Below are 922,746 nucleotides of genomic sequence, written 5' to 3'. Positions count from 1 at the left end.
AATAGTTAGCCGTATGAATTGAGAATTCACGAACGGTTCTGTTAGAGCCTTTGGTTAAACCCTCATTGGCTTACTCGACTGAGAGGTCGGAGGGGGAGTCACCTGCTTTCTACTCGATTCAAATTGGCTAGCTAAGATAGGCTTTAATATTTAAACTGGTTGATTAGCGATTTTAACTCATCCGCCATATGAGAGAGTGATTGAGCAGAGGCATTAATTTCTTCCATAGAAGCTAATTGCTCCTCTGTGGACGCGGCAACTTCTTCTGATGTAGCAGCATTTCCTTTAGCTGAAAAAGCCAAATCCTCCGTAATAGCTGCAACCTCTTGAACACTAGCTGACATCTGTTCTGATGCGGAAGATACTTCTTGCATTTGCGGCGTAATTTCTCGCATGCTGGTCATGATGACTTGGAACTTTGCAATCGCTTCATCCGATACGCGTAAACCACTTTGTACGTCGTTAGTAACTTGGGCCATAATGTGTACCGATTGCTCCGTATCTGCTTGAATACCATGTACTAATTCGAAAATCTGTTTTGCTGATTGTTGGGATTGCTCTGCCAGTTTACGCACTTCATCTGCAACAACAGCGAATCCTTTCCCGTGTTCTCCTGCTCTTGCAGCTTCAATAGCAGCGTTGAGAGCGAGCAGATTCGTTTGGTCAGCAATGCCTGTAATCACATCTAAAATAGACGTAATTTGTAGCGAGCGATTATGTAACGTTTGAATTTTTGTGTTTGATTCTGAAACGGATTGATGTATGGAATTCATTTGTTCTTTCGTATCTTGGACTGCTTTGCCACCCTCATCTGCCTGTATCGTAGCGTGCTGTGAAAGATCCGTAACAGTAGAAGAAATTTCTGCAACATGAAGAATTGCTTTTGACAGTTCATTTAATGATTCAGCATTTTTGTTTGCATTCGTAGTTTGCGTATCTGCACTAGATGCAACTTCTTGTATAGCAATTGCCACTTGCTCGGTTGCTAAACTCGTTTGATCAGCATTAGCTGTTAATTCTTCCGCTGAAGATGCGACTTCTTCTGCATTGACTTCTACTTTCTTTATAAGTGTTCGAAGACTTTCACGCATATCATTGAACGCCTGGCCTAATTGTCCAATTTCATCATTCGATGTGATGCTCACTTTTTCAGTTAAATCACCTTTACTGATTGTCACTGCACTTTCTTTTAACTTGCCAATTGGTCTAATAATTCCTTTTACTACAAAATAAACGGCTATGGAACTTACCACAATGGCAATGACTAGTACAAGTATAGTGGTATACAATATGGAAGCTGCAGATTCATCTATTTCTTTCGAAAAGATGGTTCCTGTAATTTTCCAGCCCGTCAATTTATTCGTTGTAAAAAATACTATACGTTTATCACCTTCATATACATAATCATACGTCCCAGATTCTTTCTCGTATATCTGATTAAAGAAGCTCTCTTTCACTTCCCCTCCACCCTCTAAAGTAGGATGTGAAATAACTTTTTTGTTTTCATCAAAAATAGAAGAATATCCATTTTTTCCTATACTAATAGATTCTGATGTTATTTGTAAGTCTGCCAGTTTAAGATCTAATGCCACAACTCCTGAGCGGTCTTTTAACTGCTTAGCAATTGTCACAATCATTTCTTCAGTCCTCACATCTTTGTAGGGTTCTGTTATAAAAGGTTTCCCTTGAAGCTTTACTGCTTCTTTATACCAAACTCTATCCAGAGGATTATAGTTTTCTGCAGTAGACACGTCCTCTCCTTGAATAAACGCTCCACTATTCGTTGCAACATATATGCTGAAGACATCTGGATTTAGTTTAAAGTATTGATGAAGTGATGATCTTAATGCAACCTCACCCTGTCCATACATCGAAGAATTAATTTCCTCACTAAAGACTTCAATTTCGTTAATTTTTTCACTGATGGTTTTGTCTATAAGTTTGTTTAATACCCCAACACTTTGGTTGGCACTTTGCAGAATTTCCTTTTCTATAGAATCTTTAGCTGATAAGTATGACAATACCCCAACTAAAACAACGGGGATTATTAATACAAGTCCAAATGAAATATACAACTTACTTTTAAGGCTTTTAAATACAGTTTTCATGTAACGGTTCTCCTTTTTCTACATAAGGTTTACAAGCTTTTTTTAAGATGCTTGCTTACAACTATTGTCCGTATTCTTTTTTCGCAAACCTACTATCAATTTACTGATTAGGCTTTAAAAAAGAAGAAAGCTTCCATTCGAGGGTACTAAAGAAATTCGGTTTTCGTTAGTATATATCTTGCTCACTTCAGATTTACCAACTTGAAAAGTCCATTTGTATAACAATTGCTATGGCAAATCGACTTTTTCAGCGCCCTCCTTCCATACATGTTTTTTTACAGTTCCTTTGGTTCATAAATTATACTCTTTGTTTTTATCGGTCTAAATGCTTGAATTCGAAGACTTTTTTGTTTCCCACATGAACTACATAGACAATGATTTGTAATGTAAGACCAATTTCAAAAGTCCTCTAGTGGACTGAATAGCACTGAAAAACTTAGTTTTTTTAATGGGAATCGCAACACTAGTTTTTCTAACGAAATTGATCATAGCATTGTTCTAGTTAAAGATGAAAATGAATACCCTGCTGCGAATAAATAAAAGGCTTGAGCTAAGTGCAATAATAGATTCAATCCTTTTAAGTTTTGTCTTAAGAATTAATCGTTCTAGCTTTCTGCTTTCTTAGTGGGGTTATGAGTAATCTTGTTTTCTTCGATACAATATTGATAAAATGATTTTAATGCAGTTAGTTTCAGTTGAATACTACGTATTTTTAACCCTTTTACACTTAGAGTTGCCAGCCAATTACGTATATCCTTTGCCCTTACTTTTGTATGTTTGTCCATATTAATATCGATAATATTTAATGCTGACATTTCTGAGACACGGCAACCCGATGTAAGAAAAAATAAAATAATAGCCTTATCACGAGTTGATAATTGTTCAGAGATAAGTTTAATACGAGAAAACTCATACTCATCTAAATAATTAGGAAGTGATTTAGATAATTGAGGTCTCCAACGTTTTTTTTTCACCCTTTCTATATATTCTTCATCAAAACAAAATTGAAAAAAGGTTGATAGTGTTGCATGTACAAGCGCTATTGTATTTGTTTTTTTATGTATCGAAAAATCATTAATCCATTTTCTAACATTCTCTGAGGTCATATCCTTCAGTGGAACCTTATATTCACGTAGGAAGCATTCCAGTATCCATTTATACTTAGTTATAGTCGCAACTGCTTTATTTTCTAATTTTAAACATAATAAATACTCATTCAATACTTTTATAGTTATTGAAGAGATATAAATATCCGTACTCTTCCAGTATTCATCAATAGTTTTTATTTTCTCGTGTCCAAACTAATAGAATATGATTAAACTTATTAGGACTAGTATTTCCATTTTTAGAATGTCTATATATTACTATTAGACTTAATACATTTAACTAGACAAAATAATAAAATATTTTTATCAAGAGGCTTATTATATCCATAATAAAAAAGCTCTGCTGACACTTTCTTTACAGAGCTTCTACTATAAACTTCTCGATTGAATATTGATAAACAACCTATTAGTCATTTGATAAGATGTTTATTATAGTCAATCCACTTTTCCATTTCCCTCTCAACAGCTCTATTTTGCCATTCAAACCAAATACCAGAACACTCACTACAATGACTGTCTACCCCGTTCTTTCTATACGTATCTCTATAAGTAAATATAGTTTTTTTTCGACAACTGTAGCAAAAGATTTCTTTTTCTTTATAAAATTCCATACTTAACCTACCTAATGATTTTAACTTATTCATCTCCTTTTTTTATTAAAGTTATTCAAACATTTTTAGGAGTTAAACTTTTAAGAGTTTTCTATGGCATAGTTATTAGTCTATTGACAGAAGGATTGTACTAAAAAAGCAAATAACATTGGGTAAGATAAGAAAATAAATAAACATTACAAGGAATCGCTCTATATTAACTAGAATGAGCATTCTTCTATCCAAAGTTTACTTTCTTTAATTGAGTAAATATAAAATAAAAAAAGAGACAATCATATAAGATGATTGCCTCTGAATTTAACTTTTAAAAGAAAGAAATTTTAGGGAAATAAGTTTCTTATAGATCTACCACTGACGGGTTTCTTCGCTCCTGCTAGTTTTACCCTTCTCTTATGTTACCATACAAGTCCAAACGGCTAGCAATCTACACTACTACAAACCCGCTGACATCTTATTAGCCTCACTGGTGCTGACACACCTCTTCTAACAAGACTTCAAACGTTCCACTACTTCCATCCCTTATTTTCCAGGAATAAGAACGACCGGTTTAACAGTCAATTCATCGATTGCCACTATAGTATTGCAACTATAGGGATATACAGTGAGTTCCTAGCTTCATTTCGCACCATACATTAGTTTACCCTGCCTCCATGGATTCGTTTTCCTAACCATAGAAATCTTTTAATGAACCCCGCCTCGGTACCACCGGATACGACTTCACCTGACTTCATCCCTTTTGTGTCATTCAGCACAGCACTGGATGCAGGAGGATTAGGTACTTGTAGACTGACTGTTTTACAAGAACAGGACTTTCACCTATTAACTGGGAGTAATAGTTAGAAAGAAAACCCCATAGTTATTGCTTAATGCAAAACATGGGGTTTTCACTTCCACTCATTTCACTGAATGAATCAGCTTATAGAGTAACGTTTCGTTTAGTTTTATTAAGAAGCTGTAACTGTGAAAGTACCAGTTTTAACTACTTTACCTTCAGCATTTAATACATTAACTGTGATTACTGAAGTACCAGCAGCTACGTGTGTTACTTTAACTTTATTTCCTGAATCAACTACAGCTGCCACTTTAGTTAAATCAGCAGAAATAACTTCAAGAGTTTCATCTGTAGTAAGTGCAACTGTAGTACTTGAATCTGTGTCATTAACTGCTGCTAATGTTACATTGCCTAGTGCAGGTGTAATAGCTACAACTACAGCATTGTTATACTTTGTAACAGCTGCATCTAAAGCTGCTTTTGCATCAGTTAATTGTTTTAATGTAGCTGTCGTTGTATCAACTGCTTTTGCAGTAGTAATAGCAGTTGTTAAAGCCGCTTTAGAACCTTCAACTTTGTTACCTACTGCTTTACCTTCAGTAACAGGAACAGCTACAGTTGTATCTGCAGTAGCAATTGAAGCATTTAAAGCTGTTTTTGCAGCTTCAAGTGTTGTTGCAGCACCTTTTGAATCTAGTTCCACAGAAGTTGCTTCAATTTTAGCAATGATATTACCTGCTAAATCTTCAACAAAACGTGGGTTAGTAACTTCAACTGTAGCAGCAACTAAACTTTTCTCTAGAGTTAAGATAAGTGTTTTATTAGTAGCATCTGCTGCATCTAATTCTACTTTAGTTACTTTAACATTATTATCTGATGATTTTAGACCATCTTTTACAATGAAATCTGACTCTGGTTTACCACCAGCTGTAAGTTGAACAGCTTCATTGAAAGTAATTTTAATTTGATCGTCTCTGTTTGCAACAGCTGTTATTTTTTCAGTATCAACAGTAGGTGCGATTTTGTCAGCGACAACTGGTGAAACTCCACCTGTGATATTTTTACCTAAAACGTCAACAGTTGATGGAGATGGTTTAACAGTTAAATTAACACCTTTAACATCTTCTGTTAAATCTGTTTTTAAAGTGAAAGTTACTGTTTTGCCATCAGTAGAAATTTCATTATGAGCAATTTCAGAACCATTGATTGTGAAATCACCTTGTACTAGTGATTGAATTGGGTTAGAGAACTTTACTACAACTTTATTTTTAGCAGTAGCTTCAACAGAATTAATAATAGTTGCAGTTTGATCTGTAACTGCTACTTCTTTAGTTAAATCTTTTAAATGGTTACCAGCTAAATCTTTAACTAGTTGAACTTTTACTTTAAAGTTAGGACCTGAAAGTGGAAGCTCATTATTGAAGTTAAGAATAACTCCTTTTGCATCTTGAGTTACATTGAATGATGCAATTGTTAATTTCTTGCCGTCTGGACCAGTAACAGTATATTTATCTGTATCGACGATTGAACCGTCTCCACTTGTTGCCATTGCTTCATTAAATGCAACATAAAGTTGTTTACTACCTAGACGAGTAACAGATGTTAATTCAGGAGGTGTTACATCTTTTACTGATAAAGTTGTAGTGTATGGAAGCATAACATTTTTCAATGTAGTGTTATCAGCTACACCAGTTACACTTAATGTGTAATCAGTATTATCTTTTAAAGAACCTAGTAATGTAATTGTAACTTCTTTATCTTTTGATACATTTACAGTACTAGAAATTGGTTGTACTTTACCATCTTTATCTTTAATCACATAGTTAGCAGCTTTCTTAGCTGTATCTGTATCTAATGATTTTGTAAATTTGATAGTGATTTGTTTGTTGTTAGAATCTTTAACAAATGTAGAGCTAATTACTTCTGGACGAGTTTGATCGATTACAGGAGTTACTTGAACTTTAGTATCTTTATCAATTACGTTACCAGAGTAGTCTTTTACATTAGTAACAAATAAATCTGTTGTATAAACAAGTTTATTGTCATTATTAAATGTTAATTCATATTTATCATCTGCAAGTTGTTTTACAGAAGAAGCTTGCTTTTTAGATCCACCTTGCATCCAGTAGATGTTAGAAGCAAATACTTGTTCAACTGGCTCAGAGAATTTAAGAACTACTTTCTCAAATGAAGCACTTACAACTGATACAGTTGGAGCAGTTTTATCTTCAACAACGTTGAATTTAGTGTCAGCTTTCACTGTTTTGAAGCTGTTGTAATCTTCAGTACCTTCAGCAGTAAGAGTGTGTTCTCCATCTGTTAAAGCAGAAGATAATTTAATGATTACAGTGTTTAAGTTTGTTTGGATTGAACCAACAACTACTTTACCATCAATTTGGAATTGTGATGTTTGAGCAGCTTTTACTGGCTCGCTGAATTGAACGCGAACAGTCTTGTTACCTAAAGCATCTACTTTAGTTACTGTTGGTACTGTATTATCAAGAGGCTTGAATTTCAAATCTTTAGCATTGATAACTTTATCGCCAGCTTTAATATTGTTTACAGCTAATTTGTACTCAGATTGGTTCTCAAGTTTGTCAACAACAGTTAGAGTAACAGTGCTTCCATCTTCAGAAACTACTGCAGTATCAACTACAGGATCGTTAGCACCAGTAAGAGCATAGTTACCTGCTTCAGCAGCTGTAGATGGATCAACTTTACCGTCGAACTCTACTACTACTTGTTTAAGGTTAGTTGCAGTTTGAGTGCCAATAATAAAATAAAAAAACAAACCCAATTTCAATCATATCAAGGGTTTGAGCTTATTTTATCAGTGTTAACAATTCAGGTTAATTATGCAATTATGAAATCACTCGGACATGAAAAAATAGAAACGACTATTATTTATATGGAGAAAGTTTTAGAGACAGATCAGCATGCGATTCATGAATGGGAAGCGGAGAATTTTAGTGGTTATATCTAAAAATTTTAGATTTGGTTGTTGTTTGTTTGATTAACTAATTTTTCAATAATTAGGGGAAAAATAATAGTTGGTCCTAATTCTACATCCTATGGAGGGTTTCCTGCAGTTCCATCGTAGTATATTGTTATTGTTGCCTGTCTTAAGTTTTGTGATGATTGATAAAAATAAGGGCTTTTAATTATTGCATTCAAAGGAAATCCACTTTCTTAATTAATCGTTTGTGATTTCCATACACCTGCAAATAACTTTTTATAGCATGCACGCAATAAAGAAATATATACAACAAATACGTCATTTTTGAATTTTTAAAATCATAAACAAATTATTTATTTCAAATTAATTTCCTAGTATAGCCTAATACTTCAAAATTTTAATGAAAAGCAAAAATAGAGTCTAATAATAGATAAAGAAAAATATTCAATTGGCTTAATATTTAGTTAAATCAAAAAAGGACTAAACAATCCTGTTAGAATGTCATTTCCCAAAGTCCCAGCGTACTAGAACCAATGGTTAGATATGGTTGCTCTTTTTATCTTCTTTTATATCTATATCGTCCGTTATAAAATGCCCTTTGATACAAATCACAATTTACAAATTTTAACATCAGATTTTACATACAATATATCTCTAACTCTCGAAGTGAATCAAAACAAACAGGGTTCTTAACCCTGTTTGTTTGTTTCCCCCTTAATCTATATTACTCTTGTTCAGCTAACCTGCCCCGTTAGTTTAAGTACATTTCTTCACAATCTCAAAGTGATACTATCATAAATTTCCAATAAAAACATCTCATCTCTAAAAATCTATAGTGGTGAGATGTTTTTAATCAAACTTTATTACAAATTATCAATCTACAACAATAGGAATAATTCAAGCTGTTTGGTACCAATAATAGGAGTTGGATCATTAGTTGAAGATAGATAAAGACTTACATCCGCAGACATAATAGATTTGTTATTTATAGTTTTCAAGATAGTTTCCTTTTTCAAAAATTTCTCTTGCACTTAGGGCAGTCCATTCCTCTGGGGTTACATTTGGGTGCAAATCAAGATAGGATTTTACCATTTTATAGCCCTCACTGTAACCATAACGATTAGGAAGGCCATTACCTCCCAGTATAATTTCGTATGACCGATTTAGATCATGCTTTTCGAGATCTACTACAATTTTTGACCAATAATATTTGTTGTATGTTAAATAAATTGGAACATAATAAATATCAGGATAAACTAACTTTTCAAACATAAACGCCTTTCCTTCAAATATTAGGCTATCCAAAACGGTAAAAGATGGAGCATTACGTAAGTACTTCTCTGTCCAAACACTATGATGATATTCGTGAGCCATGCTAGATCTTAAAATATCTTCGTTATAATATTTGTTGTAAAGTACTATTATTTTTCCTGCCCCCACAGTAGTCATTAGTGTATTTGTATTTGTGGCAGGAAAAACACATACAGTTGTTTCATTTCCAGATGGAAGAAGAACAGAAGATTTTAAAAGGGCTTCCTTAATAATTTTTTCAGTTTCTTCCCTATCAATTTTTTCACTTAATTGTTGATTTTCTGTTAAAAGGTCGGGAGCTACATTTAGAATTTCATCTGCCATATTAGGATATTCACCATTCTCAAAACAAGCACTATATACTGGTTTAATTACCTCTTCATTATAAATTTCCAATTGTGATTGTTTTGGATTAATTTCATCTTTATCTGCATAGTTTTGATAAAGTTTATAGGCATTGACTATTTTAAATTTTTGACCTGTTTGTGGGTGTTCGAATGATAAAACGATACTTTCAATATCTTGCTTTGCTTTCGATTCTTCAGCTTGTGTGCAGGAAGTAAGTGTTAGCAACGTAATTATTAGAAGAAATATGACAACTGTTTTTTGATAATTTTTCAAATAAAATCCTCCTATGTAAAAAACAGACTATTCACCTAATTATTTTACCATATTTCAATATAATTCTCGTATTACTTTGAATTTCTTATTGAACTAATCTGCCTCGTTACCTTAAGTACACTGTTTCACAAACTCACATCAAGATTAATATAAAATCCTATTTTTAATTTAGAAGTGTTATTCAATTAAATGGCCCTATAATAAAAAAACACCCATTTCTACATGAGTGTCTTAATTGAATGAAAGTTCTTTAAAAGTATTTACTGTATAAATCCTGTCTTAGCTTTCCGCTTAGCTGAGCGTATATCTTTGTTGTCTCACTCTTTTCATGACCCAGTAAACTTTGAATGACATCAATTGGCGCACCGTTATTAATCATATGCGTTGCATAGCTGTGTCGTAACTGATGCGGATGTATACTCTTTTTTATACTAGCACGATTTGATATGCGCTTGATAATATACCTTAAATTATCAATGCTCATTCGTCTTTTCGGCCTTCTGTCCGTAATAAACAAACAAGGTTCCCTATCCTCTCGTTCATCTAAATACCTTTTTAACCAAATAGAACAACGAGTATTAAAGTACACTTCCCTTTCTTTATCACCTTTCCCTTGTACAATTACTGAATTCGATTGAAAGTCGATATCTTCTCGATTTAATTTTACAACTTCACCAATACGGCAGCCGGTTGAATACATAAACTCAAATAGGGCTTTCTCCATCGTTGTTTGACATGCTTCCCTTAGATGTTCTATCTCTACTTCTGAGAGAAATTTAGGAATCCTTTTACCTAATTTCGGCTCTTTTAATTTAGCTGCAGGATTTTTTAGAGTATAACCTTCTTCATGTGACCACCTAAATAATGATTTAACACAACGAATCCTATGTCCTAAACTGGAAGGCTTTAAGTGGTCTCCTGATCGTATTAAATATTCTTTTAATCTATCTGTATTAAATTCGTTCATATCAATATCACCAAAAAATCGTAATAATAGTTTGTATTGAAAACAATATGTTTTTAATGTAAGCGATGAATATCCCTCGATTTTTTATCCTGTTGATACCTTTTCCATGCTTCGGATAATAACATGTGTCTTTCACTCTCCCACCTATAAATCTATTAATTCTAAATTCTATTATGTTCAATGAAAGGTTTTTTCATACAAGGATATTCAACAACCTAAAAAATAGTGATAGTTTTGAACTCTAATTAATCTAAAAGGCACTTTCCATGTTTCCAGGAAAGCGCCCGATTGTTGAACAACAGGATCAGTATCATTGATTTCTAAAATCAAATTTATCATTTGGCACACCTAACGTATGACCGTTATTATCACAGTATTGACCATCCAAATACTTTTTTGCAGTTCCTTTACGATTGTTCCAGTATATATTTTTTGTTTTATTTCCTTTTTTATTAAATACCAACTCACAATGTAGCCCCCCATCCCGCACTAGTTGAAGTTGAGGAGCAGGTTGAAAAATGCGATTACAGCGTTACTAAATTGTCTTATTATACATGTTTTTATTAGCACACCTGCAGCGTTTTCTGTTAAAATCCTAAAAAATCATTTTGTAACTCTTGTTTGCATAAAATTTGTATATATTATGTTCATACATAAAGCCACAAAACACTGGTTTAACAGGGCTCGTGGCTTTTCCATGTGTTTCCAAAATTGCGTTTGGGAACATTTTTAGGTATATATGTGTATATTTTATTCCGCAATTTTTGTTTGGTTGTTTAATTTAATTGAGTGAATATAATTTACTGCGTACTTTACTAAAAATATTCCTAAGACTCCACCCAAAACATTAAATAAAAAATAGATAATATCCGTATTACCAAAGTTTCTTATAGTAAAACCAGACCACCCAAGTAAAAAACGGGCGCCATCTATCACTAAACAACTTAAAATAACAATAGAAATTGCTTTTTTGTTACTGTTTAAATTGAAAAGGAGTATTAAGAAAATCCCAAAAGGTACAAATAAAATAACATTATAAAATAAAGCTGAATAACTCCAAATAGAAATATTAAAGTGCATCGTATCAAATATTCCAAACCAGTCACTTGTTGAAATAAATCTTCTAATATTGTCTGCTGGATTTTGAGGGAGCGTAAATCCACCCAATTTAATTTGAACTAAGCTTATTACGTAAAAAATAGAGCTATATAACATAACTCGTTTCTTAGCACTTTTTTCTACTTTTCCAAAATAACCAAGTAATACATCAATAAAAATATATACTAGCAAAATTAAGAATGCTAAGGGAACAATATTGTAAAGAACATATGTTGAATACATAATTAACATCTCCCGTCATTTTTACCATTTTATAGTAACCATTTCGCTAATCATTTTACTAATTTTCACATTATAAAGCAAATCAAAATAATAATAATCGAATTTTTTTACCTATTGATTATTACAAAAAAACATTTACAATAATAAATGTAATAAAAATACATAAACGGAGGCTTATGGAATTTATGGGAATTAAAAAAATTTATTAACATCTTTTATGTTTGGTGCAATCATCTTAGGGACTACGCAAAATGCTAGCGCTAATAACGGTACTGACACAATTAATGATGACACTATCAAATCTCTTCCAGAAGGGGTAGAGTTATATTACCCAAAAAACCCTGAACTATTAGTGGATGAAAATTATGGGTATTCTGAAAATCTGACAGTTAATCCATTTGCACTTGAACAACTTCCAAGAAATGTTTATCTTCAAACATCTGACAAGTCGCAGTCTACAACTAGACTACAACTTTATAGTGGCGACCAATTAGGCATGAACGTAGAACCCTATAAATTTGGAAAGCTAGGTACAATTACTGGTATAATATATCGGAATGGTGTTTATTACCAAGGCTATACATTTTATAATACAAACAGATTCGTTACTACCGTAAATACTGGTGATTTATCGCAATATTCATTGAGATTATACTGTGGAAACCCAGATGAATTACAAACTGGGTGTGCAGCAGATGGAGTTATTTATCCAGTAAAATGAACTGCTCCCCAGTAGTTAGACTGAACTGCTCCCCAATTGTTAGACACATCTAACAATTGGAGGAGCAGTTTTTTTATTACGAAAAAACTTGAGCTAAAAATATAGTATAAACTGCTTACCCTTACCTTTTTCAATAAACCATAAACCATTCTTTTAAAATTCTTTTAATCCTTTATTAGCTTCAGTGCATATCCCTATAGAAAAAAAGCGCCGTTTTGGACATTTCGTTAAAGAATGTTTTTCAATAATATGGCCCGTTGTTGACGATAGTATTCAAGGTAAAACCCAAAATTTGCTATTAAAACAACATATTTTGGGTTTCTGTGACTACCATAAGCTTTCATTTGAGAACGTTTTTTATATGATTTTGTATACTATATTAGTTCTTGTTACAATAAAGGACCTGTTTAATGTAATAAGGATAAATAGTTAATTTAATTCAATCGTAATAGGTTCGAAATCAATTCGTTCATTATCACTTTGACTATTACTTACATGAGCGAATGGATAAAATGTAATAGATGTTGCTTCGGGATCTAGTCCATGAATTGTTGCATTCCATGTAATATCTTCACTCGAATCGCCATCCACTGTGCCGGATCCACCATTATATGGAACTTCATACTTATTGCCTAAATTATCAATCGCACTCAACTCAGCCTCAACATAATTCCATCTTTCATGAACAGCAGGATCGATATCTTGTAAGTAGTTAATCGTTAAATTAACATCTGTTTTGATTGCATCGATTAGCTCGACCGTTACACCCTCTTTGTTTACTTGCTCATTAATTACGATCTGTTTTCCTTTTAGCTTGCTTAAAGAAAATTTAAAATACCAGTCGCCTTTCATTACTTTTTCCCCCGAATAAATTGCCAGAGGACTCCATTCTATATTCACTTTATCTTGTGTTTTATCACGCATAGACAACGTCATCATGCCTACATAGCCAACACCATTCACATACCCTCCTTCATAGCCTCCATTCACTATATTCTTTGGCAAATTCTCAAAAGTCGGGGATGAGCCTAAATCTCCTTCATCTCGTATAACATATGAAAGGGTTACTGTATTGCCGTCGTAAAATGCTTTTTCAATAATTATTTCAATTCCGTTGCTTTCTTGGACTAAACCAATATCTGTACTAATCTCTTCATATGCTTGATAGTAGTCTTCCAGTTCGATAAAATAGTCGAATGCTTGACCAATAATCGGGATTTTCGTTACAAAGTTAGCAAATGCAGGTGATACGTAAGCAGATGAAATGAGACCCATCGATAAAATTCCCACAACAGCCGTATATTTAACTATTCGTATAAAGGGGAATTTCCATTGCTTCTTCTCCTGCTTAAAAGAGTCAGCCAAAATAGTATCTAATTCTTTAGAAGGAACAGAAATTTCATTCATTGCCTCCTTAAATCGGTCTTGTTCGTTCATCTATGTAAGCTCCCTTCAGTGTCTTTTTGATTTTCGCTAACGCTCTCTTGCCGTTAGATTTGACTGTACCAATCGGTTCGCCAAGTACCTCTGCTATTTGTTCGAAGGTTAAATCCTCATAATATTTTAAGAGTAGGACTGTTTTATATTTTTCATCTAATCCATAAATGGCATCCAATAAATCCAGCTTTTCATCAGATGTTGCGATTTCAGTGGAGAGAGTGTTAAATTTAAATTCATCAATTAAAATTACGTTCTTTTGTTTTTGGAGTACACTTAGTGATGCATTGATACAAATTTTCATCAGCCATGTCGTGAAATACTTTGGTTCTCGTAGCTGATGAACCGACTCAATTGCCAGCAACACCGTTTGCTGGAAAACATCCAAAGCATCCGCCTCATTTCGAACATAGCAATAAGCAGTCCTGTAAAGCTTGTCTTTTTCTTGATTCAGCAAAAACACCAGTGCTTCTCGGTCCCCTCTGATTGATTGTTTTATTTTCTTTTCGTTAACTGCCATCCTTTTCACCACCCTATCTATTAGAGAGCCTACCATCAAAAAAAGATGCACTTTTCTAAAATAAAAAAGACGTATTCAAATTATAAATCCTTATTAAATACATAATTTATTGAGTTAGTAGAAAAAAACGTCCCAAAACCGTCGTTTGGTAACATATCTTAAAAAATTGTTATTCAATTATATGGCCCGATTGTGGAATAAGAAAAGATCCCGCATATCTACACAGGATCTTTAATTTTAAGTAGAATGTTTAGTCAATAATAGTACTTCAAATACAAAACACAGTGAGTGACAGTACTTTAATTTACACTCAAAATGGAGACCAATTCGGCGGCCAGCGTAAATCAGGAAAAAGATCACCAACCCTTTCAATCACTTCTCCTGCTGCATTCCAGACTGTTCTTCCTGATTTACCTGCCCCATCCCAAATTACTTTTTCAATTGTTCCATCAGATCCTTCAATTATGCGCTCGATCATATTTTCAGCAGCTCCGTCAACTTTAGACCATACCCCTTTCCAGTATTTCTCTCCATCTCTTTTCCAATATTCATGAATCAACGTCCCGTCAATAGGATGAATAACGCGTTCAATCATATTTTCAGCAGCTCCGTCAACTTTAGACCATACCCCCTTCCAATAATTCTCTCCATCTCGTTTCCAGTATTCATGAATCAACGTCCCGTCAATAGGATGAATAATGCGTTCAATCATGTTTTCCATAGCTCCGTCAACGTTAGACCAAATCCCTTTCCAATAATTCTCTCCAGTTCGTTTCCAGTATTCATGAATAAGTGTCCCGTCAATAGGGTGAATAACACGTTCAATCATATCGTCAGCAGTTCCATCAACTTTAGACCATACCCCTTTCCAGTAATTCTCTCCAGTTCGTTTCCAGAATTCTTCAATAACAATCCCGTCAGCAGGATGAGTTATGCGCTCAAGCATGTCCCCAGTTTCAGACCATACCCCTTTCCAGTAACTCTCACCTGTGCGATGCCAAAACTCTTCTATAACTTTTCCATCAACTTTATCCCATTTGTGAATTAGAACACCTGCTGGATTCCAAGTACTCTTTCGAATTAAATTACCCTGAAAAAATGTTTCATGTGTGTATTCTAAGGTATTGGACCAAGTTTCTTTAATTAGTTCACCAGCTTCATTTAATTTTTCTTGAATATAGTAACCGGTCTGTGTAAACTGCTTCTGAATCTCTGCAGTCAGATTATTTATAAACTGATTTGCTACATCCCCTATCAACTTCATAAAATCCTCCCACCAATCAGAAAGGATATCTGTTAAACCCACAGGTGGCCCTTTCTCTGCTAAACCACTTAAAACTAAGTAGTCAAGGCGGGGACTATTATTACATTCATTTTGATTAATTATTTCATTAGATTGATCTTCTGGTTTCTTAAGCCAATCATTAAATTTATCTTCTTGATAAGCGAATCTCCACCAATAATTCCAGTCTTTTGATTCGAATAATTGCAAATGTTCACTAACTCTACCTGAATCTTCAGCAATCCATGCCCATAGACTATTTGGATTATCATTACCTCTTAAATAGCTATAGAATTCTTCTAACGCAGCTTTTAATAAGTCCTTCATTTCAGGTCTCGTTTCACACTCAACAGCGTATATCCATAAAGTATAACTAATAGAAGAAATACTCTGTGGCTTTAGTAGTTGTAAACTACCAATAAAAGTGAGTGCTTCTATCCATCCTGATTTAGTAATCCATGGTAGTACCTGTTGTATAGACTTTGTTAAAATAGAACGCCAGCTATCTGGTCCTAAAACATCTGGAAAAAGATCAAGAACACGATTAATTAAAATACCTAATAATTCATCACCCTGATAATCTTGATAATTATCCAATCTCACTTTTTCACGTAATAAATCTTTAATCGCTTCTTTAAAAGAAGTAACTATTTGTTCACGAATACTTGAAGGAATTTCTAATGTAAATACACCATTTATTTTTCCTAAAGACCAATCTGGTGGCCCTAATGGAATACTGTAAGGGACTGCACCTTTGAAACTTTGCAATAAATTATCTATAGCTTGTCCAGCGTATTGAGCTATATATGGAACAGCTAAATCTATAAAGGTTTGTTTAAGTTCTGGTGTCATGTTATCCCTAGCATCCCATTGACTTGTTGCAATACCTAAATGTGCTGCTACATTCTGTAAAGCATAGATTTCGTGTGGCAATAACATAAAAGAACCTGGTCCTTTAAAGGTTTTTAGGTGTTCCAAATTTTTGTCACTAAAAATATTTTTATATCTTTTTTTATCATTTTCATCTTTTTCGAATTCATTATCAATATATATTGAATGAGTACGCCATTGGAAAAGGATTAAGTACTCAGACCATTTGGTCATTAAATCACGAGCTAATTTACGAACTTCCTGGCTTGAATTAGGACAGGAATAAGAATAGTATGAAGCAGCTACAATTGCTCCAAAACTATCTTTTGTTATTGGACTTATTCGACTTTTTACATCATTTCCATACTTATAATATTCAATGTCTTCTGGATGACGAATTGGGTGATAACGTCCGAGATTATCTTTATTGCCCCAACCTTTTTCAAGTAAAGTTGTTAATAATTCCATTAGACTTTTATTTGCAGAATTTTTATCCCAGTCATCTTGCTTATAATTACCGGTGGCAATAGCTATTGCTGCGATTGCAGTATATAATGTTGCCTCTCCTAATTCATCTGGTTTCATTACATCATCTTTTTTTTCTTTTGTTTGATGTACAATGTAACCATATTGATCTTTAAATCCACTGTCTTTAGAAAAATCGGCTAAAAGTCTTTTCAGTTCTTCTTCGTGATTCAATACTATTACCTCCTGTAATTACCTGGATTATTAACTAATTATCATGTTATAGCTTTTCAAAAAAAAACTATAATATTCACCTTATAAGGAGGAATTTCTTAATTACAGGAATTTACTCCTTTTATAACAACAAATTTTTGCATCTCTAAACAAATAAAAGCGAAGACTCTATATAAAGCCTCTTGGTCTCTATATCATGAAAAAGGACACTCTCCTATTTAAGGAAAACGCCCAATTGTTTAATAAATCTTTGCTTTTATATTTAATATTTAATTGCATAGATTGAATAAAAATGTTATGGATGTTTAATATTGAATGATATGATATTTGTAGATAGGTGGAGAGTAGGATATGAAAACTAACGACATCGTAATAAGCAAAGTAATTAAATGGTTGAAAGCTGAGGATAAATCATATCAATGGCTAGCTGAACAATTAGGAGTAAGTAAATCACTTGTAGGACTTATGTTAAAAGGAGAACGTACTTTAAAATCAGATCGCATTGAACACTTTGCCAAGATAATGGGGATCACGACAAAAGAATTGGTTCATTCAGATACAATAAAGGAAGGCCAATTAACTGTTAACTTGCTAGGTGAATTATCTAATCGTCACTCTAAGAGAGAATTGGATTATTTATTGTTTGCCATCAATGATTATCTTGGATTAAAAGAGCAGGTCCAGTAGCTATCAAGATTAGGGGGACATTCAAGTGGCTATCGTTTTTTGGTAAGATGCTAGTTATAACTGACATAATTCAGAGTTCTTCAACCAAAATAAAATAAGGATTCTAATTTGAATAGAGACCCTTTTTCCGGTTGTCACACTATGAGTATGATGCTGTAACCCGTCACACTCAACACCCCCTATCCTCATAGGTTTTTGGTTGTACTAGACAAAGGCAGGTCTCCTGGCTTATGGTCATCACACATTTCCCCTTCCTATTTCGTCACATAACAATGATTTTTAAAATGTGCTCCTAATTACAGTTGCGGGACAGCACAGGATTTTAACCGTATTTCCCTATTAAATTAACTTAACTAATAATAAGTTTGTACCTTTATCTCTTTAAAGTAGTATACGTTATAAATTAGGGATAATAATTCTTTAAACTTGGATTGTTATATCCAATTATCATACATTTGTTTTCTAGCATGATTATATAATCTAGCATATAGCTGTGTTGAATGAGTAGTTTCATGTCCTAGCAATTGTTGAATACATTCAAGTGGCATTCCCCTTTCGGCAAGGTGAGCTGCAAAGGTATGACGTAACATATGAGGTGTTACTCTAAACCCCAATTGTTTTGAATAAAATTGGAAGAGAGTATTAATTTCTCTACTACGAATCATCCTTGTTTCCTTTTTATCGACAAAGACATAAGGTAATTTATCTGTTCGACTATTTAGATAGGTCTCCAAGTGTTGAGCACAATCCAGGTTAAATAATACAATCCTACTTCTATTTCCTTTGCCCTCCAAAATTTGAATGCTTCGTTCAGACCAGTTGATATCCTCTTTCTTTATCTTTACAAGTTCACTAATTCTTACCCCAGTTGCATAAAGTACTTCGATTATTGTTCTCTCATAAAGTCTTTCACACACATGCTCTAAGAGACAAGTAAGTTGTTTTTTACTTAAATAACGAGGCAAAGTTTCCGCCACTTTAGGGAATGGGATATCCTTAGCAGGATTTATAATCATCAATCCTTCATCAAAACAATATTGATAAAAAGTTTTTAACCCAATTAATTTGTTTTTTATAGAATTCTGTTTATATCCTTTTTCATTTAACACCATCATCCAGTGCCTAATATCCTTTTTGGTGATCTTATTAAATGGTTTTTCCGTATAATCTTGTAATTGTTTAACAGATAGTTGATACCCTCTGATTGTTCGAGGAGCTAAACGATACATGTATTCTTCTTTGAATTTTTCGATAAATTCATTTATATCCATAGCCATCACCCCTTAAATTTTCGATATAGACTAATCAGTTTCCAATTAGGTAGACAAGCATATATTTTCGTTGTCTGGAGTTGTTTGTGTCCTAATTCATCTGCGATAAAAGAAAGATCAGCACCTTTCGTCAAGAGCTCGGTTGCAAAGGTATGTCTAAACCGATGAGGATGTAGGGAACTCTTAATTTTCGCATCTATTCCTACTTGCTCCACTATTTTTTGCATTTGCCTAATACCTAGTCTAGTTCCCCTTTCGGAAATAAAAAGTGCAGGATGCTCATCTATATAAGATTCCAGCAACCGTTCTAATAAAATAGCACATGTTTCAGAAAAATGAACCTCCCTAATTTTCTTTCCTTTCCCCAATACTTGAGCCGTTCTGTTTTCTAAATCTATATCACTTTTATTCAACATGTTTACTTCACTGATTCGACAACCTGACGTAAGGAGCAGCTCTACCATAACCCTATTTCTAAGCTGATTTCTTTTCTCACATAACTGACGAACTTTAGCAATTTCTTCTTTTTCTAAAAACTTAGGAATAGATTTTGATTTTCGTGGAAACCATCTTTTCTTGATAGGCGACATATGGATATATCCCTCATCCACACAAAAATTATAAAAAGAAGAAAGAATTGTTAATTGCTTTTTAATTGTTGCTGCTTTTAATCCTTTTTGAAGTGGTATAAAATATTTTCGAATCTCCTCTGGTGTTAAAGATAAACAATTTTCGCGCTTATCTTTAAAGAATTTGTTGAGGAAAAAACGATATTGATAAATTGTTCCTGCACTTAAGTTTTCTAATTTCATGCTTAGTAAATATTCATTGATTATCTTTCTACTATCATTGTTAACAAACAAGTTACTTATTTCCCAGTATCTATTATTTTCCAACTTATCATATTTATAAGGGATAGGTGACCTCTCTAAATATTTTTTTCTTACGCAAAATATATAGAACGAACGAAAGATACTCATATAATTATCTAACGTTTTTTCATTCTTCACACCTTTATAACTCTGAATCCAATTTTGAAAATCATAATTTTTAAGTAGTGTAAAATGGGTATCTGTATCCTTAAAGTAAGCTTGTAAAATAAATCTATATTCCTCAATGGTACGATGGCTCTTATTTTTGTGTTTTAGGTTAAGCAAGTACTCATTAATTGTTTTTCGATTTTCTATGTTGGGTAATCTAATTTGGATTAAAAAACCCCCATCATCTTGAAAGTTTCTATCTTTCCTTTTATTTCTCAGTGGAGGATTTTCTATAATTCTTGTTTCCCAACAAAAGTCATAGAAAGTTCTAAGTGCGCTAAGAATTCCACTTCCCGTTTTATCACTCCATAAATGTCCATTCTTTAAAAACCAATCTTCAATTTCTGTTATAGTAATATAAATAAATTCCTTTTTGAAATCCTTGAAAAATTGTTGTAAAAATACCCTTTTGCATATAATAGTACTTTTTCTTTTCCCAGAGTTTTTTAAATTAACCAAAAATTCATTTATAATATTTTGATTTTCTATATTGGGTAAAATCATCTTTAACTCCCAATATCTACTTGGATGAGATACTGATGTTTCTTCATCTTGAAGTGGGGATTCTTCGATAAACCTTTCATTTTCACAAAAGAAATAAAATATTCGTAAGGTTGCTAAATAACAGCTAATGGTTCTCTTATTACAGCCCATTTGTTGATCTAAAAGCCAATTTGTTATATCCTCCAATGTTATACAATTATACACTTTATTACTTTTTCCAAAAAATCGCTGCAAAATACTACGTTGTCTTATGATAGTTTGCTGACTTCTTTTTTTTCTTACTAAACTTAGTAAAAACAAGTTTATTATTTCAGTATTTTCAGAATTTAATAATCCTTTCTTTAATTTCCAGTACTCCATAAACTCACTCTCCCATTCTATGTTTGATATTGATCATATTGTTTTTTTCTCGCATGATTCATTAATCTAGTATATATTCTCGTACTATTGATATTGGCATGACCTAGCAAATCTTGTATATAGATAAATTCCATTCCCTTTTCTGCTAAATGAGCTGCAAAGGTATGTCTTAGAGTGTGGGGGGTGACTTTGAATCCTAGTTCTTTAGAATACTTTCTAAAGAACAGTTGTACTAAGTCACAACTAATATGTTTACCTCTAGGGCTGGAAAACAAAAAATCACTATTCTCGTACCGTACATGTAAATAATTTTTCAAACGTAAAGCACATTCATGACTGAAGAGTACAAAACGATCCTTATTTCCTTTACCTTTACGAATCCATATTTGGCGTGTATCCCATTTTATATCTTCTAGTTTAATATTCAATAATTCATTAATTCTTACCCCAGTTGCATATAAGACCTCCACAATTGCACGTTCTCTTAAATTGTCCTTGGTTAACTCCTGAAGTAATGCTAATTGACGTTTGTTTAGATAGTACGGAAGTAAGTCTTCACTTTTTGGGGTTTTTACTTTCTTAGTGGGGTTATGATTAATCTTGTTTTCTTCGATACAATATTGATAAAATGATTTTAATGCTGTTAATTTCAGTTGAATACTACGTATTTTTAACCCTTTTTCACTTAGGGTTGCCAGCCAATTACGTATATCCTTTGCCCTTACTTCATCATAGTTTTTTTCACTCTCCGAAAAAAATTGAGAGAGTGAAATTTTATAAGAACGAATTGTTTCTGAGCTGAACTGATTACAATTATCATCATAGAAGGCTTGTAAAACTTCCTGATTCATAGAAATCACCCCATTATATTCTGATATTTTAATCTCTTATCTTCCGATGGTATTTGCGCATAGATACGTGTTGTATTCAAATCGGCATGCCCCATCTCATCCGCTATAAACTGAAGATCTGCGCCTCTTGCTAATAAATTGGTGGCAAATGTATGTCTACAGCAATGTGGATGAAAAATTTTTTCAAGTCCTGCTTGTTTCCCCACTTTTTTTAGAACACCTCTTATTCCACCATTTAAAAGACGGTCACCAAATTTATTCATGAATAGCGGCTCTTTTGGATCACAAGTCCGAGCCTGTAAATAATTTTGTAATGCTATTGCACATTCTAAAGAAAAATGGATAGTTCTAATTTTATTACCTTTCCCTACTACTTCTGCTGTGTGTTTGTCCATATTAATATCTTTGATATTTAATGCTGACATTTCTGAAACACGGCAACCCGATGTAAGAAGAAACAAAATAATAGCCCTATCTCGAATTGATAATTGTTCAGAGATAAGTTTAATACGAGAAAACTCATACTCATCTAGATAATTAGGAAGTGATTTAGGTAATTGAGGTCTCCACCGTTTTTTTATTATCACCCTTTCTATATATTCTTCATCAAAACAAAATTGAAAAAACGTTGATAGTGTTGCATGTACAAGCGCTATTGTATTTGGTTTTTTATCTATCGAAAAATCATTAATCCATTCTCTAACATTCTCTGAGGTCATATCCTTCAGCGGAACCTTACATTCACGTAGGAAGCGTTCCAGTATCCATTTATATTTGGTTATAGTTGCCACTGCTTTATTTTCTAATTTTAAACATAATAAATACTCATTCAATACTTTTATAGTTATTGAGGAGATATTAATATCAGTACTCTTCCAGTATTCATCAATAGTTCTTATTTTCTCATCTCCAAACTAATAGAATATGATTTAACTTATTAGGAATAGTATTTCCATATTTAAAATGTCTATACATTACTATTAGACTTAATACATTTAACTAGACTAAATATTAAAATATTTTTATCAAAAAGCTTATTATATTCATAATAAAAAAGCCCTGCTAACACTTTCTTCACAGAGCTTTAAGGTATATATTCTCTATTTAAATTAAACCTATTAGTCATTTAATAAGATGTTTGTTATAATCAATCCACTTTTCCATCTCCCTCTCAACAGCTCTATTTTGCCATTCAAACCAAATACCAGAACACTCACTACAATGACTGTCTACCCCGTTCTTTCTATACGTATCTCTATAAGTAAATATAGTTTTTTTACGACAACTGTAGCAAAAGATTTTTTTTTCTTTATAAAATTCCATATTTAACCTACCTATTGATTTTCTACTTATTCATCTCCTTTTTACATTAAACTTATTCAAGCATTAAATACTTAAGAATTAAATTTTCAAGAGTTTTCTATTTATATTTAATTGTTTATTAAGAGAGGGATTGAATTAAAAAATCATATAACATAGAGTAAAATATTTAATAAACATTACAAGGAATCTCTCTATACTAACTAGAATGAGGATTTCCCTTGCCTCACTTACTTTCTTTCATAGGTAGACTCTGTGATACGTGACCCTATGCAGTGGATTCTTGCAACTCTTTGCTTGTAATACCATAGAACTTATTGAACCGGGCTACTGGCTGAACATGTGAGACATGAAACATAACAACTAAATCAGCAAAACTTTTCTTACCTAGATGCTCTATATGCCCTCTGAAAAACGTAAGTCCAAATCGAGTAGGAATTAAGAATATCTCTATTAAAGTTTTTAATTTGTTTTCGGAGTTGTTTAATTCATTCCGTACACTCCTTCTTAACTAAACTTTAACTTCTTTAAAAAGTTCTTATATTTTTTTCAGTACTTCCATGAGTATCTTTACCTTTTTCAGAAATTGTTTTATTTAGAGGGCTGTTACTTTCCATCGTACGAAGTATAAGATACAAAGACTAGGACTTTAATGTAATCCGTTTTCACTTAATTCTTCTAACAACCATGCCAAAAATAGGGTGTGCTTTAGCATGTTGTAGAATGTGAACTTGGGTAATCAAAAGTCAATATCGCCCAAGATCTATCGTTGATATTTAGTTTTCAACACATTTAAAAGTTTACATAAACTTACCATCATTACCTAATTTAAAATTAGCTAACATACAAATGAACGACGTTTGTTTGAGTCAGTATTAATAAAATAAAACAAGGGTACTTAGACTAAATGACATCAAACATGGGAAATGTATTGTTAAGGAGGAGGTTAAAGATAAAATGAACAAAGTTTTACAGCCAATCCATGTATATTGTTTGTTATTCTTATCAGTTAGTTTTTTAGCACACTTTGTTTTAATTCCCTCAATTTTTACAATGGTGGAACGTGAAGCTTGGATAAGTGCCTTGCTCAGTTTAGTCCCCATATTCCTTTTAGCATTATTTATTTCTAGAATGACTTCTTCATTAAATAATAGTTCACTCCTTGAATTAAAAACGGTCCAAAATAATAAAACACTGTACGTATTCATCATTTTGATATATTTAGTTTATTTAATGTCATCAACGTTCATCTCACTCAAATTTACAATTATTTGGGCAGAAGAAAGTTTTAACTCGGATTATCCCTATTTTATTACAGTTATTTTATTTATATTATTATGCTTTTATGGTTCCCTAAAAGGGCTTAAGACCATAGCTATCCAGTCCCTAATTATTTGTTCACTATACATTTTTTTGTTTGTTCTTCTCAATTTAGGAAACTCAATGAACAATGAATACGAACTATTATTACCAGTAAATACAAGTAATACTCCGTCCATTTATTGGGGAATATTATACATATGTATTGGTATTTTAGAAATGGGCTTTATTTTAATCGTTTTAAATGGTTATGTAAAAGAGCAACTGAAAAGGAAAGGTATCCTCGTATTCTCTATTCTGTTTGTCTTATTCGTTTTAATCGCTATTGTGACGGCTGTATCTGAATTCGGCATTTATCTAACTCAAAAAATGCTCTTTCCCATAAACGAGCAATGGAGAGTTTTATCATTTGGTAAGTACTTTACAAGATTAGATTCTTTATCTGTTGTCCAATTATTATCAATGTCTTTTATTCGTATATGTTTATTTATGTATATTGTGTCTTCCTTCTTTCAAAATCGAAAATTTATATTAATTGTTGGTTATCTAAGCTTAACAATAGGATTATTAATTCCTTGGTCTGTTTCTGATTTTTTGACATTTATAAAAAGCACTTATCTCCTTTCTATTTTTTTATTTTTATTCTTTTTTATGATTGTTTTCTATGTAGTAGAAAAAAAAGCAAAAGGGAGTTCATCATCTTGACTGAAAATAAGGATTTTCTCTATAAAGAATTAGGCCACCAATCAGATATAACGATAAGTAGTAAATTCTATATGTTTAATAATGAAAAGCATGAAGTTATATTTGTCTATTGCCATAGTTTAGTTGATAGTGTACTTTTTTTGAATTCATTATTACCAAATATCAGATTCCTTGCTGAACACGGACATTTACATGATGTTGAAATTATAAACCGTTATTTAGAAGTAGATGAGATCAAAGAGTACCGAACGAAGACAGATGAAATGAATAGCAAAATTTTCTCAGGTTTTTTATATTTTTTCCATGTTCCATCAAATAGCTTATATTCAACCAATTTAGCTAAACTTCCTGAACGATCCATTGAAGAATCAAATATGGAAGTCTCATTAAGAGGACCGAGAGATGGGTTTGTTGAAAATATAGATACCAATTTTTCTTTAATAAGAATGAGATTAAAAAGTAAAAATTTATCAAGTAACGATTTTACAATTGGCGACACCAGTAAAACCAAAGTTTTATTGCTCTACATTGAAAACTATATTGATCAAAATACGTTAAAGAATGTACAAAGCAAACTAAATAAAATAAAAGTAGATAATATTGCAAGTAGTTATCATATAGAAGAATTACTTTATGATAAGTTGACACTCTTTCCCCTCCTTAATTATTCAGGAAGGCCCGATTTTGTAGTAAGTTCCCTCAATAAAGGCCGTTTTGTCATATTAGTAGATGGAAGTCCAAGCTGTTTAATTGGACCCGTAAATTTATTACTTATATTGAAAGCACCTGAAGATGATCAAACGAATTTTTTATTTGTGAGTTTTTCACGCATTTTAAGGATTACCTCTTTATTAACAAGTATATTTTTACCTGGACTTTGGATTGCATTAACTGTCCATCAACTTAACCAGCTACCCTTTCCCTTACTAGTATCAATATCTGCATCTAAAATTGGACTACCTGTTTCCTCTTCGTTCGAAATTCTTATTATGCTCATTTTTTTTGACCTCTTTCGAGAAGCGGGTATACGCTTGCCTAAAGCTGTTGGTCAAACTATTGCAGTTTTAGGAGGATTAATAGTTGGGGATGCTGCTATAAGAGCAGGATTTACATCACCATCAACATTAGTAATTGGGGCACTTACCGTTATATCTAGCTATACATTAATTAATCAAAATATATTAGGCAATGTATTTTTAATAAGAGTTGCTGTATTAATAATTGCCTCCTTTTTTGGAATGTATGGCTTTGTTTTAAGTGTCTTATTTTTCTTAACTTATATCTCGTCATTAGAAAGTTTCGGGCATCCTTACCTTTCTACATTTTATAAAGTAAGTATTCCCGAACTTATAAAAAGTTTTCTTAAAATGCCATTTAGAATTAAAACAAAAGACTGACTGTTTTTTCAAAAGAAGGGAGAATATAAATGACCTATTACTATACTTCCATATTCAAAATAACATTCATTTTGCCTTTATTATTTTTTCTAGGCGGCTGTTTAGGTACGAAGGAAATACAAAGTGAAGTTTATATTACCGCTCTTGGTATAGATTATTCTAATGATATGTATCATTTATATTTTCAAGCTTTCGGATTTACCAATGTTGCGGGCTCAGATCCTGGTATTGCATCTGAGCCTGCCCCTATTGTTGTTGGACACGGAAAAGGTGAAACCATTCAGGGAGCAATCGATGATATAGAAAAAAATTCTGTTAACCCTTTGTATTATGGACATATACAAACTTTCTTTATTTCCAAAAATATAATGGATGGTCATTTGGATGAATTTTTTGATTTTTTTAGTAGGGATTATTATCTACGTTATAATACTTTAGCTTATGGCTATGAAGAAGATGATATTAAAGAGATAATGAATGTACATGGTCTCTTTTACAAACCGCCAATATTAACATTTCCTTATGATCCAAATGAACAATTATTCTTTAATTCATTTATTTCAACCAGTACTGTACAAGACATGATTAAAAGATATTATGAACCAGTTGGATCCATTATGGTTCCTACAATAAAAATTAGTGAAGATTATTGGATGGAGGATAATAAATCTAAAAATATTTTAAAAATAAGTGGTGCTTATTTTCTTTCACGTCAAAAATTCAATGGTTGGATAAAGGAAGAAGAGCTTTCAGGGCTAGATTGGTTTAATAAGGATTTTAATAACATGAAATTATTTATAAAGGATAAGGCTGTTTCGATGTTTATAGATAATATAGATTATCATATAGAAATTGTGGATGATACAATTCCTAAATATATTATAAATTTGCAAATAAAAGCCTCAATCAGAGAAAATCCAAAAAATATTGGCAATGAAACAATTGAAAAAGAGATAAAAAATATAATATTAACACAGTTTCAAAGTACCTTTACCAAAGGATTGGAAATAAAATCTGATATCTTCAATTTTTCGGAAAAAGCATATCGTTTTAAGCCCCAATCATGGAATGTAGATAACTTAAATGTCATTACAGAAAATTCAATTCAAAATTTTAATATTAAGGTACTGATAAGGGATGAGGGAGCTAAAAAATAGCCCACCGATTGGTGCCCCCATTTGTATCATGCATACCTGATTATTTATATCCAATCCTCTTACTTTAATTTTCGCGCATGGTTATACAAGATAGTCCGGTTCCCTTGCATAATAATTCTGTAGCAAAGGTACGGCGTAATCGAGGATGTAATCTCATAGACAGTCCAGCATCTTTTCCCATTTGATTGACTTTAATTTGTATCCACCGAATCCCTATTCGCTTACCTTTTGCATCTATAAAAAGTGCCTTACCGTCATTCATTGGGAAGCAACTTTCAAGGAGAACAGCACACTTGCCTAAAAAATGCACTTCACGAATGATTGTAAATCGGAAGATTGGATTTGCAATATTCCTTAAACTACCTCTAGCGTTTTCTTCTAATAGTTTGATCCCTAAAAAGGAGGTATTTAAATGTTATAAATCAATAAATTAGATAAAAGTTTAGTAATTAGCTTGTCATTACTCGGTTTTATTAGTTGTCTTTTTGTCCATTCCAGTAGTACGGTATTTGAGCAGTATACAAGCTCATTTATTGTTAAGCAGTTATTCTATTACCTAATAGGTTTTTTAGTGATGTATGGTGTAGCGACGCTTGATATCGAGCAGCTAAAAAAAGTCTCCTGGCCATTTTATTGGGTAATGGAAAGGCTTGCAACAGCTGCACCATTGTTGCCTTTAATAACACCTTCTCTCAATAAACGTGTGCAACAACAATCATTATTGTCATATGCAAATATCTTAATACAGGAACAAAAGTATCCCCATCTACTTTTTAAGAATTATGCTGTACAGCTTTACGTGGACAAGAACTTACGGACACTTTGGACATGAATGTCCAGACAGCTAAGATTCTCATTATTTCTTTTAAGTTCATAAAAAAAATTTAACATGGTAGTCTGGACTTTCTTGTCTTTTATTCACAAAATCTGTACATTCTTGTCTTCTGAAATTGGGCAAGAATGTCAGACTTATTAAAAAGGATTGCATTTTTAACGGCTTCGAATGTCTAGAGAGAGCTATTACTGAAAGAAATCCATATCGTTTAAAAAGTGAAACTACCCAGATTTATGTACATCTAAGAAGAAGAAAGGCATTTTAACAGAAGTACTTTTAGTATTAAAAAAAGAATAACAACATAATAAATGTTACTGTGTTCAATTAAGCACCCTTAAGTTGAATAAGGAGTGTTTTTTTCATCAAGTTCCTCTTCGAGTTCATTCTCTAGGCGTTTCAGCCACTCTTGTTAAGCACTCTCTAAATTGAACCTTTGACTCCATTTTATTGAATAAAACTAAAGAACTGACCTCTTTAAAAATGGTAATCCTTTGTATTTTACGCTATTTTCTTTAATTCAATAACGATATCTTCTAATGGAAATTCTGCTTTTCCCTTACATGACTTCTCTGGAAGTGTACTTTCCCTTTCAACTCCCTTCTGAATAAAGCTAAAGGATGGTTAATAAAATCATATCTTTTCATTAAAATATTATTTATTTCTTATTTAATAGACATATTACCAATCACCTTCCAACATTGATTCATAGAATATTTGTGAATGAACCGTTTTCTAAATTAATAAGTAACAAATGCATATAACATAAGGGATTACTAACATTTCGGAATGGAGGTGACTAAAATATGGACTCACAAAAATTGATTTGTGACAGTTGTTGTGAAAATAATCGAGCTCTTTGGCACCGTATTAAAGCTATTGATATAGGTTCTATTCAACTTCCTCCAGTTGTTATACCAGAAGGAACTATTATTCCTACAATAAATAGATATTTCTATATTGTTACAGAAGATATTGACTTAACAAATGGGGCAAACATTCCAGCAAATTTATTTACTGACGATAACGGCAGTCCAGTAACAGAATTCAAACTTTTTAGCCCTAATGGATATGTCAATCTTTATATCAATGCTGTAATGCAAGAGGGCGTTGCGTATAAAGTAATCCCAAATTCATTAATCATTAACCCCTTTAATGGAACAATTTTTGCTGGAACTCCCATCATTATAGAATCATTAGGATTCCAACAAATGTAATATAAAATCTTCTAAACTTTTATATAATCTTGAAAGGAGGTGAAAATATGGCACTTTCCATTATTAATATCCATGTAAACGTTGATGGTACTTCTACAAGATTTTTTGATGTGTTAGCAGCAAATTTAACAGTTGCTGACGGTACTACTGTCCCTGCAACTGCCTTTCTAGATGATAGCGGAAATGCAGCTACTGCTTTCCCAGTGGTATCAAATGGTTACTATAATTTTTATATAAATGGTGTACTACAGCAAGGCAATTCGTATACTGTTTCTGCAACAGAGTTAACTTTTAACGGTGTTACTGGCACAATTACGGCAGGAACACCATTGGTTGTAGAAGCTGTAGAATTGGTTACACAAACTTAATGATTAATATTTAATTATGAAATCATAAGTTTTAAAATTTTATGCTTCTTTATTATTGGAAATATTGGTTAAAAACAAAAAAGCTCTCAACCTAGAGAGTTTTTTTGTCTATCATCCTATTTATTCTATACAATACTTTAATTTTGAATTATATTTTTTACTGATTGAAATGCTAATGAATGCAGGTCATTTAACACCTGCAAATTAGTAGTCTATCTCATGAAATTAATTCAGGTTAAATAAAAGCCTGCTACCAATATTATTATCAAGTGATTCAATTTAAATGGATATATACTTGTTTTTATTATAGCCATTATACCTATCAGGAATAAACAATAAATATGAATAAACTACCCCATAAAAAAACACGAGCAGGGAAGCTTGTATAAATTAACGATATCAACATCAACCTTGATTTAATAACAAAACTAAAGAGCATGTTTTGAAAAAAGATTGATCAAAACATACTCTTACTTAACGTGATAGATTATAAAAATTTTAAGTGAAATGCTTCACATTGTTTTTCATGGATATATACATTAAACTTTTATAGCCTCTGCGTAATTGTAATTCATTTCCTCAAAAAGATAGAAACGAGGATAATATGCTCTTTCAGTTTTTTTACTGTTTAAAATTGTGTCCAACCTATAGCCCAACTATCACGACCTGAATCAACTTTAAAATATTGTTTAGTATGATTAGCTTTTATAATCATATCAAGATTTGAAGATAGCCCCCCAAGTGTTCCAGTTGAGCTTAATTTCCATTGGTATCCGCCATGACCGTATCCACTGGAAACATAGAAATTTGTATATCCTACATCTGTTGTCCATACACCAGGATTATGATTTACATATTTTTTTTCAATATCATAAACTTGTAAAGCATGAACACCATCAGTTTGTAAAATCATTCTAGTTTGAAAAGTTGATGTTGTTATTCCTAAAATCACCATATCAACTTTTGCCCATGGCGTTGTAACCTTCCAGGTTGTAGCATATGGGATAAATGGAGTAAACGTATCTTGTTCAGTAATTAAATTTAATTGCATATTAATTTTTTGTCCGTTATCAAGTTCCACTGCAATATTTTTATCAGGATTATTCTGTCCAGCGTTTATTAGTCTCAAATAATTTTGTGGTTCTAAAGCTTGAACGAAAAGTTTTTGATCTTCTTTGCTTAATTCTAAAAATTGGTCGAGAACTTCTTTAGCACTTTCATCATTTTCACTTTTTTTACTTAGATACTCAATATAATTATGTACTGATGAAATTTCTTCCATACCACCATGTTCTTGTGCATGGGCATTTCTATCAGGTGTTAAGAACATTAAAGTAGATAAAACAAAAATAAAACTTATAATTTTTTTCATTTAAATAATACTCCTCTTAAGTTGCATATTTATATAACTATTTACTAAAAAATTCAAATGTATAGTTTGTTTAAATTCCCCATAAAATCAATCTAGTTTTTCTTCCGTCACAACATTATCTTTACTACTTTCAGGATTTTGGGGTTTTGATTCTAGACCTAACCACAAAAACAAGTTTATTGCTATTACTATAATCATAATTATTATGATTACTTTGATCCATTTAATTGGTAACACCTTCTTTTCATTTTTATCTTGTCTTAGATTAAATTAAGGAATCTCCAAATATCAACCGGACAGACTTGCTTCTTCTCAAAGATGATTTTCTACTTAGCCTTTAATTTAAAATCCTAGCATCCAATCGAGTATTTTTAAAATAATTTCCATCAGTGTATCCCCCATTCATATACAATTTATAACACGTATAAAATTATAAACAAAAACTTTTTAGTTTAATTATAATAAGCATATAAGCTTATATTTTATTACACATGACAATACAGCTGTAAAATTCATAACATTTAGAAAATACACAAGGTTATTTATTAGTAAATAAGACTTGATTCTTAGACTTTGAAAGATATTTCTGGATATTATGAGAAAAAAGAACCCTAAATAGTATTACTTTTTAAGTGTCTACTACTCAGGGTTTGGTGAAACATATATCAAAACAGAGATATTTTTGTCCTATTCTTAAATTGATTTAAAATCAGAAACTAAATCTTGAAGTTGTTGTGACATCTCTGCTAAAGAACGGGAAGCAACTGTCATCTCTACCATTGAAGCATACTGTTCTTCAGCAGCAGCTACAACATGCTGCGTATAGCTTGTAGACTGGTTGGTAACCTCTTTAGTTTTGTGTATTTCGTTTACTAGAACTTCTGTATTTGCACTAATCTCTTGAATTTCAAAAGAAACAGATGACAATTTATCATTAATCAAGTTCACATCAGCCGCAATTGTTTCAAATGTTTTCCCTGCATTTTCAACATAGTTCATACCGGTTTCTACTACTATTTTTCCCTCAACCACAGTTTGTACAGTATTTTGTGTATTAATTTGAATTTCACTAATTAAAGTTGCAATATTATTGGCAGCATTTCCAGATTCCTCTGCTAATTTTCTTACTTCGTCAGCTACTACAGCAAAGCCCTTTCCCTGCTCACCAGCACGTGCTGCTTCAATCGCAGCATTTAAAGCTAGCAAATTTGTTTGCGCTGCTATGCTAGTAATGACGTTTATTATTTCACCGATTTCTTGAGATTTACTTTCAAGTAATCTCATTGCCTCTGTCGTCATCATGCTCTGTTCTTTGATTTGGTTCATTTGTTCAACTGTCTGTGTAATAACTTCATTCCCATTAAGTGAAACTTTAGACGTTTCAATGGATAGGTCATTTAATCCTTTAATATTTCTAGTTATTTCAGTGATGCTAGATGATATTTGTGCTACTGAGTTATTTGCTTCTTTCATTCCAAACATTTGTTTATCTTGTCCAGTAGAAATTTGCTGTATAGACTCTGTGATTTCTTCTGAGGCTGTACTCATTTGTTCGCTACTTGCAGTAAGTTGTTGGGATGTAGCAGCAACTTGTTCCGCAGAGCTTGAAACCGACTGAATAATATCTCTTAAACTTGCAGTCATTGTATTTATACCTGTAGCCAAATCCCCTAACTCATCTTTATTGTTAACTTTAATAAATTTAAATGACAAATCTTGTTTAGCAATCTTCTGTACAATTTCAGTGATTAGTTGAACAGGAATTGCTAAATGTCTAGAAAATAAAAATATAACTATAAATCCGATCACTATACTCATGCAAAGCGTTATCATGATTGTTTGTTTGATTAAGTTAATTCCATGATTATATGATTTCATATAACTACTAGCACTTACCACCCATCCCCAGTTCGGATCTAAAGCACTGTAGGCTATTTTTTCCTCTTCTGTGTCAGGTTGATTTGGTAATACTCTAGAATAGTAAGTAAAATCCCCCCCTTTTTCTGCTGATTTAATCATATCTTGAATCATATAAATACCATTACTATCAACGCTTTCCCAGGCATTTTCTCCTTCTGAAAAAGGGTGTGCTATTCTTAGTCCATCTAATCCGTAGACTGCAAAGTAGCCGTCCTCTCCTAAATCAACGTTAGTAGTTATTACACGGGAACCATCACTTTGTAAATCACCAATTAAATCTTGTTTTACTTTTTCTTGGGCTTCTTCTAATGATATTTCACCGGTTTGAACGGCATAATTCATTGAATCAATTAATTGGAGTGCCATTTCCACATTATTTTTCAGCATTTTTTCTCCCAAATCATTCAAGTGCTCTTTAGCAGAATAATAACTGCTAACACCTATAATCAAGCTCGGTATTAATAATAAGCTCAATGAAATAATAATTAACTTCGTACGTATCTTCATTCACACTCACCTTCCATTTTATGTAAAAATCAATATTACTCATTTAATATCGACTAATTCTTAACAAAATTTAATGTTAAATAGTTCCAAAGTAATAAGTTTTATATTTTTTAACTAAAACAAATATAATACTATAATTTTCTGATTCATCTCAAACAGCTAAGTTGAGCACCTACCTAACTTCTATAACATTACAAACTGCTACAATTCCTAAGTAATAGGCTTGCTTTTTTCAATATGGATTTAGCAAATAGCTATACTGTTAATGATATGGGAAATTTATTTCGTAGTTGAGAAAATACAATCAGGTAAACAGAATATTTTTTCGGAGAATTTATTATATTAAAAAATTAAAATAATTTTTATTTTTTTGAGAAAATGTTTTTTTATTGTCTTACGTTTCAAATTGAAGTGACTATCTAGTAAAGTAATAGCTTCTGGGGATTGCTCAATCAAGAAAGTCTATCCAAAATGAATGTATATGGACTCTTTTATAAACTACCTATACTAACCTTTCCTTATGATCCAAATGAACAATTAATCTTTAATTCATTCATCTCAACCAGTACTGTACAAGTTATGATTAAAAATTATGAACTGAACCAGTTGGATCAATTATGGTTAAATTATTTCACATGCAATTGGTTAGACAAACGTATTCACTTGTTTCAGAGATGTTGGAAAAAGCTTTAGATAAGTTACCCAGTAACATCGAATCATAGCTGGTATTATAAAATGAGGCAATCTAAACTGTTATGACAACTCAGTGATGATGAATTTTTTCGAGATTTTTTAAAATGGAAATTCCTATAATTAAATGAGTTCAAAAGTGTTGAACATTTTAAATTGTAACTTGAAAACTATATAATGTATTACAACACGAAACAAATTAAGGTAAAATTAAAACTGAGTCCGGCACAGTACCGAACTCAGTTATGTCTATTATATTCTTGTTCAAGTGTCTGAAGTTTCTATTCCTATACGTATCCCCTTTCAATAAATAATGTAAAAAAACATCAGTATGTTACATTTACTTAAGAGGGGATTTTTGTATACCAAAAAAAATTATCCTGTTAAATAATGCTGCAAAGACAATTTTATTTGTTCAATTAAAAGCTAAAACTCTAAATGCAAAATCAAAGTACCCCTTTTTACCGTCCTTTGTAATTATAGCTACTTTATAAGTTCCTATAGGCATATTAGGACAATAATTAGTCACTTCTTCCGTAATGCTTTTTCCAGGTACTAAAGTACCACCCGCAAATTTTGTACCGTTTGGGCGGGTAATCTGCCAGTCAAAAGAATTAGTTCCATTATTTTTAACATTAAACCGATACCCTGCTTCATCTCCACTTTTTCCAATGTAGAAATCAGTTTTAAATTCTCCGCCATTAGTACTTCCATTTAAATATTGTGCCACTAAGTTAAATGGAGCTATAATTGAATTTTCTGTATTTTCATCGATATTGTCTAGTTCTGTTGCATTAACGGTCACTAAACTAGTTCCGACTATTACTAAAGTTAATGCTGATGTAGCCATCATTTTTGAAAATCTTATAAGTATCCCACCTCAAATGAATTAGTTTTTTTCATTACATTTATTATTAAAAGCACTAAATGTTAAATTAATTCTGAAAACATAAATATTTCCTCTATGTCCTAAGTGATTTTGATTACTACTAACACCCAAGCATCCAATCAAGTATAATTTTAATTAATTCCATAGTAAAACCTCCTTTGTTACGTATTTACTAGTATGGAAAAAGAATATCATTAAAAAACATTAGAAATTTTAAAATAAGCGTATAAGATTAGGTATTAATTATTCATTAATATAATTGCAGATTTAAGATTAGAGGTGTGAAAATTGGAGCAAATACATTTTGGTAAAACATTTAAGAAAATAAGGTTAGCAAAACTCTATGACCAAACAAAGGTTTCAGGTAAAATCCTTCATCAAACTAGCTTTTCAAAGTTTGAATTAGGAAAAATAGATATAACAGTAAGTAAATTTGTTGAATTATTAAATAGTATTGAAATGAAATTTGAAGAGTTCCTTTATGTACATAATAACTATAATTATTCTTTAAGAGATGAGATAATAAACAAATTTAATAATTTAAAATTTTTGGACGGTGATTTATTAGTAGAATTAATTTCAGATGCCCAGAGTTATTTACATGATAAAGAAGATAATTTGGTAAGAGACATTTTATATTCATGCCAAGGATTATATATTCTTAAAACAGAAAGAGATTTTAAAAAAGCTGGTTTTTATGCAAATAAAGTTTGGAAAAGGCTACAAAAATCCAATATATGGTACTTATCTGACTTACGTTTAATTAATAGTATTCTCTTCTTATTTCCTCTAGACACTGCAAGACATATAGTACAATTTGCTGATAGTCAGCTAGACAAATACAAAAAATACACTGATTATAAAAAATACATTTTGCCCTTTAAATATAACCTAGTGCATTTATTTTTAAGGGAAGGTTATTATGAAGATGCTTTTAAGTATAATGAGGAATTAATTGAAGAATTTTTAGAACAAAAAACTTATGTTCAAATTGCACTTTGCTACCTAAGAAAAGGAATAATTCAAGAAAAACTATTGATGAAGAATAATATTGATTATATACAAAAAGCCGAAAGCATAGTTACACTCTTTAACGATAATAGCTTGAAAAATCAACTAGAAATTGAAAAAGGTTATTTGACTCAATTGTTGCATCTCTAAGGTGAATAGAATTTCTACTTACACAAGTAAACGCTAAAACTTAATCTATATATATTTACATTATCACATTTTTTGGTACAACTTAAACTTCAAATGCGGGAACCTTAAATTTCAATATAACCCATGCATGTAATTAATACGATGTATGCTTATTAATCTAACATTCCTCTGTTGAAGTTTTAATAGCAAATGCCATTATTTTGGACAGATAAAAAAACTTGCTATTTGAGCAACACCGATAACTTCCGTATTCCTTGAAATTTCACTTTTTTTTTGATGGCGCTTAGCTCCATTAGAAGCTAAGAAGCACACACGTCCTTGATGGAGTAAGTTTTCTATTGTTTAATTCTTTAGCGCAATTTATTTGAACTTATTGCTATTTCAGAGGTATTTCAAACACCATGTGTATTGATGACATCCATGCAATAATTAACAGACCATTATAACACACCAATTGTTCTATATTTTGAGGAGTTTATTTATACTTCAAGTCTTGTGATGTTCCTGTCCGTTTTCTTCTGTATTGCTGCTATGACATTAATTACAATTTAGATAATCTTGGGTGTTCTATTATGGGATTGCAAAGAAACTGAACCAACCCTAGCATTTTTTCCCTCTGAGAATGGCTGGACTATTCTTGGGACATCTATTCCGTTAATTCAGAATATTCCTCACCTAAATCGCGTAGTAGTTATTGCAACGAATCCATCACTTTGTAAATCTCTGATTAAATGTTATTTACTTATTTAGGTTTATCATAGTGATACTCCGGTTTGAACGGCATTAAAATCATTAATTAGAGTGCCATTTCCACTTTGTTTTTAGCACTTTCTCTTCCATATTATCCATAGTTCTCTTTGGCAGAATAATACTGCTTAGACACATTATTAAGTGGCCATCATAATATGCTTAATGAAATAATAATTACTCTAAGCATAACCCTAATAGCTATATTGTGTTTGATAATAACGTGAAAAAATTTCGTAGTTATAGAATACACATAGGTAAAATTGCAGATTTTTTGTTGACTATAAAATTATTGAGGAGTTATTATATTAAAACAATGTTCGGTATTTTTATGCTATTTTGTTTTTTCACAAAATAATTTTGCACAGTCACGTCTTTTGGATTTAGCAATTGAATCTGTTTGGGAGATTGATAACTGCAGTAAAAGTCTAAGCCGGGAGCTAATTTTTGCTTTATAAGTACTAGTACAGAGATAATTATAGGAGTGACTTAACGTGACAACTTCAAATAGACTAATTAAGATATATCAGCACTTAGTAGAACACGAAGATTGGATTACAGCTCAAGAATTAGCTGTGTTGTTGAATTGCTCAGTCAAAACAGTCCGAAAAGATATTGTAGAGCTTACTTCTTTCCTTCCAGAGAATTGGCTAATTGAGACTCAACGAGGAAAAGGCGTTTTTTTACATCGCCCTCCTAATCAAACAAGTTTAGCTTTCGAACATCTAATTAATGAAACGGACAAACTGCATAATTTGATAACATTTCTTATTCGAAATGAATCAGGCTGCTCGCTCTCTGAAGTTAGTCAAGCGCTATACTATAGTGCAAGTACAATTAGTAAAGTGTTGGAATTATTGAGGAAAGATTTGAAGAAGTATTATTTAAAAATAGACATGAGGCCGATAAGAATCAATGGCGAGGAGTTTCATTTACGCCAGTTCTATTTTGACTTCTATTTAAGAAAACATTGCTTTCATCTGGTATCAGAACAATTTTCAGAATCAATATATTCATTTATAAGTGAAATTGAAAAGGAAGGCGGTTTTACTTTTTCAGATCATGGTTACGCACAACTGCCGATTCTTTTATCCATTTGGCAGAGCCGCATGATTAAAAAAGAATATATAACAGAGTTCATATACCCTACAGTTCTTGTTGAATCAGGCAATTCAATTGATTGGCTTCTAACTCTTATTAAAAACTATCTTGAATCCATTCATGTAATGTTTATCCCTAGTGAGCTTCATTATGGGGCAGCACTGATACTTGGTGCAGCAAGAGTTGAAAAGGAAAAAGATGATGATTGCTTGAGTATGAATCAGATAATTGGAAAACCTCATTTGGATTCTATAATGAAAGTGATAAATTATGTAGAAGAGCAAACTCAATTACCTTTTTCTAAAGACCCTATATTAGTGCAACAATGTCACGAATATTTCGAACATGCGAAAATAAGATTGATAACTAAAGTGTATAGCTATGCAAATCCTCATAAATCAATTATTAAAAATAAACAAGCTTTTCTTTACAATTGTATTCAAGAAGCAATTGTACGTAACTGTAATTATGCAGAATCGTTTAGGGATGATGACTTTGCAGATATTACAATGTACTTTATGGCCAGCAAAAAAGGCCAAGAAATGCAACAAAAAGAAAAAACAATTTTATTGTACATGAATGACCTTGGTGTTATGAGATATATGAAGTTGAAACTCTTAGACAATATCAACGGACACATTAGATTAATGACGACTAATCAAGTACATGAAATGGTTAGTCTTGCTCTTCATGGAGATTTGGATGCAATTATAACAACAAATCATCATATTTATGGATTAGTAACGAACGATATACCTGTCCTTCAAGTGAGTCCTTTGTTAAGCGACAGTGAGGTTAAAATGATTAAAAATAATCTAAAACTATAGGCATCTATAAAAACATTATAAAACACACTAACAATAGTAGCACAGTGCTACTATTGTTAGTGTGTTTTTTCGCTCTCTCGTTAAGCAAGCTTATTCTTTTATCCAAACTAAATGCACCTTAGCCATTTAGTTTTAGTCTGAGAACAGAATAAAGGACGTACTATATTACACTGTTTAAAATACATCTACCTAATTACTCTTCCCAATGAACAAGGTGTAAAGACAGTAGTGAATCCTATGAATACGATAATATATTGACTTAGAATTGGCTGTTTAATGAAATATCTTGGTCTAGTATCAAACAGCTCGCTCTTGAACTTAACGATACTTTTCGTTGGTTCAAAAACATTCGAATTCGAGTAACTTAGGCTATTTAACATTATTGGAATTCAAGCAATAGACCTAATAATCTTTATCCAGCTTAATGTTTTCATTCCTATTTTTACCCTTACTACTTATTACAAGGGTAAAATTGAAAATTTAAATATAATAATATTAATTTATAATGGATACAAGGGTTATTAAAACAGTTCCGTGGCAATAAAAATAGAGAGTCTGGAGAAAATCTCATTCAGGAGATATAGTATATTCAGATAATTTCAGTCGATTTTGGCCGTGGTGTGAAGAAAGCTTATCATGACCTTAGGATCAAGGTAGATGCTCAAATGAGAGGATGGTGTTAGTGAATCCATTTAGTGTAAGAAATAAATTAATCATATCCGTATCCTTTATTCTCTGTATCCCTTGCGCATTGATTGGCTGGGTATCGTATAAAACAACATATGAGCAGATTACTAACAAAACGATGGAAGGGCTTGAGAGGAATCTATTTATATTAGATACGTATATTGATAAAATGTTGAGTTTGCCAAAAGAAGAAGTTTCTTTACTGGCTCAGAGTATTAATGCAGATAACATAGAAATAAATCAAGGGGTTGAAGATTCGGAGATACGAGAGATCCTTGACAGATTTCAATCCCAGAGTACAAATATTATTAAGACCATAGTCACTTCACACAATGGCACCTTCATGTTTTCACCCCGTCTAACCCTTTCTTCTGACTACAAACCACTAGAGCAAGGATGGTATAAACTTGCAGTTGAGAATCCAGGAATAGTTTCCATAACTGCTCCGCGTTTATCAAAATCAGAACCAGTTGTCACACTGTCTAGGCAGACTAGTGATAAGAAAGGGGTTGTAGCTGTTAGTATCTCTCTGGAGGATTTAACACGGAGCGTGAGCCAACTCACATTTGCTGAGGGAGATATTTTATATATATTGGATCCTACAGGTAAAGTAGTCGCCCACCCTTCGGAAAAACTTGCCGAAAAGCCTAAAGGAAATCACTATGACGAGATACTGAAAAATTCATCAGGTGAGATAAGCTTCAAAGATAACGGGAACTTAAAAAAGGCAATTTTTCTTACAAATGCAAAAACGGGTTGGCGTATTATAGCTGAAATTGATCAACTTAAGATTGCTCAAAGTGTCAAACCGATTTTTAATGTTACCCTCTTTGTGTTGCTCTTTGCAATTTGTTTAACATCTATTCTGATTTCCGTTATTGTTCGCTCGATAACTAAGCCTTTGCAGGTTTTAGTTGACGCTTCTGTGAAAGTGAGCGAAGGTGATCTGTCGGGACATGTCATTATCAAAAGTCAAGATGAGTTTCAGAAGCTTGGCGATGCTTATAATCACATGATTGACTCTTTAAGTAAATTCGCATTCTACGATCCACTAACTAATTTGCCTAATCGGAGGCAGTTTGTATTTACCCTGGAACAAGCCATCACACAGGCTAGTTCAGAGCAATCTAAGTTTTCCATTATTTTTATTGATGTCGATAACTTCAAGCAAGTTAATGATACACTTGGGCATTCGGCTGGCGATGAGTTACTTCAGAAAGTGGCAGAACAATTGCAATCTTCTATAGGTTCGGAAGGAGTGGTTGCACGCTTGGGAGGCGATGAATTCGTCATTTTACTAGAACATAGGGCAGATCATGCTTACTTGGAAAAAATGCTGAGTTCGTTGCGTGATAGTTTTGTTCAACCTTTCACTATTCATGGCCAAATCACTTTTGTTCAAATGAGTTTGGGAATCGCAAGTTATCCAATTGATGGAGTGACTCAAGAAGAGCTTCTCAAACATGCTGATATTGCCATGTATAAAGCGAAAGAATCAGGTGGAAATAACCACCGTTTTTTTGACAACAAGATGAATGAACTCGTGATCAAAAAGAACCAAATAGAGCAAATGATACGTCTAGCGCTAGCAAGAAATGAAATTAACGTCCATTATCAACCACAGATAGAACCAGCTACTGGAAAGCTCAGAGGGTTTGAGGCGTTAGTGCGCTGGAAAAGCCCCGAGCTTGGTTTTGTTTCTCCAGAAGATTTTATTCCGATCGCAGAAAAAACAGGCTTTATTACACAAATTGACGAATGGGTCATGTATCAAGCCTGCTTGAAAAATGTCGAATTACAACATCAATTCGGTTATCCCTTCCTAATGTCGGTTAATATTTCGGCTTTACAATTAGAAAGAACAGATTTTGTGGATAAAGTCCAGCTCATTTTGAATGAAACTAAGTTGAAGCCGGAATATTTAGAGATTGAGATTACTGAGAGTATCTTAGTTGAGTCATTTGAAAGCTCTATATGCATACTGCGAAAATTAGAGAACCTAGGGGTGAAAATTGCCCAGGATGATTTTGGCACAGGTTATTCTTCTCTTAACTATTTATCATTATTGCCGATTCATACCCTTAAAATTGATAGGTCACTTATTCAAAATATGACATCGGCAACAGCAGAAAAAACGATTATTGAATCTATTATCCAGCTTGCCCATAAATTAGGCCATGATGTAGTTGCAGAAGGAGTGGAGACAAAAGAACAGTATATCTTGCTCAAAGAATGGAACTGCGACTTTGTCCAAGGATACTATTTCAGTAGGCCTGTTTCGGAAGACATGCTTGTCGAATATCTGACAGGGGAAAAGAACTCCACAAATCAGTGAAAAATAAAGTTCTTTAATGAAAAAAACAAACAACCATGCCAATTTGGATTATAAATTATTGTTAGAAATTCACACTATCATCCCTTTCCAAAATAAATATATAACTATTATTTTTATTTAATGTTATTAATCACATAATTTAATAATAAAAAATAAATAAATACCAAAAAGAGGTGCAATTGATATGGCTATAAAAAAAGTATTAAAAATAATTTTAGCAATAATTATTATAATTAGTTGCCAACTACCACTGAATCAAAAAACTGTTTATGCTTCACCTAATTCTCCAAAAGATAACACTTGGATCCAAGCTGCTTCACTTACATGGTTAATGGATATGTCGAGTTTATTGTATCAACTGATTTCAACAAGAATTCCCTCTTTTGCTTCTCCAAATGGATTACATATGAGAGAACAAACTATTGATAGCAATACTGGACAAATACAAATAGATAATGAGCATAGGCTATTAAGATGGGATAGGCGACCTCCTAATGATATTTTTTTAAATGGATTTATACCTAGAGTAACAAACCAAAATCTATCTCCAGTAGAAGACACACATCTTCTAAATTATTTAAGAACAAATTCTCCATCCATTTTTGTTTCCACAACTAGAGCTAGATACAATAATTTAGGTTTAGAAATAACACCTTGGACACCTCATAGTGCTAATAACAATATAATTTACAGATATGAAATTTTTGCTCCAGGTGGTATTGATATTAATGCAAGTTTTTCAAGAAACCATAATCCCTTTCCTAACGAGGATGAAATAACTTTTCCAGGGGGAATTCGTCCTGAGTTTATACGTTCAACATATGAATATCACAATGGTGAAATTGTTAGAATATGGATTAACCCTAATTTTATTGATCCATCAACTCTAAATGATGTATCAGGACCCTCTAATATAAGCAAAGTATTTTGGCATGAAAATCATTCTGAAGGAAATAATATGGATTCTAAAGGTTTTATACTAGATTTAGATTATAATCAAGATTTTGACATGTTTGCCCCCAATGGAGAAATACCTAATAATAATTTATTAAATAATAATAGTTTAAATGTTATACAAAACTCAGAATATCAAATCAAAAATAAGAAAGATAGGAATATTGTTGTAACGTTAGATTCTGATTATGGAGGAAGTCCAGTAGAGTCGTATAAGAATTTTGGTTTTGAAAATCAAAAATGGAACATCAAATACGATAGCATAAAAAATGCTTATAAAATTTACAATAGAGAAACCCCTACTTTACTATTAAGTTGGAATAGTAACTCGTCTAATGGTGAACAAGTGATTAGAGGTTATACTGAAAGTGGTTCAAATAATCAATATTGGACAATAGAAAAAAATGTAAATGGTTTTTATAAATTTAGAAATCTTTCTGACCCTAGCAAAGTATTGGACTTAAAAGATGGTAACACTCTAAATAAAACTCCTTTAGTCGTTTCAAGTGAGAACAATAACTCATCACAAGAGTGGTTAATTGAAAAAACTAATTATCAAACTGTTAAAGATGGTACTTATCAATTATCTTCAAAATTAAATGAAAATAAAGTTATTGAACAATTTTCTACTAACAAAATTCATATTTTCTCAAACTCGGATAAAGAAAATCAAGTTTGGAATCTTATTTACAACCCTATCCTAAAAGCTTATAAAATTAAAAGCTTAAAGTATCCTAACTATTCATTGGCTTGGGATAGTAATAATACTAGAACAATTGTAGCAGCTACAGGGGATTATAATGATCAATATTGGTTAATAGAAAGAAATGAGGATAATACTTATATAATTAGAAATTATGAAAATAGAAAAATTGTTTTAGATTTATCAAATGGTAGTACTACTGATGGCAATGGATTATTAGGATTTGAATTTCATGGGGGAATAAATCAAAGATGGATCATTAAGCCTTTTTCATTTAATTCTATTCAAGATGGGATTTATCAATTTATGACCGTAATTAATCAGGATTTAATTGCTGACTTGACGACTAATAATTATACAATTGCTACGAAAAAAAATAACTATTCTAGTAATCAAAAATGGACAGTAACTTATAATGATAAAAAACGTGCCTATAAAATTAGGAATTTACAACATGCTCATCTCAGTTTAGCATGGGATAGTAATCACTCGGATAAAATTTTTGGCGCTACCGGAGATTATGATGATCAATATTGGATTCCTATTTTGCAAACAGATGGATCATTTATTTTTAGGAATTATAAAAATCCAAATAAGATATTTGGAACAAATGGTCAACCCATTAATGATATTCCGTTAAAGGCTCAAGATGTAACTGGACAAAATAATCAAAAGTGGTATTTAAGACATTTAAATTCTTCCAATAATTTTACTGGATACTTTAACATATCCAGTAAAAAGAATTTTAATAAAATTATCACTATGAACTCAAATAAAACTCAAGCTGTTATTTTTGACAATATTGGAATTAACAATCAGTCGTGGAAACTGAAATATAATGACAATAAAAATGCATATCAGATTCACATTTTAGATAACTTTTTATACTTTCAAGGCGGCCATAATATTGTTGCTACCATGCAAAATGTTACTAATGATGATTTAAGAAGTTATTGGTATGTAGAATATAACTTTACTAAAGATGGGTTTATAATAAGAAACGCATTTGATACAAGCTACGTACTTGATGTATTCCAAGGGAATTTTGCTAACAATACACCCATCATCACTTATCAAAACTATTTAAACGACAACCAGTTATGGTATTTTATACCTTCACCAGGTGTAGAACCCAGATAGTAATGACTGTTTTATGCATAGAAGACAAGCAAAAAAAGAGGTTAACAGAGATATAATATGAAATTATAATAACATCTAAATTGTGAATAAAGGGTGATACATATTCGTAATATGTATCACCCTTTTTACTTTTGTACAACAATCACTACCGATTGTAGGTTAAAATAAAGTTATATCTTTTTCTGTGATCTAATCTCCAATAAAAACCTTTCCCTTTTTCTCTCTTAAAATGCAGGTATCGATTTACTAGCCTTCTAAAATCTTTAAAAAAGATGAATTATGAAATTGATTCACCGTTAAAATTTATTAATACTGCAGTTCATTTTTTCAATTAGTCTTTTTGTAAAATAGCCTATTATCAATGTTAATATCAAGGGAATAGCTTGATGATATACCCTATCGTACTCACCATAAAACATTAAAGTCCATTTCCTGTTATTAAACAATTTGCTACCTCATGAAAATTACTTTTTCCAAGTTATTTTACCTAGATTGGTGTTAAAATTTTTTGCTATTTTTATAATGTGTAAAAAAATGATGAACATCGAGAAGAATTTGATGTTCATCATTTCTTTAACTATACTATTTAACCTTTATTATCTTCATACTTTGTATCTTCTGGAAAAGTATTGGACATTTCTTTAGCATTTTTGAAGTTAGAGTCATTTGACAAGATAAGCAAATTTTCGCAATCGTGTCCTATGCAAAAAATATTTTGACCATCTAGCATCCGAATTTGTTTACTATTTGAGTTATTCTTCTCAAAGAATATAGTTTTTTGTGTGACCCACAATACTAGATCCCCTGCACATGATATTGGTATGACTAAAGAAAACAACTGTTTCAATTTGTCTTCATTTACAACTTCAATAATTTTATACTTTCCTTCTAAATCATAGTTTTTAGGATCAAATCCATATTGACCACAAAATGAGTTGAATTCTTTTTTCATGTAATCTTCAACTTCAATGAAAAAGTACAGAGGAAAACCATTTATCTTTTTTATCCAAGAAGGAAACCAGTTCTGATTACATTCAGGTAAAGAAAGCCCAGAAATATCAATAAGAAATTGAGGTAATTCTTTGATAGCAAAAGGCATCCTTTCTAAATAATCTTGGACATTCTCACAATCAATATTTACATACTTAAAGTAAAAACCCATAATTAACTCCTTTATTTTTACCATACCCACATATATTTTTTTATTAGTAAAATGTAAATCCTTTTATATACTATGAAGAATAAAATACAATTAATTACTTTAGTTTTTATATAGTCTTAAAACGTTCTTCTTGTTTGTTTAAATAATTTCCACACTTATGTAGTATACAAATTATCATTTAGGGTTCCTAGAATCAGGTCTTTTTAAAACTATTATACGGAATTTGTGGAATAGCTAATGCATTTTTAGTCTCATATGTAATGAAATAGTTACATATGCTACATTTTACTAGCGGAGATGAATTGCTTCCAGTCTTAGGGGCTTTATCTAACCCTCACGGTTAAAAATTATTAGTGTGCTTTCAAAAGAAAAAAAGTACGTTAGTCAATTAGCAAGGGAACTTGGCATTAGTAGACCTTTACTTTATTAACATCTTCAAAAATTAGAGAAGGTGAACCTTGTTACAAGCTATATGGAAATTATAGAGAATAGTAAAGCAGCTAAGTACTATATGCTAAATTCTTTTAATTTTGAAATCGTATTGACCAAATTAAAACGGAAATAGGAAAATATATAGTTTATTACAATACAAAAGAATTAAGGCAAAATGAAAGGCATGAGCCTGATACTTACCATATCAAACTCATGACCAAACCACTGTCTAATAAAATAACAGTGTCTAACTTTTAAGGGTCACTTCAAACTGGCGATAAATAAAGTTTCTCACCAAATAATTTAAATTCCGTAATGTCTGTTACCCATTTTTCATTTGGGGCATCTGCTTTAAAATTGCGGTCTAAAATATTTGGCGCAATTTTGCCAACGTTTCCTTTATAGGATTTATATTTTTTCATACGTACAACACACTTTAAACCCAGTTCTTTCATGATACGTTGCACTTTTTTATGATTCACTTTTTGCCCACGATTCGCTAGCTCATCACGAATACGGCGATAACCATAACGCCCTTCATGTTCTTCATAAATCCCCTTTAATTCTGCCTTTAAATCGGCACCTGGATCTGGTCGATTCATACGTTTTACTAAATCATAGTACGTACTTCGTGGAATGCCAGCGAGTTTTACAAGTGCCTTCACCGAATATTTATGCCTTAACTCAAAGACTACTTGTGCTTTGTCCTGTTTGGTGATTTTTCCTTGTTTTGAACTAAGGCATTCAACTTTTTTAAATACTCGTTTTCCATTTCTAGTTGTTTATTACGTGCTTCAAGTGCTTCGGTAGAGCCTTTAACTGGTGCTTGTTTGGATTGTTTATTGAATTCTTTTTTCATGGATGGACGCCCCTTTTTCTTTGATTGAAGGGCATCTAATCCTTGCGTTTCATATTGCTTTCTCCAAGCACTAATTGTTGAAGGGGCAGGGATCTTAAAAATCGCTGCCGTTTCGTTTAAGGACGTACCATTTTCAATCATAAAAGTTTTTAAACTCTAGTGTGTAATTTGTATACGGCTTAATAAAAGCTTCAACACCATTGTATTCATATTGCTTAACCCAGAAATGGCTTTATTATCAGCCCCCTTAGATTTAGTTAAATAATAGGCACTTTCCTTACAACTTAAGTAAACGCTCAACAGGTTGTAATCTATATTCTGCAGTATATTTAATCATAAAAAAACTGACCTCCAATTCTAGATGTGCCTAACAATTGGAGAGCAGTTCATTCCATGTAAGTCTCTTGAGCGCGGTTTTCTTTAAAGACGGAAAAAAGTTATATATAAACAAGTTGTAATTCCCTTGTTTAATGGGTAGCACAATGAGCTTTATACTTTCTTTCTCCATTTTTAGTGGAGAAGGTTAGTAAAAACGTTTCCCCTTTTTCAAACAAATCATACATTTCAAGGAGGCTGTTTTCGTTTTAATGCATATAGTATTCTAACTTTCTTTTTATTTCCCCACTTTTATATAAGTATTAATATTACCCAGTTTACTAAATTTTTTATCAAAGGGTATTCTTCTATTAAAGTTTTCTAACCAGTAGGTAGCTTTTTCCAATTCCTCGTTCTTTATAAAAATTTTAATAATTTTACTAAAATTAGGGCTAAAATAAAATTCTTGATGTTCCACAATTTTCAAGCCTTTATGAAGATACTCAGAAGCCTTATTATATTCTTTTAAATCTACATATAATAGTCCGATATAAATAAACGCACTTGATTTTTCTAAATCTGTTAAGGATTCCTTTAAGCCAGAAATCATTGTGTCAATAGCTTTGTTTTTCATAAAAAAAATATCAAATAGGTTCGCTCTTTTTACAATACTATTATATATTTTAGATGATTTATTTTGAGAAATACTAATTCTAACAACCTCCAACTTATTTAATTTTTCTTTATAGATATTGTTCATAGAGCTCTATCAATAGTTTTTAAAGCCACGTTCTATCAAACCATGCTTCATATTTAAAAAGTTTATCACCTAAATTCGCTACTGAACTTTCAGCTCCTTTAAGAAATCCACCAGAAATATATGCACCAAATCCACCTGTGATAAAACCTTTAATTGCTGCTTTATTAGGTGCTCTAATATAATGTTAATACCCGTTCCAATATCCATTATTAGGATATTTTCCCCTTGCGTCTAAATTTGTTAAGAGCGGTTTTCTATATTAGCTTAGATATTTTTTATCTGTGTAAATTTTCTTAGGCTTTCAGGATTTTAGTTTACTAATCACTTTATTTAATCTTATAAGCTTAGAAATTTTTGAAGTGATTTTTACACTGTATAATTCTTGTATACTAGTATATTTAAATAAGATTTGGGAATTCAGTTTAATTATTCTAAAGGAGACTAATTGAATTTTCGGTTTCCCAGTTATCGTTTAATTAGGCGCGCCATTTATCATTATCAAAGCATTTAAAAATAAGATATTGGAGAGTGAAAAATAATGAAAAGTACCAAATTACTTTTTTATGTTATGATTGCAAGTTTTTTGTTTGTAAACGGAAGTATATATACGGCAAAGGCCACTACAATTCATGAAAATAATCATGATATCATCAAAAAACAAGGTGTATCAATTGAAGATATTGATAAAAAAATTGATAATATGATAGCTAGTATCCCACCACTTTTTGGCTTTTTACCATATAGCCGATTTCCTTATATATTTGGAGAAAGTGTAGATGTTTCAGGGATAAATATAGAGAACACTAATGTTACTAGTGTCGTTCCACTGTTTATTGGTTCAAATACATTTGAAAACACAACTGATCGAACAATGACGTTTAATACTGTCTCTTTTAGTAAATCAATTACAGATTCAACAACTACTCAAACCCTTAATGGTTTTAAGACAGCCTTTGAAGCATCAGGAAAAGTGGGAATTCCCTTAGTAGCTGAAGGGCAAATAAAAACGACACTTGAGTATAATTTTTCTCATACTAATTCTAACACTAAAAGTGTCACTACAACTTACACGGTTCCTCCACAACCTATTCCAGTACCACCACATACAAAAACTAGAACAGATGTATACTTAAATCAGGTGTCTATCTCTGGAAATGTTGAAATTTATGCAGATGCTATTACAGGTATTAAAGCTGAATCTTCTGGGACAGTAATTTCAATTGGTGATGGTCTTAATTTAGCTAGTAACACTTATGGGCTAATTAGATCCCCTCAAGACCCGGATAGAGTACGAGCAATAGGGAGTGGGAAATTTAACTTAATTCATGGGGCAGATTTTACTGCCATAACATATGACATAACATCTGGGGAAGCATCTGCCAGAATAATAGATGTTAAAGAAATTTCTTTTAAATAATATGATATAATTAAACTTTGTTCAACAACTAAATGTATTTTTGCACTGTGTATATAATATGGACATGAACTTATAGATGTTCAATAACAACGAACATAGCCCAGCATCGCTTAAAACTATTAACCTTAAGGATAATTGAATTCACGATATTTTCTTTAATTATCATTAAACCTTTTTTTACTTAATTTTATTTTATGTATTATTGAACACTCAAACAGTTTATTTTAGGACTTGTCTATGCACGGTCAAGTGCAGCTCTCTTTGCTTGTGCCCATTCACTTGAGGGTCGCAGCAGCATCTGAACATTCTCGTCCATAAGGACACACACAGTTTTAATTTTTTCGTATTTGGAAAAACAGGACACAAAGTTTAAAATACTTATCAAGACCTAAATTAAAAAAAGACAAATAAATAAAAGGGCGCTATATATTTTATATTGAACTGAACCCTATTTGGTAGACAGTTTAATAAAAAGGGATGTAGTTTTAAGTTAAGCCGCAATGAGATGGCTTCGGTAAGTTGCCGGAGCCATCTTTTTTAATGTCCATTGCTTTCGTGTGTAATTATAATGGTTCATATAGTCCATCACTATTGTGTGTAATTCTGCCAAACTTTCTGCTTGTTTATAGTCTACTTCATCTTTGAAATGACCGAAAAACGATTCTATTGGCGCATTATCAAGACCATTTCCTCTGCGGGACATTGACTGAAGAAGTCCCATTTCTTTTACACGCTGCTGATATTCTGGGTGTGTATAATGAATACCTTGATCCGAGTGAATCAGCGCTTCTGGATGAAGATTGCCCTCTAGATGTATTTTTAACTTTTCAAGCGTCTTATAGACAAGGGACATCTTTAACGTAGTAGATAATTCGTATGCTACAATTTCTCGTGTTGCGACATCTTTCACGCATGATAAATGCGCCCTTTGACCACCTTATATTGCAGATACGTAATATCTGTTAAGAATACTTTTCCTGGCTCTTCTTGCTTAAATGCTCTGTTTAAATGGTTCGGTGTACGGCGATGCGCCTCTGTTGCTTTTTCTAACAGACGATACGGATTCGCACGACGTACTTTCGCATATAAATTGAACTTACGCATCAGTCGAAGAATCTTTTTATGGTTCATCGGTGTGTCCAGCACATCTACCAGTGCCATATAAAATCCACGATAACCAATTTTCCCTTTCGCTTGATCATAAATTGATTTTAATAAGATGTAATCTTGATAATCAGCTTCTTCACGTAAAGCGTGTTTCTCCTTATTTTGAAGCCACTTATACTAGCCGCTTGGACTAACATTCGCTACCTGACAAAGATGACGAGTCATCTTTTTTAATTGATATAAACGAATTGTTTGATTGATGGCTTGGTATTTCTCTTTCGGTGTTAAAAACGATTCTTTTTCGCCTGCCTTTCCTTTTCGTCGAGCTTTTTTAGCAGATGAAGCTCTGCCTCTAACAATTGAATACGCGCTTCCGCTTTCTCAAGTTTCTTTTCTGCGGATAAGTTTTCAAGGCGTGGACGACCAGTACTCTCTTTTCCACGACGTTCCTCTAAAAAGCCTTCCTTACCATGTGTTTGATATGTTTTCTTCCAACGGCTAATTGCACTTTTAGCTTTCTTAATTCCTATCAGCTCTAAGTCAAATCCCGCTTCTCTGAAGATTTGGACTGGACCTTTTCCTTGTAAATTTGCCTGAACAGCTTTTAATTTAAAGTCGGCTGTATATTGAATTGAGCGGTCGGATACTGAGGCGACATTTGGATTCGCTTCAATTTGTCTGCATTGGTGTTCGTTAAAAATTATTTTACTCATGATGTTCTCCCGTTCATAAATGGTATGGTTAGTATAACGGGGTTTTCAAACGTTGAAAATAGAAAAACCCCGAATAGGTCCACTTTTTTAAAGTGTCCACTATTCGGGGTTCAGTTCATATGCTAATATGTAGCACTCTTTTCTTTTTATTCAACTAAAGCTACCCGTTAGTTGAATAAGAAACTTTTAGCCCTCAACATTAACGATCATTAAACCAATTCAGTATTTTTTCATTAAAATTTTCTTACATCTATAATCGAATGTAGTTTCATATATTTAGATTGTTCTTCTTTGGAAATTAACTTTAAGTAGTGTTATATTCCAATTTGAAAGGTTAAGCGTGTATTCATTTCAACAAAAAACAAGCAGGGATAACGGATATCCCGTCTCCTACTTTTTTTATTAAAATTAACCACTAAATATACATTAAGAGTGTCAAATTTGGTAATACCTAACTATTAATTAAATTTAATATCTATCAAACGATGAGAAATTTCACCATACTGAATTGTACATTCATAAGTTCCGTCTTTTAAAAAAGAAAATTCCTCGGCATCTGCCTCTACTGTTATATCATCTATTATAATTTGAAAAAATGAATCACCTCCAAATCTACCAAAATCTTCAATTTTCACTATTTTACACATACCACTTGAGGATTGAGAGTTCCCATTTTTAGCATCCACAATATCAATTAAGCCTGTTACGCTAAGATATAAACAAATCAAAAAAAGAAAGGTAAAAGTAATAATTACTGATATGAAATCTTTGTTATTACTTTTCTTTTTAAAAAAAACAATTAAAATACCTAACGATATAATCGAACCTAAAACGGAGAATATTACCGTAATTAAAAGGTCATTCATTATTCACCTCTCTTATTTTATTTATAATTTCTATATCATTACTAGCTATTTATAACGCGTTTGTAAACTTCCTCCTTTTTCAGTGTAGCGTGAAATGATTCAATACACGCATTATAATACGGGCATCCTTTGCGGCTGAACGATGGAATCATCTCATATTTTTTCAGTTGTTTTAAGGCTTCTGCGCTTGTATATTGTGATCCTAAATCCGTGTGTAAATGTGTCCTGGCGCTGGATTTTGCGCTGCTATTACTTAATCTAATACTTCTAAAACCAGATCCACTGTCATTTTTCTGCCAAATTTATAGCCAACTATTTTCTTTGTATGTAAATCTAATACCGACGCCAAATAGCAACAACTATCGTGTTGTGTGTGAATGTACGTAATATCTGCCATCCATTTCATTAATTGTTTCGGTTGTAAAGTCTTGTAATACCAGGTTTTCAAGCTCTTCCATCGTTTTTTGTGATGACGTCGGTTCGTACTTTTTTGTGATGTTCGAACGGATGCCTACCTTTTTCATAATACGTTGTACACGTTCAATGATGCCTGTGTATCTTTCTTATTTGAGAATGGCAAAGATTTTCAGCGCGCTATAACGCCCACCACTCTCATTATGAATGACACGAATGTGTGAGCGTAGCTTTTCATTGGCAACGTTATAGCTGTTTGGCTTTTTATGAAAGGATTTATTTAGGCAGCTTTAAAATAAGACACATCATTTGAACAGGTTGATGTTCGCTTTCTTTCGTAATATGATCGATCAGTTCTTGGTCTACTATTTTTGAAATGGATTCAATTAATAGCCAAATCAAAAAAGATAATACCAAATGCCATACCAATTATCCATAATACAAAGTAAAGTAATTTCACTTTCATACTTTGTACATCAAAGATCCTGCCAGAATAACGATAAACCCAGTAAATAATAGGGGATAAAATTAAGAAACAAAAAACACTTTCTTTGGAAAAATTAAACTGAAAATCTATATTTTTTATTTCCGTAAGGAAAAATCCTAGTCCACCTAAAACAAAACCAATTGTATAACTACTAAATAATAAATGAATTAGTGTTTTATCTCTTTTATTTCCCCCATGCATTATTCTACCCATAATTATAGTACCATTTTTTTATATCTATAAAACCAATATCTACGTAAGATAAAAAGGCTTTTATAAAAAACTGGCCCTTTTCTAGTCTTTTCTTGGTCTTCCGTCGAGTAAAGAATTCCAACTATCAACATAAATATTGCTATAAAGCCTGAAAGAATCTCTCCCCATCCCCACATTAAGATATACTTCCCTTCGTTCTAAAAATTTTTCCCTTAGAATATTTAACCTATCAAATCTTAACAATGTATTGCCTTATTTCATACATGTAATTTTTTCCTTATTCAACTAAACTCCCTCATGTATCAACAGTTTCCACCACTCCTTGGTGAAGAAAAAATAATTTCTCATCTCAAAAGTTTTTTGAATTTATAGCGATTATTCACAATCTAAGTGTACGCTTCGCTAAAATTAATGAAAATGTCGTTAATTTAAAATCCAAAATTGTTTTTCCGTAGTATCATAATATTCTATTAATAAATTAATTTTGGTTGCTGTTCTTCATTAACCCAATTTTCTTTAAGGTCTAATTCCGTTTTAAATTCTCTACACCTTCAAACCCTTTAAAGTATAAAAATCAGATTTCATAATGCCTAAAGAAATCTAAAGAAATTCTCCATGACGGAATTGTCGTAACAGTTCCCTTTACGAGACATACTTTATTTACTTCCTCTCGATTGAAGGGTATGGCGGTATTTTTTCATTTGATAGTGCCCACCTTGATCTGAATGGGTCAGTAGCTGGTGCTCTTCTGGCAGGCATTCTAAAGCCTTTTCTAATATCTCAAAAAACGAGTGAATACGTTGCTCCAGAACCAAAGGATATACCATTTTCAATCATAAATTTTAGTACATCCAGTTTAAACTCTATTGTGTAATTTGTATATGGCTTAATAAAAGCTTCAATACCATTGTATTCATATTGCTTAACCCAGAAATGGCTTTATTATCAGCCCCCTTAGATTTAGTTAAATAATAGGCCCTTTCCTTACAACTTAAGTAAACGCTCAACAGGTTGTAATCTATTTTCTGCAGTATATTTAATCATAAAAAAACTGACCTCCAATTCTAGATGTGCCTAACAATTGGAGAGCAGTTTATTCCAGGTAAGTCTCTTGAGCGCGGTTTTCTTTAAAGACAGAAAAAAGTTATATATAAACAAGTTGTAATTTCCCTTGTTTAATGGGTAGCACCATTGAGCTTTATACTTTCTTTCTCCATTTTTAGTGGAGAAGGTTAGTAAAAACGTTTCCCATTTTTCAAACAAATCATACATTTCAAGGAGGCTGTTTTCGTTTTAATGCATATAGTATTCTAACTTACTTTTTATTTCCCCTTAATATTGATTACAATTCCCCTTATATTTAGGTTCAGGCTCATCACTACTAAAAAGAAAAAGGAGACTTCCAAACACTTCGCATGAATGTAAGTTTGTTATAATGTACTAATACTTAAGCAATTATTATCTATTGAGTGTATTCTAATCATAGTTCAATACTAATTAAACCAACTGACAAATCCAGTATAGTTAGGTTCAAACATTACAATACTTGAATAGGTGCCAAGCAATATTCCAATAATAAATAATATTATCGCTTCCTTTTTGAATTTAGCGTTGTCTATTGTCATTTTTATATCTCTAGAAATTAAAATGACAACAGGTACAATAATTAACAAGCTAATTATTTCTTCCAAATAAAAAGATGAATTACTTTTTGATTGATACATTAGTAAGGATAAAATCCATGAAATTAGCACTCCGTATAAATAAATTCGAATATTATTTACCATTGACTCAACTACCTTCAATAATATTTATTTAACTCTTGTTACCTACTAATTATAAATAGACAACTCTTTTTATTATACTACTAGCTATTATAGCTAGTATTGTATTATTAGAAACAGTTCTTAAAAGTATGTAAAACATCTACATTTACTTTGCCAATTATTTAGAAATTTAAATGTATAAATGTTCTTGTCTCTGTTATATAAAGTCTAAAAGTTCTTGCCCATATACATCTTAAACGTGACGCACAACTTAGTCGTGATCTAAAAACATTTGGAAAATAGAAAAAGAGGTTTATTAACTGTTACTCAACAGTAAATAAACCCCTTTTTAAAATACAAAACTCACTATATAGAAATTTATTGTTCCATTCTTAAAGGTCAGTGAATGACCATTGATAGATGGTCTTGCTAAGAGATAATAAAGTTGTTTAATTTACATGTGATTAGGTGATTTAGCTTATCACTTAACTGAACAGTTTTATTAACAGCGTTACCAGCCCAAAATAAACCTTTATTGTATGAATCCCCTCTTACACCAATCTTTGTATAAAGAATTTCCCCGTCATAAGGCCAATTCCAAAATCAATTTCGGGGTATTTGGCCAGTAATTTATAGAATCAGCTACCTTCAAATGAGAAGATGAGTTTAGATTTGTACTAAAGCTGATTATATTAACCTTTATATGAGAACAAATCTAAAGAGCATGTTTTGATCAATCTTTTTTCATCGATAGTCGGTCTAATTATCTTTCCGTTCATCATCTTATAGACTGAACCTACTTTATTCTTAAGCTTAAATAAACCATGGATACCTGAAAGAGCGGGGACAGCGTTTTTTATTTTCTGCGCAAACAAGCTAACAGTAGCAATACCATCTTTACTCAAATATTTAGCAAGGCTTGTAGGAATATATAAGCTAAACCATTTACCAAAACCGTAAAGTATCCCATTTTGCGTCAATAGAAGCTTTAGTTGTATATTCACAGACCAAGTTACAGCACCATTTGCTACGTTCGCTGGTAATACAGCAGCAGCCATTTGTAAAGTGCCACCAGGAGTTGTAATTGTAGTTGCACCAGCAGCACCTGTTACAGTACCAGTTACAAGTACAGGAGCAGCAGCAACAGTACACCTAAGTATATAAAACATAACTTTTTTTGAAAATATTTACTTTTTCCTTAAAATGGTACTTATTGGTTTCTCTTCACCAGCTCGATTTTCTACAATTAATTGGGATTTATGCTTACTGAGATAAGACTTTCAATCACATAAATCATCACATCCGTAAACTACAGCTAAAATAACCACAACAATGGCACCGATTGTAATAAAAATCGAAAATGCTTTCATTAGGGTAACCATCATAACGATAAGATGCAACTGTTACACCTGATAGAGACTTGACTTCTGTTAATTGATCAAATGCATTCCAAACATATTGGAAAACACCATCATTTGTCACATTTCCATTTGCACTAACAGTGTAAGTTTTCCCACCAGCAGATTTCATATGATTCGCATCATTATAACTATAATCTGTAGTTATGATACTACCGTTTTGAACAGTCGTTTTAGATGTGCGATTTCCTACTTCATCATATGTGTAAGAAATGGTTAAACCATTGTATTGTTCTTTGACTAGCTGGTCTAAAGTATCGTACGTGTAAGTGACTGTACCATCATCAGTCGTTACTTTGATAATTTGCTGATTTTTATCAAACTCATATTCATTTGTACGTCATGTTGTTGCACTATTTGTTTTCAATGTTTCTGTTTGTAATTGATTAGCATTATACGTATTTGGATACTTGCACCATTTTTAAAAGTCGTGCTCTCCAAAAAGCTATTTTCATTCCATGTGAAGTTCGCTGCTGGTTGTCCATTAAGTGAGAGTTCAGTTGTTTGACCGTTCTCATCTGTTTCATACTCAATAGTATCTGTACCGTATTGAATACTTGCTAAGTCTTTTATGTATGTACCCCCCTTTTTAATTGTGTATGGTCAAGTAATTGCAGACACTTTGGATATGAATGTACAGACGTATTCTAAAAGATTGTTTATTTAATGACTTTTCGAGTGTCCGTAGCTTCTTGTCCATGTACATAAATAAAAGTTGTTGTATATGGACACGAACTTTTGAACACATTTTACATTTGAAGTTTAAAAGATAAATGGAAAGTTAAAAAAGAGTAACACGAAAGATATCCTCTGTGTTACTCGTTTCATCAATAAAGTATTATACACTTCTTTATTAGATTGAATGTTATTATTTATAATTGAAGTATAAAGTATTGATAAAGTTTTTCATTTCATTCTCATTTTCGAAATTATAACTTACCCAATCTGTAATAGTATCAATATCTACAGTAGAAACCCATTCTTCAAAAAGATTTTTAGAATACTTGTCTATTTCATTGAAGTTAAAACCAAGTACCATAATACCATAGCTTCTATCAGCCCATATAGCCCATTTTTTTGAAATAGGGAAAATAACAATGACATTAGAAATATATATTATAGCATCTGCTTCACTATCTGGTAAATGGAATTCAAGTACATTGTGATAATCCTCAGCAGAAAATTCTTTCGGTATTTTAACAGTATTAAAAAAATTAAAATGTTTGAAATGATATTTAATTGGATCTGGGTCAATTACAGAAATGATAATAGAATCGTCACCCGTTATATTATTTAATGTTTTTATAAAGTCCCAAAATTCATCGTACATTAGCCAGTCAAATTCATTAAATTTAAAATTCGTAAACTGTGAAGAGAAAATATTTTCAGGTAAACTTTTGTTTAGTTTGAATATTTTTTTCATAAAATTTAAAATTTCATTAAAGTCATTTTTGTTATGAATAAATAAGTCACTTATTAACATATTTTAACCTACTTTTTTAATCTTATTTTCAAGGTCATTTTTCCACCTTTAGGTGTGAAGTCAGCCGTTGGTCCTCCTGTACTCTTTGCATTATCTCTTACAGCGTACTTATTCCCATATTTAGTAAATATAGTAGTTCGCCCATCTTTTGATATAGTTTTTTCCAACCATCATTTACTAAGTTTCTTTTTTAAATTGTTTCCTTGTTAAATTGGTAGTTATACTTACAAATCTACTTCCGCTTTTGGTTACGTTCACATATTTAGATAAATATCTCATATTTTTCAGGTATTTATATAAATCAAATAAAATTTTAACTACTCTATAAACCCCTATGGCTACAGGAATGAATCGTGCAAACTCCCCATCCGAATCCACATTTATCACCGGATTATCATTGGCATAATTATACCCATTCATCGTAATAGGATTCATGGTATCACCACGTACAGGATCTATTGACATAAACACACCCCACACCCATACACCCATATCAGGGTTATAATAACGAGCCATTAAATAATATAGCTTCGTTTCATCGTCATAGCGATAACCTGCGTAACGGTAGGGATTTTCCTCTGATAGATTTACTTCAGCTATATTATCTAAACCTTTTTGCGGTAAAATATTGCCCCATGCATCATATGTGTACTCAGCGACAATTGTCCCACTTTCATCTATCCGTTGTCATTACAACTGGCTCATTCGTTTTAGGGTCTGTAGGATGTTTAAGGCCTAATTCATCTGCAATTACAATTGTTTCTTCTAATGGCAATAAGGAAATTGTTCACGAATATCGACTATTGAATCAGAATATTCAGTTAAATTAAAGTAGTTTCGTTCCAAACCTGATAGAAATTCATGCTGCCTTTTCGTTTTAATACCTTTTAAACAAGTGGATCTTCCCAGTGAGGAAACATCTTGAATATTTAACCACGGTTTATAATCGTCACCAATTCCCGAGCCACGACCTTCTTTAATCCACTTTTCAACTTTAGATGTTCTAGTTCTTTTAGACATAAAAAACACTCCTTTGGCTAAATAATAACCAAAGGGGTAAAGCTTCGCAACATTTTTACAAACATCGCAACTTTATTTCAAAGCTACAACGACAATATCGTAAATGACCATATATGGACTTAAGTTGAAAGTCTCTTGGTTCGAAATCATTGGGAACACCACCTGCATTTAGTCTCTCAATTATAAATTAAAAAGGCGAGGTATTCGACGAATGAATCGTAGAATACCTCGCTAAGTGGAACCAGATCAAGTTTTTCAGTGCCTTCATACAATATCGAACTCAAGCCCAAACCGCTGCCTAATAAAATAACCGTGTCTAACTTTTAGGGGTCACTTCACAAGTGGATTATTTTGATCAAATTTTAATACTTTATAGTACTATGTTTATTCTTTGTTTTTGTAAGAATATACTTCATTGAACAAATAAATAATAAGCAACGAAATAGTAGGAATTAGATAATGTTTGGGAGGTCCGAATGCTATTCCAATTACCCCTAAGCCTATTATAAATAGAATCGCTCTAAAAATAAATAAACAGAATCTTTTTACTAGATAGTTTAAAATTTTCATATATAATGTTTATTTCTTATTTTAATGTCCATTATTAGGATATTCCCCTCTTTTCTATCAGTCTTATTCATGTTAATTGAAATATTAACATGTAACAAAATAGGAACCACTTTTAGATTTAACGATCAAACTCTTCGGTAAGTATTAAAGAAAACTTAGGTTTAAAACTGATCTCGTAGATTTGCAATATTTCTTCATGATCAAGCACTAATTGTATACAGTTTTTTTCTTTAGTATCTTCTTTAATTTCAAATTTACTTACACTTATTAGCAATAGCTTAAATAATAGATTACATGTTTCCTTTTGAAAAACTTTTATGCTAAGTTCTCCAACTGAAGGAGCTAAATTAATTTCAAATTCTTCTTCTTTATTACTAAATCTATATACCATTTCGTTGTAATAAAAGGGTATTTCCATAGTATCTAAAAAATCTGGATTAGTCTCAAATAATGATAATAATTCTATTTCATCAGGGAAAATCCTCATGTACTACCACCTCTATTTAGGAATTTTTTTCAATGGTCCCATTGCTTTACGTGCATATTCAAAATGAAATATTGTCTGTGTTTTTTTATCATATAACACTTCTAAATTATACTTTTTCCCATTTATATATATAGTAGTATAGTACATATTAGCGGAAGAGCCTCGTGGATCCGGATATGGTTTTCCTTTGAGGGCTTGTTTTAACAATGATGCAGGTACTTGTCTAGCTGGATTCGCCATATGTTTAGCTGGCGTTTCTGCAAATTTCAAACCACTTTTTACAAGTACTTTTATTTTCTTATATGTTTTATATGTTCTATAGCCAATATATATATATTCAGCAATATACACAAATTGTATAAATTTACCACTAGGGTCAACATTCATAACAGGATTATTATTAGTATAGCTATAGCCATTAAATGATATTGGGGTCATTGTATCCCCGCGAACTGGATCACGAGATAAGAACACACCTGTATCTGGGTTATAGTAACGTGCCATTAAATAGTATAATTTTGTTTTTTCATCATAACGATAACCAGCATATCTATAAGGGTTTATAGCTGCCATTGTACCACTTTGACTCAAAATATTGCCCCATGCGTCATAAGTGTATTGCGCTACAATGTCACCATTTGTATTCGTTAGGGCTAGTACATCCCCACGATAGTTAGTTAAATAGTAATACGTTGAACCTTGATTTGTCATTGTTAATGGATGACCACTTGCGTCATATGTGTAAGCTTTAGTAATCGCACCACTCGCATCTTCCTCAAACAACACTTGGTTCGACAGACCATTATATCGATAATATGTTTCACCATTATTGTCTTTACTATATACACGACGTCCATTTTCATCATAACGATAAGATGCAACTGTTGCATCTGTTAGGGACTTGACTTCTGTTAATTGATCAAATGCATTCCAAACATATTGGAAAACACCATCATTTGTCACATTTCCATTTGGACTTACAGTGTAAGCTTTCCCACCAACAGCCTTCATTTGATTCGCATCATTATAACCATAGTTGGTTGTAGTTGTACTACCATTTTGCAAAGTCGTTTTAGAATTACGATTTCCTACTGTATCGTATGTGTATGAAATGGTTAAACCATTACTGTATTGTTCTTCGACTAGCTGGTTTAAAACATCGTAAGTGTAAGTGACTGAACCATCATCATTCGTTACTTTGGAAATTTGCTGATTATTATCATACTCATACTCATTTGTACGCCAAGTTGTTGAACTATTTGTTTTCAAAGTTTCGGTTTGTAACTGTCCGGCATAATACTTATTCAAAATTGATGCATCATTTTGAAAAGTCTTACTCTCTAATGATCCATTTTTATTCCATGTAAGGCCTGCTATGGATTCTCCATTTAATTTTAAAGCCGTTGTTTGACCATTAGCATCATATGTGAAAGAAATAGTATCCGTACCATATTGAATACTTGCTAAGTCTTCTTCATTTTTATAAGTATAGATAATTGAACGATTCACAGGTGAACTAATGTCAACTGTTTGTAATAGTTCGTTTTCAGATTTTGTATACGTAACTTTCTGATTGTTTAGTGTATGATTTGTCGCAGTTGTAGATAAACCATCTGCCTGTGTTAAATACTGATTAACACCGTTAATTTTCACTATCTGTGTATTTGTATCAGTTGACGTTGAATAGGCGATTTTATCACCAGTTGCATTGACAACCTCATTTAATTTACCATCAGCATTATACTTATAGGTTGTTACTTTTTCTTCGGCATTTGTTTCTTTTTCTATGGCATTTTGCGCATTATATTTGAAAGATGTTTTTTTACCAGCATCATTTGTCACAGATGTTAAATTACTGTTGGCATCATACGTATAAGTTGTTGTTTTATTTGCTGCATCCTGTACTTCTACTAATTCATTTTTTAAATTATAACGATACTTCGTGATTTCCCCTTTACCATCTTGATATGAGAGGATATTACCGTGAAAATCTGTTGTAGTAATAGTCGTTACTTTTAGTTGATCATCCCGGTAAGTCGTTGTTTTTTGATTATTTTCATAATTTGTGTTAAATGTTTCGATTTTCCCATCTGGATACTCTACCTGTGTCATATCCCCATAGTCGTTATACGTATAGGTTGTTGTTTCCCCTTTAGGTGTTGTCGATGTCTTCAGATTACCTTTATCATAATACGTGTTTGTGTTCGTTTGCCCATTGGCATCTGTTAGTGTTAAGAAATTGCTATATGCATTATACGTGTAGGATTCTGTCACACCTTTTGAATCGGTAGTGCTTAACATATTCCCTTTTGTATCATAGATATAGTCTTTGGTGTACGTAGCTCCATCTGTATAGACTACCTTTTGAGAAAGAACATTATAGTTCCCATCTAGTGTATAGGTTATTGTATCACCAGAAGGATCAAATAATTTAGTCACACTAAAATTGTCATTTAAACCATAGCGTGTAACTGTACCTTCTGGGCTAGTGACCGATACAATATTGTTTGTTCGGTCTAAAGAGTAATTGGTTATAGAAGCTACTTGTCCATCTAAAGATGGTTCTGTTACAGAAACTAAATCCATATCACTATTATATCCATAAAGCATCGTTTTCCCATTACTATCTATGATTTTTATTAGCTGTCCATTAGTCGTGTAGTAGAACGAAGTAGGTGTTGATGTTTCGTCATCTTTCTTAACCAATACCCTTGTTAAGTAACCATCAGTATACTTATACGTTATATCCCGATCATTGTATTTCGCATTCGTAATAACTCCACCCTCATACTTAAATAGCAATTTCGTACCTAAATTAGTAGTGATGGAAGTAAGCTGATTTAATGTATTGTATGCATATGTTATTGTATTGCTATTTAAATCTTTTTGCTCTGTAATATATGCTACTTCAATATCTGTATCACTAGTGCTTTCTCTAACTTTAAATGTTGTTGTGATACCAGTTTTGCTAGTCAGTTTAAAAGTGTACTTATCCGCCATAACTAAACTATCATAATTACCTGCTGGTGCAATATACTTATCTCCATCCCATGAGTAAACATAACCGTACCATCTGCATCTTTATATTCGACATTAAAATATTTATCATTATAAAATAATTTCTCTGAACCTGTAAAACTCCAACCATAGCCAAATGGAGATTTTTCAAAATCCTTACTATTATACGTTCTAGTGAAATCTAGACCAAAGCCTGCATAGTTGAACAAGCTGAAATCAGTATATTGGAGAACATTATTATTTGTCCCTAAATTTACATAGTTAACTCCGTTTGAAATATCATATGATGCATAATCCCAATAGTCTTCCAATCCTAAACGGTTTGGAGTTTTATAAGTCACAACGAGTTTCGGTTTATAAGCAAGTGGGTTTGTCGTATTTTCACTACTAATGAATTTTTTATAAATCAATGTTCCTTCTGTTGTACTTTTTAATAATAAACCTAGATTTGTATTTGGATTAGTAAGCCAACCACTCACCATAGTCGTTGGAATAGACCATCGTTGAATTCCATCTTCTACATTACTTGGTACAGAAGAAACACCTGTGACAGTCGAAAGAGCCGTCGTATTAAAATCCCCTCCAGCTGTTGTCCAGCCACCTGCTGTTCCGTAGTTATTCCATGTTGCCGTATTTTCATCCCATGATCGTTTCATGGCGTGCATACTTAGATTAATAGGGCTTGAATCATTTGTTGAAGATAGATAAAGACTTACATCTGCAGACATAATAACGCTTTTTTCGGGAATAGGTGTCACATCAAACTTCAATAAACTGCGTACAATATTCCCGTCTGTCGCTGTACCTGCACCTAACTCTGTGTCATTTCCTCCAGTTTGCGTTGGGAACTTTTTGCGAATTGTTGTATCTTCCATTTTAGAATTTCCTTGGATACGGACAATTGTAGGATCAATAACAATTGGATATTGGCGTTCTTTATCCTGTAACCACGCTGCATCAGGTATTAAATCAATCCATAATGTATTGTTTTCCTTACGTGTTTTGAGGGTTATATCATAGGACTTCGCTTCCTCTGGAATGGAATTAACACTATCAATAGATTGATAGCCTGCAGGTTTATAGGCATCGTACATAAATGGGGCTTCTATAACATATTTCATTTCACCAGTAGAAGCGTCCTTCAAATAAATTTGATTATTAATCTGTTCATAGGATAAATTTTCAAGAGATAGCTGATATGAAAAGGTTTGCGGTAACCCCTTTTCAGGTTTTTGGTTAATCGTAATATCTTCTTTTACGAAGTTTTCTCCAACAGAATATATAGTTGAGATATTATCAAATACATTCTCATACTGAATTTGATTATCTGTTGCAACCCCAACCACCTCTTTTGCAGGGGTTACTTCACCTGTTTGATCAATTTCCTTTAGACCAATATCCAGATTATAATGATCTTCTGTCACTTGTACATTATTCGTTTCATCATCAATTTTTTTCATCAAAAGTTACAGCAAAGTTATTGGCTATATTTTTATATTGACCTTTGCCATTGTTCTTATGCTTTTGAAGATTGTTATCAATATCTTTCCAGCTACCTTTATCATCTTTAAAATGAATAGGTGCCTCATAAATTTCTGTTGTAAAGGTTCCATCTAAATTGTTATACGTTTTAGAGGTTTCCGTACGCTCCCCAACCACTTCAATTTTTTCTTTACCTTTTCTTTTTCCTTTTTGTTCATTTTTGTCTGACTGTATTTCAGCAGCACTTGCATTACTTGCAAAATTCCCAAAAGGAATAAATGCAATAAAAATTGCCAAAACAATCATTTGAATAAAAATTTTCCTTACCAATTTGTTCCCTCCTAATTCTTGTGAATTTTCAAACAATATCTATTATAGCCAGACAATCACTGATAGGATGGTGCTAAACTGTTCATTTTCACTAGCACATTTTGGTTATAAAAAATCGAAAAGACCTAAGATTTGTTCTGCAAATAATATGGTCTCTTTCACTTGAACCGCATCAAGTAATCCAAGTAATAACGACCTACTAAAAAAGAACAACATAGCAATATAAGACCATCTAGGAAATTACTTCCTTAATGGTCTTATATTCTAACTATTCCTTTGAAAGCGTTTATCTTTTATGGATTTGGCACCTTGATAAGAAAAAGGATTACCAACTTTGTTGAATCTTCAAAAATAATCTATTCAGAAATTTTCCCGCTTGATTATATGACTTACATCCATTTCACTATTAACTCTTCAGAGTTCTCTTCATCAGAAGTTATTTTAAAGCAAGTGAGTGAGTAATCGATTACAGACAAAATTAATGAGCCATGTAAGGGTAGATGCATTAAATGGGCAAATAAAAAAGCTTTACAGTTTAAAGCCACTGCAGCTCGTAATCCTTTTGAAAAAACTGTTTACCAGAGTCATATTTTAGGTCTTGATATGTATATAAATATCCTTCTTCAATACAAAGAGCATCTATTATATGAAATTGGTGAATAGATCGATTTAGCAACCCTAAATAGCTAGTGGCTTTCGCTGGAGTTGACCCAAGTTGTTTACGAATCAGGTAAATTTTCAGCGACCAAAAATACCATTTAGTCATTTGATAAGATGTTTATTATAGTCAATCCACTTTTCCATTTCCCTCTCAACAGCTCTATTTTGCCATTCAAACCAAATACCAGAACACTCACTACAATGGCTATCTACCCCGTTCTTTTTATGCATATTTTTATAAGTAAATATAGTTTTTTTACGGCAACTGTAGCAAAAGATTTCTTTTTCTTTATAAAATTCCATATTTAACCTACCTAATAATTTTTACTTATTCATCTCCTTTTTTCATTAAAGTTATTCAAGCATTAAATACTTAAGAATTAAATTTTCAAGAGTTTTCTATTGCTTATTTATTGCTTTATTCAGAGAAGGTTTGTATTAAAAATCAGATTACATTGGTTAAGAAATATAATAAACATACATGGAATCTCTCTATATTAACTAGAATGAGCATTCTTCTATCCAAAATTTACATTCTTTCATTGAGTAAATACAAAATAAAAAAAGAGACAATCCTATAATATGATTGTCTCTGAATTTAACTTTTAAAAGAAACAAATTTTAGGGAAATAAGTTTCTTATAGATCTACCACTGACTGGGTTTCTTCGCCCCTGCTATTTTTCTTCTTCTCATATGTTACCATACAAGTCTAAACGGCTAGTAATCCACACTACTACTAATCCGCTGCCATCTTATTAGCCTCACGGATACTGACACACATCTTCTAACAAGACTTCAAACGATCCGCTACTTCCATCCCTTATTTCGGTTTCCTTAGGTCTCCACCAGGAATAAGAATGACTGACCGAGTACATCGATTACAAAACAACAAATCGCTCTCTGTCACTATTCAAGCCCAAATGATAGTTGCTTTGTCTTCTGGCGAACACATCTTCCTTTGTTGAGGACCTTTTCATTCAAATACAATAGCAACTCACTGAATACGTGTTGCAGGTACTTTCCTTTGATTTTCTCCCATATAATTCACTCCTGGTATGGTTTAGTAAATACTCAAATTACCAACATCTAATTTAGATGTTAAAGCCCATTCAAGGAAAGTATGTAATATGCTTTGTTGCGGTGAAAAAGAAAAGCCCTACACAGCCGAAGCTATGTAGGGCACTCTCACATTCTGAAATTTCAATTAATTGTCAGATGAATTGTGTTAGAATCTGATATCACAGACTAATTATTTTGGAATTACTACATCCACAGTTGATGTAGTTACATTTTGAGAATCAACTGCTGTTAATTTAACAGTAAATTTATATTCACCATCAGTTGTTCCAGGTTTGCTGCAGAGAAGCTAACCTCTGTTACAGCAACTGCAAATGATTTAGAGCTAACTGCTGATAAAGCTTCTACTGCTGCTTTTACTTTTGCTGCTGCTGTAACACTTGTATCAGTAGCTTCTAGTGTATAAGTAGCACCTTCAACCGCTGTTTTAGCAGTATTTAAATCAGCAAGTACTGCTGCTGCTGCTGCATTCACAGCTGCAAAATTAGTTGAATCAAGTTTTGTAATTCCTACTGCAGTATATTGTGCTAAAGTTGCTTTTTTATCATCAATAGCTTTGTTTAATACTTTAAGTGCTTCAGCTGCAGTGTTCTCACCGATAGTTGAATCAGTTTGAACTTTATCAGCTGTTGTTTTGCTGAAATCAGCAATTGCATTCTTTTTATCACTTGTATCAATGATATATTTAGCATTTTTCACTGTAACTTTATAAGCAGTTGCAGCTTCACGTTTGTCACTAAGTGTAATAACAACTTGTTTTTTATCATTTACAGCAACAGTGTAATCTGAAATTGCTAAATCTTTATTATCAGATACACGAGTTACAGTAAGATCTGTAGCTAAAACATCATCACTACCACCAGCTTTTAAACTTTCTGAGAAAGTGAAAGTAATTGTTGCATCTTTAACAACAGGCTCTCCATCAAGAACTGGTGCAACAGAATCTAATAAGTTTGTAGTAGGAGAAATTGTTTCTTCTCTAACTGGTCCTTCGTTATCAGCAACATCAACAAATTTAGATAAATTCGCTACTAAATTTAAATCAGAACCATCTGTTTTAATTTCATCTTTGAATTTAACTGTAACAGTTGAAGTTCCATCCACTTGAATTGAATCAATTTTATGTGTATTAGAAGTAAATGCATTAGAAGATGCTGATTTAATAACTGTTGAGAATTTAACTTTTACAGTTTTTCTATCAACTAATTCTGCTGTGTATTTTGCATCATAATCTTTGTCGATTTGAGCAAGTGCTAGTTTCGTAGTTCCTACTGTTAAATCAATGATATTATCTTTACCATTAAATTTATCATGCACGTTACCAGAAGTATCTTTTACTCCAAGAACTTGTAATTCATGTACATTAGCTTTACCAGATGTTTTACCTGTAGCAAATACAACATCATTTCCTTTAATTGTCTCTGCAAAAGTAATAGTTACTACTGTAGCATCGTTTGAAACTGAAAGTGTAGCAACATCATCTGTTAATGTTTGTAAAGTACCATCGATACGAACTAGGTAGTTCGAAGAGTCAGCTAAAGATGCTGCATCCATTTTTTTGTTGAATTTTAATACAACTTTTTTAGCTTTTGCATCAGCATTGATTACAGTTTCGAATTTTGGACCTTCTTTATCTGATCTTGTAAATTTACCAGTGTAATCTAGCATTGTATTGTTAAGTTTTGTTGCATCTTTAACATTCTTAATTGTAATTGTATTTTCACCAACACTTACTTTTGAGTATAGGTCAATAATTACAGATTTAGAATCTTTTGAATCAACAGTTACTTTATCAACAGAAACTACTTTACCGTCTTTGTCTGTAATTGTGTAGTTGCCTGCTTTTTCTGCAGTTTCTTTATCAACAGTTTTAGAGAATGTAACTTTGATAGTTTTTTCATCAACAGAAGTTACTTTTCTTACTTCTGGACGAGTTTGATCGATTTCAGGAGTTACAGTAACTTTTGTATCTTTAGCAATTTTGTTATCAGAGTAATCTTTAACGTCTTCTACATACACATCTACTTTTCCAGTTGGAAGAGTTTTTTCAGCGCCTTTGAATACGAATTTGTATTTATTATCGGCAATACGCTCGAATTCAGATGCTTCTTTCTTAGAATCTCCAGATTTCCAATAAACATTAGAAGCTTTTACAGTGTCCATATCAACATCTTCTGAGAATGTTAATGTAACAGTTTCAAGTGTTGCAGTAGCTTCTTTTATTGTTGGTGCTTCTTTATCTTCAACAACTGTGAATTCATGTGTTGAATTTAATGAAACAAACTCAGCGTAGTCTTTTACACCAGAAACAGTAAGTTTGTGATCTCCAACAGAAAGAGTTGAAGTAGTGTAAGGTGTTAAGATAACTGATTTATTACCAGCACCCATAACAACATTTCCGAAGTACGCTTTTCCATCTAATGTGAAGTTTGTTGCGCTTATCCTATTGAGGGATTCCTGCAGTTCCATCGTAGTATATTGTTATTGTTGCCTGTCTTTAAGTTTTGTGATAATTGATAAAAATAATAGGGCTTTTAATAATTGCATTCAAAGGAAATCCACTTTCTTAATTAATCGTTTGTGATTTCCATACATCTGCAAATAACTTTTTATAGCATGCACGCAATAAAGAAATATATACAACAAATACGTCATTTTTGAATTTTTAAAATCATAAACAAATTATTTATTTCAAATTAATTTCCTAGTATAGCCTAATACTTCAAAATTTTAATGAAAAGCAAAAATAGAGTCTAATAATAGATAAAGAAAATATTCAATTGGCTTAATATTTAGTTAAATCAAAAAAAGACTAAACAATCCTGTTAGAATGTCATTTTCCAAAGTCCCAGCTTACTAGAACCAATGGTTAATATGGTTGCCTTTTTATCCTCTTTTATATCTATATCGTCCGTTATAGAATGCCCTTTGATACAAATTATGATTTACAAATTTTAACATAAGCATTTTACATACAATATATCTCTAACTCTCGAAGTGAATCAAAACAAACAGGGTTCTTTACCCTGTTTGTTTGTTTCCCCCTTAATCTATATTACTCTTGCTCAGCTAACCTGCCCCGTTAGTTTAAGTACATTTCTTTACAATCTCAAAGCGATACTATCATAAATTTTCTAATAAAAACATCTCATCTCTAAAAATCTATAGTGGTGAGATGTTTTTAATCAAACTTTATTACAATTATCAATCTACAACAATAGGAATAATTCAAGCTGTTTGGTACCAATAAAATTAAAAGAGCTTTTTATATAAAAGAGCTTTTTGGACCAACCCCCTGTTCTTCATAATTAAAAAAAGCAGAGCATAAAAACCCAATTGGATATTTTATGCTCTACTTTTTATAAGGCCCCCTCTTGATAAAACAATTTTAGAGAGAATTGAGGCCAACTGGATAGATAATGTTACATGGATTATTAATACTGCCAGTCCATTTTTTCGATTAATCTGTTTGCAATATAAAGTGCTATTGCTGTAATTATAAAAGGAATAACTAGATGAAATACCCAATTATCTCCTAAAAAACCGAGCATAAATTGGAATAAATCAAATAGTAATGCAACACTTCCATAGATAAGTACTACAATGAACGGATATAGACTTTTTTTATTATTGCAAGTATGGTCCCTACTATTAATAATCCTGTACTAAAAAATATCACAAAGCTCGCCTCATTTCTTTGGTTTGTAGTTTACTGCGTATACTACAGTCCAGTAAGTGAATACAACCATCTCTTGAATGAAAACTCCTCCTAAGCCCCCAATCATCATAGAAGCCGCTCTTTTGCCTAGTGCAGTTACTAAGCTTTTCTTTGCGTACCTTATTAATGACTTACTAAATGTATTCGCAAAGCTTCGCACTTGAGCCTTATAAGCCGTAAAAGAGCTAATTTTTTTATTCGCAATTTTTTTAAATGCTAATGAACCTGCGATAAAGGATAATGCTGAACTTGCTATTTTTTCACCGAGGTTTACAGGGACTCTCCAATTAACATGTGTCTTTCACTCTCCCACCTATAAATCTATTATTGATTCTATTATGTTCAATGTGAATTTTTTCCATATAAGGATATTCAACAACCTAAAAAATATTGATAGTTCCACTCTAATTAATTAAAAAGGCACTTCCCTTGTTTCCAGGAAAGCGCCCAATTGCTGAATAAATAAAGTTAAAAGAAACTTCAAGGATTCTTTACAGAAAATCACACCAACCATCATTTACTGAGTCTAACCATTTTGTTTCTTCAGGCTCTAGAAGTATTAGTAGAACTTATCACATATAAAATAGAGATAAACTAATAAAGAAAACCCCTACCCCTATCAATAAAGATTTAACTATATACCAAGGTGAAATAGACAGTAAGAATCCTATTAAGAAATAGAGAGCGCCCAAAATTATACTATCATTAATACTCGAAGTTGAAGAACTTGATGCATATGATTTTGTAAAGTTCTTTTCATGATAACTTTTCGAATAAATTATTCCTATAACTGTAATGGCAATTCCTAATAAAAGGATGATAATTTTCATTATACTTTCACCTCACTATTTCATCTTAAATAATTTTGTAAAGCCCGTTTTCCACCATATCGATAAATTGCTTTTAAACGTTTAAATATTTGTAAACCTGAACTTATGCCAGAAATAACGTATGATGAATATACTCCTCTCAAAGTTGGTTTCTGCCCTCTAGCAATTGTATTTAAAATATACGCTTTCGGACCATATGAAGCCATTGCAATTATTCTAGTTATTAAACCTGCACCAGTGCTAGCAATCGCTCTATATAATCCCATTCCTCCAATGGAGGTAATGGCACCTACAGCAAAAGCTGTACCGAATCTCCCCCAATTAAAACCTTTTAGGTTTTTATGTTTAACTAGATAATTTAAAAGCATAGGCATAGCGTTTAAAAGACCTCCTGTAATTGCTGCACCTATCCACCAAGCTATCTCACCATCAGGGTCCACATTCATCACTGGATTATTATTCGCATAATTATAACCATTCAACGATAAGGGATTCATTGTATCACCACGTACTGGATCTAACGATAAGAACACACCTGTATCTGGATTATAGTAACGAGACATTAAATAGTATTGTTTAGTATTTTCATCATATCGATAACCTGCATAACGATAAGGATTAATAGTTGCCATATTACCTTTTTGGCTCATAATATTTCCCCACGCATCATATGCGTATTCCGCCACAATGTCACCGTTATTATCTGTTAATGCTAATACATCTCCTCGATAATTTGTTAAGTAGTAGTATGTTGAGCCCAAATATGTCATTGTTAATGGAGAACCTTTATCATCATAGGTAAAGTTTTTTGTAATAACTCCACTTGCATCCTCTTCAAACAAGACTTGGTTTGTCAGACCATTATAACGATAATACGTTTCACCATTACTATCTTTACTATATACACGACGTCCATTTTCATCATAACGATAAGATGCAACTGTTGCACCTGTTAGGGACTTAATTTCTGTTAATTGATCAAAGGCATTCCAAACATACTGGAAAACACCATCATTTGTCACATTTCCATTAGGACTTACAGTATAAGTCTGTTCACCAGCAGCCTTCATTTGATTCGCATTATTATAACTATAGTTAATTGTATTTGAACTACCGTTTTGCAAAGTCGCTTTAGAAGTACGGTTTCCAACTGAATCATAGGTGTAAGAAATGGATAAACCATTACTGTATTGTTCTTTAATTAGCTGATTTAAAGCATCGTACATGTAAGTGACTGTACCACCATCGTTCGTTACTTTGGTAATTTGCTGATTTTTATTATACTCATACGTATTTTGAAGCCAAGTTGTTGTACTATTGGTTTTCAAAATTTCTGCTTGTAATTGATCAGCATTATACTTATTTAAAATAACTGCACCATTTTGGTAAGTCGTGCTCTCCAATAAGTTGTTTTTGTTCCATATGAAGTTCGCTGAAGATTGTCCATCGAGTGTAACTTCGGTTGTTTGGCCGTTTTCATTCGATGCATACTCAATTGTATTTGTACCATATTGAATGCTTGCTAAATCTTTCTCATTTTTATAAGTAAACATAATCGAACGATTTACAGGTGCGTTAATGTCTACTCTTTGTAATAGTTCATTTTCTGATTGTGTATACGTAACTTTTTGATTGTTTAGAGTATGATTTGTTACAGTAGTGGATAAACCATCTACTTGGGTGGAAAACTGATTAACCCCATCTACTTTCACAATCTGTGTATTGGTATCAGTTGAGGTAGTATAGTCGATTTTTGCACCTGTTGCTTTGATAACCTCTTTTAATGCTCCATCAGCATTATAATTATAGGTCGTTATTAATCCCTCGGCATTTGTTTCTTTTTCGATGAAATTTTGTGCATTATAGCTGAGAGACATTTGTTGTTTACCATCAGCATTTATCACTGATGTTAAATTACTGTTGGCATCATAGCTATACGACGTTGTTTTATTTGATGTATCTAGTACTTCTACTAATTCATTTTTCAAATTATAACTATATCTCGTGATTTCCCCATTACCATCTTGATATGAAAGGATATTACCGTGAAAATCTGTTGTAGTTATAGTAGTTATATCTAATTGATTATCTCGATAAGTAGTTGTTTTTTGATTATTAACATAGTTAGTATTATACGTTTCTATTTTCCCATCAGGATACTTTACTTGTGTCATATCCCCATGGTCATTATACGTATAGGTTGTTGTGTCCCCTTTAGGTGTTGTGGAGGTCTTCAGATTACCGTTCTCATAAGTGTTTGTAGTTGTTTGCTGATTAGCATCTGATTGCGTTAAAAGATTACTATATTGATCATACGTATAAGATTCTGTCACACCTTTTGAATCAGTAGTGCTTATTATATTCCCTTTCGTATCATACTTGAAATTTTTCGTGTAAGTAGAACCATCTAAATAGACAATTTTTTGTAAAAAAACATTATAGCTATTCTCATCTAGTGTATAGGTTGTTGTATCACCTGAAGGATCAAATATTTTCGTTACGCTAAAGTTGTTATTTAAACCATAGCGTGTAACTGTACCTTCTGGGCTAGTAACCGATACAATATTGTTTGTTCGGTCTAAAGAGTATTCGGTGGTAGAAGCTACTTGTCCATCTAAAGATGGCTCTGTTACAGAAACTAAATCCAGCTCGCTATCATACCCATAAAGCATGATTTTTTGTCTACTATCTATGACTTTCGTTAACTGTCCATTAGTCGTGTAGTAGAACGAAGTAGGTGTTGATGTTGTGTCATCTTTCTTAACCAAAGCTCGTGTTAAATTACCATCTGTATACGTATAGATTATTTCTTGATCATTGTATTTTGCATTCGTAATAAGCCCATTTGTATACGTAAACAGCAATTTTGTACCTAAATTAGTAGTGATAGAAGTAAGCTCATTTGATGTATTATACGTATAAGTTATCGTATTGTTATTTAAATCTTTTTGCTCTGTAATATAGGCTACTTCAATATCTGTATCACTAGTGCTTTCTCTAACTTTAAATGTTGTTGTGATACCAGTTTTGCTAGTCAGTTTAAAAGTGTACTTATCCACCATAACTAAACTATCATAATTACCTACTGGTGCAATATACTTATCTCCATCCCATGAGTAAGCATGGACCGTACCATCTGCATCTTTATATTCGACATTAAAATATTTATCATTATAAAATAATTTCTCTGAACCTGTAAAACTCCAACCATAGCCAAATGGAGATTTTTCAAAATCCTTACTATTATATGTTCGAGTAAAATCTAAACCAAATCCTCCATAGTTGAATAAACTAAAATCTGTGTATTGAACAACATTATTATTTGTGCCTAAATTTACATAGTTCGTTCCATTTGAAATATCATGTGTGGAATAATCCCAATAATTTTCTAAACCTAAACGGTTAGGTGTTTTATAAGTAACGACAAGTTTTGGTTTATATGCGAGTGGGTTGGTTGTGCTTTCACTACTGATGAACTTTTTGTAAATCATGGTACTTTCTGAAGTGCTTTTTAATAATAAACCAAGATTCGATTCGGGATTATATAGCCATCCACTCACCATATTCGTTGGAATAGACCATCGTTTAATACCTTCTTCTACATTACTCGGTACTGAAGAGACTCCTGTAACAGTTGAAAGAGGCGTGGTATTATAATCTCCCCCAACGGTTGTCCAGCCTCCTGCTGTTGAATAGTTATTCCATGTTGCAGTATTTTCATCCCATGAACGTTTCATAGCATGCATACTTAAATTAATAGGAGTTGGATCATTAGTTGAAGATAGATAAAGACTTACATCCGCAGACATAATAATGCTTTTTTCTGGAATAGGTGTTACATCAAACTTCAATAAACTTCTAACAATATTCCCGTCTGTGGCTGTACCTGTACCTAACTCTGTATCATTTCCTCCAGTTTGCGTTGGGAACTTTTTGCGAATTGTTGTATCTTCCATTTTAGAATTTCCTTGGATACGGACAATTGTAGGATCAATAACAATTGGATATTGGCGTTCTTTATCCTGTAACCACGCTGCATCAGGTATTAAATCAATCCATAATGTATTGTTTTCCTTACGGGTTTTGAGGGTTATATCATAGGACTTCGCTTCCTCTGGAATGGAATTAACACTATCAATAGATTGATAGCCTGCAGGTTTATAGGCATCGTACATAAATGGGGCTTCTATAACATACTTCATTTCACCAGTAGAAGCGTCCTTCAAAAAAATTTGATTATTAATCTGTTCATAGGATAAATTTTCAAGAGATAGCTGATATGAAAAGGTTTGCGGTAACCCCTTTTCAGGTTTTTGGCTAATCATAATATCTTCTTTTACGAAGTTTTCTCCAACAGAATATATAGTTGAAATATTCTCAAATACATTTTCATACTGAATTTGATTATCTGTAGCAACCCCAACTACCTCTTTTGCAGGGATTACTTCACCTTTTTGTTCAATTTCCTTTAGACCAATATCTAGATTATAATGATCTTCCGACACTTGTACGTTATTCGCTTCATCTTTAATTTTTTCATCAAAAGTTACAGTAAAGCTATTGGCTTTATTTTTATATTGACCTTTGCCATTGTTCTTTTGTTTTTGAAGCTCGTTATCAATATCTGTCCAGTTGCCTTTATCATCTTTAAAATGAATAGGTGCCTCATAAATTTCTGTTGTTGAAGTGCCGTCTAAATTGTTATACGTTTTAGAGGTTTCCGTACGCTCCCCTACCACTTCAATTTTTTCTTTACCTTTTCCTTTTCCTTTTTGTTCATTTTTGTCTGACTGTATTTCAGCAGCACTTGCATTACTTGCAAAATTCCCAAAAGGAATAAATGCAATGAACATTGCCAAAACAATCATTTGAATAAATATTTTCCTTACCAATTTGTTTCCTCCTAATTCTCGTGAATTTTCAAACAATATCTATTATAGCCAGACAAGCACTAGTAGGATGGTGCTAAACTGTTCATTTTCACTAGCACATTTTGGTTATAAAAAATCGAAAAGACCTAAGATATGTTCTGCAAATAATATGGTCTCTTTCACTTGAACCGCATTAAGTAATACAAGTAATAAATACCTACTAAAAAAGAACAACACAGTAATATAAGACCATCAAGGAAATTATTTCCTTAGTGGTCTTATATTCTCACTACTCCTTTGAAAGCGTTTCTCTCTTATGGATTTGGCACCTTGATAAGAAAAAGGATTACCAACTTTGTTGAATCTTCAAAAATAATCTATTCAGAAATTTTCCCGCTTGATTATATGACTTACATCCATTTATCATACATTAATATTCTATAATGATCGTACAATCGTGCATATAGCTGTGTTTTATGGGGACTTTCATATTCTAAATATGGTTCAGCGTATACAACATCTTACGAGAGGATAAGGAAAGAGTCTTATCAGAACTTTTAAATGTAAAAGGAGCAGTGTCTTAAAAAACATTGCTCACACTTGACTGAAGCACCCAGTTTAGTTTTACAATACATTTTTCAAATAGTTTAAATTGATTTTGTTTGATACATTTTATTTTTGCATATTTCCTATATATCCCTATATAGGAAAATTTATACTTCGTTTTTTACAATAGTTGATTGTCTTTTATTTCAAAGTTGATAATATTCCAAAATTCCAAAGTAAATATCGCAAATAAATGATTCAGGTATAATCAATTGTATATTTTCTGTCACCTATACTATTATTGGCCTTGTTAGGTGGCAATAACTCTGTCTTTACGTTATTTAAATTTAAATTAAATTTTTTATCGTAAAGACTTCGCTTTATAAAATCTGAACGCCAATAATCATATAGATCTTTCCGACCTGCTTTTAGAAAAGCTTTTAATATTTTTTAAAATTAGATTCATAAGGAAATGCAATGTTTTTAGCTAAACTGAAGCTTTTATTAAAGTAAAATGCTGCAGATTCATACTCTTTAATTTCTTCATATAAAGAGCCTATGATTATATATCCCCTAGCTAATTCTTAAACTCTAGCGTTCTTAATTTTTTCTTCCTCGAAAACAAACCATATAATGACATAGCTTGTGCTACCACTTCAATATATTTATCGGAAGCGTCTTTTAAATTGTAGTATTCCATTTAATCACCTATATCCTTAAATCCTTTATTTCAATTCAACACTTTTGTTTGCTTAATAAATAAAAAATATAGCACAGATAATTGTTTAAGTATAAAAGATATTCTTTTTCTATTTAGCTTTAGGACACTATGGTGCTACTGTCATACATCATTTAGAAGAACGAGGATATTTATTGATTATCATTTATCGGTTAATTTCATAAAAGGCAAGAGGATCGAGTTTGAGAAAAGTAAAAACGGTTGCCATTATGAACTGCACCCCAATTGTTAGACTCATCTAACAATTGGAGGTGTAGTTTTTTTATGACGAAATTTACAAATGAACAAAAACTCGATGCCGTTATGCGCTATCAAAATTCATCAGAGAGTATAAAAGAAATCGCAGAATCTATCAGTACTTACGAATCTGTTGTGCATAACTGGATTAAGCAATTTGAATACCATGGTTTATCTGCTTTTGAAAAATCCTATACATCTTATACAGCTCAGTTTAAAATGGACGTACTAAACTATATGAACGAAAATGGCGTTTCCTCTAACGAAGCCGCGGTTATCTTTAAAATTTCTTCACCTGGAATGATTCGAAGGTGGCGTATTCAACTGAGAACAAGCGGATTGGATGCGCTCTTTTCTAAGAAAAAGGGGCGTCCATCCATGAAAAAAGAATCGACTAAACAACCTAAAAATGTACTAGAAGGCTCGACGGAAGCACTTCAAGCACGTATTAAGCAGCTTGAAATGGAAAACGAGTATTTAAAAAAGTTGAATGCCTTAGTTCAAGCCAAGGAAAAATCACCACGAAAGACAAAGTAAAGGTCATTTTTGAATTAAGGCATAAATACTCGGTGAAGGCGCTTGTGGCATTCGCAGAAATTCCACTTAGCACATACTACGATTTAGTAAAGAAGATGAGTCGACCAGATCCAGATGCCGAGTTAAAGGCTGAAGTTCAAGCCATTTATAATGAACACGAAGGCCGCTATGGATACCGTCGTATTCGAGATGAGCTAGCGAATCGTGGGAAAAAAGTTAATCATAAGAAAGTGCAACGCATCATGAAAGCCCTAGGCTTAAAGTGCTTAGTTCGAATGAAAAAATATAAATCTTATAAAGGTACAGTTGGTAAAATCGCGCCGAATATTTTAGATCGCAATTTTACTGCAGAAGCTCCATATGAGAAGTGGGTAACGGATATCACAGAGTTTAAGTTATTCGGAGAGAAGCTTTATTTATCGCCTGTTTTAGACTTGTTTAACGGAGAAATTATTACGTACACAATCGGCCCTAGACCAACGTATTCATTAGTTTCTGAGATGTTAGAAAAAGCTTTAGAGAGGTTGCCAGAAAAACATAAGCTACTGATGCATTCTGATCAAGGCTGGCATTATCAATTGCAGCAGTTTCGGCATGCCCTTGAATCAAGAGGTGTTGTGCAAAGTATGTCCCGTAAAGGAAACTGTTACGACAACTCAGTAATGGAGAATTTTTTCGGTATCATGAAATCAGAATTCCTCTACCTAAAAGAATTTGAAAGTGTCGAACAGTTTAAATTTGAACTTAAAAACTATATAAATTATTACAACACGAAACGTATGAAGGCAAAATTAAAAATGAGTCCGGTGCAATACCGAACTCATTTTATCCAAGCTTCCTAAATCAAAATAACCGTGTCTAACTTTTAGGGGTCACTTCATTATGCCTATCTTCTTTGTGAATTGTTCTATAAAGAGGAATTAGAGCCATATAAAAAACGTGGTGTGCAGTTATTAAATCTTCGTAAGATTACAAGACAACATGAAAATATAACTGGCGTAATGATTCAAACTAAGTTGCAATTTCAGGCAGTCCTTGAACAGGAATTTCCTGAATAATCGAGGTCTTTGGAGATTTATATTCTAATTTTCACTATTAACTCTTCAGAGTTCCCTTCATCAGAAGATATTTTAAAGCAAGTGAGTGAGTAATCTATTACAGACCAAATAAAAAAACTTTACAGTTAAAAGCCACTGCAGCTCGTAATCCTTTTGAAAAAACTGTTTACCAGAGTCATATTTTAGGTCTTGATATGTATATAAATATCCTTCTTCAATACAAAGAGCATCTATCAAAGTTAGAGTAAGAAATAGGTCCTCGCTAAAGAAATTGATGAATATAGTATTATCAAATTTATCCCAGGTATCGATGAAAAAATCCCTGCAATATTACTTATGAAATTGATGAATAGATCGATTTAACAACCCTAAATAGCTTGTGGCTTTCGCTGGAGTTGACCCAAGTTGTTTACGAATCAGGTAAATTTTCAGCGACCAAAAATACCATTTAGTCATTTGATAAGATGTTTATTATAGTCAATCCACTTTTCCATCTCTCTCTCAACAGCTCTATTTTGCCATTCAAACCAAATACCAGAACATTCACTATAATAACTATCTACCACGTTCTTTCTATGCATTATCTCTATAAGTAAATATAGTTTTTTTACGGCAACTGTAGCAAAAGATTTCTTTTTCTTTATAAAATTCCATATTAAACCTACCTAATGATACTTATTTCTTTCATTTAGTAGATACAAAATGAAATAGAGACAATCATATAATATGATTGTCTCTGAATTAACTTTTAAAGAAACAAATTTTAGGGAAATAAGTTTCTTATTGATCTACCACTGACTGGGTTTCTTCGCTCCTGCTAGTTTTACTCTCCTCATATGTTACCATACAAGTCCAAACGGCTAGCGATCCACACTACTACAAACCCGCTGCCATCTTATTAGCCTCACTGGTGCTGACACACCTCTTCTAATAAGACTTCAAACGTTCCACTACTTCCATCCCTTATTTTGATTTCCTTAGGTTTCCACTATCCAGGAATAAGAACGACCGGTTTAACAGTCAATTTATCGATCGCCACTATAGCATTGCATCTGGATATACAGTGAGCTCCTATGCTTTATTTCACACCGTACACTCGCTTACCCTGCCTACATGGATTCGTCTGCCTAACCATAGAAACCTTTTAAAGAACCGCGCCCCGGTACCACTGGGTACGACTTCACCTGACTTCATCCCTTTTGTGTGATTCAGCAAAGCATTAAACACAGAAGGATTAGGCTGTTGTAGATTAATATCTTCTAATAATAAGAATTAATCCACAAATTGGAGGTTTTAGTTATAAAGAAAACCCCATGTTTCCTGCTAAATGCAAGACATGGGGTTTTCATTTCCACTCCATTCACTGAATAATTCAGTTTATAGAGTAACGTTTCATTTAGTTTTATTCAGAAACAGTAACTTTTACAGTACCAGTTTTAATTACTTTATCGCCTTTTAACACTTGCACTAAGATGTTAGCTTCACCTTTAGCTTTAGCAGTTACAGCTAAACCTGTTGGATCAGTAACTTCAACATTTGCTGCAGAGTCTGAAGTAACTTTTAATGTTTCACCAGTACCAGCTACAAAACCTGTAATAGTACCATTATCTGTAGTACCTAATACTAAATCTGGAGCAACTAATAACGATGAAATATCTTCAACTTTAGCAGCATTGTAGGCTGTAATAGCAGCAGTTAAATCAGTTTTTGCATCAGTTAATTGTTGTAATGTAGCAGCTGTGTCATTTTTAACTAATTCTGCTACATCAATAGCAACTTGTAGAGCATCTTTCGATCCAACAATTTGGTTAGTTGCTGCTGTGCCTTCTGTTCCAGTAGCTTTTGCATCTTTTGCTTTAGTGATTTCATTGTTTAAATTTGTTTTTGCTGCATCAAGTGATAAAGTTCCAGATGCTTCAACTTTAGTAGCTGTTGTTTTAGTGAAATCAGCAATTGCATTTTTCTTATCACCATTATCATCAGTGATTAATTTAGCATTTTTTGCTGTAACTTTATAAGCAGTTGCAACTTCACGGTTGTCACTAAGTGTAATAACAACTTGGTTATTATTAGCTATAGCAACACTGTAATCTTTAATTGCTAAATCTTTATTATCAGATACACGAGTTACAGTAAAGTCTGTGCTTAAAACTTCTCCAATAGAAACACTAGTTAAGTTTTCTGAGAAAGTGAAAGTAATTGTTTCTTTATCAACAACAGGCTCTCCTACAACAACTGGTGCAACAGAATCTAATAAGTTAATACCAGCTTTAATTGCGATTGGAGTATTATTTGTACTTTCGTTTCCTGCAATATCAACTAATTTAGATAAATTAACTTTTAAATCTAAATCAGAAGCGTTTGTGTTAATTTCATCTTTGAATTTAACTGTAACAGTTGAAGTACCATTCACTTGAATAGAATCAATTTTATGTGATTCAGAAGTAAATGCATTTGCAGCTGCTGAGTTAATAACTGTAGAGAATTTAACTTTTACAGTTTTTCTATCAACTAATTCTGCTGTGTATTTTGCATCATAATCTTTGTCGATTTTAGCAAGTTTTAATGGCGTTGATGTTGATGATAAAGTAATTTTATTTTCTGAACCATTAAATTTCTTATGCACGTTACCAGAAGTATCTTTTACTCCCATAACTTGTAATTCATTTACATTTACTTTACCAGATCCAGAAATTGCTTTACCAGAAGCAAATACAACATCGTCACCTTTAATTGTCTCTGCAAAAGTAATAGTTACTACTGTAGCATCATTTGAAACTGAAAGTGTAGCAACATCTTCTGATAATGTTTGTAAAGTATCATTGATTTTTACTAGGTAGTTTGAATAGTCAGCTAAAGATGCTGCATCCATTTTTTTGTCGAATTTTAAAACAACTTTTTTAGCTTTTGCATCAGCATTGATTACATGTTCATAATCTGGACCTTCTTTATCTGATCTTGTAAATTTACCAGTGTAATCTAGCATTGTATTGTTAAGTTTTGTTGCATCTTTAACATTCTTAATTGTAATTGTATTTTCACCAACACTTACTTTTGAGTATAGGTCAATAATTACAGATTTAGAATCTTTTGAATCAACAGTTACTTTATCAACAGAAACTACTTTGTCGTCTTTGTCTTTAACTGTGTAGTTGCCTGTTTTTATAGCAGACTCTCCATCAACAGTTTTAGAGAATGTAACTTTGATAGTTTTTTCATCAAGAGCAGTTACTTTTCTTACTTCTGGACGAGTTTGGTCGATTTCAGGAGTTACAGTAACTTTTGTATCTTTAGCAATTTTGTTATCAGAGTAATCTTTAATGTCTTCTACGTACACATCTACTTTTCCAGTTGGAAGAGTTTTTTCAGAGCCTTTGAATACGAATTTGTATTTATTATCAGCAATACGCTCGAATTCAGATGCTTCTTTCTTAGAATCTCCAGATTTCCAATAAACGTTTGAAGCTTTTACAGTATCCATGTCAATATCTTCTGAGAATGTTAATGTAACAGTTTCAAGTGTTGCAGTAGCTTCAGTTACTGTTGGTGCTTCTTTATCTTCAACAACTTTAAATTCATGCGTTGAATTTAATGAAACAAAACCAGCGAAGTCTTTTGCACCAGAAACAGTAAGCTTATGATCGCCAACAGAAAGTGCAGAAGAGCTGTAAGGTGTTAAGATAACTGTTTTATTACCAGCACCCATAACAACATTCCCGAAGTACGCTTTTCCGTCTAAAGTGAAGTTTGTAGAACTTAAGTTCTCAACAGGTTCAGATAATGTAACTTTTACAGCTTTTGTTCCTAAAGATTTAACTTCAGTAACTTCTGGAATTTTATTATCTACTGCTGTAAATTCAACATTTTTCACATTGATTTCTTTATCGCCAGCTTTTACATTAGAAATGCTAATAGCATCAGCTTTGTTGTTGTTAAGTTTATCAGTTAGTGTAACAGTAGCTGTTTTATTATCAGCAGCTAAAGATACAGATTTAATTGTTTTACCTGATTTTAAAGCGTAGTTAGCTGCATCTTCAGCTGTTTCTTTATCAACAGTACCGTCGAATTCAACTACTACTTCTTTAAGGTTAGTTGCAGATACAGATTTAACTGCAGTAGCTGTAGTTACAACATAAGTAACTTTAGCTTTGTATTCAACATCCTTAATTTTGAAAGTAACTTCTGTTTCTTTGTTAGGCTCTAAAGCTTTTTCTAAAGTAACAGTTTCTTTAGTACCGTCAGATAAAGTAACGTTTAAAGTTTTAGCGTCAACTACTTCGATTTTGTCAACTTTTGGAGTAGCATCTACGTTTTCAATAGTACGTGAGAATACAACTGCGAAGTCTTGGCGAGTAATTGGAGCATTTGGGTTTAAGTTTGTTTTACCATTTGCTTCAGAACCTTTGATAACGCCGTTTGCAACTGCGATTTCTAGGTAAGATTTAGCCCATGGTTTAACAGTAGAAGCGTCAGCGAATTCGCTTAGATCGCCTTCACCCTCTAATTCGAAAGCATCTACTAAAATTTTAGCAGCTTCAGAACGAGTTAATTGTTTGTTTGGTGCGAATTCAGTAGCACTTACACCTTCAAAAATTCCGTTTTCTACAGTTGCTGCGATAGCATCGTAGTACCAAGCATCAGCTTTAACGTCTTTGAAGTTTACATCACCTTCTGCTTCTAATTCTAGAGCGTTAGTGAAGATTGTAGCAGCTTCCGCACGTGAGATAGTTTTAAGTGGGTTGAAGTTGCCGTTAGCATCCCCTTGGATTACACCAGCGTCTACTAAAGATTGAACTGCTTCTTTAGCGTAGCCAGAGATTTTGTTGAAGTCGTTTAATTGTGCAGCAGATGCTACAGGTACGATTGCAGATGCAACTAATGCAGCTGTTGCTGATGCCGCGAAGAACTTACGGCCTTTGTTTTGCTTTGCCATTAATTTATTCCTCCCTAATATTCCTAAAAATTGATATTATTCCAACGAAAACTATAGTACCACCATAATTAGTTGCCTAAATTTATGTATTATAGCTTTCTCGAATAATTCAAAACTAAAGCAAATTTTCTTAGTAAAGTTACTAGAAAATGAGTAGTAGAATACCATTCTAGTAAGCTTATTCACTTTCTACAATAATATAACATTATCTTTTCCGAAATTCAAGCATTGGGACATAAATTTAGATATAGAAGATTTTTTTACCATGGACCTTACTAGATGGCTACTTTCTTCCAACTAATTTTACCCTCATTTGTATTGGTAACATATAGTTCCATTTCCTATTATACCTGACTCTCCATAATAACCAAGCATTTTCTGGAATGGTTACTAAATTGTCAAAAATTAAAGACTCCCGTAACATTTTAGTTATATTTGTAAAGAAACAGAAACATAGCTAGAGTTTTTTAGCGAATTCCGCCTCTTTCCTATCACTTTTAAGAGTTTCTTCATTATTAAATAATAGCTAATTCTATCTGTCCTTATGTTGTAATAATAGATTACCTTTTTTTGTGATACACTTTTGATAGTTTGATAGAACAATTATCAGCTATTGAAGGGAGCTTGAAAAATGAAACGAAAATTTCCTCTTTACGGGGCAGTGCTTGCAGGTATGCTATATCTTGCACCTACTAGCGCTTCAGCAGAAGATATTTCGAAGCACTGGGCCTATCATGAAATGAACTATCTTATTACAAACGATTTAATGAAGGGTGATGAATTTGGCAATTATCGTCCAAACGATGCTGTTACTCGCGCTGAATTCGCAGCATTTCTAGTCAGAACACTTAACTTGCCAGCTACTTCTAGTCAAGCAACCTTCTCAGATGTAAAGAAAGGCGACTGGTATTATGGAGTGATCGAGCAAGCTAGCTATCATGGATTGATTAAAGGTGACGACCAGGGCAAATTCAACCCGAACGCACATATTAATCGTCAGGAAATGGCGGCTATGTTAAAAAGAGCTCTCCACTATCAAAATATCAATACATCTTCCTCCCCTATTAACTTTAGTGACAATGCTCGTATCGCCAAATGGGCCTATGCTGATGTACAGGCTGTCGTAACATCAGGTCTACTTGTAGGGAAGCCGAATAATCAATTTGCACCACTTGCCCAAACAACTCGTGCTGAAGCAGCGACCGTTCTCTATCGTTTACTTCATTTAGAAGCACCAGAAACTGGTGGAAAGGAATATATAACAACCAATTACTCATTTGACTATTCTTCGGTGGTGAATAAACAAACTGCCAATAATCCAAAGGTAGACGGTGCTGGTATTTTTACGGCTAGCGACGCACTAGTGTCATACTATGTACACCCAAAGAGCGTTATGCAGGATAGCCCATCTTTTTATCAATTTTTAAAATTATCAACTGTGGTTAATAATTTGAATGCCAAGGAACTCAATGATAAGGTACTTGCTAATAAAGGAAGCTTAGCAGGTATGGCTGATGCCTTTATTCAGGCGGGTGTCGATAACAATGTAAATGCTATCTATCTGTTATCACATGCTTTACATGAAACCGCTAATGGGGCCTCTGCGCTTATGAACGGAATTGAGGTTGGCTTAGATACGGGTGGAAAACCAGTGATGGTTACTCCTGAAAATCGAGACAGTTTAACCGCTATTAAGAAAACTTATAATGCTTATGGTATTGGAGCTATTGATGCTGATGCCAATAAATTTGGTGCTGAGCGTGCTTATACAAATGGTTGGTTTACCGTACAGGATGCGATTATCGGCGGCGCTCAATTTGTCAAGGATCAGTATATTAGTAAAGGACAAGACACATTATATAAAATGCGCTGGAATCCAGATAATCCAACCGTCCATCAATATGCTACACATGTAATGTGGGCAGTTATTCAGGCGAAAAAGATTTATGATATTTATGAATTAGTTGGGGCACATACGTCAACTAATTTAGTGTTTGATGTTCCTGCTTATCAGGGTCAGCCTTCCGCTCCATCTTTACCAAGTCCTACGAAGCAATATGCTTTAGATTCATATATAGCTGGGGCAATCGGAAAGGCTACTACTAATCTCAATATGAGAACATATCCTAATACTACAGATGCTGCATCCATTATGACGAATTTACCTAAAGATACATCCTTCAAAGTACTTGGAGAAAATGGTGGCTGGTTTAAAGTAAGCGTCAATGGTCAAGAGGGCTGGGTGTTTGATGATTATGTTCAACTTGAAAATGGTTTACAGATTGTCAACATGAACATCATGCTCAATGTCCGAAGTGAACCATCTACGACAGCCCCTATATTAGGTACAGTTAAACCAAACGGCTTTATTATTGGTGCAGTAGATGATAAAGGCGAATTCAAAAAAAATGGTGCCTGGTATCAGGTTATCTATAACGGCAAAACCGGCTGGGTACATGGCGATTATATTGTAAAAAAATGATTTCCTACGATTTTCTAAAAAAAGAGTGCGACATTGTCTCGCACTCTCAGACTGTAGACAAAAGCCGTCGAGAAGTTCATTCTCGATGGCTTTTGTCATTTCCATATTTAACTCTAATTGAAGCTTCTCTTCATAAGCCCGTGTTTCTTTTCGCACAACCTTTTTATCATACTTTCCTTTATTCGCACTCGCTTTCACATGCGTGGAATCTATAAATAAATGGTCTGCATGGAGAATTTACTTTTCAACACCCTATGTAGATGGAGTACTTTATGTAGAAATTGATTGGAACGAAGAGCGGCGACTCCTGCGGGAAAAGCGGGAAAGTCGAGATCCTGGACTGAGCGAAGCGAGGGAAGCAGCTCGACCCCGCCCGCGGAAAGCGTCCGCCCGTAGTGGAAATCAACGGCTTTACTTTATTTCATTGTAAAATAAAAAGGACTGTAGGCAAACTCTCAAATTTTTTGAGTTTGTCTACAGTCTGAGAGTGCGACATTGTTTCGCACTCTTTTTTTGTCTTCATTGCATGAATATAAAACACTATATAATAGAAGAAACTCACCCCCCCTCTGTTATGAGCACCACTATTTCCTCCTAAAAAAATCAGTGCATTTTTTAGTTTGTTTCTTGTATGTGCAATAGAATCCTCCTTTTTATAACGCTGAATCCCCTTTTATGCAGCCTATAGCCATAGCTGAACTATTATCGAAAATTTCCTGTCAATATTGCTTTTATGGTATGATAGATTGCAGTGAAAAAGGAATTACAGAAAGGTTTGAACACTATATGAGGCATGTAACGATTATGGGCGTACCCTTTTTACATATTAGTCAGCAAGGGTTTGTAGATCTACTTGTTAATCGTATTGAACAGCAAGAAAAGACTTTCGTTGTGACAGCCAATCCTGAAGTTGTCATGCAGGCAAATGAAAATCCTACTGTGAAGGGCTATTTAAATCAGGCAACCTACATTTGTGCGGATGGTATCGGTGTGGTAAAGGCTGCTCAAATCCTTGGAGATTCACTTCCCGAGCGTGTAACAGGCTATGATACCATGGTGAAATTGTTAGAGGTAGGTCAGCAAAAGCGCTTTAAAGTTTATTTATTGGGTGCACAAAAAGAAACAATTGAAAAGACCATTGCCAATATTCATAAGAATTATCCAAATGTTGAAGTGGTAGGCTATCAGGATGGATTCTTTGATTGGAATAATAATCATATTGCGGACGATATCGCAGCATTACAACCTGATCTGGTGTTTGTCGCTTTAGGAGTACCGAGACAGGAAAAATGGATTACTGAAAACCTAGACAAGTTTTCAAAGGGCGTATTTATTGGTGTGGGTGGCTCCTTCGATGTCATCGCGGGCACTGTGAAGCGTGCACCAGTCATTTGGCAAAAGTTAAATCTTGAGTGGCTTTATCGACTACTACGCCAGCCAAGTCGTTTTATAAGAATGCTTGTTCTTCCACGTTTTGCTTTAAAGGTTTTCTCATTAAAGCTTAGAGGGCAGGGCACAACAAAATGAGTCAATCAACATTTGTCAAAAGTACACTCGTTTTAACCATTGCGACATTACTTTCTAAGGTGATTGGCAGTATTTTTCGTATTCCACTTCAAAATATTGCTGGTGACGAAGTACTTGGTATTTTCAGTCTTGTCTATCCTGTCTATATGGTGGCTTTGTATTTATCTGTTGCAGGTATCCCTATTGCTATTTCTAAACTGATTGCGGAGGCTAACTCAAGTAAGGATACTGCCAAAATAAAGAAAATTTATGTAACCGCAAGAATCCTTGCCCTATCGTTTGGCGTCATTAGTTTTACAATCATTTACGGTTTTTCAGGGCAGATAGCGAATGCACTTGGTGGACCATCAACAGAAATTGCCTTAATTATTGTGGCACTGACATTACTTGTGGCTCCTTATATGGCCGTCTATCGTGGCTTTTTTCAAGGCTTTGGAGATATGCGACCGACTGCCATCTCTCAAGTAATTGAACAATTAGTTCGAGTTGCATTAATTCTAATTGTTGCGTACTTCCTAGTTGCGATGGATTATTCAAATGATATCGTAGCTGGTGGAATTATGGCTGGTTCTGTCCTTGGAGCACTCGGTTCACTTGTTTATTTACTCTATAAATATTTCCGTTCGTCGGTAAAAGTAACGAGCAAGGAGAAATATTCTAGTAAGGATTTCTCCACATATAGTAAAACTATATTAAAAATATCCATTCCGATTGCAATTGGTTCTGTTACAATGGCACTTTTTAACTTTGTGGATTCCTTTACCGTTACATATGGGTTAAGAAGTGCAGGGGCAGACGCAAGTGAAATTAGCTTCCTTTATGGGATATATGGTCGAGGGCTAACATTAGTTCAAATTACGACGGTATTTGCGTCATCAATTATTTTACCGCTAGTGCCACTAATTACTACTAAGCTTGCTGAACGTAAAATGGATGAAACACGCAGTATTATTGAACAAACACATCGTATGACTCATCTTATATCGTGGCCAGCTGCGATTGGACTGCTAGCCTTAACCTTGCCTTTAAATCTAGCTCTTTTTACAGACTTAGAGGGAAGCTTAATGTTAGCCATGATTAACCTTAGCTCGGTCTTTACATCACTAACACTCCTTGGGACAGGCGTTTTACAGGGAATGAATGCTGCTAAAACAGGCGCTCTTATTATTTTAAGTGGTGTTGTTTTGAAGGTGTTTGCGAACATCTTCTTCATTCAAGCATTCGGTCTAGATGGTGCTGCCTATGCAACATTATTGGTGTACTTTGTGTTATTTATTGTGAATACTGTCTTTATATATCGTATGATTCGCTTTACTGTTCTTGGAAAAGATACGGTGAAAATGATTGTGTCTTCCATCGTAATGGGAGCAGCCGTTGGTTTACCAACGCTTTGGCTTGATTTTACACATTGGTCTCGTATGTGGGCAATGGGCTATCTGACTATTGCCATCATCATTGGAGGAGCTATTTACTTCCTTTTACTATGGCTAATGAAAGCTATTGATAAACAAGATTTAAAGAAAATTCCTGTTATCGGAAAAAGATTTTCATAAATAAGAGAGGTAGGACACTTATGTCGAAACAGAAATGGCTTTGGGGGATTATTGTTCTTTTACTCGTCGTTTCCTCCACAGGTATCATGATGAGGTGGAATGCGGAGCAATCGAATGATTCTTATGAAATCGTGATTCCCTATGATGAAATACAAACTGCAAATAAAAACAGTGATTTAACAATTGATGAAATCCTTTCCTCCTTAAAAGAAGCTGGACTGACAACTGTTAGTCTTGAGCCTTTAACATTAAAGGAAATGGAAAAACAAAATTTGATTACTGTCTATAAAGAAAACGACTTAGCAGCACAATTATTATTTACACCTTATAAAGATGCTGTTGATGTTACAAAGAGTGGCTCTTATATTCGAGTACCTGAAAATGAAAGCTACCGAAAGCTTATCATGGATAGTGTTGAGCCGGAGGAAGTTCAAATAGGAGAAGAGGCTTTTTATTTTCTCCCTACTTCTAACCATAACTTTGATTTAAAAACACCAATTGGCTACGATCAGCCTGCTATCGATATGATTAGTAAGCATGGCCTAGGCTATGTCTTTAAAGTTGAAAATGCAGATAATGAAGTGGCTAACGCTAAATTGGTGAATCAGTTACTCGCATTAAAAGATGGTTCTTCTGGTCGCTTGCTTGGTCAAGGTGACGAAGCAATTGGCTTTGGACAAGAAAAAGGCAATCAATTAGTTGAAAAACTAAGTGATGCGGGCTATTACTTCTATACAATCGAAAGTAATCCATTGAAGGGCGAAAATAAAATCGCCCAAATGACCGATTACAATATGATTCGTTTGCATAGTATTAACATCAACAGACAAACGAAATTAAAGTTAAATGAAAGTATTGACCGTACAACAAGAGCTGTAAAAGAGCGTAATATCCGTTCTATCTTCTACCATATTAAAACAACTGGTAATGCCAAGGAAAATGTGGAGCAAACTATTGACTACTTAAATGGAGTACATGACGCAATGCCAGATCATTTCCAACCTGGCGAGCCAAAGCTGTTTGATCAGGTAGCTGTACCAGCTTGGGTCACAGCAGCTGTATTAGTAGCAGGTATTTTATTTACCTTTATCGTTTCAGACTTAATCAAATGGATGCCTCTACGAATTGCGGCAGCTGGATTTATGACAGTACTAGCCATTGCGTACTTTATCCTGAAAAGTACTCTATTTTTACAGGCATTTGCACTAATTATTGCAGTCCTTGCACCTACCTATGCCGTAATTAAATCAGCACAAGGGTCTACGAAAATGTCTAAAATACTTGTGCAATACTTGAAGGCAGTAGCGATTAGCCTTATCGGGATTGTTATTGTCATTGGCTTATTAAATGGCAACGCCTTTATGACAGGTTTTGCTACGTTCAAAGGCGTGAAGTTAGTTTATCTGATTCCAATTATGGGCGTTCTACTATTTACATTAATTGAGATTAACCGACTAGCTGATCAAAATATTAATAAATCTTTATCTAATACCGTAACATTGTTAAACAAAGAATTAAAATATTGGCATGTACTCCTACTAATTGTCGTGGCGGGTATCGGTTTATTTTACATTAGCAGAACTGGTAACTCTGGCTCAGTTAGTGATTTAGAATTAACGTTTAGACAATGGCTAGAAAATACCTTATATGTACGACCAAGAACGAAGGAATTCTTAATTGGTTTCCCATTCTTTGTTTTAGCTTTATATGTAATGGGCATCAACCGCAAATGGGGTAGTATCTTACTTGTACCAGGTGTTATCGGATTCTTATCGATCGTTAATACATTTACACATTTACACATCCCAGTAGCTGTTTCAGTATTACGTACTCTATACAGCGTATCTCTTGGTTTTGTTATAGGACTAGTATTTATCCTTATTTTTAAATTCGGTTATCGTTGGGTTTCTAAGGCAATCGCGAGGTGGTCATAATGCACATTGTTTTATCGGGCTATTATGGATTCGATAATGTCGGAGATGATGCTATTCTGCTTTCCATCATTCAAGCTTTGAAAAAATGGGAAAATGATATAGAGATCACTGTATTATCTAATAACCCAACCGCTACTGAGCAAACCTATGGTGTAAAAGCCGTCAATCGTTGGAAAATGAAAGAAATCCATCAATTGCTTAAAACAGCTGATGGACTCATTAGTGGCGGTGGTAGTTTAATGCAGGATCAAACAGGCATGAAAACTATTCCATACTATGCGGGCGTGATTCAAATTGCAAAATGGCTGAAGAAGCCAGTATTTGTTTACGCCCAAGGTATGGGCCCAATCAACCACTCGCTTAGTAAATTAATCGTGCGTAAAACCTTTAACAAGGTTGAGCAAATTACGGTTAGAGATAAAGCCTCCCAAACTCTTTTAACAGAGATTGGTGTACGTAAAGAGACTAAAATTGTGCCCGATCCTGTTATGGGACTCAATGGTGGCGACTTTCATTGTGAATGGTTAGATCAAGAATCCCTAACGGCAGAAAGCTATATTTCTGTTAGTGTTCGTGACTGGCCATCTACAATAGCATATAAAGAAAAAATTGCTCATAGCTTAGACCAATTAGTACGTCAGGGTGAGCAAATCGTTTTCTTACCAATGCATGGTGAACACGATTTAAAAACTTCTCAGGAAGTGGCAGCACTCATGCAGGAAAAAAGCTTAATTGCTCCTTCTGATTTATCCATTGAGGAAAAAATTGCGGTAATTGGACAATCTCAATTATTGATTGGGATGCGACTCCATTCCCTCATCTTCTCAGCCATCTATGCTACACCTTTTATCGCCATTTCGTATGATCCAAAAATTGATGCATTTGCTGATATTGTTGATCAGCCGGTTATTGGGCATGTCGAGAAGGATGATTGGAACGGTGTCACATTGTTCGAACGTGCGATTGCCATGTTAGAATCGTATACGACGGTTCGAGAAAATATGCGTCATGCTGTGCTACCCTTACAGCATGAAGCTACGGCAACGGCTAAATTAGCGATTGAGACTTTCTCTAAATAAACATTAAAAATGATGAATTTCAATAGTAATTGAAATTCATCATTTTTTTCCGATTTCTAATAATTTTAAAATGGATTGTGCCTGCTGCATATGCATCGCCAGCACATATTGACTGGCCTGCATTAAAATCTGAGCCTTCACCATATTCATCATCTCTTTGGCAATATCAGCATCTCGAATTCGTGACTCTGCTGCCTGTAAATTTTCTGCGGTGTTCACATTGGCATTATAGGCATGTTCCAAACGGTTTTGATAGGCGCCAAGGCGGGAACGTTCACTGGATACGCGTTTTAAAGCGTCCTCCATAGAAGAAATAGCCTTATCTGCCTCATCTCTAGTAGCAATCGAGACATCTTTCAAACCAAGTGCTTCTGAACCGACACCATTAATCAACAGTTCAATGCTCTGTCCTGCGTTGGCACCTGCCTGAATTTTAATCCCATTTGTTTCATAATCGCCATTCAGTAATGTCTTTGTATTAAATTCGGTATCGGTTGAAATACGTTGAATTTCCTTCTTTAACTCTTGGAACTCTAAATCAAGTTGTTTCCGATCCTCATCTGTTAATGTATCATTGGCTGCCTGCACTGCTAGTTCTCGCATACGCTGAATCATCGCATGTGTCTCATTCAATGCGCCCTCTGCTGTTTGCACTAATGAGATACCATCCTGTATATTCTTTGCCGCCATATTCAATCCACGAATTTGAGCACGCATTTTTTCAGAAATGGCCAGACCAGCTGGATCATCTGCTGCACTATTGATTCGGTAACCTGTAGAAATTCGTAACATTGCTTTACTCATAGCACCATAATGTCGATTCATATTATTCAGGATCGACATCCCTGTAGCTGACCAATTACCTAGCATTTACTCACCACCCTTTTGCCACTTATATCGGTCTATCCTCCGCTTTTTTAACGTTCCATCGGTAATAGTTTCCAATATAGTAGGATTTATTAATTATTTGTAGGAAAGTTATTCATCCCTTTAAACTTTTGACCTACCTGTGATAATAAAAGCACCCCTTCTCCTAGTAAGAAAAGTAGGTGCTTAATGGGTATACCATCTATTCAATTTTGAAACCTCCAAGTTGATGGTTCTTTTGCTGCAATAGATTAAAAAAGAGTGATTTATTGTTCTCTAATAATGCTTGATCGATTAAGTAATCCAGATTTCTGTTCTCAATTTCTGCAATAAGCTGATCAATTTCACCTACAGTCACTGTAGAAACAAGAGGAAGTTGCTTCGGTGTAGCGCTTTCAAGTATAGGTGCCAGATGATCATGGACGTTGGTAATAAGAAGTAGCTGATAAAGTGGTAATCGAATAAATCGATTGCCCTTTTGGAAAACAAACACCTCAGATAAATTTTCAATTTGTTGTGTCTTCATGTTGATAATCATCTCTTTACCTTCTATGGGAATGAAATGGAAAATCTCATTCTCTTTTAATATAGAGAAATATTGATAAGCAAACACGAGACGTAATTTGTCCCCAGTGATTTTTGTATAAAACGGCTTCATGTATTGAACTTGCATCATCCTTCATCCCTCCCGATTATCTGATTATTCAGATTTTAACACAAATCAAAAGTCTTGTTAACTATCTTTAATTCAATTTCCTTCTTTCTGATCATTCAGCTTATCATTGCCGCATTTTAATCGTATAATGGAAGGACAGTCTTTTTTCCTTTACTACCATTAATCCATATTTAACATAGCCATCTATAAAGAAAGGAGTGAGGTTATGGCATTGTCAATATCGCAATTGGCTAAAGAGCATCAAGCATTTGTGTTAACTAAATTAAAAGAAGCTGAACATGATTTACATCCTTCCTCTACGGAAGATGAAGAACTAGTCCGTCGTGCGGTCTTTTCGGTTAGAAATAAGTCCATTATTTTTGACCGTTTTAATGGAGCCAGTTCTATATTATATGCAACTGTCCAGGATGTCAGACCCGCTTCTGTTGAAATTGATTTCGTCAAAGAAGAGCTACGCTGTAGCTGTCCACAACCAAAATGGTGTCGACATCAGGTAGGTACATTACTTGCTCTTTACCAGTACTTTGATTCCGTTCAAAATTGGTCGAGTGCTTGGCGTGCTCAAAAATCTGTTCAGTTAAAATCATTAGCTGATGAACGTAGCCCTCAAAGTTGGTCATTGATGGTTGAGGAAGTAATGAAACGATTATTGCCACCAGGTCGTATTTTAGAGGGCTATGGCCTTTCTGCTATAAGGACTGATGCATTGGAGCGTCTTCGTCGACATATGCCCTTTGAACGTGAATGGCAGCCTCTTTATAAACTGTATATGGAGTTAGCCATTTTCAATACTATTTGGCGACATTTGAATGAAACACCAGGCCATTCACTGGATTCACCTTATATGAAATACTTTATTGATCAAAGCAGTCAATCTTTTGAGAGCATACTTACAGAGCTGACTAATCGATCTCGCCTTTTTGCGACTGATTCGTTTTATGACGCTCTCCAAGTGGAAGTACGGAAGTTTTTATTAGAACGACATGGACTATTTCCAAATCGACTTCACCTGTACATGCTACTTTGGGCGGTACTTTTTTATGAAAAGCCTCGTCGTGAGCAGGAATTAGATTATTTAAATAATCTTGAAAACCCTTCGGCAGAAATATCCTTAGAATCATTAAGATTATTATTTTATGTACTCTTACAAAAGGAGGACTTACTGCTTGAAAGTTTGAAACATATTGATTTGCAGCAAATGCAGGATCTTTTTGAACTCGCTACTTTTGCTCAGCGTGCTGGCGAATCACATGCTCTGGCTATTATTTTACGAGCAATTCTGCCAATGACAGCAGCCTTTTTGCAGGAAGTCGTACCAGTTGTACAACGTGCTCAGTATGTTCGTCAATTCCAGGTTTTATTTGATGAAATACAGCTTACCGAAGAAGAGGAAGCCATTCTATACAGCGCCTTCGGAGTCTACGGCCTTCAACCATTCTCTTCTTTCTTAATTAAAAAAGGACGTTATCGAGACTGGGCAGCGCTTCATCAATTAAATCCTTCGTCTCTATCTTATTTAGAGATGTGTGGATTAAAGGATGTATTACAAATTGAACCAGCTACGGTTTTACCGCTATATCATGTTTATGCAATGGCGGAAATTGCTCAAAAATCTCGCTTGAATTATAAGCAGGCAGTACGCATTTGGAAAAGTATGCGTACTGCTGCAAAACGGGCAGGTAAAACAGCTTATTTTGAAGCATATATACAAACAATCCGCTCAGAATACAAACGACTCCGTGCGTTACAGGAAGAAATCGAGAAAGGAAACTTAGTATGATGACAATAAACGCCAACTCTCCTTCCCCTTTTTCTAAAACACAGCAGCTTCGTATCGATGTAGCTCGAGAAGGATATTTTACGTTGCAGGGATTTACTGCAAATGGTACAACAATCGACGTAGATACATTCGTATCTTCATTGTTCTTTACCTATGAGGCAAATATCTATGGCTTACTAACAAATCAGGCGGATTTATCCATTGAGGTTTCCGCTGCTGAGCTTCTTGATATTTTTTCATCAAGCTATCAACATCCCTTTATCAGCTGGGTTGGTGCAAATGAAGATAGTAAAAAATGGCTAGGTAAAGTATTGGCGTTACAGGATTATTGGCAGGAGCCCTCTCTTTGGTCACATGCTGTCATTGCAGAGGATTTTTCTTCACTAACCTTCCCTCTCGACGATATAGATTCTGCATTATTAGAAACTGCGGTGCAGCAAAAACTTTCTCAAGTAGGGCTAATACTTTCTGATTTACCAAAGCTATTGCCCTTTTTCTTACGAGGTGGCTGGCCATTGGATCAAACACGCCAAGTTGGTGCCATTACCGTTTCCTTACGATTAAGTGAACCAGAAGAAGATTCCGATGTCTGGCTCTTAGAAACGGTCCTTAGCACCGCTACTACAAAAAATTACTGGACACCTGCTATTCGTAAGCAGTCATTACTTATAGAAGATGCACTCCCTACAAAATGGCGTATGTTTGCAACTGAAATTGAGCAGCAACAACAACAAATAGTTCAACTACTATCTAAAGATGCTATTAGTAGTGAAACCTTCATTCGTGTAACACTTGAAGATATGGAGGTACGATCTTTTTTACGTGAGGATCTTGCCAGATTACAGGCACTTGGCTTCGATGTTGTGCTCCCAGCATGGCTAAAGGATTTAAAGCAATCCAAATTCCGTGTCCGTGTGACAACTAGCAATGCATCTACAAAAAAAGTCGCTGGATTAGATGATATTCTAACATTCAAGTGGCAATTTTCGATGAATGGACAGACAATCTCACCTGAGCAATTTAAAAAGTTAGTGGAAGAAAAGCGTGAATTTATTCGTATAGGGACAGAATGGTTCCGTGTTGACGCTAACTGGATGCAAGAGATGCGTGCGTTAATGCAGCAGGCAGAAGACGAAAGCTGGACTGTCAGAGAATTGTTATTCAGGGAATTACCCGAAGATTTATCTGCACCTATTGAAGAAGAGGATGCTGACGATGCGCTTCGGGATGATCCTATCTTTGCATTAGAGATACAGCAATCGTTAAAGGCTTATATGGAACAGCTCTTAGACAAAAAGGGTTTACCTGCTGTACCCATTCCAGCGACATTACAAACAGAGTTACGTCCTTATCAAATTGAAGGCTTTGAATGGCTAGTCTTTATGCGTCAGCAAGGTTTCGGTGCTTGCCTAGCCGATGATATGGGTCTTGGCAAAACCGTTCAGATGATAGCCTATTTACTTCATATATATGAAGCAGTAGCTGATTACACAAAACCATCTATTATTATTTGCCCAACATCAGTGCTGGGTAACTGGCAGAAGGAGCTTGCTCGATTCGCTCCTTCACTAATTGTCCATACGCATTATCAAACTAACCGTGCAAAAGATGATGATTTCAAAAAAATGGTATTGATTGATAGGCCACATGTTATTTTATCAACCTATGGAACGGTGTCACAGGATACAGAATTTTTACAGGATATTGACTGGGCAACGGTTGTTTTAGATGAAGCTCAAAATATTAAAAACATGCAAACTTTACAATCAAAAGCCATTCGTAAATTACTGGGTGACCATCACATTGCCCTGACTGGAACGCCTGTAGAAAACCGTCTGTCTGAGCTATGGGCAATCTTTGATTTTATTCATAAAGGCTATTTAGGTAGCTTTGGTCGCTTTAATGAAGATTTTATATTACCAATTGAACGAGATGAATCTGAATCCCATAAACAAAAGCTACGAACAAAAATTCAACCATTCTTATTACGTAGGACAAAACGTGATCCTCATTTGCAGCTGAACTTACCAGATAAGCTAGAGTCAAATGAGTATTGCCCATTAACAGCCGAGCAAGCTTCTCTCTATGAGGGCTATATTTTGGAGACGCTTGATCAGCTGGAAGAGTTAACAGGGTTTCAAAAAAAAGGACGCGTCTTAAAAATGCTCAGTAAATTAAAGCAACTATGTAATCATCCTGCCCTATATTTAAAAGAGCCTTTCGAGGATGCCCAAACAATGCTTGCACGTTCGGCAAAGTTAGAGCGCATTGTGCAAATGGCGGCTGAAATTGTGGACAATGGCGAGCAATGCCTCATTTTTACACAGTATATTGGAATGGGACAATTGCTCCAGCATTGTTTAAGTGAATTATATAATGTAGATGCACCGTTTTTAACAGGTGCTATGCCTAAGCAGCAAAGAGACCGCTTAGTAGAGGCGTTTCAGGCAGGAGATTTTCCTATATTTATTCTTTCCTTAAAAGCAGGTGGAACAGGACTTAATTTAACAGCTGCTAATCATGTCTTACATGCAGATCGCTGGTGGAATCCCGCTGTCGAAAATCAGGCAACCGATCGTGCTTACCGCATCGGTCAAACACAATTTGTGCAAGTCCATAAATTTGTAACACTTGGCACAATTGAAGAAAAGATAGATAAAATGCTAGCGCAAAAATCAGCGCTATCAGAAGAACTAATTCAGTCAAGCCAGTGGTTAACTGAATTAGAGGATCAAGAACTTCGTGATCTCATTACATTAGATATATATTAATAACAAGCGCCAAGGGTTCTTGGCGCTTTTTCAGTGGAACCATGTTTACTTCTCTTCTCTTCCCTACTTACTTCATATCCATATTCAGTTGTGTTAAAAATTTCATTGCTGTGCGGTCTTCAGCAACTTTTCCGAAAAAAATTGGTCCACATCATTCCTTTCTGTTACTACGGTGCAAGGAGTTTAAGGAGAATGGCGGATTAGACAATACTTTTCCTGCGCCGTATGTAGCATGCTATGGTAATACAAAGTCTTTTAAGTCTTCCTGTTCATTGGGTGGAGGTGGCGTCACCATAGAAGCTTCGTCACTATCCCTTTGTTTAAGTTGATAAAATCGAACATCCTCGACCACTACCTCTGTCATAAAAATCTTAGTGTTTTCTTCATTTACAAATGACCTTGTTTGAATTCGGCCGTTTGCACCTATTAATGAGCCTTTGCCGCAATACTTGACGATATGTTCTGCAAGTCTTCCCCAAACTGTACAGAATATAAAATCTGTATCTATTTCCCCATGGTTATTTTTGAAATTGCGATTAATGGCGAGTGAAAAATGAGTCTGCACACGATTTCCAGATAAGTATCGTAATACTGGATCTTTCGTAAACCTTCCGACCAGTCCGACTTGATTCATCCCTTCACCTCCTTTGCTGTGGATTGCCTTCATCTTACAAAATGATTCCAATATTAACAAAATCGAAAAATGATAATTTGCCATGATACTTCTGCATAAAATAGGTAAATTACCTGTTGTATTTTTCTTTTTTTTCTTATTTTTTCACCAGAATGCTTTAGGCAGTAATGGCAAATGCTATTTCATGAAATCAACAATTTCGCAGTAATAGAAATTAACTAGTAAGTGCGTATGACCAACAACTGGAACCGTATGTGTTATACTAAAAGAATGACAGACTTAGGAGGAATATACATAATGAAAACATTTAAAATGCTTTCCTTTGACCTTGTCACAAAAGATGGCGTGCAACCATTCCCTTTAGTCGATGGTATCATTATTAATCAGGAAAATAGCCATCAGTCTTGGGTACTCGAATTGTTTATGGAAAAACAATATCGTTCAACCTTTGATGAGCTCTTAGCGAATGCTACTATTTTTAATGTACGTGCCGTTATTTCATTTCCCGATAATGAACCCGCTCCTTTTCAGGTAATCGTACATACGGTTCAAGAAATCGGTGACCATGTATCAGTACTTTTAAAAGGTACCCTCAAAATAAAACGCTCTAAATATGCCGAACAATTACTTTCTGAACTACTAGCTGAAGGTGTCTCTTTAGAACATTTGCTGGAACGCTTTACAAAAGATATGAAGCAGCGACCAAAACTGAAGAGTGACTGACGATGCAAATTTTTTGCATCGTTTTTTTTAAAAAAACGTTTGAAGGTTTTTCTGTGAAATGAGGTCTTGTCAGTACAAGTTATTTGGGATAACGGGGTCATAAATGACTTGAAATATTATATTCCAATAGCCATTCCGCTTCCTCAAATCAAAAAAAGAGTGTTTTCCTTGTAGGAAACACTCTTTTGATATTATCGGTTGTTCATACCGTCACGATACTTTTCAGTGTCGTTGGCTTTTTCATCAACCATGTTGTCATTACGCTTAACACCGTTTACGCCATTCGCGTTTGGTACGTTGTCATAGCCATTTGTGCTGTTAATATCAGCATTTGACCCAGGCGTTGTCGCTTCAGGTAAAGTTGTATTTTCATTTACAGTACCTCGTTCAACACCATTTACATTCCGATCGTATGCATCATTTCGATGATTTGGATCTAACGCATCCTCGACACGATCCACACCATTACGAACGTCAGTCTCTGCGTTTCTCACAGGATGATCTTCAACTGCACGATTTCCCCAGTTACATCCTCCAAGGAATACAGTAGCCAGAATAATGGTTAAAAATGACATTTTCCACATAGTAAAAAACCTCCTTTCTTGGTACTATGTCAGCAAATACATCATGTGTATTTGTGATCTAACATAGATTGCCCGAGAAAGGAGGGAACTATCCGATTTTTCTACAAACTATTTTTGTTTTTCTTTTAATAACTGTTCAATATATGCTGCTTCTGCTTTACAGTCATATCTATAGTCTGTGCCTAGCTCTTTTTGCAATGCCTCGATTGTTTCAACTTGTTGTGCTGTTGGTTCTTCATTTAAAATTTTGGCAATGACCTCATCAATTTTTTGTGCCATCTCTTCATGAAACTCTGCGCTCATCAATATTTCGGCTGGAATTTTTTCGATCCATGCTGCATTCTCTTGGAAATAAGTCTGCCAGCTTGCAATGAAGTCTTCCATGGAAAAGCGCTCTTCATCCCAACCAATACTTGCTAAGTATGTTTCAAAAGATGTTGAAATCGAACGAGTAATGCTAATTTTAATACCTGAAGACAATTCCTTATACATCTTAATAATCCTCCTACGTTTGTAAAACCTAAAAATTACATCTATTTCAATTCACAATCGCTTAATTCGCCATCGCAGTTTAAGAACCTACTAGTCTCAATTTTTTGACTTGACTTTATCTATTTTATATCTTTTGGTCTATAAATGCAAATTATGCTTGCTTTGGCTGCTCCGGTCCAATTGCAAATAGAATATCGGCTTCACATACAAGTTCTCCATCTACAGTTGCTACGCCATGTCCTTTACCCATAGAACCACGAAGTTTTACAAACTCCACTTCCAATTTAAGTTGGTCTCCAGGTACTACTTGACGTTTGAAACGACAGTTATCAACACCCGTTAAAAATGCCAAGCGTCCCTTAAATTCTTCGGCATTTAAAAGAGCTACTCCACCTACTTGTGCTAATGCCTCTACAATTAGCACACCTGGCATTACTGGATATCCTGGGAAGTGTCCATTAAAGAAGTCCTCATTCATAGAAACATTCTTTAAGCCTACTGCACGTTTTCCCTCTTCTAATTCAATAATACGATCTACAAATAAAAATGGATAACGGTGTGGTAAAATTGCTTGAATTTGCTCTGCTGTTAACATGTCATTTCCCCCTCAAAATAAAGTATGTATACACAAAGTAAGGTAAAGAATAAAATTATTCTTTACCATGCATAATATCGAATATATGTTGCCATGTTTCTTTTTTGAAAATATCCATAGCATTTCCTTCTCCAATAACACTAAAGCCAACCATTGCGCCTAATGTTGCGGCAGCAACAACTAAGATGAGAACAATTACAATGCGTAACCAAATCGGAATCAGTCGGATTTGCACCCATCGAACCTCGCGTTGCTCTCCATTTGAGCGGCGTTCTTTCTTTTCTGGTTGCGTATCGGTTTCTTGTGTCGGCACAGAACGTCGACGTGAATCGTTTGTCATAAATTGTACTCCTCTTCATTCCTTGCTTTTTAGGATGACTCCCTATCGAATACCATTAATGAGACCAAGCATTTGGTCTGCTAATGTAACCGTTCTTGCATTGAATTGATAGGAACGTTGTGTTTGAATTAGTTCTGTCATTTCCTTCGAGAGGTTAACATTGGACATTTCTAAAGTACCACCCTGCATGCCGATTTGCTGACGGTTAGCACCTACTAGCTCTGTTAGAACTTCAGCTTGTGTAAAGCCAAGTTCAGCAAGGTTGTCTGGTAATCCAACATAAGAACCTGAAACATGTTCCATTAGTTGCGGTTTTTGAAATTCTGTAACCGCTAAATCCGTACGAATTATATCGCCATTTGGATAAGATGCTTCTAGTATACCACCATTTCGTACTGAAAATCCTTGCACATTATCTGGTAATGTAATAGCTTGTCCAGCAGCATTTGCCACTGGGTATCCTTCAGCCGTTACTAGCATAACTGTTCCATTATTTAGCGGCGATAAATAAAAGTCACCTTGTCGAGTATACACTGTTTCAGTTCCATTTTCACCATTTGGCATTAAAATATTGAAATATTGTTTTGCTTTTGTAAAAGCTAAGTCCAAATCTCGATTAGTTGTTTGCAATGAACCTTGCTTTTGATTGGATTTAATTTGGCCAAGCATTGCGCCTGATCCAAAGCGAATACCAACAGGTGTTTGACGCTCGGCACGATCCAGTTTGTCATTATTAAACTGTTGATAGAGTAACTCATTGAAGGTTGCTTCCTTCGCTTTAAAGCCTGTTGTACTACTATTGGCAATGTTATTACTAATTGTATCTAGTTTATTTTGTAATTGGCCCATTGTATTGGTTGCTGTCATCATTGTACGTAGCATTTATAAAAAGCCTCCTGTTCTGTTCGTCCGTTAAATTTTACCGATTTCATTAACAGCCTTTTCCATGCTGCGATCATAAGCTTGTAATACTTTTTGATTGGCTTCAAATGCTCGGTAGGCTGTCATTAAATCTGTCATTGCACGACCAGAATCTACGTTTGAGCCCTCTAAGAAGTTCTGACGTAATGTAAAGGAAACTCCATTCGTTCCATAGGCTGATGGCAGATTTGCGCCATTTTCTGTCCGAATAAGACCGTTATCTTGTTTCTGTAGCATGTTCGGATTGGCAGCATATGATACGCCTACCCGCGCTACTTGTTGATTATTAACGTAAATGGCGCCACTTTCGTCGAGGCGGAAATCATCATTAGGTAACTGGATTCTTTGTCCAGCATCATTTAACACATAAAGGCCTTGCCCATTCACTAAATAACCTTGGCCATCCAAAGTAAAATTACCATTACGTGTATAGGCTTCCCCACCATCTGGATGTGCTAGTCTAAAGAATATTGAGCCAGTCACACCATCTTCATTTTGGGGTAAGTTTCCATCAATCAATGCCATATCTGTTGTAAAATCAGTGCTATAGATTTGGCCCTGTATGTAATTTGGTAATGTTTCTTGTAAGTATGTCCCAGTATTTAAAGCGCCTACTTGACTCATATATTCGGCACCAGCTTGTTGATTGGCAGGTGCATTTGTTTTTCCGATGCTAGACATCAACATATCTGGAAACGAACGAATCGTGGATTGGTCAGCCTTAAATCCTGGTGTATTTGCATTCGCTAAATTGTTAGATAGTAATTCTGTTCTTCTTTGTTGCGTGATCATACCCGTTGCAACTGTATAAAAACCTTTAAACAAAGAAATCACCTCATTTTATTTTTATAAGGACGCTGGCACGCGATCTATATTTTCGAGCATTATGCCTGTACCAATAGCTACACAATCCATAGGTCTTTCAGCAATAAAGACAGGTACTTTTAATTCTTCAATTAATAGTTGATCCATACCATGTAAAAGTGCTCCACCACCTGTAATAATAACGCCGCGGTCAATGATATCAGCCGATAGCTCAGGTGGTGTTTTTTCTAAAACATTTTTGGCAGATTGAACGATCATTGCTACAGACTCGTGTAATGCACGTTCGATTTCTTCAGAGTGAATGGAAATTGTTCGTGGTAAACCAGTCACCATGTCACGACCACGGATATCCATTGTGTCATTACGACTACCTTTGAATACTGTTCCGATTGTCATTTTAATAGCCTCTGCTGTACGTTCACCAATTAGCAATTTATATTCTTTTTTAATATATTGCAAAATATCGTTATCAAACACATCTCCTGCCACTTTAATGGATTCACTTGTAACAATATCACCCATTGAAAGAACGGCAATATCTGTTGTTCCACCGCCGATATCAACTACCATATTTCCGCTTGGTTGGAAGATATCCATGCCTGCACCAATTGCTGCTACTTTTGGTTCTTCCTCTAAATATACTTTTTTACCGCCTGATTTCTCTGCCGCTTCACGGATAGCCTTTTGTTCAACACTTGTAATATTCGTTGGACAACAAATTAAAATACGTGGCTTTGCTAAAAATCCTTTGACATTTAATTTGTTAATAAAGTGTCTTAACATCGCTTCGGTCACATCAAAATCTGCAATGACCCCATCTCTAAGTGGGCGAATTGCTGTAATATTACCTGGCGTTCTCCCTACCATTTGGCGAGCTTCTTCCCCTACCGCTAATACTTTATTTGTCTTTTTGTCAATAGCCACTACAGATGGTTCATTTAAGACGATTCCTTTACCTTTAACGTGAATTAATACGTTCGCAGTACCTAAGTCAATGCCGATATCTTTCGAAAACATTTTATAATTTCTCCTTCCCGCCAGTTCCAACTACATAACGTTCATTTTATCTCTTTATCTAGAATATTTTATCATATTCTATTGGTAATTTCACCCTGAATTTAATGATTAAGACTGTTTTCTTTTCACGATCCGCATGGCAATAGTATAGTATTACTTTACCTTTAACAATCTTATTTTATGCCTGTCCACACAACAAAAAAGAACGAATCAATCTTGACTCGCTCTTTCTTTCCACTTGTTTTTCGTTGCTTCTCCTCCGCGAATATGACGTACGGCCTTATGGTAGGCGAGTATTTCCTTCACTTGGTCAGCTAATCCTTCATGAATTGTTGGTAATCGCTCTGTTAAATCTTTGTGCACCGTACTTTTTGAATAACCAGTCATTTTCGCGAGGACACGCACAGTCTCACGCGTCTCAATCAGTAATTCACCGAGGCGTATGCAGCGCTTCCGAATGTGCTCATGCACGTTCTTCGTCCTTTCCACACAATTTCACAAAATGCTTTGGCAATCAGATGCACATTTGCGCATTTCTTCACCTTATGTAAGGACAAAGCTATTCAGAACACGTTTTGCATTTTCCTAATAAAATGCTGATTTTTATGCGTTACTAGCTTTCAGAATTAAAAAGCTAGTAATTTTTTCGGATTAACATATTTTCCGTCTTCAACTACTTCGAAATGCATGTGGACGCCAGCCGCTTGATTCCACTCGTTATCAGTCGCTTTTCCTAAAGCTTGACCTTGTGTAACCTCATCGCCTTCTTTTACAGCGATATCTTTTACAGAGCTATAGTGAGTTTGCATGCCATTTGGATGCTCGATGACAATTTTATTCCCTGTAAATGCGTCTAGTTTTACTTCTAGTACTTTACCACTCATAGCAGCTAGTACTTCAAACTCTTCACCATTCATAGCAATAGAGATACCAGAAGACGTAGTAAATGTTTGATTAAATACCATTAGTGCATTTTCACGAGATTCTTCATTTGCTTCTAGCTCATAAAACTCTTGTAAAATTTGTACTTTACCAAGACTCTCTTCTTTGAATGGATACATCATGTTTTCAGTACGTGCATTTGTTTCTACTACTGGACCCGAGTCAACTTCCGCTAAATCTGGTAAAGGAGCATCTTCTACTTTTGATACAAGACTATTGTAACCAAATAACAACCCTGCTAGAACGAGTGCACCACCTGTGTAAACTACTGGCCAAAACCATGGTTTCTTTTGTAACTGACCATTTTCCTTTTGATTTGGATTCTGGTTTTGAGAAGCTTTATTATTTTTATCCTCTCTCATTTTCATCACCTCTAGTTGCAGTGTGAACAACTAGAAGTTATTTTAAACATGCATCTATTTTTTTTATTTCAATATCTTGATAATAATAGTGTAAAATTTCAGCAGCGGTTTTCCCTTCATTTGCCATGGCCTCTGCTCCATATTGACTCATTCCTACTCCATGACCATATCCTTGAGTTTTCACGTGCACTCTTTTTGTATTAGCATTATAGACAATTGAAAAATCTGTTGATGGTATCCCAAGAAATGTTCGTACCTCTCTCCCTGTCCAGACATTATTCCCTAATTGTAGCCGCTCTACACGCCCTGAGTCATTGTAAAATAGCTGTATACGATTAAAATCACTAGCTTGCCATTGTACTGGCCATAGTTTATTCCATTGTGCTAGTGACCACTCTTGCTCTGCCTCAAATTTAGGAGAGGCTTGATCTGATATACTTGAAACACTTTGCAAATATGGTATGTTATTTCCACTATAACCGTATGCACTTTCTGTTTGTCCATTGCTTGTTGAATGGAACATAGCTGTAATTAAATTATTATTATAAAGAAGAACTTGTCCTTTCGTTTCATTAATTGCTTCGACAATTTTCTTTTCATTTCCCAGGAAATTGCTAGCCCAATTCGCTTTTCTTTGACTCTCATCATAGAAAACCTGCTTTGCTACAGTCGGTGCAATTGCTTTTTTACCGTAATTTGTCGTTTTTAACGCATAAGTTCGTGCTGCAATCGCTTGAGCCTTCAATGCCTCCTTTTTAAAAGAAACAGGCATTTCTGCCGCAACGACCCCTGTTATATATGTCTCTAAAGGGATTTTTTCCTTTTGTCCCTCCACTTCTATAAATATTTCGCAAGCTTTTTCTTCCGCTGTTGGAGGTTGCACTTCCTCCCGTCTTTCGCTAAATCCTAAAACAGGAAGCACATATAATGCTCCCATTAAACAAAGGACACCTATACTAATCATCCATTTTTTCATAAGGAATAATATGCTGTATATCATTTAGTTATGAAAAATAAAAAACCCTCTGCTTATGTAAGCAAAGGGTTTTGACACATTTTAGTTTGCAGGTAATTCAACAGAAATGTCTTCAGTTGTCACAACTTCTTCATCAGTAATACGTTCAATATTGGCACCAAGAGAAGCTAATTTACCATGGAAATCAACATATCCACGATCTAAATGGTGTAGTTTTGTAACACGTGTAATTCCTTCTGATACTAGACCTGCTAAAATCAGTGCAGCCGCAGCTCGTAAATCCGTTGCCATTACTTCAGCCCCCTGAAGCTCTACTGGCCCCTCAATAAACACAGAGCGTCCTTCTATTTTAGCACCCGCATTCATACGACGGAACTCCTCAACATGCATAAAACGATTTTCAAATACTGTTTCCGTAATGATACTCGTACCTTCCGCAGTCAACATTAACGCCATCATTTGAGATTGCATATCTGTCGGGAACCCTGGATGTGGCATTGTTTTAATATCCACAGCCTTTAATGTCTGAGGAGCACATACACGAATGCCTTCATCCAATTCTATAATCTCTACGCCCATTTCGCGCATCTTTGCAATCAAAGCCGTCATATGCTCAGGAACTGCATTTTCAATGACCACATCACCCTTAGTAATAGCTGCTGCCACCATAAATGTACCAGCCTCAATGCGGTCCGGAATAATATGATGCTCTACTCCATATAATGTATCGACTCCTTCTATACGAATCGTATTTGTACCAGCACCAATTACACGTCCGCCCATACTATTAATAAAGTTAGCAAGATCTACGATTTCAGGCTCTTTGGCAGCATTTTCAATTACAGTTGTCCCCTCTGCTAAAGATGCTGCTGTCATAATATTTTCAGTTGCCCCAACACTTGGGAAGTCTAAATATACATTTGCTCCTTTTAAACGACCCTCTGTCTTTGCCTCTACATATCCATGGCCAAATGAAATCTTCGCTCCCATTGCTTCGAAACCTTTTAAATGTAATTCAATTGGGCGAGAACCGATTGCACATCCTCCTGGTAGCGCAACACGAGCATACCCATTACGCGCAAGTAACGAGCCCATTACTAAAATTGATGCACGCATTTTACTAACATACTCAAATTGTGCTTCACTAGAAAGTTCTTTTGTTGCATCTATATATACGGCATTATCTTCAGGTATATATGTAACTGCTGCGTTTAAACTTTTAAGTACTTCGTTTATTGTAAAGACGTCTGCTAAGTTAGGGACTTCTTTAATTACATTTTCTCCCTTTGAAGCAAGTAAAGCTGCTGCAAGGATTGGTAACACTGCATTTTTTGCGCCCTCTACACGTACTTTTCCCTGTAGTTTTTGGCCGCCAGTCACTATTATTTTATCCACCCTATGTCCCTCCGAATTCAATCTATTAACCTACCGAATTTTTATTTTAATAAAGAAGTATAATGTCATAATCAGTAAACAAACAACTCTATAGTACAACTTTTTTAACGCCCATTCAAGCGTCCAAATCACTATTTTAAGGCATTATTAGATATTTTGCTATTTATTTATTGTACGCTACCACTTTTTTTTTGTGAATGACCAATAACCAGTTCACTTCTAATACATACCCAAAGATGTATGAACAAAAAACAACTTTTAGAAGTTTTTTTATACATAGTTCAAAGGGCCACATAAATGTTATTATAAAGTCCTTTGAAGTATGTAGTGATGGAGTGTAAGATTCGAATTGATAAAGTCGAATCTTTAAAACAAGTATGGAAGTTTGCCAGACCAGTTAGATATTTGTAAAAAGAAATTGGATACAGCAGAACCAATTGCAATACTTAATAAAATATAAATAAGTTGAATTTGAAAAACTCTATTCTTCTTGAATAGTTTTTCTGCCATAAAAGCCTGTAATGCGTAAAATGTAATAGCTATAAAAAACAAATGCGATAAAATGCCTAATAAGGCTTCTTGTCCTATTGCTTCATAAAGCTCCATATTTCCCCCTCCAACTGTCCTATAATTTAAGCATTTTAAAAAACGGGCAGATGCTATATCTGCCCGTTAAAAATGAATTAGATATTACCCTCATGAACGTTGATACGATTCAACGCACGTTTTAATGCTAGGTCAGCACGTTTGAAATCAATGTTGTCTTGTTTACCTTGAAGACGTCCTTCAGCACGTTTAACGGCTTCTTTTGCACGTTGAACATCAATACTTTCAGCAACTTCAGCAGAAGGCGCTAAAATTGAAATCTTTTCTGGACGAACTTCAATGAAACCACCGCTAACAGCAACAATGTCAGTAGAACCGTCTGCTTTTTTCAGCTTCACTGCACCAATTGCAAGTGGAGCAACCATCGGAATATGGCCTGCAAGAACACCGATTTCTCCTGAAGTTGTTTTAGCGATTACCATTGATACTTCAGAATCGTATACCGGGCCGTCGGGAGTGACAATATTGACTAGAACTGTCTTCATATTTTTTCCTCCTCGTCCCTAGTATTAAACCTCTACGCCCATGCTTTTCGCTTTTTCAACTACTTCATCAATTGAACCAACTAGACGGAAAGCATCTTCTGGTAGGTGATCCCATTTGCCATCAAGAATTTCCTTGAATGAACGAACAGTTTCTTTTACAGGTACATAAGAACCTTTTTGACCAGTGAATTGTTCCGCTACGTGGAAGTTTTGTGATAAGAAGAATTGAATACGACGAGCACGTTCTACTGTTTGTTTATCTTCATCAGATAATTCATCCATACCTAGAATGGCAATGATATCTTGTAATTCACGGTAACGTTGGATTGTACGTTGTACACCAGTAGCAACTGCATAGTGCTCAGCGCCTACGATTTCAGGTGATAATGCACGTGAAGTCGAAGCTAATGGGTCAACCGCAGGGTAGATACCCATTTCTGATAATTTACGCTCAAGGTTAGTAGTAGCATCTAAATGGGCGAAAGTTGTAGCTGGAGCCGGGTCAGTATAGTCATCGGCTGGTACATAGATCGCTTGGATAGAAGTTACAGATCCTTTGTTCGTAGATGTGATACGCTCTTGTAGTTTACCCATTTCTGTAGCAAGTGTTGGTTGGTAACCTACCGCAGAAGGCATACGACCTAATAGGGCAGAAACCTCAGAACCTGCTTGCGTGAAACGGAAGATATTATCGATGAATAAAAGTACGTCAGCACCTTGCTCATCACGGAAGTATTCTGCCATTGTAAGACCAGTTAAAGCTACACGCATACGTGCACCTGGTGGTTCATTCATTTGACCGAATACCATCGCTGTTTGCTTGATAACGCCTGAATCGCTCATCTCGAAGAATAAGTCGTTCCCTTCACGAGTACGCTCACCTACACCAGCGAATACAGAGATACCAGAGTGCTCTTGTGCGATGTTATTGATTAATTCTTGGATTAATACTGTTTTACCTACGCCGGCACCACCGAAGAGACCGATTTTACCACCTTTAATATATGGTGCTAATAAGTCTACTACTTTGATACCTGTTTCAAGAATTTCAACTGTAGTTGAAAGTTCTTCGAATGTTGGTGCTTCGCGGTGAATTGAATCACGACGAGCGTCAGCTGGAATCTCTTCACCTAAGTCGATTACTTCACCTAGTACGTTGAATACACGACCTAAAGTAACTTCACCAACTGGTACTGAGATAGCTTTTCCTGAGTCTGTTACTTCTGCTCCACGTTGTAAGCCATCAGTAGATGACATTGCAATTGTACGAACAGAATCATCACCTAAATGAAGCGCAACTTCTAATGCAAGAATTGTTGGTTCTTCATTAGGACGTTCAATCTTAACTGTTAGTGAGTTATAGATTGCTGGTAATTGGCCATTGTCGAATTTTACGTCAACAACTGGACCCATTACTTGAATAACATGTCCTTTATTCATTACTGTGTACCCTCCTATCGTATTCTTATACGACATTGGGAAGCTGGCCTATTCTAAGGCTGCAGCTCCACCAACGATTTCTGTAATTTCTTGTGTAATCGCCGCTTGACGCGCACGGTTATATTGCAATGAAAGGTCTGAAATAAGATCAGATGCGTTATCAGTTGCATTTTTCATAGCCGTCATACGAGAAGCATGTTCACTTGCTTTTCCATCTAATAATGCGCCATAAACTAAGCTTTCCGCGTATTGTGGAAGTAACACTTCAAGAATTGCTTCACCAGATGGCTCGAATTCGTAAGAAGCATTGCTGCTAGGAGGTGCAAGATCTGTTAATGGAAGAAGTTTTTTCTCTGTCACTTCGTTAGCAATTGCGCTGACAAAGTGATTATAGTACATATAAAGTTGATCATACGTACCGTCAATGAACATACCAACAGCATTACGAGCGATTTCTTTAATATCAGCAAATGTAGGTTGGTCTGGAAGACCTACAACATCACTGATGACATTATGATCACGTTTCACAAAGTAGTCACGCACAACACGACCTATTGCTAAAATCACGTATTCGTCTTTAGATTTATGACGCTCGTCAATTGTACGTTGTACTTGACGTAGGATACTTGAGTTATAAGCACCTGCAAGACCACGGTCAGAACCAATGACTAAGTAAGCTGTTTTCTTAACAGGACGAGCAGTTAACATTGGATGTCCACTGTCTTTTGTTCCTGAAGCGATCGCGCCTACTACGTCCTGAATTTTTTCCATGTAAGGAACGTACGCTTTAGCATTTTGCTCTGCACGACGTAACTTAGAAGAAGAAACCATCTGCATCGCTTTCGTAATTTGTTTCGTACTCTTTGTAGAATTAATACGACCTTTTATTTCGCGTAAGTTTACCACTGGTATTTCACCACCTTTTGTTTTTTAATCAAGTGACTAGCTCGAACTTATTCTGATTTAGCGAAAGTTTTTTTGAACTCCGTTAAAGCTGCTACGTAATCTGCATCAGGAGCAAGCTCTTTTGTAGTACGAACATGATCTAAAACGTTTGTGTGGTTTGAATCTAACCAGCTTAAGAATTCACTTTCAAAGCGAACGATATCTTGTACTGGAATATCATCTAAGTGACCTTTAGTTAATGCATAAAGGATTGCTACTTGCTTTTCAACTTTAAGTGGTTTGTTTAGGTCTTGTTTAAGAACTTCAACCGTACGTTTACCACGCTCAAGTTTAGCTAGTGTAATTTTATCTAAATCTGAACCAAATTGAGCAAATGATTCAAGCTCACGGAATGCAGCTAAGTCAAGACGTAGTGTACCCGCAACTTTTTTCATCGCTTTAATTTGAGCTGATCCACCTACACGTGATACAGAAAGACCGGCGTTAATCGCTGGACGTACACCTGAGTTGAATAAGTCAGATTGTAAGAATATTTGACCATCCGTAATTGAGATAACGTTAGTTGGGATGTATGCAGAGATATCCCCAGCTTGTGTCTCAACGAATGGAAGAGCTGTAATAGAACCGTTTTGATATGTTTCATTTAACTTCGCAGCACGTTCAAGTAAGCGGCTGTGTAAGTAGAAAACGTCACCAGGGTATGCTTCACGACCTGGAGGACGGCGTAGAAGAAGTGAAAGTTCACGGTAAGCTGATGCTTGTTTAGAAAGATCATCATACACGATTAATACGTGCTTACCTTGTAACATGAATTCTTCTGCCATAGAAACACCAGCAAATGGTGCTAAGAATAGTAATGGAGCTGGTTGAGAAGCCGCAGCAGTTACTACGATTGTGTAATCTAATGCACCGTGCTTACGTAAAGTTTCAACTACACCACGTACAGTTGATTCTTTTTGACCGATTGCAACATAGATACAAATCATATTTTCGCCATCTTGGTTTAAGATTGTATCGATTGCTACTGATGTTTTACCTACTTGACGGTCACCGATGATTAACTCACGTTGACCACGACCAATTGGTACTAGAGCGTCAATTGCTTTGATACCTGTTTGTAATGGTTCGTGTACTGATTTACGAGCCATTACACCGAAAGCAGGACTTTCGATTGGACGAGATTTAGTTGTGTTGATTGGACCTTGTCCATCCACTGGTTGACCAAGTGGGTTTACAACACGGCCAATTAGTTCTTCACCAACTGGTACTTCCATGATACGACCTGTACGACGAACTTCATCGCCTTCTTTGATGTCTGTGTATGGACCTAAGATTACGATACCAACGTTACCTTCTTCTAGGTTTTGAGCCATACCCATAACACCGTTAGAGAACTCAAGAAGTTCTCCAGCCATGGCGTTGTCGAGGCCATGAGCAAGAGCGATACCGTCACCAATACGGATAACTGTACCAACTTCGCTTACTTTAAGTTCAGATTCATAATTCTCAATCTGTTGTTTAATCAGACTGCTGATTTCTTCAGCCTTGATGCCCATGTATGTCACCTCTCACATTTCTTAATTATTAACCGATTAATTCACGTTTTAGGCGCTCAAGTTTGTTCGCTACTGAGCTATCGTAAATATGATTACCGATTTGAACACGAATACCACCAAGAAGTGATGGATCAATTTCGTTTGTAATGTTTAATGATTGTTTCCCTACAAGCTTCGCAAATGTTGTAGAAATATTAGCGCTTTCTTCAGCAGAAAGTGCACGAGTAGAGAATACTGTTGCATCTGCAGTACCTTGTGCCTTTGCAGCAAGCTCAGCATATGCGTTCGCAATAAGCTTCACTTCGTTTACACGTTTTTTCTCAACTAGTAGTTGAACTGTGTGTAAAACCTCTGGAGTTGCACCTGCAAAGATTTCAGCTACCATTTGTTTCTTACGTTCGATAGAGAACTTGGGAGCATTTAAAAGCGTTAAAAAATCAGGAGATTCTTGAACAATCTTTGTTAGCTCGTTTAAGTCTGCTCCAACCTCAGCAAGAATATTTTTTTGTTGCGCTAATTCAAAAAGCGCTTGAGCGTAACGTTTTGCTACAGCTGAATTACTCATCGAGCTTCCCCTGCCTTCGCAATCGTCTCTTCAATTAGAGCACGGTTGTCTGCCTCAGAAATCTCTTTGCTAAGGACTTTCGATGCTGCAAGTACAGATAATGAAACGACTTCATCACGTACAGCTGCAATAGCTTTTTCTTTTTCAGACTCAATTTCACGTAAAGCCGATTCTTTCAAGCGGTTTGCTTCATTACGAGCTGCAGTAAGAATTTCATCTTTTTGTAGTTCGCCTTGCTTCTTAGCGCCTTCAACAATCGATTGTGCTTCCGTACGAGCTTCTTTAAGAAGGCTCTTTTGTTCTTCTAAAAATTGGTGCGACTCTTTGCGCGCTTTTTCAGCTGCTTCGATTTCACTCGCTACTAACTCTTCACGTTGTTGCATGATGCCCATCAGTGGACCCCAAGCGACTTTCTTAAGTAAGAACATTAATACTAAAAAGATAGCTAATGTTGCGATGATGTCTCCGTTATTGAACTTACTAGCGCCAGCACCTAGTACAAGATAATCTAAATACACGATTGTTTCACTCCCTTCAAGAGCTTTAACTTCAACTTAATTTAATGAATTAAAAAACTACCTATTTTAAAAAGCTATATTTACACATAGCTTTTATCCGTTCCAAAATGAAGGGCGAAGTTTCATCTGGAGAATCCTGCTTCGCCACTAGTAAAATCCAGTGTTCAACTGAATTATTTATTCATTACGATGAATGCTACTACTACTGCGATGATCGGTAGGGCTTCAACTAATGCAACCCCGATGAACATTGTAGTTTGAAGAACGCCACGAGCTTCTGGCTGACGAGCGATACCTTCTACTGTTTTTGATACGATAAGACCGTTACCGATACCTGCACCAAGTGCACCTAAACCGATTGCGATTGCTGCTGCTAATAAACCTAATGAACCTGTCATTTGAAAATTTCCTCCTTGGAATTGTTTGTTTTTGTGGTTCAAGCATATGATATATGCTTTATATTAATGGTCATCGCTCACTTTATGAGCCATGTAAACCATTGTTAACATTGTGAAGATAAAGGCTTGGATAAAGCCGATGAAAATTGAGAAACCTTGCCATGCCATCATTGGAACGATTGCCCCGATGAATCCCACAGCACCTGATGATGCTAAACCTGCTAATAAGCCAAGTAAAATCTCACCCGCGTAAATGTTACCGTAAAGACGTAAACCTAACGTTAATGTATTTGCAAATTCCTCTACTAATTTAAGTGGGAACATGAAAGACATTGGTTTAAAGAATGTACCAGCATAATGCCCTGTACCCTTCATTTTAACACCATAGAAATGCGATAAAACTAAAATCATCGTTGCTAACGTCATCGTTACAGTTGGGTCAGCCGTTGGTGATTTCCACCAAAGTTCATGACCATAAACGATCGAGAATGGAAGACCTAATAAGTTAGATACTGCGATAAACATAATTAACGTAATACCGAGAATGTGGAATCGACCACCAGTTTTCCAGTCCATGTTGCTTTTGATGATATTCTTAACGAAGTCCATAATCCATTCCATGAAGTTTTGCATACCAGTTGGTTTTAGTTTTAGGCTTCTAGTTGAAATAAAGGCAATTAAAAATACGATAATTGCAGCAACTAGTAACATCATAACTGTCGATTTATTAAATGTTAAAAAACCGACTTCTAGTAACGGAGCTTCATGATTCATTGTTATTTTTCACCTCTCTTTCTAATTTAAAGCACATTAGCGGTTCCTTACATGTGACACAATTCTCTCGACAAAGAGAAAAACGTACGGAATCATTAGCCCTATGACCGTGCTAATTAAGTGAAAATAGTTTGGCAACGAAATGGCTATTGCGACTGCCGCAACACCTGATCCAAAGCGAAGTGCTGTACCAAGTGAGCCTATTTTCTTCCCTTCACTAATGGACCTGTCAAACTTCTCCATACGGCGAACTAGAATCCAAAAATTATACGTACCAAAGAATGCACCGACTGCGATGCCCGCAAATACAGTTTGAAAGGAAGTGAATCCCCAGCCTAATGCGCAGAGTGCAAGCAAAAAAAATAACGCCCTCTTCTGCACAGCAAAAATGTGATGCAAATCTAGCATTGGTTGTAATCTCCTGAATCAAATTTTCGAGTATTGAAAGCGTTTGCTGACCACCATGTGAAATCAGAAAAGAGCAGTGAAAGGCACTACTCACAGCGGAATAGTAATGGGAGAGTCATTTCAATTACAGGTGTAAATACCCAAAAAATAACTTACACCCCTTACCAACTCGGTAAAAACCGAAACGCACAAAACGTTGCAAATCGACAGTTTTATTTTGAACTGTCAATTTAGTAGAAAGTTGATATAACAAGTGTTTCAACGTCCTAATTATGAACTGAAACCCTTATCATTCTTACCCTTTGTAAGCATACAATAGGAGATATTTGAAGTCAATTGGTAATAGAGAAAAACTTCACAACCTATATACTCTTGTCAAATTGTTGACAAATTTGTGTATGAAATTTCATAGTTTCAAATGTTCTCTTTTTCTTGACTCATAGAAAAAGCTAATTTACGACATAATTATGCTCATAAATTAGCTTACCCAACTCAATAGGTACATTAGACTTATTTTTTCGAATTAAATATAGTACATTATTTAGTTTTTTGTAAAAAAACTAGCAATGCCTCTACAATTCGTTTAGATGCATGTCCATCACCATATGGATTTGATGCATGTGCCATCGCCTCATAAGCCTTTTTATCCGTTAACAATTCTTTAGCTAAAGTGTAAATAGTATCTTCTTCAGTTCCTGCTAGCTTTAGCGTTCCAGCTGCAATTCCTTCTGGGCGCTCTGTTGTGTCTCTAAGGACAAGTACTGGCTTCCCTAATGATGGTGCCTCTTCTTGGACGCCACCTGAGTCTGTTAAAATCATGTAAGAATTCGCTGCAAAGTTATGGAAATCAAATACTTCAAGTGGCTCTATTAAATGTACTCGTTCATTGTCACCTAAAATTTCATTCGCGATTTCTCTTACTGCAGGATTCATATGCACCGGATATACTACTTGAACATCATCATGCTCAGCTAAAATTCTTGTAATTGCTTTGAACATATGACGCATTGGCTCACCCAGATTTTCGCGTCGATGTGCTGTTAATAAAATCATGCGATCTTTGCCAATTTTATCTAATACGGGATGCGTGTAATGTTCACTAACAGTTGTTGCCAATGCATCAATCGCTGTATTACCTGTAACAAAAATGGTATCAGCATTCTTATTTTCATCGATAAGATTCTTTTTAGATACTTCGGTTGGCGCAAAATGTAAATCAGCCATTACACCTGTTAACTGACGATTCATTTCTTCTGGGTATGGTGAATACTTGTTCCAAGTTCGCAGTCCTGCTTCCACATGTCCAATTGCGATTTGGTTATAAAACGCCGCCAAGCTTGCAATAAAAGTCGTCGCTGTATCACCGTGTACCAATACGATATCTGGCTGAGCTTCTTTCATTACTTGATCCAAACCTTGTAATGCGTTTGTCGTCACATCAATTAATGTTTGACGATCTTTCATTATATTTAAATCATAGTTTGGTGTTATTTCAAATGTCTCTAGTACTTGATCTAGCATTTGGCGATGTTGTGCCGTTACTGTGACAATAGATTCTATTTGCTCAGGATACTTTTGTAACTCTAAAACAAGAGGAGCCATTTTAATTGCTTCTGGTCTTGTACCAAAAATCGTCATTACTTTCCATTTTTTCATCAAAACGATCTGCACCGTCCTTTTTGTTATTGTATGAAAAGGACACCACACCAGTTGAAGTCCAACATGAGGAGTACTTACCTAAACATACTATGAAACGCCCTTCAAATTTGAAGGACGCTTTCACAAATTATTAGTTTCCTAAATGAGGAAATTTCATAACACCATTTTTACTTCGTGCCGAATAGGCGGTCTCCGGCATCACCTAGACCTGGTACAATATAACCATGATCGTTTAGTTTTTCATCCAAAGCAGCAATATAAATATCTACGTCTGAATGCTCTTCTTGAATAGCTTTGACACCCTCTGGTGCAGCGATTAAGCACATGAATTTAATGTTTTTAGCTCCACGTTTTTTCAATGAGTGAATAGCTTCCACTGCTGAACCACCAGTTGCTAACATTGGATCTACGATAATAAAATCACGTTCTTCCACATCTGCTGGAAGCTTTGCGTAATATTCAACTGGTTTTAATGTTTCAGGGTCACGATAAAGACCAATATGTCCAACTTTTGCGGCTGGGATAAGCTTTAGTACACCATCTACCATACCAATTCCTGCACGTAGAATCGGTACAATTGCAAGCTTTTTACCAGAAAGTACTTTTGTTTTAGCAATCGTTACAGGTGTTTCAATTTCAATTTCTTCCACCGGCATATCACGTGTAATTTCAAATGCCATAAGTGTTGCTACTTCGTCTACTAGCTCACGAAATTCTTTTGTACCTGTATTCTTGTCGCGAATATAAGTTAATTTGTGTTGGATTAGTGGATGATCAAATACATAGACTTTGCTCAAAGGGATTCTCTCCTAACCGTTCGGATTTCATTTTTATCTCAACTAGTATAACAGAAAAAAGGAATCGCCTCAAAAATAAATTTAAGGTGACTCCTTTTATTAAATTTTCTTTGACCAAAGTAAGTTATTGATCCAGAATTGTATCTAATTGTTCTATTGCCATTGGCTTAAAATAGAAATACCCCTGTCCGACTGTACAACCTAAAGCACGGAGTATTTCAACCTGTTCTTCTGTTTCTATTCCCTCTGCAACAGAGATCATTCCTAAGTTTAATGCCAATTGAATAATTGAGCGTACAATAGCAAGCGTTGCAGGGTCCTCTAAGGCATTAATAAAGCTTCTGTCAATTTTTAATTCTGTGAATGGTAATTGTTGCAGATAGCTCAATGAAGAAAATCCTGTTCCGAAATCATCCACGGATGTTTTGAAACCATAGCTTTTTAATTCCTGAATAATTGTAAAGGCAGATTGGAAGTCTACTAACCCTATATTTTCTGTTACCTCTAATATAATATTACTTGGATCTATTTCATATTTCCTAACGAGCTTTAGCGTATCTTGAACGAAATGCGTATAGTAGAAATGATCTGGTGAAATATTGACCGCTATTTTCACTAATTTCTTCCCTACCTTTTGACGTTCTGCCAGCCACGATAGCACAATTTCTAAAACTTGAACGTCAATTTCTCTAACCTTTCCCGCACTTTCCGCTACTGGAATAAAGATGGCTGGAGACACAAAGCCCAGCTTCGGGGATACCCATCGTGCAAGTGCCTCTATACTTTGAATCTCTCCATTACGTAAATCTACTTTTGGCTGTAAATGGACTGTAATTTCTTTATTTTTGATTGCTTGGGACAAATGATTTAATACTGTCATTTGCTGTACTAGAACGTCATTTTTTTCTGTCGTAAAAATTTCTGTATGTGTACCCGGTTTATCAGTAGCAGACGAAAGCGCATTATCTGCAAACCGAATTGCATCATTAATTTTTATAGCATCATTAAAGGAAGCAATCCCTGTTTTTAACGTGATGTAAATTTGCTTTCCTCCTATTATAAAGGGCTGCCGAATCGTCTCCTTGATGCGCCTTTCATAATTATTTAAATTTTCATTAAAGGTCATCGTGGATAGAATAAGACTAGAGCTTGTAAATCTCGCAATATATTCGCGATCCCCTGGCTTGTCTTGCTCTAGACGTTTGGCGAGCTGCCTTAATAATTCATCACCAAATTCACGTCCATACAGTTCAACCACTTGATGAAATTCGCTTGGTTTCACAATTTTAATATAACCATTTTGTCCACGTTCAGCCTCTTTTTCGAGGCAATTCACAAAGCTATGACGATTAGGTAAACCTGTTGTAATGTCGGTATAGGCTAAATCCCATATTTTTCTCTGTGTTCTTGCATACGTATATGCTAAGGCAACCAGTGCACTAACTTTTCGAAACATATTTGTGAAATATGCAAGGTCACTATGTGCTTGCTGATAATATATTGAAAAAAGCCCTATTACTTGTCGCTGTTGATTGCGTATAGGTATAAATAATCCATACGCTTTGTGTGAAAAAGCAGCAAATTGTCTATGCTCATCTGGAATATGCACCTCATCCAAATTTTCAATAAAAATAGAGGTTTCTGATTGCATAACCTTCGTAAAAAAGTCGGTATTTTCACAGCATCTCGGTACATCTTTTGATCTACCATTATCCATAAAAGTCTGTAATAAATTGCTCTCCGTTTTGATGAGTACCATACTGGAAGTATTCGGCATAAAAAACTCATCCAGTCCGCGACAAATAATATGCATCTTTTGCTCAAAAGAGCTATCTCTCTCTATCGCCTTATACATATCATTTTCTAAACGCATTAAGAAATCTTCCGTATGATAATACGTAACGTCCTTCATAAGGACTAGCACATATTGCGTTACATTTGCATCGTTTCGAAATGGTAGAGCTTGAATTTCAGCCCAAAATGGGGGTTTATCGATACCTTTATGATGTAGCTTCGCTTGTACCATGATACCATTATGTATTTTTTCTTTAATCTTTTTTATGGTTGTCTTTTTTTCATCTAATAGCCATGTAAAATAATTTGTTTTTAGGATTTGTGACCTTGAAGCATTTGTAAGACTACAAAAAGATTCATTACACTCTACTATACTATGATGATTTGTTGCATCAAAAATTACGAAGCTTTCCTTAGAATTATCCCCTAAATTGAGAATACTATTTAATAAGGCATCATTATCTATATCTAACGATTTAGTGACCATCCAACCCCTCCTTCTCTATCACTTCATCCCATTTCCATTGTACATAAAATTTAATTAAATTTTCACTTTTATTAAAAAAAACTTCTTTTTTAGTACACAATCTGACCTCAGCCAACTATAATAATCCCTTTCTATCGATTATATGTAAATTTATTCAAAAATAAGAGTGTTATTATTCTTAATTAGAAAAAATATGTATTTCATTGTTCGACCTACTTTTCAAAATAAAAAACTGTGTTTAAAGTGAATTTCCCACTTTAAACACAGTTTTAGAATGATATTAAGCGTATAATGGATGTTTATCTGTTAATGCTTTTACGCGATCTTTTGCGTCCGCTTTAACTGCTTCATCTTCAGGGTTTTTAAGAACTGCTGCAATAATTGCACCCACTTCTTTCATATCTTCCTCTTTAAAGCCACGAGATGTAACAGCTGGTGTACCGATACGAATACCTGAAGTAACAAATGGAGACTCCGTATCGTAAGGGATTGTGTTTTTGTTAGTTGTAATACCCACTTCATCTAATGCATGTTCTGCTACTTTACCTGTCAGACCAAGAGATTTAACGTTTAATAGTAATAAGTGGTTATCTGTACCGCCAGATACAATTTCAACACCCTCAGCAATAAGGACTTCGGCTAAAGCTTTTGCATTCAATTTTATTTGTTTTGCATAGTCTTTAAATTCTGGTTGCAGTACTTCGCCAAATGCTACAGCTTTAGCAGCAATGACATGCATTAATGGCCCACCTTGAATTCCTGGGAATACAGACTTGTTTAATTTTTGCTCCCATTCTTTCGATGCAAGAATTAATCCGCCACGTGGTCCACGTAATGTTTTATGTGTAGTCGATGTAACAAAGTCTGCATATGGAACTGGCGATTGATGCTCACCGACAGCTACAAGACCAGCTATGTGTGCCATATCCACCATGAAGTATGCACCTACTTCATCTGCGATTTCACGGAATTTAGAGAAGTCAATTTCACGTGGGTACGCAGAAGCTCCCGCAACTATAAGTTTCGGCTTATGTTCTAATGCTTTTTGACGTACATCCTCATAATCGATAACTTGTGTGTCCTTTGTTACACCATATTCCACAAAATTATAAAGAATACCAGAGAAGTTTACAGGAGATCCATGTGTTAAGTGACCACCATGAGAAAGGTTCATACCAAGAACCGTATCGCCTGGTTCTAAAATTGTGTGGTATACAGCCATATTTGCTTGCGCACCAGAGTGTGGTTGCACGTTTGCGTATTCTGCACCAAAGATTTCTTTCACACGATCACGTGCAATATCTTCAACTACGTCTACATGTTCACAGCCACCATAGTAGCGTTTACCTGGATAACCTTCTGCGTATTTATTTGTCAGTACAGAACCTTGCGCTTCCATAACTGCTTCGGATACAAAATTTTCAGATGCAATCAATTCGATATTTGCTTGTTGACGTTTTTTTTCTGCAAGAATTCCTTCTAATACTGCTTTGTCTTGTACTGCTAATTTTTCATATGCCATGTTAGAAAAAGCCTCCTAGTATCCTTTATTATTTATATACAGCACGTTCCCCGCCAATTAGCTTTGGGCGTGTTGTTGCAATCGTCACCACTGCTTCTCCCACCATTTTCACTGATGTGCGAACTGGGACAGCTACTGCTTTCAAGTGCATACCAATTAATGTTTGTCCAATATCTATACCTGCATGTGCCTGAATGGTTTCAACAACCACAGGATTAGTAAATCGCGTATAGGCATAAGCGGACATAGAGCCACCAGCTGTACGTACTGGGACTACCGCCACTGGATCGTAGCCAAATTGTTCAGCAGTTGATGCCTCCATCGTAATAGCACGATTAATATGCTCACAGCCTTGAAACGCTAAATGTAGCTGGTGTTTCATTGCGAATTCTTGTAACGGCTCGAAAATGGCTTCTCCTATCTCCAATGCACCTGCTGTGCCAATTTTCTGACCAATCACTTCAGATGTAGAGCATCCTACGACAAAAATTGTATGAGGTCGTAATGTTACCTGCTCTTCAAATTCACTGAGTAACTGAGTCAAATGCGTTCGTATTTGTTTTACAACCATTAAGCTCAGCTCCTTCATTTATAGCCATTAAAATCATGCCATACATGACATCCTTGATGAATGTCATATATGGAATAACAATCCTTTATTGCTCAAGTTCCGTAATTTTTTCTATGCGTCGTGTATGACGACCACCTTCAAACTCAGTTTCTAGCCAAGTTTGGACAATTTCACGTGCAAGACCTGGGCCAATAACACGTTCACCCATAGCTAAAATATTAGAGTCATTATGGCATCGCGTTGCCTTTGCACTAAATACATCATGCACTAATGCACAACGAATACCTTTCACCTTATTTGCAGCAATAGACATACCAATTCCCGTGCCACAAATTAAAATACCTTTATCAAATTCTCCGTTGGCTACACCATCAGAAACTGGCTTTGCGTAATCCGGATAGTCTACTGAATCCGCAGATTGTGGACCAAAATCTTCGTAGCTAATATGAAGCTCATCTAGTAGCTGCATGATCTCACGACGTAGGTTGTTACCTCCGTGATCAGAAGAAATTGCTATTCTCACTGGGTTCCCTCTTTTCGAATTATAGTCAACCTTAGTGTACCACTTCTTTCTGAAGAATAACACGATTTTTCTTGTATTTTTATGCTGATTTCTCCTAAAAGACGAACATTTATTGTTACTTAGCTAAAAATCATTCACTTTTATATCTCTTTTTCTGTGGATATTGTGAATATCATGTTAATAAATTCGGATAATGGTCTTTTGTTGTAATATTCTATCTACTAAAGTTTTTCTCATTTTTTATTTACAGTGGACAAACTGTATCACTATTTTTTCCAAAAATAAAAAAACTGTCTATAAATCCGATTTTTCACCGCATTTATAAACAGCTTTTTGTGACTAAGCCTGTCGATCAAATTGTTGAATCACTTTATGCAAAGCTTCTGATTGCTTTTTTAAACTTTGCGCTAGGTGCTCTACTTGTTCAATGGCGTAGGCTTGTTCTTCAGCCGCACTACGAACTTCTTGTGCACCTGCTGATGTTTCCTCTGCAATTGCAGCCACTTCTTGTGATTGACGAGCAGTAGTTTCAATATTATGCATCTGCTGTTCAATTAGTGAAGATATCTCTACAATCGCTGTTGCCATTTCATGTACGTTAGACGACATACCTTCTACAGCTGTTGTTGTTTCAGATACGCGATCTGCTTCTTTCGTTGCAAATGCTACCTGTTCATTCATTTGTTTGACTACGACTTCAACATTTTGCTGCATAGATTGGATTAGAGCTGTAATCCCTTGCACAGCTTTTGCACTTTCATCTGCTAAACCACGCACTTCCTCCGCAACCACAGCGAAGCCTTTTCCATGTTCTCCAGCACGAGCCGCTTCAATAGATGCATTTAAAGCTAGTAAATTTGTTTGTGCCGCAATATCACCAACTAAGCCAATAATGCGCTCTACTTGGCCAGCATTTTCTTCTAAAGCATGAATGCTTTTTAATGCCTCATTGTTACCAGTAGCTATTTGTTGAATACTATTAACTAATGTTTCGATTGCATTTGTTGTTGTCGATAAATTATGTAAAATCTCTTTAGATTGTGATGCCGATGCTTCTGCTCTACTATTTACTTCTGTCGCAAGAGCTCGTACATCCTCAATTGCCTCAGCGGTATCTTGTACAGCTGTCGCAGATGCTTCAGCTCCTGCCGAAATATGCTTAACGGTTGAAGCAATACCTTCTGCTTTTCGAGTAGCGACTCCCGCTTCATCTGAGAGCTGAATAATCGATTGATTGGTCTGTTGAAAATTTTGGTCAATACTTTCCACCATTTGACGTAAATTTAATACCATTTGTTGAAATGCCTCTGCAACCGAACGAATCTCATCGTTTGTTTTAGGCATCTGAACATCCTGCCCAATTTTCCCCTCTGCTACTAGAGTTGCGGAATGCTCAAGTTGTTGTAAAGGTTTAATTAAGATCACGCTAAAGATGGCAGCCAATATACCTGACCATGTGATTCCTAATGCATACGTCACCACTTGAAATACTTTTCCATTAATACTTGGGAAGAAGGTCGGTTGTAAGAATTCAATAAATATAAAACTGATACTGTAAGTAATTAATGCTAGCACGCTCACAAATAACACCAATTTAAGTCGTAAACCAAATTGTTTTTTCATAGGGCTCCTCAATTCTATTGTAGTTTTTTTATTAATTGATCAACCAATTCATGTAGTTCCGCAAATGTTGCTTCGTATATTGCTCTGTTACCGCCGTAAGGATCTACTACATTCTCCAGGCTACCTTCATTTGTATACTCTTTTAATGTGAATACTTTATGATCAGTGCCTGGGAAGCTTGAGATGACAGTGTCTTTGTGAGCGGTAGTCATTGTTAGGACTAAATCTGCCCATTCCATTTCTACCATGGATAATTGTGTTGCAGAATGCTGATGAGACATTTGAGCTTCATTTAACACTTGTTGCGCATGTGCTGACATTTGGGCATTAGGCATAGCATAAATACCTGCAGAACGTACTTCTAAATTGTCTATTTGTTTATGTTTTAATATGACTTCTGCCATTGGACTGCGACAAGTATTGCCTGTACAAACAAATAATATTTTCACACTTATCACTCTCCGATTTATATTGAATTATTGCTGAATAGCTAGGATACTCATAATTATAAATATAATGCCAGCAATGATTTGAATTTTATTTCCAAAAAAGACTTGGCTCCTACGTGCAATGACTAATGACCCATAGGCACAAATCAAGGCACTCAAGCCTGCACTCATTATAAAAATGGTTTTTTCTAAGTTTAGCATACCAAAAGAAACACTAACTGAAAAGGTATCTAGGCTTGCAGTCACAGCTAAAAGTACGGGGGAAATTGTTACTTTTTCATCCCGATGAGAGAATAATAGTAAATGCATGCCCATGCAAAATAACAAAATACTCGATATCCATTGTCCCCATTCTAATAGAAAACGAACTAAATAGTTTCCTAATTCAAATCCCAACAAAGGAAAAAGCATATGCAGTGCAGCCGTCCATAGTGATAAAAATAAGCGATATCTAACATTTGGCAGCAATACATATAGACCAATAACATCAACAGACGTTAATATACCTGCAAGAATTCCCTGCAAGAATACACTCCTTCTCTCCCTAATATATTATCATTTTATGCTCGAAAATACATTATTATCATATTTGTCCACATAAGATTTTCCTTTTTATAAAGAGGATCCCTGCCTATAAAAAAAGGACAAAAGACATGTAAATTTATTAATGTCTTTTGTCACTCATTTTTATTTACAATGAATACCATTTGCCTCCTGAAGCCTTTTCAAGCCTATTCATAATAGCTGCCCCTACGCCTTCCGTCGAAGTTGTCGTAGCTAAAATAACGGTAGCTGTTGTTTTATCACATGCTCTAAGTGCATGGTATAACGAAGCACCCATGTCTTCTTTACTTCCCTCTTCACCTACTGAGAAGTAAAAATCAGCTTTAATATGTTGGAAATTTTGAGGTGCAAGAAGTGCTACTTCATGTCCTTGCTGCTGTAATTGTTGAACAGCTTCGCTTACTTCCCCATCATGGCAATTGATTAAGTATACCGGCGCATTTGGTGCATAATGTGTATATTTCATGCCTGGAGCCTTTGGTGTCTCTTCTAGTTTCTGCTCTATTTTGGTTGGTTGAATAACCGGACCAATTGTTGCTTCAAGTATCTCCTTCGTAATGCCACCCGGACGTAAAATTACTGGAGGCTCGTGTGTCACATCTAATACAGTGGATTCTAACCCAATGCCTGTGGAACCTCCATCCAAAATATAAGGTATGTACCCTCCCAAATCATCTAAAACATGGATAGCTTCTGTTGGACTCGGCTTACCACTACGATTAGCACTTGGCGCAGCAAGTGGTTTTTGAAGCTGCTGTAATAAGGCAAGTGCTACTGGGTGGTCTGGCATACGGATGCCGACAGTCGATAATCCAGCCGTTACACTTTGAGCCAGCACATTTGGTTTAGCAGGCATTACAAGCGTTAACGGTCCTGGCCAAAATAAATCGATGCATTGTTTGGCTATTTCAGAAATATGTTCTATATAGTTCGTTACTTCCTCTTTTGTACCAACATGAACAATTAAAGGGTTATCTGAAGGGCGGCCCTTCGCTTCAAATATCTTCTTCACTGCCGTATCATTTGTTGCAACAGCACCCAGCCCATAAACCGTTTCTGTCGGAAATGCTACTACCTCTCCCGCATTTAAGATATCCACAGCTTGTGTATAATTTATTTGACTATTCACATTACTGTCCACAACCTTGCAAACGGTTTCCATGTTTAAAACCTACCTTCATTTATTGATTCTTACTGAATTATCCACAAATTGTTTATAACTGCTTAAAAAATGTGCATAAGTTATCTGAATTTGTGAACAATTCATGCAAAAAGTCCTTTAATCCATTCCCAAATAAAGAATGTTACTTGCTCTTCCTCTTCTGGTTCTTCTGCTTTTACTTCTTCTTTTTCGGGCTCGCAAATGGATGGGAATATACTGCACCACCAGTTATCACCACGCGCATCACCAATTTTAACTACAATGGAGTGATACACATTTTGTGGATATAATACCGCTCCCTGTCTTTTAGGCGGAAATAAGTTATCCCCAACCACTACCTGTGTATCTATCTGTGGATAATTTTTGCTTAATTCTGTTTCAATTTGTTGCTTTAACGTTTGAATTTGCTCATTCCCTGCAACACCTGCAGATACTACTTGCATAAAATAGGGTTTTAATTCTTCAACAAGCTGCTCTTTCACATGCTGATCTTGTGCTGTATTGCTATTAGCAATTACACGAATTCTAAAATCTTTTTCTTGTTCTTGATTAGTAGCCTCTTTTGCAAAACCTACTAATGATGGAATATATAAAACACATAGCTGTAAAGCAATGGCCACTACTACTAATCTAGCAAACGCTAGAAAGATATTTTGTTTAGGTAATCTAATAATCTTGTATTCATTTAACATGTAAATCCCTCCTTGCTCAACATTGTTGGCAAGATGAAGACACTTTATACATGAATCTCACAAAAAATCATTCGCGGTTTACCATTAATATCTTTTTCTATCGAAATCGTAGCCTGTGGAAAACTATCTTGAAAGAACTTTGCTACTTTTTCACCTTGTGTATAACCGATTTCTAACCCAATTAATGCTGGTCTATTCATATACGCTGGCAATTGCTCTGCTAATTGTCGATATAAAATAAGACCATCTTCCTCAGCAAATAACGCGCTATGAGGCTCATGCTTTAATACAACATCCGACATAGCCTGCGCCTCTTCAAAAGCGATATAGGGAGGGTTCGATAAAACAATATCAAACTTCTCACCTGCGAGCGGAGCAGTTAAATCTCCCAGCCTAAAATCAATATTAGCCTCTAATCTCTGTGCATTTTTTTGTGCTGTCGCTAATGCAGCTTCAGATAAATCAGTAGCTACGACCGTTAACGTAGGACACTCCAGCTTCATTGAAATGGCAATAGCACCACTGCCTGTACCTATATCAGCTACCTTCAATGCTTGGTGTTGAAATAGTTTAGTCATACGATTGATAGTGCCAAGAATCAGTTCTTCCGTTTCCGGTCGAGGAATTAATACTGATTCATCGACGATAAATGAACGACCATAAAACTCCTCACTTCCCACACAATACTGAACTGGGCGACCATTGACATGTTCCTCTATAAGGGCTTTAAATTTTACTTGCTGTGCTTCTGTTAATTTATCCTGTAAATGTAGCATAACCTCTGAATAGCTTGTACCAAGTATATGCTGCATAACAATACGTGCCGCAGTTTGCTCCCGACCATTATCCACTAAAAAAGAAGAAGCCCACTCAAGGGCCTCCATCACATTTTTATAAGTCATCATTTAAACGCTCTAGCTTCGATGCTTGTTCTTCTAAAATAAGCGTATCGATAATTTCGTCCAATCTACCCTCGACGATTTGATCTAGCTTTTGAATTGTTAACCCAATACGGTGGTCTGTTACACGGTTTTGTGGATAATTGTATGTGCGAATTCGCTCAGAGCGATCACCAGAACCCACAGCAGACTTACGTGTGGCATCGATCTCTTTTTGTGCCTCTTGCATATACATATCTGCTACACGAGCGCGTAAAATTTTCATTGCCTTTTCACGGTTTTTAATTTGCGAACGCTCATCCTGCATGGAAACTACAACACCTGTTGGTAAATGGGTCATACGGACCGCAGACATCGTTGTATTTACGGATTGACCACCTGCACCTGAAGATGCGAATGTGTCTACACGAATGTCTTTTTCATGAATTTCAACGTCTACTTCCTCTACCTCAGGTAAACAGGCTACTGTTGCTGTAGATGTATGGATACGTCCTTGTGATTCGGTAGCTGGTACACGTTGTACACGGTGGGCACCATTTTCAAATTTGAACTTTGAATAAGCACCTTGTCCGTTAATCATAAAGATTACTTCTTTATAGCCGCCCATCGGGTTTGGAGTGGCTTCCATAATATCAATTTTCCAGCCTTGTGTTTCTGCATAACGAGAATACATGCGGAATAAATCACCCGCAAAAATATTTGCCTCATCTCCGCCAGCTGCTCCACGAATTTCCATAATAACGTTCTTATTATCATTAGGATCTTTGGGAATTAATAAAATACGTAAACGTTCTTCAAGTTCTTCCTGCTGAGCTTTTAATAGGTTAAATTCTTCCTTTACCATTTCATGCATATCAGGATCTTTTTCGCTATCTAACATTTCACGTGTATCTACTAATTGCTCTTTGACATTTTTATATTCACGATACGTATCCACAGTTTCTTGGATATCTGATTGTTCCTTCGAATATTCACGTAATTTCTTACTGTCATTAACAATATCTGGGTCGCTTAAAAGCTCTGTCAGCCTTTCATAGCGATCCTCCACTGCTTGTAATCGATCAAACATGGATTTCACCTCAATTTAGTTTCTTAAATTGCTCCTATTTTTCAAGAGCTCTCCATTAAAATTACGCTAATGCATAATGGTTATTTACAATGTTTATGTCCACTACTTAGTATAAAAAACTTTTCGCATCTACGCCACTTTTTCTTAGTCCTCCATTATAGCGAAGGATGAGCATGACATTTTCGACATACAGGATAATAGGAATCGTTTCCACCAATTTGAATTTGATCTCCCGTATATACAGGCTGTCCATTTCCATCTACTCGTAAATTCATCGTTGCTTTTTTATGACAGAACCAACAAATGGTTTTCATTTCTTCAATTTTATCTGCATATGTAAGCATGTATTGGCTGCCTTCGAACAGCTCATTTTGAAAATCATTTTTTAAGCCAAAGCCCATAACTGGAATATCTAATTCATCCACAATGTTAGCTAGTTGTAAAACATGAGCTTTTTTTAAAAATTGAACTTCATCCACAAGTACACAGTATGGTTTAACCGCATTGTTTTGCACAAGCTCAAAAATATTTGTATCTTCATAAACAGGAATGGCTTGCTGTCTTAAACCTACTCGACTAGAAACAAAGCCAACCTCATCACGTGTATCTAAACCTGATGTAAACATCATTACAGGTTTCTGCTGTTCTTCGTAATTATGGGCAACTTTTAAAATCTCTATTGATTTTCCACTATTCATTGCACCATGTTTAAAATATAGCTGCGCCATACTGTCTTCTCCCTTTCTTTTGGTCGATCTGTATTTTGAAAAGACTTGCATCAACGTGTCATATTTACTGAAAAAAATACCTGCCAAGCACATGCTTGGCAGGTATTAAACTAACATTAGTTTTTAAGACCGTATTTTTTGTTGAAACGATCCACGCGACCATCAGTAGACGCGAATTTTTGACGGCCAGTATAGAATGGGTGACATTCGTTGCAGAACTCGACAACGATGTTTTCTTTTACTGAACCAGTTTTGAAAGTGTTCCCACAAGAGCAAGTTACTGTTGCTTCTTTGTAGTCTGGATGAATTCCTTGTTTCATATTCGTTTTCTCCTCTCGCCCTGAACCATCTGGAACAGAGTATTATCGAACTGTACCTTACATAGCCCGAATATGAGTGAAACCATCAGCTATATATGTACACGTTGCATACCTAAGAAGTATAGCATAGTCGTTTTATTATTTTCAAGAAAAAAATATCAAAAGAAAGATATCCATCGTTTTTATCCTCGAACTTCTCGATAATCATTGTCTTGTAACCCTATTTTTTCATTTCGCTCTTTGAATCGGATATTATGAGAAGACACATAAGCAACCTTTGGTGCATCAGGTTCTATTAATAGCTTTGCACTATTTAACGCTAATATTCCATCTGTAAAGGCACCTGCTATTAACCTAACTTTACTTGGATGATCAATAAAATCACCTGCACCATAGATTCCTTCTATATTAGTTTCCCTCTTTTCATTGACGAGTGCCACACCATCTTTAATATGTAATCCCCATTCTTCTAGTGCACCATAATCACATTTTAAGCCATGGTTCACAATAACGGCATCTACTTCAACTCGCTCTATCTCATTCGTCTCTTTATTCATAATCGATACAGACTGTATTAAATCCCCATCACTATGTAATTGCACTACTTCAAATGGTGTTTTTACACATACGGAGGATTCCTTCATCCGTAAAACGTTCTTTTCATGACCACCAAAGTCCTCACGACGATGAACGATCGTCACACTTGCTGCAATCGGCTCTAACTCATTCGCCCAATCGACAGCTGAATTACCACCACCTGAAATTAAGACATGTTTATTCCGAAAAATCTCTAATTCCTGTACAGTGTAGTGTAAATTAGTTACTTCATAGCGATCTGCTCCTTCTATTTCAAGCTTTTGCATCGTCAGAACGCCATAACCAACCGCCAAAATCACTGTTTTGGAAAAATGCTTTTCACCCGTTGAGGACGTTAAAATAAATGTTCCATCTGGTTGCTTTTCTAATCCTTCCACCTTTTGATTTAATATAATTGTTGGATCGAAGGTTTGGGCTTGTTCAACAAGCTGTTTGATGAGCTGTCCACCTAAAATAGGGGTAACTCCACCAACGTCCCAAATCATTTTTTCGGGATAAATTAACATACGACCACCAAGCTGAGAGCTATACTCGATAATTTTCGTTTTTAAATCTCGCATCCCACTATAAAAGGCTGTATAGAGACCTGCTGGGCCACCGCCAACAATCGTTACATCATAGAGTTCGTTCTCCATTTTTACATTCCATCCCCTTCATCTTAATTCCGTCAATAATTACTTGCACTCGGCTCATACACTTTTATTGTTCACCAAGGTACCTTCACTATTTATTCCTTTAATCGTGCTAATAAATACAAGAAATAAGGAGCGCCTATAACGGCTACTACAATCCCTGCAGGAATTTCTGAAGGCTCGAGAATAGAACGACCTATCGTATCAGCCATTAATACGAGGAAACCACCCAATAATGCCGCCGCAGGAAGTAGAAATTGATGCTTTGCTCCAACCAGCTGGCGAGCCAAATGTGGGGCAATAAGCCCTACAAAGCCAATACCACCACTTACAGAAACACTAGCTCCTGCTAAACCAACAGCTGCCGCTAATAGCCAACGGCGCTCTCTTTCAATCGAGGCACCTAATCCAACAGCTGTTAATTCGCCTAAATTTAAAATGTTTAATACCCGCGATTTCGCATAAACAAATGGTAATAAGATCACTAGCCATGGGAGCAGCGAGAGAACAAATCTCCAATTTGAACCCCAAATGCTCCCCGCCAGCCATGTAGCCACAAATTGATAATTTTCAGGTGATAGCCGTAGTGTTAGCACAATCATTGCCGAGCTAATTCCGGCTGCTATAGCCACCCCTGTTAAAATTAAGCGCATCGGTGTAATACCTTCGTGTCGTTTATAAGAAAGTGAATAAATTAGGACTGCTGTTAAGCCTGCTCCGACAAAGGCAAGTACAGGGAGTAAATAAACAGGTGCTGCCTTCGTTGTTGGAAAAAATGAAATATACAGCATAACTGCAAGACCAGCACCAGCATTAATCCCTAAAATACCTGGGTCTGCTAAAGCATTTTTGGAAACGCCTTGTAAAATTGCCCCTGAAATAGCTAAGCCCATTCCCACTAATACAGCAATCACAATTCGTGGAAGCCTAAATTCAAATAAGATTAATTGTTGTTGTGCATCTCCTTGTCCAAAAAGAGTCTTAAAAACCTCCAACGGCGTTAGCTTAATCACCCCAGTATTCATACTAATCACAAAGGTAACGAAGATTAAAACAAGCAATGTAGCAATGATGATAAAATTTTTCTTTCTTGTTTTCTGCTGACTTGGTGTTAAGTAGCTGTTACTCATAACTCTTTCCCTCCTTTACGCGCTAAATAAAGGAAGAAGGGTACACCAATAAAGGCAATTAAAGCACCAATCGGCGTTTCATAAGGTGGATTGATAATGCGTGCTACTAAATCAGCTAACACAACAAGCAATGCTCCATATACTAAAGAACATGTGATAATCCAGCGATAATCATGACCCACTATGTATCTCGTTAAATGAGGAACTATTAAGCCTACAAAACCAACTGCTCCAACAACAGAAACTGCTGCACCTGCTAAAATTAACACAATAATCATGCCCCATATTTTCACAACAGCCGTTCTTTGACCAAGTCCAACAGCAATTTCTTCCCCTAAGCTCAGTACAGTGATTGACCGTGATAAGATAAGAGCTCCTATCATCGCAATAAGAATCCAAGGTGATAGTATTTGTAGATGGCTCCATTTTGTTCCCGAGACACCACCTGCATACCAAAAGGCCAGGTCTTGACCAATACGGTAATAAAGGGCAATTCCTTCTCCTAGCGCTCCAAGCAATGCACTAACAGCCGCACCTGCTAAAACAAGTCGCATTGGTGTTAAGCCACCTTTAGACAGTGACCCAATACCATAAACAATGGCCACCCCAAGACCTGCTCCTATAAAGGACCATAAAATTAAAAATATATATGGCATACCAGGGAAAAAGGCAAAGCACACGGCCAACATAAATGCGGCTCCTGAGTTCAAGCCTAACAATCCTGAATCTGCTAATGGGTTACGTGTCATACCTTGCATAATCGCCCCGGCTACTGCAAAGCTTGCTCCTACTAGAGCAGCCCCAAGTACTCGTGGTAAGCGAATATCATGAATAATTTGATGTGTCGTTAATTCCGGTGAAAAATGGGTAACTGCTGTCCAAACAGTACTTAGTGAAATATCTGCTGCACCAAAAGAAATCGATAAGCCAATAGCTAAAATTAATCCAATTACTCCTACAATTAAAGCCACTACTCCACGGATCGGATGAGATCGTTTCTGTAGCTCCTCTAAATCGTTGAGCTCTCCTACTCCTGTCGACGTAGTCATTCTATTTCCTCCTTATAAACTTCCCAATACACATACGGACTAGATTTTATTTCTTCATATCGTATAGCTGATAGGATAGGCAGATTGGATTATTACTATATGGACAAACAGCCATTTCAGCATCAATATTAAAAACGCTTTGTAAATTTTCCTTTGTCATTACTTTTTCTGGACTTCCATCTACCATTAAATTCCCGTCTCTCATGGCCATGATAAAGTGGGAGAATCGTGACGCATGATTCAAATCATGTAATACCATGATTATTGTTCGACCTTCTTCTTTATTTAACTTCTGTAGCAGCAATAAAATATCTAGCTGATGGGCTAAATCTAAATATGTGGTTGGTTCATCCAGTACTAGAATATCGGTGCCTTGTGCTAAAGCCATGGCAATCCACACCCTTTGGCGTTGGCCACCCGACAATGCTTCAATTGGTCGATCACTAAAATCCCTTAATCCTGTCACATCAATAGCCCAATGGATATACTCATAGTCTTCCTTGCGTAATGTGCCAAATCCGACTTGATGAGGGAAGCGACCATATGATACCAACTCAAATACAGTTAAGCCTCCTGGAGCTGTTGCCGTTTGAGGCAAAATAGCCATTCTTTTGGCAACTTCCTTGGTCTTTAATTGATGGATGGCTTTACCATCTAAATAGACAGCTCCATTTTGGGTATGAAGTACACGAGCCACGGCCTTTAATAAAGTAGATTTCCCACAACCATTCGGTCCAATAATTGTGGAGATTTGCCCTTTTGGAATTTCCACACTTAAATCATTGACAATGAGCGTCGAGGAATAACCAATCGCCACACGATCTATTTCTAGTACTGACATAATTAACTTCCTTTCATTGTTGAGAGTAGCTTATAACTAACCTTATATTTGTAGACCAAATTGAGCTGTATACAAGCCATAATAAGCATGTTTTCGTTCCATTAATTGCTCATGTGTTCCTTCTTCAATAATGCCCTTTTTCGATACAACAACAATTCTATCTGCATCTTTGATCGTTGCTAATCGATGGGCAATTACCAACGTCGTACGACCAATGGAAAGCTCGTTTAATGCTTGTTGAATAGCTTGTTCGGTTTCAGTGTCCAATGCCGATGTTGCTTCATCAAGTATGAGTATCTTTGGGTTTTTCAGGAAAATTCGCGCAATGGATAATCTTTGCTTTTGACCACCAGATAACTTCACACCCCGCTCACCAATTAATGTATCCATACCCTCTGGGAGCGCCTTAATGACATCAGTCAGCTGTGCGCGCTGTGCGGCATACCAAATATCTTCTTCACTGGCATTCAAATTACCGTATGCGATATTATCACGAATAGTGCCATCAAATAAAAAGACATCTTGTTGAACAATCCCAATATGGCCACGCAATGATTGCAATTTGAAATCGCGTATATCCACACCATCAATTTTAATGGAGCCTTCATTGACATCATAAAAACGGGGAAGCAAACTGCAAATAGTAGATTTCCCTGCCCCAGATGGACCTACAAGGGCAACAGTCTCACCGGAACGAACCGTTAAATTAATTTGATGTAAAGCACGATTTGTATCCGAGTAGCCAAACGATACATCTGTGAACGTAATTTCTCCGTCAATTTCATCGATGTCCTTCGCTCCTGGTCGATCCGCTATCTCAGGCTCTGTTTCAAGGAATTCAATATAACGTCTAAATCCTGCCATCCCTTTTGGATAGCTTTCTATAAACATATTGATTTTATTAATAGGGCCTAGCAGAATCCCGGAAAGTAAAATAAATGCGATAAAGTCCCCATTTGATAGATCACCATTTAACACAAAATAAGCACCAACAAATAATGTAAATAATGATAATATCTTTGTCAGAATACCTGAAATTGCTTCATTCCAAGCCATAACCTTATAAGAGAACAACTTGGTCATTCGGAATCTTTCATTATTCACTTTAAAGCGTTTAATTTCATGATCCTCATTTGTAAAAGCCTGTACAACGCGAATACCGCTGACATTGTTTTCAACACGTGCATTAAAGTCAGCAATATCACCAAACATTTGACGGAATGCTTTGGACATTAACTTTCCGAAAATAATTGTCAAAACTAGGATGATCGGCACAAGTAGGAAAATAAGTATTGTAAAGGTTGGATCTATGTAAAACATGACACCAAATGTCCCTATAATGGTCATAGCAGCAATAAAAATATCTTCTGGACCATGGTGAGCAAGCTCACCGATATCCATTAAATCGTTTGTTAATCGGGAAACAAGATGCCCCGTTTTATTATTATCAAAGTATCTGAAGGAAAGTTTTTGTACATGGCTAAAGGATTCCTTTCTCATATCCGTTTCAATATTAATCCCTAGCATATGCCCCCAGTAGGAAACGATGAAATGGAGAATGGAGTTAAAGATATATAAAGCAAAAAGCAATGAACTCGCCATAATAATCCACTTTAGCTCGCCATCTGGCAAAATATCATCAATTACTTTATTTAAAACAATTGGAAACGCTAATTCAATTAATGCTACTAAAATGGCGCAGCTAAAATCTAAAATAAATAAGCGTTTATACGGTTTGTAATATGAGAAAAATCGCTGTAATAACATGGTTGGTAGCCTCCTATTGCAATATCAATCTTCATATCTACTATCTATTTATTTTTGTTGAGCCTTCGTGAATTCTACTATTTTGTCAGCTAGCTCTTCAGCTTGATGGAGACCCGAAAGTGGATCTGAGGCAAAATAATATTCCGATGGAAGCTCTATGATTTGATTATTTTTTACGACATCTAAGTTTGTCCAAGTGCCTGGCAACTTCCCATCTTTGTTAAAGAAGTTAATCATGAAGTTATAGTCACCTACATAATCACCTACTACCTCATAGGAGATCTCATAACGTCCACCACTCGCCTCTTTTGCATCAAATAACTCCTGCACTTTTTCTTGTGGTTTCATGCCCAAAATTTGATAGAGTGCTCTACCACCCGATACACTTGAATTTCCAACAATAGTTGCATTTTTTTCAAACATTTCGTAAATAGTAAATGTTGCTCCGTCTGGAATTACATCATTAATTTTTACCTTAGCTTGGGCTAAACGTTCTTCAAACTCATCCATAAAGATTTCTGCTTCTTTTTGTCTTCCTAAATAATTCCCCATTGCCTCAATTTCCTCTCTAGCTGATGAATGAGCATCCTCAGCAAAAACAATTGTAGGTGCAATTTTCTCATACTTGCCTACATCTTCTGGATTCCATGTAATAATTAAATCCGGCTTTAGCTCTAGAATTTTTTCCAATGATACCTTACCATCAGTACCAATATTGGTAATTTCCCCATCCTTGTAGTGTTGTTTTAGAAATGCTGCATAATCGAGGTTAGCTGTTACGCCTCCTACTGGTACAATATCTAACGCTAAAATTTGTCCTAGATACCAGTCTGTGATGACTCTTTTTGCTCTTACTGGAATTTCTACTTCACGACCACTGTCATCTGTCACCATTCTCGTCTCTATAGTATCTGAAATAGTGTGGTCTACTTTTGTTGAGACCGAATTTTCATTACATGCAGCTAATAAAACAAACAGGCTCAGAAAAAAAGGCAGTTTTATATGTTGAATCATCTTTTGCATCATCATCTCATTTTCTCCAATCTCAAATCGGTGTGCTTGCGCGAGCTGATTTTCATTGTATTGAAAATGATTCTCATTTGTAATGGCCATTTCAGACATAAATGATGCATATTTCAGCCTAAAATTACTTGGTGCCATATTTGTAGCCTTTTTAAAGGCACGACTAAAATAGTATTCATCTTCATAGCCAAGTGAAATAGCAATTTCCTTTATACCAAATTGATTTTCTAACAAATATTGTTTTGCCTGCTCAATTCTCAATTGCTGTAAATAAATTTGTGGTCCTACCCCATAGCGTGCTTTAAAAATTCGTAATAAATGTCGTGTACTAATATGGAGCGTATCTGCCAGTGATTGTATAGATAATGGTTGGTGAAGATGCTGATGAATATACAGCCGTGCTACTTCTGCCTTATCCATTTCATGTGGGTTGCCCTGCCCATCTGCTAATTCCTGAAACATACGATAAACAAATTCATACAAAGAAGCTTTGACTGAAAAATGATCTTGAATAGAGCCAGATATCCATTTGCTATACATATCTTGAAGAATGTTATGAATGGCTATTGGATTAGCAGGCACACAAGAGAAATTTATTTGAAAAGGTTGATATTGCATCTGTAAATGCTGCATAAAGGCATCTTTATAGATGACATCTCCTTCATAACGTATGAGGAAGTAGCTAACACTATGCTGTGCATTAATCTGCAAACACTGAGATTTACCAATGTGAAAAATACTGAAACGCTGTACATAATAAGGCTGCTCATCAATGACAATTTGCGCCTCGCCTGCTGTAATGATAAGAAACGAACTATTAGTTAATACCTTTGAAACTTGAACTTTTGATTTATTTATGTAGTTAATATGCTTCATTTGAACATAGGCATTTTGCCAAAGCAGCATATAGGCATCATAATTCATCCGAATCTCCTTCAAAAAGATATTTATTAATTTCATTATATTGATAATGATTATCAATTTCAATAAACATTTTTTCATTCAAACATATACAAAAAAAAATCACCATTGACAATTATTTGTCAATGGTGATGGCAGTTCTATAATAAACCTTTACCTTTTGTTGCTTTTTTCATATCTTCGTTCAGTTTTTCAAAAAATTCTTCATTAGATTTTGTTGTACGAAGTTTTTTCAAGAAGCGTTCCGCAAAATCAGGCGCGTCTGAAAATGTTTTACGAATTGCCCATAGTTTTTCAAGTTGTTCAGGCTCAAGCAATAACTCTTCCTTACGTGTACCTGAACGGCGAATATCAAGCGCAGGGAAAATTCGGCGCTCTGCCAACTGGCGATCTAGATGAAGCTCTAAATTACCTGTCCCCTTAAATTCCTCGTAAATAACCTCATCCATACGTGAACCAGTATCTACTAAAGCAGTCGCTAATATCGTTAAGCTACCGCCTTCTTCAATATTTCGAGCCGATCCGAAGAAACGCTTAGGTCTATGGAAGGCAGCAGGGTCAATCCCCCCTGAAAGCGTGCGTCCACTTGGAGGAATAACTAGGTTAAATGCACGTGCCAAACGTGTGATAGAATCCATTAAAATAATGACATCACGTTTATGTTCCACTAAACGGCGTGCACGTTCTAAAACGATTTCTGCTACTTTGACATGATTCTCTGGAACTTCATCAAACGTTGAGCTAACAACATCTGCATTTACAGATCGCTCAATATCCGTTACTTCTTCAGGACGTTCATCTATCAGTAAGACAATTAACTCTGCTTCTGGATGATTTGTCGTAATAGCGTTTGCAATTTCTTTTAATAAAGATGTTTTCCCCGCTTTCGGCGGAGCTACGATTAATCCACGCTGACCAAAACCTACAGGCGCCACTAAATCCATAATACGTGTTGATAAATTACGCTGAGTTGTTTCCAGTTTAATTTGTCTGTTTGGATATAACGGTGTTAGAGCAGGGAAATGCACACGTTCCTTTGCAACTTCAGGATCCTCGCCATTGACGGCATCTACTTGTAATAAGCCGTAATAACGTTCATTTTCTTTAGGTGGTCGCACCTTCCCAGATACCTTGTCCCCATTACGAAGATCAAAGCGACGTATTTGAGATGCAGAAATATAAATATCTTCTTTACTTGGAGAGTAGTTTATTGGTCGAAGGAAGCCAAAGCCCTCTTGCGAAACAATTTCAAGTACGCCTTCCATAAAGAAATAGCCTTCTTGCTCTGAACGCGTTTTCAAAATAGCAAATATTAATTCTTTTTTCGTTAGCTTGCTATAATATGAAATTTTATATTGGCGTGCAAGAGCGTAAAGCTCTTTTAACGTCATGTTTTCTAATTGAGCGATTGTCAATGCAGACATATGCACAACTCCAGTCTTTTTCAAAATATAATACAATTATTGGGGTTATCATCGAAGATTTTTTACGAACGAATAGCTCTGTTCATAGTATACGGTTACCTCTATAGGTCAATAACAAATCCACCATATAATATAACATTGCCTTACAAACTACGGGATGGTTTATTTTAAGAAGAAGGTACCTAGCACAATAAATGTACTAGGTATATTTTAGAAGATAATATCATTAATATCTAGGTTTTTTCTCAAGTGCGTGACGGCCTTCTACAAAGCGAACCGTACCAGACTTAGCACGCATAACTACCGAGTGCGTTAATGCGTAAGCACCTTTATATTGAACACCCTTTAAAAGCTCACAATCTGTCACAGCTGTTGCAGCAAAAATAGCGTCGTCACCTTTTACTAGATCGTCTAAATAAAGAACTTTATCCACATCTACACCCATTTTATTGCAGCGTTCTAATTGCTCCTCATCTTCGGGTACTAATTTTGCTTGGAAGTCTCCACCCAGGCATTTTAAGGCTACAGCCGAAATAACACCCTCTGGTGCGCCGCCTGTTCCAAACATAATATCAATACCTGTTTCATCAAAGGCAGTATTAATTGCTGCACCAACATCGCCATCTTGAATAAACTTAATACGTGCACCAGCCTCGCGAATTTCATCAACAATTGCTTGGTGACGTGGTCGATCTAATAGAGTAGCAACGACATCTGAAATATCTTTATTTTTTGCTTTTGCTACTTGTAATAAGTTATAAGTGACAGAAGCATTGATATCTACTTTACCAGCCGCTTCTGGCCCTACAGCAATTTTCTCCATGTACATATCTGGTGCATTTAACAGATTACCTTTATCTGCAATTGCAAGGACTGTCATGGCACCATTCGTACCTTTTGCTACAATATTTGTACCTTCTAATGGATCCACAGCAATATCTACTTTTGGACCACCACTTCGTAAGCCAAGTTCTTCACCAATATAAAGCATTGGTGCTTCATCCATTTCACCTTCACCAATTACTACTGTAGCATGCATTGGAATTGTATCGAACATTTTGCGCATCGCTGTTGTTGCTGCATCATCTGCCTCAATTTTTAAACCGCGTCCCATCCATTTCCCGGATGCAATTGCTGCTGCTTCTGTTACTCGTACTACTTCCATCGATAAACTACGTTCCATTGTTGCTTTGCCTCCCGTTATCGGCCGTTTTTCATACCGAAACATTCAAATTACCTCTATTGTAACATAATTGAGTGAAAACTTTTAGCTCTCATTATTCCTTTGTCTCAGCTACGCGTGCCAGGATTGTTTCACGTCGAATATCAGCGCCTAAATCACGTAATTTCTCAATAAGTGAGCTATAGCCACGTTCGATATGATAGATATCTTGCACTTCCGTTTCGCCTTCAGCTAATAGACCAGCTAAAACTAAAGCTGCACCTGCGCGTAGATCTGTAGCTGTTACTGTTGAGCCGTGTAGTCTACTTGGCCCTTTAATAATGGCCGTATTGCCTTCTACACGAGCATCAGCATTCATACGACGAAGCTCATCAATATGTTTAAATCGAGCTGTATAAATAGTATCTGTTACTTTTGAGGAACCGAATGCCTGTGACATTAACACAGCAAGTGGTTGCTGAATATCGGTTGGGAAACCAGGATACACCAATGTTTTTACATCAACAGCTTGCAAAGTGGAAAGGTCTGTTTTTGGTACATAAATACTTTCTTCACCAATTTCAATCTTCACACCCATTTCACGAAGCTTCGCGATAATTGCTTCTAAATGCAGTGGAATTACATTATCAATTGTAATACCATCACCTACGGCTGTGGCCATTATCATAAATGTCGCCGCTTCAATGCGATCTGGTATAATCGTATGCTCTGTACCATGTAGTTCTTCTACCCCTTCAATACGGATGACACTTGTACCTGCCCCTTTAATATTGGCCCCCATATTTGTTAGTAGTGTTGCTACATCAATAATTTCAGGTTCCTTCGCTGCATTTTCTATAACGGTACGACCCTTCGCAAGGACAGCAGCTAACATGATGTTAATCGTTGCACCGACACTTGCGACATCTAAATAAATTTTAGCCCCAATCAACTCATCTGCACGTAAATAAATTGCGCCATGTTCATTCGTAATTTTAGCGCCTAATGCTTCAAAGCCCTTTATATGTTGATCAATTGGTCGAGGACCCAAGAAACAGCCACCAGGTAAACCAATGACAGCTTTCTTGAAACGCCCTAGCATGGCCCCCATTAAATAATAAGAGGCACGTAACTTTTTAACATTGCCGTTTGGTAATGGTAATGCAATCATGTCTGTAGGATCGATTGTCATCTTCCCATCCTCAAACGATACTTCCCCACCAATTTCCTCTAATAAAGCCTTTAACGTCCATGCATCTGAAATTTCTGGTATCCCTCCAATAGTCACTGGAGAGTTCGCCAAAATTGATGCAGGAATTAAGGCGACTGCACTATTTTTTGCACCACTAACTTTAATTGTACCTTGTAGACGATTTTCGCCAGTAATTTTATAAACATCCATTTTGCGTTCTCCCTCATGATTGGAAAGTAGTATTTTTTGCAATTGGCTCACTGTATATTCTTATTATTCGCCTTTTCTCTTATTCCAATCCGCTAAAAATCCTTCAATTCCTTTTTCCGTTAATGGATGGTGGAAAAGTTGTTTTAAAACTTTAAATGGAGTTGTTGAAATATGCGCGCCAGCTAAAGCTGCAGCCGTAACGTGCTGAGGGTGACGAACAGAGGCAGCAATAATTTGTGTATCAATATTATGAATTGTAAACATGTCAGCAATTGTTTCAATTAGCTCTACACCATTTTGACCAATGTCATCTAAACGGCCGATAAATGGTGATACATATGTAGCACCTGCACGCGCAGCCATTAATGCTTGGTTTGCACTAAAAATTAATGTTACGTTTGTTTTAATTCCTTTGTTTGCAAAGAAACGACAAGCTTCTAATCCCGCTGGAGTCATTGGTAGTTTCACTGTAATGTTAGGAGCAATAGCAGCTAATTCCAAGCCCTCTTTAATCATTCCTTCTGCATCCAATGCAATAACTTCTCCGCTTACCGAGCCATCGACAAGCTCAGCAATTTCACGAAGACGATCATGGAAAGAAACATTTTCTTCTTTAGCCACTAATGATGGGTTTGTTGTAACTCCTGATAAAATCCCCCATGCATGTGCCTCTTTAATCTCTTCAAAATTTGCTGTATCAATAAAAAATTTCATATTATTTCCTCCTGATCATTTTTCTTATATTATTAAATATTTTTCCAAAATTTCTTTATTTCAAAAACAAGAGAAGGTCGATTGAAAGCATCAACACTTCTCTTATTATGTGTATTTATCTATGCTTTTGTAACATATTAAATGCAAAAATTATGCTTTTTGTGCACTACCAAATTCGCGAATTTTACCAATAACCGTTGCTTTAATTGCTTCTCTTGCAGGACCAAGGAATTTACGAGGATCGTAAACAACTTTGTCATTGTCAAGAATCTCACGGATTGCTTTTGTTGCTTCAATTTGATTTTCAGTATTAACGTTAATTTTTGCTGTACCTAATGAAATAGAACGTTGGATATCTTTTGTTGGAATACCTGTACCACCATGTAATACTAACGGAAGATCTGCCAATTTAGAGATTTCTTCCATTTCCTTGAAGCCTAGATTTGGTTCTCCTTTGTAAGGACCATGTACTGAGCCGAGTGCTGGCGCTAAGCAGTCGATGTCTGTAAGCTCAACCATTTTACGGCATTCTTCAGGGTTAGCATAAATAATACCGCCGATTACGCCATCTTCATCTCCACCAACTGTTCCTAATTCCGCTTCTACAGAAACGCCTTTAGCATGTGCATATTCTACTACTTCTGAAGTAATTTTCACATTTTCCTCAAATGGATGGTGTGAAGCATCAATCATCACAGAAGTAAAGCCTGCATCAATTGCCTCTTTACATTTTGCAAAGCTAGAACCATGGTCAAGATGAATGGCTACTGGAACTGTAGTACCGTAGGATTCCATTAAACCCTTTACCATGTGAACAACAGAAATAAATCCGCCCATGTATTTCCCTGCACCTTCAGATACACCAAGAATCACTGGAGATTTTTCTTCTTCAGCTGCTTGTAAAATTGCTTGTGTCCACTCAAGGTTGTTAATGTTGAATTGACCAACAGCATAACCCTCTGCTTTTGCTTTAATTAACATCTCTTTCATAGATACTAATGCCATACTAAAAATCCTCCTCTTAGGACTATTCTTTCTACATAAATATGCTCCTCAATCATAGCAAAAATAATAGCCCCTGAAAAGCAGGGGCTATTATTTTCTACACGAAAGCGTAGTGCAACGTAGCGGCAGTGTCGACAAAGTGCAGTGCAACGTAACGACGGCGCTTGAACCTGAAAAGCAGGGGCTATTATTTTCTACACGAAAGCGCAGTGCAACGTAGCGGCAGTGTCGACAAAGTGCAGTGCAACGTAACGACGGCGCTTGAACCTGAAAAGCAGGGGCTATTATTTTCTACATGAAAGCGCAGTCCAACAAAGCGGAAGTGTACACCAATGTGTAGGTAACTAAACCACAGCGCTTGAACCTGAAAAGCAGGGCTATTATTTTCTACATGAAAGCGCAGTCCAACAAAGCGGCAGTGTACACCAATGTGTAGGCAACTAAACCACAGCGCTTGAACCTGAAAAAATCTCCCTCTTTTTTTAAGCATAAAGAAAACAGGCCGTGTACTCACTGCCTGTTCTTTATGCTTGTAACGCTTTGTTGACTTCATCACGTACTTCAAAAATATCAAAAGGCTTCGTAAAGTAACGAATCGCTCCTAGATTTAAAGCTTCTTGTACAACATCTAGCTCGCCATACGCTGTCATCATAAATACAGGAAGCTTTGGGAACTTTTCTTTTAAACGTCTTAAAATTTCGATACCATCCATTCCGGGTATCTTCATATCTAGTAATACGCAATCCATGTCTTGTTCATCTGCATACTTTAATGCCTCTAAGCCATTGGCTGCTAAATATGTAACATATCCTTCCTTTTTCAGCACTTCATTTAAAAGCAAACGAATTCCCTGCTGATCATCGACAATTAGTAATCGTTTCACATTTCATTCCGCCCTTTTTATATTTTATTCTTACACAAAAATATTCTTTATTATGTATAATTCTACTTTTTCAGCTTAATACCTTCTAGTATTATAAATTATCTGCTTTTGCTTTCTACCTTTTTCACCCCTATAATATGGGTAGAGGTGGGATCATGTCAAAAATTCTAACAACACAAGTAAGTGGATTATTACAAAGAATTACACAAAATGAAGAGGATGCTATCGAGGAGACTGCAAGGCTATTGGCACAAGCTGCAATTGGCGAAGGTAATGTCTATTTCGCTTGCTTTGGAGAAATGCAGACAGTGGAATTAAATGCTCTGCAAGCAGTGGAACCATTTAGTAAGTTAGCGCCTTGGACTTCTGATACAAACTTAACAGAAGCTGATCGAGTTTGCATTTTTACTCGTAGTGCACACGATGAAGAAGCACTAGCTTTAGCTCAGAAATTAAATACACAATTTATTCCCTTCGCTGCTGTTGCAAGTGAACCAGCCAGTGCAGAAAACCCTCTTATGGACTTAGCCTATACGTATGTTTCTACTCGTATAAAGGGTGGTTTATTGCCAAATGATTTAGGTCAACGGATAGTTGTACCACATGCACTTGCAGGGCTTTTTGTTTATGAGGCTGTCAAAATGGCCTATGATGATATGCTTGGTTTTGATGAGGAAGAATTGTAATAATTCAATTAAAAAGAGTTGTCTCATATTCCGAGACAACTCTTTTTTGTTTATTTAAATGTTGCGCCGATAAAGTCACGGAACAGAGGTTGTGGACGATTTGGTCGTGACACTAACTCTGGGTGGAATTGACATGCTACAAAGAAATTATTCTCTGGTAGCTCAATAATTTCAACTAGCTTACCATCAGGGCTTGTACCTGAGAAGACAAGACCAGCTGCTTCCATTGCTTCACGATATTCATTGTTAAATTCATAACGATGACGATGACGCTCATAAACAAGCTCTTTGCCATATGCTTCACTTGCCTTAGATCCGTCTTTTAATTTACATGGGTATAATCCTAAACGTAATGTTCCGCCAATGTCTACACTATCATTTTGATCTGGTAAGAAGTCGATAATTGGGTACTCTGTGTTTGCATCAAGCTCTGTAGAATGAGCACCTTTTAGGCCTAGTACATTACGTGCATATTCAATTGTTGCAAGCTGCATACCTAAGCAGATACCTAAGAATGGTACATTATTTTCACGCGCAAATTGCGTTGCTAAAATTTTCCCTTCTACACCACGATCACCGAAGCCACCTGGTACTAAAATCGCATCAGCATCTTTTAATAGTGCAGCTACATTATCAGCATTGACATGTTCTGCATTAATCCAGTCAATTTCAATATCAGAATTATAAACATAGCCTGCATGCTTCAATGCTTCTACCACTGAAATATAAGCATCCTGTAGTTCTACATATTTCCCGACTAACGCTACTTTTCTTTTGTTTGGTAAGTTTTTCACTTTGTCTACCAGCTCACGCCATTCTTCCATATCAGCTTCTGGAGCTGTAATACCAAAATGGTCAAGAACGATATCATCAATATCTTGGGCATGTAGGTTTAATGGTACTTCATATAAATGCTCCGCATCACGTGATTCAATAATTTCATGTGGTTGAACATCACAGAATAAAGCTAATTTCTCTTTCATATCTTGTGGAACCTCTTGTTCAGTACGCACAACGATAATATTTGGTTGAATACCTAAAGAACGTAACTCTTTTACGGAATGCTGAGTTGGCTTTGTTTTTAGTTCACCAGCTGCTTTAATATAAGGAATCAATGTACAGTGGATATACATTACATTGTTATGACCTAAATTAGTTTTCATTTGACGGATAGCTTCAAGGAAAGGTAAGGATTCAATATCGCCTACTGTTCCACCTACTTCTGTAATAACAACGTCTGCATTTGTCTCGCGACCAGCACGTTGGATACGATCTTTAATTTCATTTGTAATGTGAGGAATAACTTGTACAGTACCACCGTTGTAATCACCACGACGTTCCTTCTGTAATACAGATTGATACACACGACCTGAAGTTACTGTAGAATGCTTTCCTAGGTTAATATCAATAAAACGTTCATAATGTCCTAAATCTAAGTCAGCCTCAGCACCATCATCTGTTACAAAAACCTCACCATGTTGATAAGGACTCATTGTACCTGGATCGATATTAATATATGGGTCAAATTTTTGAATCGTAACTTCTAAACCGCGGTTTTTTAATAAACGGCCTAGAGATGCTGCAACAATCCCTTTTCCAAGTGATGATACAACCCCACCTGTTACAAAAATATACTTCGTCATGAAAAAATTCCTCCTTTAGAATTGCTAGATAAGTTGTTTTGTTAGGGATTAGAACATCTGACAGTCAAACACCCTAAAAAAAGAAAAGCCGAGAATGTCTACAAATTTGTAGTCGATTCGAAGCTGTCATCGTTTCTATCTCTTTTCCACTTTCCTTTAAACCTTAAAACTTTAACATTTATTCAGTCACCGTTTACTATACATCATGAATACTTTAAAACATTTATATTCATATCCGCGCAAAAAGTATGGGAGAGCTAGTCTGAATAAAGTTAAAAACAAAAAAACGCTCCTCCTGCAAGGTCTGCAGGGGGAGCGTATTATATACACGGTCTTTCTCCTTTTTTTTAAGGAGCCCAAGTAAAAGATTAAACGTAACCGTGATAGAAGTCAAGAATTTTTACATCAAGCATAAAAGTAAGAAAATTCTAAGAGTGAGGTTTTAGATTTCTTCCTCTTCTTCTTCGAACTCCTCTTCTTCTTCATCAATAAACTCTTCATCGATTTCTTCAATATCTTCTAAATCTTCGTCTTCATCAAAATCAATATCTTCTTTATCTTCATCTTCTTCGTCTATCTCTTCTTCATCCACGAATTCTTCATAGTCCTCGTCGAAGTCGATATCTTCTTCATCCAAATCGATATCTTCTTCTAGATCATCATCTTCATCCGCAGAAGCTTTAGATTTTTTCTTTTGAGTTTTAACAGACGGTGCTGTTTCTTCCTCAATCTGCTCTACTTTAAACCATTCACGTAAGCCCCAGCCTGTTTCTTGGTTATATAAGAAGCGGCCATCTACATTAAGATCTGTGTAAAATTGTAGTAGGCGGGATTTAATTTCTTCATCACTGTAGCCTACAAGCTCTTGAATTATTTTTAACAAATCATTAAAAGTTACTGAGGCACGTTTTTCATTTAAAATTACATACGCTAAGTTAATTAACGACTCTTCTGTTAATTGTTCCTTTGTCATTTCACGAAAATTCAATTCGTGCACTTCCTTTCCCTCATCACAATGGACGTTTTAAAATTACATGGTGCTTTATTTTCCAAGCGCAGCAAAATGGCCACGCAAAAGGTACTTTCCATACAATAAGCATAATACCCATTATATACAAAGTTTTAGCCCCTTTGCTAGCTTCAATTACTGTTTTTTATATTACGCATTTTTTTAATGCCAAGATAAAACAAATAGACAGATAATAGTAGTAAAGGAATAGCGCCAATTTGCTTATTATACAGGAAAATGGCTCCCAATACTAAAGCTAATACAATTATGTAGTGAATAGCTGATTTCATCCTCTACCGCGCCTCCCCTTTTTTTTACATTTCTATTATAGCGAAAAAAAAAAGAAGTGCCTAATCCTAAGACTAGACACTAAAAAACTAGAGAAGCTTATACATTAAAAAAGTATTTGTAAACGTGTAAAATTGTTTATCTCTGTCTACATATTACGACGATATTGTCCACCAACTTCATATAAAGCTTTCGTAATTTGTCCCAAGCTAGCTACTTTGACAGTTTCCATTAATTCCGCAAAGATATTTCCATTATGAACAGCTACGTCTTGTAATCGTTTAATGGCCGCCTCGCTTTTAGCTTCATTGGCCTTCCAGAAAGCTTGTAAATTGTGAATTTGTGTTTCCTTCTCTTCCGTCGATGCACGAGCAATTTCCATATTATCAATATCAGCATCAGAAGCTGGGTTTGGGTTCAAGTAAGTATTAACCCCGATAATCGGTAACTCCCCTGAATGTTTTAACATTTCATAATGCATGGACTCCTCTTGGATTTTCCCTCGCTGATATTGCGTCTCCATGGCTCCTAACACGCCACCACGATCATTGATGCGATCAAATTCTTCGAGGACAGCCTCCTCTACAAGATCTGTCAGCTCTTCCACAATAAATGCACCTTGAAGTGGATTTTCGTTTTTCGCTAAACCATGCTCTTTCGTAATAATCATTTGAATAGCCATTGCACGACGTACAGATTCCTCAGTAGGTGTTGTAATCGCCTCATCATAGGCATTTGTATGCAGGGAGTTACAGTTATCCTGTAAGGCCATCAAAGCCTGTAATGTTGTACGAATATCATTAAAATCAATCTCCTGCGCATGTAGACTACGACCTGAAGTTTGAATGTGATATTTTAGCTTTTGGGCACGCTCATTTGCACCATATTTATCACGCATCACAATCGCCCAAATTCGACGAGCTACACGTCCGATAACTGTATATTCCGGATCAAGTCCATTGGAGAAGAAGAACGATAAGTTAGGCGCGAAGTCATTAATATTCATGCCTCGGCTTAAATAATATTCTACATACGTGAAACCATTCGCTAAAGTAAAGGCTAATTGAGAAATAGGATTTGCTCCCGCCTCCGCAATATGATAACCAGAAATCGAAACGGAGTAGTAGTTGCGAACCTTATGGTCAATAAAGTATTGCTGAATATCCCCCATCATACGTAAGGCAAATTCTGTAGAAAAAATACATGTATTTTGACCTTGATCTTCTTTCAGGATGTCTGCTTGCACTGTTCCACGAACGACCTGTAGTGTTTTTTCACGTGTCTCTGTAAATTCTTCAACTGTCAAAGTACGCCCTAACTCTTGCTCACGTAATTTTATTTGCTGATCAATCGCTGTATTCATGAACATAGCCAAAATGATAGGTGCTGGACCATTGATTGTCATAGATACAGATGTAGATGGTGCACATAAATCAAAGCCTGCATACAGTTTTTTCATATCCTCTAACGTACAGATTGATACACCCGATTCTCCAACTTTACCATAAATATCTGGTCGATAATCCGGGTCCTCCCCGTACAATGTTACGGAATCAAATGCTGTAGATAAACGTTTCGCGTCATCGTCCTTCGATAAATAGTGGAAGCGTTTATTTGTACGCTCTGGTGTCCCTTCACCAGCAAATTGGCGCTTCGGATCTTCTCCCTCGCGTTTGAATTGGAAAACACCGGCCGTATAGGGAAATTCACCAGGCACATTTTCTTTATAAACCCAGCGCAAAATTTCACCGTAGTCTTCAAATTTTGGTAATACAACCTTTGGAATTTTCGTACCTGAAAGACTTGTTGTCTTCAATATTGTGCGAATCTCTTTATCACGAACTTTCGTCACAAATTCATCCCCAGCATACGCATCCTTTAAAGCTTGCCAATTGTCTAATATACGCTTGGATTCAGCCGTTAATTCGTCTCGGACACCTTCTGCTAAAGAATTAAGCGATGTGATAAGTGCATCATCCGGTGCTTTTTCCTTAACAGCAGCGATAGCCCCCTCTAATTGGAATAGACGACGAGCAAATGCTACCTGCTGCTCTGTTTTTTTATGATAGCCACGCACTGTATCAGTAAGCTCTCGTAAATAATAACGACGATCATTTGGAATAATTACATCTTGCTTTTGTGTTTTAGCAAATTGCTCATAGCTCGTTTCCCAATCGCTACCCACTTTTTGGTTAATGATTTGCACTAGCGCGGCAAATAATGCATTTGTTCCTTTATCATTAAATTGGCTAGCAATTGTACCGTAAACTGGCATATTATCAAGTGATTCATCCCAAAGTTCTCGCGAACGCTGATATTGTTTTTGTACTTGGCGTAGTGCGTCCTCTGAACCTTTACGCTCGAATTTATTAATAGCAATAACATCTGCAAAATCAATCATATCAATCTTCTCAAGCTGTGTTGGTGCACCGAACTCACTAGTCATCACATACATCGATAAATCGGTATATTTTGTAATCTCGGCATCACCCTGACCAATACCACTTGTTTCAACGATAATTAAATCATAACCTGCTACACGTACTACATCTATTACGTCCCCAATGGATGCGGTTAATTCCGTACGAGAGCCTCGTGTGGCTAAGCTACGCATATAGACACGGTTATTAAAGATGGCATTCATACGAATACGATCTCCAAGTAATGCCCCACCCGTTTTTTGCTTTGTTGGATCGACGGACAAAATTGCCACACGTTTTTCCGGGAATTCTTTTAAGAAGCGGCGGATTAGTTCATCCGTTAATGAAGATTTACCTGCTCCCCCTGTTCCGGTGATTCCCATAACAGGTGTTCCTTTTGAACGCTTCCGTGCTTCCTCCAGCATTTTTTTCGTGTCTTCATCGTCATTTGACTCGGCAGCTGTAATTAAATTAGCTAAAATTTCTGGAGTCTCTGTTGTTAAAGACTCTAATTTTTCTAAATAGCTACCAGTTGCAGTAGGAAAATCTGTTCCTTTAATTTGCTCATTAATCATTCCTTGAAGCCCTAAAACACGGCCATCCTCTGGCGAGAAAATTCCTGCAATGCCGTAAGAATGAAGCTCTTTTATTTCACGCGGTAGAATTACTCCACCCCCACCGCCATATATTTTTATATGTGGTGCCCCTTTTTCACGCAGTAAATCATACATATATTTAAAGTATTCCATATGCCCGCCTTGATAAGAAGAAATAGCAATACCTTGCGCATCCTCTTGTATCGCAGCATTTACGACTTCTTCAACTGATCGGTTATGACCTAAATGGATTACTTCTACACCGCTCGATTGCAAAATGCGTCGCATAATATTGACCGAAGCATCATGTCCATCAAAAAGACTCGATGCTGTCACAAAACGTACGTGATTTTTTGGACGATATACTTCTACCTTTGTCATATGAAATCCCCACTCTCTCCCCTTAATGAATAAAAAAAGCCGGCAATTGCAATGTCGCTTTATGCAATTACCGACAACCCCCTAACGAAATATTAAAACCCCTTTATGCCTGAAATGAACAATGTGATTTGCATGTCGATAAACTCATCAATTGAATGTTGGCGATGTAATGCCCATTTGCGGAATGCCCAACTTTGTCCAGACACCACTAAATTATTGGCTGCTAAATGAATCTGCTTGTCTGTCATTGATATGTCACCAGACTGTACACAGCGCTTTAGCAATCTTTCAAAAGTAGCAACCATTTCAAACTCTTTACTAAAGACATAACGTTGCGCTTCTTTTGATAATGATTTTGTTTCTTGATACATGATTGTGAGCTCATCAACCATGCTATCGATTTGAAGGAAGTATTCTCGGATCATTTCCTTCAGCTCTTCGATTGTTCCTGCTTTAATCTCGTAACTTGAAAGTCGTTCCATTGCATGATGATAGATACTATCACATACAAGGTAAAGAACATCCTCTTTTGTTCGAATGTACTCATATAAGGTACCGATACTAAAGCCTGCAGCTTTTGCGATTTCTCTCGTTGTGGCCCGATGGAAGCCTTTTTCTTTGAATAACTTAATAGCTCCCTGAATCATTTGCTCACGACGAATGGCGATTAAATTTTCATCTTTTACAGTTGACTGTACTTGGGGCCTTTTATCTTTTTCGGTCATCAATTATTTAGTTAACATACGCGAGATAACTAGTCGTTGAATCTCTTGCGTACCTTCATAAATTTGTGTGATTTTTGCATCACGCATAAAGCGTTCTACTGGATAATCTTTTGTATAACCATAACCACCAAATACTTGAACCGCCTCCGTTGTTACACTCATCGCCGTATCGCCAGCCATTAATTTCGCCATTGCAGATGCCTTACCATATGGTAGGTTATTAGATTCTAACCAAGCCGCTTGGTATGTAAGAAGTCGAGATGCCTCAATTTGAGTTGCCATATCCGCTAGCTTAAAGGACACACCTTGATTTGCCGTGATTGGTTTACCAAATTGGACACGTTCTTTTGCATAGTCAACTGCTGCATCAAGTGCTCCTTGTGCAATTCCTACAGCTTGAGCCGCAATTCCATTACGTCCACCATCCAGTGTCGTCATCGCAATCTTAAAGCCTTCCCCTTCAGCTCCTAGTAAATTTTCTTTCGGCACACGACAGTTGTCGAAAATAATTTCTGTCGTAGGAGATGAACGAATCCCTAATTTCTTCTCCTTCTTACCTACCGAAAAGCCTTCAAAACCAGCTTCAACAATAAATGCTGATGTACCGTTTTTGGCTTCAGGATCTGTTACTGCAAATACAATATATGTATCTGCTACTCCACCATTGGTAATGAAGATTTTTGAGCCGTTTAAAATATAATCATCGCCATCACGCTTTGCGTAAGTTTTCATACCACCCGCATCAGAACCTGATCCTGGTTCTGTTAAACCGTAGGCACCAATATGCTTTCCTTCAGCCATTGGACGAAGATACTTTTGTTTCTGTTCTTCTGTACCGAACTTATAAAGCGGCCAGCCTGCCAGTGATGTATGGGCAGATAATGTTACGCCTGTTGATGCACACACGCGCGATAATTCTTCAACAGCAATGACATACGCAAGGTAATCAAATCCAGCTCCGCCATATTCCTCTGGCCATGGAATACCTGTTAATCCAAGCTCCGCCATTTTATCGAAAATGGCGCGGTCAAATTGTTCATTTTCATCACGTTCTGCTGCTGTTGGAGCCACTTCATTAATAGCGAAATCTCGAATCATTTCACGTAATTGCTCATGCTCTTCTGTTAACTGAAAGTTCATTGTCCATTTCCCCTTTTTATTAGACTCTGCTCTGAATAATGTTAAATTAGATTTAGCATTTTATTAAGCGGTTCTCTTTCTATATCGAACGATTCCCATCCTCTTTGGCACATTTGATTCATTTGTATTAGCTACAATTACCTTATACCAGGCTCTATTTCAGTAAATGTTTACTAATGACTAGTCTTTGAATTTCACTTGTTCCTTCATATATTTCAGTTACCTTGGCATCGCGGAAATATCGCTCTACTGGGTAATCTTCTGTATAACCATAGCCACCGAATACTTGAACAGCCTCTATCGCCGTTTGGACAGCTGTTCGTGATGCAAATAGTTTCGCCATTGAAGCTTCTGCACCACACGGTAAACCTTTTGCACGTAAATCTGCAGCACGGTAGACTAGTAGTTTGGATGATTCAACAGCTGTTGCCATGTCGGCAAGTTTAAAGCTAACGCCTTGTTGAGCAACAATTGGTTTACCAAATTGAACACGTTCTTTAGCATAAGCAGAAGCTGCCTCAAGTGCCGCTTCAGCTATCCCTAAAGCCTGTGCCGCAATACCAATGCGGCCCACATCTAAATTAGCCATCGCTATTTTGAAGCCTTCTCCCTCTTCCCCTAAGAGGTTGTCGGCAGGGATTCGGCAATTATCAAAGGTTAGTTGAACTGTACGAGAGCCATGCAAGCCCATTTTATGTTCGTCTTTTCCAATAATTAAGCCTGGTGTTCCCTTTTCCACAATAAAAGCAGAAATGCCTCTTGTTTTTTCTGTAGGATTCGTTGATGCGAATACAATATACACATCAGCCTCCCCACCATTAGTAATAAATACTTTGGAGCCATTAATGACATATTCATCACCATCACGTACTGCTTTTGATTGAAGAGAGCCTGCATCCGAACCAGCACCTGGTTCTGTTAAACAAAAAGCACCTAAATATTCCCCTGCTGCAAGTTTAGGTACATAGCGTTTCTTTTGCTCCTCATTCCCAAAGTAAATGATTGGATTTGTTCCAACTGAGGTATGCACCGATAAAATAACGCCCATTACAGCGCTTACCTTTGATAATTCATGAATCGCAATAATATACGACGTAAAATCCATGCCAGAGCCTCCAAGCTCTTCTGGCGTTGTGATACCCATTAAACCAAGCTCACCCATTTGCTGAAGTAACTCACGTGGAAACTCCCCAGCTTCCATTCGCTCTACCCATGGTTGAATTTTTTCTTGAGCAAAATTACGAACCATATCGCGCATCATAATTTGCTCATCTGTAAATTGCAAATGCATCTATTATGTCACCCCTCTAAGTTGTCCTGTAGCAATTCGATAACCCCATCCCCATAGGATTATTCGTAAATATAAAAGCCTCTTCCAGATTTCTTTCCTAGCCAACCAGCTGCTACATATTTACGAAGCAGTGGACAAGGTCGATATTTACTATCTCCTAGGCCCTCATGTAAAATCTCCATAATGGAGAGACAAGTATCTAAACCAATGAAATCCGCCAATGTTAGCGGTCCCATTGGATGGTTCATTCCAAGCTTCATGACATCGTCAATAGCTTCTTTCGATGCTACCCCTTCGTATAAAGCATAAATAGCTTCATTAATCATCGGAAGTAAAATTCGGTTTGAAATGAATCCTGGAAAGTCATTCACTTCAACTGGCGTCTTCGATAACTTGACTGTCATCTCTTCCACCGCTTTGTATACTTCATCGGTTGTGGCTAAACCACGGATAATTTCTACAAGCTTCATGACAGGTACAGGATTCATAAAGTGCATGCCAATAACTTGCTCTGGTCGATTTGTTACAGCGGCAATTTCTGTAATAGGTAGTGAAGAAGTATTGGTAGCTAATATAGCATGTGCCTGCGCAATACGATCGAGTTGTTTAAAAATAGATTGCTTCACTTCCATATTTTCTACAGCTGCCTCAATGACAATATCTACATCACTAGCATCCTGTAAATCTAGTGACATCGTAATGCGACCCAGAATTGCCGTCTTTTCATCCTCTGTTTTACGACCCTTTTCAACATCACGTGATAGGTTTTTAACAATAACGCCTAGTCCACGCTCGTAAAACTCTTGTTTAATATCGTTCAATTTCACGTCAAAGCCTGCTTGTGCACAAACCTGTGCAATGCCAGAGCCCATTTGCCCTGCACCAATGACCATTACTTTTTGAATTCCCATCAGTTCAGTCCCCCTGTTTTCGGTACTTCAATCATGATTGCATCGCCTTGTCCACCACCTGAACAAATAGCCGCAATGCCGATACCACCGCCCCGACGCTTCAATTCCTGTGCAAGCGTTAAAATGATACGTGCTCCAGAAGCCCCGATTGGATGTCCTAAAGCAACGGCGCCACCATTAACATTCACCTTTTCTGCATCTAGATCCGCTAACTGCTTACTCACTAAAGCTACTGCTGCAAAGGCTTCATTGATTTCAAACAAATCAATATCCGCTAATGACTTATTCGTCTTTTTCAATAGCTTATTAATGACCAGACCTGGTGTTTGAGGGAAATTTTCTGGCTCAATCGCTAGCTCTTCATGACCTATAATTATTGCCAATGGTTCTCTACCTTCGCGTATGGCACGTTCCTCGTTCATCATGACGAGTGCACATGCTCCGTCATTTACACCAGGTGCATTACCTGCAGTAATGGTACCATCCTTATCAAAGGCTGGTTTAAGCTTTGCCAGTATTTCTAAAGAAGTACCTGGTCTTGGTGCCTCATCTTTAATCACAACAAGTGGCTCACCTTTTCGTTGAGGAATTTCAACAGGAACGATCTCTTCTGCAAAATATCCTTTGTCCATCGCTGCTAGTGCACGTTCATGGCTTCGAACTGACCAAGCGTCCTGTTCCTCACGACTTAGAGAGAATTCTTTTGCTGTCGAGTTACCATAGCTGCCCATATGTGGTCTTGCTGGGTCGAAAGCACATGTTAGCCCATCATAAAGCATCCCATCGACCATCGTTGAATCACCCATTCGTAAGCCCGTTCGACCATTTAACAGATAATACGGTGCATTAGACATGGACTCCATTCCACCAGCTACAATCACTTCTTCGTCCCCTAAGCGAATCAGTTGATCTGCTAATGTCACTGCACGCATCCCAGACGCACAGACTTTATTAATAGTTTCTGTTTTTACCCCTATTGGTAAATTTGCTTTTATTGCCGCTTGTCGAGAAGGAATTTGCCCCTGTCCCCCTTGTAAAACCGAGCCTAAAATTACCTCATCGACTTCATCAAGTCTCACATTGGATTTCTCTAATGCACCCTTAATTGCAGTGGCTCCTAAATCACTTGCATGTACTGCTGATAAAGAACCACCAAATTTACCAAATGCCGTTCTTGCTCCTGCTAATATTACTGCTCTATTCAAGTAAAACACCCCTTTTGTTTTACGTTCTCGATGAAGTAGTGAAGCATTTTATTGACTGAACGCTCGCTCGACTTCTATCGATGAAAAATGGGAGTTTTTATTTCAACTCCCATTTCCATTTAATCTTATTCTACAAAACAATTTTTTATTGTGCAATTTATATTTTTCAGATAACTAAAATATTTCTACAATAGCAATCATTTTTCTGCGCTTATTTCAGTATTTTCATTTTGATTTGTATTTTCAACTGTCATCACAACTTCTTCCATTGTGTCTTCTACTTCCTCAGTAGTGTTGTCGGCAGTCTTTACTTTTTCCCCAAACACTGAACGCTCCAATAACTCTGCTACGTCGAATGTGCCAATCGAGTCTTCCACTTCTTTAGCCTTTGTACCATCCTCCAGCATTGTTAAGCAGTAAGGACAGCCAGATGAAATAACTGATGCATTGGTTGCTAAAGCCTGTTCTGTACGGGCTACGTTAATACGATTGCCGACATGCTCCTCCATCCACATAAGACCTCCACCTGCACCACAGCACATCGCTGTTTCTCGATTACGTTCCATTTCGACTAACTTCACTCCAGGAATGCCACGCAAAATTTCTCGTGGTGCATCATAGACATCATTGTAACGACCTAAATAACATGAATCATGGAAAACAATTGTTTCATGCACCTCGTGATTTAATGCTAGACGATTCTCTTCAATCAGCTGATTTAATAATTCAGTATGATGATATACTTCGCCTTTCCAACCAAAATCTTGGTATTCATTTTTAAAGATATTGTATGCATGAGGGTCGATTGTAACAATTTTTTTCACGTCATTTTTAACAAACTCATCGATATTGGCGGTAGCTAACTCTTGGAATAGGAATTCATTTCCTAAACGACGAGGCGTATCACCAGAGTTCTTCTCTTTATTTCCTAAAATTGCGAACTTCACACCAGCTTCGTTTAATAGACGACAGAATGCTAATGCAATTTTTTGAGAGCGGTTATCAAATGCTCCCATTGACCCAACCCATAATAGGTATTCCATTTCCTCGCCAGACTTTTTCAATTCTTTTACTGTAGGGATATGGATAGTTGGATCTAGATCACGCCAATTTTCTTTTTCTTTACGGTTTAGTCCCCAAGGATTTCCCTGTCTCTCGATATTCGTCATCGCACGTTGCGCATCAGGATTTACTTTTCCCTCTGTCATTGTTAAATAACGACGTAAATCAATAATTTTATCGACATGCTCGTTCATTACTGGACACTGATCTTCACAGTTACGACAAGTCGTACAAGCCCAAATCTCTTCCTCTGTAATCACATCACCAATTAAAGCTGGGCTGTAGATATCTTCAATCACTGCACCTTCAGCACCAGCTGCCATCGCAAGCTGATTTCCCTTTGTATTGGCAAAGAATTGATAAGGCACCCAAGGCTTTTGCTTAGTTACAACAGCACCTGTAAATGTTAAATGATCTCGTAATTTCACGATTAAATCCATAGGAGACAGCATTTTTCCTGTCCCTGTTGCTGGACACATGTTTGTACAACGTCCACATTCTACACAAGAATACAAATCTAGCATTTGTTTTTGTGTGAAGTCCTGTATGCGTCCCACCCCAATAGAAGGCATATCCTCTTCACTTTCAGCATTTTCTAATGCTTCGAAATCAATGGGTGCTAAAGTTCCTGTTCGATCTAAACGATTCATATAAACATTTAGCGGACTTACAATTAAATGGAAATGCTTAGACTGTGGTACATACACAAGGAATGTTAAAAGAATTAATAAATGTGCCCACCACATGACATAAAATACACCAGCGGCTACTGACGCAGGTAGGAAACCAAAAATAGCAGCAATACTAGAAGCGACTGGCTCCGTATAAGTTAATCCCTCTCCATGCCAAATTAGTCCCATACCATTCGCAATTAACGTCGATACCATTAAGCCACCAATGAAAATTAATACAAGACCGTTTTTCCAGCCACGTTTTAAACGTACTAGCTTTTCAACATAGCGGCGGTAAAATGCCCAGACAACCGCTACCAAAATCATTAAAACCACAAGTTCTTGGAAGAATGTAAAGACTCCATAGAAAATACCTAGTGGTAAATGTGAGCCTGGTGCTAATCCTTTCCAAATTAAATCAATTGCCCCTAGCTGTACCATTAAAAATCCATAGAAGAACATAACATGGATTAAACCACTCTTTGGATCTTTTAATAGCTTATTTTGGCCAAATACGTTGACCATAATATAGCGAAGACGCTCTTTTACACTTTCATCAAACTCAACCTTTTTCCCCAACTGCACATACTTATAGCGTGTTTTCAAAAGATAGAAGAACAATCCTACTGCATAAAGTACAACCACGACTGTTAAGACAATGTTAGCAATTAATAATGGACTCATGGTTGATCCCCCCTTGTTTGTCGTAATTTTTCTCTCTTTGTGATAAATTTGCTAGCTCATACGAAAATGTTCATCATTTCGATATTATATTCCTATTCTAATAAATGAGTGAGCATTCAGTCAACATAAAACGGAAATATTTCTGATAATTTTATATTCTTACATTTTACAAGAAAAAAAGCCACCCTGAATTTTTTCAAAGTAGCATTTTTTTACTTTCTGTAGAAAACTATATTTTAGTTTTTAAAGACGTTACCACTGCGAATATATTCAACATCCGCAACCTGTAATCGAGCATTTACAACACGTGCAGCCGCAAATAAATAATCTGATAATCGATTTAAATATTTTTGTACAACTTTGGGCACATCTTCAACTTCTTTCATAAGTGTTACCATTTCACGCTCTGCTCGACGAGCAACCGTACGTGCAATGTGTAAAGTCGCAGCTGCTGGGGCCCCTCCTGGTAAAATAAAACGTTGTAATGGTGGCGCTTCATCTGATAGTGCATCAATACGAGCCTCTAGCACTTCAATTGGTTGCTCTGTAAGCTTATAATGTCGTTCTTTCATCACGTTTGCCAGATCACCACCAGCATCGAACAGCTCATGTTGAATGGTTTCTAGGTCTGTTAAAATATCTTTGAAAAGTGCTTGGTCTAATTCACTTACTGCTTTACCAATAAAAGAATTTAATTCATCAATCGCCCCATACGTTTCAACACGCAAACTGTCTTTATCAACGCGTCCTCCGATAAGACTTGTTTTACCCGTATCCCCTGTTTTTGTGTAAAGCTTCATTTCGCTCATCTCCTAAAATTCATTTTTATAATTTCTGATAGCCTGAACTGTAGTTTCAAAAACACCCTTTGCAATCATTTTACCAACCTCCGTAATGGGGCCACCATATAACATTTCTTTCCCTTTTTGAGTTGCAGCAATTAAAAGACTATCTGTAGCAGTACCAGTAGCAATAGTTCCACTACGCTCATCACGAATATTTTCTGATTGCAGAGCCTTCGTTTTCGCCTCCGTGGCTGTCATCATAGCTTGAAAAAATGCTTCCTCTGATAAACAGCCATTTATAATTACCCATGTGTTAATAGTACCAATATATGGCTGATCTTGCCTTTCATGCACACGGGATACATCTACTGCATTGCCTACTCCCGCAGTAACAGCTACTATTACACTGCCAAATGGTGCAGCCCATTCATTGATCGCCACAAGGGCTGTTGGCACTGCCGTCAGCATGACAACTGTATTCGTGGGTGAAAAATGACCTTTTTGCAAAAATTCATTAACTTCTCTTTTTACATCACTGATCACATAGTCACCAGGTACAGAGCGGTTTAACAAGCAATTATGCCATCCTATACCGGGGTTATGGACAGCAGATGATACCGTTTTTAAAGGAATCTCTGATTGAAGTTGTATAAATTGTTCTGTTATTTTAAAATGTTCTTTTTTTATTACAGCTCGCTGTTGATGGTCGCTTGCAGCAGGCATCATTGTAATTTGTGGTTTAGGAATTTCTGGATGAGCATAAGTAGCTACTCGTGCTTGGTAAATTTCTTCTATCTGTGAAGCAATTAATACTTCATGTGGTGCCCCAAAAGCTCTCATTTGTCCACTCTCCATGAGCAATAATTCATCACAATAGAGAGAAGCTAAATTCATATCGTGTAATACCATCACTACTGTTAATCCACACTCGACTGCTTCCTTCCGAACCATATCTAAAATTTGACGTTGATGGGCAATGTCTAAATGATTTGTCGGCTCATCTAGCAGTAAAATTTCCGCAGTTTGAGCAAGGGCCTGTGCAACAAAAACTCTTTGCTGTTCGCCTCCCGATAAAAATTCCATAGGTGTATGCTCATAACGTTTTATACCTGTTTGCAGCATTGCATGTTGAACCGCTTGTTCATCTTGCTCAGACCAACTTGAAAAAAAGCCCGTTTGATGTGGATAACGTCCAAGCGAAATAGTCTCTCTTACACTGTTTGAGAAAGCATTCGCATGAAGCTGTGGTAAAACAGCCATTTTTTTTGCTAAAGCACGGGCATTGTAGGACAGAATGTTTTGTCCATCAATAGAAATTGTGCCCTCAACAGCTGGTAGAATACCACTCATTACCTTTAATAATGTGGATTTCCCACTACCATTTGGCCCTAATATGCCAAGAATTTTTCCCTTCTCAACCGTAAAGCTTATATCCTTGACGATTGGTACGTCTTCATAACCACCTGATAGATGTTCAACAAAAATCACGCCCGCACCCCCTTGCTTCTCCGTTGTTTATAAAAAATATAGGAAAAAACAGGCGCTCCAATAAATGCAGTAATGACACCAATGGGCAGTTCCCTTGGCAGGATGATTGTTCTTGCGACTAAATCACAAATTATAAGTAATGTTGCACCATTTAAAAATGATAATGGCAGTAAATGACGGTGATCAGAACCCCAAATCATTCTTGTCATATGTGGTACAACCAACCCTACAAAGCCAATTGTGCCTGAAACAGCTACCGCTGCTCCAGTCAGCATAGAACCACCTACTAAAATCAAATACTTACTACGTTTTACATTGACACCTAAATGCTTCGCTCTTTCTTCCCCATATAATAAAACATTAAGCTCACGTCTCTGCGTCCACAGCATAAGGGAACCCACAATAACGAATGGGATAATCATTTGAACATACGGCCAACCACGCATAGATACAGAACCCAGTAGCCAGCCGATTACTTGGCGTAGCTCCTCTCCCGATAAGGCAATCATTAACGAGATTAACGACCCTAAAAATGAACTAAAGATAACGCCCGTTAAAATAAGGGTTTCCATCTTTAGCGAACGGTCTACTATTCTAGCAAAGCTCATAACTACAACCATTGTAATGATTGCGCCTATCATGCTAAAGGTAGGTAAGGCATACAAGCCTACAACAGGTATCGAAATATTAAAAAAAATTGTCATGACTGCACCGACAGAAGCACCGGATGAAATACCTAATGTATATGGATCTGCTAGCGGATTTTTTAGCAAGCCCTGGAAAGCTGCTCCCGCAATAGCGAGAGCAGCCCCTACTAGCCCTGCTAAAAGCACACGAGGCAAGCGAATTTTCCAAAAGATATTGGCAGCCGTTTCATCAACTGACTGATTCCACAGCACTTCTATCGGAATATGAACAGAGCCTATAGCTACGCCACACCAAATGCTAATGATAAAAAGCGTACATGTTAATACATAGGCTGTTACTACTTTTTTCACTTAAATACCTCAGGGTAGATGGCTTTTGCTAACTCCTCAAGACCATCCGCTAAACGCGGTCCTTGACGGCTTGTTGTGCTTTCATCTACTTGCACAATGGCATTATTTTTCACTGCATTTATTGTATCGAAACCAGCACGCTTTGGTATTTTTGTTAAAATATCAGGTACATAGCTATATGTCACCACGATGACATCTGGATTTTTTGTGATAATTTGTTCTGCACTAATTTCATACCAATTATCACCATCTGCTGCTACATTTTTTGCATGAATCATCTCCAGCATTGCGTTCATAAATGTGCCTTGACCAGCTGTATAAATATTAGGTTCGTCAGAGGCCTCTACAAAAACATTCTTAGGTTCAACGTCTTTCACTTTCTCCTGTACTGCTTCTACTTTCGCCTTCATGTCAGCAATGATGTTTTCAGCCTCTGGTAATTTCCCTGTGGCACGACCAAGCTGTTCAATCGTTGTATACGTTTCATTAAAATTCTGGGCATTTTTTACAACAAATACTTTCACGCCCGCCGATTCAAGTTGTGCAATGGCTGATTCTGAAAGAGACATGCTAGATTCATGTGCAAAAACGATGTCTGGCTTTAAGGCAATAATTTGTTCAATATTGTACTCCATGCCACCAACCTTATCCTTTTCAGCTACCTCTGGTGGATAATCGTCATTGTCTGTAACCCCGACTATTTCATCCTTTAAACCTAGGCCAAATAATATCTCTGTATTACTTGGAATAAGTGACACTATTTTCTCAGGAGGGGCCTCTAGAGTCATCTCCTTTCCAATAGCATCCGTTATAGTTATTGGAAATGTTGCTTCTTCCACCTTAGATGTTTCTTGTTGTGTTTGCTCCTCTGTAGCTGCGGACTTATCATTTTTCGCCTCTTGTCCACAAGCTGCTAGCAACCCTATCGTTAAAAATGCCGATACTCCTATTTTCCAAAATTTCTTCATGTGAATCCTCCTTCGTAGATTTGTGCGTTCATGTGTTAGAAGTGTTCTTCCATCAAAATAAGACCCCTCATCTTCGAATGATGAGGGGTCAAAATCGCACCAAAAAACTGATACAAAATCCACCATCCTATCCTCGTAGGCTGTCATGTCTATGCTATAAAGGCAGGTCTCCTGGCTTGTGCTCATTACGTTTTTTCAAGCCTTCCCGAAATTTTCAGTGGCATTATTTGAAAAAACTCACACTTACAGTGGCGGGACCGCATCGGAATTACACCGATTTCCCTTTTCACTTTACATAAGTAAAGAACCTTTATAATATTCAGTTGAATTATATTATACATGAAATTAAAAGAAGTCGCCTCTATATCAAGGCGACTCCAAAGGCTGTTAGACAATTTCATCAAAATACTGTACGGTTTTCATCGAAGCACCAATCGGTCGTAATGACCAAGTTTGCTCTAAATAAACATCCGCAAGTTTTTCATATTTCCCACCAAATTTTTGTGCCCATTCAACTGCGATGACACTTTCATATAAATGAGCCATTTTTTGGGCAACATCCTTTGCTTCAAACGTTTTTGTAGCTTCATCGAGAGCACTAAAAATTTGTAATGTTGCCGATAGTTTAGTTAATTGCTCTTGAACGATTTTCACTAATGAATGGTCTGTTAATACTTCTAATCGCTCGCTCATCTCTTGAACAAACAATTCATGTGCTCTGTATTTATCCACTAAGCGAATAAGCTCCAACGCTAGTATATTAGCCGTACCCTCCCATACAGTCAACACTTGCGCATCCCTTAGTAAGCGTGGTGTTACAAAGTCTTCAATATAGCCATTCCCGCCATGTAGCTCAATTGCTTCACTTGCATAATGAACTGCCTGCTCTGCCGTTTCCTTTTTCATAATGGCAATATATAAACGATTCATTATGATGTCTTGTTCTGTCCCCTGACCACTTGTCACTTTGTCGTATAATTGAATAAGATCAAAAATCGTGGCTACTTCAACATGCAGCTTAGCAGCATATTTACCCAATGTATCCTGAATCATAGGGTACTGTGTTAAAGGTTTACCAAAGGCATATCGATTTGACACATAATGCTTCGCCTCCAAGAAGCCACGGCGCATAATACCAATGGATGCCACTGCATTACAAATTCTTGATAAATTAAGCGCCTCCAACATATAATAAATCCCTTTATTTGGATCACCAACTACATAGGCGAGTGCTCCATCAAACTCTACCTCACCAGATGGAACGGCTTTCACACCTAATTTATCTTTTAGTCGTCGAATACGAAGATGGTTAACCGATCCATCTTCATTTCGCCATGGAACTGCAAATAGAGTTAATCCTTTAGAGCCTGCTTGTGCACCATCTATTCGTGCCAACACCATTGCAACCCCACACATTCCAGCATTAGACGCGAAATACTTTTCACCATAGAGGCGGTACTCATTCCCTACAAGTTTTGCTTCTACTACATTTGCACCAACATCTGAGCCTCCTTGACGTTCTGTTAAAAATGTCGCCCCCTCATATAGCTCTAAATCGCCTGTTGCACAAACATGTGGTAAGAAACGCTGCTTAACTTCTTCCTCTGCATAATGGTCTAATAAATAGGCAGTGGCCATCGTTAATGTCACAGGGCAATAAAAACCGGGCTCTGCATGTGACAGTAAATAACCTTGCGCAAAGCTATAGACATAATTCCCCTTGTGACCTAGTTGGGGAATATCCTTATGCACATAACCAACAATACCCGTATTATATGTCTCTTCAATTGTTTTTTTGTAGCCGTCATTGACCCACACCTCTGAGACCTCTTCACCATAGGCATTATACCTTTGAAGGCGAGGCTCCCCTTGTCGATCGGTATGTTTCGCCCTCACGTCTATAGCATCAGCACATAGCTCACCAAAGTCCGTCAATTCTCGATGCGCATAAGATGAAAATTCTTTATCCAACATCATTTCCAACACTTTCTGAAGCGTTTCATCACCTGTAAAGAAATTGCTTGTACGTGCTATTTCCTGTTGTAAAACTTTCATGCTATCTCACCTCTTGTCCTTTCAAAGATTGCTTTAAAATTTTGCCTGAGGCATTCCGTGGTAGCGCTTCCACTTTTTCAAAAATACGTGGTAATTTATACTTAGCAAGCCGCCCCTCTAAAAAATCTTTTAGAGCATCTTCATCAATATCCTGTTTAGCCGAATAAACAGCCTTCACTGTCTCACCCCATTGTGGATGTGGAACACCAATTACTGCCGCTTCAAATATCCCCTCAAAGCTTAAAAGGCAATCTTCTATTTCTTTCGGGTAAATATTGACTCCACCAGAAATAATCACATCTTTCTTTCGATCAACAATCCAAATAAAACCGTCTTCATCCATACGAGCGAGATCCCCTGTTTTTAACCAGCCGCCTATAAATGCCGCATTGGTTGCCACTTCATCTCTGTAGTAACCGAGCATATTACCCTCACCAAATAAAACGATTTCCCCTACTTCTCCTGCTGGTACATCTTCGCCATGGTCGTTAACAATACGTATCTCTGTACCTAAAGGTGCACGTTGACCAATACTCCCAGCCTTTTCTTCATGCTCCTTACCAAAAAGCAATGATCCACTTGGCCCCGCCTCTGTTAATCCATAAACACATGTTAAATTAGTTGTGCGGAATGACTGTTGAATAAAACGAACTTCGTTTTCGGATAACGGTGCTCCTCCATATACCCACCATTTCATAGAGGACAAATCAGCTGATTGCAATCTTGGCATCTGTGCTGTTAATAAATAAGCAACAGGTGCTCCAAAAAAATGGGTCGTTTTTTCCTGTTCAATGGAATCCATCAATAAGTCTGGCGTGAAAGTTGGTGTTAATACATTTGTAGAACCTACAAGTACACCTGCCATTAAGAATAAATGTAATGGTGCGGAATGGGTTAATGGCATCATCAGCAATATACGGCTTTCAGGCTTGACCTCCATTTCAACTGCAATCATTTGCGCAACCGTTAAAATATTTCGATAGCTAAACAATACGCCCTTCGGTTTCCCAGTTGTACCTGATGTGTACAAAATAGTCGAAGCATCATCCTCGTTTAACTGACATTCAATCGTACGAGCACTGGCACTTTGAATCATTGTTTCATACTGAAGCCAGCCCGCTACTTGCTGCCCTGTTTTAATTTTCAACGGGATTACGGCAATATGCTGGACTGCCGCAAAAATGGCTTCATGAGCAATAATTGCTTTTGCCTCAGCATGCTGTGCCACATACTCTACTTCTTGTAATGTAAACTTAGCATTGACCGGAACGACAATAGCACCCATTCGCTGAATAGCAAAATAGCTCACGACAAACTCTACAACGTTAGGCATAAAAATCAGAACTTTATCTCCCTGCCTTACACCCTGTTCTAATAAAGCATGACTAAAACGGGTCACTTGCTCATCTAAATCATGATAGGTCACTCTTCTACCATGACAAATAACAGCTTCCCTTTTTGGATACTTACGGGCATTACGTGCTAATAAATCGGAACTATTCATCGTGCATCTCTCCCCTTAAAGTCGTTAATTTTTCATTAAACATGCCATGCATTTGTTGTAATTCATTTCTCATTTGCGTAAGCTCAGCTATTTTACTATCAATCTCTTGAATTTTTTGCTCTCCGTATTCAACGGTTCGCTCCAATTGCTGAATCCCAGAGCGATCAAAGTCAAAAAGTAACACCATCTCCTTGATTTCCTCCAATGAAAAGCCGTAACGCTTTCCTCTTAAAATAAGCTTGAGCTTCGCTAATTCTTTTTTCGAAAAGGTTCGTTGATTCGTAGATGAACGTTGAGGACAAAGAAGACCAAGCTCCTCATAATAACGAATTGTGCGTGTGGACACATCGAACTCCTGAGCCACCTCCTGAATCGTCTTCATAATCGTCTCCCCCCTCCTATATGGCATCAGTATACCATTGACGTTAACGTTAACTTCAACAAAATTTTCGCAATTAACAGAAAAATATAGTTCGAAGCAGAAATTTCAGGGTTAGCCGAAACTTTTGTATATCTATCTGCCATTTTTTAATGGTGTTAACCACTTTTATCCATTAAAAAAGCCCCTAACATTTTACCTGTTAGGGGCCAAAATTGATTATTACATTTTTTCTGGTGCTGATACGCCGATTAAACGAAGTGCATTGGCAATTGTTGTACGAACAGCCGTAATTAATGCTAAGCGAGCTTCTGTTAGCTCTTTGTTTGAAGCATCTAATACTTTTTCTGCATTATAGAAGCTATGGAAAGCAGCAGCCGTTTCTTGAATATAGTTTGCGATACGATGTGGTGTACGGTGTTTCGCCGCGTCAGCAACCACTTGTGGGAAATCGCCTATCTTTTTCAGTAAATCAATTTCTTTCTCAGCTGTTAACAGGGTAAGGTTTTCACTTGTAGCAGCAAAACCTTGTTCATTGGCTGAACGTAAGATTGATGAAATACGTGCATGTGCATATTGTGCATAATACACTGGATTTTCATTGGATTGCGATACAGCAAGGTCAAGGTCAAAGTCCATATGAGAATCGCCTGCTGTTTTTACGAAGAAGTAACGAACAGCATCTAAACCAACCTCTTCCACAAGCTCACGCATTGTTACTGCATTTCCTGTACGTTTAGACATTTTGAATTTCTCACCATTTTTATAAAGCTGAACCATCTGAATTACTTCTACTTCCAATGTATCGCGATCATAGCCCAGTGCTTGAATGGCAGCTTTCATACGTGGAATATAGCCGTGATGATCAGCTCCCCAAATATTGATTAATTTATCAAAGCCACGGACAATTTTATCTTCATGATAAGCAATATCTGGCGTTAAATATGTGAATGAACCATCGTTTTTAATTAATACACGGTCTTTATCATCACCAAAAGTTGTTGAGCGGAACCAAGTGGCACCATCCTCTTCAAACACATGACCATTTGCTTTTAATTTATCTAATGCCACTTCAATTTTCCCGTTTTCATAAAGAGACGTTTCAGAATACCAGACATCAAAGTTCACACGGAAGTTTGCTAGGTCTGTTTTTAATTTGTCTAATTCTAACGCTAAACCATGCTGACGGAAGAATGCAAAACGTTCTTCATCTGATTTTGCTAGGATTGCATCACCATGCTCCTTTGCTAGCTTGCCAGCAATTTCTATAATGTCTGGGCCATGATAACCGTCTTCTGGCATTTCAGCATCCAATCCTAGTGCCTGCTTATAACGAGCTTCTAATGAGTAAGCCAGATTATTAATTTGGTTCCCTGCATCATTAATATAGTACTCGCGAGAGACACTGTAGCCAGCCATATCTAATACATTACATAATGAATCTCCAACAGAGGCACCCCGTGCATGTCCTAAATGAAGATCTCCTGTAGGGTTAGCCGAAACAAACTCTATTTGAATCTTCTCCCCTGCGCCGGCATTTGAACGACCATAGTCATTACCTTGCTCAAGCACCTGTGTAACTACCCCTGTCAGGAAATCTTTACGGACTGTAATATTCATAAAACCAGGACCGGCAATATCAATTTTTTCAATATCTGTTCCTGCAGTATCTAGGTTTTCTAAAATAGCTTCTGCAATAGCACGAGGTGGCTTCTTCGCTAGCTTTGTTAACTGCATAGCAATGTTTGTTGCATAATCACCATTTGCTTTATCCTTTGGTGTTTCCAGGTGAATCATTAATTCTGTGTCGGCCTCCACTAAGCCAGCCTTTTTAACGGCTTGAGCCAACGCTGCTTTTATAGCCTGTTGTACTTGTTCTACTGCGTTCATCATTGTACCTCCGTAAATGTAATATCTAATGTATAATTGCCAACGGATTGCCCACCCATTAGTAAATCGTACTGTACATGGAAATCTCCGCTTTCTGCCCTGTTCGTAAACGACATTTTCTTCGTATCGATAACGAGTGGCATGGAGCCAAACTCACCTTCATAATGCCCTTTTTGTTGTTCAATTATGTTCAATGGTAACCGCATACTGACCGCTCCAGCACGCATAATAAGTGCCTTCTCATGGCCTAACTTCATAGTCGTGCGGATGGTTTTATCCTCCTGCACTTCATCATATTTCAAATACAAGCTTCCTGCTTTTTCAAGTAGCTGCCCTTTGAGCCACATTTCATAACTTTCTGATTCTCCATCACTTGGACGAATCGTAGAAATGAGCTTAATGTTTACTTGCGATCTTACTTCGTTCGCCATAACGGACGCTCCCTTTTTAATCTTTTACTATAACCTTTTTATTATAGGATGAATACCAATGTTTTTTCAAGATAGAAGTCAATCAGGGCGAAACTACTAAGGATATTCATGCAATAAAAAATCCTCCCTTCTAAAGAGAGAGGATTTTCGCAATTTATCTATACCATTTTTTTATAATCAATTGCTGAATCATTAATAATAAAGCACTCACAGTCCAATATATAGGAATAATCGCTGGATTAAACAAACTAAAAATTAGAATCATGATAGGATTGATGAACACCAGCACCTTCACATTCATTGGTTGGTTTTTATCTAACGAGAGCCAACTTTGCATGAAATAGATGACACAAGCAATTATTGAAATCCCGATATCCACTGTGCCCAAATTCATCCAAAGAAAATTTTCACTGGCAATCACTGTATCTAGCTTAATCGCATAGTACAGTGAAAATAACACAGGCAATTGAATGATGATTGGTAAACAACCTAATAATGAGCTTTTCAATGAATCTGAAGTTAATTCTTGTATTTTTTGTTGAACCGTTATTTTTTCTGACTCATCATTACTATTCTTCAATTTAGCAGTAAGTACATCTAATTCAGGTTTAATAACTGTCATTAATTCCTTTGAATGCTTTTGGTGCTTGGCCGATTTAATAAAAAGCGGCATAAGTATGACTCTCACCGCAATCGTGATGCTAATGACACCAATTGCATAGCTTCCTGTAAAAGAATGAATGAAATGAATGAAATAAATGATTGGTTGCGTTAAAAAAGTAAACAATGATTCTCCTCCTAGTTTTAAAGTTTAAATAAAACTAGGAGACATACTTTCTTCTTCATTGTTTTCTGACGTTCTTATACATAGAACGAACCACGTTAGCAAAGGTGGAGTCCAAGTATTAGTGATGTCATAATCTACTTCAATCTCTTCATCTTGTATTTCTTGAACCATTAATTTATTGGCGAAATATAGCTGTAAATTAACACAGAAAACGGTTAAAACGAACGAAGCTAATAGCCAAAAATATTCCATTGTGCTCATAAAGATAAATAAATCATTCATGAGAAGAGACCAAATCACAATACTCCTCCTTCCCTTTTTATATATAAAAATTATATTCGTATTGTGAATATTGAGTCAAATAATACCTTTTTCTTATTAAATCGACTAATTAAAAAGTGGGGCTAGCCATAGCTACCCCCATCTAATTGTGTTTATTTAAATTATTTTACCCAGCCTAAAATCATTTCACGCAATAACTTAGAAGCTGTGTTAGCTGTCATTTCAGATGTATCATAAATTGGTGCTACTTCCACTAGATCAAAGCCTACAACATTTACACCGCTTGCTGCAATGGCATGAATGGAAGCTAGTAATTCTTTCGCCGTAATACCACCGCAATCAACTGTACCAGTGCCCGGTGCATGGGCTGGATCTAACACGTCGATATCGATCGTTACGTAAACATTACGACCTGCCAACGTTGGTAGAACTTCCTTTAACGGCTCCAATACTTCAAACTTAGAAATATGCATACCGTTTTCCTTCGCCCAATCAAATTCCTCTTTCATCCCTGAACGAATACCAAATGAATAAACATTTTTTGGCCCGATATGTTCGGCAATTTTGCGAATCGGTGTAGAGTGAGAAAGTGGTTCTCCCTCATACTCCACCCGTAAATCTGTGTGAGCATCAAAGTGAATGATAGCTAGGTCATCGTATTTTGCAGATACTGCTTTCATGACAGGCCAAGACACTAAGTGTTCGCCCCCCATACCAACAGGGATTTTCCCATCAGCTAATAACTTTTCAATAAATTTTTCAATTTCATCTAATGAACGTTGTGCATTTCCAAATGGCAATGGAATATCGCCTGCATCGAAATACTTTACTTCTTCAAGCTCACGATCTAAATATGGGCTGTACTCTTCAAGTCCGATTGATACCTCACGGATACGTTGTGGGCCGAATCGTGAACCTGGACGATAACTTACTGTCCAATCCATTGGCATACCATAAATGACTGCCTGAGCATCCTTATATGTAGGATGACTTTTTATAAATACATTTCCTGAATACGCTTCATCAAATCTCATTGCTAGACCTCCGTTATAAATAAAATATTATTTTGAAAAACAACTTATCTTAAAGTCCATTATTATGGCTTACAGGATTGTAATGAAACCTGTATCCTTTTATCCTCGTATACATTATTGGAACGTCTAGCAAAATTCGATTAAAATCTACAAAGCGTGATTTTCTTGTCGAATGCCAGCGTTTCAAGTAGTACAAAAAAAGTATAGATGTTTTTGAATAAAGTGCAATAGTTTTTAGGTAGAATTTCGATTAAAGATGAATGTTCGAACACATACTAACATTAAGTTCGAAGTTGTGAGAAAACGAGGTGAGAGTCGGATGAAACGAAAAAGCTATCATCGAAAGCAAAAGCGTGTAAAGCGCACACGGAAATCACTTACTTATTTTGTCGCCTTTGCAACTGCAATTGTCGTAGCATTTGTAGCACTACGCATCTATGTTCAAGTGGCTGGTGCACCGCCTTTAACCGTACCTAAAGCCTCCATTTTCTTAGATGAAAATGAGAACCAAATTGGAGACCACTTTACAAATCAACGACGTTATTGGGTTGGCCTCGAAGAGATGTCACCTTATTTAAAAGAAGCAGTAGTAGCTGTTGAAGATAAAGATTTTTATAAACATGGTGGCTTTGACTATTCACGTATTGCTGGTGCGATTTTAGTGGATATTAAAGCTGGAGGAAAGGTACAAGGAGCGAGTACAATTACCCAGCAATATGCACGTAACCTCTATCTTTCTCATGAGAAATCTTGGACACGTAAATTAAATGAAGCTCTGTATGCTTATAGATTAGAAGTTTTTTATGATAAAGACGAAATTTTAGAGGGTTATTTAAATACAGTCTATTACGGTCATGGGATGTATGGTGTTGAAGCAGCCAGTCGATTTTACTTTGGAAAGTCTGCTCGTGATTTAACGCTTGCAGAGGCAGCCATGTTAACAGGTGTACCAAAGGGTCCAAGTATCTATTCGCCAATCGCTAATTTGGACAAGGCTACAAATCGCCAACATGTTATTTTAAAGCTTATGGCAGATCAAGGAGCCATTTCACAAGAAGAAAAAACTCGTGCAGAAAATGAACAACTTGTTTTGAAAAATGATAGTTGGGTAGCAACCAAATCTGTTGCCCCCTATTTCCTAGATGTTGCTTGGCAAGAAGCGAGTGAAATTTTAAAATCAAAAAACCTGGATATTAGTGAGGGTGGCTGGACGATTCAAACGACCTTGAATCTTGAACATCAAAAAGCAGCCGAAGAAGCAGTGGCAAAAAACATGCCTGCTAATGACCTTCAAACAGCCTTTGTTAGCATGGAATCTAAAACAGGTGCTGTCACGGCATTAGTAGGTGGACGTGACTATGCAGTAAGTTCTTTTAACCGTGTGACACAGGCTAAACGTCAACCAGGTTCTACTATTAAGCCTATTTTATATGCGGCTGCTTTAGAAAACGGATACACTCCACTTACTTTTTTAGATGTGGGTGAAACAACATTTACTTATGATAACGGACGAGGAACATATGCCCCTAAAAATGTGAATGGGCAGTTTGCTGATCATGAAATGACTATGGCACAAGCTATTGCAATTTCAGATAATATTTATGCTGTGAAGACATTAGAGGACATTGGCTTCAAGGAATTTCACGATATGGCGAACCGTTTTAATGTAGGAATTGGTGCAAAGGATAATTTATCAATAGCACTTGGCACAATCGAAACAACGTTATATGAAATGACAAATGCCTACAATGTTTTAGCATCACAAGGGCAGCAAACAACTCCGACGGCAATTGTATCCATAAAAAACGCTAATGGAGATGTGATTTATGAAAACAAGGGTGTTACGAAAAAGTCGGAGACCGCTATTTCCAAAGAGAATGCATTTATCTTAACGGAAATGATGACAGGTATTTTTGACCCTGTATTCAGCGATTACTCACCTGCAACAGGTATAAGCATTCGCTCACGTATGACCCATACTTATGCAGCAAAATCAGGGTCTACCAATAGCGACCAGTGGCTCATTGGTTTTACACCAAGTCTAACTGCTGGAGTCTGGAATGGCTATGACCAAGGGAAAAATCTAACGACAAAAGAAGATACTGCAGCGACAAAGCAAATATGGATAGACTTTATGGAGGCTGTAAATAAAGGAACAAAAAATGAAGACTTCAAAAAGCCAAAAGGTGTTGAAGGTGTTGTCATTGATATCGAAACAGGTAAATTAGCGACCGATGCTTGTCCTAAACAACGCCTTGTATATATGGAATCTAAGGATGTACCAACTGAAAAATGTACAAACTTCGACATTCTTGACAGTAATACATGGGGAGAATTTTGGAATATGCTTCCATTCTCGATCTTTAAGGACTAAGAAAAACCAGCATTAATCAGGAAACCTTTTTAAACCTAATACGTTTTAAGCTATGAAGGCTCTCGACAAAGTAACAGATATACGAAAAATAAGAAAAGCTTTCTCTTCCCCGGAGACGTGTCCGTGGGAACAGAAAGCTTTTCTTTTTATGGTTTGCGAAGTATGAGCATCATGGGGCATTTGGCTTGGGTTTGGGTTGTTCAAATGCCGCATAGCGCTCATCACTTTCGCGAAACCAAGTGTCCTAGCTTACTAAAATGTAAGCTCTGCCTCAAGTTTACTTTGTTTCAAACTCACTTTCAACCTAATATCGAAAACGATTGCAAAATGTCACAGTTTGTTCAATCATTAAAGGTCTATTCGACAAATAAGTCTTGACGCAATTGCTCGCTACTTCGCTCCCACAGGTCTGGATTAAGTTGTTCTAGGAAAGTAGCTAACACTTTTTTAGACGGTATATCCATATGCTCTACGATAATATGACGCTTCATGGATTTATCCATTTTATTCACATGATCAGCCAAAATTTTATAGCCACGGCGTTTTTCACGGTTCACTACCATTTCACAAGCTGTTATACCAGCATAGTAAGGTCCATCCTCTTTATGATCGATTGTCACCCATACTAGCCAATATGGCTTTCCACCCTCTGAATCAGCACGATCCGTTGTAAATTTAATTCCGCGTTCCACATCGCTACGCGCATGCATAGCACCAATCTCAACAGATGCTGTACCCTCTTCGATATCTATAATGACTGGCGATACATTTTCTAATGAAAGCGAGCCAATCCCAAACCCCTTATGTCCATCGGTTGGATCATTTTTTATAATAGTAAAGCCCATTTTTTGTTTTGGTTTTTCTTCGTTTGCCATACTTAAATACCCTCCATTCTGCTATTATATAAGGAAGCATATAGCCACAATTAACCTGGCACGTATGCCTCAATGCAAGTAAGAAGTTTATACTACTTTCTTATAAACTAACTATACAACATTATTCTATAAAGGAGGCAATATTATGCCATACGTAACAGTTAAAATGCTTGAAGGTCGTACAGAGGAACAAAAACGTGCCCTTGTAAAAGAAGTTACAGAAGCCGTTTCTCGCACAGTGAATGCACCTGCAGAAAATGTAACAGTTTTTATTGAAGAAATGTCTAAAAACCATTACGGCGTTGCAGGCGTTCGTTTAAGTGATAAATAAATTGAACTTGGGTAGAGCCACCTAATGCTCTACCCATTTTTAAACTTTTCGGTATTACATAATTATGGCTAGGATGTGATGTGATTAATGAAAATGAATAAACTTAAACTGACCTTACTCCTATGCGTGCTTATCATCGGCCTGTTACTAATATTTATCACACCTATTCAAAATAAGATGATCGCACGGATGAGTGACAAATTAAATGCAGTTGAATACAGCACAGACGATATCAAAAAGAACAACCAGCTTGATGCAGATTTTGAGTTCGAAGCTGTGCAATCACTGTCCATCGCCGAGGTTCTCCAAGCCCAAATAAAGGCTAGTAAAATGCCCGTTATTGGCAGTATCGCCGTACCTAGTGTCCATATGCAACTTCCCATTTTGAAGGGGGTAGGCAATGCTGTTCTTGCTATTGGAGCAGGTACAATGAAGCCTAATCAACAACTCGGTCAAGGGAACTATGCTTTGGCAGGTCATTATTTTGAAGAGAAAGATATTTTATTCAGTCCCCTCTATCAAGCGCAAATTGGCGATATCATTTATGTTACAGACATGAGTAATGTCTACGAGTATAAATTAACGACTAAAAAAATTATTGCAGCAACCGATGTTTTCATCTTGGACGATATCCCCAACCAGACGACGTTAACCTTGATTACTTGTGCAGAAAAAGGCTCCAAACGACTGGCCTTACAGGCAGATTTTGTGCAAAGCTATTCTTTAGAAAATGCCAAAGGAACCTTTTAAATCATACAAAAAGCGCCATCACTATAAGATGGCGCTTTTTTGATTATATCTCTGTTGTACGGCGACGCAAGAACCATATTGACCCAGCTACAAGCAGTAAACCAACAAATACAAGAGCTGTTTGATTGGCTCCATCTGTTTGCGGTAATTTACCTTGTGCTCTCAACTGTGCTTCTAAGCGCTCTGCATCCGCTTTAATTTTATTGATATCAATAGCTTGAGCTACCTCAGTTTGCTCATCTTTTGATAGCTTACTATATTTATTCAGGAAATCTTTATAAGCATCTAACGTATTTTTAGTTACGTTTGATGGATTATACGGTGGTAATTGTTTCCCTTGATCAATAACATTTTGTGCTGAAGTGCCACCATTACCAGGAGTTGTAGGTTTGTTTGTATCTGGTTTGGGATTGCTTGGCTCAACCGGCTTCTCTAAATCTGGATTTGGTTTATTTGGACCGATTGGTTTCCCCGGATCCGGGTTTGGTTTGTTTGGATTAACCGGCTTCTCTGGATCTGGATTTGGCTTATTTGGCTCAACCGGCTTCTCTGGATTTGGCTTGTTTGGGTCAACTGGTTGCCCTGGCTCTGATGTTGGATGATCCGGATCAGTTGTAGGATTTGTTACAGGTGGTGTAGGCTGAATTTTAGCCTCACAAGTATTACCTACCTCGACTGTCCCAATGATTGTACTTCCATTCTCTTTCACAATATATTTACCAGGCTTTATGAATGAATTACTTATTGTAATTTGACCTATATTATTTGTTATAAATTCTTTAGTACCACTTTCTTCTACCACTTCACCATTTTCATCTGTAAATGTTACTTTAACACCTTCACGAGGCTGACCATACATATTGTTAATGGTTAATGTGAAAATTGGACAAGCTGGAGCAATAGGCAGTTCTACTTTACAAATTTGTTTATAAGAAACTACAATTTCACCTAAATACACTTTGTTGTCATAAACATTATACTTACCTGCCGGTACATCTTTAGAAACAAATGTCATGCTACCATCAGCTTCAATCACTGTTGAAATAACGTTACCTTGTTTATCTTTAATAACAACGTCTTTTCCAGCCTTAATTAGGACATTATTTTTATCCTTTAACTCTACTGTAAAGCGCTCGCAGGCTGGTTTTTGCTGAACTTCAGCATGGCAATCAATATTGCTGGAGAATTCCCCAATTTTATTTCCATCCTTATCAAATACACTATAAACACCTGGCTCTAAATCTTTTATCTCAACTTTCCCATCTTTTGTTTCTTCAGTAGCTACCGTTTTGCCATCTATATCTTTAATAGTTACTTTCGTTTTATCTTCTATTAATTCTCCATCAACATCTTTGACCGTTAAATCGAATGTTTCACATTTTGGTGCTTGTATAATTGTAAATTCATAACCACAGCTTTTCTTGTATGTCAGTGTAACTGTACCTAAAAATTGGTTACCCTCATATATTGTGTATTCACCTGGTTTTACACTATTAGTAGGATCATTTGAATGAACAATAAACCTACCTCCTGCGTCAGGAGATACCTTTGTCACTACTGTAGTACCTTGCTTTAATGTTAATTCTAAAATATTTGTACGAATATTACCTTGACCATCTCTCACAACAATTGTGTAGTTTTCACATTTCGGCACTGGTTGAACTACAGCTTTACATCCACCATCATATTTCACTGTTACCTTTCCTAATTCACCTTCAACTGAATGAGATATAGTATACTCACCAGCAGTAAAATGATTAGGTAATGTCACTTTGCCATTTGTTACGTTGTATGGTGCTGTTTCTGTACCATTGGGATCCTTTAATGTAACTGTCCCTGTAGTAATTGAATGACCATCCATATCCTTAATTGCTATTTCGAATTGTGTACAACTACCACCCAATATTGGTGTCGTATTGACAAGTTGTGTTATTAAGTCTGGCTGCTTATTTAGTGTCGTGTTTTCATCTAACTTAAATTTAAAATCAGACATTTTAGTATAACCAGTTGGTGCTGCTACTTCACGGATGAGATAGTCATTGTACGGCACATTTTCAAATGTGAATTCCCCATTTGCATCTGTAGTAGCTGTTTGTATGATATATTCATTTGGTTTTGCGGTTTTTTTAATTAGTTGGAATTCAACATCCGCTAAATTTTCTTTAAATTGACCTGTAGCTGAGTCGATACCAATCTTTTTGAATTTCGCACTGCCTCGTGTTGACGAAAAATCTGATTCAGAGCTACTAAAGCTAAATTTACCCTTAAAGTCACTCTCAGTTTTTTGATTAGCCTTTGTTTGCCCCGTATAATGCAATGTTGCTGTATTTTCTAATGCATCACCCATTTGACCAAAGCCTATTGTTTTATACTGTACTTGATACCCTTTTCGATTTAAATCAGGGAATTCGAGGCTAAAGCCTCCTTGAGTATCAAACTTGACAGTTACCCCTAATTGTAAAGGTGTTTGCCAGGTAGATGCATTTTGAATACCAGTTTTAGATACTGTATATGGTGCTAATAGAATACTACTTTCCAATAACATTAAATTATTACCTGGTAAATCTGTTAAGATGACATTTTGACCTAAATCAGAATGAGATTTATTCACATCTAATGTCCAAGTGATTGTTTCTTTACTTGCGTTTTGTTGTGGTTTATTTTTTGTCACTAAATTGTTCGCTACATTCTCATCAATTTTTACTGGCGTTGATTCCAGCGTAAATTCTTGCGTACCCTTTGTTTTGAATGTGGCATCATTCGTATATACATTCCCTCTTTCAGTAGCCGTATCAGAACCAATACCTAAAATGTGATCGTCATCCATTGTGTTATAACGAACCACATATGCTTGGTAGTTTATGTCTCCTGATAAGGAATCACTGAATGTTAATGTAAAGCCTTTATCTGTTTCAGCTGAAATTGTGTAATTGTTCGGGTCAATCGGTGTAGTACCAATAGTTCCGCCTGTATCACTACCACCTAAATTAGTTAAAGGTAATACTTCAATTGTTCCCGGTAAATACTTATGTCCCTCACCAACTGTATCAATTAAAATAGCTCCATTAATATCCTTTTTATTGATATTCACTTTTACATCCCATGTAAATTGCTGTGTGGAGTAGTCAAACGATCCCGATTTACTGCCATTATTAACAGTAGTTGATTGTGGAATATAGCTCGCAGAAGCTGATTTTTCATATACTTTACCGCCACTTGTCCACTCTGTAGCGGCTGTATTTCCGTACCCTTGCTTTTGTACAGTACCCTCATCACCAATTGCGAAGCTCGTTTGATAAGTGATAGTTGATGTACTACCTGCTGGTACGTTAATACCTGAAATTGTAAAGCCTTTTTTCTTATCTCCACCAATTAGAGTATAAGTAGTTGCTATACCATTAAGCTTTACAGTGTTGTCTATTAACTCATGCACCCCATCTGCAGCACCAGCTGTAAATGTATCTGTTAGTGTTAGGTTGTTAATTGATTTAGTTGGATTATCAGATACAATGTTGACCGTCCATGTAATTACTTTTTTATCAAAATCAACGGTATATGATTTTTTTAATAGGTTTTCAGTAAGTACATAGTTTATATTCTTCTCTTTACCTGAACCGCTTGTCACACTATTATTAAACAGCCCTGCTTCATTTTCATAAAAATCCTGTTTAGTATAGTTCGCATCATACACAATTGTATAGGCATCTGAAATATCGTTATCAAAGGTTAATGTGAAGCTTTTAACATTTCCAGCTGCAGGAGTAATAGTAAATCCATTTGTTACTCTATTAGCTTCCGAAACTGTTGTCGCCACATGGCCAGCTGCATCGTTCATTTTATAAACCTTAATGCTTGATGCATCGATTTCGTGAGGACCTTTAATTGTATCTATAACATATGCATCAGATTGATCGATACTTAACAAATTATGATTGTAATCAATATGCCACTTTGTTTCATAGTTTGTATTTTTATCTAACTTTTTATCTAGCGCTTTACCATACGTAATGGTGTGTGTTGCCATATTAGAAGATTCTATTTGTCCATTGTTAGTAAATTGTACCCTGTTATTAAAATTAACTGCACCATCACGTTTATCCGCCTCTAATGTTACAGACGTTTTATACGTAATTTTATATGCATACTTACCAGTCAGCGTACTTTCAATATCGCTCCAACTACCATTTGTCAGAACATTTTTTTCTGTACTTGTTCTCACTCCATTAAGACCAACCTCATATTGATAAACATTCACGGAATTAGCCATAATTTCATGTGATGTTGGCTCGTCTGTTAAAGTTGGATTACTTAATAATTTACCAGCTTCATTAATCCATACCTGCCATTCCATCTCATGATTACCACTTATTGTTGGTGTAGGAGTCCCTATTTTCTCCTTACTTACCTTTTTGTTGCTCGTTGAAGGTAAGAAAGTAAATTTAACTTTAATGATCTCACTACCACCTGTGGCTGCCGGAATTTCCAGATCTTGCTCAATGTCGTCTGAAAGGTTATTAAAACCAGCATTAAATATGATGGTTAATTCCTCTGGTTGAGAGCTTCCTGAGCCGGGCTCCATTCCACTTAACTCTACACGAACTTTATTATCCGTAGTTACATAATTATATGTGATACCGTTTACTGTCTTGCTACCGGTGAATGCCCCATCAAAATCAATTAACGACTGCGGCAATTGGAATTCAAACCAACTCCCGTCTCCCCAAGCTTCTGCTTGACTATCTTGCATTGGCACGGAAAATTTAACCGTGAAGTTAGCAGTTGTATTAGGATCTAATTCTGCACCAAATTCACCTGCTCCAACTGTTTTTTCACCAATTTTCATTACAAATGATACTAGTGAAGCTGGAATTTCTTGAGCAGCCAATGGTGTATGATTCACTGGCAATGTTTTAGCGGGTTCATCATCCACTTTTTCTTCTTCAGGAGCTTGGCCCTCAGGAGCTTGCTCCGTATTTTCATTTTCTTGCGGTGTTGTAGAAAGCTCTTCCTCACCTATGTTATCTTCTGACAACTCTGTGTCATTGCTCACAGGTGTAGATGGATTTTTTTCCATTTCATCAACCGAACCATTGTCATTCACGACTGGTGGTGTCGAAATGTCTTCAGAAGCAAATACTGACAGTGGGCTGAGTAGTGTTTGGAACACTAACAACATGGTCAGCATAGCAATGTTCATTTTTTTTCTCATGACACTCCTCTTTTCTTAATAGATAGAGAGCTTGATTGTTTGCTGCGACGATAGCTTCCTTTCATTTTCAGATAAAGCCTGCCACAAACAACGGTTTCTCTCCTCCCTGAAATTAACTTGTCATTCTTGTGAATAAAAGCCAAATTGTATCCTAACATAGGACATAAGAATTAACAAATTATAAACTTTCCTTTATTTTATTTTAGAAGCATTACTTTTGTGACGCATATAAAAATAAACATCACCACCTTTTATCATTTTTGATACATTATAACTAAAAGCGCTGAACAAATTCTAAACAATCATCTAAACATACAAAAAAAGCAGTAAACATCGCTCCTTTGAACGTGTTTACTGCTTTCTATTTCATATTTTATTTTCCGTCTTTTCCTAACAAGGTTAATATTCTCCGTTTAACGGTCGCGTGCGTAGAATCATCTTCTAAAAAATCTAAAGGAAAATATATTTTATGGTCCCTCTTCATCCGTCCTGAAATAGAATCAACAATAATTGATTCACGTGAAAGCTCACGTAGCTCACCATTTTTCATTTCTAAGAAAATCGGCACGCGTACTTCCTCTTCACCAGGTCTGTAAAAATCATAGGGCAAATCAGCCGTTGTATCATGAACAAGATAGTAGTCTGGGTTCAAGTTTGCCTCTTTGAAAAGTTCCTGTAGTTTTTGATATTTATCAAGCTCGACACCAGGATCTAAATCAATGTATTGGAATAGCTTGCGATTAACAAAGCGGCGACTTAAATCACTTAGAATCGTATCTTCCTCTTGCATCCATAGTTGAAAATATGTAAAAAGAATACTCTCATCTAAGGCAAGGTAATCTTCGAGCGTAATTGCATTACGGAAAAATGCTAGGAAGTGAGTAGGTTCATGCTTAAATGTATAACCTTCCAAACTTAATTGTTTTACTCGTTTTAAAATTTTATTTAAAATAACCTCTGCACTACGTGACACAGGATGGAAGTAAATTTGCAAGTACATTTGATAGCGGCTCATAATATAATCCTCTACTGCATGCATACCTGTTGCTTTTATGACCACTTGGTTTTTGCGAGGACGCATCACTCTTAAAATCCGTTCCATATCAAAGTGACCATAACTAACTCCAGTAAAATAAGCATCACGTTGTAGGTAATCCATACGATCCGCATCAATTTGGCTTGAAATTAAGCTAATTACTTGTTTGTTTGGATATGTCTTTCCTATTACTTGAGATACCTTTTCAGGAAAATCAGCTGCCACTTTTTTCAGCACAGCATTTACTTCTGTATCACCCAATAAAATTTGTCTTGTATAATATTCATGATCCAGTTCAAAGACATTTTCAAAGGCATGTGAGAATGGCCCATGTCCTAAATCGTGTAAGAGCGCCGCACATAGCACTAAAAGTCGTTCACCTTCATCCCAATCAGCACGGCCAACAAAGATATCATCCACTATACGACGTACAATTTCATATACACCAAGTGAATGACTAAAGCGGCTGTGTTCTGCCCCATGAAAGACTAAAAATGTGGTACCAAGCTGACGAATTCTACGTAAACGCTGAAATTCTCTTGTACCTACTAAATCCCATATCACCTGATCCCTTACATGCACATAACGGTGAACAGGGTCTTTAAATACCTTTTCTTCTTGTAATTTAGCGTTTGCATATGTCATTTGTATAGCACCCCCATTTTGTTATAGTTCTATTATATGCGATAAATCTAGGACTAGCATACTTATTCACATTTTTCTATAGATACTTACAACCTTTTTATTTCTATTGCTATAAATGAACAAAAAGCTTTCTCCAACAAGTAGAGACAGCTTTTTGTTTACTTATTCTTTAATTTTGTTAAAACCTTTTCCATTAGTTCTTCTTCGGTTAATGCAGCAACAGGGCGGCTATTTACAAAGGTAAATGTTTTTTTGCGTCCTGGACCACAATAAGAATGACAGCCAATTTCGATGGTTGCATCAGGATCGATTTCCTTTAATTTTGGAATTAACGTTTTTAAGTTAACGGCCTGACATTCATCGCAAACTTTAAATTCGTTTGCCATTTTGTCAACAACCCTTTCTATATAGTATTTTTCAAACAAAAAACCGCTCGCTCTATGGAACGCATGACCTTCACATATTTAAGTATGCAGCATACGTACAAACCTACAACGGGTATTGTATCGTACTTTTCCCCTTCTATTCAAGCATAATTCCTTTTACATAGATGAATAAAAGGTTAAAAGATTGGTCATGCTAGTCTTAAATAACAAGTACCAAAAAAGTGGAGGTTTTTAATATGAGTAAAATCAGACAAGATGCTTGGCTAGAAGAAAATGATGAATTGTTAGCAGAGGCGGTAATTCGTCACGTAACGGAGGGGAGTACACAGCTAAATGCCTTTGAAGAAGCTGGTGATGCGTTAAATCGTACTGCTGCAGCCTGTGGTTTCCGTTGGAATGCTGTTGTTCGTAAAGAATATGAAGAACAATTAGCTGAAGCTAAAAAAGAAAGAAAAGAAAGAATGCGAGTGTTAGGAGCTCCTGCAAGACGTCGCACTTCTAGTATGTTTACAGTGAATAGTAGTGCTGCAGAAGGAAAATCAATTCCGCTATCTGCTCTTTCTCTTGATATTGTTATAGCTTATTTACTGCGTTTACAGCATTCTGGTGAAGTAGGCAATGAATCTTCAAAATGGAGACAGCTTGTCCATGTAACATCTGAGAAAAATAAAAAACTAGAGAAAACTATTACAAAGCTAGAAGAAGAAAATCGAGCAATTCGCAAAGATTATGAACAATTCGTTCAAATTATGAATCGTGCTAGACGACTTGTTACGTTAGATGAAGAGGAAGAACGTGTTGCACCTGTTTTTAAAATGGAGAAAAACGGAAATCTAGTAGTAAGTAGTTCTAATTTCCAGCCTGAAAATGGCGATGCGCTTAATTAGCAGCATCGCCTTTTTTTATGTTTGTTAATATCAGTCTATTCATGTCGTTCTAGCATTTTAGCATTTCGCTCAAAAACACGCTTTAAATAGAAACCATATAACGTTAATTCTTCGTCATGAAAAGATTCTGGATGTACTTCACCAGCTAAGCGATGAAGTAATTGCTGTAGACGAATAACGACTCCCTCTACAGTTAAGTGTAGATCGACAAGCTCCGATAATGATGCCATGACTTCGGGAACTATTTGTGGATAATTAAATTTCGTCTCTTCCTGTTGTAAGCTTTCCTCATAAAAATCACGAATGAGTGCAGCACGCTGTGAGCCGCTACCTTCTATACATAAATAGATTTGCACAGCTACACCTTGGCGTAAACGTCTTTGTGAAATTCCCGCAAACTTTTTCCCTTCAATACTTAGATCATACGAACCTGGGCAATATGAGCCTACAATTTCATAGGCTTCAATCTTCTCTGCCACCTCTGGAAACAAACCTTTAACGAGGTCAACCATCACATCATAGCCATCATTTATACTTAATGAATCCATTTGTTCAGATAATACAATAGAAATGTTTAAAATTCCTTCATCAAGGACAACGGCTAATCCACCAGAGTTCCGAACGATAGGTTGATAACCTCTTGATTCTAGTAAATCCATTCCCTGCTGTACATATGGTAAACGATGATCTTGGATACCAAGCACAACGGATGCCTCATGGACCCACGTCCGAATAGTTGGGGGTGATACTAATTGTCCAACTAGTTGACACAGCGTATCATCAGTGGCAAAGGATTCTAACGGAGATCGCTGCTTTGCACTAATTGATTGATCATAATAACGCCAAATTGGCTGCTGTAAAATACTTTTCATATTGGTGCTCCTCTAATTCCATCTCTACTCTTTAGCATACATCATCTATAGTTGGTGTCAAATTCGTGAAAAACATTCATGAACTTAGGGAATTTGCACAAACTATGATAAACTAATTTTGAATGGTATTCACTTATAAAGGAGTGTTTTCAATAATGAATGAAGCAGCAATTACGTTAGATGGATGGTACGCTTTACATGATTTTCGCTCAATTGATTGGGCTTCATGGAAGCTCGTTTCTGCTGAAGAACGTCAAGCAGCAGTAGAAGAATTTCTTGCTTATTTAGAGAAATTAAATGAAGCAGATATTGCTAAAACAGGTGCTCATGCCTTCTATGCAATCGTTGGTCAAAAGGCTGACTTTATGATTATGACATTGCGTGAAACGATGGATGAGCTACAAGAGCTTGAAGCAGAATTTAATAAATTAGCCATTGCTGATTTTACAATTCCTACATATTCTTATGTATCTGTTGTTGAGCTTTCAAACTATTTAGCTGGCGAATCAAATGAAGACCCATACCAAAATCCACATGTACGTGCACGTCTATACCCTGAGCTTCCTCGCTCTAAATATGTATGCTTCTATCCTATGGATAAACGCCGTCAAGGAAATGATAACTGGTACATGCTATCAATGGATGAGCGCAAATCATTAATGCGTTCTCACGGCATGATTGGTCGCGGTTATGCAGGTAAAGTAAAGCAAATTATTACAGGCTCTGTTGGCTTTGATGATCACGAATGGGGCGTAACATTATTTGCTGATGACGTTTTACAATTTAAAAAATTAGTGTATGAAATGCGCTTTGATGAAGTTTCTGCTCGCTACGGTGAGTTTGGCGCATTCTTCGTCGGAAACCTACTTGATAACGATAAATTAGTTACATTCTTAACGGTTTAATAATTACAATTAAAAATGTTAAAATGCGAGTCCCCAGTGAGGACTCGCATTTTAAATTTCATTTTCCTCCGCATTTTCGGATTCAAATATTAATATGATAGTATGAATAAAAAATCCGGTAAGTATCATCAGAAAAACCAAATACCAATTATAGGGTTGATGGTAGTATTCTGCTATCCCGACTGCCATAAAGGCACTAATAATTATTGCTACAAACATACTAAAAATACGCATTGTAACGCTCCTTCATGAATGCAAAAATAAATTCAACATTAGTATGTCTCGGAACAACGTTACTATACGGGCCAAGCTAAATTAGCTATAAAAATAAGAAAATGTCACCCCTCTGCGATGACACTTCCTTAATCCATGAATTTATTTTTTCTTAAGAGCTTTCATCCTTTACTTTTAAAATTAAGATGACCATTTGTATAAAAAAACCTGTCACAATAATTAAAATAAATAGATACCAATGGAGCGGCTGTCCATAAAACGCTCCTAGTAAAAAGGCTAGGACCGCGCTTAGTAATATACCAAACCATACCCCAATTTCCATAAATAGAATCACCTCACATGTATGGACTACACATGCAATTTACTGATTTCCTATTCCCCTATTTATATCTTTTTCTATTTACCCAATTTTTCATAAAAAGTATCTAACATGAATGGCTTTCAGATTATTTTTTACGGACTTGTCGTTATTACTACTGTATGCATAGTACCTTTGTTGTGTGAATTTCTTTCTTCAGAAAATTGAACATGTCTACAATACCATCATGCATATACTGACAGCGAGGAGGTATGAAAATCGCTGTTATTAAGACGAATGATGCCCAGACAGCCCTGCTAGCAAGGCTTATGCGTGCCGAGGCAGAAGGCGAAGGTGAGTTAGGCATGCTGATGGTTGGGAATGTTGGCGTTAATCGTGTAAGGGGGGATTGTTTAGATTTTGGTAATATTCGAACAATTGAACAGATGGTTTATCAACGTCCAGGTGGCTTTGAAGCAACTCAAAAAAGTTATTTTTATCAACGAGCACGTGATCAAGATATCCGGTTAGCCAAAAGAGTAATTCAAGGTGAGAGATTCCATCCAGCTAACCGTTCCTTGTGGTTTTTCATGCCTGCGGGTGATTGTCCTGCACAATGGTATGGCCAATGGAATACAGGCAGATACAAATCTCATTGCTTCTTCTCGCCAACTGAAGAAGATTGTCCTCAAATTTAAAAAGAAAGTAGGTTGATTATTGATGATGCCTTATTATTGGACACCAACAACGCAACAACAAATGACTCCTCCTCCAGTCACAATCCCGACCGGACGACCGCCTGGCCGTGAAGAGTCCTATATAGAAAATATTTTACGGTTGAATCGCGGAAAACCAGCTACCTTCCATTTTTCTTTTGAGCATGCAGTGGAACAAGGAAAAAACACAAAAACTGTACGTGGTGTGGTAGAAGCTGCTGGACGAGATCATGTTATCATTCGTGAACTTAAATCCAATCACCGCTTCTTATTCCCAATGATTTACTTTGATTTCGCTGAATATGATGAAGAAATGGCCTATTTTAACCAAAATCCATAAGAGCAATCATGTGTCTTAAAAATCCGCAATACTCTCACTGACAACCGTCGATGAGAGTATGCGGATTTTTATTTTTTAATCTTTTAAATATTCCAATGTAGCTTTACCTAAAGTTTTAGCAGCTATAAGCATTGCGCGTTCGTCAAAATCAAAGCGTGCGTGATGATGTGGATAAGCCGTTTCCCATTCTGGACTTTTCGCACCTGTGAAGAAGAATGTACCAGGTACTTTTTCTAAATAATAAGCAAAATCCTCTCCAACCATAAATGGTGGACAAGTTTTCACTTGCTCTACGCCTGGGACAGTTGACGCTAGCTGTGCCACAAACTCAGTTTCCTTCTGATGATTATAAACAGGTGGATAACCCCTAGTATAACGATATTCATAACTTGCACCAAAGGCTAGACAAGTAGCGTTTAGAACTGCTTCTAGTTCCTGCTCCATCTGTGTACGCACATCTTCCTCAAAGGTGCGAATTGTTCCTGCCAATTTAACACGATCAGCAATAACATTAAACGGATTAATCGCCTCGAAATGACCAATTGTTAAAACAGCTGACTTTAATGGATCAATACGTCGCGAGATAAGTTGTTGTGCGCTGATTACAAACTGTGAAGCAAGAGTAACCGCATCAATGGAGTGATGTGGTTCGGCACCATGTCCACCCTTCCCTTGAATGGCAATTTCTACTTTGTCTGCAGCTGCCATAATAGCGCCATCTTTCACTAAAATTTCCCCTATTGGAGTGGGAGCCCATAGATGAGTACCAAAAATAACATCTACACCATCTAAGCACCCATCCTCTATCATCGGCTTCGCCCCACCTGGCGCCACCTCTTCAGCGTGCTGATGAATAAATATAATATTGCCTGTAATTCCAGATTTCATATGATTGAGTGCTTTAGCTAATCCTAGTAATGTTGCTGTATGACCATCATGTCCACAAGCATGCATTTTACCAGCAACCTTTGATTTAAAGGGTATATCATTTTCTTCTTGGATCGCTAATGCATCAAAATCAGCGCGTAACGCCACAGTTTTTCCTGGCCTTGCACCGCGTAGCAGCGCTACTACACCTCTTCCACCTACCCCTTCTCGTACCTCATGACCCAATTTTTTATGATAGGCAGCTATATAGGCTGGTGTCTCCACTTCTTCAAAGGATAGTTCAGGATACTCGTGCAAATGACGACGAATCCCTACCATTTCTTCATAATTTTCATCTAATAATGTAAATAGCTTTTCCATCCTACACAACCTCTCTTTTTGTATTTTCGAAATATTTCAAGTAATAGTAGTAGTGTACTATAAATTCTTACAAAAAGAATAGGATTTAAATCGTATTCTTACAAAATAAAGAAAAAACTCTCCTACAAATCATGTAAGAGAGTCATAATTTAAAATTAACGAGCATGTTTTAAAGCCGATAAAATAATAAGTATCCACCCAATTAAAAATAGAACACCACCGATTGGTGTAATTGCGCCCAATACTTTTATACCACTAATCGCTAGTACATATAAGCTACCTGAAAAGAAGACAATCCCAAGGTTAAAGAAAATTCCTGCCAAATTTAATTGCTTCACTTCACCAAATAATTTGGAACTCATTAATAATCCGATTACCAACAAACCAGTAGCATGGAACATTTGATATTGAACAGCCGTCTCCCAAATACCTCGACTATAATCATCTAAAATTTCTTTTAAAGCATGTGCACCAAAGGCACCAAAGGCTACTGCTAATAGGCCGTGAAGAGCCCCTGTCACGATAAATTTTTTCATTGCTCGTTACCCTACCTTTAATATTGTTTAAAAATCAAAAATTGAATCACCATTTGCTCCATCTTCTTCAACTTTGGATGTAGATAAACTTGGTAGCTTCATCTCTGATCCAAGCATTTGTGGTAAATGCTTAGAAGGTGGCGTGATAGATGGCGTATTACCAGGAGAATCTAACACCACATCACATAATGCACGAATGGCTGTAAGAGCTTCGCGGATCTGCTGATCATTCCCTGCATTTTTTGCACCAGATAATTGTTTTTCAAGTTGTTGTATAACGGCTTGATAAGGAATCATTACATTCTCCCACTTTCTACTTTTGGTACAAATTTTAAACATTCCATACCTGAGGATTGTTTCACGACAACGGATGGAATTTGCTTTGTTTTAAAGCCATATGCGACACAGGCACGTGGAGTTTGAGGGTCCCAGGTTACTTTAAAAAATTGACATTGAAAACAATTCGCCTTCATCGTTGTCCCTCTCTTTCTTCTATTCTAACTGTATCACGATTTATGTAGTGTATAAAGTAAACGATTTGTGCCAATCTATGCTAAACACCAATCTATTGGTCGTTTATCCCATTCCACTAATTGTTGGTTAATCTTTGAATAAGGTTTACTACCAAAAAATCCTCGATAAGCACTTAACGGGCTAGGATGTGGTGCTTCTAATATGACATGGGGCGTTGCATGTTTACAAATTAATTGTTTTTTTCGCTGCGCTGGTTTACCCCATAGTACAAAAATAAGTGGCTCCTCTCTTGCGGCTAGTTTATCGATAACCGCATCAGTGAACTGCTCCCAGCCTTGATCTTTATGGGAATTCGCCTGTCCTGCTCGTACAGTAAGCACTGTATTCAAAAGCATGACACCTTGTTCTGCCCACTTCGTCAAGGTCCCATCTTGAGGAATAGGACAGCCTAGATCATCTTGTAGTTCTTGTAACATATTTCGTAAGCTAGGTGGATGCGGGATACCTGGCTTGACTGAAAAGCTTAAGCCATGTGCTTGATTAGGACCATGGTATGGGTCTTGTCCTAAAATAATGACCTTCACATCTTGATAAGCTGTTGTATAAAATGCATTCATCACATCCTGCATGGGCGGATAAATAGTTTGCGTTGAATATTCATTAGCAATAAATTGACGTAGCGTATGATAGTATGTTTTTTCTAACTCGTCTGCAAGTATTTCTTGCCAATCATTCGGGAATACTTGTTTCATTGTCCTTTAAGCCCCTTTCTTTTCTTACAACGGTACAAAAAACCAACCTTGAATTCAAGCCTCAGTTCAAACTGACCATTTAAAATTATCTAATTCTGACTATTTTTATAGAATCAGAATAAGACTATACTAAATGGTAATTTTAACACTCTCAACAATAAAGGAGATCTTTTCATGACTCTAAAAAAAACATTAACAATTGCTGGTTCAGATACATCCGGTGGCGCAGGTATGCAAGCCGATCTTAAAACATTTCAAGAGCACGGTACGTACGGTATGGTGGCATTAACAGTTGTTGTAACAATGGACCCGAATGGTTGGACACACAATGTTACACCATTACCAACTGAACTTTTACAAAAACAAATCGATACTGCTCTTTCAACAGGAATTGATGCTATCAAAACTGGCATGCTATCTACGGAAGAAATTATTCGTCTAGCTGGAGAAGCTATTGCAACATCAGGTACTACAAATGTTGTCATTGATCCCGTTATGATTTGTAAAGGTGACGATGAAGTTCTAAATCCTGGCAATACAGATGCAATGATACAACATCTTTTACCATTAGCAGCAGTCACAACTCCAAATCTTTTTGAAGCTGGTCAATTGGCTGGTACAGGTACTCCAAAAACGATTGATGAAATGAAAACAGCCGCACGAAAAATCCATGAACTAGGAGCTAAAGCTGTAGTCATTAAAGGTGGGAAAGCATTAGCCACTGAAAAAGCAACAGATCTATTCTTCGATGGACAAACATTCTATTTATTAGAATCTGAAAAAGTCGCTTCTACAAATAACCATGGGGCAGGCTGTACTTTTGCTGCTTCTGTTACTGCAAATCTGGCAAATGGACGGTCTGTTATGGATTCTGTTATTGAAGCAAAAGAGTTTGTATCCGCAGCCATTGCACATGGTTGGGCTCTTAACGATTACGTTGGTCCTGTCATGCATGGTGCAAAATCCCGCTTTGGTGCTCCACAAGTAACAGTGACTGAAATATAACCATGTGAACGGGATGTCTCAAAGATAGAGACATCCCTTTTTACACAAGGGAGGTTTCTAAGTCACCTCAGCCAAACTCACATCCAGTATCTCGCTGAAAATATTACCTAACACTATGAGAAAAAAACGTAATTATTTAAATACTACTACTACAAAACAAATAATGCGTTATTTTCTAGAGTTTTTGATGACTAAAGATAAAAAATCGGACAAGATACGTTAGGACTTCATCCCCCATATATTAGCTTTAGATGGGAGGGAAAAAAATGAAAAAACATAAGGCAGAGAACTTAACTGAAGAATCAGGTTTATTAGCTGGAGAAATAACCTCTTCAAAAGTAGAAGTACTAGCTTCCATTGTCTTAACACTCGGCTACTCATTGTCCACCCTCGCCACAATAATGGCACTTCAGGAGGAAGAAGAACTAGCACAAGAAAAAAAGACCGAAAATCAAGATCAAAATCTATATATGAGACAAATGTTTAAACAGTTGCAAAATGTCAATAATCGTTTAGAAACGATCGAAAGAAAGCTTAATCGGTTCTAACCAATACATAGCCTATCCGTAATTTTAATAAAAAACCGCGAATCTCCGTCATAAAGAGAAACGCGGTTTTTTATTATACTATGATAATGAGCTTCATTCTTCTCCCTATTCTACAGCACAATCTGAGATGCTGAAGGAACGTCATCTATTGTACCAAGATAGAATTCGTTTTTACCTAGTTTTGCCATCCTTTAGCATTTTGTGCTGTCTACACACGATTTAGGAAGAAGCTATGGTTGCAATATCTTTCAGGTGTGAAACCGTATACAAAACGACACATTTTGTACATATTTTTTCACACCCCTTATATTGATACATTACAATAATTTTTTCAAGAATATTGCTTGGAAACTTGTCATAGATTAATAGTTAATGATTCATCTTGCCCTGATTTAGAATTAGATTAATCTAGATGAAATTATGTGGGAGGGATGTAAGTTACACAAATCATTAATTTGTACGTATGAAGCAATCAATTTCCCTTTGCTAATTTTTTTTACTATACTTAAAGGAGAAATGATCGAGAGGAGTGTTAAGATGCAAGAAGTACAAGTAGAGACGTTGCAAGAATTACTAAATTCTTTTGCCAACAAAGACGTTTATATTCATCTTGAGACGACAAACGGATCTTATGCAGCACATTATGATGAAAAGTTCTTTAATGCAGGTGCCTTTATACGGAACGCAAAAATTAATTATGAACTTGCTAAAGTTGTAGACAAGACACCTCATCGTGTTGGATTAAAATTACCTCATGGCTGGGTTTATGCACAAGGTATTACTCATTATGAATTAGATGATTTAGGCCGTTTATTAATGGCTGGATTAGATTACTCTGGAAAATTGGCGATTGCGCTTGAAATAAGTGAAACGCCATTTACTTACTAAGGGGGACGACTCTTTGAATTTACAACCACAACGTCATATTTTAATTGTGTACCCTCACCCAGATGATGAGGCTTTTTCAGTTGCTGGCACGATTGCCTACTATACAAAAAAAATGAATACACCTGTTACATATGCCTGCTTAACATTAGGTGAAATGGGCCGTAATTTAGGTAATCCTCCCTTTGCAACGCGCGAATCATTACCAGAAATACGTCGTAAAGAATTAATTGCAGCCGTTGAAGCAATGGGTATTCAAGATTTACGTATGATGGGTCTTCGTGATAAAACAATCGAATTTGAAGACGATGAGAAGATGGTGAAGCTGGTAGAAGGTTTAATTGAAGAGCTAATGCCTTCATTAATTATTACGTTCCTACCTGGTTTTGCAGTACATCCAGATCATGAAGCAACCGCACGTGCTGTCGTTGAAGCTGTACGTCGCATGCCTAAGGCTGCACGTCCGCAAGTATTTGGCTGTGCCTTCGCAAACGATACTATTGAAAAAAATGGCGAACCTCATGTGGTCTATGATATTCGCGAAATGCGAATGGATAAATTACAAGCTTTACAGGCACACGCATCACAAACTGGTTGGATGATGCAAGAAACAGAAAAACGCATTGATGATGGTGAACCGATGAGCGAGAGCTGGCTAAATGTTGAAAGATTCTACATTATTGATCCTGATAAATATGTAAAATAAATAAAAGGTTCTGTCCTCTTATGATTGGAGAACAGAGCCTCATTTTATTAGGTAGATTTTACTTTATTTACTTTATGCACGATAAACGTGATGGAAAAGGCAATCAATAAAAACAGGAAGAAAAAATAATGAGGTATATGAAGATTAACAACACTTACTAACATTTTTAACCCTATTACCCCAATAATGATGAAAGCAGTTGCTTCTAGCTCAGGTACTTTTTCGATCATAATTAAAAATACACCCGCTATTGTTCTCATCATTAAGATTCCTAACATACCTCCAATTAAAAGCACCCATACTTGATCTGAAACAGCAAAGGCAGCAAATATTGAATCAATAGAAAAAGCAATATCCATCAGCTCTACGGAAATAACTGTTGCCCAAAAGGTCCCAAAGAAACGAACCATCAAGCCTGATTTTTTTACCACCTTCACACTATCCTCATTTCCAATTTGAAGAAAATGAGCGATACAAAGCCATCCTAAATACAACGCTCCTAACACTTTAATAAACCAAAACTCTACAAGATAAACCCCTATTCCAATAAATAAAAATCTAAAAAAGTAGGCTCCTAGCATCCCATACATTAAAGCTCGTTTTCGTTGCTTATCCGGCAAATGTTTGACAAGTACTGCTAATACAAGTGCATTATCTGCTGATAGCAATCCTTCAATAATAATTAAGGAAAATATTAGTCCCCAGGATACAGGGTCCACTAATACTTCCTTCCACATTGCCCAATCAAAAAACTGACTATATGTAGATAGAATTCCTTGAATGATTTCCACTGCTTACCCTCCCACTTGTCCCAAGCTAATCTAGTATATGCTTGACCAATTTTGATATGAAAATTGTATTTTTTTGATCAAAGATATTGTGGACACCCCTCTAAAAAGAGCTCTTTTTTAAACGTGATTTGCTAGTAGGAGCACTATCATAGAAGTGATATATGACCGTGTTTGATACCTTTTTTGATATAAAAAGTATGTTGAATTAAGATAAAACGCTTACATAACAAAATGGACACGGAAAATTTAGAATTTACTAAAAATTAAGTCCAAAAAGCAAATAAAGTGTGCTATCATAGATAAATGTTTTAAACGTAAAATGGAGGATGAATACTATGGAAGTTGCTGATACTAGAACCGTGCAAGTGGAGAATGTTCTCATTGCACACCATTTTTTAAAAGACGTAGTTGTGCATACACCTCTACAAAGAAACGACTATTTATCAGAGAAATATGGTGCAAATATTTATTTTAAACGCGAGGATTTACAACATGTACGCTCATTCAAGCTTCGTGGCGCCTATTATAAAATTAAAAAAATCGAGGAAGAAGCGCGCAATGTTGGCGTTGTTTGTGCCAGCGCAGGCAACCACGCACAGGGTGTAGCTTATGCCTGTGCCCAATTAAAAATTCAAGCTAGCATTTTTATGCCTCAAACTACACCTAAGCAAAAAATAGACCAAGTGCGTATGTTTGGACGTGAGTATGTGGAAATTATTTTAGCGGGTGATACGTTCGATGACTCTGCTGAAAGCGCACTAAGCTTCTGTGAAGAACAAGGTAAAATCTTCATTCATCCATTTGACGATTTCGATGTTATTGCTGGGCAAGGAACTGTGGCGGTAGAAATCATGAATGATATGGAAGAGCCAATCGACTACGTTTTTGGCAGTATCGGTGGTGGTGGCTTAATGTCTGGTGTTTCTGCCTATATTAAAAACCTTTCTCCATCTAGCAAAATTATTGGTGTAGAGCCTGCCGGTGCTGGCAGTATGAAGGCTGCCTTTGCTGAAGGTGGCACAGTTGCTCTTGATTGGATTGACAAATTTGTCGATGGAGCTGCTGTAAAGTGTGTCGGTCATCATACTTATGATGTTTGTCGCCGTTATTTAGATGACATTATTCTTGTACCTGAAGGAAAAGTATGTACAACCATTTTAGATTTGTATAATAAGCATGCGATTATTGCTGAGCCTGCCGGTGCATTGTCAGTCGCAGCTCTTGATTTTTATAAAGAAGAAATCAAAGGAAAGTCTGTCGTAGTTATCATCAGTGGTGGGAATAACGATATTGGCCGTATGCAGGAAATTAAAGAAAAGTCTCTTATTCATGAAGGTTTACTTTACTACTTCATCGTTAGCTTCCCTCAACGGGCAGGCGCACTTCGTCAATTCCTAACTAGCGTACTCGGTCCTAATGATGATATTACTACCTTTGAATATACTAAGAAAAACAATAAAGAAAGCGGCCCTGCTCTAGTGGGTATTGAGCTCGGCGATCGATCGGATTACGAGGGATTACTAGCGAGAATGAATGAGTTTGGCTTCAAATATAAAGAAGTTAACAATGATATTCAGCTATTTGGCCTACTCGTCTAAAAGAAGGAGTCTCACTTTTAGCAAGTGAGGCTTTTTCTATGTTTAAATATTTGAGAGTCACCTCAACAGCATCTTTCTCAACCATTTATATAGATGAATGGAGCGAGGGAAGAAGCACGACCCTCACATCATTGTAAATGAAAAAACTATAGGCAAACCCAAATGTCATTGAGTTTGCCTATAGTCTTATACTCATACGAATGTATGAACGATATACCTTTATCCTAATAAAGCACGGTCCGAATTCATTTTCTCTCCACGAATGCGTTCAAATTCAGCCATTAAATCAGGTATCGTTAATTCATGTTTACGATTTTCTCCAACTTCTAAAATAATCTGACCTTTATCCATCATAATTAGACGATTCCCTAAATCTAAAGCTTGTTGCATATTATGCGTAACCATCAATGTCGTCAAATGATCTTTTTCTACTAAATACTTTGTAATGCGGGTGATTAGTTCTGCACGTGAAGGATCCAGTGCAGCTGTATGCTCATCTAACAATAATATGGATGGCTTTGTAAAAGTGGCCATTAAGAGAGACAAAGCTTGTCGTTCCCCACCTGAAAGTAACCCAACCTTTGCAGAAAGACGGTTTTCTAAATTTAATCCAAGCATCTCTAACGATTCAATAAAAAACTCACGACGTTTCTTGTCTACACCTCTTCTCAATCCTCTACTCTTATTGCGGGAGTAAGCTAGTGCCAAATTCTCCTCAATCGTCATAGCAGGTGCTGTCCCTGCCATTGGATCCTGGAAAACACGACCGATTAATTGCGAGCGCTTATACTCTGGCAAATGAGTAACATTGTTACCATCAATCGAGACCGTGCCAAAATCTGGTGTTAAGGCGCCAGAAATCATATTCATCATCGTTGATTTACCTGCCCCATTACTCCCAATAATAGTAACAAAATCACCAGGCTTTAAATGTAAGTTAATTTCTGCTAGAGCGATCTTTTCATCCGGTGTCCCTTCATTGAACACCTTATTTATACCGTGTAATTTAAGCAAGGCCTTTTCCTCCTTGCTCTACTGGTTTGACTTGTGTAAGTTCGGCAGCTCGTTTTGCCTTACGCTTTCGTTCCTTACGCTTGTTAATAAATTGAGGCAAAATCAACGCCAAAATGACAATGATAGCTGTAATTAATTTCATATCGCCAGAATCCAGGAAGTCTACACGTAATGCTAGCGCTAAAATAATACGATAAATAATAGCTCCAGCGATGACTGCAAAAGTGGTACGAATAATGGTCTTTGTACCAAAAATTGCTTCCCCGATAATAACAGATGCAAGCCCGATCACAATCATACCGATTCCCATACTTACATCAGCGAACTTTGAATATTGTGCGATTAAAGCTCCAGAAAATGCGACAAGTGCATTGGAAAGTCCTAGCCCTAGAATAATAAGTGTATCTGTATTAGCTGAGAAGCTGCGAATCATTCGTTTATTATCACCAGTAGCCCGAATAGCCAGCCCAACCTCTGTTTTTAAGAACCAATCTGCTCCTATTTTAATTAAAATCGTAATAATTACGATAACAATTAGTACACTCCAAGTACCTGGTACTTGCTGAATCCCCATGACTTTTAATAGGCTGTTGAGAGCATCATCAATCCCTAAATTACTCCAAAACGCTTGAAACTTTGAAAATATTGTTTCAGAGTTTAGTAATGGAATATTTGGGCGACCTATCGTATTTTCTGCAGTTAACCCCATGATCCGTAGGTTAATGGAATATAAAGCAATCATCATTAAAATCCCTGATAAAAGTGGGTTAATCTTCCCTTTTGTGTGAAGAATTCCTGTCATACATCCAGCAATAAATCCAGCAACAATTGCCACTAAAGTCGCTAAGATTGGGTGGTAGCCAAGCAAAACCATTGTTGCTGCTGTTGCCGCCCCTGTTACAAAGCTTCCATCAACCGTTAAATCCGGAAAATCTAACACCCGAAATGTTACATATACACCAAGTGCCATAATTGCATAGATGATTCCTTGCTCCACTGCGCCAAATAATGCTAAAAACATCGTTGAATCATCTCCTAAATCTCTTTATTATTCTACTGCTTGTAAATGAAGATAAAGCGGGGATGGTTCCCCCGCTTCAATCTATTTTTCTAGAAGTTCTGCACCCCAAGAATCTTTAATTTCAATTCCTAAATCATCTGCTACTTTTTTATTAATTAATAGCTTTAGATTTTGTGGAAATTGCGCTGGCGTTTCAGCAGGTGTTGCCTCACCTTTTAAAATTTTCACTGCCATTTGCCCAGCCTCATATCCGATATCGAAATATTCAAAACCATAAGCCGCCAAACCACCACGCGCTACAGAGTCAAGCTCTCCAACAATTAAAGGTAATTTATTGGCATTTGCTACATCAATAACAGACTCTAATGCAGAAACTACTGTATTATCCGTAATAATATAGAATGCATCGACCTTACCAATTAAGGATTCAGTGGCTTGCTTTACTTCCGCAGAAGTTGCTGCAGATGCCTCTTTAACCTCAAGACCTTCCTCAGCCATCACTTTTTTTACTTCTTTCACCTGTGCTACGGAGTTTTGCTCACCAGCGTTGTAGACCATACCAACGTTTTTAGCACCTAGCTCTTTTAAAAAGGCCACTGTTTTAGAAATCGTTTCAGGATGTAAATCGATAGTACCTGTAACATTTTTCCCTGGCTTCTCCATTGACTCTATGAGCTGAGCACCTACAGCATCTGTTACAGATGTGAAGATAATGGGAATATCACTTGTTGCTGTTGCCGCGGCCTGTGCAGAAGGTGTAGAGTTAGCAAATATTAAATCTACGTTTGCACTTACTAGATTGTTAGCAATCGTTGTGTTAAGACTATTATCGCCTTGTGCGATTTGTGAATCATACTCAACTTTTAAACCTGCATCTTCAATCGCCTTTTTAAAGCCTTCCGTCGCTGCATTTAGCGATGGATGCTCTACAATTTGCGTAATTCCGATTTTATATGTTTTATCATCTGCGTTCCCGCTGTCACTTGCATTATTCGTTTCGTTCCCCTTTGATTCTGTTGAACTAGACCCACCACTACCACAAGCAGCCAGTAGTAATACTAATCCAAAGAGTAGGAATGAAAGCTTTTTGACATTGCTCTTCACCATTAATCCCCCCGATTAAGTTCTGGAATATCTATCACACTTTATCCAAACAAAGTGTGAATGTATCGCTATATTATCGTTATTATTGAGCTCCGTCAACAACATTATGAATGTTCTGACTTTTGTATTTCACAAAAAATTTTAGTATTCCATTTAATTTGACGCTTTAAACCGCTAAACTACGCTATTTTTGTTATTCGATTCCTTTTTAAAAAATAGTAAAAAATATTTATGACAATTTTGCGAATTTAGTCATATAGATAAAAAGTCTGACATTTGACTTCTGCTAGATATGTATAATAAAATATTGACTTGTGTGAAAGCACCGTGGTTCGTAACCATCCCACGAAAAAAAACTAAGGAGAAATGAATATGAAAATAAAGTTTTTAGCAGCAAGTGGTATTATTGCAGCTCTATACATTGCTGTGACGATGCTTGTTGCACCATTTGGTTTTACAGAGGTACAGTTCCGTGTATCTGAAATTTTTAACCATTTAGTGGCCTTTAATCCACGCTTTGCCGTTGGTATCATAATTGGAGTATTTATTGCTAATATCTTTTCACCACTTGGTATCTACGACTTAGTATTTGGTGTTGGACATTCTATGATTACATTGGGTTTGTTCATTTTGATTTGTAAATTTGTTAAAAATATTTGGGCACGCTTAATCATCAATACATTCTTATTTACTTGTACAATGTTTATAATTGCCTTTGAATTGAATTTAGCCTTAGAGCTACCATTCTTTTGGACTTGGCTAACGGTGGCAGCAGGTGAATTCGTTGTTTTAGCGGTGGGTGCACCTATTATGTATATACTCAATAAACGCCTTCACTTTAAAGAGATGATTGAATAGACGAGTCTTACAAGATTCGTCTTTTTTTCTTGACAATATTCTGAAAACATTCTACAATTCTTTCTAATAAATGCGAAGAAGAAGAGTAGTAGCAAGCATCGTTACTTAAAGAGAGCTGGTGGTCGGTGTAAACCAGTAGTACGTACTTGTGAATGGACTTCAGAGCAGCCTTACTCCAATGTAAGGCCGATTGGCTCCCCGTTATCGGAGTTAGAAAGCGCGCATCAATTGCGAATAAAGGTGGCACCACGGTTACTCGTCCTTTTTACAGAGGATTGGAGTGGCTTTTTTTTATGAAAAAATGAGTGCAGAGGAGTCGAGAAAAGATGAGTACAGTAGCAGAGAATAAAGGATATTTCGGAGAATTTGGTGGAAGCTTCGTTCCAGAGGAGCTTCAGCATGTATTAACTATTTTGGATGAAAATTTCCAAAAATTCAAAGATGATGCAGACTTTAATACAGAATTGAATTATTATTTCAATGAATATGTCGGTCGCAAATCCCCTCTTTATTTTGCAGAAAATTTAACAAAGCAATTGGCTGGCGCAAAAATATATTTAAAGCGTGAGGATCTTAACCATACGGGCTCACATAAAATCAATAATGTATTGGGTCAAATTTTATTAGCAAAACGTATGGGAGCAAATCGCGTTATTGCTGAAACCGGTGCAGGACAACACGGTGTGGCAACCGCTACTGCCTGTGCCATGTTCGGGATGGATTGTACTATTTATATGGGGTTAGAGGATACTAAACGTCAGGCATTAAATGTATTTCGAATGGAGCTTCTTGGAGCAAAGGTAGTAGCTGTTGATAAGGGGCAAGGACGTTTAAAGGATGCCGTTGATGAAGCATTCGCTGATTTGGTGGCAAACTACGAAACGACATTTTATTTATTGGGCTCTGCTGTTGGGCCGCACCCATTCCCCTCAATGGTTAAACATTTCCAATCAGTTATTAGCCGCGAAAGCCGCGAGCAAATTTTGGAGAAAGAAGGAAAACTACCAACCGCTGTCCTAGCCTGTGTTGGCGGTGGAAGTAATGCTATAGGGGCATTCGCAGAGTTTATTGCTGATAAAAATGTTCGTCTTATCGGAATAGAGCCAGATCAAGCTGCTACACTTAACGAAGGAACGCCTGGAGAACTACACGGCTTCAAATGCTTAGTGCTACAGGACGCAGAGGGAAACCCTCTACCAACATACTCGATTGCCGCAGGGTTAGATTACCCAGGTGCGGGACCTGAGCACAGTCATTTAAAAACAATTGGTCGTGCAGAGTATGTTACCGTGACTAATGAAGAAGTCCTAGAGGCATTTCAGGTGCTATCGAAGGTAGAAGGTATTATTCCTGCACTCGAAAGCTCTCATGCAGTTGCCCACGCACTAAAACTAGCGCCTACTCTTACAACTGATGACATTATTATTATTAATATCTCAGGTCGTGGCGATAAGGACGTTGAGCAAGTTTTTCATATGTTAAATAAATAATTTAAACCTGAAAGAGCGATTTCCTAAACCGGAAATCGCTCTTCAACTTTCACTAATGATGTAATGTCTGCTGATCTTGAAACACAAGTATAAACGAATCTATTCCAATAAGAATATATATCCCCCATTTATTTCATAAAAAAAACGGATGAAGTCTATCACATCATCCGTTCAATCGCTATTATGAAATCGCTCTTTTATGCAGTTTAATTTTTAGCTTTTCTAACATATCTACCGTCATTTTTGACAAATCGTACTCTGCTTTAAAGCCCCACTCTTTTTGTGCCGCTTCAATATTTATTGAGTTTGGCCAGCTATCTGCTATTGCCTGACGAACTGGGTCAACCTGATAGTTCATTGTAAAGTTCGGTAAATGTTTTTTTATTTCAGCTGCGATTTGCGATGGTTCAAAACTCATTGCTGTTATATTAAAAGCATTACGGTGAACAAGCTTACTACCATCGGCTTCCATTAAATCGACAATTGCTTGTAAAGCATCTGGCATGTACATCATATCCATATACGTACCTTCTTGAATATAAGATGTATACTTACCTTGTTCAATCGCTTCGTAGAAAATCTCTACCGCATAATCAGTTGTACCACCGCCAGGGGGTGTTACATAAGAAATTAAACCTGGGAAACGGACACCACGTGTATCTACTCCAAAACGGCTGAAGTAATAATCACATAATAATTCGCCAGCCACTTTATTAACACCATACATAGTTGTCGGGCGTTGCAATGTATCCTGAGGTGTGTCTTCCTTCGGTGTAGATGGTCCGAATGCCCCTATTGAGCTTGGTGTGAAGAATTGCATATTTAACTCTCGTGAAACTTCCAAAGCATTCATTAATCCACCCATATTTAAATTCCAAGCCAACAAAGGATTTCTTTCAGCTGTAGCTGATAATAGTGCTGCTAAATGCATCATTGTATCAGCACCAAAGTCCTTTGCTAAATCATGCATTCTTTGTCCATCTGTAACGTCCAATATCTCAAACGGGCCCTCAGTATGGTCAAGCTTTCTAATGTCAGTAGCAAGTATATTGTCCTCTCCATAAATACTACGAAGTTTTTCTACAAGCTCAGAACCAATTTGACCAAGTGCTCCGGTAACCATAATTTTTTTCATTTCTCAAAACCTCCACATGTGAACAATTGTACTTATGGAAAGTACAAAAATATATTAACAAACATTGATTTAATAACACTTTCAATGAAATTCATTATAATGTGTTCGTTTTGAAAATACAACAATTATATTAAAAATATTCATAAAAGAAACATACTACCCCTTACTTCTCAGTATATGAACATTTTAAATTATTGTGCTACAAAAATATATCAAATACATTTGTATATTCACAGAGGACATATTTTGAAACTACCATCCAACAAGTTATTAGAGCAAATAAAAAGAATCCCCTTTGCTAACTTTACAAAGGAGATTCAATCGCCCATTAAGATATGAATGACTAAATTATATTGAAAAACGTTTAACGGCTATTTGTAGCACTTTTGATACCTTTCGTAATTCTTTAATATAATTATGGAAATGTTGCTGTGCTGTTAATTGATTGGCTGTTAAAGCAGCAACATGCTTTGTCGATACTGTATTCGTATCAGATAACGATGTCAACATAACCGCATCATCACTAACTTTTTTTGTATGATTGGCAATCTCTTGAACTGTAGAAGATACTTCCATAATATAAGGCTTGATTGTATGTACTTTTTCTAAAATTTGATCAAAACTGGAAGCCGTTTGTCCTGTTACAGTAACGCCTTTCTCGGTTGCCACTAGAACGCCCTCCATCATTTGCACTGCATAGCTTGAATCCAAATGAATGTTTTGTACAATGGATGTAATAGTTTGTGTAGAATGGACGGTTTGCTCCGCAAGCTTACGTACCTCATTCGCTACTACTGCAAATCCCTTGCCATGCTCGCCCGCTCTTGCCGCTTCAATAGATGCATTTAACGCCAATAGATTTGTTTGAGCTGTTATTCTTTCGATGACCTCTATCATTTGATCGATAGATGATGCTCGTTGAACTAAATTAAAAATGGCTGTATTGGATTTCTCGACAGCTTGCTTAATCGTCTGCATTTGCGCCAAGTTGGCCTGCACAATTTCAGTACCGCTCTCCGCATCTCTAGCAGTTTTGTGGGCGAAATTTTCCACAATTTGAATTTTCTCTAATATGACCTGTACATCATTTAAAACTTCTTCTAGTGATGATGTATTGGAGGCCAATTTATTAGTAGACGCGGCTGTTGAATCTGAAATAGACTGTACATCTTTAGCTATTTTTAATGTTGTTGTAGAGGATTCCTCTGAGGACTCCTGCAATTTCCCGGTCATTTTCTCCACTTCGTAGGCACTGTCCGTAACTGTATGGAGTAAACGTTTCACTTCTGTGACCATTTGATTGTAAGAAAGCACTACCTCACCTAGCTCATCATGAGCCACATAACTTGCATTGGCAGTGAAATTACCCTGTTCAGCTTGCTTTAATAATGATTTCAATTGTCGTGTAGGTACATTGACTGCCTTTGTTGCTATAAATCCTATAATAATAACTAGCATCACAACTGTTAAACACACCCCACCAAGCAGCCAATAACCAAATTGTACATCTTCTTGATAGGACTGTTGTTGGTCTTTTGCTCGTTGAACAAGATAGTTTTGAGTTTCTTCTAATAATGTATGAATTTCCTGACTTATTGGTAGAAACGTCTGTGAATAAAATTTCTCTTGTTCACTTTGTTTCAATTGCTGGTAGCCCTCAATCTTTTCTCTCTGCTTTCCTAGCAAGGATTTATACTTATTAATTTGATGACTCATTTTTTTATCAATTTCTTGCCCTTTTAAATGGTCTAACGGCTTATCCACGTCTTTTAAAATGGCTGACATTCTTTTATAATCACCATCAGAATCAACGATAAAATCTAATTGACGTTGCGATTCCTCCAGCTCATTTAGCCATCCAATTGGAACAAGCCCCTGTTTGTAACTCTCACTTGCATGCCACGACATTTTTCTCAAATAATCCACACTAAATACACCTAGCAATACATTCGATAATACACAAACAATCATAAGTACAAGTAACTTGTCCTTCACCTTAATGAAACGAAAAAAATGCATGATCTCTGGCTCCTCCTCCAACTCTTACCAATAATGATAGTATGAAGATATAAAGCCAGTGTTATATTTTTGTAAAGATTAGACGAAGAATTAAGAAATTATGCCCACTCACTCATCCCATATAGGTAATTTACCGTACAAATCAACATGTACAAATATCCTTTATTTGCATCATGTAAATAGTTGCAACCTTCCACACATTACCAGCGTTTATAATATTAACTATAGAAAGAAGGTGTTACATTTGTCGCAGCTTAAGAAATTGGATGGAAGTTTAGTTGTGAGCCTCTTTTTCATTGGAGGTTTTAGCTGTCTTTTTGTCCATTCTAGCAGTGTCAATTTCGGACAATATACCAGTTCCTTCATTATGAAGCAATTTATCTTTTATCTCATTGGGTTTATGATCATGTTTGGGATTTCCTTACTTGATATTGAACAATTAAAAAAGATTGGATGGCCGTTTTATGGATTAGCCGTAGCATTAACTGCTGGACTCATAGTAGCACCAGAAAGTATTGCACGGACGATAAACGAGGCTAAATCTTGGTATCAAATACCATTTCTAGGCTCCCTTCAGCCATCTGAGTTCTTAAAATTCGCCTTTTTAATTGTTGTGAGTAAAGTCATTATCTCTCATCAAGAGAAAAATGGACGCCCCTCTTATCTAGCTGATTTATGGCTATTAGTAAAAATCGGACTCATCGTCCTTCCTCCTTCGCTCCTTGTTTATAAACAACCCGACACAGGCATGGTTATGTTATACATGGCAATGATTCTACCCATGATACTTTTTTCGGGTATTCATAGAAAGTTACTGATTGTGTTTACGGCCATTCCTCTAGTTCTTATCAGTATAGTTGTAGTACTTTATGTCAGATTTAATGATTTTTTCACGGAAAAAATTTTAGGTGCCCTATCAGGACATCAAGTATCTCGTATTTATGGTTGGCTGCAGCCTTATGATTACATAGATTCTTCGTTTCAAGTACGCCAGGGCTTTTTAGCCATTGGATCGGGTGAATTTATCGGGAAAGGCTATCTGAATAACAATGTTTATGTACCAGAAAAACATACTGATTTTATTTTTTCTACTATTGCTGAGGAATTAGGGTTTGCTGGCGGTGCATTCGTCATTGCTTTACTGTTTTTTGTCATCTACAGGATTGTGCTTATTACAGTTGAAGCAAAAGATCCTTTTATGACATTAATGGGCGCAGGAATATCAAGCTTATTAGCCTTCCAAATTACTCAAAATATTGGCATGACCCTTGGACTTTTACCAGTCACGGGAGTTACTTTGCCTTTTTTAAGCTACGGGGGCAGCTCACTTTTGTCAAATTTCATGCTAATGGGAATTGTCATGATTATTCATAAATCCTATAAGGGGTATATGTTTAAAAGAGAAGACTAAGAGATGCAAGTAGAGAAGGATTTTCTCTACTTGCTAGATAAAAAGGGATTATTCTGATTGATTGTTCGTTTAAAAAGAAGTAATTAAAAGAATATCCCTCGCCAGGACACTTTTGATAGATAATTATCAAAAAAATTTTTATAAACTACAGTTCACCTTTTTCCAGTATTATTTTACATAAATTGATTGTTATTTTATTGATTGAACCTTTTTCTGATTTCATAAAAAGGTTCTAAAAGCTCTTATTTAGAGTCCTTTAGAACCAATAGTATTTATTAAAGCTTCTTTAAACTCTCAACGACCACATCAAGTATGCGCTGAAGATCTGCTTGCACAATATTTAGTGGTGGTGATAGTGTCAGAACATTATTAAAGCCGGCTACTGTTGCCCCATTTTTCCCAATAATCACCCCTTGTTCTTTGCATGCAGCAATAACAGCATTTACCTTCTCCACTGGTAAAGGTTCTTTCGAGACTTTATCTACTACTAACTCAATCCCAATTAATAAACCTCTGCCCCGCACATCTCCTACATTCGGATGATCCTGTAAATTTTCTTGCAATGTTTGTAATGTGGCCTTCCCCATCTCCTTGGAGCGGTCGAACAATGCTTCTTGCTCTAGAATTTCAATATTTTTTAATGCAACTGCACATGCCACTGGAGAGCCCCCAAATGTATTGACATGGCGGAAATAGCCATAGGCATCTGTGCCAGTGAAAGCCTCATAAATCTCACGCTTTACGGCAGTTGCTGATAATGGTAAGTATGCACTCGTAATCCCTTTAGCCATTGTAATAATATCTGGTTTCACACCATAATTCATAAATCCAAATGGCTTACCTGTTCGACCAAAGCCACAAATAACTTCATCCACTATCATTAAAGCACCATGCTTTTTACATACTTCCTCTATGCCTTTTAAATAGTTTTCAGGAGGCATAATGACGCCGCCACCTGTAATAATTGGCTCTAAAATCATGGCTGCAATCGTATCACTCAGTTCCCATGTCATCGTTTTATCGACAGCCCTTACGCTGGCTAAATCTAATGGCGCAATAGCATCATCTTCATGTTCACGGTATTGATCAGGCGGTGCAACATGGATAAAGCCAGGAGACAGAGGCTCGTATTTATATTTCCGTTCCGCTTGCCCTGTTGCTGCTAATGCCCCAAAGGAATTTCCATGGTAGGCGCGGTAGCGAGAGACAATCTTATAGCGGGAGCTTTGCCCTTTTTGCTGGTGATATTGTCGTGCTATTTTAAAAGCTGTTTCATTCGCTTCTGATCCACTATTAGAGAAGAAAATAACGTACTCCCCACCAAGCAAGTCATTTAGTTTTTCAGCTAGCTGTACGGCTGGTAAATGTCCCTGCGATAATGGTGCATAGGCATTCTTCATCATTTGCTCATGTGCGGCATCTGCCAGTTCCTTACGTCCATAGCCCACATTTACACACCATAGCCCAGCCATGGCATCAATATATTCGATGCCATCTGTATCTATTATTCTTGCACCATCTGATTTTTCCACTACATAGGTTGCTTGTGGATTGTAGGGTTTCATTGAATGCCATACATATTGCTCATCCTTTGTTAAAACATCACTTTTAAGATTGATCTGTGTCATTGCCGAACACCCTCTCATTTATTTTTTCAGTAGATTAGCTTTTTGCATCGTTATTACTTGGGAAGGCAAAGGAGCTTGTTGCATCTTCCATTTCATCTGGCCAACGCTCCGAGATTGTTTTAGCCTTTGTAAAAAATCTCGCTTGATCCGGACCAAACATATGCCCTTCACCAAACTTAGAGCGCTTCCATCCCCCGAAATTATGGTAGCCGACAGGAATTGGAATCGGTACATTAACCCCTACCATGCCCACTTCAATCTCTTCTTGGAATTTACGAGCTGCTGCACCACTGCTGGTAAACATCGTTACACCATTACCAAGTTCATGGTCATTAATTAATTCAATAGCTTCTTGTAATGTCTCTACACCCACTACTATGCGGGCTGGACCAAATACCTCCTCTTTGAAGATAGTCATATCAGGCGTAATATTATTGAGTAGTGTTGGTCCAACATAAAAACCATTAGATGTTTCGCATACTTTAGGATTTCGTCCGTCAATGACAAGGTTTGCCCCCTCAGTAACAGCCCCATCAATATAGCTGATAATCGTTTCCTTCGATTGTTGGCTAATAACTGGACCAAAATCGACATCATCTTCTGTATAAGGACCTATCTTTAGCTGTGAAATCTTCTGCTTCAATATGTCTGTAAAACGCTGCTCGGTATCTTGACCAACAACAAGCGCTCCAGAAATCGCCATACAGCGCTGTGATGCTGCCCCGTATGCAGCACCTAAAAAGGCGTTCGCAGTTTGCTCCAAGTTGGCATCTGGCATAACAATCATAAAATTCTTACCACCACCAAAAGCAGCCACACGTTTATTATGCTTTGTTCCCGTTTGATAAATATATTCGGCTACTGGCGTAGAGCCTACAAAGGAAATGGCTTGAATCTCTTTGTTTTCTAGAAGCTCATTGACCGCTTCTTTATCGCCATTCACTACTGTCCAAATACCATCAGGGAGTCCCGCCTCTTTCCATAATTGACTTAAAAATAATGCAGAATGAGGAACACGTTCAGATGGCTTTAAAATAACAGCATTCCCTACTGCCACAGCCATACTTGTAATAGCTAAAGGGACCATAACAGGGAAATTAAAAGGCGCAATCGTTGCCACTACACCGAGTGGTGATTTGGCAGAAAAAGCATTAATATTGCCACCTACATTGACGGAATACTCCCCTTTTAGTAATTGTGGGGCACTAATCGCCATATCTACCGATTCAATCCCTCGAATAATTTCGCCCTTCGCATCCTCTTTAGTTTTCCCGCTTTCCTGACAAATCACTTCAATAAGCTCTTCCTGTTTTGTTACTAACAATTGTCGGAATCGATGTACAACCTCAACCCTCTTCCCAATGGACATCTTTTTCCATGCAGGAAAGGCTTCCTTAGCCTGTTGAATGGCCTGCTGTACTTCGTCTTTTGAAGCAAGCGGTACTCTCGCTATCGTTTCACCTGTTGTTGGATTATACACATCTGAAAATCTCCCACTAGTACCAGCTACCTCTTCCCCTTTGATAAAATGTGTTAGCGTTTTCATTTTTTGTTGTACTGTCATCATTTAACCTCTCCTTACATGGGATTATTGTTCAAAATCAAATTCGTCTTTGTTAAAAATAGAGCTTGATTCATCGACCTGTTTTATCACCTTATTTCTTTGCGTAAGTAAATAAAAAATCATGACCACGGCAACGACAACACATGTAAATAGAATTTGTGAGCGCATAGACTCAATAAAGAACATGGCCATTAATAAGGCAGTTGTAGCTACTATGGTGAAATACGTTAGATAAGGAAATAGCCACATCTTCACCTTCAGTAGCTCAGGATTTTCGCGTTCAATCTTTCTACGCATTTTCAATTGTGAAAAGGCGATGATTAAATAAAGAATCAAAGTAATAGCACTACAAGAGCTTAGCAAAAACATAAATACTTTATCAGGTGAAACATAATTCATAATAACGGCAATATAAGAGAAAAATGTTGCAGCTAAAATTGCATTCACTGGTGCACCATTTTTATTTAATTTTAAAAAAGCTTTCGGTGCCTCCCCCTTCTCTGCTAAAGAAAATACCATTCGTGATGTTGCATAAAGTGCAGAATTTAAACACGATAGCACAGCTGTTAAAACAACAAAATTCATAATTTGTGCAGCGGCAGGAATACCAATATAATCTAGCACTGCTACATAAGGGCTTGTTAAAATATCAGAGGAGTGCCAAGGCAATAACGTCACAACAACTGTTATTGAGCCTACATAGAAAATTAAAATGCGCCAAGTAATCGAATTCGTAGCTTTTGTGACAGCTGCTAACGGTTCATCTGACTCACCAGCAGCGATAGCCACAATCTCTGTCCCCATAAAAGAAAAAATAACAATGACAACACCCATTAATACAGCGCCAAAGCCGTTTGGTAAAAATCCACCCTGCTCAACTAGATTCGTCAGACCAACAGCGTTAAAGTTTGGTGCTATACCAAAAATAATAAATGCGCCTAGACCTAAAAAAACTACTATACTTGCAACCTTAATAAGAGAGAACCAATATTCAAATTCGCCAAAGGCTTTTACAGAAAGAACATTTGTTAAAGTAAGTGCTACTGTTAAAAGTAAACTTAAGAGCCATAAAGGAATTCCGTCATACCAATATTGAATAATCGCCGCTGCTGCCGTTGCCTCTAATGCGATAGCAATGACCCAGAAAAACCAATACAGCCAACCAATCATAAAGCCTGCCCATGGACCAATTGCTTCATGTGCATAGTGTGCAAACGACCCACTTGTTGGATTGACAGCCGCCATCTCACCTAGCATACGCATCACTAAGATGACAATAATTCCTGCAAATATATACGACAAAATTGCTCCTGGACCCGCCAAGTTAATGACTGAGCCACTGCCCATAAATAAGCCAGCCCCAATTACACCCGCTATCGCGATCATCGTCATATGCCGTTTCTTTAATCCTCTTTGTAAATGCGTTTGTTGCTCCATATCTGACACCTCTTTTATTAGATTGGATTATCGCTTACAAAAATCTTACATGTTTCATATCGTTGAAGTAATAGACAAACTGTAAATTTCTATACAATTGTTTTAAACATAATGTAAAATAGACTAAATATTCTTAAAATGTTACTTTATTTAGTTTTCTAGCTATTTAATAACAGTAAACAGCAATAATAGATAAAAAAGTCATAAAAGATGTTTCCAAAGGAGGAGCTATATTGAGCCAATTCCAACTTAAAGTACTTCATGTTTTAGACAATAAATACTTTCAGAATGCAGAGGTAGTTGCAGGTCATGAGGGGTTATTAAGAATCGTAAAGTGGGCACATGTTCTTGAAATAGTCCATGTAGATAATTTTTTAGTTGGAGAAGAGTTGGTGTTAACGACGGGGATCAGTCTTCAACATGGCATTGAAGATTTTATGACGTTTATTGAATCCTTAATTGAAAAAAATTGTGCTGCCCTTTGTATTGAGTATGGCTCTTCTATTCAAGCAGTTCCAGAAGCAATACTTGCTATTGCAAATCGTCATCAGTTCCCGATTATTGTTTTTCATGAAGCGGTTCCTTTTGTTCGCATTACACAGGATTTACATAGTCAAATTATAAATCAGCAGTATTTAATGGTTTCGACACTAGAATCCTACTCACAAACTTTAAATAAAAATACGGTGTTAGGACAAAATACGGAAGACATCTTACAAAATATGTATATCGAATTAAAAACACAAATTATGTTTTCTATTAAGGGACGGGAACCCGTCTTATATCCTAATATGACTAAAAGTAAACGTCAGCAATTATTAGCATTGAATAAATATGCTCAGCAATTTAAACATGAGCCCATCTATATTTTTGATCAGCATTATGCAGATTTAACCTTATTCCGTGAAGATGGTCTATTTTCAGAGTTTGAATTATTAATTTTAGACCGTACAGCAACAGCATTAGCACAATTATTAATGCGAGAGTTCTATATTGAGGAGAAAAAGAATATTGAGGACGCCTCAATTTTAGCTGATTGGATCGACCAAAAGCTATCCAAGGAAGAAATCTATAAATTTATCGTTTCCCACTATACCAACTTTTCACAATCTAGTGGCGTTGTCTTTATTTTGGCCACTCCTAGTACAGTCATGAAAGCGCAGGAGGATATTGTCTATAGTAAACTTTATTACCGTAATCTCTTTGAACAGCATGGCTTTATCCCGTTTTTATTCGAAAGAAAAAGCTATGTCATTTTTATTTTACTTCATGCCAAAGATTGTCGAGCGATTCGTGAAATACTAAATAGCATCTTCACCTCGCTTCCTAAAACTGAATTTTATAAAAAACAGCAAACTCAAGAGTTTCAAATAGCAGTTGGTAAAGTTGTTGCAGATGTACAAGATATCTTCAAAAGCTATCAAACTGCTTTAGAAACATTATATATTTGCCGCAAGGTGCAAGCTTCATCATTCTTTTACGACGATTTGCATTTGTATCATTTAATCTATAAATTACAAATGCAGGTGAATTTAAAGGAAGTTATAAATGACTATTTACAGCCAGTTATTGAGTATGATGAAAAATATAACAGCAAGCTCCTTGAAACATTACAAGTCTATTTACAATCAAACGGCTCCAAGCAGCAAACGGCTAACCAATTGTTTATTGTTCGTCAAACACTGTATCACCGCTTAAAAAAGCTTGAAAGTTTACTCGGAGAAAATTTCATGAAGGGTCATAATCGCATCACTCTAGAATTTATGCTCCTTGCAAACTCCTTAATTGATGACAAGAGTTAAAAAATAGGCACGTTCAAGAGGCCTCTCCCCTTCAACGTGCCATCTCATTATCCTTTCACCACAACATCTTGATAAAGTCCTGGTCGACGATCATCGTATACAGGAATTCTTCCACGTACTTCATCAACTATGGAGAAATCCACATCAATTACTGCAACTTCCTCGTCTTCAGCACCAACCCAAAGCACTTCACCCCATGGCTGAATAATCATCGATTGCCCATTAAAGTTTTCTACTTTTCTCGAAATACGGTTAACTGCTATAACAAAGCATTGGTTTTCAATCGCTCGCGCTTGCAGCAATGTTTTCCAATGATCGATTCTAGGTGTCGGCCATTGAGCTGGTACAAACAGCACCTTCGCTCCTTGGAGGGCATGTGCACGTAACCACTCAGGGAAACGAATATCATAGCAAATGACACCAGCCGCTTCAATTGGTCCTAGCGCAAATCGATTCATATCATCTCCAGCCTCTAAATAAAGATGCTCGTCCATTAAACGAAAAAGATGTGCCTTGCTATATTCCCCAACAAGTACTCCATTGTTATCAAATGTATACATCGTATTGTAAAACTTGTCGTCCTTTTTTATGGAAACGGAGCCACCGACAATATGTACACTAAGCTCCTTCGCTAAGTTAGCTAAAAATACTTTTGAACGCTCACCATTGACATCCGCCAATTCTGGTAGTTTCTCCAATGCGTAGCCTGTATTCCACATTTCCGGTAGCACAATAATTTCTGCCCCTAGTTTTGCTGCTTCACGAATCTTGTCCTCCGCCCGTGTAAAATTTTCTTCTACTTTGCCGAAGCCAATGTTTAACTGAATACAACCGATTTTCATAATAATTCCTCCTATAGACAATTAACAAAAAAAGTAATACTATTTGCTTCATATTCTTTAATAATAATTATTATATTCTGAAAAAGGTGATCATGCATGGAATTCTCGAAAAAACTACAGCAATTACCCACTCAATTTTTTGCGGCGCTTGTCCAAAAAGTAAACAATGCCTTGGAAGAAGGACGCGATGTGATTAATCTTGGTCAAGGAAATCCCGACCAGCCTACGCCTACTCATATTATTCAAGCATTACAGGGAGCAGCTGAAAATCCTCAAAACCACAAATATTCGCCATTTCGTGGTATCGCCGAACTACGTCAAGCGGCTGCCGACTTTTATAAACGGGAATATGATGTGGAGATTAATCCCGATACTGAAGTAGCGATTCTTGGTGGCACAAAAATTGGTCTTGTTGAGCTACCTTTGGCTGTGTTAAATCCAGGGGATACAATGCTATTACCAGACCCTGGCTATCCAGACTACTTATCAGGTGTTGTATTAGGTGATGTAAATTTTGAAGTGTTGCCACTTTTTGCTGAGAATCATTTCTTACCTGATTATGATGCCCTACCTAAAGAAGTTAAGGAAAAGGCCAAGTTACTGTACTTAAATTACCCAAATAATCCTACGGGTGGTACAGCAACACTTGAATTTTTTGAAGAAACTGTTCGCTTTGCTAAGGAGCATAATATCATCGTATCACATGATTTTGCATATGGTGCAATTGGATTTGATGGCAATAAGCCTATTAGCTTTTTACAGGCCAATGGCGCAAAAGAAGTTGGAATCGAAATGTACACATTATCAAAAACTTATAATATGGCAGGTTGGCGTATAGGCTTTGCTGTTGGTAATGCTGATTTAATTGCTGCGATTAATCTTATTCAGGATCATTTGTTTTGTAGTCAATTTCCAGCTATTCAACAAGCAGCAGCTATTGCCCTTACAGCTTCACAGGAATGTGCAGATGAGCTAAGAGCTACCTATGAGCGTCGTCGAAATGTTCTAATCGAAGAAGCGCATAGAATTGGCTGGCAAGTAACAGCACCAAAAGGCTCCTTCTTTGCCTGGCTCCCTGTCCCATTAGGTTTTACAAGCGAACAATTCGCCGATATATTGCTCGACAAAGCTGATATTGCAGTAGCCGCAGGTAATGGCTTTGGTCAATATGGGGAAGGCTATGTGCGTATTGGCTTGCTTGTAAGCGAGGAACGTTTACGAGAGGCCATCCAAAGAATTGAGCAATTGAAATTATTTTAACATGTAACCATATAGAGTCCTGTAGCTTTCACTAGCTACAGGACTTACTATTTTTCAATTTCCCTTGGAAAATCTAACACATGTTCTAATGGATAAAATTGTACGTGACCTGTTTCATCATCCATCTGACGGATATGCTGAATGCCTTGCACTTCTGCCAGTACTACATCTGCTGTTATGACGATATTTCCGCCCTTTATAAAATGACCGCCTGAAACCACTCCCCATTGATCACTCATGGAACCATGGAAATGCGTTTCATATCCTGCATCACGCTTACAAACCACTCCTGAACCTTGGATAAACTCGAGTGGCCCCTCTTTCTCTACCACATCACTAAATCGAACTTTAATGTGGGAGGTTTCATCGGGTACTAAATAAACAAAGCTACTTTTTTGAAAACTACCAATACAACTAATAATGGTTGCTGAATCAATATTATTCTCTTCACAAAGTGCCTCTATTCCTTCAATGATGTCTGTCCCCATGAGAAGACGTGCACTAATCACCTTACCAAATGAACCTATGCCATAATTAACTCTTACTGGCATTCTTCCCCCTCCTTCGCGACAAAATATTATAACAATATAAAAAATTTCAAAAATATTTATTGACTTACTATACCCTATAAATTATATTAGTTCTATCGGAAATACAAAAATATAATATGAATCTCTTATCAAGAGTAGCTGAGGGACTGGCCCTATGAAGCTCGGCAACCTCCTTTTATGAAGGAAGGTGCTAAATCCTGCAAACGAAATTCGTTTGATAGATAAGAGAGGACTTTTTTTCATGAGCCTCTCTTAATTTATAAGAGAGTTTTTTTATTTTCAAAAAACCGATAAAACAATTTTTGGAGGTAGTTTTCATGAAGAAGAAAAATAAATTTTTAGTAGGTTTAGCAAGTCTTACATTAGTAGCAGCACTAGCGGGCTGTGGCTCTAAAGAAGATAGTACAGGAAAAAGCGACGCTATCGATGAAAATAAAATTGTCGTGGGTGTCACTTCAGGACCTCATGAGCAAATTGCAGAGGTAGCTGCTAAAGTCGCAAAGGAAAAGGGGCTAGAAGTAGAACTAAAATCTTTTTCTGATTATGTTTTACCCAATACATCCTTAGCTGAAGGAGATCTTGATGCAAACAGCTATCAGCATAAACCTTTCCTCGATACTTTTAATAAAGATCACGATACAGATTTAGTACCAGTTGGCAAAACAATTTTAAATCCTATGGGGATTTACTCTGAAAAATATAAATCATTGGATGACGTTCCTGAAGGCGCAACATTTGGCTTACCGAATGACCCAACAAATGGAGCGCGAGCTCTCTTTGTTTTACAAGAGGCAGGCTATATTAAATTAAAAGATGGAGCGGACTTAACAGCATCTGTTCGTGACGTGGAAGAAAACAAAAAGAATTTAAAATTCATAGAATTAGAAGCCGCACAAATTCCTAAGCAGCTTAGTGAAGTAGATGTAGCTGCTATTAATACGAACTTTGCGCTGGAAGCTGGCATTAATCCACAAGAGGACTCTATTCTTTTAGAATCTACTGACTCTCCATATGTGAACTACATTGTCGTTCGTGCTGAAAATGAAAATGACCCAACAATTAAAAAATTCGTTGAGGCTTACCAGTCTGATGAAGTGCGCCAATTCATTGAAGAGGAATTCAAAGGTTCTGTAATCCCTAGCTGGTAATACATGCCAAAAGCTGATATAAGGCTGAGAATCTGCCAATTGTCCACTATGGAAATCGCGCAGATTCTTGCTTTTTAGAAGCTAAGAAAGGAGCAAGTAATCTGATGATTCAATTACAAAATATATCAAAAGAATATAAGACGAAAAAAGGCAGTATTAAGGCAGTGGACGGAATTAATCTTCATGTAAAAAAAGGACAAATTCATGGTGTAATTGGGTATAGTGGTGCCGGTAAAAGTACGCTTATTCGTTGTGTTAATTTACTAGAGCGTCCCTCAGCAGGCAAGGTTTTGATTGATAATGTGGATATTACTACCCTTTCACTTCATGACTTACGTCAAACACGGCAAAAGATTGGCATGATTTTTCAACATTTTAATCTCTTAAAGACAGCAACAGTTTATAACAATATTGCGGTTCCCTTAAAGCTACTTGGTTATAACGAAACAGAAGTCCAAAATCGTGTGGCTAAATATGCCGAAATTGTAGGTTTAACAGAAAAGCTAGATAGCTACCCCAATCAGCTTTCAGGTGGACAAAAGCAACGTGTCGCAATTGCACGCGCTCTAGCGCAAGAGCCAGAGATTTTACTTAGTGATGAAGCAACAAGTGCCCTTGATCCTGAAACGACAGAGGCCATTCTTGAACTATTGTTAAAAATTAATCGTGAATTAGGAATTACAATCCTACTGATTACACATGAAATGAATGTTATTCAGAAAATATGTGATGAGGTATCTGTTCTAGAGGCCGGGAAAGTAGTTGAATTTGGTACGGCTATTGAGCTCTTTGCAAAGCCCCAACACCCTACTACAAGAAAGTTTTTAAGTACCATTTCACAGCGTAACTTAACTCCTTCTCTTATTGAGCAGCTAAATGTTTCAGGTAGTGTCATTCGTTTAACATTTCTTGGGGAAAGTACTGGGAAGCCATTATTAGCTGAAGTCAGCAAAGTATATGATGTACAACCAAACATCCTAACAGCCAATATTATTGAATTAAAAAACGGCATTGTCGGTAATATTGTGGTGCATTTAAACGGAGAGCCAAGCATTGTTCAAAAAGCGCTAACCTATTTTGCAGAGAATGGCGTTACTGTTGAAGAGTTAGGAGGAGAATTCCATGAATAATTTCTTTCATGATTGGTCTGAGGTTGTTGGCAAAGCAATTATCGAAACATTTCAAATGGTCGGAATTTCATTATTCTTTTCCATTCTAATCGGTATACCTTTAGGTCTTTTAATTGTTTTAACACGACCTGGTCAATCCTTTGAAAATAAATTTTTCTATCAATTATTTAATTTAATCATCAATATTATCCGTTCAGTGCCATTCATCATCTTACTATTCTTCATTTTACCTTTTACAAAGGTTATCGTCGGTACAACGATTGGTGTTAAAGGCGTTATTGTTCCGCTTGTAGTTTATACAGCTCCTTATATTGCAAGACTGATGGAGTCAGCGCTTTTAGAGGTTGATTCTGGCGTTATCGAAGCCTACACAGCCATGGGTATTAAACGTCGCCATATCATTTGGCATGTATTATTACGTGAAGCACGCCCATCCATTATTTTAGGCTTAACGATTGCTACAATTGGATTGATTGGCGCAACAGCAATGGCGGGAATGGTTGGTGCTGGTGGTTTAGGCGACCTCGCTTACCGTTATGGTCATTTACGCTACGAGGTAGATGTCATGTATGCAACGGTGTTTATTTTAATCATCCTTGTACAAAGCATACAATCCATAGGCAACCGCATTTCAGCCAAATTGAAGAAAGACTAGGAGGAAGATATCCATGGCAACTGAGATTTATGTAGAGAAAAACGGCTATATCGCAACGCTAGTGTTAAACCGTCCCGACAAACGGAATTCTTTATCGAGAGCAATGTTCCAAGCGATCATAGACGAGCTAGAAGAGTTACGTACAGATATGTCTATCAAGCTATTAATTGTACGGGGTGTCAATGAAGTCGCCTTTTCCTCAGGCGCAGATATTAGTGAATTTTTAGATATCCGCTATGCGTCAGATAATGCTAAAGCCTATAATAATCTAGCTTTAAAGACCATTGATGTCCTCTATAAATTTCCACATCCTACGATTGCCATGATTCAGGGCTTAGCGATTGGCGGCGGCTTAGAGTTAGCCAATGCATGTGACTTTAGATTGGCAACACCAAAGAGTAAGCTTGGCATTACCGCTGCGAACATTGGGATTGTCTATAATCCTGAAAGCACTAAACGACTTATAAATATTGTGGGTGTCGCGAAGGCTAAAGAGATTTTATACACAGCAAACATTTTTACAGCGGAGGAAGGAAAAAGCATTGGTTTGATTACTGCCCTTCATGAGCCGCAGGAAATTGAAAATGCCACTTTGCATTTTGCAGAGCATCTTTTAAAGAAATCACCTATTGCCAATGCAGGTAGTAAAAAAATAATTCAAGCTATTGTGGATGGTGAAAATGAAGAGAGTGATGAACTGGCTCAATTGATTCTCGATTCATTTAGTTCTGATGATTATAACGAAGGTATTCAAGCTTTTTTAAATAAAAGAAAGCCTATTTTCAATAAATAAGTGAGGTAGTAACGATGACAAATACAACTGATGGTGACCTACTCTTAAAAAATATCACTGCCCAAGCGCCCTTCCCCATTTGCTTTGCAGATTTAGAAAAAGCAGTAGCGGAAAAAATTCCCGCCGGACCATTCGGCTACATTCGCTCAGGAGCTGGCGGTGAACAAACATTACGCAATAATCGTTCAGCTTTTGAAAAGTACTCCATTGTTCCCCGCTTTTTAAATGATGTTTCAAACGTTCATACATCCATTAATTTATTCGGAAAAACATATCCAACACCATTGCTCTTTGCACCTGTAGGCATGAACGGAATGGTTCACGAGGAAGGTGAACTTGCCGCTGTACGCGCTGCCCAGCAATTAAATATGCCCTATATTCAAAGCACAGTCTCCACCTATGCACTCGAAGATGTTGCCGAAGCTGCCCCTTCAGCAACAAAATGGTTTCAATTGTATTGGTCTACAAATGAGGAAATTGCATTTAGTATGGCCGCACGAGCAGAGTCAGCAGGCTTTGAAGCCATTGTTTTAACAGTCGATACAGTAATGCTTGGGTGGCGAGAAGAAGATGTACGCAATCAATTTTCACCATTAAAGCTAGGCTACGCAAAAGGAAATTACATAAATGATCCTGTCTTTATGGCTTCTTTGCCTAATGATTCATTTGAATCGTATGTACAAGGCGTCTTGCAAAATGTCTTCCACCCTACACTCAATTGGGAGCATGTTCGTGAATTAAAACGGCGTACAAATCTCCCTATATTATTAAAGGGAATTCTACATCCTGAAGACGCAAAGCTAGCAATTGTAAATGGGGTTGACGGTATTATCGTATCGAACCATGGCGGCCGACAATTAGACGGTGTTATTGGGTCACTTGATGCCCTTCCCTCCATCGTGAGTGCTGTCAAAGGACAAATCCCTATTATTTTAGATAGCGGTGTATATCGCGGGATGGATGCCTTAAAGGCGCTTGCTTTAGGAGCTGATGCTGTGGCAATTGGGCGGCCCTTCATCTATGGTCTAGCCCTTGAAGGACAACAGGGTGTCGAAAGAGTCATGACAAATATCTATGATGAATTAAAGGTTTCCATTGCATTAGCAGGCACAACCTCCATCGAAGGGTTACGTACGATTACATTAGTCAAAAATGATGGGATGGAGGTCAAATGAAACAAGCATTAGACGGTTTAAAAGTTGTAGATTTATCTCAAGTTTTAGCTGGCCCTTATTGTACGATGGTCTTAGCAGATATGGGCGCAGAAGTCATAAAAATCGAGAAATATCCAAACGGAGACGACACCCGAGCAATGGGTCCGTTTATTAATGAAGAAAGTCATATGTATATGATGGTTAATCGCAATAAAAAAGGTGTTTGTATAAATTTAAAAACGCCAGATGGTTTGGCTTTATTCAAAGAGCTTATCCAGTCTGTAGATGTGCTGGTGGAAAACTACCGGCCAGGTGTTACGGAAAAACTAGGTATTGATTATGATACTTTAAAGGCTCTTAATCCCGGACTCATTTACTGCTCTATTTCTGGATACGGACAAACGGGTCCTTATAGCCAAAAAGGTGGCTATGATATTATGGCACAGGGTTTAAGTGGCTTAATGCATATGACTGGCGAAGCGCAGGGTCGGCCTGTAAAAGTTGGCTTTGCTGTCAATGATATTGCTGCTGCCCAAACGGCCTTACAATCTATTTTAATGGCCTATATTTATAAGCTACGCAGTGGCGAGGGACAATATATAGATGTCTCTTTAGTAGAGTCAGGGCTTGCTTGGACTGTTTGGGAGGCTGCTGCCTACTTTGGTCAAGGCGAATTACCAGAACGAACAGGAACTGCCCATCGAGTATCCGCACCCTATCAAGGCTTTAAAACACAGGATGACTATATTTTATTAGGTGCTGGCAATCAAAAGCTGTGGGAAATCTTTGCGACAAAGGTTGTCAAACGTCCTGATTGGTTAGACAATCCCCTCTTTATTACTAACTATTCACGTGCCCAACATGTGAAAGCTTTAGAGGTAGAAATAGAGAGCGAATTAGCGAAACATCCAGCGACCTACTGGCTGGAGCTTTTAGATGAGCACGGCGTACCATCCAGCCCAATCTATTCCTATGACCAAACATTGAATGATCCCCATATTTTAGAGCGTGGCATGGTCTTGTCTTATGACCATCCGACTGCTGGGCCAATGAGGACATTAGGTTTCCCAGCAAAATTCTCACGCACACCGGGACAATTAACTAGTGCAGCGCCCACTTTAGGACAGCATAATGAAGAAATTTTGCAGGCATTAAACATCACTGATCATGAAGTTCAACAGCTAAAAAAAGCGCATGTAATTAGCTCAAAATAAGTACCCCTTTATTTTAAAGATCACTTTATAGAATTTAATTGGAACGAAGCGCTCGTTTTAAAAAAGGCTACCTCAGCTGTGGAGGTAGCCTTTTCGTATTATTGAATTACACCTAGTTCACGACCAACTTTTTCGTAAATTGCTAACGCATTATCAAGCATTTCTTTTGTATGAGCTGCAGTTGGCATATTACGAACACGACCTGTACCTTTAGGAACGGTTGGGAATACGATTGATTTCGCATAAACGCCTTCTTCAAATAAGCGTTTTGAAAACTCTTGTGTCAGCTTTTCATCTCCAATAATACAAGGAGTAATTGGTGTTTCAGATTCACCAATATTAAAGCCAAGCTTCTCTAGTCCCGCTTTTAAATAGTTACCATTATCCCACAGCTTATCGTGAAGCTCTGTAGAATCAATTAGCATTTGTACAGCAGCTGTAATGGCTGCCACATCACCTGGTGGTAAAGCAGTTGAGAACAAGAATGGACGAGAGCGAACTTTTAACCAATCAATTAAATTCTTCTTACCAGCTACATAGCCCCCTACAACACCAATTGCTTTTGATAGTGTACCAATTTGGAAGTCAATCTCTTTTTCAAGTCCAAAGTGCTTCACAGTTCCTTTGCCTTTACCAGTTACACCTGAACCATGTGCATCATCAACATAAGTAATTAAATCAAATTCTTTGGCAATTTCCACAATCTCCGGCAATTTAGCAATGTCGCCATCCATTGAGAATACACCATCCGTAATAACCATCACTTTATTGTATAAACCAGATTCTTTTGCCGCTTTTGCCTTGGCACGTAAATCATCCATATCTGAGTGATTAAACGCAATGATTTTCGCCTTAGATAAACGACAACCATCAATAATAGAGGCATGGTTTAATTGATCAGAAAGTATTGCATCATTTTTATCCATAACAGCTGAAATAGCTGCCATGTTACAATTAAAGCCAGATTGATAAGAAATAGCTGCTTCAGTTCCTTTAAATTCAGCAAGCTTTTCTTCTAATTTAACGTGTAAGTCCAGTGTCCCGTTAATGGTACGAACAGCACCTGCCCCAACACCATATTTTTCAATCGTTTCTTTGGCAATACGCTTTAATTCTTCATTCGTTGCTAAGCCTAGATAATTGTTAGAAGATAAGTTAACAAGATTTTTGCCACGTACCTGTATTATCGGGCCATTTGCACCCTCTACTGGATCAATTTCATTGTATAAGCCTTGTTCATGTAGGGCTTGTAGGTTTTCGTCTAAAAATGCATTCAATACTTTTGACAAGCGTATCATCCTTTCCTAGGAAAACAGTTCTAGTTCCTAGTTTAGCATAAGCAAGCCTATAGCTAAATTATTTTGTTAATCTTTCGAATAATGACGCTGTTTTTTCTCGCCACAAAGAGGCAGATAGGCAATTATCCAATAAACGCCGCACTGTATATTCTGCCTCTGCATAACGCTTTGAGTAGCCCATCGCATCTTGCATGGCTTCTTTATAGCACGCTCGTACTTCCTCAATTGCTAATTCTGCCTCTTCCGTAAGCGCACAATGTTGTCCTATATCAAATATCTTATCGCCTAATCGACCATCCTGTGGGTTAAAAATATGAGGTTCTGTACTATCAAAGATACAGAAATTTAGTTCAGGGATAATGACCATATCAACAGATCCTGCATCTAAGCCACACCATATAATTTGTGCATCGAGTCCCCTTGCATTCGCCTCGTCTGCTAGACCTTTCATCAAGGAGGATTTGCCTGTACCCGGTTTACCTTTAATCATTAATCTTGTCGATATATTTTTCGTTATGCTTTCCACTGTATTTTCTGCCCCTCTAGGAGTCAATGTTCCAAGTAAACGGTGTGTTCGCTCACCCGTTTTATTTAAAACAATAGATTGGAAGACTTCCGATTTTAAATTTTCCACCTGTTCATTTAATGCCTGCCAATTCATGCAGCTTTGCGTCACAACCTCCCAATCATCGTGGAGCTTGATAGCTTGATTTAGCTTGGCAATACATTTATCACGCCAAGCCGTACGTTCCTGTACTGCTTCAGCAAGTTGCTCTCCTATTTTCTCAAGCTGGATATCTTCCAAGCAATCATAAAAAGACATAACACGATGCTTCGTACCAAGTAATGTTGGCCCAATACCCCATTCCGATGCCCAGACATACAGTCTATTACAACCCTTTACATAAACAGCCTCGACTACTTCCTCTAATAACGCATGCTTAAACCATTCGACAGCAAAGCCTTGTTTAACATAAAAATAACCTAGCTCTTTCAATAGTTCTGATCCTTTAGATGTGGAGGCACCTTGTAAAAAATAAACTAGCTCCGCTTCCTCCATCATTTCTTTATATAAATGTTTCACACCTTGCCCAGTCAATGCATGTCCAAAATAATACGTCACATTTCCGTTCAAATGTCGTTCCTCCTTTTGTTTCTGCCTTGCATTATATGAAGGAACACTAAAAAAGATGAAAAGCTACTCCTATCCTTAACAGATAAAAGTAGCTTTACAGTTTAATAAAAAGGCTTCATGTCTTCAATATGACCAATACATTTCATTAATACTTTGCGGCAATAAGGTAATGAATATTGCACAATATATCCCGAAGTTAAAGCAATTAATACTGTTCCCACTCCAACCGGGCCACCTAGTAGCCATCCTACAATAGTTACTAGAACTTCGATCCCCATTCTCGCAGTTTTAATAGTTCCGCCAAATTTTTCGACAAGTATCATCATTAAAGTATCGCGAGGGCCTGCACCCATATTTGGAGCAATATACATACCACAGCCAAAGCTTAAGACAAATAAACCAATGGTAAAATATGTCATTTGCAGACCATACACATCTGTTGAAGGCAATAGCCAGTTAAATACATCGATGAATGAACCGATTAGTAGCATATTCAGCCATGTACCAATTTTAGGCCACTCACGCAATACAATTGATGTAGATGCGACAATAAAAAGACCTGTTAATATAGACCATGTACCAATCGTTAATCCAAAGTTTTGAAATAACCCTACATGCAAGACATCCCAAGGGCTCGTTCCAATTATCTTCCCTTTAATAGACATCGTAATCCCCAATGACATCACAATCAAGCCGCCAATAAAAAATGTCCAGCGCCACCCCATTATTTTGCGCATTCCCTATCCCTCTCTTTATATTTGATAACGCTCTAACTGTATCATGTTTTCTGCAAATATCGTGAAATCGTGCTTGTAAATGGAAGGATGGATAACCCTATTCTATTAAAATAAAAAACTACCCATTTTTCACTAATGGATAGTTGTAATTGGCGCAAGCTGGGCCTTTGTAATATTCTTCAAATCATTAAGTTGAACATGGATTTGCATACCTATTTTCCCTGCACTTACAATAATACTGCCTTGTTGTTGAGCAGTTTTATCGATTACCGTAGGATACAATTTTTTCATGCCTACAGGCGAGCATCCACCACGGACATATCCTGTATAGTTAAGTAAATCTTTTACAGGTAGCATATCAATTTTCTTTTCTCCAACTACCTTTGCGGCAGCCTTTAAATCCAGTTCCTCAGCCACTGGAATAACAAATACAAATAGCCTTTGTGCACTTGCCTTTGCTACTAATGTTTTAAAAACACGGGTAACCGGCTGACCAATTTTTTCGGCAACAGATACACCGTCTACTTGACCGTCTCCAATTTCATATTCCATCACATCAAATTGGATTTTTTGCTGCTCTAATAATCTTATCGCATTTGTTTTGGCATGCTTTGCCTTCGCCATAACCGTAATCTCCTATCTACAACATTAGGCTATCAAAGAGAACATCGAATCATTTCCTGGACGATAGCCATTCTTCGTCATTTGAACATGTGCTGCATACTTTTCAGATGCCTGTTTGAAGGCTCTCAATTTTAAAGTAGCATCATGGCTCTTACCGAAAATTGTATCTGCAAATGGGTCCAATTTCAATTCCTTCGAGAAACGTTCAGGAACCTTAACTGTAGTCACTTCATTGACAAAAGGTTGGTCCTGTTCATCTGTTGAGTTAACTTCATGTAGAATATGCTGAATTTGAGCATTCACGTTTTCTGCTAACCTTACATCTTGAGCAGATGGCTTTGACGATGATAATGCTGCATTTCGCATTTGCTCTAAAACCTGTAACGTATCATTCAAATCCGGATTATTTACAACAGGTGCTCCGTCATGATTACCACTTGCCCATTTATAAGCCTGCTCATGTGCATGGACATTCTTTGAAGTCTGCTGCAAATCATCCATAATGGCCTGCTGTTGGGGTGTTACTACTTCTGTATCTTCTTGTTGCTGCTCGTATAAATCTTGATCTGTGCGCCCCAATAGTAGGTTTTCAAGTTCCAGCAATAATGGATTTTTCTTTGGCTGAAAATACATGGCATTCTTTCGATATGCATCTCCCGCTTCTTTACGTTGCAGAAACTTTTTACGATTAAATGGGGACGATAATCTCTCTTGCTCCATTGAATTATATATTTTCATAGTTTTCACCTCATCCTTCTATCTTCATATGCTAACTTGTTACTAGATATGAACATCTTTTATGACAAAATCTATTCCTCCGAAACAGCTTCTATACACTTATTATCGGAATTTTCATTATTAAATTCAAGCATAAATGACTACTAACCACCTAAAGAAGCAAAAATTAATATCATTTTTAGGTTAAAATACCCACTATCTTAGAATATACTCCTCAGTCGTTTATTACTTTCATTTCGATTTCAATAAAAATTACTACCATTTACACAAAATAAATAGTGTTAATAAATAAAAAAAACCCCCATAAAAGTTAGATTGATGTCTAAACCTTTTACGGGGTAACTGGCTGTTTTCTCATTTTTTCGGTGTAAGCAATAGCCCCTTATAAGCTAAATACCCGAGCCATGCACCAATTGAATTTAAAATTAAATCATCAATATCGGCAGAGCCTACTGTAAAAATAAATTGAATAGTTTCCACGCTAAGGCTGGCAAAAAAGCCTAAGCAAAGTATAACGCCTGCTTTGCGGAATTTCTTCGATAGTAATGGCAGTAAAAAGCCCATAGGGGTGAAAATTAATAAGTTACCAAGTAAGTTAATAATTATTGTATCCCAATTAAAATACTGAGAGTAGTTAATATAGCGGAATATCGTTTCAAAGGGAATAAAATTAGTAGTTAATCGCCAACTGCTGTAATCAAACAGCCCTAAATCACCGACTGAATAATCACCTTTCCATAATATAACGACTACATTAACTAAGCGATCAATCACCAATTTATAAAAAGCCAAACAAGAATAGATGCTAAATAACATCCAACCCACTATTTTTATTGGCAAATAATATGTATCAATAACATCTCGATATGGTAATGGGAGCTTGGCATTACCTTGAACATCCGTTATGTTGTTTTTAGACATGCTAAACACCCTCTTCCCTTTATTTCCTTCCCATATTTTAATATGCTCCTTTACACCATGCAAGTAGCTGTTAAATTTTTATCAACTAAAAAAGACTGCCTCCTGATAGAGAGACAGCCTTCCCAGTAAGTATTTATACTGGGTTTACCCCATGCTTACGCTGTGAGAAAAGTAAGTATTTTGACATGTAAAGCTCTAAACGATTTTCAAGCACCTTACGTAAATCATTTGGCTCAATTACATCATCAATAATTAGTTCTGATGCTAATCGATACACATCTATCTCCTCTTGGTACTCTTTTCGTTTTTCAGCAATAAAGCTTGCTTGCTCTTCTTTTGGAAGCTCAGCAATTTTATTGGCATAAACTGCATTGACTGCAGCTTCTGGACCCATTACTGCAATTTGAGCATTTGATAATGCGATACAGCAGTCTGGCTCAAAGGCAGGACCAGCCATGGCATATAAACCAGCTCCATATGCTTTACGAACAATGACTGTTAGCTTTGGAACAGTTGCTTCACTCATCGCAAAAATCATTTTTGCGCCATGACGGATAATCCCAGCTTTTTCGACCTGTGTGCCGATCATAAAGCCTGGGACGTCCGCTAAAAATAGAAGCGGTATATTGAAAGCATCACAAAGAGAAATGAACTTAGCCGCTTTATCCGCAGAATCGTGGAATAGTACGCCTCCCTTAACGCGAGGCTGATTCGCTATAATTCCTACTGATTGCCCATTAATACGTGCTAGACCAGTAATTAATTCCGGTGCAAATAATTTCTTCACCTCACAAAACGAATCTTCATCAATAATACGTTCAATTAGCTTATACATATCAAAAGGAACGTTTTGGTTTTGTGGTATCAATTCCTCAATCGATTTATCAAATGTAGCAGGTGGCTTAGGTACCTCCACCTTGCTACGTTCAGCGTAGTTATTAGGGAAATAGCCTAAATATTTACGAGCATAGGCAATGGCCTCTTGTTCTGTTTTGGCTAGCACATCTCCACAGCCGGAAACTGAACAGTGCATTTTTGCGCCACCCATCGTTTCTAAATCTACTTTCTCTCCAATAACCATTTCAGCCATTCGAGGAGATCCTAAATACATGGATGCGTTCCCTTCAACCATGACAACGATATCACAAAATGCAGGAATGTAGGCGCCACCTGCCGCGGACGGACCAAATAGTAAACAAATTTGTGGTACTTTACCTGATAACTTGACTTGGTTGTAGAAAATGCGACCAGCACCCCTTCTACCTGGGAACATTTCTAACTGATCTGTAATACGTGCCCCTGCTGAATCGACTAAATATAGTAACGGACAGTTAAGTTTTTCTGCAGTTTCTTGAATACGAATCATCTTTTCAACGGTACGTTTTCCCCATGATCCTGCTTTAATCGTTGAGTCATTAGCTAATATACAAACGGTACGACCATGAATTTTACCAATCCCTGTGACGACACCATCAGCAGGTAAGTCGCCTGCCAAACAGTTTGCATAGAGGCCATCCTCTGATTGAAGACCATCATCTAATAATAATTCAAGTCGTTCACGTACAAATAGCTTCCCTTGCTGTGCATTTTTATCATGATATTTTGGTAAACCGCCAGAAAGAATCTTATCTTTCATTGTAGGTGGCGTGTTTTCTGTTGAAATATTGCTCATTTTATTTCCTCCCTTTGCCCATTCAATTACGCCAAATTATTTTTTTAGCGCCCCTATTCCCTTTGTCAATGCGCAAAAAAATCAACTTAGATTTCAGTCAGAGTGATTAATCTGATCGGATTCTCTTACTTATTTTCCTGAATATTGTGGTGCTCGCTTTTCTTGGAAGGCAAGTAAGCCCTCTAATCGGTCTTCAGTTGGGATCAGTGCACTATATGCAAGTGATTCGATTTTCAAACCGGTAGCTAAATCTACCTCAACCCCCTGATTCATAGCTACTTTAGCCTGTACTAACGATAATGGTGCATTTTTTGCCATTTCTAGTGCAAGCTGCTGTGCCCTTTCCATTACCTCATGTGCCTCATGAACATACTCAACGATGCCATAATTTTTGGCTTCCTCAGCATTTAAGCGACGTGCTGTATATATTAATTCCTTTGCCTTCCCAAGGCCAATGAGACGTGGAAGTCGTTGCGTTCCTCCTGCCCCTGGAATAATACCGAGAGAGGTTTCAGTGAGACCTAGCTTGACATGTGCTGCTGCCACACGTAAGTCGCAAGCTAAGGCTAATTCTAGACCACCACCAAAAGCTACTCCATTTAGTACTGCAATGACAGGCTGAGCGAGTGTCTCCACTTTTGCGACTGTGGCACCAATCAACTGGACGATTTGCTTCACTTGTCGATCAGACATACCTTTACGTTCTTTTAAATCAGCCCCTGCACAGAATGCTTTTTCTCCAGCACCTGTTAGTAAGACTACTCGCACTGCTGGATCACCGTTGATTTGATCCAACGTCCCAGATAGCTCTTGCAGTAACTGTACTGACATCGCGTTCGCAGCCTCTGGTCTTAAGAGAGTAATCAGTCCAATACTTCCCTCCAGTAATTCAAAACGAACGAGTTGAGTCATAATGGATTCGCACTCCTTTCATTACGGACAATCGCCATTTGCTTTGAAGCTACAGCTTTGCCTAATTTCTGTTCAATAAAGAGTGCAGCCTCTAGTATTTTTTGTTGATCCACACCAGTTTGAACACCCATTTCATCAAATAAGTAAAGTAAGTCTTCCGTGGCTACATTACCCGAAGCTCCCTTTGCATATGGACAGCCCCCTAGACCACCAAGCGCACTATCAAATTTGGTTACACCCATCTCTAAAGATTTCATAATGTTGGCAAGCGCCGTGCCACGTGTATCATGAAAATGCATAGCAAAATTTTCAGCGGAATACCTTTTTAATAGTTCCTCTAAAAGAAACTCAACTTGAGTTGGTACACCAACGCCAATCGTGTCGCCTAGGGATATCTCCGTTACACCCATCTCCAATAATTTATCTGTAACACGTAGCACCTTATCAGGATATATATATCCCTCATAGGGACAGCCAAGAACTGTAGAAATATAGCCTCGAACTTTCTTTTTTGACGCTTTAGCTCCTAATACTACTTCCTCTAAAATAGGAAATGTTTCGTCAATGGTTTTGTTAATATTACTTTGATTATGACTTTCACTAGCAGACATAAATATACTTACTTCATCTACTTCCGCCTGCAACGCCCTTTCTAGCCCTCGCATATTAGGTACAAGTGCCGCGTAAGTAATATCATTGTTCCTTTTAATGGCTTGAAGAACCTCGACAGCATCCGCCAACTGTGGAATCCATTTCGGATGAACAAATGAAGTCACTTCGATGTAATTTAATCCCGTTTGGCTTAACAAATTCACTAATTGTATTTTATCTGCTGTTGTAATATGTTTTTTTTCGTTTTGTAAGCCATCACGGGGACCAACTTCTTTAATCACGACCTGCTTAGGTAGTTGCATTAAGAGGCCTCCTCTTATTCAATTTCTAAAATATCATCATCAACGTTAATAAAATCTCCCTCATTGGCGATGATTTTTGTTACCACGCCATCTTCTTCGGCTGCAATCGGAATTTCCATTTTCATTGATTCTAAAATAGCTACATCTTGACCTGCTGTTACTTTTTCACCTTCTACTACGACGATTTTCCATACTGTACCGGCCATGCTTGCTTTTACTGTTGCCATTAACACTCACTCCTACTATTCATTAATTTTGCATTCGCACTCTCTGTGAAGCGCGAATGCTATTACATACTTACTTTGACTCTGCTAATTGAGGTAAATAAAATTGTTCTACAAATTTTGTTGTCGTATAGCCTTTTAAAAACTGTTCATGCGTAACAGTTTTCAGCAGCATCGGAATATTCGTTTGAATACCCTCCACTTTATATGTTTTCAGTGCTTGGATTAATTTCTCACAGGCAATGTCCCTTGTTTCTCCCCACACTACCAATTTACTAATCATGGGGTCATAGAATGGTGTAACTGCAGAACCTGTCTCTACACCACATTCATGTCGAACCCCTTCCCCTGTTGGTAATTCTAGAGCTGTGATCGTACCTGGAGACGGGAAAAATGTAGAAGGATTCTCAGCGTATATACGCACTTCAATCGCATGACCCTGTTTCGTAATACTTTCTTTTGTAAATGAGAGAGGTTGCTGTGCAGCAATTTTTAATTGCTCTTCTACTAAATCAAGCTTTGTAATTTCCTCTGTCACAGGATGCTCTACTTGTAATCTTGTATTCATTTCTAAGAAATAAAAGTTTTGATTCTCATCCACCAAATACTCAATCGTTCCAGCGTTGACATAGCCAATATGCTTCGCTGCCTTCACTGAGGCTTCAAGCATCCTATCTCTTGTTTCCTGTGAAATGAATGGTGATGGTGCTTCTTCTACTACTTTTTGATTTCTTCGTTGGATCGAACATTCACGTTCAAATAACGGAACTACATTGCCTTGATGATCAGCAATAATTTGTACTTCAACATGGTGAGGGTTAGCAATAAATCGCTCCATGTACATCGTGCCATCACCGAAAAATGACTGGGCACGTTTTTGATTTCCCTCAAATGCTTTTGCTAGTTCCTCTGCATTTTCAACAAGTTGCATACCGATACCGCCACCGCCTGCCGATGCCTTTAACATAATTGGATAGCCTAAACGTTTAGCGATTTCAGTAGCTTCTTCTGCATCCTTTATAGGTGCCTCTACACCCTCTACAATGGGAACCCCAGCGGCTTTCATTGTTTTTCGTGCTTCTAATTTACTTCCCATTGAAGCAATTACATCAGCACTTGGTCCTATAAAAATTAAACCTTCCTCTTCACAGCGCTTTGCAAACTCTGCATTTTCTGATAGTAGACCATAGCCAGGATGAACAGCCTCGACGCCATTTTCTAGTGCAATCTCTAGAATACGTTCTATATTTAAATAGCTTTGTGCAACAGGCGGTTTCCCTACACAATATGCCTCATCCGCATCCTTCACATGTAAGCTTTCAGCATCAGCCTCAGAATAAATAGCAACCGTATTAATATTTAGGCGCTTGCATGTTCTGATAACACGTCTAGCAATCTCCCCACGATTTGCAATTAATACTTTATTAAACATATTCACTGCCCCTCCTTATCTGACGGTCATGACAAAATTTTCTCGTAATTTATATTTTTGAACCTTTCCTGAAGCAGTCATTGGATAATGATCGATAAAGAAAATGTGTTTTGGGATTTTATGTCTAGAGATTTTATCCCGACAATATTCTCGAATCTCCTCTTCTGTTGCCTGCTCACCTTCTCTTAAAATAATCCAAGCTGCCGCTTCCTCCCCATACACAGGATCAGGAACCCCTGCAACCTGAACATCTGATATTTTTGGGTGTGTATAAAGAAACTCTTCAATTTCACGGGGATATAAATTTTCACCACCGCGAATAATCATATCCTTTAAACGACCGGTTACACGGACATAGCCCGCTTCATCCATCGTTGCCAAATCACCAGTATGCAGCCAGCCATCTTGATCAATGGCAAGATCGGTTTCTTCTTGGTTTTTATAATAGCCTTTCATTACATGGTACCCTCTTGTACATAGCTCCCCTTGTTCATTTGTGGGTGCTTCCTCGTTCGTCCCAGGAACAACAATTTTCGCCTCTAAGTTTGGTAAGGCACGGCCAACCGTCTCCACTTTTAACGTTAACGGATCATCCGTTCTCGTTTGTGTAATCACTGGAGATGATTCTGTTTGACCATAGCAAATCGTAATATCTGTCATGCCCATTTTCTCAATGACCGCTTTCATTACCTCTATCGGACAATTAGAGCCTGCCATGACTCCTGTCCGTAAAGTTGAAAGGTTGAAAGACTCAAAATTCGGTAAATTAAGCTCACTAATAAACATCGTTGGAACGCCATGTAAGGCTGTGCACTTTTCTTGTTGAACCGTCCTTAGCACCTCTTGAGGTGAAAATTCTTGTACTGGCACCATCGTTCCACCACTAGTTGTAATAGCTAATGTTCCGATAACACAGCCAAAGCAGTGGAAAAATGGAACAGGAATGCATAAGCGGTCCTCTGCTGTTAAACGCATACACTCTGCAATGTTGACCGCATTGTTAACTAAGTTAAAATGTGTTAACATCACACCTTTAGGAAAACCTGTCGTACCAGATGTATATTGAATATTAATCACATCATTATAATGAAGAGATTGCTCTCTTTGTTCTAATTGTTCCTCTGTTACTTGATTGGCCGCTGCTACTACATCTGACCAATTCAATACACCGGGATACTTAGTCTCGCCGATTAAAATAACATTTTTTAATAAAGGTAGTCGCTTTGATTGCAAATTACCTGGTTCACAATGTTCAAGCTCCGGACATAACTCTTGAAGTGTATGGATAAAAGAATGGTCTCGATAATTTTCAATTAAAAATATCGTTTTGGCATCAGACTGCTTTAATAGATACTCCAATTCACTAGCACGATAATTAGTATTTACTGTAACGATTGGAGCCCCCATCTTGCCTGTACCAAATTGAAGCTGTACCCACTCAGGAACATTGGTCGTCCATACAGCAATATGGTCTCCTTTTTCAATCCCTAAAGCCATTAAGCCCCTTGCTACCAATCGTGCTTGACGATTTAGCTGCTCATAAGTCATTCGTAAATTCCTATCTGCATAGACCAAAGCCTCATTTTGCGGGTACTTTTTAGATTGTTCATCTAGCAATTGACCAATTGTTTGATACACAAGTTCTGCCATGAAGATCCCCCTTGTTAATGCTATTAAACGTCTTTCAGCAATGAGATAAATGCGGATTTAAGCTATTTTTTAGTAGGTGTCTCGGTATCGGAAAGAAGTGCTCTATGCAGCACAAAGCTGCTCCCGGACACAATGTGTTGAAAATCATTAACAGCCAATTAAGCGAGAAATAACAAGACGCTGAATTTCAGATGTTCCTTCACCAATTTCCATTAATTTAATATCACGTAAATGACGTTCTACATCGTATTCTTTCATATATCCAGAACCTCCATGAATTTGAATGGCTTGATTACATGTACGGAAGCCCATTTCAGAAGCAAATAATTTAGCCATTGCCGCTTCTTTACCAAATGGTTTCTTTTGATCTTTTAGCCATGCCGCTTTATGTACAAGCGTACGAGCAAGCTCTATTTCCATCGCCATATCTGCTAATTTAAATTGGATCGCCTGTAGCTTCGAAATAGGTGCACCAAATTGCTCGCGTTCTTTTGCGAACTTCAGTGCCTTCTCATAAGCGGCCTGTGCAATTCCTACAGAAAGAGCTGCAATTGAAATACGACCACCATCTAAAGTGTTTAAAAACTGGCTAAAGCCTCGCTTTTCATCGCCTAATAGATTGGATCGAGGAACGCGAACATTTTGTAAAACAATTTCACATGTATTAGAACCACGGACACCCATTTTGTCATAATTACAATTAATCGTTACACCTGGAGTATTCGTTGGCACAATAATAGAAGAAATAATCTTTTTGCCATCCTCCCGTTTTCCCGTTACTGCAGTTACAATTATTTGTCGAGCGTATCCTGCATTGGTAATCCAGCATTTTTCTCCATTAATAACATAATCATCTCCATCAATGACAGCCGTAGTGCGTGTACCGCCTGCATCTGAACCTGCATTAGGCTCTGTTAAACCGAATGATCCTAATGTCTCACCCTTTGCCAATGGAACAAGCCATTCTTGCTTTTGCTCCTCCGTACCAAAGTTGTAAATTGGCGAAGCGCCTAAGCTAACAGCAGCTGCATAACTTAAGCCAGTGCCCCCACATGCACGACCAATTTCCTCTACAGCTAAAGCGTAGGACACCGTATCACCACCTGAACCACCATATTCTTCAGGGAACGGGATACCCAATAAGCCTAGTTCCGCCATCTTTTTAAAGCTTTCTATTCTCATTGTCGATGTCTCATCAACCTCACGAGCATACGGTTTAATCTCTTTTTCAGCAAAATCACGTACCATGTCTCGAATCATCACTTGCTCTTTTGTTAATTCAAAATTCATCCCTAATCCCCCTAATGTCAAATTTGCCATAGTAGATTTAGCTCAAAGATAATTTCCTTCAAGTAAATACCGACTAGTCGGTTTGTAAAAGCAAATAATAAAACCAGTGTTTTCTACTGGCTACCCCTTTATCATAAATTGCTTTGCTTCCTCCATTGCTTGTTCTGTTACAATCGCACGTAGTACCATGTCCGTAAAAACATCTGTAATTTGCACCATTGTTAATGGCCCGGATTGCTTAAACCATTTATATGTCCAGTTAATCATCCCCACAATCGCCATCGTAACAATGGTACAAGGCAATTCTGTACGAAAAACCTTCTTTTCTTGGCCTTCTGCTATCACTTTTTGCAAGATGTCCAGATAATGATCTCGTTTTTTATGAATAATCTCACTATACTCCTCTGAGAGTGAACGACTTTCCTCATAAAAAATTGTAATATGTGCTTGATACATATCAAATACTTGCGTCAGCGTTTGTAGCATCGCACATAACCTGGTAATGGGCGTATCGTATTTGTCATATGCATCTTGTGATTGTTGAATAACATATGAAATAAAAACATCATGAATTTCATACAACAATTCATCTTTTGATTTAAAATTATGATAAAATCCACCTTTTGATGCCCCTATATATTCAACGATACGATCAACAGTTACATTGTGATAACCATCCTGCTGAAACAGCTCAACTGAAGCGTCTACAATTCTTTGCTTTAATGTTTTCTTTACCATAGGCCCTATCATCCTTCGTCTAGCTCTATACTCCATCACTCCTTATAATCAGGAAAACAACTCTCTTTCATAAAAGAATTCTTTTTTTTCCTAATTATAAAAATACTATGACCATATAAATATAGCATTCTCAAAATTTGGTGTCTAGCAACAAATAGATTTTTCCTATTAATACGAGCATAAAAATAACATTAAACAGAATTTAAAGAACCAGGAACACATACATACCTTATGTTATAACACTCGTCTTCATGACATTTTTAAACTTTTCTTTTCTCTTTACACCATCAAACCATTTTTCACTGCTGTTCAAGAAACCATTTATAATCTCAAATTAAATGGCAATAACCTTAACTTACTGTTTATCCTTAAATTATAAGAAAGGTGAAATTTAAATTTGCAAAGATACACTGTAATTAACGCACACATTTCTAATTACTCTAACCCTATCTTTTAAAAAAAGACAAGACGTATTGTAAGGAAAAGAATACACTCAATTACTCAAATTGATTTTTTATAAATTCATGGTTACAAATAAAGAAGGATGGATTCAGAGGAAAATTTTAACTACCCGAAATAACCCTGATATTGCATCAAGATTGTTCAGCCCATGAACTAACAATTAATCAAGTTGAACTATTAATAGGGATAAAGCACTTAAACAATTGGACTTACTGTAAAATAGATAATGGGGAATTTGGGATGGACTCCTACTTAATGTTTGTCAACACTATATGTCTAGCATTATAAATCTGGTGAAATACCTGATTTTTTTCTTTGCACAATACCTTTCAATTATTCACTAGGCAAACTACTGATTCGGTACATACCTGTAAAGAATCCTGGCTAGATAGGCGAACATTTTGGATTACCGAACTTTTATGGTTATGGTACTTTCTATTGTGCATCTGACATGTATAGTTAGGTGGTGAAAGTCTATTCACAAGTCGTGAATACTGTCTTTATGTACGATTCACCTTAATTATTATTAAATTCGTTATAAAGATTGATTATTGGACTAGCCTGCAACTTTAGTTTAAAAAGAATTTGAATGATTGGACCTATACATAGAAAGAGTTTTCATGCTTGGATGGTTTCTTACTAATAGTTGCAAATAAAAAAACAGCCAGCACACAGCTGACTGCTTTGTTGCCTAGCGACGTCCTACTCTCACAGGGGGAAGCCCCCAACTACCATCGGCGCTAAAGAGCTTAACTTCCGTGTTCGGTATGGGAACGGGTGTGACCTCTTTGCCATCATCACTAGACTATGTTCGGCTTTCAATATACATCGCATTTCTTCGTCAGCTTCTGTCGTTCAGTCAGTCACGTACTTGAGTACGCTCCTTCCCTCTCTCCATTGCTTCCTCGAACTACTCGTATCTTGAAACCCTTTATAAAAGAAATTATTCTTTCAAAACTGGATAAACGGTTCATTGAATGCTTCAAACTTTTTTGGTTAAGTCCTCGATCGATTAGTATTCGTCAGCTCCATGTGTCACCACACTTCCACCTCGAACCTATCTACCTCATCGTCTTTGAGGGATCTTACTTACTTGCGTAATGGGAAATCTCATCTTGAGGGGGGCTTCATGCTTAGATGCTTTCAGCACTTATCCCGTCCACACATAGCTACCCAGCGATGCCTTTGGCAAGACAACTGGTACACCAGCGGTGTGTCCATCCCGGTCCTCTCGTACTAAGGACAGCTCCTCTCAAATTTCCTACGCCCACGACGGATAGGGACCGAACTGTCTCACGACGTTCTGAACCCAGCTCGCGTACCGCTTTAATGGGCGAACAGCCCAACCCTTGGGACCGACTACAGCCCCAGGATGCGATGAGCCGACATCGAGGTGCCAAACCTCCCCGTCGATGTGGACTCTTGGGGGAGATAAGCCTGTTATCCCCGGGGTAGCTTTTATCCGTTGAGCGATGGCCCTTCCATGCGGAACCACCGGATCACTAAGCCCGTCTTTCGACCCTGCTCGACTTGTAGGTCTCGCAGTCAAGCTCCCTTGTGCCTTTACACTCTACGAATGATTTCCAACCATTCTGAGGGAACCTTTGGGCGCCTCCGTTACCTTTTAGGAGGCGACCGCCCCAGTCAAACTGTCCGCCTGACACTGTCTCCTGCCCCGCTAAGGGGCATGGGTTAGAATTTCAATACAACCAGGGTAGTATCCCACCGACGCCTCCTTCGAAGCTGGCGCTCCGAGATCTCTGGCTCCTACCTATCCTGTACAAGTTGTACCAAAATTCAATATCAGGCTACAGTAAAGCTCCACGGGGTCTTTCCGTCCTGTCGCGGGTAACCTGCATCTTCACAGGTACTATAATTTCACCGAGTCTCTCGTTGAGACAGTGCCCAGATCGTTACGCCTTTCGTGCGGGTCGGAACTTACCCGACAAGGAATTTCGCTACCTTAGGACCGTTATAGTTACGGCCGCCGTTTACTGGGGCTTCAATTCGCAGCTTCGCTTGCGCTAACCACTCCTCTTAACCTTCCAGCACCGGGCAGGCGTCAGCCCCTATACGTCACCTTACGGTTTTGCAGAGACCTGTGTTTTTGCTAAACAGTCGCCTGGGCCTATTCACTGCGGCTCTCATGCGCTTGCACGCTCAAGAGCACCCCTTCTCCCGAAGTTACGGGGTCATTTTGCCGAGTTCCTTAACGAGAGTTCTCTCGCACACCTTAGGATTCTCTCCTCGACTACCTGTGTCGGTTTGCGGTACGGGCACCTCTCACCTCGATAGAGGCTTTTCTTGGCAGTGTGAAATCAGGAACTTCGTCCATACGGACTCGCCATCACAGCTCAACGTTACAGTGTGCGGATTTGCCTACACACACGCCTTACTGCTTGGACGCGCATAACCAACAGCGCGCTTACCCTATCCTACTGCGTCCCCCCATTTCTCAAACGGTGAGGAGGTGGTACAGGAATATCAACCTGTTGTCCATCGCCTACGCCTATCGGCCTCGGCTTAGGTCCCGACTAACCCTGAGCGGACGAGCCTTCCTCAGGAAACCTTAGTCATACGGTGGACGGGATTCTCACCCGTCTTTCGCTACTCATACCGGCATTCTCACTTCTAAGCGCTCCACCAGTCCTTCCGGTCTGACTTCAACGCACTTAGAACGCTCTCCTACCACTGACATCGTAGATGTCAATCCACAGCTTCGGTGAATCGTTTAGCCCCGATACATTTTCGGCGCAGCGTCACTCGACCAGTGAGCTATTACGCACTCTTTAAATGATGGCTGCTTCTAAGCCAACATCCTGGTTGTCTGTGCAACGCCACATCCTTTTCCACTTAACGATTACTTTGGGACCTTAGCTGGTGGTCTGGGCTGTTTCCCTTTTGACTACGGATCTTATCACTCGCAGTCTGACTCCCGTGTATAAATATCTGGCATTCGGAGTTTGTCTGAATTCGGTAAACCGGGATGGCCCCCTAGTCCAAACAGTGCTCTACCTCCAGTATTCTCATCACGAGGCTAGCCCTAAAGCTATTTCGGAGAGAACCAGCTATCTCCAAGTTCGATTGGAATTTCTCCGCTACCCACACCTCATCCCCGCACTTTTCAACGTGCGTGGGTTCGGGCCTCCAGTAAGTGTTACCTTACCTTCACCCTGGACATGGGTAGATCACCTGGTTTCGGGTCTACGACCACGTACTATTTCGCCCTATTCAGACTCGCTTTCGCTGCGGCTCCGCCTTCTAAAGCTTAACCTCGCACGTAATCGTAACTCGCCGGTTCATTCTACAAAAGGCACGCTATCACCCATTAACGGGCTCTAACTACTTGTAGGCACACGGTTTCAGGATCTCTTTCACTCCCCTTCCGGGGTGCTTTTCACCTTTCCCTCACGGTACTGGTTCACTATCGGTCACTAGGTAGTATTTAGCCTTGGGAGATGGTCCTCCCGGATTCCGACGGAATTTCACGTGTTCCGCCGTACTCAGGATCCACTCAGGAGAGAACGAACTTTCGACTACAGGGCTTTTACCTGCTCTGGCGGACCTTTCCAAGTCGCTTCATCTAACTCGCTCTTTTGTAACTCCGTATTGAGTGTCCTACAACCCCAAGAGGCAAGCCTCTTGGTTTGGGCTCTTCCCGTTTCGCTCGCCGCTACTCAGGGAATCGATTTTTCTTTCTCTTCCTCCAGGTACTTAGATGTTTCAGTTCCCTGGGTCTGCCTTCAAGACGCTATGTATTCACGTCAAGATACTACGCGATTAAACGTAGTGGGTTCCCCCATTCGGAAATCTCCGGATCAAAGCTCACTTACAGCTCCCCGAAGCATATCGGTGTTAGTGCCGTCCTTCTTCGGCTCCTAGTGCCAAGGCATTCGCCGTGCGCCCTTAATAACTTAACCTATCAGCTTTCCATACACTTCACATTTCGTTGTCAGCCTCACTCGTTCAATCAGTCACGTACTGAAGTACGCTCCTTCATTTACTCGATTGCTTCCTAGAACTGCTCGTGTCTGAAAACCTTATCATGTTATTAAGCCTATAAAAAACTTAAAAAAATAAATGTGTTTGTTACAATTTCAATGTCGTTTTATCCAGTTTTCAAAGAACAAGTTTTGAAGTATTTCATTCAGAAAGAATGAACCTTCAAAACTGAACGCAAAACGTAATCTTACAAACCCAAGGTTTGTATTCCGAAAATATCCTTAGAAAGGAGGTGATCCAGCCGCACCTTCCGATACGGCTACCTTGTTACGACTTCACCCCAATCATCTATCCCACCTTCGGCGGCTGGCTCCAAAAGGTTACCTCACCGACTTCGGGTGTTACAAACTCTCGTGGTGTGACGGGCGGTGTGTACAAGGCCCGGGAACGTATTCACCGCGGCATGCTGATCCGCGATTACTAGCGATTCCGGCTTCATGTAGGCGAGTTGCAGCCTACAATCCGAACTGAGAACGACTTTATCGGATTAGCTCCCTCTCGCGAGTTGGCAACCGTTTGTATCGTCCATTGTAGCACGTGTGTAGCCCAGGTCATAAGGGGCATGATGATTTGACGTCATCCCCACCTTCCTCCGGTTTGTCACCGGCAGTCACCTTAGAGTGCCCAACTAAATGATGGCAACTAAGATCAAGGGTTGCGCTCGTTGCGGGACTTAACCCAACATCTCACGACACGAGCTGACGACAACCATGCACCACCTGTCACCGTTGCCCCCGAAGGGGAAACCATATCTCTACAGTGGTCAACGGGATGTCAAGACCTGGTAAGGTTCTTCGCGTTGCTTCGAATTAAACCACATGCTCCACCGCTTGTGCGGGCCCCCGTCAATTCCTTTGAGTTTCAGTCTTGCGACCGTACTCCCCAGGCGGAGTGCTTAATGCGTTAGCTGCAGCACTAAGGGGCGGAAACCCCCTAACACTTAGCACTCATCGTTTACGGCGTGGACTACCAGGGTATCTAATCCTGTTTGCTCCCCACGCTTTCGCGCCTCAGTGTCAGTTACAGACCAGATAGTCGCCTTCGCCACTGGTGTTCCTCCAAATCTCTACGCATTTCACCGCTACACTTGGAATTCCACTATCCTCTTCTGCACTCAAGTCTCCCAGTTTCCAATGACCCTCCACGGTTGAGCCGTGGGCTTTCACATCAGACTTAAGAAACCACCTGCGCGCGCTTTACGCCCAATAATTCCGGACAACGCTTGCCACCTACGTATTACCGCGGCTGCTGGCACGTAGTTAGCCGTGGCTTTCTAATAAGGTACCGTCAAGGTACAGCCAGTTACTACTGTACTTGTTCTTCCCTTACAACAGAGTTTTACGAACCGAAATCCTTCTTCACTCACGCGGCGTTGCTCCATCAGGCTTTCGCCCATTGTGGAAGATTCCCTACTGCTGCCTCCCGTAGGAGTCTGGGCCGTGTCTCAGTCCCAGTGTGGCCGATCACCCTCTCAGGTCGGCTACGCATCGTCGCCTTGGTGAGCCGTTACCTCACCAACTAGCTAATGCGCCGCGGGCCCATCCTATAGCGACAGCCGAAACCGTCTTTCAATATTTCACCATGAGGTGAAACAGATTATTCGGTATTAGCCCCGGTTTCCCGGAGTTATCCCAAACTATAAGGTAGGTTGCCCACGTGTTACTCACCCGTCCGCCGCTAACGTCAAAGGAGCAAGCTCCTTCTCTGTTCGCTCGACTTGCATGTATTAGGCACGCCGCCAGCGTTCGTCCTGAGCCAGGATCAAACTCTCCATAAAAGAAATTTGATTAGCTCAAATTGTTTTGCTGGCATCATTTTGATGTCCAAAATTTTGTTTCGTTCACTAGCAAGGCTAGCAACTCAACTTTATTGATTACGTTTTGCTTGTTCAGTTTTCAAGGTTCATTTTTATTGATTGTCCTGCGACAAGAATTAATACTATCAGAATAAAATACAATAGTCAATAACTATTTTAATATTTTTTCGTAGTCGAAGTGACAGGTTCTATAATATCACATAATAACATTTTATCTGCTAACACTTTCCTTCAATTGTTTAACACTACGAATCGCTGCTCCGATTTCGTTAGGCGGTAAAGATGAAAAGGAAGAGCGGTGTACTTTAATGTCCGCTGTGATATTTGGTTATAAAGATACATTGAAAGTCGTCAAGATAGAGAACCGGCAACTTTTGTTACTGAAAGACATCCTTTTTTGCAGCCCCATCAATAAAAACACAGTTACGCTACACATCTATGAAACATTGGCGCAACCATGGAAGTAATTCAAATTTTGATGGGAGCATGATAAATGTGTAACTACTAGGAAAATATCAGAAGTACGTTTAGCTTATTTAAAATCGTTAAAATCATTGAATCGAAATTTCAAACTCAGACTTAAATAATATATAACGAAACCAGACACGTTTTTTGAACGTTCTGGTTTCTTTTAAATTAATATTTATTTATCTACATTAAAACCTTTTAATAAATCTGCAAAAGCATTATTCAAAGGCTCTGCTTCTTTCTCTTGCTGCTTCATGTACTTTTGTACACTACGTTTATCCACTTTACCTCCACCTTCTTTTTTACGGCGAGCTTCAAAAGCAGATAACTTCTCACGATAGCCACACTTACATACGAAGATTTGACCATCACCTTCGCCACGTAATTCAAGCTTTTTCTTACACTGAGGACAACGTGCATTCGTCACACGCGACACATTCTTACGGTGACCACATTCACGATCTTGGCAAACAAGGATTTTACCTTTTTTCCCGTTCACTTCAAGCATTGGCTTACCGCAATCAGGGCAAGTTTTTGTTGAAATATTATCATGCTTAAATCTCTTATCGCTATTTTTAATATCAGCTACAATTTCTTTTGTATGTTGCTTCATTTCATTAATGAAGGTTTCTTTTTTCAGTTTGCCTTTAGCGATTAATTCTAGCTTTTGCTCCCATTCGGCTGTTGTTTCAGGAGATTTTAACTCATTAGGAACTAAATCAAGTAACTGACGACCTTTAGAAGTGATATGAATATCTTTACCACGCTTTTCAATTAGGAATGAATTGAATAACTTATCAATAATATCGGCTCGTGTTGCCACCGTTCCTAATCCACCTGTCGATTTTAACGTATCAGCAAGCTGCTTATTTTGCGTGTTCATATACTTTGTAGGATTTTCCATTGCCGATAAAAGTGTAGCCTCAGTAAAACGTGCTGGAGGCTTCGTTTGCCCTGATGTTTGAGTAATTAAATTTACTTTTAATACTTGGCCTTTTTCGAGACGAGGCAATAATTGCTCCTTCACATCTTCGCTTGATTCCTCATCATCAAAGCGATTTGAGTAAACTTCTTTCCATCCGGCAGAAATTACTGTTTTCCCACGAGCAATGAATTTTTCGTTGCCAATTTGACCTTGCACGGTTAACTGTTCATATTCATAAGCTGGGAAAAGCACCGCTAAGAAACGTTTTACAACTAAATCATAAATTTTACGTTCTTTATCGGTAAAGTTTGCAAAGTTCACGTATTCTTCTGTAGGAATAATTGCATGGTGATCAGATACCTTGCTGTCATCCACAAACGATTTATTCGCTTTAATTGGTTTTGAAAGCACTTTGTTTGCTAACGTTCGATATTCTCCTATACCGCATGCTTTTAATCGTTCTGGAAGGGTGCTAACGATGTCTGAAGATAAATATCGCGAATCAGTACGAGGATAAGTAAGCACTTTATGAGACTCATATAGTTTTTGCATGATATTTAATGTTTCTTTGGCTGAGTATCCAAATATTTTATTTGCATCACGCTGTAGCTCCGTTAAATCATATAACCCTGGAGAGAAAGACTTTTTCGGCTTACGTTCAATCTCGATTACTTTTGCATCTTGTTTATCTAATGAATTAACAATAGCATCCACTTTTTCTTTACTAAAGCTACGTGAATTACCACTCGCATCTTGCCATGTTAATTTTAATTCTTTTGTTTGTGCCTCAATTCCATAAAACGTTTGTGCCTTGAAGTTCTTGATTTCATCTTCACGAGCAGCAACCATTGCTACTACAGGAGTCTGCACTCGCCCTGTATTTAGCTGAGCATTAAATTTAGTAGATAGCGCTCTACTTGAATTCAATCCCAAATACCAGTCTGCTTCACTACGAGCTACAGCAGCTTGATATAGATTGTCGTAATTCTTTCCAGGTTTTAAGTTTGCAAAACCATCTTTAATTGCCTTATCAGTAACAGATGAAATCCATAGACGCTTGATTGGTTTATTCACTTTCGCACGATCAATAATCCAACGAGCCACTAATTCCCCTTCACGTCCGGCATCTGTTGCGATGATAATTTCATTCACATCATTACGTGTAAGTTGAGATTTAACTGCATTATATTGCTTACTTGTTTGTTTAATTGTTGTTAATTTCAGACGCTCTGGTAGCATTGGTAAATCTTCTAAGTTCCACTTTTTATATTTTTCATCATAGCTCTCTGGGTCGGCTAAAGTGACTAAGTGGCCTAAAGCCCATGTAACAATATATTTATCTCCTTCAATATAACCATTCCCTTTTTTGTGACACTTCAGCACGTTTGCTATATCACGTGCAACTGAAGGTTTTTCTGCTAACACTAAACTTTTAGCCATATATAACATCCTTTCGTACTTCCTAATGTTTAATATAGCACATGCTTTATACTTAAACTTCTTTTAAGCAAATCAGAAAATTAACTGTAAATTAACAGGAATTCTCTCTTAGATGCTATACAACGCTTATTAGGGCTTCGCGGCGAAGGAGATGGTCAAATCCTTGTATGTAAATGTGGCTATCGTGAGAAGTTATCTGCTTTTGAAGCTCGCCGTAAAAAAGAAGGTGGGGGCAAGGTCGATAAACGTTCCGTACAAAAGTACTTAAAGCAACAAAATAATGAGGAATCTGTAAACAACGCACTCGCTGAAATCCTAAAAGGTTAAAGTTTGATAACTATAAAGAGCAAATTCACACTGAATGTGAATTTGCTCTTTTATTATGCATACTCAAATCCTCTCAACATATCTTGAATTAACTGAATATTCCATATATATAAAAGGAGGTTTTTAATGGAAGCAAAAAATTTTAGGCCTCGTAATGTGATTTTTATGACCATTGTTGTTGGTGTATCTGTGTTAATTGGTCAATTAATTTATGTGTTGTTTATTGATGTGCCATTCCCTTAGTAGCCTTATATCTTTAGCCGTCTGAGTAAATACTTTTCATTTTCTTTGATTTCCAAATGATTCGGTTTCCATTTTCGTGCCTCTAAGTTATGTTGATAGGCATTTTCGAATAGCCGTAACTCCCTATATAACAGACTTAGTTGTAAATGAGGTAACCATGTTGAGTAAGCTCGTTTTTGAATAGTCATTGAATCGACCGAAGCTTGTTGCAAAGCTTGTGAGTACCAGTAGATAGCCTCTTTATGTTTTGATTGCTCCATAAAAAATTGGCCCATTCGGCAACATGCTTCTGGCTTTGGTCGGTCATACAAGAAAGATTGTAAAATAGCTTGTTGAGCGTGATTATCATCCTGTAACAATCGAAAGCATTCCCCTATATGCAAACATGCTTCAATGCGATCATCTGTAGTGCCTAATTCGCTATCCAGAAATGTATTGTATTGATTAATGGCCTCTAGATAACGTTTATGCAGCTTTAATTCATTTGCATAATGAAATGAATCCCTTGCAGAAAAAGTATGTCCCTTTTGAATTAATCCTTCATAGATACATAAATTGCGATGAAGATCCTTTGTTAACGGTAAATGTGTAACAGCGATATCACTGTGAAAGAGCTGGCCAGATACCTTTAAAAATTCATGGACAGCACCCTGCCATTGAAAATGATTGGCTCTTTTTACTAGACGATACTTTCGCTCACTGCATTCCACTATTCCATCATCATCTAATACTAGGTAATGATCCATAGTGACAGCATCAACAGTTGGGTACAATGATTGCTTTAGTAGCAATAGTTTATGTTGGTTTTCCTTTGTCATAATATCGTCTGCGTCAAGCCATAGAATATAGTCTTTTGTTGCCTGTTGAAAGGAAAAATTGCGTGCTTTTGCAAAATGATCGCACCATGGAAAATCAAAAATGCGAGAGGTGTAATTTTGGACAATATCTTTTGTACGATCAGTTGAGCCTGTATCAATAATATTCATCTCATCCACTATATGCCGAACCGAATCTAAGCATCTTTCAATCGTACATTGTGCATTTTTAACAATCATACATAAACTAATCGATACCATCTTTCCCCTCCTTATCATGTAGTAATATACTATGCTAGTTCATCCCATTTTCGAAACAATTTTTCGTTATCCCCCTACTTTCTGGCTGACATTGTAAAATAAAAAAACGAACGCTGAACACGCTCGTTTTTCATTCTATAAATATTGCTCACGCCACATCAATTGTTCTTTATCGGTAAGTTGTTGTTCTAGATGGCGGTCCCATTGATTTAATAACATATTCCACACACGAACAAATAGGATATCCTGCTCCTTATCGTAAAGTATAAATTCTAAGCATGGACTATCATTAATTTGTTGGGCTTCTACTTCAACAACTCTTGCAATAATTCTTTGTGAGTTGCCCGTTTCTTCTTCATCCGCTTCTTGTAAGGCAGCTATAATCAGTGTTTCATCAAATTGCTCCTGTTGTTCAGCTTCCTTATCCACATAACGATAAAGCTCTGGTAACTCATCGTATTCATCGTTATTTACATCACTAGTCAGAAATGATTGATGGCAAGGACTAAAGTAAAGAGTAGAAGCTTCTACTTCTAGCTCCTCTTCAAAGATACCTTGTTCAAGCTGTTGCTGCCCTTTTTCTGTTAGCTTAAAAAAGCCTTCCTCATTTTTCATAAGACCAACGCGAATCATTAAAGAAATCAGGTCTTCGATAAATAACGGATCTACAAGCAATAATTCGCTCAATTCCTCCACACTTCCAAAATCAGCCTCTTGAATGCTTAGTAGCAGCATTGTCATTAAGACATCCATCGTGGAACGGCGAACCGGCTCGTAAGTTACATCCACTGTACGAATTGGAATACACCACTCAGCAGTATTGATAATTTTTATATTGCGATTTTGTTGCAGCTCACGCATTAATCGTTGCTGTAATTTTGACACTTTAAATCACCAATCCTTCATGATTACGCAAGCCCTCGTAGGATTTTACTGTATTTAATAACTTGGTATACATATCTCTTGTATCTTGATGTTTTGCACGTTTCGCAAACATTTCTGAACTTCCTACAAGCAGTAGTAACTCCCGAGCGCGGGATAGAGCAACATTTAAGCGACGGTAATCTTTTGCAAAGCCAATATCTCCACCCTTTGGCGTATTACGTACCATACTGACAAGTATCACGTCCATCTCCATTCCTTGGAACTTATCCACTGTCCCTGTTCTGAATTGTAAATGTGGTAACTGTAGTTCCTGCTGGAGGAGACGAATTATTTTCTTCACCTGCTCACCGTAGAAGCTAATGACCCCGACGCTTTTCAAGGCATCCTGTGGCATACGCCCAGCTTCTTTTGCTGCCTGCACGGCATCATTTAAGTCTAGCAATATACGACGAATTGTTTGTAATTCACCTTCATTAAAACGACTTGTACCACCCTTTACCTGCTCCTCTAAATAAGGTTTCTCGGTTGGAATATCAATCCACAATAAATGGTCATCACGTTTTACAAATTGCCCCTCTAAACCATGGTCTCTCGCAGAATCCGAGTCTGGCAAGCCACATTGCAAGCCATTTTCTTCTTTCGCATAAAATGGCGTAATACTTTGCATAATTTTTTCATGCATGCGGTATTGAAGAGCTAGCATTTGCTTATGAGTTTGAGGCAGATTATTGAATAAGCGCTCAAATAATGATTCACGAAGTAAATTTTTTAACTCCTGTGCGCCTTCAAAATTTGGATTTTCTTCTAACATCGCCTTCAATGTTTCCTCCAATGTATCGTCACCAAGTAGGGGCGGTAGCTGGTGATGATCCCCTACCAAAATAACCTTTTTCCCCTTCAGCATTGGTAATAATAATTCTGGTGGTGTTGCCTTTGAAACTTCATCAATAATGACAACATCAAAGGTTGGGTAATTTTCCATAAACTCTTTACTCGCCGAAGCTACACATGTGGTACCAATAACATTTGCATGTCGTACATATAATTTTCTAATCTCATCTAAATCATATTCGGTAGCATTTTGTAGCTTTTCTCGCCATTGCTCTTGCAATTTTTTTCGAAGTGGTAGTTGTTTTTCCTGACGCTGTAATTCTTCAATAGCTTGCTTTGAAGTTTGAATAGCCTCCCTAACCTCTTCTGCTGTGCGTTCTGGTGTCGACTGCAATAGCTTCGTGTAGATGGCTAGTTGCTTTTCTTTTTTCAATCCAGCCACATTGATCTCCTTTAACCGCTCTTCCATTTGTGATAGCAGTAGATCTACTTCCTGCAAGCTAGTTTGTACAGTTTGAAGGGAAGCTTGTTTGGGTACTAATTGAACTCTAGCCTTTTCAACTTGTTCTAGTTGCTGATTGGCTTCCTGAAGAGATTCTCGTAATTGTCCCGTAAGAATTTTTAAATATTCAACGGACTCCTCTGGTACTGCTTCTATTAGGAAGTTACCCTCTAGCTGTTGTAATCGCTCTGTATGCTGTATAAATGGCTGCAATTGCCGTTGTATGCTTTGTACATCAAAACTTGTAATTGCACACTCTTGATGTATTAAACTAACAAGATTTTTTCGAAAGGATTCGTATTCTTCGTCTTTATGCGCTTGTTGCTGCTTAAGTGCCATCCCTTTTTGCCATACAAAATCACGACGCATATAGAGTCCCAGCAAATAGCTTTCAATTTCATGAATGTCAGGTGTTTGATCGTCTTGAAATGCCTTGTTTAACTGAGCAAATACACCCGTAAGATTTTGTAAAGAAAATGATTGGACAGGCTGTAATCTACTTTTTGCCTGCGCCTGCTCCTTCACATCATCAGACACTAACGCCTCTAGCTTGGCTATGGCCTTTTGAAGACGGCTATTGATGGTAGACCATGCCTCTAAATCTTTTGCATCCTCTAGATGCTGTATTCGATTTATTTGCTGCGAAAGAACATGAGAAGGACGAATTTGATAATGCTGTAAATATCGTTGGATACGTTCATAGGAAGTCAATGTATGCACATACTTTTGCGCTTCCTTCATGATGATGAGACGATTATTTTCTATTTCATATTTTTCTTGAATATCCTGGAATTGTACAGCTAATTGCTGTTTTTGCTCCAGCAATTCTTTATATTGAGTAGCTGCTTCTAATTGCTCCACTTTTTGTGAAGTCTCTTGAATGGTAAGCTGTAGATCTTCAATTGAAGGATGGTCAGCAAGTGTCTGTTCAAGTTGCTGTATAATCGGCTCTATTTGGGCGAGCTGCTTCTCATAATGCTCTTTTTGAGCTTCATATGTCTGTTGCTCTGTTTTCGCAGTTTTTAAGTCTTTTTTTAACGCTTGAATTTCCTGCTGAAGAATTGGTTCTTCAATAGCAGCTTGCTCTTTAGCGGTCATCTCTTGCGCCAGTTCCTCAAGCCATAACTCTAATTTTTCAAGCTCAGCTTTTGCTTTAGTCAGATTGTCCTTGAACATCTGCTCACGTTCAGGAAAGACCAAAATTGCCTCTTCAATTGCTGCCAATGTTTGCTCACGCCACTGTAGAGCCACATTTTCTTCAATAAATTTTTTTCCCTCTTCCTCAATACTTTCCGTTCTACCATAGCGTAAAATCCTAATTTCTTGATTGGAAAGAAGCCGTCCTAAAGCATTATCTACTGCTAGATTTGACTGAGATGCAACAAGCGTTTTTAAACCAGCTTTCACATTTTGCTGACAAATCTCTGAAATGACAGTTGTTTTCCCTGTACCAGGTGGACCTTGAATCACATATAAATCTTCAACAGATAGAGCACCTAAAACCGCTCGTCTTTGATATTCATTTAAATGATTGTGAAATTCAATATCTTCACGAAGCTTCGATGCTCGTACAGATGGTCTTTTTTCAAATAGGATCGTCTCTAAATTAGGATTAACAGCCTCACCCTTTTCTAGCTTGGTAAAGCCATTCCGTAATCTTCTAATTTGACTTAATGTTGCAAAATTGCTGAAGCTCGCTTGTTTCGAACGAAGATTAAGCTGATCCTTACGAGCCAAATCTTGTGTAAAGGGCTTTAAATCAATTTCAACTATTTGTTTTCCAGCATGAGCCTTTAATACTTGTCCTATTTCACCGCGGACTCCTTGTATACTTACACTCAAGCCCTCCAATTGCTTCCATTCCTTATTCTTTATGTAAGGACATACGAGCGTTAAGCGTGTGAAATCTTCATTGAAATAGCTCTGCTTAAATTCACTATGAATATCGTCAATAGTTGCATCGCGCTCTTGTATTTTTAAATAACCTTCCCAGCTAGCAATACGTTTTTTTACATATTCAGTCCGTTCTTCTGCTATCGGTAGCTGTCTGATCTTCGTATGAAGCTCAAGTGGAACACCTGCTCCGTTGTTAGGCTTTGTAACAAATTGCAGTGCTGCTGCTATGCGTCGATTTGTGTTAATCGGACCTCGCATATGCACAAAACGAATATTTGTCGCCAGTAATCCTTCTAGCTTTAGCACACAGTCCATAATCACTGTTTTCTCAGGAACAATATCACTTAACTTTTCATTGTCTTCAGCATTAAAATAGATAGATAAAAATATTTCACCCACTGTTTTTGCTTTGCGTTTTTCTATGTAGACAGTAAAAGATTTTTGTAACGCAAAAAAGGCATGCTCGTTTGCTGAGCATTCCTCTACCGCTTCCTTTGCCTTATTAGTCAAAATAAGACAACAGCGTTGTTTTTCTAGTAAAGCGATGTCCTGCATGAGCAGCCCTCCTTCCAGTGTCACTAAAGTTTTATTTTATCACATACTAAAAGAATACTTACAAAGAAAAATCCCCTGCACAGTGATTTCTTACCACCATGCAAGGGTGCTATTAATGTTGATCGATTGTTTCCTTCGGCAAGTTCTTGCTCATCTCACAGTATTGAACAAATACACGCGCTAATTCACGTAAACGGCTACGAACATCTTCATCTACAATATGATTATCTGCATCAAAATGGGATGTATGTGTATACACATAGTTTGGTGTCACAAGAGCACGGAAGTAGTCTAAAATAGGCTTTAATTGATTTTCTACTACAAGGTGATGTTGATATGTGCCCCCATTTGCAACTATAGATACAGGTTTATAGCGCATTGTTTTAGGATGTAAGAAGTCAAATGCATTCTTCAAAACGCCAGGGATAGATGCTTGGAAAATTGGTGTCGCAATAATATAAGCATCCGCTTCCTCAAATTGTTGAATCATTTTTTTCATATCTTCATTTAACGGTGAGCCATCTACAATTTGATGTTTATATTCACTAAAATGCATCATTTCTAAAACGAAACTAGCATCTAATTCTTTAATATATTGTTCCACTTGCTCTAAAATAGCACCAGTTTTTCGACCAAACATTGTGCCATCAACGAGTAAAATTTTCATCTTCACTTTGCCTCCACATTCATCTTCTACAATAATATTGTATCAAATGAAAAGTGGCTCGGAAAGAACAGGAGTGAGGAAAGCTAGAAATTCAGTCTTTAGGCGGAAAGCAAGAAAAATTACTCTTTATCATATGGTCTGAAATGAACTTCCTTATCAACCACCTCATCTGGGATATTATATTTCTCGCGATCAATCACTACATCGCGATTGACCTTGTCCTCTTCATGAAGCGAATCTGCTTTTTTAATTTTATCCCAATTAAATAGCGTCTCCCTAGAAACATCTTTTTCTGACGTTTCTGGAAATTCCAATGCTGCTAATACATGGGAAGGATAAATGGTCACTGGTTGTTGTTTGCCGTGTAGCGCAATAATCATCATTGCCTTTGCTACTTGAGAGGCTTCAATGGCTCTAAATCTCTTTAGTGGTCCTATTAAAAAAGGCTTGGCTATTTTTAATACCTTTTCTCCAGCCTTTTCCCCTAAACGAAATTCATTCCGTTCTCCTACTAAGAGTGAAGGACGGATTATAGAAAGCTGCTGTAAGCCCAACTCCATTAAATCATGCTCTAGCTTTCCTTTAACTCGGCTATAGTAAAAAGGAGAACTCTCCTTAGCACCCATTGCAGTGATAACAAGAAAATGGGGAATTCCACGCTTTTTTGCCAATGAAGCAATCGCTAAAGGATATTCAAAGTCTACCCTTTCGAACACCTTTCGAGACCCTGCCTTTTTTATAGTTGTACCTAAACAGCAATATAGTTCATGCGCAAATGCTATATCTTGTTCCTCTAACCTATCAAAATCACGAATTTTCACTTCTAGCTTAGGATGCGTAAAAGTTGGTTTTCTTCTTGTAATTACTGTCACGGATACATATTCATCATTTTCACATAATTGCTCTACAAGAGAGGAGCCAGTTAATCCCGTTGCTCCAATTACAATTGCAGCACGCATACCCATGCCTCTTCCCTCCTTCCATAACCACCATCTTTGTTATGTATCGAAATAAACTCACTATATATATCGACCACATTTTTTGATGATTAAAAGCTATTTATCGTATCTAAAAGATAGCTATTTGAAAGATTCACTTAAAAAGATCATTTATCAAATCCTAAATTTTACACATACTTGCTCTTTCTTCACCATAATTTAAAGAGACAGAGGAAAGGGTGGGATACATTTGCAAAACGAAACGCAAGCAATAGTACCGAAAAAAACGATTGTTTTCATTATTGAAAGCTGTATTGATAAAGGGCTGTATCCTTTTGAGCGGGTTTCAACATTAGCTAAACTACTGACGAATGAGAAAGTTTTTATATTTGTAAAAACGCCTTCAAATGAAGGGGTTCAAATTTTAATTAATGAAGGTCTAACCCCTGTTTTATTTGATCATTTTAATGAGCTTCCTAAGCAAATGAAAGGCATTCAGCCAGATTTAATCGTCAGAGATGGCCGCAATTCTGAGGCTTGGCAAGTACAGGATTTACGACCTTTCTGCAAAACGATTCTTCACTTTGATGATTTTGGTGAAGGTGGTCAAGCCTGTGACTGTGTACTTCTAGCACTCTATCACGAGGTAAAAGATTATTTACCGTCTCATTATATTGGGGGGAGCTTTGTTTTTGCATTACCCGAAGACTATCAAAACTTTAGCGATAGACCTGAAAGCAAAACACCTGAAAATCCTCCCCATATCGTTGTAGCTTTTGAAGATGGGGACGAGCATAATTTAACCTATCGTACCCTGCGACACTTAACACAGCTCCAAATTCCACTACAAATTACAGTTATGATTGACGACAGCTACCGCCATGCGACAGACGACTTACAAATGATGGTACTAAGTCGTCGCAACACAGCCATCCTTCGTGATAAAAACGCGCTTCTCAAACTTTTACCAAAAGCAGATGTTATTATTTGCAATGCCAATTATACGCCTTATAAAATTGCCTCTTATGGTGTGCCATGCATTACGCTTGCACAATCGGAGGCAGAGCTATTACATGCTTTCCCAAGAGAACAGAATGGTTTTATTCATCTAGGGCTAGGTCGTAAAATGAAACAATCACAAATACAAAATGCTGTTATGGAGTTTCTTTTACATGAAGCACGCAGTGAACGTGCCGTAAAAAAACAACGCCAGCTCAATCTCGTTAGTAATAATGAAACACTCTTAGAGCTACTTTTAGACTTTGCTTATGATCGTCATAATATCGCTTCTACTTAGTGCTACTTCAAAGATGATTATGATACAATATATAAGAAATTTTCACTTTAGCATCTCATCTTATAAAAGTTGGGACTTAGGTAAGTTCATTTTTTTTCAGTTCCCGATTGATTTTAATGATATGCGGTGGGGGATCAATAAACCCCCATCGCTTTTTACACGCATTCGCTATACAAATACGCTTAAAAAAGGAGCAACCATCATGCCAACCAAAAATGATTTAGAATATCAAATTAAAGAATTAAAAATGGACTATATCAATTTACAAGGCGATATCGAAAAACTTGAGTCAACAGGACACAACGATCAAGTAGCACAGGCAGAGCAACGTCTTGCAAATATGGAGTCGAAGCTTGCAGAGCTGAATAAGCAACTAGCAGAACTATAAAATGGAAACTTGAAAGATAGTTGGAGGAACATATATGGCAATTTTAACAGTAGAAAATTTAGGTCATTCATTCGGAGATCGTACACTTTTTAAAGATGTATCGTTTCGTTTAGTAGAGGGTGACCATATTGGACTCGTTGGGGCAAATGGTGTAGGTAAATCAACTTTAATGGGCATTATCACTGGTCAAACAATTCATGATGAGGGAAAAGTGGAATGGCTCCCTGGTACACATTATGGTTATTTAGATCAACATACAGTACTCACAGCTGGTAGAACGATGCGCGATGTATTGCGTGACGCTTTTCTACCCTTGTATAAAAAAGAAGAGGAACTCAATGAAATTACAGGTAAGATGGCTGAAGCTACACCTGAAGAATTAGAAGTTCTATTAGAGCAAATGGCTGAAGTTCAAGATGCGTTAGATGCAGGTGACTTCTATTCACTCGATATGAAAATTGAAGAAGTTGCGCGCGGGCTTGGGCTCGATGCTATTGGCTTGGAGCGAGATGTGGCTGCCCTTTCTGGTGGTCAACGTACAAAGGTTTTACTAGCTAAGCTGTTATTAGAAAAACCAAAAGTTCTATTATTAGACGAGCCTACAAACTATCTTGATGAAGAACATATTACATGGCTAAAAAACTATTTAAAGAACTATCCATATGCCTTCCTATTAATTTCGCATGATACAGAATTTATGAACGAGACGGTGGATGTCATCTTCCAACTTGAATTTTCAAAGCTAACTCGTTATACAGCAACCTACGAAAAATTCTTAGAGCTTGCTGAAATCAATAAGCGTCAGCATATTGACGCGTATGAAAAACAACAAGAATTCATCAAGAAGCAAGAGGATTTTATTGCCAAAAATAAAGCGCGATACTCTACTACTGGCCGTGCTAAGTCTCGTGCCAAGCAGCTTGACCGATTAGAGCGAATTGATCGCCCAGAAACTGCTGTAAAGCCTGAGTTTGGTTTTAAAGAAGCACGTTCGTCAAGTCGCTATGTGGTAGAGGCTGAAAATTTGGTGATTGGTTATGATAAGGACAAACCATTACTTCCCCCACTCACTTTTGCTATTGAACGAGGAGAGAAGATTGCTTTAGTCGGCATGAATGGTGTAGGTAAATCAACATTATTAAAAACAATGCTTGGTAAAATTAATCCTTTAAATGGCAAAGTGATTCGAGGAGATTATCTTTATCCATCTTATTTCGAACAAGAGGTAAAAGCGGAAAAAATTACACCCATTGATGATGTGTGGAACGCCTTCCCTTCAATGGAGCAAGCGCAAGTTCGTGCTGCCTTAGCGAAAGCGGGCTTAAAGACTGATCACATTACACGTCCACTGAATTCATTATCGGGTGGAGAGCAAGCGAAAGTTCGTTTATGCAAATTAATGATGGAAGAGGCGAACTGGCTTCTATTTGACGAACCGACGAACCATTTAGATGTCGATGCAAAAAATGAATTAAAACGTGCGATGAAAGAATTTAAAGGCACTATTGTACTCGTAAGTCACGAACCTGATTTCTATGATGGTCTCGCTACGAAGGTCTGGAATGTCCAAGATTGGTTCACTTCAGGACAACAAGGCTAAATCTAAAAGGGTAGTCTCAAAGATGATTTGAGACTACCCTTTTCCTATTTGCCAAATTCCACAAATAATTTTAAGTTTCCATGTATAATTCTCCTCATTTAAACATACTATAATCAGTGGACTGATATTTTTTAGCTCGTCATTTCTCTCCTCTTGGACAAGCCTATGCTTCATGTAGTCCCTATTCACTTCCCTAAACTTACATCATTGTAAGCTGTGAAAATGAAACTTTTTTAGGATGATCTTCGTATATGTTAATATACCTGAAAAAAATCATGGTGTTATAGATATTTTTTTAAATAGCTATTGATTTATATATAGCTTACTAGTAAGATATATATATAAACAATTTACCTTACTGATAAGATATTTATAAAATATAATCTAAAAAAGAAAGCGAGGAATGAAGAATGACAGTTACAATTTACTCACAAGCGAGCTGTTCTTCATCCAGAAAAGCACTTAAATGGTTAAAAGATCACAATATTGAATATAAAGAAAAACGTATCACTTCTCATCCACTTACACTTGCAGAATTTAAAGAAATTTTAAGCATGACTGAAGATGGAACAGATGAAATTATCGCAACAAATTCGAATGATTTTAAAAATTTAAATATCGATATCGACCAACTTTCTATTCAGGAGCTTTTTGCTATTATTCAAGCACACCCAAGAATGTTACGTAGCCCTATTTTAATAGATGAAAAACGTATTCAAGTTGGTTACAATGAGATGGACATCCGCCGTTTTATCCCGCGTAAAGTACGTGCTTACGAATTAAATGCGATGACAAGATTGGCACAAGAAAGTTAAAACAGTTTTGGAGATGACCTTCTATGGATCAAGAAAAACAAAAAGCCATTACCTCGTTGTTTGAAGTTGTTTCATCCATTGAGCGTAAGTGGGCGAACGAGTGGAATAATCATAATGCGCTCGGCTTTTCAAAATCCCATATTTTAATTTTAGACTACTTATCGCAGGAGGGCCCTAAACGCCCTTCTGCTATTGCTGAGCGGTTAAAGGTAACGACAGGTGGCGTCACCGTTTTAACAACGAAGCTTATAAATGCTGGCTTTATTGAAAAAACACAGCACGCTACAGATCGACGAGCGTCACAGCTCGTCATAACTTCTGAAGGCGAGAGCATCTTAAAAGAATCTCGTCAACAGGTTAGTGAAATCATCAACAATATGTTTGGAATGCTCACGGCTGAAGAACTGCAAACATTACGCACTATTTTTTCAAAATGTCTATTGGATGTTGATGCCAATCGGCCAGAATAAAGAAATAAAAAGATGCATCGCAATTATTTGCGAATGCATCTTTTTTTAGATTAGTCGACTGAATACTTCCGTCTAAGTACGTATGTTGTGCGACCAATCAGCTTTCATTACGCTGGTAGCACAGATTCCACAATGGCTGTATCTGACATCAGCATTTCTTTTAATCGAGCCTTTGCACGGAATAAACGTGATTTCACAGTACCAATGGAAACTTTCATAATTGTAGAAATTTCTGCAAGTGAATATTGATCTATGTAGAAATACCATAAAGTCTTTCTATAGATGCCATCTAATTGCTCCATTTTATCTTGTACTAGTTTTGTGACAATATCCTTTTCAACCTTTTCTTCTGTTGAAATTTCATTATTGGGAACCAAATCTAATATCGGTACGTCTAATGTTTCAGGTTGGTTCATCATATATTTACTACGACGAACCTTTTTACGATAGCGATCTCTGAATGTATTCATTGTAATGGTTGTAAGCCAAGCCTTAATATGCTCTACTTCAGCTACGCTGTCTTCATAGCGTACAACCTTTACCCAAACTTCTTGCATTAAATCTTCAGCCTCTACATTATTGCGAGTTAGTTTTAAACATAAGTGATATATATAACGATTGTATTCCTCGTATACGCCTTCTAATTTTTCATTCATTGTGTATGCCTCCGCTTCTTGTTCTTGCTTCTATACACATTCTCGCAAAATAATGTATTACACTCTATCGTATTGGCTTTCAATTTCATTACAATCGTGTAAGCTTAAACACTTTTGCTTGTAATATTCGTAAAAATTGTTTTACTACTATATTACTCAGCCTGTATAACACTGCTCTATAACATTAAACTTCTATTTTCATTACTATATTCATAATAATAATTATTGGAAAATTAAAAATCTGCCACTTTAACAATGACTTGTAAAGTAAGCAGATGTATTTCATCTAGTGGGGAACCCCCTATTTTTCGCTTTGGCTAACTTAATAGTCCTAATCGAAAAGCCGAAGCAACGACCTGTGTCCGATTCTTCGCTTTGAGCTTTGTCATTAAACTACTTACATAATCTCTGACTGTATGCTCACTTAGAAATAGTAATCCCCCAATTTTTTTATTGTCATATCCCTCTGCAAGCAGACCCAAAATCATGGACTCCCTTTCTGTTAAGTGAAGTTCTGTACACTTTTCAACCTTTTCACCCTTACGTGATAAAAATAACCCCAACCGCTTCCCTACTTCTTCAAGTAACAATAATTCACTCTTCGTACAATCAAATTCTTCACCTAGCTGGTCAAATGTTAGCCATCCAAATAATTGATCCTGTTGAATAATCGGGATAAATATAATCGACGATAAATTAAATAATTGTATATGTTCTTCCTTCACATAATTTTTAGGGGTTTTCAAATATATAGGTTTTCTTGAGCCGAGTACGGTATTTTCACTGGTTAGCTCCCCTTTCATGCTTTGAACCTTTGGAAGCTCTGCACCAATAACCCCGTAAAATTGATTGGACCAAGGCACATAGGCATAAAATACACATCTTTTATAAGTAAAATACTCTTCACATTTCTTTAAAATATAGGCTAAATCCTGATAACCAGAGGAACTGATGAGCAATTTATCGAGTTTATCCAATAATTGTAGTCGCCTCAACTCCTCATTTTCAGGAGTAGTTCTACGACTATTTTTGTGATCTTCTTCGTCATTAAAGTAAAGCTGTACTAAAAATGTAAATATCGTTAGTACATACATTAGAATGGCATGCATTCGACTAATTTTTTGCTGAATCATGAAAGTAATCAATGATTTCTCTAAAATCAATTGGAATAGATGAAAGCTTCTCGTATCAATAATAGATAGCTGTGATTGAAGCCATGTCTTAAAAAAACTTCTAAAATCATCATTTAGTTCTTCGATAGTTGAATGCGTCATTAAATGTAGAAAGGAATCCAGTAGCATTGCCACTCTTTCTCTATCTGCTTCAGCAATAGAAGGGTCTAGATTGAGGTAAATATTCGTATTCTCTTCAATTTGTTTACTATGAATTTTGATAAATAACACAAATTCTTGAAGTGTCATTTGTTCAAAGGATTGAAATGAGTGCGTCATAGGAAATTCCTCTCCTCCTTACTAAAAATACCCCTATAAATGAAGGGTACTCCATCACTATATTATACAGCATCTTATAGGATAGTATTTCAAATTGAAAGGAGTAAGATGAAGCTATCGCTAAAATAAAGCGAATACATTTGAATCCTAAGGTAACCATATAACCAGAAATAATGGAAGGTGCGTGCTTGAAATGAGACTTGAAAATAAAGTAGCCGTTATTACAGGCGGAGGTACAGGCATCGGGAAAGAAACTGCACTATTATTTGCGAAAGAAGGAGCAAAAATAGTCATTACTGATATAAATGAACAATCTGGGAACGAAACAGTTAGCTGCATCCAAGCAATTGGAGGCGAAGCCTTATTTGTACGTCATGATGTTAGCAATGAAGACGATTGGAAAAAAGTTGCAGATATAACGATTCATACATTTAAAAAAATTGATATTCTTTTCAACAATGCAGGCATTTATATAATTAAACCACTTGCAGAAATTGAACTTTCAGACTGGAATCGCTTAATGGCCATCAATGTAACTGGTGTTTTCCTTGGCATGAAGCATATCATGCCGCTTATGGCCAAACAAAATAATGGCTCTGTCATTAATGCTTCTTCCATTGCAGGCTTAACAGGTGCTGCTGGACATGTTTTATATGGCGCTAGTAAAGGTGCCGTACGCATTATGACAAAAGATGCCGCAATGGAATATGCCCCATTTGGTGTCCGCGTAAACTCTATTCACCCTGGCTATATCGATACAGGAATGGCCGATTATGCATCTGCAACAACTGGAAGCTCTAAGGATGAATTAGGAAAAAACTTATTCCCATTAGGTCGTTTAGGTTCTGTAAAAGAAGTGGCTCAAACAGTACTGTTCTTAGCTTCTGATGAATCCTCTTTCTCAACCGGTGCCGAATTTGTTATTGATGGTGGAGCAACTGCAAAATAATTATAAAGGTGGTCATTAAAATGAAACTAAAAGATAAAGTAGCAATCGTCACAGGTGGCGCTAGTGGTATCGGTGAAGCAACAGTTCGCCTCTTTGCCCAAGAAGGTGCTCAAGTAGTCATTGCCGATTTTTCAGAACGCGGACAAAACATCTCCGAACAATTGAATAACGATGGTTATGATACGCTCTTCGTAAAAACGGATGTAACAAGCGAAGATGATATTAAAAACATGATTAATGAAACCGTTCTTAAATATGGAAAACTTGATATTATGTATGCCAATGCAGGTGTAGCTGACGATGCATTCGCTCACGAGTTATCATTTGAAAAATGGAAAAGAACAATTGATATAAATTTATCAGGTGTATTTCTTTCTGATAAATATGCCATTGAGCAGTTCCTTGCGCAAGGAACTGGTGGGGTCATAGTTAATGCTGGCTCTATCCATAGTTTTGTTTCCTTACCAAATCCAACAGCCTATTCATCTGCAAAAGGTGGTGTAAAACTATTAACACAAAACCTATGCACAGCTTATGCAAAACAAGGTATTCGCGTAAATGCTGTATGTCCTGGCTATATCGATACACCTCTATTGGCTGAAGTAGACGCTCAAAAGAAAGAATATTTAGCTTCCCTTCATCCACAAGGTCGTCTTGGTAAACCAGAAGAGATTGCCAAAGCTGTTTTATTCTTAGCAAGCGATGATGCAAGCTTTGTTAATGGTACAACACTCCTTGTTGATGGCGGCTATACTGCTCACTAATAAAAAACTAAGGGTCTGAATTCGGCATCGTTCCGAAATCAGACCCTTTTTATTTGATTAAAATTCTCCCAGAGCCAATCCGTCTAGATCATAACCTGAAGCAGTAAGCTTTAAAAGCAGTCGTATTTTATGGTAAAACAATATAAGATTATTTAATGGCACTCCACATGCAGGTATTTTTTCGATAATATAAATATTAATATATTTTAAAGCTAAAAGAGTTGCTATTGGATGAAATGCTTTGTACTTTTATTACATCAGTTATTATGAGGTTGAGGGGTGTTTTATAATGAGTTTAAATGATTGGTTAAATGAAAAAGTTCCAGAAATCACAAGTTCATTATGTGATATTAATCGACAGTATGTGGATATTGAAAATTCAATTGGCTTTGTTGGGCGCAATAAAATTTATAAAATCTTAGATAATTTTCATGAAGTGCTGTTTCCGGGTATCCATACTGCTCCACCGATCGATACTAGACGCGTTAATATAGTAAGTAGTAATAAACTACGTGAAACGGCATTGGATTTACGGGATATTATCGAAAAAGTATTAATTTACAATTTGGAATACAACAGCAATCTTGAAAACTGTACTTGTCAAGAGGATGCAGATCGCATTGTGATGGATTTAATTTCGCAATTTCCAAAAATCCGTAAAACCTTGCAAACGGATATTCAGGCAGCGTACAACGGAGATCCTGCTGCCCTTTCCACAGAAGAAATTTTATTAAGTTATCCTTCGATTGTTGCGGTATATATTCACCGTATTGCACATGAGTTATATGAAGTGGGCGTACCAATTGTCCCACGTATTATGTCTGAGTATGCACATAGTTTAACAGGAATCGATATTCACCCAGGCGCGACAATTGGTGAATCCTTCTTTATCGATCACGGCACAGGTGTCGTAATCGGTGAGACATGTATCATCGGCAATAATGTCAAAATATATCAAAGTGTCACGTTAGGGGCATTAAGCTTCCCTCTTGATGAAAATGGCAATCCAATTAAAGGGATTAAACGTCATCCGAATATTGAAGATAATGTCGTTATTTATGCGGGTGCAACCATTTTAGGTGGCGAAACGACCATTGGTCACGATTCAGTGCTAGGCAGTAACATTTGGCTTATGAATTCAATACCACCCTATTCCCGTGTGTACAACTCACCACCAACACCTAATATCAGTAGTAGTAAATCGAAAAATGTTTAATACTGACACGCTTTAATTAGACGGCAAAATTGACCTTCCATTATAGACACACCTACTGAAAGACACTGCAAAGGATTTTCTACAGTGTCTTTCATTTTTTCCTACACGTACCCTTCCATTTCATAGCTTAATACAATGAAATACAACCAATAGCCTTGCTATAAAAATGTTGCAGTTTTCCCCATTAGAGCTTATTTATTTATGAACCCATGCTAATACTTTCTAGTTTTGATATGCTATACTATTTCTATTATCGAAATATATTAGAAAGAGGGATGCTAGATGACAAATTTACAGCAAATTGATGCTTATTTTGCTGAACATCGTGAGGCTCATTTAAACGAATTGAAAGAGTTTTTACAAATTCCAAGTATTAGTTCTTTATCTGAGCATAAGGAAGATATCCAACATGCAGCACAATGGCTCGCTAATGCATTTGAAAAATTAAATCTTGAGAATATCTCTATTACTCAAACTGCAGGTCATCCAGTTGTCTATGCTGATTGGTTACATGCGGAAGGCAAACCCACTATATTGTTTTATGGTCATTATGATGTACAACCTGTTGATCCTTTAAATTTATGGGAGAGCGAACCTTTCAATCCTACCATTCGCGACAATAAATTATTCGCTCGTGGTGCCAGTGATGATAAAGGGCAAGTATTTATGCACTTAAAAATGATTGAAGCTTTATTTGCAACAACAGGAACTTTACCCGTGAACGTTAAATTTATTTATGAAGGTGAAGAAGAAATTGGTAGTCCACATTTACCTTCCTTTGTTGAAGAATATAAGGAAAAATTAGCGTCGGATCTAATTTTAATTTCTGATACTGGCCTTTATGGTCCTGGTAAACCTGCAGTATGCTATGGCTTACGTGGTTTAGCAGGTATTCAAATTGATGTGCGTGGAGCTAAAGGAGATTTACACTCAGGTCTCTATGGTGGAGGCGTGCAAAATGCCATCCATGCATTAGCTGAAATATTAGCATCCTTCCGTGATGAGCATGGCACAATCCAGGTGGAGGGTTTCTACGACAATGTATTACCTTTAACAGAAGAAGAACGTGAAGCTTATCGCGCGCTTGGTTTTGATGAAGAGTCAGTTAAACAAGAGGTCGGTGTTAAAGAACTATTTGGTGAACAAGGGTTTACCTACCTAGAACGTACTTGGGCTCGTCCAACATTAGAGGTTAATGGGGTCTTTGGTGGTTTCTCTGGAGAAGGCATCAAAACGGTATTACCTGCTGAAGCAGGCGCTAAAATCACATGTCGTCTCGTCCCAAATCAAGAGCCTGATGAAATCGTGGCCCTATTAAAAGCCCACGTTGAAAAGCATAAGCCCGCTGGAGTAGAAATTAACATTTCGGAATTTGATAAAGGCCCTGCATTCTTAACACCATTTGATCATCCTTTCATTCAAGCAGCTGGACGTTCTTATGAAAAAGTTTATAATGTGCCTACTGCTTACACTCGTGGTGGTGGATCTATCCCTATCGTTGCTGCATTTGATGAAATTTTAGAAATCCCTGTAGTATTAATGGGCTTCGGTTTATCTAGTGAAAACTTCCATGCTCCTAATGAGCATTTCCATTTAGAAAACTTTGATAAAGGTTTACGCGTTTTAAGTGATTATTTATATGAAGTTTCGGAATTAAAAAAATAATTTTTTTTGATTCCATAACAAATCCCCTCAACTACTTCAGTGAGGGGATTTTCTTTGGTGCTTTATGCAATTACTGGCCAAAAACTGTAACAATTTCAGCTGATTTTTTCCGTTCTTTTCCTTTTGGCACTTCATCAAAATAACCCACTTGTAGCATCGCAATAACACGTTCACCCGGCTGTACCTTTAAGGCTTCGCGGAACTTTGGATTATCTAAAAAGCCTGGTGTTTTCCAGCAAGAGCCTATCCCTCTATCCCATGCTAACAGTTGCATATTTTGAATAAAGATACTCGCTGCACCATAATCCTCTAAACGCTCTTTTTGACGAGCATCCTCAGGTACGATAACAAAGGCATAGCCACCAGGTAACGTAAATTTCAACATCTGCTTTGCCAAGTCTTCACTTAGAAGCTCTTGCCATTTCGGAATCGTCAGGTCGCGTAATAAATGTTGTAGGTCTTCTAATTCCTTCCCACAGGCTACCACTAAGCGCCAAGGCTCACGGTTACCGTGGTTGGGTGCCCAAACTGCATCGTCGATAATGGCCAATAAATCGTCCCGATCTACAGGTTGACCATTAAATTTTTTAATGGAACGACGTTGAATAATTGCATCTCTAACCGATAAAAATTGTTCGCTCATATATCCATTCTCCTTCTACCACAAGACAACCTTTTAAGTTTATCTCTTCTACCCTCACATTATCATAAAATGATATGCTTTAAAACTACCTCATCCTAAGCAAAGCTATCCTCTATATGATAGAAAAAGTAAGTCATGCTTGGTGTATAGGCTGTGGAGTCCTCATAAAAATACGGTCGATTAATACTATCTGAAGTATGGGCATTTACATAAGGAATCCCGTTTTGAATACTAGTAACAATAACAGAGTGATCGATTCTCCCATTTCCTTGAAAATCATAAAAAATAACATCACCCAACTCCAGCTCTTCAGCGGTTTGAACACGTGTACCCTTCAACCCTATCGTTGAGCCTTCTAAATACCACCTTAAAGAGTGTGCAACAGACCAGCTAAAGCTCCAATTTCCTTGTTGAATCCACCAGCCCTTCTCTCTACTTGGTGCCCCTCGCATTGGTGCCCCACCTGCTAATAAACATTGTGATATATAGTTGGTACAGTCTACATCAAAGTTAGGAAAAGCTGGATTACGTCTATTCCACCACAAATTGGCATACTGTACAGCAGCTTGCCTATTATACATCTTTGCCATACACCCCCTCCTTATGCCATCATATGTCTCTTCAAGTATTTCTATTAGTTAGGTCCTTACTCATATTATTGTCGAAAATAGGTATAATCAGTATGTTCCTTTCCATTTTTAAGATCATTTTTGCTACAATAAGATTAAAAGAAATGTATGATTTTATTTTAGGACCAGAAGGGATGTTAAATGTGAAGCAGCATGCTGAGAAAGAAATTTTACAGCCTACTCTTTTATGCGATAAAAAGGGTAATTTAAATCCAGCAGCCATCGGATTTGCACGTAAACCATTTATCAATAGCAATTTAAGCGGCCATCTCATGCGCAAAAAGAAATGGAACTATTGGTGTGTCTACGGTGATGAAATCTTATTTTCCGCTACGATTAGTCATCTAGATTATGCAGCAGTCTGCTTCGTCTATTTCCTTGAATATGAAACGCAGCGCTATTTCGAAAAAACGATTACCATTCCCTTCGGTGGTAAATTAAAAATGCCTACACAGGTTTTAGAATCTGTATCGTTTAAAAATAGCGAAATGATGATTGATATACTATATGTACAAAATGAAACGCACCTATCCGTTTCTATTCCAAATTTTGATGGAGATATTTTACGTGCAAAGCTTATCATTCAACATCCCGCTACAGACGAAACCTTAAATGTTGTCATCCCTTGGAATCGTAAAACATTTCAATTTACAGGAAAGCATCATACACTCCCTACTTCAGGTGTTGTCACAATTGGTACTCGTCGTTATAATTTTTCGGCAGAAGAAAATTTTGCTGTCTTAGATTACGGTCGAGGTGTATGGCCGCGTGAAGCGGTATGGAATTGGGGAATGGCCTCTCAACGGGTCCGTGGAAGAAGGATTGGACTTAATTTAGGAGGCAAATGGACAGATGGAACAGGTATGACTGAAAATGCTGTTTTTGTTGATGGTAAAATGACAAAAATACATGAGGATTTATTGTTTGATTATGATTCAGAAGATTACATGCAGCGCTGGAAAGTTAAAACCAAATTCTCTCATCAAGTGTCACTAACCTTCTCTCCGTTTTTTGAACGTGTAGCCTATACAAATGCAAAGCTAGTAAAATCAGAAGTACATCAATTATTTGGTTATTATGACGGTTCCATTTTGCTCGACAATGGTGAAACATTAGTTATTCGACAAATGCTTGGATGCATTGAGGAACACCAAGCAAAATGGTAATACGAACCTTATAGAAGACGCCGCGTTCCGTGGGCTATACTTACATAAACATTCCACGGAATTCGAGCGCCTCTCCTCACATTGTTTTAAGTAAGGGCTTTTAATATTTTCTCTGGATCATCAGTAAATATCGCTTGTATTCCTAGTTGCTGTAAGTATCGAGCATCCTGCTCCTCGTTGACTGTATAAACACGTACAGATGCCCCTTCAGCGAGCGCTAGTTTTACTGATTTACGATACGCTGTAGGCAAACTAACATGGATGCCTTTAGCAGGAATGAGCGCAACGTAAGTCGAAAAATCCACTAAAACTTCTGCAAACAATGCAGCAATTTCAATATATGGTGCAATTTGAGCGACTGTTTGCAACGATTCATGATTAAAAGAAGAGATAATAACCCTCTCAGTCATTTGTTGGGCTGCTACTTCCTTTAGTACTAATGTCTCGATTCCTTCATAGGCAAACACATCTGTTTTTAGCTCAATGTTAATACGATGATTGGTACCTACAAATTGTTCTAGTACCTCCCCTAAGGTCGGAATCACTTCTCCACTATAATCCAATGAGTACCATGAGCCAAAATCAAATGTACGTAATTGCTGTAACGTAAAATCTTTTACATAGCCTGAACCATTGGAGGTACGGTTAATGGTTTCATCATGAATAACAACGACCTCTTTATCTGCTGTTAAATGAACATCTAGCTCAATCCCTGCTATAGGAAGCTTAGATGCTGCTTGAAATGCAGCAATTGTATTTTCCGGGTAGCTTGCAGAAACACCTCTGTGTGCAAAAATATCCAAAATATTAAACCTCCTCTTTTAGTAATATTCCTTTAAAACCCCAACGTAATAGTAACATATTCAGCTTTTAAGCTTTCACTTGATGGTAAATATTATATATAGTAGTATGATAATCTACTTTGAAATTGTAAGTACCTAGGAGGTGCTAAAAAATGACTGTAAAACATCCAGATTTTCAGACAGAAGTAGAGCGATTAGCGTATACCCAAAGTTATATGCAACAAATTTTAAATGAGTCACAAAGAGATTTAAAATCCGCTCAAGAAAATATTCGGAAGTCGATGGCAGATCTTGATTACTTAGATTCTAGTTTGAGTTATTTAAACATCTTAACCAATGCCCGATTCTTTGAAATGGCCCGTAATCAAAAGGAAGGGCTAGAAGCCGTTCAAAAGAAGCCTTATTTTGCCAGAATCCATTTTCAAAAGACAGGTGACCCTGAAGAACTTCTTTACATTGGAAAAACCTCGTTATTTCATCGTGAAACACATGAGCCGATTATTGTCGATTGGCGCTCACCAGTAGCGAATGTCTATTATGATGGCCGCCTTGGTGATATGGAGTACGATGTCCGTGGAGAAATTCATAAAGGGCATCTATTTGCTAAGCGACAATATAAAATTGAAAATGGCGATTTGCTCGATATACGTGATATTGATTTAACTACGAACGATGAACTGTTACAAGAAGCATTGGCTGGTAAAGCTGATGTTCGTCTAACCGAAATTGTCTCGACAATCCAAAAAGAGCAGAATGAAATTATTCGCGCACATCTTCGTCAACCAATAATTGTGCAGGGAGCAGCAGGCAGTGGAAAAACTACCATTGCCCTACACCGAATATCCTATTTCCTCTACACAATGGGTGAGCATTTTAATCCTGAGCAGCTCATGATTTTAGCACCGAATAAGTTATTTATTGATTATATTGGAGATGTCTTACCAGAACTAGGCGTCGATAAAATATGCCAAACTACTTTTACCGATTACGTTCTATCCGCCACTAAACTAAAATTAAAACTTCAAAATCCAAATGAACAATTAGAATCGCTTGTGGCAGGAGGAAATTCTCAGCCAACTGCTTGGATAGCTGAAATGAAAGGCTCTCTTTATTATCGCGATGTTATCGAACGCTATATCCAAAAACTAGAGCAAGATATTGCAGAGCAATTTGAAGATGTTTACATTGAAAGATACTGTATCATGCGGGCTTCTCACCTTAAGAAGCTATTTTTATATGAATTTTCTTATATGCCAATCGAAAAACGACTAGCACATATTAAAAAGGTGTTAGCTAGCCATGTTCGTCAGAAAAAGCAGTCTGTCTTAGCTACACTCCATAAAAAATATGATGAAGCACTAGGCAAGGCCTTAAATGGAATTCGAGATGATGAAAAACGGCGACGTGTTGTAACAAAGTTTATCGATGAACGAGATGAGCGAATTCCTGCCATTGAAAAAGAAGCCAAATCAACGGCAGCTGCATATATGCGTCGCTTTTCGAAACACAACATTAAAACTCTCTATCGTTCACTGCTCACCAACGCTGAACTTTTAGCGGAGTTGGCACCTGAATGGCATTATCTCGAACAACAGCAATTTTTACAATCACATCGCAAGGAACAATGGGCACTTGAAGATTTAGCTGCACTTTATTATTTACAGGCACGCTTAAAAGGCATCCCAGATGAATGGAAGATGCGCGTTGTCTTTATCGATGAAGTACAAGACTATAGTCTTTTTCAGCTCGCTGCTTTAAAAACAGGTTTGGATACTGATATGTTTACAATGGTTGGTGATTTAGCTCAAGGAATTCATAGCTATCGCTCATTAACTGCTTGGGAGCCTGTCCAAGGTTTATTCCCACGAGCAAGCTTTCGAACTTTGCAAAAAAGCTATCGTACAACCATTGAAATTATGGAAGTCGCTAATGAAATTTTAGCGCAAATGGATGAACAACTTCCGTTGGTGGAGCCAGTTGTTCGTCATGGCAATGTGCCTAGTTTTATTCAAGCGGAACAGTTCGACGCCTTAAAAATTAAAGAAATTTTTGACACGATTCGTCAACATGGACATCGGTCCATTGCTTTAATATGCAAAACGACTGTTGAAGCAATAATGATGCAAAACGATTTAACAGCTCACCAATTACCTGCACAGCTCCTAACTGAAAATGATTCCATTAATCAGGAAATGTTACTCGTTGTTCCAAGCCATTTAGCGAAAGGACTTGAATTTGATGCCGTTATTGTAGCTGCGTTTCATACGCCCTTTTACGACACGCCCATTGACCGAAAGCTACTCTATGTAGCACTCACACGGGCCATGCATGAGCTTTACCTAATAGGTCCCTCCAAAAATACATTCTTATTAGAAAATTAAAAAGTCGCTATAAGGCGACTTTTTTCATACCTCATTAATTTCTCGGTGGTAATCGATAGAACTTTCCTTTCGATAGATAGGCCTTAACCACTTTCCACCACGAACTTGGTGCTTCCTTCGGAGGAGACTTCTTTTTAGGCAATGCCGGCATGCGCATAATCACGACTCCTTTCATAAGGCTTATTAATACTATATGAAGATAGTACGCAATTATGCTAAAAAGGGCGATGAGTTCCTATCACTCCTCGCCCTTTTTATTATTGCTTTACATAATAATCAATTTGCTGGGCTTTCATAAAACCAGCCTTTTCATAAACAGATATTGCTTTTTTATTGTCTACTTCAACATCTAACATCACAAAAGTTGCGCCCGTTTTACTCGCATAATCCTTCGTAAAGGATAGTAAAGCCGTCCCAATACCTTGTCCTTCACAATTTGGGTGGACGGCAAGGGCTGTCACCCATTGTATTTCATTTTCCTGAGCTGTCGTCACCGTTCCAACAACTTCACCATCTCGGTAAGCTACCCATAGCTTTCTTCCATTAGTGGACGTATTGAAGGCAATGAGCTCTGTTGATTCTTCTGGTAAATCTCCAAATGCTTTACTATAAATAGCAATTAGCTCAGCCTGTTCGCCATTATAGGGAAGAATACTAATATCGTTTTGTAATGCTACAGGTTCCGCTTTTGTTTCTAAGGTCGCTTCTGAGAAGCTGTAAACATAATTTTTATTTTCAATAAATGTGTGTCCATGTGGGGAACCGTCAATAACAACAGCTAACTGCCCCTCTGCCCCTCGTTCTTTTAGCCCAACTTGTATCCCTTCAACTAATGCAGTCCCAATCCCCTTTTGGCGATATGCAGGTGTCACCACTAGTGACCACTCATACGTATGGACCCCAATTAAATCTATGGCACTTGCAGCTCCAACTAACAAATCATGATCATCCTCATACGCCAATACCATAAAGCCCTTCGATTCAAAAGAGCTAGCCATTGGCACATTCATAATAGTTTCGTATACTCGATAATCATGAATTGTCGCTTCTTCACATAATAATTTTACTTCCTTTAATGTTTCTCCATCCAATGGGAAAGACACTGTCATCACTGAAATATTCATTGTTTACTCCGTTCCTGTATCAGACTATTGCCCTATTGTAGCAAGAATGAAAATAAGCTGGCAACTAAATATATGATCACCCTCTATTAATGAGAATTTTACTTTAATCAATCTAATAATAAAAGGATTTTTACTATAAAAGTTCACAAAAACAACTAAAATTTACTATGAATACTAGATTTATAATAACCTAACAAACTCTTACTATCATTATTACTCTTTTCATCTAGTTACTTTCAAACTATATACTATTCCCTACTTCTCTATATTAATTATACTATTTATTCAAATTAATTACATTTATTAATCCTACTAAAAAAGAGTAATTTCAAATGAAATTACTCTTTTAATAGTTGCTATTAGCTATTCTTCTAAATGATAAGAGGATGAATGCAGCATTTGCGCATATAAACCACCCGATTCAATCAGCTTTTGCTGTGGCCCAGCTTCCACTAGCTCACCTTTATGCATGACTAAAACCATGTCGGCATTATGCACTGTATTTAATCGGTGTGCAATAACAAAGCTTGTGCGTCCTTGCATTAATGTATCAAGTGCCTCTTGAATCGCCATTTCTGTTACTGTGTCGATACTGCTTGTCGCTTCATCTAACAATAAAATTTTAGGGTCCGCAATAAGTGCACGTGCAATTGATAGCAATTGTTTTTGGCCTTGGGAAATTTCTCGTCCATCTGCAGCAAGAATCGTATCGTATCCATCTTTGAGCTTCATAATAAAGTCATGTGCATTAGCACGCTTAGCGGCTTCCTCAATATCAGCATCACTTGCATTTAATTGGCCATATCGGATATTTTCACGAACAGTTGCTTCAAATAAAAATGGGTCCTGCAATACAAAAGCCATTTGGGAACGCAAGGATGGACGATCAATTTCCTGAACGTTAATGCCATCAAATAACACTTCGCCCTTTGACACTTCGTAGAACCTGGCAATAAGTTGAAGGATTGTCGTTTTCCCTGCTCCTGTAGCTCCTACAAGAGCTACCGTCTGTCCAGGCTCCACTTGAAAATCAACATTTTTTAATGTGTAAGATTCCTGGTCATGTGCATATTTAAAATACACTTGCTTAAATGCTACATGACCCAATAACTGGTGATCTTTCGCTGAGGTAGATTCTACTTCTGGTTGTTCGTCCAGTAACGCAAATACTCTTTCAGCACCAGCAATAGCTGATAACACTGTGTTAAATTGATTTGCTAAATCATTTAATGGACGTGTAAATTGGCGAGCATATTCAGTAAATATAACGATAACCCCTATTGACACATGCCCATATAAAGCAAGTACACCCCCTATTCCCGCAACAATAGTAAAGCTCATATTATTTAAGAAATTCATGACCTTTGGAATATAACCAGAATATGTCTGTGCCCAAAATCCCGTTCTTCTTAATCTCAAGCTTTTTTCCTGAAACTCTATCTTCATTCTTTCCTCTTGGGAAAAAGCTTTCACAATGCGCTGTCCAGATATGGTTTCTTCTATCATGCCGTTCAAGGCCCCAATAGCTGCTTGCTGCTCCTTAAATAAGGGAGCCGTTCTACGTGTAATCCACCGCATTGCCCAAAACATAAAGGGAATAATGGTCATGGTTAAAATGGTTAGCAACGGACTTAAGCTCAGCATAATAATAATGGTTCCTCCAAGCGTTAATACACTTGAAAACACCTGAATAAAAGAACTATTTAGCGTTGAACTGACCGCTTCGATATCATTCGTCATTCGGCTCATTAATTCGCCATGTTGACGTCGATCAAAGAACGCAATCGGCAGTCGTTGAAAATGACCAAATACACTTGTTCTTAGCCTGTAAATCGTTTGCTGAGCAATACCAATCATCCAATAATTTTGCAGGAACAGGGAGACGGCTAGCAGCATATAAATGCCCATTAATAAAACAATACCCTTGCCTAAGCCAGCTAGCTCTCCATGCATAACATAGTGATCAATCATTCGGCCAATCACATATGGGCCAACTAAAGCCAAAATTGAACTCGTCATGACTAGTAAAAGAACTACGACTAGAAGTGCTCGTTGCTCATCAACAATTTTCCATAACCGTAGCAATGTACTTTTCCAATCACTTGCTCGTGGCCCTTTCTTTTTCTTCACAGCCTGCTGAAGATCATCTTTAGTCAAGATCGGCTCATAGCCAAAAGGTTTTTGGAAAAATCCCATTATTCCTCCACCTCCTGTTGAGAGACTGCAATTTTTTTATAAAGCGTTGAGGATTGTAAAAGCTCTTCATGGGTTCCATATGCAACTACTTTTCCAGCATCAATAAGTAAAATACGGTCTGCACCTTTAGCTGTACGAATTTTTTGCGTGACCACCAGCATCGTAGCCTGTTCTTCGCTCAGTGCCTCCCAAAGCGCCTGTTCTGTTTTGACATCCAATGCACTTGTACTATCATCGAGCATTAATATATGCCCTTTTCTCAAGAGTGCTCTCGCAATGGATAGCCTTTGTTTTTGCCCTCCAGATAAGTTGACCCCCTTTTGCCCAACCTTAGTGTCATAACCATTTGGAAAATCCTCAACAGATGCATGTATTTGAGCTTGCATTGTAGCCTGTAGTACAGCATCCATTTCAGCATGCGTATCTCCCCAACGCACATTATCCGCAATACTGCCTGTAAATAACAAAGACTGCTGAGGGACATAACCTATAACTTCACGTAACTCTTGTAAATCCCACTGTTGAACATCCTGTCCCTCTACTAATATTCTTCCCTCAGTTACTTCATACAAACGAGGAATAAGTTGTAACAAAGTGGATTTACCAGCACCAGTCGCCCCCATTATCGCTAATTTTTCACCCGAATTAACTTGGAAATTAACATCTGATAGGACTGGCACCTCTCCTCCTGGATAAGTAAAACTAACATGTTCAAATGTTAACTCACCGTAGCGTATACCTTGACTGATTTCTTCTGAAAATGAAACTTCCTCCACCTCATTTTCTGTGGAAAGAACTTCTGCCATACGCTCAGCTGACGCCTTTGCACGCGCATAAAAGATTATAATAAAAGCGAACATTGAAAACGAGCCTGTCATACGCATCGCATAGTTGACAATCGCAACAATATCTCCAAGTGGTGTTGTCCCAGCTGCAACCTGTTTTGTACCAAACCATAAGACGGCGAGTAGACTCATATTCATAATGAATAAAAGAACTGGCATAATGTATTCCATTATGCGTAAAGCCTTTACAGTATCCAATTTCAAACGAGATGCAACCTCATCAAAGCGTGAAGCCTCATATGTCCCTCGTAAGTATGCCTTTACTAAACGTATAGCTTGTAAATTCTCCTGTAAAACCCTATTTAAACGGTCAACTCTTTTCTGCACTCTGCCAAAATAAGACACGCCCTTTGCGACCATAAAAATAAGGAAAATTAAAATGATAGGTGCACCTATGACTAAAAACAAGGCTAATTTTGCATTCACAATAAAAGCCATTACTATACTTCCTAGCACAGCAAGGGGTGCCCGAAGCATAATACGTAAGCTCATAAACAGCACCGTTTGTACCTGTGTAACATCATTGGTTAATCTCGTAATCAAGGATGCCGTAGAAAATTTTTGATAGGTTGCTAGTGTAAAGGATTGGATTTTATCAAACATGGCATTTCGTAGATCATAAGAAAAGCTTTGAGCAGTATGAGATGAAAAGTATGAATTAATGATACCCGCCATAAAGGCAACAAATGAAAGTCCAAGTAAAACAGCACCCCATTGCACAATCATTTCGTGATTTTGAGCCCTTATTCCATCATCAATGATTTTAGCCATAATAAGCGGCTGTACAAGCTCCACAAATAACTCTAACAACATTAAACATAAAGCAAAGATAGCAGTCCATTTATAAGGTCTTACATAGGAAAAAACTTCTTTCACATTCTTTCCCCCTTGTCCTAAGATAAAATTTCATAGCTAGTTAAAAATTCCTACACAATAGTATATTTATGCTTTCTCACCTGCGATTGAAAGCCATGTTACACATACAAGCATAACGAATACCCCTATTAATTGCCAAAATCCTAGAGAAGTACCGAAGACAATAACTGATATAATCATAGCCGTCAATGGTTCAATGCTAGAGAGGATACTCGTTTCCACAGCTGTTATATATTTCATACTACTTAAAAACAATATGAAAGCGACTGTTCCAAAAAATATTAAAGCAAACATCAACAGAAGCGTCTTAAAATTAGTAAAAACGGTCCATTGGTCGGACAGCCATACTCGGCTCACAATGCCTAATGTAAGACCACCTATTAGCATCCCCCAACCAACAACTAACAGGACATTCCACTCTCTCATTAAACGTGCAGGATATAATGTGTAAAAGGCAAAGGTTAAGCCTACTGCTACACCCCATAGCAATGCTTTTGGACTAATAAGCAAACTATTAAATGAAGCGTTCGTTAGTAGTAGAAATAACCCCATAAGGGTACCAATAATTCCTATTACTTGATATTTTGGTGGCCATTTCTTTAAACTAAGAGAGACATATGCCACAACAAATATTGGCGCTAGAAACTGTAGCAAGGTCGCTAGCACAGCATTACTTTCATGAATTGCTGCTACAAATGCAAATTGAACACCTAGCATACCTACAATACCAAAAACAATGAGCTGTCTACCCCATAGTTTGTGCTGCCAAATACCAAAAATGTTTTTTCCAGTTAACAATAAATATGTAAGTAGTATCATACCTGCAACCGATAAACGGATTGTTAACATAAAGGAAACTGTCAATGATGTATGGTTTAGTAACCACTCCATCAAGGGACCAGTCGCACCCCATAACATAGCACCTGAGACGATAAATAGTATTCCTTTTAAACGTTGCATACAAATCCTGCTTCCTATATACGTACTAAAAAATGTTATTTTTCTTCAAATCTTTTCTTGAATATCACTAGAAAAGTCCTAATTCTTTTCATTATCAAATATTTACAAATATATTCATAATGACTAATTCCATATAATTATCTATAATATTAGTATATATTGATTACCCAAGGAGATCGAAAACTCATGAGTCATATGCATAAATCATTTACGATTGATGAACATTATTTAAATTCACTTCCTTTTCCTGCAATAATTCTAAATCAAGATGGACAAGCCACTATCTGGGGAAAGAGCGCTGAACATCTGATTGGTTTATCAACTAACGATATTACAGGAAATACTACTCCATCTATACACGAAAATCTACTACGTCAGCTTCCAGTAGAAACTTTTCAAGCTATCCTACAAAACGAGGACAGCACGTTTATAGAGAAAATTCAAATTCACACCGCTTCAAAAACAGAAATGTCGACAGCACTACTTGCTAAACCTTATACAGAACAAGGAGAACGTTTGATTCTCATGGTTTTTATGCCGCCAGAATTAATGACTAATGCTGTCTCTCATTGCAGTACATTTGTAGACCTTAAACAAGGATTGGATGCTACATTTATGACTGTAACACTCGATCATGATGGTTTTATCTTAGAATGTAATAATGAGTTTCTAAAAACAAGTCAATGGACACCCAAGCGTGTTATCGGCAAAACTTTTTGGCAGCTGTTCCCAGATAATGATACTAGTGAAAAAGTGACAAATACTATCTGGCGTAATTTAAACAATGGTCACACATGGCAAGGTGAAGTTGAAAAAATCACAAAAGCGGGGCAATCCTATTGGGTATTACTAACGGCTATCCCAACTTTTAATCTAGAAACAGGTGAACAGCAATTTTTCTTAATTGAAAAGGATATTACTAAATCAAAAACTATCCAACACCAGCTTGAGAAAATAGCTTATATCGATACAGAAACTGGGCTCATGAATGCCCACCGACTTGAAAAGGTCATTAGCAATATGATTGAGGATGACAGACACTTTTCATTTGTCTATTTAAGTATTGATAAATTTTATACTTTAAAAGAACTGCACGACCAACAAATCGATCAAAGCTTAATTATTGAATTTACAAATCGTATAAAGATGTATTTCCAGGATAGCACGATGGCTCGTATCAATGAAAATGATTTTGTGGTTATCACTCCTTTAAGTGAATGGTTTATTCAAGGCTTTTTATCATACTTACAACAGCACCCTATTTATAGTGGTAATATCGCAGTACCCATCTCTATTAGTGGTGGTATCACAAGATATCCAGAGGATCAAACAACATTTTCGCAGCTTATGAAAGCGTCTATTGCTACTATTTCTACTGTGCGTGAAGCTGGTGGAGATAAAATTGTGTCACTATCAACAGCGACACATAAAGCTTTAAATCGTAAAGCATTAATTGAAAAACGATTATTACAAGCACTCGATCAAAAAAATCTAAAGGTTCTTTACCAGCCACAAATCGATGTTTATTCTGGGAAAATTACAGCTGTTGAGGCACTTGTACGTTGGGAAGATGAAGTGATTGGCGTGGTTTCACCAGATGAATTAATTCCTATCGCAGAAGAGACAGGACTAATTAATAATATCGGTTCCTTTATGCTAGAGAGAGCTTGTGAGCAGGCGTTAATTTGGAAAAAAGCTGGCCATGAATTAAAAGTATCCATCAACTCTTCTGTACGTGAGTTCCGTGATAAAAATATGGCTAAGTCCATTCTTGAAATGATAGCTAAAACAGGATGTCCAGCCAACCTTCTGCAAATTGAAATCACTGAAAAATTTGCTTTAGAGGCAGAAGCTGCAACATCTATTGCTCAGCAAATGCGCAAACTAGAAAACGAAGGCATATCTTTCATTTTAGATGATTTCGGTACGGGCTATGGATCATTTAGGTATATGCAAATTTTACCAATAGATACAGTGAAAATCGATCAAACATTTACGAATTCTCTGCTAAAATCCGAAAAGAGCCAAAAGCTTATGAACGGTATGGTACAGCTTGGTAAATCTATGGAACTTAAAGTTGTAGCTGAAGGTGTAGAAACAGCTGAACAGGCTGATTTATTAATTACTTATGGTTGTGATGCTATTCAAGGCTACTATATTAGTAAGCCTGTAACACCGGATGAAATCGAAGCATTGCTTATAAAAAAATGATATTATAAAAAGGAGGTTGCGTATCATAGCATATACGCAGCCTCCTATTATTTTTACCTTTTATAGACCTTTTGGAATTTCACTTTACTTGAACGGACCGAACGGAAAATGAGTTGAATAATTACTTCTGCAAAGACCAGCCCAATCACAATAGCCCCTGTTATTAAAAATGCCTTTAAACCATACTGTAAGCCTTGTAAATAATCATCCTCTACAACATTTCTCATGGCATTATAAGCCATGCCTCCTGGCACTAACGGAATAATTCCACCAACAATAAAAATAATCATCGGTATTTTAAAGCGCCGCGCATATAGATGAGCCACGATGGCAATGACGAATGAACCAAAGAAAGAGGCTTTAACAACATCCATTCCTTGCTCCGTTAAAATATAATAAATAATCCAGCCAATTACCCCAACGAGACCGCAATGAAGTAGCGTCTTCCTAGGTACATTAAAAATGATGGCAATTCCAGCCGTAGCAAAAAAACTAACAACTAATTGTATGATAATGTCCATTATGTGCATGCTAGTGGCCTCCTAAAATCCTAGGGTGACGGCAATAGCTGCCCCTATGGCAAAGGCAGTTAAAAAGGCTTCTGCTCCTTTTGCCATCCCTGACATAAAATGACCTGCCATTAAATCACGAACTGCATTCGTAATCAAAATTCCTGGTACGAGCGGCATAACAGAACTAATTATAATTTTATCTAGCTCGGTCCCGTAACCATACTTTACCGCAAAGAAGGCAACAAAGCCGAGAACGAGTGATGCTGTAAATTCAGAGAAAAATTTAACTTTAGTTAAATGATTCATTATTACAAGCACTAGGAAGCCTAACCCTCCTGCTACAACAGCGATAGGAAAATCGGACCACCCTCCCTTAAACATAATAAGGAAACAACCACTTGCAAAAGCGGCGGCAATAACTTGTAAATAGGTTGGTAAAAAATAATTTGTTTTTTGTATCGACTTTAGCTCGTCATAAGCTTCTTCTAATGTTATCATGTGAGATGTGAGTCTCCGAGATACTGAATTTACCAAGGCTATTTTTTGTAAATCTGTAACCCTACTGGAAATTGATGAAATTCTCGTTGGCTGTGTCTTGCCTAACGAAAAAATGATTCCAGTCGGTGTGGCATAACATTGAGCATTTGGCATATTTTGAGAATGTGCCATCCTCAGCATCGTATCCTCCACACGGTATGTTTCTGCACCACTTTCAATCATAATACGCCCTGCAAGCAACAAACAGTCAATCGTAAGTTCATTATCCGCTTCTTGTAAGACCATTACAGCTATCTGCCTCCTTCAAAAGGTTCCTTGCCAATAGTATCGAACTGCCATTAAAAACACAACTGAAAATTTCAGCAAAAAATTTGGCTTTTTTTAAAATTTAATTTTACTTATTGATCTTCGGTTGTTCTATTTTGGTAAGGGTTCTATATCCACTAATACAGTAGTATAACCACGTTCATCATACTACTTCAAGAAGGAAAAATGGCTAGCGTTAATTTCTATAAATTCACAATAAAAGTTTATAGATTTGTATAACTTTTTTCATGATTGGCACGTCTGATTGTATAGAAAATAAAAATGAGGGGAGCGTATCCAACACCATGCAGGAACGCAGAAAAAAACGCGGCCCAATAATAGATTTTTTATTACTTGGCCTCATTGTAGCTTTAACAACTATTATACTTGTTATTATCCTATCAAAGGATGAATTTAAGTTTCAAAAAATTAGTGCTTCAAAAGAAAGCAACACAGAATCGGTTAATAGTAATATATCAACGGAAAGTTCTGCGTTTCCAGGGATACGAATTGTAACAGACGTTTCTAATGATAAACGTACACCTTTTGCCATTCATTACCCACAAACAGATAACGAAGTTTTTAATGATGCCGTATTACAATACATAACGGATTCAAAAGAAAACTATCTAGCCTCTATGAAAAAAGATAAAGAAGTTATGGGTGAATTAAATATTAGTCTTGAAACATTTCCATATCGAGAGCATTACTATTCATTTGTGCTAACAAAAATGCTTTACGTAGGTGGAGCTAACCATGAGGTCACAACGAAAACATTCTTCATTAATAATGAAACTGGCGAGCAAATTACTATTCAAACATTATTACAAAATGACGAGAATAATTTATCTACGTTAGCCGCAAGTGTGCGAAAAGATTTACAGAAGAACCTTCAAATAAAGGATGAGCTTTTAAAAGATGAACTATTAAAAGCAACTGAGCCAAAATGGTCTAATTTCACTCGCTTTGCAATTGCAGACGATGCGTTACAATTCTATTTCGATGAATACGAGATTGCTAGCGGATCGGCAGGTGCCCCAATAGTGAAACTACCCCTCTCGCTCATTAACCCATTGTTAGCCTCTGAGTTTCAAATTGCTATGGAAAATGTAAAACCAACTAATCCACCACCGACTGGTGATCCAAATAAAAAAAGAATTGCGCTGACTTTTGATGATGGTCCACACCCAAAGGTGACGGAGCAAATATTAAACATTCTCGATAAATATCACGCAAAAGCAACCTTCTTTATGCTTGGTAGTCGTGTACAATATTATCCTGATATTGCAAGAGATGTACTTGCACGTGGCCATGAAATAGGAAATCATTCATGGAACCACCCAGTACTAACGAAGCTTACGCAAGAACAAGTGATGAAAGAATATAATACGACTACCGCTGAAATAGAGAAGGCCATTAATCACGGTGCCACGGTTTTCAGACCGCCGTATGGAGCGACTAATGACACAATTGACGCTGAGATTCCTGTTCCCGTCGTGCTTTGGACAATTGATACATTAGACTGGAAGCATCGTAATGCACAACAATTATTGCCAAATGTAAAAAATAATTTACACAACAATGCAATAGTACTAATGCATGATATCCATCAATCTACTGCAGATGGGCTTGATGCTGTCCTTGCCTATTTACAAGGTCAAGGCTATGAATTTGTAACGGTTTCTGAGATTTTGCCCTATCGTCAAAAGTAAAAAACTATATGCATTTTAAAGAAAGTCCAATGAATTCAAGTTGAATTCATTGGACTTTTTCTGTTATTTAAGGATTAATGTATCCAGAGGTTTAAAGTCTTTTAACTGATAGCTTTTCACTTCATTGCGCGCTACTGTATAAAGAGCGTCCTCTATATAAACAACTCTTTGTACAACCTGCTCCCAATTTTCATATGGCTCACCGTTTGTAGCACTCATAATATTTCCTTTTAGAACAATTCCTTTATTTGCTGTAATTTCATAAATTTGAGCACCCTGACCCTTATAAAGAATATTATCCCCTTTACCCGCTTCGTATTGGACAACTGGGAAGCCAAAGTAGTTGTATTCCTTATTTCGGAATAGCGCTTTTGGATTATATTGAACTTCAGAATAGGAACCCTTTCCGCCAATTTTCACGGTAGATTGTTCTTTCGGGTTTTTGAAGTCTGATACGTCAAACAATGACATTTTCATATTAGTTGTCACCGTAAAATTACGCTTCGTAAACGAATCATAGCGTTGCTCTGTATCATAGCCAATACCAATTAAATGTGTGTCATCTAATGGATGCAAGTAATTACTAAAGCCTGGAATCTTTAACTCTCCAAGGATTGCTGGTTTTTTCGGATTTGCTACATCAATGACAAACAATGGATCGACTTCCTTAAATGTCACCACATATGCCTTATTACCCATAAATCGAGCAGAATAAATTTTCTCCCCAGGTGCCATATCTTTCACTGTACCTAGTGTTTTTAACTGTTCATCCAAAATAAAGAGGTGGTTATAGGAGGTGCTTTTCTCATCCCATATATTTCCTTCTGTCGTAAAGATTCGTAAATTGCCCTTATACTCATCCATTGAATATTGATTTAATACAGTCCCCTTTACTTCAGTACTACCAGTGAAATTCAATGTTGTTCCATCTACATTCCATTTAAAAATTTGCGTGTCAGCTGCTCTTGGCATCCATATCATATCCATCGCGCGTTTTTCTAATGGAATAGCGTTATTCCCGTCATAAATGGGCGTCGTTAAATATAGCGCATTCTCTGACATATAAAGTCCACTACTGCCGCCCAAGTATCCTTTTGTATTAGCCGTTGTTGTAGCACCATTTTTTAAATCAACAGCTGTTATTAAACTATAGGTACCATCCATTGTATTAGGCAAAATTGATATTTTTTCTAAAGGTAAGCTTTTGAACACTTCTCCCGTCAAACTATCATATGTTTTTGGTTTTAGATCTGCTTTTTGCTCTTGTTGTAATACCCAATAGTTTGGATACATATTACCAATTAAATAGAGTGTGTCCTTGGTAATGCGGATATCCCGTAAATATCCTTCTTGCCCCACATCGCGTATATGTCTTGGGTTGTTTGGATTGGAAATATCATAAAATGAAGCTGTGACCATTCCTGTGCCTGCTTTTTCAATATATTGGTCCCCTATCGCTATTAATAAATTATCATATAGCGCAAGCTTTGAAATATATTGCGACTCCTTCAGCTTAATATTTGCAGCCTGTTTCAAATGCTGGGGGTCTTTAGCGTTAACAACTGTAATGCTTTGGTCTTTTGCAGTAAAAATAAAGCCATCTTTTACAACAACAATATCGCCCTCTTCTACACCTTCCACTTGATTATTAGTAGTAGACTCGTTACTGGTTGTTGCTTTGTCTTCGCTTTTAGCACTTGACATCTCCTCTTCTGCAATTCCACCTCTTGGGGCCTTTAGCAAGTTATTGAAATATTGTTCTAATTCTTTTTCTGATTGAACGGCAGTTAACGTCTCAATAATTGTAAATGGAATAACCTGTGCAGTTACATTCAGTCCTCCCTGTGCAAAGGCTTCTTTTTTTACATGTAATTGATAACTGCCTGGTACAAGTCCCTTTACAACTAATGTTTTTTGATCCTCTAACAATGCAATCGTTGCAGGGACTTTTTTCCCTTTTTCTGTCGTTACATACACATTGTCAGTAAGTTTATTCTTCTTTAAGCTTACAGAAAATGATGCTTGCCAACTTTGGGTAGCCATCCCCACACTAGCAGCCTTAGCAGTTACCTCTGTATTTACTGCCCATGTGAAAATACCAGGCACAATCGCTATAACAGCTATCAAAATGAATGCCAGCCATTTATTTTTCATTATTTTACCTCTCCTTCATATACTTGTTTATCCATTAGACTAGGAAAAAGACGGAAAGTTACATTGTTCTGAAATTTTTTTAAAGATGGATTACACCCTACACTAAAAAAACGAAAGGGAATAATTTCCCCCTCGTTTATTCTTCAAACGGCCATTTTGGTAGCATTTTGGCTAATTGCTTATCTTGGCGTCTGCCTAATACATAATCTGCTTGCATAATGGTATGAATTTCTCGCGTACCTTCATAAATAACAGGTGCTTTCGAATTCCGCAAATAGCGCGCAACTGGATATTCATCTGAATAGCCATATGCACCATGAATTTGTACCGCATCATCAGCAGCCTTATTGGCAAAATCACACGCCTGCCATTTCGCTAAGGATGTTTCTCTAGTATTACGAACACCTTTATTCTTCAATTCACCCACACGATAGACCAATAAACGGCTCATCTGGTAACCGGCATCCATATTAGCTAGCATTTGTCCAACAAGCTGATGCTCTCCTATAGGCTTACCGAAGGTCTCTCGTTCATGACAATATTTAACACTTGCCTCTAAACACGCTTGGATTAAGCCTACAGCTCCTGCAGCTACGGTGAAACGTCCATTGTCTAGGGCAGACATGGCTATTTTAAAGCCTTCTCCCTCTTCACCGAGTCGATTTTCTGCTGGTACACGTAAATCTTCAAAGAAAAGCTCACCTGTATTGCCAGCACGAATCCCATACTTCCCTTTAATGGCCTTTGATGTAAAGCCTGCCATTGAACGTTCTACAATGAATGCGCTAATACCATGATGTTTCTTCGACTTATCTGTATAAGCAAAAACGATAAAGTGATCCGCTATATCACATAAAGAAATCCATGTTTTTTGTCCATTAATGACATAATGGTCTCCATCACGGACAGCTGTAGTCGACATAGCTGCTACATCAGATCCAGCACCCGGTTCAGTAAGACCAAATGCACCGATTCTTACTCCTTTTGCCTGTGGAACAAGATAGCGCTGCTTTTGGTCTTCAGTACCCCATTGCATTAATGTCATGCTATTTAGGCCAATGTGAACGGATACCGCCGTTCGGAATGCTGTATCTCCCCGCTCCAGCTCCTCGCACACAATAGCAAGGGAGTTATAATCCATTCCACTTCCGCCATACTGCTCTGGCACACAAACCCCCATTAGCCCAAGCTCCGCAAGCCTCGACCAAATTTTAGCATCAAAGCCACCTTCGGCATCCCACTTTGCTATACAGGGTATAATTTCTTCATCAACAAACTGCCTTACCGTTTTTCGTAGCATTTCATGCTCAGTGGACATGTCAAAATTCATGTTCAGCACCTACCATTTCACAATCATAGCAGACTTATGAGACGTCTCTTTTATTACTACACCACGTTTGGCCATTTCTTCAATATACGTATCACCAGGCACTACAGATTCAGGTGGGAATACACCGTGCTCTTTAATAACACCCGCACCTATCATCTGAGCTACAACCGAAATAGTATTAGCTGTAGCACGAGCCATCGCTGTTTCATTGATGGTCATATCCTTACGTACAACCATTTCATATTCATATGTCACTTGCTGTTGCGCTTTTTCACCTGCCACAATGACACGTAATAGAACCGCATCTGGTTTGGTTCCCAGCTCCAGTTTCTTTTTAAGAGCCTCACGCACTACAGAACGAACAGGCACCTCTTGGTTATCAACCTCTACCTTATTCGCTGAATCAAGGAAGCCTAAATCTGCTAATAGCTTAAACTTCTCAGCATGCCCCTTATAACGAATTGTTTTATACTCCAATGTGCGGACATTTGGGAATGTTTTATATAATGTGGAGATGCCTCCAGATGTATAAAATGCCTCAAGCACACCAAAATCATCAAAATAAATAGGTTCAACACCTGAAAGGGAAGGGACTTCTTGTAATTTGCCCTTTTGAATCGTTTTTGAAGGCTCAGTATAATGATCAAAAACACCATCTAAAGAAAATACACGTGTATAATAGAGCGGAGGCTTTGGTTCAGTTGGAATGCCCCCCACAAATAGTTTGATAGACTCAACATCATCTAATTTAGAGGCACCATAGCCCGCTAGAATATTGATCATACCTGGAGCAACACCTAAGTCAGGGATAATTGTGACCCCTTTTGCTTTTGCTTGCTCATGAAGATCTAATATATTTTCGGTAACACCACCTATATGGCCACCTAAATCTACAGAGTGTACACCCGCTTCAATGGCTGCTCTTGCAACACGCTCATTGAAGGAATAAAATAATGCATTAATCACAACATCACCTTTAGAGATGACCTTCATTAACGAATCATCTTGCTCTGCATGAAGCTCTACAACTTCGACTCTATCAGTATTTAAAGTATCCACAAAATCCTGTGCCACTTTTACATCGATATCACCTAAAAATACATGTTCGACTTTATCATTCTTTATTAAATCACGAGCTACCTCTTTACCCATTAAACCTGCACCTAATACAACAACTTTCATCAAGAACATCCCCTTTCGTTGATCTGTTACTCTGTATCGATTTGTGCTCTTTGTAATTTACCGCTGTAGTCTACGTAAATGCTCTTCCACTCCGTATATACATCTAAGGCCGCAACACCTGAATCTCGGTGTCCATTTCCAGTCCCCTTTGTACCGCCAAATGGTAAATGGATTTCAGCACCTGTCGTGCCTGCATTTATATAGACAATACCCGTGTCTAAATCACGCTGTGCGCGGAAAATAGTATTAACATTTTGTGAGAAAATTGAGCTTGATAAGCCAAATTTCACGCCATTATTTACCTCAATTGCTTCCTCTAAGCTTGCTACCTCAATTAGAGAAACGACAGGACCAAAAATCTCTTCTTGAGCAATAATCATGTCAGGCTTTACGTTCGTAAACAGTGTAGGCTCGTAATAAAACCCATTGTCATATGGTGGCTCATTTAAAATTCTGCCTCCAGCTAGTAACGTGGCACCTTCCTGCTTGCCTATTTGTACATAGTGATTAATCTTTTCCAATGCTGCTTTATTAATCACCGGCCCAATTTTAACTCCCTCGTCTAGCCCATCCCCAATTGTGAGCTTTTGCATTTCATCTAAGAGACGCTTTTCTAACTGCTCTTTTACATCTTTATGCACAATCACCCGACTACATGCTGTACATCTTTGTCCAGCAGTACCAAAGGCACTCCAGAGTATGCCCTCTGTAGCCAGTTGAAGATCTGCGTCATCCATAACAATGACAGCATTTTTTCCACCCATCTCTAAAGAAATCTTTTTCAAATGCTTACCGCCAAGCTCCGCTACTTTACTACCTGTTGTCGTTGACCCAGTAAAGGAAATGACCTTTACGTCAGGGTGTTCAATAAGTGCAGTCCCTACTGTCGGCCCTGTACCAAAAACAATATTTGCTACACCATCAGGTAAACCTACTTCTTCAAAAATTTTACCCATTTCATAAGCCATCATAGGCGTCTCATTTGATGGTTTCCAAATAAATGTATTTCCAGCCACAATAGCAGGGAATGATTTCCATGTCGCGATTGCAACAGGGAAGTTCCATGGTGTGATAAGCGCTACAACCCCAATTGGCGCCCTTACACTCATCGCAAATTTATTAGTCAGTTCAGAAGGTGTCGTTTCACCAAACAACCTACGACCTTCACCTGCCATATAGTAGGCCATGTCAATTCCTTCTTGCACTTCTCCTCTTGCTTCTTCAATTACCTTCCCCATCTCTTTTGTTAAAACGGTCGCCAAATATTCCTTTTTTTCTTTCATTTTTTGACCGATGGCATATAAAAATTCTGCACGTTTTGGCGCAGGCACAAGTGCCCAGCTCTTTTGTGCTTGCTTTGCAGCTACTACAGCCTCATCTACCTCATTAGAAGTAGATAGTGGTATGGTAGCAAGTTGCTCACCATTTGCAGGGTTCGTCACTGCTATACTTTGTAAATGTGAATGTGTGCTCCATTTACCACCAATATAGTTTTTAATCTCCACTACATACACCCCCTGAAATACTCTATGATGCCTCGGCTATTGTAACCAGTTGCATTCCTCAGGTACAGAATCTATGAATATTAGTAGAATAAAATACTTCAATATTCCGAATTTTCAAGATGTGATATACCCTGTCATACTATGATTATCAGCGACAACTGCCAGAGGCTTTATTTTCACTTAACTGCCTTCCCCTCTAATAAAAAGAGGATACGGTTAAAGCTAAGTATATTCATAACACCCTTAGTTAAATGAAAATAAATAATACACATTCTAGTTTCTTATATTCGACATTTTCTATTTAATTCCCTTTTTTTCTAAATTATTTAATTTTTCATTGAAACCAAAGTGTTTTATAATCGTATAGAATATCATTAAATTTACTTTTGGAGGAATCCCTTTATGAATAATCATGAAATTGACTACAAGTTATTTGGTGACGACATGCAATATGTGCAAGTTGAGCTTGATCCACAAGAAACAGTTGTGGCGGAAGCAGGCGCTTTAATGATGATGGATGATTCCATTCATATGGAAACTATTTTTGGCGATGGTTCAAAAGGCGGCTCACAAAGTGGTCTTATGGGGAAATTATTAGGGGCTGGTAAACGTTTAGTAACAGGAGAAAGCTTATTCATGACGACATTCACAAATGTCGGCTCAGGTAAGAAGCATGTTTATTTCGCTTCCCCGTACCCAGGTAAGATTATTCCTATGGATTTAAGTCAATTAAACGGGAAAATTATTTGTCAAAAAGATGCTTTCTTAGCAGCAGCTAAAGGTGTTTCTGTGGGCGTAGAATTCCAGAAAAAAATCGGTGTAGGCTTCTTCGGTGGAGAAGGTTTCATAATGCAAAAACTTGAAGGCGATGGTATGGCTTTTGTACATGCAGGAGGAGCCATTCATGAAAAAACATTGCAACCTGGGGAAGTTTTACGTGTAGATACAGGATGTTTAGTTGCAATGACTTCAAATGTAGATTATGATATTGAACTTGTAGGCGGCGTAAAAACGGCACTATTTGGTGGTGAAGGAATTTTCTTCGCTACATTACGTGGGCCAGGAACTGTCTGGGTACAATCATTACCATTCAGCCGTTTAGCAAGTCGCGTCTTTGCAGCGGCACCCATTTCCCAAGGCGGTGGTGGCCAGTCAAAAGGTGAAGGCGGTATTGGTGGTTTATTCGATTTATTCAATAGATAAAAAGAAGGAGCATATCTATCAGTGATATGCTCCATTTTTTAATCAATTCGATTCGAAATAGCCTTGCCCTGTCCATAAGCAGCTAATGCTTTGACATTTAACATGAGCATAGCAGTCCTTGTTTCCAAGGACGCACTTCCGATATGTGGAAGTGCCACAACATTTGGGAGCGTTAATAAAGGATGATCCATAGCAACCGGCTCTTGTTCAAAGACATCTAGCCCTGCTGCCCATAACTTGCCACTTTTCAAGACATCGTATAGAGCCGCCTCATCAATAATTCCACCGCGTGAAGCATTTATTAAGACAGCATCCTCTTTCATTAAAGCTAATTCTTTTGCTCCAATGAGACCCTCTGTATCACTATTATAGGGTGTCATAATTACAACAAAATCAGATTGTTTTAAGAGGTCTTCCAATGATACATACCGAAAGCCGTACATTTCTTCCGCCTCATGTCGACGTCTTCGATTATTATATAAAATTTTCATATCAAAACCTTTTGCTCGTCTAGCAACAGCCTGACCAATTCGACCCATCCCAATTATTCCAACTGTCGCTCCTGATACATCTTTACCAACGAGTTGCATCGGGTACCAACTTTTCCATTTTCCCTCGCGTAAATATCTTTCACTTTCTGGAATTCTACGAGCAGTTGCAAGCAGTAAGCCAAATACTAAATCTGCCGTTGTATTCGTTAAGACACCAGGCGTATTTGTCGCCATAATACCTCTTTGTCGTAAAGCCTTCACATTAATATTGTTAAAACCAACTGCTAAATTTGTTACTAGCTTTAGGTTTGGTGCATGTGAAAGTAACTCCTCATCCACTTGATCTGCAATTGTTACCCACAGTACTTCACAATCTGCGACAGAAGCAAGTAGTTTATCACGCGGGATGACAATCTCCTCCTCTTCCCACTGAGAAACTTCATAAAACTCTTTTAATGGCTCAACAATATGTGTAGGAAACTTACGTGTAATAAATAATTTCTTTTTCATGTTCCAAACACCTCACTACTCATTTCCCTAATTCGCCTATAGCGTAACACTTATGGGAAGCATTTTCTAGAGGTTTCTAGTTTGCAGCCTTCCATTAGAATCGATAAATTTCCTTTTCATCAACCTGAAGACTTTATTTATCCGTGAAATCGATTATTTTATCCACTTTGAATGCATAAAGAAACTATGCATAACCTGTATGCATAGCTTAGCTACATCTCATTTAAAATTCTCTGATGGTCGTATTCAAACGATTGGCAACTCTCTCTAATTCCTCAGAGGATGCACCAATTGTCTCTATAATATTTGCTAAATCTGATATTTGCTTTCCTACGTTTTGGAAATTGGTTATGGAATCTTCCACGGAGGTTGATATTGCGTCGAATGCTTTTAGGGACTCGGCATTCCGTTCAATACTATTATTCACGAGCTCCTGTATGTCCTGTATAGCTTGAACTACCTGTGCTGTAATTCCATTAGACATCTGAATTAATTCAGCAATTTGCTCAACTGAACTTTTCGTTTGATCCGCAAGCTTACGTACTTCATTGGCAACAACGGCAAAACCATTGCCATGCTCTCCAGCACGTGCCGCTTCAATTGCCGAGTTTAATGCCAATAAGTTTGTTTGACCAGATATACTTTTAACCATTTCAACTACTGCATTAATCTTTGAAGAAGATTCGTCTAGCTGTTCAACCATACTTGCCATTTCATACGTCTTATGATGAATTTTCCCTGTTTGTTCATTGATTGAAACAATCTTTGCATAGCCTTCACTTGAAACCTTTTGCATCGATTCTGCCTCATGAATGCTATCTTTCAATGAATCGTTCACCTTTTGGGCACTATTAACGAGCTCTGTTACTGTATCAGATGTATTTTGTGATTGAACCTCTAAGTGAGTAGAGATTCCCCCTATTACATCCTTTACATGTTCGCGAACATTATTGCGTTGTTCCTCAATCAATGTATTTGCATAGTTATCGTATTCCTCTAAAACAATTTGCTGTTCAAAATTACATATTTTACTGATTGCATCACATAGTTTTTCTTCCTCACCTTTAGATAAGTGAAGTTCAAAAATGATCTTACGTAGAGATTTTTCTAGAATTTGAAAGGCTGCTAAATACCACTTCGGATATAAGTTGATCTTCACATGCATTTTTGCCACACGTCTACGTTTTTCAAGGAAGGCTTCATCGATTCTCCCCTCAAACATTTCAATAATATGATGGCGTAATGTTTGACGTAGACGTTCACTGGAGCTATGACTTTGAATGACTTCACGTAATGCTGGCACACTTTCAATAGCATGATAAAATGCTGCTACAACTTCCACAACGTTTCTTTCAACATATGGCTTCAAACTATTAATTAATTGAAGATCATATACACTTAATTCCACAAGATTCAATTGCAATAAACGATCAGCATCTTTAATAAAAATACCTATATTAGCTTCATTACTTATTTCAATTGTATTTTTCTTAGATCTACTTACAATTTGAAACATTTTCTCCACCTCATATTATAATCATATACCGAACTAAGTCTATTATCCTACATGCTATTAAAAAATAACAAATCGATAGATAGTTTATGTATCAATTATAATCTCAAAACTACTAAATGAACAATATACAGGTAAATGTTGTCTGTATTTATTAAATTCAATACTCAATTTACATCAAAAAAGATACTTTTTACCCACTTTCATTCAATTTAAGTGAAAGATGGATTGAAAAACCAATAAAATTAAGGCAAAAAAGCCACTGCTTCTTGTGAAAGAAGAGTGACTTTTTGTTTACATAAAAATAATTACGCAAAGAACTGCCGCTAAAACTAAACGATATATTGCGAAAGGCATTAATTTCACTTTTGAAATAAGCGCTAAGAAAAACTTGATTGATAATAACGCAAAGATAAATGAACTAATAAAACCGACAGCATAGAATCCAAAATAATCCATCGATAATGTATCCCAGTTTTTCAAAACAGATACTAAACTAGCTCCCGCCATGATAGGTACCGCCATAATGAATGTAAAATCGGCTGCAACACGGTGACTCATACCGAATAATACGCCACCAGAAATGGTCGCACCTGAACGAGAAAATCCTGGCCACAAAGATAGACATTGAACTAGCCCAACTTTAAAGGCTAAACCATATGAAATCTTATCTAAAGAATCTACTTTTGGTTTTCTTGGTGCCAATTTATCCGCTGCAATCATCAGAATTGCCCCTGCTACTAGTGCATAAACAACGTGCTCTACTTTAAAAAGATGATCGTCAATAAAATCCTTAAAGGCAAACCCTAAAACAACTGCTGGTAGCATACCGACAATAACATGCAATAGGTTAAAACGTCTATTTATGGACTGAGACTGACCATCAATTTTGTATAATCCAACTAAGCTTAACATACGCTTCCACATCACCACGATAACAGCTAGAATGGAGCCTAATTGTACGACAATTTTAAATGTGTTGGCAGGATATTTCCCTAAAAACTCCTCTGTTTTTAACCACATATCGTCAACAATAATCATATGGCCAGTTGAGGATACCGGGGCAAACTCCGTCATACCTTCAACAAAGCCTAAAATCAACGCTTTTAATAACTCTATAATTTCCACCTTGTCACCTTACCTTTATTAATCAAATACTCACTTATTATAAATTACTCTATTTTCATATACTACTGCTATTTCACCTATAAGTCATCCACAGCCCTAGCCATTAACGAAATTTCATATCCACTATCCAAAGCTCTGACCTACTACCAATTCGCATAGGCGGACCCCAGAAGCCATAGCCTGATGAAACAAGTGTATGCATTTGGTCTTTCAACTTATAACCATAATCCAGTTCAAATACTCGAGCGGTAATATACTGATTTGGCCATAATTGACCTTTATGCGTATGACCTGATATATGTAAATCCACCCCCAGTTTAGAAGGTGTTAACAAATCGTCAGGCGTATGATTCATTACGAGCCACGGTAAGCTATCGGAAGACTTTAATTCTTCTAGTGACTTTCTATTTTTATTCGTCTTGTCCTCTTGCCCTGTTAATATAAACGCATCCTCTATACGAATTGTTTCATCAAGTAGTATTTTTACATTTGCATTTTCCATTTCTTTTATAAACTCAGGAATTTTTTTACCATAGTATTCATGATTACCCAATATACCATAGGTTCCATATGTAGATGTTAATTGTTTCATGACATCTGCCATTTCCCCTTGAACAAACCATTTTGGATCATCATCCACAATATCTCCAGCTAGCAACACAATATCTGGTTGCGCCTCATTCGATAAGTTGACAAAGCTTTGTAAATGCTTTTTATGTGATAAAACACCTAAATGGAAATCAGATGCCACAACAGCTCTCAATGACTTCAGTTCACTACCCTTCTTTTCAACTGTTATTTCTAAATGACGAACGACTGGAGAATAGGCTAAATAAGAGCCGATAATACTTAGCATAAATAATACAGCAACTGCTATACTACCAATTATTTGTACATTTTTAAAGGGTGTTAGCCAAAAAATCAATTGTGCTACTAAGCATAGCAATAAGCCATATTCAAAAACAAACATCCAGTAATTACCAACAACTGAAAAGAACCGTAAGGACTCATGCAATCTTCCGATAATTATACTGAGAGCGATAAGGTACAATACTAACCAAAATATGATTGGGTAACGGAACCACCCCATAGCCACTAGCCACTGCTTTACTCCCCACCCCAAATAGAAAGTCAACGCACTATAAATACTAATTAAAAGTATACCACCGATTACTTTTGGCATATCTTCGTCCTCTACCTTCCTATATATTTAGTTGATTATATCATTTATAAGTAACAGTCATATTGCATGAAGTACTTGAATAATCTTCTAAAAAAAGAGGGACTAACTGCTTTAACCGCCACATGGTAAGCATAGCTTATTATTTCCTATCATTCTCTTGTTTAACGTGACATTTCACTGGACATAAATGACAATTTCGTCATTTTAGTATAAAGTGCTACTATTATTTTCACAAATCTTCCAGTAACATAATAGTTGATAGAAGAAATTTACGTATTTACGAGCAAAAAGGGGTGCTAATTCAAATGACACGTTATAAATTTGAAACAACAGAGCATGAGTTATTTCGTAAAACCTTTCGTAAGTTTTTAGCAGAAGAAGCTGAACCACATTATGCACAATGGGAAAAAGATCATCTCATTCCGCTTACATTTTGGCGGAGGCTTGGTGATATGGGCTATCTGTGCCCCCAAGTCGAAGAGCAATATGGTGGACTAGGACTTGATTTTAGTTTCGGTGTTATTATTCAAGAAGAGCTTGAGCGTATAGGTTCAAGTCTTATTGGGATTGGTCTGCATAATGATATTGTTGTACCTTATATTGAGTCCTACGGTACACACGAGCAAAAATCTCGGTGGCTGCCAAAATGTATTTCAGGCCACTATATTACAGCAATCGCCATGACTGAGCCAGGTACAGGTTCAGACCTAGCAAATATTCAAACAACTGCTATTCGCGATGGTGACCATTATATTGTTAATGGCCAAAAGACTTTTATTACAAACGGAATTCATACCAACTTAGTGGTTGTCGCCGTTAAAACAAATCCGTCCGCTGAAAAAAAACACCAAGGTATAAGTCTGCTTGTCATTGAAGATGGTACACCAGGCTTTACAAAAGGGCGGAAGCTGGAAAAGGTCGGCATGCATGCTCAAGATACAGCTGAGCTATTCTTTGAAGATTGCCGAGTGCCAGCACACAACTTACTTGGTGAAGAAGGCAAGGGCTTTGTTTATATGATGGAAAAACTTCAACAAGAGCGCTTAGCTGTAGCGATTGCTGCACAAACAGCAATTGAGGATATGCTTGCCTTAACACTCGACTATGTAAAATCACGCCAAGCATTTGGTAAGTCAATTGGAGATTTTCAAAATACACAATTTAAAATAGCTGAAATGGCAACTAAAATGGAGCTCGGTAAATCATTTTTGGAAACGTTGATTGAAGAGCATCTCGCAGGAAAAGATGTAGTAACAAAAGTTTCCATGGCGAAATACTGGATAACTGAAAATGCCCGTGAGATAGCCACACAATGTATGCAGCTTCATGGGGGCTATGGTTATATGGAGGAATATAAGATTGCACGAAGGTATAGAGACATCCCTGTTATGTCCATCTATGCAGGCACCAATGAAGTCATGAAAGTAATTATCGCCAAGAATTTAGGCCTGTAATGGTGTAATGGAAAAAAGATGGTGGCCATCCTCTGCCACCATCTCCTCCCTATACCGCTGAAATTCGAACTGTCACTTTAAATAAATCGCCATCCACATCAATTGTCATTCGAGCTCCATGCAAATCAACAATAGATTGTGCAATGGCTAATCCAAGTCCAGACCCCTCTGTATGACGTGAAGCATCTGCACGTTTAAAACGCTCAAATAATTCCTCAGCATCTTCATTAATTTCATACTTCGCTACATTTTTCACTGTTAATTCAGCATCGCCATCTGCTGTTCGTTTTAACGTCACATAGACGCGTGTGCCCTCTAATGCATATTTCAATACATTAACAATTAAATTATCAATGAGTCTCCACCATTTTTGACCATCTACATAGGCATAAATAGGCTCATGCGGCATCGCCATTCGTAAATCTAAACGCGACTGAATTAAATCTTCCTTATGCTCCCCTACTGCCTGCTGAATGAGTTGTGTCAAATCTACACGACTTCGTTGCAGCTCAATATTACCACTTGCCATTTTCGATACTTCAAAAAGATCTTCAATCAATACTTTTAAACGTTCAGATTTTTTATCAAGAATATGAATGTATTGTTGACGTTCTTCCTCTGAAAGATTAGATTTTTTCAAAAGATCTGTATAAGTAATAATGGAAGTTAACGGTGTTCGTAAATCATGACTCACATTTGTAATAAGCTCTGTTTTTAAACGTTCACTTTTAGCCTGCTCATGCATGGATGTCCGAACGCCTTCTCGTAAATGATTAAGATTTTCCGCATGACTAGCGAGCGGGGACTTACCTTTCACCTTCACGTCACGATTCAGTCGCCCATTGGCCATATCTTTCGTATCCTTCATAATACGGTTTAAATAACCCATTCTTGATAAGAATACAATCAAGGTTGGAAACCCTACGAACATACATATGCCTAGAACAAGGACTGGGAAAGCTCCTCCCCTTAACATAGAAGCGACAAGGCTTCCTCCTCCAAAGAAGGCCGCCGCTAACATGAACAGTGCGTGCAACGCTATAGAGCGATTAATAAATAAATCCGTAAGTGAATCCCCGAGTGACCATAAATAACTGGATTTCACATTTTGCTCTAACTTTTTTATCGTATCTATTCTTGTATAAAGCCAAATTAATTGAATAAAGAAAGCAATTCCTATAACAATTAACACACCTAATTTAAAGGCGAAATCTAGGATAGAGCGTACATAATTATATTGAAAATTGTAATCGTAAGTGTATTCAATCGATTCGAAAACAATTTGAGAAGAAATAAGATACATAAACCCAGTGATTAACAATAAGGCAACTTGAAAATCAAATTTCATCTTATTTAAAATATCTTTTTCCTTCATACCTCTGACAGTTTGCAGTACACCCTTACGACCTCTCCAAGCGAAAATTGCCGTTATTATACTAGTGAGCCATATAAAGAAATAGGTATATTGATTACGATGAAAACGATTATAATCCTGCATAACCCCTAATGATTGAACTGCTTTTTTAGAGATGGTTAAGACTCCTGTATACTCTGCTGTTTCATAAAGATTATCGACGTTCACATAAGTTTCTGTACGGTAAAAAATATCTCTTACATTATTACTAATGTTCCCTACATATAAAGGATTTCGCTCAGAATACTTTATTTTGTAGGCGCTACTTTCTGAAACATCCCCTGCACGGTATGTTTTTCCTGTTTCAGAATTCGTCAACTCATAAGACCAGTAATCATAAGACTTTTTAAAGGTTTTCGCTTCATCCTGTGCTGCCTTTATATATTTATCGATAAGTGCTTCTTCTCCAGCAAGAATCTTTTTTCGCACATGTTCATCGTTTTCGAAATTGGCTGTAATGTCCTTAATTTTATTATCGCGTTCAGTTTCTAACTTTATTTGTAATTCTCCCGCATTGGCATCTATTGCTTCCTGAATTCGCTGTTCGTATTGTTGTTTAATATTATCGATTTGCTGTCCTAATGTACCATAATAATTACGATGCTCTTCAATTTCCGCCTGCGTAATCTCTATTTTCCCTTTCAAGTCTTCTGCCCTCGGTAAATTTATTACTAACGGCCCAAGTTCTGAAGTAAAATTATCGATTTCATGTTGGAAATTTTCTGATTCAAAATAGGACTTACCAATATACTGATAACCTACATGCCAAAAAGTAAAGATGCCGAAAATAGTCCAAATGAGACTCATTAACACTAGTAGAGATTTCCATTTTTTCATCATGACTCTAACACTCCTCTAAAAAATTCTTTCTAATAATTGTAAAACCTCTGAGGAGCGAGAATCGACGATTTGATAAGCATAAACGCCAAAATAAATAAGTCCAACAACACCTGCAATGAACCCTGCAATAGTCATATACTTCTCTATTTTATTTTTCCATTTTATAGCCAACGCCCCATACCACCTTTAGATAGCGTGGGTTTTTTGGGTCCGCTTCAATTTTTTCACGAATTTTTCGAATATGTACGGCTACAATGTTTTCAGCATTGTAGGCTTCCTCATTCCAAACTCGTTCATAAATTTCACGAATCGAAAAAACACGCCCTGCATTTTTCATTAATAATTCCGTAATTTTATATTCTATTGGTGTTAGTCGAACTGGTTCTCCTTCTAAAATGATCTCTTTAGCATCTTCATCAAGAATAAGTCCGTCAATTTCTACTTTTGTTGCACCTTCACTATACGTTCCTAGTTGTACATAGCGTCTAAGCTGTGATTTCACCCGCGCTAATAATTCTAATGGATGGAATGGCTTTGTTACATAATCATCCGCGCCTACCGATAGTCCATGAATTTTATCGCCATCCTCTGCCTTTGCACTAAGCATAATAATAGGAATATTGCGCTCTGCTCTAATTTTAAATGTCGCAGTAATCCCATCCATATTGGGCATCATTATATCTAAAATGATTAAATGTACTTCATTGTTTTCTAGCTTGTCTAATGCTTCTAAGCCGTCTGCAGCTTTAATAACATTGTAGCCTTCATTTTTCAAATAAATTTCTATACCATCACGAATATCTTGATCGTCGTCTGTAACAAGAACTGTTAGTTTCGTCATGATAGACACCTCGCTCTCAAATATAAGTGTACCTTTCAAATCTTAAAAACCAGCTAGTAAAAAAATGAAGAATTTCTTAAGGTTTCAGCTTATTATGAAGCCTGCTTTGCCTCCCACCTATTGTCAATACAACAATGCCGCCTAATAGCATTGCTACACCTAACCAGGACAATCCACTGAATTGTTCCCCAACTAGAAAAACGCCAAGAATTGCGGCTGTCAATGGCTCAGCTAACGATAGAGTGACAGCTGTTGATGAATTTATTTTTTGCAAACCGTTCAAGAACAATAAATAAGCTACACTTGTACACATAATTCCCATAAATAATATCGTCCATAGATTTTGCATATTTTCTAACCAGGTAAACCCATTAGAGAGTGAAAAAGGGAATAAAAATAAAGTACAAAGGGAAAATGTCATAGCAACTGCTGGTAACGCATCTTCCTGCGCCATTAATTTCTTGCTAATATTTGTATAAAACGCAAAAGATAACCCTGCACAAAGCGCTAAACCAAAGCCACTCGCTTGTACAGTTTCTTCTCCATTATTAATAAATAATAAAAAACAGCCGATGATTGCCATCAATGTAGCTAGGCCCCAAATACCAGACGGTCGATTTTTCCATATCAACCATTCAATAATGCCTGAAAATACTGGTGCACTTCCAATGGTCGCAACAGTTCCAACCGCTACACCTGTTAGACGAATAGATGAAAAGAAAAGACCTTGGAAAAGAGCAATACTTGCCGCAGCTAAAATCGTCCATTTCCATGACCAATTTAGGAAATTAATTTTACGGAAAATAATTGTAATAGCTAAGAGGAGCCCACCACCAATGGCAGAACGAATAGTGGCGACTGCAATCGGAGATACATTATTATCTAAAAATGTTTGGGCAGTTCCTGTCATTCCCCATAAAATAGCTGCTAACAATACAAACAATGGATTTAACATGTAGACCCCTCCGCCTTATTCCTTCTTCCATACTTATCATACATATTTATCCAAAATCAAACAATTAACATTTTTACTATTTTCATTCACCAAGTATGCATTCGGTTAAATGAACGTTATAATAAATACAGTTAAAGGAGCGATTGTATGTACAAAACAATTGAAGAAACAGCTATTGAACTAGGTATGTCTAAAGAACAGATATTACGCCTAGTCTATGAGGGACGCATCCGTTCCGTTTTCGATGGAAATATGATTCTCATAAATAGTGGGCAATTTAGTACGTATTTTAATCAATTGGAGCGTATTAAAGAGGAAATCGAAATATGGAGATCTACTCCCATACCAGAGGATATTGACGTAAAAGACGAGGATTAAAAAGCCCACCATTCAAACAATAGAATATTGTTGAATGGCGGGTTAACTTTATAAAACAGTAATTATTAAATCGTTACAACAAACCCTGCCCTTTTCCCGATGATTTCAGCATAATCTTCTACCATCACACTTGCTGTTGGGTACATTCCAGCACCAGGACCTACTAGGGTTAAAGTGCCAATATAATTAGTTTCTAGTGCAACTGCATTGAACACATCATCGACTGGATAAAGTGGATGTTCTTTATCAACCAGTTGTGGACCAACCTTTGCTACAATTTTCCCACTAGCTAGTTTTTCTACCTCAGCTACATGACGGTAACGTAGACCCTTTTCACATGCTTCATGAACTTGCGAAGCTGATATACTATCTATGCCAATCACTTCTACATCCGCCCAATCAGGTTGTTCTCCAAATGCCAAGGCACTTAAAATCATTAACTTTTTAAAGGCATCTTGACCAGAAATATCATTATACGGATCTGCCTCTGCATAACCTAAACTTTGTGCTTCTTTTAAAGCTGTTTCAAATGACCAGCCCTCCGCTCGCATTTTGGTTAAAATATAATTACACGTACCATTTAAAACACCTTGTATACGACTTACGTCATTAACAAGTAATATATTTTTCATCGTTTTAATAACAGGTACTCCTCCAGCAGTTGTAGCCTCAAAACCTACAAAAACACCATTTGCTTTTGCAAGCTCTTGTAACTCTAATCCACGCTTTGCAAACATGACTTTGTTGGCAGTAATAACATGGCATTTATGCTCTACTGCTCGCTTTAAATAGCTATACGCAGGCTCTTCGTTCACAATTGCTTCGAATATTACTTGCATACCTGGTTCAGCCAAAACATCATCCATGCTTGTAGTCATTAAATGTGCTGTGCCTGGGACACGTTCGCGACTAGCATCTGTTACTAAAATCTTCGCTACTTCCAACTCAATACCTAATTTATTTTTAAGGTCTTCTCGCTTTTCCTTTAATATATGATAGATCCCTTGACCTACCGTTCCAAATCCTAAAATCGCTGCCTTTATAGTTGCCATTCTTATTATTCCCTCCAACTTACATTCCGCAGTTTCATCAAGCCAATCTCTCCATGGGGTTGTGTCAAATTGATTGACACCAACCGCAGGCCTTAGCCACCCCTTATTTTCGGGGTAAATTTTGTTATTCAGTACATGTTAGAACAAATACAAATTCAAATAATTCGAAATTTAACTTAAAGAAAATTGTAACGTATATATATACTTTACACAAGAAAAATCTTTCTAGGAAGGACATTTGTTTTCCCTAGACGTGCAAAGGAAATCGTTTTCATTCCCTTTACTATACGTTTTTTAAGTTTTTCGATAAGATTTGAACAAATATTGACTCTTTGCATTCAAATTATGATGTCTTTCTTCTATTATATATGTATGTTCAGACACCCATAAACCAGCTAAATAATCAAACCCTATAAAAAAAGCTCATTCCCTGTAGCAGCAGAGAATGAGCTTAAATATATGAGGGATTTTTTAGCTCGCTTTTGAAAGCAATTGATAACGATATTGTTTTAAAGCTTGTTGAACAATACAAATTTCTTCTTCTGTAAAATTTGGTATTGCATACGTACGTTCCACTAATTGAAATGTACCATATTTCAAATAAAATTCTGTTGCTGGAAGCTGGATGTGGCTCACACCATACTTCTCATATATCTCATAAACTTCCTTAACCATAAAGCCATTATCATCTGTGCATACCTGTTCCTGATACGCTGAATGACCAAAAATTTGTTGCCATTTACGTTCTACTAATGTAAGGATGTGTTGAATGGATTGGTTGTTGACAAATACATGGCCTTCATTTAGTTCATAAATTAAATAAGATGCAATGTTTTGCGCACTATAGACATTACCCATTTTAAACACTCCTTTATCATTAGTTTTTTGAAGAGTAGCCACTGGCTATGTAACTACTCTCCTATCTATTCAAAAGTGGGGGAGCACTTATGAAAACAGTTACCTTTTCCAAGAGGTTTTTCCGTACACTTAACTTATTTCCAAGTATATAACAAGGTTTTAACAAAGTCAATAATGCATATAAAAATACTTGGTATTATTTTTTGAAAGGTTCTGACAATGAACGGGTGCAATAATTGGTGGATGTAGCAACGTTTAACATATACCAAATGAGGCTATTCGAATGAGAAAATACGTAAACGCTACAACATTCACCGCTCTATTCTAAATTAAGCTTCTATTGTTTGTTCAGCTACTGCTGTTGCCTGAGTAATAGCCTGCTCTAAATCTGCAATGATGTCCTCCACTGCCTCTAAACCGATTGATAGGCGAATGAGCGATTCGGTTACACCAGCTTGAATTAGTTCATCTGCTGATAATTGTTGGTGCGTAGTAGATGCTGGATGGATAATTAGCGACTTAGCATCACCTACATTTGCCACATGTGAAAACAGCTTTACATGATCAATAAGCTTTCGTCCTGCTTCACGTCCACCTTTAATGCCAAAGGTAAGCACTGAACCGAAGCCATTTTTTAAATATTTTTTCGCCAACTCATGTGTTGGAAAATCTTCAAGGCCATTATAATTTACATACTCCACAGATGGGTGGTTGCGTAAATATTCAGCTACAGCTAAAGCATTTTCATTATGTTTAGGGATACGCAAATGAAGCGTCTCTAAACCTTGTAATAGATTGAAAGCTGCATCTGCACTTAATGTTGGGCCAAAATCACGTAACAACTGTACACGTAGCTTTGTAGCAAAAGCTGCAGAGGCTGTATCGATTCCATAGCGTAAACCATGGTAAGAAGCGTCCGGCTCTGTAAAGCCTGGGAATCGACCACTAGTCCAATCAAACTTACCAGCGTCTACAACAACACCACCTAAAGTTGTACCATGACCACCTATCCATTTAGTTGCTGAGTGAACTACCACATCTGCACCATAATCAATAGGTGTGGAACCATAAGGAGAAGCAAATGTACTATCAATAATTAATGGCAAGCTGTGGTCATGTGCTATCTTAGCTACTGCTTCAATATCTAAAACCTTTAAGCTTGGGTTACCGTAAATTTCAGCGAAGACAGCTTTTGTTTTATCGGTAATGGCAGCCTTAAAATTTTCTGGGTTTGTTTCATCTACAAAAATCGTTTTAATACCATAGTTTGGTAATGTATTAGCGAATAAATTATACGTACCACCATATAAAGAACTAGCAGCTACAATTTCATCACCTGCTCTAGCTAAATTTAAAATAGAAAATGCAATAGCTGCTGCACCAGATGAAAGTGCTACTGCTGCTGTTCCACCTTCTAGTAAAGCCACACGCTTTTCAAAAACATCCACTGTCGGATTCGTAATTCGTGTGTAAATGTTTCCAGCTTCCTCTAAGGCAAAAAGACGTTGCGCATGAGCAGTGTCTTTAAAAACGAAAGCAGTTGAACGGTAGACAGGAACTGTTCTAGAACCTGTCACAGGGTCTGGCTCTTGACCACCATGTAACAGCAGTGTTTCTGGTTTAAAATTTGTCATTGTGTACCTCCATTTGGTTATTTTTTTTACGATGGTACCGGAGATGAGGAGGATTTTTCTGTAGAAAACAAAAACCCTCTTCAGCTAAGAAGAGGGTTGCGGTTGCAAGTTTTCCTCCCCTTATCTGCCAGATCCAAGTAAGAATCTGTAGGAATTAGCACCTTAGTAAGTTCATCACCTACTGGTTGCCGGGCATCATAGGGCCTATCCCTCCGCCGCTCTTGATAAGAGTATGAGATTCAATTTCCATCGTTGTTACAAAGTATAAGCATAGAGTTTTTTTCTGTCAACATCTAAATTTTATTTTTTCCGAAACTTCTGTCTGCTCTTTTACGTAATATGAACGCATACACTATTTTAGAAAAAAATTTGAAAGGAGTATTTTTATGGTAAAAGCCGTGATCTTTTTTCTAGTTGTTGGCTATTTGATTGGCTGTATTCACGGCTCTAAAGTGGCACAATTTTTATCCGGGGTTGATTTAAAAAAAGCTGGCCATGGCAATGCTGGTGCCTCTAATGCTACGCTTTCACTCGGCTGGAAATATGGCGTTTTAGTAGCTCTTATCGATATTGGAAAAGGCGTCGTAGCCATCGTCGGTGCACATTTTTATTTAGCAGATGCAACACATTTAACAGCAGAACAAATATGGCTCCTCACCTACTTGATAGCTGCAGGGGTTATTTTGGGGCATAATTTCCCTTTTTATATGGGCTTCAACGGTGGAAAAGGAACTGCCTCCATCATTGGAATTTTACTTGCGGTTGATTGGAAGATTGGTTTATTTGCACTTATTCTATTTGTTATTTTATCTTTCGCAACGAACTATTTAATTGTTGGTGTATTAGAGTTTTACCTCGTTTTTTGTACCGCTACTTATTTATGGATTCCTGGATTAGGCCCAACCATTATTGCCATTCTACTTTTTGGTATTGCTATTATTTTGCACTTTGAAAATATTAAACGTTTAACCAATGGAACAGAGCCTAAAGTTACTTCTGCCTTCAAGAAAAAGAAATAGTATTTCCCGAGAGAGATTTGTATTTTTTATGACCACAAATTTTCTCTTTAATTACTATTAAAGCTGTAAACTGACATATTTTTCTTCCTTTCATTCTATATAATAAATGGATGAATTCTTATCTTAAAAAAACATTTTGTTGACCGATGTTAAGGATAATAACCGTCATTTTTACGTAGACGTAGAAGGGATGAGAAAATATGTCTTCACCTAAACAAGCAGCAACGAAGCGTAATCTAAAGCCTTTATGGATTGGGTTGGCTTTTGCTTTATTAATTATTATTATTTTTTTACCTAATAACGGTGAGTTACCTGTAGCTGGGCAGCGCGCTTTAGCCATCTTAGCTTTCGCGGTCATCCTTTGGGTAACTGAGGCCGTTTCATATCCTGTTAGCTCTGCAATGATTATTGCACTCGTCACCGTTTTACTAGGTCTTGCACCCTCCATGGATGATCCCACAGCACAACTAGGTACCGCTAGCGCCTTAAAACTATCATTAAGTGGTTTTAGTAATTCTGCTGTCGCCCTAGTAGCAGCTGCTCTTTTTCTAGCAGCAGCTATGCAAATTACCAATTTGCATAAACGACTTGCTCTCTGGATTCTTTCACTTGTAGGAACAAAAACAAAAGCTATTGTTTTCGGTGCTATATTAGTTTCCATTGCCCTTGCATTTTTTGTTCCTTCAGCTACTGCACGTGCTGGCGCAGTAGTCCCTATACTTCTTGGAATGGTCGCAGCATTTGGTTTACCGCGTGATAGTCGACTTGCTGCTTTGCTTGTTATTACTTCTGTACAAGCCGTTTCCATTTGGAATATCGGGATTAAAACTGCGGCAGCGCAAAATATGGTTGCTTTAAATTTCATCCAAGAGCAATTTAATGTAAATATTTCATGGGGTGCTTGGTTACTTTACGCTGCCCCATTCTCGATTATTATGTCAGTAGCCTTATTTTTCATTATGATTACGCTTATTAAGCCTGAGACGAGCAATATTGATGGTGGTAAAGAAGTCATCAAGAAACAGCTTGCTGAGCTTGGACCATTAAAAGCACCTGAAATTCGATTGATCATTACATCATTAATTTTACTATTTTTCTGGGCTACGGAAGGCAAGCTCCATCCATTTGATACAACAACGGTTACAATTATCGCCATTGCTGTTCTACTAATGCCTAAAATCGGCGTTTATTCGTGGAAGGAAGTTGAACCTCATATTCCTTGGGGAACAATCATTGTCTTTGCAGTTGGTATTATGCTCGGAACTATTTTACTGAATACAAAAGGTGCATCATGGTTATCAGATAAAGTTTTTGGTTCACTCGGTCTAGATACAATGCCAATTCTTGCTACCATTGCTATCGTAACATTATTTAATATTCTTATTCATTTAGGTTTTGCCAGTGCAACAAGCCTAGCCTCTGCACTTATACCTGTGTTTATCGTGTTAGCTTCCACATTAACTGCTAATGTAGATCAGGTTGGTTTTGTTATCGTCCAACAATTTGTTATTAGCTTTGGTTTCCTATTGCCAATTAGCGCACCACAAAATATGCTTGCCTACGGTACAGGAGCATTTACAACAAAGGATTTCCTGAAATCAGGTATTCCATTAACGATTCTCGGCTTCCTCCTAATTCTGCTGTTCTCTGCAACTTATTGGAAATGGATTGGCCTATTGTAAAGCTTTAATCGTCTTAGATAGATTTATTAACTAAAAGGCCTTGAGGGAGCATCTGTCCTTCAAGGCCTTTTGTATTAGAACTCTATTTTGATAAAGCTGGGTCTTTCATTGTTCCACTTTTTGCGTAATTGACATGCCATGACAGCGCTTTTTCAAGATCATGCGGTGTATGATGTCCACCAGTTGTCTCATTAGCGTCATTAAAGTATTGCCATAGCTGCTCACGATAATCAGGGTGTGCACAATGATCAATAATTAGTCCCACACGTTCCTTTGGAGCAAGCCCTCGTAAATCAGCTACTCCCTGCTCTGTTACGATAACATCAACATCATGCTCTGTATGATCCACATGCGATACCATTGGGACAATGCTCGAAATATTGCCACCCTTTGCATAGGATTTAGTGACAAAAATTCCCAAACGCGCATTGCGAGCAAAGTCACCAGACCCCCCTATACCATTCATCATTTTAGTACCAGAAACATGCGTAGAATTAACATTTCCGTAGATATCAACTTCTAATGCTGTATTCACTGAAATCAAACCGAGTCGACGAATGATTTCTGGCTGGTTTGAAATTTCTTGCGGACGCAATACTAATTTATCCGCATACTTTTCAAAGTTCCCATAAACACGGTTTCCTACTTGTTCAGAGAGGGTAATGGAAGTAGCAGAAGCAAAATTCACTTTTCCTGCATCGATTAATTCAAATACTGCATCCTGAAGTACTTCTGAGAATACTTCTAAGTTCTCAAACTCAGAATCTTTAAATCCAAGTAATACCGCATTCGCCACTGATCCAACCCCAGATTGAATTGGACGCAAGCTTGTTGTTAAACGGCCCACTTTAATCTCTTCACGCAGGAAGTTTAACAGGTGATTAGCCATAATATCTGTTTCCTCGTCAGCAGGAACAATTGTTGATGGGGCATCTAAAATGTCAGAAACTACAATACCTTTTACTTTATTCAAGTCTAATGGAATACCAATTGTACCAAGACGATCAGACACATTTTGTAAAGGAATTGGGTCACGTTTCCCTTGTTGTGCAGGAACGAAAATATCATGTACGCCCTCTAATGCATCTAGCTGTGCTACGTTTAATTCTATGATGATTTGATCTGCCTCTTGCACAAAAATCGGAGAGTTACCAACTGAAGTTGTAGGAATTAATAAGCCATCTTCTGTAATAGCAGCCGCTTCAATAATTGCAAAATCAATAGGTCCTATAATGCCTTGACGAACTAACTCCGCATTATGAGATAAATGCGCATCCACAAATGTGATATCACCACTATTAATTTTATTACGAATACCAGCATCTGCCTGGAAAGGTCCTCGTTTGCGAATAACGCCAGCTTCCGCTAGGTATTGGTCTACCTCAGGGCCAAGAGATGCGCCTGTATATATATCTACCTGGAAGCTCTCTTTTTTTGCTTTCTCTACAAGCGCAAGAGGTACGACTTTTACATCCCCAGCACGAGTGAAACCGCTCATCCCTAATACCATACCATCCTTAATCCAAGATGCTGCTTCTTCTGCTGTTACAACCTTGCCCTGTAATTGCTCATGGCGAAGCTTTTTCGCTAACTTTTCTTCCATTCCTTATTCCTCCATCCCACTTTATTTTTGTTCAACTAGTATTTGGTTTCATTATCTCTGTCATCAAAATTACCTCTGCTTCAAACAAATCTGCAGGAGGCTTTATCCTTAATCAAAAGAGCTACCCCCACTCCTCTTCAGCATAAGGATATTCTAATTTTTGGTAGCACAACCAAATAAACAGCCGATTATATAATTTTATACTATTTAGAATATTTAATCTATATTAAAAGAAATATTTAACTTTCCGAGATAAATTCTACATTTCAAACTATTTAAATATAGTTATATGCCCCTCTTCATCGATTTTGATTAGAAAGCGTGCTATGCTCTTAATATATAAGTGACAAAGGAGAGTAGACAAATGGTTAAAGAATTATTACGAAACCATTCTTCAGTAAGAATCTATGATGGAAATCCAATCTCAAAAGAAATTATTGAAGAATTAATCGCAACAGCCCAAATGGCTGCAACGTCACATTTTGTACAAGCATATAGTGTTATATGGGTAACAGATGCAGATAAAAAAGAAAAATTGGGATTACTCTCTGGAAATCCCCGTCAGTATGATACTTCTGGTGGAGCATTTGTTTTTTGCGTTGATTTCAAGCGCCTACAAATGGCTGGTAAATTAGAGGGAGTAGACATCGTGGCTGATTCAGCAGAAAATGTCCTTGTTGGAGTTGCTGATGTATCATTGTTTGCGCAAAATTTTGTTATTGCTGCAGAATCAATGGGATATGGTATTTGCTATATTGGAGGAGTCCGTAATAACCCTTCAGAAATAAGTGAATTATTTAATCTACCAGACCACGTTTTCCCGTTGTTCGGTCTAACAATCGGCATACCTGTTCGCCGTAATGAGGTAAAGCCACGGTTGCCTGTGTCTGCTGTACTACATGAAAATGAATACAATTCAGAAAAGTATGATGAACTTTTACCAGCGTATAATGAGACAATGGAAGCGTATTATAATAGTCGATCATCTAACAGAAAAATCGATAATTGGACAAAGCAAATGGCTGATTTTTTAATCGAACAACGTCGTCCACATATAAAAGAGTTTTTAGCTACTAAAGGATTTAACTGGAAATAAATCACTTCCACTGAAATGGGGTTACTATCGGATGATAATAACCCCATTTTTTTCATAATTTCGTTACCTCTTTGTATTAACTCTAGTCATTATGTCTCGATATATCTATTAAGTACAATATTAAATTAAACGAAAAGACTCTTCCATTTTCCAACAATTCCATTCATATTAATAAATGATTATGTATTTACGAAAGGAGTTATACAAGCAATGTCCTATATCAATAAACATCTTGCTCGTACCTTAGAACAACAACATAAGAGAAGTGTAAGAGGTTTATTTTTAAAAATTGAAGAGCTTAATGCTGCTTGCACCCAACTACGAAAACGACTTGAACGTGAAACAGATATAACCGTTTATAAATATGCGATAGATTATGTCAATCAATTTGTTGCCCATACCTCTATCCTCAATTTAAAATTTATTACTAATACGCAAAATTTAGAGGTGTTAGTATTACACGCTCTTCTACTATCCTATATTTTAGAAACTGAGGGCAACCAGTCTTTTGCATACGAGGAAAAATTGCTAAAAGGATACATACAAGATACTTTCACATTAAACGATCATGCAAAAACACTCTTTATAAACCATCGAGAAAAAATGCTTAGCTATATTCAAAACGAAGAAACATAAAAAAGACGACCTTGAAATACGAACAAGATCGTCTTTTACTTTTTTATTGTAAGCCTTTAATAATTAAAGAACGGACTGGCAGGAATTGCTCCCCTGTTTCACCATATTTGATAATAACCTCGTCACCTTCTTGTAAATAAATAGCTAAAGGTTCTGTTTCGGCACTTACTAAGTAATTTTCACCATTGCTTAATAAGAAAGAAATCGTCGTAAAATCACCAAGTCGTTCCTTGTAAACTCGGACAACTTTTCCGCTAGCCTGTTTCTCTTCTGCATTTGAACTACCATCTACCGTATTTCCTCCACGACTTAAAGCAGTTTTATATAGCTTCAGCGCTTCTCTTGGAGTAGTAGCGTAAACAGAAATTTCCGGATTGGCTGCTGACACGATGAAATAATTTTGTAAAAATCCATTTGAATCAAGCACCGCCGTCAGCCAGCTAGCTTCTCCATAAAAATTGTAGAGTACTGGCATTTCACCAGCCCATTTTTTCTCAATAAATTTCTTTTCGATAATTTGCAAATTCCCCTGTGAGTCCATATAGCTTGAATCTAGATTACCTGTGTAATAGGTTGCTTCCCCTGTTCTTGCATTCGTTAAGGAATAACCTAACATAGAATCTACGCCCTCTTTAGGACTTGTAAAATCTGTGAAGTAATACATATCGCCTTTTTCATCAAAAATAGGACTGACATTCGATTCTGTCCCTTCGTCCGAAGGAATTTTTACATCTTTTTTACCAAACATACTGTTCCAAAAACCATGAACATAATTACCGAAATAACTGTTCTGTAAGCTTACAGTCTCTGGTGAAACTGCACCATCAATAAACTCAGGTATAGCATCAAGCTTAACCACTTCCGACTTCCCTGTAAGTGCATCGACCAAGACAATACCTTTTACATCAAAGCCATTACGCCCCGAAATAAATTCACCATATGAGCGAATGTAATAAGGCTTCCCTTCATCATCTACTTCAAGTTGTACATCTCCGTAGAATATAAGGAATGGATGTTGTAAACGAATATGACGTTCTAAATTGGCATTTAAATAGGCTGAAGGAACATATTTCATTTCCTCTTTTACAAATTTAGGATTATCTGCTGAATCTGTAGCACTCATAATAAAGTAACCAGGTGTTGTACCACCATTCATCCATTTAAAGAATCCAGAAAATTCAACTGGAGCGATATAAACATATTCACCTTTTACTTTTTGAATTTGTAAACGACCTAATTCATAATAGCTTGTATTCGGTACTTGCCCGAATGCCTTTTTCATTTTATTACGAGCAAATTTTGGTGGAACACTTGCAGGTGTCTGTGTCTCATCAAACGGCTTTAGCTCCACTTCTTCCTTCATCTCTGAAGACTTAAATTTCTCATTCGCGTTCCATAATGGTGCTGATAGAACATAGACTGCAACACCTAAGCTTGCTAAAAATAAAACACCTTTTATTTTTCGTTCAATGCCACTTGCTAGCATTGCACCAATTAACGTTAATAAAATAATAACTGGCCAGAAAACAAGCCAATTGACGTCAATTTTTGTTACATACAAAGTGAGTCCTGTTGCTAAAAACCCTAGCACAAAGACACCAATAAAAAAGTATCCAATCACCTTTCTAGATTTTCCATCTTCTCGCTTCTTAGTAATAAGCGGTGTTACTAACACACTCGCGATTATTGCAATGACTGCAGAAGCTAGTAGTAGCTTAGTCATTTGGTTCATCCTCTCCTAAAGCTTTCTGTCTTCTTATTTACGGTTACATACTAAAAAAGTTTCATACATAGGGTATATTAAAATACATGTCGGCGTCATTATGTTCAGATTATTTCAACCTCGCAGAAGGAGTCCCTTCGCCTCACAAAACATTTGCTGCATAGTTAAATAAAGGAATTCTATCAGAAAGAAAGAATTTCAATAGAAAAGGAGCTGAATATATTGGTTAAGAAATTATTCATGGCATTCATTATTTTATTTGGGTTGTATTATATTTTTCTTTTTTCCCATATTCCAGAAAGTTTACAACTAATCTTTAAAGTCATCCCTATGTTGTTGATGATTATTTTAGCGGCTATTCAAAAACGAGCACATATAAAAAAATATCAACTGCTGATTATCATAGGTCTAGTATTTTGTATGGTTGGTGACTATACACTGCAATGGTTTTTAGTTGGCCTAACTAGTTTTCTAATCGGTCATATCTTTTATATTTTTGCCTTCTCATCTGCAAACGAGCAACCGATACCCAGATGGGCCAAAATAATCTTATTACTTTACGGAGCAGGGATGGCCATTTGGATTGCAGGATCAGTTTTCAAAACTGGTGAAACGATTCTAGCTATCGCAGTAATCGCCTATATCGCAGTCATTTTAACGATGGGATGGACAGCAATTAAAACTGGCTCTAAATTCGCAACAATAGGTGCTTTGTTATTTATTGCCTCAGATTCCTATTTATCTATTAATAAATTTGTAATGCCACTACCTCTTTCTCATGAAGTAATTATGCTGACTTACTATAGTGCCCAATTACTAATAGCTTTAAGTATTCTTCAATATTCCGAAATCCGAAGTAAAGTGTTACAATAATTACACATACACATTAGGGGGCCATACTTATGAAAGAACAAGTAATTGAGCGGTTAATACGTTATGCAAAAATTGATACACAATCAGACTTCACAAGTGAAACTACACCTTCTACACCAAAACAATTTGATCTGTTACATGTTTTGAAAGATGAACTTGCTACTATAGGCTTAACAGACATTACATTAGATGAAAATGGCTATTTATTTGCGACGCTAGAAGCAAATACAGATAAAGACGTTCCAACTATCGGTTTTTTAGCACACGTGGACACAACTACGGATTTTACAGGAACAAATGTAAATCCGCAGCGCTTAGATAATTATGATGGTGGAGATATTCAGCTAAACGAAAACTTAGTAATGTCACCAGCTGATTTCCCTGAGCTTCAAAATTACATTGGTCAAACACTTATTACGACAGATGGTACAACATTGTTAGGAGCAGATGATAAGGCTGGTATTGCAGAAATTATAACAGCTATGGAGTACCTTATCCAAAACCCAAGTATTAAGCATGGTAAATTACGTGTGGCGTTTACACCTGATGAGGAAATCGGCCGTGGCCCACATAAATTTGATGTGGCTGCATTTGGAGCAGACTATGCCTATACAATGGATGGCGGACCATTAGGTGAACTACAATACGAAAGCTTCAATGCTGCTGGGGTAAAAGTGATAACAAAAGGAACAAGCGTCCATCCTGGATCTGCAAAAAATAAAATGGTCAACGCGATTACAATGGCTATTGCCTTCCAAAATGAAATGCCTACAGAGGCGGTTCCTGAAAAGACTGAAGGTTATGAAGGTTTCATTCATTTAATGGGCTTTAAAGGGGCTATCGAGCATGCAGAGCTATCATATATCGTTCGTGACCATGATCGTCAAAAGTTCGAAGAGAAGAAACAGTTAATGCAAGCTGCTGCAGCCAAAATTCAAGCTCAATTTGGTGAGGATGCTTTAAGCATTACTATTGAAGATCAATACTATAATATGGGTGAAAAAATAGAACCTGTAAAAGAAATCGTGGACATCGCTCGTGAGGCAATGGAAAAATTAGATATTACACCAATTACCTTACCTATACGTGGTGGTACTGACGGATCACAATTATCTTATATGGGCTTACCAACACCAAATATTTTTGCCGGTGGCGAAAATATGCATGGTAAATTTGAATATGTATCCGCTGAAACAATGGAAAAGGCAACACAAGTCATCATTGAAATCGTTCAGCTATTTGAACAACGGGCAAAATAGTTTACCTTGTGCCCAAGAAGTTTTTAAACAGAATTGAAAGATAACGGAGGAAGGTACTATCCTTTCTTCGTCATTTTCTCACTATTAATTACTGAATATTCTAATTACATAAATAATTTGAATTATGAGTCAAATCGAGGTGATCATTATGAAAGAAATTGCTATAGGCATAGTAGCTTCCCTTTTCTTTGCTGTAACATTTATTTTAAATCATGCCATGGAAATGCAAGGAGGTAGCTGGCTATGGAGTGCATCATTACGGTATTTTTTTATGCTACCCTTTTTACTTATCATTGTGTTTTATCGCAAAGGCTTTTCACAATTATCTAGCGAAATAAAAGCACAACCTACAGCTTGGCTTCTTTGGAGCTTTGTAGGATTTGTTTTATTCTATGCACCGTTAACTTATGCAGCAGCATTTGGTCCAGGCTGGCTGGTTTCTGGCACTTGGCAATTTACCATTGTTGCTGGTGTATTATTAGCTCCACTCTTTATGACCGTTATTGCAGAGAGAAAAGTACGTCAAAAAATACCCTTCATTTCACTTCTAATCTCTTGCGTCATATTAGTAGGTATTTTACTAATCCAAATACCTCAAGCACAATCAGTTTCGTTTAAAAGTTTAATGCTTGGAATTTTACCTGTCATCGTCGCTGCATTTGCTTATCCACTCGGCAATCGTAAAATGATGCACGTCTGTGGAGGGCGTATTGATACCTTCCAACGCGTTCTTGGTATGACAATCGCATCGATGCCAGCATGGATTATCATGGCTATTTATGCCCTGTTCACAGTCGGCCTTCCCTCCACAAGCCAGTTATTCCAATCATTACTTGTTGGTATTAGTTCAGGCGTCATTGCAACTATTTTATTTTTCATTGCAACAGATCATGTGAGAGATCATCAGGGCAAACTAGCTGCTGTTGAAGCGACACAGTCAACAGAAATTCTTTTTGTCATTATTGGTGAAGTAATACTATTAGGTATACCATTCCCTAACTCAATTGCTCTCGCAGGTCTAGGCGTCATTATTGTCGGAATGCTACTGCACAGTTATTACACAATGATTCTAGGAAAAAAAAGGTCGGTCCAACAAACGCCTTCTGCCTAACAGCTCCGTAGCTGTATTAAAATAAAAGATAAAAAAAGACGACTCCATTCTATAATAGAAAGAGTCGTCTGAGATTTTCACGTTCCCAAAAAATGAGGGGGGTTTTAGGAGCGTAATCATGAACTAGCAAACTTCTGGAGAAAAGTAGCTAAAGTTCATCCTCTCTACACTGTATTGTAGTGGAGGAATAATCTTTATACGATAATGATAATCATTATCAATTAAATTGTCAACAATAATCTAATAATTTTTTTAAAAAGATTTTTTTAACGAGCGGCGATACTGCCATTGCTTCAGTTGAAAATATAAAAAACAGCCTATACAGAAACCAGCTATAGCAACGGAAGAAGCTACCGCTACCATTGCCGTAAAGATATGACCTACTACCTGCCAATTTAATAGATAGCCTAACAAGCCACCAGATAAACAAAAGCTAGCTATACTGGCATTAAATTTTTGTTGCTGCGCATCCTCTGGTATATAGGTAGATGGAGCTTTTTTAAGAAACAACCTCCCAAAACGAATAATAGGATTATAGTTACAGAATACTCCCATTAAATTTGCAACCAATGGAATGACTAAAACCCATATGGCTCCTGTTATCCATGTGACAAACACACTTAATAGAATCGTCCATTGATTAAGTCGTACCAGTGGTCTTGGAATCGCATTAGGCAATGACATTCTAAAACCCACCTTTCTTATATGTTTAATGTATTTTACTATATGGCATTCCATTTGTGAAGCAAAAATGATTACTTTATAATTGTATTAAGAAAGCTCTTAAGAAAAGGGGATCATCATGCCAGCTTTAACGATGGATCAAGTTCAACAATTTAATTCCTATAGTATTTATACAACAGAACCAAAACGAACGTTATTTACTTTAGCTGATATACATAAAGACTTTTACCATCCCGATTTTTTAAATCTCATGATGGGTATCACAGACGCCGCTACGGAGACTGCCGCAATTTCTCACTTCGCACGTCGCTATGGGATGTTTTTTGCTATGCAGCTTTATATGCTCGCCGCTTATGACGAGGTGTGGGATGGCAAGCCAATTGAATTACGCTTCGATGCTGCCAAGGAATTCAACAGCTTTACAGTCGCTATGTTTGTTAATCCAAATGATTGGCGCTATGTTGAAGAGGATGAACGTCAGACGGTCATTGAGAAAATCCTATACGACGGTCATGTGATTGTACAACAACTTCGAAAAGTGACTTCAATCTCCCCTCTTACTATATGGGAAAATTTCTTTGGCTATTTACTATGGCATTATCATATTTTACTTTCAAATCCCGGCTTAGCTGATCAAGCTATGGAGGATATAGAGATATTGGAGGACCCTAAAACATGGGCGCACTTCTCCAATAAATCTTGGTGGGCACAATATACAGGTGGTCTAAGTCCAACAAATTTAGTAAATGTTCCTGTCCGTAAATCTTGTTGTTTTTCGAAAGATATACCGGGATTAATGGCATGCGGATTTTGTCCAATGAAGAAATAATAGCACGACGAAAAAGCCTTACCTTCCACCAATACATGTGAAAGATAAGGCTTTTTATGTTATTTTTCGTATACTACAAACCAATCATTATTTTCCTCATACATAGACGTACCAATAAAGCCCTGCTTTAAAAGCTGCTGTTGAGCCGTTGTATCTCCCATGTTAATTACTTGTTGTTCTGTCAATAAAGGGAGCTCTTGACGTAAATCCTTATAGAATATATAGCGTAGTTTATCTACATATTTAATTTTTAATCCTTTAATAACGAGGTCTTGAGAGAACTTATCCTTTAAGCTCGGAATATTAAATGGCTTAACCGTTGAACAAACGTAATCGTATTTTTCCACATCGATGTTACTCATCACTACTGTTGCTAATGTTTTTTGTAGACCATAGCCACGGTATTTTGGTGACACATTGGAAATCTCCTGATATAAAACTCGATTAAATTCGTTTTCAGGAATTCCACAATCATACCCAAGATGCTCCTCATCAATAGGAGGATTTAATAGGGCACGGAAGGCAATCAATTTCTCTCCTGTGTAAGCACCTATCATCATACCTTGACCATTTAAAATATATTCGAATTCCTCGGTGCTCAAAGGCTGCAAGATGCTCTTGTCAGCTAAAGCTTCATAAACCTCCACCTGCAAGTCCTCGATTTGTTGTAAATGTTGAGTTGTTAACTCTGTGACAAAGAATGGAGTCTCCCCTAGCATACCTTCATATATTTTTTCCATATTTCGCCTCCTTAGGCTGTGACAACAGTTGAAAACTTGCATAATTCCTTCATAACAGCTTCATCTACGTCAATACCCAGCCCCGGTTGTTCATTTAAACAGATAAAAGGAACATCATAACGAAGATTACCCACGTCTTTCGAGAACTTCAATGGTCCTGTCAATTCAACACTTGTCATAATTTTCTTAGAAAATGCTACATGGAAACCTGCTGCAGAGCCAACTGAGGATTCAACCATGGAACCAACTTGACATTCTATACCTGCCATTTCTGCCATAACTGCTAGTTTCATGGCTGGATAGATGCCGCCACATTTCATTAATTTTATATTTACTTTATCTGCAGCACGCTTGGCGATGATTTCACGCATCTCACGTACTCCACGAATTCCCTCATCGATCATTAGAGGCACATCAGATTTCGACTTAATCTCTACCATTCCATCGATATCTTCACTATCAACAGGTTGCTCTAACCAATCAATATTTAATTCCTTCATCGCACGTAAGCCCTGTAAAGTAGTTGCAGCATTTCCCCACCCTTGGTTGACATCTACTCGGATGGCGATATCTTCACCCACTTGCTTTCTTACTGCTTTAATACGAGCAACATCACGGGTTACCTCTGTACCTACCTTCATTTTAAATGAACGGTACCCCATTTCTACACGCTTAGCAGCCTCTTCAGCCATTGCCTCGGGCGTTCCAATACTTAACACATGTGTGATAGGGAATTTTTCATGATAACGCCCACCTAAAAGCTGATACACAGGAACCCCCAATGCTTTTCCAGCTATATCAAAGCAAGCAATATCAATAGCTGCTTTTGCTGCCGGAACATCTTTCACAACCTTATTCATTTTATCGTGCAATTTTTCAAAGGCCAACGGATCTTCACCAATAACAGCAGGTGCAAGATGATGTTGAAGCACAGCATATGTGCTTTCCCAAGTTTCACCTGTAACATGTTCATCAGGAACCGCTTCTCCATACCCCACAATACCAGTATCAGTTGTTACTTTTAAAATAATAGAAGGCATTGTATCATATGTAGCATAACTAATGATAAACGGATCAATTAGCGGTAAATGTATAGCATAAATTTCTACTTGTTGGATTTTCATAATAATCAGTCTCCTTCGTTGTTATATATGTCGCTAATACGTCGCTAAATATTTAAAAAAATAGAAAAGGAACGATGCCCATGTCTACGAAAATAGCGATTATTTGTTCTCAAGCATTTATGAAGCGTATTATTAGTATCGCACAAAATATAGACAATATTCAATTAGAATTTTATCTTTACAGTCACCCCTCTGAGGCGCCAGCTTTAATGAAGCAAATTAAACCCTGTGATGCTCTTTTATTCGGAGGAACATTACCCTTTTTACATGCTCAATCTCTCCTCTCGGAACTACCAATACCTTGGAATTACATTAAACAAGATGAAACAACTATCTCTACAACTCTATTATCACTAGTAGCTAAACATGCTGTACCAATCAATAGAATTTCGATTGATGTAATGAATCCAGCATTTGTAGATAATGTTCTAGCAGGAATTGAATATATGGGTCCGAAGCCACATATTCAACATATTTCTATTACAGAACCAACAGAACATATATTAAAGCGTCACATTGCGTTGTGGAATACCAAAACTATAGATTTCGTAATTACAAGTATCCACAGTGTTTTTGATACATTACAAGCACAGAAAATACCTGCCATGCGCATGATAGATGCCACGAATTCGATTATTCAATGTCTCAAAGAAACCAAAACCAAATCGCTGTTAACAAAATCCGAATCATTTAAGGCCGTAGTTGGATTTTTTGAGACTCCTACTGATTCTTTCATCGATTCAGCTATTTTAAATCAAATTGCGAAGGCTACCTTTTCAACGTATAAACAAATTTCATCGCATACCTTTGAGCTCTATACAACTGCTGGACATTTACAAAATGCACTCGAAAAGGAAGCTTTAGAAGAGCTAATTAAACAAATAGAAATACCATTTAAACTAGCCTTCGGGTATGGACACTCTATTTTAGAAGCCACCCAAAATGCCCAGCATGCCTTAACATTTTCAAAACCGTTTGAAATTTATATACTAGATGAACATAAAAATCTATTGGGTCCCTTTCCAAAATCAGAAGGTAAATTATCTTTAAAAACAGATGATCCTTATGTATTACAAATGGCCAAACTGACAAACTTAAGTCCATTAAATATCTCTAAAATCATCAATTTTAGTCATGAAAGGCAATCTGCACAATTTACATCGCAGAATCTTTCAGAATATCTACAGGTTACTAGACGTACAACTGAGCGTATTATTAAAAAATTAGTAGATCAAGGTTATGCAAAGGTCGTTGGCGAAGAAATGACACATCAACAAGGTAGACCTCGCACCATTTATGAATTAAATTTCGCCACCTATTAACCAACTATATAAAAGGAATTCTCGTAAATGCTGAGCATCTACGAGAATTCTTATGATTAATCAACCATTACCATATTATCAGTGTTTTCCATCTCTTGTTCCTTTTTACGTTTCTCTGCTTCTGCTATTTCTTCTGGTGTTAATTTAACAATAGCAAATCCAATGTATCCATAAATAATGGAAATAATAGGTACCATGAAATTAAGAATAGCATATGGTGCATACTCCATAGCGCCTACACCCAATGTCGCTAAAATAAACACACCACAAGTATTCCATGGGAAGAAAACAGATGTTAATGTTCCCCCATCTTCTAAAGCACGAGATAGATTTTTAGAATGTAGGCCTCGTTGCTGATAGACACCTGCAAACATACGTGAAGGGACTACAATTGAAATGTATTGCTCTGAGCACGTTGCATTCGTTGTGACACACGCTGCAATTGTCGAAGCAATAAGACTACCTGTAGATTTAGCAAACTTCACAATTACATTCATCAGAGCTTTCAACATGCCTGAATACTCTAGAATCCCACCGAATGTCATCGCTACAATGGTCATTGAAACCGTATTCATCATAGAATCTAAACCACCACGGTTAAATAATTCATCTACCATGTGATTACCTGTCGAGATTTCAAATCCAGCTTGTAATGCTTGTACAGCACTTGCAGCTGAACCACCCTGTACAAAAATCTGTAGTAAGAAGCCGGAAACAATCCCAATAATTAAAGCTGGAATTGCTGGAACTTTTTTAGCTACTAAAACAATAACACCCACTGGTACAAGTAAGAGTAAAGGAGAGATAACAAAGCTTTCATCCATTACTTTTAACGTTGTTAAGATTTCTTCCGATTTCATCGAAACATCTGCAAATTTTCTACCCAAAAATCCGAAAACAACCAGTGAAATAATTAACGCTGGAATCGTTGTATAAAGCATATGCTTAATATGTTCAAATAAATTAGTACCTGTTAAACCAGCTGCCAGATTCGTTGTATCTGATAATGGTGACATTTTATCACCAAAGTAAGAACCTGAAATAACTGCCCCGGCGATCATAGCCGCTGGAATACCCATACTTAAACCAATACCCATGCCTGCGACACCGATTGTCGCCATTGTCGACCACGAACTACCAATAGCTAGTGACACGATTGAACATAACAGCATAATCGTTACTAAAAACCACGCTGGAGATATTAATTTTAAGCCATAGAAAATCATCGTTGCTACGACTCCGCCGCCAATCCATGCTCCAATTGTCAAACCTACTAAAATAATAATGACAATGGCAGGTAATGCCAAACGTATCCCCTTATACATCATTTCTTCAATTTCAGACCATTTGTATCCATGCATTTTGGCAACAATTGCTGCTACAGTTGTGCCAACAAGAAGAGGTACGTGAGGACTTTGCTCTAAAACAACTACTGTAATCAACATAGTAATGATCATAACTGCAAAAGTTAGTAGTGCCCAGCCCGCATTAATATCCTTTTTCATTCTTCCATCCCCTTTTTTTGCACCAAATCCCTTTTCGGTTTTTCAAAGACGCAAATAATTTTTTACGTTTTTTAGCTTAATATTCAAAAAATTAAAAGTCAACGCAAAAAAATTATGCCTCTCTAGCAAATCTCTTTGTTTTAGGGCAATAAAACGCTTTCAAGTAGCAATAAGAAGCCTCGAAAAACCCTTGAATATCCATGCATTTCAGGGAATTCCCATGCAAAAAAAGCTATATGAAAAAATCATTGCATTTTTCACATAGCTAAAAAAATATTTTTTTATTCAGGTTTTTTTTCTAATACGCAAGCAAGTACTTTAGCAGCATCAATTAAGGCACTACGATCAAATGTCATTTTAGGGTGATGTAATCCTGGTGTTAAGTTTGCCCCAATGCCAATCATTGCCGCTTTTAATTCTGGCTTCTTTACCGTATAAAAATGGAAATCGTCACTACCTGGGGTCGTTATTTCATCTGCTAAATATTGTTCGCCCAATGTTTCAACAATTGCCTCTTTCGCCATTTTTGCAGCAATTGCTGAAACTTCCGCACCTGGTGTGAAATCAACCCACTTCCAATCCATATCTATTTCAAACTGCTGCTGAATTGCTTTTAAACCAGACTCAATTTTGCTACGAAGTAATTCAAGTTGGTGATTATGCTGTGCTCGAATGTCCATCGAGAAACTAGCATTTCCTGGAATGATATTTGTACTACCTCCATCAGCAATAATTTTTGTTAACTTTGCAGAATGTGGCTCAAAAGGCGATAGATGAATACTGTTTAACATTTGTTGGACAGCCATAATGACATCAATGGCATTTTTACCTTGATGTGGTCTCGCCCCATGTGCATCAATCCCCTGAATAGCCCCTTCTAGAAAATAGGCAGCACCATGATGAATAGCTGGTGAAACTTTACCGAGAGGTAGTTCTTCAATAGGTCTTAAATGTACACCAAATAAATGTGATACCCCATCAACCGCTCCTCGATCAAAAGCAGCACATGCACCATTCCCTAATTCCTCGGCAGGCTGGAAAATAAAACGGACACGATGTTGCAATGATTGATCTTTAAGTAGTAATAATGCCCCAAGCACCATGGTCATATTAGCATCATGACCACAAGAATGATTCGCCTGCCATTCCCCATCCACTTCTTGCCACAAAGCATCAATATCAGCACGCACCGCAACAACTTCTTCACCTGCTCCAATTTCTGCAATTAATCCCGGGACATCCCCCAGCAGACGATAAGAAACATTTAATTCTTCTAATATTGACGCTAATTTTTTTGTTGTCTCGAACTCCTTCCAGCTCACTTCTGGATAATTGTGAAAATGCTCGAACCATTGATACATTGTTTCTTCTAATGTTATAGCTTTTGACATAACGACACCTCTATACGCATTTTTGCTTTACATTATACATGAATCCTTTTTATAAAAGTATATACGCAGTAAGACCCATTAATATGAAAAAGCTTAATAAATTTATATGCTATTTAAAACTGCCTAAGACATAAATAAATAGGCTATGTTAAAAGTTGTTATCTCTTTCAACATAGCCCATCATGTATTCATTATAAACTTGTAAAAAACCCTTCAGGATATTCCTCATATTGCACCATCGCTAATGGCTCCTCATTTTTTTCTTCCTCTTCCTTTAGATCATATTCTTGATCCATTAGGTATGTCTCAAATTTTGAATTTAACAATTTACCCATTGTAGCACCCCTCTTTTATTTAATTGAATTTTCTGATAAAAGAATTATACAATAGGATTTCGATAAAATGCAATAAATTATACTCATTATGCATTAAAAATATAAAACCAATCTCTATTTTAGAACAATCAACACATTATAATTTCCAACAAATTACAATAAAATCAAAAATTTGCTCATTAATAGCTGACAGAAATTTGTTAGCCAGCTATTAATAGAGCAGATGTATATTGTATAAAATCAAAAATTTACGATATTGTCACACCTGTTTTTCCATTCGTATGATCATTATCACTGCCTTTTTTATTTGATAATACTTGAATTACAAACATGATAACAAAGATGCCTAAACCTACCCAGTCCGAGAATTTCTCTGGATAAATAAGTAATAGACCAGTGGCTATCCCTACTATTCTTTCAAACCAATACAGTTTACGGTACCAATACCCAATAACACCCGAACCGATGGCAACCATTCCTGTAATAGCAGTAAATACAACCCATATTATCTGTGGTACTGTCGTATCAATCATTAGTAAAGACGGTGAAAAGACAATCATATACGGTATAATAAATGCCGCAATAGCAAGCTTGGCTGAATTAACTCCTGTTTTAATAGGATCCCCACCTGAAATCCCTGAGGCTGCAAAGGCGGCTAAAGCTACAGGTGGTGTAATATCTGCAATAATTCCAAAGTAGAACACAAAGAAGTGAGCCGATAGTAATACAACTACTGGCACTAACTCTTGCGGTGTGTTAGGTGATAATAATGCTACAATGGCTGGAGCTGCAATTGTGGATGTAATCACATAATTTGCGGTAGTTGGTGCACCCATACCAAGTATAAGGGAGGCAATCATCACGAAAATTAATGTCAAAATAATACTACCACCAGCCAAAGCTACTAAACTATTGGCTAGACTTAAACCAAGCCCTGTTTTGACAACAACCCCTACAATAATTCCTGCACAAGCTGTTGCTGCCACTACACCTAACGCAGTACGAGCGCCTTCCACCAATGCATCTATCACATCCATCGGTTTAAGCCGTGTCTCCTTATTAAACATTGCAACCCCAATCGAAATAATGATTCCGTACAACGCTGCATGCATAACAGGTGTCCCCGTCAACATTAGCACGATAATCGCAATAATCGGTAATAAAAGATAAATTTTCTTAAAAACTTCTTTTCGGTTTGGCATTTGATCATCTCTAAGACCTTTTAAACCAACTCGTTTTGCTTCAAAGTGCGTCATAATCCAAATACCTGTAAAATATAGAAGTGCTGGAATAGCTGCCGCTTTCGCTATATCCCAATAGGTAATGCCACGACCAATAAACTCTACCATTAGGAAAGCCGCTGCCCCCATAATTGGTGGCATTAGCTGACCACCCGTTGACGCTGCCGCTTCAACTGCACCTGCAAATTCTTTACGATAGCCTAGTTTTTTCATCATTGGAATCGTATAGGAGCCTGATGTTACGACATTGGCTACAGAGCTTCCCGAAATAGTACCTTGTAGTGCACTTGAAAAGACTGCTACTTTTGCTGGGCCTCCTATTAATTTACCTGCCAATGAAACGGCTAGATCATTAAAGTACTGACCGACCCCCGTTTTTACTAGAAAAGCTCCAAAGAGTAAAAATACAAATATAAAAGTGGCTGACACACTAATCGGTGTGCCAAAAATTCCATCTGTTGTAAAATACATAAGGTTTACAATACTCTCTAAATCCTGTCCTCTATGTGCCATAAATGCCGGAAAATATGGACCATAGTAAGCATAAATTAAGAAACAAGCTGCAATAATCGTAATTGGTATCCCAACGGCACGACGAGCGGCTTCAAGCACTAATACAACAGCGATAAGACCTACAATAAAATCCATTTGTGTGATGGAGCCATTGCGATTCACAAGCTCAGTATAGTTTAAAGACCAGTACGACCCTACTCCCACTGAAAGCAAAGCCAATAAATAATCAAACCATGCAATTTTGTACTTTGGTGCTTTTTTACGAGCAGGAAATAGTAGAAAAATAAGTGTCAAACCAAAGCCTAAATGGATGGTACGTTGAATTTGTGCTGGGAATTGCCCGAAAATGGCTGTATAAAGTTGAAACAAAGAGAATGCTAAAAGACCATAGAAAATGACATGCCTCATAATACCTGTTACAGCTCTTACGTTGGATTCAATATCATATTTTTCTAATATAGCTTGTTGCTCTTCAGCAGAAATTTGCTCGAATTCTTCTACTCTTTCTTTCTTTGCTTTTTCCTGTGTTGTCATTTCATTCTTACTCCTTTCCACTGTTCGTATAGTGATAGGTGCCTGATTTCAAATAAATAGGATTTTCCCCTTTGTAAATCTTTTTTTAAATCATATTCCACGTCTTCGTAGTTGAATACCAGGTCTAAACCCAAATCGCCAATTAAAATGGTAAAATTGTCAATTTCACGATGGTCATCAAATTGAAGAACGTATTTGCCGTCCCTTTCTATAAACGTTTGGCCCTCCTCGGCATAGCCTGGCATACCTATTGCTAAATCTTCATATTCCATCTCTAACATCTGAATACGATTTCCCTTAACATATTGATAGGATTCGTATACATCTGAATTATGTATGGAGTGGGTATATCTAATTTGAAATTTTTCACTTTCAGTAATTGGTATGTAGTGCACTCTCGGATTTGCCATGCGCGTTTCTGTAAAGCTGAATACCTTTTGAAATGGAAGAATAACTACAATAATTAAGCAGAAGATTACTAAAACTACTGTAATACTAACTTTCCCCTGTTGCATTTCATCCTTCTCCCCACTTTAAAAGCTACTCGCCTATACTTCACCGTATAGTAGGAAAAAGACTCGAAGCTTTACGCAATCCGAGCCCCCTTCATATTTTAGTAATCGTTTTGTCTATTTTTTCTCATCAAAGTACTTTTGAGCGCCTGGATGAATGTCAATACTAATTCCATCTAAACCTGTTTCAGCTTTGATAAATCTACCTTTATCATGAGAGATTTTATCAGTATTATCATAGATAGCTTTTGTCATAGCATAGACAACATCCTCTGGTAGTTCCTTTTTCACGGCTAACATAGCAAGAACTGAAACTGTTTCTGTATCTTCTGCAATTCCATAAGTCCCTGCTTTTACTGTATCCTTTGCATAATAAGGATATTTAGCAATTAATTCATCTGCTTTACCTGCATCTACACCAACAATATTTACTTTCGTTGTAGCATTTAACGCTTCAACTGCACCTGTTGGCGTACCTGCAGTAATAAATGCCGCATCAATTTGGCCTGATTGAAGACCATCTGTTGACTCCCCAAAATCTAAATTTTGAGCTTTGATATCATCCATCGTTAAGCCGTGAATCTCCAGTAATTGCTCGGCATTCGCATAAGTACCTGAACCAGGTGCCCCTACAGACACTTTTTTCCCTTTTAAATCCGCATAAGTCTTAATGCCTGTTGCTTCTGTAGTAACTAATTGTACTGTTTCAGGATAAAGAGCACCTAAAGCTGAAATTGTATCAATTTTCTTTCCATCGAACATTAACTTTCCTTCCGTAGCATAGTAAGCAATATCCGTTTGAACAAATGCAATTTCGCCTTTACCTTCTTGCAAAGCAGTCATATTAGCAGCAGATGCCTGAGACACCTCAGCAGTTGTTTTGATATCCGTTTCTGTCGTAATTAAATCAGCAAATGTACCGCCAAGTGCATAGTAAGTACCTTGTGTTCCACCAGTTAATAAGCTTAAAAATTTGGGCTTTTCAGATGACTCCGAAGCGTTCTCGTTCGTATCCTTAGAGCCACTTCCCCCATCTGACCCACATGCAGCTAAAATCATTAGTGCAAACGCACTTAATAATAGCAACCATTTAAATTGTGTCTTTTTCATAGTATTTTCCCCCTCTGTATAATAGTAAAGGCAATCTACTTAAAATTATCAAATTTAGTATTATTATGTCAATTAGTTTATAGTAAATTCTGAATTTTATGTTTATGCACCCCTTTATAAACTTCATTGATATTCATCAGCAGTTTATTATTTAATTAACCTATTTTTATCTATAAAAAACCTTTAATTTCTAAGTTCAAGACTCTCCCCTTATGTATTAAAACTGTATATGAATGATGAAATCAAAAAACTGCATCCAATAGTGGATACAGTTTTTTACATATTTCTTCTATTGAATGACACCACAAGCAATTCTTGCCCCTGAATTACCTGCTGGATCTGTTTTATAATCATCTGCTGACTCATGAATAACGATGGAACTACCATCACTGTCTAACAAAGAATTTGGCTGATCTTTTTGTAGTGTTAGCCCTTCTGCTAAGAAGTTTAAATCGACATTGCCATCGTCACCAACCTCTAGATTTGGTAAATCCCCTAAATGATAACCATTGGGATTTAACTTACCATGCTCTTTCTTGGTCGGATTAAAGTGCGAACCAGCCGATTCAAATTTAGGGGGCTCACACTTCCCTACTTCATGAATATGAATTCCATGTGTACCTGGGGGTAGTCCTGTTAATGCCAGTGTCATCATAACACCATTATCTTCTTCCTGAAAATACGCATTCCCATAGCTTTCGTTATTTGCACCAATTACTTTTGCAGTAGCTGTTAAGGGGGATGACGCATTTACTTGTACTTTTTCTTCTTTCTTATCAAAGAAACCACAACCACCCACTAAAACTAATAAAGAAAGGCTAATTAAGCTTGTTTTTTTCATAAAAATACCTCCTCTTATTTCTGATGGTTTCCAAGTTAATCAATAGTTATGCACTTCTTATAAATTTTACCGAGGTTGTTACATGCACAAAAGGGACTTCTCTAATGAGAAATCCCTTCATTATTTAGTCTAAAATTTTTACGGTTACAGTTTTGACACCCCACTGAAGAGCCTGTCCCTCGGTAGGAATAAATACATCAATTTTATTTCCCTTAATAGCTCCACCCGTGTCAGCCGCAATCGCTTCACCATAGCCTTCAACCCATACCTTTGAACCAAGTGGAATGACACGAGGATCAACTGCAATTACCTTTAAGTTTGGATTGGATCGAATATCCGTTCCATTCGCTGTAATTCCTGAGCAACCTTCACAATATGCTGTATAGGCAGTAGCACGCATTGTTAACGTTCTTCCAGAACCATTTGATGGAGCACTCACAGGTTTTGTTTTTGCTGTTGTAGCAGCCTTAGGTGTAACTGCTTCGGATGTTTTAGGTTTCGGTTTAGCAGCCGAAGCTTTTATAGCTATTGATTCACCAGCAAAGATTAAATCTGTAGCAAGGTTATTCCATGCTTTTAGTTCATCTACTGTTATATCGTTTTTACGTGCGATTGAAAATAATGTGTCACCACCTTTTATGACATATTCATCTTCCAATGTTTTTTCTGTATTTGATGTATCCTTCACTAAATCTTGCTCTGGATAAAACCATAACGAGTCCATTTCTGTAAATTGTTGAAATTCTCCAACAGTTAAATTATAAATTTGAGGGAGTGCCCACAATATATTGCCGGAATTGTCTTTCGCAGAGGAAGGACTGGCATATAGGCTCAAACCAACGGTCAAAGTTACTGCTAAAGCTAAAGCTTTCTTCTTCATGTTTAGTAATACCTCCAATATTTTATTATTTTTTGCAAGTCTGCCGTTAGCACGCTAGAGTTAAATAATCTAGTATGCAATCAACAGTAAGCTCGCAAATTAATAACTCAGGGCTATCTGCCTGATATTAGGAATTATTACTATAAAAACGGAAAATTATACAATTTCGATTATTTTTTTAGCAAATTGTCCAATTAGATGGAAAATAATCATTGTTTAGACTAGTATTTTTTATATTAGATATTTACTATTTAAGGGCAATAGAAGAGATAAATATTGGAAATTAATCCAGAAGATAATCGTAAGTAACATACAAGGAATCTAAATAGTCTGCTGCCCTTCAATCTGGACAATTTATCTCAGCAGCCAGTCTCTACACATCTGTACAAGGTTAGTTATCTCAATCTAATAACCTCTAGACTGGAATGGAAAGGTCTTGTTTTATTGTGATTCGGGCGATATTGGTGGACGATGAGCCTTTAGCACTTGTCAGTATGAATAAACACTTGCAAGAATTTGATAGGATTGAGGTTATTGAAACTTTTACATCTGTAAAAGAACTCCTTATCGAGGGACCGAACTTAGACTTTCAAGTAGCATTTCTAGATATTGAAATGCCAAGTATGAATGGATTAGAGATTGCGGAATTATTAACATCGTGGAATCATAGCATCTATATTGTTTTTGTTACTGCTTATCGAGACTATGCTGTGCAAGCCTTCGAGCTACCATCAATTGATTACCTGTTAAAGCCTGCTTCAACATCTCGCTTAGCAACGACTATTTATAGAATTGAGGAACTACTTCACCCAAAAATAACGTCCTTACCAACATTATGTCATTCAGCACCGTTGTTAAAAATAAAATGCTTCGGAGAATTTGTTGTTTCCTATGAGGGAAAACCTCTTCATCGTATTTAAAACGAAAGAATTGTTTGCATTGCTGTTTTCACATCTTAATCCCCCTGTTTCTCGTGATACTATTATTGATAATTTTGGGGTTATACTGAATTTAATAAAGCAAGGGTTCAATAGCATATCACTCTTTCATATCTTCGCTCCTCTCTTTCAGCATATGGCTTTTTAGAGGTAATCGTATACGAACGGGAGTTATATTTTAACACTAGACAATATTGAATGTGATGCTATTGATTTAGAGATTATTTTGAATAAAAAAGAACAAATTGAAAAATTAGATATTAAAAGGGCTGAAGCACTTCTTCAAAATTATCGTGGGGAATTTATGGCAACGATGGCCTATCCATGGATAGCTAGCAAAGTTAATTTGATGAATAAATTATTTACTCAATTCCTGAAAGAACTCGCCCATTATTGTGAACAAATATAGGTTGTCAAAAATCTAGAACGAACGTTACTTATAGCTCTAGAGTTAAATCCGTATTCTGATCAAGCTGTCCAGGGATTAATCAAGCACTATTCTAATATTGGGAACCGTGCAGAGGCTATAAAGATTTATAACTCTTTTCAACATACTCAATTGTCTTGAATGCTTTGCCTATGCAGGAAACAACCAATCTTTTTCAAATCATTTCAGAACAAGAGTGACGAAAAAGAGCATGCTAGTGTAGAAAGCTAGCATGCTTTTACTCATGATTTAATAATCATTTGTCTCATATTCCTTACTACGCATAAACAGTTTCTTCCTGATTGTTTAGCTTTATACAGAGCATGATCTGCAATTTCTATCAATTGATTTGGGCTCTGTACATTCGGTGTAAAGGCAGTAATTCCGGCAGACATCGTAACGGGTCTACCACACGCAGTTTCCTGTAAGGCTTGTTTAACCCGCAAGCTTTCTGCTAGTTCTACCGCTTCATCTATACTCCTTGAAGGCAAAATAATCATAAACTCTTCTCCACCATATCTGAAGCACATACCTTGCTCCCCCATATTAAGCTGCATATGATGAGCAAAGGCTTTTAATACTTCATCCCCTACGGTATGACCATACGTATCGTTTATACTTTTAAAATCATCTAAATCAATTAGTATTACCGCATGCGGAACTTTATTAATAATTAATTCATGGAGAGTTTGATCCATTATTCTGCGATTCGGAATACCTGTTAATGAGTCAACATTTAATTGCTCCGTTAAATCAGTAATTTTACTTTCTGCGCAAATCATCATATTTTGTACGCTTCTTTTCAGTATCTTTGCTTCATAATACCAATCAGCAATTTGTTCCTTCTCCTGCCCGTTTTCCCCAGCTTCTATCATCGTTGAAAGTTCATTTAGGGGACGTACTATTTTTAAAACTAGCCATATAGCGAGCACTAATACTACAGCAATGACTAAAATAATCGGGACAATAACCTTTTTTAAAAACAGGCTAAAAGGAATAACCTTTTCATTTGTAGCCTCTTCCTTCAGCAAGCCCTCTAGATAGCCGTCCTTCATTGCCGAAGATTCCTTTACGTATGTATCTTGCATTACACGTTGATTTTCCATCAAAATTTCATTAAAACTTTGATAGCTACTCCAAATACTAACACTAGACGTCGCGAGTACAACCATTATTGTCATACTAACAATAAGAAATGATAACTTTAACTTGAATTTACCCACAATAGATCATTTCTCCCATTGAGATGATTTTTTCGTTAAATCTTATCTATGTTTTAACTTAAACTTTATTTAATATATCTATTTAATCATCATACGCCATACTTCTTAAAGAAAACTTAACAGCTGGGCATTTTTTACTTTAATGAGAAAAGCGCTTGAATTCAAAGAAAACATACATCTTAATTAGTTCTTTCTGTTCATTCTTAAAGTATTCTTTATAATTCTAAAGGTCTAACAAGGAGTTTAACCTTAAATAGCTTCAAGTAAGTTTGTGGTAGCTCTTTTTTTATGTTCCAGGGTACAATTCTTCTATAAGATTTATGGAATCAGGGTACATTATAAAGTAAAGAATGAGGGAAGGGTCGATAAAAATGTACAAGATATACATAGTAGAGGACGATAGCAATATAGCTTCACTGATTGTCGAACATTTATCGAAATATCAGTTTGAATGCCATGCAGTGCAACAATTTCAGCACATCATAGAAGAATTTAATGACATCCAACCACATTTAGTCATTATGGATATAAATCTCCCCATCTTTGATGGATATTATTGGTCACGTAAAATTCGTCAGCTTTCCATTTGTCCTATCATCATTGTCTCTGCTAGAGTCAACGATATCGATCAAGTATACGGTATCGAAAATGGTGCTGATGACTTTATTACTAAGCCATTTTCGCTAGATGTCTTTATGGCAAAGGTTAATGGTTTACTTCGGCGTACATATGGTGAGTATGCTTCCTTCGATACGTCTACCATTATAATAGCCAATACTACATTAAACCCAGACACTGTCCGTCTCCAAACAAATAGCCATGAAAGCCTGTTAACATTAAAAGAAATGCAGCTTAGTAAGCTATTATTCGAAGCCTACCCAAATGTTGTAGCTCGTCAAAAACTATTAAGTGCTATTTGGGATGATGAAACCTTTGTGGAAGAAAACACCTTATCTGTAAACATTGGTCGACTACGAAGAAAATTGGAAGCTATCCACTCACAGCTTGAAATTAAAACCATTCGTGGTCTAGGCTATCAACTTGTGGAGGAGAGAAAATGAAGCTGTTTTTTAAAGATCATGTGAGTATTATTATTCTTTATTGTATTAGCTTCCTTCTCTTACCTTGGATGATTCAAGCATTAGATGATTTAACATCGCATTATTTTTATTTTATTTTTCTCGTTAGCTTTCTGTTTATCCTTTGGTTTGTAGGCCGTTATTACCGAAGAAGACGACTATATACACACTTAGAAAAAGTTGATCTGTCAAAGGAAGACCTTCATCTATATGAGCCCCAAGCATCGATGGAACAAGCCTATAGTGAAAAACTAAGACAAATGCAATATCTATATTTAACGCAACAGCAACAATTAATAGAGCAAGCAGAGGAAAAGCACCTTGTATTATCACATTTTGCTCATCAAATGAAAACACCGTTATCTGTCATTCAATTAATTACACAATCAGCGTCCTTCAAAACTTCGAACGAATTACAGCAATGGCAAACAATCAGCAAGGAGTGTGATAAGCTGGCATTTACACTCAATCAGCTATTAACGTATGAGCGAAGTTCAAATTTAGTAGCTGATTTAAAAATTGAGCCTATTGTTTTAAAAGAGCTTGTAAAAGAAGTTATTAATGATTTGAAGGATTATTTTATTACAAAAGAAGTTTTCCCAAAATTAACGCTTACAGAAAATCAAATGATTTACTCCGATCGTAAATGGTTAAAGGTTGTCCTTTATCAAGTATTAAATAATGCTGTCAAATACAGTGAAGTAGAAAGCACTATTCATATTGATTATGACAACGACACTTTGCACATAGATAACCGTGGTGAGACAATCCCTACTAGCGAAATTGCACGTGTCTTTGATTTGTTTTATACAGGTAAAAAGGGACGAACAAATGGAGAAGCAACAGGCATAGGATTATTTTTAGTGAAAAAGGTTTTAACTATACTAAACCATCCGTTCACCTTACAATCCTCACATGATCACACTACGTTTTCCATCAATTTCTCAAGCAGTCTTATAAAATGAATATGACAACTTTGTCATATTCCCGTCATCAAGCGAAATGGGTTATTGATCGCTCCTTTTTTATACTAAAGCTATCAAATCAATTTAAAGGAGTTGTTCCAAGTTGGGAAACATCATTCTTCAAGTGACCAATTTGCAAAAAGAATATATCGGAGAGATTACCTACAAGGCATTAAACGGTATTGATTTCCAGTTACAACAGCAGGAGTTCGTAGCCGTCATGGGGCCCTCCGGAAGTGGCAAAACGACATTTTTAAATAGTGTATCTACCATTGATCGCCCCACTGCTGGAGATATTGTTATTAATAATAGAAATCCTTATGTTTTAAATGATGAGGAACTTGCAAAATTTAGACGTTCTGAATTAGGCTTTGTTTTTCAGGATTTTAATCTTGTTCATACTTTAACGGTAAAGGAAAATATTTTATTACCGCTGACATTAGATAGCTTACCTAGCGCCAAAATGCGTCACCGTTTAAAGCATGTAGCGCAATTTCTTGGAATTGAGGAGCTATTATCGAAACGCATTTATGAAATTTCAGGTGGGCAAAAGCAACGAGTAGCTATTGCTCGTGCTGTTATCCATAAACCGAGCTTATTGTTAGCAGATGAGCCTACAGGTAATTTGGATTCAAAGGCTGTCAACGATGTGATGGATTTATTCACCTCCATCAATCAAGAACTACAAACTGCCATTCTTATGGTCACACATGATCCTTACGTAGCAAGCTTTGCTAATCGTATTATATTTATCAAGGATGGCAAATTATATAATGAAATACATCGAGGCAACAATCGTAAGCAGTTTTATCAAGAAATTATGGACACTCTTGCTTTCTTAGGTGGGGGTCAACATGACCTTTAACCATATTGTTATCCAAAACATTATACGAGATAAATGGACATATGTATCTTATTTTCTGAGCAGTATGTTTTCCATCATTATATTCTTTTTATTTTCTGTAATTGTCTTTCATCCCAGCTTAAAAGACCTAGATCCCGACTCAACACTTGGCATTTCATTAATGCTTGCCAGTATGCTTGTTTATTTATTTTCATTTATTTATATTACTTATTCAATCATGGCATTTTTACGCAAAAAGACAAAGACTCTTGGCATTTTCATGATTACAGGGGCTTCCATGAAACAAGTACGAAAGCTAATATTCCGTGAAAACCTATTCATTGGAATAATGGCGATTATAGCAGCAATCGTTCTTGGTCTTGTCATGACCCCCCTGTTCTTAATGGCGGCTAAAGTAGTGTTAAAAGCAGAAACATTTAGTATGTATATTCCTCTACAAGCAATTGGTTTAACGATAGGTTTGTTTTTAATCTTATTTATGATAATTTCTAAAGTCGTCACTAAATTTATTAATAAAGAAGCCTCCATACAGCTATTAAAAAGTGATACTGTGATTGAAAAATCGATTCGACCACATTATATTTTATTAGCTGCTAGCATTATGATGACCTCACTTTTAGCTTATTTACTAAAGATTGAGCATGCTATTGTAGCGTCTTTAGGTGCTCTCTATTATTTATTATTTTTTGCTAGCATACTTTGTACGATTTATTTAATCATTGCTCAAGGCTTACGTCTATTTTTGAAAATATTTGAGAAATCCCCTGTTTATCTTCGCAAAACAAATATGCTTTTAGCGTCAAATTTAAATGCAAAAATGAAATCTCATGCAAATATGCTATTTCTAATTACCATTTTGTTAAGTGGCGTATTTTTATGTACAAGCATTTTGTTTAGCTCATATTATAATGTTCAAAAAGATAGTGAAGGAAATTATCCGTATAGCTTTCAATATATTACGGATCCAAAAGCTAATGACAACATAATAAAGGAAGATTTAGACTATCTTGAAAAGAAGCTAGCAACAGTAAAAGCTAACAAGTATTTTATTGAATTTAAATCAGATGAGAATCGACGCCTTGGCTATATGTCATTATCTGATTACAACCTGCTACAGCAAAAGGAAATTAGCCTGAATAAAAATGAATTTATTGCTGTCGCTGGGAATCATGGTATAGCTCCGATAACCAACAATGCTAGTGACCGTTATATAAAAACATTCAAACTAGCTGAAATGAACGAAAAGAACCTACTATCTACAGGGTTTCAGGAAACATACTTCATTGTGCCAGATTCTATTTATCAGTCGATTGACTACCCTGTTTATAAAACCTATATCTATGAATTAGATAATTGGACAGCACATACAGAATTGGCAAATACCATTACCGAGGACATACCATCCTTACCTGGTGAACGTTACGTTACATCCAAAATCGAATTATATGATACAGAAATGTTTGTAAAAAGCGTTATGTTCTTCATTGGCTCTATGTTAAGTTTAATTTTCTTAAGTGCAGCCATGAGTATACTTTACTTCTATTTACAGACAACATTATTACAGGAAAAAGAAAAATATATGGGCATTCGTAAGCTGGGGCTGTCTAAGAAAGAATTAGCCTCCGTTATTGCAAAGGAACTGGGCATTCTTATATTTGTTCCGTTCACTATAGCAATTTCTCTATTACTCACTACTTTATTAGCTATGCGTACAATGGTCTCTACAGCATTTTTACAGGTTTCCATTGCCAGTTCTTGTTGTTTCTTTGTGCTATTCCTCATCAGTTATTTATGGATACGACAAAGCTATTTCAAACGTCTAGTGAACTAAAAAAATCGCACTCCTTGGGGGTGCGATTTTTCAATAATAAAAGACTTTTTACCAAATAATTGGCTTTGCCACCATTAACCATAACATAATAAGCAGTAGCAAAATGTACATCCACGCCTTGCGCTGTAATAGTGCAACAAATTGTTGCTGATTATAAGCTTGTGTATTAAAAGTACGTAATGTTGGCTTAAACGCTCTGGCTAAAAAGATAATAGATGCAAACATCACAAGGAAAGTGAGAACAATCCACGAAGTACTCCAATGATAACCCGCATGCCACATTAATAAAATACCTGATCCTACAAGTACATGTCCTGAATGTTTGACAATGGCAATAGCCCCTTTAAAAGATTCTATATATGGTGGCATTTCACCACTTGAAGCTGTACGCATTTTTTTTACAATCGTTAGTACAACGAACAATGGCCCAATCGAAAGAACGGCACTTAAAATATGTATATAAAGAAGAAGCGTATAAATGGAAAACATGATGTATACTCCCCCTTTCATCAGTCCCCTACATTATAGCATTCAACCTCTGTCTGCTTATTCAGTAATTGTGAATCCTTTGTAAACACAAATTGAATCATTGTTAAATTGTTTGAAAACCTCACAAAGAGGGTATCGTTTATAGTAACATGCACTTAAAGAACAAAAGGAGTGATTTTTATAGGAATTCATCAATTTTTTACAAGCCTCAATGATTTAGAACGAATTATTCGGTGCCCTGGGCGATTCAAATTTGAAGAACATAACGTGGCAGCACATTCTTGGAAAGTATCACAATATGCAATGTTTTTTGCGACATTAGAAGAAATGAATGGAGCAAAGATTGATTGGAAATCTTTATATGAAAAAACAATTAATCATGACTTTGCTGAAGTTTTTATTGGCGACATTAAAACTCCAGTAAAACACGCTAGTCCCGAGCTAAAACAAATGCTAGCACATGTGGAAGAGAAAATGATGGAAAAGTTTATTAGCAATGAGATTCCAGAAGAATTTCAAGGCATTTTCTTTGAGCGCATGAGAGAAGGCAAGGATAGTACGATAGAAGGGCGTCTACTTGAATTTGCAGATAAACTGGACCAATTTTACGAAGCTTTTGCAGAATTAAAGCGTGGCAATACTGACAAAGAATTCGTCTATATGTATCAAAATGCTTTATCGAAGCTTTTAGCCATTCCACTTGAGGCAACTGTCCAATATTTCCGCACTGAAATATTAAAAGACGCCGTACAGGAAAAAACTCATATTGATATACAAGCATTAACAAATGAAGTACTAACAGCCAAATAGTCAGGTGCATGTACAAGTTTTCCGAATGAAAAGTTCAGGAAGGCTTTTTTTATTTCCTCTAAAAAAATCGTATAATGAAAGGTGATTGAATGGAGGGAGAGTTTTGTCAGAAGAATGCCCAATTATAGAAGATTTATTACCGTTATATAAGAAACAAATGCTCCAAGCATCCACATTAATATATGTAGAGCAGCATTTGGCAAAATGTCCGCACTGTCAGCAGCTCTTTAGCTCAGTACAAATTCAAAAAGAGTACATACCCATGAAAAAAACATTATCTTTTTTCCATATTATATTTATTGTACTTTCATTCATGTTTGCTATTAACTCATCGTTACTTGGAAACCAAATGGGCTTTGTCATTTCATATGCCATTTTCGGTTGTCTGTCTTACCTTTTTTATAAAAACATTTGGATTGTTTTTATCATTAGCTCTGTACCTGTATTGGTATGGGCGATTATCGACAACCTTACGAATGAGCTCTATATTACCGCCTACTCTTTGACAGAATTTGGGGCACTTGTGATGGGAGCAAGTTATATCGCTCTCCTCCATACGATTTTTGCCTTAGTGGGTGCGGCCTTTGCCATTTTATTACGCAAAATTTTTAGAATAAAAAAGCGCCTAAACTCAAACTAACGTTTAGACGCTTTACACTTCCCTATGCCTTTTTTACAAATTCAGACTTCAGCTTCATAGCGCCAAAGCCATCAATTTTACAGTCAATATTATGATCCCCTTCTACAAGGCGAATACTTTTTACCTTTGTCCCTATTTTTAAAGTAGATGAACTTCCCTTTACCTTTAGGTCCTTAATAACCGTAACTGAATCACCATCAGCTAACAAATTACCATTTGCATCTTTGACAATAAGTGTATCTGATTCGGGTTCCGTTGCGTCCATGCTCCACTCATTCGCACATTCTGGACATACATAATTTGTTCCATCCTCATATGTGTATTCAGAATTACATTTCGGACAATTTGGATAAGCTGCCATTCCTGCTTCCTCCCTTTACTTTTTTGCTAGATAAATCCTCTATATGCTCCTATCTTTACACAGTCGTCCATAATAAGCAAAGGTTGTTCGTATTTTTTGTTCGTATTTGTGAAAATAATATGAAGCCCAGTACCTTTCTAAATACATTTGCCGTTACGTATTGCATGATTTGGGACACCCGCCCATTGACTTATTTCAAGCAATCATCTTACTTGCATGTTTGTCGATCATGCTTTATTATATCCATAAAGGCTGCATTGTTCGTATAATATTAAGTTTTAACCTTTAAGCTGTAAAAGGGAGTTTTATTATTGGAGTTGGAATGACGGGCCTCACACTACGGTGCATGAGGATAAGCAGGAAAACTTCTGCGAACACCCACTTTGAGGAGTGGTGGTTTAAAACTTTCTATAATAACTACGGCATACGCGGCTTTTTATATTACATTTACCTTTACAGTACCTTAGCCAATATGGTTAAGGTACTTTTTTCATTCCAAAATAGCCAAGGGGTTAAACTTATTTGCAATTAATAATAAATAAACATAATCAACTATTTACCTCCGCAAAATATACCCAATCTTTCATGGACCTTTCAACTTCCCCTTTTTATCAACAGGCTTACTAACATTTGTGGAAGATTTATTTTATACAAAAAAGCTAACCTTCTCTATTAGGAAAATCAGCTAATTCCATTTATATCGCATATTTATTGATTAATAAGAGATCCATGATTTTGTTCAAATTCTTCTCTTGTCATTCCATAACAAATACCATCGAAATAATCGCCTTTCGTGAAAATGATTTTTCTAAGTTGCCCCTCTTTCATGAAACCTAATTTTTCATGTAGACACATTGATGGTTCATTGAAAGAGTAAACCGTTGTATTTACTTTTTGATAAGCGCGCTCCGAAAAGAAGAATCGAAGAACCATGAGAATCATCTCTTTTGCATACCCTTTACCTCTGTAAGGCTCGAATACAGCTAAATAATAATCAAAGATACCATTTTTCAAATCACAATCAAAAGTTTCAATCATACCAACAATATTATTGTTTCTATCTACTGCAACAAAACGGAATTCATCATCATCTTCAGATAATTGTTCTTCTACCCATTCTGTCATTTTATCAGTTGAGCGAGGAAAATGAATCGAATCCATATTTCTAAGAATTTCATCATCTAAAAAATCAAATATAATGATATCTTCTGGTTGTATCGCTCGTAATGTAAGATTTTTCCCTGTCCAATAACTAACTGTCATTTTTCTTATCCTCCAAAAAAAGTGGTAATACCAATAATTGGTTATATTAACCATATATTTATTACGTTTTAAATTTTATATAGTTTCAAGTAAAACTTATCTCTTTTGTTATTTCTCATTTACATAAGTACGATTCATTGAAGGGTTATAACTAGCGATTGATGATTATATTCATTCTTATAATTACTATCGGTGTCAAGGACGATTAAACGGCTTGAGTCCTTTAGAATTCAGGACACAAGCCGTTTAATACATTTTTTATTATTACCACTGTCTACTTGACGGGGTGCAGTTCACATTGAGCGCCTGGCTTTATTTTTATTTCCGAATACAGCTTGCTTAATTCTACTTTAATAAAACATGTGATTTCTTATAAACTTAAAAGCTTAAAAGCTACTTAATTCTGATTTTAAACTTTGAACGAACTCGTTAATTTGTTCCCTTTTTACTATTATACAAAATGCAGGACCACATTCTCTTGGACCAAGATTATTCTTATCATTGGCGTCTAATACAAAAATTAATTTGTAACGAGTCTCAGATTCTATCCTCTCATTGTCAGGTATTTGTAAAAAACCATATTGAGGATAATAATATTTACCGTAGTGAGGAATATGATAGATACATAATCCAGGATCGTGTGGCTCCAACATACTTAGGTGTGAACTATCAAGATGTTTTATATCATCTAATAATTTTATGAAGTCATCCTTTAAACATGTAATTTCTTTATGCAACCTAGGAAAATTATCACCTGATCTGAAATTTATGGAGAATTTCACACTTGAATCATTTACTAATTTTAAGATTATTTCAACTTCACAATTGGGATCATTTGAGTAATCTTTTAATATAACCATAATTAATTCTCCTTTTTTATTAACCTTTTAAATTAATATTAATTCCATCGGTCCATATTCTACTATACTACGGAATGTTAGCATAACTTTTGAACTGAAAATTGTCAGGAGTTAAATTTTACAAAAGTATTATCACTCATAATCTCCTACATATTTCCAATTACTCTTGAACCACTTTAACTTTTTATGATCTTCAAAATAAACAGTATCAATAACATCAGTATCTTTCTTAAGTAATACAGCAACTTGGTTGCCTCCTGTGTCAATCCAAGCAACACGTTCTCCGCTTAATACATCGACATATTTAGTACCATTAGTCAAAGCATCATCTATCATTTTTCCAGTAATACCGCGATCTACCGCTTGATCAGAAGCATGGCTTCTTAATTTAAGTACTCGTTTCGAAGAAGTCTTTACAATATATGAAACTCCTTGCCTAATTACAAGGCCGGCTAATAATGGAATGACAGGTAATGCATGTGGTTGTACTTCGGATTCGAAATCAGCCCTAGGACCATTTAAGTCATCTATAGAAGTATTTACATCTGTATTTATTTCTTGATTATCAATTTGTGACTCATTTTCTACTTCGATAATATTGGGTTCTTGATTTAAAGAATCTTCTAATTCTACTGCTTGTGATTCACTTGCAAAAGCCAAACTTGGAGAAATTATACTGAATGCTAGTGCAAAACAAATTAATGCTACAAAACCTTTAAAAAAATTTAATTTCGACATTTTTTTGTCCTCCATTTATTACATTTTGAAAAAAACGTTATAACATTTTCACTTTCCCTCGAGTTATTATCATCCTATCATTGGAAACTTTTTCATTTCAATTGTTGATTCACGCCATTTTCCGGCGTGGAATTTACATTAAATTTACATTAAGCGCCACATAACGCCATCAAGAACGCCATATTTTGGCGGTTCTTATAAAATAAAGTGATACTAAAGTTACATTATCAACATTTATAAAACCTATTGTTTGACCTTAATTACATTGTAGTATTTATTCACTTTGTAATCATAAATTAACAATTTGTACTTAAGTATCTGTTGACAGTAAATTGACTTTCAGATATACAAAAAAAAACAATACCAATTATGGTAACGGGCATGTGCTGTTAAGCACTACGTTGTAAATGATAATTTCTAATCCTTTTAAATCTCCATTTGTCAGCGTGCCAGCGTCAAACTTATCTAGCCAAATCTTATCAATCCTTTATCAACTGATTGTTGAATATCAACCTTTACAGTACCTTAGCCAATATGGTTAAGGTACTTTTTTATTTATAAAAAATACCTTACAGCACCTTCTATATCTCCAATTTGATATATCCTATTTCTAATAAATTCCTCAAACGCACGTGCTCATGTAATGTTTTGAAATCCTAGTTATAAAAAGTACATACAACCTTCTCATATTTTGTATAATTCCCTTTCATTTTGCGCATATATGGAGTAACAAGGGAGGTAATGATATTGAAAAAGTTAATGTATGTAATGGTATTTGCTTCAATTCTAATAACAGCTTGCGGAAAGAGTGACAATCCAAAGGAGGTAGCAGTAGATCAAAACACTTCTGTTGAAGATATTGTCGGAGCAATTGTTAAAAATAAGTTTACGGTTGAAGAGTCCAAAGGTGTTGTCACCATATCCATACAGGATACAGATGTGACAGAGGGATCGAAAAGTCAAATGCTGAAGGACTCCACTAAAATTTTTGCTGATTTGTCGAAGCTGAAAGATGTAAAAACACCTGCTGTTACTTGGTATGCTCCACTTACCCAACCAGATGGAGATAAAACCATGACAGAAGTATTGAATATTTATTTTAGTGAAGAGGATTATCATAAAGTAGATTGGGCCAATTATTTACAAGTTGATATCGAGTCAACTGCTACAAATTATCATGAAAGTGAAGCTTTAGAGGATTAATTTTATTAAAAGGACAGATACCCCTCCATGTATGGAGGGGTATCTTTTTGCTCATTTTACATACATTCTCAGCCCCTCTGTTAAAAGAGGTCGTTTTATTTTATAGTGGGTTGCTTGCCAAATTCCTTTGCCATCCTGCAAAATTAATAACTGAGGTGATTCGTGTTTTACCTGTAAATCACGTTCTATAGCGTTGGAAACATCACGTTCCTTTTGGATAATGACCAGATATTTAGGGAGTTCTGTCGCTAAGGCTTTGAACTCTTTTAAAGCTGAAATACTGCTTATACATGTCAGACTAAATTTTAAGACAAGACAGGGCTTTTTGTGAGACTGTTCTAACACTTCTCCCCAACTAACCAAAGTTTTAATTCGTTGCATATATGAATACCTCCCTTGCAATTATATACTACACAGGGTATTTGTTGTAACAAAAAAACACACGAGGCTACCTTTATAGCTCGTGCATTTCTTCCTCTACTTAAATGCCTTCTGTATTCATTAATACAAGGCGCCAGCCATCAGGATCCTCAATGGTAATACCCTTCTGCATCCAATATGGATTTTCAGGCTCTACTTCAGGGTACCCCATTTGTGATAAGCGTTTAGCAATACTACGGATTGTTTCTTGATTTGGAATATAGAGTACTAAAAGATTGTCCTTACTTGGAGCAGGACAAGGGCTCCCTTCAACATGTTCTGTAAATTCCAAGTGATAGTGTACATTTGGAAGACCAATCATTATTCCATCATAGCCACGATGACCTGAAAAAGAACCAATTTTTTTTAGTCCAATGCCCTCACAATAAAACCGTTCAATTTCTTTTAATTGATCAGTTGGCCTTGCTACTCTGACCTGTGCAACTGCTAGTTCATTCGTCCATTGTTGTTCCATCAGAAACTCTCCCTTTTTAAACGAGTATAGAATGGTACAATCACGTTGAAAACAGTCCTAAGTCTGAATTATTGTGCTAACGCTATATGAAACGAAGCCGCAGTCTTTGCTTTTACTTCCTCTAAAGTAACGCCCTCTGCTAATTCGATAAGCTGCATCCCTTCTTTAGTAAAATCAAATACAGCTAAGTCTGTAATTAACCGGTGGACAACACCTTTACCTGTTAATGGGAGATCACATTGTTTTTTAATTTTGGATTCACCATTTTTATTAACATGCTCCATAACGACGATGACTCTCTTTGCTCCTACCACCAGGTCCATGGCGCCCCCCATTCCTTTGACCATTTTCCCTGGAATCATCCAATTTGCCAGATCTCCAGTCTCTGATACTTCCATACCACCTAAAATAGCAAGGTCAATATGGCCACCACGAATCATAGCAAATGATTCTGCACTATCAAAAAAGGAAGCCCCCGGCATAGCTGTTACTGTTTCTTTCCCAGCATTAATTAAATCGGGATCAACGTCATCTTTAACTGGATAGGGACCGATACCAAGTAATCCGTTCTCTGATTGTAAAAGCACTTCATAATCGGCTGGAATAGCATTGGCAACTAAAGTTGGAATACCAATACCTAAATTTACATTCATGCCATTTTGGATTTCTTTCACTGCTCTATTTACGATTCTTTGTCTTGTATCAGCCATCACTCTTCCCCCTTTTTCACTGTCAGACGCTCAATACGCTTCTCATAATTTTCACCCAATAAAACACGCTGAACGAAAACTCCTGGTGTATGAATATGATCAGGGTCTAACTCGCCAACTTCTACAATTTCTTCCACCTCAGCAATGGTAATTTTACCTGCCATCGCAGCTAGCGGATTGAAGTTACGTGATGTTTTTCTGTACACTAAATTTCCTAGCTTATCTGCCTTCCATGCTTTAACTAGAGCAAAATCAGCAGCAATTCCTTCTTCTAAAATATAGTCTTTCCCATCAAAAACCTTTACTTCTTTGCCTTCAGCAATTGGCGTACCAACTCCAGTAGCTGTATAAAATCCTGGAATCCCCGCTCCTCCTGCACGTAGGCGCTCAGCAAGCGTTCCTTGAGGTGTTAACTCTACCTCTAGCTCCCCACTTAAAAATTGTTGTTCAAAAATTTTATTTTCGCCTACATAAGAGGCAACCATTTTTTTTATTTGCTTATTCGCTAATAGTAAGCCTAAACCCCAATCATCTACACCACAGTTATTACTAACTACCGTTAAATCCTTTGTACCCTTTTGTACTAAAGCCGCAATAGACTTTTCTGGTATACCACATAGACCAAAGCCTCCTACTGCTAACATATCCCCATCCTTAATATCAGCAACCGCTTCTTCAAATGAACGCCATACTTTCCCATCCTTCATCTCGAAACCTCCTAAAATTGCTCGTTTATTAAGGAAAATTCTACCTCATTAACATTTTACAAGTAAAGGAATTAATTAGAATACCACTTATTCCAAAATAGAATAAATCTCCCCACCTCTTACTTACGCATCGTGTTCAGTAACTGTTTTAAGGCATACGATTGATATGTATTTTTTTTGGTGATAATACCCAAACGCCAGGGCATATCAAAATTAGCTAAAGGAATCATTTTGACATTTTTATTTGTTTGCTTAGCAGCGATAGAATATGGCAGTAATGTTATCCCTAAATTTGATGATACCAATTCAACTATCAAATCCCACTGTGAACTTTTATAGCCTACATGTGGTGAAAATCCAACACTTTCACATGACTTAATAACATAATCATGTAAAGCGAACTCCTCAGCAAAGATAATAAAGGTTTCATTTTTTAAGTCTTGCAATTGTATTTCTTTAAATTGAGCTAATGGGTGTAATTCATTTATAAATACATAAAATTGATCTTCTACAAATGGCTGCACCGAAAACTTTCTTTCATCCGTCGGTAATACGACAATACCCATATCCACATTACCGTTTTCTACTAACGTACCCACTGTTTTTGCGCCTCGTTCAACAAGCTCCAAATGCACATCAGGATATTGCTGATGAAATTCTCTAGCTATTTTCGGAAAAAATAATGTCCCAATTAAAGGTGGAATCCCTAGCTTAATTGAACCTGTCTTTATATTTAATAAATCATCTAGTAAAATGTGCAAGTCTTGAACGGAAAGCATGATCTTTTGCCCCTGTTTAAAGACAATACTCCCTGCATCTGTTAGCTCGACATTGCGAGTAGATCTATTTAATAATTCTACATGTAATGTATCTTCTAATTTTTTTATGCTTTTACTTAATGATGGCTGAGATACAAAGGATTCATTCGCAGCCTTCGTAAAGCTACCATGCTCGACAACTGACATAAATGCTTTTAAATCTCGTAATTCCATAAACATCTTCCCCATTTATTCTTTTTGATGAAAGACTTAGCAAAATTCTCTTATAGTAATTAATTCTTCTTCATCTATGGTAATCCTTCTACAAAAATTAAGTGCACTGAACCTACAACTGTAGTCGAGAGGATATTCCTTTATTCCCCAAAGACCTCTTCAACAAAAAATACACCACGTATCATTAGATTTCACATCTAAATATAGTGGTGTATTTACTATTAGTGGGCCTTTTCCAATGCTAATTTAATGCCGAAACCAATTAATACAGCACCCGTCAATCCTTCGATTACTGCCTTAGTAGTTGGCCTTTTCATAAATGCACTAATGCGATCTAACAGATAGACATAAAATACAAACCAAAGCATCGTTAAAGCTGTATAGATTAATCCCATGATTAAAAATGGTAGAAATGTTCCACCCGTTCCATCCACAAATTGAGGAAGAAATGTTAGGAAAAATACAGCAACCTTCGGATTCGTGACATTCGTGAGGAACCCCTGCTTAAAGCATGATTGATGCGAGTATTTATGATCCATATTAGCTTCATTCTGCACTTCGGTTGATTGTGCGCGAATTGTCCGTAAGGTCCATAATGTTTTAATACCTAAATAACATAAGTAAACTGCACCAATATACTTTAATGCGGCAAATACATAAGCTGATTTCACAATGATAGCGGATAGCCCAATGACAGCTGCGCATGTATGAATCAATAAACCACCACAGGACCCTAAAATAGTCTGCAAGCCTCCTTTCCTACTTACAGTCAAGGTATTCTTTGTCGCTATGGCTGTATCTGGACCAGGTAAAATTATAAGTAAAATGCACATAACTAAGAAAACAGAGATGTTCACCATTTCTCTCCCTCACTTTTTGTCAGAAAATTATAAAAATAATTGTAGCATATGTACTTCCTTACAGAAAGATACTAATTTTTATTTTGACTTGACATATAACCAATAGGTGTTATATATTCGTAACACCTATTGGTTTCATTTTATCTATAAAGGAGATTTACACATGAGCGGAAAATTACCCGATATTGTTAAAACAATTACACTTAATGCACCTATAGAAAAGGTGTGGGACACTGTAGCAACTGCAGAAAAAATTGCTTCTTGGTTTATGCCCAATAATTTTCAACCTATTGAGGGACATGAATTTACGATTCAATCACCGTTTGGTCCTTCACCTTGTAAAGTTGAACGTGTAGATGCGCCACATTTTCTAAGATTTGCTTGGGATGAGGATGGTTGGTTCGTTACTTTTGAGCTAAAAGAAGTCGGAGAACAAACAGAATTTACTTTAACACATGGTGGCTGGAAGGAAGCTTCACATATTATTCCAAAAGCTAACGCTGCTACTGAGGCCATTCGCACAAAAATGGATGGCGGTTGGACAATGATTATCCATCATAAATTAAAAGAAGTTGCAGAAGCCTAATGATTCAAGAAGCAGTGAAATATGATGTTTTTCAAGCAATTGCAGATCCTACAAGAAGAAATGTTTTAAAGCTACTTGCATCTAATGATAGACCTATCTCTAATATTTCAGAGCATTTTGCAATTAGTCGAACAGCTGTCGTAAAGCACTTAAAAATATTAGAACAGGCAGAGCTTGTTTCTGCTCAAAAAAAGGGCCGCGAAAAGATATACACGTTGCATAGTGAGCGTTTAAAAGAAATTGAGGATTGGCTCCAATACTTTCATTTGTTTTGGGACAATAAATTGGCTCAGCTACAAAGTCTGGTGGAAGACAATTAAAAAATGGAGCTGTCTAATTGGGACAGCTCCACCTTTAAAAGAGGTAGAATAATCCTCCATTAATAATGTCAATTTTAATTTTAGATTCGTATTGCTCCTCTAATGCTTTTCTTTCAATTTCATAACATTCGGGTTTATCCTCTACATCCTCATAAAAATAATCCAATACTCGTTGATCACGTTGCCATCTTTTTTGCGCTTCAATGGCCCACGAGTGATCATCCTTTTCAATAATGGAATCCACCGCTGCATTTAATCTTTCAAGTGCACGTGCTGGTTTAATAATATATTGCACATGAAAAACGTTCTCTGCTGGTTCGGTGTCAAAATCTGAGGCATAAATCGTTTCATGAAAATCCTCCTTGATAACACCCGTTAACAAGTTAATACCAAATGAGTACATCATTTCTTTTGTCCGATCACAGCAATAGGAGACTTTAAAGTTAACACCTAGCCATGGTGTTAGGATAACCTGCCCCATTCCATGATCAACTTTTTCAAATAATTGAACATAGGCACCTAGTTCTCCTGTCGCATGAAAAAGCTGATTTAACCGTGGTGAGCCATAATGAATAACCTCACCAAATAAGTTACCAGCCATAGCTGTCTGATCTGTAATAAAGGTCACCTGAGCAGGGTTTGGCTCACTATTAGTGGCCTCTATATATTGCCAATAAAATGGTCTATTCATAATTCTTTTATCAATATCTACCGTCAACTGCACGGTCAAAGAATGTTCCTCTTCCCCTAAAATAGGGCAGTCATTTTCGGAGAAAAATCCCTTTAAATACTCATGAACTTGCTGCGGATACATAGTTTCCCTCCTTACCTCACACTGATTTTTTTAAGTTTGTTAAAATGGCATCTAAATCACCAACCACTTTTTCAAACACATCGATTTTGGTATGAAGTAATTCCAAGATTTTTTCTTCAATGGTATCTTCAATAGCAAGATTATATATGTGAACATCATGCTCCTGTCCCAAACGATGGACACGACCAATTCGTTGCTCTAGCTTCATAGGATTCCATGGTAAATCATAATTGATGACATGATGACAAAATTGGAGATTTATCCCCTCCCCACCAGCCTCTGTGGCAATGAGTACTTGTGCTCTTTCTTTAAATAAATGCTTCATATAATCTCGTTTACTTTTATTAAATTTACCGTTAAACAGCACACTCGAAATTCCTTTAGAATGTAAATACCATTGTAAGTAGATTTGAGTTGCACGATACTCTGTAAAAATAATAACCTTATCCTTCGCCTGTTCAATAATCTCAATTGTTTTTTCTGCTTTAGAATTCACTTCTAAGGCCATTAATTTGGCTAAAATGTCTTCCATTTCTTGTGATTGTCCATGCTCCTTCAGCATATTTGTTATTGTTAATGCTGTAGCTTCCTTGCTACTGCACATTTCCTTCTGCAACGTAATTAACGCAAAAGATCCTTTGTTTTCAAGTGAGCCAAGGAGATCATAAACGGCTCTTTCTTCTTCCGTAAATGTAATCGGTACAATTTGAACGCAACGATTGGTCCATTCAATACCTGTATCTTCTCTTCGATTTCTCACCATCACCTGGTTGACCAATTCTTTCAAATAATCATCATGCTCTAGATGATGCTTACTGGCTGAAAAGGCTGATTGGAAGGTATCGTAGCTTCCTAAATGTCCTGGTTTTAATAAGGAAATTAAATAATATAATTCGAAAACATCATTTTGTATAGGAGTAGCAGTTAATAATAAGCAAAACTTTTTCTTTAATCCTTGGACGAACTCATAAATTTGTGTTTTATTATTTTTTAATTTATGGGCCTCATCAATAATAATCATATCGTAATCCTGCTCATAAATACGTTCCCTATGAGGGCTTTTTTTCGCTGTATCCATACTCATGATTATGACGTCATAGCGCTCTATTGGACAATTTTTTTTATAAGCGATAGCAGGTATATGAAATTTTAAGTTTAACTCTTCAATCCATTGATTAATCAGAGAAGCCGGCGCTAATATTAACGCTTTTTTTACAAGACCCCTTAAAAGATACTCCTTTAAAATCAAACCAGCTTCAATGGTTTTACCTAAACCTACTTCATCTGCTAAAATGGCTTTTCCATTCATGCGCTGAATGACTGTTTCAGCTGCTTCTAGCTGATGTGCAAGAGGTTTTAAATTAGGTAAATACTTTGTAGCTTGTAATCCTGTGAAATCAGGGATTAATCTCATTTTTACAATATCATAGTTCATCTTATATAATGACCAGCTCTGCCATTGTTCAAGATCATTGACGCGATTGATAAAACCTTCTACCCATTCTGACGACCTCTCTATTTTCATGATCATCACCCCACCATGTCAGTATTTCTTCTTATGTTGTCCAAAAAGGAGAAAGCTATGTTCGTTTTATACAAAAAACACCCAATGAATGTAATTATTTCATCGAGTGTTTGTTAATTCATATGTTTACGGAAAATGCTCGGTGATAAACCTGTCACTTTTTTAAATACACGACTAAAATAAAAATAATCTGTGTAACCTACTCGCTTAGCTATTTCCTTTATAGATAAATCAGGCGACCTTAATAGCATTTTCGATTTTTGAATACGTAAATCGGTTAAATAAACATGTGGACTGACACCCATTCTTTTTTCAAACACATAGCTCAATTTTCTACGGTCCCAATTACATTCATTCGCTATATCGCTCACAGTAATATTCTTTGTAAAGTTTTCTTGTATATACGTCAAGATGGATGCTATGTGATAGTCTTTCAACTTCATCAATACAATCATTTCCTCTCATATATTTAAAAAGAGAGCTTTGGATTGAATAAGTGATAAATGACTGCCCTTATGACTCATTTCAACTAATTGCTGCACCATGTTCATCCATTTCATGTGCTCTCCTACCTGTATAACAAAATGACTATTATAAAGCGGAAATTTTACATGTCCATCAAATAGTTGGAAGTAAATCACTACATATTCTAATTTGGTATCCCTTACGGCCATGTTTTGAATGGGAAAATCGGGACCAACATGGAGGATCCTTCCTTTTTTTAAGCGATAATTAGTACCTTCTATTTTTATGTCACCTATACCTTTGACTGGGAAGATTAGTCTAGCGACATTTTCCACTGTCCTGTTAGTAACCGTCTCAGAAGAAATATGGTCAGTAGTGACAGACAGACATGTTAAAGGTGCCATTGAATAAAATTCTAACATTTCTTCTATGCCTACTATCTCCATTCCCTTATCATGCTCTTAAAACAATACGAAAGGAACACCTAAAATACATCGAGTGCTCCTAAGATTAATTATTTTAAGCTTTCCTGTAATAGCTTGCGATTACGTTGTTTAAAAATATCATTATGGGAAGAGACAATACCGCCATCAGAAGCATCGGGCTGAATATATTTTTTCGCACTATTCACTGCGTGCAATGCATCATGAAAAGCTGCTGCAATTAAATGGATTTTGCCATCATGGTGCAAAATATCTCCTGCCGCATAAAGTCCCGGAATAGAGGATTCACTATTTATAGTACCAGCAATGAAATAATCGTTTTTACGTTCAATTGCTAATGGACTATTATCTAATAGTTCCTTATCGCGTACATAGCCATGACTGATAACAACTTCATCGATAGGAATTTCCGTTATAGTACCTGTTTCATGATTCGTTAAAGCAATCGCTTTAATCATTCCTTCTTGATCATCCGCAATTAATTTCGTAATTTCTGAATTATAATGACATTCAATGGCACTATTCGTTAGCTCCGTAATTTGAGCCTCATGTGCAGACAATTGATCTTTTCGATAGGTTAAATATACCTTTGACGCTACTTCCATTAACTCTAATGCCCAATCTACAGCGGTATTACCGCCACCTGAAATGATAACCGCTTTGTTTTTAAATTTTTCATAGGATTTGATGGTGTAGTTTAAATTAGATACCTCAAACCGTTCTGCTCCCTCAATCTCTATTTTTTGAGGATTAAGGATACCCCCACCAATAGCAACTATGACCGTTTTTGAATAATGAATATTCCCAGACTCAGCTGTAATAACGAAAATCCCCTCGTCGTTTTTGGCAATTGATAATACCTTTTCATCTGTGTAAATAGAGGGATTAAATGTTAAGGCCTGCTCCACTAACTGCTTAATTAGTTGGCCACCTGAAATTGGCGTAACGCCCCCAATGTCCCAAATCATTTTCTCCGGGTAAACATGGATTTTACCCCCGAGCTGTGGCTGTGATTCAATTAGCTTCGTCTTCATTTCACGTAAGCCACAATAAAAGCTAGAATATAATCCTGCCGGTCCTCCACCAATGATCGTTACATCATACATTTCTTGTTCAAACAAATCGTAGCACACCTTTCATTTATGTTATTTCCTATCTCAACAATTGGGCCGTGGTAACAACATAACTACAAAACCCTACTGTATTTTCATCTTATAGAAATACTTACTACTTCTTACTCCCTTATTATACGATAATGATAATCATTATCAAGTAAAACTTCCCATTTTGGAAGCTATGTTGTCAATTCTTACTATTCTTTAAATAATCTTTATACGGTATTTACATTGAGCATGTACTCTTAAACTAACATTTAATGGAGGTTTAATATGTATGAAGTATAAAAAATTAGCTGCCCTAGCAGCAGGCTGTTCCTTAGCTATGGCTACTCTTTTAATAGGAGAAAATCAATCCTATGCGGTAGAAGAGTTACCACCTGAACTTAACTTAAATGTCTCCTCTCGCTATGATTCTGGCGTGAAAAATGAAGATGGAGGGGCCACAGAAATTGTTGCCTACAATGCGGACAATTACAAATACTATGTAATCAATGGGACAACAAAGCAAATTGAAATCGTCCCTTTACCAAAAAGCTCTTCCTACTCTGCCGTAAAGGTCGAGAAAACGGTCAATCTTGAAAAAGGTTTAAAAGAAATCAAACCAAACTTCTCTTATGGAGATGTGACAAGTATTAGTATTAACACCGATTCCGATTTGATAGCTGCCGCTGTTCAAGCTGGAGACTATAATGACAATGGATTAGCAGTATTTTTAGATTACAACGGTAATATTCTTCATATTGTAGAAGCTGGTAAACAGCCCGATATGATCACCTTTACACCTGACGGGAAAAAGGTACTTGTAGCAAATGAAGGAGAGCCTCGTGAGGGTTATGAGAAAGCCGTTGATCCAGAAGGCAGTGTTAGTATTATCGAGCTACCAACTGACATTACTAAAGCAACGGTAAAGGATATTAATTTCGAGGCTTTAGATTCTCAACGTGAGGAGCTTGTTGCTAAAGGTATCGTTTTAAAGAAAAAGACGAATCCTTCTGTAGATTTCGAACCTGAGTATATTGCTGTCAATAAAAAAGGTAATACAGCCTATGTTACCTTACAGGAGGCAAATGCAATCGCTACGCTAGATCTTACATCAGGTGAATGGAAAAATGTGCAATCACTAGGTTTTAAGGATCATCGTAAGAAAGAAAATGCGCTTGATTTCATGAAAGATAAAAAAATTGAAATCATTCCTGATAATCTTTACGGCATCTATATGCCTGATGGGATTTCTTCGTATGAAGTGAACGGTAAAACCTATTTAGTGACAGCAAACGAGGGTGACTCACGTGATTGGAAAGGCTATGTAAACGAACTTGAAATGGAACTAAGAGGCAATGAAGTTGTGCTTTTTGATACCTCAGACTATGATGGCTTACAACCTGAAAAAATGTATAGCTTTGGAGGTCGATCTTTCTCTATCTATGAAGCAGAATCAATGACTCAAGTATTTGATAGTGGTAGTGATTTTGAAAAGATTATTGCCCATTCATTACCTGACTACTTCAATGCTTCCAATAATAATACAAAGCTTGATAATCGCAGCGGTAAAAAGGGCCCTGAGCCTGAGGATGTGAAAATTGGACAAATCGGTGATCGCATGTATGCCTTTATTGGTATAGAACGGGTTGGTGGCATCATGATGTATGATATTACAAACCCTAATTCACCATCATTTGTTCAATATATAAATAAAAGAGATTTTGGTGAAGATATTAAGGGAGATGTATCACCAGAAGGTTTAGCTTTCATTCCTGCTTCAGCTAGTACTACAGGGCTTCCAACTTTACTTGCCGCACATGAGGTCAGCGGTACCGTTACTGCTTTTACATTTGGTAGTCCATATAAAAGTTTATTTTTAGATATACAAGGTCATTGGGCACAAACAGCCATTGAGGAACTAGCAAATAAGCATTTATTGAATGGTGTAGCTAAGGATCAATTTAATCCAAATGCTCCCATGACTAGAGCACAATTTATAACTGTCCTCAGTCGTGCACAAAAAATAAATTCAACATCCAAAGCTCCCTTTTCCGATGTAAAAACAGGCGATTATTTTGAGGATGCTATTGGTTGGGCATATGAAAAGAAGCTAATCAATTCATCCAATGAAATGTTTAATCCTCATAAGCCTATTACAAGAGAGGATGCTGCTGTAATTCTATATCATTTTATAAAATTAACTGAAATGGACTTGCCTAACCATCATACTCAACAATTATTTAAGGATGATGCTGCTATTTCTCCTCCTGCAAAGGAAGCGATTTATATTTTGCAGCAAGCTGGAATTTTTACAGGTAACAAACAACAATTGTTTCAACCACAAAGCACTTTATCACGCGCTGATGCTACATCGGTACTCTACAAATTATTTACCCTTAAATAATCCTTCATGCTGTTCGAGTGTTCGAACAGCTTTTTTTATTCTAGCTAAAATAAACCTCAATCCATAAATTACTAAAATATACGTAAACGCTAGTTTTTGATACACTATTGGAAAAAACCAAAAGAGGTCGTCATGAAAAGAAAAATATTTATTTTACATGAAATATATGGCATCAATCAATTTATAAAAGAACAAGCCGAAGCCTACCGTGATGAACATACCTCCGTTTGCTGTGTTTTGCTTTATCCAGAAGGAAAATCCTTCTCATATAAACAGGAACAACAAGCTTATGATTTTTTCTTCCATACAGTCGGCTTTGACGCACCTCTTGAGATGCTATCAAAAAACCTACTAGAGGCATGTGAAAAATATGAAGAGGTAGTGCTAATTGGATATAGTGTAGGTGCTACATTAGCCTGGCGATTATCAACGCTCCCCCTACATCGAGTTATTTGTGTTTATGGCTCACGTATACGCCAATTCCTAGACGTCCAACCATCTTGTCCAACCTTGGTCATTCTACCAAGCTGTGAAAGTAGCTTTGATGTGAATGCAATAAAAAATGTACTCGAACATAAATCAAATGTTCAAACAAAGCAATATCACGGACAGCATGGTTTTATGGATACTTATAATTCCCATTTTTGTCCATCTAGCTACTTTCAAGCACACACAAATATCTTAAACTTTTTAGGAGTAGAACAACATTAGGAGGAACAAACAATGGAAGAAAATATAGATATTTTGGTTGAACCATATATTGAAAGAGGTAATGTGATTTATCCAAGCTTTCCTATAGCCTTACAACCCGGCATGATTATAGGCATCTACACAGATGTTTCTAAAATACATACTTTAATGCAATGGTTTATGAAACGAGATCATACATTTACATATTTTCGCGAAAGTGCTCTCTATGAACGCCTTACTGTTCGTGAGCATATACGGTTTAATTTGAAACTATTCAAACGTACACCTAATGAGGCTGAGGAGTTATTAAAGCTATTTAGCTTAACTGAACAAAAAAACATGAGAATTAGTAAGCTTTCTACTAGTGAAAAACAACGATTAAAGTTATTGGGTACCTATCTTCAGGAAGTATCGCTTCTTGTATTAGAAGAACCCTTTCAAAATATCGATGATTTTTCTAAGCAAAATGTCCAACAAATACTAAAAAAACTCACAGAAAGACAAAAAAGCATCATTTTACTTTCTAATAATCTAGAAGACTTAATGATTGCAAGTACTGCTATACATAGATTAGATGGGGCTGGCTTACATACACTAGACGTTAAAGAGGAAGAATTAGAGAAAACACCTCCCCCATTTGAAAATTCGCCGATTCGCATTGATAAAATTCCAACAAAGAAAAATGACAAGATTATTTTATTTAACCCGCCCGAAATTGATTATATTGAAAGTGTTGAAGGCGTCGTTTCTGTTAATGTTGCAGGTGAATCCTACCCATGTACACTATCACTGAATGAGCTAGAGCAAAAATTGACACCATTCGGCTTTTTCAGAAGCCACCGTTCATACATTGTTAACCTACAAAAGGTTCGCGAAATCATTACATGGACGCGCAATAGCTATAGCCTTGCACTCAACAGCACTGATAAAACTGTTGTGCCTTTGTCGAAAAATAAACTAGCAGATTTAAAGAAAATACTCGGAATATAGTAGATTTCCCAGGAAATAAACGACTCCTGTCACCTTCCATATCGTGTTGTTGGTAGTCATTTTTCCTCCTCTCATCTAATTATTGCTGTGTACCTTTCACTTGTTGTTTATAGTTTAGACATCAACAACAAACAGGAGGCTTACACATGAAAGCAGTAATTGATGTACAGCATTTGAAAAAAACTTTTAATAAAGAAATCGCACTACAAGATGTTTCCTTTACTATACAAAAAGGAGAAATATTTGGTTTCCTTGGTCCGAGTGGCTCTGGAAAAACAACTACTATTAAAATATTAACTGCGCAAACTGAAAACACTGCTGGAAATGTTCTATTATTTGGACAGCCAGCAGCTGACATGAAGCAAAGTCAAAATCGTAAACGTTTTGGCATATTAACAGATAACAGCGGTTTGTATACGAGGTTATCTATAGAAGAGAATTTATTACTCTATAGTAAGCTATATGAGCTGTCAGTCACTGCCGTCAAAGAAGCTCTTGATTTTGTAAATTTATATGCTGATCGCAAAAAGAAGATAAGTCAGCTTTCAAAGGGCATGATACAGCGTGTTACACTGGCTAGAGCTATAATGCATAAGCCTGAATTATTATTTTTAGATGAGCCTACTTCTGCACTTGATCCTGTAAATACAGAACATATCTATAATGGTTTACGAAAGCTGAATAACATGGGGACAACGATATTTTTAACAACCCATGATATGAGCGAGGCCGAAATACTCTGTGACCGAGTTGCTTTCCTGCATAAAGGGAAAATTCGAGCAATTGGCACTCCAAGCGACTTGAAGCAGGAATTTGGCACTGATTCCATGACTGTTGAGCTTAAAAATGGTACACAAGAAGTGATCCAAAACGGGGCTCAAGATGCCGAGAAACTGTATCAATGGATGCAAGCCAATGACGTTACTCGAATCCATACAAATGAACCAACATTAGGCGATATTTTTATGCAAATAACAGGGAGTGATTTAGTATGAATATTTCAATGACAAGAATTCAAGCTATATTAATGAAAGATTATAAGGAATTTTCACGTAACTATGCCGTATCTTCGATGGTACTCTTACCAATAATTTTGGCATTTTTGTATAATCAATCTGGTGCATCCTCTATCAACGCTTATCTCTTACCTATTAATATAACGTTTTCTATGGTAACAGTTTATATACAATGCTGTTTAATTGCAGAGGAGAAGGAGAAAAACACATTACGAAGCCTGATGCTCTCCCCTGCTTCACTAGCAGATATTTTAATTGGTAAAAGCCTATTTGTTTTTATCGTAACGATGATCGTGGTAGCTATGTCTATTTTTATTGTGGGATATAACCCATCTAACCTACTCATTTTAGCTATTTCATTAATACTTTCAACTGTATTTTATATTGCACTTGGAACGATTTGTGGATTATTTTCTAAGTCTATAATGGAAGGTTCCATCATTGTATTACCGGTTATCATTATTTTCTCTTTTGGCCCAATTGCCCTAAATTTTGCTTCTACTTATCCAATCTTAAAGATTGCAGAATGGTTACCAAGCTCACAATTATTACTGTTAGCCGAAGCATTAGAAGGTAAATATTCAGTGACAGATGTAATCATTCCTATGATGACGATAATTGTTTGGTCCCTACTTTCTTGGTTTCTCGCTGCAATTATTTATAAAAAAAGAATGGTCGATTAATGACCATTCTTTTTACTATGATAGTTCTTGCTCAAGTTTTTCAATCTCGCTAAGTTCATCGGCATACCATATTCCAACAAATCTAGAGGGAACAGGTTCATCGAAATAATTCCCGTCATAAAATGATAACGGAAATAATATTTTATGTTCAACAAACCTCTTAATGGTTTGAAAGAAAACGTCATTTTCCTTTGGACTTTTTGCTGCATAGGAGGCAAATTTATTGATAGGCTTACCTAAAGTATCATGAAACATTAGCATAGAGGTGGAGCCATTTTGGCGGAAATTCAAATCAATAGCCTGAACATCACCAGCCTCTGTGACAATTAAATCAAATCCTGCTACACCAACAAAACCTTCTGCAACACCTTGTTCCATAATATGTCTTCCTACCTCAATTACCTTTTCAGGAACTTCATCTACTATTATATTACCGTGATAAATACCGTTTTCATCGGTAATTTGTTGTGAGGCTCCTAAATATTGAATACCTAGTTCCTCGGAGTGGACAAATTGACAGCTATAATTGTCCTTTGTCTGTAATAACTCCTCAATAATTATGCTCTCCGTTCCCGTCATTCGGAATTGCCGCAGACCTTCCGTCAGTTCCTCTTTATTATGGCAAATGATGACTCCATATCCTCCAGAGGTTGGGGAATCATCGCCCGGCTTAAGGACCACAGGCGGTTGCCAATTTTTGATGGCATCTGAGAGCCTATAGGTTTCAACATTTAAACGACTCGGAACAAATTTGCTATCGATTAAATGATCAATATATGCTTTTGAATTCAATTCATTAAATTTCTCGGCATCCATCCAATAGCATTGACGGTCCATATGTTCCAAGTCATGTATATATTGACAAACAATCGTTTTGTCGTCTTCACACCAAGAACGAATATGGGCTAAATACTCCTCCTGTGTGTCATAACTAAAAGGCTGTTCGACCCATGGTAAACCTGTTAATCGATGTAGTTCCCGAGCTTTTTCAGTTTGGGTAGCTCGGTGCACTAATACAGGAATATCAGCAATAGCTACTTCTCTAGAGGTTAGGGCATCCAGTTTATGAGGATCGTCCATCATCCATGGATTATCACTAAACGGCGTTCTTGGTGTATAAACTGCATTCTCACCATAGATTTGTCTTAGCGTGTATTTTGGTTTCAAGTAGATTACCCTCTTTCAATTTTTAAGTACTCTACCCTTCCCCTTATTTTTTGACACTTTTTAATAGAAAAAACAGTCTTAGCGGCCAATAAAAATCCATTAAAACCCAAATATTAAATAGATTCGCCTAATAATTGATTTAAGTGAATTTTCACCTGCGGCCACTCGTCTAACGTAATACTATACATCACTGTATGGCGAGCGGTCCCATCTTTCCGAATCATATGATTCCGTAATATTCCTTCCTTTGTCGCCCCAATACGCTCTATAGCTTTCTGAGATTGAATATTTTCATGATCAGTTTTGATTTGAACTCGCTGTAAATGAAGGGTTTCAAAACAGTATTGTAATAATAGGTATTTACAATTGGTATTAATAGCAGTACGCCAGTAGACTGGTGTCAGCCATGTTGTTCCTATTTCAACCCGCTGATGTGTATCATCTATATCCATAAAACGTGTAGACCCTATGATCTCTCCAGTCTTTTTATCCACAATAACAAAAGGAAATTCTGTTTTATTACGCCTCATTAATAAAGCATTTTCCACAAAGTTATGCACATCCACCATTTTTTCGATCGTTGTGGACATATGTGACCAAATTTCTGGATAACTCGCCGCCTCTAATATCCCCGATAAATCATTTAACTCTAAAGGCTTCAGTTTAACTATTTCATTTTCTAATGCCATAAACTCCATGATGTATCACTCCTTTTTTAATTATTTAACGGTAAATTTGATATGATAGAAAGTACCAATTATTAAAAACCAGACCATACCAAAGGAGGTTATCTTGTGGAGCTATCCATTTCATTGACAGGAGATTCAGCCAAATACATTCAGATATACGAAGAAATTAGACAGTCTATTTTATCTAAAAGGCTATTAGGTCATGAGCAATTGCCCTCTAAGCGAGCCCTTGCCCGAACTCTCGATGTAAGTGTACATACTGTGAAGGAGGCTTATGAACAATTACTGGCAGAAGGTTATGTTTATAGTAAAGAACGGTCGGGTTATTTTATTGCTCCCTTTGAATTTGATTGGGTACAAGATGAACAGCAGCATGAGGTTCCTCTAAGGACAATCATATCCAATGACATTCAGTATGATTTTCATAACGGGCATGTGGATAACGAGGCTTTTCCCTATTCACTTTGGCATAAGCTCCTAAAAAAACATGTAAACAAGAATAATTTATCCATAAGTCCCTGGGCAGGTGAAGACCTATTACGCTCCGAGATTGCGCGCTATGTACAACGTTCACGTGGCGTTGTTTGTGATGCCTCACAAGTGTTTGTTTATGGTGGAACACAAAGTCAACTTCAAGCCCTTAGTCTCTTTTTAGGTCCCCAGAGTAAGGTCGGAGTAGAAGAACCGGGTTTTAAACGGGCACATACTACTTTACGACAATGCGGTTTGTCTACAGAGGCCATCCCTGTGGATAAAGCCGGTATAACTCTTCCTTCAAAAACAATTCACATGTTATACACAACACCAGCTCATCAATTTCCTTTGGGCATGATTATGACCGTAGAGAGAAGAGCCGCCTTGTTGCAATGGGCAAATTTGAATGAGGCATACATTATTGAAGATGACTATGACTCTGAATTTCGTTATAAAGGGCTGCCAATCCCCTCTTTAGCAAAAATGGATCAGCTTCAACAAGTTATTTATTTTGGAACATTTTCTAAAACGTTGCTGCCTTCTTTGCGAATCAGTTATATGATTTTACCAAAGTCATTAATTGCATCGTTTAATGCCTTTAACCATGATCAAAAATCAGTTGTCTCCAGAGTAGAGCAACTTGTTTTAGCTGATTTCATTGCACAAGGTCAATTTGATAAACATTTAGCGAAAATGCGGACAGTTTATCGTAAAAAACAACAAGCTCTACTAACTGCTATCTCCACTCATTTTTCGGAGGAATTTCAAATCATCGGTGAAAAATCTGGGCTACATATCGTGATGAAGTTACCTAATAGACTCTCTGAGAAAAATGCGATTCAACTTGCTCAAAAGATTGGAATTCTTGTCTATCCATGTTCTACTTCCTATCAGCATGGTACAGAGGATACTTTAATCATTTTAGGCTACGGTGGACTGACACTTCAGCAAATTGATGAAGGTATTGCACTCCTTGCTTCCGTCTGGCAATAACCTGTCATTTTATTAGATGGTCGGAGTCAGTCTATACACGAAACTTTGTTTTAGACATAAAAAATATACAGATGATTCGAGACAAGGCGAAACCTTATAATGTTTTTTTCGTATGTAAAGGTAAATGAACACATAAGGGGATAGACAATAATGGAGAACCGTCAGCTATTAGAGCAGCACTTGCAGGAAATTCAGGATTGGGAAAAGGATCAAAGGGATTTATGGTTTTGGGAGAAACTAGGTAGAATACCGTTTAAGTTGTTAGATAAAATGACGCCTACTTTTATTCAAAATAAAATTGCATTATTAGTCGATGAATTAGGGAACTACATACAATCCGGTGGAAAATATTTAATCAATGAACAAGCCATGATTCAAAAAGTCCGTAACCATTCTTCCACAGAGCATATTTTGAGCATTTCAGATATTGGTCAAATTCCATTAGAGGATATGATTACTCTCAGTGATAAATTGCAAAATGAGCGTGTAAAGTTTGCGACTGTTCAAGGTGCTTCTACGGGGTTTGGCGGAATATTTACCTTGGCTATTGATATACCCGTTATTTTAGGAACCGCGCTGAAGACATTGCAAGAAATTGCTATTATTCATGGCTATGACCCTAATGATAAAATGGAGCGTATTTTTATTGTGAAATGCCTGCAATTCACAAGTGCAGATATTGTTGGGAAAGAAGCCATCTTACAGGAGCTTTCCACTATGAATAGTACTCATAAAGCTACTGACAATATGATTTCTCAGCTACAAGGCTGGCAGGAGGTATTTTATACGTATCGGGACCAGCTGGGCTGGAAAAAACTGTTTCAAATGATACCTATTGCTGGTATGATCTTCGGTGCATACGCAAATAAAGGAATGATTCAAGATGTTGCTGAAACGGGTATTATGTTATATCGAAAAAGACGAATTTATGAAAAATTGAATGAATTAGAAAGTTGATGATGAGAGATGGCGCTCTTCCTTATAAGAGCGTCACCCTCCCTTGTTTCTACATTTTAATTACTATTTTTCCCTGATGCTGACGACTTTCCATCAGTTCATGAGCTTTTTGCATATCCTCTAATGGAAATATTTTAGCAATGGGCACTTGGAAACTATCCCCTTTTAATAAAGTAAAAATATGTTGAGCGACCTGTTGTAACATTTCTGGTCTTAAGTCCCTAGTCGTACCCAGACTAAATCCTTTTACATTACGACAGCTACTATGTAAATCTGATGTCATAATAGTTCCTGCCTTGCCTCCACTATTGCCAAATTGTACAAGAGTGCCATATGGTGCTAAGCAAGTTAAGCTTTCCTCCGTAATAGCTCCCGCAATCGAATCAAAGATAATATCGACGCCAATACCTCCAGTAAAGTCTCGTACATGCTCACTAAATTGGTCATATGTAAGAACATGATCTGCCCCAAGCTGATAGGCTATCGGTGCCTTCTCTAATGTACTTACAGTTCCAATAATTTGTTTAGCGCCTAGCTTTTTGGCCATTTGAATAAGCATTGTTCCTACCCCACCAGATGCAGCATGAATTAACACCGAATCATTCTGACTAATTGGTGCTATCTGATGTGTTAAGATATACGATAAAAACGATACAGTTGGCACAGCTGCTACCTTCTCTAGCGGTACATCATACGGAACTTTAAAGACCAACTGTTCCTTTGCTACGACATACTCTGCATAAGCACCATTTATCGGAAATGCAATGACCTGGTCCCCCTTCTGAAAATTGCTGTTCTCATTAAAAACCTCTTCTACAATACCAGCAACATCTAACCCAAGAATCATTGGAAAGTTTCCTTTAGCCTTATTACCTGTCCGATTTTTAATATCTGCATAGTTCACACTCGTATAGATTGTACGTATTAGGATTTCTCCTGTTGAGATTGTAGGCTTTGGATATTCGGCATATGTTAATACATCAGACGTACCAAATTCATTTATTACGATAGCCTTCATTTTTTTCTCCCTCCTTGTTATAGTCGAATTATAAACTAAATTCCCAAAGAATGGAGATACCTTTGTGAAAATTAAACCTAAGCAAGAGAACTGTAATGGAATACCGTATGATTTCTTTAATTAAGGCAGCAATCGTATATGCTTTATGTTATCTGGTACAGGGCTATAGTTACGAAAAACCTGGATACCTACTGTTATCACCTCTATTGTCACTGGACCATACAACGGCTAATCTATTAGATAAACACCATTTTTGGCAATTGGCACAGCAGACCCGCATTTTTCACAGGAAAAATAGCTCTCAATCTTGCTGTTTTGATGAACTTATATCATTCCCTTGAGGATACTTCCAATTAACTCATACTATCCCGTTTTGCGAGTCGCTTTTCATCCAATTAAAAGCTTACATTCAAAAAAATGGACCATCTATTTCACCGTAGCACTTACCAAAATTATCTATATATGCTACACTAACCAAAATACAGTGAAGAGAAGAGTAAATAAGGCTGTTCTTCCCAGAGAGCTCCGGTTGCTGAAAACGAGCAAGAACGAATTATTGAAACAAGCCTCAGAGTAGCGCATTGGATTTCTATTAGAATGATGGTGCGACGGGAACTCCCGTTATAGAGTTACAGTATAAACATTCATTCATGTCGTACTGAAAAGGCTATTATGGCAACATAATAGTGAACTAGGGTGGCACCACGTGAGCATAAATTCTTCCGTCTCGTCCCTAAGACTACTGTCTTGGGGGTGGGATTTTTTTATTTTGCAAGGTCACTTTTGCAAGAGGAGGAATTTATATGAAAAAATCTTTAAAATCGTGGCGTTATCCAATTATCCTTTTAAGTAGTATTGGTATTTCTAGTATCGGTGAATGGATTTATTTTATTGCTTTGAACCTTACTGTACTCAATCTGACAGAATCAGCACTTGCTGTTTCTGGCTTGTATATTATCAGAGCTCTCTCCACATTGTTTACTAATTTTTGGTCTGGTAGTTTAATAGACCGCTTTAATAAAAAACACCTGATGATCCTATTGAATCTTTGCCGGTCCATACTGATTGTCGCACTTCCTAGCTTTTTGAGCTTAGGATGGATTTATATTTTAGTCTTTATCATTACAGCTACTAGTTCTATGTATCATCCTACCTCTATGACTTATATCACTAAATTGATACCGATAGAGCAAAGAAAACGCTTTAACTCATTACGTAGTCTGCTTGATTCTGGTGCCTTCCTAACAGGTCCAGCTATTGCAGGCTTTCTATTTACACTAGGTACACCGAATATGGCTATATACTTAAATGCTATTGCTTTATTTTTATCTGCCTGCATAACTATAAAAATGCCGGACGTTGAAGGACATGAACAATTAGGCTTTGCTCTTCGTACAGAAAAAGCAACAACATTTTATAAAATATTGCTCTATGATTGGAAAATGGTCGTCCATTTTAGCTTTAAAAATGCCTATGTGATGGCAGTCTATTTTTTATTTAGTGCTACCATTGTATTGATGACAGCGACTGATTCTTTAGAGGCTGCGTTTGCCACTCAAGTACTTGCTTTATCGGAGGGAGAATATGGGGTTTTGGTCAGTATTGCAGGTGTCGGTGTACTAATTGGTTCTCTAACCAATTCAGCCATTGTTGAAAAAACCTCTACTGCTTGGTTAATCGGCATGGGGTCTATAATGACAGCCTTCGGTTATTTACTGTTTACTTCTTCCTATACCTTTTTTATGGCAGCTTTAGGTTGCTTCCTCTTATCATTCGCAACAGCTTTTGCGAATACAGGTTTCTATACTTTTTATCAAAATAATATCCCTGCTGAAAGCATGGGACGTATAGGGAGTATTTATGGTTTTTTTGAAGCCCTTTTCATCATAATTTTGACAGCTTCATTTGGAGTTACTGCTGAAATTATTTCTATACGATTTGTTATAGTAAGTGCCTCATTTGTCATGGTAACGGTAGCTATCATTTTATTTATTTTAACGATATGCCCTTCTAAAGCCACTTTTTATCAAAGTACTTCTGAGTCTCATAACTAGGTAAATAAAAATAGGTCTTTTCCTTACGTGGAGAAGACCTATTTACACATGACCTAGCTCTTGTGAAAGAAGGTGAGCAGCTCGTGTGACTTCCTTTGCAATACTTTCTAATTTTTCAGTATCTGTATCATACTCAAAGCACTCTGCGCTAATTGCTGCAATTGGTTCTTTATTCAAATCAAAAACAGGTGCTGCCACTGATACTGTTCCCTTTGTTTTTTCTCCATAGCTAATAGAGTATCCCTTATCTTTGATGACATTTAATTGTTCCATTAACTCTATTTTTTCAAGATCACTTATATTTTTTAGAAAGCCAGCTTGCATTTCCTTCTCTGAGAATGCAAGTAATACTTTATTCGCTGCTCCAATTGGATAGGGGATTTTTTCACCTATCATATCAATAATACGGACATTTTTGGGGCTATCCACACGATCAATAATAATAGAATTATTTAGTTTTGGAATATTTAAATACGCTGTTTCCCGCACATTAACGGCAAGCTCTTCTAATAACGGATGGGCTTTTTCTCGGATGTTTGTATGGTGGTACATTTTCATGCCGAGCTGTAACCATGTATACCCTAAACGAAATTCCTTTTTTTCCTCATTTCTTTCTACTAAATCAAAGTTTTCTAATGTATACAATAATCGATAAATTGTACTGCTAGGTAAGTCTGTTTCATTATATATATCTTGAACAGAAAAGAATCGTTTAGGATTCTTCGCTAGTACATGAATAATCATCATTGCTCTTTCAATAGATTGAATCATTGCTCATCCTCCTTTTATTCATTTTAACGAATTTTTACTCATTTATATAGAGTTGCAACCGAATAAATTAATAAAAAGAAACAGAATTTTATAAAAATGAAAATTGACGTTTACGGTTTTTTCTTATATGATGAATCATATTCCACAATACGGATTAATTTTCACATAACGAAACAATGAAGTAAGTATAGTTGCTATTTTGAATGATATCTAATCGAACAAAAAAGGAGCCATATACATGTATTCACAACTAAGACAGTTACCCATCGCAAAGCAAATTGAAAAGCTTACAAATGAATTAGTAAATATTAATAGTATTAATGGTACTCAAGGAGAAGGGAAAATTATTGAGTATATCTATGCGAAAATGAAGGAATTCCCTTACTATCAAGAAAACCCTGCATTTCTTTGGACTTTAAACGTAAAACAGGACCCTATTGGCCGAAAAAATCTTTTTGCTTTCGTAAAAAGTCCTAATGAAACAAAAAGGACCATTATCTATCACGCTCATTTGGATACAGTGGACATAGAGGATTATGGTCATTTAAAAGAGTTTGCTTTTTCTCCTACCAAGCTTGAGGATTTCTTTAAAACCTATGAAGGAAATACGGATGTACAGAAGGATGCTCAAAGTGGCGACTGGATGTTTGGGCGTGGAGCTGTAGATATGAAAAGCGGAGCTGCTGTCCATATTGCCAATGTACAATATTTCACCAATCATCTTCATGAACTAGAAGGAAATATATTACTTATTTTAAATGGTGGCGAAGAGGCCGAGCATAATGGCATCATTGACGCATTAGATGAGCTTAATCGTTTAAAAATGGAGCAGGAACTAGATTTTCTAATGGCCATTAATACTGACTTTACAACTCCTTTATATGGTGATGACCCTCATCGTTATATTTATACGGGTGTTGCTGGAAAGTTACTGCCATCCTTCTACATTTATGGGCGAGAAGTACATGTGGGAGATACATTAAGTGGCATCGACCCCAATTATGTGGCAGCAAAAATTACGGAGCGTATTCATAATAATTTAGCATTAATGGAGGCAATTATAGGTGAAACCATCCTTCCACCTACATGCTTATATCAACGAGACACCAAAGAATCCTATACAGTTCAAACCGCGTCTACTAGCCGAATTTATTTTAACTATTTTTTATATGAAGAGTCTCCAGATCATGTTGTTAAGAAACTTAAGTCTGTCGCACAACAGGCATGTATCGAAGCAAAGCAATATTTACAGCTTCAGTATGAGAAATATATAGAGCGTTCCAACATACCTAAGCGTTCATTATCCTGGCATATAGACGTTGTTACTTATGATGAGTTTATTGTTTATTTAAACGGAAAGGGTATTGAAACCGAGCTTATTATTGCTGATGTCTTGAAAAAAAATGCAGGTAAGGAATTACGCCAACAGTCGTTTGCAATCGTTGATGCGCTGCAAAAGGCAGATCCTGAGCATAAGCCTCGAGTTGTCTTATACTTTGCACCACCATTCCTTCCCCATAATTATTTAAAGGAAAGTGTGGCAAGAGACCAGCTATTAAAGCAAGCCATTTCACAGGTCGTTCATGAGGTAGCGAAAGAAACAGGCGAAGTATTTCAGGTTAAACGCTTTTTCCCTTATTTAGCGGATGGAAGCTTCTTATCTATTCATGCTACACAAGAGGAACTCCAAGAGTTGCTCAATAACTTCCCAAAATGGGATACACTCTATCCCCTACCATTTGAAAAAATAAAGGCGCTGAATATCCCTTCTGTTACAATGGGTGTATACGGAAAAGATGGCCACAAATGGACTGAGAGAGTTTATAAGCCTTATTCCTTCGGCGTGCTACCAAAGCTCATTCAGAAGGCTACAAAAGAAATATTCAAATCCAATCTTTAATATCGAAAAAGCACCGCTCTAATTATTTTTAGAACGGTGCTTTTTTATGTATCCAGTAAAACTATAGTTAAATTGAATGAGGAAAACCCTTCACCTTTTCAACAGCTTCTAGTAATTTTTTTGTGACGATATCTGATTCATCAATATGGTCAGTTAAAACTTTATTTGTTTCATCAAAAAGAGCTGTTGTTGTTTTAAATTTACTCATGACATCTTCAGTCGAAATTTTTTGGCTATCTATATAATCAAGTAATTCCTTCACTTCACCTTGGACATTCATTATGATTTGGAGTAATGCGTTAATTTGCTCAGACGTATCTGTACTTTTTTGAAGTCCTTCTGTCACCAGCTGCATATTATTTTTATTATCCTCATATGCCTCAGATATTTGATCCTCAATTTTTTTCGTAAGATTCACAATATCCTCTGTGCTTGACTTTGTATTTTCAGCAAGCTTTCGTACTTCTTCTGCAACGACTGAAAACCCCTTACCATGCTCCCCAGCTCTCGCTGCTTCAATAGATGCATTTAAGGCAAGTAAATTGGTTTGATTAGAAATCTCACTGATTACTTTGACGATATCAGTTATTTGCTTTGAACGTTCACTTAAATGGTTCATACTATTCGTCGTTTTTTTTGATTGCTCACCAAGCTCATCAATGACATGCTGAACTTCCTTTACAGCTTGTTTACTTTCAATCGATAAAGAAACCATTTCATCTGATGAATGAATTAAAGAGTTTCCTTTTTCTAGAGCATGTCCAGATATGGTATTGGATTCAATGGTGCTGTTTTCTACACGATTAAATTCGCTTAAAATATTTGTAACCATTTCACCCAAAATGACATGTTGATGATTAACTATATCGTGCTGTCCAATCGTTGAAATTAATTCCTTATGTAATTCATTGAGAAAAATTTGAAATTCATGATCCTTCTTATCTAGCTTTGCATTCAACTCGTCAATTTTCCCCTTAAATTGCTCTATATCTTCTCTTTTTGATTGAAATATCGTTAACACATGTCATCACTCCATAACTAGATTTGTATTAATTTTACTCTCTTTGAAGTAATTAATAAACAAATATCGTAAAGGTAGACTTTCCATAAAAAAATCCCACCTCCTAATAGAAGTGGGACCAAAATTTTTAGTAAGCTAAACCGAATAGAGCTTTAATATGTGTTAAATAACGAATATTCGAAGCTTCTTTCATTAATGTTGCAGGAAGACCTTTAAGTTCTGTGTTGCTTGCACCAATTGTAGCAACCGCATCTTTACGGCCTAGGCTTGCAAGTGTACCAGAGTTCACTGCTGAGAATGATTTCATCTCTTGGTTTTTATATTGTGCAAAAACATTATAACCAGCAAGCTCACCCATTTGCCAAGCAACTTGCGCAGTTGGCGCGTAAAGTGGACGACCACCATCAGCTGGTAATGCTACAGATGCGTCACCAATAACAAATACATCTTCGTGTGATGTAGATTGTAGGAATTCATTAATTGTTGCTTTACCACGGTCAGCTGCAAGTCCTGATTCACCTACTATTGGAAGTGGTGCTACCCCACCTGTCCATACAAGTGTGTTTGCAACAATTGGTTCACGGTCTTTTAGAGAAATAACATTACCGTCAACACCAGTTACAGGTGTACCAGTAATAAATTCCACACCGCGTTTTGTTAAGCTTTCAGTCGCGCGTTGAATAAGTGTATCCGGAAGTACTGGTAAGATTTTTGGACCAGCTTCAACAAGTTTAATTTTAAGATCAGCAAAGTTAACACCGTGTTTTGCAGCGATTTTCGGGAAGTTGTCCACGATTTCACCAACAAGCTCAACACCTGTTAAACCGCCACCACCGATAACGATTGTTGCATCTGCTTCATCTTTAGATTGTGCATATGCTTTAATGCGATCTTCGATATGTTTGTTAATTTTATTGGCATCATTTACTGATTTAAGAACCATTGAGTTTTCTTCTAATCCAGGGATACCGAAGAAACCAGTTTGGCTTCCTAAAGATACTACAAGCGTATCGTACGTTAATGTATAGCCATTATCTAAATCCACTTTTTTATTATCTACATTGAATTTCGTTACTTTTGCAATGTGTAGATCGATATCTAAACCTTTAAAGATTTTTTTAAGTGGTAATGCAACAGCACCTTCTGCAATGGTACCACCGGCTAAACGGTGAAGTTCAGTGATAATTTGGTGTGTTGGGAATTGGTTTACTACAGTAATTTTAGCTTCATCAGCTGATAGATACTTACGTGCTGTTAATGCAGTTAAAACGCCAGCGTAACCTGCACCTAAGATGACGATTTCTTTTGACATGATTAATTAATCCTCCGTCCTTACGAATTGAATTTACCTTAAGTCTTATTTAGCTTTGCGTTCTGAGCTTACTTGTAAGAAAGCATTAACAAAACGGAATACATTTTGAACTTGAGGGTCTTTTAGCATTTTCACAAGACCGAATAAACCTATTACTTCGTGGCTTTCAGATGCTCGGTCTTTCGCTTCAATTGCAGTTGCTGCTAGGTTTTTCGCAGAGCCTACTACAGGTCCAGCGATTTCTGTTACTGCACCCACAGTATCATTTTTAAGCACTTCATCTGTTGCTACAGCTTGAGCAAACTCGTATGATTTCGTTAATAAAGTCATCATTTCAGTTAACTTTGGTAATTGCTCAACTAAAGTTGTAAGCGATTCTTGAACTTCAGGTTTTAGTAATTGATCTAGTACATCTAATTGCTCTTTACTCACAGTTACTTGTTCAGCCTGTGCTTGGTTATTCGTTTCTGACATTTTGAACTCTCCTTTGCCATCACTAGTACTATTTTTTATTGCTTACATGTAAAAAAGACCATTAAGGTAAAACTTAACAGTCGTTACAGCGTATATCCTACACAATCACCAGTCACAAGGCCTGGATAGCGATTCGTATGACTTGTTATTACAATGTTAACTTTAAGTCGCAAAAAGCGCATCATAATACCATCCTTATCTTGTCTTGGTGACATTACAACCTTCATTATAAGACTGTTTGTACATTATTTCAATGCGCTAAATCACAATTTCGACAATCTTTTCAAAATTCATTGATTTTATCAACTATTAACTGCCTTACTATCATAAATTTTCTAATGCATCAAATTTTGTAGCTGTCATTCACTTTTTTGTCATTTTTAGAGACTCTTTTTAAAATTCAAATGACCTTTATAACAATGAAAGGAGCTATCTCTATTCTAATGAGATAACTCCTTTCATAAAAATTAGGAAGCTTTATTTATTTTGAACAGATAGCCAAAAGAAATTTGTTACTTCTTTTGCCGTTACATCTATTGAACCTAGCAAAGTTTTCCCGTCGCCATCTTTAAAATACCCTACCGTCATCAGTGCCATAAAGTTATGAGCAAAAAACTTGGCATTTCCTTTTCGAATCGTGCCCTTGTCCATTTCTATTTGTATAGCCCGCTCAATGGTGTGGTACATTTCATTTTCGGATGCTTGTACTTGTCTCAACTGAGATTCCGATAAATTGATGGAGGCCTCCCACATAAAATTATTCATATCAATATCAATAGTTGCCGATAAATGAACCTTAACGAGCTGTTCAAGACGTTCTTTAAATGGTTTTTGTTGCTCTAAAATTTGTAGAATAGATAGCTTGATACGATCCATCATAGCAATTAGTGCCGATGTATACAATTCGCCTTTAGTTGGGTAGTAGTAATAGATAGTCGCCTTTGTTACGTTACAAGCTTTCGCTACATCATCCATCGAAATGTTTTTGTAGCCTTCTTTAATAAAAAGTTTTGTAGCCGTCTCAAGGACTAGATCTTTTGTCGGTTTCGCATTTTCATCATGGCGAGGTCTTCCAAGCATACGCGGTGACTGTTTCAACAAGTTCACCTCCTTTATAAAAAACAATCTTTTTACTCATATTATAACATATCGGTATTTCTAGATTGATTAATTAACCTTCTAGTATATATAATTAAATCACTTACAGGAATGGAGGTTTTCTTATGAAAAAACATCCACTTGAGCAATGGGGCTCAATGGTTGCAAGTAAAAAGGGGCGCTTATTAGCACTAGCCTTTTGGGTGTTATTAGTAATTGTATTGTCGTTTGCTTGGCCACAAATCAATAGTATTGAAAGTGAGTCAGGCAAAAACCTACCTGACACGGAAATGTCTGAACAGGCTGCGGCAATAATTGCCGATCAATTCCCTAATGATGCCGGTACACCATTATTATTGGTTTGGTATCGTGACAGTGGACTAACCAATCAAGACTATTCAGCCATACAAGGTGTATACAGTGAGCTTCAAGCTAAACCCTTAGCTCATCAAACGATGGTTCCACCATTTGATAAAATGCCAACCCAGGCTCTATCAGCCGCTACTTCAGAAAATGGCACAACCATCGTTACACCTGTATTTTTTGAAAAGGGGGTTGCTACAGATGTCCTACAGGATAGTTTAGATAAACTAACCAAAATAATGGAGAGCAACCAAGTCCAATTAGATAAAAAACTTTCGAATGATATGCTACATGTTCGTTATTCAGGACCAGTTGGAATCGCTACTGATGCTGTTAGTTTATTCTCCCAAGCAGATGTAAAGCTATTGATTGCAACAGTATTACTCGTTTTAGTACTACTTATAATTATATATCGTTCGCCATTACTGGCTATTATTCCTTTACTTGTTGTAGGTCTTGCCTATGGAGTAATCAGCCCAACATTAGGCTTCTTTGCGGATCAAGGATGGATTGATAAAGATTCACAGGCAGTCTCTATTATGACGGTATTACTTTTTGGTGCAGGTACTGATTATTGTTTATTCCTAATATCTAAATACCGAGAAATTCTCTTCCATGTTGAAGATAAAACTGTCGCAATGAAACTTGCTGTGAAAGAATCAGGTGGCGCTATTTTAATGAGTGCCCTAACAGTTGTCATTGGTCTAGCTACCCTTAGTTTGGCTCATTACGGCGCATTTCAACGCTTTGCCGTGCCATTCAGCTTTGGTGTACTTGTAATGGGAATTGCAGCTCTCGTCGTCCTTCCTGCAATTCTTGTCATCATTGGTCGTGTAGCTTTCTTCCCATTTGTTCCACGTACAGAAGAAATGGCACTGAACAAAGGAAAAAAACAACATAAGCCATCACATAAGATTAGTCATAAAATCGGACATTTTGTTACGCAGAAGCCATGGATTGTTATTACGGTAACCGTTATATTACTTGGCGGATTAGCAGCATTCGTTCCACGTATTCAATATACGTTTGATTTACTCTCATCCTTCCCAAAAGACATGCCGTCACGAGAAGGCTTCACTTTAATAGAAGAGAATTTTTCTCCTGGAGAATTAGCACCTGTACAATTAGTGATTGATACAGGGGGAAATGAAATTAATTTACAGCAACAGCTTTCAACAATTCCTTATATTGATAGTGTGGCAGATGTTCAAATAGGGAAAAAAAATAATGAGATTCAGTTATATGAACTATCTTTAAATGCTAACCCCTATGCAAAGGAATCGTTGGCTCATATTCCTGAGTTAAAGGCAGAGGTTATCGAAATACTCGAGCAAAGTGGGCTTAAAAATGCTGATAAGCATGTTTGGATTGGTGGAGAAACTGCTAGTCAGTATGATACCCAACAAATAACTAAGCGTGACGAAACGGTTATTATGCCAACCATGATTGCTTTAATCGCATTATTATTATTTGTTTATTTGCGTTCCATTACGGCCACTGTTTATTTATTGGCAACCGTGATTATCTCTTACTTTGGAGCATTAGGCGCAGGTTGGTTGATTTTACATCATATTATGGGGGCAGAAGCCATTTCGGGAGCTATCCCATTGTATGCATTCGTGTTCTTAGTAGCGCTCGGCGAAGATTATAATATCTTTATGATTTCAGAGATTTGGAAAAAACGTAAAACAACTGATCATTTAACAGCTGTAGAAGAAGGAGTTGTCCGAACGGGAAGTGTCATAACATCTGCTGGACTTATTTTAGCAGGTACTTTCGCCGTACTAGCAACATTACCAATTCAAGTACTTGTTCAATTTGGTGTTGTCACAGCAATCGGTGTACTTCTGGATACATTCATTGTTCGACCATTGCTTGTTCCAGCAATCACAACGGTTCTAGGCAAATACGCCTTCTGGCCAGGAAAACTATTCAAAAAAGAAGTCTAACCTTTATAAATAACACGGTCATTAGCAAATCCACTTGCTAATATCCGTGTTATTTTTTTATTAATACTAGAAACATTAGTCATATATTTATTCTAAACTGAGCCTTATAGGATCTCTATTAAAGGATTGACTTTATTAAACTATTCTAAATTACAGTAACGTTTCCATTGCTTAACTCCTTTTCAGGCAATACCCTCGAAAAATATGCCTTTGATTTTGCTAGTTCACTTTATTTCTACGACCCTGAAACACAAGAACGTCTATAAAAGGTAGATTGTATCTGTACCAACACTCTATTTGTGACAAAGTGACAAAGCGACAAAAACGAAGACGATGATAAGGAGTCGTCTTCGTTTTACTTTATTTTTCTTTTAGTTACCTTTTTATGCAAACCTTGAATAACTGTTCGTGTCTCATCTAAATAATCAATTGTCTGATTATACGCACTGGTCACTACTCCCATAAATAAAATATCAATGACGAGAAGCTGGGCAAGACGAGAGGAAGTGGCACCGCTTCTAAAGGTCGCTTCTACATTCGGTGATACATATAAACAAATGTCAGCTAAACTAGATACTAATGAATTACCGTAACGTGTTAGGCTTATTGTAGTAGCAGGAGTTTCGCCTGCTATTTCAAGAATTTTGGCCACTTCATGTGTTTCTCCAGAGAAGGATATCCCGACTACCACATCCCCCTCCTGTGCATTAACAACCGATGTAGCTCCTAGATGTAAATCCATGAATGCTTTACTATGCCTATTAATTCTTAAAAATTTTTGATCTGCATCCATTGCCGTAATTCCAGAAGCACCTACGCCAAAAAAAATAATTCTTCTTGCTTTTGCTAAAGCTGATACAGCTCGCTCTAATTCAGCTTCATCTATTAAATTAGCCGTTTGTGTCAGAATATCACTACTCTGCAAGGTCACCTTCTCTACAATTGATTGTAACGGCTCATTTGCTTCAATATCTCTGTCGACGGTGTTCTTACGCTGTAAATCACCAGCAATACGTAATTTTAATTCTTGAACATCGCTGACATGCAAAGATTTACATAATCTTACAACGGCAGCACTGCTTGTCTGGCTTGCCTCTCCCAACTCTACAGCGGTCATTTTAATCGCCTGTGTGGGATGTTCTAAAATAAAGCTTGCCACCTTTTTTTCAGAAGGAGGTAGCTTCTCTCGCATTTCTGAAAGCATAATTAAACCGGCATTAATTTTTTCCATACATCCATCCCCACCTCTAGTATGTAGCCTTCATGAAAAAGTGAATGGAGCAGTTCCATTCACCTCTTACTTCAAAACTTCCGTAATTCTACTGCTCTACGCACATGCCCTTCGGATTGGGCGAGTAATGCGGTTGCTTCTTCTAACCCTGTATTTGTTAGTAACATGACAATAGCCAGTTTTACTTGATAGTTGGTTTGCTCTAAAACTTGCTCAGCTTGAATATAGGATACTCCTGTCACTTCACAAACAATTTGTTTGGCACGTTCACGCAATTTAAAATTACTAGCATGAACATCCACCATTAAATTTTTATAGACTTTACCAAGCTTGACCATAGTTGAGGTCGTAATCATATTGAGAATTTGTTTATGGGCTGTTGCAGCCTTTAGTCTAGTGGAACCGGTTAGAATTTCTGGACCAGTAATAACCTCAATAGCTATATCTACATTTTCGCTAATGGTAGAACGAGCGTTGCTGACCAAGCTAATCGTTTTTGCCCCTATTTGCTGAGCATAATTTAAAGCTCCTTTGACAAAAGGCGTTCTACCACTTGCCGCAATACCAATGACTATATCTAGATTTGTTAAGCGTTGTTTTTCCAATTCTTGCCGACCTAAAGATAAATCATCTTCTGCCCCTTCTATAGCGATCATTACTGCCTCTGACCCACCCGCTAATATGGCTTGCACTAGCTTAGGCGAAGTACTAAATGTTGGTGGACATTCAACAGCATCTAGCAGCCCGATTCTCCCACTTGTCCCTGCCCCTACATAAAACAATCTACCGCCATTTTTTAGCGCATGTACAACAGCCATAATAGCCTGTTCTATTTCAGGTAATACTTTGGCAATAGCCTGTGGAATTTTTTGATCCTCTTCATGCATTAGCCTTACAATTTCAGCAATGGACATTAAATCTAAATCGGTTGTGTCTGGATGATAATCCTCAGTCGTCAGTTTTGTCATTCGCTCCATCGAAATCAAATCCCTCCATTCGATTTTTTTACATTCATCCAAGTTTCCTTTACTGTTTGTTGTAAAGCCTTTGTCATTGGAATTCCTTCACTAAAGAGCCCATTTATAAAAGCACCAATAGCGGGTGGTACTTCAGGCTGAATGATTTGATTATCAATAGTAGATTGTTGCAATTTTGCTTGAAAGCATTGAACAAAGTATTGATTTTCGAATAATCCTCCACAAGTAACAATAGGGAATTTTTTCACCTGTGGTTCTTTTCTAAACATCTTTTGGAGAAGTTGAACTAAATGGGTAACTGCACGGTCAACAATCCTCTTCGCTATCTCATTATTTTGGGTAGCTAAAAGTAATACCGTCCTAGTAATAGAGGAAATACATATGCGTGGCTGCGTATGCTCATAAATTAGTGTAATAATTTCCGTAGGATCTGTTAGTGCTAGACGCTCTAAAATGGCTTTAGAAAAGGCATCTTCATTTAAACCATAAGCATCATATTGACGAGTAATGGCACGCAATGCCTCTTGGCCAATATAGTAGCCACTTCCCTCATCTCCCAATAGATACCCCCATCCTCCAATGCGACTAATGAAATTTTCTTGAACCACATAAACAATTGAGCCTGTTCCGGCTATAACTACTAATCCCTCCTGCGTAAACGTCCCACTAGTAAGTGCCGCTACTGCATCATTTGTAACAGTAACCTTACAGAACGGGAAGGGGAAAATATGAGCTATCCACTCCTTCCAGCGTATTAAATCCTCTTGACGATCCCCTCCTGCTACGCATAAGAAAACCGTTGAAATATCACTTTTTGTAGCACCTACCCTTTGCACTAAACATTCTAGTAACTGTTGAATATGTTGTCTTACCTCATAGGATGGAGTAGACTTTATATTCGTGCCGTCTCCATCCATAACGGCGAGAACACTTCCATCTTTTGTCCCAATTACAGCACGAGTTTTCGTTCCACCGCCATCGACACCAATAATATATGACTTATTTAATGGCACCTGCCGTCAGCCCCTCCATAAATTGCTTTGAAGCAATAAAGAATAATAGAATCATTGGTAATGATGCTAATGTCAGTCCAGCAAAAAGTGAGCCCCAGTCAGCTGAATGCTCTCCAAATAACGACATCATTCCGACAGGGATTGTCCGTTTCATCTTTTCTGTAATAAAAATAAGCGGAAAGAAAAAGTCATTCCATGCTGCAATAAAATTGATAATAACGACTGTTCCTAGTGCAGGTCGCATTAATGGCAATACAACATACCAAAGGACCCTTAGGTTCCCAGCACCATCCATACGGGCAGCCTCCTCCAATTCAGAAGGTATCGTTTTAAAAAAGCCTGTTAGTATGAGCATGGATAAAGGTATACCTGTCGCTGTATTCATTAAAATCAAAGACCATAAAGAATTAATTAGTCCTAAATCACGCATTAAAATAAAAAGAGGGACGATTCCCAATTTTATTGGGATCATCATGCCTAATAAGAATATAAAGAATAAGGCATGGTTCCACGAAAATTTAAAGCGAGCTATATAAAAGGATGCCAATGAACACACAACAACAATCAGTACAACAGATACAATACTGACAAATAGGCTATTCATAAAATATGTGGTAAAGGGAATTTTAGACAATAATGTGCGGTAAGTATTAAGGCTAAAGCTAGATGGAAATCCCAATGGATCCTTGTAAATGTCCACACTTTTCTTAAAGGAGGACAAAATCATTAACAAAATAGGATATAAGCTAATTGTCGCTACTGTAAACAAAACAAGATAATAGAATGGTCGAACCCAAATGGCTCCTTGCTTCATATACCTCCCCCTTACATTTGGACGTCTTTTTTATTGGCCAAGCGTAAAAATAGCGTTGTACAAATTAATATAAATAGAAAAAGCACTGTCGCTAGGGCAGACCCTATACCAATTGCTGTAGCACCGGAAGCAGATGAACTACCAAAGGCTAAGCGATAGAAAAACACGGCCAATGTATCCGTAGAATAATAGGGCTCCCCCATAGAGCCTTGCATGGCATAAACAAGTTCAAATGCCTCAAAGGATTGAATAAATGTTAAAATGCCCATGATCATTATCGATGGCACCATTAAGGGCAAATAAATCATACGTAATAAAGTAAAGCCCTTTGCACCGTCTAGTCTCGCAGCCTCAATCAACTCATTGGGAATGCCTTGGAATCCAGCTAAAAAAATTAAAACGCCAAAGCCTAGCCCAAACCAACAATTGACTAAAATAATGGCAATTAAAGCTGTTCCAGGATCACCGAGCCAAGCCTTTTGCAACGTCTCTAAACCTAATTTATCTAAAAGGACATTTAAAGTTCCAAAATTAGGGTTTAAAATAAGCTTCCATAAAAAACCTACAACAATTACCGATAACACTCGCGGGAGAAAAAAGGCTGCCTTGAAAAACTCAGCTCCTTTAATTTTTTGGTAGATAATAAACGCTAAAAAGAAAGCTAACCCATTCATAACAACCATTTGCACAACAAAATAGATACCATTATGTTTGAATGCATTCCAAAACATGGAGCCATAAGGTTCTGTCGTGAAAAGCTTCACGAAGTTTCGTAATCCAACAAAATCCCCACGTGACATTCCTTTCCATTCAAAAAAACTATAGGATAAAGCTGCTAGAATTGGATAAAGCACAAACATTCCATAAATTATAATTGCAGGAATAGGGAAAAGGTGGATAGACCACCTTGCCCATGATTTTCTTTTTGATAACGGTGAAGCTGTAGACTCCCTCATGATGAGCAGCCCCCTTTAAAATTCTGAGAAAGGAAGATTCCTTGTAGGAACATTATTTATTTTTGAAATGGCGTGTACCAAGTTTTAGCGTTTTCTTGTACTTTGGCAGCGACCTCTTTAGGTGTTACTTGACCTAAATACATACCTTGTAGTTCACTTTCAAGTAAACTTTTTGTTGTTGGGTCCCCTCCTGTAAAATTAGTCACCCACATGTATGGTGTCGATTCATTTGCAGTGGATTTACTAATCTCATTTAATAGGGCATTGTCAGAGGTAATACCAGGTATGGCACTGATCATGGAAAATTCCTTCACAAACAATTCACCGAATTCCTTTGTAGTTAAAAACTCTAAAAATACCTTTGCAGCCTCTTTATTTTTCGAATTTGCATTAATAGCAAATGAGCCATCTACCCAAGTCGTCACTGTTTTCTGACCCCCTTTAGAGGGAATAGGAAAATATCCTAAATCTAAATCAGGATTCATTTCTAATACAACAGGAATTTCCCAGCTACCTAACGGGAACATAGCCGCCTCCTCTAATGCAAACAAAGTACGAATATCATCCATTCCTAACCCCTCTGAATTAGCAGGAAAATACTTCTTTAAGTCATTCATTACTTGTATGGATTCTATAAACTGAGCATCAGTAAAATCTTTTTCTCCCGCAAGCACTGCTTGGTAGAAATCATTGCCTTCGTAAATCGCCGGCCCTACAATCCCATGCAGTAATGACAATAACCAGCCTTCCTTCGTGCCCATTGCTATTGGTGTAATACCCTTTTCAAGTAATTGATCATTTAATGCTATGAACCCCTCCCAAGTAGTAGGTATTTCGAGGTTATGATCCTTGAAGATTTTTTTATTATAGAAAAATTGCGTTGAGCTCAAATTAATTGGTACCCCATATTGATTTCCATCTTCATCACGGGATGCTAGTAGTGCCTCTTCAGGAAAAGAAGGTAAACCATTTAAGCCATTTATTTTCTCGACATATCCTGCTTCAGCAAGCTTTAATCCAGCTGCATAAGGTCGTAAGTGGAAAATGTCTGGGCCTTCTCCAGCCTGTAGTGCTGTATTGAGAACAGTGTTATACTCTGTATTTTTAGTCGGATTAAAGGAAATCTGTATTTCGGGATGTTGTTCATTAAATAATTCGATAACTTTTTCATATTTCGCCACATCTTCAGTACGCCAACTTCCTATCGTGAGAGAAATCTCTTCTATTTCCTCCCCTTCTTCCTTATCAGGTGTTGTTGAAACCGTTGTTTTCTCTTTTGAGGTACACCCCACTAAAGCTACAACGAATAATAATAGAAACAGCCATAACCATTTACTCTTTTGTTTCATATCAACTAATCCACCCTTCATATAAGTAATTTTTCATAAATCAACGTATGAAGCTTTTCCCGAATATTTCTCATATTTGTATTCCTTCCATAATGAACTGCATTCGTCAGGAAAATAACAAAGGCCTTTTCAACAGGGTCCATCCAAATACTTGTGCCTGTAAAGCCTGTATGACCAAACGAACCCTTATTCCACCTCCTAGCAAAACAAGATGATAAGCAATCTCCATCCCATACTTCAAAACCAAGTCCCCTATTTCTGAATGTCTTCGTATAGGCAAGTTCTAGCCACTCATAAGGAAGAACTTGTTGTTGTGTAAGTCCTAACCAAATCTCTGCATACTTCGCTAAATCTTCCGCACATGAAAATAAACCGGCACTACCAGCTACACCTTCCAACAGCAGAGATTTTTCATCATGAACAATTCCTTGAACAAATTTTCCATCCACCATCTCTGTGGATGCCGTTAGTCCCCGTTGATGCTTCTGTAATTGAAAGTGAGTACGATTCATCCCCCAAGGCTTCAATATCTCCTGTTCAACGAATTGACTAAGTGACCCCCCCGATATTTTTTCAATCACTTTCCCTAATAAAATCATACCTAGATCACTGTAGAGTACTTGCTCACCTGGCTGAAACACCACTTTACTGGAAAATATCTCTGTCATGATGTCGCGTTGATGATGCCTTTGCACCACTGGCATTAAGTCTGCTGGTAGCCCTGAATTATGCTGTAATAAATGTTGAATTGTCATATTGGCATACTTAAAATTGGGTAAATATGTTTGAACCTTATCGTCCACAGTCATTTGTTGTCGACTCAAGAGCAATAAAGTAGCTGGTAGCGTTGCCACTACTTTTGTTAATGACGCTAAGTCGAAAATTGTATGGCTCGAAATGGATTGTTTACTGCCATCTTCAGCTGTAAAAGCCCCATAACTACGTGACAAAATTCTTTTATGATGCTGTTGAACAATCAATACTGCACCTGGAATTTCCTTTTTTCGCACTAAATCATTTATATAGGCATCTACCAAATAGAACACCCCGCAGCTTTAACTATCTAAATTTTCTGTAAATTAGTATTATCATATAAAATAAAATGATAAAAAATTACACCAATCTTAAAATTTTTTTTCATATAAAAAAACTCCCCGCCAAGTCATTGCATACTTGATAGAGAGTTTCTTCATTATTTAGTTGTTTTTTTCAAATCCATCGAAGCTGCTGCACTTTCAACCTTTACGCGTTTTAAGAAGAATGCAAGCACGACTGCAATCACTGTTATACCAGCCGCAATTAAGAATGAGTGTGTAATACCATCTAATAAAGCAGTTTGCATAATTTGATCTTGCATTTGTTGCATTTGCTCTGGTGTAGGTGCTGCACCTGCTTGTGCTGCATTTGCTTTCGCCTCGACAATTAATTCTTCGGCTTTAGCTTTTGTACGATTATTCATGAATGTAACTAAAATCGCACTACCAATGGCTCCTGATACTTGCTGTAATGTGTTGTTAATAGCTGTACCATGTGGATTCATAATTTGTGGTAATTGGTTTAAGCCGTTTGTCATAATAGGCATCATTACCATCGACATACCGAACATACGAATTGTATACATCGATACAATAAATGTATAGCTTGAATCAATTTCTAATTTTGTTAAACCGAATGTTGCGATTGTAGTAATCGTTAATCCGATAATGGCCAATATACGTGGACCAAACTTATCGAAAAGCTTACCAGTAATTGGTGACATAATCCCCATTACAAGCGCTCCTGGAAGCATCATTAAGCCAGCTTCAAAAGGTTCAATACCGCGAATAGATTGTACGTAAGCCGGTGTTAAAATCATCCCTGAGAACATTGCCATGGAAACAATAACAGAGATAACAGACCCTAATGCAAACATTGGATATTTATAAATACGTAATTCCAATAATGGTTGATCCATTTTTAATTGTTTAATGATGAAAATAATTAAGGCGATAAAGCCAATTGAAATTGTGCCATATACCCAAGGGCTTGACCAGCCTTTATCCCCTGCTGTACTGAAGCCGTATAAAATACCCCCGAATGCAACTGTTGATAAAAGTACTGATAGGAAATCTAAGTGAACTTCACGTGTCTCCATCACGTTTCTTAATTTCCAAACACCAAATAATAAACTAATAATCGCAAATGGAATAATCATTTGGAAAAGCATACGCCAATCATGATGCTCCACAATATAACCTGATAATGTCGGTCCAATTGCTGGTGCCATAATCATGACTAAACCGAAGATCCCCATTGCTGCCCCACGCTTCTCTTTCGGGAAGCTAGTTAGCATAACATTCATTAACAGTGGTGACATACTGGATGCTCCAGCTGCTTGCACCATACGACCTGCTAACAGCATGCCAAAGCTGGGAGCGAAGCCTGCCATAATTGTACCAATAGTAAAGATAGACATCGCTGTAATAAATAAATGTCTATTTTTAAAGCGTGTCACAAAAAATGCTGAAGCAGGAACTAAAATACCACTTACTAGCATATAGCCTGTTGCGAGCCATTGTACTTTTGAATATGTGATCCCAAAATCTTTCATAATTGTTGGTAATGCCACATTCAACAATGTGTTATTAAGAAAAGCAACAAAAGCACCCACAAATAATATAGCAATCATGCCATAAGGGGGCTTCTTCATTGTCTGCTCACTATTCATTTATATCCCTCAATTCTTTCGTGTGTTTTTCGATAAAACTTATTTTATACTCGTAGTCTACTTTTTTCAACAAATAAGTTTATATTTTTTATAAACGTTGATATATCAGTATTTTTGGTGTAGAATAAGAGTATAATATTTTTAAAAAGGTGAGGTCATGAACAAAAGAAAAAGACAAATTATCACAGCTGCGCGTGCACTTTTTATTGAAAAAGGATTTCTAGATACATCGATTAACGACATCATCCATGATGCTAAAATTTCAAAAGGGACATTTTACAATCATTTCTCTTCGAAGAACGAATGCTTAATCGCCATTTTAGATGAAGGACGTGAGGAAGCAAGTAATCGTAGACATGAACTTATTTACGGAAAGGATCCTACAGATTTAGAAGTGTTAACACAGCAAGTTGCTGTTCTCATGTACGTCAATCGCGAACATAACTTAATTCAAATTTTTGAATCAATCTTTCATTCGAGAGATAAAGAACTAAAAAAAATTATTATTAACTACCATCTACAGGAATTAGAATGGTTAGCTAATCGACTTGTTCAAGTCTTCGGTGAAGAAATTAGCCCAATAAGCTATGAATGTGCTGTGCAAACGCTTGGAATGATTAACCTCACATTGCGCGCAGTTTTTATAGCTGATTATGATAAATATATCAATCGAGAAGCCATTGTACGTGTAGCATTGCGCAATATTAGCGTTATTATACCTACTATGCTTGAATCGAAGGAAATTATCGTTAGCGTTGAAATGATCAATACTATTCAAAATGTAGTCAATTATAAAACCGTTACAAAAGATATGGTCATCGAACAATTACGTGGCTTTGCCAAAGGATTAACGAATAATGAAACAGTGGAAGGCTTGGAGTATGCAGAATTTTTATTAGAGGAGCTTCAACGCGAAAATCCAAAGCTTTTTATCATCGAGTCACTTCTTACACCTTTCCGTAAAGCATTCGTTGGAACAGAACATGTCGCAGAAGCCCGCGATATCGCCAATAGTCTATGGCGCTATGTAAAAATTGAGCGTCCGGCTGAGCGCTGCAACAAAAATAGACAATAATAAAAGAGGTATCAAAATTTGATACCTCTTTTTTAATGACATTGAAATCTTAAAATAAATACTGTACCGTCACGATCTGAACGTACACTTATGGTGCCATTGTGGAGGTCAATAAGCTGTTTTGTAATGGCTAGTCCTAAACCTGTTCCTGTTGTATCATCTGTCGTGTTAGTTCCACGGTAATAACGTTCGAATAGGTTATCGAGCTCTTCCTGAGGAATGCCAGGACCATGATCAGCAATTGTTAGCATCACTTCTTTACCAGTATGTTGCGCCTCCACCATTACCTTCGTGCCTACAGGTGTATATTTTTTCGCATTGGTTATTAAATTATCCATAATCCGCTTGAGCAAAAGTTCATCTGCCTGCAGCATCACATCACCATAAACCCTTACGCTTACCTGTTCATCAGCAAATTGTGTTAACCATGTTGTCAATGGCAGTAATACCTTATCAAGCTGTATGGCCTTATTTTTTAACTGATACGTATACGTTAAATCTTGTATGAGGGCATCCATATATGTTGCCTTTTCCTGCATAGTTTGTGCAAAAATACGCATCTCATCCTTTGTCCACTCATAATCCTCCGAGGCAAGCATTGTGGAATAGCCATAAATAGAGCTTAAAGGCGTCTTTAAATCATGCGATAAACCTGTAATCCACTCCTCACGTAACTGCTCTGATTGCTTAATTTGCCTTTCATTTGAATCAAGTCGCTCAGATAAATGGTTTAAGGACTCCTCTACAGGCTGAAATAATTTAAATTTCCGTTTCAATTTCCCACTTTTCTTATGATGGATGTTCTTATCACTAATATCACTGTAATCGAATTGGGTAAGTCGCTCAATTCGCGATATGACATAAACAAGTGGACGTACAAATTGTCGTGAAATACTAATAGATAAAAAAATAACGCCCAGCAATAAAATAATATGCCCACCAAAGAAAACGGAAACAAACAATATCATCGCCTTATTGAAGGGCTCTTCAAATGGTTTATAGGATGGGTTAGGCATACGGACAACAAATGTGGACTTATCCGCTAAGGTTGTACTTTGCTTAAGTTCCTCATGCTCGAATATGTCATATTTCTCCTCAACCAGTTGGGGCTTCTTTAGCTCTTCATAACGTTTTCCTACAATGTCCGTCCGGTTCCATTCCGTATCATAAATTTCAACACTAGCTTTATGTTCTTTTAAACGCTGAATTGTGACATCTGAAATCGTCCCTGTAGCTAACCAATTATCAAGAGCCTCATCAAATAATGGCTGAACAGGAGAAATAGGTAGAAATAACAAATAATATTTTGGAAGTTCCCATGTGTGCATACCTGGCTGCTTTAATGCAAAAATTTCACTATCAGGCCTTCCACATAGTTCACAGCTTTCCCCTGTATAATCTACAATGGTCATCGACTGATCAAATAAGTAAAGTTGACCTGCATTTTCCTCAGCACGCTCTACTAAATAATCGGCAATTTTAACAGAATCTCCCTTTTCTATAACGGCATCGTCCTCAATTTCAAAGGAGCTCATGACATGAATATTGTCTCCTACACGATCATTAATAAAGATCGCAAAAAACACCAAGCTCATAATAAAGCCCGAAATAATTAATAAATAAAATATAATGAAATACGATACAAAACGAAGCGTTAGTTTCCCTGCTGGCTTCATGAGGAAACATCCCCAACTAGCTTATAGCCAATACCTCTGACTGTTATAATGCAGGTAGGTTTACCAGGATTCTTTTCAATTTTTTCTCGCAGTTTTCGTATGTGTACCATTACTGTATTATCATCAAACAAACAATCTCCCCATACACGCTCGTAAATTTGTTCCTTAGATAATACTTGCCCCGCATTATCACATAAGTATTTCAATAAATGAAACAAACGGCCACTAATGATTTCCCTTACCCCATCTACAGTGATTTCTGCTGCATCAATATCGAATGTAAAACGGCTACATGTAAAAAGATGATTTTCTGTGACTTGCTTTTTCTTCATATAACGTGCTAACTGTACCTTTACCCTTGCAACAAGCTCGAGTGGATTAAATGGTTTTGTAATATAATCATCTGCACCATTCATAAAACCACGAAGTTTATCGGCGTCACTGCTTTTAGCTGTTAAATAAAAAATAGGAGCATCGCTTTTTTCCCGAATAAGATTCGCCACTTCTAACCCACTACCATCCGGCAACATAATATCTAAAAGGTAAAAATCAAATGTTTTAGCATAAATCTCGGATTTTGCTGCTTCTATCGTGTTACATAATGTAATACTTGTCATGCCTTCTTTTCTTAAAATGATATCAATCATTTCAGCAATCGCTCGTTCATCCTCTAATACTAATATGGATGCTTTCTGCATATCCTCACCTACTTTTAAGATTACTTTAAGGTAGTCATTATTTCACCATAAGCTTCCTCAACTATTCTATGTATAAGATAACCAATTAAGGAGATAAAACGCAATGACAACTAATCGTGTTACTTTCATTGATACAATGCGTGGGTTTAGTTTATTTGGCATCTTAATGGCGAATTTGCTGATATTCCAGTTTGGAATGTATGGCAAAGATGAATTAAAAAATCTTTCTACCTTAGATAACGGAGCTTTATATTTTGTAAAGATTGTAATTGAAGGCTCCTTTATGCCCATCTTCACTATTTTATTCGGCTTCTCGCTCATTAAATTAATTGAATCCATTCGAAGAAAAAAAAATAAAAGCCGCTGGTCAGTTTTACGTCGGGCTACTGGTTTAATTGCCCTCGGTTTACTACATTCCATTTTATTATGGGAAGGCGATATTCTTTTTTCCTATGGCTGTATGACTTTATTTTTAATTCCCTTTATTAATCGTAAACCTAAAACTTTATTTATATGGGCAGGTATTCTGTTTGTCCTGACGACGGCTTTAACATACGGTTCTATGGAGGCAACTAAGAAGGAACAAAAGGAATTAGATACTTACATTGAACAAGCAAATGATGTCTATGCTAATGGAAGCTACTTAGAAATTTTTGATTTCCGAGCAAATGCAGAAGTACCTGGAATGGAGGACCCTTCCTTCATCTTTATTATATTAATTTTTGCACCCATGTTTTATGCTCCCCTATTCCTCTTCGGTATGGCACTCGCTAAAAAGCAAGCCTTTGTGAAAATGGACGAGGAAGTAAAGTGGTATAAGCTAGGTGCACTCCTAGTTCCTATAGGTCTCGCATGTAAAAGTATAAGTTTTATAGAAAGTAATTTTTCTTCTATCTTACTAATGGGTGGATCTCAGCTATTAGCACTCGGCTATGTCAGCCTTGCAGCTTTACTCTATAAAACACGCCCTGTGCAGCTTCTCGCCCCTGCATTTGAGAGCGTAGGCAAATTATCTTTAACCAATTATTTACTACAAACTATTATTTGTACAACTGTTTTTTACGGTTATGGTCTCGGATTATACGGCAAGCTAGGTATCTTTGGTGGTATCTTATTCGGTATCGTTGTTTACAGTCTACAATGTGTCTTCAGCCTTGCCTATTTAAAGAAATTTAAACGCGGCCCATTTGAAACAGTCTTACGTGTATGGACGAATTGGTCGTGGACTGGTCAGGTGAAGTAAGACACCTACAAACTACTATAGAAGAAAGGAATTATTTCATATGAATAGTGACTCTAAAGAAGACTTTACAGACTCGTGGTGGTTTTTAGGTATTTGTGCGGCTGTAGCAGTAATTTTAACACTATTGCATTTTAATCGATAATATCACATTCGTTTTCCTTGCCCCCTACTGTATACTATTACTACAACTATACAGCTAGGGGGCATTTTCTTGTTAACGCGTATCATGATTACAGGCTATAAACCACATGAACTTGGTATTTTTAATGATAAACATCCTCGGATTGGCATCATTAAAAAGGCATTGGAAAACCGTCTACGTCTTCTACTTGATGAAGGGCTCGAATGGGTTATTATAAGCGGCCAACAAGGTGTAGAATCTTGGAGTGCTGAAGTTGTATGGACGCTAAAAAAAGAATTTCCTCATTTAAAATATGCAGTTATCACACCCTTTTTAGAACAAGAGAAAAATTGGCAGGACCCTAAAAAGGAAAAATACCAAACCATAATTGCCCGAGCAGATTTCGTTACAAGCATTACAAAAAAACCGTACGAAGCTCCTTGGCAATTTATTGAGAAGGATAAATTTATAATTCAAAATACAGATGGACTATTATTAATTTATGATGAAGAGAATGAAGGCTCTCCAAAATATATCAAACGTCTGGCAGAAAAATTTATGGAGTCACATGACTATTCACTTTTAACAATCAATGCCTATGATTTACAGATGATAGCGGAGGAAATACAGCAACAAGATTGGTAGAAAATAATTGATATAATTTTCCGACAATTATATACTAGTATTATGAAATAGGTTGTCTGTAGCCAGCTTTTTTACCACCATTCGAAAGGAGCTGTCATCATTTGAAGAAACAAATCGAAGTAATTTTTGAAGCTTCTCCTATAAATATTGCTCATGATACGTATCGCAGAGAGTGTAGCTATACACGTGGCATTCATATTGAAGAACAAGAATTTCTAGCCATTTTAAGTACCATGAGTAGGGATTCCCGCTTATATTTTGATTTTCATAACCCACGTAAAGAGATTAAAAAAGGAACATATTTAAATGGACACTCCGGTTTAGCCTACAATATTTTTGAGTATTATAAAAAACACTTTAATATTGAGATTATTGATATAATTAATGGTAAAGATTTTTATGTAAAAATCATATAAAATAACCCCCTTTAAAGTTTCACCTTTAAAGGGGGTTATTCGATGTTATAGGTCGGATACTTGCGCGCCTAACTCTTTATTATTATACATTTCTGTATCCAATTCTTTCGTAATACGTGCTGTTGTAACACCAGCTGTCATTGAACCACTTACATTTAAAGCTGTACGTCCCATATCAATTAAAGGCTCAACTGAGATTAATACACCTGCAAGGGCAACCGGTAAATCAAGGGCTGATAATACAAGGATTGCTGCAAAGGTTGCACCACCACCAACACCTGCTACACCAAATGAGCTAACTGCTACTATTGCAATAACTGTAATAATGAACACAGGATCAAGAGGATTAATGCCTACTGTAGGTGCGATCATAATCGCTAGCATGGCAGGATATACACCAGCACAGCCATTTTGACCAATTGATAAACCAAATGAACCTGAGAAGTTGGCGATACCCTCAGATACCCCTAGACGACCTGTTTGCGTTTTAATATTCATCGGTAAAGTACCAGCACTTGAACGTGAGGTAAAGGCGAATAATAATGTTTCCGCAGACTTTTTCATATACGTAATTGGATTTAATCCGCTTAATGTCAAGATTAATAAGTGTACTAAGAATACAATTATTAAAGCTGCATAAGAGGCAATTACAAACTTACCTAAATTATAGATGGCACCGAAATCAGATGTTGCTACAGTACGAGCCATAATAGCTAAAATTCCGTACGGTGTTAAACGTAAAATAATTGTTACAACACCCATAACAAGGGCATAAATAGCATCTAGCCCTTTTTTAATTGTTGCTGCTGTCCCTTCATCTTTACGTGCTACACGTAAATAAGCAAAGCCAAGGAATGCTGAGAAAATTACGACAGCAATTGTTGAAGTTGAACGAGCTCCTGTTAAATCAAGGAATGGATTGGCTGGGAATAACTCAACAATTTGTGTTGGTAAATCTGGTGCTGCTAAACCAGTCGTTTTTTCCTCTAGGTATTGGCCACGTGCTGTCTCCGCTTCACCTTGTAAAATGTGTGTTGCATCTAAATCAAATACTGTTGCAGAAAGAATACCTACTGCTGCCGAGACAGCTGTCGTACCAATTAAAATAGCTAAAATAAGAGCAGCCATTTTCCCAAAATTTTTGCCAATTTTCATTTTTGTAAAGGCAATGAGAATTGATATAAATACTAATGGCATGGCTACCATTTGTAACAATTTAACATACCCAGTACCTATAATATTGTACCAAGATGTTGTTTTGGCTAAAACTTCAGAATCAATACCGTAAATAAAATGAAGTCCAAGACCAAGTAAAATCCCTAAACCTAGACCTGCAAAAACACGATTCGAAAACTTCACGTGTTTTTTATTCATGACATATAAAATTCCAACGAACACAAGCAAAACTGCGACGTTAAGAATGATTTGTAAATTCGACAATGGAATGCCTCCTAAGGTGTTTTATAATAATGTAATCGAATTATATACCTATAATCCCTATAATTCAAGTATGTTTTATTAAGATTAATAATTTCATACAATAAAAACGATTTGTCATGATTTATTATGCCCTCGAAACGTAAAACGATTATTTTAGTGAAACTTCTTTAAAATATTTTAGTCTCCCATGCTTCAATTGGTGACAACATTATCACTTTAATGGGTTCAATCCCTGTGATTACAAAATTAATACTAAATACCCCTCTAAACATTAACAAAAACCTACATCGTTTAATGAACGAAGTAGGTTTCTTGTTTATTAATCAAATAACAGCTTCCAGTAATTTTTTTACACTGTTTTTTCACGCGCGTCACTGTATTAGATAATTGTTCTACGGAGTCAAAATATTGAAATTCATTCGTAATAACTGCAACGGATAAGGTAGTACATGTTAATGGCTCCAGTTTCCCAATTCTATTGGCTACCTGCACATATTCGAGATCCTCTAATTCATAAAAACTCGAAATATTTGCATCAAACTCATCAATAATTTTCTGGCAAATCGAGGCTGCCTCATAATGGGGCAAAATCGCTACAAAGTCATCGCCACCAATATGCCCTAAAAAATCGTCTACCTCACATATATGTCTCTTAAGAATATCTGTTAAATATAGTAGGATTTTATCGCCTCTATTAAAGCCATATGTGTCATTATAGGATTTAAAATGATCTAAATCGAAATATATTAAACTATATTGTGAAAGTTTTAAGGCTTCCTCAAGCTTTTCATTGATTAATTTATTACCCGGTAAACTACTTAGTGGATTCAAAAAGCTAGCAATGGCCACCTGAGTGTCAACGAGCTTTAACAGAAGCTCCCTTATACTAACCATTCCATCATATAGGTCATTTTTAGTGACAATTACATCATCATATAAATCCTCTGGGGGTCTAGACATCGCTTGAGTACTAACCTCAGTAATCGGTATATTCCGATCTACAATTAAAGGATTCTTTTTAATAATTAATTGATTTTGCCGTCCCATAAATAAATGATAGCCATATTGAGTGCCTATTTTTTGATAGAAATGCGTACGTGTAATCTGCCCAATAGGTTTTTTATCACGAACTACAACCACACTCCGTAATGATGGGTTACTCGTAAAAAGCACATCTACTTCTTTATTTTTCACAAATTCATCAATACATGGAACCTTTTCAATGACTTCCCCAATCTTCATGGTCACCCACCCTTATTTTCCCCAAATGCATTTCCTTTGCGGGCTTTCCTATCGCATACCCTTGCGCATAGTGAATACCGATACGATGTAGATACTCAAGCTCTTCCTGTCTTTCTATTCCCTCAGCAATAATTTTAGTTTTAGCCTGCTCGGCATACTTCATTAGCAATGTAACAAGCTGCTGCTGCTCACTAATCTGATCAATACATTGAATTAATGAACGATCTAGTTTAATAAATTCTGGCTTTAAATAAATAAGTGTTTTTAAGCTATTGTAACCCGAGCCAACATCATCTACCGCAATACGATAGCCCTGCGATCTATAATGTGATAATACACGTTCAAACTCAACAAAATCTATAACAGCACTACGCTCCGTTAACTCAAAAACTACTTGTTGTGGCTTAATGCCGAGTTCCTTTAATAATTGTAGCGTTTCCCCACTATGATATTTTTTATCTAATAATACATTCGGGTGTATATTCAGAAATACTAAAAGGTTTTTATCTACCAAATCATTGTGCATACGTTCCTTGAAACGTTGTAAAGAAAGATTTCTACAAAAACACTCAAATAAAAATACACAATCTGTTTGTCCTACAAATTCATAAAACTGGTCTACACTCGTAAACAATTCAGAGGGTATTGGACGATTTAAAGCTTCAAATCCAATTGTTTGCGCTGTCTGTAAATCTACAATAGGCTGAAAGTATGTATGTAAAGAACCTTGTTGAATAATTTGCTTCAATGCTTTTAAACGTTTGATATATAACGTATTTTGTTGATGTTGCCCATATAAATATTTTAATAAAGAAAAAACATTATTCGTTTTTCTAGTTTGTTCCACAGCTGACTCCATGCTTGCACCTCTTCAATTGGTTATTATGGTTCATTGTACGCTTCCATTGTAAATAGACTGTTAATCGCATGTAAAAAGAGCAGGCTCTAGCACTAGAATTCAGGATACCTTTTTCCGAGTAGTAAGATTTTGTTCACATCTATTAAATGGTTCTTATTTCACAATATTCACTCTATTACAAATTGTTTATTTGATATAAACTATCGTTAGTGTATGATTGTAATAATAGGATTATATTACCTATTATAATTATTTGTGATTGACGATATTGGTCTTTATGGGGAAACCTATTTAGATAATAAAACTATTCAAGGGAGGATCTTGTTAATGAGCTTGTCTATTCAACAATTATTGGAGAACAAAGGAATTACACCGAAACCTGAACACCTTGAACTATTAAAAACACGCTGGGAAGGTATGCAGTCCCTTCGTAGCCACCTAGAAGGTATTGCGATTGATGACGCGGATATCGCTGTACGCAATATTCCTGGAGGTGATCACATTGACAACTGATTTACATTTAAAATCTGTTGAAGAACTGGCACCTTTACTACAATCGAAGGCCTTATCTCCTGTGGAACTTACGAAAGCTATTCTAGATTTTGCTGAGGAAAGTCAGCCTAAGATTAATGCCTATATGGCCTTTTATCGAGAGGAAGCATTGTCTCAAGCAAATAAAATAGAACAAGAGATTCTCCAAGGGCAATATAAAGGAATGTATCACGGAATTCCGATGGCCTTAAAGGATAACTTATATTTTAAAGATAAAATTACAACGATGTCCTCCAAAATTCATAAGGACTTCGTTTCTAATTATGATGCAACAGTAGTAGAGAAACTTCGTGATGCTGGTGTTATTTTCACTGGAAAATTAAGTATGCATGAATATGCATGGGGAATTACTAATAATAACCCTCATTACGGGCCCGTTCGCAACCCCTGGGATTTGGATAAAATTCCTGGTGGCTCTAGTGGTGGCTCCGGTGCCGCTGTTGCAGCAGGTGCAAGTGTCGCCTCACTAGGAACAGATACAGCAGGCTCGATTCGAATCCCTTCTTCTGCCTGTGGTATCGTTGGCTTAAAGCCTACGCATGGTCGTGTAAGTAAATATGGCTGTTACCCACTCGCTTGGAGCTTAGACCATATCGGCCCCATGACAAAGACGGTAAAGGATGCAGCCGGCTTGCTGGAAGTCATCTCTGGTTTTGATCATCGAGACCCTACTTGCATAGATGTACCTACTGACAATTACGTGCAGCAACTTTCAGGTAATAGTAAGGATTTAGTCATCGGCATTAATGAAGAATACTTCTTTAAAGACGTAGATGCTGACATAGAAAAGGCTGTTCGAGCGAGCATTCAAAGTTTAGTAGATCAAGGTGCTAAAGTGGAAGGAGTGCGAATTCCATCCTTACAATATGCAGAATGGGCAGAACTTGTAACATCCCTTTCTGAGGCAGCAGCTATACACCATTCTGATTTACAAAAGAGACCTCAAGATTTCGGAGACGATATCCGGTTATTATTTGAGCTAGGGGAACTACCTTCTGCCGTTGATTACTTACAGGCACAGCAGGTACGTCGTCAAATTAAGCAGGAGTTTAACGAAATTTTTAATCAAGTAGATGTGCTTATTACCCCTACTCTACCTGTAGTGGCAAATACCATTGGTGATGATTTCGCTGAGCTAAATGGCAAAAAAGTAGATTTGATTGATAATATCATTCGTTTTACAGGACCAAGTAACTTAACAGGCTTACCTGCCCTTTCAGTTCCTTGCGGCTTTAAAGGAAATTTACCAATAGGTCTACAAATTATTGGTCCTGCCTTTAAAGAAGGACGAATTTTAAATGTTGGGTATGCTATTGAACAGACGAACCCATTAAAAAATAGAAAGCCTAATATTTTCGCTACTATTTAATCTATCAATAATGTTTAAAATCTGCTCACGATGAGCAGATTTTTTTATTGTATGTATAATCTTATCAAACTAATGGTTTTTTATTGTGGCGTACTTTTATAATAGAAAATAGTAGCTTACTACAAGAAAGGCAATGATCTATTCATGAATGTAGAGAATTTTTTACAATTACCCATTACTAAAGATTTTATCGTTGTAGCTGGTCACAGCGGTTTGCATAAAGCAGTTCACAACGTAGAAATACTAGACTTTGAATTCTCCCCAGATATACATCATGTGCGAGATACCATATTCACCCCTAACAGTGTTGTGTTAAGCAGTCTATTATTTGCCAAGCAAAAGCCGGAGTATTTATTAAATGCCGTCAAAAGCTTAATTGAGCTAGGAGCAAGTGCCTTAGCCTATAAGCCTGTTATTTATAAAGATTTGCCTGAAGAGGTTATAACTTATGCGGAAGAACAAAATTTCCCAATCCTTAGATTTGGTGGAGATGAGTTTTTTGAAAAAATCATTTTAGAAACGATGGCTTATGCTAAAACACAGGATTACTCGTTTTTTTTAGAAACAATTGTACGAAGATTAATGGAGGAGGATCTTGCACCGGAGGAGTTGAAGTCGATTTTTCAGCAAATCGAGAGACCCTTTGACAAGTATGTATTTGTAGCTAATCTTCGAGGAGAGGGTTTATCTCGAAGTGATTGGAGGCAAAACTTTTTATCAATGGAGCCTTTACTAAAAACGGGTTTAATTTGCTCCTATAAGCAAAGTCTTTTTATGATTATTACCCACCCATCTCAGCAGTTTCACGTTGAGAGGTTTATACATGAATGGCTAACATTAAATACTATCCCTGCTGAAGCATTCACCTTTGGTTATAGCAATTGGTACGACACACAAACAGGAATCTCAATTGCTTTACAAGAAGCCTATTTTGCTAGTGTTTTTGCCGAAATTGAAAAGATATCAAGCTGCCACTATAAGTCCCTTGCATCAGATCGTTTATTAATAGAGCTGTATCGTAAAGATCCTACATTTGCGATGGACTATGTATCTTCCTTTTTAGCGCCTTTACTCGATGATAAGGCAGATCCTGATTTATTAGAAACAGCCAAAACCTACATTACAAAAAAAGGAAACATTAAAGAGGTAGCTGTTGCCCATTATTGTCATCCCAATACTATCCGCTATCGTATGGCTAAAATCCGTCAGCTAGTAGTACCTGTAGAGAATGACTATGTATTTTATGAGCGTTTAGCTGCAGCCGTTAAATTGTACTTATTACATAGCAAATTGAGTGATGAATAATCGCTTTGGAATAAGTACAAAAAAACGCCTGAATATTTAGAAATAAAATCAAATTAATATCTTCTCTCTTATGCTATCCTAATGGAAGTTAGGAGGAAGAATTTCATGAAAACTTACATAGCTGATGGTATGCTACTCGTTACAGCCATTGTTTGGGGCAGTGGGTTTGTTATAACAGCCATTGCCTTAGAATATTTAACCGCTTATCAAGTTATGGCTGGTAGATTTTTATTAGCTTCAATTATATTAACTGTTTTATTCGGTTCCCGATTAAAAAAAGCGTCTAGATCTGTCATATGGAAAGGTGCTTTATTAGGTACGATATTGTATATAGCATTTGCTCTTCAAACGGTTGGACTTCAATATACCACACCATCAAAAAATGCCTTTTTAACCGCTGTTAATGTCGTTATTGTCCCATTAATCGCCTATGCGGTTTATAAGCGTCGAATTGATGGGTATGAAATCATTGGGTCCTTAATGGCCATTGTTGGAATTGGCTTTTTATCGTTACAAGGTTCATTGACGATGAATATGGGGGATGCCCTTTCGTTAGCTTGTGCCGTTGCTTTTGCCTTTGATATATTTTGTACAAATCTTTTTGTTCAAAAGGAAGATGCCATTGCACTCACTATCATTCAATTTCTTACCGCTTCCTTTATAGGTATTCTTGTGGTCATTAGCCAAGGAGAAATCCCTACATCACTAGAAAAAGAAGCCATCTATTCGATTATTTACTTAGGTATTTTTTCAACAACGATAGCTTACCTCTTTCAAAATGTGGCCAATCAATATACTACTGCTACAAAGGCTGCTATTATACTATCAACGGAATCTTTTTTCGGCATGATCTTATCGGTTATCTTCCTGCACGAAATTTTAACGAGCCGTATGGTTGTAGGAGCTGTTCTTATTTTACTCGCCATACTCATTGCAGAAATCAAACCAGCACACCCTAAAAAGAAGCTGATGAAAACACTCGATAATCAGACACCCAAATAGTTTCAGTCTCTTACTGGAGCTATTTTTTTATGCAACACGCTCAGGAGTAAACGAATGTTATGAAGCACGACTCGTAATGATGCTCGTCGTTATGCCTACTACTAGAACCGTAATAATAGACAATAAAAAAGTAGTGGAGGATAACAGGAAGCCGCCCACAACAATAACGATAGAATCAATAAAAAATATTAATATCCCTACATTAATACTTGTTTTATCACTAATAAATTGTGCAATGAGGTCTGTCCCTCCAGTGCTTGTCTGAAAACGAAGCATTAAGCCGATTCCGAAGCCTACCAGAATCCCCCCAAGTATAGCACTGTAAAGAGCATCTATATGAATGAGATTTCTGACTGGCTTTAACAAGTCTATAGTCAATGAAGAGGTAATTAAGCCATGAATACTATTGTAAAAATAAGCTCTATATTTAAACCATGCAATAATAAAAATAGGGATACTAATAATAATAATCATTAAACCAATCTTTAGCTTATATAAATAATGTAAAATCAGCGCTAAACCTACTACTCCCCCATCTAATATTTCATAGGGTGTTAAGAATAAGTTAATTCCTAACGACAAAGAAATACTCCCTACTATAATGACAAGGCTTTTTATCAAAAAATACATATGACCCCCCTCCGTAACTGAGCATGTCTTATAGTATGAAAATAGGTGATTGAACATGTTACGAAATAACCCTAGATCCTTAGCCATTTTTATCGAGTACTTTTGATAAATTTCTTCGAAACCTATTCATTTATTTTTCGTATATACATGTAACCTAAAGGGGGTTTTTAGATGGAGCATGCATTATTGGAACAGGTGAAACATACAAGAGTTTTTTTAAGAAAGGAGCTATTAAATACTATCTTTGAGGAGTTTGATGCTCAACGAATGAAGTTAACTGAAGCACAGCGTTTGGAGAAGTATCAGAAAATGCTTGAAAGTCCATTTCGCTTTTTCCGAGGAAGTGCTTATCTCTTTTATTTTGACATGACAAAAATTTCTTCCATTTTCCATACACCTACTCTCAAACCAACTTGGATTCAAGGAGACATGCACATGGATAACTTCGGTGCCTTTCAAAATGAAGATGGTACGATTGTCTTTGATGTCAATGATTTTGATGAAGGTTATGTTGGCTCTTATTTGTATGACATTATTCGGATGAGTGTTAGTATCGCACTCTATTTAGAGGAACAAGGCGTACATAGGACTGCTCAGGAAACGGCTATTCAACACCTGCTCAACAGCTATATGGATCAGTTAAAACGTTTTCAGCGTAAACAGGATGATCCTCTAACGCTCGTATTTACGAAAGAAAACACAAAGGGACCCGCCAAGAAATTGTTGAAAAAGCTAGAGAAACGTCAAAGCTCCCAATTTTTACAGGATATATCCTATGTCAATGAAGACGGGCAACGACTATTTATTAGCAATGATGAAATTCAGCCCGTTACTGCCGATGAATATAATGCCATTACGAGCGCACTACCTGCTTACAAGATTAAAGATATTGCTTGCAAGTATGGCTCAGGTACTGCTTCCATCGGCTTAAAACGATACTATATTTTAGTAGAAAATAAAAAAGGTGCATCGGGAGTAGGCGAATTAGTATTAGAAATGAAAGAGGTACGTACAGCGATCCCTGCCTATTTCCTTCCTTACAACCAAGAATTTTGGAAGCATTATGAGCATCAAGGAGCTCGAGTAGTGGGGACACAAAAAGCCATGCACCATTTAGAGGACCCTCATTTAGACTATATCACTATGAATGAGCAGGAATTTTACATTCGAGAACGTTCTCCCTATAAAAAGAAAGTAAAGCCTAAAAACTATAAAAATGTTGCGGATTACTATGCAACAACTTCAATCATGGGACAAATAGCCGCTAAAATACATGCACGAGCGGATATCGATTATTCCCATGTTTTTACCTATCATAGTGAGGATGAGATTTTAAAAACGATTGGGAAAGATCGTCATGTATTTGTTGATCAAGTAATTTTACAGGCTATGAACTACAAAGACACAGTCTCCTCCGATTTTGACCTATTTAAAAACTGGGTTGATACTCAATTTAAACAGCAATATCAAAAGGACCTTAGCCAATAGCTAAGGTCTTTACTTTTAAAAATTATTTTTGCTTAGCCTTCATACGAGCTAGTAAAAAACCACCTTTAAATGACTTCGGCTCATACGAAATTATAAATGCATTAGGTTCAAATTGCTCTACTATTTGAAAGAGTTCCGTCTCTCGATTTCTCTTTGTTAAAATTTCATATTTATAGCGATTACTATCTCGCCCCTCTCCAACATAAATCGTCACAGCAAATCCCTCATTACGGAGAAACCTTACAAGCTCTTCATTCTTATTTTGAGTATTGATTGTTGTATAAACATAACCAATAGCCAGCTTTCGTTCAATTTTGGCTCCTAAAAAAATACCTAAACCAAAACCAACTGCATAAACGACCATAGCTAACATACTTTGTTTCCCACTAAAAACAAGCGAAAGGCCAAATACATACACGAGCATCTCTAGCATACCGAATATGGCAGCAAGGAAAGTAATGTTTTTCACCAAAAATATTGTACGTAACGTTAAAAAGGGTACATATACTAATTGAAGTATTAAAATCAAAACGATACTTTGCATTTATACTAGACCTTTCTAAGAGTAGTTATATATAAGTGTATGTTGAAATAGAGTGTTACATTCTATTAAAAATACCTTATTTATAAATTCCCTCGCCATTCAATTCTAAACATCAACGGCTAAAATAAATATATAGTAAAAAAGCTGTTGTATTACTCAAACGACATTAGCTTTGGTCACTTTCAAGTTCAAAATATAGTTTAGTAAAAGCCCTGTTACCTCTTCTATTTAAAATAGAAAAAGATGACAAATTTCTTTGAAAAGGAAGAACCCTATTTAGTATCCAGGGTGCTCTAACCATTGAATAAAAAATCGGTAATGTTCATTATATTATTCTACTCTCTTCACTTTTTTAGTAGCATAATATCTTCAACATCTTTTCTAACATGCACACTTTTACGCATAGAAAAAAGCCCCCTACCTTCAACTAAATTAATAGTTAAAAAACAGGCGACTTTACAACATTTTTTTCATCAAAATATGTGGGATATTCTGATAAATATCATTGCATTATCTCTTTATGCTTCCCCATGCATCGGGTCTTTTTTATGCTTTGGTCCAATCATATTGAATAAAATATTCAAGATAATCGCTGTGACTGAACCACAGACGATACCGTTAGAAGTTAAAATAGACACTTTATCTGGTAGAGCATCAAAAATACCAGGAACGACTGATACACCGACACCTAAACTTACTGCAATCGCAGCAATCATCGCATTTTCAGCAGATTCGTTCATCACAGGTACTAGCATACCCATACCTTGTGTAATGACCATACCGAACATCGCAAGCATGGCCGCACCTAATACAGACGTTGGAATAATCGTTGTTAATGCTGCGATTTTGGGTAGGAAGCCAAGTGCTACCAGTAGACCACCCGTGATGTAAATGACTTTGCGGTCTTTTACGCCTGACATACGTGTAAGTCCTACATTTTGTGAGAATGTTGTGTACGGAAAGGCATTAAATAAACCACCGATTACAGATGCAAGACCTTCTGAGCGATAGCCACGAGCCAAATCTTTTGAATCTAGTTTTTTATTACAAATATCACTTAGTGCAAAATAAACACCAGATGATTCAACTAGAGATACCATAGCTACAAGAGTCATTGTAATAATAGCTGTTACATCAAATGTTGGCATTCCAAAGTAGAATGGTTGTACCATATGGAATACATCCGCTTCTGCTACTGGGTGAAAATTAACCTTGCCCATGAATGCCCCTAAGATGGTACCCGCTACTAGCCCAACTAGAATGGAAATAGCACGGATAAAGCCTGTAGAAAAACGATAGACGATTAATATGATTACTAGCGTAATAAATGCTAATGCAATATTTGAGCCGGATGCAAAATCCTCTGCTCCTTGTCCACCTGCCATATTATTTAAAGCTACTGGCAATAAAGAAATACCGATAATAGAAACGACAGATCCTGTTACTACTGGTGGGAAAAATTTCACTAGCTTCCCGAAGAAGCCGGCAATAATCACGACAATCAAACCAGATGCAATAATGGAACCATAAATATCTGTGATACCTTGCTCTGGGTTTGTACCTATAGCAATAATTGGACTTACCGCTGTAAATGTACAACCAAGTACTACAGGCAAACCAATACCAATAAATTTACCCGAGTAAACTTGTAAAAGTGTTGCAACCCCGCACATCATAATATCAATCGCCACTAAATACGTCATTTGTGTTGAATTAAAGCCAATTGCCCCTCCAATTATAAGTGGCACTAGGATGGCTCCAGCATACATCGCAAGTAAATGTTGAATTGCTAGCGTCGTTGATTTAAAGGTATTCATTACGCGCGAGCCTCCGTAGCAAATGTCACTTTGCCATCTTCAAGAGAATCTACAATCGCTAATGATTCTACGCGGACACCTTGCTCACGTAATAATTTGCCCCCATCTTGGAAGCCTTTTTCAATAACAATGCCCACTCCTACAACATGGGCACCCGCTTGAGCCGCAATATCAAGTAAGCCCTTTACTGCTTCACCATTTGCTAAGAAATCGTCAACAATTAAAATATTGTCGTCCTCACTTAAAAAATTACGTGATACTGAGATATCATTTGTTTCATTTTTTGTGAATGAATGTACTTTTGACGTATAAAGGTTATCTGAAAGTGTTAATGATTTACGTTTACGAGCGAACACTACTGGTGCACCGATTTCTAGTCCTAACATGACAGAAGGAGCAATACCTGAAGATTCTATTGTTAAAATCTTTGTAATTACTTGGTCAGCAAAGCGGTTTGCGAATTCGTGGCCAATTTCTTTCATTAACAATGGATCAATTTGATGGTTTAAAAATGAATCTACTTTTAATACTGAAGAAGATAGAACTTTACCCTCTTGCATAATTTTGTCGTGTAATAACTTCATTTCTGTCATATCCTTCTTTCTTAAATATTAATAAAAAAAGCTGAACACCTTGGTCCCATTCAGCTACGAGTGGAGCAAAGCATTCAGCGTTAAAACGTCGAAAGGAATAGAAAACATCATGTAAGAAGTTCTCTAAAAGCATTGCTACCCATAGTCGATTTATTTACGGTAAATCGGTAGAAACTTGCAAGCCATATCCTCGCTATTATATGAGTAAAATTGTATGAATCTATCAGAATATCCAATTCATCACTATATTCGGTAGAAGCCTATAACTTCTACTAAAAAAAGTTTGATTTTTCGGAATTTAATGGTATTCTGCGACTTTTTAATTGTAAACGTTCGTGTTTTCAATCAACGTACTGATTATAACAGACAATTTTCTAGCATGCTAGCATTATTTTGATAAATGAAAAGGTACTGTCATAATCACGACATTTCTGTGAAATAACAATGTCGTACGTATTAATAAGCTTGATTGGTTGTGAAGCATATGATGCCAGCCTTTTTTCGGTAAAAATTGAGGGATAACAACCGTTACTTTATGACCTGTTTTCGCACATTGATGGTCCACTTTATCAATAAATTTTATCAATGGCTGTGTGATGCTACGATATGCTGAATAATAGGTTACTAATCGAATATCTGGTTGCCAAGCCTGCCATTTTTCTTCGAAGGCTTTTGCATCTGCTGGATCGAAAGCCACATAAAAGGCAATAACTTTATCAACCCTTAGTGATTTCACATAATGAAGAGAATTTTCAACCACCTTCGTTATACCAGCTACTGGTACAATGAAAACATTGCCCTCAATGGTTGCCAGTTCCTCTTTACTCAATCTCAGCTGCTCTCCAACGGCTTGATAATGAAGCTTGATTCGATGAAATACGAAAATGATAATTGGTAAAAAGACAAACACTGGCCATACTTGAGGCATTTTTGTCACAAAAAACATCATCGCTACGATGAATGAAATGGCTGCACCCATTGTATTGATCGTAAATTTTGCCATCCAGCCAGTAGGTTTTTCACGCCACCATTTTCTCATCATACCGGTTTGCGCTAATGTAAACGGAATAAATACCCCAACAGCATAGAGTGGAATCAAATGTTCCGTTGTCCCATCAAATAAGATGATTAAGATAATGGCTGCTAGCCCTAGCATCATAATGCCGTTCGAATAACCAAGGCGATCCCCACGCATTTGAAATATTCTCGGGATAAAACCGTCTTTTGATAAATTGACAGCAAGTAGAGGAAATGCAGAATAGCCCGTATTTGCTGCAAGTACCAAAATCATCGCTGTTGCACCCTGTACTATATAATAAAAGATATTTCGACCAACACTTGCTTCTGCCAGTTGGGAAACGACTGTCGCTTCCGAAGTTGGCGCAATTCCGTAAAAATACGCTAAACTAACAATACCGATAAATAAAACCGATAAGATTCCCCCCATCGCTAACAATGTTTTAGCAGCGTTATTAGGGGCAGGATTTCTAAAATTAGGAATGGCATTCGAGATAGCCTCTACACCTGTTAAGGCTGAGCTTCCTGACGCAAATGCCTTTAATAAAATAAATAAACTAATCCCTGCTACTGGAGTACCAATCTTTGGATGCAGCTCTGCTGGCACCTGACCTGTTGCAACATTATAGAGCCCCAACCCAATTAACACTAACATAACGACTACAAACAGATAGACTGGATATGCCAAAACAGAGGCGGACTCTGTTACACCACGTAAATTCAAGATCGTTAAAAAAATCACAAATATAATAGCGATTAGCACATTGTATGGATGCAGACTTGGAAATGCCGATGTAATTGCGTCTGTACCTGCAGATACACTTACCGCTACCGTTAAAATATAATCAACGAGCAATGAGCCTCCTGCTACAAGACCCGCATTCACACCTAAATTTTCCCTAGATACTATATAAGCGCCACCTCCATGTGGATAGGCGAAAATAACCTGACGATATGATAAAGTCAGTGCCACCAAAAGGACAACAACCCCTGCAGCAATCGGTAAAGAATACCAAAATGCTAATGTTCCCACAGTCATCAGGACAATTAAAATTTGTTCTGGTCCATAGGCTACGGAAGACAAAGCATCGGACGATAATATGGCCAATGCCTTTGTTTTACTAAGCTTTTGTTCCCCTAACGCATCGGATCTTAATGGTTTGCCGATTACATAACGTTTAAATGAGGATTTCATCAATAAACACCTTCTAGTTTCTTAGATTGTGTTTCGCCTTCCTAAATGAGATCAAAAAACGCCTACAAGTCATCACCAAATAAGACTTGTAGACGCTCATCTGTCTGCCAAGCTCCAACTTTTCTGCTCTTAACGCTTACGAGGTTAGCTGTCGGATTCGGGCCTGAGTAGCCCTACCCTTCAAAAGAAGAGATTCACCCCTAGAATTGCTTATGCACTCCGTCAAAAATGGGTCCCCCGCGTCTAGTTTGCTTCAGCGATTTAGAAATTTGAAACTTTAATAATGATGCCATATTACGCCTGTCAATTAAAAAAGTAAAGAAGAAAATTTTTCTTTTTCACAAGTGAAATACATAGACATTTTGAACTCATGGTAAATATCCGTGGTAGAAATTAATTTCCTCGCAAACACCTAATTTAAAGGGATTTTACAACAAAAAAAACCTTAAAAGTATGCTCTACTTTTAAGGCAACAACCAATATTAGTCTTCCATATCTTTTTCAAAATTAACAATTTCTCCTGTAATCGGATCAACATCAACCTCATATTCATATTGGCCATCTTTTAACTCGATTTCATAAATCCCATCATCTAATTTAATTTTTGTTACTGTACCCTTTGCTTTTGTTAGAGCCGCTTCAATAGCCTTTTCTTTACTTATAAGGTTGGTAGCAGTATTAGTGTTAACCCATTCATTATCGTCGTCATCTTGACGCTCTTTCTTCTGCTTAAGTAATTTTCCGGTATAGGCATCGAATTTTAAATCATACTCATCTGTATCAGTATGCACCTCTACCTCATAAACAGAGCGGTAGTTATTTTGATCAAGTTCAATATCTACTACTGTGCCCTCTACTACTGCCAATGCCTTCTTTTCGATTTTTTGCATGGATAGGACCTTTTTTTCTTGTGCACTTCCTGATAATAAAGTTGTAGAGCCAATCGCCGCTCCAACACCAAGAGTCACCACTAATGCAGGAATCATAATTATTTTTTTCATGTTCATCTCTCCTTTGTTTTATCTGCTTTTAGCTTACCAAGCAAAGATGATAGAACTATAAGAGGAACATTAGAATTTCATGAGAAAACTCTTTAATCGTCCCATGAAACAGAAAGGACCTTTCCAGATACAGCATGAATTTGGAACGTGGCTTCTTCATGCTCTGTTTCAATTTCAACTAAATAATAACCGCCCTCCGCCGTATCTTCAAAATCTACAGAATCCACCTTCCCGGTTAATTGTTGCAGCGCTATATCAATGGCTTGCTGTTCGGTAATAATGTGGGGGTTTTCAGGCTGATTTAATGGTTCTACATCTTTTTCAGATAACACTTCACCCGAATAGCCATCTACTGTGATATCTTTTTGCTTATGTTCCTTTTCAACACGTGCGGTATAAATGGTTTCCGTGAGCATGACGCTTTCTACCTCACCATATTTTTCTTTCACCATTTTTCTTATTTGATTTTCTGTTAACAATAATTTACTTTGCCCTTTTTGCAACGTTAGATCAGAAACCTGCTGTGTTGTAGCATCAAGCATGGCTGTATATTTCAAATTCTCACGTGTAAATTGTATTTCAAATGTATTTCCATGTTTCTTTACTTCTGAAACTTGACCTTTATAAATAGCTTCGATATGGCGAGTCGCCTCTTCTTCACTGAGAGACTCCTTTTGAAAATAGCGATTTTGAATAAACCAAAGCACTCCGCTACAAAGAAGGACAATTACAATAATTAGTACAACCCACTTTTTCATTGCTGCCCCTCCTTCGGTATACATAAGGTAAAACTTGATCCTTCCCCAACTGTACTTTCCACATCTATGGTGATGCCCAATTGTCCTGCAAGATTATGTGCAATCGCAAGCCCTAAACCAGAACCACCTGTTTTACGATTGCGATCCTCTGTGACACGGTAAAAACGCTCAAACAAATGCGGAATATGCTCCTTAGGAATACCGACGCCAAAGTCCTGAATAGTCATTCGTACGTGTGTAGTAGTTTCTGCTGTGGAAATATAAACATCCCCCTCACTATACTTCCTAGCATTATCAAGCAAAATAAAGAGTAATTGCTTCAAAATTTTTTCATCACTATAGATAAATTGTGGTGCTTTTGCATCGACTATAAAAGCTCTATGATACGCCTGCTGCATTTGTGCAGCTACTTTATTTAAAAAGGGAGCTAGCTCTAGCTGTTCAATATGAATTTCTATATGCTCATTATTTTTTGCTAGCTCTAACAATTGCAATACCATTTCATGCATACGAGAAGACTCATTTGCAATAGCCTGAAGCGATTCTTGCGCTACTTCACGATTGTCAAAGCCTCTTCGTAAGAGTAACTTTGCATAGCTTTCGATGACAGTAATAGGCGTCTTTAATTCGTGAGAAGCATTTGAAACGAATTCCTGTTGCTTTTGATAGTGCTGTTCAAGCTTCTCCATCATCATATTGAAAGTTCGATTAATTTTTGCTAATTCATCCCCACCTTTAGCCGGGATGTCCATTTTTTCATATTTCCCCGTCGATGCACTTTTGCGCATTGTCGCATTTAAGCGTTCTAGTGGTAACAAAATTAGGCGACCAAGTGCCAGGCTCGCTAAAAAGATTGGAATGGTGGCAATAATGGACACGACTATCAAAATAGCCTTTAATAAATCCAATGTACTTTCTACTTCCTCCATGGATTGTTGTAAGGTGATGTCCACAATTGTCCCATCTATCCAAATAGTAGGCATTGTATAGGTAATGGAAGTAACATCGGGCATATCTAGAGTAGCCTGAACCTTCGTCTTCAAATTTTCTCCATCATAAACATAGATTGCACCACCAGCTGGCATGTACGCTCTTAATACTTGCTGTAGGTTGGTTTGTGCATTTAACTGACTTAATGTTGAGCTTAAATCATTCGCTCGTGTATGAAGTTGACTATATTCCGTATTATAGGCAAATTTCTCGTACAAAAAATAAATTCCACTATTAGTTGCCACTAAAATTACTAGCATTAACAAAGTGGTCAGTAGATGAATTTTTGTTTTAAGCTTCATGATTTATTTTCCTTTAGCACATAACCTACACCACGAACTGTTTGAATAATGGGCGTTGCATTTGCAATTTCAAGCTTTTGGCGTACATAACGAATATAAACATCCACAACATTTGTATCTCCGTAGTAATCAAAGCCCCATACAGTCTCTAATATTTGTTCCCTTGTGAGCACTTGCTTAGGATGCTTCATAAGATACAGCAATAAATCGTATTCTCTAGGAGTCAGCTGGATTTCCTTACCATAATAAATCACTTCTCTTGTCTGCTCATTGATCGATAACTGTCCAAACGATACACCGACCTTTGTTGGACTAGCATTTTGAGAAAACCGTAGTGCATTACGGATACGGGCCAGTAATTCTTCAATTTCAAAGGGCTTTGTCACATAATCATTAGCTCCTAAATCCAAGCCCTTTACCTTATCCTCTACCTCACTTTTAGCAGTTAGCATGATAACTGGGGTCTTTGATTCTGTTGCGCGAATCCGCTTTAGCACATCTATACCACTCATTTCGGGTAACATAATATCCAGTAAGATTAAATCCCATTGCTCCTCACGATATTGCAATAAACCATCTGCTCCTGTATGGGCTATCACCGCTTCATAGCCTTCAAATTGAAGCTCTAACTGCAGCACTCTCGCAATATTTTCTTCATCTTCTATAATTAAAATTCGATTGCTCACGTCGAATCAGTCCTTCACCTTTTCTTTCATCGTAAACGATAGAGGTAAGGAAAGTCTAATTAGAAATTGATGAGAAGTGTGCATACTTATTTTTTTAAAGTTTTAAGCAAAGCGCTTCCCTTTTTCTAATCCTAGCGTTAGAATACTATTATCTCATTTTCCTCTAGGAAACTTTATTTCTCGAACGATACTTTTTGAAATGAGGGAACAATATGGTATATAAACAAGTCACAAAATCGTCTGCCGAGGCAGTTTTAGATGGAGATATAAAAGGTTGGCGACGTTTTTTGCCTTTTCTTGGGCCTGCATTCATTGCAGCGGTCGCCTATATTGATCCTGGCAATTTTGCCACAAATATTACAGCTGGCTCTCAGTATGGTTACTTACTCCTTTGGGTAATAGCCTTTTCTAATTTAATGGCGGTGCTCATCCAATCCTTATCTGCAAAGCTTGGGATTGCGACAGGGAAAAATTTACCTGAGGTGGCACGTGAACATTTTTCTAAAAAAACATCTATATTTCTTTGGATTCAGGCTGAATTAGTCATTATTGCTACCGACCTTGCTGAGTTTATCGGAGCAGCATTAGGGCTTTACTTGTTATTTAATATCCCTATGCTTCCAGCAGCTATCATTACAGCGATTGGATCATTTGCTATTCTAGAGCTTCAAAGAAGAGGATTCAGAGCATTTGAGGCAGGCATTTCTGGTATGGTTTTAATTGTGGTTTTAGCATTTGCCTTCCAAACGTTTTTAGCTCAGCCAGAATGGGGCGAAGTAGCAATTGGTATGTTCACACCTCAGTTTGAGGGGGTGGACTCATTACTATTAGCAACTGGTATTTTAGGTGCGACCGTCATGCCCCATGCTATTTACTTACATTCTTCTTTAACACAAAGTCGTATTATCGGTCGTAATGAAGAAGAAAAAAGAAGAATCTTCCGTTTTGAATTTATTGATATTATCATCGCTATGATTATTGCTGGAGCCATCAATATGAGTATGCTCATTATCGCGGCAGCAGTATTTCACACACAAGGAATCGTAGTAGAGGATTTAGACGTTGCCTATAACGGATTAAAGGATGCTCTCGGTCCAATGGCTGCCGTTTCCTTTGGTCTTGGTTTACTTATTGCTGGGCTAGCTAGCTCCTCTGTAGGGACATTAGCAGGTGACGTAGTGATGCAAGGCTTTATTCAACGAAAAATACCACTTTATTTACGGAGAGCCATTACAATGGTCCCGCCGCTAGCGATTATTGCATCTGGTGTAAACGCAACCTATGCGCTTGTTCTTAGTCAGGTTGTGTTATCTTTTGGTATTGCATTTGCCCTCGTCCCTCTCGTTATGTTTACAAGCAAACGGGACATTATGGGCGGTTTAGTGAACCACCGTATTACTACTATTTTAGGCTGGTTTGTAGTTGTGATCGTAGTGGCATTAAATATTTACTTACTAAGCGAAACAATATTTGGATAAAATAGTGAATTAATAGACTAACAAAAGGCATCGAGAAGAAAAATCTCGATGCCTTTTTGTTGATAATCTATAACCATCTATAGGAGACAATTATAGCTGATTTTAATACTCTCGGATATTATCTATCCCTACAAGGACCAGTGCATGCAAAAGGGAAACCTTAAGTAGACACATCTTGTGGGGCAGCTGAAGCAGTTGCAGAAACTACAGTTGATAATACAGCAACAAGTGTAGAATTCTTAATTTCATTGTAATCACCTACAAATAAATATAAGATTTTTATGACACACATTTACATTTTAGTAATTTTTTAATTATAAATAGGAGGTTTTTTTCATGAAATTTTATATTCCTATACTTATTATTGTATTAATAGTTATACAATGCCACTATGCCAAAAAAGGAAATCTGTTATTAACTATTTTATTGGCCACTTCCTTTTCTATTTTAATTAAATTTCTATTATGGGATTCTAATTACTTATTTTTATTGCTATACGTTAATTTCTTTTTATATTTAATAAGTTTAGTTACCTATTTTACAAGACCAACTATGTGAGTGTTACAAACGATCAAATTGCTATCATCATCGTTCTATATCAACAAAACTTATACTGGCTCTTTCATTAAACATCGACCTTCTCAATATTACGGATAGCTAGGTAGGCAATACTAACACCTAAGATTGCTAGTGAGATTGGAATAATAATGATGTCATTTAATGTGAAGTTACCTGTATTGGATGAAGTCACTGATACAATTAGAATAGCTGAAATAATTGTTGCTGGAATAGAGTATTTTCTCATACCGAAATACAACGGAATTAATGCTATCCCTGAGGCAGCAATTGCATTCATGAATACAGATGGTATATGTTGCATGATTAAAGTATTAGATAATACATCAGGAATTAAATCAAATTTATCGCTTACGATGCAAAAGATGGTTGTAATCAAGACATTGGAAATGATGATTACACTAAAGGTAAAAATCATGACAATTGCAAGCTTAGCAGCGATTAATTTCTTTCGGCTTACAGGATACATGAAGGCCAATGTGATTGTTTTAAACTTATATTCTCCAATGATCAGCTTAGCTATTAAAGTAGCTGCAAAAATAATAAATACCGCTCTGACAAATGAATCAATGACACTTAAAGCCATTTCATAATTTTCAATACCAACTTCCTCTTCTATTTTAGAAATAAATAAAATCATAAACATAAAACCTAAAATAATAATGTTAGCAAACATAGCACTTTTAAAATAGGAGCTTAAATGATATTTTTTCATTTCTAAACGCATTAAATTAAGCATGAACAATCCCTCCATTTATTAGCTTAAGGAAGTAATCCTCTAATGTGCTTGTTTTCTTGCTAATCTCCTCTATCTCAATGTCATGCTCAATCAATGTTTTTGTTAGAACTTTTTGGGATACTGTCAAATCATAAATTCGTATAGAATTGTCATCCATCAGCTTGAAATTAGCCATTTTTAATTTACTTTCTAAAATAAAGGCAGCCTTCTTGCCATCGTTTACAATCACTTCAATATAGTCGGCTTGATTACGATTTATCGTATCCATCGTTACTTCAGTAATGAGTCTACCTTCCTTGATGACACCAATTGTATCGGCCAACTGTTCAATTTCCCCTAATATATGACTAGAGATAATAATTGTAATGCCATACTCCATACAGAGCATTTTGAAAAGCTCTCTCAACTCTTTAATCCCAATAGGGTCTAGTCCATTAATTGGCTCATCTAAAATTAGGAGCTCTGGCTTTGTAATAATAGCACGGGCAATACCTAGTCTTTGTTTCATCCCTAGTGAAAAATCTTTTACCCTTTTTTCCTCTGTATTTGTTAATTTTACAAGGTTAAGTACATGAGCTATTTCCTGCTTATTGTAATACCCCATATATTCGCAATGCAGTTCTAAAGTTTCTCTAGCCGTTAATTTTTCATAGAAAATAGGATATTCAATAATCGTTCCCATTCTTTTTAATATCTCATACGATTGATCGGTCAACCTCTCACCAAATATTTCAACATCTCCGCTTGTTGGCTTCGTCAAATTTGTTAGCATCTTCATCACTGTCGTTTTACCCGCTCCATTAGGGCCTAAAAAACCATAAATCTCCCCCTTCTTCACGTTCATATTGACAGCAGAAACCACTTCTTTTCCTTCGTACACTTTCGTAAGCTGGTTTGTTTTCACAATGTATGTCATGTCAATCTCTCCCTCAAATGTGGCTATTGTCATTATAAAAAATGAAGCTCTCTAATTTATTACTTGATTCTTACAAATTTCTTAAGCGCATAATAAAAGCCTGTAAAGCACCATAAAAGCTCTACAAGCATGTGATTTCAATACGTCATTCGTTTTAAAGCAATGGTAAAAATGGTCTTTTTATAGGGAATACTTGATAACTGGATGGAACCATCCATCATTTCCACTAATCGCTTTGTAATCGTTAAACCGAGGCCACTCCCCTGAAAGGATTTATTGCGAGAGTCCTCTAGCGTGTACATTCTCTCAAATACATTATCAATATGGTATTCATCAATTCCTTTACCACAATCCCATACATCTATATAAATACTCGTGTCATCATTTCTTATAGTTAAGCCCATTACATTGCCATCCGCTCCATAGGCAAGAGCATTGGATAAAAGATTGTTGAGAACCCTATTTAATGCTTCTTCATTGCCAAGGGCATACATAGGCGTTTCAGGAATTGTAATATTGATATCTAATCCCATCGACGTCACCATATCGTAAAATGATAATATATTTTTTCGGCTAATTTCACAAACATTGATTTTAGTGATTGGATAATCTGTATCTCCAGCCTCTAATTTGGCAAGATCAAAAAATGTATGAATGATTTTTAATACTTCTAATGTTTTAGCATGCACGCCTGCTAATAGTCTTTGGCGTTCTTCCTCACTAGCTGAGCCTTGGAGCTGAAGCATTTCAATATAGCCTAGCACAACCGTTAAGGGCGTTTTTAAATCATGTGAAATGTTGGCCAACATTTTTTTCATGGAATCTTCCATTTTCCGATGGGTCGCCTGAACTTTTTGGTGATAATCCAGCCAAGCATTTATTGAAATAAGTAGCTGTTGAACTTGTGTATTGCTCGTAGTTACCAAAATTTTTTCGTTACTTTGTTCTTGAACGATGATTTGAAGTTTTTCATACATATATTGGACCGTCTGATTTTGTTCTTTTTTTGTTTTCCATTGAAAAATAACAATTCCTATAAGCACCAAAATGATAATGAATAGAATGATGATCATATCTGCTATCCTTCAAATTTGTAGCCAATTCCCCACAGTGTTTTAATGTACTGGGGGTTGGATGGATCATCTTCAATTTTTTCGCGTAGCCTTCGAATATGTACATTAATAATATTTTCATCACCATAATATGCATCTTTCCATATTAGCTGATAAATTTGCTCCTTCGTAAAAACTCGGTTTCGGTTTGTTACAAATAGCTTTAAGATGGCAAATTCCTTTGATGTTAGCTTTACTTCCAGTCCATTTTTATTTATAGAAAAATTAACAATATCTATCTTTAAAGGGCCTATGACTACTACATCTTGTTTGTGATCTGTTTGGCCAGCGTATTTTGTTGCTCGTCTAATAACGGCCTTTACGCGAGCAGAGAATTCCAGCATAGAAAATGGCTTAGCAATATAATCATCTGCCCCTAATCCCAACCCAAGCGCTTTATCTACATCACTATCCTTTGCAGACATAATGATGATTGGAAGTGCTGCCTGTTCTCGAATTACTTTTAAAACCTCTAATCCATTAAGCTTAGGAATCATAATATCTAGTATAACTAAATCAAAAGTTTGATTTAAACAATATTGTAATGCCTCTTCTCCATTATTTGCAGTGGTGACATCGAAGCCTTCCAATAATAAAAAATTCGCTACCATATCGCGAATAGCCTCATCATCTTCCACTAGTAAAATATGTTTTTGCATTTCCATGCACCTCTCCCTACCAGAAAGTCAAAAATCACACTTCCATATCTATAGGTATATTACCATATATATGATATTGGTTTAGTAATAATTTTAAAGGTCTATATATAAAAAAGCTGTCCCATCAACCATCATACAACGGTTTATAGAACAGCTTTTCGTTTAATTTTCTACTTTTAATTCACAATCTTTAAGAGGAAGCATTTTTGTTTTATGTTTAATTTTGTACCCCAGCCATAGCAATAGGAACAGGGGAATACCGATATAAGAAACAAGGATACCATACCAATCGATTGTATCACCGATAAACGCTGTGTAATTCTGTCCAATTACAACAATCATACAAATCGTAAAGGCGAATAGTGGACCGAATGGGTATAGCTTTGCTTTATACGGTAATAGCTTTGGATCTAAGCCCTGAGCTTCGAAGGCACGACGGAAACGATAATGACTAAATGCAATACCTAGCCAAGCAATAAAACCTGACATCCCAGAGGCATTTAAAAGCCAAATATAAACGACCCCATCACCAAAGAATGACGCTAAAAACGCTACACAGCCTACAGCTAATGTTGCGATTAGTGCATAAATTGGAATGCCTCGACGACTTAACTTTGCAAAGAATTTAGGAGCATGACCATCCACTGCTAATTGCCATAGCATACGTGAAGATGCATACAATCCAGAATTACCTGCTGATAGCATAGCCGTTAAAATAATGGCATTCATTAAGGAAGCAGCAAAAGCAATACCTAAGCGATCAAAAACGAGTGTAAATGGGGATACAGCGATATCTTCCGATAATAAGCGCTCATCTGTAAATGGAATCAACATCCCGATAGCAGCAATGGCTAAAATATAAAATAAAATAATTCGCCAAAACACAGATTTTACTGCCTTCGGTATATTTTTTCCTGGATCATCTGTTTCACCTGCAGTAATCCCAAGTAGCTCTGTTCCTTGGAATGAAAATCCTGCCGCAAGGAAAATACCAAATGTTGCAAGGAAGCCTCCATGGAATGGCCCATCACTAATAAAGAAATTTGTAAAACCTACTGGTGCTTGTCCACCCAAAATACCAAAAATCATTAATAAGCTAATAATAATAAATACAATGACCGTAGCCACTTTAATCATCGCAAACCAATATTCACTTTCCCCATAGCTCTTTACAGACAATAAATTAAATGTCAGTACAATCACAATAAATAATACTGTCCAAAGTGCTGATGAGCTATTTGGGAACCAATATTTCATAATTAATGATACTGCCGCAATCTCTGCCGCAATCGTAATTGCCCAGTTATACCAGTAGTTCCAGCCCAGTGCAAAACCTAAAGCGGGATCTACAAATTTTGTCGCATACGTACTAAAAGATCCTGAGGACGGCATATAGGCAGCCATTTCACCTAAACTTGTCATTAAAAAATATACCATAATACCGATTAAGGCATAGGCAAGCAATGCGCCTCCCGGACCGGCTTGTGCAATAGCACCACCACTGGCCAAAAATAGCCCCGTACCAATTGTACCGCCTAAAGAAATCATTGTGATATGACGGCTTTTTAATTCTTTTTTCAGCTTCGGTGCTTTATGGCCGAGCTGATTGATTTTTATTTCACTCACGATATAGCTTCCTTCCTATTTATGAGGCAAAAAAATGCCATCACATGAACAATGTGATGGCTAAGTTAATCCTCAGTTTTTCCTAAATGATAGCTCAACACGTTGTACAAACGTGACAGTTCTGTTCCTTTCGGAGACAGCCCCAGCATGAGGTTTTCAAGTCCCCTCACACTTCGGCAATATTTCCTTTCAGCTAATCTCTTCAATGCTTGTCATTTCAATTAGCTTACTTATAAATATCGCGACCTCTACCTCAATACAAACATGAGGCATATAATTATTAAATTTATGATGTTTACTATATTAACATAAGACCTAAGACATTTCAATATAACTATAAAAGTTCTGTATTTTGTGAATTTTCCACTATTTTTAATAGTGTGATAAAGTGTTATAGTAGTTCAATTAGAATGGTTATAACAGGGGGAATTATTTTGAATTTAAATGATCATTCCTCCAGCTTCCCAAGTAGAAAAATTAGCTGGAAGGGAACAACTTTATTATTAGTTTTTGGCGTAATATTTATAGCATCTACATTACGCATGCCACTAACTGTTGTGGGTCCAATTGTATCCTTTATACGCGACGACCTTGGTATTTCCAATGTTCTAGCCGGGTTTCTTACAACTATACCATTGCTTGCTTTTGCCATCATATCACCGTTCGCACCAGTTGTAGCACGAAAACTTGGTCTTGAGCTAACCTTATTTTTATCCACTATTTTATTGGCCTTAGGTATTGTACTACGCTCCCTCGGTACAACAGGGTTACTTGTATTTGGTACAGTGCTCATTGGCGTAGCAATATCATTTGGAAATGTGTTGATTCCAGGATTATTAAAATTAAAATTTCCTTATCATGTAGGATTATTGATGGCATTTTTCACTATGTCGATGAACTTAACAGCGGGGCTTGGAGCTGGTATTAGTTATCCAATAGCTAATTCTTCACTAGGTTGGCAAGGGGCATTGGCTGTGGCGCTTATATTAGTCGTATTAACCATTTTAATCTGGATACCTCAATTGAAATTAAATAAGCCAAAACCAGCTACTACCTCCAAAAAAACAGGTAAACCTCTTTGGAAATCACCTGTTACATGGGCAGTAACAGGTGCAATGGGGTTACAATCTTTATTATTTTATACAACAGCAGCTTGGATTCCTGAAATTTATATTGCGCAGGGATTGGCTCCTGATAAAGCTGGTTGGATGTTTTCTATTATGCAATTTTCACAAGTTCCCATGGCATTGGTTGTCCCTATTATTGCCGGTAAAATGACTTCACAGAGACCACTTGTCCTCATGTTTACATCGTTCTATTTAGTAGGATTTGTCGGCGTTGTGATGGAGTGGACAACTATGGGGATATTATGGATGATTCTTCTAGGTTTAGCAGGTGGGGCTTCATTCGCATTAGCAATGATGTTCTTCACACTCCGTACGCGTACAGCATTTGAAGCCGCTGATCTATCAGGATTTGCACAATCATTAGGCTATTTATTCGCTGCCATTGGTCCAATTCTTTTCGGATACCTCCATGATCTGTTTGGTGGTTGGAATATTGCAGGTTGGCTCTTTGTTGTTGTAGCTATGACACTCTTCTTATGCTCCATGCGAGCATCTAAAGATGAATATGTCCATTAGATTTAAGCAGATGGGGAAGCTGAACCATCTGCTTTTTGTCTATATCAATTCCTTTTTTCTAATGTTTTAGTAAGGCTAGTAGTTCCGAAAGTTCCTCTGTTGCGCTCTTGATATATGCCTTAATAGTAGTAAAAACAGGGATCGCCTCTTGAAGGAGTAAAAAACTAAAATAATAATAGCCTAAAAAAGCTTCTGGCTCATAACCTCTAGGCGGATCTCCCTCCCACTCCAGCTCATCATCATCTTCATTTTCTATCCATAAATATTTCGTATCCAATAGCTCCTGCATCGTTGAAACGTTATGTGTTGAATCTTGATAATCCTCAGTTATTGCATGAGCCACAGCTAAATAAAGCTTTATTTCTGCTAAGGAGACTTCCTCTACATTTTTACTTGAGAGCTTTTTTAAAAGAATAAGTAAAATCCATGGCGTCACCTGCCAAAGTGTTCCTTGATGTTCGATTAATTCTGTCAGCTCTTGATATTGTTCTTGTTCAATTAAACGAGGAATGTCTGTTCCTCTGCCATAAGGTGTCGTCAATTGTTGCCAAGGGATATTCGAAATATTTTGGTTCAACATCTTGAATTGCCCCTCCCCCAAAACGGTACTTAGAAGCTGTTGGTTTTAAAACAACTCCTTTCAAGTTAATAACATGGTTTTTGATAAAAATAATTGGGCGTATGATAAGTATTTATATAAGGTTTATGGAATATATGAGTGGTCGCAGGGGAAAGTGGTGGGATTAACCATGTCCAGTTACCCGTAATTTCTCGCCCTGCCGATTTCTCAGCTTCCTCAAATAATTTAAACTGCTGAGCAGCAGTATGATGATCTACAATGCTCACACCGTCCTCTTTAAAAGAATGAAGAACAGCAATATTGAGCTCCACTAATGCACGATCACGCCATAGAGAGGCTTGTTTAGTAGTATCCAAATTAAATATGTCCGCAATAGCTGGCAGCATATTATAGCGGTCATGATCGGCTAAATTGCGTGCACCAATTTCAGTTCCCATATACCAGCCATTAAATGGAGCCGCTTGAAAATCAATGCCAGCCATTTGAAAACGCATACTCGAAATAATAGGAACAGCATACCATTTTAACTCTAATTCCTCCACAGCTTCCGATTCTGGATGACGTATTGGAACCTCTAAAATATACTCTGTAGGAATTGTAAATAGCTGTGGAGCATGTCCATCTACCTGTATGACTAGTGGTAACACATCAAAGGGTGTACGCTCGCCTTTCCAGCCCATCGATTCACATACTTTTGTAAAAGTGATAGAATGTGCATCCCCAATGATGCCTTCTTCTGTTTCATAGCCTGCGTAACGAATTAGCTGATGATTCCAAATCCGTACTCTATCATTTGCAAACACTGTTATAGTTGGACGGATTTTCCCCTGATTTGTGGCATACTCTATATGCTCTAGTAACTTTTGAAAAATGCTCTGTTCATCTAAAACTTCTCTTGCATCTACTACATGCAACGATTGCCAAAACAACCGTCCAATACATTTATTGCTATTACGCCAGGCAGCCCGTGCACCAAAAACTAGCTCTTCTGTTGTAGGCTTATATTCCCCTGCTCTTTTAATCTGTTGTAATCTATGTTCTAACCAAAGTTCGGATTCATTTTGTTCTTGCTGGTATTGATTTAAAAAACATTGTATCTCCTGTATATTCATATTGATTCCTCCACTTATCCCCATATTAGAGGAACAAGGCAATAAGCACCATGAAAATAGCTAGTGAAAAAACATACATATTTCATATATGAAATAGTTTGTTCAAATTTAACATGAAACAATGTTCCCGTAGTGATTGAAATGGAATTGTAACGCTTCCTATAGCAAGCCTATAGAAAGAGAGGGATTATTAGAAGGAAAGGATTTAGACCTAACATTAAAAAGCAACTAAACGTAGCTTTGATGTCTGTTATGAAGAATATAAAAAAAGCATGTAACACACAACTGTGCTACATGCTTGATGACCCGTACGGGATTCGAACCCGTGTTACCGCCGTGAAAGGGCGGTGTCTTAACCACTTGACCAACGGGCCGTGGCTCCGAAGGCAGGACTCGAACCTGCGACAACCTGATTAACAGTCAGGTGCTACTACCAACTGAGCTACTTCGGAATAATGATGGGCCTAAATGGACTCGAACCATCGACCTCACGCTTATCAGGCGTGCGCTCTAACCAGCTGAGCTATAGGCCCATTTTGGAGCGGGTGATGAGAATCGAACTCACGACATCAGCTTGGAAGGCTGAGGTTTTACCATTAAACTACACCCGCAAATAATGGTGGGTCAGGACGGAATCGAACCGCCGACACTTAGAGCTTCAATCTAATGCTCTACCAACTGAGCTACTGACCCGAAATGGAGGAGGTAGAGGGATTCGAACCCCCGCGCGGTGTTACCCGCCTGTCGGTTTTCAAGACCGATCCCTTCAGCCAGACTTGGGTATACCTCCAAAAATATTAAAATGGTGGAGCCTAGCGGGATCGAACCGCTGACCTCCTGCGTGCAAGGCAGGCGCTCTCCCAGCTGAGCTAAGGCCCCATTTATAAATGGTCGGAATGACAGGATTCGAACCTACGACCCCTTGGTCCCAAACCAAGTGCTCTACCAAGCTGAGCTACATTCCGATAACATGAATAAATTGGCGCGCCCGACAGGAGTCGAACCCATAACCTTCTGATCCGTAGTCAGACGCTCTATCCAATTGAGCTACGGGCGCAAAAATAATAAATACTGATGAGCCATGAAGGACTCGAACCTTCGACCCTCTGATTAAAAGTCAGATGCTCTACCAACTGAGCTAATGGCTCGTAAAAGAAAAAATGGCTGGGGTACTAGGATTCGAACCTAGGCATGACGGAATCAAAATCCGTTGCCTTACCGCTTGGCTATACCCCAATTTTAAAATGGGGCGACTGATGGGAATCGAACCCACGAATGTCGGAACCACAATCCGATGCGTTAACCACTTCGCCACAACCGCCACTATATAATAACAGCCATATATGAACGAGTACCTCAATACCTGGCAGGGGCAGTAGGAATCGAACCCACACCAAAGGTTTTGGAGACCTCTATTCTACCGTTGAACTATGCCCCTAAAATGGTGGAGGGGGACGGATTCGAACCGCCGAACCCTAAGGAGCGGATTTACAGTCCGCCGCGTTTAGCCACTTCGCTACCCCTCCAAGGGAATGGTGCCGGCGATAGGAGTCGAACCCACGACCTACTGATTACAAGTCAGTTGCTCTACCAACTGAGCTACACCGGCAATAAAAAAATGGCGGTCCCGACCGGGATCGAACCGGCGATCTCCTGCGTGACAGGCAGGCATGTTAACCGCTACACCACGGGACCAAAATGGTGGAGGATGACGGGCTCGAACCGCCGACCCCCTGCTTGTAAGGCAGGTGCTCTCCCAACTGAGCTAATCCTCCATAAAAAATAAGCGAAGCGACGTCCTACTCTCACAGGGGGAAGCCCCCAACTACCATCGGCGCTAAAGAGCTTAACTTCCGTGTTCGGTATGGGAACGGGTGTGACCTCTTTGCCATCATCACTTCACTTATTCAATTGAAAGCTTGTTCTTTCAAAACTGGATAAACGGTTCATTGAATGCTTCAAACTTTTTGGTTAAGTCCTCGATCGATTAGTATTCGTCAGCTCCATGTGTCACCACACTTCCACCTCGAACCTATCTACCTCATCGTCTTTGAGGGATCTTACTTACTTGCGTAATGGGAAATCTCATCTTGAGGGGGGCTTCATGCTTAGATGCTTTCAGCACTTATCCCGTCCACACATAGCTACCCAGCGATGCCTTTGGCAAGACAACTGGTACACCAGCGGTGTGTCCATCCCGGTCCTCTCGTACTAAGGACAGCTCCTCTCAAATTTCCTACGCCCACGACGGATAGGGACCGAACTGTCTCACGACGTTCTGAACCCAGCTCGCGTACCGCTTTAATGGGCGAACAGCCCAACCCTTGGGACCGACTACAGCCCCAGGATGCGATGAGCCGACATCGAGGTGCCAAACCTCCCCGTCGATGTGGACTCTTGGGGGAGATAAGCCTGTTATCCCCGGGGTAGCTTTTATCCGTTGAGCGATGGCCCTTCCATGCGGAACCACCGGATCACTAAGCCCGTCTTTCGACCCTGCTCGACTTGTAGGTCTCGCAGTCAAGCTCCCTTGTGCCTTTACACTCTACGAATGATTTCCAACCATTCTGAGGGAACCTTTGGGCGCCTCCGTTACCTTTTAGGAGGCGACCGCCCCAGTCAAACTGTCCGCCTGACACTGTCTCCTGCCCCGCTAAGGGGCATGGGTTAGAATTTCAATACAACCAGGGTAGTATCCCACCGACGCCTCCTTCGAAGCTGGCGCTCCGAGATCTCTGGCTCCTACCTATCCTGTACAAGTTGTACCAAAATTCAATATCAGGCTACAGTAAAGCTCCACGGGGTCTTTCCGTCCTGTCGCGGGTAACCTGCATCTTCACAGGTACTATAATTTCACCGAGTCTCTCGTTGAGACAGTGCCCAGATCGTTACGCCTTTCGTGCGGGTCGGAACTTACCCGACAAGGAATTTCGCTACCTTAGGACCGTTATAGTTACGGCCGCCGTTTACTGGGGCTTCAATTCGCAGCTTCGCTTGCGCTAACCACTCCTCTTAACCTTCCAGCACCGGGCAGGCGTCAGCCCCTATACGTCACCTTACGGTTTTGCAGAGACCTGTGTTTTTGCTAAACAGTCGCCTGGGCCTATTCACTGCGGCTCTCATGCGCTTGCACGCTCAAGAGCACCCCTTCTCCCGAAGTTACGGGGTCATTTTGCCGAGTTCCTTAACGAGAGTTCTCTCGCACACCTTAGGATTCTCTCCTCGACTACCTGTGTCGGTTTGCGGTACGGGCACCTCTCACCTCGATAGAGGCTTTTCTTGGCAGTGTGAAATCAGGAACTTCGTCCATACGGACTCGCCATCACAGCTCAACGTTACAGTGTGCGGATTTGCCTACACACACGCCTTACTGCTTGGACGCGCATAACCAACAGCGCGCTTACCCTATCCTACTGCGTCCCCCCATTTCTCAAACGGTGAGGAGGTGGTACAGGAATATCAACCTGTTGTCCATCGCCTACGCCTATCGGCCTCGGCTTAGGTCCCGACTAACCCTGAGCGGACGAGCCTTCCTCAGGAAACCTTAGTCATACGGTGGACGGGATTCTCACCCGTCTTTCGCTACTCATACCGGCATTCTCACTTCTAAGCGCTCCACCAGTCCTTCCGGTCTGACTTCAACGCACTTAGAACGCTCTCCTACCACTGACATCGTAGATGTCAATCCACAGCTTCGGTGAATCGTTTAGCCCCGATACATTTTCGGCGCAGCGTCACTCGACCAGTGAGCTATTACGCACTCTTTAAATGATGGCTGCTTCTAAGCCAACATCCTGGTTGTCTGTGCAACGCCACATCCTTTTCCACTTAACGATTACTTTGGGACCTTAGCTGGTGGTCTGGGCTGTTTCCCTTTTGACTACGGATCTTATCACTCGCAGTCTGACTCCCGTGTATAAATATCTGGCATTCGGAGTTTGTCTGAATTCGGTAAACCGGGATGGCCCCCTAGTCCAAACAGTGCTCTACCTCCAGTATTCTCATCACGAGGCTAGCCCTAAAGCTATTTCGGAGAGAACCAGCTATCTCCAAGTTCGATTGGAATTTCTCCGCTACCCACACCTCATCCCCGCACTTTTCAACGTGCGTGGGTTCGGGCCTCCAGTAAGTGTTACCTTACCTTCACCCTGGACATGGGTAGATCACCTGGTTTCGGGTCTACGACCACGTACTATTTCGCCCTATTCAGACTCGCTTTCGCTGCGGCTCCGCCTTCTAAAGCTTAACCTCGCACGTAATCGTAACTCGCCGGTTCATTCTACAAAAGGCACGCTATCACCCATTAACGGGCTCTAACTACTTGTAGGCACACGGTTTCAGGATCTCTTTCACTCCCCTTCCGGGGTGCTTTTCACCTTTCCCTCACGGTACTGGTTCACTATCGGTCACTAGGTAGTATTTAGCCTTGGGAGATGGTCCTCCCGGATTCCGACGGAATTTCACGTGTTCCGCCGTACTCAGGATCCACTCAGGAGAGAACGAACTTTCGACTACAGGGCTTTTACCTGCTCTGGCGGACCTTTCCAAGTCGCTTCATCTAACTCGCTCTTTTGTAACTCCGTATTGAGTGTCCTACAACCCCAAGAGGCAAGCCTCTTGGTTTGGGCTCTTCCCGTTTCGCTCGCCGCTACTCAGGGAATCGATTTTTCTTTCTCTTCCTCCAGGTACTTAGATGTTTCAGTTCCCTGGGTCTGCCTTCAAGACGCTATGTATTCACGTCAAGATACTACGCGATTAAACGTAGTGGGTTCCCCCATTCGGAAATCTCCGGATCAAAGCTCACTTACAGCTCCCCGAAGCATATCGGTGTTAGTGCCGTCCTTCTTCGGCTCCTAGTGCCAAGGCATTCGCCGTGCGCCCTTAATAACTTAACCTATCAGCTTTCCATACACTTCACATTTCGTTGTCAGCCTCACTCGTTCAATCAGTCACGTACTGAAGTACGCTCCTTCATTTACTCGATTGCTTCCTAGAACTGCTCGTGTCTGAAAACCTTATCATGTTATTAAGCCTATAAAAAACTTAAAAAATAAATGTGTTTGTTACAATTTCAATGTCGTTTTATCCAGTTTTCAAAGAACAAGTTTTGAAGTATTTCATTCAGAAAGAATGAACCTTCAAAACTGAACGCAAAACGTAATCTTACAAACCCAAGGTTTGTATTCCGAAAATATCCTTAGAAAGGAGGTGATCCAGCCGCACCTTCCGATACGGCTACCTTGTTACGACTTCACCCCAATCATCTATCCCACCTTCGGCGGCTGGCTCCAAAAGGTTACCTCACCGACTTCGGGTGTTACAAACTCTCGTGGTGTGACGGGCGGTGTGTACAAGGCCCGGGAACGTATTCACCGCGGCATGCTGATCCGCGATTACTAGCGATTCCGGCTTCATGTAGGCGAGTTGCAGCCTACAATCCGAACTGAGAACGACTTTATCGGATTAGCTCCCTCTCGCGAGTTGGCAACCGTTTGTATCGTCCATTGTAGCACGTGTGTAGCCCAGGTCATAAGGGGCATGATGATTTGACGTCATCCCCACCTTCCTCCGGTTTGTCACCGGCAGTCACCTTAGAGTGCCCAACTAAATGATGGCAACTAAGATCAAGGGTTGCGCTCGTTGCGGGACTTAACCCAACATCTCACGACACGAGCTGACGACAACCATGCACCACCTGTCACCGTTGCCCCCGAAGGGGAAACCATATCTCTACAGTGGTCAACGGGATGTCAAGACCTGGTAAGGTTCTTCGCGTTGCTTCGAATTAAACCACATGCTCCACCGCTTGTGCGGGCCCCCGTCAATTCCTTTGAGTTTCAGTCTTGCGACCGTACTCCCCAGGCGGAGTGCTTAATGCGTTAGCTGCAGCACTAAGGGGCGGAAACCCCCTAACACTTAGCACTCATCGTTTACGGCGTGGACTACCAGGGTATCTAATCCTGTTTGCTCCCCACGCTTTCGCGCCTCAGTGTCAGTTACAGACCAGATAGTCGCCTTCGCCACTGGTGTTCCTCCAAATCTCTACGCATTTCACCGCTACACTTGGAATTCCACTATCCTCTTCTGCACTCAAGTCTCCCAGTTTCCAATGACCCTCCACGGTTGAGCCGTGGGCTTTCACATCAGACTTAAGAAACCACCTGCGCGCGCTTTACGCCCAATAATTCCGGACAACGCTTGCCACCTACGTATTACCGCGGCTGCTGGCACGTAGTTAGCCGTGGCTTTCTAATAAGGTACCGTCAAGGTACAGCCAGTTACTACTGTACTTGTTCTTCCCTTACAACAGAGTTTTACGAACCGAAATCCTTCTTCACTCACGCGGCGTTGCTCCATCAGGCTTTCGCCCATTGTGGAAGATTCCCTACTGCTGCCTCCCGTAGGAGTCTGGGCCGTGTCTCAGTCCCAGTGTGGCCGATCACCCTCTCAGGTCGGCTACGCATCGTCGCCTTGGTGAGCCGTTACCTCACCAACTAGCTAATGCGCCGCGGGCCCATCCTATAGCGACAGCCGAAACCGTCTTTCAATATTTCACCATGAGGTGAAACAGATTATTCGGTATTAGCCCCGGTTTCCCGGAGTTATCCCAAACTATAAGGTAGGTTGCCCACGTGTTACTCACCCGTCCGCCGCTAACGTCAAAGGAGCAAGCTCCTTCTCTGTTCGCTCGACTTGCATGTATTAGGCACGCCGCCAGCGTTCGTCCTGAGCCAGGATCAAACTCTCCATAAAAGAAATTTGATTAGCTCAAATTGTTTTGCTGGCATCATTTTGATGTCCAAAATTTTGTTTCGTTCACTAGTAAATCTAGCTACTTAAAACTTTATTGATTACGTTTTGCTTGTTCAGTTTTCAAGGTTCATGTTTTGCTTTGTTTTAGCGTGTCACCGTGGCGACTTGTATAATACTACACCCATATTTTTAAAAGGTCAACACTTTTTCAAAAAAAACTTTAAGTTTTTTCTCGACATTGCATTACTTCCTATATTAATAATCAAAATAAAACTTTGACTACAAATAATATTTTCACCCTTAACGTCTATGTTATACCACTAATTAAAATATAATTTTATCATATCTTTCTAGAAAAATTTAATAGATTTTTTGTAAGAAGGAAAAATATATAACCAATCCTTCATTGTATAATGAGCGGATGCTTTCAGTGCGAAAGCAAGACAGTAGCAACAAACCAAAGGAAGCAGCGACCACATTCAAAGCTTAACGCTTAATAGAAACAACGGCTGTACTTGATTTCATTGTAAAAAATGACGATGGACAAACTCAAAATTTTGAATTGGTCCATCGTTGTAAAATAAGTTTTACAATGGGAAAAAGAATGGAATAGCTATCATCATGACAATAAACATAACAATTTGTAATGGTATCCCTATTCTTACAAAGTCCATAAATTTATAGCCACCGGCAGTCATTACTAGGGCATTAGTTGGGGATGCAATTGGTGTTGCAAACGCCATACTTGCAGCTACTGCTACTGCAATCATAAATGTTGTAGGATTAACCTCCATTGCTATTGCAGCACTCATAGCAATCGGTGCAAACAATACAGCCGTCGCCGTATTACTAATAAATTGTCCAAAGACAGCTGTTAAAATATAAACACCTATAAGCACACCATAGGGACCATAGTCACCAAGAACTTTAATAATCCCGTCCGATAATATAGCCATGCCTCCTGTCTTTTCTAAAGCTGTCGCCATAGGTAGCATGGCTGCCACTAGCACTATACTTTCAAAATTCATATTGCTATACGCATCTTCCATGTTACGTAAGCAACCCGTTAATATCATTAAAACGGCACCAATCATAACAGAAATAACAGCAGGGAAAATTTCGAATGCCATTAATATAATCATAAACAGCATAATAATACCCGCAATACCAGCTTTTCCTGTAGCTGCTGCTACACTTGCGTGTTCTTTTGGCTGACCGACAACCACAACATCTTGGGTCTCTCTTGCTAATAAAAGAATTTCATCCCAAGCTCCCTGCACTAAAATAGCATCTCCAAATTTCAACTTATGCGAAACCATGTCTTGGAGTTTATAACCACCTTTACGATTAATACCAATTATATTTAGGTTGTATTTTTCTCTAAACCCTAACGAGCTAACCGTTTCATTGATAAAGCTGGAATTTGGCGTGAGCAGTACCTCTGCAATACCGAGATGCTTGGAAATCAATTCATCAGCTTCCCCTTCCACTAATCCTTGCATTTCGAGGTGATAATCCTCAACAAAGTGACGAATATCCTCTTCTTCTCCTTGAACATACAGCTCGTCCTTTGCGTGAATTACACTTGTTGGACCAGCCATTTCTTGATACGTCATAGGTAGTAAGTTGATGCCTTCTTGTGACTTTCGGTGAATTTTCATCATACAGAGCGTGTACTTAGCTGGTAGCTTTAACTCTGCTAACGACGTTTCTATAATAGGAGAATCTTCAGGAACAGAGATTTTAAATAGTCGATTATTTAAATCATATTGCTTAATGATTTTCTTCGGTGAAAGCTTATAGCCCTCATTTGTTTGTGTACGATGTTGATCTTTTGGTAATAAAATATTGCGCACAAGCACTAGATAGGTAATTCCTGCAATCATACCCACTATACCAATTGGTGTTATCTCAAAAAATCCAAGCTTGTTATAGCCTCTATCCACCAATAGCTGACTGACAATTAAATTAGTTGGGGAGGCAATCAATGTCATAAGACCGGATAGACTAGCTACGTATGAGAGTGGCAATAAAAATTTAGAAGGGCTAATTTTCATACTAATTGCCATACTCACTACTATTGGCATCATTAATGCTACTGTACCAGTATTACTCATAAAGGCACCAACAGACCCTACAATGATGAGCAGTAATATAAATAATTTCAACTCACTATTGCCCGACCATTTAAGTAATAACTGCCCCGCCATTCCCGCAAGACCCGTACGTAAAATTCCTGCACCCACGACAAAAAGCCCTGCAATCATTAAAACTACAGAGTTCGAAAATCCAGCTAATGCCTCTGTGGGCGTTAGAATATCTGCAATAATAAATGCTAAAAGTGACACAATCGCTACAAGATCTGCTCGTATTTTATTGGTCACAAATGCAAAAATTGTTGCACCTAAAATAAGAAATGTTAACGTAAGCTGCACATTCATGAATTCCTTTCTAACATTAATTATTAAATTTATTGACAAAAAAGTCGTCACCTTTGCTATTTCTATTATAGCTTACGAAGGCTAAAAATAGTAAAAGTCACCATCTTTTCAAAATTAAAATAAGTGTGGCATGTAACCACACTTTTATTTTTGATATAAATGATGTTCTTTAATATAGTCATAACAAGCATTAGGCAAAAGATATCTCGGCTCTCCACCCATTGCAAATTCTTCACGAATATAGGTAGAGCTAATTTCCATGGCTAAGCCCTTATCAATAAGATGAAATCTCCCATCATCATTATTTCTTAAAATCGGGGATCGGCTAATGGTAGACAACATATCAATCCCATGCCTTGCCATAACAATGAATTTATTTTCAGCAACTAATGCGTCACCCTTTTTCCATAATCCTGCACCAATGTCTACTAACAAATCTGCACCCATAATAAAGTGGATTTCATCTTCTGGATTTTTTTCTCTAAAGTATTTCATTGTGTCATACGTGTAAATATTCCAGCCCTCTTGATCCATCTCATAGGAATCCGCCACAAAACGATCATCCTTAGCAATTGCTAAATGTAGCATATTCCACCGATGTATATCTTCTGTTTTTATGGTTTTATCTTTACGCTTATTTGAACAGGGTAAAAATATGACCTTATCTAATTTACAACGGTGTGCAACCGTGCTAGCAGTCCAAAGATGAACATTGGTAATAGGATCAAAGGATGAACCATAAACACCTATTCTCGCCATCATATCTTCCTCCCGTCATTTTCTATCTAGTATCCATCTTTTTTCGAAATTTTTTCTTTTATATCGTGAATGATGGCCCTCTTGTGATCCCAGCAAGCCTTACTTAAATCAACTGGATACTCTTCTGGGTTCATCGTTCGTTTGTACTCACACCATAACAATTTTAAATTTTCCTTTGCATATGCTTGTGTCTCTTGAATAGTGGGTTCCTCATATACTACTTTCCCATTTTCTACAATGCTTTTGTGCAACTCAATCGCTGTAAAATTCGTCACAAATTTGCTTATATACGTATGAACAGGGTGGAACATCTTTAACCGGTCTGTTTGCAGGACATTCTCCTCATCAAGGGCAATATAGTCACCTTCAGCATGACCATTCTCATTATTAACAATACGATAGACTCGTTTACGCCCTGGAGTCGTCACCTTTTCTGGATTCGCAGAGATTTTTATCGTATCGACCATTTCCCCATTTTCATTTTCAATAGAGACTAACTTGTAAACCCCACCTAGTGCCGCTTGATCATAGGCCGTAATTAGCTTTGTGCCGATTCCCCAAGCATCAATTTTCGCCCCTTGAGATTTTAAATGCATAATAGTATATTCGTCTAAATCATTGGATGCCATAATTTTTGTTTTCTTAAAGCCTGCATCATCTAGCATTTTCCTTGCCACTTTTGATAAATAGGCTAAATCACCACTGTCTAAACGGATACCAATAAAATTAATTTGATCGCCCAATTCCTTCGCTACTTTAATGGCATTTGGAACACCTGAACGTAACGTATCATAAGTATCCACTAAGAATACACAGTCTTTATGTGCAGCTGCATATTTTTTAAACGCCATATACTCATCTCTGTAGGTTTGAATCATTGCATGCGCGTGCGTTCCCGAAACTGGAATACCAAATAACTTGCCTGCGCGTACATTACTTGTTGCAGAAAAGCCACCGATATAAGCAGCACGAGTTCCCCAAATAGCCGCATCAAATTCGTGAGCACGACGGGTACCAAACTCCATCACAACATCTTCACCCGTCACTTCTTTAATACGCGAAGCTTTTGTCGCGATTAGCGTTTGGTAATTAATAATATTCAGCAAAGGCGTTTCAATTAATTGTGCTTCAGCCAACGGTGCCTCGATTCGCAGAATAGGTTCATTGGCAAAAACCAGCTCCCCTTCTCTCATACCCCTTATAGTTCCTGTAAACTTTAGCTTCTGGAGATAGTGGAGAAATTCCTCTGGATATTTCCCTTCTTCTCGCAAATAATCTATATCACTTTGAGAAAACCCAAACTTGTTAATAAACTCCATTACTTTTTTTAAGCCAGCGAATATCGCATAACCATTACCAAATGGAAGTTTTCTAAAATATAGCTCAAAAACAGCCTTTCGTTGATGAACAGCGTCCTTCCAGTAAGTCTGAACCATATTAATTTGATATAAATCGGTGTGTAACATGAAACTATCATCTGCGTATTTCACTTCATTTCCCTCCATTTCTTAATATCAAATAACAGAGGCACCTAGTGTCTGCTCGAAATGACTTAAAGCCCACTCATGTCCTGCTTGATTAAAGGATGCGACAGCGTTTTTATGAATGACAAGATCAAATCCTTTATTATAAGCATCCATAGCTGTATGAAGAACACAGATATCTGTGCAAACTCCAATTAAATGAAGCTCTGTAATTCCCCTTTCACGTAATTTCAACTCCAAATCTGTCCCTGCGAATGCCGAGTAGCGAGTTTTATCTAGAAAATAAACATATTCTAGCTCTTTATTAGCTTCATACAATGGTTTTAAAGCACCATATAAATCCCGCCCTTTTGTATAACGAAGATTATGTGGAGGAAATAACTTTGTTTCAGGATGATAAAGATCTTCTTTTTCATGAACATCTATAGCGAAAACCGTAAACTCTTTATTTGATATAAATTCATTTGTTAAATTTACAATCGCTTGTTCAAGCTGTTGTCCTGGCTCTCCACAGGTTAGAGCTCCATCAGTCGCAACAAAATCAACTGTGTAATCAATATTAATTAATGCTCTCTTTTTCATCGTTTTATCACTCCATTTTTTAATTAGTAATACCTAAATTACAAATTACTATTTTTAAAATAATCAGGAAAGACGTATCTTTCCTAATGGTAAATCGATTCTACCACTTCAAAATCATTAAAGGTATACAGCTGCGAAGGCCTAAACGAATTACGCTTTGTTTTCTTCGGCTTTCCTTCCGCATCCACAACTTTTTCGATAAAAGGTAATTTAGGTGCTTTTGTAAAAAATACAGAATCATTAGCGATTCGTGGATCTTCTTCAACTGTCAGTAGTACCCGTTGTAACTCTGATAAGGTAAACTCTTGCGGTAAAAAATTTTTAGCAACTGTTGTTTGCACCATATCTCTTTTAATAAATTCGAGGGCATCTGCAATGATGTTACGATGATCAAAGGCTAGCTGAAGTGTAAATACATTTTCAATATCAAATAACTCTACATCATCAGCATCATCATTTGCTTGTCGCTGCTCCATATACACCTCAGGAACAATCGCATAAAAAGCATTTGAAATCATCCAACCACGAGGATCTCGATCAATATCATCGTAAACACCAAAGTGCTGAACATGTAACCCTTCTACATTCGTCTCTTCTTTTAATTCTCTTTTTGCTGCAATATACGCTGATTCTTTTTGATGAGCATCAACAAACCCACCTGGAAGCGCCCATTTTCCACCTTCAATATTGGCATTGCCATCAGCATCTTTAGTAGCACGCTTAATTAGCATAATTTTAAGTGTCATGTTTGGCGGCGCCTTTTCTTCCGTTTTCTCCGAAGTAATCGTAAAAATTGCGATATCTGCTGTGTATCCATCAGGCGTTTTATATTTTGAAGAATCGTAATGCGCTAGCATTTCTTCTTCCGTACGAAATTTTGACATCTGATAACCCCTTTATTCACTACAAGGTTTGAGTAATTTGTAATTAACGAATTACTATTTAACTGAATTATACTCCTTCACTTTAAAAAATGCAAGCTTTTATTCAGTCCGCCATAAAGCCTATTATGGTCAGATTTTTTCAATTTAGATAAAAAAGCATAAATAAAGCTTTGATGCCTTATTTATGCCCATTTACTTTATTGTTCTTTCAGCAAAATGCCATTTTGTACAACAACTTGCCCATTTTTAATCACTGTATTTGTATGGTTCATGCCATAGAAGTATTGTAACTGCTTATAATTAGCAACATCTAAAATAATAACATCAGCTTTTTTATCAACTTCAAGGGAACCTATTTGTTCGCCTCGATTCAATGCATATGCCGCATTAATTGTTGTTGCCGTTAGTACCTCCTCTAGTGTCATTCCCATATGCATGCAAGCTAAATTCATAATAAATGGTAGACTCATAGTCGGAGACGATCCTGGGTTAAAGTCCGTTGAAATGGCTACAGGTACCCCTTCATCAATCATTAGACGCCCTCTTGCAAACGGTGCACGTAAAAAGAAAGCAGTTCCTGGCAGCAAGACAGCAATTGTACCTGCTTCAGCCATTTTTTGAATACCTTCATCAGAAGCAACTAACAAATGCTCTGCCGAAATGGCTCCGACTTCCGCAGCAAGTTCAGCACCTTTATAAGGCTCAATTTCATCGGCATGTATTTTCGGTGTTAGTCCAAGGGCTTTGCCAGCCTCTAAAATACGCTTAGATTGTTCTGGTGTAAAGACACCTTTTTCACAAAATACATCATTAAATTCAGCCAGTTCTTGCTCTGCAACTTTGGGTAGCATATCAAGAATAACCAATTCCACAAACTCATCCTCACGCCCTTTATAGTCGCGAGGCACTGCATGTGCACCCATAAAAGTACTAATAACATCCACATCATGTGTTGCTTGTAACTTTTTCGCTACTTCAAGTTGCTTCTTCTCAGTCTCCCAATCCAATCCATAGCCTGATTTGGCTTCAACGGTTGTGACTCCATGCTTTAAAAATGTATCTAAGTGCTGCCTTGTTTTTTCATACAGATCATCAAAGCTAGTATCTCGTGTAAGCTTTGTTGTGGCGTGGATGCCGCCACCCGCATTCATAATTTCCATATAGGTAGAACCATTGAGTCGCATATTAAACTCTTCTTCACGGGTTCCTCCATGTACGAGATGCGTATGACAGTCCACTAATCCTGGCATAACGACCTTACCTGAAGCATCAATTATTTTTGCTTTCTTTACTAGTTCAGGAAAATCTACCTCTAGCTGCTCAAAAGCACCTACAGCAACAATTCGATCTTCTTCAATAAGAATACTACCATTTTCCACTATAGCTATTTCTCGCATTTTCTCCTTTGTGCGAGGTCCTCGTACATTACTCATTAATGTAATCACTTCATTGGCATTTTTGATTAAGATGGTCACTTTACATCATCCTTTAGCATTGGTATATGCACACCTTTGTTTTTAGCTGTCTGAATAGCAATGTCATAGCCGGCATCTGCATGACGAGCTACACCCATACCAGGGTCCGAAATTAACACGCGAGCAATTTTATCCGCTGCTAGCTCCGATCCGTCCGCTACTAGCACTTGCCCGGCATGCTGTGAATAGCCCATACCTACGCCACCTCCATGGTGAACACTTACCCAGCTGGCGCCGCTTGCTGTATTAACTAGCGCATTTAAAATCGGCCAATCCGATACTGCATCTGAACCATCCAACATGCCTTCTGTTTCACGATTTGGGGATGCCACTGAACCTGAATCCAGATGATCACGACCAAAAACAATTGGAGCTGATAACTCACCATTCGCTACCATTTCATTTACTTTTAATGCAAAGCGATGACGGTCACCATAGCCTAACCAACAAATACGAGCTGGTAAACCTTGCCATTTAACCATTTTTTGAGCCATATTGATCCAATTAACAAGACCTTCATCTTCTGCGAACATCTCTTTTGCAAGTGCATCCGTTTTATAAATATCCTCAGGGTCCCCCGAAAGCGCAGCCCAGCGGAATGGCCCTTTTCCTTCACAGAACAGCGGGCGAATATAGGCTGGTACGAAGCCTGGGAAATCAAAGGCATTGGTTACACCCATTTCTTTAGCATAGGCGCGAATATTATTGCCATAATCAAATACTTCTGCACCCGCCTCTTGGAATTCTAGCATTGTACGAACATGCTCTGCCATAGTTTCCTTAGCTCTTCGTTCATATGTTTTTACATCTGATTTACGAAGTGCTAAAGCTTCCTCAAATGTCATGTTATTTGGTATATAGCCATTAATCGGGTCATGTGCAGAAGTTTGGTCTGTGACAAAGTCTGGAATGATCCCTCTATTCAACAGTTCACGATTAACGTCTGCACAATTTCCAACAAGGCCAATCGATGCTGGCTCTTTTTGGTCACGTAATTTGTTTACTAATGCAACCGCTTCATCCACAGTTTCTACAAGATAATCACAATAGCCTTCTTTTATTTTACGTTCAATGCGGGCACGCTCTACTTCTACAACTAGGATGACTGCGCCAGCCATTTTCCCCGCTAGAGGTTGTGCACCGCTCATTCCCCCCATACCACCTGTAAGGATAAATTTACCGCGTAAATCTGCAGAGCCAAATACTTTTTTCCCTGCTTCTACGAAGGATAAATAAGTGCCTTGTAAAATACCTTGTGCACCGATATAAATCCAACTACCGGCAGTCATTTGACCATACATCATTAAATCTCGATCTTCTAATTCATAGAAATGGTCCCAATTAGCCCACGCTGGTACAAGATTGGAATTGGCAATTAAAACACGGGGAGAATGTTCATGTGTACGAAATACAGCTACCGGCTTCCCTGATTGGATCAATAAAGTCTCATCATTCTCTAATTTCTTTAATGAAGCAATTATTTGCTCATAACTTTCCCAATTACGAGCTGCCTTTCCAATACCTCCGTAAACAATCAGCTCATCTGGATTCTCCGCTACCTCAGGATCAAGATTGTTCATTAGCATACGCATTGCTGCTTCCTGTGTCCACCCTTTACAAGTTAGTTGGTTTCCACGTGGTGCACGAATACTTGTTTTAAATACCATAAAAAAACCCTCCTTTAAAATGATAAAAACGTTAGTAGCATTCTATTAAACTGAATATTCAGATATATAAATGAATAATCACTTATAAAGCAGAGGCGACTTAAAAAACTAAGTCTTGCCTCAGCTCTTCCCACTTAAAATCGTTTAATCAACTTTACACATATTCCTTTACTAGAGCATCACTCGTTAATAAATATTCCGCCAACGCCTCTATTTCATCACCAATTGGCTGATCTGCTAATAGTGGTGGACAAAACTCACGAACTTTCTCTAAGTACTTTCGTGTGGTTGGTGATAATTGTTCTTCTGCTTTATCTAAATATATAGCCTGTGATGCACAAATCATTTCTATTGCTATAACTAGGGCAGCATTTCGGACCATTTGACGTACTTGACGAGCCGAAGTTGTCCCCATACTTACATGGTCTTCCTGATTCCCTGATGTAGGAATTGAATCTACACTGGAAGGATGCGCCAACACTTTGTTTTCTGAGACAATAGATGCTGCTGTATATTGAGCAATCATCAGACCGCACTCAATCCCAGGGTTTGTCGCTAAAAATGGTGGTAAGCCTTCATTTAATTGTGGATTCACCATTCGCTCTGTACGGCGCTCTGAAATATTAGCCCATTCACTTACCCCAATTTTTAAAAAGTCCATTGCTAAAGCAATGGGCTGACCATGAAAATGGCCACCTGATAGTACTTCACCGTTTTCTAAAACAATCGGATTATCGGTCGTGGCGTTCATTTCCGTTTGTACTCGGTTCTCCGCGTAAAAGAAAGACTGCCAGGAAGCACCATGCACTTGTGGAATACAGCGCAATGAATATGCATCCTGCATACGAATTTCTCCTTGCTTTGTCACTCGCTTACTTCCCTCAAGCCACTTACGAATACGACCACCAACAAGCTCTAACTCTGGATGTGGTCTTACCGCTAAAAGGGCTGGGTCAAACGCAGATGTGATACCCTTCAATGCTTCTAGTGTTAAACTAGCAGCCATATCTGCCGCAAGCCCAATTCGTTCAGCCTCATTAACCGTTAAGACACCGATACCTGTCATAGCCTGTGTACCGTTTACAAGTGCCAGCCCCTCTTTAGCTTGGAGTCGAACAGGTGATAATCCCGCTTGCTGTAACGCCTCACTACCACTCATCACTTCTCCATTAAACTCAGCCTTACCTTCTCCCACTAGGACTAAAGCTAAATGTGATAATGGCGCCAAATCTCCGCTTGCTCCAACTGAACCCTGTGACGGAACAATTGGGTGTACGCCTTTATTAATAAAATCTAATAATAGCTGTACAGTTTCCTCACGAATACCTGAAAATCCACGAGCTAAGGCATTTGCACGTAAAACCATCATGGCACGTACAACATCAGTTGGAAACGGCTGACCCACACCTGTTGCATCTGATCGTAATAAATTCAGTTGTAAAAGCTCTATATCTTCTTCCTCAATTTTTATATTACTTAGTTTGCCAAAACCTGTATTCACACCATAAATAGTTTGCCCCTCCGCTAAACGCTTTTCAATACGTTCCCTACTTAAACGAATACGTTCTATACTATCTTTAGCAAGTTCAACCGTTGCATGCCCTTTAACGATTTTCTCAATTTGTTGTCTTGTTAATGTATTGCCATCAAGCTCGATGATCGACTTCACATGACATCCCCCTATTCCCTTTATGGCTTATGTAAAATTCATTTTAACGTAATCACTAAAGCATCCGCATTCAACTGCATTTAAGCGTTTTCATAGTAAATAAATTTTCCGCTGAATGAAGATCAATTACTCTATTTCCATTGTACTAACTACTTTTTTCAGAATATAGAGAATTTTAAAAGAGAAAACATGATTTTTTTCAGATTCCTATGTTATTTTTATTAATATAATCGTATTTTTTTATGAAACTAGAATATTTTAAGCGAGGTTAAATGTTATGAAGCTGTTATTAATCGACCGAGACCCCACTGAACTAGCAGGCATTAAGTGGTTTTTACATACCTATTTTCCAGGCGACGTTCTTATTGACATGTGCACTACTATTTCCGATGCATCTCAATACATCCGACAATTTAAACCGGATGCCATACTATTAAATATCGACCTGATCCCTAATAATGGCCTAACTTCTCTTTATGGAGATCTACAAAAATTTTCAGGTGCTATTTTAGCCGTAACAACAGAGCCCTTATTTAAAAACGCATTGAAAGCCATTGATTTACAGGTAGCTCATCTATTCATAAAGCCCATTGATTTAGAAGTATTAAAGCAAAAACTGACGGTCATTTCCGTGCGCTCACCACAAATCATAGATGATGCGCAGGAGACAGCAAATGAATCATTTTATAATCATTTATTTTTAGATACTAAATCAAACTCTATTGAAACTGGCATTCATTTTACAATAATTGAGCCTGAGCACGCCGAGACCTATAACAAGCTTTACAATTGGCTTCAACAAACACCTATATACTTTCATATGAAAACCTATCCTTTATCGAATAGAATTGTCTGCCTTTTTCAAACGCAAGACATAAAAGTGGTGGAGAAGGATGTACGTACTCTTATGAAGGAATGGCGTTTGTTTAGCAATAGTTCATTAAATATCGGGATATATGATGGACCTGCTACAAGCATTAAAAATATGTATACTTTAACAAAGCGTGTACTTCACCAAAGTTTTTACGAAGGATTCGGTCACCTTTTTTACGCAAGTAAACAATTTGAAATACACCCCTTCGATCCATTACTAACACCAGAGGAACAGCAATTATTAATAAGTAGCCTGGAGGAAGGTAATCTCGAAGCCGTAAAAACATTTTTATATCGACTTTCTAATGAAGGCATCTATTATGAGCAAGATGATCTACGTATCCATCTAACAAGTGTCTTAGCACAAATTCGGCGCTTTATGTTGAAATATAAACTACACGAAAAAGCAGTCATTGAACAAAACTACCGTCAGCTATTTCATTTAATTATTGAGCATCCTATTTTTTATACGATTCTCAATGGCATTATTTCATTCACTCAGAGATTAATTGAACTTGCACGTGAAGCTCGCATGGAGAAAAGAGCCGATTATGTTGAGTTAGCTTTAGAAATTATTGATCAGCAATTTAAAGAGAGTTCCTTGTCTCTCCCCTTTGTCGCGCGTAAGCTTGGCATCAGCCCCAATTATTTAAGTACGATTTTTTCAAAAAAACAAGGCTTGCCATTTAAGCGCTATATACAGCAAGTTAGAATTCAAAACGCCCTTAAGATGCTACTAGAAACTGATTTTGCAATTAGTGAGATTGCTCATTTAAACGGTTTTGATGACCCGAATTATTTCATTAAAATATTTAAACAACAAATCGGTATGACCCCTCATCGATATCGAAAAAACTAATCAAGAATATTTTCAATTAGTTGTTTTCATTTTCAATCAAGGATTTTATTATGGGTGTTTAACTTTATACTTCTTTTCATTTACCGTACAAATACTGTTTAAATCTAGTTTATTAAACAACAAATTTTACACAAAAATTAAGCATATACAGCCTCTCCGATGCATATATTTATACTTTGTATCTCACTATAAAAATTCTTTAACAAGAATTATTATAATGTACTAGCAATTCTATTTTATATTTGTTATAGTTATAGACGAAGAGTTCGACTTACATTATTTTCAGGAGGTAACTAATATGACAAACGCAAATGATCGTAGCCGTCGTTTTACAACAGCAGGTGGTGCTCCAGTAGTAAGTAACCATGACTCTATGTCAGCAGGTCCACGTGGCCCTCTTTTACTTCAAGATGTATGGCTAGTTGAAAAATTAGCAAACTTCAATCGTGAAGTAATCCCTGAACGTCGTATGCACGCCAAAGGTTCAGGTGCATTTGGTACTTTTACTGTAACGCACGATATAACTCAATATACAAAAGCTAAAATCTTCTCAGAGGTGGGCAAAAAGACTGAAATGTTCGCACGATTCTCCACAGTTGCTGGTGAGCGTGGTGCAGCAGATGCTGAGCGCGATATCCGCGGCTTTGCCCTTAAGTTCTATACAGAAGAAGGCAACTGGGATCTAGTAGGAAACAATACACCAGTATTTTTCTTCCGTGATCCACTACACTTTACAGATTTAAACCACGTGGTAAAACGTGATCCACGTACAAATATGAAAAACGCTAATTCTAACTGGGATTTCTGGACTCTATTACCAGAGGCACTTCACCAAGTAACGATTGTAATGTCTGACCGTGGTATTCCAACTGGTTACCGTAATATGCACGGATTTGGTTCCCACACTTATAGCTTTATCAATGCTGATAATGAGCGAGTTTGGGTTAAATTCCACTTCCGTACAGAACAAGGCATTAAAAATTTAACAGGTGCTGAAGCAACTGAGGTAATCGGTCAAGATCGTGAATCTTCACAACGTGATTTATATGAAGCCATTGAAAAAGGCGATTTCCCTAAATGGAAAATGTATATTCAGGTTATGACAGAGGAGCAAGCACGTGAGCTACCATACAACCCATTCGACTTAACAAAAGTATGGTATAAAAAAGACTTCCCATTAATTCCTGTAGGTGAGTTTGAGTTAAATAAAAACCCGGACAACTACTTTGCAGAAGTGGAACAAGCTGCATTTGCACCATCTAACATCGTTCCTGGTATTAGCTTCTCACCAGATAAAATGTTACAAGGTCGTATCTTTGCCTATGCGGATGCAGCACGCTACCGTTTAGGAGTAAACCACTATATGCTTCCTGTTAACGCACCAAAATGTCCATTCCGCACTTTCCACCGTGATGGTGCTATGCGTTTTGATGGCAACCTTGGTTCAACACTAGGCTATGAACCAAATAGCTATGGTGAATGGGAGCATAATTTAGACCATAAAGAGCCAGAGTTACGCATTGATGGTCATGCAGGAATTCATGATTTCCGTGAAGACGATAATAATTACTTCGAGCAGCCAGGTAAACTTTTCCGCCTAATGACTGCGGAAGAACAACAACGTCTATTTGAAAATACGGCTAATGATATGGCTTCTGTCGAGGAGTTCATCAAACGACGTCACATCCTACACTGCTATTTAGCTGATCCAGCATATGGTGACGGTGTTGCAAAAGCAATGGGTCTTTCATTAGAAGGTATGGATCTTACAAACCCATACGTAAAACAACCAACAAACGTTTAATATTCCATTTAATTATTGATATCCAAATCCAATTTTTACTCCATGTGAATTTAATCATCACATGGAGCTTTTTTGTCTTCGTCTAGCCTCCAACTGCTTACCTCAATTTGCAACATGGAAGCAACATAAAAAAGGCTTGTGTCTAGTAAATTAACACAAGCCTTTTATTATTATAGATAGATTTGACTACCTGCCTTTTTAAACTCCACTGACTTCTCCCTCATACCTTCATGGATGGCCTCAGTTGTATTTAAATCCTTTTCTTTAGCATAATTACGAATATCCTGTGAAATTCTCATGCTACAAAATTTAGGACCGCACATTGAGCAAAAATGTGCAGTTTTGGCCCCCTCTGCTGGCAATGTTTCATCGTGATATTCTACTGCACGTTCTGGATCAAGAGAAAGGTTAAATTGGTCGCGCCAGCGGAACTCAAAGCGCGCTTTTGACAGTGCATCATCGCGTTGTTGTGCACCTGGGTGCCCTTTTGCCAAATCTGCAGCATGTGCAGCAATCTTATAAGTAATAACCCCTACTCGAACATCCTCCCGATTAGGTAATCCTAGATGTTCCTTCGGTGTCACATAACAGAGCATAGCTGTACCAAACCAACCAATCATTGCCGCTCCAATAGCAGATGTAATATGGTCATAACCTGGAGCAATATCTGTTGTCAATGGGCCTAATGTGTAGAAGGGAGCTTCCTTACAAACCTCTAATTGCTTGTCCATATTTTCTTTAATCAAATGCATTGGAACGTGACCTGGCCCCTCCACCATTACTTGAACATCATGCTTCCATGCTATTTGGGTTAACTCACCTAATGTTTCAAGCTCCGCAAATTGCGCTTCATCGTTTGCATCCGCGATTGACCCTGGACGTAAGCCATCTCCTAATGAGAAGGCTACATCATAAGTTTTCATAATTTCACATATTTCCTCAAAATGAGTATAGAGGAAGTTTTCTTGATGATGGTATAAACACCATTGCGCCATAATGGAGCCTCCCCGAGACACAATGCCCGTTACCCGGTTTGCTGTAAGAGGAACATAACGTAAAAGAACACCCGCATGAATAGTGAAATAATCTACCCCTTGCTCTGCTTGTTCAATAAGCGTATCACGGTATACCTCCCACGTTAAATCTTCAGCTACACCATTTACCTTTTCTAATGCCTGATAGATTGGTACTGTTCCAACAGGTACTGCGGCATTTCGAATAATCCATTCTCTCGTTGTATGAATATGCTTGCCAGTTGATAGATCCATAATATTATCTGCACCCCAGCGTGTAGCCCATGTCATCTTTTCGACTTCCTCTGCAATCGAAGATGATACGGCTGAATTTCCAATGTTCGCATTAATTTTCACATGGAAGTTACGACCGATAATCATCGGCTCTGCCTCCGGATGATTAATATTGGAGGGCATAATAGCTCGACCTGCTGCAATCTCTGAACGCACGAAATCAGGGTCCATATTTTCTCGTATCGCTACAAACTCCATCTCAGGTGTAATAATTCCCTTTCTAGCATAATGCAACTGTGTTACATTTTTCCCCCTTTTTGCACGTAAAGGCATTCTCATCAATTCAGGAAAGACATTTTCTTGGATACGTGGATCATCTGCGCGACGGAAGCCATTATCCTCAGGTTTAATGGTACGCCCTTCATATTCCTCTACATCTCCTCGCTCTTGTATCCAAGTACTTCGTAAAGCCGGTAAGCCCTTTGTAATATCCACATGAAATGCAGGATCAGTATACGGGCCACTCGTATCATACACCCGAATAGGGGCATTTTCTTCATCTCCAAAGCTACCCGTCGTCGGACTTAATGTAATTTCACGCATTGGTACTAAAATATCTGGACGTGATCCTTCCACATAAACCTTTTTACTTCCTTCAAAGTTAGACATAATCATAATGTTCTTTTCACTAATCGCTGACATGAGCTACTTCTCTCCCTTAAATGTATTTTAAGTAAGGACCGAATCTAGCTCACCCCAAAAGGAAAATAAATAAAGGCCGAATCCAACATAATGATTGGATCCGGCCATGAATGTAAAGGGTCTATTGATTGCACGTAATAGGCAATAGCTTCTTAACTTTCCCACGCTGGTATGAGCCAGATCAGGTCCAAAGGGTCAAGAAACCTCTATGCGTTTCCCTCTCAGCCTGACTCATCAGACTCCCCTAGTTAATACTATTCAGTTTGATGCTAGTGTAGCAGATATTGCTAAGAGATGGAAGCTATCATTTAAATATTTTTGCCATTCTATTAAGTAAACAATACATCAGCGATATAAATCACAATTGTGACCGTTATACAACTCACAATGGTAGAAAATAAAACGGTTTGTGCAGCTGTTGCCGACTCTATATCATATTCTAATGCTAGACTTGAACTGTTGCGGGATGTGGGAAAAGCACTCGCTATAAATAATGATTGTGCTACGACCCCATTTAATCCCAGTGCAAAGATAATGACTAAAGCAACAGCTGGTCCGATAATTAATCGAGTCAAGCAGCTGACGAAGACTGTTTTATTAAACATAGTTTTAATTTCCATCTGAGACAATTGCGCGCCCAGCGTGATTAATGCAACGGCAATAAAACCATCCGCAACATGGTCTATTGGTATTTTAATAAACGGAGGAATGCCAATATCAAAATAATTCATTGCCACACCAATTATTAAAGCGTGAATAATAGGCATTTTTATAAAATCCTTTAGAATCGTCAAGCCTGATTTAGTAGACGAAATTAAATTATATAAACCATACGTATACGTAGTCATGTTTTGAAAGATAACGAGTATAACCTGGATGGCTACACCAATAGGTTGAGAGGCAAAAATCATTTGAGCTACCGGAATACCATAGTTTCCAGAGTTAATGAGTACTACACTATTTTTAAAAACAGCCGCCTCCGTTTTAGCTAGTCCAAGCCCTTTCGCTAAAAAGTGACTGAGTAGCATTTGACTACCAATAAAAAGTACAATAAACAACCCGACTTCCCCTAGCACAGACAGCTTTATACTCGTTTCATATAAATTTATAAACACAGCCGCTGGCATAAAGCAATATGTAATTAGCTGTGATAATGCTTTTAAGTTAAAGCGAAATTTCTTTTGTAGAATGGCCCCTAGTACAAGTAATACTAAAATAGGTGCAACAATTTGAAAAAAAATCATTCCAAGATACACCATATTGATGTCCCCCCTCCCTTTTAATAGTAGTGTCGATATTGCACTAGGTCAATGCCACTTACTTTCATAATTAAAACCGTTGATTTACACTATGTGCGGGGTCGCGCTTCGTTCTAATGGTTGCAAAAATTCAAAAGTTCAAATCAATGAACTCAAGCAATGTCCAGAATATAAGAATCATCAAAACTTATTTAACGTCATTTAGGATTGGTATGCCAAAATGCAGAACAATTGAACTTGTCTTAAAGGAGACTTGAAGATACTGTCAGCTTGGACGTGGTAAGCTTTTTATGCTTGAGCTGTACATGATCGAGCAACAAAGGTCCATTTGAAATAAGTAAAAAATGAAAAAAGGAATCGAGCATCAACTTCTCGATTCCTTTTATCAACAGTCTGAGACTACTTAAAGGTTCTAAGCAGTCTTTTTCTTTACGCAAGCTTAAATCGATTAACAACCTCTTGCAGTTCATTAGAGATATCATTCATGTTTTGCATAGACTCTGCCACTTTTTGCAATTCTGCTTGTTGATCCATTGCAGAGGCACTTACTTGCTCAGCAGAGGCAGCTGTTTCCTCTGATATAGCCGAAATACTTTGGATAGACATAATTGCTTGATTTTTATGCTCTAACATAGTAGATAACTGAGTCATTAGCTCACTAATAGAAGTTGCAATTGCACGTGACAAATCACTATTATCTTTAAAAGCCAATTGCGTGCTTTGTACGGACTCATTTTGCGATTGCATTAATTCTGCATTCGAGGCAATGACAGCAACTGTTTGCTGAGAATTTTCTAAAATGCTTTCTACCGTGCTTTTAATAACTTCTGTTTCATTTTTTGATTGCTCCGCCAACTTTCTTACTTCTTCCGCCACGATCGCAAAACCTTTTCCATGCTCACCAGCACGCGCAGCCTCAATACTTGCATTTAAAGCTAATAGATTAGTTTGCTCCGTAATGCTTTGAATAGAGCCAATAATTTGATTAATATTAGCAATATTAGAAGCTAGTAATTCCATTTGCTGTTGAATACGGCCATTCATCTCATTTGTCCCTATATTATGTTCATGTAAACTTTGAACCTCTTGCATGCCTTTTTCTGTTGTTACATTTGTTTTGAGCGATAACTCGTCCATTTCATTCGAAAGCGCAGTAATGGCATCTATTTGATCCGATAAATCCATCATGCGGTAATTCGTTTCTTCAGTATCCTCTGATTGCTTCGATGCTCCCTGTGCAATTTCATTTATGGCTACTGATACCTCTTGACTTGAAGACACGATTTCATTAAATGCCTCATGTACCTGGTTAGAAGACTGATTCAATAGAGTTGTAGAGTTTAACACGGCTTTAATAGCACTATTGGTTTTATCCAACATATTATTATAGGCCAATGCAACCGCACCAATTTCATCCTGTTTAATATATTTCTCCTCTACTTTTTGTGTTAAATCGCCTCCCGCTGCTGTTTCAATGGATGAGCGTAAAAACTTGAGCGGCTTTAGTTGTTTGTAAATGAATAGTACACTTGCAGCAGTCATCAAAGCTACCATTATAATGGAAGCAATAATTGTATAGACGAATACATGGTTATACGTCTCTAAAATTTTTGATTCAGCTAATACAATTTGAACGGTCCAAGTTTCGTCAATGTCCTCTAAAATCATGGGAGCAAATACATTATAGGCTTTATCCTTCAGTTCATTAGAATCTATGTACATACTTGTTAGTTCGCCGTTTTCCATTGTCTTACGTATGCTTGTCCAAGCGGGGTCATCCTGCATATTTTGCCCATCTAGCTCTTTACCAAAACTGTTAGCTGTCAATACACCGTTATTTGTAATAATGGCTGCATAGCCGCCTTCTGGTGCAACTGACTTTGTCAACTCATTTAAATAATCTATGGACACATCTGCTGTTAATACACCGAAAAACTTCCCGGAAGCATTAACTAATGGTACAGAAATTGTTGTCATTAGTACCGTTTGTCCGTTTACACTATAATCATAGGGCTCCGTTAAAACTGTCCGTCCCTCTTCTTTTGGCACCCAGTACCATTGAGAAACATTTTTATCATCTAAACCCTCAATAAGAGTGGTCGTTATTTCATTATCATTTTTGCTCAAGTATGGTCCAAAACGTTTTTGGGAATCTACCAATATAGCCTCATTTGGGTTTACAATAAGGGAATTCTCCTCAAAGATAGCCCCTACCCCTAATAAATCATCATTACTAGCTAAATTATTTTCCATTATGTCTAAAATGCCTTTGGTAGATAGCGTCTTATTTTTCTCCATACTTTCAACGATTCGTTTCGTTGTTTGTAAAGTTGTATTGGCTTTTTTAAAGCGCTCGCTCATAATAGCCGCTGATGATTCAGCCGTTTGCAATGTTCCATACTCTGCATCTTCGACACTTTGCTTTTTTATAATAATCCCTGTTGTCACTGTATAGGATAAAAATAAAACTAGAAACAATCCTATGATTAGGGAAGATAGTTTCAATGCAATTCCTCTTGATTTCTTCATCACAAACACCCCCACTTTTATAAATAATCATAATAGATGAAAGGTCGTATCTCAATAAAATATTTAGCGAATAAAGTAGAAATTTACATAATTATAGATAAAAATACAGGCATATTAAGAGATTTGTTTATTATAATTAAAAGTACTTATGGCTCATTTGAGTTGAAATGATTAGTAAAACATACACTTAAAATATTAAATTATAGTAAATTATGGTATATTATCTAGTAGATAAAATGATTGGAGTGACTTGCATGACAAATAAAGCGCTATCAACATTAATAGCCACGGCGATTACAGCGACACTAGTATTACCTGTGTCAACTGCACAAGCCTCTTTTTCCCTAAATCAATCGAATTTATATGAAACACAGGTTCAGGTTGCAGCAACAAAAAAAATGGTAGGCAATGCCGTAACGATTAAAAACATCACAAACGATACGGTTATTACATCAAATGGTACATTTAGAATCCACAAAGATTTAAAGCCCCTTTTTGATCATTCAAATAAAACAGCATTAACGAATGCATTAGCCACCATTGTCGTAAAAAACAAGCAAATTATAGACGTGACATCCTTAACATTAAACAAAGCTGGTACGAGCAAAAAATCAGTATACTTTGATGGTGGTCACACTCATATTTCTGGTGACTTCACTGTGAACGCAGATTATGTAAATATACAAGACGTTACGGTTGATGGTCAGTTAATTATTACAAACAGAGTAAAAAAAGCTATAACACTTGATGACGTTTCCGTTAGCGATACGATTACATTAAAACCACTTATCATAAAGAAGAATGACTGGCTGTATGTTACGCTAAGGGATATGAAATCATCTACTATCAATTTGGCACGCACGAAGGTAAATATATCTTCTGACCAAGCACTTTCTAAAATCGATATAATTGGTAAAGTTCCCACTTTTGAGTTGAAGGCAAATGTGGAAAAACTGACGATCAATGTGGAGGAAAATTTCAACCTTTTCGGCGAAGGGAAAATTGAACAAATCATTGTTAAAGACGGCACAAAAGTAGCATTAAATTCAGGACATCAGGTGGGTAAAGTACAAGTAGACAATAAAAAGGTCTCTGTTACCCTACCAGCTATTGATAAAAAAGAACTAACTACGCTACTAGCATCCCCCCCTTACGTGCAGGTTTCTATAAATGGATACGATATTTTAACAACTGACAAATGGACAACACAGGTTGATCGGAATATTTTTGACTCTGCCGTGACAAGTGCCAGAGCGATAGCAAACAATAATAGCGCCTCACAAGAACAAGTAAAGAATGCTATTTCACAATACAGAAATGCGTTAGCAGTCTACCAAAATGCCCAAAAGAGTGGCACAAAATATGGCTATGGGTACAACTATGGCGATAAAGCTACTCTTCAATCTTTAATTAATTCAATTCAATATGTAACGGTTTCTTGGGGCTCTGATGTTTACCATAATAATCCCTGGACAACGCAAGCTGAGAGGAACGCTATAGATTCCGCTGTTTCAGCTGCTCAAGCAGTTGTTAATAATTATTACGCCACTCAAACAGATATTGCCAGTGCTATCAATAACTTAAACAATGCCATTTGGACCTATAAGAATGCTTATAAGTATAATAATAATTATTATTATGGTAATAAATACAACTTACAAACGCTCGTTAATCAAGCAAAAAGTATATATGTGACTGTTTCAGAGGATGGGGCTGATTTATCTTCAAATACCAATTGGACAACATATATGGAATGGTACATTTTCGATTCGGCAGTATCATACGCTGAAACGTTTTTATCTAATAATTATTTCTCTGACTACGAAGTCACATATGTCATTAATTATTTAAACAATGCTATTTCAACCTATAAAGGCCAGTATAAAAAAGGGAAAGATTAATTCATCATGAACGGGGATTTTCACTATAGGCGGGGGCTTGTCCTCCGTTCTAATCAATTTCTACATAGAGGGATAAACGTTGATGGCGATGCATTAAATCAATGCATAACATTTGACTAATAGCTATAAATTTTATCGTTTATTATCTATTAGTTGAAAATCCCTATTCAAGTAAAGCCCATCTAAACAGGAAATGTTCCAGAATGATAAAAGCCATTGAGTGTTGACTTCAATGGCTTTGGTCTTCTATCTACTCCGCAAACTGCAAGAGTCCTTTTTCATAATGCTAATGCTATATCTTTAAACATTCATGTGCGTTAGTGTTTTGGTCTTCTTCCATCTTTTATACCAATTCTCAATTTCCTCACTTGGTTCCACAGCAAAATGCTCCTGAAGTGCTTTTTTTAACAGCAAGTATTGTTCCTCGACAGCCGCTACGTTATTCAGTAAATCGTAAAGCTTCATCAAGGTGAAATAGTTTTCCTCTTCACCCGCAAACAGAGCTTGAACTGTTTCCTGTACCTTAATAGCAGCCGAGTAGTTTTCAATTTTTATATAAAATTCACTTAGCTGATGGGCATGGTGTAACCATAGTCGCCTTAAACGCTCTCTTTCACTTTCTGCCCATAGATAATCACAATCTTCTAAGTAGTCGCCTGTATACATTTGGAATACTTGTTCATGCTCTTCTACGTTTTCCTGTTCTAGTGTAGGTAAAGACTTCAAGCTAGACAACCATTGTTCTACATCAACAATGGTTTGCTCCAACAGGAGTTTATAACCTGAATTGAGCAATGGACTTGAAATCTGCACCCCATCCAGCCCGTAGTTTTTTAATGTTTGGCGTATTGTATAAACGGCAGTATAAAGTTGTTTCGATGCTTTATCTCTATCAGACTCTGGCCAAAATAATTCTAAAATAGTATCACGATAAATGATTTCATCACGGTGATTGAGTAAGTAGGCAAATAACTCTTTCGCTTTAGATGTTCGCCATTTTAGAATTTGTGTATGGCCGTCTGGTGAAATAACCTGGAGACCACCAAATAGACTAATAATTGTAGAGTTCACCACCCTTTTTTTATGTTTATTATTGATCTGTTCAAGACGGTCTAATGTCTTTTCTAGACGTGTAATTTGTATGGGCTTTAATAAATAATCGACAGCATGTAAATTAAAGGCATCTAGCGCATATTGATCGAACCCAGTTGTAAAAACAATTTCTACATCTGGCAATAATTCCTGAATTTTTTCTCCCAATGCTAAGCCGTCCATATCCGGCATGACTATATCTAAAAATACAACACTTGGTTGTAGGTTCTGTATCTCTTCAATCACTTTTAGAGAATCGGTGTATTCTCCAACTATCTCTATTCCAGGAACATGACTTTCTTCAAGCAAGGTTTTCAATCTTTTTAATGATAAATATTCATCATCTACTAGCACAATTCTCATTATTACTCCTCCTTAAAAACTACCCCTTTACTTATTATCGTTTATTTTTTTTAAAAATTGAGAGATTGCATTACTTTTGAAGGATAAATAAACCAATTTATAGACATCTACTGTTATAGAATGAAAAAGAACGTATCTCCTAAAAAATTACTGTACTTTAACTATAGTGCTTCTATTTTTTGTTCCAAAAAATTGAAACAGACTGCTCTAATCGTTCATTTTGGAACTATCTCCATCAGATTATCCAGCAGGAATTTGCTCACCAAAAAGTCAATTCTTTGTTAATACCGCTTTAAATAGGTACTGAAGTTCTAAACCCTCACTAAAAAAACATAACCAATCTACCTATTCGACCAAAAAATGCATAAAAAGATCCTAGGCTATGATAAAATTGATATAACACCATTTATTGGATAGATTTCCGTTTACAAAAATATAATTAGGAGGCATCTCATGTATGAAAAATAAAAAAAAGTTAGCCCTGCTATCGTTAGTGGCGGTCCCTTCGCTCCTTTATAGTTCACCAGCACCAGCATCTGCTGCTAATGTGAGCGGACAACCGAGCATGGCATACATATACAGTACTTCTTACTATAATTCTAACGTGTCAAATGTTGTGCAATTGATTAACAATATTAACTACACAACCTCTACCTTCCAAGCAAATTTGGAGGCAGCACTTAAAGCCTACAATGCTCTAACAGAACTGGAAAAACAGTATGTAACAAACTACTCAACATTATCAGCACATCAACAGACAAGAATTTCTTACCGTAAGCTGGCGGCACAAATTGAGGAAAAGTTATATTCAGTAGAATCTACAGCTGTTAATTACTATCAAAATGTCATGGAAACAAGAGATTGGTATAATACCTTAAATGCAGCCCAAAAAACTTTTGTAAGTGCAGCCGCGCAAAAGATATTAACATCGTATATTGCGCCTAATACATCCGTTGATAAAGTAGTAAATAAAATTCAACTAATTAATTCATCTCGTCCAACTTTCCATAAAGATGTCGCCGATGCTCGAGCAGAGCTATATGCCTTACGTAGGTTTTCATATGTTTCTTTACCTACTGGCGTTGAGCAGCTTCTGCTTGACGCTGAACAGCTTGTATTGAAGGATAAGGCTGCTGCTAAGGCTGTAGAAAGTGCAATTACAGCTCTATCACCAAAAACATCTACTCCTCAAGATGTACAAGAAGTAAAAACAGCTTTTGAAGCTCTAACACCTGTACAGCAGCAACTCGTGCCAAATGTTTGGACCTTAGTTGATTTTGTCCAAGGGAAATATACACTCCCTTCAAAAGGTAACGTCCCTAAAATACCTGTACTATCCGATACGGTAGCTATACCAGGTAAGACAACAGCTATGACGAAAAGCAAGAATATTTATAAAACCAAAATAAATGTTTCTGACTCAGAGATTGATACGGAGCGCTTTATTTTAACAACAAAGGATAAAATAACAATTATCATTCCTCCACTTTATACATTAGTTAATGAAGATGAAGGTGTCATCGACATTCAAGTAACAAAAAGGGGAGATCGCATTACGCTTCAGGCTACACTAAATAAAAAGCAAGTTACATTCGATGCGAACATGGAGATTATTATTGAAGGTTTATCAGCAAACTCGTCAATCAACCACTTAAATGACTTTGGCAAGCAAGTACCAGCTAACTATATCGTTAGTGGAAACCGTCATATTATCCAAACAATGGCACCTGGGACATTCCAAATTATTAGAAATTAAACATTTAAAAGCACTAAAGATACCCATTCCAAAGGTTTCTTTAGTGCTTTCTTAAAGCACCCCATTAACCTGTTGTCCATTTACGAGGCACCATTTATTTAATTTGCTGTATACTCCGTTAATACTTCTAAGGATACATCTATCGCCTCCTAAGTATTATTCTTATCATCTATTTTCTGTTGAATAATTTCTGGCGCACGCATTCCTAAATATTCATACATTGCTTCTTAGAAGCGACCCACAGGTGTTACACCAAATGCTAGGACGTCGCCAGTATAATACATCACAACTACTCATTTAGGATTAATGGGTATTTCAACGTCCCCTTTAATAGTGGATACAACCTTTGTTTGTGATTTAGATGCTGTAGAATGGTCCCCTTGTAAATACTATAAATAATATATTCTCAATAAAATCTTAAAATGTAACATAAAGAAGCACCTTCACTAGGAAAGATGCTTCTATAGTACGTTATTGAGACTATTAAATTAAATTATCGCTCACCTTTTTCTACTATCTTTTATTCGTTAGCCAGTTTGTCAATTCCTCAACCTGAGCCAAGACTGCTGTTGGGTCATAGTACCATGAACGTTCCTCAGGCCAAACATAAAGATGATTATTTTTTACAGCTGGCAGGCTGCCCCATATTGGATCTTTCTTAAAATCTTCAACAGTTCTATCATTTGAAGTCAAAATAATGTAGTCTCCTGCATAATCTGCCAGTACCTCTTCGGAAATCTCAGCCCACTGCTTTTGAATAATTTCTTCAGCTACATTGGCAGGTGGCTTTCGACCAAATGACTGATAAACTGGTTGTCCTCCACGACCAAAGTTATCACCATAAACATAAATAGATTTACCTGCATCTTCCATAATAGAAAAGCTTGCATCTTCTGGGATAATAGCATCTACCTGTGATTTAGCATCAGCAATCTTCTGATCATATTGGGAGAGCCAATCCTTTGCTTCTCGCTCTTTTCCAAGTAACTCACCGAAAAATGTAAGCTCCTCATGTGCATTTTTTAATTCCCCGTATGGGATAACTACAGTTGGAGCAATTTTACTTAAAGCATCATAATTTTCTCCATTACCAGTGATAATCAAATCAGGCTTAAGTCCTAAAATCCTCTCACTCGATGGTTTCCCATATACACCGATATCCTCTACACTTTTCAATGCTTCCTTTAAATAATAGTTTTCAAGAGCTAGGCCAGGAGCTCCCACTGGTTTGACGTCCAATACAAGTAAACTTGCAATATATTCTTCTGCTACAATACGCTGAGGATTAGTCGGAATAACAATCTCACCATTTGTCGTCTGAACCGTTTTTGTCTCCGCTTCATCTTGCTCCGTAGCTGGACTATCGGTCTTTTCCTTTTCTCCACAAGCCGTTAACAGAAGAAGTAATAGAAGAAACAGTGGCGTTATGAATTTTCTATTTTGTTTAAGCATTTTTTCCCTCCATATACATCAATTGATAATCATTCTCAATAATTGTAGAAGAATGCAAATTATCTGTCTATGCATGAAAGTGATGTATTGCCTTGTAATTTTATGATGTCAGTACTTCCATAAGTTTTTGCAATTGAGCTGTGGTAGATAAAGGATCATATCCATAAAATAATTCATACTGATTAATAAAATAGACCTGCTTCTTTTGCACAGCCACAAGTGACTGCCATTTTTCTGAGTGTAATGCTGTTAAAAGCCACTCTTTTCCGAAATCTTTTGTAGGAAGAGCCGTTACAAATATATAATCAGCTGGAAAATGAACGATTTCTTCAATATTAACTGTTAAATATCCTGTTTTTTCTATATTGTGTGTGACAATCTCATCTGGTCGACTAAACCCTAAATCTTCGTATAAGATATGACTCCCCCTTCCATGACTACTATTTATACAATAAGCTGCTTGACTACCTATTTCCCAAACAATAGCAGTCCCCCTTGCCCCAAGCTGTTGATCAAGAAGTTGATTGCACTGAGCTACCTGGGCATCATACTGCTGAAGCCAATTATTATACACCTCTCGTCTATCTACTAAATTGGCAATAAGCTCAAATTGCTCTCGCCAACTTAACTGTCTACATGGCAGCTCGAATACGGGGGCTAAAGACAGTAAAGTTTGTTTTTCTTTGCCGCTGCTGTAGTTAATAATGACATCTGGACGTGCTACTGCTATCTCTTGATAATTTGAAGTAATATCATACTCATAGCCCTTCAATTTCTGTGAGGAAGGAACAGACTTGATATCCTCTAAAAATGGGGAATACACTCCCAACACTGGCGTAATACCTAAGGCCAGTAAGCAGGCAGTATGATTGGCATTCAGTACAATAAGACGTTTTGATTTTTGATAATAAACTGTAGGCGATACACCGACAATTTCTTTAAATTTCCGGCTTAAATAGGTCCCCTCTCTGTAGCCTACTACTTGGGCTAGATCATCTAATTTTGGCATCCCTAGTAATAGTTTTTTCTGAGATTCCCTTATTCTTAATAATGTTAAATATTCGCTATACGTATATCCAGTGTACCTATGAAACGTACGAGAAAAATGTTCGGGACTTACCTGCGCTTTTTCAGCCATTTGCTCTCTTGTTAAGTCTTCATTGAAATTTAAATTCATATAATCAAGTACCCTATCAATCCACAAACCTTCTTGTTGTTTGTGAATACATAAATGGTTGTATAGTTCTTCTAACATTTCACTAAATAGTTTTTGTAAACGAAACGGATTACTTTCGACTGTAATCTTCGCTTCTCTTTCTATCTCTTTGACTAAATTCATGAGACGATATGAGCAATGTTCCATTAAGGTGGTGTCTTGTAATAAATTAATTATATTCGGGCCATATGCACGGTATATAATGACAACCCCTGTACATTCATTTGCTTTAAGTAGTTGAAAATCGTCTACATCATCCACAAACATAATAGAATTTGAGCTAAGCTGAAGCTGTCGACCTTGTAGCGTATAGATGGCATGACCCTCGTAAACTACGATGATTAATGGGTATGCCAAACGCCCTCTTTTATCGCATAATAGTTCTTCTAATTTCACAATTTGAATAGGTTGATAAAAAAATTGGCACAGTACCTCATTATCTTTGTACATTCTAGTTCTATCTCCTAAACTCCAAATTGATATTGATTATCATTTTCATTATAATGGAATAGAATATTAGAAATCAATTACATTGGAGGATTATAGCTTTGATAGATTTTTCAAAAAAGAATTCCATATTTACAGGTATTCTCATTTTTTCGATTCTCTTAACTGCATGTGGATATCAATCAGTTCCATCAGCAGATAAGGCTAACGTTGATTACTCAAATCGTGTATTAACAGATTCATTAGGTAATGAAGTAACAGTCTCCGAAAGTCCCCAGCGTATCATTGCACCCTACCTAGAAGATCACCTCGTTGCTTTAGGCATTAAGCCAGTAGCACAATGGTCAGTAAAAGGTGGGGCTTCTATTCAAGACTACCTTCAGGAATCATTAAAGGACGTTCCAACAATTGGGTTTGACCTTCCCTTCGAAGCAGTTACAAGCTTTAATCCAGATTTAATTGTCATCGGTTCATCAAAAATCGCAGAAGGGAGAAAATACGAGCAATATAGAAAAATTGCGCCTACATATGTAATGGGAGCAGAAGATAATAATTGGCGTAACAAGCTTCTGAAAGTGGGAGAAATTTTTAATCAAGTAGATAAAGCAAAGGAAGTCCTTACAGATTATGATCAATTTGCTAAAGAGGCAAAGGAGGATATTCACAATAAAGTGGGGAACCCTTCCGCCACTGTCATCTGGAATACTAACAATACAATTTATATGGTAAGCGATACAGCCTCGAGTGGTATTGTTCTATATGAGGATCTTGGGCTAAAAACTCCTAGCCTAGTGAAAGAAATATCCGCCTCTGCTGCTGGTGATTGGTCACAAGTATCTTTAGAAAAATTCGTACAAATAGATGCAGACTATCTCTTTGTTATTAACAATAATCGTGCAGGCAGTTCTACATTACTAAACGATCCTCTCCTAGCAAATATACCTGCCATAAAAAATGGCCACGTTTATGAATTTGACCAAAGCTCAAGCTGGTTATATTCCGGGGCCATTGCCAATCGCCAAATCATTGAAAATGTCTTAGATAGTATCGCTAAGTAAAAACCTTCAGTGGCATTGAACTGCACTTCAATCGTTAGGCACACTTTAACAATTGAGGGTGTAGTATTTCTATAGGGAAAAATGTTTTTTAAGAGCAGATACGCCAATCAAAAATGGGTGACAGATATTAAAGAGTTTAATTATTTGGTGAGAAATTTTGTTTATCAAAAGTTTATTTAATAGAAATTACATATTCAATATGCTTCTCCTCCAACCTATTCTCTTGTATTAGAAATGTTGGAGATAGCTTTAAACACTCGCCTTCTGAAGACCATTGACTTTTATGCATTTAAAAATCCCGTAAAATTTTAAGTCACACTAATATTTCGTCGTGGTAGGTGAATCGGAACGCTAATAAAAAATGTTAAATAATAACTAAAATTACAATTTTAATTAACAAAGAAAAATGTTAAAATAATATGAATAACAGTTAGGGGATGAGTAAAATGATGGACAATAAATATAAATTATTAGGACTTTTATGTATTATAATTCCTATATTATCTGCCATATACATTCTGTTAAATAGCAATATTTTAATACCAAAAGGTTATAATCTTGCAATTGATGGATATGTAATATCCAGAAATTTAATGGTTATTTTTTTACTATATTTACTTTCAAAATTAGGGTACTTTCTCTCCACAAAATTAAAACAAGACTAACTATATTAGCTAGTCTTGTTTTTTAATTAATTGTTACTTAGCAGTTATTAATTTAAACTCTCCATGTTGTGGAACCTTAACAGTATAGCTATTACTTTTTAGCACTTTACCAGTTACTAAATCATAATACTCTCTAGTACCAGTTTCCACTTTATAATATACTCTATATCCCATATAAACGGTTTTATTAGGGTCAGCATTCAATGTATACCCTATTGAGCTAGTAATAGATTTTGATGTTGATATCCCTAGTCCATCTATTGCTCCAGATACATCTGTTCCGAAAGTGACACTTTTGGTTGCTGTAATAGAACCGCCTCCTTTGCCTGTCGTTATATTATCAGAAGCTCTTTTGTAGTCCGACCATTCATTGTATGTTTTAACATTTACCTTTCGATATCGAAAATCATTAACAAAATAAGGTGTAACCTCTTCTGAATCAACTTCTACATTCTCTTCTGAATTAATTACCTCTTCTGAATCAACTACTACTTCTTCTGAGTTAACTACCTCTTCTAAATCAACTACTTCTTCTGCTGTTGCTGTTTTCGAATCCATTGTAAAAACAGCAGTAACTACAGATAATAAAATTAAAAATGGTAATATTATCCTTTTAAACATAAAATCATCCCCTTTGTAAATTATTGGTACTTTTTTATGTTACCATATTTTTCCCAAATAAAGAAGTGCAATTTTGTTTCTTATCCAAGAAGCCTATGCCGTATACAAATTTACGTTATAACACATGAAAAAAGCAGTAACGATTAAGGTTCACCTCTTGTCATGACTGCCTTTTCACTAAAGCAAGTTATTGTATTTACAAATTTTTTTACATTGTCGGTTAGCTATTGAACTTTGAAAAATTATGTTTAAATGAAGTGTTCCATGTTCTATGCGTTTTTTATAAATCTTTTCAATATCTACATCAGTACTTCAAACAAATTGTCTATGTAACTATGCGCATAGATTTTTGAAGAAATATTCATCATGTTACTATTTTGCCCCCATTAAAATTTTGGTCTACGAAGTGTAAAACTTCCTTCCAGACAATGGTCCAATATTGTAAAATGTCTCGATGCATCAGCCTACGTCAATGCAATTTTTGGATAAACCTCAATGTACTATTTTTAGTTTGTCCATTGTTCTAAGATAAGGTTTAATTTATGCTAACGTATGATAATGATTATCAATTACGGAGGAAAAGATATGAGAAAATTAAATCGGCATATGCTCATTTGTAGCCTTTTACTACTGGTTGGAATCCTATTAACTGCTTGTGGTTCTAACATTCAAGAGACTAGTCAAAAAGAGACAGCAACAGCAGAACCAACAACACGTATTTATAAGGATTATTTAGGTCATTAGGTAGAAATCCCTGTAAATCCTGAGAGAGTGGTTTATCATGGCGAAGGATATGGGGATGTGCTCGCATTAAATATCAAAACAGTTGGTGCGGGTTTCTCCTGGATTACTGATTATGCTTGGGAAGATCGTGTAAAAGATGTGGAGGACGTTGGTTTTCCGATTAATGTAGAGCAAACATTGTCATTAAAGCCAGACCTTATTATTATTGGTACTTCTGATGATAAAACATATTCACAGCTATCTAAAATCGCTCCAACTATAGTGTTTGATACGTTTGCACCGTTGAATGAACGTTTAGCGGAACTGGGCGATATACTTAATAAAAAAGAAGAAGCAACTCAATGGATAGCTGATTATACAGAAAAAGCTGATAACATGTGGGAGTCACTTGTTGCTGATGGGACTGTTAAAGCCGATGAAACTGCATCTGTACTAACATACTATCCAGGGGATCGATTATTTGTAATGGCACGCGCTGGGCTTTCTCAAGTTTTATACGATTCAAATGTACTTAAGCCTGGTAATAAAATTCAAAAAATCCTTGATGATGGCACAGGCTTTGCTGAAATTTCCACAGAGCTTCTTCCTGAATATGCTGGCGATCGTATTTTCATCCTAACGCCAGTAGATGATGAAGCGAAACAGTCGACAAAAGAGATGATGGATAGCCCAATTTGGAAGAGCCTACCTGCTGTTAAAAATGGGCATGTATATATGATTGATATTCAGAAAAGTGATAGCGATGCCTCAACTAGAGAATGGCTATTAACAGAATTACCTACTATGTTAAAAAAATAGATTTAAAGAGACATTTCATCTTTGTTGAAATGTCTCTTTACTTTTTATACAATAAAGTTAATTGATAATCATTTTCATTTAGAAAGGGTGTGAATAAATGGAAGACAATCATTCTTTTAGACATAATTTATTATTTCATTTAGAAGATATTGACTGTATTTCACAGAGCTATCCTTTTATTTGCCCATCACACCATACAATGATACTTTTTACGGATGGCTGTGGGACATTAACGATAGATGACATTCCCTATTTGGTGACAAAAGGAAAAATTTTCCTTATACAACCTCATTCTATGATCGATTTATCGAATCTAACTAATGAATTCTGTTTCTATAAAATAACCTTTTCAGCTTTCCAGCTACAACAGGAGCTCCCTTCTCCTTATCTTGGACCAATTTTTTCTGATGAAGTGGAGCATACCGTTTATCCGAATACACGATTTATCCGTCTTACAGAAGACATGTATCAATTAAAGACCAAATCAGATTATTTTAAACAGCAAGGAGCTTTATATGAACTATTAAATTTATTATTTGAACATCAGCTTCATAACAACGCCCCATTAACTATGACGAAGGCAGTCGAAGAAACAATCAACTATATACATAAATATTTTCAACGGCCTTTAACAGTTAAAATGTTAGCTGAACTTGCTCATATCGCCCAATGGCAATATAGTTCAATCTTTCAAACTTTAACAGGGAAAAAGCCATTAGATTATATTACAGACTTACGTCTTACAAACGCAAAAGAATTATTACTACAAACTAATGTGCCATTAAAGGAAATTGCTCAACGAGTCGGATTTGATAATGAGTATTATTTTAATCGCCGCTTCCGACAGGTGATCGGTATTCCGCCAAAACAGTTTGCACGACAATATAGGCAACGAACAGTGGTAAAAGATTGGACTGGACATGAAGTCACCATCCCATCCGCCCCCCACCGGATTATTTATCACGGAGAAACCTTTGGGGATATGCTAATCTTTGATGTTCAACCAATAGGCGGTGACAAGAGGTCTATTAGTAAATCCTTTTATAAAAACCATGTTCCTTATATTCAAGATGTGGCCTTTCCCATCAATCTTGAAAAATCTTCGAAGCTAAACCCAGATTTAATTATCTTTACAAATAATGATGAGCAGCAATATCAAGCACTATCATCAATTGCTCCCACTATTACCTTAAATTCTTGGGATTCTTTAGAGGAACGCATCCTTTTATTAGGACAATGGCTTAGCCAGCAACAACGTGCAGAAGATTGGCTAACGCGCTATAAAGTCCAAGAAAAAACAATGTGGCAACAGCTACAAACAGTTGTAGCCCCGGGTGAAACTGCAACTGTTTTGACCTTTGATCATGGACAACGCCTTTATGTCATGGGCTGTACAGGTCTATCCCCTGCTCTTTTTCATCCCGATGGATTTACGCCACACCAGCAAGTTAAAAAATTGCTTCAAGCAGGCAAGGGCTATAAAGAAATACTAATAGATCACTTACCAAAGTATGTTGGTGATCGAATCTTCCTGCTCTTATCTGATAAGCCCGAATCGCAAATGGCCACGATGGAATTGATGAATAGTGATATTTGGAAGAATCTCAAGGCTGTACAGAACAACCACTTTTATTTAGTGGACGCAACAAAATGGAATTATAACGATGCCTTTACGAGAGAAAAATTACTTGGCGCTTTACCTAGATTATTAATTACTGCAAAGTAACATAAATTCAAGGGGTGACACTTTATATGAAGACAGAAAATATGACAGATAAAAAGACCACTCAAATATCATTAAAGGATATACGAGATTATATTGCTAAAAATCATCATCAACCTCTCACAATTAAGCATCTCGCAATTATTTCTGGTCTAAGCTCTAGCTACTTTGGAGAGGCCTTTAAAAAGGCATTTGGACAAAGTGCCACAGATTATTTAACAGAGCTACGTATTGGACATGCCAAACAATTATTACGTGATACCGACCTATTACTACGTGAGATTGCTAGAGAAGTTGGCTACAGTGACGAATTTTATTTTAGTCGTAAATTTAAAAAGGAGGTTGGGGTTTCGCCTTCTGCTTTTAGTAAAATAGCCCGCCAGCGTATTTCTACCTTTTCTGTGTCCACTATTGGAAACTTATTAGCTCTTGACATTATTCCCGTTGCGGCCCCATTAAATGCTAAATGGAGTCCTTATTATTACAATCATTATCAAGACCAAATCCAAGTGCATGTGAATATATTTGATGCAGAATCAGAGGATAACTTTAGAAAATTAGCCTCAGCAAAGCCTGATATTCATATTTTTCAAGAGGAGCCCTCTCTTTCCATGCTTGATTGGCTTCAAACAGTTGGTATTAAAAGTGTATATATTGAGGCAAAGGATTGGCGAACACAACTAAGAGAAATAGCTGTTGCTGTCAAAAGGCAAAGCGTGTGCGAGCATTTCATTCAATCGTACGAACAAAAGGCATTAGAGGCAAAGCAAGAAATTAAACGAGTAACCAAGGAAGATAGCTTTGCCGTTCTACGTTTATGTGGCGACCAATTATTTTTATATTGCAATAAAGGAATTCAGGATGTCCTATTTACCGATTTGCAGCTCTTCCCTATTGATGCACAACAGCAAACATGTAACGAGCCAATTACGCTTGATCAGCTAGGAGACATAAACCCAGATCGTTTACTATTTATCGTTTGTCCAGATTCTCCGACTCGAAATTATTGGCTCACTTTACAATACCTTGATCGTTGGAAAGAGCTCCAAGCTATAAAAAATGGATATGTCTATGTTTTGCCATCAAATCCTTGGTTTGAATACTCTGCTATTGCGGTAAACCGGATGCTGGATGAAATGTTGCTTATGTTAACCGGAAAAAATCCAAGCTCTTTTCCTGTTCCCGTCCATGGTATCGTATCCGATAGTGAATTATAATTCCATTTGAGAATGATTATCAATGAAAGGAGACATTGAACTACAATGACACACAATGGTCGTAATCAAACGATTATAAAATCTGTCTATATTCTGGCCACTTTCATGCTAGCTATTGGATTACTTTCTGCCTGCAATGCCCAATCAAGCAGTAACGAAAAAAAGGTAGATACTCAGGCAAACCCAGACAATATTAAGGAGCAAAGTGCTTATCCATTAACCATAAAAGATGAGGTTGGCAATGATGTAACATTACCTGCAAAACCCTCTAAAATATTCGCACCTGTTTTGGAGGATTCCTTACTAGCTCTTGGTATTAAGCCTACTATGCAATGGTCGAATGGAGTTAAACCACAGCTCTATTTACAGAAACAGCTACAAGGCGTACCGGAAATTAGCTTTGCCAGTGGTCCCCCATCTCCTGAAGCAATTATGGCAGACAAACCAGACTTAATTGTTTTACATAATTCCTTTTATGTTGAAAATGGCACCTATGAAAAATACGCAAAAGTTGCACCAACCTATGTGTTTAAAAATGCAGCAACTGATATAGAAGGTTCTATTAAAATGTTAGGGCAATTACTAGACGAGCCCCATAAAGCACAACACGCCATACAGAATTATCAGGAAAAGGTGGATGCAGCAAAATCAAAGCTGGCTTCCACAACAAAAGGGAAAAAAGTAGCGTTAATTCGCTTTAACGCAAAAGGGATGTTTTTCATGACGGATGAATATTTCAGTGGGTATGTATTAACACATGAATTAGGGTTTGAGCAAAGCAGCTACGTGAAGAATGGTGCGTTCGAAGTATCTTTGGAAATTCTACCCGAATTAGATGCTGATTATATTTTCCTGATCAATGATGGTAATCTTGGAGATTCATTTATAAATGAACTGAAGAACAGTCCTATCTGGCAAAGTACAAATGCCTTTAAAAACAATCAGGTATTTGAAACATCTGAGGATTATTGGCTAAATGGTGGTATTCATGCACAAGAAAAAGTGATAGATGATGTATTGGAGTTTTTAGCGCCATGACAGCAAAGATAAAGAAACCCTATATAACAGAAACCAATTTTGAGTATGCCATGACGTCCTACAAGCAAGACTATCGAATATTAATTGCTAACCCAACAGACGCACCACCGGTAGATGGCTATGCCGTTATTTATGCATTAGATGGAGATGCTCTTTTTCCAACGCTTGCAGAGGCGGTAAAATTACAAACACGCAAACCAAAAGGCTATGAGCCCATTCTTGTTATTGGTATTGGCTATCCCTCTAAGGAGCCTTTTGATATGGAACGTCGCTGTAATGATTTTACCCTTCCTGTTAGTGAAGGAAAGCTGCCACCACGTCCAGATGGTACACCTTGGCCTCCAAACGGCAAAGCCAATGATTTTCTAGACTTTATTGAATATGAACTAATGCCTGCTGTCGAAAAGGAATGGTCCATTAACAAAAAGAAACAAGCCGTTGTTGGACATTCCTTAGGCGGTCTTTTCACTCTATATGCTTTATGTGAGAGACCCCATTTATTTAGTCATATTGTAGCTAGCAGTCCCTCTATTTGGTGGGCAGACAATGCGATATTAAAAGAAATGGACAGATTTTTTGGAGATTGGAACGGTCAGCATGCTATAAATCTTTTACTCACAATCGGCGCTAATGAGCTGCCCGATATGCTCGAAGGTGCTGACCTAGCGGCTGAACGAATGAAACCATTAAGAGTTAAAAACATTTATACTAATTATGTGAAGTTCGATGATGAGGACCATGTGAGCGTACTACCTTGCATGCTTAGTCGTCTGCCCCGCTTTTTAGATGGTTAGTTGAAAAGCCAAAGTGGATTTATTTCACTTTGGCTTTTTGTAACACACCTCTTCTTTCTTATTTTATCTATATATTTGGAAATCCCTTTAACAGCATGGTCTTTTTCATATTATCACAATTCCATTTATCCCCAACGAAGTGTATTTTATTGTTTTTTATAGCAGATAAAGAGTTCCACAATGGCTCTTGTTTTTAATTCCTCGATTTTATGTTATTTTTCTATCTTTTCCTACAACATCAAGCTACTTTTATATTCTCCATTCTTTGTATTCAAGTGCTTCCTATTGACTCAAGGCTGGCCGGAATATCGATGAATTTAGTATTTAGGCAAATAAAAAAACACTAGCTATTATAATTTATAGCTAGTGTTCTTATATTCTACTGTGTTCTAGGTTGAATTAATACATAGTTTGGAGCTGTTGGAGATGTAGATTCTTTCGCATAAACTATATTTCCGTATTTATCCTTCGTAAATAAATATATTTTTTGATCCTTCTGGAATATGTTTGTAGAATTTGGATCAGTGCTTGTTTGGATAGCAGTAAATGTTTTTTCAGAACTTGCATCTGATGGTTTTGTTATTTGCCCCTTACCATAAGATATTATTCCCCCACCAGGGATGTCTGTGTAATTATTGCTATCAGCTCTTTCTATAATATCTTTAATATTAGCGATTGTTAGATCACCTTGGTTCTTAGAAAGAACTGCATAATAGTAATGCTGATTCCATGTTATATCTGCATCTAAGTTTGCAATCACTCGAACCTGTTTAGAAATATTTAAGTCACCTGGGTACTGTATATCAGGTACTAATGTTGCTGAAGTAATTGTATTCACTTTTGCAGGATACTTGTATTCTGCTTTTAATTTACTGAATGTCCATTCGCCTTTATCCTTAGCTGTGGCATTGATTGTCATATCAAAGCTTTGTGTAACTTCGTTTGCAAATGTTAGTATCATTTTGCGTGGCTTCCATTCATCAATCTCGTCTACCTTGTCCTGCCACTTCCATGAAGCATAAGTAGGGGTAATTGCAGTGCCTGTTTCAGGATTCACTAATTGGAAGTCTGAAGCTTTTAATTCAACAGCCTCAGAAAAAGTTACTTCTAATGTTTTTCCATCGAGCTGTTTAACGATTGGATCTTCGACCTTCGGTGGTGTACCATCAGAAAAGAATTTATATGCCATAATCCCCGTATTATTTAGGCTTGGTGTCAAACTAATTGGTTTATTTTGCTTTTCATCATGAGTATAGATTGTTGACTCTGTACCAACTTGTACCATTGTTGAATTGTTATATCTATCTTTAACAGCAACATACAGCTCGTAATTCTCATGTGGTTCAAGAGGGGAAAGGTTAATTTCATTTGTATCCTTTCGCATAGCACTTGCTCTTCCTCTTTCGATAACCTCTTCAGCGCTTGCTGGTACTGGAACTGTGGTATCACCAGCTTTGCGAAGAATATAGTAATACGTACCAGCTTCATCTGACATAAATTTAAAGGTAGCTTTTTTATCACCTTCAGCTATTTTAATCGAAGTATTTTCAATCTTTGGTGCAGTTCTATCATCAATCACATGTTTAGTTTGTATATCTGAAACATTTCCTGAACGATCACGTAAGACCATATAAATGGAATAGCTCTTAAATGGATCTAATGGTGGGAATGTATTTGGTAAAGGAATTGTAACCTTCTGCTTTCCTAATTGTGCAGGTTTATTTCCTCCACTACCAACAATCGCAACATCCTGTGTTCCTACTTTAAATGTCGTCTCATTTAATTGGACAGCTTCAATTAAGCGTAAGCGATCATCACGCGTAAGTGTTAAATCTGACTCCATAATTAAATAATGATATGTCCCAGCTTTTGAAGCATTAAACTCTAAAAGTGTTTGATCCTTTGCATTATTAATAGCAGGCTCCCCTATAATTGTAAGCACTGGTAATTCAATATCATTATGAATATATTCAGCTGTGTTCCGCGGAACAGTATTTATAGGGATATTATTAATATTTTCAAATTCAATATCAGCTAAATCTTTAACATTCGGTGAAATAGTAACAACTAGGTTATCCCCATTTACAAAGCCTGTTAGCGATGGGATGGTGAAAATAAGTCTTTTCTGAGCTTTATTATAGACAACCTTTGTAGGATGTATCGGTAGCTGAGCACCCTGATTGACTATCCCTGTACCAGAAAGGTCATAGTTCTCTACTTTTTCAGCAGAAATAGGATCTAATTCCTCACTCACAGTTATATAAAATTCATTTTTAATCTCATCTAGTAAAACAAGTTGGCCACCAACAACATATGGAGGAACATTATCAAGCTCACTAGTTTTAAAATCCTTTACAACAGCAGGATCTACAGAGTAGTTTCCTGAATCATCCTTCATTACGACATACAACTGGTAATCTGTTTCAGCATCTAAGCCCGTTAAGATTTCTGTTATACCTAGCTCACCAGCTTTTGCCTTTCCTTTACCTGTTGGATTAGCGACGATGTCTGCCGTTGTCGGATCAGCAGCTGTTGTTTTCTTACGTACATAGTAGTAATAATCTCCAGGTTCACTTGCTGCAAACTTGAATTCAGCCCTTGTGCCTCCGTGTAATGGTGTAACTTGTAAAGATTTTACTACTGGTGGTGTTGCATCTTTCATTTGGAATGATTGTGACACGATATCGGATGCATTTTTCGAGCCATCTACAACCATGATGTAGATGACATATTCTTTTTTCTCACCTAGATTAGATACCTTAACAGAGTTTGTGCCTTTTACTGCGGCACCACTTCCGTAAGCTATATTCTCATTTGACAGATGATTGACCATTTCACGTTTATTTGGAGCTTCTGCTCCTTTTTCACGGACAATATAATAGTACGTACCAACTTCATCTGATGTGAAGTCTGCTTGAATCTCACTGCCATTTAGCACTTTGACATTTGTAATGCTAACGATAGGTTTTGTTTTATCATCAGGATTTTGATTCTCGTTTTCATCTTTATCGATTGGTTTGCCATCTGGATCAGTAATATTGCCTATATTATCTTTATCATCAAGGAAATCGTCGAAGATATTATTTGGCGACCCATCCTTAGGTAAGATGACTTTATCGATATACGTATAATCTCCAATATCAATCTTGCCGTATACATTATCAACAAATAATGTGCCAATTCGACCATAAATATATAATTCTAGGTCTGTGCGGCTATTGTAGTTAATCCAATCAATATTTCCTGAACCGTAAATTGTTAGCGGTGTTTCAGTATTGAGATTTAACGTGCCAATATAACCTTGAATTTCAAATTCGCGAACACTTCCGATAATATCTACACGTGGTAGTTTCATATTGGATTCGATTTTTGTACCTGTTTGTGAGACGACTAGTCTTGAAACGGTACTGTTATAAAACTCAAGATGTTTTTCAACATTTTTCATTTCCTGTTTTTCGTTAGACCAGTTGACAAAAGGCTTGTCTTTATCAGGATTTTGATTCGTCCAATTCTGAAGATCGTTTGTCGAATTATTAATGGATGAATCGTCGCCCTTAGAATTATCGGGATCTGACCAGTTGATAAATGAGATATTGTTACTTGCCACACGTCCAATTGATAAAGGCTGATTGTTTATAGCACCTAAATGTAATGGTGGACGAACTGTTTCATTGACAAACATAGTCCCAGTCATCTTTAGATTATTAAATTCAATATAATTACCATTCACCTCAATGGTAGCTCCTAATGAGCCATGGTCCCCATCAAAATCAAGGAAATCCTTGCTTGTACCACTAGCATTTATAGTTAATTTAGAAATGGATAGAATCTTCTTACTAGAAAGATTCCCTTCAATATAAGCACCCTTTAAGACTGGTGCATTATAGTCGTTAAAAATATGTGACAAATTTTCTGAAACTGTATAAGCTTTCCCATTTATATAAACGGCATCATCATCAACACTTGTGATTTTATAAGATGTTTCATTATTTTTTTTCTCTTGTGAACGGACAACAAAAGAAGCAAACTGTCCGCGATTTACAGGATCAAACGGTGAAAATGTTACAGGCGTTGTGCCTTCCGTAATATTCAAATCAATTAGTGTTTGAATATAGATTGCATTGCTTGATTTGCTATCTACATCTTTAAAAATATTGTTGTAACTAGGAGAAACCTCCAGATGGAATGCTAACACTAATATTTTTGCTAATTCGCCGCGAGTCATTACCTCATTAGGCATAAATGTGCCGTTTGAATAACCAGACATAATGCCTGCATTTTGTAGTGCAGCCACTGACTTATAAAATTCGCTCCCTTTCGGCACGTCTTTATAATAAGGATCTTGGACATTTCTAGTATCCAATTTTAAGGCTGTAGCCAGCATTTTTGCTGCTTGTCCACGAGTTACATTGACATCTGGTCGGAAGGTATTATCGGCAAACCCATTAATTACGCCCTGAGAATAGAGCTTTAATATATCGTTATAATGAACCGAGTATTGGTCGATGTCTGTAAAGGGAGAAGTAGCCGCTGCCGCTTTTTGTGGTGAAGGCACTACAACCGCAATCCCACTTGAAGCAAATACTGTTGCAATCAATGCTTTATTTACTTTTTGGATTTTAGATTTATCCATTCCACTCTTCCTTTCACTTATGTATTTTGATACGTACAAATATCATTTTCATCATACCCTTTATATCGACCAAGAACAGTTGAATCTTCATAGATAAATCTAAAATAGTCAAGTAAATTTATTGATACACATAGTAGTTCCATACAAGTCTTACTGAAAAAATTTCCTATGGCATTTTCCAACAACAAAAAAGCCAAGGAGCATCGGTGCTCACTTGACTTTCACGATATATAGGCATACATCTAGTCGTACTTGTGGTGTCATAAGGGAAAGGGGGATAACCTTACGTCTGGTCAAGTCGATCGAGAGATGTGACCCGAATTACATATCATCTGAACAGGATTTATAGTCATTTGACGAATGACTTACAAATAGCTTGCCCAAATGTTGTTTGCATTAAACAATTACCCCAAAATCAAAAATATAAGCTTATTTTAATTAATTTTTACTTTATTTTTTTACAGCAACCTTAACTTGATTACGTCCAGCTTGTTTCGCTTCATACAAGGCTCCATCCGCCGCTTCAATCAATGTCTCGGGCGTAGCTGCCATTTCAGGATATAAAGCTATACCTGCGGATAATGTTACTGGTCTACCACAAGGGCTATCCGTCTCAGCTAAATTTCCCCGTAATTGTTCCGCTACTTGCTCAGCCTCTATTACTGTTGTGTTTGGCAGAAGCATCACAAATTCCTCACCACCATAACGACAGCATACATCCCCTTCTCGCGCTACAGATTGCATATGTTTTGCTAAAAACTGCAGGACCTTATCGCCAACAGCATGACCGTATGTGTCGTTCACGCTTTTAAAGTGATCTAAATCTAGCAAAATGATGGCATGTGGTACCCTATTCTCAAACCACTCCGCCAGCATAGCATCCATCGTTCGTCGATTGGTAACACCCGTTAATGGATCTACCGTTGATTGATCCTTGAAAAATGTAACCTGTCCATGTAAAAACGATAGACTACGAATTAAGACATACTTTAACGAATGGGCTTCAAAGTACCAACCACTGACAGATTTTAAACCTTCTACATTTTTCTTATCGAGACTTTCTTCTGTTAACATCGCTAATTGTTGTAAAGGATTAGCAATACGAGCCGCTGCCCAAAGTACAATGACAACTGAAACGATCATAAGCGGTACAGATTTAATAATAACTTCCTGCACTCTATCGAAGGAAGGAGCCAGTGCTACTTCTAAAGGCTTCTGCGCGACAACTCCCCAACCTGTGGAGGACACTGAACTAAAACCAGCAAGCATTTTCACTCCTTTTGTGTTGTCAACGATTTGAACCCCACTCTTACCAGACATCACAGCCTGAACGACTTTATTTTTTGTGACAACATCATTGATACGGCTTGGGTCCTGATGATAGATAACGCGTCCATCTGAATCTACAACATATACATAGGAGCCATCCTTACTATAATGTTCTCCTAATAACGTTTTAAAGGCATTTGGTTCTTTTAGATAAATCGTTCCTGCTACCATCCCTAAATACTCGTTAGATGCTGAAAATATAGGATGGGAAATAAAAATAATAAGACGCCCTGTCATCGCTTCGTACGGCTTAGAAACAAGTGGTATTTTTTTAGCTAATGCCTCTTGAGCGCCAAGAGATGTTAAAACCTCACCTTTAATTTCAATGGAGGGAGGTGATACGGATAAGACAAGTCCTTCAGCATTTGTTATGACGACTGAATTAAACATTTCATTTTGTAATCTGAGACGGTCTGTTTCCCTATTTAAAATTTGCTCATCACCTAAATTTTCGCTCACTTGATTGGCACTATAGCTTAAAATTTGAAAGGCTTCATGAAGATAGGCATCTGCGGTTGAAGCCAATTTTTGCGCATACACATGATTTGTTTCAAGTGTATTTTCCTTTATGGAGTCAACATTCATTCTGTACCCGCCCCAAACACTACCTATGATTGTAAAGAAGAATGCAGCCATAGCTACTCCCATAATTAAATTCTTTAATTTTAATTGATGTGATTTCATTACTTCCCACCTAAATGTGTTAGTATGTTTATAATTTTTAACAATTAGTGCCTATAATAAGCAACAGCTCATCTTGAGAAAAGGAAATTCCTGAAGAAACACCTTCCCTTAAACACTAGAACATATCTCTAGGATTGTATCAATAATGAGAGGTGAATAATATGGATATACAGTAAACTTTCTCTCTCTAACAAGTCCATCCCCCTTTGCTAAATTTTCTGATATTTGACAACGATTATCTGACAGTTGATTAGTCATCTAAATTCGGAATTTTTTTACTTTTATTGTTATTCTGACATATAAAAGTAGAACTGTTTATTCTATAATAAAAATAACATAGGCAAGGGAAGTTCCATTCTGTTATAATACTGATTAAAATTAAATATTCTGTATTATTACAGTTTGTGCATAACTGGGATTATGAGAAAAGCGCTACTCAACCATCTTGCATGGTCGTGTAGCCTACACAAAAAGGGGTTGGAAGATTTGGGTATTTTAAAGGGGTTAAAAATTCTCGATTTTTCTGCATTACTACCAGGACCAATGGCGACAATGATTTTTGCTGATTTAGGAGCCGATGTCATACATGTTGAATCTTCAAAAAGGGTTGATTTAACAAGAATCATGCCTCCTTACGATGATGATCATGAAGCATACATCCATCAGCATTTAAATCGCTCTAAAAAATCGCTCACACTCAATTTGAAATCATCGGAAGCTATTGAAATTGTGAAATCTCTTGTACAAGAATATGACGTAATTATTGAAGGTTTCCGACCAGGGGTGATGCAACGACTTGGGATCGGCTACGAAGCGCTTAAAGAAATAAATCCACGGGTAATTTATTGTGCGATTACAGGCTATGGACAAACAGGACCATATAGCAATCGACCTGGACATGATAATAATTACCTTTCATTAGCAGGTGTCCTTGATTATTCACGCCATAAAGATAAAAAGCCTGTCTCTATGGGAATACAGCTAGCTGATATTGCAGGTGGAACGATGCATGCTGCAATTGGGGTATTGGCCGCTGCCCTTCATCGTGAGAAAACAGGTGTGGGTCAATTCATTGATATTAGCATGACAGATGCTGTATTTTCACTAAATGCTATGTATGGTTCTGCCTTTATTGGAGGTGGACGTGTACCACAGCCAGAACAGGAAATTTTAAACGGTGGCAGTTACTATGATTTTTATAAAACCAAGGATGGTCGCTTCTTCTCAGTCGGTAGTCTAGAGCCTCAATTTCGGAAATTGCTTTGTGAAGCACTCGATATTCCTGAATTGATTGATAATACTTTCAATGATTCCTACTACACACAAATTCGCTTTAAAGAGGCTGTTCATGATGCATTTTTATCGAAAACGTATGAGGAGTGGCTAGAAGTATTTAATGAAGATTTTGAAGGTTGTGTGGAGCCTGTTCTCACATTCCCGGAAGCCTGCGAGCATCCGCAACTAAAGGCAAGAGAAATGATTGTTTCCATTCCTAAAGGGGATGGCACATTACAACAACAAATTGCTTCTCCTCTTAAATTTGATGGCTCTGAACCAGAATATAAGCATGTTGGTGCTAAGCTAGGTGAGCATAATGAGGAAATTCTAAGTTCATTAGGCTATGGTACTGAACAAATCAAGGCTTTGAAAGATAAAGGCGTTTTGGAATAAAAAAAGTGTCTAATACCGTCGATAAAGGACGTATTAGACACTTTTTTTATACATAGGCACTAATAAATACGCGTAGATTTTCAAAATGATCATCAATTAATAAATATTTTTTATAGATTTCCATTAATTTCTCAAAAAGCTCAAACTGCTCCGTTACAAATAAAACCCTTAAAATATTTAACATATGCCAGGATGCACTCTGTGCCACGATATAGTAAGGTACTTCCGGTTGACGATAATTCTGTCGCCACTCTTCTACCGACAAACCAATATGCTGTAATGAGTTGTTAACCTGTAGCGCAATATCCTGTTGAACGTATGCCTCAATTGCAATTAGTTGTTCACTGCTATAATTCTTTTGTACTAAAGAGGTATTTATCTTTTTGTTAGACGCTAGTACATGCTCCTTTAAAAGTAGTAAGCCATCCTCATAGCGTGTCGCTTTTACATAATGATCAAGTAAAATCGCATATAAGTTTTCTAAATAATTTAATTGATAATTTTTTATAATTGCTGGTGGTGTAGGTTTACGATTTGGCAAAAGGTCTTTATATTCCAATAGAATTTCAATAGCGTAATTATTTAAGCGCTCATCCTCTAATAAATATTCACCATAATATATAACTTTTTCACTTTGCTGTTCTCTATTTGCTATATGAAATAAAATATAGGCAATTAACACTTTTTCCTTCTCGGTTAAAGCATACATGGAGTAGCGCCATTCCGCTTCAAATGAAGTAATAAAGTCTTTGACGCGTTTATAATCACCCTCCGATAAGCAATAATGTGTAACAATTTGGTAAAGTCGTAGCTGTTTCTTAGCCAAACAGCTAGATTTATTTTTATCCACATGAGTTATACACTTATCCAGTATCAATTTATAGTTATTCACAAAGTTATCCACATGTTCACAGCTCATTTTCATAGAATGCTCGAAATGTCCCATTATTTCATAAAGAAATGTGAATTGTTCTAAAGGTCTGTGGATAAAAAGTGAATAAACTTTTTTTGTGAACAGCCAATGCCAAAATGGTGTATGTTCCTTATACATCATATGCACTAAATACTCATCTTGAAATTTATATAACATAATTGTCTGTAGCTCATTCACTGGCATTTCCATCTGCATTCTTTTCCCAAAAACCAACCAAATTAACCGTTCCAAATCTATTGTATGTTGAGCAAAAAGCTGTTCAAAAAAAGTTTCTTTTCCTTTTTGTGTGTAAAAAAAGGCATTGAGCCGATCATTCACAAATTTTGCATCTAACCCGTACTTGTCAAAATACATTTGCATATCTGTTGATGCACGGCCCCAGTATTTACGTGCTGTGGAAAAGGCAATATTCATAGCCATTTCTTCGTTTACTAAAAATAGTTTAGGTGAGAGCGAAGTACCAAGTATTTTTGGATCTTCTTGCAGATCTACCTCTGCCTCTAGCCATGTTGCAAGTAAATTTTCAGCACCCTCTACATTACTTTGTTTATATGTCATGAATAATTGCTCATCACAGTCCAACAGCATACAATTGGAGCCTCCCATCAAGTTCGACCAACAAAGATCTTCCCCTATCTTTAAAATACATGTTTTTAACACTCTTTCTTCAATATAACAAATCTTAACTAACATATGCTAAAAAAATAGTGGTATGCCACATGCAAATAAATAAATCCATCTATGAAGTGAGTACTTCATAGATGGAATCTTAATCACCAGAATTGTGGATATTTTCGTGTTTCTCTTAAATTATTAATTAACAAACCAAAGAAAACAATAATGACTGCTCCAATTAATACAGGCAGGATTAAGTAACTCCAGCTATAGCCTCCTAGAATAATAATGATAGGATTGGCACCTGCAGGAGGATGGATAATGCCTAAGAGGGCCATGAAAAATATGGTTAAACCAACGCCAAGGCTGATGGACAATATATTCGAACCTAATGTTGAATACAGCGTTAGCCCAATACATGCAGAAACCAAATGTCCACCGATAATATTTCGAGGCTGAGACAATGGCGCATTCCAAACGACAAATACTAGAACGCAGCTCCCCCCAAGAGATGCCATTAACCAAGGGGCATCTGTATAATTTGTTAACAAAAGCAATACAAAAATACAGATTAGGCCTCCTACCGCTCCTGTAAAGGCATCAGCAAAATTTGTTCGAGAAGGTGCATGTCCGCCTCCCTTCATCTTTAAAAGAAAGGGCTTTACGATATTCTTTTTTTCAATTTTATTTCCTATTCGCACTAATTCTGACATTCAGCACCGACTTTACTATTTCTCTATTTTAATACTTACACCTTGGTGGACATTAAACTTTTATCATTATATCAACCCATCATAAGATTTCAATTCTAACTTCAAATTTCCGACAAATACTCACTTTTTCTACTCACAACTCATACAAAAAAAGCAAACCCTTGAAAGTTTGCCTTCATACAAATTGATTCTTTAATCGTATTGTTTTTTCACCGTTTTAAAAATTCGAACCTTTTTCAGTATCGTTTTAGGTACTTGGAAAGTTGCTGTGACTACTCCTGGATGACGACCAATTTCTATAGAGCCTGTGATGGTTGCTCTATTCAATACTTCTGATTCAGGTAATTCAAATAGCTTGGATGCACGGCGAATAGCATTATCAGTTGCCTCATTTAACGTTTTGCCAGTACCAACTATTGATACGGGTAAAGCCTCTTCTATCTGTTTTACACCGAATTCCTCTGCTAGCTCGCGTGCACGACGTTTTTCTTCCTTTGTAAATGGCTTTGCTGTATATGGTAAATCTTCCTCATTTGGTAGTAACACAGGGCCTTCCAATGCTACTTTCTTCAAGACATGAACTTGAAGCTGTACAATCCCTGCTACATCAGTTGTATGTCCTGCAATTTCACCATCTCCCTGCATAGCATGCATATCTCCAATGTATATGCCGCCACCAGGAACTTTTACAGGGCAAATAATCGTTGCACCTTCACGAACTCTGCTAATATCCATATGTCCATCGGTACGATGTAAATCCAATTCATCCTGTGTGAAGGCATACTCATGTGGTGCCCCAATTAAGAATGAACCGAAATCACCTGCATTATGAGAATCGGGCATTGCCTTTGAAGGGGTTGTACCAAGCTGACCTAAAAATGGACGCATTCTAGCCATGACACCTACTATGTCACTTGGTGCCAATGCTACAACAGGATTTTGAATAGAGTTTTCGGGCGTTCTCATGTAATTTTTGGCATCAAGAGCAATACGACGGGCACCCTCTCGTCCAACCGTTACACCTATATGTCCTTTATGATCAAATGCCATTGTGTAGCCATTAGTCATGTTGAATGGTGCCGTATCTGTATCACATGTCGAACAGCGAATTGCTTGAGGTCCTATACCTTTAACAACAGTGCTTGGATGGAGCTTGCCACAACCTGGACATTTTACGGAAACAAACGGATCACCAATAAAGCGATCTGTGATGGGCTCATCGTGACCAGAGGAAGTGGCCATTGAAGTAACCTGAATAGACTTAATTTTTATGACAATCGCGTCACCCACCTCAGCCCCCTCCACAAAAACGGGCTTCGTTACTTCATGTCCACCACGTATAGTTGGTGTTAGCATGGGTCCCCAGCATCCAGGTGTAGTATTGGCAATGATTGTTCCACCATCTTTAACTGGTCCAAGCATTTCTTGTGAAGGATCTAAAATACCATCTATGAACTCATTTACGAACAATGTCTCAGCGGCTTGCGGTTGCTGTATAAAGTCACTTTCTAGTCCCTCTTTGTCAAGCACATGCAATTCGTTTGTCATTTTTCGTCACGCTCCTAGTTTGTCTTTTTATGTATGAAGTTATATGTAAAAAAACGCTCTCCACATTTGCAGAGAGCTATTTTTTTCTTCTTTCAGTAGCAGGAAAAACTACTTTGAACCGTTAATTATTCATATATAAATCAAAAATATGTGAGAAATCTTCTTTTTTGTACTGATCTTTATGATCAATCATCCAAGTATTTGCAAAGCGGGTAATTGCCTCAAATGATGCGGACGGAGAAATATTATCATTGCCAATTCGTCCAAGTGATGAAGAAGCAATATGTAAGCTTTTTTCTGCTACTTCTAACTTATAGGCATTGTTCTTTTGTTCGTAGCTAATCGCATGTAGCGCTTTATATAAATCTTTAATGTCATCAATAAAGCGTTTATGAATGTCGATGGAAAGTGGAGAATTACCGATTGTAAACTTAATTTCGACATCAAGGTCAATTGTTCCTGCTGTTTCGAGAAAAACATCTGTAATGGCGAACATAGAATAATCATAGCGACGTAGTAATCGTTTCTTACTCATAGCGCTTTCGCCATCTACATGGAGAATAGCACGATTTGTAAAGCAGTATTCATCTGCCTTTGTTTTAATTAAAAAGTAAATTTTTTCATCTATTTCATGTAGTATAAAATCATCAGCATCAGTTTTATCATAGTCTTCTCTTTGAACGACTACTCCAATATCAGATAATCCTAATGCATCGGCAGCTATTTTTTTAAACATTGCCATTCCTCCTCATTTGTCTATACTCTTTTTACGTTTAGTAGCTGTAAAGGTTTCACTTCTCCATCTTCAATTTTTAAATGTAAGTATACAAGGGCTTTTATTAGTAATACTTCATTTCCTCTTTCCAGTACATTTCATTTATAATGATTTTCATAACATATAAGGATTCTTTCGATAAGAAAGTATTCATCATAAGAAAGGGTGTGTGAATAATGCAAGAGCCAACCATATTAGTAGTGGATGATGAGGCAGATTTAGCTAATCTTCTAAAGGTAAGCCTACAAAAAGAAGGCTATAAACAAATTTATACAGCCGGCTCCATTCACGATGCTTGGACAAGCTTTCAGCAAACAAGTCCAGATATTGTGCTTCTAGATGTCATGCTTCCTGATGGAGAAGGCTATGATTTATGTAGACGCATTCGCGAAATATCGCATGTACCTGTGCTTTTTATGTCTGCTAAAAATGAAGAAATTGATAAAATTTTAGGGCTTGCCATCGGAGGCGACGATTATATTACAAAACCATTTAGTCCTAAGGAAGTTGCCTATCGTGTGAAGGCACAGTTACGTAGAGTTGGTTATCAAACACACGAAACAACTTCAGGCATGGCAGAAAAAACAATACAAGTTGGACCCTTCCAGCTAAACGCTGACGAAACAGAAGTCCACAAGGATGGGATTTTATTGGAGTTAACAGCTAAGGAAATTGGTTTAATGGCATGTTTTATGCACAATCCTCATCGCATTTTAAGTAAAGAAACCCTTTTTGAGCGTGTTTGGGGAGAAGATTTTTTCGGTTCTGATAATACTGTCATGGTGCATATTCGACGTTTGCGAGAAAAAATTGAGCAGGATGCCTCTAAACCTATTTTTATCACCACTGTAAAAGGTCTTGGGTATAAGTTTGTCATACCAAAAGAGGCGCAAGAATGAAGTGGAAATTGACTGCTCGCTTTCTCTTTTCTGTTCTATCCATTGTGATCATCGTTATTTTCGTCAATACGGCCATTCTCATTGGTCTCCTGTCGTATAAACTTAATAATGATTCTGATAGAGCGACTGAATCGAAAGAAGAGGACTTCGTACGGAATTTTCAGCAGTACATTGAAATAGAAAATGGCGAAACCTCCATAAGTGCAGAAGGACTAGAACAGTTGCATATGCGAAATGCTTGGATTCAATTACTTGATGTGAATGGTCAAGTCATTGATTCTCATTTTGCCCCAGAGGAAGCACCTTCCCATTACGCACCCGTTGATTTGATACAAGTGTACAAATATAAAGAATTTGATGCTGATACGACGGTTTATGTAGGAGTCAAGGATGAGATTAGTTATCTAGTTGGTGTAAAAGGGAGTGAAGTTGAGAGATTAGTCATGCATATTTCTGGCACCTCTTTTTTACAGTTTGTTGGTAAATTCGGGTTATTCATTGTTATTGCTGATTTAATAGTCGCTGCATTGGTCGGCTGGCTATTTGGTCGTACGCTAACGACGCCTCTCTATGCCTTGATCGAACGCATTCGTCATTTAAAAAATCATGAGCATCAGCCAGTTAAAACGCCTGGTGGTGTATATAAAACTGTTTTTGAAAATTTAAATGAAGTATCCAGGGAACTCGCTGCACATGAGCAGGAACGCAAGCGTCTTGAACTGATGCGCGAGGAATGGATTAGCAATGTCTCTCATGATATGAAAACACCGCTTGCCTCTATTCGGGGATATGCAGAGCTTTTAGATGACGAGACACTCACCTCTCAAGAAAAGGCCGAGTATGCACAAATTATCGAGAAACAGTCATTGCATATGCAAAATCTGCTTGATGACTTAAATTTAACGATGCGCTTAAGACATCAGCAGCTCCCACTCACTTTAAAAGAAGTGAACATGGTGCCATTTATTCGGGAAATTGTAATTGATACATTAAATACACCACAGTTTGAACTTGCCAATATAGACTTTGAAGCAATCTCAGAGAACCATCACCAGCTCATTGACGAACATTTTATGCGCAGAGCGATCATAAACTTTTTACACAACGCCCTGCTTCATAATACTCCTGATGTATCTGTCCATGTGTCTGTCGATAAAGATTCCATTACGATAGCAGATAATGGAAAGGGTATCTCCTCAGAGGATTTAGAGCATATTTTTGAGCGCTATTACCGCGGCACCAATACCGACAATACGGCTGGTACTGGCTTAGGGACCGCCATTGCTAGAGATATTATTGAGGCCCATGGAGGTTTTGTTACTATAACCTCTGAAAAAGGAAAGGGTACAATCGTTTCCATTAATTTAAAAAAGGAGCAGCACTAGTTTGACTAGTGGATGCTCCTTTTAGCTATTTCATTTGATCTTGCGCTTTATTAGGTACCTCGTGGAATTTCACCTCATCATAGGAAGTGACTTCCGTCTCTTTTTTAACATAAAGCTTTAAATAAGCATCATGGCGTAAATTTTTATGAGCTGAGAACTTTAATGTCTTTTCTTTGCCATTTTTATTGTAGGCAGGAAGCTCATACCAATACATTTTAAAAATTTCACCGTTACTTGCCTTATACTCCTCTACCTCACCATCAGCCGTGATATGGACATAGTAAGTGTCTTTATTTAAACGGTTAAAGTCTACAGTCATCAATACAACTAACCCTGCTACGAATAAGATAAGCAATGCACCTATTCCAAAAAATACTTTTTTCATATTAATTCCCCTGTCTTACAATTTTGTAGAACGAACGTACAGTAAAAATATAATAGATGAAATAAATAGCTGAATATGCAATCATCCATAATATTACTGGCTTCGTAATATTCATACCAAATAACTGTGAAAATGCTAGTAACGCAAATGCACTATGCACAATACCTACGATAAGTGGTGCACTAAAGATAACAGCTACTTGTCCTGCTACAGTCTTTAAAATTTGCTTACTGTTGACACCAATTTTATTTAAAATCGCATATTTCGCCTGATCTTCCTCAGCTTCCGTTAAAATTTTGAAATAAATTATACTACCGGTTGCCGCTAGAAAAACTAGTCCAAGGAAGCTACCCACAAACAGTAATGCTCCTACAGTTGCTATACTATCCTCATAGCTTTGAGGAACACTAGAGAAGGATTCTTGTTGTTCTGTCGACAATTGCTTGATAATGTCTTGTGAAACGACCTGTTGTTTCAAATCATTGTCTAATCCAATAGCCTGCATCTTTATCTCTTCTGCATTAGTCGCAGCAAACTCTTGATCATTCACGACAAGCACCGTTCCCGCAGGAATAAAGTTTAGAACGCTCTCTGTGTACATTTTTTCTACATGGAAAGAATCACCATTCTTTAACTTAAAGTTTTCCCCAGTAAAATCATGCGAAAATCTTTCATCATATGCGGCATCCAGCAACACCGTCGATCCATCAGCAATATGCAAGTTTTGATCCTTACCTTGTAATTTTGCTAAACGATTATAATCAGATTCCTTAAGTAATGTATATTCGAAAAATGAAAATTCATTATCGACACGTAAGTTTTTCACAGACAGTGATTCATTATAGATAACGTCTTTCTGTGAAAAATCAACGGGATCGCCTTTCCACATAAATGTATTTGGCAGCATCTGACGTACAGTTGCTTCTGCATTATAATACATACCGAAAACGCCACCGCCTGCTGTAATTGTCGTGGCACTTAAAATGGCAATAATGGACAATGATTTAGCATTTGCGCGAATACGATACAATAACTGAGAAACCCCAATTAAATTTAAACCTTTCCAAGACCAAGATGTGGCTCTTTTTAAAGCTGTTAACACAAAAACACTTACACTATGGAATAAAAGATATGTCCCCACGATCGTTACGCCAATGACCATTAGTGGCGTACCTAAAACCGTGAAGAATCGCCAAATTTCACTCGTAAACATATCAGACGCAGCTGTATAATATCCAAATGCGATGAGTGCAGTTCCTAAAACCGCAGCTACTAAAGAGGCACGGGGAATTTGTTCACCCTGTTTTTCTGCATGAAATAAGTCAATCAATTTGAATTGATAAATAACACGATAGCCTTGTAACGACGTGAATAAAAACAATACTGTAAAAATGACTGTTGTATTCACCAGTGCCTCTATCGAAAATGTCAGGTTTCCAACAATTTCATACCCCATGAGTCGGACTAATATCATTAACAAACCTTGTGACATAAAGAATCCTAAAACGATCCCCAATACTAGAGAGACTAACCCAATGACTAGATTCTCAAAGAAGAGCAAGAGGCCGATCTTTTGCTTTCGCACGCCTAATAGTGAATAGAGTGCTACTTCCTTTTTTCGTTTCTTCATAAAAAATGAATTCGAATATGCCATAAAGATGACAATGAAGAACAATAAGACTACAGACGATGCACTCATCAACCCTTTAATTTGCTGAGAGGATTGTTTTAAGGCTGAAAGATCATCATTATATTTCAATGTCACAAATGTAAAATAAATGACGATACTAAATACCATCGAGGCAATATATAAAAAATAGTTGGACAAATTACGCTGAATATTTTTACGCGCTAAACTAAATAACGTCATTTACTCCACCCCCGATGCTTGACAGCACCTGTAAGATCTCTTGGAAAAATTGTTTCCTTGTTAGAGTCCCACGATGAATTTCCTTGGATAACTGCCCATCCTGAATAAATAGTATTCGCTGACAGAAACTCGCTGCAAAAGCATCATGGGTAACCATCATAATGGTAGCTGCCTGAGATTGATTTAAGTCACTTAAGCTTTCCAGCAAATCAGTTGCTGATTTTGAATCAAGTGCACCCGTAGGCTCATCAGCAAAGATTAATTTTGGCTCTGTTACTAACGCGCGTGACGAAGCTGTACGTTGTTTTTGTCCACCCGATATTTGATAAGGATATTTATCTAGTAAATCACTAATGCCGAACAATGAAGCAATACGGTCGACTCTAGCGCTAATAGCCTTTGTTGGCATCTTTGCAATAGCCAGTGGCAAAACTATATTTTCTCGTACTGTCAAAGAATCAAGTAAGTTATAGTCTTGGAATATAAATCCTAAGTTATCACGACGAAAATCCGCTAATTCAGCATCTTTCATACGTGCTAAGTTCGTATCACCGATAATTATTTCACCAGTCGTTGGTGTATCGATTGTAGCTAACACATTGAGAAGCGTAGATTTCCCAGCCCCTGAAGGACCCATTACGCCCACAAATTCACCTTTTTTTACTTCAAATGATATATTAGATAACGCTGTAAAAGTATTAGCGCCCTTGCCGTATGTTTTCTCAACGTTTTGTACCTTTAATAATGGCGTCATATACGCTCCTCCTCTTCTTTCTGACTTTAGTATACGCCCTCAAACTTACAGCAAAATTGTCGTAAGCTTACAGCAACCTTAAATCATCTATTCTCAATCAATGAACGTGTTTTTACTGCTTTAATTAATAAAAAAAGATTCATACACAGTCTGTGCATGAATCCTTCTAACTATTATGCTAAAACTTTTTTAATATCATCTTCAAAACTACTTGGTTTATCTGCCGATGCGTAGCGTCCAACAACCTCGCCATCTCGATTCACTAAGAATTTGGTGAAATTCCATTTAATGCTGTTGCCTAAAAACCCTTTAGAATGAGAAGTGAGATAATCAAAAATCGGATGCGCTTCCTTACCATTCACCTTAACGATTTTATGCATCGGGAAGGTTACCCCATATTCCAGCCGACATTGTGAAGCAGCTTCTTCAGCAGTGGCCAGCTCTTGCTTGAATTGATTGGACGGGAAACCTAGTACAACAAGACCTTCATCCTGATATTTTTCAAAGAGACCTTCTAATTCTTCGAATTGTGGTGTAAAGCCACATTTTGAAGCAGTATTGACAATTAACATTGGCTTCCCTTTATATCGCTCTAGGCTATAGTCAGTACCATCTTCTAAAGTCACGTTAATATCATAAATACTCATTGCTCTATACCTCCTATTTATAAACGTCCATTCATTCTCGCTACCTGCTGTAAAGGATCCCACACACCGTTAAATGGTGGTGCATAAGCTAAATCTAAGTCTAGCAAATCAGGTAATGTCATTTTACTATACAATGCCGTTGCAAACACATCAATACGCTTATCAACACCAGCTGGCCCAACAATTTGTGCGCCCAATAGCAACTGATCTCGTTTACGTACAACTACCTTAATATACATACGTTGTGCACCTGGATAATAGCCCGCAATATGGCGAGCTGATAATTTAAAGGCCTCGTAATCAAAGCCAAGCTCTTTTGCATGGCGTTCATTTATGCCAGTTGTAGCAATTGTTAAGTTGAAAAATTTTAAAATAGATGTCCCGACAATCCCTCTAAACGGTGCAAACTTTCCAGACATATTAAGTCCTGCTAGCCTGCCCTGTTTATTGGCAGTTGTTCCCAAAGGAATATAATCTATACGCTCCTTCACAATGTTAAAATGAGTGGCACAATCTCCTGCCGCATAAACATTCTCTACGGAAGTTTCTAAATGACGATTGACGATAATTGCCCCATTTTTTGCAAAAGCTATACCAGTGCCTTCTAAAAACTTTGTATTTGGTCTAATACCTGAAGCAACAATGACTAAATCTGTTTCTAAGATGCCATTATTTGTGATGACCCGTTCAACTCGTTTATTTCCTTCAAATGCTTCTACATCTGTATTTAATAAAAGCTCTACATTGTTCTTTTTTGCTTCTTCATGAACATGTTGAGCAAGTTCTTCATCTAAAATCTTTGCCACATGGCTTCCTCGTTGAACAAGTCTTACCTTTTTCCCACAGGTTTGTAATGTTTCAGCCATTTCTAATCCGATATAGCCCCCGCCGATAATAGTTACCTGTTCAATATCAGGTGTTAAATCAGCCATTAAATCTTCTAACTGAGGGATTGTTTTGACGGTGTGGATTCCTTCTAGATTGACTCCACTTCTGACAGGTACAACTGGGTCGGCCCCTGTTGCTATAAGCAGCTTATCATAGGAAATCTCGAATACTTCGCCACTTGCCTGTATACCTGAAACAACCTTATTCTCTATATCTACCTTTTCCACCTCATAGCCTACTCGTGCATCGATGCCATATTTACCCCGAAAAGTTTCAACATCTCTTGCAATCAAGCGTTTGGTTGATGAAATACGACCATCTACAACATACGGCAATCCACATTGTCCATATGAATAAATAAAACCACGTTCTAAAGTCGTTATTTCCGCTCCTGGTACATTACGATAGATCTCCATAGCTGCAGACATACCTGCAGCATCTCCCCCAATGATGACGTATTTCATTCCACTTGCCCCCTTATTTTTTCTTTGTTGCCATCAAATCAGCATATTGATCGATATACAAACGACGCTTTCCTCCGCTTACAATGACGCGTATAACATGAATAGCTATTATCATTGTAAGTGCAAAACCTCCTAATGAGGCTAGTAAAGAAATGAGAATTTGCAGAACATAGAATGGTGAATCCATATCTAATTGAATGTTACCGACCGTTGTAATGGCCTCAGATAGCAATACTGTAGCAACAATAGCTATACAGCGTTTCCAGGATTGTCTTACAATACTTTTGCCTTTCTTATTGACCATTGTAAAGCGCATAATTTTCATACCCAACGTTGCGCCATTCATTAAACTTGGTATGAAGCCAAAGATGGCCATATATAGTGCAATAATGACTAAGAATTCGAAAGTGCCACTATACCCAGTTAGAGTGCCAATAATGAACCAAATCACCTGAACTATAAATAAATCAATGACTAATGCCAGTAAAACAGATATTGGTTTTACAATATCACTTTTTTCCATTTCAGCAGCTTTAGCCTCGACTTCTTCATGAGAAGGAAATAGTGCCCACACGATAGGAGCTAAAAAGAAACCTAGTAATGCACCTACGCTGTTTAGCAATAAATCATCCACATCAAATATGCGATAGGCACAATTAAAAATGCCATAAATACCTGTTCTTTGTGTGATCTCATAAAACAATGTTAGCAAAAAGCTTAATAAAAATGCACGTTTCCAGTACCTTCTTTCTTGAAGAAAATATCGTAAGTACACACCAAATGGCATCAATAATAAGAAATTAAAAAACGCTTGATAAAATGCTTGCTGTTTCGTGATAACAAGCCATGTCGATGGACTGGTTAAGACAACACCACTACCCTTTAAAATATCCTCAATAAATTGAAATAGTCGTAAATTTGTATGGACTGTATCTGGCGATTGAAGTGAGCAAGTATCCCTTGTAGATGGGAACGGAAGTAATACTAAACAAAGTGCAGATAAAAAGTAAAAAATAAAGGAGAACATAATAATGGTTTTAGACATAGACAAATAACTATATTTTCGATACGTATAAATAAGCCATGGAATAAAAAGAATAAATGATAAAATAATCGTTATAAAAAATGCAATAAGAATGGATTGCGTGTAAGTTGACATAGATAAGCACCTCTCTATTTAAATTGCCCGAATTGATGAAACCTAAAACTCAGTTTAATTCCCTCACTCTACGAGAATATATCAATAAGCTTACATTATCCTTAAGTCCGTCCCTTCACCCCAGATTTTTGATTAGTGCGATGTTAATCACACCAACATAAATCCATTGTCTTTAAAGCAATTCTGGAAGATAAAGGCCTCTACTTCATCAAAATAAAAAAACAGGTAAAGAATATACTCTCTACCTGTTTCGTTCTATGCCTTTGCTATTTCCTCTTTACAAAATACTAAAATTTCTTCTAGCTCATCATCCTCTAGAGCAAAATCTAAGTATTCACCCTCTGCCTTTTCCATTATGAAGTAGTTTAAAATATAGGGCTCCTCTGCCTTTTCACCAATGAGAACACGAATTTCAATACCTGCTTCGTGATATAGCTCATCTTCTTCATCAATTTCAATATCTAAAATAAATTCGTACCGCTTCCCTTCCATAATATTGGTTGGGTCTAAAATTTCTTCCATTGAGAATTGTGTAATTTCCATCATACTAGCTCCTTTATCTTTAGCTGTTCCTTTCTATATTAAATCAATTTCAGCATGGGTCAACTAGAAAAGCCATATACACCTGTAAGTAATTATGCCAAAATAAACTGGAATCAACCCTGCATAAACCGTATCTACATAAAAGGAGGCTTTTTCTTGAAAAATTTATTATATTATCAGGACGTTATGTTACGTGAGTTTGATGCTCATATTGTTAGTAAAGAAATCGACGAATTAGGTCGTCATTATGTTGTATTATCTAATACTGCATTTTATCCAACTGGCGGAGGACAACCCCATGATACTGGAACATTGAATGGAATTGACGTCATAGATGTAGAGAAAAACGGAGAAGAGATTCGTCATTACATGCAGGGTGATATATCGGAGTTGAAAGGCATTGTGCACGGCACATTAAATTGGTCTAGACGATTCGACCATATGCAGCAACATGCTGGTCAGCATATTTTAACAGCCGCATTTGTAGAACTTTTTGATGCTCAGACGGTTAGTTTTCATCTAGGAAGCCAGCACGTCACAATTGATATTGCTGTCGATACTTTGACGGAACAACAGCTTGCTGCAGCCGAAGCACGAGCTAATGAAGTCATTTTGGAAAATCTTCCAATTGAAACTACATGGATTACAGAAAATGAACTGGTCCATTATCATCTGCGTAAAGAGGTTGCAGTGGCCGGAGATATTCGACTTGTTATCATTCCTAACTATGATTACAACGGCTGTGGTGGCACTCATCCAACATCTACTGGGCAGGTCAATGCCATAAAAATTCTAGGTACTGAAAAAATGAAGGGCAATGTTCGCGTATCATTTGTTTGTGGACAACGTGTTTTGCATGAACTTGCTATGCGTAAAAAAGTATTAGGTGATGTAGCTCGCCAGCTAAGCGTTCCTGAAGTAGAAGCTGCTACAGCCCTCACTAAAATACTAAGCGCTCAGAAACATACAGAAAGAGCACTTGTTGCAGCCAAAGAGGAGCTATTAACCTATGAAGCAAAAGCACTCGTTTCAAATAGCGGAAATCTTATGACGGCTGCTTTTCAACAACGAACTATGCAAGAACTACAAAAATTAGCTCGTACCATTGTTTCTGAACATGACGACATGATCACTTTGCTTGTTTCTGAAAGTGAAGGCAAGCTACAGTTCGTTGCAGCTAGAGGGAAAAATGTATCTAAAAGCATGAAGGCTATTGCTGAAAAGGCATTACCGCTCATTAATGGTAAGGGTGGTGGAAGCGATCAAATGGTACAAGGAGGCGGTGAATGTATTATTTCTAAAGAAGAACTTTTAGAAGCTATACAAAACATTTAAGCCCGCTAACCAAAGAGGAGCTGCCAAAATTGGACAGCTCCTCTTCTTTAATATTTAAATTTTTGAATGGCCTCATATAAACGTTTCGCCATTTCTGACAGTTTTTCAGTTTGATTATTCATCGTTGTAACTGTTTTTAACTGTTCTGTTGTGGCATCTGTTACCTCATGTACATAATCACTTGCAGCATGTGCAGTGGCAGCCATTTCTTCCATAGAAGCTGAAACTTCCTCAGTATTGGCAGACATTTGTTCAGCTGAAGCATTCATTTCTTCAACTTGGCCAGCTATTTCCCCAACAGCTCGAACTATTTCCTCAAAGCGTTCGCCCACTGCCTCAATGGATGCTAATCCGCGTTCCACGTTATCTTCACCTGATTCTGCTGCCTTCACGACCTCTAAGGTGTACGATTGAACTCGTTCAATTAACACATTAATTTTAGTAGCAGACTCGGCTGTTTGCTCTGATAGCTTGCGAACCTCTTCTGCCACAACTGCAAAGCCCTTACCTGCATCTCCAGCTCGTGCAGCTTCAATAGATGCATTAAGTGCTAATAAATTTGTTTGTTCAGAAATAGCTGTAATCATATTAGAAATTAAGTTTATTTCCTCAGACTCCTTTTCTAATTTATGAATAATCATCAGCTCAGCAGTAGTCCCTTCCTGAATTTCATTCATCCGACAAATTGATTGTTGGACAGCATGATTACTTTCACTAATTTTCTGGGAAATAAAATCTGTATTTGAAGCAATGGTTGAGGCTACTTCAGCTACATTTTGTATCCCTAAAGCCATTTGCTCCATAGCAGATGCACTTTCCTCTGCCATCACGGTTTGGCTTTGTGCTCCTCTATCTACTTCATTTATGGCACCTGCTATTTGTTCAGAATGTTTTGTTACAGCCATGACATCTCCCATTAAGTCACAAGAAGCTTCATTCACAGTAGTAGCTTCATGGCTCACCTTTGCTATCATTTCCCGCATATTATCAGTCATGCGATCCAATGCACGCGACATTGTCCCCATCTCATCAATGCGTTTTAAATATTTTTCAGGAATCTCTTGTGTAAAGTCACCCTCTGATAAGCCTTCACTAATGCGAAGAACATGACGAAGCGGTCTACTAACAGATCGTGAAATAGCAAACGAAATGATTAGCCCTAATAATGAGACAATAATAGTTGTGACAATAAAGTTCGTCTTGAGCTTAGAAAGCCCTGAAAACATCTCATTTTCTAAAGCTACAACTCCCATTTTCCAACCATTATCAAGCGTATGGTAGCCCATCAAGTTAGTACCTGCATCCTCTGTTTCAAAAGAAAAATAACCACTTTTATTTGCAATCATCTCTTTAGCAGCCAATGCTCTACCAGTCATTACACCTGTTTCTTCCGCTTCCTTAATGGGGTTATTTTGCTCTTTCACATAGGAGTGATTATTATGTCCAATGATGGTTCCGTTAGCGTCTAACATAAATGCGTACCCACTGTTTCCAACTTTAATATCCTCGACAATATTGGATAAATAATAACCATCTATACGGGCTAGTAATAATGCTTTCTCACCTGACACAGTGTCGATTGGAGACACAATTAAAATAACAGGTTCACCAGTTACGCGGCTAATCGTAATTTCAGACATAACTGAATTACCCGTAAAGCCTTCCTTTACATAATCACGATCACCTAAATCAGCAGTTGTATCATCCAAATAATGGGCTACTCCATCAGCTTTAATAATACCAAAGCCAAGGTAGTTTTTATTATCCGCAAGACGTTTCGATAAATATTGTTTTTGCTTTTCAAAATCCATACTACGTACAGCCTCTTGCTCTGCTATTGCCTCAACCTCTACTAATGTTAATTGAAAATGTTCTTCTATGTATTGTGAAACATCCCCAGCTCTAGAAACCAAGTTTGTTTCCACTTGTTCATTCATTGCCTTAGTACTATTTATCCAAGTAGACAGTCCCAGCGTTCCACACGTCACAAATACAAGAGCAATAATTGCAACGACTAATTTACCGCCAATTCCTTTTATCCACATTTCCTTATTCTCACTTCTTCCATTTTTAGCTATAAAATTCAGTTATTTATGCATTACTTTCAGAGTAAAGTCAGCAAAAGAAGAAGTCAACAAAACTTTTCCAATAAGATTAATTAATGTATAATAATACCATTTTACCTATTGTTATAGTGTTAACAATTTTCTACATTTTTCTAAGTTATCGGTATCTTTCGCTATTGATTGACAAAATTCATTGGCTTTAATGGATGAAATTAAAACTTTTTCCAACAGAAATTGATTATAATTTATATTTTTTGCTGATTATTAGAATTAGGATAGATTCAAAAATTTGAGGGGAGGATTACTATGAGTTCAGACAAGAACAATGTTTCACGTCGAGACTTTTTAAAGACAACTGGTATTGCTGCTGGTACATTAGTCGGTGGTGGATTAATTGGAGGACTAGTAGGCTACAACATCAATGGTAAAGGTACTTCTACTCTGGAGCATGGTGGACACGGTACTACGAATGAGGCTCTTGGTTCGCCGAAAGCAAAAATGTTTTTTAGAAATGAAAGAGATTTTAGTATTTTATCAAAGGCAACAGAACGTATTTTTCCAGAAGATGACTTAGGTCCAGGTGCTATAGGATTAGATGTCCCTTATTTTATCGATCACCAATTAGCAGGAAATTATGGTAGTAATTCTAAAGAATATATGCAAGGCCCCTTTGATGTAGGTACCCCTACTCAAGGCTATCAAAGCCGCCTAACACGAGCTGAAATTTTCAGACAAGGTATTCAAAAAATGGAAGATGAAGCTCAAAAGCGTTATAAAAAAAGCTTCAACGATTTGGATGGTGAACAGATTGACGAAATTTTAACAGCCTTTCAAAAGGGGGAAGTTGAAATGGTCGGTGTGCAATCAGCATTCTTCTTTACACTGTTACGAGCTGCTACATTAGAGGGCGCCTATTCGGACCCAATGTACGGAGGGAATCGTAATATGGAGGGCTGGCGCATGAAGAACTTCCCTGGCCACCAAATGGCTTATATATCACAAATTGAAGATTCGAAATTCCAAAAAATTGAGCCTAAATCTTTGGGCAACCACTAAGGGGGGTAAAACATGGCCAAAACATTACCAAGTGTAGACGTTGTAACAGTTGGTGTAGGCTGGACAGGTGGTATCGTTGCTGCTGAATGTGCGAAAGCCGGTTTAAAGGTAGTAGGTTTAGAGCGAGGACAAAAGCGTGGTACTGAAGATTATTTAAACGTTCATGATGAATACCGTTATGCCATTCGTTATGATTTAATGCAAAATCTGTCCAAAGAAACAGTTACTTTTCGAAATGATCGTAATATGAAGGCATTACCAATGCGCCAGTTAGGTTCCTTTCTACTTGGAGAGGGGCTGGGAGGGTCAGGAACACATTGGAATGGAATGACGTTCCGTTTTTTACCCTATGATTTCCAAATAAAAACGCTAACAGATAAACATTATGGTCCAAACAAGCTTGGGCCAGAATATCTCATTCAGGATTGGGGATTAACTTATGATCAACTTGAGCCTTATATGGACAAGTTTGAAAAAACAGCTGGCATTTCGGGAGATGATAAAAATACATTTAGTGGAAAACGTTCAAACCCTTATCCAACCGGACCTATGAAGAAAACTCCTATGCTTATGCAATTTGAAAAGGCGGCACAGGACTTAAAGCTAACACCTTACATGGTACCATCAGCAAACGTCTCTGAGGTTTATAAAAACCCTGATGGTGAAACGATTAACGCTTGCCAATATTGTGGTTTCTGCGAACGTTTCGGTTGTGAATATGGCGCAAAATCCTCAGCAGAAATTACAGTTGTTCCTACTGCATTAAAAACAGGTAATTTTGATTTACGTTACAATTCAAACGTTGTTGAAATTTTAAAACAGGGCAATAAAGTTACTGGTGTAAGATATATCGATACTGTATCAGGAGAAGAATTTATTCAGCCTACCAACGCTGTCGTTTTAACTAGTTACGTCTTTAATAATGCCAAGCTTCTAATGGTCTCTGACATAGGTGAAAGATATGATCCAACTACTGGCAAAGGGACACTTGGGCGAAATTATTGTTATCAAATCTTACCTGGGGCTGTTGGTTTCTTTGACGAACAATACAATACATTTATGGGAGCAGGCTCTTTAGGTATGTGTGTAGACGATTATAATGGCGACAATTTCGACCATAGTGATTTAGATTTTATTCATGGTGGGAACATTGCTCTTACACAAACAGGGACACGACCAATTGGGTCAAATCCAACTCCTCCCGATACACCTACATGGGGACCAGAATTTAAAAAGCAATCTATTCATTACTATACACGTTCATTCGGGATTGGTGCGCAAGGCGCATCCATGCCACATAAGCAAAATTATTTAACATTAGATCCAACCTACAAGGATGCATACGGTCTTCCATTAATGCAACTAACGTACAACTTTACGGATCAGGATCGTGCACTTCATAAATTTATTTCTGCGCGTGCAGCAGACATTATGAAGCAAATGGGCGCAAAAACAATCGTGCCAAATGCTGAAATTACCGATTATAATATCGTTCCTTACCAAACAACGCATAACACTGGCGGGACTGTTATGAGTTTAACGCCAGAGCAAGGTGTCGTGAATAATTACTTACAGCACTGGGATGTTGATAATCTCTTCGCTGTAAGCGCTGGAAACTTTGCACATAATAGCGGCTACAATCCGACTGGAACATTGGGAGCACTAGCCTATCGTTGTGCAGAAGGTGTCATAAAATATAGTCAATCAGGTGGTTCCTTAGTTTAATTTTTTACAATCTAATAATTTTATTTTAAGGAGGCAAGGCATATGGGTGGTCTTGGAGCAATTGGAGTACCTGGATTAGTCATTATTTTAGTTATTGTATTAATTGTTTTTGGGCCGAGAAAATTACCGGAAATCGGCGGTGCGGTAGGTAAAACCTTTGCAGAATTCAAAAAATCTACCAAAGGGCTGATGGAAGATGATGATGATTCTGTGAAAAAGGTCGAAAAAAAATCTGATGTTTCGTAGGAGGGTTTCCTATGGATCCTTATGAGGATGGAAAAAGAAAGTTTTTAAGCCCTCTTGATAAACCACAAGCTGAGCCTCCGTTACCTATGGAGGCTTTAGTTGAAATACAAGCAGTAAAAATGGAAGATCAACAAGTAGCAGAAGAGCCTATTATACCTGTTACCTCATTATTGGAACATCTTTCGGATTTACGTAAACAAATAATAAAAGGGCTAACTGTTTTTATTCTTTTTTTTATTGTTGTTTTTTCTACTATTAATATTTGGTTTCCCTTTGTAACTCGTGGTCATTCTCTTATTATTTTAGGACCACTTGAGGTCGTTAAATTTTATATGACCATTTCAACTACCTTATCATTTGGTCTTGCCATGCCTTTTCTTGTTCATTTTCTGTGGAGTTTTGTAAAACCAGGGCTAAAGGAAACGGAAAGTCGATTTTTAGGACTCTATGCACCCGTTATGCTGGCACTGTTCTTATTAGGAATCGCTTTTGGCTATTTTGTAGTAAACCCGCTAAGCTATTCGTTTTTAGTCGGCATAGGTGCTACCAATTTTGATGTCATGGTATCCGCTAGTGAATATATGCATTTTTTAATTATGACTACAGTACCGCTTGGGCTATTATTTGAATTACCGATCGTTGCCCTATTTTTATCAGCTATTGGGGTACTGAGTGCTGAATCCATGAGAAAAATACGGGGATGGTCCTATATCGTAATGGGTATATGCTCCGCTGTCATTACACCGCCCGACTTTATTAGCCAACTCCTCGTATTAATCCCAATGATTATTCTGTATGAAATAAGCATTTACCTTGTCAAACGTCTAGAACGAAAACAAATTGAAAGCACTGCGTAAATTTTAATTTTTACACAGTGCTTATTTTTTCTTTAAATCCATCACAACAATCTCTGGAAGATTAAAAATGCGGTATGGTACCGAGCTATTGCCTAAGCCACGACTAACCACCATTTTAGTGATTCCTTCATCGTAGACACCAGCCGTATATTTCGGAAACAGCCCTTGTCCTGGGGCAACAAGTCCTCCAAGTCCTGGAATACGAACTTGCCCTCCATGTGCATGCCCAGAAAATACTAAGTCTATGCCATCATTTACATACGTATTAAACACTTCAGGTCGATGCGCCAGTAACATCTTAAACATATCATCTGGTAAATAGGCTGTAGCCAACTCCAACATGTCTTCGGTTGATCTACCCATTAACGGATCTTCTATCCCAACAATCGCCAAGCGCTCCCCGTCGCGCTCTAAGACGGTCGATTCGTTGGCCAGTATATGTACCCCTAACGATGATAGCGCCTCATAAATTTCACTTACCTTATTCGTCGCTACTTCATGGTTTCCTAGTACATAATAAACGTCCGTAATGTCTACTAGTCCCTTAACTGCCTGTAGACTTTGGTTTAAATCATAGCGATTGCTATCAATCACATCACCTGTGATAAAAATATAGTCAGGATTTGTCTCCTTAACTTTAGCAATCAGTTTTTCCTGATTATTACCAAAGAGGGCATCATGTAAATCCGATACTTGTACAATGCGTAGCCCATCAAAGCTGGCAGGCACCTTTTCTGATTCGAACACATGCTTACTAACGACTAGCCAGTGATTGTTTACGTACAAAAAAATGACTATAAAAACAACGAAAAAAACACCATATAATAATTTTTTCAATCGCAATCGCTCACTTTGCGGCTACTTTTTTTCAGAAAAAAATTCTGACTTCCCTATTATAAGCAAAAAACAAATTGATTGTAAGTATATGCACTTTAATTACATAGAATGCACAAAATCCAACCATACCCCGCCACCCTTTAAAGGAAATCATGCGCGTTTTTTCTATTCGTAGCTAACTTACACATGATATAGTATGGGGATAATTTCATAATTATGTAATTACATCATAATAGGGGGATAACCTTATACTTTTGCGTTCTGAATAAAAAACGCAGTAAGTTCCCTTCTCGAAGAGAGCTTAATGCGTTTGTTTGTTTATTTATAAAACCTTTTCTAAGAAATCCTTTGCTCGCTGTGTTGAAGGAGCTGTGAAAAACTGCTCTGGTGGGGCATCCTCAATGAGCTTGCCACCATCTAAGAAAAGTATGCGATCAGCAACTTCACGTGCAAAGCCCATCTCATGTGTAACAATTAACATTGTCATGCCACTATCTGCTAGGTTTTTCATAACGGCCAATACTTCTTTAACCATTTCTGGATCAAGTGCTGAGGTTGGTTCATCAAATAATATGACCTTTGGATCCATGGCAAGCGCTCGGGCAATGGCAACACGTTGTTTTTGTCCACCAGATAAACGGTTGGGATACTCTTGGCGCTTTTCGAAGAGACCTACTTTCTTAAGTAACTCTTCTGCATTTTGTATCGCAACTACTTTATCCATTCCCTTTACATTAATTGGAGCGTACGTTAAATTTTCTAGTACTGTTTTATGTGGGAAAAGATGAAAATGCTGAAATACCATCCCTACTTCTTCCCGTATCTTCATAATATTTGTCCCTTTATCTGTGAGAACATCCCCAGCTATTGTTACCTTTCCACTCGTAGGGATTTCTAATAAGTTTAGACAACGAAGGAACGTTGATTTACCAGATCCCGAAGGTCCGATAATAGCAATAACTTCTTTTTCTTTAACTTCGGTTGAAATACCTTTTAGTACTTCATTCTGTCCATATGATTTGTGTAAATCTTCAATTTTAATCACTTTTTCTCATTCCTTTCTCGATTCGTTTACCAAGGAACGTTAAAACAAGTGTCATGAGGTAATAGATAATACCAGCAAATAGTAAAGGCTCAAGATATCGATATGTCGAACCACCTACTATATAAGCACGACGCATTATATCAAGGGCACTAATTACTGTGACAACTGCTGTTTCTTTATTTAGTGTAATAAATTCATTAACTAGAGAGGGCAAAATATTTTTTACTGCCTGCGGAATAATAATATCCTTCATCATCTTTGCATAAGGAATGCCAAGGGCTTGTGCTGCCTCCATTTGCCCTTTATCCACTGCATTAATACCTGCACGAATAATTTCCGAAATATAAGCACCTGAATTTAATCCAAATGCAATAATGGCCGTTGGAATAGGCTCGATTTGAATATCTAATAATTGTGGTACTGCATAATAAATAATTAATAATTGTAATACTAGTGGTGTACCACGGAAAATCGACGTATAAAAATCAGCAAACCAACGTAAAACTTTTACCTTTCCAATTTTACATAAGGCTAGTAATATACCGACGATAAACCCAATAATGGATGCACCAATTGCAATTTGGAGTGTAACACCTATCCCTTTTAAAATATAAGGAATAGAGGGAACGATTGCTGTAAAATCCAAGTTCACAGCGCTCCCTCCTTTCTTTTTCATCTTGATTCAGCATTTGTTTGAAATCATGCCGAAGCGTATTATATTGAACTGAAAAGCATAAGCGATAGCTCAAATAGGAGCTATCGCATACATGTATTATTCAACTTTTTCTAACCATTTTTCTTCTAACTCTTGGATTTTGCCTTCTTCAGCTAGTTCTTTTAATGCTTTGTTAATTTTTTCCTTTAGATTACTACCCTTTGGCACAGCAATCGCTTTGAAATCCTCAGGCTGTTCTTCTACAGGGAAGGCTGCTAATTGATCATTTGTTTTTAAATAACCCTTCGCAACACCACCCTCTAAAATACCTGCGTCTAAGCGCTTAGACATCATATCTTGAATAATTTCAGGAATTCGTGTACGTCCTTCAACTGAAACATCCACTTTTTTTGCAATTTCATTACCTAAATTTTCTTGAATAGAGGCTGTTTGCACACCGACTTTTTTACCAGCTAAATCAGCTTCCTTTTTAATACCGCTATCTTTTTTAACAATAATTACCTGCTCTGTTTCATTATATTGATCAGAAAAATCTACTACCTTTTCACGTTCAGGATTGGGTGTCATACCAGAAATTACTACATCAATTTTCCCTGCTTGTAACGCTGGCACAAGACTGTTGAAGTCCATATCTTGCACTTGCATGTCTACACCTATTTTTTCCCCAACCAATTTAATTAAATCAATATCAAATCCTATAATCTCCTCACCTTTTGCTGCGTCAACATATTCAAATGGCGCATAGTCTGCTGAAGTACCAACTTTTAATACTTGTTTGTCTGTACTACTATCAGCATTAGAATTATTTGCGTCATCCTCTTTAGCGCCACAAGCTGCTAGTACGCCAATAGCTAGTACAAGAATCATCATGAATAATTTATTCTTCATTATTAAGCATCTCCTTTTATTTATAAGTTATTGTGTATGAGAATACATTTCTCAAAAATAGTAAATTGGATATTTATTCATATAAGAGAATAAAAAAACTATCTGCTAATTAAGATATACTCTTTTGAAATAATAATCAAGATAAACAAGAAAATTTTAAATGAAATATTATATACAAAATTTTCAGATTAGTCAATTTACTATTTTCAATTCCACTTTCCTTTACTATTTTCCGAAAACTTAATAATTATCCCTTCAAAATTTCTAAGGAAACAAAAAAGACCCCCATTTGGAGGTCTAGTGCTTATTTTTTTCCGTAAATAATTTATCTTTTAATTCGTCCTCGCCAGAGCCTTCTGCTAATGGAACATGAGAACGATAAGCCGCACGACAGATTAAATGTCCGGCAACTGGAGCTGTAACGAAGACGAATAGAATACCTAAAATTAAGCGGACGCTAACATAACCATCGTGCACCCAAAAGTAAATAAATGTACCTAATAAGCAAGTTAACACGGATAACGTGGAGCTTTTGGTAGCAGCATGTGATCGCGTATAAACATCTGGTAAACGAATCATGCCAAATGCGCTAATAACACTCACAACAGAACCGATCAGAATTAGGATGACTGCCGCCCATTCAATCATTTGATTTACGTTCAACAATCACACCTCTTTCAATATATTTTGTAAAGGCAATAGTCCCAATAAACGCTAAAATACCTAATATAAGAATAGCTTCTAGATAAGCCTTTGTTTTTAATATAATCGAAACAATCGCAATAGCGGATAGAAGATTTACACCAATTGTATCAAGAGCAATGGCTCGGTCAGGCATAGATGGGCCACGGATAACCCGATATAACGACAGCGCGATGGAAATACTAAAGAAGGCGAGAGCCAGAAGTAAAATATTCTCTATCATTAACGTGTCACCTCCATTATTGCTTGTTCAAATTTCCCAATAGAGCGAATGACAGCATCCTTAGACTGCTCGATGTCCATGGCATGAATATAAAAGACATCGCCCTCTTCAGAAACTTCCATGACGACAGAACCGGGTGTTAATGTTAGCAGTAATGCTAGTGCCGTAATCTCCCAATCTCCCTTGAGTGCGGTTTTATAAGTGAAAATACCAGGCGTAATGTTTAGCTTTGGTGTAGTAATTTGTTTTAATACACTATAGCTTGATAAAAACAGCTCCCAATTAAATAGCCATAATAACTTGATAATCGAAAAGACTCGCCGCAAGTAAAATTGAGTGCCATAAAAGCGGTGCATCGCATATAATATGCCCATTCCTACGATAAACCCCATTAAAAACGTTGAAAATTGTGGTGTCACTTCATCTTGCAAGAGTAACCAAAGTGCTGCGATAAATAAATTTAAAATAAACTGCATCGCCATTATTTATTCACCTCACCTTGCCATTGTTCACCATCAAGAACAGCATCTATATAGATAGATGGTGTATATAACGTTTCTGCTGCATCGGTGACAAAGGGAGCCAATTTCTCAGCCCCGATTCCTAAACTTATAGTACATGCAGCTAGTAAAGTTAACGGCAGTATCACACGTTTGGGTAAAGGCTTTTCATCCTCCAAGCTAATAATGGTCTCGCCAAAAAAGGAGGAAAGAAAGATCCGCAGTAATGAATACAAAACAATTAAACTAGAGAAAAATCCTAGACCTAATAGAACAAAATTGCCGCCCTCTATAGCACCCTGTCCAATTAAAACCTTTCCTAAAAAGCCACTCAATGGCGGGATACCCGCTAGTGAACACATAGCTAAAAAGAATAGCCAGCCAAAGAACGGATAGTTCCGAATAAGCCCACTCATTTTATCTATGACCGTTTCCCCAGTTACATAAATCATCATACCGACAGCTATAAATAGCATAGCCTTTGCCACCATATCATGCATTAAATAATAGACAATACCCTGTAAGGCGGACTCTGTACCCATTGCTAGGCCAGCTACTATAAACCCAACACCAATTAATACATTATATGAAGCGATTGTTCTAACATCACGCCCTGAAAGAGCACCAATACAACCAGCTACAATTGTAATACCGGCCATTATGCCAAGTGCCATATGTGTGACTTCCGTATTATTTGGGAAAAGCAATGTAAATGTCCTTACAAGTGCATAAATCCCAACCTTTGTTAATAAGGCTGCAAATAAAGCAGCGATGGCTGTGGGAGGTACACTATAAGAGCCTGGTAACCAGAAGAATAATAACAGTCCGGCCTTTAAGCTAAAGACGATTAAGAAAATGAGTGCCACTGTTGTAATAAGGGGATTAGCACCTGCCTCCATCACACGCACAGAAATATGGGCCATATTTAATGTACCGACTGTTCCATAAAGAAAAGCCAATGCCACTAAGAAAATCCAAGATGCAACAATATTAATAAGCACATATTTTAATGCTTCTCGAAGCTGAATTTTTTCCCCACCTAAGCTAATTAGGGCATATGACGCCAGCAGCATCACTTCAAAGCATACAAATAAGTTAAAGATATCTCCTGTCAAAAATGAACCGTTAACACCAGCTACCATAAGTAAGGTAAACGGATAAAAATACATTTTTTCATATCTTAATTCCATTGTAAAAATTGCATAAAGCATACAAATAACCGCTACAAGATTTGCCACTAACACGAGTAGTGTAGCGAAGGAATCTGCCACAAATGAGATACCAAAAGGCGGTGCCCAGCCACTAAAGTCAATGCGCATGATCCCCTGTTCTTGAATTTCTACTAATAAAATAACACTAATAATAACGATAAAGCTTAATGTCAATAAACTAATAATACGTTGTAAAAAGACATGCTCTTTTAAAAACACCAGTAAAATAGCCGTAATTACTGGGACTATTAATGGTAAAACAATCATATTACTCATCCGGCGTACCCCTCAATTCATCAAGATTCCCTGAACCATTTGTTTTGTACGCTCGATAGCCTAAAACGAGAACAAACGCAGTCACAGCAAAACTAATAACAATAGCTGTTAGAATTAGGGCTTGCGGTAATGCATCTGTATAAGGCCCCTCTGATTCACCTAATAATGGGACATCCCCTTTTTTAAGACCTCCCATTGTTAGAATCAGCAAGTGGGCAGCATGTGATAAAACAGCAGTACCTAAAATAACACGTAATAACTGTTTAGAGAGGATTAAGTACGTTGCAACAGCTACTAATATACCTACTAAAACAAGTATCAAAGATTCCATCAGCTACTCATCCTCACTTATGCTTAAAATTATTGTCACGACAACACCAACTACCGTTAAAGCTACACCTGCTTCAAAAATGGTTACGGTTGAAAAACCCATTTTCCCGAAAATCGGGACATTTATATACGTATAGGCCTGTGTTAGAAATGGTACATCAAAAAACAAAGAACCTATTGCCGTACTTGTCGCAAGCAAAACACCAAGAGCTGCAACCTTTTTAAAGTCAAACGGCATTCCCTTATGCACAGTCTCTATATCGTAAGCAAGATACAATAAAACAATGCCAGAAGCTAACACGAGGCCGCCAATAAAGCCACCACCTGGAGCATGATGTCCTGCAAAGAACAAATACACGCCAAGTGTTAAAATAATGAAGACGACTGCCTTAGTGACTGTCCGTAGTATCACATCATTAATTTTCATAATCTGCTTCCTCCTTTCGAGGCTTAAGCTTTGTTAGTGTATAAACCCCTAAGCCAGCAATAAGAAGCACAACAACCTCAAGCATTGTATCAAAGGCACGAAAATCCCCTAAAATTGTATTAACAATATTTGAACCACCTGCCAACTCGTAGGCATCATTAAAATAACTGGAAACAGGCTCAAATTGCTCGTAGTGCACAACAGCTAGACCAACCATTGTGACTGTTGCGCCGACAAATATAGAAATCATGGCTTTAGACCATTGCACCCTTTTGCGAGGTGCCTCAGGCATTAAATCAGGTAAATACTTAAAGCATAAAAGGAATAATGCAGTTGTTACGGATTCTACAACTAATTGTGTTAGCGCTAAATCTGGTGCGCGGAAAATGACGAAGAAGAAGGCAATTGAATAGCCTAATACGCCATTTAATAGCATAGCTGTAACACGACCCTTTGCAAAAATCATCCAAACCGCAGCGAATACCATAACAAATACAAGAATTAATTCGTATGATTCAATGGTAGAGTCCATATCAAAATTAAAAGTCATTGCGTCTGACCAAATAAAATAACCAGCAATAAGTGCAACAAAAAATACATATATATAGACAAAATAATGTGTTAAATTACCTGTCATATATTTGCGAGTAAGCTTCTCTGAACCACTCTCACTTATTTCTATCATTCGATTGTAGTACGTATTAAACGTATACTTTTGTGAAAAAATTCGATACACCGGCTTCCAGCTTTTCAATGTCTTGAATAAAATGAATCCAAGCACAATGACTCCTAATGTCATTAACAATTCCGCATTAATTCCATGCCAAGCAGAAATATGTGGTGTTAATTCATAGGTTGTTGGGAATGTAGGATAAATACTTGCCATAGCAGGCTCTAAAATATAATGGCCTAACACGTTTGGGAAGAAAAAGATACCGACTACTAACAGGCACAAAACAATTGGTGATAGGAGCATACCCAATGGAGCTTCATGTGGTTTTCTATCCATCTTCTCAGGCTGTAGTTTACCCAAAAATGTTCGACTAATTAAAATCAAACTGTAGACAAAGGTAAAGATACTGGCTACCCACGCTACTAATGGGAAAAATAACCCTAAATCAGCAATGGAAAAGGCCTCTACATCCCGAATAGCCAAGACCGCTGCAAAGAACATTTCTTTACTCAAGAAACCATTAAATGGTGGTAATCCTGCCATTGAAAAGCTGCCAATGACTGCGATTGTAAATGTGATAGGCATTAAGGACATTAAGCCACCTAAACGGCGAATATCCCGCGTCCCCACTTCATGGTCGACAATCCCGACCATCATGAATAAGGCTCCTTTAAAAGTGGAGTGGTTGATGAGATGAAACAATGCCGCAAAACTTGCTTGTGTATATACAATAGAGTCTTTCGTGTAGCCATAGTAATGACCAACAGACCCTAGACCGAAAAGACTCATAATTAAGCCTAGCTGACTTACCGTTGAAAAGGCTAATAGCGCCTTTAAATCCGTTTGGCGAACCGCATTAAATGACCCCCAGAAAAGTGTAACAAGACCAATGACACTTACTAGCCAAAACCAAATCGCTTCTCCTCCAAAAACTGGAGAAAAACGGGCAACTAAATAAATACCTGCCTTTACCATTGTGGCTGAGTGTAAGTAAGCACTAACTGGTGTTGGCGCTTCCATGGCATCAGGTAGCCAAATATGAAATGGAAATTGTGCAGATTTTGTAAAAGCACCTAGTAAAATTAAGATTAATGCTGGAGTAAATAGGGCATGATCACGGATAACCCCTACATGAGCTACAATGTCCCGAATACTAAATGTATCAGCAGCTACATAGAGCATCAGGAAACCCGCAAGCATAGAGAGACCGCCAAATACTGTGATCATCATTGCTTTTTTAGCACCTGCACGTGATGCCTTTCTATGATGCCAAAATGCAATTAATAGGAATGATGACACACTTGTCAATTCCCAAAATGTGTATAATACCATTAGGTTATCTGAAAAAACAACGCCAAGCATAGCGCCCATGAATAGTAATAAATAGCAGTAAAAATGGTGAAGAGATTCTTTCGTTGACAAATAAAAAATAGAATATAAAATGACTAAACTACCTACACCTGTAATCAGTAAGCCAAAAATCATACTGAGCCCATCTAGGTATGTTGTAATATTTATATTAAAAGAGGGAATCCACTCATATGTATGGATAAATGTTTTACCTCCGGCAATTTGAGGAATATAGCGCGTAAGTAAAAGAAACAAGATGAATGGAACAGAAAAAACAAACCAGCCAAGATGTGTTATATGCCTTAGTCGCCTATACAGCAATGGGATAAGTGCAGCACAGACAAATGGCAAAAGTATCGCGATAAGTACTGTAACCAAATGAAAACCTCCTACTATCAAAATCATCAAGCAAATTTTTGTGGTATTGGAATGGTAAATGCTAAGATTATAGCAATTTGTTTAAGCTAACATATCAGATTTATTCTTGAAATTTTGCAAATGGAAAGTGTTGGGGTGTTAAAGTGTCTTGTCATTGGTATGTTTAGTTATTTAGTCACCTCTAACCCGATGCAAGCCTAAATAACTTGTGGAAATTCAGATAATTTATACAGTTACAACTCAATTATATCAGCATTATAAAGACACTTGACTATCTATTTAACACACTGCATAATAGTGTGGCATATGAAATCAATTTAGCATAGATGCACGTAATGCATAAATTAAATAACTTTAAATTATTGATATAAGCTTATTACTTCAAGGGTTTTCCAATATATTTTCGTTAACTTTTATACATTTTTAAGTATACAATATAAATGAGCATAATGCACTGTAACAGCATCAATTTTAGCTGTTTTAGGATATTTTTTTATAATTAACAGTGAAATTAACAAAATACCAACAGATAAGAGGTGTACATTTTTTATGAGGCATGTAAAAGGGCGTTTAGACGAAAGTATATTAGTTTGTGTTTACTATGGCTTAAATGGTGAGCGTTTGATACGTAGAGGACACAAAATGGCGACAATGCTAGATTGCCCACTCTATATTCTTTCAGTTGATTCGCAACCCCTTGATGCATTTGACGCTGAGAAATCTAGTTACATTGAGCAATGGGAAAAGTTATCAGACGAACTTGAGGTCGAAAAATTTATATTGCAAGATAATGAAAAACGCCCCATTCAGAAAGTCATTGCAGAAGTCGCGAAAAACTATGGCATTTCACAAATTATTGTAGGTCAAAGCGCACAAAGCCGTTGGGAAGAGATCACTAAAGGATCGTTCCTTAATGTACTGTTAAAAGAAGTTCCATTTGTAGATTTTCATATTGTTGCTGTTCAACGTCCTACTGATGATGATGCAAACGAGACATACGAAAAAGGTGTTCGTGCTTATTTAATCAAAGAACAGGAAAACTTTAAAGTAGCATTTACATGTCCGAAATACGTATCCATCGAAGGTATCTTCTTCAAGGAAATCGGCACAGATTTTGATAATGGTGTCTTTAAATTCACTTACAACGATAAAATGCATGAGGTTCATATTTCAGAGGGCTATGTGATTGATCAAGAGAAGCTTCCTGCGGAATTTTTATCCCCATTAAGACAATAAAAAAAACGCGCTCCTCTTTTTAAAGGATGCGTTCACACTGTTGACAAATGCCATCGGGAAGTTTACTCTCGATGGCATTTTGTCATTTCAATTTAACTCTTTGGACTGAGATTAATCACAATTTGACTGTAGTGGAAAACTTTATTTCATTGTAAAAAAACTGTAGGCAAACTCAATTTTTTGCGTTCGCTACCGTCAGGATATGTTTTTACTAAGCTGCTGAAGATGCTGGCTTATCCTTCGGTAGGAAAAAGGCAATTAACAATAATAACGGCAATAATGAGACGACCATCATTGTAAAATCAATACCTTTGTGGTCCATTAAAACACCAATAACCATGGCTCCAATGGCCCCCATACCAAAGGCAAAGCCAGTTGTTAAACCAGCCATTGTGCCAATTTTAGATGGAACTAGCTCTTGTGCGTATACCACCGTTACAGAGAAGCTAATCATGATCAATGTACCAATGATCACTAAAAATATCATAGCAGCCCATAACGGTACATAAGGCAATGCTAGGCAAAATGGCATTGGTACTACAACGGAAAGAATAATGACATTTTTTCTTCCAATACGATCCGACAAAGAGCCTCCGAAAAATGTCCCTACTACCCCAAATGCCATGAAGAGGAAAATAAGGATTTGTCCTAGACGAAGATTCACATCATAATGATCCATTAAATAAAACACATAGAAACTAGTTATATTTGTTGTATAAAATGATCGTGCAAAAATAATCGTAAATAGTAAGGTTAAAGCTACCCCTACCTGCTTCTTTGTTAGTGGTGGCAATGTCGAAACCAACACCCGTTTTTTCTTCGCTGCACGCTCTTGCTCTAATTGCTTTTTATACCATCTTGCAATCTTAGTTAATAGAATAATACCGAATGTTGCCGCTACTAATACAATCGCTGCACCTCGCTGACCGAAAATATCAAATATATAGGCGCTAATTAGTGGGGCAAGCGCTTGTCCTGAGTTTCCCCCAACTTGATAAATCGATTGAGCAAGTCCTCTTTTAGAACCTGCTGCCATAAAGGATACTCTAGAACCCTCAGGGTGAAATATTGCTGAACCGAAGCCTAAAAATAATACCGCAATAAGAATAATCCAATATTGAGTAGTAAAAGCAATTATTGTAATAGCAATAAAAGAACTTACCATACCTATTGGTAAAGCATAGGGCATTGGCTTTTTATCACTGACAAACCCTACAATAGGCTGTAATGCAGACGCAAATATATTTAAGACAAATGATATGAGACCAATTTGTGTGAAGGTAAGTCCTAGCTCACTTTTAAAAATTGGAAACATAGCTGGAATAACAGCTTGCATCGTATCATTGATAAGATGAGCAACACCTATCAAAATCATAATTGGGTAGATTGGATTTGCGACATTTATTTGATTATTCATGCTGCCACCTCGCTCTATTTAGTTTTTGTTATTGACGATTGTCGCATACTATTAACTATTTTGCACAAGCTATGTTTCGACAGCTGTAAAAGGAGTTGATGTATGCATGGAAAGCTTTATTCATGCTAACTTTTGGGAAATGATTCTTCGAACAACACTTTCATTCTTTATATTACTTATTTTGGCGCGTATTCTTGGAAAGAAGCAATTGGGCCAATTAACATTTTTCCATTATATTACTGGTATTACATTTGGATCAATTGCTGCAGAAATTGCCTCACAGGAGGAAACACCCTTTTTAGATGGAATAATATCGCTTGTCTGGTGGAGCGCCTTAACCTACTTAATGACGATTATTACGATTAAATCCAAAAAAGCTCGTGTACTTATTGATGACAAACCTACCATTGTCGTACAAAATGGACTTATTTTAGAATCTGCCTTAAGGAAAAACCGTTTGCATATGGACGAGCTGACAATGATGCTACGTGAGCAAGCCATCTTTTCTGTACAAGATATACACTATGCGTTACTTGAAACAAATGGAAAACTAAGTGTCCTGCAAAAAACTTCCGAACAAGTTGCCACAAAGCAGGATGTTAAGGCAGATGTTACCCCACCTACTTATCTGCCTACAGAGGTTATATCAGATGGTCAACTTATCAAGGAAAACATTGTTGAGCTTGAATTAACAGAGGACTGGGTAATGAAGAAGTTGAAAAAACAAAATGTACATTCCGTTGAAGATGTCTTTTTTGCACAAGTTCAAACAAATGGGTCATTATACATTAGCTTAAAAGATAAAGCGAGACATTCAAGCCCGTAAATGCTTGTCTCGTTTTTTTAATCAATTTTTACAATATCTAACGGTGTAATGATTCCTATTAATTTTTGATGTGGTTTGCCATGCTCAGTGATTAGTAATGCCTCAAAACGCCTACCCCTTTCCACACCTTGTTTAAAAATCTCTTCTGCTTGATATATCGTTATGTACCTGCTAACAAATTTGTAATTCACCCTATTTTTCTCATGCATTAAAATATCATGCAACGTAGGAATCCCTTTAGGTAAATAGTCGCCACCCATCTTAGAGGCAAGCCAATTCGTGATTCCTACAGTTGTAATAAGGCCTCTAAATTGTTTATTAAAATAAACGGGAAACTGCGTATATTTTCGTTGGTGAATAACCTTTAACACATGTTTAAGGGAATCATTCTCTTGAAAAACTAATACTCTCTTTCTGAACATTTGCCCGACAAGAGTAGGCTTAGCGAGCGTAGCATCTATGTATTCAATTCTTTCAACTACATCCGTATGTGGTTCTGCAATTACATAGTTAATAGAAGTACGATGATGGACAATTGCATTTCGCAAATCAGCGTATGACCGTAAATCATCTTCGTATTTCTTCACTAATACCTCTTTTTTCTTCGCTTGATCAATGAGTCGATAAAAGGGCGTAAAATCCTTTATACCTACAATATCTCGTAATCTATGGTCTATTCGATTAAATGCTGTCAGGAAACGATCGGAATTTTCAGTCTCCACTTTTAAGTACCTTCTTTCTTAGTAACTTTATGTATTTTCCGAGTTATTTGACAAATTTTTAGTTACACAACCATTATATTCCTAATTTATGAATATTCCAAGAACGCAGTTTTTGCTGTCATTTATTTTTACATTCTCCCTTGAAAGTTACGTTATTACGAAGAAAATGGACTATTTTTCCCAGCAAGTAAGACAAATGATGGACATAGGGTTTACAGTGAGCATGAATTAAATTTAAACATTAGGATTCAAATTAAAGGAGATAAGGAAATTCAAGCGCTTCTTAATACTACATGGGAGTGGGAGGCAAGCATAGATCAACAACTTGCTTTTCTTATAGTGGAGCAAAGGATTCTAGAGGGCTATTCGGTATTAAAGAACACTTCAGCCATTGAAAGAGAGCTTGAGGGCATATTTTAATTGTATATAATATAATAAATTTGTAATTAACTGTACTTTTAAGGAGGCGTTGTCGATGAGAAATTATTTATACTTGATTGGGCATAAAAACAAGGGGATAGCGTTTCAATAGCCCATAAACTACGTGTTTCCCCTTCAAAGGGAGAGTACCAAATTGAAGGAAATTTGTTTAAAGCCTATTGACAAAAGTAATTGGGAAGAAGCAATTAGATTATCTGTTAAAGAGGAACAACAAGCATTTATTGCATCCAACCTTTATTCTATCGCAGAAGTTCAGTTTCTAGATAATTTCTTTGCAAAAGGTATTTATCTTAATAATAAAATGATAGGATTTACTATGTTTGGAATAGACCCTGATGACAATAATTATTGGATTTATAGACTAATGATTGACGAAGAATTTCAAGGTAAAGGTATAGGCAAACAAGCTATATATCTGGTTATAGAAGAGATAAGGAAAAATAATCATGCAAACATTCCTTTTATTATGATTGGATATGATCCTAAAAATCTTACAGCAAAATTTGCCTATAAAAGAGCAGGATTTATTGAGACTGAATTATCATCTTGGGGAGAACAATTAGCTAAGTATTCCTTGTAAGCACATGAATTTACCATAATGACTAATAGTCTTTTTAAAGTAAATTTGATCAATCATTTTTCAAAATACGCTCTTTTCTATGATCTTTATCAACGTTATTAGGATCATGCTCTTTGTTGGGCTTATCCTGCTTATTAATGGTGGAATACTCTAACACAAAAGGACGGAAAAATCAGTACGTACCAGATTTTCCGTCCTATATTTTCTAAATTTTAGTCATAGCTGCATTTTTTTTCATCATGATGATTCCCAAGCAAATACAAAGAATTATCAGTGCTAATGTCATGATTAAACTCCACCAGTAATCAGACATCTCCATTGTTCCACGAACTAGTAAAGGTCCATAGTTTGCTAGCTTCCAAGGGGATATAGTCCAGAATAGGCCTACTACCATATCGACTATTTGTCCGCCAAAGATAACCGTAAAGGCACATGTAGTAGCTATAATCGTTTTAAAACTAGCGCTCATCATTAATGTGACAGCAATTACAAATATTAACCAAACATAATACGTACAAAAGCTCGCAAGCAAAGGTCCAATTTCTAATGTTCCATATAGAATACTAGTGTAATACACACTTGCTGCAAAGCCTGCTAAAATACTCACAAAACAAACTGCACTCATCACAATAAATTTACTCATAAAATAGGCTCCAAAGGAAATCGGCCTTACATATAATAAGGTAGCCATACCACTTGCACGTTCTTTACTTATGATCCCCACAAAAGAAGCCATTATCACCAATAACCCTATCGTTTGAAACTGTCCTATAGATGCCTGTAATAGGTCAACGGGCATTAATTCGGGCATCAACATTTCAAAGCCTTCTGGCACATTTCCAACAGCATTTAAAATATCCATTATATAATAATTTATTAGGGGGTCATTCATTCCCAGCAGTGCAAACACAAGAGGTATCCACAAAAATTTCCAGCTTCGCCATGCCTCTCTAAATTCCTTTTGTAGAAGTACATTGAATCCTCTCATGCTTTTTTCGCCACCTTCATGAAAATTTCTTCCAACGATGCTGTTTGTCGTTCTACCTTTCTTATTGTATAAGGACAATTACTTAAACGATGGAGCAGCTCCCTCATCGTTGGCTCCTCATTCAATATCTCAATATATACATAACAGCCTACTACATGATCAGTCGAGCTTGCAAAAAGCTTTGCCTCTTCCTCACTAGAGAACTCAACTATATAATTTTGCTCATCAAAACGTTGTCGTACCTCTCGTAATGTTCCTTGCTCTACTAGTTTTCCATTTTGTAAGAATAACAACTGATCCGTCATTTCTTCCGCATCGTTTAAAATATGCGTTGAATATAAAATGGTTGTCTCTTGTTGTAAGCCTTTTAATAAATCAAGAACCTCCCTACGACCAACAGGGTCTAATGCTGAAACAGGTTCGTCTAATAACAGTAATTTTGGCTTATGCACAATTGCCTGGGAAATACCAAGGCGTTGCCTCATCCCACCAGAAAAAGTATCTATTTTTTTATGTTGGGCATTTCCTAGCCCGACAAACTCTAATGTTTTTTGCGCTTCTAATTTAGCATTTTTTGCTGATACACCATTTAACCGAGCAGCCATCTCAGTAAATTCTAATGCGCTTAGCCAAGGATGAAACTGTGGATATTGGGGTAAAAAACCTATATTTTCACGTAAGTCCCCATTTAGCATTTTCACACTTCCAGCAGTTGGTGTTAAGAGCCCTGTTAACATGGATAATGTGGTTGTCTTACCTGCACCATTTGGCCCTATTAACGCCGTTGAAGTCTTTTCCTCTAACATAAATTGAACATCATCTACAACATTGTGCTCTGCAAATCGTTTGGTCAAACCAGTTACTTGAAGTAATGTTGTCATGCCTGCTTTCTCCCAACTATAAAGTACGCAATTGACCCTATTATATTTGTAAATAAAATAATAAATACCCATAAAATTTTAGGTCCATTTGTTGCATGTGTTTTTCGCAAATCAATAAGTGCTACGATCATTAATATTAATTGAACGACGATGAGCGGTGCTATCACTGCCCATGGAACTTTTGCTAATTCCTCCATCATACAGATCACCCCATTAGTTGTTATACATTAACTATAACAATTTTGTTCTAACATGTATAGAACAAAATTGTTGTTTTTTTCAAACTCTAAAACAGCTCTCCTAAATATTCTCGCTATTTTTCAAAGGATAATGTAGTCTCTTATTTATCTTCTATACGCGCTGTTTCTCTTAAAAACAAAAAAGATGTACCTTAATCAGTACATCTTTACCTTTATTTATAAAGTTTTTGTAGAGCCTCTTCCATTTTAGGACGAATTGTTACTTGTGGACGAGCCTTTTTGACCGCTGCCTCCGCTTCCTCTAGGGAATTAGCCAGCCCTAGCTCTATTAGCGCAGCAGTAGCTGCTACACCAGCACGACCACCGCCACTTCCACAGTGAACATACACCTTCTGTCCTGCCTCATAGGACGAAGCAATTTCCTTAGCTACATGCTGAATAGATGATGCTACCGCAATTTCTTCATCTGCAATTGGCATATGCTTGTATGAATAAGAAATGGCCCCTTGCTCTTCTGAAGTAAGTCCCTGCACACGAACATCTATTACAACATCTACAGCTTCTTGCTCAAAAGCCGTCTCTGCATCTTTTGCACCACCAAAGAAGATTTGATCCTTTACTAAAACATCATAGTTTTTTTCCATATTGGTCACACTCCATAGGATTATTTCAGTAAATGCTTAATATCCTCGTAATATGGTAAAGCCGTTAAAGCTCCTGCCTTTGTTGCTGCAAATGCTCCTAATTTATTGCCGAAGCTTGTACAGCGAACAAGCTCTTCTTTTGTTGTAGGTAAGCCATTGTAATGAACATCACGTAATACCCCTGCCATAAATGCATCCCCTGCACCAGTAGTATCCACAGGTATCACTTTTTCAGTTGGTACATGGATGACCTCTCCATTCAGCACGGCATAAGTGCCATTTTCTCCTACTGTTACTAAAATAATAGGCACTAAATAGCTACTTAATTGTTCAATTCCTTCTTCTAAACTAGTCGTTTCCGTCAGGAAGAATAACTCATCATCTGTTACTTTTAAAATATCTACATCCTCAAAAAACGACGTAATTGTTTCTCGACAAATTTCTTCACTACTCCAGCGTAATGGACGAATATTCGCATCCATCGCAATGATTGCACCTTTGTCCTTCGCCATTTCTACAGCAGCTCGAGTTGTTGCTAGAGCCGTCGGGTGGAACATGGTCCCTGAACATACCGTTAAAGCAGAAGCATGTTTAAATGCGGCTTCATTTAACTGTAGTGGCTCCACTTGTAAATCAGGTGTTTCATCCACATAATCTTTAAAAATTCGTTCACAGGCTTCTGTCAAATGCACATAAACACCGCTTACTCGCTTAGCTGGGTCAAATATGGCATAGTCCAGCTTAACACCTTCCTCTACAAGCCCATCACGCACAAACTGAGAACCCTCATCATCCCCTGTAATTGTAATTAAGGCAGAAGGCGCCCCAATTCGGCTAATACCTGCTGCAACATTCACTGTTGCACCACCCATATATTTTGTAAATGATGTATTTGTTACATCATCAGCAATATAGTCAATAAATGCATCTCCATAGACTAAAATAAAATCCTTATCTTGCTTCGTCATGATTGTCCTCCTGAAAGTCTAGTCATTATAGATTAACACGAAAATTGTCATTCTATAAAGGTTTAACTTTTGAGAGTATGTCCGAAAATTTGTGTCATCCATTAACTTTGTTATACTTGCCTATAGAAAGGTAGGGATTTTCAAGATGAGTATTACAATTCGACAAGCGCAACCACAAGATGCCCATGCCGTTGTGCCTTTAATTATTGATGCGATTGGTGATATTGCTAATCGTTTAACTGGCGAGCAATCGACAGAAGCTGTTCATCAAGAACTGACAACTCTTTTTCAGCGAGATGACAATCGACATTCTTATTTAAATACCTATGTCGCTACGGAAGATGGGCAAATATTAGGAATTCTCGTTTATTATTACGGCTCACATGCCATTGTTATGGACGCTAACCTAGTGAAATGGTTAGAGGCTAAAAATGCTCCATCCATCATCGTCGATCAAGAAGCCCACGAAGATGAAGCTTATATCGATACGGTTTGTGTAACACCAGAAGCACGAGGTAAAGGCATTGGCACATTACTTTTACAATATGCTGAAGAGCTGACAAAGCAGCGTGGCTATACAAAGTTATCCTTAAATGTAGAAATTCAAAAAGAAGATGCTCGTCGTCTTTATGAACGTTTAGGCTTTGTTATAACTGAACCATGGTCCATTATCGATGAACCATTTCATCATATGGTGAAACAGTTTTAGGAAGTGAAGATTGTATTGAAGAAAACAAATTTAATTTATCCTCTTTTGATTGTCATTGCCTCTAGTAGCTACGGAATTTTGTCGACTATTGTCAAAGTAGCGATGCAGCATGGCTTTACATCTGCTGAGGCTGTATCGAGCCAATATATTATTGGCTTTATACTCGTTTTAGTTATGTTTATGTTGACAGATAGAAAACTACCTAAGCCATCTAAAAAAGGCATATTTATATTATTATTCGCTGGTATTTTTACCGGGACCACAGGTATAGTGTACGGAGAATCTCTCAAATATTTACCCGCTTCTCTTGCGGTAGTAATGCTGTTCCAATTTACATGGATTGGTTTGTTAATTGATTGTGCTCTACATAAAAGATTACCAAGTCGACCTGAAGTAATTTCTATCATCATCTTATTTGTAGGAACGATTTTAGCTGCCGGGGTTTTAAATGTTGATTTAAGTGGAATCCCTCTCCAAGGGTGGTTATTCGGCTTTGCTGCTGCCGTTACCTTTGCCTGCTTCATTCAATTCAACTCTCGACCAGTAGAAGGTGTTACAACCACATCAAGGGTATTAATTGTTTCCTTTGTAGCCCTTATGATGATTAGTATTTTCTTAAGTCCAGAAGTGATTTGGAACGGCAAATTGTTTATGGAAGGCTTATGGAAGTTCGGATTAGCCCTCGGTTTATTCGGTATCATTTTACCTATATACTTATTCTCCATTGCCATTCCGAAAATTGGTGGTGCACTCGCGTCCATCTTAAGCGCGATCGAATTACCTGTTGCGGTTACCGTTTCCGTTATTGTCCTACATGAACCTTTAACTGCATTGCAAATTATGGGGATTGTTCTAGTAATAGTTGGTATGTTATTGCCGACAATTATTGCACAAAGGCGACAAAATGATAGCTTATTGGATGTACAAACTTAAACAGCTAGACAACTCCTTAAAAATGGAAGTATTCCTTTTTAAGGAGTTTTTTTGAATGTTACTGAAATCCCGTTGCTAATGGATTGGCACTTCGTTATGATAAAGGAAAAAGTAATTTTTTAAAAATTCTAACATTAAAGTTACCCCTTCGTATTATACTGCACTATGTAAGTACCTTACTTTAAGAAAGGGGAAGTGGATGAAAAAAACACATATTCTTAGTTTTTTCCTTGTGTTTATATTGTTTGCTTTAGCCGCATGTAGCGGGAATGATGACCAAAAAACTACAAATGATGCTGCCAATAACGATAAAACGACAGATGGCGACAAAACAGAAGTAGCGGCAACAACGCCATCCGGTAAGCTTGTTATTTACACAGGGCGTGACGAAGAAATGGTGCAAAATGTAATCGACCAGTTTAATAAAAAATATCCAGACATTGAAGTAGAGTTTCTAACAATGGGAGCCCAGCAAATTTTAGAGCGTTTACGTGGCGAAAAGGCTAATCCTCAAGCTGACTTTTGGTGGGGTGGCACACAATCAGCCCTTATCGTTGGGGCAAATGAAGACTTATTACATGCCTGGCAGCCTAGCTTTATCGACTCTCTTGATGCTACACATAAAGATGTAGAAGGCCGCTGGTTTGGAGAGATGCTGCTACCAGAGGTCATTATGATCAATAGTGATTTATTGACAAAGGAAGATGGACCACAGGATTGGGATGACCTCCTGGATTCTAAATGGAAGGATCAAATTTTAATTCGGGGCGTGCTAGCTTCAGGTACAATGCGCACCATATATTCTTCAATGATTGTACGACAAGATGCCCACTCACCTGATAAAGGCTATGAATGGCTATTAAAATTAGATGCTAATACGAAGGAATATACGCAAGATCCTAATGCTCTGTACTTAAAGCTAACACGACAAGAAGGCAGTGTCTCCTTGTGGAATCTACAAGATATTTTATTAAAAAAATACACAACTGATTATCCCTTTGATTATATTTATCCAAAAAGCGGAGCACCTATTTTGGTAGATGGTGTTGCAGTTGTCAACCATGCGAAAAATCTAGAGAATGCCAAACTATTTGTCGAATTTTTATTTGAAAAAGAGATGGTGACACAATTAGCAAATGATTATTATCAAATTCCTACACGATCTGATATCGATAAGGCCTCCATGCCTGAGTGGTATCAAGAATTAGATTTAAAAACATTCGATATAGACTGGCAGCAAATGTCTGACAAAGAGACTGAATGGATGGAATACTGGGATAACAATATTAAAGGCCGTGGTAAATAAGTATTCGGGTGAAAATCCAGCTTTTTTAGTGGATTTTCATCTACAATCTCATCCCCTATATAGCTATGAATCCTTTGTTAGAGAGGAGCTTTTTATTGAAAAGAGTCACAATCGAAAATGTCTCGAAGCAATTTGGTCAGTTGTATGGTGTGAAAGATGTAGATCTCGAAATAAAAGCTGGTGAATTCTTCACTTTTCTCGGCCCTAGCGGCTGTGGCAAGACCACTACATTAAGAATGATTGCTGGTTTTTATTATCCTACTAAAGGTAAGATTCTATTTGATGAACAAGATGTCACTCGGCTTCAGCCCAATAAACGCAATATCGGTATGGTATTTCAAAACTATGCCCTTTTCCCCCATATGACTGTTGATGAAAACATCGCATTTGGTTTACAGGTTCGTAAATTTTCTAAAGCAGAGATCCAGCACAAGGTTGATCGAATTAGAGGACAAGTAAAACTGTCAAATTACGGAAACAGAAAAATAAATGAGCTTTCTGGTGGGCAACAGCAGCGGGTAGCTTTGGCTCGAGCACTAGTCATTGAGCCAGATATTTTATTACTTGATGAACCATTATCCAATCTAGATGCAAAATTACGTGAGGAAACACGTATTGAAATCAAACGCATTCAATCTGAGCTTGGTGTCACGACGATTTATGTTACCCATGATCAAATGGAGGCCATGGCGATGTCTGACCGAATCATGGTCATGGAAAACGGCTATATCAAGCAAATTGGGACTCCTCAGGAAATATATCACCGACCTGTAGATCGCTTTGTAGCTAACTTTATTGGCGAAACCAATTTAATTGAAGGCACAATAGAAGCAATGGAAGACGAAGAACTACAGGTGAAAACAGCAAATGGACATATTTTTACTGGGCGAAAGCAACAGAGCTCTCCAGCATTAACGCATATGATTGGAGACAAAGTATTTATTTCAATTCGTCCAGAATCTATTCATTTAGGGACTGGGGATAATACATTAACAGGAAAAATAACCTTTGTTGAATTCACAGGCATTAGCGTCAATTATATTGTAGATTGTAACGCCTTTTCCCTTAAAGTAATGCTTATTAATTCTTATGACCAAATAAAAAAGATTGGCGAGGATATTACCATTACTATTTCACATGACTCGCTGTATTTTTTAGGGGAATAGGAGGAAGCCAATATGAAAAAGCAAACTGCCAATGCTTCTCAAGAAAGTATACGGACACGAATTTTTCATTCCAATTGGTTTATCTATGTATTAATATCGCCATTATTTTTAGTGTTGTTCGCCTATGTCGTCTATCCCTTCTATCAAACATTTACTCAAAGCTTTGCTGGGGATGAACGGTTCCTTCACTATAAAAAATTTTTCAATTTAGCAAGCCCAGCAAATTTAGAGGCTTTGTGGACCAGTATTTATATTTCTATTATTAGCGTCCTATGCTGCGCTATCGTTGGGGTAACTATGGCTTTTTTACTTGAACGCTATAACTTCCCTGGGAGACGAATACTTGCCATTTTAGTATTGGTCCCTATGGCACTCCCCCCCCTAGTCGGTGTGCTATCCTTTTCCTTTTTATACGGAGATAGTGGTATTTTCCCTCGAATCTTTCAGCATTTATTCGGCTTAGATCATGTACCTTTTTCATTGAAAGGCATTTGGGGAGTCATCGTTGTTCATACTTTCACCATGTATACTTATTTTTATTTAACCGCATCAGCTGCCATCAAGGGGCTAGACCCTGCTCTTGAGGAAGCTGCAACTAGTTTAGGTGCAGGGCGTATTCGCGTGTGGACAAAGGTTATTTTACCCATGCTGACCCCTTCCATTGTTGCCTCCTCCTTATTAGTGTTTATGATATCCATGGCCTCTTACACAGCACCCTTAATGTTTGGTGTGGAACGAACTATGACCATGCAAATCTACTTATCGCGCACTAATGGCAATCTTGAGATGGCCGCAACTCAGTCGATGATACTGTCATTTGTCTCTATTACATTTTTAATTATAATGCGTTGGTATCAAAATCGCAGAAATTATCAAAATCTCAGTAAAGGGATCAGTGTCCACCGCTCGGAGGTATCCTCCAAGAAAATAAAAATAGCGGCAACTATTGCCTCCTTTATCGGCACTTTGATTTTGATTTTACCAATATTAGTGCTGATATTAATATCCTTTTCTGTTGATGGGGCATGGAAGACTCAAATACTCCCTACAGACTATACAATGGATCATTACATGGCCCTTTTTACCGATGAGCGTACATGGCGACCTATTTGGAATTCTATACAGATGGGTATCGTCGCAACATTTGGCAATATTATCTTTGGTGTTGCCGCCGCTTATGCGATGGTCCGTTTAAATTTTAAAGGAAAGACATTGCTCGATATGTTAATAATGGTACCTTGGGCTTTACCAGGGACAGTTGTGGCAGTCAATTTAATCGCCGCCTTTAGCACGGAAAACATCTTTGCCTTTAATCAAGTATTAATCGGTACATTTTGGATTTTGCCATTAGCCTATTTCATCCGACATTTGCCACTTGTTTTTCGGTCAACATCTGCCTCTCTTGTACAACTGGATCCGTCAATTGAAGAGGCATCACGGGGATTAGGAGCCAATTGGTGGTATACATTTAGACGTATCGTCGTACCATTAACATTCACCGGAATATTAGCGGGGACACTATTAGCCCTAGTACAAAGCTTTGGTGAATTTGTTGCATCCATCCTTATATACAGTACATCTACTATTCCATTGTCTGTTGCTATATTTCAAAAATTGTATGCATTTAAATTTGGGACCGCCTGTGCCTATGGTGTTTTACAAATTTGCTTAATTTTAGTTGTCCTTATTATTTCTGAAAAACTATCAAAAGGCAGTGCTGGTACAGCTATTTAACTGCTAATCTATTAGGAGGCCATGATAATGTTTGAAGATTTTCGCAACAAAACGCAGCAGGAAGATGGGATGATTTTCCCTTCTAACATCTATCGGAAAATTGTGTTACAGCCAGCTTATGAAGAGGCAAAGAAAAATTTTCTAACTATTATGCTGCAAATCAATATAGCTCATTTAAAAATGTTAGAGGAACAAGGACTTGTTAAAAAAGAGGAAGCGAAACAGATTGGGGCAGCACTAAAGAAAATAGATTTAAATTATTATCGTTTAGAAGATTATAGCCCCCAATACGAAGATTTATTTTTCCGCATTGAAAATAAATTAATAGAGCTTGCTGGTGATGTTGCTGGAAATCTTCATATTGGACGAAGTCGTAATGATATGGGCATCGCCATTTATCGTATGACACTCAGACAAAAATTGCTGCTATTAATGCGAGAGTTACTAACATTGCGAGATGATTTAATCGCTGCAGCTGAAGAGCATGTAGATACTATTATGATTGGCTACACACATACGCAGCAGGCTCAGCCTACAACCTTTGCCCATTATTTAAAGGCTGTCATCGACCAGCTTGAACGAGATTTTGAGCGCATGCAGCACGTCTATAAAACTGTTAACCGTAGCAGTATGGGGGCTGCAGCCTTAACTACAACAGGGTTTAATATAAACCGAGAACGAATGCGCGATTTGTTGGCATTCGACGATATTATCGAAAATGCGTGGGATGCAGTGGCAGGGGCTGACTATATTGCTGAAGCAGCAAGTATTGTACAGCTTGCGGCACTCAACCTTGGTCGTACCTCACAAGATTTTTTATTATGGGCTACCCAGGAGTTCAATGCCTTCACACTCGCAAGTCCATATGTTCAAATAAGCTCTATTATGCCCCAAAAGCGTAACCCTGTTTCAATTGAGCATACCCGTTCATTACTATCGGCTGTTGTTGGAGATGCAAGCACTGTGTTACAGATGGTACATAATACACCGTTTGGAGATATTGTAGATACTGAGGATGATATGCAACCCTATTTATGGCGTGCCATCGACCGCTTAGTTGGGATTTATAAATTATTTGGCTCACTTGTTGTCACAATGGATGTGAACAAAAAAAAATTAAGAAATCGTGCAGAGAATAGCTTTGCTAATGTTACCGAGCTGGCTGATACATTAGTACGTTCAGAGGATATTTCCTTCCGCCAAGCACATAGCATTGTTAGTAAGTGTATTAAAGTATTACTTGCACATAGTGAGGAATCACTAGCAAGCCTTACATGGGGACTCGTTAATACGCAATCTAAATTAATTACAGGAAAAGAATTAAATATTTCAGAAGAGGACTTTTATAAAACCTTACAACCAGAATCTTTTGTTGGTGTTCGTACACTACCAGGTGGTCCAGCTCCAGCCACAATGAAAGCGGCACTTGAACAGGCAAAAATGAATACGAAAAATCTTTATGAATGGATTCAATTAAAGGAAAACTCCATTATTGAAGCGGAGAAAGAATTAACAGTCTTTCTTGAGGAATGGAGCCAATGATGAAATGGCTTCTAGTTATTGATGGCGGTGCGACAAAAACGGCATGTGCAGTCGTTCACGCAGAAACTGGTATTATGGAATATTCAGCTTCAACAAAGGGCTCCAATTATCAAGCCATTGGTATGGAAGCAGCTACAGCAATATTACAAGAGCTTTTAGCAAAGGTAGATACTTTTTTACAAAAACATGCCGGCTCTCAAATTGCTGTAGCTACCTTTGCCTTAGCTGGTATTGATTCACCAAAAGACAAGGAAATGGTTACAGCCATTATTCAAAATGCCCTATCAGCCACACAGCTTTCTATTGCTAATCTTATTATTGAAAATGACGCTGAAGCCACACTACTTGGGGTGACCGCTGGACAGGCAGGTGCATTACTTATTGCTGGAACAGGAGCTATTGCTTACGCCTATGATGGACAGCAAATGGTTCGTGCTGGTGGATGGGGACACCGAGCTGGGGATGAAGGTAGCGGTTTTTGGCTAGGGCAAGAGGTGGTAAGAGCCATCTTTAAAATGGAGGATGGTCGAGGTGAGACAACCATTTTAAAGGAGGCTGTCTTTCATTCTTTAGGTATACAAAATGTAACCGAGCTGGCTGAATGGTTATTTCATCCATCCTATACAAATGCACAGTTAGCCAAAATGGGATCATTTGTTGCTCAAGCCGTTGAACAACAGGATGCTTGTGCCATTCATATATCCCGACAGGCAGCTCAAGAATTAGCTTTTTTAGCAAAAGCCGTCTTAAAAAAAGTAGGCTATCAGAATGGACTGTTTCCTCTATATTGTAATGGAGGTGCCATCAAGCATAATCCACTTATTTTAAAAACATTTACAGATATTTTAGCATTAACCTATCCGCAGGTTTCCATTTCTCTTTGTGAGCAGCCACCAATTGCTTATTTAATTGAACGAACAAAAAGGGCCTCTGACTGTTTATAAGTCCTGCCCTTTTTTATGTCCCCATTTATAGGGCCATTTTCTTTAACTCATTCGTTGTGAAATAAAGATAGCCATCTTTCACAAATAAATCCTTTGTCTCTTCGCGGTTTAGGGGCTGTTCCCCGCTACCATCTGGACGAATCTTTGTTAAATAAGCGCCTCGGGAATAATTACTATAATAGAGCCATCCATCTGCATAAACGACGTATTGTACACGTGAATTTGTTACTCGTTTCGTCTTACCTGTCTTCATATCAAGCACATATAGCTTATTGTCATCAGAGATGTTGCTAAAATATAATTGATCGTCAACCTGTGCTGGGAAGTCTATATCATGATAGTAGCTATAAAGTGTGCTCGTTGCTTTTGGATAATCTTCAGCAATCCATGAGTGATCTTTTGCCATTGTGCGGTCATCCACTAAAAAGTATTGGTAACGAATCGCACCCTTACGATCTGGGACTGGATCATTCCAGGTCGTATCGAGGTGATACCATTGACCACCTAACTTCACTAAATTCCACGCATGTCCTTCTTGACCTACATATCCTACAATATATTTAGTCTCAATCCCAAGCTTTTGTAACATGGAGTGAGCAAGTAATGCATAGCCCTGACAAACCCCTCCCTGCTCTGCAAGAACAGTATAGGCACTATGGGGACTAGAATTCGTTTGATCGGTATAGGCCGTATTCGCCACAATGTAGTCATTAACAGCTCGTACCTTTTCTACGTCTGACATAGATTTATTACTGATTTTGGCGATGATCTCTTGGACATTCATCTCGACGTAGGCAGCTTGTTCTGGCGTCATTAAATAGCTTTGCTCCCCAAATATTGTTGCCTGGTTTCTTCCATATTCAAAACGAATTGAATGTTTACTAATATGGCCATACACATAATCATCTCGTTCGATTGCATTGTTATAGGCCTCTTCTACAATTTGTTCAATTCGTTGTGTATTCCCTTTATATTGAATTTCAAATTTCGGTGAGAAACTACTATAATACGCATACATTGCATCAGTCATTTCCTTAACGTTTGTCACAACTAACTTCGTCTCTGGCTTCTGAATTGCTTGAGCAGTAGGTGCTACCTCCATATCATGCATGTCTTCTATAGGTATGGCCGTTTCTATTGAGGCATTGTCTGAAAGTCTAGCAGTAACATCAACGATTTTGTCCTTTGTTGAAAGAAGCATTGTTTCTATTTCATCATTATTTGTCCAGTCCGCCACCTGCCGGACAACTGCTTTACCAGCCGTATAAATGGGGTCAATGAAAATAATGATTATCACAATAATAGCTAATTTCTTCCACAAACTCCTCACCTCCAACCTTCTTCTTTCATTATATACAAAAACAAGCACAAAGAACCCGTTCAAAGTCCTTTTATGCCTGTTAATAATTGTTATTGATTTAATTTAAGTTTATGCTCTTTAGCATTCATGTTATAGATTAAATAATTGTCACTAATCTTTAGATTCGTTACTGGCTGTTTAACCAATACTTCAGCCTTTAATGTTTTCAGATTTAGCTTTGTTAAATAACCGCTGTTACTATAATCACTGTAATATAGATTTTGGCCCATTCCAGTAATATACAACGCTCGTTTATCCAACACTTTTGTTTTTTTACCAGTTGCCATTTCTAGCTTATATAATTTATCGTGATCAGCCGTATTACTAAAATAGACGACATTATTTAATGGATACGCAAAATGAACATTTTGCATAAAGTTATATTTAGTGCTTGAGGCAGCAGGATAATCTGTCTGAATCCAAGAATGATCCTTCTTAAGCACTTCATCAGTCACTAAAAAGTAATCATATGATGCAGCACCAATGCGATTTGGTAGTGGATCATTCCATGTTGTATCCAAATGATACCATTTACCATCTACTTTTACCAAGTTCCAAGCATGGGCTTCATTTCCATTTACAAATCCCACCACATATTTTGTTTCAATTCCACTCTGTGATAACATTGCCTGTGCAGCTAAGGCATAACCTTGGCAAACAGCTTGTCCTTCAAATAGCAATGCATAGGCACTATGGGGGCTTGCTTTTGTTTTAGTCCCATAACTAGTATTCGATACAATATAATCATTAATGGCTTTTACTTTATCAAATTCAGTCATAGACGGTTTTATAATATTTTTCAGTACTTGACCAATCTTTTTTTGTACAGCTGCTTCTTGTGTTTGATTTGTCAGATACTTTATTTTATAGGATACGTTCCCTACAGAATCTGCCGAAATTTTAATGCTTTCCATATGTCCACTTGCATATACAGTCTGCTTTTTAGCTTGATCTAAGGCTTCCATAATCTCTTTTTTGAAATCGCTCATCGGCCCAGTATATGTAATATTTATATCTGTCTCAAAACTATTAATTTTCTTTATTAGTTCTTTTGTAAACTGCTCCCAGGTTGTTACTGTTGAATTTGCTATAACAGGATTTATTACGGAAGTAGTTTCCCTTTGCTGTGCATAAGCAGCATTAGGGCTTAACATGAGTAAAGTAGCGCCACATAATAACCATTTCTTCATAACACTATCACCTTCCCTTTACGCTATCGCTATCGTTATTATTAGCATAACAAAGAAAGTGACTACTAGGCTATGAGACAAGTTCCCCAACTAAGACCTTCAACTATAAAAATAAGATTAACCTTATAATAATAATTACCTAAAAATAGAATATAGGCGTCGATTATAACTATTAAATTGTAAAAAAATAAAACTCACTACATTCCAGTGAGTTTTACGATGATTAACGACTTTTCACTACTAAGTTAACCGCTTCCTGAATGGCCTCGTTCATCTTTTCGCCATCTCCTTCAGCATTTTGCACACATTCCAATAAATTTGTACTAACAATCACACCAACTGTTCGGTCTACAGCTGAGCGAACGGCTGATAGTTGCGTAATTACTGCCTTACAGTCTTTTTCCTCCTCCATCATCTTTAAAATACCACGTAGCTGACCTTCCATCCGTTTTACACGATTTTTAACTTGATCTGAATATTCCATAAATATGCTCCTTCTTTCTATACTCGCTACGTTCTATTGAGTAATTGTTATACTTTATCCTAGCTCTTTATTTTAATTTTAAACGCTAATTATTATTGTTTCTTGGTCGTAAATAATTCATAAGCATCCTCGTTATAATGGACCTTGCATTAATTACTTCATCATACTGAATAATGGAATTCTTTTTTATTCGTAACTGCCCAATCTCTACCTCGAAAATAGGGCATTTTCTTTTAAGTGCAGCAATTAGCATATTTGTATCATAATCATAGCGTTCACCTTCCACCTTCATTAGCCACGGCAATTCATTCATCGAAATATAACGTAAACCGGTTTGAGTATCCATTAATTTCCTGTGATATAGCAGTTCAAAAAAGAGGCTTGTTGCACGATTTCCCCAATATGAAAGAAAGGTACTATCTACTGAATGGAAGTTTCGTACGCCTAGCACAATACCCTCTGAAAAGACCTTCGTCATCGTTAAAACAAGCTTCACATCTTGTAATGTATGCTGACCATGTGCCCCTACTGTGAGTACCCCATGAAATATTCTCTTTTGCTCTCGAATATATGTAAAGGCTGTTTTTAGTGCACCACCTTTTCCAATATTGTCTCGATGCTGAAGGACTTGGCATCCTTCTATATTGTTTAGATCTTCAAAAATCTCTTTATATTTCTGATCACTTCCATCATTGACAATAATAATTTGTGTAATGGTCGTTGCTAGTAATTGATGTACATAGGTAATGAGTGATTGTTGCGGATTATATGCTGGAATAATAGCTGCAATATTTTTCATTTCTATCCTCCACCTATAGGCTGTCAGGCTCTTCATATTTATGAATTTCCCTTATATCAAATAGTATCATGTAACAGCAACAATTCAACTGATGAATCCCATGAAAACATATCAATAATATCGATATTTCTCCGATATATGAAAAAAGAGAGTACCAAGAAAGAGGGTGAGCACTATCGTCATACACTACGGAATTCTTGAAGAACAATGTCACAAGTTAAGACAGTTGTCGTACGCGGCATTAGCTAAAAATTTACAGGAAGCTAGTTTTTTCGCCATTTCAAACCCTCAAGTTTCTTTACAGAAATCTCTTCTAGTAGTAGAGGAAATTTTATATGAGGTTTATCAATTGGAAATGCATACTACGCCCAAACTAAAAAATGTTCGCATGCTGTTAAATAATCGGAGTTTTACAGCTCATATTCATCCTCGACGGATTTCCCTATTAATGAATCTCGTATATAAAATGACGAGCCATACTAGTAATGAACTTGTGGAGGCAAAGGCGGCTAAAATTGTTCTCGATTATACAAGTGATATTGTTGAATGGTTTATAAAGCGCTATGATCGTAGCTTTAATTCGAATGTCGCAGAAGAGAAAGATTTGATGTTGGATAACACCCTATATCAGCGAGACCACTCACCAGATGCTTATAAGCATGCGGCTGAATGGTTTGAAATTGCGGCACAAAATGGAGATGCAAGTGCCCAATATAATTTAGGGGCTCTTTACAACCAAGGTCGAGGGGTTAAAAAAGATTATGCGCTTGCGAAAATGTGGTATGAACGAGCCGCAGATCAAAACGATCCCAATGCACACTATAGTCTCGGCGTACTCTTTCATCTAGGACAAGGTATAGAACAAAATTATACAGAAGCCGCCCATCACTACCAAATAGCTGCAGATTTAGGGAATGCAGATGCTCAGTACAATCTTGGTGTTCTTTATAATCAAGGGCTAGGCATGTCGCAAAATTTCCTCGAGGCAGCCAAATGGTACACCTTAGCCGCAGATCAAGGAAATACCAGTGCACAAAACAATTTAGGATTTCTTTATCATAATGGTACAGGTGTAGAACAAAGTTATGTGGAGGCCAGCACTTATTTTGAAATGGCTGCCTTAGCTGGAGATGCAAGTGCTCAATATAATCTGGGCTATATGCATCTGAAAGGTCGTGGCATTCCTCAAAACTTTACAGAGGCAGCCAAATGGTTTCATATGGCCGCTTTACAAGACCATATGAATGCAGAATTTCAAATTGCCATGCTCTACAACACTGGCCAAGGAATACCTATGGATCACCTTGAGGCTTTAAAATGGTTTAAGCTAGCAGCACATAAAGGACACTTACATGCACAATTTTACCTTGGTCTTCTCTATGAAAAAGAACAGGATATGGTGTTAGCTGAGAAATGGCTACTCTTAGCTGCTGAAAAAGGACATATTAGCGCTGGCTTCGAGCTTGGGCGTCTATATGTTTATCAACTTCATCAACCAGATAAAGCTCTACCCTATCTGAAGGCTGCGGCTGAAAAGGGCTATGTGGATGCTCAATATGAGCTAGGACTTTTATTAACTGCAGGAGATGGTGTTCCGGTTAACTATCCAGAGGCAGTACAATGGTGGAGAGCGGCAACTGACCAGTCGCATATTCAGGCTGAATATCAATTAGGCCTAGTATACGAGCAAGGATTAGGGGTTTCTATAGATCTTGAAGAGGCACGCAGATGCTATCGCTTAGCTGCTATTCAGGGGCATGCTGGTGCCCAATATCAGCTTGGTAATTTATTTGATAAAGGCAAGGGTGTTACACAGGATTACACAGAAGCTGCCAAATGGATTGAGCAAGCTGCGGCACAAGAGCATATAAAGGCACAGTACCAATTAGCACAAATGCACATTCATGGGCAAGGCGTCCCAAAGGACTTTGCTAAAGCTGCCCAACTCTATAGATTAGCTGCTAATCAGGGGCACCAAAAGGCACAATTCCAACTCGGTCTGCTCTATAAAAAAGGACAAGGTGTTGCCCAAGATTATCAAGAAGCTACAAAATGGCTGAAAAAATCGCTGCAAGATATCCAATAAACATAAAAAACCTACCGCGTCACGACTAGCTTATGTAACACGGTAGGTTTTTTTAATTTTTTAAATCTTCTTGTTGTTTAATCATAAATGTTACTACAATGAACAAAGCAAAGCTAATCAATAATGTAGTTCCACCTACAATAAAGAACACTAAAGTAAATGTGCTGCCAAAATGAAATGGATTGATATTGTAAAACCACATCCCTAATGTTAAGCCAAAAACGCCAAGAATAGCTGTCCAACCATGTATATTCACTAATTTTTGTGATTTGACTTTAAAAGCTCGATAAAAAATACCCCACGCAAACATACTCAGCCAACCAACAAGTAAAATATGGGCATGTATCGGTCTATATTCGTAGCTACCTGAACCAGACATATGTGAGCCTAAATAGGTCCCGATTAAAGCAAAAATGGCTGCCAATCGAATAAGGCGTATGCTCCACTTCTGTTCCATAAGAAAACTCCCCCTTAGTTTGTTTCAACTAAGTAGCAGTTTATCGGGAGAACATGAACTTTACATGAACTCCTTATGACAAAATGGGGAGATTTATATAAACCTTTGTCCCCGCATTGACTGTACTTTCTATATGCACAGTACCTCCATGTAGCTCTACGATTTGTTTAACTATCGCTAACCCCAATCCAGTCCCTTGCTTCGTTCTAGAAGTGTCTGCTCGATAAAAACGGTCATAGACTTTTGCTAATTGAGCTGCAGTCATACCTATTCCCTTATCCTCAACAAGGATTTCAAGCGAAGCAGGTTTTTGCTGTAAATATAGATGTATTTGTCCTCCCTGGATATTGTACTTAATCGCATTTGTCAGCAAGTTGTCCCAGACATTTTGTAGAAGTCCTGCATCCCCATTAAAAATAACCTGCTCCAGTTTGTATGTGATTTGGAGCTGAGCCTCTTCCATTTGCCAGCGATATTTTCGTACGCTTTCCTTTAACTGTTCATCTAATCGGTAACGCTCACGTTTGACAATTCGTGTCGATTGGTCAAGCGATGTTAATAACAATAATTGCTTCGTTAAAGTTGATAAGCGTTTAGTTTCTAATTCGATAATGGCTGCATACTCCTGTCGTTCCCTCTCCTTCAGTAAAGGATTTTTTAGTAAGTCAACATATCCTTGAATATTTAATAAAGGGGATTGAAAATCATGCGATACATTACTTATAAACTCCTTACGCACGCGATCATTTTCCTGTAATTTTTCTGTCATTATATTAAAACTAGTAGCCAATTGGCCTAATTCATCATTACGATCAATGTCTAAAACGGTATCAAACTTTTCATGTGCAAGCTGTCGAGTCGCCGCTGTTAGCTTTGTAATGGGACGAATTAATGCCTTCGCAAATAGCAGCATAGCCAGTAAACTCAGTACTATCATCGCAAGCATTAATCCACCAAGCAATGTATGCACCTCCGAAAACAATAAGCGAATATCTGGTCTTATGAACAATGCATAGGACTTATTTTCATACGTAAATGGCACACCGATTGTATTAACCAACTCATTAGCAAAAAAGCCTGTCATAAAAGTTTCTTTTGGGAAATCTCGCATACCATGGTAGACTTCACCGTTTAGAACATGCTCTACAACCGATTCTGATAATGTCTTATCACGATATTCTCCACCAAAGAAGTTTCCTTGTTCTCCAGTTGTTACATATATTTGATAACCAATTTCGCCAAGTGTCATGAAATAACTATTTAAGTCCTCTGGCTTCGCAGTCTCAATATATTGCGCAATCCCCTGTGCAATAATAACGTTTTTTGTATCATTTTTTTCTTTTACAACTTGATGATAATAGGTATTCGTCGCTAAAAAACCAATACACAAGCTCCCAATCATCACTAGCAATGTTGTCATTACAAATTTACTGTATAAAGTTTTCATGACGTTGCCTCTAGCTTATAGCCAACGCCTCGTACCGTGATGATTTCCACAGCCGTATCAAAACGATTTAATCTCTCTCGAACCCGCTTCACATGCGTATTCAATGTTTGTTCGTCTCCATCATAATCATAGCCCCATACTTGCTCCATGATATAGCTCCTTGTAAATACTTGATTAGGTCGTGATGCCAATAAGGCCAGTAATTCAAATTCCTTTAAAGGTAGGATAAGAGTCTCTTCTCCAATAATAACCTCGAAGCTACGACGATCAATGACTAATTGGCCAACTTGGATGGTGATTTGATTTTTCTTATCCATTCTACGTAATATAGCTGCTATACGAAACAATAATTCCTTTGGCTCAAAGGGCTTCACAACATAATCATCTGAGCCAGCTAAAAAACCTCGCTCTTTATCTTCAAGCTCACCCTTTGCTGTTAATAATAAAACAGGGATATCGTAATCTTGTGTTAACGTTTCGGTTAGTGTGAATCCATCCATTCCTGGCATCATCACATCTACAACTGCTAAATCGGGTAAATTCCCGTTAAGTAATGCTAGTGCTTGCTGGGCATTTTCTGCACGTAATACTTGATAGCCTTCTCTTGTTAAATAAATATTTACTAGCTGTAAAATATGTACATCGTCATCGACAACAAGAATTCTCATCTACTTACCTCCAGTCAATATGAAAAAAACCCGCTCACTTGGAACGAATTTTTTATCATAGATCCCTATTATTTTATAACGAAAATATACAAATCAACAGTAATAAGAGAAAGGGTAATCCAATGACAATATATCCTCTTGGATTGGCAAGGTTCATCGTCCAACCTACCCCAAATCGTTTCTCTACAAAAACTGAAGGATCTTGTCGATTCATATAAATTAAACCGCCCTTCCAATAACGATCTTCATCCACATCCATGACCTGTGAATCACTATTTTTTTCGTACCGAACTCTATATTTGCGCTTTTTCACCACATAAATTAAGAGTGAACCAAGCACAACAGCTAAAAATAAAATAAATAGCGGTAGTAGCTTATAGCCTACAGTCATAGCAGGATAGATATTACTAAGTTGCAACACCGTTAATAACACTGTTATAGCATAGCTTACCAATAAAATTTGCCAACTTATATATTTTCGAGTCTTTAGCTGATCCTCCAGCGATTCCTCCTTGCGATTTACCGCAATTTTGATGGCAGAACGTTTTATTGAATCAATAATGCCCCACATCATGAATTGTATCATTAGCATAATAAGGGGCAAAGAAATGGCTGTTAAATACGTCTTGTTTCTCCACGCATCTGCTTCTCCACTTGGTCCCCAATGTACGGCTATATTAGCTGGCATTTTATCGTAATGAAGGATTGTATAAATAATTAAAAATCCTGATATCACTAAAGGCACAGCAAAGAATGACCAAGGAAGCATCTCATCACGGCTTCTTGCTGTGAGATCGACTGCACGCACTTGTTTAATATTAACGCCCCACTGCTCCTGCCTTTTTAGGACTGATATCTTTTGATGATATACCCAGTATAGCCCCATACTCACTGTAAGCATGCTCCATAAACACCCGAGTAAAAATATACCTCGAACGGATTCAGAGGTAAATAAGTTGTAGCTAATAATCATAACGATTAAAAACACAATACCTGTGCCTCCGACTATTTGAGCATAACGTTTTTTCAAATTAGCTAGAGCAGGGTGCTTAATGTTTTGATCGGGCACAGTGACACCGAAAACAATGGTATCACGTACGATAAAAGGAACGATCATTTGTAAAACTAATGTCATGATGTATATAGATATAAAAACACCAAGTAGCATTTGCTACACTCCCTCTGCTGGAATATGCAAGTCTGCGAACACCTTTTTCATCATGTGCTCAATTTGTTCTACTGTTGCGCCGAGCACCATACCTTCTGCCACAACAGGCTTTAAATTCTTTTCAATTTGTCGTAGCTGCTCAGGCGTCAAAGCCCTCTCCTCCGTTGAACGTATAATGGCCCCCGATTTCGCTCGTATAACTATTATTCCTTTAGCCTCTAATTCATGATAGCTTTTATTAACAGTATGCATATTAACACCTAAGTCAGCAGCTAAACTCCGAACAGATGGTAAGGTCTCCCCTTGCTTCATATCACCTCTTGCTATCCCTTCAATGATTTGACGTGTCACTTGTTCATAGATGGGAACTTCCGATTGCGTCTCTATTTGAATAAACATGTTTATCAGCTCCATATTTGTTATATGCTTAGTATAACAAATATTTATTAAATGTACATGAAGTACAAATTATTTATAGTGAGCGCTTAATCGTCTCGATAAAATTTTGCACCAGTAAATTTTGCTTTTCATTCTTCCTCGTACAAATGGAAATTTTATGTTTAACCGGATGTATATCTTTAATAATAACTCTTGCCAATTGACCACTCTCCACATATTCCCTAACTGCAAGAGAGGAAATAAAGTTCGCACCATATCCTGCTATAACGGAACGTATTGTTTCATTAATCCCATTAAATTGTAATGCAATTTTAGGGGGCTCTACTTGGTACGTTTGACATAAGGAAAAAAGATGCTCCCTCATCGAACTCCCTTTCTCTCTCATAATAAATGGCTCCTGAAACATTTCAATTAATGTAATGGTTTGATGAGCATACCTATGATGGGGCGACACTACAAACCATAATTCATCTTCGTATATCTCCTCCCACCATATTTCTTTAGGCCTCTCAGAAATTCCTCCACCATATATGGCAATGTCAGCTTTATAGTGTATAAGCTGCTCGAAGGCATCCTTGGTATTCGTTGTTGTAATCATTAAATTTACATGTTCATTCATAGCCTTAAATGCAGCCGCCCATTTGGGAATTAAAAAATTAGCTGGTAGGTAAGTAGCTACTATATGTAAATCCCCCGCTTTTGCTAGGCGGTAATCTTCTACAAATGATTTTATATGCTGTTCGAGGGCCATAAAATGTTGAGCTTTCTCTGCTAGAGCTTTGCCAAACTCCGTAAGTACGACCCCTCGCCCCTGCTGCTTAAAAAGTTGTACACCTATTTCATGCTCAAATCGTTTAATTTGGCTCGAAACAGCAGGCTGGCTAATACATAATAATTCAGCCGCTTTTGTGAAACTACCAGTAGTAGCAACATGATAAAACAATTTTAAGCCATGAATATTCATCATTTAACCCCTTTCCATAACATTTAGTTATATATAAATAATTATAATATATTTTTTTTATGATTCACTTTATCATACACTCTATATGCAAGCTTGCACTTTTAAACGATATAGAAATGAGGGCTCAATGATGACAGAGTTGAATAGTTGGCATAATGTAGATAATTATTTTACCAATAAGCTACTACCAGAAAACAGCTGTCTTAATGCTGCACTACTAGCTAATAAAGCTGCCGGTATACCTGAAATTGATGTATCCCCCACTCAAGGGAGATTTTTGTATTTACTCACAAAATTGAAAGGAGCCGTTAATGTATTAGAGATTGGCACACTTGGTGGCTATAGCAGTATCTGCTTAGCACAAGCTCTCTCAAAAGAAGGGAAAGTGGTGACTTTAGAAATAAATGAAGACTATGCCTCTGTTGCTCGGCAAAATATTCGACATGCAGGCTTAGAGGAAAAGGTTGAAATTATCGTTGGTCATGCATTGGATACGTTGCCAGATTTGAAAAAAAGAGGGCAATTTTTTGATGTTATTTTTATTGATGCAGATAAGCCCAATAATCCTGAGTATTTGAAGTGGGCATTAAAGCTAGCGAATTCAGGTGCTATTATTATTGCAGACAATGTAGTGCGGAATGGAGCTGTCACAGATATAAATAGTGAGGATGAACGTGTTAGAGGCGTACAGCAATTTATAGATCTGCTAAAATTGGAGCCCCGTATTGAAGCAACAGCTATACAAACGGTTGGCGTCAAGGGCTATGATGGCTTTGTCCTAGCCATAGTCGACTGATATAAGCAAAATCCGCGTAGCTTGAAAAACAGTTACGCGGATTAATTAAAAAAGATGTCTTTTAAGCTCCCCATCTAAGCTTGTAAGACATCTTTTTCCTATAAATTACTTTTATAAGTAGACCCCTTTAATACAATAGTGCTCATCTCTTTAGTAACGGGGGAACAGACCCCGTCACATTTTATTAATAGGAAAGCTGAATGTGCTTTAGTAGATTTACATTTACGCTAATTTTTCATAGCCTGGAAGTGTCAAGAATTCCGCGAATTCATCTTGCGCAATTAAAGATTTAAACAGTTCAGCAGCTTCGTCAAAGCGACCGCAGTTATAGGCTTGTTCCCCAACAGCCTCTTTAATTTTCGTAAGCTCTTCTTCCAGAATTTCAAGGACAAACGCTAAAGTAATACCGCGTCCATCATCTAAAATACCTTTGGGATGTCGAATCCATTGCCACACTTGTGTACGAGAAATTTCTGCTGTTGCAGCATCCTCCATTAAATTGTTAATGGGTGCAGCACCATTACCACGAAGCCATGAAGCAATATATTGTACACCAACACTACAGTTAACACGAAGCCCTTCAAGGGTAATCGTGCCCTCTGGTACAGCTACTAAATCTTCCGCAGTAACGTGTACATCCTCTCGCTTTTTATGAATTTGGTTAGGTGTCGGCATAATGGCATCAAATTGCTCCATTGCTGTTGCCACCATACCTGGATGTGCTACCCAAGTACCATCATGACCTTCTGTTGCTTCACGTCGCTTATCTTCAGCAACCTTTGCAAATGCCACTGCATTCGCCTCATCATCATTTTTAACCGGAATTTGTGCAGCCATTCCACCCATTGCTGGTGCATTACGCTTATGACAAGTTTGAATACATAAAGATGTATAAGCCTTCATGAATGGAACGGTCATTGTAACTTGACCTCGGTCTGGTAAAATGACATCAGCTTGATTACGAAGGCGTTTAATGTAACTGAAAATATAGTCCCAACGTCCACAATTCAGGCCAGCCGAATGTTCACGTAGCTCATATAAAATCTCATCCATTTCAAATGCCGCTAATATAGTTTCGATTAATACAGTTGCTTTTATAGTACCTTGTGGAATGCCAATATAATCTTGCGCAAATACAAAGACATCGTTCCATAGTCGAGCTTCTAAATGGCTTTCAAGCTTCGGTAGATAGAAATAAGGTCCTGTACCTTTTGCCAGTGCATTTTTAGCATTATGGAATAGATACAAACCAAAGTCGAAGAAACTTCCGGAAATCGGTTCACCTTGAACAAGTACGTGCTTTTCAAGCAGATGTAAGCCTCGAGGACGAACTAGTAACACGGCTGTTTCAGCATTTAGCTTATACGTTTTACCATTGGATGCTTGTGTAAATTCAATCGTCTTATTAATAGCATCACGCATATTAATTTGACCACCAATCATATTTTCCCATGTTGGAGAAGAAGCATCCTCAAAGCAAGCCATAAACATCTTTGCTCCAGAGTTTAAAGCATTAATAACCATTTTACGGTCAACCGGCCCTGTAATTTCAACACGCCGATCCTGCAAATCTTGTGGAAGAGGTGCAATTGACCAATCTCCTTCACGAATATGCTTTGTTTCAGGTAAGAAATCTAGTTTCTCTCCCGCATCTAGACGCTTTTGGCGTTTCTGCCGAGCATTCAATAACTCTTTACGGCGAGCATCAAATTTCTCGTGCAGGGCAAGAACAAACTCAAGAGCTTCAGGTGTTAAAATTTCATTTGTTTGCTCATTTTGTTCTCCAACAATTTTAAGCTTACCTGTCGTTGCTTGTTTCATTAGTTGTTTACCCACCTTTGCGATTTTAGTTTTGTCTTCCTCCGCTTTAGGAGGAGCGGAGGAGACGACTCTATGATTATGAATTTAGGAAGACACGCATTTTTTATACGAACTGTTCAGTTTCTGTCGATCCAGCCATTGCCGTTGTTGAAGATGTACCACCTGAAATAACTTGAGAAATTTCATCAAAGTATCCAGTACCTACCTCGCGTTGATGGCGTGTCGCTGTATAGCCTTTAGATTCGGAAGCAAACTCAGCTTGCTGTAGCTTAGAATATGCAGCCATACCATTATCTTTATAATCATGTGCCAACTCAAACATAGAGTGGTTTAATGCATGGAATCCTGCTAAAGTAACAAACTGGAATTTATAACCTAGCTTACCAAGCTCACGCTGATACTCTGCAATTTCCTCTTCTGAAAGATTTGCTTTCCAGTTAAATGAAGGTGAGCAGTTGTATGCAAGCATTTTACCTGGGAATTCCGCATGAATAGCTTCTGCAAATTCACGAGCTTCCTCAAGTGATGGTTTAGAAGTTTCACACCAAATTAAATCAGCGTATGGTGCGTAAGCTAAGCCACGAGCAATTGCTTGTTTGATGCCTGCCTTTGTACGGAAAAAACCTTCAGGAGTACGTTCACCAGTAATAAACTCTGCATCACGTGGGTCGATATCTGAAGTAACCATATCTGCAGCATCAGCATCTGTACGAGCGATTAGAATTGTATCAACACCCATAACGTCAGCTGCTAATCTCGCAGCTACTAAATTACGTACAGCGTTTTGTGTTGGAAGTAAAACTTTACCGCCTAGATGACCACATTTCTTCTCTGAAGCTAACTGATCTTCAAGGTGAACACCAGCTGCCCCTGCTTCCACCATGCCTTTAACAAGCTCAAATACATTAAGAGGTCCTCCGAAACCTGCCTCTGCATCTGCTACAATTGGAGCAAACCAGTCAAATTGATCGACACGTCCTTCAGCATGATCAATTTGATCTGCTCGTTGAAGTGCTTGATTTATTCGTTTAACTACTGCTGGTACAGAATTGGCTGGGTATAGTGATTGATCTGGATACATTTGACCCGAAAGGTTTGCATCCGCAGCTACTTGCCAGCCCGATAGATAGATAGCTTTGAGTCCAGCTTTAACTTGCTGTACTGCCTGATTACCTGTTAATGCACCCAGTGCATTAATAAACGGTTCCTCATGTAATGAATTCCATAGTCGAGTGGCACCTTTTCTTGCCAAAGTTTGTTCAATTACTACAGTACCTTGTAGTTTAACAACCTCTTCAGCCGAATATGTGCGTTCAATACCAGCCCAGCGAGGGTTTTCAGCCCATTGTTTTTCTAAAGTTTGGATTCTTTCTTGACGAGTTGACATATTGAAATTCCACCTTCCCCTTTGTGTACAATATACTCTGTTAAAAAACTTTTAAATAACTGTTCCATAACAGGTTTATTTGTTGTAAATTAATATATAACAGAGTGTTTGAATTTTCATTATTTTTTGATAAAAGGCCAAATTTCCATGATAAAGCTATTCTTTTCCGCGACGAAATTTGGATGATTATTTACAAACAAGGGGGAAATTAACAATGAGCAATGAGTTAAATTCTTGCACAAAAGATATTTTAGAACAATATATTACAATGTTAAGAGACTGGATTCCTACTGATTCATCCGTTGCAATTGCTGTCGATAATTCTTATATCTTTATTCATCCTAGGCATCATAGTGTCCATTTAGAGGTGGGTCAACAAGTGTTACCTGGAAGTATTGCTGATCAAGTCTTGCGCACACAGAAAAAAACAGAAACAATTTTAGATAATTTGTCATGCGATACACCCTTTTACGGTATCGGCTATCCGATACTCATTCAGGATGAACCAGCTGCTCTAGTAGTTATACTGCCATCTACTTTCACTACTAAAAAGACAGAAGCATTTGAGTTTATAACAGGAAAACAAGATGAAGAATGGAATCCTGTAGCCATTAATAAAGTATCTCATATTGAAAGTCTTCAAAAAAAGACATGGTTTTATGTAGAGCGTGAACAATTTAAAACAAACATCACCCTTAAAGAACTTCAAATAAGATTGCCCTCATACTTTATTCGTATTCATAGATCCTATATCGTAAATATTTATTTTATAAAAAAAATGGCGCGTGATTTGACATCGAACTTTATTATTACATTAATGGATGGTAGTGAGTTACCAGTGAGTCAATCGTATATTAATAACCTGAGAAGTGCGCTTGAGTTTTAAATATATTAGCTGTCTTACTCAAGAGACAGCTTTAATTTTTTTGTTGAAAACGAAAAAAGACCAGAGAAAAGATTCTCTGGTCTTTCTAGTGCCTAGCGACGTCCTACTCTCACAGGGGGAAGCCCCCAACTACCATCGGCGCTAAAGAGCTTAACTTCCGTGTTCGGTATGGGAACGGGTGTGACCTCTTTGCCATCATCACTAGACTATGTTCGGCTTTCAATATACATCGCATTTCTTCGTCAGCTTCTGTCGTTCAGTCAGTCACGTACTTGAGTACGCTCCTTCCCTCTCTCCATTGCTTCCTCGAACTACTCGTATCTTGAAACCCTTTATAAAAGAAATTATTCTTTCAAAACTGGATAAACGGTTCATTGAATGCTTCAAACTTTTTGGTTAAGTCCTCGATCGATTAGTATTCGTCAGCTCCATGTGTCACCACACTTCCACCTCGAACCTATCTACCTCATCGTCTTTGAGGGATCTTACTTACTTGCGTAATGGGAAATCTCATCTTGAGGGGGGCTTCATGCTTAGATGCTTTCAGCACTTATCCCGTCCACACATAGCTACCCAGCGATGCCTTTGGCAAGACAACTGGTACACCAGCGGTGTGTCCATCCCGGTCCTCTCGTACTAAGGACAGCTCCTCTCAAATTTCCTACGCCCACGACGGATAGGGACCGAACTGTCTCACGACGTTCTGAACCCAGCTCGCGTACCGCTTTAATGGGCGAACAGCCCAACCCTTGGGACCGACTACAGCCCCAGGATGCGATGAGCCGACATCGAGGTGCCAAACCTCCCCGTCGATGTGGACTCTTGGGGGAGATAAGCCTGTTATCCCCGGGGTAGCTTTTATCCGTTGAGCGATGGCCCTTCCATGCGGAACCACCGGATCACTAAGCCCGTCTTTCGACCCTGCTCGACTTGTAGGTCTCGCAGTCAAGCTCCCTTGTGCCTTTACACTCTACGAATGATTTCCAACCATTCTGAGGGAACCTTTGGGCGCCTCCGTTACCTTTTAGGAGGCGACCGCCCCAGTCAAACTGTCCGCCTGACACTGTCTCCTGCCCCGCTAAGGGGCATGGGTTAGAATTTCAATACAACCAGGGTAGTATCCCACCGACGCCTCCTTCGAAGCTGGCGCTCCGAGATCTCTGGCTCCTACCTATCCTGTACAAGTTGTACCAAAATTCAATATCAGGCTACAGTAAAGCTCCACGGGGTCTTTCCGTCCTGTCGCGGGTAACCTGCATCTTCACAGGTACTATAATTTCACCGAGTCTCTCGTTGAGACAGTGCCCAGATCGTTACGCCTTTCGTGCGGGTCGGAACTTACCCGACAAGGAATTTCGCTACCTTAGGACCGTTATAGTTACGGCCGCCGTTTACTGGGGCTTCAATTCGCAGCTTCGCTTGCGCTAACCACTCCTCTTAACCTTCCAGCACCGGGCAGGCGTCAGCCCCTATACGTCACCTTACGGTTTTGCAGAGACCTGTGTTTTTGCTAAACAGTCGCCTGGGCCTATTCACTGCGGCTCTCATGCGCTTGCACGCTCAAGAGCACCCCTTCTCCCGAAGTTACGGGGTCATTTTGCCGAGTTCCTTAACGAGAGTTCTCTCGCACACCTTAGGATTCTCTCCTCGACTACCTGTGTCGGTTTGCGGTACGGGCACCTCTCACCTCGATAGAGGCTTTTCTTGGCAGTGTGAAATCAGGAACTTCGTCCATACGGACTCGCCATCACAGCTCAACGTTACAGTGTGCGGATTTGCCTACACACACGCCTTACTGCTTGGACGCGCATAACCAACAGCGCGCTTACCCTATCCTACTGCGTCCCCCCATTTCTCAAACGGTGAGGAGGTGGTACAGGAATATCAACCTGTTGTCCATCGCCTACGCCTATCGGCCTCGGCTTAGGTCCCGACTAACCCTGAGCGGACGAGCCTTCCTCAGGAAACCTTAGTCATACGGTGGACGGGATTCTCACCCGTCTTTCGCTACTCATACCGGCATTCTCACTTCTAAGCGCTCCACCAGTCCTTCCGGTCTGACTTCAACGCACTTAGAACGCTCTCCTACCACTGACATCGTAGATGTCAATCCACAGCTTCGGTGAATCGTTTAGCCCCGATACATTTTCGGCGCAGCGTCACTCGACCAGTGAGCTATTACGCACTCTTTAAATGATGGCTGCTTCTAAGCCAACATCCTGGTTGTCTGTGCAACGCCACATCCTTTTCCACTTAACGATTACTTTGGGACCTTAGCTGGTGGTCTGGGCTGTTTCCCTTTTGACTACGGATCTTATCACTCGCAGTCTGACTCCCGTGTATAAATATCTGGCATTCGGAGTTTGTCTGAATTCGGTAAACCGGGATGGCCCCCTAGTCCAAACAGTGCTCTACCTCCAGTATTCTCATCACGAGGCTAGCCCTAAAGCTATTTCGGAGAGAACCAGCTATCTCCAAGTTCGATTGGAATTTCTCCGCTACCCACACCTCATCCCCGCACTTTTCAACGTGCGTGGGTTCGGGCCTCCAGTAAGTGTTACCTTACCTTCACCCTGGACATGGGTAGATCACCTGGTTTCGGGTCTACGACCACGTACTATTTCGCCCTATTCAGACTCGCTTTCGCTGCGGCTCCGCCTTCTAAAGCTTAACCTCGCACGTAATCGTAACTCGCCGGTTCATTCTACAAAAGGCACGCTATCACCCATTAACGGGCTCTAACTACTTGTAGGCACACGGTTTCAGGATCTCTTTCACTCCCCTTCCGGGGTGCTTTTCACCTTTCCCTCACGGTACTGGTTCACTATCGGTCACTAGGTAGTATTTAGCCTTGGGAGATGGTCCTCCCGGATTCCGACGGAATTTCACGTGTTCCGCCGTACTCAGGATCCACTCAGGAGAGAACGAACTTTCGACTACAGGGCTTTTACCTGCTCTGGCGGACCTTTCCAAGTCGCTTCATCTAACTCGCTCTTTTGTAACTCCGTATTGAGTGTCCTACAACCCCAAGAGGCAAGCCTCTTGGTTTGGGCTCTTCCCGTTTCGCTCGCCGCTACTCAGGGAATCGATTTTTCTTTCTCTTCCTCCAGGTACTTAGATGTTTCAGTTCCCTGGGTCTGCCTTCAAGACGCTATGTATTCACGTCAAGATACTACGCGATTAAACGTAGTGGGTTCCCCCATTCGGAAATCTCCGGATCAAAGCTCACTTACAGCTCCCCGAAGCATATCGGTGTTAGTGCCGTCCTTCTTCGGCTCCTAGTGCCAAGGCATTCGCCGTGCGCCCTTAATAACTTAACCTATCAGCTTTCCATACACTTCACATTTCGTTGTCAGCCTCACTCGTTCAATCAGTCACGTACTGAAGTACGCTCCTTTATTTACTCGATTGCTGCCTAGAACTGCTCGTGTCTGAAAACCTTATCATGTTATTAAGCCTATAAAAAAAACTTAAAAAATAAATGTGTTTGTTACAATTTCAATGTCGTTTTATCCAGTTTTCAAAGAACAAGTTTGGTGGAGCCTAGCGGGATCGAACCGCTGACCTCCTGCGTGCAAGGCAGGCGCTCTCCCAGCTGAGCTAAGGCCCCAAGAGGTATATATGGTGGGCCTAAATGGACTCGAACCATCGACCTCACGCTTATCAGGCGTGCGCTCTAACCAGCTGAGCTATAGGCCCTCTTGGAAGTTTTATATGATTAATAAACCTTCAAAACTGAACGCAAAACGTAATCTTACAAACCCAAGGTTTGTATTCCGAAAATATCCTTAGAAAGGAGGTGATCCAGCCGCACCTTCCGATACGGCTACCTTGTTACGACTTCACCCCAATCATCTATCCCACCTTCGGCGGCTGGCTCCAAAAGGTTACCTCACCGACTTCGGGTGTTACAAACTCTCGTGGTGTGACGGGCGGTGTGTACAAGGCCCGGGAACGTATTCACCGCGGCATGCTGATCCGCGATTACTAGCGATTCCGGCTTCATGTAGGCGAGTTGCAGCCTACAATCCGAACTGAGAACGACTTTATCGGATTAGCTCCCTCTCGCGAGTTGGCAACCGTTTGTATCGTCCATTGTAGCACGTGTGTAGCCCAGGTCATAAGGGGCATGATGATTTGACGTCATCCCCACCTTCCTCCGGTTTGTCACCGGCAGTCACCTTAGAGTGCCCAACTAAATGATGGCAACTAAGATCAAGGGTTGCGCTCGTTGCGGGACTTAACCCAACATCTCACGACACGAGCTGACGACAACCATGCACCACCTGTCACCGTTGCCCCCGAAGGGGAAACCATATCTCTACAGTGGTCAACGGGATGTCAAGACCTGGTAAGGTTCTTCGCGTTGCTTCGAATTAAACCACATGCTCCACCGCTTGTGCGGGCCCCCGTCAATTCCTTTGAGTTTCAGTCTTGCGACCGTACTCCCCAGGCGGAGTGCTTAATGCGTTAGCTGCAGCACTAAGGGGCGGAAACCCCCTAACACTTAGCACTCATCGTTTACGGCGTGGACTACCAGGGTATCTAATCCTGTTTGCTCCCCACGCTTTCGCGCCTCAGTGTCAGTTACAGACCAGATAGTCGCCTTCGCCACTGGTGTTCCTCCAAATCTCTACGCATTTCACCGCTACACTTGGAATTCCACTATCCTCTTCTGCACTCAAGTCTCCCAGTTTCCAATGACCCTCCACGGTTGAGCCGTGGGCTTTCACATCAGACTTAAGAAACCACCTGCGCGCGCTTTACGCCCAATAATTCCGGACAACGCTTGCCACCTACGTATTACCGCGGCTGCTGGCACGTAGTTAGCCGTGGCTTTCTAATAAGGTACCGTCAAGGTACAGCCAGTTACTACTGTACTTGTTCTTCCCTTACAACAGAGTTTTACGAACCGAAATCCTTCTTCACTCACGCGGCGTTGCTCCATCAGGCTTTCGCCCATTGTGGAAGATTCCCTACTGCTGCCTCCCGTAGGAGTCTGGGCCGTGTCTCAGTCCCAGTGTGGCCGATCACCCTCTCAGGTCGGCTACGCATCGTCGCCTTGGTGAGCCGTTACCTCACCAACTAGCTAATGCGCCGCGGGCCCATCCTATAGCGACAGCCGAAACCGTCTTTCAATATTTCACCATGAGGTGAAACAGATTATTCGGTATTAGCCCCGGTTTCCCGGAGTTATCCCAAACTATAAGGTAGGTTGCCCACGTGTTACTCACCCGTCCGCCGCTAACGTCAAAGGAGCAAGCTCCTTCTCTGTTCGCTCGACTTGCATGTATTAGGCACGCCGCCAGCGTTCGTCCTGAGCCAGGATCAAACTCTCCATAAAAGAAATTTGATTAGCTCAAATTGTTTTGCTGGCATCAATTTTGATGTCCAAAATTTTGTTTCGTTCACTAGCTAGGCTAGCTACTTAAAACTTTATTGATTACGTTTTGCTTGTTCAGTTTTCAAGGTTCATTTAGTTAAATAAGTTGAATGGTGGAGCCTAGCGGGATCGAACCGCTGACCTCCTGCGTGCAAGGCAGGCGCTCTCCCAGCTGAGCTAAGGCCCCATATTTTTGGAAATGGTCGGGAAGACAGGATTCGAACCTGCGACCCCTTGGTCCCAAACCAAGTGCTCTACCAAGCTGAGCTACTTCCCGTTCGTTTTATGGCGCGCCCGACAGGAGTCGAACCCATAACCTTCTGATCCGTAGTCAGACGCTCTATCCAATTGAGCTACGGGCGCATAAAATGGTGCCGAGGACCGGAATCGAACCGGTACGGTAGTCACCTACCGCAGGATTTTAAGTCCTGTGCGTCTGCCAGTTCCGCCACCCCGGCACATTTGGAGCGGAAGACGAGGTTCGAACTCGCGACCCCCACCTTGGCAAGGTGGTGTTCTACCACTGAACTACTTCCGCATGTGCATAAGTTTTTTTATCTGGCATATTTTAAAAATGGTGCGGGTGAAGGGAGTCGAACCCCCACGCCTTGCGGCGCTAGATCCTAAGTCTAGTGCGTCTGCCAATTCCGCCACACCCGCTTAATATGGTTGGTACTTATAAATGGTGAGCCATGAAGGACTCGAACCTTCGACCCTCTGATTAAAAGTCAGATGCTCTACCAACTGAGCTAATGGCTCGTCTAAAATGGTGCCGGCTATAGGAATCGAACCCACGACCTACTGATTACAAGTCAGTTGCTCTACCTGCTGAGCTAAACCGGCAAATGGTGGAGGATGACGGGCTCGAACCGCCGACCCTCTGCTTGTAAGGCAGATGCTCTCCCAGCTGAGCTAATCCTCCTGGGTATTATGCCTAGCGACGTCCTACTCTCACAGGGGGAAGCCCCCAACTACCATCGGCGCTAAAGAGCTTAACTTCCGTGTTCGGTATGGGAACGGGTGTGACCTCTTTGCCATCATCACTAGACTTATTCAAAAGACAAGATTTATTATAACATATGTAGTTATAAAATGCAAGTTTTTTTAAAAACTTTCTTATTCTTTCAAAACTGGATAAACGGTTCATTGAATGCTTCAAACTTTTTTGGTTAAGTCCTCGATCGATTAGTATTCGTCAGCTCCATGTGTCACCACACTTCCACCTCGAACCTATCTACCTCATCGTCTTTGAGGGATCTTACTTACTTGCGTAATGGGAAATCTCATCTTGAGGGGGGCTTCATGCTTAGATGCTTTCAGCACTTATCCCGTCCACACATAGCTACCCAGCGATGCCTTTGGCAAGACAACTGGTACACCAGCGGTGTGTCCATCCCGGTCCTCTCGTACTAAGGACAGCTCCTCTCAAATTTCCTACGCCCACGACGGATAGGGACCGAACTGTCTCACGACGTTCTGAACCCAGCTCGCGTACCGCTTTAATGGGCGAACAGCCCAACCCTTGGGACCGACTACAGCCCCAGGATGCGATGAGCCGACATCGAGGTGCCAAACCTCCCCGTCGATGTGGACTCTTGGGGGAGATAAGCCTGTTATCCCCGGGGTAGCTTTTATCCGTTGAGCGATGGCCCTTCCATGCGGAACCACCGGATCACTAAGCCCGTCTTTCGACCCTGCTCGACTTGTAGGTCTCGCAGTCAAGCTCCCTTGTGCCTTTACACTCTACGAATGATTTCCAACCATTCTGAGGGAACCTTTGGGCGCCTCCGTTACCTTTTAGGAGGCGACCGCCCCAGTCAAACTGTCCGCCTGACACTGTCTCCTGCCCCGCTAAGGGGCATGGGTTAGAATTTCAATACAACCAGGGTAGTATCCCACCGACGCCTCCTTCGAAGCTGGCGCTCCGAGATCTCTGGCTCCTACCTATCCTGTACAAGTTGTACCAAAATTCAATATCAGGCTACAGTAAAGCTCCACGGGGTCTTTCCGTCCTGTCGCGGGTAACCTGCATCTTCACAGGTACTATAATTTCACCGAGTCTCTCGTTGAGACAGTGCCCAGATCGTTACGCCTTTCGTGCGGGTCGGAACTTACCCGACAAGGAATTTCGCTACCTTAGGACCGTTATAGTTACGGCCGCCGTTTACTGGGGCTTCAATTCGCAGCTTCGCTTGCGCTAACCACTCCTCTTAACCTTCCAGCACCGGGCAGGCGTCAGCCCCTATACGTCACCTTACGGTTTTGCAGAGACCTGTGTTTTTGCTAAACAGTCGCCTGGGCCTATTCACTGCGGCTCTCATGCGCTTGCACGCTCAAGAGCACCCCTTCTCCCGAAGTTACGGGGTCATTTTGCCGAGTTCCTTAACGAGAGTTCTCTCGCACACCTTAGGATTCTCTCCTCGACTACCTGTGTCGGTTTGCGGTACGGGCACCTCTCACCTCGATAGAGGCTTTTCTTGGCAGTGTGAAATCAGGAACTTCGTCCATACGGACTCGCCATCACAGCTCAACGTTACAGTGTGCGGATTTGCCTACACACACGCCTTACTGCTTGGACGCGCATAACCAACAGCGCGCTTACCCTATCCTACTGCGTCCCCCCATTTCTCAAACGGTGAGGAGGTGGTACAGGAATATCAACCTGTTGTCCATCGCCTACGCCTATCGGCCTCGGCTTAGGTCCCGACTAACCCTGAGCGGACGAGCCTTCCTCAGGAAACCTTAGTCATACGGTGGACGGGATTCTCACCCGTCTTTCGCTACTCATACCGGCATTCTCACTTCTAAGCGCTCCACCAGTCCTTCCGGTCTGACTTCAACGCACTTAGAACGCTCTCCTACCACTGACATCGTAGATGTCAATCCACAGCTTCGGTGAATCGTTTAGCCCCGATACATTTTCGGCGCAGCGTCACTCGACCAGTGAGCTATTACGCACTCTTTAAATGATGGCTGCTTCTAAGCCAACATCCTGGTTGTCTGTGCAACGCCACATCCTTTTCCACTTAACGATTACTTTGGGACCTTAGCTGGTGGTCTGGGCTGTTTCCCTTTTGACTACGGATCTTATCACTCGCAGTCTGACTCCCGTGTATAAATATCTGGCATTCGGAGTTTGTCTGAATTCGGTAAACCGGGATGGCCCCCTAGTCCAAACAGTGCTCTACCTCCAGTATTCTCATCACGAGGCTAGCCCTAAAGCTATTTCGGAGAGAACCAGCTATCTCCAAGTTCGATTGGAATTTCTCCGCTACCCACACCTCATCCCCGCACTTTTCAACGTGCGTGGGTTCGGGCCTCCAGTAAGTGTTACCTTACCTTCACCCTGGACATGGGTAGATCACCTGGTTTCGGGTCTACGACCACGTACTATTTCGCCCTATTCAGACTCGCTTTCGCTGCGGCTCCGCCTTCTAAAGCTTAACCTCGCACGTAATCGTAACTCGCCGGTTCATTCTACAAAAGGCACGCTATCACCCATTAACGGGCTCTAACTACTTGTAGGCACACGGTTTCAGGATCTCTTTCACTCCCCTTCCGGGGTGCTTTTCACCTTTCCCTCACGGTACTGGTTCACTATCGGTCACTAGGTAGTATTTAGCCTTGGGAGATGGTCCTCCCGGATTCCGACGGAATTTCACGTGTTCCGCCGTACTCAGGATCCACTCAGGAGAGAACGAACTTTCGACTACAGGGCTTTTACCTGCTCTGGCGGACCTTTCCAAGTCGCTTCATCTAACTCGCTCTTTTGTAACTCCGTATTGAGTGTCCTACAACCCCAAGAGGCAAGCCTCTTGGTTTGGGCTCTTCCCGTTTCGCTCGCCGCTACTCAGGGAATCGATTTTTCTTTCTCTTCCTCCAGGTACTTAGATGTTTCAGTTCCCTGGGTCTGCCTTCAAGACGCTATGTATTCACGTCAAGATACTACGCGATTAAACGTAGTGGGTTCCCCCATTCGGAAATCTCCGGATCAAAGCTCACTTACAGCTCCCCGAAGCATATCGGTGTTAGTGCCGTCCTTCTTCGGCTCCTAGTGCCAAGGCATTCGCCGTGCGCCCTTAATAACTTAACCTATCAGCTTTCCATACACTTCACATTTCGTTGTCAGCCTCACTCGTTCAATCAGTCACGTACTGAAGTACGCTCCTTTATTTACTCGATTGCTGCCTAGAACTGCTCGTGTCTGAAAACCTTATCATGTTATTAAGCCTATAAAAAAAACTTAAAAAAATAAATGTGTTTGTTACAATTTCAATGTCGTTTTATCCAGTTTTCAAAGAACAAGTTTTGAAGTATTTCATTCAGAAAGAATGAACCTTCAAAACTGAACGCAAAACGTAATCTTACAAACCCAAGGTTTGTATTCCGAAAATATCCTTAGAAAGGAGGTGATCCAGCCGCACCTTCCGATACGGCTACCTTGTTACGACTTCACCCCAATCATCTATCCCACCTTCGGCGGCTGGCTCCAAAAGGTTACCTCACCGACTTCGGGTGTTACAAACTCTCGTGGTGTGACGGGCGGTGTGTACAAGGCCCGGGAACGTATTCACCGCGGCATGCTGATCCGCGATTACTAGCGATTCCGGCTTCATGTAGGCGAGTTGCAGCCTACAATCCGAACTGAGAACGACTTTATCGGATTAGCTCCCTCTCGCGAGTTGGCAACCGTTTGTATCGTCCATTGTAGCACGTGTGTAGCCCAGGTCATAAGGGGCATGATGATTTGACGTCATCCCCACCTTCCTCCGGTTTGTCACCGGCAGTCACCTTAGAGTGCCCAACTAAATGATGGCAACTAAGATCAAGGGTTGCGCTCGTTGCGGGACTTAACCCAACATCTCACGACACGAGCTGACGACAACCATGCACCACCTGTCACCGTTGCCCCCGAAGGGGAAACCATATCTCTACAGTGGTCAACGGGATGTCAAGACCTGGTAAGGTTCTTCGCGTTGCTTCGAATTAAACCACATGCTCCACCGCTTGTGCGGGCCCCCGTCAATTCCTTTGAGTTTCAGTCTTGCGACCGTACTCCCCAGGCGGAGTGCTTAATGCGTTAGCTGCAGCACTAAGGGGCGGAAACCCCCTAACACTTAGCACTCATCGTTTACGGCGTGGACTACCAGGGTATCTAATCCTGTTTGCTCCCCACGCTTTCGCGCCTCAGTGTCAGTTACAGACCAGATAGTCGCCTTCGCCACTGGTGTTCCTCCAAATCTCTACGCATTTCACCGCTACACTTGGAATTCCACTATCCTCTTCTGCACTCAAGTCTCCCAGTTTCCAATGACCCTCCACGGTTGAGCCGTGGGCTTTCACATCAGACTTAAGAAACCACCTGCGCGCGCTTTACGCCCAATAATTCCGGACAACGCTTGCCACCTACGTATTACCGCGGCTGCTGGCACGTAGTTAGCCGTGGCTTTCTAATAAGGTACCGTCAAGGTACAGCCAGTTACTACTGTACTTGTTCTTCCCTTACAACAGAGTTTTACGAACCGAAATCCTTCTTCACTCACGCGGCGTTGCTCCATCAGGCTTTCGCCCATTGTGGAAGATTCCCTACTGCTGCCTCCCGTAGGAGTCTGGGCCGTGTCTCAGTCCCAGTGTGGCCGATCACCCTCTCAGGTCGGCTACGCATCGTCGCCTTGGTGAGCCGTTACCTCACCAACTAGCTAATGCGCCGCGGGCCCATCCTATAGCGACAGCCGAAACCGTCTTTCAATATTTCACCATGAGGTGAAACAGATTATTCGGTATTAGCCCCGGTTTCCCGGAGTTATCCCAAACTATAAGGTAGGTTGCCCACGTGTTACTCACCCGTCCGCCGCTAACGTCAAAGGAGCAAGCTCCTTCTCTGTTCGCTCGACTTGCATGTATTAGGCACGCCGCCAGCGTTCGTCCTGAGCCAGGATCAAACTCTCCATAAAAGAAATTTGATTAGCTCAAATTGTTTTGCTGGCATCATTTTGATGTCCAAAATTTTGTTTCGTTCACTAGCTAGGCTAGCTACTTAAAACTTTATTGATTACGTTTTGCTTGTTCAGTTTTCAAGGTTCATTTGGTTGCTAGTTTTTTAATAGCAACTCTTAAATTATAATGTACTCAGTCATCATTGTCAACAACTTTTTTCAAAAAGTTTTTTCGTTCACAAGAGACAACTTTTAAATCTTATCAAAATCACATTTCGATGTCAACAACTTTTTTCGTTTGTCGAATCTTTATGATGGTGTTGTTCTTACGTCGTTTTAACGACAAGTAATAATTTATCATGTTCGCAATTACTTCGCAAGTGTTTTTTTCATAGAAACCAATATTATTGAAAAAACATGCATTAGTAAGCTATTTTATACACTTATGAGAATGTAGATTTTATATCATTCTCTGTTCTAACTTAAATGATTTGTTTTACTATACATTGCTTTCTTTTAAAACTCAACTAATTAAAAACTAAAACATATAAATATAAGCAGGAGTTAAAAGCATCCGCTTCATTTTCTCCTGCTTACTCAACTAAAAAACCTCATCGTTTGTTATTCAAGCTTCGCGCTACTACTTTAAGCCATCATCTTGTGGATCAACTATATTTAAGCACCACAGGAAATTATCCCATGCGGAATACCAGCCACTAAAAATTTCAGAAGAATCATCCCAACGAACATCAAACTTCTTATGTCCGTCGACCTCTACTAAATATAAAGTAAGATTCTCATCTTTTTTGGCAACTACTAATTTCATTCCATGCTCAAGTTCTTCTTCTGTAAATGGAACATCCGATACAGAACGTAATTGAGCCTGTTCAAATACTTGTTTGTTAATAATTTTGTAATTCATTATATGCCCCCAATAAAAGTACTTCTTTTTTATCTACTGTCATTTATAAAACATAGAACTATAAAAGTATAACCTAAATATAATCCACGTTTAAACAACTTAATTTTTTTAATACAAAAAAGAGGAGAATTGCCTTATCCAGCAAATTCCCCTCTTCATTCATTTTATTCTTACTAGAAAAGATGCTTCGACTATTTTGTAATATGACGCATTGTCGGGAATAATAATACATCACGAATGGATGGTGAGTTTGTTAATAGCATGATTAATCGGTCAATACCGATACCTAGTCCACCAGTTGGAGGCATACCATATTCCAAAGCTTCAATGAAATCATTGTCCATTTCATGCGCCTCATCATTACCAGCGGCTTTCTCCGCTAATTGTGCTTCAAAGCGCTGACGTTGATCGATTGGGTCATTTAATTCTGTGAAGGCATTTGCATGCTCACGACGAACAATAAATAGCTCAAAGCGATCTGTGAAACGCTCGTCCTCTGGATTTTTCTTTGCAAGAGGCGAGATTTCCACAGGGTGTCCATATACAAATGTAGGTTGTACTAACGTTTCTTCTATTTTTTGCTCAAAGAATTCATTGATAATATGACCTACTTCATGAACATCTTTCACTTCTACTCCATGTTCTTTAGCAAGAGCCTGAGCTTGCTCTTTTGTCATCGGCTGCCAGAAGTCTACACCAGTTGCTTCTTTTACGGCATCAACCATGTGAACTCGTTTCCAGCCCACTGCTAGGTTAATTTCATCTTCACCATATTGAACTGTAGTCGTTCCAAGAACTTCCTGAGCAACGTGAGCTATCAGGTTTTCAGTGAGAGACATGATATCTTGATAGTCAGCATATGCTTCATAGAGCTCAATCATTGTAAATTCAGGGTTATGGCGTGTAGAAATCCCTTCGTTCCGGAATACACGACCGATCTCATAAACTTTTTCTAAACCACCTACAATTAGGCGTTTTAAGTGCAATTCGATTGCAATTCGCATATATAATTCCATATCAAGTGCATTATGATGAGTAATAAATGGACGAGCAGCCGCACCACCAGCAATTGTATGAAGCATTGGTGTTTCTACTTCTAAATATCCAGCGTTATCTAGATAGTTGCGGATAGCACGGATAATTTTAGAACGTGCTATAAATGTTAGTTTGCTGTCTTCATTCGTCATAAGATCTAAATAGCGTTGGCGATAACGTTGTTCAACATCCTGTAAACCATGGAATTTCTCTGGCATAGGACGTAGCGCCTTTGTTAGGAATGTGAATTCCTCTGCCTTTACTGAAAGCTCCCCAACCTGTGTACGGAATACATTTCCACGGATACCTACGATATCTCCCAAATCAGCTTGTTTAAATAATTCATACGCTTCTTCACCAACATGGTCTTGACGTACGTAGATTTGAATTTGGCCACCTAAATCCTGAATATGTGCAAAGCCAGCTTTTCCTTTACCGCGTTTTGTCATTATACGACCCGCAATAATAACCTCTTGCAGATTCTCTTCTAGCTGTTCTTTTGTTTGGTCTGCAAATTGCTCCTTTACTTCTGTTGACAAATGCGTACGCTCAAAACGGCTCCCAAATGGATCTTGTCCGTTCTCTAATATAGTCGTCATTTTTTGGCGTCTCACCAAAAGCTGGTCATTTAATTCTTCTATGTTTGACACTTGTTTCACTCCTTAAATAAATAGCGTTTACGTCCATAATATTTCTATTGTACACAATTTTAAAGCTGTAATCATCTGTTTCAGTTTATTTTCAACACAAGATTAGATAATTAATAATTCTAAAAATTAAAGGCCGTAAAATAAAAGCGTCTCTGTCAAAACTAGAGACGCCAACAATACCTTTATCTTAAATAATGAATTCTTTAGCTTCAGGAATGAAGAAATTGGACTCCGATTCTTCATACTCTCGTACAAGACCATTTAATAACGCGCGAAGCTCTGCTGCCGTTTCTGTTTGGTTAATAGCGTTCCGTGCTTTACCATTACCGCGAATCCCCTTCAAATACCATGAAGCATGCTTACGCATTTCACGAACTGCAATACCTTCTCCTTTTAATTGTAGAAGACGTTCAAAGTGAAGTAGACATACATCCATTTTTTCACGTACGCTCGGTTCTTCCTTTAATTCACCCGTTTCTAGGTATTGAACTGTACGATAAATCATCCATGGGTTACCCAAAGCAGCACGACCAATCATCACTGCATCTACACCTGTCGTTTCAAGCATACGTTTAGCATCCTGTGGTGTTTCTACATCACCGTTACCAAGAACAGGAATTTTCACGTTTTCCTTTACCTGACGAATGATATCCCAATTCGCCTTCCCTTCGTACATTTGTACACGGGTACGACCATGAACTGCTACCGCTGATGCTCCAGCACGCTCAACAGCCTGGGCATTTTCAATAGCGAAGATATGCTCGTCATCCCAACCAATTCGCATTTTTACGCTAATAGGTTTTTTCACTGCATCCACCACAGCCGCTACCATTTCATACACTTTATTGGGATCTAATAGTAACCGTGCTCCCGCTTCACATTTAATAATTTTATTAACAGGGCATCCCATATTGATATCAATAATATCAGCGGTTGTATTTTGATCTACATACTTAGCTGCCTCTACTAACGTTTCTTTATCTCCACCAAAAATTTGCAGTGACAGGGGATTTTCACGTTCATCGATATAAAGCATACCTAATGTTTTTTCGTTTTTTTGAACAATGCCCTTATCACTAATCATTTCAGCATATACGAGCCCTGCTCCAAATTCCTTTACGGTTAAGCGGAAAGCAGAATTACAAATTCCAGCCATTGGAGCTAATACAACACGGTTGTCCATGACAATATCGCCAATTCGAAAGGGCTTCTCTGTTGTTTGACTCAACGTTGTCTTCCTCCTATATAGGCATGTACCTATTTATCCTTAATTAAAAATTTTATATAAAGCGCCTACCTAATTCACTGTAAGAGGTTCGTTAGTTGGCTTCCACAAGCTGATACCTTCACTCTCACAGTCCATCTGTTGCAATAAATGATGTGCTTGTTGTAGCTGACCTCCGAATGGCGTTGGAGTAATCTCTACTAATGGCACTAAGACGAAAGCTCGCTCATACATTCTTGGGTGAGGAACAATTAGGTTCTCTGTTTCAATATTTTCGTGATTGTAAAGTAAAATGTCAAGGTCGATAATTCGTGGACCCCAACGAAATTCTCGCACACGTCCTAGTTCCTGTTCAATTGATTGGCAAATCTTCAGCATTTCAGTAGATGATGCATCGGTTTTGAGATGAACAGCAATATTCAAAAAATCTGCCTGATCTGTATAGCCTACTGCTGCCGTTTCATAAACCGACGAAACACGAACAACCTCAATGTTCACCTTCTCTCTTAAGAGAGCAATAGCCTTTTGAAGGTTTTCATATCTCTCACCCATATTTGTACCTATTGATAGATAGACATCTTTCATTAAAAATCACCTCTCGTTACTTCAACAGACACTTCTTTGTAATAGCCATGAATTGGTGGGTCTGGCTTGATCAGTTCTACACGGACACCTTTTACTTTTTCGGGGTAGGTTGTTAAGATCACGTTTGCTATTTTTACAACAAGTGCCTCAATAAGCTTAAAAGGTTCTCCTTCAACAATATCACGGCACACTGCATAGACCTCTGCATAATTTACTGTATAGGCTAGGTCATCCGTTTCTCCAGCCATGGTCATATCTACAGCCAGCGAAACATTTGCTCGAAAACGTTGACCAAGAGTTGTTTCTGCCGCTAATACGCCATGGTAACCATAAAACTGCATATCCTTTAAATGAATGTAATCCATTATGCCTCCTCCTTATACAGTCGCTTTCCTACTAACACATCCGCCATATGTGCTGCACGTGCCATTTCCTTTACATCATGAACACGTATCATATGACAGCCCTTTTCAATTCCATAAACTACCGTTGCTCCCGTGCCTTCAAGACGTTCATCCACAGGTAGCTTCAGCACATTACCAATCATAGATTTACGTGATGTTGCTAAAAGTACAGGGTAGCCCATCTCCACTAAATCCTCTAAGTGTTGCATCATGGCTATATTATGCTCAGTATTTTTGGCAAAGCCAATGCCAGGATCTAGGATAATATGATGATCAGGAACCCCTGCTTGATGTGCGATAACAATACTTTTTTCTATGTCTGCCTTTGCCGATGCCCAAAAATCAACACCATAATCCAAATTTTCACGATTGTGCATTAAAATTATTGGCACATGTAAATCAGCAGCAACCTGTGCAATTTCCGGTTCAGCTTTTGCTCCCCAAATATCATTTATCATATGTGCTCCTGCCTCAATGGCCGCTCGCGCTACATTTGCTTTATACGTATCCACCGAAATAATGGCATCTACTTCTTTCAGCAATGCTTGTATAACAGGTACAATACGTGCAATTTCTTTTTCATCTGAAATACGCTCGTAACCTGGACGTGTAGACTCTCCGCCTACATCAATTATTTTAGCCCCATCAGCCACCATTTTTTTTGCTTGAGCTACCGCAGCTTCGACACTGTTGAACTTTCCTCCATCAGAGAAGGAATCTGGTGTAACATTTAGAATACCCATTACAAAGGTTTCTTTCGTAAAATCTAATGGAATACCATTAATCGTTAATGGTTTCATATATTTTTCTAGCATAAAAACGCTCCTTCTATCGTTGCTCCACTTCTTGAGCAAATGCATCATGCAAACGCATATAAACAGGTCCTCTATTACCTAATAATTGCTGGTTCTCTACGTTAATGATTGGTACAAGCTCCTGCACAGAATTGGTAATAAAGCATTCCGTACTTTGTTGTAAATCTTCCTTCCTATAAAAGCCTTCGCTTACCTCAATACCCAGGGCATTGGCTTTCTTAATAACCCAAGCTCGAACAATGCCAGGTAGTATACCTGTTTCCAAGGAAGGCGTATATAGTATATCATTTTTTACCCAAAAAACATTTGAGGTCACACCTTCAGCAACGTAGCCTGCTTCCGTTAAAAAGAAGCCTTCTTGTTCCGCCAATGATGGTAGCTCAAAACGCCCCAGCACATTGTTGCCAAAGTGATGTGATTTAACTCGCAGCCCTTGTTCAGGTGAATTACGTGGTGTAGTAAGCCATTGAGCAGTCTTTTCAGTTCCACGAGGTGTATCCTGTAATTCCTTACGAAAGAGAATGACGTTGGGTGTTGTGTATTCTGTTGGCTGTAAACCAATATTATGTTCACCTGCTGAAACATTAAGGCGGAAATAGCCATCCTGACCGCGGGCTTGTTGATTTAATTGTTGCACAACCTCCAGTAATACACTTTCAGGATAGGTAAGATGAATGCGATATTGCGATAGAGCCTGCTGTAACCTTTCCATATGTGCGTCCCATCCAAATACTTGTCCTTTATATGTTCGGAATGTTTCAAAGAAGCCCAAACCATATAAAAAACCGTGGTCAAAGGGGGAAATCCGCAGATCCTTTTCTGCCATATAGCTTCCGTTTATCCAGCACCGCATCTATTTCACTCCTTCTACGTACATTTCTATAAATTGACGCAGGAGTTTTTTTCCTTGCTCAGTCATAATAGATTCTGGGTGATATTGTACGCCCTCTATTGGATAATCCTTGTGACGAAGTCCCATAATTTCTCCCTCTTCTGTCCAAGCGGTTACTTCTAGGCACGTCGGTAGCGTCTCTTTTTCGACAATAAGAGAATGATAGCGAGTAGCTTGAAATGGGTTTGGCATAGCTTTATGTAAACCAACTTCAGCATGTAATACAGGGGATGTCTTCCCATGCATAAGGCGCTCAGCTCGGATTACCTGGCCGCCAAACACTTGTGCAATAGCCTGATGTCCAAGACATACTCCTAAAATCGGAATATTTCCCGCGAAATATCGGATAATGTTCAGACTTTCACCAGCCTCATTTGGGCTACACGGCCCCGGTGAAATAACTATCATATCAGGTGCAAGTTGTTCGATGTCCTCTATTGTTAATACATCATTTCGTTTTACTATTATTTCATGTCCAAATTCCCCCAAATATTGTACGATATTATAAATAAATGAATCATAGTTATCAATCATTAAAATCATTTTGCTCGCTCCTCCGCCATTGCCTTAGCCTGCCACATTGCCTTCGCCTTATTTAAAGATTCCTGATATTCTCTTGCTGGAACAGAATCAATGACAATACCAGCCCCTGCCTGAATATGGGCAACCCCATCTTTTATAAATGCTGTACGGATTACAATATTAAACTCCATATCTCCGGTATAGCCGAGCCAACCAATAGAACCAGTGTATAGACCACGTCGCACAGGCTCTAACTCTTCGATAATCTCCATTGTACGTATCTTTGGTGCACCAGTAATAGTACCTCCTGGGAACATTGCACGGATAACATCAGCATTTGTTTTACCTTCTGCTATTTCTCCCCTAACATTCGATACAATGTGCATGACATGCGAATAGCGTTCAATGACCATAAATTCATCCACTTCTACTGTTCCATAGGTTGATACTCGTCCTAAATCATTACGCTCTAAATCTACTAACATCACGTGTTCTGCGCGTTCTTTATCATTGTCAATTAATTCTTGAGCTAATGCTAAATCTTCCGCTTCAGATTTCCCTCTTGGTCGAGTTCCTGCAATTGGTCTCGTCGATAACTCTTTACCCTGGCGTTTGACTAAAAGCTCGGGTGATCCAGAAACAACTGCAAAATCTGGAGCTTCCATATAAGCCATATAAGGTGACGGATTAAAGGCTCGTAATGCCTCATATACATCCATCGCTGTCGCACTTAGATTTTTGGATTGACGAACTGATAAATTAACCTGAAAAACATCACCTTCCGCGATATAGGTTTGTATTTTCTTCACCGCCGCCTCAAATTCAGTCCCTGCGAATGACACAAGCAATTCACTCTCGTCATTGTCTACTTCTATAGCATTTGTTTTTTCAAATTTGCGCGTAGCTAATCCATCTTGGGCTGCAACTTGCCAATTAGTAGCCCACTCATCTAGGTCAACAACACAATCTTCTAGCTTCATTAACGTGACCGTATTGCTTTTCACATCGTGTACTGCCCAGCAATCAAACAAATAAAAGAAAATATCGGGTATATGCAAATCATCTATAGCTGTATTGGGAAGCACTTCTATATTGCGCGCATAATCATATGTCACAAATCCAATTGCCCCCCCCTGAAAGATTGGAAGCTCCACATTATAAGAAACTTGATAATCCGCCACGAGCTCTTCTAGTAACGCAAGAGATTCACCTGGTAAAACTTCACTTCTACCGTTTCTCCAATTTACTAAAAGTCCGTTCTCTACTGCTTGTGCAGTTGCTAATGGATTCCAAGCTGCTATTGTAAAATGACCACCCCGTCCACTTTCTAAAAAGACATGCGAATGTTGTGTCTCTGTTTGCTTTTTATAACTATAAAAAAATGAATCTGCATCCATCTCTACTGTTTTCGTCAGAATTGTCTTCAAGTTAGTTTTCCCCTTTTAAATCATATGATGTGATTCCATCTTAACTTGAATATTACTTAGAAGCGAATATTTTTATAAGGCTCTATGAAATTCTAAGCGCACTAAAAAAGACCCCCTCATCATGTAGGAGTCTTTTTGTATTAACTTATATTAGTCTTCAAATTGATAGAGAGGTGTTGATAGGTAACGTTCACCATTAGAAGGCACAATAGCAAGCACATTCGAACCCTTACCTAAACGTTTTGCAGCTTCAATGGCAGCATAGATTGCAGCGCCAGATGAAATACCACATAAGATACCTTCTTCACGCGCTACTTTACGAGCTACCTCAAAAGCTACCTCGTTTTCAACAGGGAATACAGAAGAATAGATATCTGTATCTAAAACTGTCGGCACAAATCCTGCTCCAATCCCTTGAATTTTATGTGGACCTGGTTGACCACCCGAAAGAACAGGTGAATCTTTTGGTTCTACAGCGATAATTTCAATAGTTGGATACTTTTCTTTTAATACGGAACCAGCACCTGTAATAGTACCACCTGTACCAACCCCAGCTACAAATGCATCTAGCGTTAAGCCATCAAATGCTTCAACAATTTCAGGACCTGTAGTTAGACGGTGAATAACAGCATTCGCTGGATTTGTGAATTGTTGTGGCAGGAAATAGCCATGCTCTGCAGATAATTCTTCCGCTTTAGCAATCGCGCCTTTCATCCCTGCTGGTCCAGGAGTTAAGACAAGCTCCGCACCATAAGCACGAAGTAGGTTTCGACGCTCTAGACTCATTGTTTCTGGCATTACTAAAATTGCTTTATAGCCTTTAGCAGCAGCTATCATCGCAAGACCAATACCTGTGTTGCCAGACGTCGGCTCGATAATCGTACCACCAGGCTGTAACGTTCCATCTTTTTCTGCCGCTTCAATCATTGCTAAAGCTAAACGGTCTTTCACTGAGCTTCCCGGATTAAAATACTCTAATTTTACATAAACAGTACCTTCATTTTCACTTGTTGCATGATTTAATTTAACGATTGGTGTTTTACCAACTAATTCAGCTATTGAGTTTGCTAATCTACTCATTTAATAATCCACTCCCAATCCCTACTATTTTTATAGGTTTTACTTATTTTGTATTTTATCAATTTTTCCATTCGATTGTCAATAAATAAAACTTGTATTTTCAGAATATTTATCTACCGTCAGTGGATAGAATATTTTACAGTCAATCAAACATCGCACAAAGATAAAAAGAATCTACAACATTTGTCGGGTAAGTCCATTCTGATGACTTCAAATGTCTGCAAGTTGTTTCAGACTCATGCTACCCGCAAACAACTTGCAGATTCCTCTATTTATTATTTTTCTTTTTTAGATTCTCCATAATACCACGTAGCATTAAATTCAGACCAAAACGCTTCTGGTGTAACAGATTGTGGCAACTGCTCTAAAGCCAATTCACGCTCGATATGTTCTTTCACATCGTCATATGTAAAGGATTGTCCCTCTAAAATCTCTTGCACCTGAACAATGCCATAATGACCATTATCTAACTTAAAGGCTTTACTTACCTCATTAACCTTTGTAGACTTCACAGCATTAATAATGGCAGGGTCCACGTTTTCCTGATTTTCCGTCAGGAAACCAACATCTCCCCCTAGGCTTGCGGAAGCACTGTCTAAGGAAATCTCGCGGGCTAGCACTGAAAAATCAGAGCCATTTTTTAACTCACCCAACGCCTCATCAGCAGCTTTCTTGGCGTCAACCTCGATAAAATTGGTACGATAGCTTGTTTTTGTATTGTAAAGTCCCTGATTTTCCTCATAGTACTTTTCAATACTCTCTTCATTTATCACTACATCTTTCGTGAGTACCTTATCTAAAATAAGTTGTGAACGAATTTTTTGGCGAAGTTGCTCCGCAGTAAGGTTTTGCATCGCTGTATCAAATTTATCTTGAGCAGAGCGCATTAAGGCTAACTCGAGATCAATTTCTTGATCAGTAACTTTTATTTTATATGTCTTTGCAGCCTTTTCCATTACAGTTTCATTGACTAAACTTTGTAGGGTTTCTTTGCCATATCGTTCTTCCATAGCAATCATCCACTCTTGTCGCGTGATAACATCCCCGTCAATGGCAGCGACTTGTTCGTCGCTACCAATCTCCTGACCTTTATTTGGGATGACCCATCCAATGAACCATAAAATATTACCTAATAACAATACGGCAATGACAGCCAAAGCTGGTTTGGTTTTTAAACGGCGCTGTAATAAAGGGGTTTGGTTTGTTGTTGCAGTGGCAGAAGGTCGTCTATTACGATTTGAGCTCATCAATAAACCCTTCTAACTCTTCTTTTGAAAAATGATAGGTCTCTAAGCAGAAATGACATTGTGCATCAGCACTGCCATCCTCTTCAATCATTTCTTTAATTTCTGCTATTCCTAGACCTAAAATTGCTGCACCAAACCGTTCTTTTGAACATTGACATTTAAATTCAACTGGCATGGAATCTAAAATTTGTAGATGTCCATTGCCTAATACAGCTTCTAAAATTTGCTCCGGTGTAAAGCCTTTTTCAATCATTTTCGAAACCGGCTCTATTGTAGCAAGATGCTGTTCGATTTCATTAATTGTTTCTTCTTCACAACCTGGCATTAATTGTAGAATAAATCCCCCTGCTGCAAGAATAGTGTTGTCCGGATTAACCAATACACCCAAACCAACTGATGAAGGTACTTGCTCAGAAGTAGCGAAATAATAAGTAAAATCTTCAGCTATTTCACCTGAAACAATGGGCGTTTGACCCGAAAACATATCTCGTAAACCAAGGTCCTTAACGATTGTTAGAGCTCCTTCAGTTCCAACACCTGCTCGAACATCCAGCTTACCCTGCTCGTTTAAATCGAAATGAACATGAGGATTCGTGACAAATCCACGTACTTCTCCATGTGCATTACTATCGATTACCATTGGACCAATCGGACCATTACCCTCAATCTTAATAGTGATCTTCTCTTCACCTTTTAACATAGCACCCATCATGACAGCCGCCGTCATTGAGCGTCCTAGAGCCGCTGATACTACTGGCCATGTATCGTGACGACGTTGCGCTTCTGCAACCGTTGCTGTTGTACGAGCAGCAAACACACGAACCTGTCCATTAAATCCTAAACCTCTAACTAAATAGTCCTTCATAAATGAAATGTCCCTCATTTCTTATTGGTTACGTTTATATAGTTTATATAAACCCTTTAGCGTTAAAAACGGATCCACAACATCAATAATTTGCGTTTCCCCTGCAATTAGATTTGCTAATCCACCTGTAGCAATTACTAATGGTTCCTCTTTACTTTGTCCCTTCATCCGATTAACAATGCCCTCAACTTGTCCTACGAAGCCATAAAAAATTCCGGCCTGCATGGCGGAAACGGTTGTTTTTCCTACAATATGTGCAGGTCTTACTATTTCAATACGAGGCAATCTAGCAGCCTGCGTATAAAGTGCCTCTGTAGAAATGGTAATACCTGGGGCAATAGCACCACCCATGTAATCGCCTTTTTCGTTTAAATAGCAGTAGGTTGTTGCTGTACCAAAATCAACTATAATACAAGGTGCTTTATATAAGTCTAAAGCTGCTATCGCGTTGACAATACGGTCAGAACCAACCTCGCGAGGATTTTCGTATTTAATATTCAAACCTGTTTTGACACCAGGACCCACTACTAGAGGTTTTTTTCGAAAATACTTTTGACACATTGCCTCTAATGAATACATAATCGGTGGCACAACTGAAGATATAATAATGCCCGTTACTTGTTCAAATGAAATACCTGCATGATTAAAAAACGAAAGAACTTGCATAGCATATTCATCTTCTGTTTTATAAAGGTCTGTCACCATACGCCAATGGAAGGCTAATTGTTCTTTGTCATCATACACACCTAACACAATATTAGAATTCCCTGCATCTAGAACTAAAATCAAGGTTGACACCCCCATATCATCATTGTAACTTTCGTCAACCTACTGTTACAACTTACATTATCCATCTAACTTGAAGTTAAAACACTTTAGAAAATGATACCATACTTTTTATCCGAGGAAATAGTATTCCAGCCTTCTTTAAAAAAGAGCATCCTTAGTTAGGACGCTCCTTAAAAAATTATTTGAAATTAAATTTTTCCGGATCTGGACCACAGCGTAATCCGTCATTTAAAGCATCCAATTGAGTCATTTCATCATCTGTTAATGCAAAGTCAAAAATATCAAGGTTTTCAATCATACGAGTTTCTGTCATCGTTTTCGGGATGGTTACAACGTTATGCTGTACATCGTAGCGTAATACGATTTGAGCAGGCGTTTTACCATACTTAGATGCTAACTCTTGAATCAATGCTTCCTCCAATAATGCGCCGTTCATTAAAGGAGACCAAGCCTCTACTTGGATACCCTTGTCTGTACAATAAGCACGCACTTCCTCTTGTGTTAAATGAGGATGGAATTCAATTTGATTAATAACAGGGACAACTGTAGCTTCTTTCAAAAGATATTCTAAATGATGTACATGGAAATTACTAACACCAATTGAACGCACACGGCCATCTTGATATATTTTTTCGAGTGCCTTATAGACATCCAAATAATTTGTGTCAATGCCTGGCCAATGCACTAAGTAAAGATCCAAATAGTCTAACCCTATCTTCTCTAAACTGCTATCATAAGCAGCAAGTGTTTCATCATAGGAAAGTCCATCGTTCCAAACTTTAGATGTTATAAATAATTCTTCACGAGTTACCAAACCTTCTTCAATGGCTGCTCTTATACCCCGTCCAACACTTTCTTCATTACGATATACTTGTGCCGTATCAATGCTTCGATAACCTTTCGCAATAGCCGTTTTTACTGCTTCAGCTAAATCCTCACCTTCCGGAACACGAAATACACCGTAACCAACCAAAGGCATTTTAAGTCCATTATTCAATGTTACAGTTCCCATGCGAAAACACTCCTATCGATTTTTATTTACAAATACATCTTGTCTACATCATAAGTGCAGAGTCACATGTAGCTATCTTTCACTAATATCCTAATGCTTCTTCATAATAAAAGGCAAAGAAAAAGGCTGTTTACTCATTTTACAGTAAACAGCCTTTTCAATTTATTCACGTTTTTCGTCGATACCCTTAGGTGTATCATTAGATTCCTTGCCTTCTTTTGCAAGGTCTAAAGTTGTTGGATTTGGGTCTTTACTTAAAAGCTCTTTTTCAACAACTGGTTCACCAATCGTATCTAACGTTGGCTTCGCTTCCACTTTCGGAGTGTTATTCCCCTCAACGATAGCCTCTGGTTCTGGTAAAACACCATGATCACGCAAATGCTCGATTTCCTGCGCATTTAATGTTTCTTTCTCCATTAATGTGTTAGCGATTAAATCAAGTAACTCACGTTTCTCTGTCAGAATACGTTTTGTACGCTCATATTGCGTATCGATAATTTTTTGCATTTCTTTATCAATTTCATAAGCTATTGAATCAGAGTAATTTTGGTCAGAATTAAAGTCGCGGCCAAGGAATACATTTCCACCCTGACTTGAACCGAATTGCATTGCACCAAGATTTTCACTCATTCCATATTCAGTAACCATTGCACGAGCGATACTTGTAACCTTTTGGAAATCGTTATGTGCCCCCGTAGAGACTTCACCAAGAACGATTTCTTCAGCTACGCGACCACCAAGCAGTCCTGCAATACGGTCTAAAAGCTCTTGTCTTGTTGTAAAGAAACGTTCTTCCTTCGGTAACATAATGGCATATCCACCCGCTTGACCGCGTGGAACAATTGTTACTTTGTGAACTGTATCTGCTTCATCAAGCTCTAGACCCACAACTACGTGACCAGCTTCATGGAAGGATACAAGTTTTTTCTCTTTGGCTGAATATACTCGGCTCGCTTTAGCTGGACCAGCGATTACACGGTCAGAAGCTTCATCGATATCTGCCATATTAATGGTACGTTTACTTTTACGAGCTGCTACAAGTGCGGCCTCGTTAAGTAAGTTTTCTAAATCTGCACCTGAGAAACCTGGCGTACGTTGTGCAACTGCTGCTAAATCAACTGTATCTGCTAAAGGCTTATTTCGTGCATGTACCTTGAGAATCGCCTCACGTCCTTTTACATCAGGATGTCCTACTGTAATTTGACGGTCAAAACGACCTGGACGTAATAACGCTTTATCTAAAATATCTGGTCTGTTTGTCGCAGCGATGATAATAATACCCTCGTTTGCTCCGAAACCATCCATTTCAACTAACAACTGGTTCAGTGTTTGTTCACGCTCGTCATGACCCCCGCCTAGACCAGCGCCACGTTGACGACCTACTGCATCAATTTCATCTATAAAGATGATACATGGTGCATTTTTCTTTGCATTTTCGAATAGGTCTCGGACACGTGATGCACCGACACCGACAAACATTTCTACGAAGTCAGAACCTGAAATAGAGAAGAAAGGAACGCCTGCTTCGCCCGCCACCGCACGTGCAAGTAATGTTTTACCTGTACCTGGAGGACCTACAAGTAAGATACCTTTTGGAATACGCGCACCAATTTCTGTGAATTTTCGATGGTCTTTTAAGAAGTCTACAACTTCTACAAGCTCCGCTTTCTCTTCATCAGCACCTGCTACATCTGTAAAACGAACCTTTTTCTTTTGGTCATCATAAAGTTTAGCTTTACTTTTACCAAAGCTCATCACTTTATTACCGCCACCTTGAGATTGGCTCATTAGGAAGAAGAACAAGAAAATGATGATAATGAAAGGAATAATCCCTGTAAAGAATTGAATCCATCCGCTCGTTTCTGGCGCCGCTAAATATTTAATATTACTATTTTTTTCCTTAGCAGCCTCATCAATGCGATCCATTAATGATTGGTTATCGCGAGGGATATTCACTGTAAAGCTTTGACCCTTTTCATAACCTTTCAATGTACCTTCAACGACGTAAACTGATTTATCAGGTTGAATTGTAGCACTTGTTATTTCTTTCTTATCTAGAGCTTGTTGGAACTCATGATAAGTTAACTCTTTCGTTGGTGACTTACCACCATTGAAAGTACCAAAAATACCGATAATCACTAGGAAAATCAGTAGATAGAATATGGTATATCGAAATATTCGATTCATCTCCAGCCTCCTCATTACAAACAGAAAAATTATAAGTAAAATCTTAACATATCATGATTTCATCATACAACGAAAAGCCCTACTTAAAAAATGTTTCGTTCATTTTTTGCTATTATCAAAACAGTTTTTAGGCCATCTTAATACATCCCAGCGTAATTGTACCTGTTCCATAGGCTCGAAATAGCTGAACATTGTGTCAAGATTTCGAATTATGTTAACCATAACGAAAAACATATGACTGCGCTGGAGGCCATAACTTTTAAAGCTGGTGGTTTTCTATCTTAAAATGAATACACTTCAGGTTTCAAGATACCAATATAAGGTAAATTACGATATTTTTCAGCGTAATCTAAACCATATCCAACCACAAAGCCGTCCGGAACTTCAAAACCAACATAATCTGCCGATAGGTTCACTTTTCGACCTGATGGTTTATCAAGTAAAGTAACAATTTTAATTGATTTTGCTTTACGATATTTAAATAAATCTACTAGATAGCTTAACGTTAAACCGCTATCGATGATGTCTTCGATAATTAATACGTCACGCCCTTCAACACTCGTATTTAAATCCTTTAAAATTTTTACTTCTCCAGATGACACGGTAGCATTACCGTAGCTAGAAACATCCATAAAATCTAGCTCAATGAAAGAATCGAAACGTTTCATGAGGTCTGTCATAAATGGCATTGCTCCTTTAAGTACACCAACAGCTAATGGGAAAGCATCTTTGTATTCCTCTGTTAATTGTGCACCTAGATCTGCAATTCTTTCTTGCAATTGTTCTTCTGTAATCATAACTTTTTCGATGTCATTTTGTAACATATCGATTCCTCCTCGTGATGTATCAACAAATCTTCAACCAATTACGGTGAAATATTTTACAAAGACCTTAGTCTACGATGAGCACTGTATCATCGTTTGGTTGCGGAGTGGTTGAAAAAAACATTCCCATACGCACACCAATTACCGCTACCACCTCATCAGACTGAGAAATCAGTAACGGCCAGCTATTCCGCTCATTTAAAGGAATCTTTTCATCTATAAAAAGGCGAGATAAGCGTTTTGGCTGATCCATTCCTTTTAACAGCATTCTGTCTCCATCCTTGCGTGCTCGAATATAGAGCGGAAGGTGGAGTTTGCTAGCGTTAAAATAAAAAAGTTGTGCAGTATCCGTTATCAATTCGGACGATAAATCGTGCAACTTGACTACGCATAAGCGTTCACCATTCATCAGTGTTGTCCACCCATTAGCAGCCGAAATAATTATTTTTTCAGAAGAAGCATGGTCCTCTGTTGAACTATTCTTCCGAATTATTAATTTTCCGTAACGGCGAACTGCAAGGAAATCTTCAGGCAAGTGAATTTCAGCATACCCTGCTGTCGTATCACAAAGCTTTAAAATTGAAGTCAATAAAGCATAACTTTGTATCGTATTTGAATCTTTGTAAAGATAGTTTAATAGTATTAAAATGAGCCTCCTTTGTAAAGCAAGTGGTACCAATTGAAAAGCCTCAATTTCCATGCTATATGTATTTTCGTTACTTCTTGTAATGGTTTTGGAAAATACATCTTGGGCTAATGTCATTAAAAAGGCATTGTCTTCTTGCAATTGCGATGTAAAATGAGTCACCTGCTCGGTCACTCTCGGGTTTTCTGCTTCAAGTAAAGGCACCACATGATGTCTAAAACGATTTCGTACATAAGTATCTTTTGAATTACTGGCATCCTCTCGATAATTTAAACCTTTTCTAAGTAAATATTCCCCTATTTCAGTCTTTGTAACCGTTAAAAACGGACGAATTAATGTTTTTCCTTCAAAATTTCGTTGAGGGCGTATGCCTTGCATGCTATTCATTGTTGCATTTTTTGTCAGGGCCATTAATACTGACTCCAGTTGGTCATCCGCATGATGTGCAGTTACAAGCTTATTAGCATTCGTTTCGTACAAGACTTCTTTAAAATATCGATACCTTTCTCTACGGCATATTAGCTGTATATTGCCATTCTCCTTTGCAAGTATTGTTGGTATGGAGATCGCTGTGGCATGTAAATAAACGCCATTATCATCACAATACTTTTGTACAAATGCTCTATCTTCCGCAGAAGCTTCTCCTCTCAGCATATGGTCAACATGTACTGCTTCCACCCGAATGTTCCAGTGCTCTTTTGTTTGAACAAAATAATGGAGTAAAGCCATAGAATCTACTCCCCCCGAAACGGCGATGAGAAGATGGTCGCCTTGCTGTAATAATTGCTCTTTTTCAATAAATGTCTTAATCTTTAATTCAAATGACAAACGCTTCTCCTCCCCTTTTCGATAACATAAAAGATGATTAACTCACAGAATATTGAGCTGGTCTAAATACAGCCCATGTAGGTACAACATGTGTCACCTCTAACATGAGTACTGTACAATCATCTTCTATTTCAAAATAATCTTGGAATGACTGCATAATCGTTGTTAGTTTTTCTTGAATAGTATTATTTGTACTGGCTACCTGCTGTGCATAGGCTAAAAATGTCTCTTCTTGTTCATCCCAGTCAGCAACACTAGAAAACAGGCCATCTGAATGCATTAAAATGACATCACCAGCTTTTAGCTTTCTTTTTTCAGCCTCAACTGCAGAAATAGATAAAAAACCTACAGGTGCTGCATTGCTTTCAACCTTTATGATTTCCTTCCCTCGTAAAATATAGGTCGACATTCCCCCAGCCTTCCACGACCATAAATCACCATGCTGTAAATCAACTAGTGCAAAATCAAGGGTTGCATACATATCATCCTGTTGCTTTAACGACATGACATAATGCAACGTATGCATTGCGGTTTCAGGATTCATATTGTAATTAAGGCACTCTCGCATTAAATGTATTAATTTTCTACTTTCATGTTGCGCTTCTTTACTTTGCCCCATACCATCAGATAACAAAATGGCAAAAAGTCCTGGATGCAACTGAAAAAGCGCGTGTGAATCCCCAGAATACAAGGTCGCATCTTTAGACATGCTATATATATCATACTCTACTTCAAAGCTAATAGCTGATCTAAAGCATATTTGAATATGTCGAAAAGGTATTTCACAAGCCACCACTTTTTCAATTTCAAATGGTTCATTAAAAATTTCGTAAAGAATCGGCAAAATCATCCGTTCAGCTAATGTCGTATCTTTTTCCCAATCGACCCGCGCTGGCGCCAAAGCACAAACTATCTTTCTAGCTCCTGGCTTATTGTTAAGTACATCAAGCTGAAAGCATTCAATATGGGCATCCTTTAAGCGTTCAATAATATCCTTTTCAACACTTACAAAAGAGACCGTATCCTCCTTCATTTCAGCAATTAACTGGTTTAAATGATTACTCATATCACGAAGCTGTAGTGCAATCATTTTTTTCCCATGAAAGTACTGCCCGTTAATGCGTTCTCTGTATAATTCAGTATCTAACTCCTCAAAAATCTTTGTCGATTTCACGCATTTATAGCGCATTTGTTCTTCTACACGATGAATGGCTGATTCCTTGCCTACTCCCTTCATATGAAACCAGTCTGTCATCAGCTTGTCCATCCCATTATTTTGTGCTCCCCAGCAATGATCATAGCGGAAACAGCTTAAACATGTATTCATCGGGGATACTTCCTTCGCTTCCTCAACGGGTGCGGTCATAAAACGCTCAAATACCAGCTCCTTCATAAATTGCACGAAATGCTGAAAATGTTCTAATTTATATGTGACATGTTCAGTTAACCAATTTTGTCTTGCGATTAAAACCTCCTCCCGTTGTGGGAAGAGCTTGTCCCGCACCTTATCTGAATATTTTCTTGGAATGGTTAGGAAAAGAACGCTTCCAATGGCAATGGAAGTGAAATACACACTATCTAATGGCAATGTCGCATCATAAAATAAAAAAAACACACTAGGTAAGATACTCCCAATGGCAACACCGAATCTACCACCTTTAGCCCCCATACCTGCACATAGTCCTGTTAAGGTGGCAACAGATAGCATGCCGGTAAAGGAAAGCTTAGCAACACCAATGAGGGTTCCTAATACCGCTCCGATTACCGTTGCCAGCGGCACACTTCCAACTAATGCCCCAAAACAAATAAAAAGCTGCAATAAAAATATAGGAAGCGAAAAATAGCTAAACACAACTGCTTGCATCCCTGTAAGCATGGCAGCAAACACTACTAACCCTGACCCTAGCTTTTCGTAGGTCCAATGGCTTGTAAACCATTCATACGAGTTGACGAAAAGCACTTGCATAAATAGAGTCATAATTAAAGCTAGTGCCGCTTCACAGCCTACATAAAATTGTACAAGCACTGGTGGTAAGCCTTGATACATCGCCCCTTGCCACATAAATTGCACTAATAGAACCGCTAAAGAGACGGCAATACTTTGAGGTAGTCGCCAGTAACGGAAACGCATAATACATTCATACATGATAATTTGTAATGCTAAAATAACGACCTGTCCAAAGCCTAGGAAAAAACAGCCCGCCAAACTTCCAAATAAAACAAATTTGGCATACTCCCTGTACTTTGTTCGAATAATTGCCCAAAAAGGAACTGAGAATGGTACTGCCGCTTCAAATACAACGGATTGAGCCAAAAAAAAGGATGTTAAAAAAAATAGGGAGCCTATGAAGATTTGCTTCTTTTTGATCCCTAACTTTCGGTCGTCTACATCTGCTGTATTATACCAATCAATACTTGTCATTTAATTATCCCCTTTCCCGCACTTTTGGCTATTATAAAGAATTATGCACGGAAAGATTGTCTGACGTTGGCATAAAAAAATATAAACATTTCGACGAATACGTATACATAAATACGTAAATTGGCAACAATTACCTTTATAATTGTCGGTCAATTTGAACCTACGTGAAGTTATCTGTCCCTGACAATACAACAGATTTCATCGACCTTTTAAATAAAACCTTCTTAAATAGGCGTGCTATCTACTTTCTCCCAATGACGGCGATACAATTCTACTTAAGAACAAAAAATCCGCTAAAACAGCTATATATAGCTGACTCTGTCTTATATTGTTTAACCAATTTTATTGCAAATTATATTTTTTGATATTTTTTTATTAATTTTCTTGACACTAGCGCCAATGGCTTGTATTATTTAACTTGTTGCTTAAACGACATGCGGAAGTAGTTCAGTGGTAGAACACCACCTTGCCAAGGTGGGGGTCGCGAGTTCGAACCTCGTCTTCCGCTCCATCAAAAATTGGCGGCCTAGCTCAGCTGGCTAGAGCGTACGGTTCATACCCGTAAGGTCGGGGGTTCGATCCCCTCGGCCGCCACCATAATAGGCCCCTTGGTCAAGTGGTTAAGACACCGCCCTTTCACGGCGGTAACACGGGTTCGAATCCCGTAGGGGTCATCTCAAATAGGCGTCTCAGAATGATATTCTGAGACGCCTATTTTTTACTCTATAATGTCGATGTGTCCAAGGTTTAACTATGTGACTAAGTATAAAATATGGCATACTACATATAAGATTGTATTTTTAGGAGGTTTATTTTCCTTGAGCGCATTAACTAAAGCTGCTTTAATTTGTGGAAGTGGCTCAATGATTATTCTTATTTCAATACTTATTAATTTACCATTTGTTATTCAAATAATGTTACTACTTTGCGGGCTCGCTGTGAGTGTATACGGAGTCTTTTTGCTTGTTAAAATGGTTGTTCATCCAGCAGAAAAAGTTTCCATTGCTCCTGCCGATGAAAAAGTAGTTACACCTATCAAAAAGAAAAAAGGACCTTCCTCAACTTTATAGGTCAATCCACTAAAAAGGGATTAGCTTCTTATCAAAGCTAATCCCAACTCTATATCATACACTTTTTCTACGATTAAAACAGTCAGCAAACTACCCTCTTCTAGCTCCGCGACCTCCGCGTTTTGACTCTGTAGCACGTTTAAGTGTTGCTAGACGTTCATCACTATCTTTTAAGAAGCGTGCCATTTTTTGCTCAAAATTTTCTTTTGGCTGGTGGCGGTCGTTACGATCGTTAGAGCGATTATCGCGACGTGGACGTGCTGGACGCTCTGGACGCTCTGGTCTCTCAGCTTGAGGCTTTGCTTTACGGATTGAAAGACCAATCTTTCCGTCCGCTTCAACATTCATCACTTTTACTTCAACTTCATCTCCAACTTTTAGATGCTCATTGATATCTTTTACATAATTGTCAGCAACTTCACTAATGTGAACTAAGCCTGTTTTGCCATCTGGCAGCTCAACGAATGCTCCAAAATTTGTGATTCCTGTTACTTTACCTTGTACCTTGCTGCCTACTTCAATTGACATAAAAAAAATGCTCCTCCTTAAAAATTAAGCGACTCTTTTGAGCCATGTAATCAATTTAATTAAACTTTTTACTGCAATAAGCTTCTCTTTTCATTATATATAACTAAAAAAGTGTGTCAACAATACATAGCTTTTCAGTCGTCTTTTTTATCTTCCTTATCTGGAATTATAAAAATAATCTCACCTTTTTCAGACAAGTAATACTCTTTTCTTAATAGTTTTGCGATATATTCATCATCCTGTAATTGTTTGATTTTTAGATTTAAAGAATCCTGTTCCTCTTTCAATTCAGAGAGATGCTGTTTCGCTTCTTCCTTTGATTTCTCTTTTATTGCTAATGTTTCGTGTTGGTTGGATAGCACATTTAAGAGAAGGGCGATAATAATGACTGGTACAATCGCAAAAAAGACGATACGACGCAATTTACGTTTTCGTGCCTGCTGCTTGCGATTTATAGCTTTATCCGTGTTACGGACATAGTCATTATCAAGCTTTGTAAAGTTCTGTTGTTCATCATTTGATGAATGACGTCTTGTCATGCCCGCACCTCCGAAAATTATTGTTGCTTTTTATTATACTTCAAATATCGTAACTTTTTTAAAAAAGTGTAGGACAAATACGAATAAATTTTGACAAAAGGTCTTATAACAATCATCACTATATTTAATAAAAATTGCAAAATATGTCGAATAACAGAGACGATGAAGCGCACAATGAACCAAAAGGGTCTCCATGTAATATTCACCAAAACTCTAGCTATGAAACGTAAAATAGTTTGAAAAAATGATTGATACAAAAAAATTCCGGCTATTTGCGCTAGCGGGTCGTATGCCCGCCATGCGCCGTCTTTTAGCCAAAATAATAAATAATATGTCAGCCCTCCAAGTAGAATCCATGTCAGTAATTCAAAAACCATCATCCACTTTCGAAGGCTTGACCTTTTTGGAGTTGAGAAAACAATAAGCCTTACGCTATCAATAATGAAACCAACTGCTATACCGCTCACAACCATGACAATTAATTGAAAGAATTGTTCACTAACAATCATCCAAATAATTTATGAAGGAAACCCTTCGAGAAGCCACTTTCCTCCTCGTCGTACTGTAAAGTTTTTACAGTTCCTTCAAGTGTCAATAATCCTTTGTCAACATCTAAATGAACGATATGCAGTTCCTCTCCACGGATTAACAAATGCCCTTGGGACGTCTTAATGAAAAACTCTTCCTGATCAAAGCGTTCAATTGATTTTACAGAAGTCATGTCCATTCTTTTACGATTACGAATCGTTAAAATATGCTCTCCAGATGGAATTGTGTAACGATTACTTTCTTGATGTAGCGTCATTTTTTTCCTCCTTTAGTCGTCCTAGCTTCTGTTCACTTTATGCGGACAACCATCAAAGCATGACAACTTTATTTAAGTTGTCTATTACTTTCATCCATAAATGGAAGCAGCAACAACATTAGGAGGTTAAAAAAAAAATTTATTCTTCATCATCTATAAATTCAGGTTCAATTTTTTCTAGTCTCTCTTCTTTCAAAATGGTAAACATTTTGGCTGCATCTTCTTTTTTCACTGTCTCACGTATTTCTTCTACACGTGCTGTTACTATTTTTTGACCAAATCGGATGGCCAGTTCATCTCCAGCTTTTACTGAACTGCTTGCTTTCGCTACCTTCTCATTGATAGTGATACGCCCCTGATCTGCCACCTCTTTAGCTAAAGTACGACGTTTGATTAAACGTGAAACTTTTAAAAATTTATCTAATCTCATAGTTCTTTCTCCCTTTCTAGTTGCTTCGCTTCATTCCAGAACCTATCTAATTGATCTAAAGTAAAGTCAGCAAATGATTTTCCACTTGCCTTTACTTGAGCTTCCACATAGCCAAATCGTCTAGCAAACTTTTCATTGGCATGCAGAATTGCCTCTTCTGGAGATAATTTATAGAAACGTGCTAAGTTCACTAATGTAAATAATACGTCTCCTAATTCATCAAGTCTGGATATACTAGAGCCATTCGTCACTTCATGGCGAAATTCCTGCCACTCCTCCGCAAACTTATCCCATGCACCTTCTACATCCGGCCAGTCAAAGCCTACTTTGGCAGCTCTATTTTGATAATTAAAGGCTGTCTGTAGCGCCGAGGACGCCCTATACTCCCCGTCTAATAGTGGTTTATCAGTCATACCCTTTTCTTCAGCCTTTATAGCCTCCCAATTGGCTACAACACCATCAGCATCTTCCACTGCAACATCTCCAAAGACATGTGGATGGCGACGAATCATCTTCTCACTAATAGAAGCTAAAACATCTTCAAGCTTAAAGTAACCTTGATCTTCACCTATTTGTGCATGTAAAAACACCTGTAAGAGCACATCACCAAGTTCCTCAATCATTGCAAAATCGTCTTCAGCGTCTACTGCAGCTAAATATTCATGTGCTTCTTCGAGTAAATATTTTTTTAAGGACTCATGAGTTTGCTTTTGGTCCCATGGACAGCCATTCGGACCTCTTAATGTTGCAATAATCGTACGGAATGTTGTCCAATCTCTTAAAGCCTCTTCCTGTGAATTTACAGGTGGCACATAGACTGTTGTTAAATTATTAACCTCCACACTTTGATCGAGCTCATAGAGTGGTACAGTAACAATTTTTTCTTCCGAAGATCCCGCAGCCGTCACTACTGTCACTGGGTACTCGTCATCATATTTCTCCATCAAAGTTAGCTTTACTTCTGAAGCACTAAATGTATCGTACACTTGGGCAATTAAGATATGCTGACGCATATTAATGTCATGCATGGAAAAGCTAGTGCCATCTAGCAATTGAAAACCTTCAATCGGATCAATTTTCAATGCACCAAATATAGGATCCAAGAAACTCTGTCCACCTTCTATAACAAGATTGAAAGTTCCCTCATTCGCTGCTTCTATAAGCAATTGGACTGTTTGTTCGGCAACCAATGGATGACCTGGTACGGCGTACATAATATCCTCTATTGCGGTAGCTGCTATAAGTGATTCTGCAATTTCGGCATACACTGGCTGGAATGCGTCATGTTTTTCATATACTTTGTCAAAGCTTTCAAACGTTATACCTTCTGCCGCTAATTCCTCTAGTACCGGATGATCAACTGTACGAACAAATAATTTTTTTGCAGCTTTTAATTTTTTATATACGCCCATCTGCAACTGATTAAAATCACCTGCACCTAGACCAATAATAGTTAAAGTATTCAATATTTCCACCTACTTCTTTGAATTTAACCATAGTTGGTAAACAGCCATCCTACGTCCAAACGGCAGTAAATACCACTCTTTTTCTACTAAAACTCGTTTCTTCGCAATCATTGTAAGCATAACAAACGCCCCCAAGCCTACAGCTGTAAATCCTGCGATCACAGCCACTGAACGTGGTGACAGTAAATGGCCTAAAAAAGCCGATACCAGCTGTAGCCATACTAATACGACCACTGCCATACTTATTGATGCGAGCCCCACTTTTTTATAAAATTCTTTGGATGCTAATTGAATACCAGTTATTGTTTTTAAATAAACAATAAGCAAGAATGCTGTTACTAATAATCCAATATCATTTGCAATAGCTGCTCCTAATACACCAAGCCAGCCTATCAAACGAACATTTAATATAATTTTTAACACAAATCCTATCATTAAGAATAATGCTGGCTTCTTTAATTTTCCATAGCCTTGTAAAATGGCTGTAAATGTAAGAATAATTGATAAAGGCACTATTTGGAATACATACACAATTAATACTTCGGACAATGCATTGGTTTTAAAAAGCATTTCATTTAAATACGGCATAACAAGCATTAATCCTAACGAAGCAGCCCATCCAAACAAGATAGAAGCTTTGTACGTTAATTGGATAAATGGAATGGCACTTCGACCTTCTTGTTTTTTCGATAGATGAGCAACAAGTGGAACAATTGCAAGAGATAAAGAGGATGCGATAACAACTCCTAATTGTACTAGCGGCTGTCCACGATCATAAATCCCCTTCGTTTCTTTAGCAACTGTAGAGTCCATACCATGATCGATTAATAACGAATAGATTGTAAAGGAATCAACTAACTGATAGCCAAGTAATAATAGGCCACTCATACTTACACTTAAGCTAAGCCATGTAACTTCTTTCATAATAGGCAAGCTTTTAGCCTTGTGTAGACGAAGATGCACACGGAATAGACCAAAGCGTTTAGAAAAAATATAGGCAAGTAATACAAATGCGATAATTTCCCCAACCACTGTACCAATAACGGCCATTTTCCCTGCAGCATATAGAGATTTTGTAGTAGTCATAATGACAAATGTTCCTGTTAAAATAACGGTTACCCTAATCGCCTGTTCAACCACTTGAGCATAAGCAATAGGCTCCATAATCCCTCTAGATTGGAAGCCACCTTTCAAAATAGCAAGTGCCGGCATTACCAATACTACAAGAGAGCCTGTACGTATCAACGGTGCTAGTTGAGTATCACCCATCAACTGGGCTATTTTATCAGCCCCCCCAAATAGGACAGCAAAAAACAACAATGAGAGCACCGTCAAATAACGGAAAACGACACGCATTATCATGCTTCTTTTTTCATTACGTTCTATTGTATCAACTATGCAATCATTATCTGCAAGCATTTTTGAAATGGCTATAGCAAAGCCACTGGATGTCCAAACAACGAAAATTGAAATAACTGGATATACCTGTTGATAAATATAAAAGCCTTCATCACCAACTAGATTTTGAAAAGGTACACGGTAAATTGCACTAAGGACTTTTACGATAAGGGCAGCGATTGTCAATAAGGCCGCTCCCTTCATGTAGCTTTTCATACCAAAACGTTGCGACATAAATTGCCCTCTTTCCTTCTTAACAATGCCAATAGTATAGCATATCTTAAAAGTTTGACGCGCCAGGCACTACTACTGTTCCTAAATTGGCCTATATTTATGTACGCAAAAAAAGTTATTACTCGGCCTTAAAGGTCATCGCAATAACTTTTACATGCATCAGCTATTCATTTGTTTCGCTAAGAAGTTTGCAGCCGTTTCCACTACTTTTACTTCTACCTCACCAACAAAATGCACTTTAGACAATACTATAATGCAGCCAATTGGGTCACCATTCACCATAATAGGTGTTGCACAATATGATTTTACTTGCTCATATTGTCCAGGAACAATTTCAATAGATGTCTCCATTTTTTCAATCTTTGTAGAGCGCTCCTCCATGAAGCCTTCTGCAAAGGACGTAATACGACGATTGATATATTCTTTTTTACCTATCCCTGCTACGGCAATCACTTCATCACGGTCTGTGACAAATGCTGGTGTTCCTAATGTTTCATATAATGTTTCAACATATTCTCTTGCAAATTCTCCTAAATCGTTAATCGGAGAATATTTTTTTAATATGACTTCACCTTCACGGTCCGTATAAATTTCAAGCGGGTCGCCTTCACGAATACGTAGCGTCCTACGAATTTCTTTTGGAATAACTACACGCCCTAAATCATCAATACGACGAACAATTCCTGTTGCCTTCATTCTAATGCCTCGCTTTCGCTACAATAAAATTTTTTATTCAACTATAGTATGGTTTTTATTTGAGCAATCTATGCAAAAACTGAAGAAAAAGGATTTCACAACCATTAATTTTTTCAAAAAAATTTGCATTACATCAATCAACTCCTTATTAGAGTACCCAAGGAATAAGTTTCTATAATACATTTATTAAAATTGTAACGAATAAAGGCAGTCTTATCTTTATTTGAAAAGATAGGACTGCCATCTACTATAGCTTCTTTGCTTTATCAATAATTTGCATCAGTTCTTCCAAAATGTCGAAGGGTTGATATTTTCCGCATTTCCGCTCATCAATCGTTAGTTTTAATTGCATGCCATCCATACCAAAACCAACAGCACGTTCAAATTTCATGGATTCTTCAATAATTTTACTACCATCAACATTTGCCGTCCCCTGTTCAGACAACAATATAGTTATAAGCTTCTGCTTCTCTTTTACAGAGATGACTCCCGCGCCTAATCCCCATACTTTCATTCGTGCTACACGTAGTAAACGCTCTGTTTCAATTGGAAGATCACCAAATCGATCTTCTAATTCCTCCATGATTTCACCATACTCTTCCACCTGATCCATTGCTTTAATACGTTTATACATTTGAATTTTTTGGTATCCATCAGGAATATAGACATCAGGAATATACGCATCGACACTTAATAAAATTTCAATCTCAGGTTTTTCTTCTTTTTTCACACCTGTTTGACGCTCTGCAATTGCCTCTTGAAGCATCTGTGAATATAAATCAAAACCAACTGAATCAATAAAGCCATGCTGTTGGGCTCCAAGTAAGTTCCCAGCTCCTCGAATAGATAAGTCTCGCATAGCAATTTTAAAGCCTGATCCCAACTCCGTAAATTCTTTAATGGCCTGCAATCTTTGCTCGGCAACATCTGTCAATACTTTATCACGCTGGTACATAAAATAGGCATAGGCTACCCGGTTAGAACGCCCAACGCGCCCACGCAATTGATAGAGCTGAGCTAAGCCCATTCGATCAGCATCGTGAACAATTAGAGTATTGACATTAGGAATATCTACACCAGTCTCAATAATAGTCGTTGTTACAAGTACATCATAATCGCCTTCTAAAAAGGATAATATGACTGACTCTAATTCAGTCTCTGACATTTTCCCATGTGCATGACCTATTCGTGCCTCTGGAACAAGCACTTGAATTTCCTCAACTTTTCTAGCCATATCTTCTACGCGATTATATAAGTAAAACACTTGTCCGCCACGTGCCATCTCTCTTTCGATTGCCTCTCGTACTAGTGCCCCGCTATGTTCCATCACGTATGTTTGAACTGGGAATCGATTGGCTGGTGGTGTTTCAATAACAGACAAATCTCGGACGCCTACCATTGACATATGGAGTGTTCTCGGAATTGGTGTTGCTGTTAAAGTTAACACATCGACATTTGTTTTTAACTGCTTAATTTTTTCTTTATGCGTTACACCAAAACGTTGTTCTTCATCAACAATTAACAAACCAAGGTCTTGGAATATTAAATCCTTCGATAAGATTCTGTGTGTTCCAATAACTATATCGACTTGCCCTTCTTTTAGCCCTTTTAATGTAGCTGTTTGCTCTTTCTTAGACCTGAAGCGTGATAGCAATCCCACATTAATAGCAAAATCCTGGAAGCGTTCACGAATTGTTTCATAATGCTGCTGGGCTAAAATGGTCGTAGGGACAAGGAAGGCAACCTGTTTGCCATCTTGAATAGCTTTAAATGCTGCACGGATAGCCACTTCTGTTTTACCATAGCCTACGTCACCACAAACTAGGCGATCCATAGGACGCTCACGCTCCATATCCCTTTTTACTTCAACAATAGAACGTAGCTGGTCCTCAGTTTCTTCATAGGCGAACATTGCCTCGAAGTTACGTTGATCATCATTATCAGGTGTAAAAGCATGCCCTTTTTCAGCTTCCCGCTTCGCATAAAGCTTAATTAAATCATCTGCAATATCCTGTACAGCAGATGATACCTTGGCCTTCGCTTTTTTCCACTCTGCGCCACCTAATTTATGTAGCTTCGGTTCACGATCCTCTGATGCCACATATTTTTGTATTAAGTCTATTTGCTCGACAGGTACATATAATTTATCGTCTGCACGATATCGAATATGCAAGTAATCCTTATGTGTTCCATTTACCTCTAACGTTTCTACACCAATGTATTTCCCTATTCCGTGGTGAACGTGAACAACATAATCACCAGGTTTAATTTCCGTATAGCTTTTAATACGTTCAGCATTCGTCATTTTTTGCGTACGTGCTTTTTTCTTTGCCTGCTGCTTAAATAGCTCATCCTCTGTTACAATGGCCATACGTTGGAGTGGTAATTCGAAACCACTTGACAATGCTCCATCGACAATATAAATTCCAGGCTCTGTAGGCTCACCTATCGCCGCATGGATATCATACTCTTCTAGCATTTGCTGAACACGCTTCACACGCTCTTTATCTCTAGCTACGATGAGTACTGTAAACTTCCCAAGTAACCAACGTTCAATCTCACTTTGTAACAAGGCCATTTGACCGTGAAATTGTTGCATTGGCTTGCAAGAAAAGTTAGTGGTCTTATTAAACGTTATTCCCGAAAATGTACGTGAGAATAATGAAAAGGAAAGCTTTTGTTGCGACAGCATGGCCACTATTTCCTTTAATGTGAAGGCTGGTTTAACATCATGAACCATTTTCCCTTCTTCAATTAAAGATAAGAACCATTCCTCTTCTTCACGTTCCCAAGCGTCCATAACTTCTTGGATGCGTCCAAGCTCATCAAACAGAACAATTCCATCTTGGGCAAAATAGTCGCCTAAATAAGCCGATTTATCATATAATAATGATCCATATTTATTGACATAGTCTGGAAGATTCCCTTGTTGTAGCAATTCAATATCATACTGAATATGCTGATAAAGGAGTTCTTTGGTCTCCTGCCTTTTAACTTTCTTTAGGCTTGCCCCTAACGCTTTTTCTAAACGTTCTGCCAATGTCTGTCTTTCTGATTTTGTAAGAATAACCTCAGAGGCAGGAAGTATACGAATTTTTTGTAGTTTATTAATAGAACGTTGATCATCTGCCGAAAATGTTCTTATAGAATCTACTTCTGTGTCAAATAATTCAATACGAATAGGTGATGCTAAATACGGTGGATAAATATCAAGTATGCCTCCACGTAAGGCAAATTCGCCAGGTGTAGTCACCATGGAATTACGTACATAGCCCATTTCAACTAATGTTTGTAGCCATGCATCCACTTCAATTTCATCGCCCACAGTTGTTTGTAAAAAATAGTGTAGCCAATGTTCCTTCGGCTGCATGATCTTTCTTAAACCGGCAACAGGGATTACATAAACAGCCTTCTCACCTCTAGCTAAGCAATCAAGCGTTGCGATTCGTTCCGCTCGTAATTCTGGAGAGGCCACGGAAAGATCTGCAGCAATAAATTCGTCAGCCGGGTAATAGTGAACATTTTCTTCACCTAATAGTCCAGCAAGCTCATCCACCATTCTTTGCGCCTGCAGTAGATTAGGAGAAACAATGTAAATCGGCTTCTTTACATATTCAAATAACGCATCGACCATCACGGGACGTGCGCTTCCAGTTAAACCTGTAATCAGCTGCGATGCAGTTTGACCGCTCTGAATATCCTGTAAAAATGATGTAATATGTTTATCCCGCGACACAAGCTGTCGTAAAACTTCCACAGTCAAAAGCTCCTTTCAGCATAAAATTCCATTTGTCATTACTAGTATTCTAGTGCTAGTTTATATATTTTTATTTATTTGCCATTTTACGAAATGGAAAAAGCCTTGAACACACATGAAGTGTGTCAAAGCATCCTTCCAATTATTGAATCCATTTATTGAGTGCATGATAATCTGGATATTGTCTCAGCGAATCCTCACATTGCTCACAAATACAGTGCACAGTCGTATGTCCATGCTGATCTTTCTCAACATAATCATCGGCTTCTCCCAATTCGAAAATATGTAGTTTTCGAATTGTATCATCTGCATCAAATGGTAGTGTCCCTATTTCTACTTCACAATGTCGACATCGATAGCGAACTGACATCTCCAAATCATCCTCCTTTAAGCAACTTTCTACTTAAAGTATAGACATTTATAAATCGGATTATGCACTTTCTTGATGTCTTCAGCATTGTATGAACTTAAAAATTAGAGAATTAATTTTTGCTTATAGGAAAGACTTATCCATATAAGCATGAGCTTAACTTAGACTTTTATATCCAAATATTTTAACTAAATTCCGCGACTTTACTTGTTAAAATGATTCATCACATCAAGAAACGGCTTTGAAAGAGATACTTCTACAGCATTTACAGACTTTTCAATAGCTTCATTCATAGAAACCTGATCTTCTTTTGAAAACTTTCCTAATACATAATCTGCAACCTTCATGCCAGCAGGTGGGCGACTAATACCTACCCGGATTCGATTAAATTCCTGTGTCCCTAAATGTTGAATTAAGGACTTAATGCCATTGTGGCCACCCGCACTTCCTTTTTGGCGCAAGCGCAATTTCCCAGTTTCCAAATCTAAGTCATCGTATATAACAATTAGATCTTCCACATCAATATCAAAATAATCCATTAAGGGACCTACACATTCCCCTGATAAATTCATATATGTTAAAGGCTTAACAAGTAGAACCTTTCCCTCAGGTCGATGAACAGTTGTATACATACCATTAAATTTTGAATTTGTTAAAGGCGTCCCCCATTTTTCTGCTAACGCATCGATCACATCAAAACCAATATTATGTCTAGTATGCTCATACGGTTTACCCGGATTTCCTAAACCAACGATAATTTTCATAAGTACCTCTCTTCTTTCAAATCTAATAGTCATTATTTTACCATACCACATGCCTAGAAAGCATTTTGAACAATTACTAAATCCCATTAAACTTACAAAAAAAGCTAGCAAGAAAGTTTTAGCTTTCTTACTAGCCTGAAAAATAATTTATTTTACACTTGCTCTTCTTCTACACTCGCTGAAACTTCTTCTTGCTCTGCCGAAACAGGAGCTACAATCGTTACTAATAGATAATCATCTTCACTAATAATTTCTACAGGCGTTTGATGTCGAATCTCTGCCACTGTCAGAGATTCCCCTACTTTTAATGATGAGATATCAACTTCAATGGAATCAGGTAATTCAGCTGGTTTTACCTTCACTTTTAATTCTAAGTTAGGCTGCATTAAAATACCGCCTTCACTCACTCCAACTGACTGACCAATTAATTTAATTGGCACATCTACCTCTAATTCCTCCGCCATATTAATTGCTAAAAAGTCTACATGATTAACTTCATCTTTTAATGAACATTGCTGTACTTCTGATACAACCACATTCACTTTTTTCCCCTCTAAATCTAGTGAAAACACACTGTTTTGCCCATTTTTTTGAATGGATTTCTTAAATTCTTTTGCAGAAATAGAAATTGGGGTTGAATCTAGCTTATAGCCGTAAATAACTGCAGGAATGGCTCCCCCTTTTCTAAGTTGGGTTAATGTCGAACGATGCCCAGTTTCGCGCTTTGTAACACTTAATACTGTACTCATACCTCTTTATTCCCCTTCCAAGAAAATTATTTACGCCTTATCAACAATTAGCCACTCCTCATTTTGTGACTGTTTTGTTAAAGGCTATAATAATATTTACCTCTATTAGTTAAAGTAGTGTAAATATTATGAAGACACATTTACTATTATACCCCTTTATTAGGAGATTCACACATAATAAACCCTTTCCTTTGCTTAAATAAAGAAAAAAGGACAAATCCATCTAAAAAGATAGGTTTGCCCTTTATATAATATCTTTATGATTAATCGAATAGAGTACTTACAGATTTGTTTTCGTAAACGCGAGAAATTGCATCAGCCATTAATTTAGCTACAGAAAGCTCTGTAATTTTTGGAGATTTTTTATCTTCCGCAAGCTGAATTGTATTTGTCACGACTAATTCTTTAATAGAAGAGTTTTCGATACGTTCGATAGCTGGGCCAGATAGTACAGGGTGAGAACAGCAAGCATACACTTCTTTTGCACCCGCAGCACGTAATGCATCAGCACCGATCGTAATTGTACCTGCAGTGTCAATAATATCATCAATCAAGATTGCCACTTTACCATCAACATTACCCACAATGTTCATAACTTCTGCAACATTTGGTTTTGGACGTCGCTTGTCAATAATTGCAATTGGTGCTTTTAATCGTTCAGCCATTTTACGAGCACGTGTTACCCCACCATGGTCTGGTGAAACAATAACGATTTCATCTTCTGGAATACCTTTAGATTTGAAGTAATCAGATAATAATGGTACTGCCATTAAGTGGTCAATTAAGATATCGAAGAAACCTTGAATTTGAGGTGCATGTAAATCTAATACAATCACTCGTGTTGCACCAGCTGTCTCGAGTAGGTTTGCCACTAATTTAGCTGTAATTGGTTCACGCGCTTTTGCTTTACGATCTTGGCGTGCATAACCATAATAAGGCATTACGACGTTTACTGTACGAGCAGATGCACGTTTAACTGCATCTACCATAATTAAAAGCTCCATTAAATGTTCGTTTACTGGTGCAGAAGTTGACTGCACGATAAACACATCACAACCACGAATACTTTCTTCAATGCTAATTTGAACTTCTCCATCGCTGAAGTGCTTAACAGAAGATTTCCCTAATTCTACACCCATTTCTTGCGCAATTTCTTGAGCTAGTGGGTTATTTGAATTTAGAGAAAATATTTTTAATTGTGAGTTTGCATAATGATACGGCATGATGGCCTCCTGTTTAGTTGATAATTATTTTGAATTTAATTTGCTTACATAATTAGGTTTGTTTTCTTGTCTTGCACGAGCAATTGCAAGTGCATCTTCAGGTACTTCTTTTGTAATTGTAGAACCTGCTGCAATAAATGAACCTTTTCCAACTTTCACTGGCGCTACTAAGTTAGTATTACATCCTACAAATACATCATCTTCAATAATTGTTTTGAACTTATTTTTCCCATCATAGTTAACTGTAATGGAACCGCAGCCAACATTGACGTTACTGCCAATTTCAGCATCACCAATATAGCTTAAATGCGATACTTTTGTGTCATTACCTAGCTTGCTTTTCTTCACTTCTACAAAGTTACCAATTTTCACATGGCTACCGATGTCTGATAGTGGTCGAATATGAGCAAATGGTCCAATGGCTGTATCTTCCGCAATAGCGCTTTCACGTACAACAGAAGAATGCACCGTCGTACGATCTCCAATACGGCTATCTGCAATTTGAGTATTTGGGCCAATGTTGCAATCTTCTCCGATTACAGTGGCTCCTTCTATCATACAACCTGGTTGAATGACAGTATCACTTCCAATAACAGCTTCCGCGCTAATATATGTCGTTTCAGGGTGGATAATTGTCACACCATTACGCATATGCTTTTCATTAATTCTAGCTCGCATTAATGTCTCGGCCTGTGATAAGGCAACACGGTCATTGACACCAAGTGTTTCTTCAAAATCATCTGTCACGTATGCCTCTACAATATCACCTTGCTTTTGTAGAATTTCAATAACATCTGGTAAATAGTATTCACCCTGAGCGTTGTCATTCTTCACTAATTTCAAAGTTTCAAATAGCAACTTGTTATCAAAGCAGTAGGTGCCCGTGTTTATTTCTTTTACTAATTGCTGTGCTGCTGAAGCATCCTTTTGTTCAACAATTTGCTCTACTTGCCCGTTCTCGCTACGTAAAATACGTCCATAGCCAGTTGGATTTTCCGCAATTGCAGTTAAAATTGTTGCTTTAGCCTTCTTTGCCTGATGATGCTCAAATAGAGCCTGCATAGTTTCGGGGCGAATTAGCGGTGTATCACCACACACAACTAAAGTTGTTCCTTCTTCATTCCCCAGTATTCCCTCAGCTTGTTGAACAGCGTGTGCTGTCCCTAACTGTTCGGCTTGAAGAACATACTCACTTTTATCTCCAAGCTGTTGTTGCACTTTTTCTGCACCATGTCCAACAACCGTTACAATGCGATTGACATCTAACGTTTGAATATGATCCACCACATGTTGTACCATCGGTTTCCCACAAACTGGATGGAGCACTTTATATAATTTGGACTTCATACGTGTACCTTGACCTGCAGCCAAAATGACAGCAAAAATATTGCTCATCTGTAAGTCCTCCAATACGCTCATTTTCTCTTATGACTATATAGCATAATTCATCTATTTTCAAGGCATGTAGAGTTGACAAAAAGATGAATTCCAAAATCCACTGCACCTTCTGCTCGAATGTCATGGAGTATATCGTAAAACTGCTGGTTTTCTCTTTTTATCAAAATAAAAAGAACTCTTCAAATTTGAAGAGTTCTTAAAATTCTTACCCATAAAACCAACTTTAGATTATAATAACTTCTTAAATAGTAAGTTATTACCTTTTAACTATACACCCATACTCTCTAATTCTTCTTCTTTATCCGTTTCTTCTAATTCACTAGAGTTATGATAGGCGTTTAAAATAATCTCCTGAATTTTATTACGAGTGTCAGAATTAATTGGATGAGCGATATCCCTAAATTCACCATCTGGCGTTCGTTTACTTGGCATGGCTACAAACAACCCAGTATTTCCATCAATTACACGAATATCGTGAACAACAAACTCATTGTCAAGTGTAATGGAAGCAATCGCACGCATGCGACCATCCGTCTGCACCCGACGTAATCTCACATCAGTAACTTCCATTTTCTCACCACCTCTCTCTTGGATGCCTAAATAAAATTACCATATTCTTAATTACCGAATATTTTCCTTTTTATAGTCTATCAAATTTTCTAAAAAATTTGAATACTTATGAGAATAATATTTTTTCTTATTTACGGAATTTTTGACAATTGTTTGTCACCAATAAAAAAAAGCCCTCTAAACAGAACGAATGCTCTTAATAGTGGGCTTCATGAATTTATTCTTTATTTAACAATAGCAATAACTTCGATTTCTACTTTTACATCCTTTGGAAGTCGAGCTACTTCTACAGCCGAACGAGCAGGCTTATGCTCACCAAAGTGACTTGCATATACTTCATTCATTGCGACAAAGTCGTTCATATCCTTCATAAACACTGTAGTCTTTACAACATTTTCTAAAGATGTTCCCGCTGCCTCTAATACTGCTTTTACATTAGCGAATACCTGATTTGTTTGTACAGTAATATCCCCTTCGACTAATTCACCTGTAGCTGTTAATGGAATTTGTCCAGAACTATAAAATATACCGTTCACACTAATACCTTGTGAATATGGCCCAATTGCTGCTGGTGCATTTGATGTTGCTACTACTTTCATTTGTCATGTCCCCTTTTAGAAAAATAGTTACCTTCACTTAATGCAATTGTTCGATCTTTTTCGTTCACTTCATGAAGCTTTACAAGTGAATAGTAATCGTCTACTAACGTTTCGTCCGCATGCTCCGCCTCAACCAGCACTGCAATGCCAGCTAATTGACAATCAAACTCTTCTAATAAATTTTTCATGCCATTCATAGTACCGCCGACTTTCATAAAATCATCGGTAATCAAGACACGTTGCCCACTCTTCATGCTTCTTTTTGATAATACCATTGTCTGAATTCTTCTGGAAGAACCAGACACATAATTAATACTTACTGTCGAACCTTCTGTTACTTTACTATCTCTTCGCACAACAACTACTGGCACATTTAAATGTCTTGCAATGGCATGTGCTATAGATATTCCCTTAGTTGCTACCGTCATTATGACGTCAATCTGTTGATCTGCAAAAGCAGAGGCAAAAACCTTCCCTACTCGGTTAATTAAATCTGGGTTCCCTAATAAGTCTGTCATAAACAAGTAACCACCAGGCAATAAGCGATCTGAATGCTCAAGCTCTGCCTTTAAATCCTGAATAACTGAACGTACCTCTGCCTCGGACATTTTAGGAATATATTTCACTCCTCCTGCAGCGCCCGGCACTGTCATCAATAACCCGATTCCTTTTTCTTCGAAAGTTTCTTTTACAATCGTTAAATCCTCACTAATGGATGACTTCGCAGATTGATATAGTTCTGAAAAATAAGTTAGCGGGATCAGCTGATGTGGATGTTCTAGTAAATAGTACGTCATATCAACTAGTCGTTCACTACGTTTCCATTTCATGCGACCCTCTCCTAAACACGAATATTTATAGGTAAAATTAACACAAATTTGCGTTTCTAGGCAAGCGTATTTCGCTCTCCCAATATTCTTACTGCATAAACTTCTTCACAAAAACCACGTAAACCATTATAAATACGACTGACACGAGCCTCACTATCCACTAGCCCAAATACAGTAGGACCGCTTCCGCTCATTAATGTAGCATCTGCTCCAAAGCGTTTCATTTGTTCCTTTAACATGATGACTTCTGGATGTAGCTTAAATGTTACAGTTTCCAAAACATTCCCTAACGATGAACATAACAGCTCATAATCCTTCGTTTCAATAGCCTGTATCATTTGCTTCGTATTAGGATGTTCCAGTCCTTCAACCTTAAGACCTCCATATACTTCAGCAGTGGATACACCGATTTTAGGTTTTGCTAATACTACCCAGCAGTTAGGAGGCGCAGGAATTTCCTTTATTTTTTCTCCACGTCCTGTGGCAAGTGCCGTGCCACCATAGACACAAAATGATACATCTGAACCGATTTTAGCACCTAGTTCAGCCAATTCATCTATCGATAACCCTAAATTCCAAAGTTCATTAAGACCCTTTAGTGTAGCAGCTGCATCACTACTACCACCGGCAAGCCCAGCAGCGATTGGGATTTCTTTTTCAATAGTAATGGATACACCTTGTTTAATGCCATATGTATCTTTAATGAGACGCGCTGCCTGGTAAGCAAAATTACGATGATCATTCGGTACAAAATTATCCGTTGAAATTATTTGGATTACACCATCTTCTCGAGATTCAAGACTGATACGATCAGCTAAATCGACAGTTGTCATAACCATCTCAACTTCGTGAAAATTATCTGGTCTTTTATAAAGTACATCTAATGTTAAATTAATTTTTGCAGGCGCCTTTACATAAAGCATCTTTCTTCCTCCCTTATAGCTACACATATAAACAATTCCTTTTCGCACAAGTTTATTCATTTTATTTTACCATACTGAGATTACGAAAATGGAAAAAAAGAACCGTTTACCCTGTTCAGAGTAACGGTTCTCTCTCGTCAGCTGTATTTGTTGTGTCAGTAAGGATTTTCATCCTTGCTGAATGAAACTTAATAAGTCGTCTATTTTATTAGAAATAGTCTACTTACGCTCTTGCTCATTACTTGCTCGCTCAGCCATTTCAATGGCACGCTTGACCATATTACCAGCATCTCGAGCTTTTATGCCGCCCCAGCCTTCCTTTTGCACAACATCATAAAATCCAAGTTCTTTTGCGATCTCTTCTTTTAATCGAGGTGACATGATACCCTTTCTAGGCATATAAACTCCTCCTTTAACAACTGACCACATTAGTATGCCCCATGAAAACGCAAAACACTCATGTAGTTTTTAACATACATGAGTGTTTCAAAAATATAGAAATAAGTACTAGAAACTATTTTGCGACAGCAGCCTTTGCTTCGTCTAAAAATGTAATCTCTACTGCTTCAGTTAAAATATCTGTGTAACTATACGATACGCGCTTGCACGTATTGTCTTCTTGATCGAGTTCAACTACAAAGATGGCGCGATATGTCTCACGTAATATCCCTGCACACTCAACCGTTTTCTTGCGACCACCGTTTGCTTTTAATTGCAAACGTTTACCCAAATGACAATCCAACGACTTTTTAATGTCCGCTAAAGTTTTTGGCATTTTCGCTTACACCTCACTAATAACTAGTATAAGCGAATCGCCCAAAAATGTCAACAAAATATAATATTTTATCAGCACCTAATAAATCTTGTCAACTTATTTTTTATAAAAAATATATATTTTTTTACATCTTAGAAAAAATGTTAACAAAATTTTTCACTTTGCAAATACGGGATAAAGCGCATCTGCTAATTTTCCAAACTCTTGAATTGTTAAAGTTTCACCACGACGTGTTGGTTCTATATTAGCAGCAGCTAAGGCTTCTAGAATGAAGTCCTTTTGGGTTTTACCATTCGGTAAACCAGCTTGTAGGTTATTATAAATCGTTTTTCTACGCTGTACGAAAGAGGCACGCGTCACGACAAATAGAAAATCCTCATTAATTACCTTTACTGGCGGTTCATCGTGCTTGATAAGGCGGATTACAGCAGAGTCGACGTTAGGCTGTGGCATGAAAACCGTTTTAGGGACTGTCATAGCAATGTCTGCCTTCACGTAATATTGAATCGCAATTGATAATGATCCATATTCCTTCGTTCCTGGTTTAGCCGTTATACGATCTGCCACTTCTTTTTGCATCATGACAACGAAACCACGGATTGGTAATCGATCATTCAATAATTTCATTAGGATTGGTGTAGTTACGTAATACGGTAAATTGGCCACAACCATAATATCTTCAATTCCTGGCATTTCCTCTGCAATCACTTTAGCAACATCAGCCTTTAATATGTCAGAGTGGACAATAGACACATTATTGTATGGACTTAGTGTATCCTCTAATACTGGTAATAGTCGTTGATCAATTTCAAAGGAAACGACCTTTTTAGCACTTCTCGCTAAATGCTCAGTTAATGCCCCAATACCTGGACCAACTTCAATTGCCCCACTATTCTCTGTTAGTTTGGCATGACTAACTATATTTCTTAATATGTTTGGATCAATTAAAAAGTTCTGTCCTAAGCTTTTTTTAAACGAGAATCCGTATTTTTTTAAAATTTCCTGCGTTCGAATTGGTGTTGCAATATCCTTATGCATCATTTTCCTCCTGATCTAGCTGTGCGACTGCGGCACCAAATTGCTTTTCTGTAATTTGAAACATTTTTAATCTTTTATGGAGCTGCTTACCATTTGTAGCACCTATATTCAATAATTCACCGAGACGATCACGCCTATGCTTTGACTGGGGATGTCCAATTAAACGGGCTGTCATTAAATCCTCTAGTGTTATATCATCTTCGTTTGGTTCCTCAAGATGAGGGGTATAGACAAGACGTAGCGCTTCACGAATATCGTCATCTGCAGCGTGCTCAATTCCTAATCCTTTGCCATTCTTAGCAATCGTTTTTGCTTTCGGTAAAAATGCGTGCTTGACCCCTTTAACACGCTCCTCAATAATGGCACGTATTCGACGTCCTGGATAATCAGGATCAGTAAATACAATAACTCCACGCTTTTCCTGCGCATGCTGGATCCGTTTCAGCGTCTCTTCAGATATAGCAGAACCGTTTGTTTCGATAGTATCTGCTTGTACAGCTCGCTTAATAGCTGTCGTATCATCTTTTCCTTCAACCACAATAATTTCTTTTATTTGCAAAAAGGCTCCTCTTTTCTACCTTATCTTCTGACCATTTTACAACTGCATGATACAGTTTGTACAGGAATACAAGACTTACACGTACCTATACTTATACCACTGCTTGGGCACTAAAAATAAAAAAAGAAGCTTCCCCGCCAGTCAAAACAGGAAAGCCCTTAGTGAAAAACATTTTGATTTATTTTACAATTTTTTTAATTTAATACTTTAATACGCACTTTTTTACGTCCCCAGTTACGTGCTTGGGCATCTGTTTGTACAAGTATATCGATCTTATTACCCTTAATTGCACCACCAGTATCTCCAGCAATAGCTGTCCCATACCCTTCAACCCAAACTTTTGAGCCTAGCTTAATAACAGAAGGGTCAACTGCTACCACCTTCAAGTTAGAATTTGAACGTAAGTTTATACCAGTTGCTGATGTACCAGAGCAACCGTTGCAATATGGTGTATAGGCTGTTGCCGTTACATAGAACTCCTTACCGCTTGCAGGCTCTGCAGAACCACGTGATACAGTTGCCGCGCTTGCAACTACAGTTTTAGTTCCAACTGCAACTACTTGTTTTTTTGGCTCTTTTAAAACTGCCTCAGATTGTAGATTTTTCGCTACAACCTTCCCATTTTCTTTGACAACCTCATACGTACGAGAAACCGAACCTTTCTCGCCTGTTGCCACTACCTTTTCTTTCCCCTTTTGCAATGAAGCATCTCGCTTCTTTTCAACTGCGAAATCTAAAGAGTCTTCCACTACATCGATAACCTTTTCTACGCGAACTACTGTGATTTTACTCGCCGGAGTAATAACGTCCTCCAGGTTATTTTCGACACGATCGAATTCATTTAACTGAATTCCTTGTTGTTTTAAAAAGTTAGCGACCGTAGTCGAAGTGGACCATACTTGTCTTTTGTTTACGCCATCGACAAGCGTTAATTGAAACGCTCTTTGAATATCGATTTTGTTTTCTGCGCCTAGTTCAGTATCTAGACCTTGTGCTAAAGTGTCATGTTTAGATACTTCAATATTCGCTTCCTTCAAAATGTCTTTCACTAGTGTTTCAGTTGTCCATACTTTTGACTGATTTCCATCAACTGAAATTGTTACTTCTTTTGCCTGTTCCCATTGAATTGCTAAGCCATTAACAATTTTGGTGTTCAGAGAGGGTGATATTTTGTCATGCTCTGCTACATCTATATTTTGATCTTGTAATAATTGTTCTACAGTTTTGGCATGTGTGGATACTTCGATTGTTTCTCCATTTGCTTCAAGCTTTACGGCTTTTTTCGTACCTTGGTAAAGCACGAAAGAGATTACAGATACAAACAGGACAAGTGAAATAATTCTTATCACTGTTTGCTTACTCCTCAATGATCCTAAGAACAAGTTTTTCATGGAATTATTTGACATGAAAAAACGCCTCCTTAATACAAGGTTGGATTATACGGACTAGTTTTGGCACTGTCAACCCGAAAGTATTTCTCTGAAAATTGACTTCTTCGTCTTTGCCAACCAGAAACCCTGTATTGGAGGCATCTTAGCTAGTTAACTGTCAATCCCAAAAAAAATTTTCGCATTGTCGGTAGTTGCTTGTGCAATTTCCTCGATAGTCAACCCTTTCAAACGTGCAATTTCTTCTGCCACTAAAGGCACAAAAGCGGGTTCATTGCGCTTTCCACGATAAGGATGTGGCGCTAAATAAGGGGCATCTGTTTCAATCATCAAGTGCTCAAGAGGAATCTCCGTAGCCACTTCTTTTGGCAATCGTGCATTTTTGAATGTCACGGGACCCCCAAGACTAATCATAAAATTCATAGCAATACATTCCCGTGCTGTTTCTACACTCCCACTAAAGCAGTGCATCACACCTCCTACAGATGCTGCATTTTCTTCACGTAAAATTTTTACAACATCCCCTGTTGCATCCCTATTATGAATAATAATTGGTAAATTTATCTTTTGCGCTAACTGTATTTGTTTGCGGAAAATTACCTGTTGAACATCCTTTGGTGATTTATCCCAATAGTAGTCCAAACCAGTTTCACCAATACCGACTATTTTTGGATGTGCTGCTAATTCCTCAATCCACTCTAAATCTTCCTGAGTGCAATCAATGGCGTCTACTGGATGCCAACCAATAACACCGTAAATAAAATCAAATTGCTCTATCAGCTCCATAGTTCTTTCAATGGTTTTACGATCAAAACCTATAACCACCATTTTTTCTACTTTAGCTTCTAGGGCTCTATTGATTACCTCTTGAAGGTCTTCCTCGTATTGATCTGCGTTTAAATGTACATGTGTATCAATAAACATCTTCATTCTCCTAACAATGATTTTATTAAAATTTATTATTTCATATTTTTCGTAAGCATTACAAATTTGTTACAAACCATTCGGGATTGTGACATTCCACTTAATCGACAAAGCTCGCATTGGTTCTATATGCCTAAAAAACCATTATTTTTACAGCTAATAAATTATTTTGAAATAACAATAAGGCGAATTCAACTGACCGATTTGAAAAGCCTGCTGAATAATATCTATTCAGCAGGCCATTCTTCGTTTGTTACTTTACTTTTGCACCATTTTCAAGTTTTGAATCTACAGATGCTAATTTCAAAATCCCATCTTTTTCACCAGCTAGGATCATACCTTGTGATAATTCACCACGTAATTTAACTGGCTTTAAATTTGCTACCACAATCACTTTTTGACCAATTAATTCATCTGGGGAATAAAATTTCGCAATGCCTGAAACTACTTGACGTTGCTCATATCCTAGATCCACCTGAAGCTTTAATAATTTATCAGCTTTTGGGACCGTTTCACATGCAGTTACAGTCGCAACACGCAAATCAATTTTCATGAAATCGTCAATAGTAATTTCAGGAATTTCTGGATTCTCATCACTCTTTGTCCCACTATTAACTTCTTCTTCTTGTGAGGTTTTTACTGAACCACGCATTTCTTCACGAATATAAGCAATTTCAACTTCGCTTTCCAAGCGAGGGAAAATAGGTATCCCTTTTTCTACCACTTTAATGTTTGCTGGAATAGTATTGCCGAATGTTTCAATTGTATCCCATGCTAAGAATTTGTCATCTAAACCAAGCTGTTCCATCATACGTTTAGGCGTTGTTGTCATAAATGGTTGTAACATGACAGCAATTTGGTGTAAACTCTCTGCCAAATTTCGCATTACTGTACCTAATTTTGGTTTATCCGCCTCTTCTTTTGCTAATACCCATGGTTGTGTTTCATCTATATATTTATTCGTACGTGATACTAATGTCCATAGGTCTGCTAATACCACACTAAATTGCATTTTTTCCATACTTTCTTCATATTTAATACGTACTGACTCAGCCTGCTCTTTTAATGCAGCATCAAATTCTGTCGATTGAAGATTCTCTGAAGGAATAATTCCATCAAAATATTTGTTAATCATTGAAATAGTACGGTTTAATAAATTTCCTAAATCATTTGCAAGATCAAAATTTGTTCGTTCAATAAATGATTCTGGTGAGAATACACCATCAGAACCGAAAGGTAATTCACGTAAAAGGAAATATCGTGTCGCATCAAGACCATAACGCTCAATTAACATTTCTGGATAAATGACATTACCTTTAGATTTAGACATTTTCCCGTCTTTCATCATAATAAAACCATGTGCAAAAACCTTTTTCGGTAATGGTAAATCTAAAGCCATTAAGAAAATTGGCCAATAAATCGTATGGAAGCGAACGATATCTTTTCCTACTACATGCACATCTGCTGGCCAATATTTATTGAACAATGTTTCATCATCTGAAAGATACCCTAGAGATGTAATATAATTCGTTAATGCGTCTACCCATACATAGATAACATGTTTAGCATCCCCAGGTACTTTGATGCCCCAGTCAAAGGATGTTCTCGATACTGATAAATCTTCTAATCCTGGTTTAATAAAGTTATTGATCATTTCATTTTTTCGAGACTCTGGTTCAATAAATTCAAGGTTTTCTTCATAATAAGCTAATAAACGATCAGCGTATTTCTTCATATTAAAGAAGTACGATTCCTCTTTTACTTTGTGAACAGGTCGACCACAGTCTGGACAATTCCCATCTACTAATTGAGTCTCTGTAAAGAATGACTCACATGGTGTACAATACCAGCCTTCATATTCACCTTTATAAATATCACCATTATCTAAAAACTTTTGGAATATCTTTTCGACAGCTTTTGTATGTCGTTCTTGCGTTGTTTGTATAAAATCATCGTAAGTAATATCCATTAACGCCCAAAGCTTTTTCGCAGACTCTGCAATTTCATTGACATAATCTTGAGGATGCTTGCCAGCTTCTGCTGCCTTTTCTTGAATTTTTTGTCCATGCTCGTCCATCCCTGTCAAAAAACGAACATCATAGCCACGTAAACGTTTATAGCGTGCTATCGCATCTGATGCAACCGTTGTATATGCCGTACCAATATGAAACTTCCCACTTGGATAGTAAATGGGTGTTGTTATATAGAATGTTTTCTTTTGTTCACTCACAAGAACTGCCTCCATTGTTTTACAATATACTTTCTATTCTAACGAAGTACGAAATTCGTTTCAATGAAAGTTTATCATTCGCGAAAATTGTCGAATAATATATTTAATCCATTTACTGACTTAAATAAGAACCTTTTTTACTATAATCAAAAATATTTATTAAAAACCTTTTAAAAAAACAGAAATAACAGCATTCTTCTCAAAAAATTTTTTTTAAAACCATAATATTAGTGCATTAATTAATTGACGTTTATGGCATTACTTGGTATGATAACTATCAGACAAAGAAATAATGTCGAAATTTGACGAAATGCCAATATAACTTATATAAATTAGGAGGAAAACTATTATGAAATCAACAGGAATTGTACGTAAAGTCGATGAGTTAGGACGTGTAGTTATACCTATCGAATTACGTCGTACACTAGGTATTGCTGAAAAGGATGCTTTAGAAATCTATGTGGATGATGATAAAATCATCTTAAAAAAATATATGCCTAATATGACATGTGCTGTTACTGGTGAAGTTTCTGATGATAACTTCCGTCTAGTTGGAGGCAAATTAATTTTAAGTCCAGAAGGCGCAGAAATGTTAGTAAAAGAAATTCAATCAAACTTAAAAAAATAATGTTTACACACCTAAATCAATACAGTGATTTAGGTGTTTTTAATGTAAACGTATATATTATTTACTATACCCAAATTCTGACCCCCTTATAATGTCCATATCTGACCTTTATCTTTAAGATTACTATTATTTACATTTGTTATCAAATTAAAAAATCAAGAGCTACCCAAAGGTAACTCTTGATCGTCATTGTTTATGATATTCGTTATAGACATCTCGCTTCGCAAGTTGCCGTTGTTTGGCTACTTCTTTAATGGCTTCTTTAGAACTTACATCCGTTTGTTCAATGATATAATCCACGTGTTCGATAATAGACAGTGTATGCCAATAAGCCTCTTCAGAATCTTCCTCTTCTACTTGCTGATTCCCCTCAATGACAATACAAAATTCCCCACGTATTTCTTCTGCTTGCGACCATTCTACAGCTTCTGCTAGAGTACCACGCAAAAATTCCTCGAATTTCTTAGTCAGCTCTCGCGCTAAAACAATACGACGATTTCCGAGAATAGCTTCCATATCTTTTAATGTTTCCTTTATTCGATGAGGTGCTTCATATAACAAAATCGTTTCTTGTCGTTTTTTTAACAGTTCTAATTGCTGGCGACGTTCTTTTTTTCCACGATTCAAAAATCCATAAAAGAAAAATGGCTGTGGCGTTAATCCAGAAGCAATTAATGCTGTTATTGCTGCATTTGGACCTGGTATAGGCACAACCGGAAAGTTTTGAGCAATTGCTTTTTCAACTATATCTGCACCAGGATCAGAAATACAAGGCAAACCTGCATCACTCACTAATGCAATGGTCTTCCCTTCCTGTAGGAAAGTTAATAATTTTTCCCCACCTACTGCTAGATTATGTTCATGATAGCTCATTAAAGGTGTTTCGATTTCAAAGTAGTTGCATAATTTTCTGGTATTTCTAGTATCTTCGGCTGCAATAATATCCACTTCTTTTAGAATACGGAGCGCTCGCACACTAATATCCTCTAAATTTCCAATAGGTGTCCCTACAAGATATAAACATCCTGTCTGATCGTGTATTGTACTTTTTTGTGATTTCACGATTCACCCCTCCTTATATACATTATTTTTTGTGTTCTTGTAAGTTGCTTAAAAGCATATTCGGCGCGCATTGCCTCTTCTTTCGTTTCATACTCTTCCTTATAAATACACTTTACTGGCCCTCTAGCTCTTGTATATTTTGCCCCTTTACCAGCATTATGTACAGCTACACGCTTTTCTACATTATTTGTATAGCCTGCGTACAACGATTGATCCGCACATTCTAGCACATAAAAATAGTGATTATTGCTCTTTTCCATAAAGAATCTCTCTCACTTCTGCTGTGTATTCATTATTGTTTTTATAGACATACAATGGTGGTAATATTTTCAAATCAGGCTTTCCATCCTTTATTCCTTCTATTAATAATGTATTCGCCTCTTTTCCTTCTTTCGGATAAATAAGCTGCATTCTTTTTGGCTCTAAACGATTTGCACGCATGGCAGTGACTATATCTAATAATCGACCTGGTCGATGCACAAATGCTGCCTTACCACCTTGCTTTAATAATTTACTTGCTGATTGAATCGCCTCTTCTAATGTTAAATAGAGTTCATGTCGCGCAATGGCATGATGTTCACTAAGATTTTTATCACTTGCTTCATGTGCTAAAAAATAAGGGGGATTGCACGTAACGACATCGTATTTTTCAATGCCCAGTTGTTTCGGAATTTCTTTCACATCTCCAAGAATCATTTGAATTTGATTCTCTAATTGATTATAGCGAATACTTCTCTCTGCCATATCCAACAGACGTGGCTGAAGCTCAACTCCTGTTATTTGACCTTTCGTTCGTACACTTAAAAAGAGAGGGATTACGCCATTTCCCGAACATAAATCCACAATATTTCCTTTATGATAAGGAATATTGACAAACTTTGAAAGTAATACTGCATCCAATGAGAATGAAAAGACAGATGGACTTTGAATAATACGTAAATTCTCAGCCAACAAATAGTCTAGACGTTCATCATCTTTTAGCCATTTTTCCATGCTAATTCCTCCTATGCTACAAAAGAAAAGACTGATACCACCTCGGTGGGAATCAGCCTTCTATTATACATTTTGTTTATTTAAAAATGATAGACAAAACAGACAATCTTCACCTTTACGGGAGCTTCCAAAATGAACATGACAAACATGGAAACCTTCCTGGTATAGACGAGCTAGGTTATCATAACCTTCACCTATATCTAGCGGACTCTCTTTCTTTACTTCAGCAGCTTGTACGGAGTGTGTATTAGAAAGTAGTTCTTCTAGACGTGTGCGAAGATGATGATTTTCTGTTTCAAGTGCCTTATGCTCTTCCATCATTAACGCTACAAATTGTTTCAATGCACCAAATTGCTCCTGCATTGCTTCGAGCTGTTGTTCGAACTCCATAACGGTATCTAAGAAATTACGGTCCTTCACCCAAGCCACCTCGTTAAATTCTCTATCTTATATAAGATTTTTTTCGCATGCTAGCAGTTCTTCTAGTGTATACTCAACTGTGCGCTCCTGCTCTTGTAAATATACTTGAACAAGTCTTTCCAGCACATTTAAACCTACAACTTTACCGCGGCCATCTGGTGTCATAGCTACTTCACCTAAATCTGGCATACCCTCTTTTGCCTCTTCATACTCATCATTCTCATACTTTAAACAACACATTAAACGTCCGCAAAGTCCTGATATTTTTGAAGGATTTAAAGATAAGTTTTGATCTTTAGCCATTTTTATAGAAACTGGCTCAAAATCTCCTAAAAATGTGGAGCAACATAGCATACGACCACAAGGCCCAATGCCCCCTAATAACTTTGCTTCATCACGAACACCGATCTGGCGAAGTTCTATACGTGTTCTAAATACCGAAGCTAAATCTTTTACAAGATCCCTGAAGTCAACTCGTCCTTCAGCTGTAAAATAAAAAATGATTTTATTACGATCAAATGTATACTCAACATCTACAAGCTTCATTTCTAGATTATGTTCTATAATTTTAGTACTTGCAAGTTCAAATGCTCGTTTTGACTCAGCCGCATTTTCTTCTACTTGGATACGATCACGATCATCAGCTGGTCGAAGTACTTGTTTAAGTGGTAATACAACATCATTATCACCTACTACTTTTTGAGGGACAACCACTTTACCATATTCAACGCCTCGTGCTGTCTCAACAATAACATATTGACTATCTTCTAATAGAAATGATGCTGGATCAAAATAATATATTTTACCCGCTTTTTTAAAGCGGACTCCTACTACATTATACAAATGTATATCCCTCCTGCAGATTTAGCATTAACTGCTCCATCAATAACGTCCTATTCATGTTACGCTGTAAAGAGGCACGCGCCTGTAAAATAGATTCCATTTGCTTAGACAATTGCTCATAAGTGGAATATAACGCGATTTCTTTGAATAGTGGTAACATGTCTGGATAAGTACAAGCTGCCTCGGGATTAGCTTTTATTGACACTATATCACGGTAAGCAAATAGTAGTAAATCCAATGCTTGCTCCATTTCGCTTTTTTCTTTAAAGTGTGGTAACCACTCCTCGTGTACAATAAGCATAGCCTCATGTACATTTTGCCGAATAGCTTCTACTAATTTTAACACTGTTTTTCGAGCGAGTGCAAACTGCTCATCACTTGCTAAAGAGATTGCCATTTCGAGCTCGTTCGTCATCATACTTACAGTTGAAGCCATTGAGTGCGAAATATTATTTCCCTGTAAATGCTGTAATAAAACATGACGGGGCATTTTTTGGAATTTTATGTGTTGGCAACGAGAGCGAATTGTTGGTAGTATGGATTGCATTTGCTCTGTAATTAAAATAGCAGTAACCTCTCCATCCGGCTCCTCTAAAAATTTAAGTATCATATTGGCAGAGGCAGTATTGAGACGATCTGCATGATGAAGAACGTAAATTTTGCGCCCCTCTTCTACACCCATCATTTTCATTTCACCAATTAATTCTCGCATCTGGTCAATCTTAATAAATTGACCCTCTGGATAAATTTGATGAATATTAGGATGATTTCCCGAATCAACACGTCTGCAATTTCGACATGTTTCACATGGAACATTTTCATTTGGGTGCTCACACAGCATTAGTTTGACAAAAAAGTGCATAATATCTGCTTTGCCTGTCCCTTTTTCTCCATCGAAAATGTACGCATGTGCTAATCTATTTTTGTCAAAAATCGTTTGAAGTTGCTTCATTACGACTGGTTGTAGCACGAATAGCTCTTCAACATTCTTGGCCATATATTTAAAATTCCTTCCTGTTTCTATTATAAGGGTGGGACTGTTCCCACTTCTAACTTTCTATAGAAACATTGCAGTAGTTCATTATTGGCGATTGCTTTTTGCGTAAAATTGCCAAAGTCTCCTCATATTTGGGCAGATAAACACCGCATTCTTAATTAGCAGATATTCTTGACTCAAAAATGAATGATTGGTATTTAAACTCCTGTTTGGTATTTAATTGATCATGGGTTTACTACTCAATGAAGGTAAAATTCGAAAAAAGCCCGCGCCTATAGGAGAATGAGACACGGGTTTTACATATATAAGTTAATTAGTAAGCCTTTAATCTCACCGATTTTATCAAGGAGGTCAATCGCTTCTTTTTCTTCGTCTAAAATATCCTGTGCAAGTTCGACAAGACGCGTATCAATAGTATCAATGATTTTTAAACGTCTTCCTTCACCGAAACGATTCCAAGTATGCGATTGCTTTAACTCCATACCATGTTCTACTGTCTCTTGTAGAAATCGTTTTACTAGCATTTTAAACCTAGCTAGTTCTCGTAAATTACGGGATCTCGCAACTCGGTCACCTGCAGTAGATATATCTCCTAACAATCTTGTTAATTGTTCAGTTTGCAGCTTAGTACCTTGCTTGACGACCATATCTCCAAATCGGTTATTTTGATTATTATTTTGTAGTGGCTCTTTGCGATTTGTATTTAACCCGACGCGTATATCTTGATTAATTTTCAAACTTGTTTCGCCCCCACGATCTTTATCTATTCTCCTCTGCATGATTGTCTTAGGATAACAATTGGTTAAATCCTAATCATGATTCTGTCTTTTAAACAGTGAACCCTAATATTTATAAGGAGGCCCTTTTTTTAAAAATGATGGAATTGCTCGATTGGTAAAACAAAGACAGTGGCTCCTCCTACCTCAACCTCCACAGGGTAAGGAATATAGGAATCAGCATTTCCTCCTAATGGAGAAACTGGCGCAACCATCTGCTCCCGAGCACGACAATTATCCCGAATAATATCTAAAAGTTTGGGTATGAGAGAGTCTTCAGTTCCTATAAGAAACGTCGTATTTCCTGAACGTAAAAATCCTCCTGTGCTCGCTAATTTAGTTGCGCGAAACTGATTTTTCGTTAAAGCATTCGATAAGCGGCTGCTATCCTGATCTTGCACTACAGCTACGACTAACTTCATTCGCACTCACCCCTTTTATAAAATTAACCTAAATAGGTTTCAATATTATTCCTAAACTTTAGCATGTATAAACTTTTAATACTTCCACTATTAATAATCCAACTGAAAATAAAATAATGGATAGTATCATTATATCACATTGTTATAGACAACTTCATGCATTTACTGTATTGCTTTCAATAATAATGACCATACTTCTTCCACAACACTATCAATATCTTGGTCAGCATTCACCATACGTATACGTTCTGGGTAACGCTCAACGAGTAGTAAATATCCTTCATGCACCTTTTGATGAAATGGTAAACTTTCAACATCTAAACGATTTACTTCGCGATTACCCGTTGCATAAATACGAGCTAAACCTACTTCTGGTGCAATATCGAATAATATCGTCATATCAGGTAATTTCTTACCGATAGCAAATTCATTAATAGAAAGCACCTCATCAATACCTATCCCTCTTGCATAACCTTGATAAGCTAAAGAGGAATCGATAAAACGATCACATATCACCAATTTCCCAGCATCTAAAGCAGGTCGAACCTTTTCAAAATAATGCTGGCTTCTTGCTGCAGCATATAACAACGCTTCTGTTCTTTCATCCATTGCTGTATGCGCAGGATTTAAAATAATGGTTCTTATTTTTTCTGCAATTTCAATTCCACCAGGCTCTCTTGTAGCTAGAACATCAATATTTTTTTCGGCTAACCGCTCTGCTATCTTTTGAATGACTGTTGTTTTCCCTGCTCCCTCTGGACCTTCAAATGTTATAAATAAATTGCTATTCATGCTGTTAATTGCCTCCAACTATTTAATGACCTGAATCATTTTTTCTGTTAAACGGTGATTACCTTGAAATGTTGCACCTGCTGCTAGCAGTTCTTCTAATTGACTTAATTTTGCTACTGTTATTCTTTCACCTGGTACTAGCAATGGAATGCCAGGTGGATAAGGAATAATCATACTTGCTGATATTCGTCCTATAGTTCGCATATATGGTAACCATTCTTTATTTAAAGATGCCATCTCATCGAAAGTATAAACAGGCTCTGTCAGTTGTACAAACTTATAAGCTGTTTGAGAAGCCTTGATGTTATCTGTCTTTGCTGCTTCTAATAGCAATGTTACGGCTTCCTTTATTCGCACTCTTATTTCAGCAAATGGATAGGTATGTCCTTGCTTGAGTAATGGTAATATGAATAAAACTTGATTCCTATCAGCAAGCTCCCCATAGACTTGCTTTGCCTCTAGTGCCTCTTGTAATTGAAAGCCACTATAACCTTTGACACGTAAAAGTAATTTGAGAGGATCATCTACCTCAATTACATCCAAAGAGCTTATCGATCGTAGAGCTTCAATCCATTGATTCCTTTTTTCTATTATATATGCACCATCACTCTCCATATATGTCTGTACATAATAGCGAGCATCATCTAGAGACGCTAATAGCACATAAGATGGGCTACTAGATTGTAGCATACGTAAATAGTGATGGATTTTGTCAGCGCCAATTAACTCCGATCTCACGTGCATAAAGGAAGCCATCGTCATTGCAGGTAGTGTTTTGTGCGCTGATTGTACGACAACATCAGCCCCAAGGGACAAAGCAGACGGTTGAAATAAGGAACATGCCTGAAAGTGAGCGCCGTGTGCTTCATCCACCAATACAGGGATCCCCTTTTCATGGCAATAAGTAATTTGTTGCTGTATCTCATTAGAGGTTACCCCATAATAAGTAGGATATGTTAATACAACTGCTTTCGCCTCTGAATAATTTTCTACAGCTTCCTTTAAATCTAGAAAAGTAACATGTGTTGCCGTTAATGTTCGTTCATCCCATATTGGTGACACGAAAATAGGCTTGGCTCCAACAAGTTCGATGGCATGAAAAATAGATTTATGCGCATTCCTTTGAACAATAATAGTATCACCTTTTTGACAAGTAGCATAAATCATTGCTAAATTTCCAACAGTAGAACCACCAACCAAAAAGAAACTTTTCATCGCTCCGTATGTATCAGCTAATAAATGTTCTGCTTCTAAGATCATTTCCTCAGGATAATGCAAATCATCCAGCCCCGATAATTCTGTTACATCATAACGCATAACATCCTTAAATGCTTGTGGAAGGTGAGACAGTTCGCCATGCTTATGGCCTGGGACATGAAAAGAAATATTTTGTTGTTGTCGAAAACGTTCTAATCCCTCTATAATCGGCTTTTTCTTTTGCAAAACAAACACCCATTTTCGTTATATTCTCACCTAATTATACGAGATTATAACGCGATAAAAAAGTCATCTCTCAGCAAGATGCTCTATATTTACAGGTAAAATTATAATTTTTCAATATAATGCCTTACTATTAAAAAAACCGACCATCGCCCCTTCTGCAATAATCGGCTCTCCACCCTTTATAAATGAAACTTTTATTCTTTTGCTACCGTCACGGCCATTTGTCGAACGAGTTGCTCCACCAATTGTGGAACAAATTTTTCTAATACCGGATTCATCATTCCCGATAAAAAACCACTGGCCTTCATTGTTAAGCTACCTGTAAGTTGGAGAGATTCATCTTGATGCTGTTTAATTTCAAATAAGCCATCACCATTTATCGGATCTGATAAGCCAACTAAATCAAATAAGACTTGATGCGGCTCTAAAGATTTCATTTGAAGTTCAACTTTCACAGCTTTTTGAATGATGCCGAAGTCACCTTGAAAGACCCAAATCATATTATTTTCATTTAGCAATTCATGATGCAAATAACCTGGTATTAAAACAGCCCACTTTTCTCTATTTTGAATAAAGCTCTCTAACTTTTCCCTCTGTATATTAATTGCTTCACTAGTATATAGTCCTGTTGCCACTTTATTTCATCCCCCCTTGTCCAATCTTTACCATTTAATCTTACCATTTTTTATGCTTACAAAGACAGACAAAAATAAAAACCGCCGAGATATATCTCAGCGGTTACAATTGCCTAGCGACGTCCTACTCTCACAGGGGGAAGCCCCCAACTACCATCGGCGCTAAAGAGCTTAACTTCCGTGTTCGGTATGGGAACGGGTGTGACCTCTTTGCCATCATCACTAGACTATGTTCGGCTTTCAATATACATCGCATTTCTTCGTCAGCTTCTGTCGTTCAGTCAGTCACGTACTTGAGTACGCTCCTTCCCTCTCTCCATTGCTTCCTCGAACTACTCGTATCTTGAAACCCTTTATAAAAGAAATTATTCTTTCAAAACTGGATAAACGGTTCATTGAATGCTTCAAACTTTTTGGTTAAGTCCTCGATCGATTAGTATTCGTCAGCTCCATGTGTCACCACACTTCCACCTCGAACCTATCTACCTCATCGTCTTTGAGGGATCTTACTTACTTGCGTAATGGGAAATCTCATCTTGAGGGGGGCTTCATGCTTAGATGCTTTCAGCACTTATCCCGTCCACACATAGCTACCCAGCGATGCCTTTGGCAAGACAACTGGTACACCAGCGGTGTGTCCATCCCGGTCCTCTCGTACTAAGGACAGCTCCTCTCAAATTTCCTACGCCCACGACGGATAGGGACCGAACTGTCTCACGACGTTCTGAACCCAGCTCGCGTACCGCTTTAATGGGCGAACAGCCCAACCCTTGGGACCGACTACAGCCCCAGGATGCGATGAGCCGACATCGAGGTGCCAAACCTCCCCGTCGATGTGGACTCTTGGGGGAGATAAGCCTGTTATCCCCGGGGTAGCTTTTATCCGTTGAGCGATGGCCCTTCCATGCGGAACCACCGGATCACTAAGCCCGTCTTTCGACCCTGCTCGACTTGTAGGTCTCGCAGTCAAGCTCCCTTGTGCCTTTACACTCTACGAATGATTTCCAACCATTCTGAGGGAACCTTTGGGCGCCTCCGTTACCTTTTAGGAGGCGACCGCCCCAGTCAAACTGTCCGCCTGACACTGTCTCCTGCCCCGCTAAGGGGCATGGGTTAGAATTTCAATACAACCAGGGTAGTATCCCACCGACGCCTCCTTCGAAGCTGGCGCTCCGAGATCTCTGGCTCCTACCTATCCTGTACAAGTTGTACCAAAATTCAATATCAGGCTACAGTAAAGCTCCACGGGGTCTTTCCGTCCTGTCGCGGGTAACCTGCATCTTCACAGGTACTATAATTTCACCGAGTCTCTCGTTGAGACAGTGCCCAGATCGTTACGCCTTTCGTGCGGGTCGGAACTTACCCGACAAGGAATTTCGCTACCTTAGGACCGTTATAGTTACGGCCGCCGTTTACTGGGGCTTCAATTCGCAGCTTCGCTTGCGCTAACCACTCCTCTTAACCTTCCAGCACCGGGCAGGCGTCAGCCCCTATACGTCACCTTACGGTTTTGCAGAGACCTGTGTTTTTGCTAAACAGTCGCCTGGGCCTATTCACTGCGGCTCTCATGCGCTTGCACGCTCAAGAGCACCCCTTCTCCCGAAGTTACGGGGTCATTTTGCCGAGTTCCTTAACGAGAGTTCTCTCGCACACCTTAGGATTCTCTCCTCGACTACCTGTGTCGGTTTGCGGTACGGGCACCTCTCACCTCGATAGAGGCTTTTCTTGGCAGTGTGAAATCAGGAACTTCGTCCATACGGACTCGCCATCACAGCTCAACGTTACAGTGTGCGGATTTGCCTACACACACGCCTTACTGCTTGGACGCGCATAACCAACAGCGCGCTTACCCTATCCTACTGCGTCCCCCCATTTCTCAAACGGTGAGGAGGTGGTACAGGAATATCAACCTGTTGTCCATCGCCTACGCCTATCGGCCTCGGCTTAGGTCCCGACTAACCCTGAGCGGACGAGCCTTCCTCAGGAAACCTTAGTCATACGGTGGACGGGATTCTCACCCGTCTTTCGCTACTCATACCGGCATTCTCACTTCTAAGCGCTCCACCAGTCCTTCCGATCTGACTTCAACGCACTTAGAACGCTCTCCTACCACTGACATCGTAGATGTCAATCCACAGCTTCGGTGAATCGTTTAGCCCCGATACATTTTCGGCGCAGCGTCACTCGACCAGTGAGCTATTACGCACTCTTTAAATGATGGCTGCTTCTAAGCCAACATCCTGGTTGTCTGTGCAACGCCACATCCTTTTCCACTTAACGATTACTTTGGGACCTTAGCTGGTGGTCTGGGCTGTTTCCCTTTTGACTACGGATCTTATCACTCGCAGTCTGACTCCCGTGTATAAATATCTGGCATTCGGAGTTTGTCTGAATTCGGTAAACCGGGATGGCCCCCTAGTCCAAACAGTGCTCTACCTCCAGTATTCTCATCACGAGGCTAGCCCTAAAGCTATTTCGGAGAGAACCAGCTATCTCCAAGTTCGATTGGAATTTCTCCGCTACCCACACCTCATCCCCGCACTTTTCAACGTGCGTGGGTTCGGGCCTCCAGTAAGTGTTACCTTACCTTCACCCTGGACATGGGTAGATCACCTGGTTTCGGGTCTACGACCACGTACTATTTCGCCCTATTCAGACTCGCTTTCGCTGCGGCTCCGCCTTCTAAAGCTTAACCTCGCACGTAATCGTAACTCGCCGGTTCATTCTACAAAAGGCACGCTATCACCCATTAACGGGCTCTAACTACTTGTAGGCACACGGTTTCAGGATCTCTTTCACTCCCCTTCCGGGGTGCTTTTCACCTTTCCCTCACGGTACTGGTTCACTATCGGTCACTAGGTAGTATTTAGCCTTGGGAGATGGTCCTCCCGGATTCCGACGGAATTTCACGTGTTCCGCCGTACTCAGGATCCACTCAGGAGAGAACGAACTTTCGACTACAGGGCTTTTACCTGCTCTGGCGGACCTTTCCAAGTCGCTTCATCTAACTCGCTCTTTTGTAACTCCGTATTGAGTGTCCTACAACCCCAAGAGGCAAGCCTCTTGGTTTGGGCTCTTCCCGTTTCGCTCGCCGCTACTCAGGGAATCGATTTTTCTTTCTCTTCCTCCAGGTACTTAGATGTTTCAGTTCCCTGGGTCTGCCTTCAAGACGCTATGTATTCACGTCAAGATACTACGCGATTAAACGTAGTGGGTTCCCCCATTCGGAAATCTCCGGATCAAAGCTCACTTACAGCTCCCCGAAGCATATCGGTGTTAGTGCCGTCCTTCTTCGGCTCCTAGTGCCAAGGCATTCGCCGTGCGCCCTTAATAACTTAACCTATCAGCTTTCCATACACATCACATTTCGTTGTCAGCCTCACTCGTTCAATCAGTCACGTACTGAAGTACGCTCCTTCATTTACTCGATTGCTTCCTAGAACTGCTCGTGTCTGAAAACCTTATCATGTTATTAAGCCTATAAAAAAACTTAAAAAAATAAATGTGTTTGTTACAATTTCAATGTCGTTTTATCCAGTTTTCAAAGAACAAGTTTTGAAGTATTTCATTCAGAAAGAATGAACCTTCAAAACTGAACGCAAAACGTAATCTTACAAACCCTAGGTTTGTATTCCGAAAATATCCTTAGAAAGGAGGTGATCCAGCCGCACCTTCCGATACGGCTACCTTGTTACGACTTCACCCCAATCATCTATCCCACCTTCGGCGGCTGGCTCCAAAAGGTTACCTCACCGACTTCGGGTGTTACAAACTCTCGTGGTGTGACGGGCGGTGTGTACAAGGCCCGGGAACGTATTCACCGCGGCATGCTGATCCGCGATTACTAGCGATTCCGGCTTCATGTAGGCGAGTTGCAGCCTACAATCCGAACTGAGAACGACTTTATCGGATTAGCTCCCTCTCGCGAGTTGGCAACCGTTTGTATCGTCCATTGTAGCACGTGTGTAGCCCAGGTCATAAGGGGCATGATGATTTGACGTCATCCCCACCTTCCTCCGGTTTGTCACCGGCAGTCACCTTAGAGTGCCCAACTAAATGATGGCAACTAAGATCAAGGGTTGCGCTCGTTGCGGGACTTAACCCAACATCTCACGACACGAGCTGACGACAACCATGCACCACCTGTCACCGTTGCCCCCGAAGGGGAAACCATATCTCTACAGTGGTCAACGGGATGTCAAGACCTGGTAAGGTTCTTCGCGTTGCTTCGAATTAAACCACATGCTCCACCGCTTGTGCGGGCCCCCGTCAATTCCTTTGAGTTTCAGTCTTGCGACCGTACTCCCCAGGCGGAGTGCTTAATGCGTTAGCTGCAGCACTAAGGGGCGGAAACCCCCTAACACTTAGCACTCATCGTTTACGGCGTGGACTACCAGGGTATCTAATCCTGTTTGCTCCCCACGCTTTCGCGCCTCAGTGTCAGTTACAGACCAGATAGTCGCCTTCGCCACTGGTGTTCCTCCAAATCTCTACGCATTTCACCGCTACACTTGGAATTCCACTATCCTCTTCTGCACTCAAGTCTCCCAGTTTCCAATGACCCTCCACGGTTGAGCCGTGGGCTTTCACATCAGACTTAAGAAACCACCTGCGCGCGCTTTACGCCCAATAATTCCGGACAACGCTTGCCACCTACGTATTACCGCGGCTGCTGGCACGTAGTTAGCCGTGGCTTTCTAATAAGGTACCGTCAAGGTACAGCCAGTTACTACTGTACTTGTTCTTCCCTTACAACAGAGTTTTACGAACCGAAATCCTTCTTCACTCACGCGGCGTTGCTCCATCAGGCTTTCGCCCATTGTGGAAGATTCCCTACTGCTGCCTCCCGTAGGAGTCTGGGCCGTGTCTCAGTCCCAGTGTGGCCGATCACCCTCTCAGGTCGGCTACGCATCGTCGCCTTGGTGAGCCGTTACCTCACCAACTAGCTAATGCGCCGCGGGCCCATCCTATAGCGACAGCCGAAACCGTCTTTCAATATTTCACCATGAGGTGAAACAGATTATTCGGTATTAGCCCCGGTTTCCCGGAGTTATCCCAAACTATAAGGTAGGTTGCCCACGTGTTACTCACCCGTCCGCCGCTAACGTCAAAGGAGCAAGCTCCTTCTCTGTTCGCTCGACTTGCATGTATTAGGCACGCCGCCAGCGTTCGTCCTGAGCCAGGATCAAACTCTCCATAAAAGAAATTTGATTAGCTCAAATTGTTTTGCTGGCATCAATTTTGATGTCCAAAATTTTGTTTCGTTCACTAGCTAGGCTAGCTACTTAAAACTTTATTGATTACGTTTTGCTTGTTCAGTTTTCAAGGTTCATGTTGTTAGTCAGTGTCTCTCAACAGCAACTCTTATATAATATCACGTCGCATATAATGTGTCAACATAAATTTTTAATTTATATTTCGTTTCAACCAGTTATATTGGCGACTTCTATAACTATACCATAATATTATTATATTGCAAGCATTTTATAAAATAAATATTAAAGCTGTTATGCCTAGAACCCCTGGAATACCTAAAACGGCAATCGTTAAGACTGAGAAAAGATTGATGGGCACGTTATATCCTATATAACCAATACCTAAATGAATCATAAATAATAGTAGGAAAGCAAATGCAAATCGAAACCAAAAGACAGATAAACCTTCTAAAATTTTGCCAAGCTTAGCATGTCTTATTATGACATAAAGAAAAAGAAGCCCTACAGGAACACAAATACTCATAATTACTAACCAAGACATATGGTTACCTCCTCAAAAAAATAATTATGAAAGTTTATGTTTCCTGTATTGCTTCTATGAATAGCCAATAGAACTATTTTATTAACACCCTGCGAATTCTAGCTTCTTTAAATAAATAAAAATGAATGCTTTCCGCCGCTTTTCGTTGAGCAATCGCCCCTAGATCATAGTCGTCCATTAGTTCTTCTATTATCTTTGCTTGTTGTAAATCCTCTTTTGTTTCTTTTATAAGATTTACTAGCCTATCATCGAACTCTTTTTTCAGCTTTCCTTTACTACGGAAGAACATATTAATCCCCCACTCACAACTCACGTCGACCTTCCATTGCCTTCGATAACGTTACCTCATCTGCATATTCTAAGTCCCCGCCTACTGGTAACCCATGCGCTATGCGGGTCGTACGAATACCTGACGGTTTGACAAGGCGAGATATATACATAGCTGTTGCCTCGCCTTCAATAGTTGAATTCGTAGCTAGAATAAGCTCTTGGACACTTTCATCGTGCAACCGGACTAACAGGGAAGCTACATTGATATCCTCTGGGCCAATGCCATCCATTGGTGATATCGCACCCTGTAGTACATGGTACATACCATTATAGTCACGCATTTTTTCCATCGCAATTACATCTTTTGTGTCTTGAACAACACAAATAATAGAATGATCTCGTTGTTTATCTGTACATATGTGACACGGGTCTACATCTGTAATATTGCCACACACGGAACAATAGCTTAAATTCCGTTTAGCATCAATTAATGCTTTAGAAAAAGATAAGACATCTTCTTCCTTCATTGATAACACAAAAAACGCCAGACGAGCCGCAGTTTTCGGCCCGATACCTGGCAATTTCATAAAACTATCGATCAATTTTGATATTGGTTCTGGGTAGTACATATGGATACCTCCTAGAATGGAAGGTTTAAGCCTTGAGTGAATTTACCCATCGTTGAGTTCGTTTTTTCTTCTACTTTTTTTAATGCCTCATTAGTAGCAATAACGATTAAGTCTTGTAGCATTTCAATATCCTCTGGATCTACTACAGATTCATCAAGATTTACTGACACCACTTCACGTTGACCAGACACAGTTACCTTTACCATGCCGCCACCCGCAACACCTTCAAACTGCTCTGCATTTAGTGCCTCTTGAGCCTCCATCATTTCTTTTTGCATTTTTTGCATTTTTTTCATCATACCTTGCATATTTCCCATTCCACGCATAAATGTTTTCCTCCTAAAAATTTAATCTTCCATAATTTCAACAAAGTCTTTACCAAAGAGCTTTTCTGCCTCTGTCACAAGTGGATCCTGTGAAGCAAGTGGCTGAGCATCATCGATAAATGGCTCATCCGATATTTCTGCCGGTGGTGGTTCTAATAATTCCTCACCATTCTCTGATGCAGCTGATATTTTTTTATGCTGCATACTATGATCACGGATAAACTCTTCACGCATTTTTAACCAAGATTCTTCTGGTATGCAAAGCATTTCGTACATTATACCAGTTTGTCCTGCAATTAATTGGGTGAAGTGAGCCTTTAAAGACTGATTATCTGCAACCATCTGACAATGAATATCATACTTGAATTTTAACACAAAAGCACTTGAAGATGCCGCAACTGGTTCGGCTTCAGCTAAAAGTGCAGACTGCGATTTTTGCAGTTGATTTAGTGCTTGTGCCCAAATTGATTTTATACGTTGGACATCTTGCTTTGTAGCGTCTTTTAGTACCTCTTGGATACGACCTGTTGGAGCCTTATAGCCGTTTGGATTTTTAGCACGTGGTCTTTGCTCTTTTGGCGCTTGCGATGCTTGCGCAGGAGCTCCTGATTGTAATTGTAGAGATAATTGTTGAACCATTTGCTCAAGTGCTACAATTTTTTGAGCGAGATCAGGGCTAATCACCGTATCACTCGTTGGACTTATTGCTTGATTAGTGCTCCCTCCCGAAAACTGTACCATTTTAAGTAATGCCGTTTCTAAATAAATTTTTGTATGGTGAGAGAAGCGCATTTCTTGCTGAGTTTTCGCAAGTATATCAATATAGCCATAAAGCATATCCGGTGCAAATTCATGGGCCAAGGATAATACACGTTCCTCAGGAGACACGAGCTCTAATAATTCTGCTAAATCTTCACTTGTTTGAAGTAATAATAAATCACGGAAAAATGTAATTAAGTCTTCTGAAAGACGAAGTGGGTCTTTACCATCAGTAATTAGTTGTTCTAAAAGGGCAAGCATTTGTGCAACATCTTTCGCTTTGAGTGCATTGGCTAGATCATAAAAAACTTCCTGGCTTATTGAACCTGTAACTAACAATGTATCCTCAAGCTTTAGCTTCTCTCCACTGAAAGATACTACTTGGTCCAATAAACTCAAAGCATCACGCATTCCTCCTGCAGCAGATTGCGCAATTACCTTTAAGCCTTGCTCTTCATATGGCAGCTCAATATCTTCTAATACAACTTTCATACGTTCAATAATATCATTGGTAGAAAGTCGTTTAAAATCAAAGCGCTGACAACGGGAAATAATTGTAGCAGGCAATTTATGAGGCTCAGTTGTTGCTAAAATAAAAACTGCATGGGGAGGCGGCTCTTCTAAAGTTTTCAAAAGAGCGTTAAAAGCGCTTGTAGAAAGCATATGCACTTCATCAATAATGTACACCTTGTATCTACTGCTTGCAGGAGCAAAACGAACTTTTTCTATAATATCTCTAATCTCTTCCACACGTGAATTTGAAGCTGCGTCAAATTCAATGACATCAGGATGCGAGCCGTCCGTAATACTTAAACATGTAGCACATTCGTTACAAGGCTCTTCCGAAGGCGCATGTTCACAATTTAAAGCTTTTGCAAAAATTTTAGCTGTACTTGTTTTCCCTGTACCACGTGGTCCAGAAAAAAGGTATGCATGCGTTGTTTTATTCGCTAGGAGAGCATTTTGTAGCGTTCTTTTGACATGCGCTTGACCAGACATCTCTCGAAAAGACTGCGGCCGATACACACGGTAAAATGCTTGATACGTCACTGTTTTCCTTCTCTCCTTCTCCATTAAATAGAATAGTCTTATTATAGCATTTGCTGCCTTATATATAAAATGAAGTTACTAAATAAAAATAAAAATAAAAAAAGCATCCGCCTTATAGTAGACGGATGCTTTGAGTTGGCAATTTAATGCCGTGCACCTTTCCTTGACAGCCGCACATAAGCGTTACTCCTGTCGTTAGCTCAGATTAGGCAACCCCGCGGCACATGGATATGACCACTTAATGCTGCTTCCTTCCGGACCTGACATGGTTCATGGGTATCCATTGCGCAGGACCCAATCGTCAACACTACGTGCAGAAGGCAGACCAAACAATACGGACAGCCTCGAAAAAGGAATTCAGTCTCGCTAGAGCGGATTGCGAGTTACAGGACACCGCTACCTTCCCACCTAGCACGGCAATAACTAGTATACTGACTGTTTGTATAAATTGCAACTTAATGCACAAATTATTTATTACCCATGTATTTTAGCATTACTAAATTTTTTAAAAAATTGTTGACTTGAGTTTTAAGTTATGATAAATTTATTTTTGTCGAAAGACAGCAAAGCAATATAACATGGAGGTATACCCAAGTCTGGCTGAAGGGATCGGTCTTGAAAACCGACAGGCGGGTAACACCGCGCGGGGGTTCGAATCCCTCTACCTCCTCCAGTTTTTAATTTCCGACTACGAATGTAGCCGTTTTTTTTTGCCAAAATTGTATGTATTACTTGTTAAATACCACTTCCGCCTCGGTTGTGGTATTTTTTTATTATATCGCTTATGGGAGGTTGTCAAATTGCCACCGAAAAAGAATATAGCTCGCACTTCCCTCACTTGGGTGATTTTAATTGCTATCATGACCGCAATAGGCAGTGAGATTAAAATTATGCCGTTTGCCAATACGACTTTTCGCTTTGGTTTAGGTACCATAATCTTTTTCTTATGCACATTAATTAAACCTACACCTATTATTTTAGCTGGGTTCGCGACAAGTATAGTGACCATCTTTTTTCGTGTTTTCAATTCATATTTACATGATATATCCGTATTAGAGAGCATTTTTAACCATTTACCAGCGGGATTATTTTATGTATTGTTTGCTATATGCCTACGAATTTTAGATGTCCAAACATATAGGGAAAAACCACTAAAGCTTGGTTTACTCGTTGCTTTTAGTGAGGTCATTAGTAACTTAGCAGAACAAATTTTCCGTTTTTTTGTACAAACCTATACATTTCTATTTCTTCATGACCTTTTGATTTTGTTAGCGGTGGCCTTATTACGAAGCTTTTTTGTAGTTGGTATTTATAGCTCTATATTGATTGCCGAACAAAAAAAACGTGTTCAAGAGATGCTTAATATTGGATCTGATCTCTATGTTGAGACCCTGTATTTAAAAAAATCCATGAATCATATTGAAACCATAACAGCTAGCGGATTTGAATTATATCGACAATTAAAAGCTCAAGGATATCGAGCGGAAAGCTTACAAGCTCTTCATATTGCCCAGGAAATCCATGAAGTGAAAAAGGATTCACAACGAATATATGCAGGCATTTCAAAGATTGTTGGTGAAAGGAGCTTTGGTCCTTTTGTATTATCTGAATTATTGCATTATATAGAAGATGGCAATAGTAAATACGCTGAATTGCTTGGGAAAAATATCGAATTCCAAACAAGTATAGACTTCGATTTTCAAACAAGGGAACATATTGCATTGCTCGCTCTTTTAAATAATTTAACTGCTAATGCGGTGGAGGCTATCGAAGAGCAAGGTATCATTTCTATTGCTATTCAACGACAAGAGGATAATACTGTAATAACAATATGTGATACTGGAAAGGGAATTTCACAGAAGGATTTTTCTATTATTTTTGAACCTGGATTTACCACCAAATATAATATAGATGGTGTCGCAGCAACTGGCATTGGCCTTTCGCATGTTGCTGAACTAATAGAAAAATTAAAGGGCTCCATAACCGTTGAATCAAACAATCAATACACAACGTTTAAAATCATAATTCCTACGCAAACTATTCAAACGGGAGAGACTTAAATGAGGTATTTTATTGTAGACGACGATCGTGCAAGTCGTGTCATGTTAAAACAAATTATTGAAGATAGTGGGTTAGGTACAGTGATTGGCGAAGCTCGCAATGGTGAGGATGCCATACCCCAAATTTTAATGACCCAGCCGGAGTTTGTGCTAATCGATTTGCTGATGCCAAAGCTTGATGGTATAGCAACAGTCGAGCATCTTATTCAAAATCGTTTTGAGGGCCAATTTATCATGATTTCTCAGGTCGTGAATAAAGAAATGGTTGGTGAGGCTTATGAACAAGGAATAGAATTCTTCATTCATAAACCAATTAACCGCATTGAGGTAGAAAACGTTTTAAAAAAAACTACCGAACAATTTCGGCTAAAAAATTCACTGTTAGTTATTCGTCAATCGCTTACAAATATTGAATTAAGTGAACAAAAAGCAAATAAAGCAACTTCACGTGATCATATTCAGTCCATATTAAATGATATGGGGATTGTAGGTGAAATTGGGAGCGAGGATATTATAGCTATTATCGAAACTTTACTTGCTCATCAGCATAAGATTGCACCCCTTCCTCCATTAAAGGAGCTCTACGAGGAAATCGCAGCTGTAACAAAGGCTACACCTGATGAAATTTTGAAGGAAAGTAAAGCCATAGAGCAGCGTGTGCGCAGAACAATATTAGCTGCCATGATTAATCTGGCAAATTTAGGCGTTGTCGATTACACCAACTCTGAGTTTGAATATTATGCCCCTCGCTATTTTGATTTTAAAGAAATTCGTCAACTCATGACTCAAATTGAAGACCATGATAATCGTAAAGCAAAGGTAAATATTAAGAAGTTTATTCAAGTGCTATATTCAGACATTTTAACAAAAGTAAATTAATTTTCTCGGATTTTGTCGGATTCCATAAGTCCTCCGTATTATTAAAGTAAGGCGTGTCCTAAAAATTTAATATCAGGGGGTACAAAGGGTTTGAAGAAGAAATTTAAAATCAGTCTAGCCGCTCAAATTTTAATCGGCTTGATTTTAGGGATCATTGTTGGTGGTATTTTTTATGGAAACCCCAAGATTGAGACATATTTACAACCATTAGGGGATATCTTTTTACATCTTATTAAGATGATTGTTGTTCCCATTATTATTTCGACATTAATCGTTGGTGTTGCTGGTACTGGAGACATGAAGCAGCTTGGACGATTAGGCGGGAAATCCATTATTTACTTTGAAATTATAACGACAGTAGCAATCTTAGTTGGATTACTTTCGGCGAATATTTTCCAACCAGGTGCTGGAATAAACATGAGTGAATTATCTCAAGGGGATATTTCGAAATATGTAACAACAACTGAAGAAGTACAGCATGAGGGACCATTCGATATTATTGTAGGTATTGTCCCAACAAATATTATTCAGTCTATGGCTGAGGGTAATATGCTTGCGATTATCTTCTTCTCAGTTATTTTTGGTTTAGGGGTTGCAGCAGTTGGTGAACGAGGAAAGCCAGTCTTAGACTTCTTCCAAGGGGTTGCAGATGCTATGTTCTGGGTAACTAACCTCGTAATGAAGTTTGCGCCAATCGGGGTATTTGGTTTAATTGGTGTAACCGTTTCCAAATATGGGTTTGCTTCACTGGTTCCACTTGCCAAATTGGCCATCCTTGTTTATGCAACCATGTTATTCTTCATCTTTGTTGTTCTTGGCCTTGTGGCAAAATTTGCAGGAATCAGCATCTTCTATTTAATTAAAGTGTTAAAGGATGAGTTGATCTTAGCATTCTCAACCGCAAGTTCTGAAGCTGTATTACCGCGTATTATGTTAAAAATGGAGAAATTAGGGGCTCCTAAGGATATTGTATCCTTTGTTATACCTACCGGTTACTCCTTTAACTTAGACGGATCAACGCTATATCAAGCGATTGCAGCATTATTTATTGCGCAAATGTACGGTATTCACCTTAGCATTGGTGAACAAATTACGTTAATGCTTGTATTGATGGTTACTTCGAAAGGGATTGCAGGTGTTCCAGGGGTATCCTTCGTCGTACTGCTAGCCACTTTAGGTACTGTTGGCATTCCATTAGAAGGACTAGCATTTATTGCTGGTATTGACCGTATCCTTGACATGGGACGTACAGTTGTTAACGTAATTGGTAACTCATTAGCGTCATTAGTGATGGCGAAATGGGAAGGCCGTTTCGATCGCGAAAAAATGAAGAATTACTTTAATGAAAATGAAAATTTAGCATAAAATAAAAAACTCTCACGATGTTGGATGGCATCGTGAGAGTTTTATTTAATTTCCAAGCACTTTATCTAAGTACGCAAGAATGGATTCTTTGCCGTTTGCATGTGCTTCTTGTGCACGCTTTTCATCTTTTAACATCTTTTCTTCCGCAGCTTCGATTACTTTTTCAGCATCTTGCTGTGGTACAACAATGACACCATCGACATCTCCAATAATATAGTCGCCTGGGTGAACCGTCACTCCTCCAATGGCAATGGGCACATTTACTTTGCCACCCCCATTTTTATTACCAGCAGCTACTGTTGTACCTAAAGAGAATACAGGGAAATCTAACTCACGTATAGCAGCAATATCACGAATTACGCCGTCAACTACAAAACCTTGTACTCCAACACCCTTTGCTAAGGACACCACAAAATCTCCTGCTACCGCTCGATTGGTGTTTCCCTTTGCATCTATAACTAAAATATCTCCTTCATTGGCCGCTCTAATAGCCTCCAACACTGCACCATTTTCTCCATCTGGTAAACGTACGGTTACCGCACGTCCAGCAATTTTAAAATGATCGGCTAGCGGTTTAATAGTACTACACAAATTCGTATGCCCACCTGTCGCATCTGAAATAGCTGTTGTTGGCACATGCTGAAAACTTACTTCCACTTTTGTCATCCATAACACCCCTATTATGATTAATGAAAGTCTTACACAAATATTGTAATGAAACCATTTATACTATTTCAATATATCTACTAAAATATTGAACTTAAATAATTTCAATAAATTGCTTGGACTGCTCGTCTAATGCTTCTGCTGCAGTTGCGATTTCACTAAAATCTTTAGTCGTAATAGTAATTTGTTCGTGTGTCTTTTCTACTTTTTCAGCTATTTTTGTAATACTGTCTGTCACTTGACTAATTTCCCGCTCTATCCCCTCTATATTATCCTTCACTTCTGAAATGGATTGCTCTACTCTAACGGAAAGCTTTCTCACCTCTTTTGCCACTACGTCAAAACCTCGACCATATTCTCCAGCTCTTGCGGCTTCGATCGCTGCATTCAAAGCTAGTAAATTGGTTTGGGCAGCAATCTCTTGAATGGTTTTCACAATACCTTTAATGGAATCAGCTTGATTCTGTAGCTGTGTAAGATTGCTGACATTTTCTTTTGATTCCTGTGAAACCTCTTGAATGGTGCTCAGTAATTCTTGACTATTTTGAATACCGGTTTCTGAGCGTTGATGAAGTCCATTAGACATTTCCTTCAATTGATCGGCTACATTAGTTATTTCATTTTGACGTTCAGTAATATTCGTAGCAATTTTTGAAACACCAATTACTTTATTTGAGTGATTGGCGAAAACGGGCATATACGTAGCCTCCAGCCAAACCCTATGTCCATTCGCATCAATTCTTTCAATTTTATCCTGATAACTATTCCCTGCTACTAAATTGCGCCAAAACTGTTCGTATGCTGGACTATGAACGAAATTCGGTAAACAAAAATCTTTATGATTCTTTCCAAGCAATTCTTGTACGGTATAGCCTAATGTTTTAGCAAACAGCTCATTTACATAGGCAACTCTTCGATCCATATCAAAACGAATAATTGCTATATTGCGCTCAATAGCTTGCACTACTAAATCATCAGTCACTTGAGTATCTGCACCTTGCATAATTCACCTCATCCATTTCTATTTTTTACCGTTTATTTAATATTATAAAAAACACGGGGAATATTCACCCATGTTTTTTTAGTAACCGTAATATATCATCTGCTGTATTTGCTATACGGAAGAAGGATTTCTGTTCAGATCGTATAAATCCTTCCTCTAGCATTATTTTAAAATGCTGTAAGAGTGCGTCATAGAAACCATTTACGTTATATAAAATAACAGGTTTTTCATGAAGGCCAATTTGTGCCCAAGTAAAAACTTCGAAATATTCGTCCAAAGTCCCTGCGCCTCCTGGAAGAGCAATAAATGCATCAGCCAGCTCCGCCATTTTAGCTTTTCGAATATGCATGGACTCTACAAAATGAATTTCTGTTAATGAAGCATGAGCCAGTTCTCGCTTCTGTAAATGAGTTGGCATAACACCAATCACCTCTCCACCCGCTGCTAAAACAGCATCCGCAACCTTTCCCATTAATCCTGTTTTGGAACCACCGTAAACAACACCATGTCCGTGCTTAGCTAATACAGCACCTAGCTCTGCCGCTTTCTCCCCATATACTGGACTTCTCCCTATGCCAGATCCGCAATACACTGCAATTCTTATAGTAATCCCTCCTATTCAAAAAACGTGAAACAATCAGTCATGTATTGTTTCACGTTCTTTGGTCGTTTCTTTCTCTTCTATTTTCTTAAATGGCTTGTTTGTTTTAGCATATGACCGATACGGCTCACAATTGATTCAATTGCATCAGGATTTTTTAATAAATCATAATCATTAATATCTAAACGTAGAACTGGACAGGAATTAAAATTATTAATCCAGTTTTCATAACGTTCATGCATTTCTATCCAATAATCATTTGGCGTTTGTTGCTCCATTGCGCGCCCACGTTCTTGTATTCGCCCAATAACAGCATCAATCGGTCCTTCAAGATAAACAAGTAAATCGGGATGTGGGAAATACGGTGTCATTACCATAGCATCAAACAAATTCGTGTACGTTTCATAATCTGTTGGGCTCATTGTTCCCTTATCATAATGCATTTTTGCGAAAATCCCAGTATCTTCATAAATAGAGCGGTCTTGTATAAACCCTCCACCATACTCAAAAATACGTTTCTGTTCCTTAAAACGCTCTGCTAAAAAATAAACTTGTAAATGGAAGCTCCACTTTTCAAAATCCTCATAAAATTTATCAAGATATGGATTGGTATCTACTTTTTCGAAGGATGTACGGAAATTCAGTGCTTCTGCTAAAGCTTTTGTCATCGTGGACTTTCCTACGCCTACAGTACCGGCAATCGTGATGACGGTTTGTGGAGGAATATCGTATTTCTCTCTTAAATTCATTATTGCAAACTCCTTTTTTGTAACGTATCCTTAATTATTTTCAAAACATAATTTAAATCGTCTGGATTTTTCACAAAATCGAGCTGATCTCCATTAAATCGAATAACTGGTATTTCAGGATGCATTTTCTCAAAATGTTCGATAAAAGAATGATAATCGATAACGAGCTGCTCCATGTAATCGCGTGATATCATTTTTTCAAAGTCTCGTCCACGCATGGCAATTCGTTTCATCAATGTTTCAACGCTTGCATGTAAATAAACAACTACATTAGGTACAGGCATATCTTTTGTTAATATTTTATAAATTTCCTCATACTTTTCGTATTCGGTAGATGCCAGTGTACGCTTCGCAAATATTAAATTCTTAAAAATATGATAGTCTGCTACAACTGGCTTGGCATGAGCTAATCGGAATTTTTTAATGTCCGTTAATTGCTTATAGCGATTACATAGGAAGAACATTTCCGTTTGGAAACTCCACTCCTCAATATTTTCATAAAACTTATTTAAAAAAGGGTTTTCGTCTACAATTTCTTTTAATAGATGGTAATTAAATGTCGCTGCTATCTCTTTCGATAAAGAGGTTTTACCAACACCAATCGGACCTTCTACCGTAACAAATGGAACCGTCACCAGAAGCTCCTCCTTTTGTTCTATGGATTCGATCATTGTGTCCTACATAAATGAATCAGTACCTTTCATTTTATCATAGTGATAAAATGAAAAACAGAATCAACCTATGAAAATTAAGTATGAGATTTTTCCCCGTATAGTTTGAAAAAAGACATTGAGGATATGTATCCCAATGTCTTTTCATCTTCACAATTTCACTCGCTGTAAACGTAGAGCATTTAATACAACTGATACAGAACTGAAAGCCATTGCTGCCCCTGCCACCCACGGAGCAAGTAGACCAATTGCAGCAATCGGAATACCTAAAGTATTGTAAGCAAATGCCCAAAACAGATTTTGTTTAATATTACGCATTGTTTTTCTACTCATAAGAATAGCGTCCGCAATACTATTTAAATCACCACGGATTAACGTAATATCTGCCGCTTCCATCGCCACATCTGTCCCTGTACCAATGGCCATACCAATATTCGCTGTCGCTAGCGCAGGTGCATCATTAATTCCATCTCCCACCATCGCTACATTTTTACCTTGAGCTTGAAGCTTTTTCACCTCATCTGCTTTTCCTTCTGGTAAGACTTCAGCAATAACTTGGTTAACACCTACCTCTGTTCCTATTGCCTGGGCTGTACGTTCATTATCTCCCGTCATCATAATGACTGTAATACCCATATCCTGTAAACGATGAATAGCCTCTTTAGATGTATCTTTTACTGTATCAGCAACAGCAACTACCCCCGCATATTGGCCATTTATTGCAGCCAACATTGCTGTTTTGCCATTGCGCTCTAATTCCTCCATTTTAGGTAAAATATTATCTAGCTGGATGCCATACTGTTGCATTAATTTTCGTGTACCAATGATAACACCTTGACCTGAGACCGTTGCCTGCACACCGTAACCGGGAATTGCCTCAAAAAATTGAACATCCCCTAAAGCAATACCACGTTCTTCTATACCATGAACAATCGCCTCTGCAAGTGGATGCTCCGACTGTTTCTCAGCTGCACCGATTAATGATAAAAAGTGTGTCTCCTCTTGGTCTGGGGCTAAAAGAACATCCGTTAGCACTGGCTTACCATGTGTCACTGTCCCTGTCTTATCTACAACTACGGTATCAATACTTTGTGTTTGTTCTAAATGTTCGCCACCTTTGAATAAAATGCCAAATTCAGCGGCGCGACCCGAACCGGCCATTATAGAGGTCGGTGTGGCTAAACCAAGTGCACATGGACAAGCAATCACCAGTACTGCAATTAAGACCTCTAAAGCAGGGGTAAATTCTCCAGGACGTACCCAAATAATCCAAACTATGAATGTCACAATCGCAATGCCAACAACAATTGGTACAAAAACACCTGAGATTTGGTCTGCTAAACGTTGAATCGGTGCTTTTGATCCTTGAGCATCTTCTACTACCTTAATAATTTGTGCGAGGGCAGTATCACGGCCAACCTTTGTGGCTGTCATTTTTATAAAACCATTTTTATTAATGGTTGATCCAAATAATTGATCGCCCTGCTTTTTATCAACTGGTAAACTTTCTCCTGTCAACATGGATTCATCAACAGCCGTTGTTCCTTCTAAAACTTCTCCGTCAACGGGAATCTTCTCACCTGGTTTAACTAGGATGACATCACCAATCATCACTTCTTCTAAAGGTACTTCCCTCTCCATACCGTCTCGTACAACAATGGCTGTTTTGGCTTGTAGACCCATTAGTTTTTTTATAGCTTCAGATGAACGTCCTTTCGCTTTTGCCTCAAATAATTTCCCTAATAAAATTAATGTAATTAAAACAGCACTTGTTTCAAAATAGAGGTGTGGGCCATGATGTGTTCCTATCGTCACAATTGCTTGATAAACACTATAGAAATAAGCTGCTGATGTCCCCATCACAACCAGTACATCCATATTTGCACTGCCATTTCGCAATGCTTTATATGCCCCTACATAAAACTGCTTACCAATAATAAACTGTACGGGTGTAGCCAATACCATTTGAACCCATGGATTCATAAGGAATTCTGGCACATATAAAAACGATGTAAAGGAAAAATGGCCGACCATCGTCCAAAGCAGTGGTAAGGATAGAATGGCCGATAAAATAAATTTTTGTTGCTGCTGTTTAATAACCTTTTCTCGATGATCCTCTGTTTCCTGCTCATCTGCTTTTTGATGAGCGCCGTAACCTAACTTCTCAACCTTTGCAATAATATCTGCAATGTTCACCTCTGATGGGTTAAACTCAATCATTGCTTTTTCAAGAGCTAAGTTGACATTGGCAGATGATACGCCGCTCATTTTATTTAATCTTTTTTCTATTCGAGTGGCACAGGCCGCACATGTCATCCCTGTAATATCAAGTTCAGTTTTTTGTTTAACTACTCCATAGCCAAGCGCCTCTATCTTTTTTTCAAAATCTGCTTCACTTAGCTTTGCTGGATCGTACTTAATAGATGATTTTTCAAGCGCTAAATTAACCGTTGCTTGTTCTACTCCATCCATTTTATTTAATCCTTTTTCTATTCGAGTGGCACAGGCCGCACATGTCATCCCTGTAATTTGCAAATTAGCTTCCTTATGATCAGAACTCATTTACCTTTCACCTCTCCTTATACCGACAGGGGGTATACATTTTTGAAAATAAGAGAGTGCCATCACAGCACTCTACAATTTTTATTTTACTTCATAGCCTTGATCATCAATTGTCTCTTTAATTTGATCAAGTGATACTTGTGCATCATCAAATGCAACATCAACTAAACCTTCTGCTAAATTTACTTTTACTTGTTCAACACCAGTTAAAGCACCAACATTTTTTTCAACTGCGTTTACACAATGACCACATGACATTCCTTGCACATTTAATGTTACATTTTGCATAATAAATCTCTCCCTTTTTATTTTTTATAAACATCTATTTTTTCATTAACTTTTGAATCGTTACTACTAATTCATCTAAAACTGCATCATCGCCCTCCGATAGACGATCCACAACACAACCCTTTAAATGTCCTTCTAGTAAAATTTTCGCTACACTATTCAAAGCAGACTGTGTAGCAGAAAGTTGCGTAATAACATCATCACAATAAACGTCTTTTTCGATCATTCCCTTAATGCCCCGGATTTGACCTTCTATACGGTTTAAACGAGTTGTTAAATCCTTTTTCACACGCTCAGGGTGATGGCTTTTTCGACAAGACGTAGCTCCCTCTGTATGACAAGCATCCTCTTTTACTATGTCCTCCATTCACTACACCTCCTATTTCATTTTCATCATACTATACCCACGAAGGGTATGCAAGTCGTAAAATTTTCTTTATTCATGATGATGCTCATGAACATTTTTCAATTGACATAAAATCGAGCTTTCATGTGGATGGGAAGCCGTTTCTAATTGAATGGTTACATGTTTAATACCCTTATGCTCAAGATTATGTTCAATTTTTCGTAGAATATGCTCACCATCTACAATTTTTAAGTACTTATTTACAACTGCATGACAGGACAAAGCATTGGTTCCACTAGTAATTGTCCAGATGTGTAGATCGTGGATGCTTTCTACTCCATCAGTTTGTTCAATTAATTGAATTATCTCCTGAACATCCACATTAGAGGGTGTTCCTTCCATTAATACATGAATAGCGGATTTTGTAACATAGTAGCCACTTCTTATTACTAATAAGGCAACAATAACACTCGCTAGAGGATCAGCCCATCCCCAACCAAAAAACATAATTAGTAAGGCTGCCACAATAGCTCCTACAGATCCTAGCATATCACTCAGTACATGTAAAAAAGCTCCACGCATATTTAAATTGTCCTTTGTATCACTTCCACGCATCATAATCCATGCTACTAAAATGTTAACCAAAAGACCGATTGTACTTATAATAAGCATTCCTGTAGTAGCCACTTCAGGGGGATTTGCAAATCGTTCGATCGCTTCATAGAAAATAAATAATGCTATCCCAATCAATGTAACGCCATTTAATACTGCCGCTAAAATTTCAAATCGTTTATAACCATATGTTTTACTATAGCTTGCTGCCTTTTCTCCAAAAACAAACGCGAGCAAAGCTATAGCTAATGAAATGGAGTCACTTAACATATGACCTGCATCCGATAAAAGAGCCAAACTATTTGTTAAAAAACCACCAATTGCTTCCACAACCATATAACTAGTAATAATAATAAATGATACGATTAACACTTTTTTATTAGCGCCATGTGTATGATCATGGCCATGATCATGGTTATGTCCCATTATTAATCCCTCCGTTCTTTAATTATGTGCAGCATGCTCAATTGCTTGCTTCAATAAGTTCATAATGTGATCGTCATCTTTTGAGTAAAATAAAGTTGTACCTTCTCTTCTAAATTTCACTAATCGTAAATTTTTTAGAAACCGTAATTGATGAGAAACTGTCGATTGTCCTAAATCTAAAATTTCAGCAATGTCATTGACAGAATGCTCATCTGCACAAAGTAAATTTAAAATTCGAATTCTCGTCGGGTCACTTAATGCCTTAAAAGTTTGAGACACAACAAATAATGTCTCATCGTCTAAATGCTGACTATTTTCCATTTTCGTTATTTTTATTTCTTCATCCATATTAGTTTACCCCCATTTATTTATATTTATATATGAGCATGTGTTCATATATAAATATAAATGGTTATTTTAGGAATGTCAATCAATAATTATGCCTTGTCGTATTGCTTCTGAAATCTGCAAGAATTTAAAAGTAGCAATTACCAATTAAGCAGGATAAACTACTTTTAAGGAGAGATATTTAGTGGATATTTTTGAAACAGATCGTTTATTTATGAAACAAGCATTAGAGGAAGCAAAAAAAGCAGCTATACTTGGGGAAGTACCTATAGGGGCTGTCCTTGTTTATGATGGGGAAATTATTGCAAGAGCTCATAACCTACGAGAAACAACACAAAATGCAACAACACATGCTGAATTAATGGTTATTCAAGAGGCTTGTCAAAAAATCGGCAGTTGGCGTCTCGAAAAAACAACACTTTACGTTACGCTTGAGCCTTGCCCCATGTGTGCAGGTGCAATCCTCCAATCCCGTGTACCACGTGTCGTTTATGGAGCAAGGGATATAAAAGCAGGCTGTGTAGATTCACTCTATCGTATATTAAATGATGCACGCTTTAACCATGAGTGCGAAGTTTCTGAAGGAATTTTAGCAGATGAATGTGGACAAATCCTAACCGATTTTTTCCGAGCTTTACGTGAACGAAAGAAGGCAGAGAAAAAGACACGACAAGCAGCAATGACTGAAAAGAATTAGCTAAAAAAAGAAGGTGCTCCTATTGAGGCACCTTCTTTTTTATATTTAAGGCGATGGCGATATATAGGAAATGTGTCGTAGCAACCACAGCACATATATTGAACTTAATATGAAGCTTGAATTGTGGATTGTTCAAAAACGTATTCAACTTCAATATATCAAGTGAATGGCTATACATGTATAAGCTGGTCATCTGGTGTTAAGCCGATTTACAATAGTTATTTAAATCTGCTTAATCATAAATTGCACATCCTTTAGCATCTGAAATTAAGACATTGTCAAATTCATTTAAAGCCTCAGCAAATTGCTGTAAATCCATGAATTTCTCCCCCTGTCCCTATAAATATTACCCCTAATAACGAATTTTCGAAAATTACGAGAAATATCATTTTTGAAATGAAAAAAGGCTATTTTAGCTTAACCTTTATACGGTAATCTAAAATAGCCTTGATGTTTATTTTGGGGCAATTACTTCTTTTCCACCCATATATGGTCTTAAAACTTCAGGAATTACTACGCTTCCATCTGCTTGTTGATAGTTTTCAAGAATAGCGGCAACTGTACGACCAATCGCAAGACCTGAACCGTTTAATGTGTGAACATATTCTGGTTTTGCATTTGGCTCACGACGGAAGCGAATATTTGCGCGTCGTGCTTGGAAGTCCTCAAAGTTTGAACAAGAAGAAATTTCTCGGTACATGTTTTGTGCTGGAATCCAAACTTCTAAATCATATTTCTTCGCAGCAGTGAAGCCTAAATCGGCTGTACACATTTTTAATTTACGATATGGTAAGCCAAGTAATTGCAGCACTTTTTCAGCATGACCCGTTAATAGCTCTAACTGCTCATATGACTCCTCAGGTTTAACAAAGCGAACTAATTCCACTTTGTTAAATTGGTGCTGGCGGATTAAACCACGTGTATCACGACCTGCAGAGCCCGCTTCTGAACGGAAACATGCACTGTATGCAGCAAAACCTTGTGGTAAAGCTTCAGCAGTTAAAATTTCATCACGGTAGAAATTGGTCACGGGTACTTCAGCTGTTGGAATCATGAAATAATCTGTTTCCGCTAATTTAAATACGTCTTCCTCAAATTTAGGTAGCTGTCCAGTACCCGTTAAGCTTTCACGATTTACAATCACAGGTGGTAGCATTTCCTCATAGCCATGCTCTTCAGCATGTAAATCCATCATAAAGGTCATTAACGCACGTTCTAAGCGAGCCCCTAGGCCGCGGTAGAATAAGAATCGGCTACCAGTTACTTTTGCGCCACGTTCAAAGTCCACAATTTTTAGATCCGTAGCTAGGTCCCAGTGTGCTTTAATCTCAAAATCAAATGCTGGAATTTCACCCCATGTATATTCCTCAACATTGTCATCTTCTGTCGTACCCACTGGTACAGATTCATGAGGAACATTCGGCAGGCGCATCATCATATCTTTAAAGCGATCTTCCACATCATTTAATTGAATATCAAGCTCTTTAATTTCATCGCCCACTTGACGCATACGCGCAATCACTTCATCTGCGTTTTCTTTGTTGCGCTTCATAACAGAAATTTGCTCAGATACTTTATTTCGTTCTGCCTTCAGTTCTTCCGTTTTAGCAATTAGTTCACGACGCTTTGCATCTAAATTTTCAAAGTCATCTAAATTCCCTAAATCTTCATTACGTGTTAATAGCATTTCTTTAATTTCGGCGAAATTATCACGCACGCGTTTAATATCTAACATCGAACATACCTCCAGTAGTTTCTTAATGATGGGAAATTGTTGCATCTTGTTTCTATATCTTGATTCAGCGGTCATTTAAACACCAGAATAGAAAGGCGATATTTGGCTAAATCAAGATAAACACAAAAAAGCCCCCATCCCATAAAGGGACGAGAGCTACCCGCGTTGCCACCCTAATTGATTAGACACTATATCTAATCCACTTATTTTATAACGGCATTCCAGCCGGCAGCAGCCTACTTCAATGACTTCGACTGTGCAACTCCAGGACGGATTCACAAGTGCTTTTATCAGCTTTCACCAACCGCTGACTCTCTAAAAAAAAACGTGCTTGCTACTACTTCCCATCATCGTGTTCAGTTAATTAAATTTTAACCATACTGTACTATATGAAAACAAATTTTGCAAGTCATACCATAGATGCTACAAAATATTCAAGAATACGTGTGTCTGAAGTTAATTCGGGATGAAAGGAACAACCTAGTAAATGTCTATCCTGGGCTAAAATAATCTTACCTTCATGCTCTGCGAGAATTTCAACATCTTTTCCGACTTTCACTATATGAGGTGCCCGAATAAAAACTGCTGGAATCGCCTCTCCTATTTTAGGAATATCCAGCATTACTTCAAAGCTGTCAACCTGGCGTCCATATGAATTTCTTGCAACTGTCACATCCATAACTGCTAAATGTGGTTCATCATTTACTAAAGTAGTAGCCATTAAAATTAATCCTGCACATGTCCCAAACATGGGTAAACCACGTTGTGCTATTTCTCGTATAGGCTCTAGTAGTTCAAAACGATCCAACAGCTTTCTCATTGTAGTACTCTCTCCACCAGGTAATACAAGTCCATCTAGTTTTACTAAATCCTGCTTATGTTTTACTTCAACAGCTTCACAGCCAAGGCTTTCTAGCATTTGAACATGCTCTCGTACCGCCCCTTGTAACGCTAAAACACCAATTCGTTTCATCTTACCAGCCTCGCTCTTGCATGCGCTCATTTAGCCCGAGCTGTGCAATATCAATACCTTTCATTGGTACACCTAGTTCCTTTGATATTTCAGCAATAAGCTTATAATCTTTGTAATGTGTCGTCGCTTCTACAATCGCATGTGCAAATTTTTCAGGATTATCAGATTTAAAGATACCTGAACCGACAAACACACCATCAGCCCCAAGCTCCATCATTAATGCCGCATCAGCCGGCGTAGCTACACCTCCTGCGGCAAAATTAACCACTGGTAAACGACCAAGGCGTTTGATCTCTCTTAATAATTCAAAAGGTGCTCCTAGTAATTTTGCCTCTGTCATTAATTCATCCTCTGTCATACCTACTACTTTTCGGACTTGGGCATTCACTTTACGAATATGTCGAACTGCCTCCACAATATTCCCTGTTCCTGGTTCACCTTTTGTTCGTAACATAGCTGCTCCTTCCCCAATGCGACGGGCTGCTTCCCCAAGATCACGACAGCCACACACAAATGGTACGGTATAATTACTTTTTAATAAGTGATATTCTTCATCTGCTGGTGTAAGTACTTCACTTTCATCAATATAATCAACCCCCATCGCTTCTAAAACACGGGCTTCTACAATATGACCAATACGAGCTTTTGCCATAACAGGAATGGAAACTGCTCCTAGTACTTCCTCTACAATACGAGGATCTGCCATACGAGCAACACCTCCTGCTTTGCGAATATCTGAAGGTACTCTTTCTAATGCCATTACCGCTACTGCTCCTGCCGCCTCTGCAATTTTTGCTTGCTCAGCATTGATCACGTCCATAATGACGCCGCCCTTTTGCATCTCAGCCATACCACGCTTCACCAAATTTGTACCTGTCTGTTTCATTGTCTAACCTCCATCTTTATGATGAAATTTAGTATAATAGAAATTGACCATATAAAAATATCCAGTTTTCAAAATAACTATAAGGTCAGGAGGTTTTTATCATATGGATATGCTTTTATTTCAGCTTGAAAGAAATGGCGATAAACCGCTATATGATCAGCTTTATAATGGTATTAAAGAAGCTATTATTTCCAAGAAAATAGCAGTGGGAGAAAAATTACCATCAAAAAGAAAATTAGCCGATTTTTTGAATATCTCTCAAACAACGATTGAAATTGCCTATGCACAGCTTCTTGCAGAAGGCTATATTATGTCCAAATCTCGTGTTGGTTATTTTGTAGAAGAAATCGATGAACTACCCTACATCCAGCAGGACATCGTAATTCCTTTCAATGAGCACGTTAAGAAAAAGTCATACAAAATAGATTTTAATCCTGGTTCTATTGATATCGATGCTTTCCCATTTCAGATCTGGAGAAAATATGCAAAGGAGCTGTTTGATGAAGCCTCAAAAAATTTATTATTAACAGGGGAACCTCAAGGGGAGCTTTCTTTACGAACTGAAATTGCAAATTATTTATATCAATCACGTGGAGTTATCTGTAATCCAGAGCAAATTGTCGTTGGCTCTGGTACTGAGCAGCTTCTGCCTATGATTTTACGTCTTTTTAGGGATGATACATGCTTTGCTCTGGAAAACCCAGGCTATCCAGCTGTGCATCGTATGTTCTCTCAGCATAAACGGAAAGTATATCCTATTGCCGTCGATGAAGAAGGTATCGTCATTCACGAGCTAGAGCGAACACAAGCTAATGTTGTCTATATTACACCATCACATCAATTTCCTACTGGCGCCGTATTATCCGCTACTAGGCGTGCACAGGCTTTAAACTGGGCAGCACAAAGCTCATCTCGTTATATCATTGAAGATGATTATGATTCAGAGTTTCGTTATACTGGAAAACCAATTCCTGCTCTACATGCTCTAGATAGAAACGATAAAGTCATTTATATGAGCACTTTTACAAAATCGTTAATGCCATCTTTGCGTGTAGCCTATTTTGTACTTCCACCTCAATTACTTGCTACGTATAATGATGTTTTTAATTACTATTCATCAACCGTACCTCGCTTCGATCAGCATATCGTAGCAAATTTTATGCATGATGGTCATTTTGCAAAACATCTTAATCGAATGCGTAAAGTTTATCGTAAAAAACATGATCAGCTTACTTCTATTTTAGAAAAATATTCATCATCCATTAAAATTACAGGTGAGCAAGCAGGGATGCATATATTATTAGATGTTAAACACGAATTACCAGAAAAACAATTACAACAACTTGCCTTCTACGCAGGAATAGGGATTTATCCGTTGTCTGATTATCGACTAGATCATGGTGAATCTTCGCAAGCACAATTTTTACTTGGCTTTGGCGGTATACCTGTCCATGTAATTGAACAGTCGATAGAACAATTAATGGATTGTTGGGGGATACAAAAAAATAACCCATCTACTACAACCAAGTAGTAGATGGGTGACTCCCATTAAGATTCAATTAGTTGAATATGATAATGCTCAAACCAACTATGAATTTGCCCTAGATATGCTAAAAGTTGAGGTCCTGCCATTAATTGTCCATACCATGGAATTTTGAAAGAGCTCCCCCCCGATTCAATTAATTCTGTAAGTTTTTTGTACTCAAATAATTCATGTAAGATTGAGTTTTTATCTTTAAGAATTTCCCTTAGCCATGTTTGCACACCTGCTGTATAAACTGGATGATACGTTTTAGGATAGGGATTTTTTTTACGGTATAATACTTCATCAGGCAATAAATGTGCCATCGACTTTCGAAGTAAGCCCTTTTCTATGCCATCTAAATTCTTCATTTCCCAAGGAATATTCCATGCATATTCCACAAGGCGATGATCTGCAAAAGGAACTCGTACCTCTAAACTCGCTCCCATACTCATACGATCTTTCCGCTCTAGCAATGTCTGCATAAACCATTGCATATTTAAATAAAACATTTCACGGTGTTTTACTTCTGCAGGACTTTCACCATCTAGTAACGGGACTTCTGTAATTGTTTGTGTATATAGCTGCTGTGCGTAGGATTCAATTTTTAATTTTTTATCCCACTTCTCCTGAAGTATTGCATTTCTTTCAGCCAATGACCGAATCCAAGGAAAGCCCGTAGTTTTTTCCTTAAACCATGGATATCCACCAAAAATTTCATCTGCACATTCGCCAGATAGTGCTACAGTAAAGTCTCTTTTAATTTCTCGACAAAACCAGAGTAACGAAGAATCTACATCCGCCATACCTGGTGAATCTCTAACTATAACCGATTCTACTAGTAAATCAATCAGCTGTTGCTGAGTTATTTCTTCTGCATGATGTGTCGTCTTAAAAGCCTCGGTCATCTTTTGAATCCAATACGTATCTGTTGACGTTTGAAATGCATGTGGATTAAAAAAACGTTCATTATCCTCATAATCAATTGAATACGTATGCAACTGATTGTTTTGTTGGCGGAATCTATCAGCAGCAATTCCTGTAATAATACTAGAATCAAGTCCTCCTGATAGAAATGTACAGATTGGTACATCCGAAATAAGCTGTCGTTCAATAGCATCTGTTAACAGCCAACGAACCTGTTCAATCGTCTCTTCCAATGTTTCTTCATGCTTGCGGCTTTGTAGCTGCCAATACTGCCATTTTCTTAATCCCTCTCTAGAGAAGCGCATTGCAAATCCTGGTCGTAACTCCTCAATATTTTGAAAAAGAGTCTTACCTGGTGCTCTAGAGGGGCCTACAGCCATCATACTTGCCAATCCCTCCGTATTGATGGCAGCTTGAACCATTGGATGTGCCAGCAAAGCCTTTACTTCAGATGCAAAAAGAATCCCCCCCTGTTGCTCTGTAAAATAAAGGGGCTTCACACCCAATCTATCTCTGCATAAAAAAAGAGATTGCTCCTGTTCATCCCAAATGCCAAATGCAAAAATACCATTTAGAAAGTCTACGCATTGCTCTTTCCATTCAATATAGGCGGTCAATAACACTTCTGTATCTGAATGTGTTGTGAAAGTATGACCTCTCTTCTCCAGCTCTTTACGCAGCTCCTCAGTATTATAAAGTTCGCCATTATATGTAATGACATAGTTTATCCCATCATGTAGTTTTTTCATAGGCTGCTTGCCACCTATTAAATCGATAACCGCTAACCGTCGATGGCCAAATGCAATATGCTCACTACACCAAATATTTTCATCATCTGGCCCTCTCCTGTTTAATGTCCGTGTCATTGCTTGTAAAACTTTTTCACTTGCTTTTAAATTCTTTTGAAAGCTAGCCCACCCTGTAATGCCACACATTTAGCCACATCCTTTCGCCTATTAGCGTATGCTGTATGGGTCAAAAATGTGAAAAAGCACATGAATGTTTCTTAACATTCATGTGCCCTTTAATTAATGATTAGAATAGTCCACCAACGAAGTCAGAAATTCCACTCCATAAATTGCCGAAGAAGTTCCCAATACCTTGGAAGAACAATGAGATACCGCTAGCACGCTCTACAGAGCCCGTAGTAACAATATCGGATGAAATATCCTTTCCATCGATAAAGCCGTAGTCTGTGCCCTCTGTGCGCTCAATAACGACCTTTCCTACAACAGTATCTTTCTTAACTCCTGCCTCAAGACTCTTTTTATCTAAAACCAATTTAGGTTTATAAAGATCTTTATCAGAAGACTTAATCATAAATGAAATAGGTTCTTTTACAGCAATCTCTACTTTGTCTTCTTTACCCTTTGTCACTTTTACTGTTTTTTGATCTTTAAACGTATAGTTCGCTGGTAAAATTTCTTGTTTTGAGAATTGTGAAAAACCATAGTTAAATAATTTTGCTGTTGCATCAAAACGAGCTTTATATGATCCTTGTCCACTTGCATCAACAGCTTTCATGACAACTGCGATTAATCGAGTACCATTGCGCTCTGCAGTACCTGTAAAGCAATGGCCTGCAAAGTTTGTAGTACCGGTTTTTAATCCATCGACACCTTGATATTCAAAAACTAAACCCGGTAACATAAAGTTCCAGTTAGACATCTCAATGGCGTCCTCTGTACCTTCACGGAATGTCTTCTTAGTAATTTGGGAAGTTTCTAATACCTTTGGGTGATCCTTTAATAGATGATAGGCTAGTTTTGCCACATATTTAGCAGGCATCACGTTCTCATCTTCTGGTCCTGTCCCTGCTGGATGCATCCCAAAAAGATCCGCGTTGTTTAGACCTGTTGCATTAACAAACTTATAACCTTCTAGGCCAAGTTCTTCTGCTTTTTTGTTCATTAATTTCAAAAATTCAGTCTCTGTTCCAGCAATTGTTTCAGCTATAGCAACAGTTGCAGCATTCGCTGAATAAATAGCCATTGCCTCGTACAATTCTCGAATTGTGTAAGAACCATCTCGACGTAAAGGTACATTACTTAATGCACGATTTTGAGACATACGATACGTATAATCGGTTACATGGTATTCTTGATCCCATTTAACTGTCCCTGCATCAATAGCGTCCAATAACAGGTATTCAGTCATCATTTTTGTCATACTTGCAATACCTAGTGAAGTATCCGCATTTTGTTCATATAAAATTTTGCCTGAATCTGCGTCAATTAAAATCGCAGCATCTACTGTTAATCCTAAATCCGTCTCTGCACTTGCCTTTGCAGGAATACCTGCAAAAATACCAATTAATAAAACGGGAATTAGGAGTAAGCGTAGTACGGTGTTCATTTTCTTTTTCACCTTTAAAGCCCTCCAAAAAATAATCTTGTCCTCGACATTTTATCATAGATAACAACATACGTGTTGACTCTCTACCATAAAAAAATGCTCTCGCGCCATCTTTGTAGACGATGCGAAAGCATAAAAGTTGCAAGTAATTTATTACATGGAATAGTTTGGTGACTCTTTTGTAATCTGTACATCATGTGGATGTGATTCACGGAGACCTGCACCTGTCATTTTAACAAATTGAGCATTTTCTCGTAAATACTCAAGGTGTGGTGCTCCACAATAACCCATACCAGCTCGGATACCACCAATCAGTTGATAAATTGTATCGGCTAATGGCCCTTTATAAGGAAGGCGACCTTCAATACCCTCAGGCACTAACTTTTTCGCATCTTCTTGGAAGTATCGATCTTTTGAGCCTTTTTCCATTGCTCCGATAGATCCCATACCACGGTATACTTTGAAACGACGACCTTGGAAGATTTCTGTCTCTCCTGGTGATTCAGAAGTACCTGCAAGAAGTGATCCTAGCATAACAACATTTCCGCCAGCTGCTAAAGCTTTCACAATATCGCCAGAGTACTTAATACCACCATCCGCAATAATTGTTTTACCAAGCTCACGTGCTACTGTAGCACAATCATAAACTGCTGTAATTTGTGGCACACCTACGCCAGCCACAACACGTGTAGTACAAATTGAGCCTGGGCCAATTCCTACTTTAACAACATCTGCTCCAGCTTCGAATAATGCACGTGCACCTTCTGCAGTAGCTACGTTTCCAGCAATGATTTCTAGTTCTGGGTAAGTTTCTCGAATTGAGCGGATTGTTTGCAATACGCCTTCAGAATGTCCGTGTGCTGTATCGATTACTACAATGTCAACTTGTGCTTCTACAAGCTTCTCAATACGTACCATTGTATCCTTCGATACACCAACTGCTGCACCTACAAGTAAGCGACCATGTGTATCTTTAGCAGCATTAGGGAATTCAATAACTTTCTCAATATCTTTGATTGTGATAAGTCCAGTTAAGCGACCCTCTTCATCAACAATCGGAAGTTTTTCGATTTTATATTGTTGAAGAATTTTTTCTGCATCCTCTAGAGTCGTTCCAACAGGAGCCGTAATTAAATCTTCTTTTGTCATAACATCTTCAATTTTTAAAGAGTAATCTGAGATAAAACGTAAATCACGGTTTGTAATGATCCCTACAAGTTTTTGGTTTTCCATACTATCAACAATAGGTACACCAGAGATTCGGTATTTACCCATTAAATGCTCAGCATCGAAAACTTGATGAGTCGGAGTTAAGAAGAATGGGTTTGTAATAACACCATTTTCAGAACGTTTTACTTTTTCTACCTGTTCAGCTTGTTCGTCGATACCCATGTTTTTGTGGATAATGCCGATACCGCCTTGTCGTGCCATAGCAATCGCCATTTTAGACTCTGTAACTGTATCCATACCTGCGCTGATCATAGGAATGTTTAATTTAATCTTTGGTGTTAATTGAACAGATAAATCAACATCTTTCGGTAATACTTCAGAATGAGCTGGTACTAATAATACATCATCAAAAGTTAAACCTTCTTTGGCAAATTTAGTCTCCCACATTTTCGTAACTTCCTCCTATAGTTAAAAGAATATTAATTGTAAGATTAACAACGTGGACTGCTACTGTCAAGAAACTTATAAAAGAAAGACAATTCAGACTTTTAATCATAGCAAATTTTAATTAAAAACCCAAATAAATAGCTATATAAAAACTCCTAACAATCTTAATATAGTTATATGAAACGTGACAATGATATTTAAAATGAAGGATTTTCGTATAAAATTCTGTAATTTATGAAGGATTTTCTTAAAATAATAAAAAAACAGCCAGCACACAGCTGACTGCTTTATTGCCTAGCGACGTCCTACTCTCACAGGGGGAAGCCCCCAACTACCATCGGCGCTAAAGAGCTTAACTTCCGTGTTCGGTATGGGAACGGGTGTGACCTCTTTGCCATCATCACTAGACTATGTTCGGCTTTCAATATACTTCGCATTTCTTCGTCAGCTTCTGTCGTTCAGTCAGTCACGTACTTGAGTACGCTCCTTCCCTCTCTCCATTGCTTCCTCGAACTACTCGTATCTTGAAACCCTTTATAAAAGAAATTATTCTTTCAAAACTGGATAAACGGTTCATTGAATGCTTCAAACTTTTTGGTTAAGTCCTCGATCGATTAGTATTCGTCAGCTCCATGTGTCACCACACTTCCACCTCGAACCTATCTACCTCATCGTCTTTGAGGGATCTTACTTACTTGCGTAATGGGAAATCTCATCTTGAGGGGGGCTTCATGCTTAGATGCTTTCAGCACTTATCCCGTCCACACATAGCTACCCAGCGATGCCTTTGGCAAGACAACTGGTACACCAGCGGTGTGTCCATCCCGGTCCTCTCGTACTAAGGACAGCTCCTCTCAAATTTCCTACGCCCACGACGGATAGGGACCGAACTGTCTCACGACGTTCTGAACCCAGCTCGCGTACCGCTTTAATGGGCGAACAGCCCAACCCTTGGGACCGACTACAGCCCCAGGATGCGATGAGCCGACATCGAGGTGCCAAACCTCCCCGTCGATGTGGACTCTTGGGGGAGATAAGCCTGTTATCCCCGGGGTAGCTTTTATCCGTTGAGCGATGGCCCTTCCATGCGGAACCACCGGATCACTAAGCCCGTCTTTCGACCCTGCTCGACTTGTAGGTCTCGCAGTCAAGCTCCCTTGTGCCTTTACACTCTACGAATGATTTCCAACCATTCTGAGGGAACCTTTGGGCGCCTCCGTTACCTTTTAGGAGGCGACCGCCCCAGTCAAACTGTCCGCCTGACACTGTCTCCTGCCCCGCTAAGGGGCATGGGTTAGAATTTCAATACAACCAGGGTAGTATCCCACCGACGCCTCCTTCGAAGCTGGCGCTCCGAGATCTCTGGCTCCTACCTATCCTGTACAAGTTGTACCAAAATTCAATATCAGGCTACAGTAAAGCTCCACGGGGTCTTTCCGTCCTGTCGCGGGTAACCTGCATCTTCACAGGTACTATAATTTCACCGAGTCTCTCGTTGAGACAGTGCCCAGATCGTTACGCCTTTCGTGCGGGTCGGAACTTACCCGACAAGGAATTTCGCTACCTTAGGACCGTTATAGTTACGGCCGCCGTTTACTGGGGCTTCAATTCGCAGCTTCGCTTGCGCTAACCACTCCTCTTAACCTTCCAGCACCGGGCAGGCGTCAGCCCCTATACGTCACCTTACGGTTTTGCAGAGACCTGTGTTTTTGCTAAACAGTCGCCTGGGCCTATTCACTGCGGCTCTCATGCGCTTGCACGCTCAAGAGCACCCCTTCTCCCGAAGTTACGGGGTCATTTTGCCGAGTTCCTTAACGAGAGTTCTCTCGCACACCTTAGGATTCTCTCCTCGACTACCTGTGTCGGTTTGCGGTACGGGCACCTCTCACCTCGATAGAGGCTTTTCTTGGCAGTGTGAAATCAGGAACTTCGTCCATACGGACTCGCCATCACAGCTCAACGTTACAGTGTGCGGATTTGCCTACACACACGCCTTACTGCTTGGACGCGCATAACCAACAGCGCGCTTACCCTATCCTACTGCGTCCCCCCATTTCTCAAACGGTGAGGAGGTGGTACAGGAATATCAACCTGTTGTCCATCGCCTACGCCTATCGGCCTCGGCTTAGGTCCCGACTAACCCTGAGCGGACGAGCCTTCCTCAGGAAACCTTAGTCATACGGTGGACGGGATTCTCACCCGTCTTTCGCTACTCATACCGGCATTCTCACTTCTAAGCGCTCCACCAGTCCTTCCGGTCTGACTTCAACGCACTTAGAACGCTCTCCTACCACTGACATCGTAGATGTCAATCCACAGCTTCGGTGAATCGTTTAGCCCCGATACATTTTCGGCGCAGCGTCACTCGACCAGTGAGCTATTACGCACTCTTTAAATGATGGCTGCTTCTAAGCCAACATCCTGGTTGTCTGTGCAACGCCACATCCTTTTCCACTTAACGATTACTTTGGGACCTTAGCTGGTGGTCTGGGCTGTTTCCCTTTTGACTACGGATCTTATCACTCGCAGTCTGACTCCCGTGTATAAATATCTGGCATTCGGAGTTTGTCTGAATTCGGTAAACCGGGATGGCCCCCTAGTCCAAACAGTGCTCTACCTCCAGTATTCTCATCACGAGGCTAGCCCTAAAGCTATTTCGGAGAGAACCAGCTATCTCCAAGTTCGATTGGAATTTCTCCGCTACCCACACCTCATCCCCGCACTTTTCAACGTGCGTGGGTTCGGGCCTCCAGTAAGTGTTACCTTACCTTCACCCTGGACATGGGTAGATCACCTGGTTTCGGGTCTACGACCACGTACTATTTCGCCCTATTCAGACTCGCTTTCGCTGCGGCTCCGCCTTCTAAAGCTTAACCTCGCACGTAATCGTAACTCGCCGGTTCATTCTACAAAAGGCACGCTATCACCCATTAACGGGCTCTAACTACTTGTAGGCACACGGTTTCAGGATCTCTTTCACTCCCCTTCCGGGGTGCTTTTCACCTTTCCCTCACGGTACTGGTTCACTATCGGTCACTAGGTAGTATTTAGCCTTGGGAGATGGTCCTCCCGGATTCCGACGGAATTTCACGTGTTCCGCCGTACTCAGGATCCACTCAGGAGAGAACGAACTTTCGACTACAGGGCTTTTACCTGCTCTGGCGGACCTTTCCAAGTCGCTTCATCTAACTCGCTCTTTTGTAACTCCGTATTGAGTGTCCTACAACCCCAAGAGGCAAGCCTCTTGGTTTGGGCTCTTCCCGTTTCGCTCGCCGCTACTCAGGGAATCGATTTTTCTTTCTCTTCCTCCAGGTACTTAGATGTTTCAGTTCCCTGGGTCTGCCTTCAAGACGCTATGTATTCACGTCAAGATACTACGCGATTAAACGTAGTGGGTTCCCCCATTCGGAAATCTCCGGATCAAAGCTCACTTACAGCTCCCCGAAGCATATCGGTGTTAGTGCCGTCCTTCTTCGGCTCCTAGTGCCAAGGCATTCGCCGTGCGCCCTTAATAACTTAACCTATCAGCTTTCCATACACTTCACATTTCGTTGTCAGCCTCACTCGTTCAATCAGTCACGTATTGAAGTACGCTCCTTCATTTACTCGATTGCTGCCTAGAACTGCTCGTGTCTGAAAACCTTATCATGTTATTAAGCCTATAAAAAAACTTAAAAAAAATAAATGTGTTTGTTACAATTTCAATGTCGTTTTATCCAGTTTTCAAAGAACAAGTTTTGAAGTATTTCATTCAGAAAGAATGAACCTTCAAAACTGAACGCAAAACGTAATCTTACAAACCCTAGGTTTGTATTCCGAAAATATCCTTAGAAAGGAGGTGATCCAGCCGCACCTTCCGATACGGCTACCTTGTTACGACTTCACCCCAATCATCTATCCCACCTTCGGCGGCTGGCTCCAAAAGGTTACCTCACCGACTTCGGGTGTTACAAACTCTCGTGGTGTGACGGGCGGTGTGTACAAGGCCCGGGAACGTATTCACCGCGGCATGCTGATCCGCGATTACTAGCGATTCCGGCTTCATGTAGGCGAGTTGCAGCCTACAATCCGAACTGAGAACGACTTTATCGGATTAGCTCCCTCTCGCGAGTTGGCAACCGTTTGTATCGTCCATTGTAGCACGTGTGTAGCCCAGGTCATAAGGGGCATGATGATTTGACGTCATCCCCACCTTCCTCCGGTTTGTCACCGGCAGTCACCTTAGAGTGCCCAACTAAATGATGGCAACTAAGATCAAGGGTTGCGCTCGTTGCGGGACTTAACCCAACATCTCACGACACGAGCTGACGACAACCATGCACCACCTGTCACCGTTGCCCCCGAAGGGGAAACCATATCTCTACAGTGGTCAACGGGATGTCAAGACCTGGTAAGGTTCTTCGCGTTGCTTCGAATTAAACCACATGCTCCACCGCTTGTGCGGGCCCCCGTCAATTCCTTTGAGTTTCAGTCTTGCGACCGTACTCCCCAGGCGGAGTGCTTAATGCGTTAGCTGCAGCACTAAGGGGCGGAAACCCCCTAACACTTAGCACTCATCGTTTACGGCGTGGACTACCAGGGTATCTAATCCTGTTTGCTCCCCACGCTTTCGCGCCTCAGTGTCAGTTACAGACCAGATAGTCGCCTTCGCCACTGGTGTTCCTCCAAATCTCTACGCATTTCACCGCTACACTTGGAATTCCACTATCCTCTTCTGCACTCAAGTCTCCCAGTTTCCAATGACCCTCCACGGTTGAGCCGTGGGCTTTCACATCAGACTTAAGAAACCACCTGCGCGCGCTTTACGCCCAATAATTCCGGACAACGCTTGCCACCTACGTATTACCGCGGCTGCTGGCACGTAGTTAGCCGTGGCTTTCTAATAAGGTACCGTCAAGGTACAGCCAGTTACTACTGTACTTGTTCTTCCCTTACAACAGAGTTTTACGAACCGAAATCCTTCTTCACTCACGCGGCGTTGCTCCATCAGGCTTTCGCCCATTGTGGAAGATTCCCTACTGCTGCCTCCCGTAGGAGTCTGGGCCGTGTCTCAGTCCCAGTGTGGCCGATCACCCTCTCAGGTCGGCTACGCATCGTCGCCTTGGTGAGCCGTTACCTCACCAACTAGCTAATGCGCCGCGGGCCCATCCTATAGCGACAGCCGAAACCGTCTTTCAACATTTCACCATGAGGTGAAACAGATTATTCGGTATTAGCCCCGGTTTCCCGGAGTTATCCCAAACTATAAGGTAGGTTGCCCACGTGTTACTCACCCGTCCGCCGCTAACGTCAAAGGAGCAAGCTCCTTCTCTGTTCGCTCGACTTGCATGTATTAGGCACGCCGCCAGCGTTCGTCCTGAGCCAGGATCAAACTCTCCATAAAAGAAATTTGATTAGCTCAAATTGTTTTGCTGGCATCATTTTAATGTCCAAAATTTTGTTTCGTTCACTAGCTAGGCTAGCTACTTAAAACTTTATTGATTACGTTTTGCTTGTTCAGTTTTCAAGGTTCATTTTTAAGTTCACTGCTTTGTTAAGAGTTAACTTTTATATAATAACATGTTTTATATTGTTTGTCAAACAGTTATTTTATTTTTATATTTTAGTAGCTGCATATCTCAACAGCAACTTTTATATAATAACATGCTTATTATTAATGGTCAATAGTTATTATAATTGTTTTTTATAATCTTAATCGTGGCCAGTTTCGTAAAAATTGTATGGTACGATTTCTTCCTATTTCTAAGAGCGTTTCTTTTGTTTCCTCATTTAAATCGAACTGCGTAGCACTATAATCTTCTACAGGAATAAAAATTATATCTCTTTCATGTCTTCTTGATATATATCTTTCATCATGTGCATCTTTCATAGTTGAAAATAATGCTTCAAACAAATTCAAACCATTTTTTATTTCATGAGGACATTGTTCCTCTCTCCGTCTGCTTAATTTAAGTCCTAAAATTGGTCGTACTTTTCTTCCCTCCCTATCGTCAAAAATCCATAATGGAAAATTACTTAATACACCACCATCCACAATTATTGATTCACCTTTTCCAGTCTTTAATGTAACTGGTTCGAAGAAAAATGGTATACCACAGCTCATACGTAAGGCGCAGGCAACCGAAAAATTCTTAGCATCAATTTCATACTTGTGTAAATCATCTGGTAATACAATCATTCTACCATTGGTTAGATCTGACGCGACTAACTTTAAAGAATCTTTAGGTAGATCTCCAAAAGTATACACCCCTTTTTCGGCCAGCTTTTTGAAGAACCACTTTTCTAATGCCTTTCCTTTATACAGACCTAAATGATTATAAACATTTATCCATTTCATAAAAGGGAAAGGTAATATTGTTCTTCTAGAATCCAGTAATGAAGGTACGTCTAACTCTTCAAGCATCATTTCGATTTCTCTACCGCTATATCCTGCAGCAATGAACGCAGCTAAAATTGCTCCTGCACTTGTACCAGCAACACGTTTAAAACGGAAATTTTCATCTTCTAGTACTTGATATGCTCCGACAAGGGCAAAACCCTTCAAACCTCCTCCAGAAAAAACACCATCAATCCACATAATTCCCTCTCCCTTTTCCCGTAATCTTTACATTATAAGAATCCAAATAGATGATTAGAACTAAAATTTGTATTTTAATGTCGAAGACAGTCTTTTGCCGAAAAGGGAATTATTTATAATATTGAGGAAAATAATACGATTTCATAGATAGGTATCCTCTTTTAGAAATCTGGAAGTTATATAGCATCAATTTAATTTTGTCATTTACTAAATTTAAACGTATTTCATATGAAATAAAAAAACAGCCAGCACACAGCTGACTGTTTTTGTTGCCTAGCGACGTCCTACTCTCACAGGGGGAAGCCCCCAACTACCATCGGCGCTAAAGAGCTTAACTTCCGTGTTCGGTATGGGAACGGGTGTGACCTCTTTGCCATCATCACTAGACTATGTTCGGCTTTCAATATACATCGCATTTCTTCGTCAGCTTCTGTCGTTCAGTCAGTCACGTACTTGAGTACGCTCCTTCCCTCTCTCCATTGCTTCGAACTACTCGTATCTTGAAACCCTTTATAAAAGAAATTATTCTTTCAAAACTGGATAAACGGTTCATTGAATGCTTCAAACTTTTTGGTTAAGTCCTCGATCGATTAGTATTCGTCAGCTCCATGTGTCACCACACTTCCACCTCGAACCTATCTACCTCATCGTCTTTGAGGGATCTTACTTACTTGCGTAATGGGAAATCTCATCTTGAGGGGGGCTTCATGCTTAGATGCTTTCAGCACTTATCCCGTCCACACATAGCTACCCAGCGATGCCTTTGGCAAGACAACTGGTACACCAGCGGTGTGTCCATCCCGGTCCTCTCGTACTAAGGACAGCTCCTCTCAAATTTCCTACGCCCACGACGGATAGGGACCGAACTGTCTCACGACGTTCTGAACCCAGCTCGCGTACCGCTTTAATGGGCGAACAGCCCAACCCTTGGGACCGACTACAGCCCCAGGATGCGATGAGCCGACATCGAGGTGCCAAACCTCCCCGTCGATGTGGACTCTTGGGGGAGATAAGCCTGTTATCCCCGGGGTAGCTTTTATCCGTTGAGCGATGGCCCTTCCATGCGGAACCACCGGATCACTAAGCCCGTCTTTCGACCCTGCTCGACTTGTAGGTCTCGCAGTCAAGCTCCCTTGTGCCTTTACACTCTACGAATGATTTCCAACCATTCTGAGGGAACCTTTGGGCGCCTCCGTTACCTTTTAGGAGGCGACCGCCCCAGTCAAACTGTCCGCCTGACACTGTCTCCTGCCCCGCTAAGGGGCATGGGTTAGAATTTCAATACAACCAGGGTAGTATCCCACCGACGCCTCCTTCGAAGCTGGCGCTCCGAGATCTCTGGCTCCTACCTATCCTGTACAAGTTGTACCAAAATTCAATATCAGGCTACAGTAAAGCTCCACGGGGTCTTTCCGTCCTGTCGCGGGTAACCTGCATCTTCACAGGTACTATAATTTCACCGAGTCTCTCGTTGAGACAGTGCCCAGATCGTTACGCCTTTCGTGCGGGTCGGAACTTACCCGACAAGGAATTTCGCTACCTTAGGACCGTTATAGTTACGGCCGCCGTTTACTGGGGCTTCAATTCGCAGCTTCGCTTGCGCTAACCACTCCTCTTAACCTTCCAGCACCGGGCAGGCGTCAGCCCCTATACGTCACCTTACGGTTTTGCAGAGACCTGTGTTTTTGCTAAACAGTCGCCTGGGCCTATTCACTGCGGCTCTCATGCGCTTGCACGCTCAAGAGCACCCCTTCTCCCGAAGTTACGGGGTCATTTTGCCGAGTTCCTTAACGAGAGTTCTCTCGCACACCTTAGGATTCTCTCCTCGACTACCTGTGTCGGTTTGCGGTACGGGCACCTCTCACCTCGATAGAGGCTTTTCTTGGCAGTGTGAAATCAGGAACTTCGTCCATACGGACTCGCCATCACAGCTCAACGTTACAGTGTGCGGATTTGCCTACACACACGCCTTACTGCTTGGACGCGCATAACCAACAGCGCGCTTACCCTATCCTACTGCGTCCCCCCATTTCTCAAACGGTGAGGAGGTGGTACAGGAATATCAACCTGTTGTCCATCGCCTACGCCTATCGGCCTCGGCTTAGGTCCCGACTAACCCTGAGCGGACGAGCCTTCCTCAGGAAACCTTAGTCATACGGTGGACGGGATTCTCACCCGTCTTTCGCTACTCATACCGGCATTCTCACTTCTAAGCGCTCCACCAGTCCTTCCGGTCTGACTTCAACGCACTTAGAACGCTCTCCTACCACTGACATCGTAGATGTCAATCCACAGCTTCGGTGAATCGTTTAGCCCCGATACATTTTCGGCGCAGCGTCACTCGACCAGTGAGCTATTACGCACTCTTTAAATGATGGCTGCTTCTAAGCCAACATCCTGGTTGTCTGTGCAACGCCACATCCTTTTCCACTTAACGATTACTTTGGGACCTTAGCTGGTGGTCTGGGCTGTTTCCCTTTTGACTACGGATCTTATCACTCGCAGTCTGACTCCCGTGTATAAATATCTGGCATTCGGAGTTTGTCTGAATTCGGTAAACCGGGATGGCCCCCTAGTCCAAACAGTGCTCTACCTCCAGTATTCTCATCACGAGGCTAGCCCTAAAGCTATTTCGGAGAGAACCAGCTATCTCCAAGTTCGATTGGAATTTCTCCGCTACCCACACCTCATCCCCGCACTTTTCAACGTGCGTGGGTTCGGGCCTCCAGTAAGTGTTACCTTACCTTCACCCTGGACATGGGTAGATCACCTGGTTTCGGGTCTACGACCACGTACTATTTCGCCCTATTCAGACTCGCTTTCGCTGCGGCTCCGCCTTCTAAAGCTTAACCTCGCACGTAATCGTAACTCGCCGGTTCATTCTACAAAAGGCACGCTATCACCCATTAACGGGCTCTAACTACTTGTAGGCACACGGTTTCAGGATCTCTTTCACTCCCCTTCCGGGGTGCTTTTCACCTTTCCCTCACGGTACTGGTTCACTATCGGTCACTAGGTAGTATTTAGCCTTGGGAGATGGTCCTCCCGGATTCCGACGGAATTTCACGTGTTCCGCCGTACTCAGGATCCACTCAGGAGAGAACGAACTTTCGACTACAGGGCTTTTACCTGCTCTGGCGGACCTTTCCAAGTCGCTTCATCTAACTCGCTCTTTTGTAACTCCGTATTGAGTGTCCTACAACCCCAAGAGGCAAGCCTCTTGGTTTGGGCTCTTCCCGTTTCGCTCGCCGCTACTCAGGGAATCGATTTTTCTTTCTCTTCCTCCAGGTACTTAGATGTTTCAGTTCCCTGGGTCTGCCTTCAAGACGCTATGTATTCACGTCAAGATACTACGCGATTAAACGTAGTGGGTTCCCCCATTCGGAAATCTCCGGATCAAAGCTCACTTACAGCTCCCCGAAGCATATCGGTGTTAGTGCCGTCCTTCTTCGGCTCCTAGTGCCAAGGCATTCGCCGTGCGCCCTTAATAACTTAACCTATCAGCTTTCCATACACTTCACATTTCGTTGTCAGCCTCACTCGTTCAATCAGTCACGTACTGAAGTACGCTCCTTCATTTACTCGATTGCTTCCTAGAACTGCTCGTGTCTGAAAACCTTATCATGTTATTAAGCCTATAAAAAAACTTAAAAAATAAATGTGTTTGTTACAATTTCAATGTCGTTTTATCCAGTTTTCAAAGAACAAGTTTGGTGGAGCCTAGCGGGATCGAACCGCTGACCTCCTGCGTGCAAGGCAGGCGCTCTCCCAGCTGAGCTAAGGCCCCAAGAGGTATATATGGTGGGCCTAAATGGACTCGAACCATCGACCTCACGCTTATCAGGCGTGCGCTCTAACCAGCTGAGCTATAGGCCCTCTTGGAAGTTTTATATGATTAATAAACCTTCAAAACTGAACGCAAAACGTAATCTTACAAACCCAAGGTTTGTATTCCGAAAATATCCTTAGAAAGGAGGTGATCCAGCCGCACCTTCCGATACGGCTACCTTGTTACGACTTCACCCCAATCATCTATCCCACCTTCGGCGGCTGGCTCCAAAAGGTTACCTCACCGACTTCGGGTGTTACAAACTCTCGTGGTGTGACGGGCGGTGTGTACAAGGCCCGGGAACGTATTCACCGCGGCATGCTGATCCGCGATTACTAGCGATTCCGGCTTCATGTAGGCGAGTTGCAGCCTACAATCCGAACTGAGAACGACTTTATCGGATTAGCTCCCTCTCGCGAGTTGGCAACCGTTTGTATCGTCCATTGTAGCACGTGTGTAGCCCAGGTCATAAGGGGCATGATGATTTGACGTCATCCCCACCTTCCTCCGGTTTGTCACCGGCAGTCACCTTAGAGTGCCCAACTAAATGATGGCAACTAAGATCAAGGGTTGCGCTCGTTGCGGGACTTAACCCAACATCTCACGACACGAGCTGACGACAACCATGCACCACCTGTCACCGTTGCCCCCGAAGGGGAAACCATATCTCTACAGTGGTCAACGGGATGTCAAGACCTGGTAAGGTTCTTCGCGTTGCTTCGAATTAAACCACATGCTCCACCGCTTGTGCGGGCCCCCGTCAATTCCTTTGAGTTTCAGTCTTGCGACCGTACTCCCCAGGCGGAGTGCTTAATGCGTTAGCTGCAGCACTAAGGGGCGGAAACCCCCTAACACTTAGCACTCATCGTTTACGGCGTGGACTACCAGGGTATCTAATCCTGTTTGCTCCCCACGCTTTCGCGCCTCAGTGTCAGTTACAGACCAGATAGTCGCCTTCGCCACTGGTGTTCCTCCAAATCTCTACGCATTTCACCGCTACACTTGGAATTCCACTATCCTCTTCTGCACTCAAGTCTCCCAGTTTCCAATGACCCTCCACGGTTGAGCCGTGGGCTTTCACATCAGACTTAAGAAACCACCTGCGCGCGCTTTACGCCCAATAATTCCGGACAACGCTTGCCACCTACGTATTACCGCGGCTGCTGGCACGTAGTTAGCCGTGGCTTTCTAATAAGGTACCGTCAAGGTACAGCCAGTTACTACTGTACTTGTTCTTCCCTTACAACAGAGTTTTACGAACCGAAATCCTTCTTCACTCACGCGGCGTTGCTCCATCAGGCTTTCGCCCATTGTGGAAGATTCCCTACTGCTGCCTCCCGTAGGAGTCTGGGCCGTGTCTCAGTCCCAGTGTGGCCGATCACCCTCTCAGGTCGGCTACGCATCGTCGCCTTGGTGAGCCGTTACCTCACCAACTAGCTAATGCGCCGCGGGCCCATCCTATAGCGACAGCCGAAACCGTCTTTCAATAATTCACCATGAGGTGAAATAGATTATTCGGTATTAGCCCCGGTTTCCCGGAGTTATCCCAAACTATAAGGTAGGTTGCCCACGTGTTACTCACCCGTCCGCCGCTAACGTCAAAGGAGCAAGCTCCTTCTCTGTTCGCTCGACTTGCATGTATTAGGCACGCCGCCAGCGTTCGTCCTGAGCCAGGATCAAACTCTCCATAAAAGAAATTTGATTAGCTCAAATTGTTTTGCTGGCATCATTTTGATGTCCAAAATTTTGTTTCGTTCACTAGCTAGGCTAGCTACTTAAAACTTTATTGATTACGTTTTGCTTGTTCAGTTTTCAAGGTTCATGTTGTTTATTTCAGCGTCACCTCTTGGCGACTTATTTATAATATCAAGATTCGACAACTATGTCAACATATTATCTAAAAATATTTCAATAGATTATATTTTAGTCACTCAAATACTTAATTTGTACGTGAAAATATTATATTGCCTGTAGAAAAGAGTAATGTAAATGAAGGTGTTTTACTTTACGTAATAGCCTACCTCTTCTCTTTATTATCCTTAATATGAATGAGAAAAGGCAGCCATAGTTATGGCGTGCCTTTCTATAAATTAGTAATAATTCGAGAAATATAAAAACTGCGATTTTTTCCTAAATCAAAAATTTCACCTGTATGAACTAATTTAATGAGTGGACGTGTTGGCGCAAACTTATTTACAAACATGACTTCTCCACGCTCCAAGTTAGAAAGTTCAACAATTGTACCAATAGGAAGATCCGCTACAATATCGATTAATGCACGTACCACTTTAATATCAAACTTACCAAACTCAGATTCATTAATCATTTCTATTACTTTAAATGAAGATTGCTTGGACCTGTATACTCGTTCACATGTCATAGCATGGAATACATCTGCCACAGCAATGATTTGTGCAAAGATAGAAATATTAGCAATCTTTTCACCTTTCGGGTATCCACTACCATTTAAACGTTCATGGTGTTGGAATATTGCCTCTTTCATAGTTTCTTTTAAAATGGTTAAATCCTTCACCATGTTATAGCTATAAATTGGATGTTTATAAATTTCATCAAACTCTTGCTCAGTAAGAGGTGTCTTTTTATCTCGAATTCGGGGGTGTACTTTAGCCATTCCACAATCAGCCAATAGACCACCTATCGCAATTTGAATTGTAGTCCCCCTATCATAACCCAACTTTTGAGCAACTACAGAGGAAATCAGGGCAGTAGCTACACAATGGTGATATAAATAGTCTTTAGGATTAGAAAACTCATTTAAATCAAAAATAATTGTTCGATCCTCCAATACCATCTCCACCAAAGGCAATATAATGGTTCTCGCTTTGGCGATATCTACCTTAGAACCTGCTTCCCAATTTTTGAATTCCTTTTTAAATTGTTCAATAGAATGATTATAAGATTTTCTAAAAGTCGGAATGTCCTCTACTACTACTTCTACATCTATTTCTCTCTTTTCTGAATGAATATCGTTTTGATTTTTATAAACAGGGACGTTAAAAATATTAAATGCCTGAAAAACTTGTAAATGTACATGGGAAATCGTTGTATCTTTAAAGATGATAGGATACTGTGTATTAGCAAAAATATCTTCAGAAATTACTCTACCAACGCCTAACTCTGAAATTGGAACATGTATTGTTTCCATGAAATGAACACCTCTCCACTTTAACTTGCTTCAAATAAGGGTACCTTTATTTTATCATGTAATTCAAAATAATTACTTATTTTTCATTATTTATAATAAAAAACCGATGAACGACATGAACGCTGTCGTCATCGGTTTAAGTTATTCCTCTATTTCCTCTTCATCTTCAGGCAACTCTTCTTCTTTTTCAACCTTAGCTACAGTTGCAACTAATTCATCATCACCTAAGCGAATTAAACGAACACCTTGTGTGCTGCGTCCAATTAATGAAATATCATTAACATCCATACGAATAAGCATGCCGTTAATAGTAATAAGCATAATATCCTCTGAACCATCAACTGTTTTCACAGCCACCATCGGACCATTTTTATCAGTAATTTGCATTGTTTTTAATCCAACGCCACCACGGCTTTGTAAACGATAATCATCTTCAGAAGTACGTTTACCATAACCTTTTTCAGTAACTACTAAAATTTCTTGTCCTGGTTCAACAATCTCCATACCTACTACTTCGTCACCATCACGAAGTTTAATACCTCGTACACCACCAGCTGTACGTCCCATAGAACGAATATCATCTTCCTGGAAACGAACAAGCATACCATCACGTGTACCGATGATAATTTGCTTATCCCCATCTGTTAAACGAACAGAAATAAGATCATCATCTTCTCGTAAACTGATAGCTATTAAACCATTCGTACGAATGTTGGCAAATTGTGATACAGGTGTACGTTTCGTAATACCTGTTTTAGTTGTAAAGATAAAGTACGCATCTTCATCAAATGATCCAACACGAATCATCGCTGTTACTTTCTCACCTTTATCGATATTGAGCAAGTTAACAATCGGTAGCCCTTTAGCTGTACGACCATACTCTGGAATTTCGTAACCTTTCGCTCTAAATACTTTACCTTTGGAAGTAAAGAATAGAATTGTATCATGTGTAGAGGTATTCATAAGATGCTCTACAAAGTCATCTTCGTTTGTACCCATTCCCTGAACACCACGACCACCGCGTTTCTGACTACGATATGTATTCGCAGCTAAACGTTTAATATAGCCGTTATGCGTTAAAGTAACGACTGAATTTTCAACAGGAATTAGATCCTCATCCTCAATCATTTCAATACCGCCAGAAGTAATTTCAGTACGGCGTGTATCACTATAGCGGTCTTTCAGCTCTAAAATTTCAGTACGAATGATATCAACAATTTTAGCTTCGTCCGCTAAAATTGCCTTTAATTCAGCGATTAGAACCTGAAGCTCTTGATATTCCGCTTCAATTTTTTCACGCTCTAAGCCACTTAAACGAACTAAACGCATATCTAAAATGGCTTGAGCTTGTCGTTCTGATAAATTAAAACGCTCCATTAATTGAGGCTTCGCTTCTTCACCACTACGTGAACCACGAATAATCGCAATTATTTCATCAATATGGTCTAATGCAATTCGTAAGCCTTCTAAAATATGTGCACGGTCCTCTGCTTTTCGAAGATCGAATTCAGTACGACGACGAATAATAACTTTTTGGTGCTCTAAATAATGGTATAGCATTTCTTTTAAGCCTAATACCTTTGGCTGACCATTTACTAATGACAGCATATTGATACCAAAGCTTGATTGCATAGCTGTTTGTTTGTAAAGATTGTTTAAAACTACATTAGCATTTGCATCTTTTCGTACCTCAATCACTACTCGCATACCACGACGGTCTGACTCATCACGTAAATTCGTAATACCATCGATTTTTTTATCACGGACAAGCTCTGCAATTTTTTCAATCAGCTTAGCCTTATTTACTTGGTATGGTAACTCGTGAACAAGGATAGTTTCCTTACCATTAGCTTTTTGCTCAATTTCCACCTTCGCACGAATAATGATGGAACCACGGCCAGATTCATAAGCTCTACGAATACCACTACGGCCCAAAATTAATCCGCCAGTAGGGAAATCCGGGCCAGGGATGATTTCCATCAATTCCTCTGTGGTAATAGCTGGGTTTTCAGAAAGTGCTATAACCGCATCAATGGTTTCACCTAGATGGTGAGGAGGAATATTTGTGGCCATACCAACAGCAATCCCTGCAGCACCGTTTACCAATAAGTTTGGATAACGACTTGGTAAAACAATCGGTTCTTTTTCAGAGCCATCATAGTTATCTGTATAGTCAATTGTATCTTTATTGATATCACGTAGCATTTCCATGGCAATTTTAGACATACGTGATTCTGTATAACGCATAGCTGCAGCTCCATCACCATCAACAGAACCAAAGTTCCCATGACCGTCAACAAGCATATAACGATAGCTGAAATCTTGCGCCATACGTACCATAGCGTCATAAATGGAAGAGTCACCATGTGGATGGTACTTACCCATTACATCCCCTACAATACGTGCTGATTTTTTGTAAGGTTTATCTGCTGTATTTCCTAACTCCTGCATCCCATATAAAATACGACGATGTACTGGTTTTAATCCATCACGTACATCAGGTAATGCACGTGAAACAATTACACTCATTGCATAATCAAGAAAGGATGTTTCAATTTCTTCTGTAATATTAATTCCTTTAACACCGGAGCGTTCTTGTTCTGACAAAGTGTAGACCTCCTCTCAAGAAAAATTAGATATCTAAATTAGCGTAAACGGCATTTTCCTCGATAAATTGACGACGAGGTTCAACTTCATCGCCCATTAAACGCTCAAATGCTTGGTTAGCTTTAATTGCATCATCTAATTCTACTTGTAATAATGTACGGTGCTCTGGATCCATTGTAGTATCCCAAAGTTGTTCAGCATTCATTTCACCAAGACCTTTATAACGCTGTACATTCGGTTTTGGCATTTTTGGTAGACGTTCTAAAATTTCTTTTAATGTTTCATCATCATAGCAATATTCAACATGCTTACCTTGTTTCACTTGATAAAGTGGTGGCTGTGCAATGTAAATATAGCCTGCCTCTATAAGTGGACGAAGGAAACGGAAGAAGAATGTTAAAAGCAATGTACGAATATGTGCACCATCAACATCGGCATCTGTCATAATAATGATTTTATGATAACGGGCCTTTTCTAAATTGAACTCTTCTCCAATACCAGTACCGAATGCTGTAATCATGGCACGGATTTCTGCGTTCGATAAAATCTTATCTAAGCGTGCCTTTTCAACATTGAGAATTTTCCCACGTAAAGGCAATATTGCTTGGAAGTGACGATCACGTCCTGATTTAGCTGATCCTCCCGCAGAATCACCCTCAACAATATAGATTTCACAATCAGCTGGATTTGTTGAAGAACAGTCCGCCAATTTACCAGGCAAGCTTGACACTTCCAATGCATTTTTACGACGGGTAAACTCACGGGCCTTTTTGGCTGCGACACGAGCACGAGCTGCCATTAAACCTTTTTCAACAACTTTGCGTGCAACAGTTGGATTTTCCAACATAAATCGTTCAAAACCATCCGAGAATAAAGAGTTAGTAATTTGACTAACTTCTGAGTTCCCTAGCTTTGTTTTTGTTTGCCCCTCAAATTGAGGATCCGGATGTTTAACAGAGACAATAGCTGTTAAGCCTTCGCGTACATCCTCACCTGTCAAATTGGCATCCGCTTCTTTCAACAATCCACCTTTTCGTGCGTAATCATTAATGACGCGTGTAAGAGCTGTTTTAAAACCAGACTCATGTGTACCACCTTCATACGTATTAATATTATTAGCAAATGAAAAAATATTAGAAGAGAAACCTGCATTGTATTGCATAGCAATCTCAACAGAGATACCATCTTTTTCTCCAAGAACATCAATCGGATCATGAATAGGCTCTTTAGATTGATTTAGGTGCTCAACATATGAACGGATACCACCTTCATAGTGATATGTAGTTGAACGCTCCTCGCCTTCTCGTTCATCAGCAATGGTAATCTTGATTCCACGATTTAAATATGCCAATTCTCGAATACGGTGAGCTAAAATATCATATTCATAAACAGTAGTTTCTTTAAAAATTTCTGGGTCCGCTTTAAAACGTGTTGTTGTTCCATTACGGTCTGTATCGCCAATAATCTTTAGTTCTTGTATCGTTTTTCCACGTTGGAATTTGATTTCATGAATATGACCTTCACGGTGAACTTGCACAATTGTTTCAACAGAAAGAGCATTTACAACGGATGCCCCTACTCCATGTAGACCACCTGAAACTTTATAGCCTCCACCACCAAATTTACCACCAGCATGTAAAACCGTCATGATAACTTCAACAGCAGGCTTACCCATCTTTTCTTGAATGCTGACTGGAATACCACGACCGTTATCTTCTACACGAATCCAATTTTCTTTTTCTATTGTTACCTGTATATCAGTACAAAATCCTGCCAGAGCTTCATCGATACTATTATCAACGATTTCCCATACTAAGTGGTGTAACCCTTTTGAGCTTGTTGAACCGATATACATCCCTGGTCTTTTACGTACTGCCTCTAAACCTTCTAATACCTGTATCTGATCGGCCTCATAAGCTTGGTTTTGTAAACCTTCGTTCTCTATAGCCACGGCTTTCATCTACTCCTTCATAACATCATTGTGTGTAAATGAATGAACAGTCAACCGAGCTGACTATTACCATTCTTTTGTAATCTAAAAAACTACCCTGGCTAACTTTTTTCAATCGCACCTTGTTTCACGTGGAACAGTTGAGCCTGCTCCATCGTTTCATGATGAATACCTTCAACACTTGTCGTTGTGACAAAGGTTTGCACTTCACCTTGAATGGTATTTAATAAATGCGATTGACGATAATCATCGAGTTCCGACAAGACATCATCTAAAAGTAGTATGGGTGTTTCATTTGTTTCTTGTTTAATTAATTCAATTTCAGCAAGTTTTAAAGACAATGCAGTTGTACGCTGCTGTCCTTGAGAGCCATATGTTTGCACATCATAGCCATTTACTAAAAACTGCAAATCATCACGATGTGGACCAACTAACGTTACACCTCTGTCAAATTCACGTTCTCTTGCTTCCATCAATTTTTGATGTAAAGTATTTTCAATTTCGCTAGAAGAATGTTCTTTTTCTATTCCAGCTACCGTACGATATTTTATAATGAGCGTTTCCTTCCCTTGTGATATACCTGCATGTATAGGTTCAGCCCACTCCTGCAATAAATCCATAAATTGAAATCTTTTACGAATAATTTGGGTAGCTGCATGAATATATTGTTCATTATAAACCTCATACATCACATCATTTGACATGGACTTGCCCTGGTTCATCTTTAAGAAATGGTTACGTTGTTTTAAAACTTTTTGAAAGGTTAATAAATCGTGTAAATAGACAGGCGAAATTTGCCCAATCTCCATATCAATAAAACGTCGGCGTATTTGCGGACTACCTTTTACAACGTTTAAATCTTCTGGTGCAAACATAACGACGTTCATTTGGCCAATATAATGACTAAGGCGACTTTGCTCTATATGATTTATCTTGCCCTTTTTACCTTTCTTTGTAATCGTAAGCTCTATCGGTAAAATACCATGTCTTTTTTGAACTGCCCCTTCTATTTTACCATAGTCTGAATCCCAACGTATCAATTCTTTATCGTTCGTTGTTCGATGGGATTTAGCCATTGCTAGTACGTAGATAGACTCCATAACATTTGTTTTTCCTTGAGCATTTTCACCAATGAAAACATTAATTTTAGGAGAGAAGTTTAAAGCTAAGGCATCATAATTACGGTAATTTGTAAGTTTTATTTGTTCAATATGCATAGTTTACTGCCCAGTTGGTCCTACGATTTGAAAACGACCACATCCTGGTATATTTACAACGTCTCCGTTTCGTAATTTACGACCTCGACGATCATCTACTTCTCCATTGACATACACAGCATTTTCCTGTAAAAACCACTTAGCCATTCCACCTGAACTAATGGCATCAGATATTTTTAATAGCTGCCCTAACGTGATGAACTCCTCATCGATTTTAATGTCCTGCATAGTGTGTTTCCCTCCAAATACAGACTGTCTATCTCTCTATCATACCTAAAATTTCGCCATAAGTAAAAAAGATAGCCGCAAATTGCGACTATCCTAACAGATCTTAAATTTTTAGTAAGTACGTACAGGTAAAATTAATTGTAAAATTGCATCGTCATGAACCGAGCGTAAAATAAATGGTCTCATTGCGCCTGTAAATTGAATGACTACATCTTGGCCATCGATAGCTTTCAATGCTTCCATCATATATTTGGCACTAAAGGAAATTTTCAAGCCTTCTCCTTCTAATGACTCAACAGGAATTTCTTCTTGTACTTTACCGATTTCAGGTGAATTAGAAGAAACCTCAACTGCTTGATGACCCAATATTTCAAAACGGACAACATTATTACGATCCCCTCTTGCTACAAGCGAAGCACGGTCTATAGCTTGTAATAAAGACTTACCATTAATTGTAACATTAGTTTGGTATTCTTCTGGAATTAAACGGGAAGTGTCTGGGTAATTTCCTTCTAGTAAACGTGAGAAGAATAATACATCCCCTGTTTTAAACAATACCTGCTGACTTGTAATAACAATTTGAACAAGGTTTGTAGAATCCTCTAATACTTTATTTAATTCATTTAAACTTTTTCCTGGGATTACAACACTATGTTCAACCTCTGGTAAATTTTCCAGTTGAACCTTACGTCTTGCTAAACGATGACTATCTGTTGCAACACAGATTAATGTTTCATTTTTAATCTGCCAGTTTACACCTGTCAACACGGGTCTACTTTCAGAAGTGGCAACGGCGAATACAGTTTCACGAATAATTGTTTTTAAAAGATCAGCAGGAATAGTAAATTTTTGATCCTCTGTTAATTCCGGTAATAATGGATATTCAGCTGCATCAGAGCCAATTAAATGGAACTCCGATTTACCTGAGCGAATATGCGTTTGGAAACCAGGAGTTACTTGGATTTCAACATCATTTGTTGGTAATTTACGTATAATTTCATTAAACATACGGGCTTGTACAACAATTGATCCTGTTTCTGCAATGTGAATGATCTGTTGTCCATCTTCCTCAACGGGGATAAATGTTTGAATTGTAATATCCGCATCACTACCTGTTAAGCGAATACCTTCTTCAGTTACATCAATTTTGATGCCTGTTAAAATTGGAATAGTTGTTTTTGAACTTACCGCTTTCATGACATCATTTAAACCCTCTAATAAACGGTCACGTAAAATATCAAATTTCATTCGTTTTCCCTCACATATTTATATTATTTATTTATATAAAATAAAAAAGATATAGTAATAGGCTCTGTGGATTTGTGGATAAGTGCCTTTTTATGAATAAAATCAGTCTATCCACATGTAGATAGACTGTGTATAAGTTTGTGTTTAAATAGTAGGATTGTCCACAGTAATTACTTCCCTAGCATGCTACGAATTTGTTTAACATCTTGTTGAAGCTGGACGTCATTTTTCAACAAAGAAGATATTTTTTCGTGAGCATGAATCACAGTTGTATGATCACGTCCACCAAATTCTTCGCCAATTTTCGGCAGTGAAAAATCTGTTAATTCACGTGATAAATACATGGCAATTTGGCGAGGAAAAGCAATTAACTTTGTACGCTTTTTCGCCGTAAAATCTTCTAAACGTATACTAAAATGCTCACCAACAGCATTTTGAATGTCTAATATTGTCACAGTTCGTGGCTTTGAATTAGGAATGATATCTTTAAGTGCCTCAGCAGCAAGTGTGGCATTAATATCTTTGTTTACGAGCGATGAATAGGCAACGACGCGAATAAGCGCACCTTCAAGCTCCCTAATATTGGAGTCAATCTGGTTCGCAATATAGAGCATTACTTCATTGGGTACCTCTAAACCATCTGCTTTTGCTTTTTTACGCAAAATAGCAATTCGTGTTTCCAAATCAGGAGGTGCAATATCCGTTATTAATCCCCATTCAAAACGTGAACGTAGCCGATCCTCTAATGTAGGAATTTCCTTAGGAGGTCTGTCACTCGATATAACAATTTGCTTGGATTCCTCGTGTAAAGTATTAAACGTGTGGAAAAATTCTTCTTGAGTTGATTCTTTTCCAGCAAGGAATTGAATATCATCAATTAGCAGTACATCCACATTGCGGTATTTATTGCGAAAATCAAGTGCTTTGTTATCACGAATAGAGTTAATAAATTCATTTGTAAATTTCTCAGATGATAAATAGACCACCTTTGCATTAGGATTATGCTCTAAAACATAATGACCGATGGCATGCATTAAGTGTGTCTTACCAAGCCCAACTCCCCCATAGATGAAGAAAGGGTTATAAGCCTTTGCAGGTGCTTCAGCGACTGCTAGAGAGGCAGCATGTGCAAAGCGGTTACCAGAGCCAATAACAAACGTATCAAAAGTATACTTCGGGTTTAACATCCCCGGTGAAATATCATGGTGATCGTTATTCTTTGCTTGGATAATCGGCGCCGGCAAATCAAAATCGTCCGAATCCTGGTTTTTTTGAACAACAAATTTAATAAGCAAGTCTTCGCCTGTAAGCTCCGTTAATATACCTGTAATCAAATGAATATAATGATTCTCAAGCCAATCTCGAGCAAACGAATTTGGCGCAGCTATTGTCACAGTTGAACCACTGCCATTGTAGGACAGTAATTTGGTAGATTTTAGCCACGTTTCGAAGCTTGGTTTAGAAATTTTTTGTTCAACTTGAGCCAGGACATTATTCCATAATTCTTCTAAATGTTCCAAGCTACTAATCTCCTTTACAGTGTTCAATACATAAAAAAAATTGCATTTATAGAAATGGTAAATACGTTCATTTTACAACTCGTCCACATAATCACAAGTTGTGGATAAAAGTTAACCAAAGGTTGTGATGAAAATTATCCACAGCATATTAACAGTTGTGGATAATTAAAATGTTCATTTCAGTTTTCAACAAAGTGAAGAACAGTAATCGTATCAGAAAAACAAAGCTATTTCAATAGTTTATGAAACTTATCCACATAGCTTGTAGTTATGCACTTTAGAGTTGTCCACAAGCACTGCTTATGTGAAAAAGCTGTAGATAATTGTTGTGGATAAAAAAATATGCAAAAAATACTATACACAACTTTGTGTAAAAAAAACAAGTCCTCTGTGGATAAATATTTTTATAATAATGTTATAATAGAGTGTCTTTTACGGAGGATTTAAATGCGCTCTGAGGATAGATGAAGTAGTTGCATTTAGATACATAGAATAGTTACCTAAAAGAAATTTGTTAAATACATTGACAAAATAACTAGTTACTTTATATAATATTCGAGTCTGTATGTTGAAAAATTCAACTCATATATCAGGAGGTGTCTATATAAATGAAACGTACTTACCAACCAAAGAAACGTAAACACAGTAAAGTTCACGGTTTCCGCGCACGTATGAGCACGAAAAACGGTCGCAAAGTTCTTGCTGCTCGTCGTCGTAAAGGAAGAAAAGTTTTATCAGCATAAAATAAGTCCACTGAGCCACATCAGTGGTCTTTTTTTTCTTTATTTTTGGTAAACCTAGAAGTGAGGATCAAAGATATTATCTATTAGCAGGTGAAAGAAATGAAAAAACGCCAAAGAGTGAAGAAGAATGATGATTTTCAAAAGGTGTTTAAAAAAGGTAAATCTTTCGCTAATCGTCAGTTTGTTGTTTACTTTTTAGAAAAAGAGGGACAAACAGAATTTCGTGTAGGTTTATCGGTTAGTAAGAAACTTGGGAATGCGGTAAAACGCAACCAAATAAAACGCTATATTCGCCATAGTATTCTTGATTTAAAGGATGATTTAAAGCCGAATATGGACTATGTTATTATCGCCAGACAACCGGCGGCCACTATGGATTTTCATGAAGTGAAACAAAGTTTGCAACATGTACTAAAAATCGCAAAGGTATTGAGGAAAGTGTAATGTATGCAACCGAGTGGTAAAATGCGCCTGTATGATTAGCTTTAAGAATAAGAGTGAAATGGCATACCATAACGTAGGAGTATACGCATAGGGGTATTACTAGCGTTAGATTTCACTTATAAAATATGTTAAATTCGCCACAAAACTCAGGAATAAGTGTATATTGTGAGAATATTTAGTAGAGTGAAACGTTATTGGCATGATAAAATAGCTGATAACTTTATCTTTGTTCAAGCTTTGATAAAGCTGCTGTCAGAAGTCACAGATTTTAAGGCAGGAAACTGTCAGTCAGTGAATAAAGAAGATGCATATAGAATTTGAAAAAGTGAATAGTAATTGTAGGGGGAAGAAGGTTGAAAAAACAACATTGGGTAATTTTGTCACTAGTATCAGTAGCTCTACTACTATCTGGTTGTACAGAATTCAATGAACCAATTTCCAAAGAAAGCACTGGCTTCTGGAATGAATTCATTGTTTGGCCGTTGGTATCAGCGATAAAATACTTTGCTGACCTACTTGGCACGTATGCATGGGGGATCATTGCTGTAACGATCATTATTCGTTTAGCAATTTTACCATTAATGATTAAACAAACAAAGAGTTCTAAAAAAATGCAAGAAATTCAGCCAAAATTGAAGGAACTGCAAAAGAAGTATGCTTCTAAGGATGCTCAGACACAACAACAATATCAGCAAGAAATGATGAAGCTGATGAGTGAATCAGGCGTAAACCCACTTGCAGGGTGTTTACCAGTAATCATTCAAATGCCAATTTTAATTGGTTTTTATCATGCAATAAGCCGTATGAATGCTACATCTACATTTGATTTAGGGAATTTCTTTATCTTCCCGCTAGCAGATCCTGCACCTGCATTAGCAATTACAGCAGGTTTAATGCAATTTATCGTATTACGTACAGGACCAGCAATGGATAATCCTCAAATGAAAATCATGATGTATATTATGCCATTCATGATCATTGCCTTTGGTATGGCCTTACCAGCTGCATTATCATTATATTGGGTAATCGGGAATATTATTTCGATTTTCCAAAACCTGTATATTTATAAACCTTGGAATAAAGATAAAACACAACCTGCTCAAAATGGAGGGGCTAAAAAGTGAAACAACTTACGCAAATAGGCGCAACAACACAAGAAGCGATCTCATTAGCGTTACAGAAACTTGGCAAAACCCGTGAACAAGTAGATGTTGAAGTTTTACAAGAAGGTAAAAAAGGATTTTTAGGTTTTGGTGCACGCTCTGCAGAAGTTCGTGTAACTGTAAAGGAAGTTCAGATTCCGGTCATTGAAAGTGAAAAAGCCGAATCGCAAATAACGACTCAATTAGACAAACAATTAGCAGTAGATGATGTTGAAACAATAAGTTCACAAGTTTCTGATCAACCAAATGAAATCGAAGCTGTTCAAAAAGTCGTAAACGAACAAAATGAGGAAGAAGATTCAGCAAATCCAATTGAGGATGCAAAAACTTACTTAGTAACTATTGCTGAACAATTGGATATTCATGATCTTGATATAAGTACAACACGTGAAGGGAAATACGTTTATTTTCAGCTGAAAAGTGAGAAAGCTGCTCTACTTATCGGAAAACGTGGTCAAACATTAAATTCCTTACAGCAATTAACACAGTTAGTGCTAAATAAAAGCGCTAAGCAGTTCTTAATGGTGAAATTAGATGTGGAAAACTATCGCGAACGTCGACAAGAAGCATTAGAGTTACTGGCTGATCGAATGGCGGACAAAGCATTACGTTCAAATCAACGTGTGGCATTTGAACCTATGCCGTCATACGAAAGAAAAATAATTCATAATCAATTAGCCAATCGTCTTGATCTTGAGACGTATTCAGAAGGTTCAGAACCAAATCGTTATTTAGTCATTGAGCCCGTCAAAAATAAATAGATTTAAAACATGCAGACACTATAGTTTTAAAGGTCATTTTATCCTTTGTGATAAAATGACCTTTTTTTATGAGACAAAGAATTGTATTTTTTGTTGAAATTCAGTTTTATAAAAAAGGTTGTTATCCACATTTGGAAATGATCCTTACTTTAGATTTTGCTGAAAATATGTTAGTCTAAGGTGTTAGTAAGTATTGGTCGGTTTCGATTATCCACATGTGGATAACGTTGAGGAGGTCATTAAATGGAGTTTGATACAATTGCTGCGATATCCACACCGATGGGTGAAGGTGCCATAGCCATCGTTCGTTTAAGTGGGGACGAAGCAGTGGCGATTGCAGATAAAATATTTAAATCACCAGGTGGAAAAAGTTTAACGACAAAGGATTCGCACACTATTCATTATGGACATTTAGTGGATCCTAAAACAAACGAGGTAGTAGAGGAAGTAATGCTATCATTGATGCGTGGTCCAAAAACTTTCACACGTGAGGATGTAGTTGAAATAAATTGTCACGGTGGTTTGGTTTCAGTTAATCGTGTTTTACAACTAGCATTAACGAATGGGGCAAGATTAGCAGAACCAGGTGAATTTACTAAACGTGCGTTTTTAAATGGGCGTATTGATTTATCACAGGCTGAAGCAGTAATGGATTTGATAAGAGCTAAAACAGATCGAGCAATGAATGTTGCCTTGGGTCAGATGGATGGAAAATTATCAAGACTTATTGGTGACTTGCGCCAAGCTTTACTAGAGACATTAGCGCAAGTAGAGGTTAATATAGATTATCCAGAGTATGATGATGTAGAAGAGATGACTGTACCTGTTTTAGTAGAAAAATGTACATGGGTACGAGATGAAATTATTAAACTTCTCCAAACATCTTCTCAAGGGAAAATATTACGAGAGGGTTTATCGACTGTTATTTTAGGCCGTCCAAATGTAGGGAAATCTTCTCTTTTAAATAGCTTAGTACAGGAAAATAAGGCCATAGTGACAGATATTGCTGGTACTACTCGTGATATTATAGAAGAGTACGTCAATGTACGCGGTGTTCCGCTTCGTTTAGTGGATACAGCGGGTATTCGTGAGACAGAAGACATTGTTGAACGAATTGGCGTAGAACGTTCGAGAGAAGCGCTACGTGGAGCAGATTTAATATTATTTGTATTAAACTATGCAGATGAGTTAACTGCTGAGGACGAGCGTTTATTCGAAACGATTGAGGCGATGGACTACATCGTTATTATCAATAAAACAGATCTACCGCAAAAAATTAATTTAGCGCGTGTCAAAGAGCTAGCAGGTAAACATCGCATTGTAACCACCTCTCTCTTACAGGAGGAGGGTGTTACAGAGCTTGAAGAAGCGATAGCTGCATTGTTCTTTGAAGGGCAAATTGAAGCGGGCGATTTAACATATGTTTCAAATGCAAGACATATTGCACTATTGCATCAAGCACAGGCGACAGTTGAGGATGCAATAGCAGCTGCTCAAGCTGGAGTTCCAGTTGATATGGTACAAATTGATGTCACAAGAACTTGGGAATTACTTGGTGAGATTATAGGTGACACAGTGCAAGAAAGCCTAATCAACCAGCTATTTTCTCAGTTTTGCTTAGGAAAATAACTTTAAGAAAGAAAGGAAGATACGAGCATGCCAACAAAATATGAGGCAGGCACGTTTGATGTGATCGTCATTGGCGCAGGTCATGCAGGTTCAGAAGCTGCACATGCTGCGGCTAAAATGGGTGCTAAAACACTAATGTTAACGATCAACTTAGATATGATTGCATTTATGCCATGTAATCCATCCATTGGTGGTCCTGCCAAAGGAATCGTCGTACGTGAAATAGACGCTTTAGGTGGCGTCATGGGGAAAGTTATAGATAAAACGCATATCCAAATGCGAATGTTAAATACAGGAAAAGGCCCAGCTGTACGTGCATTACGTGCGCAAGCTGACAAAGTTTTGTATCAACAAGAAATGAAACGCATATTAGAGGAAACCGAAAACTTAACAATCCATCAAGGAATGGTAGAAGAACTTATCATTGAGGATGGAGAAGTAACAGGGGTTATTACACAAATTGGTGCTATTTATCGTGCCAAAACAGTAGTGGTCACAACAGGTACCTTCCTACGCGGTGAAATTATTATTGGGGATATAAAATATTCAAGTGGTCCTAATAACCAACAACCGTCCATTCGCTTAGCTGATAATTTAAAAGAGCTTGGTTTTGACCTTGTTCGATTTAAAACAGGTACACCACCACGTGTTAATAATCGTACAATTGATTATGATAAAACTGAAATTCAGCCAGGAGATGAAGTTCCACGTGCATTTAGTTTTGAAACAACGGAATTCATTATGGACCAACTACCTTGCTGGTTAACGTATACAAGCCCTGAAACACACGAAATAATTGAGGCTAATTTACATCTATCACCGATGTATTCTGGGATGATTAAAGGGACGGGTCCACGCTACTGCCCTTCGATTGAAGATAAAGTAGTACGCTTCAACGATAAGCCGAGACATCAAATCTTCTTAGAGCCAGAAGGACGTAATACACGTGAGGTTTATGTTCAAGGTTTATCAACAAGCCTACCAGAGCATGTTCAAACACGTTTATTAAAATCAATCCCAGGCTTAGAGAATGCAGAAATGATGCGTGCTGGCTATGCCATTGAATATGATTCAATTGTACCCACACAATTGTGGCCAACACTAGAAACAAAGCGCATTAAAGGCTTATATACAGCTGGCCAAATTAATGGTACATCGGGTTATGAAGAAGCAGCGGCCCAAGGATTAATGGCAGGAATGAATGCTGCAGCTAATGTACTTGGCAAAGAGGAATTAATCCTTAGTCGCTCGGATGCCTATATTGGGGTACTAATTGATGATCTTGTGACAAAAGGAACAAATGAGCCGTATCGTTTACTAACTTCTCGTGCAGAGTATCGCTTACTGCTACGTCATGATAACGCTGATTTACGATTATTAGAGCTAGCTTATAAAATCGGAATGGTACCACAAGAAAGATATGACAAGTTCAATGCGAAAAAGGCATTAATAGAAAATGAAATTGCACGTCTTCGTGAAATAATTATTAAACCGAATGAAGCTACACAAGCGGTTATTCGTTCTGCTGGTGGTAGTGAATTAAAAGACGGCATTCGAGGTGCTGATTTACTAAAACGCCCCGAGATGCATTATGAGATGATTTCTTCATTAATTCCGGCAGATATTGAATTTACAGAAGAAGTAAAAGAGCAAATTGAAATTCAGCTTAAATATGAAGGCTATATCGAAAAAGCATTGCTACAAGTAGAGAAGCTGCATAAAATGGAAAACAAAAAAATCCCTGAAAACATTGATTATGATGCTATTTCTGGATTAGCGACAGAAGCACGTCAAAAATTAAAACAAGTTACACCGCTTTCCATTGCACAAGCCTCTCGTATTTCTGGTGTTAACCCAGCAGATATTTCTATTCTTCTTGTTTATATTGAACAAGGTAAAATTGCAAAAATAAGCGGCTAATAAGAACAGTAAAGTGAATAAGGGGCGGGCATACCATTGTGCCCGCTTCCTATTTTTAAAGCAATACTATTGTTAAGATGAACTAGTAGAGCTAGATTAATAAAGGAGACTTTACATGAACGAACAACAATTTATTGAGGCACTGAAAAAAAAGGGCATCGAGCTTTCCGAAAAGCAAATTACTCAATTTAAAAAATACTTTGAATTACTTGTCGAGTGGAATGAAAAGATGAACCTGACTGCTATTACAGATTTAGAAGGTGTTTATTTAAAACATTTCTTTGACTCTATTAGTGCCTCATTTTATTTTGATTTTTCAAAAGTAATCACTGTTTGTGATGTAGGAGCAGGGGCTGGTTTTCCTAGTATTCCAATAAAAATCTGTTTCCCACATTTACATGTCACAATTGTCGACTCCTTAAATAAAAGAATTACATTTTTAAATCATTTAAGTGATGAGTTACAATTAGAAAATATGAATTTTGTGCATGCTCGTGCAGAAGAGTTTGGTCAAAATATAAAATATCGTGAGCAATACGATGTGGTGACAGCACGTGCAGTAGCTCGTTTATCTGTTTTATCGGAGCTATGTGTACCATTAGCAAAACAAGGTGGCTATTTTGTTGCCTTAAAAGCAGCGGCAGGTGCAGAAGAATTAAAAGATGCTAAAAAAGCATTAACAACACTAGGTGTTAAACTGAAAGAAGAATATTCTTTCAAGCTACCTGTTGAAGAAAGTGACCGCATTTTATATATATTTGATAAAATAAAAGGAACACCGAAAAAATACCCGCGTAAGCCAGGTGTACCGAATAAAACACCAATTCAATAATTAGTGTTTCATGTGAAACTTTCTCAAAGTAGAATATATTTTTTCTATTTTGAGCATACATACTAGTTATGGATGGTTCACGCAAAAGTCATCTATGAACTATATACATTTGAGGAAATATAATAAATAATAATAGAATGAGACAGAGCAAGATAGTTACTTAAAGGTGGTGCCACTTGGATGAAAAGTCCTTTTTCACGTTTTTTTGGAGGCGGAAGTAAAACAGAGCCTATTGTGAAAAATGAAGTAGAACAAGCAGAGGCGGTTCATACAGCAGAAGAAGTCATAAAATTGCCTATTGATCAAATTGTACCTAACCGTTTTCAGCCACGTACTATTTTTGATGATGAAAAAATTGAAGAATTATCAAGAACCATTCATACACATGGTGTGATTCAGCCAATTGTTGTACGTAAAACATCAGAAAATCAATATGAAATCATTGCCGGTGAGCGTCGTTATCGAGCTATGAAAAAGCTACAATGGACAGAGGTTCCTGCTATTGTACGTAATTTAACCGATAAGGAGACAGCTTCTATTGCGTTAATAGAGAACTTACAGCGTGAAGAATTAACGGCAATTGAAGAAGCGGTAGCCTATCAAAAATTGTTGGAGCTGCATGAGCTCACACAGGAAGCTCTTGCCCAAAGACTTGGAAAAGGACAATCCACTGTAGCCAATAAATTACGTTTATTAAGGCTTCCAGACGAAGTGCAACAAGCCATTTTACAGCGAAAGATCTCTGAACGACATGCGCGTGCATTAATTGCTATTAAAGATCAACCGTTACAATTAGAGGTCTTACAGCAAACCGTTGATAATGATTGGAATGTTCGCCAATTAGAGGAACAGATTCAAGCTATCTTGCATCCTGTAACAGATGAGCAAGAGTCGGTACCAAAGAAGGCAAAGCCTAAGCGCAAGGCCATTAGTAAAGATGTCCGTATAGCCTTAAATACTATTAAGCAATCATTAACAATGGTCACAAAAAGTGGTATTACGGTAAAAACGGAAGAAGAAGATACAGAAGAATATTATCAAATTACTGTGAAGATACCTAAAAAGAAAAAGGTGTAACAAATTATCTAAAAATAATAATTTATTACATTTTCCTTCACTGTAAAAAGGAGATATCTCAGAAAGTTGAATGAGATGTCTCCTTTTTTGTATATATTCTTAATATTTTATACAACTTCTAACTGTTTTTTTGATAGAATGAAAGTTAGATAGCGGGTTAAATACATTGGTTTTACAAAGAGTAAGCGTTGATAAATGAAAGCAGGTGCTTTTAAATGGGGAGAATTATAGCAATCGCCAATCAAAAGGGTGGCGTAGGAAAAACAACAACTTCAGTCAATTTGAGCGCTTGTCTAGCCTATTTGGGGAAGAAAGTGCTACTTATTGATACTGATCCGCAGGGAAATACAACAAGTGGTCTCGGTATTAATAAAGGAGACATACAAAGTTGTATTTATGATGTACTCATTGATGATGAAGATGTTGAAAATGTCATTCAAAAAACAAATGTAGATAATTTATCAATTGTTCCAGCCACAATTTCGCTTGCAGGCGCTGAAATTGAATTGGTGTCGACTATTTCAAGAGAAGTGCGTTTGAAGCATGCATTACAAAATGTAAAAGAAGATTTCGATTATATAATTATTGATTGTCCACCATCCTTAGGACTTTTAACAATCAATGCTTTGACTGCTTCAGATGCATTAATTATTCCTGTACAATGCGAATATTATGCATTGGAGGGTCTAAGCCAATTGTTATCTACTGTTCGTCTTGTTCAAAAGCATTTAAACCAACAGTTGTATATTGATGGTGTTTTATTAACAATGCTAGATGCACGAACAAACCTTGGGTTGCAAGTTATAGATGAAGTAAAAAAATATTTCCAAGATAAAGTATATAAAACAATAATTCCTCGTAATGTGCGTTTAAGTGAAGCACCTAGTCATGGGCAACCAATCATCACTTATGACGCAAGGTCTAGAGGTGCAGAAGTTTATTTGGAGATGGCGAGGGAAGTGATTAAAAATGGCTAAAGGTTTAGGAAAGGGCATTGGTGCACTATTTCCAGGAGAGTCTTTAGAACAAAGTGGGCAAGTGGAAGAAATTCAATTAGATTTAATTGTTGCGAACCCATTTCAGCCTCGTAAAATTTTTGATGAAGAAGCTTTACAAGAATTAGCAGATTCGATAAATGAGCATGGCATATTGCAACCAATTGCTGTCCGTAAAAAGGGTCGTAAATTTGAAATAGTAGCAGGAGAACGTCGTTATCGGGCCTGTTTATTAGCAGGTTTAGATGTTATTCCAGTAATCATTAAAGAGCTATCAGATGCACAAATGATGGAGCTAGCTATTCTAGAGAACCTTCAGCGCGAGGATTTAACAGTCATTGAAGAAGCAGAGGCCTATCAAAGCTTAATGGAAAACTTGAAACTAACACAGGAAGAGCTATCAAAGCGTTTAGGAAAAAGTAGACCACATATAGCTAACCATGTTCGCCTCCTTGCTTTGCCAGAAGATGTCCGGAAATTTATGAATGATGGCACCCTATCAATGGGACAAGGCCGGGCATTACTCGGCTTAAAAAATAAAAGACGAATCTCTGAAGTAGCAATGAAGGTAATGAATCAAGGTTTAAATGTTCGTCAAGTTGAAATGTTAGTACAAACCCTGAATGAGGAAGTTTCACGTGAAACAATTCCTCCTAAGAAAAAAGATATATTTGTGGCGGCGAAAGAATCTCAATTAAGAGATTATTTTGGAACAAATGTTCAAATTAGAAAGAACAACAATAAAGGGAAAATTGAAATAGAATTTTACTCTGAAGATGATTTGGAGCGCATTTTAGAAATCCTAAATTTACAAGAAGAATAAATGATATTTCTATAATTTAATCAGAGCGCCAAGCAAACAGGCGCTCTCTATTTTTTAGAGAGAAGGAAGGCAAAAGGGTGGTAATACTAGGGGCATTAATTAATGCTGTGCTCATTATAGCAGGTGCATTAGTGGGGCGGATTTTCAAAAATATTCCTGAATCTATGAAGTCTACTGTCCTATCCATAATTGGTTTAGCAGTCGCATTATTAGGGATAAAAATGGGATTTGAAAGTGATAATTTTATTATCTTAATCGTAAGTTTAGTGGTGGGTACTGTAGTAGGTGAGTGGTTAGATTTAGATAAGCAAATGAATCGCCTTGGCAAATGGGTAGAGTCTTTATTTCGCACAAAACGAAATGACCAAAATCAAATTAGCATAGCAGAAGGGTTTGTCACAGCTTCATTAATATTTGTTGTTGGCTCAATGGCTGTTATTGGTGCACTTGATAGCGGCCTTCGTAACGATCATAATGTATTGATTACAAAAGGATTAATAGATGGATTTACATCCATTATTCTAGCATCCACATTAGGCATAGGTGTATTGCTATCGGCAATACCTGTTTTTATTTATCAAGGATTAATTGCTATTTTTGCAGGGGTCATTAGTTCTTTTATACCTGATGCTGCGCTGCAAATGTATATTACCGAAATGACAGCCGTTGGCGGCGTTATGATAATGGCAATAGGGTTAAATATAGCTGGTTTAACTAAGATCAAGGCTGCTAACTTGCTGCCAGGTATCGTCGTTGTTGGTATTATGGTTGCTTTCTTCTACATTTTTCAATGAATAACGGTGGGCAGCCAGTAATAGCGCTCTTGAAAGCTTCTCAGCCATAGCATAAGAAATATGAAGTCTTGTATTTTGTAAAACAAGCATTTCCATAAAACCTCCAATATTGACGATTCCTTTAATGGAAATGTCACCGATTGGGGGTAATTCTTTTTTTACAGCCTTGCCAGGAAAAATAGGACCGCTTTGAACGGAAATATGACCGACATTGTGCTCACTACCAAGACAGGCGTCAATCGCAATAATGAATGGTTTTGTAGTATGATTGTGTAGCTGTTGCATAGTTGAATTTAGATTTAGAGCATGTAGAGGATCTTCTAAAGAACCTACAATTTCGTAGGGGAAGCTAACAGACTTATTTAAGAAACTACCCGTTAACGGTCCAAGTGTATCACCTGTACATCGGTCGCTGCCAATGCAGCAAAAAATTAATCGTTCATGATGAAACGGTATATGTTCTAAAAATAATGTACTTAATTGCCAAACAGCATTTTTACTTTCGTGATGAAGGGAATAAGGTAGTAACAAATTTGGTATAGTATTCATAAAAAAACTCACTTTCTTTTTATTTTTAGAAGTGCTCAATTTTTATGCAGTATACGCAAATTTTTAGCAAGTTATTCAAGAGGTGGGAACGATGGAATGGAATAAGAAATTAATGGATAGATACTGGGAAAAGCTTACATCTGACAAGCTTTGGGAAGATGTGATTGATACTTCTATTGAGATCGTGCTGATTTTACTAGTATCATGGATAGCTGTAAGAATGGGTAAAAAATTGATTAAAAAATTGTTTTTAATCCGTATGCGTTCTCCATTAAATCATTCAGAGCGACGTCAACGTACGATTTCGAGATTATTACAAAGTGTAATTTCTTATGTTGTTTATTTCTCTGCAATCATTGGCATTCTATCTTCTTTAAATATAAAGGTAGCGGGTCTTTTAGCAGGTGCAGGGATTGTCGGTTTAGCCGTCGGTTTTGGTGCCCAAAGTTTAGTGAAGGATGTTATCACGGGCTTCTTTATTATTTTTGAGGATCAATTTGGTGTAGGGGATTATATAAAAATTAATGGAGCAGAAGGTACGGTTGTAGAAATTGGCTTACGTACTACGAAAATTAATGGGGGGACGGGAGAGCAATTTATCATTCCTAATGGTGCAATTGGTGAGGTCGTCAATTACTCTGTTAACAACTCCAAAATTTTTATAGATTTACAAATGACCGCTGATGCTGACTTTGAAAAAGCTGAAACAGTTATTAATCACTATTTAGAATCTTTACCAGAAAAACATAAAGAATTAATAGCAGCACCAGTGTTTTTAGGTGTACAAAATGTTAAAGGTACAGAGGTAACGATCCGTATTGCTGCTGAAACATTACCGCAGCAACAATATGGAGTTGCTCGTAGTATACGCCGAGATGTGACAAAACTTTTTGAAGAACATCGTATTCCAATGGCTTATCCAAAAATGATGTTCTATGACAAAGGTGAGGGGAGAAGTGAGTAAGGTGGAAGCAAAGAAATATGGTTTAAATGATATTGTTGAAATGAAAAAGCAACATCCTTGTGGTACGAACAAATGGAAGATTATTCGTATGGGTGCTGATGTTCGAATTAAGTGTGAAGGTTGTCAACATAGCGTAATGATCCCACGTAGAGAATTTGAGAAAAAAATGAAAAAGGTTTTACTTTCTGCTAATGAGGCCTAACTTCAGGCATATTAGACTTTTTGTAAGTGAATCAATATAATAGAAAAGGTTATAAGAGAGAAAATTGAACTGATTATAGAAAGGTTGTGTCCATTCATGGCATTAACAGCTGGAATCGTTGGTTTACCTAACGTTGGAAAATCAACATTATTTAACGCAATTACAAAAGCGGGCGCATTGGCTGCAAACTACCCATTCGCCACGATTGATCCGAACGTCGGTATCGTTGAAGTCCCAGACGCACGTTTAGATAAATTAACAGAATTAGTTGTACCTAAAAAAACAGTACCAACAGCATTTGAATTCACAGATATCGCAGGAATTGTAAAAGGTGCTTCCAAAGGTGAAGGTCTAGGTAATAAATTCTTAGCTCATATCCGTGAAGTAGATGCAATTTGCCAAGTTGTACGTTGTTTTGTAGATGAAAATATTACACACGTATCGGGTGCGGTGGATCCAATCGATGATATCGAGGTTATTAACCTAGAGCTAGCACTAGCTGATTTAGAATCGGTAGATAAACGAATCCAACGTGTTAGTAAAATGGCAAAACAAAAAGACAAAGAGGCCATGATTGAAGAGCCAGTACTCTTAAAAATTAAAGAGCAGTTAGAGAACGGTAAGCCAGCGCGTGCAGCTGAGCTTTCAGATGATGAACTGAAAGTAATAAAAGGTCTTCATTTGTTAACAATTAAACCAATGCTGTATGTTGCAAACGTTTCAGAAGATGAAGTGGCCGATGCTGACAATAATGAATATGTCCAAAAGGTACGTGAATATGCATCAGCTGAAGGTGCGCAAGTCATTACAATTTGTGCGAAAATTGAGGAAGAAATCTCAGAGCTAGACGATGAGGAAAAGGCTATGTTCTTAGAAGAATTAGGAATTAAAGAGTCTGGTTTAGATCAGCTAATCCGTACTTCTTATGACTTATTAGGCTTAGCTACGTATTTCACTGCGGGTGTACAAGAGGTTCGTGCATGGACGTTCCGTAAAGGTATGAAGGCACCGCAATGTGCAGGGATTATCCATACAGACTTTGAACGTGGCTTTATTCGTGCTGAAACTGTTGCTTATGATGATCTATTAGAGGCAGGTTCTCAAGCAGCGGCAAAAGAAGCAGGTAAGGTACGTCTTGAAGGTAAAGAGTATGAAGTTCAAGATGGCGATATTATGTTATTCCGCTTTAATGTATAAGACGAACAGAGGGCAATCTTAATGATTGCCTTTTTTCAATCATTATTTTATCTGAATTTTTAGAGTATGGGAGTGACGTCAAATGAACATAACCGAAATAAAAGAACGTGGCCTAGAGTTTGAGCAGCTAGGAAGATTACCCCAGGACATCTTAGAATTTATTTATGAACAAAAATTGTTCAAATTGTTCACTGCTAATGAACTAGGAGGTAAAAATCTAGATTTAGTAGAAGGAATAAAAGTATTTCAACAAATAGCTGCCCTCGATGGTAATGTTGGTTGGCTTGTTACAATCGGGACTGGAGGCAATGCATTTATTCCTGCATTTAGCCAAGAAATGTGCGAAAGAATCTTTTCCCCAAAAGAAGCTGTTATCGCAGGTAGTGGCTATCCAACGGGAATTGCTATAAAGGTAGAAGGAGGTTATGTGGTAACAGGGCAATGGAAATACTGTAGTGGTTCAGACTATGCTACAACCTTTACCATGAATTGTTTGATAGAGCAAAATGGCATGAAAACAGAAAATATCATTAGTTGCTCCTTAGACCGTCAAGATGTAGAAGTTTTACATGATTGGCGCGCAATGGGCTTGAAGGCAACGGCAAGTCATACAATTCGCGTGAACAATGTATGGATACCTCAGGAAGCTACTTTCCAAATAGGTACGATTAGAAATAACTACGGGAATTCCGTACATACCTTTCCATTTACAACCTTTGCCGAGGCTTCTTTTTTAAGCGTTTGTCTAGGAATAACTGAAAATTTATTAGAAGAAGCATTTATTTTAATAAAGCAACGAAATCATGCTGCTAATCGAACTGAGCGTATGGGAGCTTTACAGTTTTTATTCATGCAACAGCAAAAGCATTTTAAACAATGTGAGCAGCAGTTCTATACAACCTTGTCAGGATATTGGCAAAAGCATCAACAAGATCAATCATTGACAGAGGAAGAACTAATGCAATTTACACAAATGAGTAAAGAAATTGCGGCTGCTTGTATAGAGATTGCAAATAAACTAATACGTAACCTTGGCATGGATGCTATCACAGAAACCTCTCGATTAAATCGAATTTGGAGGAATTTGTATACAGCCGCACAGCATGGATTTTTAACTCCTTAAGAGGAATGACTAGACTCAGACATTATGGCTAACGACAGAGTCTAGTTTTCGTATGTATGTATTTTACCTTGGTGAACGGTCCTTCTCTGTATAAACATAAAGCTTTGGTAATTCAGGGTCATCTTGTACTAAGGCATTATTGGGATATTTCTGTAACTCCTTATACATGGCAAAATCTCCTACTGCACCTGCCATTAAAAAAGCTCCTACCAGTATTAAAATGGTACTATTAAAATAAAATCCTGCAATAGTAGGGAGAACGCCAGTCATCCAAAATGGCAGCAACAATGCCCGTTTCATTGCGTGGTTGTAAAGCGGCTTTGTAGTAGTTGCATAGGCAACACCTAGCTCTAAGTTTATGCCATATTTTAAAGACTCCAAAGGTACTTTACCAAAAAGCATAAAACCAATTAAATGAAAAGCCTCATGCAACATTATGAAAATGATATACAGAATAACAAACAGTACTGTTCCACCAACGATAGGCCAAAAAGAAAAGTGAAAATCTTTAAAGCAAATATATTGAATGGCTGTAAATAATATGACAAGACCACTTGTAATCACAATATTGTCGATCATTAATTTTTTTATATCTAATTCAATAACAATAGGTTCTTTATTTGGTAGCACAAAAGTTCTCCTTTCACGAATGAATCATGTTAGGTTCATTATATAAAATGAATTGTTAGTTTGCGACTTGAAAGACAAGTACCTCTATGTTACAATTCATTGATGTGAGTAATAATTTATTACTTGCTCCTTGCTCCCTTAATATAGGAGAGCCTAGTCCATAAGGAGGTGTAAACAGATGAGAAAATACGAATTAATGTACATCGTACGTCCGAACATTGAAGACGAAGCGAAGAAAGCTTTAGTTGAACGTTTCAACGAAGTTTTAACTTCTAACGGTGCAGAAGTCATCGAATCTAAAGAGTGGGGCAAACGCCGCTTAGCTTATGAAATTCAAGACTTCCGCGAAGGTTACTACCAAATCGTAAAAGTAAACGCTACTTCAGATGCAATCAACGAGTATACACGTCTAGCTAACATCAGCGAAGACATCATTCGTCACATTGCAGTTCGCCAAGAAGCTTAATATTGAATGATTTTTTAACAAAACGCTGAAAAGGAGGTTGCATTCTGATGATAAACCGTGTCGTATTAGTTGGAAGACTAACAAAAGATCCTGAGCTACGTTATACACCAAATGGAATTGCGTCTACAAGATTTACAGTTGCTGTGAATCGTGCATTCTCAAATCAACAAGGTGAACGTGAAGCTGATTTCATTAACTGTGTTGCATGGCGAAAACAGGCTGAAAACCTAGCGAACTTCATGCGAAAAGGAAGTTTAATTGGGGTAGAAGGTCGTATCCAAACAGGCAGTTATGAAGGACAAGACGGTAAGCGAGTATATACAACAGACGTTGTGGCGGATAGCGTACAGTTTTTAGAACCACGTAATGGTAGCGGTGCTCCTGCTCCTCAATACGGTGGTGGACAAACTTACGGTAATAACCAACCGTCCTATGGCGGTGGTCAACCACAGCAGCAGTTTGGTGGCGCTATGCCAGGACAGGGTTCCTATGGCGGCGATGCTTATCAGCAAAATCAACCACCTATGAATCAGCCAAACTATACACGTGTAGATGAGGACCCATTTGCTAATAGCAAGGGACCGATAGAAGTATCTGAGGATGATCTTCCATTCTAATGCTTCAAGAATATTAAAAAAAGATAAGGAGGAGACACACTATGGCACCACGTCGCGGAGGCCGCAAACGCCGTAAAGTTTGCTACTTCACTGCTAATAACATTACGCATATCGACTATAAAGATGTAGATTTATTAAAAAAATTCATCTCTGAGCGCGGTAAAATTTTACCACGTCGCGTAACTGGCACTAGCGCTAAGTACCAACGTAAATTAACTTCAGCTATCAAAGTATCTCGTATCATGGGATTACTTCCATTCGTAGCAGAAGATAAATAAGATTGATGACGTTAAGGTAATGGACCTTACATCAATTTTGAAAACCAGCATATTACGATATTCGTATCGGATATGCTGGTTTTTTTTATCGAAAAATGAAGTAGAAGATTATTAGATAAAATTCTTAATAAAGCATATAGTGAGCTAAGCGTTTTTTGTTCAATACTATGAAAAAATGGTACAATAAAGGGTAGTAAGTTTGACTGAAAAAAAGGAAGGTTTTCAATGCCGAATAATCAAACAAAAGCGCTTGTCCAAGGCTCGATGATGGTTGCACTTTTTACAATATTAATGCTGATTTCCGCATATGTACCATTCGTTTTTATAGTAGCTTTAATATTCGCTCCACTACCGGTTGCTTGGTATAGTGCAAATTACAAACGTTCCTCATCAATACTATTAGCAATAGTAGGCTGTTTTTTAACAAGTATAGCGACTGGAATGTCGATGTTACCATTTGCCTTTGTTTTAGGGTTACTGGGTGTCGTGATGGGTAACGCTATTTATCAGAAGAAGAGTAAGCTGTATTTATTTATGGCAACGGGGATTGCTAATCTAATCTCGATGGCACTTGTTTATGTTGCCTATGTGAAATTTGCAGGGATTGATTTCATTAGCATAAGTTTAGAGATGACTCGCAAAAATTATGAGCAATCAAATGAATTTGCGAAAAACGTAACAGGGCAAGTAGCGATAAAGCCCGAACAGCTCGAGGCTATGTTTAAAACGATCGAGCTGACAATGCCTGCAACAATAACAATGTTAGCATTTTTTGCTGCATTTATTATCATAGCGCTAAATTTACCAGCTTTAAAACGACTTGGTGTCGATGTTCCAAAATTTGCGCCATTTCAGAATATGCGCTTACCACGCTCTATTTTATGGTATTACATGATCGTTTTATGCATTAATTTATTCATGCGTCCAGAGGCTGGTTCAACACTAGATATTATCGTATTGAATGTTTCTTATATTTTATGGGTGCTGCTCATTCTACAAGGGATATCATTTATCCATTATTTCATTTCTAGAAAAGGGATGCCAAATGGTGTTAAATGGGTTGCTACCATATTAGCTATTCCATTATCATCCTTCATGATCTTACTAGGTATCGTTGATTTAGGTTTTGACGTACGTTCACTTGTAAAGGGGAAGACTAAAGAATAAGGGGCTGATTGTAATGGGAACTTTTAGAAAACGACCAATTCGCTATCCGCTTTTTGTTCTTTCCATTTTTGGAATTGTGACGTTCGTACTTCTATGTATTTGGAATATCGGGATAGGTCTAGGTTATGGAATAGGTTTTGCTTTACTGATGGTCTACACATGGAAGGTGGAAAAGATTGCTTTTGAAGAAACTGAAAAGCATATAGAATCCATTTCATTCCGCATGAAAAAAGTAGGGGAAGAAGCATTGCTTGAAATGCCAATTGGAATACTGTTGGTAAACGAGCAATATGAAATAGAATGGTCCAATCCATATATGCAAGGTATCTTAAATATGGAATCATTAGTAGGAGAGGGAATTGTTAATATTTCTGATGATATCTACGTACTAATGAAGACTGAAGAAACAAATGAGGCTACAATTACATTACGTGATCGTAAATATCGTGTTTATTATAAAAAAGAGGAACGATTACTATACTTCTTTGATATTACTGAGCAGATTGCTATTGAGAAGCAATACTTTGCAGATCGTACAGTTATCGCTATTTTATTTGTTGATAATTATGATGAAATCACACAAGCCATGGATGACCAGCCGCGTAGTTTAACGAATACGATGGTTACTTCAATCGTCAATGAGTGGGCTGCTGAGCATGGTGTATTTGTAAAACGAATATCATCAGATCGTTTTTTAGCCGTATTAAACGAATCAATTTTAACAGAGCTTGAAAAGAAAAAATTTGCTATTTTAGATGTTATCCGAGAAAAAACAGCGCAAAAGAATTTATCTTTAACATTAAGTATTGGTGTAGGAGCGGGTTCGTCCTCCCTAGTGGAGCTTGGTGAATTGGCACAATCAAGTCTGGATCTTGTATTAGGCCGTGGTGGTGACCAAGTCGCAATTAAGCAACCTACTGGAAAGCTTAAATTCTATGGTGGGAAAACCAATCCGGTTGAAAAGCGCACACGTGTTAGAGCGCGCGTCATCTCACATGCATTACGTGATTTAATTCAAGATAGTGATCAAGTGTTTGTTATGGGACATAAAAGTCCTGATATGGACTCTATTGGTGCGTCTGTCGGTGTTCGGAAAATGGCACAAATGAATGATGTAAAGGGCTATGTCATTATAAATTTTGATGAATTAAATGGTAGTGTTACACGTTTAATGAATGAAATAGAGAGTAAATCAGATTTCTATGAAAACTTCCTAACACCAGAGGAAGCTGCTGGGAAAATGACTGAAAAATCTTTGCTTGTTATTGTGGATACACATAAACCTAATTTAGTTATTGATGCACACTTATTAAAGCTAGCTGAAAAGGTTGTTGTCATCGACCATCATCGTCGAAGTGAGGATTTTATTGAAAATCCAACACTTGTTTATATGGAACCGTATGCCTCATCTACAGCTGAGCTTGTCACTGAGTTATTAGAATATCAGCCCAAGCGTGCAAAGATTAATATGCTAGAGGCTACTGCCCTACTAGCAGGTATTATTGTCGACACGAAAAGCTTTACACTTCGAACGGGAGCACGTACGTTTGAAGCAGCTTCGTATCTACGAACGAATGGAGCAGATACAGTATTAGTGCAACGTCTTTTAAAAGAAGATGTAGACACTTATATTGAACGATCCAAAATAGTGCAAACAGTTAAATTCGTTAAACCAGGAATTGCTGTGGCTGTAGGTGAGGAATCGAAAGTGTATGATTCTGTCTTAATTGCACAAACAGCAGATATTTTACTAACTATGAAGGATGTTGGTGCATCGTTTGTGATTGCACATCGGGCAGATGGAAAAATAGGAATTAGTGCCCGATCACTAGGCGAAGTCAATGTACAGCTTATTATGGAAAGACTTGGCGGTGGTGGCCATTTAACAAACGCCGCCTGCCAAATAGAAGCCAAAACCATTGATAACGTGAAAACACAATTAGAAGAGGCCATAGAAGAGGTCTTTGAAGGGAGTTCTGACTAATGAAAGTAGTATTTTTAAAAGACGTTAAAGGAAAAGGAAAAAAAGGTGAGATTAAAAACGTAGCAGATGGTTACGCACAAAATTTCTTAATTAAAAATGGTTATGCAGCAGAGGCAAACGCTCAAGCTCTAAGTCAATTAGATGGTCAGAAAAAATTAGAGGCAAAAAATGCGGCTGCCGAACTAGCAGAAGCACAAGCGTTAAAGGAAAAATTAGAAACATTAACAGTTGAGCTAAAAGCAAAGTCTGGTGAAGGTGGCCGTCTATTTGGTTCAGTGTCTACAAAGCAAATTGCAGATGCCTTACAAAAAGTGCATGGCATTAAAATTGATAAACGTAAAATGACTTTGAATGACGGGATTCGTGCACTGGGCTTTACAAATGTTCCTGTAAAACTACATCATGAAGTAACTGCTACATTAAAAGTACATGTAACGGAAGAATAAGGAGCGACGATCCATGAACGAACCGATGATGGACCGCGTTCCACCGCATAACCGGGAGGCGGAGCAATCGGTTATCGGTGCTATTTTCCTTGAGCCACAATCTTTAATCACGGCATCGGAAATTTTATTGGCAGATGATTTTTATTTAAATGCCCATAAGAAAATTTTTGAAACAATGCTGCGGTTAAGTGATCAAGGGAAAGCAATAGATGTTGTAACAGTTACGGAAGAATTATCAGCTAAAAAAGAGATTGAAGACGTTGGCGGGCTATCCTATTTACTAGAGCTCGCCAATGCTGTCCCTACAGCTGCCAATGTCGCTCACTATGCCAAAATCGTTGAGGAAAAGGCACTGTTACGTCGATTGATTCGTGTTGCTACTAAAATTGTTGAAGATGGCTACACACGAGAAGACGAAGTAGAGGCATTACTAGGCGAAGCAGAGAAAAAAATGATGGAGGTTGCTAATCGGAAGAATGCTGGGGACTTTAAGCATGTGAAAGACGTGCTAGTGGAAACTTTCGATAACATAGAGCAGCTTCAATCGCAAAAGGGAGATGTAACGGGTATACCGACAGGCTTCCGTGATTTAGATAACATTACTGCTGGCTTCCAACGCAACGATTTAATTATTGTAGCTGCCCGCCCATCCGTAGGGAAAACTGCCTTTGCATTGAATGTTGCGCAAAGCGTTGCCGTACAGGCAAGAGAAAATGTTGCCATCTTCTCTTTAGAGATGGGTGCAGAGCAACTTGTCATGCGTATGCTTTGTGCAGAAGGAAATATTGATGCACAAGTTTTACGTACAGGTGCTTTAACTACGGAAGATTGGGGTAAACTAACTATGGCAATGGGTAGTTTATCGAATTCGGGGATTTTTATTGATGATACACCAGGTGTTCGCATTAATGAAATTCGTGCAAAATGTCGACGTTTAGCACAGGAAAATGGGCTTGGAATGATCCTTATTGATTATTTACAGCTTATTCAAGGTAGCGGGAAACCAGGGGAAAACCGTCAGCAAGAGGTATCGGAGATTTCACGATCGTTAAAAGGACTAGCACGTGAATTAAAGGTACCTGTTATTGCCCTATCACAGCTATCTCGTGGAGTTGAGCAACGACAAGATAAACGTCCGATGATGAGTGACTTACGTGAATCGGGAAGTATTGAGCAAGATGCAGATATTGTAGCCTTTTTATACCGTGATGACTATTACGATAAAGAGTCTGAAAGTAAAAATATGATCGAAATTATTATTGCAAAGCAACGTAACGGTCCAACGGGGACAGTTACACTTGCCTTTAAAAAAGAGTTCAATAAATTCATTAATGTGGATTGGTCACAAATGCCACCGCCACCGCCACGTGATTAGTCATGTTGCTCGTCATTCAGATAAATTGCCTTTTCAAATTAACCTTAGACTGAATTAATCTGAATGTTCGATAATATTCATACCATTCTGTTATTAAACACGAACGTTAAATCAGATTTTTTGATTTTATGTTCGTGTTTTTTCACTGTTTTTTATTGACGAGGTGTTTCTATCATTGTTACAATGGTTGAGGCTTAAAAATTGAGATACACAGGTATCTAACGGAGGTGCTGATTATGACATCAGTAGTAGTTGTAGGAACACAGTGGGGAGACGAAGGAAAAGGTAAAATTACAGATTTCCTTTCGCAAAAAGCCGATGCAATCGCTCGTTTTGCAGGTGGAGATAATGCAGGACATACTATTAAAATTGATGGTGAAACATATAAACTTCATTTAATTCCATCAGGTATCTTCTATAAAGAAAAAACTTCAGTTATTGGTAATGGATTAGTTGTCAATCCAAAATCATTAGTAACAGAACTAAAAGGCTTACAAGAGCGTGGCATAAATACAGATAATTTACGTATTTCTAATCGTGCGCATGTGATTTTGCCTTATCATATCAAGCAAGATATTGCGGATGAAGAAAGCCGCGGTGATAATAAGATCGGAACAACTTGTAAAGGAATCGGACCATGTTATCAAGATAAAGTAGCTCGTATTGGTATCCGTATGGCTGATTTACTTGATAAGGATATTTTTGAAGAAAAACTACGTCATAATTTAGCCATTAAAAATAAATTGTTCGAGAAATTCTATGAAGTTGAAGGTCTTACTTTTGAAGAAATTTTTGAGGAATACTATGGCTATGGCCAAGAAATTGCAAAATATGTGACAGATACATCTAAAATTTTGAATGATGTACTTGATGAGGGCGGTAAAGTATTATTCGAAGGCGCACAAGGGATTTTACTTGATGTCGATCAAGGTACGTATCCCTATGTTACATCTTCAAATCCTGTAGCAGGTGGTGTAGCGATTGGTGCTGGTGTTGGTCCTTCACGTGTAACAAGTGTTATTGGGGTATCTAAAGCTTATACATCTCGTGTAGGTGATGGTCCATTCCCTACTGAATTATTTGATGAAGTAGGTCAGCAAATTCGTGAAGTTGGTCGAGAATATGGTACAACAACAGGCCGTCCACGCCGTGTAGGTTGGTTCGATACTGTAGTTGTTCGTCACTCACGCCGCGTAAGTGGTATTACACATCTGGCACTTAACTCAATTGATGTTTTATCTGGTTTAGAGACAGTAAAAATCTGTACTGCCTATAACTATAAAGGTGAAACGATTACAGAGTACCCAGCAAACCTTCATATTATTGAACAATGTGAACCAATTTATGAAGAGCTTCCAGGCTGGTCTGAGGATGTAACAGCATGCCGTACTTTAGAAGAGCTACCTGAAAATGCAAGACGCTATGTAGAGCGTGTTAGCGAATTAACAGGTATTCAAATCGCTACTTTCTCAGTTGGACCTGCTCGTGAGCAAACAAACGTTTTAGTAGATGTTTGGGAAGCATAATTAAATAAAAACAATAAAAAGGGCGTGCCGTATATGGTACGCCCTTTTCTTAGTGAATATCCTTCTTTTTAAAGCGACCACCTTTTACCTCTGCAATATTACCAATGGCTAAAAATGCATTGTCATCAATATCCGCAACAATTGTTTTCAGTTTGGATTCTTCTAAACGAGTAATGACAGTAAAGATGACCTTTTTATCATTTCCTGTATAAGCCCCTTCACCGTGAAGAAACGTCACACCACGGCCAAGTCGATCCATGATGGTTTGTCCAATTTCATCAATAGCATCACTTATGATATAAACTGATTTAGATTCTTCCAAACCTTGAATGACAATATCAATCATTTTATAAGCAATATAGTAAGCAATGATGGAGTACATGGCTTGTTCCCAGTTAAATACAAATCCAGCCACTGCAAAAATAATGATGTTGAAGAACATTATTATTTCCCCAACTGAAAAAGGAGTCTTACTATTAAATAAAATAGCCAATATTTCAGTTCCATCTAAAGAACCGCCATAACGGATGACAATACCGACACCAACTCCTAAAATCATTCCACCAAAAACTGTAGCCAATAATGTGTCTTCCGTAAATGGATGTAGGTTATGTAAGGCAAGTGTTGCTGTAGAGAGTACTGTAATACCTAGACCTGTAGACAGTGCAAAGGTTTTACCAATTTGTTTATAGCCTAAAAAAATAAAAGGTAAGTTTAAAATGAAGATGAAAATACCAAGGGGTAAATGTAATAAATGAGATGTAATAATGGAAACACCTACAATGCCTCCATCCATAATATGGTTGGGTACTAAAAATAACTCTAAGCCCAAAGCCATAATGATTGCACCTAACGATACCATAATAATTCTTAGCAATGTTTTACACATGTTACTTTTCTGATGCCGCAACATTTTAGTTGCCATATCAGAGGTCTGTGAATCACTCAATTTAATCGCTCCAATCCATAATGTGCCTTCTTTTATATTTTATCGGAATATTAAAAAAGTAAAAAGTATTATGCCTAAATTCACTTGAAAATAACAAAAGAATACTATACCAATGGCAAAGTATATGGTTATTCATAAAACAAATAACATTGTTCAACACCCATTTAATGAATAAAAATACAGTATTTATCAACTATATAAAATATTTTCTATGTAACAATTAGTAGATAAATAATACATTTACATTACAAAAGAGTGAAATCATTCAAACGCTTTTTTCTTTATGGTACATTATAAGGGTGCAAAAAATCCTTGTGGGTAAATCATCCTACCACAGGGGAAAGTTGGAAGGGGCTTTATTGATGAATTCGTTTTGGAATAAAAAAGAAGAAAACAATAGATTCACCTACAATTTTTCTTCTTTCAAAAAGGTTTCGATTATAGCAGTTTTAATGACGAGCCTAACGATAAATATGGGTTTTGCTAAAGAACATACGAAAGAAAATTTAAATAAAATATACCACGTCTATGTGGGAGAAGACTATATTGGTGCAGTATCTAACGAGAATGCTATTCAAGAAATTATTACATCAAAAGAAAAAGAAGCGAGTCAGCAATTCAAAGAATTATCAATTGATGCTCGCTCATCTGTCAAAATAATCCCGGAACAAGTTTTTACGAATGAAACAAAAGATGCAGAAACATTATCAAAACTTAAGCAATCATTAGTAGCAAAATCCGATGCTTTTACATTACTAGTAAATCATAAGCCAGTCGTATCATTAAAAAATACAGAGGCCTATGAAAAAACAGTTCAATTGTTGAAGCTACAATATATTTCTCAGCAAGAGTTAGATAAATTAACGAAAAACCAGCAATCTACCATTAATTTGCCAGAATTACAAGCAGGTGAATCACGACTTTTAGATATTTCGTTTAAACAGGAAGTTTCAGGGATATCACAAAAAGTTACACCGACTCAAATCTTAACACCTGAGCAAGCTGTAAACTATTTAATGACCGGCTTCCTTGAACAAGATAGCTATAAAATTCAATCAGGCGATGTATTAGGTTCTGTTGCCAAAAAGCATAATCTAACGACAAGTGAGCTTCTAGCTTTAAACCCAGATGTAACAGTTGAAACTGTTTTACAAGTTGGGCAGGAATTAAATGTAACGGTGGCTAAGCCATTTGTAAATCTTGAGGTTAAAAAGAAAAAGAAAGTAGCAGATGTAATTCCATTCAAAAAAGTAGTGGAAGAAGATCCTACCATGTATAAAGGTGAAAAGGTCGTCAAGCAAGAAGGCGCTAACGGTAAAAAAGAAACAACATACGCTTTAACATCTGAAAATGGTAAACAAACATCAAAAGTAGCATTAGAAGAAACTATTGTCCAAGAGCCAGTGGATCAAATTGAAGTAGTAGGGACAAAGGTAATCTCTTCACGTGGAACAGGAGAATTTTCATGGCCAGCAGTAGGAGGCTATATCTCAAGTGGTATGGGTGAACGTTGGGGCGCCTTCCACCGTGGAATCGATATCGCTCGTCCAAGTAACTATAATATTTTGGCTGCTGATAATGGTGTAGTTAGTGCAGCTGGTACGTCTGGTACCTATGGTAATCGCATTGTTATTAATCACAATAATGGCTATACAACACTATATGGACATCTATCTTCTATTAATGTTGAAGTGGGACAAGTAGTGGAAAAGGGCTCTGTTATTGGTATTATGGGTTCTACTGGAAATTCGACAGGCACACATTTACACTTTGAAGTTGAAAAGAACGGTTCATTAGTTAACCCGTTATCATATGTAGGTCGATAAACATTTTGAATAGTAGACAGTCCAAATAGTGGGCTGTCTTTTCTATTATTTCCCGAGAAATATTTGTTGAAATATAGCCCATTATGTCAAAGTATTTAAAGTGATTGATGAACGATTAATGCAAGGAAACTGAAAGCATGATAGAGTTAAGAGTAGTGAACTTACAATTACAAAATGTTTAAGAATAGATAAAAAACGAAAGGGAGAAAATGAATGAACAAAACAATTTTAGTTGTTGATGATGAAAAACCAATCGCAGATATTCTGCAATTTAATTTAATAAAAGAAGGATATAAAGTGATTTGTGCTTATGATGGGGATGAGGCACTAAAGAGGGTTGAGGAGGAACAACCAGATTTAATGCTCCTAGATATAATGCTGCCAAAGCGTGATGGTATGGAAGTGTGTAGAGAGGTACGAAAAAAATATGACTTCCCTATTATTATGCTGACGGCTAAAGGCTCTGAGATTGATAAAGTTTTAGGCTTAGAAATGGGTGCAGATGATTATGTTACTAAGCCATTTAGTACACGAGAGCTTATTGCTCGTGTAAAGGCCAATATGCGACGTTTACAGGTTGCTGCACCTGTAGCAGAAGAGGCAGAAGAGGAATCAAACGAAATTGTTGTAGGATCCCTTGTTATTCAACCAGATGCATATTTAGTAATGAAGCGTGATGAGGCCATTGAGCTTACACATCGGGAATTTGAGCTGCTACATTATTTAGGCAAACATATTGGCCAAGTAATGACCCGTGAGCATTTATTACAAACGGTATGGGGCTATGACTATTTTGGTGATGTTCGTACTGTTGACGTAACAATTCGTCGTTTACGTGAAAAAATTGAGGATAATCCTAGTCACCCTGCTTGGATTGTCACAAGACGTGGTGTAGGTTATTACTTACGAAATCCTGAACAGGAGTAATAGGAATGCAGAAAGTGAGCTTCTTTAAATCCATTCATGTCAAACTCGTGCTAATTTATATTTTATTAATATTGCTTGCTTTACAAATTATCGGTATTTATTTCGCCCGTCAGTTAGAACAAAATTTGAAGAGCAACTTCCAAGATTCTATTTTTCAGCGAGTTGACTTGATGCAATATAGTCTTCGTGAGGAAATTTTAAAGGAACGCGATGAAAGCATGCCTAAACTAGAGGAAAGCTTGAAATCAATCGTTATGGAGTTTTCAACTGGTTTAAGAGATGTTTCTAATGGTGATATTTTAGAAATTCGTGTCATTGATGATAGACAAAGGATACTGGCAACATCTGAGCTTGAGAATCAAAATTTAATAGGACAACGCTCTAACACAGACCTTGTGCGTCGTGCTATATCTGCTGAAACGCTCTTTGATATCATTAAACTTGATAACAAAACGAGGAATCGAGTATGGGTATTAGCAAACCCAATTCGAGCTGGTGCAGGGCCAGATGATGAAATTATTGGTGTTCTATATATTGAAGCGAATATTGAGTCCGTTTTTGAACAAATGAATGAAATTAACCGTATTTTCCTTGGCGGTACAGCTATGTCGTTAGTCTTTACCATCTTTTTAGGTATTCTCGTTGCGCGAACAATTACACAACCAATTGCTGATATGCGAAAGCAGGCTCAAGCGATGGCAAAGGGCAACTATTCTCGCAAGGTAAGAGTATATGGTACGGATGAAATAGGTCAGCTTGCCGTTACCTTTAATCATTTAACGAATCGTTTGCAAGAGGCACAATCCACTACTGATGCAGAGCGGCGAAAGTTAGACTCAGTCCTTAGTAATATGACAGATGGCGTTATTGCGACAGATCGCAAGGGACGTATTATTTTAATTAATGACCCGGCGCTGCAGTTACTGCATATTTCAAGAGATATTACATTAGGTCGTCCCATTGCCTCGGTATTGGGGATTGATCAGGAATATAGCTTTGAAGATTTAATTCATATGAGCGATGCTATCAATTTAAATTTTAGTACGTCAGATGCTCCTTATATATTACGTGCCAATTTCTCGGTTATTCAAAAAGAGACAGGCTTTATTAATGGTCTTATAACTGTACTACACGATATAACAGAGCAGGAAAAGATAGAAATGGATCGTCGAGAGTTTGTATCGAATGTATCACATGAATTAAGAACACCATTAACAACAATGCGTAGCTATCTCGAGGCACTAGCAGATGGTGCATGGAAGGATGAAAATATTGCGCCTACCTTTTTAAATGTAACGCAAACTGAAACAGAACGTATGATTCGACTAGTCAATGATTTATTGCAATTATCACGAATGGATAGTTCAGATTATGAGTTAAATAAAGATATTGTCTTATTCAATTCATTCTTTAACCGAATTATCGATCGTTTTGAAATGTCCAAGTCTGATAAAGTACAGTTTGCACGATTATTCCCTGAAACCTCCTTTTATGTAGAAATTGATACGGATAAGGTGACACAGGTCATTGATAATATCATTTCAAATGCCATCAAATATTCACCAGACGGTGGGAATATACGCTTTGGGTTCACTGGACAAGGCGATATGTTGAAAGTCATGATTTCAGATGATGGCATGGGAATTCCTAAAGAAAATGTAGGCCGCATTTTTGATCGCTTCTACCGTGTTGATCGTGCCCGTGCTCGTTCCATGGGAGGAACAGGCTTGGGACTTGCTATTGCGCGGGAAATGATTGAAGCACATGGCGGGAAGATTTGGGCTGAGAGTGAGGAAGGGCAAGGCACGACAATTTTCTTCACATTACCATACGATGCAGATGAATTTGGTGAGGCGGGTGAGTGGGAATGAAATATATAGAGCCAGTTAAATCTGCTGTTTTATTTCTACTTGTCATGCTAAGTGTGATTCTAACCTTTTTAATTTGGACGTACACACCGGATTATAAATATATTGAAAATACAGAGCGAAAGGAAATTTTAATTAAGCCGCAAAAGGAAATGGAGGATATTATTCGTCCATACAAGGCTATTTTCCGTTTTGATGAAGAATTTACAGGCACAGTATCTAACAATGCGATGAAGAATTTGATGAAAACATTTAAAGGCTGGAACGTCCTAGATTTAGAGCCTGTTAACAACAATCTTTCACCAAACTATGTGAATCAAATTATTGGAGCAGATCATCGAATGACCATCTTTTTCACTGGTGAGGTTCCATTTTCAGCATTTAACACAATTTTTCAGTTTGCTGAAAAAGAGTTACCAGAAACAACCTTCAATCGTATGATTATTGACTGGAGTAATTCGAACACCAAAGAGTTAATGGTTTATTACATTAGTGGGAATAACCAATCATTATTCCGCTCACATGTCAGCGTGCCAAACATGAGCCAATTTATACAGGAAGTCATAGAGCCTGCAAAAAAATATGGCGCTTTTAAAGAAATTGAGCGAGAAAATCAAACAGCCCTTTATGTAGATAGCAATAAAATGGAATCTGTAAAATTTACGTACTATATTGAAGAAATCACACCAGAATTATTTAAAAATGTGTTATTTACAGATCCAAATATAGTGCGACGTAATGTTGAAAGTGCATCTTCTGAAAAATATACAGATGGTATGTCATTAATGACATTAGATACAAATCTAAAGTCATTAAACTATGTTTATCCAGCTGCAGAAAGCAGTATTCGAATTGAGCCTTCAAAACTTCTAAAAGATAGCTTTGAATTTATCAACGAGCATGGAGGATTTACTGCAGATTTCCGCTATGCTTCAACTAGCACCAATAAAAATCAAATGGATTATCAATTATATTTGCAGGGATTACCGGTCTATAGTAATCATGTCATTACCCGAATGACGACAATTTGGGGAGATAGCCGGATTTTCCATTATAAACGTCCATATTTCTCATTAGATATGGATATTGAGGCTGAAAAGGAAATCAAGGAATTACCTTCGGGTGCAGATATTGCTGAAAGATTAAAAAATGCGAATAATATTGCCTTAGCAGATATTGATGAAATTGTTTTGGGCTATTATTTAACACAAAATCAAGAACTAAATATATTTACATTTGAACCATGTTGGTTTGTCATTCGTAATGGATCTTGGATTAAACTAACCCCTGAAGTTTTAGGAGGTGTTAAAAATGGATTGGAATAGAACAAAATCTATTTTTATATTCGTTTTTTTAATTCTAAACATCTTCTTATATTCACTTTATGTAAATCGCTATAATGAGGCGAAAGATATTGAGGTTCCAGGTGAAAAAACAATAGAAGCTCGTTTAAAGGATGATAATATTACGTACGGCACATTACCAAATAATATTGAATCTGCTTCGTATATGACAGCTCAAGTGCATAAATTCACAACAGATGAATTTAGTAATAGCAATCAACAAATAAAATTTAGGGACAATAATACAAAGGCACGTGCTATTTTCATCAAGCCTGTTAAATTACGTAATGTGAGTGATGATGCAAGCTTTACGGATTTTGCTCTTGCAAACGTAAATGAAGGAGCATCCTATGCTTTGTGGAAAGTAGACCGTGAAGAACGAGTCGCTGTTTTTTTCCAAAAAACGAATAATCGAATGTTCTATTATAATGGTTCATTGAAAATTAAATGGAATACCAACAATGAAGTAACAATGTATGAACAAACAATGATTGATAATATTGAAGAAATGGAACAACAGGAAACTGTCATTCCTCCACTTCAAATTATTCAAACTTTATATGCAAAAGGACCGCTCAAGCCAGACTCACGTATTACGCAAATGAAGTTAGGTTACTCAACACTTGTTAAATTAACTCGTACACAGGTATTAGTGCCAACATGGGAGATACGAGTGAAATTATCGGATGGAGAAACAGAAGAGTATTTTGTCAATGCAGTCGAAGGCAAAGTCATTGAAATCCAGGAGGACAAGCAAGAGGGCGAAGAAGAAGACTGGGGAGTTGAATAATGCGATTTAGTGTTTTAGCAAGTGGCAGTACAGGGAATTCGATTTATGTAGAGAATGATGATTACGCTTTTATCGTCGATGCGGGCCTTAGTGGCAAAAAGATGGAGCAGCTATTTACAAAGATCGATCGTAATGTGAAGCAGCTTAGTGGTATTTTCGTTACACACGAGCATAGTGATCATATTAAAGGGATAGGCGTACTGGCACGAAAATATAGTGTACCGATTTATGCAAACGCCAAAACATGGCAGGCAATTGACGGACTAATTGGTGAAGTTCCTGTAGAGCAACGCTTTGAATTTGATATGGATACAGTGAAGCATTTTGGCTCTTTAGCGGTTGAATCCTTTGCTGTTTCACATGATGCAGCAGATCCAATGTTCTACACGTTCCATGAGGATAATCGCAAGCTTGTTATTATCACGGATACAGGGTATGTTAGTGATCGTATGAAAGGTATTATACGCGGAGCTGACTCGTTTGTTTTTGAAAGTAATCATGATGTTAATATGCTTCAAATGGGACGTTATCCTTGGTCCATTAAACGTCGTATTTTAAGCGATGTAGGACATGTATCCAATGAAGATGCAGCGATTGCAATGAGTGAGGTTGTATTTGATAAGACTACGAATATCTATCTTTCGCATTTAAGTAAGGATAATAATATGAAAGAACTAGCACGCATGAGTGTCTCACAAACCTTACAGTCCTGTGGCATTATGGTTGGCGAGCATGTTCATCTCTTTGATACCGATGCAGAGGAGCCAACAAAATTGGTTACGGTTTAACGACTATTTATTTAGGTAAGACTTAAAGCTGTTCGACACATTTGAAGTAATGTGTCGAGCAGCTATTTTTATGTCCATTTTATTTGTTTTTCATCTGATTTTAATGTTTGAATCGTAAGATTAGGGTAACAATTAACAAAAGCAGTATAGGAAAGGATGAGGAACATGAGTTACTTTCAAGATGATGATAAAAACAGTGATTTCCTAAAAAATGAAGAAATCCCGAAATCACCTCTTCAAGAAAGATTAGAGCGCGAGGAGCAAGAAATGCAAGCCAAGCGTCATAAAAAGAAAGGTGGAGGCGGAGGAAAAGGTGGTTATTTCTTTAGTGGCTTGGTCGGTGTCATTATTGGTGCCTTACTTGTATGGCTGATGATGCCGGGTCTGGTCAACCAAATGCCTGGTACAACATCGAGTAATACAGGGAAAAATGATACAACCATAAACCAAGTTGCCACAGAGGTGACGACAGATGTTACAAAAGCCGTTGATAAAGCCTCTCCGGCCGTTGTGGGTATTACTAATATCCAAGAAGTAACAAGTGGAGGATTTTGGAGCCCTCAATCGACAACAACAAAAGAAGCGGGAAGCGGTTCCGGTGTAGTTTATAAAATTGAAGGTAATAAAGCCTTTATTGTAACAAATAATCACGTAATTGAAGGAGCTAAACAATTAGAGGTCACAATGCCTGATGGAACAAAAGAGCAAGCAGAATTAGTGGGCCACGATGTTTGGACAGATCTTGCTGTCATTTCAATTAGCTCAAAGAATGTAAAAACAGTAGCGACATTTGGTAACTCCGATGTGTTAAAGCAAGGGGAAACTGTTATAGCAATCGGTAATCCACTTGGCTTAGACTTCTATGGCTCTGTGACAACAGGCGTTGTTTCAGGTAAGGATCGTTCTGTACCAGTAGACTTAAACGGTGATGGCACAGAAGACTGGCAACAAGAAGTATTACAAACAGATGCAGCCATTAATCCAGGGAATAGTGGAGGAGCACTTGTCAATTTAGCTGGGGAGTTAATAGGAATTAACTCCATGAAGATTGCACAATCCTCTGTAGAAGGTCTAGGTTTCTCTATTCCAATTAATTCAGCCATTCCAATTATTGAGGAGCTAGAGAAAAATGGTGAAATGAAACGTCCAACTATGGGAATTTCATTAGCTGACTTAACAGATGTCCCAGCCTTCTATCAACAACAAACATTAAAATTACCTGCTGAGGTAACAACAGGTGTTGTAATCACAGATGTAATGAATAACTCTGCAGCTTCAAAAGCAGGTGTCCAACAATATGATGTGATTGTGGAAATGGATGGTCAAAAAATTGAAACAGCTATCGATTTGCGTAAACACCTATATAATGAGAAAAAAATTGGTGATCAATTAACATTAAAAGTTTACCGACAAGGTAAATTAGTAGAACTATCACTTACATTAACAAACAGTAATTCATTGTAAAAAAGATGAATAGCAGTGGGGATTGAAAAATAATCTCCACTGCTTTTTTGTGGAGATAAAGAAGTATTTTAATAAAATATTGTGGATAACTAGAAAATTGCGAATACTGATTTTATACAATAAACAGTGAGAAAAAGGGGCTTCTTCCATAGATGCTATTCCTTTGATACAATAGGTTGTGGATAACATAGACCGAAATGTGAATAAGTTTGTGGAAATTTCGGAAAATAAGGAGACATCAAAAAATGGAAAATTACAGCTGTGAAAGCCATATAGAACACGCTTTAGACATGTTTGTAGCAGAGCAAAAAGTGTTCCCAATTATGGATAAAATCGAAGAGGATAAAAAGTTATCCACAAAGTGTAGCTACTGTGAAAAGCCAGCAGAATATATTGTATCAAGTAAATAACTTTACACAATATATAGCAACGACTTGTGGATATGTTGATAACTTTTGTGGATAATTTGTTTGTAAATGAATTGTAAAGGTGGATAACGTGTGAATATAACGATTGTATCAGTCGGTAAGTTAAAAGAAAAGTACTTAAAAATGGGGATTGATGAGTACGTAAAACGACTTGGTGGCTATGCAAAAATAGATTTGATTGAGGTAGCTGACGAAAAAGCACCCGAGCAGCTTAGTGATGCAGAAATGGAAATCGTGAAGAAAAAAGAGGGAGAACGCATACTAGCCAAAATAAGTACAGACACATATGTAATTGCTCTCGCTATCAATGGCAAAATGAAAACCTCTGAACAAATGGCGGCTGATCTTGAATCTCTCATGACCTACGGCAAAAGCAAAATTGCCTTCGTTATCGGCGGCTCTCTGGGCCTACACGAAGACGTCCTAAAAAGAGCCGACGAGCAACAATCCTTCGGCAAAATGACCTTACCCCACCAGCTCATGAAGCTCGTACTCGTAGAGCAGGTTTATCGAAGCTTTAGAATTATGAAGGGAGAACCGTATCATAAGTAAGTGCGGTTTTAAAAGCAAATTCTTATTTAGAATTTGCTTTTTTTTGAGAATAAACCGAATGTTAATGTTATTTTTGGTATTATAAAGTTATAAAACTAAAATATGTAAAGGTGGCAGATTCATGGCAATTGTTGAAATAAAAATGGATTTTTTTAAACATGATGCACAGGCTGGGGGATTCTTTCCAAACACACATGCTAACCCAGGTTTTAGTATAGATAAGTTTTTAGGGGATTCTGGACAAAATTATTTAATTGAAGGGATAAGAGGGACAGGAAAAACGCATATATTGAAAATGATTAATCAAAAATGTATTGATGATTTTCAAGAAAAAAAAATATTACCTGTGTATGTTTCTTTAGCAAGTGTCCATGAATGGGTCGAAAGCGATGTTAAACTATTTAGAATACACTTATATGCTAATATTGTAACTCAAATAATTAAAACTATAGAACAAAATAAAGATAAAATAAAGTTGGCTGGTAATACCGGCTTTCAAAAGTCTGTAAAAAAAATTGCTCAAATGTTTGGTTTAAATAACAGTGAAAATATTGATGTTTTAATTGAACGTATTAAAGAGTTAAGTGAGCAGCTCTTATCAGATTTAACCTATAATCCAGAGACAATTAAAACCGTATTTGGAACACAATCTACCATGGCGACTACAGGAACAGCTAACGTAAACATTCCTTCAGTTGGTTCTTTAGGGGTTACTTCAAATGCATCTTATAGCGAAACGGACCAACAAGAGTTTTTATATGTCGGGAATAGCTTATCTCATAGTAATGCAGCAAGCTTTTTAGTGAATTTCATATTAGAGTTAAAAAACATTTTAAATCATCGTTATACAATCTTATTAATTGATGAATGCTCTGAAGTAAGTAAAAATGCTCAAATAGAAGTATTTAGATTACTAAAGTTAATTCGAGGAGCATTAACTGATGAAGCCAATGAAAATGCAGCATATTTCTGTGCATCGGTCTATCCAACTCCAATAACTTATTATCCATCTAATGTTAATGGGGACCCATTTAACTTTGATGTAGGTCACGATGCCATTATGGAATATGTTTCAATGGATGAACTGTCAGATGATTATTTAGATTTCTATAAAACACTTACAAATAATAGAATTCGTGAAATGTTACCTGAACAGGGATATTCAAACTACTTGGATATCATGGAAAATGAGAAATGCTTAGTATTAGCAGCTTATTTTTCAAATGGTAATGTAAGAAGGTATATAGAAATTTTAAAACATGCTTATGACAATTTAATTCAAAGAATAGGTCATAAACCATCAGCTACGAACGTTGAAAAAATAAATACTAAGGATATTGAAGAAGCTTTGAGCTCAATTGTACCAAATCAAGTGTTAGCATATAATAAACTTACTGAAAATGATTTCCGTATTTTAGATAACATTGTTACTAAAATGAATAAAAGAAATAAGAAAAATGAAACTGAAAACAAAACTAAAACTGAAAAGAATAAACTACCAGCAAATGTTTACTTCACTGTTTCTAGGTCAGAAGCAATGAAGTTGGGGAATTTATTTATGCAGGGAGCTATTCACGATAAGGGTAAAACAAGGGTCAAAAAATACTATAAAAAAGATGGATTAAGAGGGCCATTATTAATGTTAGACTTAGCTGTTGCTTTTCATGAAGGTGCAATTGATAAGAATAGAGCATCTGATATTTTCAGCAAAGACCTATCAAAAAACGCTAAAAGCGGTTATCTATGGTGTCAGGATGTTTCCCTTGATTAATTTTAGTTACTAATTTATATACATTAAAAGCAAAATTGACGTTTTATCTATTTGTAGTTGATACAAATATGTAGACATCAATTTTGCTTTTTTGTTTTGTAATTTATTTCGCATAACAAAAAACGTTAATTCCGAACAATATATTATAAGACTACTATACGGATCGGCAGATAAGTAAAAATTAATTGAACTGTTATGAAAGTTGTCTTATTCAATTGTTAAGGAGGAGATAATATGAATTACTCGGTGGAGGAAATACGTAAATGTATTAAGGTAAAGGGAATTAAAAGTTTACCCTTAGAGTGGCAGAATTAAATTTATCATTTCGAAATTGTGAATTGTAATACCTTCCCATCTAAAAATAAGGATTTTTATTATGTGAAGTTTATATTTGCTTTAGAAAATGGAACGGGTAATTATCAAGTAGAACAAGTATTTAGTTTTAAGGGCAAATATGCTCCAAGTAAGAGACTGGATGAGTTTTTTAGTCAGTTTATGTACTTTATAGAATTGAATGAAACATTCAGTCTAGAGGATTTCGTTGGTGAAAAAGGAACATGCTTTATTGAACCAGTTAATGCTAATTACCAAACTTATTATAAAATTATCATCACATCTTTGGAGGAATAAGATTATGAATAACATTATTAAACCATTTAAATTTACGGCTTTATATATTCAGGAACATCATCAAATTTTAAAGGATACAATAGCTGATATACAGTATAGGAATGTGCAAAAACATCTAATAGATGCTTTAAATTGTATTGAAGAATATGATAAGAGACAGATTTTAACCTTATTACTTAATGGTTTCGAATTTGAATATGAAATTTCCGATACCAACCCATCTATACTGTCAGAACGAGCATCAAAATTGAAATTTTAGAGGTAATTCGTATTTCAAAAGCGATTGAAATGGGATTTCAATATACTCCAAAAAAGCATTTTATTTTTAATGCAAATTTGTTTGCAGAGCATTTTTTACAGAGAGTCATAGCTTGCTGTGACAAACATGGTGTACTTTATGTCTATAATCAAGATGGCTAATATCAACAATGTAAGCCTCTAGAACTAAGTAAATTAGTTAGAGAATTGATGAATGATGGATTAGCTAATAGTTGGAAAAGTATTTATGAGAAAGAAGCTATTCGAGCTATTTTACGTGAGGCAACTTTTGTAGCTGAACTAAATATTTATAGCGATTTAGTTAACTTACAAAATGGAATGTACAATTTGAAAACTCATAAGTTGGAAAAGCATCATCCAAGGTATTTATCTACTGTTCGAATCCCTATTATCTACAATCGATCAGCTAAATGCCCTAAGTTTCTACACTTCATGGATGAAATAACAAATAACGATTCCGATTTGATTAAAGTTCATCAAGAGCTGATTGGCTATTGGATAACTACAGAAATTAAATCTGAAAAAGCAGTTTACTACTATGGTAGAGGTGCTAACGGTAAAAGTGTATTAGCAAACTTGGTTAAAATTTTAGTTGGAAATGAAAATGTAAGTACAATTCCCTTAGCTCAGTTCAATTCTAATTTTGGACTAGAAGGAATTATGAATAAAACTTTAAACGTTGCTGCAGAGAATGAGATGAATGGATTAAAATTAAATACCGAAACTTTTAAAGCAATTGTGAGTGGTGACGGTATAACAATTAATATTAAATTTAAGTCTCCAATTGTAAACTATAAATCTAAATGTAGGCTGTTGTTTTTAGGGAATGAACTACCAGATACATCAGATTTGACACAAGGCTATTTTAGAAGACTGATAATCATACCATTTAAAAGGACTTTTAAAGAAGAAGAACGTAATAGAGATATCTTACAAGAACTTCAGGAAGAATTGGATGGAATTTTTAATTGGGCGATTGAAGGTTTAGTACGTTTAAACCAGCTAGAATTTAATTTTACAAAGGCAGATGCTATAGAAAGTGAAATGGCAAAATATCAATTAATGCAAAATCCCGTATTAAATTTTTTTGAATCAACGGTGGTTCTAAGTGGAAATTTAAAAATAAAGCGTTCTGAAATTTATAAGCTCTATTTAGAGTGGATAGAAAAAAATGGATTATATAATTCAGTGAGAAATAACCGTCAATTTAAAAAGGAATTTGAAAATGTTTTAGATAGTAAAGGCATTTTAATTATAGAAAAACGTATTGATGGCTACGACCACATAGCTGGTATGAGTTTTAATATTTAAAGTGAAAAAGGGAGTAAATTAATATAAAAAAGTTTTTTAAATCTTCTTATTGGGCAGATTTATTTTTTTTTGTCTTTTTACTCCCTTAGACCCTTAATAATTAACCGTATCAAAATAAAAAATAAATATATTTTATAAAGGTGAGGGATAAATGAAAGAATCAACAGAAATTTTAGAAATACTTACTGCAATGGTAGAAAAATATTTAGAGTTGGTAGAGCAAGAGGAGGATGAAAGGATTGAGTAAACTTGAATATTGGCAAGAAGCAAGAAGAAGAATAGCAATTTATGCTCGTGTATCAACAACGGAACAAGCAGAAGAAGGGTATAGTATCGATGAACAAATACGTGTTTTAAAAGAATATTGTGAGGACAATGGTTATTTTGTTTTTGAAGAATACATTGATAGAGGTATCAGTGGAAAAAATATTACAGGTAGACCAGCCGTTCAACGTATGTTACAAGATGCCGAACAGAAGAAACTTGATGTAGTTTTAGTCTGGAAGATGAACCGACTAGCCCGAAAAATGGTTGATTTAATGAATATTGTTGAATTATTAAACAGTAAAAATATTGCTTTTCGCTCGCATACAGAACGGTACGAAACGGAAACACCAACAGGTAAACTACAGTTTCAAATGATGGCTGCTATTGCAGAGTATGAACGTAATAATATCGCTGAAAATGTAAAGATGGGGATGATTGCAAGAGCGAAAGAAGGGAAGTGGAACGGTGGACAAGTGCTAGGCTATGATATTGTACAAATACCTGATGCAAACAAAAAACGGAAAAATACACAATTAGTGATTAATGAAAAGGAAGCAGAAATTGTTCAGTACATCTTTAATATGTATACTTCTGGACATGGTTACAAGGCAATTGCTAATCATATTAACAAGAAGGGGTTTCTAACAAAAAAAGGGAAAACCTTTTCATTAAACGCAATCAAAACGATTGTAACGAACCCCGTTTATACTGGATATATTCGATACAATGTACGTAGAGATTGGAATGAAAAAAGAAGAAACAATATTAATCCTGACCCAGTCATCCAGAAAGCTGACCATTCCCCAATTATTACGGAAGAAATGTGGTCAATTGCAAAAGGAATATTTGAAAGACGTTCAGGTTTGCCGAACCGTGTGCATGATGGTGAATTTCCACTGACAGGAATCATGAGATGTCCTATTTGTGATGCTGGTATGGTAATTGGTCGAACAACGAATACATTAAAAGACGGCACTAAAAAAGTACTGGAGTATTACGTTTGCGGAGCATGGAAGAATAAAGGTACATTGGTTTGTCGTTCAAATGGTGTACGAACAGATAAAGCAGATGCATACGTGTTTTCTAAGCTCCAAACACTCATGCAAAGCGATAAGTTGATACAAGAACTAGTGAACAATGTGAATCAGCGAAATGAAAAGTTATTTGCTCCTATCCAAAAAGAACATGCATTTTATCAAAAACAGATGCAAGAATTAGAGCATAAACGAGGAAAGACATTTGATGCTTATACAGAAGAATTGATTCCTAAGTCGTTGTATATTGAAAAGGCTAATGCGTTAGACAAGCAAATCGCAGAACTAAACGAGCGAATGAAGCCTTTAAATCGACAAATGCAAGGCAACTCAGGTGAAACAATTGCTCCAGAGGCCATTAGAAAAATCTTAAAGGATTTTTCAAAAGCATTTGAACAAGCTTTAACGAGAGAGCAGCGGAAACGATTGTTACATTTGATTATTAATAAAATCACCATAAATGAAGATAGAGAAATTGATAGTATTCAATTAGTTCTTAATGAAGAAGTATTAAATGAATTGAAATTAGAGGTAGATGACTTATCAACAGATGAGTTTTCTACCTCTTTTTCTGTTTTAATTGCAATTTAAATCAAAGGAGAATTGAAGATGGAGTATTCGTATGAACGATTTTTAAAAGGAATAAAAAGTTTTATAAGAGAATCTATATTAATGGCTGATATTGGCTATGAAACGATTCAGTTGTATAAAGAAGAGGTAGATGAGCGTTATTTTACAGCGGAAGAGTACGAGTTGTTACCAGATGTATGCCTGGTAACAGCTATTAATTACTTTAATGATACAGGTGATGAATATTTAATGATGGATGTATATGATGAATTGAATCAACGTCATTTAAAAACTATTTGGGTTAGTAACGGTGAAGTTCGTGATATTGATATTTAAAAAGGTGGTGAGCAAATGAAGGCTAAATCATCTATTAAGGAGAATTTATCAGGGTACGCTAAATTGGCATATGTTTTACTACACCTTATAAATAGGTAAGTTTAAAAGTAGATATAGGATGTGAAGTTTAATGTCAAAATTAAAGTCTTTTGAAAGAAAAGTAGCTTATTGTAGACATTGCTCAAAAGAAATTGAAGTGAAAAATATTCTCTTCAACGACAGACAAGTTAAAAAGCTTATCAATTCAATTTGTTTTAAGTGTAGTGTTCAAAAGTTTTTTCGGATTAAATAAGTTTTAATGTGAAAGAAGCGGAAGGTAAATTGATTTTTAATAAGCTTATAATTAAATGAACTAAAATTTTTGGTAGATGGTTATTCATCTACCCTTTTTCTTGTTTTAACCGCATTTTATGAGGAGATGCATCTAAGTAATATTCAAAAGAAAAATATAGTGGATAATTTAAGTTCAAGTAGAGTCAAATATTGTAAAATATGAATATACAATATTTATAGAATTGAATTAATCGTAAAAAATTTTTAGGGGGATTGTATTTGAGCAGATTAGACTTATATAAGAAACCAATTTTATTAAGAACTTTTATTACAAATGATGACGAACAAAGTAATGAAGCATATGATACTTATTCACGTAAAATAGAAACGGCTGAAATAAATAAAAATAAATTTAATGAGGACAAGGATTTTTATCATATTATTAAAGAAATGATTTTTGAAGTAGATGAAGAAGGTAGACCGCTTATTTATTATGTATTTTATACATTTAATAGTTCTTATAACAACCTTGAGACAGCAGTTTTAATGCATACTTTAGTAGAAGGTTCAAAAAATGATATAGACCGAGGTATACTTCATGAATTAGCAATGTCGGTGATTTACAATATACCTGTATTTCCTAATCATGAGAAATTAGAAGAGGAATTAGGCTTTTATTACAATGAATTATATGAAAATGGTTTTGAAATGATAGATAAAGATGAAAAAGTGAAAAAATATAAACTTGCTGAGCATTTGATTCCTATATTTAAGAGTGAAAATGAAGAGTTATTAAAAGAAAAAACAACTAGGATATATTCATCGGCTGAAATAAACTACTATAAGAATAAGTTAATGGAAAAATTAAAGGAATATGATAATGCACAATATATAATAAATAAATTAAAAGATGGAATTAATGAATTGTCAGTACAGTTAAATAGCCCTGAAAGAGAAGAGAACAAAATTCAAGCAATATTAACAAACTATCCAATTTTATTTGGAACAGAGTATATTGAAGTATTGGATAAGCATAATTTTGGTTCTGAGTATGAAGCTGACTATATTTTGAAAAGATACAATGGGCTTTATGATATTGTTGAAATTGAAGCAAGTACTCTTGATATCTATACTAAACAAGGAAATCCTTCTAGGCATCTTGTGCATGCAGAGCAACAAATAATGGATTGGTTACAATGGATTGAACATAATAACCCTTATGCACGAGAAAAAATAAAAAAACTGTATTCACCAAAAGGTTATGTCGTAATTGGAAGGTCAAATACTTTAACGGAAACTACTAGAGAAAAGCTAAGGAGAAGAAACTTAGTTTTTAGAGATAAAATCGAAATTATTACATATGATGACTTATTAGAAAACGCTAAATTGTTATTAGACTTTTTGAGTGGTAATAAAATTGAAAACGAGTAAATCTGCTATAAATTATTATCATAATATATAACGATAGATAAGTAGTTAAATAAGGATTATTTAAAGAATGTGCAGTCTTACTAAATAAAAGTAAGACTGTTTTTATTCTTTAAATTTGGTAAAATGAGGTTATTGAATCAATGTGAAATTAATTAAACGTTGAAAGGGTCAGATAAAATGGTTAATAAAGAAGATTTTTATATTGATATTAAAAACCGAGCAGTGGATATTTATGAGCAATATCAATACATTGTAAAAGAGGCTCTTGAAAGTGATATCACAAACCACAGGTTAGAATTCTATCTTAAAGATGATTCAAGTCTAGGTGGAAAAGCTTGGTCTAAAGATAATTTAGACAATATACAAGTAAATAAAGGGGTTATAGATAATTACTTTGATTATTTTTATGGTTTTACAAAAATGCAAACAGATGATTTTTTAGAAAAATTACATATTGAAGATGTGGAAGAAGCATCTTATGAGTTTATAAAATTTGATGGAAATGGGAATCATAATCTTTTTGATAGTAAAGTTATAGATTATAAATTAGCTGGATTACTTACAATTTTTGTTTCTCGTTTTATTATTACCCATGAGCTAGGTCATCTACTTAACGGACATTGTGAATATTTAAATTCAAAAGAACAGAATGATATACATTACATTTCAATGTTTGAAAAGGATAATAGTAAAAATATAAAAAATGTATCGTCGTTAGATTTTAGAACTTTAGAAATGGATGCAGATGCATTTGCCGCGACGGATAACTTTAGAAATTTACTTTTACTTTATGAGAAATTTGAAGACAAGGTTGATGGGGATTTAAATATAAAACCGATAGAATTATTTTATTGGTGGTCATTTGCTATTAGAAGTAATTTTTTAATTACACAAAAGATTTTAAATGATGAAGAATATAAACCAGATAAAAAGCATTTACCTAGTGTAGCACGTTGGGTATTAATACTAGGCTCAATAATAAGTATTATAGATGGAGACTTATATAAGATAAATTATAGAACTGGAGACAATAAAGAAAAATTGTTAGAACATATAACTAAGGGATTCATGTTTGCTGAAAAACAGTATAATAAGCGTTTTTATACAAGCTATAATTCTTTAGAAGAAACAATTAATAGTTCAGATTATATTAACTATGTAACAGCAACTCAAAAGAATTGGGAGAATCTTAGAAATGAATTAAGTAGATTTTCAAGATTGCCTTTATATAAATCAAATAATGTTTAAATGTAGAGAGCCTTGGATTTTACAAGGTTCTTTTTTATATCCAAAGAGGATAGTAAAAGATAATAAGAATGGGATAGAAAAGCTTAAAGTAATATCTTTTAAAATGAATACAAAAAATGAAATTATTGAAAACGATATAACATATAGCTTGATGGTTTCAGATAAAATCGGAATTTGGTTATCCGTATCTAGAATATAAGATAACCTCACTTAGCTATATTACGGTGAACCGTATCATAAGTAAGTGCGGTTTTAAACAATTTATTGGAAATGTGCTTTCCGGTAAATTGTTTTTTTTATATACTGTGGTTTGCAAATTTTTATGAGAGGTGATTAATTGCGTGATGTAAGTAGCTGGGGATTTTATGGATATGGTGTAGATAGTACACTAGAAAAAATTGAATTATTGGCGCCTGAGAGAATACCAAATGAATAAGAGGGGCATAGAAAAAACAAATTTAATTAAATTGGATCCAATCTTTGAATCAGTAGTGTAAAGTATTATTTATAAAGGATGTATGAGAGTATATCTTTCATATATCCTTTTTAATTATTAATAAAATACTATACTAATGAAGATTGTCTAATTTAGTACAAAGGAGATAAAGTATTTGATAATGAAAGTAATATTAGCAATTATTCTAGGTATCATATCTATCTTTATGTTGGCAATATTTACAAACACCATAATGTCATTAGAAATATTTCCTGGATATGTTCAAGGTGATATTGGTAATTGGATAGGTTTTTATGGAACAATAATAGGAGGTCTATTAACACTAGCTGGTGTATTTTTAACTCTTCAATTTAATAAGGTACAGTTTAATCAGCAAGAAACAACGCGAAAAGAAGAAGAAGTGAAAAATAAAAATTTAAATACAATTAAAATTTTATGGGAGATAGAATTAAATCTTACAACTTTACATAAAGAGTTAGATATTCTAGCAGAATATATTGAGGAAAAAATTAATACCATAGATGTTCATGAATATGCTCTATTGGTAAATGAAAAATTAGATAATAATTTTTATAAGAAAGGGATAAAACCAAATTATGAACAAATAAAAAATATTTTGGGTGAAATTGGCTCTGAATATACATATGAAAAATTTACTCAGATACAAGTTGAATTACTTAAAACAAAAGAACTTTTTGATAATAAAAATTTACAAGTCAAATCTGCAGAAGTAGATTGGGATATTTATGGACAAATTAATTCTATCACGAATGAGTTATATGAAATGTTTAATACCCAAAAGTGTGTAACAACGATAGATTCTAATCATTTATCGGTTTTTAAATCAGAGTCGGAGCTAATTCTAAGAAAGTTAAACGGTATGATGAGTATAGGAGCAAAGATTTCAGGATATATACATTTAGTTAGAGAAAAAAGAAATAAGATTGAAAAACAATATTTTAATATTTCTTAAAACCCCCAGTTAATATAGTGCGGAGAACCGTATCATAAGTAAGTGCGGTTTTTCAACGGAGAAAACTATTTAAAAGAAAGTGTATATCAACAAGAGGACCAATCTTTCCTTCATTGAAAGGCCTATATTAATGAATCTATCATACAATAGCTGTTGAGACATTACCCATAAGATCAAAAGCACTTAATGACATGGTTCCGGGTGCAAAAGTTGTATTATAACCAACTGGATCACTTGGAAAAACGACATCATAAACAAATGGGAGAGGTGCTACCAATCCCCATGGTAAGGCGACATTAAAACTGTTGTTATAGACTTGTATCTGGCCATTTGCTGGGATGGATGTCGGCAACCCAAGTGTGTAGGTGTAGTCTACATAAACGGATAGGTTACTTGATACTGAAAACGGGTCTATATTATCGATAGGAGGATTTGGGTTTGTAATTTGATTATTTTCAATGAGAATAGGTGTAATTGTTGAAAAAGTATAGGGATCTGTAGGAGGAATAAATGTAATGGTCGGTCCAGGTCGATCTAGTTGGTTAACAGTATTATGGGATACATTTATAGAGATATTCTGGCTAGCTGCCAGGTTAAATAATACGAAATGAGAAAATCGTGTCATGTTGTTATTTTGGATAATATAAGTGGCATCGCTAAAAGTGTCTGTAGGTGTGTCAACCTGAAATATAATAGCGTCTTGGCTATTGGGTCCACCTGAAAAAGTGTTGCCAGAGATATTCATCGTGCCTGTTCCGCTTCTTAATTCTATTGCGTGACGAGTACCTGTATGAATAAACGTTGAATTAATAATGGAAATATTTGAAGCATTGATAATGGCGAGACGCTTTGGTCCTCCTTCAATAATTACGTTATCAAACGTAATATTATCATATAGACCATTTCCAGGAGCATGTTCTATTCTCAATAACGATACATCATCAGCAGCTGTAATGGTCGGGCTAATAAAATGAAGATTTTTAATAGTTACATTATCTGCAGTTATATACAGATTCGATTCTACTGGTGGATTTGGAAACTCAACAACTGTATTTAGTGCGGAAAGACCTGTAATTGTTAGCGGCTTACTTACAGTAATAGGAGTAGCTTCAACAAAGGTCCCTGGAAAAACAATAAGAGTATTATCAGTTGCAGCGTCATTAATCGCTGGTTGAATGTCGTTATAGTACTTACCTGAATTAACATTAAGTACACGTCCACTTGGTGTAGTACAAACAAAGTCTGATGAGAGAATAATTCCACCTATAGGGCAAAACATACAGTCGGTAGAAATACTAGTTAAAAATAATGTACAACTTTGATTACTACAAATTAAAGTCTCTTCACACATACCTGTACAAGGTTTACAAATAAAATCTCCTACGGCAATCCCATTACAAGGACCAGTAGTGAGCGCTACTTCGTATACACAAGAAAAGGGGATATTAATCTGTGGAATTTTAATTGGTGTGGTAACCCAATCATATACTTTAGGGACTTTTATACATAGATTTTCATCTTGTTGAGGTGTAGATGTTTTTGGATCTTTATCAAGTAAAATTAAAGGGTATTGGTCTGGAAGAATAGTCTTGATAATTGATATATTTTCCCTTGGATTACAAAATTGAGTTGTAATATTTATAACAGTGTTAAATGAAGATTGTACCGATAAACAAAAATCCACAAAAAGTAATAGTCCTTGGAAGATGTCATCAGAATAAACGGTTTGAGAGAAACAATGAAAATCAGTATATGAAAAGGTAATTTGTGTGCCATTAGGTGCACATAGCACGATTAGTTTTGTTTCAGAAAAAGGTTCTGTATGTTGTGTTCCGTTATCCAATACAATAGTCACAAAGCCACTGATTAGAATCTTTACTTGTTGAAGTTTGACATGGGATCCATCTGAGAGAACTACACATTTTTCAGAACGTGAATTTTCTGAAGTTAATTCTTTATAAATGATGCTTCCAGGTAAATTTGGTTCAAGTGGCAGCCCCTGATTATCGGATAGAAAACAGGAAACGACGCTTACCATAACTGCCCCTTACTCGACTTAAGTTTGTTCATAGACATTTATTCGCTCCTTTTTAATCTAATCAAATTATTGTATGTACGTTGCCTAAAAATTTTAAGGTAATTAGCCTAGTTTTCAATATATATTCACTATTAGCGAAATAAAATTTAAATCATATAGAATTTGCAGAATGTTTTCTCGTTGAAGCTGATTAAATAGGGCATCAACAAAGATTACTTAATTGATTTTTCGAGTAATAGAAATCTATTCTAAAATAGAGTTAATTCAATAGTAATACTTTTTTAACACTTGGATATCAATGATGACAAATTACTGTTGCAATAATTTGTAGAGGGACAAGAATGGTAATGAAGAAAATTTAATAGAATTAACTATCAAACTTGTATAAAATCGCACTTACATCAGTTACGGTGAACCATATCATAAGTAAGTGAGGTATTCTACAGTACTGAAGATTAATTATTAATAAAGTTGAAAATAGCTGTGAGATGACAGTCTAACTAAGAGATTAGTTGGGCTGTTTTTATTTTCTTTTGCTAAGTATGATGCTATGACACATAGAGATTATGAAAGTACATTCTCCATTATTATTAAATTTTATCCGATTGTAATAGAAAACCCTGGTTCTTCCCTGACAGCTAAAATTCAAGTAAACAAAATTTAAATTATTTTATAATATAGCTCAATACCTTTTCTGCTAACTTTGATGAACAGGGGATAAAGAGGAACTAAAATAAACTTTGCTCCAAATATTTTATAATTGTATAATTTATGTATAACTTATGTATAACTGGTTGATTTGAAACAGTGTATTACTATAAATATTAAGCCCTCCATCACAATAAAAAGGATTACATATTTGCGTGAAGCAGGGATCTAAATCGTAACAATATGTATTATTATAGATAAAAGCTAAAATAGAAGGTGTAATGAAAATGGGTTTTCCCTTGATTGGAAGAAAAAAATTATTAAATACCAGGAGGAACACTAAGTTCTCTGAAAAAGCAAAATTTAGAAGTTTAGTATTGACGAGCTCGTTATTTCTCTCCGCCCTTATAATTATCGTTATCGGATTAATGATTTCCCTGTCCATACGCGATCAACGTGGAGCGTATTTTCGCCAATTTGATGAATATGGAAAAGTATTCAAATCTATAACTCAACAAAATGAACCTCTTGTTGCCGAAGCAACGAAGACAATTCTTGAGCATCAACCATTGGAGGGAAAACCATTCGAGGAACTCCCCAATAGTTTGAATTCCATGAAATCTAATGAAATGGTAGTGGATGTCTATTTATTAACACCGGACATTATCAGGAAGGATGGCAAAGAATACTTATATAACTCAGAGTATGGTCGAGATCCAGGTGAATATGCTGAAGAGTTAGGTACGTTATATGAAATAGATTCGGAATTTCTTAAAAATTACGAAGATGCAATGAGAAACGGTAGCACATTAACTGATGTTTACACTGATGAAGGTGGGACTTTCATCTCGTATTTAGCGCCGATTAATGACGAAAGTGGGAAACCAGTTGCGTTGTTCGGTGTCGATTTCGATTACGGGATTGTTAAAAAGGAACTTCAACGGATTCTATGGACGAATATCACGGTTGGTATTTTTTTTGTACTTATGTTAATTGGGTTGGTTGTATTCATTCTTCGTAAAATGTTGCGCCCGCTTGCACGTTTAGCTGAAGTGTCTGAACATGCTTCGAAAGGTGATTTAACCGTTGAAATTCCTGTACTGAACCATAATGAGATTGGTAAGGCTGCAAGTTCATTTAATCAGATGATTAACGGACTTCGGGTATTGACCCATAACATACAAAAATCTTCGAATGAAGTTGCTGTATCTTCTTCTCAATTACAAGAAAGCGCTGCCCAGACCGAAACAGCTACACAAGAAATCACAGATGCCATTCAAAACATTGCTGTTGGGCTCGATGAACAACTTCGTCACACTAATGAGTGTCAACAATCAATGAAGGAAATGGGAATGGGTATTCATAGAATCGTAGATGCATCCTCCGTCGTCTCAGAATTGGCCTCGGTTACAGCAGATAGCGCAAATGCAGGAATGAAGGATATAGAAACAACAGTTGCTCAAATGAGCACAATTGAACAAAACTTGAAAACATCGGTCGAAGCAATCCATGGACTGAAGAAATTAAGCGATCAAGTTAGTGAAATGGTTACATTAATAGGTAGCATTGCTAATCAGACCAATTTGCTTGCACTCAACGCATCGATTGAGGCATCGCGAGCAGGCGAGCATGGTAAAGGTTTTGCCGTTGTGGCTCAAGAAATTCGTATACTCGCTGAACGGTCCAAAACCTCTTCGGAGAAAATAACTGACATCCTCCAAGGTATCAGCGATCACACGAGTAAAACAGTGGTTTCTTTGGATAAATCAATGACAGAGGCCCAGGCAGGTACACACATTGCAAATAAGGCAGGGCAAACATTTAGTTCGATCGTGGAGTCGATTCAGAAAGTGTCCGATCAGATTGACGAAGTATCTGCTGCTTCGGAACAACTGTCATCAGGAAGTGAGTTAGTTGCGGCTTCACTAACAGTGCTGGAGGGTATCGCAGATTCTTCTTCAGCCGATTCCGCTCACATCGCCGCTTCATCAGAAGAACAACTTGCAGCCATGCAAGAGGTAGCCAGTTTTGCAGCTATGCTTTATGGGCTGGCGGATGAATTGAAACAGAGTGTTGACCGTTTCCGTGTAAAGTAGGTTACTAGTTAAAACCGCACTTAGACAGGTTACGGAGAACCTTATCATAATAAGTTAAGGCGGTTTTTGCTTAAGCTGATATTTCAGCTTAAGCTTTTTTACTTTGAAATGAATATAATTTACAGCGGCATGGGAGAATCATCTAAGGCATCTACTGAAAGGGGCAGTGGATATGATATGGCGATTGGATGGTTTTTCAATAGAAGCTAACATAGATATTCTCCTAATTATTGATGGCTTGAAATAGTCTAGTGACGCCTAGTTCAATTTCATTTTTTTGTAAATGACCATAGCCAATAATTAATCTGTTATTATAAATTCCCTTTTTAATTGTATGATCCTCTACAGGGTAAACCTTTACACCAAATTGTTCAATTTTCAGTAATAAGTTTTGCGTAAATTCTATCTTCTCAAATTCTGCAATTAAATGCATACCTGTAGAGTAGCCGAATATCTTTACTTTATGTGAAAAAGTTAATTGTAAGCATTGTATAAGAAAATCACGTTGACTTTTATAAAACTTTTTCATTTTTGTGATATGTCTTTCCATGTAGCCCTCCTGGATAAAACGAGAAAGGGTAAGTTGATCCAAGGAAGGTGTGTGTAAGTCTGTAAACCATTTCAATTGGCGACATTTTTCGATAAGCTGTGTTGGAAGGACAATGTATCCTATTCGTAGTGCCGGAGAGAGAATTTTACTAAAAGAGCCGATGTAGAGAACAAGCTCTGGATCAAGGCCCTGCAAAGAGCTAACAGGTGGGCCTTCGTAGCGAAACTCACTGTCATAATCATCCTCAATTAAAAAGCAATGATTCTTTCTAGCATACTCAATTAATTGAATTCTACGTTGAATTGGTAATGTACTTCCTAATGGAAATTGGTGAGAGGGTGTTAAAAACACTAGTTTAGGGTCCATATTGTCGGGTAATAGAGGCGTTTTCATTCCCAATTCATCTACCGGTATTGGATAGATTGTGGCACCAGAGTTCTTAAAGATGGTTTGAATATCATTCGTAATAGGATCTTCCATAATAGCTATATCATTAGGTGATAACAGCAATCTCGATACAAGCATCATTGCTTGTGTAGCACCAGATGTAATGATAATTTGCTCTGGATGACATTCAACGCCTCTTGTTTTTAATAGGTAATAGGCAAGGGTTTGCCTTAATTCTATGCGCCCCTCTGGTACTCCATATCCCAAAGTGGAAGGTTCACTATCGTGCCAAAGTTGATGACTTATCTTAGCCCATGTTTTACGAGGAAACAAGTTGAGTGCAGGGATACCCGAGCGAAAATTTATAACTTCTTTCCCTGCTATCAAATTTCCTACTTTATCTGTAATAAAAGGCTTTGTCTGTTGTGTTAATAACGCCCCCTCTGCAACAAATGTACCGGCTCCTCTTCGTGCAATTAAAAACCCTTCGGCCAGTAACTGATCATAAGCTTCTAAAATGACATTCCTTGATACTTTCAATTCTACTGAAAGCTCGCGTGTTGATGCTAGCTTTTCTCCTGCATGGAGGTGTCCACGTAAAATTTTTTCGCGTATTTGTTGATAGATTTGACGATTTAAAGGAATATCTAATGCTCGATCAATAGGTATCCATAACATTTTTCATCCCTCCGATATAAAAGTGGTACCTTTAAAATCTCCTTAAAGTGGTTCTACAGTAACCAATTATATCATGATAAAGTATTTATCAATATCCAAGAGGAGGAATAAATATGAAAAAAGCAGAAGAATTAGTGATTCAAGCCTTAAAAAGCGCAGCACGAGATGAGCGCTTGAAATATGCTGTGCAACAATCAACAGAGCTCTATCCGTTATTATGGAAAGCAGCAAAAAGATATGTAACAGGAGAAAAGAGAGAGGATGTCATCACGGTTGCACGTGAATATCTCGAGGATAATTATAATATCTCCATAGAATATATTGGGGAAAATACAACCGATTTATCGGAATGTAAAAGGGCAAAGGATGAGATTCTACAAGTAATTGAGGAAATGGGGATATTGTCTTTAAAACAAACTGTATCATTTGATTTATCTCATATAGGCCTTTCTATTAACGATGAGATTGCTTATCAGTACCTTGAAGAGCTCGCACAAAAAGCTCAATGGTATGGAATAACTTTAATGATAAGTATGGAAGAATCCTCTAAGACAAGTGATATTCTCACTCTTTATAAAAAAATAGCAAAAAACTACACAAATATTGGAATAACTATACAAGCTCATCTTTATCGTACAGAGGTAGATTTACAAGAACTTATTCAATATCCAGGAAAAATAAGACTTGTAAAAGGGGCTTTTCAAGAGCCTGTTGATATAGCCATGATCAGATCAGAAGAACTGAATAGCCGTTATCTTGAGTATGTTGAACAGTTAGTGAATGCAAACCACCCGATATCAATCGCCACGCATGATGAAACGCTTATTCAAGAGATAGAGCGACGTCAATATCTTCATAAATCGAATGTTGAAGTAGAGATGCTGTATGGTGTACGTCCAGAGTTACTCAATGAATTAAGAACGAAGGAATATCGTTGTAGAGTCTATTTAACGTATGGAAGTGAGTGGTATTTGTACCTTTGTCATCGAATTGCAGAACAACCAGAAAATTTATATTTAGCAGTAACTGATATTATTAATGAATCACTTAGAGCAAGTAGTGTAGTAGATTGAATAGATGAATCTGTACTAACAGTTTAATCGTAAACTCTTTGCTATTACTGATAATCGGAGTTGTTTATGTCTGAATGAGGACAAAAATAAGAAAAACTTGTCTATAAAATAAGAAACTAATGTAACTTAAATAAAAACCTCACTTATCCTTATTACGGTGAACCGTATCATAAGTAAGTGCGGTTTTGAAAAGACCACCTAGAGCGTTGGGATGTCAGCGTTTTAGGTGGTTTAATTTTATTTATCATTGTTTTTCGCCTTTATGTCCTTTTTCTTGTGTTGGTGGAAATCAATATAGCGAGTTTTCTTCAATGATTGCTATAACTACTGAATGTACCCCAATTCTCTTGCCTAGCAAATTGAGGATAAGTGGATATAAAGTTCACGATAATATGAGCGCTATCAAGTTTAGGGTATTGATTAAATAGTGATCTATCTCCATATCGAATGGCTGTTAGTGCAAGTGGTAACTCACGCCTAAATATTTCATTGCGTTTTGCAGCTGCATTTTGATTGTATTCTCCTTGTTCTATATATAAATATAAATAGAAATAAAAGCATTCCCCATTAGTAATCCACTCACCTAAGACCTCATCTCTCATCTTAGTATTCACTTTATCCCAAGCATACTCATTTCCTATCGTTAAAAATAGATCGCCAGTATCATCTGAGTGAGTAAGTGTATAACGTCTTGGAATGACAGGTTTCATTGTAGTTATACCATGCCTATATTGAACGAATAGTTTTTCTGGGTCGAACTTTCCCAAGCTATCAACTCCATTCATTTTTCTATCAATATGCAGGTATAAACCTATTAAATAGTTAAAAGTCATATGTATTAAGTTTTTATAGAGCGGCTTATGTTTTACGGGAAATGTATTAAACTTTTACATTTTTTATTTGATGATATGTACAAATGAACGAAATATAGACCCTGTAGAACAATACTTCAGGGTCCATTTCTCTAGTGGCATAATGTTTCAATTTGTTAATTCCAATATTTTTACGATTAATCTGTAAGTTAATGGATAACTTATACCCATCATTCTCATCTTCTAACAATTTAACATTCGCTGTTTATTAGGCTGGTTAAGCTAGTCTAATATTGTGACCTTTAATTGCTTCACTCCAAAATTAATGGCATCTTGTTGAGAAGGAAAAAAGACATCGATTCGATTTCCATTAATGGCACCGCCAGTATCTCCTGCGATTGCTTCACCGTAGCCTTCCACATAAACTTTACTACCCAGTGGAATGACAGTTGGGTCAACTGAGATGACCTTCGCATGGGGGTTTGTTTTAAGGTTAATTCCAGTAGCAGTAATACCGGAACATCCTTCACATGAGGCCGTATAGGCCGAAGCTTCTACTATAAGTTCCTTTGAAGCAATAGTATTTGATGGGGGCGTAATTGCTTCAGGCGTATTCTCTTTTGGAGCAGTATTATTTGTTGATGGAGCGGTCACTTCTGGGACACGATCCTTTGAAGCTGTTTTACTTGTTGATGAAACAGTTTCTTCAGGTTTACTCTCCATTGCAGTTTTATGATTTGTTACTGAAGTTGTAGTTTCCTTTGCAGGCTTTATTGGTTTGTCAGTTATAGCTGTATTAGTTTTTGTCCCATCAATAATAGATAGATGTAAACCCGGATGAATGAGGTCTGTATGTAACTGGTTCCATTCTTTAATTTGGGAAACAGTGACTTGATGATTTAGAGCTATGTCCCATAGTGTATCACCTTGCTTAACGGTATATTGTTGTGCAATGGTAAGGACATCGCCAGGTTGAATAAGGTTAGTAGTAATATGATTCAATGTTTTGATATTTTCTACAGAAGTATTATGTGCACGAGATAAATCCCAAAGAGTATCTCCTTTTTGTACGGTAATTGTTGCGGCTTGAACATTAGCACCTAAAGTTGCCGAAAGCATTGCAACTGGTACAATTGAAATTATTTTTTTAAGCATTCATTAATCCTCCATGTGCGTTCTTAGTTGTTAATGTAAAGTCATCGTAACATAGATTTTTCTGAGAAAAAGAACAAGGAGGTGTTAATTTGATTTCGTTCATGGCATTTATATTGCAATAATATTGCTACTATTAAATGATCCTATTTTTGTAATGAAGATACCTGATTCGTTAAGGGCTAAATATGATAATGTTTATACATTTACAACAGATGACATTAATTTGGGAGAGGTAGAGAGTTAAATAAAACCACCATTACACTAAATACGATGAACCATATCATAAGTAAGTACGGTATGTATATATGCATTATGTTGAAAACGAAAAAGCATCTACAATAAATGATGCTATTTTGGATTGATTTAAAGTATTTAGTGAGAGCATCTATAAGAATAAGTCATAGTAAGCATGTCCTTATAAGAAATTAAAAAGAGAAATTGCATAGAGCAATTTCCCTTTTTGTTTGAATGGAGGTGAATTATGGCTCAAGTTTTGTAACTTCAAGATTATTTTTATTGCCGTTACCATTACCATTGCCGTTGCCGTTGCCGTTGCCGTTGCCGTTGCCGTTGCCGTTGCCGTTGCCGTTGCCGTTGCCGTTGCCGTTGCCGTTACCGTTACCATTGCCGTTACCGTTACCATTGCCGTTACCGTTACCATTGCCGTTACCGTTACCATTGCCGTTACCGTTACCATTGCCGTTACCGTTACCGTTACCGTTACCATTACCATTACCGTTACCATTACCGTTACCATTGCCGTTACCATTGCCATTGCCATTACCATTACCATTACCATTACCATTACCATTACCATTGCCGTTACCATTGCCGTTACCATTGCCGTTACCATTGCCATTACCATTACCATTACCATTACCATTACCATTGCCATTGCCATTGCCATTGCCATTGCCATTGCCATTGCCATTGCCATTACCATTACCATTGCCATTGCCATTGCCATTGCCATTGCCATTGCCATTGCCATTGCCATTGCCATTGCCGTTGCCGTTACCATTGCCATTGCCGTTACCATTGCCATTGCCATTGCCATTACCATTGCCTGGCTTTTCAACTAACACATCAAATGTTAGTGTGTGGTCACCATACGTTACCGTAATTGTCGTAGTCCCTTGACCTTTTCCTTTTACAATGCCTGCTCTGACAGTAGCTATTTGATCATTCGCTACTTCGTAGGTTGCAAGCTTGGTAACATCTTTTACTGTTGTTTGACCATTGACAGTAGTTACTTCAGTAATCTTAACGGTAACTTCTTTACCGATACTAGTTTCAACCTGTGCTTGGTCAATTTCTAGTGTTACGTTTGGTTCTACTACAACAGGTTCTTCAACTGTAACATTTAACGTAACAGTATTTTCACCGTATGAAATAGTAATTGTAGTTGTGCCTTTACCTACGGCAGTTACTAATCCATTTGCTACTGTTGCAACATTTTTATCCTCAACAGCATACGTAGCTTTTGACGTTACGTCTTCCTCCGTTGCATCACCTTCTGCAGGTGTAGAGGTTTCCGTTACCTTAAGCTGTGCAGTTTCCCCAACTGTTAGGTCTAGCTCAGTTGGATTTACAGACAGGGTAACTACAGGTTCTACTATCTCTTTTTCATATATTTTTGCTTCACCAACATTCCCGGCAGCATCCGTAATTACTACTGAGACAGCATTAGTTTCCGCTGTTACTGGGAATGTAAAGCTACCATCTTGATTTAACTCAAAAGCAACTGGCGCTTTTACTTGGCCATTTACCGTCGCAATATAGGAAGCTTTTAATTTATCATTTAAATTGTAATTTAAATCATATAAAGCTAACTCTTCATTGTAGTCGATATATTTATCTGTTACTTGTCCTGTAGCGACACCTTCAGCCACTGAACCCGTAATTTCTGGTTTAGTCGTTTTCACGACAATAGGTCCAACATAACCGGAAACTTGACCTGATGCTGCAAGACCAGTGAAGTCAATTGTATATAGACCATCTGGAATCTTTGTGGCAGGTTCTGATCCCCATGGTTTGTACTGCCCACCAACATTCAGTGTATAAGAGCCTTTTCCTAGCGCTGTACCTGCATGGAGATAACCAATATAGCCGTCTCCGTATTCTCCACCTTCAGGATTCATAATATCCCAAAGCTCGATATAGTTAGTTGTTACATCTCCAGTTAATGTGAATGAAAGGACCGCTGAGTCTTTCACGCCATCTCCGTTAAAGGATAGGTCTGTTTCTGTAATCTTATAATCTTTAATTTCCGTTACTGCCTCACCGCCAAGGTCAGCAGCGAATGGTAATGAGATTTCTGTATCTCCTCCATTAATGTAAATATATCCTAGTATTTCAGAGCCGTTTGGCGCCGTAGCTTGTGAAGCAGTTAATGTAATATTTAAAATTTGCTCACCGTTTAGGTTAAATGTTGGCTGATCTACTGTAACAGTTGCATCACCAAATGTTTTGGTCACATCAACCGATACATTATAATTGCCACCGTTTCCTTTAATGTCTTTTACTAAAACTTGTTTCGTTACAGAAATATCCTGATCCTTAATTGTTTGTGGACCGAAAGTAACTGTACCTTTCAAGTTTTCTGTAACTGCACCCGTTCCATCTAGAATTGCGCTATCAAGTGCATAAGCAAGAATTTCTGGATGAGCTGCAGCATACGCATTGACACGCCCAGCACCTTGAGAAAACACATCGTATTTTGTTTTATCTAATACCTGTGCTGTATTAGACAATGCCACTTTTACATCAAACGCATTCCAATTAGGATTGGCTTGTTTAACTAATGCCACAATACCTGCGATATGAGGAGTTGCCATAGAAGTTCCTGTTTTGCGACCATAAGCTTCCGCATAATCCGCATCTGGGAAATCCTTTTTATACATTGGAATCGTTGACATAATATTTGTACCAGGTGCACTTACATCTGGTTTAATATCAAAGTTTGGAGTAGATGGTCCACGTGAACTAGAAGAGTTTACATCATCTCCTAGTGTCTTTGTGGAAGCAAATTTACTAAAGCTTACTTTGCCTTTTCCGCCTGCTAATGCAGCGCGAATTGCATTGCCATCCGTTTGGGACATATCAAATGTTGGTAGATATTCGAATGCATCACCAAGGAATGTGCCCGAAATGTCCGGTGCATTTGATCCACCTGCAAAGTTATGAATAATAGTTGCGACAGCTCCATTTGCCTTTGCATTTGCAATTTTATCAACGAAGGCGATACTGCCACGCGAAATTAATGCCACTTTACCGTTTACATCAATTCCTTCAAAGTCTTTTACTTCTCCATTTCCAGGAACAGCAACTAGATCAAATTCTCCTTGAAGTTGTGTAGCTACATTTTTCCCGAAAGTAGTCCCCATTAATGGAAGCTGTTTAGTTAAGTTGTAGTTGCCAACTGTAACTTTCACTTCCCCGTTGTACATTGTTTCTGGATTTGTTGTGTTACCAACAGCGATTCCTAGGCGAGCGGTTGCAGGAGTGCCCATTGTTCCTCGATTTGGACCAGAGTTCCCTGTTGCAACTACTCCGATTGTTCCAGCTATCATTGCATTATTTATAGCAAATGAACCAGCATCTGTTTCAGTGTTAGCTCCACCGCCAAGTGAAAGGTTGATAATGTCCATTTTTTCAATGACAGCCGTTTCAATTGCTTTAACAATACCAGATGTAGCACCACTTCCATATGCTCCAAGAACACGGTAAGCATAAAGGTCTACTTTTGGAGCAATCCCTTTAATGCCGTATTCGTTAGCACCGATTGCTGCAATTGTTCCAGCAACATGTGTACCGTGAGAAGTATAGAACGCGCTTCCTTTTTCATTAAATTCAGGTGTCCCAGCTGGACGCTCTGAAGGCGATGTTTCTGATGCATCATTATCTGCCCGAGGCTTCGTATAAGTGGATGAATTTGGAATAAAGTTTTTTCCACCTTTATAAATTCCAGCAAACTCAGGGTGATCTACATCAATACCAGTATCTAACACGGCTACTTTTATTCCTTGTCCTTCAAGTCCTTCCTTCCAAAGCTCTTCGATGCCAAGAAAAGAATTACTTGTATTCATTTGAGCTTCTAATAGGTCTTCTTTAATAAGTTCTGATGATTTCGCCGTATCCTCTTCGGATGCGTGAACAATAACATCAGGTTCGATTAATGTAATGCCTTCTACTGTAAGCAGTTTCGGAAGATCGTTTGCTTTTACAGTTGCCGCAAAACCGTTTAAAACAGTATCAAATGTGTATCCTTGAGTCAGCTGTACCTTTTTAGTAGCTAACTCTTTTTTTACTTGTGCTTGTTGTACTTTTACATTGGAGCGAACTTCTTTTGCTTGAGCCTTAGAGAATTTTTCCCCATTGATTTCGCTTATTCCCTGCTCTAATGCAACAGGCTTTTCAGATAAATGGACAATGACTGGAACCTGTTGATTGCCTGATACATTTTCTAAGCTTTCGTGAAGAGTTGGACCATCTTTAGACAGGCTTAGCTGTTCCGCAATAGCCGCTTTTAGTTGGATAATACTTTCATTTTGACTATCCGGTTTGAATGGTTTCGAATCTTCAGCACTAGCACTCGACAATGGAACCAATAAAGAGAGCACCATAACGAAAACTAGAATACTACTTAAAAACTTCATAAACTTAAAATTTTTCAAATCGCATTTCCTCCCCTACCCTTAATTGTCACACTTTTCAGTTTAGTGTGATATTTCCAATTTATCACAATCTAACTAATTCGAATATCGGAATATTTAAATATTCTGAAATATTGATAATTAGTATCATTTTATGAATGATAGATTGAATCTTTTTTCCTAGTAATGGAATAAAAGGTTATAACTTTCAAATGAGAAATGCTAATACATTTTGCCTGGGTAATCCTACCAAAGTACTGTCGATTGTGTCGTAATTTAGAGAAAAGGAGGGAGACCATTTGAAGGAGCGCTGGAAGGGGAATCTTTATAGAGTGTAATCTTGAAATAAAAAAACTAGCGATTATTTAATCGCTAGTTATTAGTGCAGGATGAAGTGTATCATTGTTTTTGATCTAAGTGATGACTAAAAAATGTTAGCAGGCTTGCACAGACTGCAACGAGTCCACCGACCCATGTTACATTCATTAAATTCCCTTGATGATAGACGATGCCGCCTAATGCAGAACCAAAGGCAATTCCTACGTTACTTGCTACAGGCATTAGTGAAGCGGCTAATCCTTTAGCACTTGGCTGGTAAATTTCAGCGAGATCAATTAAATAAAGCTGAGTAGATGTTGTTAACAGGATAGCCATTAGCGACATTAAGCCTATGTTAGCTAGTCCTAAAATAAATTGATTGGTGGTCCAAAATAAGCATATTAGAACAATTGCCTGCAGGAGAAAAACAAACCGAAGGCGACCGATAGGATTGTGATTGGCAATTTTACCAGCGAGTATATTGCTGAATATCGAAATAAACCCATAGCCAAAAAGAATAAAACTAATGGAATTATGTGGGGCCCCCATCCCCTTCAAAATAGGAACAAGGTACGTAAAGACTGTATATGTTGCACCAAATCCTAGGGCAGGAATGAAAAAAGCCATTAAAATACGCGGCTTGAGTATCAGAGAAAACTGATCCCGTATGGAGCTCCGTACTTGACTGAGTCCATTTGGTAAGGCAAAAAAGGATGCCATAAACGCAACCCCTCCCAGTAGAGTGGTTAACATGAAGGCGGCATTCCATCCATACGAGTTGGAAATGACAATACCAATCGGTACCCCCACGACATTTGCCAGTGTGAAACCGCCGAAAACGAATGATATAGCAAGTCCCCGTTTGTTAATTGGCATGGTTTCGCTTGCAACAATCATGGCTAGAGAAATTAATACGCCCGTTACAATTGCTGTCATAATACGAAGTATCAGTAGCATAATGTAGTTCGTAGAAATAATGCACAAAGCATTAAAGACAATGAAAGATGCTATCAAAAACAGCATCCATTTACGCTTTGGAAAGTGACTTGTTGCGGACATCACCAGTGGTGTAGCAACGGCAAATGTAATGGCAAATGCAGAAACGAGTGTGCCTGCTTTTGCATTCGTCATTTCTAGACTTGAAGAAATATCAGTCAAGATTCCGACAATTACAAATTCGCTTGTCCCCAGCACAAATGTTAATGAAGTAAGTGTTAAAATAAGTAACCAATGTCGCTTGGATAATTGTGTGTGGTGCATAGATACCTCTTTCCTAGATGAATATACATGTGTCACAGAGTAGATAAACAACCTAAACATCATATCATAATATTTTTACAAGAAAAATCACGAGATTATTGGATTTACACTTTCGATAAAGCTACTGATTTTAAAAGCTACATCAAGTATTGTTAAACATTATGCCTGCTACCTCCATTTTCAATGAAGGAGGAATATACTAAATTTGCACGAACCTTTACATAAAGCAATCTTGTTCAATATCTGCCATATTCACTCAAAAATACTACCTTTAAAAGGGAAAAGGAAGGTTCAAGATGATTCAATTCCAAAACAATATTATGACAGTTTTTCAAAGTGCGTTATATATGACTACTTCAGCAATCATTCAAACGAATGAAGCAATCATTATGACAGATCCTAATTGGTTGCCTAACGAAATTCAAGAAATTCAAGATTATATAAACAATATTCAAGGTAACAAGCAACTATATATTATTTATACACATAGCGACTTTGACCATATAATTGGTTCAGGAGCGTTTCCAGAGGCCAAGGTAATTGCCTCTAAACGATTTGCTGACAATTTGAATAAAGCAGAAAGCATTCAAAAAATTCATCAATTTGATCAAAAGTATTATTTACATAGGAGTTATTCCCCAGTATACCCTTCAGTTGATATTGTCATTTCTGAGGATGGTTATACATTAGAGTTGGATTCAATTACGATGACCTTTTATCAAGCCCCTGGTCATACGGATGATGGTTTATTTACAGTGATAGAGCCATATGGGTTTTTTGTTTCCGGCGATTACTTGTCGGATGTTGAATTTCCATTCATCTTCAGCAGCTATAAGGATTATGTAAATACAATTAATAAGGCTGAAAAGATTTTACTCACTCATGCCATCACAACCCATATACCTGGTCACGGATTAACAACACAAAATCTACAAGAAATTCAAAAAAGGATCGATAGCTCAAAGTATTACTTAACAAAGCTTCCGCACGATAAAGGAGAGTTAGAACAATATTTAAGGAGTGAGTATTCATTTTTTGAGGGGATGAAAAGGATTCATAGTGACAATAAGGAGATGATCCAAAAAGAAAATTTAGAAGAGCAATTGAAGTCTTCTAAAATGTAATGAAGTATATGACAAAGCAACCAAAAAGGAGATTGGCTTGCAATAGCCAGTCTCCTTTATTATGAGGGTTACTTTGTTAATTCGTTTCTAGTGAAGGCTGCAAGTAGTTCACGTACTTCATCAGTTGAATGGGCATTGATTAATTGAATGCGTAATTGATTAGCTCCCTTGAAGCCACGCACATATATTTTAAAGAAACGTTGTAATGCTTTAAATGAACGAGTTTCAAATTCCTTGGAATATTGATCATGAAGATCAAGGTGAAGGTATAGCAAGTTCAGGTATTCTTCAGCACTATGCTCTTTTGGATCTTGTTCAAAGGCATATGGATTTGAAAACACGCCTCTCCCAATCATTATCCCATCGATACCATATTGCTCAGCTAATTTTAAACCTGTTACTCGGTCAGGAATATCTCCGTTGATCGTTAGCAAAGTTTCAGGAGCAATGTCATCCCGTAGTTTTTTAATATCCGCAATCAATTCCCAATGTGCGGGGACCTTGCTCATTTCTTCTCGGGTACGTAGATGAATAGAAAGATTAGCGATGTTTTGTTTTAAAATATGAGTGAGCCACTCACGCCACTCTGCTACATCTGTAAAACCAAGTCTTGTTTTTACGCTAACAGGTAAACCACCAGCTTTAGCGGCTTGGATAATCTCTGATGCTAATGCAGGATGAAGTATTAAGCCGGCTCCTTTACCTCGCTCAGCCACATTATCGACGGGGCAACCCATATTAATATCGATACCTTTAAAGCCCAGCTCTTTCATGCCGATACTCATTTGACGGAAATGTTCAGGGGTGTCTCCCCAAATATGGGCAACCATCGGCTGTTCATCTTCTGTGAAAGCTAAGCGGTTACGAACGCTATCCATACCGTCTGGATGACAATAGCTTGTCGTATTGGTGAATTCCGTGAAAAATACGTCGGGACGACCTGCCTCACTAATGACATGACGAAATACAACATCTGTCACATCCTCCATAGGTGCTAAAATGAAAAATGGCCGTGGTAAATCAAGCCAGAAATTATTTTCGTTCATTGATGAATATCCTCTCTTTCCAAAATACTACCTTGCAAAAAGATAACATATTTCCTTTATTTCTTCACAATTAAATGGCCTAGCCTAATACGAGAAACTTCAGAGATGCTCTTCTTTAAATTAGTGAGGATTAAATGTAGGTCTTCACAGCATTTTTATTGTTAATCTAAAGGGGATGTAATTAGTATTTATAAGAAATATTGACATTTATTTTTCAGACCACTAAGCTTAATTGGAAATAGAGCAGGGAGGAGGATTGCCGGTGGAATTTGTGACATTACATTGTCCTAATTGTAATGGGAAAATTGAATTTAAAGAGGGGCAATCATTCAAATGTCCGTATTGTGATACTGAAATAATGTTAAAAGAAAATAAAGTCTACTATGTAGATCAAACGATTAATAACTATTATGGGACAACTGCTCCTCATACTACGATACGACCAAAAACGAATTTAAAAGCACTTCTTCTTATACCGATTGTCTTTCTATGTATATTTTTTGCTTATTTACTTTTAACCAATAATCAAAAAGAAGAAGGAAATTATGGAGTAACATCTGTACGAACAATACCTGAAAGTGAGGTTCTACTACACTTTTTAAAGGATGTTTTTGAAAAGGGGGAAGTAATGCCAAGTAAAGAGGAAATCGCAAGTATTCGTTATTTGGCTGCCTATTTTTCGGAGGAACAATGGCATTTTGATTACAGTCTGGACGATCCGTTTACAAATAAGGAAGCAGAAATTGTGACCTATACTATTCAGGATAAGTTATTAAATACGCAAAAAATTGAACAAAAGGATTTCGAAGCATTTACTGGATTGACTGTATTGAAGCTGATGAATGATTATGAAATATCGCAAAGTGAAAAAGTAAGCTTTCGACATTTGAAAAACTTGAAAAGCTATACAGGAAGCTTTAATGAATCTTTTAGTAAAATTGCGGAATACTTTAGCGATAAATCAATGGTTTCAGAACTCTCTATCCAAATTCGAAATAATAATGAACTTGCCTTATTGTTAGAGTTTCCTAATCTTCAATCCCTAGAAATATCGTATATGACGGAGGAGGTCACAGATTTCCAGCTTCTAAATAAATTGCCGCTAAAATCTCTGTCATTAAAATTCACCAATGATTTAAATTGGCTGTCTAGTTTAACGAATTTAGAATCATTAACAATCGATATTAGTGAGGCGACAGATTTTAGCTCTTTTTATTCACTGAATCAATTACAGAAATTGAAGCTTACATCGGTAAGAAATTTAAAAACACTTGATTTTATACAAAACATGCCTAATCTACAATCACTTGATCTTGAATATATGAACATCGCCAATTTAGAAAAATTAAGAAATAAATCATCTTTAACAAAGCTACGTTTATCTTCTCCGGGTCAATTGGAATTACTTGATATTGTGAACAGTCTAACATCACTAACGGAGTTAACGGTAACTGATTATTATGGCGATACATCACCGATTGTAGCCCCCCATTTAAAGAAGGCTGAAATTACAGGTTCTTTTATACCAAAGCTAGAGGCACCTAGTTTAAAAGATTTGACTGTCTATATAAGTGGAAAGGATTCGACATTAAATGGTGCAGAATTACTTAAATACCCAATGCTAGAACAACTGACGGCGAAAGAGTATGGGGTTTTTACAGAGATTAGCTCTTTAAATGGCTTACCCAATTTGCAAACACTACATTTAGACGAGACATTTTTTGATGAAGAAACGAGTGAACTATTCAATCTAAAACATGTAAAAACATTAAATTGTTCAAAATGTAATTTTCAATTTAATAGTGAACATCCATTAACGAACAACGTGCTGTTGCATTTAACTTTAAATGATGTATCGATGCGAGTAGGTAATGGTGATTGGGTACATGAGGATGATAAGGTGATGCCTTTCTTTGCTGGTTTTTCAGCTCTACGTTCATTTACTTTACAGGATAGTTCATTACAATCGTTGAATTTTATGGAGAGTTGGCAACAAATTGAGGTTCTTCATTTAGAAAACAACGCTATTTCAAACATAGAGCCTTTAGTGAATCTACCCAATTTGAAAAAGCTTTATATTTTAGGAAACCCGGTACAAAATCAATCCGCTCTAGATAAAGGAATTGTGATTTATTAAAGACATGTGCGTGCAATTTAAAATATTTTATAGTTTATTTCATGAAAGCTCGTAGTGGTACACATGTGAGAAGCAATAGAATAGTTTTTATGGGAGGACCGGAAGATGAAGAAGTCAGAAATGATGGATCAGTATTTAGATACTTATAAAGGAAAGGCTAGTAGTACCGATATTTGGCATGTTGTAGATTTAATTTATAAGATTAATTTAGATGAAACTCCTATTGTAAATAAAGAGATGGTAGGAACCTCTGCATTCTCAGGAAGAGAGGTAATAGACTCCTTTCTACAACAATATGCGGGAGATATAACAGGGGCAAGGGTTCGGAGTATTCTAAATGAAATGTTTGGTGTTAATTTAGATGCCATATCCTCATTAGAAGGAGCAAGAATATCTTTATATTCAAAGGGTCAATGGATTGTTCAGCATGAAAAAGATTTATTTGTCGTACATACGGGAGCTGGAGATATAGATGTGAAAGTCTATTCTACAAATTATTTTTTTGAACAAACTGGACTTAAGGAGTTACCAACTAATTTAACACATGAACTAGCAAGTATCGGATATTATTTCGATGATACAATGGATAGCTACTATTTCTCCAATCCCACGGGTGAAGCAGTTTCAGATGCTTTTAAAGGAAAAACAATGGGAGCAATACTCGGAGTCATTCAACAGTCATTCTCGCATTTATAAATCAAAAAGGTCATATAGAGGATGTATTCATCCAACTATATGACTTTTCTTCATTAGTGATAACGTTTATTTTCCAAAAGAGGATAAAAATTTAACTCGATCGCCCATGGGAGGTGTATTATTGTCAGTTAAAACTACTTCCAATACAGCTGGACCATTTAAATTCATTAGGTGATGAAGCATATCATGATGAAGGTCTTGTAGCTCAGTTACTTGGAAGCTTGGTATATCCATCGCTGAAGCCATAGCACTAATATTAATGGGATGCTGCTCAAAGGATGGGTGAGTGCGCTTAAACTGTAAAGCATGTCCATGGTATACCATCCCTAAACGAGCATTATTCATGACAATAAATAATATGGGTAGATTATATTCTTTTGCTGTTAAAATCTCCATCCCATGCATGAAAAAGCAACCATCTCCTGTAATACATGCAACAGGACGTTCAGGTTCGGCTAACTTTGAACCAATGGCAGATCCAATCCCACTTCCCATTGCTCCAAAATGGACATTAATATTAAACGTATCATAATCTACTACTTTCATATGATGAATGACATAGGACATAAATTCACCAATATCAATAGCGTACCTTGTGGAGGAAGGTAAATATTTTTGAATAGTTAACAATACATTTTTCGTGTTATATTCCCCTGTGACTTCTTTATAAATCTCTTTATTTTCTTTAACCTTAAATGGAGTTTTTGCTAGACCGTTAGCTCGTAGTTCTTCAATAAGCAATAGTAAACTCACATTGATATCACCTAGCACAGGTAAGTCAATCTCATATTTTCGGTTGAACACGGATTGATCAAAGTCCATCTGTATCGAAAAACGATTTTTAGTAAGATTTAAGTTGTAGTTATTCGTGGCTGTTTCACCTAAACTTGAACCGACAATTAATAATACTTGCCCATCGCCATCAGCTATTAATTCTGAGGCAGCCTCGTGACCCGCAAAGCCGAAAACACCAACTAGGAGAGGATGATCCTCTGGAATATACCCTTTTGCCTGTGGTGTTGTTATAATTGGCCAATTTAGAATTTCGGCTAACTCTAGTAATTGTTCAACAGAGTTTTTTACGCCTTGCCCTACCAAAATATAGCCACTTCTTCTTGCTAATAGCTCTTCAGCTACATTTTTAATGGTATCTATTTCAGGAACAATGGCTGTTCTTTTTGGTGGAGCTGGTATTTCTACATGTGAAATTGTTTCATGTTGAATATCTATTGGTATAGCAATATGTACAGGACCTGGCACGCCAGATAGGGCAATTTCTGTGGCTCTTACTATTTCTTTGAGTAAATCCTTCGATTCTTTAACCGTTACGCTATATTTAGTAACTGGACGAAAGATTGGTTCAGCATCTAACTCTTGAGAGGCATTTAAACCGTTCGTGTTAACAGGAACAGCACCGGTTAAAAATAAAACCGGTAAATGCTCCCGCATAGCATTTGCGGCACCTGTTACTAGATTTGTTCCTCCAGGGCCACTACAACCAATACAAACACTCAAATGATTGGAGTATTTTGCATAAGCTGCAGCCATATAGGATGCTGCTCCTTCATGTTTTGTGACAATAGGTGTTAATTCACTCATATCATTGAGTTCATCAAAAAATGCATTGACTGAGCCTGCTGGAATACCAAAAATATACTGCACACCACTATTTTTTAAATACTCTAAGACTGTGCGAGCTGCTTTCATCATCATTTCCCCTTTGCATAATAATGTAATAGGCTAACAGAAATATTTTTTCATAATTTCTCCAGCTTTCATAGGCTTACTGAAAAAATATCCTTGCATTAAATGACAATTTTGTACCAATAAATAGTCCGCTTGTTCTTTTGTTTCGACTCCTTCAGCAATAACCTCCAGTTTCAAATTTTGAGCTAGGGTAATGATTGTATTTGTAATAGCTGCTGCATCATCCGTTAACATTTCTTGTACAAAGGATTTATCAATTTTTAATGTGGAAATTGGTAAATTTTTTAAATATCCTAAAGATGAATAACCTGTACCGAAATCATCAATAGCTAAATTAACCCCAAGTCCCTTCAATTGTTTCATCGTTTTTAAGGTTACCTCTGTATTTTTTACAATTAGATTTTCTGTGAGCTCTAGCTGTAAATATTCAGGAGACAGATCGGCTTCATGTAAAACATTTTCAATAATAGAAAATAAATTATTCTGTTCGAACTGATGGACAGATAAATTCACAGACATACTGATTAAAGGAAATCCTTGATTATGCCATTCTTTTAATTGCTTGCATGCTTCCTTAAGAACCCATTCACCTATCGGGACGATTAATCCTGTTTCTTCAGCAAGTGGAATAAACTTATCGGGGGTAATCATGCCATGTTCTCGATGATTCCACCTTAATAAAGCTTCTACACCCTTAATTTTATTTGTTTTATAATTTATTTGAGGCTGATAGAAGATCATCAATTCATCACGCTCTAAAGCCTTATATAAATCATTCTCAAGTTTGATACTCTCAAAAGTCCTTGTATCCATTCCTTCACTAAAGAAATGGTAGCTAGTACCTGGCGTTTCTTTTGATTTGTACATAGCTGTGTCTGCATTTTTGATTAACGTGTCTGTAGTATCGCCGTTTTCAGGAAATAAACTTATACCAATACTTGTTTTAATATATATTTCATTGTCAATCAAATTAAATGGTTGAGAGAAAGAAGCATTGATACAATTTATAACTTTTAAAATGTCATTCTCACACTTAATATTAGGTAAATAGATTGTAAACTCATCCCCACCTTGCCTTGATACAGTTGCATCTTCTGGGACGCAGGCACTTAAACGTTTGGCAACACTTTGAAGCAATAAATCCCCATAACTATGACCTAACGAATCATTTACTAACTTGAAACGATCTAAATCCAAGTAGAGCACAGCTAATTTTTCACCATTTACTTTTGCATACTTCAGTCCCTGCGTTAGTCTGTCTAATAAAAGAACCCTATTGGGCAAATCCGTTAAACTATCGAAATAGGCATGGTATTTAATTTTTTCTTCTAATTGCTTTCTTTGCGTTATATCTTTAAATGTAATCACTTCGCCTACGACCTTATCGCCTTCTTTTATAAAAGAAGTGACGTATTCGACGGGGAAGTAGGTATGATCTTTTCTAAAAAACACTTCGTAGCTGTTAAAATTTGTATTTAAAAAGGGTGAAACAGGAATGTTGACCTCTGCCTCACAACCACTCATAATAATTTCAACTGATTTTCCAATCAAATCTCTATCTGTTTCATACCCCAGCATGAGCGCACCGGCTGGATTGCAAAACGTAATGTTTCGGTCAAGATCTAATCCGAAAATGCCCTCACCTGCCGAGTTGAGAATTAACTCTTTTTCACGGCTAAGTTGCTGTAACTCAGCGACAACACGTTCAAGCTCTTTATTTTTGTCTCTTACTTCCGATGTTCTCTCCTCGATTATAATCTCTTGTTTTTCCATATATAACTGATTAGATAATGCAGACGCAGTAGTATCAACAATGGACTGAGCTAATTGTAATTGAGTCTCTGAATAGAAAAATGGTTTATTTTCAAGATTAACAATGGAAATTTGTCCTAAAATTTCACCCATTGAAATCAAAGGAAACATCACTAAACCATTTATGCCGAAATTACGACAAACCTCATGATTTGGCCTGTCATCTTCAAATACATTTGGAATAAGAATGGCTTTTTTCGTTTCAAAAACCTCCTGCATGACAGAATCATTGCTCTCATCAATTTGTATTTTGTTATGTGTTTTAAGCCAATTCTCTTCGGTCCAATCGCTATCCTTACTCAACTTAGCCGGTTTAATACTTTTTTCTGCTAAAGGATCTAATAAGTGAACACCTATATTTTTATTATCTAAAACCTTTTCTAAGTAGAAAAAGCATTTATCAAGGCTCTCCTGTAGTGAAGAGCACATGGATAAATCACGTGTAACATCGAGCAGTAACTGCTTTTCATTTATAAGATGCTCTTTATAAGTTAAGTTGTTTGCGTTTTGAATCGCAACCGCAGCCATATTTACATAGGCTTCAACCGTTTGAATTTCTTCCTCAGTTAAATTCATTGGAATTCCATAATCAAATAAAAAAACAAGGCCAAATAACTCTTGTTCAAAGGAAATAGGAAGTGCTAATAAAGATTTAATATGAAATCCTTCAACGGCTCTAGGGTCAGGGCGATTATCTCTTGAAGTATCAGGAATATAGATTGTTTTCTTTGTTTCAATCACTTCCTTTGCCAGCAAATCTATTTCGGTTTCAATGACATGCATATTTAATGTCCAGCCGTTAATCACCTCTGGTTTTCCTACATATCCTCTGAATGTTCCATCTTCTTGTGGCAAATAAATTCCCACTGAATCACAGTTGACGATTTCTTCAGATATTGCGATTGTTACCTGCTCCAATACTTCACGTAAATCCAACTTCATGTTTATCATTTTCGTTATATTGGCCAGTCGAGAATATCTCGTTTGTTCTATAGACATGTAAATGAACCCCCAATTTTTTGTCATTGTCCTGTAGAAAAAATGTTAAATTTTTGCTTTATTCGTATCGAATGTCTTATTATTGTATTTTACAGTAGTAATAAACAGGTAGGTAAAAAAATGTATAAATTAGTTAAAATTCCTTAAGAGTATGTTGCGATTTTAGCCATTACTCTTTTTATGTAGGACTAGAATCCTTTGATTAAAATTAAACACATTCTACAGTGACGATAATGATCTATTAGGTTTTTACTAGGAATGAAAAGTAAATGTTCCATCCAAAAAAATGCAAACAGCTTGTACATGTAAATTGTGAATTGTCAGGGGAAAATAAAGGGCCAGTTTCTAAAACGGTCGTCATAACTTAATGAAGAATAGTAACATATTATTATTACTATTTGTTTTCATCTATCAGAATGAATCCTCCTCAGAGTATTTTTCCAAACATGGGAATTAATACAACATTAGAGTGCTTCCTAATTTTATTCTACAGACCATTAAAAATTCCTCTATACAAATGAGCATTCATCTCTTTGTTGATTTAATATTCTGATTATTAGAATGCTATATTATTCAAAACGTATTTTAATTAACGGGTGTGAGTTTGTAACAAGAGATCGTCCTGACATGATGTGTGATTGATTGTGGTTAACCATGGGATAGTTTTATAATGAATTGATGGTAAATAAGAGGAGTTGAAAAGATGTATACACGTAATAAAGGTATTTATGTAGTGTTATCATTACTAGCAATTATGTTTGTATTGACGGGCTGTGGTACAGCAAAGGACAGTAAGAAAACAGAAACGGTGGATTACGCATCAAAGGTGAAAGAAAATCCGATTGTCACTATTACGATGAGCAATGATGAAAAAATTGTTATTGAATTAGAGCCTACAGTAGCACCAAATACTGTAGCTAACTTTATTTCATTAGTGGAAGAAGGATTTTATGATGGTCTTATATTCCATCGCGTTATTCCTGATTTTATGATTCAAGGTGGAGACCCTTCAGGTAATGGTACAGGTGGACCTGACTATTCAATTGATGGCGAGTTTTCCTCAAATGGTTGGGACAATAGCCTGAAACACGAACGTGGTGTTATTTCAATGGCTCGCTCGCAAGATCCAAACTCTGCAGGATCACAATTTTTTATTATGGTAAAAGAGACAACAGATCTAGATGGTAAATATGCTGCTTTTGGGAAAGTAATTGAAGGAATGGAAACTGTGGATGCCATTGTTGCTGCTGAGCGAGATGCTACAGATAAACCATTAGAAGATCAGCAAATGAAAAAAGTAGAAGTAGATACGAAGGGCTTTAATTACCCAGCACCTAAAGTAAATAAGTAATTCCTTTCATAAAAGTTAAAAAGGCTAAATCAATTAGGATTAAAGAGTATGTCGATTAACTCGCACATACTCTTTTTTATCTTTCAACTACCTTTGGCATTGAAATAATCCATAAAAAATCGCTTTCTATAAGTATTTGAATATCCTGACCAAGGTTAATGAGTTGCTCGGCTTTACGTTGTTTAGTACTGATGCCACGACGTTTGTCTCCAAGGATAATAAAATCGGTTTGCTGTGTAACGGTGCCTTGTAAAAATCCACCACAAGCCTTTACGTGTTTAGCTGCTTCTGAACGAGTCATCTTGGAAAGAGCACCTGTAAACACAATTTGCTTATGATAAAAGGGGTGGGAAGGGCTTTCGATTGGATCTGAAAAGATGATATCTAGGCTATCCTTATTAGTCATATTGCCCTCCTGACTTCTTAAATTTTTGGGTGGTAGCTGTGATAAATACATCCACAAAAGAGCTCATGGGAATTTTTGTTATACCTTCTACTAGTTTAGTAATCGTTGCTACAAATGATATCCATCATCTTCATTATCGAGTTTTTTGAAATTGACCCTGTTTTAGGATCTCCTTATATTCACCCGGAAATGGATATCATTCATGGCATATTTACTTTTTCCAGCATGTTGGTTAGTACTTTTATTAGTACTGACCCATTGGAAGGAAACAGCTAGGTCCTATCGACCACCATTAATTGCGTTAATGTGTGGGCAGTTGATTCCCATTATAACAGCATTTGTTTATTTTCTGGACTTCCCCCTTTTGGTCTATTTATTCCTCATGCTTATTTAGAGGAATGCCGGTTGCTAAGGATGCTATATTTCATAGTATCAATGATGGCGTTATCGTATTAGATGAAAGCTATAGATTAATACAATTTGATCCAGCCTGTAATAAGATAATCCCACCATTAACAAGATTTATGTTCGGTATGCGCTTTGCGAAGGTAAAAACTTGAGGTAACAGGGCAGCGATTCCCGTTACATGGGAGAGCGTGGTGAAGAGGTAGGAGTTTGTGCTGGTTCTTACTAAAAAATGTTAGAAAAACAGGCTCGCTGTGTGTTTTTTCAACAATGTAATCAAGCGTATGGTGAGGCGAAAGGGACGTCATCCCCATTTACAGTGGTGCTAGTGGATATGAATCATCAAAGTATGGAGCTACAACCGCTTAAGACTACGATTAGCTTTGGGGTTGCTGAAGGTACAAATGGGGAAGAGACATTATATCAACTCTTAAACAAAGCAAATAAAGCACAGTACTCAGCAAAACAAGCAGAACGTAATCGAGTACATGTGTATAGAGATAATGAAAAAGCTAAAATATACAATCATGATACGATGATGTATATTTTAGCTTTTTATTTACCAATCTGTGTGGAACACACCTGCTAAATCAGTTCGCTCATATGTATGAGCACCAAAATAATCGCGCTGTGCCTGTAACAGGTTAGCATTAGATGAACGAGTCCGATAACTATCATAATATGTGAGCGAGGCACTTAAGCATGGGAATGCATTCCCTGCCTGTATACCCTCACATACAATTTTTCTCAATCCACTTTGATAGTCCTTTGTTTTTTCTGCAAAGTAAGGAGCTATTAATAGGTTGGCGAGTGTAGGTTGTTTGTGATAAGCATCGCTTATCACATTTAAAAACTCTGCACGTATAATGCACCCACTACGGAAAATGAGCGCAATATCCTTTAATGGTAAGTTCCAATTATAGAGCTCGGAGGTCATTTTATATTGTGTAAACCCTTGTGCATAGGCACAGATTTTCCCCATATAGAGGGCTTGTCTGACATATTCTACCCACACATCTTTATCTAGATTTGGCTGTGTACTGCTTGGACCTGCTAATACTGCTTCTGCATGAACTCGTTCTTCTTTTAATGATGAAATATAGCGAGCGAATAAAGCCTCTGTAATTATCGATGTTGGAATACCATTATCGATGGATTGCATACTCGTCCATTTGCCAGTTCCTTTTTGACCAGCTTTATCAAGAATCATATCGATTAGAGGTAAGCCTGTGACATCATCTTTTTTTCGTAAAATTTCAGCTGTAATTTCAATTAAATAGCTTTTTAATTCCCCTTGATTCCATGTTTCAAAGATTTCAGCAATTTCCTCAACAGATAATCCTACATTTTTTCTTAAAAAAGTATAGGCCTCTGCAATAAGCTGCATATCAGCGTACTCGATTCCATTGTGGACCATTTTGACAAAATGACCTGCACCTTTAGGCCCCATATACGTACAGCATGAATTGCCTTTAAATTGCGCTGCAATCTTCGTAAGAATAGGAGCCACCTTTTCGTAGACCTCTCGATTGCCACCAGGCATGATAGAAGGACCTGTCAATGCTCCAACCTCACCACCTGAAATGCCAATGCCTAAATAGCCAATACCTCGAGCCATCAGTTCATCATGTCTACGCTCTGTATCTTGATAGTGAGAGTTACCACCGTCCATAATGATATCGCCTGTTTCAAGGAAAGGCACTAAGGAAGCAATGACTGAATCAATGGCTTTACCAGCAGTCACCATTAAAAAGATCTTTCTTGGTTTTTCTAAAGAAAGCACAAAATCTTCTATTTCATAGTAAGGAGTAAGCGCTTGTCCTTCGACCTTTTGTAAAAGTTTGTCTGTTAGATCACGTGTATAGTTATAAACTGCTACTTGCTCGCCCTTATTAGCCATGTTTAAGGCGATATTACTGCCCATAACACCTAAACCAATAACGCCTATTGTATTTAACATTTATGCTCGCTCCTTCTTTTCCATTTTTTAAACAAATAAACTTAGTAATAAAATAAATCCTAGACCAGCTACAGATACAATTGTTTCTAGCAACGTCCATGTGGCAAACGTTTCTTTCATACTTAACCCGAAGTATTCCTTAAACATCCAAAATCCAGCATCATTAACATGGGAAGCAATTAAGCTTCCCGCACCTGTCGCAAGAACCACCAATGCAAGGTTCACATCATGTTGGCCTAACATAGGGATTACTAGCCCAGCTGTTGTTAAAGCGGCAACCGTAGCTGACCCCAATGAAATGCGTAAAATAGCAGCAATAATCCATGCTAATAGTATGGGTGATAAGGTAGTTCCATGGAATAGTTCAGCTACATAATCACCAACGCCACCATCGATTAATACTTGTTTGAAGGCACCACCACCGCCAATAATCAGCAGCATCATGCCAATATGCGAGATTGCTGTTGTACATGATTCCATTACTTGCTTAATTGGAATTTTTCTTGCTATACCCATCGTATAAACAGCTACTAATAAGGAAATTAACATGGCAGTACCAGCCTCTCCAATGAAGCGGATTCCTGCTAATAAGCTGTTATCTTCGAAGCCTATTGTTTTTTGTAGCAGCGTAATTATAGTAGCGATGGACATTAAAATAACGGGTAACAATGCAGTGAAGACACTTATACCAAAGCTAGGAGTATCCTCCAGCTCAAAAGTCTTTTGCTCTCCTAAAGAGGCAATATTCCCAGTTTTATTGAATGATTCAGGCACTAATTTTTTAGCTACCTTTGTAAATAATGGCCCAGCTAAAATAACAGTTGGAACGGCGATAATAAAACCATAAAGTAATACTTCCCCGATGTTTGCCCCATATTCACCTGCAATCACCGTAGGACCTGGATGTGGGGGCAAAAATCCATGTGTGACCGATAAAGCAGCTGTCATCGGAATACCTAGATACAAGATAGAAACCTTCAATTGTCTCGAAATCGCGAAAACAATAGGTATTAATAGGACTAGCCCTACCTCAAAGAAAAGAGCAACTCCGATAATAAAGGATGCCGCAACAACCGCCCACTGAATATTTTTTTCTCCAAATTTGTTCACAAGGGTCATAGCAATGCGCTGTGCGCCCCCTGAATCAGCTATTAACTTACCTAGCATTGCGCCAAGTCCAAATATTAATGCCAAGTGACCTAGTGTACCGCCTAATCCGGTTTCAATCGTTTTCACAATACTATCTACAGGTATTCCAAGAACTAAGGCGACACCAAATGAAACAATGATTAAAGAGATAAACGTATTTAATTTAAAGATCATTATTAAAATTAACAGCGCAATAATACCAATACCTACAATAACTAAAGGCATATATTTTCCTCCTTTTTAGTCAGGCTTTATTAAGCTCCTTTGGTATTGAGAAATAGACGCATAATCGTCTGCTAATACCCTTGATAAACGTATGAAAATAGGAAGTAGCTGTCTATATTCTTTTGCTGCCTCTTCTAAAGGTGTATGTTTATAAGTGTCACCAATCATATCAGCTACCACTTCAAAGGAATCAATTTTGCCAATTGCATATAAGCCTAAAATACATGCACCAAGGCAGGAACTTTCATAGCTTTCAGGTACTACTACCTCTGATTCAAAAATATCAGCCATCATTTGTCGCCAAATCTCTGATCGTGAAAAACCACCTGTTGCTTGAATGCGTGTAACGGGGCTTTCCATACATTCAAGTAATGCTAAGTACACGGTATATAAATTGTAGATAACCCCTTCAAGAGCAGCACGTATCATATGCTCCTTTTTATGTGACATGGTTAAACCAAAAAATGAACCACGTACATCTGGATTCCATAGAGGAGCGCGCTCACCTGATAAGTAGGGATGGAACAGTAGTCCATCAGCACCGGGTCTTACACGTTCAGCAATTTTCGTTAACACGTCGTACGGATCAATGCCTAATCTTTTAGCCGTTTCAATCTCAGAAGAGGCAAACTCATCACGAATCCAACGAAGAACCATGCCACCGTTGTTTACGGGGCCCCCAATAACCCAATGGTTTTCTGTTAAGGCATAACAAAAAATTCTTCCTTTGACATCCGTTTTGGGTTTACTAATAATCGTACGAATGGCACCACTTGTCCCAATTGTAACGGCAATTTCGCCTTCTCTAATGGCGTTAACTCCTAAATTTGAAAGTACACCATCACTTGCACCAATTACAAAAGGTGTTTGTGGCTCAATGCCAATGTGCTCAGCTAAAATTGGATTACAGTTAGTGAAATATTTAGTTGTTGGTACGAGCGTTGATAATTGTGCACTTGTAATTCCAGCTACTGATAAAGCTTCTTCATCCCAATCTAAAGTGTGAAGATTCATCATTCCCATAGAGGAGGCTAATGAATAATCTACGACATATTCGTTGAAGAACTTTTTAAAAATATATTCTTTAATGCCAATATATTTTTTTGTTTTACTAGCTAGTTCAGGGTGTTCCTTTACAAGCCATGTAATTTTACTTAGTGGGGACATTGGATGGATAGGGGTCCCCGTTCTTTTATAAATTTCATGTCCATTCCATTCATTCTTAATTTTATGTGCCCACGCCTCACTACGATTATCCGCCCAAGTAATGACAGGAGTTAACGGTTGGTCATTTTCGTCTATAGCGATTACACTATGCATGGCACTACTAAAGGATACAAATAATAATGGTTTGCCCGAATGGACCTTCATAATATTTGACATTGCTTGTAGTACAGCCTGATAAATCTCTTCTGGATTTTGCTCCGCTGTAGAAATATCAGGTGTATATAGTGGATACCCGATATTTTCTTGTTGAATTACTTCACCTTGCTCGCTGAATAATACAGCTTTTGTGCTAGTAGTCCCTATATCCACACCTAACATATAGTTAGTCATCGTGTGACTCAACCCCTTTTGATAGCATTTGCTGTGACCTCCATAGGTCTTCCACAGTCCCTTGAACATCGTCAAAATTGTCATGTAAAGACTTAATCATGAGCTTTCGATCTTTAGCTCGGATAGCATCTATATATAGCTCATGATTTTTCACAATACGAGTGAAATCATCGTATTTTTCAATAAAGCGCATGCGCATGGATAATAGTATTAACCCTTCCATTACTGGTTTCAAATTATTCCAGATCATCGCGATATAGGAATGTCCAATGGAGCGAATAATAGCTTCATGGAACATAACATCTTGATAAGAAAATTCATCTGCATCATTATATTTGATGGCAACCTTCATCATTTCTAATGTTTTGCTAAGTTCCAGTGTTAGGTTAGTTGTATCCATCTTGATAAGACGTTCAAACACAAATGTCTCAATCAGCAAACGAACATCATATATTTCTTCTATTTCCTTCTCCGACAAACCAATGACAACAGCGCCCATTTTCTCAAGTCTGATGATGTTTTCAGATGCCAATGTCCTTAAGGCTTCACGAATGGGTGAACGACTTACTTCAAAATCGGCTGCTAATTTGTTTTCTGAAAGAATGGTACCGCTTTCAATTAATCCTGAAATAATACGCATTCTAAGCTCATAAGCTACACGGTCGCCAGTTGATGCCTTAGAAAGCCATTTTTGAGGATATAAATAATCCTTAGATTCGCTCATACTATCACCTTTTTTATCATAAGTATACTTGTATACAAGTATTATAATCAGAAAGAAAATAAGATTGCAAGCAACATAAAAGGAATAACAATGAGACATCGAGGAAAGAGCTTCTACAATAATACTTTGTATTTATGGCACATGCTTTCTTTTAACATGGACAAACTTTACAGTGAGAAGTTCTTAAAACACATATATGTTTTAAAGCTTTTCAAATAATTAGTGGAGGATGGTTATGTCAAATATGAATACAAATCGTAAAAATGCAAAAGTAAAAGAAACGAGAAGTGCAAGCATAACAAACCAACCTCGACAAATGCTCCAGGAAGAGTTTGGTTCGGAATTTGAACTTGATACATCTTCAGCTCAGGTTAATAATTTTGCTGAAACTAAAGGGAAAACAGGTATCAAACAACCAGTCAGTGAGCGTACTGCATGGCACTAGTTTATATTTGACAACTATTCAACACAATGAGAAGAACTAGGGTAGGTTCCTTAGTTCTTCACTTATAGCCTGGGAAATATTGTGTTTTTTAATATACTTTCCATACATATTTTCTAAACATTTCATAATACTACAGTTGAGCAATGAAAACTTTTTTAGGAAGGGAAGAGAATAGATTGGCAAAACACTCAGACACAAGTTGGAAACAAGATCATCCAAGTACATTATTTAGTAACTCGGTGCAAAAGGCAGATCGTATGTTAAAGCATGCAAAATCACATCCTGAGGAAATGGCTATCGAGCATGCATTTGACCAAATCAAACATGCAGAAAATGCGCGTCTTAATGCAGAGCAATATGGTGAACATTTGGATATAGTGCAGCAAAATAAAGATTATCTAGAGCAGATCAAGCAGCAGCTACATGAAATGAAAGAAAATATGTCGGGTCAGTAACAACCAAAAACGGCTTAAGTCCAAGTGAATGGACTTAGGCCGTCAAACTTTTTCTTAACACCAAACGACAATCTCGTATGGAGTAGTTTGGGCAGGTATACTTCTAGTAGTAGGACCATAAATAACAATTAGGTTTCGATTAGCAGGACTTTTTGTAAACGGTTGCCCATTTTTAAGTGATATAACGCTTGAAGGAGTAAGGTTTAATTGTAATTGCCCATCGCTGCTCACCAATTGTTGATTAAAAAAATCTACCTTTACATGTTGAAGGTTACTTTCTTTTACTACAATTAATGCACGATATTGCGGTGGATAAATCATAGGTACAGGTGCATCCCCATCATAATATCCAGTGATCCATTCACCTGCTGTAACAACTTCTTGATTCACAAAATAAGTAGAAGGAGAAATGACAAAGTTGACGACTCCGCCTACACCATCTTCGACACTCATCATTTTATAACAACCATCTCTGTCCCCATTTTGCCCCACTGGAAAATCACTAATTTGTGTGATGATACCACGAAACGATTTAAAATTTACCATAGCCATTCTCTTCTAAAATCATTCTTGTTCCTTTATTTAATTTATGTAGCATTGTAGGTTGAGGTGACAGACTCATAAATAGGTATTACTATTTTGCATGATCCTCATCTATACTTAACATGTTTACTATAAAGTTAGAGGAGTGGAATCTATTGAAGTGGATTTCTAAAAATAAGAAGGCCTTTTTATTAGTAGTAGTGGTTGTCATTATCATTGCGGGTATATTCGATATCAAATATGAGGGATTATTCTATCAACTATTGCCACCATCTATGCAAAGTTTTTTATCTGATTTATTTTAATAGCTAAAGACCATATCAAAATCCTTCCAGAAGTTCACTCTCGAAGGATTTTTCGTTTTCCTTCTTTATTCTACCCACTATTTGAAGGAGGTCTAAGCAATTATTAAAAATCCTAGGTTATCTGTTTTTGTTAATGGAATACGACAAACAAATGCATAATAAAGATGGGAAGTGGATGTTCTTGAAAAATTGGAGAAAAGCACTAGAACTTTTTTTAAACGATTGGCAGAGCAGAGATGAAGTTGTAGGTGCGTTAGTTTGTGGGAGTTATGTTACAGGAAATCCTTCCGAACGGTCTGATATAGATGTGCATATTATTTTATCGAATGATGTGACATGGCGAGAAAGGGGTAATCAAATAATTGATGGCTTTCTGATCGAATACTTTGCTAATCCACCAGGTCAAATTCGGCGCTATTTCCAAGATGATTTTAAAAAACATAGGACAATGTCGATGGTACAATTTCAAACAGGGCAAATTTTATTTGATTATACTGGAATAATAAATGAATTGAAATTAGAGGCAGATGCATGGCTAGAGAAAAATTATGAAGCAATTGATAAAACAGTTCAAGAAATACAAAAATATGGATTATGGGATGCTTTGGATAATGTAAAAGATTGTTACGAGCAAGAGAAAGGAGACTTTATCTTTGTTTATCATAATGCATTAGCTTTTTTGTTTATGGAGTATAGTCAGTTTTTACAAATCGATACAATTCCTATTCATCAAATTCATTCCTATCTTGTAGATCCTATCTATCTGCAAAAGTATATGAAGTCAGCCTTTCCTGATGAGCGCTTTAAACAAATGTTTCTGCATGCCCTGAAAGAGAACAATGCTGAACAGATGTTGAAATCATTGGAGGCATTGGTTAGTTATGTGTTACAACAAATGGGTGGTTTTTGTATAGATGGCTGGCATGTAAAAAGCCCAATAGAAGGTTAATCTGCCTCATTCTGATATGAGACGCGTGTCAGTTTTTATGTTACTATATAAATATAATAATAAAATAGAATATATTTTTTATGAAAATGTCAACCATTTTTAGGCCCGTTATTCCATAAAACTTAAAATATCCTAGTTTTGTGTCTAATAAAAAGTGAGTTTTTTGCTTGAATTATGATGATAAAGGCTCGAAAAAAGCTGATAACTCTCATATAAATAGTTGATATTTTATTCTTGAACTAATTGTGATAAACTGCAATAAGGTAATAATTGATACAGAAATGGTGTGCTCCGAGGGTTGCTCCATGGCTTACAGTACTTCTAAAGCAGGAGTGCTTACATCCTTTCTGCAAATCTTAACATATAAGGAAGGTAAAAATGAGTAACAGACAAATAAAATCAGATGTTATCTTAATTGGTGCCGGAATCATGAGTGCAACTTTGGGAACAATCCTCAAAGAATTAGCACCAGATTGGAAAATTACAGTGTTTGAGAAGCTTGAGAAAGCAGGCGAAGAAAGTTCTCACGAATTGAACAATGCGGGAACTGGACATGCTGCACTATGTGAGCTGAACTACACTTCAGAGAAAAAAGACGGATCAATCGATATCAAAAAAGCGATTAATGTTAATGAACAGTTCCAGGTTTCAAGACAATTTTGGTCGTATCTTGTAAACAATAAGCTGATCAATAATCCACAAGACTTCATTATGCCTTTACCACATATGAGCTTAGTGCAAGGGAAAGAAAATGTTGAGTTTCTAAAAAAACGTCATGAGACAATGATTCAAAATCCTTTATTTGAAGGAATGGAATTTTCAAATGACCCTGAAACACTAAAAAAATGGATTCCACTTATTATGGAAAATCGTCCAGCTGGTGAAGACATTGCTGCAACAAAAATTGACACTGGTACAGATGTTAACTTTGGTGCTTTAACACGCATGTTAATTGACCACTTAAAAGCAAAAGACGTGGATGTTAACTACAATCATAGTGTTGAAAGTTTAAAACAAGCTAGTGATGGTTCATGGGAAGTACGAGTGCATGATTTAGACGGCTGTAAAATGGAATATCATTCAGCAAAATTTGTCTTCCTTGGAGCTGGTGGAGGTAGCCTAGAATTACTACAAAAATCAGGTATTCCTGAAGGGAAACATATTGGTGGATTCCCGATTAGTGGATTATTCTTAGCATGTAATAACCCAGAAGTGGCTGAACAGCACCATGCAAAAGTGTACGGAAAAGCAAAAGTGGGTGCCCCACCAATGTCAGTTCCGCATCTTGATACACGTTATATTGATAATAAGAAGTCGTTACTATTTGGACCTTTTGCAGGTTTCTCACCGAAATTCTTAAAAACAGGTTCAAATATGGATTTATTTGCCTCTGTAAAACCGCATAATATCACAACTTTATTAGCGGCAGGCGTTAAAGAAATGGGATTAACAAAATATCTAATCCAACAGCTTATGCTTTCAAAAGAGCAACGTATGGAAGAATTACGTGAATTCATTCCAAATGCGAAGAGTGATGATTGGGATATTATCGTAGCTGGTCAACGTGTACAAGTTATTAAAGATACAGAAGCAGGCGGTAAAGGAACGCTTCAATTTGGTACAGAGGTTGTAAGTGCAGCCGATGGATCAATTGCTGCTTTACTAGGAGCTTCACCAGGTGCTTCTACAGCTGTACATGTAATGCTAGAAGTTATTAATAAATGTTTCCCTCAACATATTAAAGAGTGGGAAGCAAAGATTAAAGAAATGATTCCTTCTTACGGATTATCATTAGCAGAAAACCCAGAGCTTCTAAAAGAAATTAATGCAACAACAGATGAAGCACTTCGTTTGAAGTAAAGATCAATTATATAGATGTTTAAAGAGCTCTTAATCCTTAGCGATTAGGAGCTTTTTTGTGGTCATCTTTTCCTGGGAAATTTTTGATAAATAGTTTCCCTTTTTAATATAAATCTTTTTCCACGCTCATTGAATGGCATTAAACTGTAAGCATTATGCCCCGTTGTTTAATAGGGTGTTATTTTCTATACTTTTTTATAAACGTAGGAAGGGAGCTAAGTGGGATGATTAAATTAAAAGATATCGGAACATTTCCGGCAATGCCGGAAATTGCGATGCATATCTATTCTAGTAATATAGCTGCATTACAGGCTGCAAAAGTCAATGGCTGGGATATTGAAGAAGAGATTATTTTAAGTAAACACATATCGTTAAGTCCTTTAGATCTAGCACTGATTGCTGAAAAGTTGGATGTTGTAAAGCTATTAATCGACTATCATGTTAATTTGAATGTTGATCAAAATCCTTCTTTCTTAAGAGCTGTTCGATATTGTAAAGAAAATATAATTCGCTATATTGTTGCACATGGGGCAAAATTGAATGGACATAATCGTGTGGGTTCTGGTGCCTACTCGCAAGCCTACTATGGCAATAAGAAAAATATCCCACTTATTCATGAACTCGGGCTTGATATAAAGCAGCATGGTGGGGCAGTATTACGTCAGGCAGTATCAAATTATGACAAAAATATGGTTACCTATTTACTTGATCAGGGAGTCGATATTAATGATCAAAAGCCCGATATGGTTTATCCGTATGAGCCGACACCATTAACGGTTGCAACACGTATGGGTCATCTAGCAATGGTGAAGTATTTGGTCGAGCGGGGGGCAGATATATCATTGAAGGAGAAAGATGGAGAAAGAGCGTACACCATTGCAGTAAGTGTAAAAAATTTAGAATTAGCTCAATATTTGAAAGAGCTAGAGCCTGCTGAGTTTCATCAGGTAGAAAATAAAAAAGATGCATTAAAAAAATATAAATTACCGAAGGAGCTACTTCATTTTCTGACAGGCAATCAATTACATCTTAAGCTTGCAGTCAATAATTATGATATTCAGTACATCGATTTTTTCAAACTAACGGATACAATTGAGATGAAGATTGGCCGTCAAAAAATGCTACGTCTTTCAGCCGCTATCGATCAGTACTCTGATTTGCAATTGGTTTGGAACCCAAAGGGAAAGGTAGGGTGTTACGATTTGGAGCATGAGGTATATGCAGATTTAAGTAGCTTTACAGAATTCCTTGCTAGGCCAGAAATGTACCTGATTCAATTTCTTGAAGGAGAATTCTCATAATATAGCAAAATTTACTTCATGCGTTCGCTCTTCCAGATAGGTAGTAAAGACATGCAAAATAAGCTAGTAGAAGAGCGTTGAAGTTCTGTTCCTTTAACGCTCTTTCGTATTAACTTTTAATCTTTGAGAAGCAAAAAGTTATAGGAAGTTTTACATATTTTGCACAAAAGAACAGCAGTATAGCTACTAGCAAGGATAGAGGAATGCTGATTATAACAGGTAATTCTACGCCATACCAGATGCTCATCTTAATTTGATGAAATCCAAATGTTCTTAAAAAGCCAGCTAGTATGGAAAGAATGCCACTTAACAATAGGCCAGCGTATAATACCGATAATACAACCAGTGCTAATGAACAAAAAAAAGCTTGTAGCCATTTTAGAAATATCACTCTTTTTCCCTCCGTATAATGTGTTGCACCTTTGCGTTAGAAGCAACAGAGTAGTCATCTGAATAGTATAGAGTTTCAATATGGCAATGTTCCCCTACAATAACAACTTCACCTTCCACAATTTTTGCCTTTGTATAAGCTAGTTTCAAGTGTTTGCCGCTAATAGTATGGCAACTTAATTTTTTCTTCAAAAATGAAAGTAGTGTTACCCTATCCTTTTCTACCAAAATATTTTTAGCCGTTAACAGGTCGATTTCACTCTCCCCTGACAATTTTAAGTGAAAATGCTCAGCCGTTATTTCTGCAGCCTTTACAATTCCAATAGCATCGAGCTTCTCGCACTGTAATTTCCCTTCAGCCGACAGCTTTCCAGAGCTACTAATCTTTTGAATATAACCACTACATAATTTTATGTTTCCGGCATTCATGAGCGCTTCCATTTCGCAATAATCCTTTAAAGTACAAGATCCTGTACTAGTAAATGATTGGACGATAACAGGAAAATAAAAGGAGCTATGGCCATGAGTAGACACTTTTTTTAGACGTACCTCTTGTTGAATTGCTACAGCACCTCGAATATTTAATTGCTCGTAATCAGCATCCAAATTTTTAATACGACCGTTTGTTAGTGTAAGGGTGCGGAGATTTTGAAACATAAAAGTCACCTCATTATAATTTAATTAATATATATTTTATTTATTAAAATATATATTAATTAAATTATATGCAACTTCCATTTGTCAAGAACCAACCAATAAAAAAAGGATTTCAAGTTTATTGAAATCCTAAAAGATTTTATTCATTAGCTTGTTTACTTCGCTTAAGATCGTGGCCATGTCCATGAGTTTATCTTGGGAAAATTTTAAAAAGATTTCTTGGACCTTTTCATCACCAGTACTTGTTAAAACCATTTTGACCACGCGACGATCATTATTTTCTCTAATTCGTTGAATGAGCGCTAGTTTTTCCAGTTTATCGCACATAGAGGTTACAGCTCCAGGTGTCACACTAAAGAAATCTGCAATTTCTGTCGCTTTCATACCGCTATTGATTTTAAGTTGTAGAAGTAGGATTAGCTGGTTTTGTGATAGCGCTTCTCCTTCAGATAAAAGGTCTACAAACATTTTCGATTTTTGCTGTATTTCTAGCATTTCTTTCATAATGATTTCAACATTATGTAGACTGTCAGCCATATAATCACGTCCGTTAAAATATTTAATAATTGAATTATATAGCAAGTGAATATATCTTTCCAAGAATACAATATCTCTAAAGAAACAAGCTTTTATTGTTTAAAAGTTGCGTGCATCCATTCAAAGAATCTTTTCTTTTCTTCGAATTGTGGATAGTGTGCAGATTGCTCGTAAGCTATAAATTCTTTTTTCTCTGCCCTGATTTGGTCGAAGTAATTTTTTGCTGCGTGTGAGGATGTTTGATAATCATAGTTGCCCATTAAAAAATAGAAGGGTAAATCAAGCTTTTGGACTTTTGTTGGAAGGGGGTGCTGCATGACCTCTTTTAATAAAGCCTCTTGAGACAAGGATAAGCCATAGTTATAGCGGATAATATCTAACAAATTATACTCTTTACTGAACAGCATTCCTAGCATATTTCCATCAGGATTATCTATTAATCTGGTAGCACCACCATATTTGTTTACGTAATTTCTAGGCGTAAACATTGTACCATTTTTAATGGCATCAGCTATCTGTTGTAAATATAAAACATCTTCTTTGTTGCCTTGCAGTTGAGCCTGATTGATTGTGAATTTTAAACTATCGTTCTCACTTTCGATTGTATTGCTCATTTGTCCTATCCCAATATAAGCTTCATATTTTTCAGGGGCGTTAGCGGCTGCTTGTGTAGCAATATATGTACCATAGGAATGGCCAATTAAGATGACTTTTTCTTTGTCTAGTCGTTTAGCTATATAATCAGTCAGTCCTAATAAATCCTCCACAAGCAAATCAGAAGAAAGATTAGAATAGTCCTCGAAAAAATGATAGGATTTCCCACTAGCACGCTGATCATAATGGACCACCGTAAACTCCGTTTCTAGTAAATCCTGATATTTTTTTGCGTAGGGTATTTCAGAGCAGCCAGGTCCGCCATGAACAAAAATAATAACAGGGTTTGCTTTATCCTGACCTCGGATCATTATTTCATGACCAGTGCCATTAATTTCAACTTGCTCTAAAGCGCTAATGCTGGTTGAGCCTTTTATGGAGGAGGTCCATGTTGGGAAGAGCAGCATCAATAGTAGTAAAAGTACAATAACTATCACCATATATTTAATAAAATTAATAGATGTTTTCATCGATTTTCTTCTTTACATGCGTTTCGCGAATGTCGCTTGATACATTCTTCTTTTATATACATAAAAATACATACTCAGAGGCCACCAAAGCGTAACAAAAATAGGGTAGATTGCCCATATAACTCCTGGTGAAGAAACAATATTGACGATGATAAAAAAGATACTTATTAATAATGTAGCAGTGACGGAGAAAGCCACAAATGTTTTTCGTTGAGCATGGTATAAGGCTAAGGGCCACCATATAACTAAAAATGCAGGATAAATTGCCCAAGGGTATTGTGGTGATAAAATGATGTTTACTAAAGCATAATAAATAATAGTAGAAGCACAGCCTATTAGTGCGATTTTTAGCGTTTTTCCTTTTTCATCTAAGTACATCAGAATGGGCCACCAGACAATAGGGTAAATGGCGTAAATGAACCATGGATGATCTGGTGTGTAAATATAGTTTTCTATAATAAGAAACACGATAATCATCGTACTACAAATAATTGAATATTGTTTATACATTTTTTTATACATACAGATGATCGTAATCGGCCAAAGTAACAGCAGTAAGCAAGGATAGATAAACCACATTGTTTGGGGCGATGTCGTGAAATTGACGATACCTAAAAAAATCATTGTCATGATGCTCCCAGCTAATGAAAAGTTAATAAAATTCTTCATATTTATTCACCCCATCTCTTACGTGACCATACAAAGTACATGGACAATGGCCACCAAAGGATAGCGAATATTGGATAGATTGCCCAAATTGTTTGTGGTGTGTAATAAAGATTAATAAAAATAAAAAATGCAATAATTAAGCCACTACCCCAAAGAGAGAACTCTAAATTTAATTTAGCCATGTTTTTCTTAGCAGGTACCTTAACGCCTAGTTCCTTTTTTAAATCTTCTATGTCTCCAAACTCTACAATTGCTTTATTGATGGCATCCTCTTGTTCTTTTCCCTGATCCATCAAATAAAAGACTTTCTCTTCAAGATTTTCAATAATTTCTTGTTTAACCATTTCCGTTTCGTTGTTGCGAGGAATACCCTTAAACAGCTCATCAATATGGTTTTTTATTCTCTTCATTCGACGCCCTCCATAAATAAATCAATAATTTCTTTTACTTCCGACCATTCTTTCGCTAACTCATTTAAATAGGCCTTACCCAATGAGGTAATACGGTAATACTTTCTTTTGCCACCATGTGAAACATCTCCATAATAGGCTTCAATAATTTCTTTTTTCTCAAGACGTTGAAAAACAGCATACAAAGTTGCTTCTTTAATCTGAAATCGATTATTTGTACGGAGACTTATTTCCTGAGAAATTTCATAGCCATAGCGGTCTTTTTCTGAAATGAGCCGTAAAATAATCGAATCCAAGTGTCCTCGGATAATATCACTGCGAACCATAAGTCACCTACTTCATTTTATTGCTCTATCTGTCAGAGTAATATTAGCAAACATTACTCTGCCTGTCAAAGTAATTTATTTTCTTTTTTTTAGAGCACGATAAAAGAACTCCATTCACTAGAAAGTGCCCAAAAGGACAATTTCATAGCAAATGGAGTTAACGATCATACCTCTCTACATATATAACCCTGCAAGAAAAATTCCCCTAGCTTCCTCATAAATATCATCAAATTGACTTATCGGGAGAGGGTTTGTGCCACTTCCTAATTCAACGGTAAAGCCTGGCCTACGCCAATCTTGGATAAACCAATCTTTATAGCCAGCATAGCTCCCAGCAGATTGAATCGGTTCATAGCCACTCACTCGACTAAACTCATTAACAAGCACCTCTGATTCAGGTGGTTCAAGATTTTCAAAGCCCCAATAGATAACGCGACCTTGTGTATGAAAGGCTAGTACTCTTGCAAAATCACGCTGCTTGGTCAAATCAGCCATAGCTATGGCTTCAGGCTCAGACAAAGGCCTTTCCCCGCCATAATCTCTAGGACCAGGAGTTTTCGGGTTACGGGCGCTTTCTAATTCCCATTTGGCAGGAAACTGATCATTTAAATCAACGCCATGGATGTTTGCCTTCCAGCCAGAAAAATCAGAGCTACCATTATTCCATGAAATGAGCTGATTTTTTAATGATTCATCATTTGGGGGACCTTGTATGACTAAATTGACCCCATCGGGATTTACCATTGGTACTACGGATAGGGTCGTTTGCTGATAAAGAGGAAATAAAGAAAGTCCACTCATATTATTTTGGTTAGTGAGAGCGAGCAAATAGTCATTTAAAAATGTTAGAATAATAGGAGTAGTAATCCATTCATTTGCATGGAAGGAGCCGTTATAATGAACACGTTTAGTTCCATTGCCAATTAATAGCTCTGGTATTTCTTTACTTAAAACGGAGCTACCAATGGTAGTACTGCGAAGAAATGGATAGGCGTCAACTAGCCTTTGAATATCATTCATCATGATGTTGTACGTATAATTTTGTTTACCGTCAATTAAGCGCCATGTTAAGCGTTGTGGTATATGAATCATCTGGCCAATCTGTAATTGATTTGGATGAAGACCCGGGTTTACAAGTAATATAGCAATAAGTGGTAGATTATACCGCTGTGCAATTTGCCAAAGGGAATCCCCTTGTTTCACCTGATAGTTAATGGTCACAAATCCAGGAATACGAATGCGTTGCCCAACTCTTAAAAATTGAGGATTTATATTGGTATTGGAATCTAAAATGAGTGGAAGAGGTATTTTAAATACTTCACTGAAATGCCAAAGTGAATCTCCTGGCCTTACGAATATATCCACATGCATTCTCTCCTTAGTTAGAAATAGTTCAATATAAAATGTATATGTGAGAAATTAATACTTATTAATGCTAAAGCCGTAAAATTTCTTTAAATGAATATTTAAGATGGTATTCTAGTCACATTTATAACAAAAATAGAGTTTAGGAAAGGTAAAGGTAGGAAAACCAAATGTTAAATAAATTAAAATTGGGTATACGCTCCAAGATTACATTGGGTTATATTATCATCATTCTTTGCTTACTTGCATCAGTGATCATCCTAAATAATCAAATTACTTCTTTGCAAAAGGAAAGAAATTTTATTATTAAGTACGACTCTAATGTGAAAACATTAACCAATGATATTGAAAAATATATATTGGATATGGAATCAAGTCAGCGAGCTTTTATTATTACGGGTGAACCTAGTTATCTGGAGCCCTATGATAATGGAGCGGAAAACTGGAAAATAGATTTTAATGATCTTTATCAGCAAATGAAAGATAAACCAACCCAGCAGGAAAAATTGAAAGAGATAGAGGAAACGATCGATCATTGGGTTGAAACAACGGGTGGGCCAACTATTCAATATAAAAAGGACGGTAATACAAAAGCGTTAACGGAATTTTTCAAAGTTGATAATGGACGCCAAGACATGGAAAAAATGCGCAAATTATTCGATGCATTCCGTGCAACTGAAAATACTTATACACAAGCAAAGGCCGCTCAGTTAGACAAACAAAATAGTCAATTAACAAGTGGTCTATTTGGGATTTTAATTTTGGTTTCTGTAATTGCTATTGTTATAGCAAGTGGCATTTCCCGTTCCATTGTCAAAACTATAACAGAAGTAACACAAACGATTCAGGAAATGGCTGCCACGAAGGGTGATTTCAAGAGAAGAATACATGTGAATACAAATGATGAAATTAATGAGCTTGCTGATGCAACCAATATATTATTGGAATCGGTAGAGAAGAGAGAGTGGTTACAAACCAATATTGCTGATATTGTAACAAAATATCAAGGTATTTCAGCTATTACGAAATTGGCTGAAACCTTCCTGTCAGAAATGGCACAGAAAACACAGGCGTCTCTTGGAGCATTCTATGTTCGGGAAGAGGCAGAGGAACAAGTACTATTTATAAAAAAGGCGGCTTTTGCTGACGGAGATGATCGTGTCGGTATGGAGAGCTTTAAAGTAGGACAAGGTTTAATCGGTCAATGTGCATTAGAAAAAAGAGTTTTATTCTATGATAATATTCCGCAAGACTATCGTTTAATTAGAACAGGGCTAGGTGAAATAAGACCCAAGCATATTTTATTGATTCCTGTTATTTTCGAAAATGAAGTTATAGCGGTTGTCGAGTTAGCTACAATGACTAAATTTAATGCATTGCAACAGGAGTTAGTGAAGCAGGTTACTGAAACCTTTGGCTTAACTGTAAATGGTGTATTGGGGCGTATGGAGATCGTTCGATTATTAAATGAGTCAAGAGCAATGACGGAGGAGTTACAAGTTCAATCAGAGGAACTTCAAACACAATCTGAAGAATTACAAATGCAGACAGAAGAGCTGACGATGATTAACGAGCAGCTTGAAGAGCGAACGAAAGAGGCAGAGTCCAAATCACGTGAGCTAGAAAAGGCTAAGCAAGAATTAGAAGAAAGTGCAGAACAGCTTATACTTAATTCTAATTACAAATCTGAGTTTTTAGCAAATATGTCACATGAGCTTAGAACGCCTTTAAATAGCATTTTAATTTTGTCAGAGATGTTAGCAGAGAATAGCCAAGACCACTTAACAGATGAGGAAACGGAATTTGCGAAGGTTATCCATTCCTCAGGTGAGGATTTACTTGCATTGATTAATGATATTTTAGATTTATCTAAAGTGGAGGCAGGGAAGCTAGATATCATCTTTAATGAAGTGAATATGAGTGAAGTACCTGTTCAAATTGAGCATACTTTTGCACCTGTCGCGATGAAGAAAAATATAGATTTCCATATTTCAAAGGCAGATCATGTTGTCGACGTATTCTATACAGATGAAAAGAGATTTCAGCAAATCATAAAGAACTTATTATCAAATGCCTTTAAGTTTACGGAGCATGGATCTGTAACTTTAGCGATTAATCAGCTTGCACAGAGCCAGCTTACAAGTAATATGCAAGATATTAGCGATGATTGGCTAGAAATTACTGTTTCAGATACCGGTATAGGAATTCCAAAAGACAAGCATCAATTGATCTTTGAGTCATTCCAGCAAGCAGACGGTGCTACCGTTCGAAAATATGGTGGAACAGGACTTGGTCTTTCAATTTGTAAGGAGTTTGCGAAACTACTTGGTGGTTGGATTACATTGCAAAGTGAAGAGGGACAAGGTAGTAGCTTTACGTTAACGATTCCAAGCTTACCAAATGGAGTCGAAGAGGATCATTGCGATAAGCTTGCTGCTTTGAATGAGGTAGCTGTGACAATTGAGGAAGATGTACCGAGAGAAGAGCCATCGCAGGATAATAGGGAAGTTTTAAAGCATGATGAGGTAGAGGTTTTTCAAGGGAAAAATATATTAATCGTCGACGATGATAACCGTAATATTTATGCCTTAAAAACAGCACTTGAAACAAGAGGCATGAACATTTTAGTGGCTAAAGATGGACTTGAATGTTTAGAGGTTTTGCAAGCTCATCATGAGATTGATTTAGTGCTTATGGATATTATGATGCCGAATATGGATGGTTATGAAGCAATGACTATTATTCGTCAACAAATGAAGCGGACTGAATTACCGATTATCGCCCTGACGGCGAAGGCTATGAAGAATGACCGGGATAAATCATTGCAAGCTGGTGCATCTGATTATATTAGTAAACCATTAAATTTAGATCAATTAATATCCGTTTTAAGAGTATGGTTAGTTTCTAAAGGGAGTATATAAAGATGGAACATTTTGAGCCTTTGGAGCAAAATATACAATTGAATAAACAAACAAATTTAGAAATTGATTTGTTATTAGAGGCTATTTATCGATTATCAGGCTATGATTTTCGGCAATATAACCGTTCTTCCATTTCACGTCGAATTTTTAATAGGATGAGAATAAATAGCATTCCAACTATTTCTCGCGTTCAGGAAAAGGTCATTCATGATCAGGCGTTTTTAGAGCAGCTATTAAACGATTTTTCAATCAATGTCACAGAAATGTTCCGCAACCCAAGCTTTTTTAAGGCATTCCGTGAAAAAGTGATTCCAACCTTACGTGAATACCAGGAAATCCGTATTTGGCATGCTGGCTGTGCAACTGGTGAGGAAGTATACTCTATGGCCATTTTGCTTCAGGAGGAAGGGCTCATAGACAAGGCTGTCATTTATGCAACAGATATGAATGAGCAGGTATTAGAAAAGGCTAAAAAGGGGATTTTTCCTATTCATAAAATGCAGGCATATACGAAGAATTATATGCTTGCAGGGGGAGCCCATGCTTTTTCGGAATACTATAAGACGGATTATCAATATGCTTATTTCCATTCAACATTATTGAAAAATATTATTTTTGCTCAGCATAACCTAGTGACAGATCAATCATTTAACGAATTCCATGTTATCTTATGTAGAAATGTCCTTATTTATTTTTCGCCGCAGCTGCAAAGTCAGGTCCATCGTTTGTTTTATGAAAGCCTAAGTGACAAAGGGTTTTTATGTTTAGGCGATAAGGAAACATTGCGCTTTGAAGAGGTTATTTCGAATTATAGGGAATTTATTGGTAACGAAAGAATTTACCAGAAAATAGATTAAAAGAAAGAGGCTACCGCCATCACTCGGTAGCCTCTTTTCTTTTATTTATACTGTAGCACTTGCTTGAATCATTAATACACACATATCATCAGGTTGATTGTCTTGTTTGTCTTTAGGCAATAGGTTGTCGATCAGAGGTTGGGTATACTTCCATTTAGAAGATGTTAGCGTTTGCAAATGCTTTTCTGATTCTATTTCACAAGGTCCCATTGCCTCTAATACTCCATCTGTAAACATAACAATTTGTAGATCTTTTTCATATTGAATATATTGTTTTTTAACTTTAATTTCATCGAAAAAGCCGACTGCGCAACTACCTTGATTTAATGGGATACATGTTTTTTCATCAACTAAGGCGTATCCTGCAGGATGACCAGCGTTTATATATTCGACTGTTTTTTGTTTCGTATCAATTACTAAATAAATCGCTGTGAAATAATAAAGATTTTCATCCTTGCCATCCTGTAAGAGGGCCATATAACGATTCAGTTCTTTAATAACAAGTTCAGGGTCGTTTAATTGTTTAACGGCCTCCCTCAAAACCGAGGAGATAAACATACAAACTAGCGCTGCAGATATACCATGGCCCATCATGTCCAATAAAATAATAGCATAACGATGATCGTCTATTTTATGCCAATAATACATATCACCAGCCAAGTTAGAGGATGGTAAGTAAGAGACTTCTAGACGAATATCTTTTTCATTTAAAGGTGGACTAAGCAGGCTTCTTTGTACATGAGTGGCTAAATCCAATTCATATTGGATTTTCTTCTCATGTTGTGTGTGCCAATCTAATTCAGCTTTTAAACGTAGGGCAACTCGGATTCTAGCAAGCAATTCCGTTTTATTAATCGGTTTTGTAATATAATCTACGCCCCCGATATCTAATGCTTCTGCGAGTTTGTTTTTATCCTCAAGGGCTGTAACAAAGATAATTTGAATATCTCTTAATCTTTCAATTTGCTTAATACGTTTGCAGGCCTCTATACCATCTACTTCAGGCATCATAATGTCCAATAAAATTAAATCAACTGAGCTTCCGGTTGGATTTGGTTCATTTAATTGTAAATAATCAAATAGCTCATTAGCAGATGAAAGAGAAACACAGTGTTCATAACCTGCATTTTTCAGTATTTTTTCAATGACAAATAAATTGACTTGATTGTCATCTACTAGAAGAATGGTCATAGTTATTTCCCCTTACTCTAATTGAATTGTGCAGATTATTATTCGTGTATATAAATTATTTCCAACTTTATTATTATACAAAACATTAGAGGAGAAAGGTATTTTAGCGATTTGAGATTAGCTTTCAATCATATATTTACAATTTATCACTTTTAGAGATTGGTATTTTAGCTTTTCTAAATCCTTGATATATATCAAATGCATTGGCTAAAACAGCAATAATCATACTGGCAAGCAGGATCTTATCTATGACAGATGAGACATTTTCTTTGTTAGTTTCTACGATTGCTGCAATGTACGGAATGGAGGCACTATGGATAAAATCCTGATGAACAGCAATGAGAATAAATACAATAGTTCCCACACTTTGAAGTAATGCATTGATGATAGCAATCGTCATGGTCCATTGCCCAGTACGCCATTTTAAAAAGGTTAAGGCAAGACTAAGAATTATACAGAGCATGACGATGAGGGCATAGGATTGTAAAAGATTTTGATTCAAAATAGGCATAACAAATTTTAAACTACCATTTCCATTTGTTGTATAAATACCTAAAAGACGATTGGCGTTCCAATAAACAAAGGTAAAAATAATAGCCCCTACAAAGCTAAAAATTGTATCACTTAAAGTGATGATTTTTTCCTTAGGAACGGTTTTAATTTTTAAACTTTCGGGTGTCCATTCCTTGGTGTCATTCAAGAAAGGCAACAATTGAATTTTGCTCGGATCAGAGCGTTCTAGGACGATGAAAAAAACGGTGATCCAGAACAATACATGAAATGATACAGAAATAATGGTAACAATCGTCATAGCAAATGTTGAAATGATAGTGGAGAGCATGGCCTCTTCTCCAGAATAGAGAAAAATTCTCTCAATCACTTGAACAATGACCGTTATAAAAATAGCCCAAGGGAAAACGAGTTTAATGGTTCTAGTGTATGGATCAAACACGTTTGGACCAATTAAAAAACGAGGCGTATCCTGGTAGCTAGCTGCAACTTTTGCAGGGCTTCCAAGCTCTTTTAGCACTTTCATGATATCTGCTTCTGAATAGGGTTCTGGCAACATATCTTCAATAGTAGCTTTAAGCTCAAGCTTTATGTTTTCACGTCTATTTTTATGTAGTCTTTTAGATACTTCTTCAATATACGCATCAATTAAAGTCATTTCCTTATTCCTCCTTTAATCATTTACATTGTTCACATGTGCAGTGGTAATATATGTTATTATGGGTGGAAAATGAATATGAACGACATGTCATACTTTGAAAATGGAGGGGAATTAATGAGAGTGGTAGAGAGGTTAGTAAAAGAGCAAGACTTTTTAACTTTTGCGAGTATCGTTGTAGGAGCCTACCCTGGAATAGTGAACGGAGCTCAGACAACAAAAGAGCAGTTGAAAAATCTTTTTATGGAAAATCAGAATCATGATGAATCCCTAAATTATTTTGGGCTTTGGGAAGAAGGCAACCTAATTGGCGGCATGCGATTGCATGATTTTCAAATGAACCTTTTCTCTAAAATGATACCAATTGGTGGAGTAGGGCTTGTGGCAGTTGACTTGTTACATAAAAAGGAAAAAGTTGCGAAGGAGCTAATCCATCAATTCTTTAACTTTTTTTTAGCAAAGGGTATTCACTTTGTCGCTTTATATCCGTTTAGGCCAGATTTTTATAAGAAAATGGGGTTTGGCTATGGACCGAAAATGTACCAATATTTAGTAGAGCCCTTAAGCTTTCCTAAAGGTCAAACGAAGGAGCACCTTAAATATTTGTCAGTGGAAAATCAGCAACAGCTAACAGATTGTTATAACAGGGTAGCGTCTCAACAGCATGGGATGCTTCTCAAAACAAAGTCAGAGCTTTCTTCTATTTTTAAAAACGACGAAAACTATGTGATTGCGATGGAAAAGGACGATAGCGTGCAAGGCTATATCGTTTTTTCATTTAAAAAGCAAAGTGAGAGTAATTTTATGTTGAATAATTTAGTTATTAAGGAATGGGTATATGAGACACCACAGGCTTTGTTAGAGCTTAGTACGTTTTTAAACAGTCAGGCAGATCAAGTAAACCGCATTGAGTGGAATACACAAGAAGACAATGTACATTTCTTTTTAGGTGATGTCAGAAATGGTTCAAATCATTTAATTCCAAGTGTTTACCATGAAAATGCTGTGTCAGGAGTTGGACTGATGTACCGCATTATTAATGTGAAAGGTTTTTTTGAAGAATTAACGACACACCATTTTAATGGTGTAACACTGACATTTAAATTAACAGTTACGGACTCATTACTTGCTGAAAATAATCAGCAACTCATTATCCAGGCTGTTGAAGGTACAATTAACATGAATGAAAGTGGTCCCTATGATGTAGAAATAATTGTAGATGTGGCTGAGCTTTCCTCACTGGTAATGGGAGTCATAACGGTCCAAGAACTGTATATGCTTCAACGAATAAAGATCAGTCATGAGCAATATTTACAGGCATTACAGAAATTTTTCTTTGTGTTTGAAAAACCAAAATGTATGACGGCATTTTAGAATGTTGGTGCTAGGTTAATGCTCTTTATTCATAAAAAGAGATGATCGTGTCGGTCTTTCAAGCGGTGTGATATTAATAATAAAGTAACTAATGATGAGTATGAGAATAATGACTGAATAAATTAATGTATTCAGTGGATGATCGTGTTCAACGATAATTAATCGAATCATTGCTGTGATACCTATATATATAAAGTATCGTAGCGGAAAATGATAATCTTCTTTAAAATATTTAATAATCATCGTGATGAACTCAAAGTACAGAAAGAATATAAGGATGTTAGCAAGGAATAGCTTATAATCGCCACCTTCCTTAGTGAAGAGTAATATTTTAAGAAATTCTATTAGCTCCTTAAAGAGTAAAAACGCTAGAATGAGTGCTAATAGTACAAGGCAAACATTTAAAAAGAGTTGCAATGACTTAGGTACAGCTTTAATGAGCTGTATGTAGGGTGAATTTTTTTGATTCATATAACTCCTCCAATCAGTTTTGAATGGTAAGCATAAACACATTTATCATATGGCAAAATACGAAAGTGTTATGATATGAATATAACAATATGTCGTAAATCTTTCTTTTAGTATTTGTAAAGTTTTGGTATATTTTTGCGAAAGAAAGTTTTCAAAATAATTTAGTGGTATGCTAAAATAGATGTGCATGAATATAAAATTAAAAAGGGGTTTTAAAGATGGCAAAATCTGCAAAAACGGATGCTAAAATTACACCAGAGCGTTTAGAAGAAGCGTTAGTTGTTCGTGATCGTCTTATTATCGAACTACTTGTACAAGTTCTTGATGAGAAGCTAGTAATTGAGCGCCCAGTATTACGTGAGCGTGTAGGAAACCTTGTTGATCTTTCTAGCTATGATGCAGAACTAAAGGAAACAATCCACGCAGTTATTAACAAACTATAAGGAAAAGAAGAATGCTATGACCTATTCGTAGCATTCTTTTTTATAGGCTGTTACATGTCACGTAAAGCGTTCTACTAATTCATACATGCGCTCTGCCTCTGTATGGAGCTCCTGTGAGGAGTGCATGATAGACGTAACGGCTGACTTTTGCTCATCAATGGATGCATTAATTTGTTCGGTTGCTGCAGCAGATTCTGTGGCTACGCTTGCTATTTCGTTGATAGCATGAATAACGACTACCCGGTTTTGTGCCATTTCGTTCATACCCTCATTAAGAGAAACAAGGTGCTCTGTTATGTCCTGAATGGAGTCGGCTAAGAAAGTAAAAGCTCCTTTTACTTCTGTAATCGACTGTGCCTGACTTTGTGAAAGCTGAAGGGTGTTTATCATTTTTGTATCTGAATTGACCGTATCGATCTCGATGCGCTGTAATAGATTTCTGACACGATTAGTCGCTTCATTTGTATCCTCTGATAAATTTCGTACTTCTTCGGCAACTACAGCAAACCCTTTACCTTGATCACCTGCACGAGCTGCTTCAATACTTGCATTTAGCGCTAATAAATTAGTTTGCTCTGAAATGGAAGTAATCGTTTGTACTACTTGATGAATTTCTTTCATCTGGCTTGTTAAACTTGAAAAATTAGTTCTTAACTCTTCGATTACTTGCGTGAATTCATGAGAATTTTGCAGTAATAATTCAACTTTTTGTCTACCATTTTCTTGTGATTGATTAATAGTATTCATATTTTCGGTAATTTCACTGTATTGACTTGTAGCATTAGAAATCAGTGTTGATAATGTTTCCACTTTACTAATGGACAATTCAGCCTCCTCTGCCTGCACAACAGCTCCTTTAGAAATGTCATTGATAGCTTGGTGGATTTCATCAGCAGAGGCGGTAGTTTCCTCCGTAATCGCACTTAGCATTTCTGAAGAAACTCTCATTTGGGATGCACTATTCTTTGTATTGTTGACCATCTCATGTAAGCTTCTTTTCATATTATTGACATTATTCGCTAGTGTGCCAAGCTCATCCTTTGTCGTAACGGGGATGTCCTCCCCTGTTAGCTTACCTTTAGCAATATCTGATGTAATCACCATAATTTTTCGTATGTAGGCAGTCATCTGTCCAGTGAAGAACCAAAAAAGCATGACACCGATGATAGTAGCTAGGATGGTTGTACCAAGTGTGTAATATAAAACATTTTTAGTACCAGCATTAAAATCCATTTCATATGTACCAGCCGCGATAATCCACCCCCAATGCTTGTCCATTTCCACATAAGTAATTTTAGGAGCAACTATATCAGGATTGGAGGGTAGTGCCCAGTCATACCGCACATATCCGCCACCTGCTTGTGCAGTTTCAATCATTTCCCTCACAAAATAACGACCATCACTTGTTTGTAAGTCGGAGATATCTTGACCTTCGAGAGAGGGATGAGTTTCAACCAACCCATTGTCCTTAAAGGCATAGAAATAAAAATTATCACCGTATTTTACAGGGTTATCGATAGATCGCTTATGATCTTCAATTTTATTACCAACAATCTGTGTTCTAGCACTTTCTTGTGCTTCTTCTATCGTTAATTTCCCATTTCGAACTTGTTCATCCAATTGTGCAATTAATTCAAGTATGCCAAGTGTACCATTCTTAAGACTTTGTCTACCTACCTGATCCATCTCGCTTTTTGCTACAAAATAATTAACTGTTCCAACGAGCGCTGTAGATATGAGAATAACAATAATGGCTAGAGCGACTAACTTATTACGTACTGATTTAATCATAGAAAAGACCTCCGTTCCCTCAAAGTAATGCAGTATAATGATAGTATAATACAAAATTTTCTAATAAAATAGAAAATTCTGATAATAAAGGAGGTATTTTATATTGCAGGCTGGGTGTCTGTAGAGGAATTGGGTGATGGAAAAATAGAAAACTCCCACTCCAGAATGTTCAGAAGTGGGAGTTGTAACTTATTAGTACACTTTATCTCCATTGAAGATAGAGTTTTTCACGATAACATAATCAACATTTCGAATAGCATCCAGCTTTGTGCCACCAGCATAAGAAATAGATGATTGTAAGTCTTGTTGCATTTCAATTAATGTATCTTTTATACTTCCTTTATGCTCAACAAACATTTTCTTTCCTTCGACGTTTTTACGTTCGCCTTTTTGGAATTCCGAAGCAGAGCCGAAGTATTCTTTTACCTTTTTACCCTCGACTTCGATTGTTTGACCAGGTGACTCTTCATGACCCGCGAATAAAGAACCGATCATCACCATTGAAGCGCCAAAACGTACAGACTTAGCGATATCGCCGTGTGTACGAATACCACCATCAGCAATGATTGGCTTTGTAGCAGCTTTTGCACACCAGCGAAGTGCAGCTAACTGCCAGCCACCTGTACCAAATCCTGTTTTAATTTTAGTAATACATACTTTACCTGGACCAATTCCAACCTTTGTCGCATCAGCCCCAGCGTTTTCAAGCTCACGAACAGCCTCTGGTGTTCCTACATTACCAGCAATAACAAAGCTATTTGGTAAGTGTTTTTTAATATGCTGAATCATACGAATAACAGCATTAGAATGGCCATGTGCAATATCAATTGTAATGAATTCAGGTACTAAATTTGTCGCTGCTAATTCTTCAATAAACGCGTATTCTTCTTCTTTTACACCAACGCTAATTGAAGCAATTAAACCACTGCCATGCATATCTTGGATGAAATTTACGCGTGCTTCTGGTTGGAAGCGGTGCATGATATAAAAGTAACCGTTTTCAGCAAGTTTCTTAGCAAGAGTTTCATCAATAATTGTTTGCATATTAGCAGGTACTACAGGAAGTTTAAAAGTATGCCCTCCTAAAGTAACGGAAGTATCACATTCTGAACGGCTTTCTACGATACATTTTGCGGGAATTAGTTGAATATCTTCATAGTCAAATACGTTATCCATTATATACACTCCTAAAATACGAATATTTTTAAAGATTTATTTTAAATTGTTCGCCATTTGGTAATTTACATGATTTTTAAGAAAAAGTCAAAGCTTTTGCTAAAATAAATGAAAAAATGGAAAACAAGGCTACAATTCTTATGTGATAGATGAAATCTTTATCATTTAGTTTGTGTTATGATTTATAATCCATGTACAATATAATTGTTTCAAAAAATGTTAAGGGAGTGTTGGAAATGGCGGTAGAGGTATATTTAATTTTTAACGGAAATTGTCGAGAAGCAGTAGCGTTTTACGAAGATGCTTTTAGTACGGACAAGGCTGAAATTATGACATTTGGGGATTCACCACAGAACCCTGATTATCCATTACCAGAGGAAGCAAAAGATCTTGTTATGCATACACGACTTTCCGTATTCGGTAGTAGAATTATGTTCTCAGATACATTTCCAGGCTCACCATTTACGGTTGGAAACAATGTTACATTAGCTGTTGTTTCTGATGATGAAGAGCAGATGCGAAAAGCATTTGATAAGCTTAAAGATGGTGGGAAAGTTGTTATGGAGCTTCAAGAAACTTTTTGGAGTAAATGGTACGGCTCCCTTACAGATAAATTTGGTGTAGAGTGGCAGTTTAGCCATGAGGTAATTGAATAATTAATACAATTAAAAGCACGGTGATAGATCACCGTGCTTTATATTTAGTAATGGAAACGATTGACATAGCCCTGTAATTCATCCGCCATATCGAGTAATGCTTTTGATGATGATGCGATTTCCTGCATGGATGATAATGTTTGTTCGGTTGAAGCAGCTACTTCTTCAGATGCTGCTGCATTGAGTTTAGCATGATCTGACAGTTCAATGGCTGTTGCCGAAACTTCTTCTACGACAGCAGACATTTCCTGAGCAGAAGCCGATATATCCTCCATTTTAGGAGCGATGTTACGTAAACTCTCAATAATACTTATAAACTTCTTTTTTGTGTCCTCAGACAGCTGCAAGCCTTGTTGGACATCTGCAGAAGCCTGCATCATTGTTTGAACAGATTTAGCTGTATCTTGTTGAATGCCTGTAATTAGTGAGGCAATTTGCTCCGCTGATTGATGAGATTGTTCTGCCAATTTACGTACTTCATCTGCCACAACTGCAAAGCCTTTGCCATTTTCGCCAGCTCGTGCTGCTTCAATAGCTGCATTCAAAGCAAGAAGATTTGTCTGATCTGAAATGTTACTAATAATTTCGATGATGGAGCCTATTTCTTTTGTACGATCGAATAGTGATTTAATCGTGCTATCAGACTGTGCTACAGATTCATGGATGGATACCATTTGATTCACCGCTTGCTCGACAGATTGCCCACCCTCCACTGCTAAATGGATAGCCTGGCTGGATAAATCAGATACTTGTAGTGCACTATCTGCTACCTCTACAACCCCTTTCGCAATTTCCTCAATGGAGATTGCATTTTGATCGATGCCCGTTGTTTGTTTTTCCGTACTCATAGCTACTTGCTGCATAGCCTCTGTCACTTGTTCAGAGGTAGCGATATTCTGCTCAGCATTTGCTGAAAGACCTTGTGCAGCAGTTTGAACATGCTGAGAGCTTTGATCAACATTGCGAATTAGCTTTTTTAAGTTTACTTTCATGGAGACAAATGCCTCACCAAGCTGTCCAATTTCATCTTTCGTATGAATATCAATATATTCCGTCAAATCTCCCTCACTAATTTTTAATGCGCTCTGCTGTAATCGTTTAATAGGGTTAACAATGGATTTAATCATAGCAAGCATAAAGATAATGCCAACAATAATGGAAGCTGCAATGATTAGTAAGGTGATAGTAAATGTTGCAGAGGCAGCATCTGTAGCCTCTACGGTAAACATTGTTCCGATAACCTTCCATCCTGTCAGTTCATTTGTCTCAAAGCGTAAATGACGGTTTTTTTCAATAATGATTCCTTCCTGTTGTTCATAAACCTTTGATATATATTTTTCTGTAGCTTCGGTTCCGCTTTCCTTATCCCTTTGTGCTACATATAGTTGACTACTATCCAGTATGGCCGCAAAGCCAGTTTCCCCAATACGTGTTTCATCTGTTAGTGCACTTAAAACAGAGATATTTAAATCTAAGGCAATGACACCTGAATCATCGGGAAGAGCTTGCATAACCGTCACTACAATGTTATTTGTAGATTTTGATAGATAAGGAGAAGTGATCGATGCATGTCCCTTGTTTTCCATAGCCTTCGTATACCAAGGTCGAACACGCGGATCATAATCACTAGCATACTCATGGACAGGTGCATCAAACATACTTCCATCTGCAGTACCTATATAAAGCAATTCTACCTCTGGATGTGTATGGATGTATTCTTGAAAAAGATTATTCAATTCATCACGATTCTCTGGCTGTAAATAAGATAGATTTAACTTTTTTGCAAAATATTCAATATCGTGTATTTTAGGTGCAATCAAATTTGTAATATTGGTATTAAGCATTCTGACACTTTCCGTAGCACTTGCTTCTTGCTCCTTTAAAATTTGACTTTTAGTACTTTTAAAGGAGGTATAGCCGATTAAAAGTGCAGGAATGAGAAGGATGACTAAAAAGGCAAAGATGAGTTTCTTTCTTAAACTAAGTTGTTTCATAGGTTATTCCCCCTTAAATATCATGATAAGTTTGTAGATAATGGACGAAGTCTAATAATCATTAATTAGTCTTTCCTGTTGTAATATGATTCTAAGAGGAAAAGGGAGAATAATCAACATAATTTTCTGAAAAATCTGGAAAATAAAGTTATGTTTTGGTGATATTTAAAGAAAAATGTCCTATTTTGTAGTTCTTTACAAAAGAAAAATCTGAGTTCCATGAAGTTCTGAACTCAGATTTTAAAATGAAGCACCTTAATAGTGAAAACGATTTACATGACCCTGTAGTTCATCCGCCATATCAAGTAACGTTTTAGCAGCGGAAGCTATGTCCTGCATGGAGGATAGGGTTTGTTCAGTTGAAGCCGCAACTTCCTCTGTAGAAGCTGCATTTAATTTAGCATGGTCTGATAGTTCAATGGCTGTTGCAGAAACTTCTTCCACGACTGCTGACATTTCTTGAGAGGAGGCTGAGATATCCTCCATCTTGGGTGCAATGTTTCGAAGACTTGCAATAATACTCGCAAACTTTTTATTCGTTTCCTCCGTTAGTTGTAAGCCATCTTGGACATCTGCAGAAGCTTTTACCATTGTTTGTACAGATTTAGCTGTATCTTGCTGAATAGTTGTAATGAGTGCAGAAATTTGTTCTGCTGAGTGATGTGATTGCTCTGCTAATTTTCGAACTTCATCAGCCACTACGGCAAAACCTTTTCCATGTTCTCCTGCTCTTGCTGCCTCTATAGCGGCGTTCAGGGCAAGTAAATTTGTTTGGTCTGAAATCGCACTAATCATTTCCAAAATGGAGCCAATTTCTTTTGTGCGATCATAAAGAGTTTTAATCATTGTATCGGATTGTGTAACAGACTCATGAATCGAGTTCATCTGCTTAACAGTTTGTTCTACCGCCTGACCGCCTTCCTCTGCCAATTGGATAGCGTGGCTAGAAAGATCAGATACCTGCATAGAGCTATCTGCAACTTCCACAACTCCTTTAGCAATTTCCTCCACTGACATAGCATTTTGGTCAATAGCAGTAGTCTGCTTCTCTGTACTGATAGCCATCTGCTGTACAGCGTCAGCAACCTGCTCAGAGGCAGCAATATTTTGCTCAGCATTAGCAGATAAATCTTGAGCTGATGTTTGGACATGCTGCGAGCTTTGGTCAACGTTGCGAATCAGTTTTTTTAAGCTCACCTTCATAGAGATAAAGGCTTCTCCAAGTTGTCCAATTTCATCCTTGGAATGAATGTCTATAAACTCAGTTAAATCACCTTCGCTAATTTTTAACGCGCTATGTTTCAGCTTATTTATTGGATTGACAACAGATTTAATCATCAAGAGCATGAAGATTACACCAACTAAAATGGAGACAACAATGATCATTAAGTTGATATTTAATGTGGAGGCAGCCGCCTTTGCGGCTTCTGCGGTAAACATTGTACCAATAACCTTCCAACCTGTAAGTTCATTAGTGACAAACTGTAAATGACGATCTCTTTCAATAATCGTCCCGCTTGGTTGCTCATAAACTTTTGCGATATAGTTTTCTGTTGCCTCAGTCCCACTTTCCTTCTCAGGCTGAGCAATATAGATTTTATTGTTATCTAAAAGAGAGGCGTAGCCCGTTTCGCCGATGCGTATTTCATTGGTAATGTCACTTATTGTAGAAATATTTAAATCTATTCCTATTACCCCTGAACCATCCGGTAAAGCTTGAGTGATGGTAATGACAATGTCATCTGTAGATTTTGTAACATAAGGTGCCGTTATTGAGACTTGGCCATTATTTTCTAAAGCCTGCTTATACCAGGGTCTTGTACGAGGGTCAAAGTCTTCAGCATACACTTGAGCAGGCTCATCCAGTAGTCTGCCATCTGCAGTTCCCAAATAAATAAGCTCTACTTCAGGATGCATATTAACATATTCCTGTAGCAGTGATTTAAGCTCAGGAATTTTATTTTCCTGCAAATAAGATTCATTGAACTTTTTTGAGAAATATTGTACATCTTTTAATTTTGGTTCAATCGTGTTCGTAATATTAGTATTAAGTATGCGTACGCTTTCAGCTGCACTAGCCTGCTGTTCTTCAGAAATTTGCTTTTCAGCGCTTTGGTACGACACTATTCCAATTAAGAGTGTTGGAATGAGAAGCATTGCTAAAAACGAAAATATAAGCTTTTTTCTTACACTTAGTTGTTTCACTTGTATTATCCTCACATAATATTTTTTATTCTATACTTTTCCCTATAAGGTAAATAATTCTCATTCTAACAGAAATAAAGTAAAAGGTAAGCCCTAATAGATATTATTATCAATTTTTAGAAATTTCGCTAAACAAATTCGTTAGAAGCTATATAATGCCTTGTTTTGTTGTATACTAATGCATAAATGAGGAGGGAGTAAAGTCATGATTCATCAAATTGGACAAGTCATGTTATATGTTAACGACCAAGATGCTGCAGTTAAATTTTGGACAGAAAAAGTAGGATTTATTATTATAAATGAGCAGGAGGAGGCTGGAATGCGTTGGATTGAAATTGCACCAGCGAGGGAAGCTCAAACATCCTTTGTGCTACACAATAAAGAAATCATTGCTAAAATGCAGCCAGAATTAAATTTGGGAACACCCTCTATTATGTTTTACGCTGACCAAATTGAAGAGATGTACCAGGATTTTCAGGCAAAGGGCATTAAGGTGGGCGATTTAGTCATGATGCCGATGGGTAGAGTCTTTAATTTTGCGGATCCAGAAAACAATTACTTTGCATTAGTTGAAAAATAATAATAAATGAGGAAATCTGCTTATTTTTGTTGTGAATTAATTAAAAATAAGCAGATTCTTGTTTGGTTTCTTCTTATATAAATGTTAGTTAGTCCTCTATGCTAAATCTTCTCCGAAAATACTAACTGTTTGTCGATCTACTACAAATTCATGGCCATCCCATTTTAAAATATTTTCCACATACCCTAAGCCATCTGCATGGTACCTACCTGCAATCTCTTGATAAGCTAAAATTTCATATGTCCCATCCCGATCATAATCAACAGGATATAATCCGCTAATGGGGTCAACCCAACCCTCAATCGGTTGCTTTAATGTTCCATCCGGATGATAGATTTCTGCTAAATATTCAGGCCCTTTATAGTGTAGATCAATTATATATTTTTTTGCAGGTGTCTTACTTTGAACAATTGCCTTATAGTTGTTGGCATAATTGACAGTATAGTGGAGCTTATTATTAAATGATTCTGTGTCAAAAATGGAGTGTACTTGATTATTGGTAGAGGAGAATATTTCCCCGTTAATAATTCCTCCGCTACCTCCTGTATCAGAAATAACCAAAATATCTTCTATATGATTACCAGTAAAATCTCCTAGAAAAATGGTTGGGTTATAACCCACATTTTCTTTTAGCGGGATTTGTTCAATTCGCCCTGTTTGCCCATAAAAAATGGTTAAGGTTAGGTTTTCCCATAAAGGGCTACCAGTCTTTTGAGTCCCCATTAAAAAAATCGTTTCAAAGAAGCCATCCCCATTAATATCTCCAAATTTAGTTTGAATAACCTGTGGTGCTAAATGGGATGCGTAGCCTGCCCCTTGCGAAGAATTTATGTTATTAGTCATATATACACCTCTTTCATAGTCTTAGCATATGTTGTAAAAAAAGCTTGGTGCATAAAAATTCGAAGAGGTCTAAATCATATTAAACAGACAAAAAAACTTAAATTTAACCCATTGACATTTTTAAAGGTGAAAAGTAATATAAATGTCAACGTATCAGAAAATTCAGTACCAGATGCTATCTCACTACAAATTTGTAGCGCGGGATTTTTTTTATTATTAATTCTTAGTAAATATATAAGATTTATATATATTGGGAAGAAGGAGATTTTTTGAAGAATTTATTTGTTAAAACGGAGCAACAACGATTTTGGTTAGATAAGTTAGAAGCCACCTCAAATCCTATTAAGGCTGAGGCAGCTGAGGTAGATGAACAATCTCGTTTCCCGTTCGAAGCGCATCGACTACTCAAGGAAATTGGTTATCCGCAGCTTACTTTACCGAAACAATATGGAGGAGAGGGCCTATCAGTCTATGACATGGTACTTGTACAAGAAACATTAGCAAGCTATGACGAGAATGCCTCGCTCTCCCTCGGATGGACATTGGGTGTTGTTGGCGAGATATATGATACTAAATTATGGAAAAAGGATGTATTAACGGCATTCTCGGAGGAAATAAAGAAAGGCGCCATGATTAATAGGGCTGTAAGTGAAGCAGCAACTGGGAGCCCAACACGTGGGGGAAAACCAGGAACAAATGCTGTTTCTATAAAAGACGGATGGCGCATAAATGGACGCAAAATTTTTACAACAGCTTCTCCAGTGTTAGATTATTTCCTCACTTCTGCTTGGATTGAAGAAAAGCAACAAATTGGTTTCTTCCTCATCCATAAAGATTCAATAGGATTAACGATTGAAGAGAATTGGGAAATGTCTGCAATGCGAGGCACTAGCAGCCATGATCTTGTATTAAAAGATGTCGTTGTGGCTAAAGAGCATTTAGTCGAATTACCAAGTCATCCTAGTGGCGGTAAGATAAATGGCTGGATATTACATATACCAGCCACATACCTAGGCATTGCACAAGCTGCCCGTGACTATGCTGTACATTTTGCCAATCATCATCAACCTAATAGCTTGAATGCTCCAATTAGTACATTACCGAATGTACAACAGCTTTTAGGGGACATAGAGTTGAAGCTTCATCAAGCACGCTTTGTTTTATATGGGGTAGCTGAGGCATACGATGATCCAGCAAGACGCGTCATTTTAACAAATGAAATGGCTGTTGCTAAACATACCGTAACGAATATCGCAATTGACATTGTTGATAAGGCGATGCGTGTAGTCGGGGCGAAAAGCTTACAATTGTCAAACCCGCTACAGCGCTATTATCGAAATGTACGTGCAGGGCTTCATAATCCGCCAATGGATGATATGACCATAATTAAATTAGCAACGGCTGCTATTGAACAGCAGAAATTAAATGACCATTAATAATAATGTGGATAATAAGGAGAAATGTTAAATGAAGAAGAATAAGATATTACAATTTGCCATGATTGGATTAGCTTCTATCGCACTTTTAGCGGGCTGTAATTCTGGAGAATCAGCTGATAAGAATGCAGATGATGGTGGCAAAGTTCGTACAGTCAAAGTTGCCTACGATCAGGCCTCAAAGCCTATTAGTTATATAGATGATAATGGAAATCCAACAGGTTATGACGTAGAGGTAATGAAATTAGTAGATGAATTATTACCTGACTATAAATTTGAATATGTAGGAACGACAAGTGATGATTTATTAATTGGTGTAGAGCAAGGAAAATATCAAGTTGGGGTGAAAAACGCATTCTTTACACAGGAACGCACAGAGAAATTTATTTTCCCAAAGGAATTTTTGGGATTAAGTAGTGCAGGACTAGTATTACGTAAAGAAGATGAAGGGATAAAGACGTTAGCTGATTTTGCGAAAAAGGGCTATTCGTTGGCACCTATTGCAGCTAATAACGCGCAATACACAATTATTGATGAGTATAATACTGCCAACCCTGACAATAAAGTAAAACTTCAAGCTGGTGACGCATTTACGGTTGACGTTGTGCAGTGGGTAAATGAAGGGCGCGTCGATGGTGGCGTGATGATTGAGGGGCCTTTTAAACAGCAAGTACTTGCAGAAGATGGACCATATAATAACTTGAAAGATGAAGTAGTCTATAATGAGTTTTCTGTTATTAAAACGTGGCCTCTTTTCAATAAAAAAGAACAAGAATTTGCTGATGCCTACGATAAAGCCATCGCTCAAATTAAAGAACAGAAGAAAACAAACGAATTGAGCACGAAATTCTATGGCCGTGATTTATTTGAAGTGTTGGAATCTGTTAATCGTTAATTTAATGCATATTGACCATTATTAAGGCTGTTGAGGCTGGCACGCTCAGCAGTCTTTATTCATAAAAAAAAAGTTGGTGAGGAAATGGATAAATACTTTGACGCGACCTATATTTGGAGCGCGATCCCCGTCTTATTACCGTTTTTAAAAATCACGTTTTTAGTTGCAGGGTCCTCTATTGTCTTAGGCACAATATTTGGCTTATTACTAGCAGCCGCTAAGCTCTCTTCTGTTAAGCTATTACGAAAATTAGCGAACCTGTATACAACAATTATGCGATGTACACCATCCATTGTTTTATTATTCCTTGTTTATTATGGTGTACCAGCATTAGCTGAAAACTTTGGTCTCAATCTCCATTCCATTGAAACGGCTATTTTCGTGGTAGTAACATTCACATTACAATTTGCAGCAATTATGTCAGAGGTGATGCGATCGGCTTATTTAGCCATTCCAAAAGGGCAGTTTGAAGCAGCTGTTAGTGTAGGGTTAACACCTATACAAGCTTACCGAAGAATCATTTTCCCACAGGCGCTTGTCGTTGCATTACCGAACTTTGGAAATGGCATGATTGCTTTATTACAGGAAGGTGCCTTGGCCTATACAATCGGATTAATTGATATTGTGGGGAAGGCCAATTTAATTATAGCTAGTAATATTAATGCTCATGCCTTAGAGATTTATATTGCCTTGGCTATTATTTATTGGGTACTATCTATTATTATTGAAAAAATATTTTCTATATTAGAAAAGGTATTTGGTAGGGGTAAAAAGACCTTAGAAACAACGTAAGGAGGCGTAACCATGAATTATCAATTTTTATTTGAAACATTTTTTGTTGCATTATCAGGTGTTCCCATCGCACTCCTTGTCACAGTTGTAGCTTTGCTCATTGCTCTGCCACTAGGATTTTTGCTGGCGTTAACAAGGATAAATAAAATTCCAGTTATACATCATATAGCAAAAATTTATGTATCTTTTGTGAGAGGAACACCTATTATTATACAAATTTTTATTATTTATAGTAGTATTCCGCTTATGCTAAAAGTTATTTTTGAAAAATATCATATTACGTATGATATATATAAAATCAATCCAATCTGGTATGCATTTATCGTGTTCGCATTTAGTTCAACAGCCATATTAATAGAAGTATTTCGTTCTGCGTTAAGTACCATTGAAAAGGGACAACTGGAGGCAGCATATTCAATAGGTTTGACAACATTCCAAGCGTATACCCGAATCATTATTCCTCAAGCATTAGTTGTTGCGCTACCGAATATATGTACAGCGACAGTCAATTTGATTAAAGCAACTTCCTTAGGGTACGCAATGTCTTTACCTGAAATCACACTGAAGGCAAAGGTTGCTGCAAATGTCGGCTACAATTACGTGGAAGCCTATCTTGATATCTTTATTGTGTATTTAATTTTATGTAGCACCGTCGAATACTTGTTCAAGCGATATGAAAAATATTTAAGCAAATATAAAGCGGCAAATGCCTAAGGGGTGAATGAGCATGTTAGAAATTAAAAATATTCATAAATCATTTGGTGAAAATGAAATTCTAAAGGGTGTAGATTTAGCTATTGATCAAGGTGATGTAGTCGTTATTCTAGGTCCTAGTGGCTCAGGAAAAACAACATTATTACGTTGTATCAATTTTTTAGAGAAAGCAGATCAAGGACATGCGACATTTGGAGACATTGAAGTGGATTTTCAACATGTAAAGAAAAAAGACGTACATGCAATTCGCCAGCGTGTAGCATTTGTTTTCCAAAATTATAATCTTTTCACGAATAAAACAGCATTAGAAAATGTCACAGAGGGACTAATTATTGGACGGAAAGTTCCTAAGGCAGAGGCAGTAGAAATTGGCAAAAAGGCTCTTGATAAAGTAGGCTTATCTGAAAAATATGACGCATATCCAAGTCAGTTATCCGGAGGTCAGCAACAACGGGTAGGGATTGCGCGGGCGGTAGCGTTGAATCCGGATATTATTTTATTCGATGAACCAACGTCTGCACTTGACCCTGAATTAGTCGGTGAGGTCCTACAGGTCATGAAAAATATTGCAGCTGAGGGGACAACAATGCTTGTGGTGACGCATGAAATGGGTTTTGCAAAAGATGTAGCAAATCGTGTGATTTTCATGGACGGAGGCGTTGTCGTAGAGGAAGGTAGCCCTCATGATATTTTTGTTAGCCCGAAAGAGGAACGGACGAAGAGATTTTTAAAACGTGTCATTCCAGAAGACTATACGTTCTATATATAACGAGGATAATTTCCATTCAGACTCAGCTCCAATGTATGCTCAAAGAGATGGTTGAGAGCGGGAGATATAGACCTGAATGGAAATCCCTTCGTTTATTCAGCAATAATGAAACACCTTTCTATGATTGAAGGAAGTACGTTAATTTGTTAATAGAATAAATGTGCAGCTCATGCATAGCTCTTGTGCAGGCTGTATAGAAATAATTACGCTCTGTTTCACGTGAATAGTTGGCGGCGGATGCATTATAGATAAGAACTGCATCAAATTCAATCCCCTTTGCCATATAGGCAGGGAGTAATAATATCCCTTTTTTAAATTGCTTAGTATTGTGAGTAATGAGCTGAATATCAACGTGATTGCTTAATTGTTCAAAAACCGCAGAACATTCCGCTGCGGTTTTACAAATAACAGCAATTGTTTCAAATTTATGAGCTAGCGTGTTAATGCTCTGGATAATCTGTTGGTTTAACTCCAATTCATTTGGCAAAATTGTAATCGTAGGTTCTAGCCCATTTCGGTTAAAGGCCTCTACTTCACTACCATCATTTAAAATTTTAGCCGTGAGCTGAATGATTTGCTTTGTCGAACGATAGCTTTTTGTTAAAATCATCTTTTCTGCATGCTCACCATATAATTGAGGGTCGAGCAGAGAAGGATTATCAAAGGTATGCGGATGAATGGTTTGATGTCCGTCGCCTAAAATGGTCATACGAGCTTTAGGGAATAACTGCTGTAAGACAGTTAGTTGGAATGGTGAATAATCTTGTGCTTCATCAATTAATACATGGCGAATGGTCGTATTTGTCTGCTGTCCTTCAATTTTATCCTGTAAATATAAAAATGGAGCTGCATCTTCATAAGAAATCCATCGTTTTGCTAAATTAGGAAGAGTGTTTTGGCAGATGTCCTCCCAATTGTCTGGCACAAGCCGCTGAAATTCTTGATAGAGAGTATTAGACATATCAAAGAGTTGACGATAGGTACCTAATATATGGACGAATCTTAATTGATTGACAGAGTTTCGTAATGGTTTAAAATGCTTTTTTACAATTTGTCTCGCTAATTTTTTGCGTTCATGATCAAAATCATCAAATGAGTTTTCTGTATAGCGTCCCTCATATAAGAGCTCACTGTAAGACTTGGAGTAGTCTTCCTTGTCTAATAGCTCAGTAGCTTCTTCTACCCAATCCTTCATACGTTCAGTTCTTTCAATTTTGGTTAATTGCTGTAATAACCATTCCTTCACTAATTGTAGGCGATTTGGTATCGACATGGAGGATGGGAAAGAATAAAAGTATTCCGTAATTTCCTGTGCAGTAATAATTCGTTCCCCACGAAAAACAATATTTTTAAATAATAAGCCTTTGTTTGACAAATAGCTTACATATTGGTCGATCAATTGTTTGTAAGTCAGGCTGGCTTTAAAAGATATACTATTTAATTTTGTTAAATATTGTGCCTCATCTTTTTCTGTTAAAAGATCTTCCAGTTGCTCATAAGGATATTCTAATTGGAATTGACGACCTAAACGCTTTTCAGCATACTCAATAAATGTTAGTTGTTGCATATTATCTTCACCTAAATCAGGTAACACAGTGTGAACATATTGATTAAAAAGCTGATTAGGTGTAATCAGTAGAATTTGATCTGCCGTCATTTCATTACGATATCGGTATAATAAATAAGCAACCCGTTGGAGAGCAACGGCCGTTTTACCACTTCCTGCAACACCCTCTACTATGAGGTAACGTGAGTGGATATGGCGAATAATTTTATTTTGTTCGGCTTGAATAGTTGCAACGATACTGCGAATATGCTCGTTTGCATTTTGTGCAAGGATATCAAGCAATAAGTCATCACCAATGGTAAGACCTGTATTAAACATCGATTGTAGCTGTCCGTTTTTAATAATAAATTGCCGTTTAAGTAGCATCTCTCCGTGAATGTTTTCCGTCGTAGTTTCGTAGGAAGCCTCACCAGGTGTGCAATCATAATACATACTAGAAATGGGTGCACGCCAGTCATAAATGATGATGTTTTCATCTAGCTCATCCAAAAGTGTGGCAACACCTATATAAATTTTTAGAGGTTCAGAATGCTCGCTTTGTAAAAAATCAATTCGTGCAAAATAGGGTGACTGCTGTAAACGTTCATAAACCTTCGCATTTCGAATCGCCCTTTGCTGTGCAAGTTCTGAATCTGAAAGAAGCTCTACTTGTTGCTTAATGGCAAAAAAGGTTTCATCAACATCCTCAGCAGTATCTAAATTGACTCTGACATCGTTCCAGAAAGTTTTTTTGATGGAGACAGCATTTTCTTTAAACCCTTTTTCTTTAAGCAGTAATTCCTTCATTTTGTCATCAATGATAGTTAAACAATGCTCAAGGTGCTGCTTTTCTTCAATCCATTCATTTTGATTTTCCAACGTTTACTCACATTCCTTTCCATAGTTTTTATTTTCGTTCGGCATGAACCCTTACCTATATAGATGGTGGGATGTAGGTAATTGTGATTCCTTTTCAATGGTTGAACACTGATTCTTTGAATAAATAGAAAAGTCTTCCAATGTAATTATCTCAAGGAGATTTGGTATGGTGATTGAATCAGGAAATTTATCATACATCTACTTCAGTAAGAAGTATAGTCTAGTAATTTTTGTAAATTTGTGATACAATAATGGTATAAGTTGATAAAATATTGATATGCATAGACTGCTCTACGAAAAGGTGGAGCAGTCTTTTTTATATGTAGAAAAGTCCCCAATTATTCCTCCTTTTAAAGAAATGATTATTAATTATGTTTCCTATTCATCAAAATATATTTATTTGAATTATCAAAATATATTGACATTTTGTATTCTATTTTTTATTCTTGTGTATAAAGTTTCCGTTATTCGGAACATGTTTCCGTTAAACGGAAAATGATGGGTGTATAAACCCTTGCTTAATTGCTACGTTGTCTATGTCTCGGTTCAAAGAATAATAAATAGTAGGGGGAGACAGTTATGGTAAACCTGCATCAAGAAAAAAAAGAAGATGAACCACGTATAAAGGGAATTAATGCATTTGTATTAATGTTTATTATTATTTTGGTTATGTCGTTATTGACCTATATTTTACCGGCAGGACAGTATGAAAGAGTTGAGAGTAATGGGAGAATGGTTGTTGATCCTGAGTCCTTTCAATATATAAGCTCAAATCCCGTTGGTTTTCTAGAAATATTTAATAGTGTGCATTTGGGGATGCTTGAAGGGGCTCCTATTATTTTGTTCGTCTTTTTATTTGGTGGAGCTTTAGGGATCATGCAAAAAACTGGTGCTATTGATTCGTTTATTAAAGTAATGGCTTCTAAGTTTGGGAAGAAAGAGTACGTATTAATCCCTATTCTCGTATTAATATTTGCAAGTTTAGGAACATTAATTGGCTCTGCGGAGGATACGCTTGTATATATAGCCATTATTATCCCTTTAACGATGGCGCTAGGGATGGATGCGATGACAGGTTTTGCGATTGTCATGCTCGGTACACTAGCAACAGGCTTTACATCGGGCATTACAAACCCTTTTAACATTGGTGTTGCTCAAACGATTGCCGAGCTTCCGATGTATTCAGGGATGTCCTATCGAATAGTCGTGTTTGTTGTATTTTATATGTTGACAGTCCTTTTTATATATAAACATGCAAAAAAAGTAAAAGTTGATCCATCCCAAGGGATTTATGGCAAGTTTAATCCGGAGGAAAGTATAAAAATAGATTTGGACTTTAAGATAAGTACACGACATTTACTAGCATTATTCGTACTACTAGGTAATTTTGTTGCACTAATTGTAGGGGTAATAAAATTCCAATGGTATATAAGTGAAATTGGCGGAATTTTTCTACTAAGCAGTATTATTATGTCTATTATATGTAAGATTGGACCGAATAAAATGGCTGAAGGATTTATTACTGGCGCCCGAGATATGGTAGAAGGGGCTTTAATCATCGGATTTGCCCAAACCATTTTAGTGATTACGACGAATGGAGGGTTAATTGATACTATTCTGCATTTTGTTTCTAATGCAGTAAGTGTTCTACCAGCTTCTATAAATGCAGTAGGGATGTTTTTACTTCAGCTCTGCTTGAATTTCTTAGTGCCTTCTGGAAGTGGACAAGCGGCGTTAACAATGCCAATCATGACACCTTTAGCAGACTTAATTGGTGTAACTAGGCAGACAGCTGTACTGGCTTTCCAATTTGGTGATGGTATTTCCAATATGGTTATTCCAACGAGTGGGGTTTTATTAGCAGGATTAGCAATAGCGGGTATCCCATTTTCAAAATGGGTCAGATGGGTATTTCCTTATTTCCTTATACAGACAAGCTTAGCAATTATCTTATTAGTTATTGCACATCTCATAAACTATGGACCATTTTAATCATATAAATTATATAGTAGGAGTGATTAGATTGATAGAAGCAGTGGATTTAAAACAACAAGTAATTAAATGGCGTCGTCATTTGCATATGTATCCAGAATTATCACATCAGGAGCATGGGACAGCCCAATATATTTATAATCAACTAGTAACGTTTCCACATTTAGAGGTGAAGCGTTTAACAGAGACGAGTGTCTGTGCATTTTTAAAGGGTACGAAAAAGGATAATAAGGGGCATACCATTTTACTACGAGCTGATATTGATGCATTGCCGATTGAAGAAGAAACGGATTTATTTTTTAAATCAACCAATCCGGGAGTCATGCATGCGTGTGGCCATGATGCCCATCCAGCGATGCTCCTTGGTGCAGCAAAAGCATTGGCTGAGCGTGGGACTGATTTTTGTGGAGAAATTCGTTTTGTTTTTCAGCATGCTGAAGAGGTGACGCCTGGAGGAGCTGCTCAACTAGTAGCCCTAGGAATTGTAGAACATGTCGATTATGCCTTTGCACTACATGTGAGCCCTGATTATGAGGTAGGACAATTTGCTATGAAAGACGGTAAATTTACTGCAGCAGCAGATGATTTTGAAATTAAAATCTACGGTAGGGGTGGCCATGCTTCTACACCTGAGGTTGCTATAGATCCTTTACTTATTGGTTCTGAAATAGTTGTAGCTCTGCAAACCATTGTGTCACGTAAAGTACCGAGTACACATGCGCCTGTTTTAACGGTGGCAAAATTTCATTGTGGAACGGCATTAAATATTATTGCAGATACAGCAGAGCTAGGTGGAACGATTCGTTCACTAGATCCTACGATTCGTGTAGATGCGCGAAAACATTTAGAAAAGATCGCTACAAGTATCGCTTCTATGCATGGTGCAAAGGTTGAAATTACATGGGAGCTAGGGTGTCCCTCTGTAACAAATGATACAGAATTAACAGCATTATCCCGCCGTATAGCTGGAGAAATAGTTGGAGATACAGGTGTGAAGGAATTACCTGGACCAATGTTTGGAACAGAGGATTTCGCCGATTTTTCAGAAGTTGTTCCTTCATCGATGCAATTTATAGGGGTACATAACGTAGAGTTTGGAGATGCGTACCCATTACACCATCCTCGTTTTAAAATTGATGAAGAAGCTCTTATGTATGGTGTTCGTTACTTTGAAAATATTGCACGAACACTATGTCCATAAAGGGAAAAGTAAGCTAAAAATAATTTGTTTAAAAGGCATGAGTGCGGTATAGTACATGACTCATGCCTTTTAAAATGCTTATAAGGATGTATTGAAAAGCACTAAAGGATTGTTTATCTTATACGATATAGAAACTTGAAGGGAGGTGAAAAAGAGATGAAGGTAATTTTCACAGTTGGATTACCTGGAAGTGGAAAAAGCACATTTGTGAAGCAGCTAGCAAAAAAAGAAAATGCCGTTGTCCTTTCGAGTGATGCTATACGTCAGGAGCTATTTGGTGACGCAACAAAACAGAAATCACGTCAGGTTTTTCGTACACTATATGAGCGTCTTAATGACCTTGTGGCAAAGGGTTATACGGTCATTGTAGATGCTACCAATATTGAACGGGAACGGAGGATATTTGCACTAGGTAAATTGCCAACCTCGGTTAGGAAGGAATGCTATTATTTTGACACCCCCTACTCCATATGTGTAGCTAGAAACCAACAACGAAAGAGAAATGTACCGTTAGTGGTGATGGAGAAAATGAGCAAGCATTTAGAATTTCCGACGGTGGGAGAAGGATTTGATGAAGTGCATATCGTACATGAATCAAGCCCCTATGCAATTTCCCGACAACAATTTATTTCGCTTATTCAACGTGAGCCCAATTATGAGGAGCTTTTTCAAACACTTCGAGTAATTCCACTTTTTAAAGAGATTTATCAATTCAATCAAGAAAATCCACATCACCAATTTCTATTATGTCAGCATACTTATTTTGTCTTTTCCTATATCAATGAATACTATTCGGAAAGTGATAAGCTGGCATTACAAATAGCAGCATTATTCCATGATGTTGGTAAACCATTTTGTAAAAAATATAAGCCGCTGCAACAACGGTATGGCTATTATGGTCATGAAAACGTATCAGCACAAATCGTTTGTCATTTTTTATTAGAATTGGGCTTTGAAGTGGATTTTGTATTAAAGGTCGTCTATTTAGTTCAATTTCATATGCTAATCCAGTATGGTGGCGATAGAGGGGGAAGTGAAATATATCATTTATTAGATGGGGATTTATTAACAAGGCTTTACTTTTTCCGTGAGGCTGACCAGTTTGCGAAATAAACAATAGAGAAAGGAGTGTAAATATGACGAAATTAATGAAATACCCAAGAAGCTTTCATTTACCATGGAGCAGAGGCTATACCCATGATGACAAGGTTGCTAAAAATGTGAATCATTTTATTGGGAAAGAGGTTGTTGTCACTGAAAAGCTAGATGGAGAAGGAACAACGCTGTACAAGGACTATATGCATGCTAGAAGCATCCATTCAGCTAACCATCCTTCTAGACATTGGGTTAAAACATTCCATGCTAGTTTTTCTTATCAGATCCCAGATAGTTGGCGACTATGTGGAGAAAATATGTATGCTAAGCATTCTATATATTATCAGGCACTAACAAGTTATTTTTATTTATTTAGTATTTGGAATGAAGATAATATTTGTTTAAGTTGGGATGAGACGGTTGCCTTTGCGGAAAAATTAGGTGTTGAAACGGTGCCTGTTTTATACAGAGGGATTTTCGACGAGAATAAAATAAAACGAATGTTTACTGGGAAATCAATGTTTGATGGTGAACAAGAGGGGTATGTCATTCGAAATGCCGAATCCTTTCATTATGATGATTTTCAGTATAATTTGGGCAAATTTGTGAGACCTCACCATGTTCAAACAAGTGAACACTGGCTACAAGAAAAAGTAATACCTAACCGTTTAAAATAAAAGTAATTTCATTCATTTATGAAAAGGACTGAGAAAAATGTAATACTTCATAGAATCAATCAACCATAGTATATTATGAGGAAGTTGCTAGGCTGCATATCCCTTTCATCTAGGGATTACAGGTTCGATCCCTGTCATCCTCCATCCAAAAAAGAACTCTCGTCACTAGTACGAGAGTTCTTTTGTATTATTTAGTGTAATTATCGAAATAGCCTTGAATGTAAATCATAGGCGTTCCTTTGTCTCCTGAACCTGATGTTAAATCAGATAGGGAGCCGATAAGGTCAGTTAAGCGGCGAGGTGTTGTTCCTTGTGCAGCCATTTGACCTGTTAAATCTTCATCTTTATTTTGAATATATTCAGAAATAGCAGCTTTTAACTCTTCTCCTCGAAGATCAGCAAAGTCATTGTCTGCTAAATATTTTAATTTAACCTCGTTAGGAGTTCCGTTTAATCCGGCTGTGAAGGCTGGAGAAACAACAGGATCTGCTAACTCCCAAATCTTACCCACAGGATCTTTGAATGCACCATCTCCGTAAATCATAACTTCTACAGTTTTTCCTGTAGCTTCTTTGATTTTAGCTTGGATACCGTCAACAATCGGCTGGCAAGTATGTGGGAACAACTTAATACTATCTTCTGTAGCCTTGTTAGAGCCAAGTAGACCATATTCAGCATTGAAACCAGAACCATTGATGGATTCAGCTAAAATATTATCAAGGCTATAAACTTTTTCAGCACCGTTTGCTGTTAAAATGCGCTTTGTGCGGAAACGTGAGTGAATATCACATGTTAGGACACTCTTTGTATAGTCTAAAATGGTTTTTGGATTATTGGAGAAGATGACCTCACATGTAGCCCCTTCTGCTTCAATTAACTCTTTATAGTATTCAATATAATCTACACCAGTAAATGTGTGCTTTTTAAAGCCGAAATGCTCACGGAATTCCACTTCATTTAATGTATCTGTCCAAGGATTAATGCCTTTTACATCTAACTCATCGATATCGACAAGATGATTGCCAACTTCATCAGATGGGTAGCTAAGCATTAAGACAACCTTTTTAACGCCTTTAGCAATACCTCGTAAGCAGTTAGCAAAACGATTTCGACTTAAAATAGGGAAAATAACTCCTACAGTATCATTGCCGAATTTCGCTGCTACGTCCACAGCGATATCATCAATTGTTGCGTAGTTCCCTTGTGCACGTGCTACTACTGACTCAGTTACGGTCACAATATCTCGATCTTCAATAGTGTAACCCTCTATTTTCGCAGCATTTAACACCGTATCTACAACAATTTGTTCAATATGATCGCCTTCGTTAATAATAGGACCACGAAGACCTCTTACAACTGTACCGATTACACGTTCCAACTTAATCTCTCCTCATTTAACTTTGATGTAAAATCCATATGATTTTACTATACGCCTCACTCATGATATAAGTAAAATTAATAGTTCATATACTAGCTATAAGGGGTGCTTATATGATAGGGAAATTAGATTTATACCGTGTTTTTAGTGTTGTAGCTAAAAATAATAGCTTTTCAAGAGCAGCCAAGGTTTTATATATGACTCAGCCTGCTGTTAGCCAAGCTATGATGCAACTGGAAAAAGAGCTGGGTACACGTCTTTTTAATCGAACGCCTAAGGGTGTAACTTTGACAACAGAGGGCAGTCTGCTATTTGAATATACGAATTCGGCTTTAGGACTTTTAGATGCGGGTGAAGAAAAGTTATTAGAATTTAAAAATTTAACAACCGGGCAACTAAAGATTGGCGTAGGAGATACGATTTCACGTTTTTTCCTTATGCCTTATTTAGAAGCATTCCATACGATGTACCCGAATATTAAGTTGGAAATGTTAAATGGTACTACCACCGAAATTTGCAATTTTATTAAATCGGGTGAGGTGGACATTGGTTTTTGTAATTTTCCCATAGAGGACTCGACATTACAGTTAACGGTATGTACGGATATTCAAGATATTTTTGTCTGTGGCGAGAAATATAAGACACTGGCTTCTAAAAGTTTAAGCTATGAGGATCTGTTAAAATTCCCGCTTATTTTCCTAGAGAAAAAATCGAATTCACGAAAATATGTAGAGGATTTTTTATTATCACGAGGGGTCCATATTGAACCTGAGTTTGAGTTAGGTTCACATGATCTTGTATTAGAATTTGCCCGTAGTAATTTAGGAATCGCATGTGTTACAAAGGAGTTTTCGAAGGATTATCTACACAGAGGACTTCTATACGAATTATCTTTAAATGGAAATATTCCACCCAGGAGTATAGGGATGTGCTTTTTAAAGACAGTACCCCTTTCTAGAGCGGCGACCAAATTTGTCGAAATCATTGAACATAAACGTTTTAATACTAGAAGAAGCATCAAAAAAGCTTAGCGACGGGAAGCGTCACTAAGCTTTTTTTGATAATACCTCAATTAATATATCAACATTCCGCTTATTTTTCATAGTTGGCGAACAAAGATAAGAAAATGTCCGCATAAAATGCTGTTCTTCAAGGGTCAGAATCGACATATCGCCATTTTTTAACTCACGCTCAATGACACACGCAGACAGTAAGGAAAGCCCAAGTCCTTGCATAACGCTTTCTTTAACTCCCTGATTACTACTAATAGTTAACAATGATTGAATCTGTAAACCATTGGCTCTAAATAAATGATCTAAATAATAACGCGTGCCAGAGCCTTCCTCACGCGCAACCCAGCTTTGCTGTTGAAGATTGTCTGCAGTAATGGGCTGTTGCTTTGTTAGAGGATGATTGCTAGCACTGACAATAAATAACTCATCCTGCATAAATGGCTTTATTAAAAGTTCATTGTCATGAGCCTGTCCTTCTATCAGGCCAATATCAACTTGCAATAATTTTGTATATTGAATGATTTCTTTCGTATTACCAATAATAATTTGAAGCTCAAGTTGTGGGAAGCGTTGTTGCAAGCTAGCGATAATAGGAGGCAGTATGTATTCTCCTATAGTAAAACTGGCACCTATGACGAGTGTCCCTTGTACTTCTTGATGATAGGCTGCAATGTCTTCCTTAGCAGCCTCAGTTATCGCCATAATCTGCTTAGCCCGTTTATAGAGAATTTCACCAGTTGGTGTAATTTGTACAGATTTTGGCGATCGAATAAATAAAGTAGTTTGTAATTCCTGCTCAAGGTTTTTAATGTGTAAGCTGACACTTGGCTGTGAAATATGAAGTATTGCTGATGCTTTTGTAAAATTATTGACCTCTACCAGTGTGATGAACGTTTTTAAAGCCTCATATTGCATATTTACACCTCTATAATTAGAAATTTTAATAGTAACAATTATATATATGTATTTTACTAATAGTGTACTTTTTAATAAAGTAGTACTCAACAAAGGAGAAAGAAGTGAACATCATGGTTAATGGACAGAACAAAGGGAAATACGCACTTCAATCAAACTTTCTGAAGGGAATATTACTAACACTCCTTCTTGCCTTAGTTGCTAAATATATTGCTACTTTTCCTTTCTTTTCAATATTAGGACAATTGGTCATTGCTATTATATTAGGGATGGCTTGGCGAGCAGCATTTAAAGTACAGGATTCCTGGCAAGTGGGAATTGCATTTTCCAGTAAGAAGCTATTACGATTCGGCATTATTTTATTGGGGATGCGTTTAAATTTAGCTGATATTTATCACGCTGGAGCAAATGTTTTTTTCATTGCAGTCATTAATTTATTATTTGCATTAATCGTAGTGTATGGTCTAACAAAAATATTTCACGTAGATCAAAAGCTAGGGATACTAACGGCTTGCGGCACTGCCATTTGTGGAGCTGCAGCTGTCGTGGCAATCGCACCTCAAATTAAAGCAAATGAAAAAGAAACTGCTGTGGGGGCAGCCATTGTTGCGCTATTGGGAACCGTATTTACACTTGTTTATACAGTACTTTATTCTGTTATGAACTTAACGCCAACAGAGTATGGCATTTTCGCGGGTGGTACCTTACATGAAATAGCTCATGTTATTGCTGCGGCATCTGCTGGTGGAAATGAAGCTATTGATATAGCGGTCATTGTAAAGTTAACTCGTGTCGCACTGCTAGTTCCAGTTGCCATTATAATCGGCATTTTCTATCGAAGAACGGCTAAAGGAGAAGAGAAAAAAACATTTTCATTGTCAATCATACCTTGGTTTATATTAGGATTCTTAGCAATGAGTGCAATTAATTCATTAGGTATTATACCAGCTAATGTGGCGCAAGCCCTTGTAAATATTGCCTATATCTTAATTGCTATGGCGATGGCTGGTCTTGGATTAAATGTTGAGATTAAAACCTTTAAGGAGCTTGGAGTAAAGGCATTTGTTGCTGGTTTAATTGGCTCAGTTTGTCTATCTATATTAGGCTATATACTTGTTATTTTCTTATTATGATGTTGTACAAACTATCTTCATGAAAAAGACCCTGCATCGTATGTCAGCATGCAGGGCTTTTTAGATAGAATCAGAAGATCATGTATAAATATTTAGTGTGATTATGAACGTAAAGCTTCAATGGAAGATGCTAATTCAGCAACTACTATTTTGCTGCCGATAATCGGGCTATCCGTTTTTTCCCCTTCAGAGCCTGAACTTGGACGGTGATGGGCTGCAGCAAAGGCATCGCTATTGCGCCATGCCTGGAAATGCTCCTTGGATTCCCAATACATATTAACACTCATTTCGTCATAAGTAGGATCATCCGTTGAAATTAATACCTCTACTTTATGGAAGCCTTCAAATTGTTGTAAAGGACCTGGTTTTGTAAAGTTTGGAGCCATTCTTGCTGCAAAACCTGGTTTCACTTGAATGCGATTTGTAACAATAATCATGCTTTTCCCCCCTTATTTTCATTTACTAGGTTTTTGAATGAATTATCACTGATTATCATTCGCAATCAATGATAAGTGGCTTAGGAAGACATTGTCAATAGAAGTCCTCTTTATATTTTCATCGTAAGTAAACTTCTTCATAGATGCTGACATTTAACTGACATAATCCGGTGCTATACTAATTATAAGAGCTAGTAGTATCGAGGTGAACAAAAATGGTGCATATATTAGTAATAGAAGACGAATATGCAATTAGCCAGGTGTTAAACGTTTATTTAAAAAAGGTCGGCTATGTTGTAACACAAGACCGTTTAACAAAGAAGCCAATGGATCAATGGGAGGTCTAAGTGGCGGGCCTATGCAACGCCCCGATAAGATTGAGTGCCTATGGGTATAGATTTAAATGGAGAGGCCGTTAAAAAAATGACCATATCCAAACTTTTGGGTATGGGTTTTGCTTTTTCTCGTGCTAAAATAAAGCATTCTGTTCTTAGGAGTCCTTTCATATGAATGAACAACAGTTTGATAAATATTTGCATATTAAGACCGTGGGAGAACAATATGGTTTCCCAAAGCTTGCCCACTATCATCGTTATGAACCAACACCTTACAATGGGCTTGAACAATTATTTGCTATATACGAAATGCCTGACAACCCAGTGTTTATTGATATGGGCTGTGGAAAAGGAAGGGTACCCATTTATGTTCATCATCAATTCCATATTCCAACGATCGGAATAGAGATGGATGCTGGATTTTATGCAGAGGCAGAAGATAATAAACGAAGCTATCTTCAAAAAAATCGTTCACATGCACCCGTTACATTTCTTCATACGATAGCAGAGGCGTATGAAATAAAGCCGCGTGATAATGTATTTTTCTTTTTTAATCCCTTTTCTATTCACATTTTCCGCACAGTTATTCAGAACATTTGGCAATCCTATGAGCAACGAATGCGAGATATTCATATCATTTTATACTATCCACCCTATGATTATTTACAGTTTTTACATCAGGGAACACCATTTGAATTGCTTCATGAAGTGCATTTAGAAAATGAAACAAATATTAATGAACGTCTTTGTGTGTTCGAATTAAAGAAAGCATAGAGTAATGGGCAACCGTCTCTATGCTTTTTCCTGTTTTTACAGACTTATTTTCAGGGAAATAATTTATCAAGAACTAAAAATAACAAATATGTTCGGATTAATTCTTATCTTAAAAAAATGATAGCATATGATAGTTTTGTACTACACGATGGCTTGAATTAAAAGATAATTCGCAAATAACTAATTATACTGAAAAATCACTCTAGACTAAATATAAAGAATGTTTTACAATGTAAAAGTCATAAATGAATAATATTGTTCTGTCATTTTAGCTAGTTATAAATAATTATTTTTGCTATTGAGGAAATGAATGTATTTGTTTATAATTATCAGAAATATCTAATATTTTAGAAATTTTCAGGGGGAATTTAATTATGAAAGAGAGTAAAAAGCTTAAGAAGTTCGGTTCACTTTTAGTAGCATCTTCATTACTTGCTGGTGTACTTGCTGGTTGTGGTAACGGAGACGACTCAAGTTCAGGTGGTGGCTCATCATCAGGCGGTGGCTCATCTGATGGCGATACAATTAAAATTGGTGCAAACTTAGAGCTTTCAGGAAATGTAGCATCTTACGGTTCTTCAATCGGTCTGGGCGCAGAATTGGCTGTAAAAGAAATTAATGATGCGGGTGGTATTGATGGTAAGAAGATAGAACTGATTAAAGTAGATAATAAATCAGAAAACTCTGAGGCCACAGCCGCAGCTATTAAACTAGCAACGCAAGATAAAGTAGTAGCAATGCTAGCACCTGCAACTTCTGGGAATACAGTAGCAACGGTTCAAATTGCTAATCAAAATAAAATCCCGATTGTTACGGGCTCTGGAACTGCCCCAAATATTACAGTAAACGAGGATGGCAGCGTTAACGAATATGCATTCCGTACATGCTTTATTGACCCCTTCCAAGGGATTGTGGCAGCTAACTTTGCTTCAGGTGAGCTAAGTGCGAAAAATGTAGCTATTTTTGCAGACAACGCATCTGATTATGCAAAGGGTTTAGCAAAGTCCTTTAAAGAAACGATGACTAAGAGTGGTGGAAAAATTGTGAAGGAAGAAGCTTATGTAGCGAAGGATACAGACTTCCGTACACAATTAACAAATATTAAAGCAGCGAATCCAGACTTTATCTTTATCCCTGGATACTATGAAGAGGTTGGTTTGATTGTTAAACAAGCCCGTGAAATGGGTATTGATGTACCTTTAATGGGTGCTGATGGTTGGGATTCACCAACTTTAGTGGATCTAGCTGGGAAAGATGCATTAAATAATACGTACATTACTAACCACTATTCTGCGGAAGATCCAGATAAAAAAATTCAAGACTTTGTAAAGGCATTTAAAGCGGCAAATGGTGATAAGGCACCTGATGCGTTCAACGCACTTGGGTATGACTCTATTTACTATATTGCTGATGCAATTAAGCGTGCAGGCTCTACGGATGGGGAAGCTATTAAAAATGAATTAGCTGCAACAAAGGATCTTTCTTTAGTAACAGGTACTTTCTCAGTTGACGAAAACCATAACCCAATTAAAACAGCAACAGTTCTTGAATTTAAAGACGGTAAACAAGTGTTCAACTCTAAAGTTAATCCTTAATGTTTTGTAAGCAGCAAGGGGGAGGCGGGTAAACACGCCTTCCTTTTTTCTTTTTTATATAACTACAATAGCCGTATAAAACATAACTTTTTAGTATCGATGCATGTACAGATTTCTCATTTTTCAGAAAATTCAAAGGAGTGAAAGCGTATGGAATGGATACAGCAACTTGTGAATGGTATTTCACTAGGAAGTATCTACGCGTTAATAGCGCTAGGGTATACGATGGTATACGGTATTATCAAGCTGATTAACTTTGCTCATGGTGACGTTTTCATGATTGGTTCATTTATTGGCTTTTACGCAATTGCTAAATGGGAGCTTGGCTTTTTCCCAGCATTATTATTGGCGATGCTCATTTGTGCAATCTTTGGTGTTTTAATTGAACGGATTGCCTATAAACGTTTACGAAATGCAACACGTATCGCGGCATTAATTACAGCGATTGGCGTATCTTTATTAATTGAATATACAACAATTTTCTTCAGAGGCGCTCAACCAGCAGCATATCCTGAAGTTTTCAAAAATAAATCTTTTGACATTTTGGGCGTGCAAATTAGTAGTACATCCATTTTAATTTTATCAGTTGCTGTTGTACTGATGATTCTTTTACAATTCATCGTACATAAAACAAAAATCGGGAAAGCAATGCGTGCCGTTTCTCATGATGCGGATGCAGCACGCTTAATGGGGATTAACGTTGATAATACAATCTCGGCAACATTTGCCATCGGTTCCGCTTTAGCTGGCGCAGCCGGTGTTATCTTCGGTGTTTATTATACGAAGATTGACCCGTTAATGGGTGTTATACCAGGGGTTAAAGCATTTATTGCGGCTGTTCTTGGCGGGATTGGTATCATTCCTGGCGCTATGGTTGGTGGTATGTTATTAGGCGTTGTGGAATCCTTGGTAAGTGCTCTTGGCTTCTCTTTATGGAGAGATGCAGCAGCATTCGTTATTTTAATTTTGATCTTAATATTCAGACCATCGGGTATCTTTGGTAAAAATGCCCGTGAGAAAGTGTAGGTGAGCGGTTATATGAAAAAGTCTAAAGTTTTCTGGGGCTATGCCGTATTAGCGCTAGTCATCTATGCAGTTGTGCAATTATTGATTATGACCGAAGTCATTGATATGTACTATAAAAATATGCTGATTACGATGTGTATTAATATTATGCTGGCTGTCAGTTTGCATATTGTTATTGGTGTTACTGGTCAATTCTCGATTGGGCATGCTGGGTTCCTAGCCGTTGGTGCGTATGTATCAGCCATTATTACGACAAAGCTCATGTTGCCATTCCCAATGGCGATCTTATTAGGGGCGGTTGCAGCAGCTGTTGCAGGTCTTATTGTAGGTATTCCAACACTTCGTTTAAAAGGGGATTATCTAGCAATTGCAACATTAGGATTTGCGGAGATTATTCGTATTATTTTCTTAAATACGGATTATGTTGGCGGTGCAGCAGGGATGCAAGTTAAATATTTATCTAACTGGACGTATGCATTCTTTGGCGTAGTATTAACCATTCTTGTAATCTCAAACTTTACAAATTCACGTCATGGTCGTGCATGTATTTCTATTCGCGAAGATGAGATTGCAGCAGATGCTATGGGAATCAATACAACTTACTATAAGGTTGTTGCGTTCGCAATTGGATCTTTCTTTGCAGGGCTAGCAGGTGCAATTTTTGCCCATAACTTTTACATTATTCAACCGACGACTTTCGGTTTCTTAAAATCATTTGATATATTAATTTACGTTGTACTTGGGGGCTTAGGAAGTCTTTCAGGTTCTGTAATTGCTGCGGTATTCTTAACAATCGTATCGACGTATCTAGCAAACTTCCCTGAAACTCGTATGATTATTTACAGTTTAGTATTAATTATCGTGATGCTTTACCGTCCAACCGGATTAATGGGGACAAAAGAAATTACGGATTTATTTAAGTTTGGGAAAAAAGGAGGTACAAAATAATGGCTGAAAACCTTCTTATTAATGTGGAAAATATGGGGATTCAATTCGGTGGTTTAAAGGCCGTACAAGGTGTTAATATGTACCTCAATCAAGGTGAATTAGTGGGATTAATCGGACCTAATGGTGCAGGGAAAACGACTAGCTTTAATATGTTGACAGGGGTATATACACCAACAGAGGGGACCATCACATTTGGCGGACAGAAATTAAACGGGCTTGCACCTTACCAAGTAACGCAAAAGGGAATAAGCCGTACATTCCAAAATATTCGTCTCTTTAAAGAACTATCTGTTCTAGACAATGTTAAAGTAGCCAATCATTCGCTTGCTAAGCATTCGATGTGGTCATCAATTTTTCGCTTACCAACGCATTTTAAGGGCGAGGCAGAAATGGAGCTTCAATCCATAGAGTTTTTAAAAATCTTTGGTTTAGATGTCTATATGAATGAGTTGGCTAAAAATTTACCATATGGAATGCAGAGGAGATTAGAGATTGCCCGAGCATTAGCGGCAAATCCAAAGCTCTTATTATTGGATGAACCAGCTGCCGGGATGAATCCGCAGGAAACGCATGATCTTATGGAATTAATTGCGTTTATTCGTAAGGAGTTTGGCTTAACCATATTACTGATTGAGCACGATATGAGCTTAGTAATGGGTATATGTGAGCGCATTTATGTACTTGATCATGGACAATTAATTGCTGACGGGACACCAGAAGAAATTCGCAACAATCCAAAGGTAATAGAAGCATACCTTGGTGAGGAGGTTATCGGCTAATGCTAAAAGTACAAAATATAGATGTTTATTATGGCAACATTCAAGCATTAAAGGGCCTCTCTTTAGAAGTAAACGAGGGTGAAATTGTAACACTAATCGGTGCAAATGGTGCTGGGAAAAGTACATTGTTAAAAACATTGTCAGGTTTATTAAAGCCAAAAGGTGGCATCATTGAATACGAAGGCTTCTCTATTGCAGGGAAAGCAGCCCAAACCATTGTTAAATCGGGGATTTCCCACGTTCCAGAAGGACGTCGTGTTTTTGCCAATATGTCCGTAGAAGAAAACTTAGAGCTTGGTGCCTATTTGCGTAATGACAAAGCAGGAATAAAAAAAGATATGGACCATGTTTTCGAATTATTCCCTAGACTAATGGAGCGTCGCAAACAGCTATCAGGAACATTATCTGGTGGGGAGCAGCAGATGCTTGCAATGGGTCGTGCTTTAATGGCAAAGCCCAAATTGCTATTAATGGATGAGCCTTCAATGGGGCTCGCACCGCTAATGGTAAAGAATATTTTCAATATTATTGAACAGGTGAATAAAGAGGGGACAACAGTATTGCTTGTTGAGCAGAATGCCAATATGGCACTGTCTGTCGCTAACCGTGCGTATGTGCTCGAAACAGGACGCATTGTTTTATCTGGTTCAGCCAAAGAGCTTCAAGAAAGTGAACAAGTAAAGGCTGCTTATTTGGGTGGTTTATAATGGGGAGGGCGTCTCAACAATGAGGGGCCCTTTTCAATGTTCTCCCTATTAAATAATCGAAGGTAGCATTTTACTATTCATTTTTGGTAAGGTGGAAAAAAGGAGTGATGCTTTTTGAAATATTCAGCACCATATTTTATTAAACAATTAAATTTAGCCGAACATCCTGAAGGGGGCTATTATATTTCTTCATTTCGGGCTGAGGAGAATATTGCAGTAAGAGATGTTCAGAGACCTATTTATACGAGTATTTATTTCTTACTTCGCTCACAAGACATTTCACATCTACATCGCTTGCAGTCAGATGAGCTATGGTATTACCATGCCGGTAGTCCACTCACAGTCCATATGATTTTTCCAGATGGAACATATGAAGCGAAGAAGCTTGGCTTGAACTTAGAAGCAGGAGAGATCCCACAAATTGCGGTGCCTAAAAATACAATTTTTGGATCATCTGTGGAGGAAGTAGATACGTTTAGTTTAGTAGGATGTATGGTTGCCCCAGGCTTTGACTTTGAGGATTTCGAATTGTTTACACAGGAAGAGCTATTAGCAGATTACCCTCAGCACGAGGCAGTAATTCGAAAAATGGCTTATCCAACCATTAAATAGAAAATAAGCCGTCTCATTCATTGTGAGACGGCTTTGTGTATATTTACCATAAGATTTCTTCCGGATAGCTGAGCTGCATTTGTATGGCGTGTAAAGGTTGTTTAGTGGCAATGGCTGCTTGCATTAGATGTGATTTGAGTGCTACATATTCATGATCCTCTACAAGTAGGCGTAATGCAAATGCAGCAAGCTGAGCTTTACGTTCCTCTTTATTTAATTGGATGTATTTTAGATTCAGAACATCTACATACTGTGTGGCGAAAAGGAAGGTTAATGGGCCTTTTGCCTGCAGCATAGTTAAAAATACTACATAGTCCTCTTCTTTAACTTCCTGTTCTAAACAATCTGCAATAGCTGCTTGAAATTTACGAATTGTCGCTATCTCATGATTCCAAATAGATGCTTTGTTTAATTTCAAGTGTAGATGAATGAAATCGTTTAAAGCGATGGCACTAAAAATAATTTCGGGCCAAAGAATGTCTGTGGCAAAATAGATGTTTTTAGTCGGGAAAATCAGTTCATGTTGTATAAGGGTGTTCTTGTTAAGGCCGTTACTTACAAACTCTATCTGGTGTTCCCCAAGTATGGCATGTCTCAGTTTATAGCAAACGCTTAAAATACGGAGTCGAGGACCTTGATAATCATAGTATTTATTGGCATCACCAGTTACTTTGTAAATAGCTTTAGTAAGCTCATCTAAATCCCAGAAGTCTCCACAAATTTGTACTCCTGTTAACTGCTCTGTGCTTTGAATGGAAATCATAGTCCTCGCCCTCCTCTAATATTTATTTTGGTGTGTAATTCAGTAGCTTGAAGAGCTCCGTCTGTTCTTTATCCGTTAAATCTCGCCATTGGCCTACTTTTAAATTTCCAAGCTTAATATTCATAATACGAATACGCTGTAGACGCTTTACAGAGTAGCCAAGAGCTGAACACATTCGGCGTATTTGACGATTTAAGCCTTGCTCCAAAATGATTTTAAAAACCTTGTCTGATATCTTTTCAACATAACAAGGTAATGTGGTTGTATCTAGAATATCTACGCCCGCGCTCATCTTGTTAATAAATTGCTCAGTTATAGGTTTATCAACTTGAACAATATATTCTTTTTCATGGTGGTTTTCAGCGCGTAGAATTTTATTGACGATGTCGCCATCATTGGTTAATAACAATAGTCCCTCTGATTCCTTATCAAGACGTCCAATATGAAAAATACGTAAAGGATGATTTACAAAATCAACGACATTCCCTTTTATATGACGTTCGGTTGTACTTGTAATGCCGACCGGCTTATTTAGAGCTATATAGACTAGCTGTTGTTCTTTTTTTACCTCTTTTCCGTCAATGCAAACAATGTCACCATCCTGCACCTGACTTCCAACTGTCGCAGGTTCTCCATTAATTGTTACTTTTCCTTCGGCTATCCACTTATCAGCGCCGCGACGAGATATAATGCCTGTTTCACTTAAATATTTATTAATACGCATATTGTTCTCCTAAATCTAATATTATTTTTAAGTATACCTTAACGTTATACAAATCGTGAATTCTATATACTTTTCTAGTAAAAATAAATTACCTTGAATTTTTTTGGAAAAGTTGAAATTATTATTCGTTTCTGACAATATATTAAGTGAGAGGATTTCTATGAAAATATTGTTATTTCGCTATAAAATGATGTTTTTTGTAGATAGTCTCATTAAATTGTGTAAAGGGGAGAAGTAAAATGGTTTATGCATTTCCAAACACTGAAGGATCGGTAGTTCAATTCAAGCAGAAATATGATAATTATATTGGTGGCGAATGGACACCCCCAGTGAAGGGTCAATACTTTGATAATGTCACTCCTGTTACTGGACAAGTTTTTACACAAATAGCGCGTTCCACAGCTGAGGATATTGAACTGGCACTTGATGCAGCACATGCTGCTAAAGATGCGTGGGGGAAAACTTCACCAACAGAACGTGCAAACATTTTACTTAAAATTGCGGACCGTATCGAGCAAAATTTAGAAAAGCTAGCCGTTGCCGAAACATGGGATAACGGTAAGGCGGTACGTGAAACTTTAAATGCAGATATCCCTCTTGCCATTGATCATTTCCGTTATTTTGCTGGAGCTTTACGTGCTCAAGAAGGCTCTGTAAGCCAAATCGATAACGATACCGTTGCTTATCATTTTCATGAGCCAATTGGGGTAGTGGGTCAAATCATACCTTGGAACTTCCCGTTATTAATGGCTGTATGGAAGCTTGCACCAGCACTAGCTGCTGGAAACTGTGTCGTATTAAAACCTGCAGAACAAACACCAGCATCCATTATGGTGCTTGTGGAATTAATAGAAGATTTATTACCACCAGGTGTCATTAATATTGTGAATGGTTTTGGTTTAGAGGCGGGGAAACCGCTAGCATCTAACCCACGTATCGGTAAGATTGCCTTCACTGGTGAGACGACAACGGGCCGTTTGATTATGCAATACGCGTCTCAAAACCTAATCCCAGTTACATTAGAGCTAGGTGGTAAGTCACCTAATATCTTCTTTGAGGATATTATGGATAAAGACGATGCATTTTTAGATAAAGCAGTCGAAGGCTTCGTATTATTTGCTCTGAACCAAGGGGAAGTATGTACATGTCCTTCACGTGCAATTATACAGGAATCTATTTATGATAAATTTATGGAACGTGTACTACAACGAGTAGAAGCTATTAAAGTGGGTAATCCACTGGATCCAAACACAATGATGGGTGCTCAGGCTTCAAGCGAGCAAATGGAAAAAATCCTTTCTTATTTAGATATCGGTAAACAAGAAGGTGCAGAGTGTCTAATCGGTGGGGAGAAAAATAATGTAGGAGAAGGCTTTGAAAATGGCTACTATGTTAAACCAACTGTCTTTAAAGGACATAATAAAATGCGTATTTTCCAAGAAGAAATTTTTGGTCCTGTTGTAGCTGTTACTACGTTCAAAACGAAAGAAGAGGCATTAGAAATTGCGAATGACACACTATATGGTCTAGGTTCAGGTGTTTGGACAAGAGATATTAATACAGCATATCGCTTTGGTCGTGAAATAGAAGCAGGTCGTGTTTGGACAAACTGCTACCATGCTTATCCTGCACATGCAGCCTTCGGTGGCTACAAAATGTCAGGCGTTGGTCGTGAAAATCATAAAATGATGCTATCTCATTACCAACAAACGAAAAATTTATTAGTGAGCTATAGCGAAAATAAACTTGGTTTCTTCTAAACCATAGGGAGGTGCATGGGCGTGATCGAACGTGTATTAGCCACGGCGGAAGCGCTGGCACTCATCGAGCTATTAAAAGAGAAACATGGGCCTGTTATGTTTCATCAATCAGGCGGATGCTGTGATGGTTCTTCACCTATGTGTTATCCAGAGGGGGACTTGCTATTAGGTGATCAGGATATATGTCTGGGCGAGATAGGTGGAGCTCCATTCTATATGCATAAAAATCAATATGATTATTGGAAGCATACTCAAATCATCCTGGATGTAGTTGAAGGTAGAGGTGGGATGTTCTCATTAGAGGGTGTTGAAGGAAAGCGTTTCTTAACAAGATCGAGAGCCTTCACACCAGAGGAATTACAGATGCTTGGATTAATTTGACGAGTCATTGTACAGCGGCAAAAAATTTTGCCGCTGTTTTTTCGTATTAATTTTTAGAAAAAAGGGTATGTAAAGCTATATTATTAGATGAATTTCGTAAAAATAAAAATAGCTGTAAACGTTCTTTTAAGGTTACTGTAAATATTAATTTCCGAGTGGTTTTTGCTATCAACAGTTTTTCCTCCTTTCTTATATGTTTAATATTTCCTATTAAAACAAAAAAATAGAGTAACATATATTAAATTAAGTTTACTTTTTATGTTAATTGTTACAAGCGGGATGAATCTTTCTCGCATCATGTACCGTAAAATGGGTAAAGGAGCGTGCTAAATATGGATTATGTGATGATAGAAAATAAATTTACAAATACGGTAGAGGATGTATCGAAGGCTGCGGGGTGGACAGTGGATCGTAAGATTGTTTTAGCAATAGCTAGTACATTCGTGGCCTCGGGAAAAACTTTTGATGCTGTCCAGTACAAGAATATTTTACAGGAAATGAAGAAGCAATCTTCCTGGATGTCTCCTTTAAGAACTACGGTAGGCTATAGCATAGCTGCTAATTTAATGAAGCAGGAGGATCCTGAAAACGCAGTAAAAAATCTATTAACGAATGTGAATGCACTAAAGGAAGCGAAATTTAGAAGTGGTAACTTTAGTTATATTGCGGCTCAGTTTTTGACAGAGAATGAAAAGGATAAAATCGTGCATGCACATGCAGCTAGAGCTTTATTTGAAGCCATTCGTAAACATCACCCATTTTTAACATCCTATGAAGATATTCCATACGCTGTGTTACTAAGTAATCCATCTGATGATGTGGAAATACGTGCAGAAACAATGAATCGCTATTATAAAGAATTACGAACATATAATTTTCATGCAGGAAATGAGCTTCAATGGCTGTCGCAAGTATTAACCTTCCTATCTCCACAATTTGATCGTCAACTAGTGCCCAATGTCGTGACCATTCGAGATGCACTAAAAAAACAAGATGTCAAAGTACAGGCCATGCATTATCCTTTACTTGGGTTTTTAGCCTTGCTAGATCTTACTCATCATCAATTGCAAGAAGTTATACATTTATATCATGAATTAAAGGATTTAAAATTATTAAAATGGCATCGTGAATTTGTTCTCTTTATGGCTGTGCAAATCATTATTTATCATATGGCGAAAGTACAAAAATCACTGTCTATGACGATTATGTCATCTATTGAATTATTAATTCAAGCTCAGCAAGCTGCAATGATAGCAGCAGTTAGTGCAGCCGCCATTGCATCTAGTTCAAGCTCTTCGTGATAGAATGGGGGTGAACAATTATTTGGAGGTGCATTTGAAGGATGAAGGAAACAAAACTGTGGATTAACGGCCAATGGCAAGATGCAAAGGAAAGCTATGAGCTAAAATCACCATATAGTGGTGAGGCGATTGCCCGAGTGGCAAAAGCATCTATACAAGATGTGGAGAGAGCAATCGATGGTGCACAGCAAGCATTCCATTCGTTTAAAAAGACGACAGCCTACGAGCGTGCCGAAATTTTATATAAAGTCGTCGATTTAATGCGACAACGAAAAGAAGAGTTTGCAGAGATTTTAGCATTAGAGGCAGGAAAGCCTTTGACAGCAGGGTTAGCGGAGATTGATCGTACAATTGCCACCTATCAATTTGCAGCAGAGGGTGCCAAACAGCCTAAAGGTGAAACGGTACCGATGGATGCGGCACCTGGAGCAGGAGATCGTATAGGTTGGACAAAAAGGGAACCGTTGGGGGTAATTTCCGCTATTACGCCGTTTAATTTCCCGTTTAATTTAGTGGCCCATAAATTAGGCCCAGCATTTGCAGTAGGTAATACAGTTGTTTTAAAACCAGCAACCCAAACACCATTAAGTTCCCTTGTTATGGCAGAGATTTTCCGTGAAGCGGGTTTGCCAGATGGTGCGTTGCAAATTGTGACAGGAAGTGGTGGTGAGCTTAGCGATACTTTGGTTACACATCCTCACGTCAAAAAGGTGACGTTTACGGGTAGTGGAAAAGTTGGATTAGGTATTAAAGAAAAGATTGGCTTACGTAAAGTAACGTTAGAGCTTGGTTCTAATGCAGCAGTTATCGTCGAACCATCGACACCTTTTAATAAAATTATAAGTCGCTGTGTGAGCGGTGCTTTTAACTTTGCTGGACAAGTATGTATTTCGTTACAACGCATTTATGTACATTCTTCTATTATTGATGAATTCACAGAGGCATTTGTTGCGGAAACTGAGAAGCTAGTAGTAGGAGATCCTTTAGATAAAAATACAGATGTAGGTGCTATGATCAATCCGAATGAGGTTGGACGAATTAAAGAGTGGATTGAAGAAGCACAGGCACAAGGAGCAGTCATTGCAACTGGAGGAGTATTTACAGAACGAACGTTAACGCCCACTGTTATGACCAATGTGACAGCTGATATGAAAATCGTTTGTCAGGAAACATTCGCGCCAATCGTCTCAATTGTTTCATATGAAACATTAGATGACGCAATTCGACTTGTAAATGAGTCGGACCTTGGCTTAAATGCAGGTATTTACACGAATGTATTGCCAGATGCCTTATATGCAGCCGACGAATTACAGGCGGGTGCTGTCATTATTAATGATGTTCCGACATTCCGAGTAGATAATATGCCATATGGCGGTGTGAAGATGAGTGGGTATGGAAGAGAAGGAATTAAATGGGCCATTGAGGAAATGACAGATATGAAATTTATTACGATGAAAAAATCGTTCTAGATTTGCATAAGCTCTTTTTCTACGATACGATGACGAAAGAACATACATGAAGGGAAGTTACAAGGAATATGACAAACAATGCTGTACCCATGAGCCAATCACGTACGGTTCAATCGCGTCTCGTATTACCTCCAGACACAAACAATCACAATTCTATTTTCGGTGGAAGAGTGTTAGCTTATATTGATGAAATTGCTGCTATTACAGCGATGAAACATGCGAAGGGACTTGTAGTCACAGCTTCAATAGACTCAGTTGATTTTTTATCGGCTGCCCATGTAGGAGATATTCTTGAAATTGAAAGTATAGTTTCCTCTACAGGACGTTCTTCAATGGAGGTTTATGTTCGTGTTGTTTCTCGCAATATTGAAACTGGTGAGGAAAAATTAACGACAGAATCATTTGTAACAATGGTGGCGGTAAATGAAGAAGGAAAACCAGTACCCGTACCTGCAATTTATCCTGAAACAGATGAGGAAAAACGTTTATTTGAAACAGGGCCCGCAAGACGTGAGCATCGTAAACAAAAACGTGCATTGCCACATTAAGGAAAAAGGGAGCTTCACCTAAAGCGGTGGGGCTCCCTTTGTTATATTACCTATTTAGTTCATTGACTACATTAATGAGTGAGTCAGAAGAAGAGGAAACAAGTGTAGCCCCTTGTGATAATTCAGTAATTAGATTAGAAATGGCTGAAATATCTCTAGATGTATGAACATACTGCTGTTGAATGCCAGATACGGCATCAGCAATATCATTAAATGATTTAGATAAGTTTTCTTGCGTATTGACGCTATGTTGAATTTTTTGGTCAACATTAATAACTGAATTTGCCATCGTTGAAATATTACTTTCAGTTTCTTTAATGAGATGCGACACATTTTGGACAGCATTTTTTGTTTCTTCAGCAAGCTTTCGCACTTCCTCTGCCACTACCGCGAAGCCTTTCCCGTGTTCCCCAGCTCGAGCTGCCTCAATAGACGCATTTAAAGCTAATAAATTTGTTTGGTCAGCTATGCCCGTGACAAGTCCTACAATCTCGGAAATTTTTTGAGAGGAGGTACGTAATTGATTCATAGTCACCTCAAGGCTGTTGACACTTTGTAAAATAACTTGGATTAAATCATTTTGCTCTTGCAGTTGATGTTGCCCACGTCTTGATTTTTCCTGCGTATCTGCAACGAAGCTTAATCCCTGCTTTGTTGCCTCTGCGATATCATCCGTTTGTGAGGAAATTACTAACAACGATGCAGCTGTCTCTTCACTAATTGCGTTAAGTTCCTCTGCTGTACTTTGAATTGTCGTAACAAGAGCGTTTTTCGTTTGGTCAGCGGCTGTTCGGATACGGTCTTCCTCTTTTTCGTAAGCCTCGATAACAAGCTGTTGCTCAAAATTAATGATTTTGCAAAATGCATTAATGGCTCGAATGGCATCATTTTTTGAAATGTCCACTTCATTCACAAAATTTGTGAACGTTGAGGTAAGTGATTGAAAGGATGCTATATACCATTTTGATTGTAAGCCAATTCGTACATGGGCTTCAGCAATTGCTTTTCTTTCAGCGATATAGGCGTCATTAATATGACTTTCAAAAATATCGCTTAAATGCTTATGTAACGTAATTTTTAAACGATCTATATGCGAGGTTCTATTAATAATATCTATTAAATCTTGGCTCAAACTAATGGCTGCATAAAATTGCTCCACCATTGCAGGTATTAAATCATTAGCTAACGGTTGTAGTTGCTTAATTATGGCTAAATCCTCAATTGTTAAATTTAAAAGCTGTAATTGCTTTTGAAGATTTGGATGATTTAAAACATCTAATTGTACATGGCCCTTAAAATTTTCAGGTGTTAATGTAATTGAGTAGCTAGAACTGCTGTTTTTTGAAAACCAACTCATTATTGTTTGCTCCATTCTTAATATCCATAATAATTGTGAGTAAAATGAACTTCTGAATTTGTTAGGTCTGTAAATTTGATAAACAATTGGTATTAAATCTATTTTACTATTATTTGCTGAATATTTGGTTAAAAATTTGGTTATTTCTTTATTTTTTTACTTTCTTGGCAGTTCTGTTAGTGCAGCAGAGTAAATTTGAATTTAAAGTGGGAAACCTGTAAAATACGAACTGTTTAAGGAGAATAAAACTGAACGTGAAAGATAAATAGGAGGTACTATATGGAGAAAAAACGCTTTAAATTCGTTATTCCAGTCATGGTCATTGTTGCAATAGGTTCCGTTTATATGCTACGAAACTATCATGCGGAAGTACCAGCTGTTGAACAGCTGTTAATTACAATTTGCGCTGCTTTAGGATCAGGGGTTTTAGCATACTTTTTATTCCCACAGCAGGGTGAAAATAAAATTGACGACCGCGGTCCTTATTAATAGTAATAACTGAGGCTGCTCGTTTTGATTGTTAAACGAGCAGCTTTTTGTGGATTAGGGCTTAAATAATTTAAACCAGCCTTTATGTTTAAAGATGGTAAGCATAGCGATGACAACAATAATCATAATACCGAGGACAATAAAATAGCTGTATTGTCCATGTAGCTCAGGCATATTGTCAAAGTTCATCCCATAAACTCCAGCAATAAAGGTCAGTGGAATGAAGATGGTTGAGACGATTGTTAAAGTCATCATAATGCCATTCATTCGGCTTGAGCTCATAGCCATATAACTATCTCGCATATCTGCCGTCAGCTCTCGATTTGATTCAACCATTTCAGTTAGTTTTAGAAGATGGTCGTAAATATCTCCAAAATAAGCTCTTTCAGATTTGTTCAATGAAAAACGGTAAGAATTAAGTACTCGATATAAAAGGTCTCTCATCGGTAAAATGGCACGCCTTAAATCGAGCAAATCACTACGAAACTCGAAGACAATCTTCATGGCATTTACGTTGCTTTGGTATGTAAGTTCGCCTTCAAGTGCATTTAAATGATCTTCAATTTTATAAACAAGTGGGAAATAGCTATCAACAATTTTATCAATGGTTTGGTAGGTTAAGTAAACCGTGCCACGCTCCCAGTTTTTTGGCTGGCTTTCTAACAACTTTTGTACCTTTTCTATTTCAGGAACTGGGTTCTTATGAAATGTCACTATATACTTATTAGAGGTAAAAATATTTACCTCCTCTGCAGCTAATGACAGCTCGTTTAATCGATGAATGACGAAAAAATGAAAATCGTCATAAAAATCGAGTTTTGGACGTTGTAATCGCATCAAGCAATCTTCAATAGCTAGTGGGTGGAAATGAAAAAATGAATCTAGCAAAGATTCTTCCTCAGCAGTTGGACAATTAAAATCAATCCAGTACCACTCGAATTCTTGTTGATGTATCGATTCCAAAGGGAAATCCTTTAGTAATTGTTGTTTTTTTGTAATGCCAATGGTGCTTATCACAGCTTTCACCTCAAAGTATTTACTACAATATATATATTTAATGTTCTTCCTCTTTAAAGCATACCCATCCACCAAACAAAGTAGTGGCAAAAAATCTAGAAGGTTTTATAAAACCTGCTTCTTGTAATAATGTTAATATTTCTTTCTCGGGCATAAATGACAGAGCACGGATGGAATTTTCCATTTCTGCAACATCGGATATAGAAAGTTTTGTATGTTGAAGCCAGTAGGAACGCCATAAATCGAATTGTAGTTCCGTTTCAATCGTACCAGGTTGACCGTATTTTGAAACAAGAGTAAAAGGTGCCCCTGGCTTTAAATGGTTGTAAATTTCTTTCAAAGTTGACAGCTTTTCTTCATAACCTTGAATAAAATGAAGGACGAGTACACAACTAGCTGCATCGAATGTGGTGGCTGGTAGCTGTGTATCCAGCAATGTCCCACGGTAGAATGACAGATCATTGGGTAACGATTGGAGACGCTCCCTTGCTATATCGAGCATAGATTCTGACGGATCAATACCCGTAAATGACCAATGTGGTCTTCCATCTGCTAGCTGTAATATTTCATTGCCACTGCCTGCACCAACAATCAACATATCAGCTTGCTCCTGTAATGTAGAACGATAAAAAGTTTGTATTAAACGAAGCATTGCATCATAGCTTGGTAGAGTACGGCGAATCCCCTTTTCATATTCATTTGCTAATGTGTGGTTAAATTCCATTTCTCATCACGACCTTTCAAAAAAATTTTAAAAAACTCACTTTAAATTGAAACTATTACGGGTATAGTTCCGTAAATAGTAGTACATAAAACGATAGACAACGCATAAAGAAAGGATTGATATATATGGAGAGTAAATGGTCTAAAGTAATCATACACGCAAGTTCGTTTTTTGCGCCATGGTTAGTTCCCATAATCTTCTTTTTAATTAGTACGGATGAGGAAGTGAAGGCAATTTCTATCCAAGCAATACTTTTCCAACTTGTCATGGCGGTTTTACTTGCTGTCTCTGGAGTCTTAAGCTTTTTCATCATTGGCATTCCATTTTTAATCGTTTTCGGTATTATGCTTTTTGTAGTACCAATTATCGGTATCGTCAAAGCATTAACTGATGAGCCTTGGCGTTATCCAATTGTAGGTCGTTGGGTATAATTTTTATAGACGCAAGTATATGCTAGTTGCATATGCTTGCGTTTTTTCTATGGATAAAAAGGGTACATTAGGTGTAGGAAGCAAATAAATGTGCTCGATAGCCATTAATTAATAAGTGCTATTTTTTACGCTTGAATATACTTTTTAAGGCATTTCATTTTTCTCTGGGCGAAATCATTGCAATTATTTTCAAGCGTTTTGTATAATATACTCAAAGAAAGTCAAAGATAGTCAAAGTCAGTGAAGCAAGCGAGGTGTATTCCTAAAATGCGTAATATATCAGACATCATAGAAGGTTACTTAAAGCAAGTACTTGAATTAGGTGGGGAAGGGCATATTGAAATAAAACGTAGTGAAATTGCAGATAAATTTCAATGTGTTCCGTCACAAATAAATTATGTCATTAATACAAGATTTACTGCCGAGCGAGGTTACCTTGTAGAGAGCAAGCGTGGTGGTGGTGGATACATTCGAATTTTACGTGTCCGCGCGAATTCACAGATTGATTTAATTGACGATGTTCTCCGGCATATTGAAGGTGGAGCATCGCAAACAATGGCAGAAGATTTAGTGTATCGACTCATCGACGAGCAGGTAATTTCAAAGCGAGAAGCGAAGTTAATGTTAGCAGCAATTGATCGCTCAACAATCGACTTACATCTTCCTTTAAGAGATATAATTCGAGCAAAAATATTGCGGGCGATGCTGACAACTATAAAATACGAGCAGCAGAAATAGTGAGGTGATGGAAATGATATGTGAACATTGTAAACAACGTAATGCGACAGTTACTGTAACACAAGTTCAAAATGGGCAAAAGGTGGAGCACCATTATTGTGACGTCTGCGCCTCACAGTTCCATCCATTTCATGCAGAGTTTAAACAAGAGCCAGTTTCTATACAACAGTTATTATCTAACTGGTTTGGCTCACCTACATGGCAAAAGGTGGGGGAAAAACAACAAACACAGCCACAACAGCAAACGTGTCCACAATGTGAATTTACGTATAAGCAATTTTTGAAAGAAGGTAAGTTTGGTTGCCCAAGCTGTTATGACACTTTTAGCGAACATTTACCTAAGCTCTTTAATCGGATACAGGCTGGTCCCCAACATATTGGTAAAATGCCAGGTGCCCATAGCAATGTGTATGTCATTAAAAAGCAAATTGAGGAAATCCGTAAACGTATGAAGTTCGCTGTAGATGAAGAACAATTCGAAGAGGCAGCAAAGCTTCGTGATGAAGTCAAAGAGCTTGAGAAGCAGCTACAATTTGAAGGTGGTGATGTGTCATGATGATTGAATCGTTTTTAGAGCGTGCTACACCTACTTGGATGCGTATTGAAGACGATTATTCTGACATTGTCATTAGTACACGTATTCGCCTTGCTCGAAATTTAGATGGATATCGTTTTCCATTATCGTTTTCAGAGAACGAGGCTTTACAGGTGGAACAGGCAGTTACACATGCAGTAAGCGATAGTCCAACGCTTCAAAATGATTATGCTTATTTTTCTATCAATGATTTAACACCTTTACAACGTCAAATTCTTGTAGAAAAGCATTTGATTAGTCCGCAGCTTGCAAAAAAAGAGCAGGTGGGCTCTGTGCTTCTGTCACAAGATGAATCGGTGAGTATTATGGTGAATGAAGAGGATCACTTGCGCATTCAATGTATGACCGCGAGTTTTCAGCTTCAAAATGCCTATGAACAAGCGAATAAGATTGACCGTATTCTAGAGAAGGTCTTACCTTATGCATTTCGAGATACCTTTGGCTATTTAACAAGCTGTCCTACGAATATTGGTACTGGGCTTCGGGCATCTGTGATGATGCATCTACCTGCTCTTACGTTAACCGGACAGATGAATCAAATTATAAATGCGATGACACGCTTAGGCATGACGGTAAGAGGTATATATGGTGAAGGAAGCGAAAATTTAGGGAACGTTTATCAAGTGTCTAACCAAATTACACTTGGAAAGACAGAAGAAGATATTTTAGCAGATATACAAAGTGTTGCTGAAAAAATTATACAAAAGGAACGGCATGCGAGAGGTAGGCTGATGGAAAAAGCTGAGCTTGCTTTAGAAGATCGAGTTTATCGAGCTTTAGGTACCCTTACTTATGCAAGAATTTTAACAAGTGAGGAAGCGGCTACCTGTCTTTCGAATGTTCGTTTAGGAGTCGACCTACAGTTGATTGACGGTATACTCGCAACAACTTTAAATGAGTGCGTCGTCAGTATGCAACCAGGTTTTTTACAGCATTATGCAGGTGAGGCATTACCGCCTGCTGAACGTGATCGTGTACGAGCAGAAATGCTTCGTGAGGCATTAATTCAAACACACACGAATAAGCCTAATAATGGGGAAAAAGGAGAGGATTTATATGATGTTTAATCGTTTTACACAACGCGCGCAAAAAGTATTACAGCTTGCTCAGGAAGAGGCTATTCGTTGGAAGCACGAATCCATTGGCACAGAGCACATTTTATTAGGGCTTATACGTGAAGGCGGCGGTATTGCTGCAAAAGCGTTAGAAGCTATTGATATTAGTCCTCAAATGATTGAAGCTGGTATTGAAGAATTAGTTGGTAAAGGTAAAGAAGATGTTGGTCCAATCGTTCACTATACGCCACGAGCGAAAAAAGTAATTGAACTATCGGTTGATGAATCTCGTAAATTAGGCCATTCGTATATCGGTACAGAGCATTTGCTGTTAGCCCTTATACGTGAAGGTGAAGGTGTAGCAGCTCGCGTCTTAAACAATGCAGGTGTGGGCTTAAATAAAGCACGTCAGCAAGTATTATTGTTATTAGGGAATAATGATAATGCGCAATCAGGTCAACAAGCGGCACAAGCTGCGAATACCCCTACATTAGATAGTTTAGCCCGTGATTTAACTCAAATTGCCCGTGAAGGCACGTTAGATCCTGTGATTGGTCGAAGCAAGGAAATTACACGTGTTATCGAAGTGTTATCGCGTCGTACAAAAAATAACCCTGTTTTAATTGGTGAGCCAGGTGTTGGTAAAACAGCAATTGCTGAAGGGTTAGCACAGCAAATTATTAATAATGAAGTACCAGAAATTCTTCGAGACAAACGTGTGATGACACTAGATATGGGAACTGTCGTTGCAGGCACAAAATATCGTGGGGAATTTGAGGACCGTTTGAAAAAAGTAATGGATGAAATCCGCCAAGCCGGAAATATCATTTTATTTATTGATGAATTACACACTTTAATCGGTGCAGGTGGTGCAGAAGGTGCAATTGACGCATCAAATATTTTAAAACCATCCTTAGCGCGTGGTGAGCTGCAATGTATCGGTGCGACAACGCTTGATGAATATCGTAAATATATTGAAAAAGATGCAGCATTAGAGCGTCGTTTCCAACCGATCCAAGTGGATGAACCAACGGTGGAAGAAGCAATTCTCATTATTCAAGGCTTACGAGATCGCTATGAAGCACATCACCGAGTGAAAATTACAGATGAAGCAATTGAAGCAGCGGCAAAAATGGGTGATCGATATATTTCTGACCGCTTCTTACCAGATAAAGCAATTGACCTGATTGATGAAGCAGGATCAAAGGTTCGCTTACGTTCATTCGCAGTGCCACCAAACTTAAAGGCACTTGAAGATAAGCTTGAAAATGTTCGCTCTGAAAAGAATGCTGCTGTATCAGGTCAAGAGTTTGAAAAGGCTGCTGCGTTAAGAGATACGGAGCAAAAGCTTAAAGATGAGATTGAAGCTACAAGAAAAAATTGGAAAGAAGAGCAAGGTAAAGCCGAGTCCAAAGTAACAGTAGATGATGTTGCAGCAGTTGTATCAATGTGGACAGGAATTCCTGTAGCTAAAATTGCTTCTGAAGAATCTTCAAAATTATTACAACTTGAAGAAGAGCTACACAAACGTGTGGTTGGGCAAGGGGAAGCAGTAGAAGCCATTTCCCGTGCGATCCGTCGTGCAAGAGCGGGCCTCAAAGATCCAAAACGACCAATCGGTTCATTTATTTTCTTAGGTCCTACTGGTGTTGGTAAAACGGAGCTTGCAAGAGCACTTGCTGAAGTGATGTTTGGTGACGAAGATGCTATGATTCGTGTCGATATGTCTGAGTACATGGAGAAACATTCAACTTCTCGTTTAGTAGGTTCACCTCCAGGCTACGTAGGCTTTGATGATGGTGGTCAATTGACTGAAAAGGTTCGTCGTAAACCATATTCTGTTGTATTACTAGATGAAATTGAAAAAGCACACCCTGATGTTTTCAATATTCTCCTGCAAGTTCTTGAAGATGGTCGATTAACGGACTCTAAGGGGCGTGTAGTAGACTTCCGCAACACAGTAGTGATAATGACTTCTAACGTCGGCGCGGATGCTCTTAAATATCAAAAAAGCCTTGGTTTTAACGTAGGTGGTGCAGATTCTAAACATAAAGATATGAAGAGTACGATGCTCGAAGAATTGAAAAAAGCATTCCGTCCAGAATTCTTAAACCGTATTGATGAAATGATTGTGTTCCATTCATTAGAAAAAGAGCATTTAAAAGAAATCATTGCGATGATGGGGAACGCTCTAACAAAGCGGTTGAAAGAACAGGATATTTCATTAGAATTAACAGATGCAGCGCTTGAAAAAATTGCTCAGGAGGGCTACGACCCTCAATACGGTGCACGTCCACTACGTCGAGCATTACAAAAACAAGTGGAAGACCGATTATCAGAAGAATTATTAAAGGGTAATGTGGAGAAGGGTAATCATGTTATCATTGATTATGTAAATGACGAGTTTATTGTGAAGAAAAAAGAGGGAGTTTCTATCTCTAAATAATTTCAAACTAAAGACAGTAAGGCATTAAGTGCCAAGCTGTCTTTTTTTTTGTACAATTAATATAAGAACAAATATTCGAGGTGAAAGAAAGTTGGCAAAGAAAAAAACGAAATTTGTATGTTCAGGCTGTGGCTATGAATCGGCAAAATGGATGGGAAGATGTCCAGGCTGTGGAGAATGGAATAAAATGGTGGAGGAAGTAGAAGTTATAGCGAAAGGACCAAGAGGGGCATTCCAGCATTCTGCTACAGTTACTCAAAAGGCAATCCCCATTATTCAGGTCGAAGCTAGTGAAGAGTCTCGAGTGGCGACAGAAATGGGCGAGCTGAATCGTGTATTAGGCGGTGGTATTGTGCCTGGCTCTCTAGTATTAATAGGTGGCGATCCTGGGATTGGGAAATCAACATTATTACTACAAGTTTCAGCTTTGCTCTCAAATAAAGGCCATCGCGTGCTGTATATTTCAGGTGAGGAGTCTATTCGTCAAACGAAGCTACGAGCAGAGCGTTTAGGGGTAATCTCTCAAGAGCTGTACATTTATTCCGAAACGAATCTTGAGTTTTTGAATCAAACGATTGAGGAAGTACAGCCGAAATTTGTCATTGTTGATTCCATACAAACGGTCTTTCATCCAGAGGTAACAAGTGCGCCAGGTAGTGTATCTCAGGTACGTGAGTGTACAGCTGAGCTTATGCGAATAGCTAAAACAAAAGGGATTGCTATATTCTTAGTTGGGCATGTTACGAAAGAGGGGCAAATCGCAGGGCCTCGAATTTTAGAACATATGGTGGATACAGTCCTATATTTTGAAGGCGAAAGACATCATAATCATCGTATTTTACGAAGTCAAAAAAACCGCTTTGGCTCTACCAATGAAATTGCTATATTTGAAATGCTACAGGGTGGTTTAAAAGAGGTGCTGAACCCATCTGAGCTATTTTTGCAGGAGCGTTCACAAGGGGCTGCGGGTTCCACGATTGTTGCCTCGATGGAGGGAACAAGGCCAATACTCGTTGAAATTCAGTCGCTAGTGACGCCTACAAGCTTTAATTACCCTAAACGGATGGCAACCGGGGTAGATCAAAATAGAGTGCAATTGCTGATGGCTGTGCTTGAAAAGCGTATGGGTCTCATGCTACAAGCACAGGATGCATATATTAAAGTTGCTGGTGGTGTGAAATTGGACGAACCTGCTATAGATTTAGCTGTTCTGACAAGCATCGTGTCTAGCTTTAAGGATCAGGCTGTAAGGGCAACCGATTGCTTTATTGGTGAAGTGGGTCTGACAGGAGAGGTACGTCGAGTATCCCGTATCGAGCAGCGTGTCATTGAAGCGGCGAAGCTTGGTTTTAAAAAAGTCTTCATTCCTGCATCAAATATAGGTGGTTGGGATTTTCCGCAAGGGATTGAAATTGTCGGTGTAGAAACAATAAAGGATGCATTAAATGCCTGTTTTAGAGAGTTATAGGAAAACCATGCATGTTAGATACTATTCTGACATGCATTTCCTTCATTTTGACGTAAAAAGTGGGAAACTCAAGTAAAGGAATAGGCGTCCTAGTTAATGCAGGGTGAATGTGTGGTTGGAAAGAGAGAGTTAAATAATGATAATCTGATGGGCTGAAGAAGGATTTTCTATAATAAACTATGTATAATCTTAACTAACAATAGGAGGTGACAGCTTGTGAAAAAATTTGTTCAGATAGCTTTTTTACTGATTGGAGGAGCATTGGGCCTTGTTTTCTTACCGCCATTATACGAATTGCTTCATTTATCATCTAATCCTTGGCTTGATAATCCTTACGTATCAGTAGCATTAGGAGCGCTTTTACTGTTTACATTGTCATTCGCGTTTTCCGATTATTTTGTGAAGCTCATTAGCTGGATGGAAGAGGTCCTGTTTAAGGTTCCGGTCGGAGATTTGTTATTTGGTACGCTTGGCCTAATAATAGGGCTAATTGTAGCGTATTTTTTAGGCTTTGCTATTAATAGTGTGAAGTTCCCTGTTATTACAGAGGTAGTCCCTATTATCCTGTCATTCGTATTAGGATATCTAGGCTTCCGTTTAGGTTTTAGAAAAAGGGATGAATTAATCCAGCTTTTTACCTTACGTAGTAATCAGACAAAGAAAAAAGTTGCTGAGGGTAATGAAATTCAAGAGGTGCGAGGAAGTTACAAATTGTTAGATACAAGTGTCATTATTGATGGCCGCATCGCTGATATTTCTGAAACAGGATTCATTGAAGGAATCTTAATTGTGCCTCAATTTGTCCTAACAGAGCTTCAGCATATTGCTGATTCCTCAGATACATTAAAGCGCACAAGAGGTCGTCGAGGCTTAGATATTTTAAGGAAATTACAGGATGAACGTAATACGAACGTAGAGATTACAGATGAGGATTTTGAGGATGTGCAAGAGGTAGATTTAAAACTTGTACGACTGGCAAAAAAAATGGGGACTGATACACAAATTGTCACAAATGATTTTAACCTTAATAAAGTATGCGAGCTACATCATGTAAAAGTATTAAATATAAATGATTTAGCGAATGCCGTAAAGCCTGTCGTTATTCCAGGTGAAGATATGCAGGTGGTAGTCATTAAAGATGGCAAAGAGCATAATCAAGGAGTAGCCTATTTAGACGATGGTACAATGATTGTTGTGGAAGGCGGTCGTAGCTATATAGGACAGGCAATAACGGTAACAGTAACGAGTGTGCTGCAGACGTCAGCAGGTCGTATGATATTTGCAAAGCCGAAGGACGATTAGGAAGTGAAAACATGCAGTATGAAGTAGTTTTACCTGCCGCAGGAAGTGGAAAACGTATGGGGGCAGGACAAAATAAATTGTTTTTAAAACTTTTAAAGAAGCCTATCCTGATACACACGTTAGAGGTCTTTCAACAGGACCCTTTTTGCACAGGTATTTGGCTAGCAGTAAAACCAGAGGAGCGTATTTATATACAAGAATTGCTCGATGAATATCGTATTACGAAAGTCAAAGGTTTACCTAATGGTGGTGCTGAACGACAGCATTCTGTACATTCATGTATGAAGGAAATGGAACAGGTAGACATCGTGCTTGTTCATGATGCGGCAAGACCTTTTATTACACATGCTATTATCGCCAATCTTGTGCAAAGTGCCCACGACTTTGGTGCAGCCATTGCAGGTGTCCGAGCAAAGGACACAATGAAAAAAGTTCGTAATGGTGTCATTGAGGAAACAGTAGATCGCGACAGCTTATGGATGATTCAAACGCCTCAAGCCTTCCGTTTTGACTTAATTGTTGAGGCAGAGGATGTTGCTGAAAAAGTAGGTTTTCTTGGTACCGATGAAGCAATGCTAGTTGAGCGTCTTGGTCACACAGTGCATATTGTGGAAAGCAGCTACGAGAATGTAAAAATGACGACACAAGAGGATTTGCTATTTGGAGAAGCTATTTTACGAAAACGAGCATTGCAATTAAATGAATAGTGACTAGTTTAAAAATCTCATTAGTGATAGGTTGCTAATGGGATTTTATATTGATGCCTAAGAATGGGACATGTTTATTTTTCAGTGGTCGTCCTAACGCCTGTTGTAATAATGATTGGTTAGCTTGGAAAAACTATAAGCCAGCACACCAAGGAGTAATGGATCTGTTGGTATAAGAAAATGCTGACTATTTGCTATCAGCTCAATTTCCTAGGAAATATGTTAAAATGTGAGGGTATAATAGTGACTAAATAGATAAAAGTGAAGGAAGGTGAATGAGACTGCATTTTAGGCAAACTAGGAGAATTATCCATATGTATGGCTAACGTAGTCTCTCTATCATATGTTTCGAATTGGACAAGGTTTTGATGTACATGCATTTGAAGAAGGGCGTCCGTTAATTATCGGTGGTATTACTATTCCACATGAAAAAGGGTTAGTTGGACACTCAGATGCAGATGTATTATTACACACAGTTACAGATGCAGCGCTAGGAGCAATTGGAGAAGGAGATATTGGACGTCATTTTCCAGACACAGATCCAGCTTTTAAAGACGCAGATTCAGCAAAATTATTAGAATACATTTGGAAAATTGTTGAGGATAAAGGATATATTCTAGGTAATGTCGATTGTACAATTATGGCTCAACGACCAAAAATGGCACCATATATTGAGCAAATGCAAAATCGTATTGCAGAATTGTTACATGCTGAGCCGTCACAGGTAAATGTCAAAGCGACAACAACTGAACGTCTAGGTTTTACTGGACGTGAAGAAGGTATAGCAGCGATGGCAACAATTCTTTTGATGAAGAAATAAATGTGAGTGAACTCTGCTTTTATTTCCAGTTACAGAGTGGTAAAATGAACAAAGTCAATTTTTGATCGAAAATTTAGGAGGCTTTTAATATGACGAAAGAAGTTCGCGTTCGTTACGCGCCATCTCCAACAGGTTTTTTACATATCGGTGGGGCGCGTACAGCATTATTCAATTATTTATATGCAAAACATCATAACGGTAAATTCATTGTACGTATTGAAGATACGGATATTGAACGTAATGTAGAGGGTGGAGAAGCATCTCAGTTAGATAACCTAAAATGGTTAGGTATTGAATATGATGAGTCCATTGATATTGGTGGACCTTATGCGCCTTATCGTCAAATGGAGCGTCTTGATATTTATAAAGAGCACGCTGAAAAACTATTAGCGCAAGGTGCAGCCTACAAATGCTTCTGTTCTTCAGAAAAACTGGAAGCATCTCGTGAGGAACAAAAAGCAAGAGGTGTAGCAGCTCCTACTTATGATGGTACATGCCGTCATCTCTCAGCTGAGGAAGTTGCAGCTAAAGAAGCAGCGGGTGAGCCATACACAATTCGTATGCGTGTACCAGAAAATGTAACATATGATTTTGAAGATTTAGTTCGTGGACAAGTTACATTTGAATCTAAAGACATTGGCGACTGGGTAATTGTAAAAGCAAACGGTATTCCAACGTATAACTATGCTGTAGTTCTAGATGATCACTTCATGGAGATTTCTCACGTTTTCCGTGGTGAAGAGCATTTATCTAATACGCCAAAACAAATGATGATCTTTGATGCATTTGGTTGGGAGTATCCGCGCTTCGGTCATATGACGTTAATTATTAATGAGAACCGTAAAAAGCTATCAAAACGTGATGAGTCCATTATTCAATTTGTCACTCAATATAAGGATTTAGGGTATCTTCCTGAAGCAATGTTCAACTTCTTTGCTTTACTTGGCTGGTCTCCAGAAGGGGAAGAGGAAATTTTCTCTAAAGAAGAATTTATCAAGATCTTTGATGAAAAACGTCTTTCTAAATCACCATCTATGTTCGATAAACAAAAGTTGACATGGATGAATAATCAATATATTAAAAAACTATCTTTAGAAGAAGTAGTAGCTTTATCATTACCACATTTACAAAAAGCTGGACTTTTACCAGATGAACTTTCAGCAGTGCAACATGCATGGGCAACAGATTTAATTGGGCTTTACCATGACCAAATGAGCTTTGGTGCAGAGATTGTTGAATTATCTAGCCTATTCTTTAAAGACCATATTGAATATGATGAAGAAGCCAAAGCTGTTTTAGCAGGAGAGCAAGTACCAGAGGTAATGGCTGCATTCAAAGCACAGCTCGAAGAATTAGAAGAATTTACGCCAGATGCGGTAAAAGCAGCTATTAAAGCTGTGCAAAAGGCAACAGGTCATAAAGGTAAAAATTTATTTATGCCAATCCGTGTTGTCACAACGGGTGAAACACATGGACCGGAGCTTCCCAATGCTATCTGCTTAATTGGCAAAGAGAAAGCAATTGATCGTGTAGAAAAATTTGCGCAATAAATAGAAATCCATTGACAATTGATTCTTGCGTTGTAAAATGTATTTACATTGAAAAAGCGTTGATAAGGAGAAGTAAGTGGCGCACGCTCTAAAGAGAGGACCATCACCGGCTGAAAGTGGTCTGAGTCTAGGCAAAACTGAAATGCACCTTTGAGCATAAAGCTGAACTATAGTAGGCTTTATCGATTCGTTCTCGTTAAAGAACGACCAGAGTGGGAGGCTTTTTGCCTTCAATCAGAGTGGAACCACGCAAATTTAAGCGTCTCTGTCATTCCTTTTTGGGATGATAGGGGCGTTTTTTATTTTATCTTCATTCTTTGATGAAGAGGGAGGCATTCAAACAAACATACCACATCATCTTAGGCAGAGAATTCTAAAGAAAGTTGACGACAGTGTCGGTTCTGTGTAAAGGGTTTCTAGGAATTTGAGCAAGAACAACATAAAAAGGGGGAGTTTTTTGTGTTTAAAAGGATGAAAGAAGATGTGGAAACAATTTTTGAGAATGATCCAGCTGCGCGAAGTGTATTGGAAGTGGTATTAACATATTCCGGTTTGCATGCCACATGGGCTCATCGAGTGGCTCATTGGTTCTTTAAAAAACGCTTTTATTTTATGGCTCGTGCCATTTCACAAATAAGCCGCTTTTTTACTGGTATTGAAATTCATCCTGGTGCGAAAATCGGCCGCCGCTTTTTTATAGACCATGGTATGGGTGTTGTGATTGGTGAAACATGTGAAATCGGTGATAATGTGACTTTGTACCAGGGGGTAACTCTAGGTGGTACAGGGAAAGAAAAAGGAAAACGACACCCTACATTAGAGGATAATGTCCTTGTAGCAACAGGCGCTAAAGTTTTAGGTTCTATTACAATTGGCGAGAATAGTAAAATTGGTGCGGGGTCAGTTGTTTTAAAAGAGGTGCCTCCAAATGCCACTGTGGTCGGTATACCTGGTAAAATAGTAATTAAAGATGGAGTTCGTCTAGAGAAAAAACTAGATCATCAAAATATTCCTGATCCTGTAGAAGAACGTTGTCAAGCTTTTGAGAAGCAAATTGTTATATTAAGACAGGAAATTGAACGCTTACAAAAGGAGAGAGAGACACAATGAGTATTCAAATTTTCAACTCATTATCAAGACAAAAAGAAACCTTTGTTCCGCTAGAAGAAGGCAAAGTAAAAATGTATGTCTGCGGGCCTACCGTTTATAACTATATCCATATCGGGAATTCACGTCCTGTTATAGTTTACGACACAGTCCGTCGCTATTTCCAATATAAAGGCTATGATGTAAAGTTTGTTTCCAATTTTACGGATGTAGACGATAAAATTATTAAGGCTGCCAATGAGCTTGGTGAAGAAGTTCATGAGTTAACAGAGCGCTTTATAGCTGCGTACTTTGAAGATGTTACTGCATTAGGGTGCAAAAAAGCCGATGTTCATCCACGTGTAACAGAGCATATGGCTGATATTATTCAATTTATCCAAGTTTTAATTGAAAAAGGCTATGCTTATGAGTCAGCAGGTGATGTGTATTACCGCACGCGCAAGTTTAATGGCTATGGTAAATTATCACATCAATCCGTAGATGATTTAAAAATTGGTGCACGTATAGAAGCTGGTGAGAAAAAAGATGATGCATTAGATTTTGCTTTATGGAAAGCAGCGAAGCCAGGTGAAATTTTCTGGGAAAGTCCTTGGGGCAATGGTCGTCCTGGTTGGCATATTGAATGTTCAGTAATGGCTCGTGAGCATTTAGGAGATACTATTGATATTCACGCTGGTGGGCAGGATTTAACTTTCCCACACCACGAAAATGAAATTGCACAGTCAGAAGCTCACAATGATAAAACATTTGCACGTTATTGGATGCATAATGGTTATATTAATATTGATAATGAAAAGATGTCTAAATCTCTTGGGAATTTTATTTTGGTGAATGATATTCGTAAACAAATTGATCCACAGGTGCTTCGCTTCTTTATGCTATCTGTTCATTATCGTCATCCAATTAATTTTGCGAAGGATTTAGTAGAGGCAGCTTCAGCTGGCTTAGAGCGCATTCGTACAGCCTACAACAATGTGAAGCATCGTCTTACGACTACTGTAAGCTTAGGCGATCACTCAGATGAGTGGCTGAATAAAATTACTGAGCAAAAGGCACAGTTTGAAGAGGCCATGGATGATGATTTTAATACAGCTAACGGGATTTCGGTATTATTTGAGTTAGCTCGTATTGCTAATATTTATTTAAATGAAACGAATACTTGCAAAAAAGTGTTAGAAACATTTATTGAAACTTTTGAAGTACTAGGTGACGTCTTAGGTATCGAATTTGCAAAAGAAGAAGAATTATTAGACGAAGAAATTGAAGCACTACTACAAGAGCGTGTAGAGGCACGTAAGAATCGTGATTTTGCTCGTTCTGATGAGATTCGTGACCATTTGCAAGCCCAAGGTATCATTTTAGAAGATACGCGACAAGGAACTAGATGGAAACGAGGGTAATTAAGTTGGATAAACTTCGCAATGAAGATGTTAAGCAATTAAATGCGTTGGCGTTAGCCTATATGGGTGACGCCGTATTGGAGCAAAAGATACGAGAACACTTGCTTCGTTCAGGTCGAGTTAAACCGAATACACTTCATCGAGAGGCAACGCGTTACGTTTCGGCAAAGGCACAATCTATGATTGTTCATCGTATGATGGATGAGAATTATTTAACAGAGGAGGAGTTGGCAGTGTTCCGTCGTGGACGTAATGCCAAGTCCGGCTCTGTACCAAAGAATACAGATGTCCAAACTTATCGAAATAGCTCTGGCTTTGAGGCGGTACTTGGTAGTTTATATTTATTAAATGAACTTGAACGCGTGTATGAAATCATTGCATATGCTATTCAAATAATCGAGGAATCGAAAGGAGTGTAGAAAGAATGACAGAACAAAATGGAGAAATTATTGCCGGTAAAAACCCAGTGTTAGAAGCACTTCGTTCAGGACGCGATATGAATAAAGTATGGATTGCAGAGGGGGTAAAAAAATCGGGTGTCAATGAACTGCTAGATCTAGCTCGAGAACGTGGAGTGATCGTTCAGTTTGTTCCGAAAAAGAAGGTCGACCAATTATCAAGTGCAAATCATCAAGGTATTGTTGCTTCTGTTGCAGCATATAAGTATGCTGAACTGGAGGATTTATTTGCTGCAGCCGCAAAAAAACAAGAAGATCCCTTTTTCTTAATCTTAGACGAGCTTGAAGATCCACATAACCTAGGTTCTATTATGAGAACAGCTGATGCAATAGGAGCGCATGGTATTATTATTCCAAAGCGCCGTTCAGTAAGTTTAACAGCTGTCGTGGCGAAGTCTTCAACAGGCGCTATTGAACATGTCCCTGTAGTACGTGTAAACAATCTGGCTCAAACAGTGGATGAACTAAAAGAACGAGGTATATGGATTGCTGGTACAGACGCGAAGGGCTCTGTAGACTATCGGAAAATGGATGCAACATTACCATTGGCTATCATTATCGGTAGTGAGGGTAAGGGAATGGGTCGCTTATTAAAAGAGAAATGTGACTTCTTGTATCATTTACCGATGGTAGGGCATGTGACATCACTGAATGCTTCAGTGGCAGCAGCATTATTAATGTACGAAGTGTATCGTAAGCGTCAAGAAGCGAATGAGTAACAATGAAAAACATTTTGCTAGTTGATGGCTATAATATGATTGGGTCCTGGAAAGAGCTTCGACCATTGCGGGATACAAATTTTGAGGATGCTCGCAAAAGGTTGATAGAACTTATGGCTGAATATAAAGCAGCTATGGGGTGGCGCGTAATTATTGTTTTTGACGCACATCTAGTACCAGGCGTAGAGCAATCTTATTTAGAAAGTGATGTTGAAGTCATTTATACTCGGAAAAATGAAACAGCAGATGAACGTATTGAAAAAATGACGCATGAACTTAAGGCTAGAAATGTACAAATACACGTAGCAACTTCCGATATGGCAGAGCAAAGTGTGATCTTTGGTAATGGAGCTTTGAGAAAATCAGCGAGAGAACTAGAAATAGATACAAGCATTATCCAGCATAAAATATCTCATGCTGTAAAAAGGAAACATGAAAGTAGACCACCTTCACGTATAGAATTAAAGCCGGATGTGGCGATAGCATTCGAAAAATGGAGACGTGGATTGAAATGATTGATTGACGCATATTTTCCATTTCCGTTATACTGTTCCTAATTATCTGTTGTGGCTGAGGTGATACCATGTTTAAAAATAGCATTGTACAAGTGACACAAGATTTTGAACGATTCAATGATGAAGAGCTTATTGAAATGGTGCATCAAGGTAATACAGATGCGTTGGATTATTTAATTACGAAATACCGTTTGTTAGTTAGGGCGAAGGCAAGATCCTATTTCTTAATTGGTGCTGATAAGGAAGATATTGTGCAAGAGGGCATGATTGGTTTGTATAAAGCGATTCGTGATTTTAAAGGGGATAAGCTTGCTTCTTTCCGGGCATTTGCTGAGCTATGTATTACAAGGCAAATTATTACCGCTATTAAAACGGCTACTAGGCAAAAGCATATACCTCTCAACTCCTATGTTTCTTTGGACAAGCCCATTTTTGATGAAGAATCAGACCGAACGCTAATGGATGTTTTAACAGGCGCTATCATGGATGATCCAGAAGAATTAATAATTCATAGAGAAGAATTTGGATATTTAGAAGAAAAGATGAGTGAGATTTTAAGTGAACTAGAGTTACAGGTTTTAGCTCTATATCTAGATGGCCGATCATATCATGAAATTTCTGCAAAATTAAATCGTCATGTGAAATCCATTGATAATGCTTTGCAGCGGGTGAAGCGCAAATTAGAGCGACATTTAGTCCTTGAGGAAATGTCTTAGAGGTCATAGGCTTTATTGACATTGACAAATATAGGTGTTAGTCTTAAAAAGATAAAGTGCCGAAAAAGGTGAGTGTATGGCAAAAAAAGTCGTGCTAAATTGCGAGAAATGTGGATCGAGAAATTACACGTTCCCGGCTAAAGAAGGCTCCACTGTACGCCTCGAATTAAAGAAATTTTGCTCGCATTGCAATGAACATACAGTGCATAAACAAACGTTATAAAATGATATGTAAATAGACAGATTTTGATTGATTCGGAGGTTAAGCTAGAATGGGCAAGATCAAAGGCTTTTTCAGTGATGTAATGTCAGAAATGCGCAAAACAAGCTGGCCGAAAAGTAAAGAGCTGACTAAATATACAGTCGTTGTAATTTCAACTGTTGTCGTTATGGCTTTATTTTTTGTGTTAGTTGACTTAGGTATTTCATCATTATTCCGCTGGTACTTAGATTTATAATTTAGTAAATAGCATGTTAATACTTATGAAATAGCCCGTCCATTGCAATAACGGGTTTTTTCGTTTGTTTTATCTTCATTCAGCAGGTAATTCTATCTTTATGTGCAAGTGATATGGATGAAGTGAATGGCAGTAAGTTAATCTCATTATGATAAGTATGATAGTAGCGATAGATGACTATGCTAGTTTCGATACATATCTTCAGGCTTTCTTTATAGGAAAAGGCTATGTTTATATGAGATGTTTGTGAAAAGGGTAAGGATTGCATCTAGCATATCGCGATTCATTTTCACTTTTATTTGTAAGGGAGGGACGGACGAGGAGTCCTAGTAGTTATGGAGAAAAATTGGTATGTTGTTCATACGTATTCAGGGTATGAGAACCGAGTAAAAGCAAACCTAGAAAAACGTGTAGAAACAATGGGAATGCAAGATAAAATCTTCCGAGTGATTGTTCCTGAGCATGAGGAAACAGAAATGAAGGATGGGAAAAAGCGTACGATGATGCGTAAAGTTTTCCCAGGTTATGTATTAGTAGAGCTTATTATGACAGATGATTCTTGGTATGTAGTGCGTAATACGCCGGGTGTAACAGGCTTTATCGGGTCCTCTGGTGGAGGAGCAAAACCAACACCTTTACTACCTGAAGAAGCGGATCGTCTATTACAACAAATGGGTATGACTGATAAGATTGTTGAAGTGGACATCTCTATTGGTGAGGCAGTTGAAGTATTAGAAGGGCCGTTCGCTCATTTCCAAGGACGTGTTGAAGAAATTGACACAGAAAAAGGAAAAATAAAAGTGTCAGTTGATATGTTTGGTCGCGAAACAATTATGGAGCTAGACTTCGAACAAATTCAAAAATTATAGTACAATTTCTAGAACTGTGACATGCCAATTGGTAGACGTTTCGCAGATTTTGTTAATTACTACTTGCTTAAAAAAATTAAAAGTGGTATCATTTCATAGGTCAGACTGTCATACTTTTGTTTGACGTCTGTAATGATAATTTTAATGTTATCGGCACTTAGCTGACAGACAGATATTGAGTGGGAGGGGCAACCCAATTACCACATCACGGACTTAAGGAGGTGTGTCTCGTGGCTAAAAAAGTTATTAAAGTTGTAAAACTTCAAATCCCTGCTGGTAAAGCTAATCCAGCTCCACCGGTTGGTCCTGCATTAGGTCAAGCAGGTGTGAACATCATGGGATTCTGTAAAGAATTCAACGCGCGTACTGCTGATCAAGCTGGTCTTATTATTCCAGTTGAAATTTCAGTATTCGAGGATCGTTCTTTCACTTTCATTACAAAAACTCCACCTGCAGCAGTTCTACTTAAAGTAGCAGCTGGTATCCAATCTGGATCTGGTGAACCAAATCGTAAAAAAGTGGCAACGGTTAAACGTGATAAAGTTCGCGAAATCGCTGAAACTAAAATGCCAGACCTTAACGCTGCTTCAGTAGAAGCTGCTATGTTAATGGTAGAAGGTACTGCACGAAGCATGGGTATTGTTATCGAAGACTAATCCCAGTTACTTGATGTTTTGTTTTTTGGAAGGTTGCGAAGTTTCTTTGTGAACACGCAACCTTTATTCGTGGGAGGTAAAATCCGTTATAACCACAATCAAGGAGGAAATATATAATGGCTAAAAAAGGTAAAAAACTGCAAGATGCAGCTAAATTAATTGATCGTAACTCACTATACAGTGCACAAGAAGCAATCGAACTTGCTCAAAAAACTAGCACAGTAAACTTCGACGCTACTGTAGAAGTTGCTTTCCGCTTAGGTATTGATACTCGTAAAAACGACCAACAAATCCGTGGTGCAGTAGTACTACCAAACGGTACTGGTAAAACTCAACGCGTATTAGTATTCGCGAAAGGTGAAAAACTTAAAGAAGCAGAAGCAGCTGGTGCTGATTATGTAGGTGATGCAGAGTACATCCAAAAAATCCAACAAGGTTGGTTTGATTTCGATGTAATCGTAGCAACTCCTGACATGATGGGTGAAGTTGGTAAACTTGGTCGTGTATTAGGACCTAAAGGCTTAATGCCAAACCCTAAAACTGGTACAGTTACTTTCGATGTAACAAAAGCTATCGAAGAAATCAAAGCTGGTAAAGTAGAATACCGTGCTGATAAAGCTGGTATCATCCACGCTCCTATCGGTAAAGTTTCTTTCTCTGCAGAAAAATTAGTAGAAAACTTCTTAGCTGTATTTGATGTAGTTCAAAAAGCGAAACCTGCTGCAGCTAAAGGTACTTACATGAAATCTGTAAATATTACAACTACAATGGGTCCAGCTGTTAAAATTGACGCTGCTAACGTAGTAGTAAAATAATTTAAATATATATATTGACAACAGCAATGATTACATGATATAATCATTGCTGTTGTGAATTATCCATTTGTACCGTAGACAGTAGGAGTGACATGTCACTTAATGTTCCTACCGAGGACATCGGAATTCAGATTCTTATTTAAAGATGATGACTTTCAGCCTCTGTGTCTATTTGACGTAGGGGCTTTTCTTTTGTCGGTATAAATGACCCATTCTAATAGGAGGTGTCATCATGAGCAAAGCAATCGAAAACAAACAAGTACAAGTTCAAGAGATTACTGAGAAATTCCAAAACGCTTCTTCTGTAGTAGTAGTGGATTACCGTGGTCTTAATGTTGCACAAGTAACAGAGCTTCGTAAACAACTTCGTGAAGCTGGCGTTGAGTTCAAAGTATACAAAAACACTTTAACTCGTCGTGCTGCTGAAGCTGCTGGTCTTGAAGGAATCAACGACGTATTAGTTGGTCCTAACGCAATTGCGTTCTCAAATGAAGATGTTGTAGCGCCTGCTAAAATCATCAACGAGTTCGCTAAGAAAAACGAAGCTTTAGAAATTAAAGCAGGTATTATCGAAGGTACAATCTCTTCTGTTGAAGATGTTAAAGCACTTGCAGAACTTCCATCACGCGAAGGTCTACTTTCTATGCTTTTATCTGTACTTCAAGCTCCAGTGCGTAACTTCGCACTTGCAACAAAAGCTGTTGCAGATCAAAAAGAAGAACAAGGCGCGTAATTTAATACGTCCAAAAACTTCCGCGGCTTGACCGCAAAAAAATAAAACATTATCCAATTAGGAGGAAATTATAATGAACAAAGAGCAAATCTTAGAAGCTATCAAAGCTATGACAGTTCTTGAATTAAACGATTTAGTAAAAGCTATCGAAGAAGAATTCGGTGTAACAGCTGCTGCTCCTGTAGCAGTAGTTGCTGGTGGTGCTGCTGCAGCTGAAGAGAAAACAGAATTCGACGTAGTATTAGCATCTGCTGGTGCAGAAAAAATTAAAGTAATCAAAGTGGTTCGCGAAATCACTGGTTTAGGTCTTAAAGAAGCTAAAGAAGTAGTAGATAACGCTCCTAAAGCTCTTAAAGAAGGCGTTTCTAAAGATGAAGCTGAAGAAATCAAAACTAAACTTGAAGAAGTTGGCGCATCTGTAGAAGTTAAGTAATCTCGCGTTACTTTTAAACAAAAGGAAAGCTCGTCATATTGGCGAGCTTTTTTCTTCATTCTGAGGAGGCGTGAAAATGTCAGATCACTATTATACAAGTAATCCTCAAACTGAGAGTAAACCTCGTCATTGGACATTTCAATTACTAGGGCATTCGTTTTCATTTGAAACGGATGCAGGTGTATTTAGTAAAAGCGAAGTAGATTTTGGATCCCGTGTTTTAATAGACGCTTTTCAAATGCCTAATATTGATGGTGCAATTTTTGATATAGGGTGTGGATATGGGCCGATAGGATTATCCATCGCCAAAGCGAATCCAGACCGTACCGTTTGTATGATGGATATAAATGAACGTGCAGTTGCGCTTTCGCAAAAAAATGCGCAAGTGAACGGTGTTCAAAATGTACGAATATTTGTGAGTGACGGCCTATCGATGGTTGATAAAGATATAGAAGCAGCAGCTATCTTAACGAATCCGCCAATTCGTGCAGGGAAGGAAACGATTTTCCGCTTTTACGATGGAGCTTATGATAGACTAGTGTCATCTGGAGAGCTTTGGGTAGTAATTCAGAAGAAACAAGGAGCGCCATCGACAGTAAGTTACCTAGAGGGTAAATTTTCCGAAGTCGATGTTGTCGAGAAGAAAAAAGGATACTGGATAATACGAGCAAAAAAATAAATGAAATATGTATAATTTATTGACTTGACAAATCGGCTATGATAATATGATACAATGCAAAAATATTATTTTGAGGTCGTATGCCCTTTTTGTATAGAATTGTTTTAATATGGGTATACTTGCCAAGATAAGTTTAGTTAACCGAAAATGAGATCTTTTTGAAGACTCGTTTTCTTTTTGTCTTTCGAAATCATACACTATTTGTATGATTTTGCAAAGACCTAATATCGCTTTATTGAGGGGTGAATGAGTTGACAGGTCAACTAGTTCAGTACGGACAACACCGCCAGCGTAGAAGCTTTGCGCGTATTAAAGAGGTGCTTGAGCTTCCAAATCTGATTGAGATTCAAACGGCGTCTTACGAGTGGTTCCTTGAAGAAGGTTTACGTGAAATGTTCCGTGACATTTCGCCGATCGAGGACTTTACAGGCAATCTTTCATTAGAATTCATCGATTATTCATTAGGTGATCCTAAATATGATGTTGATGAGTGTAAAGAGCGAGATGTTACTTACGCAGCTCCATTACGTGTGAAAGTACGTCTTTACAACAAAGAAACAGACGAAGTGAAAGAACAGGATGTCTTCATGGGTGATTTCCCATTAATGACAGAAACGGGTACATTCATTATCAATGGTGCTGAACGTGTTATCGTTTCACAATTAGTTCGTTCACCAAGTGTGTATTTCCATGATAAAACGGATAAGAACGGTAAAAAAGGTTTTGGAGCTACAGTGATTCCAAACCGTGGTGCTTGGTTAGAGTATGAAACGGATGCAAAAGATGTGGTATATGTACGTATCGATCGTACTCGTAAACTACCAGTAACCGTATTACTTCGTGCATTAGGTTTTGGCTCAGACCAAGAAATTATCGATATTATCGGTGATAACGAGTATTTACGTAATACGTTAGAAAAAGATAACTCTGAAAGCACTGAAAAAGCACTTTTAGAAATCTACGAGCGTTTACGTCCAGGTGAACCACCAACAGTTGAAAGTGCGAAAAGTTTATTATACTCTCGTTTCTTTGACGCAAAACGCTATGATTTAGCGAATGTTGGACGCTACAAAATGAATAAAAAGCTTCATATTAAAAATCGTTTATTCAACCAAACGATTGCTGAAACGCTTGTAGACCCAGAAACAGGCGAAATTTTAGTAGAGAAAGGTACAGTGCTTGATCGCCGTACTTTAGATAAAATCCTACCTTACCTAGAAGATTCTTCGAAGGGTATTGGTTTCCGTACTTTATCACAAGTTGGTGGAGTACTTGAGGACGATGTAACAATCCAATCTATTAAAATTTATGCACCGAAAGATGAAGCACAAAAAGAAATTAATATCATTAGTAATGCCTATATTGATGAAGAAGTAAAAAATATCACTCCTGCTGACGTATTGTCTTCAGTAAGCTATTTCTTCAACTTGCTTTATCAAGTAGGTGCAACAGATGATATTGACCATTTAGGTAACCGTCGTCTACGTTCTGTAGGTGAGTTACTACAAAACCAGTTCCGTATTGGATTATCTCGTATGGAACGTGTAGTACGTGAACGTATGTCTATTAACGACACAGCGGCTATCGTACCACAACAATTAATTAATATTCGTCCAGTCATTGCGTCAATTAAAGAGTTCTTCGGAAGCTCTCAATTATCACAATTCATGGACCAAACAAACCCGTTAGCAGAGTTAACGCATAAACGCCGATTATCTGCATTAGGGCCTGGTGGTTTAACACGTGAGCGTGCTGGTTTCGAAGTACGTGACGTTCACTACTCTCACTATGGTCGTATGTGTCCAATCGAGACACCAGAGGGGCCAAACATTGGTTTAATCAACTCATTATCTTCTTTCGCTAAAGTAAATAAATTTGGTTTCATCGAAACGCCTTACCGTCGTATTGACCATGAAACAGGTCAAGTAACGGATCAAATTGATTATCTAACAGCTGATGAAGAAGATAACTACTACGTAGCACAAGCAAACTCACCATTAAATCCAGATGGTAGCTTTGCAAATGACGAAGTAGTAGGTCGTTTCCGCGGAGATAACACAGTATTTAATAAAGCTCAAATGGACTACATGGACGTATCTCCTAAACAAGTAGTTTCTGCAGCGACTGCGTGTATCCCATTCTTAGAAAACGATGACTCTAACCGTGCACTTATGGGTGCAAACATGCAACGTCAAGCAGTTCCACTTCTTAACCCAGAGGCACCATTCGTTGGTACGGGTATGGAACACGTGGATGCACGTGATTCAGGTGCAGCTGTAGTAGCGAAGTATGATGGTATTGTTGAGCATGTTGAAGCTCGCTCTATCCATGTTCGCCGCATTGAAGTTGTTGACGGCAAAGAGGTTAAAGGCGATTTAACAAAATATAAATTACAAAAATTCATTCGTTCAAACCAAGGTACTTCATATAACCAACGTCCGCTTGTAAAAGTAGGTGAACGTGTGAAGCCTCGCGATATTTTAGCAGATGGTCCATCAATGGAAAAAGGCGAATTAGCTCTTGGACGTAACGTACTTGTTGCATTCATGACTTGGAACGGCTTTAACTATGAGGATGCTGTTATTATGAGTGAGCGCCTTGTAAAAGACGATGTTTATACATCTGTTCATATTGAAGAATATGAATCAGAGTCTCGTGATACAAAACTTGGACCTGAAGAAATCACTCGTGATATTCCGAATGTCGGGGAAGATGCACTTCGTAACCTAGACGAACGTGGTATTATCCGTATTGGTGCGGAAGTACGTGACGGTGATATTCTTGTAGGGAAAGTAACGCCTAAAGGAGTTACAGAATTAACTGCTGAAGAGCGTTTATTACATGCTATTTTCGGTGAAAAAGCTCGTGAGGTTCGTGATACATCATTACGTGTCCCTCATGGTGCTGGCGGTATCATTCTGGATGTTAAAGTATTTAACCGTGAAGATGGCGATGAATTACCACCAGGTGTTAACCAATTAGTTCGTGCTTACATTGTTCAAAAACGTAAAATTCGCGTTGGGGACAAAATGGCCGGACGTCATGGTAACAAAGGGGTTATCTCTCGTATCTTGCCAGAAGAAGATATGCCGTTCATGCCAGATGGCACGCCTGTTGATATCATGTTAAATCCACTTGGTGTACCTTCTCGTATGAATATCGGACAAGTTTTAGAATTACACTTAGGTATGGCTTCTCGCTACCTAGGCGTCCACATGGCAACACCAGTATTTGATGGTGCGAATGAAGAAGATGTTTGGGAAACAATGGAAGAAGCAGGGATGAACCGTGACGGTAAAACTATCCTGTATGATGGCCGTTCTGGTGAACCATTTGATAACCGTGTATCTGTTGGTATCATGTATATGATCAAACTTGCTCACATGGTTGACGATAAACTTCACGCGCGTTCAACGGGTCCTTACTCACTTGTTACGCAGCAACCACTTGGTGGTAAAGCGCAATTTGGTGGACAACGTTTTGGTGAGATGGAAGTATGGGCACTTGAAGCATATGGTGCCGCTTATACACTTCAAGAAATCTTAACAGTTAAATCCGATGACGTTGTTGGTCGTGTGAAAACGTATGAAGCCATCGTTAAGGGTGAAAGTGTACCAGAGCCAGGGGTTCCTGAATCATTCAAAGTATTGATTAAAGAACTTCAATCTCTTGGTATGGACGTTAAGATGTTAACAGTTAATGATGAAGAAGTAGAGCTTCGTGATTTAGACGAAGAAGAAGATCTTCAACCAGCTGATGCACTTAACATCGCACCACAGCCAGATACTGAAGAAGAGCCAGTAGAGTCTTTTGAATAATGGAAACCAAAATTCACAATGGTGAAGAAGGTCAAACTTATTTTCAAATTAGCCGGGCAGGATTTAACGCCCTGCCTGGCTTTTTCTTTTAATAAATCATTCTATTTCTAATCCTTTGTCAAAGAGGAAATTCTTTGCAAACGATTATCGAGCTGCGTAAAAGAGTCTTTATAAAGACCTATACTAGAGGGAGGTAGGCTCCTTGATAGACGTTAATGAATTTGAATATATGAAAATCGGTTTAGCATCCCCTGACAAGATTCGCTCTTGGTCATATGGTGAGGTTAAAAAACCTGAAACAATTAACTACCGTACGTTAAAACCAGAAAAAGATGGTTTATTCTGTGAACGTATTTTTGGGCCAACTAAGGATTGGGAATGTCATTGTGGTAAGTATAAACGTGTCCGCTATAAAGGCGTAGTTTGTGACCGCTGTGGTGTTGAAGTAACGCGTGCTAAAGTTCGTCGTGAACGTATGGGTCATATAGAATTAGCTGCACCAGTTTCTCATATCTGGTACTTCAAAGGTATTCCTAGCCGTATGGGTCTAATTTTAGATATGTCACCGCGTGCACTTGAAGAAGTGATTTATTTCGCTTCATACGTTGTGATTGATGCTGGTGCTACAAATTTAGAAAGCAAACAATTACTTTCTGAAAAAGAGTACCGCGCATACCGTGAAAAGTTCGGAAATACATTCGAAGCTTCAATGGGTGCAGAAGCAATTAAAAAATTATTAGGCAAAATTGACCTAGAAGATGAAACTCATTCTTTAAAAGAGGAGTTAAAATCTGCACAAGGTCAAAGACGTACGCGTGCTATCAAACGTTTAGAAGTTGTTGAATCATTCCGTAACTCAGGTAACTCACCTGAATGGATGATTTTAGATGTACTACCTGTAATTCCACCCGAGCTTCGCCCAATGGTGCAATTAGATGGTGGACGTTTTGCAACTTCAGATTTAAACGATCTATACCGTCGTGTTATCAACCGTAATAACCGATTAAAACGTTTATTAGATTTAGGTGCTCCAAGCATCATCGTACAAAACGAAAAACGTATGTTACAAGAAGCTGTTGACGCATTAATTGATAATGGTCGTCGCGGACGCCCTGTAACAGGTCCTGGTAACCGTCCACTAAAATCACTTTCACATATGTTGAAAGGTAAACAAGGTCGTTTCCGTCAAAATCTACTTGGTAAACGTGTTGACTATTCCGGTCGTTCCGTTATCGTAGTAGGTCCAAACTTAAAAATGTACCAATGTGGTCTACCTAAAGAAATGGCTATTGAGTTATTCAAGCCTTTCGTTATGAAGGAATTAGTAGAACGTGGCCTAGCTCATAATATTAAATCTGCTAAGCGTAAAATCGAACGTTTAAACAACGACGTTTGGGACGTACTAGAAGATGTTATTCGTGAGCATCCAGTATTACTAAACCGTGCACCAACGCTACACCGTCTTGGTATTCAAGCATTTGAACCAACACTAGTAGAAGGTCGTGCTATTCGTCTTCACCCATTAGTATGTACAGCATATAACGCTGACTTCGATGGTGACCAAATGGCCGTTCACGTACCATTGTCTGCAGAAGCTCAAGCTGAGGCTCGTCTTCTAATGCTTGCTGCGCAAAACATTCTGAACCCTAAAGACGGTAAACCTGTTGTAACACCTTCACAAGATATGGTATTAGGAAACTACTACTTAACGCTTGAACGTGAAAGTGCACGTGGAGAAGGTACTATTTTCTACGGTCCAAACGAAGTATTAATCGCATATGATACAGGTCATGTGCATTTGCATACACGTATTGCTATTAAAGCTGGTTCGTTAAATAATCCAACCTTCACAGAGGAACAAAATAACATGTTCCTATTAACGACTGTTGGTAAAGTGATCTTTAACGAAATCTTGCCTGAATCATTCCCTTATATCAATGAGCCGACTGATTTTAACTTAGAGCAAGTAACACCAGAAAAATACTTTGTGAATTTAACAATTGACGAAGAAACACTAAAAGAGCTTGAATCAGATAGTGCTTATAATAGCCTTGATGAAAAAGGGAAAATTGATGCACAACGTACAGCTGTATTGCGCAAGCATTTTGAATCTGTACCAGTTGTAAATCCATTCCGTAAAAAGTTCTTAGGAAATATCATTGCTGAAGTATTTAAACGTTTCCACATTACTGAAACATCTAAAATGCTTGACCGCATGAAAAACCTAGGATTCAAATATTCAACTCGTGCCGGTATTACTGTTGGTGTATCTGATATCGTGGTATTACCTGACAAAGGTGAAATTTTAGCAGTAGCTCAAGAAAAGGTTGATAAAGTTCAAGCGCAATTCCGCCGTGGTTTCATCACAGAGGATGAACGTTATGACCGTGTTATCTCAAGCTGGAGTGCTGCGAAAGATGAAATCCAAGCCAAGCTGATGAAGTCTCTTGAGAAAACAAACCCAATCTTCATGATGTCTGACTCAGGTGCCCGTGGTAACGCATCTAACTTTACACAGTTAGCAGGTATGCGTGGTCTGATGGCCAACCCGGCTGGTCGTATCATCGAACTACCAATTAAATCTTCATTCCGTGAAGGTTTAACAGTATTAGAGTACTTCATCTCAACTCACGGTGCTCGTAAAGGTCTTGCCGATACAGCCCTAAAAACTGCCGATTCAGGTTACTTAACTCGTCGTCTTGTTGACGTTGCACAGGATGTTATTGTGCGCGAAGATGACTGTGGTACTGACCGTGGTTTAACAATTGGTGCATTAATGGAAGGCACAGAGCTAATCGAGGCTCTAGATGAGCGTATTGTTGGTCGTCATACGAAGAAAACAATCGTACATCCTGAAACTGGTGAAGTGATTCTAAATAAAGACGGTTTAATCGATCAAGATGTGGCTCGTGCAATTATCGAAGCTGGTATCGAAGAAGTGACTATCCGTTCAGCATTTACATGTAATACAAAACATGGCGTATGTAAAAAATGTTACGGCATGAACTTAGCAACAGGTGAAAAGGTTGAGGTTGGAGAGGCAGTTGGTATTATTGCCGCTCAATCAATCGGTGAACCAGGTACACAGTTAACAATGCGTACATTCCATACAGGTGGGGTTGCCGGGGACGATATTACACAAGGTCTTCCACGTATCCAGGAGATCTTTGAAGCACGTAATCCAAAAGGTCAATCTGTTATTTCAGAGATCGCAGGTACTGTTTCAGATATCACAGAAATCCGTGAAGGCTTAAAAGAAATTACGATTCAAGGTGACGTAGAAACTCGTAAGTACCAAGCGCCTTATAATGCACGTCTTAAAGTTATCGAAGGTGATAATGTGGAGCGTGGTCAAGTTTTAACAGAAGGTTCTATCGATCCAAAACAATTATTAAAAGTCAAAGACGTTTCAACTGTTCAAGAATATTTATTAAAAGAAGTTCAAAAAGTATACCGTATGCAAGGGGTAGAAATTGGAGATAAACATATCGAGGTAATGGTTCGCCAAATGCTTCGTAAAGTACGTGTAATTGAAGCTGGAGATACAGATTTATTACCAGGTTCATTACTAGATATCCACCAGTTCGCAGAGGCAAACGCAGATGCTGTTATGGATGGCAAAAACCCTGCAACTTGTCGTCCTGTAATCCTAGGTATTACAAAAGCTTCTCTTGAAACAGAATCATTCTTATCTGCAGCATCATTCCAAGAAACAACACGTGTGTTAACAGATGCAGCAATTAAGGGTAAACGTGACGAGCTTCTTGGATTAAAAGAGAACGTAATTATCGGTAAACTTGTTCCTGCAGGTACTGGTATGCAACGTTACCGTCAAATCCGCATCGAAAAAGATGAGCTTGACACAGAAGTCGTTTCTGCTGAATAGATAGTAAAAATAGCGCCGAAGAGATGGAATTCCACCGTCTCTTCGGACTTTTTAAAGATATTAGTTGACAGTATAAAATGGTAATGATAATATATTGAAGGTTGATAGTTAACTGTCTGTACTTCGGAGGATATGAAAATGTCTTATGATAAAGTAAAGGCTAGTCAAACAATCATAGGTACAAAGCAAGCAGTAAAAGCAATGCGAGCCGGTTCAGTGAAAGAACTCCTTGTGGCACTTGATGCAGACAATTGGGTAACCGATTTGGCCATATCTTTCGCGAGAGAAATCGGTATACCAGTTATTCTTGTTGAGTCCAAAAAGGAACTGGGCAAGGCCTGTGGAATCCATGTTGGAGCTGCGGTAGTTGCGATTACTGTAGAGTAGTTTTTGTGTGTTAAGCACAAAGACTTTGTTTTTACCCAAAAAATGAACCACCTGGATGTGTGGTATTAACAAGGAATAAATGAAGGGAGGAAATACCGATGCCTACAATTAACCAATTAGTACGTAAGCCTCGTCAATCTAAAATCACGAAATCAAAATCACCAGCGTTAAACAAAGGATATAACTCATTTAAAAAATCTTTAACTGATGTTAAGTCTCCTCAAAAACGCGGTGTTTGTACTCGTGTTGGTACAATGACACCTCGTAAACCAAACTCAGCGTTACGTAAATACGCTCGTGTACGTTTAACTAACCAAATTGAGGTTACAGCTTATATCCCAGGTGAAGGCCACAACTTACAAGAGCACAGCGTTGTTCTTATCCGTGGCGGACGCGTAAAAGACTTAGCGGGTGTTCGTTACCATATCGTACGTGGTGCTCTTGATACAGCTGGTGTAAACGGTCGTTTACAATCACGTTCTAAATACGGAACAAAACGCCCTAAAGAAAAAAAATAATTTAACGTTCAATAACGTTATTTAAAACTGAGCCTTATACTAAATGTCACAAATATCGAATCTTGCTAGCAGATTTGATATTTGATGGACGAATATAAAAGGCCAACTTATAAAATAATCGATATTTATTCGAAAGGAGGAAAACACATGCCTCGTAAAGGTCCTGTTTCCAAACGTGACGTGTTACCAGATCCAATTTATAGTTCAAAACTAGTAACTCGTTTAATCAATAAAATGATGGTTGATGGTAAAAGAGGTACTTCTCAAAAGATTTTATACGGTGCGTTCGAAATTGTTAAAGAACGTTCTGGTGAAAATCCAATTGAAGTATTCGAAGCTGCTCTAAATAACGTAATGCCAGTTCTTGAAGTACGCGCTCGCCGTGTTGGTGGTTCTAACTACCAAGTACCGGTTGAAGTACGTCCAGAACGTCGTACAACTTTAGGTCTTCGTTACCTAGTTAACTATGCTCGTCTTCGTGGTGAAAAAACTATGGAAGAACGTTTAGCTAACGAAATTCTTGATGCTTCTAACAACACTGGTGCATCAGTTAAGAAACGTGAAGATATGCACAAAATGGCAGAAGCGAACAAAGCATTCGCTCACTACCGCTGGTAATTTAACCTATGTGTTAGCAAATTGGCTAGCACAAGGTCTCTTATACAGTCTTTACCCCAATATGGAAGGAGAAATTTCCTATGAAACGCGAATTCTCACTTGAGAATACTCGTAATATTGGGATCATGGCTCACATTGATGCTGGTAAAACAACAACAACTGAGCGTATCCTTTATTACACTGGTAAGATTCACAAAATCGGTGAAACTCATGAAGGCGCTTCTCAAATGGACTGGATGGAGCAAGAGCAAGAACGTGGTATTACAATCACTTCTGCAGCAACAACAGCCCAATGGGCAGGCCATCGTGTAAACATCATCGATACTCCTGGACACGTAGACTTCACTGTAGAAGTAGAACGTTCATTACGCGTACTTGACGGTGCTGTAACAGTACTAGATGCTCAATCTGGTGTTGAGCCTCAAACTGAAACTGTATGGCGTCAAGCTACAACTTATGGTGTTCCACGTATTGTATTCATTAATAAAATGGATAAAACAGGAGCAGACTTCTTATATTCTGTAGGAACTCTACATGATCGTTTACAAGCAAACGCTCACCCTATTCAATTACCAATCGGAGCTGAAGATCAGTTCTCAGCAATCATTGACTTGGTTGAAATGAAAGCTACTTTCTATGGTGACGAAAAAGGTACAGCAGTAACTGAGGGAGAAATTCCTGAAGAATACCGCGCACAAGCTGAAGAGTACCGTGAAAAATTAATCGATGCTGTTGCAAGTGTTGATGAAGATATCATGGAAAAATATTTAGAAGGCGAAGAAATTACTGTTGCGGAACTTAAAGCGGCAATCCGTCGTGCTACAATCGCAGTAGAATTCTACCCAGTAATCTGTGGTACAGCGTTCAAACACAAAGGTGTACGCCCAATGTTAAATGCTGTTATCGATTACTTACCATCTCCAGTAGATGTACCAGCAATCAAAGGTACTTCTGTTGATGGTGACGAAGAGTTAGAACGTAAATCTTCTGATGATGAGCCATTCTCAGCTCTTGCATTCAAAGTTATGACTGACCCGTTCGTAGGTAAATTAACGTTCTTCCGTGTGTACTCTGGAACATTAGATTCAGGTTCATACGTACAAAACTCTTCTAAAGGTAAACGTGAGCGTGTAGGTCGTATCCTACAAATGCACGCTAACTCTCGTGAAGAGATTTCTAAAGTATTCGCTGGGGACATCGCAGCAGCAGTAGGTCTTAAAGATACTACTACTGGTGATACTCTTTGTGACGAGAAAAACCTAGTTATTCTTGAATCAATGGAATTCCCTGAGCCAGTAATTTCTCTTTCTGTAGAACCAAAATCAAAAGCTGACCAAGATAAAATGGGTCAAGCTTTACAAAAACTTCAAGAAGAGGATCCAACTTTCCGTGCTCATACTGACACAGAAACTGGACAAACAATCATCTCAGGTATGGGTGAACTTCACCTTGATATCTTAGTTGACCGTATGCGCCGTGAATTTAAAGTAGAAGCTAACGTAGGTGCTCCAATGGTATCTTACCGTGAAACATTCCGTAGCTCTGCAAAAGTTCAAGGTAAATTCACTCGCCAATCTGGTGGTCGTGGACAATATGGTGACGTAACGATTGAGTTCTCTCCAAATGAAGAAGGTAAAGGCTTTGAATTCGAAAACGCTATCGTTGGTGGTGTAATTCCTCGTGAATACATTCCTGCAGTTGAAGCAGGTCTTCGTGACTCTCTTGACCGCGGTGTAGTAGCTGGTTACCCTCTAATCGATATTAAAGCGAAATTAGTATTCGGTTCTTACCATGACGTTGACTCGAATGAGATGGCGTTCAAAATCGCTGCATCTATGGCTCTTAAAGAAGCATCTAAACAATGTGATGCTGTTATCTTAGAACCAATGATGAAAGTAGAAGTTGTAATTCCAGAAGAATACCTTGGTGATATCATGGGTAACATTACTTCTCGTCGCGGACGCGTTGAGGGTATGGATGCTCGCGGTAACTCACAAGTTGTTCGTGCTATGGTTCCTTTAGCAGAAATGTTTGGTTATGCAACGACTCTTCGTTCTGCAACGCAAGGTCGTGGTGTATTCTCAATGACATTTGATCATTATGAAGAAGTACCAAAATCAATTGCTGCTGAAATCATCAAAAAAAATAAAGGTGAATAATTGAATTTTCATCTTGCATAAAGTATAACTAATTTGTAAGCTATGATTGCAGGATAGGGGATGGGCCCGTTCTCTATCAGCATTCATTCTATAAATTTCAAAAATAAAACATATAATTTTGAGGAGGCAATCTCTAATGGCTAAAGAAAAATTTGACCGTTCTAAAACGCATGCTAACATTGGTACAATCGGACACGTTGACCATGGTAAAACTACTTTAACTGCTGCTATCGCTACAGTTCTTTCTAAAAAAATGGGTGGTACAGCTAAATCATACGCTGACATCGATAACGCTCCTGAAGAAAAAGAGCGTGGTATCACAATCAATACTTCTCACGTAGAATATGAAACAGAAACTCGTCACTATGCACACGTTGACTGCCCAGGACACGCTGACTATGTTAAAAACATGATCACTGGTGCTGCACAAATGGACGGCGGTATCTTAGTAGTATCTGCTGCTGATGGCCCAATGCCACAAACTCGTGAACACATCCTTTTATCTCGTCAAGTAGGTGTTCCATACTTAGTAGTATTCATGAACAAATGTGATATGGTTGATGACGAAGAATTATTAGAATTAGTAGAAATGGAAATCCGTGACCTACTATCTGAATATGACTTCCCAGGTGACGATATTCCTGTAATCAAAGGTTCTGCTCTTAAAGCTCTTGAAGGTGAACCAGAATGGGAAGAAAAAATCGTTGAATTAATGGACGCTGTAGATTCTTACATTCCAACTCCAGAACGTCAAACTGACAAACCATTCATGATGCCAGTAGAGGACGTATTCTCTATCACTGGTCGTGGTACAGTTGCAACTGGCCGTGTTGAACGTGGTCAAGTTAAAGTTGGTGACGTAGTTGAAATCATCGGTATCGCTGAAGAAGCTAAATCTACTACTGTAACTGGTGTAGAAATGTTCCGTAAATTATTAGACTATGCTGAAGCTGGTGACAACATCGGTGCATTACTTCGTGGTGTAGCTCGTGAAGAAATCCAACGTGGTCAAGTATTAGCTAAACCAGGTTCAATTACTCCACACACTAACTTCAAAGCTGAAGTTTATGTTTTATCAAAAGAAGAGGGTGGCCGTCATACTCCATTCTTCTCTAACTACCGTCCTCAGTTCTACTTCCGTACAACTGACGTAACAGGTATCTGTAACTTACCAGAAGGCGTTGAAATGGTAATGCCTGGTGATAACATCGAAATGACAGTTGAACTTATCGCTCCAATCGCTCTTGAAGAAGGTACTAAATTCTCTATCCGTGAGGGTGGCCGTACTGTAGGCGCTGGCGTAGTTGCTTCTATCCAAAAATAATTTTAGCTTTTGCTAATGTTCAAACCAATCTGTAGGGACGCTTACAGATTGGTTTTTTATGTCATCTAGGTAAACTATTTAAGTGGAAAGGGATTTGAATATGGAGATGAAAATTTTACTGATTGAAGATGATCCATCGATATATAGTATGATTGAAGAACGTTTTGCACAATGGTCATTACAAGTTGTAGGACCCAAAAATTTTCAAAAGGTGATGGATGACTTTGTAGAAGTAAAGCCACATCTTGTACTAATCGATATTCAATTGCCAGCCTATGATGGCTTTCATTGGTGTCGAGAAATTCGTCATCTATCCAATGTGCCAATCCTTTTTCTATCTTCTCGAGATCATCCAATGGATATGGTGATGGCAATGCAAATGGGGGCAGATGATTTTATACAGAAACCCTTTCATATGGAAGTATTGCTCGCTAAAGCACAGGCTATTTTACGAAGAACCTATGACTATGTTGAAGCGAAAATGGATGTTACACGATTTAATGATGCTGTTATTGATTATGCAAGGAGTGAAATTATTTGTGATGGAGCTATAGCTTCTTTAACAAAAAATGAACTCTTTATTTTGCGCATTTTAGTGGAACAGGCTAATCATATCGTTTCAAGAGATGAACTAATGAGAAAACTGTGGGATGATGAACGTTTTGTAAACGATAATACGTTATCGGTGAATGTTAACAGGTTACGTGCAAAGCTAGAGGATATTGGCTTACATGAAGTGATTCTAACAAAAAAGGGACTTGGATATATAGCAGTAACTCAAGGGACGTGAACTATATTGTTACTATTGTTTATAAGAGAGCGCTTTGCATGGATAGGGTTTTTTACATTTATGATGATACTGTTAAACGTGCTATTTTCTTTAGATGTTGGTCTAAATAGTGTTTCTATTTGGTATGTAAATGTAAGTATGCTTGTTAGTTTCATACTCTTCTTCTTATGGCGTTTCTTCCTCGAAGTTGGGAAATTAAATGATTTCCTGGGAAATATGGATAGCCACCTTGATGAAGCCCATAGAAGTAGCTTATCTTTGTCACCTTTTCAAGAAGTTAGCTTTCGAAAAATGGAGGATGTCTTTCATGAAAAGAATATGGAATTAAATCAGGCCAAAGTACAGCTGCAAGAGTATTCAGATGAGTTGCTGGCATGGGTTCATGAAGTAAAAGGGCCTTTAACCACCATTAATTTAATGTTAGACCATGTGGAGGATTTATCAACACGTCGAAAATTAGAAAAAGAATGGTTGAGACTCCATCTGTTAGTCGATCAACAGCTACACCAAACACGACTTACTTCTATAGAAAAGGACAATTATTTAACTGAGATTGAGCTAAAACCAGTTGTTAATAAAGAGATTCGAGCTATGCAAGCCTGGTGTATAGAAAAGGGAATCGGTTTTGAAGTAGATGAACTGCCTGAAAAGGTTATGACAGATGGAAAATGGCTATCGTTTATTGTACGACAAATTCTCTCTAACGCCATAAAATATAGTTCAGCCAATTCAGAGGTAGCGATTTTTACTGAACTTGACCCAACAGGTGCTACATTATTACATATTAAAGATGTGGGCATTGGGATACCTTCGGAGGATTTACCTAGGATTTTTCAAAAATCGTATACAGGAAACGTGGGGCGGGAGTCAAGTCAATCTACAGGTATGGGTCTTTATCTAGCATATAATGTAGCAAAAAAAATAGGTATCCGTATAAATGTACAATCGACTGTAGGAGAGGGTTCATTATTTACGCTACGGTTCCCATTACAAAATGAATATGTCAAACTAACAGGTAGATGACGAAATTGTCACCTACCTTTTTATATTGTCATCTAAAACGCACGAATGAATAGATGCGACAGGGTACACTGAGAATATAGAAAGGGGCGTTTATAAGTGACAGTGTTAATTGGTCGTAAAATAAAAAAAGTTTATGGAAAGAAATCTACGGCTCAGGAAGTATTAAAGGGCATTGATTTGGAAGTGAGTAAGGGTGAATTCGTAGGTATTATGGGACCTTCTGGATCAGGTAAAACAACACTTTTAAATGTCTTATGTTCAATCGATTTTGCAACAGAAGGAGTAATAGAAATAAATGGTCATAATTTACGGGGAATGAAGGAAAAGGCTTTGGCCAATTTCCGTAGAGAGCAGTTAGGTTTCATATTCCAGGATTATAATTTACTAGATACATTAACCGTAAAGGAAAATATTCTTCTCCCCTTAGCGATCAGTAATCTACCCAAGACAGTTGCTGAAAGTCGTGTAAAGGAGCTAACATCCTTACTAGGCATATCAGAAATTTTAAATAAATATCCCAATGAAATATCCGGGGGACAAAAACAACGTACATCTGCTGCGCGTGCACTGATTACAAATCCATCATTAGTATTTGCAGATGAGCCTACAGGTGCATTAGATTCTAAATCAGCTACAGCTTTGCTCCAAAATCTCCAAAATATTAATGAGACAAAAGAAGCGACAATAATGATGGTGACGCATGATGCAGTAGCTGCAAGTTTCTGCACACGTGTTTTATTTCTAAAGGATGGACTTATTTATAGTGAGCTTTATAAAGGGGATAAAACAAGACAGGCTTTTTTCCAGGAAATCATGCATACGCAAAGTGTGCTAGGCGGTGATGGTTATGAGTCTAAGTAAGTTAGTATTAAGAAGCATGAAGAAAAATATGAAGCACTACTATTTATACTTCTTCGCCCTTATTTTTAGCGTTACTTTATATTTTTCCTTTGTAACATTACAAAATAACTCTGCAGTATGGGATGCTGTTCAGATGAGTGGAACGGCTACTGCTGGATTTAAAGCAGCCACTTATATTTTATATTTTATCGTTTTGTTCTTCGTCTTGTACGCCAATCATTTATTTATGAAGCGTCGTAGTAAAGAGATAGGCTTGTACCAATTGATTGGTATGACCAAGGAATTAATTGTACGCTTATTAGCGATCGAAAGCATTCTATTATTTGTTGGAGCTGTTATTTTAGGTATGCTGGCCGGTTTCTTTAGTTCACGTGTATTTGCAATGATACTATTGCGTGTACTTGAGAAAGAAGCTCTTGTAACCATGACATTTAGTACGCAGGCATTACAGCAATCCATAATTGTATTTACTATACTTTTGATGATTGTCCTTGTACAAATGGCCTGGATGATCCATCGTGTTTCTTTACTATCACTATTTACCGCTGCTAAACAAGCAGATGAACGTGTAAGACGTTTTAGTGCCTTACAAATGATGATTGGCTTTATGGGGTTAGTTTTAATTGTTTATGGTTACTATGCTTCAACAAAGCTATTTGATATTGAATCAGCCGGAAACTTATTTATTAATATGATCATTATTCTAGTTACTACAATTGGTGGAACATTTCTTGTCTTTCGTTTTTCTGTAGCATTTATTATGAATACGATTCGCTTAAAGAAAAAAGGACATCTTTCCATCCATGATGTTTTAGCATTAACACCTATCATGCATCGGATGAAGAGCAACGCTAAGTCATTAACGCTCATAACCGTATTAACGGGTGTCTCTCTAGGTGTGACGACTTTATCTTATATCTCCTACTATTCTTCAGAAGCATCTGCATATAGCCAAGTACCGGGTGATTTTATCTTGCTAGAAGAGCAGGGAATGTCTTTCTTAAATGAATTAGAGAAAAATAACATAGCGTATGAAAGGGTAGATTATCGTTTGCAAGGAGTAACAGCCTCTGTAGGACAACTCATGTCTAAAAAACAGCAGGATAATCCTCTATATAGTATGGAAGGAACCATCTATACAATTCCACTTTCTGATTATAAGCAGAGTGTGCCTGAAGCCTCGATATCAGGAAATGATGTGATTTTAACAAACTATGGTGGGTATATGGCTGAGATGTTCCCATTAGAGAAAGATCGTGATGTAGTAGTATCTGCAGGAGAACTCGAAGAGACTTTTCATGTTGTGGATGTACACGATAAAAGTATTATAAGTGGTATCGTTACAGCTGGAGGTGGTGGGCCCATCTTTGTTGTAACAGATGATATGTTTAAAAGTCTAGCTACACAATCAGAGCATTACCCTTGGCATCGACAGTCTTCTATTACTATAAATTCAAAAGAAAACTTAGTGGTGGCAGAGAAATTATATTTACAGACAAATGCTGGGGTCATTACAACTAAAGATTATGAGGGTAAAACAGAGCAGTATAATCAATCCTCTTATGAAGAGAAGCGTAAAGATAATATTGAATCATTGGGTCTTACTATATTTACAACTGCATTTTTAGGATTAGCTTTCTTAATGACAACTGGTAGCATTCTGTACTTCAAACAAATGTCTGAGGCAGAGGAAGAGCGTGGCTCCTATACAATCCTCAGAAAGATTGGCTTTGCAGAAAGAGATATTATGAGAGGCATTTATATGAAACAAGCCTTTAATTTTGGAGTTCCATTAATTATTGGATTATTGCATAGCTACTTTGCTGTTAAATCAGGATGGTTTTTATTTGGAACAGAGTTAACAGCACCCTTGTGGATTGCGATGTGCTGTTATATAGCATTGTATACAATTTTTGCTCTACTATCGGTAGGCTACTATAAAAAAGTCGTTCGAGAATCATTGTAACAATTAAATAAGTAGGAACCCAAAAGCAGTGTGATGAGTAATAGATCATACTGTTTTTTTATTGCCTTAACTGATGAAAACCCTTGACTTTCAATTATCAGAATAATAATGTTTAACATGTTAGTAATTTAGCGTATGAAAGTGAGTGTAACGATGAATGCAGTAATAGTGGCGGTAGCCGTTATGTTAATATTAAGCTTACTCCGCATCAATGTCGTCCTATCTTTAGTGTTAGGGGCGTTTGTAGGTGGCCTTACAAGCGGTATGAGCATTGAAGCAACAGTAGAATCATTTACAGAAGGGTTAGGGGCAGGTGCAACGATTGCATTAAGTTATGGCCTACTTGGCGGCTTTGCCATCGCCATTGCCAAAACCGGGATACCTGAATTGATGATTACAGGGATGTTAAACATATTAAATAGTGAAAGTAATCGCAAAGGTTTAGTGAAGGTTTTAATTTTTTTCCTTATTTTTTTGATGTCAATTTTATCACAGAATGTCATACCTATTCATATCGCTTTTATTCCACTATTGATTCCTCCTGTTTTAAAAATTTTAAATTTATTAGAGGTCGATCGACGTCAAGTGGCAACCTTAATAGCAGTAGGCTTAATAGGTACTTATAGCTTTGTACCAGCTGGCTTTGGGGCAATCTTTCAAGATATCGTTGCTACACAAGTATCAGAGGCTGGGATGGTAGTATCTTCACGTGATGTACCTGTAGCAATGGCGATTCCAGTGCTAGGTATGCTGATAGGATTAATTACAGCCTTTATTGTATATCGCAAGCCAAGACATTATAAAAATAATGAAATAGAGGCTGATTCTCTCCATGTTAATGTCAGCAAAGTTGTGATGTTTTCCACAGCTCTTGCACTAATCGTATCGTTATGTGCTCAAGTGTTTACAGATTCGATGATAGTAGGTTCTTTTGCAGGTATTATGATCATGTATTTTACAGGTGCATTGAAATGGAAAGAAGCTGATGACATTCTTTCTGAAGGAATGAAGATGATGGCCTTTATAGGCTTTGTCATGATTGCCGCTAATGGCTTTGCTGCGGTCATTAATGCTACTGGACATGTGGATAGCTTAATTACAAGCTCTATATCTATTTTAAAAGGAAACAGAAGTTTAGCGGTATTTATTATGTTAGTCATAGGGTTAGTTGTGACAATGGGAATCGGTTCTTCCTTTGCAACAGTGCCGATAATCGCTACGTTATTTGTTCCTCTCGCACAGGGGTTAGGAATGAGTCCTTTAGCAATCCTTTGTCTAATAGGAACGGCAGGTGCATTAGGTGATGCAGGATCTCCAGCTTCAGATTCTACGCTAGGACCGACAGCAGGTTTGAATGTAGACGGACAACATCACCATATTTGGGACACCTGTGTGCCCACTTTTATTTTTATTAACATTCCATTAATTCTATTTGGTTGGATTGCATGTGTGTTCTTTCTATAAAGAAGAAAGGAAGCTACTATTTAAAAAGACTTCAAAGTTATTTGAAATGTTCGATATTGTTGCATGGAAACCTTAGGTGTTGCAATATGTATGAAAATTTTATATACTAATAAACGGCTTAATAAAGCGAAGTAATAGTAGTACTAAGAATATCTGCAACATTTAAAAGAATTTAGCGAAAAGACTTGCTTATTCTTTTTTTATTGTATATAATGTTGAATGTTGGTCTTTGACTGCGATGAAGCGAGAGGTTGCCGACACACCCGGCCGCTTTGCCATGGCGGTGTGTGGGAAAATTTTCGTGGAGAATGTCTAGAAAATAGGCGAGAAGGAGGGAAAATAATGGCAAAACAAAAGATTCGTATTCGTTTAAAAGCGTATGATCACCGTATTTTAGATCAATCTGCTGAGAAAATTGTGGAAACTGCAAAACGTTCAGGTGCAAGTGTATCAGGTCCGATTCCACTTCCAACTGAGAAGTCTGTGTACACAATTCTTCGTGCGGTTCACAAGTACAAAGATTCTCGTGAACAATTCGAAATGCGTACGCATAAACGTCTGATCGATATCGTTAACCCGACACCACAAACTGTTGATGCGTTAATGAAACTTGATTTACCATCTGGCGTTGATATCGAAATCAAACTTTAATGGTAAAAACAATATAACTTTTTAAAACTTACAGGAGGTGTGACAAATGGCTAAAGGAATCTTAGGTAGAAAAATTGGTATGACACAAGTTTTCGCTGAAAACGGCGATCTAATCCCGGTAACAGTTATCGAAGCTACTCCAAACGTAGTACTTCAAAAGAAAACTGTTGAAACAGATGGCTACGAAGCAATCCAAGTTGGTTTCGAAGATAAGCGCGTTAAGCTTTCTAACAAACCACAACAAGGTCACGTAGCAAAAGCGAACACTGCTCCTAAGCGCTTCATTCGTGAATTCCGCAACGTGAACGTGGAAGAGTACGAAGTTGGTCAAGAAGTCAAAGTAGAAATTTTCGCAGAAGGCGATGTAATCGATGTAACAGGTGTTACTAAGGGTAAAGGTTTCCAAGGTGTAATTAAACGCCACGGACAATCTCGTGGTCCTATGGCCCACGGTTCTCGTTACCACCGTCGTCCTGGTTCAATGGGTCCAGTTGCTCCGAACCGCGTATTCAAACAAAAGAAATTACCTGGTCAAATGGGTGGCAATGTAGTTACAATCCAAAACTTAGAAATCGTGAAAGTTGATACAGATCGTAACTTACTACTTGTTAAAGGTAATGTTCCTGGTTCTAAAAAAGCTCTAGTTACAGTAAAAACTGCAATTAAAGCTAAGTAATCACTTAAGGAAAGGAGGAAACAGGAATGACAAAAGTATCTGTACTTAGTCAAACAGGTGCTTCAGTTGGTGAAATCGAATTAAACGATGCGATCTTCGGAATCGAGCCAAATGAAGCAGTATTATTCGACGCAGTAGTAGCTCAACGTGCTTCTCTACGTCAAGGTAATCACAAGGTTAAAAACCGTTCTGAAGTTGCTGGTGGTGGTCGTAAGCCATGGCGTCAAAAAGGAACTGGTCGTGCTCGTCAAGGTTCTATCCGTTCTCCACAATGGCGCGGCGGTGGTATCGTATTCGGTCCTACTCCACGTAGCTATTCTTATAAATTACCTAAAAAAGTTCGTCGTTTAGCTCTTAAATCTGCTTTATCAGCTAAAGTAGTAGAACAAAACTTCTTAGTTCTTGATGCTCTAACTCTAGCAGCACCAAAAACAAAAGAATTCACAAAAATCCTTAAAGATCTTTCTTTAGAGAAAAAATCTTTATTCGTAACTGCTGACCTAGATGAAAACGTAGCATTATCTGCTCGTAACATCCCTGGTGTAACAGTTTTAACTGCAAATGGAATCAACGTTCTTGATCTTTTAGGTCATGAAAAAGTTGTATTCACTAAATCTGCAGTAGAAAAAGTTGAGGAGGTGCTTGGATAATGGAAGCACGTGATATTTTAAAACGTCCGGTCATTACTGAGCGTTCTTCAGAACTTATGGCAGAGAAAAAGTATACTTTCGAAGTAGACACTCGCGCTAACAAAACTCAAGTAAAAGACGCTGTAGAAGAAATCTTTGGTGTAAAAGTTGAGAAAGTAAACGTTCTTAACTACAAAGGTAAATTCAAGCGTGTTGGCCGTTACGGTGGTTACACTAACAAACGTCGTAAAGCGATTGTTAAATTAACTGCTGATAGCAAAGAAATTGAATTATTCGAAATGTAATCCCTAGTGGATTTATGATTTGAACACTCAAGAAGGAGGGAAACACAATGGCGATTAAAAAGTATAAACCTACCTCTAATGGTCGTCGTAACATGACGTCATTAGATTTTGCGGAAATTACAACTAACAAGCCTGAGAAATCATTGCTTGAACCAACTAAACGCAAAGCTGGTCGTAACAACCAAGGTAAAATCACTGTTCGTCATCATGGTGGTGGTCATAAGAAGCAATACCGTGTTATCGATTTCAAACGTGTTAAAGATAGCATTCCGGCAAAAGTTGCTACTATTGAATATGATCCAAACCGTTCTGCGAATATCGCATTAATCAATTACGCTGATGGAGCAAAAGCTTACATCCTAGCACCTAAAGGTCTAGAGGTTGGTCAAACAATCGTTTCTGGTCCAGATGCTGACATTAAAGTGGGTAACGCTTTACCATTAGCAAACATTCCAATGGGTACTACAATCCATAACATCGAGTTAAAACCTGGTAAAGGTGGACAATTAGTACGTTCTGCTGGTACTTCTGCTCAAGTACTTGGTCGTGAAGGAAAGTACGTAATCGTTCGTCTTCAGTCTGGTGAAGTACGTTTAGTGTTAGCTACTTGTCGCGCTACAATCGGTCAAGTTGGTAATGAACAACACGAACTTGTACACATCGGTAAAGCGGGTCGTAGCCGTTGGTTAGGTAAACGCCCAGAAGTTCGTGGTTCTGTAATGAACCCTAACGATCACCCACACGGTGGTGGTGAAGGACGTTCTCCAATCGGACGTAAATCACCAATGACTCCTTGGGGTAAACCAGCACTTGGTTACAAAACTCGCAAGAAGAAAAACAAATCGGATAAATTTATCATCCGTGGTCGTAAAAAATAAAGTGGTTAAACTACGGTTCTATGTGAGAGCCGTGGTGGAATCACGGAGGGAGGTTCCTACATGGGTCGCAGCTTGAAAAAAGGACCTTTTGTCGATGACCACTTAATGAAAAAAGTGGAAGTACAAGAGGCTTCTGAGAAAAAACAAGTTATCAAAACTTGGTCACGCCGTTCTACAATCTTCCCGAACTTTATCGGTTTAACGATTGCTGTATATGATGGACGTAAACATGTTCCTGTATACGTAACAGAAGATATGGTAGGCCATAAACTTGGTGAGTTCGCACCGACACGTACTTACAAAGGTCACGGTGCAGACGACAAGAAAACAAGACGCTAATTTTGAGAGGAGGTAAATCCTAATGACACAAGCTAAAGCTATCGCTCGTACAGTACGCATTGCTCCTCGCAAAGTACGTCTAGTTGTAGACTTAATCCGAGGTAAGCAAGTTGGTGAAGCAGTTGCAATTTTACGTCATACTCCAAAAGCGGCGTCTCCAGTCGTTGAGAAAGTATTAAAATCTGCAGTTGCTAATGCTGAGCACAACTACGATCTTGACATCAACTCTTTAGTAGTTTCTGAAGTGTTCGTTGATGAAGGTCCAACTTTAAAACGTTTCCGTCCACGTGCGCAAGGACGTGCAAGCGCAATTAACAAACGCACAAGCCACATTACTCTAGTGGTATCTGAGAAGAAGGAGGGTTAATCCGTGGGTCAAAAAGTACATCCAATAGGACTACGCGTTGGTATTATTCGTGACTGGGAGTCAAAATGGTACGCTGAAAAAGACTATGCAACTCTACTTCACGAAGACATCAAAGTGCGTAAATATATTGAAACGGCTCTTAAAGACGCTTCTGTTTCTAAAGTAGAAATCGAACGTGCTGCAAACCGTGTAAACATTACAATTCACACTGCGAAACCAGGTATGGTAATCGGTAAAGGTGGTACTGAAGTTGAAAATCTTCGTAAATACCTTAGCGAGTTAACTGGTAAACGCGTACACATCAACATCATTGAAATTAAACGTGCAGATCTTGACGCTCGTCTTGTAGCTGAAAACATCGCTCGTCAATTAGAAAACCGTGTATCATTCCGTCGTGCGCAAAAGCAAGCGATCCAACGCACAATCCGTGCTGGTGCAAAAGGAATTAAAACACAAGTATCTGGTCGTTTAGGTGGCGCTGATATCGCGCGTGCTGAACACTATAGTGAAGGAACTGTTCCACTTCATACTCTACGTGCTGACATTGATTATGCACACGCAGAAGCTGACACTACTTACGGTAAATTAGGCGTTAAAGTATGGATCTACCGTGGTGAAGTTCTTCCTACGAAGAAATCTGTGGAAGGAGGCAAATAATATGTTATTGCCTAAACGCGTAAAATACCGTCGTGAACACCGCGGAAACATGCGTGGCGAAGCGAAAGGCGGTAAAGAAGTATCTTTCGGCGAATGGGGCCTACAAGCTCAAACAGCTAGCTGGATTACTAACCGTCAAATCGAATCTGCTCGTATCGCGATGACTCGTTACATGAAACGTGGCGGTAAAGTTTGGATTAAAATCTTCCCACACAAACCTTACACTAAAAAACCTCTAGAAGTCCGCATGGGTTCTGGTAAAGGTTCTCCTGAAGGTTGGGTAGCAGTAGTAAAACCAGGAAAAATTATGTTCGAAATTGCTGGTGTATCTGAAGAGGTTGCACGTGAAGCACTTCGTTTAGCATCACATAAGCTTCCTGTTAAATGTAAGATCGTAAAACGTCAAGAAACTGGTGGTGAATCTAATGAAAGCTAATGAAATCCGTGACCTTGCCACTTCTGAAATTGAATTAAAAGTGAAATCACTGAAAGAAGAGCTTTTCAACCTTCGCTTCCAATTGGCGACTGGTCAATTAGAAAACACAGCTCGTATTCGTGAAGTGCGTAAAGCAATCGCGCGTATGAAAACTGTTATTCGTGAAAGAGAAATCAGTGCAAATAACTGATAAAGGAGGTTTTCAAGTATGACTGAGCGTAACCAACGCAAAGTTTACACGGGCCGCGTTGTTTCAGATAAAATGGACAAAACTGTTACTGTTTTAGTTGAAACTCACAAAAAGCACAAGCTTTACGGTAAGCGTGTAAAATACTCTAAAAAGTTTAAAGCTCATGATGAGCAAAACCAAGCGAAAATCGGTGATATCGTACGTATCATGGAGACTCGCCCGCTATCAGCTACTAAACGTTTCCGTCTAGTTGAAGTTGTAGAAAAAGCGGTTATTATTTAATAACTATTTCGGAACAACCATTTCCGAAGGGAGGTAACCTAAGTGATCCAACAAGAAAGTCGTATGAAAGTTGCTGACAACTCAGGTGCACGTGAAGTTCTTACAATTAAAGTGCTTGGTGGCTCTGGCCGTAAAACTGCTAACATCGGTGATATCGTTGTTTGTACAGTTAAGAAAGCAACACCAGGTGGCGTTGTCAAGAAGGGTGACGTTGTTAAAGCTGTTATCGTTCGTACTAAATCAGGCGTTCGTCGTAAAGACGGTACGTACATCAAATTTGATGAAAATGCTTGTGTAATTATTCGTGATGATAAATCACCACGCGGAACTCGTATTTTCGGACCTGTTGCACGTGAATTACGTGACAGCAACTTCATGAAAATCGTTTCTCTAGCTCCAGAAGTTCTTTAATTTCATGATAGTGCCAATCAAGGAGGTGCGACAGCATGCATGTAAAAAAAGGTGACAAGGTTAAGGTTATCACTGGTAAGGACAAAGGCAAAGAAGGAGTAATCCTAGCTGCTTTCCCTAAACAAGATCGCGTTCTTGTTGAAGGTGTTAATATCGTGAAAAAACACGTTAAACCTAACCAATTGAATCCACAAGGTGGGATTGTAAGCCAAGAGGCTGCAATTCACGTTTCGAACGTAATGCTAATCGATCCTAAATCTGGCGAGCCGACTCGTGTAGGTTATAAAATCGAAAACGGTAAAAAAGTTCGTGTTGCAAAAAAATCAGGTGCAGTAATCGACTAATTAGTAAATAAAAGAAGGGAGGTACACACATGAGCCGCCTAAAAGAAAAATATTTAAATGAAGTTTCTCCTGCTCTTATGAGCAAATTTGGATATAAATCAGTTATGCAATTGCCGAAAGTTGAAAAAATCGTTATCAACATGGGTGTTGGTGATGCTGTTCAAAACTCTAAAGCATTAGATGCAGCTGTAGAAGAATTAACAATTATCACTGGTCAAAAACCAGTTGTAACTAAAGCGAAAAAATCGATCGCAGGTTTCCGTTTACGTGAAGGTATGCCTATCGGTGCTAAAGTTACATTACGCGGTGAGCGTATGTATGAATTCTTGGACAAATTAATCTCAATTTCACTTCCTCGTGTACGTGACTTCCGTGGTGTTTCTAAAAAAGCATTCGATGGTCGCGGTAACTACACTCTAGGTGTTAAAGAGCAATTAATTTTCCCAGAAATCGATTACGATAAAGTTTCAAAAGTACGCGGTATGGACATCGTGATCGTAACGACAGCGAACTCTGACGAAGAAGCTCGCGAGTTATTGACACAATTCGGTATGCCGTTCCAAAAGTAATCAAACAAGGAGGGCGAAAACGTGGCTAAAAAATCTATGATCGTTAAACAACAACGTAAGCAAAAGTTTAAAGTGCAAGAATATACACGTTGTGAACGCTGTGGTCGTCCACACTCTGTATATCGCAAATTCAAACTTTGCCGTATTTGTTTCCGAGAACTTGCATATAAGGGACAAATTCCTGGCGTGAAAAAAGCCAGCTGGTAATCCCCTAATTTGGGAAGGAGGTAAATGTAATGACAATGACTGATCCGATTGCAGATATGCTTACTCGCATTCGTAATGCGAACATGGTTCGTCACGAGAAGTTAGAAGTACCAGCTTCCAACGTGAAAAAAGAAATCGCTGAAATTTTAAAGCGTGAAGGTTTCGTACGTGACGTAGAATACGTGGAAGACAACAAGCAAGGTATTATCCGTATCTTCTTAAAATACGGTAAAGATAACGAGCGTGTTATCACTGGCTTAAAACGTATTTCTAAACCTGGTCTACGTGTATACGCAAAAACAAATGAAGTTCCTAAAGTACTGAACGGTCTTGGTATCGCTTTAGTGTCAACTTCACAAGGTTTATTAACAGATAAAGAAGCTCGCGCTAAACAAGTTGGCGGCGAAGTTCTAGCATACGTTTGGTAATTAGCAATAAATGAATGGAGGTGCAACTAAATGTCTCGTGTAGGTAAAAAAATTATCGAGGTACCAGCTAACGTAACTGTTACTGTTGCAGCTGACAACACTGTTACTGTTAAAGGTCCTAAAGGCGAACTTGTTCGTTCTTTCCACCAAGATATGAAAATTGAGCAAGAAGGTAACGTAATCTCAGTATCACGTCCTTCTGATTCAAAAGAACACCGCACAAACCACGGTACTACTCGTGCGCTTCTAGCGAACATGGTTACTGGTGTTTCTGCAGGTTTCGAAAAAGCTTTAGAACTTATCGGTGTTGGTTACCGTGCGCAGTTACAAGGCAAAAAACTTGTACTTAACGTAGGTTACTCTCATCCAGTAGAGTTCACACCTGAAGATGGTCTAGAAATTGAAGTTCCTTCTAACACTAAAATCATCATTAAAGGTATCAGCAAAGAGCGCGTTGGTGCTCTAGCATCTAACATCCGTGACGTTCGTCCACCAGAGCCATATAAAGGTAAAGGTATCCGTTACGAAGGCGAATACGTTCGTCGTAAAGAAGGTAAAACAGGTAAATAATGCTGCTTAAGCATTAGAAAGGAGTGACCCTTGTGATTACGAAACAGGATAAAAATCAAGTTCGTAAAAAACGTCATGCACGAGTACGTTCTAAAATTTCGGGTACTGCTGAGCGTCCACGCTTAAATGTATTCCGTTCTAACAAGAACATCTACGCTCAACTTATCGATGACGTAGCAGGCGTAACAATTGTTAGCGCATCTTCTCAAGAAAATGGTTTTGAAGGTGCTGGTAGCAATGTTGAAGCTGCATCAAAAATCGGTGAAACAATCGCGAAACGCGCTGCGGAAAAAAATATTACTGCTGTAGTTTTTGACCGTGGTGGTTACTTATATCATGGACGCGTGAAAGCTTTAGCTGAAGCTGCACGTGAGAATGGTTTAGAATTTTAATAAGAAGGAGGGACACATTTCATGAGTCGAATTGACGCAAACAAACTTGGAGAACTTGAAGAACGCGTAGTTACTATTAACCGTGTTGCTAAAGTTGTTAAAGGTGGACGTCGCTTCCGCTTCACAGCACTAGTTGTTGTTGGCGATAGAAACGGTCATGTAGGTTTCGGTACTGGTAAAGCTCAAGAGGTTCCAGATGCTATCCGTAAAGCTGTTGAAGATGCGAAGAAAAACTTAGTAGAAGTGCCACGTGTTGGTGGAACAACTCCACACTTAGTGCTTGGTCGCTTCGGTGCAGGAGAAATCCTAATTAAACCTGCTGCTCCTGGTACAGGGGTTATCGCTGGTGGTCCAGTACGTGCAGTACTAGAACTTGCTGGTATTACTGATATTCTTTCAAAATCTCTTGGATCTAACACACCAATCAACATGGTGCGTGCAACTGTTCAAGGTTTAACTGAATTAAAACGCGTAGAGGACGTAGCAAAATTACGTGGTAAATCAGTGGAAGAAATATTAGGATAAGGGGGGAAAGATAATATGGCTAACAAATTAGAAATCACCCTTACTAAATCTGTGATTGGTACTAAACCTGCACAACGCAAAACTGTTGAAGCTTTAGGTTTACGTAAATTACACCAAACTGTAGAGAAAGCTGATAACGCAGCTACTCGCGGTATGCTTGATAAAGTAGCTCACTTAGTTACTGTAAAAGAAATTTAATTTCCAATTAATGAACAAGGAGGTGCCACCCACTATGAAACTGCATGAGTTAAAACCAGCAGAAGGTTCTCGTAAGCAACGCAACCGCGTTGGTCGTGGTATCGGTTCTGGTAACGGTAAAACAGCAGGTAAAGGTCATAAAGGTCAAAACGCTCGTTCTGGTGGCGGTGTACGCCCAGGCTTTGAAGGCGGTCAAAACCCATTATTCCGTCGTTTACCAAAACGTGGCTTTACGAACATTAACCGTAAAGAATACGCGATCGTTAACCTTGACGCTTTAAACCGTTTCGAAGACGGTGCAGAGGTTACAACTGCATTATTACTTGAAACTGGTCTTGTGAGTAATGAAAAAGCTGGAATTAAAGTTCTTGGCAACGGAACTCTTAACAAAAAGCTTACAGTTAAAGCTCATAAATTCTCAGCTTCAGCTAAAGAAGCAATCGAGAATGCCGGCGGAACTACTGAGGTGATTTAATGTTTCAGACAATCTCTAACTTTATGCGTGTTCGAGATATAAGAAATAAAATCATTTTCACTCTTTTAATGTTAATCGTTTTCCGTATTGGAACATTCATTCCAGTACCTAACGTTGACGCAAATGTATTAAAGGCAACTGATGAGTTTAACCTCGTTGGTTTCCTGAATACTTTTGGCGGTGGTGCTTTAAAGAACTTCTCTATCTTTGCGATGGGGATTATGCCTTACATCACAGCCTCAATTATTGTTCAGTTATTGCAAATGGACGTAGTACCGAAGTTTGCTGAATGGGCAAAGCAAGGTGAAGTCGGAAGACGTAAACTTGCACAATTTACTCGCTACTTTACTATTATTCTTGCTTTCATCCAATCATTCGCAATGTCATTTGGTTTTAATAGAATGTATGGCGGATCATTGATTAAAGAAGAAGGGATTCTAACATATGTTACAATCGCCATTGTATTGACAGCGGGGACAGCTTTCCTTGTATGGCTTGCAGAGCAAATTACTTCACACGGTGTTGGGAATGGTATTTCTGTTGTAATCTTCGCAGGTATCGTTGCAGCATTGCCTACAGGAATCAACCAAATCTTTGCACAGCAAATCGAGGGTGCTGGGGATAAATTATTTATCAACATCATAATCCTTGCATTGCTTGTATTGGTTTTACTCGCCGTTGTAGTTGGAGTTATTTATGTGCAACAAGCACTTCGTAAAATTCCAATTCAATATGCAAAACGAGTTACTGGACGTAATCAACAAGCTGGTGGTCAACAAACTCATTTACCTTTAAAAGTAAATGCTGCAGGGGTTATTCCGGTAATCTTTTCAGTAGCGTTTATTGTTACACCACGTACGTTAGCTACGTTCTTTGGTCAAAATGACGTAACTACTTTCATTGAAAACACGTTTGATTATACGAAACCTGTTGGAATGATTATTTACGTTGCATTGATCGTCGCGTTCACATATTTCTATGCATTCGTACAAGTGAATCCTGAAAATGTGGCAGACAACTTGAAAAAACAAGGTGCTTATATTCCGGGTATTCGTCCTGGTGAAAACACTCAAGCGTATTTAACAAGCGTGTTATATCGTCTAACATTTGTTGGTGCGATATTCTTAACTGTTATTGCTGTAATGCCGATTTTATTCATTAACTTTATGAATTTACCTGCCTCAGTGCAAATCGGTGGTACTAGTATTATTATCGTAGTCGGCGTAGCGCTCGAAACGATGAAACAGCTAGAATCTCAACTTGTTAAACGTCACTACAAAGGCTTTATGAAATAATGTTGGTTTTTAGGGAACGTTCTATCGTTTCCTTAAATCAGCAAACCTTTGGTGGGAGGAATATTTCCTAATGAATATCGTTTTAATGGGTCTGCCAGGTGCTGGTAAAGGTACTCAGGCAGATAAAATTGTTGAGAAGTACGCGATTCCTCATATTTCTACAGGCGATATGTTCCGTGCTGCTATTAAAGAAGGTACAGAACTTGGCTTACAAGCTAAGTCGTTTATGGATCAAGGTGCTCTTGTACCAGATGAAGTAACGATTGGTATTGTTCGTGAGCGACTGGCTAAACCTGATTGTGAAAAGGGCTTCCTATTAGATGGTTTCCCACGTACTGTTCCTCAAGCTGAAGCTTTAGATAGCATTCTTGCTGATCTTGGCAAAGCAATTGAACATACTCTAAACATTCAAGTTGAAAAGGATGAGTTAATTGCTCGTCTTTCAGGTCGACGCATTTGTAAAACTTGTGGAGCATCCTATCATTTAATTTTCAATCCTCCAGCCGAGGAAGGAAAATGTGATAAAGATGGTGGCGAGCTTTACACACGTGCCGATGATAATCCTGATACGGTTGCGAACCGTCTGGAAGTTAATATGAAACAAGCGCAACCTTTACTTGATTTCTATCAAGCAAAAGGTGTGTTAACTAATATAGATGGACAGCAAGATATAAACAAAGTGTTTGCTGATCTTGATGCTCTATTACAGAGCAGCCGCAGCTGATACCCGGCTCCGGGCGCAGAGTACTGCTTCCGCGGGAGGCATGCGGGAGCAACAACGAAACATAATTTTTTTGAGAGTTGCAAAAGCATATTGTGCCCGGTATATATTTCTTCTAAAAAGTGCAACATAGCTTTTGGAGGAGTATAATGGGTTTCGTGGAAGCATCTGTGTAACGGGTATGAATATCTCATCCAAGACATTCCGGTATTCGTGTAAACATGGGAGTTTCAGTGCCCTTATTGGTTCTGGATATTCCGTGGATTGTGTGAAGCGAAACCAGACGAGCGTCTTTCAAACATCTCTCATACAATCCAAACATATGTTGAAACGAGGTTGCTTCTATAGTTGCAGCAGATATCCGTTTGATGTAACGATGAGAACTTTAATTTGCATATAGAGAGGAGACAGAGTAGATGGCGAAAGATGATGTAATTGAAGTCGAAGGGACAGTTGTTGAGACTTTGCCAAACGCGATGTTTAAGGTAGAATTAGAAAATGGACATGTGATTCTAGCACACGTATCTGGTAAGATTCGTATGCACTTTATCCGTATTCTACCTGGAGATAAGGTTACTATCGAGTTATCTCCTTATGATTTAACTCGCGGTCGTATCACATACCGTTTTAAATAATCTTTTGCGCTCCGGACTACTAAGGAGGTTAGGTTAGATGAAAGTGAGACCATCTGTGAAACCGATCTGCGAAAAATGTAAAGTAATTCGCCGACGCGGTAAAGTAATGGTAATCTGTGAAAATCCTAAACATAAACAAAAACAAGGTTAATTCTAAAGGAGGTGCACAACGTACATGGCACGTATTGCTGGTGTTGATATTCCTCGCGACAAACGCGTGGTAATTTCATTAACGTACATTTTCGGTATTGGTAAAACTACAGCTCAGAAAGTACTAGCTGACGCAGGTATTTCAGAAGATACACGCGTACGCGACTTAACTGAAGATGAGTTAAACAAAATCCGTGAACAATTAGATTCTTACAAACTTGAAGGTGACTTACGTCGCGAAACTTCATTAAATATTAAACGTCTGATGGAAATCGGTTCATTCCGTGGTATCCGTCACCGTCGTGGTTTACCTGTTCGTGGCCAAAATACGAAGAACAATGCGCGTACGCGTAAAGGTCCTCGTAAAACTGTAGCGAACAAGAAAAAATAATTGGTAAAGGAGGTTCCTTCTTAACATGGCTCGTAAACAACAAACTCGTAAACGTCGTGTGAAAAAGAATATCGAATCTGGTATCGCACACATTCGTTCTACATTTAACAATACAATCGTAACGATTACAGATATGCAAGGTAACGCTGTATCTTGGTCAAGTGCTGGTGCTCTTGGTTTCCGTGGTTCACGTAAATCTACACCATTCGCTGCTCAAATGGCTGCAGAAACTGCTGCTAAAACATCCCTTGAACATGGTCTGAAAACGTTGGAAGTAACTGTTAAAGGTCCTGGTGCTGGTCGTGAAGCTGCAATTCGTGCGCTTCAAGCTGCTGGTTTAGAAGTAACTGCTATTAAAGACGTTACTCCAGTTCCTCATAATGGTTGCCGTCCGCCAAAACGTCGTCGCGTGTAATGGGTGCGTCTCATATTGTATGAGAACATCATTTTTTGTACAGACTGTCTTGTGCAGATAATAAACGATACGTCATTGACGATCGAATCTATGATGGAAAGAACCTATACATTCGATGTTTTGAAGGAGGGTAAATGAAATGATCGAAATTGAAAAACCAAAGATTGAAACGGTGGAGATCAGCGAAGATTCCAAGTATGGAAAGTTTGTTGTAGAACCGCTTGAACGCGGATATGGAAACACTTTGGGTAATTCTTTACGTCGTATCCTTCTGTCTTCATTACCAGGAGCTGCTGTCACGTCCATTCAAATTGATGGCGTTCTTCACGAATTCTCAACTGTAGAAGGCGTAGTAGAAGATGTAGCTTCAATCATTTTGAACGTGAAAAAACTAGCTCTTAAAATCTACTCTGACGAAGAAAAAGTTATTGAGATTGATGTAAAAGGCGATGGTACAGTTACGGCTGCTGACATTACACATGACAGTGATGTAGAAATTTTAAACCCAGATCTATATATTGCAACAATCGCTAAAAACGGTCATTTACGTATGCGTATGTACGCACAACGCGGCCGTGGTTACACTCCTGCTGATCAAAACAAACGTGAGGATCTTCCTATCGGCGTGATCCCGATCGACTCTATTTACACTCCAGTATCACGCGTTAATTTCCAAGTGGAAAATACTCGTGTAGGTCAGTCTTCTGACTACGATAAACTTTCTCTTGATGTGTGGACAGATGGCAGCATCGGTCCGAAAGAGGCGATTTCGCTCGGAGCAAAAATTTTAACCGAGCATCTTAACATCTTCGTTGGCATGACAGATGAGGCACAAACTGCTGAAATCATGGTCGAAAAAGAAGAAGATCAAAAAGAAAAAGTTTTAGAGATGACTATCGAAGAACTTGATCTTTCTGTTCGTTCTTACAACTGCTTAAAACGCGCTGGTATTAACACAGTACTAGAACTTGCGAATAAGTCAGAAGACGACATGATGAAAGTTCGTAACCTTGGACGTAAGTCACTAGAAGAAGTAAAAGCGAAGTTAGAAGAGCTTGGTTTAGGATTACGCAAAGAAGACTAAGCGATTTAAACAAAACTAACAAGGTCAGATTTTTTCTATAAAGGAGGGAAACATCCATGGGTTACAGAAAACTTGGTCGTACAAGTTCTCAACGTAAAGCGATGTTACGTGACTTAGCTACTGATTTAATCATCAACGAGCGTATCGAAACTACTGAGGCTCGCGCTAAAGAAGTACGTAAAGCTGTTGAAAAAATGATTACTTTAGGTAAGCGCGGAGATTTACATGCACGTCGTCAAGCTGCTGCATTCATCCGTCGTGAACTAGTAACAACGACTGATGCAGAAGGTAACGAAACAACATCATTTGCACTTCAAAAGTTATTTGATGATGTTGCACCACGTTATGCAGAGCGTCAAGGTGGTTACACTCGTATTCTTAAAGTAGGTCCTCGTCGTGGTGACGGTGCACCTGTAGTTGTGATTGAACTAGTTTAATCATACTAGAAAACTTGTGGTGAAGAGGGTGGGAATCACCACCCTCTTTCTTTATAAATGATTTATACGACAAATAATTAAGCTGAGCGTTATGATGAGCGGACACTAAGGTGTGGCGTCTCGTTTAGCTCTCCGCACCTCATTCAGGAGAAATAAGGGCTTGAGCACCCTTATTTCTTGAAAATGTAACGACTAGCGCATTTCTATTGAATGAGGTGCGCGCTTTTTTATTACTAAGGATAGCGCCAATTTGTGGTGCTTTTTTTAATATATGGGTTTAATATTTTCGTGAATCACACCCGTACTAGAACATTTAATTATTTTAATGTTTTACTTTTATAGACATAGGGATTGTAGTAGAATTCATACATAAAAAAGTGTAAGTTAGTTAGTAGAGCTGAGCATGGAGAGAGGAGTTCTAGAAATGCCTGAAATTTTATCTTTAAATAATGTGACTTTTTCATATACACCAGAAGAACCAAATAATCGTAATGCTGTCGAAAATGTTAGCTTCGCCGTTGAAGAGGGAGAATGGATTGCCATCGTAGGACACAATGGTTCTGGAAAGTCAACCATTGCAAAGTTGATGAATGGTTTGCTATTCCCTCAAGAGGGAGATGTACGCATACTGCGGGAACCATTAAATGAAGAAAACCTTTGGGAGTCTCGTTCTCTCATGGGAATGGTTTTTCAAAACCCCGACAATCAATTTGTAGGTGCAACCGTACAGGATGATGTTGCGTTTGCATTAGAAAACAATGGCGTGCCTTTTGAAGAAATGGTACATCGTGTTCATGCGGCACTAGAACAAGTAAAAATGAGCCACTTTTTAGATCATGAGCCACACCATTTATCAGGAGGGCAAAAGCAGCGTGTCGCTATTGCAGGAGCGCTTGCATTAAAGCCGAAGCTTCTTATATTAGATGAGGCTACTTCGATGCTAGATCCACAGGGACGTGGAGAGGTATTACAAACTGTTCAAACTTTACGAGCTGAAACAGGACTTACTGTCCTATCCATAACCCATGATTTAGAGGAGGCGATGCTAGCAGATCGTATACTTTTTATGAATGATGGGAAGAAGTTTGCAGAAGGTACCCCTGCTGAAATATTTGCTCTTGGGGACAAGCTAGTGGAATTTGGACTAGACTTGCCATTTGCGCTAAAGTTATCAAAGCTATTGCAAAAGGAAGGTGTTCCATTAATGGGACAACATATGACAGAAGAAGAGTTGGTGAATGATTTATGGACATCAAACTTCAACAAGTAAGCTATGCTTATGCAAAAGGTACGCCTTTTGAAAAACGGGCATTATTCGATGTAGAATTCAATATCCCATCACACACGTATCAAGCCATTATTGGTCATACTGGTTCTGGTAAATCAACTATTCTCCAACATTTTAATGCACTTCTAAGACCTACTTCAGGAGAAGTACATATCGGGGATCGTGTAGTGGTAGCTGGTAAAAAAGCAAAGGATTTAAAAGCTGTACGACAAAAGGTTGGTATTGTCTTTCAATTCCCTGAGCATCAGTTATTTGAAGAAACAGTGTTAAAGGATATTATGTTTGGTCCCATGAACTTTGGCGTAGCAGAAAAGGAAGCCGAAAATCGTGCAAGGGAACTTGTCAGCTTAGTAGGGTTACCAGAAGATGTCCTAGAAAAATCTCCGTTTGATTTGTCGGGAGGTCAAATGCGTCGAGTAGCAATAGCAGGTGTTTTAGCGATGGACCCTGAAGTAATTGTGCTGGATGAACCTACCGCGGGCTTAGATCCACGTGGTCAGAAAGAAATTATGGATATGTTTTATCAACTTCATCAGGAACGTCACCTGACAACCATTCTTGTGACGCATAGCATGGAAGACGCTGCCCGATATGCTGATAATATTGTAATTATGCATGAAGGAAAAAATGTTTTAAGTGGAACACCGCGAAATATATTTAAGGATGTTGATACATTAAAGAGCTTTCGCTTAGAACCGCCACGTATTGTACGCTTTCAGCAAAAGATGGAGCAAATGCTAGGGAAATCCTTATCAAAAGTTTGTTTAACCGAAGAAGAACTTGCAGCTGAAATTGCTCAAGTACTAAGAGAGGAGCGTGCGGAATCATGATGGAAAAAATGATTTTTGGACGCTTCTTGCCAGGAGACTCTCCCGTTCATAAACTGGATCCACGCTCTAAGCTAATCTTCGTATTTGCCTTTATTATTATAGTATTTTTGGCTAATAATACAGTAACATATGCCATGCTTTTGGCCTTCACACTGCTTGTTGTATTAATATCACGAATTCGCTTGTATTTTTTGATAAACGGTCTTAAACCAGTTCTCTTTTTGATGGCCTTCACCTTCTTGCTTCATATTTTTATGACGAAGGAAGGTGTTCCCGTTTTTGACTCGAAGTATATTACCATATACGATGAGGGGATTAGACGTGGGGTTTATATTTCAATACGTTTTCTAGTATTAGTATTTATAACATCTATCTTAACTTTAACGACGTCACCGATTTCCATTACAGACGGTATTGAAGTCCTTTTAAATCCTTTGAAGACGTTGAAAGTACCTGTCCATGAATTAGCTTTAATGATGTCGATTTCTTTACGCTTCATTCCAACTTTAATGGATGAAACAGATAAGATTATGAAAGCACAAATGGCACGAGGCTCTGATCTATCCTCGGGTCCAATAAAAGACCGTATTAAAGCTGTAGTCCCATTACTAGTACCTCTTTTTGTGAGCGCATTTAAGAGGGCCGAAGATTTAGCCACAGCGATGGAAGTAAGAGGCTACCGCGGAGGGGAAGGGCGTACTAGATATCGTAAGCTAAAATGGGATATGGGCGATACATTTGCGCTTGTATTATTAGTAGCAATAGGTGTATTGCTATTCTTCTATAGAAGTTAAAGGAGTATGCTTTATGCGACGATTAAAAATAATTATTAGCTATGACGGTACACATTTCTCAGGCTATCAAGTACAACCTGGGGAACGCACCGTACAGGCAGAAATAGAACGTGTATTAGCCATTATGCATAAAGAGGAAAAGGTGAAGGTGACCGCAAGTGGACGTACAGATGCTAGGGTTCATGCTACAGGGCAAACGTTGCATTTTGATACACCACTAGCCATTCCAACTGACAAGTATCGTAAAGCTTTGAATGTACAGCTACCTAGAGATATTCGCGTATTGTCTGTAGAAGAAGTAGCACATGACTTTCATGCACGTTATAGTGTAACTGGGAAGCGATACCGTTATATTTGGTCCTGTGAGCCTATTCAAAATCCATTTCGGAGACATTATACAGTTGATACAAACGGGGTCAAACCGGATGTGGTTGCAATGCAGAAGGCTGCTCAAGCTATCATAGGGACACATGACTTTTCATGCTTCTGCGCAGCCAATACAAGCGTGCAGGATAAAGTAAGAACAGTAACTTCACTACAATTTGAATGGCATGGGGAAGAGCTTCATATGGTTATTGAAGGCAATGGCTTCTTATATAATATGGTTCGAATTATTGCAGGTACACTTTGGGAAGTAGGTATAGATCGCCGGACGATTGAAAATATAGCACTGGTAGTCGCTTCAGAAGATCGGGATAAAGCTGGGAAAACCGCGCCACCACAAGGTTTGTACTTAGAAAAAGTATTCTATTAGTGTCACTTTCAACCTCGAAACAACTTTACCAGGTGTTTAATGAAATTGCTTGACTTTAAAAGTCATTCATTATATGATAACAGATGGTATTTTCATTACCACCACAAATAAGCCCCGAAAACTTATAGTGTAGTTTAATGAAAAATAACGGTAATCGAATCGATTAGGAGGATATATACATGCGTACAACATTCATGGCTAAAGGTCACGAAGTAGACCGTAAATGGTTAGTAGTTGATGCAGAAGGCCAAACTCTTGGACGTTTAGCTTCTGAAGTAGCTGCAATCTTACGTGGTAAACATAAACCAACATTCACACCAAACGTTGACACAGGTGATCACGTAATCATCATCAACGCTGACAAAATCCATTTAACTGGTAACAAATTAGAAGGTAAACTTTACCGTCACCACACTCAATTCGCAGGTGGTTTAAAAACTCGTACTGCTGGTGAAATGCTAGACAAGTACCCAACAAGAATGATCGAACTAGCAGTTAAAGGAATGCTTCCTAAAAACTCTTTAGGTCGTAAAATGTTCACTAAACTTAATGTTTACACTGGAACAGAGCATCCACATGCTGCACAAAAACCAGAAGCATACGAGCTTCGCGGATAATATAAATTAAGAGGAGGATATTACTTTGGCACAAGTTCAATACATCGGCACTGGTCGCCGTAAAAGCTCTGTAGCTCGCGTACGTTTAGTACCAGGTACAGGTAAAATTGTTATCAACAAACGTGAAATCGAAGAATACGTACCATTCGCTGCATTACGTGAAGTAATTAAACAACCATTAGTAGCTACTGAAACTACAGGAAGCTATGACATCCACGTAAACGTTAACGGTGGTGGATACACTGGTCAAGCTGGTGCTGTTCGTCACGGTATCGCTCGTGCTCTACTTCAAGTAGACCCAGATTTCCGTGCTGCATTAAAATCAGCTGGATTACTTACTCGTGATTCACGCATGAAAGAACGTAAAAAACCAGGTCTACGCGGCGCTCGTCGTGCACCTCAGTTCTCAAAACGTTAATTTCAAATTTTTCTATCAAAGACTCTTTCTACTTTTGTGGAAAGGGTCTTTTTGTATGAATAGAATAATTATAAAAAGCAATCGTTATAGTTGCCCGAATATGGCTTAATATGATTTCTGATGAAATTGTCGATGAAGCTGGTGTACCTGTTGTTGAATAAATCAATGACGAACACTTAGTTAGTAGTGATGTCTATTTCATTGTGTAAGCAGTTTGGACGAGCTAGCATAAAGATTCTCCCTAAACCAACCCAATCGTGGGCTGCTGCACATAGGGCAATGTTCACCGAAAGTATAAACGGCTGCTATTCTTCTTTCCTCAACGACCCTACTTTCAGCTGCTAAACGTGCTAATGCGAATTCAGGATGTGCTGTGTATTGTCACAGTTAGACATATGATTTCAATCTTCGGCTAACCCCTCACCATTTTCCAGCTACAAAAAGGACTCATCACCTGCTTTCAATGCATCTTTGACAAGCTCAATACATTTTTCTCAATATATTAAATCTACTGAATAAGAGCCCTTACTGTTTGATTGGTGGCATTGATATCAGCTGCCCCCTTCTTGTAGAAGTGTTAGGACTTGAACCGTTTCTCTATTCCCGGCAGCAATAATTAAATGATCGCTCATTTTTATCACCTTCACCGTCCAGTAGAACGCGTCTTTTAGTATATTTATCAAACTTTAAATAGTTTTCTTAGCATAATTATTGTTATTTCTGCACAAATTTAAAAATATTAAAAATATTTTCGGATAAGTTTATGCTTTTTTAAGAAATTATTTAGAGGGAGTTTAACAATGCATTTTATTATGAATTATGAAAGCTACAACATGCCTTTCAAGAGTGGGTTTGGTGTAACTAAAAAATATAAAGCAAAAAATGGAGGTAAGTAGGTATGAAGAAATTATTGATGGTATCTGTTGCAGCAATGGCACTACTTGCAGCATGTCAAGATAAGGAGCCTGTGAAAGGCAATACGACGAATAGTGAGGGAACAAAAACAGAAAGCGTTGCTACAGAAAATACAACGAAAGATCAAGCACAAGAGCAACTCACAAAGGGTCAAGCCATGGCAACTATTCTAAGTGCTACAAACTGGCAGGGTACAAAAGTATATGATAAAGATAACAACGATTTAACTGCGGAAAACTCAAACTTTATTGGCTTGGCTAAATATGATATGAAGACAGGTCATTATGAATTCTTTGATGCTACTACTGGCGAAAGTCGTGATGATAAAGGAACATTCTTCATTACAAATGATGGGAAACAAAGGATTCTAATTTCTGAATCCAAAAATTATCAAGCACTAGTAGAGATCACAGAATTAAATAGCGATATCTTCACTTATAAACGAATGGGGAAAGATGCTACTGGTAACGATGTAGAAGTCTTTGTGGAGCATATCCCTTATCAAGAAAAAGAGCTTACATTTACAGATCCAGATAAAATTCTTAATGCGACTACAGGAGATATCGTAACAGATGTAGACGGCGATGAAATTTTAGCTAATACATTATGGCAGGGCACAGTTGCTTTAGATGAAAATGGTAATGATGTAACCGAATTTAATTCAAATTTCATTAGTATTGCAAAATACGATGCAGAAACGAATAAATATGAATTCTTTAACCCTGAAACAGGCAAAAGCCGCGGTGATTATGGCTACTTTGACGTCATTCATGACAATAAAATCAGAGCTCACGTTTCACTTGGTGATAATAAATATGGTGTGGCTCTTGAAATTACTGAAATGAATGATAAGAAGTTTACGTATAAAAGAACAGGTAAAGATAAAAATGGAAATGAGATAACTGTGTTTGTTGAGCATGAACCCTATGAAGGGGAATTTAAACCAGAATTTACACTGCAATAAAATTGTTCTTCCTCCCTTACTATAGAAGAAGTTAAAAACTCTCAAGTTGAATACTTGTGAGTTTTTTTTTCTTTCTGGCATAGTTTCTCCACTAACTTCGTACACTAAATGTAAAAGGGTGGTGGATATGGGTGAAGCGCTGGCTGGCACTAGGAGTAATTATGCTTATGAGTATAGTGGTCGTGGCATATGAAACAAATGCTTCGGACCGTAACTTCTTTTTACCAGACCCACTTGGTGGCATAAAAATTGTCATTGATGCAGGGCATGGTGGGGAGGATGGAGGGGCTTCAAAGGGCGAAGTCATTGAAAAGGATATTACACTTGCAATTTCTCAGCACGTGGAGAAGAAATTGAAGAAGAAAGGCGCAACAGTCATCATGACAAGAACAAAAAATGGTGATGTTATTGATGAACACGCGCCATCAGAAAAGTACGGAACGTTAAGAGAGCGTAAAAAACAGGATATCTTTTTACGAAAGGATATTGTAGAAAAAGAAAAACCAGATGTGTTTATTACCATACACGCCAATGCTATTCCAGAAACAAAATGGCGTGGTGCACAGGTGTTTTATCATAAGGAGGGACATGCTGACGGTGAGATACTTGCAAAAAGTATTCAAGAGTCCATTCGTACTAATTTAAAAAATACAGACCGAGAAGCATTGTCTATTAAGCAGATTTATTTACTGAAAAAAGCAGAAGTGCCTGCGGCATTAGTAGAGACTGGGTTTATTAGTAATGATGAAGAACGGGCTTTACTTACCGATAAGAATTACCAAGAAAAAATGGCAGATGCTATTGTTGAAGGTATAGAAGAGTATCTATTAGCGAAAGTTGAGTAGAGCAACATCACAACGTAAATTAAATCATTTATGATATACTAACATTGAGACAATATAAGGGGAGTGTTCGTCGTGATTACTGAACAACAAGTACGAGAAATACTAGGACAACTACAAGATCCATTTTTACATAAATCGCTTGCAGAAACAGATGGTATTACAAACGTAGCAATAAAAGAAGAAAAAAATCATGTCAGTGTAAAAGTTGCGATTGCTAAATTGAATACACCTGAACAATTACAACTACAAATGAAAATTGTTGAGATGTTAAAAGAAGCGGGTGTAAACACAGTTGGTATTCGTTTTGAAGAGCTATCAGCTGAAAAGCTTCAAAGCTTCCGTGGCACAGCAACAGAATCTGAAGCACAGGATATTTTATCGCCACTTAGTACAGTTCAAGTTATTTCAATTGCTTCGGGTAAAGGTGGAGTAGGTAAATCAACAGTTTCGGTTAACTTAGCGGTTGCCCTAGCTCGTCTAGGCAAAAAAGTGGGCTTAATCGATGCAGATATTTATGGTTTTAGTGTGCCCGATATGATGGGTGTAACGGATATGCCTAAAGTAGTCGATAATCGTATTTTCCCAGTTGATCGTTTTGGTGTAAAAATGATTTCAATGGGCTTCTTTGTAGAAAATAATGCACCAATTGTATGGCGTGGCCCAATGTTAGGTAAAGTATTAGATCAATTCTTCCGTGATGTAGAATGGGGAGAGCTTGACTACTTACTATTAGATTTACCACCAGGCACAGGTGATGTTGCATTAGATATTCATCAAATGTTACCATCATCAAAAGAGATTGTAGTCACAACACCTCACCCAACAGCAGCATTCGTTGCAGCTCGTGCAGGTGCCATGGCTCTGCAAACAGACCATGAAATTTTAGGTGTAATTGAAAACATGGCTTGGTTCGAATCGAAATCAGGTGAGAAAGAGTTTGTCTTTGGGCAAGGCGGAGGTCCTAAACTAGCAGAGGAGCTTCGTACGGAGCTACTTGGACAAATCCCACTTGGGCAACCAGATTGGACAGATGCGGATTTCGCACCATCAGTATATGCTGAAAAACATACTACTGGACAAATTTATTTAGACGTCGCGACGAAAATTATTGATAAATTAAATAAATAATAAAAAACGGATTTCCATCCTTTTTGGAGGAAATCCGTTTTTTAATAATCCACGATTATTCTGTGCCTTTTTGCTCCTTATCAGTGCCACCACTGCCACCACTTTGCCCACTTGCTTCTTTCTTATCGCCACTTCCAGATGAAGGTGTTTCACCGCTCTTTTTAATTAGCTCTTGCCATTTAGATTGCATTAAAGGGCTTTCGATTGTTTCCTTTACTACTTCCTCCATTTGCTTTCGCATATTGGAGGATTTAAGGATAGTCTCTAGCTGTTTCTGCATATCAGGCTGTCCAAAAAAGGCTTCCATATCCTTTTGGAAAGTTGGATCTTTTATTAAGTCCTTCATAATATCCTGTTGCTGTTTTTGCATACTTTTCGCAACTGTTTCCTTAAACTTTGGATCTTCAAAGGTTTTCTTCCAAAAGTCTTCTGCTTCCTTGGAAAGTAATGTTTCCTCAGTAGCTTTTTTCACTTCATCATGCTCTAAAATCAACAGCTCACGGAAACTGGGCTCTTCTAAAAGCTGTCGCAATGCCTTTTTACCGTCCTCTGTTTGTAAAGAGTCAATCATAATTTTTTTTATTTCATCATAGGACATAGTAGAGGTTTTATCTTGTGAACAGGCAGAAAGAAATAGCATTAGAATCAGTAATATGGTGAATTTTCGCATCGACAATCAGTCCTTTCTATAGATAGACTCTTTCAATTATTGTTCACATTTCTGATGACTTTATGTATTGGGAAAGATGAGAAATAGCTTTTTTAACAATGCATTGATAAAATAAGGACAGATATATTGAGAAATTGGGGGACTTTTAGTTGTGACGATACGAAATTGGGCAAAGTTTTTCTTCTTTGCAATGCTCGTTGGTGGGGTAGTCAACGGAGCTTTTAGTTTATTTATTCGCTGGGATTTCTTCCAACCATACATAGCAAACGGTCATTGGGGAGAATTTTTCGCTGGACTATTATGGATGGTCTTCTTAGGATTTACAATGAGTGTTATTGCACAAGCTGGTTTTTTCGCTTATTTAACACTCCATCAAGTAGGTGTAAATATCTTTAGAACACTTACATTATGGAATTGGGTACAGCTTTTACTCATTGCAATTACAATTTTTGATATTATTTTCTTCCGTTTTGTACCTGGTGTAAAGGATGGGCAAAGCTGGTTATTCTATGTTGGATTATTAATTGTTCTCATTTTTGGAGCCATAGCTACAGCTGTTCAAAAAGTAAAATTAACAGGGAAAAAACATGTATTCATTTCTGCTCTTTTCTTCATGATTGTCATTACAACTTTGGAATGGACAATTGCGTTAATGGGTCGTGATGAAAATATTAATGAATATGTCGCATTGTTATTATTCCCGTTATTAGCGGTTAATGCATATCAATTATTAGTATTGCCTAAATATAATGCAAAATCCGATGAAGATCGTCAAAAATTAGAAGCACGTCGTAAAGCGCGCCAAGAACAAGCAAAAAATGCTTAAATGAAAAAAATTGCCTCCTACAAAATAGAGGCAATTTTTTTATGGAGATTTTTTAGTTTGCACTTTATAGCCAAATATATTTTCCTCAATTGACATAAACTTATTTTGTCGTATTAAAGTATTAAGTTCTTTCAAAGTAAAAGAGCTATCTTGGTGTAGTGGAACAAATACAAAGTCCCCTTTTTGGAGTTTAGGTGTTTTCTCACCCTGCCAAATAAGAGAAGGAGATAGCAAATTCATTTGTTGCTGAAACAAAGATTTTTGCAAGTCTTGTGAATACTGATGATTCTGAGTAGCAAACCAGAGTGGCTTTTCCTTCAAATGTTGTTCATAAATATCAATATCCTTTTGTACAAGCTTAATGTTAACAGGCTCTTCTACTGAATCCTTTGGTCCAAGTAGTCCTGTAGGTAATTTTCGCTCTTGAATAATTTTTATATGGTCAGGTGAACGCTTGATCCATTCGGTATCTAGAAGAAGAAGCGGATAAGGTTCTTTCACTGTTTTAAGCCATTCCATTAGAGACTCATCAGAGAATGAAATCTCTACAACCAGAGATGTGCCGTAATGACCTTTTGTAACGACAACTGGTGCGTTAGCAATATTAAATACAGAAATCATCGTGGAATTTATAGGCTTTAGAAAAACAAAGAGAATGCCGATTAGGAGCAGTGAAATCAACGTTTTTCGGATCATAATAACAACCTCGTTTCTATAATTTTAAATAACAAAATAAGTCTCTTTAAAAAAACTTATGATTTAGTGTTGACTTTCATGAATAATCGATGTTATTATGTATAAGTCGCCAAGAGGTGACAGTGAAATAAACAACATGAACCTTGAAAACTGAACAAGCAAAACGTAATCAATAAAGTTTTAAGTAGCTAGATTTACTAGTGAACGAAACAAAATTTTGGACATCAAAATGATGCCAGCAAAACAATTTGAGCTAATCAAATTTCTTTTATGGAGAGTTTGATCCTGGCTCAGGACGAACGCTGGCGGCGTGCCTAATACATGCAAGTCGAGCGAACAGAGAAGGAGCTTGCTCCTTTGACGTTAGCGGCGGACGGGTGAGTAACACGTGGGCAACCTACCTTATAGTTTGGGATAACTCCGGGAAACCGGGGCTAATACCGAATAATCTGTTTCACCTCATGGTGAAATATTGAAAGACGGTTTCGGCTGTCGCTATAGGATGGGCCCGCGGCGCATTAGCTAGTTGGTGAGGTAACGGCTCACCAAGGCGACGATGCGTAGCCGACCTGAGAGGGTGATCGGCCACACTGGGACTGAGACACGGCCCAGACTCCTACGGGAGGCAGCAGTAGGGAATCTTCCACAATGGGCGAAAGCCTGATGGAGCAACGCCGCGTGAGTGAAGAAGGATTTCGGTTCGTAAAACTCTGTTGTAAGGGAAGAACAAGTACAGTAGTAACTGGCTGTACCTTGACGGTACCTTATTAGAAAGCCACGGCTAACTACGTGCCAGCAGCCGCGGTAATACGTAGGTGGCAAGCGTTGTCCGGAATTATTGGGCGTAAAGCGCGCGCAGGTGGTTTCTTAAGTCTGATGTGAAAGCCCACGGCTCAACCGTGGAGGGTCATTGGAAACTGGGAGACTTGAGTGCAGAAGAGGATAGTGGAATTCCAAGTGTAGCGGTGAAATGCGTAGAGATTTGGAGGAACACCAGTGGCGAAGGCGACTATCTGGTCTGTAACTGACACTGAGGCGCGAAAGCGTGGGGAGCAAACAGGATTAGATACCCTGGTAGTCCACGCCGTAAACGATGAGTGCTAAGTGTTAGGGGGTTTCCGCCCCTTAGTGCTGCAGCTAACGCATTAAGCACTCCGCCTGGGGAGTACGGTCGCAAGACTGAAACTCAAAGGAATTGACGGGGGCCCGCACAAGCGGTGGAGCATGTGGTTTAATTCGAAGCAACGCGAAGAACCTTACCAGGTCTTGACATCCCGTTGACCACTGTAGAGATATGGTTTCCCCTTCGGGGGCAACGGTGACAGGTGGTGCATGGTTGTCGTCAGCTCGTGTCGTGAGATGTTGGGTTAAGTCCCGCAACGAGCGCAACCCTTGATCTTAGTTGCCATCATTTAGTTGGGCACTCTAAGGTGACTGCCGGTGACAAACCGGAGGAAGGTGGGGATGACGTCAAATCATCATGCCCCTTATGACCTGGGCTACACACGTGCTACAATGGACGATACAAACGGTTGCCAACTCGCGAGAGGGAGCTAATCCGATAAAGTCGTTCTCAGTTCGGATTGTAGGCTGCAACTCGCCTACATGAAGCCGGAATCGCTAGTAATCGCGGATCAGCATGCCGCGGTGAATACGTTCCCGGGCCTTGTACACACCGCCCGTCACACCACGAGAGTTTGTAACACCCGAAGTCGGTGAGGTAACCTTTTGGAGCCAGCCGCCGAAGGTGGGATAGATGATTGGGGTGAAGTCGTAACAAGGTAGCCGTATCGGAAGGTGCGGCTGGATCACCTCCTTTCTAAGGATATTTTCGGAATACAAACCTAGGGTTTGTAAGATTACGTTTTGCGTTCAGTTTTGAAGGTTCATTCTTTCTGAATGGAATACTTCAAAACTTGTTCTTTGAAAACTGGATAAAACGACATTGAAATTGTAACAAACACATTTATTTTTTTAAGTTTTTTTATAGGCTTAATAACATGATAAGGTTTTCAGACACGAGCAGTTCTAGGAAGCAATCGAGTAAATGAAGGAGCGTACTTCAGTACGTGACTGATTGAACGAGTGAGGCTGACAACGAAATGTGAACTGTATGGAAAGCTGATAGGTTAAGTTATTAAGGGCGCACGGCGAATGCCTTGGCACTAGGAGCCGAAGAAGGACGGCACTAACACCGATATGCTTCGGGGAGCTGTAAGTGAGCTTTGATCCGGAGATTTCCGAATGGGGGAACCCACTACGTTTAATCGCGTAGTATCTTGACGTGAATACATAGCGTCTTGAAGGCAGACCCAGGGAACTGAAACATCTAAGTACCTGGAGGAAGAGAAAGAAAAATCGATTCCCTGAGTAGCGGCGAGCGAAACGGGAAGAGCCCAAACCAAGAGGCTTGCCTCTTGGGGTTGTAGGACACTCAATACGGAGTTACAAAAGAGCGAGTTAGATGAAGCGACTTGGAAAGGTCCGCCAGAGCAGGTAAAAGCCCTGTAGTCGAAAGTTCGTTCTCTCCTGAGTGGATCCTGAGTACGGCGGAACACGTGAAATTCCGTCGGAATCCGGGAGGACCATCTCCCAAGGCTAAATACTACCTAGTGACCGATAGTGAACCAGTACCGTGAGGGAAAGGTGAAAAGCACCCCGGAAGGGGAGTGAAAGAGATCCTGAAACCGTGTGCCTACAAGTAGTTAGAGCCCGTTAATGGGTGATAGCGTGCCTTTTGTAGAATGAACCGGCGAGTTACGATTACGTGCAAGGTTAAGCTTTAGAAGGCGGAGCCGCAGCGAAAGCGAGTCTGAATAGGGCGAAATAGTACGTGGTCGTAGACCCGAAACCAGGTGATCTACCCATGTCCAGGGTGAAGGTAAGGTAACACTTACTGGAGGCCCGAACCCACGCACGTTGAAAAGTGCGGGGATGAGGTGTGGGTAGCGGAGAAATTCCAATCGAACTTGGAGATAGCTGGTTCTCTCCGAAATAGCTTTAGGGCTAGCCTCGTGATGAGAATACTGGAGGTAGAGCACTGTTTGGACTAGGGGGCCATCCCGGTTTACCGAATTCAGACAAACTCCGAATGCCAGATATTTATACACGGGAGTCAGACTGCGAGTGATAAGATCCGTAGTCAAAAGGGAAACAGCCCAGACCACCAGCTAAGGTCCCAAAGTAATCGTTAAGTGGAAAAGGATGTGGCGTTGCACAGACAACCAGGATGTTGGCTTAGAAGCAGCCATCATTTAAAGAGTGCGTAATAGCTCACTGGTCGAGTGACGCTGCGCCGAAAATGTATCGGGGCTAAACGATTCACCGAAGCTGTGGATTGACATCTACGATGTCAGTGGTAGGAGAGCGTTCTAAGTGCGTTGAAGTCAGACCGGAAGGACTGGTGGAGCGCTTAGAAGTGAGAATGCCGGTATGAGTAGCGAAAGACGGGTGAGAATCCCGTCCACCGTATGACTAAGGTTTCCTGAGGAAGGCTCGTCCGCTCAGGGTTAGTCGGGACCTAAGCCGAGGCCGATAGGCGTAGGCGATGGACAACAGGTTGATATTCCTGTACCACCTCCTCACCGTTTGAGAAATGGGGGGACGCAGTAGGATAGGGTAAGCGCGCTGTTGGTTATGCGCGTCCAAGCAGTAAGGCGTGTGTGTAGGCAAATCCGCACACTGTAACGTTGAGCTGTGATGGCGAGTCCGGATGGACGAAGTTCCTGATTTCACACTGCCAAGAAAAGCCTCTATCGAGGTGAGAGGTGCCCGTACCGCAAACCGACACAGGTAGTCGAGGAGAGAATCCTAAGGTGTGCGAGAGAACTCTCGTTAAGGAACTCGGCAAAATGACCCCGTAACTTCGGGAGAAGGGGTGCTCTTGAGCGTGCAAGCGCATGAGAGCCGCAGTGAATAGGCCCAGGCGACTGTTTAGCAAAAACACAGGTCTCTGCAAAACCGTAAGGTGACGTATAGGGGCTGACGCCTGCCCGGTGCTGGAAGGTTAAGAGGAGTGGTTAGCGCAAGCGAAGCTGCGAATTGAAGCCCCAGTAAACGGCGGCCGTAACTATAACGGTCCTAAGGTAGCGAAATTCCTTGTCGGGTAAGTTCCGACCCGCACGAAAGGCGTAACGATCTGGGCACTGTCTCAACGAGAGACTCGGTGAAATTATAGTACCTGTGAAGATGCAGGTTACCCGCGACAGGACGGAAAGACCCCGTGGAGCTTTACTGTAGCCTGATATTGAATTTTGGTACAACTTGTACAGGATAGGTAGGAGCCAGAGATCTCGGAGCGCCAGCTTCGAAGGAGGCGTCGGTGGGATACTACCCTGGTTGTATTGAAATTCTAACCCATGCCCCTTAGCGGGGCAGGAGACAGTGTCAGGCGGACAGTTTGACTGGGGCGGTCGCCTCCTAAAAGGTAACGGAGGCGCCCAAAGGTTCCCTCAGAATGGTTGGAAATCATTCGTAGAGTGTAAAGGCACAAGGGAGCTTGACTGCGAGACCTACAAGTCGAGCAGGGTCGAAAGACGGGCTTAGTGATCCGGTGGTTCCGCATGGAAGGGCCATCGCTCAACGGATAAAAGCTACCCCGGGGATAACAGGCTTATCTCCCCCAAGAGTCCACATCGACGGGGAGGTTTGGCACCTCGATGTCGGCTCATCGCATCCTGGGGCTGTAGTCGGTCCCAAGGGTTGGGCTGTTCGCCCATTAAAGCGGTACGCGAGCTGGGTTCAGAACGTCGTGAGACAGTTCGGTCCCTATCCGTCGTGGGCGTAGGAAATTTGAGAGGAGCTGTCCTTAGTACGAGAGGACCGGGATGGACACACCGCTGGTGTACCAGTTGTCTTGCCAAAGGCATCGCTGGGTAGCTATGTGTGGACGGGATAAGTGCTGAAAGCATCTAAGCATGAAGCCCCCCTCAAGATGAGATTTCCCATTACGCAAGTAAGTAAGATCCCTCAAAGACGATGAGGTAGATAGGTTCGAGGTGGAAGTGTGGTGACACATGGAGCTGACGAATACTAATCGATCGAGGACTTAACCAAAAAGTTTGAAACATTCAATGAACCGTTTATCCAGTTTTGAAAGAATAATTTCTTTTATAAAGGGTTTCAAGATACGAGTAGTTCGAGGAAGCAATGGAGAGAGGGAAGGAGCGTACTCAAGTACGTGACTGACTGAACGACAGAAGCTGACGAAGAAATGCGATGTATATTGAAAGCCGAACATAGTCTAGTGATGATGGCAAAGAGGTCACACCCGTTCCCATACCGAACACGGAAGTTAAGCTCTTTAGCGCCGATGGTAGTTGGGGGCTTCCCCCTGTGAGAGTAGGACATCGCTAGGCGCAAAAAGTCGCTACTGATACACTCAGTAGTGGCTTTTTTTTTGTTTAAAATTCTAAAAAGTAAAAGGAGGCATTTCATTCAAAGAAAATGCCTCCTTACTATATTTAGACAGTTGCTGCTCGTAGTTCGATACGACGAATTTTCCCAGATGTTGTTTTTGGTAACTCATCGATAAAGACAATACTACGAGGATATTTATAAGGCGCAGTCAGTGCTTTTACATGCTCCTGTAGCTCCTTAATTAATTCTTCTTCATTGTGTTCCTTATAGCCATCTCGTAAGATTACATAGGCTTTGACAATATGCCCTCTAATTTCATCTGGAGCAGCCACAACTGCGCACTCTTGTACAGCATCATGCTTGTTTAAGGCATCTTCTACTTCAAAGGGACCAATAGTGTAACCAGATGAGATAATTATATCGTCGCCTCGACCTTCAAACCAAAAATAACCATCTTCATCACATTTCGCTTGATCACCAGTAATGTACCATTCACCACGGAATGCCGCTTGTGTGCGTTCAGGCTCCCGATAATACTCTTTAAACAACGCTGGCGATGATTTGTGTATGGCAATATCTCCAACCTCGCCAACAGGTGCCTCATTTCCTTCATTGTCGATAATACGTACAATATTACCTGGAGTTGGGACACCCATGGAACCAGGACGTAACTCTGTGTTTTCCAGAGTACCAATGAGTAATGTATTTTCTGTTTGACCATAACCATCGCGGACTTTTAGATCAAAGTGATTCTTAAATGTTTCAATGACTGGTCGATTTAATGGTTCACCAGCAGAGACAGCACTACGCAGAGAGGATAGATTATAGTCTTTTAAATTCTCAAGCTTCGCCATGATACGATATTCAGTTGGAGTGCAGCAGAGAACATTAATTTTTTCATCCTGCAACAGGCGAAGATATGTTTTTGCATCAAACCCACCATGATAAACAAAGGCTGTAGCCCCCAACATAATGGTGGATAGGAAAGGACTCCAAATCCATTTTTGCCAACCTGGAGCAGCAGTAGCCCATACTAAGTCTCCTTCACGTACACAAAGCCACTGTGCAGCCGCTGTTCGAATATGCGCGTAGCCCCAACCATGAGAATGAACGACACCCTTAGGCTTACCTGTTGTTCCAGAAGTATAAGAAAGGAACGCCATGTCATCGCGTTTAGTAGCAACAGCAGTAAATGTATTTGGTTGCGAGCTAGCCAATTCATCTAAAGAAGACCAATCTCCTGTAGCTGTGCCAATGACCATTTTGTTTTTTAAAGTATTGACAGAAGAAGAGATTTTATCTACTTCACTAGTAAATGCTTCATAGGCGATCACAGCACTAGCAGAAGAATGCTCCATACGATACTCTAAATCACTTGCGCGCAACATTTCTGAGCATGAAATAGGAACAATACCCGCTTTTAAACAGCCTAGGAAAACAAAATAGGCCTCTGGTAGGCGAGGAATAATAACTAATACACGATCTCCTTTTTGAAGCCCCTTCTTCGTAAAGGCATTAGCGTATTGATTCATTTTTTGAACAAGCTCTACGTAAGTAACTGTTTGCCTCTCTTGTTGTGTATTTAACCAACGTATAGCTTGGCGTTCACTATCTTGCGAAAATTTTTCTAATTCCTCTGTAATGTTATAAACATCCGGTGCAATTAAATCCTTTATTACCATTTGAACATTCCTCCCCCTGAAATGATAGAAAATTCGTAAAACTATTTTTATTTTAACAATTGCAATAATATACAGCAAGAATATTTAATACACAAAATAGAAATATTAGATTTAATAGAGAACTATTTTGCTTTCTAAGTTATATTTAAGAAGGCCTCGACAAAAAATATAAAATTTTTCACAAATGTGTTGCATTATTTAGAATGCTTGCTATAATAATAAATGTACTTAAGAGGTTGTCTAAGACATACGAATAGTATTGTTCCGAAGTAGCTCAGTTGGTAGTAGCACCTGACTGTTAATCAGGTTGTCGCAGGTTCGAGTCCTGCCTTCGGAGCCATTTTTTTGCTCATTTTTAAGATGGTTTTATACATAAAAAAATTGTAGAAAAGTGTTGCAAGAATGTAGAAATAATGTTATTATAATTATTGTCTTGTTTGAGACGTACATATGGCCCCTTGGTCAAGTGGTTAAGACACCGCCCTTTCACGGCGGTAACACGGGTTCGAATCCCGTAGGGGTCACCATTTAAAATGCATCGTCATGATGTACAGGCTTTAAAAAGAAAATAAACTGTGATATAACACCTGTTTCTATGGAGGATTAGCTCAGCTGGGAGAGCATCTGCCTTACAAGCAGAGGGTCGGCGGTTCGAGCCCGTCATCCTCCACCATTATTATTGTGTTATTTCGGAGGGGTAGCGAAGTGGCTAAACGCGGCGGACTGTAAATCCGCTCCTTAGGGTTCGGCGGTTCGAATCCGTCCCCCTCCACCAGTTTTATAAATGATTGGGGTATAGCCAAGCGGTAAGGCAACGGATTTTGATTCCGTCATGCCTAGGTTCGAATCCTAGTACCCCAGCCATTTTTCTTTTATGAGCCATTAGCTCAGTTGGTAGAGCATCTGACTTTTAATCAGAGGGTCGAAGGTTCGAGTCCTTCATGGCTCACTTTTATAGAATAAAATATATTCAAAAGTGATATAATAAATACAGATAACTAATCTCTTGCTGAAAACAGTAGGAGATTTTTTTATGTTGATTTATAATGAATAAATATGCGTTTTTTTGTTGGGTTGAGCCAATTGGTAAGTAGGCTTTACAATAGTCTTATAACTTTTAGGGGGTATAAAAACATGAATAAACTTAATATTTCTATTATTGGAGTACCAACAGATTACGGACAAACACGTCGAGGCGTAGATATGGGACCAAGTGCTATTCGTTATGCAGGCGTTGTTGAACGTTTAACAAGTATTGGACACGAGGTACAAGATCAAGGGGATATTCGTGTAAGTCAAAAGCAAGCAAATGCAGCAGTAGACGAAAAGTTATTAAATTTAGAGGAAGTTGTCGAAGTTAGTACAGCTTTGGCTAATAGTGTACATGAAGTAGTCGAACAAAAAAAATTCCCACTTGTATTTGGTGGAGACCATAGTATTGCTATTGGTACACTTGCAGGATTAGGAGAACATTATAAAAATCTAGGTGTTATTTGGTATGATGCACATGCAGATTTAAATACACCTGAAACTACACCTTCTGGCAATATACATGGAATGCCTTTAGCAGTTAGTATTGGACTTGGGCATGAACGTTTAGTTCAAATTCGTAATAGTGTGCCGAAAATTAAGCCAGAAAACGTTATTATCATCGGAGCTCGTTCTGTAGATCCTGGTGAGCGTGACTTGATTCGTGAACAAGGAATTAAAGTGTACACAATGCATGAAATTGATCGACTTGGCATGACGCGTGTTATGGAAGATGCACTTGCCTATTTAAAAGAGCGTAATGTTGATGGATTGCACCTATCGCTTGATTTAGATGGACTTGACCCTCTTTATACACCAGGGGTTGGAACACCAGTGCCAGGTGGAATTACGTATCGTGAAAGTCATTTAGCAATGGAAATGCTACAAGAGTCTGGAATGTTAACCTCTGCGGAGTTTGTAGAAGTGAATCCGATATTAGATGAGAAAAATACAACGGCAAATGTAGCTGTTGCTTTAATGGGCTCTTTATTTGGAGAAACGTTAGTTTAAACAAAAATATTCAAAAAATTGCCTGTCGCCACATTGCATAAAAATCTTTTGCTATAATTGAAATAAAACGAAACTTTTCTTATCGATGGGTCGTATAGTATAAGACAGTTGTAAAGGTGGAGAAGTCAACACAATGGATGCGTTAGTAAATAAGAGAATAAAACAAGTGCTTAAAGGCGATCAAAACGCATTTGCCGATATTGTGAGTCTCTATCAGCACAAACTGTACCAAGTATGCTATCGAATGTTAGGTAACAAACAAGAATCTGAAGATATTGCTCAGGAAGCTTTTGTTCGGGCATATATGAATTTGCATACTTTTGATCAGAAAAGAAAGTTTTCGACGTGGCTTTATCGCATTGCGACAAACCTCTGTATAGATCGTATTCGGAAAAAGAAACCGGATTATTATTTAGATGCAGAAGTAGCTGGTACAGAAGGGCTTGATATGTATTCACAAATCGCAGCAGATGACCAGCTACCAGAGGAGCAGTTAGAGCAAATGGAGCTGCAAGATCGCATTCAATACGAAATTGGACGTTTGCCGGATAAATACCGTTCGGTTATAGTATTGAAATATATAGAAGAGTTATCGTTGCAAGAGATTAGCGAGATTTTAGATATGCCACTTGGAACGGTGAAAACGAGAATTCACCGCGGACGTGAGGCATTACGTAAGCAGTTAAACAATCTGTAGGAGGGGGAGCGTCATGAATACTTGTCCAGAGCATATTATTGATTATATGCATGATTATTTAGACGGTGACATTAGTCGTGAGCATGAGCAAGAGTTAAAGCAACACTTGCATACATGTAATGATTGTAAACAGTTGATGCATGAATTGAGTGAAACAATCGCCTTTGTGAAGAGTGCTTCCCATATTACAGCGCCTCCGGATTTTGAAGCAGCAGTAATGGCTCGTTTACCAAAACCGAAAAGTCGAGTAGGTATACAAAAATGGATACGCCGACATCCATTTTTTGTGGCAGCAGCAGTATTTTGTTTATTTATGAGTGCTACCTTGCTAGGAAGCTTTATGGATGACCAGCATTTCTCTGTGACCAAGCAGCCCAATTTAGTTGTAGATGGTCAAACGGTTATCGTACCCGCAGGGGAAGTTGTAAAGGGCGATATTGTGGTGAAAAATGGCGATTTGGTTGTTGAAGGAGAAGTTGATGGTAACGTCACAGTCATAAACGGGCAATACATGGCATCTTCAGCGGTAGTTTCAGGGAGAATTGAAGAAATTGACGAAGTATTTGAATGGTTATGGTATACGATTAAAAACTCTGTAAAAACAGCCATGACATTTGATGAAAAAGAAGAAACTAAATAACACTCTATACGTCCTAAAAAATAGTGCACGTGAGAGGCTGAAAGGTCTACTCTTCTGAGTAGACTTTTTATTTGAAAAAAGTTACATTTGATAAGAATGTGCTATACTTGAATGTGTATGGATTCGTAATGAAAAGTGGGGGATGCCACGTGCAAATTATTGAACATTTCACAGATTTAACGCCTGTGAATATTGTTATTAACTTCATCGATGTACTGCTCGTTTGGTACGTTGTTTATAAGGTCTTAACCCTCATTAAAGGTACGAAGGCTGTCCAATTACTTAAGGGAATTTTCGTCATTATTATTGCACGAATTGCAACAGACCTTTTAGGGTTACAAACGTTAGGCTGGATGCTACAGCAGGTCATTGAATTTGGTTTCTTGGCGATTATTATTATTTTCCAACCTGAAATCAGACGAGGCTTAGAACAAATTGGTAGAGGGAAGCTTTTCCAACGTTCATCTAGTCAAGAAGACGAGGAGCAAACAAGGCTTATAGAGGCTATGAAAAAATCTGTAAGTTATATGGCTAAACGTCGAATAGGTGCGTTAATTTCAATTGAAAAAGAAACAGGTCTTAATGAATATATTGAAACAGGCATAGGTCTAAATGCTGAAATTTCTTCAGAATTGCTCATTAATATCTTTATACCGAATACGCCATTACATGATGGGGCGGTAATTATGCAAAGAGATAAAGTTACAGCAGCAGCTTGCTATTTACCTCTATCTGAAAGTCCATTTATTTCAAAAGAGTTAGGGACACGCCACCGTGCTGCACTTGGCTTAAGTGAAGTGACGGATGCGATAACTATCGTTGTCTCAGAAGAAACAGGAGCCATTAGTATTACGTTGAATGGCAATCTCCATCGTAATCTTTCTCTAGAGGAGTTCGAGACACTATTACGAAAAATGTGGTTCGGATCAGCACAAGAGTCAAATGCAGCCTCTAAGTTAACTTGGAGGGGGAAAAAGAATGGATAAAATGATGGATAGTCCTTGGGTACTAAGAATCATCGCGCTATTTTTAGCATTTTTGCTTTTTTTCTCAGTTCGTACCGAGCTATCACCAATCAATACAACAACTACCACTGAACAGACTGATATTATTCGTGATGTACCAGTAGATGTTTATTATGATAATGAGAATCTGATTGTAACAGGATTACCTGAAACAGTAGATGTGAAGATAAAAGGACCAATGCCTGTTGTTATAAAAACAAGGGCAACAAAGGATTTCTCAGTATTCGTTGATTTAAGTAATCTATTGATTGGCGAGCATGATGTTAAGCTACAATACGAAAATATTTCTGATAAGTTAAAGGTTACATTAGACCCTGCAACTATTCATGTAAATATTGAGGAAAAGGTCACGAAGGAGTTCCGAGTAGACCCAGAAATGAATACTCGACTAATCGAAGAAGGGTATATTTTAAAGGATATGGTAGCCGATCCACCGACTGTTTACGTGACAGGGGCAAAAAGTGCTATTGAAAGCATCAGCTATGTAAAAGCCACTGTTGCTGGAGAGCCAGGCTTGAAGCAATCATTCTCTCAGGACGCGGCAGTAAAAGTATTAGATCGAGATTTAAATAAGCTTGATGTAACAATTGAACCTGATACCGTTAATGTTCAAGTAGATATTGGGGAGTATAGCCGAGAACTCCCAGTTGTTATTAGAGAAACAGGGCAAGCCTCGGATGATATTACAATCAATTCTTTAACATTTACGCAAAAAATGATTAAAGTATATGGCAGAAAATCGATTATTGATGGTTTAACAGAAATTCCAATTGTAGTAGATTTGTCAAAAATTACTGAATCAAAAACTTATGAGTTTGATGTAAAATTACCAGATGGTGTGACAAAAATATCTGATAAGAAAATAAAAGTGAAGGCAGATATTACAAAAGTAGAGAAAGAAGAAGAGCAGAAAACACCGGCTTCTACAGAGGAAACGCCACCCCCTACTGAGGAAACTGATGTGAAGGATGATAGTACTACGACTGATAAAAATACGCCAACTGAAGAAACGGAAGATATTGATTCTTAAACAATATCTGACTATAATTTTATTTTGATTCTAAATCAAAAATTTAACTGGAGTTTGGTTTGGTGGGTAGATCGCAATATATTCACCAAACAAACTAACTGAGTGGATTACGAAAAATTACCAATGAATGAACAAAAGCAGACTTTTCCAAAAGTAAGCGGACAAGTGTCTATGATGAATGTGACACAGTCTTGCATTGAAGGAGAGAATAAGTAGAATGGGTAAATATTTTGGAACAGATGGCGTCCGTGGCGTCGCCAATAGTGAACTAACACCGGAATTTGCATTTAAACTTGGCCGTATAGGTGGCTATGTTTTAACGAAAGATGCAACTGACCGTCCTAAGGTTTTAATTGGTCGTGACACACGTATTTCAGGCGAGATGCTGGAAGGTGCACTTGTTGCTGGTCTTTTATCAATTGGGGTAGAGGTAATGCGCCTTGGAATTATTTCAACACCAGGTGTTGCATACCTTACTCGTATTATGAGCGCAGATGCAGGCGTCATGATTTCAGCTTCGCATAACCCAGTAGCTGACAACGGCATTAAATTCTTCGGTCCAGATGGCTTTAAGCTAACAGATGCACAAGAAGAGGAAATAGAAGTTTTACTTGATGCTCAAGAGGATACATTACCACGTCCAATTGGGGCAGATTTAGGATCTGTAAGTGACTATTTCGAAGGCGGACAAAAGTACATTCAATACTTAAAACAAACAGTGGATGAAGAATTTGATGGTATCCATGTAGCATTAGACTGTGCACATGGTGCTACCTCATCATTAGCGACGCATCTTTTTGCGGACCTAGAGGCTGACATTTCTACAATGGGTTCTTCTCCAAATGGTTTAAATATTAATGATGGTGTAGGTTCAACTCACCCAGAGGGACTAGCTAAATTTGTATTAGAAAAGGATGCAGATGTGGGTCTAGCGTTTGATGGAGACGGTGACCGTTTAATTGCTGTAGATGAAAACGGTAAAATTGTTGACGGCGATCAAATTATGTTTATTATTGGCAAGTATTTAAATGCAGTTGGTCGTTTAAAGAAGCAAACTATTGTGTCAACCGTTATGAGCAATATGGGCTTCTATAAGGCAGTAGAAGATAACGGTATGCAAAGCATACAAACTGCAGTAGGGGATCGTTATGTCGTAGAGGAAATGCGTGCTAATGATTACAATTTAGGTGGCGAGCAATCAGGGCATATTGTTTTCTTAGATTTTAATACAACGGGCGATGGTCTACTAACAGGTATTCAGCTTGTCAACATTATGAAAGCGACAGGTAAGAAGCTGTCAGAGCTTGCTGCCGAGATGAAAATCTATCCTCAGCGTCTTGTCAATGTTCGTGTAACAGACAAGCATGCGGTGACTGAAAATACGAAAGTGGCCGCTGTGATTGCAGAGGTAGAAGCTGCAATGGCAGGGAATGGTCGTGTTTTAGTACGTCCTTCAGGTACTGAGCCGCTTGTTCGTGTAATGGTGGAAGCTGCTACAGAAACAGCTTGTGAGCGTTTTGTTGAGCGTATTGCAGATGTTGTGCGTGCAGAAATGGGCTTAACAGACTAGTAAATATAAACTTAACTCGATTTCCGTTTTTAGGAGGTCGAGTTTTTCTTGTTTGAAAAAGGATGTTTTAAATAGCAAAGATGGGGAACAGTAAAAAGGAGTCACAATAACAAGGAGTGTTTGATGGATATGGCTAAAATTGCTACAGTTATTACCGATATGTTCGAGGATAGTGAATTTACAAGTCCTAAAGAAGCCTTAGAAGCGGCTGGACATCAGCTAGTAACAATTGATACAGAGGCAGGAAAAGAGGTAAAAGGGAAACATGGGGAAACAGTAAAAATTGATAAAGGCATTGATGATGTAAAAGCGACTGATTTTGATGCACTGTTTATACCTGGTGGTTTTTCTCCAGATATCTTACGCGCCGATGATCGTGTAGTGGCGTTTGTAAAATCCTTTATGGATGATATGAAACCAACCTTTGCCATTTGTCATGGACCGCAGCTGCTAATTACGGCAAAAACACTAAATGGTCGTGACGCTACAGGTTATAAATCCATTCAAGTAGATTTAGAAAACGCAGGGGCAAAATTCCACGATGAGGAAGTATTCGTCTGCCAAAAGCAACTCGTGACAAGTAGAACACCAGATGACCTACCTGCCTTTAATAGAGAAATAGTAAATTTATTAGCTAGTAAATAACAAAAAGGCACAAGCAGCTTTTGCTTGTGCCTTTTGTTTCTTTTGTATAATGCGCTGGGCACATTTGTTGTTTGACCAAGATCAATGTGTATTCTGGCGATACCCTTAAAGCCCGTACTCGTAAGTTGCGTGACAACTTCATATCCATAAATTTCGTCACGACTAATGATTTCTAATACGATTCCTGCCTGCCTTTAAGCATTTTCTTCAGATTCTCCACCAAATCACCCCCACTAACAAAACAATCCGTACTAAGTAATGCTAAGTAGTGTGTTTTTCAAGGTTTTTCTAGCACTAGCAATTGTATGTCTACATATTTGTCACGAAAAAGCAAGGGTACTAGGTATTTTTTATAACGAAAGTTTGACGGATAGCATATGATTGAGTATGATGGAGAAGTTGAAGACGAGGTCCGACCTTGTTCTTGAACGAACGCAAAAGGAGGAAAGAGAGCGTAAAATCGGAAAACAATTATAGCGCCTGAGCTGAAGAAATTGGACGAAAAGAATCTTCAGCAGACGAGGTGGAGGTTTATCGAAAATTCGGCGGATACCTCCCGATCGACATACCCGATTGTCATTTTTCATTTTGAAAGCATTTGAGTGATTGAATGTACAGGAAATGGAGAAGGTATCGTAAAGCAATAGATGAATAGAAGAAAACTTCACATATCGAATGCTCCATTCAGATGGCTGAATGAGTTCATTGCATGTACGAAAGTGCTTTATTTTATTTAAAATAAAGTTTGCTTGTCCATTCAAAAAATTCGGTAGATGAGGTCTACTTTGTCATTGCGTTAAATTGACAATATCGGAGGACGAGAATTTATGTGTGGAATTGTAGGATATATTGGTGAATCAGATGCAAAGGAAATTTTATTAAAAGGTTTAGAAAAGCTAGAATATCGTGGTTATGATTCAGCGGGCATTGCAGTCCGTAATGAAGAAGGCGTAACGGTTTTTAAAGAAAAAGGACGTATCGCAGACTTACGAGAAGCGGTAGATGAAGATGTTGCTGCGAAAATTGGTATTGGTCATACACGTTGGGCTACACATGGAGTACCAAATCGTTTAAATGCTCATCCGCATCAAAGTGCATCAGGGCGTTTTACGCTTGTGCATAATGGGGTAATTGAAAACTATCATCTATTACAAAAAACATACTTAAAAGGTATTCCAATGAAATCTGATACAGATACAGAGGTTATCGTGCAATTAGTAGAGTTGTTTGTAAAAGAAGGTTTAAGCACAGCAGATGCTTTCCGTAAAACGTTATCTTTACTACATGGTTCATATGCGCTTGCACTATTAGATGCAGAAGCCGCTGATACAATCTTTGTAGCGAAAAATAAATCTCCACTTTTAGTTGGAATTGGTGAAGACTTCAATGTTGTTGCTTCGGATGCAATGGCTATGCTGCAAGTGACAGACCAATATGTAGAGCTACACGACAAAGAGGTTGTAATTGTACACAAGGCTAGCGTTGAAATTACAAAACTAGATGGTTCTGTAGTGGAACGTGCACCATATACAGCAGAGCTTGATATGAGCGACATTGAAAAGGGAACATATCCTCATTATATGTTAAAAGAAATGGATGAGCAGCCTACAGTCATACGCAAAATTATTCAAGCGTATGAGGGTGATAATGGCGATCTAACAATTGATACCGAAATTTTAGAAGCATTGCGAGCTGCAGATCGTTTATATATTATTGCGGCGGGCACAAGCTATCATGCAGGGCTCATTGGTAAACAATATTTTGAAAAAATGGCTGGTATCCCAGTAGAAGTTCATATTTCTAGTGAATTCGGCTATAATATGCCATTACTTTCAAAAAGACCTTTATTTATCTTTATTACACAATCAGGGGAAACAGCAGACAGCCGTCAGGTTCTAGTAAAAATTAAAGAGCTTGGCTACCCAACATTAACAATTACAAATGTACCTGGCTCAACACTATCACGTGAAGCTGATCACACGTTGTTATTACATGCGGGTCCAGAAATAGCTGTAGCTTCTACAAAAGCATATGTGGCGCAAGTAGCAGTCCTTGCTCTAGCAGCCTATGTAACAGCAAAAGCAAATGGCACAGGCTTAGAATTTGATTTAAAACAAGAGCTTGCGATTGCCGCAAACGGTATCCAAACAATTATTGACTCAAAAGATGTATTAGAAGACATCGCAGAAGACTACTTAAAAATCGCGCGTAATGCATTCTTTATTGGTCGTAATATGGACTTCTACGTGAGCCTTGAAGGGGCCTTAAAACTAAAGGAAATCTCTTATATCCAAGCAGAAGGCTTTGCTGGCGGTGAGCTTAAACACGGAACAATTGCTTTAATTGAAGAAGGAACACCAGTGTTTGCACTTGTTACACAAGCATCAGTTGGGCTAAACATCCGTGGTAATGTGAAAGAAGTTGCTGCGCGTGGTGCATATCCATGTATTATCGCGATGGCTGGTATTGATGAGGATGGCGACCGATTAGTCATTCCGCATGTTCACGAATACCTAACGCCACTTGTATCGGTAGTGCCATTACAGTTAATCAGCTACTATGCAGCACTCCACCGTCGTTGTGATGTGGATAAACCACGTAACTTAGCTAAATCGGTGACAGTTGAATAATTGAGTTTTATACTAGAAGTGTGTTTGTAGTTTTATAAAAAAATTTGATCATTTAAAACAAAGTTCGATAATTTATATTAAAGTTTGATTAAACATCCTGTGTTGATATGCAGGATGTTTTTTGTATAGATAAGATTGTGAAGAATTGTAGGTTTTCAAATTATATAAAGGAAATTTTTTAAAGATTAACATTTCTGTTATTCTTTTTTCTTTTGTGATAGATTTATCGTATTCATTTCGTATTACATAGTAGGTACCAATATTCATTGAGCGGGGTGAACAATTGAAAATTACAGAGAACAATGTTGTACAACACATACAGAAAAAAAATGAAAAATCAATTCCTTTTATTATTAATCAGTATGGTGGTTTACTTACAGCGATCATTAAACGTCATTTAAATTACCAGCAGCAAGATTATGAAGAATGCCTTGATGATGTTTTATTATCGATATGGAATAATATTCATTCCTTTGATCCTAAGAAAAATTCATTCAAACAATGGATTGCAGCGATTGCAAAGTATAAAGCAATTGATTATCAAAGAAGACAAATTACCATACAAAATCAGCAATTTTCAGTTTCAGAAATTGATGAATCTATGGTAAAGGCAAAACAACCATTAGAAGAAAACTGCGTTGAGGAACTCCTTGAGCAATTGTCAGCTAGTGAACGGAAAATCTTTGAAAAATACTATTTAGAAGGAACCCCTTCAAGTGAAATAGCAAAAGAATTTGATGCGAAAGAGTCTTGGGTTTATAACAAGCTTTCCAGAGGACGTAAAAAGCTTAAAAGTTTTTTAGTTCAAAAAATGAAGTGTGAGGAGTGAGAATATGTCTATTTATAAAGATTTAAATGATATGAATATGGATTTGGAACATTATGAAGAACAAGACCTTACAAACTTCGAGAAAAAGAAATGGGAAAAGCGTATATTAAAAAAAATAAGTAAAGAAAAGCCATCTCACGTAAAGATATATTTAGGAGTTACAGCATCTGTAGCAATGATTTTTAGTTTGATTATTGTCACGGGTTTAATTTCACCAACGATGGCGGCGGCGATGAAAGAAGTGCCTTTATTATCATCTGTTTTTAAATTTACAAGGGATCTTGGTCTACACGCCGCGGATGAAAAGGGGCTCTCAACAAAATTGAATACAAGCGTTACGCATGAAGGCTTTACATTAAATGTAACAGAAGTAGTGTATGATGGTACACGTGTTGCAATTGGGATTGAAGGCCATCATAAAGAAGGTGAAAATTCAAAAGAAAGTTTATCAGATCAAATGAGTAATATTGAATTTTCACTAAATGGTGAACCACTGAATCACACTAATTATAGTGGTGTTTATATGCAACCAAGTAAGGATAATAATTCCGCAGTTCTTGAATTTGCAGATTTGGAAAATAAAAATGGAGGCATTTTCCAAAAGAAGTTTAATTTGACATTATCCACTACAATAACTGGGATTTCTGAACCTTTTAAAATGGATATTCCAGTGAGGGATATAGGTAACTATATAAACCTACAGCCTAATATAAGTAGAAAATACAAAAATAATCAGTTTACTATTGAACAAATTATACTAACTCCCATAACAACTAGTATTACAACAAGAATAGCCTTGCTTGATAAATCAACTTCTGTAGATTTCCGGGAAGGAATACGTATCGAAGTTTATGATGAACAAGGGCGTGAACTAAAACTAATTAATGGCAATGGTGGCCGTGAGACAAATAAAGGAAATAGCGATTTCATCATGGATTTACGTGTTCATCCATTTGAAACCTTACCAAAAGCTATTACAATTAAACCGTATATTCATCTTTATGACTTTGAGGGATCATACCAACTGGATGAAAACGGTGATCCGAAGATTCAATACATTCCAGAACTAGAAATAACAATACCAATTAACTCAAAAGAATAAAAAACTTCAAACTATCTTTTCACCTCAAAATAATAAGTACCAAGTAGTGCTCCGTTAGATTTAAAAGCTTTAACTTGAGCAGTTCCTGTATTTATCATAATAGTTTTATTACCAACAAGACGTACAACATTATTTCCATACAAAACTAACCAATGAGTACCTTGTATAGCGTATTCAGAGCTATAAGCGATTTTAGGAATAAGCCCATATTTTAGTTATTCCATTAAAGTACGCGTTTATTTAGGAACGCGTCTTTTTCTTTTAAAGGGCCATTTAGTTGAATAACTGCCTCTAAAGAGAATTGTATATTTATGTTAAAATTTAGGGATAGTTCTTGAGAACAACTTGGTTATTTAATAAGAGTTTTTCGTTATTGCCATAGATACTTTATTTATAGTAGAAGAAGTGAGGGATTAACATGTTTTTTGTTCAAATGTCTGGCTTTCCTGGGTCTGGGAAGTCTACACTTTCTCGTCAAATTGCTGAGCGTACAGGAGCAGTCATAATAGACCACGATATTGTAAAATCTGCTTTATTACAGTCAACAGAAGAAATTCAAATCGATTCAAAATTAACTGGTAAGATTTCATATAATATTGATTGGTCTTTAATTGAATTTTACTTATCACAAGGACAAAATGTAGTATTTGATAGCCCTTGCCTTTATCAAGAAATGGTAGATCGAGGAATTGCTATGTCTAAAAAATATAATGTGAAGTACAAATATATTGAGTGCTACCTTGATGATTTTCAAGAGATTAATTTTAGATTGAAAAATCGAGAAAGAATGATAAGTCAAATAAGTGAGGTAACTTCCGAAGAGAATTTTAAATATACATTAGTCAATAGTAAAAGACCCGCTGATTATCAGTGCTTGGTTGTAAATACTGGCGAACCTATCGATAGTTATATTAATGACGTTGTAAATTACATAAAGAAATGAGTTGTAAATATTTTTATTCAATTAAAGGGCGCGATTGTGGAGCAACACAGGTAGAAAATATTCAAACTTTTTTATAAAACCTAACTTAAAACAGCTAAAGAAGAATCCCTTTTTGTCAATCTTTTTTCAAAAGGGATTCTTCTTATTTAACGTAAAATAAGGGTTTTGCGAGGCATTTTTAATCAAACTTTATTCCAAACCAACAGTATTGAGTTACAATAAAGTTGTATACAGAACACTTAAACAGAATACATGAGTGATGATAACTATAAAATACAAACCTTGGTACAGTGTATTGCTGTATCAGGGTTTTTGTTTATGGTTTTTATTATGGCACACAAAATGCATTTCTTTAGTAAAGAATGCGACTTTCCTTCATCTAAGTAGCAATATGGTTGAATAACATTTTTATATGAAAGTCACGCTCTAGAAATGAAATAAAACTGCGATGAAACACCCCTTTGAAACCGAATAGGAGAGCAACATTTCAAATAATGTTCCTTGATATAATTCTCTATGTAATATAACTTTGTTTGAACAAGGAGATGGAAGCATGAGTAAGTTAAGAGGCAAAATCGCTTTAGTTACAGGATCAAGTCGAGGAATTGGCCGCAGTATTGCATTGCGTCTGGCTCAAGAGGGAGCCTTTGTCATCGTTCATTACGGGAAAAGGCGTAATGAGGCAGAAGCAGTTGTTCACCAGATCGAACAAAGCGGAGGAAATGCTTGCGCAATTGGTGCTGACCTTAGTACTCTAGATGGTATTCAAGATTTATTTACTACTTTGGATGATACTATTCGGGGATATATGGGCGGTGTCGGATTCGATATTCTTGTCAACAATGCTGGAATAGGTCAAATTATGAGTTTAGAAGAGACGACGGAAGAATCATTTGAGGAGGTAATGAAGATTAATGTTAAAGCACCACTTTTTGTTACTCAGCAAGCTTTGCCACGTTTAAAAGATGGAGGACGTATTATTAATATTTCTTCTTTTGTGACACGTGCAGCTTCGCCAAGTGTCTTCACATACAGTATGTCCAAAGGTGCTATCGACACGTTTACGCGTCTTCTAGCCAAGCAACTAGGGAGCCGTGATATTACGGTAAACGCCATCCAACCTGGAATTATTAATACGGAGATGAATGCTGAGACTTTGGAAAACCTTGATGGGCAAAAATATGCGGCTGGTCTTTCAATCTTCAATAGATGGGGAGAACCCGAGGATGTGGCAGATATTGCCGCCTTTCTTGCTTCCTCAGACAGCCGTTGGGTAACTGGTCAATTACTCGATGCAAGTGGAGGATCTCATCTATAGAACCTGTAAGATAACGAATTTATACGGAACTTCAAATGAAGACACCCGAAAAAGTTAGACACATATTTTTAAGCAGTTACTGAGGAATGAACTCTGTATTGGACAGGGCTCATTCCTTTTAATTTTTCTTTCATTCGTTGGTTATTGTAAATAGTAAATGTACCTTTCCAATTCGAAATGAAATGTTCCATACTTTCAAATTTTTAGTTCAGATGTTAATCGTCCTTCATTATGGAAGTATGTTGAACGATTGGCCCCATTTACAGAGGGAAATTCAGTTCCAGATTACGAGAAACAGAGTGGATTTATCGATGCCTAGCAATCGGGCTCAATTGTTGAACAGCATAGTTAGAAAATGATCCGATTTATTTAATAAAATCGAAACCGAAATATGCAAGAAAAGAATCTATTATGATCATACCTTCTATTAATATGGATTCTTTTATTTGCCGTAAAATATGGGTTTCTGAGGTACTTTAATTGCATGTCATCAAAAGCAAATGATTAAAATGTGGCACGAAGTTAAATGTAGGTTATTCCATTAAAGGGCGCGTCTTTTTCAATGCATCACTATTGCTTAGCAATGGCTTTTAAGAAGCAGCTCTAGAAATTATCTAATTTATATAATAAACCACAAATAAAAAAGCAATTGTAAAAGTAAAAGATATATCCAGAGTTAGATGAAACTAACTTGGAGATAGTTTGATTTTTTATGTAAAAAAAATTAAATTTCAGATTCCTATCATTTTTCTTAGCTACAATGTAGTCAAATGAAGGGGGTAGTATCTATGAAAAAAAAGAGAATCAGTTTGATATTGGCTTTTTTAGTAACTTGTACATTCACTTTTGGATTAAGTGTTCGAGCTGATGATGACCATGAACACGAGTATAAGAAACATGAGAAGTACGACGATGATGATCGTTACGAATATGACCATGACCATGATGATGATGACGATGATGATCGTTACGAATATGATGATGAAGATGAATCCTATAATACGAATGGTGAAGTATACGAAAAAGGTACTTGGAATATTTGGACAAGAGAATTAGTTATGGAGAAAGAGGTTTTGCCTTTCAGCATGTCAAAATTAGTCAATTTGAAAGTAGTAGGTATGAATAAAGAATTAAATTTTTATGTTATCCCAAAAGACGGGGAGTTTTTTGTACCAGGGAAAACAGTGGCACAGCTTTTAGGAGCAAAAGCTACCTTTTACAAAACAAGCAAAATTTTAGATATACAATATCAAGAGAATGAACTAGTTTTTCGCTCAGGTACTAATGTTGTCTATGATAACAATGTTAAAACACCGTTACCTGCATCTTCATTCTATTTAAATGAGGAACTCTATGTACCAATCAGTGTCATTACAAATGGCTTAGGCTATGTGGTCGAATGGCAAGAAGACAATCAAATGTTTTTATGTCAACTTTTAATCAAATAGGAAGGAATGGTGAACAATGAAAGATCCGAAAAAAGCGAAATGGATATTAGGCGCATCAGGGGTGATGTTATCTGCCGTACTATTAACGCAAATAAACACTTCAATACAAGCAAAAACAAACCATTCAAATGATCTTCAAATTACTGCGCAACAAGAAAAAGACATGACGGAGAAAGAGAAAGAGCTTGTCCAACTAGATTGGACAAATTTTGAAGTTCAAGCTGCCAATCAAATTTCAAAAAAGAGTGATCGAAAAACCAAAAGAACATAGTGGAGATGATGAAGATGGACACACTTTCCCTACAATTAATGAATACCGATTTTTTTATAGCTATTCCAAAAGGTAAAAATAAAAATTGGAAAGAGCGGGCTGAAAAATGGTTGCAGTACGTAGCAAAAGAATGGTCAAGGTTTCTACCTAATAATGAGTTGTCACTATTAAATGAATTAAAGATTGGCGAGACATTGCAACTAAGCTCGTCACTTTATGATTGTTTACAACGAGCAAATCAATATTATCTTCAATCCAATGGATTATTCTCACCCTATTTGAAGTTGCAGCTGGAGCAGCAGGGCTACAATCAGTCGTTCCCATTTAAAGTGGCTAAGCATCAATCCTCAAATGTAAAGTCCATCTCAGGAAAGCCATTTCAGTTTTTAAGCAATCAGCAGGTAATGAAACTTGCGAACCAGGAAATTGATTTAGGTGGATTTGCTAAAGGGTATGCCATAGAAACGCTGGCTAATTGGCTTGAAAATGAGGTTGCCCCTGATTACGGCATTATAGATGGTGGTGGTGATATGAAACTATGGTCTACAGGGGAGAAGATATGGAAGATTGGTGTGGCTGACCCTAAAATAATTGATAAAGAAATTAGCTATATCAATATTAGCACGGGAGCGATTGCCACTTCTAATCGAATTTTTAGAAGTTGGACACAAAATAATATTACGAAGAATCATCTATTGAATGGACGAACAGGTGAGGTTGCCAAAACAGATGTGTTGCAAGCGACGGTCGTAACATCTTCATTGTGTGATGCCGAAGTATGGGCAAAGCTTTGTTTCCTAATAGATGAAAGTGAGCAACAACAGTGGTTTGAAACAAATTGTCAACGAAATGCTCGGTTTATTGTCAAAGAAGGACAAGAAGGTTATTGGATGATGGCAAGGGGGAGAGAAGTTGTTAACTAGTACATGGGAATGGATTAGACTATTTGGATTTTTAGCCTATTTTTATTTTACAATCTCCATTATTTTTGGGCTTTTAAGAAAATCACCATATGTAAAATCACATAAAAACTTAATTTATCAAATACATCAAAATGCAGGTTGGATGGGGTTGTTCACATTAATAGCCCATATGCTTGTATTAATGATTGACAGCTATAAGCCTTATAATGTAGTGGAAGTTTTGATTCCTTTTGCCGCTGACTATAAGTCAGTAGCCTCTAGTCTTGGCACAATTGCTTTTTATTGTTTTTTGATCGTGTTAATGACTTCAGATTTATGGATTAAAACAATGAGTCGATCTATATGGAAGAATATTCATATGCTTGTGTTACCTGCGTGGTTACTTTCACTTTGCCATGGCATCATCATTGGTACTGATACTGAAAATTTATTTGTACTAATTTTTTATGCGTTAACAGCCGGTTTCACTTTAGTTATATTGGTTTTGCGAAGAGTGAGCCAAGAGAGTTTGAAAAAGGACATTTCCCCGAAAAATAATACGTCTATCTAAGTGATAAAAGCATCAACTCTTCCTAGAAAAAGGGAAGGATTGATGCTTCTATTATTTCAAATTTTAAATACAATATGAAATGTTGTGCCTGTTCCTACTTTACTTGTAGCAAAAATTTTCCCATTGTGCTGTTCAACAATCGCTTTTGCTATTGACAGACCTAAACCAGTTCCGTTTCTTTGGCGTGCAGCATCGCTACGATAAAATCGTTCAAAGATTAAGGATAATTCATGCTCTGGTATACCAATTCCTTGATCGGTTAAAGCAATTTCAATAGAATCTCTTTCTTTTAAAAGGGTGAGTGTTATTTTCCCTTTTTTAGAGTACGAAATAGCATTTTCCAATAATATATAGAGTAGTTCTTGTATCTTTGCTGCATCTCCAAGTAGCTCTATATTTTCTTCAATTTGTGTTTCAAATTGTATTTCAGGAGGCATTAATTTGTGGAATTTTGCACTAACTTTTTCTAGCATTTTGGAGAGTGGTATAACACCTATATGCTGATTCCATTGTTGCTGATCATGGCGAGCTAAAAATAACAATTTCTCCAACAATTCTTTCATTAGTTGAGCTTCTTCTTTCATTTCATGAATTAATTCTTTGCCAAAAGGGCTTATATTTTTAGCTTCTTCTAGATCTAATATATCGAGCGAGCTATAAAAAATACTGAGTGGTGTGCGCAATTCATGAGAGGCATCTGAAACAAACTTTTTCTGTTTATCATATGACCATTGAATAGGGACCATTGCTTTACCTGCCATATAGTAACTAAGGAGTCCGATTAAGACTGTAGAAATACAAGTTAACAGAATAAGTAACTGAATGGTTTTTTTGAAAAAGTGTTGTTGTGAAGTAATGGATTTCCCTAAAATGATATATCCAACAACCTCATTACGTTCGTAAATAGGTTTTTTCAGAAGAAGGAAATGCTCATTTTGCCATTCGAAATGAAGCACTGTTTTTTCATTTGTCTTGCTTTTTGTAAAGACTTCCTCTAATTGTGTTTTCAGACCTTTATAGGACTCATCACCGTGAACAAATATATGGTTGTTTGTATAAATGTAATAGAAAAAATTACGGTTTGGATCATAGCTCAAATTTTCCTTGTCATGATCCTTGTATTCATAAAAATCATGTTTTTGTTTTGTATAGATGGATTCTAGTTCTTCTAACTGTTGAGTATCCATCAAATTTACGAGTGAAAAATAAAGAATGATGATGAAGAGAGAAAAAAACGAAAAGAAAATGGTGGCATATAATAATGATAATTTTTTTCTTGTTTTATTAAACACAGTAATCCCTCAGTTTATAGCCAATCCCTCTTACATTTTGAATATGCGATTTTTCATGGCTAGTATCAATTTTTTTTCGGACGAGTTTCACAAGTGCATCCAAGGAGTTATTTGAAACGTCAAAATCATAGCCCCATATGTAAATACATATTTGTTCTCTTGTAAGCACATGTCCCTTATTGATGAATAGGAATTCTAAGAGTGCAAACTCATTTTTAGTTAATTCAATTTCAGTATTATCGCGAAGGAAAACGCGAGAATCTATATTAAGTTGTAAATTTTCTACTTGGATGACTTGTTCGATTACTTTTTCTTTTCTTCGCAGTACGGCTCGAATTCTTGCTAAAAGTTCCTCCATCTTAAAAGGTTTTACTAAGTAATCATCTGCTCCACTATCTAAACCTTGAATAATATCAGAGGTATCATCTTTTGCAGTCAGCATCAAAATACCACCACTAAAACCTGTATCTCGAAGTTGTTTGCAAACCTCAAGACCACTCAGCTGAGGCATCATCCAATCTAAAATTAACAAATCAAAACTTTCGGAAAAGGTATGGTCGAGCGCGTCTAGTCCGTTATCCACTTCGATTACGTGGTGAAATTCCTTTCTAAGAATATATACGATATTTTTTCTTAAACGAGCATCATCTTCTGCAAGTAATATTTTCAAAGTTGTTTTCCCCCTGTAAATTATATTCAATATACTATACAACCCTAAAATGAATTTAAACTGAAAATTGTAGCTTTGAAAAAAAGATGCGATGCTTTTTTAAAAGTAGTGGAGGTTTGACCATCGGTAATCAATATGAGAGCCGCACGATCAAGATGTATCGTCGATTTTTGAAATTATGATTTTGGGTAAATCTTTTATTTCTGTGCAATGTGCCAGCCAATAGGTTTTGATTCGGGCATTGATCTACTCCCTTAGTTGGTTGTGATAAAAGTATACTACGAATATCACAGCAAGCGGCATAAAACGGAAAGAGCAAAATGAATCACATAAAAATTATGACTGAACCTTGAAATAAATGAAAACACCTCTCTGATTAAGGAGGTGTTTTTATGAGAGGTATAGAGGGGTATTAATGGTTGTGGTTAATACTTTTAAATAATAATAATATTTTTCAATTTTTTCCTTTTGTACATCATTGTAAAGCCTCAATAGAATATGCATCATGTGATTTTAAACACCATTAGCATAATTTTCCGTTTGTGTATAAGGTATTTCTTCATATGTAGGAGATAGAGATCAAGCGTGTAAAAAAACTTATTTTTGTTCTAACGTCTAAATACTTTTTCGTTAATTGGCACTCATTTCTGAGTCTGAACAAAAATGCAGAAGTTTGTTTTTATTTTAAACACGAACTAGTAAACAGTATATATGTACATAAGCTGAGTGGAGCTATTTTTATACTAAGTGTCTATACTGTTTAACCAATCAAATGTAAAATAAGTGATTCTTATGTATGAAATATGTAGATTTATCGAAAAAGGGACTTAAATAAACTAAACAGCTTGTATTCCTGTCAACATTATCGTTCTTTTTTTCTTCTGGTTAGAAGTAATTGATATAGAAAAATAATGGCCAAAAAAATTACTCCAAATAAATAAAACCAAAATATGGTTGTTTTTTCTCCCCAGTGAATACTTACTTGGCGTAAAAGAGCAATAAATAAGATTAGTAACGGGATAAGTATAGCTTTCCTATTAATCAAAATTGTTCACCACCTCTAATTTTCAATTTATGTTTCTGCATGCCTATCCAACTTTGAAACATTTTTTCAAATCTTAGCTAAAGTAAATGGAATCCCCTAAAAGCAAAGTGTTTCGCCATTTTAAACAAATGTCTAGAACACCGATTACTAAAAGGGGATGATACAAATAAAAATTTAAATTCAATTACTTAGAACTATGTAATTAAATTATAATCAAAAAGTCAAAACTAAGTTTATTTTAGTTAGTCGTTACCTAACCATACTCCAACTACCCCACCAGCAGCAATTCCCCAAGGTCCACCAAGTCTACCCACTTGAGCCCCTTTTTTTGCTCCTTGTACTAAAGCAACACCTGTCGCGCCAAGACCTGCACCTGTAGAAAAATTAAGAACAGAAGATGCAGCGCCCCCTCCACTAATCGATTTCAATCTTCAAGCCATCGCCATCTATCTCCATTAACTTTGCTTCAGATAATTCGTTCATCCCTAACTACCTCAACCTTTCTAGTAATTGGAATAAAACTAACAGTTATATTTAAATATATAGTACTTTTTTGATGTGGTTTACAACTGTGTAATTCCGCAAAGTACCAATTGCGTAATCACACAGTTGATTACAGATAGTAGCTCTTTTTAGGGGGAAATTAACACAAATTCATTAGCATTCTTTATGTAATTTTTACCTGAATTTTGATTACCTATTTTAGAAATATAGCAAAATATTAAAAAAAAACAAAATTTTACTATTCCATTTTATTGTTAGATGTTTATAATGAAATGTAAATATTTTAAATTAAAAGTGGGCGATGGATGGATTTGTTGTATCAAAACAATATACTTAAGGAAATGAAAGAATTAGTCGTATCGGAAGATTTCCATGAGTCTTTCAGAACTAACATTTTAAATTATATTGATGAAAAAAAAGATTCACATATGATTTTTGGCCATCTCTGTATGATTCACTATCAAGAGTTTGCCCAAGATGATAACTTGGAAATTATAAAGATAGCTGCCGCTATTGAACTAATAATTTTAAGCTTTGATATAATAGATGATTTACAAGACAATGATTCAGAGTGTATCTGGTGTAATGAACCTGCTTTTGCTATGAATGCAACTTTAGCCATGATTTTTTTAGCTATAAAGCTGATAAGTGAAAGTTCCTTTACTCATAAACAAATAGCTATAGGTGTTTTAAACGATTTTGTCTTAAGAAGTATTAACGGACAACACTTAGATTTATTAAATAATTGTAGAGTTGAAGAAAGCTATATAGAAATGATTACTTTAAAATCTGGATCATTGACTGCCTTAAGTAGTCAATTAGGCACAGTTCTAGCGTTAGGTAAATATGAACCCTGTGTAGAAGAGTATTCAAGTTATATAGGTGTTATTCAACAAATAAAAAATGATATAGAGGATTTAAACATATGGAATAAGAAAAATGATTTGCTAAATAAAAAATTTTCCATACCTATTATTTTTTTATTTGAACAAAGCGAGGAGTATTCGAAAATTTTAACAGATTATTATTCAGGTACTACAGCATACTTAGATAATCAAATTTTTGAAGATGCTTTGATGAATAACGGAGCTATCCATTATACTGTTGCTTTAAAAAATATATTTAAATTTAAAGCACTAGATTTATTAAAGAAAATGCCATTTAGCAAAAAAAGTAGGCTATATTTAGAGAAATTAATGGAGTGAGGGTTGTAATTTGAGAAAATTAATTCAGTATTTATTAGAAAATCCTAGTTTAATTGTTTCCTTAAAAGAAAACAAATTGTCATTAGTAGGTGTTACAACACGAGAGCAACAGGCTATTTTGGAAGCATTTAATGAGCCTATCTATTTTAGAGGGCTTGGATGGCGCGGAGCAGTGGATGAAAATAAAATATAGTGCGTTTTTATTTACGATTATTAGCTATACATTAGCGATCGTATATATGTTATCTATCAGTTTCAGATTTCCATTGATCGGCATTGAAGTCGAAAGAGTACATAATGATTGGGTCATAAAGAATTTTACCTATCCTGAGTGGGCAAACCTTAATGATGTAGAAAAAGGGAATATTATTTTAGAGGTAGATAATAAAGAAATAGAAACAGGAAAAGACACAAAAGAATATTTGGTAAGAAGTGCAAATAGTATCTTGTTAGAAGATTCACAGGGTAATTTAAAGACTATACAAATTAAGTATTCAGAGTTGCCATATCAATTTTTGCATGCTTTCATTATTCCATTAGTTTATTTCTTTATCAATTTAACGTTGTGTATTTATTTATATACATATAAAAGAAAAACCTTTCAATCCTTGGGCATCTTTATTTTATTTATACTGACAGTTTCATTAACTTATAGCAGTGTGGGAGCTTCTACTCGGTTAGATAGTTTAGGCATATTTATAATAAGTAATGGTTTAATATTAAGCTTAATTTTATTAATTCATTTTTTATGCAATTATCTTAAATCTTTAAGTATTCATTTCACTTTTATAGTGAATAAAATGATCTTATATGGATTTACTTGTATTGTTGGTTTATTGACGCTATGTGAGATGGTTGATCCTTTGATAAGACCATTCAATACAATCCTAATTTTAGTTATATTTTGTATTCTAATACTTTATGCTATTTTTATAATGGGTATGTCTTACATAAGATATCGTAAGCAACAATTTTTGCTATTATTTTTATGTTTGATAGTACCATTCCTCCCGTTTATGCTACTCTACGTTCTACCGATTCTTTTATTTAAACAATTTATCATATCATCTTCGGTTAGCGCTTTGTTTTTATTAGTTATCCCTATTTCTTTACTATTGGTGCAATTTCCTGAGCGGTTGTTTGATTTAGATTATCAAATTTCCAAGATCCGTAATTATAGTTTGTTTTCATTAACGTTAGCTGCTTTAATATGTACAGGGATTTATCTTACTATTCATATTTATTTAATGGATTTACTGTATATCTTTTTATTTGTGTTTATATTATTGGTAGTTGCACTCTATATTAAAGAAAAGATAGATTATGCTAATCGGAAGCTACTATATTCCCCTAAAGGAGATTATATTCACGTTGTCCATAAAACTATCGAACGCATTATAAAAGTGACAACAGTTGAAGAATTATTAGAGCGCTTTACAGAGGAACTATCACAACAATTAGCTGTTAGTAATATTACTATTTATATCTACTCTACAGTTGATGGAACAGTTATTAAGAATGATTTACCGTCTGTTCCCGTCTTTAATTTTGATACTATTGAAAAATTAAGCTTAGGTGAGATAAAGAAAATAGGGGACCTTTATATAGGTTGTTTACATGAAACCTTAGATCAAAAATACATTCTTACGATTGGGGATAAAGATAAAGTTTATTTAAAAAGAGAAGAGTTATTATGCCTTGAACTGTTGATTATGTACATAAGTAACTTTATTGAAAATACGCAATTGGTTGAAGACTTAATCTACCAATTGAATACTTCTCAAAAACCAGGTAAGCCATATCCTCCATGGCTAAGGAAATTCGTTTGGATAAAGCTCGAAAACGAAAAATATCAGCTAGCTCAAGAGCTCCATGATACGATTCTTCAAGAACAAATCCATCTAATTAGAGAGATAGATAAATTTCAAGACAAGCAAGTACAAAAAGAAATACAACAACTCATTCAGCAGCATCGCGAAAATCTGGTTGAGCTTAATCACCAATTACGCTATTATTGTGGAAAATTGAAGCCACCACTACTAGAAAAGCAAGGTTTAAAGGCAGCATTAAATAAATTATTTGCAGAGACAGATCAGCGTGCGGATTTCGCTATCATTCTTGAAATTGAAGATGTAGAGTTAGCGAATGCTGATTATCCTTTACTCATTTATCGAACAGTACAAGAATTATTAAATAACGCAATAAAGCATTCACAAGCTACCTATGTGAAGATACAACTTATCTCTACACTATATGGCTTTGAGCTGGTGTATTTGGATAATGGTATAGGCTGCGATTTGTCCGAAAGTGAACGGAAAAATTCTATGGGACTCCAAGGAATAATAGAGCGTATTTATGCTTATAACGGTTTTATCCAAATTGAGTCTGCTCCTGACGAAGGGATGCGCGTCCATATAAAAATAGAGGAAGGAGTTACTTATGATTAAACTACTTATAGTAGACGACCATCCTATGATTTTGGATGGCAGTAAAAAGCTTTTTAACGCCGTATCAGACATTTCAATTGATACATTAAATGATATAGAGTCATTTGCAGATGTTATTGAGAAAAAAGTGTATGATGTTTTTTTAATTGATGTTAATCTCGGTGCTTGCAGTGGTCTAACATTTGCTGAATTAGTGAAGGAAAAATATCCATCCTCAATTGTAATTTTATATACGGGTGATGATATTAAAGATTACTATTCCTTAATTATTGAAAAGAAAATTAATAATGTGATTTCGAAAACAGCAACAAAAGATCGGATATTAAAAACCATTTACGCAGCCATGAACAATGATCTGTTACTTCCTGAAAACTTTATTGATTATGTTAATGATCGGTATTCAGGGAACTCTCTCAAAAAAATTTTGCGCTTCAATAACAGAGAAAAAAGAATACTCGAGCTCGTAATGGAAGGATATACGAATCAGGCTATTGCGCTTGAACTGGGTGTAAAGCAACGGACAATTGAAAATAATTTAACACAAATCTATGCACTGTTAAATGTGGGGACACGTGCTGAAGCGGTAATAAAAGCGAAGGAGATGGGGTTGATTTGAAAATTAGGGAGAGTAGTATAACGCTTATACTGCTCTTTTTAACCATAACCTTTCGAACTTAAATACGAAAAATCCTCATTAGAAGTCTTTGCCTATGGTAATCGTTTTACCTGTAGTTTTAAGTTTAAAGTATAGTTTTTCTTTAGTTGCATTTTATTTGAATAAAAACTTCTTTCTATTTAGGTAATAATAACCAGTGAAATCTACCTTCTTCTCTTCCTGAAAGAGTAAATAATGTCCCTGCTGCTCCAGAAAAGGAGTCACCCAAAGGCTTATAGTTTAAGGGAGGAATTCGTGGTGAATCAATTACGGTAGAAATCAAACACCAGAAATGCCCATAATCAAAACATATCTACTATAGAAGTTTTTTTGGGTATAAATCCTGCGAAAATATGATACTGAATTTCTAGTAGGATCTTTAAAATTTATATTTATTAGACTACTGAAGCTTTTTATATTTTTTATATAAAAATATACTCGAAGTTAGACTGGAGATAATTCCTAGAGAATGCATTATAATAAAAAATGGTTGTTGTTCAATAATAGCAATAATGGTTGCAAATATAAAAAAGACTAATAAGATTAGTAAGCCAGTTAATGATTGTTTAATTATATTCATATAATAAAAATCTCCTTACAATAAAAAGAGTAACACGGTTACACTAACCTTCTTTTTAATTATCTATCTATCGATTAAATTACGTAAATTAAGCCTCCAACAATCCCATCAACGCTTCCTGTGCCTTATCCAACTTCTATTCCAGCACCACCATCAAAGGCTAAAAGTTCAGTAAAATATTTGTCCCCCTAAAAAATATATATATTCCTTTAATATTAAACAATTGCGTGTTTACGCATTTTAATCATGAGTAATCATGCAATTTAAATCGTTTGTTCTTTTCCTTAATTATAGAAATATATAATCATTCAAAGTAAAAATCAAAAAGTTTTACTTTGAACAAGAAGAAATGTTTTTACAAATGAATAATTTGCAGGAAACTAGAGCGTCTTTAATTGCAGATAAAAAGGATTTACAAATACAATTTAATGCTGGAGTAATTACTAGTGCAGAAGTGGAAAGAATAGATAGAGATATTCAGCGAATTGATTCAGAAATTAAAATTTATAAATGCGAATACTATATGCTAAGTGAAAAGTATACACAGGCATTAAATGGATATTTTATGTAATTATTAACGTTATTGTAGGTTACTTTCAACTAGTATATAAAAATTTGATTAAACTCGTATAAAGGTAAATGATTTACCTTTATACGAGTTTTAACTTGGTGTAGCATTTTCTTTTTATTGGAATTACCTATCAGTCTCTTTCTCGGAAAATGCCTGAAGCATTTTTTTAATATCTTAATGCCGTAGCAGTCATAATATCTTGAATAGAAGTTTGGTTGTAACCTTGTTTATTAAATAAACTTAGTGAAGTTTGGATAATAAGATCACGTATTTGATCTTCTTTATTCATTGAATTTCGTCCATTTTGCACAATGATAGAAGCAATTAATGCTTAACTTTAAAGTATGCCTTACTTACAGTTTAAATATTATTTTTATAAATTTAATCCAAATCTTTTTAGTTCAATGAAAATCCCTTCCAAGCCTTTTCCCTTTTTTGTTAGCGTATATTCCACGCGAGGGGGAACCTCAGGGTATACCTTTCTTTCTAATATTCCTTGGTCCTCTAGCAACTTAAGTCGGAGGGAAAGTGTTTTCGGGCTAATTCCATCCATTGATTTCAATAGGTCACTAAAGCGCATCGTTCCTTCTATAAGCAGATCACGAATAATCAAAAATGTCCATTTAGTCCCAATCACATCCAGCGTTTTAGCAATGGGACAAGTCTCACCTGGAGTTCCTTTGGTCAACACGACTGGCTCAATCACATTCATCAGAAGCAGCCTCCTAAAATTTCTTTATCTAATTCACCCTATACTACCACAATAGTATCCTTTTAGAAACTTTATATAATAAATATCACTACTTCCATAAATGAAGTTACTGTATATATAATAGCGTTGTGGCTGGATTGAAGAGGTGATCTTAATGAGACTTCTGATACCCATTGAAAATTAATGCTTGATATACACATGCAAGAGAAATTAAATGTTTAATTTACCATTGGTAAATATAGGGGGTAAAAACATGTTAAAAGATAAAAAGATTGTCATTATTGGTGGGAGCTCAGGAATTGGCTTGGAATCTGCGAAACAACTAATAGCCGAAGGTGCTGAAGTAATCATTGCAAGCCGATCTGAAGATAAATTACGGAATGCAAAAGAGCAATTGGGGGCGAAGGCTATAGCTTACATACTAGATACAACACAAGAACAGCAAGTTGTGTCTTTCTTTGAAAAAGTTGGTCCGTTCGATCATCTCGTAGTAAGCGCAGCAGAAACATCCGGTGGCTCATTTCTCCAAACAAGTACAGCTCAAGCTCGACAGTTGTTTGAAAACAAATTTTGGGGGCAGTATTATGCAGCTAAATACGGCGCGTTAAACATTTTACCAAACGGTTCCATTACTTTGTTTTCTGGGGTTGTAGCCTATAAGTCTATGATTGGTTCAGCAAATCTAGGTGCAGTCAATGCAGCTGTTTCAAATCTGGGTCAAACTTTGGCATTAGAACTTGCTCCGATTCGAGTGAATATTATTTCACCAGGTATCATTGATACACCTTCTCGTAATAAAATGCCAGAAGAAGTACGTAATAATTTCTATGCTTCTGTTGAAAACAAACTTCCAGTGAAACGTATAGGGAGGGCTGAAGATGTTGCACAAAGCGTATTATACTTACTAAAAAATAGTTTCGTGACCGGAACCATTCTTCATGTAGAAGGAGGACACATTTTAGCTTAAGTCCGTAACTAAATGAAAAAATGCATACGGGTTTAAGAAATGTTCAGATACTGATACTATTAAAAGGGAAAAGCTTCAATTTCATAAACAAAAGTCTGTGAGATTAAACAAATATAGCCTAGTAACCTTAGGCTTCATTTAAAAGGCAAATTTAATGATGTAGAATAAGAATTGCTTATGACCAAAGAGGTGATAAACAGGTTTTTTCTATTTTGAACAATATCTTGGAATATAGTATGTAATTTTTGGTATAATTACATATAAATATATTAAGGAGTGTACTATATGAAAAAACTACTTATCATAACAAGTTATTTAGGCTTTTTTATATTAGGAGGTTTAACCTTCACCTACCTTTCAACAACAGACGCAGCAAGCAGTTTGAAAAAAATAAATGTTTATCAAGATACGATTCATTACTATGTAGATAAGGTGGAAAAAAAGCCACAAGAGGGTCAATCTGGCTTTATTTATGAAGGAACTACCTATGTTCCGATGCGATTTATTGCTGAATCATTAGGAAAAAATGTGACATGGGATGGCAAATCAAAATCCGTTTATATTGGTGATGTTCCTAAATTCATCTCTTTAAAAGATGTAAAACCTATTGGGAGTGATGAAGATCACTTCTTCCATAACCCGAGCTCTATTGTTATTAGTACTGGAGAAAAGTTTGAACAATCCTATCAACTAGGAGGTTTCCACGGTGGAGGGGCTGTACAAGATCATACAGTTGAATACTTAGTTAATGGAAAGTATAAGACATTTGAAACATCTCTAACGCCTGTTAAAAAGCTAGCAGCGGGCTCATTCGGCATAGGCTATATGAAAATTTACGCGGATAATAAATTGATCTATGATAGTGGATCAATAAAAGAAAAGGTAAAGGTTAATGTTAATTTAGACGGTGCTTCAAAAGTGAAGTTTGAAATGGAAGGCAGTGGCCTTGGTATATTAGACCCTAAATTTACGCAATAAGCTTTAATTTAAAGGCGATGACAAGAATGTGTGTCATCGTCTTATTTAATGGGGTGAATATTGTTTAACATTGATCTTGAATAACTATAGCGACATAATTAAGAGTCCATACATTTTTGTAAATATTTTCACATTTACATATAAAATAGTTGGTATATTTATGGTATAATTTCAAACGTTGTAGTTAAGGAAGAAGAAAAGGGAGAGAAAATCTTATGATAAAAAAGATCATGAAACGTACAAGCGCTATTTTGCTTGGTGCTTCATTGATGCTAACAACGGTTGTACCTGTGATTCATGCGGAGGAGCAGTCACTGCCTCTAACACCGTCAATTAGTGAGTGGGCAATATCAACATTAAATGAGGGTGAAAAATACGGAATCTACCCAATGGAATGGTATTTTGATGGTTTCCTTCAAGAAATTCCGGTAGATAAAGTAAATGAACTACTAGCTTTAACAGAAAAGAAAATTGCATCTCTAGGCTTAGAAGAAAACAAACAATATAAACCAGTGAGTGTGAAGAACGATAACACACGTGGGGATATTGTAAAACGTTTATATAATATTGTAGCGCGCTATGATTTATCTGTGGGTAAAGATCCTATTCAATTTATGAAAGAGCATAATATTTTACAAGGCTCTTCAAACGGATTGCAACTGGAGAACAAGGCAACGACACAACAAGCTGTTATATTAGCTGTGCGTTTCATTCAGAGTACATATGCGCTTGCAGAGCAAGGTTCGAACGGAGTAGCTTGGGTTGTCGAGGATGAGGATACACTTGTATATTTACTAGGTTCTATTCATCTAGGAACACCAGACTTATATCCATTTAATAAAAAGCTAGTAAAGGCATTCAATGAATCGGATGCGCTATTAGTAGAGGCGAATATCTTGGATACGAAAGCACTCGAATACTATGCAGAAAAAGCAATGTATACAGATGGTAAAACACTAAAAGATACGGTTGCACCAGAAACATACGCGAAGCTTGAACAAGTCGCTAAGCTTTACAATCTTCCAATGGAGGAACTGACAGTGCAAAAGCCATGGATGCTTTCTAACGCATTATCAATGCTGGCAATGGACGATTCCTTTGGAATGACACCACAAGAAATGGCAATGCATGGGATTGATATATACTTTTTATTGAACGCACAGTTACAGCAAAAGCCAGTGATTGAATTAGAAGGTACAAGAGCACAGGTTGATATGTTTGAAGCATTATCCCCAGAGGCACAGGAGGAATCACTAGTTGCTGTGTTGGATAATATCATAAATCCATCTGAAGAAAATCAATCCGAAATGCTTCAAGAATGGTTTACAAGCTGGCAGCAAGGGAATGTTGAAGAATTCGCAAAAAGCTTCCAAGCAATGGAGGGTACATCATCTGAGTTCAATGAAATGCTTTTCGGTTTACGTGATGAGCAAATGGCCAAGAAGATCATGAATGTACTGGAAGAGAAAAAAGGGACGTACTTCGTTGTTGTGGGATCAGGACATTTCCTAGTAGATAAAAATATTCGTTATCATTTGGAGAAAAACGGATACAAGGTAAAGCCGTTTTATCAATAAAATTTGAAAAGGCTACCCAAAGCTATGAATTTAGCTAGGGTTGCCTTTTTTTTAGTTGCACCCATAATATCCTAACCCAATGATATAATCTAAAGCTAAAAAACAGAGGGTTTTAGATATCCTATCATAAACACTATTGCTACCTGTTTTTATTGTGAGGTTAATTGAATTACATAACAAGAAAGTTCTAAAAAAGATGAACCATTTCTAATAGTCATTTGTTTATAAAGTAGAACAGTCAGAAAGGAGTGACTCAGATTGACAGAACGAGAATTATTTGATTCATACAATAAGGATGTATACCGTACCTGTTACTACATGCTAAGAAATGCACAAGATGCAGAGGATCTCTGCCATGATGTATTTGTCACCGTGTTCCGTCAGGATTGGAAAAGCATTGAGCATACACGTGCTTGGATTATGCGCATTGCGATGAACCAATGCTTAAACTTGTTAAAAAGAAAGCAGGCTCAATTGAAAAAACAAGGTCAGGTTCAACTTCTTCATGAGCAGAATACGGCATTGGTCAAGTCCGTAGACACTATTGTCATGGAGAAGGTAGCTGGGGAGGAATGGGAGGAATTGCTCAAGCAGCTGCCAGAAAAGCTCATGGCCGTTGTCACCCTTCGTTTTATCGGTGAGTTGTCGTTAGTAGAAATCGCAGAAGCGTTAAAAATTCCTGTAGGTACAGTGAAGTCGAGGCTGCATAAAGCATTAAAAATAATGCGCAAAAAACTGGAACAAAACCAAAATCTATGGTTGAAGGGAGAGAATCAATTTGGAACGCACTGAACAGAAGCTGAAAAAATTGATGAAGGCAGATCATAATATGGTCTACCCTGACTTTGAACAAATGTGGAGCTCTATTGAACAAGATGAGTTAAAGATGGCTGAAGGTGAAACGATTGAACAACGCCCCCGCAGAAGAAAGAAATTCGCTTTGGTGGCTGGACTAGCTGTCGCGCTCATGGCCACGCCAGTTTATGCAGCTCTGAATTATGATTGGTCAAACATTCTTTCATATAGAGCTGGTATTCAATCGGCATTAGCACAAGGCTTAGGTCAGACGATTGAGCAATCCATTACGAAGGACGGATTTACGTTAACGGTACACACGGCGTTTATAGATGATAATAGAACTTCTTTACTGTATAGCCTGAAACCTAACACCTCTTGGGATGGAAATGATGTAAGATTTGATCAGATTGGATTAAAAGATTCAGAGGGGAACTTTATTGAGGGAGTGTATTTACAGGATTGGAACGAAGAACTTGGTATGTTCCAAGGTATATTTGAGACAGAATGGGTGGCAAAAGACCAGACGACTAATATTGATTTTACGATAGAAGGAATTCAAATCATCGATGTTGGAAAGCAGTCTATCAACTATGATCCTAACAACTTTAATACTCAAGTCTTACCTATTCACAAGGATGGCATTGATAGTGTAACCTTACATTCCTTTGAACATTCAAAAGGGAAAGTACTACTTCAATCAACGGTTACATTTACAGATCCTGATATGCAGGATAAAGGGATTTTTATAGAGGCTATGAATGTAAAAGATAATTCCATCCAAAAATCTGAAACTTTTAGTTTCCACCCTCCAGGGGAAGTTACAGAGAGATACTTGAGTCAGCAAATATTTAAATCGGATGTGTTACAGGCTGAAGGCGCAAAATTCCAGCTTACTTATGATTACATCACAGAGACCAAAGAGAGTACCTGGAATATTAATATGGACCTATCAAAAAAACACTTGGAAAATGGGTCATTTAAACAAGTACTAAATATTCCATTGGACAATGAAATTGCTGTTGGGGCTAAAATCCATGAAATAAAAGTGACCCCGACTCAAGTACGATTGATTTTTACATCCAAAGATAAAGAGACATACATCCGTGTGCCTTACAATGACTATTACCTTGATGTAGGTGGAACACTATTAAAAGGAAGATTAAATTTAGAAGCAAACAGAACGGAACTTCATTTTGAAATGGTAGGTCTGAATGCTACTGCCTTAGCCAATCAACCTGTAACGCTTGTTGCGAAGGAACGAGTTAATGAGTTCGAAGGGGATAGTCAACCAGTTCGACTGACTAATATATCGGACAAACCTCAAACTAAAACGTCTAGTATTGGTGGATATCCTATCACATGGACATATTATAAGAAAGACAATTACTTCTATGTGGAGTCTTCTAGTACAAATCCATCGTTCGGTGGAGTTGGGCAAACATATTACTTGGATAATAATGAAAGAGTCGGTGGAATACCGCGCATACGCTTGGATCATAATAAAATAATAGACGAGTATGATAATTTCAATAAAAAAGACATTGATATTTATATTTGGAAGTACGCAACTCTCCAACCTGATGAAGAACTCCGTATACCTCTAAGAATAGGAGAATAAGGATGAAAATCACCCCATCTATTTGGACAATCAAAACTCAAATAGATGGGGTTTTTTACTCATTATGTCCATAATTGCTTTACTTACAATAATATTTAATATATAGTTAAGTTAACTTAACTAAATTATTAAATAGGAGAATCATTGTATGCCCTCTATCGAAAAACAAAAGTCCATTGCCTATAAATTGGGTATTGGGATTATTATTTTTTCACTTTCGTTGTGGTTAATTCCAATTATTACACCATTCACACCTATTCCTACGAAAGTAAAAGCAGGTATTATTCCAGGCAGCATCATTGTAGCTGAAATCTTATTTTGGTTGGGCGCTTTACTTGTCGGGAAAGAAGTAGCTAACAAATTTAAAGGCTATCTTAATCCTAAAAAATGGCGTGAAAAAGGTGATACTCAAAAAAATGAAGACTAATCATGTAGCAGAGCAAATTAATCAAACGATTGAAGATATTTGGATTGTTCTTGAGAAAATGGAAAGAGACTATACTAAGTTCAATTTAAATAATCAGCAAGCGGTCCTTTTGGCATTAGTGATTCGTCATCCTTCCATTTCACCATCAGAAATAGCCGAGAAAATGACGATTACCAAAAGTGCCGTGAGCCAGCAGATAGCAAAGCTTGAAAAGGATGGCTATATTATAAAAAAGCAGCATGCCAAGGATAAACGTGGCTTTTCAATTGAATTAGGTGAAAAAGGGTTGCTGTATAAACAGGAAAGTGAAGCTTTTAATCAAGTAATCACTGAGAAATATCAAGCGCAGCTATCGGATGAGGATTTGGCGAATGTGCTAGAGGCACTAGAAATGTTAAAAAAAGCGCTACTGTGAAATTATGTAAATAATTAGATGTTTAACTTATTTAAATGCCTATAGTATCCCTAAACATAAAAGGGGGAATACATATGACAATCTACTTTGTCCAATCGTACACAACCAAACATCATCATAGTCAGTAGTCTTGCTATCTTTATTATTTAATTAATATTGAATAGGAAGACTTTTTCTCATGTAATCGTATAAATAAAGCTGATGGAGAGCTTTATCGAATACGGTTTTTTTATTTGTCAAAAAATGAGGAGGCAAAAGTGATGAAAAAAATGGATTACCAAAATGTACGTGGTACACAAGATTATTTACCTGAGCATGAGGTTACTAGGCGCACTTTAAAAGACACGCTTATGGCTGTAAGCAGATTGAGACACCTATACTTGATTTTCAATTTAAACGTAAAAGCATGTAGTCATTCATTTGGCTATATGCTTTTATTTTTATTTCACAAAAAGGAAAATTTTACTTGCATATTTGTATCGATGTGTATATATTGTATATAAAGTATATATACAATATTTCAAGAAGAGGGATTTGCATGCAAATTATTATTTCGAACAGTTCTAAAGAGCCTATTTATGAGCAGATCTATGCACAGATTAAAAAGCTTATTCTAACAGGGCAATTACAAGAAGGTCAGCCATTACCTTCTATGCGCCAACTTGCAAAAGATTTAGAGATTAGTGTCATTACGACGAAGCGGGCATATGAGGAGCTTGAAAAAAATGGCTATATTTACTCTATTGTTGGGAAAGGCTCATTCATCTCTGAACAAAATTCAGAAATGATGGAGGAAAGAAAAATGAAGGCCATTGAGGAAAAACTGTTGGTGGCGATTCAAAATGCGAAGGAAATGGATATTAGTTTGGCGGAGTTAAAGGCTATGCTTACTTTATTGTATACGGAGGATGAATAAATGGAAAATGTTATTGAATTACAGCATATACAAAAGTCCTTTAATGGTTTTCAAATAAAGGATTTTTCAATCCACGTTAAAAAAGGGTTTGTTACAGGGTTTATTGGAGGAAATGGTGCAGGAAAATCAACGACCATTAAAATGATTATGAATTTATTGCAGCAGGATAGTGGGACTATTTCTATTTTTGGTAAAAATTATGATAAACACGAAAAGGAAATAAAGGAACGTATCGGTTTTGTTTATGATGAGAATATATTTTATGAAAATATCACACTCAAGGATATGAAAAGGATTATTAAACCTGCCTATAAAAGATGGGATGATGAGGCATTTCAGCATTATGTGGAACAGTTTGAGTTGCCCTTGAACAAAAATATGAAGACCTTTTCGAAAGGGATGAAAATGAAAGCATCATTAGCCATCGCGTTAGCACATCACGCTGAGTTAATCATAATGGATGAACCAACATCTGGCCTTGACCCTATTTTTCGCAGAGAATTACTCAATATTTTACATGAGTTAATGCAAGATGAGGACAAAACTATATTTTTCTCCACACATATTACTACAGATTTAGATCGTATCGCAGATTATATAACGTTTATTCATAATGGCGAGCATATTTTTACAAAGGAGTTTTACAAAATTCAAGAGGAATACGCTATTGTTAAAGGAACCTTGGATTTATTAGATCGTGAAACGGAGCAGGAATTCGTCTCCCTTCGTAAAACAAACAGGGGTTTTGAAGCATTAACAACCAATAAACATCGGGTAGCTACTATATTTGGCGATACAGTTGTGATTGAAAAGCCTACGCTTGAAGACATTATGTATTATACAAAGAAAGGATGGTAAGGATATGTTGAATCTTATTCTAAAAGATATATTAATTCAAAAAAACATTCTAATCATTTACATAGCAACGATTATTCTTTATTTAATGGTCAATGTTCCATCAGTATATATAGTATTTATATATAGTATCGTATTTGTTTTAAGTGCTTTTTCGAATGATGAAAAAGATAATGCTAATATTTTACTCAATTCATTACCTTATACAAGGAGAGAAATTGTTAGTTCAAAATATATTGGAGCTTTAATTTTTACAGGGCTTTTTATGTGTTATACGTATTTGTTCGACTTTCTTTTAAATGGGAAACAGGTAGCTGTATTGTGGAAAGAAATATTGCTGATTATGGGCCTCGTTATGATTGTCATTTCTTTTATCCTGCCGATTTCCTATAAATTTAAAACAAAGTATTTAACTATTGCTATTATGGGGTTATTGGGTGTTTATATGGTGATCATCAATTATTTTGTCCCTAACTTAAATAAACAAATAACAACTGTTGTGCAAAATTTCATGACTGTACAGGAAATACAACTATACCTTATTGTCTCATTACTAATCGTTCTAATATATATAGGCTCATGGATGCTCTCGGTAAGGATATATAAGCGCAAGGCATTTTAAAAGAAAACGGCCGGTCCCATATAAGGTGGGACTCGAGCCGTTTTTGTCATTTGAAAGCTAACTTCCATACTAGCATGTTGATGAAAAAAAGCACTATGAAATAAATAGTCGGTCCGAATGCCGCTTGACTAACAATTAAATAGTGGAGACCTGCCAGCATAGCTAAAGGGATAAACAATAAAACAGTTTTCCAGCCTTGAGCATCTCCAACCTCATCATATGGTTTGGTAAAAGGTATTTTATTGCTCATCATCAAGAAACAAAATAGTGTATATAACCAGCTTGTCACTAAAACTACTAGTAGATCTGGGATAATTCGAATACCGTAAATATAGCTAAAGACCAAACTTAGTACTAAAAATAGTGGGACATACAATTTGATTAAAAAAGCCTTTAAACTGCCTTTTTGTAAATTCGTATAATCTTTTAATGGAAGTATCTTATAAATCCACGCAGCTTTATATTTAGCCGAATGACCAAGTAAAAGTACTGCAGCTGGAATAATCATCATACTAAAATAAATATTTAAGTAGCTCATACTAGTAGCGTAATCAATCTTTTCGGATCTGCTAAAGGTAAATATAAAAATAAATGGGATAATAAATGAAAAACCTAATGAAGGGTAAACTTTGAGCTTAAACTCTCGTTCTTGTTTCATCATAAGAGAGGCGAAACGAAAGAATGCTCTTTCTTCATGTGTTCTACATAGCATTGCTAATAAATACGTCTTCAGTCGATTGTGCTTCTCTTTTTTTGATTTACTTGTACTTAATAATTTTTGAAGGTTACGTTCAAAGGTTGGAATGAGTTTAATATATAAGCCAATCGAAAGTATCGGTATGATTACGGCAAAGATGCTGTATAGTATTGTTAATAAAGAAGTATCACCATTTAGTAATAAGTCAAAGGGCGCTGCGAACCACATGGGTATTAGGAAGAGACTCCACCAATGAAATGACACTGTCATATCCAAATCAACGAATTCAAAGGATCGAATGAGAACCTGATAGCCGATCATGAGCATTAACGACAAGGCAATTTGTACATAGTTAATCATATCCTTCAGCTTTTCACCATCAAAGAAGCGTAAAATGGCAATATATAAAATGGCAGTGATCGCTACAATAAACAAATTAATTAATATAATCTCTAGAACGGTTAAAAGGAAAAATACAATTCCTTGCGTAAAAAGGCTGACAAGTAAAGGGATACCTGTTAAGGCAATCGTTAAATAGAATAAGTAAATGAAAATATGCATAAATTTTGCAGCGTTAATGGTTCTAGCAGAAATCGGCTTAGTTGATAGTATACTTTTATCTCGTACATCTAATAGTACTGAGGAAAAGTCAGAAATCAATGAAGTCATAATTAAAAAAATGATCATGGCAAACGCAATGCTCATTTGAAATAGAAAATTTTGACCAAACCCCATGAGTGGAATAAGAATAAGGCCGAATAAAACATAAATCCATAGCGATTTAATATAGCCATATTTTTGATTGTCCTTCTTTTTGTTCTGGTTAAATAGTGTGGGTACTTTACGTTCATCCATCGTTAATTTGATATGAAGAATTTTTCTCATTAGGTCATAATCAATGCCCATTTTTACAAAGAGCCAGCGGAATAAATCAAGCAATTGGAGTGTTTTAAAATCGGTCATGATTGTACTCCTCGAACGATGGATACAAATTTCTCACCAATCTCCTGATGCTCATGAAATCCTGTTAATTGATTAAAGATCCTTTCTAGCGTTCCCTCAGTGTTACCGGCTTGTAATTGCGCAAATGTACCGTCCGCTGCTATGTTGCCATCATATAGCAGGATGATGCGACTACTGATCTTTTCCACGACATCCATAATATGAGATGAGTAAAATATTGTTTTTCCATTGGCTGCAAGCTGTGTTAAAATCTCTTTAAAAATCATTACACTGTTTGCATCTAAACCATTGATCGGTTCATCTAAAAATAGTAAGTCTGGATTATGTATAAGACTAGCAATGATTAATAGTTTTTGTCGCATGCCCTTCGAATACGAGGAAATTCTAGAATGGTATGCCTCACCCACTCCAAACAATTCCATGAGCGATTTCGATTTGTTAGCTGCTTCCTCTAGCTCTAGCCCATATAACTGACCGATAAAGGTTAAATATTCATAGCCTGTCAAATTGTCATACACATCCGCAATTTCTGGAACGTAACCAATTCTCCGCTTATAGTCTATTTGATCTTGCCCAATACTTTTGCCAAAGAGCTTAATTTCACCGCCATAATCACCTTCAAGTCCCAAAATAATTTTAACAGTCGTGCTTTTGCCAGCACCATTAGGACCAATATATCCGATAATTTCTCCTCTAGTTGCATGAAGGTTTACACCTTTTAATATTTCCTTATTTCCATAACTTTTCGTTAAATTTGTAATCGTTAAAATGTCTTCCAATTTCGTGCACCTCCATATTATAGAAAAAATATCCATTAATACACTATAACATATAAAAAGAAAATATATTCCTATTGGGAATGGTCCATTGTTGACCTAATGGACCATGAAGGAAGGTTAATGTCTTTTCGTCTAGGCGAATCATTTTTAAATCAATCACTATGTCCCTTATCATGTTAACAGTGTAAAAGATCGTTATCACGTTTGATACGGTTGACATTTTTGAAATAAGATAGAAAGAAGAACAACCACTATAATAGGAAATTACATGATGAGTGGACCTTTTGAGTTCGCTCTCGTTGTGCAAGAATGAAGCAAGGGGGTCAGGGATTGTTTAATGATTTTAAGATGGTGGATGATCGTCCTGTTTATGTGCAATTGAAGGATTATGTTCAAGACATGATTGTCAAAGGGCATCTGTTAGAACATCAAAAGCTTCCATCTACCCGTGAACTTAGTAAGCTATTAGCAGTTAGCAGAAATACAGTGTTAAATGCATATGCCGAGCTAGAGCAGGATGGCATCATTTATGCAGTGAAGGGAAAAGGCAACTTTGTAGGTAAGGTTACTACTTTGAAAACGTCCACTATCGAACTTGATTGGAAGAATAGGCTTAATACTGCAACTTTATTAGCTGATGAAATCGATTTAGTACGACAAGATATAAAGTGGCAAAAAGGAATGATCTCCTTTACCAGCATTGCTCCAGAAGAAAAGCTTTTTGATGTGGAAAATTTTAAAAGGGCTTTTCTTACACGGATGTCTCTTGAAGGCGATATTGTGCTGAATTATGGCTATGCAAAAGGGTATAAGCCTTTAATCGATTATCTCCTTCATTATATGGAAATGAAGGGCGTAGATATTTCTAATAAAGATATTTTAATTACTAACGGCTTTACGGAGGGATTAGATATTTTATTATCCTCAATAGCCAAAAAATCTGGGCGTGTACTATGTGAAAATCCTACACACCACGCAGCATTGAAGCTTTTTCGTTTACATGGGCTAGATATACATGGCATTGATATGAGAGATGATGGGATTGACATGGGGCAGGTGGAAAAAACGTTAGCCAAAATGGATTATGATTTTGCCTATCTTATTCCGTCCTATCATAATCCAACAGGCATTGTCACTTCTTCTGAGAAGAGGAATGCTATCTTTCAGCTATTTTCCAACTTTGAAATACCTATTGTAGAAGATGGCTTTAATGAGGAATTAAGGTATTCAAGCTCTCATTTGGCGCCACTCATCGCTTTTAGTGGGTCAGGTAATAACATTGTCTACATTGGCAGCTTTTCTAAAATTCTTTTCCCAGGTTTACGTGTTGGCTGGATTTTAGCAGATAAGGCGTTAATTGCTAGCCTAGAAAGCATGAAAAGAGCGCGAACAATTCATACATCGACATTGGATCAGGCAGTGTTATATCAATATTTACAGGATGGTTATTTTGAAAAATATTTAAAGAAAGCAAGATCCGTTTACAAGAAAAAATATGAGCTTGCTCGTCAAGCCTCTATGCAATATATCCCTTTTTGCAAAATCAGAGGGGATGGAGGACTTCATCTCTTTATTGAACTAGAAGAGGGCATTGATGCTCGCGAATTATTAGAAAAATGTTATGACAAAGGCGTGGTGTTTTATCCAGGAGATGTATTTTACACAAATGGACTTGGTAGAAACACATTTCGCCTAGGGTTTTCACGGTTATCAGAAGAAGATATTGTTCGGGGTATTCAAATTATCGGTGATACATTAAGAAATGATAGAAGGGGTTGAAAAAATGCGAGTTGGCGTAATCATGGGTGGCACCTCCTCTGAAAAGCAGGTCTCGATGATGACAGGGAAGGAAATGGTTGCTCATTTAAATAAACAAAAATACGATGTTGTTGAAATCTTATTGGAAGACCATCAAGAGGTAATAGAAAAAGTGCAAGGTATCGATGTAGCTTTATTAGCATTACACGGTAAGTTTGGGGAGGATGGCACGATTCAAGGTGTGTTAGAAACATTGGGTATCCCTTATACAGGAAGCGGTCTTCTAGCAAGTAGTTTGTGCATGGATAAAAATATGGCCAAAAAAATACTGCGCTATGAAGGGATCGCAACACCAGATTGGATGCATCTCATAAGGGGAGAGGTGCTACCATTACAGGACATAGAGCTGATAGGTTATCCGCTTGTTGTTAAACCAAATGCTGGTGGCTCTAGTGTAGGTGTTCAAATTGTCCATGATCGAAATGCCTTATTGGCAGCTGTTTCAGAGGTATTTAAGTGGGATAACGAAATCATTATTGAGCAGTACATGATTGGTGACGAAATTACATGCCCAATCCTCAATGATAAGCTATTACCAGTCCTCTCAATCAAACATACGGCAGTATTTTTTGATTACCAGGCGAAATATGATGATGCTTCAACAATAGAGGAGCCTGTGGAACTCCCACTTGCTATTCATGACCGTGTGGCAAAGGCTGCGATGACCAGCTATAAGTCTTTAAAATGTAGTGTGTATGCTAGAGTAGATATGTTAATTAAAGAGGGCGTTCCCTATGTGTTGGAGGTTAATACATTACCTGGCATGACCCAAAATAGCCTGCTACCCAAAAGCGCCCTTGCCGCTGGAATAAGCTATTCTGCCCTATTAGATAGCATAATTGATAGCTCCTTACAAATTGATAATAGATAAATAGAAAAAACACCTTTTTGTTGTCACATCCAAAAGGTGTTTTGACTATCTTATGATTTTGCTAATTCAATAAAGCCTTCTCCAAAAACATCCCTTACATCATGAATGGCAATAAAGGCATCCTTGTCGACTTCTTTAACTATTTTTTTGAGCTTTACAACTTCTTGCTTACTAATGACGATATATAAAATTTCTTTTTGTTCCTTTGTATAATAGCCATGACCAGAAAGTACCGTAACGCCACGGTTCATGTAAGCAGTTACCTGTCCAGCAATGTCTTCAGGTTTTTTAGAGATGATTGTAATTGCTTTTTTAGGATTAACTCCTTCGATAACGAACTCCATCACCTTTGTACCAACATAAAGCATGATTATCGTTAACATTAATGCCTCTGCACCGATGATAAAATAAGATGAAAAAGCAACGATTAAATCAAAGAATAAAAGTCCATAGCTAATACTCCAACCAAGGTATTTGTTGGTGATTCTAGCTAAAATCGTAGAACCAGCAGTTGTACCTCCAACTCGAATAATTAAACCAATACCGACCCCAGCAAATACTCCACCAAAAATCGTATTAACGATAATTTCATTTGAGGAAATCGACCAAGATTCCGTTAAATGTAAGAATAAAGAATGGAATGAGACGGCAATAATCGTATAAATTGTTGTTTGTCTATTTAGAAATTTATAGCCAACTATTAGTAAAGCTGCATTCATAATAAAGCTGACAATACTCGGAGACCATCCGAAAAGATAATAGGCTATAATCGTTAAACCCGTTACGCCACCTTCACCCAAATCATTCGGAATAACAAATAAGTTAACTGCCAGGGCAAAGAGCAGTGATCCAAGCATAATCATTAAAATATCCATTACGTATTTTTTCATTCACATAACACCACCATATCAAATTAGATTTTTTCTTAAATCCATACTATATCAGGTTTTCACCAAATGATATACTTTTTTTGTAATGTTCATTTAGGATATATCGTCCTTTTTTTACACGTCTTTAGTCTGGAAGACCTTGACTAATTAGAAAAAATATTTATAATAGTCATAACACTTTTTGGGAGGGTTATTAAAAAATGACATATTCGATGAGGCGACGTTGCCCTGATTTAAGCCAATAACTGAATAGGGTCAAAACGGTTTGTGAAGCCAGAGTATACGAGATAGTCTGTCCTTTTTTAATCATCTTCTATCATACAAGAAATAGAATAGCTCACGCCTTTATGTAGAGACATAATCTCTAAATATATTCTAGTTACTTGGATTACAGGCAAATTGTCTGTGATTGGTTGCTTTATCCAATAAGGAGGAATAGATCATGCATATGCTATTATTCTTTTGATACGAGCTTGAACTAAAAGCTCGTATCGGTACCATAGCTATCGATACGAAATGATTCAATTTCGGGAGGTAGTCGTATGGAAAAAGTTTGCTTTGAATTAGATCGCCTAATTGTAAGTTATTTAGATAAAGAGATTTTAAACATTGAAAAATTGGCCATTCACCAATTTGATCGTATCGGTATCGTTGGGAAAAATGGCGCTGGGAAAAGTACATTAATGAAGATACTGGCTAGCAAGATTCAGCCCACAAGTGGGATAGTAAAAAGTCATGTACATTTCGGTTATTTTGAACAAATGGAAGCACCAATGCTCGTAGAGGCGGAGGGACAGTTATTAGGGAAATTAGCTATTCCATCAAATTCTGAGGGACTAAGTGGTGGAGAGCAAACGAGATTAAAGTTAGCTCAATTATTCTCCTATTATAAGGAGGCACTGCTCATTGATGAGCCAACGACACATTTAGATCAAGAGGGTATTTCATTTCTAGTGGATGAATTGCGTTATTACTATGGTGCGCTCGTACTAATTAGCCATGATCGAGCGGTTCTGGATGAATTGGTCACAACAATTTGGGAGATTGATGGGGGCACAGTAAACATTTATTCGGGCAATTATAGTAATTATGCTTGGCAAAAGCAGCTGGAGCGAGATCAACAACGTCAGGCGCATGACTTGTACTTGAAAGAAAGAAGTCGTCTTGAAAAATCTGCTGAAGATAAAATGAAAAAGGCTGAAAAAATTACCCAAGCAGGTAACATGTCAAAAAGAGAAGCTCATGCAAAACCGAACCTTACGTTTATGACAAAGTCCAAAGGTACAAGTCAAAAAAACGTACAACGGGCAGCCAAGGCAATAGAACAGCGAATAGAGAAGCTTCAGAAAGTAGATGCGGTGCAGGTAGACAGAAAAATAGTTTTTCGACAATCGAAAGCTTTAGAACTGCACAATAAATTTCCGATTATGGCAGATCAATTCACGTTACACGTTCCGGGAAAAGCACTATTGGAAGAAGTAAACTTCCAAATACCATTGGGTAAAAAAATTGTGCTTACAGGTAGTAATGGTTGCGGAAAGAGTACATTATTACGATATATTGCAACTAATGGGGAGGGATTGACCATTTCTCCTAAGGCTAAAGTCGGCTATTTTAATCAAATGAGCTATCAATTTAAAAGTGAGGAAACAGTTCTCCAATTTTTAAAAAATCGCGCTGATTACGATGAAGGCTTTTTAAGAAATATTTTAAGTTCCATGCAATTTGTAGGAACTGATATACAAAAGAGTGTGAACTCATTAAGCGGTGGGGAAGCAATACGCCTCCAGCTATGTTATCTGTTTTTGGGAAACTATAATATACTGTTATTGGATGAGCCAACCAACTTCTTAGATATTCAAGCATTAGAAGCGCTAGAGCAATTTATAACGGCTTATGAGGGGACCGTAATCTTCGTGACCCATGATAAAAATTTTATCGAAAATGTAGCAGACATACACCTCACAATAAAAAATAATAAGATATTTTAAATGTAAAGGTGCGATTCTTTCAGCAGAAGAATCGTACTTTTTTTATTGAATTTATGTTCATAAGAAGAGTATATAAAAGCGTAAATATACTATAAAAAGGAATGATGATCGATATTCAAAACAGATATGTCAGCGAAATTTTGAACATTATAGGAATGTATAAGAAAATCATCAATTATTATATAATCTAACCTTCCTCTAACCTAGCAATCGATATACTTGGTCTGTAACTATTGTTACAAATCATTTTCTTGGAGGGATATTTATGAAATTAAGAGCATTAGGGGTAGGAACACTAGCATTAGGGTTATTAACAAGTGGTTTTTCATTTTCTGCATTAGCTTCTTCAAATGATGAGAATGAAAAAGGGGCACAATCAATCAAGGCTGATATGAAGATACTTAAGCCTGGAGAGAAAAAGGAGGTTCATAAAGGCTTGTTAATGAAAAAAACAAAAGTAGATGAAAAAGAATCAGTAAAAGTGAGCGTAAAAACATTTGAACCTGGTAAAATGCCAGCTATTCCTGAGGGTGCTGTGATGATGACAACTACAATAGTTGATGGCGGGGAAAAGGATAAGTAATGAAAAGAAGCTTGTTTTGATTTTTCAAAACAAGCTTCTTACTATGTAAAGGTAAAAGAGACAAGTGTTAGTTAATTTAAATTATTTTAAAAGCTAATTCAAGTAGGCTATTCTAGGACAAAGGAGTAGAACGTGTTTGTTAGAAAATTTATGAAACTAACGGTTCGTTAAAAAAGTCTGATTTTTAAAGGTGGATAGAACGAATGAAACTTTTATTGGTCGAAGATGAGGCTGTCTTATCCAGGATCATCTCTAAAGGGTTAAAGAAATCTGGCTATGCCGTTGATACAGCTTTTGATGGTAAGGAAGCATTAGAATTATTCGAAATCAATGAATATGACCTTATTATATTGGATTTAAACCTACCCAAAATGGATGGCATAGAGGTGTTAGAGCAGATTCGAGTTCAGAACGAGGATGTGAAAATACTTATCCTTTCAGCACGTTCAGCTATTCATGATAAAATAATGGGTCTTGATTGTGGAGCCAATGATTATTTAATAAAGCCCTTTGATTTTCAAGAGTTGGATGCGCGTATACGCAACTTATTAAGGCGGTCTTTTAGTCAAAAAAGTGCCATTATATCTTTTGAAAATATAACACTTGATAGCTCAAAGAAAATAGTTTTAGTGGATGGTGAGATGATACATGTTACCAAAAAGGAATATGCTATTTTAGAATATCTCATGCTACATCAAAATAAAGTAATTAGTTCAGAGGAGTTGATAGAGCATGTATGGGACAGTGAAACGGATTTATTTTCAAATTCACTCAAGTTCCATATCCATTCATTACGGAAAAAAATAGCAGATGTTTTGGGGGAAATAGAAGTGATTCAGACAATCCGAGGACAAGGTTATATCATTACAGAAAATGATAGAGGTTCCCATGAATAACTTATCATTAAGAATGAGACTAACACTTTTAACTGGCTGTATTTTTATAGTGGTTACCATTTTACTAACGCTATTATCGATTTATAGTGCTGAAGAGAAAATCGTTCAACCTATTACGTCATCGCTACTCAATCAAGAAAATAGTCTTCACAAGGAAATCATGGATGAGTCGGCAGTAGAAACCAAGATGAATCAGGATATCGTTGCTCAGATAAAGATTACGGATGTAAGAGAGGCGAAAAAGAAATTTATCAATCAGAGTGTCATTTGGATGTTAATTATTATTGTAGCAGGGATAGCTTCGATTTATGTAGTGGCTGGTCGGGCTTTAAAGCCAGTTCATGATCTTAGGCAAAAAATCGGAAATATAAGCGAACATAATTTATCTCAACGTATTGAACATATTTCTACTAAAGATGAAATGGGGGATCTTACAGTTTCATTTAATCACATGCTAGATCGCTTGGAAAAATCGTTTCTTTACCAAAAGGGCTTTGCCGCAAATGCAGCACATGAATTGAGAACGCCACTAACAACAATGATGGCAGGTATCCAGGTTTTAAAACTAGAAAAATCTCCGACAGTAGAAGATTATAAGGAAACGCTAGAGGTGACAGAGGAAGGTACACAAAGGCTCATCCAAGTGGTAAATGATCTTTTAGCATTAGCCTATGAACAAACGGAACATTTTACAGATGATATTGAGCTTAGAACAATGCTTGACACGATAACACAGGAATTACAGTCTTTATGTTTAGAAAAAAACATTACTATTTCTGTCAATATTGATGTTGAAACAATAAAGGGAAATCAAACATTACTCTATAGAGTTTTTTATAATATGATTGAAAATGCAATTAAGTACAATCATAAAAATGGAATGATTGAAGTTCGAGGGCGTGTTAAAAATGGAGCTACTCATATTTCAATTGAAGATTCAGGAATAGGGATACCAAAAGATCAGCTACATTATATTTTTGAGCCATTTTACCGTGTCGATCATTCCCGAGCTCGTGAGTTAGGTGGTTCGGGGTTAGGTTTATCTATTGTAAGAACAATCGTTGAAAAACATCAAGGTAAAATAAATGTTAACAGTACATTGAATGTCGGTACAAGATTTGAGGTCATTTTACCATTGTAAAGGTGCGATTCTACCATGAGGGGAATCGCATTTTTTTATTAAATTTTTAATAAAAGAGAGGGAAGAGGGATAATTTGGCGAATGTGATAGATAGACACTATAAAAAGGAAGATGATCGATGATGAATACGAATGTGACGACTAAATTAAAAATCAAGCAGCCAGCTCATAAAGTTTTTGAAGCCATTATTTCCCCTACTGAAATAGGACATTATTGGTTTTCTAGTAGCTCTGAAAGATGGGCAGAGGGGAAGAGGATTACATTGAGATACGAGGAGTATAGTGCAGAAGGAATTATCTCTGTACTTGAAATAGAGACTAACAAAAAAATTGTATTTTCTTGGGGGGAGGAGCATGGTGAAGTGACGATTGTTACTATGACTCTTGAGGAATATCAAGGTGAGACAATCATTGAGGTAGTGGAATTAGGACTGAACGCACATGATCCGGAAATTGTGACGAAAATGATGGGCCAAAAAGAAGGCTGGATTTATACATTAACCTGTCTCAAAGGATACTTAGAAAATGGCATAAATACTTTAAGAGCTTCATTAATTCATTAGAGTATTTAGCTTATAATGTAATGACCTTAAATATTGATGCCACTATGAGGGACAAGTCTTTTTTTAAAAGTCAGGATTTAAAACGTGTCAGGTAAACTATGCTTAATATTTAAAATAGACATAATCATTTAAATCTAATTTTATTAAAGATTAAAAATGATTATGTTTTTTTTATTAAAAATTGAAAAGGTCTAAGATAACATAAATGAATGTTTTAATATTTTCCATATATGTTACCATATTAATTAGTTGTAAAATATTTTCCAAAATTAAATAGGATTGAAGTAATGAGATACTTATTGTTAACATTTTTAGGATTATTGTTATTTTTAGGGTTTTCAATTACACCAAGTTCTGCTGCAGAATTAAATAATGAGGAAATAGTAGTCGATAGAGCAAATTACAATTCTGAATTAGATTTCGAAAATGCTGTCAATAGTTATATGAAGATGAAAATATTTTAACTGTAACAGTTATTGATCGTAATAGAACAATTGAAGAAAATGTCGAAGAAAATTTACGTGTCCAACCAATGAGCGCATTCGTACCGTATGCAGACAATGTATTTCTTGCCGGTAGAACTCAAGGTACACAATTGCTTAATACGTTATGGGGAGAACCAGGAATAGAGATGAGCTTAACTAATACTTTTTCAGCTTCAGCTACTCTTGATGGTACAATAAGCGGTTTTAATAAAAATGCTGTTTCCATTGCAGTTGGGTTTAGTGTTTCAAGTACACATGCGGTAAGCTAAACTGGTAAATATACAGCTTCAGCTAACCACAATGGAAAAAAGTAAGACGAGTAGAATTAAGCGCTTATCCTGTACTTGATCAGTATCATTTTGATTATTGGGTTCCTGAAAGACAAATTATTTCTACTAAATATGTTTGTGCTGGGAGTGGGGTTGCAGGAAAACCAGTGGGAGTATCCTATACAAAAACTTATAGATATGTATAAACAGAATTGATAGGTGATTTTTTGGATAAAAAAATTTTTTCAAGTTGTATAATTTTTATTGCTGTTATTTCGTTATTTAGTCCGACAATTATTTCTACTTTAATGCTACAACAAAGTTCAATACTTAATACTCATTATTACATTCAATACATTGCTAATTTATTAAGTTTCCATCTAAGTTTATTCTTTTTGGCTTCATTAGCATTAGTTTTATTTATCAAGAAGAGGGGCGATGACTAAATTAACACATTCAAAACCCACCTAAATCTCACGTAAATGGAGATTATAGATGGGTTTTTGTTTCTTCCTATCAAATTAAATAAAGCTTTGGTATTAAAGCAAGACTTCTTCAGCTTTTGAAAAATAAAAAAGTGCTAACCGTCGTGTTTATTTACTGAACAATGATACAGTAACATTGGTTGCGCTAGATCAATGTTACTGCCAGTTATATGTTTAGGTCCGTCGAAAAAACGCTTAACCAGCAGTAATGTCATAAAGATGAAGCAAACACAGAAATAGCGTTGCAATTAAACCAGTTGTCTACAGCATTACAGCAATGGTTGGTGGAAGTAGCAGAGTGATGGAGGGATTAAAGTGAAAAAAATATACTGGATGATGGGTGGCCTTTTAATTTGTGCAGGGTTTGTCATAGGTATAGTATTTTGGAAATTTCAAAAAGAGATGAAGAAGGATGACCCAGAATATATTGTTCAATTTATAAAGGAACATAGAGCTGATAAAAATGTTTCAGTAGCCATTCAACACAATCAGCAGTATTGGGTGGAACTAAACACCATGGAACAGCTACCATTAGCCAGTACAGTTAAAATCATCGTAGCTATCGCATATGCTCAACAAGCCGCAGATGGACATATTAATCCTCAGCAACAAGTTCGCTTAAGGGAAATAGAGACATTTTATATCCCTAAAACAGATGGAGGCGCCCATGAAGCGTGGCTAGCGCAGTTAAACCTCAATGGCAAGGAAAGTGTACCGCTGAGCGAGGTTGCGAATGGAATGATTACTTATAGTTCTAATGCCAATACAGATTATTTAATGCATGTACTAGGGCTTCAAAATATCAATGAGGTTCTCACTCAACTGGGTGTAAAAGGTCATGAACCCCTCTATCCAATCACAAGTGCTCTCTATATCCCTATCCAACTACGAGATGAAAAGAGCCTAACGGAAAAAGAAACACTAACTGCCTTAAAAGATATGGGGATGGCTGAATATCGAGAAAGGGCATGGGCTATTCACAAAAATTGGCTAGAAGAACCTTTAACAACAGAGCAGAAAGCTCAGGCCATAAAAATGCTCAATATGGATGTTTAAAGGGTATGGTCTGATCGTTTAATAAGGGCTTCAACAAGTGATTACATATCTATTTTAGAAAAATTGAACAGTAAAAATTACTTTACTGAAGATATACATAAATATTTAGATCCTGTAATGGAACAGTTGATGCAAAATCCGAAAAATCAAGAATGGCTTACACACGCAGGTCAAAAAGGAGGGTCAACAGCCTTCGTATTGACACTAGCTGCCTATGCGAAGGATAAGGAAGGGAATCAGACGGAGATAGCCTTTTTTGCTAACGATTTAAATACAATGGAACAAATTAAACTATCTACTAGTATGAATAGTTTTCAATTGAAATTTCTTACAGATGAAAAATTTAGGATGCGTCTTCAAAGTGAATTATCTGAGTGATGCATTGCCTCTAAAATCATCTATGTTCATCAAGCAACCTTTCAAGACAATCTGAGAATGTAGGATCATGTCATTCAAATAAGCCATAACACAGGATGGGAAGCTCCCCATCCCTTTTTTTATAATGATATCTAAAGAGCGTCCGTATAGCCGAGGTAGCTAGAATTCGTACATTCCTTCAACTGTCTGCATACTATACATTAATAATATGTGAGAGGATTGAGATGGATGCATTACCCTTATTATCATAATTACCCCGCTTATAATTACGGCTATCACCCTGTTTATTGGGCTTATCCAGCACAGCAACAAGGGAACAGAAGTAATATGCGGACAGATTATGGACCAGAGCCATTCGTTGTAGACATTGAGGAGGTAGCGAAGCATAATAAAAATTTCCGTACTGCGTTGTGGACAGGGTCCAACTTACAAGTAACTGTGATGAACATCGATGTAGGAGATGATATTGGCTTAGAGGTGCATCCTCATGTTGATCAGTTCATTTGTATTGAAGAGGGTAAAGGAGTTGCCCAAATGGGACCGACGAAGGATTATTTAAACTTTCAAAGAAATGTTTCTGAAGATACAGCCATCATGGTACCCGCAGGGACATGGCATAATATTGTAAATATAGGAAATGAACCATTAAAGCTTTACACGATTTATGCGCCACCCAACCATCCATTTGGGACTATTCATGTGACGAAGGCAGATGCAGTGGCTAAAGAAGCGGGCTATGGTCAAAATAACTAAAAGATAAAAAGCGTGTTTTATTAAACATGCTTTTTTTTCGATATATGGTAGAATGTTTTTTAATTGCAGATAATAAAGGTCCTTATTTAATGAAAGAAGGTAATGAATGATGAAATATTCAAAAGCAACAAACTATGCGTTACATACAATGGTGTTTTTGACGAATATGCCTAAAGGTAAATCAATGAATGTCGAGACGCTAGCAGACATGCAGAAACTATCCCCAACCTATCTTTCGAAAATTTTAACAAAGCTTGTAAAGGCTGGTTTAATTGAATCGAATCCAGGTGTTAATGGAGGGTATCGTATTTCTAAGCGACCTCAAGAAATTTCCTTTTTAGATGTGATTTACGCTATCGAAGGACAAACCACATTATTTAGTTGTTCCTCTGATCATGAGGATTCCTTTCATAACGAAGGTTGTCTCATTGAACAAGTAATGGTGGATGCTGAGAATAATATGAAAGAAGAGCTAAGTAAGAAATTTATTATTGATATAGCCCATGAAATCGATAAAAAATGAGGTAGGCGGATAGAAGGTTGAGACTGGCGGATAGGAACTAGGGGGACCCTAGTTCTGTTATTATTTCAATTGCATAAGGGCCCCGAAGTATTGCTGTGCGGTGGTGAAGCAAATAAATGCCAGTAGTTCACTGATTTCTGCCTCTGTTAAATAGTCCTTTAAGAGAGCAGTGATATAGGGTGCAGTATGCCCCTTAGTGACTAAGAATGCTTCAGCAAAACCTGTGCAAACAGTTGTTTTCTCATCGTAATGCTGAGGGTCTGGTAGACCTTTTGCCTGACAGTACTGACAACCATTTTTTTGTGCCAATGTTTTTCGGACCTCTTCTTTCAAATGTGCAGATAAATGACCGTCCTTTTCGACTGCTTTCCCAAGTTGTAACCAGTGCGACTGTATGTCCTCGTTATAGCCTAATAGTTGTTGAAATGGTGTTAATCCCTTGTTATATAAATGAATTAGTGTCATTAGTCTTCCCTCCTTTTAATTAGTGTAAAATATGAATAACGTAGTTAACATGCGAAATAGAAGGGAAATGTTTTCTTTCTCTTTTAAAATGAAGGGAATTTTCTATAATGGATTTCATTAACGAAAGAATACTAGAAGAATTGAAAAAAGACAGTCGAATTTCTATGAGTGAATTAGGCAGAAGAGTACACTTATCGGCACCTGCAGTTCGTGAAAGAGTACGGCATTTAGAGGAGCAGCAAATTATAAGGAACTATACGTTGGACATTAATACAAAGGCGCTAGGCTTTCCTATTGAAGCTTTAATTGAGGCAACAATTAAAAATAATCGCTATATAGATTTTAAAGAGCATATCCAGACATTTACAAACGTAGATTTTTGCTATCGAATATCGGGAGAGACTTGTTTCTTATTAAAGGCTCATTTTCAATCTTTTCCTGATGTAGAGCAGTTTATTGATGATTTACAGCGATATGCACATACAAAAAGCAATTTTATTTTTTCTGATATATGTGAGGACAAATAAAAAAGGAGATTTTTATGGAAATCAAATTATTTACGGGTGAAGTAGATGCATGAGTCCATTTACTAACTCAAAATATTTGGATGTACCACACAAATCAGCACATAAAAGAAGAGACAGTTCGGGCAGCATTTGTAGAGGGCTATTATGGGAATGATCGTGAAACCCATTGGATACTGGAAAATGGAAAAAGGATAGGGATTATCTTTATTCATGATATCAGTGATACCATCCCACTGTTTGATATCCGTCTAGATGAAAATTGTAGGGGAAAAGGATATGGCGTAAGGGCACTTCGATGGTTACAAGAGTATCTATTTGAGGTAAAGGGTAAAATTCGTATTGAGGGCTATACAAGGGTTGATAATATAGGGATGCGGAGATGTTTTAGCAAAGCCGGTTTTGTGAAGGAAGGCTATTTACGAAATGCTTGGGAAAATGAAGATGGTACAGTGACTGATAGTATTGTCTATGGCGCAATTAAAGAAGATTGGATTTTAGGAAATCTAACGCCTATAAGCATAGATGACGTTCCATTTTAAGGAGACTAGTATGAAGATAAATGTACTAAATGCTTTAAGGCAAGCTTGGTCAGCTCAATCAAGTTCTAAATGGCGTATTGGGAACCCTGCAAAAGGACAATGTGGTGTTACTTCTCTAGTGGTACAAGATATTCTCGGCGGGGAAATTAGGAAAACACGTTTGGATGAAGGCTGGCACTTTTATAATGTAATCAATGGAGAGAGAATGGATTTTACGGAGGAGCAGTTTTCATCAAAAATTGATTATCAAGATATTGATTCAAATAGAGCGGAGGCTTATCTAGATACGAATCGTGCTCAATATAGCTATTTAAAATCACAAGTTAATAGACATTTAGAAAGGGCAGAGGGATAGATTCCTCTGCCTTTTCTAAATTTTAAAAACAAAGGTGTTGACGTTTAGGAAAGAGGCGTGTTATTATTATCTCGAATTCAAGATAAATAAATTCAAGATAAATGAATTCGAACCTTTAGCTTTCGTAAGGAGGTACAATAATGGGTTTTTGGAATAAATTATTTTCTTCAAAAAAAGAGGAGGAACAAACAATGGCAGAATTAAATATCGGTATTATTATTGGATCAACACGTGAGGGACGTGTAAGTCCTCAGGTGGCACAATGGGTAAAGGAAATCGCAGATCAGCGAGGCGATGCAAACTATACAGTAATTGATATTGCGGATTATAAATTGCCATTATTAGGAGAGCCAGGGCAAGATGCTTCAGGTGCACAGGCTTGGTCAGAAATTATCGCTAAACAAGACGGATTTGTGTTTATCGTACAAGAATACAATCACTCTATTACAGGTGCTCTAAAAAATGCGCTAGATTATTTACGTGTTGAGTGGAATAACAAAGCAGCAGGAATCGTTTCTTATGGTTCTGTAGGTGGAGCTCGTGCGGCAGAGCATTTACGTGGCATTATGGGTGAGCTTTTAATTGCAGATGTACGTGTTCATCCTGCCTTATCCTTATTCACAGATTTTGAAAATGGTTCAGACTTTAAACCAAAAGCTGTACAAGCGGACTCAGTCAATCAAATGTTAGATCAAGTAATCCCATGGTCAAAAGCTTTATACACAATTCGTTAAGCTTGCCTGTTTGAAATAGGACGATATTGAATAAAGTGTGGGAGAGAAAAATTAGACAGGAAAGGGCATGTTAACATGAAAAAACATACAGCAGGTATTCACCATATCACAGCTATTGTAGGCCACCCACAAGAGAATATTGATTTTTATGCAGGTGTGTTAGGCTTGCGTTTAGTGAAACAAACTGTAAACTTCGATGATCCTGGCACATATCATTTATATTTCGGTGATGAAGGTGGGAAACCTGGAACAATTATTACCTTCTTCCCTTGGGCCAATGCATATCAAGGGCGTATTGGTGATGGTCAGGTTGGTGTCACAACGTATGTTGTACCAGAAGGGGCACTACCATTTTGGATTAATCGCTTAGCAAAATTCTCGATTCCTTTCCAAAAAGCTGAACGCTTTGGTGAGCAAGTCATTCAGTTCGATGATCCACATGGTCTGCATATTGAACTCGTTGCCCGTGCTGCAGGTGAATTAAATAACAGGACATTTGGAGAAGTAACGCCAGAGGTTGCCATTAAAGGATTTGGTGGAGCTACATTATATTCTAGCCACCCTGAAGAAACTGCAAAAGTTTTAACAGAGGTAATGGGTCTTGAACGAGTAGCGACAGAAGGTGACTATACTCGTTTTAAATCCAATGCAGAGATTGGCAATACAGTTGATTTAAAAATGGTTGTAGGCCAACGTGGGCAAATGGGTGTAGGGACGGTTCACCATATTGCGTGGAGAGCAC

Annotated in this window: 793 protein-coding genes, 40 tRNA genes, 24 rRNA genes, 2 other RNA genes, 15 pseudogenes, 9 riboswitches and 5 other annotated features (1 of these 888 running past the window's edge); of the genes and pseudogenes, 376 read left to right on the top strand and 498 right to left on the bottom strand. The window is 37.5% G+C overall.

Features of this window, described 5'->3' with window-relative positions:
- Window positions 1–143: 143 nt before the first annotated feature.
- The 3 genes from A2J09_RS21860 to A2J09_RS21845 form a co-directional block, all read right to left on the bottom strand.
- Window positions 144–2,108, bottom strand: coding sequence for a methyl-accepting chemotaxis protein (locus A2J09_RS21860; RefSeq protein WP_036160806.1), 1,965 nt, complete (start codon window positions 2,106–2,108; stop codon window positions 144–146).
- Window positions 2,109–2,713: 605 nt separating this feature from the next.
- Window positions 2,714–3,214, bottom strand: a complete 501-nt coding sequence (locus A2J09_RS21855; RefSeq protein WP_012292855.1) for a site-specific integrase — start codon at window positions 3,212–3,214, stop codon at window positions 2,714–2,716.
- Between the two features lie 1,555 nt (window positions 3,215–4,769).
- Window positions 4,770–7,394: an Ig-like domain-containing domain gene (locus tag A2J09_RS21845; RefSeq protein WP_012292853.1), complete on the bottom strand. Its 2,625-nt coding sequence runs from the start codon at window positions 7,392–7,394 to the stop codon at window positions 4,770–4,772.
- Between the two features lie 36 nt (window positions 7,395–7,430).
- Here A2J09_RS21845 and A2J09_RS23825 point away from each other — a divergent pair, with 36 nt between their 5' ends.
- A complete protein-coding gene (locus A2J09_RS23825) occupies window positions 7,431–7,580 on the top strand; it encodes a hypothetical protein (protein WP_155726281.1) in 150 nt (49 codons plus the stop codon).
- A 954-nt stretch (window positions 7,581–8,534) separates the two neighbouring features.
- Here the strand turns inward: A2J09_RS23825 and A2J09_RS21835 are convergent.
- The 4 genes and pseudogenes from A2J09_RS21835 to A2J09_RS21825 form a co-directional block, all read right to left on the bottom strand.
- A complete protein-coding gene (locus tag A2J09_RS21835) occupies window positions 8,535–9,485 on the bottom strand; it encodes a DUF2268 domain-containing putative Zn-dependent protease (protein ID WP_036160800.1) in 951 nt (316 codons plus the stop codon).
- A gap of 250 nt (window positions 9,486–9,735) precedes the next feature.
- Window positions 9,736–10,577, bottom strand: a pseudogene (xerA, locus tag A2J09_RS21830) (site-specific tyrosine recombinase/integron integrase).
- 185 nt (window positions 10,578–10,762) lie between these two features.
- The gene (locus tag A2J09_RS23820; protein ID WP_155726280.1) at window positions 10,763–10,915 is read right to left on the bottom strand and encodes a DUF5412 family protein; all 153 of its coding nucleotides are present in this window, start codon (window positions 10,913–10,915) and stop codon (window positions 10,763–10,765) included.
- A gap of 287 nt (window positions 10,916–11,202) precedes the next feature.
- A complete protein-coding gene (locus A2J09_RS21825) occupies window positions 11,203–11,793 on the bottom strand; it encodes a VanZ family protein (RefSeq protein WP_036160796.1) in 591 nt (196 codons plus the stop codon).
- A 217-nt stretch (window positions 11,794–12,010) separates the two neighbouring features.
- On the opposite strand from A2J09_RS21825, the gene A2J09_RS21820 reads away from it, so the two are divergent.
- Window positions 12,011–12,514, top strand: coding sequence for a hypothetical protein (locus tag A2J09_RS21820; RefSeq protein WP_012292847.1), 504 nt, complete (start codon window positions 12,011–12,013; stop codon window positions 12,512–12,514).
- 429 nt (window positions 12,515–12,943) lie between these two features.
- Here the strand turns inward: A2J09_RS21820 and A2J09_RS21815 are convergent, their stop codons facing one another.
- The 3 genes from A2J09_RS21815 to A2J09_RS21805 all read right to left on the bottom strand — a co-directional run bounded on the left by A2J09_RS21815 (window position 12,944) and on the right by A2J09_RS21805 (window position 17,322).
- Window positions 12,944–13,951, bottom strand: coding sequence for a DUF4179 domain-containing protein (locus tag A2J09_RS21815; protein ID WP_012292846.1), 1,008 nt, complete (start codon window positions 13,949–13,951; stop codon window positions 12,944–12,946).
- Window positions 13,929–14,471 (bottom strand): sigma-70 family RNA polymerase sigma factor, encoded by a 543-nt coding sequence (locus A2J09_RS21810; RefSeq protein WP_012292845.1) that lies wholly within the window; start codon window positions 14,469–14,471, stop codon window positions 13,929–13,931. Before A2J09_RS21810 ends, A2J09_RS21815 begins: the two co-directional genes overlap by 23 nt.
- A 310-nt stretch (window positions 14,472–14,781) precedes the next feature.
- Window positions 14,782–17,322 (bottom strand): hypothetical protein, encoded by a 2,541-nt coding sequence (locus tag A2J09_RS21805; RefSeq protein WP_012292844.1) that lies wholly within the window; start codon window positions 17,320–17,322, stop codon window positions 14,782–14,784.
- Window positions 17,323–17,673: 351 nt separating this feature from the next.
- On the opposite strand from A2J09_RS21805, the gene A2J09_RS21800 reads away from it, so the two are divergent.
- On the top strand, window positions 17,674–18,009 hold the full coding sequence (locus A2J09_RS21800; protein WP_036160793.1) for a helix-turn-helix domain-containing protein: 336 nt from the start codon (window positions 17,674–17,676) through the stop codon (window positions 18,007–18,009).
- A gap of 195 nt (window positions 18,010–18,204) precedes the next feature.
- A riboswitch (cobalamin riboswitch) is annotated at window positions 18,205–18,399 on the bottom strand.
- A gap of 44 nt (window positions 18,400–18,443) precedes the next feature.
- Here A2J09_RS21800 and xerA (A2J09_RS21795) read toward each other — a convergent pair.
- The 4 genes from xerA (A2J09_RS21795) to A2J09_RS21780 are packed head-to-tail and all read right to left on the bottom strand — an operon-like array spanning window position 18,444 to window position 22,868.
- A complete protein-coding gene (gene xerA / locus A2J09_RS21795) occupies window positions 18,444–19,280 on the bottom strand; it encodes a site-specific tyrosine recombinase/integron integrase (protein ID WP_036160791.1) in 837 nt (278 codons plus the stop codon).
- Between the two features lie 5 nt (window positions 19,281–19,285).
- A complete protein-coding gene (locus A2J09_RS24355) occupies window positions 19,286–21,184 on the bottom strand; it encodes a site-specific integrase (RefSeq protein WP_012292841.1) in 1,899 nt (632 codons plus the stop codon).
- A 17-nt stretch (window positions 21,185–21,201) separates the two neighbouring features.
- A complete protein-coding gene (gene xerA / locus A2J09_RS21785; protein ID WP_012292840.1) occupies window positions 21,202–22,035 on the bottom strand; it encodes a site-specific tyrosine recombinase/integron integrase in 834 nt (277 codons plus the stop codon).
- A gap of 5 nt (window positions 22,036–22,040) precedes the next feature.
- A complete protein-coding gene (locus A2J09_RS21780) occupies window positions 22,041–22,868 on the bottom strand; it encodes a tyrosine-type recombinase/integrase (protein WP_012292839.1) in 828 nt (275 codons plus the stop codon).
- A gap of 1,444 nt (window positions 22,869–24,312) precedes the next feature.
- On the opposite strand from A2J09_RS21780, the gene A2J09_RS21770 reads away from it, so the two are divergent.
- The 6 genes from A2J09_RS21770 to A2J09_RS21745 all read left to right on the top strand — a co-directional run bounded on the left by A2J09_RS21770 (window position 24,313) and on the right by A2J09_RS21745 (window position 30,351).
- Complete coding sequence (locus tag A2J09_RS21770; protein WP_012292838.1) at window positions 24,313–25,380, top strand: GerAB/ArcD/ProY family transporter; 1,068 nt, start codon at window positions 24,313–24,315, stop codon at window positions 25,378–25,380.
- Window positions 25,377–26,777, top strand: a complete 1,401-nt coding sequence (locus A2J09_RS21765) for a spore germination protein (RefSeq protein WP_012292837.1) — start codon at window positions 25,377–25,379, stop codon at window positions 26,775–26,777. The genes A2J09_RS21770 and A2J09_RS21765 overlap by 4 nt, the downstream gene beginning before the upstream one ends.
- 29 nt (window positions 26,778–26,806) lie before the next feature.
- On the top strand, window positions 26,807–27,934 hold the full coding sequence (locus A2J09_RS21760) for a Ger(x)C family spore germination protein (RefSeq protein WP_036160781.1): 1,128 nt from the start codon (window positions 26,807–26,809) through the stop codon (window positions 27,932–27,934).
- Window positions 27,935–28,388: 454 nt separating this feature from the next.
- Window positions 28,389–28,766, top strand: coding sequence for an FtsW/RodA/SpoVE family cell cycle protein (locus A2J09_RS23570; protein WP_206701083.1), 378 nt, complete (start codon window positions 28,389–28,391; stop codon window positions 28,764–28,766).
- Between the two features lie 806 nt (window positions 28,767–29,572).
- On the top strand, window positions 29,573–29,983 hold the full coding sequence (locus A2J09_RS21750; RefSeq protein WP_012292834.1) for a DUF4183 domain-containing protein: 411 nt from the start codon (window positions 29,573–29,575) through the stop codon (window positions 29,981–29,983).
- 47 nt (window positions 29,984–30,030) lie between these two features.
- The gene (locus A2J09_RS21745) at window positions 30,031–30,351 is read left to right on the top strand and encodes a DUF4183 domain-containing protein (RefSeq protein WP_036160776.1); all 321 of its coding nucleotides are present in this window, start codon (window positions 30,031–30,033) and stop codon (window positions 30,349–30,351) included.
- 628 nt (window positions 30,352–30,979) lie between these two features.
- Here the strand turns inward: A2J09_RS21745 and A2J09_RS21740 are convergent.
- Both A2J09_RS21740 and A2J09_RS21735 read right to left on the bottom strand, forming a co-directional pair.
- Window positions 30,980–31,723, bottom strand: a complete 744-nt coding sequence (locus tag A2J09_RS21740) for a hypothetical protein (protein ID WP_012292832.1) — start codon at window positions 31,721–31,723, stop codon at window positions 30,980–30,982.
- A 693-nt stretch (window positions 31,724–32,416) separates the two neighbouring features.
- Complete coding sequence (locus tag A2J09_RS21735; RefSeq protein ID WP_012292831.1) at window positions 32,417–34,150, bottom strand: methyl-accepting chemotaxis protein; 1,734 nt, start codon at window positions 34,148–34,150, stop codon at window positions 32,417–32,419.
- Between the two features lie 647 nt (window positions 34,151–34,797).
- Here A2J09_RS21735 and A2J09_RS24350 point away from each other — a divergent pair.
- Window positions 34,798–35,116: pseudogene (locus A2J09_RS24350) on the top strand (IS3 family transposase); the annotation flags it as partial.
- 139 nt (window positions 35,117–35,255) lie between these two features.
- Here A2J09_RS24350 and A2J09_RS21730 read toward each other — a convergent pair.
- Complete coding sequence (locus tag A2J09_RS21730; protein ID WP_012292829.1) at window positions 35,256–35,693, bottom strand: hypothetical protein; 438 nt, start codon at window positions 35,691–35,693, stop codon at window positions 35,256–35,258.
- A gap of 324 nt (window positions 35,694–36,017) precedes the next feature.
- On the opposite strand from A2J09_RS21730, the gene A2J09_RS21725 reads away from it, so the two are divergent.
- The 4 genes from A2J09_RS21725 (at window position 36,018) to A2J09_RS21710 (ending at window position 45,384) form a co-directional block, all read left to right on the top strand.
- Window positions 36,018–36,890, top strand: a complete 873-nt coding sequence (locus A2J09_RS21725; protein WP_012292828.1) for an Rgg family transcriptional regulator — start codon at window positions 36,018–36,020, stop codon at window positions 36,888–36,890.
- A gap of 1,241 nt (window positions 36,891–38,131) precedes the next feature.
- Window positions 38,132–39,565 carry a BglG family transcription antiterminator gene (locus A2J09_RS21720; RefSeq protein ID WP_012292827.1) on the top strand — a complete coding sequence of 478 codons (1,434 nt, stop codon included), beginning with the start codon at window positions 38,132–38,134 and terminating at the stop codon, window positions 39,563–39,565.
- Window positions 39,566–40,247: 682 nt separating this feature from the next.
- Entirely contained in the window at window positions 40,248–42,587 is a 2,340-nt protein-coding gene (locus tag A2J09_RS21715) for a bifunctional diguanylate cyclase/phosphodiesterase (RefSeq protein WP_051563177.1), read from the top strand.
- Between the two features lie 184 nt (window positions 42,588–42,771).
- Window positions 42,772–45,384 carry a scabin-related ADP-ribosyltransferase gene (locus A2J09_RS21710; RefSeq protein ID WP_036160771.1) on the top strand — a complete coding sequence of 871 codons (2,613 nt, stop codon included), beginning with the start codon at window positions 42,772–42,774 and terminating at the stop codon, window positions 45,382–45,384.
- Between the two features lie 586 nt (window positions 45,385–45,970).
- Here A2J09_RS21710 and A2J09_RS21705 read toward each other — a convergent pair.
- Window positions 45,971–46,546 carry a hypothetical protein gene (locus tag A2J09_RS21705; protein WP_036160769.1) on the bottom strand — a complete coding sequence of 192 codons (576 nt, stop codon included), beginning with the start codon at window positions 46,544–46,546 and terminating at the stop codon, window positions 45,971–45,973.
- 355 nt (window positions 46,547–46,901) lie between these two features.
- On the opposite strand from A2J09_RS21705, the gene A2J09_RS24715 reads away from it, so the two are divergent.
- Window positions 46,902–46,976 carry an ArsR family transcriptional regulator gene (locus tag A2J09_RS24715; protein ID WP_235616149.1) on the top strand — a complete coding sequence of 25 codons (75 nt, stop codon included), beginning with the start codon at window positions 46,902–46,904 and terminating at the stop codon, window positions 46,974–46,976.
- A gap of 271 nt (window positions 46,977–47,247) precedes the next feature.
- Here the strand turns inward: A2J09_RS24715 and A2J09_RS23245 are convergent.
- Both A2J09_RS23245 and A2J09_RS21690 read right to left on the bottom strand, forming a co-directional pair.
- Window positions 47,248–48,174, bottom strand: a pseudogene (locus A2J09_RS23245) (IS3 family transposase); the annotation flags it as partial.
- 276 nt (window positions 48,175–48,450) lie between these two features.
- Window positions 48,451–48,912 carry a hypothetical protein gene (locus A2J09_RS21690; protein WP_012292822.1) on the bottom strand — a complete coding sequence of 154 codons (462 nt, stop codon included), beginning with the start codon at window positions 48,910–48,912 and terminating at the stop codon, window positions 48,451–48,453.
- A gap of 538 nt (window positions 48,913–49,450) precedes the next feature.
- Here A2J09_RS21690 and A2J09_RS21685 point away from each other — a divergent pair.
- Entirely contained in the window at window positions 49,451–50,329 is an 879-nt protein-coding gene (locus A2J09_RS21685; RefSeq protein ID WP_139015313.1) for an epsilon-toxin family protein, read from the top strand.
- Window positions 50,330–50,819: 490 nt separating this feature from the next.
- Here A2J09_RS21685 and A2J09_RS23240 read toward each other — a convergent pair.
- The 15 genes and pseudogenes from A2J09_RS23240 to A2J09_RS21615 all read right to left on the bottom strand — a co-directional run bounded on the left by A2J09_RS23240 (window position 50,820) and on the right by A2J09_RS21615 (window position 65,703).
- Window positions 50,820–52,149, bottom strand: a pseudogene (locus tag A2J09_RS23240) (IS3 family transposase).
- Window positions 52,150–52,607: 458 nt separating this feature from the next.
- Window positions 52,608–53,015 carry a hypothetical protein gene (locus A2J09_RS21670; RefSeq protein WP_012292817.1) on the bottom strand — a complete coding sequence of 136 codons (408 nt, stop codon included), beginning with the start codon at window positions 53,013–53,015 and terminating at the stop codon, window positions 52,608–52,610.
- Window positions 53,016–53,268: 253 nt separating this feature from the next.
- Window positions 53,269–53,463: a hypothetical protein gene (locus A2J09_RS23560; RefSeq protein ID WP_139015312.1), complete on the bottom strand. Its 195-nt coding sequence runs from the start codon at window positions 53,461–53,463 to the stop codon at window positions 53,269–53,271.
- A gap of 348 nt (window positions 53,464–53,811) precedes the next feature.
- Window positions 53,812–54,129 (bottom strand): hypothetical protein, encoded by a 318-nt coding sequence (locus A2J09_RS21665; protein WP_139015311.1) that lies wholly within the window; start codon window positions 54,127–54,129, stop codon window positions 53,812–53,814.
- 532 nt (window positions 54,130–54,661) lie between these two features.
- A pseudogene (locus A2J09_RS23555) lies at window positions 54,662–54,948 on the bottom strand (IS3 family transposase); the annotation flags it as partial.
- A gap of 674 nt (window positions 54,949–55,622) precedes the next feature.
- Window positions 55,623–55,916 (bottom strand): hypothetical protein, encoded by a 294-nt coding sequence (locus A2J09_RS21660; protein WP_036160766.1) that lies wholly within the window; start codon window positions 55,914–55,916, stop codon window positions 55,623–55,625.
- Between the two features lie 671 nt (window positions 55,917–56,587).
- A complete protein-coding gene (locus tag A2J09_RS21655; RefSeq protein ID WP_012292811.1) occupies window positions 56,588–57,064 on the bottom strand; it encodes a hypothetical protein in 477 nt (158 codons plus the stop codon).
- Window positions 57,065–57,191: 127 nt separating this feature from the next.
- Window positions 57,192–57,425, bottom strand: a complete 234-nt coding sequence (locus tag A2J09_RS24345; RefSeq protein ID WP_012292810.1) for a hypothetical protein — start codon at window positions 57,423–57,425, stop codon at window positions 57,192–57,194.
- A gap of 756 nt (window positions 57,426–58,181) precedes the next feature.
- On the bottom strand, window positions 58,182–58,796 hold the full coding sequence (locus tag A2J09_RS21645; protein WP_012292809.1) for a hypothetical protein: 615 nt from the start codon (window positions 58,794–58,796) through the stop codon (window positions 58,182–58,184).
- Window positions 58,797–58,973: 177 nt separating this feature from the next.
- Window positions 58,974–59,459 carry an RHS repeat-associated core domain-containing protein gene (locus tag A2J09_RS21640; protein WP_258858689.1) on the bottom strand — a complete coding sequence of 162 codons (486 nt, stop codon included), beginning with the start codon at window positions 59,457–59,459 and terminating at the stop codon, window positions 58,974–58,976.
- Window positions 59,460–59,475: 16 nt separating this feature from the next.
- Window positions 59,476–59,816, bottom strand: a pseudogene (locus A2J09_RS21635) (heteromeric transposase endonuclease subunit TnsA); the annotation flags it as partial.
- A 688-nt stretch (window positions 59,817–60,504) separates the two neighbouring features.
- Entirely contained in the window at window positions 60,505–60,873 is a 369-nt protein-coding gene (locus A2J09_RS21630) for a hypothetical protein (protein ID WP_012292805.1), read from the bottom strand.
- A 12-nt stretch (window positions 60,874–60,885) separates the two neighbouring features.
- A complete protein-coding gene (locus A2J09_RS21625) occupies window positions 60,886–63,873 on the bottom strand; it encodes an RHS repeat-associated core domain-containing protein (protein WP_012292804.1) in 2,988 nt (995 codons plus the stop codon).
- A 2-nt stretch (window positions 63,874–63,875) separates the two neighbouring features.
- Entirely contained in the window at window positions 63,876–65,351 is a 1,476-nt protein-coding gene (locus tag A2J09_RS21620; protein WP_012292803.1) for a DNRLRE domain-containing protein, read from the bottom strand.
- Complete coding sequence (locus A2J09_RS21615) at window positions 65,338–65,703, bottom strand: hypothetical protein (protein ID WP_036160763.1); 366 nt, start codon at window positions 65,701–65,703, stop codon at window positions 65,338–65,340. The genes A2J09_RS21620 and A2J09_RS21615 overlap by 14 nt, the downstream gene beginning before the upstream one ends.
- A gap of 417 nt (window positions 65,704–66,120) precedes the next feature.
- Between A2J09_RS21615 and A2J09_RS24340 the strand changes: the two are divergent.
- Window positions 66,121–66,450, top strand: a pseudogene (locus A2J09_RS24340) (transposase); the annotation flags it as partial.
- 15 nt (window positions 66,451–66,465) lie between these two features.
- Here A2J09_RS24340 and A2J09_RS21605 read toward each other — a convergent pair.
- From A2J09_RS21605 to A2J09_RS21590, 3 genes are all read right to left on the bottom strand, one after another.
- Window positions 66,466–66,666 (bottom strand): hypothetical protein, encoded by a 201-nt coding sequence (locus A2J09_RS21605; protein WP_012292800.1) that lies wholly within the window; start codon window positions 66,664–66,666, stop codon window positions 66,466–66,468.
- Window positions 66,667–67,672: 1,006 nt separating this feature from the next.
- On the bottom strand, window positions 67,673–69,829 hold the full coding sequence (locus tag A2J09_RS21600) for an Ig-like domain-containing protein (RefSeq protein WP_036160758.1): 2,157 nt from the start codon (window positions 69,827–69,829) through the stop codon (window positions 67,673–67,675).
- 2,180 nt (window positions 69,830–72,009) lie between these two features.
- Entirely contained in the window at window positions 72,010–76,881 is a 4,872-nt protein-coding gene (locus A2J09_RS21590) for a DNRLRE domain-containing protein (protein ID WP_036160752.1), read from the bottom strand.
- A gap of 1,528 nt (window positions 76,882–78,409) precedes the next feature.
- Between A2J09_RS21590 and A2J09_RS23220 the strand changes: the two genes are divergently transcribed.
- From A2J09_RS23220 to A2J09_RS24705, 3 genes and pseudogenes are all read left to right on the top strand, one after another.
- Window positions 78,410–79,761, top strand: a protein-coding gene (locus tag A2J09_RS23220; protein ID WP_139015310.1) for an IS3 family transposase whose coding sequence is annotated in 2 segments (ribosomal slippage) — window positions 78,410–78,860 and window positions 78,860–79,761 — 1,353 coding nt in all. Because the reading frame shifts where the segments join, the coding sequence is not laid out codon by codon here.
- 42 nt (window positions 79,762–79,803) lie between these two features.
- Window positions 79,804–80,049 (top strand): annotated as a pseudogene (locus A2J09_RS24710) (IS110 family transposase); the annotation flags it as partial.
- Window positions 80,050–80,102: 53 nt separating this feature from the next.
- Window positions 80,103–80,414 (top strand): annotated as a pseudogene (locus A2J09_RS24705) (transposase); the annotation flags it as partial.
- A 965-nt stretch (window positions 80,415–81,379) separates the two neighbouring features.
- Here A2J09_RS24705 and A2J09_RS21575 read toward each other — a convergent pair.
- Window positions 81,380–84,910 (bottom strand): S-layer homology domain-containing protein, encoded by a 3,531-nt coding sequence (locus tag A2J09_RS21575; RefSeq protein ID WP_012292791.1) that lies wholly within the window; start codon window positions 84,908–84,910, stop codon window positions 81,380–81,382.
- A 631-nt stretch (window positions 84,911–85,541) separates the two neighbouring features.
- On the opposite strand from A2J09_RS21575, the gene A2J09_RS21570 reads away from it, so the two are divergent.
- Window positions 85,542–87,392 (top strand): S-layer homology domain-containing protein, encoded by a 1,851-nt coding sequence (locus tag A2J09_RS21570; protein ID WP_012292790.1) that lies wholly within the window; start codon window positions 85,542–85,544, stop codon window positions 87,390–87,392.
- Window positions 87,393–87,491: 99 nt separating this feature from the next.
- Here the strand turns inward: A2J09_RS21570 and A2J09_RS23545 are convergent.
- Window positions 87,492–87,629: pseudogene (locus A2J09_RS23545) on the bottom strand (IS5/IS1182 family transposase); the annotation flags it as partial.
- Window positions 87,630–88,178: 549 nt separating this feature from the next.
- On the opposite strand from A2J09_RS23545, the gene A2J09_RS21565 reads away from it, so the two are divergent.
- From A2J09_RS21565 to csaB, 4 genes are read left to right on the top strand one after another with little or no spacing between them, the layout of a single operon-like run.
- On the top strand, window positions 88,179–88,919 hold the full coding sequence (locus A2J09_RS21565) for a WecB/TagA/CpsF family glycosyltransferase (protein ID WP_031418530.1): 741 nt from the start codon (window positions 88,179–88,181) through the stop codon (window positions 88,917–88,919).
- Window positions 88,916–90,472, top strand: coding sequence for a putative polysaccharide biosynthesis protein (locus A2J09_RS21560; protein WP_012292788.1), 1,557 nt, complete (start codon window positions 88,916–88,918; stop codon window positions 90,470–90,472). The genes A2J09_RS21565 and A2J09_RS21560 overlap by 4 nt, the downstream gene beginning before the upstream one ends.
- Before the next feature lie 20 nt (window positions 90,473–90,492).
- Window positions 90,493–92,406, top strand: coding sequence for a DUF5693 family protein (locus tag A2J09_RS21555; RefSeq protein ID WP_012292787.1), 1,914 nt, complete (start codon window positions 90,493–90,495; stop codon window positions 92,404–92,406).
- Complete coding sequence (gene csaB, locus A2J09_RS21550) at window positions 92,406–93,485, top strand: polysaccharide pyruvyl transferase CsaB (RefSeq protein WP_012292786.1); 1,080 nt, start codon at window positions 92,406–92,408, stop codon at window positions 93,483–93,485. The genes A2J09_RS21555 and csaB overlap by 1 nt, the downstream gene beginning before the upstream one ends.
- A gap of 39 nt (window positions 93,486–93,524) precedes the next feature.
- Here the strand turns inward: csaB and A2J09_RS21545 are convergent, their stop codons facing one another.
- Both A2J09_RS21545 and A2J09_RS21540 read right to left on the bottom strand, forming a co-directional pair.
- A complete protein-coding gene (locus A2J09_RS21545; RefSeq protein ID WP_012292785.1) occupies window positions 93,525–94,355 on the bottom strand; it encodes a flagellin N-terminal helical domain-containing protein in 831 nt (276 codons plus the stop codon).
- A gap of 199 nt (window positions 94,356–94,554) precedes the next feature.
- Window positions 94,555–95,028: a hypothetical protein gene (locus tag A2J09_RS21540; protein ID WP_031418525.1), complete on the bottom strand. Its 474-nt coding sequence runs from the start codon at window positions 95,026–95,028 to the stop codon at window positions 94,555–94,557.
- 205 nt (window positions 95,029–95,233) lie between these two features.
- Here A2J09_RS21540 and A2J09_RS21535 point away from each other — a divergent pair, with 205 nt between their 5' ends.
- Entirely contained in the window at window positions 95,234–96,808 is a 1,575-nt protein-coding gene (locus A2J09_RS21535) for a hypothetical protein (protein WP_012292783.1), read from the top strand.
- Window positions 96,805–99,579 carry a DEAD/DEAH box helicase gene (locus tag A2J09_RS21530; RefSeq protein ID WP_031418523.1) on the top strand — a complete coding sequence of 925 codons (2,775 nt, stop codon included), beginning with the start codon at window positions 96,805–96,807 and terminating at the stop codon, window positions 99,577–99,579. Before A2J09_RS21535 ends, A2J09_RS21530 begins: the two co-directional genes overlap by 4 nt.
- 235 nt (window positions 99,580–99,814) lie before the next feature.
- Here A2J09_RS21530 and A2J09_RS21525 read toward each other — a convergent pair whose 3' ends face one another.
- A complete protein-coding gene (locus tag A2J09_RS21525) occupies window positions 99,815–100,213 on the bottom strand; it encodes a single-stranded DNA-binding protein (RefSeq protein ID WP_036160744.1) in 399 nt (132 codons plus the stop codon).
- A gap of 297 nt (window positions 100,214–100,510) precedes the next feature.
- On the opposite strand from A2J09_RS21525, the gene A2J09_RS21520 reads away from it, so the two are divergent.
- The gene (locus A2J09_RS21520) at window positions 100,511–100,936 is read left to right on the top strand and encodes a YwpF family protein (RefSeq protein WP_031418519.1); all 426 of its coding nucleotides are present in this window, start codon (window positions 100,511–100,513) and stop codon (window positions 100,934–100,936) included.
- 191 nt (window positions 100,937–101,127) lie between these two features.
- Here the strand turns inward: A2J09_RS21520 and A2J09_RS21515 are convergent, their stop codons facing one another.
- From A2J09_RS21515 to A2J09_RS21280, 48 genes are all read right to left on the bottom strand, one after another.
- Window positions 101,128–101,520, bottom strand: a complete 393-nt coding sequence (locus A2J09_RS21515) for a hypothetical protein (RefSeq protein WP_036160741.1) — start codon at window positions 101,518–101,520, stop codon at window positions 101,128–101,130.
- Window positions 101,521–101,628: 108 nt separating this feature from the next.
- Window positions 101,629–102,012 carry a hypothetical protein gene (locus A2J09_RS21510; protein WP_012292778.1) on the bottom strand — a complete coding sequence of 128 codons (384 nt, stop codon included), beginning with the start codon at window positions 102,010–102,012 and terminating at the stop codon, window positions 101,629–101,631.
- A gap of 151 nt (window positions 102,013–102,163) precedes the next feature.
- Window positions 102,164–102,607 (bottom strand): 3-hydroxyacyl-ACP dehydratase FabZ, encoded by a 444-nt coding sequence (fabZ, locus tag A2J09_RS21505; protein ID WP_031418516.1) that lies wholly within the window; start codon window positions 102,605–102,607, stop codon window positions 102,164–102,166.
- A gap of 55 nt (window positions 102,608–102,662) precedes the next feature.
- Window positions 102,663–102,947 carry a DNA-directed RNA polymerase subunit beta gene (locus tag A2J09_RS21500; protein ID WP_012292776.1) on the bottom strand — a complete coding sequence of 95 codons (285 nt, stop codon included), beginning with the start codon at window positions 102,945–102,947 and terminating at the stop codon, window positions 102,663–102,665.
- A gap of 42 nt (window positions 102,948–102,989) precedes the next feature.
- Entirely contained in the window at window positions 102,990–103,829 is an 840-nt protein-coding gene (locus A2J09_RS21495; protein ID WP_012292775.1) for a flagellar hook-basal body protein, read from the bottom strand.
- A 30-nt stretch (window positions 103,830–103,859) separates the two neighbouring features.
- Entirely contained in the window at window positions 103,860–104,693 is an 834-nt protein-coding gene (locus A2J09_RS21490) for a flagellar hook-basal body protein (RefSeq protein WP_031418513.1), read from the bottom strand.
- A gap of 21 nt (window positions 104,694–104,714) precedes the next feature.
- The gene (locus tag A2J09_RS21485; RefSeq protein ID WP_008180529.1) at window positions 104,715–105,710 is read right to left on the bottom strand and encodes a rod shape-determining protein; all 996 of its coding nucleotides are present in this window, start codon (window positions 105,708–105,710) and stop codon (window positions 104,715–104,717) included.
- 210 nt (window positions 105,711–105,920) lie between these two features.
- Window positions 105,921–106,181 carry a sporulation transcriptional regulator SpoIIID gene (locus A2J09_RS21480; protein WP_025114760.1) on the bottom strand — a complete coding sequence of 87 codons (261 nt, stop codon included), beginning with the start codon at window positions 106,179–106,181 and terminating at the stop codon, window positions 105,921–105,923.
- 155 nt (window positions 106,182–106,336) lie between these two features.
- Window positions 106,337–107,014 carry a M23 family metallopeptidase gene (locus A2J09_RS21475; RefSeq protein WP_031418512.1) on the bottom strand — a complete coding sequence of 226 codons (678 nt, stop codon included), beginning with the start codon at window positions 107,012–107,014 and terminating at the stop codon, window positions 106,337–106,339.
- A 37-nt stretch (window positions 107,015–107,051) separates the two neighbouring features.
- Window positions 107,052–107,951 (bottom strand): stage II sporulation protein D, encoded by a 900-nt coding sequence (gene spoIID / locus A2J09_RS21470; protein WP_230584538.1) that lies wholly within the window; start codon window positions 107,949–107,951, stop codon window positions 107,052–107,054.
- 120 nt (window positions 107,952–108,071) lie between these two features.
- Window positions 108,072–109,385 (bottom strand): UDP-N-acetylglucosamine 1-carboxyvinyltransferase, encoded by a 1,314-nt coding sequence (gene murA / locus A2J09_RS21465; RefSeq protein ID WP_012292771.1) that lies wholly within the window; start codon window positions 109,383–109,385, stop codon window positions 108,072–108,074.
- 366 nt (window positions 109,386–109,751) lie between these two features.
- Window positions 109,752–109,991 carry a DUF1146 family protein gene (locus A2J09_RS21460; RefSeq protein WP_012292770.1) on the bottom strand — a complete coding sequence of 80 codons (240 nt, stop codon included), beginning with the start codon at window positions 109,989–109,991 and terminating at the stop codon, window positions 109,752–109,754.
- Between the two features lie 77 nt (window positions 109,992–110,068).
- On the bottom strand, window positions 110,069–110,476 hold the full coding sequence (locus A2J09_RS21455) for a F0F1 ATP synthase subunit epsilon (RefSeq protein WP_031418510.1): 408 nt from the start codon (window positions 110,474–110,476) through the stop codon (window positions 110,069–110,071).
- A gap of 24 nt (window positions 110,477–110,500) precedes the next feature.
- Complete coding sequence (gene atpD, locus A2J09_RS21450) at window positions 110,501–111,916, bottom strand: F0F1 ATP synthase subunit beta (protein ID WP_012292768.1); 1,416 nt, start codon at window positions 111,914–111,916, stop codon at window positions 110,501–110,503.
- 48 nt (window positions 111,917–111,964) lie between these two features.
- Window positions 111,965–112,822: an ATP synthase F1 subunit gamma gene (gene atpG / locus A2J09_RS21445; protein ID WP_012292767.1), complete on the bottom strand. Its 858-nt coding sequence runs from the start codon at window positions 112,820–112,822 to the stop codon at window positions 111,965–111,967.
- Window positions 112,823–112,869: 47 nt separating this feature from the next.
- Window positions 112,870–114,378, bottom strand: coding sequence for a F0F1 ATP synthase subunit alpha (atpA, locus tag A2J09_RS21440; RefSeq protein ID WP_012292766.1), 1,509 nt, complete (start codon window positions 114,376–114,378; stop codon window positions 112,870–112,872).
- A gap of 28 nt (window positions 114,379–114,406) precedes the next feature.
- Window positions 114,407–114,943: a F0F1 ATP synthase subunit delta gene (locus A2J09_RS21435; RefSeq protein WP_012292765.1), complete on the bottom strand. Its 537-nt coding sequence runs from the start codon at window positions 114,941–114,943 to the stop codon at window positions 114,407–114,409.
- Window positions 114,940–115,461: a F0F1 ATP synthase subunit B gene (atpF, locus tag A2J09_RS21430; RefSeq protein WP_012292764.1), complete on the bottom strand. Its 522-nt coding sequence runs from the start codon at window positions 115,459–115,461 to the stop codon at window positions 114,940–114,942. The genes A2J09_RS21435 and atpF overlap by 4 nt, the downstream gene beginning before the upstream one ends.
- 173 nt (window positions 115,462–115,634) lie before the next feature.
- Window positions 115,635–115,859 carry a F0F1 ATP synthase subunit C gene (atpE, locus tag A2J09_RS21425; protein ID WP_004269474.1) on the bottom strand — a complete coding sequence of 75 codons (225 nt, stop codon included), beginning with the start codon at window positions 115,857–115,859 and terminating at the stop codon, window positions 115,635–115,637.
- A 63-nt stretch (window positions 115,860–115,922) separates the two neighbouring features.
- The gene (gene atpB / locus A2J09_RS21420) at window positions 115,923–116,633 is read right to left on the bottom strand and encodes a F0F1 ATP synthase subunit A (RefSeq protein ID WP_012292763.1); all 711 of its coding nucleotides are present in this window, start codon (window positions 116,631–116,633) and stop codon (window positions 115,923–115,925) included.
- A 36-nt stretch (window positions 116,634–116,669) separates the two neighbouring features.
- On the bottom strand, window positions 116,670–117,041 hold the full coding sequence (locus tag A2J09_RS21415) for an ATP synthase subunit I (protein ID WP_008180553.1): 372 nt from the start codon (window positions 117,039–117,041) through the stop codon (window positions 116,670–116,672).
- 537 nt (window positions 117,042–117,578) lie between these two features.
- A complete protein-coding gene (gene wecB / locus A2J09_RS21410) occupies window positions 117,579–118,700 on the bottom strand; it encodes a non-hydrolyzing UDP-N-acetylglucosamine 2-epimerase (protein WP_036160737.1) in 1,122 nt (373 codons plus the stop codon).
- A 167-nt stretch (window positions 118,701–118,867) separates the two neighbouring features.
- Complete coding sequence (gene upp / locus A2J09_RS21405) at window positions 118,868–119,497, bottom strand: uracil phosphoribosyltransferase (protein WP_004269470.1); 630 nt, start codon at window positions 119,495–119,497, stop codon at window positions 118,868–118,870.
- A gap of 124 nt (window positions 119,498–119,621) precedes the next feature.
- Window positions 119,622–121,778: a sensor domain-containing protein gene (locus A2J09_RS21400; RefSeq protein ID WP_012292761.1), complete on the bottom strand. Its 2,157-nt coding sequence runs from the start codon at window positions 121,776–121,778 to the stop codon at window positions 119,622–119,624.
- A gap of 280 nt (window positions 121,779–122,058) precedes the next feature.
- Entirely contained in the window at window positions 122,059–123,300 is a 1,242-nt protein-coding gene (gene glyA / locus A2J09_RS21395) for a serine hydroxymethyltransferase (protein ID WP_012292760.1), read from the bottom strand.
- Between the two features lie 28 nt (window positions 123,301–123,328).
- The gene (locus tag A2J09_RS21390) at window positions 123,329–123,871 is read right to left on the bottom strand and encodes a TIGR01440 family protein (RefSeq protein ID WP_012292759.1); all 543 of its coding nucleotides are present in this window, start codon (window positions 123,869–123,871) and stop codon (window positions 123,329–123,331) included.
- Window positions 123,872–123,956: 85 nt separating this feature from the next.
- Window positions 123,957–124,394: a ribose 5-phosphate isomerase B gene (gene rpiB / locus A2J09_RS21385; RefSeq protein ID WP_031418505.1), complete on the bottom strand. Its 438-nt coding sequence runs from the start codon at window positions 124,392–124,394 to the stop codon at window positions 123,957–123,959.
- 339 nt (window positions 124,395–124,733) lie between these two features.
- Window positions 124,734–126,017, bottom strand: coding sequence for a methyl-accepting chemotaxis protein (locus A2J09_RS21380; protein ID WP_012292756.1), 1,284 nt, complete (start codon window positions 126,015–126,017; stop codon window positions 124,734–124,736).
- 14 nt (window positions 126,018–126,031) lie between these two features.
- The gene (locus A2J09_RS21375; protein WP_031418503.1) at window positions 126,032–126,466 is read right to left on the bottom strand and encodes a low molecular weight protein arginine phosphatase; all 435 of its coding nucleotides are present in this window, start codon (window positions 126,464–126,466) and stop codon (window positions 126,032–126,034) included.
- Window positions 126,467–126,493: 27 nt separating this feature from the next.
- Window positions 126,494–126,991, bottom strand: coding sequence for a manganese efflux pump (locus A2J09_RS21370; RefSeq protein ID WP_012292754.1), 498 nt, complete (start codon window positions 126,989–126,991; stop codon window positions 126,494–126,496).
- Between the two features lie 166 nt (window positions 126,992–127,157).
- Window positions 127,158–128,192 (bottom strand): L-threonylcarbamoyladenylate synthase, encoded by a 1,035-nt coding sequence (locus tag A2J09_RS21365; RefSeq protein ID WP_012292753.1) that lies wholly within the window; start codon window positions 128,190–128,192, stop codon window positions 127,158–127,160.
- Window positions 128,193–128,293: 101 nt separating this feature from the next.
- Window positions 128,294–128,884 carry a stage II sporulation protein R gene (locus A2J09_RS21360; RefSeq protein ID WP_036160733.1) on the bottom strand — a complete coding sequence of 197 codons (591 nt, stop codon included), beginning with the start codon at window positions 128,882–128,884 and terminating at the stop codon, window positions 128,294–128,296.
- A gap of 44 nt (window positions 128,885–128,928) precedes the next feature.
- A complete protein-coding gene (gene prmC / locus A2J09_RS21355; RefSeq protein ID WP_036160731.1) occupies window positions 128,929–129,789 on the bottom strand; it encodes a peptide chain release factor N(5)-glutamine methyltransferase in 861 nt (286 codons plus the stop codon).
- Window positions 129,776–130,852, bottom strand: a complete 1,077-nt coding sequence (gene prfA, locus A2J09_RS21350; RefSeq protein WP_012292750.1) for a peptide chain release factor 1 — start codon at window positions 130,850–130,852, stop codon at window positions 129,776–129,778. The genes prmC and prfA overlap by 14 nt, the downstream gene beginning before the upstream one ends.
- 155 nt (window positions 130,853–131,007) lie before the next feature.
- On the bottom strand, window positions 131,008–131,580 hold the full coding sequence (locus A2J09_RS21345) for a thymidine kinase (protein WP_012292749.1): 573 nt from the start codon (window positions 131,578–131,580) through the stop codon (window positions 131,008–131,010).
- Window positions 131,581–131,696: 116 nt separating this feature from the next.
- A complete protein-coding gene (gene rpmE, locus A2J09_RS21340) occupies window positions 131,697–131,900 on the bottom strand; it encodes a 50S ribosomal protein L31 (RefSeq protein WP_025114780.1) in 204 nt (67 codons plus the stop codon).
- A 182-nt stretch (window positions 131,901–132,082) separates the two neighbouring features.
- The gene (locus tag A2J09_RS21335) at window positions 132,083–133,132 is read right to left on the bottom strand and encodes an NAD(P)/FAD-dependent oxidoreductase (protein ID WP_036160729.1); all 1,050 of its coding nucleotides are present in this window, start codon (window positions 133,130–133,132) and stop codon (window positions 132,083–132,085) included.
- Window positions 133,133–133,224: 92 nt separating this feature from the next.
- Entirely contained in the window at window positions 133,225–134,259 is a 1,035-nt protein-coding gene (locus A2J09_RS21330) for a FecCD family ABC transporter permease (RefSeq protein WP_012292747.1), read from the bottom strand.
- Window positions 134,256–135,308: a FecCD family ABC transporter permease gene (locus A2J09_RS21325; RefSeq protein WP_012292746.1), complete on the bottom strand. Its 1,053-nt coding sequence runs from the start codon at window positions 135,306–135,308 to the stop codon at window positions 134,256–134,258. Before A2J09_RS21325 ends, A2J09_RS21330 begins: the two co-directional genes overlap by 4 nt.
- A 46-nt stretch (window positions 135,309–135,354) precedes the next feature.
- Window positions 135,355–136,149: an ABC transporter ATP-binding protein gene (locus A2J09_RS21320; RefSeq protein ID WP_012292745.1), complete on the bottom strand. Its 795-nt coding sequence runs from the start codon at window positions 136,147–136,149 to the stop codon at window positions 135,355–135,357.
- A gap of 42 nt (window positions 136,150–136,191) precedes the next feature.
- Window positions 136,192–137,916, bottom strand: a complete 1,725-nt coding sequence (locus A2J09_RS21315) for an ABC transporter ATP-binding protein (protein WP_012292744.1) — start codon at window positions 137,914–137,916, stop codon at window positions 136,192–136,194.
- A 48-nt stretch (window positions 137,917–137,964) separates the two neighbouring features.
- Window positions 137,965–139,863, bottom strand: a complete 1,899-nt coding sequence (locus A2J09_RS21310; protein WP_012292743.1) for a helix-turn-helix domain-containing protein — start codon at window positions 139,861–139,863, stop codon at window positions 137,965–137,967.
- A gap of 137 nt (window positions 139,864–140,000) precedes the next feature.
- Entirely contained in the window at window positions 140,001–141,284 is a 1,284-nt protein-coding gene (gene rho / locus A2J09_RS21305; protein WP_012292741.1) for a transcription termination factor Rho, read from the bottom strand.
- A gap of 226 nt (window positions 141,285–141,510) precedes the next feature.
- Entirely contained in the window at window positions 141,511–142,467 is a 957-nt protein-coding gene (glpX, locus tag A2J09_RS21300) for a class II fructose-bisphosphatase (RefSeq protein ID WP_012292740.1), read from the bottom strand.
- A 94-nt stretch (window positions 142,468–142,561) separates the two neighbouring features.
- Window positions 142,562–143,848 carry a UDP-N-acetylglucosamine 1-carboxyvinyltransferase gene (locus tag A2J09_RS21295; RefSeq protein ID WP_031418489.1) on the bottom strand — a complete coding sequence of 429 codons (1,287 nt, stop codon included), beginning with the start codon at window positions 143,846–143,848 and terminating at the stop codon, window positions 142,562–142,564.
- A gap of 63 nt (window positions 143,849–143,911) precedes the next feature.
- Window positions 143,912–144,562 (bottom strand): fructose-6-phosphate aldolase, encoded by a 651-nt coding sequence (gene fsa, locus A2J09_RS21290; RefSeq protein ID WP_012292738.1) that lies wholly within the window; start codon window positions 144,560–144,562, stop codon window positions 143,912–143,914.
- A 150-nt stretch (window positions 144,563–144,712) separates the two neighbouring features.
- A complete protein-coding gene (locus A2J09_RS21285) occupies window positions 144,713–145,567 on the bottom strand; it encodes a class II fructose-bisphosphate aldolase (protein WP_012292737.1) in 855 nt (284 codons plus the stop codon).
- A 524-nt stretch (window positions 145,568–146,091) separates the two neighbouring features.
- Entirely contained in the window at window positions 146,092–146,451 is a 360-nt protein-coding gene (locus A2J09_RS21280; protein WP_012292736.1) for a response regulator, read from the bottom strand.
- Window positions 146,452–146,606: 155 nt separating this feature from the next.
- On the opposite strand from A2J09_RS21280, the gene A2J09_RS21275 reads away from it, so the two are divergent.
- Complete coding sequence (locus A2J09_RS21275; protein WP_031418486.1) at window positions 146,607–147,137, top strand: DUF2529 family protein; 531 nt, start codon at window positions 146,607–146,609, stop codon at window positions 147,135–147,137.
- A 50-nt stretch (window positions 147,138–147,187) separates the two neighbouring features.
- On the opposite strand, the gene A2J09_RS21270 is transcribed toward A2J09_RS21275, so the two are convergent.
- The 22 genes from A2J09_RS21270 to speB form a co-directional block, all read right to left on the bottom strand.
- Complete coding sequence (locus tag A2J09_RS21270; RefSeq protein ID WP_012292734.1) at window positions 147,188–148,780, bottom strand: CTP synthase; 1,593 nt, start codon at window positions 148,778–148,780, stop codon at window positions 147,188–147,190.
- 442 nt (window positions 148,781–149,222) lie between these two features.
- Window positions 149,223–149,768, bottom strand: coding sequence for a DNA-directed RNA polymerase subunit delta (rpoE, locus tag A2J09_RS21265; protein WP_031418485.1), 546 nt, complete (start codon window positions 149,766–149,768; stop codon window positions 149,223–149,225).
- Between the two features lie 152 nt (window positions 149,769–149,920).
- Window positions 149,921–150,079, bottom strand: coding sequence for a hypothetical protein (locus A2J09_RS24010; RefSeq protein WP_012292732.1), 159 nt, complete (start codon window positions 150,077–150,079; stop codon window positions 149,921–149,923).
- A gap of 146 nt (window positions 150,080–150,225) precedes the next feature.
- The gene (icmF, locus tag A2J09_RS21260; RefSeq protein ID WP_012292731.1) at window positions 150,226–153,474 is read right to left on the bottom strand and encodes a fused isobutyryl-CoA mutase/GTPase IcmF; all 3,249 of its coding nucleotides are present in this window, start codon (window positions 153,472–153,474) and stop codon (window positions 150,226–150,228) included.
- A gap of 92 nt (window positions 153,475–153,566) precedes the next feature.
- Window positions 153,567–154,199 (bottom strand): TetR/AcrR family transcriptional regulator, encoded by a 633-nt coding sequence (locus tag A2J09_RS21255; RefSeq protein WP_012292730.1) that lies wholly within the window; start codon window positions 154,197–154,199, stop codon window positions 153,567–153,569.
- Between the two features lie 3 nt (window positions 154,200–154,202).
- Entirely contained in the window at window positions 154,203–155,339 is a 1,137-nt protein-coding gene (locus A2J09_RS21250) for an acyl-CoA dehydrogenase (protein ID WP_012292729.1), read from the bottom strand.
- A gap of 154 nt (window positions 155,340–155,493) precedes the next feature.
- Complete coding sequence (locus A2J09_RS21245) at window positions 155,494–156,630, bottom strand: acyl-CoA dehydrogenase (protein WP_012292728.1); 1,137 nt, start codon at window positions 156,628–156,630, stop codon at window positions 155,494–155,496.
- 59 nt (window positions 156,631–156,689) lie between these two features.
- Complete coding sequence (locus tag A2J09_RS21240; protein ID WP_012292727.1) at window positions 156,690–157,541, bottom strand: 3-hydroxybutyryl-CoA dehydrogenase; 852 nt, start codon at window positions 157,539–157,541, stop codon at window positions 156,690–156,692.
- The gene (locus A2J09_RS21235) at window positions 157,541–158,746 is read right to left on the bottom strand and encodes an acetyl-CoA C-acetyltransferase (protein ID WP_031418481.1); all 1,206 of its coding nucleotides are present in this window, start codon (window positions 158,744–158,746) and stop codon (window positions 157,541–157,543) included. Before A2J09_RS21235 ends, A2J09_RS21240 begins: the two co-directional genes overlap by 1 nt.
- Window positions 158,747–158,943: 197 nt before the next feature.
- Window positions 158,944–161,163, bottom strand: coding sequence for a heterodisulfide reductase-related iron-sulfur binding cluster (locus A2J09_RS21230; RefSeq protein WP_031418479.1), 2,220 nt, complete (start codon window positions 161,161–161,163; stop codon window positions 158,944–158,946).
- Window positions 161,164–161,399: 236 nt separating this feature from the next.
- The gene (locus A2J09_RS21225; protein WP_031418478.1) at window positions 161,400–161,963 is read right to left on the bottom strand and encodes a cob(I)yrinic acid a,c-diamide adenosyltransferase; all 564 of its coding nucleotides are present in this window, start codon (window positions 161,961–161,963) and stop codon (window positions 161,400–161,402) included.
- Window positions 161,964–161,975: 12 nt separating this feature from the next.
- Window positions 161,976–163,436, bottom strand: coding sequence for an adenosylcobinamide amidohydrolase (locus tag A2J09_RS21220; protein ID WP_012292722.1), 1,461 nt, complete (start codon window positions 163,434–163,436; stop codon window positions 161,976–161,978).
- Window positions 163,433–164,434 (bottom strand): FecCD family ABC transporter permease, encoded by a 1,002-nt coding sequence (locus A2J09_RS21215; protein ID WP_012292721.1) that lies wholly within the window; start codon window positions 164,432–164,434, stop codon window positions 163,433–163,435. Before A2J09_RS21215 ends, A2J09_RS21220 begins: the two co-directional genes overlap by 4 nt.
- The gene (locus A2J09_RS21210; RefSeq protein WP_031418474.1) at window positions 164,431–165,402 is read right to left on the bottom strand and encodes an ABC transporter substrate-binding protein; all 972 of its coding nucleotides are present in this window, start codon (window positions 165,400–165,402) and stop codon (window positions 164,431–164,433) included. Before A2J09_RS21210 ends, A2J09_RS21215 begins: the two co-directional genes overlap by 4 nt.
- Before the next feature lie 143 nt (window positions 165,403–165,545).
- Window positions 165,546–165,729: riboswitch (cobalamin riboswitch) on the bottom strand.
- A 60-nt stretch (window positions 165,730–165,789) separates the two neighbouring features.
- Window positions 165,790–167,457 carry an acyl-CoA dehydrogenase family protein gene (locus tag A2J09_RS21205; RefSeq protein WP_012292719.1) on the bottom strand — a complete coding sequence of 556 codons (1,668 nt, stop codon included), beginning with the start codon at window positions 167,455–167,457 and terminating at the stop codon, window positions 165,790–165,792.
- A 1-nt stretch (window position 167,458) separates the two neighbouring features.
- The gene (locus A2J09_RS21200; RefSeq protein ID WP_012292718.1) at window positions 167,459–168,961 is read right to left on the bottom strand and encodes a class I adenylate-forming enzyme family protein; all 1,503 of its coding nucleotides are present in this window, start codon (window positions 168,959–168,961) and stop codon (window positions 167,459–167,461) included.
- The gene (locus tag A2J09_RS21195; protein WP_031418470.1) at window positions 168,954–169,343 is read right to left on the bottom strand and encodes a MerR family transcriptional regulator; all 390 of its coding nucleotides are present in this window, start codon (window positions 169,341–169,343) and stop codon (window positions 168,954–168,956) included. The genes A2J09_RS21200 and A2J09_RS21195 overlap by 8 nt, the downstream gene beginning before the upstream one ends.
- A gap of 219 nt (window positions 169,344–169,562) precedes the next feature.
- A complete protein-coding gene (argS, locus tag A2J09_RS21190; protein WP_031418468.1) occupies window positions 169,563–171,230 on the bottom strand; it encodes an arginine--tRNA ligase in 1,668 nt (555 codons plus the stop codon).
- Window positions 171,230–171,661, bottom strand: a complete 432-nt coding sequence (locus tag A2J09_RS21185; protein ID WP_012292715.1) for a YwiB family protein — start codon at window positions 171,659–171,661, stop codon at window positions 171,230–171,232. Before A2J09_RS21185 ends, argS begins: the two co-directional genes overlap by 1 nt.
- A gap of 154 nt (window positions 171,662–171,815) precedes the next feature.
- Entirely contained in the window at window positions 171,816–172,448 is a 633-nt protein-coding gene (yidC, locus tag A2J09_RS21180) for a membrane protein insertase YidC (protein WP_012292714.1), read from the bottom strand.
- Between the two features lie 24 nt (window positions 172,449–172,472).
- Window positions 172,473–172,748 (bottom strand): hypothetical protein, encoded by a 276-nt coding sequence (locus A2J09_RS21175; protein ID WP_031418464.1) that lies wholly within the window; start codon window positions 172,746–172,748, stop codon window positions 172,473–172,475.
- Window positions 172,749–172,891: 143 nt separating this feature from the next.
- Window positions 172,892–173,764 carry an agmatinase gene (gene speB / locus A2J09_RS21170; protein WP_012292712.1) on the bottom strand — a complete coding sequence of 291 codons (873 nt, stop codon included), beginning with the start codon at window positions 173,762–173,764 and terminating at the stop codon, window positions 172,892–172,894.
- A gap of 319 nt (window positions 173,765–174,083) precedes the next feature.
- Between speB and A2J09_RS21165 the strand changes: the two genes are divergently transcribed.
- Complete coding sequence (locus tag A2J09_RS21165) at window positions 174,084–176,138, top strand: transglycosylase domain-containing protein (RefSeq protein WP_012292711.1); 2,055 nt, start codon at window positions 174,084–174,086, stop codon at window positions 176,136–176,138.
- A gap of 356 nt (window positions 176,139–176,494) precedes the next feature.
- Here A2J09_RS21165 and A2J09_RS21160 read toward each other — a convergent pair whose 3' ends face one another.
- Entirely contained in the window at window positions 176,495–177,013 is a 519-nt protein-coding gene (locus A2J09_RS21160) for a YwhD family protein (RefSeq protein ID WP_012292710.1), read from the bottom strand.
- Between the two features lie 145 nt (window positions 177,014–177,158).
- On the opposite strand from A2J09_RS21160, the gene A2J09_RS21155 reads away from it, so the two are divergent.
- Window positions 177,159–177,344, top strand: a complete 186-nt coding sequence (locus tag A2J09_RS21155) for a 2-hydroxymuconate tautomerase (protein ID WP_012292709.1) — start codon at window positions 177,159–177,161, stop codon at window positions 177,342–177,344.
- Between the two features lie 87 nt (window positions 177,345–177,431).
- A complete protein-coding gene (locus A2J09_RS21150) occupies window positions 177,432–178,094 on the top strand; it encodes a class A sortase (RefSeq protein WP_171821083.1) in 663 nt (220 codons plus the stop codon).
- 43 nt (window positions 178,095–178,137) lie between these two features.
- Here A2J09_RS21150 and A2J09_RS21145 read toward each other — a convergent pair whose 3' ends face one another.
- The 3 genes from A2J09_RS21145 to A2J09_RS21135 all read right to left on the bottom strand — a co-directional run bounded on the left by A2J09_RS21145 (window position 178,138) and on the right by A2J09_RS21135 (window position 185,370).
- Window positions 178,138–183,303 carry a collagen binding domain-containing protein gene (locus A2J09_RS21145; RefSeq protein WP_012292707.1) on the bottom strand — a complete coding sequence of 1,722 codons (5,166 nt, stop codon included), beginning with the start codon at window positions 183,301–183,303 and terminating at the stop codon, window positions 178,138–178,140.
- Window positions 183,304–183,676: 373 nt separating this feature from the next.
- Window positions 183,677–184,984 carry an HD domain-containing protein gene (locus A2J09_RS21140; protein WP_012292706.1) on the bottom strand — a complete coding sequence of 436 codons (1,308 nt, stop codon included), beginning with the start codon at window positions 184,982–184,984 and terminating at the stop codon, window positions 183,677–183,679.
- Between the two features lie 158 nt (window positions 184,985–185,142).
- The gene (locus A2J09_RS21135; protein ID WP_008179127.1) at window positions 185,143–185,370 is read right to left on the bottom strand and encodes a YuzB family protein; all 228 of its coding nucleotides are present in this window, start codon (window positions 185,368–185,370) and stop codon (window positions 185,143–185,145) included.
- 236 nt (window positions 185,371–185,606) lie between these two features.
- On the opposite strand from A2J09_RS21135, the gene A2J09_RS21130 reads away from it, so the two are divergent.
- Window positions 185,607–186,257, top strand: a complete 651-nt coding sequence (locus A2J09_RS21130) for an RsfA family transcriptional regulator (protein ID WP_025115432.1) — start codon at window positions 185,607–185,609, stop codon at window positions 186,255–186,257.
- Window positions 186,258–186,292: 35 nt separating this feature from the next.
- Here A2J09_RS21130 and A2J09_RS21125 read toward each other — a convergent pair whose 3' ends face one another.
- Entirely contained in the window at window positions 186,293–187,129 is an 837-nt protein-coding gene (locus tag A2J09_RS21125; RefSeq protein ID WP_012292704.1) for an octanoyl-[GcvH]:protein N-octanoyltransferase, read from the bottom strand.
- Between the two features lie 155 nt (window positions 187,130–187,284).
- Here A2J09_RS21125 and hemQ point away from each other — a divergent pair, with 155 nt between their 5' ends.
- A complete protein-coding gene (gene hemQ, locus A2J09_RS21120) occupies window positions 187,285–188,034 on the top strand; it encodes a hydrogen peroxide-dependent heme synthase (protein WP_031418454.1) in 750 nt (249 codons plus the stop codon).
- Between the two features lie 385 nt (window positions 188,035–188,419).
- Here the strand turns inward: hemQ and A2J09_RS24005 are convergent, their stop codons facing one another.
- A complete protein-coding gene (locus A2J09_RS24005) occupies window positions 188,420–188,590 on the bottom strand; it encodes a hypothetical protein (protein ID WP_012292701.1) in 171 nt (56 codons plus the stop codon).
- A 248-nt stretch (window positions 188,591–188,838) separates the two neighbouring features.
- Between A2J09_RS24005 and A2J09_RS21110 the strand changes: the two genes are divergently transcribed.
- Window positions 188,839–189,264 carry a cell wall hydrolase gene (locus A2J09_RS21110; protein WP_012292700.1) on the top strand — a complete coding sequence of 142 codons (426 nt, stop codon included), beginning with the start codon at window positions 188,839–188,841 and terminating at the stop codon, window positions 189,262–189,264.
- Window positions 189,265–189,286: 22 nt separating this feature from the next.
- Window positions 189,287–189,622: a spore coat protein GerQ gene (gene gerQ, locus A2J09_RS21105; RefSeq protein ID WP_008176019.1), complete on the top strand. Its 336-nt coding sequence runs from the start codon at window positions 189,287–189,289 to the stop codon at window positions 189,620–189,622.
- Window positions 189,623–189,697: 75 nt separating this feature from the next.
- Here gerQ and A2J09_RS21100 read toward each other — a convergent pair whose 3' ends face one another.
- From A2J09_RS21100 to A2J09_RS21080, 5 genes are all read right to left on the bottom strand, one after another.
- Window positions 189,698–190,870, bottom strand: a complete 1,173-nt coding sequence (locus A2J09_RS21100; RefSeq protein WP_012292699.1) for a M20 family metallopeptidase — start codon at window positions 190,868–190,870, stop codon at window positions 189,698–189,700.
- A 155-nt stretch (window positions 190,871–191,025) separates the two neighbouring features.
- On the bottom strand, window positions 191,026–191,406 hold the full coding sequence (locus tag A2J09_RS21095) for a DUF423 domain-containing protein (RefSeq protein WP_012292698.1): 381 nt from the start codon (window positions 191,404–191,406) through the stop codon (window positions 191,026–191,028).
- 27 nt (window positions 191,407–191,433) lie between these two features.
- Window positions 191,434–191,703 carry a YwdI family protein gene (locus A2J09_RS21090; protein WP_012292697.1) on the bottom strand — a complete coding sequence of 90 codons (270 nt, stop codon included), beginning with the start codon at window positions 191,701–191,703 and terminating at the stop codon, window positions 191,434–191,436.
- On the bottom strand, window positions 191,703–191,879 hold the full coding sequence (locus tag A2J09_RS21085; protein ID WP_012292696.1) for a hypothetical protein: 177 nt from the start codon (window positions 191,877–191,879) through the stop codon (window positions 191,703–191,705). Before A2J09_RS21085 ends, A2J09_RS21090 begins: the two co-directional genes overlap by 1 nt.
- Window positions 191,880–191,954: 75 nt before the next feature.
- Window positions 191,955–192,632, bottom strand: a complete 678-nt coding sequence (locus A2J09_RS21080) for a uracil-DNA glycosylase (protein WP_012292695.1) — start codon at window positions 192,630–192,632, stop codon at window positions 191,955–191,957.
- A gap of 174 nt (window positions 192,633–192,806) precedes the next feature.
- Between A2J09_RS21080 and thiD the strand changes: the two genes are divergently transcribed.
- From thiD to bshB2, 4 genes are all read left to right on the top strand, one after another.
- Window positions 192,807–193,637, top strand: coding sequence for a bifunctional hydroxymethylpyrimidine kinase/phosphomethylpyrimidine kinase (gene thiD, locus A2J09_RS21075; protein WP_012292694.1), 831 nt, complete (start codon window positions 192,807–192,809; stop codon window positions 193,635–193,637).
- 266 nt (window positions 193,638–193,903) lie between these two features.
- Window positions 193,904–194,185 carry a hypothetical protein gene (locus tag A2J09_RS21070; protein WP_031418447.1) on the top strand — a complete coding sequence of 94 codons (282 nt, stop codon included), beginning with the start codon at window positions 193,904–193,906 and terminating at the stop codon, window positions 194,183–194,185.
- Window positions 194,186–194,722: 537 nt separating this feature from the next.
- Window positions 194,723–195,073 carry a YojF family protein gene (locus A2J09_RS21065; RefSeq protein WP_008176033.1) on the top strand — a complete coding sequence of 117 codons (351 nt, stop codon included), beginning with the start codon at window positions 194,723–194,725 and terminating at the stop codon, window positions 195,071–195,073.
- Window positions 195,074–195,086: 13 nt separating this feature from the next.
- A complete protein-coding gene (gene bshB2 / locus A2J09_RS21060) occupies window positions 195,087–195,776 on the top strand; it encodes a bacillithiol biosynthesis deacetylase BshB2 (RefSeq protein WP_012292692.1) in 690 nt (229 codons plus the stop codon).
- Between the two features lie 47 nt (window positions 195,777–195,823).
- Here the strand turns inward: bshB2 and A2J09_RS21055 are convergent, their stop codons facing one another.
- Entirely contained in the window at window positions 195,824–196,567 is a 744-nt protein-coding gene (locus A2J09_RS21055; RefSeq protein ID WP_012292691.1) for a TerC family protein, read from the bottom strand.
- A gap of 335 nt (window positions 196,568–196,902) precedes the next feature.
- Between A2J09_RS21055 and ilvA the strand changes: the two genes are divergently transcribed.
- On the top strand, window positions 196,903–198,165 hold the full coding sequence (gene ilvA / locus A2J09_RS21050; protein ID WP_012292690.1) for a threonine ammonia-lyase IlvA: 1,263 nt from the start codon (window positions 196,903–196,905) through the stop codon (window positions 198,163–198,165).
- Window positions 198,166–198,384: 219 nt separating this feature from the next.
- On the opposite strand, the gene A2J09_RS21045 is transcribed toward ilvA, so the two are convergent.
- The 3 genes from A2J09_RS21045 to A2J09_RS21035 form a co-directional block, all read right to left on the bottom strand.
- Complete coding sequence (locus A2J09_RS21045; protein ID WP_031418445.1) at window positions 198,385–199,179, bottom strand: ABC transporter ATP-binding protein; 795 nt, start codon at window positions 199,177–199,179, stop codon at window positions 198,385–198,387.
- The gene (locus A2J09_RS21040) at window positions 199,172–200,200 is read right to left on the bottom strand and encodes an ABC transporter permease (protein ID WP_012292688.1); all 1,029 of its coding nucleotides are present in this window, start codon (window positions 200,198–200,200) and stop codon (window positions 199,172–199,174) included. The genes A2J09_RS21045 and A2J09_RS21040 overlap by 8 nt, the downstream gene beginning before the upstream one ends.
- Before the next feature lie 81 nt (window positions 200,201–200,281).
- Complete coding sequence (locus A2J09_RS21035) at window positions 200,282–201,304, bottom strand: ABC transporter substrate-binding protein (protein WP_036162563.1); 1,023 nt, start codon at window positions 201,302–201,304, stop codon at window positions 200,282–200,284.
- 321 nt (window positions 201,305–201,625) lie between these two features.
- Window positions 201,626–201,670: riboswitch (PreQ1 riboswitch) on the top strand.
- 6 nt (window positions 201,671–201,676) lie between these two features.
- On the opposite strand from A2J09_RS21035, the gene A2J09_RS21030 reads away from it, so the two are divergent.
- Both A2J09_RS21030 and trpB read left to right on the top strand, forming a co-directional pair.
- On the top strand, window positions 201,677–202,162 hold the full coding sequence (locus tag A2J09_RS21030; RefSeq protein ID WP_031418436.1) for a QueT transporter family protein: 486 nt from the start codon (window positions 201,677–201,679) through the stop codon (window positions 202,160–202,162).
- A gap of 66 nt (window positions 202,163–202,228) precedes the next feature.
- Window positions 202,229–202,429: a binding site (T-box leader), on the top strand.
- Between the two features lie 59 nt (window positions 202,430–202,488).
- Window positions 202,489–203,652, top strand: a complete 1,164-nt coding sequence (gene trpB / locus A2J09_RS21020) for a tryptophan synthase subunit beta (RefSeq protein ID WP_031418434.1) — start codon at window positions 202,489–202,491, stop codon at window positions 203,650–203,652.
- A gap of 181 nt (window positions 203,653–203,833) precedes the next feature.
- Here trpB and A2J09_RS21015 read toward each other — a convergent pair whose 3' ends face one another.
- Complete coding sequence (locus A2J09_RS21015) at window positions 203,834–204,787, bottom strand: L-threonine 3-dehydrogenase (protein ID WP_008176053.1); 954 nt, start codon at window positions 204,785–204,787, stop codon at window positions 203,834–203,836.
- A 348-nt stretch (window positions 204,788–205,135) separates the two neighbouring features.
- A complete protein-coding gene (locus tag A2J09_RS21010) occupies window positions 205,136–206,806 on the bottom strand; it encodes a HAMP domain-containing methyl-accepting chemotaxis protein (RefSeq protein ID WP_012292685.1) in 1,671 nt (556 codons plus the stop codon).
- A gap of 244 nt (window positions 206,807–207,050) precedes the next feature.
- Here A2J09_RS21010 and A2J09_RS21005 point away from each other — a divergent pair, with 244 nt between their 5' ends.
- A complete protein-coding gene (locus tag A2J09_RS21005) occupies window positions 207,051–208,217 on the top strand; it encodes an FtsW/RodA/SpoVE family cell cycle protein (RefSeq protein WP_036160718.1) in 1,167 nt (388 codons plus the stop codon).
- A gap of 275 nt (window positions 208,218–208,492) precedes the next feature.
- On the opposite strand, the gene A2J09_RS21000 is transcribed toward A2J09_RS21005, so the two are convergent.
- From A2J09_RS21000 to A2J09_RS20990, 3 genes are read right to left on the bottom strand one after another with little or no spacing between them, the layout of a single operon-like run.
- Window positions 208,493–209,845 (bottom strand): aspartate aminotransferase family protein, encoded by a 1,353-nt coding sequence (locus A2J09_RS21000; protein ID WP_012292683.1) that lies wholly within the window; start codon window positions 209,843–209,845, stop codon window positions 208,493–208,495.
- Between the two features lie 34 nt (window positions 209,846–209,879).
- A complete protein-coding gene (locus A2J09_RS20995) occupies window positions 209,880–211,409 on the bottom strand; it encodes a CoA-acylating methylmalonate-semialdehyde dehydrogenase (protein WP_036162562.1) in 1,530 nt (509 codons plus the stop codon).
- 24 nt (window positions 211,410–211,433) lie between these two features.
- Complete coding sequence (locus A2J09_RS20990) at window positions 211,434–212,846, bottom strand: amino acid permease (protein WP_012292681.1); 1,413 nt, start codon at window positions 212,844–212,846, stop codon at window positions 211,434–211,436.
- Window positions 212,847–213,079: 233 nt separating this feature from the next.
- On the opposite strand from A2J09_RS20990, the gene A2J09_RS20985 reads away from it, so the two are divergent.
- Window positions 213,080–214,648: a PucR family transcriptional regulator gene (locus A2J09_RS20985; protein WP_012292680.1), complete on the top strand. Its 1,569-nt coding sequence runs from the start codon at window positions 213,080–213,082 to the stop codon at window positions 214,646–214,648.
- Between the two features lie 47 nt (window positions 214,649–214,695).
- On the opposite strand, the gene A2J09_RS20980 is transcribed toward A2J09_RS20985, so the two are convergent.
- The gene (locus tag A2J09_RS20980; protein ID WP_012292679.1) at window positions 214,696–215,490 is read right to left on the bottom strand and encodes a carbon-nitrogen family hydrolase; all 795 of its coding nucleotides are present in this window, start codon (window positions 215,488–215,490) and stop codon (window positions 214,696–214,698) included.
- Between the two features lie 96 nt (window positions 215,491–215,586).
- Between A2J09_RS20980 and A2J09_RS20975 the strand changes: the two genes are divergently transcribed.
- Window positions 215,587–216,750, top strand: coding sequence for a pyridoxal phosphate-dependent aminotransferase (locus tag A2J09_RS20975; protein ID WP_012292678.1), 1,164 nt, complete (start codon window positions 215,587–215,589; stop codon window positions 216,748–216,750).
- A gap of 47 nt (window positions 216,751–216,797) precedes the next feature.
- Here the strand turns inward: A2J09_RS20975 and A2J09_RS20970 are convergent, their stop codons facing one another.
- The gene (locus A2J09_RS20970) at window positions 216,798–217,301 is read right to left on the bottom strand and encodes a PPC domain-containing DNA-binding protein (protein ID WP_012292677.1); all 504 of its coding nucleotides are present in this window, start codon (window positions 217,299–217,301) and stop codon (window positions 216,798–216,800) included.
- 122 nt (window positions 217,302–217,423) lie between these two features.
- Window positions 217,424–217,529, top strand: a riboswitch (SAM riboswitch).
- 89 nt (window positions 217,530–217,618) lie between these two features.
- Here A2J09_RS20970 and A2J09_RS20965 point away from each other — a divergent pair.
- The 6 genes from A2J09_RS20965 to A2J09_RS20940 all read left to right on the top strand — a co-directional run bounded on the left by A2J09_RS20965 (window position 217,619) and on the right by A2J09_RS20940 (window position 223,395).
- A complete protein-coding gene (locus A2J09_RS20965; RefSeq protein ID WP_012292676.1) occupies window positions 217,619–218,449 on the top strand; it encodes a MetQ/NlpA family ABC transporter substrate-binding protein in 831 nt (276 codons plus the stop codon).
- 104 nt (window positions 218,450–218,553) lie between these two features.
- The gene (locus A2J09_RS20960; protein WP_012292675.1) at window positions 218,554–219,579 is read left to right on the top strand and encodes a methionine ABC transporter ATP-binding protein; all 1,026 of its coding nucleotides are present in this window, start codon (window positions 218,554–218,556) and stop codon (window positions 219,577–219,579) included.
- A complete protein-coding gene (locus A2J09_RS20955) occupies window positions 219,572–220,234 on the top strand; it encodes a methionine ABC transporter permease (protein WP_012292674.1) in 663 nt (220 codons plus the stop codon). The genes A2J09_RS20960 and A2J09_RS20955 overlap by 8 nt, the downstream gene beginning before the upstream one ends.
- A 13-nt stretch (window positions 220,235–220,247) precedes the next feature.
- Window positions 220,248–221,027: an enoyl-CoA hydratase/isomerase family protein gene (locus A2J09_RS20950; RefSeq protein WP_012292673.1), complete on the top strand. Its 780-nt coding sequence runs from the start codon at window positions 220,248–220,250 to the stop codon at window positions 221,025–221,027.
- A 14-nt stretch (window positions 221,028–221,041) separates the two neighbouring features.
- Window positions 221,042–222,202: an alpha-hydroxy acid oxidase gene (locus A2J09_RS20945; protein ID WP_012292672.1), complete on the top strand. Its 1,161-nt coding sequence runs from the start codon at window positions 221,042–221,044 to the stop codon at window positions 222,200–222,202.
- Entirely contained in the window at window positions 222,199–223,395 is a 1,197-nt protein-coding gene (locus tag A2J09_RS20940; protein ID WP_012292671.1) for a CaiB/BaiF CoA transferase family protein, read from the top strand. The genes A2J09_RS20945 and A2J09_RS20940 overlap by 4 nt, the downstream gene beginning before the upstream one ends.
- Before the next feature lie 98 nt (window positions 223,396–223,493).
- Here A2J09_RS20940 and A2J09_RS20935 read toward each other — a convergent pair whose 3' ends face one another.
- The 18 genes from A2J09_RS20935 to A2J09_RS20850 all read right to left on the bottom strand — a co-directional run bounded on the left by A2J09_RS20935 (window position 223,494) and on the right by A2J09_RS20850 (window position 246,793).
- On the bottom strand, window positions 223,494–224,693 hold the full coding sequence (locus A2J09_RS20935; protein WP_012292670.1) for a glycine C-acetyltransferase: 1,200 nt from the start codon (window positions 224,691–224,693) through the stop codon (window positions 223,494–223,496).
- A gap of 58 nt (window positions 224,694–224,751) precedes the next feature.
- The gene (locus A2J09_RS20930) at window positions 224,752–225,828 is read right to left on the bottom strand and encodes a nucleotide kinase (protein WP_036160713.1); all 1,077 of its coding nucleotides are present in this window, start codon (window positions 225,826–225,828) and stop codon (window positions 224,752–224,754) included.
- Between the two features lie 101 nt (window positions 225,829–225,929).
- Complete coding sequence (locus A2J09_RS20925) at window positions 225,930–226,565, bottom strand: YczE/YyaS/YitT family protein (protein WP_012292668.1); 636 nt, start codon at window positions 226,563–226,565, stop codon at window positions 225,930–225,932.
- A gap of 132 nt (window positions 226,566–226,697) precedes the next feature.
- Window positions 226,698–227,189: a Cys-tRNA(Pro) deacylase gene (gene ybaK, locus A2J09_RS20920; RefSeq protein WP_012292667.1), complete on the bottom strand. Its 492-nt coding sequence runs from the start codon at window positions 227,187–227,189 to the stop codon at window positions 226,698–226,700.
- A 24-nt stretch (window positions 227,190–227,213) separates the two neighbouring features.
- Window positions 227,214–227,927, bottom strand: coding sequence for a hypothetical protein (locus tag A2J09_RS20915; protein WP_012292666.1), 714 nt, complete (start codon window positions 227,925–227,927; stop codon window positions 227,214–227,216).
- Between the two features lie 354 nt (window positions 227,928–228,281).
- Window positions 228,282–228,848, bottom strand: a complete 567-nt coding sequence (locus tag A2J09_RS20910; RefSeq protein WP_227256778.1) for a VanZ family protein — start codon at window positions 228,846–228,848, stop codon at window positions 228,282–228,284.
- A 133-nt stretch (window positions 228,849–228,981) separates the two neighbouring features.
- Complete coding sequence (locus tag A2J09_RS20905; protein ID WP_012292664.1) at window positions 228,982–230,520, bottom strand: acyl-CoA carboxylase subunit beta; 1,539 nt, start codon at window positions 230,518–230,520, stop codon at window positions 228,982–228,984.
- 129 nt (window positions 230,521–230,649) lie between these two features.
- On the bottom strand, window positions 230,650–231,432 hold the full coding sequence (locus A2J09_RS20900; RefSeq protein ID WP_012292663.1) for an enoyl-CoA hydratase: 783 nt from the start codon (window positions 231,430–231,432) through the stop codon (window positions 230,650–230,652).
- The gene (locus A2J09_RS20895; protein ID WP_012292662.1) at window positions 231,429–232,346 is read right to left on the bottom strand and encodes a hydroxymethylglutaryl-CoA lyase; all 918 of its coding nucleotides are present in this window, start codon (window positions 232,344–232,346) and stop codon (window positions 231,429–231,431) included. Before A2J09_RS20895 ends, A2J09_RS20900 begins: the two co-directional genes overlap by 4 nt.
- A 14-nt stretch (window positions 232,347–232,360) precedes the next feature.
- On the bottom strand, window positions 232,361–232,573 hold the full coding sequence (locus A2J09_RS20890) for an acetyl-CoA carboxylase biotin carboxyl carrier protein subunit (RefSeq protein ID WP_036160711.1): 213 nt from the start codon (window positions 232,571–232,573) through the stop codon (window positions 232,361–232,363).
- Window positions 232,574–232,643: 70 nt separating this feature from the next.
- Window positions 232,644–234,002, bottom strand: a complete 1,359-nt coding sequence (locus tag A2J09_RS20885) for an acetyl-CoA carboxylase biotin carboxylase subunit (protein ID WP_036160708.1) — start codon at window positions 234,000–234,002, stop codon at window positions 232,644–232,646.
- A 15-nt stretch (window positions 234,003–234,017) separates the two neighbouring features.
- Complete coding sequence (locus A2J09_RS20880) at window positions 234,018–235,652, bottom strand: AMP-binding protein (protein ID WP_012292658.1); 1,635 nt, start codon at window positions 235,650–235,652, stop codon at window positions 234,018–234,020.
- A gap of 147 nt (window positions 235,653–235,799) precedes the next feature.
- On the bottom strand, window positions 235,800–236,942 hold the full coding sequence (locus A2J09_RS20875) for an acyl-CoA dehydrogenase (protein WP_031418406.1): 1,143 nt from the start codon (window positions 236,940–236,942) through the stop codon (window positions 235,800–235,802).
- A gap of 120 nt (window positions 236,943–237,062) precedes the next feature.
- Window positions 237,063–237,680: a TetR/AcrR family transcriptional regulator gene (locus tag A2J09_RS20870; RefSeq protein ID WP_031418404.1), complete on the bottom strand. Its 618-nt coding sequence runs from the start codon at window positions 237,678–237,680 to the stop codon at window positions 237,063–237,065.
- 1,151 nt (window positions 237,681–238,831) lie between these two features.
- Window positions 238,832–238,947, bottom strand: a 5S ribosomal RNA gene (gene rrf, locus A2J09_RS20865).
- Between the two features lie 187 nt (window positions 238,948–239,134).
- Window positions 239,135–242,062 (bottom strand): 23S ribosomal RNA (locus A2J09_RS20860).
- Window positions 242,063–242,369: 307 nt separating this feature from the next.
- Window positions 242,370–243,921, bottom strand: a 16S ribosomal RNA gene (locus A2J09_RS20855).
- Between the two features lie 682 nt (window positions 243,922–244,603).
- The gene (locus A2J09_RS20850; RefSeq protein ID WP_036162559.1) at window positions 244,604–246,793 is read right to left on the bottom strand and encodes a DNA topoisomerase III; all 2,190 of its coding nucleotides are present in this window, start codon (window positions 246,791–246,793) and stop codon (window positions 244,604–244,606) included.
- Between the two features lie 129 nt (window positions 246,794–246,922).
- Between A2J09_RS20850 and A2J09_RS24325 the strand changes: the two are divergent.
- Window positions 246,923–247,120, top strand: a pseudogene (locus A2J09_RS24325) (hypothetical protein); the annotation flags it as partial.
- 248 nt (window positions 247,121–247,368) lie between these two features.
- Here A2J09_RS24325 and A2J09_RS20845 read toward each other — a convergent pair.
- From A2J09_RS20845 to A2J09_RS20825, 5 genes are all read right to left on the bottom strand, one after another.
- Window positions 247,369–248,439, bottom strand: a complete 1,071-nt coding sequence (locus tag A2J09_RS20845) for a glycosyltransferase family 2 protein (protein WP_036160704.1) — start codon at window positions 248,437–248,439, stop codon at window positions 247,369–247,371.
- Window positions 248,440–248,574: 135 nt separating this feature from the next.
- Complete coding sequence (locus A2J09_RS20840; protein ID WP_012292651.1) at window positions 248,575–249,324, bottom strand: hypothetical protein; 750 nt, start codon at window positions 249,322–249,324, stop codon at window positions 248,575–248,577.
- Between the two features lies 1 nt (window position 249,325).
- Window positions 249,326–253,108 carry a DEAD/DEAH box helicase gene (locus A2J09_RS20835; protein ID WP_036160701.1) on the bottom strand — a complete coding sequence of 1,261 codons (3,783 nt, stop codon included), beginning with the start codon at window positions 253,106–253,108 and terminating at the stop codon, window positions 249,326–249,328.
- 112 nt (window positions 253,109–253,220) lie between these two features.
- On the bottom strand, window positions 253,221–253,775 hold the full coding sequence (locus tag A2J09_RS20830; protein WP_012292649.1) for an NADPH-dependent FMN reductase: 555 nt from the start codon (window positions 253,773–253,775) through the stop codon (window positions 253,221–253,223).
- Window positions 253,776–253,894: 119 nt separating this feature from the next.
- Window positions 253,895–254,740, bottom strand: a complete 846-nt coding sequence (locus tag A2J09_RS20825; protein ID WP_012292648.1) for an oxidoreductase — start codon at window positions 254,738–254,740, stop codon at window positions 253,895–253,897.
- 223 nt (window positions 254,741–254,963) lie between these two features.
- On the opposite strand from A2J09_RS20825, the gene A2J09_RS20820 reads away from it, so the two are divergent.
- From A2J09_RS20820 to A2J09_RS20800, 5 genes are all read left to right on the top strand, one after another.
- The gene (locus tag A2J09_RS20820; protein WP_012292647.1) at window positions 254,964–256,010 is read left to right on the top strand and encodes a PseG/SpsG family protein; all 1,047 of its coding nucleotides are present in this window, start codon (window positions 254,964–254,966) and stop codon (window positions 256,008–256,010) included.
- Between the two features lie 202 nt (window positions 256,011–256,212).
- Window positions 256,213–256,398 carry an SE1832 family protein gene (locus tag A2J09_RS20815; protein WP_008176146.1) on the top strand — a complete coding sequence of 62 codons (186 nt, stop codon included), beginning with the start codon at window positions 256,213–256,215 and terminating at the stop codon, window positions 256,396–256,398.
- Between the two features lie 34 nt (window positions 256,399–256,432).
- The gene (locus A2J09_RS20810) at window positions 256,433–257,998 is read left to right on the top strand and encodes an ABC-F family ATP-binding cassette domain-containing protein (protein WP_012292646.1); all 1,566 of its coding nucleotides are present in this window, start codon (window positions 256,433–256,435) and stop codon (window positions 257,996–257,998) included.
- A 410-nt stretch (window positions 257,999–258,408) separates the two neighbouring features.
- Complete coding sequence (gene spx, locus A2J09_RS20805) at window positions 258,409–258,813, top strand: transcriptional regulator Spx (RefSeq protein WP_008176149.1); 405 nt, start codon at window positions 258,409–258,411, stop codon at window positions 258,811–258,813.
- Window positions 258,814–258,836: 23 nt separating this feature from the next.
- The gene (locus A2J09_RS20800; protein ID WP_012292645.1) at window positions 258,837–259,283 is read left to right on the top strand and encodes a MarR family winged helix-turn-helix transcriptional regulator; all 447 of its coding nucleotides are present in this window, start codon (window positions 258,837–258,839) and stop codon (window positions 259,281–259,283) included.
- Window positions 259,284–259,390: 107 nt separating this feature from the next.
- Here the strand turns inward: A2J09_RS20800 and A2J09_RS20795 are convergent, their stop codons facing one another.
- Together A2J09_RS20795 and A2J09_RS20790 are read right to left on the bottom strand one after the other, a co-directional pair.
- Window positions 259,391–259,939, bottom strand: coding sequence for an RNA polymerase sigma factor (locus A2J09_RS20795; protein WP_008176154.1), 549 nt, complete (start codon window positions 259,937–259,939; stop codon window positions 259,391–259,393).
- Window positions 259,940–260,256: 317 nt separating this feature from the next.
- Entirely contained in the window at window positions 260,257–261,390 is a 1,134-nt protein-coding gene (locus A2J09_RS20790) for a LuxR C-terminal-related transcriptional regulator (protein ID WP_012292644.1), read from the bottom strand.
- 193 nt (window positions 261,391–261,583) lie between these two features.
- On the opposite strand from A2J09_RS20790, the gene A2J09_RS20785 reads away from it, so the two are divergent.
- The 4 genes from A2J09_RS20785 (at window position 261,584) to A2J09_RS20770 (ending at window position 265,984) form a co-directional block, all read left to right on the top strand.
- Complete coding sequence (locus A2J09_RS20785; protein WP_031418392.1) at window positions 261,584–262,339, top strand: SDR family NAD(P)-dependent oxidoreductase; 756 nt, start codon at window positions 261,584–261,586, stop codon at window positions 262,337–262,339.
- A 20-nt stretch (window positions 262,340–262,359) separates the two neighbouring features.
- On the top strand, window positions 262,360–263,103 hold the full coding sequence (locus A2J09_RS20780) for an SDR family NAD(P)-dependent oxidoreductase (protein ID WP_036160698.1): 744 nt from the start codon (window positions 262,360–262,362) through the stop codon (window positions 263,101–263,103).
- A gap of 289 nt (window positions 263,104–263,392) precedes the next feature.
- Complete coding sequence (gene epsC / locus A2J09_RS20775; protein WP_012292641.1) at window positions 263,393–264,319, top strand: serine O-acetyltransferase EpsC; 927 nt, start codon at window positions 263,393–263,395, stop codon at window positions 264,317–264,319.
- A gap of 282 nt (window positions 264,320–264,601) precedes the next feature.
- On the top strand, window positions 264,602–265,984 hold the full coding sequence (locus A2J09_RS20770) for a dipeptidase (RefSeq protein ID WP_012292640.1): 1,383 nt from the start codon (window positions 264,602–264,604) through the stop codon (window positions 265,982–265,984).
- A 70-nt stretch (window positions 265,985–266,054) separates the two neighbouring features.
- On the opposite strand, the gene A2J09_RS20765 is transcribed toward A2J09_RS20770, so the two are convergent.
- Together A2J09_RS20765 and A2J09_RS20760 are read right to left on the bottom strand one after the other, a co-directional pair.
- Complete coding sequence (locus tag A2J09_RS20765; RefSeq protein WP_012292639.1) at window positions 266,055–266,627, bottom strand: nitroreductase family protein; 573 nt, start codon at window positions 266,625–266,627, stop codon at window positions 266,055–266,057.
- A gap of 95 nt (window positions 266,628–266,722) precedes the next feature.
- Window positions 266,723–267,217: an amidase domain-containing protein gene (locus A2J09_RS20760; RefSeq protein ID WP_012292638.1), complete on the bottom strand. Its 495-nt coding sequence runs from the start codon at window positions 267,215–267,217 to the stop codon at window positions 266,723–266,725.
- Between the two features lie 182 nt (window positions 267,218–267,399).
- On the opposite strand from A2J09_RS20760, the gene A2J09_RS20755 reads away from it, so the two are divergent.
- The gene (locus A2J09_RS20755; protein ID WP_031418389.1) at window positions 267,400–268,422 is read left to right on the top strand and encodes a DUF2804 domain-containing protein; all 1,023 of its coding nucleotides are present in this window, start codon (window positions 267,400–267,402) and stop codon (window positions 268,420–268,422) included.
- An 86-nt stretch (window positions 268,423–268,508) separates the two neighbouring features.
- Here A2J09_RS20755 and A2J09_RS20750 read toward each other — a convergent pair whose 3' ends face one another.
- Entirely contained in the window at window positions 268,509–269,225 is a 717-nt protein-coding gene (locus A2J09_RS20750; RefSeq protein ID WP_012292636.1) for a glycerophosphodiester phosphodiesterase, read from the bottom strand.
- Between the two features lie 152 nt (window positions 269,226–269,377).
- On the opposite strand from A2J09_RS20750, the gene helD (A2J09_RS20745) reads away from it, so the two are divergent.
- The gene (helD, locus tag A2J09_RS20745; RefSeq protein ID WP_012292635.1) at window positions 269,378–271,606 is read left to right on the top strand and encodes an RNA polymerase recycling motor HelD; all 2,229 of its coding nucleotides are present in this window, start codon (window positions 269,378–269,380) and stop codon (window positions 271,604–271,606) included.
- 257 nt (window positions 271,607–271,863) lie between these two features.
- Here helD (A2J09_RS20745) and A2J09_RS20740 read toward each other — a convergent pair whose 3' ends face one another.
- From A2J09_RS20740 to A2J09_RS20725, 4 genes are all read right to left on the bottom strand, one after another.
- Window positions 271,864–272,730 (bottom strand): GNAT family N-acetyltransferase, encoded by an 867-nt coding sequence (locus A2J09_RS20740; protein ID WP_012292634.1) that lies wholly within the window; start codon window positions 272,728–272,730, stop codon window positions 271,864–271,866.
- A gap of 363 nt (window positions 272,731–273,093) precedes the next feature.
- Window positions 273,094–274,926: an ABC transporter ATP-binding protein gene (locus tag A2J09_RS20735; protein ID WP_012292632.1), complete on the bottom strand. Its 1,833-nt coding sequence runs from the start codon at window positions 274,924–274,926 to the stop codon at window positions 273,094–273,096.
- A complete protein-coding gene (locus A2J09_RS20730) occupies window positions 274,926–276,647 on the bottom strand; it encodes an ABC transporter ATP-binding protein (RefSeq protein WP_036160694.1) in 1,722 nt (573 codons plus the stop codon). Before A2J09_RS20730 ends, A2J09_RS20735 begins: the two co-directional genes overlap by 1 nt.
- Window positions 276,648–276,713: 66 nt before the next feature.
- Window positions 276,714–277,607: a DMT family transporter gene (locus A2J09_RS20725; RefSeq protein ID WP_012292630.1), complete on the bottom strand. Its 894-nt coding sequence runs from the start codon at window positions 277,605–277,607 to the stop codon at window positions 276,714–276,716.
- A 186-nt stretch (window positions 277,608–277,793) separates the two neighbouring features.
- On the opposite strand from A2J09_RS20725, the gene A2J09_RS20720 reads away from it, so the two are divergent.
- Window positions 277,794–279,818, top strand: a complete 2,025-nt coding sequence (locus A2J09_RS20720) for an EAL domain-containing protein (protein WP_012292629.1) — start codon at window positions 277,794–277,796, stop codon at window positions 279,816–279,818.
- A 53-nt stretch (window positions 279,819–279,871) separates the two neighbouring features.
- Here the strand turns inward: A2J09_RS20720 and A2J09_RS20715 are convergent, their stop codons facing one another.
- Both A2J09_RS20715 and A2J09_RS20710 read right to left on the bottom strand, forming a co-directional pair.
- Complete coding sequence (locus tag A2J09_RS20715) at window positions 279,872–280,348, bottom strand: threonine/serine exporter family protein (RefSeq protein ID WP_036160690.1); 477 nt, start codon at window positions 280,346–280,348, stop codon at window positions 279,872–279,874.
- Window positions 280,349–280,360: 12 nt separating this feature from the next.
- Entirely contained in the window at window positions 280,361–281,113 is a 753-nt protein-coding gene (locus tag A2J09_RS20710; protein ID WP_012292627.1) for a threonine/serine exporter family protein, read from the bottom strand.
- Window positions 281,114–281,439: 326 nt separating this feature from the next.
- Between A2J09_RS20710 and A2J09_RS20705 the strand changes: the two genes are divergently transcribed.
- Entirely contained in the window at window positions 281,440–282,846 is a 1,407-nt protein-coding gene (locus A2J09_RS20705) for a polysaccharide deacetylase family protein (protein ID WP_036160688.1), read from the top strand.
- A gap of 63 nt (window positions 282,847–282,909) precedes the next feature.
- Here A2J09_RS20705 and A2J09_RS20700 read toward each other — a convergent pair whose 3' ends face one another.
- The 4 genes from A2J09_RS20700 to A2J09_RS20685 form a co-directional block, all read right to left on the bottom strand.
- Entirely contained in the window at window positions 282,910–285,000 is a 2,091-nt protein-coding gene (locus A2J09_RS20700; protein WP_012292625.1) for a beta-propeller domain-containing protein, read from the bottom strand.
- Window positions 285,001–285,136: 136 nt separating this feature from the next.
- Window positions 285,137–286,330 (bottom strand): acyl-CoA dehydrogenase family protein, encoded by a 1,194-nt coding sequence (locus A2J09_RS20695; protein ID WP_036160686.1) that lies wholly within the window; start codon window positions 286,328–286,330, stop codon window positions 285,137–285,139.
- 9 nt (window positions 286,331–286,339) lie between these two features.
- Entirely contained in the window at window positions 286,340–287,512 is a 1,173-nt protein-coding gene (locus A2J09_RS20690; protein WP_012292623.1) for a saccharopine dehydrogenase family protein, read from the bottom strand.
- 26 nt (window positions 287,513–287,538) lie between these two features.
- Window positions 287,539–289,017 carry an aldehyde dehydrogenase family protein gene (locus A2J09_RS20685; RefSeq protein WP_031418381.1) on the bottom strand — a complete coding sequence of 493 codons (1,479 nt, stop codon included), beginning with the start codon at window positions 289,015–289,017 and terminating at the stop codon, window positions 287,539–287,541.
- A 402-nt stretch (window positions 289,018–289,419) separates the two neighbouring features.
- On the opposite strand from A2J09_RS20685, the gene A2J09_RS20680 reads away from it, so the two are divergent.
- Window positions 289,420–290,220: a TIGR00266 family protein gene (locus A2J09_RS20680; protein WP_012292620.1), complete on the top strand. Its 801-nt coding sequence runs from the start codon at window positions 289,420–289,422 to the stop codon at window positions 290,218–290,220.
- 38 nt (window positions 290,221–290,258) lie between these two features.
- Here the strand turns inward: A2J09_RS20680 and A2J09_RS20675 are convergent, their stop codons facing one another.
- The 4 genes from A2J09_RS20675 to A2J09_RS20660 all read right to left on the bottom strand — a co-directional run bounded on the left by A2J09_RS20675 (window position 290,259) and on the right by A2J09_RS20660 (window position 295,045).
- Window positions 290,259–291,221, bottom strand: coding sequence for a 2-hydroxyacid dehydrogenase (locus tag A2J09_RS20675; protein WP_012292619.1), 963 nt, complete (start codon window positions 291,219–291,221; stop codon window positions 290,259–290,261).
- 223 nt (window positions 291,222–291,444) lie between these two features.
- Window positions 291,445–292,737 (bottom strand): globin-coupled sensor protein, encoded by a 1,293-nt coding sequence (locus A2J09_RS20670; protein WP_036160684.1) that lies wholly within the window; start codon window positions 292,735–292,737, stop codon window positions 291,445–291,447.
- 291 nt (window positions 292,738–293,028) lie between these two features.
- Window positions 293,029–293,862, bottom strand: a complete 834-nt coding sequence (locus A2J09_RS20665; RefSeq protein WP_012292617.1) for an undecaprenyl-diphosphate phosphatase — start codon at window positions 293,860–293,862, stop codon at window positions 293,029–293,031.
- A 103-nt stretch (window positions 293,863–293,965) separates the two neighbouring features.
- A complete protein-coding gene (locus A2J09_RS20660) occupies window positions 293,966–295,045 on the bottom strand; it encodes a metallophosphoesterase (RefSeq protein WP_036160681.1) in 1,080 nt (359 codons plus the stop codon).
- 305 nt (window positions 295,046–295,350) lie between these two features.
- On the opposite strand from A2J09_RS20660, the gene A2J09_RS20655 reads away from it, so the two are divergent.
- Window positions 295,351–296,499: an acyl-CoA dehydrogenase family protein gene (locus A2J09_RS20655; RefSeq protein ID WP_012292615.1), complete on the top strand. Its 1,149-nt coding sequence runs from the start codon at window positions 295,351–295,353 to the stop codon at window positions 296,497–296,499.
- Window positions 296,500–296,548: 49 nt separating this feature from the next.
- Here the strand turns inward: A2J09_RS20655 and A2J09_RS20650 are convergent, their stop codons facing one another.
- The 4 genes from A2J09_RS20650 to A2J09_RS20640 all read right to left on the bottom strand — a co-directional run bounded on the left by A2J09_RS20650 (window position 296,549) and on the right by A2J09_RS20640 (window position 300,549).
- Window positions 296,549–298,753, bottom strand: coding sequence for an MFS domain-containing histidine kinase (locus A2J09_RS20650; protein ID WP_036160679.1), 2,205 nt, complete (start codon window positions 298,751–298,753; stop codon window positions 296,549–296,551).
- 15 nt (window positions 298,754–298,768) lie between these two features.
- Window positions 298,769–298,924: a hypothetical protein gene (locus A2J09_RS23805; RefSeq protein ID WP_008176206.1), complete on the bottom strand. Its 156-nt coding sequence runs from the start codon at window positions 298,922–298,924 to the stop codon at window positions 298,769–298,771.
- Window positions 298,902–299,594 carry a response regulator transcription factor gene (locus tag A2J09_RS20645; RefSeq protein WP_012292612.1) on the bottom strand — a complete coding sequence of 231 codons (693 nt, stop codon included), beginning with the start codon at window positions 299,592–299,594 and terminating at the stop codon, window positions 298,902–298,904. Before A2J09_RS20645 ends, A2J09_RS23805 begins: the two co-directional genes overlap by 23 nt.
- A gap of 76 nt (window positions 299,595–299,670) precedes the next feature.
- Entirely contained in the window at window positions 299,671–300,549 is an 879-nt protein-coding gene (locus A2J09_RS20640) for a DMT family transporter (protein ID WP_012292611.1), read from the bottom strand.
- Between the two features lie 147 nt (window positions 300,550–300,696).
- On the opposite strand from A2J09_RS20640, the gene A2J09_RS20635 reads away from it, so the two are divergent.
- A complete protein-coding gene (locus tag A2J09_RS20635) occupies window positions 300,697–300,927 on the top strand; it encodes a MerR family transcriptional regulator (RefSeq protein ID WP_012292610.1) in 231 nt (76 codons plus the stop codon).
- Between the two features lie 65 nt (window positions 300,928–300,992).
- Here the strand turns inward: A2J09_RS20635 and A2J09_RS20630 are convergent, their stop codons facing one another.
- The 3 genes from A2J09_RS20630 to A2J09_RS20620 all read right to left on the bottom strand — a co-directional run bounded on the left by A2J09_RS20630 (window position 300,993) and on the right by A2J09_RS20620 (window position 304,471).
- Window positions 300,993–301,979, bottom strand: coding sequence for a homoserine dehydrogenase (locus A2J09_RS20630; protein ID WP_012292609.1), 987 nt, complete (start codon window positions 301,977–301,979; stop codon window positions 300,993–300,995).
- Window positions 301,980–302,450: 471 nt separating this feature from the next.
- On the bottom strand, window positions 302,451–302,837 hold the full coding sequence (locus A2J09_RS20625) for a hypothetical protein (protein ID WP_036160677.1): 387 nt from the start codon (window positions 302,835–302,837) through the stop codon (window positions 302,451–302,453).
- 329 nt (window positions 302,838–303,166) lie between these two features.
- Window positions 303,167–304,471 (bottom strand): O-acetylhomoserine aminocarboxypropyltransferase/cysteine synthase family protein, encoded by a 1,305-nt coding sequence (locus A2J09_RS20620; protein ID WP_012292606.1) that lies wholly within the window; start codon window positions 304,469–304,471, stop codon window positions 303,167–303,169.
- Window positions 304,472–304,588: 117 nt separating this feature from the next.
- A riboswitch (SAM riboswitch) is annotated at window positions 304,589–304,702 on the bottom strand.
- Between the two features lie 155 nt (window positions 304,703–304,857).
- Here A2J09_RS20620 and A2J09_RS20615 point away from each other — a divergent pair.
- Entirely contained in the window at window positions 304,858–305,490 is a 633-nt protein-coding gene (locus A2J09_RS20615) for a glycerol-3-phosphate acyltransferase (protein ID WP_012292605.1), read from the top strand.
- Window positions 305,491–305,690: 200 nt separating this feature from the next.
- The gene (locus A2J09_RS20610; protein WP_012292604.1) at window positions 305,691–307,172 is read left to right on the top strand and encodes a DASS family sodium-coupled anion symporter; all 1,482 of its coding nucleotides are present in this window, start codon (window positions 305,691–305,693) and stop codon (window positions 307,170–307,172) included.
- Between the two features lie 82 nt (window positions 307,173–307,254).
- Here A2J09_RS20610 and A2J09_RS20605 read toward each other — a convergent pair whose 3' ends face one another.
- Window positions 307,255–308,775, bottom strand: a complete 1,521-nt coding sequence (locus tag A2J09_RS20605) for a succinyl-CoA:acetate CoA-transferase ScpC (RefSeq protein WP_012292603.1) — start codon at window positions 308,773–308,775, stop codon at window positions 307,255–307,257.
- 364 nt (window positions 308,776–309,139) lie between these two features.
- On the opposite strand from A2J09_RS20605, the gene chrR reads away from it, so the two are divergent.
- Together chrR and A2J09_RS20595 are read left to right on the top strand one after the other, a co-directional pair.
- Window positions 309,140–309,871, top strand: coding sequence for a class II chromate reductase ChrR (gene chrR / locus A2J09_RS20600; protein WP_012292602.1), 732 nt, complete (start codon window positions 309,140–309,142; stop codon window positions 309,869–309,871).
- Between the two features lie 210 nt (window positions 309,872–310,081).
- Window positions 310,082–310,507 (top strand): hypothetical protein, encoded by a 426-nt coding sequence (locus tag A2J09_RS20595; RefSeq protein ID WP_012292601.1) that lies wholly within the window; start codon window positions 310,082–310,084, stop codon window positions 310,505–310,507.
- Window positions 310,508–310,550: 43 nt separating this feature from the next.
- On the opposite strand, the gene A2J09_RS20590 is transcribed toward A2J09_RS20595, so the two are convergent.
- Window positions 310,551–312,230, bottom strand: a complete 1,680-nt coding sequence (locus A2J09_RS20590) for a membrane protein (protein WP_036160675.1) — start codon at window positions 312,228–312,230, stop codon at window positions 310,551–310,553.
- A 222-nt stretch (window positions 312,231–312,452) separates the two neighbouring features.
- Between A2J09_RS20590 and A2J09_RS20585 the strand changes: the two genes are divergently transcribed.
- The 3 genes from A2J09_RS20585 (at window position 312,453) to A2J09_RS20575 (ending at window position 315,473) form a co-directional block, all read left to right on the top strand.
- The gene (locus tag A2J09_RS20585) at window positions 312,453–313,103 is read left to right on the top strand and encodes a lysoplasmalogenase (RefSeq protein ID WP_036160673.1); all 651 of its coding nucleotides are present in this window, start codon (window positions 312,453–312,455) and stop codon (window positions 313,101–313,103) included.
- 29 nt (window positions 313,104–313,132) lie between these two features.
- Window positions 313,133–314,362 (top strand): peptidase T, encoded by a 1,230-nt coding sequence (gene pepT / locus A2J09_RS20580; protein ID WP_012292598.1) that lies wholly within the window; start codon window positions 313,133–313,135, stop codon window positions 314,360–314,362.
- Between the two features lie 148 nt (window positions 314,363–314,510).
- Complete coding sequence (locus A2J09_RS20575; RefSeq protein ID WP_036160670.1) at window positions 314,511–315,473, top strand: DMT family transporter; 963 nt, start codon at window positions 314,511–314,513, stop codon at window positions 315,471–315,473.
- 252 nt (window positions 315,474–315,725) lie between these two features.
- Here A2J09_RS20575 and A2J09_RS20570 read toward each other — a convergent pair whose 3' ends face one another.
- Complete coding sequence (locus A2J09_RS20570) at window positions 315,726–316,157, bottom strand: DUF4395 domain-containing protein (protein ID WP_036160667.1); 432 nt, start codon at window positions 316,155–316,157, stop codon at window positions 315,726–315,728.
- Window positions 316,158–316,275: 118 nt separating this feature from the next.
- On the opposite strand from A2J09_RS20570, the gene A2J09_RS20565 reads away from it, so the two are divergent.
- Window positions 316,276–316,986 (top strand): hypothetical protein, encoded by a 711-nt coding sequence (locus tag A2J09_RS20565; RefSeq protein WP_012292595.1) that lies wholly within the window; start codon window positions 316,276–316,278, stop codon window positions 316,984–316,986.
- 59 nt (window positions 316,987–317,045) lie between these two features.
- Here the strand turns inward: A2J09_RS20565 and A2J09_RS20560 are convergent, their stop codons facing one another.
- A complete protein-coding gene (locus tag A2J09_RS20560) occupies window positions 317,046–317,726 on the bottom strand; it encodes a hypothetical protein (protein ID WP_012292594.1) in 681 nt (226 codons plus the stop codon).
- Between the two features lie 11 nt (window positions 317,727–317,737).
- Window positions 317,738–318,850, bottom strand: a complete 1,113-nt coding sequence (locus A2J09_RS20555; protein ID WP_012292593.1) for a mandelate racemase/muconate lactonizing enzyme family protein — start codon at window positions 318,848–318,850, stop codon at window positions 317,738–317,740.
- An 80-nt stretch (window positions 318,851–318,930) separates the two neighbouring features.
- Here A2J09_RS20555 and A2J09_RS20550 point away from each other — a divergent pair, with 80 nt between their 5' ends.
- Window positions 318,931–320,172: a hypothetical protein gene (locus A2J09_RS20550; protein ID WP_036160663.1), complete on the top strand. Its 1,242-nt coding sequence runs from the start codon at window positions 318,931–318,933 to the stop codon at window positions 320,170–320,172.
- A gap of 56 nt (window positions 320,173–320,228) precedes the next feature.
- Here the strand turns inward: A2J09_RS20550 and nhaC are convergent, their stop codons facing one another.
- From nhaC to A2J09_RS20515, 8 genes are all read right to left on the bottom strand, one after another.
- On the bottom strand, window positions 320,229–321,677 hold the full coding sequence (gene nhaC / locus A2J09_RS20545) for a Na+/H+ antiporter NhaC (protein ID WP_012292591.1): 1,449 nt from the start codon (window positions 321,675–321,677) through the stop codon (window positions 320,229–320,231).
- A gap of 281 nt (window positions 321,678–321,958) precedes the next feature.
- The gene (locus tag A2J09_RS20540; protein ID WP_012292590.1) at window positions 321,959–323,068 is read right to left on the bottom strand and encodes an amidohydrolase; all 1,110 of its coding nucleotides are present in this window, start codon (window positions 323,066–323,068) and stop codon (window positions 321,959–321,961) included.
- Window positions 323,069–323,259: 191 nt separating this feature from the next.
- Window positions 323,260–323,403: a hypothetical protein gene (locus A2J09_RS24000; protein ID WP_012292589.1), complete on the bottom strand. Its 144-nt coding sequence runs from the start codon at window positions 323,401–323,403 to the stop codon at window positions 323,260–323,262.
- Window positions 323,404–323,651: 248 nt separating this feature from the next.
- Window positions 323,652–325,691 carry a TRAP transporter permease gene (locus tag A2J09_RS20535; RefSeq protein WP_012292588.1) on the bottom strand — a complete coding sequence of 680 codons (2,040 nt, stop codon included), beginning with the start codon at window positions 325,689–325,691 and terminating at the stop codon, window positions 323,652–323,654.
- Window positions 325,688–326,206, bottom strand: coding sequence for a DUF1850 domain-containing protein (locus tag A2J09_RS20530; protein ID WP_012292587.1), 519 nt, complete (start codon window positions 326,204–326,206; stop codon window positions 325,688–325,690). The genes A2J09_RS20535 and A2J09_RS20530 overlap by 4 nt, the downstream gene beginning before the upstream one ends.
- Before the next feature lie 114 nt (window positions 326,207–326,320).
- Entirely contained in the window at window positions 326,321–327,313 is a 993-nt protein-coding gene (locus tag A2J09_RS20525; protein WP_031418354.1) for a TAXI family TRAP transporter solute-binding subunit, read from the bottom strand.
- A gap of 289 nt (window positions 327,314–327,602) precedes the next feature.
- Window positions 327,603–328,154: a superoxide dismutase family protein gene (locus A2J09_RS20520; RefSeq protein ID WP_012292584.1), complete on the bottom strand. Its 552-nt coding sequence runs from the start codon at window positions 328,152–328,154 to the stop codon at window positions 327,603–327,605.
- Between the two features lie 124 nt (window positions 328,155–328,278).
- Entirely contained in the window at window positions 328,279–329,034 is a 756-nt protein-coding gene (locus tag A2J09_RS20515; protein WP_031418351.1) for a 3D domain-containing protein, read from the bottom strand.
- Window positions 329,035–329,480: 446 nt separating this feature from the next.
- Here A2J09_RS20515 and A2J09_RS24320 point away from each other — a divergent pair, with 446 nt between their 5' ends.
- Complete coding sequence (locus tag A2J09_RS24320; RefSeq protein ID WP_233499890.1) at window positions 329,481–329,954, top strand: LytR/AlgR family response regulator transcription factor; 474 nt, start codon at window positions 329,481–329,483, stop codon at window positions 329,952–329,954.
- A gap of 244 nt (window positions 329,955–330,198) precedes the next feature.
- Complete coding sequence (locus A2J09_RS24315) at window positions 330,199–330,381, top strand: hypothetical protein (RefSeq protein ID WP_012292581.1); 183 nt, start codon at window positions 330,199–330,201, stop codon at window positions 330,379–330,381.
- A 260-nt stretch (window positions 330,382–330,641) separates the two neighbouring features.
- On the opposite strand, the gene A2J09_RS20505 is transcribed toward A2J09_RS24315, so the two are convergent.
- Window positions 330,642–331,622, bottom strand: a complete 981-nt coding sequence (locus tag A2J09_RS20505) for a GGDEF domain-containing protein (RefSeq protein ID WP_036160660.1) — start codon at window positions 331,620–331,622, stop codon at window positions 330,642–330,644.
- Window positions 331,623–331,993: 371 nt separating this feature from the next.
- Between A2J09_RS20505 and A2J09_RS20500 the strand changes: the two genes are divergently transcribed.
- The 4 genes from A2J09_RS20500 (at window position 331,994) to A2J09_RS20485 (ending at window position 336,362) form a co-directional block, all read left to right on the top strand.
- On the top strand, window positions 331,994–332,683 hold the full coding sequence (locus A2J09_RS20500) for a response regulator transcription factor (RefSeq protein ID WP_036160658.1): 690 nt from the start codon (window positions 331,994–331,996) through the stop codon (window positions 332,681–332,683).
- The gene (locus A2J09_RS20495) at window positions 332,680–333,666 is read left to right on the top strand and encodes a sensor histidine kinase (RefSeq protein ID WP_012292578.1); all 987 of its coding nucleotides are present in this window, start codon (window positions 332,680–332,682) and stop codon (window positions 333,664–333,666) included. Before A2J09_RS20500 ends, A2J09_RS20495 begins: the two co-directional genes overlap by 4 nt.
- 103 nt (window positions 333,667–333,769) lie before the next feature.
- Window positions 333,770–334,531, top strand: coding sequence for an ABC transporter ATP-binding protein (locus A2J09_RS20490; RefSeq protein ID WP_031418349.1), 762 nt, complete (start codon window positions 333,770–333,772; stop codon window positions 334,529–334,531).
- Window positions 334,521–336,362: an ABC transporter permease gene (locus A2J09_RS20485; RefSeq protein WP_036160656.1), complete on the top strand. Its 1,842-nt coding sequence runs from the start codon at window positions 334,521–334,523 to the stop codon at window positions 336,360–336,362. Before A2J09_RS20490 ends, A2J09_RS20485 begins: the two co-directional genes overlap by 11 nt.
- Before the next feature lie 48 nt (window positions 336,363–336,410).
- Here the strand turns inward: A2J09_RS20485 and A2J09_RS20480 are convergent, their stop codons facing one another.
- Entirely contained in the window at window positions 336,411–336,851 is a 441-nt protein-coding gene (locus tag A2J09_RS20480) for a hypothetical protein (protein WP_012292575.1), read from the bottom strand.
- Between the two features lie 171 nt (window positions 336,852–337,022).
- On the opposite strand from A2J09_RS20480, the gene A2J09_RS20475 reads away from it, so the two are divergent.
- Together A2J09_RS20475 and A2J09_RS20470 are read left to right on the top strand one after the other, a co-directional pair.
- The gene (locus A2J09_RS20475) at window positions 337,023–337,661 is read left to right on the top strand and encodes a YfbR-like 5'-deoxynucleotidase (RefSeq protein WP_171821082.1); all 639 of its coding nucleotides are present in this window, start codon (window positions 337,023–337,025) and stop codon (window positions 337,659–337,661) included.
- Window positions 337,662–337,764: 103 nt separating this feature from the next.
- On the top strand, window positions 337,765–338,301 hold the full coding sequence (locus tag A2J09_RS20470) for a zf-HC2 domain-containing protein (protein ID WP_012292573.1): 537 nt from the start codon (window positions 337,765–337,767) through the stop codon (window positions 338,299–338,301).
- A gap of 22 nt (window positions 338,302–338,323) precedes the next feature.
- Here A2J09_RS20470 and A2J09_RS20465 read toward each other — a convergent pair whose 3' ends face one another.
- Window positions 338,324–338,662 carry a zinc ribbon domain-containing protein YjdM gene (locus A2J09_RS20465; RefSeq protein ID WP_012292572.1) on the bottom strand — a complete coding sequence of 113 codons (339 nt, stop codon included), beginning with the start codon at window positions 338,660–338,662 and terminating at the stop codon, window positions 338,324–338,326.
- 246 nt (window positions 338,663–338,908) lie between these two features.
- On the opposite strand from A2J09_RS20465, the gene ssrS reads away from it, so the two are divergent.
- Window positions 338,909–339,101, top strand: a non-coding RNA gene (gene ssrS / locus A2J09_RS20460) — 6S RNA.
- 269 nt (window positions 339,102–339,370) lie between these two features.
- Here the strand turns inward: ssrS and A2J09_RS20455 are convergent.
- Window positions 339,371–339,925, bottom strand: coding sequence for a GNAT family N-acetyltransferase (locus tag A2J09_RS20455; protein ID WP_012292571.1), 555 nt, complete (start codon window positions 339,923–339,925; stop codon window positions 339,371–339,373).
- Window positions 339,926–340,082: 157 nt separating this feature from the next.
- Here A2J09_RS20455 and A2J09_RS24700 point away from each other — a divergent pair, with 157 nt between their 5' ends.
- Window positions 340,083–340,175, top strand: coding sequence for an IS3 family transposase (locus tag A2J09_RS24700; RefSeq protein ID WP_080695237.1), 93 nt, complete (start codon window positions 340,083–340,085; stop codon window positions 340,173–340,175).
- Window positions 340,176–340,311: 136 nt separating this feature from the next.
- Here the strand turns inward: A2J09_RS24700 and A2J09_RS20450 are convergent, their stop codons facing one another.
- Window positions 340,312–340,785, bottom strand: a complete 474-nt coding sequence (locus tag A2J09_RS20450) for a hypothetical protein (RefSeq protein ID WP_031418344.1) — start codon at window positions 340,783–340,785, stop codon at window positions 340,312–340,314.
- 132 nt (window positions 340,786–340,917) lie between these two features.
- Window positions 340,918–341,523: a hypothetical protein gene (locus A2J09_RS20445; protein ID WP_139015309.1), complete on the bottom strand. Its 606-nt coding sequence runs from the start codon at window positions 341,521–341,523 to the stop codon at window positions 340,918–340,920.
- Between the two features lie 741 nt (window positions 341,524–342,264).
- Here A2J09_RS20445 and A2J09_RS20440 point away from each other — a divergent pair.
- Window positions 342,265–342,726 (top strand): hypothetical protein, encoded by a 462-nt coding sequence (locus A2J09_RS20440; protein ID WP_012292569.1) that lies wholly within the window; start codon window positions 342,265–342,267, stop codon window positions 342,724–342,726.
- Between the two features lie 51 nt (window positions 342,727–342,777).
- Here the strand turns inward: A2J09_RS20440 and ytxJ are convergent, their stop codons facing one another.
- From ytxJ to A2J09_RS20410, 6 genes are all read right to left on the bottom strand, one after another.
- Window positions 342,778–343,107 (bottom strand): bacillithiol system redox-active protein YtxJ, encoded by a 330-nt coding sequence (gene ytxJ, locus A2J09_RS20435; RefSeq protein WP_012292568.1) that lies wholly within the window; start codon window positions 343,105–343,107, stop codon window positions 342,778–342,780.
- 100 nt (window positions 343,108–343,207) lie between these two features.
- Window positions 343,208–343,621: a VOC family protein gene (locus A2J09_RS20430; protein ID WP_012292567.1), complete on the bottom strand. Its 414-nt coding sequence runs from the start codon at window positions 343,619–343,621 to the stop codon at window positions 343,208–343,210.
- Window positions 343,622–343,689: 68 nt separating this feature from the next.
- Window positions 343,690–344,331, bottom strand: a complete 642-nt coding sequence (locus A2J09_RS20425) for a 3-oxoacid CoA-transferase subunit B (RefSeq protein ID WP_012292566.1) — start codon at window positions 344,329–344,331, stop codon at window positions 343,690–343,692.
- Window positions 344,331–345,038, bottom strand: a complete 708-nt coding sequence (locus A2J09_RS20420) for a CoA transferase subunit A (protein WP_012292565.1) — start codon at window positions 345,036–345,038, stop codon at window positions 344,331–344,333. Before A2J09_RS20420 ends, A2J09_RS20425 begins: the two co-directional genes overlap by 1 nt.
- A gap of 119 nt (window positions 345,039–345,157) precedes the next feature.
- Window positions 345,158–346,030: a LysR family transcriptional regulator gene (locus A2J09_RS20415; RefSeq protein WP_031418339.1), complete on the bottom strand. Its 873-nt coding sequence runs from the start codon at window positions 346,028–346,030 to the stop codon at window positions 345,158–345,160.
- A gap of 221 nt (window positions 346,031–346,251) precedes the next feature.
- Window positions 346,252–346,890, bottom strand: coding sequence for a LysE family translocator (locus A2J09_RS20410; RefSeq protein WP_031418337.1), 639 nt, complete (start codon window positions 346,888–346,890; stop codon window positions 346,252–346,254).
- A 163-nt stretch (window positions 346,891–347,053) separates the two neighbouring features.
- Here A2J09_RS20410 and A2J09_RS20405 point away from each other — a divergent pair, with 163 nt between their 5' ends.
- Window positions 347,054–347,476: an SRPBCC family protein gene (locus A2J09_RS20405; RefSeq protein ID WP_031418335.1), complete on the top strand. Its 423-nt coding sequence runs from the start codon at window positions 347,054–347,056 to the stop codon at window positions 347,474–347,476.
- The gene (locus A2J09_RS20400; RefSeq protein WP_012292561.1) at window positions 347,476–347,796 is read left to right on the top strand and encodes an ArsR/SmtB family transcription factor; all 321 of its coding nucleotides are present in this window, start codon (window positions 347,476–347,478) and stop codon (window positions 347,794–347,796) included. The genes A2J09_RS20405 and A2J09_RS20400 overlap by 1 nt, the downstream gene beginning before the upstream one ends.
- Before the next feature lie 34 nt (window positions 347,797–347,830).
- On the opposite strand, the gene A2J09_RS20395 is transcribed toward A2J09_RS20400, so the two are convergent.
- From A2J09_RS20395 to A2J09_RS20375, 5 genes are all read right to left on the bottom strand, one after another.
- Window positions 347,831–348,610, bottom strand: coding sequence for a YqhG family protein (locus A2J09_RS20395; RefSeq protein WP_012292560.1), 780 nt, complete (start codon window positions 348,608–348,610; stop codon window positions 347,831–347,833).
- Between the two features lie 16 nt (window positions 348,611–348,626).
- Window positions 348,627–350,141, bottom strand: coding sequence for a DEAD/DEAH box helicase (locus A2J09_RS20390; protein WP_012292559.1), 1,515 nt, complete (start codon window positions 350,139–350,141; stop codon window positions 348,627–348,629).
- A 107-nt stretch (window positions 350,142–350,248) separates the two neighbouring features.
- The gene (locus A2J09_RS23195; protein ID WP_080695162.1) at window positions 350,249–350,578 is read right to left on the bottom strand and encodes a helix-turn-helix domain-containing protein; all 330 of its coding nucleotides are present in this window, start codon (window positions 350,576–350,578) and stop codon (window positions 350,249–350,251) included.
- A gap of 18 nt (window positions 350,579–350,596) precedes the next feature.
- Window positions 350,597–351,046, bottom strand: coding sequence for a hypothetical protein (locus A2J09_RS20380; RefSeq protein WP_036160651.1), 450 nt, complete (start codon window positions 351,044–351,046; stop codon window positions 350,597–350,599).
- 68 nt (window positions 351,047–351,114) lie between these two features.
- A complete protein-coding gene (locus A2J09_RS20375; protein WP_031418330.1) occupies window positions 351,115–352,164 on the bottom strand; it encodes an NAD(P)/FAD-dependent oxidoreductase in 1,050 nt (349 codons plus the stop codon).
- Between the two features lie 271 nt (window positions 352,165–352,435).
- Here A2J09_RS20375 and A2J09_RS20370 point away from each other — a divergent pair, with 271 nt between their 5' ends.
- The 5 genes from A2J09_RS20370 (at window position 352,436) to A2J09_RS20350 (ending at window position 357,926) form a co-directional block, all read left to right on the top strand.
- Window positions 352,436–354,547 carry a choice-of-anchor I family protein gene (locus A2J09_RS20370; protein ID WP_012292554.1) on the top strand — a complete coding sequence of 704 codons (2,112 nt, stop codon included), beginning with the start codon at window positions 352,436–352,438 and terminating at the stop codon, window positions 354,545–354,547.
- 96 nt (window positions 354,548–354,643) lie between these two features.
- Window positions 354,644–355,258, top strand: coding sequence for a dienelactone hydrolase family protein (locus A2J09_RS20365; RefSeq protein WP_080695161.1), 615 nt, complete (start codon window positions 354,644–354,646; stop codon window positions 355,256–355,258).
- A gap of 12 nt (window positions 355,259–355,270) precedes the next feature.
- On the top strand, window positions 355,271–356,227 hold the full coding sequence (locus A2J09_RS20360; protein WP_012292551.1) for a LytTR family transcriptional regulator DNA-binding domain-containing protein: 957 nt from the start codon (window positions 355,271–355,273) through the stop codon (window positions 356,225–356,227).
- Between the two features lie 146 nt (window positions 356,228–356,373).
- Complete coding sequence (locus A2J09_RS20355; protein WP_012292550.1) at window positions 356,374–357,222, top strand: ABC transporter ATP-binding protein; 849 nt, start codon at window positions 356,374–356,376, stop codon at window positions 357,220–357,222.
- Window positions 357,219–357,926, top strand: coding sequence for an ABC transporter permease (locus tag A2J09_RS20350; RefSeq protein ID WP_012292549.1), 708 nt, complete (start codon window positions 357,219–357,221; stop codon window positions 357,924–357,926). The genes A2J09_RS20355 and A2J09_RS20350 overlap by 4 nt, the downstream gene beginning before the upstream one ends.
- Before the next feature lie 15 nt (window positions 357,927–357,941).
- Here A2J09_RS20350 and ldmS read toward each other — a convergent pair whose 3' ends face one another.
- Both ldmS and A2J09_RS20340 read right to left on the bottom strand, forming a co-directional pair.
- Window positions 357,942–359,093 carry an L-aspartate--L-methionine ligase LdmS gene (gene ldmS / locus A2J09_RS20345; RefSeq protein ID WP_012292548.1) on the bottom strand — a complete coding sequence of 384 codons (1,152 nt, stop codon included), beginning with the start codon at window positions 359,091–359,093 and terminating at the stop codon, window positions 357,942–357,944.
- Between the two features lie 113 nt (window positions 359,094–359,206).
- Window positions 359,207–359,791 carry a GNAT family N-acetyltransferase gene (locus A2J09_RS20340; protein ID WP_012292547.1) on the bottom strand — a complete coding sequence of 195 codons (585 nt, stop codon included), beginning with the start codon at window positions 359,789–359,791 and terminating at the stop codon, window positions 359,207–359,209.
- Window positions 359,792–359,887: 96 nt separating this feature from the next.
- Between A2J09_RS20340 and A2J09_RS20335 the strand changes: the two genes are divergently transcribed.
- Together A2J09_RS20335 and A2J09_RS20330 are read left to right on the top strand one after the other, a co-directional pair.
- Window positions 359,888–361,249 (top strand): MocR-like pyridoxine biosynthesis transcription factor PdxR, encoded by a 1,362-nt coding sequence (locus tag A2J09_RS20335; protein WP_012292546.1) that lies wholly within the window; start codon window positions 359,888–359,890, stop codon window positions 361,247–361,249.
- Window positions 361,250–361,399: 150 nt separating this feature from the next.
- Entirely contained in the window at window positions 361,400–362,206 is an 807-nt protein-coding gene (locus A2J09_RS20330; RefSeq protein ID WP_012292545.1) for an EcsC family protein, read from the top strand.
- Window positions 362,207–362,255: 49 nt separating this feature from the next.
- On the opposite strand, the gene A2J09_RS20325 is transcribed toward A2J09_RS20330, so the two are convergent.
- On the bottom strand, window positions 362,256–363,224 hold the full coding sequence (locus tag A2J09_RS20325) for a quinone oxidoreductase family protein (RefSeq protein WP_012292544.1): 969 nt from the start codon (window positions 363,222–363,224) through the stop codon (window positions 362,256–362,258).
- 475 nt (window positions 363,225–363,699) lie between these two features.
- Window positions 363,700–363,962 (top strand) — a binding site (T-box leader).
- A gap of 65 nt (window positions 363,963–364,027) precedes the next feature.
- Here A2J09_RS20325 and A2J09_RS20320 point away from each other — a divergent pair.
- A complete protein-coding gene (locus tag A2J09_RS20320; RefSeq protein ID WP_012292543.1) occupies window positions 364,028–365,278 on the top strand; it encodes an MFS transporter in 1,251 nt (416 codons plus the stop codon).
- Between the two features lie 42 nt (window positions 365,279–365,320).
- Here A2J09_RS20320 and A2J09_RS20315 read toward each other — a convergent pair whose 3' ends face one another.
- The gene (locus A2J09_RS20315) at window positions 365,321–366,049 is read right to left on the bottom strand and encodes an IclR family transcriptional regulator (RefSeq protein ID WP_012292542.1); all 729 of its coding nucleotides are present in this window, start codon (window positions 366,047–366,049) and stop codon (window positions 365,321–365,323) included.
- 238 nt (window positions 366,050–366,287) lie between these two features.
- Here A2J09_RS20315 and A2J09_RS20310 point away from each other — a divergent pair, with 238 nt between their 5' ends.
- Window positions 366,288–367,949: a M20/M25/M40 family metallo-hydrolase gene (locus tag A2J09_RS20310; protein ID WP_012292541.1), complete on the top strand. Its 1,662-nt coding sequence runs from the start codon at window positions 366,288–366,290 to the stop codon at window positions 367,947–367,949.
- Between the two features lie 67 nt (window positions 367,950–368,016).
- Here the strand turns inward: A2J09_RS20310 and A2J09_RS20305 are convergent, their stop codons facing one another.
- The 4 genes from A2J09_RS20305 to A2J09_RS20290 form a co-directional block, all read right to left on the bottom strand.
- Complete coding sequence (locus A2J09_RS20305; protein ID WP_012292540.1) at window positions 368,017–368,970, bottom strand: methyl-accepting chemotaxis protein; 954 nt, start codon at window positions 368,968–368,970, stop codon at window positions 368,017–368,019.
- Between the two features lie 127 nt (window positions 368,971–369,097).
- Window positions 369,098–370,282, bottom strand: a complete 1,185-nt coding sequence (locus A2J09_RS20300; RefSeq protein WP_012292539.1) for an NAD(P)/FAD-dependent oxidoreductase — start codon at window positions 370,280–370,282, stop codon at window positions 369,098–369,100.
- A 45-nt stretch (window positions 370,283–370,327) separates the two neighbouring features.
- Entirely contained in the window at window positions 370,328–370,756 is a 429-nt protein-coding gene (locus A2J09_RS20295; protein ID WP_012292538.1) for a helical membrane plugin domain-containing protein, read from the bottom strand.
- Window positions 370,757–371,233: 477 nt separating this feature from the next.
- On the bottom strand, window positions 371,234–371,863 hold the full coding sequence (locus A2J09_RS20290; RefSeq protein WP_231112981.1) for a TetR/AcrR family transcriptional regulator: 630 nt from the start codon (window positions 371,861–371,863) through the stop codon (window positions 371,234–371,236).
- A gap of 116 nt (window positions 371,864–371,979) precedes the next feature.
- Here A2J09_RS20290 and A2J09_RS20285 point away from each other — a divergent pair, with 116 nt between their 5' ends.
- Window positions 371,980–374,166 (top strand): MMPL family transporter, encoded by a 2,187-nt coding sequence (locus A2J09_RS20285; protein ID WP_012292536.1) that lies wholly within the window; start codon window positions 371,980–371,982, stop codon window positions 374,164–374,166.
- Window positions 374,167–374,521: 355 nt separating this feature from the next.
- Here A2J09_RS20285 and A2J09_RS20280 read toward each other — a convergent pair whose 3' ends face one another.
- From A2J09_RS20280 to A2J09_RS20245, 8 genes are all read right to left on the bottom strand, one after another.
- Complete coding sequence (locus A2J09_RS20280) at window positions 374,522–375,397, bottom strand: MurR/RpiR family transcriptional regulator (RefSeq protein WP_012292535.1); 876 nt, start codon at window positions 375,395–375,397, stop codon at window positions 374,522–374,524.
- A 71-nt stretch (window positions 375,398–375,468) separates the two neighbouring features.
- Complete coding sequence (gene murQ, locus A2J09_RS20275; protein WP_012292534.1) at window positions 375,469–376,374, bottom strand: N-acetylmuramic acid 6-phosphate etherase; 906 nt, start codon at window positions 376,372–376,374, stop codon at window positions 375,469–375,471.
- A 5-nt stretch (window positions 376,375–376,379) separates the two neighbouring features.
- The gene (locus tag A2J09_RS20270; RefSeq protein WP_012292533.1) at window positions 376,380–377,387 is read right to left on the bottom strand and encodes an N-acetylglucosamine kinase; all 1,008 of its coding nucleotides are present in this window, start codon (window positions 377,385–377,387) and stop codon (window positions 376,380–376,382) included.
- Window positions 377,374–378,201 carry a carbohydrate ABC transporter permease gene (locus tag A2J09_RS20265; protein WP_036160646.1) on the bottom strand — a complete coding sequence of 276 codons (828 nt, stop codon included), beginning with the start codon at window positions 378,199–378,201 and terminating at the stop codon, window positions 377,374–377,376. The genes A2J09_RS20270 and A2J09_RS20265 overlap by 14 nt, the downstream gene beginning before the upstream one ends.
- 11 nt (window positions 378,202–378,212) lie before the next feature.
- Window positions 378,213–379,157 (bottom strand): carbohydrate ABC transporter permease, encoded by a 945-nt coding sequence (locus A2J09_RS20260; protein ID WP_051563172.1) that lies wholly within the window; start codon window positions 379,155–379,157, stop codon window positions 378,213–378,215.
- Between the two features lie 56 nt (window positions 379,158–379,213).
- A complete protein-coding gene (locus tag A2J09_RS20255) occupies window positions 379,214–380,527 on the bottom strand; it encodes an ABC transporter substrate-binding protein (RefSeq protein ID WP_012292529.1) in 1,314 nt (437 codons plus the stop codon).
- Entirely contained in the window at window positions 380,524–381,552 is a 1,029-nt protein-coding gene (locus tag A2J09_RS20250) for a serine hydrolase domain-containing protein (RefSeq protein ID WP_231112978.1), read from the bottom strand. Before A2J09_RS20250 ends, A2J09_RS20255 begins: the two co-directional genes overlap by 4 nt.
- 146 nt (window positions 381,553–381,698) lie before the next feature.
- Entirely contained in the window at window positions 381,699–383,213 is a 1,515-nt protein-coding gene (locus tag A2J09_RS20245) for a DHA2 family efflux MFS transporter permease subunit (RefSeq protein ID WP_012292527.1), read from the bottom strand.
- A gap of 157 nt (window positions 383,214–383,370) precedes the next feature.
- Between A2J09_RS20245 and A2J09_RS20240 the strand changes: the two genes are divergently transcribed.
- Window positions 383,371–384,288, top strand: a complete 918-nt coding sequence (locus tag A2J09_RS20240; RefSeq protein WP_012292526.1) for a TetR/AcrR family transcriptional regulator — start codon at window positions 383,371–383,373, stop codon at window positions 384,286–384,288.
- Between the two features lie 32 nt (window positions 384,289–384,320).
- Here the strand turns inward: A2J09_RS20240 and A2J09_RS20235 are convergent, their stop codons facing one another.
- Window positions 384,321–385,964 (bottom strand): sensor histidine kinase, encoded by a 1,644-nt coding sequence (locus tag A2J09_RS20235; RefSeq protein ID WP_012292525.1) that lies wholly within the window; start codon window positions 385,962–385,964, stop codon window positions 384,321–384,323.
- Window positions 385,961–386,662 carry a response regulator transcription factor gene (locus tag A2J09_RS20230; RefSeq protein WP_012292524.1) on the bottom strand — a complete coding sequence of 234 codons (702 nt, stop codon included), beginning with the start codon at window positions 386,660–386,662 and terminating at the stop codon, window positions 385,961–385,963. The genes A2J09_RS20235 and A2J09_RS20230 overlap by 4 nt, the downstream gene beginning before the upstream one ends.
- 103 nt (window positions 386,663–386,765) lie before the next feature.
- On the opposite strand from A2J09_RS20230, the gene A2J09_RS20225 reads away from it, so the two are divergent.
- The 3 genes from A2J09_RS20225 to A2J09_RS20215 all read left to right on the top strand — a co-directional run bounded on the left by A2J09_RS20225 (window position 386,766) and on the right by A2J09_RS20215 (window position 389,087).
- A complete protein-coding gene (locus A2J09_RS20225) occupies window positions 386,766–387,905 on the top strand; it encodes a DUF418 domain-containing protein (RefSeq protein ID WP_012292523.1) in 1,140 nt (379 codons plus the stop codon).
- A 226-nt stretch (window positions 387,906–388,131) separates the two neighbouring features.
- The gene (locus A2J09_RS20220; RefSeq protein WP_012292522.1) at window positions 388,132–388,671 is read left to right on the top strand and encodes an SLOG family protein; all 540 of its coding nucleotides are present in this window, start codon (window positions 388,132–388,134) and stop codon (window positions 388,669–388,671) included.
- A 101-nt stretch (window positions 388,672–388,772) separates the two neighbouring features.
- Entirely contained in the window at window positions 388,773–389,087 is a 315-nt protein-coding gene (locus A2J09_RS20215) for a hypothetical protein (protein ID WP_012292521.1), read from the top strand.
- Between the two features lie 45 nt (window positions 389,088–389,132).
- On the opposite strand, the gene A2J09_RS20210 is transcribed toward A2J09_RS20215, so the two are convergent.
- The 3 genes from A2J09_RS20210 to A2J09_RS20200 form a co-directional block, all read right to left on the bottom strand.
- The gene (locus A2J09_RS20210; RefSeq protein WP_036160633.1) at window positions 389,133–390,527 is read right to left on the bottom strand and encodes an L-cystine transporter; all 1,395 of its coding nucleotides are present in this window, start codon (window positions 390,525–390,527) and stop codon (window positions 389,133–389,135) included.
- Between the two features lie 291 nt (window positions 390,528–390,818).
- On the bottom strand, window positions 390,819–391,769 hold the full coding sequence (locus A2J09_RS20205) for a GGDEF domain-containing protein (RefSeq protein WP_036160631.1): 951 nt from the start codon (window positions 391,767–391,769) through the stop codon (window positions 390,819–390,821).
- Window positions 391,747–392,628, bottom strand: coding sequence for an EAL domain-containing protein (locus A2J09_RS20200; protein WP_031418296.1), 882 nt, complete (start codon window positions 392,626–392,628; stop codon window positions 391,747–391,749). Before A2J09_RS20200 ends, A2J09_RS20205 begins: the two co-directional genes overlap by 23 nt.
- 327 nt (window positions 392,629–392,955) lie before the next feature.
- Between A2J09_RS20200 and A2J09_RS20195 the strand changes: the two genes are divergently transcribed.
- From A2J09_RS20195 to A2J09_RS20180, 4 genes are all read left to right on the top strand, one after another.
- Window positions 392,956–393,141, top strand: coding sequence for a hypothetical protein (locus A2J09_RS20195; protein WP_031418294.1), 186 nt, complete (start codon window positions 392,956–392,958; stop codon window positions 393,139–393,141).
- A complete protein-coding gene (locus tag A2J09_RS20190) occupies window positions 393,131–394,549 on the top strand; it encodes an amidase (protein WP_036160627.1) in 1,419 nt (472 codons plus the stop codon). Before A2J09_RS20195 ends, A2J09_RS20190 begins: the two co-directional genes overlap by 11 nt.
- 144 nt (window positions 394,550–394,693) lie before the next feature.
- On the top strand, window positions 394,694–395,854 hold the full coding sequence (locus A2J09_RS20185) for a PucR family transcriptional regulator (RefSeq protein WP_012292517.1): 1,161 nt from the start codon (window positions 394,694–394,696) through the stop codon (window positions 395,852–395,854).
- A gap of 105 nt (window positions 395,855–395,959) precedes the next feature.
- Window positions 395,960–396,856: a DMT family transporter gene (locus A2J09_RS20180; protein ID WP_012292516.1), complete on the top strand. Its 897-nt coding sequence runs from the start codon at window positions 395,960–395,962 to the stop codon at window positions 396,854–396,856.
- 57 nt (window positions 396,857–396,913) lie between these two features.
- On the opposite strand, the gene A2J09_RS20175 is transcribed toward A2J09_RS20180, so the two are convergent.
- Entirely contained in the window at window positions 396,914–397,486 is a 573-nt protein-coding gene (locus A2J09_RS20175; protein WP_012292515.1) for a YitT family protein, read from the bottom strand.
- A 171-nt stretch (window positions 397,487–397,657) separates the two neighbouring features.
- Between A2J09_RS20175 and A2J09_RS20170 the strand changes: the two genes are divergently transcribed.
- The gene (locus tag A2J09_RS20170; RefSeq protein ID WP_012292514.1) at window positions 397,658–398,974 is read left to right on the top strand and encodes a DUF2252 family protein; all 1,317 of its coding nucleotides are present in this window, start codon (window positions 397,658–397,660) and stop codon (window positions 398,972–398,974) included.
- A 22-nt stretch (window positions 398,975–398,996) separates the two neighbouring features.
- Here the strand turns inward: A2J09_RS20170 and A2J09_RS20165 are convergent, their stop codons facing one another.
- The 8 genes from A2J09_RS20165 to A2J09_RS20125 all read right to left on the bottom strand — a co-directional run bounded on the left by A2J09_RS20165 (window position 398,997) and on the right by A2J09_RS20125 (window position 407,877).
- Window positions 398,997–399,518 (bottom strand): DUF2179 domain-containing protein, encoded by a 522-nt coding sequence (locus A2J09_RS20165; RefSeq protein WP_012292513.1) that lies wholly within the window; start codon window positions 399,516–399,518, stop codon window positions 398,997–398,999.
- Between the two features lie 518 nt (window positions 399,519–400,036).
- Entirely contained in the window at window positions 400,037–401,335 is a 1,299-nt protein-coding gene (locus tag A2J09_RS20160; RefSeq protein ID WP_012292512.1) for a nucleobase:cation symporter-2 family protein, read from the bottom strand.
- The gene (locus A2J09_RS20155) at window positions 401,335–401,919 is read right to left on the bottom strand and encodes a xanthine phosphoribosyltransferase (RefSeq protein WP_036162548.1); all 585 of its coding nucleotides are present in this window, start codon (window positions 401,917–401,919) and stop codon (window positions 401,335–401,337) included. The genes A2J09_RS20160 and A2J09_RS20155 overlap by 1 nt, the downstream gene beginning before the upstream one ends.
- A 131-nt stretch (window positions 401,920–402,050) precedes the next feature.
- A riboswitch (purine riboswitch) is annotated at window positions 402,051–402,152 on the bottom strand.
- 164 nt (window positions 402,153–402,316) lie between these two features.
- The gene (locus A2J09_RS20145; RefSeq protein WP_036160622.1) at window positions 402,317–404,140 is read right to left on the bottom strand and encodes an APC family permease; all 1,824 of its coding nucleotides are present in this window, start codon (window positions 404,138–404,140) and stop codon (window positions 402,317–402,319) included.
- 119 nt (window positions 404,141–404,259) lie between these two features.
- Window positions 404,260–404,409, bottom strand: a riboswitch (cyclic di-AMP (ydaO/yuaA leader).
- 213 nt (window positions 404,410–404,622) lie between these two features.
- Window positions 404,623–405,141: a PepSY domain-containing protein gene (locus A2J09_RS20140; protein ID WP_036160619.1), complete on the bottom strand. Its 519-nt coding sequence runs from the start codon at window positions 405,139–405,141 to the stop codon at window positions 404,623–404,625.
- A 92-nt stretch (window positions 405,142–405,233) separates the two neighbouring features.
- Window positions 405,234–405,899 (bottom strand): PepSY domain-containing protein, encoded by a 666-nt coding sequence (locus tag A2J09_RS20135; protein WP_031417669.1) that lies wholly within the window; start codon window positions 405,897–405,899, stop codon window positions 405,234–405,236.
- A complete protein-coding gene (locus tag A2J09_RS20130) occupies window positions 405,896–407,191 on the bottom strand; it encodes a sensor histidine kinase (protein ID WP_036160615.1) in 1,296 nt (431 codons plus the stop codon). The genes A2J09_RS20135 and A2J09_RS20130 overlap by 4 nt, the downstream gene beginning before the upstream one ends.
- Complete coding sequence (locus tag A2J09_RS20125) at window positions 407,188–407,877, bottom strand: response regulator transcription factor (RefSeq protein ID WP_012292506.1); 690 nt, start codon at window positions 407,875–407,877, stop codon at window positions 407,188–407,190. The genes A2J09_RS20130 and A2J09_RS20125 overlap by 4 nt, the downstream gene beginning before the upstream one ends.
- Window positions 407,878–408,089: 212 nt before the next feature.
- Between A2J09_RS20125 and A2J09_RS20120 the strand changes: the two genes are divergently transcribed.
- The gene (locus tag A2J09_RS20120; RefSeq protein ID WP_012292505.1) at window positions 408,090–409,355 is read left to right on the top strand and encodes an Nramp family divalent metal transporter; all 1,266 of its coding nucleotides are present in this window, start codon (window positions 408,090–408,092) and stop codon (window positions 409,353–409,355) included.
- Between the two features lie 625 nt (window positions 409,356–409,980).
- Here A2J09_RS20120 and A2J09_RS20110 read toward each other — a convergent pair.
- From A2J09_RS20110 to A2J09_RS20090, 5 genes are all read right to left on the bottom strand, one after another.
- A complete protein-coding gene (locus A2J09_RS20110; RefSeq protein WP_031417679.1) occupies window positions 409,981–410,670 on the bottom strand; it encodes an ABC transporter permease in 690 nt (229 codons plus the stop codon).
- Complete coding sequence (locus A2J09_RS20105; protein ID WP_031417680.1) at window positions 410,663–411,586, bottom strand: ABC transporter ATP-binding protein; 924 nt, start codon at window positions 411,584–411,586, stop codon at window positions 410,663–410,665. The genes A2J09_RS20110 and A2J09_RS20105 overlap by 8 nt, the downstream gene beginning before the upstream one ends.
- A gap of 137 nt (window positions 411,587–411,723) precedes the next feature.
- A complete protein-coding gene (locus tag A2J09_RS20100) occupies window positions 411,724–412,659 on the bottom strand; it encodes a sensor histidine kinase (protein ID WP_012292501.1) in 936 nt (311 codons plus the stop codon).
- 5 nt (window positions 412,660–412,664) lie between these two features.
- On the bottom strand, window positions 412,665–413,357 hold the full coding sequence (locus A2J09_RS20095) for a response regulator transcription factor (RefSeq protein ID WP_036162546.1): 693 nt from the start codon (window positions 413,355–413,357) through the stop codon (window positions 412,665–412,667).
- A 162-nt stretch (window positions 413,358–413,519) separates the two neighbouring features.
- On the bottom strand, window positions 413,520–414,983 hold the full coding sequence (locus A2J09_RS20090; RefSeq protein WP_012292499.1) for an amino acid permease: 1,464 nt from the start codon (window positions 414,981–414,983) through the stop codon (window positions 413,520–413,522).
- Window positions 414,984–415,065: 82 nt separating this feature from the next.
- Window positions 415,066–415,242: riboswitch (Lysine riboswitch) on the bottom strand.
- 151 nt (window positions 415,243–415,393) lie between these two features.
- Here A2J09_RS20090 and A2J09_RS20085 point away from each other — a divergent pair.
- Window positions 415,394–416,626, top strand: a complete 1,233-nt coding sequence (locus A2J09_RS20085) for a CynX/NimT family MFS transporter (protein WP_012292498.1) — start codon at window positions 415,394–415,396, stop codon at window positions 416,624–416,626.
- 58 nt (window positions 416,627–416,684) lie between these two features.
- On the opposite strand, the gene A2J09_RS20080 is transcribed toward A2J09_RS20085, so the two are convergent.
- From A2J09_RS20080 to hutH, 30 genes are all read right to left on the bottom strand, one after another.
- Entirely contained in the window at window positions 416,685–417,206 is a 522-nt protein-coding gene (locus A2J09_RS20080) for a hypothetical protein (protein WP_012292497.1), read from the bottom strand.
- Window positions 417,207–417,271: 65 nt separating this feature from the next.
- Window positions 417,272–418,318 (bottom strand): nitric oxide synthase oxygenase, encoded by a 1,047-nt coding sequence (locus A2J09_RS20075; protein WP_031417689.1) that lies wholly within the window; start codon window positions 418,316–418,318, stop codon window positions 417,272–417,274.
- A gap of 302 nt (window positions 418,319–418,620) precedes the next feature.
- Window positions 418,621–418,692, bottom strand: a tRNA-Glu gene (locus A2J09_RS20070).
- Window position 418,693: 1 nt separating this feature from the next.
- A tRNA-Asn gene (locus A2J09_RS20065) sits at window positions 418,694–418,770 on the bottom strand.
- A 7-nt stretch (window positions 418,771–418,777) separates the two neighbouring features.
- Window positions 418,778–418,851 (bottom strand) — tRNA-Ile (locus A2J09_RS20060).
- A 4-nt stretch (window positions 418,852–418,855) separates the two neighbouring features.
- Window positions 418,856–418,929 (bottom strand) — tRNA-Gly (locus A2J09_RS20055).
- 6 nt (window positions 418,930–418,935) lie between these two features.
- A tRNA-Phe gene (locus A2J09_RS20050) sits at window positions 418,936–419,011 on the bottom strand.
- Window positions 419,012–419,015: 4 nt separating this feature from the next.
- Window positions 419,016–419,108 (bottom strand) — tRNA-Ser (locus A2J09_RS20045).
- 13 nt (window positions 419,109–419,121) lie between these two features.
- Window positions 419,122–419,197: transfer RNA gene (locus A2J09_RS20040), tRNA-Ala, on the bottom strand.
- A gap of 9 nt (window positions 419,198–419,206) precedes the next feature.
- A tRNA-Pro gene (locus tag A2J09_RS20035) sits at window positions 419,207–419,283 on the bottom strand.
- Window positions 419,284–419,298: 15 nt separating this feature from the next.
- Window positions 419,299–419,375, bottom strand: a tRNA-Arg gene (locus tag A2J09_RS20030).
- Between the two features lie 18 nt (window positions 419,376–419,393).
- Window positions 419,394–419,466: transfer RNA gene (locus tag A2J09_RS20025), tRNA-Lys, on the bottom strand.
- A gap of 13 nt (window positions 419,467–419,479) precedes the next feature.
- Window positions 419,480–419,554: transfer RNA gene (locus tag A2J09_RS20020), tRNA-Gln, on the bottom strand.
- A gap of 9 nt (window positions 419,555–419,563) precedes the next feature.
- Window positions 419,564–419,639 (bottom strand) — tRNA-His (locus tag A2J09_RS20015).
- Window positions 419,640–419,682: 43 nt separating this feature from the next.
- A tRNA-Trp gene (locus A2J09_RS20010) sits at window positions 419,683–419,756 on the bottom strand.
- Between the two features lie 4 nt (window positions 419,757–419,760).
- Window positions 419,761–419,844 (bottom strand) — tRNA-Tyr (locus A2J09_RS20005).
- A gap of 7 nt (window positions 419,845–419,851) precedes the next feature.
- Window positions 419,852–419,927 (bottom strand) — tRNA-Thr (locus A2J09_RS20000).
- A gap of 10 nt (window positions 419,928–419,937) precedes the next feature.
- Window positions 419,938–420,013 (bottom strand) — tRNA-Asp (locus A2J09_RS19995).
- A 4-nt stretch (window positions 420,014–420,017) separates the two neighbouring features.
- A tRNA-Val gene (locus A2J09_RS19990) sits at window positions 420,018–420,093 on the bottom strand.
- An 11-nt stretch (window positions 420,094–420,104) separates the two neighbouring features.
- Window positions 420,105–420,220 (bottom strand): 5S ribosomal RNA (gene rrf / locus A2J09_RS19985).
- 65 nt (window positions 420,221–420,285) lie between these two features.
- Window positions 420,286–423,213: ribosomal RNA gene (locus tag A2J09_RS19980) — 23S ribosomal RNA — on the bottom strand.
- Window positions 423,214–423,519: 306 nt separating this feature from the next.
- Window positions 423,520–425,071: ribosomal RNA gene (locus tag A2J09_RS19975) — 16S ribosomal RNA — on the bottom strand.
- 587 nt (window positions 425,072–425,658) lie between these two features.
- Window positions 425,659–427,512 (bottom strand): SLC13 family permease, encoded by a 1,854-nt coding sequence (locus A2J09_RS19970; RefSeq protein ID WP_012292495.1) that lies wholly within the window; start codon window positions 427,510–427,512, stop codon window positions 425,659–425,661.
- A 144-nt stretch (window positions 427,513–427,656) separates the two neighbouring features.
- The gene (gene nadD, locus A2J09_RS19965) at window positions 427,657–428,271 is read right to left on the bottom strand and encodes a nicotinate-nucleotide adenylyltransferase (RefSeq protein ID WP_031418133.1); all 615 of its coding nucleotides are present in this window, start codon (window positions 428,269–428,271) and stop codon (window positions 427,657–427,659) included.
- A 26-nt stretch (window positions 428,272–428,297) separates the two neighbouring features.
- Window positions 428,298–429,776 carry a nicotinate phosphoribosyltransferase gene (locus A2J09_RS19960; protein ID WP_012292493.1) on the bottom strand — a complete coding sequence of 493 codons (1,479 nt, stop codon included), beginning with the start codon at window positions 429,774–429,776 and terminating at the stop codon, window positions 428,298–428,300.
- 9 nt (window positions 429,777–429,785) lie between these two features.
- Window positions 429,786–430,337, bottom strand: a complete 552-nt coding sequence (locus A2J09_RS19955; protein WP_012292492.1) for a cysteine hydrolase family protein — start codon at window positions 430,335–430,337, stop codon at window positions 429,786–429,788.
- Window positions 430,338–430,420: 83 nt separating this feature from the next.
- The gene (locus tag A2J09_RS19950) at window positions 430,421–431,221 is read right to left on the bottom strand and encodes an NUDIX domain-containing protein (RefSeq protein ID WP_012292491.1); all 801 of its coding nucleotides are present in this window, start codon (window positions 431,219–431,221) and stop codon (window positions 430,421–430,423) included.
- A 197-nt stretch (window positions 431,222–431,418) separates the two neighbouring features.
- Window positions 431,419–432,654 carry an imidazolonepropionase gene (hutI, locus tag A2J09_RS19945; RefSeq protein ID WP_206701070.1) on the bottom strand — a complete coding sequence of 412 codons (1,236 nt, stop codon included), beginning with the start codon at window positions 432,652–432,654 and terminating at the stop codon, window positions 431,419–431,421.
- A 38-nt stretch (window positions 432,655–432,692) separates the two neighbouring features.
- A complete protein-coding gene (gene hutU, locus A2J09_RS19940) occupies window positions 432,693–434,363 on the bottom strand; it encodes a urocanate hydratase (RefSeq protein WP_012292489.1) in 1,671 nt (556 codons plus the stop codon).
- A 154-nt stretch (window positions 434,364–434,517) separates the two neighbouring features.
- Window positions 434,518–436,032, bottom strand: coding sequence for a histidine ammonia-lyase (gene hutH / locus A2J09_RS19935; RefSeq protein WP_012292488.1), 1,515 nt, complete (start codon window positions 436,030–436,032; stop codon window positions 434,518–434,520).
- A gap of 277 nt (window positions 436,033–436,309) precedes the next feature.
- Here hutH and A2J09_RS19930 point away from each other — a divergent pair, with 277 nt between their 5' ends.
- Both A2J09_RS19930 and A2J09_RS19925 read left to right on the top strand, forming a co-directional pair.
- Complete coding sequence (locus tag A2J09_RS19930; RefSeq protein ID WP_012292487.1) at window positions 436,310–437,764, top strand: response regulator transcription factor; 1,455 nt, start codon at window positions 436,310–436,312, stop codon at window positions 437,762–437,764.
- Between the two features lie 298 nt (window positions 437,765–438,062).
- Complete coding sequence (locus A2J09_RS19925; RefSeq protein WP_012292486.1) at window positions 438,063–439,568, top strand: catalase; 1,506 nt, start codon at window positions 438,063–438,065, stop codon at window positions 439,566–439,568.
- A 170-nt stretch (window positions 439,569–439,738) separates the two neighbouring features.
- Here A2J09_RS19925 and thiC read toward each other — a convergent pair whose 3' ends face one another.
- The 3 genes from thiC to A2J09_RS19910 all read right to left on the bottom strand — a co-directional run bounded on the left by thiC (window position 439,739) and on the right by A2J09_RS19910 (window position 445,305).
- Window positions 439,739–441,517, bottom strand: coding sequence for a phosphomethylpyrimidine synthase ThiC (thiC, locus tag A2J09_RS19920; RefSeq protein WP_012292485.1), 1,779 nt, complete (start codon window positions 441,515–441,517; stop codon window positions 439,739–439,741).
- Between the two features lie 141 nt (window positions 441,518–441,658).
- A riboswitch (TPP riboswitch) is annotated at window positions 441,659–441,773 on the bottom strand.
- A gap of 73 nt (window positions 441,774–441,846) precedes the next feature.
- Window positions 441,847–442,776 (bottom strand): AEC family transporter, encoded by a 930-nt coding sequence (locus A2J09_RS19915; RefSeq protein WP_012292484.1) that lies wholly within the window; start codon window positions 442,774–442,776, stop codon window positions 441,847–441,849.
- 429 nt (window positions 442,777–443,205) lie between these two features.
- A complete protein-coding gene (locus tag A2J09_RS19910; protein WP_036160608.1) occupies window positions 443,206–445,305 on the bottom strand; it encodes a methyl-accepting chemotaxis protein in 2,100 nt (699 codons plus the stop codon).
- Window positions 445,306–445,559: 254 nt separating this feature from the next.
- On the opposite strand from A2J09_RS19910, the gene A2J09_RS19905 reads away from it, so the two are divergent.
- Window positions 445,560–447,206, top strand: a complete 1,647-nt coding sequence (locus tag A2J09_RS19905; RefSeq protein ID WP_051563170.1) for an S-layer protein — start codon at window positions 445,560–445,562, stop codon at window positions 447,204–447,206.
- Between the two features lie 300 nt (window positions 447,207–447,506).
- Here the strand turns inward: A2J09_RS19905 and A2J09_RS19900 are convergent, their stop codons facing one another.
- A complete protein-coding gene (locus A2J09_RS19900) occupies window positions 447,507–448,661 on the bottom strand; it encodes a response regulator (RefSeq protein WP_012292481.1) in 1,155 nt (384 codons plus the stop codon).
- A gap of 457 nt (window positions 448,662–449,118) precedes the next feature.
- Here A2J09_RS19900 and A2J09_RS19895 point away from each other — a divergent pair, with 457 nt between their 5' ends.
- A complete protein-coding gene (locus A2J09_RS19895) occupies window positions 449,119–450,417 on the top strand; it encodes a hypothetical protein (RefSeq protein ID WP_012292479.1) in 1,299 nt (432 codons plus the stop codon).
- A 513-nt stretch (window positions 450,418–450,930) separates the two neighbouring features.
- On the opposite strand, the gene A2J09_RS19890 is transcribed toward A2J09_RS19895, so the two are convergent.
- Together A2J09_RS19890 and A2J09_RS19885 are read right to left on the bottom strand one after the other, a co-directional pair.
- Window positions 450,931–451,869, bottom strand: a complete 939-nt coding sequence (locus A2J09_RS19890) for an ABC transporter substrate-binding protein (RefSeq protein ID WP_012292478.1) — start codon at window positions 451,867–451,869, stop codon at window positions 450,931–450,933.
- A gap of 100 nt (window positions 451,870–451,969) precedes the next feature.
- A complete protein-coding gene (locus A2J09_RS19885) occupies window positions 451,970–453,535 on the bottom strand; it encodes an ABC transporter substrate-binding protein (protein WP_012292477.1) in 1,566 nt (521 codons plus the stop codon).
- Between the two features lie 98 nt (window positions 453,536–453,633).
- On the opposite strand from A2J09_RS19885, the gene A2J09_RS19880 reads away from it, so the two are divergent.
- Entirely contained in the window at window positions 453,634–454,590 is a 957-nt protein-coding gene (locus A2J09_RS19880; protein WP_012292476.1) for an ABC transporter substrate-binding protein, read from the top strand.
- A gap of 698 nt (window positions 454,591–455,288) precedes the next feature.
- Here the strand turns inward: A2J09_RS19880 and A2J09_RS19870 are convergent.
- A complete protein-coding gene (locus tag A2J09_RS19870) occupies window positions 455,289–455,876 on the bottom strand; it encodes a hypothetical protein (protein ID WP_012292475.1) in 588 nt (195 codons plus the stop codon).
- A 585-nt stretch (window positions 455,877–456,461) separates the two neighbouring features.
- On the opposite strand from A2J09_RS19870, the gene A2J09_RS24310 reads away from it, so the two are divergent.
- The 6 genes from A2J09_RS24310 to A2J09_RS19845 all read left to right on the top strand — a co-directional run bounded on the left by A2J09_RS24310 (window position 456,462) and on the right by A2J09_RS19845 (window position 462,190).
- Window positions 456,462–456,620 (top strand): hypothetical protein, encoded by a 159-nt coding sequence (locus A2J09_RS24310; protein WP_227256956.1) that lies wholly within the window; start codon window positions 456,462–456,464, stop codon window positions 456,618–456,620.
- A gap of 57 nt (window positions 456,621–456,677) precedes the next feature.
- Complete coding sequence (locus tag A2J09_RS19865) at window positions 456,678–457,418, top strand: ABC transporter substrate-binding protein (protein WP_231112977.1); 741 nt, start codon at window positions 456,678–456,680, stop codon at window positions 457,416–457,418.
- Window positions 457,419–457,515: 97 nt separating this feature from the next.
- On the top strand, window positions 457,516–459,144 hold the full coding sequence (locus tag A2J09_RS19860; protein WP_012292472.1) for an ABC transporter substrate-binding protein: 1,629 nt from the start codon (window positions 457,516–457,518) through the stop codon (window positions 459,142–459,144).
- 26 nt (window positions 459,145–459,170) lie between these two features.
- Window positions 459,171–460,358 (top strand): AraC family transcriptional regulator, encoded by a 1,188-nt coding sequence (locus A2J09_RS19855; protein WP_012292471.1) that lies wholly within the window; start codon window positions 459,171–459,173, stop codon window positions 460,356–460,358.
- A gap of 45 nt (window positions 460,359–460,403) precedes the next feature.
- The gene (locus A2J09_RS19850; RefSeq protein WP_012292470.1) at window positions 460,404–461,396 is read left to right on the top strand and encodes an ABC transporter substrate-binding protein; all 993 of its coding nucleotides are present in this window, start codon (window positions 460,404–460,406) and stop codon (window positions 461,394–461,396) included.
- Window positions 461,393–462,190, top strand: coding sequence for an alpha/beta hydrolase (locus A2J09_RS19845; protein WP_012292469.1), 798 nt, complete (start codon window positions 461,393–461,395; stop codon window positions 462,188–462,190). The genes A2J09_RS19850 and A2J09_RS19845 overlap by 4 nt, the downstream gene beginning before the upstream one ends.
- A 379-nt stretch (window positions 462,191–462,569) precedes the next feature.
- Here the strand turns inward: A2J09_RS19845 and A2J09_RS19840 are convergent, their stop codons facing one another.
- Window positions 462,570–466,823: an S-layer homology domain-containing protein gene (locus A2J09_RS19840; RefSeq protein WP_012292468.1), complete on the bottom strand. Its 4,254-nt coding sequence runs from the start codon at window positions 466,821–466,823 to the stop codon at window positions 462,570–462,572.
- Between the two features lie 450 nt (window positions 466,824–467,273).
- A complete protein-coding gene (locus A2J09_RS19835) occupies window positions 467,274–468,836 on the bottom strand; it encodes a sensor domain-containing diguanylate cyclase (RefSeq protein ID WP_012292466.1) in 1,563 nt (520 codons plus the stop codon).
- 486 nt (window positions 468,837–469,322) lie between these two features.
- On the opposite strand from A2J09_RS19835, the gene A2J09_RS19830 reads away from it, so the two are divergent.
- Window positions 469,323–470,507 (top strand): CaiB/BaiF CoA transferase family protein, encoded by a 1,185-nt coding sequence (locus A2J09_RS19830; protein ID WP_031418107.1) that lies wholly within the window; start codon window positions 469,323–469,325, stop codon window positions 470,505–470,507.
- Window positions 470,508–470,553: 46 nt separating this feature from the next.
- Here A2J09_RS19830 and A2J09_RS19825 read toward each other — a convergent pair whose 3' ends face one another.
- From A2J09_RS19825 to A2J09_RS19810, 4 genes are all read right to left on the bottom strand, one after another.
- Window positions 470,554–471,999, bottom strand: coding sequence for a hypothetical protein (locus tag A2J09_RS19825; protein ID WP_227256957.1), 1,446 nt, complete (start codon window positions 471,997–471,999; stop codon window positions 470,554–470,556).
- 215 nt (window positions 472,000–472,214) lie between these two features.
- Window positions 472,215–472,769, bottom strand: coding sequence for an HPP family protein (locus tag A2J09_RS19820; protein ID WP_012292463.1), 555 nt, complete (start codon window positions 472,767–472,769; stop codon window positions 472,215–472,217).
- A 192-nt stretch (window positions 472,770–472,961) separates the two neighbouring features.
- Window positions 472,962–474,317, bottom strand: coding sequence for an acetamidase/formamidase family protein (locus A2J09_RS19815; RefSeq protein WP_012292462.1), 1,356 nt, complete (start codon window positions 474,315–474,317; stop codon window positions 472,962–472,964).
- 121 nt (window positions 474,318–474,438) lie between these two features.
- Window positions 474,439–475,053 (bottom strand): PH domain-containing protein, encoded by a 615-nt coding sequence (locus A2J09_RS19810; protein ID WP_031418105.1) that lies wholly within the window; start codon window positions 475,051–475,053, stop codon window positions 474,439–474,441.
- A gap of 215 nt (window positions 475,054–475,268) precedes the next feature.
- Between A2J09_RS19810 and A2J09_RS19805 the strand changes: the two genes are divergently transcribed.
- Window positions 475,269–475,991: a response regulator transcription factor gene (locus A2J09_RS19805; RefSeq protein ID WP_012292460.1), complete on the top strand. Its 723-nt coding sequence runs from the start codon at window positions 475,269–475,271 to the stop codon at window positions 475,989–475,991.
- Window positions 475,988–477,376, top strand: coding sequence for a sensor histidine kinase (locus A2J09_RS19800; protein WP_031418102.1), 1,389 nt, complete (start codon window positions 475,988–475,990; stop codon window positions 477,374–477,376). The genes A2J09_RS19805 and A2J09_RS19800 overlap by 4 nt, the downstream gene beginning before the upstream one ends.
- 25 nt (window positions 477,377–477,401) lie before the next feature.
- On the opposite strand, the gene A2J09_RS19795 is transcribed toward A2J09_RS19800, so the two are convergent.
- From A2J09_RS19795 to A2J09_RS19765, 7 genes are all read right to left on the bottom strand, one after another.
- On the bottom strand, window positions 477,402–477,761 hold the full coding sequence (locus tag A2J09_RS19795) for a YxeA family protein (protein WP_012292458.1): 360 nt from the start codon (window positions 477,759–477,761) through the stop codon (window positions 477,402–477,404).
- Window position 477,762: 1 nt separating this feature from the next.
- Window positions 477,763–479,631, bottom strand: coding sequence for an ABC transporter permease (locus A2J09_RS19790; RefSeq protein WP_012292457.1), 1,869 nt, complete (start codon window positions 479,629–479,631; stop codon window positions 477,763–477,765).
- Complete coding sequence (locus tag A2J09_RS19785) at window positions 479,618–480,385, bottom strand: ABC transporter ATP-binding protein (RefSeq protein ID WP_012292456.1); 768 nt, start codon at window positions 480,383–480,385, stop codon at window positions 479,618–479,620. The genes A2J09_RS19790 and A2J09_RS19785 overlap by 14 nt, the downstream gene beginning before the upstream one ends.
- A 173-nt stretch (window positions 480,386–480,558) precedes the next feature.
- The gene (locus tag A2J09_RS19780) at window positions 480,559–481,032 is read right to left on the bottom strand and encodes a glutathione peroxidase (protein WP_036160600.1); all 474 of its coding nucleotides are present in this window, start codon (window positions 481,030–481,032) and stop codon (window positions 480,559–480,561) included.
- 17 nt (window positions 481,033–481,049) lie between these two features.
- Window positions 481,050–482,384 (bottom strand): FAD-dependent oxidoreductase, encoded by a 1,335-nt coding sequence (locus A2J09_RS19775; RefSeq protein WP_012292454.1) that lies wholly within the window; start codon window positions 482,382–482,384, stop codon window positions 481,050–481,052.
- A gap of 13 nt (window positions 482,385–482,397) precedes the next feature.
- Window positions 482,398–483,543 (bottom strand): VanZ family protein, encoded by a 1,146-nt coding sequence (locus A2J09_RS19770; protein WP_012292453.1) that lies wholly within the window; start codon window positions 483,541–483,543, stop codon window positions 482,398–482,400.
- A gap of 255 nt (window positions 483,544–483,798) precedes the next feature.
- Window positions 483,799–484,086: a DUF6509 family protein gene (locus A2J09_RS19765; protein ID WP_031418093.1), complete on the bottom strand. Its 288-nt coding sequence runs from the start codon at window positions 484,084–484,086 to the stop codon at window positions 483,799–483,801.
- A gap of 156 nt (window positions 484,087–484,242) precedes the next feature.
- On the opposite strand from A2J09_RS19765, the gene A2J09_RS19760 reads away from it, so the two are divergent.
- Entirely contained in the window at window positions 484,243–485,421 is a 1,179-nt protein-coding gene (locus A2J09_RS19760; protein WP_036160598.1) for a serine-tRNA(Ala) deacylase AlaX, read from the top strand.
- Window positions 485,422–485,468: 47 nt separating this feature from the next.
- On the opposite strand, the gene A2J09_RS19755 is transcribed toward A2J09_RS19760, so the two are convergent.
- The gene (locus A2J09_RS19755; RefSeq protein ID WP_012292450.1) at window positions 485,469–487,466 is read right to left on the bottom strand and encodes a methyl-accepting chemotaxis protein; all 1,998 of its coding nucleotides are present in this window, start codon (window positions 487,464–487,466) and stop codon (window positions 485,469–485,471) included.
- Window positions 487,467–487,793: 327 nt separating this feature from the next.
- Here A2J09_RS19755 and A2J09_RS19750 point away from each other — a divergent pair, with 327 nt between their 5' ends.
- Genes A2J09_RS19750 through tatC form a run of 4 tightly spaced genes read left to right on the top strand, consistent with a single transcriptional unit; the run spans window position 487,794 to window position 491,371 of the window.
- Window positions 487,794–488,543 carry a gluconate 2-dehydrogenase subunit 3 family protein gene (locus A2J09_RS19750; protein ID WP_012292449.1) on the top strand — a complete coding sequence of 250 codons (750 nt, stop codon included), beginning with the start codon at window positions 487,794–487,796 and terminating at the stop codon, window positions 488,541–488,543.
- A 12-nt stretch (window positions 488,544–488,555) separates the two neighbouring features.
- Window positions 488,556–490,268 (top strand): GMC family oxidoreductase, encoded by a 1,713-nt coding sequence (locus A2J09_RS19745; RefSeq protein WP_012292448.1) that lies wholly within the window; start codon window positions 488,556–488,558, stop codon window positions 490,266–490,268.
- Between the two features lie 42 nt (window positions 490,269–490,310).
- The gene (tatA, locus tag A2J09_RS19740) at window positions 490,311–490,514 is read left to right on the top strand and encodes a twin-arginine translocase TatA/TatE family subunit (protein WP_012292447.1); all 204 of its coding nucleotides are present in this window, start codon (window positions 490,311–490,313) and stop codon (window positions 490,512–490,514) included.
- An 11-nt stretch (window positions 490,515–490,525) separates the two neighbouring features.
- Window positions 490,526–491,371: a twin-arginine translocase subunit TatC gene (tatC, locus tag A2J09_RS19735; RefSeq protein WP_012292446.1), complete on the top strand. Its 846-nt coding sequence runs from the start codon at window positions 490,526–490,528 to the stop codon at window positions 491,369–491,371.
- 21 nt (window positions 491,372–491,392) lie between these two features.
- Here the strand turns inward: tatC and A2J09_RS19730 are convergent, their stop codons facing one another.
- From A2J09_RS19730 to A2J09_RS19680, 11 genes are all read right to left on the bottom strand, one after another.
- Complete coding sequence (locus A2J09_RS19730) at window positions 491,393–492,208, bottom strand: metallophosphoesterase (RefSeq protein WP_031418081.1); 816 nt, start codon at window positions 492,206–492,208, stop codon at window positions 491,393–491,395.
- 322 nt (window positions 492,209–492,530) lie between these two features.
- Window positions 492,531–493,253 carry an amino acid ABC transporter ATP-binding protein gene (locus A2J09_RS19725; RefSeq protein WP_012292444.1) on the bottom strand — a complete coding sequence of 241 codons (723 nt, stop codon included), beginning with the start codon at window positions 493,251–493,253 and terminating at the stop codon, window positions 492,531–492,533.
- Entirely contained in the window at window positions 493,246–493,905 is a 660-nt protein-coding gene (locus A2J09_RS19720) for an amino acid ABC transporter permease (protein WP_031418079.1), read from the bottom strand. The genes A2J09_RS19725 and A2J09_RS19720 overlap by 8 nt, the downstream gene beginning before the upstream one ends.
- Window positions 493,906–494,025: 120 nt before the next feature.
- On the bottom strand, window positions 494,026–494,817 hold the full coding sequence (locus A2J09_RS19715) for a transporter substrate-binding domain-containing protein (protein WP_012292442.1): 792 nt from the start codon (window positions 494,815–494,817) through the stop codon (window positions 494,026–494,028).
- A gap of 297 nt (window positions 494,818–495,114) precedes the next feature.
- Window positions 495,115–495,480 (bottom strand): Na+/H+ antiporter subunit G, encoded by a 366-nt coding sequence (locus tag A2J09_RS19710; RefSeq protein ID WP_036160595.1) that lies wholly within the window; start codon window positions 495,478–495,480, stop codon window positions 495,115–495,117.
- Window positions 495,458–495,742: a Na(+)/H(+) antiporter subunit F1 gene (locus A2J09_RS19705; RefSeq protein ID WP_025116881.1), complete on the bottom strand. Its 285-nt coding sequence runs from the start codon at window positions 495,740–495,742 to the stop codon at window positions 495,458–495,460. Before A2J09_RS19705 ends, A2J09_RS19710 begins: the two co-directional genes overlap by 23 nt.
- Complete coding sequence (locus A2J09_RS19700; protein ID WP_012292439.1) at window positions 495,742–496,224, bottom strand: Na+/H+ antiporter subunit E; 483 nt, start codon at window positions 496,222–496,224, stop codon at window positions 495,742–495,744. Before A2J09_RS19700 ends, A2J09_RS19705 begins: the two co-directional genes overlap by 1 nt.
- A complete protein-coding gene (locus A2J09_RS19695; protein ID WP_036160591.1) occupies window positions 496,224–497,729 on the bottom strand; it encodes a Na+/H+ antiporter subunit D in 1,506 nt (501 codons plus the stop codon). The genes A2J09_RS19700 and A2J09_RS19695 overlap by 1 nt, the downstream gene beginning before the upstream one ends.
- Window positions 497,722–498,060: a Na(+)/H(+) antiporter subunit C gene (locus A2J09_RS19690; protein WP_012292437.1), complete on the bottom strand. Its 339-nt coding sequence runs from the start codon at window positions 498,058–498,060 to the stop codon at window positions 497,722–497,724. Before A2J09_RS19690 ends, A2J09_RS19695 begins: the two co-directional genes overlap by 8 nt.
- A gap of 3 nt (window positions 498,061–498,063) precedes the next feature.
- On the bottom strand, window positions 498,064–498,486 hold the full coding sequence (locus A2J09_RS19685; RefSeq protein ID WP_012292436.1) for a Na(+)/H(+) antiporter subunit B: 423 nt from the start codon (window positions 498,484–498,486) through the stop codon (window positions 498,064–498,066).
- Window positions 498,476–500,887 carry a Na+/H+ antiporter subunit A gene (locus tag A2J09_RS19680; RefSeq protein WP_171821081.1) on the bottom strand — a complete coding sequence of 804 codons (2,412 nt, stop codon included), beginning with the start codon at window positions 500,885–500,887 and terminating at the stop codon, window positions 498,476–498,478. The genes A2J09_RS19685 and A2J09_RS19680 overlap by 11 nt, the downstream gene beginning before the upstream one ends.
- Window positions 500,888–501,436: 549 nt before the next feature.
- Between A2J09_RS19680 and A2J09_RS19675 the strand changes: the two genes are divergently transcribed.
- Window positions 501,437–502,123 (top strand): adenine nucleotide alpha hydrolase family protein, encoded by a 687-nt coding sequence (locus A2J09_RS19675; RefSeq protein WP_012292434.1) that lies wholly within the window; start codon window positions 501,437–501,439, stop codon window positions 502,121–502,123.
- Between the two features lie 211 nt (window positions 502,124–502,334).
- On the opposite strand, the gene A2J09_RS19670 is transcribed toward A2J09_RS19675, so the two are convergent.
- A complete protein-coding gene (locus A2J09_RS19670; protein ID WP_012292433.1) occupies window positions 502,335–503,540 on the bottom strand; it encodes an MFS transporter in 1,206 nt (401 codons plus the stop codon).
- A 106-nt stretch (window positions 503,541–503,646) separates the two neighbouring features.
- Here A2J09_RS19670 and A2J09_RS19665 point away from each other — a divergent pair, with 106 nt between their 5' ends.
- Entirely contained in the window at window positions 503,647–504,366 is a 720-nt protein-coding gene (locus A2J09_RS19665) for a YetF domain-containing protein (RefSeq protein WP_012292432.1), read from the top strand.
- Window positions 504,367–504,383: 17 nt separating this feature from the next.
- Here A2J09_RS19665 and A2J09_RS19660 read toward each other — a convergent pair whose 3' ends face one another.
- Window positions 504,384–505,088 (bottom strand): CBS domain-containing protein, encoded by a 705-nt coding sequence (locus A2J09_RS19660; RefSeq protein WP_012292431.1) that lies wholly within the window; start codon window positions 505,086–505,088, stop codon window positions 504,384–504,386.
- A 159-nt stretch (window positions 505,089–505,247) separates the two neighbouring features.
- Between A2J09_RS19660 and A2J09_RS24695 the strand changes: the two are divergent.
- Together A2J09_RS24695 and A2J09_RS19655 are read left to right on the top strand one after the other, a co-directional pair.
- A pseudogene (locus A2J09_RS24695) lies at window positions 505,248–505,508 on the top strand (MerR family transcriptional regulator); the annotation flags it as partial.
- A 154-nt stretch (window positions 505,509–505,662) separates the two neighbouring features.
- Window positions 505,663–506,109: a GNAT family N-acetyltransferase gene (locus A2J09_RS19655; RefSeq protein WP_012292429.1), complete on the top strand. Its 447-nt coding sequence runs from the start codon at window positions 505,663–505,665 to the stop codon at window positions 506,107–506,109.
- Between the two features lie 205 nt (window positions 506,110–506,314).
- On the opposite strand, the gene A2J09_RS19650 is transcribed toward A2J09_RS19655, so the two are convergent.
- The 5 genes from A2J09_RS19650 to A2J09_RS19630 form a co-directional block, all read right to left on the bottom strand.
- On the bottom strand, window positions 506,315–507,097 hold the full coding sequence (locus A2J09_RS19650) for an ABC transporter permease (RefSeq protein ID WP_012292428.1): 783 nt from the start codon (window positions 507,095–507,097) through the stop codon (window positions 506,315–506,317).
- Complete coding sequence (locus tag A2J09_RS19645) at window positions 507,094–507,978, bottom strand: ABC transporter ATP-binding protein (RefSeq protein ID WP_012292427.1); 885 nt, start codon at window positions 507,976–507,978, stop codon at window positions 507,094–507,096. Before A2J09_RS19645 ends, A2J09_RS19650 begins: the two co-directional genes overlap by 4 nt.
- Window positions 507,975–508,178 carry a PLDc N-terminal domain-containing protein gene (locus A2J09_RS19640; protein WP_012292426.1) on the bottom strand — a complete coding sequence of 68 codons (204 nt, stop codon included), beginning with the start codon at window positions 508,176–508,178 and terminating at the stop codon, window positions 507,975–507,977. Before A2J09_RS19640 ends, A2J09_RS19645 begins: the two co-directional genes overlap by 4 nt.
- Window positions 508,179–508,390: 212 nt before the next feature.
- Window positions 508,391–508,822 (bottom strand): protein-tyrosine phosphatase family protein, encoded by a 432-nt coding sequence (locus A2J09_RS19635; RefSeq protein ID WP_012292425.1) that lies wholly within the window; start codon window positions 508,820–508,822, stop codon window positions 508,391–508,393.
- A gap of 20 nt (window positions 508,823–508,842) precedes the next feature.
- Window positions 508,843–509,790, bottom strand: coding sequence for a carbohydrate kinase family protein (locus A2J09_RS19630; RefSeq protein WP_012292424.1), 948 nt, complete (start codon window positions 509,788–509,790; stop codon window positions 508,843–508,845).
- A 145-nt stretch (window positions 509,791–509,935) separates the two neighbouring features.
- On the opposite strand from A2J09_RS19630, the gene A2J09_RS19625 reads away from it, so the two are divergent.
- The 7 genes from A2J09_RS19625 to A2J09_RS19595 all read left to right on the top strand — a co-directional run bounded on the left by A2J09_RS19625 (window position 509,936) and on the right by A2J09_RS19595 (window position 518,124).
- Window positions 509,936–510,499 carry a GNAT family N-acetyltransferase gene (locus A2J09_RS19625; protein ID WP_012292423.1) on the top strand — a complete coding sequence of 188 codons (564 nt, stop codon included), beginning with the start codon at window positions 509,936–509,938 and terminating at the stop codon, window positions 510,497–510,499.
- 15 nt (window positions 510,500–510,514) lie between these two features.
- Complete coding sequence (locus tag A2J09_RS19620; protein ID WP_036160588.1) at window positions 510,515–511,432, top strand: EamA family transporter; 918 nt, start codon at window positions 510,515–510,517, stop codon at window positions 511,430–511,432.
- Between the two features lie 199 nt (window positions 511,433–511,631).
- Window positions 511,632–512,738, top strand: a complete 1,107-nt coding sequence (locus A2J09_RS19615) for an extracellular solute-binding protein (RefSeq protein ID WP_012292421.1) — start codon at window positions 511,632–511,634, stop codon at window positions 512,736–512,738.
- 95 nt (window positions 512,739–512,833) lie between these two features.
- Complete coding sequence (locus A2J09_RS19610; RefSeq protein WP_036160587.1) at window positions 512,834–513,904, top strand: ABC transporter ATP-binding protein; 1,071 nt, start codon at window positions 512,834–512,836, stop codon at window positions 513,902–513,904.
- 12 nt (window positions 513,905–513,916) lie between these two features.
- On the top strand, window positions 513,917–515,638 hold the full coding sequence (locus tag A2J09_RS19605) for an ABC transporter permease (RefSeq protein WP_012292419.1): 1,722 nt from the start codon (window positions 513,917–513,919) through the stop codon (window positions 515,636–515,638).
- Window positions 515,639–515,665: 27 nt separating this feature from the next.
- Window positions 515,666–517,180, top strand: coding sequence for an argininosuccinate lyase (gene argH, locus A2J09_RS19600; protein WP_012292418.1), 1,515 nt, complete (start codon window positions 515,666–515,668; stop codon window positions 517,178–517,180).
- Window positions 517,177–518,124 carry an N-acetylglucosamine kinase gene (locus A2J09_RS19595; protein WP_036160585.1) on the top strand — a complete coding sequence of 316 codons (948 nt, stop codon included), beginning with the start codon at window positions 517,177–517,179 and terminating at the stop codon, window positions 518,122–518,124. The genes argH and A2J09_RS19595 overlap by 4 nt, the downstream gene beginning before the upstream one ends.
- Before the next feature lie 25 nt (window positions 518,125–518,149).
- Here the strand turns inward: A2J09_RS19595 and A2J09_RS19590 are convergent, their stop codons facing one another.
- The 4 genes from A2J09_RS19590 to A2J09_RS19575 form a co-directional block, all read right to left on the bottom strand.
- Entirely contained in the window at window positions 518,150–519,454 is a 1,305-nt protein-coding gene (locus A2J09_RS19590) for a transglutaminase domain-containing protein (RefSeq protein WP_230584522.1), read from the bottom strand.
- An 80-nt stretch (window positions 519,455–519,534) separates the two neighbouring features.
- The gene (locus A2J09_RS19585) at window positions 519,535–520,674 is read right to left on the bottom strand and encodes a transglutaminase domain-containing protein (protein ID WP_036160584.1); all 1,140 of its coding nucleotides are present in this window, start codon (window positions 520,672–520,674) and stop codon (window positions 519,535–519,537) included.
- 223 nt (window positions 520,675–520,897) lie between these two features.
- The gene (locus A2J09_RS19580; RefSeq protein ID WP_004233098.1) at window positions 520,898–521,158 is read right to left on the bottom strand and encodes a metal-sensitive transcriptional regulator; all 261 of its coding nucleotides are present in this window, start codon (window positions 521,156–521,158) and stop codon (window positions 520,898–520,900) included.
- 85 nt (window positions 521,159–521,243) lie between these two features.
- Window positions 521,244–521,957: a glycosyltransferase family 2 protein gene (locus A2J09_RS19575; RefSeq protein WP_012292414.1), complete on the bottom strand. Its 714-nt coding sequence runs from the start codon at window positions 521,955–521,957 to the stop codon at window positions 521,244–521,246.
- A gap of 166 nt (window positions 521,958–522,123) precedes the next feature.
- Between A2J09_RS19575 and A2J09_RS19570 the strand changes: the two genes are divergently transcribed.
- Window positions 522,124–524,043 carry an SEL1-like repeat protein gene (locus tag A2J09_RS19570; protein ID WP_231112976.1) on the top strand — a complete coding sequence of 640 codons (1,920 nt, stop codon included), beginning with the start codon at window positions 522,124–522,126 and terminating at the stop codon, window positions 524,041–524,043.
- A 52-nt stretch (window positions 524,044–524,095) separates the two neighbouring features.
- On the opposite strand, the gene A2J09_RS19565 is transcribed toward A2J09_RS19570, so the two are convergent.
- From A2J09_RS19565 to A2J09_RS19540, 6 genes are all read right to left on the bottom strand, one after another.
- Complete coding sequence (locus A2J09_RS19565) at window positions 524,096–524,500, bottom strand: hypothetical protein (protein ID WP_012292412.1); 405 nt, start codon at window positions 524,498–524,500, stop codon at window positions 524,096–524,098.
- Between the two features lie 73 nt (window positions 524,501–524,573).
- Window positions 524,574–525,947 carry a HAMP domain-containing sensor histidine kinase gene (locus A2J09_RS19560; protein ID WP_036160583.1) on the bottom strand — a complete coding sequence of 458 codons (1,374 nt, stop codon included), beginning with the start codon at window positions 525,945–525,947 and terminating at the stop codon, window positions 524,574–524,576.
- Complete coding sequence (locus A2J09_RS19555) at window positions 525,944–526,615, bottom strand: response regulator transcription factor (protein WP_012292410.1); 672 nt, start codon at window positions 526,613–526,615, stop codon at window positions 525,944–525,946. Before A2J09_RS19555 ends, A2J09_RS19560 begins: the two co-directional genes overlap by 4 nt.
- Window positions 526,616–526,688: 73 nt before the next feature.
- The gene (locus A2J09_RS19550) at window positions 526,689–527,783 is read right to left on the bottom strand and encodes a DUF1648 domain-containing protein (RefSeq protein ID WP_031418049.1); all 1,095 of its coding nucleotides are present in this window, start codon (window positions 527,781–527,783) and stop codon (window positions 526,689–526,691) included.
- Between the two features lie 3 nt (window positions 527,784–527,786).
- Window positions 527,787–528,182, bottom strand: a complete 396-nt coding sequence (locus tag A2J09_RS19545; protein ID WP_012292408.1) for a GntR family transcriptional regulator — start codon at window positions 528,180–528,182, stop codon at window positions 527,787–527,789.
- Window positions 528,183–528,255: 73 nt separating this feature from the next.
- Entirely contained in the window at window positions 528,256–529,146 is an 891-nt protein-coding gene (locus A2J09_RS19540; RefSeq protein ID WP_031418047.1) for a LysR family transcriptional regulator, read from the bottom strand.
- 127 nt (window positions 529,147–529,273) lie between these two features.
- Between A2J09_RS19540 and A2J09_RS19535 the strand changes: the two genes are divergently transcribed.
- Entirely contained in the window at window positions 529,274–529,942 is a 669-nt protein-coding gene (locus tag A2J09_RS19535) for an O-methyltransferase (RefSeq protein ID WP_012292406.1), read from the top strand.
- Between the two features lie 222 nt (window positions 529,943–530,164).
- Here the strand turns inward: A2J09_RS19535 and aceB are convergent, their stop codons facing one another.
- Both aceB and aceA read right to left on the bottom strand, forming a co-directional pair.
- Window positions 530,165–531,763 carry a malate synthase A gene (gene aceB, locus A2J09_RS19530; RefSeq protein ID WP_031418044.1) on the bottom strand — a complete coding sequence of 533 codons (1,599 nt, stop codon included), beginning with the start codon at window positions 531,761–531,763 and terminating at the stop codon, window positions 530,165–530,167.
- 103 nt (window positions 531,764–531,866) lie between these two features.
- Window positions 531,867–533,150 carry an isocitrate lyase gene (gene aceA, locus A2J09_RS19525; protein ID WP_012292404.1) on the bottom strand — a complete coding sequence of 428 codons (1,284 nt, stop codon included), beginning with the start codon at window positions 533,148–533,150 and terminating at the stop codon, window positions 531,867–531,869.
- Window positions 533,151–533,364: 214 nt separating this feature from the next.
- On the opposite strand from aceA, the gene A2J09_RS19520 reads away from it, so the two are divergent.
- Entirely contained in the window at window positions 533,365–534,036 is a 672-nt protein-coding gene (locus tag A2J09_RS19520; RefSeq protein ID WP_036160581.1) for a LytTR family DNA-binding domain-containing protein, read from the top strand.
- Between the two features lie 90 nt (window positions 534,037–534,126).
- Here A2J09_RS19520 and rrf (A2J09_RS19515) read toward each other — a convergent pair.
- The 35 genes from rrf (A2J09_RS19515) to A2J09_RS19345 all read right to left on the bottom strand — a co-directional run bounded on the left by rrf (A2J09_RS19515) (window position 534,127) and on the right by A2J09_RS19345 (window position 565,732).
- Window positions 534,127–534,242: ribosomal RNA gene (gene rrf, locus A2J09_RS19515) — 5S ribosomal RNA — on the bottom strand.
- A 186-nt stretch (window positions 534,243–534,428) separates the two neighbouring features.
- A 23S ribosomal RNA gene (locus tag A2J09_RS19510) occupies window positions 534,429–537,356 on the bottom strand.
- Window positions 537,357–537,570: 214 nt separating this feature from the next.
- Window positions 537,571–537,646: transfer RNA gene (locus A2J09_RS19505), tRNA-Ala, on the bottom strand.
- Between the two features lie 12 nt (window positions 537,647–537,658).
- Window positions 537,659–537,735: transfer RNA gene (locus A2J09_RS19500), tRNA-Ile, on the bottom strand.
- A gap of 93 nt (window positions 537,736–537,828) precedes the next feature.
- Window positions 537,829–539,380, bottom strand: a 16S ribosomal RNA gene (locus tag A2J09_RS19495).
- Window positions 539,381–539,530: 150 nt separating this feature from the next.
- Window positions 539,531–539,606: transfer RNA gene (locus A2J09_RS19490), tRNA-Ala, on the bottom strand.
- Window positions 539,607–539,619: 13 nt separating this feature from the next.
- Window positions 539,620–539,696, bottom strand: a tRNA-Pro gene (locus A2J09_RS19485).
- Between the two features lie 9 nt (window positions 539,697–539,705).
- Window positions 539,706–539,782, bottom strand: a tRNA-Arg gene (locus tag A2J09_RS19480).
- A 6-nt stretch (window positions 539,783–539,788) separates the two neighbouring features.
- Window positions 539,789–539,877 (bottom strand) — tRNA-Leu (locus tag A2J09_RS19475).
- 5 nt (window positions 539,878–539,882) lie between these two features.
- Window positions 539,883–539,957 (bottom strand) — tRNA-Gly (locus A2J09_RS19470).
- Between the two features lie 37 nt (window positions 539,958–539,994).
- Window positions 539,995–540,079, bottom strand: a tRNA-Leu gene (locus tag A2J09_RS19465).
- Window positions 540,080–540,102: 23 nt separating this feature from the next.
- Window positions 540,103–540,178, bottom strand: a tRNA-Lys gene (locus tag A2J09_RS19460).
- 8 nt (window positions 540,179–540,186) lie between these two features.
- Window positions 540,187–540,262, bottom strand: a tRNA-Thr gene (locus A2J09_RS19455).
- Between the two features lie 3 nt (window positions 540,263–540,265).
- A tRNA-Val gene (locus A2J09_RS19450) sits at window positions 540,266–540,341 on the bottom strand.
- A gap of 10 nt (window positions 540,342–540,351) precedes the next feature.
- A 5S ribosomal RNA gene (gene rrf, locus A2J09_RS19445) occupies window positions 540,352–540,467 on the bottom strand.
- A gap of 117 nt (window positions 540,468–540,584) precedes the next feature.
- A 23S ribosomal RNA gene (locus A2J09_RS19440) occupies window positions 540,585–543,512 on the bottom strand.
- Between the two features lie 309 nt (window positions 543,513–543,821).
- Window positions 543,822–545,373 (bottom strand): 16S ribosomal RNA (locus tag A2J09_RS19435).
- Between the two features lie 622 nt (window positions 545,374–545,995).
- Entirely contained in the window at window positions 545,996–546,277 is a 282-nt protein-coding gene (locus A2J09_RS19430) for a hypothetical protein (protein WP_012291910.1), read from the bottom strand.
- 191 nt (window positions 546,278–546,468) lie between these two features.
- Complete coding sequence (gene lysS / locus A2J09_RS19425; protein ID WP_012291909.1) at window positions 546,469–547,971, bottom strand: lysine--tRNA ligase; 1,503 nt, start codon at window positions 547,969–547,971, stop codon at window positions 546,469–546,471.
- A 178-nt stretch (window positions 547,972–548,149) separates the two neighbouring features.
- Window positions 548,150–549,190 (bottom strand): tRNA dihydrouridine synthase DusB, encoded by a 1,041-nt coding sequence (gene dusB, locus A2J09_RS19420; protein ID WP_012291908.1) that lies wholly within the window; start codon window positions 549,188–549,190, stop codon window positions 548,150–548,152.
- Between the two features lie 69 nt (window positions 549,191–549,259).
- Window positions 549,260–549,772, bottom strand: a complete 513-nt coding sequence (gene folK / locus A2J09_RS19415) for a 2-amino-4-hydroxy-6-hydroxymethyldihydropteridine diphosphokinase (protein WP_012291907.1) — start codon at window positions 549,770–549,772, stop codon at window positions 549,260–549,262.
- Window positions 549,772–550,137 carry a dihydroneopterin aldolase gene (gene folB, locus A2J09_RS19410; RefSeq protein ID WP_012291906.1) on the bottom strand — a complete coding sequence of 122 codons (366 nt, stop codon included), beginning with the start codon at window positions 550,135–550,137 and terminating at the stop codon, window positions 549,772–549,774. Before folB ends, folK begins: the two co-directional genes overlap by 1 nt.
- Entirely contained in the window at window positions 550,137–550,991 is an 855-nt protein-coding gene (gene folP, locus A2J09_RS19405; protein WP_012291905.1) for a dihydropteroate synthase, read from the bottom strand. Before folP ends, folB begins: the two co-directional genes overlap by 1 nt.
- A 13-nt stretch (window positions 550,992–551,004) precedes the next feature.
- Entirely contained in the window at window positions 551,005–551,844 is an 840-nt protein-coding gene (gene pabC / locus A2J09_RS19400) for an aminodeoxychorismate lyase (protein WP_036160360.1), read from the bottom strand.
- Complete coding sequence (gene pabA, locus A2J09_RS19395; RefSeq protein ID WP_012291903.1) at window positions 551,845–552,426, bottom strand: aminodeoxychorismate/anthranilate synthase component II; 582 nt, start codon at window positions 552,424–552,426, stop codon at window positions 551,845–551,847.
- Window positions 552,423–553,832, bottom strand: coding sequence for an anthranilate synthase component I family protein (locus A2J09_RS19390; protein WP_036160358.1), 1,410 nt, complete (start codon window positions 553,830–553,832; stop codon window positions 552,423–552,425). The genes pabA and A2J09_RS19390 overlap by 4 nt, the downstream gene beginning before the upstream one ends.
- A gap of 150 nt (window positions 553,833–553,982) precedes the next feature.
- The gene (gene cysK, locus A2J09_RS19385; RefSeq protein WP_012291901.1) at window positions 553,983–554,912 is read right to left on the bottom strand and encodes a cysteine synthase A; all 930 of its coding nucleotides are present in this window, start codon (window positions 554,910–554,912) and stop codon (window positions 553,983–553,985) included.
- Window positions 554,913–555,187: 275 nt separating this feature from the next.
- A complete protein-coding gene (locus A2J09_RS19380; protein WP_012291900.1) occupies window positions 555,188–556,159 on the bottom strand; it encodes a peptidyl-prolyl cis-trans isomerase in 972 nt (323 codons plus the stop codon).
- Window positions 556,143–557,024 carry an Hsp33 family molecular chaperone HslO gene (gene hslO / locus A2J09_RS19375; RefSeq protein WP_031416131.1) on the bottom strand — a complete coding sequence of 294 codons (882 nt, stop codon included), beginning with the start codon at window positions 557,022–557,024 and terminating at the stop codon, window positions 556,143–556,145. Before hslO ends, A2J09_RS19380 begins: the two co-directional genes overlap by 17 nt.
- 21 nt (window positions 557,025–557,045) lie before the next feature.
- Window positions 557,046–557,813 carry a type III pantothenate kinase gene (locus A2J09_RS19370; protein WP_036160356.1) on the bottom strand — a complete coding sequence of 256 codons (768 nt, stop codon included), beginning with the start codon at window positions 557,811–557,813 and terminating at the stop codon, window positions 557,046–557,048.
- Window positions 557,814–557,991: 178 nt separating this feature from the next.
- Window positions 557,992–558,825 carry an aldo/keto reductase gene (locus A2J09_RS19365; protein ID WP_012291897.1) on the bottom strand — a complete coding sequence of 278 codons (834 nt, stop codon included), beginning with the start codon at window positions 558,823–558,825 and terminating at the stop codon, window positions 557,992–557,994.
- Window positions 558,826–558,987: 162 nt separating this feature from the next.
- A complete protein-coding gene (gene ftsH, locus A2J09_RS19360) occupies window positions 558,988–561,012 on the bottom strand; it encodes an ATP-dependent zinc metalloprotease FtsH (protein ID WP_036160354.1) in 2,025 nt (674 codons plus the stop codon).
- Window positions 561,013–561,293: 281 nt separating this feature from the next.
- Entirely contained in the window at window positions 561,294–561,836 is a 543-nt protein-coding gene (hpt, locus tag A2J09_RS19355; RefSeq protein WP_012291895.1) for a hypoxanthine phosphoribosyltransferase, read from the bottom strand.
- A 67-nt stretch (window positions 561,837–561,903) separates the two neighbouring features.
- On the bottom strand, window positions 561,904–563,310 hold the full coding sequence (tilS, locus tag A2J09_RS19350; protein ID WP_012291894.1) for a tRNA lysidine(34) synthetase TilS: 1,407 nt from the start codon (window positions 563,308–563,310) through the stop codon (window positions 561,904–561,906).
- A 37-nt stretch (window positions 563,311–563,347) separates the two neighbouring features.
- Complete coding sequence (locus A2J09_RS19345) at window positions 563,348–565,732, bottom strand: SpoIIE family protein phosphatase (protein ID WP_012291893.1); 2,385 nt, start codon at window positions 565,730–565,732, stop codon at window positions 563,348–563,350.
- Window positions 565,733–566,168: 436 nt separating this feature from the next.
- On the opposite strand from A2J09_RS19345, the gene A2J09_RS19340 reads away from it, so the two are divergent.
- The 4 genes from A2J09_RS19340 to A2J09_RS19325 all read left to right on the top strand — a co-directional run bounded on the left by A2J09_RS19340 (window position 566,169) and on the right by A2J09_RS19325 (window position 566,802).
- Window positions 566,169–566,243: transfer RNA gene (locus A2J09_RS19340), tRNA-Gly, on the top strand.
- Window positions 566,244–566,252: 9 nt separating this feature from the next.
- A tRNA-Met gene (locus tag A2J09_RS19335) sits at window positions 566,253–566,329 on the top strand.
- A 5-nt stretch (window positions 566,330–566,334) separates the two neighbouring features.
- Window positions 566,335–566,406: transfer RNA gene (locus A2J09_RS19330), tRNA-Glu, on the top strand.
- A gap of 144 nt (window positions 566,407–566,550) precedes the next feature.
- Entirely contained in the window at window positions 566,551–566,802 is a 252-nt protein-coding gene (locus A2J09_RS19325; protein ID WP_012291892.1) for a hypothetical protein, read from the top strand.
- 90 nt (window positions 566,803–566,892) lie between these two features.
- Here the strand turns inward: A2J09_RS19325 and A2J09_RS19320 are convergent, their stop codons facing one another.
- The 25 genes from A2J09_RS19320 to metG form a co-directional block, all read right to left on the bottom strand.
- On the bottom strand, window positions 566,893–567,330 hold the full coding sequence (locus A2J09_RS19320) for a S1 domain-containing RNA-binding protein (protein ID WP_008180281.1): 438 nt from the start codon (window positions 567,328–567,330) through the stop codon (window positions 566,893–566,895).
- Between the two features lie 134 nt (window positions 567,331–567,464).
- Window positions 567,465–567,869: an FtsB family cell division protein gene (locus A2J09_RS19315; RefSeq protein ID WP_012291890.1), complete on the bottom strand. Its 405-nt coding sequence runs from the start codon at window positions 567,867–567,869 to the stop codon at window positions 567,465–567,467.
- Window positions 567,870–567,886: 17 nt separating this feature from the next.
- Complete coding sequence (gene yabQ / locus A2J09_RS19310; protein WP_012291889.1) at window positions 567,887–568,378, bottom strand: spore cortex biosynthesis protein YabQ; 492 nt, start codon at window positions 568,376–568,378, stop codon at window positions 567,887–567,889.
- Window positions 568,375–568,674 carry a sporulation protein YabP gene (yabP, locus tag A2J09_RS19305; RefSeq protein ID WP_004229167.1) on the bottom strand — a complete coding sequence of 100 codons (300 nt, stop codon included), beginning with the start codon at window positions 568,672–568,674 and terminating at the stop codon, window positions 568,375–568,377. Before yabP ends, yabQ begins: the two co-directional genes overlap by 4 nt.
- Before the next feature lie 139 nt (window positions 568,675–568,813).
- Window positions 568,814–569,104 carry an RNA-binding S4 domain-containing protein gene (locus tag A2J09_RS19300; protein ID WP_008180273.1) on the bottom strand — a complete coding sequence of 97 codons (291 nt, stop codon included), beginning with the start codon at window positions 569,102–569,104 and terminating at the stop codon, window positions 568,814–568,816.
- Entirely contained in the window at window positions 569,101–570,570 is a 1,470-nt protein-coding gene (mazG, locus tag A2J09_RS19295) for a bifunctional methyltransferase/pyrophosphohydrolase YabN (protein WP_036160352.1), read from the bottom strand. Before mazG ends, A2J09_RS19300 begins: the two co-directional genes overlap by 4 nt.
- A gap of 9 nt (window positions 570,571–570,579) precedes the next feature.
- Window positions 570,580–572,202: a putative polysaccharide biosynthesis protein gene (locus tag A2J09_RS19290; protein ID WP_012291887.1), complete on the bottom strand. Its 1,623-nt coding sequence runs from the start codon at window positions 572,200–572,202 to the stop codon at window positions 570,580–570,582.
- Window positions 572,203–572,361: 159 nt separating this feature from the next.
- Window positions 572,362–572,898: a stage V sporulation protein T gene (gene spoVT / locus A2J09_RS19285; protein ID WP_012291886.1), complete on the bottom strand. Its 537-nt coding sequence runs from the start codon at window positions 572,896–572,898 to the stop codon at window positions 572,362–572,364.
- 247 nt (window positions 572,899–573,145) lie between these two features.
- Window positions 573,146–576,655 carry a transcription-repair coupling factor gene (gene mfd, locus A2J09_RS19280; protein ID WP_012291885.1) on the bottom strand — a complete coding sequence of 1,170 codons (3,510 nt, stop codon included), beginning with the start codon at window positions 576,653–576,655 and terminating at the stop codon, window positions 573,146–573,148.
- A 142-nt stretch (window positions 576,656–576,797) separates the two neighbouring features.
- Complete coding sequence (locus tag A2J09_RS19275; protein WP_008180264.1) at window positions 576,798–577,025, bottom strand: anti-sigma-F factor Fin; 228 nt, start codon at window positions 577,023–577,025, stop codon at window positions 576,798–576,800.
- A 203-nt stretch (window positions 577,026–577,228) separates the two neighbouring features.
- Window positions 577,229–577,789, bottom strand: a complete 561-nt coding sequence (pth, locus tag A2J09_RS19270) for an aminoacyl-tRNA hydrolase (protein WP_031416108.1) — start codon at window positions 577,787–577,789, stop codon at window positions 577,229–577,231.
- Window positions 577,790–577,941: 152 nt separating this feature from the next.
- Window positions 577,942–578,538, bottom strand: coding sequence for a 50S ribosomal protein L25/general stress protein Ctc (locus A2J09_RS19265; protein ID WP_012291883.1), 597 nt, complete (start codon window positions 578,536–578,538; stop codon window positions 577,942–577,944).
- Between the two features lie 263 nt (window positions 578,539–578,801).
- Window positions 578,802–579,761 carry a ribose-phosphate diphosphokinase gene (locus A2J09_RS19260; protein ID WP_012291882.1) on the bottom strand — a complete coding sequence of 320 codons (960 nt, stop codon included), beginning with the start codon at window positions 579,759–579,761 and terminating at the stop codon, window positions 578,802–578,804.
- Between the two features lie 24 nt (window positions 579,762–579,785).
- A complete protein-coding gene (gene glmU, locus A2J09_RS19255; protein WP_031416107.1) occupies window positions 579,786–581,156 on the bottom strand; it encodes a bifunctional UDP-N-acetylglucosamine diphosphorylase/glucosamine-1-phosphate N-acetyltransferase GlmU in 1,371 nt (456 codons plus the stop codon).
- A 270-nt stretch (window positions 581,157–581,426) separates the two neighbouring features.
- Entirely contained in the window at window positions 581,427–581,729 is a 303-nt protein-coding gene (spoVG, locus tag A2J09_RS19250) for a septation regulator SpoVG (protein WP_031416105.1), read from the bottom strand.
- A gap of 224 nt (window positions 581,730–581,953) precedes the next feature.
- Window positions 581,954–582,328 (bottom strand): RidA family protein, encoded by a 375-nt coding sequence (locus A2J09_RS19245; RefSeq protein WP_012291878.1) that lies wholly within the window; start codon window positions 582,326–582,328, stop codon window positions 581,954–581,956.
- On the bottom strand, window positions 582,325–583,158 hold the full coding sequence (purR, locus tag A2J09_RS19240; RefSeq protein WP_012291877.1) for a pur operon repressor: 834 nt from the start codon (window positions 583,156–583,158) through the stop codon (window positions 582,325–582,327). Before purR ends, A2J09_RS19245 begins: the two co-directional genes overlap by 4 nt.
- A gap of 56 nt (window positions 583,159–583,214) precedes the next feature.
- The gene (gene ispE / locus A2J09_RS19235; protein ID WP_031416102.1) at window positions 583,215–584,081 is read right to left on the bottom strand and encodes a 4-(cytidine 5'-diphospho)-2-C-methyl-D-erythritol kinase; all 867 of its coding nucleotides are present in this window, start codon (window positions 584,079–584,081) and stop codon (window positions 583,215–583,217) included.
- Window positions 584,082–584,300: 219 nt separating this feature from the next.
- Window positions 584,301–584,480 (bottom strand): small, acid-soluble spore protein, alpha/beta type, encoded by a 180-nt coding sequence (locus A2J09_RS19230; RefSeq protein WP_025116349.1) that lies wholly within the window; start codon window positions 584,478–584,480, stop codon window positions 584,301–584,303.
- A gap of 115 nt (window positions 584,481–584,595) precedes the next feature.
- Window positions 584,596–584,856, bottom strand: coding sequence for a biofilm formation stimulator Veg (gene veg / locus A2J09_RS19225; protein WP_004229199.1), 261 nt, complete (start codon window positions 584,854–584,856; stop codon window positions 584,596–584,598).
- A gap of 156 nt (window positions 584,857–585,012) precedes the next feature.
- Window positions 585,013–585,894, bottom strand: a complete 882-nt coding sequence (gene rsmA / locus A2J09_RS19220; RefSeq protein WP_012291874.1) for a 16S rRNA (adenine(1518)-N(6)/adenine(1519)-N(6))-dimethyltransferase RsmA — start codon at window positions 585,892–585,894, stop codon at window positions 585,013–585,015.
- Window positions 585,887–586,453 (bottom strand): ribonuclease M5, encoded by a 567-nt coding sequence (gene rnmV / locus A2J09_RS19215; protein WP_012291873.1) that lies wholly within the window; start codon window positions 586,451–586,453, stop codon window positions 585,887–585,889. The genes rsmA and rnmV overlap by 8 nt, the downstream gene beginning before the upstream one ends.
- Window positions 586,454–586,647: 194 nt before the next feature.
- Window positions 586,648–587,859, bottom strand: coding sequence for a resuscitation-promoting factor (locus tag A2J09_RS19210; protein ID WP_031416099.1), 1,212 nt, complete (start codon window positions 587,857–587,859; stop codon window positions 586,648–586,650).
- 135 nt (window positions 587,860–587,994) lie between these two features.
- Window positions 587,995–588,765 (bottom strand): TatD family hydrolase, encoded by a 771-nt coding sequence (locus tag A2J09_RS19205; RefSeq protein ID WP_036160348.1) that lies wholly within the window; start codon window positions 588,763–588,765, stop codon window positions 587,995–587,997.
- Between the two features lie 253 nt (window positions 588,766–589,018).
- A complete protein-coding gene (gene metG, locus A2J09_RS19200) occupies window positions 589,019–591,010 on the bottom strand; it encodes a methionine--tRNA ligase (protein ID WP_012291870.1) in 1,992 nt (663 codons plus the stop codon).
- A 334-nt stretch (window positions 591,011–591,344) separates the two neighbouring features.
- Between metG and A2J09_RS19195 the strand changes: the two genes are divergently transcribed.
- On the top strand, window positions 591,345–591,623 hold the full coding sequence (locus A2J09_RS19195) for a transition state genes transcriptional regulator AbrB (protein ID WP_004229214.1): 279 nt from the start codon (window positions 591,345–591,347) through the stop codon (window positions 591,621–591,623).
- A 186-nt stretch (window positions 591,624–591,809) separates the two neighbouring features.
- On the opposite strand, the gene rsmI is transcribed toward A2J09_RS19195, so the two are convergent.
- The 20 genes from rsmI to ffs all read right to left on the bottom strand — a co-directional run bounded on the left by rsmI (window position 591,810) and on the right by ffs (window position 609,214).
- Window positions 591,810–592,685, bottom strand: coding sequence for a 16S rRNA (cytidine(1402)-2'-O)-methyltransferase (gene rsmI / locus A2J09_RS19190; protein WP_012291868.1), 876 nt, complete (start codon window positions 592,683–592,685; stop codon window positions 591,810–591,812).
- The gene (locus tag A2J09_RS19185; RefSeq protein WP_031416093.1) at window positions 592,682–592,945 is read right to left on the bottom strand and encodes a GIY-YIG nuclease family protein; all 264 of its coding nucleotides are present in this window, start codon (window positions 592,943–592,945) and stop codon (window positions 592,682–592,684) included. The genes rsmI and A2J09_RS19185 overlap by 4 nt, the downstream gene beginning before the upstream one ends.
- Window positions 592,929–593,678 carry a tRNA1(Val) (adenine(37)-N6)-methyltransferase gene (locus A2J09_RS19180; RefSeq protein ID WP_012291866.1) on the bottom strand — a complete coding sequence of 250 codons (750 nt, stop codon included), beginning with the start codon at window positions 593,676–593,678 and terminating at the stop codon, window positions 592,929–592,931. Before A2J09_RS19180 ends, A2J09_RS19185 begins: the two co-directional genes overlap by 17 nt.
- Before the next feature lie 63 nt (window positions 593,679–593,741).
- A complete protein-coding gene (gene yabA, locus A2J09_RS19175) occupies window positions 593,742–594,098 on the bottom strand; it encodes a DNA replication initiation control protein YabA (RefSeq protein ID WP_025116340.1) in 357 nt (118 codons plus the stop codon).
- Between the two features lie 27 nt (window positions 594,099–594,125).
- The gene (locus A2J09_RS19170; protein WP_012291864.1) at window positions 594,126–594,941 is read right to left on the bottom strand and encodes a PSP1 domain-containing protein; all 816 of its coding nucleotides are present in this window, start codon (window positions 594,939–594,941) and stop codon (window positions 594,126–594,128) included.
- Entirely contained in the window at window positions 594,934–595,938 is a 1,005-nt protein-coding gene (gene holB, locus A2J09_RS19165; RefSeq protein ID WP_012291863.1) for a DNA polymerase III subunit delta', read from the bottom strand. Before holB ends, A2J09_RS19170 begins: the two co-directional genes overlap by 8 nt.
- A 296-nt stretch (window positions 595,939–596,234) precedes the next feature.
- Complete coding sequence (locus A2J09_RS19160) at window positions 596,235–596,675, bottom strand: YaaR family protein (RefSeq protein ID WP_025116337.1); 441 nt, start codon at window positions 596,673–596,675, stop codon at window positions 596,235–596,237.
- Between the two features lie 131 nt (window positions 596,676–596,806).
- Window positions 596,807–597,136, bottom strand: a complete 330-nt coding sequence (locus tag A2J09_RS19155; RefSeq protein WP_004229230.1) for a cyclic di-AMP receptor DarA — start codon at window positions 597,134–597,136, stop codon at window positions 596,807–596,809.
- 162 nt (window positions 597,137–597,298) lie between these two features.
- Entirely contained in the window at window positions 597,299–597,928 is a 630-nt protein-coding gene (tmk, locus tag A2J09_RS19150; RefSeq protein WP_031416090.1) for a dTMP kinase, read from the bottom strand.
- An 18-nt stretch (window positions 597,929–597,946) separates the two neighbouring features.
- On the bottom strand, window positions 597,947–599,380 hold the full coding sequence (locus A2J09_RS19145; protein WP_012291859.1) for an aminotransferase class I/II-fold pyridoxal phosphate-dependent enzyme: 1,434 nt from the start codon (window positions 599,378–599,380) through the stop codon (window positions 597,947–597,949).
- Between the two features lie 185 nt (window positions 599,381–599,565).
- The gene (locus A2J09_RS19140) at window positions 599,566–600,006 is read right to left on the bottom strand and encodes an SRPBCC family protein (RefSeq protein WP_012291858.1); all 441 of its coding nucleotides are present in this window, start codon (window positions 600,004–600,006) and stop codon (window positions 599,566–599,568) included.
- Window positions 600,007–600,117: 111 nt separating this feature from the next.
- Window positions 600,118–600,233 (bottom strand): 5S ribosomal RNA (rrf, locus tag A2J09_RS19135).
- A gap of 186 nt (window positions 600,234–600,419) precedes the next feature.
- Window positions 600,420–603,347: ribosomal RNA gene (locus A2J09_RS19130) — 23S ribosomal RNA — on the bottom strand.
- Between the two features lie 308 nt (window positions 603,348–603,655).
- Window positions 603,656–605,207, bottom strand: a 16S ribosomal RNA gene (locus tag A2J09_RS19125).
- A gap of 283 nt (window positions 605,208–605,490) precedes the next feature.
- Window positions 605,491–605,763, bottom strand: a complete 273-nt coding sequence (locus A2J09_RS19120) for a pro-sigmaK processing inhibitor BofA family protein (RefSeq protein WP_008179699.1) — start codon at window positions 605,761–605,763, stop codon at window positions 605,491–605,493.
- Between the two features lie 73 nt (window positions 605,764–605,836).
- Complete coding sequence (locus A2J09_RS19115) at window positions 605,837–606,052, bottom strand: YaaL family protein (protein ID WP_008179697.1); 216 nt, start codon at window positions 606,050–606,052, stop codon at window positions 605,837–605,839.
- Between the two features lie 13 nt (window positions 606,053–606,065).
- A complete protein-coding gene (gene recR, locus A2J09_RS19110) occupies window positions 606,066–606,662 on the bottom strand; it encodes a recombination mediator RecR (RefSeq protein ID WP_031419468.1) in 597 nt (198 codons plus the stop codon).
- Window positions 606,663–606,673: 11 nt separating this feature from the next.
- On the bottom strand, window positions 606,674–606,988 hold the full coding sequence (locus A2J09_RS19105; protein ID WP_004233957.1) for a YbaB/EbfC family nucleoid-associated protein: 315 nt from the start codon (window positions 606,986–606,988) through the stop codon (window positions 606,674–606,676).
- Window positions 606,989–607,009: 21 nt separating this feature from the next.
- Window positions 607,010–608,797, bottom strand: a complete 1,788-nt coding sequence (dnaX, locus tag A2J09_RS19100; protein ID WP_031419466.1) for a DNA polymerase III subunit gamma/tau — start codon at window positions 608,795–608,797, stop codon at window positions 607,010–607,012.
- Between the two features lie 149 nt (window positions 608,798–608,946).
- Window positions 608,947–609,214: signal recognition particle sRNA large type (gene ffs / locus A2J09_RS19095), an RNA gene on the bottom strand.
- A 163-nt stretch (window positions 609,215–609,377) separates the two neighbouring features.
- On the opposite strand from ffs, the gene A2J09_RS19090 reads away from it, so the two are divergent.
- From A2J09_RS19090 to A2J09_RS19075, 4 genes are all read left to right on the top strand, one after another.
- Window positions 609,378–609,470, top strand: a tRNA-Ser gene (locus tag A2J09_RS19090).
- A gap of 127 nt (window positions 609,471–609,597) precedes the next feature.
- Entirely contained in the window at window positions 609,598–610,857 is a 1,260-nt protein-coding gene (locus A2J09_RS19085) for a sensor histidine kinase (RefSeq protein ID WP_063389789.1), read from the top strand.
- Window positions 610,858–611,736, top strand: a complete 879-nt coding sequence (locus A2J09_RS19080) for a response regulator (RefSeq protein WP_012291855.1) — start codon at window positions 610,858–610,860, stop codon at window positions 611,734–611,736.
- A gap of 90 nt (window positions 611,737–611,826) precedes the next feature.
- The gene (locus A2J09_RS19075) at window positions 611,827–613,101 is read left to right on the top strand and encodes a cation:dicarboxylate symporter family transporter (RefSeq protein WP_012291854.1); all 1,275 of its coding nucleotides are present in this window, start codon (window positions 611,827–611,829) and stop codon (window positions 613,099–613,101) included.
- A 45-nt stretch (window positions 613,102–613,146) separates the two neighbouring features.
- On the opposite strand, the gene A2J09_RS19070 is transcribed toward A2J09_RS19075, so the two are convergent.
- From A2J09_RS19070 to A2J09_RS19025, 10 genes are all read right to left on the bottom strand, one after another.
- The gene (locus tag A2J09_RS19070) at window positions 613,147–613,767 is read right to left on the bottom strand and encodes an RraA family protein (RefSeq protein ID WP_031418655.1); all 621 of its coding nucleotides are present in this window, start codon (window positions 613,765–613,767) and stop codon (window positions 613,147–613,149) included.
- Window positions 613,768–613,861: 94 nt separating this feature from the next.
- Window positions 613,862–614,770: a methyl-accepting chemotaxis protein gene (locus A2J09_RS19065; RefSeq protein WP_012291852.1), complete on the bottom strand. Its 909-nt coding sequence runs from the start codon at window positions 614,768–614,770 to the stop codon at window positions 613,862–613,864.
- A 64-nt stretch (window positions 614,771–614,834) separates the two neighbouring features.
- Window positions 614,835–615,362: an LOG family protein gene (locus A2J09_RS19060; protein ID WP_012291851.1), complete on the bottom strand. Its 528-nt coding sequence runs from the start codon at window positions 615,360–615,362 to the stop codon at window positions 614,835–614,837.
- Between the two features lie 89 nt (window positions 615,363–615,451).
- On the bottom strand, window positions 615,452–616,120 hold the full coding sequence (locus A2J09_RS19055; RefSeq protein WP_012291850.1) for a deoxynucleoside kinase: 669 nt from the start codon (window positions 616,118–616,120) through the stop codon (window positions 615,452–615,454).
- Window positions 616,120–616,755, bottom strand: a complete 636-nt coding sequence (locus A2J09_RS19050; RefSeq protein ID WP_036160336.1) for a deoxynucleoside kinase — start codon at window positions 616,753–616,755, stop codon at window positions 616,120–616,122. Before A2J09_RS19050 ends, A2J09_RS19055 begins: the two co-directional genes overlap by 1 nt.
- Window positions 616,756–616,941: 186 nt before the next feature.
- The gene (locus A2J09_RS19045) at window positions 616,942–619,353 is read right to left on the bottom strand and encodes a heavy metal translocating P-type ATPase (RefSeq protein ID WP_012291848.1); all 2,412 of its coding nucleotides are present in this window, start codon (window positions 619,351–619,353) and stop codon (window positions 616,942–616,944) included.
- Window positions 619,354–619,434: 81 nt separating this feature from the next.
- Complete coding sequence (copZ, locus tag A2J09_RS19040) at window positions 619,435–619,641, bottom strand: copper chaperone CopZ (protein WP_012291847.1); 207 nt, start codon at window positions 619,639–619,641, stop codon at window positions 619,435–619,437.
- Between the two features lie 34 nt (window positions 619,642–619,675).
- Window positions 619,676–620,008: a metal-sensitive transcriptional regulator gene (locus A2J09_RS19035; protein WP_008179668.1), complete on the bottom strand. Its 333-nt coding sequence runs from the start codon at window positions 620,006–620,008 to the stop codon at window positions 619,676–619,678.
- Between the two features lie 69 nt (window positions 620,009–620,077).
- Window positions 620,078–621,025: a cation diffusion facilitator family transporter gene (locus A2J09_RS19030; protein WP_012291846.1), complete on the bottom strand. Its 948-nt coding sequence runs from the start codon at window positions 621,023–621,025 to the stop codon at window positions 620,078–620,080.
- A gap of 18 nt (window positions 621,026–621,043) precedes the next feature.
- On the bottom strand, window positions 621,044–621,373 hold the full coding sequence (locus A2J09_RS19025) for an ArsR/SmtB family transcription factor (RefSeq protein ID WP_012291845.1): 330 nt from the start codon (window positions 621,371–621,373) through the stop codon (window positions 621,044–621,046).
- Between the two features lie 184 nt (window positions 621,374–621,557).
- Between A2J09_RS19025 and tadA the strand changes: the two genes are divergently transcribed.
- Window positions 621,558–622,070, top strand: a complete 513-nt coding sequence (tadA, locus tag A2J09_RS19020; protein WP_012291844.1) for a tRNA adenosine(34) deaminase TadA — start codon at window positions 621,558–621,560, stop codon at window positions 622,068–622,070.
- Between the two features lie 454 nt (window positions 622,071–622,524).
- Here tadA and serS read toward each other — a convergent pair whose 3' ends face one another.
- The 3 genes from serS to pdxS all read right to left on the bottom strand — a co-directional run bounded on the left by serS (window position 622,525) and on the right by pdxS (window position 625,664).
- Window positions 622,525–623,805: a serine--tRNA ligase gene (serS, locus tag A2J09_RS19015; RefSeq protein WP_012291843.1), complete on the bottom strand. Its 1,281-nt coding sequence runs from the start codon at window positions 623,803–623,805 to the stop codon at window positions 622,525–622,527.
- Window positions 623,806–623,947: 142 nt separating this feature from the next.
- Window positions 623,948–624,165 (bottom strand) — a binding site (T-box leader).
- Window positions 624,166–624,214: 49 nt separating this feature from the next.
- Window positions 624,215–624,778, bottom strand: a complete 564-nt coding sequence (gene pdxT, locus A2J09_RS19010) for a pyridoxal 5'-phosphate synthase glutaminase subunit PdxT (RefSeq protein WP_012291842.1) — start codon at window positions 624,776–624,778, stop codon at window positions 624,215–624,217.
- 1 nt (window position 624,779) lies between these two features.
- Window positions 624,780–625,664 (bottom strand): pyridoxal 5'-phosphate synthase lyase subunit PdxS, encoded by an 885-nt coding sequence (pdxS, locus tag A2J09_RS19005; RefSeq protein WP_012291841.1) that lies wholly within the window; start codon window positions 625,662–625,664, stop codon window positions 624,780–624,782.
- Window positions 625,665–625,767: 103 nt separating this feature from the next.
- Between pdxS and A2J09_RS19000 the strand changes: the two genes are divergently transcribed.
- Complete coding sequence (locus A2J09_RS19000) at window positions 625,768–627,195, top strand: MocR-like pyridoxine biosynthesis transcription factor PdxR (protein ID WP_012291840.1); 1,428 nt, start codon at window positions 625,768–625,770, stop codon at window positions 627,193–627,195.
- A 17-nt stretch (window positions 627,196–627,212) separates the two neighbouring features.
- On the opposite strand, the gene asnB is transcribed toward A2J09_RS19000, so the two are convergent.
- The 19 genes from asnB to dnaA form a co-directional block, all read right to left on the bottom strand.
- Window positions 627,213–629,048: an asparagine synthase (glutamine-hydrolyzing) gene (gene asnB, locus A2J09_RS18995; protein WP_012291839.1), complete on the bottom strand. Its 1,836-nt coding sequence runs from the start codon at window positions 629,046–629,048 to the stop codon at window positions 627,213–627,215.
- Window positions 629,049–629,148: 100 nt separating this feature from the next.
- On the bottom strand, window positions 629,149–630,480 hold the full coding sequence (locus tag A2J09_RS18990) for a D-alanyl-D-alanine carboxypeptidase family protein (RefSeq protein ID WP_012291838.1): 1,332 nt from the start codon (window positions 630,478–630,480) through the stop codon (window positions 629,149–629,151).
- A gap of 141 nt (window positions 630,481–630,621) precedes the next feature.
- Entirely contained in the window at window positions 630,622–632,085 is a 1,464-nt protein-coding gene (guaB, locus tag A2J09_RS18985; RefSeq protein WP_012291837.1) for an IMP dehydrogenase, read from the bottom strand.
- A gap of 292 nt (window positions 632,086–632,377) precedes the next feature.
- Window positions 632,378–632,493, bottom strand: a 5S ribosomal RNA gene (rrf, locus tag A2J09_RS18980).
- 186 nt (window positions 632,494–632,679) lie between these two features.
- A 23S ribosomal RNA gene (locus A2J09_RS18975) occupies window positions 632,680–635,607 on the bottom strand.
- Between the two features lie 309 nt (window positions 635,608–635,916).
- Window positions 635,917–637,468, bottom strand: a 16S ribosomal RNA gene (locus A2J09_RS18970).
- Window positions 637,469–637,768: 300 nt separating this feature from the next.
- On the bottom strand, window positions 637,769–638,662 hold the full coding sequence (locus A2J09_RS18965; protein WP_012291836.1) for a patatin-like phospholipase family protein: 894 nt from the start codon (window positions 638,660–638,662) through the stop codon (window positions 637,769–637,771).
- A 271-nt stretch (window positions 638,663–638,933) separates the two neighbouring features.
- Window positions 638,934–639,049 (bottom strand): 5S ribosomal RNA (rrf, locus tag A2J09_RS18960).
- 183 nt (window positions 639,050–639,232) lie between these two features.
- Window positions 639,233–642,160, bottom strand: a 23S ribosomal RNA gene (locus tag A2J09_RS18955).
- A 213-nt stretch (window positions 642,161–642,373) separates the two neighbouring features.
- Window positions 642,374–642,449 (bottom strand) — tRNA-Ala (locus tag A2J09_RS18950).
- A gap of 12 nt (window positions 642,450–642,461) precedes the next feature.
- Window positions 642,462–642,538, bottom strand: a tRNA-Ile gene (locus tag A2J09_RS18945).
- Window positions 642,539–642,631: 93 nt separating this feature from the next.
- Window positions 642,632–644,183 (bottom strand): 16S ribosomal RNA (locus A2J09_RS18940).
- Window positions 644,184–644,574: 391 nt separating this feature from the next.
- Entirely contained in the window at window positions 644,575–645,657 is a 1,083-nt protein-coding gene (locus A2J09_RS18935; RefSeq protein ID WP_012291834.1) for an HD-GYP domain-containing protein, read from the bottom strand.
- Window positions 645,658–645,798: 141 nt separating this feature from the next.
- A complete protein-coding gene (gene gyrA / locus A2J09_RS18930; protein ID WP_012291833.1) occupies window positions 645,799–648,264 on the bottom strand; it encodes a DNA gyrase subunit A in 2,466 nt (821 codons plus the stop codon).
- Between the two features lie 25 nt (window positions 648,265–648,289).
- Entirely contained in the window at window positions 648,290–650,224 is a 1,935-nt protein-coding gene (gyrB, locus tag A2J09_RS18925; protein ID WP_012291832.1) for a DNA topoisomerase (ATP-hydrolyzing) subunit B, read from the bottom strand.
- A 92-nt stretch (window positions 650,225–650,316) separates the two neighbouring features.
- A complete protein-coding gene (gene recF, locus A2J09_RS18920) occupies window positions 650,317–651,432 on the bottom strand; it encodes a DNA replication/repair protein RecF (RefSeq protein WP_012291831.1) in 1,116 nt (371 codons plus the stop codon).
- A 3-nt stretch (window positions 651,433–651,435) separates the two neighbouring features.
- Window positions 651,436–651,660: a S4 domain-containing protein YaaA gene (yaaA, locus tag A2J09_RS18915; protein ID WP_012291830.1), complete on the bottom strand. Its 225-nt coding sequence runs from the start codon at window positions 651,658–651,660 to the stop codon at window positions 651,436–651,438.
- 111 nt (window positions 651,661–651,771) lie between these two features.
- Window positions 651,772–652,908, bottom strand: a complete 1,137-nt coding sequence (gene dnaN / locus A2J09_RS18910; protein WP_012291829.1) for a DNA polymerase III subunit beta — start codon at window positions 652,906–652,908, stop codon at window positions 651,772–651,774.
- 170 nt (window positions 652,909–653,078) lie between these two features.
- Window positions 653,079–654,428 carry a chromosomal replication initiator protein DnaA gene (gene dnaA / locus A2J09_RS18905; protein ID WP_025115702.1) on the bottom strand — a complete coding sequence of 450 codons (1,350 nt, stop codon included), beginning with the start codon at window positions 654,426–654,428 and terminating at the stop codon, window positions 653,079–653,081.
- A gap of 608 nt (window positions 654,429–655,036) precedes the next feature.
- Between dnaA and rpmH the strand changes: the two genes are divergently transcribed.
- The 11 genes from rpmH (at window position 655,037) to A2J09_RS18850 (ending at window position 665,609) form a co-directional block, all read left to right on the top strand.
- Window positions 655,037–655,171 (top strand): 50S ribosomal protein L34, encoded by a 135-nt coding sequence (rpmH, locus tag A2J09_RS18900; RefSeq protein WP_004233310.1) that lies wholly within the window; start codon window positions 655,037–655,039, stop codon window positions 655,169–655,171.
- A gap of 99 nt (window positions 655,172–655,270) precedes the next feature.
- Window positions 655,271–655,615, top strand: a complete 345-nt coding sequence (gene rnpA, locus A2J09_RS18895) for a ribonuclease P protein component (protein WP_031415843.1) — start codon at window positions 655,271–655,273, stop codon at window positions 655,613–655,615.
- Between the two features lie 353 nt (window positions 655,616–655,968).
- Window positions 655,969–656,739, top strand: a complete 771-nt coding sequence (yidC, locus tag A2J09_RS18890; protein WP_012296225.1) for a membrane protein insertase YidC — start codon at window positions 655,969–655,971, stop codon at window positions 656,737–656,739.
- Window positions 656,736–657,539, top strand: coding sequence for an RNA-binding cell elongation regulator Jag/EloR (gene jag / locus A2J09_RS18885; protein ID WP_012296224.1), 804 nt, complete (start codon window positions 656,736–656,738; stop codon window positions 657,537–657,539). Before yidC (A2J09_RS18890) ends, jag begins: the two co-directional genes overlap by 4 nt.
- A gap of 243 nt (window positions 657,540–657,782) precedes the next feature.
- A complete protein-coding gene (mnmE, locus tag A2J09_RS18880; protein ID WP_012296223.1) occupies window positions 657,783–659,168 on the top strand; it encodes a tRNA uridine-5-carboxymethylaminomethyl(34) synthesis GTPase MnmE in 1,386 nt (461 codons plus the stop codon).
- Between the two features lie 27 nt (window positions 659,169–659,195).
- Window positions 659,196–661,088 (top strand): tRNA uridine-5-carboxymethylaminomethyl(34) synthesis enzyme MnmG, encoded by a 1,893-nt coding sequence (gene mnmG, locus A2J09_RS18875; protein WP_012296222.1) that lies wholly within the window; start codon window positions 659,196–659,198, stop codon window positions 661,086–661,088.
- A 115-nt stretch (window positions 661,089–661,203) separates the two neighbouring features.
- Window positions 661,204–661,920 (top strand): 16S rRNA (guanine(527)-N(7))-methyltransferase RsmG, encoded by a 717-nt coding sequence (rsmG, locus tag A2J09_RS18870; protein WP_012296221.1) that lies wholly within the window; start codon window positions 661,204–661,206, stop codon window positions 661,918–661,920.
- Window positions 661,921–662,100: 180 nt separating this feature from the next.
- Window positions 662,101–662,997 (top strand): nucleoid occlusion protein, encoded by an 897-nt coding sequence (noc, locus tag A2J09_RS18865; RefSeq protein WP_012296220.1) that lies wholly within the window; start codon window positions 662,101–662,103, stop codon window positions 662,995–662,997.
- Between the two features lie 215 nt (window positions 662,998–663,212).
- Window positions 663,213–663,974 carry a ParA family protein gene (locus A2J09_RS18860; RefSeq protein ID WP_008177971.1) on the top strand — a complete coding sequence of 254 codons (762 nt, stop codon included), beginning with the start codon at window positions 663,213–663,215 and terminating at the stop codon, window positions 663,972–663,974.
- Window positions 663,967–664,815: a ParB/RepB/Spo0J family partition protein gene (locus tag A2J09_RS18855; RefSeq protein ID WP_012296219.1), complete on the top strand. Its 849-nt coding sequence runs from the start codon at window positions 663,967–663,969 to the stop codon at window positions 664,813–664,815. The genes A2J09_RS18860 and A2J09_RS18855 overlap by 8 nt, the downstream gene beginning before the upstream one ends.
- 77 nt (window positions 664,816–664,892) lie before the next feature.
- Window positions 664,893–665,609 (top strand): DUF554 domain-containing protein, encoded by a 717-nt coding sequence (locus A2J09_RS18850; protein ID WP_012296218.1) that lies wholly within the window; start codon window positions 664,893–664,895, stop codon window positions 665,607–665,609.
- Here the strand turns inward: A2J09_RS18850 and yyaC are convergent.
- Window positions 665,526–666,158 (bottom strand): spore protease YyaC, encoded by a 633-nt coding sequence (gene yyaC / locus A2J09_RS18845; protein WP_031415838.1) that lies wholly within the window; start codon window positions 666,156–666,158, stop codon window positions 665,526–665,528. The genes A2J09_RS18850 and yyaC overlap by 84 nt on opposite strands.
- Window positions 666,159–666,249: 91 nt before the next feature.
- Here yyaC and A2J09_RS18840 point away from each other — a divergent pair, with 91 nt between their 5' ends.
- The 4 genes from A2J09_RS18840 (at window position 666,250) to A2J09_RS18825 (ending at window position 669,644) form a co-directional block, all read left to right on the top strand.
- Entirely contained in the window at window positions 666,250–667,122 is an 873-nt protein-coding gene (locus tag A2J09_RS18840) for a mechanosensitive ion channel family protein (RefSeq protein WP_031415837.1), read from the top strand.
- A 1-nt stretch (window position 667,123) separates the two neighbouring features.
- A complete protein-coding gene (locus A2J09_RS18835) occupies window positions 667,124–667,324 on the top strand; it encodes a DUF951 domain-containing protein (RefSeq protein ID WP_012296216.1) in 201 nt (66 codons plus the stop codon).
- Between the two features lie 96 nt (window positions 667,325–667,420).
- Window positions 667,421–668,521, top strand: coding sequence for a redox-regulated ATPase YchF (gene ychF, locus A2J09_RS18830; RefSeq protein WP_012296215.1), 1,101 nt, complete (start codon window positions 667,421–667,423; stop codon window positions 668,519–668,521).
- A gap of 82 nt (window positions 668,522–668,603) precedes the next feature.
- Window positions 668,604–669,644, top strand: coding sequence for an acyl-CoA dehydrogenase family protein (locus A2J09_RS18825; RefSeq protein WP_012296214.1), 1,041 nt, complete (start codon window positions 668,604–668,606; stop codon window positions 669,642–669,644).
- Between the two features lie 63 nt (window positions 669,645–669,707).
- Here A2J09_RS18825 and A2J09_RS18820 read toward each other — a convergent pair whose 3' ends face one another.
- Window positions 669,708–670,274, bottom strand: a complete 567-nt coding sequence (locus A2J09_RS18820; protein WP_012296213.1) for a DUF3267 domain-containing protein — start codon at window positions 670,272–670,274, stop codon at window positions 669,708–669,710.
- A 178-nt stretch (window positions 670,275–670,452) separates the two neighbouring features.
- Between A2J09_RS18820 and rpsF the strand changes: the two genes are divergently transcribed.
- The 8 genes from rpsF to A2J09_RS18780 all read left to right on the top strand — a co-directional run bounded on the left by rpsF (window position 670,453) and on the right by A2J09_RS18780 (window position 678,133).
- Window positions 670,453–670,740, top strand: a complete 288-nt coding sequence (gene rpsF, locus A2J09_RS18815; RefSeq protein ID WP_031415833.1) for a 30S ribosomal protein S6 — start codon at window positions 670,453–670,455, stop codon at window positions 670,738–670,740.
- Window positions 670,741–670,787: 47 nt separating this feature from the next.
- Window positions 670,788–671,357: a single-stranded DNA-binding protein gene (ssb, locus tag A2J09_RS18810; RefSeq protein WP_008177953.1), complete on the top strand. Its 570-nt coding sequence runs from the start codon at window positions 670,788–670,790 to the stop codon at window positions 671,355–671,357.
- Window positions 671,358–671,398: 41 nt separating this feature from the next.
- A complete protein-coding gene (rpsR, locus tag A2J09_RS18805; RefSeq protein ID WP_012296211.1) occupies window positions 671,399–671,635 on the top strand; it encodes a 30S ribosomal protein S18 in 237 nt (78 codons plus the stop codon).
- Between the two features lie 225 nt (window positions 671,636–671,860).
- Window positions 671,861–672,802: a YybS family protein gene (locus tag A2J09_RS18800; protein WP_012296210.1), complete on the top strand. Its 942-nt coding sequence runs from the start codon at window positions 671,861–671,863 to the stop codon at window positions 672,800–672,802.
- Between the two features lie 13 nt (window positions 672,803–672,815).
- Window positions 672,816–674,786 (top strand): DHH family phosphoesterase, encoded by a 1,971-nt coding sequence (locus tag A2J09_RS18795; RefSeq protein ID WP_036162492.1) that lies wholly within the window; start codon window positions 672,816–672,818, stop codon window positions 674,784–674,786.
- Window positions 674,786–675,232 (top strand): 50S ribosomal protein L9, encoded by a 447-nt coding sequence (rplI, locus tag A2J09_RS18790; RefSeq protein ID WP_012296208.1) that lies wholly within the window; start codon window positions 674,786–674,788, stop codon window positions 675,230–675,232. Before A2J09_RS18795 ends, rplI begins: the two co-directional genes overlap by 1 nt.
- A 13-nt stretch (window positions 675,233–675,245) precedes the next feature.
- Window positions 675,246–676,607, top strand: a complete 1,362-nt coding sequence (gene dnaB, locus A2J09_RS18785) for a replicative DNA helicase (protein WP_012296207.1) — start codon at window positions 675,246–675,248, stop codon at window positions 676,605–676,607.
- A 236-nt stretch (window positions 676,608–676,843) separates the two neighbouring features.
- Window positions 676,844–678,133: an adenylosuccinate synthase gene (locus A2J09_RS18780; RefSeq protein WP_012296206.1), complete on the top strand. Its 1,290-nt coding sequence runs from the start codon at window positions 676,844–676,846 to the stop codon at window positions 678,131–678,133.
- A gap of 49 nt (window positions 678,134–678,182) precedes the next feature.
- Here A2J09_RS18780 and A2J09_RS18775 read toward each other — a convergent pair whose 3' ends face one another.
- Entirely contained in the window at window positions 678,183–679,046 is an 864-nt protein-coding gene (locus A2J09_RS18775; protein ID WP_051563363.1) for a YitT family protein, read from the bottom strand.
- Between the two features lie 398 nt (window positions 679,047–679,444).
- On the opposite strand from A2J09_RS18775, the gene A2J09_RS18770 reads away from it, so the two are divergent.
- The 18 genes from A2J09_RS18770 to A2J09_RS18685 all read left to right on the top strand — a co-directional run bounded on the left by A2J09_RS18770 (window position 679,445) and on the right by A2J09_RS18685 (window position 699,648).
- The gene (locus tag A2J09_RS18770) at window positions 679,445–680,908 is read left to right on the top strand and encodes a peptidoglycan DD-metalloendopeptidase family protein (RefSeq protein WP_036162490.1); all 1,464 of its coding nucleotides are present in this window, start codon (window positions 679,445–679,447) and stop codon (window positions 680,906–680,908) included.
- A gap of 213 nt (window positions 680,909–681,121) precedes the next feature.
- Window positions 681,122–681,835, top strand: coding sequence for a response regulator YycF (gene yycF, locus A2J09_RS18765; RefSeq protein ID WP_031415820.1), 714 nt, complete (start codon window positions 681,122–681,124; stop codon window positions 681,833–681,835).
- A 5-nt stretch (window positions 681,836–681,840) separates the two neighbouring features.
- Window positions 681,841–683,706 carry a cell wall metabolism sensor histidine kinase WalK gene (walK, locus tag A2J09_RS18760; protein ID WP_036162489.1) on the top strand — a complete coding sequence of 622 codons (1,866 nt, stop codon included), beginning with the start codon at window positions 681,841–681,843 and terminating at the stop codon, window positions 683,704–683,706.
- Window positions 683,703–685,028 (top strand): YycH family regulatory protein, encoded by a 1,326-nt coding sequence (locus tag A2J09_RS18755; protein WP_031415815.1) that lies wholly within the window; start codon window positions 683,703–683,705, stop codon window positions 685,026–685,028. The genes walK and A2J09_RS18755 overlap by 4 nt, the downstream gene beginning before the upstream one ends.
- A complete protein-coding gene (locus A2J09_RS18750) occupies window positions 685,015–685,836 on the top strand; it encodes a two-component system regulatory protein YycI (RefSeq protein WP_012296200.1) in 822 nt (273 codons plus the stop codon). Before A2J09_RS18755 ends, A2J09_RS18750 begins: the two co-directional genes overlap by 14 nt.
- The gene (locus A2J09_RS18745) at window positions 685,836–686,624 is read left to right on the top strand and encodes an MBL fold metallo-hydrolase (protein ID WP_012296199.1); all 789 of its coding nucleotides are present in this window, start codon (window positions 685,836–685,838) and stop codon (window positions 686,622–686,624) included. Before A2J09_RS18750 ends, A2J09_RS18745 begins: the two co-directional genes overlap by 1 nt.
- 165 nt (window positions 686,625–686,789) lie before the next feature.
- On the top strand, window positions 686,790–688,088 hold the full coding sequence (locus A2J09_RS18740) for a S1C family serine protease (RefSeq protein ID WP_012296198.1): 1,299 nt from the start codon (window positions 686,790–686,792) through the stop codon (window positions 688,086–688,088).
- Between the two features lie 245 nt (window positions 688,089–688,333).
- Window positions 688,334–688,498 (top strand): CxxH/CxxC protein, encoded by a 165-nt coding sequence (locus tag A2J09_RS23190; protein WP_036162488.1) that lies wholly within the window; start codon window positions 688,334–688,336, stop codon window positions 688,496–688,498.
- A 90-nt stretch (window positions 688,499–688,588) separates the two neighbouring features.
- On the top strand, window positions 688,589–689,068 hold the full coding sequence (gene rlmH, locus A2J09_RS18735) for a 23S rRNA (pseudouridine(1915)-N(3))-methyltransferase RlmH (RefSeq protein WP_012296196.1): 480 nt from the start codon (window positions 688,589–688,591) through the stop codon (window positions 689,066–689,068).
- A 121-nt stretch (window positions 689,069–689,189) separates the two neighbouring features.
- The gene (locus A2J09_RS18730) at window positions 689,190–690,839 is read left to right on the top strand and encodes a hypothetical protein (protein ID WP_012296195.1); all 1,650 of its coding nucleotides are present in this window, start codon (window positions 689,190–689,192) and stop codon (window positions 690,837–690,839) included.
- A gap of 378 nt (window positions 690,840–691,217) precedes the next feature.
- Window positions 691,218–691,469 (top strand): hypothetical protein, encoded by a 252-nt coding sequence (locus tag A2J09_RS18725; protein WP_036162487.1) that lies wholly within the window; start codon window positions 691,218–691,220, stop codon window positions 691,467–691,469.
- Between the two features lie 4 nt (window positions 691,470–691,473).
- A complete protein-coding gene (locus tag A2J09_RS18720; protein ID WP_012296193.1) occupies window positions 691,474–691,728 on the top strand; it encodes a hypothetical protein in 255 nt (84 codons plus the stop codon).
- Window positions 691,729–691,937: 209 nt separating this feature from the next.
- Window positions 691,938–693,059 (top strand): DNA primase family protein, encoded by a 1,122-nt coding sequence (locus A2J09_RS18715; protein ID WP_012296192.1) that lies wholly within the window; start codon window positions 691,938–691,940, stop codon window positions 693,057–693,059.
- Window positions 693,060–693,289: 230 nt separating this feature from the next.
- On the top strand, window positions 693,290–694,951 hold the full coding sequence (locus tag A2J09_RS18710) for a recombinase family protein (RefSeq protein WP_012296191.1): 1,662 nt from the start codon (window positions 693,290–693,292) through the stop codon (window positions 694,949–694,951).
- A gap of 18 nt (window positions 694,952–694,969) precedes the next feature.
- On the top strand, window positions 694,970–695,266 hold the full coding sequence (locus A2J09_RS18705) for a hypothetical protein (RefSeq protein WP_036162484.1): 297 nt from the start codon (window positions 694,970–694,972) through the stop codon (window positions 695,264–695,266).
- Window positions 695,267–695,818: 552 nt separating this feature from the next.
- Entirely contained in the window at window positions 695,819–696,970 is a 1,152-nt protein-coding gene (locus A2J09_RS18700) for a Shedu anti-phage system protein SduA domain-containing protein (protein ID WP_036162483.1), read from the top strand.
- Between the two features lie 177 nt (window positions 696,971–697,147).
- The gene (locus tag A2J09_RS18695) at window positions 697,148–698,218 is read left to right on the top strand and encodes a hypothetical protein (RefSeq protein WP_012296188.1); all 1,071 of its coding nucleotides are present in this window, start codon (window positions 697,148–697,150) and stop codon (window positions 698,216–698,218) included.
- A gap of 611 nt (window positions 698,219–698,829) precedes the next feature.
- Window positions 698,830–699,648: a hypothetical protein gene (locus A2J09_RS18685; protein ID WP_036162480.1), complete on the top strand. Its 819-nt coding sequence runs from the start codon at window positions 698,830–698,832 to the stop codon at window positions 699,646–699,648.
- 139 nt (window positions 699,649–699,787) lie between these two features.
- Here the strand turns inward: A2J09_RS18685 and A2J09_RS18680 are convergent, their stop codons facing one another.
- Window positions 699,788–701,686, bottom strand: a complete 1,899-nt coding sequence (locus A2J09_RS18680) for a BMQ_0737 family morphogenetic spore coat protein (protein WP_012296185.1) — start codon at window positions 701,684–701,686, stop codon at window positions 699,788–699,790.
- Between the two features lie 929 nt (window positions 701,687–702,615).
- Between A2J09_RS18680 and A2J09_RS18675 the strand changes: the two genes are divergently transcribed.
- The gene (locus A2J09_RS18675) at window positions 702,616–704,430 is read left to right on the top strand and encodes a methyl-accepting chemotaxis protein (RefSeq protein WP_080695234.1); all 1,815 of its coding nucleotides are present in this window, start codon (window positions 702,616–702,618) and stop codon (window positions 704,428–704,430) included.
- Between the two features lie 223 nt (window positions 704,431–704,653).
- Here A2J09_RS18675 and A2J09_RS18670 read toward each other — a convergent pair whose 3' ends face one another.
- Window positions 704,654–706,045 (bottom strand): MocR-like pyridoxine biosynthesis transcription factor PdxR, encoded by a 1,392-nt coding sequence (locus A2J09_RS18670; protein ID WP_012296182.1) that lies wholly within the window; start codon window positions 706,043–706,045, stop codon window positions 704,654–704,656.
- 113 nt (window positions 706,046–706,158) lie between these two features.
- Here A2J09_RS18670 and A2J09_RS18665 point away from each other — a divergent pair, with 113 nt between their 5' ends.
- Window positions 706,159–707,118, top strand: a complete 960-nt coding sequence (locus A2J09_RS18665) for a proline dehydrogenase family protein (RefSeq protein WP_012296181.1) — start codon at window positions 706,159–706,161, stop codon at window positions 707,116–707,118.
- A 308-nt stretch (window positions 707,119–707,426) separates the two neighbouring features.
- Here the strand turns inward: A2J09_RS18665 and A2J09_RS18660 are convergent, their stop codons facing one another.
- The 4 genes from A2J09_RS18660 to A2J09_RS18645 form a co-directional block, all read right to left on the bottom strand.
- Window positions 707,427–707,885: a staygreen family protein gene (locus A2J09_RS18660; protein WP_031416817.1), complete on the bottom strand. Its 459-nt coding sequence runs from the start codon at window positions 707,883–707,885 to the stop codon at window positions 707,427–707,429.
- A 327-nt stretch (window positions 707,886–708,212) separates the two neighbouring features.
- Complete coding sequence (locus tag A2J09_RS18655) at window positions 708,213–709,085, bottom strand: LysM peptidoglycan-binding and 3D domain-containing protein (protein WP_012296179.1); 873 nt, start codon at window positions 709,083–709,085, stop codon at window positions 708,213–708,215.
- 479 nt (window positions 709,086–709,564) lie between these two features.
- Window positions 709,565–713,761 (bottom strand): S8 family serine peptidase, encoded by a 4,197-nt coding sequence (locus tag A2J09_RS18650; protein WP_231112975.1) that lies wholly within the window; start codon window positions 713,759–713,761, stop codon window positions 709,565–709,567.
- A 378-nt stretch (window positions 713,762–714,139) separates the two neighbouring features.
- Window positions 714,140–715,318 carry an MFS transporter gene (locus tag A2J09_RS18645; protein WP_036162474.1) on the bottom strand — a complete coding sequence of 393 codons (1,179 nt, stop codon included), beginning with the start codon at window positions 715,316–715,318 and terminating at the stop codon, window positions 714,140–714,142.
- 296 nt (window positions 715,319–715,614) lie between these two features.
- On the opposite strand from A2J09_RS18645, the gene A2J09_RS18640 reads away from it, so the two are divergent.
- Window positions 715,615–716,442, top strand: coding sequence for an MBL fold metallo-hydrolase (locus A2J09_RS18640; protein ID WP_012296174.1), 828 nt, complete (start codon window positions 715,615–715,617; stop codon window positions 716,440–716,442).
- Between the two features lie 68 nt (window positions 716,443–716,510).
- Here the strand turns inward: A2J09_RS18640 and A2J09_RS18635 are convergent, their stop codons facing one another.
- Window positions 716,511–717,488 carry a tRNA dihydrouridine synthase gene (locus A2J09_RS18635; protein WP_012296173.1) on the bottom strand — a complete coding sequence of 326 codons (978 nt, stop codon included), beginning with the start codon at window positions 717,486–717,488 and terminating at the stop codon, window positions 716,511–716,513.
- Between the two features lie 262 nt (window positions 717,489–717,750).
- Here A2J09_RS18635 and A2J09_RS18630 point away from each other — a divergent pair, with 262 nt between their 5' ends.
- Together A2J09_RS18630 and A2J09_RS18625 are read left to right on the top strand one after the other, a co-directional pair.
- On the top strand, window positions 717,751–719,625 hold the full coding sequence (locus tag A2J09_RS18630; RefSeq protein ID WP_036162472.1) for a leucine-rich repeat domain-containing protein: 1,875 nt from the start codon (window positions 717,751–717,753) through the stop codon (window positions 719,623–719,625).
- A gap of 105 nt (window positions 719,626–719,730) precedes the next feature.
- Window positions 719,731–720,321: a hypothetical protein gene (locus A2J09_RS18625; RefSeq protein ID WP_012296171.1), complete on the top strand. Its 591-nt coding sequence runs from the start codon at window positions 719,731–719,733 to the stop codon at window positions 720,319–720,321.
- A gap of 66 nt (window positions 720,322–720,387) precedes the next feature.
- Here the strand turns inward: A2J09_RS18625 and A2J09_RS18620 are convergent, their stop codons facing one another.
- The gene (locus A2J09_RS18620) at window positions 720,388–722,028 is read right to left on the bottom strand and encodes a thiamine pyrophosphate-binding protein (RefSeq protein WP_171821128.1); all 1,641 of its coding nucleotides are present in this window, start codon (window positions 722,026–722,028) and stop codon (window positions 720,388–720,390) included.
- Window positions 722,029–722,061: 33 nt separating this feature from the next.
- Window positions 722,062–724,839, bottom strand: coding sequence for a bifunctional diguanylate cyclase/phosphodiesterase (locus A2J09_RS18615; protein ID WP_031416784.1), 2,778 nt, complete (start codon window positions 724,837–724,839; stop codon window positions 722,062–722,064).
- A 703-nt stretch (window positions 724,840–725,542) separates the two neighbouring features.
- Here A2J09_RS18615 and A2J09_RS18610 point away from each other — a divergent pair.
- Window positions 725,543–726,190 carry a peptidylprolyl isomerase gene (locus tag A2J09_RS18610; RefSeq protein ID WP_012296168.1) on the top strand — a complete coding sequence of 216 codons (648 nt, stop codon included), beginning with the start codon at window positions 725,543–725,545 and terminating at the stop codon, window positions 726,188–726,190.
- A gap of 76 nt (window positions 726,191–726,266) precedes the next feature.
- Here the strand turns inward: A2J09_RS18610 and A2J09_RS18605 are convergent, their stop codons facing one another.
- Window positions 726,267–726,596, bottom strand: a complete 330-nt coding sequence (locus A2J09_RS18605; RefSeq protein ID WP_031416783.1) for a BRCT domain-containing protein — start codon at window positions 726,594–726,596, stop codon at window positions 726,267–726,269.
- Window positions 726,597–726,994: 398 nt separating this feature from the next.
- Between A2J09_RS18605 and A2J09_RS24305 the strand changes: the two genes are divergently transcribed.
- Both A2J09_RS24305 and A2J09_RS24300 read left to right on the top strand, forming a co-directional pair.
- On the top strand, window positions 726,995–727,156 hold the full coding sequence (locus tag A2J09_RS24305; protein WP_012296166.1) for a hypothetical protein: 162 nt from the start codon (window positions 726,995–726,997) through the stop codon (window positions 727,154–727,156).
- A 101-nt stretch (window positions 727,157–727,257) separates the two neighbouring features.
- Complete coding sequence (locus A2J09_RS24300; protein ID WP_230584506.1) at window positions 727,258–727,590, top strand: nucleotidyl cyclase domain-containing protein; 333 nt, start codon at window positions 727,258–727,260, stop codon at window positions 727,588–727,590.
- Here the strand turns inward: A2J09_RS24300 and gnd are convergent.
- From gnd to A2J09_RS18580, 4 genes are read right to left on the bottom strand one after another with little or no spacing between them, the layout of a single operon-like run.
- Window positions 727,561–728,961 (bottom strand): decarboxylating NADP(+)-dependent phosphogluconate dehydrogenase, encoded by a 1,401-nt coding sequence (gene gnd / locus A2J09_RS18595; RefSeq protein ID WP_012296164.1) that lies wholly within the window; start codon window positions 728,959–728,961, stop codon window positions 727,561–727,563. The two genes, A2J09_RS24300 and gnd, sit on opposite strands and share 30 nt — an antisense overlap.
- A gap of 27 nt (window positions 728,962–728,988) precedes the next feature.
- On the bottom strand, window positions 728,989–730,335 hold the full coding sequence (locus tag A2J09_RS18590) for a GntP family permease (RefSeq protein ID WP_012296163.1): 1,347 nt from the start codon (window positions 730,333–730,335) through the stop codon (window positions 728,989–728,991).
- 15 nt (window positions 730,336–730,350) lie between these two features.
- Window positions 730,351–731,892 carry a gluconokinase gene (gene gntK / locus A2J09_RS18585; RefSeq protein WP_036162469.1) on the bottom strand — a complete coding sequence of 514 codons (1,542 nt, stop codon included), beginning with the start codon at window positions 731,890–731,892 and terminating at the stop codon, window positions 730,351–730,353.
- Entirely contained in the window at window positions 731,885–732,616 is a 732-nt protein-coding gene (locus tag A2J09_RS18580) for a GntR family transcriptional regulator (RefSeq protein WP_012296161.1), read from the bottom strand. Before A2J09_RS18580 ends, gntK begins: the two co-directional genes overlap by 8 nt.
- A gap of 235 nt (window positions 732,617–732,851) precedes the next feature.
- Between A2J09_RS18580 and A2J09_RS18575 the strand changes: the two genes are divergently transcribed.
- Window positions 732,852–733,061 carry a hypothetical protein gene (locus A2J09_RS18575; RefSeq protein ID WP_036162467.1) on the top strand — a complete coding sequence of 70 codons (210 nt, stop codon included), beginning with the start codon at window positions 732,852–732,854 and terminating at the stop codon, window positions 733,059–733,061.
- A 176-nt stretch (window positions 733,062–733,237) separates the two neighbouring features.
- Window positions 733,238–733,516, top strand: coding sequence for a hypothetical protein (locus tag A2J09_RS18570; protein ID WP_036162464.1), 279 nt, complete (start codon window positions 733,238–733,240; stop codon window positions 733,514–733,516).
- Between the two features lie 54 nt (window positions 733,517–733,570).
- Here the strand turns inward: A2J09_RS18570 and A2J09_RS18565 are convergent, their stop codons facing one another.
- Window positions 733,571–734,062, bottom strand: a complete 492-nt coding sequence (locus A2J09_RS18565; RefSeq protein ID WP_031416779.1) for a hypothetical protein — start codon at window positions 734,060–734,062, stop codon at window positions 733,571–733,573.
- Window positions 734,063–734,214: 152 nt separating this feature from the next.
- Here A2J09_RS18565 and A2J09_RS18560 point away from each other — a divergent pair, with 152 nt between their 5' ends.
- The 4 genes from A2J09_RS18560 (at window position 734,215) to A2J09_RS18545 (ending at window position 738,474) form a co-directional block, all read left to right on the top strand.
- On the top strand, window positions 734,215–734,364 hold the full coding sequence (locus tag A2J09_RS18560; RefSeq protein WP_227256946.1) for a hypothetical protein: 150 nt from the start codon (window positions 734,215–734,217) through the stop codon (window positions 734,362–734,364).
- Window positions 734,365–734,539: 175 nt separating this feature from the next.
- Complete coding sequence (locus A2J09_RS18555) at window positions 734,540–735,313, top strand: nucleotidyltransferase domain-containing protein (protein ID WP_031416778.1); 774 nt, start codon at window positions 734,540–734,542, stop codon at window positions 735,311–735,313.
- 378 nt (window positions 735,314–735,691) lie between these two features.
- Entirely contained in the window at window positions 735,692–737,173 is a 1,482-nt protein-coding gene (locus A2J09_RS18550) for a malate:quinone oxidoreductase (protein ID WP_012296155.1), read from the top strand.
- 224 nt (window positions 737,174–737,397) lie between these two features.
- Complete coding sequence (locus A2J09_RS18545) at window positions 737,398–738,474, top strand: ankyrin repeat domain-containing protein (RefSeq protein ID WP_012296154.1); 1,077 nt, start codon at window positions 737,398–737,400, stop codon at window positions 738,472–738,474.
- A 387-nt stretch (window positions 738,475–738,861) separates the two neighbouring features.
- Here the strand turns inward: A2J09_RS18545 and A2J09_RS18535 are convergent, their stop codons facing one another.
- From A2J09_RS18535 to A2J09_RS18505, 7 genes are all read right to left on the bottom strand, one after another.
- Window positions 738,862–739,521 carry a hypothetical protein gene (locus A2J09_RS18535; RefSeq protein ID WP_012296153.1) on the bottom strand — a complete coding sequence of 220 codons (660 nt, stop codon included), beginning with the start codon at window positions 739,519–739,521 and terminating at the stop codon, window positions 738,862–738,864.
- Window positions 739,522–739,650: 129 nt separating this feature from the next.
- Window positions 739,651–740,058, bottom strand: a complete 408-nt coding sequence (locus tag A2J09_RS18530) for a MarR family transcriptional regulator (protein ID WP_012296152.1) — start codon at window positions 740,056–740,058, stop codon at window positions 739,651–739,653.
- 92 nt (window positions 740,059–740,150) lie between these two features.
- Complete coding sequence (locus tag A2J09_RS18525) at window positions 740,151–741,182, bottom strand: alpha/beta hydrolase (RefSeq protein WP_012296151.1); 1,032 nt, start codon at window positions 741,180–741,182, stop codon at window positions 740,151–740,153.
- 12 nt (window positions 741,183–741,194) lie between these two features.
- On the bottom strand, window positions 741,195–741,851 hold the full coding sequence (locus tag A2J09_RS18520; protein WP_012296150.1) for a hypothetical protein: 657 nt from the start codon (window positions 741,849–741,851) through the stop codon (window positions 741,195–741,197).
- A 2-nt stretch (window positions 741,852–741,853) separates the two neighbouring features.
- Window positions 741,854–742,261 (bottom strand): permease prefix domain 1-containing protein, encoded by a 408-nt coding sequence (locus tag A2J09_RS18515; protein ID WP_012296149.1) that lies wholly within the window; start codon window positions 742,259–742,261, stop codon window positions 741,854–741,856.
- A complete protein-coding gene (locus A2J09_RS18510) occupies window positions 742,258–742,587 on the bottom strand; it encodes a PadR family transcriptional regulator (RefSeq protein WP_012296148.1) in 330 nt (109 codons plus the stop codon). Before A2J09_RS18510 ends, A2J09_RS18515 begins: the two co-directional genes overlap by 4 nt.
- A 174-nt stretch (window positions 742,588–742,761) precedes the next feature.
- Window positions 742,762–743,952: a M14 family metallopeptidase gene (locus tag A2J09_RS18505; protein ID WP_031416771.1), complete on the bottom strand. Its 1,191-nt coding sequence runs from the start codon at window positions 743,950–743,952 to the stop codon at window positions 742,762–742,764.
- A gap of 170 nt (window positions 743,953–744,122) precedes the next feature.
- Between A2J09_RS18505 and A2J09_RS18500 the strand changes: the two genes are divergently transcribed.
- On the top strand, window positions 744,123–746,873 hold the full coding sequence (locus A2J09_RS18500; RefSeq protein WP_012296146.1) for an ATP-binding protein: 2,751 nt from the start codon (window positions 744,123–744,125) through the stop codon (window positions 746,871–746,873).
- A 2-nt stretch (window positions 746,874–746,875) separates the two neighbouring features.
- Window positions 746,876–747,730 (top strand): CheR family methyltransferase, encoded by an 855-nt coding sequence (locus A2J09_RS18495; RefSeq protein WP_012296145.1) that lies wholly within the window; start codon window positions 746,876–746,878, stop codon window positions 747,728–747,730.
- Between the two features lie 45 nt (window positions 747,731–747,775).
- On the opposite strand, the gene A2J09_RS18490 is transcribed toward A2J09_RS18495, so the two are convergent.
- The gene (locus A2J09_RS18490; RefSeq protein ID WP_012296144.1) at window positions 747,776–748,921 is read right to left on the bottom strand and encodes a SpoIIE family protein phosphatase; all 1,146 of its coding nucleotides are present in this window, start codon (window positions 748,919–748,921) and stop codon (window positions 747,776–747,778) included.
- Window positions 748,922–749,057: 136 nt separating this feature from the next.
- Window positions 749,058–750,089 (bottom strand): HAAS signaling domain-containing protein, encoded by a 1,032-nt coding sequence (locus A2J09_RS18485; protein WP_012296143.1) that lies wholly within the window; start codon window positions 750,087–750,089, stop codon window positions 749,058–749,060.
- A 78-nt stretch (window positions 750,090–750,167) separates the two neighbouring features.
- On the opposite strand from A2J09_RS18485, the gene A2J09_RS18480 reads away from it, so the two are divergent.
- Window positions 750,168–751,463, top strand: a complete 1,296-nt coding sequence (locus tag A2J09_RS18480; RefSeq protein ID WP_227256947.1) for a GNAT family N-acetyltransferase — start codon at window positions 750,168–750,170, stop codon at window positions 751,461–751,463.
- A gap of 15 nt (window positions 751,464–751,478) precedes the next feature.
- Here the strand turns inward: A2J09_RS18480 and psiE are convergent, their stop codons facing one another.
- Complete coding sequence (gene psiE / locus A2J09_RS18475; RefSeq protein WP_036162460.1) at window positions 751,479–751,934, bottom strand: phosphate-starvation-inducible protein PsiE; 456 nt, start codon at window positions 751,932–751,934, stop codon at window positions 751,479–751,481.
- A 218-nt stretch (window positions 751,935–752,152) separates the two neighbouring features.
- On the opposite strand from psiE, the gene A2J09_RS18470 reads away from it, so the two are divergent.
- On the top strand, window positions 752,153–752,377 hold the full coding sequence (locus A2J09_RS18470; protein ID WP_008177853.1) for a hypothetical protein: 225 nt from the start codon (window positions 752,153–752,155) through the stop codon (window positions 752,375–752,377).
- A gap of 57 nt (window positions 752,378–752,434) precedes the next feature.
- Here the strand turns inward: A2J09_RS18470 and A2J09_RS18465 are convergent, their stop codons facing one another.
- Window positions 752,435–754,168: a methyl-accepting chemotaxis protein gene (locus tag A2J09_RS18465; RefSeq protein ID WP_012296140.1), complete on the bottom strand. Its 1,734-nt coding sequence runs from the start codon at window positions 754,166–754,168 to the stop codon at window positions 752,435–752,437.
- Window positions 754,169–754,360: 192 nt separating this feature from the next.
- Window positions 754,361–755,344, bottom strand: coding sequence for a GMP reductase (gene guaC / locus A2J09_RS18460; protein WP_012296139.1), 984 nt, complete (start codon window positions 755,342–755,344; stop codon window positions 754,361–754,363).
- Window positions 755,345–755,580: 236 nt separating this feature from the next.
- On the opposite strand from guaC, the gene A2J09_RS18455 reads away from it, so the two are divergent.
- A complete protein-coding gene (locus A2J09_RS18455; RefSeq protein ID WP_036162458.1) occupies window positions 755,581–756,000 on the top strand; it encodes a VOC family protein in 420 nt (139 codons plus the stop codon).
- 44 nt (window positions 756,001–756,044) lie between these two features.
- On the opposite strand, the gene A2J09_RS18450 is transcribed toward A2J09_RS18455, so the two are convergent.
- Window positions 756,045–757,994 carry a methyl-accepting chemotaxis protein gene (locus A2J09_RS18450; protein ID WP_012296137.1) on the bottom strand — a complete coding sequence of 650 codons (1,950 nt, stop codon included), beginning with the start codon at window positions 757,992–757,994 and terminating at the stop codon, window positions 756,045–756,047.
- A gap of 255 nt (window positions 757,995–758,249) precedes the next feature.
- A complete protein-coding gene (locus tag A2J09_RS18445; protein WP_012296136.1) occupies window positions 758,250–760,199 on the bottom strand; it encodes a methyl-accepting chemotaxis protein in 1,950 nt (649 codons plus the stop codon).
- Between the two features lie 205 nt (window positions 760,200–760,404).
- Here A2J09_RS18445 and A2J09_RS18440 point away from each other — a divergent pair, with 205 nt between their 5' ends.
- Window positions 760,405–760,779, top strand: coding sequence for a VOC family protein (locus tag A2J09_RS18440; RefSeq protein WP_012296135.1), 375 nt, complete (start codon window positions 760,405–760,407; stop codon window positions 760,777–760,779).
- A 96-nt stretch (window positions 760,780–760,875) separates the two neighbouring features.
- Here A2J09_RS18440 and A2J09_RS18435 read toward each other — a convergent pair whose 3' ends face one another.
- Window positions 760,876–761,622, bottom strand: coding sequence for a YybI family spore inner coat protein (locus A2J09_RS18435; protein WP_012296134.1), 747 nt, complete (start codon window positions 761,620–761,622; stop codon window positions 760,876–760,878).
- A gap of 269 nt (window positions 761,623–761,891) precedes the next feature.
- Here A2J09_RS18435 and A2J09_RS18425 point away from each other — a divergent pair, with 269 nt between their 5' ends.
- From A2J09_RS18425 to A2J09_RS18405, 5 genes are all read left to right on the top strand, one after another.
- Window positions 761,892–763,058 (top strand): acyl-CoA dehydrogenase family protein, encoded by a 1,167-nt coding sequence (locus tag A2J09_RS18425; protein ID WP_012296133.1) that lies wholly within the window; start codon window positions 761,892–761,894, stop codon window positions 763,056–763,058.
- Between the two features lie 31 nt (window positions 763,059–763,089).
- Window positions 763,090–763,953 carry a transporter substrate-binding domain-containing protein gene (locus tag A2J09_RS18420; RefSeq protein WP_012296132.1) on the top strand — a complete coding sequence of 288 codons (864 nt, stop codon included), beginning with the start codon at window positions 763,090–763,092 and terminating at the stop codon, window positions 763,951–763,953.
- An 84-nt stretch (window positions 763,954–764,037) separates the two neighbouring features.
- Complete coding sequence (locus A2J09_RS18415) at window positions 764,038–764,745, top strand: amino acid ABC transporter permease (protein ID WP_031416758.1); 708 nt, start codon at window positions 764,038–764,040, stop codon at window positions 764,743–764,745.
- A gap of 12 nt (window positions 764,746–764,757) precedes the next feature.
- Complete coding sequence (locus A2J09_RS18410) at window positions 764,758–765,459, top strand: amino acid ABC transporter permease (RefSeq protein ID WP_012296130.1); 702 nt, start codon at window positions 764,758–764,760, stop codon at window positions 765,457–765,459.
- A 13-nt stretch (window positions 765,460–765,472) separates the two neighbouring features.
- Window positions 765,473–766,228, top strand: a complete 756-nt coding sequence (locus A2J09_RS18405) for an amino acid ABC transporter ATP-binding protein (RefSeq protein ID WP_012296129.1) — start codon at window positions 765,473–765,475, stop codon at window positions 766,226–766,228.
- A 118-nt stretch (window positions 766,229–766,346) separates the two neighbouring features.
- Here A2J09_RS18405 and helD (A2J09_RS18400) read toward each other — a convergent pair whose 3' ends face one another.
- The gene (gene helD / locus A2J09_RS18400; RefSeq protein ID WP_012296128.1) at window positions 766,347–768,653 is read right to left on the bottom strand and encodes an RNA polymerase recycling motor HelD; all 2,307 of its coding nucleotides are present in this window, start codon (window positions 768,651–768,653) and stop codon (window positions 766,347–766,349) included.
- A 579-nt stretch (window positions 768,654–769,232) separates the two neighbouring features.
- On the opposite strand from helD (A2J09_RS18400), the gene A2J09_RS18395 reads away from it, so the two are divergent.
- From A2J09_RS18395 to A2J09_RS18380, 4 genes are all read left to right on the top strand, one after another.
- Window positions 769,233–770,645, top strand: a complete 1,413-nt coding sequence (locus A2J09_RS18395) for a YfcC family protein (RefSeq protein ID WP_012296126.1) — start codon at window positions 769,233–769,235, stop codon at window positions 770,643–770,645.
- A gap of 31 nt (window positions 770,646–770,676) precedes the next feature.
- Window positions 770,677–771,846, top strand: a complete 1,170-nt coding sequence (locus A2J09_RS18390) for a M20 metallopeptidase family protein (protein ID WP_012296125.1) — start codon at window positions 770,677–770,679, stop codon at window positions 771,844–771,846.
- A 156-nt stretch (window positions 771,847–772,002) separates the two neighbouring features.
- Window positions 772,003–772,959, top strand: coding sequence for an AAA family ATPase (locus A2J09_RS18385; protein ID WP_036162456.1), 957 nt, complete (start codon window positions 772,003–772,005; stop codon window positions 772,957–772,959).
- Between the two features lie 23 nt (window positions 772,960–772,982).
- The gene (locus A2J09_RS18380) at window positions 772,983–773,618 is read left to right on the top strand and encodes an RNA ligase family protein (RefSeq protein ID WP_012296123.1); all 636 of its coding nucleotides are present in this window, start codon (window positions 772,983–772,985) and stop codon (window positions 773,616–773,618) included.
- Between the two features lie 187 nt (window positions 773,619–773,805).
- Here the strand turns inward: A2J09_RS18380 and A2J09_RS18375 are convergent, their stop codons facing one another.
- Window positions 773,806–774,996, bottom strand: coding sequence for a coenzyme F420-0:L-glutamate ligase (locus A2J09_RS18375; protein ID WP_012296122.1), 1,191 nt, complete (start codon window positions 774,994–774,996; stop codon window positions 773,806–773,808).
- Between the two features lie 113 nt (window positions 774,997–775,109).
- Between A2J09_RS18375 and A2J09_RS18370 the strand changes: the two genes are divergently transcribed.
- Window positions 775,110–776,027 (top strand): LysR family transcriptional regulator, encoded by a 918-nt coding sequence (locus A2J09_RS18370; protein WP_012296121.1) that lies wholly within the window; start codon window positions 775,110–775,112, stop codon window positions 776,025–776,027.
- A gap of 15 nt (window positions 776,028–776,042) precedes the next feature.
- Here A2J09_RS18370 and A2J09_RS18365 read toward each other — a convergent pair whose 3' ends face one another.
- Window positions 776,043–776,924 carry a LysR family transcriptional regulator gene (locus tag A2J09_RS18365; RefSeq protein WP_012296120.1) on the bottom strand — a complete coding sequence of 294 codons (882 nt, stop codon included), beginning with the start codon at window positions 776,922–776,924 and terminating at the stop codon, window positions 776,043–776,045.
- 113 nt (window positions 776,925–777,037) lie between these two features.
- On the opposite strand from A2J09_RS18365, the gene A2J09_RS18360 reads away from it, so the two are divergent.
- Complete coding sequence (locus A2J09_RS18360; protein ID WP_012296119.1) at window positions 777,038–778,057, top strand: YeiH family protein; 1,020 nt, start codon at window positions 777,038–777,040, stop codon at window positions 778,055–778,057.
- Window positions 778,058–778,158: 101 nt separating this feature from the next.
- On the opposite strand, the gene A2J09_RS18355 is transcribed toward A2J09_RS18360, so the two are convergent.
- Window positions 778,159–778,494, bottom strand: coding sequence for a heme oxygenase (locus A2J09_RS18355; protein WP_012296118.1), 336 nt, complete (start codon window positions 778,492–778,494; stop codon window positions 778,159–778,161).
- Between the two features lie 215 nt (window positions 778,495–778,709).
- Between A2J09_RS18355 and A2J09_RS23525 the strand changes: the two genes are divergently transcribed.
- The 8 genes from A2J09_RS23525 to A2J09_RS18320 all read left to right on the top strand — a co-directional run bounded on the left by A2J09_RS23525 (window position 778,710) and on the right by A2J09_RS18320 (window position 785,270).
- Window positions 778,710–778,841 (top strand): response regulator transcription factor, encoded by a 132-nt coding sequence (locus A2J09_RS23525; protein WP_012296117.1) that lies wholly within the window; start codon window positions 778,710–778,712, stop codon window positions 778,839–778,841.
- 159 nt (window positions 778,842–779,000) lie between these two features.
- Window positions 779,001–779,603, top strand: coding sequence for an SAM-dependent methyltransferase (locus A2J09_RS18350; protein ID WP_012296116.1), 603 nt, complete (start codon window positions 779,001–779,003; stop codon window positions 779,601–779,603).
- Between the two features lie 374 nt (window positions 779,604–779,977).
- The gene (locus tag A2J09_RS18345) at window positions 779,978–781,198 is read left to right on the top strand and encodes an ABC transporter substrate-binding protein (protein WP_012296115.1); all 1,221 of its coding nucleotides are present in this window, start codon (window positions 779,978–779,980) and stop codon (window positions 781,196–781,198) included.
- Between the two features lie 150 nt (window positions 781,199–781,348).
- Window positions 781,349–782,224 (top strand): branched-chain amino acid ABC transporter permease, encoded by an 876-nt coding sequence (locus tag A2J09_RS18340; protein ID WP_012296114.1) that lies wholly within the window; start codon window positions 781,349–781,351, stop codon window positions 782,222–782,224.
- A gap of 12 nt (window positions 782,225–782,236) precedes the next feature.
- Window positions 782,237–783,172 carry a branched-chain amino acid ABC transporter permease gene (locus A2J09_RS18335; RefSeq protein WP_036162455.1) on the top strand — a complete coding sequence of 312 codons (936 nt, stop codon included), beginning with the start codon at window positions 782,237–782,239 and terminating at the stop codon, window positions 783,170–783,172.
- Window positions 783,172–783,951 (top strand): ABC transporter ATP-binding protein, encoded by a 780-nt coding sequence (locus A2J09_RS18330; protein ID WP_012296112.1) that lies wholly within the window; start codon window positions 783,172–783,174, stop codon window positions 783,949–783,951. The genes A2J09_RS18335 and A2J09_RS18330 overlap by 1 nt, the downstream gene beginning before the upstream one ends.
- Window positions 783,951–784,658 (top strand): ABC transporter ATP-binding protein, encoded by a 708-nt coding sequence (locus tag A2J09_RS18325; RefSeq protein ID WP_012296111.1) that lies wholly within the window; start codon window positions 783,951–783,953, stop codon window positions 784,656–784,658. Before A2J09_RS18330 ends, A2J09_RS18325 begins: the two co-directional genes overlap by 1 nt.
- A 114-nt stretch (window positions 784,659–784,772) precedes the next feature.
- Window positions 784,773–785,270 carry a cupin domain-containing protein gene (locus tag A2J09_RS18320; RefSeq protein WP_012296110.1) on the top strand — a complete coding sequence of 166 codons (498 nt, stop codon included), beginning with the start codon at window positions 784,773–784,775 and terminating at the stop codon, window positions 785,268–785,270.
- A gap of 43 nt (window positions 785,271–785,313) precedes the next feature.
- Here the strand turns inward: A2J09_RS18320 and A2J09_RS18315 are convergent, their stop codons facing one another.
- Both A2J09_RS18315 and rluF read right to left on the bottom strand, forming a co-directional pair.
- Window positions 785,314–786,033 carry a DUF6904 family protein gene (locus tag A2J09_RS18315; protein WP_012296109.1) on the bottom strand — a complete coding sequence of 240 codons (720 nt, stop codon included), beginning with the start codon at window positions 786,031–786,033 and terminating at the stop codon, window positions 785,314–785,316.
- Between the two features lie 22 nt (window positions 786,034–786,055).
- On the bottom strand, window positions 786,056–786,757 hold the full coding sequence (gene rluF, locus A2J09_RS18310) for a 23S rRNA pseudouridine(2604) synthase RluF (protein ID WP_012296108.1): 702 nt from the start codon (window positions 786,755–786,757) through the stop codon (window positions 786,056–786,058).
- 239 nt (window positions 786,758–786,996) lie between these two features.
- Between rluF and adh the strand changes: the two genes are divergently transcribed.
- The 5 genes from adh to A2J09_RS18285 all read left to right on the top strand — a co-directional run bounded on the left by adh (window position 786,997) and on the right by A2J09_RS18285 (window position 792,216).
- A complete protein-coding gene (adh, locus tag A2J09_RS18305; protein WP_012296107.1) occupies window positions 786,997–788,517 on the top strand; it encodes an aldehyde dehydrogenase in 1,521 nt (506 codons plus the stop codon).
- A 21-nt stretch (window positions 788,518–788,538) separates the two neighbouring features.
- On the top strand, window positions 788,539–788,898 hold the full coding sequence (locus tag A2J09_RS18300; protein WP_031416741.1) for a DUF779 domain-containing protein: 360 nt from the start codon (window positions 788,539–788,541) through the stop codon (window positions 788,896–788,898).
- Window positions 788,899–789,230: 332 nt separating this feature from the next.
- Window positions 789,231–790,199 (top strand): DUF4003 family protein, encoded by a 969-nt coding sequence (locus A2J09_RS18295; RefSeq protein ID WP_012296105.1) that lies wholly within the window; start codon window positions 789,231–789,233, stop codon window positions 790,197–790,199.
- A 41-nt stretch (window positions 790,200–790,240) separates the two neighbouring features.
- On the top strand, window positions 790,241–791,668 hold the full coding sequence (locus A2J09_RS18290) for an aldehyde dehydrogenase family protein (protein ID WP_012296104.1): 1,428 nt from the start codon (window positions 790,241–790,243) through the stop codon (window positions 791,666–791,668).
- Window positions 791,669–791,736: 68 nt separating this feature from the next.
- Window positions 791,737–792,216 (top strand): acyl-CoA thioesterase, encoded by a 480-nt coding sequence (locus tag A2J09_RS18285; protein WP_025116473.1) that lies wholly within the window; start codon window positions 791,737–791,739, stop codon window positions 792,214–792,216.
- Window positions 792,217–792,262: 46 nt separating this feature from the next.
- Here A2J09_RS18285 and A2J09_RS24690 read toward each other — a convergent pair whose 3' ends face one another.
- The gene (locus A2J09_RS24690; protein ID WP_373561627.1) at window positions 792,263–792,751 is read right to left on the bottom strand and encodes a methyl-accepting chemotaxis protein; all 489 of its coding nucleotides are present in this window, start codon (window positions 792,749–792,751) and stop codon (window positions 792,263–792,265) included.
- A gap of 276 nt (window positions 792,752–793,027) precedes the next feature.
- Window positions 793,028–793,573 (bottom strand): annotated as a pseudogene (locus tag A2J09_RS24685) (protoglobin family protein); the annotation flags it as partial.
- Between the two features lie 279 nt (window positions 793,574–793,852).
- Here A2J09_RS24685 and A2J09_RS18275 point away from each other — a divergent pair.
- Window positions 793,853–794,062 carry a hypothetical protein gene (locus A2J09_RS18275; protein ID WP_012296101.1) on the top strand — a complete coding sequence of 70 codons (210 nt, stop codon included), beginning with the start codon at window positions 793,853–793,855 and terminating at the stop codon, window positions 794,060–794,062.
- 54 nt (window positions 794,063–794,116) lie between these two features.
- Here the strand turns inward: A2J09_RS18275 and corA are convergent, their stop codons facing one another.
- Together corA and A2J09_RS18265 are read right to left on the bottom strand one after the other, a co-directional pair.
- The gene (gene corA, locus A2J09_RS18270) at window positions 794,117–795,079 is read right to left on the bottom strand and encodes a magnesium/cobalt transporter CorA (protein WP_031416737.1); all 963 of its coding nucleotides are present in this window, start codon (window positions 795,077–795,079) and stop codon (window positions 794,117–794,119) included.
- Window positions 795,080–795,116: 37 nt separating this feature from the next.
- Window positions 795,117–795,803, bottom strand: a complete 687-nt coding sequence (locus A2J09_RS18265; protein WP_012296099.1) for a class I SAM-dependent methyltransferase — start codon at window positions 795,801–795,803, stop codon at window positions 795,117–795,119.
- A gap of 125 nt (window positions 795,804–795,928) precedes the next feature.
- Between A2J09_RS18265 and A2J09_RS18260 the strand changes: the two genes are divergently transcribed.
- From A2J09_RS18260 to A2J09_RS17900, 75 genes and pseudogenes are all read left to right on the top strand, one after another.
- Entirely contained in the window at window positions 795,929–796,234 is a 306-nt protein-coding gene (locus A2J09_RS18260; RefSeq protein WP_031416735.1) for a DUF4870 domain-containing protein, read from the top strand.
- A 267-nt stretch (window positions 796,235–796,501) separates the two neighbouring features.
- Window positions 796,502–796,972 (top strand): CtsR family transcriptional regulator, encoded by a 471-nt coding sequence (locus A2J09_RS18255; RefSeq protein ID WP_031416734.1) that lies wholly within the window; start codon window positions 796,502–796,504, stop codon window positions 796,970–796,972.
- Between the two features lie 13 nt (window positions 796,973–796,985).
- On the top strand, window positions 796,986–797,528 hold the full coding sequence (locus A2J09_RS18250; RefSeq protein WP_031416733.1) for a UvrB/UvrC motif-containing protein: 543 nt from the start codon (window positions 796,986–796,988) through the stop codon (window positions 797,526–797,528).
- The gene (locus A2J09_RS18245) at window positions 797,525–798,634 is read left to right on the top strand and encodes a protein-arginine kinase McsB (RefSeq protein ID WP_012296095.1); all 1,110 of its coding nucleotides are present in this window, start codon (window positions 797,525–797,527) and stop codon (window positions 798,632–798,634) included. The genes A2J09_RS18250 and A2J09_RS18245 overlap by 4 nt, the downstream gene beginning before the upstream one ends.
- The gene (locus A2J09_RS18240) at window positions 798,624–801,068 is read left to right on the top strand and encodes an ATP-dependent Clp protease ATP-binding subunit (RefSeq protein WP_031416732.1); all 2,445 of its coding nucleotides are present in this window, start codon (window positions 798,624–798,626) and stop codon (window positions 801,066–801,068) included. Before A2J09_RS18245 ends, A2J09_RS18240 begins: the two co-directional genes overlap by 11 nt.
- 91 nt (window positions 801,069–801,159) lie before the next feature.
- Window positions 801,160–802,536 (top strand): DNA repair protein RadA, encoded by a 1,377-nt coding sequence (gene radA, locus A2J09_RS18235; RefSeq protein ID WP_012296093.1) that lies wholly within the window; start codon window positions 801,160–801,162, stop codon window positions 802,534–802,536.
- A gap of 216 nt (window positions 802,537–802,752) precedes the next feature.
- The gene (locus A2J09_RS18230) at window positions 802,753–803,838 is read left to right on the top strand and encodes a PIN/TRAM domain-containing protein (RefSeq protein WP_012296092.1); all 1,086 of its coding nucleotides are present in this window, start codon (window positions 802,753–802,755) and stop codon (window positions 803,836–803,838) included.
- An 11-nt stretch (window positions 803,839–803,849) separates the two neighbouring features.
- Entirely contained in the window at window positions 803,850–804,545 is a 696-nt protein-coding gene (ispD, locus tag A2J09_RS18225; RefSeq protein WP_012296091.1) for a 2-C-methyl-D-erythritol 4-phosphate cytidylyltransferase, read from the top strand.
- A 343-nt stretch (window positions 804,546–804,888) separates the two neighbouring features.
- Entirely contained in the window at window positions 804,889–805,365 is a 477-nt protein-coding gene (gene ispF, locus A2J09_RS18220; RefSeq protein WP_008180601.1) for a 2-C-methyl-D-erythritol 2,4-cyclodiphosphate synthase, read from the top strand.
- A gap of 89 nt (window positions 805,366–805,454) precedes the next feature.
- Window positions 805,455–806,915: a glutamate--tRNA ligase gene (gene gltX, locus A2J09_RS18215; protein WP_012296090.1), complete on the top strand. Its 1,461-nt coding sequence runs from the start codon at window positions 805,455–805,457 to the stop codon at window positions 806,913–806,915.
- A gap of 50 nt (window positions 806,916–806,965) precedes the next feature.
- Window positions 806,966–807,185, top strand: a binding site (T-box leader).
- A gap of 189 nt (window positions 807,186–807,374) precedes the next feature.
- Window positions 807,375–808,025: a serine O-acetyltransferase EpsC gene (epsC, locus tag A2J09_RS18210; RefSeq protein WP_036162451.1), complete on the top strand. Its 651-nt coding sequence runs from the start codon at window positions 807,375–807,377 to the stop codon at window positions 808,023–808,025.
- Window positions 808,022–809,422 carry a cysteine--tRNA ligase gene (gene cysS, locus A2J09_RS18205; RefSeq protein ID WP_012296088.1) on the top strand — a complete coding sequence of 467 codons (1,401 nt, stop codon included), beginning with the start codon at window positions 808,022–808,024 and terminating at the stop codon, window positions 809,420–809,422. Before epsC (A2J09_RS18210) ends, cysS begins: the two co-directional genes overlap by 4 nt.
- 5 nt (window positions 809,423–809,427) lie before the next feature.
- On the top strand, window positions 809,428–809,841 hold the full coding sequence (locus tag A2J09_RS18200; protein WP_012296087.1) for a Mini-ribonuclease 3: 414 nt from the start codon (window positions 809,428–809,430) through the stop codon (window positions 809,839–809,841).
- A gap of 5 nt (window positions 809,842–809,846) precedes the next feature.
- Window positions 809,847–810,599 carry a 23S rRNA (guanosine(2251)-2'-O)-methyltransferase RlmB gene (rlmB, locus tag A2J09_RS18195; RefSeq protein WP_012296086.1) on the top strand — a complete coding sequence of 251 codons (753 nt, stop codon included), beginning with the start codon at window positions 809,847–809,849 and terminating at the stop codon, window positions 810,597–810,599.
- Window positions 810,600–810,601: 2 nt separating this feature from the next.
- The gene (locus A2J09_RS18190) at window positions 810,602–811,114 is read left to right on the top strand and encodes an NYN domain-containing protein (RefSeq protein WP_012296085.1); all 513 of its coding nucleotides are present in this window, start codon (window positions 810,602–810,604) and stop codon (window positions 811,112–811,114) included.
- A 68-nt stretch (window positions 811,115–811,182) separates the two neighbouring features.
- Window positions 811,183–811,830, top strand: a complete 648-nt coding sequence (gene sigH / locus A2J09_RS18185; RefSeq protein ID WP_031416729.1) for an RNA polymerase sporulation sigma factor SigH — start codon at window positions 811,183–811,185, stop codon at window positions 811,828–811,830.
- Between the two features lie 76 nt (window positions 811,831–811,906).
- The gene (gene rpmG, locus A2J09_RS23180; RefSeq protein ID WP_075807303.1) at window positions 811,907–812,053 is read left to right on the top strand and encodes a 50S ribosomal protein L33; all 147 of its coding nucleotides are present in this window, start codon (window positions 811,907–811,909) and stop codon (window positions 812,051–812,053) included.
- Between the two features lie 49 nt (window positions 812,054–812,102).
- On the top strand, window positions 812,103–812,288 hold the full coding sequence (gene secE / locus A2J09_RS18180) for a preprotein translocase subunit SecE (RefSeq protein WP_025116455.1): 186 nt from the start codon (window positions 812,103–812,105) through the stop codon (window positions 812,286–812,288).
- A gap of 335 nt (window positions 812,289–812,623) precedes the next feature.
- On the top strand, window positions 812,624–813,157 hold the full coding sequence (nusG, locus tag A2J09_RS18175; protein WP_031416728.1) for a transcription termination/antitermination protein NusG: 534 nt from the start codon (window positions 812,624–812,626) through the stop codon (window positions 813,155–813,157).
- Window positions 813,158–813,387: 230 nt separating this feature from the next.
- Window positions 813,388–813,813: a 50S ribosomal protein L11 gene (gene rplK, locus A2J09_RS18170; RefSeq protein ID WP_004233593.1), complete on the top strand. Its 426-nt coding sequence runs from the start codon at window positions 813,388–813,390 to the stop codon at window positions 813,811–813,813.
- A gap of 116 nt (window positions 813,814–813,929) precedes the next feature.
- Entirely contained in the window at window positions 813,930–814,628 is a 699-nt protein-coding gene (rplA, locus tag A2J09_RS18165) for a 50S ribosomal protein L1 (RefSeq protein ID WP_031416727.1), read from the top strand.
- A gap of 54 nt (window positions 814,629–814,682) precedes the next feature.
- Window positions 814,683–814,828 (top strand) — a sequence feature (ribosomal protein L10 leader region).
- A gap of 32 nt (window positions 814,829–814,860) precedes the next feature.
- Window positions 814,861–815,361, top strand: coding sequence for a 50S ribosomal protein L10 (rplJ, locus tag A2J09_RS18160; RefSeq protein WP_012296080.1), 501 nt, complete (start codon window positions 814,861–814,863; stop codon window positions 815,359–815,361).
- Window positions 815,362–815,434: 73 nt separating this feature from the next.
- Window positions 815,435–815,794 carry a 50S ribosomal protein L7/L12 gene (gene rplL, locus A2J09_RS18155; RefSeq protein WP_012296079.1) on the top strand — a complete coding sequence of 120 codons (360 nt, stop codon included), beginning with the start codon at window positions 815,435–815,437 and terminating at the stop codon, window positions 815,792–815,794.
- 76 nt (window positions 815,795–815,870) lie between these two features.
- Entirely contained in the window at window positions 815,871–816,473 is a 603-nt protein-coding gene (locus A2J09_RS18150; protein ID WP_031416726.1) for a class I SAM-dependent methyltransferase, read from the top strand.
- 242 nt (window positions 816,474–816,715) lie between these two features.
- On the top strand, window positions 816,716–820,291 hold the full coding sequence (rpoB, locus tag A2J09_RS18145; RefSeq protein WP_012296077.1) for a DNA-directed RNA polymerase subunit beta: 3,576 nt from the start codon (window positions 816,716–816,718) through the stop codon (window positions 820,289–820,291).
- A 202-nt stretch (window positions 820,292–820,493) separates the two neighbouring features.
- On the top strand, window positions 820,494–824,177 hold the full coding sequence (gene rpoC, locus A2J09_RS18140; RefSeq protein WP_031416724.1) for a DNA-directed RNA polymerase subunit beta': 3,684 nt from the start codon (window positions 820,494–820,496) through the stop codon (window positions 824,175–824,177).
- Window positions 824,178–824,315: 138 nt separating this feature from the next.
- Window positions 824,316–824,564 (top strand): ribosomal L7Ae/L30e/S12e/Gadd45 family protein, encoded by a 249-nt coding sequence (locus A2J09_RS18135; protein WP_036162447.1) that lies wholly within the window; start codon window positions 824,316–824,318, stop codon window positions 824,562–824,564.
- Window positions 824,565–824,662: 98 nt separating this feature from the next.
- On the top strand, window positions 824,663–825,082 hold the full coding sequence (gene rpsL, locus A2J09_RS18130; RefSeq protein ID WP_010860613.1) for a 30S ribosomal protein S12: 420 nt from the start codon (window positions 824,663–824,665) through the stop codon (window positions 825,080–825,082).
- A gap of 147 nt (window positions 825,083–825,229) precedes the next feature.
- Entirely contained in the window at window positions 825,230–825,700 is a 471-nt protein-coding gene (rpsG, locus tag A2J09_RS18125) for a 30S ribosomal protein S7 (protein ID WP_025116448.1), read from the top strand.
- Between the two features lie 80 nt (window positions 825,701–825,780).
- Window positions 825,781–827,859 carry an elongation factor G gene (fusA, locus tag A2J09_RS18120; RefSeq protein ID WP_012296073.1) on the top strand — a complete coding sequence of 693 codons (2,079 nt, stop codon included), beginning with the start codon at window positions 825,781–825,783 and terminating at the stop codon, window positions 827,857–827,859.
- A gap of 136 nt (window positions 827,860–827,995) precedes the next feature.
- On the top strand, window positions 827,996–829,183 hold the full coding sequence (tuf, locus tag A2J09_RS18115; RefSeq protein ID WP_004233614.1) for an elongation factor Tu: 1,188 nt from the start codon (window positions 827,996–827,998) through the stop codon (window positions 829,181–829,183).
- A 100-nt stretch (window positions 829,184–829,283) separates the two neighbouring features.
- Window positions 829,284–829,973: a response regulator transcription factor gene (locus A2J09_RS18110; RefSeq protein WP_080695232.1), complete on the top strand. Its 690-nt coding sequence runs from the start codon at window positions 829,284–829,286 to the stop codon at window positions 829,971–829,973.
- Between the two features lie 60 nt (window positions 829,974–830,033).
- On the top strand, window positions 830,034–830,996 hold the full coding sequence (locus A2J09_RS18105) for a sensor histidine kinase (RefSeq protein ID WP_227256948.1): 963 nt from the start codon (window positions 830,034–830,036) through the stop codon (window positions 830,994–830,996).
- Window positions 830,997–831,092: 96 nt separating this feature from the next.
- Window positions 831,093–831,857 (top strand): ABC transporter ATP-binding protein, encoded by a 765-nt coding sequence (locus A2J09_RS18100; protein ID WP_012296070.1) that lies wholly within the window; start codon window positions 831,093–831,095, stop codon window positions 831,855–831,857.
- Window positions 831,844–833,823 (top strand): FtsX-like permease family protein, encoded by a 1,980-nt coding sequence (locus A2J09_RS18095; RefSeq protein WP_036162446.1) that lies wholly within the window; start codon window positions 831,844–831,846, stop codon window positions 833,821–833,823. Before A2J09_RS18100 ends, A2J09_RS18095 begins: the two co-directional genes overlap by 14 nt.
- A gap of 153 nt (window positions 833,824–833,976) precedes the next feature.
- Entirely contained in the window at window positions 833,977–835,287 is a 1,311-nt protein-coding gene (locus A2J09_RS18090; RefSeq protein ID WP_031416718.1) for a Na+/H+ antiporter family protein, read from the top strand.
- 342 nt (window positions 835,288–835,629) lie between these two features.
- On the top strand, window positions 835,630–835,938 hold the full coding sequence (gene rpsJ / locus A2J09_RS18085; RefSeq protein ID WP_004233624.1) for a 30S ribosomal protein S10: 309 nt from the start codon (window positions 835,630–835,632) through the stop codon (window positions 835,936–835,938).
- A 46-nt stretch (window positions 835,939–835,984) separates the two neighbouring features.
- A complete protein-coding gene (gene rplC / locus A2J09_RS18080) occupies window positions 835,985–836,614 on the top strand; it encodes a 50S ribosomal protein L3 (protein ID WP_031416717.1) in 630 nt (209 codons plus the stop codon).
- 26 nt (window positions 836,615–836,640) lie between these two features.
- A complete protein-coding gene (rplD, locus tag A2J09_RS18075; protein ID WP_012296062.1) occupies window positions 836,641–837,264 on the top strand; it encodes a 50S ribosomal protein L4 in 624 nt (207 codons plus the stop codon).
- Window positions 837,264–837,548: a 50S ribosomal protein L23 gene (gene rplW, locus A2J09_RS18070; RefSeq protein ID WP_004233628.1), complete on the top strand. Its 285-nt coding sequence runs from the start codon at window positions 837,264–837,266 to the stop codon at window positions 837,546–837,548. Before rplD ends, rplW begins: the two co-directional genes overlap by 1 nt.
- Before the next feature lie 47 nt (window positions 837,549–837,595).
- Entirely contained in the window at window positions 837,596–838,426 is an 831-nt protein-coding gene (rplB, locus tag A2J09_RS18065; protein WP_008181913.1) for a 50S ribosomal protein L2, read from the top strand.
- A 60-nt stretch (window positions 838,427–838,486) separates the two neighbouring features.
- Window positions 838,487–838,765: a 30S ribosomal protein S19 gene (rpsS, locus tag A2J09_RS18060; protein WP_008181911.1), complete on the top strand. Its 279-nt coding sequence runs from the start codon at window positions 838,487–838,489 to the stop codon at window positions 838,763–838,765.
- A gap of 22 nt (window positions 838,766–838,787) precedes the next feature.
- Window positions 838,788–839,132, top strand: coding sequence for a 50S ribosomal protein L22 (gene rplV / locus A2J09_RS18055; RefSeq protein ID WP_004233639.1), 345 nt, complete (start codon window positions 838,788–838,790; stop codon window positions 839,130–839,132).
- 3 nt (window positions 839,133–839,135) lie between these two features.
- Complete coding sequence (gene rpsC, locus A2J09_RS18050) at window positions 839,136–839,789, top strand: 30S ribosomal protein S3 (RefSeq protein WP_025116438.1); 654 nt, start codon at window positions 839,136–839,138, stop codon at window positions 839,787–839,789.
- 1 nt (window position 839,790) lies between these two features.
- Entirely contained in the window at window positions 839,791–840,225 is a 435-nt protein-coding gene (gene rplP, locus A2J09_RS18045) for a 50S ribosomal protein L16 (RefSeq protein WP_012296060.1), read from the top strand.
- Entirely contained in the window at window positions 840,215–840,415 is a 201-nt protein-coding gene (rpmC, locus tag A2J09_RS18040) for a 50S ribosomal protein L29 (protein WP_004233646.1), read from the top strand. The genes rplP and rpmC overlap by 11 nt, the downstream gene beginning before the upstream one ends.
- 18 nt (window positions 840,416–840,433) lie before the next feature.
- The gene (gene rpsQ / locus A2J09_RS18035) at window positions 840,434–840,697 is read left to right on the top strand and encodes a 30S ribosomal protein S17 (protein ID WP_008181723.1); all 264 of its coding nucleotides are present in this window, start codon (window positions 840,434–840,436) and stop codon (window positions 840,695–840,697) included.
- A 42-nt stretch (window positions 840,698–840,739) separates the two neighbouring features.
- Entirely contained in the window at window positions 840,740–841,108 is a 369-nt protein-coding gene (gene rplN / locus A2J09_RS18030) for a 50S ribosomal protein L14 (protein ID WP_004233650.1), read from the top strand.
- Between the two features lie 35 nt (window positions 841,109–841,143).
- Entirely contained in the window at window positions 841,144–841,452 is a 309-nt protein-coding gene (gene rplX, locus A2J09_RS18025) for a 50S ribosomal protein L24 (RefSeq protein WP_004233652.1), read from the top strand.
- A gap of 29 nt (window positions 841,453–841,481) precedes the next feature.
- Window positions 841,482–842,021: a 50S ribosomal protein L5 gene (gene rplE, locus A2J09_RS18020; protein ID WP_004233654.1), complete on the top strand. Its 540-nt coding sequence runs from the start codon at window positions 841,482–841,484 to the stop codon at window positions 842,019–842,021.
- A 21-nt stretch (window positions 842,022–842,042) separates the two neighbouring features.
- Entirely contained in the window at window positions 842,043–842,228 is a 186-nt protein-coding gene (locus A2J09_RS18015) for a type Z 30S ribosomal protein S14 (RefSeq protein ID WP_004233656.1), read from the top strand.
- A gap of 29 nt (window positions 842,229–842,257) precedes the next feature.
- Entirely contained in the window at window positions 842,258–842,656 is a 399-nt protein-coding gene (gene rpsH, locus A2J09_RS18010; protein WP_008181717.1) for a 30S ribosomal protein S8, read from the top strand.
- Window positions 842,657–842,686: 30 nt separating this feature from the next.
- Entirely contained in the window at window positions 842,687–843,226 is a 540-nt protein-coding gene (gene rplF / locus A2J09_RS18005; protein WP_031416716.1) for a 50S ribosomal protein L6, read from the top strand.
- 32 nt (window positions 843,227–843,258) lie between these two features.
- A complete protein-coding gene (rplR, locus tag A2J09_RS18000; RefSeq protein WP_012296055.1) occupies window positions 843,259–843,618 on the top strand; it encodes a 50S ribosomal protein L18 in 360 nt (119 codons plus the stop codon).
- 21 nt (window positions 843,619–843,639) lie between these two features.
- Window positions 843,640–844,143, top strand: coding sequence for a 30S ribosomal protein S5 (gene rpsE, locus A2J09_RS17995; protein WP_008181711.1), 504 nt, complete (start codon window positions 843,640–843,642; stop codon window positions 844,141–844,143).
- Window positions 844,144–844,158: 15 nt separating this feature from the next.
- The gene (gene rpmD, locus A2J09_RS17990) at window positions 844,159–844,341 is read left to right on the top strand and encodes a 50S ribosomal protein L30 (protein WP_004233668.1); all 183 of its coding nucleotides are present in this window, start codon (window positions 844,159–844,161) and stop codon (window positions 844,339–844,341) included.
- A gap of 34 nt (window positions 844,342–844,375) precedes the next feature.
- The gene (rplO, locus tag A2J09_RS17985) at window positions 844,376–844,816 is read left to right on the top strand and encodes a 50S ribosomal protein L15 (RefSeq protein ID WP_008181708.1); all 441 of its coding nucleotides are present in this window, start codon (window positions 844,376–844,378) and stop codon (window positions 844,814–844,816) included.
- Window positions 844,816–846,111, top strand: a complete 1,296-nt coding sequence (secY, locus tag A2J09_RS17980; RefSeq protein ID WP_031416715.1) for a preprotein translocase subunit SecY — start codon at window positions 844,816–844,818, stop codon at window positions 846,109–846,111. Before rplO ends, secY begins: the two co-directional genes overlap by 1 nt.
- Before the next feature lie 70 nt (window positions 846,112–846,181).
- Window positions 846,182–846,835 carry an adenylate kinase gene (locus A2J09_RS17975; protein WP_012296052.1) on the top strand — a complete coding sequence of 218 codons (654 nt, stop codon included), beginning with the start codon at window positions 846,182–846,184 and terminating at the stop codon, window positions 846,833–846,835.
- A gap of 249 nt (window positions 846,836–847,084) precedes the next feature.
- A pseudogene (locus A2J09_RS23520) lies at window positions 847,085–847,162 on the top strand (type I methionyl aminopeptidase); the annotation flags it as partial.
- A gap of 86 nt (window positions 847,163–847,248) precedes the next feature.
- Window positions 847,249–847,467 (top strand): translation initiation factor IF-1, encoded by a 219-nt coding sequence (gene infA / locus A2J09_RS17970; protein ID WP_004233690.1) that lies wholly within the window; start codon window positions 847,249–847,251, stop codon window positions 847,465–847,467.
- A 37-nt stretch (window positions 847,468–847,504) separates the two neighbouring features.
- Window positions 847,505–847,618: a 50S ribosomal protein L36 gene (gene rpmJ, locus A2J09_RS17965; RefSeq protein ID WP_000868344.1), complete on the top strand. Its 114-nt coding sequence runs from the start codon at window positions 847,505–847,507 to the stop codon at window positions 847,616–847,618.
- A 24-nt stretch (window positions 847,619–847,642) separates the two neighbouring features.
- A complete protein-coding gene (gene rpsM, locus A2J09_RS17960) occupies window positions 847,643–848,008 on the top strand; it encodes a 30S ribosomal protein S13 (protein WP_004233729.1) in 366 nt (121 codons plus the stop codon).
- 25 nt (window positions 848,009–848,033) lie between these two features.
- Window positions 848,034–848,423: a 30S ribosomal protein S11 gene (gene rpsK / locus A2J09_RS17955; protein WP_004233731.1), complete on the top strand. Its 390-nt coding sequence runs from the start codon at window positions 848,034–848,036 to the stop codon at window positions 848,421–848,423.
- A 139-nt stretch (window positions 848,424–848,562) separates the two neighbouring features.
- Window positions 848,563–849,507, top strand: a complete 945-nt coding sequence (locus A2J09_RS17950; RefSeq protein WP_004233733.1) for a DNA-directed RNA polymerase subunit alpha — start codon at window positions 848,563–848,565, stop codon at window positions 849,505–849,507.
- 56 nt (window positions 849,508–849,563) lie between these two features.
- Window positions 849,564–849,944 carry a 50S ribosomal protein L17 gene (gene rplQ / locus A2J09_RS17945; protein ID WP_012296051.1) on the top strand — a complete coding sequence of 127 codons (381 nt, stop codon included), beginning with the start codon at window positions 849,564–849,566 and terminating at the stop codon, window positions 849,942–849,944.
- Between the two features lie 424 nt (window positions 849,945–850,368).
- Complete coding sequence (locus A2J09_RS17940; RefSeq protein ID WP_012296050.1) at window positions 850,369–851,214, top strand: energy-coupling factor ABC transporter ATP-binding protein; 846 nt, start codon at window positions 850,369–850,371, stop codon at window positions 851,212–851,214.
- Window positions 851,190–852,062 carry an energy-coupling factor ABC transporter ATP-binding protein gene (locus tag A2J09_RS17935; RefSeq protein ID WP_012296049.1) on the top strand — a complete coding sequence of 291 codons (873 nt, stop codon included), beginning with the start codon at window positions 851,190–851,192 and terminating at the stop codon, window positions 852,060–852,062. Before A2J09_RS17940 ends, A2J09_RS17935 begins: the two co-directional genes overlap by 25 nt.
- A complete protein-coding gene (locus A2J09_RS17930; RefSeq protein ID WP_012296048.1) occupies window positions 852,059–852,856 on the top strand; it encodes an energy-coupling factor transporter transmembrane component T family protein in 798 nt (265 codons plus the stop codon). The genes A2J09_RS17935 and A2J09_RS17930 overlap by 4 nt, the downstream gene beginning before the upstream one ends.
- A gap of 13 nt (window positions 852,857–852,869) precedes the next feature.
- Window positions 852,870–853,610: a tRNA pseudouridine(38-40) synthase TruA gene (truA, locus tag A2J09_RS17925; RefSeq protein ID WP_012296047.1), complete on the top strand. Its 741-nt coding sequence runs from the start codon at window positions 852,870–852,872 to the stop codon at window positions 853,608–853,610.
- A 179-nt stretch (window positions 853,611–853,789) separates the two neighbouring features.
- Window positions 853,790–854,227 carry a 50S ribosomal protein L13 gene (gene rplM / locus A2J09_RS17920; protein WP_004233742.1) on the top strand — a complete coding sequence of 146 codons (438 nt, stop codon included), beginning with the start codon at window positions 853,790–853,792 and terminating at the stop codon, window positions 854,225–854,227.
- A 25-nt stretch (window positions 854,228–854,252) separates the two neighbouring features.
- A complete protein-coding gene (rpsI, locus tag A2J09_RS17915) occupies window positions 854,253–854,645 on the top strand; it encodes a 30S ribosomal protein S9 (protein ID WP_004233744.1) in 393 nt (130 codons plus the stop codon).
- A 931-nt stretch (window positions 854,646–855,576) separates the two neighbouring features.
- Window positions 855,577–856,524: a DUF4822 domain-containing protein gene (locus A2J09_RS17910; RefSeq protein ID WP_051563362.1), complete on the top strand. Its 948-nt coding sequence runs from the start codon at window positions 855,577–855,579 to the stop codon at window positions 856,522–856,524.
- A 131-nt stretch (window positions 856,525–856,655) separates the two neighbouring features.
- Window positions 856,656–857,369 carry an N-acetylmuramoyl-L-alanine amidase gene (locus A2J09_RS17905; RefSeq protein WP_012296043.1) on the top strand — a complete coding sequence of 238 codons (714 nt, stop codon included), beginning with the start codon at window positions 856,656–856,658 and terminating at the stop codon, window positions 857,367–857,369.
- Window positions 857,370–857,441: 72 nt separating this feature from the next.
- Complete coding sequence (locus tag A2J09_RS17900) at window positions 857,442–858,497, top strand: P-loop NTPase (protein WP_012296042.1); 1,056 nt, start codon at window positions 857,442–857,444, stop codon at window positions 858,495–858,497.
- 55 nt (window positions 858,498–858,552) lie between these two features.
- Here the strand turns inward: A2J09_RS17900 and gerD are convergent, their stop codons facing one another.
- Window positions 858,553–859,167, bottom strand: coding sequence for a spore germination lipoprotein GerD (gene gerD, locus A2J09_RS17895; RefSeq protein WP_031416707.1), 615 nt, complete (start codon window positions 859,165–859,167; stop codon window positions 858,553–858,555).
- 151 nt (window positions 859,168–859,318) lie between these two features.
- Here gerD and A2J09_RS17890 point away from each other — a divergent pair, with 151 nt between their 5' ends.
- Window positions 859,319–859,993 carry a KinB-signaling pathway activation protein gene (locus tag A2J09_RS17890; RefSeq protein WP_012296040.1) on the top strand — a complete coding sequence of 225 codons (675 nt, stop codon included), beginning with the start codon at window positions 859,319–859,321 and terminating at the stop codon, window positions 859,991–859,993.
- A 39-nt stretch (window positions 859,994–860,032) separates the two neighbouring features.
- Here the strand turns inward: A2J09_RS17890 and A2J09_RS17885 are convergent, their stop codons facing one another.
- Complete coding sequence (locus A2J09_RS17885; RefSeq protein WP_036162441.1) at window positions 860,033–860,689, bottom strand: hypothetical protein; 657 nt, start codon at window positions 860,687–860,689, stop codon at window positions 860,033–860,035.
- Between the two features lie 267 nt (window positions 860,690–860,956).
- On the opposite strand from A2J09_RS17885, the gene A2J09_RS17880 reads away from it, so the two are divergent.
- The 3 genes from A2J09_RS17880 (at window position 860,957) to rrf (A2J09_RS17870) (ending at window position 866,046) form a co-directional block, all read left to right on the top strand.
- Window positions 860,957–862,508, top strand: a 16S ribosomal RNA gene (locus tag A2J09_RS17880).
- 308 nt (window positions 862,509–862,816) lie between these two features.
- Window positions 862,817–865,744, top strand: a 23S ribosomal RNA gene (locus tag A2J09_RS17875).
- Between the two features lie 186 nt (window positions 865,745–865,930).
- Window positions 865,931–866,046, top strand: a 5S ribosomal RNA gene (rrf, locus tag A2J09_RS17870).
- Between the two features lie 105 nt (window positions 866,047–866,151).
- Here rrf (A2J09_RS17870) and mbcS read toward each other — a convergent pair.
- Entirely contained in the window at window positions 866,152–867,729 is a 1,578-nt protein-coding gene (mbcS, locus tag A2J09_RS17865; RefSeq protein WP_012296038.1) for an acyl-CoA synthetase MbcS, read from the bottom strand.
- A gap of 263 nt (window positions 867,730–867,992) precedes the next feature.
- On the opposite strand from mbcS, the gene A2J09_RS17860 reads away from it, so the two are divergent.
- The 18 genes from A2J09_RS17860 to A2J09_RS17775 all read left to right on the top strand — a co-directional run bounded on the left by A2J09_RS17860 (window position 867,993) and on the right by A2J09_RS17775 (window position 882,198).
- Window positions 867,993–868,069: transfer RNA gene (locus A2J09_RS17860), tRNA-Asn, on the top strand.
- Between the two features lie 112 nt (window positions 868,070–868,181).
- Window positions 868,182–868,256, top strand: a tRNA-Glu gene (locus tag A2J09_RS17855).
- A gap of 70 nt (window positions 868,257–868,326) precedes the next feature.
- A tRNA-Val gene (locus A2J09_RS17850) sits at window positions 868,327–868,402 on the top strand.
- Between the two features lie 18 nt (window positions 868,403–868,420).
- Window positions 868,421–868,504: transfer RNA gene (locus A2J09_RS17845), tRNA-Tyr, on the top strand.
- Window positions 868,505–868,518: 14 nt separating this feature from the next.
- Window positions 868,519–868,593 (top strand) — tRNA-Gln (locus A2J09_RS17840).
- A gap of 12 nt (window positions 868,594–868,605) precedes the next feature.
- Window positions 868,606–868,678, top strand: a tRNA-Lys gene (locus tag A2J09_RS17835).
- Window positions 868,679–868,863: 185 nt separating this feature from the next.
- Window positions 868,864–869,769: an arginase gene (gene rocF, locus A2J09_RS17830; protein WP_012296037.1), complete on the top strand. Its 906-nt coding sequence runs from the start codon at window positions 868,864–868,866 to the stop codon at window positions 869,767–869,769.
- A 133-nt stretch (window positions 869,770–869,902) separates the two neighbouring features.
- Window positions 869,903–870,466 (top strand): RNA polymerase sigma factor SigW, encoded by a 564-nt coding sequence (gene sigW, locus A2J09_RS17825; RefSeq protein ID WP_004225410.1) that lies wholly within the window; start codon window positions 869,903–869,905, stop codon window positions 870,464–870,466.
- A gap of 13 nt (window positions 870,467–870,479) precedes the next feature.
- Window positions 870,480–871,106, top strand: coding sequence for an anti-sigma factor family protein (locus tag A2J09_RS17820; protein ID WP_012296036.1), 627 nt, complete (start codon window positions 870,480–870,482; stop codon window positions 871,104–871,106).
- Window positions 871,107–871,255: 149 nt separating this feature from the next.
- Window positions 871,256–872,092 (top strand): diadenylate cyclase CdaA, encoded by an 837-nt coding sequence (gene cdaA, locus A2J09_RS17815; RefSeq protein WP_012296035.1) that lies wholly within the window; start codon window positions 871,256–871,258, stop codon window positions 872,090–872,092.
- Window positions 872,085–873,161, top strand: a complete 1,077-nt coding sequence (locus tag A2J09_RS17810; protein WP_012296034.1) for a CdaR family protein — start codon at window positions 872,085–872,087, stop codon at window positions 873,159–873,161. Before cdaA ends, A2J09_RS17810 begins: the two co-directional genes overlap by 8 nt.
- A 217-nt stretch (window positions 873,162–873,378) precedes the next feature.
- Window positions 873,379–874,731 (top strand): phosphoglucosamine mutase, encoded by a 1,353-nt coding sequence (gene glmM, locus A2J09_RS17805; protein ID WP_012296032.1) that lies wholly within the window; start codon window positions 873,379–873,381, stop codon window positions 874,729–874,731.
- Between the two features lie 129 nt (window positions 874,732–874,860).
- Window positions 874,861–875,376: a type 1 glutamine amidotransferase domain-containing protein gene (locus A2J09_RS17800; protein ID WP_031416704.1), complete on the top strand. Its 516-nt coding sequence runs from the start codon at window positions 874,861–874,863 to the stop codon at window positions 875,374–875,376.
- Between the two features lie 827 nt (window positions 875,377–876,203).
- On the top strand, window positions 876,204–878,006 hold the full coding sequence (gene glmS / locus A2J09_RS17795) for a glutamine--fructose-6-phosphate transaminase (isomerizing) (RefSeq protein WP_012296030.1): 1,803 nt from the start codon (window positions 876,204–876,206) through the stop codon (window positions 878,004–878,006).
- Window positions 878,007–878,289: 283 nt separating this feature from the next.
- Window positions 878,290–878,835, top strand: a complete 546-nt coding sequence (locus A2J09_RS17790; protein WP_012296029.1) for a sigma-70 family RNA polymerase sigma factor — start codon at window positions 878,290–878,292, stop codon at window positions 878,833–878,835.
- Between the two features lie 4 nt (window positions 878,836–878,839).
- Window positions 878,840–879,937: a DUF4179 domain-containing protein gene (locus A2J09_RS17785; RefSeq protein ID WP_012296028.1), complete on the top strand. Its 1,098-nt coding sequence runs from the start codon at window positions 878,840–878,842 to the stop codon at window positions 879,935–879,937.
- Between the two features lie 418 nt (window positions 879,938–880,355).
- Window positions 880,356–880,880, top strand: a complete 525-nt coding sequence (locus tag A2J09_RS17780; protein WP_012296026.1) for a P-loop nucleotide/nucleoside kinase family protein — start codon at window positions 880,356–880,358, stop codon at window positions 880,878–880,880.
- Window positions 880,881–881,433: 553 nt separating this feature from the next.
- On the top strand, window positions 881,434–882,198 hold the full coding sequence (locus A2J09_RS17775) for an SDR family oxidoreductase (protein WP_036162438.1): 765 nt from the start codon (window positions 881,434–881,436) through the stop codon (window positions 882,196–882,198).
- Between the two features lie 68 nt (window positions 882,199–882,266).
- On the opposite strand, the gene A2J09_RS24680 is transcribed toward A2J09_RS17775, so the two are convergent.
- The gene (locus A2J09_RS24680) at window positions 882,267–882,389 is read right to left on the bottom strand and encodes an IS3 family transposase (RefSeq protein ID WP_012296024.1); all 123 of its coding nucleotides are present in this window, start codon (window positions 882,387–882,389) and stop codon (window positions 882,267–882,269) included.
- A 597-nt stretch (window positions 882,390–882,986) separates the two neighbouring features.
- Here A2J09_RS24680 and A2J09_RS17770 point away from each other — a divergent pair.
- From A2J09_RS17770 to A2J09_RS17755, 4 genes are read left to right on the top strand one after another with little or no spacing between them, the layout of a single operon-like run.
- A complete protein-coding gene (locus tag A2J09_RS17770; RefSeq protein ID WP_051563306.1) occupies window positions 882,987–883,646 on the top strand; it encodes a copper amine oxidase N-terminal domain-containing protein in 660 nt (219 codons plus the stop codon).
- A 16-nt stretch (window positions 883,647–883,662) separates the two neighbouring features.
- On the top strand, window positions 883,663–883,917 hold the full coding sequence (locus A2J09_RS17765; RefSeq protein ID WP_012296022.1) for a hypothetical protein: 255 nt from the start codon (window positions 883,663–883,665) through the stop codon (window positions 883,915–883,917).
- A gap of 14 nt (window positions 883,918–883,931) precedes the next feature.
- Complete coding sequence (locus tag A2J09_RS17760) at window positions 883,932–884,840, top strand: FAD:protein FMN transferase (protein WP_036162436.1); 909 nt, start codon at window positions 883,932–883,934, stop codon at window positions 884,838–884,840.
- The gene (locus A2J09_RS17755) at window positions 884,830–885,390 is read left to right on the top strand and encodes a ferric reductase-like transmembrane domain-containing protein (RefSeq protein WP_012296020.1); all 561 of its coding nucleotides are present in this window, start codon (window positions 884,830–884,832) and stop codon (window positions 885,388–885,390) included. The genes A2J09_RS17760 and A2J09_RS17755 overlap by 11 nt, the downstream gene beginning before the upstream one ends.
- A gap of 56 nt (window positions 885,391–885,446) precedes the next feature.
- On the opposite strand, the gene A2J09_RS17750 is transcribed toward A2J09_RS17755, so the two are convergent.
- The 3 genes from A2J09_RS17750 to A2J09_RS17735 form a co-directional block, all read right to left on the bottom strand.
- The gene (locus A2J09_RS17750) at window positions 885,447–886,682 is read right to left on the bottom strand and encodes a sensor histidine kinase (protein WP_012296019.1); all 1,236 of its coding nucleotides are present in this window, start codon (window positions 886,680–886,682) and stop codon (window positions 885,447–885,449) included.
- Entirely contained in the window at window positions 886,675–887,352 is a 678-nt protein-coding gene (locus A2J09_RS17745; protein WP_012296018.1) for a response regulator transcription factor, read from the bottom strand. The genes A2J09_RS17750 and A2J09_RS17745 overlap by 8 nt, the downstream gene beginning before the upstream one ends.
- 1,287 nt (window positions 887,353–888,639) lie before the next feature.
- Window positions 888,640–888,825, bottom strand: coding sequence for a hypothetical protein (locus A2J09_RS17735; protein ID WP_012296017.1), 186 nt, complete (start codon window positions 888,823–888,825; stop codon window positions 888,640–888,642).
- A 381-nt stretch (window positions 888,826–889,206) separates the two neighbouring features.
- Here A2J09_RS17735 and A2J09_RS17730 point away from each other — a divergent pair, with 381 nt between their 5' ends.
- The 5 genes from A2J09_RS17730 (at window position 889,207) to A2J09_RS17705 (ending at window position 894,359) form a co-directional block, all read left to right on the top strand.
- Window positions 889,207–890,106, top strand: coding sequence for a polyprenyl synthetase family protein (locus A2J09_RS17730; RefSeq protein WP_036162433.1), 900 nt, complete (start codon window positions 889,207–889,209; stop codon window positions 890,104–890,106).
- Between the two features lie 10 nt (window positions 890,107–890,116).
- Window positions 890,117–890,299, top strand: a complete 183-nt coding sequence (gene comX, locus A2J09_RS17725; protein WP_012296015.1) for a competence pheromone ComX — start codon at window positions 890,117–890,119, stop codon at window positions 890,297–890,299.
- Window positions 890,238–892,553: a sensor histidine kinase gene (locus A2J09_RS17720; protein ID WP_145912392.1), complete on the top strand. Its 2,316-nt coding sequence runs from the start codon at window positions 890,238–890,240 to the stop codon at window positions 892,551–892,553. Before comX ends, A2J09_RS17720 begins: the two co-directional genes overlap by 62 nt.
- The gene (locus A2J09_RS17715; RefSeq protein ID WP_036162429.1) at window positions 892,546–893,169 is read left to right on the top strand and encodes a response regulator transcription factor; all 624 of its coding nucleotides are present in this window, start codon (window positions 892,546–892,548) and stop codon (window positions 893,167–893,169) included. Before A2J09_RS17720 ends, A2J09_RS17715 begins: the two co-directional genes overlap by 8 nt.
- 968 nt (window positions 893,170–894,137) lie before the next feature.
- The gene (locus tag A2J09_RS17705; protein WP_012296011.1) at window positions 894,138–894,359 is read left to right on the top strand and encodes a hypothetical protein; all 222 of its coding nucleotides are present in this window, start codon (window positions 894,138–894,140) and stop codon (window positions 894,357–894,359) included.
- A 175-nt stretch (window positions 894,360–894,534) separates the two neighbouring features.
- Here the strand turns inward: A2J09_RS17705 and A2J09_RS23170 are convergent.
- Window positions 894,535–894,648: pseudogene (locus A2J09_RS23170) on the bottom strand (TetR/AcrR family transcriptional regulator); the annotation flags it as partial.
- 84 nt (window positions 894,649–894,732) lie between these two features.
- A complete protein-coding gene (locus A2J09_RS17700) occupies window positions 894,733–895,071 on the bottom strand; it encodes a winged helix-turn-helix transcriptional regulator (RefSeq protein ID WP_012296009.1) in 339 nt (112 codons plus the stop codon).
- A gap of 253 nt (window positions 895,072–895,324) precedes the next feature.
- On the opposite strand from A2J09_RS17700, the gene A2J09_RS17695 reads away from it, so the two are divergent.
- The 10 genes from A2J09_RS17695 (at window position 895,325) to A2J09_RS17645 (ending at window position 904,244) form a co-directional block, all read left to right on the top strand.
- A complete protein-coding gene (locus A2J09_RS17695; RefSeq protein WP_012296008.1) occupies window positions 895,325–896,038 on the top strand; it encodes an SDR family oxidoreductase in 714 nt (237 codons plus the stop codon).
- Window positions 896,039–896,323: 285 nt separating this feature from the next.
- Entirely contained in the window at window positions 896,324–897,016 is a 693-nt protein-coding gene (locus A2J09_RS17690; RefSeq protein WP_012296007.1) for a stalk domain-containing protein, read from the top strand.
- 215 nt (window positions 897,017–897,231) lie between these two features.
- The gene (locus A2J09_RS17685) at window positions 897,232–898,593 is read left to right on the top strand and encodes a TraB/GumN family protein (RefSeq protein WP_012296006.1); all 1,362 of its coding nucleotides are present in this window, start codon (window positions 897,232–897,234) and stop codon (window positions 898,591–898,593) included.
- 258 nt (window positions 898,594–898,851) lie between these two features.
- Entirely contained in the window at window positions 898,852–899,385 is a 534-nt protein-coding gene (locus tag A2J09_RS17680; protein ID WP_031416685.1) for an RNA polymerase sigma factor, read from the top strand.
- Complete coding sequence (locus A2J09_RS17675; RefSeq protein WP_012296004.1) at window positions 899,372–901,009, top strand: DUF4179 domain-containing protein; 1,638 nt, start codon at window positions 899,372–899,374, stop codon at window positions 901,007–901,009. Before A2J09_RS17680 ends, A2J09_RS17675 begins: the two co-directional genes overlap by 14 nt.
- A 148-nt stretch (window positions 901,010–901,157) precedes the next feature.
- Window positions 901,158–901,436, top strand: coding sequence for a transporter suffix domain-containing protein (locus tag A2J09_RS17670; protein WP_012296003.1), 279 nt, complete (start codon window positions 901,158–901,160; stop codon window positions 901,434–901,436).
- Window positions 901,426–901,851 carry a MarR family winged helix-turn-helix transcriptional regulator gene (locus A2J09_RS17665; RefSeq protein ID WP_012296002.1) on the top strand — a complete coding sequence of 142 codons (426 nt, stop codon included), beginning with the start codon at window positions 901,426–901,428 and terminating at the stop codon, window positions 901,849–901,851. The genes A2J09_RS17670 and A2J09_RS17665 overlap by 11 nt, the downstream gene beginning before the upstream one ends.
- 538 nt (window positions 901,852–902,389) lie before the next feature.
- Window positions 902,390–902,767, top strand: a complete 378-nt coding sequence (locus A2J09_RS17655) for a GntR family transcriptional regulator (protein WP_012296001.1) — start codon at window positions 902,390–902,392, stop codon at window positions 902,765–902,767.
- A complete protein-coding gene (locus A2J09_RS17650) occupies window positions 902,768–903,625 on the top strand; it encodes an ABC transporter ATP-binding protein (RefSeq protein ID WP_012296000.1) in 858 nt (285 codons plus the stop codon).
- A gap of 4 nt (window positions 903,626–903,629) precedes the next feature.
- Window positions 903,630–904,244, top strand: a complete 615-nt coding sequence (locus tag A2J09_RS17645; protein ID WP_012295999.1) for an ABC-2 transporter permease — start codon at window positions 903,630–903,632, stop codon at window positions 904,242–904,244.
- 46 nt (window positions 904,245–904,290) lie between these two features.
- On the opposite strand, the gene A2J09_RS17640 is transcribed toward A2J09_RS17645, so the two are convergent.
- Entirely contained in the window at window positions 904,291–905,904 is a 1,614-nt protein-coding gene (locus A2J09_RS17640; RefSeq protein ID WP_012295998.1) for a hypothetical protein, read from the bottom strand.
- Window positions 905,901–906,683, bottom strand: coding sequence for an ABC transporter ATP-binding protein (locus tag A2J09_RS17635; protein ID WP_012295997.1), 783 nt, complete (start codon window positions 906,681–906,683; stop codon window positions 905,901–905,903). The genes A2J09_RS17640 and A2J09_RS17635 overlap by 4 nt, the downstream gene beginning before the upstream one ends.
- Before the next feature lie 309 nt (window positions 906,684–906,992).
- On the opposite strand from A2J09_RS17635, the gene A2J09_RS17630 reads away from it, so the two are divergent.
- Both A2J09_RS17630 and A2J09_RS17625 read left to right on the top strand, forming a co-directional pair.
- Window positions 906,993–908,462, top strand: coding sequence for a MocR-like pyridoxine biosynthesis transcription factor PdxR (locus A2J09_RS17630; RefSeq protein WP_012295996.1), 1,470 nt, complete (start codon window positions 906,993–906,995; stop codon window positions 908,460–908,462).
- 4 nt (window positions 908,463–908,466) lie between these two features.
- Window positions 908,467–909,372, top strand: coding sequence for a D-alanine--D-alanine ligase (locus A2J09_RS17625; RefSeq protein WP_036162422.1), 906 nt, complete (start codon window positions 908,467–908,469; stop codon window positions 909,370–909,372).
- 50 nt (window positions 909,373–909,422) lie between these two features.
- Here the strand turns inward: A2J09_RS17625 and A2J09_RS17620 are convergent, their stop codons facing one another.
- Window positions 909,423–910,262 carry a YitT family protein gene (locus A2J09_RS17620; RefSeq protein ID WP_012295994.1) on the bottom strand — a complete coding sequence of 280 codons (840 nt, stop codon included), beginning with the start codon at window positions 910,260–910,262 and terminating at the stop codon, window positions 909,423–909,425.
- Window positions 910,263–910,804: 542 nt separating this feature from the next.
- On the opposite strand from A2J09_RS17620, the gene A2J09_RS17615 reads away from it, so the two are divergent.
- The 11 genes from A2J09_RS17615 (at window position 910,805) to A2J09_RS17575 (ending at window position 919,384) form a co-directional block, all read left to right on the top strand.
- On the top strand, window positions 910,805–912,253 hold the full coding sequence (locus A2J09_RS17615) for an Msr family ABC-F type ribosomal protection protein (RefSeq protein WP_012295993.1): 1,449 nt from the start codon (window positions 910,805–910,807) through the stop codon (window positions 912,251–912,253).
- Between the two features lie 265 nt (window positions 912,254–912,518).
- Window positions 912,519–912,836: a hypothetical protein gene (locus A2J09_RS17610; protein WP_012295992.1), complete on the top strand. Its 318-nt coding sequence runs from the start codon at window positions 912,519–912,521 to the stop codon at window positions 912,834–912,836.
- Window positions 912,837–913,039: 203 nt separating this feature from the next.
- A complete protein-coding gene (locus A2J09_RS17605; RefSeq protein ID WP_012295991.1) occupies window positions 913,040–913,732 on the top strand; it encodes a response regulator transcription factor in 693 nt (230 codons plus the stop codon).
- Window positions 913,725–914,873: a sensor histidine kinase gene (locus tag A2J09_RS17600; protein ID WP_036162420.1), complete on the top strand. Its 1,149-nt coding sequence runs from the start codon at window positions 913,725–913,727 to the stop codon at window positions 914,871–914,873. The genes A2J09_RS17605 and A2J09_RS17600 overlap by 8 nt, the downstream gene beginning before the upstream one ends.
- A gap of 118 nt (window positions 914,874–914,991) precedes the next feature.
- Window positions 914,992–915,435: an SRPBCC family protein gene (locus A2J09_RS17595; RefSeq protein WP_012295989.1), complete on the top strand. Its 444-nt coding sequence runs from the start codon at window positions 914,992–914,994 to the stop codon at window positions 915,433–915,435.
- 287 nt (window positions 915,436–915,722) lie between these two features.
- A complete protein-coding gene (locus A2J09_RS23800; protein WP_012295988.1) occupies window positions 915,723–915,899 on the top strand; it encodes a hypothetical protein in 177 nt (58 codons plus the stop codon).
- A gap of 68 nt (window positions 915,900–915,967) precedes the next feature.
- Window positions 915,968–916,189: a hypothetical protein gene (locus tag A2J09_RS17590; protein ID WP_036162419.1), complete on the top strand. Its 222-nt coding sequence runs from the start codon at window positions 915,968–915,970 to the stop codon at window positions 916,187–916,189.
- 800 nt (window positions 916,190–916,989) lie between these two features.
- The gene (locus A2J09_RS17585) at window positions 916,990–917,730 is read left to right on the top strand and encodes a serine hydrolase (RefSeq protein WP_231112974.1); all 741 of its coding nucleotides are present in this window, start codon (window positions 916,990–916,992) and stop codon (window positions 917,728–917,730) included.
- Between the two features lie 129 nt (window positions 917,731–917,859).
- Window positions 917,860–918,108 (top strand): hypothetical protein, encoded by a 249-nt coding sequence (locus tag A2J09_RS24280; RefSeq protein WP_231112973.1) that lies wholly within the window; start codon window positions 917,860–917,862, stop codon window positions 918,106–918,108.
- Window positions 918,109–918,336: 228 nt separating this feature from the next.
- Window positions 918,337–918,861: a cupin domain-containing protein gene (locus A2J09_RS17580; protein WP_012295986.1), complete on the top strand. Its 525-nt coding sequence runs from the start codon at window positions 918,337–918,339 to the stop codon at window positions 918,859–918,861.
- A 106-nt stretch (window positions 918,862–918,967) separates the two neighbouring features.
- Window positions 918,968–919,384 carry an Rrf2 family transcriptional regulator gene (locus A2J09_RS17575; protein ID WP_012295985.1) on the top strand — a complete coding sequence of 139 codons (417 nt, stop codon included), beginning with the start codon at window positions 918,968–918,970 and terminating at the stop codon, window positions 919,382–919,384.
- Between the two features lie 60 nt (window positions 919,385–919,444).
- On the opposite strand, the gene A2J09_RS17570 is transcribed toward A2J09_RS17575, so the two are convergent.
- Window positions 919,445–919,849: a carboxymuconolactone decarboxylase family protein gene (locus A2J09_RS17570; RefSeq protein WP_012295984.1), complete on the bottom strand. Its 405-nt coding sequence runs from the start codon at window positions 919,847–919,849 to the stop codon at window positions 919,445–919,447.
- Between the two features lie 107 nt (window positions 919,850–919,956).
- On the opposite strand from A2J09_RS17570, the gene A2J09_RS17565 reads away from it, so the two are divergent.
- From A2J09_RS17565 to A2J09_RS17545, 5 genes are all read left to right on the top strand, one after another.
- Window positions 919,957–920,376, top strand: coding sequence for an Lrp/AsnC family transcriptional regulator (locus tag A2J09_RS17565; protein WP_012295983.1), 420 nt, complete (start codon window positions 919,957–919,959; stop codon window positions 920,374–920,376).
- Between the two features lie 80 nt (window positions 920,377–920,456).
- Window positions 920,457–920,915 (top strand): GNAT family N-acetyltransferase, encoded by a 459-nt coding sequence (locus A2J09_RS17560; RefSeq protein WP_012295982.1) that lies wholly within the window; start codon window positions 920,457–920,459, stop codon window positions 920,913–920,915.
- Between the two features lie 10 nt (window positions 920,916–920,925).
- Entirely contained in the window at window positions 920,926–921,270 is a 345-nt protein-coding gene (locus tag A2J09_RS17555; RefSeq protein WP_012295981.1) for a YunG family protein, read from the top strand.
- A 140-nt stretch (window positions 921,271–921,410) separates the two neighbouring features.
- Window positions 921,411–922,004, top strand: coding sequence for an NADPH-dependent FMN reductase (locus A2J09_RS17550; protein ID WP_012295980.1), 594 nt, complete (start codon window positions 921,411–921,413; stop codon window positions 922,002–922,004).
- Window positions 922,005–922,079: 75 nt separating this feature from the next.
- Window positions 922,080–922,746, top strand: partial view of a ring-cleaving dioxygenase gene (locus A2J09_RS17545; RefSeq protein WP_031416660.1) — the 5' portion only. 272 nt of this gene lie beyond the right edge of the window; the window shows 667 of its 939 coding nt (coding positions 1–667); it begins with the start codon at window positions 922,080–922,082; its stop codon lies off the right edge, out of view.

The sequence above is a fragment of the Lysinibacillus sphaericus genome (assembly GCF_001629735.1).
Lineage (GTDB): Bacteria > Bacillota > Bacilli > Bacillales_A > Planococcaceae > Lysinibacillus > Lysinibacillus pinottii.
This window is presented reverse-complemented; position numbering and strand designations above follow the sequence as displayed.

Bases quoted from the DNA above. Each gene is read 5' to 3' on its own strand.
- A2J09_RS21860 (WP_036160806.1), bottom strand. From the start codon at position 2,108: ATGAAAACTGTATTTAAAAGCCTTAAAAGTAAGTTGTATATTTCATTT.
- A2J09_RS21855 (WP_012292855.1), bottom strand. From the start codon at position 3,214: ATGACCTCAGAGAATGTTAGAAAATGGATTAATGATTTTTCGATACAT.
- A2J09_RS21825 (WP_036160796.1), bottom strand. From the start codon at position 11,793: ATGTATTCAACATATGTTCTTTACAATATTGTTCCCTTAGCATTCTTA.
- A2J09_RS21820 (WP_012292847.1), top strand. From the start codon at position 12,011: ATGTTTGGTGCAATCATCTTAGGGACTACGCAAAATGCTAGCGCTAAT.
- A2J09_RS21815 (WP_012292846.1), bottom strand. From the start codon at position 13,951: ATGAACGAACAAGACCGATTTAAGGAGGCAATGAATGAAATTTCTGTT.
- A2J09_RS21810 (WP_012292845.1), bottom strand. From the start codon at position 14,471: ATGGCAGTTAACGAAAAGAAAATAAAACAATCAATCAGAGGGGACCGA.
- A2J09_RS21800 (WP_036160793.1), top strand. From the start codon at position 17,674: ATGAAAACTAACGACATCGTAATAAGCAAAGTAATTAAATGGTTGAAA.
- xerA (WP_036160791.1), bottom strand. From the start codon at position 19,280: ATGGATATAAATGAATTTATCGAAAAATTCAAAGAAGAATACATGTAT.
- A2J09_RS24355 (WP_012292841.1), bottom strand. From the start codon at position 21,184: ATGGAGTACTGGAAATTAAAGAAAGGATTATTAAATTCTGAAAATACT.
- xerA (WP_012292840.1), bottom strand. From the start codon at position 22,035: ATGAATCAGGAAGTTTTACAAGCCTTCTATGATGATAATTGTAATCAG.
- A2J09_RS21770 (WP_012292838.1), top strand. From the start codon at position 24,313: ATGAACAAAGTTTTACAGCCAATCCATGTATATTGTTTGTTATTCTTA.
- A2J09_RS21760 (WP_036160781.1), top strand. From the start codon at position 26,807: ATGACCTATTACTATACTTCCATATTCAAAATAACATTCATTTTGCCT.
- A2J09_RS21750 (WP_012292834.1), top strand. From the start codon at position 29,573: ATGGACTCACAAAAATTGATTTGTGACAGTTGTTGTGAAAATAATCGA.
- A2J09_RS21745 (WP_036160776.1), top strand. From the start codon at position 30,031: ATGGCACTTTCCATTATTAATATCCATGTAAACGTTGATGGTACTTCT.
- A2J09_RS21740 (WP_012292832.1), bottom strand. From the start codon at position 31,723: ATGAAAAAAATTATAAGTTTTATTTTTGTTTTATCTACTTTAATGTTC.
- A2J09_RS21735 (WP_012292831.1), bottom strand. From the start codon at position 34,150: ATGAAGATACGTACGAAGTTAATTATTATTTCATTGAGCTTATTATTA.
- A2J09_RS21730 (WP_012292829.1), bottom strand. From the start codon at position 35,693: ATGATGGCTACATCAGCATTAACTTTAGTAATAGTCGGAACTAGTTTA.
- A2J09_RS21710 (WP_036160771.1), top strand. From the start codon at position 42,772: ATGGCTATAAAAAAAGTATTAAAAATAATTTTAGCAATAATTATTATA.
- A2J09_RS21705 (WP_036160769.1), bottom strand. From the start codon at position 46,546: ATGGGTTTTTACTTTAAGTATGTAAATATTGATTGTGAGAATGTCCAA.
- A2J09_RS21690 (WP_012292822.1), bottom strand. From the start codon at position 48,912: ATGAACAATATCTATAAAGAAAAATTAAATAAGTTGGAGGTTGTTAGA.
- A2J09_RS21685 (WP_139015313.1), top strand. From the start codon at position 49,451: ATGAAAAGTACCAAATTACTTTTTTATGTTATGATTGCAAGTTTTTTG.
- A2J09_RS21670 (WP_012292817.1), bottom strand. From the start codon at position 53,015: ATGAATGACCTTTTAATTACGGTAATATTCTCCGTTTTAGGTTCGATT.
- A2J09_RS21665 (WP_139015311.1), bottom strand. From the start codon at position 54,129: ATGGGTAGAATAATGCATGGGGGAAATAAAAGAGATAAAACACTAATT.
- A2J09_RS21660 (WP_036160766.1), bottom strand. From the start codon at position 55,916: ATGGTAAATAATATTCGAATTTATTTATACGGAGTGCTAATTTCATGG.
- A2J09_RS21655 (WP_012292811.1), bottom strand. From the start codon at position 57,064: ATGTTTTATATACTTAGGTGTACTGTTGCTGCTGCTCCTGTACTTGTA.
- A2J09_RS24345 (WP_012292810.1), bottom strand. From the start codon at position 57,425: ATGAAATCTGCTGGTGGGAAAACTTACACTGTTAGTGCAAATGGAAAT.
- A2J09_RS21645 (WP_012292809.1), bottom strand. From the start codon at position 58,796: ATGTTAATAAGTGACTTATTTATTCATAACAAAAATGACTTTAATGAA.
- A2J09_RS21630 (WP_012292805.1), bottom strand. From the start codon at position 60,873: ATGAGGATTTTCCCTGATGAAATAGAATTATTATCATTATTTGAGACT.
- A2J09_RS21625 (WP_012292804.1), bottom strand. From the start codon at position 63,873: ATGGCGGATAAGTACACTTTTAAACTGACTAGCAAAACTGGTATCACA.
- A2J09_RS21620 (WP_012292803.1), bottom strand. From the start codon at position 65,351: ATGAAAAAAATTGATGATGAAACGAATAATGTACAAGTGACAGAAGAT.
- A2J09_RS21605 (WP_012292800.1), bottom strand. From the start codon at position 66,666: ATGGAATTTTATAAAGAAAAAGAAATCTTTTGCTACAGTTGCCGTAAA.
- A2J09_RS21600 (WP_036160758.1), bottom strand. From the start codon at position 69,829: ATGGGTGCTGGTAATAAATCAGTTATCTTAACACCTTACACTACTTCA.
- A2J09_RS21575 (WP_012292791.1), bottom strand. From the start codon at position 84,910: ATGGCAAAGCAAAACAAAGGCCGTAAGTTCTTCGCGGCATCAGCAACA.
- A2J09_RS21570 (WP_012292790.1), top strand. From the start codon at position 85,542: ATGAAACGAAAATTTCCTCTTTACGGGGCAGTGCTTGCAGGTATGCTA.
- A2J09_RS21565 (WP_031418530.1), top strand. From the start codon at position 88,179: ATGAGGCATGTAACGATTATGGGCGTACCCTTTTTACATATTAGTCAG.
- A2J09_RS21560 (WP_012292788.1), top strand. From the start codon at position 88,916: ATGAGTCAATCAACATTTGTCAAAAGTACACTCGTTTTAACCATTGCG.
- A2J09_RS21555 (WP_012292787.1), top strand. From the start codon at position 90,493: ATGTCGAAACAGAAATGGCTTTGGGGGATTATTGTTCTTTTACTCGTC.
- csaB (WP_012292786.1), top strand. From the start codon at position 92,406: ATGCACATTGTTTTATCGGGCTATTATGGATTCGATAATGTCGGAGAT.
- A2J09_RS21545 (WP_012292785.1), bottom strand. From the start codon at position 94,355: ATGCTAGGTAATTGGTCAGCTACAGGGATGTCGATCCTGAATAATATG.
- A2J09_RS21540 (WP_031418525.1), bottom strand. From the start codon at position 95,028: ATGATGCAAGTTCAATACATGAAGCCGTTTTATACAAAAATCACTGGG.
- A2J09_RS21535 (WP_012292783.1), top strand. From the start codon at position 95,234: ATGGCATTGTCAATATCGCAATTGGCTAAAGAGCATCAAGCATTTGTG.
- A2J09_RS21530 (WP_031418523.1), top strand. From the start codon at position 96,805: ATGATGACAATAAACGCCAACTCTCCTTCCCCTTTTTCTAAAACACAG.
- A2J09_RS21525 (WP_036160744.1), bottom strand. From the start codon at position 100,213: ATGAATCAAGTCGGACTGGTCGGAAGGTTTACGAAAGATCCAGTATTA.
- A2J09_RS21520 (WP_031418519.1), top strand. From the start codon at position 100,511: ATGAAAACATTTAAAATGCTTTCCTTTGACCTTGTCACAAAAGATGGC.
- A2J09_RS21515 (WP_036160741.1), bottom strand. From the start codon at position 101,520: ATGTGGAAAATGTCATTTTTAACCATTATTCTGGCTACTGTATTCCTT.
- A2J09_RS21510 (WP_012292778.1), bottom strand. From the start codon at position 102,012: ATGTATAAGGAATTGTCTTCAGGTATTAAAATTAGCATTACTCGTTCG.
- fabZ (WP_031418516.1), bottom strand. From the start codon at position 102,607: ATGTTAACAGCAGAGCAAATTCAAGCAATTTTACCACACCGTTATCCA.
- A2J09_RS21500 (WP_012292776.1), bottom strand. From the start codon at position 102,947: ATGACAAACGATTCACGTCGACGTTCTGTGCCGACACAAGAAACCGAT.
- A2J09_RS21495 (WP_012292775.1), bottom strand. From the start codon at position 103,829: ATGCTACGTACAATGATGACAGCAACCAATACAATGGGCCAATTACAA.
- A2J09_RS21485 (WP_008180529.1), bottom strand. From the start codon at position 105,710: ATGTTTTCGAAAGATATCGGCATTGACTTAGGTACTGCGAACGTATTA.
- A2J09_RS21475 (WP_031418512.1), bottom strand. From the start codon at position 107,014: ATGAGAGAGGATAAAAATAATAAAGCTTCTCAAAACCAGAATCCAAAT.
- spoIID (WP_230584538.1), bottom strand. From the start codon at position 107,951: ATGGGAGCATTATATGTGCTTCCTGTTTTAGGATTTAGCGAAAGACGG.
- A2J09_RS21460 (WP_012292770.1), bottom strand. From the start codon at position 109,991: ATGGAGCTTTATGAAGCAATAGGACAAGAAGCCTTATTAGGCATTTTA.
- A2J09_RS21455 (WP_031418510.1), bottom strand. From the start codon at position 110,476: ATGAAGACAGTTCTAGTCAATATTGTCACTCCCGACGGCCCGGTATAC.
- atpD (WP_012292768.1), bottom strand. From the start codon at position 111,916: ATGAATAAAGGACATGTTATTCAAGTAATGGGTCCAGTTGTTGACGTA.
- atpA (WP_012292766.1), bottom strand. From the start codon at position 114,378: ATGGGCATCAAGGCTGAAGAAATCAGCAGTCTGATTAAACAACAGATT.
- A2J09_RS21435 (WP_012292765.1), bottom strand. From the start codon at position 114,943: ATGAGTAATTCAGCTGTAGCAAAACGTTACGCTCAAGCGCTTTTTGAA.
- atpE (WP_004269474.1), bottom strand. From the start codon at position 115,859: ATGACAGGTTCATTAGGTTTATTAGCAGCAGCAATCGCAATCGGTTTA.
- atpB (WP_012292763.1), bottom strand. From the start codon at position 116,633: ATGAATCATGAAGCTCCGTTACTAGAAGTCGGTTTTTTAACATTTAAT.
- A2J09_RS21415 (WP_008180553.1), bottom strand. From the start codon at position 117,041: ATGCTAGATTTGCATCACATTTTTGCTGTGCAGAAGAGGGCGTTATTT.
- A2J09_RS21400 (WP_012292761.1), bottom strand. From the start codon at position 121,778: ATGGTCACTAAATCGTTAGATATAGATAATGATGCCTTATTAAATAGT.
- glyA (WP_012292760.1), bottom strand. From the start codon at position 123,300: ATGGCATATGAAAAATTAGCAGTACAAGACAAAGCAGTATTAGAAGGA.
- A2J09_RS21390 (WP_012292759.1), bottom strand. From the start codon at position 123,871: ATGGTTGTAAAACAAATACGAACGCATTTGACTCAGTTACTCAGTGAA.
- A2J09_RS21380 (WP_012292756.1), bottom strand. From the start codon at position 126,017: ATGAAAAAACAATTTGGTTTACGACTTAAATTGGTGTTATTTGTGAGC.
- A2J09_RS21365 (WP_012292753.1), bottom strand. From the start codon at position 128,192: ATGGAAACCGTTTGCAAGGTTGTGGACAGTAATGTGAATAGTCAAATA.
- A2J09_RS21360 (WP_036160733.1), bottom strand. From the start codon at position 128,884: ATGTTAAATGAATACAAGATTATTAGATTACCTAAACAAAATATCTTT.
- prmC (WP_036160731.1), bottom strand. From the start codon at position 129,789: ATGATGACTTATAAAAATGTGATGGAGGCCCTTGAGTGGGCTTCTTCT.
- prfA (WP_012292750.1), bottom strand. From the start codon at position 130,852: ATGTTTGATCGATTACAAGCAGTGGAGGATCGCTATGAAAGGCTGACA.
- A2J09_RS21345 (WP_012292749.1), bottom strand. From the start codon at position 131,580: ATGGCGCAGCTATATTTTAAACATGGTGCAATGAATAGTGGAAAATCA.
- rpmE (WP_025114780.1), bottom strand. From the start codon at position 131,900: ATGAAACAAGGAATTCATCCAGACTACAAAGAAGCAACAGTAACTTGC.
- A2J09_RS21335 (WP_036160729.1), bottom strand. From the start codon at position 133,132: ATGGAGAACGAACTCTATGATGTAACGATTGTTGGCGGTGGCCCAGCA.
- A2J09_RS21330 (WP_012292747.1), bottom strand. From the start codon at position 134,259: ATGAGTAACAGCTACTTAACACCAAGTCAGCAGAAAACAAGAAAGAAA.
- A2J09_RS21325 (WP_012292746.1), bottom strand. From the start codon at position 135,308: ATGACTACGTCGACAGGAGTAGGAGAGCTCAACGATTTAGAGGAGCTA.
- A2J09_RS21320 (WP_012292745.1), bottom strand. From the start codon at position 136,149: ATGTCAGTACTAGAAATAGATCGTGTGGCGATTGGTTATTCCTCGACG.
- A2J09_RS21315 (WP_012292744.1), bottom strand. From the start codon at position 137,916: ATGTTATTACAGCGATTTTTCTCATATTACAAACCGTATAAACGCTTA.
- A2J09_RS21310 (WP_012292743.1), bottom strand. From the start codon at position 139,863: ATGAATTATGATGCCTATATGCTGCTTTGGCAAAATGCCTATGTTCAA.
- rho (WP_012292741.1), bottom strand. From the start codon at position 141,284: ATGTCTGCATTGACAATCGCTCAATTAGAAAACATGACGTTAAAAGAG.
- glpX (WP_012292740.1), bottom strand. From the start codon at position 142,467: ATGGAACGTAGTTTATCGATGGAAGTAGTACGAGTAACAGAAGCAGCA.
- A2J09_RS21295 (WP_031418489.1), bottom strand. From the start codon at position 143,848: ATGGATGTTTATAAAATTACTGGCGAAAATCGTCTACAAGGTACAATT.
- fsa (WP_012292738.1), bottom strand. From the start codon at position 144,562: ATGAAATTTTTTATTGATACAGCAAATTTTGAAGAGATTAAAGAGGCA.
- A2J09_RS21285 (WP_012292737.1), bottom strand. From the start codon at position 145,567: ATGGCATTAGTATCTATGAAAGAGATGTTAATTAAAGCAAAAGCAGAG.
- A2J09_RS21275 (WP_031418486.1), top strand. From the start codon at position 146,607: ATGTCAAAAATTCTAACAACACAAGTAAGTGGATTATTACAAAGAATT.
- A2J09_RS21270 (WP_012292734.1), bottom strand. From the start codon at position 148,780: ATGACGAAGTATATTTTTGTAACAGGTGGGGTTGTATCATCACTTGGA.
- A2J09_RS24010 (WP_012292732.1), bottom strand. From the start codon at position 150,079: ATGAAATCAGCTATTCACTACATAATTGTATTAGCTTTAGTATTGGGA.
- icmF (WP_012292731.1), bottom strand. From the start codon at position 153,474: ATGACAAAGGTAGAAGTATATCGTCCAAAAAATCACGTACGTTTTGTG.
- A2J09_RS21255 (WP_012292730.1), bottom strand. From the start codon at position 154,199: ATGACCGAAAAAGATAAAAGGCCCCAAGTACAGTCAACTGTAAAAGAT.
- A2J09_RS21250 (WP_012292729.1), bottom strand. From the start codon at position 155,339: ATGAACTTTCAGTTAACAGAAGAGCATGAGCAATTACGTGAAATGATT.
- A2J09_RS21245 (WP_012292728.1), bottom strand. From the start codon at position 156,630: ATGCATTTGCAATTTACAGATGAGCAAATTATGATGCGCGATATGGTT.
- A2J09_RS21240 (WP_012292727.1), bottom strand. From the start codon at position 157,541: ATGGGAATTCAAAAAGTAATGGTCATTGGTGCAGGGCAAATGGGCTCT.
- A2J09_RS21230 (WP_031418479.1), bottom strand. From the start codon at position 161,163: ATGAGTCCATTATTAATTGCTAACATTGTCTTAACAGTCGTGGTTGTA.
- A2J09_RS21225 (WP_031418478.1), bottom strand. From the start codon at position 161,963: ATGAAGCTTTACACAAAAACAGGGGATACGGGTAAAACAAGTCTTATC.
- A2J09_RS21210 (WP_031418474.1), bottom strand. From the start codon at position 165,402: ATGAAGAAATTTTGGAAAATAGGAGTATCGGCATTTTTAACGATAGGG.
- A2J09_RS21205 (WP_012292719.1), bottom strand. From the start codon at position 167,457: ATGAAAGTTTTACAACAGGAAATAGCACGTACAAGCAATTTCTTTACA.
- A2J09_RS21200 (WP_012292718.1), bottom strand. From the start codon at position 168,961: ATGAATAGTTCCGATTTATTAGCACGTAATGCCCGTAAGTATCCAAAA.
- A2J09_RS21195 (WP_031418470.1), bottom strand. From the start codon at position 169,343: ATGAAGACGATTCAGGAGGTGGCTCAGGAGTTCGATGTGTCCACACGC.
- argS (WP_031418468.1), bottom strand. From the start codon at position 171,230: ATGAACGCAGTAGAACAAGTACAACAGGCTATAAAAGCAGCGTTGGCT.
- A2J09_RS21185 (WP_012292715.1), bottom strand. From the start codon at position 171,661: ATGGCGAACGAAGTAAGATCGCAAGTAAACATTAAGCTCATTTCTACG.
- speB (WP_012292712.1), bottom strand. From the start codon at position 173,764: ATGAGATTTGATGAAGCGTATTCAGGAAATGTATTTATAAAAAGTCAT.
- A2J09_RS21165 (WP_012292711.1), top strand. From the start codon at position 174,084: ATGAAACGAAAAAGCTATCATCGAAAGCAAAAGCGTGTAAAGCGCACA.
- A2J09_RS21160 (WP_012292710.1), bottom strand. From the start codon at position 177,013: ATGGCAAACGAAGAAAAACCAAAACAAAAAATGGGCTTTACTATTATA.
- A2J09_RS21155 (WP_012292709.1), top strand. From the start codon at position 177,159: ATGCCATACGTAACAGTTAAAATGCTTGAAGGTCGTACAGAGGAACAA.
- A2J09_RS21150 (WP_171821083.1), top strand. From the start codon at position 177,432: ATGAAAATGAATAAACTTAAACTGACCTTACTCCTATGCGTGCTTATC.
- A2J09_RS21145 (WP_012292707.1), bottom strand. From the start codon at position 183,303: ATGAGAAAAAAAATGAACATTGCTATGCTGACCATGTTGTTAGTGTTC.
- A2J09_RS21140 (WP_012292706.1), bottom strand. From the start codon at position 184,984: ATGACATATGCAAACGCTAAATTACAAGAAGAAAAGGTATTTAAAGAC.
- A2J09_RS21135 (WP_008179127.1), bottom strand. From the start codon at position 185,370: ATGGCAAACGAATTTAAAGTTTGCGATGAATGTCAGGCCGTTAACTTA.
- A2J09_RS21130 (WP_025115432.1), top strand. From the start codon at position 185,607: ATGAGTAAAATCAGACAAGATGCTTGGCTAGAAGAAAATGATGAATTG.
- A2J09_RS21125 (WP_012292704.1), bottom strand. From the start codon at position 187,129: ATGAAAAGTATTTTACAGCAGCCAATTTGGCGTTATTATGATCAATCA.
- hemQ (WP_031418454.1), top strand. From the start codon at position 187,285: ATGAATGAAGCAGCAATTACGTTAGATGGATGGTACGCTTTACATGAT.
- A2J09_RS24005 (WP_012292701.1), bottom strand. From the start codon at position 188,590: ATGGAAATTGGGGTATGGTTTGGTATATTACTAAGCGCGGTCCTAGCC.
- A2J09_RS21110 (WP_012292700.1), top strand. From the start codon at position 188,839: ATGAAAATCGCTGTTATTAAGACGAATGATGCCCAGACAGCCCTGCTA.
- gerQ (WP_008176019.1), top strand. From the start codon at position 189,287: ATGATGCCTTATTATTGGACACCAACAACGCAACAACAAATGACTCCT.
- A2J09_RS21100 (WP_012292699.1), bottom strand. From the start codon at position 190,870: ATGGAAAAGCTATTTACATTATTAGATGAAAATTATGAAGAAATGGTA.
- A2J09_RS21095 (WP_012292698.1), bottom strand. From the start codon at position 191,406: ATGAAAAAATTTATCGTGACAGGGGCTCTTCACGGCCTATTAGCAGTA.
- A2J09_RS21090 (WP_012292697.1), bottom strand. From the start codon at position 191,703: ATGATTCCTTATCAAGCCGTTATACAACAACTTGAAAAACAATTATCT.
- A2J09_RS21085 (WP_012292696.1), bottom strand. From the start codon at position 191,879: ATGAAGGCGAATTGTTTTCAATGTCAATTTTTTAAAGTAACCTGGGAC.
- A2J09_RS21080 (WP_012292695.1), bottom strand. From the start codon at position 192,632: ATGAAACAAGTATTCCCGAATGATTGGCAAGAAATACTTGCAGACGAG.
- thiD (WP_012292694.1), top strand. From the start codon at position 192,807: ATGACTCTAAAAAAAACATTAACAATTGCTGGTTCAGATACATCCGGT.
- A2J09_RS21070 (WP_031418447.1), top strand. From the start codon at position 193,904: ATGAAAAAACATAAGGCAGAGAACTTAACTGAAGAATCAGGTTTATTA.
- A2J09_RS21065 (WP_008176033.1), top strand. From the start codon at position 194,723: ATGCAAGAAGTACAAGTAGAGACGTTGCAAGAATTACTAAATTCTTTT.
- ilvA (WP_012292690.1), top strand. From the start codon at position 196,903: ATGGAAGTTGCTGATACTAGAACCGTGCAAGTGGAGAATGTTCTCATT.
- A2J09_RS21040 (WP_012292688.1), bottom strand. From the start codon at position 200,200: ATGTTTTTAGCATTATTTGGCGCAGTGGAGCAAGGAATCATCTATGCA.
- A2J09_RS21030 (WP_031418436.1), top strand. From the start codon at position 201,677: ATGAAAATAAAGTTTTTAGCAGCAAGTGGTATTATTGCAGCTCTATAC.
- trpB (WP_031418434.1), top strand. From the start codon at position 202,489: ATGAGTACAGTAGCAGAGAATAAAGGATATTTCGGAGAATTTGGTGGA.
- A2J09_RS21015 (WP_008176053.1), bottom strand. From the start codon at position 204,787: ATGAAAAAAATTATGGTTACCGGAGCACTTGGTCAAATTGGTTCTGAG.
- A2J09_RS21010 (WP_012292685.1), bottom strand. From the start codon at position 206,806: ATGCATTTTTTTCGTTTCATTAAGGTGAAGGACAAGTTACTTGTACTT.
- A2J09_RS21000 (WP_012292683.1), bottom strand. From the start codon at position 209,845: ATGACACAGATCAATCTTAAAAGTGATGTTTTAACAAAGGATGAGCAA.
- A2J09_RS20995 (WP_036162562.1), bottom strand. From the start codon at position 211,409: ATGACAGTACAACAAAAAATGAAAACGCTAACACATTTTATCAAAGGG.
- A2J09_RS20990 (WP_012292681.1), bottom strand. From the start codon at position 212,846: ATGGAGCAACAAACGCATTTACAAAGAGGATTAAAGAAACGGCATATG.
- A2J09_RS20980 (WP_012292679.1), bottom strand. From the start codon at position 215,490: ATGAAAATCGGTTGTATTCAGTTAAACATTGGCTTCGGCAAAGTAGAA.
- A2J09_RS20975 (WP_012292678.1), top strand. From the start codon at position 215,587: ATGGAATTCTCGAAAAAACTACAGCAATTACCCACTCAATTTTTTGCG.
- A2J09_RS20970 (WP_012292677.1), bottom strand. From the start codon at position 217,301: ATGCCAGTAAGAGTTAATTATGGCATAGGTTCATTTGGTAAGGTGATT.
- A2J09_RS20965 (WP_012292676.1), top strand. From the start codon at position 217,619: ATGAAGAAGAAAAATAAATTTTTAGTAGGTTTAGCAAGTCTTACATTA.
- A2J09_RS20960 (WP_012292675.1), top strand. From the start codon at position 218,554: ATGATTCAATTACAAAATATATCAAAAGAATATAAGACGAAAAAAGGC.
- A2J09_RS20955 (WP_012292674.1), top strand. From the start codon at position 219,572: ATGAATAATTTCTTTCATGATTGGTCTGAGGTTGTTGGCAAAGCAATT.
- A2J09_RS20950 (WP_012292673.1), top strand. From the start codon at position 220,248: ATGGCAACTGAGATTTATGTAGAGAAAAACGGCTATATCGCAACGCTA.
- A2J09_RS20945 (WP_012292672.1), top strand. From the start codon at position 221,042: ATGACAAATACAACTGATGGTGACCTACTCTTAAAAAATATCACTGCC.
- A2J09_RS20940 (WP_012292671.1), top strand. From the start codon at position 222,199: ATGAAACAAGCATTAGACGGTTTAAAAGTTGTAGATTTATCTCAAGTT.
- A2J09_RS20935 (WP_012292670.1), bottom strand. From the start codon at position 224,693: ATGATACGCTTGTCAAAAGTATTGAATGCATTTTTAGACGAAAACCTA.
- A2J09_RS20925 (WP_012292668.1), bottom strand. From the start codon at position 226,565: ATGCGCAAAATAATGGGGTGGCGCTGGACATTTTTTATTGGCGGCTTG.
- ybaK (WP_012292667.1), bottom strand. From the start codon at position 227,189: ATGGCGAAGGCAAAGCATGCCAAAACAAATGCGATAAGATTATTAGAG.
- A2J09_RS20915 (WP_012292666.1), bottom strand. From the start codon at position 227,927: ATGAAAATATATAATTCAATGGAGCAAGAGAGATTATCGTCCCCATTT.
- A2J09_RS20910 (WP_227256778.1), bottom strand. From the start codon at position 228,848: ATGTCTAAAAACAACATAACGGATGTTCAAGGTAATGCCAAGCTCCCA.
- A2J09_RS20905 (WP_012292664.1), bottom strand. From the start codon at position 230,520: ATGAGCAATATTTCAACAGAAAACACGCCACCTACAATGAAAGATAAG.
- A2J09_RS20900 (WP_012292663.1), bottom strand. From the start codon at position 231,432: ATGACTCAACTCGTTCGTTTTGAATTACTGGAGGGAAGTATTGGACTG.
- A2J09_RS20895 (WP_012292662.1), bottom strand. From the start codon at position 232,346: ATGCAACTACCTAAGCAGGTCGTGATTAAAGAAGTTGGTCCCCGTGAT.
- A2J09_RS20890 (WP_036160711.1), bottom strand. From the start codon at position 232,573: ATGGCAACAGTAAAAGCAAGCATGGCCGGTACAGTATGGAAAATCGTC.
- A2J09_RS20885 (WP_036160708.1), bottom strand. From the start codon at position 234,002: ATGTTTAATAAAGTATTAATTGCAAATCGTGGGGAGATTGCTAGACGT.
- A2J09_RS20880 (WP_012292658.1), bottom strand. From the start codon at position 235,652: ATGGCAGAACTTGTGTATCAAACAATTGGTCAATTGCTAGATGAACAA.
- A2J09_RS20875 (WP_031418406.1), bottom strand. From the start codon at position 236,942: ATGAATTTTGAATTAACAAAAGAGCAAGTGATGATTCGAGACATGGTA.
- A2J09_RS20870 (WP_031418404.1), bottom strand. From the start codon at position 237,680: ATGGTAAAGAAAACATTAAAGCAAAGAATTGTAGACGCTTCAGTTGAG.
- A2J09_RS20850 (WP_036162559.1), bottom strand. From the start codon at position 246,793: ATGGCTAAAAGTTTAGTGTTAGCAGAAAAACCTTCAGTTGCACGTGAT.
- A2J09_RS20845 (WP_036160704.1), bottom strand. From the start codon at position 248,439: ATGGTATCGATTAGTTTATGTATGATTGTTAAAAATGCACAATGTACG.
- A2J09_RS20835 (WP_036160701.1), bottom strand. From the start codon at position 253,108: ATGCAGGACATCGCTTTACTAGAAAAACAACGCTGTTGTCTTATTTTG.
- A2J09_RS20830 (WP_012292649.1), bottom strand. From the start codon at position 253,775: ATGAAAATTTTACTCGTTGATGGCACAATGTTTGGTCGAAAAACTGGT.
- A2J09_RS20825 (WP_012292648.1), bottom strand. From the start codon at position 254,740: ATGGGTATGCGTGCTGCAATTGTAATTGGAGCAACGGGATTAACTGGC.
- A2J09_RS20815 (WP_008176146.1), top strand. From the start codon at position 256,213: ATGCCAACCAAAAATGATTTAGAATATCAAATTAAAGAATTAAAAATG.
- A2J09_RS20810 (WP_012292646.1), top strand. From the start codon at position 256,433: ATGGCAATTTTAACAGTAGAAAATTTAGGTCATTCATTCGGAGATCGT.
- spx (WP_008176149.1), top strand. From the start codon at position 258,409: ATGACAGTTACAATTTACTCACAAGCGAGCTGTTCTTCATCCAGAAAA.
- A2J09_RS20800 (WP_012292645.1), top strand. From the start codon at position 258,837: ATGGATCAAGAAAAACAAAAAGCCATTACCTCGTTGTTTGAAGTTGTT.
- A2J09_RS20795 (WP_008176154.1), bottom strand. From the start codon at position 259,939: ATGAATGAAAAATTAGAAGGCGTATACGAGGAATACAATCGTTATATA.
- A2J09_RS20790 (WP_012292644.1), bottom strand. From the start codon at position 261,390: ATGACGCACTCATTTCAATCCTTTGAACAAATGACACTTCAAGAATTT.
- A2J09_RS20785 (WP_031418392.1), top strand. From the start codon at position 261,584: ATGAGACTTGAAAATAAAGTAGCCGTTATTACAGGCGGAGGTACAGGC.
- A2J09_RS20780 (WP_036160698.1), top strand. From the start codon at position 262,360: ATGAAACTAAAAGATAAAGTAGCAATCGTCACAGGTGGCGCTAGTGGT.
- epsC (WP_012292641.1), top strand. From the start codon at position 263,393: ATGAGTTTAAATGATTGGTTAAATGAAAAAGTTCCAGAAATCACAAGT.
- A2J09_RS20770 (WP_012292640.1), top strand. From the start codon at position 264,602: ATGACAAATTTACAGCAAATTGATGCTTATTTTGCTGAACATCGTGAG.
- A2J09_RS20765 (WP_012292639.1), bottom strand. From the start codon at position 266,627: ATGAGCGAACAATTTTTATCGGTTAGAGATGCAATTATTCAACGTCGT.
- A2J09_RS20760 (WP_012292638.1), bottom strand. From the start codon at position 267,217: ATGGCAAAGATGTATAATAGGCAAGCTGCTGTACAGTATGCCAATTTG.
- helD (WP_012292635.1), top strand. From the start codon at position 269,378: ATGACTGTAAAACATCCAGATTTTCAGACAGAAGTAGAGCGATTAGCG.
- A2J09_RS20740 (WP_012292634.1), bottom strand. From the start codon at position 272,730: ATGAATATTTCAGTGATGACAGTGTCTTTCCCATTGGATGGAGAAACA.
- A2J09_RS20735 (WP_012292632.1), bottom strand. From the start codon at position 274,926: ATGGGATTTTTCCAAAAACCTTTTGGCTATGAGCCGATCTTGACTAAA.
- A2J09_RS20725 (WP_012292630.1), bottom strand. From the start codon at position 277,607: ATGCAACGTTTAAAAGGAATACTATTTATCGTCTCAGGTGCTATGTTA.
- A2J09_RS20720 (WP_012292629.1), top strand. From the start codon at position 277,794: ATGAGTCATATGCATAAATCATTTACGATTGATGAACATTATTTAAAT.
- A2J09_RS20715 (WP_036160690.1), bottom strand. From the start codon at position 280,348: ATGCACATAATGGACATTATCATACAATTAGTTGTTAGTTTTTTTGCT.
- A2J09_RS20710 (WP_012292627.1), bottom strand. From the start codon at position 281,113: ATGGTCTTACAAGAAGCGGATAATGAACTTACGATTGACTGTTTGTTG.
- A2J09_RS20705 (WP_036160688.1), top strand. From the start codon at position 281,440: ATGCAGGAACGCAGAAAAAAACGCGGCCCAATAATAGATTTTTTATTA.
- A2J09_RS20700 (WP_012292625.1), bottom strand. From the start codon at position 285,000: ATGAAAAATAAATGGCTGGCATTCATTTTGATAGCTGTTATAGCGATT.
- A2J09_RS20695 (WP_036160686.1), bottom strand. From the start codon at position 286,330: ATGAATTTTGACATGTCCACTGAGCATGAAATGCTACGAAAAACGGTA.
- A2J09_RS20690 (WP_012292623.1), bottom strand. From the start codon at position 287,512: ATGAAAGTTGTTGTATTAGGTGCAGGTTTAATGGGTAAAGAGGTAGCT.
- A2J09_RS20680 (WP_012292620.1), top strand. From the start codon at position 289,420: ATGAATAATCATGAAATTGACTACAAGTTATTTGGTGACGACATGCAA.
- A2J09_RS20675 (WP_012292619.1), bottom strand. From the start codon at position 291,221: ATGAAAAAGAAATTATTTATTACACGTAAGTTTCCTACACATATTGTT.
- A2J09_RS20670 (WP_036160684.1), bottom strand. From the start codon at position 292,737: ATGTTTCAAATTGTAAGTAGATCTAAGAAAAATACAATTGAAATAAGT.
- A2J09_RS20660 (WP_036160681.1), bottom strand. From the start codon at position 295,045: ATGCCAAAAGTAATCGGTGGTATACTTTTAATTAGTATTTATAGTGCG.
- A2J09_RS20655 (WP_012292615.1), top strand. From the start codon at position 295,351: ATGACACGTTATAAATTTGAAACAACAGAGCATGAGTTATTTCGTAAA.
- A2J09_RS20650 (WP_036160679.1), bottom strand. From the start codon at position 298,753: ATGATGAAAAAATGGAAATCTCTACTAGTGTTAATGAGTCTCATTTGG.
- A2J09_RS20645 (WP_012292612.1), bottom strand. From the start codon at position 299,594: ATGACGAAACTAACAGTTCTTGTTACAGACGACGATCAAGATATTCGT.
- A2J09_RS20640 (WP_012292611.1), bottom strand. From the start codon at position 300,549: ATGTTAAATCCATTGTTTGTATTGTTAGCAGCTATTTTATGGGGAATG.
- A2J09_RS20635 (WP_012292610.1), top strand. From the start codon at position 300,697: ATGTACAAAACAATTGAAGAAACAGCTATTGAACTAGGTATGTCTAAA.
- A2J09_RS20630 (WP_012292609.1), bottom strand. From the start codon at position 301,979: ATGGCAACTATAAAGGCAGCGATTTTAGGATTTGGAACGGTAGGTCAA.
- A2J09_RS20625 (WP_036160677.1), bottom strand. From the start codon at position 302,837: ATGGGTAATGTCTATAGTGCGCAAAACATTGCATCTTATTTAATTTAT.
- A2J09_RS20620 (WP_012292606.1), bottom strand. From the start codon at position 304,471: ATGACAAATTTTAAACCAGAAACACTGCTGTTACATGGTGGTCAAGAG.
- A2J09_RS20615 (WP_012292605.1), top strand. From the start codon at position 304,858: ATGGTAAAAGCCGTGATCTTTTTTCTAGTTGTTGGCTATTTGATTGGC.
- A2J09_RS20610 (WP_012292604.1), top strand. From the start codon at position 305,691: ATGTCTTCACCTAAACAAGCAGCAACGAAGCGTAATCTAAAGCCTTTA.
- A2J09_RS20605 (WP_012292603.1), bottom strand. From the start codon at position 308,775: ATGGAAGAAAAGTTAGCGAAAAAGCTTCGCCATGAGCAATTACAGGGC.
- chrR (WP_012292602.1), top strand. From the start codon at position 309,140: ATGGTTAAAGAATTATTACGAAACCATTCTTCAGTAAGAATCTATGAT.
- A2J09_RS20595 (WP_012292601.1), top strand. From the start codon at position 310,082: ATGTCCTATATCAATAAACATCTTGCTCGTACCTTAGAACAACAACAT.
- A2J09_RS20590 (WP_036160675.1), bottom strand. From the start codon at position 312,230: ATGACTAAGCTACTACTAGCTTCTGCAGTCATTGCAATAATCGCGAGT.
- pepT (WP_012292598.1), top strand. From the start codon at position 313,133: ATGAAAGAACAAGTAATTGAGCGGTTAATACGTTATGCAAAAATTGAT.
- A2J09_RS20575 (WP_036160670.1), top strand. From the start codon at position 314,511: ATGAAAGAAATTGCTATAGGCATAGTAGCTTCCCTTTTCTTTGCTGTA.
- A2J09_RS20570 (WP_036160667.1), bottom strand. From the start codon at position 316,157: ATGTCATTGCCTAATGCGATTCCAAGACCACTGGTACGACTTAATCAA.
- A2J09_RS20565 (WP_012292595.1), top strand. From the start codon at position 316,276: ATGCCAGCTTTAACGATGGATCAAGTTCAACAATTTAATTCCTATAGT.
- A2J09_RS20560 (WP_012292594.1), bottom strand. From the start codon at position 317,726: ATGGAAAAAATATATGAAGGTATGCTAGGGGAGACTCCATTCTTTGTC.
- A2J09_RS20555 (WP_012292593.1), bottom strand. From the start codon at position 318,850: ATGAAAATCCAACAAGTAGAAATTTATGCTATACATTTACCGCTAATT.
- A2J09_RS20550 (WP_036160663.1), top strand. From the start codon at position 318,931: ATGTCTACGAAAATAGCGATTATTTGTTCTCAAGCATTTATGAAGCGT.
- nhaC (WP_012292591.1), bottom strand. From the start codon at position 321,677: ATGAAAAAGGATATTAATGCGGGCTGGGCACTACTAACTTTTGCAGTT.
- A2J09_RS20540 (WP_012292590.1), bottom strand. From the start codon at position 323,068: ATGTCAAAAGCTATAACATTAGAAGAAACAATGTATCAATGGTTCGAG.
- A2J09_RS24000 (WP_012292589.1), bottom strand. From the start codon at position 323,403: ATGGGTAAATTGTTAAATTCAAAATTTGAGACATACCTAATGGATCAA.
- A2J09_RS20535 (WP_012292588.1), bottom strand. From the start codon at position 325,691: ATGACAACACAGGAAAAAGCAAAGAAAGAAAGAGTAGAAGAATTCGAG.
- A2J09_RS20530 (WP_012292587.1), bottom strand. From the start codon at position 326,206: ATGCAACAGGGGAAAGTTAGTATTACAGTAGTTTTAGTAATCTTCTGC.
- A2J09_RS20525 (WP_031418354.1), bottom strand. From the start codon at position 327,313: ATGAAAAAGACACAATTTAAATGGTTGCTATTATTAAGTGCGTTTGCA.
- A2J09_RS20520 (WP_012292584.1), bottom strand. From the start codon at position 328,154: ATGAAAAAAACAAGCTTAATTAGCCTTTCTTTATTAGTTTTAGTGGGT.
- A2J09_RS20515 (WP_031418351.1), bottom strand. From the start codon at position 329,034: ATGAAGAAGAAAGCTTTAGCTTTAGCAGTAACTTTGACCGTTGGTTTG.
- A2J09_RS20500 (WP_036160658.1), top strand. From the start codon at position 331,994: ATGTACAAGATATACATAGTAGAGGACGATAGCAATATAGCTTCACTG.
- A2J09_RS20495 (WP_012292578.1), top strand. From the start codon at position 332,680: ATGAAGCTGTTTTTTAAAGATCATGTGAGTATTATTATTCTTTATTGT.
- A2J09_RS20485 (WP_036160656.1), top strand. From the start codon at position 334,521: ATGACCTTTAACCATATTGTTATCCAAAACATTATACGAGATAAATGG.
- A2J09_RS20480 (WP_012292575.1), bottom strand. From the start codon at position 336,851: ATGTTTTCCATTTATACGCTTCTTCTTTATATACATATTTTAAGTGCC.
- A2J09_RS20465 (WP_012292572.1), bottom strand. From the start codon at position 338,662: ATGGCAGCTTATCCAAATTGTCCGAAATGTAATTCTGAATACACATAT.
- A2J09_RS20455 (WP_012292571.1), bottom strand. From the start codon at position 339,925: ATGACAGTTAGTTATTGGACAGGGAAAAATCTTACATTACGAGCGATA.
- A2J09_RS20450 (WP_031418344.1), bottom strand. From the start codon at position 340,785: ATGGTTATATTAAAAGATTACTCAAATGATCCCAATTGTGAAGTTGAA.
- A2J09_RS20445 (WP_139015309.1), bottom strand. From the start codon at position 341,523: ATGTCGAAATTAAATTTTTTTAAAGGTTTTGTAGCATTAATTTGTTTT.
- A2J09_RS20440 (WP_012292569.1), top strand. From the start codon at position 342,265: ATGATATTGAAAAAGTTAATGTATGTAATGGTATTTGCTTCAATTCTA.
- ytxJ (WP_012292568.1), bottom strand. From the start codon at position 343,107: ATGCAACGAATTAAAACTTTGGTTAGTTGGGGAGAAGTGTTAGAACAG.
- A2J09_RS20430 (WP_012292567.1), bottom strand. From the start codon at position 343,621: ATGGAACAACAATGGACGAATGAACTAGCAGTTGCACAGGTCAGAGTA.
- A2J09_RS20425 (WP_012292566.1), bottom strand. From the start codon at position 344,331: ATGGCTGATACAAGACAAAGAATCGTAAATAGAGCAGTGAAAGAAATC.
- A2J09_RS20420 (WP_012292565.1), bottom strand. From the start codon at position 345,038: ATGAAGGATGGGAAAGTATGGCGTTCATTTGAAGAAGCGGTTGCTGAT.
- A2J09_RS20415 (WP_031418339.1), bottom strand. From the start codon at position 346,030: ATGGAATTACGAGATTTAAAAGCATTTATGTCAGTTGTCGAGCATGGT.
- A2J09_RS20410 (WP_031418337.1), bottom strand. From the start codon at position 346,890: ATGGTGAACATCTCTGTTTTCTTAGTTATGTGCATTTTACTTATAATT.
- A2J09_RS20405 (WP_031418335.1), top strand. From the start codon at position 347,054: ATGAGCGGAAAATTACCCGATATTGTTAAAACAATTACACTTAATGCA.
- A2J09_RS20400 (WP_012292561.1), top strand. From the start codon at position 347,476: ATGATTCAAGAAGCAGTGAAATATGATGTTTTTCAAGCAATTGCAGAT.
- A2J09_RS20395 (WP_012292560.1), bottom strand. From the start codon at position 348,610: ATGTATCCGCAGCAAGTTCATGAGTATTTAAAGGGATTTTTCTCCGAA.
- A2J09_RS20390 (WP_012292559.1), bottom strand. From the start codon at position 350,141: ATGATCATGAAAATAGAGAGGTCGTCAGAATGGGTAGAAGGTTTTATC.
- A2J09_RS23195 (WP_080695162.1), bottom strand. From the start codon at position 350,578: ATGAAGTTGAAAGACTATCACATAGCATCCATCTTGACGTATATACAA.
- A2J09_RS20380 (WP_036160651.1), bottom strand. From the start codon at position 351,046: ATGGAGATAGTAGGCATAGAAGAAATGTTAGAATTTTATTCAATGGCA.
- A2J09_RS20370 (WP_012292554.1), top strand. From the start codon at position 352,436: ATGAAGTATAAAAAATTAGCTGCCCTAGCAGCAGGCTGTTCCTTAGCT.
- A2J09_RS20360 (WP_012292551.1), top strand. From the start codon at position 355,271: ATGGAAGAAAATATAGATATTTTGGTTGAACCATATATTGAAAGAGGT.
- A2J09_RS20355 (WP_012292550.1), top strand. From the start codon at position 356,374: ATGAAAGCAGTAATTGATGTACAGCATTTGAAAAAAACTTTTAATAAA.
- A2J09_RS20350 (WP_012292549.1), top strand. From the start codon at position 357,219: ATGAATATTTCAATGACAAGAATTCAAGCTATATTAATGAAAGATTAT.
- A2J09_RS20340 (WP_012292547.1), bottom strand. From the start codon at position 359,791: ATGGAGTTTATGGCATTAGAAAATGAAATAGTTAAACTGAAGCCTTTA.
- A2J09_RS20330 (WP_012292545.1), top strand. From the start codon at position 361,400: ATGGAGAACCGTCAGCTATTAGAGCAGCACTTGCAGGAAATTCAGGAT.
- A2J09_RS20325 (WP_012292544.1), bottom strand. From the start codon at position 363,224: ATGAAGGCTATCGTAATAAATGAATTTGGTACGTCTGATGTATTAACA.
- A2J09_RS20320 (WP_012292543.1), top strand. From the start codon at position 364,028: ATGAAAAAATCTTTAAAATCGTGGCGTTATCCAATTATCCTTTTAAGT.
- A2J09_RS20315 (WP_012292542.1), bottom strand. From the start codon at position 366,049: ATGATTCAATCTATTGAAAGAGCAATGATGATTATTCATGTACTAGCG.
- A2J09_RS20310 (WP_012292541.1), top strand. From the start codon at position 366,288: ATGTATTCACAACTAAGACAGTTACCCATCGCAAAGCAAATTGAAAAG.
- A2J09_RS20300 (WP_012292539.1), bottom strand. From the start codon at position 370,282: ATGTCAAAAGAAATCGTCATCTTAGGTGCAGGTTACGCTGGCGTTTTA.
- A2J09_RS20295 (WP_012292538.1), bottom strand. From the start codon at position 370,756: ATGTCAGAAACGAATAACCAAGCACAGGCTGAACAAGTAACTGTGAGT.
- A2J09_RS20285 (WP_012292536.1), top strand. From the start codon at position 371,980: ATGAAAAAACATCCACTTGAGCAATGGGGCTCAATGGTTGCAAGTAAA.
- A2J09_RS20280 (WP_012292535.1), bottom strand. From the start codon at position 375,397: ATGGAAAAAATTAATGCCGGTTTAATTATGCTTTCAGAAATGCGAGAG.
- murQ (WP_012292534.1), bottom strand. From the start codon at position 376,374: ATGGAGCGAATGACAAAACTGACGACTGAGGATTATCATCCAGACACA.
- A2J09_RS20265 (WP_036160646.1), bottom strand. From the start codon at position 378,201: ATGAAGCAAGGAGCCATTTGGGTTCGACCATTCTATTATCTTGTTTTG.
- A2J09_RS20260 (WP_051563172.1), bottom strand. From the start codon at position 379,157: ATGAGGGAGTCTACAGCTTCACCGTTATCAAAAAGAAAATCATGGGCA.
- A2J09_RS20255 (WP_012292529.1), bottom strand. From the start codon at position 380,527: ATGAAGGGTGGATTAGTTGATATGAAACAAAAGAGTAAATGGTTATGG.
- A2J09_RS20245 (WP_012292527.1), bottom strand. From the start codon at position 383,213: ATGAATAGTGAGCAGACAATGAAGAAGCCCCCTTATGGCATGATTGCT.
- A2J09_RS20240 (WP_012292526.1), top strand. From the start codon at position 383,371: ATGAACAAAAGAAAAAGACAAATTATCACAGCTGCGCGTGCACTTTTT.
- A2J09_RS20235 (WP_012292525.1), bottom strand. From the start codon at position 385,964: ATGAAGCCAGCAGGGAAACTAACGCTTCGTTTTGTATCGTATTTCATT.
- A2J09_RS20230 (WP_012292524.1), bottom strand. From the start codon at position 386,662: ATGCAGAAAGCATCCATATTAGTATTAGAGGATGAACGAGCGATTGCT.
- A2J09_RS20225 (WP_012292523.1), top strand. From the start codon at position 386,766: ATGACAACTAATCGTGTTACTTTCATTGATACAATGCGTGGGTTTAGT.
- A2J09_RS20220 (WP_012292522.1), top strand. From the start codon at position 388,132: ATGATTACAGGCTATAAACCACATGAACTTGGTATTTTTAATGATAAA.
- A2J09_RS20205 (WP_036160631.1), bottom strand. From the start codon at position 391,769: ATGAAGATTGGGGAAGTCATTGAAAAGGTTCCATGTATTGATGAATTT.
- A2J09_RS20200 (WP_031418296.1), bottom strand. From the start codon at position 392,628: ATGGAGTCAGCTGTGGAACAAACTAGAAAAACGAATAATGTTTTTTCT.
- A2J09_RS20195 (WP_031418294.1), top strand. From the start codon at position 392,956: ATGAGCTTGTCTATTCAACAATTATTGGAGAACAAAGGAATTACACCG.
- A2J09_RS20185 (WP_012292517.1), top strand. From the start codon at position 394,694: ATGAATGTAGAGAATTTTTTACAATTACCCATTACTAAAGATTTTATC.
- A2J09_RS20180 (WP_012292516.1), top strand. From the start codon at position 395,960: ATGAAAACTTACATAGCTGATGGTATGCTACTCGTTACAGCCATTGTT.
- A2J09_RS20175 (WP_012292515.1), bottom strand. From the start codon at position 397,486: ATGTATTTTTTGATAAAAAGCCTTGTCATTATAGTAGGGAGTATTTCT.
- A2J09_RS20170 (WP_012292514.1), top strand. From the start codon at position 397,658: ATGGAGCATGCATTATTGGAACAGGTGAAACATACAAGAGTTTTTTTA.
- A2J09_RS20165 (WP_012292513.1), bottom strand. From the start codon at position 399,518: ATGCAAAGTATCGTTTTGATTTTAATACTTCAATTAGTATATGTACCC.
- A2J09_RS20160 (WP_012292512.1), bottom strand. From the start codon at position 401,335: ATGAATACCTTTAAATCAACGACGCTAGCAATTCAACATTTACTTGCG.
- A2J09_RS20155 (WP_036162548.1), bottom strand. From the start codon at position 401,919: ATGAAGTTATTACACGACAAAATTATGCAAGAGGGTAAAGTTCTATCT.
- A2J09_RS20145 (WP_036160622.1), bottom strand. From the start codon at position 404,140: ATGAAATCCTCATTTAAACGTTATGTAATCGGCAAACCATTAAGATCC.
- A2J09_RS20140 (WP_036160619.1), bottom strand. From the start codon at position 405,141: ATGAAAAAAATAATTATGATTCCTGCATTAGTGGTGACTCTTGGTGTT.
- A2J09_RS20135 (WP_031417669.1), bottom strand. From the start codon at position 405,899: ATGAAAAAGTGGGTTGTACTAATTATTGTAATTGTCCTTCTTTGTAGC.
- A2J09_RS20130 (WP_036160615.1), bottom strand. From the start codon at position 407,191: ATGAAGCTTAAAACAAAAATTCATCTACTGACCACTTTGTTAATGCTA.
- A2J09_RS20120 (WP_012292505.1), top strand. From the start codon at position 408,090: ATGGTATATAAACAAGTCACAAAATCGTCTGCCGAGGCAGTTTTAGAT.
- A2J09_RS20110 (WP_031417679.1), bottom strand. From the start codon at position 410,670: ATGCTTAATTTAATGCGTTTAGAAATGAAAAAATATCATTTAAGCTCC.
- A2J09_RS20105 (WP_031417680.1), bottom strand. From the start codon at position 411,586: ATGACATACATTGTGAAAACAAACCAGCTTACGAAAGTGTACGAAGGA.
- A2J09_RS20100 (WP_012292501.1), bottom strand. From the start codon at position 412,659: ATGATCATCATTCTATTCATTATCATTTTGGTGCTTATAGGAATTGTT.
- A2J09_RS20095 (WP_036162546.1), bottom strand. From the start codon at position 413,357: ATGCAAAAACATATTTTACTAGTGGAAGATGATGAGGCTATTCGCGAT.
- A2J09_RS20085 (WP_012292498.1), top strand. From the start codon at position 415,394: ATGGTTATAACAGGGGGAATTATTTTGAATTTAAATGATCATTCCTCC.
- A2J09_RS20080 (WP_012292497.1), bottom strand. From the start codon at position 417,206: ATGTTGAACCAAAATATTTCGAATATCCCTTGGCAACAATTGACGACA.
- A2J09_RS20075 (WP_031417689.1), bottom strand. From the start codon at position 418,318: ATGAATATACAGGAGATACAATGTTTTTTAAATCAATACCAGCAAGAA.
- A2J09_RS19970 (WP_012292495.1), bottom strand. From the start codon at position 427,512: ATGAATGTGCAGCTTACGTTAACATTTCTTATTTTAGGTGCAACAATT.
- nadD (WP_031418133.1), bottom strand. From the start codon at position 428,271: ATGGCGAGAATAGGTGTTTATGGTTCATCCTTTGATCCTATTACCAAT.
- A2J09_RS19960 (WP_012292493.1), bottom strand. From the start codon at position 429,776: ATGGAGGGAAATGAAGTGAAATACGCAGATGATAGTTTCATGTTACAC.
- A2J09_RS19955 (WP_012292492.1), bottom strand. From the start codon at position 430,337: ATGAAAAAGAGAGCATTAATTAATATTGATTACACAGTTGATTTTGTT.
- A2J09_RS19950 (WP_012292491.1), bottom strand. From the start codon at position 431,221: ATGTCAAAATTTCGTACGGAAGAAGAAATGCTAGCGCATTACGATTCT.
- hutI (WP_206701070.1), bottom strand. From the start codon at position 432,654: ATGAGTAATGTACGAGGACCTCGCACAAAGGAGAAAATGCGAGAAATA.
- hutU (WP_012292489.1), bottom strand. From the start codon at position 434,363: ATGGTATTTAAAACAAGTATTCGTGCACCACGTGGAAACCAACTAACT.
- A2J09_RS19930 (WP_012292487.1), top strand. From the start codon at position 436,310: ATGAAGCTGTTATTAATCGACCGAGACCCCACTGAACTAGCAGGCATT.
- A2J09_RS19925 (WP_012292486.1), top strand. From the start codon at position 438,063: ATGACAAACGCAAATGATCGTAGCCGTCGTTTTACAACAGCAGGTGGT.
- thiC (WP_012292485.1), bottom strand. From the start codon at position 441,517: ATGTCAGCGATTAGTGAAAAGAACATTATGATTATGTCTAACTTTGAA.
- A2J09_RS19915 (WP_012292484.1), bottom strand. From the start codon at position 442,776: ATGGTGTATCTTGGAATGATTTTTTTTCAAATTGTTGCACCTATTTTA.
- A2J09_RS19910 (WP_036160608.1), bottom strand. From the start codon at position 445,305: ATGAAGAAATCAAGAGGAATTGCATTGAAACTATCTTCCCTAATCATA.
- A2J09_RS19905 (WP_051563170.1), top strand. From the start codon at position 445,560: ATGACAAATAAAGCGCTATCAACATTAATAGCCACGGCGATTACAGCG.
- A2J09_RS19900 (WP_012292481.1), bottom strand. From the start codon at position 448,661: ATGAGAATTGTGCTAGTAGATGATGAATATTTATCATTAAAAAGATTG.
- A2J09_RS19895 (WP_012292479.1), top strand. From the start codon at position 449,119: ATGAAAAATAAAAAAAAGTTAGCCCTGCTATCGTTAGTGGCGGTCCCT.
- A2J09_RS19890 (WP_012292478.1), bottom strand. From the start codon at position 451,869: ATGCTTAAACAAAATAGAAAATTCATAACGCCACTGTTTCTTCTATTA.
- A2J09_RS19885 (WP_012292477.1), bottom strand. From the start codon at position 453,535: ATGTACAAAGATAATGAGGTACTGTGCCAATTTTTTTATCAACCTATT.
- A2J09_RS19870 (WP_012292475.1), bottom strand. From the start codon at position 455,876: ATGTTTAAAAGGATAATATTACCATTTTTAATTTTATTATCTGTAGTT.
- A2J09_RS24310 (WP_227256956.1), top strand. From the start codon at position 456,462: ATGAGAAAATTAAATCGGCATATGCTCATTTGTAGCCTTTTACTACTG.
- A2J09_RS19860 (WP_012292472.1), top strand. From the start codon at position 457,516: ATGGAAGACAATCATTCTTTTAGACATAATTTATTATTTCATTTAGAA.
- A2J09_RS19855 (WP_012292471.1), top strand. From the start codon at position 459,171: ATGAAGACAGAAAATATGACAGATAAAAAGACCACTCAAATATCATTA.
- A2J09_RS19850 (WP_012292470.1), top strand. From the start codon at position 460,404: ATGACACACAATGGTCGTAATCAAACGATTATAAAATCTGTCTATATT.
- A2J09_RS19845 (WP_012292469.1), top strand. From the start codon at position 461,393: ATGACAGCAAAGATAAAGAAACCCTATATAACAGAAACCAATTTTGAG.
- A2J09_RS19840 (WP_012292468.1), bottom strand. From the start codon at position 466,823: ATGGATAAATCTAAAATCCAAAAAGTAAATAAAGCATTGATTGCAACA.
- A2J09_RS19835 (WP_012292466.1), bottom strand. From the start codon at position 468,836: ATGAAATCACATCAATTAAAATTAAAGAATTTAATTATGGGAGTAGCT.
- A2J09_RS19825 (WP_227256957.1), bottom strand. From the start codon at position 471,999: ATGACATATAAACAAAGTAATGTAGAGGGTGCTGAAAATTTACTTGCA.
- A2J09_RS19820 (WP_012292463.1), bottom strand. From the start codon at position 472,769: ATGTCAGAATTAGTGCGAATAGGAAATAAAATTGAAAAAAAGAATATC.
- A2J09_RS19815 (WP_012292462.1), bottom strand. From the start codon at position 474,317: ATGACAAACGAATTGCATGTGCTTGACAAAGAGGGACTAGAAAGTGAC.
- A2J09_RS19810 (WP_031418105.1), bottom strand. From the start codon at position 475,053: ATGTTTAAAAAAATAGCTGCCGATGCATTAGGATTATCTGATATTGGA.
- A2J09_RS19805 (WP_012292460.1), top strand. From the start codon at position 475,269: ATGCAAGAGCCAACCATATTAGTAGTGGATGATGAGGCAGATTTAGCT.
- A2J09_RS19800 (WP_031418102.1), top strand. From the start codon at position 475,988: ATGAAGTGGAAATTGACTGCTCGCTTTCTCTTTTCTGTTCTATCCATT.
- A2J09_RS19795 (WP_012292458.1), bottom strand. From the start codon at position 477,761: ATGAAAAAAGTATTTTTTGGAATAGGTGCATTGCTTATCTTATTCGTA.
- A2J09_RS19790 (WP_012292457.1), bottom strand. From the start codon at position 479,631: ATGACGTTATTTAGTTTAGCGCGTAAAAATATTCAGCGTAATTTGTCC.
- A2J09_RS19785 (WP_012292456.1), bottom strand. From the start codon at position 480,385: ATGACGCCATTATTAAAGGTACAAAACGTTGAGAAAACATACGGCAAG.
- A2J09_RS19780 (WP_036160600.1), bottom strand. From the start codon at position 481,032: ATGAGTATTTATGATATTAACGTGACTTTAGAAGATGGTACTGACTAT.
- A2J09_RS19775 (WP_012292454.1), bottom strand. From the start codon at position 482,384: ATGAAATACGTCATCATTGGGGGAGATGCTGCAGGTATGTCTGCAGCT.
- A2J09_RS19770 (WP_012292453.1), bottom strand. From the start codon at position 483,543: ATGTCAACTTACACGCAATCCATTCTTATTGCATTTTTTATAACGATT.
- A2J09_RS19765 (WP_031418093.1), bottom strand. From the start codon at position 484,086: ATGGAAATTACACAATTCTCAATGGAAGAAATTTTAGACCCAACCAAT.
- A2J09_RS19755 (WP_012292450.1), bottom strand. From the start codon at position 487,466: ATGTGGATAAAAGGAATTGGCGGTAAATTAGTCGTTGCAATTATTGCT.
- A2J09_RS19750 (WP_012292449.1), top strand. From the start codon at position 487,794: ATGAGTTCAGACAAGAACAATGTTTCACGTCGAGACTTTTTAAAGACA.
- A2J09_RS19745 (WP_012292448.1), top strand. From the start codon at position 488,556: ATGGCCAAAACATTACCAAGTGTAGACGTTGTAACAGTTGGTGTAGGC.
- tatA (WP_012292447.1), top strand. From the start codon at position 490,311: ATGGGTGGTCTTGGAGCAATTGGAGTACCTGGATTAGTCATTATTTTA.
- tatC (WP_012292446.1), top strand. From the start codon at position 490,526: ATGGATCCTTATGAGGATGGAAAAAGAAAGTTTTTAAGCCCTCTTGAT.
- A2J09_RS19715 (WP_012292442.1), bottom strand. From the start codon at position 494,817: ATGAAGAATAAATTATTCATGATGATTCTTGTACTAGCTATTGGCGTA.
- A2J09_RS19705 (WP_025116881.1), bottom strand. From the start codon at position 495,742: ATGATAGAGAATATTTTACTTCTGGCTCTCGCCTTCTTTAGTATTTCC.
- A2J09_RS19700 (WP_012292439.1), bottom strand. From the start codon at position 496,224: ATGGCGATGCAGTTTATTTTAAATTTATTTATCGCAGCACTTTGGTTA.
- A2J09_RS19695 (WP_036160591.1), bottom strand. From the start codon at position 497,729: ATGAGTAATATGATTGTTTTACCATTAATAGTCCCAGTAATTACGGCT.
- A2J09_RS19690 (WP_012292437.1), bottom strand. From the start codon at position 498,060: ATGGAATCTTTGATACTTGTTTTAGTAGGTATATTAGTAGCTGTTGCA.
- A2J09_RS19685 (WP_012292436.1), bottom strand. From the start codon at position 498,486: ATGAAAATTAATGATGTGATACTACGGACAGTCACTAAGGCAGTCGTC.
- A2J09_RS19675 (WP_012292434.1), top strand. From the start codon at position 501,437: ATGAGGCATGTAAAAGGGCGTTTAGACGAAAGTATATTAGTTTGTGTT.
- A2J09_RS19670 (WP_012292433.1), bottom strand. From the start codon at position 503,540: ATGAATAATCAAATAAATGTCGCAAATCCAATCTACCCAATTATGATT.
- A2J09_RS19665 (WP_012292432.1), top strand. From the start codon at position 503,647: ATGGAAAGCTTTATTCATGCTAACTTTTGGGAAATGATTCTTCGAACA.
- A2J09_RS19650 (WP_012292428.1), bottom strand. From the start codon at position 507,097: ATGAGAGGATTCAATGTACTTCTACAAAAGGAATTTAGAGAGGCATGG.
- A2J09_RS19645 (WP_012292427.1), bottom strand. From the start codon at position 507,978: ATGACAACATTACTTCAAGTAACTGGTTTGACCAAACGATTTGCAGAG.
- A2J09_RS19640 (WP_012292426.1), bottom strand. From the start codon at position 508,178: ATGATGGAGGAATTAGCAAAAGTTCCATGGGCAGTGATAGCACCGCTC.
- A2J09_RS19635 (WP_012292425.1), bottom strand. From the start codon at position 508,822: ATGGAAAAAAACTATGATGTTTTAGTAAAGGATCAAATCTTCTTTGGT.
- A2J09_RS19630 (WP_012292424.1), bottom strand. From the start codon at position 509,790: ATGACGAAGCAAGATAAGGATTTTATTTTAGTCTATGGAGATGCATTT.
- A2J09_RS19625 (WP_012292423.1), top strand. From the start codon at position 509,936: ATGAGTATTACAATTCGACAAGCGCAACCACAAGATGCCCATGCCGTT.
- A2J09_RS19615 (WP_012292421.1), top strand. From the start codon at position 511,632: ATGAAAAAAACACATATTCTTAGTTTTTTCCTTGTGTTTATATTGTTT.
- A2J09_RS19605 (WP_012292419.1), top strand. From the start codon at position 513,917: ATGAAAAAGCAAACTGCCAATGCTTCTCAAGAAAGTATACGGACACGA.
- argH (WP_012292418.1), top strand. From the start codon at position 515,666: ATGTTTGAAGATTTTCGCAACAAAACGCAGCAGGAAGATGGGATGATT.
- A2J09_RS19595 (WP_036160585.1), top strand. From the start codon at position 517,177: ATGATGAAATGGCTTCTAGTTATTGATGGCGGTGCGACAAAAACGGCA.
- A2J09_RS19585 (WP_036160584.1), bottom strand. From the start codon at position 520,674: ATGAAGAAATGGTTATTATGTGGCGCTACTTTACTCATGTTAAGCCCT.
- A2J09_RS19580 (WP_004233098.1), bottom strand. From the start codon at position 521,158: ATGGAATATTCAGATCAAGTTAAAAATCGTGTAAAACGGATGGAAGGT.
- A2J09_RS19575 (WP_012292414.1), bottom strand. From the start codon at position 521,957: ATGAAAAATATTGCAGCTATTATTCCAGCATATAATCCGCAACAATCA.
- A2J09_RS19565 (WP_012292412.1), bottom strand. From the start codon at position 524,500: ATGGAACAGAAGTGGAGCATACGCCTTATTCGATTGGCAGCCATTTTT.
- A2J09_RS19560 (WP_036160583.1), bottom strand. From the start codon at position 525,947: ATGAAAACTTTATACAGTAAATTTGTAATGACAACATTGCTAGTGATG.
- A2J09_RS19555 (WP_012292410.1), bottom strand. From the start codon at position 526,615: ATGAGAATTCTTGTTGTCGATGACGATGTACATATTTTACAGCTAGTA.
- A2J09_RS19550 (WP_031418049.1), bottom strand. From the start codon at position 527,783: ATGCTACTTGGTGTTTTTATATCTATATACATCATGACATTAGTTTTA.
- A2J09_RS19545 (WP_012292408.1), bottom strand. From the start codon at position 528,182: ATGTTTATTCAAATAGAGACGCAATCGGAAGTTCCCATCTATGAACAA.
- A2J09_RS19540 (WP_031418047.1), bottom strand. From the start codon at position 529,146: ATGAATATTCATGGCTTAAAATTGTTTTATCATGTTGCTACTACTGGT.
- A2J09_RS19535 (WP_012292406.1), top strand. From the start codon at position 529,274: ATGATGACAGAGTTGAATAGTTGGCATAATGTAGATAATTATTTTACC.
- aceB (WP_031418044.1), bottom strand. From the start codon at position 531,763: ATGAAACAAGCAACGACAGGTAAGCTTAAAATTGTTGGAGAACAAAAT.
- aceA (WP_012292404.1), bottom strand. From the start codon at position 533,150: ATGTCAACTCGTCAAGAAAGAATCCAAACTTTAGAAAAACAATGGGCT.
- A2J09_RS19520 (WP_036160581.1), top strand. From the start codon at position 533,365: ATGAGCAATGAGTTAAATTCTTGCACAAAAGATATTTTAGAACAATAT.
- A2J09_RS19430 (WP_012291910.1), bottom strand. From the start codon at position 546,277: ATGAATTACAAAATTATTAACAAACAAGTATTTGAACAGGCTCAATTA.
- folK (WP_012291907.1), bottom strand. From the start codon at position 549,772: ATGAAAGATGTCTATCTATCAATAGGTACAAATATGGGTGAGAGATAT.
- folB (WP_012291906.1), bottom strand. From the start codon at position 550,137: ATGGATTACATTCATTTAAAGGATATGCAGTTTTATGGTTACCATGGC.
- folP (WP_012291905.1), bottom strand. From the start codon at position 550,991: ATGCTAGAAAAATATATGAAACCATTAACGATTAATGGTATTCCATTA.
- pabC (WP_036160360.1), bottom strand. From the start codon at position 551,844: ATGCGGTGCTGGATAAACGGAAGCTATATGGCAGAAAAGGATCTGCGG.
- pabA (WP_012291903.1), bottom strand. From the start codon at position 552,426: ATGATTTTAATGATTGATAACTATGATTCATTTATTTATAATATCGTA.
- cysK (WP_012291901.1), bottom strand. From the start codon at position 554,912: ATGAGTAGATTAGCAAACTCAATAGCTGAATTAGTTGGTAAAACACCA.
- A2J09_RS19380 (WP_012291900.1), bottom strand. From the start codon at position 556,159: ATGAGCTCAAATCGTAATAGACGACCTTCTGCCACTGCAACAACAAAC.
- hslO (WP_031416131.1), bottom strand. From the start codon at position 557,024: ATGAAGGACTATTTAGTTAGAGGTTTAGGATTTAATGGACAGGTTCGT.
- A2J09_RS19365 (WP_012291897.1), bottom strand. From the start codon at position 558,825: ATGGGAACTGTAACATTGAATAATGGACTTAAAATGCCTTTGGTTGGT.
- ftsH (WP_036160354.1), bottom strand. From the start codon at position 561,012: ATGAATCGAATATTTCGATATACCATATTCTATCTACTGATTTTCCTA.
- hpt (WP_012291895.1), bottom strand. From the start codon at position 561,836: ATGTTACAAAATGACATCGAAAAAGTTATGATTACAGAAGAACAATTG.
- A2J09_RS19345 (WP_012291893.1), bottom strand. From the start codon at position 565,732: ATGACAAGTATTGATTGGTATAATACAGCAGATGTAGACGACCGAAAG.
- A2J09_RS19320 (WP_008180281.1), bottom strand. From the start codon at position 567,330: ATGTCAATTGAAGTAGGCAGCAAGGTACAAGGTAAAGTAACAGGAATC.
- A2J09_RS19315 (WP_012291890.1), bottom strand. From the start codon at position 567,869: ATGACAAGACGTCATTCATCAAATGATGAACAACAGAACTTTACAAAG.
- yabQ (WP_012291889.1), bottom strand. From the start codon at position 568,378: ATGATTGTTAGTGAACAATTCTTTCAATTAATTGTCATGGTTGTGAGC.
- yabP (WP_004229167.1), bottom strand. From the start codon at position 568,674: ATGACGCTACATCAAGAAAGTAATCGTTACACAATTCCATCTGGAGAG.
- A2J09_RS19300 (WP_008180273.1), bottom strand. From the start codon at position 569,104: ATGAGATTAGATAAATTTTTAAAAGTTTCACGTTTAATCAAACGTCGT.
- A2J09_RS19290 (WP_012291887.1), bottom strand. From the start codon at position 572,202: ATGTCGCAACGTTTTGGTATGAAAAGCTACATGAAGGGAGCGGCCTTA.
- spoVT (WP_012291886.1), bottom strand. From the start codon at position 572,898: ATGAAGGCAACAGGAATTGTTCGTCGTATTGATGATTTAGGGCGTGTA.
- A2J09_RS19275 (WP_008180264.1), bottom strand. From the start codon at position 577,025: ATGTCAGTTCGCTATCGATGTCGACATTGTGAAGTAGAAATAGGGACA.
- pth (WP_031416108.1), bottom strand. From the start codon at position 577,789: ATGAAAATTATCGTTGGTTTAGGAAATCCGGGTAAACCGTATGAGCAT.
- A2J09_RS19265 (WP_012291883.1), bottom strand. From the start codon at position 578,538: ATGAGTACAGTATTAAGTGTTACAAAGCGCGAAACTGGGCATCGTTCG.
- A2J09_RS19260 (WP_012291882.1), bottom strand. From the start codon at position 579,761: ATGCCGTATCATTATGCAAACTCACAATTAAAAATATTTTCTCTAAAT.
- glmU (WP_031416107.1), bottom strand. From the start codon at position 581,156: ATGAGCAATATTTTTGCTGTCATTTTGGCTGCAGGTCAAGGTACACGT.
- spoVG (WP_031416105.1), bottom strand. From the start codon at position 581,729: ATGGAAGTTACTGATGTGAGATTACGTCGGGTGCAGACGGATGGTCGC.
- A2J09_RS19245 (WP_012291878.1), bottom strand. From the start codon at position 582,328: ATGAAAGTAGTAGCAACATCAAATGCACCAGCAGCAATTGGGCCATAT.
- purR (WP_012291877.1), bottom strand. From the start codon at position 583,158: ATGAAATGGAAACGTAGTGAACGACTAGTTGATATGACGTACTATTTA.
- ispE (WP_031416102.1), bottom strand. From the start codon at position 584,081: ATGCTTTATGTAAAGGCGCCTGCAAAAATTAATTTAACATTAGATGTA.
- A2J09_RS19230 (WP_025116349.1), bottom strand. From the start codon at position 584,480: ATGCCTAGAAAGGGTATCATGTCACCTCGATTAAAAGAAGAGATCGCA.
- veg (WP_004229199.1), bottom strand. From the start codon at position 584,856: ATGCCAAAAACTTTAGCGGACATTAAAAAGTCGTTGGATTGTCATTTG.
- rsmA (WP_012291874.1), bottom strand. From the start codon at position 585,894: ATGCATAAGGATATTGCAACACCAATTCGAACGCAGGAAATTTTAAAA.
- A2J09_RS19210 (WP_031416099.1), bottom strand. From the start codon at position 587,859: ATGTCAAATAATTCCATGAAAAACTTGTTCTTAGGATCATTGAGGAGT.
- A2J09_RS19205 (WP_036160348.1), bottom strand. From the start codon at position 588,765: ATGTTTATTGATACACATGTACATTTAAACGCAGATCAATACGAGGAA.
- metG (WP_012291870.1), bottom strand. From the start codon at position 591,010: ATGGAGGCAGTTCTTGTGAGTGAACAAAAGAAAACATTCTATATAACA.
- A2J09_RS19195 (WP_004229214.1), top strand. From the start codon at position 591,345: ATGAAATCAACAGGAATTGTACGTAAAGTCGATGAGTTAGGACGTGTA.
- A2J09_RS19185 (WP_031416093.1), bottom strand. From the start codon at position 592,945: ATGGAAAAGAGCAATAATCACTATTTTTATGTGCTAGAATGTGCGGAT.
- A2J09_RS19180 (WP_012291866.1), bottom strand. From the start codon at position 593,678: ATGGAAAAATGGCTAAAAGATGATGAACGTCTAGACTATTTGTTGGCT.
- holB (WP_012291863.1), bottom strand. From the start codon at position 595,938: ATGGCCAAGAATGTTGAAGAGCTATTCGTGCTACAACCAGTCGTAATG.
- A2J09_RS19155 (WP_004229230.1), bottom strand. From the start codon at position 597,136: ATGAAGTTAGTCGTAGCTGTAGTGCAAGATCAGGATAGCAGCCGCTTA.
- tmk (WP_031416090.1), bottom strand. From the start codon at position 597,928: ATGAATAGCAATTTATTTATAACATTTGAAGGTCCAGAGGGAGCAGGG.
- A2J09_RS19120 (WP_008179699.1), bottom strand. From the start codon at position 605,763: ATGTCTTGGTTAGTAATTATGAGTATTTGTGTTCCTGTAGGGCTTCTT.
- A2J09_RS19115 (WP_008179697.1), bottom strand. From the start codon at position 606,052: ATGTTCTTCCGTAGTAAAGGAAAGCTGAAAAAAGAGTTCGATGATAGG.
- recR (WP_031419468.1), bottom strand. From the start codon at position 606,662: ATGTACTACCCAGAACCAATATCAAAATTGATCGATAGTTTTATGAAA.
- A2J09_RS19105 (WP_004233957.1), bottom strand. From the start codon at position 606,988: ATGCGTGGAATGGGAAATATGCAAGGTATGATGAAAAAAATGCAAAAA.
- A2J09_RS19080 (WP_012291855.1), top strand. From the start codon at position 610,858: ATGAGGTATTTTATTGTAGACGACGATCGTGCAAGTCGTGTCATGTTA.
- A2J09_RS19070 (WP_031418655.1), bottom strand. From the start codon at position 613,767: ATGACAAAAGTGGAAGTAAGTTTTCAGCATGTGCCAACAACAGCTATT.
- A2J09_RS19065 (WP_012291852.1), bottom strand. From the start codon at position 614,770: ATGCAAGGTGCAGATACTCAAGTGACTGATGATTTAGTAGTGCAAGCT.
- A2J09_RS19055 (WP_012291850.1), bottom strand. From the start codon at position 616,120: ATGAATTTAAGAGAGAAATACGATATTCCTCCACAAACCGTCATCACG.
- A2J09_RS19045 (WP_012291848.1), bottom strand. From the start codon at position 619,353: ATGAGTTCTGATCATAAGGAAGCTAATTTGCAAATTACAGGGATGACA.
- copZ (WP_012291847.1), bottom strand. From the start codon at position 619,641: ATGCAAAATGTAACATTAAATGTGCAAGGAATGTCATGTGGTCATTGT.
- A2J09_RS19035 (WP_008179668.1), bottom strand. From the start codon at position 620,008: ATGGAGGACATAGTAAAAGAGGATGCTTGTCATACAGAGGGAGCTACG.
- A2J09_RS19030 (WP_012291846.1), bottom strand. From the start codon at position 621,025: ATGGGACATAACCATGATCATGGCCATGATCATACACATGGCGCTAAT.
- A2J09_RS19025 (WP_012291845.1), bottom strand. From the start codon at position 621,373: ATGGATGAAGAAATAAAAATAACGAAAATGGAAAATAGTCAGCATTTA.
- serS (WP_012291843.1), bottom strand. From the start codon at position 623,805: ATGTTAGATATTAAACGCGTGCGTGATAATTTCGCCGAAATTAAAGAA.
- pdxT (WP_012291842.1), bottom strand. From the start codon at position 624,778: ATGAAACGAATTGGTGTTTTAGCGTTACAAGGGGCGGTACGAGAGCAT.
- pdxS (WP_012291841.1), bottom strand. From the start codon at position 625,664: ATGAAACAGACAGGTACAAATTTGGTGAAGCGTGGTATGGCTGAGATG.
- A2J09_RS19000 (WP_012291840.1), top strand. From the start codon at position 625,768: ATGGATATGCTTTTATTTCAGCTTGAAAGAAATGGCGATAAACCGCTA.
- asnB (WP_012291839.1), bottom strand. From the start codon at position 629,048: ATGTGTGGCATTACAGGGTGGGCTAGCTTTCAAAAGAATTTAAAAGCA.
- guaB (WP_012291837.1), bottom strand. From the start codon at position 632,085: ATGTGGGAGACTAAATTTGCCAAAGAAGGTTTAACTTTTGATGATGTA.
- A2J09_RS18965 (WP_012291836.1), bottom strand. From the start codon at position 638,662: ATGTGGATTGATGGTGTTTTTTCTGGAGGAGGTTTGAAGGGTTTTGCC.
- A2J09_RS18935 (WP_012291834.1), bottom strand. From the start codon at position 645,657: ATGGAAACAATACATGTTCCAATTTCAGAGTTAGGCGTTGGTAGAGTA.
- gyrB (WP_012291832.1), bottom strand. From the start codon at position 650,224: ATGAAAGCCGTGGCTATAGAGAACGAAGGTTTACAAAACCAAGCTTAT.
- recF (WP_012291831.1), bottom strand. From the start codon at position 651,432: ATGCATATTGAACAAATAAAACTTACAAATTACCGTAATTATGATGCC.
- yaaA (WP_012291830.1), bottom strand. From the start codon at position 651,660: ATGCAGGACATTAAAATCGATGAGGAGTTCATCACGTTAGGGCAGCTA.
- dnaN (WP_012291829.1), bottom strand. From the start codon at position 652,908: ATGAAATTTGATATTTTACGTGACCGTTTATTAGAGGGTTTAAATGAT.
- rpmH (WP_004233310.1), top strand. From the start codon at position 655,037: ATGAAACGTACTTACCAACCAAAGAAACGTAAACACAGTAAAGTTCAC.
- rnpA (WP_031415843.1), top strand. From the start codon at position 655,271: ATGAAAAAACGCCAAAGAGTGAAGAAGAATGATGATTTTCAAAAGGTG.
- mnmE (WP_012296223.1), top strand. From the start codon at position 657,783: ATGGAGTTTGATACAATTGCTGCGATATCCACACCGATGGGTGAAGGT.
- mnmG (WP_012296222.1), top strand. From the start codon at position 659,196: ATGCCAACAAAATATGAGGCAGGCACGTTTGATGTGATCGTCATTGGC.
- rsmG (WP_012296221.1), top strand. From the start codon at position 661,204: ATGAACGAACAACAATTTATTGAGGCACTGAAAAAAAAGGGCATCGAG.
- noc (WP_012296220.1), top strand. From the start codon at position 662,101: ATGAAAAGTCCTTTTTCACGTTTTTTTGGAGGCGGAAGTAAAACAGAG.
- A2J09_RS18860 (WP_008177971.1), top strand. From the start codon at position 663,213: ATGGGGAGAATTATAGCAATCGCCAATCAAAAGGGTGGCGTAGGAAAA.
- A2J09_RS18855 (WP_012296219.1), top strand. From the start codon at position 663,967: ATGGCTAAAGGTTTAGGAAAGGGCATTGGTGCACTATTTCCAGGAGAG.
- yyaC (WP_031415838.1), bottom strand. From the start codon at position 666,158: ATGAATACTATACCAAATTTGTTACTACCTTATTCCCTTCATCACGAA.
- A2J09_RS18840 (WP_031415837.1), top strand. From the start codon at position 666,250: ATGGAATGGAATAAGAAATTAATGGATAGATACTGGGAAAAGCTTACA.
- ychF (WP_012296215.1), top strand. From the start codon at position 667,421: ATGGCATTAACAGCTGGAATCGTTGGTTTACCTAACGTTGGAAAATCA.
- A2J09_RS18825 (WP_012296214.1), top strand. From the start codon at position 668,604: ATGAACATAACCGAAATAAAAGAACGTGGCCTAGAGTTTGAGCAGCTA.
- rpsF (WP_031415833.1), top strand. From the start codon at position 670,453: ATGAGAAAATACGAATTAATGTACATCGTACGTCCGAACATTGAAGAC.
- ssb (WP_008177953.1), top strand. From the start codon at position 670,788: ATGATAAACCGTGTCGTATTAGTTGGAAGACTAACAAAAGATCCTGAG.
- rpsR (WP_012296211.1), top strand. From the start codon at position 671,399: ATGGCACCACGTCGCGGAGGCCGCAAACGCCGTAAAGTTTGCTACTTC.
- A2J09_RS18800 (WP_012296210.1), top strand. From the start codon at position 671,861: ATGCCGAATAATCAAACAAAAGCGCTTGTCCAAGGCTCGATGATGGTT.
- A2J09_RS18795 (WP_036162492.1), top strand. From the start codon at position 672,816: ATGGGAACTTTTAGAAAACGACCAATTCGCTATCCGCTTTTTGTTCTT.
- rplI (WP_012296208.1), top strand. From the start codon at position 674,786: ATGAAAGTAGTATTTTTAAAAGACGTTAAAGGAAAAGGAAAAAAAGGT.
- dnaB (WP_012296207.1), top strand. From the start codon at position 675,246: ATGAACGAACCGATGATGGACCGCGTTCCACCGCATAACCGGGAGGCG.
- A2J09_RS18780 (WP_012296206.1), top strand. From the start codon at position 676,844: ATGACATCAGTAGTAGTTGTAGGAACACAGTGGGGAGACGAAGGAAAA.
- A2J09_RS18775 (WP_051563363.1), bottom strand. From the start codon at position 679,046: ATGTTGCGGCATCAGAAAAGTAACATGTGTAAAACATTGCTAAGAATT.
- A2J09_RS18770 (WP_036162490.1), top strand. From the start codon at position 679,445: ATGAATTCGTTTTGGAATAAAAAAGAAGAAAACAATAGATTCACCTAC.
- yycF (WP_031415820.1), top strand. From the start codon at position 681,122: ATGAACAAAACAATTTTAGTTGTTGATGATGAAAAACCAATCGCAGAT.
- walK (WP_036162489.1), top strand. From the start codon at position 681,841: ATGCAGAAAGTGAGCTTCTTTAAATCCATTCATGTCAAACTCGTGCTA.
- A2J09_RS18755 (WP_031415815.1), top strand. From the start codon at position 683,703: ATGAAATATATAGAGCCAGTTAAATCTGCTGTTTTATTTCTACTTGTC.
- A2J09_RS18750 (WP_012296200.1), top strand. From the start codon at position 685,015: ATGGATTGGAATAGAACAAAATCTATTTTTATATTCGTTTTTTTAATT.
- A2J09_RS18745 (WP_012296199.1), top strand. From the start codon at position 685,836: ATGCGATTTAGTGTTTTAGCAAGTGGCAGTACAGGGAATTCGATTTAT.
- A2J09_RS18740 (WP_012296198.1), top strand. From the start codon at position 686,790: ATGAGTTACTTTCAAGATGATGATAAAAACAGTGATTTCCTAAAAAAT.
- A2J09_RS23190 (WP_036162488.1), top strand. From the start codon at position 688,334: ATGGAAAATTACAGCTGTGAAAGCCATATAGAACACGCTTTAGACATG.
- A2J09_RS18730 (WP_012296195.1), top strand. From the start codon at position 689,190: ATGGCAATTGTTGAAATAAAAATGGATTTTTTTAAACATGATGCACAG.
- A2J09_RS18720 (WP_012296193.1), top strand. From the start codon at position 691,474: ATGAATAACATTATTAAACCATTTAAATTTACGGCTTTATATATTCAG.
- A2J09_RS18715 (WP_012296192.1), top strand. From the start codon at position 691,938: ATGAATGATGGATTAGCTAATAGTTGGAAAAGTATTTATGAGAAAGAA.
- A2J09_RS18710 (WP_012296191.1), top strand. From the start codon at position 693,290: ATGAAAGGATTGAGTAAACTTGAATATTGGCAAGAAGCAAGAAGAAGA.
- A2J09_RS18705 (WP_036162484.1), top strand. From the start codon at position 694,970: ATGGAGTATTCGTATGAACGATTTTTAAAAGGAATAAAAAGTTTTATA.
- A2J09_RS18695 (WP_012296188.1), top strand. From the start codon at position 697,148: ATGGTTAATAAAGAAGATTTTTATATTGATATTAAAAACCGAGCAGTG.
- A2J09_RS18680 (WP_012296185.1), bottom strand. From the start codon at position 701,686: ATGGTAAGCGTCGTTTCCTGTTTTCTATCCGATAATCAGGGGCTGCCA.
- A2J09_RS18675 (WP_080695234.1), top strand. From the start codon at position 702,616: ATGAAAATGGGTTTTCCCTTGATTGGAAGAAAAAAATTATTAAATACC.
- A2J09_RS18670 (WP_012296182.1), bottom strand. From the start codon at position 706,045: ATGTTATGGATACCTATTGATCGAGCATTAGATATTCCTTTAAATCGT.
- A2J09_RS18665 (WP_012296181.1), top strand. From the start codon at position 706,159: ATGAAAAAAGCAGAAGAATTAGTGATTCAAGCCTTAAAAAGCGCAGCA.
- A2J09_RS18655 (WP_012296179.1), bottom strand. From the start codon at position 709,085: ATGCTTAAAAAAATAATTTCAATTGTACCAGTTGCAATGCTTTCGGCA.
- A2J09_RS18645 (WP_036162474.1), bottom strand. From the start codon at position 715,318: ATGCACCACACACAATTATCCAAGCGACATTGGTTACTTATTTTAACA.
- A2J09_RS18640 (WP_012296174.1), top strand. From the start codon at position 715,615: ATGATTCAATTCCAAAACAATATTATGACAGTTTTTCAAAGTGCGTTA.
- A2J09_RS18635 (WP_012296173.1), bottom strand. From the start codon at position 717,488: ATGAACGAAAATAATTTCTGGCTTGATTTACCACGGCCATTTTTCATT.
- A2J09_RS18625 (WP_012296171.1), top strand. From the start codon at position 719,731: ATGAAGAAGTCAGAAATGATGGATCAGTATTTAGATACTTATAAAGGA.
- A2J09_RS18620 (WP_171821128.1), bottom strand. From the start codon at position 722,028: ATGAAAGCAGCTCGCACAGTCTTAGAGTATTTAAAAAATAGTGGTGTG.
- A2J09_RS18615 (WP_031416784.1), bottom strand. From the start codon at position 724,839: ATGTCTATAGAACAAACGAGATATTCTCGACTGGCCAATATAACGAAA.
- A2J09_RS18610 (WP_012296168.1), top strand. From the start codon at position 725,543: ATGTATACACGTAATAAAGGTATTTATGTAGTGTTATCATTACTAGCA.
- A2J09_RS18605 (WP_031416783.1), bottom strand. From the start codon at position 726,596: ATGACTAATAAGGATAGCCTAGATATCATCTTTTCAGATCCAATCGAA.
- A2J09_RS24305 (WP_012296166.1), top strand. From the start codon at position 726,995: ATGCCGGTTGCTAAGGATGCTATATTTCATAGTATCAATGATGGCGTT.
- gnd (WP_012296164.1), bottom strand. From the start codon at position 728,961: ATGTTAAATACAATAGGCGTTATTGGTTTAGGTGTTATGGGCAGTAAT.
- A2J09_RS18590 (WP_012296163.1), bottom strand. From the start codon at position 730,335: ATGCCTTTAGTTATTGTAGGTATTGGTATTATTGCGCTGTTAATTTTA.
- gntK (WP_036162469.1), bottom strand. From the start codon at position 731,892: ATGACTAACTATATGTTAGGTGTGGATATAGGGACTACTAGCACAAAA.
- A2J09_RS18580 (WP_012296161.1), bottom strand. From the start codon at position 732,616: ATGAGCGAATCTAAGGATTATTTATATCCTCAAAAATGGCTTTCTAAG.
- A2J09_RS18575 (WP_036162467.1), top strand. From the start codon at position 732,852: ATGTCAAATATGAATACAAATCGTAAAAATGCAAAAGTAAAAGAAACG.
- A2J09_RS18565 (WP_031416779.1), bottom strand. From the start codon at position 734,062: ATGGTAAATTTTAAATCGTTTCGTGGTATCATCACACAAATTAGTGAT.
- A2J09_RS18555 (WP_031416778.1), top strand. From the start codon at position 734,540: ATGTTCTTGAAAAATTGGAGAAAAGCACTAGAACTTTTTTTAAACGAT.
- A2J09_RS18550 (WP_012296155.1), top strand. From the start codon at position 735,692: ATGAGTAACAGACAAATAAAATCAGATGTTATCTTAATTGGTGCCGGA.
- A2J09_RS18545 (WP_012296154.1), top strand. From the start codon at position 737,398: ATGATTAAATTAAAAGATATCGGAACATTTCCGGCAATGCCGGAAATT.
- A2J09_RS18535 (WP_012296153.1), bottom strand. From the start codon at position 739,521: ATGTTTCAAAATCTCCGCACCCTTACACTAACAAACGGTCGTATTAAA.
- A2J09_RS18530 (WP_012296152.1), bottom strand. From the start codon at position 740,058: ATGGCTGACAGTCTACATAATGTTGAAATCATTATGAAAGAAATGCTA.
- A2J09_RS18525 (WP_012296151.1), bottom strand. From the start codon at position 741,182: ATGAAAACATCTATTAATTTTATTAAATATATGGTGATAGTTATTGTA.
- A2J09_RS18520 (WP_012296150.1), bottom strand. From the start codon at position 741,851: ATGAAGAATTTTATTAACTTTTCATTAGCTGGGAGCATCATGACAATG.
- A2J09_RS18515 (WP_012296149.1), bottom strand. From the start codon at position 742,261: ATGAAGAGAATAAAAAACCATATTGATGAGCTGTTTAAGGGTATTCCT.
- A2J09_RS18510 (WP_012296148.1), bottom strand. From the start codon at position 742,587: ATGGTTCGCAGTGATATTATCCGAGGACACTTGGATTCGATTATTTTA.
- A2J09_RS18500 (WP_012296146.1), top strand. From the start codon at position 744,123: ATGTTAAATAAATTAAAATTGGGTATACGCTCCAAGATTACATTGGGT.
- A2J09_RS18495 (WP_012296145.1), top strand. From the start codon at position 746,876: ATGGAACATTTTGAGCCTTTGGAGCAAAATATACAATTGAATAAACAA.
- A2J09_RS18490 (WP_012296144.1), bottom strand. From the start codon at position 748,921: ATGACCATTCTTCTAGTAGATGACAATCAAGTCAATTTATTTGTCATT.
- A2J09_RS18485 (WP_012296143.1), bottom strand. From the start codon at position 750,089: ATGACTTTAATTGATGCGTATATTGAAGAAGTATCTAAAAGACTACAT.
- A2J09_RS18480 (WP_227256947.1), top strand. From the start codon at position 750,168: ATGAACGACATGTCATACTTTGAAAATGGAGGGGAATTAATGAGAGTG.
- psiE (WP_036162460.1), bottom strand. From the start codon at position 751,934: ATGAATCAAAAAAATTCACCCTACATACAGCTCATTAAAGCTGTACCT.
- A2J09_RS18470 (WP_008177853.1), top strand. From the start codon at position 752,153: ATGGCAAAATCTGCAAAAACGGATGCTAAAATTACACCAGAGCGTTTA.
- A2J09_RS18465 (WP_012296140.1), bottom strand. From the start codon at position 754,168: ATGATTAAATCAGTACGTAATAAGTTAGTCGCTCTAGCCATTATTGTT.
- guaC (WP_012296139.1), bottom strand. From the start codon at position 755,344: ATGGATAACGTATTTGACTATGAAGATATTCAACTAATTCCCGCAAAA.
- A2J09_RS18455 (WP_036162458.1), top strand. From the start codon at position 755,581: ATGGCGGTAGAGGTATATTTAATTTTTAACGGAAATTGTCGAGAAGCA.
- A2J09_RS18450 (WP_012296137.1), bottom strand. From the start codon at position 757,994: ATGAAACAACTTAGTTTAAGAAAGAAACTCATCTTTGCCTTTTTAGTC.
- A2J09_RS18440 (WP_012296135.1), top strand. From the start codon at position 760,405: ATGATTCATCAAATTGGACAAGTCATGTTATATGTTAACGACCAAGAT.
- A2J09_RS18435 (WP_012296134.1), bottom strand. From the start codon at position 761,622: ATGACTAATAACATAAATTCTTCGCAAGGGGCAGGCTACGCATCCCAT.
- A2J09_RS18420 (WP_012296132.1), top strand. From the start codon at position 763,090: ATGAAGAAGAATAAGATATTACAATTTGCCATGATTGGATTAGCTTCT.
- A2J09_RS18415 (WP_031416758.1), top strand. From the start codon at position 764,038: ATGGATAAATACTTTGACGCGACCTATATTTGGAGCGCGATCCCCGTC.
- A2J09_RS18410 (WP_012296130.1), top strand. From the start codon at position 764,758: ATGAATTATCAATTTTTATTTGAAACATTTTTTGTTGCATTATCAGGT.
- A2J09_RS18405 (WP_012296129.1), top strand. From the start codon at position 765,473: ATGTTAGAAATTAAAAATATTCATAAATCATTTGGTGAAAATGAAATT.
- A2J09_RS18395 (WP_012296126.1), top strand. From the start codon at position 769,233: ATGGTAAACCTGCATCAAGAAAAAAAAGAAGATGAACCACGTATAAAG.
- A2J09_RS18385 (WP_036162456.1), top strand. From the start codon at position 772,003: ATGAAGGTAATTTTCACAGTTGGATTACCTGGAAGTGGAAAAAGCACA.
- A2J09_RS18380 (WP_012296123.1), top strand. From the start codon at position 772,983: ATGACGAAATTAATGAAATACCCAAGAAGCTTTCATTTACCATGGAGC.
- A2J09_RS18370 (WP_012296121.1), top strand. From the start codon at position 775,110: ATGATAGGGAAATTAGATTTATACCGTGTTTTTAGTGTTGTAGCTAAA.
- A2J09_RS18365 (WP_012296120.1), bottom strand. From the start codon at position 776,924: ATGCAATATGAGGCTTTAAAAACGTTCATCACACTGGTAGAGGTCAAT.
- A2J09_RS18360 (WP_012296119.1), top strand. From the start codon at position 777,038: ATGGTTAATGGACAGAACAAAGGGAAATACGCACTTCAATCAAACTTT.
- A2J09_RS18355 (WP_012296118.1), bottom strand. From the start codon at position 778,494: ATGATTATTGTTACAAATCGCATTCAAGTGAAACCAGGTTTTGCAGCA.
- A2J09_RS23525 (WP_012296117.1), top strand. From the start codon at position 778,710: ATGGTGCATATATTAGTAATAGAAGACGAATATGCAATTAGCCAGGTG.
- A2J09_RS18350 (WP_012296116.1), top strand. From the start codon at position 779,001: ATGAATGAACAACAGTTTGATAAATATTTGCATATTAAGACCGTGGGA.
- A2J09_RS18345 (WP_012296115.1), top strand. From the start codon at position 779,978: ATGAAAGAGAGTAAAAAGCTTAAGAAGTTCGGTTCACTTTTAGTAGCA.
- A2J09_RS18340 (WP_012296114.1), top strand. From the start codon at position 781,349: ATGGAATGGATACAGCAACTTGTGAATGGTATTTCACTAGGAAGTATC.
- A2J09_RS18335 (WP_036162455.1), top strand. From the start codon at position 782,237: ATGAAAAAGTCTAAAGTTTTCTGGGGCTATGCCGTATTAGCGCTAGTC.
- A2J09_RS18330 (WP_012296112.1), top strand. From the start codon at position 783,172: ATGGCTGAAAACCTTCTTATTAATGTGGAAAATATGGGGATTCAATTC.
- A2J09_RS18325 (WP_012296111.1), top strand. From the start codon at position 783,951: ATGCTAAAAGTACAAAATATAGATGTTTATTATGGCAACATTCAAGCA.
- A2J09_RS18315 (WP_012296109.1), bottom strand. From the start codon at position 786,033: ATGATTTCCATTCAAAGCACAGAGCAGTTAACAGGAGTACAAATTTGT.
- rluF (WP_012296108.1), bottom strand. From the start codon at position 786,757: ATGCGTATTAATAAATATTTAAGTGAAACAGGCATTATATCTCGTCGC.
- adh (WP_012296107.1), top strand. From the start codon at position 786,997: ATGGTTTATGCATTTCCAAACACTGAAGGATCGGTAGTTCAATTCAAG.
- A2J09_RS18295 (WP_012296105.1), top strand. From the start codon at position 789,231: ATGGATTATGTGATGATAGAAAATAAATTTACAAATACGGTAGAGGAT.
- A2J09_RS18290 (WP_012296104.1), top strand. From the start codon at position 790,241: ATGAAGGAAACAAAACTGTGGATTAACGGCCAATGGCAAGATGCAAAG.
- A2J09_RS18285 (WP_025116473.1), top strand. From the start codon at position 791,737: ATGACAAACAATGCTGTACCCATGAGCCAATCACGTACGGTTCAATCG.
- A2J09_RS18275 (WP_012296101.1), top strand. From the start codon at position 793,853: ATGGAGAAAAAACGCTTTAAATTCGTTATTCCAGTCATGGTCATTGTT.
- A2J09_RS18265 (WP_012296099.1), bottom strand. From the start codon at position 795,803: ATGGAATTTAACCACACATTAGCAAATGAATATGAAAAGGGGATTCGC.
- A2J09_RS18260 (WP_031416735.1), top strand. From the start codon at position 795,929: ATGGAGAGTAAATGGTCTAAAGTAATCATACACGCAAGTTCGTTTTTT.
- A2J09_RS18255 (WP_031416734.1), top strand. From the start codon at position 796,502: ATGCGTAATATATCAGACATCATAGAAGGTTACTTAAAGCAAGTACTT.
- A2J09_RS18250 (WP_031416733.1), top strand. From the start codon at position 796,986: ATGATATGTGAACATTGTAAACAACGTAATGCGACAGTTACTGTAACA.
- A2J09_RS18245 (WP_012296095.1), top strand. From the start codon at position 797,525: ATGATGATTGAATCGTTTTTAGAGCGTGCTACACCTACTTGGATGCGT.
- A2J09_RS18240 (WP_031416732.1), top strand. From the start codon at position 798,624: ATGATGTTTAATCGTTTTACACAACGCGCGCAAAAAGTATTACAGCTT.
- ispD (WP_012296091.1), top strand. From the start codon at position 803,850: ATGCAGTATGAAGTAGTTTTACCTGCCGCAGGAAGTGGAAAACGTATG.
- ispF (WP_008180601.1), top strand. From the start codon at position 804,889: ATGTTTCGAATTGGACAAGGTTTTGATGTACATGCATTTGAAGAAGGG.
- gltX (WP_012296090.1), top strand. From the start codon at position 805,455: ATGACGAAAGAAGTTCGCGTTCGTTACGCGCCATCTCCAACAGGTTTT.
- cysS (WP_012296088.1), top strand. From the start codon at position 808,022: ATGAGTATTCAAATTTTCAACTCATTATCAAGACAAAAAGAAACCTTT.
- rlmB (WP_012296086.1), top strand. From the start codon at position 809,847: ATGACAGAACAAAATGGAGAAATTATTGCCGGTAAAAACCCAGTGTTA.
- A2J09_RS18190 (WP_012296085.1), top strand. From the start codon at position 810,602: ATGAAAAACATTTTGCTAGTTGATGGCTATAATATGATTGGGTCCTGG.
- sigH (WP_031416729.1), top strand. From the start codon at position 811,183: ATGTTTAAAAATAGCATTGTACAAGTGACACAAGATTTTGAACGATTC.
- rpmG (WP_075807303.1), top strand. From the start codon at position 811,907: ATGGCAAAAAAAGTCGTGCTAAATTGCGAGAAATGTGGATCGAGAAAT.
- secE (WP_025116455.1), top strand. From the start codon at position 812,103: ATGGGCAAGATCAAAGGCTTTTTCAGTGATGTAATGTCAGAAATGCGC.
- nusG (WP_031416728.1), top strand. From the start codon at position 812,624: ATGGAGAAAAATTGGTATGTTGTTCATACGTATTCAGGGTATGAGAAC.
- rplA (WP_031416727.1), top strand. From the start codon at position 813,930: ATGGCTAAAAAAGGTAAAAAACTGCAAGATGCAGCTAAATTAATTGAT.
- rplJ (WP_012296080.1), top strand. From the start codon at position 814,861: ATGAGCAAAGCAATCGAAAACAAACAAGTACAAGTTCAAGAGATTACT.
- rplL (WP_012296079.1), top strand. From the start codon at position 815,435: ATGAACAAAGAGCAAATCTTAGAAGCTATCAAAGCTATGACAGTTCTT.
- A2J09_RS18150 (WP_031416726.1), top strand. From the start codon at position 815,871: ATGTCAGATCACTATTATACAAGTAATCCTCAAACTGAGAGTAAACCT.
- A2J09_RS18135 (WP_036162447.1), top strand. From the start codon at position 824,316: ATGTCTTATGATAAAGTAAAGGCTAGTCAAACAATCATAGGTACAAAG.
- rpsL (WP_010860613.1), top strand. From the start codon at position 824,663: ATGCCTACAATTAACCAATTAGTACGTAAGCCTCGTCAATCTAAAATC.
- rpsG (WP_025116448.1), top strand. From the start codon at position 825,230: ATGCCTCGTAAAGGTCCTGTTTCCAAACGTGACGTGTTACCAGATCCA.
- fusA (WP_012296073.1), top strand. From the start codon at position 825,781: ATGAAACGCGAATTCTCACTTGAGAATACTCGTAATATTGGGATCATG.
- tuf (WP_004233614.1), top strand. From the start codon at position 827,996: ATGGCTAAAGAAAAATTTGACCGTTCTAAAACGCATGCTAACATTGGT.
- A2J09_RS18110 (WP_080695232.1), top strand. From the start codon at position 829,284: ATGGAGATGAAAATTTTACTGATTGAAGATGATCCATCGATATATAGT.
- A2J09_RS18105 (WP_227256948.1), top strand. From the start codon at position 830,034: ATGATGATACTGTTAAACGTGCTATTTTCTTTAGATGTTGGTCTAAAT.
- A2J09_RS18095 (WP_036162446.1), top strand. From the start codon at position 831,844: ATGAGTCTAAGTAAGTTAGTATTAAGAAGCATGAAGAAAAATATGAAG.
- A2J09_RS18090 (WP_031416718.1), top strand. From the start codon at position 833,977: ATGAATGCAGTAATAGTGGCGGTAGCCGTTATGTTAATATTAAGCTTA.
- rpsJ (WP_004233624.1), top strand. From the start codon at position 835,630: ATGGCAAAACAAAAGATTCGTATTCGTTTAAAAGCGTATGATCACCGT.
- rplC (WP_031416717.1), top strand. From the start codon at position 835,985: ATGGCTAAAGGAATCTTAGGTAGAAAAATTGGTATGACACAAGTTTTC.
- rplD (WP_012296062.1), top strand. From the start codon at position 836,641: ATGACAAAAGTATCTGTACTTAGTCAAACAGGTGCTTCAGTTGGTGAA.
- rplW (WP_004233628.1), top strand. From the start codon at position 837,264: ATGGAAGCACGTGATATTTTAAAACGTCCGGTCATTACTGAGCGTTCT.
- rplB (WP_008181913.1), top strand. From the start codon at position 837,596: ATGGCGATTAAAAAGTATAAACCTACCTCTAATGGTCGTCGTAACATG.
- rpsS (WP_008181911.1), top strand. From the start codon at position 838,487: ATGGGTCGCAGCTTGAAAAAAGGACCTTTTGTCGATGACCACTTAATG.
- rplV (WP_004233639.1), top strand. From the start codon at position 838,788: ATGACACAAGCTAAAGCTATCGCTCGTACAGTACGCATTGCTCCTCGC.
- rplP (WP_012296060.1), top strand. From the start codon at position 839,791: ATGTTATTGCCTAAACGCGTAAAATACCGTCGTGAACACCGCGGAAAC.
- rpmC (WP_004233646.1), top strand. From the start codon at position 840,215: ATGAAAGCTAATGAAATCCGTGACCTTGCCACTTCTGAAATTGAATTA.
- rpsQ (WP_008181723.1), top strand. From the start codon at position 840,434: ATGACTGAGCGTAACCAACGCAAAGTTTACACGGGCCGCGTTGTTTCA.
- rplX (WP_004233652.1), top strand. From the start codon at position 841,144: ATGCATGTAAAAAAAGGTGACAAGGTTAAGGTTATCACTGGTAAGGAC.
- rplE (WP_004233654.1), top strand. From the start codon at position 841,482: ATGAGCCGCCTAAAAGAAAAATATTTAAATGAAGTTTCTCCTGCTCTT.
- rpsH (WP_008181717.1), top strand. From the start codon at position 842,258: ATGACAATGACTGATCCGATTGCAGATATGCTTACTCGCATTCGTAAT.
- rplF (WP_031416716.1), top strand. From the start codon at position 842,687: ATGTCTCGTGTAGGTAAAAAAATTATCGAGGTACCAGCTAACGTAACT.
- rpsE (WP_008181711.1), top strand. From the start codon at position 843,640: ATGAGTCGAATTGACGCAAACAAACTTGGAGAACTTGAAGAACGCGTA.
- rpmD (WP_004233668.1), top strand. From the start codon at position 844,159: ATGGCTAACAAATTAGAAATCACCCTTACTAAATCTGTGATTGGTACT.
- rplO (WP_008181708.1), top strand. From the start codon at position 844,376: ATGAAACTGCATGAGTTAAAACCAGCAGAAGGTTCTCGTAAGCAACGC.
- secY (WP_031416715.1), top strand. From the start codon at position 844,816: ATGTTTCAGACAATCTCTAACTTTATGCGTGTTCGAGATATAAGAAAT.
- A2J09_RS17975 (WP_012296052.1), top strand. From the start codon at position 846,182: ATGAATATCGTTTTAATGGGTCTGCCAGGTGCTGGTAAAGGTACTCAG.
- infA (WP_004233690.1), top strand. From the start codon at position 847,249: ATGGCGAAAGATGATGTAATTGAAGTCGAAGGGACAGTTGTTGAGACT.
- rpmJ (WP_000868344.1), top strand. From the start codon at position 847,505: ATGAAAGTGAGACCATCTGTGAAACCGATCTGCGAAAAATGTAAAGTA.
- rpsM (WP_004233729.1), top strand. From the start codon at position 847,643: ATGGCACGTATTGCTGGTGTTGATATTCCTCGCGACAAACGCGTGGTA.
- rpsK (WP_004233731.1), top strand. From the start codon at position 848,034: ATGGCTCGTAAACAACAAACTCGTAAACGTCGTGTGAAAAAGAATATC.
- A2J09_RS17950 (WP_004233733.1), top strand. From the start codon at position 848,563: ATGATCGAAATTGAAAAACCAAAGATTGAAACGGTGGAGATCAGCGAA.
- rplQ (WP_012296051.1), top strand. From the start codon at position 849,564: ATGGGTTACAGAAAACTTGGTCGTACAAGTTCTCAACGTAAAGCGATG.
- A2J09_RS17940 (WP_012296050.1), top strand. From the start codon at position 850,369: ATGCCTGAAATTTTATCTTTAAATAATGTGACTTTTTCATATACACCA.
- A2J09_RS17935 (WP_012296049.1), top strand. From the start codon at position 851,190: ATGGACATCAAACTTCAACAAGTAAGCTATGCTTATGCAAAAGGTACG.
- A2J09_RS17930 (WP_012296048.1), top strand. From the start codon at position 852,059: ATGATGGAAAAAATGATTTTTGGACGCTTCTTGCCAGGAGACTCTCCC.
- truA (WP_012296047.1), top strand. From the start codon at position 852,870: ATGCGACGATTAAAAATAATTATTAGCTATGACGGTACACATTTCTCA.
- rplM (WP_004233742.1), top strand. From the start codon at position 853,790: ATGCGTACAACATTCATGGCTAAAGGTCACGAAGTAGACCGTAAATGG.
- A2J09_RS17910 (WP_051563362.1), top strand. From the start codon at position 855,577: ATGGCACTACTTGCAGCATGTCAAGATAAGGAGCCTGTGAAAGGCAAT.
- gerD (WP_031416707.1), bottom strand. From the start codon at position 859,167: ATGCGAAAATTCACCATATTACTGATTCTAATGCTATTTCTTTCTGCC.
- A2J09_RS17885 (WP_036162441.1), bottom strand. From the start codon at position 860,689: ATGATCCGAAAAACGTTGATTTCACTGCTCCTAATCGGCATTCTCTTT.
- mbcS (WP_012296038.1), bottom strand. From the start codon at position 867,729: ATGGTAATAAAGGATTTAATTGCACCGGATGTTTATAACATTACAGAG.
- rocF (WP_012296037.1), top strand. From the start codon at position 868,864: ATGAATAAACTTAATATTTCTATTATTGGAGTACCAACAGATTACGGA.
- sigW (WP_004225410.1), top strand. From the start codon at position 869,903: ATGGATGCGTTAGTAAATAAGAGAATAAAACAAGTGCTTAAAGGCGAT.
- A2J09_RS17820 (WP_012296036.1), top strand. From the start codon at position 870,480: ATGAATACTTGTCCAGAGCATATTATTGATTATATGCATGATTATTTA.
- A2J09_RS17810 (WP_012296034.1), top strand. From the start codon at position 872,085: ATGGATAAAATGATGGATAGTCCTTGGGTACTAAGAATCATCGCGCTA.
- glmM (WP_012296032.1), top strand. From the start codon at position 873,379: ATGGGTAAATATTTTGGAACAGATGGCGTCCGTGGCGTCGCCAATAGT.
- A2J09_RS17800 (WP_031416704.1), top strand. From the start codon at position 874,861: ATGGCTAAAATTGCTACAGTTATTACCGATATGTTCGAGGATAGTGAA.
- glmS (WP_012296030.1), top strand. From the start codon at position 876,204: ATGTGTGGAATTGTAGGATATATTGGTGAATCAGATGCAAAGGAAATT.
- A2J09_RS17785 (WP_012296028.1), top strand. From the start codon at position 878,840: ATGTCTATTTATAAAGATTTAAATGATATGAATATGGATTTGGAACAT.
- A2J09_RS17780 (WP_012296026.1), top strand. From the start codon at position 880,356: ATGTTTTTTGTTCAAATGTCTGGCTTTCCTGGGTCTGGGAAGTCTACA.
- A2J09_RS17775 (WP_036162438.1), top strand. From the start codon at position 881,434: ATGAGTAAGTTAAGAGGCAAAATCGCTTTAGTTACAGGATCAAGTCGA.
- A2J09_RS24680 (WP_012296024.1), bottom strand. From the start codon at position 882,389: ATGGAACATTTCATTTCGAATTGGAAAGGTACATTTACTATTTACAAT.
- A2J09_RS17770 (WP_051563306.1), top strand. From the start codon at position 882,987: ATGAAAAAAAAGAGAATCAGTTTGATATTGGCTTTTTTAGTAACTTGT.
- A2J09_RS17765 (WP_012296022.1), top strand. From the start codon at position 883,663: ATGAAAGATCCGAAAAAAGCGAAATGGATATTAGGCGCATCAGGGGTG.
- A2J09_RS17760 (WP_036162436.1), top strand. From the start codon at position 883,932: ATGGACACACTTTCCCTACAATTAATGAATACCGATTTTTTTATAGCT.
- A2J09_RS17730 (WP_036162433.1), top strand. From the start codon at position 889,207: ATGGATTTGTTGTATCAAAACAATATACTTAAGGAAATGAAAGAATTA.
- A2J09_RS17720 (WP_145912392.1), top strand. From the start codon at position 890,238: ATGAGCCTATCTATTTTAGAGGGCTTGGATGGCGCGGAGCAGTGGATG.
- A2J09_RS17715 (WP_036162429.1), top strand. From the start codon at position 892,546: ATGATTAAACTACTTATAGTAGACGACCATCCTATGATTTTGGATGGC.
- A2J09_RS17705 (WP_012296011.1), top strand. From the start codon at position 894,138: ATGTTTTTACAAATGAATAATTTGCAGGAAACTAGAGCGTCTTTAATT.
- A2J09_RS17700 (WP_012296009.1), bottom strand. From the start codon at position 895,071: ATGAATGTGATTGAGCCAGTCGTGTTGACCAAAGGAACTCCAGGTGAG.
- A2J09_RS17695 (WP_012296008.1), top strand. From the start codon at position 895,325: ATGTTAAAAGATAAAAAGATTGTCATTATTGGTGGGAGCTCAGGAATT.
- A2J09_RS17690 (WP_012296007.1), top strand. From the start codon at position 896,324: ATGAAAAAACTACTTATCATAACAAGTTATTTAGGCTTTTTTATATTA.
- A2J09_RS17685 (WP_012296006.1), top strand. From the start codon at position 897,232: ATGATAAAAAAGATCATGAAACGTACAAGCGCTATTTTGCTTGGTGCT.
- A2J09_RS17670 (WP_012296003.1), top strand. From the start codon at position 901,158: ATGCCCTCTATCGAAAAACAAAAGTCCATTGCCTATAAATTGGGTATT.
- A2J09_RS17665 (WP_012296002.1), top strand. From the start codon at position 901,426: ATGAAGACTAATCATGTAGCAGAGCAAATTAATCAAACGATTGAAGAT.
- A2J09_RS17655 (WP_012296001.1), top strand. From the start codon at position 902,390: ATGCAAATTATTATTTCGAACAGTTCTAAAGAGCCTATTTATGAGCAG.
- A2J09_RS17650 (WP_012296000.1), top strand. From the start codon at position 902,768: ATGGAAAATGTTATTGAATTACAGCATATACAAAAGTCCTTTAATGGT.
- A2J09_RS17645 (WP_012295999.1), top strand. From the start codon at position 903,630: ATGTTGAATCTTATTCTAAAAGATATATTAATTCAAAAAAACATTCTA.
- A2J09_RS17640 (WP_012295998.1), bottom strand. From the start codon at position 905,904: ATGACCGATTTTAAAACACTCCAATTGCTTGATTTATTCCGCTGGCTC.
- A2J09_RS17630 (WP_012295996.1), top strand. From the start codon at position 906,993: ATGAAGCAAGGGGGTCAGGGATTGTTTAATGATTTTAAGATGGTGGAT.
- A2J09_RS17625 (WP_036162422.1), top strand. From the start codon at position 908,467: ATGCGAGTTGGCGTAATCATGGGTGGCACCTCCTCTGAAAAGCAGGTC.
- A2J09_RS17620 (WP_012295994.1), bottom strand. From the start codon at position 910,262: ATGAAAAAATACGTAATGGATATTTTAATGATTATGCTTGGATCACTG.
- A2J09_RS17615 (WP_012295993.1), top strand. From the start codon at position 910,805: ATGGAAAAAGTTTGCTTTGAATTAGATCGCCTAATTGTAAGTTATTTA.
- A2J09_RS17610 (WP_012295992.1), top strand. From the start codon at position 912,519: ATGAAATTAAGAGCATTAGGGGTAGGAACACTAGCATTAGGGTTATTA.
- A2J09_RS17605 (WP_012295991.1), top strand. From the start codon at position 913,040: ATGAAACTTTTATTGGTCGAAGATGAGGCTGTCTTATCCAGGATCATC.
- A2J09_RS17600 (WP_036162420.1), top strand. From the start codon at position 913,725: ATGAATAACTTATCATTAAGAATGAGACTAACACTTTTAACTGGCTGT.
- A2J09_RS17595 (WP_012295989.1), top strand. From the start codon at position 914,992: ATGATGAATACGAATGTGACGACTAAATTAAAAATCAAGCAGCCAGCT.
- A2J09_RS23800 (WP_012295988.1), top strand. From the start codon at position 915,723: ATGAGATACTTATTGTTAACATTTTTAGGATTATTGTTATTTTTAGGG.
- A2J09_RS17590 (WP_036162419.1), top strand. From the start codon at position 915,968: ATGAGCGCATTCGTACCGTATGCAGACAATGTATTTCTTGCCGGTAGA.
- A2J09_RS24280 (WP_231112973.1), top strand. From the start codon at position 917,860: ATGCAAAATCCGAAAAATCAAGAATGGCTTACACACGCAGGTCAAAAA.
- A2J09_RS17580 (WP_012295986.1), top strand. From the start codon at position 918,337: ATGCATTACCCTTATTATCATAATTACCCCGCTTATAATTACGGCTAT.
- A2J09_RS17575 (WP_012295985.1), top strand. From the start codon at position 918,968: ATGATGAAATATTCAAAAGCAACAAACTATGCGTTACATACAATGGTG.
- A2J09_RS17570 (WP_012295984.1), bottom strand. From the start codon at position 919,849: ATGACACTAATTCATTTATATAACAAGGGATTAACACCATTTCAACAA.
- A2J09_RS17565 (WP_012295983.1), top strand. From the start codon at position 919,957: ATGGATTTCATTAACGAAAGAATACTAGAAGAATTGAAAAAAGACAGT.
- A2J09_RS17560 (WP_012295982.1), top strand. From the start codon at position 920,457: ATGTACCACACAAATCAGCACATAAAAGAAGAGACAGTTCGGGCAGCA.
- A2J09_RS17555 (WP_012295981.1), top strand. From the start codon at position 920,926: ATGAAGATAAATGTACTAAATGCTTTAAGGCAAGCTTGGTCAGCTCAA.
- A2J09_RS17550 (WP_012295980.1), top strand. From the start codon at position 921,411: ATGGGTTTTTGGAATAAATTATTTTCTTCAAAAAAAGAGGAGGAACAA.